General features: G+C 66.7%; 889 protein-coding genes, 4 tRNA genes, 1 other RNA gene, 10 pseudogenes and 2 riboswitches (2 of these 906 only partly in view). Of the genes and pseudogenes, 391 read left to right on the plus strand and 513 right to left on the minus strand.

All coding sequences use genetic code 11. From position 1 onward, the window contains the following. The 8 genes from BN2156_RS09410 to BN2156_RS09445 all read right to left on the minus strand — a co-directional run. Nucleotides 1–666 carry the 5' portion of a MinD/ParA family ATP-binding protein gene (locus BN2156_RS09410; RefSeq protein WP_090512728.1) on the minus strand. 576 nt of this gene lie to the left of the window's left edge, so 666 of the gene's 1,242 nt are visible here — the first part of the coding sequence; it begins with the start codon at nt 664–666; its stop codon lies off the left edge, out of view. Between the two features lie 198 nt (nt 667–864). Beyond that, a complete protein-coding gene (locus BN2156_RS09415) occupies nt 865–1,788 on the minus strand; it encodes an alpha/beta hydrolase (RefSeq protein WP_090512731.1) in 924 nt (307 codons plus the stop codon). 3 nt (nt 1,789–1,791) lie between these two features. Continuing rightward, nucleotides 1,792–3,324, minus strand: coding sequence for a flavin-containing monooxygenase (locus BN2156_RS09420; RefSeq protein ID WP_090512732.1), 1,533 nt, complete (start codon nt 3,322–3,324; stop codon nt 1,792–1,794). Further along, the gene (locus BN2156_RS09425) at nt 3,306–4,010 is read right to left on the minus strand and encodes an SDR family NAD(P)-dependent oxidoreductase (protein ID WP_235625254.1); all 705 of its coding nucleotides are present in this window, start codon (nt 4,008–4,010) and stop codon (nt 3,306–3,308) included. Before BN2156_RS09425 ends, BN2156_RS09420 begins: the two co-directional genes overlap by 19 nt. A 38-nt stretch (nt 4,011–4,048) precedes the next feature. Further along, complete coding sequence (locus BN2156_RS09430; RefSeq protein ID WP_090512734.1) at nt 4,049–4,834, minus strand: HpcH/HpaI aldolase family protein; 786 nt, start codon at nt 4,832–4,834, stop codon at nt 4,049–4,051. Continuing rightward, nucleotides 4,831–5,799, minus strand: coding sequence for a zinc-binding dehydrogenase (locus BN2156_RS09435; protein WP_090512736.1), 969 nt, complete (start codon nt 5,797–5,799; stop codon nt 4,831–4,833). The genes BN2156_RS09430 and BN2156_RS09435 overlap by 4 nt, the downstream gene beginning before the upstream one ends. 1 nt (nt 5,800) lies before the next feature. Then, nucleotides 5,801–6,976 carry a cytochrome P450 gene (locus BN2156_RS09440; RefSeq protein WP_162490842.1) on the minus strand — a complete coding sequence of 392 codons (1,176 nt, stop codon included), beginning with the start codon at nt 6,974–6,976 and terminating at the stop codon, nt 5,801–5,803. Nucleotides 6,977–7,037: 61 nt separating this feature from the next. Further along, nucleotides 7,038–7,742: an NIPSNAP family protein gene (locus BN2156_RS09445; RefSeq protein WP_090512742.1), complete on the minus strand. Its 705-nt coding sequence runs from the start codon at nt 7,740–7,742 to the stop codon at nt 7,038–7,040. Between the two features lie 75 nt (nt 7,743–7,817). On the opposite strand from BN2156_RS09445, the gene BN2156_RS09450 reads away from it, so the two are divergent. Both BN2156_RS09450 and BN2156_RS09455 read left to right on the plus strand, forming a co-directional pair. After that, nucleotides 7,818–8,678 (plus strand): SMP-30/gluconolactonase/LRE family protein, encoded by an 861-nt coding sequence (locus tag BN2156_RS09450; RefSeq protein WP_090512744.1) that lies wholly within the window; start codon nt 7,818–7,820, stop codon nt 8,676–8,678. Nucleotides 8,679–8,687: 9 nt separating this feature from the next. Beyond that, nucleotides 8,688–9,509, plus strand: coding sequence for a thioesterase family protein (locus BN2156_RS09455; RefSeq protein WP_090512746.1), 822 nt, complete (start codon nt 8,688–8,690; stop codon nt 9,507–9,509). A 47-nt stretch (nt 9,510–9,556) separates the two neighbouring features. Here BN2156_RS09455 and BN2156_RS31120 read toward each other — a convergent pair whose 3' ends face one another. After that, nucleotides 9,557–9,709: an alpha-hydroxy-acid oxidizing protein gene (locus BN2156_RS31120; RefSeq protein WP_235625255.1), complete on the minus strand. Its 153-nt coding sequence runs from the start codon at nt 9,707–9,709 to the stop codon at nt 9,557–9,559. Between the two features lie 29 nt (nt 9,710–9,738). Between BN2156_RS31120 and BN2156_RS31125 the strand changes: the two genes are divergently transcribed. Further along, on the plus strand, nt 9,739–9,882 hold the full coding sequence (locus BN2156_RS31125) for a cytochrome P450 (RefSeq protein ID WP_235625256.1): 144 nt from the start codon (nt 9,739–9,741) through the stop codon (nt 9,880–9,882). Nucleotides 9,883–9,885: 3 nt separating this feature from the next. On the opposite strand, the gene BN2156_RS09465 is transcribed toward BN2156_RS31125, so the two are convergent. Both BN2156_RS09465 and BN2156_RS09470 read right to left on the minus strand, forming a co-directional pair. Next, nucleotides 9,886–10,077: a ferredoxin gene (locus tag BN2156_RS09465; RefSeq protein WP_090512752.1), complete on the minus strand. Its 192-nt coding sequence runs from the start codon at nt 10,075–10,077 to the stop codon at nt 9,886–9,888. 11 nt (nt 10,078–10,088) lie between these two features. Continuing rightward, nucleotides 10,089–11,345: a cytochrome P450 gene (locus BN2156_RS09470; RefSeq protein ID WP_090512755.1), complete on the minus strand. Its 1,257-nt coding sequence runs from the start codon at nt 11,343–11,345 to the stop codon at nt 10,089–10,091. A gap of 88 nt (nt 11,346–11,433) precedes the next feature. On the opposite strand from BN2156_RS09470, the gene BN2156_RS09475 reads away from it, so the two are divergent. Together BN2156_RS09475 and BN2156_RS09480 are read left to right on the plus strand one after the other, a co-directional pair. Continuing rightward, nucleotides 11,434–11,970 (plus strand): TetR/AcrR family transcriptional regulator, encoded by a 537-nt coding sequence (locus BN2156_RS09475; RefSeq protein WP_090512758.1) that lies wholly within the window; start codon nt 11,434–11,436, stop codon nt 11,968–11,970. Nucleotides 11,971–12,006: 36 nt separating this feature from the next. Further along, nucleotides 12,007–14,220, plus strand: coding sequence for a glycoside hydrolase family 3 C-terminal domain-containing protein (locus BN2156_RS09480; RefSeq protein ID WP_235625257.1), 2,214 nt, complete (start codon nt 12,007–12,009; stop codon nt 14,218–14,220). Here BN2156_RS09480 and BN2156_RS09485 read toward each other — a convergent pair. Further along, nucleotides 14,201–15,388 (minus strand): CaiB/BaiF CoA transferase family protein, encoded by a 1,188-nt coding sequence (locus tag BN2156_RS09485; RefSeq protein WP_090512759.1) that lies wholly within the window; start codon nt 15,386–15,388, stop codon nt 14,201–14,203. The genes BN2156_RS09480 and BN2156_RS09485 overlap by 20 nt on opposite strands. A 56-nt stretch (nt 15,389–15,444) precedes the next feature. Here BN2156_RS09485 and BN2156_RS09490 point away from each other — a divergent pair, with 56 nt between their 5' ends. From BN2156_RS09490 to BN2156_RS09505, 4 genes are all read left to right on the plus strand, one after another. Beyond that, on the plus strand, nt 15,445–16,584 hold the full coding sequence (locus BN2156_RS09490; RefSeq protein WP_090512762.1) for a phosphotransferase: 1,140 nt from the start codon (nt 15,445–15,447) through the stop codon (nt 16,582–16,584). A 42-nt stretch (nt 16,585–16,626) separates the two neighbouring features. Next, the gene (locus BN2156_RS09495) at nt 16,627–17,184 is read left to right on the plus strand and encodes a TetR/AcrR family transcriptional regulator (protein WP_090515703.1); all 558 of its coding nucleotides are present in this window, start codon (nt 16,627–16,629) and stop codon (nt 17,182–17,184) included. Between the two features lie 136 nt (nt 17,185–17,320). After that, on the plus strand, nt 17,321–18,805 hold the full coding sequence (locus tag BN2156_RS09500) for an aldehyde dehydrogenase family protein (RefSeq protein ID WP_090512764.1): 1,485 nt from the start codon (nt 17,321–17,323) through the stop codon (nt 18,803–18,805). Next, nucleotides 18,802–19,209 (plus strand): nuclear transport factor 2 family protein, encoded by a 408-nt coding sequence (locus tag BN2156_RS09505; RefSeq protein WP_090512767.1) that lies wholly within the window; start codon nt 18,802–18,804, stop codon nt 19,207–19,209. Before BN2156_RS09500 ends, BN2156_RS09505 begins: the two co-directional genes overlap by 4 nt. 83 nt (nt 19,210–19,292) lie before the next feature. On the opposite strand, the gene rlmN is transcribed toward BN2156_RS09505, so the two are convergent. Both rlmN and BN2156_RS09515 read right to left on the minus strand, forming a co-directional pair. After that, a complete protein-coding gene (gene rlmN / locus BN2156_RS09510) occupies nt 19,293–20,384 on the minus strand; it encodes a dual-specificity RNA methyltransferase RlmN (RefSeq protein WP_090512771.1) in 1,092 nt (363 codons plus the stop codon). Between the two features lie 13 nt (nt 20,385–20,397). After that, nucleotides 20,398–21,249, minus strand: coding sequence for a LysR family transcriptional regulator (locus tag BN2156_RS09515; protein WP_090512773.1), 852 nt, complete (start codon nt 21,247–21,249; stop codon nt 20,398–20,400). A gap of 146 nt (nt 21,250–21,395) precedes the next feature. Between BN2156_RS09515 and BN2156_RS09520 the strand changes: the two genes are divergently transcribed. Beyond that, nucleotides 21,396–22,373 carry a DMT family transporter gene (locus BN2156_RS09520; protein ID WP_407661651.1) on the plus strand — a complete coding sequence of 326 codons (978 nt, stop codon included), beginning with the start codon at nt 21,396–21,398 and terminating at the stop codon, nt 22,371–22,373. Here BN2156_RS09520 and BN2156_RS09525 read toward each other — a convergent pair. The 4 genes from BN2156_RS09525 to BN2156_RS09540 form a co-directional block, all read right to left on the minus strand. After that, nucleotides 22,281–23,135, minus strand: a complete 855-nt coding sequence (locus tag BN2156_RS09525; protein ID WP_407661652.1) for a phosphatidate cytidylyltransferase — start codon at nt 23,133–23,135, stop codon at nt 22,281–22,283. The genes BN2156_RS09520 and BN2156_RS09525 overlap by 93 nt on opposite strands. A 23-nt stretch (nt 23,136–23,158) precedes the next feature. Further along, nucleotides 23,159–23,716 carry a ribosome recycling factor gene (gene frr, locus BN2156_RS09530; RefSeq protein ID WP_090512776.1) on the minus strand — a complete coding sequence of 186 codons (558 nt, stop codon included), beginning with the start codon at nt 23,714–23,716 and terminating at the stop codon, nt 23,159–23,161. A 15-nt stretch (nt 23,717–23,731) separates the two neighbouring features. After that, the gene (gene pyrH / locus BN2156_RS09535; protein ID WP_090512779.1) at nt 23,732–24,481 is read right to left on the minus strand and encodes a UMP kinase; all 750 of its coding nucleotides are present in this window, start codon (nt 24,479–24,481) and stop codon (nt 23,732–23,734) included. A 146-nt stretch (nt 24,482–24,627) separates the two neighbouring features. Then, nucleotides 24,628–25,320 carry a class I SAM-dependent methyltransferase gene (locus tag BN2156_RS09540; protein ID WP_090512781.1) on the minus strand — a complete coding sequence of 231 codons (693 nt, stop codon included), beginning with the start codon at nt 25,318–25,320 and terminating at the stop codon, nt 24,628–24,630. Nucleotides 25,321–25,365: 45 nt separating this feature from the next. Between BN2156_RS09540 and BN2156_RS09545 the strand changes: the two genes are divergently transcribed. Continuing rightward, the gene (locus BN2156_RS09545) at nt 25,366–25,797 is read left to right on the plus strand and encodes a MarR family winged helix-turn-helix transcriptional regulator (protein ID WP_090512784.1); all 432 of its coding nucleotides are present in this window, start codon (nt 25,366–25,368) and stop codon (nt 25,795–25,797) included. A 50-nt stretch (nt 25,798–25,847) separates the two neighbouring features. Beyond that, nucleotides 25,848–26,975, plus strand: coding sequence for a glycerate kinase (locus BN2156_RS09550; protein ID WP_090512786.1), 1,128 nt, complete (start codon nt 25,848–25,850; stop codon nt 26,973–26,975). On the opposite strand, the gene BN2156_RS09555 is transcribed toward BN2156_RS09550, so the two are convergent. From BN2156_RS09555 to rpsB, 12 genes are all read right to left on the minus strand, one after another. Continuing rightward, entirely contained in the window at nt 26,972–27,427 is a 456-nt protein-coding gene (locus tag BN2156_RS09555) for a DUF350 domain-containing protein (protein ID WP_090512789.1), read from the minus strand. The two genes, BN2156_RS09550 and BN2156_RS09555, sit on opposite strands and share 4 nt — an antisense overlap. A 16-nt stretch (nt 27,428–27,443) precedes the next feature. Then, nucleotides 27,444–28,607, minus strand: a complete 1,164-nt coding sequence (locus BN2156_RS09560) for a glutathionylspermidine synthase family protein (protein WP_090512792.1) — start codon at nt 28,605–28,607, stop codon at nt 27,444–27,446. Then, entirely contained in the window at nt 28,608–29,114 is a 507-nt protein-coding gene (locus tag BN2156_RS09565; RefSeq protein WP_090515708.1) for a hypothetical protein, read from the minus strand. It lies immediately after the preceding gene. 242 nt (nt 29,115–29,356) lie between these two features. After that, the gene (locus BN2156_RS09570; protein ID WP_090512794.1) at nt 29,357–31,333 is read right to left on the minus strand and encodes a primary-amine oxidase; all 1,977 of its coding nucleotides are present in this window, start codon (nt 31,331–31,333) and stop codon (nt 29,357–29,359) included. Then, a complete protein-coding gene (locus BN2156_RS09575; protein WP_407661653.1) occupies nt 31,330–32,892 on the minus strand; it encodes an APC family permease in 1,563 nt (520 codons plus the stop codon). Before BN2156_RS09575 ends, BN2156_RS09570 begins: the two co-directional genes overlap by 4 nt. Nucleotides 32,893–32,918: 26 nt before the next feature. Then, entirely contained in the window at nt 32,919–33,647 is a 729-nt protein-coding gene (locus tag BN2156_RS09580) for an ABC transporter ATP-binding protein (protein WP_090512797.1), read from the minus strand. A 7-nt stretch (nt 33,648–33,654) separates the two neighbouring features. Next, nucleotides 33,655–34,221 carry an FtsX-like permease family protein gene (locus BN2156_RS09585; RefSeq protein ID WP_090512800.1) on the minus strand — a complete coding sequence of 189 codons (567 nt, stop codon included), beginning with the start codon at nt 34,219–34,221 and terminating at the stop codon, nt 33,655–33,657. Further along, on the minus strand, nt 34,218–35,411 hold the full coding sequence (locus BN2156_RS09590; protein WP_090512802.1) for an ABC transporter permease: 1,194 nt from the start codon (nt 35,409–35,411) through the stop codon (nt 34,218–34,220). The genes BN2156_RS09585 and BN2156_RS09590 overlap by 4 nt, the downstream gene beginning before the upstream one ends. Before the next feature lie 145 nt (nt 35,412–35,556). Continuing rightward, nucleotides 35,557–37,041 carry an amidase gene (locus BN2156_RS09595; RefSeq protein ID WP_162490759.1) on the minus strand — a complete coding sequence of 495 codons (1,485 nt, stop codon included), beginning with the start codon at nt 37,039–37,041 and terminating at the stop codon, nt 35,557–35,559. A gap of 23 nt (nt 37,042–37,064) precedes the next feature. Next, nucleotides 37,065–37,919: an LLM class F420-dependent oxidoreductase gene (locus BN2156_RS09600; protein WP_090512807.1), complete on the minus strand. Its 855-nt coding sequence runs from the start codon at nt 37,917–37,919 to the stop codon at nt 37,065–37,067. A gap of 186 nt (nt 37,920–38,105) precedes the next feature. After that, nucleotides 38,106–38,933, minus strand: a complete 828-nt coding sequence (gene tsf, locus BN2156_RS09605; RefSeq protein ID WP_090512810.1) for a translation elongation factor Ts — start codon at nt 38,931–38,933, stop codon at nt 38,106–38,108. 18 nt (nt 38,934–38,951) lie between these two features. Beyond that, complete coding sequence (rpsB, locus tag BN2156_RS09610) at nt 38,952–39,782, minus strand: 30S ribosomal protein S2 (RefSeq protein WP_090512811.1); 831 nt, start codon at nt 39,780–39,782, stop codon at nt 38,952–38,954. 302 nt (nt 39,783–40,084) lie between these two features. On the opposite strand from rpsB, the gene BN2156_RS09615 reads away from it, so the two are divergent. Both BN2156_RS09615 and BN2156_RS09620 read left to right on the plus strand, forming a co-directional pair. Continuing rightward, entirely contained in the window at nt 40,085–40,582 is a 498-nt protein-coding gene (locus BN2156_RS09615; protein ID WP_210436593.1) for a M23 family metallopeptidase, read from the plus strand. 102 nt (nt 40,583–40,684) lie between these two features. After that, the gene (locus BN2156_RS09620; RefSeq protein ID WP_210436594.1) at nt 40,685–41,650 is read left to right on the plus strand and encodes a TIGR03621 family F420-dependent LLM class oxidoreductase; all 966 of its coding nucleotides are present in this window, start codon (nt 40,685–40,687) and stop codon (nt 41,648–41,650) included. Here BN2156_RS09620 and BN2156_RS09625 read toward each other — a convergent pair. From BN2156_RS09625 to BN2156_RS09685, 13 genes are all read right to left on the minus strand, one after another. Next, nucleotides 41,634–42,536, minus strand: coding sequence for an alpha/beta fold hydrolase (locus BN2156_RS09625; RefSeq protein ID WP_235625260.1), 903 nt, complete (start codon nt 42,534–42,536; stop codon nt 41,634–41,636). The genes BN2156_RS09620 and BN2156_RS09625 overlap by 17 nt on opposite strands. Nucleotides 42,537–42,546: 10 nt before the next feature. After that, nucleotides 42,547–43,443 (minus strand): tyrosine recombinase XerC, encoded by an 897-nt coding sequence (locus BN2156_RS09630; protein WP_090512819.1) that lies wholly within the window; start codon nt 43,441–43,443, stop codon nt 42,547–42,549. 68 nt (nt 43,444–43,511) lie between these two features. Continuing rightward, a complete protein-coding gene (locus BN2156_RS09635) occupies nt 43,512–45,434 on the minus strand; it encodes an acyl-CoA dehydrogenase family protein (protein WP_090512822.1) in 1,923 nt (640 codons plus the stop codon). Then, nucleotides 45,431–46,477 carry an oxygenase MpaB family protein gene (locus BN2156_RS09640; protein ID WP_090512825.1) on the minus strand — a complete coding sequence of 349 codons (1,047 nt, stop codon included), beginning with the start codon at nt 46,475–46,477 and terminating at the stop codon, nt 45,431–45,433. The genes BN2156_RS09635 and BN2156_RS09640 overlap by 4 nt, the downstream gene beginning before the upstream one ends. Nucleotides 46,478–46,499: 22 nt before the next feature. Next, nucleotides 46,500–47,123: a TetR/AcrR family transcriptional regulator gene (locus tag BN2156_RS09645; RefSeq protein WP_090512828.1), complete on the minus strand. Its 624-nt coding sequence runs from the start codon at nt 47,121–47,123 to the stop codon at nt 46,500–46,502. A gap of 121 nt (nt 47,124–47,244) precedes the next feature. Further along, on the minus strand, nt 47,245–48,405 hold the full coding sequence (locus BN2156_RS09650) for an alpha-hydroxy-acid oxidizing protein (RefSeq protein WP_090512830.1): 1,161 nt from the start codon (nt 48,403–48,405) through the stop codon (nt 47,245–47,247). A 48-nt stretch (nt 48,406–48,453) separates the two neighbouring features. Continuing rightward, nucleotides 48,454–49,320 (minus strand): siderophore-interacting protein, encoded by an 867-nt coding sequence (locus BN2156_RS09655; protein WP_090512833.1) that lies wholly within the window; start codon nt 49,318–49,320, stop codon nt 48,454–48,456. An 89-nt stretch (nt 49,321–49,409) separates the two neighbouring features. After that, a complete protein-coding gene (locus tag BN2156_RS09660) occupies nt 49,410–49,691 on the minus strand; it encodes an SH3-like domain-containing protein (RefSeq protein ID WP_220096220.1) in 282 nt (93 codons plus the stop codon). A 99-nt stretch (nt 49,692–49,790) separates the two neighbouring features. Next, nucleotides 49,791–50,501 carry a thiocyanate hydrolase subunit gamma gene (gene scnC, locus BN2156_RS09665; RefSeq protein WP_090512839.1) on the minus strand — a complete coding sequence of 237 codons (711 nt, stop codon included), beginning with the start codon at nt 50,499–50,501 and terminating at the stop codon, nt 49,791–49,793. A 39-nt stretch (nt 50,502–50,540) separates the two neighbouring features. After that, nucleotides 50,541–51,380: an SH3-like domain-containing protein gene (locus BN2156_RS09670; protein WP_090512842.1), complete on the minus strand. Its 840-nt coding sequence runs from the start codon at nt 51,378–51,380 to the stop codon at nt 50,541–50,543. 151 nt (nt 51,381–51,531) lie between these two features. Further along, nucleotides 51,532–52,674 carry a DNA-processing protein DprA gene (gene dprA / locus BN2156_RS09675; protein ID WP_090512844.1) on the minus strand — a complete coding sequence of 381 codons (1,143 nt, stop codon included), beginning with the start codon at nt 52,672–52,674 and terminating at the stop codon, nt 51,532–51,534. Further along, entirely contained in the window at nt 52,671–54,182 is a 1,512-nt protein-coding gene (locus tag BN2156_RS09680; protein WP_090512847.1) for a YifB family Mg chelatase-like AAA ATPase, read from the minus strand. The genes dprA and BN2156_RS09680 overlap by 4 nt, the downstream gene beginning before the upstream one ends. Nucleotide 54,183: 1 nt before the next feature. Further along, nucleotides 54,184–54,552 carry a YraN family protein gene (locus tag BN2156_RS09685; protein WP_162490760.1) on the minus strand — a complete coding sequence of 123 codons (369 nt, stop codon included), beginning with the start codon at nt 54,550–54,552 and terminating at the stop codon, nt 54,184–54,186. Nucleotides 54,553–54,715: 163 nt separating this feature from the next. Here BN2156_RS09685 and BN2156_RS09690 point away from each other — a divergent pair, with 163 nt between their 5' ends. From BN2156_RS09690 to BN2156_RS09705, 4 genes are all read left to right on the plus strand, one after another. Beyond that, nucleotides 54,716–55,732, plus strand: coding sequence for an iron ABC transporter substrate-binding protein (locus BN2156_RS09690; RefSeq protein WP_090512852.1), 1,017 nt, complete (start codon nt 54,716–54,718; stop codon nt 55,730–55,732). A 69-nt stretch (nt 55,733–55,801) separates the two neighbouring features. Next, the gene (locus BN2156_RS09695; protein ID WP_235625261.1) at nt 55,802–57,304 is read left to right on the plus strand and encodes an ABC transporter permease; all 1,503 of its coding nucleotides are present in this window, start codon (nt 55,802–55,804) and stop codon (nt 57,302–57,304) included. Further along, on the plus strand, nt 57,301–58,359 hold the full coding sequence (locus BN2156_RS09700; protein WP_090512857.1) for an ABC transporter ATP-binding protein: 1,059 nt from the start codon (nt 57,301–57,303) through the stop codon (nt 58,357–58,359). Before BN2156_RS09695 ends, BN2156_RS09700 begins: the two co-directional genes overlap by 4 nt. Further along, nucleotides 58,356–60,905: an AMP-binding protein gene (locus BN2156_RS09705; RefSeq protein WP_090512860.1), complete on the plus strand. Its 2,550-nt coding sequence runs from the start codon at nt 58,356–58,358 to the stop codon at nt 60,903–60,905. Before BN2156_RS09700 ends, BN2156_RS09705 begins: the two co-directional genes overlap by 4 nt. 118 nt (nt 60,906–61,023) lie before the next feature. Here BN2156_RS09705 and BN2156_RS09710 read toward each other — a convergent pair whose 3' ends face one another. Beyond that, nucleotides 61,024–61,491: a MarR family winged helix-turn-helix transcriptional regulator gene (locus BN2156_RS09710; protein WP_090512863.1), complete on the minus strand. Its 468-nt coding sequence runs from the start codon at nt 61,489–61,491 to the stop codon at nt 61,024–61,026. 145 nt (nt 61,492–61,636) lie between these two features. Between BN2156_RS09710 and BN2156_RS09715 the strand changes: the two genes are divergently transcribed. Genes BN2156_RS09715 through BN2156_RS09725 form a run of 3 tightly spaced genes read left to right on the plus strand, consistent with a single transcriptional unit; the run spans nt 61,637 to nt 65,320 of the window. Further along, nucleotides 61,637–62,767, plus strand: a complete 1,131-nt coding sequence (locus tag BN2156_RS09715; protein ID WP_090512867.1) for a spirocyclase AveC family protein — start codon at nt 61,637–61,639, stop codon at nt 62,765–62,767. A 50-nt stretch (nt 62,768–62,817) separates the two neighbouring features. Further along, entirely contained in the window at nt 62,818–64,461 is a 1,644-nt protein-coding gene (locus BN2156_RS09720) for a nitric oxide reductase activation protein NorD (protein WP_131725149.1), read from the plus strand. A 22-nt stretch (nt 64,462–64,483) separates the two neighbouring features. Further along, entirely contained in the window at nt 64,484–65,320 is an 837-nt protein-coding gene (locus tag BN2156_RS09725; protein WP_090515714.1) for a CbbQ/NirQ/NorQ/GpvN family protein, read from the plus strand. 6 nt (nt 65,321–65,326) lie between these two features. Here the strand turns inward: BN2156_RS09725 and BN2156_RS09730 are convergent, their stop codons facing one another. Further along, nucleotides 65,327–66,973: a GMC family oxidoreductase gene (locus tag BN2156_RS09730; protein WP_090512871.1), complete on the minus strand. Its 1,647-nt coding sequence runs from the start codon at nt 66,971–66,973 to the stop codon at nt 65,327–65,329. A gap of 88 nt (nt 66,974–67,061) precedes the next feature. Between BN2156_RS09730 and BN2156_RS09735 the strand changes: the two genes are divergently transcribed. Genes BN2156_RS09735 through BN2156_RS09765 form a run of 7 tightly spaced genes read left to right on the plus strand, consistent with a single transcriptional unit; the run spans nt 67,062 to nt 75,077 of the window. Further along, a complete protein-coding gene (locus BN2156_RS09735; RefSeq protein ID WP_090512874.1) occupies nt 67,062–68,279 on the plus strand; it encodes an MCE family protein in 1,218 nt (405 codons plus the stop codon). Continuing rightward, nucleotides 68,276–69,304, plus strand: coding sequence for an MCE family protein (locus BN2156_RS09740; RefSeq protein WP_090512876.1), 1,029 nt, complete (start codon nt 68,276–68,278; stop codon nt 69,302–69,304). The genes BN2156_RS09735 and BN2156_RS09740 overlap by 4 nt, the downstream gene beginning before the upstream one ends. Beyond that, on the plus strand, nt 69,304–70,386 hold the full coding sequence (locus BN2156_RS09745) for an MCE family protein (RefSeq protein WP_090515715.1): 1,083 nt from the start codon (nt 69,304–69,306) through the stop codon (nt 70,384–70,386). The genes BN2156_RS09740 and BN2156_RS09745 overlap by 1 nt, the downstream gene beginning before the upstream one ends. Next, a complete protein-coding gene (locus tag BN2156_RS09750; RefSeq protein WP_407661655.1) occupies nt 70,383–71,699 on the plus strand; it encodes an MCE family protein in 1,317 nt (438 codons plus the stop codon). Before BN2156_RS09745 ends, BN2156_RS09750 begins: the two co-directional genes overlap by 4 nt. After that, nucleotides 71,696–72,916: an MCE family protein gene (locus BN2156_RS09755; protein ID WP_090512881.1), complete on the plus strand. Its 1,221-nt coding sequence runs from the start codon at nt 71,696–71,698 to the stop codon at nt 72,914–72,916. The genes BN2156_RS09750 and BN2156_RS09755 overlap by 4 nt, the downstream gene beginning before the upstream one ends. Next, a complete protein-coding gene (locus BN2156_RS09760) occupies nt 72,916–74,538 on the plus strand; it encodes an MCE family protein (protein ID WP_090512884.1) in 1,623 nt (540 codons plus the stop codon). Before BN2156_RS09755 ends, BN2156_RS09760 begins: the two co-directional genes overlap by 1 nt. A gap of 41 nt (nt 74,539–74,579) precedes the next feature. Next, nucleotides 74,580–75,077 carry an Rv2253/PknI dimerization domain-containing protein gene (locus tag BN2156_RS09765; RefSeq protein ID WP_090512885.1) on the plus strand — a complete coding sequence of 166 codons (498 nt, stop codon included), beginning with the start codon at nt 74,580–74,582 and terminating at the stop codon, nt 75,075–75,077. Between the two features lie 75 nt (nt 75,078–75,152). Here the strand turns inward: BN2156_RS09765 and BN2156_RS09770 are convergent, their stop codons facing one another. The 6 genes from BN2156_RS09770 to BN2156_RS09795 form a co-directional block, all read right to left on the minus strand. Then, on the minus strand, nt 75,153–75,968 hold the full coding sequence (locus tag BN2156_RS09770) for an acyl-CoA thioesterase (RefSeq protein WP_090512887.1): 816 nt from the start codon (nt 75,966–75,968) through the stop codon (nt 75,153–75,155). Continuing rightward, on the minus strand, nt 75,965–77,194 hold the full coding sequence (locus BN2156_RS09775; protein WP_090512890.1) for a CoA transferase: 1,230 nt from the start codon (nt 77,192–77,194) through the stop codon (nt 75,965–75,967). The genes BN2156_RS09770 and BN2156_RS09775 overlap by 4 nt, the downstream gene beginning before the upstream one ends. A gap of 13 nt (nt 77,195–77,207) precedes the next feature. Further along, a complete protein-coding gene (locus BN2156_RS09780) occupies nt 77,208–79,364 on the minus strand; it encodes a dehydrogenase E1 component subunit alpha/beta (protein ID WP_090512892.1) in 2,157 nt (718 codons plus the stop codon). 1 nt (nt 79,365) lies between these two features. Next, nucleotides 79,366–80,139, minus strand: a complete 774-nt coding sequence (locus BN2156_RS09785) for an HAD-IIA family hydrolase (protein WP_090512894.1) — start codon at nt 80,137–80,139, stop codon at nt 79,366–79,368. A 142-nt stretch (nt 80,140–80,281) separates the two neighbouring features. After that, nucleotides 80,282–81,667: an aspartate aminotransferase family protein gene (locus BN2156_RS09790; RefSeq protein ID WP_090512896.1), complete on the minus strand. Its 1,386-nt coding sequence runs from the start codon at nt 81,665–81,667 to the stop codon at nt 80,282–80,284. A gap of 13 nt (nt 81,668–81,680) precedes the next feature. Then, entirely contained in the window at nt 81,681–83,174 is a 1,494-nt protein-coding gene (locus BN2156_RS09795; protein ID WP_090512898.1) for a CoA-acylating methylmalonate-semialdehyde dehydrogenase, read from the minus strand. Nucleotides 83,175–83,285: 111 nt separating this feature from the next. On the opposite strand from BN2156_RS09795, the gene BN2156_RS09800 reads away from it, so the two are divergent. Further along, nucleotides 83,286–84,890: a PucR family transcriptional regulator gene (locus tag BN2156_RS09800; RefSeq protein ID WP_090512900.1), complete on the plus strand. Its 1,605-nt coding sequence runs from the start codon at nt 83,286–83,288 to the stop codon at nt 84,888–84,890. Nucleotides 84,891–84,895: 5 nt separating this feature from the next. Here BN2156_RS09800 and BN2156_RS09805 read toward each other — a convergent pair whose 3' ends face one another. After that, on the minus strand, nt 84,896–86,308 hold the full coding sequence (locus tag BN2156_RS09805) for an acyl-CoA synthetase (RefSeq protein ID WP_090512902.1): 1,413 nt from the start codon (nt 86,306–86,308) through the stop codon (nt 84,896–84,898). 36 nt (nt 86,309–86,344) lie between these two features. Beyond that, nucleotides 86,345–87,700 carry an SLC13 family permease gene (locus tag BN2156_RS09810; protein WP_090512904.1) on the minus strand — a complete coding sequence of 452 codons (1,356 nt, stop codon included), beginning with the start codon at nt 87,698–87,700 and terminating at the stop codon, nt 86,345–86,347. 137 nt (nt 87,701–87,837) lie between these two features. Between BN2156_RS09810 and BN2156_RS09815 the strand changes: the two genes are divergently transcribed. The 4 genes from BN2156_RS09815 to BN2156_RS09830 are packed head-to-tail and all read left to right on the plus strand — an operon-like array spanning nt 87,838 to nt 91,202. After that, the gene (locus tag BN2156_RS09815) at nt 87,838–88,578 is read left to right on the plus strand and encodes an IclR family transcriptional regulator (RefSeq protein ID WP_090512906.1); all 741 of its coding nucleotides are present in this window, start codon (nt 87,838–87,840) and stop codon (nt 88,576–88,578) included. A 34-nt stretch (nt 88,579–88,612) separates the two neighbouring features. After that, entirely contained in the window at nt 88,613–88,999 is a 387-nt protein-coding gene (locus BN2156_RS09820; protein WP_090512908.1) for a DUF2237 family protein, read from the plus strand. Nucleotides 89,000–89,018: 19 nt separating this feature from the next. Beyond that, nucleotides 89,019–90,473: a protein adenylyltransferase SelO gene (locus BN2156_RS09825; protein WP_090512911.1), complete on the plus strand. Its 1,455-nt coding sequence runs from the start codon at nt 89,019–89,021 to the stop codon at nt 90,471–90,473. A gap of 24 nt (nt 90,474–90,497) precedes the next feature. Further along, on the plus strand, nt 90,498–91,202 hold the full coding sequence (locus tag BN2156_RS09830; protein WP_090512914.1) for a dienelactone hydrolase family protein: 705 nt from the start codon (nt 90,498–90,500) through the stop codon (nt 91,200–91,202). On the opposite strand, the gene BN2156_RS09835 is transcribed toward BN2156_RS09830, so the two are convergent. The 5 genes from BN2156_RS09835 to rplS all read right to left on the minus strand — a co-directional run bounded on the left by BN2156_RS09835 (nt 91,186) and on the right by rplS (nt 94,843). After that, a complete protein-coding gene (locus BN2156_RS09835; RefSeq protein ID WP_090515717.1) occupies nt 91,186–92,391 on the minus strand; it encodes an amidohydrolase in 1,206 nt (401 codons plus the stop codon). The genes BN2156_RS09830 and BN2156_RS09835 overlap by 17 nt on opposite strands. A gap of 72 nt (nt 92,392–92,463) precedes the next feature. Continuing rightward, nucleotides 92,464–92,769, minus strand: coding sequence for a DUF2469 domain-containing protein (locus BN2156_RS09840; RefSeq protein ID WP_003881082.1), 306 nt, complete (start codon nt 92,767–92,769; stop codon nt 92,464–92,466). Continuing rightward, nucleotides 92,766–93,551 carry a ribonuclease HII gene (locus tag BN2156_RS09845; protein WP_235625353.1) on the minus strand — a complete coding sequence of 262 codons (786 nt, stop codon included), beginning with the start codon at nt 93,549–93,551 and terminating at the stop codon, nt 92,766–92,768. Before BN2156_RS09845 ends, BN2156_RS09840 begins: the two co-directional genes overlap by 4 nt. 22 nt (nt 93,552–93,573) lie before the next feature. After that, the gene (gene lepB / locus BN2156_RS09850) at nt 93,574–94,434 is read right to left on the minus strand and encodes a signal peptidase I (protein ID WP_090512916.1); all 861 of its coding nucleotides are present in this window, start codon (nt 94,432–94,434) and stop codon (nt 93,574–93,576) included. 67 nt (nt 94,435–94,501) lie between these two features. Next, nucleotides 94,502–94,843 carry a 50S ribosomal protein L19 gene (rplS, locus tag BN2156_RS09855; RefSeq protein WP_029111328.1) on the minus strand — a complete coding sequence of 114 codons (342 nt, stop codon included), beginning with the start codon at nt 94,841–94,843 and terminating at the stop codon, nt 94,502–94,504. Nucleotides 94,844–95,166: 323 nt separating this feature from the next. On the opposite strand from rplS, the gene BN2156_RS09860 reads away from it, so the two are divergent. Then, a complete protein-coding gene (locus tag BN2156_RS09860) occupies nt 95,167–96,123 on the plus strand; it encodes a serine hydrolase (RefSeq protein ID WP_090512919.1) in 957 nt (318 codons plus the stop codon). Here the strand turns inward: BN2156_RS09860 and trmD are convergent. The 5 genes from trmD to BN2156_RS09885 form a co-directional block, all read right to left on the minus strand. Continuing rightward, complete coding sequence (trmD, locus tag BN2156_RS09865; protein WP_090512922.1) at nt 96,120–96,803, minus strand: tRNA (guanosine(37)-N1)-methyltransferase TrmD; 684 nt, start codon at nt 96,801–96,803, stop codon at nt 96,120–96,122. The two genes, BN2156_RS09860 and trmD, sit on opposite strands and share 4 nt — an antisense overlap. A gap of 11 nt (nt 96,804–96,814) precedes the next feature. Beyond that, a complete protein-coding gene (gene rimM, locus BN2156_RS09870) occupies nt 96,815–97,342 on the minus strand; it encodes a ribosome maturation factor RimM (RefSeq protein ID WP_090512925.1) in 528 nt (175 codons plus the stop codon). Nucleotides 97,343–97,352: 10 nt separating this feature from the next. Further along, the gene (locus BN2156_RS09875) at nt 97,353–97,595 is read right to left on the minus strand and encodes an RNA-binding protein (protein WP_003881089.1); all 243 of its coding nucleotides are present in this window, start codon (nt 97,593–97,595) and stop codon (nt 97,353–97,355) included. 8 nt (nt 97,596–97,603) lie between these two features. Next, the gene (rpsP, locus tag BN2156_RS09880; protein ID WP_090512927.1) at nt 97,604–98,080 is read right to left on the minus strand and encodes a 30S ribosomal protein S16; all 477 of its coding nucleotides are present in this window, start codon (nt 98,078–98,080) and stop codon (nt 97,604–97,606) included. A gap of 170 nt (nt 98,081–98,250) precedes the next feature. Next, nucleotides 98,251–98,670 carry a nuclear transport factor 2 family protein gene (locus tag BN2156_RS09885; protein WP_090512930.1) on the minus strand — a complete coding sequence of 140 codons (420 nt, stop codon included), beginning with the start codon at nt 98,668–98,670 and terminating at the stop codon, nt 98,251–98,253. A 32-nt stretch (nt 98,671–98,702) separates the two neighbouring features. On the opposite strand from BN2156_RS09885, the gene BN2156_RS09890 reads away from it, so the two are divergent. The 3 genes from BN2156_RS09890 to BN2156_RS09900 all read left to right on the plus strand — a co-directional run bounded on the left by BN2156_RS09890 (nt 98,703) and on the right by BN2156_RS09900 (nt 102,147). Beyond that, nucleotides 98,703–99,590, plus strand: a complete 888-nt coding sequence (locus BN2156_RS09890) for a D-alanyl-D-alanine carboxypeptidase family protein (protein WP_090512932.1) — start codon at nt 98,703–98,705, stop codon at nt 99,588–99,590. Nucleotides 99,591–99,669: 79 nt separating this feature from the next. Continuing rightward, nucleotides 99,670–100,497 (plus strand): D-alanyl-D-alanine carboxypeptidase, encoded by an 828-nt coding sequence (locus BN2156_RS09895; RefSeq protein ID WP_090512934.1) that lies wholly within the window; start codon nt 99,670–99,672, stop codon nt 100,495–100,497. Between the two features lie 90 nt (nt 100,498–100,587). Further along, nucleotides 100,588–102,147: a diflavin oxidoreductase gene (locus BN2156_RS09900; protein WP_090512937.1), complete on the plus strand. Its 1,560-nt coding sequence runs from the start codon at nt 100,588–100,590 to the stop codon at nt 102,145–102,147. A 66-nt stretch (nt 102,148–102,213) separates the two neighbouring features. On the opposite strand, the gene BN2156_RS09905 is transcribed toward BN2156_RS09900, so the two are convergent. The 6 genes from BN2156_RS09905 to ftsY all read right to left on the minus strand — a co-directional run bounded on the left by BN2156_RS09905 (nt 102,214) and on the right by ftsY (nt 110,703). Then, nucleotides 102,214–103,278 carry an amidohydrolase family protein gene (locus BN2156_RS09905; protein WP_090512940.1) on the minus strand — a complete coding sequence of 355 codons (1,065 nt, stop codon included), beginning with the start codon at nt 103,276–103,278 and terminating at the stop codon, nt 102,214–102,216. A 5-nt stretch (nt 103,279–103,283) separates the two neighbouring features. Further along, entirely contained in the window at nt 103,284–104,837 is a 1,554-nt protein-coding gene (gene ffh, locus BN2156_RS09910) for a signal recognition particle protein (protein ID WP_090512942.1), read from the minus strand. A 66-nt stretch (nt 104,838–104,903) separates the two neighbouring features. Beyond that, a complete protein-coding gene (locus tag BN2156_RS09915; protein ID WP_090512944.1) occupies nt 104,904–107,399 on the minus strand; it encodes a [protein-PII] uridylyltransferase in 2,496 nt (831 codons plus the stop codon). Nucleotides 107,400–107,480: 81 nt separating this feature from the next. After that, nucleotides 107,481–107,819 (minus strand): P-II family nitrogen regulator, encoded by a 339-nt coding sequence (locus BN2156_RS09920; RefSeq protein WP_003881099.1) that lies wholly within the window; start codon nt 107,817–107,819, stop codon nt 107,481–107,483. A gap of 6 nt (nt 107,820–107,825) precedes the next feature. Further along, nucleotides 107,826–109,130: an ammonium transporter gene (locus tag BN2156_RS09925; protein ID WP_162490846.1), complete on the minus strand. Its 1,305-nt coding sequence runs from the start codon at nt 109,128–109,130 to the stop codon at nt 107,826–107,828. Between the two features lie 226 nt (nt 109,131–109,356). Beyond that, nucleotides 109,357–110,703, minus strand: coding sequence for a signal recognition particle-docking protein FtsY (gene ftsY, locus BN2156_RS09930; RefSeq protein ID WP_162490762.1), 1,347 nt, complete (start codon nt 110,701–110,703; stop codon nt 109,357–109,359). 404 nt (nt 110,704–111,107) lie between these two features. Between ftsY and BN2156_RS09935 the strand changes: the two genes are divergently transcribed. Beyond that, a complete protein-coding gene (locus BN2156_RS09935; protein ID WP_159402830.1) occupies nt 111,108–112,604 on the plus strand; it encodes a PE-PPE domain-containing protein in 1,497 nt (498 codons plus the stop codon). Between the two features lie 17 nt (nt 112,605–112,621). Here the strand turns inward: BN2156_RS09935 and smc are convergent. From smc to BN2156_RS09950, 3 genes and pseudogenes are all read right to left on the minus strand, one after another. After that, nucleotides 112,622–116,192 (minus strand): annotated as a pseudogene (gene smc / locus BN2156_RS09940) (chromosome segregation protein SMC). Nucleotides 116,193–116,218: 26 nt separating this feature from the next. Continuing rightward, nucleotides 116,219–116,527 carry an acylphosphatase gene (locus BN2156_RS09945; protein WP_090512949.1) on the minus strand — a complete coding sequence of 103 codons (309 nt, stop codon included), beginning with the start codon at nt 116,525–116,527 and terminating at the stop codon, nt 116,219–116,221. After that, a complete protein-coding gene (locus BN2156_RS09950; RefSeq protein WP_065460671.1) occupies nt 116,524–116,931 on the minus strand; it encodes an OsmC family protein in 408 nt (135 codons plus the stop codon). Before BN2156_RS09950 ends, BN2156_RS09945 begins: the two co-directional genes overlap by 4 nt. 138 nt (nt 116,932–117,069) lie before the next feature. Between BN2156_RS09950 and BN2156_RS09955 the strand changes: the two genes are divergently transcribed. Beyond that, nucleotides 117,070–117,894, plus strand: a complete 825-nt coding sequence (locus BN2156_RS09955; RefSeq protein ID WP_090512951.1) for an Rv0361 family membrane protein — start codon at nt 117,070–117,072, stop codon at nt 117,892–117,894. A gap of 11 nt (nt 117,895–117,905) precedes the next feature. Here BN2156_RS09955 and mutM read toward each other — a convergent pair whose 3' ends face one another. The 11 genes from mutM to BN2156_RS10010 all read right to left on the minus strand — a co-directional run bounded on the left by mutM (nt 117,906) and on the right by BN2156_RS10010 (nt 128,820). Next, nucleotides 117,906–118,778 (minus strand): bifunctional DNA-formamidopyrimidine glycosylase/DNA-(apurinic or apyrimidinic site) lyase, encoded by an 873-nt coding sequence (mutM, locus tag BN2156_RS09960; RefSeq protein WP_090512954.1) that lies wholly within the window; start codon nt 118,776–118,778, stop codon nt 117,906–117,908. Between the two features lie 6 nt (nt 118,779–118,784). After that, nucleotides 118,785–119,477 (minus strand): ribonuclease III, encoded by a 693-nt coding sequence (gene rnc / locus BN2156_RS09965; protein ID WP_090512956.1) that lies wholly within the window; start codon nt 119,475–119,477, stop codon nt 118,785–118,787. Continuing rightward, nucleotides 119,474–120,091, minus strand: a complete 618-nt coding sequence (locus tag BN2156_RS09970) for a YceD family protein (RefSeq protein ID WP_090512959.1) — start codon at nt 120,089–120,091, stop codon at nt 119,474–119,476. Before BN2156_RS09970 ends, rnc begins: the two co-directional genes overlap by 4 nt. A gap of 65 nt (nt 120,092–120,156) precedes the next feature. Further along, complete coding sequence (sepIVA, locus tag BN2156_RS09975; RefSeq protein ID WP_090512961.1) at nt 120,157–120,894, minus strand: cell division protein SepIVA; 738 nt, start codon at nt 120,892–120,894, stop codon at nt 120,157–120,159. A 115-nt stretch (nt 120,895–121,009) separates the two neighbouring features. After that, entirely contained in the window at nt 121,010–121,576 is a 567-nt protein-coding gene (locus tag BN2156_RS09980) for a hemerythrin domain-containing protein (RefSeq protein WP_090512964.1), read from the minus strand. An 84-nt stretch (nt 121,577–121,660) separates the two neighbouring features. Beyond that, entirely contained in the window at nt 121,661–122,137 is a 477-nt protein-coding gene (coaD, locus tag BN2156_RS09985; protein WP_090512966.1) for a pantetheine-phosphate adenylyltransferase, read from the minus strand. Nucleotides 122,138–122,175: 38 nt separating this feature from the next. Beyond that, entirely contained in the window at nt 122,176–122,730 is a 555-nt protein-coding gene (gene rsmD, locus BN2156_RS09990; protein ID WP_162490847.1) for a 16S rRNA (guanine(966)-N(2))-methyltransferase RsmD, read from the minus strand. Next, nucleotides 122,727–126,146 (minus strand): pyruvate carboxylase, encoded by a 3,420-nt coding sequence (locus BN2156_RS09995; protein WP_090512971.1) that lies wholly within the window; start codon nt 126,144–126,146, stop codon nt 122,727–122,729. The genes rsmD and BN2156_RS09995 overlap by 4 nt, the downstream gene beginning before the upstream one ends. A gap of 34 nt (nt 126,147–126,180) precedes the next feature. Next, the gene (locus BN2156_RS10000) at nt 126,181–126,804 is read right to left on the minus strand and encodes a vitamin K epoxide reductase family protein (protein WP_090512973.1); all 624 of its coding nucleotides are present in this window, start codon (nt 126,802–126,804) and stop codon (nt 126,181–126,183) included. Nucleotides 126,805–126,870: 66 nt separating this feature from the next. Beyond that, on the minus strand, nt 126,871–127,656 hold the full coding sequence (locus BN2156_RS10005) for a DsbA family protein (RefSeq protein ID WP_090512975.1): 786 nt from the start codon (nt 127,654–127,656) through the stop codon (nt 126,871–126,873). 27 nt (nt 127,657–127,683) lie between these two features. Next, complete coding sequence (locus tag BN2156_RS10010; RefSeq protein WP_090512978.1) at nt 127,684–128,820, minus strand: alpha/beta hydrolase; 1,137 nt, start codon at nt 128,818–128,820, stop codon at nt 127,684–127,686. Between the two features lie 13 nt (nt 128,821–128,833). Here BN2156_RS10010 and BN2156_RS10015 point away from each other — a divergent pair, with 13 nt between their 5' ends. Continuing rightward, nucleotides 128,834–129,661: an aldo/keto reductase gene (locus tag BN2156_RS10015; RefSeq protein ID WP_090512979.1), complete on the plus strand. Its 828-nt coding sequence runs from the start codon at nt 128,834–128,836 to the stop codon at nt 129,659–129,661. A gap of 5 nt (nt 129,662–129,666) precedes the next feature. Further along, a complete protein-coding gene (locus BN2156_RS10020) occupies nt 129,667–130,509 on the plus strand; it encodes an aldo/keto reductase (RefSeq protein WP_090512983.1) in 843 nt (280 codons plus the stop codon). Nucleotides 130,510–130,530: 21 nt separating this feature from the next. Here the strand turns inward: BN2156_RS10020 and BN2156_RS10025 are convergent, their stop codons facing one another. From BN2156_RS10025 to BN2156_RS10040, 4 genes are all read right to left on the minus strand, one after another. After that, nucleotides 130,531–132,078 (minus strand): long-chain-fatty-acid--CoA ligase, encoded by a 1,548-nt coding sequence (locus tag BN2156_RS10025; RefSeq protein WP_090512985.1) that lies wholly within the window; start codon nt 132,076–132,078, stop codon nt 130,531–130,533. 80 nt (nt 132,079–132,158) lie between these two features. Continuing rightward, a complete protein-coding gene (locus BN2156_RS10030; protein ID WP_090512988.1) occupies nt 132,159–132,866 on the minus strand; it encodes an HNH endonuclease family protein in 708 nt (235 codons plus the stop codon). Then, complete coding sequence (gene recG, locus BN2156_RS10035; RefSeq protein ID WP_090512991.1) at nt 132,863–135,112, minus strand: ATP-dependent DNA helicase RecG; 2,250 nt, start codon at nt 135,110–135,112, stop codon at nt 132,863–132,865. Before recG ends, BN2156_RS10030 begins: the two co-directional genes overlap by 4 nt. Then, nucleotides 135,112–136,737: a fatty acid kinase ATP-binding subunit FakA gene (locus tag BN2156_RS10040; protein WP_090512994.1), complete on the minus strand. Its 1,626-nt coding sequence runs from the start codon at nt 136,735–136,737 to the stop codon at nt 135,112–135,114. Before BN2156_RS10040 ends, recG begins: the two co-directional genes overlap by 1 nt. A gap of 260 nt (nt 136,738–136,997) precedes the next feature. On the opposite strand from BN2156_RS10040, the gene rpmB reads away from it, so the two are divergent. After that, nucleotides 136,998–137,192: a 50S ribosomal protein L28 gene (gene rpmB, locus BN2156_RS10045; protein ID WP_003881125.1), complete on the plus strand. Its 195-nt coding sequence runs from the start codon at nt 136,998–137,000 to the stop codon at nt 137,190–137,192. Nucleotides 137,193–137,261: 69 nt separating this feature from the next. After that, nucleotides 137,262–137,600 (plus strand): hypothetical protein, encoded by a 339-nt coding sequence (locus tag BN2156_RS10050; RefSeq protein ID WP_131725151.1) that lies wholly within the window; start codon nt 137,262–137,264, stop codon nt 137,598–137,600. A gap of 5 nt (nt 137,601–137,605) precedes the next feature. Here the strand turns inward: BN2156_RS10050 and BN2156_RS10055 are convergent, their stop codons facing one another. Together BN2156_RS10055 and BN2156_RS10060 are read right to left on the minus strand one after the other, a co-directional pair. Further along, entirely contained in the window at nt 137,606–138,340 is a 735-nt protein-coding gene (locus tag BN2156_RS10055) for a uracil-DNA glycosylase (RefSeq protein ID WP_090513000.1), read from the minus strand. A 24-nt stretch (nt 138,341–138,364) separates the two neighbouring features. After that, complete coding sequence (locus BN2156_RS10060; protein WP_090513003.1) at nt 138,365–139,357, minus strand: thiamine-phosphate kinase; 993 nt, start codon at nt 139,355–139,357, stop codon at nt 138,365–138,367. 106 nt (nt 139,358–139,463) lie between these two features. Here BN2156_RS10060 and BN2156_RS10065 point away from each other — a divergent pair, with 106 nt between their 5' ends. Both BN2156_RS10065 and BN2156_RS10070 read left to right on the plus strand, forming a co-directional pair. Then, nucleotides 139,464–139,706, plus strand: a complete 243-nt coding sequence (locus BN2156_RS10065; protein WP_090513006.1) for an Lrp/AsnC family transcriptional regulator — start codon at nt 139,464–139,466, stop codon at nt 139,704–139,706. 10 nt (nt 139,707–139,716) lie between these two features. Further along, nucleotides 139,717–140,286, plus strand: a complete 570-nt coding sequence (locus tag BN2156_RS10070) for a DUF3515 domain-containing protein (protein ID WP_090513008.1) — start codon at nt 139,717–139,719, stop codon at nt 140,284–140,286. 20 nt (nt 140,287–140,306) lie between these two features. Here the strand turns inward: BN2156_RS10070 and BN2156_RS10075 are convergent, their stop codons facing one another. The 3 genes from BN2156_RS10075 to BN2156_RS10085 form a co-directional block, all read right to left on the minus strand. Continuing rightward, nucleotides 140,307–141,428 (minus strand): D-alanine--D-alanine ligase family protein, encoded by a 1,122-nt coding sequence (locus BN2156_RS10075; RefSeq protein ID WP_090513011.1) that lies wholly within the window; start codon nt 141,426–141,428, stop codon nt 140,307–140,309. 61 nt (nt 141,429–141,489) lie between these two features. After that, nucleotides 141,490–142,596, minus strand: a complete 1,107-nt coding sequence (locus BN2156_RS10080; protein ID WP_090513013.1) for a cystathionine gamma-lyase — start codon at nt 142,594–142,596, stop codon at nt 141,490–141,492. A gap of 29 nt (nt 142,597–142,625) precedes the next feature. After that, nucleotides 142,626–143,624 carry an NAD(P)H-dependent glycerol-3-phosphate dehydrogenase gene (locus tag BN2156_RS10085; RefSeq protein WP_162490763.1) on the minus strand — a complete coding sequence of 333 codons (999 nt, stop codon included), beginning with the start codon at nt 143,622–143,624 and terminating at the stop codon, nt 142,626–142,628. A 63-nt stretch (nt 143,625–143,687) separates the two neighbouring features. Between BN2156_RS10085 and cofC the strand changes: the two genes are divergently transcribed. From cofC to mutT1, 3 genes are read left to right on the plus strand one after another with little or no spacing between them, the layout of a single operon-like run. After that, the gene (gene cofC, locus BN2156_RS10090; RefSeq protein WP_090513019.1) at nt 143,688–144,356 is read left to right on the plus strand and encodes a 2-phospho-L-lactate guanylyltransferase; all 669 of its coding nucleotides are present in this window, start codon (nt 143,688–143,690) and stop codon (nt 144,354–144,356) included. A gap of 22 nt (nt 144,357–144,378) precedes the next feature. After that, nucleotides 144,379–146,586 carry an RNA degradosome polyphosphate kinase gene (locus tag BN2156_RS10095; protein ID WP_090513022.1) on the plus strand — a complete coding sequence of 736 codons (2,208 nt, stop codon included), beginning with the start codon at nt 144,379–144,381 and terminating at the stop codon, nt 146,584–146,586. 38 nt (nt 146,587–146,624) lie between these two features. Then, nucleotides 146,625–147,581, plus strand: coding sequence for an 8-oxo-(d)GTP phosphatase MutT1 (mutT1, locus tag BN2156_RS10100; RefSeq protein WP_090513024.1), 957 nt, complete (start codon nt 146,625–146,627; stop codon nt 147,579–147,581). Between the two features lie 62 nt (nt 147,582–147,643). On the opposite strand, the gene BN2156_RS10105 is transcribed toward mutT1, so the two are convergent. From BN2156_RS10105 to leuC, 3 genes are all read right to left on the minus strand, one after another. Next, the gene (locus tag BN2156_RS10105) at nt 147,644–148,291 is read right to left on the minus strand and encodes an HU family DNA-binding protein (protein WP_090513027.1); all 648 of its coding nucleotides are present in this window, start codon (nt 148,289–148,291) and stop codon (nt 147,644–147,646) included. A 215-nt stretch (nt 148,292–148,506) separates the two neighbouring features. Further along, a complete protein-coding gene (gene leuD / locus BN2156_RS10110; RefSeq protein WP_090513030.1) occupies nt 148,507–149,100 on the minus strand; it encodes a 3-isopropylmalate dehydratase small subunit in 594 nt (197 codons plus the stop codon). 23 nt (nt 149,101–149,123) lie between these two features. Continuing rightward, nucleotides 149,124–150,578, minus strand: a complete 1,455-nt coding sequence (gene leuC, locus BN2156_RS10115) for a 3-isopropylmalate dehydratase large subunit (RefSeq protein WP_090513033.1) — start codon at nt 150,576–150,578, stop codon at nt 149,124–149,126. A gap of 118 nt (nt 150,579–150,696) precedes the next feature. Between leuC and BN2156_RS10120 the strand changes: the two genes are divergently transcribed. Next, nucleotides 150,697–151,398, plus strand: a complete 702-nt coding sequence (locus tag BN2156_RS10120) for an IclR family transcriptional regulator (RefSeq protein ID WP_029111385.1) — start codon at nt 150,697–150,699, stop codon at nt 151,396–151,398. A gap of 194 nt (nt 151,399–151,592) precedes the next feature. On the opposite strand, the gene BN2156_RS10125 is transcribed toward BN2156_RS10120, so the two are convergent. The 5 genes from BN2156_RS10125 to BN2156_RS10145 all read right to left on the minus strand — a co-directional run bounded on the left by BN2156_RS10125 (nt 151,593) and on the right by BN2156_RS10145 (nt 155,423). Beyond that, nucleotides 151,593–151,665 (minus strand) — tRNA-Glu (locus tag BN2156_RS10125). 68 nt (nt 151,666–151,733) lie between these two features. Beyond that, a tRNA-Gln gene (locus tag BN2156_RS10130) sits at nt 151,734–151,808 on the minus strand. 143 nt (nt 151,809–151,951) lie between these two features. Next, complete coding sequence (gene gltX / locus BN2156_RS10135) at nt 151,952–153,412, minus strand: glutamate--tRNA ligase (RefSeq protein WP_090513035.1); 1,461 nt, start codon at nt 153,410–153,412, stop codon at nt 151,952–151,954. Beyond that, nucleotides 153,412–154,188 (minus strand): fumarylacetoacetate hydrolase family protein, encoded by a 777-nt coding sequence (locus BN2156_RS10140; protein WP_090513038.1) that lies wholly within the window; start codon nt 154,186–154,188, stop codon nt 153,412–153,414. The genes gltX and BN2156_RS10140 overlap by 1 nt, the downstream gene beginning before the upstream one ends. A gap of 59 nt (nt 154,189–154,247) precedes the next feature. Beyond that, nucleotides 154,248–155,423 carry an alpha/beta hydrolase family protein gene (locus BN2156_RS10145; protein WP_090515721.1) on the minus strand — a complete coding sequence of 392 codons (1,176 nt, stop codon included), beginning with the start codon at nt 155,421–155,423 and terminating at the stop codon, nt 154,248–154,250. A gap of 91 nt (nt 155,424–155,514) precedes the next feature. Between BN2156_RS10145 and BN2156_RS10150 the strand changes: the two genes are divergently transcribed. Further along, on the plus strand, nt 155,515–156,717 hold the full coding sequence (locus BN2156_RS10150; RefSeq protein WP_090513041.1) for an MFS transporter: 1,203 nt from the start codon (nt 155,515–155,517) through the stop codon (nt 156,715–156,717). A 4-nt stretch (nt 156,718–156,721) separates the two neighbouring features. On the opposite strand, the gene BN2156_RS10155 is transcribed toward BN2156_RS10150, so the two are convergent. From BN2156_RS10155 to BN2156_RS10175, 5 genes are all read right to left on the minus strand, one after another. Further along, nucleotides 156,722–157,327 carry a dihydrofolate reductase family protein gene (locus BN2156_RS10155; protein ID WP_090513043.1) on the minus strand — a complete coding sequence of 202 codons (606 nt, stop codon included), beginning with the start codon at nt 157,325–157,327 and terminating at the stop codon, nt 156,722–156,724. A gap of 141 nt (nt 157,328–157,468) precedes the next feature. Further along, nucleotides 157,469–158,278 (minus strand): BtpA/SgcQ family protein, encoded by an 810-nt coding sequence (locus BN2156_RS10160; RefSeq protein WP_090513046.1) that lies wholly within the window; start codon nt 158,276–158,278, stop codon nt 157,469–157,471. Between the two features lie 31 nt (nt 158,279–158,309). Further along, the gene (locus BN2156_RS10165) at nt 158,310–159,032 is read right to left on the minus strand and encodes a class II aldolase/adducin family protein (protein ID WP_090513048.1); all 723 of its coding nucleotides are present in this window, start codon (nt 159,030–159,032) and stop codon (nt 158,310–158,312) included. Next, nucleotides 159,029–160,510 (minus strand): FGGY-family carbohydrate kinase, encoded by a 1,482-nt coding sequence (locus tag BN2156_RS10170; RefSeq protein ID WP_090513051.1) that lies wholly within the window; start codon nt 160,508–160,510, stop codon nt 159,029–159,031. Before BN2156_RS10170 ends, BN2156_RS10165 begins: the two co-directional genes overlap by 4 nt. 86 nt (nt 160,511–160,596) lie before the next feature. Then, on the minus strand, nt 160,597–161,397 hold the full coding sequence (locus BN2156_RS10175; RefSeq protein ID WP_090513053.1) for an inositol monophosphatase family protein: 801 nt from the start codon (nt 161,395–161,397) through the stop codon (nt 160,597–160,599). A gap of 120 nt (nt 161,398–161,517) precedes the next feature. On the opposite strand from BN2156_RS10175, the gene BN2156_RS10180 reads away from it, so the two are divergent. From BN2156_RS10180 to BN2156_RS10215, 8 genes are all read left to right on the plus strand, one after another. Further along, entirely contained in the window at nt 161,518–162,288 is a 771-nt protein-coding gene (locus BN2156_RS10180) for a DeoR/GlpR family DNA-binding transcription regulator (protein ID WP_090513056.1), read from the plus strand. A gap of 41 nt (nt 162,289–162,329) precedes the next feature. Next, on the plus strand, nt 162,330–163,103 hold the full coding sequence (locus BN2156_RS10185) for an SDR family NAD(P)-dependent oxidoreductase (RefSeq protein ID WP_090513059.1): 774 nt from the start codon (nt 162,330–162,332) through the stop codon (nt 163,101–163,103). A 176-nt stretch (nt 163,104–163,279) separates the two neighbouring features. Further along, nucleotides 163,280–164,434 carry an ABC transporter substrate-binding protein gene (locus BN2156_RS10190; protein WP_308208231.1) on the plus strand — a complete coding sequence of 385 codons (1,155 nt, stop codon included), beginning with the start codon at nt 163,280–163,282 and terminating at the stop codon, nt 164,432–164,434. A gap of 61 nt (nt 164,435–164,495) precedes the next feature. Further along, complete coding sequence (locus BN2156_RS10195) at nt 164,496–165,344, plus strand: carbohydrate ABC transporter permease (RefSeq protein WP_162839214.1); 849 nt, start codon at nt 164,496–164,498, stop codon at nt 165,342–165,344. Next, nucleotides 165,341–166,162 carry a carbohydrate ABC transporter permease gene (locus BN2156_RS10200; RefSeq protein WP_090513066.1) on the plus strand — a complete coding sequence of 274 codons (822 nt, stop codon included), beginning with the start codon at nt 165,341–165,343 and terminating at the stop codon, nt 166,160–166,162. The genes BN2156_RS10195 and BN2156_RS10200 overlap by 4 nt, the downstream gene beginning before the upstream one ends. Nucleotides 166,163–166,187: 25 nt before the next feature. Further along, entirely contained in the window at nt 166,188–167,240 is a 1,053-nt protein-coding gene (locus tag BN2156_RS10205; protein ID WP_090513069.1) for an ABC transporter ATP-binding protein, read from the plus strand. A 1-nt stretch (nt 167,241) separates the two neighbouring features. Next, nucleotides 167,242–168,180, plus strand: a complete 939-nt coding sequence (locus tag BN2156_RS10210) for a sugar phosphate isomerase/epimerase family protein (protein ID WP_090513071.1) — start codon at nt 167,242–167,244, stop codon at nt 168,178–168,180. Between the two features lie 11 nt (nt 168,181–168,191). After that, nucleotides 168,192–168,956, plus strand: a complete 765-nt coding sequence (locus BN2156_RS10215) for an SDR family NAD(P)-dependent oxidoreductase (RefSeq protein ID WP_090513074.1) — start codon at nt 168,192–168,194, stop codon at nt 168,954–168,956. Nucleotides 168,957–169,046: 90 nt separating this feature from the next. Here BN2156_RS10215 and BN2156_RS10220 read toward each other — a convergent pair whose 3' ends face one another. Both BN2156_RS10220 and serA read right to left on the minus strand, forming a co-directional pair. Further along, complete coding sequence (locus BN2156_RS10220; RefSeq protein WP_090513076.1) at nt 169,047–170,057, minus strand: 3-isopropylmalate dehydrogenase; 1,011 nt, start codon at nt 170,055–170,057, stop codon at nt 169,047–169,049. Beyond that, nucleotides 170,054–171,640 (minus strand): phosphoglycerate dehydrogenase, encoded by a 1,587-nt coding sequence (serA, locus tag BN2156_RS10225; RefSeq protein ID WP_090513079.1) that lies wholly within the window; start codon nt 171,638–171,640, stop codon nt 170,054–170,056. Before serA ends, BN2156_RS10220 begins: the two co-directional genes overlap by 4 nt. 60 nt (nt 171,641–171,700) lie before the next feature. Here serA and BN2156_RS10230 point away from each other — a divergent pair, with 60 nt between their 5' ends. The 4 genes from BN2156_RS10230 (at nt 171,701) to BN2156_RS10245 (ending at nt 174,662) form a co-directional block, all read left to right on the plus strand. Beyond that, a complete protein-coding gene (locus BN2156_RS10230) occupies nt 171,701–173,131 on the plus strand; it encodes a phytoene desaturase family protein (protein ID WP_090515723.1) in 1,431 nt (476 codons plus the stop codon). Next, nucleotides 173,128–173,739 (plus strand): NAD(P)H:quinone oxidoreductase, encoded by a 612-nt coding sequence (gene wrbA / locus BN2156_RS10235; RefSeq protein WP_090513082.1) that lies wholly within the window; start codon nt 173,128–173,130, stop codon nt 173,737–173,739. The genes BN2156_RS10230 and wrbA overlap by 4 nt, the downstream gene beginning before the upstream one ends. Before the next feature lie 190 nt (nt 173,740–173,929). Beyond that, entirely contained in the window at nt 173,930–174,265 is a 336-nt protein-coding gene (locus BN2156_RS30680; protein WP_159402831.1) for a hypothetical protein, read from the plus strand. A 112-nt stretch (nt 174,266–174,377) separates the two neighbouring features. Next, nucleotides 174,378–174,662, plus strand: coding sequence for a hypothetical protein (locus BN2156_RS10245; protein WP_235625262.1), 285 nt, complete (start codon nt 174,378–174,380; stop codon nt 174,660–174,662). A 72-nt stretch (nt 174,663–174,734) separates the two neighbouring features. On the opposite strand, the gene ilvC is transcribed toward BN2156_RS10245, so the two are convergent. From ilvC to BN2156_RS10260, 3 genes are read right to left on the minus strand one after another with little or no spacing between them, the layout of a single operon-like run. Further along, nucleotides 174,735–175,748 carry a ketol-acid reductoisomerase gene (ilvC, locus tag BN2156_RS10250; RefSeq protein ID WP_036439400.1) on the minus strand — a complete coding sequence of 338 codons (1,014 nt, stop codon included), beginning with the start codon at nt 175,746–175,748 and terminating at the stop codon, nt 174,735–174,737. Nucleotides 175,749–175,803: 55 nt separating this feature from the next. Further along, on the minus strand, nt 175,804–176,316 hold the full coding sequence (gene ilvN / locus BN2156_RS10255) for an acetolactate synthase small subunit (RefSeq protein ID WP_090513090.1): 513 nt from the start codon (nt 176,314–176,316) through the stop codon (nt 175,804–175,806). Nucleotides 176,317–176,347: 31 nt separating this feature from the next. Then, entirely contained in the window at nt 176,348–178,210 is a 1,863-nt protein-coding gene (locus BN2156_RS10260) for an acetolactate synthase large subunit (protein ID WP_090515725.1), read from the minus strand. Between the two features lie 370 nt (nt 178,211–178,580). Here BN2156_RS10260 and BN2156_RS10265 point away from each other — a divergent pair, with 370 nt between their 5' ends. Continuing rightward, nucleotides 178,581–178,922 carry a PH domain-containing protein gene (locus BN2156_RS10265; RefSeq protein ID WP_090513094.1) on the plus strand — a complete coding sequence of 114 codons (342 nt, stop codon included), beginning with the start codon at nt 178,581–178,583 and terminating at the stop codon, nt 178,920–178,922. A gap of 4 nt (nt 178,923–178,926) precedes the next feature. Here the strand turns inward: BN2156_RS10265 and BN2156_RS10270 are convergent, their stop codons facing one another. After that, complete coding sequence (locus BN2156_RS10270; RefSeq protein WP_090513096.1) at nt 178,927–179,769, minus strand: DoxX family protein; 843 nt, start codon at nt 179,767–179,769, stop codon at nt 178,927–178,929. Between the two features lie 136 nt (nt 179,770–179,905). Here BN2156_RS10270 and BN2156_RS10275 point away from each other — a divergent pair, with 136 nt between their 5' ends. Then, nucleotides 179,906–181,027, plus strand: a complete 1,122-nt coding sequence (locus BN2156_RS10275) for a PQQ-dependent sugar dehydrogenase (protein WP_210436596.1) — start codon at nt 179,906–179,908, stop codon at nt 181,025–181,027. A 101-nt stretch (nt 181,028–181,128) separates the two neighbouring features. Beyond that, complete coding sequence (locus BN2156_RS10280) at nt 181,129–181,788, plus strand: TetR/AcrR family transcriptional regulator (RefSeq protein ID WP_162490767.1); 660 nt, start codon at nt 181,129–181,131, stop codon at nt 181,786–181,788. Between the two features lie 22 nt (nt 181,789–181,810). On the opposite strand, the gene gatB is transcribed toward BN2156_RS10280, so the two are convergent. Beyond that, the gene (gene gatB / locus BN2156_RS10285; protein WP_090513101.1) at nt 181,811–183,322 is read right to left on the minus strand and encodes an Asp-tRNA(Asn)/Glu-tRNA(Gln) amidotransferase subunit GatB; all 1,512 of its coding nucleotides are present in this window, start codon (nt 183,320–183,322) and stop codon (nt 181,811–181,813) included. A 26-nt stretch (nt 183,323–183,348) separates the two neighbouring features. After that, nucleotides 183,349–183,822: a MarR family winged helix-turn-helix transcriptional regulator gene (locus BN2156_RS10290; protein ID WP_235625263.1), complete on the minus strand. Its 474-nt coding sequence runs from the start codon at nt 183,820–183,822 to the stop codon at nt 183,349–183,351. A 74-nt stretch (nt 183,823–183,896) separates the two neighbouring features. Between BN2156_RS10290 and BN2156_RS10295 the strand changes: the two genes are divergently transcribed. Next, a complete protein-coding gene (locus BN2156_RS10295; RefSeq protein WP_090513105.1) occupies nt 183,897–184,589 on the plus strand; it encodes an NAD(P)-dependent oxidoreductase in 693 nt (230 codons plus the stop codon). A 13-nt stretch (nt 184,590–184,602) separates the two neighbouring features. Here BN2156_RS10295 and BN2156_RS10300 read toward each other — a convergent pair whose 3' ends face one another. From BN2156_RS10300 to gatC, 3 genes are read right to left on the minus strand one after another with little or no spacing between them, the layout of a single operon-like run. Next, complete coding sequence (locus BN2156_RS10300) at nt 184,603–185,634, minus strand: ATP-dependent 6-phosphofructokinase (protein WP_066895886.1); 1,032 nt, start codon at nt 185,632–185,634, stop codon at nt 184,603–184,605. Nucleotides 185,635–185,687: 53 nt separating this feature from the next. After that, complete coding sequence (gene gatA, locus BN2156_RS10305) at nt 185,688–187,169, minus strand: Asp-tRNA(Asn)/Glu-tRNA(Gln) amidotransferase subunit GatA (RefSeq protein ID WP_090515729.1); 1,482 nt, start codon at nt 187,167–187,169, stop codon at nt 185,688–185,690. Nucleotides 187,170–187,174: 5 nt separating this feature from the next. Further along, on the minus strand, nt 187,175–187,474 hold the full coding sequence (gene gatC, locus BN2156_RS10310) for an Asp-tRNA(Asn)/Glu-tRNA(Gln) amidotransferase subunit GatC (protein WP_090513107.1): 300 nt from the start codon (nt 187,472–187,474) through the stop codon (nt 187,175–187,177). Between the two features lie 94 nt (nt 187,475–187,568). Here gatC and BN2156_RS10315 point away from each other — a divergent pair, with 94 nt between their 5' ends. Further along, the gene (locus tag BN2156_RS10315) at nt 187,569–188,237 is read left to right on the plus strand and encodes an ACT domain-containing protein (protein WP_210436640.1); all 669 of its coding nucleotides are present in this window, start codon (nt 187,569–187,571) and stop codon (nt 188,235–188,237) included. A gap of 7 nt (nt 188,238–188,244) precedes the next feature. On the opposite strand, the gene ligA is transcribed toward BN2156_RS10315, so the two are convergent. Continuing rightward, nucleotides 188,245–190,320 carry an NAD-dependent DNA ligase LigA gene (gene ligA, locus BN2156_RS10320; protein ID WP_162490768.1) on the minus strand — a complete coding sequence of 692 codons (2,076 nt, stop codon included), beginning with the start codon at nt 190,318–190,320 and terminating at the stop codon, nt 188,245–188,247. Between the two features lie 84 nt (nt 190,321–190,404). On the opposite strand from ligA, the gene BN2156_RS10325 reads away from it, so the two are divergent. The 3 genes from BN2156_RS10325 to BN2156_RS10335 all read left to right on the plus strand — a co-directional run bounded on the left by BN2156_RS10325 (nt 190,405) and on the right by BN2156_RS10335 (nt 193,911). Then, the gene (locus BN2156_RS10325; RefSeq protein WP_090515734.1) at nt 190,405–190,806 is read left to right on the plus strand and encodes an MmcQ/YjbR family DNA-binding protein; all 402 of its coding nucleotides are present in this window, start codon (nt 190,405–190,407) and stop codon (nt 190,804–190,806) included. Between the two features lie 12 nt (nt 190,807–190,818). After that, nucleotides 190,819–192,393: a 4-coumarate--CoA ligase family protein gene (locus BN2156_RS10330; protein ID WP_090513112.1), complete on the plus strand. Its 1,575-nt coding sequence runs from the start codon at nt 190,819–190,821 to the stop codon at nt 192,391–192,393. Between the two features lie 66 nt (nt 192,394–192,459). Further along, nucleotides 192,460–193,911 (plus strand): amidase, encoded by a 1,452-nt coding sequence (locus BN2156_RS10335; protein ID WP_090513114.1) that lies wholly within the window; start codon nt 192,460–192,462, stop codon nt 193,909–193,911. 28 nt (nt 193,912–193,939) lie between these two features. On the opposite strand, the gene BN2156_RS10340 is transcribed toward BN2156_RS10335, so the two are convergent. The 12 genes and pseudogenes from BN2156_RS10340 to BN2156_RS10395 all read right to left on the minus strand — a co-directional run bounded on the left by BN2156_RS10340 (nt 193,940) and on the right by BN2156_RS10395 (nt 203,776). Next, nucleotides 193,940–194,263, minus strand: coding sequence for an ArsR/SmtB family transcription factor (locus BN2156_RS10340; protein WP_090513116.1), 324 nt, complete (start codon nt 194,261–194,263; stop codon nt 193,940–193,942). Next, on the minus strand, nt 194,260–194,754 hold the full coding sequence (locus BN2156_RS10345) for an SRPBCC family protein (RefSeq protein ID WP_090513133.1): 495 nt from the start codon (nt 194,752–194,754) through the stop codon (nt 194,260–194,262). Before BN2156_RS10345 ends, BN2156_RS10340 begins: the two co-directional genes overlap by 4 nt. 69 nt (nt 194,755–194,823) lie before the next feature. Beyond that, nucleotides 194,824–195,834, minus strand: a complete 1,011-nt coding sequence (locus BN2156_RS10350) for a uroporphyrinogen decarboxylase/cobalamine-independent methonine synthase family protein (protein WP_090513135.1) — start codon at nt 195,832–195,834, stop codon at nt 194,824–194,826. Then, nucleotides 195,831–196,901, minus strand: coding sequence for a tRNA 2-thiouridine(34) synthase MnmA (gene mnmA, locus BN2156_RS10355; RefSeq protein ID WP_090513138.1), 1,071 nt, complete (start codon nt 196,899–196,901; stop codon nt 195,831–195,833). Before mnmA ends, BN2156_RS10350 begins: the two co-directional genes overlap by 4 nt. Next, complete coding sequence (locus BN2156_RS10360) at nt 196,898–198,124, minus strand: cysteine desulfurase family protein (RefSeq protein WP_162490769.1); 1,227 nt, start codon at nt 198,122–198,124, stop codon at nt 196,898–196,900. The genes mnmA and BN2156_RS10360 overlap by 4 nt, the downstream gene beginning before the upstream one ends. Nucleotides 198,125–198,171: 47 nt before the next feature. Further along, nucleotides 198,172–199,014 carry a lysophospholipid acyltransferase family protein gene (locus tag BN2156_RS10365; protein ID WP_090513140.1) on the minus strand — a complete coding sequence of 281 codons (843 nt, stop codon included), beginning with the start codon at nt 199,012–199,014 and terminating at the stop codon, nt 198,172–198,174. Next, nucleotides 199,011–199,859 (minus strand): GNAT family N-acetyltransferase, encoded by an 849-nt coding sequence (locus tag BN2156_RS10370; protein WP_090513157.1) that lies wholly within the window; start codon nt 199,857–199,859, stop codon nt 199,011–199,013. Before BN2156_RS10370 ends, BN2156_RS10365 begins: the two co-directional genes overlap by 4 nt. Before the next feature lie 87 nt (nt 199,860–199,946). Next, nucleotides 199,947–200,604 (minus strand): annotated as a pseudogene (locus BN2156_RS31515) (nitroreductase). Further along, nucleotides 200,604–201,014 (minus strand): cupin domain-containing protein, encoded by a 411-nt coding sequence (locus tag BN2156_RS10380; RefSeq protein ID WP_090513158.1) that lies wholly within the window; start codon nt 201,012–201,014, stop codon nt 200,604–200,606. The pseudogene BN2156_RS31515 and the gene BN2156_RS10380 overlap by 1 nt, the downstream one beginning before the upstream one ends. A 1-nt stretch (nt 201,015) precedes the next feature. Further along, nucleotides 201,016–201,759, minus strand: a complete 744-nt coding sequence (locus BN2156_RS10385) for an SDR family oxidoreductase (protein ID WP_090513161.1) — start codon at nt 201,757–201,759, stop codon at nt 201,016–201,018. A 235-nt stretch (nt 201,760–201,994) separates the two neighbouring features. Further along, complete coding sequence (locus BN2156_RS10390) at nt 201,995–202,951, minus strand: electron transfer flavoprotein subunit alpha/FixB family protein (RefSeq protein ID WP_090513163.1); 957 nt, start codon at nt 202,949–202,951, stop codon at nt 201,995–201,997. Nucleotides 202,952–202,984: 33 nt separating this feature from the next. After that, a complete protein-coding gene (locus BN2156_RS10395) occupies nt 202,985–203,776 on the minus strand; it encodes an electron transfer flavoprotein subunit beta/FixA family protein (RefSeq protein ID WP_090513165.1) in 792 nt (263 codons plus the stop codon). A 229-nt stretch (nt 203,777–204,005) separates the two neighbouring features. Here BN2156_RS10395 and BN2156_RS10400 point away from each other — a divergent pair, with 229 nt between their 5' ends. From BN2156_RS10400 to BN2156_RS10425, 6 genes are all read left to right on the plus strand, one after another. After that, nucleotides 204,006–204,779 carry a class I SAM-dependent methyltransferase gene (locus BN2156_RS10400; protein WP_090513167.1) on the plus strand — a complete coding sequence of 258 codons (774 nt, stop codon included), beginning with the start codon at nt 204,006–204,008 and terminating at the stop codon, nt 204,777–204,779. Nucleotides 204,780–204,850: 71 nt separating this feature from the next. Beyond that, the gene (locus BN2156_RS10405) at nt 204,851–206,362 is read left to right on the plus strand and encodes a 1,4-alpha-glucan branching protein domain-containing protein (RefSeq protein WP_090515738.1); all 1,512 of its coding nucleotides are present in this window, start codon (nt 204,851–204,853) and stop codon (nt 206,360–206,362) included. Nucleotides 206,363–206,453: 91 nt separating this feature from the next. Further along, nucleotides 206,454–207,695 carry a glycosyltransferase family 4 protein gene (locus tag BN2156_RS10410; protein WP_090513170.1) on the plus strand — a complete coding sequence of 414 codons (1,242 nt, stop codon included), beginning with the start codon at nt 206,454–206,456 and terminating at the stop codon, nt 207,693–207,695. A gap of 40 nt (nt 207,696–207,735) precedes the next feature. Further along, nucleotides 207,736–209,136: an MFS transporter gene (locus tag BN2156_RS10415; protein WP_090513172.1), complete on the plus strand. Its 1,401-nt coding sequence runs from the start codon at nt 207,736–207,738 to the stop codon at nt 209,134–209,136. Next, the gene (locus BN2156_RS10420) at nt 209,129–209,887 is read left to right on the plus strand and encodes an ArsR/SmtB family transcription factor (protein WP_090513175.1); all 759 of its coding nucleotides are present in this window, start codon (nt 209,129–209,131) and stop codon (nt 209,885–209,887) included. Before BN2156_RS10415 ends, BN2156_RS10420 begins: the two co-directional genes overlap by 8 nt. 63 nt (nt 209,888–209,950) lie before the next feature. Beyond that, nucleotides 209,951–210,550, plus strand: coding sequence for a hypothetical protein (locus BN2156_RS10425; RefSeq protein WP_407661661.1), 600 nt, complete (start codon nt 209,951–209,953; stop codon nt 210,548–210,550). Between the two features lie 9 nt (nt 210,551–210,559). On the opposite strand, the gene BN2156_RS10430 is transcribed toward BN2156_RS10425, so the two are convergent. Next, complete coding sequence (locus BN2156_RS10430) at nt 210,560–211,303, minus strand: acyltransferase (RefSeq protein ID WP_090513177.1); 744 nt, start codon at nt 211,301–211,303, stop codon at nt 210,560–210,562. A 166-nt stretch (nt 211,304–211,469) separates the two neighbouring features. Between BN2156_RS10430 and BN2156_RS10435 the strand changes: the two genes are divergently transcribed. Then, nucleotides 211,470–212,753 carry a BamB-related PQQ repeat family beta-propellar protein gene (locus BN2156_RS10435; RefSeq protein ID WP_090513180.1) on the plus strand — a complete coding sequence of 428 codons (1,284 nt, stop codon included), beginning with the start codon at nt 211,470–211,472 and terminating at the stop codon, nt 212,751–212,753. A gap of 8 nt (nt 212,754–212,761) precedes the next feature. Here the strand turns inward: BN2156_RS10435 and BN2156_RS10440 are convergent, their stop codons facing one another. The 7 genes from BN2156_RS10440 to yczE all read right to left on the minus strand — a co-directional run bounded on the left by BN2156_RS10440 (nt 212,762) and on the right by yczE (nt 218,766). Beyond that, complete coding sequence (locus BN2156_RS10440) at nt 212,762–213,451, minus strand: esterase (protein ID WP_090513182.1); 690 nt, start codon at nt 213,449–213,451, stop codon at nt 212,762–212,764. 74 nt (nt 213,452–213,525) lie between these two features. Then, nucleotides 213,526–214,740, minus strand: a complete 1,215-nt coding sequence (locus tag BN2156_RS10445) for a THUMP-like domain-containing protein (protein ID WP_407661723.1) — start codon at nt 214,738–214,740, stop codon at nt 213,526–213,528. Beyond that, entirely contained in the window at nt 214,698–215,654 is a 957-nt protein-coding gene (locus tag BN2156_RS10450) for a class I SAM-dependent methyltransferase (protein ID WP_090515742.1), read from the minus strand. Before BN2156_RS10450 ends, BN2156_RS10445 begins: the two co-directional genes overlap by 43 nt. A 91-nt stretch (nt 215,655–215,745) precedes the next feature. Beyond that, on the minus strand, nt 215,746–216,417 hold the full coding sequence (locus BN2156_RS10455) for an enoyl-CoA hydratase (protein ID WP_090513184.1): 672 nt from the start codon (nt 216,415–216,417) through the stop codon (nt 215,746–215,748). Then, nucleotides 216,414–217,253 carry an NUDIX hydrolase gene (locus BN2156_RS10460; RefSeq protein WP_090513185.1) on the minus strand — a complete coding sequence of 280 codons (840 nt, stop codon included), beginning with the start codon at nt 217,251–217,253 and terminating at the stop codon, nt 216,414–216,416. Before BN2156_RS10460 ends, BN2156_RS10455 begins: the two co-directional genes overlap by 4 nt. Beyond that, the gene (locus tag BN2156_RS10465; protein ID WP_210436597.1) at nt 217,250–218,119 is read right to left on the minus strand and encodes an ABC transporter ATP-binding protein; all 870 of its coding nucleotides are present in this window, start codon (nt 218,117–218,119) and stop codon (nt 217,250–217,252) included. Before BN2156_RS10465 ends, BN2156_RS10460 begins: the two co-directional genes overlap by 4 nt. Then, nucleotides 218,050–218,766, minus strand: coding sequence for a membrane protein YczE (yczE, locus tag BN2156_RS10470; protein WP_090513188.1), 717 nt, complete (start codon nt 218,764–218,766; stop codon nt 218,050–218,052). Before yczE ends, BN2156_RS10465 begins: the two co-directional genes overlap by 70 nt. 210 nt (nt 218,767–218,976) lie before the next feature. On the opposite strand from yczE, the gene yczR reads away from it, so the two are divergent. After that, a complete protein-coding gene (gene yczR / locus BN2156_RS10480) occupies nt 218,977–220,416 on the plus strand; it encodes a MocR-like transcription factor YczR (RefSeq protein WP_090513193.1) in 1,440 nt (479 codons plus the stop codon). Between the two features lie 9 nt (nt 220,417–220,425). Here yczR and BN2156_RS10485 read toward each other — a convergent pair whose 3' ends face one another. From BN2156_RS10485 to ctaD, 3 genes are read right to left on the minus strand one after another with little or no spacing between them, the layout of a single operon-like run. After that, nucleotides 220,426–220,734: a hypothetical protein gene (locus tag BN2156_RS10485; RefSeq protein ID WP_090513196.1), complete on the minus strand. Its 309-nt coding sequence runs from the start codon at nt 220,732–220,734 to the stop codon at nt 220,426–220,428. A gap of 47 nt (nt 220,735–220,781) precedes the next feature. Then, complete coding sequence (gene serB, locus BN2156_RS10490) at nt 220,782–222,026, minus strand: phosphoserine phosphatase SerB (RefSeq protein WP_090515748.1); 1,245 nt, start codon at nt 222,024–222,026, stop codon at nt 220,782–220,784. A 42-nt stretch (nt 222,027–222,068) separates the two neighbouring features. Further along, entirely contained in the window at nt 222,069–223,796 is a 1,728-nt protein-coding gene (gene ctaD, locus BN2156_RS10495) for an aa3-type cytochrome oxidase subunit I (RefSeq protein ID WP_090515750.1), read from the minus strand. A 176-nt stretch (nt 223,797–223,972) separates the two neighbouring features. On the opposite strand from ctaD, the gene BN2156_RS10500 reads away from it, so the two are divergent. After that, nucleotides 223,973–225,055 carry an iron-siderophore ABC transporter substrate-binding protein gene (locus BN2156_RS10500; protein WP_090513199.1) on the plus strand — a complete coding sequence of 361 codons (1,083 nt, stop codon included), beginning with the start codon at nt 223,973–223,975 and terminating at the stop codon, nt 225,053–225,055. On the opposite strand, the gene BN2156_RS10505 is transcribed toward BN2156_RS10500, so the two are convergent. From BN2156_RS10505 to BN2156_RS10540, 8 genes are read right to left on the minus strand one after another with little or no spacing between them, the layout of a single operon-like run. Continuing rightward, entirely contained in the window at nt 225,048–226,109 is a 1,062-nt protein-coding gene (locus tag BN2156_RS10505) for an isopenicillin N synthase family dioxygenase (RefSeq protein ID WP_235625264.1), read from the minus strand. The genes BN2156_RS10500 and BN2156_RS10505 overlap by 8 nt on opposite strands. Then, a complete protein-coding gene (locus BN2156_RS10510) occupies nt 226,106–226,645 on the minus strand; it encodes a hypothetical protein (RefSeq protein ID WP_090513200.1) in 540 nt (179 codons plus the stop codon). Before BN2156_RS10510 ends, BN2156_RS10505 begins: the two co-directional genes overlap by 4 nt. Beyond that, entirely contained in the window at nt 226,636–227,493 is an 858-nt protein-coding gene (locus BN2156_RS10515) for an N-acyl homoserine lactonase family protein (protein ID WP_090513203.1), read from the minus strand. The genes BN2156_RS10510 and BN2156_RS10515 overlap by 10 nt, the downstream gene beginning before the upstream one ends. Further along, nucleotides 227,493–229,073: an ABC transporter substrate-binding protein gene (locus tag BN2156_RS10520; protein WP_090513205.1), complete on the minus strand. Its 1,581-nt coding sequence runs from the start codon at nt 229,071–229,073 to the stop codon at nt 227,493–227,495. Before BN2156_RS10520 ends, BN2156_RS10515 begins: the two co-directional genes overlap by 1 nt. Beyond that, nucleotides 229,070–229,705, minus strand: coding sequence for a cysteine hydrolase family protein (locus BN2156_RS10525; protein WP_090513208.1), 636 nt, complete (start codon nt 229,703–229,705; stop codon nt 229,070–229,072). Before BN2156_RS10525 ends, BN2156_RS10520 begins: the two co-directional genes overlap by 4 nt. Next, on the minus strand, nt 229,706–230,710 hold the full coding sequence (locus tag BN2156_RS10530; protein WP_090513210.1) for an ABC transporter permease: 1,005 nt from the start codon (nt 230,708–230,710) through the stop codon (nt 229,706–229,708). A 15-nt stretch (nt 230,711–230,725) separates the two neighbouring features. Continuing rightward, nucleotides 230,726–231,592, minus strand: coding sequence for an ABC transporter permease (locus BN2156_RS10535; RefSeq protein ID WP_210436598.1), 867 nt, complete (start codon nt 231,590–231,592; stop codon nt 230,726–230,728). After that, nucleotides 231,592–233,640 carry a dipeptide ABC transporter ATP-binding protein gene (locus tag BN2156_RS10540; RefSeq protein ID WP_235625265.1) on the minus strand — a complete coding sequence of 683 codons (2,049 nt, stop codon included), beginning with the start codon at nt 233,638–233,640 and terminating at the stop codon, nt 231,592–231,594. The genes BN2156_RS10535 and BN2156_RS10540 overlap by 1 nt, the downstream gene beginning before the upstream one ends. 223 nt (nt 233,641–233,863) lie before the next feature. Between BN2156_RS10540 and BN2156_RS10545 the strand changes: the two genes are divergently transcribed. The 3 genes from BN2156_RS10545 to BN2156_RS10555 all read left to right on the plus strand — a co-directional run bounded on the left by BN2156_RS10545 (nt 233,864) and on the right by BN2156_RS10555 (nt 236,035). Beyond that, entirely contained in the window at nt 233,864–234,541 is a 678-nt protein-coding gene (locus BN2156_RS10545; RefSeq protein WP_090513213.1) for a TetR/AcrR family transcriptional regulator, read from the plus strand. Nucleotides 234,542–234,551: 10 nt separating this feature from the next. Then, a complete protein-coding gene (locus BN2156_RS10550; protein WP_090513214.1) occupies nt 234,552–234,827 on the plus strand; it encodes a YciI family protein in 276 nt (91 codons plus the stop codon). A gap of 155 nt (nt 234,828–234,982) precedes the next feature. Then, complete coding sequence (locus BN2156_RS10555) at nt 234,983–236,035, plus strand: NAD(P)-dependent alcohol dehydrogenase (protein ID WP_090513217.1); 1,053 nt, start codon at nt 234,983–234,985, stop codon at nt 236,033–236,035. Here the strand turns inward: BN2156_RS10555 and BN2156_RS10560 are convergent, their stop codons facing one another. Next, complete coding sequence (locus BN2156_RS10560; RefSeq protein ID WP_090513219.1) at nt 236,036–236,392, minus strand: DUF3349 domain-containing protein; 357 nt, start codon at nt 236,390–236,392, stop codon at nt 236,036–236,038. 144 nt (nt 236,393–236,536) lie between these two features. Between BN2156_RS10560 and BN2156_RS10565 the strand changes: the two genes are divergently transcribed. Next, nucleotides 236,537–237,988 (plus strand): LLM class flavin-dependent oxidoreductase, encoded by a 1,452-nt coding sequence (locus BN2156_RS10565; RefSeq protein WP_090515758.1) that lies wholly within the window; start codon nt 236,537–236,539, stop codon nt 237,986–237,988. 1 nt (nt 237,989) lies between these two features. On the opposite strand, the gene BN2156_RS10570 is transcribed toward BN2156_RS10565, so the two are convergent. After that, nucleotides 237,990–239,366, minus strand: a complete 1,377-nt coding sequence (locus BN2156_RS10570; RefSeq protein WP_090513222.1) for an alpha/beta hydrolase — start codon at nt 239,364–239,366, stop codon at nt 237,990–237,992. Nucleotides 239,367–239,490: 124 nt separating this feature from the next. Here BN2156_RS10570 and BN2156_RS10575 point away from each other — a divergent pair, with 124 nt between their 5' ends. After that, nucleotides 239,491–240,027 carry a hypothetical protein gene (locus BN2156_RS10575; protein ID WP_235625266.1) on the plus strand — a complete coding sequence of 179 codons (537 nt, stop codon included), beginning with the start codon at nt 239,491–239,493 and terminating at the stop codon, nt 240,025–240,027. Here BN2156_RS10575 and nrdF read toward each other — a convergent pair whose 3' ends face one another. The 3 genes from nrdF to BN2156_RS10590 all read right to left on the minus strand — a co-directional run bounded on the left by nrdF (nt 240,028) and on the right by BN2156_RS10590 (nt 243,428). Beyond that, the gene (nrdF, locus tag BN2156_RS10580) at nt 240,028–240,990 is read right to left on the minus strand and encodes a class 1b ribonucleoside-diphosphate reductase subunit beta (protein ID WP_066902874.1); all 963 of its coding nucleotides are present in this window, start codon (nt 240,988–240,990) and stop codon (nt 240,028–240,030) included. Nucleotides 240,991–241,065: 75 nt separating this feature from the next. Next, nucleotides 241,066–242,607: a flavin-containing monooxygenase gene (locus BN2156_RS10585; RefSeq protein ID WP_090513224.1), complete on the minus strand. Its 1,542-nt coding sequence runs from the start codon at nt 242,605–242,607 to the stop codon at nt 241,066–241,068. Nucleotides 242,608–242,687: 80 nt separating this feature from the next. Further along, nucleotides 242,688–243,428, minus strand: coding sequence for a TetR/AcrR family transcriptional regulator (locus BN2156_RS10590; RefSeq protein ID WP_090513227.1), 741 nt, complete (start codon nt 243,426–243,428; stop codon nt 242,688–242,690). 151 nt (nt 243,429–243,579) lie between these two features. On the opposite strand from BN2156_RS10590, the gene BN2156_RS10595 reads away from it, so the two are divergent. Beyond that, a complete protein-coding gene (locus BN2156_RS10595; RefSeq protein ID WP_090513228.1) occupies nt 243,580–244,758 on the plus strand; it encodes an NAD(P)/FAD-dependent oxidoreductase in 1,179 nt (392 codons plus the stop codon). Between the two features lie 85 nt (nt 244,759–244,843). Here the strand turns inward: BN2156_RS10595 and BN2156_RS10600 are convergent, their stop codons facing one another. After that, nucleotides 244,844–245,680, minus strand: a complete 837-nt coding sequence (locus tag BN2156_RS10600; RefSeq protein ID WP_090513229.1) for a GNAT family N-acetyltransferase — start codon at nt 245,678–245,680, stop codon at nt 244,844–244,846. Between the two features lie 172 nt (nt 245,681–245,852). Here BN2156_RS10600 and BN2156_RS10605 point away from each other — a divergent pair, with 172 nt between their 5' ends. Then, a complete protein-coding gene (locus tag BN2156_RS10605; protein WP_131725152.1) occupies nt 245,853–246,350 on the plus strand; it encodes a hypothetical protein in 498 nt (165 codons plus the stop codon). 3 nt (nt 246,351–246,353) lie between these two features. Here BN2156_RS10605 and BN2156_RS10610 read toward each other — a convergent pair whose 3' ends face one another. Together BN2156_RS10610 and BN2156_RS10615 are read right to left on the minus strand one after the other, a co-directional pair. After that, nucleotides 246,354–246,707 carry a cupin domain-containing protein gene (locus BN2156_RS10610; protein WP_090513233.1) on the minus strand — a complete coding sequence of 118 codons (354 nt, stop codon included), beginning with the start codon at nt 246,705–246,707 and terminating at the stop codon, nt 246,354–246,356. A 50-nt stretch (nt 246,708–246,757) separates the two neighbouring features. Beyond that, nucleotides 246,758–247,471, minus strand: coding sequence for a LysR family transcriptional regulator substrate-binding protein (locus BN2156_RS10615; RefSeq protein ID WP_090513236.1), 714 nt, complete (start codon nt 247,469–247,471; stop codon nt 246,758–246,760). A gap of 28 nt (nt 247,472–247,499) precedes the next feature. On the opposite strand from BN2156_RS10615, the gene BN2156_RS10620 reads away from it, so the two are divergent. Next, nucleotides 247,500–247,886: a DUF5997 family protein gene (locus BN2156_RS10620; protein WP_090513238.1), complete on the plus strand. Its 387-nt coding sequence runs from the start codon at nt 247,500–247,502 to the stop codon at nt 247,884–247,886. Nucleotides 247,887–247,918: 32 nt separating this feature from the next. On the opposite strand, the gene BN2156_RS10625 is transcribed toward BN2156_RS10620, so the two are convergent. Then, nucleotides 247,919–248,575, minus strand: a complete 657-nt coding sequence (locus tag BN2156_RS10625; RefSeq protein WP_090513241.1) for a hypothetical protein — start codon at nt 248,573–248,575, stop codon at nt 247,919–247,921. A 186-nt stretch (nt 248,576–248,761) separates the two neighbouring features. Between BN2156_RS10625 and BN2156_RS10630 the strand changes: the two genes are divergently transcribed. Beyond that, entirely contained in the window at nt 248,762–249,496 is a 735-nt protein-coding gene (locus BN2156_RS10630; protein WP_131725153.1) for a DUF6882 domain-containing protein, read from the plus strand. 32 nt (nt 249,497–249,528) lie between these two features. Here BN2156_RS10630 and BN2156_RS10635 read toward each other — a convergent pair whose 3' ends face one another. After that, the gene (locus BN2156_RS10635) at nt 249,529–250,095 is read right to left on the minus strand and encodes a metallophosphoesterase family protein (protein ID WP_090513246.1); all 567 of its coding nucleotides are present in this window, start codon (nt 250,093–250,095) and stop codon (nt 249,529–249,531) included. A gap of 52 nt (nt 250,096–250,147) precedes the next feature. Beyond that, nucleotides 250,148–250,312: a hypothetical protein gene (locus BN2156_RS30875; RefSeq protein WP_162839215.1), complete on the minus strand. Its 165-nt coding sequence runs from the start codon at nt 250,310–250,312 to the stop codon at nt 250,148–250,150. Nucleotides 250,313–250,491: 179 nt separating this feature from the next. Here BN2156_RS30875 and BN2156_RS10640 point away from each other — a divergent pair, with 179 nt between their 5' ends. Further along, nucleotides 250,492–251,325: a MerR family transcriptional regulator gene (locus BN2156_RS10640; RefSeq protein ID WP_090513247.1), complete on the plus strand. Its 834-nt coding sequence runs from the start codon at nt 250,492–250,494 to the stop codon at nt 251,323–251,325. Between the two features lie 75 nt (nt 251,326–251,400). On the opposite strand, the gene nrdE is transcribed toward BN2156_RS10640, so the two are convergent. The 4 genes from nrdE to BN2156_RS10660 form a co-directional block, all read right to left on the minus strand. Continuing rightward, entirely contained in the window at nt 251,401–253,569 is a 2,169-nt protein-coding gene (gene nrdE, locus BN2156_RS10645) for a class 1b ribonucleoside-diphosphate reductase subunit alpha (RefSeq protein WP_083209154.1), read from the minus strand. Continuing rightward, nucleotides 253,536–253,988 (minus strand): class Ib ribonucleoside-diphosphate reductase assembly flavoprotein NrdI, encoded by a 453-nt coding sequence (gene nrdI, locus BN2156_RS10650; protein ID WP_090513250.1) that lies wholly within the window; start codon nt 253,986–253,988, stop codon nt 253,536–253,538. The genes nrdE and nrdI overlap by 34 nt, the downstream gene beginning before the upstream one ends. A 36-nt stretch (nt 253,989–254,024) precedes the next feature. Continuing rightward, nucleotides 254,025–254,264, minus strand: coding sequence for a redoxin NrdH (locus BN2156_RS10655; RefSeq protein ID WP_090513252.1), 240 nt, complete (start codon nt 254,262–254,264; stop codon nt 254,025–254,027). A 501-nt stretch (nt 254,265–254,765) separates the two neighbouring features. After that, nucleotides 254,766–255,308 (minus strand): NAD(P)H-dependent oxidoreductase, encoded by a 543-nt coding sequence (locus tag BN2156_RS10660; RefSeq protein ID WP_090513255.1) that lies wholly within the window; start codon nt 255,306–255,308, stop codon nt 254,766–254,768. A 90-nt stretch (nt 255,309–255,398) separates the two neighbouring features. Between BN2156_RS10660 and BN2156_RS10665 the strand changes: the two genes are divergently transcribed. From BN2156_RS10665 to BN2156_RS10675, 3 genes are read left to right on the plus strand one after another with little or no spacing between them, the layout of a single operon-like run. After that, on the plus strand, nt 255,399–256,004 hold the full coding sequence (locus BN2156_RS10665) for a TetR/AcrR family transcriptional regulator (protein WP_235625267.1): 606 nt from the start codon (nt 255,399–255,401) through the stop codon (nt 256,002–256,004). Nucleotides 256,005–256,010: 6 nt separating this feature from the next. Next, the gene (locus BN2156_RS10670; protein ID WP_090513260.1) at nt 256,011–257,075 is read left to right on the plus strand and encodes a DNA polymerase IV; all 1,065 of its coding nucleotides are present in this window, start codon (nt 256,011–256,013) and stop codon (nt 257,073–257,075) included. A 10-nt stretch (nt 257,076–257,085) separates the two neighbouring features. Then, nucleotides 257,086–258,258 (plus strand): AAA family ATPase, encoded by a 1,173-nt coding sequence (locus BN2156_RS10675; RefSeq protein WP_090513262.1) that lies wholly within the window; start codon nt 257,086–257,088, stop codon nt 258,256–258,258. On the opposite strand, the gene BN2156_RS10680 is transcribed toward BN2156_RS10675, so the two are convergent. Together BN2156_RS10680 and BN2156_RS10685 are read right to left on the minus strand one after the other, a co-directional pair. Then, on the minus strand, nt 258,255–259,136 hold the full coding sequence (locus BN2156_RS10680; protein WP_090513265.1) for an SDR family oxidoreductase: 882 nt from the start codon (nt 259,134–259,136) through the stop codon (nt 258,255–258,257). The genes BN2156_RS10675 and BN2156_RS10680 overlap by 4 nt on opposite strands. Before the next feature lie 22 nt (nt 259,137–259,158). After that, on the minus strand, nt 259,159–259,812 hold the full coding sequence (locus tag BN2156_RS10685; protein ID WP_090513268.1) for a TetR/AcrR family transcriptional regulator: 654 nt from the start codon (nt 259,810–259,812) through the stop codon (nt 259,159–259,161). A 128-nt stretch (nt 259,813–259,940) separates the two neighbouring features. Here BN2156_RS10685 and BN2156_RS10690 point away from each other — a divergent pair, with 128 nt between their 5' ends. The 3 genes from BN2156_RS10690 to BN2156_RS10700 all read left to right on the plus strand — a co-directional run bounded on the left by BN2156_RS10690 (nt 259,941) and on the right by BN2156_RS10700 (nt 262,757). Beyond that, entirely contained in the window at nt 259,941–261,422 is a 1,482-nt protein-coding gene (locus BN2156_RS10690) for a cytochrome P450 (protein ID WP_090513270.1), read from the plus strand. 92 nt (nt 261,423–261,514) lie between these two features. Then, nucleotides 261,515–261,994, plus strand: coding sequence for a MarR family winged helix-turn-helix transcriptional regulator (locus BN2156_RS10695; RefSeq protein ID WP_090513273.1), 480 nt, complete (start codon nt 261,515–261,517; stop codon nt 261,992–261,994). Between the two features lie 97 nt (nt 261,995–262,091). Beyond that, a complete protein-coding gene (locus BN2156_RS10700) occupies nt 262,092–262,757 on the plus strand; it encodes a nitroreductase (RefSeq protein ID WP_162490850.1) in 666 nt (221 codons plus the stop codon). Between the two features lie 4 nt (nt 262,758–262,761). On the opposite strand, the gene BN2156_RS10705 is transcribed toward BN2156_RS10700, so the two are convergent. Beyond that, nucleotides 262,762–263,244 carry a 2-isopropylmalate synthase gene (locus BN2156_RS10705; protein WP_090513278.1) on the minus strand — a complete coding sequence of 161 codons (483 nt, stop codon included), beginning with the start codon at nt 263,242–263,244 and terminating at the stop codon, nt 262,762–262,764. 189 nt (nt 263,245–263,433) lie between these two features. On the opposite strand from BN2156_RS10705, the gene BN2156_RS10710 reads away from it, so the two are divergent. Next, entirely contained in the window at nt 263,434–264,195 is a 762-nt protein-coding gene (locus BN2156_RS10710) for a sulfite exporter TauE/SafE family protein (protein WP_090513281.1), read from the plus strand. A gap of 14 nt (nt 264,196–264,209) precedes the next feature. Here BN2156_RS10710 and BN2156_RS10715 read toward each other — a convergent pair whose 3' ends face one another. Together BN2156_RS10715 and BN2156_RS10720 are read right to left on the minus strand one after the other, a co-directional pair. Next, on the minus strand, nt 264,210–265,274 hold the full coding sequence (locus BN2156_RS10715) for a phosphotransferase family protein (protein ID WP_090513283.1): 1,065 nt from the start codon (nt 265,272–265,274) through the stop codon (nt 264,210–264,212). A 29-nt stretch (nt 265,275–265,303) separates the two neighbouring features. Further along, a complete protein-coding gene (locus BN2156_RS10720) occupies nt 265,304–266,119 on the minus strand; it encodes a class I SAM-dependent methyltransferase (RefSeq protein ID WP_090513286.1) in 816 nt (271 codons plus the stop codon). Nucleotides 266,120–266,282: 163 nt separating this feature from the next. Here BN2156_RS10720 and BN2156_RS10725 point away from each other — a divergent pair, with 163 nt between their 5' ends. Continuing rightward, nucleotides 266,283–266,957, plus strand: a complete 675-nt coding sequence (locus tag BN2156_RS10725; RefSeq protein WP_090513288.1) for a winged helix-turn-helix transcriptional regulator — start codon at nt 266,283–266,285, stop codon at nt 266,955–266,957. A gap of 2 nt (nt 266,958–266,959) precedes the next feature. On the opposite strand, the gene poxB is transcribed toward BN2156_RS10725, so the two are convergent. Together poxB and BN2156_RS10735 are read right to left on the minus strand one after the other, a co-directional pair. After that, complete coding sequence (gene poxB, locus BN2156_RS10730; RefSeq protein WP_090513291.1) at nt 266,960–268,696, minus strand: ubiquinone-dependent pyruvate dehydrogenase; 1,737 nt, start codon at nt 268,694–268,696, stop codon at nt 266,960–266,962. Between the two features lie 71 nt (nt 268,697–268,767). Continuing rightward, a complete protein-coding gene (locus tag BN2156_RS10735) occupies nt 268,768–269,535 on the minus strand; it encodes an SDR family NAD(P)-dependent oxidoreductase (protein ID WP_090513293.1) in 768 nt (255 codons plus the stop codon). Nucleotides 269,536–269,756: 221 nt separating this feature from the next. Here BN2156_RS10735 and BN2156_RS10740 point away from each other — a divergent pair, with 221 nt between their 5' ends. The 6 genes from BN2156_RS10740 (at nt 269,757) to BN2156_RS10765 (ending at nt 276,556) form a co-directional block, all read left to right on the plus strand. Further along, nucleotides 269,757–270,137 carry a GatB/YqeY domain-containing protein gene (locus BN2156_RS10740; protein WP_090513296.1) on the plus strand — a complete coding sequence of 127 codons (381 nt, stop codon included), beginning with the start codon at nt 269,757–269,759 and terminating at the stop codon, nt 270,135–270,137. Between the two features lie 21 nt (nt 270,138–270,158). Beyond that, nucleotides 270,159–271,682 carry an ATP-dependent DNA ligase gene (locus BN2156_RS10745; protein WP_162490772.1) on the plus strand — a complete coding sequence of 508 codons (1,524 nt, stop codon included), beginning with the start codon at nt 270,159–270,161 and terminating at the stop codon, nt 271,680–271,682. A gap of 183 nt (nt 271,683–271,865) precedes the next feature. Then, entirely contained in the window at nt 271,866–274,172 is a 2,307-nt protein-coding gene (locus BN2156_RS10750) for a carbon starvation CstA family protein (RefSeq protein ID WP_090515764.1), read from the plus strand. Beyond that, on the plus strand, nt 274,172–274,309 hold the full coding sequence (locus BN2156_RS10755) for a CstA-like transporter-associated (seleno)protein (RefSeq protein ID WP_235625268.1): 138 nt from the start codon (nt 274,172–274,174) through the stop codon (nt 274,307–274,309). Before BN2156_RS10750 ends, BN2156_RS10755 begins: the two co-directional genes overlap by 1 nt. A 39-nt stretch (nt 274,310–274,348) precedes the next feature. Next, a complete protein-coding gene (locus BN2156_RS10760) occupies nt 274,349–275,233 on the plus strand; it encodes an SDR family oxidoreductase (protein WP_090513300.1) in 885 nt (294 codons plus the stop codon). Between the two features lie 36 nt (nt 275,234–275,269). Next, nucleotides 275,270–276,556, plus strand: a complete 1,287-nt coding sequence (locus tag BN2156_RS10765; RefSeq protein WP_090513302.1) for an amidohydrolase family protein — start codon at nt 275,270–275,272, stop codon at nt 276,554–276,556. A 73-nt stretch (nt 276,557–276,629) separates the two neighbouring features. Here the strand turns inward: BN2156_RS10765 and BN2156_RS10770 are convergent, their stop codons facing one another. Further along, on the minus strand, nt 276,630–277,865 hold the full coding sequence (locus tag BN2156_RS10770) for a cytochrome P450 (RefSeq protein ID WP_090513306.1): 1,236 nt from the start codon (nt 277,863–277,865) through the stop codon (nt 276,630–276,632). Beyond that, a complete protein-coding gene (locus tag BN2156_RS10775; protein WP_090513309.1) occupies nt 277,862–278,917 on the minus strand; it encodes an LLM class F420-dependent oxidoreductase in 1,056 nt (351 codons plus the stop codon). The genes BN2156_RS10770 and BN2156_RS10775 overlap by 4 nt, the downstream gene beginning before the upstream one ends. A 140-nt stretch (nt 278,918–279,057) precedes the next feature. Here BN2156_RS10775 and BN2156_RS10780 point away from each other — a divergent pair, with 140 nt between their 5' ends. After that, nucleotides 279,058–280,554 carry an acyl-CoA carboxylase subunit beta gene (locus BN2156_RS10780; protein WP_090513311.1) on the plus strand — a complete coding sequence of 499 codons (1,497 nt, stop codon included), beginning with the start codon at nt 279,058–279,060 and terminating at the stop codon, nt 280,552–280,554. Between the two features lie 94 nt (nt 280,555–280,648). On the opposite strand, the gene rox is transcribed toward BN2156_RS10780, so the two are convergent. The 4 genes from rox to BN2156_RS10800 form a co-directional block, all read right to left on the minus strand. After that, a complete protein-coding gene (gene rox, locus BN2156_RS10785) occupies nt 280,649–282,076 on the minus strand; it encodes a rifampin monooxygenase (RefSeq protein WP_090513313.1) in 1,428 nt (475 codons plus the stop codon). A gap of 126 nt (nt 282,077–282,202) precedes the next feature. After that, nucleotides 282,203–283,264: a TIGR03857 family LLM class F420-dependent oxidoreductase gene (locus BN2156_RS10790; protein WP_090513316.1), complete on the minus strand. Its 1,062-nt coding sequence runs from the start codon at nt 283,262–283,264 to the stop codon at nt 282,203–282,205. Next, a complete protein-coding gene (locus tag BN2156_RS10795; protein WP_235625269.1) occupies nt 283,261–283,638 on the minus strand; it encodes a nuclear transport factor 2 family protein in 378 nt (125 codons plus the stop codon). The genes BN2156_RS10790 and BN2156_RS10795 overlap by 4 nt, the downstream gene beginning before the upstream one ends. Continuing rightward, a complete protein-coding gene (locus BN2156_RS10800; RefSeq protein ID WP_235625270.1) occupies nt 283,635–284,726 on the minus strand; it encodes a phosphotransferase in 1,092 nt (363 codons plus the stop codon). The genes BN2156_RS10795 and BN2156_RS10800 overlap by 4 nt, the downstream gene beginning before the upstream one ends. Nucleotides 284,727–284,790: 64 nt before the next feature. On the opposite strand from BN2156_RS10800, the gene BN2156_RS10805 reads away from it, so the two are divergent. Then, a complete protein-coding gene (locus tag BN2156_RS10805; RefSeq protein ID WP_090513321.1) occupies nt 284,791–285,402 on the plus strand; it encodes a TetR/AcrR family transcriptional regulator in 612 nt (203 codons plus the stop codon). Here the strand turns inward: BN2156_RS10805 and BN2156_RS10810 are convergent. From BN2156_RS10810 to BN2156_RS10820, 3 genes are read right to left on the minus strand one after another with little or no spacing between them, the layout of a single operon-like run. Continuing rightward, on the minus strand, nt 285,385–286,512 hold the full coding sequence (locus BN2156_RS10810) for an alpha/beta hydrolase (RefSeq protein WP_407661664.1): 1,128 nt from the start codon (nt 286,510–286,512) through the stop codon (nt 285,385–285,387). The two genes, BN2156_RS10805 and BN2156_RS10810, sit on opposite strands and share 18 nt — an antisense overlap. Continuing rightward, entirely contained in the window at nt 286,466–288,082 is a 1,617-nt protein-coding gene (locus tag BN2156_RS10815; RefSeq protein ID WP_090513326.1) for a flavin-containing monooxygenase, read from the minus strand. The genes BN2156_RS10810 and BN2156_RS10815 overlap by 47 nt, the downstream gene beginning before the upstream one ends. Then, the gene (locus tag BN2156_RS10820; protein WP_090513327.1) at nt 288,079–289,098 is read right to left on the minus strand and encodes an NAD-dependent epimerase/dehydratase family protein; all 1,020 of its coding nucleotides are present in this window, start codon (nt 289,096–289,098) and stop codon (nt 288,079–288,081) included. The genes BN2156_RS10815 and BN2156_RS10820 overlap by 4 nt, the downstream gene beginning before the upstream one ends. A gap of 89 nt (nt 289,099–289,187) precedes the next feature. Here BN2156_RS10820 and BN2156_RS10825 point away from each other — a divergent pair, with 89 nt between their 5' ends. Then, nucleotides 289,188–290,129 (plus strand): TIGR03619 family F420-dependent LLM class oxidoreductase, encoded by a 942-nt coding sequence (locus BN2156_RS10825; RefSeq protein ID WP_090513329.1) that lies wholly within the window; start codon nt 289,188–289,190, stop codon nt 290,127–290,129. Nucleotides 290,130–290,189: 60 nt separating this feature from the next. On the opposite strand, the gene BN2156_RS10830 is transcribed toward BN2156_RS10825, so the two are convergent. Then, on the minus strand, nt 290,190–290,624 hold the full coding sequence (locus tag BN2156_RS10830) for a nuclear transport factor 2 family protein (protein WP_090515768.1): 435 nt from the start codon (nt 290,622–290,624) through the stop codon (nt 290,190–290,192). A 73-nt stretch (nt 290,625–290,697) separates the two neighbouring features. Beyond that, complete coding sequence (locus BN2156_RS10835; RefSeq protein ID WP_090513332.1) at nt 290,698–291,261, minus strand: nuclear transport factor 2 family protein; 564 nt, start codon at nt 291,259–291,261, stop codon at nt 290,698–290,700. 140 nt (nt 291,262–291,401) lie between these two features. Here BN2156_RS10835 and BN2156_RS10840 point away from each other — a divergent pair, with 140 nt between their 5' ends. Beyond that, nucleotides 291,402–292,040: a TetR/AcrR family transcriptional regulator gene (locus tag BN2156_RS10840; RefSeq protein ID WP_090513334.1), complete on the plus strand. Its 639-nt coding sequence runs from the start codon at nt 291,402–291,404 to the stop codon at nt 292,038–292,040. Here BN2156_RS10840 and BN2156_RS10845 read toward each other — a convergent pair. The 7 genes from BN2156_RS10845 to BN2156_RS10875 form a co-directional block, all read right to left on the minus strand. Further along, nucleotides 292,037–293,215 (minus strand): acyl-CoA dehydrogenase family protein, encoded by a 1,179-nt coding sequence (locus BN2156_RS10845; RefSeq protein ID WP_090513337.1) that lies wholly within the window; start codon nt 293,213–293,215, stop codon nt 292,037–292,039. The genes BN2156_RS10840 and BN2156_RS10845 overlap by 4 nt on opposite strands. A gap of 15 nt (nt 293,216–293,230) precedes the next feature. After that, entirely contained in the window at nt 293,231–294,607 is a 1,377-nt protein-coding gene (locus tag BN2156_RS10850; protein ID WP_090513339.1) for an LLM class flavin-dependent oxidoreductase, read from the minus strand. Next, a complete protein-coding gene (locus tag BN2156_RS10855; protein ID WP_090513342.1) occupies nt 294,592–295,560 on the minus strand; it encodes a TIGR03564 family F420-dependent LLM class oxidoreductase in 969 nt (322 codons plus the stop codon). Before BN2156_RS10855 ends, BN2156_RS10850 begins: the two co-directional genes overlap by 16 nt. A gap of 10 nt (nt 295,561–295,570) precedes the next feature. Beyond that, entirely contained in the window at nt 295,571–296,455 is an 885-nt protein-coding gene (locus tag BN2156_RS10860; RefSeq protein ID WP_090513344.1) for an SDR family NAD(P)-dependent oxidoreductase, read from the minus strand. Continuing rightward, complete coding sequence (locus BN2156_RS10865; RefSeq protein ID WP_235625271.1) at nt 296,455–297,831, minus strand: cytochrome P450; 1,377 nt, start codon at nt 297,829–297,831, stop codon at nt 296,455–296,457. Before BN2156_RS10865 ends, BN2156_RS10860 begins: the two co-directional genes overlap by 1 nt. Before the next feature lies 1 nt (nt 297,832). Beyond that, nucleotides 297,833–298,075 carry a ferredoxin gene (locus tag BN2156_RS10870; protein WP_090515770.1) on the minus strand — a complete coding sequence of 81 codons (243 nt, stop codon included), beginning with the start codon at nt 298,073–298,075 and terminating at the stop codon, nt 297,833–297,835. A gap of 61 nt (nt 298,076–298,136) precedes the next feature. Beyond that, entirely contained in the window at nt 298,137–298,928 is a 792-nt protein-coding gene (locus BN2156_RS10875) for an SDR family NAD(P)-dependent oxidoreductase (protein WP_235625272.1), read from the minus strand. 177 nt (nt 298,929–299,105) lie between these two features. Between BN2156_RS10875 and BN2156_RS10880 the strand changes: the two genes are divergently transcribed. Both BN2156_RS10880 and BN2156_RS10885 read left to right on the plus strand, forming a co-directional pair. Further along, nucleotides 299,106–300,293, plus strand: a complete 1,188-nt coding sequence (locus tag BN2156_RS10880; RefSeq protein WP_090515774.1) for a cytochrome P450 — start codon at nt 299,106–299,108, stop codon at nt 300,291–300,293. 1 nt (nt 300,294) lies between these two features. Further along, the gene (locus tag BN2156_RS10885) at nt 300,295–301,116 is read left to right on the plus strand and encodes a mycofactocin-coupled SDR family oxidoreductase (protein ID WP_090513350.1); all 822 of its coding nucleotides are present in this window, start codon (nt 300,295–300,297) and stop codon (nt 301,114–301,116) included. A gap of 65 nt (nt 301,117–301,181) precedes the next feature. Here BN2156_RS10885 and BN2156_RS10890 read toward each other — a convergent pair whose 3' ends face one another. The 4 genes from BN2156_RS10890 to BN2156_RS10905 form a co-directional block, all read right to left on the minus strand. Beyond that, a complete protein-coding gene (locus tag BN2156_RS10890) occupies nt 301,182–301,952 on the minus strand; it encodes an SDR family NAD(P)-dependent oxidoreductase (RefSeq protein WP_090513352.1) in 771 nt (256 codons plus the stop codon). A gap of 110 nt (nt 301,953–302,062) precedes the next feature. After that, nucleotides 302,063–302,512: a hypothetical protein gene (locus BN2156_RS10895; RefSeq protein WP_131725154.1), complete on the minus strand. Its 450-nt coding sequence runs from the start codon at nt 302,510–302,512 to the stop codon at nt 302,063–302,065. Between the two features lie 189 nt (nt 302,513–302,701). After that, nucleotides 302,702–304,303, minus strand: coding sequence for a GMC family oxidoreductase (locus BN2156_RS10900; protein ID WP_090513357.1), 1,602 nt, complete (start codon nt 304,301–304,303; stop codon nt 302,702–302,704). A gap of 81 nt (nt 304,304–304,384) precedes the next feature. Continuing rightward, nucleotides 304,385–304,993, minus strand: a complete 609-nt coding sequence (locus BN2156_RS10905) for a carboxymuconolactone decarboxylase family protein (RefSeq protein ID WP_131725155.1) — start codon at nt 304,991–304,993, stop codon at nt 304,385–304,387. Between the two features lie 44 nt (nt 304,994–305,037). Between BN2156_RS10905 and BN2156_RS10910 the strand changes: the two genes are divergently transcribed. From BN2156_RS10910 to BN2156_RS10925, 4 genes are all read left to right on the plus strand, one after another. Further along, entirely contained in the window at nt 305,038–305,850 is an 813-nt protein-coding gene (locus BN2156_RS10910; RefSeq protein WP_090513362.1) for an SDR family NAD(P)-dependent oxidoreductase, read from the plus strand. A gap of 131 nt (nt 305,851–305,981) precedes the next feature. Further along, nucleotides 305,982–306,995 (plus strand): Rieske 2Fe-2S domain-containing protein, encoded by a 1,014-nt coding sequence (locus tag BN2156_RS10915; protein WP_090513365.1) that lies wholly within the window; start codon nt 305,982–305,984, stop codon nt 306,993–306,995. Further along, entirely contained in the window at nt 306,992–307,624 is a 633-nt protein-coding gene (locus BN2156_RS10920) for a cysteine hydrolase family protein (RefSeq protein ID WP_090513368.1), read from the plus strand. Before BN2156_RS10915 ends, BN2156_RS10920 begins: the two co-directional genes overlap by 4 nt. Nucleotides 307,625–307,633: 9 nt before the next feature. Next, on the plus strand, nt 307,634–309,289 hold the full coding sequence (locus tag BN2156_RS10925) for a medium-chain acyl-CoA ligase Mig (protein ID WP_090513370.1): 1,656 nt from the start codon (nt 307,634–307,636) through the stop codon (nt 309,287–309,289). Here BN2156_RS10925 and BN2156_RS10930 read toward each other — a convergent pair. Next, entirely contained in the window at nt 309,273–310,760 is a 1,488-nt protein-coding gene (locus tag BN2156_RS10930; RefSeq protein WP_090513373.1) for an aldehyde dehydrogenase family protein, read from the minus strand. The genes BN2156_RS10925 and BN2156_RS10930 overlap by 17 nt on opposite strands. A gap of 160 nt (nt 310,761–310,920) precedes the next feature. On the opposite strand from BN2156_RS10930, the gene BN2156_RS10935 reads away from it, so the two are divergent. The 3 genes from BN2156_RS10935 (at nt 310,921) to BN2156_RS10945 (ending at nt 313,738) form a co-directional block, all read left to right on the plus strand. Further along, nucleotides 310,921–311,706: an SDR family oxidoreductase gene (locus BN2156_RS10935; RefSeq protein ID WP_090513375.1), complete on the plus strand. Its 786-nt coding sequence runs from the start codon at nt 310,921–310,923 to the stop codon at nt 311,704–311,706. 90 nt (nt 311,707–311,796) lie between these two features. Next, nucleotides 311,797–313,029 carry a cytochrome P450 gene (locus BN2156_RS10940; RefSeq protein ID WP_407661666.1) on the plus strand — a complete coding sequence of 411 codons (1,233 nt, stop codon included), beginning with the start codon at nt 311,797–311,799 and terminating at the stop codon, nt 313,027–313,029. Between the two features lie 10 nt (nt 313,030–313,039). Beyond that, a complete protein-coding gene (locus tag BN2156_RS10945; RefSeq protein WP_090513380.1) occupies nt 313,040–313,738 on the plus strand; it encodes a TetR/AcrR family transcriptional regulator in 699 nt (232 codons plus the stop codon). Between the two features lie 25 nt (nt 313,739–313,763). On the opposite strand, the gene BN2156_RS10950 is transcribed toward BN2156_RS10945, so the two are convergent. After that, nucleotides 313,764–315,299 (minus strand): aldehyde dehydrogenase family protein, encoded by a 1,536-nt coding sequence (locus tag BN2156_RS10950; protein ID WP_090513383.1) that lies wholly within the window; start codon nt 315,297–315,299, stop codon nt 313,764–313,766. Nucleotides 315,300–315,330: 31 nt separating this feature from the next. Then, nucleotides 315,331–317,451: a molybdopterin-containing oxidoreductase family protein gene (locus BN2156_RS10955; RefSeq protein WP_407661724.1), complete on the minus strand. Its 2,121-nt coding sequence runs from the start codon at nt 317,449–317,451 to the stop codon at nt 315,331–315,333. 130 nt (nt 317,452–317,581) lie between these two features. Here BN2156_RS10955 and BN2156_RS10960 point away from each other — a divergent pair, with 130 nt between their 5' ends. From BN2156_RS10960 to BN2156_RS10970, 3 genes are all read left to right on the plus strand, one after another. Beyond that, nucleotides 317,582–318,019, plus strand: coding sequence for a Zn-ribbon domain-containing OB-fold protein (locus BN2156_RS10960; protein ID WP_090513388.1), 438 nt, complete (start codon nt 317,582–317,584; stop codon nt 318,017–318,019). 12 nt (nt 318,020–318,031) lie between these two features. Continuing rightward, complete coding sequence (locus tag BN2156_RS10965; RefSeq protein WP_090513390.1) at nt 318,032–319,180, plus strand: thiolase family protein; 1,149 nt, start codon at nt 318,032–318,034, stop codon at nt 319,178–319,180. Nucleotides 319,181–319,270: 90 nt separating this feature from the next. Next, nucleotides 319,271–320,515, plus strand: coding sequence for an amidohydrolase family protein (locus BN2156_RS10970; protein ID WP_090513393.1), 1,245 nt, complete (start codon nt 319,271–319,273; stop codon nt 320,513–320,515). Here BN2156_RS10970 and BN2156_RS10975 read toward each other — a convergent pair. Further along, a complete protein-coding gene (locus BN2156_RS10975; RefSeq protein ID WP_090515776.1) occupies nt 320,512–321,111 on the minus strand; it encodes a TetR/AcrR family transcriptional regulator in 600 nt (199 codons plus the stop codon). The two genes, BN2156_RS10970 and BN2156_RS10975, sit on opposite strands and share 4 nt — an antisense overlap. 102 nt (nt 321,112–321,213) lie before the next feature. Here BN2156_RS10975 and BN2156_RS10980 point away from each other — a divergent pair, with 102 nt between their 5' ends. Further along, complete coding sequence (locus BN2156_RS10980; protein ID WP_090513395.1) at nt 321,214–323,514, plus strand: MMPL family transporter; 2,301 nt, start codon at nt 321,214–321,216, stop codon at nt 323,512–323,514. Between the two features lie 98 nt (nt 323,515–323,612). Here BN2156_RS10980 and BN2156_RS10985 read toward each other — a convergent pair whose 3' ends face one another. The 9 genes from BN2156_RS10985 to BN2156_RS11025 form a co-directional block, all read right to left on the minus strand. After that, a complete protein-coding gene (locus tag BN2156_RS10985; protein WP_090513398.1) occupies nt 323,613–324,791 on the minus strand; it encodes an acyl-CoA dehydrogenase family protein in 1,179 nt (392 codons plus the stop codon). 2 nt (nt 324,792–324,793) lie between these two features. After that, entirely contained in the window at nt 324,794–325,837 is a 1,044-nt protein-coding gene (locus tag BN2156_RS10990; RefSeq protein ID WP_090513400.1) for an acyl-CoA dehydrogenase family protein, read from the minus strand. Nucleotides 325,838–325,840: 3 nt separating this feature from the next. Continuing rightward, nucleotides 325,841–326,677 carry an amidohydrolase family protein gene (locus BN2156_RS10995; protein ID WP_090513402.1) on the minus strand — a complete coding sequence of 279 codons (837 nt, stop codon included), beginning with the start codon at nt 326,675–326,677 and terminating at the stop codon, nt 325,841–325,843. Beyond that, nucleotides 326,674–328,290, minus strand: coding sequence for an acyl-CoA synthetase (locus BN2156_RS11000; protein ID WP_090513404.1), 1,617 nt, complete (start codon nt 328,288–328,290; stop codon nt 326,674–326,676). Before BN2156_RS11000 ends, BN2156_RS10995 begins: the two co-directional genes overlap by 4 nt. An 8-nt stretch (nt 328,291–328,298) precedes the next feature. Beyond that, nucleotides 328,299–329,546 (minus strand): amidohydrolase family protein, encoded by a 1,248-nt coding sequence (locus BN2156_RS11005; protein ID WP_090513407.1) that lies wholly within the window; start codon nt 329,544–329,546, stop codon nt 328,299–328,301. Nucleotides 329,547–329,550: 4 nt separating this feature from the next. Then, complete coding sequence (locus BN2156_RS11010) at nt 329,551–330,372, minus strand: enoyl-CoA hydratase (protein ID WP_090513411.1); 822 nt, start codon at nt 330,370–330,372, stop codon at nt 329,551–329,553. Between the two features lie 112 nt (nt 330,373–330,484). After that, nucleotides 330,485–331,492: a dihydrodipicolinate synthase family protein gene (locus BN2156_RS11015; protein WP_090513414.1), complete on the minus strand. Its 1,008-nt coding sequence runs from the start codon at nt 331,490–331,492 to the stop codon at nt 330,485–330,487. An 8-nt stretch (nt 331,493–331,500) separates the two neighbouring features. Then, a complete protein-coding gene (locus BN2156_RS11020) occupies nt 331,501–332,295 on the minus strand; it encodes an SDR family NAD(P)-dependent oxidoreductase (protein ID WP_090513416.1) in 795 nt (264 codons plus the stop codon). A gap of 7 nt (nt 332,296–332,302) precedes the next feature. Then, nucleotides 332,303–333,064: a crotonase/enoyl-CoA hydratase family protein gene (locus BN2156_RS11025; protein ID WP_036439630.1), complete on the minus strand. Its 762-nt coding sequence runs from the start codon at nt 333,062–333,064 to the stop codon at nt 332,303–332,305. 263 nt (nt 333,065–333,327) lie between these two features. On the opposite strand from BN2156_RS11025, the gene BN2156_RS11035 reads away from it, so the two are divergent. After that, the gene (locus tag BN2156_RS11035) at nt 333,328–334,092 is read left to right on the plus strand and encodes a TetR/AcrR family transcriptional regulator (RefSeq protein ID WP_162839216.1); all 765 of its coding nucleotides are present in this window, start codon (nt 333,328–333,330) and stop codon (nt 334,090–334,092) included. Nucleotides 334,093–334,155: 63 nt separating this feature from the next. Here the strand turns inward: BN2156_RS11035 and BN2156_RS11040 are convergent, their stop codons facing one another. From BN2156_RS11040 to BN2156_RS11050, 3 genes are read right to left on the minus strand one after another with little or no spacing between them, the layout of a single operon-like run. Then, nucleotides 334,156–335,337, minus strand: coding sequence for a thiolase family protein (locus BN2156_RS11040; RefSeq protein WP_090513427.1), 1,182 nt, complete (start codon nt 335,335–335,337; stop codon nt 334,156–334,158). 52 nt (nt 335,338–335,389) lie between these two features. After that, a complete protein-coding gene (locus tag BN2156_RS11045; protein ID WP_162490773.1) occupies nt 335,390–336,271 on the minus strand; it encodes an enoyl-CoA hydratase/isomerase family protein in 882 nt (293 codons plus the stop codon). Beyond that, nucleotides 336,261–337,034, minus strand: a complete 774-nt coding sequence (locus BN2156_RS11050; RefSeq protein WP_090513429.1) for a FadR/GntR family transcriptional regulator — start codon at nt 337,032–337,034, stop codon at nt 336,261–336,263. Before BN2156_RS11050 ends, BN2156_RS11045 begins: the two co-directional genes overlap by 11 nt. A 90-nt stretch (nt 337,035–337,124) precedes the next feature. On the opposite strand from BN2156_RS11050, the gene BN2156_RS11055 reads away from it, so the two are divergent. Genes BN2156_RS11055 through BN2156_RS11090 form a run of 8 tightly spaced genes read left to right on the plus strand, consistent with a single transcriptional unit; the run spans nt 337,125 to nt 345,103 of the window. Continuing rightward, a complete protein-coding gene (locus BN2156_RS11055) occupies nt 337,125–337,919 on the plus strand; it encodes an enoyl-CoA hydratase/isomerase family protein (protein WP_162490774.1) in 795 nt (264 codons plus the stop codon). Between the two features lie 13 nt (nt 337,920–337,932). Further along, on the plus strand, nt 337,933–338,748 hold the full coding sequence (locus BN2156_RS11060) for an enoyl-CoA hydratase/isomerase family protein (RefSeq protein ID WP_162490775.1): 816 nt from the start codon (nt 337,933–337,935) through the stop codon (nt 338,746–338,748). A 2-nt stretch (nt 338,749–338,750) separates the two neighbouring features. Then, complete coding sequence (locus tag BN2156_RS11065; RefSeq protein WP_210436600.1) at nt 338,751–339,524, plus strand: enoyl-CoA hydratase/isomerase family protein; 774 nt, start codon at nt 338,751–338,753, stop codon at nt 339,522–339,524. Continuing rightward, nucleotides 339,524–340,972 (plus strand): class I adenylate-forming enzyme family protein, encoded by a 1,449-nt coding sequence (locus tag BN2156_RS11070; protein WP_090513434.1) that lies wholly within the window; start codon nt 339,524–339,526, stop codon nt 340,970–340,972. Before BN2156_RS11065 ends, BN2156_RS11070 begins: the two co-directional genes overlap by 1 nt. Beyond that, nucleotides 340,965–342,401: a class I adenylate-forming enzyme family protein gene (locus tag BN2156_RS11075; protein WP_090513437.1), complete on the plus strand. Its 1,437-nt coding sequence runs from the start codon at nt 340,965–340,967 to the stop codon at nt 342,399–342,401. The genes BN2156_RS11070 and BN2156_RS11075 overlap by 8 nt, the downstream gene beginning before the upstream one ends. Then, nucleotides 342,394–343,884 (plus strand): class I adenylate-forming enzyme family protein, encoded by a 1,491-nt coding sequence (locus BN2156_RS11080; protein ID WP_090513438.1) that lies wholly within the window; start codon nt 342,394–342,396, stop codon nt 343,882–343,884. The genes BN2156_RS11075 and BN2156_RS11080 overlap by 8 nt, the downstream gene beginning before the upstream one ends. Continuing rightward, nucleotides 343,881–344,279, plus strand: a complete 399-nt coding sequence (locus tag BN2156_RS11085) for a PaaI family thioesterase (RefSeq protein WP_235625273.1) — start codon at nt 343,881–343,883, stop codon at nt 344,277–344,279. Before BN2156_RS11080 ends, BN2156_RS11085 begins: the two co-directional genes overlap by 4 nt. Further along, nucleotides 344,276–345,103, plus strand: coding sequence for a TIGR03619 family F420-dependent LLM class oxidoreductase (locus BN2156_RS11090; protein WP_090513444.1), 828 nt, complete (start codon nt 344,276–344,278; stop codon nt 345,101–345,103). The genes BN2156_RS11085 and BN2156_RS11090 overlap by 4 nt, the downstream gene beginning before the upstream one ends. Before the next feature lie 18 nt (nt 345,104–345,121). On the opposite strand, the gene BN2156_RS11095 is transcribed toward BN2156_RS11090, so the two are convergent. From BN2156_RS11095 to fabG, 5 genes are read right to left on the minus strand one after another with little or no spacing between them, the layout of a single operon-like run. After that, nucleotides 345,122–346,309: a CaiB/BaiF CoA transferase family protein gene (locus BN2156_RS11095; protein WP_090515782.1), complete on the minus strand. Its 1,188-nt coding sequence runs from the start codon at nt 346,307–346,309 to the stop codon at nt 345,122–345,124. A 30-nt stretch (nt 346,310–346,339) separates the two neighbouring features. Then, a complete protein-coding gene (locus BN2156_RS11100; RefSeq protein ID WP_090513447.1) occupies nt 346,340–347,008 on the minus strand; it encodes a GntR family transcriptional regulator in 669 nt (222 codons plus the stop codon). 3 nt (nt 347,009–347,011) lie between these two features. Next, the gene (locus tag BN2156_RS11105) at nt 347,012–348,205 is read right to left on the minus strand and encodes an acyl-CoA dehydrogenase family protein (RefSeq protein ID WP_090513450.1); all 1,194 of its coding nucleotides are present in this window, start codon (nt 348,203–348,205) and stop codon (nt 347,012–347,014) included. Further along, nucleotides 348,202–349,422 (minus strand): acetyl-CoA C-acetyltransferase, encoded by a 1,221-nt coding sequence (locus BN2156_RS11110; protein WP_090513454.1) that lies wholly within the window; start codon nt 349,420–349,422, stop codon nt 348,202–348,204. Before BN2156_RS11110 ends, BN2156_RS11105 begins: the two co-directional genes overlap by 4 nt. Next, nucleotides 349,419–350,207 (minus strand): 3-oxoacyl-ACP reductase FabG, encoded by a 789-nt coding sequence (gene fabG, locus BN2156_RS11115; protein ID WP_162490776.1) that lies wholly within the window; start codon nt 350,205–350,207, stop codon nt 349,419–349,421. The genes BN2156_RS11110 and fabG overlap by 4 nt, the downstream gene beginning before the upstream one ends. A gap of 52 nt (nt 350,208–350,259) precedes the next feature. Here fabG and BN2156_RS11120 point away from each other — a divergent pair, with 52 nt between their 5' ends. The 3 genes from BN2156_RS11120 to BN2156_RS11130 are packed head-to-tail and all read left to right on the plus strand — an operon-like array spanning nt 350,260 to nt 353,799. Continuing rightward, nucleotides 350,260–351,453, plus strand: a complete 1,194-nt coding sequence (locus BN2156_RS11120; protein WP_090513457.1) for an acyl-CoA dehydrogenase family protein — start codon at nt 350,260–350,262, stop codon at nt 351,451–351,453. 26 nt (nt 351,454–351,479) lie between these two features. Next, entirely contained in the window at nt 351,480–352,301 is an 822-nt protein-coding gene (locus BN2156_RS11125) for a mycofactocin-coupled SDR family oxidoreductase (protein WP_090513460.1), read from the plus strand. 7 nt (nt 352,302–352,308) lie between these two features. Then, the gene (locus BN2156_RS11130) at nt 352,309–353,799 is read left to right on the plus strand and encodes a class I adenylate-forming enzyme family protein (RefSeq protein ID WP_090513463.1); all 1,491 of its coding nucleotides are present in this window, start codon (nt 352,309–352,311) and stop codon (nt 353,797–353,799) included. 70 nt (nt 353,800–353,869) lie between these two features. Here BN2156_RS11130 and BN2156_RS11135 read toward each other — a convergent pair whose 3' ends face one another. The 4 genes from BN2156_RS11135 to purU all read right to left on the minus strand — a co-directional run bounded on the left by BN2156_RS11135 (nt 353,870) and on the right by purU (nt 357,615). Then, nucleotides 353,870–354,769 (minus strand): alpha/beta hydrolase, encoded by a 900-nt coding sequence (locus tag BN2156_RS11135; RefSeq protein WP_090513466.1) that lies wholly within the window; start codon nt 354,767–354,769, stop codon nt 353,870–353,872. Next, complete coding sequence (locus tag BN2156_RS11140; protein WP_407661725.1) at nt 354,766–356,052, minus strand: flavin-containing monooxygenase; 1,287 nt, start codon at nt 356,050–356,052, stop codon at nt 354,766–354,768. The genes BN2156_RS11135 and BN2156_RS11140 overlap by 4 nt, the downstream gene beginning before the upstream one ends. A 197-nt stretch (nt 356,053–356,249) precedes the next feature. Next, entirely contained in the window at nt 356,250–356,702 is a 453-nt protein-coding gene (locus tag BN2156_RS11145) for a MaoC family dehydratase (RefSeq protein ID WP_090513469.1), read from the minus strand. A 22-nt stretch (nt 356,703–356,724) separates the two neighbouring features. After that, nucleotides 356,725–357,615, minus strand: coding sequence for a formyltetrahydrofolate deformylase (gene purU / locus BN2156_RS11150; RefSeq protein ID WP_162490851.1), 891 nt, complete (start codon nt 357,613–357,615; stop codon nt 356,725–356,727). A gap of 457 nt (nt 357,616–358,072) precedes the next feature. Here purU and BN2156_RS11155 point away from each other — a divergent pair, with 457 nt between their 5' ends. The 3 genes from BN2156_RS11155 (at nt 358,073) to BN2156_RS11165 (ending at nt 362,867) form a co-directional block, all read left to right on the plus strand. After that, nucleotides 358,073–358,822: a hypothetical protein gene (locus BN2156_RS11155; protein WP_090513472.1), complete on the plus strand. Its 750-nt coding sequence runs from the start codon at nt 358,073–358,075 to the stop codon at nt 358,820–358,822. Continuing rightward, nucleotides 358,819–360,987 (plus strand): Rv1355c family protein, encoded by a 2,169-nt coding sequence (locus BN2156_RS11160; protein ID WP_090513476.1) that lies wholly within the window; start codon nt 358,819–358,821, stop codon nt 360,985–360,987. Before BN2156_RS11155 ends, BN2156_RS11160 begins: the two co-directional genes overlap by 4 nt. Nucleotides 360,988–361,067: 80 nt before the next feature. After that, complete coding sequence (locus BN2156_RS11165; protein ID WP_276021481.1) at nt 361,068–362,867, plus strand: putative bifunctional diguanylate cyclase/phosphodiesterase; 1,800 nt, start codon at nt 361,068–361,070, stop codon at nt 362,865–362,867. Here BN2156_RS11165 and BN2156_RS11170 read toward each other — a convergent pair. Then, nucleotides 362,847–363,725, minus strand: a complete 879-nt coding sequence (locus tag BN2156_RS11170) for an FAD-binding protein (RefSeq protein WP_090513481.1) — start codon at nt 363,723–363,725, stop codon at nt 362,847–362,849. The two genes, BN2156_RS11165 and BN2156_RS11170, sit on opposite strands and share 21 nt — an antisense overlap. A 370-nt stretch (nt 363,726–364,095) precedes the next feature. On the opposite strand from BN2156_RS11170, the gene BN2156_RS11175 reads away from it, so the two are divergent. Together BN2156_RS11175 and BN2156_RS11180 are read left to right on the plus strand one after the other, a co-directional pair. Beyond that, entirely contained in the window at nt 364,096–364,797 is a 702-nt protein-coding gene (locus tag BN2156_RS11175) for a TetR family transcriptional regulator (RefSeq protein ID WP_090513484.1), read from the plus strand. A gap of 9 nt (nt 364,798–364,806) precedes the next feature. Next, nucleotides 364,807–365,460: a ScbR family autoregulator-binding transcription factor gene (locus tag BN2156_RS11180; RefSeq protein ID WP_090513487.1), complete on the plus strand. Its 654-nt coding sequence runs from the start codon at nt 364,807–364,809 to the stop codon at nt 365,458–365,460. 3 nt (nt 365,461–365,463) lie between these two features. Here BN2156_RS11180 and BN2156_RS11185 read toward each other — a convergent pair whose 3' ends face one another. Beyond that, complete coding sequence (locus BN2156_RS11185; RefSeq protein WP_210436643.1) at nt 365,464–365,826, minus strand: PAS domain S-box protein; 363 nt, start codon at nt 365,824–365,826, stop codon at nt 365,464–365,466. Between the two features lie 199 nt (nt 365,827–366,025). Here BN2156_RS11185 and BN2156_RS11190 point away from each other — a divergent pair, with 199 nt between their 5' ends. Both BN2156_RS11190 and BN2156_RS11195 read left to right on the plus strand, forming a co-directional pair. Further along, nucleotides 366,026–367,258 (plus strand): acyl-CoA dehydrogenase family protein, encoded by a 1,233-nt coding sequence (locus BN2156_RS11190; protein ID WP_090513493.1) that lies wholly within the window; start codon nt 366,026–366,028, stop codon nt 367,256–367,258. Continuing rightward, the gene (locus BN2156_RS11195) at nt 367,259–368,401 is read left to right on the plus strand and encodes an acyl-CoA dehydrogenase family protein (protein WP_090513495.1); all 1,143 of its coding nucleotides are present in this window, start codon (nt 367,259–367,261) and stop codon (nt 368,399–368,401) included. A gap of 100 nt (nt 368,402–368,501) precedes the next feature. On the opposite strand, the gene BN2156_RS11200 is transcribed toward BN2156_RS11195, so the two are convergent. The 4 genes from BN2156_RS11200 to BN2156_RS11215 are packed head-to-tail and all read right to left on the minus strand — an operon-like array spanning nt 368,502 to nt 373,004. After that, a complete protein-coding gene (locus BN2156_RS11200) occupies nt 368,502–369,533 on the minus strand; it encodes an amidohydrolase family protein (RefSeq protein WP_090515789.1) in 1,032 nt (343 codons plus the stop codon). 12 nt (nt 369,534–369,545) lie between these two features. Further along, nucleotides 369,546–370,547 (minus strand): VOC family protein, encoded by a 1,002-nt coding sequence (locus BN2156_RS11205; protein WP_090513498.1) that lies wholly within the window; start codon nt 370,545–370,547, stop codon nt 369,546–369,548. Continuing rightward, nucleotides 370,540–371,415: an alpha/beta fold hydrolase gene (locus tag BN2156_RS11210; RefSeq protein WP_090513501.1), complete on the minus strand. Its 876-nt coding sequence runs from the start codon at nt 371,413–371,415 to the stop codon at nt 370,540–370,542. The genes BN2156_RS11205 and BN2156_RS11210 overlap by 8 nt, the downstream gene beginning before the upstream one ends. Next, a complete protein-coding gene (locus BN2156_RS11215; RefSeq protein WP_210436601.1) occupies nt 371,412–373,004 on the minus strand; it encodes a bifunctional 3-(3-hydroxy-phenyl)propionate/3-hydroxycinnamic acid hydroxylase in 1,593 nt (530 codons plus the stop codon). The genes BN2156_RS11210 and BN2156_RS11215 overlap by 4 nt, the downstream gene beginning before the upstream one ends. A 79-nt stretch (nt 373,005–373,083) precedes the next feature. Between BN2156_RS11215 and BN2156_RS11220 the strand changes: the two genes are divergently transcribed. The 4 genes from BN2156_RS11220 to BN2156_RS11235 are packed head-to-tail and all read left to right on the plus strand — an operon-like array spanning nt 373,084 to nt 376,602. Continuing rightward, the gene (locus BN2156_RS11220) at nt 373,084–373,719 is read left to right on the plus strand and encodes a TetR/AcrR family transcriptional regulator (RefSeq protein WP_090513507.1); all 636 of its coding nucleotides are present in this window, start codon (nt 373,084–373,086) and stop codon (nt 373,717–373,719) included. Then, complete coding sequence (locus tag BN2156_RS11225; RefSeq protein WP_090513510.1) at nt 373,716–374,657, plus strand: acetaldehyde dehydrogenase (acetylating); 942 nt, start codon at nt 373,716–373,718, stop codon at nt 374,655–374,657. Before BN2156_RS11220 ends, BN2156_RS11225 begins: the two co-directional genes overlap by 4 nt. Next, nucleotides 374,654–375,661 carry a 4-hydroxy-2-oxovalerate aldolase gene (gene dmpG / locus BN2156_RS11230; RefSeq protein WP_090513512.1) on the plus strand — a complete coding sequence of 336 codons (1,008 nt, stop codon included), beginning with the start codon at nt 374,654–374,656 and terminating at the stop codon, nt 375,659–375,661. Before BN2156_RS11225 ends, dmpG (BN2156_RS11230) begins: the two co-directional genes overlap by 4 nt. A 41-nt stretch (nt 375,662–375,702) precedes the next feature. After that, complete coding sequence (locus tag BN2156_RS11235; RefSeq protein ID WP_090513515.1) at nt 375,703–376,602, plus strand: DMT family transporter; 900 nt, start codon at nt 375,703–375,705, stop codon at nt 376,600–376,602. On the opposite strand, the gene BN2156_RS11240 is transcribed toward BN2156_RS11235, so the two are convergent. Then, nucleotides 376,580–378,166, minus strand: coding sequence for an FAD-dependent oxidoreductase (locus tag BN2156_RS11240; protein WP_090513517.1), 1,587 nt, complete (start codon nt 378,164–378,166; stop codon nt 376,580–376,582). The two genes, BN2156_RS11235 and BN2156_RS11240, sit on opposite strands and share 23 nt — an antisense overlap. 182 nt (nt 378,167–378,348) lie before the next feature. On the opposite strand from BN2156_RS11240, the gene BN2156_RS11245 reads away from it, so the two are divergent. Beyond that, nucleotides 378,349–378,927, plus strand: a complete 579-nt coding sequence (locus BN2156_RS11245; protein ID WP_235625275.1) for a TetR family transcriptional regulator — start codon at nt 378,349–378,351, stop codon at nt 378,925–378,927. A gap of 9 nt (nt 378,928–378,936) precedes the next feature. On the opposite strand, the gene atzF is transcribed toward BN2156_RS11245, so the two are convergent. The 5 genes from atzF to BN2156_RS11270 are packed head-to-tail and all read right to left on the minus strand — an operon-like array spanning nt 378,937 to nt 385,574. After that, nucleotides 378,937–380,598, minus strand: a complete 1,662-nt coding sequence (gene atzF / locus BN2156_RS11250; RefSeq protein ID WP_090513520.1) for an allophanate hydrolase — start codon at nt 380,596–380,598, stop codon at nt 378,937–378,939. Continuing rightward, nucleotides 380,595–382,589 (minus strand): 5-oxoprolinase/urea amidolyase family protein, encoded by a 1,995-nt coding sequence (locus BN2156_RS11255; protein WP_090513523.1) that lies wholly within the window; start codon nt 382,587–382,589, stop codon nt 380,595–380,597. Before BN2156_RS11255 ends, atzF begins: the two co-directional genes overlap by 4 nt. Continuing rightward, nucleotides 382,586–383,206, minus strand: coding sequence for an urea amidolyase associated protein UAAP2 (locus tag BN2156_RS11260; protein ID WP_090513525.1), 621 nt, complete (start codon nt 383,204–383,206; stop codon nt 382,586–382,588). The genes BN2156_RS11255 and BN2156_RS11260 overlap by 4 nt, the downstream gene beginning before the upstream one ends. After that, nucleotides 383,203–384,030, minus strand: a complete 828-nt coding sequence (locus BN2156_RS11265) for an urea amidolyase associated protein UAAP1 (protein WP_090513528.1) — start codon at nt 384,028–384,030, stop codon at nt 383,203–383,205. The genes BN2156_RS11260 and BN2156_RS11265 overlap by 4 nt, the downstream gene beginning before the upstream one ends. A gap of 2 nt (nt 384,031–384,032) precedes the next feature. After that, entirely contained in the window at nt 384,033–385,574 is a 1,542-nt protein-coding gene (locus tag BN2156_RS11270; RefSeq protein WP_090513530.1) for an amino acid permease, read from the minus strand. A 172-nt stretch (nt 385,575–385,746) separates the two neighbouring features. Here BN2156_RS11270 and BN2156_RS11275 point away from each other — a divergent pair, with 172 nt between their 5' ends. Together BN2156_RS11275 and BN2156_RS11280 are read left to right on the plus strand one after the other, a co-directional pair. Then, nucleotides 385,747–386,763, plus strand: coding sequence for a putative nucleotidyltransferase substrate binding domain-containing protein (locus BN2156_RS11275; RefSeq protein ID WP_090513531.1), 1,017 nt, complete (start codon nt 385,747–385,749; stop codon nt 386,761–386,763). Further along, on the plus strand, nt 386,757–387,566 hold the full coding sequence (locus BN2156_RS11280; protein ID WP_090513534.1) for a Fic/DOC family protein: 810 nt from the start codon (nt 386,757–386,759) through the stop codon (nt 387,564–387,566). Before BN2156_RS11275 ends, BN2156_RS11280 begins: the two co-directional genes overlap by 7 nt. A 5-nt stretch (nt 387,567–387,571) precedes the next feature. Here BN2156_RS11280 and BN2156_RS11285 read toward each other — a convergent pair whose 3' ends face one another. After that, on the minus strand, nt 387,572–388,171 hold the full coding sequence (locus BN2156_RS11285) for a TetR/AcrR family transcriptional regulator (RefSeq protein WP_090513536.1): 600 nt from the start codon (nt 388,169–388,171) through the stop codon (nt 387,572–387,574). Between the two features lie 89 nt (nt 388,172–388,260). Between BN2156_RS11285 and BN2156_RS11290 the strand changes: the two genes are divergently transcribed. The 3 genes from BN2156_RS11290 (at nt 388,261) to BN2156_RS11300 (ending at nt 391,487) form a co-directional block, all read left to right on the plus strand. Continuing rightward, a complete protein-coding gene (locus BN2156_RS11290) occupies nt 388,261–388,782 on the plus strand; it encodes a methyltransferase family protein (RefSeq protein ID WP_090513539.1) in 522 nt (173 codons plus the stop codon). A 146-nt stretch (nt 388,783–388,928) separates the two neighbouring features. After that, nucleotides 388,929–390,089 (plus strand): LLM class flavin-dependent oxidoreductase, encoded by a 1,161-nt coding sequence (locus BN2156_RS11295; RefSeq protein WP_090513541.1) that lies wholly within the window; start codon nt 388,929–388,931, stop codon nt 390,087–390,089. A 15-nt stretch (nt 390,090–390,104) separates the two neighbouring features. After that, nucleotides 390,105–391,487, plus strand: coding sequence for an NtaA/DmoA family FMN-dependent monooxygenase (locus BN2156_RS11300; protein WP_090513544.1), 1,383 nt, complete (start codon nt 390,105–390,107; stop codon nt 391,485–391,487). 3 nt (nt 391,488–391,490) lie between these two features. Here the strand turns inward: BN2156_RS11300 and BN2156_RS11305 are convergent, their stop codons facing one another. Then, nucleotides 391,491–391,781 (minus strand): hypothetical protein, encoded by a 291-nt coding sequence (locus BN2156_RS11305; RefSeq protein ID WP_090513547.1) that lies wholly within the window; start codon nt 391,779–391,781, stop codon nt 391,491–391,493. 57 nt (nt 391,782–391,838) lie between these two features. Here BN2156_RS11305 and BN2156_RS11310 point away from each other — a divergent pair, with 57 nt between their 5' ends. Next, nucleotides 391,839–393,119, plus strand: coding sequence for an HNH endonuclease signature motif containing protein (locus tag BN2156_RS11310; protein WP_090513550.1), 1,281 nt, complete (start codon nt 391,839–391,841; stop codon nt 393,117–393,119). Nucleotides 393,120–393,137: 18 nt separating this feature from the next. Here BN2156_RS11310 and BN2156_RS11315 read toward each other — a convergent pair whose 3' ends face one another. Then, nucleotides 393,138–393,830, minus strand: a complete 693-nt coding sequence (locus BN2156_RS11315; RefSeq protein ID WP_090513553.1) for a potassium channel family protein — start codon at nt 393,828–393,830, stop codon at nt 393,138–393,140. Nucleotides 393,831–393,909: 79 nt separating this feature from the next. Here BN2156_RS11315 and BN2156_RS11320 point away from each other — a divergent pair, with 79 nt between their 5' ends. From BN2156_RS11320 to BN2156_RS11330, 3 genes are all read left to right on the plus strand, one after another. Then, a complete protein-coding gene (locus tag BN2156_RS11320) occupies nt 393,910–395,406 on the plus strand; it encodes a potassium/proton antiporter (RefSeq protein WP_090513559.1) in 1,497 nt (498 codons plus the stop codon). 91 nt (nt 395,407–395,497) lie between these two features. Further along, a complete protein-coding gene (locus BN2156_RS11325; RefSeq protein ID WP_090513562.1) occupies nt 395,498–396,190 on the plus strand; it encodes an HAD family hydrolase in 693 nt (230 codons plus the stop codon). 103 nt (nt 396,191–396,293) lie between these two features. Further along, the gene (locus BN2156_RS11330) at nt 396,294–396,692 is read left to right on the plus strand and encodes a DUF6319 family protein (protein ID WP_407661667.1); all 399 of its coding nucleotides are present in this window, start codon (nt 396,294–396,296) and stop codon (nt 396,690–396,692) included. Nucleotides 396,693–396,723: 31 nt separating this feature from the next. On the opposite strand, the gene BN2156_RS11335 is transcribed toward BN2156_RS11330, so the two are convergent. The 5 genes from BN2156_RS11335 to BN2156_RS11350 all read right to left on the minus strand — a co-directional run bounded on the left by BN2156_RS11335 (nt 396,724) and on the right by BN2156_RS11350 (nt 399,994). Then, nucleotides 396,724–397,062, minus strand: coding sequence for a DUF732 domain-containing protein (locus tag BN2156_RS11335; RefSeq protein WP_131725156.1), 339 nt, complete (start codon nt 397,060–397,062; stop codon nt 396,724–396,726). Between the two features lie 219 nt (nt 397,063–397,281). After that, complete coding sequence (locus BN2156_RS11340; RefSeq protein ID WP_090513567.1) at nt 397,282–397,539, minus strand: DUF3297 family protein; 258 nt, start codon at nt 397,537–397,539, stop codon at nt 397,282–397,284. A gap of 673 nt (nt 397,540–398,212) precedes the next feature. Beyond that, nucleotides 398,213–398,788: a hypothetical protein gene (locus BN2156_RS31130; RefSeq protein ID WP_235625276.1), complete on the minus strand. Its 576-nt coding sequence runs from the start codon at nt 398,786–398,788 to the stop codon at nt 398,213–398,215. Nucleotides 398,789–398,974: 186 nt separating this feature from the next. Continuing rightward, nucleotides 398,975–399,298: a hypothetical protein gene (locus BN2156_RS31135; protein ID WP_235625277.1), complete on the minus strand. Its 324-nt coding sequence runs from the start codon at nt 399,296–399,298 to the stop codon at nt 398,975–398,977. A 69-nt stretch (nt 399,299–399,367) separates the two neighbouring features. Next, nucleotides 399,368–399,994, minus strand: a complete 627-nt coding sequence (locus BN2156_RS11350) for an MspA family porin (protein WP_235625355.1) — start codon at nt 399,992–399,994, stop codon at nt 399,368–399,370. 1,231 nt (nt 399,995–401,225) lie between these two features. On the opposite strand from BN2156_RS11350, the gene BN2156_RS11355 reads away from it, so the two are divergent. Further along, nucleotides 401,226–402,041 (plus strand): hypothetical protein, encoded by an 816-nt coding sequence (locus BN2156_RS11355; protein WP_090513572.1) that lies wholly within the window; start codon nt 401,226–401,228, stop codon nt 402,039–402,041. Between the two features lie 224 nt (nt 402,042–402,265). Beyond that, entirely contained in the window at nt 402,266–402,832 is a 567-nt protein-coding gene (locus BN2156_RS31140) for an LppU/SCO3897 family protein (RefSeq protein ID WP_235625278.1), read from the plus strand. 552 nt (nt 402,833–403,384) lie between these two features. Here BN2156_RS31140 and BN2156_RS11365 read toward each other — a convergent pair. The 3 genes from BN2156_RS11365 to pgm form a co-directional block, all read right to left on the minus strand. Next, nucleotides 403,385–403,460 (minus strand) — tRNA-Ala (locus tag BN2156_RS11365). Between the two features lie 55 nt (nt 403,461–403,515). Continuing rightward, complete coding sequence (locus BN2156_RS11370) at nt 403,516–404,775, minus strand: MFS transporter (protein ID WP_090513576.1); 1,260 nt, start codon at nt 404,773–404,775, stop codon at nt 403,516–403,518. Further along, a complete protein-coding gene (pgm, locus tag BN2156_RS11375; RefSeq protein ID WP_090513579.1) occupies nt 404,772–406,406 on the minus strand; it encodes a phosphoglucomutase (alpha-D-glucose-1,6-bisphosphate-dependent) in 1,635 nt (544 codons plus the stop codon). Before pgm ends, BN2156_RS11370 begins: the two co-directional genes overlap by 4 nt. A 71-nt stretch (nt 406,407–406,477) precedes the next feature. Between pgm and crcB (BN2156_RS11380) the strand changes: the two genes are divergently transcribed. The 6 genes from crcB (BN2156_RS11380) to mbtN are packed head-to-tail and all read left to right on the plus strand — an operon-like array spanning nt 406,478 to nt 411,378. After that, nucleotides 406,478–406,876: a fluoride efflux transporter CrcB gene (gene crcB / locus BN2156_RS11380; protein ID WP_090513581.1), complete on the plus strand. Its 399-nt coding sequence runs from the start codon at nt 406,478–406,480 to the stop codon at nt 406,874–406,876. Further along, on the plus strand, nt 406,873–407,238 hold the full coding sequence (gene crcB / locus BN2156_RS11385; protein WP_090513583.1) for a fluoride efflux transporter CrcB: 366 nt from the start codon (nt 406,873–406,875) through the stop codon (nt 407,236–407,238). The genes crcB (BN2156_RS11380) and crcB (BN2156_RS11385) overlap by 4 nt, the downstream gene beginning before the upstream one ends. Then, nucleotides 407,235–408,305 (plus strand): putative PII-like signaling protein, encoded by a 1,071-nt coding sequence (locus BN2156_RS11390; protein ID WP_090513585.1) that lies wholly within the window; start codon nt 407,235–407,237, stop codon nt 408,303–408,305. Before crcB (BN2156_RS11385) ends, BN2156_RS11390 begins: the two co-directional genes overlap by 4 nt. 60 nt (nt 408,306–408,365) lie before the next feature. Then, the gene (locus BN2156_RS11395) at nt 408,366–408,635 is read left to right on the plus strand and encodes a mycobactin biosynthesis acyl carrier protein MbtL (RefSeq protein ID WP_019348478.1); all 270 of its coding nucleotides are present in this window, start codon (nt 408,366–408,368) and stop codon (nt 408,633–408,635) included. A gap of 5 nt (nt 408,636–408,640) precedes the next feature. Further along, on the plus strand, nt 408,641–410,206 hold the full coding sequence (mbtM, locus tag BN2156_RS11400) for a long-chain-fatty acid--ACP ligase MbtM (RefSeq protein WP_235625356.1): 1,566 nt from the start codon (nt 408,641–408,643) through the stop codon (nt 410,204–410,206). Next, nucleotides 410,203–411,378, plus strand: coding sequence for a mycobactin biosynthesis acyl-ACP dehydrogenase MbtN (mbtN, locus tag BN2156_RS11405; RefSeq protein WP_090513590.1), 1,176 nt, complete (start codon nt 410,203–410,205; stop codon nt 411,376–411,378). The genes mbtM and mbtN overlap by 4 nt, the downstream gene beginning before the upstream one ends. A 13-nt stretch (nt 411,379–411,391) precedes the next feature. Here the strand turns inward: mbtN and BN2156_RS11410 are convergent, their stop codons facing one another. Then, a complete protein-coding gene (locus BN2156_RS11410) occupies nt 411,392–412,042 on the minus strand; it encodes a GNAT family N-acetyltransferase (protein ID WP_090513593.1) in 651 nt (216 codons plus the stop codon). A 63-nt stretch (nt 412,043–412,105) separates the two neighbouring features. Beyond that, entirely contained in the window at nt 412,106–412,465 is a 360-nt protein-coding gene (locus tag BN2156_RS11415; protein ID WP_090513596.1) for a DUF488 domain-containing protein, read from the minus strand. 20 nt (nt 412,466–412,485) lie between these two features. Between BN2156_RS11415 and BN2156_RS30545 the strand changes: the two genes are divergently transcribed. Beyond that, on the plus strand, nt 412,486–412,695 hold the full coding sequence (locus tag BN2156_RS30545) for a hypothetical protein (RefSeq protein ID WP_131725157.1): 210 nt from the start codon (nt 412,486–412,488) through the stop codon (nt 412,693–412,695). Here BN2156_RS30545 and BN2156_RS11425 read toward each other — a convergent pair. From BN2156_RS11425 to BN2156_RS11440, 4 genes and pseudogenes are all read right to left on the minus strand, one after another. Further along, nucleotides 412,696–415,304, minus strand: a pseudogene (locus tag BN2156_RS11425) (LuxR C-terminal-related transcriptional regulator). A 142-nt stretch (nt 415,305–415,446) separates the two neighbouring features. After that, nucleotides 415,447–416,592, minus strand: coding sequence for an N-acetylglucosamine-6-phosphate deacetylase (gene nagA, locus BN2156_RS11430; protein ID WP_090513601.1), 1,146 nt, complete (start codon nt 416,590–416,592; stop codon nt 415,447–415,449). Next, complete coding sequence (gene nagB, locus BN2156_RS11435; RefSeq protein ID WP_090513603.1) at nt 416,593–417,378, minus strand: glucosamine-6-phosphate deaminase; 786 nt, start codon at nt 417,376–417,378, stop codon at nt 416,593–416,595. After that, entirely contained in the window at nt 417,379–417,849 is a 471-nt protein-coding gene (locus BN2156_RS11440) for a PTS sugar transporter subunit IIA (protein ID WP_090513604.1), read from the minus strand. It abuts the gene before it with no gap. A 148-nt stretch (nt 417,850–417,997) separates the two neighbouring features. On the opposite strand from BN2156_RS11440, the gene BN2156_RS11445 reads away from it, so the two are divergent. After that, nucleotides 417,998–419,575: a PTS transporter subunit EIIC gene (locus BN2156_RS11445; protein ID WP_090513607.1), complete on the plus strand. Its 1,578-nt coding sequence runs from the start codon at nt 417,998–418,000 to the stop codon at nt 419,573–419,575. Between the two features lie 4 nt (nt 419,576–419,579). On the opposite strand, the gene BN2156_RS11450 is transcribed toward BN2156_RS11445, so the two are convergent. From BN2156_RS11450 to BN2156_RS11475, 6 genes are all read right to left on the minus strand, one after another. Next, entirely contained in the window at nt 419,580–420,011 is a 432-nt protein-coding gene (locus BN2156_RS11450; RefSeq protein ID WP_090513609.1) for a hypothetical protein, read from the minus strand. Beyond that, nucleotides 420,008–420,661, minus strand: coding sequence for a hypothetical protein (locus BN2156_RS11455; protein WP_235625279.1), 654 nt, complete (start codon nt 420,659–420,661; stop codon nt 420,008–420,010). The genes BN2156_RS11450 and BN2156_RS11455 overlap by 4 nt, the downstream gene beginning before the upstream one ends. 73 nt (nt 420,662–420,734) lie before the next feature. Further along, a complete protein-coding gene (locus BN2156_RS11460) occupies nt 420,735–421,292 on the minus strand; it encodes a chorismate mutase (RefSeq protein ID WP_090513612.1) in 558 nt (185 codons plus the stop codon). Continuing rightward, on the minus strand, nt 421,292–422,293 hold the full coding sequence (locus BN2156_RS11465) for an LmeA family phospholipid-binding protein (RefSeq protein WP_162490777.1): 1,002 nt from the start codon (nt 422,291–422,293) through the stop codon (nt 421,292–421,294). Before BN2156_RS11465 ends, BN2156_RS11460 begins: the two co-directional genes overlap by 1 nt. A gap of 62 nt (nt 422,294–422,355) precedes the next feature. After that, nucleotides 422,356–423,522 carry a DUF7802 domain-containing protein gene (locus BN2156_RS11470; protein ID WP_090513618.1) on the minus strand — a complete coding sequence of 389 codons (1,167 nt, stop codon included), beginning with the start codon at nt 423,520–423,522 and terminating at the stop codon, nt 422,356–422,358. Continuing rightward, nucleotides 423,515–424,465 (minus strand): metal-dependent hydrolase, encoded by a 951-nt coding sequence (locus BN2156_RS11475; protein WP_090513621.1) that lies wholly within the window; start codon nt 424,463–424,465, stop codon nt 423,515–423,517. Before BN2156_RS11475 ends, BN2156_RS11470 begins: the two co-directional genes overlap by 8 nt. Nucleotides 424,466–424,596: 131 nt before the next feature. Here BN2156_RS11475 and BN2156_RS11480 point away from each other — a divergent pair, with 131 nt between their 5' ends. Continuing rightward, nucleotides 424,597–425,208, plus strand: coding sequence for a TetR/AcrR family transcriptional regulator (locus BN2156_RS11480; protein ID WP_090513624.1), 612 nt, complete (start codon nt 424,597–424,599; stop codon nt 425,206–425,208). On the opposite strand, the gene BN2156_RS11485 is transcribed toward BN2156_RS11480, so the two are convergent. Both BN2156_RS11485 and BN2156_RS11490 read right to left on the minus strand, forming a co-directional pair. Further along, the gene (locus BN2156_RS11485; RefSeq protein WP_090513626.1) at nt 425,159–426,172 is read right to left on the minus strand and encodes an alpha/beta fold hydrolase; all 1,014 of its coding nucleotides are present in this window, start codon (nt 426,170–426,172) and stop codon (nt 425,159–425,161) included. The two genes, BN2156_RS11480 and BN2156_RS11485, sit on opposite strands and share 50 nt — an antisense overlap. Nucleotides 426,173–426,190: 18 nt before the next feature. Beyond that, nucleotides 426,191–427,951, minus strand: a complete 1,761-nt coding sequence (locus BN2156_RS11490; RefSeq protein WP_090513629.1) for an N-acyl-D-amino-acid deacylase family protein — start codon at nt 427,949–427,951, stop codon at nt 426,191–426,193. Nucleotides 427,952–428,053: 102 nt separating this feature from the next. On the opposite strand from BN2156_RS11490, the gene BN2156_RS11495 reads away from it, so the two are divergent. Together BN2156_RS11495 and BN2156_RS11500 are read left to right on the plus strand one after the other, a co-directional pair. Then, on the plus strand, nt 428,054–429,391 hold the full coding sequence (locus BN2156_RS11495; RefSeq protein WP_090513632.1) for an aromatic ring-hydroxylating oxygenase subunit alpha: 1,338 nt from the start codon (nt 428,054–428,056) through the stop codon (nt 429,389–429,391). Beyond that, nucleotides 429,388–430,050 carry a TetR/AcrR family transcriptional regulator gene (locus BN2156_RS11500; RefSeq protein WP_090513635.1) on the plus strand — a complete coding sequence of 221 codons (663 nt, stop codon included), beginning with the start codon at nt 429,388–429,390 and terminating at the stop codon, nt 430,048–430,050. The genes BN2156_RS11495 and BN2156_RS11500 overlap by 4 nt, the downstream gene beginning before the upstream one ends. Here the strand turns inward: BN2156_RS11500 and BN2156_RS11505 are convergent. The 4 genes from BN2156_RS11505 to BN2156_RS11520 form a co-directional block, all read right to left on the minus strand. After that, the gene (locus BN2156_RS11505) at nt 430,022–431,431 is read right to left on the minus strand and encodes a glycoside hydrolase family 183 protein (RefSeq protein WP_090513638.1); all 1,410 of its coding nucleotides are present in this window, start codon (nt 431,429–431,431) and stop codon (nt 430,022–430,024) included. The genes BN2156_RS11500 and BN2156_RS11505 overlap by 29 nt on opposite strands. Before the next feature lie 551 nt (nt 431,432–431,982). Continuing rightward, complete coding sequence (locus BN2156_RS11510) at nt 431,983–434,844, minus strand: MMPL/RND family transporter (protein WP_090513641.1); 2,862 nt, start codon at nt 434,842–434,844, stop codon at nt 431,983–431,985. A gap of 182 nt (nt 434,845–435,026) precedes the next feature. Continuing rightward, the gene (locus tag BN2156_RS11515; protein ID WP_090515796.1) at nt 435,027–435,749 is read right to left on the minus strand and encodes a YwaF family protein; all 723 of its coding nucleotides are present in this window, start codon (nt 435,747–435,749) and stop codon (nt 435,027–435,029) included. A 129-nt stretch (nt 435,750–435,878) separates the two neighbouring features. Beyond that, nucleotides 435,879–436,838: a cutinase family protein gene (locus BN2156_RS11520; protein ID WP_090513644.1), complete on the minus strand. Its 960-nt coding sequence runs from the start codon at nt 436,836–436,838 to the stop codon at nt 435,879–435,881. Nucleotides 436,839–437,033: 195 nt separating this feature from the next. Here BN2156_RS11520 and BN2156_RS11525 point away from each other — a divergent pair, with 195 nt between their 5' ends. Then, nucleotides 437,034–437,381, plus strand: a complete 348-nt coding sequence (locus BN2156_RS11525) for a hypothetical protein (protein ID WP_131725158.1) — start codon at nt 437,034–437,036, stop codon at nt 437,379–437,381. 51 nt (nt 437,382–437,432) lie between these two features. Here BN2156_RS11525 and ssrA read toward each other — a convergent pair. The 7 genes from ssrA to prfB form a co-directional block, all read right to left on the minus strand. Continuing rightward, nucleotides 437,433–437,801: a transfer-messenger RNA gene (gene ssrA, locus BN2156_RS11530) on the minus strand. A gap of 180 nt (nt 437,802–437,981) precedes the next feature. Continuing rightward, nucleotides 437,982–438,473 carry an SsrA-binding protein SmpB gene (gene smpB / locus BN2156_RS11535; protein ID WP_036439802.1) on the minus strand — a complete coding sequence of 164 codons (492 nt, stop codon included), beginning with the start codon at nt 438,471–438,473 and terminating at the stop codon, nt 437,982–437,984. A 10-nt stretch (nt 438,474–438,483) separates the two neighbouring features. Then, entirely contained in the window at nt 438,484–439,380 is an 897-nt protein-coding gene (gene ftsX / locus BN2156_RS11540; protein WP_090513650.1) for a permease-like cell division protein FtsX, read from the minus strand. Continuing rightward, nucleotides 439,381–440,070: a cell division ATP-binding protein FtsE gene (ftsE, locus tag BN2156_RS11545; protein WP_003881403.1), complete on the minus strand. Its 690-nt coding sequence runs from the start codon at nt 440,068–440,070 to the stop codon at nt 439,381–439,383. 45 nt (nt 440,071–440,115) lie between these two features. Next, on the minus strand, nt 440,116–440,640 hold the full coding sequence (locus tag BN2156_RS30685; protein WP_090513652.1) for an Rv3103c family proline-rich protein: 525 nt from the start codon (nt 440,638–440,640) through the stop codon (nt 440,116–440,118). Next, the gene (locus BN2156_RS11555) at nt 440,637–441,626 is read right to left on the minus strand and encodes a mechanosensitive ion channel family protein (RefSeq protein ID WP_090513655.1); all 990 of its coding nucleotides are present in this window, start codon (nt 441,624–441,626) and stop codon (nt 440,637–440,639) included. Before BN2156_RS11555 ends, BN2156_RS30685 begins: the two co-directional genes overlap by 4 nt. Continuing rightward, a complete protein-coding gene (prfB, locus tag BN2156_RS11560) occupies nt 441,613–442,722 on the minus strand; it encodes a peptide chain release factor 2 (protein WP_090513657.1) in 1,110 nt (369 codons plus the stop codon). The genes BN2156_RS11555 and prfB overlap by 14 nt, the downstream gene beginning before the upstream one ends. A gap of 150 nt (nt 442,723–442,872) precedes the next feature. Between prfB and BN2156_RS11565 the strand changes: the two genes are divergently transcribed. Further along, nucleotides 442,873–444,243 (plus strand): FAD-dependent oxidoreductase, encoded by a 1,371-nt coding sequence (locus BN2156_RS11565; protein WP_090513659.1) that lies wholly within the window; start codon nt 442,873–442,875, stop codon nt 444,241–444,243. On the opposite strand, the gene BN2156_RS11570 is transcribed toward BN2156_RS11565, so the two are convergent. Next, nucleotides 444,244–444,576: a hypothetical protein gene (locus tag BN2156_RS11570; RefSeq protein ID WP_090515798.1), complete on the minus strand. Its 333-nt coding sequence runs from the start codon at nt 444,574–444,576 to the stop codon at nt 444,244–444,246. Between the two features lie 23 nt (nt 444,577–444,599). On the opposite strand from BN2156_RS11570, the gene hisN reads away from it, so the two are divergent. Then, nucleotides 444,600–445,382: a histidinol-phosphatase gene (gene hisN / locus BN2156_RS11575; RefSeq protein ID WP_090513661.1), complete on the plus strand. Its 783-nt coding sequence runs from the start codon at nt 444,600–444,602 to the stop codon at nt 445,380–445,382. A 2-nt stretch (nt 445,383–445,384) separates the two neighbouring features. Here hisN and BN2156_RS11580 read toward each other — a convergent pair whose 3' ends face one another. After that, on the minus strand, nt 445,385–446,302 hold the full coding sequence (locus BN2156_RS11580; RefSeq protein ID WP_090513664.1) for an NADP-dependent oxidoreductase: 918 nt from the start codon (nt 446,300–446,302) through the stop codon (nt 445,385–445,387). 126 nt (nt 446,303–446,428) lie between these two features. Between BN2156_RS11580 and BN2156_RS11585 the strand changes: the two genes are divergently transcribed. From BN2156_RS11585 to BN2156_RS11600, 4 genes are all read left to right on the plus strand, one after another. Further along, nucleotides 446,429–446,878 carry a winged helix-turn-helix transcriptional regulator gene (locus tag BN2156_RS11585; protein ID WP_090513666.1) on the plus strand — a complete coding sequence of 150 codons (450 nt, stop codon included), beginning with the start codon at nt 446,429–446,431 and terminating at the stop codon, nt 446,876–446,878. A 94-nt stretch (nt 446,879–446,972) separates the two neighbouring features. Continuing rightward, nucleotides 446,973–448,370, plus strand: a complete 1,398-nt coding sequence (locus BN2156_RS11590) for an acyl-CoA dehydrogenase family protein (RefSeq protein WP_162490778.1) — start codon at nt 446,973–446,975, stop codon at nt 448,368–448,370. Between the two features lie 27 nt (nt 448,371–448,397). After that, entirely contained in the window at nt 448,398–449,618 is a 1,221-nt protein-coding gene (locus tag BN2156_RS11595) for an acyl-CoA dehydrogenase family protein (RefSeq protein WP_090513670.1), read from the plus strand. An 84-nt stretch (nt 449,619–449,702) separates the two neighbouring features. Continuing rightward, nucleotides 449,703–450,701: an oxidoreductase gene (locus BN2156_RS11600; RefSeq protein WP_090513674.1), complete on the plus strand. Its 999-nt coding sequence runs from the start codon at nt 449,703–449,705 to the stop codon at nt 450,699–450,701. 82 nt (nt 450,702–450,783) lie between these two features. Here BN2156_RS11600 and BN2156_RS11605 read toward each other — a convergent pair whose 3' ends face one another. After that, nucleotides 450,784–451,761: an esterase family protein gene (locus BN2156_RS11605; protein ID WP_090513677.1), complete on the minus strand. Its 978-nt coding sequence runs from the start codon at nt 451,759–451,761 to the stop codon at nt 450,784–450,786. 463 nt (nt 451,762–452,224) lie between these two features. On the opposite strand from BN2156_RS11605, the gene BN2156_RS11610 reads away from it, so the two are divergent. Beyond that, the gene (locus BN2156_RS11610; RefSeq protein ID WP_090513680.1) at nt 452,225–453,391 is read left to right on the plus strand and encodes an acyl-CoA dehydrogenase family protein; all 1,167 of its coding nucleotides are present in this window, start codon (nt 452,225–452,227) and stop codon (nt 453,389–453,391) included. 13 nt (nt 453,392–453,404) lie between these two features. Further along, complete coding sequence (locus BN2156_RS11615) at nt 453,405–454,022, plus strand: NAD(P)H-dependent oxidoreductase (protein WP_090513683.1); 618 nt, start codon at nt 453,405–453,407, stop codon at nt 454,020–454,022. Here the strand turns inward: BN2156_RS11615 and BN2156_RS11620 are convergent. Beyond that, entirely contained in the window at nt 454,013–454,570 is a 558-nt protein-coding gene (locus tag BN2156_RS11620; protein WP_090513685.1) for a type 1 glutamine amidotransferase domain-containing protein, read from the minus strand. The genes BN2156_RS11615 and BN2156_RS11620 overlap by 10 nt on opposite strands. Nucleotides 454,571–454,744: 174 nt before the next feature. On the opposite strand from BN2156_RS11620, the gene BN2156_RS11625 reads away from it, so the two are divergent. From BN2156_RS11625 to BN2156_RS11660, 8 genes are all read left to right on the plus strand, one after another. Next, a complete protein-coding gene (locus tag BN2156_RS11625) occupies nt 454,745–455,848 on the plus strand; it encodes a homogentisate 1,2-dioxygenase (RefSeq protein ID WP_090513688.1) in 1,104 nt (367 codons plus the stop codon). 66 nt (nt 455,849–455,914) lie between these two features. Continuing rightward, nucleotides 455,915–457,105 carry an alpha/beta hydrolase family protein gene (locus BN2156_RS11630; protein WP_090513690.1) on the plus strand — a complete coding sequence of 397 codons (1,191 nt, stop codon included), beginning with the start codon at nt 455,915–455,917 and terminating at the stop codon, nt 457,103–457,105. Next, nucleotides 457,102–458,304, plus strand: a complete 1,203-nt coding sequence (locus BN2156_RS11635) for a CaiB/BaiF CoA transferase family protein (RefSeq protein ID WP_090513693.1) — start codon at nt 457,102–457,104, stop codon at nt 458,302–458,304. Before BN2156_RS11630 ends, BN2156_RS11635 begins: the two co-directional genes overlap by 4 nt. 1 nt (nt 458,305) lies before the next feature. Next, a complete protein-coding gene (locus BN2156_RS11640; protein ID WP_090513696.1) occupies nt 458,306–459,208 on the plus strand; it encodes a hydroxymethylglutaryl-CoA lyase in 903 nt (300 codons plus the stop codon). A 7-nt stretch (nt 459,209–459,215) separates the two neighbouring features. Next, the gene (locus BN2156_RS11645; protein WP_090513699.1) at nt 459,216–459,827 is read left to right on the plus strand and encodes a TetR/AcrR family transcriptional regulator; all 612 of its coding nucleotides are present in this window, start codon (nt 459,216–459,218) and stop codon (nt 459,825–459,827) included. Nucleotides 459,828–459,860: 33 nt separating this feature from the next. Further along, nucleotides 459,861–461,105, plus strand: coding sequence for an acyl-CoA dehydrogenase family protein (locus BN2156_RS11650; RefSeq protein ID WP_090513702.1), 1,245 nt, complete (start codon nt 459,861–459,863; stop codon nt 461,103–461,105). After that, nucleotides 461,102–462,082 (plus strand): phosphotransferase family protein, encoded by a 981-nt coding sequence (locus tag BN2156_RS11655; protein WP_090513705.1) that lies wholly within the window; start codon nt 461,102–461,104, stop codon nt 462,080–462,082. The genes BN2156_RS11650 and BN2156_RS11655 overlap by 4 nt, the downstream gene beginning before the upstream one ends. Continuing rightward, the gene (locus tag BN2156_RS11660) at nt 462,076–462,420 is read left to right on the plus strand and encodes a DUF6285 domain-containing protein (RefSeq protein ID WP_276021121.1); all 345 of its coding nucleotides are present in this window, start codon (nt 462,076–462,078) and stop codon (nt 462,418–462,420) included. Before BN2156_RS11655 ends, BN2156_RS11660 begins: the two co-directional genes overlap by 7 nt. Before the next feature lie 5 nt (nt 462,421–462,425). Here the strand turns inward: BN2156_RS11660 and BN2156_RS11665 are convergent, their stop codons facing one another. Continuing rightward, a complete protein-coding gene (locus BN2156_RS11665; RefSeq protein WP_090513708.1) occupies nt 462,426–463,061 on the minus strand; it encodes a class I SAM-dependent methyltransferase in 636 nt (211 codons plus the stop codon). 59 nt (nt 463,062–463,120) lie between these two features. On the opposite strand from BN2156_RS11665, the gene BN2156_RS11670 reads away from it, so the two are divergent. From BN2156_RS11670 to BN2156_RS11760, 19 genes are all read left to right on the plus strand, one after another. After that, nucleotides 463,121–463,510, plus strand: a complete 390-nt coding sequence (locus tag BN2156_RS11670; protein WP_162490779.1) for a nuclear transport factor 2 family protein — start codon at nt 463,121–463,123, stop codon at nt 463,508–463,510. Between the two features lie 21 nt (nt 463,511–463,531). Continuing rightward, complete coding sequence (locus BN2156_RS11675) at nt 463,532–464,047, plus strand: YceI family protein (RefSeq protein WP_090513712.1); 516 nt, start codon at nt 463,532–463,534, stop codon at nt 464,045–464,047. A gap of 64 nt (nt 464,048–464,111) precedes the next feature. Further along, nucleotides 464,112–464,510, plus strand: coding sequence for an Rv3143 family two-component system response regulator (locus tag BN2156_RS11680; RefSeq protein ID WP_090515802.1), 399 nt, complete (start codon nt 464,112–464,114; stop codon nt 464,508–464,510). A 173-nt stretch (nt 464,511–464,683) separates the two neighbouring features. Then, nucleotides 464,684–465,052: an NADH-quinone oxidoreductase subunit A gene (locus BN2156_RS11685; protein WP_090513715.1), complete on the plus strand. Its 369-nt coding sequence runs from the start codon at nt 464,684–464,686 to the stop codon at nt 465,050–465,052. Beyond that, on the plus strand, nt 465,043–465,597 hold the full coding sequence (locus tag BN2156_RS11690; RefSeq protein ID WP_029106617.1) for a NuoB/complex I 20 kDa subunit family protein: 555 nt from the start codon (nt 465,043–465,045) through the stop codon (nt 465,595–465,597). The genes BN2156_RS11685 and BN2156_RS11690 overlap by 10 nt, the downstream gene beginning before the upstream one ends. Then, on the plus strand, nt 465,594–466,277 hold the full coding sequence (locus BN2156_RS11695) for an NADH-quinone oxidoreductase subunit C (RefSeq protein ID WP_090513718.1): 684 nt from the start codon (nt 465,594–465,596) through the stop codon (nt 466,275–466,277). The genes BN2156_RS11690 and BN2156_RS11695 overlap by 4 nt, the downstream gene beginning before the upstream one ends. After that, a complete protein-coding gene (nuoD, locus tag BN2156_RS11700) occupies nt 466,277–467,581 on the plus strand; it encodes an NADH dehydrogenase (quinone) subunit D (protein WP_090513721.1) in 1,305 nt (434 codons plus the stop codon). The genes BN2156_RS11695 and nuoD overlap by 1 nt, the downstream gene beginning before the upstream one ends. A 28-nt stretch (nt 467,582–467,609) precedes the next feature. Further along, a complete protein-coding gene (gene nuoE, locus BN2156_RS11705) occupies nt 467,610–468,338 on the plus strand; it encodes an NADH-quinone oxidoreductase subunit NuoE (protein ID WP_090513724.1) in 729 nt (242 codons plus the stop codon). Beyond that, the gene (gene nuoF, locus BN2156_RS11710; RefSeq protein ID WP_090513727.1) at nt 468,335–469,651 is read left to right on the plus strand and encodes an NADH-quinone oxidoreductase subunit NuoF; all 1,317 of its coding nucleotides are present in this window, start codon (nt 468,335–468,337) and stop codon (nt 469,649–469,651) included. Before nuoE ends, nuoF begins: the two co-directional genes overlap by 4 nt. Before the next feature lie 38 nt (nt 469,652–469,689). Next, nucleotides 469,690–472,077 carry an NADH-quinone oxidoreductase subunit G gene (locus BN2156_RS11715; protein ID WP_090513730.1) on the plus strand — a complete coding sequence of 796 codons (2,388 nt, stop codon included), beginning with the start codon at nt 469,690–469,692 and terminating at the stop codon, nt 472,075–472,077. Next, complete coding sequence (gene nuoH / locus BN2156_RS11720; protein ID WP_090513733.1) at nt 472,074–473,297, plus strand: NADH-quinone oxidoreductase subunit NuoH; 1,224 nt, start codon at nt 472,074–472,076, stop codon at nt 473,295–473,297. Before BN2156_RS11715 ends, nuoH begins: the two co-directional genes overlap by 4 nt. Beyond that, the gene (gene nuoI, locus BN2156_RS11725) at nt 473,290–473,823 is read left to right on the plus strand and encodes an NADH-quinone oxidoreductase subunit NuoI (protein ID WP_090513736.1); all 534 of its coding nucleotides are present in this window, start codon (nt 473,290–473,292) and stop codon (nt 473,821–473,823) included. The genes nuoH and nuoI overlap by 8 nt, the downstream gene beginning before the upstream one ends. A gap of 11 nt (nt 473,824–473,834) precedes the next feature. Next, nucleotides 473,835–474,581 carry an NADH-quinone oxidoreductase subunit J gene (locus BN2156_RS11730; protein WP_210436644.1) on the plus strand — a complete coding sequence of 249 codons (747 nt, stop codon included), beginning with the start codon at nt 473,835–473,837 and terminating at the stop codon, nt 474,579–474,581. A gap of 4 nt (nt 474,582–474,585) precedes the next feature. Continuing rightward, nucleotides 474,586–474,885 (plus strand): NADH-quinone oxidoreductase subunit NuoK, encoded by a 300-nt coding sequence (nuoK, locus tag BN2156_RS11735; RefSeq protein ID WP_003881446.1) that lies wholly within the window; start codon nt 474,586–474,588, stop codon nt 474,883–474,885. A 7-nt stretch (nt 474,886–474,892) separates the two neighbouring features. After that, a complete protein-coding gene (nuoL, locus tag BN2156_RS11740; RefSeq protein WP_090513742.1) occupies nt 474,893–476,773 on the plus strand; it encodes an NADH-quinone oxidoreductase subunit L in 1,881 nt (626 codons plus the stop codon). Beyond that, on the plus strand, nt 476,767–478,362 hold the full coding sequence (locus tag BN2156_RS11745) for an NADH-quinone oxidoreductase subunit M (RefSeq protein ID WP_090513745.1): 1,596 nt from the start codon (nt 476,767–476,769) through the stop codon (nt 478,360–478,362). The genes nuoL and BN2156_RS11745 overlap by 7 nt, the downstream gene beginning before the upstream one ends. Nucleotides 478,363–478,364: 2 nt before the next feature. Then, the gene (nuoN, locus tag BN2156_RS11750; RefSeq protein WP_090513748.1) at nt 478,365–479,930 is read left to right on the plus strand and encodes an NADH-quinone oxidoreductase subunit NuoN; all 1,566 of its coding nucleotides are present in this window, start codon (nt 478,365–478,367) and stop codon (nt 479,928–479,930) included. A 57-nt stretch (nt 479,931–479,987) separates the two neighbouring features. Then, nucleotides 479,988–480,764 (plus strand): enoyl-CoA hydratase, encoded by a 777-nt coding sequence (locus tag BN2156_RS11755; RefSeq protein ID WP_090513752.1) that lies wholly within the window; start codon nt 479,988–479,990, stop codon nt 480,762–480,764. Nucleotides 480,765–480,846: 82 nt separating this feature from the next. Beyond that, entirely contained in the window at nt 480,847–481,233 is a 387-nt protein-coding gene (locus BN2156_RS11760) for a type 2 periplasmic-binding domain-containing protein (protein ID WP_131725159.1), read from the plus strand. Here the strand turns inward: BN2156_RS11760 and BN2156_RS11765 are convergent. The 6 genes from BN2156_RS11765 to BN2156_RS11790 form a co-directional block, all read right to left on the minus strand. Beyond that, nucleotides 481,230–482,273 carry a zinc-dependent alcohol dehydrogenase family protein gene (locus tag BN2156_RS11765; protein ID WP_090513758.1) on the minus strand — a complete coding sequence of 348 codons (1,044 nt, stop codon included), beginning with the start codon at nt 482,271–482,273 and terminating at the stop codon, nt 481,230–481,232. The genes BN2156_RS11760 and BN2156_RS11765 overlap by 4 nt on opposite strands. 30 nt (nt 482,274–482,303) lie before the next feature. Further along, complete coding sequence (locus BN2156_RS11770; protein ID WP_090513760.1) at nt 482,304–482,978, minus strand: PIG-L deacetylase family protein; 675 nt, start codon at nt 482,976–482,978, stop codon at nt 482,304–482,306. 2 nt (nt 482,979–482,980) lie between these two features. Continuing rightward, nucleotides 482,981–483,379 carry an SgcJ/EcaC family oxidoreductase gene (locus BN2156_RS11775; RefSeq protein WP_090513763.1) on the minus strand — a complete coding sequence of 133 codons (399 nt, stop codon included), beginning with the start codon at nt 483,377–483,379 and terminating at the stop codon, nt 482,981–482,983. Nucleotides 483,380–483,412: 33 nt separating this feature from the next. Then, complete coding sequence (locus BN2156_RS11780; RefSeq protein WP_090513766.1) at nt 483,413–484,777, minus strand: LLM class flavin-dependent oxidoreductase; 1,365 nt, start codon at nt 484,775–484,777, stop codon at nt 483,413–483,415. Continuing rightward, nucleotides 484,774–486,084 carry an MFS transporter gene (locus tag BN2156_RS11785; RefSeq protein ID WP_090513769.1) on the minus strand — a complete coding sequence of 437 codons (1,311 nt, stop codon included), beginning with the start codon at nt 486,082–486,084 and terminating at the stop codon, nt 484,774–484,776. The genes BN2156_RS11780 and BN2156_RS11785 overlap by 4 nt, the downstream gene beginning before the upstream one ends. Before the next feature lie 73 nt (nt 486,085–486,157). Then, nucleotides 486,158–486,766 carry a TetR/AcrR family transcriptional regulator gene (locus BN2156_RS11790; protein ID WP_090513772.1) on the minus strand — a complete coding sequence of 203 codons (609 nt, stop codon included), beginning with the start codon at nt 486,764–486,766 and terminating at the stop codon, nt 486,158–486,160. A 45-nt stretch (nt 486,767–486,811) separates the two neighbouring features. On the opposite strand from BN2156_RS11790, the gene BN2156_RS11795 reads away from it, so the two are divergent. Both BN2156_RS11795 and BN2156_RS11800 read left to right on the plus strand, forming a co-directional pair. After that, complete coding sequence (locus tag BN2156_RS11795) at nt 486,812–487,957, plus strand: phosphotransferase family protein (RefSeq protein WP_090513776.1); 1,146 nt, start codon at nt 486,812–486,814, stop codon at nt 487,955–487,957. Continuing rightward, entirely contained in the window at nt 487,958–489,097 is a 1,140-nt protein-coding gene (locus BN2156_RS11800) for an Rv3169 family protein (protein ID WP_090513778.1), read from the plus strand. It begins immediately after the preceding gene. A 21-nt stretch (nt 489,098–489,118) separates the two neighbouring features. On the opposite strand, the gene BN2156_RS11805 is transcribed toward BN2156_RS11800, so the two are convergent. Beyond that, the gene (locus BN2156_RS11805) at nt 489,119–489,484 is read right to left on the minus strand and encodes a DUF4345 domain-containing protein (RefSeq protein WP_090513780.1); all 366 of its coding nucleotides are present in this window, start codon (nt 489,482–489,484) and stop codon (nt 489,119–489,121) included. A 30-nt stretch (nt 489,485–489,514) separates the two neighbouring features. Between BN2156_RS11805 and BN2156_RS11810 the strand changes: the two genes are divergently transcribed. Beyond that, entirely contained in the window at nt 489,515–490,270 is a 756-nt protein-coding gene (locus BN2156_RS11810; protein WP_090513783.1) for an AraC family transcriptional regulator, read from the plus strand. A 101-nt stretch (nt 490,271–490,371) separates the two neighbouring features. On the opposite strand, the gene BN2156_RS11815 is transcribed toward BN2156_RS11810, so the two are convergent. After that, nucleotides 490,372–491,868 carry a flavin-containing monooxygenase gene (locus BN2156_RS11815; protein WP_090513786.1) on the minus strand — a complete coding sequence of 499 codons (1,497 nt, stop codon included), beginning with the start codon at nt 491,866–491,868 and terminating at the stop codon, nt 490,372–490,374. A 41-nt stretch (nt 491,869–491,909) separates the two neighbouring features. Further along, entirely contained in the window at nt 491,910–492,881 is a 972-nt protein-coding gene (locus BN2156_RS11820; RefSeq protein WP_162490853.1) for a TIGR03617 family F420-dependent LLM class oxidoreductase, read from the minus strand. A 27-nt stretch (nt 492,882–492,908) separates the two neighbouring features. On the opposite strand from BN2156_RS11820, the gene BN2156_RS11825 reads away from it, so the two are divergent. Further along, complete coding sequence (locus tag BN2156_RS11825; protein WP_090513789.1) at nt 492,909–494,261, plus strand: flavin monoamine oxidase family protein; 1,353 nt, start codon at nt 492,909–492,911, stop codon at nt 494,259–494,261. A gap of 4 nt (nt 494,262–494,265) precedes the next feature. Here BN2156_RS11825 and BN2156_RS11830 read toward each other — a convergent pair whose 3' ends face one another. Both BN2156_RS11830 and BN2156_RS11835 read right to left on the minus strand, forming a co-directional pair. Beyond that, the gene (locus BN2156_RS11830; protein ID WP_090513792.1) at nt 494,266–495,192 is read right to left on the minus strand and encodes an alpha/beta fold hydrolase; all 927 of its coding nucleotides are present in this window, start codon (nt 495,190–495,192) and stop codon (nt 494,266–494,268) included. Between the two features lie 45 nt (nt 495,193–495,237). Continuing rightward, complete coding sequence (locus BN2156_RS11835; protein ID WP_090513795.1) at nt 495,238–496,332, minus strand: NAD(P)-dependent alcohol dehydrogenase; 1,095 nt, start codon at nt 496,330–496,332, stop codon at nt 495,238–495,240. Between the two features lie 69 nt (nt 496,333–496,401). Between BN2156_RS11835 and BN2156_RS11840 the strand changes: the two genes are divergently transcribed. Beyond that, a complete protein-coding gene (locus BN2156_RS11840) occupies nt 496,402–497,382 on the plus strand; it encodes an NADPH:quinone oxidoreductase family protein (RefSeq protein ID WP_090513797.1) in 981 nt (326 codons plus the stop codon). 37 nt (nt 497,383–497,419) lie between these two features. Then, on the plus strand, nt 497,420–497,842 hold the full coding sequence (locus BN2156_RS11845) for a nitroreductase family deazaflavin-dependent oxidoreductase (protein ID WP_090513800.1): 423 nt from the start codon (nt 497,420–497,422) through the stop codon (nt 497,840–497,842). 3 nt (nt 497,843–497,845) lie between these two features. Here the strand turns inward: BN2156_RS11845 and BN2156_RS11850 are convergent, their stop codons facing one another. Next, entirely contained in the window at nt 497,846–499,909 is a 2,064-nt protein-coding gene (locus BN2156_RS11850) for an acyltransferase family protein (protein WP_090513802.1), read from the minus strand. Nucleotides 499,910–500,074: 165 nt separating this feature from the next. Continuing rightward, nucleotides 500,075–501,568 (minus strand): PucR family transcriptional regulator, encoded by a 1,494-nt coding sequence (locus BN2156_RS11855; protein WP_090513804.1) that lies wholly within the window; start codon nt 501,566–501,568, stop codon nt 500,075–500,077. A 236-nt stretch (nt 501,569–501,804) separates the two neighbouring features. Here BN2156_RS11855 and BN2156_RS30880 point away from each other — a divergent pair, with 236 nt between their 5' ends. After that, on the plus strand, nt 501,805–501,954 hold the full coding sequence (locus tag BN2156_RS30880; protein WP_090513807.1) for a hypothetical protein: 150 nt from the start codon (nt 501,805–501,807) through the stop codon (nt 501,952–501,954). A 70-nt stretch (nt 501,955–502,024) separates the two neighbouring features. Here the strand turns inward: BN2156_RS30880 and BN2156_RS11865 are convergent, their stop codons facing one another. Continuing rightward, on the minus strand, nt 502,025–502,771 hold the full coding sequence (locus tag BN2156_RS11865; RefSeq protein ID WP_090513810.1) for an SDR family oxidoreductase: 747 nt from the start codon (nt 502,769–502,771) through the stop codon (nt 502,025–502,027). A 113-nt stretch (nt 502,772–502,884) separates the two neighbouring features. Beyond that, nucleotides 502,885–504,330: a DHA2 family efflux MFS transporter permease subunit gene (locus tag BN2156_RS11870; RefSeq protein WP_090513813.1), complete on the minus strand. Its 1,446-nt coding sequence runs from the start codon at nt 504,328–504,330 to the stop codon at nt 502,885–502,887. A gap of 176 nt (nt 504,331–504,506) precedes the next feature. Here BN2156_RS11870 and BN2156_RS11875 point away from each other — a divergent pair, with 176 nt between their 5' ends. From BN2156_RS11875 to BN2156_RS11890, 4 genes are all read left to right on the plus strand, one after another. Continuing rightward, nucleotides 504,507–505,556: a class I SAM-dependent methyltransferase gene (locus tag BN2156_RS11875; protein ID WP_159402832.1), complete on the plus strand. Its 1,050-nt coding sequence runs from the start codon at nt 504,507–504,509 to the stop codon at nt 505,554–505,556. A gap of 217 nt (nt 505,557–505,773) precedes the next feature. After that, on the plus strand, nt 505,774–506,388 hold the full coding sequence (locus tag BN2156_RS11880) for an RsiV family protein (RefSeq protein WP_090513819.1): 615 nt from the start codon (nt 505,774–505,776) through the stop codon (nt 506,386–506,388). Nucleotides 506,389–507,519: 1,131 nt separating this feature from the next. Further along, entirely contained in the window at nt 507,520–507,768 is a 249-nt protein-coding gene (locus BN2156_RS30695; RefSeq protein ID WP_159402834.1) for a hypothetical protein, read from the plus strand. Between the two features lie 294 nt (nt 507,769–508,062). Next, nucleotides 508,063–509,340, plus strand: coding sequence for an IS256 family transposase (locus BN2156_RS11890; protein ID WP_090515806.1), 1,278 nt, complete (start codon nt 508,063–508,065; stop codon nt 509,338–509,340). Nucleotides 509,341–509,387: 47 nt separating this feature from the next. On the opposite strand, the gene BN2156_RS30550 is transcribed toward BN2156_RS11890, so the two are convergent. Then, nucleotides 509,388–510,290 (minus strand): hypothetical protein, encoded by a 903-nt coding sequence (locus tag BN2156_RS30550; RefSeq protein ID WP_131725160.1) that lies wholly within the window; start codon nt 510,288–510,290, stop codon nt 509,388–509,390. A gap of 24 nt (nt 510,291–510,314) precedes the next feature. Next, entirely contained in the window at nt 510,315–512,318 is a 2,004-nt protein-coding gene (locus tag BN2156_RS11900; protein WP_131725161.1) for a TPR repeat domain-containing protein, read from the minus strand. Nucleotides 512,319–512,422: 104 nt separating this feature from the next. Here BN2156_RS11900 and BN2156_RS30555 point away from each other — a divergent pair, with 104 nt between their 5' ends. Together BN2156_RS30555 and BN2156_RS11910 are read left to right on the plus strand one after the other, a co-directional pair. Beyond that, a complete protein-coding gene (locus BN2156_RS30555; RefSeq protein WP_131725162.1) occupies nt 512,423–512,617 on the plus strand; it encodes a hypothetical protein in 195 nt (64 codons plus the stop codon). Nucleotides 512,618–513,087: 470 nt separating this feature from the next. Then, the gene (locus BN2156_RS11910; protein WP_162839217.1) at nt 513,088–513,645 is read left to right on the plus strand and encodes a hypothetical protein; all 558 of its coding nucleotides are present in this window, start codon (nt 513,088–513,090) and stop codon (nt 513,643–513,645) included. Between the two features lie 127 nt (nt 513,646–513,772). Here the strand turns inward: BN2156_RS11910 and BN2156_RS11915 are convergent, their stop codons facing one another. Then, nucleotides 513,773–514,366, minus strand: coding sequence for a hypothetical protein (locus BN2156_RS11915; protein ID WP_090513830.1), 594 nt, complete (start codon nt 514,364–514,366; stop codon nt 513,773–513,775). A 194-nt stretch (nt 514,367–514,560) separates the two neighbouring features. On the opposite strand from BN2156_RS11915, the pseudogene BN2156_RS31520 reads away from it, so the two are divergent. After that, a pseudogene (locus BN2156_RS31520) lies at nt 514,561–514,848 on the plus strand (zinc ribbon domain-containing protein); the annotation flags it as partial. Nucleotides 514,849–515,007: 159 nt separating this feature from the next. On the opposite strand, the gene BN2156_RS31360 reads toward BN2156_RS31520, so the two are convergent. The 5 genes from BN2156_RS31360 to BN2156_RS11940 all read right to left on the minus strand — a co-directional run bounded on the left by BN2156_RS31360 (nt 515,008) and on the right by BN2156_RS11940 (nt 521,247). Continuing rightward, complete coding sequence (locus BN2156_RS31360) at nt 515,008–515,136, minus strand: hypothetical protein (protein ID WP_264035438.1); 129 nt, start codon at nt 515,134–515,136, stop codon at nt 515,008–515,010. Between the two features lie 301 nt (nt 515,137–515,437). After that, a tRNA-Met gene (locus BN2156_RS11925) sits at nt 515,438–515,514 on the minus strand. Between the two features lie 91 nt (nt 515,515–515,605). Further along, a complete protein-coding gene (locus tag BN2156_RS11930; RefSeq protein ID WP_090513833.1) occupies nt 515,606–516,994 on the minus strand; it encodes an FAD-binding oxidoreductase in 1,389 nt (462 codons plus the stop codon). Nucleotides 516,995–517,152: 158 nt separating this feature from the next. After that, entirely contained in the window at nt 517,153–520,122 is a 2,970-nt protein-coding gene (locus tag BN2156_RS11935) for a UPF0182 family protein (protein ID WP_090513835.1), read from the minus strand. Between the two features lie 96 nt (nt 520,123–520,218). Next, complete coding sequence (locus BN2156_RS11940) at nt 520,219–521,247, minus strand: YlbL family protein (RefSeq protein ID WP_162490780.1); 1,029 nt, start codon at nt 521,245–521,247, stop codon at nt 520,219–520,221. 91 nt (nt 521,248–521,338) lie between these two features. Between BN2156_RS11940 and BN2156_RS11945 the strand changes: the two genes are divergently transcribed. The 3 genes from BN2156_RS11945 (at nt 521,339) to BN2156_RS11955 (ending at nt 525,033) form a co-directional block, all read left to right on the plus strand. Then, nucleotides 521,339–522,745, plus strand: coding sequence for a zinc-dependent metalloprotease (locus BN2156_RS11945; RefSeq protein ID WP_090513840.1), 1,407 nt, complete (start codon nt 521,339–521,341; stop codon nt 522,743–522,745). Between the two features lie 62 nt (nt 522,746–522,807). Further along, nucleotides 522,808–523,656, plus strand: a complete 849-nt coding sequence (locus BN2156_RS11950; RefSeq protein ID WP_090513843.1) for a bacteriocin biosynthesis cyclodehydratase domain-containing protein — start codon at nt 522,808–522,810, stop codon at nt 523,654–523,656. 42 nt (nt 523,657–523,698) lie between these two features. Further along, nucleotides 523,699–525,033 carry a macrolide-binding ATPase MABP-1 gene (locus BN2156_RS11955; protein WP_162490781.1) on the plus strand — a complete coding sequence of 445 codons (1,335 nt, stop codon included), beginning with the start codon at nt 523,699–523,701 and terminating at the stop codon, nt 525,031–525,033. Nucleotides 525,034–525,112: 79 nt separating this feature from the next. Here the strand turns inward: BN2156_RS11955 and BN2156_RS11960 are convergent, their stop codons facing one another. The 3 genes from BN2156_RS11960 to BN2156_RS11970 all read right to left on the minus strand — a co-directional run bounded on the left by BN2156_RS11960 (nt 525,113) and on the right by BN2156_RS11970 (nt 528,816). Beyond that, nucleotides 525,113–525,412, minus strand: coding sequence for a WhiB family transcriptional regulator (locus BN2156_RS11960; protein ID WP_090513846.1), 300 nt, complete (start codon nt 525,410–525,412; stop codon nt 525,113–525,115). A 491-nt stretch (nt 525,413–525,903) separates the two neighbouring features. Continuing rightward, entirely contained in the window at nt 525,904–528,027 is a 2,124-nt protein-coding gene (locus tag BN2156_RS11965) for an ATP-dependent DNA helicase UvrD2 (protein WP_162490782.1), read from the minus strand. 45 nt (nt 528,028–528,072) lie between these two features. Further along, the gene (locus BN2156_RS11970; protein ID WP_090513852.1) at nt 528,073–528,816 is read right to left on the minus strand and encodes an SDR family oxidoreductase; all 744 of its coding nucleotides are present in this window, start codon (nt 528,814–528,816) and stop codon (nt 528,073–528,075) included. A gap of 72 nt (nt 528,817–528,888) precedes the next feature. Here BN2156_RS11970 and BN2156_RS11975 point away from each other — a divergent pair, with 72 nt between their 5' ends. Continuing rightward, complete coding sequence (locus BN2156_RS11975) at nt 528,889–529,365, plus strand: RrF2 family transcriptional regulator (protein WP_090513855.1); 477 nt, start codon at nt 528,889–528,891, stop codon at nt 529,363–529,365. Here BN2156_RS11975 and BN2156_RS11980 read toward each other — a convergent pair. Both BN2156_RS11980 and BN2156_RS11985 read right to left on the minus strand, forming a co-directional pair. Beyond that, the gene (locus tag BN2156_RS11980) at nt 529,360–530,238 is read right to left on the minus strand and encodes a dihydrodipicolinate synthase family protein (RefSeq protein WP_090513857.1); all 879 of its coding nucleotides are present in this window, start codon (nt 530,236–530,238) and stop codon (nt 529,360–529,362) included. The two genes, BN2156_RS11975 and BN2156_RS11980, sit on opposite strands and share 6 nt — an antisense overlap. Before the next feature lie 43 nt (nt 530,239–530,281). Next, nucleotides 530,282–531,067 carry an aldolase gene (locus BN2156_RS11985; protein ID WP_090513860.1) on the minus strand — a complete coding sequence of 262 codons (786 nt, stop codon included), beginning with the start codon at nt 531,065–531,067 and terminating at the stop codon, nt 530,282–530,284. Between the two features lie 186 nt (nt 531,068–531,253). Between BN2156_RS11985 and BN2156_RS11990 the strand changes: the two genes are divergently transcribed. Further along, nucleotides 531,254–531,553: a hypothetical protein gene (locus tag BN2156_RS11990; protein WP_090513863.1), complete on the plus strand. Its 300-nt coding sequence runs from the start codon at nt 531,254–531,256 to the stop codon at nt 531,551–531,553. 7 nt (nt 531,554–531,560) lie between these two features. Here BN2156_RS11990 and BN2156_RS11995 read toward each other — a convergent pair whose 3' ends face one another. The 3 genes from BN2156_RS11995 to BN2156_RS12005 all read right to left on the minus strand — a co-directional run bounded on the left by BN2156_RS11995 (nt 531,561) and on the right by BN2156_RS12005 (nt 534,412). Further along, complete coding sequence (locus BN2156_RS11995) at nt 531,561–532,088, minus strand: helix-turn-helix domain-containing protein (protein WP_090513866.1); 528 nt, start codon at nt 532,086–532,088, stop codon at nt 531,561–531,563. A 101-nt stretch (nt 532,089–532,189) separates the two neighbouring features. Further along, nucleotides 532,190–533,206, minus strand: coding sequence for an acyl-CoA dehydrogenase family protein (locus BN2156_RS12000; protein WP_090513868.1), 1,017 nt, complete (start codon nt 533,204–533,206; stop codon nt 532,190–532,192). 63 nt (nt 533,207–533,269) lie between these two features. After that, nucleotides 533,270–534,412, minus strand: a complete 1,143-nt coding sequence (locus tag BN2156_RS12005) for an acyl-CoA dehydrogenase family protein (protein ID WP_090513871.1) — start codon at nt 534,410–534,412, stop codon at nt 533,270–533,272. A gap of 94 nt (nt 534,413–534,506) precedes the next feature. On the opposite strand from BN2156_RS12005, the gene mrx1 reads away from it, so the two are divergent. Further along, nucleotides 534,507–534,752, plus strand: a complete 246-nt coding sequence (gene mrx1, locus BN2156_RS12010) for a mycoredoxin Mrx1 (protein WP_090513874.1) — start codon at nt 534,507–534,509, stop codon at nt 534,750–534,752. 3 nt (nt 534,753–534,755) lie between these two features. Here mrx1 and nudC read toward each other — a convergent pair whose 3' ends face one another. Both nudC and BN2156_RS12020 read right to left on the minus strand, forming a co-directional pair. Beyond that, the gene (gene nudC / locus BN2156_RS12015; RefSeq protein WP_090513877.1) at nt 534,756–535,703 is read right to left on the minus strand and encodes an NAD(+) diphosphatase; all 948 of its coding nucleotides are present in this window, start codon (nt 535,701–535,703) and stop codon (nt 534,756–534,758) included. Then, nucleotides 535,700–536,794, minus strand: coding sequence for a potassium channel family protein (locus BN2156_RS12020; protein ID WP_090513880.1), 1,095 nt, complete (start codon nt 536,792–536,794; stop codon nt 535,700–535,702). Before BN2156_RS12020 ends, nudC begins: the two co-directional genes overlap by 4 nt. Before the next feature lie 75 nt (nt 536,795–536,869). Here BN2156_RS12020 and BN2156_RS12025 point away from each other — a divergent pair, with 75 nt between their 5' ends. Together BN2156_RS12025 and BN2156_RS12030 are read left to right on the plus strand one after the other, a co-directional pair. Beyond that, nucleotides 536,870–537,259 carry a DoxX family protein gene (locus BN2156_RS12025; protein ID WP_090513883.1) on the plus strand — a complete coding sequence of 130 codons (390 nt, stop codon included), beginning with the start codon at nt 536,870–536,872 and terminating at the stop codon, nt 537,257–537,259. Nucleotides 537,260–537,406: 147 nt separating this feature from the next. After that, entirely contained in the window at nt 537,407–538,120 is a 714-nt protein-coding gene (locus tag BN2156_RS12030; RefSeq protein ID WP_090513885.1) for a VIT1/CCC1 transporter family protein, read from the plus strand. A 13-nt stretch (nt 538,121–538,133) separates the two neighbouring features. Here BN2156_RS12030 and BN2156_RS12035 read toward each other — a convergent pair whose 3' ends face one another. Then, a complete protein-coding gene (locus BN2156_RS12035; protein ID WP_090515814.1) occupies nt 538,134–541,424 on the minus strand; it encodes an ATP-dependent helicase in 3,291 nt (1,096 codons plus the stop codon). A 14-nt stretch (nt 541,425–541,438) separates the two neighbouring features. Next, on the minus strand, nt 541,439–544,582 hold the full coding sequence (locus tag BN2156_RS12040; RefSeq protein WP_090513887.1) for an ATP-dependent helicase: 3,144 nt from the start codon (nt 544,580–544,582) through the stop codon (nt 541,439–541,441). A gap of 112 nt (nt 544,583–544,694) precedes the next feature. Here BN2156_RS12040 and BN2156_RS12045 point away from each other — a divergent pair, with 112 nt between their 5' ends. Further along, nucleotides 544,695–545,468, plus strand: a complete 774-nt coding sequence (locus BN2156_RS12045) for an alpha/beta fold hydrolase (protein ID WP_090513890.1) — start codon at nt 544,695–544,697, stop codon at nt 545,466–545,468. A gap of 1 nt (nt 545,469) precedes the next feature. Next, complete coding sequence (locus BN2156_RS12050; RefSeq protein ID WP_090513893.1) at nt 545,470–545,766, plus strand: MGMT family protein; 297 nt, start codon at nt 545,470–545,472, stop codon at nt 545,764–545,766. 15 nt (nt 545,767–545,781) lie between these two features. Here the strand turns inward: BN2156_RS12050 and BN2156_RS12055 are convergent, their stop codons facing one another. The 3 genes from BN2156_RS12055 to BN2156_RS12065 all read right to left on the minus strand — a co-directional run bounded on the left by BN2156_RS12055 (nt 545,782) and on the right by BN2156_RS12065 (nt 549,073). Beyond that, entirely contained in the window at nt 545,782–546,636 is an 855-nt protein-coding gene (locus tag BN2156_RS12055) for a TIGR02569 family protein (protein WP_090513896.1), read from the minus strand. Nucleotides 546,637–546,672: 36 nt separating this feature from the next. Continuing rightward, on the minus strand, nt 546,673–547,851 hold the full coding sequence (gene moeZ, locus BN2156_RS12060; RefSeq protein WP_090515816.1) for an adenylyltransferase/sulfurtransferase MoeZ: 1,179 nt from the start codon (nt 547,849–547,851) through the stop codon (nt 546,673–546,675). Between the two features lie 184 nt (nt 547,852–548,035). After that, complete coding sequence (locus BN2156_RS12065) at nt 548,036–549,073, minus strand: DUF3152 domain-containing protein (RefSeq protein ID WP_090513899.1); 1,038 nt, start codon at nt 549,071–549,073, stop codon at nt 548,036–548,038. 200 nt (nt 549,074–549,273) lie between these two features. On the opposite strand from BN2156_RS12065, the gene BN2156_RS12070 reads away from it, so the two are divergent. Further along, nucleotides 549,274–549,930: an HTH-type transcriptional activator FasR gene (locus BN2156_RS12070; protein ID WP_036440029.1), complete on the plus strand. Its 657-nt coding sequence runs from the start codon at nt 549,274–549,276 to the stop codon at nt 549,928–549,930. A 3-nt stretch (nt 549,931–549,933) separates the two neighbouring features. Here the strand turns inward: BN2156_RS12070 and BN2156_RS12075 are convergent, their stop codons facing one another. Then, a complete protein-coding gene (locus BN2156_RS12075) occupies nt 549,934–550,173 on the minus strand; it encodes a DUF3107 domain-containing protein (protein ID WP_044516780.1) in 240 nt (79 codons plus the stop codon). A gap of 230 nt (nt 550,174–550,403) precedes the next feature. On the opposite strand from BN2156_RS12075, the gene BN2156_RS30405 reads away from it, so the two are divergent. Then, a complete protein-coding gene (locus BN2156_RS30405) occupies nt 550,404–551,192 on the plus strand; it encodes an MmpS family transport accessory protein (RefSeq protein ID WP_110811024.1) in 789 nt (262 codons plus the stop codon). 52 nt (nt 551,193–551,244) lie between these two features. Here BN2156_RS30405 and BN2156_RS12090 read toward each other — a convergent pair whose 3' ends face one another. Continuing rightward, complete coding sequence (locus BN2156_RS12090) at nt 551,245–551,943, minus strand: ferritin-like fold-containing protein (protein WP_090513904.1); 699 nt, start codon at nt 551,941–551,943, stop codon at nt 551,245–551,247. Between the two features lie 294 nt (nt 551,944–552,237). Here BN2156_RS12090 and BN2156_RS12095 point away from each other — a divergent pair, with 294 nt between their 5' ends. Continuing rightward, nucleotides 552,238–553,737 (plus strand): DEAD/DEAH box helicase, encoded by a 1,500-nt coding sequence (locus tag BN2156_RS12095; RefSeq protein ID WP_090513907.1) that lies wholly within the window; start codon nt 552,238–552,240, stop codon nt 553,735–553,737. 31 nt (nt 553,738–553,768) lie between these two features. Then, nucleotides 553,769–555,007, plus strand: coding sequence for an Rv3212 family protein (locus BN2156_RS12100; RefSeq protein WP_090513909.1), 1,239 nt, complete (start codon nt 553,769–553,771; stop codon nt 555,005–555,007). 7 nt (nt 555,008–555,014) lie between these two features. On the opposite strand, the gene BN2156_RS12105 is transcribed toward BN2156_RS12100, so the two are convergent. After that, nucleotides 555,015–556,091 (minus strand): MerR family transcriptional regulator, encoded by a 1,077-nt coding sequence (locus BN2156_RS12105; RefSeq protein ID WP_159402835.1) that lies wholly within the window; start codon nt 556,089–556,091, stop codon nt 555,015–555,017. Between the two features lie 58 nt (nt 556,092–556,149). Continuing rightward, nucleotides 556,150–556,977, minus strand: coding sequence for a ParA family protein (locus BN2156_RS12110; RefSeq protein WP_162490783.1), 828 nt, complete (start codon nt 556,975–556,977; stop codon nt 556,150–556,152). Nucleotides 556,978–557,005: 28 nt separating this feature from the next. Here BN2156_RS12110 and BN2156_RS12115 point away from each other — a divergent pair, with 28 nt between their 5' ends. The 3 genes from BN2156_RS12115 to BN2156_RS12125 are packed head-to-tail and all read left to right on the plus strand — an operon-like array spanning nt 557,006 to nt 559,187. After that, nucleotides 557,006–557,617, plus strand: a complete 612-nt coding sequence (locus BN2156_RS12115; protein ID WP_090513918.1) for an acid phosphatase — start codon at nt 557,006–557,008, stop codon at nt 557,615–557,617. A 50-nt stretch (nt 557,618–557,667) separates the two neighbouring features. After that, nucleotides 557,668–558,699: an isochorismate synthase gene (locus BN2156_RS12120; RefSeq protein ID WP_090515818.1), complete on the plus strand. Its 1,032-nt coding sequence runs from the start codon at nt 557,668–557,670 to the stop codon at nt 558,697–558,699. Continuing rightward, nucleotides 558,696–559,187, plus strand: a complete 492-nt coding sequence (locus tag BN2156_RS12125) for a GNAT family N-acetyltransferase (protein WP_090513921.1) — start codon at nt 558,696–558,698, stop codon at nt 559,185–559,187. The genes BN2156_RS12120 and BN2156_RS12125 overlap by 4 nt, the downstream gene beginning before the upstream one ends. Here the strand turns inward: BN2156_RS12125 and BN2156_RS12130 are convergent. Further along, complete coding sequence (locus tag BN2156_RS12130) at nt 559,184–559,561, minus strand: hypothetical protein (RefSeq protein WP_090513924.1); 378 nt, start codon at nt 559,559–559,561, stop codon at nt 559,184–559,186. The genes BN2156_RS12125 and BN2156_RS12130 overlap by 4 nt on opposite strands. Further along, a complete protein-coding gene (gene aroQ, locus BN2156_RS12135; RefSeq protein ID WP_264035443.1) occupies nt 559,558–560,010 on the minus strand; it encodes a type II 3-dehydroquinate dehydratase in 453 nt (150 codons plus the stop codon). The genes BN2156_RS12130 and aroQ overlap by 4 nt, the downstream gene beginning before the upstream one ends. 131 nt (nt 560,011–560,141) lie before the next feature. On the opposite strand from aroQ, the gene BN2156_RS12140 reads away from it, so the two are divergent. From BN2156_RS12140 to whiB1, 3 genes are all read left to right on the plus strand, one after another. Beyond that, nucleotides 560,142–560,531 (plus strand): YchJ family protein, encoded by a 390-nt coding sequence (locus BN2156_RS12140; RefSeq protein ID WP_090513927.1) that lies wholly within the window; start codon nt 560,142–560,144, stop codon nt 560,529–560,531. Nucleotides 560,532–560,566: 35 nt separating this feature from the next. After that, entirely contained in the window at nt 560,567–561,529 is a 963-nt protein-coding gene (locus tag BN2156_RS12145) for a diacylglycerol/lipid kinase family protein (protein ID WP_090513930.1), read from the plus strand. A gap of 258 nt (nt 561,530–561,787) precedes the next feature. Next, nucleotides 561,788–562,042: a transcriptional regulator WhiB1 gene (whiB1, locus tag BN2156_RS12150; protein WP_036440068.1), complete on the plus strand. Its 255-nt coding sequence runs from the start codon at nt 561,788–561,790 to the stop codon at nt 562,040–562,042. 186 nt (nt 562,043–562,228) lie between these two features. Here the strand turns inward: whiB1 and BN2156_RS12155 are convergent, their stop codons facing one another. Further along, on the minus strand, nt 562,229–563,728 hold the full coding sequence (locus tag BN2156_RS12155) for a two-component system sensor histidine kinase PdtaS (protein ID WP_090513933.1): 1,500 nt from the start codon (nt 563,726–563,728) through the stop codon (nt 562,229–562,231). A gap of 15 nt (nt 563,729–563,743) precedes the next feature. Further along, nucleotides 563,744–563,962 (minus strand): biotin/lipoyl-binding carrier protein, encoded by a 219-nt coding sequence (locus BN2156_RS12160; protein WP_090515823.1) that lies wholly within the window; start codon nt 563,960–563,962, stop codon nt 563,744–563,746. A gap of 136 nt (nt 563,963–564,098) precedes the next feature. On the opposite strand from BN2156_RS12160, the gene BN2156_RS31525 reads away from it, so the two are divergent. Then, nucleotides 564,099–564,191, plus strand: coding sequence for a 50S ribosomal protein bL37 (locus BN2156_RS31525; protein ID WP_003882799.1), 93 nt, complete (start codon nt 564,099–564,101; stop codon nt 564,189–564,191). 82 nt (nt 564,192–564,273) lie between these two features. Here BN2156_RS31525 and rsrA read toward each other — a convergent pair whose 3' ends face one another. After that, on the minus strand, nt 564,274–564,579 hold the full coding sequence (gene rsrA, locus BN2156_RS12170; protein ID WP_090513936.1) for a mycothiol system anti-sigma-R factor: 306 nt from the start codon (nt 564,577–564,579) through the stop codon (nt 564,274–564,276). Further along, the gene (locus tag BN2156_RS12175; RefSeq protein ID WP_066903440.1) at nt 564,576–565,223 is read right to left on the minus strand and encodes a sigma-70 family RNA polymerase sigma factor; all 648 of its coding nucleotides are present in this window, start codon (nt 565,221–565,223) and stop codon (nt 564,576–564,578) included. Before BN2156_RS12175 ends, rsrA begins: the two co-directional genes overlap by 4 nt. A 204-nt stretch (nt 565,224–565,427) precedes the next feature. Here BN2156_RS12175 and ybaK point away from each other — a divergent pair, with 204 nt between their 5' ends. From ybaK to BN2156_RS12205, 6 genes are all read left to right on the plus strand, one after another. Further along, nucleotides 565,428–565,913: a Cys-tRNA(Pro) deacylase gene (gene ybaK, locus BN2156_RS12180; RefSeq protein WP_090515825.1), complete on the plus strand. Its 486-nt coding sequence runs from the start codon at nt 565,428–565,430 to the stop codon at nt 565,911–565,913. 114 nt (nt 565,914–566,027) lie between these two features. Next, nucleotides 566,028–567,143, plus strand: a complete 1,116-nt coding sequence (locus BN2156_RS12185) for an acyl-CoA dehydrogenase family protein (RefSeq protein ID WP_090513942.1) — start codon at nt 566,028–566,030, stop codon at nt 567,141–567,143. Between the two features lie 2 nt (nt 567,144–567,145). After that, nucleotides 567,146–568,342, plus strand: a complete 1,197-nt coding sequence (locus BN2156_RS12190; RefSeq protein ID WP_090513945.1) for an acyl-CoA dehydrogenase family protein — start codon at nt 567,146–567,148, stop codon at nt 568,340–568,342. 5 nt (nt 568,343–568,347) lie between these two features. After that, nucleotides 568,348–570,768, plus strand: a complete 2,421-nt coding sequence (locus tag BN2156_RS12195; RefSeq protein ID WP_090513948.1) for a CaiB/BaiF CoA-transferase family protein — start codon at nt 568,348–568,350, stop codon at nt 570,766–570,768. 70 nt (nt 570,769–570,838) lie between these two features. After that, nucleotides 570,839–571,759, plus strand: coding sequence for a LysR family transcriptional regulator (locus BN2156_RS12200; RefSeq protein ID WP_090513951.1), 921 nt, complete (start codon nt 570,839–570,841; stop codon nt 571,757–571,759). Between the two features lie 19 nt (nt 571,760–571,778). Then, nucleotides 571,779–572,324, plus strand: a complete 546-nt coding sequence (locus tag BN2156_RS12205; RefSeq protein ID WP_407661726.1) for a M15 family metallopeptidase — start codon at nt 571,779–571,781, stop codon at nt 572,322–572,324. Nucleotide 572,325: 1 nt separating this feature from the next. On the opposite strand, the gene mymT is transcribed toward BN2156_RS12205, so the two are convergent. Continuing rightward, on the minus strand, nt 572,326–572,475 hold the full coding sequence (gene mymT, locus BN2156_RS31145) for a copper-binding metallothionein MymT (RefSeq protein WP_090515829.1): 150 nt from the start codon (nt 572,473–572,475) through the stop codon (nt 572,326–572,328). A gap of 104 nt (nt 572,476–572,579) precedes the next feature. Here mymT and BN2156_RS12215 point away from each other — a divergent pair, with 104 nt between their 5' ends. From BN2156_RS12215 to ampC, 3 genes are all read left to right on the plus strand, one after another. Further along, nucleotides 572,580–573,428 (plus strand): SDR family oxidoreductase, encoded by an 849-nt coding sequence (locus BN2156_RS12215; RefSeq protein WP_090513954.1) that lies wholly within the window; start codon nt 572,580–572,582, stop codon nt 573,426–573,428. Nucleotides 573,429–573,547: 119 nt separating this feature from the next. After that, nucleotides 573,548–574,336: a class I SAM-dependent methyltransferase gene (locus BN2156_RS12220; RefSeq protein ID WP_090513957.1), complete on the plus strand. Its 789-nt coding sequence runs from the start codon at nt 573,548–573,550 to the stop codon at nt 574,334–574,336. Between the two features lie 3 nt (nt 574,337–574,339). After that, nucleotides 574,340–575,512, plus strand: coding sequence for a class C beta-lactamase (gene ampC / locus BN2156_RS12225; RefSeq protein ID WP_090513960.1), 1,173 nt, complete (start codon nt 574,340–574,342; stop codon nt 575,510–575,512). Here ampC and BN2156_RS12230 read toward each other — a convergent pair. From BN2156_RS12230 to BN2156_RS12240, 3 genes are read right to left on the minus strand one after another with little or no spacing between them, the layout of a single operon-like run. Then, nucleotides 575,509–576,360 carry an enoyl-CoA hydratase/isomerase family protein gene (locus BN2156_RS12230; protein WP_090513963.1) on the minus strand — a complete coding sequence of 284 codons (852 nt, stop codon included), beginning with the start codon at nt 576,358–576,360 and terminating at the stop codon, nt 575,509–575,511. The genes ampC and BN2156_RS12230 overlap by 4 nt on opposite strands. Before the next feature lie 41 nt (nt 576,361–576,401). Next, nucleotides 576,402–577,907, minus strand: a complete 1,506-nt coding sequence (locus BN2156_RS12235; RefSeq protein WP_162490784.1) for a DUF7782 domain-containing protein — start codon at nt 577,905–577,907, stop codon at nt 576,402–576,404. After that, a complete protein-coding gene (locus BN2156_RS12240; RefSeq protein ID WP_210436602.1) occupies nt 577,904–578,692 on the minus strand; it encodes an SOS response-associated peptidase in 789 nt (262 codons plus the stop codon). The genes BN2156_RS12235 and BN2156_RS12240 overlap by 4 nt, the downstream gene beginning before the upstream one ends. A gap of 66 nt (nt 578,693–578,758) precedes the next feature. Here BN2156_RS12240 and aroA point away from each other — a divergent pair, with 66 nt between their 5' ends. The 3 genes from aroA (at nt 578,759) to BN2156_RS12255 (ending at nt 581,924) form a co-directional block, all read left to right on the plus strand. Then, nucleotides 578,759–580,060: a 3-phosphoshikimate 1-carboxyvinyltransferase gene (gene aroA, locus BN2156_RS12245; RefSeq protein WP_162490856.1), complete on the plus strand. Its 1,302-nt coding sequence runs from the start codon at nt 578,759–578,761 to the stop codon at nt 580,058–580,060. Nucleotides 580,061–580,066: 6 nt separating this feature from the next. Then, nucleotides 580,067–581,047 (plus strand): ribosome small subunit-dependent GTPase A, encoded by a 981-nt coding sequence (gene rsgA / locus BN2156_RS12250; protein WP_090513972.1) that lies wholly within the window; start codon nt 580,067–580,069, stop codon nt 581,045–581,047. A gap of 70 nt (nt 581,048–581,117) precedes the next feature. Then, nucleotides 581,118–581,924 carry an SDR family oxidoreductase gene (locus BN2156_RS12255; RefSeq protein WP_090513975.1) on the plus strand — a complete coding sequence of 269 codons (807 nt, stop codon included), beginning with the start codon at nt 581,118–581,120 and terminating at the stop codon, nt 581,922–581,924. 12 nt (nt 581,925–581,936) lie between these two features. On the opposite strand, the gene BN2156_RS12260 is transcribed toward BN2156_RS12255, so the two are convergent. From BN2156_RS12260 to BN2156_RS12290, 7 genes are all read right to left on the minus strand, one after another. Further along, the gene (locus BN2156_RS12260; protein WP_276021546.1) at nt 581,937–582,350 is read right to left on the minus strand and encodes a hypothetical protein; all 414 of its coding nucleotides are present in this window, start codon (nt 582,348–582,350) and stop codon (nt 581,937–581,939) included. Between the two features lie 145 nt (nt 582,351–582,495). Beyond that, nucleotides 582,496–583,734, minus strand: coding sequence for a fatty acid desaturase family protein (locus BN2156_RS12265; protein WP_090513980.1), 1,239 nt, complete (start codon nt 583,732–583,734; stop codon nt 582,496–582,498). Nucleotides 583,735–583,802: 68 nt separating this feature from the next. Further along, nucleotides 583,803–584,939: a ferredoxin reductase gene (locus BN2156_RS12270; protein WP_090513983.1), complete on the minus strand. Its 1,137-nt coding sequence runs from the start codon at nt 584,937–584,939 to the stop codon at nt 583,803–583,805. 58 nt (nt 584,940–584,997) lie between these two features. Next, nucleotides 584,998–586,410 carry a metal-dependent hydrolase family protein gene (locus BN2156_RS12275; protein WP_090513986.1) on the minus strand — a complete coding sequence of 471 codons (1,413 nt, stop codon included), beginning with the start codon at nt 586,408–586,410 and terminating at the stop codon, nt 584,998–585,000. Between the two features lie 20 nt (nt 586,411–586,430). Next, nucleotides 586,431–586,946, minus strand: a complete 516-nt coding sequence (locus BN2156_RS12280; RefSeq protein ID WP_090513988.1) for a DUF6912 family protein — start codon at nt 586,944–586,946, stop codon at nt 586,431–586,433. A gap of 9 nt (nt 586,947–586,955) precedes the next feature. Next, nucleotides 586,956–588,734: a BCCT family transporter gene (locus tag BN2156_RS12285; protein WP_090513991.1), complete on the minus strand. Its 1,779-nt coding sequence runs from the start codon at nt 588,732–588,734 to the stop codon at nt 586,956–586,958. Nucleotides 588,735–588,806: 72 nt separating this feature from the next. Further along, a complete protein-coding gene (locus BN2156_RS12290; protein WP_090513994.1) occupies nt 588,807–590,216 on the minus strand; it encodes a WS/DGAT/MGAT family O-acyltransferase in 1,410 nt (469 codons plus the stop codon). 456 nt (nt 590,217–590,672) lie between these two features. Here BN2156_RS12290 and BN2156_RS12295 point away from each other — a divergent pair, with 456 nt between their 5' ends. Continuing rightward, on the plus strand, nt 590,673–591,155 hold the full coding sequence (locus BN2156_RS12295; protein WP_162839218.1) for an Rv3235 family protein: 483 nt from the start codon (nt 590,673–590,675) through the stop codon (nt 591,153–591,155). Here BN2156_RS12295 and secA read toward each other — a convergent pair. The 8 genes from secA to BN2156_RS12335 form a co-directional block, all read right to left on the minus strand. Next, on the minus strand, nt 591,152–593,965 hold the full coding sequence (gene secA / locus BN2156_RS12300; RefSeq protein WP_090513999.1) for a preprotein translocase subunit SecA: 2,814 nt from the start codon (nt 593,963–593,965) through the stop codon (nt 591,152–591,154). The genes BN2156_RS12295 and secA overlap by 4 nt on opposite strands. Before the next feature lie 172 nt (nt 593,966–594,137). Further along, complete coding sequence (gene hpf, locus BN2156_RS12305) at nt 594,138–594,821, minus strand: ribosome hibernation-promoting factor, HPF/YfiA family (RefSeq protein WP_090514002.1); 684 nt, start codon at nt 594,819–594,821, stop codon at nt 594,138–594,140. A gap of 296 nt (nt 594,822–595,117) precedes the next feature. Next, a complete protein-coding gene (locus BN2156_RS12310; protein ID WP_090515832.1) occupies nt 595,118–595,747 on the minus strand; it encodes a ComF family protein in 630 nt (209 codons plus the stop codon). Nucleotides 595,748–595,879: 132 nt separating this feature from the next. Continuing rightward, entirely contained in the window at nt 595,880–597,640 is a 1,761-nt protein-coding gene (gene lpqB / locus BN2156_RS12315) for an MtrAB system accessory lipoprotein LpqB (protein WP_090514005.1), read from the minus strand. Then, a complete protein-coding gene (gene mtrB / locus BN2156_RS12320) occupies nt 597,637–599,298 on the minus strand; it encodes an MtrAB system histidine kinase MtrB (protein ID WP_162490785.1) in 1,662 nt (553 codons plus the stop codon). The genes lpqB and mtrB overlap by 4 nt, the downstream gene beginning before the upstream one ends. After that, nucleotides 599,295–599,981 (minus strand): two-component system response regulator MtrA, encoded by a 687-nt coding sequence (gene mtrA / locus BN2156_RS12325; protein WP_019343547.1) that lies wholly within the window; start codon nt 599,979–599,981, stop codon nt 599,295–599,297. Before mtrA ends, mtrB begins: the two co-directional genes overlap by 4 nt. Before the next feature lie 52 nt (nt 599,982–600,033). After that, the gene (locus tag BN2156_RS12330) at nt 600,034–600,666 is read right to left on the minus strand and encodes a dTMP kinase (protein ID WP_090514007.1); all 633 of its coding nucleotides are present in this window, start codon (nt 600,664–600,666) and stop codon (nt 600,034–600,036) included. A gap of 37 nt (nt 600,667–600,703) precedes the next feature. Then, nucleotides 600,704–601,378 carry a phosphatidylglycerol lysyltransferase domain-containing protein gene (locus BN2156_RS12335; protein ID WP_131725163.1) on the minus strand — a complete coding sequence of 225 codons (675 nt, stop codon included), beginning with the start codon at nt 601,376–601,378 and terminating at the stop codon, nt 600,704–600,706. Between the two features lie 192 nt (nt 601,379–601,570). Here BN2156_RS12335 and BN2156_RS12340 point away from each other — a divergent pair, with 192 nt between their 5' ends. Beyond that, nucleotides 601,571–603,418, plus strand: a complete 1,848-nt coding sequence (locus tag BN2156_RS12340; protein ID WP_090514013.1) for a fatty acyl-AMP ligase — start codon at nt 601,571–601,573, stop codon at nt 603,416–603,418. A 507-nt stretch (nt 603,419–603,925) separates the two neighbouring features. After that, a complete protein-coding gene (gene gjpA / locus BN2156_RS12345; protein ID WP_090514016.1) occupies nt 603,926–605,692 on the plus strand; it encodes an outer membrane porin GjpA in 1,767 nt (588 codons plus the stop codon). Nucleotides 605,693–605,760: 68 nt separating this feature from the next. Here the strand turns inward: gjpA and BN2156_RS12350 are convergent, their stop codons facing one another. From BN2156_RS12350 to BN2156_RS12380, 7 genes are all read right to left on the minus strand, one after another. Then, a complete protein-coding gene (locus BN2156_RS12350; protein ID WP_456152353.1) occupies nt 605,761–607,008 on the minus strand; it encodes a lipase family protein in 1,248 nt (415 codons plus the stop codon). Between the two features lie 200 nt (nt 607,009–607,208). After that, nucleotides 607,209–608,669: an adenosylhomocysteinase gene (gene ahcY / locus BN2156_RS12355; RefSeq protein WP_090514021.1), complete on the minus strand. Its 1,461-nt coding sequence runs from the start codon at nt 608,667–608,669 to the stop codon at nt 607,209–607,211. A gap of 138 nt (nt 608,670–608,807) precedes the next feature. Next, the gene (alkX, locus tag BN2156_RS12360) at nt 608,808–609,431 is read right to left on the minus strand and encodes a TetR family transcriptional regulator AlkX (RefSeq protein ID WP_090514024.1); all 624 of its coding nucleotides are present in this window, start codon (nt 609,429–609,431) and stop codon (nt 608,808–608,810) included. A 53-nt stretch (nt 609,432–609,484) separates the two neighbouring features. After that, entirely contained in the window at nt 609,485–609,670 is a 186-nt protein-coding gene (locus tag BN2156_RS12365; protein ID WP_090514027.1) for a rubredoxin, read from the minus strand. Next, a complete protein-coding gene (locus BN2156_RS12370; RefSeq protein ID WP_090514030.1) occupies nt 609,667–609,840 on the minus strand; it encodes a rubredoxin in 174 nt (57 codons plus the stop codon). The genes BN2156_RS12365 and BN2156_RS12370 overlap by 4 nt, the downstream gene beginning before the upstream one ends. After that, entirely contained in the window at nt 609,837–611,003 is a 1,167-nt protein-coding gene (locus BN2156_RS12375) for an alkane 1-monooxygenase (RefSeq protein ID WP_276021563.1), read from the minus strand. The genes BN2156_RS12370 and BN2156_RS12375 overlap by 4 nt, the downstream gene beginning before the upstream one ends. A 249-nt stretch (nt 611,004–611,252) precedes the next feature. Next, nucleotides 611,253–612,722: an amino acid permease gene (locus tag BN2156_RS12380; RefSeq protein WP_090514035.1), complete on the minus strand. Its 1,470-nt coding sequence runs from the start codon at nt 612,720–612,722 to the stop codon at nt 611,253–611,255. A gap of 155 nt (nt 612,723–612,877) precedes the next feature. On the opposite strand from BN2156_RS12380, the gene BN2156_RS12385 reads away from it, so the two are divergent. Then, nucleotides 612,878–613,711 carry a class I SAM-dependent methyltransferase gene (locus tag BN2156_RS12385; protein ID WP_090514038.1) on the plus strand — a complete coding sequence of 278 codons (834 nt, stop codon included), beginning with the start codon at nt 612,878–612,880 and terminating at the stop codon, nt 613,709–613,711. Between the two features lie 60 nt (nt 613,712–613,771). Here the strand turns inward: BN2156_RS12385 and BN2156_RS12390 are convergent, their stop codons facing one another. Beyond that, complete coding sequence (locus BN2156_RS12390) at nt 613,772–615,079, minus strand: AurF N-oxygenase family protein (protein ID WP_090514041.1); 1,308 nt, start codon at nt 615,077–615,079, stop codon at nt 613,772–613,774. Nucleotides 615,080–615,385: 306 nt separating this feature from the next. Between BN2156_RS12390 and BN2156_RS12395 the strand changes: the two genes are divergently transcribed. Next, complete coding sequence (locus BN2156_RS12395; protein WP_090515836.1) at nt 615,386–616,774, plus strand: FAD-dependent oxidoreductase; 1,389 nt, start codon at nt 615,386–615,388, stop codon at nt 616,772–616,774. 8 nt (nt 616,775–616,782) lie between these two features. On the opposite strand, the gene manA is transcribed toward BN2156_RS12395, so the two are convergent. From manA to BN2156_RS12415, 4 genes are all read right to left on the minus strand, one after another. After that, entirely contained in the window at nt 616,783–618,009 is a 1,227-nt protein-coding gene (gene manA / locus BN2156_RS12400) for a mannose-6-phosphate isomerase, class I (RefSeq protein ID WP_090514043.1), read from the minus strand. 3 nt (nt 618,010–618,012) lie between these two features. After that, on the minus strand, nt 618,013–619,071 hold the full coding sequence (locus BN2156_RS12405) for a TobH protein (RefSeq protein WP_090514046.1): 1,059 nt from the start codon (nt 619,069–619,071) through the stop codon (nt 618,013–618,015). After that, nucleotides 619,068–620,456 carry a phosphomannomutase/phosphoglucomutase gene (locus tag BN2156_RS12410; protein WP_090514049.1) on the minus strand — a complete coding sequence of 463 codons (1,389 nt, stop codon included), beginning with the start codon at nt 620,454–620,456 and terminating at the stop codon, nt 619,068–619,070. The genes BN2156_RS12405 and BN2156_RS12410 overlap by 4 nt, the downstream gene beginning before the upstream one ends. 106 nt (nt 620,457–620,562) lie before the next feature. Next, entirely contained in the window at nt 620,563–620,982 is a 420-nt protein-coding gene (locus BN2156_RS12415; protein ID WP_090514052.1) for a DUF3499 domain-containing protein, read from the minus strand. 131 nt (nt 620,983–621,113) lie between these two features. Here BN2156_RS12415 and BN2156_RS12420 point away from each other — a divergent pair, with 131 nt between their 5' ends. Then, nucleotides 621,114–621,536: a metallopeptidase family protein gene (locus BN2156_RS12420; protein WP_090514055.1), complete on the plus strand. Its 423-nt coding sequence runs from the start codon at nt 621,114–621,116 to the stop codon at nt 621,534–621,536. Between the two features lie 46 nt (nt 621,537–621,582). On the opposite strand, the gene BN2156_RS12425 is transcribed toward BN2156_RS12420, so the two are convergent. Then, entirely contained in the window at nt 621,583–621,972 is a 390-nt protein-coding gene (locus tag BN2156_RS12425) for a WhiB family transcriptional regulator (RefSeq protein ID WP_090514058.1), read from the minus strand. Nucleotides 621,973–622,266: 294 nt separating this feature from the next. Between BN2156_RS12425 and cofD the strand changes: the two genes are divergently transcribed. Genes cofD through BN2156_RS31365 form a run of 4 tightly spaced genes read left to right on the plus strand, consistent with a single transcriptional unit; the run spans nt 622,267 to nt 625,288 of the window. Further along, nucleotides 622,267–623,250 (plus strand): 2-phospho-L-lactate transferase, encoded by a 984-nt coding sequence (gene cofD / locus BN2156_RS12430; RefSeq protein WP_090514062.1) that lies wholly within the window; start codon nt 622,267–622,269, stop codon nt 623,248–623,250. Then, on the plus strand, nt 623,247–624,602 hold the full coding sequence (locus tag BN2156_RS12435; protein WP_090514065.1) for a coenzyme F420-0:L-glutamate ligase: 1,356 nt from the start codon (nt 623,247–623,249) through the stop codon (nt 624,600–624,602). The genes cofD and BN2156_RS12435 overlap by 4 nt, the downstream gene beginning before the upstream one ends. Then, nucleotides 624,599–625,147 carry an NUDIX hydrolase gene (locus tag BN2156_RS12440; RefSeq protein WP_090514068.1) on the plus strand — a complete coding sequence of 183 codons (549 nt, stop codon included), beginning with the start codon at nt 624,599–624,601 and terminating at the stop codon, nt 625,145–625,147. The genes BN2156_RS12435 and BN2156_RS12440 overlap by 4 nt, the downstream gene beginning before the upstream one ends. A gap of 9 nt (nt 625,148–625,156) precedes the next feature. Further along, the gene (locus BN2156_RS31365; protein WP_264035448.1) at nt 625,157–625,288 is read left to right on the plus strand and encodes a hypothetical protein; all 132 of its coding nucleotides are present in this window, start codon (nt 625,157–625,159) and stop codon (nt 625,286–625,288) included. On the opposite strand, the gene BN2156_RS12445 is transcribed toward BN2156_RS31365, so the two are convergent. From BN2156_RS12445 to rfbD, 4 genes are all read right to left on the minus strand, one after another. Beyond that, on the minus strand, nt 625,285–625,632 hold the full coding sequence (locus BN2156_RS12445; RefSeq protein WP_090514071.1) for a DUF732 domain-containing protein: 348 nt from the start codon (nt 625,630–625,632) through the stop codon (nt 625,285–625,287). The two genes, BN2156_RS31365 and BN2156_RS12445, sit on opposite strands and share 4 nt — an antisense overlap. Nucleotides 625,633–625,723: 91 nt before the next feature. Beyond that, nucleotides 625,724–626,803, minus strand: a complete 1,080-nt coding sequence (gene manB, locus BN2156_RS12450) for a mannose-1-phosphate guanylyltransferase ManB (protein WP_090514073.1) — start codon at nt 626,801–626,803, stop codon at nt 625,724–625,726. Between the two features lies 1 nt (nt 626,804). After that, nucleotides 626,805–627,695, minus strand: a complete 891-nt coding sequence (locus tag BN2156_RS12455; protein WP_090514075.1) for a glycosyltransferase family 2 protein — start codon at nt 627,693–627,695, stop codon at nt 626,805–626,807. Then, on the minus strand, nt 627,692–628,576 hold the full coding sequence (gene rfbD, locus BN2156_RS12460; protein WP_090514078.1) for a dTDP-4-dehydrorhamnose reductase: 885 nt from the start codon (nt 628,574–628,576) through the stop codon (nt 627,692–627,694). Before rfbD ends, BN2156_RS12455 begins: the two co-directional genes overlap by 4 nt. Nucleotides 628,577–628,642: 66 nt before the next feature. On the opposite strand from rfbD, the gene BN2156_RS12465 reads away from it, so the two are divergent. After that, nucleotides 628,643–630,130 carry an LCP family protein gene (locus BN2156_RS12465; RefSeq protein ID WP_162490786.1) on the plus strand — a complete coding sequence of 496 codons (1,488 nt, stop codon included), beginning with the start codon at nt 628,643–628,645 and terminating at the stop codon, nt 630,128–630,130. 25 nt (nt 630,131–630,155) lie between these two features. Next, nucleotides 630,156–630,860: a TIGR03089 family protein gene (locus tag BN2156_RS12470; protein WP_090514081.1), complete on the plus strand. Its 705-nt coding sequence runs from the start codon at nt 630,156–630,158 to the stop codon at nt 630,858–630,860. 59 nt (nt 630,861–630,919) lie between these two features. Here the strand turns inward: BN2156_RS12470 and BN2156_RS12475 are convergent, their stop codons facing one another. Beyond that, nucleotides 630,920–632,089 (minus strand): acyl-CoA dehydrogenase, encoded by a 1,170-nt coding sequence (locus tag BN2156_RS12475; RefSeq protein WP_019346549.1) that lies wholly within the window; start codon nt 632,087–632,089, stop codon nt 630,920–630,922. 135 nt (nt 632,090–632,224) lie between these two features. On the opposite strand from BN2156_RS12475, the gene BN2156_RS12480 reads away from it, so the two are divergent. Beyond that, nucleotides 632,225–632,881 carry a TetR/AcrR family transcriptional regulator gene (locus BN2156_RS12480; RefSeq protein WP_090514082.1) on the plus strand — a complete coding sequence of 219 codons (657 nt, stop codon included), beginning with the start codon at nt 632,225–632,227 and terminating at the stop codon, nt 632,879–632,881. 1 nt (nt 632,882) lies between these two features. Here the strand turns inward: BN2156_RS12480 and purE are convergent, their stop codons facing one another. Both purE and BN2156_RS12490 read right to left on the minus strand, forming a co-directional pair. Continuing rightward, nucleotides 632,883–633,395: a 5-(carboxyamino)imidazole ribonucleotide mutase gene (gene purE, locus BN2156_RS12485; protein ID WP_210436603.1), complete on the minus strand. Its 513-nt coding sequence runs from the start codon at nt 633,393–633,395 to the stop codon at nt 632,883–632,885. Continuing rightward, nucleotides 633,382–634,656, minus strand: coding sequence for a 5-(carboxyamino)imidazole ribonucleotide synthase (locus BN2156_RS12490; RefSeq protein WP_407661675.1), 1,275 nt, complete (start codon nt 634,654–634,656; stop codon nt 633,382–633,384). Before BN2156_RS12490 ends, purE begins: the two co-directional genes overlap by 14 nt. 71 nt (nt 634,657–634,727) lie before the next feature. Between BN2156_RS12490 and BN2156_RS12495 the strand changes: the two genes are divergently transcribed. Continuing rightward, a complete protein-coding gene (locus tag BN2156_RS12495) occupies nt 634,728–635,387 on the plus strand; it encodes a GtrA family protein (RefSeq protein ID WP_090514085.1) in 660 nt (219 codons plus the stop codon). A gap of 30 nt (nt 635,388–635,417) precedes the next feature. Here BN2156_RS12495 and BN2156_RS12500 read toward each other — a convergent pair whose 3' ends face one another. From BN2156_RS12500 to BN2156_RS12540, 8 genes are all read right to left on the minus strand, one after another. After that, a complete protein-coding gene (locus BN2156_RS12500) occupies nt 635,418–635,591 on the minus strand; it encodes a CsbD family protein (protein WP_090514088.1) in 174 nt (57 codons plus the stop codon). Between the two features lie 82 nt (nt 635,592–635,673). Next, nucleotides 635,674–636,192, minus strand: coding sequence for a PH domain-containing protein (locus BN2156_RS12505; protein ID WP_090514091.1), 519 nt, complete (start codon nt 636,190–636,192; stop codon nt 635,674–635,676). Nucleotides 636,193–636,201: 9 nt separating this feature from the next. After that, a complete protein-coding gene (locus BN2156_RS12510; protein ID WP_090514093.1) occupies nt 636,202–637,011 on the minus strand; it encodes a biotin--[acetyl-CoA-carboxylase] ligase in 810 nt (269 codons plus the stop codon). Nucleotides 637,012–637,042: 31 nt separating this feature from the next. Continuing rightward, nucleotides 637,043–638,152, minus strand: a complete 1,110-nt coding sequence (locus BN2156_RS12515; protein ID WP_090514096.1) for a 3-ketosteroid-9-alpha-monooxygenase, oxygenase component — start codon at nt 638,150–638,152, stop codon at nt 637,043–637,045. Next, on the minus strand, nt 638,145–639,704 hold the full coding sequence (locus BN2156_RS12520; RefSeq protein ID WP_090514099.1) for an FAD-binding protein: 1,560 nt from the start codon (nt 639,702–639,704) through the stop codon (nt 638,145–638,147). The genes BN2156_RS12515 and BN2156_RS12520 overlap by 8 nt, the downstream gene beginning before the upstream one ends. Then, nucleotides 639,701–641,371 carry a steroid-22-oyl-CoA synthetase gene (locus tag BN2156_RS12525; RefSeq protein WP_090514102.1) on the minus strand — a complete coding sequence of 557 codons (1,671 nt, stop codon included), beginning with the start codon at nt 641,369–641,371 and terminating at the stop codon, nt 639,701–639,703. Before BN2156_RS12525 ends, BN2156_RS12520 begins: the two co-directional genes overlap by 4 nt. After that, entirely contained in the window at nt 641,364–641,927 is a 564-nt protein-coding gene (locus BN2156_RS12530) for a nuclear transport factor 2 family protein (protein ID WP_090514105.1), read from the minus strand. Before BN2156_RS12530 ends, BN2156_RS12525 begins: the two co-directional genes overlap by 8 nt. A gap of 365 nt (nt 641,928–642,292) precedes the next feature. After that, nucleotides 642,293–643,432 (minus strand): PucR family transcriptional regulator, encoded by a 1,140-nt coding sequence (locus tag BN2156_RS12540; protein WP_090514110.1) that lies wholly within the window; start codon nt 643,430–643,432, stop codon nt 642,293–642,295. 126 nt (nt 643,433–643,558) lie between these two features. Here BN2156_RS12540 and BN2156_RS12545 point away from each other — a divergent pair, with 126 nt between their 5' ends. Genes BN2156_RS12545 through BN2156_RS12555 form a run of 3 tightly spaced genes read left to right on the plus strand, consistent with a single transcriptional unit; the run spans nt 643,559 to nt 646,122 of the window. Then, nucleotides 643,559–645,187: an acyl-CoA carboxylase subunit beta gene (locus BN2156_RS12545; protein ID WP_090514113.1), complete on the plus strand. Its 1,629-nt coding sequence runs from the start codon at nt 643,559–643,561 to the stop codon at nt 645,185–645,187. Continuing rightward, nucleotides 645,184–645,483, plus strand: coding sequence for an acyl-CoA carboxylase subunit epsilon (locus BN2156_RS12550; protein WP_090514116.1), 300 nt, complete (start codon nt 645,184–645,186; stop codon nt 645,481–645,483). Before BN2156_RS12545 ends, BN2156_RS12550 begins: the two co-directional genes overlap by 4 nt. After that, complete coding sequence (locus tag BN2156_RS12555; RefSeq protein WP_090514118.1) at nt 645,484–646,122, plus strand: Maf family protein; 639 nt, start codon at nt 645,484–645,486, stop codon at nt 646,120–646,122. It begins immediately after the preceding gene. A 16-nt stretch (nt 646,123–646,138) separates the two neighbouring features. On the opposite strand, the gene BN2156_RS12560 is transcribed toward BN2156_RS12555, so the two are convergent. Then, entirely contained in the window at nt 646,139–646,945 is an 807-nt protein-coding gene (locus BN2156_RS12560) for a histidine phosphatase family protein (protein WP_090514121.1), read from the minus strand. Nucleotides 646,946–647,050: 105 nt separating this feature from the next. On the opposite strand from BN2156_RS12560, the gene BN2156_RS12565 reads away from it, so the two are divergent. Beyond that, nucleotides 647,051–647,278: a hypothetical protein gene (locus tag BN2156_RS12565; RefSeq protein WP_235625282.1), complete on the plus strand. Its 228-nt coding sequence runs from the start codon at nt 647,051–647,053 to the stop codon at nt 647,276–647,278. Between the two features lie 12 nt (nt 647,279–647,290). Here BN2156_RS12565 and BN2156_RS12570 read toward each other — a convergent pair whose 3' ends face one another. Then, nucleotides 647,291–648,031 (minus strand): DUF6199 family natural product biosynthesis protein, encoded by a 741-nt coding sequence (locus BN2156_RS12570; protein WP_090514124.1) that lies wholly within the window; start codon nt 648,029–648,031, stop codon nt 647,291–647,293. A 103-nt stretch (nt 648,032–648,134) separates the two neighbouring features. Here BN2156_RS12570 and BN2156_RS12575 point away from each other — a divergent pair, with 103 nt between their 5' ends. Next, nucleotides 648,135–649,022: a sulfurtransferase gene (locus BN2156_RS12575; RefSeq protein ID WP_090514127.1), complete on the plus strand. Its 888-nt coding sequence runs from the start codon at nt 648,135–648,137 to the stop codon at nt 649,020–649,022. Continuing rightward, nucleotides 649,019–649,435, plus strand: coding sequence for a SufE family protein (locus BN2156_RS12580; RefSeq protein WP_162490788.1), 417 nt, complete (start codon nt 649,019–649,021; stop codon nt 649,433–649,435). The genes BN2156_RS12575 and BN2156_RS12580 overlap by 4 nt, the downstream gene beginning before the upstream one ends. 10 nt (nt 649,436–649,445) lie before the next feature. On the opposite strand, the gene BN2156_RS12585 is transcribed toward BN2156_RS12580, so the two are convergent. Further along, nucleotides 649,446–650,174: a DUF6199 family natural product biosynthesis protein gene (locus BN2156_RS12585; RefSeq protein WP_090514130.1), complete on the minus strand. Its 729-nt coding sequence runs from the start codon at nt 650,172–650,174 to the stop codon at nt 649,446–649,448. A gap of 201 nt (nt 650,175–650,375) precedes the next feature. On the opposite strand from BN2156_RS12585, the gene BN2156_RS12590 reads away from it, so the two are divergent. The 4 genes from BN2156_RS12590 (at nt 650,376) to BN2156_RS12605 (ending at nt 654,451) form a co-directional block, all read left to right on the plus strand. Further along, entirely contained in the window at nt 650,376–652,175 is a 1,800-nt protein-coding gene (locus BN2156_RS12590; RefSeq protein WP_090514133.1) for an acetyl-CoA carboxylase biotin carboxylase subunit, read from the plus strand. A gap of 93 nt (nt 652,176–652,268) precedes the next feature. Next, the gene (locus tag BN2156_RS12595; protein WP_064849307.1) at nt 652,269–652,601 is read left to right on the plus strand and encodes a hypothetical protein; all 333 of its coding nucleotides are present in this window, start codon (nt 652,269–652,271) and stop codon (nt 652,599–652,601) included. After that, on the plus strand, nt 652,598–653,593 hold the full coding sequence (locus BN2156_RS12600; RefSeq protein WP_090514136.1) for a malate dehydrogenase: 996 nt from the start codon (nt 652,598–652,600) through the stop codon (nt 653,591–653,593). Before BN2156_RS12595 ends, BN2156_RS12600 begins: the two co-directional genes overlap by 4 nt. Nucleotides 653,594–653,701: 108 nt before the next feature. Then, the gene (locus tag BN2156_RS12605; RefSeq protein ID WP_090514139.1) at nt 653,702–654,451 is read left to right on the plus strand and encodes an SDR family oxidoreductase; all 750 of its coding nucleotides are present in this window, start codon (nt 653,702–653,704) and stop codon (nt 654,449–654,451) included. Nucleotides 654,452–654,459: 8 nt separating this feature from the next. Here the strand turns inward: BN2156_RS12605 and BN2156_RS12610 are convergent, their stop codons facing one another. Beyond that, entirely contained in the window at nt 654,460–655,005 is a 546-nt protein-coding gene (locus BN2156_RS12610) for a nucleotidyltransferase family protein (RefSeq protein ID WP_090514142.1), read from the minus strand. A gap of 196 nt (nt 655,006–655,201) precedes the next feature. Here BN2156_RS12610 and BN2156_RS12615 point away from each other — a divergent pair, with 196 nt between their 5' ends. Continuing rightward, nucleotides 655,202–655,624, plus strand: coding sequence for an STAS domain-containing protein (locus BN2156_RS12615; RefSeq protein WP_090515846.1), 423 nt, complete (start codon nt 655,202–655,204; stop codon nt 655,622–655,624). On the opposite strand, the gene BN2156_RS12620 is transcribed toward BN2156_RS12615, so the two are convergent. Both BN2156_RS12620 and BN2156_RS12625 read right to left on the minus strand, forming a co-directional pair. After that, a complete protein-coding gene (locus tag BN2156_RS12620) occupies nt 655,595–656,317 on the minus strand; it encodes an RNA polymerase sigma factor SigF (protein WP_235625359.1) in 723 nt (240 codons plus the stop codon). The genes BN2156_RS12615 and BN2156_RS12620 overlap by 30 nt on opposite strands. A gap of 26 nt (nt 656,318–656,343) precedes the next feature. Next, nucleotides 656,344–656,778, minus strand: coding sequence for an ATP-binding protein (locus BN2156_RS12625; RefSeq protein WP_090514147.1), 435 nt, complete (start codon nt 656,776–656,778; stop codon nt 656,344–656,346). 208 nt (nt 656,779–656,986) lie between these two features. On the opposite strand from BN2156_RS12625, the gene BN2156_RS12630 reads away from it, so the two are divergent. Further along, nucleotides 656,987–657,532: a DUF6328 family protein gene (locus BN2156_RS12630; protein ID WP_090514150.1), complete on the plus strand. Its 546-nt coding sequence runs from the start codon at nt 656,987–656,989 to the stop codon at nt 657,530–657,532. Here BN2156_RS12630 and BN2156_RS12635 read toward each other — a convergent pair. Next, on the minus strand, nt 657,500–658,486 hold the full coding sequence (locus tag BN2156_RS12635; protein WP_162490789.1) for an LLM class F420-dependent oxidoreductase: 987 nt from the start codon (nt 658,484–658,486) through the stop codon (nt 657,500–657,502). The genes BN2156_RS12630 and BN2156_RS12635 overlap by 33 nt on opposite strands. A 50-nt stretch (nt 658,487–658,536) precedes the next feature. Here BN2156_RS12635 and BN2156_RS12640 point away from each other — a divergent pair, with 50 nt between their 5' ends. Beyond that, nucleotides 658,537–658,881 carry a hypothetical protein gene (locus tag BN2156_RS12640; RefSeq protein WP_090514153.1) on the plus strand — a complete coding sequence of 115 codons (345 nt, stop codon included), beginning with the start codon at nt 658,537–658,539 and terminating at the stop codon, nt 658,879–658,881. Nucleotides 658,882–658,944: 63 nt separating this feature from the next. Here BN2156_RS12640 and usfY (BN2156_RS12645) read toward each other — a convergent pair whose 3' ends face one another. The 6 genes from usfY (BN2156_RS12645) to BN2156_RS12670 all read right to left on the minus strand — a co-directional run bounded on the left by usfY (BN2156_RS12645) (nt 658,945) and on the right by BN2156_RS12670 (nt 662,868). Further along, nucleotides 658,945–659,253, minus strand: coding sequence for a protein UsfY (gene usfY, locus BN2156_RS12645; protein ID WP_090514155.1), 309 nt, complete (start codon nt 659,251–659,253; stop codon nt 658,945–658,947). Between the two features lie 200 nt (nt 659,254–659,453). After that, nucleotides 659,454–659,711 (minus strand): DUF7218 family protein, encoded by a 258-nt coding sequence (locus BN2156_RS12650; RefSeq protein WP_090514157.1) that lies wholly within the window; start codon nt 659,709–659,711, stop codon nt 659,454–659,456. Between the two features lie 37 nt (nt 659,712–659,748). After that, complete coding sequence (locus BN2156_RS30885; RefSeq protein WP_090514160.1) at nt 659,749–659,904, minus strand: DUF6131 family protein; 156 nt, start codon at nt 659,902–659,904, stop codon at nt 659,749–659,751. A 7-nt stretch (nt 659,905–659,911) separates the two neighbouring features. Further along, complete coding sequence (locus tag BN2156_RS12660) at nt 659,912–660,145, minus strand: hypothetical protein (protein WP_090514163.1); 234 nt, start codon at nt 660,143–660,145, stop codon at nt 659,912–659,914. Nucleotides 660,146–660,175: 30 nt separating this feature from the next. Then, nucleotides 660,176–661,492: an MFS transporter gene (locus tag BN2156_RS12665; RefSeq protein ID WP_090514167.1), complete on the minus strand. Its 1,317-nt coding sequence runs from the start codon at nt 661,490–661,492 to the stop codon at nt 660,176–660,178. Beyond that, nucleotides 661,489–662,868, minus strand: a complete 1,380-nt coding sequence (locus BN2156_RS12670) for an MBL fold metallo-hydrolase (protein ID WP_090514170.1) — start codon at nt 662,866–662,868, stop codon at nt 661,489–661,491. Before BN2156_RS12670 ends, BN2156_RS12665 begins: the two co-directional genes overlap by 4 nt. A gap of 83 nt (nt 662,869–662,951) precedes the next feature. Between BN2156_RS12670 and BN2156_RS12675 the strand changes: the two genes are divergently transcribed. The 5 genes from BN2156_RS12675 to BN2156_RS12695 all read left to right on the plus strand — a co-directional run bounded on the left by BN2156_RS12675 (nt 662,952) and on the right by BN2156_RS12695 (nt 665,840). Further along, nucleotides 662,952–663,641 (plus strand): ArsR/SmtB family transcription factor, encoded by a 690-nt coding sequence (locus tag BN2156_RS12675; RefSeq protein ID WP_090514173.1) that lies wholly within the window; start codon nt 662,952–662,954, stop codon nt 663,639–663,641. Between the two features lie 44 nt (nt 663,642–663,685). Next, nucleotides 663,686–664,006: an ArsR/SmtB family transcription factor gene (locus tag BN2156_RS12680; RefSeq protein ID WP_090514176.1), complete on the plus strand. Its 321-nt coding sequence runs from the start codon at nt 663,686–663,688 to the stop codon at nt 664,004–664,006. Further along, a complete protein-coding gene (locus BN2156_RS12685; RefSeq protein ID WP_090514179.1) occupies nt 664,003–664,485 on the plus strand; it encodes an SRPBCC family protein in 483 nt (160 codons plus the stop codon). The genes BN2156_RS12680 and BN2156_RS12685 overlap by 4 nt, the downstream gene beginning before the upstream one ends. After that, the gene (locus BN2156_RS12690) at nt 664,482–665,117 is read left to right on the plus strand and encodes a maleylpyruvate isomerase family mycothiol-dependent enzyme (RefSeq protein WP_090514182.1); all 636 of its coding nucleotides are present in this window, start codon (nt 664,482–664,484) and stop codon (nt 665,115–665,117) included. Before BN2156_RS12685 ends, BN2156_RS12690 begins: the two co-directional genes overlap by 4 nt. Before the next feature lie 300 nt (nt 665,118–665,417). Further along, a complete protein-coding gene (locus BN2156_RS12695) occupies nt 665,418–665,840 on the plus strand; it encodes an STAS domain-containing protein (RefSeq protein ID WP_090514185.1) in 423 nt (140 codons plus the stop codon). Here BN2156_RS12695 and BN2156_RS12700 read toward each other — a convergent pair. Then, a complete protein-coding gene (locus tag BN2156_RS12700; RefSeq protein WP_090514188.1) occupies nt 665,837–666,244 on the minus strand; it encodes an ATP-binding protein in 408 nt (135 codons plus the stop codon). The genes BN2156_RS12695 and BN2156_RS12700 overlap by 4 nt on opposite strands. Nucleotides 666,245–666,392: 148 nt before the next feature. Between BN2156_RS12700 and BN2156_RS12705 the strand changes: the two genes are divergently transcribed. Then, on the plus strand, nt 666,393–667,412 hold the full coding sequence (locus BN2156_RS12705; RefSeq protein ID WP_090514191.1) for a DNA topoisomerase IB: 1,020 nt from the start codon (nt 666,393–666,395) through the stop codon (nt 667,410–667,412). Further along, entirely contained in the window at nt 667,409–667,795 is a 387-nt protein-coding gene (locus BN2156_RS12710; protein ID WP_090514194.1) for a low affinity iron permease family protein, read from the plus strand. The genes BN2156_RS12705 and BN2156_RS12710 overlap by 4 nt, the downstream gene beginning before the upstream one ends. Nucleotides 667,796–667,804: 9 nt before the next feature. On the opposite strand, the gene BN2156_RS12715 is transcribed toward BN2156_RS12710, so the two are convergent. The 9 genes and pseudogenes from BN2156_RS12715 to BN2156_RS12755 form a co-directional block, all read right to left on the minus strand. Continuing rightward, the gene (locus BN2156_RS12715; protein ID WP_210436604.1) at nt 667,805–669,097 is read right to left on the minus strand and encodes a UDP-glucose dehydrogenase family protein; all 1,293 of its coding nucleotides are present in this window, start codon (nt 669,095–669,097) and stop codon (nt 667,805–667,807) included. Then, nucleotides 669,094–670,029, minus strand: a complete 936-nt coding sequence (locus BN2156_RS30995) for a glycosyltransferase family 9 protein (RefSeq protein WP_210436647.1) — start codon at nt 670,027–670,029, stop codon at nt 669,094–669,096. The genes BN2156_RS12715 and BN2156_RS30995 overlap by 4 nt, the downstream gene beginning before the upstream one ends. After that, a complete protein-coding gene (locus tag BN2156_RS12725) occupies nt 670,029–670,715 on the minus strand; it encodes an SDR family oxidoreductase (RefSeq protein ID WP_210436605.1) in 687 nt (228 codons plus the stop codon). Before BN2156_RS12725 ends, BN2156_RS30995 begins: the two co-directional genes overlap by 1 nt. A 15-nt stretch (nt 670,716–670,730) precedes the next feature. Next, nucleotides 670,731–672,089, minus strand: a complete 1,359-nt coding sequence (locus BN2156_RS12730) for a PfkB family carbohydrate kinase (RefSeq protein ID WP_090514202.1) — start codon at nt 672,087–672,089, stop codon at nt 670,731–670,733. After that, entirely contained in the window at nt 672,082–672,687 is a 606-nt protein-coding gene (locus BN2156_RS12735) for a D-sedoheptulose-7-phosphate isomerase (RefSeq protein ID WP_407661677.1), read from the minus strand. Before BN2156_RS12735 ends, BN2156_RS12730 begins: the two co-directional genes overlap by 8 nt. 99 nt (nt 672,688–672,786) lie before the next feature. Then, the gene (locus tag BN2156_RS12740; RefSeq protein ID WP_308208235.1) at nt 672,787–673,707 is read right to left on the minus strand and encodes a glycosyltransferase family 9 protein; all 921 of its coding nucleotides are present in this window, start codon (nt 673,705–673,707) and stop codon (nt 672,787–672,789) included. A 10-nt stretch (nt 673,708–673,717) separates the two neighbouring features. Further along, the gene (locus tag BN2156_RS12745; protein WP_090514204.1) at nt 673,718–675,193 is read right to left on the minus strand and encodes an HAD-IIIA family hydrolase; all 1,476 of its coding nucleotides are present in this window, start codon (nt 675,191–675,193) and stop codon (nt 673,718–673,720) included. Then, nucleotides 675,190–676,806: a carbamoyltransferase family protein gene (locus tag BN2156_RS12750; RefSeq protein WP_090514207.1), complete on the minus strand. Its 1,617-nt coding sequence runs from the start codon at nt 676,804–676,806 to the stop codon at nt 675,190–675,192. The genes BN2156_RS12745 and BN2156_RS12750 overlap by 4 nt, the downstream gene beginning before the upstream one ends. Before the next feature lie 10 nt (nt 676,807–676,816). Beyond that, nucleotides 676,817–677,761, minus strand: a pseudogene (locus BN2156_RS12755) (NAD-dependent epimerase/dehydratase family protein). 40 nt (nt 677,762–677,801) lie between these two features. Between BN2156_RS12755 and BN2156_RS12760 the strand changes: the two are divergent. Beyond that, a complete protein-coding gene (locus BN2156_RS12760; protein ID WP_090514210.1) occupies nt 677,802–678,725 on the plus strand; it encodes a glycosyltransferase family 2 protein in 924 nt (307 codons plus the stop codon). 5 nt (nt 678,726–678,730) lie between these two features. Here BN2156_RS12760 and BN2156_RS12765 read toward each other — a convergent pair whose 3' ends face one another. Then, nucleotides 678,731–679,954: a glycosyltransferase gene (locus BN2156_RS12765; RefSeq protein ID WP_090514213.1), complete on the minus strand. Its 1,224-nt coding sequence runs from the start codon at nt 679,952–679,954 to the stop codon at nt 678,731–678,733. A 19-nt stretch (nt 679,955–679,973) separates the two neighbouring features. Further along, a complete protein-coding gene (locus BN2156_RS12770) occupies nt 679,974–680,945 on the minus strand; it encodes a glycosyltransferase (RefSeq protein WP_090514216.1) in 972 nt (323 codons plus the stop codon). Between the two features lie 78 nt (nt 680,946–681,023). Between BN2156_RS12770 and BN2156_RS12775 the strand changes: the two genes are divergently transcribed. The 8 genes from BN2156_RS12775 (at nt 681,024) to BN2156_RS12810 (ending at nt 686,348) form a co-directional block, all read left to right on the plus strand. Further along, the gene (locus BN2156_RS12775; protein ID WP_162490790.1) at nt 681,024–681,239 is read left to right on the plus strand and encodes a hypothetical protein; all 216 of its coding nucleotides are present in this window, start codon (nt 681,024–681,026) and stop codon (nt 681,237–681,239) included. A gap of 10 nt (nt 681,240–681,249) precedes the next feature. Then, nucleotides 681,250–682,098 (plus strand): SDR family oxidoreductase, encoded by an 849-nt coding sequence (locus BN2156_RS12780; protein WP_090514221.1) that lies wholly within the window; start codon nt 681,250–681,252, stop codon nt 682,096–682,098. Beyond that, a complete protein-coding gene (locus BN2156_RS12785; protein WP_235625284.1) occupies nt 682,095–682,583 on the plus strand; it encodes a hypothetical protein in 489 nt (162 codons plus the stop codon). The genes BN2156_RS12780 and BN2156_RS12785 overlap by 4 nt, the downstream gene beginning before the upstream one ends. Further along, nucleotides 682,583–683,812: an Nramp family divalent metal transporter gene (locus tag BN2156_RS12790; protein WP_090514223.1), complete on the plus strand. Its 1,230-nt coding sequence runs from the start codon at nt 682,583–682,585 to the stop codon at nt 683,810–683,812. The genes BN2156_RS12785 and BN2156_RS12790 overlap by 1 nt, the downstream gene beginning before the upstream one ends. Next, on the plus strand, nt 683,809–684,174 hold the full coding sequence (locus tag BN2156_RS12795) for a hypothetical protein (RefSeq protein ID WP_090514225.1): 366 nt from the start codon (nt 683,809–683,811) through the stop codon (nt 684,172–684,174). Before BN2156_RS12790 ends, BN2156_RS12795 begins: the two co-directional genes overlap by 4 nt. After that, nucleotides 684,161–684,508, plus strand: a complete 348-nt coding sequence (locus BN2156_RS12800; RefSeq protein WP_090514228.1) for a hypothetical protein — start codon at nt 684,161–684,163, stop codon at nt 684,506–684,508. The genes BN2156_RS12795 and BN2156_RS12800 overlap by 14 nt, the downstream gene beginning before the upstream one ends. 322 nt (nt 684,509–684,830) lie before the next feature. Next, complete coding sequence (locus BN2156_RS12805) at nt 684,831–685,256, plus strand: DUF4383 domain-containing protein (RefSeq protein WP_090514231.1); 426 nt, start codon at nt 684,831–684,833, stop codon at nt 685,254–685,256. Nucleotides 685,257–685,328: 72 nt separating this feature from the next. Further along, nucleotides 685,329–686,348 (plus strand): iron-containing redox enzyme family protein, encoded by a 1,020-nt coding sequence (locus tag BN2156_RS12810; RefSeq protein ID WP_090514234.1) that lies wholly within the window; start codon nt 685,329–685,331, stop codon nt 686,346–686,348. On the opposite strand, the gene BN2156_RS12815 is transcribed toward BN2156_RS12810, so the two are convergent. Beyond that, nucleotides 686,328–686,531, minus strand: coding sequence for a CDGSH iron-sulfur domain-containing protein (locus BN2156_RS12815; protein ID WP_090514237.1), 204 nt, complete (start codon nt 686,529–686,531; stop codon nt 686,328–686,330). The genes BN2156_RS12810 and BN2156_RS12815 overlap by 21 nt on opposite strands. Continuing rightward, nucleotides 686,528–687,205, minus strand: a complete 678-nt coding sequence (locus BN2156_RS12820) for a HemK2/MTQ2 family protein methyltransferase (RefSeq protein WP_090514239.1) — start codon at nt 687,203–687,205, stop codon at nt 686,528–686,530. Before BN2156_RS12820 ends, BN2156_RS12815 begins: the two co-directional genes overlap by 4 nt. A gap of 178 nt (nt 687,206–687,383) precedes the next feature. Between BN2156_RS12820 and mbp1 the strand changes: the two genes are divergently transcribed. After that, nucleotides 687,384–687,626, plus strand: coding sequence for a microaggregate-binding protein 1 (mbp1, locus tag BN2156_RS12825; protein WP_019347546.1), 243 nt, complete (start codon nt 687,384–687,386; stop codon nt 687,624–687,626). Between the two features lie 61 nt (nt 687,627–687,687). Here mbp1 and usfY (BN2156_RS12830) read toward each other — a convergent pair whose 3' ends face one another. From usfY (BN2156_RS12830) to BN2156_RS12845, 4 genes are read right to left on the minus strand one after another with little or no spacing between them, the layout of a single operon-like run. Continuing rightward, nucleotides 687,688–687,996, minus strand: coding sequence for a protein UsfY (usfY, locus tag BN2156_RS12830; protein ID WP_090514241.1), 309 nt, complete (start codon nt 687,994–687,996; stop codon nt 687,688–687,690). A 26-nt stretch (nt 687,997–688,022) separates the two neighbouring features. Next, nucleotides 688,023–688,640, minus strand: coding sequence for a flavodoxin family protein (locus BN2156_RS12835; protein WP_090514243.1), 618 nt, complete (start codon nt 688,638–688,640; stop codon nt 688,023–688,025). Nucleotides 688,641–688,652: 12 nt separating this feature from the next. Next, on the minus strand, nt 688,653–688,895 hold the full coding sequence (locus tag BN2156_RS31155; protein WP_090514245.1) for a metallothionein: 243 nt from the start codon (nt 688,893–688,895) through the stop codon (nt 688,653–688,655). A gap of 58 nt (nt 688,896–688,953) precedes the next feature. Next, a complete protein-coding gene (locus BN2156_RS12845) occupies nt 688,954–689,640 on the minus strand; it encodes a PAS and ANTAR domain-containing protein (protein WP_090514248.1) in 687 nt (228 codons plus the stop codon). Between the two features lie 71 nt (nt 689,641–689,711). Between BN2156_RS12845 and BN2156_RS12850 the strand changes: the two genes are divergently transcribed. Continuing rightward, nucleotides 689,712–690,299, plus strand: coding sequence for a restriction endonuclease (locus BN2156_RS12850; protein ID WP_162839219.1), 588 nt, complete (start codon nt 689,712–689,714; stop codon nt 690,297–690,299). Here BN2156_RS12850 and lat read toward each other — a convergent pair. Both lat and BN2156_RS12860 read right to left on the minus strand, forming a co-directional pair. Beyond that, on the minus strand, nt 690,296–691,639 hold the full coding sequence (gene lat / locus BN2156_RS12855) for an L-lysine 6-transaminase (protein WP_090514251.1): 1,344 nt from the start codon (nt 691,637–691,639) through the stop codon (nt 690,296–690,298). The two genes, BN2156_RS12850 and lat, sit on opposite strands and share 4 nt — an antisense overlap. A 52-nt stretch (nt 691,640–691,691) precedes the next feature. Then, complete coding sequence (locus BN2156_RS12860; RefSeq protein ID WP_090515858.1) at nt 691,692–692,156, minus strand: Lrp/AsnC family transcriptional regulator; 465 nt, start codon at nt 692,154–692,156, stop codon at nt 691,692–691,694. 45 nt (nt 692,157–692,201) lie between these two features. On the opposite strand from BN2156_RS12860, the gene amaB reads away from it, so the two are divergent. Beyond that, on the plus strand, nt 692,202–693,752 hold the full coding sequence (gene amaB, locus BN2156_RS12865) for an L-piperidine-6-carboxylate dehydrogenase (RefSeq protein WP_090514254.1): 1,551 nt from the start codon (nt 692,202–692,204) through the stop codon (nt 693,750–693,752). Nucleotides 693,753–693,756: 4 nt separating this feature from the next. On the opposite strand, the gene BN2156_RS12870 is transcribed toward amaB, so the two are convergent. The 10 genes from BN2156_RS12870 to BN2156_RS12915 are packed head-to-tail and all read right to left on the minus strand — an operon-like array spanning nt 693,757 to nt 702,879. Further along, on the minus strand, nt 693,757–694,998 hold the full coding sequence (locus BN2156_RS12870) for an amidohydrolase family protein (RefSeq protein ID WP_090514257.1): 1,242 nt from the start codon (nt 694,996–694,998) through the stop codon (nt 693,757–693,759). A 7-nt stretch (nt 694,999–695,005) separates the two neighbouring features. After that, a complete protein-coding gene (locus BN2156_RS12875) occupies nt 695,006–696,067 on the minus strand; it encodes an acetamidase/formamidase family protein (RefSeq protein ID WP_090514260.1) in 1,062 nt (353 codons plus the stop codon). Beyond that, a complete protein-coding gene (locus tag BN2156_RS12880) occupies nt 696,067–696,468 on the minus strand; it encodes an allophanate hydrolase-related protein (protein ID WP_090514262.1) in 402 nt (133 codons plus the stop codon). Before BN2156_RS12880 ends, BN2156_RS12875 begins: the two co-directional genes overlap by 1 nt. Before the next feature lie 21 nt (nt 696,469–696,489). After that, the gene (locus BN2156_RS12885; RefSeq protein WP_090514265.1) at nt 696,490–697,155 is read right to left on the minus strand and encodes a GntR family transcriptional regulator; all 666 of its coding nucleotides are present in this window, start codon (nt 697,153–697,155) and stop codon (nt 696,490–696,492) included. Continuing rightward, complete coding sequence (locus BN2156_RS12890; RefSeq protein ID WP_090514267.1) at nt 697,152–698,027, minus strand: hypothetical protein; 876 nt, start codon at nt 698,025–698,027, stop codon at nt 697,152–697,154. The genes BN2156_RS12885 and BN2156_RS12890 overlap by 4 nt, the downstream gene beginning before the upstream one ends. Beyond that, a complete protein-coding gene (gene allB / locus BN2156_RS12895) occupies nt 698,024–699,388 on the minus strand; it encodes an allantoinase AllB (protein WP_090515860.1) in 1,365 nt (454 codons plus the stop codon). The genes BN2156_RS12890 and allB overlap by 4 nt, the downstream gene beginning before the upstream one ends. Before the next feature lie 43 nt (nt 699,389–699,431). Beyond that, entirely contained in the window at nt 699,432–700,484 is a 1,053-nt protein-coding gene (locus BN2156_RS12900) for an ABC transporter substrate-binding protein (RefSeq protein WP_090514270.1), read from the minus strand. A gap of 33 nt (nt 700,485–700,517) precedes the next feature. Next, entirely contained in the window at nt 700,518–701,318 is an 801-nt protein-coding gene (locus BN2156_RS12905; RefSeq protein ID WP_090514273.1) for an ABC transporter permease, read from the minus strand. Beyond that, nucleotides 701,315–702,073 carry an ABC transporter permease gene (locus BN2156_RS12910; protein WP_090514276.1) on the minus strand — a complete coding sequence of 253 codons (759 nt, stop codon included), beginning with the start codon at nt 702,071–702,073 and terminating at the stop codon, nt 701,315–701,317. The genes BN2156_RS12905 and BN2156_RS12910 overlap by 4 nt, the downstream gene beginning before the upstream one ends. Further along, nucleotides 702,070–702,879, minus strand: coding sequence for an ABC transporter ATP-binding protein (locus BN2156_RS12915; RefSeq protein WP_090514279.1), 810 nt, complete (start codon nt 702,877–702,879; stop codon nt 702,070–702,072). The genes BN2156_RS12910 and BN2156_RS12915 overlap by 4 nt, the downstream gene beginning before the upstream one ends. Before the next feature lie 173 nt (nt 702,880–703,052). On the opposite strand from BN2156_RS12915, the gene BN2156_RS12920 reads away from it, so the two are divergent. Then, nucleotides 703,053–703,856 (plus strand): SDR family oxidoreductase, encoded by an 804-nt coding sequence (locus tag BN2156_RS12920; protein WP_090514282.1) that lies wholly within the window; start codon nt 703,053–703,055, stop codon nt 703,854–703,856. Here the strand turns inward: BN2156_RS12920 and BN2156_RS12925 are convergent. Next, nucleotides 703,836–705,287: a lipase maturation factor family protein gene (locus BN2156_RS12925; protein ID WP_090514285.1), complete on the minus strand. Its 1,452-nt coding sequence runs from the start codon at nt 705,285–705,287 to the stop codon at nt 703,836–703,838. The two genes, BN2156_RS12920 and BN2156_RS12925, sit on opposite strands and share 21 nt — an antisense overlap. 80 nt (nt 705,288–705,367) lie before the next feature. Continuing rightward, complete coding sequence (locus BN2156_RS12930) at nt 705,368–706,762, minus strand: cytochrome P450 (RefSeq protein ID WP_090514288.1); 1,395 nt, start codon at nt 706,760–706,762, stop codon at nt 705,368–705,370. Between the two features lie 96 nt (nt 706,763–706,858). Between BN2156_RS12930 and BN2156_RS12935 the strand changes: the two genes are divergently transcribed. From BN2156_RS12935 to nei2, 3 genes are read left to right on the plus strand one after another with little or no spacing between them, the layout of a single operon-like run. Further along, on the plus strand, nt 706,859–707,512 hold the full coding sequence (locus BN2156_RS12935) for a TetR/AcrR family transcriptional regulator (protein ID WP_090514291.1): 654 nt from the start codon (nt 706,859–706,861) through the stop codon (nt 707,510–707,512). Between the two features lie 36 nt (nt 707,513–707,548). Next, a complete protein-coding gene (locus BN2156_RS12940) occupies nt 707,549–712,066 on the plus strand; it encodes an ATP-dependent helicase (protein WP_090514294.1) in 4,518 nt (1,505 codons plus the stop codon). A gap of 12 nt (nt 712,067–712,078) precedes the next feature. Further along, the gene (gene nei2, locus BN2156_RS12945; RefSeq protein WP_090514297.1) at nt 712,079–712,831 is read left to right on the plus strand and encodes an endonuclease VIII Nei2; all 753 of its coding nucleotides are present in this window, start codon (nt 712,079–712,081) and stop codon (nt 712,829–712,831) included. Between the two features lie 17 nt (nt 712,832–712,848). Here nei2 and BN2156_RS12950 read toward each other — a convergent pair whose 3' ends face one another. Beyond that, nucleotides 712,849–713,688, minus strand: a complete 840-nt coding sequence (locus BN2156_RS12950; RefSeq protein WP_090514300.1) for an SDR family NAD(P)-dependent oxidoreductase — start codon at nt 713,686–713,688, stop codon at nt 712,849–712,851. Between the two features lie 366 nt (nt 713,689–714,054). Between BN2156_RS12950 and BN2156_RS12955 the strand changes: the two genes are divergently transcribed. After that, entirely contained in the window at nt 714,055–714,570 is a 516-nt protein-coding gene (locus BN2156_RS12955) for a GNAT family N-acetyltransferase (RefSeq protein ID WP_090514303.1), read from the plus strand. Here the strand turns inward: BN2156_RS12955 and BN2156_RS12960 are convergent. Both BN2156_RS12960 and BN2156_RS12965 read right to left on the minus strand, forming a co-directional pair. Then, nucleotides 714,560–715,696: a fatty acid desaturase family protein gene (locus BN2156_RS12960; protein WP_090514306.1), complete on the minus strand. Its 1,137-nt coding sequence runs from the start codon at nt 715,694–715,696 to the stop codon at nt 714,560–714,562. The genes BN2156_RS12955 and BN2156_RS12960 overlap by 11 nt on opposite strands. Nucleotides 715,697–715,723: 27 nt before the next feature. Then, nucleotides 715,724–716,803 carry a ferredoxin reductase gene (locus BN2156_RS12965; protein ID WP_090514309.1) on the minus strand — a complete coding sequence of 360 codons (1,080 nt, stop codon included), beginning with the start codon at nt 716,801–716,803 and terminating at the stop codon, nt 715,724–715,726. A gap of 71 nt (nt 716,804–716,874) precedes the next feature. On the opposite strand from BN2156_RS12965, the gene BN2156_RS12970 reads away from it, so the two are divergent. Beyond that, nucleotides 716,875–717,567: a TetR family transcriptional regulator gene (locus BN2156_RS12970; RefSeq protein ID WP_090514312.1), complete on the plus strand. Its 693-nt coding sequence runs from the start codon at nt 716,875–716,877 to the stop codon at nt 717,565–717,567. A gap of 9 nt (nt 717,568–717,576) precedes the next feature. Further along, nucleotides 717,577–718,371 (plus strand): enoyl-CoA hydratase/isomerase family protein, encoded by a 795-nt coding sequence (locus BN2156_RS12975; protein ID WP_090514315.1) that lies wholly within the window; start codon nt 717,577–717,579, stop codon nt 718,369–718,371. 466 nt (nt 718,372–718,837) lie between these two features. On the opposite strand, the gene BN2156_RS12985 is transcribed toward BN2156_RS12975, so the two are convergent. Genes BN2156_RS12985 through BN2156_RS13000 form a run of 4 tightly spaced genes read right to left on the minus strand, consistent with a single transcriptional unit; the run spans nt 718,838 to nt 723,713 of the window. Then, nucleotides 718,838–719,608: an SDR family NAD(P)-dependent oxidoreductase gene (locus tag BN2156_RS12985; protein ID WP_090514321.1), complete on the minus strand. Its 771-nt coding sequence runs from the start codon at nt 719,606–719,608 to the stop codon at nt 718,838–718,840. Between the two features lie 40 nt (nt 719,609–719,648). Further along, the gene (locus BN2156_RS12990) at nt 719,649–720,503 is read right to left on the minus strand and encodes a pseudouridine synthase (protein ID WP_162490791.1); all 855 of its coding nucleotides are present in this window, start codon (nt 720,501–720,503) and stop codon (nt 719,649–719,651) included. A 7-nt stretch (nt 720,504–720,510) separates the two neighbouring features. Further along, the gene (locus BN2156_RS12995; protein ID WP_090514329.1) at nt 720,511–722,256 is read right to left on the minus strand and encodes a glycerol-3-phosphate dehydrogenase/oxidase; all 1,746 of its coding nucleotides are present in this window, start codon (nt 722,254–722,256) and stop codon (nt 720,511–720,513) included. 41 nt (nt 722,257–722,297) lie between these two features. Then, nucleotides 722,298–723,713 carry an NAD(P)H-quinone dehydrogenase gene (locus tag BN2156_RS13000; protein ID WP_090514331.1) on the minus strand — a complete coding sequence of 472 codons (1,416 nt, stop codon included), beginning with the start codon at nt 723,711–723,713 and terminating at the stop codon, nt 722,298–722,300. A gap of 41 nt (nt 723,714–723,754) precedes the next feature. Between BN2156_RS13000 and BN2156_RS13005 the strand changes: the two genes are divergently transcribed. Further along, nucleotides 723,755–724,222 carry a gamma-glutamylcyclotransferase family protein gene (locus tag BN2156_RS13005; protein ID WP_090514334.1) on the plus strand — a complete coding sequence of 156 codons (468 nt, stop codon included), beginning with the start codon at nt 723,755–723,757 and terminating at the stop codon, nt 724,220–724,222. 73 nt (nt 724,223–724,295) lie between these two features. Here BN2156_RS13005 and BN2156_RS13010 read toward each other — a convergent pair whose 3' ends face one another. The 4 genes from BN2156_RS13010 to BN2156_RS13025 form a co-directional block, all read right to left on the minus strand. After that, complete coding sequence (locus BN2156_RS13010) at nt 724,296–725,183, minus strand: type IV toxin-antitoxin system AbiEi family antitoxin (protein ID WP_090514337.1); 888 nt, start codon at nt 725,181–725,183, stop codon at nt 724,296–724,298. A gap of 167 nt (nt 725,184–725,350) precedes the next feature. Beyond that, entirely contained in the window at nt 725,351–726,286 is a 936-nt protein-coding gene (locus tag BN2156_RS13015) for a hypothetical protein (RefSeq protein WP_131725164.1), read from the minus strand. 99 nt (nt 726,287–726,385) lie between these two features. Beyond that, nucleotides 726,386–727,552 carry a M20 family metallopeptidase gene (locus tag BN2156_RS13020; protein WP_090514343.1) on the minus strand — a complete coding sequence of 389 codons (1,167 nt, stop codon included), beginning with the start codon at nt 727,550–727,552 and terminating at the stop codon, nt 726,386–726,388. Beyond that, complete coding sequence (locus BN2156_RS13025; RefSeq protein WP_090514345.1) at nt 727,549–728,733, minus strand: M20 family metallopeptidase; 1,185 nt, start codon at nt 728,731–728,733, stop codon at nt 727,549–727,551. Before BN2156_RS13025 ends, BN2156_RS13020 begins: the two co-directional genes overlap by 4 nt. A 47-nt stretch (nt 728,734–728,780) precedes the next feature. Here BN2156_RS13025 and BN2156_RS13030 point away from each other — a divergent pair. After that, nucleotides 728,781–729,562, plus strand: a pseudogene (locus BN2156_RS13030) (purine-nucleoside phosphorylase). On the opposite strand, the gene BN2156_RS13035 reads toward BN2156_RS13030, so the two are convergent. Continuing rightward, nucleotides 729,559–730,104 (minus strand): TetR/AcrR family transcriptional regulator, encoded by a 546-nt coding sequence (locus tag BN2156_RS13035; protein ID WP_090514347.1) that lies wholly within the window; start codon nt 730,102–730,104, stop codon nt 729,559–729,561. The pseudogene BN2156_RS13030 and the gene BN2156_RS13035 overlap by 4 nt on opposite strands. A gap of 100 nt (nt 730,105–730,204) precedes the next feature. Here BN2156_RS13035 and BN2156_RS13040 point away from each other — a divergent pair, with 100 nt between their 5' ends. Further along, complete coding sequence (locus BN2156_RS13040; protein ID WP_090514350.1) at nt 730,205–731,350, plus strand: FAD-dependent oxidoreductase; 1,146 nt, start codon at nt 730,205–730,207, stop codon at nt 731,348–731,350. Nucleotides 731,351–731,364: 14 nt separating this feature from the next. Beyond that, the gene (locus BN2156_RS13045) at nt 731,365–732,201 is read left to right on the plus strand and encodes a hypothetical protein (RefSeq protein WP_235625286.1); all 837 of its coding nucleotides are present in this window, start codon (nt 731,365–731,367) and stop codon (nt 732,199–732,201) included. On the opposite strand, the gene BN2156_RS13050 is transcribed toward BN2156_RS13045, so the two are convergent. After that, nucleotides 732,083–733,165 (minus strand): AbrB family protein, encoded by a 1,083-nt coding sequence (locus BN2156_RS13050; RefSeq protein WP_090514353.1) that lies wholly within the window; start codon nt 733,163–733,165, stop codon nt 732,083–732,085. The genes BN2156_RS13045 and BN2156_RS13050 overlap by 119 nt on opposite strands. Nucleotides 733,166–733,274: 109 nt before the next feature. Between BN2156_RS13050 and BN2156_RS13055 the strand changes: the two genes are divergently transcribed. Further along, entirely contained in the window at nt 733,275–733,721 is a 447-nt protein-coding gene (locus BN2156_RS13055; protein WP_162490792.1) for a MarR family winged helix-turn-helix transcriptional regulator, read from the plus strand. After that, on the plus strand, nt 733,718–735,334 hold the full coding sequence (locus BN2156_RS13060; RefSeq protein ID WP_090514359.1) for a phospho-sugar mutase: 1,617 nt from the start codon (nt 733,718–733,720) through the stop codon (nt 735,332–735,334). The genes BN2156_RS13055 and BN2156_RS13060 overlap by 4 nt, the downstream gene beginning before the upstream one ends. Before the next feature lie 4 nt (nt 735,335–735,338). Here BN2156_RS13060 and upp read toward each other — a convergent pair whose 3' ends face one another. Continuing rightward, a complete protein-coding gene (gene upp, locus BN2156_RS13065; protein ID WP_090514362.1) occupies nt 735,339–735,962 on the minus strand; it encodes a uracil phosphoribosyltransferase in 624 nt (207 codons plus the stop codon). A gap of 179 nt (nt 735,963–736,141) precedes the next feature. Between upp and BN2156_RS13070 the strand changes: the two genes are divergently transcribed. From BN2156_RS13070 to BN2156_RS13085, 4 genes are read left to right on the plus strand one after another with little or no spacing between them, the layout of a single operon-like run. Next, on the plus strand, nt 736,142–736,738 hold the full coding sequence (locus BN2156_RS13070) for a sigma-70 family RNA polymerase sigma factor (RefSeq protein ID WP_090514365.1): 597 nt from the start codon (nt 736,142–736,144) through the stop codon (nt 736,736–736,738). Between the two features lie 3 nt (nt 736,739–736,741). Beyond that, nucleotides 736,742–737,479: an SDR family NAD(P)-dependent oxidoreductase gene (locus tag BN2156_RS13075; protein ID WP_090514368.1), complete on the plus strand. Its 738-nt coding sequence runs from the start codon at nt 736,742–736,744 to the stop codon at nt 737,477–737,479. 46 nt (nt 737,480–737,525) lie between these two features. Beyond that, nucleotides 737,526–737,831, plus strand: coding sequence for a hypothetical protein (locus BN2156_RS13080; RefSeq protein ID WP_090514371.1), 306 nt, complete (start codon nt 737,526–737,528; stop codon nt 737,829–737,831). A 2-nt stretch (nt 737,832–737,833) separates the two neighbouring features. Further along, the gene (locus BN2156_RS13085) at nt 737,834–738,895 is read left to right on the plus strand and encodes a C40 family peptidase (RefSeq protein WP_090514374.1); all 1,062 of its coding nucleotides are present in this window, start codon (nt 737,834–737,836) and stop codon (nt 738,893–738,895) included. A 4-nt stretch (nt 738,896–738,899) separates the two neighbouring features. Here the strand turns inward: BN2156_RS13085 and BN2156_RS13090 are convergent, their stop codons facing one another. Beyond that, a complete protein-coding gene (locus BN2156_RS13090) occupies nt 738,900–742,097 on the minus strand; it encodes an AAA family ATPase (protein WP_235625288.1) in 3,198 nt (1,065 codons plus the stop codon). Nucleotides 742,098–742,223: 126 nt separating this feature from the next. Here BN2156_RS13090 and satS point away from each other — a divergent pair, with 126 nt between their 5' ends. Both satS and BN2156_RS13100 read left to right on the plus strand, forming a co-directional pair. Then, nucleotides 742,224–743,498, plus strand: coding sequence for a protein export chaperone SatS (gene satS / locus BN2156_RS13095; protein WP_090514381.1), 1,275 nt, complete (start codon nt 742,224–742,226; stop codon nt 743,496–743,498). A gap of 42 nt (nt 743,499–743,540) precedes the next feature. After that, the gene (locus BN2156_RS13100; RefSeq protein WP_090514384.1) at nt 743,541–744,350 is read left to right on the plus strand and encodes an alpha/beta fold hydrolase; all 810 of its coding nucleotides are present in this window, start codon (nt 743,541–743,543) and stop codon (nt 744,348–744,350) included. A gap of 14 nt (nt 744,351–744,364) precedes the next feature. On the opposite strand, the gene BN2156_RS13105 is transcribed toward BN2156_RS13100, so the two are convergent. The 6 genes from BN2156_RS13105 to BN2156_RS13130 all read right to left on the minus strand — a co-directional run bounded on the left by BN2156_RS13105 (nt 744,365) and on the right by BN2156_RS13130 (nt 750,015). Then, complete coding sequence (locus BN2156_RS13105) at nt 744,365–745,771, minus strand: DUF1254 domain-containing protein (RefSeq protein ID WP_090514386.1); 1,407 nt, start codon at nt 745,769–745,771, stop codon at nt 744,365–744,367. 76 nt (nt 745,772–745,847) lie between these two features. After that, nucleotides 745,848–746,120 carry a hypothetical protein gene (locus BN2156_RS13110; RefSeq protein ID WP_090514389.1) on the minus strand — a complete coding sequence of 91 codons (273 nt, stop codon included), beginning with the start codon at nt 746,118–746,120 and terminating at the stop codon, nt 745,848–745,850. A 126-nt stretch (nt 746,121–746,246) separates the two neighbouring features. Next, the gene (locus BN2156_RS13115; RefSeq protein ID WP_090514391.1) at nt 746,247–747,335 is read right to left on the minus strand and encodes an adenosine deaminase; all 1,089 of its coding nucleotides are present in this window, start codon (nt 747,333–747,335) and stop codon (nt 746,247–746,249) included. 37 nt (nt 747,336–747,372) lie between these two features. Next, the gene (locus BN2156_RS13120; RefSeq protein WP_090514394.1) at nt 747,373–748,203 is read right to left on the minus strand and encodes a dienelactone hydrolase family protein; all 831 of its coding nucleotides are present in this window, start codon (nt 748,201–748,203) and stop codon (nt 747,373–747,375) included. 71 nt (nt 748,204–748,274) lie between these two features. Then, nucleotides 748,275–749,567 carry a thymidine phosphorylase gene (locus tag BN2156_RS13125; protein WP_090514397.1) on the minus strand — a complete coding sequence of 431 codons (1,293 nt, stop codon included), beginning with the start codon at nt 749,565–749,567 and terminating at the stop codon, nt 748,275–748,277. A gap of 49 nt (nt 749,568–749,616) precedes the next feature. Beyond that, a complete protein-coding gene (locus BN2156_RS13130) occupies nt 749,617–750,015 on the minus strand; it encodes a cytidine deaminase (protein ID WP_162490793.1) in 399 nt (132 codons plus the stop codon). Between the two features lie 214 nt (nt 750,016–750,229). On the opposite strand from BN2156_RS13130, the gene sdhC reads away from it, so the two are divergent. From sdhC to BN2156_RS13160, 6 genes and pseudogenes are all read left to right on the plus strand, one after another. Beyond that, nucleotides 750,230–750,646, plus strand: coding sequence for a succinate dehydrogenase, cytochrome b556 subunit (gene sdhC / locus BN2156_RS13135; RefSeq protein WP_090515863.1), 417 nt, complete (start codon nt 750,230–750,232; stop codon nt 750,644–750,646). A 47-nt stretch (nt 750,647–750,693) separates the two neighbouring features. Continuing rightward, a complete protein-coding gene (locus BN2156_RS13140; protein WP_003882378.1) occupies nt 750,694–751,116 on the plus strand; it encodes a succinate dehydrogenase hydrophobic membrane anchor subunit in 423 nt (140 codons plus the stop codon). Between the two features lie 3 nt (nt 751,117–751,119). Beyond that, entirely contained in the window at nt 751,120–752,874 is a 1,755-nt protein-coding gene (gene sdhA / locus BN2156_RS13145; protein WP_019345705.1) for a succinate dehydrogenase flavoprotein subunit, read from the plus strand. After that, nucleotides 752,874–753,659, plus strand: coding sequence for a succinate dehydrogenase iron-sulfur subunit (locus tag BN2156_RS13150; RefSeq protein WP_090514400.1), 786 nt, complete (start codon nt 752,874–752,876; stop codon nt 753,657–753,659). The genes sdhA and BN2156_RS13150 overlap by 1 nt, the downstream gene beginning before the upstream one ends. A 117-nt stretch (nt 753,660–753,776) precedes the next feature. After that, nucleotides 753,777–754,391, plus strand: a pseudogene (locus BN2156_RS13155) (carboxymuconolactone decarboxylase family protein); the annotation flags it as partial. Nucleotides 754,392–754,468: 77 nt separating this feature from the next. Then, nucleotides 754,469–755,260, plus strand: coding sequence for a phosphatidylethanolamine N-methyltransferase family domain-containing protein (locus tag BN2156_RS13160; protein ID WP_090514405.1), 792 nt, complete (start codon nt 754,469–754,471; stop codon nt 755,258–755,260). 3 nt (nt 755,261–755,263) lie between these two features. On the opposite strand, the gene BN2156_RS13165 is transcribed toward BN2156_RS13160, so the two are convergent. The 11 genes from BN2156_RS13165 to BN2156_RS13215 form a co-directional block, all read right to left on the minus strand. Beyond that, on the minus strand, nt 755,264–755,758 hold the full coding sequence (locus BN2156_RS13165; RefSeq protein WP_090514407.1) for a PPOX class F420-dependent oxidoreductase: 495 nt from the start codon (nt 755,756–755,758) through the stop codon (nt 755,264–755,266). Continuing rightward, nucleotides 755,758–756,666: a sigma-70 family RNA polymerase sigma factor gene (locus tag BN2156_RS13170; RefSeq protein ID WP_090514408.1), complete on the minus strand. Its 909-nt coding sequence runs from the start codon at nt 756,664–756,666 to the stop codon at nt 755,758–755,760. The genes BN2156_RS13165 and BN2156_RS13170 overlap by 1 nt, the downstream gene beginning before the upstream one ends. Nucleotides 756,667–756,708: 42 nt before the next feature. Next, complete coding sequence (locus BN2156_RS13175; RefSeq protein WP_090515865.1) at nt 756,709–757,047, minus strand: cupin domain-containing protein; 339 nt, start codon at nt 757,045–757,047, stop codon at nt 756,709–756,711. A 15-nt stretch (nt 757,048–757,062) separates the two neighbouring features. Continuing rightward, on the minus strand, nt 757,063–758,481 hold the full coding sequence (locus tag BN2156_RS13180) for an NAD(P)/FAD-dependent oxidoreductase (protein WP_090514411.1): 1,419 nt from the start codon (nt 758,479–758,481) through the stop codon (nt 757,063–757,065). A 72-nt stretch (nt 758,482–758,553) separates the two neighbouring features. Then, complete coding sequence (locus BN2156_RS13185) at nt 758,554–759,642, minus strand: ABC transporter ATP-binding protein (protein WP_090514414.1); 1,089 nt, start codon at nt 759,640–759,642, stop codon at nt 758,554–758,556. Then, nucleotides 759,632–760,432 (minus strand): ABC transporter permease, encoded by an 801-nt coding sequence (locus tag BN2156_RS13190; protein WP_090514418.1) that lies wholly within the window; start codon nt 760,430–760,432, stop codon nt 759,632–759,634. Before BN2156_RS13190 ends, BN2156_RS13185 begins: the two co-directional genes overlap by 11 nt. Next, nucleotides 760,429–761,313, minus strand: coding sequence for an ABC transporter permease (locus tag BN2156_RS13195; RefSeq protein WP_090514420.1), 885 nt, complete (start codon nt 761,311–761,313; stop codon nt 760,429–760,431). Before BN2156_RS13195 ends, BN2156_RS13190 begins: the two co-directional genes overlap by 4 nt. A gap of 12 nt (nt 761,314–761,325) precedes the next feature. Further along, nucleotides 761,326–762,450 carry an ABC transporter substrate-binding protein gene (locus BN2156_RS13200; protein ID WP_090514423.1) on the minus strand — a complete coding sequence of 375 codons (1,125 nt, stop codon included), beginning with the start codon at nt 762,448–762,450 and terminating at the stop codon, nt 761,326–761,328. A 71-nt stretch (nt 762,451–762,521) separates the two neighbouring features. After that, the gene (locus BN2156_RS13205; RefSeq protein ID WP_090514426.1) at nt 762,522–763,109 is read right to left on the minus strand and encodes a type II toxin-antitoxin system RelB family anti-toxin; all 588 of its coding nucleotides are present in this window, start codon (nt 763,107–763,109) and stop codon (nt 762,522–762,524) included. Between the two features lie 245 nt (nt 763,110–763,354). Then, nucleotides 763,355–764,503: an FAD-dependent oxidoreductase gene (locus tag BN2156_RS13210; RefSeq protein ID WP_235625360.1), complete on the minus strand. Its 1,149-nt coding sequence runs from the start codon at nt 764,501–764,503 to the stop codon at nt 763,355–763,357. 31 nt (nt 764,504–764,534) lie between these two features. Continuing rightward, entirely contained in the window at nt 764,535–766,022 is a 1,488-nt protein-coding gene (locus tag BN2156_RS13215; protein ID WP_162490795.1) for a gamma-aminobutyraldehyde dehydrogenase, read from the minus strand. A gap of 123 nt (nt 766,023–766,145) precedes the next feature. On the opposite strand from BN2156_RS13215, the gene BN2156_RS13220 reads away from it, so the two are divergent. The 3 genes from BN2156_RS13220 (at nt 766,146) to BN2156_RS13230 (ending at nt 769,110) form a co-directional block, all read left to right on the plus strand. Further along, nucleotides 766,146–766,658 carry an Lrp/AsnC family transcriptional regulator gene (locus BN2156_RS13220; protein WP_036440614.1) on the plus strand — a complete coding sequence of 171 codons (513 nt, stop codon included), beginning with the start codon at nt 766,146–766,148 and terminating at the stop codon, nt 766,656–766,658. Next, the gene (locus tag BN2156_RS13225; protein ID WP_090514431.1) at nt 766,655–768,025 is read left to right on the plus strand and encodes an aspartate aminotransferase family protein; all 1,371 of its coding nucleotides are present in this window, start codon (nt 766,655–766,657) and stop codon (nt 768,023–768,025) included. The genes BN2156_RS13220 and BN2156_RS13225 overlap by 4 nt, the downstream gene beginning before the upstream one ends. An 86-nt stretch (nt 768,026–768,111) precedes the next feature. After that, nucleotides 768,112–769,110: an SMP-30/gluconolactonase/LRE family protein gene (locus tag BN2156_RS13230; protein ID WP_090514434.1), complete on the plus strand. Its 999-nt coding sequence runs from the start codon at nt 768,112–768,114 to the stop codon at nt 769,108–769,110. Here the strand turns inward: BN2156_RS13230 and BN2156_RS13235 are convergent. After that, nucleotides 769,107–769,622, minus strand: coding sequence for a MarR family winged helix-turn-helix transcriptional regulator (locus BN2156_RS13235; protein WP_090514437.1), 516 nt, complete (start codon nt 769,620–769,622; stop codon nt 769,107–769,109). The two genes, BN2156_RS13230 and BN2156_RS13235, sit on opposite strands and share 4 nt — an antisense overlap. 107 nt (nt 769,623–769,729) lie before the next feature. Here BN2156_RS13235 and BN2156_RS13240 point away from each other — a divergent pair, with 107 nt between their 5' ends. The 7 genes and pseudogenes from BN2156_RS13240 to BN2156_RS31370 all read left to right on the plus strand — a co-directional run. Beyond that, a complete protein-coding gene (locus tag BN2156_RS13240) occupies nt 769,730–770,677 on the plus strand; it encodes an AraC family transcriptional regulator (protein ID WP_090514440.1) in 948 nt (315 codons plus the stop codon). 391 nt (nt 770,678–771,068) lie between these two features. Continuing rightward, nucleotides 771,069–772,298 (plus strand): D-alanyl-D-alanine carboxypeptidase family protein, encoded by a 1,230-nt coding sequence (locus BN2156_RS13245; protein WP_090514444.1) that lies wholly within the window; start codon nt 771,069–771,071, stop codon nt 772,296–772,298. A gap of 135 nt (nt 772,299–772,433) precedes the next feature. Beyond that, nucleotides 772,434–773,126, plus strand: a complete 693-nt coding sequence (locus tag BN2156_RS13250; protein WP_090514447.1) for a ferric reductase-like transmembrane domain-containing protein — start codon at nt 772,434–772,436, stop codon at nt 773,124–773,126. A 45-nt stretch (nt 773,127–773,171) separates the two neighbouring features. Beyond that, nucleotides 773,172–773,801, plus strand: a complete 630-nt coding sequence (locus tag BN2156_RS13255) for a TetR/AcrR family transcriptional regulator (RefSeq protein ID WP_090514450.1) — start codon at nt 773,172–773,174, stop codon at nt 773,799–773,801. Continuing rightward, nucleotides 773,798–775,069 carry a glycosyltransferase gene (locus tag BN2156_RS13260; RefSeq protein ID WP_090514453.1) on the plus strand — a complete coding sequence of 424 codons (1,272 nt, stop codon included), beginning with the start codon at nt 773,798–773,800 and terminating at the stop codon, nt 775,067–775,069. The genes BN2156_RS13255 and BN2156_RS13260 overlap by 4 nt, the downstream gene beginning before the upstream one ends. Then, a complete protein-coding gene (locus BN2156_RS13265) occupies nt 775,059–775,307 on the plus strand; it encodes a F0F1 ATP synthase subunit C (RefSeq protein ID WP_039378287.1) in 249 nt (82 codons plus the stop codon). Before BN2156_RS13260 ends, BN2156_RS13265 begins: the two co-directional genes overlap by 11 nt. Next, nucleotides 775,308–775,466: pseudogene (locus BN2156_RS31370) on the plus strand (glycosyltransferase); the annotation flags it as partial. Nucleotides 775,467–776,303: 837 nt separating this feature from the next. Here the strand turns inward: BN2156_RS31370 and BN2156_RS13275 are convergent. After that, a pseudogene (locus tag BN2156_RS13275) lies at nt 776,304–776,810 on the minus strand (nitronate monooxygenase); the annotation flags it as partial. Nucleotides 776,811–776,841: 31 nt separating this feature from the next. Continuing rightward, a riboswitch (guanidine-III (ykkC-III) riboswitch) is annotated at nt 776,842–776,906 on the plus strand. 12 nt (nt 776,907–776,918) lie between these two features. Here BN2156_RS13275 and BN2156_RS13280 point away from each other — a divergent pair. Further along, nucleotides 776,919–777,236, plus strand: a complete 318-nt coding sequence (locus BN2156_RS13280; protein WP_090514456.1) for a DMT family transporter — start codon at nt 776,919–776,921, stop codon at nt 777,234–777,236. 220 nt (nt 777,237–777,456) lie between these two features. Here the strand turns inward: BN2156_RS13280 and yhjD are convergent, their stop codons facing one another. From yhjD to BN2156_RS13295, 3 genes are read right to left on the minus strand one after another with little or no spacing between them, the layout of a single operon-like run. Further along, on the minus strand, nt 777,457–778,473 hold the full coding sequence (gene yhjD, locus BN2156_RS13285) for an inner membrane protein YhjD (RefSeq protein WP_090514459.1): 1,017 nt from the start codon (nt 778,471–778,473) through the stop codon (nt 777,457–777,459). Between the two features lie 21 nt (nt 778,474–778,494). Then, nucleotides 778,495–779,511, minus strand: a complete 1,017-nt coding sequence (trpS, locus tag BN2156_RS13290; protein ID WP_090514461.1) for a tryptophan--tRNA ligase — start codon at nt 779,509–779,511, stop codon at nt 778,495–778,497. Between the two features lie 24 nt (nt 779,512–779,535). Continuing rightward, nucleotides 779,536–779,958, minus strand: a complete 423-nt coding sequence (locus tag BN2156_RS13295) for a MarR family winged helix-turn-helix transcriptional regulator (RefSeq protein ID WP_090514465.1) — start codon at nt 779,956–779,958, stop codon at nt 779,536–779,538. Nucleotides 779,959–780,009: 51 nt separating this feature from the next. On the opposite strand from BN2156_RS13295, the gene BN2156_RS13300 reads away from it, so the two are divergent. Then, entirely contained in the window at nt 780,010–780,627 is a 618-nt protein-coding gene (locus BN2156_RS13300) for a TIGR03086 family metal-binding protein (RefSeq protein WP_090514468.1), read from the plus strand. On the opposite strand, the gene BN2156_RS13305 is transcribed toward BN2156_RS13300, so the two are convergent. Beyond that, entirely contained in the window at nt 780,618–781,409 is a 792-nt protein-coding gene (locus BN2156_RS13305) for an exodeoxyribonuclease III (protein WP_090515868.1), read from the minus strand. The two genes, BN2156_RS13300 and BN2156_RS13305, sit on opposite strands and share 10 nt — an antisense overlap. An 88-nt stretch (nt 781,410–781,497) precedes the next feature. On the opposite strand from BN2156_RS13305, the gene BN2156_RS13310 reads away from it, so the two are divergent. After that, a complete protein-coding gene (locus BN2156_RS13310) occupies nt 781,498–782,325 on the plus strand; it encodes an epoxide hydrolase EphH (RefSeq protein WP_090514471.1) in 828 nt (275 codons plus the stop codon). A gap of 166 nt (nt 782,326–782,491) precedes the next feature. Then, entirely contained in the window at nt 782,492–783,628 is a 1,137-nt protein-coding gene (locus tag BN2156_RS13315) for a hypothetical protein (protein WP_090514474.1), read from the plus strand. A gap of 60 nt (nt 783,629–783,688) precedes the next feature. Here BN2156_RS13315 and BN2156_RS13320 read toward each other — a convergent pair whose 3' ends face one another. Continuing rightward, nucleotides 783,689–785,929 (minus strand): NADP-dependent isocitrate dehydrogenase, encoded by a 2,241-nt coding sequence (locus BN2156_RS13320; protein WP_090514477.1) that lies wholly within the window; start codon nt 785,927–785,929, stop codon nt 783,689–783,691. 277 nt (nt 785,930–786,206) lie between these two features. Continuing rightward, nucleotides 786,207–786,326: riboswitch (SAM riboswitch) on the plus strand. 171 nt (nt 786,327–786,497) lie between these two features. Here BN2156_RS13320 and BN2156_RS13325 point away from each other — a divergent pair. From BN2156_RS13325 to BN2156_RS13335, 3 genes are read left to right on the plus strand one after another with little or no spacing between them, the layout of a single operon-like run. After that, nucleotides 786,498–787,829 (plus strand): bifunctional o-acetylhomoserine/o-acetylserine sulfhydrylase, encoded by a 1,332-nt coding sequence (locus BN2156_RS13325; RefSeq protein WP_090514480.1) that lies wholly within the window; start codon nt 786,498–786,500, stop codon nt 787,827–787,829. A gap of 18 nt (nt 787,830–787,847) precedes the next feature. Beyond that, entirely contained in the window at nt 787,848–788,978 is a 1,131-nt protein-coding gene (gene metX, locus BN2156_RS13330) for a homoserine O-acetyltransferase MetX (protein WP_090514483.1), read from the plus strand. Next, complete coding sequence (locus BN2156_RS13335) at nt 788,975–789,703, plus strand: class I SAM-dependent methyltransferase (RefSeq protein WP_090514486.1); 729 nt, start codon at nt 788,975–788,977, stop codon at nt 789,701–789,703. Before metX ends, BN2156_RS13335 begins: the two co-directional genes overlap by 4 nt. Here the strand turns inward: BN2156_RS13335 and BN2156_RS13340 are convergent. After that, nucleotides 789,700–790,200: a winged helix-turn-helix transcriptional regulator gene (locus BN2156_RS13340; RefSeq protein WP_090515870.1), complete on the minus strand. Its 501-nt coding sequence runs from the start codon at nt 790,198–790,200 to the stop codon at nt 789,700–789,702. The genes BN2156_RS13335 and BN2156_RS13340 overlap by 4 nt on opposite strands. An 80-nt stretch (nt 790,201–790,280) precedes the next feature. Between BN2156_RS13340 and BN2156_RS13345 the strand changes: the two genes are divergently transcribed. Further along, nucleotides 790,281–790,700: a nuclear transport factor 2 family protein gene (locus BN2156_RS13345; RefSeq protein WP_090514489.1), complete on the plus strand. Its 420-nt coding sequence runs from the start codon at nt 790,281–790,283 to the stop codon at nt 790,698–790,700. On the opposite strand, the gene BN2156_RS13350 is transcribed toward BN2156_RS13345, so the two are convergent. Together BN2156_RS13350 and BN2156_RS13355 are read right to left on the minus strand one after the other, a co-directional pair. Continuing rightward, nucleotides 790,690–792,222 (minus strand): FAD-dependent monooxygenase, encoded by a 1,533-nt coding sequence (locus tag BN2156_RS13350; RefSeq protein ID WP_090514492.1) that lies wholly within the window; start codon nt 792,220–792,222, stop codon nt 790,690–790,692. The two genes, BN2156_RS13345 and BN2156_RS13350, sit on opposite strands and share 11 nt — an antisense overlap. Continuing rightward, entirely contained in the window at nt 792,219–792,842 is a 624-nt protein-coding gene (locus BN2156_RS13355) for a TetR/AcrR family transcriptional regulator (RefSeq protein WP_090514495.1), read from the minus strand. The genes BN2156_RS13350 and BN2156_RS13355 overlap by 4 nt, the downstream gene beginning before the upstream one ends. A 222-nt stretch (nt 792,843–793,064) precedes the next feature. Here BN2156_RS13355 and erm point away from each other — a divergent pair, with 222 nt between their 5' ends. Continuing rightward, nucleotides 793,065–793,805, plus strand: a complete 741-nt coding sequence (gene erm, locus BN2156_RS13360; protein ID WP_090514498.1) for a 23S ribosomal RNA methyltransferase Erm — start codon at nt 793,065–793,067, stop codon at nt 793,803–793,805. Here the strand turns inward: erm and BN2156_RS13365 are convergent. Together BN2156_RS13365 and BN2156_RS13370 are read right to left on the minus strand one after the other, a co-directional pair. Further along, nucleotides 793,802–794,095 (minus strand): DUF3017 domain-containing protein, encoded by a 294-nt coding sequence (locus BN2156_RS13365; RefSeq protein WP_070187350.1) that lies wholly within the window; start codon nt 794,093–794,095, stop codon nt 793,802–793,804. The two genes, erm and BN2156_RS13365, sit on opposite strands and share 4 nt — an antisense overlap. Next, a complete protein-coding gene (locus BN2156_RS13370) occupies nt 794,092–794,943 on the minus strand; it encodes a bifunctional methylenetetrahydrofolate dehydrogenase/methenyltetrahydrofolate cyclohydrolase (RefSeq protein WP_090515872.1) in 852 nt (283 codons plus the stop codon). Before BN2156_RS13370 ends, BN2156_RS13365 begins: the two co-directional genes overlap by 4 nt. A gap of 38 nt (nt 794,944–794,981) precedes the next feature. On the opposite strand from BN2156_RS13370, the gene BN2156_RS13375 reads away from it, so the two are divergent. Together BN2156_RS13375 and BN2156_RS13380 are read left to right on the plus strand one after the other, a co-directional pair. Then, nucleotides 794,982–796,214, plus strand: coding sequence for an NADH:flavin oxidoreductase (locus tag BN2156_RS13375; RefSeq protein WP_090514500.1), 1,233 nt, complete (start codon nt 794,982–794,984; stop codon nt 796,212–796,214). A gap of 7 nt (nt 796,215–796,221) precedes the next feature. Beyond that, nucleotides 796,222–797,133 carry a diphosphate--fructose-6-phosphate 1-phosphotransferase gene (locus BN2156_RS13380; protein WP_090514504.1) on the plus strand — a complete coding sequence of 304 codons (912 nt, stop codon included), beginning with the start codon at nt 796,222–796,224 and terminating at the stop codon, nt 797,131–797,133. A gap of 50 nt (nt 797,134–797,183) precedes the next feature. On the opposite strand, the gene BN2156_RS13385 is transcribed toward BN2156_RS13380, so the two are convergent. After that, a complete protein-coding gene (locus BN2156_RS13385) occupies nt 797,184–798,953 on the minus strand; it encodes a PQQ-binding-like beta-propeller repeat protein (RefSeq protein ID WP_090515873.1) in 1,770 nt (589 codons plus the stop codon). Nucleotides 798,954–799,029: 76 nt separating this feature from the next. Here BN2156_RS13385 and BN2156_RS13390 point away from each other — a divergent pair, with 76 nt between their 5' ends. After that, on the plus strand, nt 799,030–801,702 hold the full coding sequence (locus BN2156_RS13390; RefSeq protein ID WP_162490796.1) for an FHA domain-containing protein: 2,673 nt from the start codon (nt 799,030–799,032) through the stop codon (nt 801,700–801,702). Between the two features lie 81 nt (nt 801,703–801,783). Here BN2156_RS13390 and BN2156_RS13395 read toward each other — a convergent pair whose 3' ends face one another. Genes BN2156_RS13395 through BN2156_RS13415 form a run of 5 tightly spaced genes read right to left on the minus strand, consistent with a single transcriptional unit; the run spans nt 801,784 to nt 806,721 of the window. Then, nucleotides 801,784–802,347, minus strand: a complete 564-nt coding sequence (locus tag BN2156_RS13395; RefSeq protein ID WP_090514510.1) for a pentapeptide repeat-containing protein — start codon at nt 802,345–802,347, stop codon at nt 801,784–801,786. 3 nt (nt 802,348–802,350) lie between these two features. Continuing rightward, entirely contained in the window at nt 802,351–802,962 is a 612-nt protein-coding gene (locus BN2156_RS13400; protein WP_036440681.1) for a GTP-binding protein, read from the minus strand. After that, nucleotides 802,943–803,308, minus strand: a complete 366-nt coding sequence (locus BN2156_RS13405; protein ID WP_090515875.1) for a DUF742 domain-containing protein — start codon at nt 803,306–803,308, stop codon at nt 802,943–802,945. Before BN2156_RS13405 ends, BN2156_RS13400 begins: the two co-directional genes overlap by 20 nt. Nucleotides 803,309–803,344: 36 nt before the next feature. Then, nucleotides 803,345–803,752, minus strand: coding sequence for a roadblock/LC7 domain-containing protein (locus BN2156_RS13410; RefSeq protein WP_019346515.1), 408 nt, complete (start codon nt 803,750–803,752; stop codon nt 803,345–803,347). Continuing rightward, entirely contained in the window at nt 803,749–806,721 is a 2,973-nt protein-coding gene (locus BN2156_RS13415; RefSeq protein ID WP_090514513.1) for a HAMP domain-containing sensor histidine kinase, read from the minus strand. The genes BN2156_RS13410 and BN2156_RS13415 overlap by 4 nt, the downstream gene beginning before the upstream one ends. A 331-nt stretch (nt 806,722–807,052) precedes the next feature. Here BN2156_RS13415 and BN2156_RS13420 point away from each other — a divergent pair, with 331 nt between their 5' ends. Continuing rightward, nucleotides 807,053–807,517 (plus strand): tRNA (cytidine(34)-2'-O)-methyltransferase, encoded by a 465-nt coding sequence (locus BN2156_RS13420; protein WP_090514515.1) that lies wholly within the window; start codon nt 807,053–807,055, stop codon nt 807,515–807,517. A gap of 102 nt (nt 807,518–807,619) precedes the next feature. Here BN2156_RS13420 and BN2156_RS13425 read toward each other — a convergent pair whose 3' ends face one another. Then, the gene (locus BN2156_RS13425; protein WP_090514517.1) at nt 807,620–808,273 is read right to left on the minus strand and encodes a nitroreductase family protein; all 654 of its coding nucleotides are present in this window, start codon (nt 808,271–808,273) and stop codon (nt 807,620–807,622) included. Between the two features lie 149 nt (nt 808,274–808,422). Then, the gene (locus BN2156_RS13430) at nt 808,423–808,995 is read right to left on the minus strand and encodes a forkhead-associated protein (RefSeq protein ID WP_090514520.1); all 573 of its coding nucleotides are present in this window, start codon (nt 808,993–808,995) and stop codon (nt 808,423–808,425) included. 319 nt (nt 808,996–809,314) lie between these two features. On the opposite strand from BN2156_RS13430, the gene BN2156_RS13435 reads away from it, so the two are divergent. Then, the gene (locus BN2156_RS13435) at nt 809,315–810,226 is read left to right on the plus strand and encodes a hypothetical protein (protein WP_090514523.1); all 912 of its coding nucleotides are present in this window, start codon (nt 809,315–809,317) and stop codon (nt 810,224–810,226) included. Here BN2156_RS13435 and BN2156_RS13440 read toward each other — a convergent pair. Then, nucleotides 810,208–811,155: a LysR family transcriptional regulator gene (locus tag BN2156_RS13440; protein WP_090514528.1), complete on the minus strand. Its 948-nt coding sequence runs from the start codon at nt 811,153–811,155 to the stop codon at nt 810,208–810,210. The genes BN2156_RS13435 and BN2156_RS13440 overlap by 19 nt on opposite strands. 119 nt (nt 811,156–811,274) lie before the next feature. Here BN2156_RS13440 and BN2156_RS13445 point away from each other — a divergent pair, with 119 nt between their 5' ends. From BN2156_RS13445 to BN2156_RS13455, 3 genes are all read left to right on the plus strand, one after another. Further along, complete coding sequence (locus BN2156_RS13445; protein ID WP_066903863.1) at nt 811,275–811,763, plus strand: allene oxide cyclase barrel-like domain-containing protein; 489 nt, start codon at nt 811,275–811,277, stop codon at nt 811,761–811,763. Beyond that, nucleotides 811,760–813,169, plus strand: coding sequence for an FAD-binding oxidoreductase (locus BN2156_RS13450; protein ID WP_090514531.1), 1,410 nt, complete (start codon nt 811,760–811,762; stop codon nt 813,167–813,169). The genes BN2156_RS13445 and BN2156_RS13450 overlap by 4 nt, the downstream gene beginning before the upstream one ends. 143 nt (nt 813,170–813,312) lie before the next feature. Continuing rightward, nucleotides 813,313–814,770: an amidase gene (locus tag BN2156_RS13455; protein ID WP_090514534.1), complete on the plus strand. Its 1,458-nt coding sequence runs from the start codon at nt 813,313–813,315 to the stop codon at nt 814,768–814,770. A gap of 57 nt (nt 814,771–814,827) precedes the next feature. Here BN2156_RS13455 and BN2156_RS13460 read toward each other — a convergent pair whose 3' ends face one another. The 16 genes from BN2156_RS13460 to BN2156_RS13535 form a co-directional block, all read right to left on the minus strand. Continuing rightward, entirely contained in the window at nt 814,828–815,619 is a 792-nt protein-coding gene (locus tag BN2156_RS13460) for a 2-keto-4-pentenoate hydratase (protein ID WP_090514537.1), read from the minus strand. Beyond that, nucleotides 815,616–816,644 (minus strand): 4-hydroxy-2-oxovalerate aldolase, encoded by a 1,029-nt coding sequence (gene dmpG / locus BN2156_RS13465; RefSeq protein ID WP_090514540.1) that lies wholly within the window; start codon nt 816,642–816,644, stop codon nt 815,616–815,618. Before dmpG (BN2156_RS13465) ends, BN2156_RS13460 begins: the two co-directional genes overlap by 4 nt. Beyond that, nucleotides 816,641–817,549: an acetaldehyde dehydrogenase (acetylating) gene (locus BN2156_RS13470; RefSeq protein WP_054601595.1), complete on the minus strand. Its 909-nt coding sequence runs from the start codon at nt 817,547–817,549 to the stop codon at nt 816,641–816,643. The genes dmpG (BN2156_RS13465) and BN2156_RS13470 overlap by 4 nt, the downstream gene beginning before the upstream one ends. Beyond that, a complete protein-coding gene (locus tag BN2156_RS13475; RefSeq protein ID WP_090514543.1) occupies nt 817,546–818,346 on the minus strand; it encodes a 2-keto-4-pentenoate hydratase in 801 nt (266 codons plus the stop codon). The genes BN2156_RS13470 and BN2156_RS13475 overlap by 4 nt, the downstream gene beginning before the upstream one ends. Before the next feature lie 32 nt (nt 818,347–818,378). Further along, nucleotides 818,379–819,653, minus strand: coding sequence for a lipase family protein (locus tag BN2156_RS13480; RefSeq protein WP_090514546.1), 1,275 nt, complete (start codon nt 819,651–819,653; stop codon nt 818,379–818,381). Nucleotides 819,654–819,842: 189 nt separating this feature from the next. Beyond that, nucleotides 819,843–820,442: an NADPH-dependent FMN reductase gene (locus BN2156_RS13485; RefSeq protein WP_003882306.1), complete on the minus strand. Its 600-nt coding sequence runs from the start codon at nt 820,440–820,442 to the stop codon at nt 819,843–819,845. 8 nt (nt 820,443–820,450) lie between these two features. Next, nucleotides 820,451–821,341 carry a VOC family protein gene (locus BN2156_RS13490; protein ID WP_054601592.1) on the minus strand — a complete coding sequence of 297 codons (891 nt, stop codon included), beginning with the start codon at nt 821,339–821,341 and terminating at the stop codon, nt 820,451–820,453. Nucleotides 821,342–821,373: 32 nt separating this feature from the next. Beyond that, nucleotides 821,374–822,546, minus strand: a complete 1,173-nt coding sequence (locus BN2156_RS13495) for an acyl-CoA dehydrogenase family protein (RefSeq protein WP_090514549.1) — start codon at nt 822,544–822,546, stop codon at nt 821,374–821,376. 24 nt (nt 822,547–822,570) lie between these two features. Further along, on the minus strand, nt 822,571–823,137 hold the full coding sequence (locus BN2156_RS13500) for an aromatic-ring-hydroxylating dioxygenase subunit beta (RefSeq protein ID WP_090514552.1): 567 nt from the start codon (nt 823,135–823,137) through the stop codon (nt 822,571–822,573). Then, nucleotides 823,134–824,459, minus strand: coding sequence for an aromatic ring-hydroxylating oxygenase subunit alpha (locus BN2156_RS13505; protein ID WP_090514555.1), 1,326 nt, complete (start codon nt 824,457–824,459; stop codon nt 823,134–823,136). Before BN2156_RS13505 ends, BN2156_RS13500 begins: the two co-directional genes overlap by 4 nt. Nucleotides 824,460–824,550: 91 nt before the next feature. Continuing rightward, entirely contained in the window at nt 824,551–824,883 is a 333-nt protein-coding gene (locus BN2156_RS13510; RefSeq protein ID WP_090514558.1) for a non-heme iron oxygenase ferredoxin subunit, read from the minus strand. 14 nt (nt 824,884–824,897) lie between these two features. After that, a complete protein-coding gene (locus BN2156_RS13515) occupies nt 824,898–826,139 on the minus strand; it encodes an NAD(P)/FAD-dependent oxidoreductase (RefSeq protein ID WP_090514561.1) in 1,242 nt (413 codons plus the stop codon). Nucleotides 826,140–826,175: 36 nt separating this feature from the next. After that, nucleotides 826,176–827,042: a VOC family protein gene (locus BN2156_RS13520; protein WP_090514563.1), complete on the minus strand. Its 867-nt coding sequence runs from the start codon at nt 827,040–827,042 to the stop codon at nt 826,176–826,178. A gap of 120 nt (nt 827,043–827,162) precedes the next feature. Next, complete coding sequence (locus BN2156_RS13525) at nt 827,163–828,020, minus strand: alpha/beta fold hydrolase (protein ID WP_235625290.1); 858 nt, start codon at nt 828,018–828,020, stop codon at nt 827,163–827,165. After that, on the minus strand, nt 828,017–828,664 hold the full coding sequence (locus tag BN2156_RS13530; RefSeq protein ID WP_090515877.1) for a pyroglutamyl-peptidase I: 648 nt from the start codon (nt 828,662–828,664) through the stop codon (nt 828,017–828,019). The genes BN2156_RS13525 and BN2156_RS13530 overlap by 4 nt, the downstream gene beginning before the upstream one ends. Continuing rightward, nucleotides 828,661–829,422: an alpha/beta fold hydrolase gene (locus BN2156_RS13535; RefSeq protein WP_090515879.1), complete on the minus strand. Its 762-nt coding sequence runs from the start codon at nt 829,420–829,422 to the stop codon at nt 828,661–828,663. Before BN2156_RS13535 ends, BN2156_RS13530 begins: the two co-directional genes overlap by 4 nt. A gap of 201 nt (nt 829,423–829,623) precedes the next feature. Here BN2156_RS13535 and BN2156_RS13540 point away from each other — a divergent pair, with 201 nt between their 5' ends. The 5 genes from BN2156_RS13540 to BN2156_RS13560 all read left to right on the plus strand — a co-directional run bounded on the left by BN2156_RS13540 (nt 829,624) and on the right by BN2156_RS13560 (nt 834,233). Then, a complete protein-coding gene (locus BN2156_RS13540; protein WP_235625292.1) occupies nt 829,624–830,397 on the plus strand; it encodes a 2-keto-4-pentenoate hydratase in 774 nt (257 codons plus the stop codon). Nucleotides 830,398–830,584: 187 nt separating this feature from the next. Further along, a complete protein-coding gene (locus BN2156_RS13545; protein ID WP_234790079.1) occupies nt 830,585–831,439 on the plus strand; it encodes an IclR family transcriptional regulator in 855 nt (284 codons plus the stop codon). Between the two features lie 82 nt (nt 831,440–831,521). Continuing rightward, entirely contained in the window at nt 831,522–832,214 is a 693-nt protein-coding gene (locus BN2156_RS13550; protein WP_090514568.1) for a DUF2848 family protein, read from the plus strand. 52 nt (nt 832,215–832,266) lie between these two features. Further along, entirely contained in the window at nt 832,267–833,430 is a 1,164-nt protein-coding gene (locus BN2156_RS13555) for an oxidoreductase (protein ID WP_090514571.1), read from the plus strand. Then, nucleotides 833,427–834,233, plus strand: coding sequence for a carbon-nitrogen hydrolase family protein (locus tag BN2156_RS13560; RefSeq protein WP_090514574.1), 807 nt, complete (start codon nt 833,427–833,429; stop codon nt 834,231–834,233). The genes BN2156_RS13555 and BN2156_RS13560 overlap by 4 nt, the downstream gene beginning before the upstream one ends. Before the next feature lie 3 nt (nt 834,234–834,236). Here BN2156_RS13560 and BN2156_RS13565 read toward each other — a convergent pair whose 3' ends face one another. Continuing rightward, the gene (locus BN2156_RS13565) at nt 834,237–836,552 is read right to left on the minus strand and encodes an ATP-binding protein (protein ID WP_090514577.1); all 2,316 of its coding nucleotides are present in this window, start codon (nt 836,550–836,552) and stop codon (nt 834,237–834,239) included. 360 nt (nt 836,553–836,912) lie between these two features. Here BN2156_RS13565 and BN2156_RS13570 point away from each other — a divergent pair, with 360 nt between their 5' ends. The 6 genes from BN2156_RS13570 to BN2156_RS13595 all read left to right on the plus strand — a co-directional run bounded on the left by BN2156_RS13570 (nt 836,913) and on the right by BN2156_RS13595 (nt 841,344). Further along, nucleotides 836,913–838,175, plus strand: a complete 1,263-nt coding sequence (locus BN2156_RS13570; RefSeq protein ID WP_235625293.1) for a Rieske 2Fe-2S domain-containing protein — start codon at nt 836,913–836,915, stop codon at nt 838,173–838,175. After that, nucleotides 838,172–838,696: an aromatic-ring-hydroxylating dioxygenase subunit beta gene (locus tag BN2156_RS13575; RefSeq protein ID WP_090514582.1), complete on the plus strand. Its 525-nt coding sequence runs from the start codon at nt 838,172–838,174 to the stop codon at nt 838,694–838,696. Before BN2156_RS13570 ends, BN2156_RS13575 begins: the two co-directional genes overlap by 4 nt. Before the next feature lie 2 nt (nt 838,697–838,698). Then, nucleotides 838,699–838,950, plus strand: coding sequence for a dihydrodiol dehydrogenase (locus tag BN2156_RS13580; protein WP_066903896.1), 252 nt, complete (start codon nt 838,699–838,701; stop codon nt 838,948–838,950). Next, entirely contained in the window at nt 838,947–839,762 is an 816-nt protein-coding gene (gene hcaB / locus BN2156_RS13585) for a 3-(cis-5,6-dihydroxycyclohexa-1,3-dien-1-yl)propanoate dehydrogenase (protein WP_090514585.1), read from the plus strand. The genes BN2156_RS13580 and hcaB overlap by 4 nt, the downstream gene beginning before the upstream one ends. Before the next feature lie 215 nt (nt 839,763–839,977). Continuing rightward, nucleotides 839,978–840,427: a nuclear transport factor 2 family protein gene (locus BN2156_RS13590; RefSeq protein WP_235625294.1), complete on the plus strand. Its 450-nt coding sequence runs from the start codon at nt 839,978–839,980 to the stop codon at nt 840,425–840,427. A gap of 11 nt (nt 840,428–840,438) precedes the next feature. Then, nucleotides 840,439–841,344 (plus strand): LysR family transcriptional regulator, encoded by a 906-nt coding sequence (locus BN2156_RS13595; protein ID WP_066903961.1) that lies wholly within the window; start codon nt 840,439–840,441, stop codon nt 841,342–841,344. Here BN2156_RS13595 and BN2156_RS13600 read toward each other — a convergent pair. From BN2156_RS13600 to BN2156_RS13610, 3 genes are read right to left on the minus strand one after another with little or no spacing between them, the layout of a single operon-like run. Then, nucleotides 841,337–841,960 carry a non-oxidative hydroxyarylic acid decarboxylases subunit B gene (locus tag BN2156_RS13600; RefSeq protein ID WP_081277822.1) on the minus strand — a complete coding sequence of 208 codons (624 nt, stop codon included), beginning with the start codon at nt 841,958–841,960 and terminating at the stop codon, nt 841,337–841,339. The two genes, BN2156_RS13595 and BN2156_RS13600, sit on opposite strands and share 8 nt — an antisense overlap. Continuing rightward, nucleotides 841,960–842,424: a hypothetical protein gene (locus BN2156_RS13605; RefSeq protein WP_090514587.1), complete on the minus strand. Its 465-nt coding sequence runs from the start codon at nt 842,422–842,424 to the stop codon at nt 841,960–841,962. The genes BN2156_RS13600 and BN2156_RS13605 overlap by 1 nt, the downstream gene beginning before the upstream one ends. Before the next feature lie 25 nt (nt 842,425–842,449). Continuing rightward, entirely contained in the window at nt 842,450–843,871 is a 1,422-nt protein-coding gene (locus BN2156_RS13610) for a UbiD family decarboxylase (RefSeq protein WP_090515883.1), read from the minus strand. A 285-nt stretch (nt 843,872–844,156) separates the two neighbouring features. Here BN2156_RS13610 and BN2156_RS13615 point away from each other — a divergent pair, with 285 nt between their 5' ends. Beyond that, nucleotides 844,157–845,632, plus strand: a complete 1,476-nt coding sequence (locus BN2156_RS13615; protein WP_066903902.1) for a 4-hydroxyphenylacetate 3-hydroxylase family protein — start codon at nt 844,157–844,159, stop codon at nt 845,630–845,632. A 5-nt stretch (nt 845,633–845,637) separates the two neighbouring features. On the opposite strand, the gene BN2156_RS13620 is transcribed toward BN2156_RS13615, so the two are convergent. Beyond that, entirely contained in the window at nt 845,638–846,222 is a 585-nt protein-coding gene (locus tag BN2156_RS13620; RefSeq protein ID WP_090514590.1) for a TetR/AcrR family transcriptional regulator, read from the minus strand. Nucleotides 846,223–846,314: 92 nt separating this feature from the next. On the opposite strand from BN2156_RS13620, the gene BN2156_RS13625 reads away from it, so the two are divergent. Genes BN2156_RS13625 through BN2156_RS13635 form a run of 3 tightly spaced genes read left to right on the plus strand, consistent with a single transcriptional unit; the run spans nt 846,315 to nt 849,629 of the window. Beyond that, entirely contained in the window at nt 846,315–847,649 is a 1,335-nt protein-coding gene (locus tag BN2156_RS13625) for a carboxylesterase family protein (RefSeq protein ID WP_090514591.1), read from the plus strand. A gap of 27 nt (nt 847,650–847,676) precedes the next feature. Continuing rightward, nucleotides 847,677–848,810 carry an FAD-dependent oxidoreductase gene (locus BN2156_RS13630; RefSeq protein ID WP_090514594.1) on the plus strand — a complete coding sequence of 378 codons (1,134 nt, stop codon included), beginning with the start codon at nt 847,677–847,679 and terminating at the stop codon, nt 848,808–848,810. A gap of 15 nt (nt 848,811–848,825) precedes the next feature. Continuing rightward, nucleotides 848,826–849,629, plus strand: coding sequence for an alpha/beta hydrolase (locus tag BN2156_RS13635; protein WP_162490797.1), 804 nt, complete (start codon nt 848,826–848,828; stop codon nt 849,627–849,629). Nucleotides 849,630–849,708: 79 nt separating this feature from the next. Here BN2156_RS13635 and BN2156_RS13640 read toward each other — a convergent pair whose 3' ends face one another. The 3 genes from BN2156_RS13640 to BN2156_RS13650 all read right to left on the minus strand — a co-directional run bounded on the left by BN2156_RS13640 (nt 849,709) and on the right by BN2156_RS13650 (nt 854,222). Next, nucleotides 849,709–850,413 carry a FadR/GntR family transcriptional regulator gene (locus tag BN2156_RS13640; RefSeq protein WP_235625296.1) on the minus strand — a complete coding sequence of 235 codons (705 nt, stop codon included), beginning with the start codon at nt 850,411–850,413 and terminating at the stop codon, nt 849,709–849,711. Nucleotides 850,414–850,455: 42 nt separating this feature from the next. Continuing rightward, nucleotides 850,456–850,710 carry a hypothetical protein gene (locus BN2156_RS13645; RefSeq protein WP_308208236.1) on the minus strand — a complete coding sequence of 85 codons (255 nt, stop codon included), beginning with the start codon at nt 850,708–850,710 and terminating at the stop codon, nt 850,456–850,458. A 227-nt stretch (nt 850,711–850,937) separates the two neighbouring features. Continuing rightward, nucleotides 850,938–854,222: an error-prone DNA polymerase gene (locus BN2156_RS13650; protein WP_090514600.1), complete on the minus strand. Its 3,285-nt coding sequence runs from the start codon at nt 854,220–854,222 to the stop codon at nt 850,938–850,940. A 144-nt stretch (nt 854,223–854,366) separates the two neighbouring features. Between BN2156_RS13650 and BN2156_RS13655 the strand changes: the two genes are divergently transcribed. Then, entirely contained in the window at nt 854,367–855,371 is a 1,005-nt protein-coding gene (locus BN2156_RS13655) for a hypothetical protein (RefSeq protein ID WP_235625297.1), read from the plus strand. 87 nt (nt 855,372–855,458) lie between these two features. Here the strand turns inward: BN2156_RS13655 and BN2156_RS13660 are convergent, their stop codons facing one another. From BN2156_RS13660 to BN2156_RS13670, 3 genes are all read right to left on the minus strand, one after another. Continuing rightward, complete coding sequence (locus BN2156_RS13660) at nt 855,459–857,015, minus strand: APC family permease (RefSeq protein ID WP_090514603.1); 1,557 nt, start codon at nt 857,013–857,015, stop codon at nt 855,459–855,461. Beyond that, nucleotides 857,012–857,914, minus strand: coding sequence for a universal stress protein (locus tag BN2156_RS13665; RefSeq protein ID WP_090514605.1), 903 nt, complete (start codon nt 857,912–857,914; stop codon nt 857,012–857,014). Before BN2156_RS13665 ends, BN2156_RS13660 begins: the two co-directional genes overlap by 4 nt. A gap of 106 nt (nt 857,915–858,020) precedes the next feature. Then, nucleotides 858,021–858,890: a MaoC family dehydratase gene (locus BN2156_RS13670; protein WP_090514608.1), complete on the minus strand. Its 870-nt coding sequence runs from the start codon at nt 858,888–858,890 to the stop codon at nt 858,021–858,023. Nucleotides 858,891–858,959: 69 nt separating this feature from the next. Between BN2156_RS13670 and BN2156_RS13675 the strand changes: the two are divergent. Beyond that, nucleotides 858,960–860,956: pseudogene (locus BN2156_RS13675) on the plus strand (SDR family oxidoreductase). Here the strand turns inward: BN2156_RS13675 and BN2156_RS13680 are convergent. Next, entirely contained in the window at nt 860,916–861,575 is a 660-nt protein-coding gene (locus tag BN2156_RS13680; protein ID WP_090514610.1) for a TetR/AcrR family transcriptional regulator, read from the minus strand. The pseudogene BN2156_RS13675 and the gene BN2156_RS13680 overlap by 41 nt on opposite strands. A 52-nt stretch (nt 861,576–861,627) precedes the next feature. Between BN2156_RS13680 and BN2156_RS13685 the strand changes: the two genes are divergently transcribed. From BN2156_RS13685 to BN2156_RS13695, 3 genes are read left to right on the plus strand one after another with little or no spacing between them, the layout of a single operon-like run. Next, nucleotides 861,628–862,365, plus strand: a complete 738-nt coding sequence (locus BN2156_RS13685) for a 3-oxoacyl-ACP reductase family protein (protein ID WP_090514613.1) — start codon at nt 861,628–861,630, stop codon at nt 862,363–862,365. Nucleotides 862,366–862,381: 16 nt separating this feature from the next. Continuing rightward, nucleotides 862,382–862,699: a DMT family transporter gene (locus BN2156_RS13690; protein ID WP_090514616.1), complete on the plus strand. Its 318-nt coding sequence runs from the start codon at nt 862,382–862,384 to the stop codon at nt 862,697–862,699. 35 nt (nt 862,700–862,734) lie between these two features. Then, the gene (locus tag BN2156_RS13695; protein ID WP_090515890.1) at nt 862,735–863,766 is read left to right on the plus strand and encodes a nucleoside hydrolase; all 1,032 of its coding nucleotides are present in this window, start codon (nt 862,735–862,737) and stop codon (nt 863,764–863,766) included. A gap of 18 nt (nt 863,767–863,784) precedes the next feature. On the opposite strand, the gene BN2156_RS13700 is transcribed toward BN2156_RS13695, so the two are convergent. Together BN2156_RS13700 and BN2156_RS13705 are read right to left on the minus strand one after the other, a co-directional pair. Beyond that, on the minus strand, nt 863,785–865,338 hold the full coding sequence (locus BN2156_RS13700; RefSeq protein WP_210436649.1) for a DNA polymerase Y family protein: 1,554 nt from the start codon (nt 865,336–865,338) through the stop codon (nt 863,785–863,787). A gap of 39 nt (nt 865,339–865,377) precedes the next feature. After that, complete coding sequence (locus BN2156_RS13705) at nt 865,378–866,085, minus strand: DnaE2-dependent mutagenesis accessory factor ImuA' (RefSeq protein WP_090514622.1); 708 nt, start codon at nt 866,083–866,085, stop codon at nt 865,378–865,380. Between the two features lie 293 nt (nt 866,086–866,378). Here BN2156_RS13705 and BN2156_RS13710 point away from each other — a divergent pair, with 293 nt between their 5' ends. The 11 genes from BN2156_RS13710 to BN2156_RS13760 all read left to right on the plus strand — a co-directional run bounded on the left by BN2156_RS13710 (nt 866,379) and on the right by BN2156_RS13760 (nt 877,824). Beyond that, a complete protein-coding gene (locus BN2156_RS13710; RefSeq protein ID WP_090515892.1) occupies nt 866,379–866,660 on the plus strand; it encodes a hypothetical protein in 282 nt (93 codons plus the stop codon). 40 nt (nt 866,661–866,700) lie between these two features. Beyond that, nucleotides 866,701–868,323, plus strand: coding sequence for a S53 family peptidase (locus tag BN2156_RS13715; protein WP_407661727.1), 1,623 nt, complete (start codon nt 866,701–866,703; stop codon nt 868,321–868,323). Continuing rightward, the gene (locus BN2156_RS13720; RefSeq protein ID WP_090514629.1) at nt 868,320–869,528 is read left to right on the plus strand and encodes a zinc ribbon domain-containing protein; all 1,209 of its coding nucleotides are present in this window, start codon (nt 868,320–868,322) and stop codon (nt 869,526–869,528) included. The genes BN2156_RS13715 and BN2156_RS13720 overlap by 4 nt, the downstream gene beginning before the upstream one ends. Next, nucleotides 869,525–870,244 (plus strand): hypothetical protein, encoded by a 720-nt coding sequence (locus tag BN2156_RS13725; RefSeq protein WP_090514632.1) that lies wholly within the window; start codon nt 869,525–869,527, stop codon nt 870,242–870,244. The genes BN2156_RS13720 and BN2156_RS13725 overlap by 4 nt, the downstream gene beginning before the upstream one ends. A 144-nt stretch (nt 870,245–870,388) precedes the next feature. Beyond that, on the plus strand, nt 870,389–870,682 hold the full coding sequence (locus tag BN2156_RS13730; RefSeq protein ID WP_162490798.1) for a hypothetical protein: 294 nt from the start codon (nt 870,389–870,391) through the stop codon (nt 870,680–870,682). 42 nt (nt 870,683–870,724) lie between these two features. Beyond that, nucleotides 870,725–872,533, plus strand: a complete 1,809-nt coding sequence (locus BN2156_RS13735; RefSeq protein WP_162839220.1) for a zinc ribbon domain-containing protein — start codon at nt 870,725–870,727, stop codon at nt 872,531–872,533. A 103-nt stretch (nt 872,534–872,636) separates the two neighbouring features. Continuing rightward, nucleotides 872,637–873,620 carry an alpha/beta hydrolase gene (locus BN2156_RS13740; RefSeq protein WP_090515896.1) on the plus strand — a complete coding sequence of 328 codons (984 nt, stop codon included), beginning with the start codon at nt 872,637–872,639 and terminating at the stop codon, nt 873,618–873,620. After that, nucleotides 873,617–874,495 carry an SDR family NAD(P)-dependent oxidoreductase gene (locus BN2156_RS13745; RefSeq protein WP_090514638.1) on the plus strand — a complete coding sequence of 293 codons (879 nt, stop codon included), beginning with the start codon at nt 873,617–873,619 and terminating at the stop codon, nt 874,493–874,495. The genes BN2156_RS13740 and BN2156_RS13745 overlap by 4 nt, the downstream gene beginning before the upstream one ends. A 2-nt stretch (nt 874,496–874,497) precedes the next feature. Continuing rightward, entirely contained in the window at nt 874,498–875,418 is a 921-nt protein-coding gene (locus BN2156_RS13750) for a reductase (protein ID WP_090514640.1), read from the plus strand. Nucleotide 875,419: 1 nt separating this feature from the next. Further along, nucleotides 875,420–876,907 carry a flavin-containing monooxygenase gene (locus BN2156_RS13755; RefSeq protein WP_090514643.1) on the plus strand — a complete coding sequence of 496 codons (1,488 nt, stop codon included), beginning with the start codon at nt 875,420–875,422 and terminating at the stop codon, nt 876,905–876,907. Next, the gene (locus BN2156_RS13760) at nt 876,907–877,824 is read left to right on the plus strand and encodes a MerR family transcriptional regulator (RefSeq protein ID WP_090514646.1); all 918 of its coding nucleotides are present in this window, start codon (nt 876,907–876,909) and stop codon (nt 877,822–877,824) included. The genes BN2156_RS13755 and BN2156_RS13760 overlap by 1 nt, the downstream gene beginning before the upstream one ends. Before the next feature lie 3 nt (nt 877,825–877,827). On the opposite strand, the gene guaA is transcribed toward BN2156_RS13760, so the two are convergent. After that, complete coding sequence (gene guaA, locus BN2156_RS13765) at nt 877,828–879,381, minus strand: glutamine-hydrolyzing GMP synthase (RefSeq protein ID WP_090514649.1); 1,554 nt, start codon at nt 879,379–879,381, stop codon at nt 877,828–877,830. Between the two features lie 156 nt (nt 879,382–879,537). Beyond that, nucleotides 879,538–880,185 (minus strand): TetR/AcrR family transcriptional regulator, encoded by a 648-nt coding sequence (locus BN2156_RS13770; RefSeq protein WP_090514652.1) that lies wholly within the window; start codon nt 880,183–880,185, stop codon nt 879,538–879,540. Nucleotides 880,186–880,376: 191 nt separating this feature from the next. Here BN2156_RS13770 and BN2156_RS13775 point away from each other — a divergent pair, with 191 nt between their 5' ends. The 3 genes from BN2156_RS13775 (at nt 880,377) to BN2156_RS13785 (ending at nt 885,056) form a co-directional block, all read left to right on the plus strand. Next, entirely contained in the window at nt 880,377–881,111 is a 735-nt protein-coding gene (locus BN2156_RS13775) for a beta-phosphoglucomutase family hydrolase (protein ID WP_090514655.1), read from the plus strand. Between the two features lie 7 nt (nt 881,112–881,118). Next, nucleotides 881,119–883,485 (plus strand): glycoside hydrolase family 65 protein, encoded by a 2,367-nt coding sequence (locus tag BN2156_RS13780; RefSeq protein WP_090515897.1) that lies wholly within the window; start codon nt 881,119–881,121, stop codon nt 883,483–883,485. A 116-nt stretch (nt 883,486–883,601) separates the two neighbouring features. Next, nucleotides 883,602–885,056 (plus strand): catalase, encoded by a 1,455-nt coding sequence (locus BN2156_RS13785; protein WP_090514658.1) that lies wholly within the window; start codon nt 883,602–883,604, stop codon nt 885,054–885,056. On the opposite strand, the gene BN2156_RS13790 is transcribed toward BN2156_RS13785, so the two are convergent. Further along, entirely contained in the window at nt 885,057–885,641 is a 585-nt protein-coding gene (locus tag BN2156_RS13790; RefSeq protein ID WP_090514661.1) for a TetR/AcrR family transcriptional regulator, read from the minus strand. 74 nt (nt 885,642–885,715) lie between these two features. On the opposite strand from BN2156_RS13790, the gene BN2156_RS13795 reads away from it, so the two are divergent. Beyond that, nucleotides 885,716–886,615 carry a TauD/TfdA dioxygenase family protein gene (locus BN2156_RS13795; RefSeq protein WP_090514664.1) on the plus strand — a complete coding sequence of 300 codons (900 nt, stop codon included), beginning with the start codon at nt 885,716–885,718 and terminating at the stop codon, nt 886,613–886,615. A 1-nt stretch (nt 886,616) separates the two neighbouring features. Here the strand turns inward: BN2156_RS13795 and BN2156_RS13800 are convergent, their stop codons facing one another. Continuing rightward, complete coding sequence (locus BN2156_RS13800; RefSeq protein WP_264035497.1) at nt 886,617–888,545, minus strand: YhgE/Pip domain-containing protein; 1,929 nt, start codon at nt 888,543–888,545, stop codon at nt 886,617–886,619. A 65-nt stretch (nt 888,546–888,610) separates the two neighbouring features. Further along, nucleotides 888,611–889,318, minus strand: coding sequence for a P-loop NTPase family protein (locus BN2156_RS13805; protein ID WP_162490799.1), 708 nt, complete (start codon nt 889,316–889,318; stop codon nt 888,611–888,613). Nucleotides 889,319–889,364: 46 nt separating this feature from the next. Between BN2156_RS13805 and BN2156_RS13810 the strand changes: the two genes are divergently transcribed. Then, nucleotides 889,365–889,988, plus strand: a complete 624-nt coding sequence (locus BN2156_RS13810; RefSeq protein WP_090515899.1) for a TetR/AcrR family transcriptional regulator — start codon at nt 889,365–889,367, stop codon at nt 889,986–889,988. Nucleotides 889,989–889,994: 6 nt separating this feature from the next. On the opposite strand, the gene phoU is transcribed toward BN2156_RS13810, so the two are convergent. Further along, a complete protein-coding gene (gene phoU, locus BN2156_RS13815; protein WP_090514672.1) occupies nt 889,995–890,654 on the minus strand; it encodes a phosphate signaling complex protein PhoU in 660 nt (219 codons plus the stop codon). A 68-nt stretch (nt 890,655–890,722) separates the two neighbouring features. Continuing rightward, nucleotides 890,723–892,459 carry a GMC family oxidoreductase gene (locus BN2156_RS13820; RefSeq protein WP_090514675.1) on the minus strand — a complete coding sequence of 579 codons (1,737 nt, stop codon included), beginning with the start codon at nt 892,457–892,459 and terminating at the stop codon, nt 890,723–890,725. A gap of 234 nt (nt 892,460–892,693) precedes the next feature. On the opposite strand from BN2156_RS13820, the gene BN2156_RS13825 reads away from it, so the two are divergent. Continuing rightward, nucleotides 892,694–893,581 carry a type IV toxin-antitoxin system AbiEi family antitoxin gene (locus BN2156_RS13825; protein WP_090515901.1) on the plus strand — a complete coding sequence of 296 codons (888 nt, stop codon included), beginning with the start codon at nt 892,694–892,696 and terminating at the stop codon, nt 893,579–893,581. A 70-nt stretch (nt 893,582–893,651) separates the two neighbouring features. Here BN2156_RS13825 and BN2156_RS13830 read toward each other — a convergent pair whose 3' ends face one another. Both BN2156_RS13830 and guaB read right to left on the minus strand, forming a co-directional pair. Further along, on the minus strand, nt 893,652–894,788 hold the full coding sequence (locus tag BN2156_RS13830; RefSeq protein ID WP_090514678.1) for a GuaB3 family IMP dehydrogenase-related protein: 1,137 nt from the start codon (nt 894,786–894,788) through the stop codon (nt 893,652–893,654). A gap of 29 nt (nt 894,789–894,817) precedes the next feature. Then, on the minus strand, nt 894,818–896,359 hold the full coding sequence (gene guaB, locus BN2156_RS13835; protein WP_090514681.1) for an IMP dehydrogenase: 1,542 nt from the start codon (nt 896,357–896,359) through the stop codon (nt 894,818–894,820). A gap of 159 nt (nt 896,360–896,518) precedes the next feature. Here guaB and BN2156_RS13840 point away from each other — a divergent pair, with 159 nt between their 5' ends. Then, nucleotides 896,519–896,923, plus strand: a complete 405-nt coding sequence (locus BN2156_RS13840) for a DUF5319 domain-containing protein (protein ID WP_003882245.1) — start codon at nt 896,519–896,521, stop codon at nt 896,921–896,923. On the opposite strand, the gene BN2156_RS13845 is transcribed toward BN2156_RS13840, so the two are convergent. The 3 genes from BN2156_RS13845 to BN2156_RS13855 all read right to left on the minus strand — a co-directional run bounded on the left by BN2156_RS13845 (nt 896,914) and on the right by BN2156_RS13855 (nt 899,423). Continuing rightward, nucleotides 896,914–898,086 (minus strand): anti-sigma-D factor RsdA, encoded by a 1,173-nt coding sequence (locus BN2156_RS13845; RefSeq protein WP_090515902.1) that lies wholly within the window; start codon nt 898,084–898,086, stop codon nt 896,914–896,916. The two genes, BN2156_RS13840 and BN2156_RS13845, sit on opposite strands and share 10 nt — an antisense overlap. Next, nucleotides 898,079–898,657 carry a sigma-70 family RNA polymerase sigma factor gene (locus tag BN2156_RS13850; protein ID WP_036440777.1) on the minus strand — a complete coding sequence of 193 codons (579 nt, stop codon included), beginning with the start codon at nt 898,655–898,657 and terminating at the stop codon, nt 898,079–898,081. The genes BN2156_RS13845 and BN2156_RS13850 overlap by 8 nt, the downstream gene beginning before the upstream one ends. Nucleotides 898,658–898,757: 100 nt before the next feature. After that, nucleotides 898,758–899,423: a hypothetical protein gene (locus BN2156_RS13855; protein ID WP_235625298.1), complete on the minus strand. Its 666-nt coding sequence runs from the start codon at nt 899,421–899,423 to the stop codon at nt 898,758–898,760. Nucleotides 899,424–899,865: 442 nt separating this feature from the next. Between BN2156_RS13855 and BN2156_RS13860 the strand changes: the two genes are divergently transcribed. Continuing rightward, nucleotides 899,866–900,156 (plus strand): WhiB family transcriptional regulator, encoded by a 291-nt coding sequence (locus tag BN2156_RS13860; protein WP_029107049.1) that lies wholly within the window; start codon nt 899,866–899,868, stop codon nt 900,154–900,156. A gap of 91 nt (nt 900,157–900,247) precedes the next feature. On the opposite strand, the gene BN2156_RS13865 is transcribed toward BN2156_RS13860, so the two are convergent. Both BN2156_RS13865 and BN2156_RS13870 read right to left on the minus strand, forming a co-directional pair. Then, nucleotides 900,248–900,610 carry a DoxX family protein gene (locus BN2156_RS13865; RefSeq protein WP_090514683.1) on the minus strand — a complete coding sequence of 121 codons (363 nt, stop codon included), beginning with the start codon at nt 900,608–900,610 and terminating at the stop codon, nt 900,248–900,250. 135 nt (nt 900,611–900,745) lie between these two features. Further along, entirely contained in the window at nt 900,746–903,157 is a 2,412-nt protein-coding gene (locus tag BN2156_RS13870; RefSeq protein WP_235625299.1) for a cadherin-like domain-containing protein, read from the minus strand. On the opposite strand from BN2156_RS13870, the gene BN2156_RS31070 reads away from it, so the two are divergent. From BN2156_RS31070 to BN2156_RS13885, 3 genes are all read left to right on the plus strand, one after another. Continuing rightward, nucleotides 903,147–903,425, plus strand: coding sequence for a hypothetical protein (locus BN2156_RS31070; RefSeq protein ID WP_220096217.1), 279 nt, complete (start codon nt 903,147–903,149; stop codon nt 903,423–903,425). The genes BN2156_RS13870 and BN2156_RS31070 overlap by 11 nt on opposite strands. An 824-nt stretch (nt 903,426–904,249) precedes the next feature. Next, nucleotides 904,250–904,696 (plus strand): OsmC family protein, encoded by a 447-nt coding sequence (locus BN2156_RS13880; RefSeq protein ID WP_090514688.1) that lies wholly within the window; start codon nt 904,250–904,252, stop codon nt 904,694–904,696. A 52-nt stretch (nt 904,697–904,748) separates the two neighbouring features. Then, entirely contained in the window at nt 904,749–905,156 is a 408-nt protein-coding gene (locus BN2156_RS13885; RefSeq protein ID WP_090514691.1) for a nitroreductase family deazaflavin-dependent oxidoreductase, read from the plus strand. On the opposite strand, the gene BN2156_RS13890 is transcribed toward BN2156_RS13885, so the two are convergent. From BN2156_RS13890 to BN2156_RS13905, 4 genes are all read right to left on the minus strand, one after another. Beyond that, nucleotides 905,125–905,928, minus strand: a complete 804-nt coding sequence (locus BN2156_RS13890) for an enoyl-CoA hydratase (RefSeq protein WP_090514694.1) — start codon at nt 905,926–905,928, stop codon at nt 905,125–905,127. The two genes, BN2156_RS13885 and BN2156_RS13890, sit on opposite strands and share 32 nt — an antisense overlap. Continuing rightward, a complete protein-coding gene (locus BN2156_RS13895) occupies nt 905,925–906,959 on the minus strand; it encodes a zinc-dependent alcohol dehydrogenase family protein (RefSeq protein ID WP_090515905.1) in 1,035 nt (344 codons plus the stop codon). Before BN2156_RS13895 ends, BN2156_RS13890 begins: the two co-directional genes overlap by 4 nt. Nucleotides 906,960–907,059: 100 nt before the next feature. Then, nucleotides 907,060–907,647 (minus strand): HD domain-containing protein, encoded by a 588-nt coding sequence (locus BN2156_RS13900; protein ID WP_090514696.1) that lies wholly within the window; start codon nt 907,645–907,647, stop codon nt 907,060–907,062. Nucleotides 907,648–907,657: 10 nt separating this feature from the next. After that, nucleotides 907,658–909,121 (minus strand): FAD-dependent oxidoreductase, encoded by a 1,464-nt coding sequence (locus tag BN2156_RS13905; RefSeq protein WP_090514700.1) that lies wholly within the window; start codon nt 909,119–909,121, stop codon nt 907,658–907,660. 156 nt (nt 909,122–909,277) lie between these two features. Between BN2156_RS13905 and BN2156_RS13910 the strand changes: the two genes are divergently transcribed. Then, complete coding sequence (locus BN2156_RS13910) at nt 909,278–909,943, plus strand: DUF6891 domain-containing protein (RefSeq protein ID WP_235625300.1); 666 nt, start codon at nt 909,278–909,280, stop codon at nt 909,941–909,943. 75 nt (nt 909,944–910,018) lie between these two features. Further along, nucleotides 910,019–910,564, plus strand: a complete 546-nt coding sequence (locus BN2156_RS13915) for a hypothetical protein (RefSeq protein ID WP_235625301.1) — start codon at nt 910,019–910,021, stop codon at nt 910,562–910,564. Here BN2156_RS13915 and BN2156_RS13920 read toward each other — a convergent pair. Together BN2156_RS13920 and groL are read right to left on the minus strand one after the other, a co-directional pair. Then, a complete protein-coding gene (locus BN2156_RS13920) occupies nt 910,527–911,006 on the minus strand; it encodes an SRPBCC family protein (RefSeq protein ID WP_090514706.1) in 480 nt (159 codons plus the stop codon). The two genes, BN2156_RS13915 and BN2156_RS13920, sit on opposite strands and share 38 nt — an antisense overlap. 127 nt (nt 911,007–911,133) lie before the next feature. Further along, on the minus strand, nt 911,134–912,412 hold the 3' portion of the coding sequence (groL, locus tag BN2156_RS13925) for a chaperonin GroEL (RefSeq protein ID WP_090514708.1). It continues 341 nt past the right edge of the window; only the last 1,279 of its 1,620 coding nucleotides appear in the window; the start codon falls outside the window, past its right edge; the stop codon is at nt 911,134–911,136.

Genomic DNA, 912,412 nt, shown 5'->3' on the forward strand with positions numbered 1-912,412 from the left:
CAGATCACTCACGGTGGCCCCAGACTGGCGCCCCACCCGATCGGCCAGGTTGCCGCCGGCCGGGTCGGCGTCGACGGCGAGGATCCGGTCGCCGCGCACCGCGCTCAGCACCGACCCGAGTGCGACGGTGACGACGGTCTTGCCCACACCGCCCTTCAGGCCGAAGACACCGATCTGGTGGGATTCGCGGGCCGTGCGACGCACCCTGGCGTACAGGTCCAGTTCGTAGAGTTCGTCGCGGGACAGACCGAGGTTGATGCGGGTGGTGGCGTAGACCGCCCGCCGCCAGCCGCGACGTGGCTGCATCTTGACCGAGGAGCGCACGCCGACGCGGGACAAATTGTCGATGGCGCGCGCCTCGCCCGGTCCGGGCGCGGGGATCGGCTCTTCCAGGATCCAGCTGCCGGCCGACGACGACCCGCTGATCGGGCGGCCGGAAACGATCGGGGGAAGCTTCGTGGTGATCTCCGCTTCGCGCGGAGCGGCGAAATTAGAGGTCAGCACGACCGGTGGCGCCGACACCCGGGCGTCGCCGTGCCGGGACCGCCCGTTCGGCAACGCCGCGACCGGGCCGCCCAGCAGCGCGTCCAGCCCGCCGTACGCCAGCGGGTCCTTGGCGTGTCTGGCGTCTCCGGAGTACATAAGCCGGTCGTCATCGGCCGACATATTTACCTCTCAATCGCCTACTCGCTCCCGGCGCATCCAGGGTGACCGTCGGATGTACCGTCGCACCGCCGAGGCCATCGTCGCACCGGCCGCGTCGATTGTCCGCGCGAGTTTCACTTGCAAACAGACCTGCATTATTGCCCACAACGTCGATCACAACCACCGCCGAGGACCGGCCGAGGGGTCCCAGCTACCAGCTCAGCCGTACAGCGCGCGCCGCAACGCCGCGCCCTGCAGGGCGAAAAGCTGTTGGCTGACCTCCCACTCCGGAAGCAGCGAATCGAAGCCGTGACAGGTCCCGGGAAACAGATGGAGTTCGGTGGCAACGCCCTCGGCCAGCAGCCGGCGCGCATAGTCCAGTGCCTCGTCGCGCAGCGGATCAAGCTCTGAACAGGTGATCAGCGCCGGTGCCACACCGGTCAGCGCGGACGCGCGGGCGGGAACGGCCGCCTCCGGCACCTCGCGGCCGCCCGCATAGTGCCGCCACATCGCGACGGTCGCCGGACCGTCGAAGCCCGGGGTTTCGGCGAACTCCTCCTTGGACCGGGTCGGCCGGTCGTCGAGCACCGGCTGATGCAGGGCCTGGAACACGACCGGTGGCGCGGACCCGGCTGCGGCGTGCTGCGCCAGCAGCGCGGCCAACGCACCGCCGGCACTGCTGCCGGCCACCGCGATACGCCCCGCATCGATGTCGAGCTCACCGGCCAGCGTGGCCGCCCAATTGAGCACCACCATCGCGTCGTCGAAGGCGGCCGGATAGGGATATTCGGGCGCCAGCCGGTAGTCCATCGCGATGACCGTGCACCGGGCGCGGCGGGCCAGCTCCACACACTGGATCTGGTCGGTGTCGAGATTGCCTAGGACGAGGGCACCCGAATGGCAGTACACCACCGCAGGTGACGGTGACGGTCCACCACGGTAGATACGCACCGGGATGGTGCGCCGCCCCAGCGCAACGCGGGCCCCGATGATCTCCACGCCGGGGGTGTCCAGGACCTGCGCAGCCTCACGCCGACGCTGATCCAGCGAGGTACGCACCACGCCCAGCTGCTCGGTGGACAGGTCGGTGCGGGCCTCGGCAAACCCCAGTAACGCGGGGTCGAGGCGCTCCAGCCAGGCCATGGCTCAGCCGTCCGTCCGATCGGCGGCCGCGGTGACCTTGGCCGGGTAGTTGGTGGGCGGTTGGAAAGTGTAGTCGGCGGCCCGGAACCGGCGGGTCATCGACCAGAATGCGCGGGCACTGCGCGGCCACTGGGTGACCACCCGGCCGCTGGGGGCCCGGAAATAGCTGCTGCACCGCGTCAGCCACACCGTGCCCTGCATCCACCGGTCGATGTCGGCCAGGAACGCGGCCATGGCATCGGGACGCACCGCCACATATGACTTACGTTTGCGCCGAAGGTGTTTCAGGGCCCGGACCACATAGCGGGCCTGCGCCTCCAGGATGAAGATGACGCTGTTGGAGCCGACGTTGGTGTTCGGGCCGTAGAGCATGAAGAAATTCGGGAAGCCCGGCACCGTCATGCCCAGGTAGGCGAACGCCCCGTCGCTCCAGGTGTCGTGCAGCGAGGCCCCGCCTTCGCCGGTGACCTCGATCTGTCCCAGGTAGTCGGCGGCGGCGTAGCCGGTGGCGCACACCACCACATCGACGTCGAGTTCCCGACCGTCCTCGGTGACCAGCGACCGGGCCCGCAGCGCCCGGGCCGGACTGGACACCACCTCGACGTTGGGCCGGGTCAGCGTGACGATGAAATCCGGCGAGAACACCAGCCGCTTGCAACCCAGCGGATGGTCCGGGGTCAGCCGGGCCCGCAGTTCCTCGTCGGCCACGGTCGATTCGAGGAGGTTGAGCGCGGCCGCCTTGAACTCCTGGGTCTTGTCGCTGCCGTTCTCGATGACGGCGATGTTGGACTCGCTGCGCAACCAGAGCCGGGTCCGGTAGATCTTCTTGGCGAACGGCACGTGGGCGAACAGCCAGCGTTCCCGCTCGGTGTAGGGCCGGTCGGGTTTCGGCAGCACCCAGGTCGCCGAGCGCTGCACCGAGTACACCTTCTCGGCGACCTTGGCCAACTCCGGAACCACCTGGGAGGCAGTCGATCCGGTACCGAGCACGGCCACCCGGGCCCCCTCGAGAGGGACGCCGTGATCCCACTCGGCAGTGTGCATGAGGGTACCGGTGAACGGTTCTTCGACCACCAGATCCGGCCGCAGGGGCTGGGTGAACAGGCCGATCGCCGAGACCACGATGTCGAAGCGGTGCTGTTCACCGGATGCCGTGGTCAGTACCCAGCCGGCAGACTCGGCATCCCAGCGCGCCGCCGTGATCTCGGTGTTCAGCCGCAGGTGCGGCCCCAGCCGGTAGCGCTGTGCGCACCGCTCGAAGTACTCCAGGATCTCCGGCTGCCCCGCCCACAGCCGGCTCCAGCCGGCGTTGAGGTCGAACGAGTAGGAGTACAGGTGTGACTTCACGTCGCAGGCCAGGCCCGGGTAGGTGTTGATCCGCCACGTACCCCCGACCCCGTCCTCGCGGTCGAAGATGGTGAAATCGCCGAAACCCGCCTTCTTCAGGAAGATTCCGAGTGCCAGCCCGCCCGGGCCGGCACCGATGATTCCCACAGTGGGTGAGCTGGACATCCTCGCTATCCGATCTGCAGACATTGGCCGCCGTCGATGACGAGCTCCGCGCCGGTGATGAACCCCGCCTTGTCCGACAACAGGAACGCCACGGCGTCGGCCATCTCGCTCGGCTTGCCCAACCGCCCCAACGTGGCCCGCTCCGCCAGCCGGGCCTGGGTGGACGCGTCGAGCATCGGCGTCTCGACAGGTCCGGGAAAGATCGCGTTGACCCGGATCCCGTCACGCCCCAGCTCGGCGGCGGCCACCTGGGTGAGCCCGCGCAGTGCCCACTTCGACGAACCGTAGGCGGCGTGGTGCGGGAACGGTCGGACCGCGCCGGTGCTGCAGGTGTTCACCACCGCGGCGTTGTCCGCCCGCCGAAGCGGCTCGAGCGCTGCCTGTAGTCCCAGGAAGGGCCCCAGGCAGTTCACTCGCCACAAGCCCTCGAAACCGCTCGGAGTCTCCTCGGCAATGGAGGCACTGTGCAGCACACCGGCGTTGTTCACCAGTGCGTTGAGACCGCCAAACCGGGCCACCGTGGCTGCTACCGCGGCCTGCCAGTGCTCTGACGATGTCACGTCCAGTTCGACCGCCAAGACGTTGGCGCCGAACTCGGTTGTCGTGGGGGTGAGTTCGTCGATCAGGTGATCCCCGGCGGTGACCCGGTAGCCGTCGGCCACCAGCTGGCGCACGATCGCGGCGCCTTGGCCGCGCGCGGCGCCGGTCACGAGTGCGACCCGGCCGTTGCCCGGTAATGCCCCTGCGTTCAGTTGTAGCCTCCTCGTTCGATGCCGGTCACGGCCTGTCCAGTCGCCTCGTTGAGATGCTCGGTGGCACCGCGGCGCAGCGCTTGAGATTCCGAGGCCAGGGTGATCATCTGGAATCCCATGTCCGCCACAGCTTTTCCTAGCTTGCCTGCCCCGGCATGGATTCCGGCGACCAGCCCCGCCGCGTGCGCCACGGTCTGGATCCTGACCATCGCCGCACGCACCTCGGGGTGTGTCCAGGCGTCGGAGAGTCGATATCCCATGGAGATCGCCAGATCCGCCGGGCCGACATAGATTCCGGCGAGGCCGGGCACTGCGCAGATCTGCTCGGCTGCCGCCAGGCCGCGGGCCGTCTCGATCATGGCAAACACGCTCACCCTGGCTTCCAACTCGGCAGTGTCGTGTCCCAGGCCGGCCCGCAACGGCCCGAAGCTGCGCACCCCGGCCGGGGCGTACCGGGTGGCCGCAATGGCCGCGGCGGCCTGCTCGGCGGACTCCACCATGGCGATGATCACCGCGTCCGCGCCCGCGTCGAGCACGCGACCGATCGGTGCGGGGTCGGCCGAGGGCAACCGCACCGCAGTGGCGATCGGCACATGCTCGAGGCGACGCAGCAGCAGGGCCACGTCGGCATCGTCGAGATAACCGTGCTGCACGTCGAATCCGACGTAGTGATAGCCCGCCGCCGCGAACTCCTCGGGGCCGAGGATGGTCGGCCCGACCACCCAGCCGCCCCATACCTGGGAGTTTGTCGCCAACACGTCTTGGAGTCGACTGGGGCTCATCGGGTGATCGCAATCTTGACGCGCTCGGGCACCGGCCGGCAGGCGAGTTCGAACGCCGCCTGCACATCGTCCGAGCCGAACGTGTGGGTGACGTAGTTGGGCAGCAGGTCGGGATGCTGGCGGGCGAACTCGTCGGCCCGGCGCAGCACCCGTTGACGGTCCAGTGTGACACCGGATTTCAGGGTGAGGTTGTTCCGCAGCATGGTGCGCATGCTGATCGGATAGCTGTCGTCGTCGGGCACACCGAAATAGAACACCGTGCCGCCCAACGCGGCGGCTTCCAGTGCGTGGTTGAGGGTGGCGACCTGATGACCGACAGCTTCGATGACGACGTCGGGCCTGCCCGTCGACGCCAGATGCCTGACCCACCGGTCACTGGTGGCGCGGACCGCGTCGTCCACCCCGAAGCGGGCACTCACCGACGAGCGGTCCACCGGATCTACCCCGGTGACCCGTGCCGCCCCCAAAGCCTTTGCCACATAGGAGAACAGCAGCCCGATAGAGCCCTGTCCGATGACCGCGACGTGGCGGCCATCCAGGTCGGGTAGCTGCTCGACCGCATACAGGACGCACGCCAGTGGCTGCAGGCCGACGGCCAGTTCAGGGGCCAGGCCCTTCTCGTAGGACAGCAACCCGGATCCGTCGGCGATCACGCGGCCCATCAGACCGTCGAAACCCGACGCCCAACCGACCACGCGCTCCCCCGACCGGTGGTCCGGATGGCGGCTCGCCAGCACCTCGCCCACGATCTCGTGGATCGGGAAGCCGTTCATCTCCGCCGCGCAGCATCCGGTGTCCCCCGGCAGCTTGCCCTGGGTGCCGCGGAATCCGGGCAGGTCACTGCCGCAGATCCCAGCGGCCAGGAAGTCGAGCAGCACCTGACCCTCGGTCAGCGACTCCGGTGAGGGCTCTGAAACGTCTTGCCGCTCAAATGTGTACGGAGCGACGAGCCGATATGACCACACGTCACACCTCCACCGGGATGTTGTTCCAGCCCCACTGGAAACTCGACGGCGGCCGGGACGCCGCGCCCTCGTCGATGTGGTATTCGGGCACGCGTTTGAGGAATTCCTGGATCATGATGGTGATCTCCAACCGAGCCACGTGCACCCCGAGGCAGAAGTGCTGTCCATGCCCGAACGACAACAGTCGTTCGATGCGCCGGTCCCACACGAAGTCATCCGGGTTCTCGTACTCCCGTTCGTCGCGGGCTGCCGAGGCCAACAGGGTGATGACGCGTTGGCCGGGATTGATGGTGGTGCCGTGAACGGTATAGGGCCTGCGCACCGTTCGGGCGAACCACTGCGCAGGCGCACTGTGCCGGATGATCTCCTCACGGGCGACGGGCACGTTGCCCTCGAGATCGGAACGCACTGTGGTCAATTGGTCAGGATGCCGGAGCAACTGCCACAGGCCGGTCGCGGTGATCTTCGGGACGGTTTCGGTGCCGCCGATGAACACACCGAGCATCTGCACGGCGGCTTCCATGTCCCCGAAGGCCGTACCGTCGGGTAGCCGGAAATCGATCAGCGCGTCGGCGATCGGCACGCTGCCGTCGTGACCTTCCGCGCGCCGGCGTTCGATGATCGGGGTGAGGTAGGACAGATAGCCGGGACGCGCGTTGCCGACCTCGACGCCCTGCCCGGGTTGCGCGAGGCTGCCGGCGTTGACCGTGGCCAGCACTTCGGGTGCGAGATCGACCGGTAACCCGACGAATTCGCACACCATTGCGGCGGCGACGATGCCACCGTAATCCTGGGTCAGGTCGAAGGTGCCGCGGGGCAGCAACTCGTCGAGACGCTCGTTGGCCAGTGTTCGTATCCTGTCGGCCAGCTTGGCCGCCGATCGCGGACGGAACTGCGCCGACGTGCACCGCCGGACGTTCTCGTAGAGCGGTGAATCGAAGTTGGCGTGGAAGGGCATGGGGTGCAGTGGCGGCTCCGGCACCGGGCCGTCGTTGCGGTGCGCCAGCACGTTGGCAGCAGGCAGGGTGCCCTCGGAGGCGACGAAGGTTCCGTCGTTGACTCCGAGCATGTCCCAGATGTCGCTGAACCGGGACAGCGCATAGGTATCCCATTTGTCGATGTAGTACACCGGGAACTCGTCGCGCAGGATCCGGTAGTAGGGCAGCGGGTTGGCCATCACATCGGGATCGAACGGATCGTAGGTGAAATCCTGCAGCACAGGTTGATTCACGGCAGACCTACTTGAGCGGTGACGGTGGCAGGGCCGAAAGGATGGAATCCTCCCAGCCGTCGCGAAGCGCGGGGGCCACGCTCATCCAGGTGACGATCTCGGCCGGCGGGTTGCCCTTCCACGACGGGTAGTGGTTCTCGAAACAGTCCCAGTCGTCGTCGAGCGCCCAGTAGTGGATCACCTCGTTGAACCGGAACGTGGTGATGAACGAGCCCAGCCAGCGCTTGCCGGTGCTCTCCGACCACGGCACATACAGCCGCTCCAGTTCCCGGATGTAGTCGTCCTGGCGGCCGGGTTTGGTCTGCATGATCTCCTGGATCACCAGGCCCGCACCGAAGTTCGCCTCCCGCAGCTGGGCAAGCGTCCTGTTGTACTTGCCGGCGTACATGATTCGGCCCTCGCCGCGGGCCCCTAGCTCGGACAGGTATGCCGCCCACTGCAGTGCGGGCTTCTCATGGCTGCCGCCGGCGGCCTGTGCCCTGCCGATCCGGGCGTAGTCGGCGAAGGCGTCGATCTCCCAGATGATCGTCACCTGGGGCCAGTGCCCGTTGTAGGGCGTGGTCTCCCAGATCGCGAACAGCCGGGCGCCGAGGTCCTCCATCATGGGCTGGTAGACCTCGCCGAAGGTTTCCACAAATTGGTCGGTCCGTCCCGACCCCAGGTCGATGGTCTCGTGCAGATAGAGCAGCGTGTGGCCGTAGAACTTCTTCATCAAGAGGCTCCGATAGTTGACAGTGGCACCATGGGAGCGTGACACTTATGGCGTGTTTTGTAAAGGTACGGGGACATGACGGCGGGAACCGAACAAACCGGCACAACTGAACTGGCGCATGGTTTCTGTTTCGGCGAGGGGCCGCGCTGGTTCGAAGGACTCCTGTGGTTTTCCGACATGCTGGGCGAGGCCGTCCACACGGTCACGTTGTCAGGGTCGATGACCACCCTGCCCGTACCCGGGCATTCGCCGTCCGGCCTGGGTTTTCGGCCCGACGGCACCCTGTTGATCGTGTCCACCCAGCGTCGTCAGGTGCTGCGCTACGACGGCGACACCGTCGAGCTGCTCGCCGATCTCAGCGACCTGGTCCCGGCGCCGCTCGGTGACATGGTGGTCGACGAACATGGTCGGGCCTATGTCGGATCCCAGGCCCGTACCGACGGGGTGATCGTGCGCATCGACCCCGATGACGCGGTGACCGTCGTCGCCGACCGCCTCGACTTCCCCAACGGCATGGTGATCACCCCGGACGGCACCACCCTGATCGTCGCGGAGTCCACCGCACGGCGGCTCAGCGCCTTCACCATCGGTGACGACGGCGGTCTGACCGATCGGCGGGTGTTCGCCGAAAGCCTCGACGGGCCGCCTGACGGTCTGGCGATCGACGTCGACGGCGGAGTGTGGGCGGCATTGACGCTGGCGCATGCGTTCCAGCGCGTCGCGCCCGACGGCTCCGTGGTCACCGACCGCATCGACACCGACGGTCGCACCGCCATCGCGTGCGCGCTGGGCGGTGCCGAGGGGCGCACCCTGTTCATGGTCACCACGACCGACGCCTATCCAGAAAGGCTCGTCGGCACCAAACTGTCGCGGGTCGACGCACTGATGGTCGAAACGCCCGCACCGGGCGATCACGACACCCACCATCACCACTGAACGGTAGATATGTCCGACTCCTACTACGAGCTGATCGACGAGAACGACCCGATCGGCGAGAAATTCGCTGCCACCGACATGGCCCGCGGCACCTGGTCGGCCGACATCCAGCACGGCGCTCCGGTGTCGGCGTTGCTGGTGCGGGCCCTCGAACGCTGCGACCACCGTGCCGACACCCGGCTGAGCCGCGTGGCCATCGACCTGATGGGCGGGGTGCCGTCCGAGGGTGACCTGTGGGTGCGCGCGCGACTGGAACGGCCCGGCAAGCAGATCGAACTGGTCAGCGCCGAGATGCTGGCGCCCGGGCCCGACGGTGCGCCCCGGGCGGTGGCGCGCGCCGGCGGATGGCGGATGTTGCAGCTGGACACCACCGCGCTCACCCACACGGGCGTCGAGCCGCTGCCGCCGCTGGAGCGGGCCCGCAGCCGCGACATGGCCAAGAACTGGGAGACCAACTACGTGCACAGCGTGGATTGGCGCTGGCTGACCGTGCCGCAGGCGCCCGGCCCGGGTGAATCCTGGCTCAAGCCGACGGTAGACCTTGTCAAAGGCGAACCGATGACGCCACTGCAGCGCTTGTTCGCGGTGGCCGATGACGCCAACGGCATCGGCTCCAAGATCGACATCCGGAAGTGGACGTTCCTCAACACCGATCTGGTGGTGCACATCCACCGCGTGCCCGACGGGGAGTGGATCGGCATCCGCGCCGACACCAACTACGGACCCGACGGCATCGGTGCCACAGTAGGCACGTTGTTCGATCAGGCCGGCGCGGTGGGCGCGATCCAGCAGTCGGTGCTGGTGCGCCCTCGCCCGCCCAAGCGTTCTTAGCGCGGGCAGTCCTCCGCAAGCGGGCGGGGCCCCAGCGAAAGTACCTGTCAATAGCCCTTTTCGGGTACCTGAGTGTCTGCTCGCCGGAGAACTGAGGGGTTCAGGTCGACCACGCTCGCCACACCCATCAGCGTCAGCGTCGAGCGGATCTCGGCGGCGAGGCTGTCGAGGACCGCACCCACCCCGGCCCCTCCGGCCACGGCCAGCCCACCTGCACAGCTGCCTCGGCATGAACCTGGCCCGGCTGGAGGCACAGATCTTTGTCGAGGAGCTGATCGATACCGTCGGCGACTGGCAACTGGCCGGGCCCCTGAACTACGGCACCAATTACCCGGTGCGCGGCCCGGTCCGGGTACTGGTGGCGGCCGCCTGAGGTTCAGCCCTGCATCCGTAAGGCACCGGCCGGACACTGGGTCACGGCCTGTTGCAACCGTTCCCGGTCGTTGTCCGGGTGATCGTCACCGAGGATGTGCACCATGCCCTTGTCGGAAACCTCGAACACGTCCTCGGCGATCGATTCGCAGATACCGTGCCCGGTGCACTTTGCCAGATCGACTTCGACGCGCATCGCGGCCTGACCTAGGCGATGTGCGCGGGCACGCGCTTGATGCCATGCACGAAGCTGCTGTACAGCAGTTCGGGCTCGCCGAATTCGACGGTGTGCAACCGAGTCAGCAACTCGCGGAACAGGTGTCGCAACTCGGTCTTGGCCAGCTGGTTACCCAGGCAGAAGTGCGGACCGCCGCCACCGAACCCGACTTGCGGGTTGGGTGAACGGCTCAGATCGAACCGTTGCGGGTCGGCGAACACCGATTCGTCCCGGTTACCCGAGCAGTAGAACAGGCCCACCTTGTCGCCCGCCCGGATCTGCTGACCGGCCAGTTCGACGTCTTCGGTGGCGTGCCGGGCGAACTGGATCACCGGGGTCGCCCATCGAACGAATTCCTCGGTGGCAAGGCCGATCCGGCTGTCGAAATCCTCCAGCAGCCAGTCTTTTTGGTCCGGGTTGGCGGCCAGGGCCATCATCGCGTGGGTGGTGGTCTGCTTGGTGGTGTCGTTGCCCGCCGAGGCGAGCAGGATCAGGAACGCCCCGATCTCCTCGTCGGTCAGTCGGTGCCCGTCGACCTCGGCGTTGACGATGCTGGTCATCAGATCGTCACCGGGATTGGCGCGCCGGAACTTGGCCAGCTCCACTCCGGTGTTCGAGATGAGCATGATCTCGTTGATGGTGGCCATGGCGCGTTCTTCGAGCGACGAGTACTCGTCATCGCTCATGCTGAACAGCTTCTCAGCAGCCTTGGCCAGCGCCGGCTGATCTGCGGTGGGTACTCCGAGCATGTCGGAGATGGTGCGCATCGGCAGTTGCGCCGAGCACGCCTCGACGAAGTCGACTTCCCCGGCACCGATCAGGTCGTCGACGATGGCGACGGCGTTGCGGTGAATCTGCTCTTCGATCTTGCGCACGTTGCGCGGGGTGAATGCCGAGCTGATCAGGCGACGGTAGGTGGTGTGCTCGGGCGGGTCCATCATCAGAAAGAAGGTGGCGAATTTCTGCACGTCGGCTGGCATCGGATCCAGCGCCACGCCCTGGGTCGAGGTGAACAACTCCGGATGCTGGCTGACGAACTGGATGTCGGCCCGGCGGGTCACCGCCCAGAAGCCGGGCTCTTCGACGTCGAACAGCGTCGACAGCGGCTGGTGCCAGCTCAGGCCCGCGCCGGCGCGCAGCTGGGCGAACGTTTCGTCACGTTCGGCGAAGGGCCGGCTCCAGAAGTCGTGCGACGTGATGTCGAATGGGCTGTATTCGCGTGCCTGCGGTGAGCTGGCAACTGTCACGGGGATTCCCTCCTGAACGGGCGTCCGACGACGGTGTCGCGCCACGAATTAGCGTGACAGTTGAGCGATAGTTTGTAAAGCTGTGGGCATGGCGGAGAACTCGTCCATCGATGACGACGGCAGCACCCGCGGGCGAATCCTGGCCGCCACCGCCGAGGTCCTGGGGGCCAACGGCATGACCAAGCTCAGCCTGTCCGAGGTCGCCTTGCAGGCCGGAGTGTCCCGGCCCACGCTCTATCGCTGGTTCGCCTCCAAACAGGAGCTTTTGGACGCATTCGTGGTGTGGGAGCGCAAGTACTACGAGCAGGCAGTGGCCCAGGCGTCGGCCGATCTGCCCGACAATGAACACCTCGACGCCGCACTGCGCACCGTCGTCGAATATCAGCAGTCCTACCCGGGCCTGCGGATGGTCGACATCGAACCCGAACACGTCATCAAGCGCCTCACCCAGGTAATCCCGCTGATGCGCGAACGCCTGCAGCGCCTGACCACCGGGCCGGACGCCGACATCGCGGCGGCCACAGCGGTGCGGGTGGCGGTCTGCCACTACCTGGTACGCAGTGACGACGCCGACGACTTCCTCGCCCAGCTCCGCCACGCCGCCGGGGTGAAGCACCCGCAGTGACCAGGGATTTACCCGTCCGACGCTACCCTGGGCTCGGTGACCGACTCTGCTGATCCCATCGCCGGGCTCGACCTGACCGAACAGGCTGCGTTGGGCAGCGGTGCCAGTTTCTGGACCACCAAGGCGATCGGCCCGGTGCCGGCGCTGATGTTGACCGACGGACCGCACGGCGTGCGCAGGCAATCCGGCAGCGCCACAGATCATCTGGGCATCTCGGGCAGCGAACCGGCGACCTGCTTTCCGCCGGCGGTCGGGCTCAGCCAGACCTGGGATCCCGATCTGGTGGAGCGCATCGGTCGGGCCCTGGGCGACGAGAGCCGCGCCCTGGGCGTACACGTCCTGCTCGGTCCGGGCGTCAACATCAAGCGCGACCCGCGGTGTGGGCGCAACTTCGAGTATTTCTCGGAGGATCCGCTGCTCTCGGGAACGCTGGGCGCCGCGTGGGTTCGTGGGGTGCAGAGCCGCGGTGTGGGTGCGTCGCTCAAACATTTCGCGGCCAACAACGCCGAGCACGACCGGATGCGCGCCAGCTCCGACGTCGATGACCGCACGTTGCGGGAGATCTATCTGCGCACATTCGAAATCGTGGTGCGCCAGGCGCGGCCCTGGACCGTGATGTGTTCGTACAACCGGATCAACGGGGTGTACGCGTCCGAGAATGCCTGGTTGCTGACGACGGTGCTCCGCGACGAGTGGGGTTTCGACGGCCTGGTGGTCAGCGACTGGGGTGCGGTGGCAGACCGGGTGACCGCCGTGGCCGCGGGCTTGGACCTGGAGATGCCGACGACCGGGGGCCTCTCCAATGCCGAGGTGGTAAGCGCGGTGCGGGCCGGGTCCCTGGGCGCCGATGTCGTCGCCCGCGCGGCGGGCCGGGTGGCCCGCCTGGCCGACAAAGTCACCGAAATGACCTGCACGGCAACAGTATTTGATGTCGATGCGCACCACGAGCTGGCGCGGGAAGCGGCGCAGCGCGCCATCGTGCTGGTGCAGAACGACGGCGATCTGCTGCCGCTGGCGCCGGCCCCACTGGCGGTCATCGGCGGGGTCGCCCAAGAGCCGAGATACCAGGGCGGTGGCAGTTCCCATGTGAACCCTACCCGCCTCGACGTTCCGCTGGAGGAGATCCGCAGGCTCGCAGGCGATCACCCCGTGACCTATTGCCCGGGCACCGACATCGCCGCCGCCGTCGGCGCCGCTGAATCCGCCGACGCCGCAGTCGTGTTCCTCGGCCTCACCGCCGAAGAAGAGTCCGAGGGCTACGACCGCGGGCACATCGATCTTCCCGCCGACCAGCTCGAGCTACTCCGCGCCGTGGTGCAGGCCCAGCCCCGCACCGTGGCCGTGCTGTCCCATGGCGGCGTGGTGCGCCTCGACGCGGTCGCCGATGCGGCCCCGGCCGTCGTGGACGGCGCCCTGCTCGGGCAAGCCGGGGGCGGCGCACTGGCCGATGTGCTGTTCGGCGTCGTGAACCCGTCGGGTCGGCTGGCCGAGACGGTGCCGTTGCGGCTGCAGGATTCCCCCGCCTATCTCAACTTTCCGTCCGAGTCCGGCCATACCGTTTACGGCGAGCGGATTTTCGTCGGCTATCGCTGGTATGACGCCCGGGACATCCCGGTGGCGTTCCCGTTCGGCCACGGGCTGTCCTACACCCGGTTCGACTACTCCGGCCTTGAGGTCGACCCCACCGAGGAGGGGCTGTCGGTGCGGCTCACGGTGGCCAACACCGGGACCCGGCCGGGTCGTGAGGTGGTGCAGGTATACGCCGGGCTACCCGGTTCCGCGGTCGCCAGGCCTGTCCGATGGCTGGCCGGTTTCGCCACGGTGACCGTCGATCCCGGTGAGCAGCGCACCATCGAGATCCCGGTCAGCCGAACCGATCTCGCGTTCTGGAGTACCGATGCCGGCCGCTGGGTCCTCGAGACCGGCCGGTATTCGGTGTCGGTCGGAGCGTCGAGCCGCGATCTGCGCGTGACGGCGACGGTAGCGGTGGCCGGCGATGAGCCGAGGAGCCCATTCACCCGGGATTCCACGCTGGGCGAACTCCTGGCCGACCCGGTGGCCGCGAAGACGATTCTGGCGGTGCTGGACAGCGCATCGCCTTTCGGCGCAGCCGATTCCGCACTCGGCAGCAATCTACTGCGGATGCTGGAGTCCGTGCCGATCGGGCGGATGGCCGCATTCTCGGCAGGCCAGGTGACCCGCGAGCAACTCGATGAACTGCTCGCGGGCATCAACGCTCAGCGATCCTGATCCCCCGCAACTCCGCCAGGATCTCGTCGGTGTGCGCCCCGAGCGCAGGGGCGACCATGCGCGGTTTCCATGGGGTGGCCGAGAAATCGGCCGGACTGGCCACCATCGGTACCGTCGACATCCCATCGGGAACTTCGACGATGCCACCTGCGGCATGGAACTGCTCATCGGCGATGACATCGTCCAAACTGTTGATCGGCGACCAGAAGAAGTCGGGTTCGCCGTCGAACAGCGCAGCCCAGTGATCCATCGGATGGGCCGCGAAGATGGCGTCCAGGTCGCTGATCAGCTCGCGGGCGTTGGCGTATCGGTCCCGCGCGGTGACGAAACGCGGTTCAGTCAGCCAGTTTTCGCGGTCCACCACCCGGCACAGCGCGGGCCAGTGCCGGTCCCCTTGCAGCCCGACGATCCAGAACCGTTGCCCGTCACCGGCGGTGTAGTTGTTCATGCACGGGTTGGCCATCGCCTCACGCCGGCCGATCGCGATCTGCTCACCGCTCATCAGCAACGTGTTGAGATCGAAGCTGATCGTGTAGGCGCCCTGGCGGTAGAGCGAGGTGGTCACCAACTGTCCTTTCCCCGTACGATTTCTGGCCAGGAGCGCGGCACACACCGCGGCCGCCAGCGTCATCCCCGCGGAGTGGTCCCCCATCCCGCCGCGCTGGAAGGGTGGGGTGTCCCCGGGCCGAGTGAGCAGATCGGCCAGGCCGGCACGCGCCCAGAATGCGGCGACGTCGTAGGCCGCGCGGTCCGCCTCGGGTCCGGTGAGTCCGTATCCGGTGATCAACCCGTACACCAGCCGCGGATTGCGTGCCGCGACGGCGTCGAAGTCCAACTCCAGCCGGCGCAACGCGGCTGGACGCACGTTGGTCAGGAAAACGTCTGCGCTGGAGAGTAATTCGCTCGCGCTGCCGCGCCCCTCTGGGGTGCCCAGATCGAGCACGATGCTGCGTTTGGACCGGTTGTCCATCTCGAAGGGCGGATTGGCCGCCACGCCCAGGTCCGGATCCAGTCCGAGCATCCGTCCGAACGTTCTCGCCGGGTCGCCCGACGGCGGCTCGATCTTGATGACGTCGGCGCCCCAGTCGGCCAAAAGCGCCCCGGCCGCCGGTGCGGCAACCCAGACACCCAACTCGATGACCCGAAACCCCTCCAACGGACCCGCCACCGCCGCCCCTTTCTGAATGCACTTTACAACCTGGCATAAATTTGTAAACTTGCCGAATGCTCACACCGGCGCGCCGCATCGTCCCTGTCGCCGGTCTCGCCGCCCACATCGGCCACGGGGTGCAACGTATCGCAACCGACGCGGCGATCGGGCGCATGCGCGCAATGCCCCGCCGGATCGCCGATCTCGATGCGGTCTACCTGTCCAGACTGACCGGTCGCACGGTCGAGTCGGTGTCGGTCATCGGCGGCGATGCCGGCACATCGTCACGCGCCAGGCTGGCACTGACCGGCGCCGGGCTGCCCGAATCGGTCTTCGTCAAGATGCCCGCCGAGACCGCGGCCACCCGGATGATGGGTGAGCTGGGCCGGCTGGGACACACCGAGGTTCGCTTCTACCAACAGCTGGCCGAGCGCCTGTCCGGCATTCCGCGGGCCTACGGCGCCGCCTTCGACGCCCTCACCGGCCGGTACGTGCTCATGCTGGAAGACCTCGCATCGAGCCCCTGCGAGTTCCCCGACACCCTGCACCCGCTGGACAAGGACCGCGCCGCCATGACGGTTCGACTGCTGGCCCGGGTACACGCGGCGTTCTGGGGCCGGCTGCCGGCGCGCAGCGGCAGCGGGCCGCTGGGCTGGCTGTACTCGGCGTCGGGCGACCACACCTCGCTGATGACCGGCTCACTGCTCAAGCTGTCGACCAAACGCCTGGCCGAGACCACCGACATCCCGGTGGCCGAAGGCCGGTTCATCGACGAGAACTACCGGGCGGCGGCCCAACTGCTGGACCGCCCGCCGCACACCGTGATGCACGGTGACGCACATCCGGGCAACCTGTTCTTCCGCAACGGCGAGGCCGGCCTGCTCGACTGGCAGGCCGTTCGGCGCGGCCATCCCGGCCGCGAACTGGCGTACACGCTGGTCACCTGCATGACCACGGCCGACCGGCAGGCAGCCGAACGCGACCTGCTCGACGAGTACCGACACGCGCTGGCCGCGGCGGGCGGCCCGTCCCTCGATCACGACGAGCTGTGGGAGCGATATCGCCTCGGCGCGATCTACGCGTACGCCGCACCGGTCATCACCGCCGGCCTCGGCGGAATGCAGGACGAAGGCATCGCCGCCGAAGGCGCCAGGCGGGGTGTGGCAGCCTTGGCGGACCTGGAGACTGTGGCAATACTCAAGAAGTTGCTGTGATGGTCCTACCATTTGGTGAACCACATCAACCGAGGCCTGGACGTGAATGAACCTGTAGCCGCACAGCGGGACGCATCAGCAGAAGACACCTCGACGCGCCACCGGATCCTGGTCGCGACGGCCGAGGTGCTGGCCCGAAGTGGCCAGACCAAGCTGAGCCTGTCCGAGGTGGCCCTGCAAGCCGGCGTCTCGCGACCCACGCTCTACCGCTGGTTCGCTGACAAGCAGGAGCTTCTCGACGCGTTCGGTACGTATGAACGCGAGATGTTCGACCACGGCATCAGCCGCGCCACCGTCGGCCTGCGCGGCACCGAGAAGCTCGACGCCGCACTGCGTTTCATCGTGCAGTACCAGCAGTCGTATTCCGGCGTCCGGCTGGTCGACATCGAGCCCGAAGTCGTGATCGCACAACTGGCCAACGTGATCCCGCTGATGCGCGCCCGGCTGCTCAAACTGCTGTCCGGCGCCAACGCCCCGGTCAAGGCCGCCACTGCGATCCGGGTCGCGGTATCTCACTACATCGTGCGAAGCGACGACGGCGATCAGTTCCTGGCGCAACTACGCCACGCCGTCGGTATCAAGCAGCCCGACGCGAGCTGATCCACCTCTGCACTAACCCCTGCCGCACCTCCGCTCTGCCGCCCCGCGAGTCTCTACGATCGCAGAGACTTGTCGATCGGTCAATCCTTTTTCCAAAGGGGTGACACGACACGCAATTTTTGTAAAGCTGTCTCCCATGACTCAGGTGCAGAGCGACACGGGCGTGCTCGCCGGTGACGAGCGGATGCTCATCGACGGCGAGCTCCAATACACCGGCAGTGGTGCGAAATTCGACGTCATCCATCCCGCCACCGAGCAGGTGGCCGGCCAGGCGACCGACGGCACGGTGGCCGACATCGAGCGCGCCGTGGGCGCCGCGCGCCGCGCTTTCGACGAGACGGACTGGAGCCGCGACGTCGACTTCCGATACCACTGCCTGATGCAGCTGCACGACGCGCTGGAGGCCGAGAAGGAGCGGTTGCGCCGGGTGCTGGTCACCGAGGTCGGCTGTCCGGTCACGGTCACGGGCTCGCAGATCGAGGACCCGATCGGCGAGGTCAAGCACTGGGCCGAGCACGGCAAGAACTTCGAGTACGTCGTCGACAACGGCGTGCACCAAACACAGCTGGGTCCGGCGCGCCGCAAGATCGCCTACGAACCGGTCGGTGTGGTCGGCGCAATCACCCCGTGGAACGTCCCGTTCTACCTGAACATCGCCGAGACGGTGCCGGCGTTGATGGCAGGCAACACCGTGGTGCTCAAGCCCGCGCAGCTCACGCCGTGGTCGGGCACCGAGCTGGGCCGCATCGTCGCCGAGCACACCGACATCCCGGCCGGCGTGTTCAACGTCGTCGTGGCAGGCGCCAACGAGGTCGGTGCCGCGCTGTCGGCCGACCCGCGGGTCGACATGATCACCTTCACCGGTTCGACGGCCACCGGCCGCGCCATCCTGGCCGCCGGTGCCTCAACGGTCAAGAAGACGATGCTCGAGCTGGGCGGCAAGTCCGCCCACATCGTGCTCGACGATGCCGATTTCAACTCGGCACTGCCGATCGCGGCGATGATGGCCTGCGTCATGAGCGGACAGTCGTGCATCCTGCCCAGCCGAATCCTGCTCCCCCGCAGCCGATATGACGAGGGCATCGCGCTTCTCAAGGGCGCGATGGAGAATTTCCCGGTCGGGGACCCGTGGACGCCGGGCATCATGCAGGGCCCGCAGATCAGCGCCACGCAACGCGAGAAAGTGCTCGGCCTGATCAAATCCGGAATCGATTCCGGGGCCCGGTTGGTCACCGGGGGCGGCGTTCCGGAGAACCTGCCCACCGGCTACTACACTCAGCCCACCCTGCTTGCCGACGTCGACCCCGATTCACAGGTCGCGCAAGAGGAGATCTTCGGCCCCGTTCTGACGGTCACGCCCTACGACTCCGACGACGAGGCGGTGGCGATCGCCAACAACTCCATTTACGGCCTGTCCGGGGAGGTTTCGTCCGGTGACGTGGACCGGGCCTTCGCCATCGCGCGACGCATCCGGACCGGCAACGTCACGATCAACAGCCGCAGCCACTTCGGTATCAACAGCCCGTTCGGCGGCTCCAAGCAGAGCGGCCTGGGCCGGCGCAACGGCGAGGAAGGCTTCAAGGAGTACTTCGAGTCCAAGACCATCGGCATGCCCGAGTGAGAGACCATGCCGACATCTCAGCCCTGCTGTACCGGTACGCCCGGGCTGTCGACTCCAAGGACTGGGAGCTGTACCGGTCGGTGTTCACCGAGGATGCCCACATCGACTATTCGTCGGCGGGCGCCGTGGTGGGCGGCCGCGAGGAAGTGGCCGACTGGTTCGCCGCCAACTTCGGGGTGATTCCGTGGACCATGCACTACATCACCAACATCGAGATCCTGGACAGCGATGGGGACAGCGCGACCGTGCGGGCGATGTTCTACAACCCCATGCAGCTACCTGGAATGGCCGAGATGAGCGCATGCGGCGGGTACTACCACCACGAACTGGTGCGCACGCCCGACGGCTGGCGCAGTCGCAGCCTGCGCGAGGAGAATCTCTGGTTCACCAACCCGCCGGGTTAGCCCTGACGACCCACGTTGACATTGAATCTGCGCAGACGTCTACTCGACCTTTTGCACCCTCAGTTCAAAGTCAACGCCGCAACTCAGCCCTCGGCGGCCAACTGTCCACAGGCCGCGGCGATCTCACGCCCTCGGGTATCGCGCACGGTGCACGAGACGCCCTTGGCCTGGACGCGTTTGACGAACTCGCGCTCGACCGGTTTGGGACTTGCGTCCCATTTACTGCCCGGAGTCGGGTTGAGCGGGATCAGGTTGACGTGCACCAGCTGCCCCAGTTTGGCGTGCAGCTTCTTACCGAGAAGGTCTGCACGCCAGGGCTGATCGTTGATGTCGCGGATGAGCGCGTACTCGATGGACACCCGCCGGCCGGTGACATCGGCGTAGTACCGCGCGGCGTCGAGCACCTCGTCGACCCTCCACCGGTTGTTCACCGGCACCAGGGTGTCTCGTAGTTCGTCGTCGGGGGTGTGCAGGGACACCGCCAGGGTGACGCCGAGGCGTTCGTCGGCGAGTTTCCGGATGGCCGGGGCCAGACCGACCGTCGACACCGTCACCGACCGCGCACTGATCCCGAAACCGTTCGGCGGCGGCGCGATGATGCGCTTGACAGCCGCCAGAACCCGGTTGTAGTTGGCCAGCGGCTCGCCCATGCCCATGAAGACGATGTTGGACAGCCGTCCGTCGTGTTCGGACCGCATGGCCGACGACGCCGCCCGGACCTGTTCGAGGATCTCGGCCGTGGACAGGTTGCGCATCAGGCCGCCCTGGCCGGTCGCGCAGAACGGGCAGGCCATGCCGCAGCCGGCCTGCGAGGAGATGCACACCGTGTTGCGCTGCGGGTAGCGCATCAGCACGGACTCGAATGTCGTGCCGTCACCGGCACGCCACAGCGTCTTGCGGGTCTCCCCCGCATCGCACTGAATCTGCTTCACCGGATCGATCAGCGTCGGGAAAAGCGCCTCGGCCACCTGGTCGCGCACGGCCGCGGGCAGATCCGTCATCTGCGTGGGATCGGCGATCAGCCTGCCGTAGTACTGGTTGGCCAGCTGTTTGGCCCGAAATTTCGGCAGACCCAGCTCGGCGACGGCAGCAGAACGGCCGTCCTCGTCGAGGTCGGCAAGGTGACGCGGCGGCATACCGCGTCGTGGGGCTTCGAAGACCAGTTCCTGCTTCATGTCTTTTCCAGTATCAGGCTTGTTCGGCGAGAACGTCGTGAACAGTGCGCTCGACGGTGTCCAGGACGTCGGTGTCCACCCCGGCCCGGCCGCGCACGAACACCGACGCGCGGCTGGCCGGGGGCAGCCCCTCGGCCAGACACAACCCGTCGGGCAGGCGGCCGATCATCGGCAGCAGTGCCACGCCCAAGCCGGAACGCACCGCTGCGAACAGGCCGGACAGGTTCGCCGATTCGGCGGCGATGCGGTAGTCGGTCCCGCACCGGTCGAGCGTGGCGAATGTGGGTTCACGCAACGTGCACGGTTCGGAGAACATCACGACCGGCAACGGCTCATTCGGCTGAGTAGCGAAGTTACGGCCCGAAACCCACTTCAGCGCGAGCGTTCCGGAGGCGTGAGCGGGATCCATTCCGGAGCCATCGAGCATCACGGCAAGGTCGACAAGACCGTGTTCGATGGCGTCGGCGAGTGTCACGTTGCGGTCGAGACGAAACCGCAGCCGCCAGTTGGGCAACCGCTCACCGAGTGCCGCAGTGAGCGCGGGCAGCATGACGTCGGCACCGTGTTCGGTGGCGCCGATCAACAGCACCTGCTCCTCGGCCGCACCGAGATCGATCAACGCCGCGTCGTGCGCGGCGAGGATGCCCCGCGCATGACCGAGGACGCGATGCCCCAGCTCGGTGAAGGCGACACCGCGACCGGAGCGTTCGACGACGGGACCGCCGACGACCGCTTCGATGCGCCGCATGTGCTGACTGACGGCGGACTGAGTCATGTGCAACACGGCGGCAGCGCGGTGAAACCCGCCACAGTCCGCCACCGCAACCAGGCTGCGCAGCGGTGCGATGTCCAGCACCTGCCCCATGCGCTCAACGTACTCCGATCAGTGCTTACGATCAAAAGCCAGGCATTTCCCACCATTCACCGAGTTATTCCGACTAATTGATTAGCATCAGCGATCGATTGTGATTGCCGATAATCGTTGGACCGCGCGCACGGGGCTCGCTCACGATGGGGGTCATGCCGCCCAATCCGATGCCGATGCGCACGGCGACGACCGTGACGTTCTTCTACGCCCTGGGTTATCCGATCGGGAACCTGGCTGTACACGCCTTGTCGCCGATGGCGGTGTTGGTGGTTCGTTTCGGGCTGGCGGGCCTGGTCCTCGGCACCTGGGCCGGGGTGGCCCGGGTCGGCTTTCCCACGGGCCGCAAGCTGTTTCACGTCGCGGTGGCGGGCCTGCTCATGCAGGCCGTGCAGTTCTGCGCGCTCTACATCGCGATTCAGCATGGAGCTCCGGCAGTGCTGTGTGCGGTTGTCATCGCGATGAATCCGGTTGCGACTGCACTGCTGTCAGCGATGTTCTTGCGTGACCGGTTGACGCCGCGCCGCGTGGTCGCCCTGGTGCTCGGCGTCGCCGCCGTGTTGGCGGCATGCGCAACGCGCCTGGTCGCCTCGGGTGGGATCGACCCTGCGGTCGGGCTCCTGTTGGTCGCGTTGCTCGGCCTGGCGGCCGGCGGGGTTTATCAGCAGCGGTTCTGCTCTGATGTCGACTTCCGGGCTTCGACGTCGGTGCAGAACGCCGTCGCGTTCATACCCGCGTTGGCACTGGCGCTGAGCACACCGCTCGAGGTCCATGACGCGACGAAGGCGGCGCTGGCGGTGGCGGGCGTGGTGTTGCTCAACGCCATCCTCGGGGTGTCGCTCTATGTGCGGGCCATCAATCTGCATGGCGCCTCCGCGGTGGCGATGCTGTTCTGCGTGATCCCGGCTGTCGCGGGAGTCCTGTCCTGGTTGATGCTCGGCGAGCGGGTGAACGTCGGTATCGCCGCCGGACTGGTTCTCGGTGCGCTCGCGTGCTGGCTGAACGCATCAGGCACGCGCAGCGAGCACGGCCTACGCCAGCAGCGTCAGCACGATCCAGCCGACGACGGCGGACGGGAGCATCGCGTCGATCCGGTCCATGATGCCGCCGTGGCCGGGCAGTAGCGTGCCCATGTCCTTGATCCCGAGGTCACGCTTGATCTGCGATTCGACCAGGTCGCCCAGCACGCCGGTGATGACCAGCAGCAGCCCCAGCGGCACACCCACCCAGGCGGGTTTGTCCAGGAGAAACGCCACCGACACAACGGCGGCGGCGATCCCGAACAGCAGCGAGCCGCCGAGCCCCTCCCAGGACTTCTTGGGGCTGATCGCCGGCGCCAGCAGGTGCTTGCCGAACAGGACGCCCGCGACATAACCGCCGATGTCGGCGAAAACGACGGTCACGATGATGGTGAAGACCCGGGCGCCGCCGTGGTCGGCGAAGATGAGCAACGCGGTGAAGGCCGCGAACAACGGCACCCACGTGGCGAGCAGGATCGTGGCGGCGATATCGCGTAGATAGTTGACCGGTTGCTGGTCCAGGCCCTGTCCGACCAGACGCCACACCATGCAGACGACGATCGTCCCGCCGTAGGCGCCCAGCAGACCCACGGCTCCGTACGGCCAGGTCAGCCAGATCATCGCCTGACCACCGAGCAGCAGCGGGATGACCGGCAATGCGTACCCGTGTTCGCGCAGCCGCCGGATCACCTCGTGGGTGGCGATGGCGATGGCCACCGCGAGCAACGGAAGCCACCACATCGGCGCGAACAGGAGGGTCCCGATCGCCATGGCGCCGAGGATGACGCCGACGGCGATGGCGGCCGGGAGGTTACGGCCGGCCCGGGACTGTTTTTTCTGCGGTTCTCCGACCGGTGCGTTTGTCACGAAAGGTATTTGCTGATCGGCCACTAGACCTCCAGCAGTTCGCCTTCCTTGTGCTTGACCAGGTCATCGATCTGGCTGGTGTAGGTGTGGGTCGACTTGTCGAGGTCCTTCTCGGCCCGGCCGACCTCGTCCTCGCCGGCTTCGCCGTCCTTCTTGATGCGGCTGAGCTCTTCCATCGCCTTGCGGCGGATGTTGCGGATCGACACCTTGGCGTCCTCGCCCTTGGACTTGGCCTGCTTGACCAGGTCGCGGCGACGCTCCTCGGTGAGCTGCGGGATTGCGATCCGGATGATGCTGCCGTCGTTGGTCGGGTTGACCCCGAGGTCGGAGTTGCGGATCGAGTCCTCGATCGCCTTGAGCTGCGAGGCCTCGTACGGCTTGATGACGACCATGCGCGCCTCGGGGACGTTGATGCTCGCCAACTGCGTGATCGGCGTCATCGCCCCGTAGTAGTCGATGTTGATACGGGAGAACATGCCCGGGTTGGCCCGGCCGGTCCGAATGGTGGCCAGGTCGTCACGGGCCACACTTACGGCCTTTTCCATCTTCTCTTCAGCGTCGAAGAGAGTTTCGTCGATCACGTCGGCTTCTCCCGTTTAGGTGGTGACCAGTGTTCCGATCTTCTCACCCGCCACCGCGCGGGCGATATTGCCTTCGGTGAGCAGGTTGAACACCAGCATCGGCATCCGGTTGTCCATACACAAACTGAAGGCGGTGGCATCGGCGACCCGTAGGCCGCGATCGATGACCTCGCGATGGCTGACCTCGGTGAGCAGCTCGGCGTTCGGATCCTCGCGCGGGTCGGCGGTGTAGACGCCGTCGACGGCCTTGGCCATCAGCACCACATCGGCCCCGATTTCGAGAGCCCGCTGCGCAGCGGTCGTGTCGGTGGAGAAGTACGGAAGTCCCATGCCGGCACCGAAGATGACGACGCGGCCCTTTTCCAGGTGCCGCACGGCCCGCAGCGGGATGTAGGGCTCGGCGACCTGCCCCATGGTGATGGCGGTCTGCACGCGGGTGTCGATGCCCTCTTTCTGCAGGAAGTCCTGCAGCGCAAGGCTGTTCATCACGGTTCCCAGCATGCCCATGTAATCGCTGCGCGTGCGTTCCATGCCGCGCTGCTGCAGTTGGGCGCCGCGGAAGAAGTTGCCACCGCCGATGACGACCGCGACCTGGACGCCGCTGCGCACCACCGCGGCGATCTGGCGGGCTACCTGATGGACGACGTCGGGGTCGAGGCCGACCTGGCCGCCGCCGAACATCTCTCCGCCAAGCTTGAGCAGAACCCTCGTATAGAAGGGACGAATGGGTGCTGCGCCCTCGCCGGCGACATTCGGATCCGCCATCGGTCTCCTCGGCACTCCTCGCATGTAGAGAGCCACCCGGGTTACCCCTGGACGGCCTCTCTATCCTGCCCTATGGCGGGCAGCACACCTAGTTCGGGGAGCCTTGGCGGGCGGAGTGTCGCCGGCGGGCGCAGGTCAACCGGCGACTACCCCAGGTGGGCCTGAAGCAACCAGGCGCCGATCGACTTGCGGTCGTTGCCCTCGTCACGGATGTCGGCTCCGGCGAAATCGGCAAAGTTGGCGAATTCCGCTGGTACGTGGGCGTGGATGCGAGCCGGCCGGACGTCGTCGATCACCCAGTACTTGCCGACGACCTCACGCAGTTCGTCCTCGGTGACCGGGTTGGCGGGGCCGGTGTCGCCCATCGTCCCCTTGTCGAACACCAGGACGAAGTAGGAGGCGCCGGGCGCGGCGGCCCGCACGATCGACTGCTGGTAGCCCTCACGCAGTTCCACCGGCATGGAGTGGAACAGCGTGCTGTCGACGATGGTCCCGAAGCGGCCGTCGTAGCCGGTGAACGCGCTGATGTCGGCGACCTCGAAGGTCGCGTTGGTCAGCCCGCGCTTGGCGGCCTCGGCCCGGGCCAACTCGATGGCGGTGGCCGACTGGTCGAGTCCGACCGTGGTGAATCCGCGCTCGGCGAGGTCCAGCGCCGTGGCCGCCTCGCCGCAGCCGGCGTCGAGCACGTCGCCATGGAACTTGCCCTCGGCGATCAGTGCCGCGATCTCGGGCTGCGGTTCGCCGATGCTCCACGGCGGGCGCACCCCGGCGAACTCGGGAGCCTCACCGCGGTAAGCCGATTCGAACATTGCATCTGACATTTCGCTTGGAGTGGTCATACGTCCGGTATATCAACCTGGTTGATATGTGTCAATATGCTTGATATGAACTCCGATATGGGCGGCGTCCTGGAGGAACAGCCACTCGGATACCTGATGTATCGCGTGGTCGCGGTGCTGCAACCCAAGGTCGCCGCGCAGCTGCAACCCCTCGGACTCAAACTCCCCGAGTTCGTCTGCCTGCGAGTGCTGTCGATGGCCCCCGGTCAGTCCAACGCCGAACTCGCGCGGCATACCAACGTCTCACCGCAGGCCATGAACAACGTGCTGCGCGGACTTCAGGACCGCGGCGCGGTGCGCAGACCCGCCACCGTCGACTCGGGCCGCGCATTGCCGGCCGAACTGACCGCCGAGGGCGCCGAATTGCTCAAACGCGCCGAAGCGGCGGTGCTGGCCGCCGAGGACGACGTGCTCGACTCCCTCGACCCCGAGCAGCGCCGCGAACTCAAGCGGCTGTTGGCACATGCCGTGACATGAGCGCGCTCTGCCGCGCCGACCGGCCCCGCAGTCGGTAATGTCCCGGCAGGATGAAGATCGTTCTGGCCCCGGATTCCTTCAAGGAGTCGATGACCGCGTCGCAAGCGGTGGCGGCGATGCGCGAAGGCGTCCGGTCGGTGCTCCCCGACGCCGAATGCGTCGGGGTGCCCATGGCCGACGGCGGTGAGGGCACCGTCGACGCCGTGGTCGACGCGCTCGGCGGCGAGCGTGTCACAGTCGAGGTGAGCGATCCACTGGGCCGCCCCGCACGCGCCACCTACGGCTACGTCGCTGCCCGCCGCCTGGCCGTGATCGAGATGGCCAGCGCCTCCGGCCTGGAGCTGGTGGCGCCCGCGGACCGGGACATCCTGCGCGCCGGCACATTCGGAGTCGGACAGCTCATCATCTCGGCGCTGGATCACGGCGCAACCGAATTGCTGATCGGGATCGGCGGTTCGGCGACCAACGACGGGGGGGCCGGCATGCTCACCGCACTCGGAGTGTCCTTCACCGACACCGACGGTGCGGCACTGCCGCCCGGCGGCGCGGCGCTGGCCCGGCTCCAGCACATCGACATCTCGGGGCTGGATCCCCGACTGGCCGGCGTGACCGTCCGGATCGCATCCGACGTCACCGCTCCCCTGCTCGGAACAGGCGGCGCCAGTGCGGTTTTCGGCCCGCAGAAGGGGGCCACACCCGACGATGTCGACGTTCTCGAGACCGCGCTGGCCCGGCTCGTCGCGGTGACTCGCACCGCGCTCGGGCACGCCCGGCCCGAGCAGCCGGGGGCCGGTGCCGCCGGCGGTCTGGGCTTCGGACTGATGGAATTCCTTGCCGCCGAATGCGATCCGGGTGTCGAACTGATCGCCCAGACCGTGGGTTTGGAACGAGCGCTGGCCGGAGCGGACTGGGTGTTCACCGGCGAGGGCAGCGTCGACGCCCAGACCATGCTGGGAAAGACACCGTTCGGTGTCGCCCGGCTGGCCGCCCGCACCGGTGCCCGGGTGGTGATCTTCGCCGGCCGCGTCGCCCCCGACGCCGACGTCCTGCTGGCCAACGGTGTCGAGAAACTGGTGGCCATCACCGCGCCGGGCACTCCGCTGGATCAGGCGTTGCGCGACGGCCCGGCCGCGTTGACCCGCGCGGCCGCCGCGGTGTGCCGCACGTTGGAACGTTAGAGGATCGCAGCCGCCACGATCAGCCCGAAAGCCAGGTAAGAGGCAGTCACCACCAGAACCTGTGGCGTGAACCGCTCGGAGGCCAGCACCATGCCGATGTCGATGCCCTTGATCGCGCCGATCAGCCGGACCGAGAACGCCTGGGCCGCAATACCCAAGAGACCGAACACCAGCGTCATGACGAGACCCTGGATGAGGTCGCCCGACGAAGAGTAGATGGCGAGCACGATGATGAATGCCATCGACAGCACGCCGGAGGCCGCTACCGCGGCCGCATTGGGTCGGCCGGCTCGCACCAAGGTCCGCAATGGACCGGGTGTGGTCCAGTCGATCACGTAGAAACCCAGGACCATCAGTGCCACACCGACAATCGTGTACAACACGATCGCCGAGACGCCGTGGCCCAGAACCGACCAGTAATCGGAGTCGAGCGCAACCAGGGTGGTTGTCATAGGTATTCCTTCCGGGTCACAGCGGGATACGGTGTGGCACAAAGGCAGCGCCGTTGTCGGTGACGAGACCGGAGGTCTCGCGGATCCCGAGCCCGGCGGACTCGTCGCCGACGATCCAGGCGCCCAACGCGGGCCGCATGTCGTCGAATTGCGGTAGCGGATCGAGCAACTGGTAGACGTAGCCCTCTTCGCCGTACACGCCGCCGGTCTCGGTCTCGAACCCCGCACCCACGATCGTGATGTTGGCGCCCTCACGTCCCAATTTGGGTTTGCGCACGTAGTCGGTCAGCTCGTGCGGGTCATCGACATAGGCGGGCAACAGGTTCGGATGCCCGGGGTACATCTCCCACAGCACCGCCAGGATCGCCTTGTTGCTCAGCAGCGTCTTCCACAGCGGTTCGACCCACATGGTGGCCGGCATCTGTTCGACGGCCCGGCGACCGAAATCGTCATCGAGCATCCACTCCCACGGGTAGAGCTTGAAGATCGACGACATCGGGGCTTCCTCGAGGTCGACGAACCGGTCGAGGTCGGTGTCGAACCCGATGTCCTCGATCGCCAGGCCCACCGTCCGCAGACCGGCCTCGGCCGCACACTCCTGCAGATAGGCCACGGTCACGTGGTCCTCACCACTGAGCTCGGCCCCCGACCAGGTGAAGTAGGTCTCCGCCCCAGGGAGGCGGTCGCGGATCTCAGCCCAGCGGGCAACCAGCTTCTCGTGCAACGAGTTCCACTGATCGTCGGCCGGGTAGACGTCGGTCTTCCAGTGCCACTGCAGGATCGCCGCTTCCAGCAGGGTGGTCGGGGTGTCCGCGTTGTACTCCAGCAGCACCGGCGGCCGGCGGCCGTCGTAGCGCAGGTCGAAGCGGCCGTACAGGTGCGGATCACTGCGCCGCCAGGACTTCTCGATATGCTCCCAGCTCCATTCGGGAAGCCCGAAGTCGCGGTAGCGCCCGGTCAGCACGACATGCTCGACGGCCTCCAGGCACATCGAGTGCAGCACCTCCACGGAGGCCTCGATCGAGAGCACCTCGTCCATGTCGAAGACGTAGTGCACCGATTCGTCCCAGTACGGGCGATCGGCGCCGGTGGCGTCCCGCGCCGGAGTTCCGAAACACATCCCCTGGTCAGCGACGATCTGTTCCCAGCCGGCTCGCGGGGAACTGCGTTGACGGCGCATTCAGCTGCCCGAGCTTCCGCCGTAGCTGGACGACGAACCGAATCCGCCACGGGAGATCGACGTGCCCGACTTGGTCTTGGCCGTGGTGCCCTTGGGTTGTTCGATGGTCCCGCCCCGGGCAATGGTGCCCACCCCGCCGTTGTTGCCGCCGTAGTAGTACCGGTACGGCGAGCCGAGGTAGATGAAGGTGCCCCCGGAGCTGCTGTGCCCGCTGGAGCAATACGAATCGGGCACCACCTCGTTGGTGCCCTCCTTGACGCACGACGCCGCGATCTCCTCTTTGTGCAGCAGGTGGTAGCCGAGCGCGATCACCCCGACGACACCGACCACTGCCACCGAGCCCATCAGGATCTTGCCGTTCCTGGCGGACCGCTCACGGGCCTTCTGCTCCTGCAGCGCGGCGAACTGCGCGGCGGCCTCACGTGCCTTCTGGGCCTTGTCCCGCTGGCGCGCCTCGGCCACGGTCGGCGGCCGCGGCGTAGCCGTAGCCGGATCCTGCCAACGTATCGAGCCGGTCTGCGGATTCGGCCGGTCCTCCTCGCTCGGCTGGAAACCGTCACCTGGTTGGTCTCCCAGACCCATGCACATCCCCCCGTTTCGGCGGTACCCGCCGGCCATCATAAGAGGAGGGCGCAATCGCCGCGCCGCCTACTCGTGAGAACGAGCATAAGGCCCCGTTGCTGCACGAGCAGACACTTATGTACCCGAAAACGCCGGGATCGGGACCCGCGTGCGGTGCCCGTGCCGTGTCAGTGGTGGTGGCACGCCGCCGGCGGTGAGGGCGGAACATCGAGTGCCGGGTTGCCGTCGAAGAATCCCAGCGGTTTGAGCTTGAAGCCGGTGTAGTGGCACGGCATCACCGGCCAGTCCTCCGGGCAGACCACATGGTGGGCACCCACCGTGTACCAGAGCACGACGTCGGTGTCCGTCAGCGGAGCATCGTCGGCGACGTACTGCGGTAGCCCCTGTGGCTCGGCACACTGATACATGTAATCCCCCGCGGCGAAGAGCTCCCTGGGGTGGTAGCGGGTCACCCAGAGGTTGTGCTGGACGAACCGGGCCCGGTCGTAGATCACCGAGCCCTCCTGCACCATCACCGGGACGATGTCCTTGGGCATCAGCTTGTAGCCGACCGGCACGCCGAACTCGTTGAGCTTGGACGGATTGACCACCTTCCAGTAGCGACCGGTCGAGTACTCCCAGTCCCGGGCACCTTCGGACTCCGAGGCCACCAGCGTGTCCCGCGTTATCCAGGCATTGCGGTGCGGGTTCAACTCCGGATTCGGCTCGGGGATCGAATCCACCTCGTACACGCTGTTTCCCGGACCGTCGATGCTCATATCCATGCGAAAGTTGAAGAAGTGCTGATGGTTGGGACCGTACATGCCGGGTGCCACCATCTTGCCCCAGCGCGGGGTCTCGCCGTCGGGAACCGCACCGGTGGTCAGCACCCCGGTCAGCTTGACCTCCATCTCGATGGAGGCATCGTTGTAGAAGTACCAGAAGAAGCCGTACTCGTAATTGCCGACAGTGCAGATCATCGAGATCACCAGCCGCCGGGACCGCCGCACCTCGACCTCCCCGGTGCGGAAATCGGTGTGCTTCCACGAGATGCCGTAGTCCTCCTCGTGCATGCAGATGGCGTTGGGAATGGTGACGGCATTGCCGCTGGAGTCGTTGACCGTGCCGTCGAAGTAGAAGATCTCACCGAGGCAGTCACAGCCCAGGGTCAACGGATTGGCCGAGAAGCCCATTCCGACCTCGCCCATGTCGAAGACATTCTTGTTCCAGTGCGTCGGCGACGAATCACCGTATGGCACCACCATTTCCGACAGCGCAGCGCGATACATGATGGGCCGGACCTCGCCACGGTCGGTGTAGGTCACCTCATGAAGCACCAGACCCTCGCGCGGGTTGAACCCGACTCGCAATGACCATTTCTGCCAAGTGACGTTCCAGCCGTCGACGGTGAAGCTGGCCCCGTGCGGTTGGCTGATGTCGATCGGCTTGACGTCGTCGCGAAACTGAGTGAACGCGGGCCGGTTGTCGGGCGTGAACATGAATTGCCCGGAGTAGTTGCCGCTCTTGGACGGTAGCGGGACCGCCCCGTGGTCCTCGATGTCGAGGATTTCCATGTTGTCGAGGTCGAACGTCACGATCAGGCCTTCGACGGGCCGCGCGTAGCCGTTCTCCGACGGTGCAGCACGCAGGAAGGTCAGCGGCCGGCAGATCAGCGGCGAGTTCTCGTAGTGGTCCTGCGCGCCGTAGTAGCCGGCCGGCCATGGGTCGATCATCGCCAGGCTGAAGTCGGTGACACCCCGTTTGCGCATGGCCTCCTGCCATCGCGGGTCCTCCCGCACCTTCTCCTCCACCCCCGTCATGTGTTCGACGAGATAGGACGGGAACCGGCCGGGAATCGGGTTCCACGAGTCGATCACCCTCGCGTCGAGGTCGACGACAGCCTCGTAGATCAGCTTGGCGGCACCGTCGTACATCGTCACGAACGCCTGACGCGCCACGTCGGCCTCCCCCGAGAACGACAGCGCGGCAGTCTTAGCCGGCTCGGCCAGCTGGATCATCACGAACTTCAATGTCGGTGTGGCGTAGTTCGATTCGGTGATGACGGCTGCGGCCGCCTCGATCTCGGCACCGGTCAGCGGATCCAGTGGATAACGGCCTGCGGCATCGGTGGACTCGGTCGGCACCAGGGTGCTGTCCATGGTCATCGGGGAAGATCCTCCTTGGTTGCGGTCGAGTCGTCGGCGGTGAGGTCGAACACGGCGAGATGGGCCAGGGCGTCCTCCTGCGACACCTTGTGCGCCGAGCGGCGGCCGAAGATGTAGACCACCAGCCCGAGGGCGAACATGCCGACGCTGATGCTGCCGACCCACTTCATCCACTCGGCATCCCCGACCCCGGCACTGGTCAGCCATGATTTCGCGAACGAGTAGTAGACCCCGCCGATGGTGCCGAGGGTGCCGACGATCACGGTGATCCAGACGCCGACCATGCCGCCAGGGATGCGCCAGAACTTCTCGTTCGCATAGCGATCCGCGTACTTCTTGCGGGCGATGACGACCGGAATGAGGAAGAAGAAGCCAGAAAGCAGCCACACGGTCGACAGGCCACCCTGGAGGAAGATCGTCGTGTTGACCAGGCTGCTCTGCGAATACAGGCCGACGATGAGCAGCGACGAGATGACGCCCTGGATCAGGATGGCGGACACCGGGTTACGGGTGCGCGGGTTGAGATGGGTGAAGATGCGCGGCAGGTGCCGCTCCAGCCCGGAGACGAAGATCAACCGCGAGTAGGCCACCTGATACGTCATCAACGCGACGACGATGACCAAGGCGAGTACGACCGCGCAGATCTCCATCAGCCCGGGGAATCCCGCGACGTCGAGCATCCCGATGACACCTGTCACGGCGTCGATCTCGGCGGTGGGCAACGCCATCATCGTGCCCAGCGTCGTCATCAGGTAGATGGCGACCAGCGCCGTCGAACCCCACAGGATCATCCGCGGGCCGCTCTTACGCACCGACAGGAACTCCGCACCCATGTTGTACGGCGTCTCTACACCGAGCAGGTAGAGCAGCACGGTGCCGTAGAGGAAGCCCGATACCGCGAAGTTGGGAATCGTCGCCTCGGACCAGCTGAACGGCGTCGCCGAACCGTTCTTCACCGCGAAGAGCACTCCCGAGATGAAGATCGTCAGCGCGAGGATGCCGAAGACCACGAAGACGACGTTCATGATCCGTTGGTTGGCGGCCAGCTTCGCCAAAGCCAGGCCGACAACCGTCCACAGGATCACCAGCTGCAGGATGACGCTCGTCATCACGCCGAGCTCGGTGTGGAAGGCCAACAACAGGAAGGACAGCACCACCGCGGGCGATGACGCGGCATTGAGGATCACCGGCACCCACGACAGGTAGCCGCCGACGAAGCCCCAGGTCTCCCCCATCGTCCGGGTGGCCCAGATGTAGACACCGCCCTGGCCGGGCCACAGGTTGCCCAGTTCCACCACGGCCATGCCTGCGGGGACCAGGAAGGTGAGGATGCCAAGCACCCACATGGGGATGGCGGTCCATCCCCCTGTCGCCATCACCGAGGAACCGGTGATCCAGCAGATGATGAAGACATAGGCCGCGGTCAGGCCGAAGGTGCTCATCACCTTCGGCAGGATCTGTTCGGGGACCAGTTCGGTCGTCATCAGCTTGTCACGCTCTGACGGCGCCGCGGCCTCGGTCGGATTGCTCCTCGCGTGCGCGGCCAGTTCTTGTGTCATTTGAGTCGTCTCCCAATACCGTTGATTCAGCTGACGATTTGTCCGTCTCGCATCCGGACAACACGGCTCGCTTCATCGGCCACCGTGGGATCGTGGGTGCTTGCGACGACCGTGACGCCCAATGTCGAGCACAGGTCACGCAGCAGGCGCACCACCGTCTCCCCCGTGCGGTGGTCGAGGTTGGCCGTCGGTTCATCGGCCAGCACCAGGGTCGGGCTGCTGATCAGCGACCGGGCGATCGCGGTGCGCTGCTGTTCACCACCCGACATCTTGGTGGGTTGGTGGTGCACCCGGTGCCCGAGGCCCACCAGCTCTAGCAGTTCGGTTGCGCGCTTGCGCAACGACTTCCGGTCGTACGGCTCGAACATCAGCGGCAGCTCGACGTTCTCGACTGCGGAAAGGAACGGGATCAGGTTGTAGCTCTGGAAGATGAAGCCGATGGTGTCGTGCCGCAGCGCGGCGAACTGGCTCTCCGTCAATTGTGCGGTGTCCTGTCCGCCGATCGTGACGGTGCCCTTGGTCGGACGGTCCAGCCCGCCGATGATGTTGAGCAGAGTGGACTTTCCGCTGCCACTCGGCCCCATCAGACAGACGAACTCCCCCGGCATCACCTGGAGTTCGGCGGCGACGAGGGCCTTGACCACCTCGTCGCCGAGCTTGTGCAGTTTCCATACATTGCTGATCTCGATGACGGGCTTCTTGACCGGGTCGGCGTCTTTTAGTGCGGCAGCGGCGGTGTCGTGAAGTGCGGTCATGTTCGGCTCAGCCTCCCGAGGTCAGGGATCGAATGGGTGGACGTGATGCGGCGTTGAAAGTGGGCACGAAACTCGTTGCGACCGCGGCAGCGACGCTGACCCCGACGGCGATCGCCGCGCCGACTGCCAGCCCCGAGTAGGACACCCCAGTGGGCGCCAGGCCCACCAGCGCGACCACGATGCCGGTGACACCTGCGCAGGCCGCACCAAGCAGTGAGCCCAGGACAGCGGCCACCACCGGTTCGACGAGGAGAGCGGCGATCACGGGCGCGCGGGGTATGCCGTTGGCTCCGAGCACGCCGAGTTCACGGGTACGGTGCGCCACCGTTCGGGTGGTGGCCACCGCGACCTCGACCACCCCGACGAGCAGTACGGTGACCGCGATCAGGATCACCGCCCGGTTGATCTCCTCGGCATGCCCCAGTGCCGCCGACTGTGCGCGGATCCCCGACGACATGCCGAACACCAGCACCACCAGGAAGGCTCCGGTGGCAGTAGTCACCACGGGCAGCACCATCTCGCGGATCCGCCGCCGGGCAGACAGCCAGCCGTAGGCCAGGCCCTTGCTGTTCACCTTGCCCCCAGGAGATCGACCGGACGTTGCTGCAGGAGCCGGTGCACGGGCACCAGGGCGCCGACGATGGCCATCGCGGGCAGGAAAGCAGCCACCATTCCGGCCGCCTGGGCCCATGCCGTCAGTGTGGAGATCTCCGGAATCACCAGTGCCACAGCGATTCCTGCTCCGACCACACCCACCACGTAGGCCGTTACGAAGACGATCCCCGACTCGACCAGGAAGAAGTACAGCACCTCGTCGGCCAGGCCGATACTGCTCATGATCCCGAATTCACGCTTGCGTTCGGCCACTGCGGCCAGGAAGGACGACACGGCGATGACGAAGCCCAGAGCCAGTCCGATGGTGGAGATCAGGCCCAGAGTCGAGCCGGTGACCTGCCCCGAGAACAGCGCCGAGAACTTTTGTTCGAAGCTCAGCGGACCCGATCCGCCGACCGTGTCGTAGATCAGGCCGTGCCCGTCCGGTTCCGGCCGCACCGACGGATCTGGGGTGGACGGCAACCCGACGGTGGTACCGAAGGTTTCGGCCAGGTCGCGGCGATGTTCGTCGCCAGGCGGGGCGTCGATCGTCCACCATCCGTTGGCACCCGCCAGCAACCGTGCCAGTGCCGGAGCCACTGCCATCGACTCTCCCGGACCGGAGACCTGCACAACGAGAGGAAGATCGCCGACATCGATCACGTCGCCGGCTGCGACGCCCAGGCGATCGGCTAATCTTGATCCCAAAACTGCTTGGCCCGAGGCGATTTCGTCGCTCCCACGCAACGACACCCGGGTACCGTTGACGACCGCCACCCCCGAGATGGTCAACCTGCCCTGCCAGCCCGCAGGGAGGTCGAATGCCGGCGGCGGCCCATCGGCAACCAAGGCGCGGGCCTCGTTGTCATAGTGCACTCCGGCGGCCGGCACCACCCACAACTGGGCATCACCCAGTACATCGACGACCGAATCGGCCCCGGTGATCGCAAAACTCGCCGAGATGGTGCGCACCACGGTGACGCAGGCGATGGCCAGCGCGATCCCGAGCACCGACAACACAAACCGCTCGGGCCGGCGACGAATGTTGGCCAGTGCGAAGCGAATCAGGCAGCCGAACGTGCCCCCGGTCCGCAAGGCAGTAGTCGCGATCTCCGGCGATCGACGGGCTGTGGATGCTTGAGACGACGGTATCGAAGCTACGGTCTCCACAGTGGGGAATGCTGCGAGCCGCGTGTTTCACCCGAAGTAGATCGGGGTGTCGCGCGAGTTAACACCCGCTGGTTGGCGTTACGTCATGATGTCGCCGACACAACGGATTTCGTCGTCCTCCCGGGCCGAAGAGTTCAAAAACTGCTTATTTCACCGCTTTTCGCGCGCGTTTGCGTGGGGCGGCAGGTGCCGGATCCTGAATACGCGCCCACGGCCTGGCCTCCTCGAGCTCGTAGGCCAGTTCCAGCAGCAGGGCTTCGCGGCCGCGGGTCGCCGACAGCATCATTCCCACCGGGAGACCGGCATCCGTGTGGGCCAGCGGCAGCGAGATCGCCGGATCCCCGGTGGCGTTCTGCAGCGGGGTGAAGGCGACCCAGTCCAGCAGCCGGTCGATGATCTGCTCATAGTCCGCGGTCGGGTCCAGGTGCCCGATCTGCACGGTGGGCTCGGCCAGGGTCGGCATGAGCACCGCGTCGTAGCTGTTGGAGAGCCGTTCGGTGATGCGCCGCGACCGGGCCAGCCGGGTGATCGCCGTGGGGACCCGATGCAGATTGCGCGAGGCGTGCCGTTCCAGTCCCAACGTGAGATTGTCCAGCTTGTCCCGATCGAACGTCGGACCGAACGACCGCTTCCCCCCGCGCACCAACGCATACGCCAGAAACGCCCAGTAGAGCAGGAAATCGTCCTTGAAGCGGGCCGGGACCGGGTTGCCGATCACGGTGATCTGATGGCCGAGTTCCTCCAGCAGCGCGGCGGTCTTGTGAGTCAGCTCGGTCATCTCCGGACCGGCGTCGTGCACCACGGACTGCGTGCACACCGCGATGCGCAGGCGCTGCTTGCCCGGGCGGCTGACGTCGCCGATGGGCGGCAGCTTGGGGTTGCGGTAGACCTTCTCCATCTCGCGGTAGAGCGCGGCGGTGTCACGCACCGACCGGGTGAGCACCCCGTCGGACACGATTCGCAGCGGCATCATCCTCAGATCCTTGTCCTGCGGCAGCCGTCCCCGGGTGGGCTTGAGCCCGACCAGTCCGTTACACGCCGCGGGAATGCGGATCGATCCGCCACCGTCGTTGGCATGCGCGATGGGCACCGCGCCCGACGCGACGAAGGCGGCCGAGCCCGACGACGAGGCGCCGGCTGTGTACAGCGGGTTCCACGGATTGCGTACCGGGCCCAGCCGGGGGTGCTCGCACGACGCGCTGAAGCCGAATTCCGAAAGCCGTGTCTTGCCCAGGGGCACCAGCCCGGTGGCCAGGTAGGCGCGGGCGAAGTCCCCGTTGGCCGTTTCGGGCCGGGGTTCCCATGCGTCGGTACCGCTCATCGTGGGCATGCCCGCGACGGCGGAGTTGTCCTTGACGAAGGTCGGGACGCCGTCGAAATACCCGCCGAAGGCGCTGGGTGCGGCGCCGCGGGCATGGGCGCGGTCGAACGCCTCGAATGCCAGCCCGTTGAGGGTGGGATTGACCGCCTCTACCCGCGCGACGGCAGCCTCGATCAGGTCAGCGGCGGATACCCGGCCGGCTCGCAGTTCCTCGACCAGGCCGACTGCGTCGTGCTCGCCGAGCGCATCGTCGCCGAAGGCACTCACACGGGTCGGGGCTTTTCGCGCTCCGCGCTGACCGCTAGTCACGCCCCGACGCTAGCAAGCCGCCCTTACTGCGTCCGAGCCACGCTCTGCAACGCGGCCAGATGCTCGTCGACGGTGCGCAGTCCGGCTCCCATGGTGTTCACCGTGACATGCGTCGCCCCGGCCTTGGCCCAGGCAGCGATATCGGCGGCAGCCTGGTCCGGGTCCCCGGCCCAGCCCACGCGGCCCTCCATCCCGATGGTGGCCGGATCGCGTCCGGCGGAGACGGCGGCACGCTCAACCCGGGCCCGGGCGTCGTCGAGCTCCACGCCGGGACCGACCATCGGGAACCAGCCGTCACCCAGCCGACCGGCGCGCTCCAGCGCCCGTGCCGACGCCGCTCCGAACCACACCGGGATCGGGCGCTGCACCGGCAGCGGGGCGAGGCCGGCACCGGTGACCTGGTGATAGCGCCCCTCAAAGGTGACCGACGATTCGGTCCACAGCCGGCGCATCAGCTCGACCTGTTCCTCGGACCGCTTGCCGCGGTTTCCGAAGTCCTCCCCGAGTGCCTCGTACTCGACGGCGTTCCAGCCCAGTCCGACACCCAGGCGCAGCCGTCCGCCGGTGAGCAGATCGACCTCGGCGGCCTGTTTGGCCACCAGCACGGCTTGGCGCTGCGGCAGGATGATCACCCCGGTCACCAGCTCCAGCGAGGTGACGGCGGCCAGGTAACCGAACATCACCATGGGCTCGTGGAATGTGGTGTACAGGTCGTAGGGCCCCGCCCAGTCCCGGTGGACTGCCGGGTCGGCGCCGACGACGTGGTCGTAGGCCAGGATGTGGGTGAACCCCAACTCTTCGACGCGCTGGCCGTAGGCGCGCACGGCTCCCGGATCGCCGCCGAGTTCCGTCTGCGGAAAAACCACACCTACGCGCATGTCACCTCCAACACCATTCGTACCTGCCACACTCCCACATCGGCAAACCCCCCCGCCCCGCCGTGGGCAACTACCAGGCACCGACCATGTCACGAATGAACAAAACCCCGCGCTTTCCGGGATCGCCGGAATGAGCGCGGGGTTTTGCGGCGGGCGGGCGGGGGGCCGCCCGAGTCCTCTGGAGGGTTAGGCCTGGCCGACCTCGAACCGCACGAAGCGGGTCACGGTGACACCGGCCTCGTCCAGCAGTGCCTTCACGGTCTTCTTGTTGTCGGACACCGACGGCTGGTCCAGCAGCACGACGTCCTTGTAGTAGCCCGTGACGCGACCTTCGACGATCTTGGGCAGCGCCTGCTCGGGCTTGCCCTCTTCCTTCGCGGTCTCCTCGGCGATACGCCGCTCGTTGGCGACGATGTCCTCAGGCACGTCCTCACGGGTGAGGTAGCGGGCCTTGAGCGCGGCGATCTGCAGTGCGACCGCGTGCGCGGCCTCCTTGCCCTTCTCCGCGTCGCCGGCCTGGTACTCGACCAGCACACCGACGGCCGGCGGCAGGTCCGCGGCACGCTTGTGCAGGTAGGTCTCGACCGTGCCGTCGAAGTAGGCGGCCCGACGCAGCTCGAGCTTCTCGCCGATCTTGGCGCTCAGGTCCGCGATGGCCTGCTCGACCGTGGTGTCGCCGACCTTGGCGGCCTTGAGGGCATCCACGTCGTCGGCCTTGGCGGCGGCAGCCGCCGCGACGACCTGATCGGCCAGCTCCTGGAATTCGGCGTTCTTGGCGACGAAGTCGGTCTCGGAGTTCAGCTCGATCAGCGCGCCGTCCTTGGCCGCGACCAGACCCTCGGCGGTGGCGCGCTCAGCGCGCTTGCCGACGTCCTTGGCGCCCTTGATACGGAGCAGCTCGACAGCCTTGTCGAAGTCGCCGCCGGCCTCGACCAGAGCGTTCTTCGAGTCGAGCATGCCGGCGCCAGTCAGCTCCCGCAGTCGCTTGACGTCGGCAGCGGTGTAGTTAGCCATATAAGACTTCTCCTGGAATTACGAAGCGTCAGTGGATGTTTCGGGTGCAGCAGCGGCTTCGCCCTCGGCGGCACCGGCGGTCGCACCGGCCAGCAGCTCCTGCTCCCACTCGGCGAGCGGCTCAGCGCCCTCGGTGTCCTGCTTCTCACCGGCACCCTGGCCGGCGCGGGCCTGCAGGCCCTCGGCCACCGCGGAGGCGACGACCTTGGTCAGCAGGGCGGCCGAACGGATCGCGTCGTCGTTGCCCGGGATCGGGTAGTTGACCTGATCGGGATCGCAGTTGGTGTCCAGGATGGCGATGACCGGGATACCCAGCTTGATGGCCTCGTTGACCGCCAGGTGCTCCTTGTTGGTGTCGACGACCCAGATGGCCGAGGGCACCTTCTGCATGTCCCGGATACCACCGAGGCTGCGCTCAAGCTTGTTCTTCTCACGCGTGAGCATGAGGATTTCCTTCTTGGTGCGACCCTCGAAGCCACCGGTCTGCTCCATGGCCTCAAGCTCCTTGAGGCGCTGCAGGCGCTTGTGCACGGTGGAGAAGTTGGTGAGCATGCCGCCCAGCCAGCGCTGGTTCACGTAGGGCATGCCGACGCGGGTGGCCTCTTCGGCGATGGACTCCTGCGCCTGCTTCTTGGTGCCGACGAACAGGATGGTGCCGCCGTGGGCAACCGTCTCCTTGACGAACTCGTAGGCCTTGTCGATGTAGGTCAGCGTCTGCTGCAGATCGATGATGTAGATGCCATTGCGGTCGGTGAAGATGAACCGCTTCATCTTGGGGTTCCAGCGCCGGGTCTGATGCCCGAAGTGGGCGCCGCTGTCCAGCAGCTGCTTCATGGTTACAACAGCCATGAGTAGATGGTTCCTTTGTATGTCGGTTGTCGCCCGGCGTCGGGTGATGCCAGGCCCTGGTGCCTACTGGTTGCCGAACCCGATCTGGGAAATCCCAGGTCAGGACCGTCGGCATCCGAGTACGACCCCGTTGAGGCAGTCGAATGCGCAGACACGCGAAGTCAGCCCGCTAGCGAGCTGCGGGTAGAAGTTTACACGCTGCTGGGAGGTGCTTTTACCACGCGGCGAAGCCGGGCGCATTCATCCACAGCCCCGGATTCGGGGGCTTCCGAGCCGGCCCTGGCCTGCAGTGAACTGAAGTGGTGAGGTTTGCCGCGGCGATCCTGCTGCTCGCGGTGGCGTGGACATGGCCTGCGGCGGCCCACGCCGAGGGTTCGCGGCTGCAGTGGCCGGTGTCCCCACGACCGGGGGTGACCAGGGGTTTCGATGCCCCCTCCCCCAATTGGAATCGCGGCCACCGGGGTGTCGACCTGGCGGCCGCGCCCGATCAACCCGTCTATGCCGCGGGCGCGGGCACCGTGGTGTTCGCCGGCGTGCTGGCCGGACGTCCGGTGGTCTCGCTGGCCCACCCCGGTGGTCTGCGGACCAGCTACGAGCCGGTGCAGGCCGCGGTCCGGCCCGGTCAGACGGTGCGTGCGGGGCAGCTGCTGGGCAGTCTGCTGGCCGGTCACCCCGGCTGTCCCTCGGCGGCCTGCCTGCACTGGGGCGCGATGTGGGGCGCGGCCGCAAACGCCGACTACGTCAACCCGCTCGGGCTGCTCGCCGAGACCCCGATCCGGCTCAAGCCGCTGAGTGGCTAACCCCTGCACCGCGAGCGTGCGTGTCTGCTGCCCGCCACGCCGCCGCACATCAGCAGTCTGCGCACCCTCGTACCGCACTCAGCGCGGCCTACTGTCGGGACCATGACCATTGCGTCACAATCCCATCGCGCCCGGCCCATGCGGTTCGGGCTGCACACCGCACTGCCGCGCGGCACGGACTTCGCCGAATTCACAATCACGGTCGAGGAATCCGGATTCGACGTACTGACCACTCCCGATCACCTGATGGCCTCCCTGTCGCCGTTCGCCGCCGCGGCAACGGCCTGCGCGGTGACCAGCCGACTGCGCACCGGCACCCTGGTGCTCAACAACGATCTTCGTCACCCGGTCGACGTCGCGCGCGAAGCGGCGACGACGGCGGCACTGTCGGGCGGGCGGTTCGAGCTGGGCCTGGGCGCGGGCCACATGAAATCCGAGTACGACGCCACCGGGCTGAAATTCGACCCCGGTGCCACGCGGGTGGACCGTCTGATCGAGTCCGTCCAGGTGATCCGCCCACTGCTCGCCGGCGAGCCGGTCGACGTCGACGGAGCCCACTACTGTGTGCGCGCCGCCGCGGGCGAGCTGGTTGCCGCGCCTGGTATCGCCGTTCCACTGCTCATCGGAGGCAACGGCACCCGGGTCCTGCAATTGGCCGGCCGGGCCGCCGATATCGCCGGGCTGGCCGGGTTCAGCCACAACCATGACGCCACCGAGGTACGGCTGACCCATTTCGGTTCCGACGGGCTGCAGGACCGGATCGGTGTGGTGCGCGACGCGGCCGGTGAGCGTTTCGAGGACATCGAACTGAACGCCCTCATCCAGTTCGTCGTGCACACCGAGAATCGGGCGGCGGCCGCCGCCGAACTCGCCGGGGCGCTGAAGGCGGACGCAGAACTGTTGCTGGAGTCCCCGTTCGTGCTGCTGGGCACCTACGAACAAATGGCGGAAGCATTGATTGACCGTCAGAACCGATTTGGCGTCAGCTATTGGACGGTGTTCGACGAATGGCCCGGCCGCGAATCAGCGCTGCCGCATCTGGCCGAGGTGCTCAAGCTGTTGCGCTGATGCCTCGCAGGAATCCGATGATCGCATCGAGCACGACGTCCGGCTGGTCACGCTGAACCCAATGCCCGGCGCGGTCAACGATTTTCAGGTGACCGTTCGGGATCAGCGCGGCAGCGGCGCGGGCCCGAGCGACGGGGACGCCGGGGTCGCGGTCACCGTGGATGACGAGAGTAGGGCACCTCAGCTCGACCAGCCGCGGCGTGTAGTCGGTGCGCAGCCGGTTCCACCCGACCTGATCGTGTTGCCATTGATCGAACGCGCCGAATCCGTCGGGTTGTGCTGCCGCAGTCATGATCTCGTCCATCAACGCGTCCTTCAGCTGCCGCGGATCCCTGATCAGCGCATGCATGCTGCGGGTCATCGCGGCCCGGTTGCCGCCCGCCCAACGGGTCACCGCACCGAGCAGACCCGTACGCAACGCCGCCCAGGTGACCAACTGCCGGACGCCCGACAGCGGTCCGTCCGACAGCCGGGGCATGATGCCGTAGCTGCCCAGCAGCATGGCGCCCATCACCCGCGCCGGGCGGTCCAGCAGGTGGCCGATGGTCATGCCGCCGCCGAGCGACAACCCGCCGATCGCATAGCGGTCCAACTCCATGCCGTCGACGAACTCCCCGACGTAGGCGACCAGCCGCTCCTGGGTGACCGGCTGCCGCGCCGGCGGGCTCTGCCCGTAACCGGGATGGTCCGGGGCGATGACGCGATAACCCGCTTCGGCCAGTCGGGGGCCGATGCCACCCCACGACAACGACGCGTTGTCGACGCCGCCGCCGTGCAGCAACACGACCGTGGCTGCCGACCGCCCGGGAGCCCAGGTGAGATAGGACACCGGCCCTGACGGCAACTCGACGGTTCTTCGGGTCTGCTCGACGATCGGATGGGGCACTGTTCCCTCTTCAGGCCCGGGGGTGGGCTTGGTCGTGCACCGCACGCAGGCGTTCGACGGTGACATGGGTGTAGAGCTGCGTGGTGGCCAAGGAGGTGTGACCCAGCAGCTCTTGCACGATGCGCAGGTCGGCACCGCCTTCGAGCAAGTGGGTGGCCGCGCTGTGCCGCAGTCCGTGCGGGCCGATGTCGGGTGCACCGTCGACCGCAGAGACCGTCTGATGCACCACCGTGCGGGCCTGACGCGGATCGAGCCGCTTGCCGCGGGCCCCGAGCAACAGCGCGGGGCCCGAGTCGGCAGTCGCCAGGGCGGGGCGGCCCTCGGCGAGCCAGGCCCTCAACGCGACGTGTGCGGGTTCTCCGAACGGGACCGTGCGCTGCTTGTTGCCCTTACCCAGCACCTGCAGGACCCGGCGCGAGGTGTCGATGTCATCAATGTCCAGCCCGCACAACTCGCTGACGCGGATACCCGTGGCATACAACATCTCCACGATCAGGCGGTCCCGCAGCGCCAGTGGATCGCCTTCGCGTGCAGCGGAATTGAGCGCCTCCATGGCGTCGATGGCCTGATCACGACGCAGCACCGCGGGCAGGGTGCGGTGGGCCTTGGGCACCTGCAACCGAGCGGCGGAATCCTCCGGCAGCAATCCCCGCCGGCTCGCCCAGGTGCAGAAGGTCTTGACCGTCGAGGTACGCCGCGCCAGCGTGGTCCGCGCTGCTCCGGCCGCGGCCTGCGTGGCCAGCCAGGACCGCAGCCTCGGCAGGGTCACGGTGTCCAGACCACCGCCGGTGAAGTCGAACAACGCGGCCAGGTCACCCCGGTACGCCCGTCGGGTGTGCTCCGACCTGCCGCACTGCAGCGCCAGGTATTCGTCGAACTCGGCGAGTACATCCTGGACTGTGGGCACGATGCCACCGTGGCAGAAGTGAGCCCGGCCCGCACCCGACGCGCCGGGCCGCTACCGTCGCGTGACCATCACGGGTTCATCTCGTAGCGGCCGGACAGTCCGCGCACAGCTGCGACCACACGACCGCGGCGCGCGGGGTCGGCCACGGGCTGCTTGACGATGTCGAGAGCGCGCTGCTGTTGCACCGCGGTGGCGTCCGGATGGCAATGCAGTTTGGTCGCGTGCGTGGACATGTCGGTGACGAGCACCTCGAAGAGCTGATCGATCAGATCGGAGTCGATCGCCTCGATCTCCGCCTGCTCCAGGATCAGCTGGGCGTACGGGATCAGGGTGAACATCTCACCGATCGCGAACAGGAAGTCGACGTTGCGTTGTTGATCCGCGGTGGGCGTCGCGACCGCGAGCAGGGTCTGCACTGCCCGGGCCTGGTCGAGGAAGACCGCGACATTCGGCGTCGAGGAGAATCGGCGCAGCACCGACTGCCAGTCCCCGAACCTGATCTTCGCCAGCCCACTGCTCGGCCCTTGACGGAACAAGAAGTCATCGTTGGTCGCATCTCTGCGCGTCGGAATCTGCGGCACCTCGGCCAGCAGCGATTTCAGCTGTGGAATACGTTGTGCCACAGGAGAACCTGCGATGACACCACCGGCCGCCCGCAGACCACCGGCGATCACACCGAGCAGGGGGCCCGGCGCCCGCCCGACCGGCAGCACGTTCAGCGCGGCCAGCGCTGCGTCGGACGCGCCGAACATGTAGTTCTGCATGAACTTCAGCGACAGCGCCATGTTGACGTGCACCGTGCCCTCCAGCCGCGGCAAGCCGGTGAGCCCCAGCAGCGCCATGGTGAAGTACATGTCGGATTCGAACGCCCGAGCCGCGATGGTGTCGGCGAGCAACGTCACGATCTTCTCGCCCTCGCGGGTGACGTTCATCTTCTCGATCGCGTTGAACAACAGGTAGCGCCGGTCGTCCGGGCTTGCGCTGCGCATGTAGTCGACGGCCCGCTCGCTGTAGAGCTTCATCCCGATCAAGCGGGCGTAGCCGTCGGCGAGCATGCGGCGGATCTGCGGGAACTCGGTGACCCGCTGGCCGAACAGCACGCGGTTCTCCGCGTGGGTGACGGCCTCGTACATGGCATGCTCACAGGCCCCGATCGCCCCGAATCCGAGGTTGAACTTGCCGATGTTGACGGTGTTGATCGCGGCGTTGAAGGCGGCCTTTCCCTCGTGGAGGATTTCGTCGGCGTTTACCGGATAGTCCTCCAGGTCGAACGCCGCGACGTACATCTGGCCGTCGACGACGTTCTTGCGCAGGTGATAGTTCGAATGCCGGCTGTCGGCGGCGAAGAACAGGTATCCCTCGAAGTCCTGTGCGGGACGTCGGCGGTCGAGATCTGAACTGTCGATGATGGGTTTGTCAGAGCGACGGCCGAACACCGAGACCATGCCGGCCAGGTTGCCGTTGCCGATGTAGTACTTGCCGCCGGTCGCGGTGTAGGAGCCGTCGGCGCCAGGCGTCAGCACCATGTCGGTCGAATAGACGTCGGCTCCGTGTGCCTGCTCCGACAGTCCGAAGGCGAAGATCTCCCCCGAATCCAGCAGGGCGGCAGCCTTTTTACGTGCCACCGTGTTCTCCGACTGCCATATGGGCCCGAGACCGAGAATCGTGACCTGCCAGACGTACCAGTACTGCATGCCGTAGAACCCGAGGATCTGGCTGTACATGGCGTTGCGTGCGGTGTCCCAGCGCTTGTCCGGATCGCCGCCGGCCTCCGACTCCGGGGTGAGGAACGTCGCGAAGATGCCTTCCCGCTTGACCAGATCGAGAAAGTCGCTGTACCAGACCCGATCCCGGTCCTGCTGCTTGAGCCACCGCTTACCGTGCGACTCGAAGAAGTCGATGGTGGCCCGGAAGATCTCCCGGGTTCGGGTATCGAACTGGTCGAAGTCGGTCCGATTCGGGTCGAACAGGACATCGGATCGTGCGGTCACGCCAAACTCCCCAAATAGGTTTGAGATTCGATGAGGCCCTCGTCACTCGGCAGTTGTCCCTGCCCGAACACCCGCTCGTACTGGCGCGCCCGCAACTCCTTGTGCGCTTCGGCGGGTTTGACGTAGCCGTAGCGCCTGCGGCCTTCTTCAGGGCTGAGCACTTCGTCCGAGCGCGGCGGAATACCCATGATGTAGGGCCCTGCGATCGGAACCACCGACGGCGCAATGATCTTGGCCACCAACAGCTTCAGCCGCGGCACCCGGTTGACCACGCCGAAGCCGAGCCTGAGCACCGGCCGCACGGCCAAGTCCACCACTCGTGGCTGGTCGAATCCACTGAGCCGACGCATCCACCGCGGCATCGTCGCGATGGTTCCCGCGCGCAGGAACCAGTTGAGAATCTCCACGGCCGGCCTCGCGATACGCGGCGCGGGCGGCAGCACCACCTTGGCGTTGAGCAGGTGGTCCATCATCGCGCGGGCCGCCTCGCTGACGGCGAGATGCGGCCGCATCTGCTCGAAGTACTCGTTGATGCCGTCACGGGTCCGCGGGACGTCGGCCGGATCGCAGGTTTGGAACTCGGCGGCACGGGCACAGTCGTGCCAGTAGCGGCTCTCCTCCTCTGCGGTCAACTTCCCGCCGCCGTACAGTTCGTAGGCCTTGAGCACCGAGTGCCAACCGGTGAGCAGGATCCAGAGCTGCGACCGGGGATCGTTGGCGTCGTACCTGTTGCCGCTCAGCGGTTCGGTGCCAATGGCTTTCGAGTGGACTTTCACCAGCACATCGGCGGTCTTGAGCACCGATTCGGTGTCGGCGAAAGCGACCATCGCGAAGTAACGCACGGTCCGGTCGTAACGGGTGCGAGGCCGGTCGTAGTTGGCGCCGGTGGTGTCGACCGCGGCGATCAGGGCCGGGTCGAGTTCCTCGACCACCACGGCGCGCTGCAGCCCGATGATCGGTGTGGTCGCGTGACCCCAGACCTTCCAGGTCACCGAGTCCGGCCCGAAGAACCCGTAGTCAGCCATCGGCTGGAGATCAGACATGTGACAACTCCTCTGTTCTGGATCAGGCGGCGCGAAACGCCCGGTAGGTGGCCGATCCGATGAATTCACCCAATGTGGTTGGGGTCCAGTCTTTTCCGTCGTCATGCAACAAGGTCCGCACCGCGCCTTCACAGATGGAAACGAACTGCTCGACCAGCACCGGCAGCTTCTTGTCGGCATCGGTGGTGCCCCACCGTTCCAAAGTGGGTGCCAGCCGTCGGGAGACCTTGCCGATCATCAGCGCGCGGCCGTTTCGGAAGTGTTTGGCCACGGCCGGGTCCGGGTCGGCGCTCATTACCAGCCGCCAGGAATCGGGCCGGCCGGCGACTGTCTCAAGCAACGCCTGGAAACCCTCGATGAAGACGGCCTCGTCGGCATCCGCGCGGCCGTAGGGCAGCGCGTCGATCGCCCCCTGGACCAGCAGCGTCAACTCCCGCTCAAGCAAGGCCCTCAGCAATTCCACCCGGTCGGGAAAGCACGAGTACACCACCGGCCGGGTGACCTTGAGTCGCTGCGCCACCGCGCCGATCGTGACCGCCGCGACCCCGTCGGTCACGGCAATCGCCAGGGCCGCATCGAGCACCTGGGGGCGCCGCCGCTCGGGCCCCAGGTGGGCGGCCCTCCCGCGGGCGGTTTCTACACTCATGAAGGAAAATGCTACACCGATGAATAATCACACGCCAGAGGCGTTCACCTGGGATTTTGCGTTTCTTTGTCACGCTGGAGTGGCTGCCATCTCCCAGCGCCACTCCAGCGTGACGAGACGGTCAGTCGACCCGGTGCAGTGCCTCAGGCGTGAGATCGGCCAGTGTCGGATACCCGTCGACTCCCATGATCAGATCGGTCTCGGCGAGCAGCGACCGCAGCACATGCACGATTCCGTCGGCCCCACCCAGCGCCAGCCCGTAGGCATACGGCCGGCCGACGCCGACCGCGGTGGCCCCCAGCGCCAGCGCCTTGACGATGTCGGCGCCGTTGCGGATCCCAGAGTCGAACAACACGGGCAGCCCGTCGGCGGCCTCCACCACACCGGGCAGGCAGTCGATCGCGGGCAGGCCGCCGTTGGCTTGGCGCCCACCATGATTGGAGCAGTAGATGCCATCGACGCCACCGTCCTTGGCCCGGCGGACGTCATCGGGGTGGCAGATCCCCTTGAGGATCAGCGGCAGCTTGGTCAGTGACCGCAGCCACGGTAGGTCGTCCCAGGTGAGCGGATTGCCGAACAGGCTGACCCAGCGCAGAACGGTGGCCTGCGGGTTCTCCTCGGGCGGCTGTTGCAGGCCGGCCCGGAACACCGGGTCGCTGGTGTAGTTGGCCAGGCACTTGCCGCGCAGCTGCGGGAAGTTCGAGGTGGCCAGATCCCGGGGACGCCAGCCCGGCACCCAGGTGTCGAGCGTGACGACGATGCCCTTGAACCCGGCCTTCTCGGCGCGTTGCACCAGGCTGGCCGCCAGATCCCGGTCGGTCGGTGTGTACAGCTGGAAAAAACCTGGGGTGTCACCGAATTCGGCGGCGACGTCTTCCAGCGGGTCCTCGGTCAGGGTGGACAGCACCATCGGCACCCCGGTACGCGCGGCGGCGCGGGCACCGGCCAGATCTCCGTGACCGTCCTGCCCGCAGATGCCGAGCACCCCGATCGGCGCCATGAACAACGGCGACGGCAGCTTGAGCCCGAACAGGTCGACGGAGAGGTCTCGGTCCCGGTGGGCGTTGAACATGCGCGGCATCAGACCCCATCGGTCGAATGCGGTGCGGTTGACCTGCTGGGTGCGTTCGTCGCCGGCTCCTCCGGCCACATAGGACCAGATCGAGGCCGGCATGGCGGCTTGGGCTTTGGCCTCCAGTCCCGCGTAGTCCATCGGCATGGTCGGCAGCACGCCGGACAGCCCCTGCAGGTAGATCTCGAGTTGGTAATCGCCGTATGCCATGACGGCTACCTTGCCATCCCGGAGCCGTCCGGGACCTCGCACCCGGTCTCAGCCGGCGGTGTCGGCCTCGGCTTTTGCCAACTCGGCCTTCCATTGCCGGAAAGTCTCCTCGGTACGCCCGCGACGCCAGTACCCCGAGATTGAGGCGGCCCATTTCGCGGCGACGCCGCGTTCCTTACGGATGTAGGGACGCAGGTTGTGCATGACGGCCTGCGCCTCACCGTGGATGAACACCTGCACCTGACCCGGCAGCCAGGTAGCGTCCTTCACGGCGGCGATCAACGGCGCGTTGTCTCCGGAATGGTCGTCACCAACCAGGTCGGCGCGGCCACCCCGGTGGATCCAGTTGACCTCGACGCCGGCGGGGGCGGTGAGTTGGACTTCGTCATGCGAGTCGGCCACCTCGATGAAAACTTTGCCGATCGCGTCGGCGGGCAAGGCCTCCAGGGCGGCACCGATGGCCGGCAGCGCCGATTCGTCACCGGCCAGCAGGTGCCAGTCGGCGGCCGGGTCGGGGTTGTAGGCACCACTGGGCCCCATCAGGTAGGCAGGTTGGCCCGGTACCGCCGACGCGGCCCAGGGTGCGGCCACACCCTGCTCACCGTGCACGACGAAGTCGATGGTGATCTCGCCACGCTCCGTGTCGAACTTGCGCACCGTGTAAGTACGCACAGTCGGTCGTTGTTCGGCGGGCAACTCCTGAAAGCTGTCCAGTGTCAAGGGTTTCGGGAGCGCCGACACATCCACATTCGCCGGAACGACGACGAGTTTGACATAGGCATCGCTGAAGTCGTTGGGCGAGAACGTGTCGAAGCCCGTGCCCTCGCCCGATCCGCCCAGCACCAACCGGACGATGTGGTCGGTCAACTGCTCGCGATGCACCACCTGAAAGGTGTGCACGGGTCGTCCTGCCATGGTGCGCCTCCAAGATCATCTGCCGCTCGTTTGTTAGCCGACCTCATCGACTATACGGAGACCACCGGCCGGCCTGGGTGCTACGTGAATCAGGCTTCGAGCCTCCTTCGCACCGCAGCCAGCCGCTCCTGCAGCTCGGTTTCGGTGATCACGCCCCGAGCCACCAGCGAATGCGCGAGGGCGACGAGCTGGTTCTCGGGATACGGCAGGTCGGCATATACGGTGGCCGACAGTTGGTCTTCCTCGTCGCGTCGTTGTTTGAAGTCGGGAACCCCGGTGCCGCAGGCAGCGCGGTCGAGCGCGTCACAGAAACCGTCGAGGCTGGTCTTCCACGGCGGGACCAGGTTTTCGACGCCGTACTTGGCCGCCATCAGCGGCCAGACCTGATTGCGTTCCACGATCCGGGCGAGTGTCGGGATCGGGTCATCCCCGAGTGGCGTCGGATCATGCGATGCGTTCACCGGTCCCCCTTATTCGCCGGCGGGGTGCGTCGCGGGCCGGGTGTCGGTGATGACGTTGGTGGTCACCCCGGCCCTGGGCAGTGCGACGCCGATGAGGCAGTCGCGGGTGATGATCTCGGTCAGCTGATCCTCGGTCCAGCCGTCGGTGCCCTCGGGACGCATCGGCATCACCATGAACCGATGCTTCTGGTTCGAATCCTGGACGCGCACGTCGACGGTGTCGGGCAGATACAGCCCGAATTCGGCGAGCACCTGCCGGGGCCAACGCACCAGCCGGCGCCGGTAGTTCGGGGTCCGGTACCACTCGGGCGAGTTGCCGAGAATCGGGCGTGGGTAACACGAGCAGAGCGCGCAGACGATCACATGGTGCACGGTCGGGGTGTCTTCGAGAATCTGAAATGCGGTGAAGTCGCTGGGGGTGCCGAATCCGGTGGGCTCCAGCCAGTCGACGCCGACCTCCTTGCTGGCCGTCATCGGCTCCGCGGCGGCCAGCTGTTTGAAGTCGGGGTCCAGCCAGGCCCGGGCGACCAGCCGGGCGGCGGGGGTCGGACCGATCTGCTCGGCGAACTCGGTGAAGAGTCGATGCTCCTCGGCGGTGAAAATCCCTTTCTCGATACACAGTTCGCGTAGGGCGATCTCCAGTACCTCGAAGTCGGTGATCTCGTCGACCATCGGTTTGACGGTGCGCTCGTGATCGTGATCATGGTCGTGCTCTGCCATGGTGCGCCCTTCGTCTCAGAGCCTGATAGGCGGTAGAGGTCAGCCGGCTGCCTGCAGCCAGTGCTCGGGAATCTCGGTTCTCAACGTGTCGGTGGCCGTTCCGGTGTAGCCGTCCCACAACTGCGCCATGGTGAAGCTGACGACGTAGAACCATTCGGGTGTGGCATCGGTCCGGTCCCAGGTCTCGTCCTCTGCTGCCGGGCTTTCGTATGCCACCGCGGCGATCTCACCGCGCGCACCGCGGACGTATTCGGGGGTGCGGGTGTAGAACAGCACCGGCAGCTCACGCACCAGCACCGAATCCCCCACCTTGAACTTCGGCTCCCCGGCCCGGCCGGCATACACCTGTGGGTCGCCTTTGCCCTTGGCGTGCACGATGTGGCTGTTGCGCTTGACGTCCGAACCGTCGCCTTGGCACTTCGGCCTGGCCTCAAGGCGCTTACCGGCCAGTCCGCCGGCGTAGCGCTCCTGAACTTCGGCCATCCGTTCGGACAGTTCGGTCAAGCCGATGTGATGCTTCTCCACGAGGACCCGCGCGACCGACAGGAGCCACCGGCCGTAGTACGGGAAGCCCAGATAGACCGCGCGCCCGACGTCGACGTTACCCATCCGGCGCCGTTCCTCCGACAGCCAAATACCCCGCCAGGCAAGGACTTCGCAGATGACATACGTCATGTGCTCCCAGTACTCATAGTCCTTGTTCTCGTACTTCATCGGGGCGTCCGGCTCCCCGCCGACATCGTGCACCGGTTTCATGTAGGCGGTGAAGCGGTCATGGTCGAGCAGGTCCGGCGTCGGCGCGTCGGGCAGTTCCGTATATGCCGACTTGAGGCGAGCGACCAATGCCAACTGGGCGGCGCGGTCAGCGGCTGTGCTCATGTCGAACCCTCCCCCTACCCCGACGCACCGCCGTTACGGTGCGACAGCGCGCCTGGGTCGTGAGCTCACTCGATGGAGGCAAATTAACACCGGGTCGGCACGCCCGGCAGCAGATCGGCGCCAATCCCGCCGACCTTGACGCCGGGGACATTTATGCGGACCGGGCCCGGCGCCGGCGCACGATGCGCCAGCATCCGTCGACGCTCTCCACCAGTCCGGCGAGTTCCAGCATCGTCAGCGGCCCCAGGACCTGATGCGGCGGCAGCGCAGCGAGCATCGAGATCTCGTCCACGGTGTGGGCACCGCGCGCGGGCAACGCGTCGTACACCTGTTTCTCGGCCGGCGCGAGCTCGTCGAGCAGCGCAGTCGGATGAGGCTGCTCGGGCGCCAGTTCACCTATCTGGCCGACGAGTTCGACGACCTGCTCGGCCCGGCCGACCAGATGCGCGCCGTTCTGAAGGAGTGCGTGACAGCCGGCCGAGGCCGCCGAGGTCACCGGACCCGGCACCGCGCACACCGAGCGCCCCATCGCCTTGGCCCATGACGCGGTGCTGGCCGCCCCGCTGCGCAACCCGGCCTCCACCACCACCGTTGCCCCGGAGAGGGCGGCCACCAACCGGTTACGGGTGAGGAAACGTAGCCGGCCCGGCGGCGTTCCCGGCGGGTACTCGCTGACCAGCACGCAGTCCTGGCGAATCCGGTGGAACAGAGTGCTGTGACCCGCGGGGTACGGATTGTCGATGCCGCCGGCCACGATCGCGACCGTCACGCCCTCGCATGCCAGCGCGGCGCGATGCGCCGCCCCGTCGATACCGTAGGCACCGCCGGAAACCACCGCCACCTCGCGTTCGACCAATCCGGCGGCCAGTTCGGCAGCCACGTGCTCGCCGTAGGCAGTGGCCGCACGGGTGCCCACGATCGCCGCGGCACGGTCGGTCGCTTCGTCAAGGCGTACGGGCCCGGCGGCCCACAACACCAGCGGAGGATGACCATTCGGGCGGTTGAGTTCCTTGTCGCCGCGCAGCGCCCGAAATCGCAGCAGCGGCCATTCCTCGTCATCGGGGGTGATCAGCCGCCCGCCCATCCTGTCCAGGACATCCAGGTCATCTGCCGCACAATCGAATTCCCGACGCGCCTCGACCCGGACCAGCAACTCGTCCTCGACCTGACCGGCCTTGACCCGTCCGGCCGCCTCGACCGGACCCACCTGCGTGACCAACGCGGTCAACTGCGGGCACGGCGGCTCGGCCACCCGCGACAGATACGCCCAGGCCCGGCGCAACTCGTCAGTCATGGCATATCCCCGGCCTGCCGGAAGCTCAACGCCGCGGCGACGTCCTCTTGGGCGGGCATGGTCCGCCCGGCCAGATCAGCCAAAGTCCAGGCGACCTTCAAACACCGGTCGGCACCGCGCATGCTGATCACCCCACGGTCGAGCACGGATCGCAACGGCTCCATCGCTGCTTTCGGCAGCCGGAATTCACGCCGCAGCAGCGGGCCGCTGACCTCGGCGTTGGTCCCGATCCCATACGGTTTCCACCGTTCCCGGGCGGCGAGGCGCGCGGCGGCGACGCGCTCACGCACCACAGCGCTGGACTCGCCCGACTGCGGCATGAACGCCCCCGCGGTGACCGGGTAGAGCTCTACCCGCAGGTCGACGCGGTCCACCAGTGGCCCCGACAGCTTGCTGCGATACCGCAGTTTGGCTTGGGCCGAACACACGCAGTCGGCCGAATTGGGCGGTGCGCACGGGCACGGGTTGGCCGCCAGCACAAGTTGGAAACGGGCCGGGTAGGTCGCCACCCCGTCACGGCGCGCCAACCGAATCTCACCGTCCTCCAGAGGAGTTCGCAACGCTTCCAGGGCACTTGAGCCCAACTCGGCGAACTCGTCGAGAAACAGCACGCCGCGGTGGGCTCGGCTTACCGCTCCCGGCCGGGCGAATCCGCTGCCGCCGCCGACCAGGGCCGCAACGCTGGAGGTGTGGTGCGGTGCCACGAACGGCGGCCGGGTGATCAGCGGTGTGGCCCCCGCCAACAACCCCGCCACGGAATGAACGGCCGTCACCTCAAGCGACTCGACGGGTGACAGCGGCGGCAACAGCCCGGGAAGCCGTTGCGCCAACATGGTTTTCCCGATCCCGGGCGGACCGGTGAGCATCAGGTGATGGGCACCGGCCGCCGCCACCTCGACGGCGTAGCGTGCCTTGGCCTGCCCGACCACGTCGGCGAGGTCCGCGATCGGCTCCGGTGCGCAGCCCGGCGCCGCGACCCTGGCCTGCAGGATTCCCTTTCCGTCGAGCCAGGCCTGTAGCTGCCGAAGCGTCCGTACCCCGCACACCTCGATACCGTCGACCAGGCTGGCCTCGGCCAAATTGTCTTCGGGTACCACCACCCTGGGCCAGCCCTCCTGCTTGGCGGCCAGGACCGCAGGCAGCACACCGTGGACCGGACGGACGCGGCCGTCGAGCGCAAGTTCGCCGAGCAGCACCGACTTCTCCAGCCGCGCCCAGGCCGTCTTGGTGTGCGCCGAGAGCACGGCAGCTGCCAAGGCCAAGTCGTAGACCGAACCGACCTTGCGCAAGGTGGCCGGTGACAACGCCAATGTCAGGCGCGACATCGGCCACGTGTTGCCGCAGTTGGTGATCGCGGCCCGCACCCGGTCCCGAGACTCCTGCAACGCGGTGTCGGGCAGCCCCACCAAGTTCACGCTGGGCAGCCCCGAGGTGATGTCCGCCTCGATCTCCACGATCACGCCGTCGATCCCACGCACGGCAACCGAATAGGCTCTGCCCAAACCCATTTCAACCCACCCCCTTGAGATGTGCCAGCTCCGGTTCGCGGCGACGTCCGATGCGCACCCCGATCACGTCGATGCGCAGCGCGGCGTACCGGGCCTCCTGCTCGGCCAGCCACAGCGCCGCCAGCCGACGGATGCGGCGCACCTTCTGGACCGTGACCGCTTCGGCGAGCCCACCGAAACCGTCCCCGGTGCGGGTCTTCACCTCGACGAACACCACTGTGTTCGTGGCGACCTCCTCGGCGATCACATCCAGTTCGCCGTAACGACAGCGCCAGTTGCGCGTCAGCATGTGCAATCCCTGGGCCGCCAGATGCTCGACGGCCAGCTGTTCACCCAGTGCGCCGATCTCGGCCCGTGTCAGAGAACTCATGTCCACACCGTGCGGACACGGTCCGACAGCCTCGGCTCCGTCAGGCTCGGTTATCCCCAGCGTCGCTTTCATCCACAGGCAGTGGATCGTTGCAGCTCTCTCGGCGAGCCCACCCCGGTAGTGTTCTTAGGTGATGCTCAGCTAACGCCGAAAGGGTCACTCGATGCGCACACGTTGGAGCCGCCGGGTTGCTGTAGTTCTGTCTGCCGTCGCTGTCGCGACCGGCATGGTCGCCTGCTCCGGTTCGGAGTCTGACGAGCTGCTGATCTACAACGCCCAGCACGAGTCGCTCACCAAGGAGTGGATCGACGCGTTCACCAAGGAGACCGGCATCAAGGTCACCTACCGGCAGGGCGGTGACACCGAGCTGGGCAATCAGCTGGTGGCCGAGGGCGCCGCCTCCCCGGCCGACGTGTTCCTCACCGAGAACTCCCCGGCGATGGCGGCAGTCGAGCGCGCCGGACTGTTCGCCGACGTCCAACAGCAGACCCTCGATCAGGTCCCGGCCCAGTTCCGGCCGTCATCGGGCAAGTGGACCGGCGTGGCGGCACGCTCGACGGTATTCGTCTACAACAAGGCCAAGTTGCCCGCCGAGCAGCTGCCCCGCTCGATCATGGATCTCCAGCAGCCGCAATGGAAGGGGCGTTGGGGTGCCCCGCCGGCCAAGGCGGATTTCCAGGCGATCGTGGCGGCCATGCTGGAGCTGACCGGTGAGCAGGCCACCGCCCAGTGGCTGGCCGGTTTGAAGGCCAATGCCGTTGTGCTCCAAGACAACATCGCCACTTTGCGCGCCGTCAACGACGGCCAGGTGGACGGTGGAATCATCTACCACTACTACTGGTTCCGCGATCAGTCCAAGACCAAGGAGATCAGCGGCAACACCGCCTTGCATTACTTCAAGAACGAAGATCCCGGCGCGTTCGTCAGCATTTCCGGCGGCGGCGTCCTGAAATCGAGCAAGAAGCAGGACCAGGCCCAGCAGTTCGTCCGGTTCATCACCGGTAAGGCCGGCCAGGAGGTGCTGCAGAAAGGCACGTCGTTCGAATACCCGGTCGCCAGCGGCATCGCCGCCAACCCGGCCCTGCCGCCGTTGGACACGCTACAGGCGCCCGCGGTCAACCCCTCCAATCTCGATGCCGCCAAGGTCACCGATCTGATGACGAAAGCCGGCTTGCTGTAATTGATCGCCACAGAAGCACCGTCGGCTCAGCCGGTCACGCAGCGCTCCGCAGGCGCCAGACCGGGGCCGGTGCTGAGCACGGCCGTGGTGCTGCTCCTGGCCGCCACTTTCATCCCGCTGGCCTACGTCGGCTGGTCGGTGATCACCACCGGTCCGGCCCGGGTGCTCGAGCTCGTGGTGCGGCCCCGTGTCGGAGAGCTGCTGCTCAACACCGTGGGCCTGGTGGTGGTCACGGTGCCGGTGTGCGTGATGCTCGGAGTCGGTGCGGCCTGGCTGGTTGAGCGCACCGATCTGCCGGGCCGCACATGGTGGCGACCGGTGTTCGTCGCACCGCTGGCCGTGCCCGCGTTCGTCAACAGCTACGCCTGGGTCAGTGTCGTGCCCTCGTTGCACGGGATGTCGGCAGGGGTGCTGATCGCGACGCTGTCCTACTTCCCGTTCGTCTACGTGCCCGCCGCGGCGACGCTGCGCCGGATCGATCCGGCACTGGAGGAATCTGCGCGTGCGCTGGGTTCCGGATCCGCCGGGGTGTTCTTTCGGGTGGTGCTGCCGCAGCTGCGTCTGGCGATCCTGGGCGGCGCCCTGCTGATCGGGGTCCACCTGCTGGCCGAGTACGGCGCGTTCGCGATGATCCGCTTCTCGACCTTCACCACCGCGATCTTCGAACAGTTCCAAGCCACGTTCGACGGTGCCGCCGGCGCGACGCTGGCCGCGGTACTCGTGTTGCTGTGCCTGCTGTTGCTGGTCACCGAGGCCGCGGCCCGCGGCAATGCCCGGTTTGCCCGGGTGGGTGCCGGCGCGCAACGCTCCGCCGCGCCGATGCGGTTGGGGCGCGGCAGGTTACCGGCCACCGCTGGGCTGCTGAGTCTGGCCGTGTTGGCATTGGGGGTACCGCTGTGGACGCTGACGCGGTGGCTCTGGATCGGCGGCACGCAGGTGTGGGAGCCGACGCAGATGGGCACGGCACTGGCCCAGACCGCCGCCCTGGCCGCCGTGGCCGCCGTCCTGACCACCGTGCTGGCCTTCCCGTTCGCCTGGGTCGCCGTCCGCTACAGCGGTCTGCTGGCCCGCTCGATCGAGGGCGCCAACTTCATCACGAGCTCGATGCCCGGCATCGTCACCGCTCTGGCCCTGGTCACGGTTGTGATCCACTACGCGCCACCGCTCTACCAGTCCGCGGCACTGGTGATTTGTGCCTATGTACTGCTGTTCCTGCCGCGGGCTCTGGTCAGCCTGCGCTCGGGCCTGGCACAGGTGCCGCCGTCGGTGGAAGAGGCCTCGCGCTCACTGGGCGCCTCACCCACGCGGACGTTCGTGCGTGTCACCCTGCGGTTGACCGCTCCGGCCGCGGCCGCCGGTGCTTCACTGGTATTCGTAGCCGTGGCAACGGAATTGACCGCGACGCTGTTGCTGGCACCAACCGGCACTCGAACGCTGGCCATGCGGTTCTGGTCGCTGTCCAGCGAACTGGATTACGCGGCAGCGGCACCCTACGCGCTGATGCTGATCGCCATGTCCGTACCCGTGACCCTGATGCTGTTGCGCCAGTCGACGAAGGTGGCTGCCCTGTGACCGACGATGTCCTGCAGGTACGTGGACTTCGCAAGGCCTTCAACGGCGCTGCGGTGCTCGACGGCATCGACCTGTCCCTGACGCCGGGCACCATCACCGCGGTGGTCGGGTCTTCCGGCTGCGGCAAGACCACACTGCTGCGGGTCATCGCCGGCTTCGAATCCCCCGACGCCGGCACCGTGACCATCGGCGGACGTGAGATGGCCGGTCCCACAAACACTGTCGCCCCGCATCGTCGCGATATCGGTTACGTGGCGCAGGACGGTGCGCTGTTCCCGCACCTGACGGTGGCCCAAAACGTCGCCTACGGTTTGCCTGAGCGCGGGGCCGCCGCACGAGCCCGGGTCGGCGAACTCCTGGACACCGTGTCCCTGGATTCCTCGTTCGCCGATCGCCGGCCGCACCAGCTCTCCGGCGGTCAGCAGCAGCGGGTGGCACTGGCCCGGGCGCTGGCCCGGCGGCCGGTGGTGATGTTGCTCGACGAGCCGTTCAGCGCCCTGGACACCGGTCTGCGCGCCGCCACCCGCAAGTCGGTGGCCCAGGCGCTGTCCGATACCGGGGTGACCACACTGATCGTGACGCACGACCAGGAGGAGGCACTGTCGATCTCCGATCAGGTCGCGGTGATGCGCGAAGGTCGGTTCACCCAGGTAGGAACGCCCGAGCACGTGTACCGCCAACCCGCCGACCGGTTCACCGCCGAGTTCCTCGGGGATTGCATCACGGTGGCAGGCACCGTCACCTCGGGGTGGGCCCTGTGCGCACTGGGCCGGATACCGGTGCAGGCCGGCGCCCCCGACGGGCCCTGCACGCTGGTGCTGAGGCCCGAACAGCTTGTCGCCACGGCGATCTCGGACTGCGCGGGCGATGTCGACGCGGCCGCCCCCGTGGGGACCGTGGTCGCCACCGAGTTCCTCGGACACGATGTGCTGCTCACCATCGAGCCGCCCGCTGCCGGTGAGCCCATCGTCGTGCGGCAGCACAGCCTGAATCCGCCCGCCCGCGACACCAAGGTCCGGATCGACGTGCGGGGCACGGGGACGGCATTGCCGTGAACCGCGTCGTCGAGGAGTTACTGGCCCACGGCGACCGGATCGCGGTGGTGACCGAAGCCCAACAGGTCAGCTACGCGGCCCTCGCCGATCTCGTGTCGCAGGCCGCAGCGGCGCTGGGGCCGGAACGCCGGCTCGTGCTTCTCAAGGCACGCAACGACCTTGACACCCTGGTGCACTATCTGGGCGCGCTCGCCGGTGGGCACGTAAGCCTGCCGTTACCCGCGCGCGGTGATCACCGCACGATCCTGCAGACGTACCGCCCCGATACCGTGATCGACGCCGAGGGCATCCACCATCGAAACACCCACAGCACCCACCGCCTGCACGACGACCTCGCACTCCTGATGTCGACCTCGGGCAGCACCGGGTCACCGAAGTTGGTCCGCCTCTCCCACACCAACCTGGCCAGCAACGCCGCCGCCATCGCCGAATATCTCGATATCGGTGAAACCGACCGGGCTGCAACCACTTTGCCGATCTCCTACTGCTACGGGCTTTCGGTGGTCAACAGCCACCTGCTGCGCGGTGCGGGCCTGATCCTCACGGATCGCTCGGTGGTGGAAGACGAGTTCTGGGACCTGTTCACCCGGCACCGGGCCACCACCTTCGCCGGGGTGCCCCACACGTTCGACCTGCTGGACCACATCGGCTTCGACACCCTGCACCTGCCCCACCTGCGCTACATCACCCAGGCGGGTGGGCGGATGGCGCCCGATCAGGTGCGCCGCTTCGCCGCACTGGGGCAACGCCGTGGCTGGCAGCTGTTCGTGATGTACGGGGCCACCGAAGCCACCGCCAGAATGGCCTATCTGCCACCGGAATTGGCCCTGGCACATCCCGAAGCCATCGGACATCCGATCCCAGGCGGCAGCCTGTCCATCCGCTCTGGTGACGGCTGGGCCGACGGCACGGGTGAACTGGTCTACCGCGGCGCCAATGTGATGCTGGGATATGCGCAGCGGCCGGCGGATCTGGCCCTCGGGGCCACGATCGAGGAACTGCGCACCGGCGACATCGCACGACGCACGCCCGAAGGCCTGTACGAGATCATCGGCCGCAGCGGACGATTCGTGAAGCTGTTCGGACTGCGCATCGACCTGGACCGGGTGCAACGCGGCCTTGCCGAACGCGGAGTGACGGCGCTGTGCACGGACGATGGCGACGCTCTCGCCGTCGCCGCCGTGGACACGGGTAAGGCGAGCACCGACGAGGTTCGGCAGTTGACCGCCGCCCTGGCCGACATTCCGGCCGGGTCGGTGCGCGCCACGGTGGTTCCGGAATTGCCCAGGCTGATCTCTGGCAAACCCGACTACGCAGCGGTACGCACGCTCGCCGCCGAACCACCGGCCACCGATGTCGCGGATCTGAAGGCCTTGTTCGCCGAGGTGCTGCATATACCGGTCCAATGCATCGACCCCGACGACAGCTTCATCGACCTGGGTGGAAATTCGCTGTCATACGTGGCGATGTCGGTTCGGCTGGAACGCGCGCTGGGACAGCTGCCGAAAGATTGGCACCGGATGGCGCTGCGCGATCTGGAGCGTAGCTGTGCGGCCCGGCCGAGCCGCTGGGCAACCGTGGAAACCAGCGTCGCGCTGCGCGCCGCGGCCATCGTGCTCATCGTCGGCTCGCACGCCGAACTGTTCGCGCTGTGGGGTGGCGCGCACATCCTGCTCGGGGTGGCCGGTTACAACTTCGGCCGGTTCTGCCTGACACCGGTACCGCGGTCGACCCGGTTACGGCACCTGCGCAACACGATCGCCTGGATCGCGGCGCCTGCCATCGTCTGGGTGGCCGTCGCACTGGTCCTCACCGACGACTATCACGCGTCGAATCTTCTACTGGCCAACAAATTTCTCGGGCCGCCCGACAGCATGACCGCCGGGCGGCTGTGGTTCGTCGAGGTGCTGGTCTGGATCCTGGTGGCGCTGACCGCGGTGTGCGCATTGCCGGGCGCCGACCGATTGGAGCGCCGGCGCCCATTCGGTTTCGCCGCGGTGTTCCTGGCCCTGGGGCTGGTGTTGCGTTATGACCTACCGGGTTTCGGCCTGGGCCGGGAGGCCTGGTTCACGGTGCTGGCGTTCTGGTTCTTCGCGGCCGGATGGGCGGCGGCCAAGGCAACGACCACATGGCAGCGGGTACTCGTCACGGTGGTGCTGGCGGTCGGCGTGCACGGCTACTTCGCCAACAGCGGTCGGGAAACGCTGGTGCTGGCAGGGTTCGCGCTGTTGATCTGGTTGCCCTCGGTGCGCTGTCCGGCCGGGGTGGCGATCGGGTGCGGGGTACTCGCCGAGGCCTCACTCTTCATCTACCTCACGCATTACCAGGTCTATCCGCTGTTCGGTGACCACCGAGTGCTCGGTGTGCTGGCCGCACTGCTCGTCGGAATCGTGCTCACCTATGTGGTCGACGTGGTCCGAAAGCGACTGGCAGGCACGAACGCCACGGCGCTGCGCGGCCGGCATATGGCCCGCTACGCTGCGCGTGCGCTATCCCTGAGCGACACTCCTCGGTCTCAGAGTGGGCAATCAGGCATTACGCCTTGATGGCGCTGTACCGCGGCGATCGTCGACATCACCGAGACGCCGTAGCAGATGTCCGAACTCGCGCGCTCTGGGTAGGCACGAATTCTGGGGCAGCCCATCCAGGTCAACGGTGCGGGCTTTACCGCAGCGGGTTGGGAACTGGAGACTGCGGCACGCCGCTCAGCTTGCGAAGAGTGGCGATGCAGTCATGAAGCTCTTCGAGGGCGACACCGGCCACCTTCGCGCGGAAGAACTCATGCAGGCGGCGCAATGACTCCTGCTGCACGTCCGCGCCGCGCGGCGTCACCTCGATTCGGGTGACTCGCCGGTCGGTTTTCGACGGTGTCCGGCGCAGCAGCCCCGCGGTGATGAGCTTGTCGATGTCTGAGGTGATCGTGCTGGGCAAAACATTGAGGTATTCGTGCAGCAAACCGGGGCGGTCGAGCCCGGCATGGACCAGGAACACGATGCCCAAGCCGCGTTCAGAGATGGCGTACTCGTGAGCCACGGGGATGGTGAGTGCTGAAAGCATGCGTTGAACGTCCATGACGGCGCCGAGGAAGTCGACGATGTCGGCATCGTCAGCAGCGCCAATGGTGTCGGTCACGCTGCCATACGATACCCGCCCGCCCCCCACCAGAGCCTCGCGTCAAAATAGTTCATAATCTGAACAATGTGCGCTATCGTCCTCCACTGAGGCGAGATTCGTCTCACGCGTCAACAACGGTCGCGGTGAAACAGCACGGAGTGTCATGGAGCCACCGATTCGTGTCGATAAACCCACGGGCGCCGACGACGGCACGCGCCCGTCCGTGAAGGCGCGTTGGAAGGGCTGGATCGGCTGGACCGTCGCCGTCGCGCTGGCGATCGTCGTTCTGGCAAGTGCGGAGAAACACGGCCCGGTATCACCGGAGAACGCGAATCCAGATGGGTTAGGTAAGCCACCGCCGGTGGAACCGCTGTTGTACCCCTTTGATTGGGTGTTCTGGGGACAGATATTGGGCGCGCTTCTCGCCGTCGGCATCCTCATCGCATCGGTGGTGGCTTGGCGACGTCAGCCCGGTCATCCGGTCGTACTCATGGTCATCGCCACCAGCACCCTGTTGTGGTGGGACCCGATCAACAACTGGGCCATCGGGTTGGTCTACAACCCGAAGATGTGGCACTTTCCCCGAGATTGGCCGTGGTTCAACATCTCTCCGATCATCGAACCGCTGACGTCCTTCATCTACTCGCCCTACGTGCTGCTCCCCTACTTCCTGGCCATGCCGATCCTGCGCGCCCTTCAGCGCCGCAGCGACCCGAAGGGCTTCGTATGGCGTCACCCGCTGGTCTCGATCGCCGTGCTGACGTTCCTCATCGGCGTCGTCTGGGATGCCGCCCAAGAGATCTTGCTGACGCGGGCTCAGTTCCTGACCTATACCCATGTCATCGAATTCGGCTCGATCGATGTGGGCAAGTACAGTCAGTTTCCGCTGTTGATGGCCAGCGTGCTCATTACGATCATCATGATCCCGGCATCGGTGCTGCTCTATCGCGACGACACCGGAAAGACTCAGGCGGACAAGATCGCTCAGCGACTGCACCTGCACCGCCGCCACCCCAAACTCGCCACGTTCCTGGTGATGACACTCGTCCTCAATGTCGCGATGATCAGTTTCAGTTCGACCTTCTGGCTCGTGCGCGCGACGGGCGCCGCGTCTACTGTGGCCTGCCCGTGGCCATACCCACAAGCCAAGACCTGGGATCCGCGCGGTTACTACGAAGCCCAGGGTGCCCCGGGACCGTTCACCGCCGGTGAGGCGAGCACCTGGCAGATCGGTCAGCCCGACGGCAGGCCAACCGACATCACAGTGGAGTCCGACCGCTGCAATTCCCAGTGACCTCGGCTGGGGTCGGGCCAGAGAACGACCGCGCACCTCACCTGTACGGCATGCTCGCGTCTGCCGTCGCCGGCCGCCGCATCGAAGTGGTCGCCGGCAGACCCGATGAGCCCGCCTGGTCCGATGGTCACACGATCGTCGTTGATCCTACGCAAGATAAGCAACGCGCCATCGAAGCGGTGGTGGTCCACGCCGCACTGATCGGCGCCGGCAGCCTGGCGGGCGAAGTCCTGCGGCCGCTGGTGTGGCGCAGCAGATTACGCCGTCGCTTCCTGTGCATCGAGGGTCCACGCGCGGTCGCCGGACTGCGGGGTCTATTGCCGCGGTCGCTGACCTACATGATCTGTGACGACGCTGCGGCGCTCAGCGACTCACCGGCCAGTTCTCTGGCGCTGGCCCGAACCCGTGCGGCCATACCAGAGTTCGGACTCTATCTGGGGACACTGCGGCCACGAGAGATACTGTCGGCACGGCGCAGAGATTCGGTGGGCGCGGTGGGGCCCAACGCGTCCCTCGGTGACAGCAGCGATGTTGAGCGGTCCGCGACCGATGACAGGCCGACACAGCCTGTACCGCAGGCCCGGATGCCCGACGACTCCTCCTTGTTCGCGGCCGGGAACGGCTCCACATTGATTGGGCGCCTCCTGAGGGCAATGATGCGCGGCGCAGGTCTTACCGACGAGGACGGGCCGATCGGCGGTGATTGCAGACCAAGTGCGAGCGTGGTGGGCCGCACCGGCTCAACCCTGTCCATGGCAGGGCCAGTCGCGGACGAACCTGGTATTTCCCATCCGGACAAACTGTTTCGATATCCCGAGTGGGATTCGAGGATCGAGAGCTACCGACCCAACTGGTGCACAGTGCGGGTCATCGAACCCGACAATCACGCTGGCTGTTCGGTGACCGCAGCCGAGCTGGGTCTGCGACGGCCGCTGTCTCGCCTGGGAACTGGAGCCGAGATCGGCCACCGGCAGCCCTACGGAGACGACATCGACATCGATGCCGCCATCGAAAATCAGATCGGCGTACTCGCCGCACGCGACCCCGACGAGTCGTTCTACCTCGCGACTATTCGTAACCGGCGGGACCTGGCGGCGCTGATTCTGCTTGACGTCTCCGGGTCCACCGCCGAGCCCGGCATGGGGCGGGTTGCCGTTCACGATCACCAACGGGCAACCGTGGCCGCGCTGGCCACGACCATGCATCGACTCGGCGACCGAGTCGCGGTGTATGCCTTCTCCTCGCACGGTCGCCACAACGTCCGGTTGACCGCGTTGAAGACTTTTGCCGAACACAGCGAGCAGCCGCTGCTCAACCGTCTGGACCGCGTGCAGCCATCGGGATATTCGCGACTGGGCGCGGCAATCCGGCACGGCGCCAACATCATCGAGCAAGGCGGTCACACCTCCCGGCGCCTGCTGGTGGTGGTCTCGGACGGGCTTGCGTTCGACCACGGATACGACCTCGATCACGGTGCCCGAGACGTTCGGCGAGCCCTCGCCGAAGCACGTGGTCGCGGTACCGGATGTCTGTGCCTGACTGTCGGCGCCACTGGTTCCGGCGAGGATCTTCGACATGTCTTCGGCACTGCCGCGCACGCCGCGGTTCCCCTGCCCGACCAGCTCGCATCGGTCATTGTCCGCCTGACTCGAACGGCGTTGCGCACCGCCGATGTCCGACGCAGACCCCGCTAATCACGAGAGGATCAGCATCCCGATGCCCACACCCGTCGATGTGGCGACACCCGCTCCTACCCCGCCGACGCAGCGGCCCTTCTACCACGCCGTCGGCAATGAAGAGCGGGTGTTCACCGCGGCGTTCCGACAACAACTTCCGGTGTTGCTCAAGGGACCGACAGGATGCGGAAAGACACGATTCGTCGAGGCGATGGCCCACGACATGGGGCGGCCGCTCATCACCGTCTCATGCCACGACGACCTGACCACCGCCGACCTCGTTGGACGATTCCTGCTGCGCGGCGGGCAAACCGAATGGGTCGATGGGCCACTGACGCGCGCGGTACGCACCGGCGCGATCTGCTACCTCGACGAGGTGGTCGAGGCTCGCCAGGACACCACTGTCGTGCTTCACCCCCTCGCCGATCACCGGCGAACACTCCCCATCGAACGCCTCGGTGAAACCGTCACTGCCGCACCGCAATTCTGCCTTGTCGTCTCCTACAACCCTGGCTATCAAAGTGTTCTCAATGACCTGAAGGATTCCACGCGGCAGCGCATGGTCGCGATCGAATTCGGCTATCCGGAGCCAGACGTGGAGATCGCCATCGTGCAACGCGAAAGCGGCGCCGACGCCCACACCGCACAAGACTTGGTCCGCCTTGCGCAGGCCATTCGGCGTCTTGACACGGCGGGGCTGCGGGAGGTGGCCTCGACCCGGGTCCTGGTTGCCGCCGCCCGCCTCACCGAGGCCGGTCTGCCGCTGCGCGAGGCCGCCGAGGCCGCCATCATCGCCCCACTGACCGATGACCAGGCTGTCGGCGCGAGCCTTCGGCAGCTGCTCGATGTCTACCTGGCAGACCCGCCGCACAACTGACGGGTATCAGCCGGCGAGGATCAGTTCGGCGGCGTGCTCGCCGATCATCATCGACGCGGCATTCGTATTGCCCCCAACGATGCTCGGCATGACCGAGGCGTCGGCCACCCGGAGCCCCTCCACGCCCCTCACCCGCAGCGAGGGATCGACCACCGCCCGGTCATCAGTTCCCATCCGGCATGTCCCGACAGGGTGATAGACGCCAGATGCGTTGCGCCGTACGAAGTCCACCAGGCCGGCGGCCTTCACATCGGACCCCGGCAGCACCTCACGACCTACCTCACGCGAGAACGCCGGATGTGTCAGTGTTTCGCGCACCAACTCCATGCCGGCCACCAGGGTCGCCAGATCTCGAGGTTCGGCCAGATAGTTGGGGTCGATCAGTGGCGCGGCAAAGGGATCAGTCGAGGCCAAGCGCAGGGTCCCGCGGCTCTCGGGATAGATCATCGTCGGCAGCAGCGTCAATGACAGCGCCGAATCCACCGGCAGGTGCAGGCCCGGCTGATCCTGATTCTCCGGATAGCCCATCGGAAGGATGAACATCTGCAAGTCCGGAACGTCGCTGCCGCGGCGCGTTCCGCTGTCAACGAACGCGACCGCCTCGAACAGCGTGTGCGCCAGATACGTCGATCTCGGACGCGCGTATTCCCGCGCAGCGACGGTCGCGAAACTCAGTGGAGAAGCGCTGCGCCCACCGTGGGCCTGGTAGGACAGCGGCACGAACAAGTGGTCGTGCAGATTGTCACCCACCGGCACGTCCGCGACCACCGTGATCCCATGCTCACGCAGGTGCGCTGCATGGCCGACGCCGGAGAGCATCAGAAGTCGCGGCGAACCGAGCGACCCGGCGCTGACGATCACCTCGCGATTCGCGCGGGCAACGCCGATCGGTGCCCGCTTGCGACCGGCAGCCAACTCCACACCCGTGGCGCGGCCGTTGTGTACCAGCACCCGGGTCGCGGTCACGCCGGTGAGCACGCGCAGATTGGTTGGCGCATCCCACAAATACCCGCGATCGGTCCCCACTCTGCGGCCGGCGCAGGCACTCTGCTGTATCGGCGCCACCCCGGCCTGCCGCGCACCGTTGTAGTCGTCATTCATCTCAACTCCGGCGGTCGCCGCCAGCGCGGCCATGTAGCTTTCGGTGACGCCGGCCAGACCCGTGGCCCGCTCCACGGCAATGGGTCCGTGTCCGCCGCGCAGCTCGCTGGGGCCGTCCTCGAAACTCTCCAGGCGGCGGAAGGATGGCAGCACGTCGGAGAACGCCCAGCCCTTGGCTCCATCGGCAGCCCAATCGTCGTAGTTCTGTCGATGTCCGCGCACGAATGCCATTCCGTTGATCACGCTTCCGCCACCGAGTACCCGCCCATGCGACTGGGGAAGCTTGCGGCCGTTCATATGTCGCTGCGGGACGCTGTAAGCAGGCCAGGTGACCAGCCGCTGCAGCGGGGTGACCGCGTGGATTGCTCCACACATGCCGGGAACCGTTACCAGCGGGCCACGTCGCCGGCGGCCCGACTCGATCAGGGTGACTGTCGCACCGGTGTCGGCCAGTCGCCGGGCCACAATCGCCCCTGCGCTACCCGATCCCACAACCACGTAGTCCGCCGGCTCCGGCCCGGCAGAATCTCCGGCCACCCGTGCTCGTTTCATCCAAGGCCTCCGTTGACACTAGATTCATTTCAGATTCTGAAATATTATCGGCATCACTGTAGCCCGCTCGACGCGAGGGAGGTAGTGGGTGGGGCAACCACGAAGGTCCGGTGATCGACGGCGCCGACCGCAATACCCGCGAGTCCTTGCCGGTCTGATCACCATCACGGCGCTCGCCGGAGTCGTCGTGCTGGCTGTCAGCCTGTTTCGCGGCGACTTCAGTCAGGGACTGCCGGTGACAGTGCTCTCCGAGCGTGCCGGATTGGTCCTCAACACCGATGCCAAGGTGAAACTGCACGGAGTTCAGATCGGCCGGGTCACCGCCATCACCGCCCGACCCGGCGGTGATGCCGCCATTCAGCTTGCCCTCGACGAATCCCAGATCCCTCTCGTGCCGGCCAACGTGCTCGTCGAGATCGCCTCGCCCACCGCGTTCGGCGCCAAGTCAGTCGAACTCATCGTCCCCGAACACCCTGTATCGCAGCGGATCTCAGCCGGACAAATCATCGAAGCACGCCATGTGATGGTGGAGATCAACACCCTCTTTGAGCAACTCACCACATTGCTCGACCACGTCGCACCCGACAAACTCAACGAAACGCTCTCGGCATTGGGATCGGCGCTGGGTGGGCGAGGACACCAAATCGGGCAGACAATCGACGATTTCGATGCGTTCCTGGCCGCCACCGAACCGGCCCTTCCGGCCTTGAGCCGCGAGTTGTCGGTTGCGCCCTCCGTCTTCAACGCCTACGCCGACGCGGCACCAGACCTGGTCACCACCGTCGACAATGTCACCCGCATCAGCCAGTCCATCATCGATGCGCAGGACCATCTCGACGCATTTCTGCTCAGCACCATCGGGTTGGCCCACAGCGGCACCCCGATACTGAGCGAGAACGGCCGGCCGTTGGCCGACGCGCTACACCTGTTGGCTCCCACCACCGATCTGACCAACGAGTACAACGCCGCGCTGCACTGTCAGCTGACGGCAATGGCATACATATCCAAGTGGGAGCCGCTGCGGATCCCCGCTGCCGAGGTGATCGCCGGCCTCACCGCAGGGCAGGAACGCTATCGCTATCCCGGCGATCTACCGAAAGTCGCGGCGAAAGGCGGGCCGCACTGCGAGGACCTGCCGGTGCCGTTCCTCGGCCGGCCCCGCTGGGTGGTCGCCGACACCGGCGCCAACCCCTGGAAGTACGGAAACCAAAACATCCTGCTCAACACCGACGGGCTCAAACAATGGCTTTTCGGCCCGATCGACGGCCCACCGCGCAACACCGCCCAGATCGGACAACCCGGATGACACGGCGCACCACGACAACCGTCATCAAATTCGGCACCTTCGCCGTCGTCATGACAGTGCTGACCGCCATGCTCTTCGTCATTTTCGGCGAGTACCAACCCGGTTCCAAGACTGCGTATTCGGCGATCTTCAGGGATGTCTCCAGCCTGCGCGAAGGCGACTCGGTGCGCATGGCCGGCATCCGGATCGGAACTGTCGAAAACGTCTCGCTCCGTGCGGACACCACCGTCGAAGTGCACTTCGACGCCGATCGAGCCGTCGTTCTCACCCCCGGTACGCGAGCGGTGGTGCGCTATCTCAACCTCGTCGGCGACCGGTACCTCGAACTGATCGACAGTCCCGGGCCCAACGGCACGCTGGCCGCCGGGGCACAGATCCCCCTCGAGCGCACCGCCGGAGCACTCGATCTCGACCTGCTGCTCGGCGGTCTGAAGCCCGTCATCCAGGGCCTCAAGCCCGACGACATCAATGCGCTGACCTCGTCATTGATCGCAATCTTCCAGGACCAAGGCACCACCTTGGATTCACTCATGTCCAAGACCACGTCGTTCACCAACACCTTGGCCGACAACAGCGCCACCGTGCAGTCGGTCATCGACAACCTGAAATCCACCCTGCAAACGCTGTCAAAGGACAGCGATCAATTCTCCGGAGTGATCGACCGCCTGCAACGACTGGCCGACGGTTTGTCGACAGACCGCGATCCGATCGGCGCAGCCATCGAGTCGCTCAACAACGGCACGGCCTCCATGGCCGAGCTTCTGACCCAGGCGCGGCCGCCCCTGTCCGGCACTGTCGACGAACTCAACCGCCTGGCACCGCTACTCGACCAGGACAAGGACCGGTTGGAAACCGGTTTGCGCATGGCCCCCGAGAACTACAACAAGCTCATCCGCACCGGCGCCTACGGAAGCTTCGTCAACTACTACCTGTGCGGCATCGCAGTCCGCGTATCCGATCTTCAAGGCCGGACCGCCGAATTCCCCTGGTTCAAACAAGAAACCGGAAGATGCGGGGAGCCGTGATGCTGAAATATCGTGGCGCACACCTCATCCGATCCGGCTTCATCGGACTGGTCCTGGTGACACTGATCATCGCGGTCGGACTGCAACCCGAACGCTTGCTGTCGCTGGCATCTCAAATCACCTATCGGGCTTTGTTCACAGAAGCCGGGGGGCTCACCGACGGCAACAAGGTCAAGCTGTCGGGCGTAGACGTCGGGACCGTCACCGACGTGTCCTTGCAGGGCCTGCAGCCCCTGATCACCTTCAAGGTCGACGCCACGGTACGGCTGGCGTCGGACACCTCGGCACACATCCGCACCGGCAGCCTCCTGGGCGAGCGGATGCTGGTGCTGGAGTCCGTGGGCAACGGAACCCTGCGCCCGTTCGACGTGATCCCGCAGACCCGCACATCTTCGCCGTACTCACTAACCGACGCTGTCGGCGACCTGACGCGCAACACCGCAGCAACCGATACCACGACGCTGAACCAGGCGCTGCAAACCCTGGCAACCACCATCGACCAGGTCGCGCCCCAGCTCGGCCCCACCTTCGACGGGCTCACCCGACTGTCAAGATCACTCAACACCCGCAACCACACGCTGCAACAGCTACTCTCCTCGACCTCGGAAATCACCGGCATTCTGGCCGACCGCAGCCAGCAACTCAACGCCCTGATCCTCAACGCCAACGACCTCGTCGATGTCCTCGTGCAGCGGCGGCAAGCGATCATCGAGCTACTCGCCAACAGCTCCGCAGTGGCCGAACAACTTTCGGGACTCATTCACGACAACCAGCAGGAGCTCGCGCCCACCCTCGACAAACTCAACGCTGTCACCGCGATGCTGGAACGCAGCCGCGACAACATCGCCAAGATGCTGCCCTCGCTGGCGAAATTCCAGATCACCCTTGGTGAAACCGTGGCCAATGGCTTCTACTACAACGCCTACGTCCCCGACCTCATCCCCGGCAATCTCCTACAACCGTTCCTCGACTACGCGTTCGGGTTCCGGCGTCCAGGCAACACCGGACGCCCTTCCGACAACGCGGCACCACGCGCCGAGTTCCCCATACCCCGCAACGGTATTCCGGAGGCACCCCGATGATGACAACCGCCCGGATCCGATGGACTGCGGCCGTGATGCTGGTCGCCCTGATCGCCGCCGCCTCGACATGGCTCGCCCGCGTGACCCTATTCGCGCCGAAAACCATCACCGCGCACTTCACACACGCCAGCGCGATCTATCCCGGGGATCAGGTCCGAGTGTCAGGAGTGGCAGTCGGCACCATCGACGCCATCGACCCCCATGGGACCCAGTCCACAGTGACCATGCGCATCGACCGCCAGGTGCCTGTCCCCAGCAACGCCAATGCCGTCATCGTCGCACCAAACCTCGTCGCCGCCCGCTACATTCAGCTCGTCCCCCCAAGCACACCCAGTACCACCGTCATCGACGACGGCGCACTGATCCCGATCGACCGCACCGCGGTCCCCGTCGACTGGGACGAAGTCAAACAACAACTCATGCGCCTGGCCACCGACCTGGGCCCACACAACGGTGTGTCGACCACCTCAGCCGCCCGGTTCGTCGACAGCGCCGCCAACGCCATGAAGGGCAACGGCGACAAACTACGCCGAACACTGGCCGAACTGTCCGGCGTCGGCCGCATCCTTGCCGACGGCAGCGGGAACATCGCCGATATCCTCGAAAACCTCCAAGTGTTTGTCAGCGCCCTCAAGGACAGCAACGTACAAATCGTCCAATTCCAGGACCGGTTCGCCACGCTGACCAGCACTTTGGACAACAGCCGATCAGAACTGGACGCGGCGCTGACCAATCTGTCGACGGTCGTCGGTGAAGTTCAGAACTTCATCTCCGGCACCCGCGACAAGGCCAGCGAACAGCTACAGCGGCTGACCAACGTCACGCAGACCCTCGTCGATCACCGCAAGGACCTCGAACAGGTTCTCCACGTCGCACCCCACGCCCTGGCCAATACCGTCAACATGTTCGACCCCCAATTGGGCTCTGGGACCGGCGCATTCGTCCTGACCAACTTCTCCAGCCCGGTCCAGTTCATCTGTTCCTCAATCCGGGCCATCGCCAACGTGACGGCGTCCGAAACAGGCAAGCTGTGCGCGCAGTACCTCGCGCCGGCACTCAACGCTGCGAACTTCAACATGCTGCCGTTCCCCATCAACCCGTTCCTGGCGAAATCCCCACCGCCGGAGGACTTGATCTATACCGAACCCGGCTTGATGCCCGGAGGCGCAGGGCCCAGCCCCGGCCCGCCCGAAACACCGCCCGCCGTTTCGGCCTACGGCCCCGCGCCCGCCAATCCCCTCGGACTGCCCGACATGCTGCTGCCGGCCGAGCCGGCGCCGGCCCAACCGAAACCAGGGACACCACAGCCATGATCAACGCTTCAACGCTGCGTCGGATGGTGAGCGCCGGGTGTTGCCTATTGCTGACCTCGACGGCCGGATGCGCCTTCCACGGCATCAACTCCCTTCCCCTTCCCGGCGCCGTCGGACGGGGTCCGGACGCGCGGATATACCACGTCGAGATCGCCAATGTCGGTACGCTCGAAGCGAACTCACCGGTGATGATCAGCGACGTCGTTGTCGGCAGCATCGCCTCGATGCAAGTCAAGAACGGCCATGCCGACGTGGAGGTCTCGATTCGGCCCGACGTACCGGTACCGGCCAATGCCGTCACCACCATCGGCCAAACCAGCCTGCTCGGCTCCAGCCACCTCACCCTCGATCCACCCGTCGACCAAGCCCCGACCGGGCGATTGCCGGCCGGCTCGACACTGACGCTGAACCAATCGTCGACCTACCCAACCACCGAACAGACTCTCGCCGCGGTGTCAGCGCTGGTCAACTCCGGCGGCCTCGGCCAAATCGGCGACATCATCCACAACATGAATACCGCGCTGTCGGGCCACGAACCACAGCTGCGCGACCTGCTCGGACGGTTGGACCGGCTGGTCGGCACCTTCGACGCCCAACGCAGCGACATGGTCGAAGCAATGCGCGCAGTGGACCGCCTCACCGGCACATTCGGTGCACAGAAGGACGTGCTGACCCGCGCGCTTCACACGATGCCCGGCGCACTGGACGTACTCGTCAAGCAGCAACCGACCTTCACCTCGGCATTACACGAACTCGGCGTTTTCGCCGAAACCGCAACACAAGTGGTCGATGAAACCCAGGCAGACCTGGTCATCAACCTCCGCAACCTCCAACCCACGATCTGCAGCCTGGCCAACGTCGGACCCGATCTGGACCGAGGGCTGGCGTTCCTGTCCAGCTACCCACTGACCCAGGACTTCATCGACCGCGCGGTACGGGGCGATTACATCAACCTGTTCGCCACCATCGACCTGACCGTCAACCGGCTCAAGAGCGGGATGTTCCTCGGAACCCGTTGGGGGCAGGAAGGATTGACCCTGGTCCCCGCCCCCGGGGATCCCGGCTACGACGCCTACTACAGCAACAACCCCCTGGCAGCCGGCATAGCCCCACCGATGACGCCCAACCCCACCGGCCTGCCCGAAGGTGCCGGGCCGCCCCCACCCCGCATCCCCGGCACACCGCCGCCCACCAACGGAGCCATCGGAGGCTGCTGATGCTGACACGCTTCATCCGCACCCAGCTGGTCATCTTCACCGTGGCGTCAATGATCGGTATCGCAGCAATGGCTTTCTCCTACATACAAGTGCCCACGCTGCTCGGAATCGGACGGATCACCGTCACCTTGAATCTGCCCGGCGCCGGCGGCCTGTACCGCTTCGGCAACGTCACCTACCGCGGCAGCCAGGTCGGCAAGGTGACCGCCATCGAGCCCACCGCACAAGGAGCCAAAGCAACACTCTCGCTGCAGAGCTCACCGAAGATTCCGGCCGACCTGCAAGCACAGGTTCGCAGCGTCTCGGCGATCGGTGAACAGTACGTGGAACTACGCCCACGCACCGACGCCGCGCCCTACCTGCACGACGGCTCGGTGATATCTGCCCACGACACCACCATCCCCCAACAGGTCGGCCCGATGCTCGATCAGCTCAGCGCCCTGCTCGCCAGCGTCCCCAAAGACTCACTGTCCCAGCTTCTCAACGAAACCTCCCAGGGCCTCGGCGACGCCGGCTATGACCTCGGCTCACTCCTCGACTCGTCCGCACACGTCGCCGGCGAGCTCACCCCGACCGCAGAACGGACCCGCCGACTCGTCGAAGACAGTGAGCCGCTGCTCGATTCACAAGCCCAGACGTCGGAGGCGATCCGGGTCTGGGCTCGCAGCCTGGCTGGTGTCACCACGCAACTGACCACCAACGATCCGGAGATTCGCGGACTGCTGCAACGTGGTCCCGGAGCCTTTCAGGAAGCGACCCGCCTCCTCGAACAAGTCAAACCCACCCTTCCGATACTGCTGGCCAACCTCACCTCGATCGGACAGGTCGGCGTCACCTACCACCCCGCACTCGAGCAGATCCTCGTGCTGCTGCCACCACTGACCTCCATGTTCATCGGCGCCGGACCGAACAACAACTACGTCGGCAAAGGCCTTGGCGATTTCCGGCTCACCGTGGCAGACCCGTCGCCGTGCACCGTCGGATATCTGCCGCCCAACCAGTGGCGCGCACCCGACGACACCAGCCCCGCCGAGACCCCCGACGGGCTGTACTGCAAACTGCCCCAGGACGCACCCATCGCTGTACGGGGTGCCCGCAATTACCCCTGCATGGGACACCCCGGAAAACGTGCACCGACAGTCGAAGAATGCGACAGCGACAGACCCTTCGAGCCGCTCGCCCAACGCCAGCATGCGCTCGGCCCCCACCCCTTCGATCCCAACCTGATCAGCCAAGGCATCCCGCCCGATTGGCGAGTCGGACAGAACGATCACATCTACGGCCCGCCCGAAGGCACACCTGCCGCACCCGGTCAACAACCGCCCGGCGTTTCACTTCCGGCGCCGCCAGACGCGCCACCAACGAGTGCCCCTGCACCATCGGTATCCGAAGAACCTCCGCCGGTGCAACCGAGCGTCCCACCGGATGCTCCCGCCGCGCAGCCCCAAGCATCGGGGCCGCTGCAGCCGTACGGTTTCGGTGCCGACCAGCCCGTGACGATCGCCCGCTATGACCCCGGCACTGGAAAATACCTGGCTCCCAACGGGCAGGTCTACGAACAACGCACCCTCTCCACCGACGGCCAGACGCAGACATGGAAGCAACTCATCATGCCCGGATGACCCCTGACCCCCGCCACTCAACGGAGCTGAAGGAGATCGCCATGTTTGTGAGCCGCGTCGCCGCGTCACTGACCATCCTGACCGCAGCAGCGACCCTGAGCATCGCTACAGCCGCTGTGGCCCAAGCCCTTTCATGCGACCGGCCGATCAACGGGACGTTCACCGCAACCTCGGACGGGCAGTGGGCCAAGACCCGCGAAGTGTTTCACGACGAAGCGACCGTCGTCACCACCTGGACCGTCAGCTCCACGTGCGACGACGTCATGCACTGCGCCGGCAACATCCACAGTCAGCAAGGCTGGAACAGCGATCTGCGCTGCCAATCCGGTCACTGGTACACCACGCATCGCATCCAGGATTGGCAACCCTGCCCCGACGGCAGCACCACGCCCGGGGACCAGTCGTTCCGCTTCTGGCGAGTCTCCGACAACCCCGAAACCTTCGAAGGCTACGACCGCACCATCGGCCCCAGCGGCGGATGCGGCGTCAACCTTTGGCTCACCGTCGAAATGCCACTCACCATCACCAAGACCGGCTGACCGAACGTCCCCCCGCAGCGAGCGCCGGCACCGGGAACACACACCATCCAAGCTGTGGGCGGTCTTCACTCAGTGTCAGCGAGTTTCGTGGTCCGAAACCCGCTCGGCGACCAGCCCCTCCTGCACCAACGTCGCCGCAACCGCACCGTCGGCGCGCAGCAAGCTTGACGTGATCAGGCCACGGCCCCGCGCGGCGGCCGGCGAGCGCGATTCCAGCAGGTTCCATTCGCCGGCCCGCACCGGGCGGTGAAACCAGATCGACGAATCGGTCGTGCCACTGCGGTGACTGCGCGACCGCATGCTGTAGCCGTGCACGGCCAAGGCCGGATCGATCCCGTACAGGTCGGTGATGTACACCGCGATCAGCATGTGCACCAACGGATCCTCGGGCAGGTCGGTGGTGACCCGCCACCACATCCGTCGCACGAACTCTTCGCCCTCTCCGGCATCGTCGATGCGGATGTCGAACTCATCGAGCGGCAGGGATGGCGCCGGCCCGGGCGGCCCGGTGCACGGCAGCACCTCGGGATCGTGCGGCATCGCACTCAACCCGTGTTCGGGCCCGGCCAGTGCGGTCGCGAACGACACCGTGGCCGTGGTCAGCATGCGGCCATGCTCATACGATTCGACGCGCCGGGCCGACGCCGTACGCCCGTCGTACACCCGGGAGACGCGGTGCTCGACTGCTTCCCCGGCGTCCCCGCCGCGCAGAAACTGCAGGTGCATGTTGGTCGGTGTCCGGTCATAACCGACCGTCCGGCATGCGGCCGCCAGGCTCTGTGCGGCCAGCAGGCCGCCGTAGGCCCGCTTGCCCTCCGGACCGCTGGCCCGTCCGGTGAACACCTCACCGTCGGCGGCACGTAGATCCAAGAGCTTCAGCAGGGTACTCACCGCTCGTCGGTACCCGTTGCGACGGTGCCGGATTCGGTCAAGGCGTCGATCTCCTCGGTGCCGAGGCCGAGATGTTCGGCCAGCACGGCGGTGGTGTCGTCACCGAGCGCTGGCGCGGGGACCGCCGGCGGATACATGCCGCCGATCGATACCGGCAGCCCCGGTGCCAGGTAGGTACCGATACGGGGTTGCTCCAGCGGAGTGAACAGCGGGTTGGCGACCACCCGGTCGTTGACGGCTACCTCGGCGAAGCTGCGGTACCGCTCCCAGAGCACCGAGGTGCCCGACAGCGCGGCACTGATCTCATCGGCGGTGTGCTCGCTGAACCACAGGGTGAACAGCCCGGTCAAAGCGTCGCGGTGGGTGTAGCGCTGGCCTTCGTCGGTGAAGTCGGCACCGAACGCCTCGGCAAGGGCGGCAACGGCTTTGGTGGTCCCGGTGACCTCGGTGAGGTCACGGAAGTGCCGGCCGGTAAGCGCCACGAGCATGAAGCCGACGCCGTCGCTGCTGGTGAAGTTCTGCCCGTAGGTCCCGTAGAGCGTGTTGCCGAGACGCTCACGGCCGGTGCCGTTGATCATCACCTCGGTCAGGAACCCGAGATTGCCCGCGGTGGCCAGCGCGACGTTCTCCAACGGGATACTGATCCGTGCCCCCTCACCGGTCGAATCACGTTCACGCAGCGCGGCACTCACCGCCAGCGCCACGTACAGTCCGCAGCTGACATCCCAGGCCGGCAGCACATGATTGACCGGGGTGGCCAACTGTGCGGGCCCGGTGACCATGGGGAAACCCAGACCGGCGTTGACCGTGTAATCCACCCCGGTGCCGCCGTCGGCCCGGCCCGACACCTCGACGTGGATCAGGTCAGGCCGCAGGGCGGACAGCACATCGTAGGAATGCCATTGCCGCCCCGCCACGTTCGTGATGAGCACACCGGCCTCGGCGATCAGCCGTTGCACCAGCTGCTGCCCCTCGGGTGAGCGCATGTCAGCAGCCAGCGATCGCTTGCCCTTGTTCAGCCCGGCCCAGTAGATGCTCTCGCCACCGTCGGTGAGCGGCCAGCGGTGGTAGTCGGCAGCGCCCCCGATGGGGTCCACCCGCACCACCTCGGCCCCCAGCTGGGCCAGGGTCATGCCCGCCAGCGGCACAGCGACAAAGCTGGAGATCTCGATGACGCGCACCCCGGCCAGCGGACGGGTCGGATCCGGCGTTACAGATTCAGCCATGCCAGTCAAGCTATCAAGCCCGTTCGCCGACCAGTTTCACCGCGGCGGCCTCGATGGTGTCCTCGGACAACAGCACCTCCCGTGCGGCGTCGCCCAGCGGGATGAAACTGTCGGCGCTCGACACCCGCTGCACCCGGCCCGAGTAGCCGTGATCGTCGAGTTCGGCCAGCACACCTTCCCCGACTCCCCCGGTGCGGCGGGTCTCGTCGACGATGAGCACCCGGCCGGTCGCCTCCGCCTCGCGCAGCATGTCCTCGACCGGCAGCGGCGACAGCCAGCGCAGGTCGACCACCCGGGCGGCGATCCCGGCCCGCTCCAACCGGCGGGCCACCCGCAGGCTCATCCACAAACCGTTGCCGAACGTCAGGATGGTCAGGTCCGCGCCGTCGCCATGGGTGCGGGCCGCGCCGATGCGCACGGGTTGGGACGGATAGGCCGCCAGCCACTGCTGATCGCCATCGGTATAGAGGTCCTTGGTGTGGTACAGGGCGATCGGTTCGAGGTAAACACACACCGCGCCAGCGGTTTTCGTGGCAGCTACACAGGTGTGCAGCATGGCCGCGGCGTCATCGGGCCGGGCCGGACAGGCGATCACCACCCCGGGGATGTCGCGGATCGCGGCGATCGAGTCGTCGTTGTGAAAGTGACCGCCGAACCCCTTCTGATAGCCGAGGCCGGCGATCCGCACCACCATCGGATTGCGGTACTGGCGGTTGGAGAAGAACTGCAGAGTGGCCCCCTCGCCGCGGATCTGGTCGGCGGCGTTGTGCAGATAGGCCAAATACTGGATCTCCGGGATCGGCAGCAGACCCGATACGCCCGCTCCCAGCGCCAGGCCCAGGATGGTCTGTTCGTCGAGCAGGGTGTCGAACACGCGCGCAGGCCCGGCAGCAGCCTGCAGGCCGCGGGTCACGCCGTAGACGCCGCCCTTGCGGGCGATGTCCTCGCCGAACACGATCGCCTCCGGATGCGCCTGCAGCACCTCCTGCAGCGCCCGGTTGATGGCCAGCGCCAAGGTCAGCGGCGGACCACCTGGTTCAGCCGGGGCGACAGACACCGCCCTGGCGTCGTCGAGCGTTTCGCGCAGCGGTCGCATCACCGCCGTCGTGCTGTCCAACTGCGGACAACCGCTGACCGCGCGGGCCAGCTCCATCACCTCAGCCCGTTTGTCCTCGTACCGTTGTACGACCTGCGCGGGGGTCAAGATGCCATGGGCGACAAGTGTTCTCGCGGTGTTGAGCACGGGATCGCGCTCATAGTCGGAGAGGATCTCGGCGGGCCGCCGGTAGGACTGCTCGTAGTCGGTGCCGGCATGCCCCATCAGTCGCACCGTCCTCAGGTGCAGGAACGCCGGTTTGCGTTCGTGGCGCACCCAATCGGCGGCGGCGCGTGCGGACTCAAGCGCGTCGACGAGGTCGCAGCCGTCGGCCGCGACGTACCTCAGCCCTGCGCGGTCCCCGTAGGCACGGGCGATCCAGCCGCGCGGCGTCGGTGTGCTGATCCCGATGCCATTGTCCTCGCACACGAACAGCAGGGGCATCGGCAGGCCTTGGTAGGCGGCGTGCAGGGCCGCGTTGACGGCGCCGGCGGTCGTCGAGTGGTTGGCCGAGGCGTCACCGAAGCTGCACACCGTGACCGCGTCGTCGGGCCATGGGCAGACCACGCCCAGCTTGCGGGTCCGGGCGATCGAGAATGCGACCCCGACCGCCCGGGGCAGATGCGAGGCGATGGTGGAGGTTTGCGGGATGATGTTCAGGTCATGACGGCCGAAGACCTTGTGCCGCCCACCCGAGATCGGCTCGGCGGTGGCCGCCACCAGCCCGAGCAGCACGTCGCGCAGCGGATCCGAGCCGTCGACCTGCGCGGCGCGGGCCAGGTAGAAGCCGCCTGACCGGTAGTGCAGCAGCGCCGGATCGGTGGGCCGCAGTGCGGCGGCGACGGCCGCATTGCCCTCGTGCCCCGACGATCCGATGGTGTAGAAACCCTTGCCCTGCGAACGCAGCCGGCGCGCGGCCAGGTCCAGATGCCTGCTGCCGAGCTGAGCATCGAAGAGCGCCAGCGGGTTTGGCACGTTGAGCGTGGGCGCTTCCCCCCGCCCGGGTGCGGTCAGCGCCGCTACCGTCGCGGTGAAGTACTCATCGATGGGCTCAATCCCCGAAACAACGGCCATCTCAGATCAATTCGATGGCTTCGGCGATCGAGGGCAGCACCCGGCTGGGCCGGAATGGATAACGTTCGATGTCGGAGACCGACGTCGACCCGGTCAGCACCAGAATTGTCTCCAACCCGGCCTCGATCCCGGCCACCACATCGGTGTCCATCCGGTCCCCGACCATCACGGTGCTCTCCGAGTGCGCCTCGATCCGGTTGAGCGCGCTGCGGAACATCATCGGATTGGGCTTGCCGACGAAATAGGGGTCGCGGCCGGTGGCCTTGGTGATCATCGCGGCCACCGATCCGGTCGCGGGCAACGGCCCCTCCGCCGACGGGCCGGTGACGTCGGGGTTGGTGGCGATGAACCGGGCACCGCCGAGGATCAGCCGGACGGCCTTGGTGATCGCCTCGAACGAATACGTGCGGGTCTCCCCCAGCACCACGTAGTCCGGCGCGATGTCGGTCAGGGTGTAGCCGGCCTCGTGCAGTGCGGTGGTCAGCCCGGCCTCACCGATCACATACGCCGAGCCCCCCGGCTGCTGATCGGACAGGAACGCCGCCGTGGCCAGGGCCGAGGTCCAGATCGATGCCTCGGGGATGAGCAATCCCGATCGCGCCAGCCGGGCGGCCAGATCGCGCGGCGTGAAGATCGAGTTGTTGGTCAGCACCAGGAACGGCCGTTCCTTGTCGGCCAGGGTCTGCAGGAATTCGGCGGCACCCGGGAGCGCATGTTCCTCGCGCACCAGGACGCCGTCCATGTCGGTTAGCCAGCACTGGGCAGGTGGACGCACGGGTCAAGTCTGCCAAGTTGCGCCGCGGATCTGGGGCCAACCGGGTGATAGCGGTGTAAACGCACACCGAGACCGCACTCAGGGACAGATTTTTCGCGATTCTTGTCCCTGAGCGCAGTCTCGGTGAAGAGCGGGCGCTAGATCAGTTGGCGTGCTGATCGGCGACGTCGAGCGCGGAGTCCAGGATCGCCAGACCCTCGCGCGCCTCCTCCTCGGTGACGTTGCACGGCGGCACCACGTGGATGCGGTTGAAGTTGGCGAACGGCAGCAGTCCGTTGGCCTTGCAGGCACCGACGACGGCGTTCATCGCCGGGCTGGAGCCACCGTAGGGCGCCAACGGCTCCCGGGTCTGCTGGTCGGCGACCAGTTCGACGGCCCAGAACACGCCGGCACCGCGGACCTCGCCGACGCTGCGGTGCTTGGCGGCCAACTCGGCCAGTCCGGGACCGATGACCTCGGCGCCGATCTTGGCCGCGTTCTCCACCATGCCCTCTTCTGCCATCGCGTTGATGGTCGCCACGGCGGCCGCGGTGGCCAGCGGGTGCCCGGAGTAGGTCAGCCCACCCGGGTAGGGCCGGTGCGCGAACGTCTCGTAGATGGCCGGGCTGATCGCCACACCACCGAGCGGCACGTATCCGGAGTTCACGCCCTTGGCGAAGGTGAGCAGATCGGGCACCACGTCGAAGTGATCGATGGAGAACCACCTTCCGCTGCGCCCGAATCCGGCCATCACCTCGTCGGCGATGAACACGATGCCGTAGCGGTCGCAGATCTCCCGCACCCCGGCCATGTATCCGGGCGGGGGCACCATGATGCCCGCGGTGCCCGGAATCGACTCCAGGATGATCGCGGCGATGGTGGTCGGGCCCTCCATCTGGATCAGCTTGTCGAGGTAGGCCAGCGCGCGCTGGGATTCCTGTTCTTCGGTCTCGGCGTAGAACGACGAGCGATACAGAAACGGTCCATTGAAGTGCACGATGCCTGCGTTGCCGCGGTCGTTGGGCCAGCGCCGCGGGTCACCGGTCAGGTTGATCGCGGTGTCGGTGCCACCGTGGTAGGCGCGGTAGCGCGACAGCACCTTGTAGCGGCCGGTGTGCAGGCGGGCCATGCGCACCGCGTGCTCGACCGCGTCGGCACCACCGTTGGTGAAGAACACCTTGTTCAGGTCACCGGGGGTGCGCTCGGCGATCAGCCGGGCCGCTTCAGAGCGGGCCGCATTGGCGTACTGCGGAGCGACCGTGCACAGCTTGGCGGCCTGCTCGGCAATGGCGGCAACAACTTTCGGGTGCTGATGACCGATGTTGGTGTTGACCAGCTGGCAGGAGAAGTCCAGCAGGCGGTTGCCGTCGCCGTCCCACACATACGAACCCTGCGCGGCAGTGATCGTCATCGGGGAGATCTCCTCCTGGGCGGACCAGGAGTGGAACACGTGCGCGCGGTCGAGTTCATAGGCCCGCGCGGCCTCGGCCTTTGCCGCCTCGACGGTCAGCCCGTTGGGCAGCACGGAGGACTCTTGGGTCACAGTCATGAGTGGAATTCTCTCACTTGTTCTCGGGGAAGCCGAGGTTGATGCCGCCGTGGCTGGGGTCCAGCCAGCGGGTGGTGATGGCCTTGGTGCGGGTGAAGAAGTGCACGCCCTCGGCGCCGTGGGCGTGGCTGTCGCCGAACAGCGACGCCTTCCAGCCGCCAAAGCTGTAGTAGGACATGGGAACCGGGATCGGCACGTTGATGCCGACCATGCCGACCTCGACCTCGTTCTGGAACCGTCGCGCGGCGCCGCCGTCGTTGGTGAAGATCGCCGTGCCGTTGCCGTACGGGTTGTTGTTGATCAGCGCAAGAGCTTCGTCGTAGGTCTCGACGCGCAGCACCGAAAGCACGGGGCCGAAGATCTCGTCGGTGTAGACACTCATCTGGGGAGTGACGTTGTCGAGCAAGGTCGGACCCAGCCAGAAGCCGTCGGCCCCGCCGTTGGCGATGACGGTGCGACCGTCGAGCACGACCTTGGCACCGTCGGCCTCACCGGCATCGATGTAGGAGGCCACCTTGTCACGGTGCACCTTGGTCACCAGCGGCCCCATGTCCGAATCCTTGGTTCCGTCACCGGTTTTGATTGTGGCGGCGCGCTCGGCGATCTTGGCCACCAGATCATCGGCGATGGGGCCGACCGCGACGGCGGCCGAGATGGCCATGCAGCGCTCACCGGCGGAACCGAAGCCGGCGTTGACCATGGCGTCGGCGGCCAGGTCCAGGTCGGCGTCGGGCAGGATCACCGCGTGGTTCTTGGCACCGCCGAGCGCCTGCACCCGCTTGCCCGAAGCGGTGGCGGTGGCGTAGACGTACTGGGCGATCGGGGTGGAGCCGACGAACGAGATCGCCTTGATCTTGGGGTTGGTCAGCAGCTCGTCGACCGCGGTCTTGTCACCCTGCAGCACGTTGAACACGCCTTCGGGCAGACCGGCCTCGGCCCACAGCCGGGCCATCCACAGCGAGGCACTCGGATCCTTCTCCGACGGCTTGAGCACCACGGTGTTGCCCGCGGCGATGGCGATCGGGAAGAACCACATCGGCACCATCGCCGGGAAGTTGAACGGCGAGATGATGCCGACCGGGCCAAGCGGCTGCAGCACGGAGTGCACATCCACACTGGTCGAGGCATTCTCGGTAAACCCGCCCTTGAGCAGACTCGGGATGCCACAAGCGAATTCGACGACCTCAAGGCCACGGCTGACCTCGCCGAGCGCGTCGGAGAGCACCTTGCCGTGCTCGGCGGTGATGAGCGCGGCCAGCTCATCCTTGCGGGCATTGAGCAGCTCTCTGAACGCGAAGAGCACCGAGGTGCGCTTGGCCAGCGACGTGTCGCGCCAGGCCGGGAAGGCGGCCACGGCGGCATCGATCACCGCGCGCGCGTCATCCACGCTGGCCAGGGCGACCTCACCGGTGACCGCGCCCGTGGCCGGATTGGTTACCGGGGCGGTGGCGGTCGAAGTGCCGGCAAAGATCTTGCCGTCGCGCCAGTGCTGGATGACATCGCTCATGAATCCGAACCTTCCTGTGGCTTGGGGTACGGCATTAACTTTGAGCCACGGCCGATCCTGTTCCGGCCAGCATCCTGTAAGTCTCGTTGACTCGTTCTTTACACTTTGTAAATGATCCCGACCGTGCGCGACATCATCGCGCTCCCGGTGGTGCGGGCCGGTGAGCCCGAGGTACTCAGTGCCCAACAACTCGACCGCCCGGTGCGCTGGGTCCACGTCAGCGACATGCCCGACCTCGCCGGCCTGCTGCAGGGCGGCGAGCTGGTGCTCACCACCGGCGCCGCACTGCGTGACGCACCCCGCGACTACCTGCGGCGGATGCAGCGCGCCGGCGTCGTCGGCGTGGTGGTCGAACTGGGCACCCGCATCGAATCACTACCCGACAGCGTCGGCCAGATGGCCCAAACCCTCGGCCTGGCGCTGGTGGTCCTGCATCGGGAGACCAAGTTCGTCGAGGTCACCGAGGCGGTGCACCGGCTCATCGTCGCAGACCAGTACGAGGAGCTCGAGTTCGCCCACCGGACACACAAGACGTTCACCGAGTTGAGCATGAAACGCCCGACGATGGCCGACATCGTGCGCGCGGCCGCCGAGATGATCGACGAATCGGTGGTACTCGAAGACTTGTCGCACCAGGTGCTGGCGATCTCACCCCGCAACGAGGCGGCCACCACCGTGCTCGCCGACTGGCAACGCCGGTCCCGGGCGCTGACCGAGCCGTGGGCCACGACCGCTGTCGGCCCGCGCGCCGAGGAGTGGGGCCGGCTGATCGTGCCGCGCGCCCCGGCCGCACCGGTGAAAACCACGATGGTCCTGGAACGCGCCGCACAGGCGCTGGCCCTGCACCGGATGGCCGAACGCGGCCGCTCCGGTCTCGAACATCAGGCCCAGAGCGGGCTGATCGACGACGTCCTGGGCGGACGGATCGCCGACGACCGTGAGGCAGACGCCCGGGCCCTGGCCCTGGGTCTGCGACCCGGCGGCCCCTACCTGCCGACCACAGTCCGAGTGGGTGCGCCACTGGACCGGCTCGACCCGGTCGGTACCCAACGCCGCAACATCCGCATCCTCGATGCGGTGGCCCACAGCGTGAAAGCCCAAGGGCACAGCGCGATCTGCTCGATCCGGCGGGACGGCGAGGTGGGCCTGGTGCTGGCGCTGAACCCACGGCGCGGATCCAGCGCCGAAGCCACGCTGAGCCGGCTGGCCGAGGGCTGGCGCGAGGCCATCTCCCGCGGCGGAGACTCCGACAAGGTCGTCATCGCGGTCGGCGGCGGCGCAGGCGCATTCGCCGACGCCGTCCACGGCCTGCGCGAGGCCGCCCATGTCGCCGAGGTCGCGGCGTCGATGCCGGATCTGACCCGTCCATTCGTGCGGGCCTCCGACGTGCGGCTGCGCGGGCTGATCACACTGCTGCTCGACGATCCTCGGGTCCAGATGTTCGCCGAGACCGAACTCAAGACGCTGCTGATCCACGATGCCGATCAGGGCAGCGACGACGTGGAAGTGCTGCGGGGTTACCTGGAACTGGCAGGCAACAAGTCGGCGCTGGCAAAACGCCTGCACATGAGCCGCCCGGCGCTCTACAGCCGGCTCGCCTCGATCGAACGCCGGCTCGGCGTCAACCTCGACGACGGTGAATCGATGACCTCACTGCACGTGGCACTGCTCATCCTCGATGCGCAACGCAGTGCCCGCCCGCAATCGACAGACTGATCTGTTCAATCGGTGAGAAGTTTCTTCTGCACCTTGCCCATCGCGTTTCTCGGCAGCTCGCCGACGAAGACCACTTCGCGCGGCCGCTTGTGCTGCGACAGTGTCTGGGCCACGAACTCGATGAGCCCCTCGGCGAGCTGTGGCCGATTCCCGTCATCGGTCACGACGTATGCCACAACCCGCTGCCCCAAGTCGGCATCCGTGCGGCCGACAACGGCTGCCTCGCGCACCGAGGGGTGAGCGAGCAACGCGGTTTCGACCTCCCCCGCGCCGATTCGATATCCGCCCGACTTGATCAGATCCACTGACTCCCGCCCGACGATTCGGTGAAATCCGTCCGTGTCACGAGTGGCGACATCGCCGGTCATGAACCAGCCGTCGTCGGTCCATGCGTCCACGGTGGCCTGGGGTCGATTGAGGTAGCCATCGAACAGCATGGGGCCGCGCACCTGGAGCCGTCCGATGCTGTTGCCGTCGTCGGGAACTACATGGCCGTCGTCGGCGCACAGCCGGGTATCGACGCCGAGAACGGGTTGGCCGACCGAGCCGGGTCGGCGTTCACCGTCGGCCCGGGTGGACAACGTGATCATCGTTTCGCTCATGCCGTACCGCTCGATCGGTGTGCAACCGGTGAGCTCGGCGATGCGGTGGAAGACCGGCGTGACCAACGGCGCGCTGCCCGATACCAGCAGCCGGGCGCCCCGCAACGCCCGTGCCGATGGTTCGTCGGCTGCGATGCGCGACCACACCGTGGGCACGCCGAAGTACATCGTGCCGGCCGTGGCGGCATAGCGCTCCGGTCGCGGCTTGACGGTATGGACCACCCGGGAGCCGATGCGCAGCGAAGCGAGCACGCCGAGCATCAGCCCGTGCAGGTGGAACAACGGGAGACCGTGCACCACGGTGTCGTCGCGCGTCCATTGCCAGGCGTCGGCCACGGCGTCGATACCGGCCGCCAGCGCCCGGTGGCTGAGATTGACGCCTTTGGGAGCACCCGTGGTCCCCGACGTGTACAGAATCATCGCGACTGCTTCGGGTGACGGCGCGTCGGGCAATTCGCCACGTCCGCGCCCCCGCACCGTTGCCGGTACCGCGGGGAGTTGTGAGTCCCGATGCGGCGGTCCCGCCCAACTCGTGACGCGGGCATCGGTGAGCATGTGCCGCAGCTCTGCAGAGCCCGAGTCGGGGGGAATCGGCACCACAGGGACGCCCGCCAGCAGGCAGCCGACCACGGCGACAACCGTCTCCAGCGTCGGTTGGGCGCACACCGCAACCGGTCCCCCGTCAGGCAAGTTGCCGGCAAGCGCACAGGCAGCCTCGAACAGCTGCGCTCGCGACACGCTGCGCGCACCCACCGAGATTGCGGCGGTGGCGTCGACCGAGTCGCTCGCGGCAGGGTCCAGTGACGTCAAAAGCATGGGCGGACAAGTCCTTTCGTTGCTGGTAGCGGCCACTCAGAACACCATGCCCGGAAGGACAAGGGCCCCGACGAGCAGAACCGGGCCGATCACGACCATCGACAGCCCCCACCGCATCAGCAACCTGGTCATGCGGGGCCGCTGCGCTTCGTCGACGGTGGTCGCCACCAGCGTCGCCCCCACGGTGGAGAACGGTGATACGTCGACGATGGACGCGCACACGCCGAGCGCGCACATCAGTGCCCAACCGGGAATGCCTCCGGCCGCGACCAGGGGCAGTGCGAGCGGAACCAGCGCCGCCAGCATTCCGGTGGTCGAGGCGAACGCCGAGACGAGCCCTGCCACAAGGCATATGAAAAGCGCAGCCAGCAGCGGAACGCCGATATGGCCGGCAAATTCACCGAGCAGGTCGACCGAGCCCAGTTTGTCGAGCACACCGGCGAACGTGATGATGCCGCCCACCAGCAGGACTGTCGACCAGTCGATCCGCGGAATTGCCTTGTTACCCGATCGTGGATCCACGAGGGTGAGCACAGCGCCGAGCGCGAACGCCAACACACCGATGTCGGGATCCATGCCCGCCAGCGACAGCCCAATGACCGCTCCGATCAGGCCGAGCATGGCAGCCAAGGTGGCAATCTGGTTGGGCGTGAAGGAGTTTCGTTCGGTTCCCGGAGGCAGGTCGAAGCTCGACGCCCCGCCACGAGGCGCACTCCGTGCGCTGCCGCCGCCGACGGTGACCAGCCGGTCTTCGGCCGCCAGCGCCATCGCCGGCTCGATCACCGCGGCGCGGTGCAGCAGTTTCAACCCTCCGAACAGCACGTAGGCCACCGCCAGCAGAATCAGGTTGACCGCCAGGGCCACGATGCACAAGACGAACGGATTGAGATCGATGCCGGCCTGATGCGCGGTGCCGTAGGTGACGATGCCGAACAGACTGGTGGGCGCGAATGCCCCAGCGCTCAGGCCGGTGCCGATCGACAATGCCATCAGCATCGGATCGATCGCGCGCTTGTCCGCCACCATCATTCCGATCGGCGCCATCACCAACCCGCCCAGCGGGGAGCCCATCGCCGAGATCGCCGCGGTCAGCGAGAAGAACACCAGGGGCAACAGCACCGTCCGATGCCCGACCTTGACCAAGGTGACCTCGATGATGCGGTCGATGGTGCCGTTGGCGTGGGCGATCCCGAAGAAGTAGGTCACGCCGACCAGCAACACCAGAATGTCGATCGGAAAGCCGTCGATGATGTCGTCGATCGACATCTCCGCCAGACCTAGCCCCACTCCGGCCGCCGCGGCGAACATCAACACGCCCAGGTGGGCATTGCGCCATGCCGAAACCGCGAAGACACCGACGAAAACCGCCAGCGCCAGCAGCTGAATTGTCATTCCATCGCCTTTCGAAACGTTGGACCCGCTTCCCCAACTGGTCCACTGTGTGGCACAGTGGTCTACTGTATGAACCGGTGCGGGTAAGCTAGCTCACATCTGCACCGCGGGTCAATGTGGATCGCAGAGGAGGGCGCATGTCGACGAACAGCGTGGTGTCCGCGTTTCAGGTATTGGAGGCGGTCGCAAAGCTGCAACCGGTGGGCCTGTCCGAGCTCACGCGCGCGGTCGGCCTCCCCAAGAGCACAGTGCAGCGGTGTTTGCTCACGCTGCACGAGATCGGCTGGCTGCGACCCACTTCCGCGCAGCCGACGCGATGGAACCTGACCTACCGCGCATTCTCTGTCGGCAGCCGGGCCGGCGACCATCAGCCGATGCGCGAAACCGCGCTGCCGTTTCTGAACGAGTTGCAGCTCAACACCACCGAGACCATCCACCTTGCCGCGCCAGACGGACCGGAACTGGTACTCATCGAACGCCTGGACACCGCCCACCCCCTGCGCGCCTTCATGCCATTGGGGTCACGGATTCCTTTGCACGCGTCGGCAACCGGAATCGCTTTTCTCGCCGCCAGCACCGACGAATATGTCGCGCAATATCTTTCGCAGCACCTCGCACCGCAAACCGACCACACCATCACCGATCCGGACCGGTTGAGCGAAGCGATCGAGTTGGTTCGGACCCGTGGGTACTCGGTCAACGAGCAGGGCCTGAACTCCGGCATCACCGCACTCGGCGCCAGTATCGTCAATGCCCAACGCGAACCCATCGGATCGGTGTCGATATCGGGACCGAGCAGCAGGATTACCGCCGACAAGTTCGCTAGGTTCGGGACTGCGGTGCGCGAGACCGCAGAACGAATCTCGGCGGCACTGTGAACTCGCGCAGAACTGGCGGAGAGGCGATACCGACATGGCAGATCGCAATGTGCTGGGCGGCCCGCTCGAGGAGTGCGGCACCGACCCGCTCACCGGGTTCTACCGCGACGGGTGCTGCTCGACCGGCGACGCCGACGCGGGCCGGCACACCATCTGCGCTGTCGTGACCACCGAGTTCCTCGAACATCAGCGGTCCATCGGCAACGACCTGTCCACACCGGCACCGCAGTACCGGTTTCCCGGCCTGACGCCGGGCGACCGCTGGTGCGTCACCGCGGCCAACTGGCTGCGCGCGCACAACGACGGCAGGGCGGCCCCGGTGGTGCTGGCCGCCACTCACGAACGCACCCTCGACCTGGTGCCCCTCGACGTCCTCGAGCAGTACGCCGTCGATGTTCCGGACGACCTGGGCAGCCTCTGAGGGTCCGTAGGCTCGGGACGTGAGCGTCGCATCGGATCCGACCGTCATCCTGGACAACCGCTTCGCCCGCGCCCTGCCCGAGATGGCGGTCGCGTGGCAGGCCGAGCCGGCCCCGGCCCCGCGGTTGCTCGTGCTCAACGAGCCGCTGGCCGCCGAGCTCGGCCTCGATATGTCATGGCTTCGCACACCCGACGGGCTCGGCCTGCTGGTCGGCACGGCGGTCCCCGATGGAGCCACGCCCGTCGCGCAGGCCTACGCCGGCCATCAGTTCGGCGGGTACGTCCCGCTCCTGGGCGACGGTCGCGCGCTGCTGCTCGGCGAGTTCGTCGACCCCGGTGACCGTCTCCGCGACCTGCATCTCAAAGGATCGGGACGGACCCCGTTCGCCCGGGGCGGCGACGGCCTGGCCGTCGTCGGGCCCATGCTGCGCGAGTACATCGTCAGCGAGGCGATGTACGCCATGGGCATCCCCACCACCCGAGCGCTTGGCGTGGTGGCCACCGGACGCGAGGTACGGCGCGAGACGATGCTGCCAGGGGCGGTGCTGGCCAGGATCGCCGCCAGCCACCTTCGAGTCGGCAGTTTCCAGTACGCCGCCGCACGCGCCCAGGCCGACGGAGACACGGGGCTGCTGCGCCGGCTGGCCGACCACGCCATCGCCCGCCACCACCCCGACGCGGCCGGCGCGGCCAACCCGTACCTGGCGCTGTACGAGGCGGTCATCTCGGCGCAGGCCGCGCTGCTGGCACAGTGGATGCTGGTCGGGTTCGTGCACGGTGTGATGAACACCGACAACATGACGATCTCTGGCGAGACCATCGACTACGGGCCGTGCGCATTCATGGAAACCTTCGATCCCGCAACGGTATTCAGCTCGATCGACCATGGCGGTCGCTATGCCTACGGCAACCAGCCGACTGTCGCCGGATGGAACCTCGCCCGGTTCGCCGAGGCCCTGCTCCCCCTGCTCCACGACGACGGTGAGCGGGCCGTCGAGCTCGCCACCGCAGCGCTGCACGGCTTCGGGCCGCAGTTCACCGGCGTGTGGTCGGCAGGGATGCGCGCCAAGCTCGGACTGTCCGCCGACATCGACGACGACACCGCCCGCACTCTCACCGATGACCTGCTTGTGCTGCTGCAGCAGAACCGGACTGATTACACGTCCTTCTTCCGTGACCTCAGCCGCGCCGCGCGTGGACAGACAACGATCGCCGGCGGATTCGGCGACTGGCTGGCGCGGTGGCATGCCCTAGAACCCGACGCCGACGCGATGGACCGGGTGAACCCCGTCTACATCCCGCGCAACCACCTGGTCGAGGAAGCGTTGACCGCCGCCACCGAGGATGACCTGGAACCCGTCCAACACCTCATGGACGCCCTGACCTCGCCCTATGACGAGCGGCCCGGCCTCGAACGGTATGCGGCACCAGCGCCGGCCGACTTCGGGACCTACCGCACGTTCTGCGGAACCTGACGACCTCCCGCTACTCTCGGTGAGGTGACGACGATCACCGTGGACACCCCGGCCGGTCCGATCGACGCCCTGCTCAACGCCCCCGGTGGCGAAGGGCCCTGGCCCGGGGTGGTGATCATCCACGACGCGATCGGCTACGGGCCCGACAACGAGGCGATCTCGGAACGGGTCGCGGCCGCCGGCTATATCGCCCTCACTCCCAACCTCTACTCCCGCGGCGGCCGGGCCCGATGCATCACCCGGGTGTTCCGCGAGCTGCTGACCCAACGCGGCCGCGCGCTCGACGACATCCTGGCCGCCCGCGACCACCTGCGTGCGCACCCGCAATGCACCGGCACTGTCGGCATCGCGGGGTTCTGCATGGGCGGTCAGTTCGCGCTGATCATGGGCCCCAAGGGATTTGGCGCCTCAGCACCGTTCTACGGCACGCCGCTGCCGAAGCGGCTCGACCAGACATTGGACGCGTCATGCCCGGTGGTGGCCAGCTTCGGCCGCCGGGATCCGATGGGCATCGGCGCCGCGGGCCGGTTGCAGCGGGTGGTGGACGACAAGAACATCCCCGCCGACATCAAGGTCTACCCCGAAGCCGGGCACAGCTTCGCCAATCAACTGCCAGGGCAGGCGTTTCTGCGAATCGCCGGCTTCGGATACAACGAGGCCGCCACTGCCGACGCCTGGTCGCGGGTGTTCGCGTTCTTCGGCGAGCACCTGGTCACTGAAGCCAACTGAGCCCGGCCACCACCAGCGCTTCGGTACCGGTGTCCAACGTCGGCTGGAGCACCGGGGCGAATCGCGGTGAATGGTTCACCGGAATGTCGGCGCCCACGCGGTCGGCGGCCACGGCGGCCTCGAAGGTCTGCTCGTCGATGCCGCCGAAGCCCCAATAGGTGTAGGGCGCTTTCAGGGCAGCCGGAATGTCACCGAAGTCCTCACTGGCCGCCCCGGCCGGCATGGTCTGCGCCCGGTCGCCGAAGTACTCGCTGAACGCGGCCTCGACACGAGCCGTCACCGCAGCGTCGTTGACGGTCAGCGGAAAGTTGGCGTACAACTCGAATTCCGGCTCGCGCGGTGAGTCGGACGCCTGGCACTCGCCGATGACCACCCGCCGGATCGCGGCGAGCACCGCGGTGCGCACCGATTCGTCGAACGTGCGCAGGTTGAGTTCGAGCACCGCGTGGTCACCGATGACGTTGCTCTTGGTCCCCGACTGGATGCTGCCGACCGTCAGGACGACCGTCTGGCTCGGATCGACCTCGCGCGACACGATCGTCTGCAAGCGGATGACGATCATCGACGCCAGCACCACCGGATCCACCGTGGCCTGCGGCATCGAACCGTGCCCGCCGCGACCGTAGACGGTGATCTTCATGCTGTCGGCCGCCGACAACACCGGACCGCTGCGGGTACGCAATTGCCCGGCCGGCGCCGGAAAAACGTGCTGGGCCATCGCCACATCGATCGGGCCGACGAGATCGGCCAGCCCGTCCTCGACCATCCCGCGGGCACCATTGCCCACCTCTTCGGCGGGCTGGAAGACCGCGATCACGGTGCCACGCCAGTGATCCGTTGCCCGGGCGAACAATTCGGCCGCACCCAGCAGACACGTCACGTGAGTGTCGTGACCACAGGCATGCATCACGCCGGCCTCGCTACTCGCATACGGCAGATCGGTTGCCTCGGTCACCGGAAGCGCATCCATGTCCGCGCGCAACAGCACCCGGGGGCCGTCGCCGTTACGCAGTACACCGACCACGCCGGTGCCCCCGACACCTTCATGGACGGTCAGGCCGGATTCCCGCAGGCGGGCGGCCACCAAGCCGGCCGTGCGGTGTTCCTGATGCGAGAGTTCGGGATGCTGATGCAGGTCCCGGTAGAGCGGCTCCTGCCATGCGCGCACCTCGGGCAGGTGCGCCAGCACGGCCTCGGCGCGGCGGCGAACATCGTCGGGCCCGGTACTGACAGTCGCCGTCACGTCGCCCCCTGTCCGCCGTTACTCCGGCAACCGCAGCTCGGGCTTCTCGACCTCTTCGATGTTCACGTCCTTGAACGTGATGACCCGCACCTGTTTGACGAACCTGGCCGGGCGGTACATGTCCCACACCCAGGCATCGGCGAGCCGCAGTTCGAAGTAGACCTCGCCCTCGGAGTTACGCGGAATCAGCTCCACGCTGTTGGCGAGATAGAACCGGCGCTCGGTCTCCACGACGTAGCTGAACTGCCCGACGATGTCCTTGTATTCGCGGTACAGCGAGAGCTCCATCTCGGTTTCATACTTCTCGAGATCCTCGGCGCTCATCTGCTCGGCTGTCCTTCTGGTTGTGCTGATGCCCTGTCGACCATCTTTGCGTACGTCGTTTCAGGATGCCGCATCGGTGCCACATCGCGTCGGACGTCTGCCATCTCTGCGGCCCGCCGCACCCCGGTTGTCTCTGCGGCCCGCCGCACGTTCACATACGAGTGGCGGTGCTCCACACACGGACCCAACTCGGTCAACGCCGCGGAGTGTGCGGGGGTGCTGTATCCCTTGTGCTCGGCGAACCCGTAGCCGGGATGGTGCTGTTCCATCTCGACCATCAGCCGGTCCCGGCTGACCTTGGCCAGCACACTGGCCGCGGCGATGCAGGCCGCTGCGGCATCTCCCCCGATGACCGGTAGGGACGGCACCGCCAGGCCCGGCACCCGGAAGCCGTCCGACAGCACATAGCCCGGCCGCAACGACAACCCCGCCACCGCACGCCGCATGCCTTCGATATTGGCCACGTGCACGCCGAGCCGGTCGACCTCATCGGAGGGGATGAACACCACGTGATAAGCCAGCGCATAGCGGCGGATCAGGGGAAACAGCCGCTCACGCTCGCGCTCGCCGAGCTTCTTGGAATCGTCGAGGGAGGCCAGGCTGTCCATCCGGTTCGGCCCCAGCACACAGGCCGCCACCACCAGCGGACCCGCGCAGGCCCCGCGACCCACCTCGTCCACCCCGGCAACCGGGCCCAGACCGTTGCGGTAGAGCGCGGATTCCAGGGTGCGCAGACCCGATGACCTCCGGATCACCGTTCGCGGCGGCCACGACGTCTTCACCACTGGAGGCACAGGGCAGCTCCTAGGAGTCGGTCTGCGGGTTCACGCCATTGATACCGCCCCAGCGGGACGGTGGCCAGGCGATGAACCGTGCCTTTCCGATTACATTCTCCACCGGAACGGTGCCGGCCATCGGATCGCCGGTGCACTGCAGACCTTCCCGTGCGTCGGCCGGCAGATTGCTGCAATGCACACGCGAATCGGCCGAGTGCGTGCGGTTGTCACCCATCACCCACAGCCGGTCCGGCGGGACGGTGACTGGCCCGAACTCAGGCCCCAGGCACGGATAGATGCCCGGGTCGGCCATCATGGTGGCCGGATCCAGATACGGCTCGTTCAGCGGCTTGCCGTCGACCGTCAGGCCGGTGTCGGCACGGCACTGCACGGTCTGGCCGCCCACCGCGATCACCCGTTTGACCAGGTCGTTCTCGTCCGGCGGGACGAACCCCACGAACGAGAGGGCGTTCTGCACCCAGCGGATGGCGGTGTTGTCCGAACGGATCGACTTGTACCCGATGTTCCACGACGGCGGGCCCTTGAAGACCACCACGTCGCCGGGCTCCGGCTGGGAGAACCGGTAGGTGACCTTGTCGACCATGATCCGATCACCCACGCAGCCGGCGCAGCCGTGCAGCGTGGGCTCCATGGATTCCGACGGAATCAGATAGGGGCGTGCGATGAACGTGAGGGTCACGTAGTAGAGCACCAGGGCGATGGACGCCAGAATGGCGATCTCACGGGCCGTGGAGTGTTTGCGCTTGGGCGACTCGTCCGGCGCTTGGCCGGTGGCCGACTCCGCCGAAGCTGAAGCGGAATCAGGATTTGAGTCGGATTCGAGGCTGCCCTCCGAGCGCGCGTCGGCAGATTCGGTGGGTCCGGTCACAGGCACCACAGTAGCGAGCGAGGTGACCGGTCCCGCGACGAGAGCTTCGTCAGGCGGAGCAGCGCGCTCAGCGCTTTTCCTTGATCTTCGCCTTCTTGCCGCGCAGTTCGCGCAGGTAGTAGAGCTTGGCGCGACGCACGTCACCGCGGGTCACGACATCGAGGTGATCGATGTTGGGCGAATGCACCGGGAAGGTCCGCTCGACGCCGACGCCGTAGCTCTCCTTCCGCACGGTGAAGGTCTCGCGGATGCCGCCGCCCTGACGACGGATCACGACACCCTTGAAGACCTGGATGCGCTCCTTCGAGCCCTCGATCACCTTCACGTGCACGTTGACGGTGTCGCCGGGGCTGAAGGTCGGGATGTCGTCGCGCAGCGACGCCTGATCGACGAAGTCCAGCGTGTTCATCGGTGACACTTCCTTGTTGTTCGCGGCTCCGGACGGGCGCGACATGGCGCCCAGCCGAAGCTATTTTCGGGTGTATCGGGGTGTATCTCGCACCGGAAGGCGGACAAGCCGGCCCAGTCGTGCGCAGACAACTGCTCAATTGTGCCAGATGGGTCCCCATACCGTGAAATCCGGCGAGTCTGCGCACCCATCTGCAACGACTCCGGCAGCATACTTCGAGCACAACTAAGCACGCGCTCCCCAAGGCAAACAGTTAGGCTTCACCCACCGATGTGCCGGTCCTGCAGAGCCCATCGGATTTTATGGACGGTTCAAGGAGGACCATGCGACGGCGGCCGTCGAAGCTGACGATGGCGAGCGCGGCCAGCATGACAGCAGTGGTCGCGATGGCCGTCATCACCGTCGGCTGCGAAGCCCGGGTCTATGGCACTCCCCCGGTCGCCCCCGACGCACCTCAGCTGACCGTCGTCGTCCCCCAGGGCAGCATGGCTCCGCTGCCCGAGGCATCTCCCGGTGAACCCGCAGCCAGCTTCACCGGCCTCGAAGGCCGCGCCCAGCAGGCCACCGAGGACGCCGCCGATGCCGGCGCCGAGATCACCGTGCTGGTCCTCGACCGCAACACCGGGCAGCTGGTGTCCAACGGAAACGGGACCACCATCGCCATCGCATCGGTGGTCAAGTTGTTCATCGCCGACGATCTGCTCCTGCAGGAAGCCAAGAAGCAGACGGTCCTCAGCCCCGAGGACCGCAAGAACCTCGACGTGATGCTGCGGTCCTCGGACGACAGTGCCGCCGAGGTCTTCTGGAACCGCAGCGGTGGCAGCGCCATCGTCAACCGGGTGGCTGCCCGCTACGGCCTGGGCTCGACCCGGCCGCCGAACGACGGTAGGTGGTGGAACACCATCAGCACCGCCGCCGACCTGGTGCGCTACTACGACATGTTGATGAACGGCAGCGGCGGTCTCCCCGCCGAACAGGCCAACGTCATCCTGTCCAACCTCGCCCAGTCCACCCCGAATGCCATCGACGGCACCCAGCCGGGCGGCATCTACCCCCAGCGGTTCGGCATCCCCGAGGGCCTCTATTCAGAACCGGTCGCGGTCAAGCAGGGTTGGATGTGCTGCATCGGCTCGGATTGGATGCACCTGTCGACCGGCGTGATCGGCCCCGACCGTCGCTTCATCATGGTGATCGGCTCACTGCAGCCCACCAACGCCGCCACCGCGCGCGACACCATCACCGACGCCGTCAAGACGATGTTCCCCGGCGGTCGGATCTAGGATTCGTCGAGCAGGTCCGGTCGGCGCTCACGGGTGCGTTGCAGCGATTGCTCATGGCGCCACGCCGCGACCTTGGCGTGATCCCCCGACAGCAGCACATCGGGCACTTCGAGCCCACGCCAGCTCTGCGGACGGGTGTAGCTCGGCCCCTCGAGCAGGCCGTCGGAATGCGAATCCTGTTGATGCGATGCGGGATTGCCCAGGACCTCGGGCATCAACCGGACCACCGCCTCGATCATGACCAGGGCCGCCGACTCACCGCCGTTGAGGACGTAATCGCCGATGGAAACCTCTTCGACCCGCATCCGGCGAGCCGCGTCGTCGGCCACCCGCTGATCGATCCCCTCATACCGCCCGCAGGCGAACACCAGATGAGACTCGGCACTCCAGCGCTCGGCCACCGCTTGGGTGAACGGCCGTCCGGCAGGGGTCGGCACCACCAGAAGTGTTTCCTCGGAACAGATCTCATCGAGCGCCTCACCCCACACCGGCGCTTTCATGACCATCCCCGGGCCCCCGCCGTACGGTGAATCATCCACCGAACGGTGCACATCGTGGGTCCAGTTCCGCAGATCATGCACGGAAACGGAGAGGATTCCGGCCTCGATCGCCTTGCCCGGCAACGACTGCCGGATCGGATCGAGGTAGGCCGGGAAGATCGTGATGACGTCAATGCGCACTGCGTCGCCCGTCAGACCTGGTCCAGGTTCAGCAGACCGTCCGGAGGATCGATGACGACGGTTCCGGTGTCCCGGGACACCGAGGTGACGATGGCGCTGACGAACGGGATCAGCACTTCGCGGCTGTCCGCGTCGGCTTTGACCGACAGCAGTTCACCGGCTGCGGTGTGCAGAACCTCGCGGACCACGCCCACCGCGGTGCCGTCGACCGTGACGACCCGAAGACCTTCGAGTTCGTGGTCGTAGAACTCGTCGGGATCATCGATCGCGGGCAGATCGGCGGTGTCGACGATGAACACCGTGCCACGCAGCTCATCGGCGGCGTTGCGGTCCGTGACGCCGGCCAGGCGAATCAGCAGCCGACCGGCATGATCACGGACGGACTCGACCGAGAAAGTGCGCTCGGCACCCCCCTTGGCGCGGCCCCGAAGGGCCACGCCGGGGGTGAACCGGGCGGCGGGGTCGTCGGTACGGACCTCGACGACAACCTCACCGGAAATGCCGTGAGCTTTGACAACCCGCCCGACAACCAGGTCCATGGATCCGACGCTACTGGTCGGTGTCCACCACGTCGACGCGGATACCGCGCCCACCGATGCCCGCGACCAGGGTCCGCAGCGCGGTGGCCGTGCGGCCGCCGCGGCCGATGACCTTGCCCAGGTCATCGGGGTGCACGTGCACCTCGACGGTCCGCCCACGGCGGCTGGTGACCATGTCGACGCGTACGTCGTCGGGATTGTCCACGATGCCGCGGACCAGGTGCTCGACGGCGTCGACCACGACAGAACTCACTGCGCTGCTCAGCTCTCGCTTGCGGCGTCGTCGGCAGCGGCCTCGGCCGCCGGCGCCTCAGCCTCGGTGCCGGCCTCGGCAGCCTCGTCCTTCTTCGGAGCCTTCTTCTTCTTGGGCGTGACGGCCGCGGCACCGGTGCCGCTCTCGGCCTCGGCCAGCGCGGCGTTGAACAGCTCCAGCTTGGACGGCTTGGGCTCCTTGACCTTCAGCGTGCCCTCGGCGCCCGGCAGGCCCTTGAACTTCTGCCAGTCACCGGTGATCTTCAGCAGGGCCAGCACCGGCTCGGTGGGCTGGGCGCCAACACCCAGCCAGTACTGCGCGCGCTCCGAATCGATCTCGATCAGGCTCGGCTCTTCCTTGGGGTGGTAGCGGCCGATGACCTCGATGGCGCGGCCTTCGCGGCGGGTCCGCGCGTCGGCGACAGCGATGCGGTACTGGGGGTTGCGGATCTTGCCAAGCCGGGTGAGCTTGATCTTGACAGCCATGGTTAAGCACTTCTCCTTGAGTGTCACGCTGCAATTCGGCGATGCGGGCGGAATTGCCCGATCCGGTTTTGCCTTACGTGTGTGACCGCCGCGCAGCGCATTGAACGAGTCGCACGGCAGACAGCCGACAATTGTGCCAGAGCAGGCAGTACCGGCCAAAATCGCGAGAGTCAGACGACCTTGTCGAAGCACTTGGTCTCGACGCGGCGGCTCATCCGCCACCCGTCGTCGGTGCGGACGAACTCGTCCTCGTACCAGAGCCCGCAGAACAGCACCTGCTGCTCCAGCCCGGGCAGCACCATCGGGTTGAAGCAGATGGTGCGGGAGGATGCTCTGTCCCCCTCGATCCGGACGTCGAAATTGCCGAGCATGTGGGCGTAGGCCGGGAAGTTCGGCAGCACTTCGGCCAGCCAGGCCTTGACCTCCGGGTACTGGCCGTCGATGCCGCCCATTGCCCGGTAGTCGATGTAGGCATCGGGCGTGAACACCGCGTCGAGGTCGTCGAACAATCGACGATCGATCGCAGTGGAGTAGTCGATCAACAACTGCTGGATCTCCAGACGGTCCGAAATCTCGGCCAGGCTCAACATGTCTCGATTCAACACGATTAGGCTGGCGCGCCATGGGGAGGTTCGTCAGCTTCGCGGTGGTGGTGATGGCCACACTGATCCCGCTCTCGACTCTGACCGGCGCCACGCCCGCGCGAGCGGATATCGAGGTGCAGCAGGTGGGCGCGGCCCCGATCCCCGACGGTCCCGCGCAGGGCTGGGTGGTCGCCGACCTCGACACCGGTCAGGTGCTGGCCGCCCGCAACGAGAACACCCGCTACGCGCCGGCGAGCACCATCAAGACCCTGCTGGCCCAGGTGGTGCTCGACGAGGTGCCGCTGGACTCCACCATCGTGGCCGAGGAAGCCGACACCCGGGTCGAGTGCAACTGCGCCGGTGTCGCTCCCGGCCAGACCTATACGGCGCGCCAACTGCTGGAGGCGGCACTGCTGGCGTCGGGCAACGATGCCGCCAACACCCTGGCCCGCATGCTCGGTGGCCCGGGGGCCGCCGTCGCCAAGATGAACGCCAAGGCCGCAGCGCTCGGCGCGCACAACACCAATGTCGCGACACCGTCGGGACTCGACGGGCCGGGTATGCCGTTCTGGTCGACACCTCACGACCTGGCGACGATCTTCCGCGGCGCGATGACCAATCCGGTGTTCGCACAGATCACCGCGATGCCCTCGACGACCTTCCCCAGCAAGACCGGCGATCGGGTCCTGGTCAACCAGGACGAGCTGTTGCATCGCTACCCCGGTGCCATCGGCGGCAAGACCGGCTTCACCGACATCGCCCGCAAGACGTTCGTCGGGGCCGCACAACGGGACGGCCGCCGGTTGGTGGTCACCATGATGTACGGGCTGATCAAGGAAGGTGGGCCGACCTACTGGGACCAGGCGGCCACCCTGTTGGACTGGGGTTTCGCCCAGGACCGTTCGGCCAGCATCGGCTCGCTCTGAATCCTGCGGTGAGGTCCGATATCTGAAGGAAACCTGACCGTGCGCGCAGCGAGTCCAAAGCTGGGTAGCGTCGTCGGGCGTGCGAAGACTGTTCGTGACGCTCGCGCTCGGCCTCGGCACGGTGATGGCAGCCGCGGCCCTCGGGGCTCCACCGGTCGCCGCAGCGCCAGGGGTGCAGCCGGCAGGCGCCCAGATTCCCGACGGTCCCGCCAAGGCCTGGCTGGTCGCCGACATGGACACCGGCCAGGTGATCGCCGCCAAGGATGCCAACGGCTCCTACGCCCCGGCCAGCACCATCAAGCCGCTGTTGGCGATGGTCGTGCTGGACCACCTTCGGCCCGACAACTTCGCCCGGGCCAACCAGTCCCACACCAAGGTCGAATGCTCGTGCGTCGGCCTCACCCCCGGACAGCCGTACACCACCCGGCAACTGCTCGAAGCGCTGCTGATGGTGTCCGGCAACGATGCGGCGAACATGCTCGCCGACATGCTCGGAGGCCAGCCCGCCACCGTGGCGGCGATGACCCGCAAGGCGGCCAGCGTCGGCGCGCGCAACACCCGCGCCTCGTCGCCTTCGGGTCTCGACGGCCCCGGCTGGGAAACCGTCACCACACCGCACGACCTCGCGGTGATCCTGCGAGCGGCGCTGAAGTATCCGCTGATCGCCCAGATCATGCGCCAACCCTCGGCACAGTTCCCGGGCAAGACGCTGACCAACCAGAACGAACTTCTCCAGCGCTATCCCGGTGACATCGCCGGCAAGACCGGATACACCGATCTGGCCCGAAAGACGTATGTGGGTGCCGCCCAACGCGGTAACCGGCGCCTGGTCGTCGTCCAGATGTACGGGACCGGTGACCTCTACGGTCAGGCGATCGAACTGTTCGACTACGGTTTCTCACACTGACCGTCGGCTTCGGACGGTAAAAGGTAAAGCCCCACCGGGACTCACAAGAAACTAAGGTAACCCTAAATTCGCGTGGCTCGCCCGCGCGCGATGAGGGGAGCCGATGTGTCCGACCGTGAGTTCTCGTTGGTGGTCGCCTATGGAACCGACATGGGCAACGCCGAAGACGCCGCCATGTCGTTCGCCGAAGCCGCCACCGCTGCCGGGATTCCCGCCGAGGCCGTGGAGCTCAACCAGGTCGAACTCGACCACCTCAGCACCACAACGCATTTCATCGTGGTCACGTCCACCTTCGGCGACGGCGAGTTTCCCGACACCGCCACGTTGTTCTGGGAGGCCATCAGCGCCTCGACCGAGCGGCTCGAGCACATGAGCTTCGCGGTGCTCGCGCTCGGCGACACCTCTTACGAATTGTTCTGCAACGCAGGAAAACTCCTCGATGCTCGCCTCGAAGAGCTCGGCGCGACCCGCCTGGCCGACCGAGTCGACGTCGACGGGTACTACGAAGAACCGGCCGCCGCCTGGACCACCGATCTCGTCAAGCAACTCACCGCCGCTCAGGCCGGTCCCGCCGCGCCGCCCGTCGCCGTCGCCGACAATCCCGAGCCCACACCCCGAAGCCAGGAACGCAACCGCACCTTCACGACGCCGCTGAAGGTCAATCGACTGCTCACCTCGACGGAATCCGACAAGGAGGTCCGTCACTACGAGCTCGACCTCACCGGTTCCGGGATCGCGTATCAGGCCGGAGATTCACTCGCCGTCCACCCGGCCAACGATCCCGACCTGGTCGCGGCGATCCTGGCCGAACTCAAGGTCGGGCCCGAGTATCGCGTGGCCGACGCGGACGAGACGCTGGGCGTCTTGCTCACCGAGCAGCTCGAGATCCGCACCCCGTCGCGCGCACTGCAGGAGCTGGCAGGCACCGCCGCCTATGGCGAGGATGTCCTCGACCTCATCCGGCGCGCCGACCTCACGGTCGACGAGGTCATCGACACGTTGCGCCCGTTGCAGTTTCGCGACTACTCGATCGCTTCGAGCCCCCTGGTGCACCCCGATCGCGTGCACCTGACCGTGGCCACCGTGCGCTACCCCGCCGGCGACCGACAGCACGGTGGCGTGGCCTCGACCTATCTGGCCGAGCGCACCCAGTCGGTCCGGATCCACTTGCGGCCCAACCATCATTTCCGGCTGCCGGCCGGCGATGTGCCGATCATCATGATCGGACCGGGCACCGGTATCGCGCCGTTCCGGGCGTTCCTGCAGGAGCGGCAGGCCGCCGCCGCATCAGGACGGTCCTGGTTGTTCTTCGGGGACCGGCGACGGACCACCGACTTCCTCTACGGCGAGGAGCTCACGGGATTCGTCGAGTCCGGCACATTGACCCGGCTCGACCTGGCGTTCTCCCGCGACCAGGATGCGAAAGTGTATGTCCAGCAACGTATGCGGGAGCACGCTGCCGAGTTGTTCGCGTGGCTACAGGACGGCGCATACCTCTATGTCTGCGGTGACGCCGACCGGATGGCCAAGGACGTCGACGCCGCACTGCACGAGATCGTCGCCGAGAGCGGCGGTATGGACGCCGAGGCCGCACACGCCTACGTCAACGACCTGATCAAGACCCACCGCTACCTGCGCGACGTCTACTAGACGAGCGACTTGTGCACCTGCGGTGACGGTGGGCGTTACGGCAGGTGCACGAATCACAGGTCAGAGTCAGAAGGCGCGGCCGCGCAGGATCACCAGATCCGGCCGGCTGACCCCGCCGTGACGCGGATCGTCGGTGTAGCAGACCAGGTCCGCGGACGCCCCGTGCTCGAGCGCGGGCCGCCCCAACCACGCCCGAGCATCCCAGCTGGCCGCCCCCAATGCGGCCGTGGGACTCATCCCGATCCCTTTGAGCGCCTCGATCTCATCGGCGATGCGGCCGTGTGCGATCATCCCGCCGGCATCGGTGCCCGCGAAAATCGGCACCCCCGCCTCGTAGGCTGCGCCCACCCGGCTACGGCACGACCCGTAGAGGTCGCGCATGTGCTTGGCATACACGGGGTATTTAGCTGCCGCATCGGCGATGCCGGGGAAATTGTCGATGTTGATCAGCGTGGGCACCAACGCCGTGCCGTGCTCCAGCATCAGATCGACGATGTCGTCGGTGATTCCGGTGCCGTGCTCGATGCAGTCGATACCGGCGTTGATCAGACCGGGCAGGGCGTCCTCGCCGAACACGTGCGCGGTGACCCGCGCCCCCTCGGCGTGGGCGGCGTCGACGGCGGACTTGAGGATCTCGTCGGACCACAACGGTGCCAGGTCCCCGACACCACGGTCGATCCAGTCGCCGACCAGCTTCACCCAGCCGTCGCCCCAGCGAGCCTGCTCGGCCACCGCGGCGGGCAGCTGCGACTCGTCCTCGATGTCGATCGGCAGCCCCGGCGAATAACGCTTGGGGCGGGCCAGATGCCGGCCGGCCCGGATGATGCGCGGTAGGTCCTCGCGATCGTCGAAACCGCGGGTGTCCACCGGCGACCCGGCGTCCCGCAGCAGCAGCGCGCCGGCATCCCGTTCGGTTTCGGCCTGGGTCACCGCCTCGTCGAGGTCGACGGCACCGCCGGGGCCCAGGCCCACGTGGCAGTGCGCGTCGACCAGGCCCGGAATGATCCAGCCGCCGTCGAAGACGGTGTCGGCGTTCGCCATCGGTTCCGCGCTCAGCACGCCCCGGTCGATCCACCATTCGACAGGCTCGCCGTCAGGCAGACCGCGTCCCCGGACGTGGAGCGCGCTCACCGAATCTACTTCTGGCCCGGGAACTTCAGCTTCGACAGGTCGAAATCGGCCAGACCGGGCGGTAATTCGTCCAGGCCCTTGGGCATGTTGGACAGATCCGGGAACCCGGCCGGCATACCGGCTCCGAACGGGTTCTTCGGCGGGGTCGGACCCCGGCCCTTCTTCTTGCCGGCCTGCTTGTTCTTGCCCTTGGCCGCCTTGCGCGGGGAATTCTTGCGCCCGAACGGCATGCCCATCTGACCGGCCATCGACGACATCATCTTGCGGGCGTCGAAGAACCGGTCCACGAGCTGGTTGACCTCGGAAACCTCGACACCGGAGCCATTGGCGATACGCAGCCGGCGCGAGGCATTGATGATCTTGGGATCGGCCCGCTCGGCCGGTGTCATGCCACGGATGATGGCCTGCACCCGGTCCAGCTGCTTGTCGTCGACGGCGGCCAGCGCGTCCTTCATCTGGCCGGCCCCGGGCAGCATGCCCAGCAGGTTGCCGATCGGGCCCATCTTGCGGATCGCCAGCATCTGCTCGAGGAAGTCTTCCAGCGTCAGCTCGCCGGAGCCGATCTTGGCGGCGGCCTCCTCGGCCTTCTGCTGGTCGAAGACCTGCTCGGCCTGCTCGATGAGGGTGAGCACATCGCCCATCCCCAGGATGCGGCTGGCCATGCGGTCGGGGTGGAAGACATCGAAGTCTTCGAGCTTCTCCCCCGCGGAAGCGAACAGGATCGGCACGCCGGTGATCTCGCGGACCGACAGTGCGGCACCACCGCGGGCGTCGCCGTCGAGCTTGGTCAGCACGACGCCGGTGAAGCCGACGCCCTCACGGAACGCCTCGGCGGTGGCGACGGCGTCCTGACCGATCATCGCGTCGAGGACGAAGAGGGTCTCGTCGGGCTTCACGGCGTCGCGGATGGCCGCGGCCTGCCCCATCAGCTCCTCGTCGATGCCCAGGCGGCCGGCGGTGTCGACGATGACCACGTCGAAGTGCTTGGCCCGGGCCTCGGCCATACCGGCAGTCGCAACCGCGACCGGATCACCGTGGCCACCGATCTCCAGGCCGTCGGGTGAGGTACCCGGGTGCGGGGCGAAGGAAGCCACACCGGCGCGCTCTGCGACGATCTGCAGCTGGTTGACGGCACCGGGCCGCTGCAGGTCACAGGCCACCAGCAACGGGGTATGCCCCAGTCCCTTGAGCCATTTCGCCAGCTTGCCCGCCAGCGTCGTCTTACCGGCACCCTGCAGACCGGCCAGCATGATGACCGTCGGCGGGTTCTTGGCGAACGCCAGCTGACGGGTCTCGCCGCCGAGGATGCCGATCAGCTCCTCATTGACGATCTTGACCACCTGCTGCGCGGGGTTCAGCGCGGCCGAGACCTCGGCGCCCTTGGCGCGATCCTTGATGCGCGAGACGAAGGCACGCACCACGGGCAGCGAGACGTCGGCCTCCAACAAGGCCAACCGGATCTCGCGCGCCGTGGCGTCGATATCGGCGTCGGTCAACCGCCCCTTGCCGCGTAGGCCCTGCAGGGCGCCGGTCAACCGGTCAGACAGGCTCTCAAACACGTGGTAAGCCTAGCGGCCGGGCCCGAGTGCGGTGGTGAGCCCACCGGCCGGGGCCCCGCTCGGAGGTCAGCTCGCGTGCTCAGCCGGTTTCGTCGGCTTGGCCGGCGGTGCGGGCAGGATCTTGAGCATGTCGCGCTCCAACTCCGCGCGTATCGCGGCCCGGCCGGCCTCGTCGGCGGCCAGTGCCGGTGCGGTGATGCAGAAGACATCCACCACCGATGAGCCCAGCGTGGTCACCTTGGCCCAGGCGACGTCCACCCCGTCCCGCTCGAACACCGCGGTCAACCGGGCCAACAGGCCGGCCCGGTCGATTGTGCGGATCTGGACGATCAGGTCCCCGGGCGCCGCCCCGGCCGACCACAGGATGCGCGGCGGGGCCGGCACGTGGTTGGCCGGCACCGACGCCAGGATCTCACCGGCGCGGGTCGTGGGCTGCAGGGCCGCCTCCTGGTCGCGCCGTTCCAACGCACCGATCACGTCCAGTTCGCCGTCGAGCGCCAGGATGAACTGCTGACGCAGCAGCTCGGCGGCCGGTGGTGCACCGAAATGCGGCGACACCACGAAGGTGTTGATCGCCGATCCCTCGTGACTGTTGACCGATGCCGAGTGGACCCGCAGCGAGTTCAGCGCCAGCACCCCGGCCGCCTTCGACAGCAGGCCGCGCCGGTCGGCGGCGATCATCGTCACGTTGTAGATGTGCGGGCCGTCGCCCTCGGTGAGCTCGACATGGACGCCGGCCTCGGCGGCCAGCGCCACGAACCGCGGCTCGATGGGATCGGGCTGCGGCAGCGGTTCACCGGCCATCACCAGCCGGCATCGCCGGACCAGGTCACCGATCAGCGACGCCTTCCAGTCCCCCCACACGCCCGGCCCGGTGGCCAGCGAATCAGCCTCGGCCAGCACGTGCAGCAGTTCCAGCAGCACCATGTCGCCGCCCAGCGCATCGGCCACAGCGTCAATGGTCTTGGGGTCCTGCAGATCTCGCCGCGTCGCGGTGTCCGGCAGCAGTAGGTGGTACCGCACGATCTTCGACAGCACCTCGATATCCGACGGCCACAGGCCCAGCCGGGTGCCGATCTGTGTGGCCAGTTCGGCACCGATCACACTGTGGTCGCCGCCGCGGCCCTTGCCGATGTCGTGGCACAGTGCGCCCAGCAGCAACAGGTCCGGACGTGATACCCGGGTCGTGAAAGCCCCTGCCCGCGAGACGGTTTCGACGAGATGGCGATCAACGGTCCAGGTGTGCACGACGTCGCGCGGGGGCAGGTCTCGCACTGCGCCCCACTCCGGGAACAGCCGTCCCCACAGGCCGGTACGGTCCAGGGCCTCGATGGTGGCGACCGCCGCGGGGCCGGACGCGAGCAGTACCAGCAGATCCTTGAGCGCCTGACGCGGCCAGGGCGTCCGCAGTTCCGGTGCGGTTTCGGCCAATCGGCTCAGCGTGGACACCGCCATCGGCAGCCCGGTACTGGCCGAGGCGGCCGCGACCCGCAGGATCAGGCCCGGATCACGTTCCGGCCGGGCGTCGCGGGCCAGGATCACCTCTCCGGCGTACTCGATCACCCCTTCGTCGAGCGGGCGGCGCACGGGCCGGCGCAGGGCGGCGAAGCCACGCCGCGGCAGGGCGTTGGCGGCGGTGCGGATCCCCGAGTCGACGTAGTAGCTCACGGTGCGCGCGGCATCGGAGAGGGTGCGGGCCAGATCGAATCGGTCGCCGATCCGCAGCGCCGCGCCGATCTCGTCGGCATGCTGAGCCAGCAACAGTTCCCGGCCCCGACCGGAGACCCGGTGCAGCTCGGTACGTACGTTCAGCAGGGCCAGGTGGGCATCGCCGAGGGTTCCGGTCGGCGAGGCCAGCGCCCGGCTGGGATAGACGTCGGCCAGCTGCGCTATGGCGAGCGCATTGAGCAGCTGGACATCTCGCAGACCGCCACGGCCCGACTTCAGGTCCGGCTCGGCGCGGTGCGCGATCTGGCCGCTGCGCTCCCACCGCGCCTGCGCATGCTCGACGAGTTCGTCGAATCGCGAGGCGATTCCGATCCGCCACTGCCGGCGCCCGCCACCGACCAGAAGCGCCGACAGTTCTGAGTCACCGGCGATGTGGCGGGCGTCGAGCATCGCCAGGCCCACTGCGATGTCTTCACCGGCCACCTTGAGCGCCTCGGGCACGGTGCGCACACTGTGATCGATACGAATGTTGGCGTCCCACAAGGGGTACCAGAGCTTCTCAGCCACCTCGGAGACGAGTTCGACCGGCATGTTGTCATGCAGCAACGTCAGATCGAGGTCGGAATACGGCAACATCTCGCCGCGGCCAAGGCCGCCGGTGGCCACGATCGAGAACCCACTGGTGGCGGTGATGCCGATCTCGGCAGCCTTTGTGGCGAGCCAGAATTCGTGCAGATCCAGCAACGCTTCCCGCAGAGCGGTCGCGTCCAGTTGGCGCGATCCGCCGGAGAGCAACTGCTGGGTGGCCGCGGCCAGATCGTTGGCGGGCCGTGACGGCGCCGCCGGAGCCTCCTGAGAGGAAGCTCCGGCGGTGTCTTGGTTGTTCTCTGTCATTTCGACTCCTCCCCGGCCGATCACCGGGTAGTGCTCACGCGATTGCTGGCCGGGGAGAAGACGTCTCGATGGACGCTCCGACTACAGCGCGTCAGCTCCCCGCTCACCGGTACGCACCCGAACCACGGTGTCGACCGGGCTGACCCAGACCTTCCCGTCGCCGATCTTGCCGGTACGTGCGGCCTGCACGATGACATCCACGACCTTGTCGACCGCGGAATCGTCGACGACGACCTCCACCCGGACCTTCGGCACGAAATCGACCGAGTACTCAGCACCGCGGTAGACCTCGGTATGCCCCTTCTGCCGGCCGTAACCCTGGACCTCGCTGACCGTCATTCCGAGAATGCCGGTTTGCTCCAGACCTGTCTTGACGTCTTCCAGCGTGAACGGCTTGACGATCGCAGTGATCAGCTTCATGTTTCCTTATTCCTCCCCGCCGTGACGACCAAGAACAGAACCGGTTCCGACAGCGACGAAGTCGTAGGCACTCTCGGCGTGCTCGGCCTCATCGATACCGGATGCTTCCTCTTCTTTGTCCAGGCGCAGGCCCACGGTGTATTTGACAATCAACGCCAAGATAGCGGTACCCACCGCCGAATAGAGCAGAACAGCACCGGCCCCGACGGCCTGTCGCCACAGCTGGTCGAACCCGCCACCGTAGAACAGACCGGCAACCGCGGCAGGCGCTTCCTTGGTGGCCACCAGGCCGACCAGCAACGTGCCGACGATGCCGCCGACCAGGTGGACACCGACGACGTCGAGCGAATCATCGAATCCGAACTTGAACTTCAGGCCCACCGCCAGCGCGCACAGCACGCCTGCGACAGCACCGATCACGAGCGCACCGACGACGTTCACCGACGAGCAGGACGGCGTGATCGCCACCAATCCGGCAACGATGCCCGACGCCGCGCCCAGGGATGTGGCGTGGCCGTCGCGGAGGCGCTCGGTGAGGAGCCAGGCCAGCATCGCGGTCGCCGTCGCCACGGTGGTGGTGACGAAGGTCGTACCGGCAATTCCGTTGGCCGATACCGCAGAACCGGCGTTGAAGCCGTACCAGCCGAACCACAGCAGGCCGGCGCCCAGCATCACGAACGGGAGGTTGTGCGGGCGCATGGGCGTGCCGGGCCATCCGAGCCGCTTGCCGAGGATGATGGCCAGCACCAGGCCCGCGGTTCCGGCGTTGATGTGCACCGCGGTGCCACCGGCGAAGTCAATTGCCTTGAGCTGGTTTGCGATCCATCCCCCGTGGTGAATCACGGTCTCACCGTCGGAGCCCTTGACGTCGAAGTCGAATACCCAGTGCGCAACCGGGAAGTAGACAAAGGTCGCCCACAGCCCGACGAACAGCAACCAGCCGCCGAACTTGATGCGGTCGGCGACAGCACCGGAGATCAGCGCCACCGTGATGATCGCGAACATCAGCTGGAAACCCACGAACACGGTGGCCGGGATCGTCCCCGCCAGCGCGATGGGCGCATCGGCCGAACCGTTCGCCCCGATCAGGCCCTTGAGACCGAAGAACTGGGCCGGGTTGCCGATCACTCCGGCGGTGTTGTCACCGAACGCGACCGAGTAGCCGTACAGCGCCCACAGCACCGTCACGACACCCATGGCGCTGACGCTCATCATGATCATGTTGAGCACGCCCTTGGCACGAACCATGCCGCCGTAGAAGAAGGCCAGACCCGGCGTCATCAACAGCACAAGTGCGGCGCTGGCCAGCATCCATGCTGTGTCACCGGTGTCCGGCGCACCCAATATCGGGAATTGCTCCACTCGCAGTTTCCTCCTTCACCACGCCACGGCCGCAAGGATTTACGACCATTGACCTGGTCCAGAACAATGCTGAGTGGATGTTTCAGCCACGGCGCCGTTGCGTTTCGCTCGTGTGAACGGATAGGCAGGCTGCGTTTCGCCGGTGTTACACCGCGCTTTTCCCTGGGTTTTCTGGTCAGCCCAGCAGGGCGTCGACGAATGCCGCCGGCTCGAACGGCGCGAGATCGTCGGGGCCTTCGCCGAGCCCGACGAGCTTCACCGGGACACCAAGCTCCTGCTGCACCCGGAACACGATTCCGCCCTTGGCGGTGCCGTCGAGCTTGGTCAGCACCACCCCGGTGATATCGACGACCTCGGCGAACACCTTGGCCTGCGGCAGGCTGTTCTGCCCGATCGTGGCGTCGAGCACGAGCAGCACCTCGTCGACCGCCGCACGCTTCTCCACCACCCGCTTGACCTTGCCGAGTTCGTCCATCAGACCGGTCTTGGTGTGCAGGCGGCCCGCGGTGTCGATCACAACCACATCGGCCCCGGCCTTGACGCCCTCGTCGACGGCGTCGAACGCCACCGACGCGGGGTCGGCGCCTTCTGCCCCGCGCACCACCTCTGCACCGACACGCGCGGCCCAGGTCTGCAGCTGGTCGGCGGCCGCAGCACGAAACGTGTCGGCCGCGCCGAGCACGACGCGGCGGCCATCGGCCACCAACACGCGTGCCAGCTTGCCGACCGTGGTGGTCTTGCCGGTGCCGTTCACGCCGACCACGAGCAACACCGACGGCTTGTCAGCATGCGGCAGTGCCTTGATCGAACGGTCCAGCTCGGGACGCAGCTCCGACATCAGCACCTCACGCAGCACCGCCCGCGCATCGGCTTCACTGCGCACGTTCTTGCTGGCCATCCGCTCACGCAAGGCTCCGACGACCGATTCGGTGACCACCGGACCGAGGTCGGCGATCAGCAGGGTGTCCTCGACGGCCTCCCATGAGTCCTCGTCGAGATCGCCTCCGCCGAGCAGCCCGAGCATGCTGCGACCCAACGCGTTCTGAGACTTGGCGAGGCGGCCGCGCAGCCGGTCCATCCGCCCTTCGGCGGGTGCGATGTCCTCGACGGCGGCGGCGACGGCGTCGGGCGCCTCCTCCGGTTCGACGACCGCTTCCGGCTCGACCGGTTCGGCAGGTTTCTCCGGCGCGACCGGCGCCACCGGTTCGACGGGTGGTTCTGGCAGCTGGACGTCGGAGATGGTGCGTTTTGGTGCGTCCCGCGGAATGGTCGCGTCATCGCCGACCGCCGGCAATCCACTGGTGTCGATGCGCTCGACCGTCGGGGTGCCCGACTGGCTGAACGTGATGCCGGAGGAAGCCGTATAGCCGCCGGAGCGGTCGATCGGTTTCGTGGCGTCGCGTTCGGACAGGCTGATCCGCCGCCGCCGGTAGCGCACCAATCCCACCGTGATCGCGACGACAACGAGCACGGCGACGACCGCGATAGCGATCCACAGACCCAACAACGCACCTTCTGTCACGCCGCCATTGTCTCAGGGCGGCCACCCGGGACAGACCGGCCCCGTTTCGCGCCCCGTCCCACTTGACCATCGAGGCGGTCGACTCCAGCCGGAACATCGGCGTACCAGATTGCTCAAAATCGCGGTACATACACGTACCAAAGCGGTATCTTCTACGCACTGCCCAAGCGTTCCGGCATGTCCAGCGCGAGCCGTAGATTTCATCTACGGCTTAACTGCATTGTTCGGCCATTCGACGTAAAACTGATATCTACCTCGATAAATCAATTTCTTAACGATATTTTTTCAATTCGCTGACAACCGACTTTGGAGTGGTCCACGATCCCCAATGGGTCGGGAAAGGCTTCAGCGTGGTCGGCATGTGGTCCTTCCCTTGGGATTTCTTTGCGAAAGGGAGGACAAAGATGCACATACGCGTGCTTCGGGGGCTGGCGCTGACGCTGGTCGCCCTGGTGGGCACCGTCGGACTCGCCGTGGTGACGAGCATGACGACGTTGGTTCAACTGGCAGCAACCACCGCTCTCATCATGGGCGGCACCGGGATGAAAGCACTGGGAGACCCACACCAGTGGGGAGCGGGAACCTACGTGGAGCAGGTGAACAACACCTACCTGTCCGGCTGGCACCTCGATGAGGACGACCTGCGATGGGTGTCCACGCCGGAGCAATTCTGGCCCGCGACCAGTCTGACCGACATCACCTTCGACACCTCGGTCGCCCGTGGCCTCCTGAGCCTGAACAACGCCGTATTGAGCACATCCGGAGAGAAGGTCGTCGTCGGCTACTCGCAGAGCGCCAACATCGCCACCCGGGAGAAGCGCAATCTGGCCGACCTCCGCGCACAGGGCGCCACCGTCCCGTCCGCCGATGAGTTGTCATTCGTACTCGTCGCCAACCCAAACCGCCCCAACGGCGGCATCCTGGCCCGGTTCGAAGGCCTCTACATCCCTATCCTCGGGATCAGCTTCGACGGCGCCACACCGGACGACGAATACCGGACCATCGACGTGGCCCGCGAGTACGACCTGATCGCCGACTTCCCGAAATATCCGCTCAACCTGCTGGCCGACCTCAACGCCCTGCTCGGCTACTTCTATCTCCATCCGAACTACGGGTCATCGGTGATCGACCTCGACGATCCAAGCACCTACCAGTCCTACACATCCGGCAACACCACCTACTATCTGGTCTACACCGAGCACCTTCCCCTCCTACAACCGTTGCGCGACATGGGAATTCCGGAGCCACTGCTCGACCTCGCCGAACCGACGCTGCGGGTTCTCATCGACCTCGCTTATGACCGCACACCGGAGAACATGGGAGTTCCGACCCGTGCCGGGCTGTTTCCCCACATCGACCTCGACAAACTGGCGTCGGATCTGAGGGCCGCGGCCCAGGAGGGGGTGCGCGACGCGCTCGCGCACCTGGGCATCAAGTCCGGCGACTCCGACACGACCGAAACCCTTTCCATCTCAACGAATTCCGCGCCGGAAAAGCCTGTACTCAGCACCTCGGCGCCGGACAGAACCATGCCGGAGCCGACCCGTCCGGATCTCAGTGGCGCTCAGCCCGCAGCCGAGGCCGGCACCGTCACCCCTGACACCGACACCCCCGAGCCCGAGAGCGACGCCACGAAGCCGACACCGACGCAGCAGCCGATATCGAAGTCCGAGCGGGTCCGACAACTACGGCAGGCGATCATGCCCAAGAAACCATCCGACGCCGTGGCCGTCGCAACGGCAGACCCGTCACAAGATGGTGCGCGTGCGCCCCGCGTGGTCCGTCATCCTGCCGAACCCGGTTCCAACCAGCTGAAATCTGGCAGCAAGCGAACGAAAACGAATGCCGCACAAGAAAACCGGCGTCCCCATCACCGTTCCGGAGACTCCGACGCGGCATAGGCGCGTATCCGCCCGAGTCAGCCCGAGCTGGCCGCGAGCTCCTGTCCGCGCATCCGCTGCGAGATCACCGTGGTGATGCCGTCGCCACGCATGGTCACGCCGTACAGCGCGTCGGCGACCTCCATGGTGGGCTTCTGGTGGGTGATCACGATCAGCTGCGACTTTTCCCGCAGCTGCTCGAACAGGCTGATCAACCGGCGCAGATTCACGTCGTCCAGCGCGGCCTCGACCTCGTCCATCACGTAGAACGGGGACGGGCGGGCCCGGAAGATCGCCACCAGCATGGCCACCGCGGTCAGTGACTTCTCGCCGCCGGACAGCAGCGACAGGCGCTTGATCTTCTTGCCCGGAGGCCTGGCCTCGACCTCGATGCCGGTGGTCAGCATGTCGGCTGGATTGGTCAGCAACAGCCGGCCCTCGCCGCCGGGGAACAGCGTGGAGAACACCTGCTCGAATTCGCGCTCCACGTCGACATAAGCCTCGGTGAACACCTGCAGGATCCGGGTGTCCACGTCGGCGATGACATCCAACAGATCGGTGCGCGCGGCCTTGACGTCCTCAAGCTGCGTGGACAGGAAGTTGTAACGCTCCTCCAGCGCCGCAAACTCTTCCAGGGCAAGCGGATTGACCCGGCCCAGCTCGGAGAGTTCACGTTCTGCCTTCTTGGCCCGACGCTCCTGGGTCGCCCGGTCGAACGGCATCGGCGCGGGCGCGGTGACCTGCTCTCCGCGTTCGCGCGCCTGCTCGTACTCGGCCATCTCCAGCTCACTGGGCGGCAGCGCGACCTGCGGGCCGTATTCGGCGATCAGGTCCGCCGCGGGCATCCCGAACTGCTCCAGCACCTGGGCCTCGAGCTGTTCGATACGAAGTGCCGCTTGCGCTTTGGCCATCTCATCGCGGTGCAGCGAGTCGGTCAGCGCGGTGATCCTCGCGTTCAGTTCGGTCACCGTCTCGCGCACCTGCGACAGAGCCGTGCCTCGCAACTGACGCTCGGTGGCCAGCTCGTCACGCATCCGCGACGCCACCGACACCACGGCGCTCAAACGCTGGGCCACAATGCGTCCGGACTCCGACACCGCGGCCGCCACCCGCGCAGCGTGCCCGTTGCGCGCGCACCCGAGCCTCGCGCTCGGCCGCAGCGGCCCGTCGCAGTGAATCAGCGCGCCCGCGAACTGCATTGGCCCGTTCCTCGGCCGTTCGTACCGACAGTCGTGCCTCCACCTCGACCGAACGCGCTGCCTCGGCGGCGGCCATCGAGGCCTGCCGGTCCACGGGCTCGGCCTCGAACATCGGCAACTGCTCGGCGTTGTGCAGCCGTGATTCGAGTTCGGTGAGTTCCTCCACCGTCTTGGTGCGCCCGGCTTCGAGTTCGTCGCGTTGGCGGATCAGCCGCTGGTACTCGTCATCGGCACCGCGGGCGTCCTGCCCCAGGCGACCGAGTTGCTCGTAGATGGCAGAGATCGCCGCGTCGGATTCGTTGAGCGCGGCCATCGCCTCTTCGGCCGACTCCTGCCGGGCCGCTTGCTCGGCCAACGCACCGGACAATGCCGCCGCCAGCTCACCGGTCTGCCGCTCGGCGACCTCCAGTTCGTTGCGGGCCTTGTCGATCTCCGCACTGATCTCGAGGGTGGAGGGTTTGCGGTCGGAACCACCGCTGATCCAACCGGCACCGACCAGGTCACCGTCAGCGGTCACCGCGCGCAGGTCCGGCCGCGTCGATACCAGCTGCACCCCGGCTGCCAGATCGGTCACCACGGCCACTCCGGCGAGCATCGCGGTGATCGCCGGACGCAACCGGTCCGGAACGCTGACCACGTCGTTGGCCCAGATGGCCCCGCCGGGGAGCACTCCTGACGGGGACGAGCCGTTGCCCTTCCAGTCCCCCAGCAGCAGAGCCGCCCGGCCACCGTCGGATTCCTTGAGTGCGGCGACAGCGGCCGCTGCCACACCGAAATCCTCGGCGGCCAACGCGTCGGCGGCCGCACCCAGAACGGTGGCCACCGCTACCTCATGGCCCGGTTGAACCTTCAGGTACTCGCCGATGCTGCCGAAAAGACCTGCGCCACTGTGGTTCTTCTGCAGCCAAGCGGCACCGTCGCGCCGGTCCAGGCTGACCGAGAGCGCCTCGATGCGGGCGCGCAGTGAGGCGACCTGCCGTTCGGCGGCACGTTCGGCGGCCTGCAGCTCGGCTACCCGTTCATCGGCGAGTCGCAGCGCCGCCACCGAGCGGTCGTGCTGCTCATCCAGGCCCACTTCCCCGGCGTCGAGCTCGCCCACACGGTTCTGCACGGTCTCGAATTCAGCTTTCGCCTGTTGGGCTTTGGCGGCGGCTTCCTCGATGCTGACCGACAGGCGCATGACCCCCTCGTCGATCGACTCGACCCGGGTGCGCATCGTGTCGACCTGACCGGCCAGCCGGGCCAGCCCTTCCCGCCGGTCAGCCTCGGCCCGTGCCGCGGCCAGATGCGCCCGCTCGGCCTCGGCGGCGGTCTGTTCACGTTCGGCCAGCTCGGCGCGGGCGGTCTCCAAGACGATGCGTGACTCTTCGAGCTCACCCAGTAGCTCCATCTCCAGCTCGGCCACCTCGTCGGCCTCGGCTTCCAGCGCTTCGGGGTCCTGCCCGGTGGACACCTCGGCCTCGGCCTCGAAAAACTGGGCCCGGTCGGTCGCGATACGCACGGTGGCACTCACCCGTTCGGCCAGCGCCGAGGCCCGGAACCAGGTCTGCTGGGCCGCTTCGGCGCGGCGGGTCAGTTCCGCGACGGCGGCCTCGTGGGCCTGCAGCTCGACGGTCGAGGCTTCCAGCCGGACGGTCGCCTCGTCATGCTCGCGGCGCAGCGTGGTCTCGGCCTGGTTGGTGTTGTGGAATTCGACCTGGCGTCTCACCAGGTCGTCGGCGGCCAGCCGCAGGCGGGCGTCGCGCAGGTCTGCCTGGATGGTGGCCGCGCGCCGGGCCATCTCGGCTTGACGGCCCAGCGGCTTGAGCTGACGGCGCAGTTCGGTGGTCAAGTCGGTGAGACGGGCCAGGTTCGCCGCCATCGACTCGAGCTTGCGGACCGCTTTTTCCTTGCGCTTGCGGTGCTTGAGAACGCCGGCGGCCTCCTCGATGAACGCGCGGCGATCCTCGGGACGCGACTCCAGGATCTCGGCGAGCTTGCCCTGGCCGACGATGACATGCATCTCGCGGCCGATGCCGGAGTCGCTGAGCAGTTCCTGGACATCCATCAGCCGGCAGCTGCTGCCGTTGATCTCGTATTCGCCTGCGCCGTCGCGAAATACGCGGCGGGTGATCGACACCTCAGAGTATTCGATCGGCAACGCGTTGTCGGAGTTGTCGATGGTGAGCGTCACCTCGGCGCGGCCCAGCGGCGCCCGCGACGACGTGCCGGCGAAGATGACGTCTTCCATCTTGCCGCCGCGCAGCGTCTTGGCGCCCTGCTCGCCCATCACCCAGGTCAGGGCGTCCACCACGTTGGACTTGCCCGATCCGTTGGGGCCGACGACGCAGGTGATGCCGGGTTCGAAACGCAGAGTCGTCGGCGAAGCGAAGGACTTGAAGCCCTTCAGCGTCAGACTCTTGAGGTGCACGGCGATTTACCCTACCGCCGACTCGGCTACCGTTCGATGAACCCCGCCATCGGGGCGTCGGCATCCGTCCAATCTGCGACGACGTTGTCCACCGACCCCGGGGTCCGACCGCTCTGCAGCAGCTCAAGCAATCGCTGACATTTCTCCCGCGGCCCCTGGGCGACGACGTGCACCCGGCCGTCGGGCCGATTGGAGGCAAACCCGGTCAGACCGAGTTCCAGCGCACGCGACCGGGTCCACCACCGGAACCCCACGCCCTGCACGTGACCGTGCACCCAGGCGCTCAGGCGCACCTCGGAGCCGGCCCCGGCGGCGGGGAGGTCCGGACCGGTCATCGAGTGGCGACCTCGAACTTCACCTCGGTGCCGGATTTGAGGGTGCGGCCGACAGTGCAGACCTGGTCGATGGCGCGCTCGACCACGGTCAACAGCCTGGCGACCTCGGATTCAGAGAGGCCGGACACGTCGATTTCGAGTTTCTCCTCCAGCAGCGGGTAGCGCTCCTGCTCGCGGTCCGCGGGTCCGGACACCCGGATCGTCGCCGGGTAGTCGTCACCCAGACGCCGGCGCAGCGGCTGATCACTGGACATACCGCTACACGCGGCCAGCGCGATCTTCATCAGTTCCCCCGGGGTGAACACGCCCTCGACGTCCTCACTGCCAACGAGTACCTCGGCACCGCGTGAACTGCGCCCGACATAGCGGCGCACGCCGGTGCGGTCAACCCAAAGTTCGGTCATGCGGTATTTCTACACGTCGCGACACCCGGATATTCCAGCGGTGATGGCTGCGGACACACCTGGGTACCTCAGCCTCGCCCCGGCGGTGAACCCGGTAGCGACGATAGACTCGGCAGACCGACTTCGCCGAGGAGCACCGTGACCTATCCGCCGAGCAATCCGCCCACCCCGCCTTCGGGTTCTCCCGGGCCGTGGCAGCAGCCATACCAGCAAGGCGGGCCGCAGGGATATCCGAACACGTCCGGTAACCCTGAGCAGCCCTATGGCTCGCCCTACGGAGCACCTCAGCAGCCGCAACAGCCTCAGCAGCCGTACGGGTCGCCGTATGGAGCGCCATACGGCGCACCCCAGCAGCCCCAGGATCCGTACGGCACTCAGTACGGAGGCCCCCAGCAGCCATATGGAGCTCCCTACGGCGCGCAGGGACCGTACGGGGCCCAGCAGCCGTACGGCGCGCCGCAACAGCCCTACGGCTACCCCACCCCCAAGCCACCCAGCGGCGGCAACGGCAAATTGTTCGCCATCATCGGGGCCGTGGTGGCCGTACTGGTGCTGATCGGCGGCATCGCCTTCTTCGCGTTGAGCGGCGATTCGGATTCGAACAAGGGCCGCACGAGCGCGGGCTCGTCGCAGTCCGCCGGCGAGAGCGATGCCGAGCAGGAGGTCCGGGACTTCCTCGATGAGGTGATGGCGAGCAGCAGCGACCTCAGCGAAGCGCTGCCGTATTTCTGCCAGGCGGATCAGGACCTGTTCGAAAAGATCGGCGGGATCGATGCGATCGACATCCCGAAGACCACCGACTCCAGCGGCTCCGCGGAGATCACCAAGATCACCGTGGACGGCAACAAGGCCGTCGTCGACATCTCCAGCAGCGCGGGCCCGGGCAAGTTGTACCTGCGCAAGGAAAGCGGATCGTGGACGATCTGCATGTCCGACATGCCCGGTATGCCCAGCATGCCGTGATCATGACCGGGTCAGCCCCGGGGACGGGGCTGACATTTCGGGCAATAGAACGATGACCGGTTCATGAACTTGTCGCGGCGCATCACCGCGCCGCACCGCCGGCACGGTTCCCCTTCCCGGCCGTAGGCGTCCAAAGACCGTTCGAAGTAACCGGATTCGCCATTGACGTTCACATACAGCGAATCGAATGACGTCCCGCCCTGGCTCAGCGCATCGGTCATCACCTCGGCGGCGGCGTCGAGCACCTCGGCCAGCCGGCGGCGGGGCAGCGACGCGGCCGTTCTGGCGCCGTTGATCTTGGTCCGCCACAACGCCTCGTCGGCGTAGATGTTGCCGATGCCCGACACCACGGTCTGGTCCAGTAGCTGGCGTTTGATCTCAGAGTGCTTGCGCCGCAGCACCGTGACCACGTGGTCGCGATCGAACAGTGGGTCCAGCGGGTCGCGGGCGACGTGGGCCACCGGTTGCGGGACGGCGGTGCCGTCCACCGTCACGAGCTCGGCCAGCTGCCAACCTCCGAACGTCCGTTGGTCGACGAAACTCAGCGCCGTGCCGTCATCGAGCACCGCGGCGATCCGCAGATGCCGGTCGTCGCGGATCGGACCCAGAAGCATCTGGCCGCTCATCCCCAGATGCACCACCAACGCCTCGGTCTCGTCCGCGCCGCCGTCTTGACCGTGCGCCAGCGTCAACCAGAGGTACTTGCCGCGACGGCCGGTTCCGGTGATGCGGGCATCCAGGAGCCGGGCGGTCAGATCGCCGGGGCCGGCCTCGTGACGGCGTACGGCGCGCGGATGATGCACCCGCACGGCCGAAATCGATTTACCCGCAACGTGTTCGTGCAAGCCGCGGCGGACTACCTCTACCTCGGGCAGTTCGGGCATCGGTGCTCACGCATTGTCGAGTGCGGTCCAGGCCGCGGCCGCCGCCTTGAGCTCGGCCTCTTTCTTGTTGCGCCCCACGCCCTTGCCGTATTCGACATCGGCCACCACCACGATGGCCGAGAATTCCTTGTCGTGATCGGGCCCGGTGGAGGTCACCACGTAGCTGGGGGCACCCAGCCCGCGGGAGGCGGTCAGCTCCTGCAAGCTGCTCTTCCAGTCCAGGCCGGCACCCAACGTCGGTGCGGTATCGAGCAACTCACCGAAGAGCCGCAGGATCACCTCACGTGAAGTGATCAGGCCGTGCTGTAGATAGATTGCGCCGAGCAGGGATTCGACGCCGTCGGCGAGAATGCTGGACTTGTCGGCACCGCCGGAGTTCTCCTCCCCTTTGCCCAGCAGCAGGTGGCTACCGAGGCCGCCGTCGGTGAGCCCACGGCCCACATCGGCCAGCGCCTGGGTATTGACGATGCTGGCCCGAAGCTTGGCCAGATCCCCCTCCGAGCGTTCGGGATGACGGTGGTAGAGCTCCTCGGTGATCGTCAACCCCAGGACCGCGTCCCCGAGAAACTCCAACCGCTCGTTGGTGGGTACGCCACCGTTCTCATAGGAGTAGCTGCGATGTGTCAGCGCGATGGTGAGCAGTTCGGCGGGAAGCTCGACGCCGAGCGCCGCCAGCAGCGCCTCGTGCGAATCGGTCACTCGTCGCCCCTGGGGCGCTCGCCGTCGGGCAGCATGGCAGACAGCTTGGCCCAGCGTGGATCGATCTTGTCGTGGTGGTGCCCAGGTTCCGCGGTGGCCAGCGCAACTCCGCAATCGGGGCACAGGCCCGGGCAGTCCGGACGGCACAGCGGAGAGAACGGCAACGCCAACCCGACCGCATCGATGATCGGCTGTTCCAGGTCGACCGTGTCGGCCTGGCCGGACGCGCCCACCCGACCCATCTCGTCGGCCTCGGTGGTCTCGTCGGTGGTGCTGTCCGGGTAGGCATACAGCTCGGTGATGTCGATCTCCACATCGCCGGTGATCGCGGTCAGGCAGCGCGCGCATTCACCGGCCGTGGGGGCCGACACGGTCCCGGTGACCAGCACGCCCTCCGACACCGACTGCAGCTGAAGGTCGAGGTCGAGCGGTGCGCCCTTCTCGATCGCGACCAGCTCCGCTCCGATCCGAACCGGACTGGGCACGGTCTCCTGATAGGACAGGAACGACCCCGGCCGTCGACCCAGCCGGGAGACATCGATCACCAGCGGCGACCGGGAATTACTACGCCTCTCAGGCCCTTCCCGCCCAGCCGAACTCGCATGCGTCGCCATGCATCGATCCTACGGCGGCGCCGGATCACACCACGACAGAGTGCGGCCGATGCCACGCACGGTCGTCAGCGGGTGGCGTAGTCGTGCGTGCCTGCGGTCGTACGCAGCTGGTGGCGTCCACGGCCGACGGAGCGCAGGGTGCCGTTGAGGAAGTCCTCGAACTCAGCCAGTTTGCTGTCGACGTAGATGTCGCATTCACCGCGCAACCGGTCGGCTTCGGCGTGCGCCGCGTCGACGAGCCGCGTGGCCTCGGCGGTCGCCGTCGAGACGATCTCGGTCTGCGACACCAGGCGTTGCTGCTCCTTGATGCCCTCTTGGACGGCCTTCTCGTACTGCAGGTTGCCGTTCTCGATCAGGCGATCGGCTTCGGCCTTGGCCCGGCCGGTGCTCGCGTCGTACTCGCGCTTGGCCGATGCCGCCAGCCGCGCAGCCTCCTCGCGCGCCTCCCCGACCATGCGCTCGCTGTGCTGACGGGCCTCGGCGACCATCCGGTCCGCCTGCGCCTTCGCGTCGGCGAGCAGTCGATCGGCCTCACTCCTGGCGTGGTTGAGCATGCCGTCGGCATCGGCGTTGGACTTCGACATCACCGACTCGCAGTGCTCCTTGGCTTCGCGCAGCAGCGAATCACGCGCGTCGAGGACATCCTGCGCATCGTCGAGCTCGCCGGGGATCGCGTCCTTGATGTCATCGATCAGTTCGAGCACATCACCGCGCGGCACCACGCAACCTGCCGTCATCGGCACACCACGTGCTTCTTCGACGATCGCGCCGAGCTCGTCGAGCGCTTCAAAAACTCGGTACACGGCAAAACCCTCCAGGTCGTCGTTGTTAGTGACTAGTGTGCCTGGTGTTACGCCTGTGACTTGGGAGCACAATCGGTGTGTCGCCCCGGCCATCGTCACCGTGGTCGCGGCAAAGTCACCGCATCGCCGCAGCGATCAGGTCGCGCGCGCGGTCGAGCATCGATGCGAACGGCCCGACGGCGAAATTGAGCCCGGCCGACTCCACCCCGGGGTGCGGCCGGGTGGGTGCGATCGCCTCGGCCGCCTGCACGGCCTTGACCATCCGCTCGAGCTCGTCGGCGTCGAGCTTGCGGTGCAGCTTGTCGAATTCCTCGTGCTCCTCGTGTTCGGCGTGGTCGATCACCGCCTCGCGAAACTTCGTCAGCTCGGTGAGGAAGGCGTCCGAGTCGACGTCCATGTCCTCCAATTTGGACAGTTGGACCTTGGCCGCATGTTCCTCGTGCAGGCGCGCGTCGACGATCTCGTCGCCGTCGGTCACCTCGCGGCGCACGCGTGGATGCACCACCATTTCCTCGGCGGTCTCGTGCACCGCCAGCAATTGCCGCAATTCGACGAAGGCTTTTTCGCGGGCTTCCGCGGTGGAGGCGGAGAACACCTCCTCGAACAAGTCCTTGATCAGGTTGTGCTGATCTTTGAGGAACTTCACGACATCGTCGGTGGATTGAACGAATGTTTTGGTCACGGCGGAACCTCCGCGTATCGGGTTGTCGAGTCACGGCGCGTGGGCTGAGCGCCGTTTCAACCAGATACCCGCCGGCGGGGCGGGCTAACCGCCGAGCTTGCCCTGCAGCCTGCGGTTCACCGGCTCCGGCAGCAGCGCCGAGACGTCACCGCCCAGGGACGCGACCTCTTTGGCCAACGACGACGACACGAACGAATACTTCGGCGTGGTGGCCACGAAGAAGGTGTCGACGCCGGCCACGTGCTTGTTCATCTGCGCCATCTGCAGCTCGTACTCGAAGTCGGTGCCGGTGCGCAGGCCCTTGACGATCGCGGTCAGCCCGCGGTCCTTGACGAAGTCGACCACCAGGCCCTGACCGGACTCGACCCGCAGATTCGGCAGGTGCGTGGTCGACTCGACGATCATCGCGATCCGCTCGTCGAGGTCGAACATCCCCTTCTTGTTGGGATTGACCAGAACCGCCACCACGACCTCGTCGAACTGCGCTGCCGCACGCTCGAAAATGTCGACATGGCCAAGGGTCACCGGGTCGAAGGAGCCGGGGCATACCGCGCCACTCATGGGTGACGACGCTACAGGCCGCCGCGCCGACGGATCCGCTAGCCCACTTCGGCGAGTTCCACGCGGGTATCGCCGTAACGCCGGCTGCTGAGCTCCTCCCAGCCTTCCGGCCAGCTCACCGGACCGCTCGACGCACGCCGTTCCACCAGGACGACGCTGCCGGCGGTCACCCACCCCGCGCCGGCAAGCACCGTGAGCATCCGGTCGACCGCGGCATCGTCGAGGTCATACGGCGGATCCGCGAACACCAGATCCACCGGCCGCGTGGTGCCGCCGGCCAGCACCGTGTCGACGCTGCCACGGCGCACCGTGGCGGCCCGGACACCGAGGGAGGCGATGTTCTCGGCGATCACGGCGGCCGCACGCGCATCGGACTCGACAAAGGTCGCCGAGACCGCGCCACGCGAAAGCGCTTCCAGGCCAAGCGCTCCCGAACCTGCATACAGATCGAGCACAGACAGCCCGGCAAAGTCCAGCCGCGCCGTCAACGCGTTGAACACTGCCTCCCTGACCCGATCGGAGGTGGGCCGGGTTCCACTGCGGGGCACCGCGATCCGGCGGCCACCGAGCGCGCCGGCGATGATCCGGGTCAGATTGATTCCCCGGTCGCTTCGCTCCTGCCCGCCGAACCGACCACCACGAGGAGATCACCACCCTCGACCTGCGCGGTGGCGGCCACCGCGACGCGTTGCACGGTGCCGGCCTTGGGGGCGGTGATGGCGGCTTCCATCTTCATCGCCTCGATGGTGGCGATGGTCGCGCCGGCTTCGACGGTATCCCCGGCGGCGACACCGACGGTGACCACACCGGCGAACGGGGCCGCGACATGATCGGGGTTGTTGCGGTCGGCCTTCTCGGCGGCGGGAACCTCGCTGGCGATGCTGCGGTCACGCACCGTGATCGGACGCAGCTGCCCGTTGAGAATGCACATCACCGTGCGCATCCCGCGCTCGTCGGCGTCGGAGATCGCCTCCAGGCCGATCAGCAGCTGCACGCCGCGCTCGAGCTCGACGCGGTGCTCCTCGCCGTAACGCAGCCCGTAGAAGAACTGGTTGGCGCTGAGGCTGGACGTGTCGCCGTAGGTTTCGCGGTGCGCCTCGAACTCCTTGGTCGGCCCCGGGAACAGCAACCGGTTCAGCGTGGCCTGCCGCTTGGGTCCCGGCGCGGCCAGCAACGCCTCGTCCTCAGCCGAGAGTTCCTGGATCGGCTTGGCCGGTCCTCTGCCCTCAAGTGCCTTGGTGCGCAACGGCTCCGGCCAACCACCCGGCGGGTCACCGAGCTCGCCGCGCAGGAACCCGATCACGCTGTCGGGAATGTCGTATTTGGCGGGATCCGCCGCGAACTCCTGCGCACTGACCCCGGCCCCCACCAACGCCAACGCCAGGTCCCCCACCACCTTGCTCGACGGGGTCACCTTCACCAACCGGCCCAGCACCCGATCGGCGGCGGCATAGGCGGTCTCGATCTCCTCGAACCGATCCCCCAACCCCAGCGCGATCGCCTGCTGGCGCAGATTGCTCAGCTGCCCGCCAGGGATCTCGTGGGTGTAGACCCGTCCCGTCGGCGCCGGCAACCCCGACTCGAAGGGGGCATAGACCTTGCGCAGCGCCTCCCAGTAGGGCTCGAGATCGCAGACAGCGCTCAGCGACAGACCGGTGTCGTACTCGGTGTGGGCGGCCGCGGCCACGATCGAAGACAACGCCGGCTGGCTGGTGGTGCCGGCCAACGGCGCCGCGGCACCATCGACCGCGCTCGCGCCAGCCTGCCAGGCCGCCAGATATGTCGCCAACTGCCCACCCGGGGTGTCATGGGTGTGCACATGCACCGGCAGATCGAAACGCGAGCGCAAAGCCGAGACCAGCGTGTGCGCCGAGGCCGGGCGCAACAGACCGGCCATGTCCTTGATCGCCAGCACGTGAGCGCCGGCGTCGACGATCTGCTCGGCCAGCTTCAGGTAGTAATCCAGCGTGTACAGGTTCTCGCCCGGGTCAGACAGATCCCCGGTGTAGGACATCGCCACTTCGGCGATCGCCGTGCCGGTCTGACGCACCGCATCGATCGCCGGACGCATCGACTCGACGTTGTTGAGCGCATCGAAGATGCGGAAGATGTCGATACCGGTGCGGGTGGCCTCATCGACGAACGCCGACGTCACCAGTTCCGGATACGGGGTGTATCCCACGGTGTTTCGGCCCCGCAGCAGCATCTGCAGACAGATGTTGGGCACCGCCTCACGCAGGGCGGCCAGCCGCTCCCACGGATCTTCCTTCAAGAACCGAAGCGCCACATCGTAAGTCGCCCCGCCCCAACATTCGATGGACAGCAACTGCGGCATCGTCCGCGCCACATACGGCGCCACTTTGAGCAGCCCGGTCGAGCGCAACCGGGTGGCCAGCAACGACTGATGGGCATCGCGGAACGTCGTATCGGTGACCCCGAGCGCCGAGCTGTCACGCATCCAACGCGCGAATCCTTCCGGACCCAACTCGAGCAGACGCTGCTTGGAACCCGACGGCGGCACCGACGACAGATCCAGCGCCGGCAGTTTGTCTTGCGGATACACCGCCGACGGACGCTCGCCGTTCGGCTTGTTCACCGTGACATCGGCCAGGTAGTTCAAGATCTTGGTGCCGCGGTCGGCCGGAGTGTGCGCGGTCAGAAGCTGCGGACGGTCGTCGATGAACGAGGTGTTGACCCGACCGGCCCGGAAGTCGGGATCCTCGATCACCGCTTGCAGGAACGGGATGTTCGTCGACACACCGCGGATGCGGAACTCTGCCAGCGCCCGGCGCGCCCGCGCCACCGCCGTGGAGAAATCCCGTCCACGACAGGTCAGCTTGACCAGCATCGAGTCGAAATGCGCCAGCACCTCGGCCCCGACATTGGTGCCGCCGTCCAGGCGGACACCCGCACCCCCGGGCGACCGGTAGGCGGTGATCCGGCCGGTGTCCGGACGGAATCCGTTGGCCGGATCCTCGGTGGTGATCCGGCACTGCATCGCCGCCCCGCGAATGACCAGCGAGTCCTGACTCAGACCCAGATCGGCCAGCGTCTCCCCGGCCGCGATGCGCAGCTGCGAACCGACCAGGTCCACATCGGTGATCTCCTCGGTCACCGTGTGCTCCACCTGAATTCGTGGATTGCACTCGATGAACACGTGATGCCCACGCTCGTCGAGCAGGAACTCGATGGTGCCCGCACAGCTGTAGCCGATCTGGCGGGCCAGCGCCACTGCATCCGCGCAGATCCGCTCGCGCAACCCAGGTTCCAGGTTCGGCGCCGGCGCCAGCTCGATCACCTTCTGATGGCGCCGCTGCACGCTGCAATCCCGCTCGAACAGGTGCATCACGTTGCCCTGCGTATCGGCGAGGATCTGCACCTCGATGTGGCGCGGGTTGATGACGGCCTGTTCCAGGTACACCGCCGGGTCGCCGAACGCAGACTCCGCCTCACGCGAAGCCGCCTCCACCGCCTCGGCCAGTGCCTCGGGATCGGTCACCCGGCGCATACCGCGCCCACCGCCACCGGACACGGCCTTGACGAACAACGGGAACTCCATATCCCGTGCCGCAGCAACCAATTCATCCACCGACGACGACGGCGCAGAGGACGCCAGCACCGGCAGGCCCGCTGCCCGCGCCGCGTCGATCGCCCGCGACTTGTTACCGGTCAACTCCAGAACCTGCGCCGAGGGGCCCACGAAGGTGATCCCCGCCTCCGCACACGCCGAAGCCAATTCCGGATTCTCCGACAAGAACCCGTAACCCGGGTACACCGCATCCGCACCCGAATGCTTGGCGACCCTGATGATCTCCTCAACAGACAGGTACGCCCGAACCGGATGACCGACCTCACCGATCTGATACGACTCGTCAGCCTTCAACCGATGCAACGAATTGCGATCCTCATACGGATACACCGCCACCGTCGCGATGCCCATCTCATAAGCAGCACGAAACGCACGGATCGCGATCTCGCCACGATTGGCGACTAACAGCTTGGAAATCACGGGTAGACCTAACCGACAAGTTATTTCGGAAGTGTTACAGCAGCGTTGACCAGTATTCCCAGAAACGCACCAAGATCAACAGCAAAAGTGAGGTGAACCAGAGCGCCACCAGCGACCACCGCCACTGGTAGACCGCCCGGGCGACCGCGTTGGTGTGCAGCGGTCGAAGCGCGATGGAACTCGTGACAACCAACAGCGGGATGGTCACCGCCCACACCACCATGCAGTACGGGCACAGGGCGCCGATCCGATACAGGCTTTGGAAGATCAGCCAGTGCACCATGACGGCACCCAGCAAGGTCCCGGTCGCGAGGCCGGCCCAGTACCAGCGGGGCATGCGCACACCGGCGACAGCCAGAACGCCGGTGACCACGGTGACCGTGAAGGCGATGATCCCGAGCAGCGAATTGGGGAATCCGAAGACCGATGCCTGCGGGGTGGTCATCACCGAACCGCAGGAGATCACCGGGTTGATGCTGCAGGTCGGCACGTACGACGGGTCGATCAGCAGCTCGATCTTCTCGACCGTCAGTGCCAGAGCCGCCGCCAGCCCGAGGACGCCGGCGATGAGCACCCAGACGGCGCTGGCCTTGCTGACGGCTACCCCTGGGGACTCATCGGTCCCCAGTTCCTCGAGCTCGGCGGCGGTGTCGCTCATGGGTTGGCCGGCGCCGGAGCGGCAGGTGCGGCCGGGGCCGCGGGAGCTGCGGGTGCAGGCGCTGCCTCAGCCGCCGGGGCTTCTTCGACGAGGGGCAGGCGCGGCGGGGCCGGGGGCCGGACCCTTCAGGGCCGGCAGGTCGCCGACGATCTCTTTAACCTTCGCGATCAGCGCGTCAGGAGTCGTCGGGTTGTATTCCTCGCCGTTGAACTTCACGGTCGGGGTGGAGTTGATCCCGGTGGCCGCGGCCATCCCCTGCACCATCTCCACGTAGCGGCCGTTGGTGATGCAGTCGGGCACGTCACCGGCGGCACCGGCCTGGCGCGCGAGTTCGATGATCCGGGCGTTGTCCGGATAGACGCCGCTACCCTCCTCCGGCTGGATTCCGGGGGTGTACAGCGCCGAGTGGAACCGGCGGAACGCGTCGACGGACTCGTCGGCGACGCAGTACGCGGCGCCACCGGCCCGCGACGAGTAGCCGTTGCCGATCTTGTCCAGAATTCCCACCATGTGGTAGTCGACGGCGATGGCGCCGGCGTCGATCAGCTTGTTGATGGTCGGGCCGAACTGCTGTTCCAGATGACCGCACGCGGGGCACAGGAAATCCTCGTAGAGGCTCAGTGTCACCTTGGGCTCAGAGGTGCCCTCTTTGGTGATCACGCTGGGCGCGGCCACGTGTACGGCCCTGGCCTCCCCGGACGCGGGGCGCTTGTGGCCGGTCGTCACGATGTAGAGCACCAGACCGACGGCGAACAGCACCACCACGGCTGTCAGCCCGATCTGAACCCACAGGTTGCGCTTGCGGTCAGCCGCCTTGAGGTCGTACTTCGCGGTCTTCTTCGGTTTGGCCACGTCGACAAGCGTACCGGCGTCGACAGGTCAACTTTCGGCGTGGCTGAGATGTGCGCGCAGCGCAGAGATCATCGCGCTCGTCGCGGTGGCGCTACCGCCTCCCAGCGGGAAGAAGTTGGCGAACGCGTGGATCAGCGATCGTTCCTCGCGGAGGTCCACCACCACCCCGGCGTCCTGCATCGCCTTGGCGTATCTGTTGCCCTCGTCTCGCAGCGGGTCGAACCCGCCGGTGACCACCAGGGCCGGCGGTAGGCCGGACAGATCCTCGTTCAGCAGCGGCGAGATCACCGGATCCTCGGCGGTCACCTCGGCACCGTCGAGGTAGTGGGCGCCGAACCAGTCCATGTCACGTTTCTCCAGGAAAAAGCCGTCGGCGAACAGCGTCTTGGATCGCGTCTCACTCGACCAGTCGGTGACCGGATAGAGTAACAACTGCAGCGCAGGCAGTGGCAACTCAGAGTCGCGCGCCTGCTGGGCCACCACCGCGGCCAGGTTGCCGCCGGCGCTGTCTCCCCCGACCACGATCCGGGTGGCGCCCAGGCCGGCCGCGTGATCGAGCGCCCATCGGTACGCGGCATAGGCGTCGTCGACGGCGGCGGGCGCCTTGTGTTCGGGCGCGAGCCGGTAGTCGACGGAGATCACCTGAATGCCGCCGTCCCGGCAGATCATCCGGCACAGGCCGTCATGGGTGTCGAGGCCACCGAGCACGAAGCCGCCGCCGTGGAAGTACAGCAACAGCGCCGAGATCGCCGGGGATCCCGTGCCGTCGGGAACGTACCGTCGCGCCGGGATGGGCCCGGCCGGTCCGGGAATCGAAATCTCTGTCACGTCCGCGTCGATCCGGACCTTCATCATCGCTGCGGTGGCCTGCAGCGCGGCCCGTGAGACCGCGACACCGGACTCCGGGCTGTGATCGGCGACCAGGCCCCCGACCCCGGCTGCATGTTCGGCCGCGAGGGTGAATTGCAGCGTGGTGTCCAGGGTGTTGCCGTCGATCTTCACCGAACGCCCGGCCAGCAGCAGGCGCTTGACCGGATCGGGGATCCGCGGGATCGCGGACAGGGTGAGCTTGGTGGCCCGCTCCAGGACGGCCTGTTTGACCGTGTCCCGCCGGGAGCCGTCAGGTCCGCCTCGAGCCGCTCCGCCTGGCAGACTTTCAGTCATGGCTGCTCCCTCTGTGAGTCCTCGTGTCACGCTCAACGACGGTAATTCGATACCGCAAGTCGGGTTGGGAGTTTGGCAGACCCCTGCCGAGGAGACCGAGCGGGCGGTGACCGCGGCACTGCAGGCCGGCTACCGGCACATCGACACCGCCGCCGCGTACCGCAACGAGCCCGAGACCGGCCGCGGCCTGGTCAACTCCGGGATCCCCCGCGAAGACGTGTTCCTGGTGACCAAGCTGTGGAACAGCGACCAGGGGTATGACGCGACGCTGGCCGCGTTCGACGCCAGCGTCGGGCGGCTCGGTGTCGACTACCTCGACCTCTATCTCATCCACTGGCCGGTGCCGGCCAACAATGCCTACGTCGACACGTTCAGGGCCTTCGCCCATCTGCACGATCAGGGCCGGGTGCGGTCCATCGGCGTGAGCAACTTCGCACCCGAGCATCTCGACGTTCTCATCGACTCCACCGGCATCGTGCCCGCGGTCAACCAGATCGAACTGCATCCCCTGCTGCCGCAACACGAGCTTCGTGAGGTGCACGCCCGATTGGGTATCGCCACCGAGGCCTGGAGCCCGCTGGGACAAGGGTCGCTGCTCGCCGATCCGGTGATCGCCGGCATTGCCGAAAGGCACGGTAAAACGCCCGCACAGGTACTGATTAGGTGGCATATACATCTGGGTAATATCGTCATCCCCAAATCGGTGAACCCCGAGCGGATTGTCAGTAATTTCGACGTGTTCGATTTCGACCTGGACGAAGCGGACATGGCGGCCATCGCCTCGTTGGAGACGGACACCCGCCTGGGACCCGATCCGCGAACCTTCAACTTCACAGGCTAGGTGACATGACCTCCTCGGACGGGAATGCGATTCCCACCGTCACACTCAACGACGACCGTACGATGCCCGTCGTCGGATTCGGCGTCGGTGGCCTCTCGGATTCCGAGGCAGAGCGCGTGGTGTCGGCGGCCCTGGAGGCCGGCCACCGGTTGATCGACACGGCCGCCGCCTACGGCAACGAGGCGGGCGTCGGCCGCGCCATCGCGGCATCGGGCATTCCGCGTGAGCAGATCTCGGTGACCACCAAACTGGCTGTCACCGACCACGGTTTCCAGTCGTCGCAGAACGCCGGACGGGCCAGCCTGGAGCGGCTCGGCCTGGACTATGTGGACCTGTACCTGATCCATTGGCCCGGCACCGACACCGGCAAGTATGTCGACAGCTGGGGCGGACTGATGGCGCTCAAGCAGGAAGGGCTGGCGCGCTCCACCGGTGTGTCCAACTTCAGCCCGGACAACCTCTCGACGATCGTCGAACTGACCTTCACGACGCCTGCGGTCAACCAGATCGAGCTGCATCCGTTGCTCAACCAGAGCGCCTGGCGCGCAGCCAATGCCAGGTACAACGTCGCAACCGAGGCCTACAGCCCGCTGGGTGTCGGCAATCTGCTCGACAACCCGGCCGTCACGGCCATCGCCGAGGCACACGGCCGCACCCCGGCGCAGGTGTTGATCCGCTGGAGCATCCAGCTGGGCAACATCGTGATCTCCCGGTCGACCAACCCGGAGCGGATCGCGTCCAACCTGGAAGTGTTCGGCTTCGAGCTGACCGATGAGCAGATGGACAGCCTGAACGACCTCGACGACGGCACCCGGTTCCGGCCGGACCCGGCAAACTTCGCCGGGTAGTAACGCCACGAGCCGGCCTACTCAGCGGGTCGGGCTTGTCCAGAACGGTTCCCGCAGTTCGCGCTTCAGTATCTTGCCGGGGCCGGATTGCGGGAGCGGTGTGTCGCGGAACTCGACCGAACGCGGACACTTGTAGCCGGCGATCCGCCCGCCGCAGTGCTCGATGACCGCCTCGGCAGTGAGCCCGGCCCCTGGACGCGGTACCACGACGGCATGCACAGTCTCGCCCCACCGCGGGTCGGGAATTCCGATCACCGCGACTTCGGCAACGCCCGGCATCAACGAGATCGCGTTCTCGACCTCGGCCGAGTACACGTTCTCGCCACCGGAAATGATCATGTCCTTGAGCCGGTCGACGATGAAGAGGAATCCCTCGTCGTCCAGATAGCCGGCATCGCCGGTGTAGAACCAACCAGCTTCTAGCACCGCCGCGGTTTGTTCGGGCATGTTCCAGTAGCCCAGCATGATCATCGGCCCCCGCACCGCGACTTCACCGATTACCAGGCGAGGCAATATCTTTCGCTCCTCGTCGACGATCTTCAACTCCGTCGTGAGTTGCGCCTGCCCACACGACTTGAGGCGACCGGCATACGGCCCATCGAGGGTGGCGTAACGCGGCGGTAGCAGGGTGACTCCCGGCGAAGCCTCGGTCATGCCATAGGCGTGGATGAAGCTGCAGTTCGGGAAAGACTCGAGTGCCTTGCGTAGCAGCCCTTCCGGCATCGGCGACGCGCCGTAGGTGATGTAGTCGAGCCTCGACAGATCGACGTCACCCACCGCCGGGTTGTTGACCAGCATGTTGATCATGGTGGGTACCAGCGCGGCGTGCGTGACCCGTTCGCTTTCCATGGTTCGCAGGCATTCGGTGGCATCGAAGCGCGGCACGAACACGTGACGGCCCCCGCAGACGGTGACACCGAAGGTCGCACCACCGTCGGCGAGATGGAACATCGGGCCGGAATGGATGTAGGTCATGTCCTGGTCGTAGTACATCCCGGCGATGACGTTCATCGCGTTCCACACCAGGTTGTTGTGGCTGAGCATCACTCCCTTGGACTTTCCGGTGGTACCGCCGGTGTAGAAGATGCCGGCAAGGGTGTCACCACCGGCACCTGCGTCCGCGAGAGCGGGTCCCGCCGCCAGCTCCTCGTAGTGCCGCACACCCGCGGGCGCCGCGTCGTCATCGAGGTAGAACGTCGTCTCAAGCGTCGGTGTCTGCCCGGCCAAATCCGCGGCATGCGCCTGCATCGCGCCGTCCGCGAACAGCACGCGGACCCCCGAATCTTCGAGGATGTACCGGATCTCCGGCGTTGCGAGCCGGGTGTTCACCGGCACCATGACGGCGCCCAGCCATGGGATGGCGTACAGAAGCTCGAAATAGCGATCGCTGTTGAGTGCCAGGATCGCGACACGGTCGCCGGGCCGGACACCAATTTCCTTGAGACCACCGGCAATCCGCGCGACGCGGTCCGCGGTCTCCGACCAGATGCGCCGCCGCTGCCCGAACACCGTGGATTCTTCCCGCGGCCGGATCTGCGCCGCGCGCCGTAACCCCTGCGTCAGATACATCGCACACCTCTATGCCTCCCCAGAGGCTAACCGGTCAGCGCAGGCGTCGGTACGTTTTGGTCACGCCCTGGCGAATCAGCTCAGCCGGTCGGACAACTGCCCGCGGCCTCGCGCAGGACCCCGGCCGACGCCGCGTCCACCGGCAGCGCGTAGCCGCGCAACACCTCGACGAACTGCACCGCGTACTGGCACCAGAACGACCGGTTGGGCGGCATCCAGTGGGCGGGCTCCTGATCGCCCTTGTCCTGGTTGGGCTTACCGGCGACCGCCAGCAGATTGGCCGGGTCGTTGGCGAACCGCAACCGCAGATCGTCGGGCCAGTCCCGCGCCCCCAGGTCCCAGGCCAACGCCAGCGGCACGATGTGGTCGATCTGCACCGAGGCACCGGTCTGGTTGCCGCGGACGAACGACACCAGCACATTCGTATACGGATCGTGCAGCGTTCCGGTCGCCACGGCGGCCGGACACCGCTTGATCGCGACGAACGTCTTGTCGACGAGGTCACGGTTGAGGATGTCGTTGCGGGTGTCGCAGCCGTTGTGGCCACCGGGCGCGCTGTTGTCGTCGTCCCAGGATTCACCGAACGCCGCGCGGCGATAGTCGTTGCCGCGCACCCGCACCGGAATCTGCGGCACTCCGGCCAACAGGTCGACACCGGCGGCGACGGTGGGCGGTTGCGCCTGCGCGGCGAACCGCACGCCGTCCTGCGTCGAGGTGCTCACCTGGACGGCGACCACCACCGCGAGTGCGACGACCGCGGCCAACCACCACAGCCGGCGACGGGTCATGCCTTGTCCAGGTACTCGACGCGGTCGGTGTTCACGAATTGCGCTGCCAGGAGGTCCATCCCGGGATCATGCGGGTTGTGCGCGTACCGCTGCTCGCAGAACGCCCGGGCCTCCTGGATCACCTCGAGATGATCATGCAGGGACAAAAAGCGCAGGTTGATGGTGCGCCCGGACTGGTTGAGGCCCAGCACATCCCCCTCACGACGCTCGTCGAGATCGAGATCGGCCAGGGCGAAGCCGTCCAGCGTCCCGGCGACGGCGGTGATCCGCTCACCGGCCTTGGAGGTTTCGGGGAGCCGGGTGGCCAGCAGGCACAGGCTGGGATGCTGCCCGCGACCGATCCGGCCCCGCAGCTGATGCAGCTGACTGATGCCGAACCGGTCGGCGTCCATCACCACCATCATGGTCGCGTTGGGCACGTCGACACCGACCTCGATGACGGTGGTGCACACCAGCACATCGATCTCGCCCGCCCGGAACGCGCCCATCACCGCGTCCTTCTCGTCGCCCGAGAGCCGGCCGTGCATCAGCCCTAGCCGCAACCCGGACAGTGGGCCCGCACTCAACCGGTCGAACAGGTCGACCACCGTGATCGGCGGCGGGCCGCCGCGGCCGTCGTCCTTGCCGTTGGGCTTGTCGGACTCGTCGATACGTGAGGCGACCACGTAGGCCTGCCGCCCGGCGCCCACCTCCTCGCGGATCCGGGCCCAGGCCCGGTCCAGCCAGGCCGGCTTCTGCGAGACGAAAATGGTGTTGGTGGTGATGGGCTGGCGGCCACGCGGAAGCTCACGCAGCGTCGAGGTCTCCAGATCCCCGTACACCGTGAGCGCGACGGTGCGCGGGATCGGCGTGGCCGTCATCACCAGTAGATGCGGCGTCAGCCCGTCACGGGCCTTGGCGCGCAACGCATCCCGCTGCTCGACCCCGAACCGGTGCTGTTCGTCGACGACCACCATGCCCAGGTTGTGGAACTCCACCGCGTCCTGCAGCAGCGCATGCGTGCCGACCACGATGCCGGCCTGCCCGGACGCCACCTGATCACGCACGGCCCGCTTCTGTGGTGCCGTCATCGACCCGGTGAGCAGCGCGACACCGGTTGCCGTCTCGGTGCCGCCGAGTTGACCCGCCATCGCCAGCGGCCCCAGCACGTCCCGGATCGAGCGCGCATGTTGGGCCGCAAGCACTTCGGTGGGGGCCAACAGGGCACACTGATAACCCGCATCGACCATCTGCAACATCGCCAGCACCGACACGATGGTCTTGCCCGAGCCCACCTCGCCCTGCAACATCCGGTTCATCGGCCGCGTCGAAGCCAACTCACCCGAGATCACTTCCAGCACTTCGGATTGCCCCGCGGTCAGCTCGAACGGCATCCGACCGCGCATCGCCGCGGCCAGCCGGTCGTCGACAGGCGGTGCGGCAGGACCTGACTCGCTCAGTTCGCTGTAACGCCGGCCCACCAGCCCCCACTGCAGCCCGATGGCCTCATCGAAAGTCAGCCGTTCACGCGCCAGCTCACGCTGGGTCGAGTTCTCGGCCAGGTGGATGGCGCGCAGCGCCTCATCCTCGGATACCAGGTTGTGTTGGCGGACAAAGTCTTCCGGGAGGGGGTCGGGAATCGGGTCGAGCATGTCGAGGGTCTGGCGCACGCAGGCGTAGATGTCCCAGCTCTGCACCTTGGCCGACGCCGGGTAGATCGGGAAGAAGTCCCGCTCGAACTCGGCCAGCATGTCCTCGCCGCTGGCTCCCGACGCCGACGCGATGGTGGTCATCGACTTGGTACCGATCTGCTTACCGGGCGGCGGATTGAGCACCAGAAACGCCGGGTGGTTCAGCTGAAGGGTGTTGCGGAAGTACTTGACCTCGCCGGAGAGCATCAGGCGGGTGCCCGTCTCCACCTTGTCCACCATCCAGCCGGCGTTGAAGAACGTGGCCGTCACCGCGGGCCGGTGCTCCCCCAGGGTCACCCGCAGATACTTGGCCCTCCGGGTACCCCCGGATTTGGTCCGCACGCTCGACTTCATCTCACCGACGTCGGCTTTGGTCACCACGTCGATGAAGGTGACGTGTTCGCCCTCTTCCAGATCGAGAGCCTCCCCCTCACCACGGACCGTCATGCCGTCGCTGTACTTGCGCGGGTAGTGCCGCAGCAGGTCGTTGACCGTGCGAAGGCCGAAGTTCGCGTTCAGCTTGTCCGCGTTCTTCTTCCCGATCACGAATTCGAGCCGGTCGCCGAGGCTGACCATCACTCCACCCCGATCAACAGGGCGTCACCGCGGTGGCCGGTGTGATACGTCACCAGTTCGGCGCCGAGGTGCTCGCGGTGCACGTGAGCCTGCAACGCCTCACCCACAGCGGCATCCACGCCGTCGCCGGTCAGCACGGTGATCAGCTCCCCGCCTGCCACCATCAGCAGATCGATCAACCCCGCCCCGGCCGCGGTGAGGTCGGGCCCGACGATCAGCACCTCGTCGCCGGCGATGCCCAGCCCGTCACCCGGCTTGCAGGCACCGGCCCATGTCAACGCGTCTTCGGTGGCGATCCGCACCGTGCCGTGGCGAGCGCCCGCGGCCGCGGCCGCCATGGTGTACCCGTCATCGACGGCCTGCCTGCCCTCGTCGTGCACGGCCAGCGCCGCCAGCCCCTGCACCATCGAACCGGCCGGCACCGGGACCACGTCGATACCCCAGCCGATCGCCGCCGTGCAGCCGGCCACCAGCTCCTCGGCGGCGACATAACCATTGGGCAGCACCATGACCTGGGCAGCGCCCACGTCGACCAGGGCACGCAACAACTGCTGCGCGCTGATCGGCTGCCCCTCCTCGGGCCGCAACACGTGCGCGCCCTCGCCGGCGAACAGCTCGACGGCACCGTCGCCGTCGACCACCGCCAGCACCGCCCGCTCTCGGGCCCAGCCTCCGGCCGACCTGACACCCGGGGCGCCGGTGAGCGCGGTGATCTGGATGCGGGTCAGCGACCCCACGGCGAGCCCGGCCTCGACCGCGGCCCCCGCGTCGTCGACATGGACGTGGACCGAATACTGGTCACTGCCCGAGGCAGCGATCGCCACCGACTCGCCCATCTGCTCGAGCGCGGCCCGCAAGCCGTCGACCGCGGGCGCGCCACAGCCGCTCAGCAGGTACATCACCTCGAACTGTGGCGGCGCCTCCGTGGCCACCAGCGCCGCAGCCGCCACGGCTGGGGCGTAGACCGGCCGGCGCGGTGCCTGCCCGGCCAGGGTCGCCGTCATCGCGTCGAGCAGCACCAGCAGGCCACGACCGCCGGAATCGACCACGCCGGCCTTGGCCAGCACGTCGAGCTGCTCCGGCGTTCGATCCAGGGCCGCCGAAGCGGCGTCGCCGGCGGCAGCGGCGGCCTCAGCGACATCACCGCCCGCGGCCGCACAGCGTTCGGCGGCCTCGGCGGCGGCCTGCAGGACCGACACGATCGTGCCGGGCACCGGCTCACCCATCGAGGTGACAGCCAGGGCGGCGGCATGGCGCAGCGCCACGCCGAACAGGACGCCGTCCACGGCGGACAGGTCGCCGTCGCGTTGGGCCGCTGCGGCGGTGATGACCTCGGCCAGGCCGAGCAGGATCTGCGACAGGATCACCCCGGAGTTGCCTCGCGCTCCCTGCAAGGCACCGGCCGCCAGGGCGCTGGCCACCGCCGGGATGTCGCCGCCGACCGGTTCGGCGTCGACGTGCGCCCACGCCGAACGCATCGTGAACAGCATGTTTGTCCCGGTATCGGCATCGGCCACCGGGAACACGTTGAGCCGGTTGATCTCGTCGGTATGGGTGATCAGGTCATCGACGGCAGCGTGGGCCCAAGCCCGCAAAGCGGGGGCATCCAGCCGCCGAGCCGACATCGGACCTCCCAATCCCCATCAGATCCCACAGAAATCCGCGGCCATCCCCCGCGGTCACCACCGTGGGCGCCAGCCTATCGACTGGCGGCGACAATCTTGATCAGAGCACCGCCGGCTGTGCACAACCTGGGACGTGTTCACGGGCCGTTTTGGCGATCCTCTGGCCTCCCGGTATTCTGATCAGGTTGTCGGGCTGAGCCCCGCCGTTTGCGGCGAGCGGGCCCAGACCCCCCAAGGACTGATTTCGAGGAGTTGTTGATATGGCTGCCGTGTGCGATATCTGCGGAAAGGCCCCGGGCTTCGGCAAGTCGGTGTCGCACTCGCATCGGCGGACCAGCCGGCGCTGGGATCCGAACATCCAGTCGGTGCGTGCCGTGGCGCGCCCGGGTGGCAACAAGCAGCGCGTGAACGCCTGCACCTCCTGCATCAAGGCCGGCAAGGTCTCGCGCGGCTGACGTCGCGCGCCTGATCGGTGCGCGACGGTCCTGTTTACCTGAGGGTATGGCGGGGTATCTCCTGCCGTCATGACCCCATGTCGTGCATCACATAAACCGCTCTACGCGTTTGCTGCCGCACTCGCGGTCGGCTCGATGCTGACCGCGTGTGGTGGCGACACTTCCGATAGCGATACCACCACCTCGGAGACGCCGACGACGACCGAGGCTCCGGTGACATCGGAAGGTCCGGCGACCGAAACCGAGACCACCGTCATCGAAACCCCGGTATCGCCTGCACCTACCTCGCCCGCCGAGATGCCCACGTCGCCGACCGATGGCGACGGTGACGTGACGATCGAGATTCCGTCACCGGGAATCCCGGCACCGCCTGCGATCCCGCAGCCGCCGGCCGTCCCGATGCCGTGAGCGCCTCACGGCAGCCGCCAGTCGATCGGCTCAGCACCCTTCTGCTGCAACAGTTCATTGGCCCGGCTGAACGGGCGTGAACCGAAGAATCCCCTCGACGCCGACAACGGCGACGGATGCGGCGATTCGATCGTGGCGCAGTCCCCCTCGGCCAGAAGCGGTTTGAGCGTCGACGCGTCACGCCCCCACAGCACCGCCACCATGGGCTGCTCGCGGGCCACCAGGGCCCGGATCGCGCATTCCGTCACCGCCTCCCAGCCCTTGCCGCGGTGCGAGGCCGGAGTGCCCGGCGACACCGTGAGCACCCTGTTGAGCAGCATCACGCCCTGCTGGGCCCACGGGGTCAGATCGCCGTTGGCCGGCTGCGGGTAGCCCAGATCCGCGGTGTACTCGGTGAAGATGTTCGACAGACTGCGCGGCAGCGGACGCACGTCGGCGCCCACCGAGAAACTGAGGCCCACAGCGTGCCCCGGCGTCGGATACGGGTCCTGACCGACGATCAACACGCGCACCCGATCGAACGGGAACGTGAAGGCGCGCAGCACATTCTGACCGGCAGGCAGATAGCGCCTGCCGGCGTTGAGTTCATCGCGCAGGAACTGCCCCATCTGCGCGACGTGCGCGCCCACCGGCTCAAGCGCGCGGGCCCAGCCGTCCTCGACAAGTTCGTTCAGGGGACGCGCACCCGTCTCGCTCCTCGCGTCCGCCCCTACCGTCTCGCTCCTCGCGTCCGCAGTCACGGAAAGCCAACTTAGCGTGACCACTCAGTCGAACGACTGCCATCCCGCGTTTCCACCCCACGCGCCGCCGTCCACAACCACCTTCGCCGGTCCGTCGAGCACCCGCCCGATGGCCCGCCAGCCGGGCGGGAGCGCACCGGGGAAGGTCGCGGCCAGCGCGTGGTCCTCACCACCGCCCAGCACCCATTCCCACGGATCGGCGCCCACGGCCGCGGCGGCCTCGGCGACCGCCCTCCGGTCGTCGTCGAGCAGGCTGGTGTCCACGTCGATACCTACCCCGGAGGCCGTCGCGATGTGGCCCAGATCGGCGAGCAGACCGTCGGAGACATCCGTCATCGCCCTCGCCCCGGCGTCGGATGCCCGAACGCCCTGACCGTAGGGCGGCTGCGGGGTGAAGTGCCGCTGCCGCAGTTCGGAGAACCCGGCCTGCCCTTCTATGCCGAGGTGCAGGAGCGCGAAACCGGCGGCCGAGCGGCCGAGGTCGCCCGCCACCGCCACGGTGTCGCCGGGTCGGGCGCCGCTGCGGCGCACCGGTTCCCGCCCACCGAGGTCACCTAGCGCGGTGACCGAGATCACCCACACCGGGGCGCGAACCAGGTCTCCGCCGGCGATGCTGGCGTCCAGCCGGCCCGCCTCGTCCCACAATCCGTCCGACACTGCCGTCGCCGCGGCGACCGACGTGTCCGACGGGGCTCCGAACGCCACCACGAAGGCGGTGGCCCGTGCCCCCATCGCTTCGATGTCGGCGGCATTCTGGGCGATGGCCTTGCGGCCGATGTCGTGCGGCGTCGACCAGTCCAGCCGGAAATGGCGGTCCTGCACGAGCATGTCGGTGGACACCACGGTGAAGCCGTCGGTCGCCGTCACCACCGCCGCATCGTCACCGGGGCCCAGCGTTACCGCATCGGCTTGTGTACGCCCGGCCACCAGCCGGTCGATGACGACGAATTCCCCCGCCCGGGCCAAGGTGTCGTCGTTGTCGTCACCGGGATCGGTGCCCGGGATCTCGCCGGTCATGTGGCCTCCTGCCGGTCGGCTGCCGTGTCCTGAACCCGAACCCGACCTGCGGTACGTTTGGTGCCTGCGGCCAGCAGTTTATGCACAGAGATGGAGGAGACAGCCGGTGGTGGAGGCTTACGTGCTGATCCAGACCGAGGTGGGCCGCGCCGAGGTCGTCGCCAAACAACTCGCCGCCCTTCCCGGCGTGGTGTCCGCCGAATACGTGACGGGGCCCTACGACGTGGTCCTGCGCATCGCTGCCGACACCCTGGCGGCGCTGCAGTCCGATGTGGTGCCCGCCGTACAGCAGGTGCCCGGAATCACCCGGACCTTGACCTGCCCGATCGCCAACGCCGGCCAGCCATAGAGTTGGTGGTGTGACCGACTCCCCCGCCGTTGACGGACCACCCCGCGCCCTGCTGATCGCGGCGGTCGTCGTCGCGATCTCGGCGTTGATCACCGTCCTCGGCATCGCGGCGTCACGACAGCAGTCCCCCGAACAACAGCCCGTCGCCATCCCGGCGATACCCGCGCCGCAGGCCGACAGCCAGCAGTGCCGCGACCTGCTCAATGCGCTGCCCCAGCAGCTCGGTGATTTCCGGCGCGCCCCGACCGTCGATCCGACGCCGCCGGGCACCGCGGCCTGGCGCGCCGAGCCGAACACCGAGCCGGTCGTTCTGCGCTGCGGGCTGGAACGCCCCACCGATTTCGTCGTGGGCACGCCGCTGCAGGTGGTCGACGAGATCCAGTGGTTCCGGGTGGGAGAAGCCGGCCCGGCGAACCAGACCGACGACCAGGGCCGCAGCACCTGGTACGCGGTCGATCGGGCGGTATATGTCGCGTTGACCCTGCCGGCCGGCTCGGGGCCGACACCCATTCAGCAGATCTCCGGTCAGATCGCCCGGACGATGCCCGCCCAGGAACCGGCACCTGCCCCGGCGCGCTGACGCGTGATCCCTCGCGTGGTTCAGCGCAGGCCGGTGCCGCGCGCCAGCGCGGTCTCGACCATCGCGGTCAGCAACGTCGGGTAGTCCACACCGCTGGCCGCCCACATCCGCGGGAACATCGAGATGGTGGTGAACCCAGGCATGGTGTTGATCTCGTTGATCACCGGTCCGTCGTCGGTGAGGAAGAAGTCGACGCGGGCCAGCCCCTGGCAGTCGATCGCGGTGAAGGCACGCACGGCCAGCCGGCGAACCTCCTCGGAGATGTCGTCGTCGACCTTGGCGGGTACATCCAACTCGGCGGCGTCGACAAGGTATTTGGTGGCGAAGTCGTAGAACCCGTCCTCGCGCCCGCGCACACCGGCCACCCGGATCTCGCCCACCGTGCTGGCTTCGATCCTGCCGTCGGGGAACTCCAGCACACCGCATTCCAGTTCGCGGCCCGGTACCGCGGCCTCGACGATGACCTTCGGGTCGTGGCGGCGCGCGAGTTCGATCGCCGCGGGCAGTTCATCCCACGCCGCGACCCGGCTGACCCCGATCGAGGAGCCGCCCCGGGCGGGCTTGACGAACACCGGCAGGCCCAGCCGCTCGCGATGCTCGAAGTCCAGCGTGGCGTCGTTGGCGCGCAGCACCACGAAGTCGCCGATCGGCAGGCCCTCGGCGACGAGCAGCTTCTTGGTGAACTCCTTGTCCATCCCGGCGGCGCTGGACAGCACACCGGAGCCCACATAAGGAATCCCGGCCAGCTCCAGCAGGCCCTGGATGGTGCCGTCCTCGCCGTACGGGCCGTGCAGCACGGGGAACACCACGTCGACGGCGGCCAGCAGCTCACCGGGGCCGTTGCTCAGCGCCAGCAGCTGACCGCTGCGGTTGGGCGCCGCAGGCAACGCCAGTTCGGTACCGGATGTCTCGGTGACCTCGGGCAGCTGACCATCGGTGATCGCGAGGGTCTCGGGACGTCCGTCGGTCAGCATCCACGAGCCGTCGGGGGTGATCCCGACGGCGACCACCTCGAACCTCTCGGGGTCGAGGTTGCGCAGGATGCTGCCTGCCGATACGCAGGAGATCGCGTGCTCCGAGCTACGTCCGCCGTAGACGACGGCGACGCGGGTCCGGGATGCGCTCTGATTGCGGGCGGTCACAACCTAGAGAGGCTACCGTCCCGGTCAGCCCCTGCACTTCGGCACACCCTGACCTGGCCTTTCAGCCGTCAAGCGCCTGTTCGAAGTCGGCGATCAGGTCTTCGGTGTCCTCGATCCCGGCCGAGATGCGGGCGAATCCGGCAGGTACGGGATCACCCCAGCGGGCCCTGCGGTCGACCGAGGTGTGAATCCCACCGAAGCTGGTCGAGGCGATGAGCAGCGCGCTGCGCTCCACCAGGGCATGGACGGCGTCGGCGTCGGCCAGCTCGATCGACACCAGCCCGCCGTACCGCTTCATCTGGGTGGCCGCCAGCTCGTGCGCCGGATCCTCGGGCAACCCGGGATAGCGCACCGATTGCACCGCCGGATGGCTGCGCAGCATCACCGCCAGGGCCGCGGCATTCTGGCACTGCCGTTCGAAGCGCAGCCCGGCGCTACCCAGGCTGCGCAACACGAGCCAGGCCTCGAACGCGCCCAGGACCGGTCCGGCCAGTAGCCGGTCGGATTCCACCGCGGCCATCAGCTCGGGCTGGCTGCCCGCGACGTAACCGGCCACCAGATCGCTGTGCCCCGACAGGGATTTGGTGGCGCTGGCCACCACGAGGTCGGCGCCGAGCGAAAGCGGCTGCTGCCCCAGCGGTGTGGCGGTGGTGTTGTCGACGACAAGGGTGGCGCCGTGACCGCGGCAGGTCATCGCCAGCCGGTGCAGATCGACGACGTCCAGGCCGGGGTTGGCCGGGGTCTCGGCGAGCACCACATCGGCACGAGCGGCGGCCTCACAGATGTCGGCCACATTCGCCTCGATCACTGTGATCCCTTGCGGTGCAAGATATTCGGCGGCATACCTGCGCACCTGGTAGTAACCGTCGGCCGGGACCACCAGCGTGGTTCCCGGTTTGGTGAGCACCCTCAGGGTCGAGGTGATGGCGGCCATGCCGGACCCGAACGTGAGAGCGGCGGCCGCCCCTTCCAGTTCGGCGAGCGCCGATTCCAGTTGTCGCCATGACGGATTGGAGCTGCGTCCGTAGCTGTCCAGCGGCTCGGCCTCGTCGGGCGAAAGATGGAATGTCGACGCCGGTACCGGCATCGGCGCCACCGGCTGCCCGGGAATCGATTCCAGACCAACAGCTTTGACGCTCCGGGTGGAATCCCCGTACCTGCCGTCCATAGCTGTGCATCCTCCTCGCCCGGGCGCCCTCACTCCGGTTTGGTGCTGCGACCCAATAGTCCTGCGACTGCCTCGTGAACCGACAATCCCTTGTGACACACCCGATAAACGGCGTCGGTCAGCGGCATCTCGACGCCGTAACTGGACGCCAGCGCCAGCACCGATTCACACGAGGCCACTCCCTCTGCCACGTGGCCACCGCCAGCGATCATGGCCGACTCCATGGTGCCGCCCTTGCCGAGCCGCTGGCCGAACGTGCGATTACGGGAATGCCCCGAGGTGCACGTGGCGACGAGGTCACCGACACCGGCCAGCCCGGCCAGCGTGGCGGGGGTGGCCCCCAAGGCGATGCCCAGCCGCATCACCTCGGCCAGCCCGCGAGTGATGATGGCGGCAACGGTGTTCTCCCCCAGCCCCACTCCCACCGCCATGCCACAGGCCAGCGCGATGACGTTCTTGCAGGCCCCGCCGACTTCGGCGCCGACCACGTCGGCGTTGGTGTAGGGCCGGAAGTATCCGGTGGCCAGCGCGCGCTGGAGCGCGACCGCACGACCGGAGTCGCTGCACGCCACGACGGTGGCCGCGGGTTGTTCTTCGGCGATCTCGCTGGCCAGGTTCGGCCCGGTCACCACGGCGACCCGGGACGGATCGGCGCCGGTCACCTGGACGATGACCTGGCTCATCCGCATGAGCGAGCCGAGCTCGATTCCCTTGGCCAGGCTCACCAGGGTCGCGTCGTCACCGATCAGGTGCTTCCAGCCTTCGAGGTTGGCCCGCAGCTGCTGCGCCGGAACCCCGAGCAACACCGTGCAGGCCCCGCTCAGCGCCTCGGCCGGATCGGCAGTGGCCCGGATCGTCGAGGGCAGGACGACGTCGCCGAGGTAACGACTGTTGCGATGTTCGGTGTTGATCTCGTCGGCGACCTCGGGGCGCCGGGCCCACATCGTCACCGGATTTCCCGCGTCCGCCAGCACCTTGGCCAGCGCCGTCCCCCACGCACCGGCACCCATCACCGCAGCCTCTACCACCCGTTCACCCTATCCCGGCGGCTGCGCCACTCGCCGCCTCAGCCGGGCTGGCAGGATGAACCTATGAGCGGCTCCCGAAGCGACAACGCCGCAGCAGCAACGCAGGCCGCTGACGTCACCCTCGTGATCGCGGTCAAGCGGCTGTCGGCCGCCAAAACCCGGCTGGCGCCCATCTTCTCCGCGGCCACCCGCGAGGCGGTGGTGCTGGCCATGCTCGTCGACACCATCACCGCCGCGTCCTCCATCGCCCCGGTGACCGTCGTCACCCCGGACGAGACCGCGGCGGAAGCCGCCCGGCAGCTCGGTGCCGGGGTGCTGATGGATCCGACACCGGCCGGACATCGTGACCCACTCAACAACGCGATCACCGCGGCCGAAGCCGAACTGCGCTCCGCGGCACCGAATATCGTTGTCCTCCAAGGTGACCTGCCTGCGTTGCAGCCGCAGGAGCTGGCCGAGGCCCTGACCATGGCGCGTAGCTACCAGCGCAGCTTCGTAGGAGACCGGCACGGCACGGGCACCTCGGCGCTGTTCGCGTTCGGCACTTCGCTGGCTCCGCACTTCGGGTCCGATTCAGCTGCGCGCCATCGACACTCCGGCGCGATCGAACTCACCGGGGCGTGGCCCGGTCTGCGCTGCGACATCGACACACCCGACGATCTCCAGGCGGCGCGACGGCTCGGCGTCGGTTCGGCCACCGCACGCACGCTCGGCAGGCATGCCAGTAAGTAGCCGCGAACCCGCGCGATAGGGAATGATCGGACACATGAGCGAAGCCACCGAAGCCGAGCCACGGACCCGGTCGGACAACTCCCAACGGGACACCACCTCAACCGCATCGGGGCAGTCCATCGAGTCGGCGACACCTGAGGCGCCGCCGGCGGCCACCTCACCGGCAGTGGACAACGCGCTGCCCGAGGATCGCTACCTCAACCGCGAACTGAGCTGGCTGGACTTCAACGCCCGGGTCCTGGCCCTGGCCGCCGACACATCGCTGCCGTTGCTCGAGCGGGCGAAGTTCCTGGCGATCTTCGCGTCCAACCTCGACGAGTTCTACATGGTCCGGGTGGCCGGGCTCAAACGCCGCGACGAGATGGGGCTGTCGGTGCGCTCGGCCGACGGTCTGTCCCCGCGCGAACAGCTGCGCCGTATCAACGAACGCACCCAGCAGATCGCCAACCGGCACGCCAACGTGTTCCTCAACTCGGTCCGCCCGGCGCTGGCCGAAGAGGGCATCCTCATCGTCAACTGGGCCCAGCTCGACGAGGCCGAACGCGCAAAGCTGTCCACCTACTTCCACGAGCAGGTGTTCCCGGTCCTCACCCCGCTCGCAGTCGACCCGGCCCACCCGTTCCCCTTCGTGAGCGGGCTGAGTCTGAACCTGGCGATCACCGTCAAGCATCCCGAGGACGGCGGACAACACTTCGCCAGGATCAAGGTGCCCGACAACGTCGGCCGTTTCGTGGAACTCAGCGCCCCCGCCGACGGATCGACGGCGGTGCGGTTCCTGCCGATGGAGGAACTCATCGCGGCGTTCCTGCCCGTGTTGTTCCCCGGCCTGGAGATCGTGGAGCACCACGCATTCCGGATCACCCGCAACGCCGACTTCGAGGTCGAAGAGGACCGCGATGAGGATCTGCTGCAGGCGCTCGAGCGCGAACTGGCGCGCCGGCGGTTCGGCTCGCCGGTGCGGTTGGAAGTGTCCGATGACATGACCGAGAGCATGCTCGAACTCCTGTTGCGGGAGCTGGACGTCGCCCCCGGCGATGTCATCGAGGTGCCGGGGCTGCTGGATCTGTCGGCACTGTGGCAGATCTATGACGTGGACCGGCCCGCACTCAAGGACCGGCCGTTCGTGCCCGCCACCCCACCGGCTTTCGGCGAACGCGAGACACCCAAGAGCATTTTCTCGACGCTGCGCGACGGCGACGTGCTGGTGCACCACCCATACGACTCGTTCTCCACGACCGTGCAGCGCTTCATCGAACAGGCCGCCGCCGATCCCAACGTGCTGGCGATCAAGCAGACGCTGTACCGCACCTCGGGCGACTCCCCCATCGTCAACGCGCTGATCGACGCGGCCGAGGCCGGCAAGCAGGTGGTCGCACTCGTCGAGATCAAGGCGCGCTTCGACGAACAGGCCAACATCAAGTGGGCCAGAGCCCTTGAGCAGGCCGGGGTGCACGTGGTCTACGGGCTGATCGGCCTGAAGACGCACTGCAAGACCTGCCTTGTGGTGCGTCGCGAGGGGTCGACGATCCGCCGGTACTGCCACATCGGCACCGGCAACTACAACCCTAAAACCGCTCGGCTGTATGAAGACGTGGGGTTGCTCACCGCTGACCCCGACATCGGCGCCGACCTCACCGATCTGTTCAATTCGCTGACCGGGTATTCGCGCAAGGACTCCTACCGCAATCTGCTGGTGGCTCCGCGCGGTGTGCGCAAGGGCATCATCGAGCGCATCGACCGGGAGATCGCCGCACAGCGTGAGGGCGCCACGACCGGAATCCGGCTCAAGGCCAACGCCCTGGTCGACGAGCAGGTGATCGACGCGCTGTACCGGGCGTCGCAGGCCGGCATCCCCGTCGACATCGTGGTGCGCGGCATCTGCGCGCTACGGCCCGGTGTGCCCGGGTACTCCGACAACATCAGGGTGCGTTCGATCCTCGGGCGTTTCCTTGAGCACTCGCGGATTATTCATTTCCGCGCCATCAACGAGTTCTGGATCGGCAGTGCCGACATGATGCATCGTAATCTCGACCGCCGTGTCGAAGTGATGGCTCAGGTCAAGGATCCGAGGCTGACCGCGCAACTCAACGAGGTGTTCGAGTCCGCGATGGATCCGGCCACCCGGTGCTGGGAACTGCGACACGATGGTCACTGGACGGCGCTGCCCCAGGAGGGACAGACAGTCCGCGACCACCAGGTGTCGCTGATGGAACGTCACCGACACCCCTGATCCCCGCCGGGCCCCGGGCTGGTAGCCCAGACCGGTGAATGACTGCAGGAGTTGACGTGTCCAACGACAGCGCGACAGCGGCCAAGCCGGGCACCAAGGTAGTGCCCGCGGCGGGCGCCGTGTTGTGGCGTGGCGGCGAGGACGCCTCCGGCGTAGCCGTCACCGAGGTGGCCGTCATCCACCGTCCGCGATATGACGATTGGAGCCTGCCCAAGGGCAAGGTGGACCTCGGGGAAACCGATCCGGTGGCCGCGGTACGCGAGGTTCATGAGGAGACGGGCTACACCGCGCAACTCGGGCGCCGGCTCGGCTCGATCTCGTATGACATACCCCAGGGAACCAAACGGGTCTGGTACTGGGCTGCCCGCGCGACTGGAGGTGACTTCACCCCCAACGATGAGGTGGACAAGCTCATCTGGCTTCCGGTGGATTCGGCGATGGATCAGCTGGTCTACCCCCATGATCGAAAAGTGTTGCGCCGCTTTGCAAAACAGCCGCCAGATACCAAGACGGTGCTCATCGTCCGGCACGGTACGGCCGGGCGGCGATCCCGTTTCAAGGGCGATGACCGCAAGCGTCCGCTCGACAAGAAGGGCCGGGCGCAGGCCGAGGCCCTGGTCGCCCAACTACTGGCATTCGGTGCCACAACGCTTTACGCGGCCGATCGGCTGCGCTGCCATCAGACCCTTGAGCCCCTGGCTCAGGAGCTCGGGGTGGAAATCCACAATGAGCCGGCACTGACGGAAGAGGCGTACAACTCCGACCACAAGGCCGGCCGCAGCCGGGTGCTCGATCTCGCGGTCCGGGCGGGGACGCCGGTGATCTGCACCCAGGGCAAGGTGATTCCCGATCTCATCTCGTGGTGGTGTTCGCGCTCCGGGGTGCGCCCGCAGACCACCGGAAATCGCAAAGGCAGCACGTGGGTGCTGTCGATGGCCGACGACCACCTGATAGCTGCCGACCACCTCGGCAGTCCCCTGCCCGCCGGCGGTTAGACCAACACGAGGAAAGGCACGTCGTGAGCTGACCTATGGCTCACGACGTGCCTTTACCGTAATTACTTGCGGCCCTTCTTGGCCGGTGCCTTCTTGGCGGCGGCCTTCTTGGCGGGTGCCTTGGTCGCGGCCTTCTTGGCGGGTGCCTTGGTCGCGGCCTTCTTGGCGGGTGCCTTGGTCGCGGCCTTCTTGGCGGGTGCCTTGGTCGCGGCCTTCTTGGCAGGAGCCTTGGTCGCGGCCTTCTTGGCAGGAGCCTTGGTCGCGGCCTTCTTGGCAGGAGCCTTGGTCGCGGCCTTCTTGGCGGCCGGGGCCTTCTTGGCAGCCACCTTCTTGGCCGGCGCCTTCTTGGCGACGGTCTTCTTGGCAGCGGCGCGCTTGGCCGGGCCTGCGGTCACGCCACGCTTGACGGCCGGACCGTCAGACGGGAGACGCTGCGCCCCAGAAACAACCGCCTTGAACTGTGCGCCCGGACGGAAAGCCGGCACCGAGGTGGGCTTGACCTTCACCGTCTCGCCGGTGCGCGGGTTACGCGCCACACGGGCAGCGCGGCGGCGCTGCTCGAAGACACCGAAGCCGGTGATTGTGACGCTGTCGCCCTTGTGCACCGCACGGACGATGGTGTCGACAACGTTCTCCACCGCGGCGGTAGCCTGCCGACGATCGGTGCCCAGTTTGGTTGTGAGTACGTCGATGAGCTCCGCTTTGTTCATCCAAAACCTCCGAAACCAGTGGTCCTCCTTGGACCGACTAGAGGACACGGTAAACCCTGTGACCACTGATTTCCAAGAGCCACGCGCAATTTCAGGCGTAGCTAGCGAACAATCCGGCAATCCGCTTGCCCCACTTGGACTCCGCCCGGCCGGGTCCAGAACCGGTTTGGCAGGCGGCGAATTCGGGCGCCGAAGCGCCCGTGAGAGGCCTCCGATCAGGCCGGCAGAGTGCGCGGCTTCCAGGTCGGCCGGCGCTTCTCGTAATCCTCGATTGAGGAGAGTTTCCGCAGCGTAAGGCCTATATCGTCGAGTCCCTCGAGCAGCCGCCAGGCCGTGTAGTCGTCAATTCTGAACGGCACCACAACCGTTCCGGCGACGATATTTCGATCTTGAAGATTCACAGTGATTTCCAGCCCAGGATTCTGCTCGATGAGCTTCCATAAGAGCTCGACATCGTCTTGGGCGACTTCGGCCGCCAATAGCCCGGCCTTGCCGGCGTTGCCGCGGAAAATGTCGGCGAAACGGGACGAGATAACCACCCGGAAGCCATAGTCCATGAGCGCCCAGACGGCGTGTTCGCGTGAAGATCCGGTGCCGAAATCGGGCCCGGCGACCAACACGGAGCCTTTGTCGAATGGCGGGAGATTCAGAATGAACGACGGATCAGAGCGCCAGGCGGCGAACAATCCGTCCTCGAAACCCGTTCGGGTTACCCGCTTCAAATAGACCGCGGGGATGATCTGGTCGGTGTCGACATTGGACCGCCGCAGGGGGACGCCGATGCCGGTGTGGGTGCTGAAAGCCTCCATCACGCTTCTCCTTTTCGGTTTGCTTAGCGGGCCGCGACGGGCAGATCGGCGGGGGACGCCAGTTTTCCGCGCACGGCGGTGGCTGCCGCGACGGCCGGCGAGACCAGGTGGGTGCGGCCTCCCTTGCCCTGTCGGCCTTCGAAATTCCGGTTGGACGTCGAGGCGCAGCGCTGTCCCGGGGACAGCTGATCGGGGTTCATTCCCAGACACATCGAGCAGCCGGCCTGCCGCCATTCGGCGCCCGCGGCGGTGAATATCCGGTCGAGACCTTCCGATTCGGCCTGCGCCCGGACCCGCATCGAGCCGGGCACGACCAGCATCCGCACCCCGTCGGCGACCTTGCGATCGCGCAGCACGTCGGCGACGACCCGCAGGTCTTCGATCCGGCCGTTGGTGCAGGATCCGACGAACACGGTGTCCACGGCGATGTCACGCATGGCCATCCCGGGGCGAAGATCCATGTAGGCCAAAGCCTTCTCCGCCGCCTGCCGGTCTGCGTCGTCGCCCATCAACTCCGGATCTGGGACCGCCGCGGACAGCGGGACGCCCTGACCCGGGTTGGTGCCCCACGTCACGAACGGACTCAATGTTGCCGCATCCAGGTAGACCTCGGTGTCGAATTCGGCGCCCTCGTCAGTACGCAACTGGCTCCACGCGGCAACAGCGGCGTCCCAGTCGGCACCCTCGGGAGCGTGCGGGCGGCCCTTGAGGAATTCGAAGGTGGTCTCGTCGGGCGCGACCATGCCGGCCCGCGCTCCGGCCTCGATGCTCATGTTGCAGATCGTCATCCGGCCCTCCATGGACAGCGCCTCGATGGCACTGCCCCGGTATTCGATGACGTGCCCCTGGCCGCCGCCGGTACCGATCTTGGCAATGACGGCCAGGATGATGTCCTTGGCGCTCACACCGGCGGGCAGGACGCCGTCGACGTTGACCGCCATGGTCTTGAACGGCTTGAGCGGCAGTGTCTGCGTGGCCATCACGTGTTCGACCTCGGAGGTGCCGATACCCATGGCGATGGCGCCGAACGCACCGTGGGTCGAAGTGTGGCTGTCCCCACACACGACCGTCATACCCGGCTGAGTCAGTCCGAGCTGCGGTCCGATGATGTGCACGATGCCCTGTTCGGCATCACCCATCGGGTGCAGCCGGATGCCGAATTCCTCACAGTTGCGCCGCAACGTCTCGACCTGAGTGCGCGAAACCGGGTCCGCGATCGGCTTGTCGATGTCGACCGTGGGCACGTTGTGGTCCTCGGTGGCGATCGTCAGGTCGGGCCGTCGCACGGGCCGGCCCGCCAGTCGCAGACCGTCGAACGCCTGCGGGCTGGTGACCTCGTGCACGAGATGCAGGTCGATGTAGATCAGGTCGGGCTCTCTGGCCGCGCCCTCTCCCTCACCGCGCGCCACGACGTGGTCGTCCCAAACCTTTTCGGCCAGGGTGCGCGGCTTCACGGATGTCTGTGTCGATTGGTCCATCGCTACTTCTCGATTCGATTAACGGCAATGCTGGGCTGCATCAAGGGTCCGCCAGGGCTGGGAGTTACTGTCGTCATCTTATCTGTCATCTCACAATGCGAGACGTTAGTATCTCTCTGTGAGAAATGATAGCGGCATCGGCGTCCTCGACAAAGCTGTGGGTGTGCTGCACACCGTGGCCGAGTCACCTTGCGGGCTGGCCGAACTCTGCGAGCGGACCGGGCTGCCCCGGGCCACCGCCCACCGGCTGGCCGCCGGGCTCGAAACGCACCGGCTGCTGGCCCGCGACGGCGACGGCCGCTGGCGCCTGGGCCCGGCATTGACCGAATTGGCCTCCCACGTCAACGATCCGCTCCTGGCGGCCGGGGCCGCGGTGCTGCCCCGTCTGCGCGAGATCACCGGCGAGAGCGTGCAGCTGTACCGCCGTGAGGGCCAATCACGGGTCTGCGTGGTGGCCCTGGAGCCGCCGGCCGGGCTGCGCGACACCGTGCCGGTCGGCACCCACCTCCCGATGACCGCCGGATCGGGAGCCAAAGTGCTACTGGCCTATGCCGACCCGGCCACCCAGCAGGCCGTGCTGCCGGCCGCCAAGTTCACCGACCGCACCCTGGCCGAGGTCCGCAAGCGCGGCTGGGCGCAGAGCGCCGCCGAGCGTGAGCCGGGCGTGGCCAGTGTCTCGGCACCGGTGCGCGACGGCCGCGGCGCGGTGATCGCCGCGGTGTCGGTGTCCGGCCCCATCGATCGCATGGGTCGGCGGCCAGGCGCTCGCTGGGCCGCCGATCTACTTGCCGCCGCCGACGCGCTCACCCGTCGACTGTGAGGCGAATCTCAGTAGCCCGCGCCACCAAATCTCACCGAGCGTCACGCCAGGGTGACCTTCGACACCCAGAGCCACTCTGGCGTGACAAAGCCGACGGGAAGAGCGCAAGACGGGAGAGCGACGCAAACCGGGCGGACGAATCCCACACAACGCAAAAGCGCCCAGTTCGTGAGAACTGGGCGCTTTTACTTCTGTACCCCCGATGGGATTCGAACCCACGCTACCGCCGTGAGAGGGCGGCGTCCTAGGCCGCTAGACGACGGGGGCTAGAACTTCCGGATGGTCAGCATAGCTCAGGCGGTCGTACTCACCTAATCCGGCTGATCCGCTCCGGATGGCTGGGGTACCAGGACTCGAACCTAGAATGGCTGAACCAGAATCAGCTGTGTTGCCAATTACACCATACCCCATTAATTGCCCATCACCGCAGGTCACGGGCAATTTTCGATCCGATCGGCTCGGCGGGGGCTTCCCCGCTTCGCTTTCCGGGCCGACGAGCAGACTACCAAAGATTTTGAGTGCTCTTTACCAAGCCCCCGTCACGCCCGGGCGTTCACAGGGCGGCCCGGGCGGCCCGCAGTCGCGACAGGCTGCGGTCGGCCCCCAGTAGTTCCATCGACTCGAACAGCGGCGGACTGATCGTCGCGCCGGTGACCGCGACCCGGATCGGCCCGAACGCCTTACGGGGCTTGAGCTCAAGGCCGTCCAGAAGCGCCTCTTTGAGCGCCGCTTCGAGGTTGGCGGTGTTCCACTCCCCGACGCCCTCCAAGGCGCTCAGCGCGGCGTCCAGGACCGGTGCGGCCTCCTCGCGCAGCTCCTTGGCAGCGGCCTTCTCGTCGATCTCGTAGGAGCCGTCGTCGAAGAACTTCAGCAGCCCCCACGCATCGCCGAGCACGACGATGCGGGTCTGGATCAGCGCGGCGGCTTCGGCGAATGCGGCGTCGTCCAAACCGGTGTCGTGGCCGTGGGCATCGAGATAGGTCCGCAGCCGGGCGGTGAAATCCTCCGGCGTCAACTGCCGGATGTGCTCGGCGTTGATCGCGTCGGCCTTCTTCTGGTCGAACCGCGCCGGGTTGGAGTTGACGTCGGCCACGTCGAATGCCGCGACCATCTCGTCGAGGCTGAACACATCGTGATCGTCGGCGATGCCCCAGCCCAGCAGCGCCAGGTAGTTCAGCAGACCTTCCGGCAGGAAGCCACGATCGCGGTGCAGGAACAGATTCGACTGCGGATCACGCTTGGACAGCTTCTTGTTGCCCTCACCGAGAACGCTTGGAAGGTGCGCGAATTCGGGCACCCGCTCGGCCACGCCGATGCGCATCAGTGCCCGGTACAAAGCGATCTGCCGCGGTGTCGAGGGCATGATGTCCTCGCCCCGCAGCACGTGGGTGATCTTCATCATCGCGTCGTCGACGGGGTTGACCAAGGTGTACAACGGATCACCGTTGGCACGCGTGATCGCGAAATCGGGCACCGAGCCCGCCGGGAAGCTCACCGGACCGCGCACCAGGTCGGTCCAGCCGAGGTCTTCGTCGGGCATACGCAAGCGCAGCACGGGCTTACGCCCCTCGGCCGCGAAAGCCGCGCGCTGCTCATCGGTGAGCGTGCGATCGAAATTGTCGTATCCCAGCTTGGGGTTCCGGCCTGCTGCGTGGTGGCGTGCCTCGACCTCTTCTGGCGTCGAATATGCCTCGTACACCTCGCCGGCCTCGAGCAGGCGGGCGATCACGTCCCGGTAGATCTCGCTGCGCTGCGACTGCCGGTACGGCTCGTAGGGACCGCCGACCTCGGGGCCCTCGTCCCAGTCCAGCCCCAACCACCGCAGGGCGTCGAGAATCGCGGCGTAGCTCTCGTCGCTGTCACGCGCGGCGTCGGTGTCCTCGATCCGGAAGACGAAAGTTCCGCCCGTGTGCCGGGCATACGCCCAGTTGAACAGCGCAGTGCGCACCAGCCCGACGTGCGGCGTGCCGGTCGGCGACGGACAGAACCGCACCCTGACATTTGAACTCGTCATTACTTTCCTTTACGCACAACGGGATTGGTAAGGGTGCCGATGCCCTCGACGGTGACGCTGACGGTGTCCCCGTCTTCGATGGGTCCGACACCCTCGGGTGTTCCGGTGAGGATCAGGTCTCCGGGCAGCAGCGTCATCACCGCCGAGACCCACTCGACGATCGCGCCGATGTCATGGATCATCAACGAGGTCCGGCTGCGCTGACGCAACTCTCCGTTCACCTCGGTGCGGATCTCCAGGTCCGAGGGGTCGAGATCGTTGACGATCCACGGGCCCACCGGGCAGAAGGTGTCATGGCCCTTCGCCCGCATCCACTGGCCGTCCTTGGCCTGCTGGTCGCGCGCCGAGACGTCGTTGGCGATGGTGTAACCCAGGATGTTCTCGGCAGCGCGGGCGGCCGGCACGTCCTTACAGGGCCGCCCGATGACGATCGCCAGCTCGCCCTCGTGGTGAACCGGATGGGCGTCGGCCGGCAGCTGGATCGGGACGTTGGGCCCGATGATCGCGGTGTTGGGCTTGAGGAAGATCACCGGATCCTCGGGGGCCACCCCACCCATCTCCTCGGCGTGGGCGGCGTAGTTCTTGCCCATGCAGATCACCTTGCTGGCCAGGATCGGTGCCAGCAGCCGGACATCGGCCAGCGGCCAGCTCCGTCCGGTGAAGTTGGGATTGCCGAACGGATGCTCGGCGATCTCTTTGCAGACGGCATCGGCACCGTCGCCTTCGACACTGACGAAAGCGACGCCGTCGGGACTGGCGATTCGACCTAAGCGCATTTTGACCAGGGTAGTGCGCAGCGTCTGACGACCAGCGCCGACGCCTCTTGTCGGTTCCCTCAGTCGCCTTCGAACACCGCGGCCAGGAACGGCGTGGAGTCCGGGATGGAGGCCAGCACCGTGCCCGAGTGATCCTCGTCGGGATAGATCTTGAGCGTGACGTCCTGGCCGTTGGCCCGTAGCTGATCGCCCAGTTGCTGCGACATGCTCGGCGGGACATCCCGGTCCAGCAGACCGACGCCCAGGAAGATGGGCCGGTCGTAGCCACTGGTCGGCGTGCCCAGATATGCGTCCAGAGCGTCAGCTGCGCCGGGCAGGGTGGCCAGGGGCGCGCGGAAGAACCCGGTCGGCGTCATGCCCGTGAGCGCCTCGTCGAGTTGTGGCTTGCACAGTGTCTCCGCTTTGTTGACGGCATCCAGCCCAGCCGGGGTCAGCACGCTGTCGATGTTCAGATCGGGCCGAGCCTCGCGCACTCCGGCCAGGATGTAGCCGGTGTAGCTGTTGGCCGCCGGCCCGAGGTTCGGCGGCAGCGCCATGTCGGGGCCGGATTGTTTGACGATGCTCTCGACATTGAAGGGTGTCCCGGTGGCCACCACCCCGCGGTAGTCCAGGCCGGTCCCCCGGCTGAATTCAGTGGCCCAACGTGCACTGTTGACCGCGGCCCCGCCGCCCTGCGACTGCCCCACCAGGGCCCATTTCGGTGACAAGGGCAGGTCCATGTGGTGCATCGCGATCACCGAGTCGACCACGCTGTGGGCGGTGGCCACGCTGTTGAGATAGCTCATCAGGCCGGGGGTACCCAGCCCGGCGTAGTCGGAGCCGACGACGGCGTAACCCTGGTCGAGCCAGTGCGTCAGGTATTCGCTATCCCGTGCGCTGCGCGGCTGCGCCGACGGTGCGCAGTCGTCACCGAGCCCGACCGTGCCGTGCGCCCACGCGATCGTCGGCCAGCCGCCCTCGGGCACCTCACCGTGCGGGATGAACACCGCCGCGGTACTCAGCGCCGGCGAATCATGTTGATCAACAGTCGAATACAGGATGCGGTAGGAACTCGCCGCGCCCGGCACCGTCAGTGCCCGATCCAGCGGAACCGCCTCGATCAGGGTGCCGGCCGCGGGAATCGGCGCGTCGTAAAGACGGGCGTCCAGGCCCGACCAGTTCGGCGCGGCGGCCGCCGCGGGCGGTGCTGTCACGAGTCCGCACGTCAGCAGAACGGTTGCCGTCAACCACCTCAACTTCACCGCCACAGCCTAGGGGAGCCGAACTGCGTCTCATATACTGGAATCACAGTTCAATATATTGGGACATCCGTGAAACGATGCACCCATGCCCGTTTCGTCCATCAGCACGTTTCGCCGTTGGTCGATGTTGGCGATCGCACTGACTGCGACCACATGCGCCAACGTGTTCATCAACGGCGCGGCATTCCTCATCCCCACCCTGCACGCCGAGCGGGGCCTGGATCTGGCCAAGGCCGGCCTGCTGTCGTCGATGCCGAGCTTCGGACTTGTGCTCACCCTGATCGCGTGGGGCTACATCGTCGATCGGGTCGGCGAACGGATCGTGCTCACGGTGGGCTCGGCGCTGACCGCCGCGGCGGCGTTCGCGGCGGCCGCCGCGGATTCCCTGGTGGCGGTCGGAATCTTCCTGCTGCTGGGCGGAATGGCCGCAGCCAGCAGCAATTCGGCAAGTGGGCGGGTCGTGGTCGGTTGGTTCCCACCCGAACAGCGCGGCCTGGCGATGGGAATCCGGCAGACCGCAACACCTTTGGGTGTCGGTTTGGGCGCGTTGGTGATTCCGCGTCTCGCCGAGACTCACGGCACCGCGACAGCGCTACTGTTCCCGGCGGTGGTGTGTGTGCTGTCGGCGGTGATCTGCGCTGTGGGAGTGCTGGATCCGCCGCGGCCGCCCCGCCATGAGGCGCCGGCCGAACACCTGGCCAACCCCTACCGCGGCTCGAACGTGTTGTGGCGCATCCACGCGGTGTCGGTACTGCTGGTCGTCCCCCAGGGTCTGGTCTGGACGTTCACCCTGGTGTGGCTGATGAGTGACCGGGGCTGGTCGGCGGCATCGGCCGGGACGCTGGTGACCATCGCTCAATTGCTGGGCGCGGCAGGCCGGATCGCCGCGGGCCGGTGGTCCGATGTCCTCGGAGAACGGCTGCGCCCCATCCGGACCATCGCGCTGGCGGCAGCGGCGACGATGGGGCTGCTGGCGCTCACCGATTGGCTGGGCTCACCGCTCAGCGTTGCGCTGATCGTGATCGCCTCGGTGATCACGGTGTCCGACAACGGCTTGGCGTTCACCGCGATCGCCGAGATCGCCGGCCCGTTCTGGAGCGGGCGCGCCCTGGGCATGCAGAACACCAGCCAGCATCTGGCAACTGCCAGCTCGGCACCGCTGTTCGGCGCGCTGATCGGGGTGGCGGGCTACCCGGCGGCCTTCGCGGTGTGCGCCCTGTTGCCGTTGCTGGCGGTGCCACTGGTTCCCCAGGATGCGCGCGTGTGCGAAGAGCATCAGGACACGTGAGCGCTCACGCGCTCATGTCCCCTGTTCCAGGCACACCGTCGGCGAGCCCGTACCGCAGGAACACGATGCCGTTCGGGCTGGCCACCGGCGGTTGCAGCAGTGTCACATTGGTGGGCACCGAGCCCCCGTCGAACACCTTCTTCCCCGCTCCCAGCATGATCGGGTGCACCCACAGATCCAGACGGTCGAAGAGCTTCTCGCGCAGCAGCGTCTGAACCAGGTTCAGGCTTCCGACGACCTTCACATGCTCGTGCCTGTCCCGGATCTCGCGCACCGCGGCGCCCAGATCCGGGCCGACCTGTGTAGAACCGGCCCATGACAGATCAGGCGTGCCGCGGGAGGCGACGTATTTCGGGATGCCGTTGAACAGCGTGCCGAATTCGTCCGTCTGGTGCGGCCAGTAGGCGGCGAAGATGTCGTACGTGCGGCGTCCGAGCAGCAGCGCGTCGGTGCCCTCGTAGGCAGACCCGACCTGCGCGCCGGAAACCTCGTCGATCAGCGGCGCCTGCCAGCCGCCGAACGAAAAGCCCTCGGGGTCCTCGTCCGGGCCGCCGGGCGCCTGCGCGACGAGGTCCAGGGTGGCGAACAGTTCGATGGCGATGACGCCCATGGCGCTACTCCCTGCTGAGTTGATGGTCTCGGTAGAGAGATAGACCCGCGAGCCTCGACAAAGTCATCGGCTCGATCGACCGGAGCCGGCACCGCCCTGGCCGTGAACGGCTCACCCCGGGCGGTGCCGAATGTCGGGCGATCAGCTCTGACGGAAGTTCTTCACCACCGCCATCAGCTTCTCGACCCGCTCACTGTCGGCGCGGTTCTCGAACACCCCGTCCTTCTTGAATGCGGTGCCGACCACGGCCCCGTCGGCGATGCTCAGCTGCGCCTCGGCGGTCTCCACGCGCATTCCGGTGTTGACAAACACCGGGACATCGCCGGCATTGTTCTTGACGGTGGACAGAGCAGACGTGTCGGTGGGCGCACCGGCGGTCAGCCCCGAGACGACCAGGGCGTCGGGCTTGGCGTTGAACACCGTGGAACGGGTGATGTCAGCGAGATCCCGGTCACCGAGATATGCCGTCGCCTCGGGGACCACGTTGAACAACAGACGGACATTGTCCGCATGGACGCGCCGCCGGTGCCGCGCCGCCTGACCGACGTTGGTGTTCCACAACCCGAAATCGCTGCCGTAGGCGCCGGTGAAGATCTCCCGCACGAACTTCGCGCCGGTCGCGGCAGCGAGGTCGATCGATGCCACCCCGTCCCACAGCACGTTGACGCCGAACGGCACTCGGACTTCGTCGAGGAGCTCGCCGATGACGCGGGCCATCGCGGTCGCGGTGATCGGCTCGGTCTTGGTCAGATACGGCAGGCTGAACTCGTTGGAGAACATCACCGCGTCAACGCCTCCGGACTGAAGTGCATCGAGGTCGCGCCGTGCGTTGTCGACCACCGCACGCATACCGGCCGCCGTGTCAAAGGACGGATCGCCCGGCAGGGCATCGAGGTGCAGCATGGCGATCACCGGTTTCTGCACACCAAAGACGTCGTCAAGCCATTGCATGTATATCTATCTCCTCTTGTTCTCTTGTCCCTCAGGCCAAGCGCTGAATCGTGACTGTCTGGGTGTCGAGGTGGACGCGTCCCTCCTCGATGTCGCGGGCAAGGTCGTGGTCGAAAATGTGGTACAGGGTGAGCTGTTCGGGAGTCGTCCCGAGTGACGCCACCTTCATGGCCTGGCGCGCGGCTTTCTCGATGACCGTCGCCGTGAACATCGCATCAGCCAGATCGGGCCCCAGGGCCACCGCACCGTGTCGGGCCATCAGGGCCGCCTTGCTGCCGCCGGCCAATACCTCGACCATGTTGTCGCCCAGTTCTTTCGATGCGACGACGCCGAATTTTCCACATCGGATCGGACCGAATCCGGCACGGGTGTACGAGTCGATGGTGGCGGTGGGAATATCTCGCTCCGCGGCCGCGAAAACCTGCGAATCCTCGGCATGGGTGTGCACGATGGCGTTGGCATCAGGCCGGGCCGCATAGATCGCGAGATGCATCGGCAGTTCCACCGTCGGGTCGGTGAGGGACTCCGGCAGGGTGTTGCCATCGGGGTCGACGACTGCGACATCTTCCGGGCGGACGTCTTTCCAGCTCCGGATCGGCAGCCGATCCGATGGCGCCGGCAGCGCGTAGATGACGTCGTTTTCCCGGTCGAACACGGTGATGTCACCCGAATCCAGACCTGTGGTGAGGCCGAGATCGACCATTCGCCAACCGCCGTCGGCCACCGCCACCTTGTAGTCGTGCCGGATCTTCATCGCGACCTCCGGGTCAACCCGTGCGAAATGGGCACCAGCGCATCGCCGGCCTGCCGCCACAGCTGATATGCCTCTTCATAGATCGCCGACCGCTCACGGTCGGGCACCACCGGCGCATCGAACTGCAGGAATCGCTCGGCATCGTCGAGGCCGAGCACACCGGCGCCCACACCCGCCAGGATGGCGGCGCCCAGCGAGGCTCCGGGATGGTCACGCACCGGCGCCAACTCGGTGCCGAGCACATCTGCGTGGATCTGCTTCCACAGGGTGGACTTGCTGCCACCGTTCGTCACCCTGGCCCGCGACAGCGTGATTCCGGCCGATCGCATGACTTCGGCGTTGTGCCGGAACCCGAAGGCGATCGCCTCGAGCACCGAGCGATACATGTCCGCCCCGGTGTGGGCCAGCTCGAGGCCGATGAACGCGCCGCGCAACTGCGGATCGTGGATCGGCGACTTCTCACCGAGGAAGTAGGGCAGGCACAACACCGCGGCGGGTCGGCGCCCGGCGGCCTCGGCGTCCAGATCGGTCAACGGCGTTCCGCCGATGAGGGTCTGGAACCACCGGATGAGACTGCCGCTGGTGGCCATACAGCCGTTGGGCAGCCAGGTTCCCTGCCGGGGATGCGCATCGAGGTACAGGCGCGCGTCGACGATGGGATCGGCACAGGCAGTGAGAATGTCGCCGGCACCGCCCAACTTGATCAACCAGTCACCGGCGGTGTCGACGCCGGCCGCGTAGGCCGACAACACATGGTCGGCGCCGCCCACCACCAACGCGACATCAGCCGGCAGACCGGTGGTTTCGGCCATCGATGCACTGATCGTGCCGATCCGGGTGCCGGGCCGGTACACCTCGCACAGCGACGAGGAAGACAGGTCGACGGCCTCGAGCGCCGGCTCGAAGTGTTTTCCGTCGAGGGTGTAGAGACCGGACTCCAGTGCCCAGTTCTGCTCGACGTGTGGCGGCGCCCCCAACGCGATCAACACATAGTCGTATGACCCGACCAGATAGCGCGTGGCCGACCAGCATTCGGGCTCGTTGCGCTGCAACCATCGCACCGTCGGCGCCACGGACTGCTGGGTCAGCGCGGATCCGGTGCGGGACAACATGTCCGCGCCGTCGATCACCGCCGACAGCTCGTCGATCTCCCGGGTTGCCCTGGCATCGTTCTGCAGGATGGGCCGGCGCACCGGCTTGAGGTCGGCGTCGAGGCAGATCACGGCGGGAACCATGCCGGTCGCCGAGACCGCAGCCACCATCGCCGGGTCGATCTCCGATTCGGCAAGAACCTGCCGAATTCCCTCTACCGCGTTGGTAACCCAAGCCGAGGCGTCCGCCTCGGCATATGCCGGCCCGTCCGAGAAGATCGGCGAGCTCAACGTCGCCTGCGCCACGATCCCGGCAGTTTCGTGCAGCAGAACAGTTTTGGTTCCGGTGGTGCCGATATCGACGCCGATCAGATAGGTGCCCCGCAAAGAACTGTCTCCTGTCCAGAGTTCCCGATGCCAGCGCAACGTGTCGCTGACACTAGCCGACAGTGTGAAGAACTATCAACCTTCTGTTAACAATTCACGTCATTCGCGTTCGGAGCGGTGACCCGAAGCTCGTCGGCCGGCGACGCCGGTCGCCGCACCCTCAACCCGGCCTCCTCGGCCACCAGCGCCGCAGCCGCCCAGTCGTACTCGCCGAGATGGCTCTCGACATAGCCGTCCAGCGCGCCTTCGGCAACGGCACAGATCGCAAGCGCGGCCGATCCGAGGGCCCGGGCGTCGGTGTATCCGGCCATCATCTCGGCGGTCAAGCCACATTGCGCCTGCCGGACCTCGGCCGAGTAGGCATAGCCCATCCCGAGCAGGCGCGCGGCACCGTCGACCCCGGCGGCCGGCCCGGTCAACCGGTACACGCCCGCGCCGTCGGCCAGCCACGCCCCGCCACCCCGGTACGCGTAGTAGGTCTTGCCGAGCACCGGCGCGTCGACCGCACCCGCGAGCCACTGTCCGGTGCGGATACAGACCGCACCCACCGACGTGGCGTAATACGGGATCCCCCTGGTGAAGTTCGTCGTGCCGTCCAGCGGATCGATGGACCACCGGACACGCGCTCCGTCCGGAGCCGTACCCGGCAGTTCCTCGCCCGTGACGTGGTCGTTCGGCCTGCGATTGCCCAAGACGGCACGCACCGCGCGCTCGGCGGCGACATCCACGTCGGTGACGAGATCGCCCCGCTCACCCTTGACCGTCACGCTGGCGCTCCCCCGCGGGCGTGAACGCAGAACCGCCGCGCCCGCGCGCGCCGCCTCCAGGGCCACGTCAGCGAGTTCTGCGGGTTGCTCAGCCGCGCTGCCGTACTGCTCAGAATCCATTTCTGTTACCTCTTCCCATCTCACACCCGGCTATGTTAAACATTAACGACATTCGTCCTTGAGTTGAAACATCACAGTGAAAACTGTCAACTATTCACACATTGTCACAGGGGGTTGCCGATGTCAGTCGAAGAGCGAAGAGCCCTGATCGAAGAGCGGCTGCGGACTGACGGCGAAGTGGACTTCGCCTCGTTGGCCGAGATGTTCGAGGTCTCGGAGATGACGATTCGGCGCGACATCGATGTTCTCGAAGCCCAAGGTGCGGTTCGCCGGGTGCGCGGCGGTGCGATTGCCTACTCGCACAAGTCCGAGGAGCCCGCATTCGGGACCCGCGTGGAGTCGGCCACCGCCGAGAAGGCGCATATCGCAGCCGCCGCCGTCGAGTTGCTGGAACCACACGAGACCGTCATCATCGACAGCGGCAGCACCGCACTGGCCGTGGCGCACCAGATCCGTGGCCGCGGACTCGGTTTGACCGTGATCACGCCGAGCGTGCTTGCCGCACTCGAACTCGTCGACGAACCCAACACCACCGTCTTCCTCACCGGCGGCCGAATGAGACCGGGCGAGCTCAGCCTCATCGGTTCCGACGCCCAGGCGACCTACCGGCGCTACAACTGCGACACCTATGTCATGGGTGTAGCCGGTGTCGATGCCAAGCGCGGACTCACCGATTACCACAGCGAGGAAAGCGACGTTAAACGTGCGGCCATGGAGTCCGCCGACCGCGTCATCCTCGCTGTCGACTCCAGCAAGCTCGGACGCGTACAGCTGGTCAATATCGCGCCACTGAGCGCGGTGAACACGATCGTGACGGACGGTCCGCACGACGGCCCGGTACTGGAGGCCGCCCGACAGCAAGGCATCGACGTGCGTGTCGCGCACGAGTGACCTCGTCGGCCCCATCGATCACAGTGAGAGAAGGAAGAGCATTGGCGAAGACAGTCGTAGTGACGGGCGCGGGATCCGGCATCGGTAAGGCCATGGTGACCGAATTGGCGCGCCGGGGGTGGCAGGTCGTCGTGACCGACGTCGACGAGCAGGCGGCCAAAGCCTGTGCCGAACAACTCGATACCGCGGCCGGCCAGCACCACGAACACCTGCAGCTCGACGTGACCGACCCGGCCGGTGCGGCCAGGGTGGCCGATGACGTCGCCGACCGCCTCGGGCTGGACGCCTGGGTGAGCAACGCCGGCATCTCGTTCATGGAGCGCTTCCTGGACATGCCGCTGGACCGGGTCGAGAAGACCTTCGACATCAACCTCAAGGGCGTGTTCATCTGTGGTCAGGCCGCAGCCCGGGCAATGGTCCGCACCAAGAGCAAGGGCACCATCGTCAACACCGCCTCGATGGGTGGCAAGCAGGGCCGGGTTCCGTTCCTCAGTGACTACATCGCATCCAAATTCGGCGTCATCGGACTGACCCAGTCGATGGCCTATGAGCTGGCCGAGCACGGCATCACCGTCAACAGCATCTGCCCCGGGTATGTCGCCACGCCGATGCAGGAACGCGAACTCGAGTGGGAGGCCTCGTTGCGGGGCACGACCGCCGAAGCGGTGAAACAGATGTGGATCGATGACACCCCGCTCGGACGTGTCGAGCAGCCCGAGGACATCGCCAAGGCGCTGACCTTCCTGCTTTCCGAGGACGCCCGGTTCATCACCGGCGAGGCACTTGCCGTCAACGGCGGCGCCTTCATGGATTGATCACCCACCGAATCAACAGGATTGGAAGGGATATGGCAGGAACAAGAAAGTGGTTGTCCTCCGTCGCCGCGCTGTTAGGGGCGACCACATTGGCGCTCGCGGGCTGTTCGAGTTCCGGCCCGGCAAGCGAAAGCGGAAGCGGCGCAGGTGACATTCCCGCTGACCATGCCGGCACCGTGAAGATCCTCATGGAGGACGAACACGACACCGAAGCGGTCGAATCGCTGCTCGACGGCTTCAAGACGGCGTATCCGAACATCAACGTCGAAATCGAGAAGCTTGCCTACGACTCGATGCGCGACAAGCTGGTGGCGTCGTTCCAAGCTCCGCAGGGCACGTACGACCTGATCATGATCGACAACCCGTGGACCGACGACTTCGTCAACGCCGGATTCCTGGCGCCACTGGACAGCCGGATCGAGACGGCCGGCAAGCTCGACTACGCCGACTTCTACCCGTCTCTGCGCGGGGTCAACGAGATCGACGGATCCACCTACGGCATCCCGATGTACAACTACGCGCAGGGCTACATCTACCGCGACGACCTGCTGCAGCAGGCCGGCCTGTCAGTGCCGACCAACCTCGACGAGCTGGTGACGACCGTCAACAAGCTGACGACACCGCAACACGCCGGCATCGCTCATAGCCCGCAGCGCGGCTACAAGATCCTGGAGGAATGGTCGAGCTGGTATGCCGCGGCCGGTGGGTCGATGTTCGACAAGGACGGCAATCCGACGATCGACACCCCGGAAGCCCACAAGGCGCTTCAGGTCTACATCGACACCTTGAAGTCGGCCTCTCCGCCCAACAGCGTCAACTGGGCACAGGACGAGACCATCCGGTCGTTGTCCTCCGGCGGATCGGCGTCCATCGTCGGATACAACTGGCTGACGTCGAGCCTCAACTCGCCCGAATCCGGTGAGCTGGCCGGCAAGTTCAAGCTGGCACCGATGCCGGGCGGCCGTGGCGCATTGGGCGTCTGGTCCTGGGCTATCCCGGCCAACTCCAAGGACTCCGACTCCGCCTGGGCGTTCATCTCCTGGATCACCGACAAGGACACCGACAAGCAGCGAGTGATGCACGGCGGTGCGCCCACCCGGATCTCGACGGTCGCAGACCCAGAGGTCCGCAAGTCGGGCAACGGTGAAAGCTACTTCGCCGCGGTGGACGAAATTCTCAAGAACACCGTCCCGTTCGCGCAGGGGCCCAACGCCGAACAGATGGTGCAGGAGGTCGGCACCCAGCTCAACGAAGCGGTGATCGGCGCCAAGTCCATCGATCAGGCACTGACCGACGCGCAGGCCGCGGCCAACCAGATCACGGGACGCTGACCCGGTTTCCGCGGAGCGCTCCCCCTCCAGCGCTCCGCGGAAACCGCCGAGAGAGAGCACAATGAGAAGGTTTCGCTACGGCATGATGGCGCCGTTCGCAACGGTATTCGCCGTTGCCATCGGTTTCCCGTTGGTGTACGCCGTGTATCTGAGCTTTGTCGACAAGAAGCTGACCTCGCAGCGACCGGCGCAATTCGTCGGAATCGACAACTACACCAAGGCTTTTCAGGGAAAATTCATCGGCTCGCTGGGCGTGACGGCGACCTATGTGGTGATCGCGGTTGTTGCCGAACTGGTGCTCGCACTGCTCATCGCACTGGCGCTGCAGCGGCAGCGCTGGATGAAAGACCTGACCCGCTCGGTCCTGCTGATCCCGATGTTCATCACCCCGATCGCCGTCGCACTGGTATTCCGGTTCCTGCTCAACAGCCAACTCGGCGTGATACCCAGCGCATTGCACAAGGTCGGTATCGACCACGATTTCTTCGGCTCCGGCTCGGCGCTGTTCACGCTCATCGCCATCGATGTGTGGCAATGGACCCCGTTTCTGGTGCTGCTGTTGGTGGCCGGTCTGGAGTCGATGCCCAAGCAACCGCTCGAAGCCGCCAAGGTCGACGGGGCCAGCGGTCTGTACACCCTGTTCCGGGTCACCTTGCCGTTGCTGTCACCGGTGCTGACCGTCGCGGTCATGCTGCGTGCGCTCGATGCGCTGAAAGTATTCGAATACGTCTATGCCACCACGCGAGGCGGCCCCGGCACCGAAACGGAGACCATCCAGTACCTGATGTACCAGACCGGGATTCAGTTCTTCCGGCTCGGCGAGGCGAGCGCCATGGCATGCCTCGTGCTGGCGTTCGTGCTGGCTGTCATCGTCGTCGTCTACCGCCGAATGGAGAAGTCCGCAGCATGAGTGACTTTCGGCGCAAGTCCTTCGGCGCGCTGCGCATCGGGTTCCTCCTCGCCGGCGTCGCCATCGTCGTCCTGCCGTTGGCGTGGATCGCGCTCGCCAGCTTCAAGACGCCGGGACAACTCAACGATCCGTGGCTCATCGCGTTCACACCGTCGATGGACAACTGGAATCAGGTGCTCGACAGCACGATCGTCAGCGCCGTCATCCGGAGTGCCATCGTCGCGTTCGTGACGGTGGGTGTCAGCATCACGGTGGGCAGCATGGCCGCCTACTCCATCAGCCGCTACAAGACCGGTGGTTCGGCAACGAGATTCGGCATGCTCGCCGCGCAGGTACTACCGCCGGCGGTCCTGGTGTTCCCCTTCCTCACCGCCGGGTACGCGATGAATCTCAGCGGAACGCTGATCCCGGTCATCTTCGCCCACATCAGTTTCGTGCTGCCGTTCGTCACCTGGTTCCTGATCGGGCTGTGGGAAGCGGTTCCCCGGTCCCTGGAGGAGCAGGCCCTCGTCGACGGACTCACCCGGTTCGCCGCCTTCCGCAAGGTGATGATTCCCCAGGTCTATCCGGGCATCGGCGCCTCCGCGATCTTCGGCTTCATCCTGTCCTGGAATGACATGTTCTACGGGCTCATCCTGGCTCCGAACAACAACCAGCTGCTGCCGGTGGCCATCTCGTCGTTCAATACGTTCCGCGGCGTCGACCTCGGCTCGATGAGCGCCGCCATCATCATCTCGATCGTTCCGGTCATCATCGCGGCATTCTTCGTGCAGCGACGCCTGATCCAAGGCATGGGCGGCGGAGCCGTCAAGTTCTAGCCGCTTCGGCAATTTTGGAGATCACATGGCAACAATCACCTTCCGCGATGTGTGCAAGGACTACGGTCACCTGCGCATCGTCGACAACCTCAACCTCGACCTGCCCGACGGTTCGATGACCGTCCTGGTGGGTCCGTCAGGGTGTGGGAAGTCGACGTCCCTGCGCATGCTGGCCGGACTGGAACCGATCAGTTCCGGCGACATCTTCATCGGCGAGCGCAATGTCACCCACGTCGACACCAGAGACCGCGACATCGCGATGGTGTTCCAGAACTACGCGCTCTACCCACATCTGAATGTGCTGGGCAACATCGCCTTCCCGTTGCGCGCCAAGAAGGTCAAGAAGGCCGAGGCTCACCGACGCGCCCGCGAGGTTGCCGAGTCGATCGGACTCGGCAGCCTGCTCGATCGGCGGCCCAAGGACCTCAGCGGTGGTCAGCAGCAGCGGGTCGCGATCGCCCGCGCCATCGTCCGGGAGCCGTCGGTGTTCTTGTTCGACGAACCGTTGAGCAATCTCGACGCCAAACTGCGGGTGGAAACCCGCACCGAGCTATTGCACATCCAGCGTCGGCTGGGTATCACCTCGTTCTACGTCACGCATGACCAGGAAGAGGCGATGACGCTGTCGGATCGTATGGTCGTGATGAGGGAAGGCAGCGTGGCGCAGGCCGGCACCCCCCTGGAGGTGTATTCGAAGCCGGCGGACACCTTTGTCGCCGCTTTCGTCGGGTCTCCGAAGATGAACTTGATCCCCGGATCCAACGAAACCGGTGGATTCCGAACCGAATCCGGTCTGCACCTTGACCTGACCGCCCCGAGCAGCGGTCCCGTGGTACTCGGCGTGCGGCCGGACGACCTGCTGCTCACCCCTGCAGCGGAAGCCACCGCCACCGTGACTCTGGTTGAACTGCTTGGACCGCGTGCCATCGTCACCGTCGCGACCGGCGATGTAGAGCTGACGGCGGTGGCCGAGGTCTCACGCCTCAGCGGTGTCACCCCCGGTGCTGCCGTCAGCTTGCAAGTGCGGCCCGACAGCGCACACTACTTCGATCATTCGACCGGAAAGCGAATCAACTGAGATGGCAACCACATCCAGCGACGGACCCAACTTGATACTGGGAATCAACACCTGTTTCGCGGTCAAGCGGTGGCCGCAACCCGAGGCGTGGGCCCGCATCGTCACCGAGGAACTGGGGCTCGACACCGTCCAGCTCAGCTTGGACCTGGTGCCGTTCGGCCTGAACAGGGACGCGATCCGGCGCTACGCCGAACGGGTCCGCACCGCGGCCGACGATTTCGGTATCAGCATCCACAGTGTGTTCACCGGCCTGGCCGCCTACTCCTCCCCCCTGCTGCTCTCCGAGGACCCGTTCGACCGGGCCGCGGCGTTCGAGTGGTATCAGGAGATGATCGCCTTCACCGCGGCGGTCGGGGCGACCGGACTCGGCGGGCACATCGGTGCGTTGTCGGTATCGGCGGCTGCCGACCCCACCTTGTCGAAGACCCTCATCGCCACCGAACTGGACCAGATGCGACGGCTCGCCGAGACCGCCGCCGACGCCGGCCTCGACCACATGCAGTTCGAAAACCTGGCTGTCACAAGGGAGTACGGACACAGCATCGACGAGGCCCACGCCTTGGAGACCGAACTTGCCGGTACCGCGGTGCCGTGGCGGCTATGCCTGGATCTGGGTCACCCGTCATCGCTGACACCCGGGACGCCCAGCGCCGACCCGCTGAGCTGGTTGACCGAGCAGTGGATCAACACCCCGGTAGTTCAGCTTCAGCAGTCTCCCGTCGGTGCGGATCATCACGGCCCCTTCACCGCGGCGGCCAATGCCTCCGGCACCGTCGACCGCGATGCGGTGCTGGGACGGTTGGCCGGCTGGACGGGTGATGTCCATCTGTTCTTCGAGATCATCCATTCGAACGAGTACCCCGACGGCACGGTCCTGGACGAGTTGCGCGAAAGCGTGCAGTTCTGGCGTGCCCGCCTCGACCGCCTGACCACCGTCTGAACGGAGCTCACATGGAAACGGGCCTGCGCGACTCAGTAGCCTTCGTCACCGGGGGCGGCACGGGGATCGGACGGTCTACGGCGCTGGCGCTGGCTGCCGAAGGAGCGGCCGTCGCCGTCGCCGATATCCACATCGAATCCGCCCGGGCCACCGCGGCGGAACTCATCGTGCAGGGCGCCGAAGCCATTGCCGTACAGGCAGATGTGAGCGACGAGGAGTCGGTGGCCGAGGCAGTGGCCACCACCGTCCACGAACTCGGCAGCCTCGACTCATTGGTGTTGTGCGCCGGTATCTCCGGGCTGTACGGCCGATCGATCGACGAGATCAGCACCGGCGAGTGGGACCGCATGTTCGACATCAACGTGAAAGGCCAGTGGCTGCCGGTCAAACATGCACTCCCGTTCCTGCGCCTCAGTTCCACGGCCTCGGTCACGATCGTCGCCTCCGATTCCGCGCTTGTCGCCTCACCGCTGCACGTGCCGTACTGCGCGTCCAAGGGCGCGCTGATCATGATGGTCAATGCCATGGCTGTCGATCTGCGGGCCGACGGCATCCGGGTGAATTGCGTGTGCCCGAGCGTGGTGAACACCCGAATGCCCAAGAACGACGTCGGTTTGTCCGACGACGCCGATCTCGGCGACAGTTACCCGATCCACGAGCCCGAGGACATCGCCCGTTACCTGACGTTCCTCGCCTCGCCTGCCGCGGCCACCATCAGCGGACACGCTCTCGTCGCCGATTTCGGATTCGTCGGACAGTCCTCGTTCCCGATGTGACGCACGAGCTGTCATCGACTCTGCGATGAGAGCGGAGAAGTGCGAGAGACCAACGCCCTCACCGCAGAGTCGACCTCAAAAGCCAACGTCTTACAGCAGCGACAGGATCCGCTCGCCGACCTCGCTGGTCGAGAGGTTCGCGTCCCCGCGGGTGGCCAGGTGCTCGGAGACCGCCTTGTCGACACGCGCGGCGGCGTCGGTCTCACCGATGTGGGCGAGCAGCAGCGCCACGCTCATCACGGCGGCGGTCGGATCGGCGATCCCCTGCCCCGCGATGTCGGGTGCGCTGCCGTGCACCGGCTCGAACATCGACGGATTGGTCCGTGTCGCATCGATATTGCCGCTCGCGGCCAGCCCGATGCCACCGCACACCGCCGCCGACAGGTCGGTGATGATGTCGCCGAACAGGTTGTCGGTGACGATCACGTCGAACCGGCCCGGATCGGTGACCATGTGGATGGTCGCCGCGTCGATGTGCTGGTAAGCCACCTCGACCTCGGGATATTCGTTACCGACCTCGGCCACCACACGGGCCCACAGACTGCCGGCGAAGGTCAGCACATTGGTCTTGTGCACCAGGGTCAGGTGCTTGCGCCGCGATTGTGCGCGGGCGAAGGCGTCCCGCACCACGCGCTCGACGCCGAACGCGGTGTTGACGCTGACCTCGGTGGCCACCTCGTGCGGCGTGCCGACGCGCAGTGCGCCGCCGTTGCCGGTGTAGGGGCCCTCGGTGCCTTCACGCACCACGACGAAGTCGATCTCCGACACGCCTGAAAGTGGGCTGCTGACACCGGGATACAACCGGCCGGGCCTCAGGTTGACGTGGTGATCGAGCGCGAACCGCAGCTTGAGCAGCAGGCCGCGCTCCAGGACACCGCTGGGCACCGACGGATCACCGATGGCGCCGAGCAGGATCGCGTCGTAGCCGCGCAGTTCCTCGATCGTCTCGGAGGTGAGCAGTTCCCCGGTCGCGTGGTAGCGCCGCGCTCCCAGGTCGTACTCGGTCCGGTCCACGCCGGGCAGCACCGCATCCAGCACCTTGAGCGCCTCGGCGATGACCTCCGGACCGATGCCGTCACCGGCGATTACAGCGAGTTTCATGACAGGTCGACCACTTCCAGCGTCGTCGCGTCAACCGCCGCGGCCAGCGCGGAACGCACATCCTCGGGCACATCGGTATCCAGACGCAGCATCACGATGGCGCTGTCGCCGTCGACATCCTGGCTCAGCTGTGCGGCCAGGATGTTGACGTTGGCCCCGCCGAGCAGGGTGCCGATCTTGCCGAGCGCGCCCGGCTGATCGTTGTAGTGGACGATGAGGTTGTAGCCCTCGGCCCGCAGATCGAAGTTGCGCCCGTTGATCTGGACGATCTTCTCGACCAGCTGCGGCCCGGACAGGGTGCCCGCGACATTCAGCGTGCTGCCGTCGGCGTGCACGACGCGAACATCCACCACGCTGCGGTGGTTCGGGCTCTCGGTAGCGGTGCTGATCTCGGCGGCCACGCCACGGTCGGCTGCCAGTGTCGGGGCGTTGACGAACGTCACCTGCTCGTCGACCACCGCGGAGAACAGCCCCCGCAGCGCCGACAGCTTCAGGATCTCAACGTCTTCGCTGGCCAGCTCGCCACGCGCCTGCACCGACAGCGACACCGGAGCCGCATCGGACAGGGCACCGGCCAGCAGACCGAGCTTGCGCACCAGGTCCAGCCAGGGCGCAACCTCTTCGCCGACGGCCCCGCCGCCGACGTTGACGGCGTCCGGCACGAATTCGCCGGCCAGCGCCAGCTTCACGCTGGCGGCCACATCGGTACCGGCGCGGTCCTGCGCCTCGGCGGTCGAGGCACCCAGGTGCGGGGTCACGACGACCTGGGGCAGCTCGAACAGCGGGCTGTCGGTGCACGGTTCGGTCGAGAAGACGTCCAGACCTGCGGCACGCACATGGCCGCTGGTGATGGCGTCGGCCAGGGCCTGCTCGTCGATCAGCCCGCCGCGGGCGGCGTTGACGATGATGACGCCCGGCTTGGTCTTGGCCAGGTTCTCCTTGCCGAGCAGACCGGCGGTTTCCTTGGTCTTGGGCAGGTGCACCGAGATGAAGTCGGCGCGGCCGAGCAGCTCGTCCAGCGGCAGCAATTCGATACCGAGCTGGGCTGCGCGGGCCTGCGAGACGTAGGGGTCGTACGCCACGATGTGCGCGCCGAAGGCGGCCAGTCGCTGGGCGACCAGCTGTCCGATGCGGCCCAGGCCGACGACACCGACGGTCTTGTCGAAGATCTCGACGCCCGAGAACGACGACCGCTTCCAGGTGTGATCGCGCAGCGTCGCATCGGCGGCGGGGATCTGCCGGGCGGTGGCCAGCAGGAGAGCCAGGGCGTGCTCGGCGGCGCTGTGGATGTTGGAGGTCGGCGCATTGACCACGAGCACCCCGCGGGCGGTGGCGGCATCGACGTCGACGTTGTCCAGGCCGACGCCCGCGCGCGCGACGATCTTGAGTTTGGGGGCCGCGGCGATGACCTCGGCGTCCACCGTGGTGGCGGAACGGACGAGAAGCGCGTCGGCTTCGGGCACGGCGGCGAGCAGCTTCTCGCGGTCCGGACCGTCGACCCACCTGACCTCTACCTGGTCACCGAGGGCGGCGACGGTCGATTCCGCGAGCTTGTCGGCAATCAAAACAACGGGAAGACTCACGCGGACAGCCTAGTGTGTGGCTCCTACCACAGCCGAACCGCGTGCGGTGTACTGATGGGCGTGGACGTCACAATCGTCGGCAGTGGGCCCAACGGCCTGTCCGCCGCGGTCATCTGCGCAAGGGCTGGACTGTCGGTACGCGTCATCGAAGCACAGCCCACACCGGGCGGCGGCGCGCGCACCCTGCCCGACCCGGAGTTTCCCGGCGTCAGCCACGACATCTGTTCGGCGGTACACCCGCTGGCGCTGGCCTCGCCGTTCTTCGCCGCCTACGACCTGCCGGCCCGCGGCGTGCAGCTGGCCGTCCCCGAGATCTCCTATGCCAGCCCGCTGATCGACCGTCCCGCCGCCGTCGGCTACCGCGACATCGAGCGCACCTGCGCCGAGCTGGATTCGGGAGATTCCTGGCGACGGCTGCTCGGCCCGTTGGCCGCCGATTGCGATGGCGTGGTGGGCCTCATCCTCGGTGACAAACGGTCGATACCCCCATCGCTGGGCGCGGCGGTACGGGTCGCGCCTCGGCTCCTGGCCCAGGGCACTCCGTTGTGGCGCTCCCTGGCCGGCGAGGACGCCCGTGCGTTGTTCAGTGGCGTTGCCGCACACACGATTTCAACGATGCCGTCGCTGGTTTCAGGAGGCGCGGGGTTGATGCTGGCGACGCTGGGGCATGCCGTGGGGTGGCCGATCCCGATCGGTGGATCCCAGGCGATCCCCGACGCGCTGCTCGCCGATCTCAACGCCCACGGCGGCGAACTGGTCCTCGGGCACGAAGTCACCGAACCACCGTCGGGCGTGGTGATCTATGACACCGCGCCGACTGCCCTCCTTTCGATCTACGGCAAGGCCCTGCCACCTCGTTACGCCCGGGCGTTGAGCCGCTACGCCTACGGGCCGGGCGTCGCGAAGGTCGACTTCGTGCTGAGCGGCGAGATCGGCTGGCGTGACCCGCGCCTGAGCCAGGCGCCGACACTGCACCTGGGCGGCAGCCGGGCGCAGATGGCATTGGCCGAGTCCGAGATCGCCGCGGGACGCCACGCCGAGTGGCCCATGGTGCTGGCCGCGCTCCCCCATATCGCGGACCCATCGCGCGTCGATGACGCCGGCCGGCGCCCGTTGTGGACCTATGTCCACGTCCCCAACAACTCGACGCTGGACCTCGCCGACACCGTGACCGGGATCTTCGAACGGTTCGCCCCGGGCTTTCGCGATCTGGTGGTCGCGGTGCGCAGCGTGCCGGCGTCCCGGATGGACGAACACAACGCGAACCTCGTCGGCGGCGACATCGGCGTCGGGGGCAACAACATGACCAGCGCGCTGCTGGGACCCACGCCGCGGTTCGACCCGTGGACCACACCGATTCCCAAGGCATATCTGTGCTCGTCGGCCACGCCACCGGGCGGCGGAGTGCACGGAATGGCCGGGTTCTACGCCGCGCGCACGGTTCTGAAACGCGAGTTCGGCATCAGGGGCCTGCCTAAGCTGGCGCCATGACGAACTCTGCCCCCAAGGTCGCCGTCATCTACTACTCGGCGACCGGCCACGGCACCCACATGGCCCAGCGCGTCACCGCCGCCGCGGAGTCCGCGGGTGCCGAGGTGCGGTTGCGCCCGGTTACCGAGACGCGCGATCCGGAGTCGTTCGCGGGCAATCCGGCTTGGACCGCGAATTACGAAGCCACCAAAGATCTTCCGACGGCCACCGGTGACGACATTGTGTGGGCCGATGCGGTGATCTTCGGCTCCCCCACTCGATTCGGTTCCGTCGCATCGCAATTGCGTGGATTCCTGGATTCGCTCGGCGGCCTGTGGTCGCAGGGCAAGCTCGCCGACAAGGTCTACGCCGGGTTCACCTCGACCAACACCGCGCACGGTGGGCAGGAGACGACACTGCTGACGCTCTACGTCACGCTGATGCACTGGGGCGGGATCATCGTGCCGCCGGGCTACACCGAACCGCTCAAGTTCACCGACGGCAATCCGTACGGCGCGAGCCTGCTGGCCAACCACGACAACATCAGCGCATTCGACGACACCACCTACGACGCGCTGGATCATCTGGCCCGCCGGGTCGTCAGTGTGGCCGCACGGCTGGGTTCGTAGCCGTCGGCGTAACAGCCCGGTTCGCGTCACGCGGCCCGGATCCACGGCCTGCGCTCTGCCGTCGTCTTCGCGAACGACGGCGATGGCCAGTGTGACGTACATCACGTAAAATCGGGACTCAAGCGCTCGTGTGCGCGTTGGGCAGGCCGGACAACGGCGCACAGGGGCCACGATCAGGGGACCGGCGATGATGAAACAGCAGACAGCGGGACTGAAGTTCGTGTTCGGCACAGCCGCCGCAGCAGCTTCGCTCGCGTTCGCAGCGCTACTCGGCCCGGCGGGCAGTGCCCTCGCGGCTCCCGGCGACCCCGGCGGCGGAGGCTACGTGAACGACAACGCGGGTGGCGGGTACGCGACCGGTGAGGCCGGCGGCGGGTATGCGACCGGCGAGGCCGGCGGCGGATACGCGCGCGGTGAGGCCGGCGGCGGGTACGCCACCGGCGATGCCGGCGGCGCCTGGTTCAGGGAAGCGTGTGAGGCTGCCGCGGAAGCCGGCGACCCGGCACCCATCGGCTGCGCCAGCTGACCACCTGCCGAATTTGGTGCGATGAGGGCCGCGCTGCCGCCCTTAAATTTGACGCGTGAACTTCGGGGGCGTCGCGCGTTTGGTGGGTTGTGTGCCGCACACGGATCCGGTCATGAAGATCATGGCCGTTGGCGACATGGAGCTCTATCACGTGAGCCCGCCGCTGCACGGCTATAACGTCGTCGCCGCCGCGCAGACCATCTGGGCCATGCGGGCCCAATGCATCTACCCGGACGGCCGGATCGAGCCGGCCGAGCCCGACGACCCGGTGTCCACCGAGCTGTACGGGGTGGTCGGGGAAGGCTTGCAGATCGACGGCACCGAGAAGCTTCCCGGCAGCGCCGACGGCAGGAACGTGTCCCGGACGCTGGCCGCGATCGGCTACAGAATCATCTAGAAACGCCGAAAGGCCAGTTATCGCACGCGGTTTCGTAGCTTGCGTGCAATAACTGGCCAGTCAGTTGAGAAATCAGGCCGTTTCGGTGATCGGCCGGTCGACCCAGCTCATCAGGTCGCGCAGCTTCTTGCCGGTGACCTCGATCGGGTGCTCGGCGTTGGCCTTGCGCAGCGCCTCGAGCTCCTTGTTGCCACCCTCGACGTTGGCGACCAGGCGCTTGACGAAGGTGCCGTCCTGGATGTCGGTCAGGATGTCCTTCATGCGCTTCTTGGTGTCGGCGTCGATGACCCGCGGGCCCGACAGGTAGCCGCCGAACTCCGCGGTGTCGCTCACCGAGTAGTTCATGCGGGCGATGCCGCCCTCGTACATCAGGTCGACGATGAGCTTGAGCTCGTGCAGCACCTCGAAGTAGGCCATCTCCGGGGCGTAGCCCGCCTCGACCATGACTTCGAAGCCGGCCTTGACCAGCTCCTCGGTACCACCGCAGAGCACGGCCTGCTCACCGAACAGGTCGGTCTCGGTCTCTTCCTTGAAGGTGGTCTTGATGACGCCGGCGCGGGCACCACCGATAGCGGCGGCATACGACAGCGCCAGGGCCTGGCCCTCACCCTTGGGGTCCTGGTCGACGGCGATCAGGCAGGGCACGCCCTTGCCGTCGACGAACTGGCGACGCACCAGGTGGCCGGGGCCCTTGGGGGCGACCATGCCGACGGTGACGTTGGCCGGCGCCTTGATCAGGCCGAAGTGGATGTTGAGACCGTGGCCGAAGAACAGCGCGTTGCCGTCTTCGAGGTTGGGCTCGATGTCGTTCTTGAAGATCTCGGCCTGCGCGGTGTCGGGCGCGAGCACCATGATCACGTCGGCCCACTTGGCCACCTCGGCCGGGGTGTCGACCTCCAGGCCCTGCTCCTCGACCTTGACGCGGGACTTCGAGCCCTCTTTCAGGCCGACCTTGACCTGCACACCCGAATCGCGCAGCGACAGCGAATGCGCGTGCCCCTGGCTGCCGTAGCCGATGACGGCGACCTTGCGACCCTGGATGATCGACAGGTCCGCGTCGGCGTCGTAAAACATCTCAACTGCCATGCGAAATTTTCCTTCTCTTTCTAGCTCTACAGCCGACTAACGCTACTTGACGTGCTTACTTCACTGCGCTGATACCACGGGGACCGCGCGAGACCGACACCATGCCGGACTGCGCGATCTCGCGGATACCGTAGGGCTCCAGGACCCGCAGCAGGGCCTCAAGCTTCTCCGCCGTACCGGTCGCCTCGACCGTCAGTGACTCGGTCGAAACGTCAACGACCTTGGCGCGGAACAGGTTCACCGCTTCGATGACCTGACCGCGGTTGGACGCGTCGGCGCGCACCTTGATCAGGGCGAGCTCGCGGGAGACGGAGTTGTCGTCCTCCTGCTCCACGATCTTGATCACGTTGACCAGCTTGTTGAGCTGCTTGGTGATCTGCTCCAGCGGCGATTCCTCGACGCTGACCACGATCGTCATCCGCGACAGGTGCTTCTGCTCGGTGGCGCCCACGGCCAGGGACTGGATGTTGTAGCCACGACGGGAGAACAGCGTGGCCACCCGGGCGAGCACACCGGGCTTGTCCTCGACCAGCACCGAAAGGGTGTGGGTGGGGGTGGAGTTGCTCATCAGTGCTCTCTCTTCTTCGCGCAAGCGCTCATCAGGCGTGCCCCTCTGCGTCGTTCTCGTCGAACAGCGGCCGGATGTCGCGGGCCGCCATGATCTCGTCGTTGCTGGTACCGGCGGCCACCATCGGCCACACCTGCGCGTCGGCACCGACGATGAAGTCGATCACGACCGGGCGGTCGTTGATGGCCCGGGCCTGGTTGATGACGTCCTCGACGTCCTCGGCCCGCTCGCACCGCAGTCCGACGCAACCCAGCGCCTCGGCCAGCTTGACGAAGTCCGGGATCCGGCGAGAGTGCGTGGCCAGATCGGTCTGGCTGTAGCGCTGGTCATAGAACAGCGTCTGCCACTGCCGCACCATGCCCAGGTTGCCGTTGTTGATCAACGCCACCTTGATCGGCGCGCCCTCGATGGCGCACGTGGCCAGCTCCTGGTTGGTCATCTGGAAGCAGCCGTCACCGTCGATGGCCCACACCTCGGCCTCGGGCCGGGCGAACTTGGCCCCCATGGCCGCCGGGACGGCGAAGCCCATGGTGCCCAGGCCGCCAGAGTTCAGCCACGTCTTGGGGTTCTCGTACTTGACGAACTGCGCGGCCCACATCTGATGCTGGCCGACGCCGGCGACATAGACCGCTTCGGGTCCGGCGATCTGACCGAGCTTCTCGATGACGTACTCGGGGCTCAGGCTGCCGTCGCTCTGCGGGCCGTAGCTCAGCGGGTAGGTCGACTTCAGGCCGGACAGGTACTCCCACCAGCCGTCCAGTTTCAGTGCGGCGCTGGTCGTTCCGTCGCGGCGCAGCACCTCGATCAGGTCGGTGATGACGGCCTTCACGTCGCCCACGATCGGCACGTCGGCGTGCCGGTTCTTGCCGATCTCGGCCGGGTCGATGTCGGCGTGGATCACCTTCGCCTCAGGGGCGAACGAGGACAGCTGGCCGGTGACCCGGTCGTCGAACCGGGTGCCCAAGGCGATCAGCAGGTCGCTCTTCTGCAGGCCGCCCACTGCGGCCACGGTGCCGTGCATACCGGGCATTCCCAGGTGCTGCGGGTGGCTGTCCGGGAACGCACCACGGGCCATCAGCGTGGTGACCACGGGGATGCCGGTCAGCTCGGCCAGCTCGAGCAGTTCGGCACTGGCCTCGCCACGGATGACACCACCGCCGACGTAGAGCACCGGCTTGCGGGCAGCGGCGATCAGCTTGGCCGCCTCGCGCACCTGACGGCTGTGCGGCTTGGTGTTCGGTTTGTACCCGGGCAGGTCCATCTGCGGCGGCCAGGAGAAGGTGCACTGCCCCTGCAGGATGTCCTTGGGAACGTCGACGAGCACCGCGCCCGGGCGTCCGGAGCTGGCGATGTGGAAGGCCTCGGCCATCACCTGGGCGATGTCGTCACCGTTGCGCACCAGGAAGTTGTGCTTGGTGATCGGCATGGTCATGCCGGTGATATCGGCTTCCTGGAAGGCGTCGGTGCCGATCAGGCTGCGGCCCACCTGCCCGGTGATGGCCACCACGGGGATGGAGTCCATCTGGGCGTCGGCCAGCGGGGTGATCAGGTTGGTTGCGCCGGGTCCCGAGGTGGCCATCATCACGCCGACCTTGCCGGTGGCATGGGCATAGCCGCTGGCCGCGTGGCCGGCGCCCTGCTCGTGGCGAACCAGCACGTGGCGCAGCTTCTGCGAGTCGAACAGCGGGTCGTAGACCGGCAGCACGGCGCCACCGGGGATCCCGAAGACCACGTCGACGCCGAGCTCTTCCAGCGACCGGACGACCGCCTGGGCCCCGGTGAGCTGCACCGGGGCAACCCGGTTGGGCTGTCCCGAATCTGATTTCGTCTTGGCTGCGCCGTTGGCAGGCGCGGCTCCTGACCGGGCCGGCGGTCGCGTTGTCGGTGCGCTCACGATGTCCTCTTCACGGTCTGCTTCACATTCCTGTTCAGGAAACTTCAATTTTTCAATGATTCCGGCGCGCTTGTTGGGCAAATAAAAAACCCCCGTCAGCCGGTAGCTGTACGAGGGTGGCGCGTCGATGCGGTTGGCTATGCCCGGCAGAGGGCCAGCGCGGCATCAACGCGCCAACCAATTACTACGAGCAATCCGGGGGTCTGCATAGCACCCGACGGTAGCTGCCGTACAGGTTAAAGGTCAAATTGGTTCAGCTCCCGGCCCGGCAACGGGTGATGGCCGGACCGGACTGCCCATCGGGTGGTGCAAGGATGAACCTGTGAGCGCACGATCGGCAACCGCCCCTGTCGTCATCCGGATATCGCCCATGGCGCATCTGGCAGTCGGCTTTCTGACGCTCGGCCTGCTGACCCTGGTGCTGAGCAATCCCGCCTGGTTCTCGGTGCTGCTGGTCATTCCGATTGCACTGTCGGTGGCCATCATTCGGTACCGCACCATTGCCGACGCGGACACCGTCACCGCGCGGTCGCTGACGCGCAGCCGCACGGTGTCGTGGGGCGATATCAAGGGGCTGCGGTTCGACCGGGCGTCCTGGGCCATCGCCGAGGTGAACGACGGCACCGACCTGCGTCTGCCGGCCGTGACGTTCTCGACACTGCCGCTGCTCACCGAGGTGAGCGGTGGGCGGGTGCCCAATCCGTACGCCTGAGGCGTCAGCCGAGCGGGTTGCCGCCGTTGAGGAAAACCCAGATGGCGATGCCGCCGGCGATGCCCAGCAGTAGCGCCACGAAAGATCCGACAAAGGGCCTGCGGGCCCAGCCACGCCCGGCGTCGAATCCGTAGCGCCCGGGGCCGGTCAGGATGACGGCGGCCGCGGCCACGACGACGATCATCCGGTATTCGGTGCCGTCGGTGATGACTTCGGAGAGCCGGGCCTGCTCATGGGCGGCCATCGCGGTGGCGAGCACCCCGTTGATCAGGTAGGCCAGTGCGCCGGCCGCGGCGATGGGCGTGAACAGGCCCAGAACCAGCAGCACACCGGCTGCGATCTGGCCGCCGGTGGCCGCGTAGGTCAGGATGTCGGCGTTCTTGAACCCCATCTCATCCAGTGACGCGTTGAATCCGTCCAGCCCGGGGCCGCCCCACCAGCCGAATGCCTTCTGCAGGCCGTGGATGATCATCAGCCCGCCGAGCGCCACGCGCAGGATCAGCAGACCCAGGTCCTGGGTGCCCCGCCGGCCGGCGGCCCGGATGCGGTCGTCGACGAACTCATCGCGCTCGATCTCGGCCGGCTCCGCCGAGAAGGGTCCCATCGGGGCGGGCCCGCCCGCTTGCACGTACGGCAGTGGTTCAGGATCGGAGACCATGCTGAATGCCGATTGATCACCCGATTTGGAGTCGTACCGCGGGATCGCGGTGGTTTCGAAGTCGCCGCCGTACGTCGCTGACGGCAGGTCGTCTTCCGGGTCGACCAGGCTGGCTCCGGCCGGCCTGGCGGAATCGTCCGAGTAACCCGGTCGTTGCCAGGCTTGTGGGTCCTGCGAGTGACTGGTCACAGCTGCCAGGGTAAGTGCAAGTCCGGTTCGATTCGGGTATTTACCCCGGCGCTTCTGCCTGGTATCGGCCTGCTATGGACACCGCTCACGGTCCCGACGTGGCGCGCACTGCCGAGGCATCCGTAATCTGGCGGGCATGAAATCGCGCCGGCGGATGACGGGGGTGGCCGCCGTTCTGTGTGCCGCGATGCTGGTCGGTTCGGGCTGCGCCCGATTCGACGCGGCCCAGTCCGAGCCTTTCACCACCGAACCGAAGATGGAGCCGGGGCCGACCACGACGCCGCCGCCTCCGCCACCGCTGCCGGCCAAGCCATTCCCCAAGGAATGCAAGGCGACGGGTGTGATGCAGGGCTGCCTGGACAGCACCAGCGGTCTGGTGATGCTTCCCGACAGCCAGTCCGCCCTGGTCGCCGAACGGCTCACCGGCGCGGTCAAGCAGGTGTCGGTGAAGGCCGAGCCCAAGGTCAAGGTCACCATCCCGGTCGATCCGTCCGGTGACGGCGGCCTGATGGACATCGTGTTGTCCCCGACCTACGGCCAGGACCGGTTGATGTACGCCTACGTCAGTACGCCGACCGACAACCGGGTGATCCGCATCGCCGACGGCGACGTCCCGAAACCGATCCTCACCGGGATCCCGAAGGGAGCCACCGGCAATGCCGGGTCGCTGACCTTCACCAGTAAGACCACTCTGCTGGTGCAGACCGGCGATGCGGGCGATCCGGCACTGGCCGCAGATCCCGCGTCGTTGGCCGGCAAGGTGCTGCGCATCGAACAGCCCACCACGGTCAATCAGGCCCCGATCACCACCGCGCTCAGCGGCCTGGGCGCCGCGGGGGCCATGTGCGTCGATTCGTCGGACGGCTCGCTCTACATCACCGACCGCACTCCGAGTGCCGATCGGCTGCAGCGGATCACCAAGGATTCCAAGGTGTCCACGGTGTGGACGTGGCCGGACCGGCCGGGTGTCGCCGGATGCGCCGCGCTGGAGGGCACGGTGTTGGTCAATCTGGTCAACACCAAGAAGACCGTCGCGGTGCGACTGGCTCCCGACACCGGCGCGGTCACCGGTGACCCGGAGGTGGTCCGGGAGAACGTGCGTGGTCATGCGTGGGCGTTGCAGCTCTCCCCCGACGGCAACGTCTGGGGCGCGACGGTGAATCGAACCACCGGTGATGCCGAGATCTTCGACGACGTCGTCTTCCCGCTCTTCCCGCAGGGCGGCGGCTTCCCGCGCAGCAACGCCGACAACACCTGACGCACAAGGCTTTTCGACATAACCCTAACCTCGATGCACGGCCGAAACGGGCCGCGCCGACAGGTCGGCATGAATGCAACGCGCATAATGTGCCCTTAGAAATGGTTCGTCTATCACGTACCATTAGCCGGGTGCCTGACCGCCAGCGCCGCAGATATGCACCGCGGCTACCGCGTGAGGAACGGCGCGAGCAACTACTGGACGCGGCGATGACCGTGCTCCACGACTGCCCCTTGCACGAACTCAGGATGGAAGCGGTCGCCGAAGCCGGCGGTGTCGGCAAACCGGTCCTCTATACCGCATTCCGGACGCGTACCGAACTCGTGAACGCCTTGCTCATCCGGGAGCATCAGCACGGGCTGGCTCAGGTGTTGACCGCGCTGCCCAAGAATCTTTCGGGGGCCGGACCGACGGACGCGTACACCGCGACCGTGACGGGTTTCCTGCGCTGCGTGCTGGAGAACCCGACCCGCTGGCGGCTGATCCTCACGGTTCCCGACAGCGCTCCGCGGGATTACCGCGCTGCCGTCCGCAACGCGCGGAATCAGATCCTCTCGCAGGTGGAACAGATGGCGAAAGCCGGCATCGCGGTGGACCCCCGGCTGTCCGCACTCGACCCGGAGCTGCTCGGCCACACCTTGCTGTCATTCGCCGAGATGCTCGGCCGGTTGGCCGTCCACGACCCCGACACCTACCCGCGCGAACGGCTCGAGCAATACGCCGCCGCGGCGATGACGATGTTCGCCCGGCCGCTGAGCTGAGCTGAGCTGACGGGCGGGCGGTTTACCCGCTCTGGCCGCAGGCGGCCAGTACCAACTCGCGAACCCTGGCCGCGTCGGCCGAGCCCTTGGTGGCCTTCATCACCGCACCGACGATCGCGCCGGCGGCCTGGATCTTGCCGCCGCGGATCTTCTCCACGACGTCGGGCTGAGCCTCGAGCGCTTTATCAATGGCAGCCTGGATCACCGAGTCGTCGCGCACCAGTGCCAGCCCGCGGTCGGTCATCACCTGCTCGGGTTCGCCCTCGCCGGCCAGCACTCCCTCGATCACCTGGCGGGCCAGCTTGTTGGACAACTTGCCCTCGTCGACGAGTTTGACCACGGCGGCCACCTGGGCCGGGGTGATCGGCAGTGCCTCGAGCTCGATTTCGGATTCGTTGGCCTTCTGCACCAGGAAGTTGCCCCACCAGGCGCGGGCGGCCTCACTGGAGGCGCCGTGGGAGACGGTGGCTGCCACCAACTCGACCGCACCGGCGTTGACCAGGTCGCGCATCACCTCGTCGGAGATGCCCCACTCCTCCTGAATCCGCTTGCGCGCCAACCACGGCAGTTCCGGAATGGTCTGGCGCAGCCGGTCGATCAGCTCGGCGCTGGGAGCGATCGGCTCGAGGTCGGGCTCGGGAAAGTAGCGGTAATCCTGCGCGGTTTCCTTGCTGCGCCCCGGTGAGGTGTACCCGTCCTCGTGGAAGTGCCGGGTCTCCTGGGTGACGGTGCCACCGGCGTTGAGAACTGCCGCCTGCCGGCGCATCTCGTACCGGACGGCAACTTCGACGCTCTTGAGTGAGTTCACGTTCTTGGTCTCGGTGCGGGTGCCGAACTCGGCGGCCCCCACCGGCTTGAGGGACAGGTTCGAGTCACATCGCATCGATCCCTGGTCCATCCGCACATCCGACACACCCAAGCCGCGCAGCAGATCTCGCAGTGCCGTGACATAGGCCCGGGCGATCTCCGGTGCCCGCGCCCCGGTTCCCTCGATGGGCCGGGTGACGATCTCGATCAGCGGTACGCCGGCCCGGTTGAAGTCGGCCAACGAGGTCGTCGCGCCCGCGATGCGACCGGTATCGCTGCCCAGGTGGGTCAGCTTGCCGGTGTCCTCCTCCATGTGCGCACGCTCGATCTCGACGCGGAAGGTGGTGCCGTCATCGAGCGGCACGTCGAGGTAGCCGTCGATCGCGATCGGCTCGTCGTATTGCGAGATCTGGTAGTTCTTCGGCTGGTCGGGGTAGAAGTAGTTCTTCCGGGCGAACCGGCCCCACGGCGCGATGTCGCAGTTGAGCGCGAGGCCGATGCGGATCGCCGCCTCGACGGCCGCCTCGTTGAGCACCGGCAGCGAACCGGGCAGGCCCAGGCAGACCGGGCAGACCAGTGTGTTGGGCTCAGCGCCGAAGCGGTTGGCGCAGCCGCAGAACATCTTGGTGGCCGTGGACAGCTCGACGTGCACCTCCATGCCCATCACGGGCTCGTAGGCGGCGATGACGTCGTCGTAGTCGACGAGTTCGGCGGTAGCGACAGACATGGTGTCGATCCTAGTTGGGCGGTGATTCAGCCAAGTCCGGGGTGGACGCCGGGGATCAGGCCCGCCGCGGCCGACAGGCGCCGCAGCGTCTGTCGAAGCGCCTCACGTTCCTCGTCGGACAGTGAGGCGGTCAGTTCGTCCTCGAGCGTCCGTCCCGTGGAGTCGAGGCCGGGCAGCAGTTCGCGCGCCCGGTCGGTCAGCGACACGGCGAAGGCCCGCCGGTCCCCGGGGTGTGACCGGCGTTCGACGAGACCTTCGGCTTCGAGCGTGTCGATCAGCGTGACCATGACGTTGCGGTGCAGGCCCAGGCGCTCACACAACTCGCGCTGCGACTGCCCGTCGGCCGCGGCCAGCGCCAGCAGGACCGCGGTGGCCCGAGGGTGCAGACCCAGTGGCTGCAGCCGGGCCTTGAAGCTCTCGGCGACGTGTGCGCCGAGCTGCGACAACAGGAACGGGATGCGCTGGTCGAGCGCGGATACGCCGATCGGTTCCTCAGCCACGCCTCGGACACTAGCACTGTCGATGATTGTCATCTAATGTGATTGTCATATTTAGTGACTATTTGGGAGGCCAGATGCGCATCACAATCTTCGGAGCCAACGGCGCGACCGGACGCCTGCTGACCCGCCGGGCGCTCGACACCGGTCACACCGTCGTGGCAGTCACCCGCCACCCCGAAAAGTTTCCGATCGCCGACCCCGCACTCACCGTCGCCGGAGCCGACGTGCGCGACGCGGAGGCGGTGACCGCCGCCGTCGACGGTGCCGACGCGGTGCTGTCCACCCTGGGCGTCACGTTCACGATGGAACCCGTCGACACCTATTCGGTCGGCGTGGGAAACATCGTGGCCGCGATGCGCTCGACCGGAGTTGACCGGCTGGCCGTCGTGAGCTCCACCGCGATCGCCGACTACCCCGGGCGCACCGATACGCCGATCGCACTGCGCGTGGTCCAGCCCGTGATCAGCCGCATCTTCGGCAAGACCCTTTACGCCGACATGCGCCGGATGGAGGACATCGTGACCGGCAGCGGGCTGAACTGGACCATCGTGCGGCCGTCGGGCCTGTTCGACCTGCCCGAGGTCACCGACTACATCGCCGGCCGACGCGACCCGGTGGGTGCGTTCACCTCGCGCACCGATCTCGCCGACTACCTGCTGAAGTTGGGCGGATCACCTGAAACCGGTGCGACCGTGACGATTTCGACCACGGTGAACACCCCGTCCATGTGGCAGCTGCTGCGCCGCGAAGCCCTCAAAAGCGCCTGACGTTCCGGCGCGCTCAGCCGAAGAACTCGGCGGCGTCGTCGTAGCGGGACTGCGGTACCAGTTTCAGGTGGCGGGTCGCATCGGCCAGCGACACCCGGCCGATGTCCTGCCCCTGCAACGAAACCATCATCCCGAACTCACCGGCATGCGCGGCGTCAGCGGCATTCACGCCGAACCGGGTGGCCAGCACCCGGTCGTACGCCGTCGGGGTACCGCCGCGCTGGACATGCCCCAGCACGGTGACGCGGACATCCTTCTTGATCCGCTTCTCCACCTCGAGCGCCAATTGCTGTGCCACACCGGTGAATTTCTCGTGGCCGAACTCGTCCATACCGCCCTGGCGCAGCTGCATGGTGCCCTCGGCCGGCTTGGCTCCCTCGGCCACCACGCAGATGAAGTGCGACGAGCCGTGCTGGAAGCGCTTCTTGACCAACCGGCACACTTCTTCGACGTCGAAGGGCTGTTCGGGGATCAGGGTCATATGGGCACCCGAGGCCAGCCCGGCGTTCAGCGCGATCCAGCCGGCATGCCGGCCCATCACCTCGACCAGCATCACGCGCTGGTGTGATTCGGCGGTGCTGTGCAGCCGGTCGATCGCCTCGGTCGCCACCTGCAGGGCCGTGTCGTGACCGAAAGTCACGTCGGTGCAGTCGATGTCGTTGTCGATGGTCTTGGGCACCCCGACCACCGGGACGTTCTCCTCGGACAACCAGTGCGCGGCGGTCAAGGTGCCCTCACCACCGATGGGGATCAACACATCGATCCCGTTGTCTTCGAGCGTCTGCTTGATCTGCTCCAGGCCCGCCCGCAGCTTGTCCGGGTTGACCCGCGCGGTGCCCAGCATGGTGCCGCCCTTGGCCAGCAACCGATCGTTGCGATCGTCATTGGCCAGTTGGATCCGCCGGTCCTCCAACAAACCTCGCCAGCCGTCGAGGAATCCGACCACCGATGAGCCGTAGCGCTGGTCGCAGGTACGCACCACCGCCCGGATCACCGCGTTCAGGCCAGGACAGTCACCACCGCCGGTGAGAACTCCGATGCGCATGAGCACCATCTTGCCCCGCCCGACACAACCGTGCCGGGCATAAGGGCATGCCGCTACAACGCGCTGGGCAGCGGGCCGCGGGCCGCCTCATAGGCCGCGCCGACGCGGTACAGCCGGTCGTCGGCCAGCGCCGGGGCCATGATCTGCAGACCCACGGGCAGGCCGTCATCGGGCGAGAGCCCCGACGGCACCGACATACCGCAGTGCCCGGCCAGGTTCAGCGGCAGCGTGCAGAGATCGAACAGGTACATGGCCAGCGGATCGTCGACCTTCTCCCCTAGGCCGAAGGCCGTGGTAGGAGTAGTCGGCGTCACGAGAACGTCCACGCTCTGGTAGGCCTGCTCCAGGTCACGGGCGATCAGCGTCCGCACCTTCTGAGCCTGGTTGTAGTAGGCGTCGTAGTAGCCCGCCGACAACGCGTAGGTGCCGATCATGATCCGGCGCTTGACCTCCGGGCCGAATCCAGCGGCCCGGGTCAGCGCCATGACCTCTTCGGCGCTGTGGGTGCCGTCGTCGCCGACGCGCAGCCCGAACCGCATCGCGTCGAAGCGGGCCAGGTTGCTCGACACCTCCGAGGGCAGGATCAGGTAGTAAGCATCCATCGCATGGTCGAAGTGCGGGCAGTCGACCTCGCTGACCTCAGCGCCGAGCGCGGTCAGCTGGGCCACGGCGGCGTTGAACGACTCCAGCACGCCGGGCTGGTAGCCCTCGCCGCGCAGTTGCTTGACGACGCCGACCCGCACGCCCTTGAGATCGCCCGCCGCACCGGCCCGGGCGGCACCGACCACATCGGGCACCGGGGCGTCGACGGAGGTGGAATCGCGCGGATCGTGACCGGCGATCACCTGGTGCAGCAGTGCGGTGTCGAGCACCGTGCGGGCACACGGGCCTCCCTGATCGAGCGAGGACGCACAGGCGATCAGGCCGTAGCGCGAGACGGTGCCGTACGTCGGTTTGACGCCGACGGTCGCGGTGAGCGCGGCCGGCTGACGGATCGAGCCACCGGTGTCGGTGCCGATGGCCAACGGGGCCTGATAGGCGGCCAGCGCCGCGGCGCTGCCGCCGCCCGAGCCGCCGGGCACCCGCTCGGTGTTCCACGGGTTACGGGTCGGGCCGTAGGCCGAATTCTCGGTCGACGATCCCATGGCGAATTCGTCCATGTTCGTCTTGCCGAGGATCGGGATACCGGCGGCGCGCAGCTTGGCGGTGACCGTCGCGTCATACGGCGCACGCCAGCCCTCAAGGATTTTGGACCCGGCGGTGGTCGGCATGTCGGTGGCGGTGAAGACGTCCTTGAGCGCCAGCGGCACACCGGCCAGCGGCGAGGGCAGCGTCTCACCGGCGGCCACTGCGGCGTCGATCCGGCCTGCCTCGGCCAGCGCGGACTCCGCCGCCACGTGCAGGAAGGCGTTGAAGCGTTCGTCGGTGTCGGCGATCTGGTCCAGGTGGGCCTGGGTCACCTCGGTCGAGGAGACCTCCTTGGCCGCGATCTGGGCACCCAGGGTCGCCGCATCGCGACGGATCAGCTCACTCATGCTCGTCATTCACCCTCTCCGAGAATCCGCGGCACGGCGAAGCGCCCGTCTTCGGCACGCGGCGCGGCGGCCAGCGCTTCGTCCTGCGTCAGGCACGGCATGACAACGTCAGGCCGGCTGACGTTGACGTCCTTGAGCGGGTTGTCCGTCGCTTCCACACCGGTGACGTCGACGGACTGGATCTGGCTGACGTGGCCGAGGATGGCATCCAGCTGGCCGGCGTAACTGTCCAGTTCGTCATCGGTCAGCGCCAGACGCGCCAGACGCGCCAGATGGGCAACCTCGTCTCGGGAGATCTTCGACACGACAAAGCAGCCTAGTCAAGCCACCAAATCGGCCTCTCGTCGGCAGTGCACCCGACGATGCACCGGCATGCCCCACTCCGCCCGCTGTGCAAAGGTGATGCGCGTGCCTTCGTATCTGCTGCGGGTCCAGCTAGAGGACCGACCAGGCAGCCTCGGCTCCCTCGCCGTGGCGCTCGGCTCGGTCGGCGCCGACATCCTGTCGCTCGACGTTGTCGAGCGCGGAACCGGCTACGCGATCGACGATCTGGTCGTCGACCTGCCGCAGGGCTCCATGCCCGACACCTTGATCACCGCCGCCGAAAACCTCTCCGGCGTCTATGTCGACAGCATCCGCCCGCACACCGGGCTGCTCGAGGCGCACCGTGAACTCGAACTGATCGACCATGTCTCCGCCGCGCATTCCCGCGCCGATCGGCTCCGGGTGCTCGCCGAAGAGGCGCCCCGCGTTCTGCGCGTCAGTTGGTGCGTCGTGGTCCGCTCGACCGCCACCGGTGTGGAACGCATCGCGGCGAGTCACGGGGCGCCCGAGACCCAGGCCCAGTCCGCACCGTGGCTGCCGTTGCCCCATGCCGCCGCCCTCGACGGCACCGAGGACTGGGTGCCGCAGCTGTGGCGCGACATGGACACCACCCTGGCCGCCGCCCCCTTGGGTGACCACGACACCGCGGTCGTGCTGGGCCGCCCCGGCGGCCCGGGCTTCCGCCCATCGGAGGTGGCCCGGTTGGGTTATCTGGCCGGAATCGTCGCCACCATCCTGCGCTGAGCTCCGGCTAGCTCTCGGCCGCCGCCGGCGGGCCTTCGGCGAGCAAGGCCCGGAAACCGTCCTCATCGAGGATCGGGACGCCGAGCTCCACGGCCTTGTCGTACTTGGATCCGGGGGCCTCCCCGGCCACCACGTAAGCGGTCTTCTTGGAGACCGAGCTGGCCGCTTTGCCGCCGCGATTGATGATGGCTTCCTTGGCCTGGTCACGGGAGAATCCGGGCAGCGACCCGGTCACCACGATCGACAGACCTTCCAGCGTGCGCTCGATGCTGGCGTCGCGCTCGTCGGCCATCCTGACCCCGGCCGCACGCCACTTGTCGACGATCGCGCGGTGCCAGTCCACGGTGAACCAGTCGATGACCGCGGCCGCAATGGTCGGACCCACCCCTTCCACCGCGGCGAGCTGTTCCTCACTGGCCGCGACGATGGCGTCCAGGCTGGCGAACTCGGTGGCCAGCGCCCGCGCCGCGGTCGGGCCCACATGGCGGATCGACAGGGCCACGAGCACCCGCCACAGCGGCTGGGCCTTGGCCTTGTCCAGATTGGCCAGCAGCCGCTTGCCGTTGGCGGACAGCTCGCCGGCCTTGGTGGTGAACAGGTCGGTGCGCAGCAACTGGTCGGCGGTCAAGGTGAACAGATCGCCCTCGTCGGTGATCACCCCCGCCTGCAGCAGCGCGGTGGCCGCCTCGTAGCCGAGCCCCTCGATGTCGAACGCGCCACGGCCGGCGACGTGAAACACCCTCTCCCGCAACTGCGCCGGGCAACTGCGGGTGTTCGGGCAGCGGATGTCGGCGTCGCCCTCCTTGGCCGGGGCCAGCACGGTGCCGCATTCGGGGCAGTTGGTGGGCATGACGAACGGACGCTCGGACCCGTCGCGCAGGTCGACCACCGGACCGAGCACCTCGGGGATGACGTCGCCGGCTTTGCGGATCACGACGGTGTCCCCGATCAACACGCCCTTGCGCTGAACTTCGGTCGCGTTGTGCAGCGTGGCCAGGCCGACGGTCGAACCGGCCACCTTGACCGGCTCCATGTAGGCGAACGGGGTGACCCGACCGGTTCGCCCCACGCTCACCCGGATGTCGAGCAGCTTCGTGGTGGCCTCTTCCGGCGGGTACTTGTAGGCCACGGCCCAGCGCGGTGCGCGCGAGGTCGAGCCGAGCCGGCGCTGCAGCGAGACCTCGTCGACCTTGACCACCAGACCGTCGATCTCGTGGTCGACGTCATGGCGGTGTTCACCCCAGTAGGCGATCCGCTCGGCGACCGCGGCGACACCGGAGACCTTGGCGGTGTGTTCGGACACCGGCAAGCCCCACTGGCCCAGCGCCCGGTAGGCGTCATGCAACGACGCCGGGCTGAAGCCTTCGGCGTGGCCCAGCCCGTGACAGATCATCCGGAGTTTGCGCCGGGCGGTGACCGCCGGGTTCTTCTGCCGCAGCGAGCCCGCCGCACTGTTGCGAGGGTTGGCGAAGGGCGGCTTACCCTCGGCGACCAACCCGGCGTTGAGCTCCTCGAAGTCGGCCACCCGGAAGAACACCTCGCCGCGGACCTCCAGCACGTCGGGCACCGGAAACTCGTCGGAGGCGGTCAACTGCTCGGGGATGTCGGAGATGGTGCGGGCGTTGAGCGTCACGTCTTCACCGCTGCGCCCGTCACCGCGGGTGGCGGCCCGTACCAGCCGGCCGTTGCGGTAGACGAGGGCCAGTGCGACGCCGTCGATCTTGAGCTCGCACAGGAAGTGCGCGGCATCGCCGGTCTCCCCACTGATCCGGGCTGCCCAGGCCGAGAGCTCGTCGGAATCGAACACGTTGTCCAGGGACAACATCCGTTCCAGATGCTCGGCCGGGGCGAACTCGGTGGCGAATCCGGCACCGCCGACGAGTTGTGTCGGGGAATCGGGGGTCCGCAGCTCGGGGTGTTCCTCCTCGAGCGCCTGCAGCTCCCGCAGCAGCTTGTCGAACTCCGCGTCGGAGATGATCGGCGCGTCTTTGACGTAGTACCGGAACTGATGCCCCCGCACTTCTTCTGCGAGTTCCTGCCAACGTCGTCGCAGGTCAGCGTCTCCAGCGTCGTTCGAGGTCACCACCGCAGGCTAGTCGAACCGACCGACAGACCGATCAGCCGCTGTGCCCGCAGGCGGGACCGGGCGTCCCACTAATCTATGGGCATGCCGCACCCGATCATGTTCAGCGACGACGATCTGGGCCTGGCCGAGCTCCGCGACATTGCTCTTGGATTTCCCGAGGCATTCGAGAAGATCTCGTGGGGCCGGCCGGTGTTCTGTGCGCCGAAGATGTTCGCGATGTACGGCGGCAACGTCAAACCCGAGACCCGCGGCGAGATGGTGCCGTATCCGCATTCGCTGCTGATCAAGGTGGACGACAGCGACCGCCGGGCACTCGAACAGGACAGCCGTTTCTTCTTCCCGGCCTACATGGGCCCCTTCGGGTGGCTCGGCCTGGATTTCACTGCGGCGAAGGTGGATTGGGTCGAGGTCCGCGAACTCGTCGACGCCTCGTTCCGCCTGGTCGCCTCGCGCCGGCTCATCAAACAACTCGACGAGAACTGAACGGAAGCAGCCATGAGTTTCGCCAGCCCATTCCCCGATGTCGACCTGCCGACCGTCAGCGTCTACGACTATCTGTTCGCCGACATGCCGGCCGCCGATGCCGCCCGGATCGCCATGGTCGATGCCAAGTCCGGTACCGAGACCACCTACGGCGAGCTGGTGAGCCGGATCGACGCGTTCGCCGGCGGGCTCGCGGCCCGCGGGATCGGTGTCGGCGACGTGGTGGCACTGCTGTCGCCCAACAGTTCGGATTTCGCGATCGCGTTCCACGGAATTCTGCGCGCGGGCGCGACCGCCACCACCGTCAACGCGTTGTTCACCGCGCGTGACATCGCCAAGCAGCTCAAGGATTCGAAGGCCCGACTGCTCGTCACGGTGAACGCCCTGCTGCCCCAGGCCGCTGAAGGCGCCTCCGCCGCGGGCCTGGACCCCGGCCAGGTCGTGGTACTCGACGGCGACGGTCTGGGCGCGCAGGGCCCGGCTCCCGAGGTGAGTTTCGATCCGGCCACTCACTTGGCCGCGCTCCCCTACAGCTCGGGCACGACGGCCAACCCCAAGGGCGTCATGCTGACCCACGCCAACCTGACGGCCAACGTCGCGCAGATCCGCCCGCTGCAGGGCATGACGTCCGATGACCGGCTGCTGGCCGTGCTGCCGTTTTTCCACATCTACGGAATGACGGTGCTGCTCAACGCCGCCCTGCACGCCCGCGCGCAGCTGGTGATCATGCCGTCGTTCGATCTCACCGAGTTCCTCGACAACATCGCGACCCGCCGGTGCACCTTCGTCTACATCGCCCCGCCGGTGGCCGTCGCCCTGGCCAAGCACCCGATGGTCGACTCGTATGACCTGTCCTCGCTGCGCGCCGTGCTGTCCGGTGCGGCATCGCTGGATGCCGACCTCGGTCGCGCCGTGGCAGAACGGTTGAACTGCACGGTGTCCCAGGGTTACGGCATGAGCGAGCTGAGCCCGGTCAGCCACATCACCCCGCACGACGGCGGGCTGGCATCGGTCGGCACGGTCGCGCCGCTGGACTCGTGCGGCTGGACCGTCCCCAACGGCGTGAGCAAGCTGGTCGACCCCGAGACCGGGAATGAAATCGAGATCCCGGCAGAGGGTTTGAGCGAAACCGGTGAGCTGTGGTTCAAGGGCCCCAACGTGATGGCCGGCTATCTGGGCAATGCGGCGGCCACCCGGGAGACCATCGACGCCGACGGGTTCCTGCACACCGGAGATCTGGCCCAGGTCGATTCCAACGGCTGCGTCTACGTGGTGGACCGGCTGAAGGAACTCATCAAATACAAGGGCTACCAGGTGCCCCCGGCCGAGCTGGAGGCCGTGCTGCTGGGGCATCCCGGTATCGCTGACGCGGCCGTGATCGGGGTGCAGGACAAGGAATCCGGCGAGGAGGTGCCGAAAGCCTTTGTGGTCAAACAGCCTTCGACGGAGTTGACCGCCGAGGAAGTGATGGCGTTCGTGGCCGGCCTGGTGGCGCCCTACAAGAAGGTGCGCCAAGTGCAGTTCATCGAGGCAATCCCCAAGTCATCGGCCGGCAAGATCCTGCGCCGGGAGTTGCGCGGCAGCTAGTCGTTGCCAGTTGTTGCGATAAGCAGGATTTTATGGCCCAGGTGAAGGGTCGTTAGCGTCGGCTTCATGGATTGGAGTCGTCGGTCGGCCGGCGAGTTGGCAGTCGCATTGCGCGCTCGTGAGGTGTCCTCGGCGGAGCTGACCGAGGCGGCAATCGCTGGTATCGAGCGGGACGACCGGGCGATCAACGCTGTCTGTGTGCCCGACTTCGACCGTGCGCGGGAGGCTGCGCGGCGGGCCGACCACGCGCTGGCCCGGGGCGAGGACCGGCCGCTGCTGGGTATTCCGGTGACGGTCAAGGAGTCCTACAACATGGCAGGGCTGCCCACGACCTGGGGCATGCCGCACTACCGGGATTTCGTGCCGGCCGAGGACGCGGTGCAGGTGTCGCGGCTCAAGTCTGCCGGTGCGGTGGTGCTCGGCAAGACCAACGTCCCACTGGGGCTGCAAGATGTGCAGACTTTCAACGATATCCATGGCACCACCAGCAATCCGTGGGATCGCGGTCGTACGTCGGGCGGATCATCGGGTGGGTCGGCGGCCGCCCTGGCGTGCGGGTTCGGTGCGTTGTCGGTCGGCTCCGACCTCGCCGGTTCGCTGCGCACCCCCGCGCATTTCTGTGGCGTCTACGCCCACAAACCCACCGTTGGGCTGGCCGCGATGCGCGGTATGGCCCCGCCTCCGGGGCCGGCCCTGCCGATCGACTCCGACCTCGCTGTCGTCGGTCCGATGGCGCGCACCGCCCGCGACCTCACTGTCCTGCTCGATGTGATGGCCGGCCCGGATCCGCTGACTGTCGGCGTGGCACACAAAGTGACGCTGCCACCCCCACGCCGAGAGCGTCTCGGCGACTTCCGGATCTTGGTCGTCGAGGAGCATCCGGACATTGCGACCGGAATCGCGGTTCGCGCCGCGGTGAATCGGGTGGCCGACGCCCTGATCTCCAACGGTGCCCGCGTCCAGAGGCACAGTCCGCTGCTGCCCGATCTGGCCGAGGCCGCGTCGCTGTACACGCAGCTGCTGTTTTCTGGTTCCACCGCACGCTTTCCGATCGATTCGTACGAGCAGCTACGTGACCGCGCCGCCGGACTGAGTGCCGACGATCAGAGCCTGGAGGCGGCGCGGCTGCGCGGGATGGTGCTGAGCCACCGCGACTGGATCGAGTTGACCCGGCGTCGCGAGCTGCACCGCCACGGCTGGCGACAGCTCTTCGGCGAATTCGATGCCGTCGTCTGTCCCATCACGCCGACTCCCGCGTTCCCACACGACCACCATCCGGATCTGCTGAAACGCCGGCTCGACATCGACGGCGTCGAGTACCCATATTTCGACCAGCTCGTCTGGGCCGGTCTGGCCACGATGCCAGGCCTGCCCGCCACCGCCATACCAGCGGGTCGGTCCCGAGAGGGACTGCCGGTGGGAGTGCAGCTCATCGGTCCGATGTTCGAGGACCGCACCCCGCTACGGCTGGCCGAGCTGCTCGAACATCAGATCGGCGGGGTTTTCGCACCCGAGTAGCAGCAACAGTCTTCTCCCCCAACCGCTTTCAGTCCTCGACGTAGGCCCGCAGGCGGTCGAGCGCCTTGTCCCAGCGGTGCGACAGTGCCGTCAGGTAGTCGCTGGCCTGCACCAGTGGTTCGGGATGAATCCGCCAGATACGCTCGCGACCCTTGCGATCACTGGTCACCAGGCCCACCGCCTCCAGCAGCAGGAGGTGCTTGGTCGCGGCCTGCCGGGTGACCGGAATGACCTGTGTCAGTTGCACTGTCGAACAGGGGCCACCCTCACAGAGCCGGGTCACGATGCGCAATCGGTTGGGATCGCCGAGCGCGTCGAAGAGTGGCGCACGTTCGGCGACGGCGGCTGTCATACCGACTCGCCGAGCGCGAGGTACTTGCGCACCATCTCGGCCTGGTGGGCCCACCCCTGGCTGTTGGCCTCGAACGCCGAGCGCCGTCGCGCGGCGGGAACCGCGTCGAACCCCGATTCGACGATGCGCAGCAGGACCCCGCCATCGGCCTCGGCGAGGGTGAACTCGACGAGGGTGGTGGGCGCCGCCGGCTCGCGGGAGCCGGGTTCCACGGCGTAGGGATGCCAGCGGAAGGCCAGCCGATGCGGCGGCTCGACCGCCACGATGTGCCAGGCGTCGGCCTCACCGGCGTAGGGCTCCTGCATGGCGGCGACGTCGTCGTCGACCTCGGTGGGCGTCATCACCCCGTTGACCGATTCCCCGGCGATGAAGGGCCCGTCGAAGCGGACCCCGAACCATCGGCCGAATTCCTCGGAGTTGCTGATGGCCCGCCACACCCGGTCCAGCGGCGCCTTGAGCAGGACTTCCTTCTCGATCCGATCAGTACTCATACGCAACCTTTCAGTTGCCCTTCAGCGTAGAACGATGCGCGGTCAAGCGCAACCTTTTAGTTGCCTTTGTTAGATGGCGTCCGGATCTTCGGCGAATGCGTCGGCGGCCTTCTGCGTGAGTTCCACCGCGGTGCGCGCCCATTGCGACGTGGCCCCGGCCAGCCCGCAGGCCGGCGTGATCCCGATGCGGTCGCGCAGCACCGCCCGGGCGAAGCCGAGGCGGTCGGTGAGTGCCACCGCGGCCTTGGCGACCTCCTCGACCGAGGGTCTCCCCTCGGGCGCAGTCGCAGGCACCACGCCGAGCAGCACCGTTCGTCCCGAGTCGACGAACTCCCCGACACCGTCCAGATCCGCGGGCGACAGGGTCGAGACGTCGACCGATATCGCCTGAACAGCGCTGCGCAACAACGCCTTCCACGGCAGCTCCGGGGCACAGCTGTGCAGTGCGACATCAGAGCCGGCCGCCACCACGCACGCGTCGAGCAGGTTCATCGCCAACGCCTCGTCCACCGGATGCACCGGGGTGAAACTCGTGACCCCGGAGAGCCGGCCCGCCAGCGCGGCCGGCAGCGACGGCTCGTCGAGCTGGACCACCACCGGAGTCTCCAACCGCCGGGCCACCTCGGCTCGGTGGATCGCCAACCCTTCGGCAAGTGAGGCCGAAAGATCGCGCAGCGCACCGTGATCGGTGATGGCCCGATGTCCGTTGGGCAACTCCAGCTGTGCGGCCAGGGTGATCGGTCCGGGCGCCTGCACCTTGACCGCACGCCCACTACCCCGTAGCCCGGCCCGCTCCCAGGCTTCTTCCAGCGCGTCGATGTCCTCGCCGAGCAGGCTGACCGCCCGCCGCAGGGCAGCGCTGCGGCCACCGGCGATGCGGTACCCGCGCGGCACGGTGTCGACGCCGATGTCGACCAGCAGGGCCCCGGCCCGTCCGATCAGATCGGCACCGATCCCCCGCGCGGGCAGCTCGACGAGGTGCGACAGGGTGTGCAGTTCACCTACGACAACCTCGGCCGCGGCCCGCGGCTGTGTGCCGGGCCATGATCCGATACCGGTCGCCGCTGCGAAAACGGTCACGCGCGTGCGATGGTCGCGCTGGCGATGACCTCGTCACCGTCGGCGTCGGGCCGGTACAGAACCATCGTCTGGCCGGGCGCCACCCCGCGCAGCGGCCCCCGCAGAGAGACCTCCAGCCTGCCCTCGCGCAGCTCGGCCACCGCGTCGGTGATCCCGCCGTGCGCGCGCACCTGGACCTGGCATTCCACCGGGCCCTGCAGCGCCGCCCCGCCGGTGAACACCGGCTTGTTACCGGTCAGCTCCCAGATCTCGAGATCTTCGACCGGACCGACCCGGACGGTGCCCGTCTCGGCGTCGATCCCGGTGACATAGCGGGGACGACCGTCGGCACCCGGTCCCGCGATACCCAGACCCTTGCGCTGTCCGATGGTGAAGCCATGCACGCCTTCGTGTTCGGCGAGCACCGTGCCTTCGTTGTCGATCACCGAGCCGCGCCGCACCCCGATGCGGGCGCCCAGGAAGGCCTGGGTGTCCCCGGAGGGGATGAAGCAGATGTCGTGGCTGTCCGGCTTTTTCGCGACAGCCAGGCGACGCTCGGCGGCCTCGGCCCGGATCTGCGACTTGGGAGTGTCACCGATCGGGAAGATCGCGTGAGCCAGCTGCTCGGCAGTCAGCACACCCAGCACGTAGGACTGGTCCTTGTCGGCATCGACCGCGCGGCGCAGCCGGCCGTCGGCCAGCCGGGCGTAATGACCGGTGGCGACCGCATCGAATCCGAGCGCCAGCGCGCGTGCCGCCAGAGCAGAGAACTTGATCCGCTCGTTACACCGCACACAGGGATTCGGGGTCTCGCCGCGGGCGTACGACTCGACGAAGTCGTCGATCACGTCGTCCTTGAACCGGTCAGCGAAATCCCATACGTAGAACGGGATGTCGAGGATGTCGGCCACTCGGCGGGCATCGCCGGCATCCTCCTTCGAGCAGCAGCCCCGGGAGCCGGTGCGCAACGTCCCCGGCGCCGACGACAGCGCCATGTGCACACCGACCACGTCATGGCCGGCATCGACCATCCGTGCGGCGGCCACCGAGGAATCCACACCGCCGCTCATCGCGACCAGCACCCTCATGAGAACGTCCTCCCCGCGCTGGCCAGCGCCGCCTGCCGGGCCCGCTCGACGGCCGCAGGCAGCACCTCCAACACCGCGTCGATGTCAGCGTCGGTGCTGGTGTGCCCCAACGAGAATCGCAGCGACCCCCGCGCAGTGGCCGGGTCGGCACCCATGGCGATCAGGACGTGCGACGGCTGCGCCACGCCGGCGGTGCAGGCCGAGCCGGTGGAGCACTCCACGCCCTTGGCGTCGAGCAGCATCAGAAGCGAGTCACCTTCACAACCGCGGAAGGTGAAGTGGGTGTTGGCGGGAAGCCGGCCGGCTCCCCGCGGACCGTTGAGGTACGTGTCCTCGATCGTCGACAGCACCCCGTCGATCAACCGGTCCCGCAGCGCCTGCATCCGGGCGGCATGCTCGGCGAGCCCACCGATGGCCACCTCCGCGGCCGCGGCCATCGCCACGGTGCCGGCCACATCGGGCGTCCCGGAACGGACATCGCGCTCCTGCCCGCCGCCGTGCAGCAGCGGCACACAGGCGGTGTCACGCCGCAGCACCAACGCGCCGACGCCCATCGGGCCGCCGAACTTGTGCGCGGCGATGCTCATCGCCGCCAGCCCGGTCTCGGCGAAATCGACGGGGATCTGGCCGACGGCCTGGATGGCGTCGCTGTGCATCGGGACCTCGAACTCGGCCGCGATCGCAGCCAGTTCGGCGATCGCCATGATGGTGCCGACCTCGTTGTTGGCCCACATGATGCTGACCAGTGCCACGTCTGCGGGTCCGTCGCCGGCCTCCAGTGCCGCGCGCAGCGACTCGGGGGCGACGACCCCCTCGGCGTCCACCGGCAGCCAGGTCACCTCGGCGCCCTCATGGTCGACCAGCCACTGCACGGCATCCAGAACCGCGTGGTGCTCGACGGCGGTGGTGATGATGCGGCGCCGCGTCGGCTCGGCATCGCGGCGGGCCCAGTAGATGCCCTTGACGGCGAGGTTGTCGCTCTCGGTGCCCCCGGCGGTGAAGATCACCTCCGAGGGACGGCAGCCCAGCAGGTGGGCCAGCGTCTCGCGGGCCTCTTCCATCCGCCGACGCGCCGTCCGGCCGGAACCATGCAGCGACGACGCATTGCCGACGGTGGCCAGCGCAGCGGTCATCGCCTCGATGGCAGCGGCGTGCATCGGGGTGGTGGCGGCGTGATCGAGATAGACCGGCCCGCCTGAGGAGGAGGTCAGGATGGAGGCCATAACCCTCCTAGGATAGCCGCTGGCAGGCGGCCCTCCCTCCGGCCGCCTCAGGCCGCCAGGACGTGCGCGGGAGCGCCGGGGAGCTCCTGGTGGCCCCGCACCACCGCCTCGCAGCGCCCGGCCAGTGCCCGGCGGTCGTCTCCGGGCAGCTGCAGCGACCCGACATGCACGTGGCACACGGTGCGACGTGCGGTGATGACGCGCCGCACCGACCGCAGCAGGGTGTCCTCTCCCACGAAGGCCGGAATCGTCGACGGCCGGCCGTCGCGGTGGCGGTAGACCAGCCGCAGCGGCTGTACCGGCCGGGCCGCGTCGATCGCGGCCTGGAACATCGCGGGCCGGAAGGGTCCGTAGGCCAGTCCGCACCAGGTGGTGCCCTCCGGAAACGCCACCACCGTGTGCCCGGCACGCAGCCGCTCGGCCACGGTGTGCACCACCGCGGGCAGCCGGCGCAAGCTGCCCCGGTCGATCGGGATGACCTTCATCACTCGGGCCAGTCGGCCCAACGCGGGCCATTCCACCAGATCGGCACGGGCCACGAACGAGCCCGGCAGCACCGCACCGATGGTGAAGATGTCGAGCCACGACACGTGCCCACTGACCACGAGCACGCCCTGCAGGTTTCGAATGGGCCCGCCCGACAATGTCACTCGCACGCCGAAGCAGCGCAGCATCAACCGGCAGTAGAACCGCTGCACGTGCGAGCGGCCCGGCATCGGCACCGCCAGCAGCACCGCGCAGGGGAACAGGACGACGGCCATGACAACCCGGATGCTGGTGCGGATCCAGACCACGAGGCGGCGACCGGCGTCGGCGCCGCCGGCATATACGCAGCTGCCATCGCACGATGCCTTGGGCAGCCAGGAATGTTCACACGGGGCTGTGGTCATGATGCGCCCCCGGCCGTCCCGTCGGCCATGTCGGCTGCTGCCGATACCGAGCGCAGACGCTTCAGGTAGCGGACGTCGGCACGGCGCTTGTCCAGCAGCGCCGGGAAATCCCCCACCCCGAAGTCGGGGTCGTGGGCCGGCTCTCCGCACACCTGTGCGCCCAGGCGCAGATAACCGCGCATCAGCGGCGGCACCGTGGTGCGCGACGGTGGGTCGATGTCGTCGAGCCCTTTGCCGGCCAGGACCACCGGCCGGTACGGGTACACCGTGTGCTCGGCGGGTGCGGCGTGGCGACGCCGTACGAAGTCCCGGACGCCGCGGATCTGGGTGCCGGGCGGACCGTCGGCGTTGCCGGCGACCGGCACCGAGACGCAGCCCGTCACGTAGTCGTAGCCGGAGCGGTCGAGGTAGGCCAGGATCCCCGCCCACATGAGCAGGACGACGGCGCCGTTGCGGTGATCGGCCCGCACCACCGCACGCCCCATCTCGACCAGGGACGGCCGCAGCGCGTCGAGACCGCGTACGTCGAACTCGGTGGCGGTGTAGAGCCCGCCCGCGGCGATGGCGCCCGGCGGGGGCAGCATCCGGTAGCAGCCCACCAGCTCACCGGTGCGGTCCTCGCGCACCAGCAGGTGGTCGCAATGCTGGTCGAACCGGTCGGCGTCTCGCCCGTCGGTGGCCGCGGTGAGCGCGAATCCGGGTTCGGAGGTGAACACGTCATGACGAAGCCGCTGGGCGGCTTCGATGAGCTCGGGATCGGCGGACAACAACAGGGTGTAGCGGGGCGCATCGGGCGCCGCGCTGTCGGCGTGATCAGCGGCGATGAGTACAGATGCAGTGCTCATAACCAGCACGGTCGCCCAGTCGGGTCTCCATACGGCATCGCCCGTGTGACATGTCTGTGAGCGCCAGGTGACTTTTTGGGCGGCGCCCTAGGCGTCGAGAAACACCACGTTCTCACCGATCGGATTGCGCGGTGTATCCAGGTTGTTGGCGGGGAACTCGGGGTCGGCGTAGCCGATCGACACCCCGCTCAGGATCGTCAGATCGTCAGGGATGCCGAGTTGTTCACGCAGCACATCGGGATAGAACGAGATCGACACCTGCACGCAACTGCCGAGACCCCGTTCGTTCAACGCGAGCAGCAGGGTCTGCAGGAACATGCCGACCCCCATCGCATCGACATTCGTGAAATCTCGATGCATGCAGACCACTCCGGCCACGGAAGGCACAGGAGAACGGCGTGCGCTTCTGGGCCGCCCAGCGCCCCTGGGCGTCATCGCGGGCGATTCCCATCGCCCCGTAGACCAGGGCACCGCTCTCCCTGCGAAGGTGGGCGAACCGCGGCGGCAGGCCCGCCGAACCTATCGCCGGAGGTGCCGCCTCGACCGCGGCGAGCAGCGCGTCCACCAGTCGGACGCGCCGCTCACCGGTGGCGAAGAAGACGTGCCAGGGCTGCGTGTTGGAGTTCGACGGCGCCCGCACTGCCAGCGCGAGCGCCTCGTCCAGAAGCTCCCGCGGAACATGCTTGTCCGGCAAGAACATCCGCGACGACCGACGCGACCGGACCACGTCGGAGAACTCGGCCATCAGCGCACTCGCCGGTCCTTGCGGGCTTCGAGTTCCTCGTCCTCGACGATGACGAGCATCGGCTGACCGGGCACGCACAACATGTTGACGAGAAACTTCAGCGGAACGTCGTCGCGATTGTTGGCATCCGAGTAGTGGATGACGTCGCCGCCGGGTTCCCAGAAGGCCTCCCCCGCCTTGACCACCCGCGGCGGCTCACCCTCCAGCTCGAACAGCATCTCGCCCTCGAGCACGTAGCCGAAGGCAGGTCCGGCGGGATGGCGGTGTGGCGGCGCCCCGGGTGATCCGGCGGGCCACTCGATGATCGTCGTCATCACCTCGGCGTTCGGCGGGATGAACGGCGGTGTCACGCTGGCGATCACGGTCATCGCGTCGTGGAGGGCTTTTTCCTGCTCCGCTGTGACCGGCATGTCAGTGCGCCCCGGCCCATGCGGCCCAACGGGTTTCACCCAGAATCCCGTCGTCACCGGTGACCAAGCTGTCGTCGTCTACGGCGGTGCCGAAGTACGTCGCCTGCGGATCGACCACGACGGGCTTGTCGTCGCCCTGCGCGGCCAGTACCGCGCGCGCCATGTCGGCGAACGAGATCTTGTCGGGCCCACCGATGTTGACGATCCCGTCGAGTGGAGCGCCCTGCGCCACCTTGGCCACCTCATCGGCGACGTCGTCGACGGAGATCAGCTGGATCCGCGCATCGGGAACCCGCACCTCGTCGCCCACCACGAGCGACCCGGTGATGGCTTCGGCGAACTCCTGGAACTGTGTGGCCCGCACGATCGAGTACGGCAGTCCGGATTCGGTGATGTTGTTCTCCTGGGCCACCTTGGCCCGCATGTAGCCGCTGTCGGGCAGGCCGTCGGTCCCCACGATCGACAGCGCGACGTAGTGTCCGACACCGGTCTCCTTCGCCGCGGCCACCAGATTGCGCGAGGACGCGGTGAAGAAGTCCATCACCGGGCCGTCGTCGAACGAAGGCGAGTTGACCACGTCGACGAGTGCGTCGGCGCCGCTGAGCGCCTCCACCAGACCCTCACCGGTGAGGACGTTGGCACCCGATGACAGGGAGGCGGCCACCACGTCGTGGCCGGCCTCGGTGAGCAACCGCACCACCCGCGAGCCGATCTGGCCGCTGGCCCCTATGACTGTGATTTTCATCGTGCGAATCCCTTCTCTGGCGTGCTGACAGGACCAACACTGGCACCGCGGGCCGAGATTCAAACCCTGGAAAATCCGTAGTCGGCACGCCAAAGTGACTCTCGGGCTCGCGCTTGACTCCAGCGTGACACCCGGCGCGCGGTGTGTGCGCGATTCGCGCCAGACCGCCCCCACACAGCACAGAACCCCGGGCACCACAGGGTGCACCGGGGTTCTGCGTTGACGCGTTGGGGATCTATCCCTTGCGGGCCTTGACCGCCTCGGTCAGCTGCGGGCTGACCTTGAACAGGTCACCGACGATGCCGAGGTCGGCGATCTCGAAGATCGGCGCTTCCTCGTCCTTGTTCACCGCGATGATCGTCTTGGAGGTCTGCATGCCGGCACGGTGCTGGATCGCGCCGGAGATGCCCAGGGCGATGTACAGCTGCGGCGACACCGTCTTGCCGGTCTGGCCGACCTGGAACTGGCCCGGGTAGTAACCCGAGTCGACCGCGGCGCGGGAGGCGCCGACGGCGCCGCCCAGCGAGTCGGCCAGCTCTTCGACGACCGAGAAGCTCTCGGCGCTGCCGACGCCACGGCCACCGGCGACCACGACGCTGGCCTCGGTGAGCTCGGGGCGGTCACCGGCAACGGCGGGCTCGCGCTTGGTGATCTTGGTCGCGTTCTCGGCCTGGGCCGGGACCTCGACGTTGACGACCTCGCCGGCACCGTCGGCCGGGGCGGCCTCGATCGAGCCCGGACGCACGGTGATGACCGGGGTGTCGCTGGTGACCTGGGCCTCGACGGTGAAGGCGCCACCGAAGATGCTGTGGACACCCACCGCACCCTCCTTGACGTCGACCACGTCGACCAGCAGACCCGAGCCGATGCGCGCGGCCAGGCGAGCGGCGATTTCCTTGCCGTCAGCGGTGGCGGCGAGGATCACGCCGGCGGGGGCGGCCGACTCGGCCAGCCCGGCCAGCACGTCGACGACGGGGGTGACCAGGTAGTTCTCCGCGTCGTCGGACTCGGCGACGTAGATCTTGGCCGCACCGGCGGCCTTCAGGCCGTCGACCAGCGGGGCCGCGGTGCCCGGCTTGCCCACCACGACAGCGGCAGGCTCACCCAGCACGCGGGCGGCGGTGATGAGCTCGGCGCTGACCTTCTTCAATGCGCCTTCGGAGTGCTCAACGAGCACAAGTACTTCAGCCATGAGTTCTCGTTATGTCTTTCGGAAGTGGGTGGGCTAGATGAGCTTTTGCGCGACCAGGTACTCGGCGATCTTCGTGCCGCCGTCACCTTCGTCGGTCACCTTCTCACCGGCGGTCTTCGGCGGCTTCGGGGTCGAAGACAGCACCTTGGAACCGGCATTGGCAACGCCGACCTCATCGGCTTCCACGCCGATCTCGGCGAGGGTGAGCACGGTGACTTCCTTCTTCTTGGCGGCCATGATGCCCTTGAAGGAGGGGAAGCGGGGCTCGTTGATCTTCTCGTTGACGCTGACCACGGCCGGCAGCGAGGCCTCGAGGCTGAAAACGCCCTCGTCGGTCTCACGCTCAGCGGTGACCTTGCCGCCCTCGACGCTCAGCTTGCGCACGTGGGTGAGCTGCGGCAGGCCCAGGTACTCGGCGATCACGGCCGGGACCGCGCCGCCGACACCGTCGGTGGCCTCGTTGCCGGCGATGACCAGCTCGGTGCCCTCGATGGTGCCCAGCGCGCGGGCCAGCGCCCAGCCCGTCTGGATCACGTCGGAGCCGTGCAGGCCGTCGTCCTTGAGGTGCACAGCCTTGTCGGCACCCATGGACAGCGCCTTGCGGATCGCCTCGGTGGCGCGCTCCGGACCGGCGGTCAGCACGGTGACAGTGCTGTCGCCGCCCTCACGCTCCTTGATCAACAGCGCCTCTTCCACGGCGCGCTCGTTGATCTCGTCGAGCACGGCGTCGGCAGCCTCGCGGTCGAGGGTGAAATCGCCGTCGGACAGCTTGCGCTCCGACCAAGTGTCTGGGACCTGTTTGATCAGGACCACGATGTTCGTCATGACTCTGGTTCGTCCTCCTCGATGAGACCGGTGGCCCGGGCTCATATCACGTTCTAGGCAACTAGCATCATGTTACCGGTCGGTAACTTTTGATGGTTCGCAGGAACACCATAGCTGGTCGGAGTTTGTATTCCGGCCTCCCCTACCACACCCCTGAGGTATCCGAACCGTAGGTTGAATCGCCACCGACCCCTTCAACCTGGGTAAGGCTGGGTTAGCCTGCCTTCCAATGAGCGCATTCGTTGGCGACCCGGATCACGCCCTACCCCTGACCGGCGAGCGGACCATCCCCGGCCTGGCGGAGGAGAACTACTGGTTTCGCCGGCATGAGGTGGTGTATCAGCGGCTGGCCGGCCGGTGCGTCGATCGCGAGGTCCTGGAGGCCGGCTGCGGTGAGGGCTACGGTGCCGACCTGATCGCCGACGTGGCGCGCCGAGTCGTCGCGCTGGACTACGACGAGGCCACGGTGGCCCACGTGCGGGCCCGCTACCCCAGGGTGCAGATCCAGCACGGAAACCTCGCCGAGCTGCCGCTGGCCGACCAGTCGGTCGACGTCGTGGTGAACTTCCAGGTCATCGAACACCTGTGGGATCAAGGCCAATTCGTCTCCGAGTGCTTCCGGGTGCTGCGGCCCGGCGGCGTGTTCCTGGTCTCCACCCCCAACCGGATCACCTTCTCCCCCGGTCGGGACACCCCGCTCAACCCGTTCCACACCCGTGAACTCAATGCCGCGGAGCTGACCGAACTGCTGCACGACGCCGGATTCAACGTCGAGTCGATGCTCGGCGTCTTCCACGGCGCCGGGCTGGCGAAACTGGACGCCCGGCACGGCGGCTCGATCATCGAGGCGCAGGTGCAGCGCGCCGTGGCCGACGCACCGTGGCCCGAGGAACTGCTCGCAGACGTGGCGGCGGTGAGCATCGACGACTTCGACCTGACCTCCGCCGACGAGCGCAACATCGACGACAGCCTCGATCTGGTGGCGATCGCGGTGCGGCCGTGACGCATTCCACTCGGGAGGCCGACCCCGACCCGGTACCTCGGCGCCATGTCGCCGGCAATCCGGCTCCGGGTTTGTTCACGCTCGTCCTGCATACCCATCTGCCCTGGCTGGCTCATCACGGCCGCTGGCCGGTCGGCGAGGAGTGGCTCTACCAGTCCTGGGCGGCGGCGTACCTGCCGTTGATGCGGGTATTGCGCGGGCTGGCCGCCGAGGACCGCAGCCATCTGATCACCCTCGGCATGACGCCGGTGGTCACCGCACAGCTCGATGACCCCTACTGCCTGACGGGCATGCATCACTGGCTGGCCAACTGGCAGCTGCGCGCCCAGGAGGCCACCACATTGCGCGAGCCGGAAGGCTTGCGGCAGTTCGGCATTCGTGAGTACGCCGAGGCGGGCGCGGCCATCGAGGAATTCACCACCCATTGGCGGCACGGCGCCAGCGGGCTGCTGCGCCAGCTGATCGACGCCGAGACCATCGAGCTGCTCGGCGGCCCGCTGTCACACCCGTTCCAGCCGCTGCTCAACCCGCGGCTGCGCGAGTTCGCGCTGCGCGAAGGCCTGGCTGACGCCCAGCAGCGGTTCGCTCAAACCCCGGTCGGCATCTGGGCACCCGAATGCGCGTACGCGCCCGGCATGGAGACCGGATATGCCGCCGCCGGTGTCGGGCACTTCATGGTCGACGGACCGTCGCTGCACGGTGACACCGCGCTCGGCCGGCCGGTCGGCGAGACCGACGTGGTGGCTTTCGGGCGCGACCTGCAGGTCAGCTACCGGGTGTGGTCGCCGAAGTCCGGCTACCCCGGCCACGCCTCCTACCGGGATTTCCACACCTACGACCACACCACCGGCCTCAAGCCGTCCCGGGTCACCGGTCGCAACGTCCCGTCCGAGGAGAAGGCACCCTACGACCCGCAGCGCGCCGACCGCGCGATCGACGAGCATGTCGCCGACTTCGTCGAGGTGGTGCGCCGCCGGCTGATCAGCGAGAGCGAGCGGATCGGCCGTCCGGCACACGTGGTGGCCGCATTCGACACCGAGCTGTTCGGGCACTGGTGGTACGAGGGGCCGGAGTGGCTGGGCCGGGTGCTGCGGGCCCTGCCCGCGGCCGGTGTGCGGGTGGGCACCCTCGCCGATGCCAAGGCCGGCGGATTCATCGGTTCTCCGGTCGAATTGCCGCCCAGCTCATGGGGTTCGGGCAAGAACTGGCAGGTCTGGAACGGCGAGAAGGTGGCCGATCTGGTGCAGCTCAACAGCGAGGTGGTCGACGGCGCGCTGAGCACCGTGGACAAGGCGCTCACCCAGCATGCCGCGGTCGGCGCACCGACCGCCCGTGACCGGGTGGCCGATCAGATCCTGCGAGAGACACTGTTGACCGTGTCCAGCGACTGGCCGTTCATGGTGAGCAAGGATTCGGCCGCCGACTATGCGCGCTACCGGGCCCATCTGCACGCCCACGCCACGCGCGAGATCTCCGACGCGCTGGCCTCGGGCCGTCGCGACCATGCCGAGCGGCTCGCCGACGGCTGGAACAAGGCCGACGGACTGTTCGGCGCCCTCGACGCCCGGCGTCTGCCAAAATGACCCCCAGCGCGAGCGTGCGCGTCTGCCGCCCGACACGCCGCCGATCCACAGCATTGTCCGCACAGTCGCACCGGCATGAAGGCACGCAGTCATGAAGATCCTGATGGTGTCATGGGAGTACCCGCCCGTCGTCGTCGGCGGTCTGGGCCGGCACGTGCACCACCTGGCCACCGCGCTGGCCGAAGCGGGCCACGAGATCGTGGTGCTCAGCCGCAGGCCCACCGACACCGATCCGAGCACCCACCCGTCGACCGACGAGGTCAGCGAGGGCGTGCGGGTGGTGGCCGCCGCGCAGGATCCACACGAGTTCGTGTTCGGCACCGACATGATGGCCTGGACGCTGGCCATGGGTCATGCCATGGTGCGCACCGGCCTTGCCGTCAAAGACAATTCGGGTGACCGCTGGGTCCCCGACCTGGTTCACGCCCACGACTGGCTGGTGGCCCACCCGGCCATCGCGCTGGCCGAATACTTCGATGTACCACTGGTTTCCACCATCCATGCCACCGAGGCGGGCCGGCATTCCGGATGGGTTTCCGGCTCGATCAGCCGGCAGGTGCATGCCGTGGAATCCTGGCTGGTGCGCGAATCCGATTCGCTCATCACGTGTTCGGCCTCGATGAGCGACGAGATCACCCAGCTGTTCGGACCGGAACTGTCCGAGATCAGGGTGATCCGCAACGGCATCGACGCCGACCTCTGGCCGTTCGCGCCGCGACGCCCGCGCCAGGGCCCACCCGAGTTGCTCTACCTCGGTCGCCTGGAGTACGAGAAGGGCGTGCACGACGCGATCGCGGCCCTGCCCCGTATCCGGCGAGCGCACCCCGGCACCACGCTGACCATCGCCGGTGACGGCACCCAGCAGCAGTGGCTCGTCGAGCAGGCTCGCAAGCACAAGGTGCTCAAGGCAACCCGGTTCGTCGGGCGGCTCGGTCACGAGGAGCTGCTGCAGGCCCTGCAGTCCGCCGACGCGGCGGTGCTGCCCAGCCATTACGAGCCGTTCGGCATCGTGGCGCTGGAGGCCGCGGCCACCGGAACGCCGCTGGTGACCTCGAACGTGGGCGGCCTTGGTGAAGCCGTGATCGATGGCCAGACCGGAATGTCCTTCGCGCCAAGGGATGTGGCGGGGCTGGCGGCGGCGGTACGCGCCGTGCTCGACGATCCCGAGGCCGCGCAGCGCCGGGCGATCGCCGCCCGCGAGCGGCTCAGCGCCGACTTCGACTGGCACACTGTGGCCGCCGAGACCAGTCAGGTCTATCTGGCTGCCAAACGGGCCGAGCGGGAACCGCATCCCCGCCGCCCGATCGTCGAGCACGCACTGCCCGACCGCTGATTCGACCGGCGTCGAATCAATCCGCACTTAGCGTGCGGGTATGGCTCCACAACGATCCCCCGTCGTCACGCTGATCGCCGCTTATCTCGGGCTGTTCATCGGCCTGGTCGACGCGAACGCCGTCAACCTGGCGCTCCCGGCGATCGGCGCCGACCTGGGCGGCGGGGTGACCGGTGCGCAGTGGACCATCGACGCCTACAACGTCACGTTCGCGGCGTTCCTGCTCACCGCGGGATCGTTGGGTGACCGGTTCAGCCGGCGCCGCATGCTGCGGATCGGCCTGGCCATCTTCGTCGCGGCCTCGATCGCCTGCGCGCTGAGCCCGTCGTTGACGTTGTTACTGGTGGCCCGGGCGGTCCAGGGGCTCGGCGCGGCGATGATGCTGCCGCAGGGCCTGGCCATCGCCGCAGCGGTCTATCCGGATCCGCGCGGGCGGGCCCGGGCCACTGCGGCGTGGGCGATGGCCGCGGCGAGCAGCACCGCGCTGGGACCCCTGCTGGGCGGCGTCCTGGCCGACACCAGCGGCTGGCGTTGGATCTTCTGGGTCAACGTGCCGATCGGCCTGCTCGCGCTGGTCATGAGCGTCTCGTACCTGCCCGATTCGCGCGATCCGCACGCCGCACGCCTCGACCTGGGCGGTCAGTGCCTGGCCGTCCTGGCCCTGGGCACCACGACACTGCTGCTGGTCGAGGGGCACGACTGGCATTGGCAGCAGACGGTGGCAATCGGCGCGACGGCCCTGGCCGCGTGCGCCGCATTCCTGGCTGCCCAGCGCCGCAGCCCGCATCCGATGCTGCCGCTGGACGTGTTCGGCAGCCGCCACCTGATCGGCGCCCTGCTGGCCACATTCGCGATGACGTTCGGCATCTACGGCCTGCTTCTGGTGAACAGCTTTGCCTTTCAACAGCTCCGGGGCGCCGGCGCACTGGCCACAGCCGTGTGGTTCCTGCCGATGGCGGTCGTCTACCTGCTGCTGATCCCGGTCGCCAATCGGCTGGCCCGCCGGACCGGGCCACGCCCGCCGATGGCCGCCGGCCTGACCCTGATGGCGGCGGGATCTCTGCTCTACGCCACAGCCGGACCATTGGGCGCCATCGGGTGGCTGGAGTTGTCCTTGGTGCTCGCGGGGGCGGGGCTGGCCCTCAACACCGGCCCGGCGGTGACGCTGGCGATGGCCGCGATCCCGCTGGGGCGGACGGGCCTGGCCGCGGGCGTGGTGAATCTGGCGAGGCTGCTGGGTATCACTGTCGGGGTCGCGGTGTTGGGTAGTGCCATGACGGTCGTGGGCGGTGCGGCAGGGGTACGGACCGCACTGCTGGTTGGTGCCGGATGTCAGTTGTTCGGCGCGGTACTGGCGCTACGGCTGACCCGACGCACCCGGACGCCCGCTGCGGCAGCCCAAGCTGACCGGACCCTCAGGAAGGAGTCATGCCATGCGTGAAGCCCGGGAACTGGCTGGGGCAACCGAGTTGGACATCTCCGCGGTGGCCGCGCTGCTGGCCGATCCGGCCCGCTGCAAGGTGCTGCTGGCGCTCGACGACGGCCGCGCCCTGCCGGCCAGTGTGCTGGCCGATGAGGCAGGCGTGAGCCGCCCTACGGCCAGCAGTCATCTCGCCAAGCTGACGGAGGCCGGTCTGCTCACGGTCCGCACGCAGGGCCGTCACCGCTACTACCGGCTGGCCGGGCCGGAGGTCGGTGCGCTCATCGAGCAACTCGGTCGGCTGGCGCCGGCCCGGCCCGTCACCTCCTTGCGGGAGGGCACCCGCGCGGCGCGGCTGCGCTCGGCCCGGACCTGTTATGACCACATCGCCGGCCGGCTCGGTGTGCAGCTCATGGGCAGCCTGCTCGATCGCGGCGTACTCACCGGCGGCGACGGGTGGTTTCACCCCGGCGGCACCGACCGGCTGAGCAGCCCTGGCCACGATGTGCCCTATCAGCTCACCGCGGACGGTCAGCGCCTGCTGCGTCAGATGGGTATCGAATTACCCACCGGCCCAAGGCCTCTGGTCCGCTACTGTGTCGACTGGACCGAGCAGCGCCACCATGTCGCCGGCGGATTGGGCCGGGCGATTCTCGACCACTTCCTGGCCGCGGAATGGCTGCGCCGTACCCCGCGTCACCGTGCCCTCACCGTCACCAGTTCGGGGCGGGCCGCCCTCAACGATCGATTCGGCATCGACTGGACCGGTTGACGCGCGCGTTCGAGAATCGCCGATCCGGGCCCGCTGGCGATGGCCGCCAAGCACAATCGAGGCGTGACCCGGACCTGGAGACTCGGTATACGTACGGCCTGCACCGCATTCGCCGGCGCAACGCTCGCACTCGGCCTGGCCGCCCCGGCAACCGCCGAACCAGCGCCCACGTTGCCCGCGTTCGTGCCCCACCCGTCGGACTGGACGCCGAACTACACAGTGTTCCCCTACAACCTGTGGCAGGTCCGCGTCACCCCCGAGCAGATCGACGCGCAACGCGAGTCCTGCCAGTGGTTCAACGCGCAGTACGGCACGTTGATGGGTCAGATCGTGGGCTTCCAGCGTTTCCTGGGCGAGCAGCACGACTATTGGACCGCGCCCGGTGTGCAGGCCGCCGGCGATGCCGTGAAAGCCAACGTCGATCAGTCCGCGGCGTTCCTGGATCCCCGCGCCCACATCTTGTACATCACCAATTACCCGGACCAGAGCCAGTATTCACCGCTGTACAACGGCGACTCGATCTATCACCTGTGGTACCAGTTCACCCAGATCAGCGACAAGATCGCCAAGCAGCAGCCGGCCGGCGTCATCAACGCCAACATCGCCACCGCCAATGTCTACGGGAACACGATCCGCGACTCCGGGGTGTGCGACAGGGCTTGAACGGTCCGCTCAGTTGCTGTTGGCAGCCTTCTTGCGCTCTATGTCGGCCAGTGCCGCAGCAAGTTCGGCGCGCTCGGCGGCCGACGTCTCCCAGTCCAGCTTGCGGTTCTTGACCACCTTGGCCGGCGCCCCGACGGCGATCGAGTAATCGGGGATCTCACCCTTGACCACGGCATGGGCACCCAGCACGCAGCCGCGGCCGATCGAGGTGTTGCGCAGGATGGTGACCTTGGCGGCGATCCAGGTGTCCGGGCCGATCCGCACCGGGCCCTTGATGATGCCCTGGTCCTTGATGGGCATGTCGATGTTGTCCATCTTGTGGTCGAAGTCGCAGACGTAGCACCAGTCCGCCATCAGCGCGGAGTCGCCGAGCTCGATGTCCAGGTAGGTGTTGATCACGTTGTCGCGGCCAAGCACCACCTTGTCCCCGATGCGCAGCGAGCCCTCGTGGCAGCGGATGGTGTTCTTGTCGCCGATGTGCACCCAGCGGCCGATCTCCATCTGCGCCAGCTCAGGGGTGCACTGGATTTCCACACCCTTGCCGAGGAACACCATGCCGCGGGTGATGATGTGCGGGTTGGCCAGCTTGAACTTCAGCAGCCGCCAGTACCGCACCAGGTACCACGGCGTGTAGGCCTTGTTGTCGAGCACCCATTTCAGCGACGCCTTCGTCAGGAAGTCGGCCTGGCGCGGGTCACGCAGCCGGGAGCCACGCCAGCGCTTGTGAATCGGGGCGCCCCACATCGTCGTCATGGCCGGACAGCCTACGCGAGGACGTCAGACGGGCATCCGGGTCGCTCCGCTCCTGTACTGCCGCACGCGTCCCGGGTCACTGCGCTCCGGGCCTCCGGACAGAACGGTTACCCTCACGTGGGTCACAAATACGAGCGCCCCGCGTGTTCGGCGACGAAAGGACATCGTGTTCCGGCGATACCTTGCACTGGCGGTCGCGGTGCTGTTCACAGGCCTGCTCGCCGGTTGCGAGAACACCGATTCGTGGGTGGACGCACATGCCGCGCAAGGCTGGTCGGCGCAGTACGGAGACGCCGCCAACAGCAGCTACACCCGATCCCCTGGTCCCGAGGCGCTGCGCCTCGAGTGGAGCCGTTCGGTCAAGGGTGAGGTGGGCGCCCAGGTGGCCCTGAGCGCGAACAATCGCCTGGCGGTCAACGCGCAGACCGCCGGGGGTTGCTCGTTGATGGTGTGGGAGGCCGACAACAACGCCCGTCAGCGCTGGTGCACCCGATTGGTCCTGGGCGGTGGCTGGTCCAGTCCCCTGTTCGACGGGTTCGACAACGTCTACGTCGGACAGCCCGGAACCATCCTGTCCTTCCCCCCGACGCAGTGGATCCGCTGGCGCCAGCCGGTGATCGGCATGCCGACCACACCCAGGCTTCTCGATGACGGCCAACTACTGGTGGTGACCCATCTGGGTCAGGTGCTGGTGTTCGACGGGCACCGGGGCACTGTGGTGGGAACACCGCTGGATCTGGTCTCCGGCGTGGACCCGACCGATTCCCAGCGGGGTCTGGGCGATTGCCAGCCGGCCCGGTCGCGGTGCCCGGTGGCGGCGGCGCCCGCTTTCTCTCATGAGGCCGGTCGCGTGGTGCTCAGCGTGTGGCAGCCCGGGGCCGAGGCGCCGGTGCTGGTCGGCTTGCGTTACCACCGTGGCGAGAAGACGTTGTTGACGCAGGAGTGGACCAGCACCGCCGTCGGGCGCGGGCCGCTGGGCAGCCCGGTGCTGTCCGCCGACGGTTCGACGGTGTACGTCAACGGCCGTGACCAGAAACTGTGGGCGCTCAACTCCGCCGACGGCACGCCGAAATGGTCGGTGCCACTGAACTATCTGGCCCAGACGCCACCATCGGTGTCACCGGACGGCCTGATCGTGGCCGGCGGCGGCCCCGAGGCCAAACTGACCGCGGTGCGCGATGCCGGGGACCATGGCGAGGTGGCCTGGACCCGTGACGATGTCGTCCCGTTGACCACGTCGAGCCGGGCGGGCGGGGTCGGTTACACCGTTGCCCGCGAAGGTGGGCACGGTCAGACCCTGTTGGTGTTCGACACCGCCGATGGACACACGCTCAACGCATATCCCGTGCCGGAGGCCACCGGCTGGCCCGTCGGGGTGTCGATCGGGCACGATCACCGGATCGTCACCGCGACAAGCGACGGCCAGGTGTACGGCTTCGCCCCGGCCTGATCGCGAGGTCAGGCCAGCAGTGCCGCCACGGCGGACCGCGGCACGCTGGCCTGGCTGGCCCCGGCGGCCTCGGGCAGCAACTCGCCCTGCCCGAAGAAGAAGATGACCGAGTCGTCGGTGATCGCGAAGTTCTGGTAGTGCACGGGGTCCAGGCCGACGGTCGGAGGGATGGCCTGTTCCACACCGGACTGCTTCTGCAGTTCACGCTGAACGATCGGGAAGATCACGTCCAACGGTCTGGAGCCCGGCTTGAAAAGGGTGTCGAAGGTGATCGGCGCCCGGGTGGCCACGTTGTAGTTGAACGTCTTGTACCAGGTCTGGGGGTGGGCGCCACCGACGTTCTGATACACCTCGAACACCAGGCTCTGGGTGTGCGCCGGCGTCCCGGAACTGTAGGCGGTGCCCTTGGCGTCGAGGACGTACGGCTGATCGCGTGAACCGGGCATGTCCGAGACGTTGACGAATCCGTCGCGGGTCTGGGTCAGGTAGGCCGCGACGGCCGGTTGATCGGGGTAGCCGACCGGGAACGTGTAATCCAGCGTGTAGGTGGCGTTGGCTGTGTGCACCTGACAGATCTGGTCGCCGTCGACGGTGCCGCCGAGGTCGGCGCAGGCCGACTGCGCAGCTGCCACGGGCATGCCGAGCCAGCCGAGCAGCGCACCGGCTGCCAGCAGCGCTGTCACAGGGGGAATTCGCATCGTCAGTCGTCCTCGCAGGCGATCAACTCACACCGGTGGATGCACCGGCGTGTTTCGTTCAGGGTACGTTGCCGCTATCGCGACGGGCGACAAATGAATGCCGTCGCCCGGGCGGCCGCCCCGGAACCGAGCCGCGTGATCACCACCGACAGGTGTTCGGTGCCGCGCAGCCGCATCCGGGACCGCAGCGCATCGGGATCCACGTCCAGACCCCGAACCAGGATCTCCAGGGCGCCCACGGATCGGGCTGCCAGCGCCGCGCGCAGTCGCCGCTCCTGGAAATGCAGCTGTTCGAGGACCTCGAATCCGCGCACCCCGACGGGCAACTCGTCGCCGGACAGGTAGGCGATGTCGGGGTCGAGCTGCCACAGCCCGTGCCGCGCCGCATAGTGGCGCACCAGGCCGGCACGCACCACCGCACCGTCAGGGTCCACGATCCAGCGCCCGGCCGGCGCGACAGGGCAGTCGTCGGGTTCGGCGTCGCTGATCTCTTCCCCGGTCTCGAGCAGGCTGGCGCGCCGATGCACGCCGTGTTGGCTCAGACCCGGTGACCACAGGCAGGCTTCGCGTACGCTGCCGCCGACCGAGGTCACCTCGATCTCCCCGGCGAACCCCATCTTGGCGAGTTCGTCGAAATCGATTCCCGGGGCGCACTTCACCACGAGGTCGCGGTCACGGTAGACGTCCAGGACCGCGTCGAGCGCCGGGGTGTACGCGCGCGGGTCGAAGCGGCGCCGTCCGCCGGACCGGCGGGCGGGGTCGATGATCACCACCGTGTCGCGAGTGACGGGCGCCAGCGCGTCGGCCCGGCAGAGGTCGACGCCTTCGGCGTTGTGCGCGGCCATCGCCAAACGCACCGGATCGAGATCGCTTCCGAGCAGCTGCGTTGCGCAATCACGCAGTGCCACAAGCTCACCGCCGATCGAGCAGGTGGCGTCGTGCACGCGGGCACCGGCCAGCCGGCGGGCCCGGTGGGCAGCCACGGGTGCGGCCGTGGCCTGTTGCAGCGCCTCGTCGGTGAACAGCCACCGCCCCGGGTCGTCGAATTTGGCCGCGGCCCGGCGCCTGAGCTGTACGGTCTCCACCAGAATTCCGGCGCGGTCACCGAATTGTGTTCGGACGGCAGCGATGTCACTGACCAGACCGGCTCCGGTGAGGCGGCGCTCGGCCACCTCACCCAGGGCCTGCTCCCCCGCCTCCGACCGCAGATAAGCGACGTGTGAGAGGTCGAACGCTACTCCACCGCTCAGGAGGGCTTGACCCCCGTGACCATCACGTTGTAGAACCAGCCCTTGGGCACCACGCGGCGCCACACGTTGGAGTCGACCCAGCTCAGCGTGGTCCAGCTGCTGAAGGCGAACTTGGCCCAGCCCCAGCCCAGCCGCCCGGGCGGGACGGCGGCCTCGAAGGTGCGCACCGGCCAGCCGAGCATCGCGGCGGTGAATTCCTCACTGGCCGTGCGCACTTCGACCGCACCGGCGTTGGAGGCCATCCGCTCCAGATCGGCCGGGTCGAAGGTGTGCAGGTCGACGACGGCTTCCAGCGCCGCGGCGCGGGAAGACTCGTCGAGTTCGGCCTGGGGCCGACGCCAGCCGCTCAGCCAGGGCAGCTTGGTCAGGTTGGTGGTGGCGTGCCAGGTCAGGGTGGACAGCTCACGGGCGTACTTGTTGCCGACCGTGGTGGGTTCGCCGGCGAATACGAAACGGCCGCCGGGCTTGAGCACGCGGACCACCTCGCGCAGCGAGAGTTCGACGTCGGGGATGTGGTGCAGCACGGCGTGCCCTACCACCAGGTCGAAGGTGTTGTCCTCGTACGGGATGCCCTCGGCGTCGGCGACCCGTCCGTCGATGTCCAGGCCGAGTGACTGACCGTTGCGGGTGGCCACCTTCACCATGCCCGGCGACAGGTCGGTCACCGAACCGCGGCGCGCGACACCGGACTGGATCAGGTTGAGGAGGAAGAAGCCGGTGCCGCAGCCCAGCTCGAGGGCGCGGTCGTAGGGCAGCTCACGCTGCTCGGACTCCGGGACGATCCCGTCGAACCGGCCACGGGCGTAGTCGATACAGCGCTGGTCGTAGGAGATCGACCACTTCTCGTCGTAGGTCTCGGCTTCCCAGTCGTGGTAGAGCACCTGCGCGAGCTTGCTGTCGTGCATCGCGGCCTCGACCTGTTCGGCCGTGGCGTGCGGGTTAGGAGTCGGCATGCCAGCTACATCGACCGCCGCGTCAACGTCGGCGCCGGAATCCTTGATGTCAGTCATGAAGGGCAGCCTAACGGCCCGGGTGGGGTGGATGTCAGGGCCGGTCCGTCACTCCGTCGACGGCGGCTTTCGCTGCGGCCAGTACGTCCACCGGATGATCGACGAATCGCCGTGCCCAGGCCAGTGCCTCGTCGTACACGTGGTCGGGTGCCACCATCTGGTCGATCAGGCCGAGTGCGAGCGCCTCCTCGGCGCCGACGAACCGGCCGCTGTACACCAGTTCCTTGGCCTTGCTGGCCCCGATGACCTCGGCCAGCTGCGCGCCGCCACCGGCTCGCGGTGCCAGCCCGGCCAGGATCTCGGTGGCCCCGAACTTGACGTTGTCGCCGCTGACCCGCCAATCGGCGGCCATCGCCAGGGTCAGCCCGCTGCCCAGGGCATACCCGGTGATCGCGGCCACCGTGGGCTTGGGGATGGCGGCCACTGCGTCGATGCACTGGCGCAATGCCGTGTCGGCGGCGGCGGCCTCTGCCGCGTTCAACGTGCGCAGTTCGGGGACGTCGTCGCCGGCGCAGAAGATCTCGTGTCCGCCGAACAGGATCACCACCGAAATGTCGGTGCGCTCGCCCAGCTCATGGGCGGCCGCGACGATCTCGCGGTACATCTGCCGGGTCAGGGCGTTGGTCGGCGGCCGTGACAGCATCAGGGTGCCGACGCCGTCCTGCTCCGGTGCGGCCCCGGTGATCGCGCGGACGAACTCGCTCATTGAGCGGCTTCCGCTGCCTCCGGGCCGCGGCCCAGAGGTGCCCGTTGGTTCCTCGCCGCGTTGTACCGGCCGCTGTCGAAGAATTCGATCTGCCAGCTTCCCTCGCCGAGGGACAGGTTGGGCTCGGTGGCGACGATCTTGCGTTCGGTCGCCAGGACGTCGGACACCGATCGGCCGTTGAGGGAGTTCAGCTGGGTCCAGGTCGGCGGCAACAAGAACGACTCGCCCTGCTCGAAGGCATCGAGACCGGCCTGCGGGGTGCTCCAGAACGCCTGGTCGGTTTCGGTGTTCTCACCGTCGGCCCGTTGCCCCTCTGGCAGTGCACCGACGAAGAAGAAGGTGTCGTAGCGGCGGGTGCGTTCCTCTTTGGGCGTGATCCAGTTGTCCCATGGGCGCAGCAGGTCGGCCCGCAGCACGAGTTTCTCGTGGCGCAGGAAGTCGGCGAAGGACAGCGTGTGGTTGGCCAGGGCGGCACGCGCCTCGCCGTAGACCGATGCGTCGCTGACGATCCCATCTGGGTCGTTGGCCGGGCCGGCGAACAACACCCCGGACTCCTCGAAGGTTTCGCGGGCCGCGGCGCACACGAGCGCCTCGGCCAGCCCGGTGTCCACGCCGAGACGCTGAGCCCACCAGTCCGGTTCGGGACCGAACCAGGCGATGTCGGCGTTGCGGTCGCGGTCGTCGACGCCACCGCCGGGGAACACCATCACCCCGGCCACGAAATCCATCGCCGCATGCCGGCGCATCATGAACACCTTGATGCCGGACGGTGTGTCCCGCACCAGCATCACCGTCGCCGCCGGGCGCGGCACCAGTGGGTCCGTCGTAGCGCTCATTCTCGCCTCCTGTGAGCCGCACGGCTCCTGGTCCGCCGGGCGAAGTAACGCCCGTCGATCACGTCCAGCGCGATCGACTGACCGAACGCCTTGGACAGGTTCTCAGCAGTCAACACCTCGGTCAGCAGACCCGAGGCAACCGCCTTGCCCTCCGACAGGATCAGCGCGTGGCTGAATCCGACCGGAATCTCCTCGACATGATGGGTGACCAGCACCATGGCCGGCGCATCGGGGTCGGCCGCCAGATCGGTCAACCGCGCCACCAGCTCCTCGCGCCCGCCCAGGTCCAGTCCCGCCGCGGGCTCGTCGAGCAGCAGCAGTTCGGGATCGGTCATCAGCGACCGGGCGATCAGGACGCGCTTGCGTTCACCTTCGGACAGGGTTCCGTAGGTCCGCTCGGCGAGGTGTTCGGCACCGACGCTCTCCAGCATGTCGACGGCCTGGACGTAGTCGACGTCCTCGTAGTCCTCGCGCCAGCGACCCAGCACGGCGTAGCCGGCCGACACCACCAGATCGCGTACCACTTCGCTGTCGGGGATCCGCTGCGACAGTGCCGAGCTGCTGAGTCCGACCCGGGCCCGCAGCTCGGACATGTCGGTGCGGCCGAGCCGTTCGCCGAGCACATAGGCGGTACCCGACGAGGGATGTTCGGTGGCGGCGGCGATCCGCAGCAGCGAGGTCTTGCCTGCGCCGTTCGGGCCGATCACCACCCAGCGCTCATCAAGTTCCACGGTCCAGGTGATGGGACCGACCAGGGTGTTGCCGCCTCGGCGCAGGCTCACCCTGGCGAAGTCGATCAACAGGTCGGGGTCGGTTCCGTCTCCGTCATCGTTGATTGTCGAGTCGGTGCGTTCCCCTGCGGCCACTCGCTCATCGTAGTGACCGGATCCTGATCCGCTCGGGCACGCCCGCCGCTGAAATCGTGGAACAACAACGAGCGCGGGGTGAGCCGCAGGAACAGCTGCACGAGCGGGCCGATTCCGAAGGCATAGACCACGGTGCCGACGCCGACGGTGCCACCCAGCAGCCAGCCCACAGCCAGCACGGTCGCCTCGATCGCGGTGCGCACCAACCGCACTGACAATCCGGTGCGGGCCACCAATCCGGTCATCAGGCCGTCACGGGGCCCGGGGCCCAGGCCGGCACCGATATAGAGCACGGTGCTGATCGCGTTGAGCACTACGCCGCCGAGCAGCATCGCGATGCTCGCCGGCAGCGCCGACGGCGCGGGCAGCACGGCCAGCGTCGCGTCCACCGTCACGGCGAGGACGATGACGTTGAGGATGGTCCCGATTCCGGGACGGTTGCGCAGCGGGATCCAGGCCAGCAGGACCACGACGCCGACGACGGCCGAGGCCATGCCCAGACTCAGCGGGGTGTGCCGGGTCAGACCCTGGTGAAAGACGTCCCACGGGTCGAGCCCCAGCCCGGCGCGGACCATCATCGCCATGGATACGCCGTAGCCGCACAGGCCGATCAGGAGCAGCGCGCCGCGAGTGAACGCCGTCCTCATGCGTGATCGGGGAATCGGGCGCGGATCGCGTCGAGCTCGCTCTGCACGCGGCGGGCGTCCACATCGCACGCACCGCCGGGCAGGTTGGCGGGGTCATGCAGACGGCGGAGACTCTCCGCCAGTCGAGAAATCCAGTTCCGAGGCATGCGTCCATATTCGTGGCGATGTGGCTTGCTGCTCAATAGCCAGTTAGCGCATACTGGCCTTATTATGTCGACAGATATGGCCGCCCGAGCTCTTGATGTGGACCTTTTGGCCCGCGAACTTGGCAACTGGCGTACCTCCAGTCAAAGTGGCCCCGCCTATCTGGGCCTGGCCGACGCCATCCGGTTGCTCATCGTGGACGGCCGGGTGCCGGTCGGATCGCGCCTGCCCAGCGAACGGGCGCTGGCCGAATCGCTGCGGGTGTCCCGCACCACCGTCACCGCGGCGTTCTCCCAGCTGCGCGACGACGGTTATCTGCATGCCCGCCGCGGCGCCCGCAGCACCACGGCGCTTCCCGCGGCCACTCACATCGAGCCGGAGGCCACCACCCCGACGGTCAGCCTGGCTGCTGCGGCCCTGTCCGCACCCGGTACCGCCGTGCTGGAGGCGTTCGCCGACGCCGGCCGCGACATCGCGCCGTACCTGCGCGAGCCCGGGCACGAGTTGATGGGCGTCGGCCCGTTGCGCGCCGCCATCGCCGAAAGGTACTGCGCCCGTGGGTTGCCCACCGACCCCAGCCAGATCATGGTGACCAGCGGCGCCCAGCATGCCATCGGTCTGATCCTGGCCAGCCACACCCAGCCCGGTGATCGGGTGCTCGTCGAGCAACCCACGTATCACGGTGCGCTCTCGGCGATCTCGACGGCCGGGGCACGGGCGGTCCCGGTCGCCCTGACCGACGACGGCTGGGAGCTCGACGCGGTGCACGCCGCCGTGCGGCAGCTGGCCCCCAGCCTGGCCTACCTGGTTCCCGACAGCCACAACCCCACGGGGTTCACCATGTCCCCCGCGGAGCGAAAGCGGTTGGGGCAGATCATTTCCGACACGCGGACCCGGACCATCGTCGACGAGTCGATCGCGGACATGTGGATCGATGAGGCTCCTCCGGAGCCGCTGGCCGCCTCGGTGGCCCGCGACGATCTGGTGCTCACCATCGGCTCGATGTCCAAGTCGTTCTGGGGTGGCCTGCGGGTCGGCTGGATTCGCGCCGAACGCGGCACCCTGGCCACCATCGCGGCGATCCGGCCGTCGGTGGATCTGGGCACCCCGATCCTCGAACAGCTCGCCGCGGCACGGTTGCTGGGGATGCGCGCGGAGGTCCTGCCCGAGCGACGCGAGATCATCCGCGTGCGTAGGGAGTTCCTGGTGGCGCTGCTGGCCCGCGAACTTCCGGATTGGCAGCCCGGGCACGGCCGCGGCGGGATGTCGTTGTGGGTGAGGCTGCCCGCGCCGATGAGCACGGCGTTGTCCGCGGCCGCGATGCGGCTCGGTCTGGATGTGCCTGCTGGCCCGCGGTTCGGCGTGGACGGCACGCTCGAGCGCTTCATCCGGCTGCCCTATGCGCTGCCCGAACCCGAACTCGAAGAGGCGGTGCACCTACTGGCACGGGCCTGGCACAGCATCACCGGCACGCTCAGTGCGCAGCCGCAGACGCTGGTGGTCTAGCCGAAAGTTCTACGGCTGCTGCGCCATTGCGTAGCAGGTGCTGTAATGCTCGATGGTGCACGGAATCCCGTTCACCGTCGGCAGCTGTCCCGGCTGGTTGGTGATGTTGGTTCCCCCGGCGCTGGGCGCCATCACCGGCGGTGCCACTGCACCCATCCCACCGCCGGACGAACCGGCCACGCACACACCCTCGAACTTGGTCTGCACCGTTCCCGAGGGGCATCGCTTGGCCTCGGCCGGGGCGGCGACCGCGAGCTGCCCCAGAACTGCCGCAACGGCGAACGCGCCAACCACGACCGTGTGTTTCAGGTTCGCCATGCCCCCACCCTACTTCAGGACCGGTGCGGTATTCACCCGGAGCGCCGTCAGTCCTCGGGGATCTCGACGCGCCGCAGCACACCGTCCTGGGCGTCGGCGGCCTCGATCTCACCGCGGGTGACGCCGAGGATGAACAGCACGGTGTCCAGGTAGGGATGGCTCAGCGATGCATCCGCCACCTCGCGCAACGCGGGTTTGGCGTTGAACGCGACACCGAGACCGGCGGCCGCCAGCATGTCGATGTCGTTGGCACCATCGCCGACGGCCACTGTCTGTTCCATGGGCACACCGACCTGCTGGGCGAAGTCGCGCAACGCCTTGGCTTTTCCGGGCCGGTCGATGACCTGGCCGATGACCCGCCCGGTCAGCTTGCCGTCGACGACCTCCAGCTCGTTGGCGGCCACGTAGTCCAGCATCAGTTCGTGTGCCAGCGGCTCGATGACCTGGCGGAACCCGCCTGACACCACGCCGCAGTGGAAGCCGAGCCGCCGCAGGGTCCGGATGGTGGTCCGGGCGCCTGGGGTCAGTTCGACATGTTCGGCGACATCGTCGAGCACCGAGGCGGGCAGTCCGGCCAGCGTCGCCACCCGGCGGTGCAGAGATTCGGCGAAATCCAGTTCGCCGCGCATCGCGGCCTCAGTGACCGCCGCGACCTGGGCTTCCATCCCGGCCCGGGCGGCCAGCATCTCGATGACCTCGCCCTGGATCAAGGTGGAGTCGACGTCGAAGACGATAAGCCGCTTGGCCCGCCTGGCCAGGCTGTAGTCCTCCAGCGCGATGTCGACGCCTTCGTCGACCGCGACCTGGGCCAACGCCGTCTGCAGTTGGCTGTACGCGGCACCCGCCGGCACCGATACGCGGAGTTCCAGTCCCGTCACCGGGTAGTCCGAAACCCCACGGATCGTGTCGATGTTGACGCCCAGACCCGCGACCGCGCGGGCCACCACGCTGAACGACTCGGCAGTGATCGGCCGGCCCAGCACCACGATGGTGTGGGTCGACGGCTCACGCATGACGGGCATGTCATCGCTGCGCTCGATCGTGACGTCGAGGCCCAGCCGGTTGATCGCCGTCTCGACATCGGTGCGCAGCGCGTCGCCGTCGACCGTCTCGACCGGTGCCGCGACCAGCACACCCAAGGTGAGCCGGCCGCGGACCACGACCTGTTCGACGTTGCGTAGGTCCACCTGATGGCGGGCGAGCACCTCGAACAGCGCCGATGTGACACCGGGCTGATCGACTCCGGTGACGGTGATCAGTACCGACGAGCGCTCTCGCGGAGCACCGGTCATCGGAACATCCTCGACGTGCTCACCCCCGGATGCTGCCACCCGTCAGCTGGAACGGTCCGCAGGCTCGAGCTCTGGGTGATGTGCGCGGCCCACGTGGGCTTCGGCGCGCATCCGCTCGACCATGTGCGGGTAGTGCAGCTCGAACGCCGGGCGCTCCGAACGGATCCGGGGCAGCTCGGTGAAGTTGTGCCGCGGCGGCGGGCAGGAGGTCGCCCACTCCAGCGAGTTGCCGTAACCCCAGGGGTCGTCGACCATCACCGGCTCGCCGTAGCGCCAGCTCTTGAACACGTTCCACACGAACGGCAGCGTCGAGATGCCCAGGATGAAGGCACCGATCGTGGAGATCACGTTGAGCGTGGTGAAGCCGTCGGTAGGCAGGTAGTCGGCGTAGCGGCGCGGCATGCCCTCGTCACCGACCCAGTGCTGCACCAGGAACGTGGTGTGGAAGCCGATGAAGGTCAGCCAGAAGTGCAGCTTGCCCAGGCGCTCGTCGAGCAGACGTCCGGTCATCTTCGGGAACCAGAAGTAGATGCCCGCGTAGGTGGCGAACACGATGGTGCCGAAGAGCACGTAGTGGAAGTGCGCGATGACGAAGTAGCTGTCGGTGACGTGGAAGTCGATCGGCGGGCTGGCCAGCAGCACGCCGGACAGGCCACCCAGCAGGAAGGTGATCAGGAAGCCGACCGAGAACAGCATCGGCGTCTCGAAGGTCAGCTGCCCCTTCCACATCGTTCCGATCCAGTTGAAGAACTTGATGCCGGTCGGGACGGCGATCAGGAACGTCATGAAGGAGAAGAACGGCAGCAGGACCGCGCCGGTGGCGTACATGTGGTGCGCCCACACCGCGACCGACAGGGCCGCGATGCTGATGGTGGCGTAGATCAGCGTTGTGTAACCGAAGATCGGCTTGCGGCTGAACACCGGGAAGATCTCGGACACGATGCCGAAGAACGGCAGCGCGATGATGTACACCTCGGGGTGGCCGAAGAACCAGAACAGGTGCTGCCACAACAGGACACCGCCGTTGGCGGGGTCGTAGATGTGGGCGCCCAGGTGGCGGTCGGCGGCCAGGCCGAACAGCGCGGCGGTCAGGATCGGGAAGGCGATCAGCACCAGGATCGAGGTCACCAGGATGTTCCAGGTGAACACCGGCATCCGGAACATCGTCATACCCGGGGCACGCATGCAGACCACGGTGGTGACCATGTTGACGCCACCGAGAATGGTGCCCAGACCACCGACGGCCAGACCCAGGATCCACAGGTCACCGCCGGCACCCGGCGAGTGGATCGCGTCGGTCAGCGGCGAGTAGGCCGTCCAACCGAAGTCCGCGGCACCACCCGGGGTGATGAAGCCGCCCAGGGCGATCAGCGCACCGAACAGGAACAGCCAGAACGACAGGGCGTTCAGCCGCGGGAACGCCACGTCGGGCGCGCCGATCTGCAGCGGGAGCACCAGGTTGGCGAACCCGAACACGATCGGGGTGGCATAGAACAGCAGCATCACCGTGCCGTGCATGGTGAACAGCTGGTTGAACTGCTCATTGCTCAGGAACTGCAACCCGGGCATCGCCAACTCGGTACGCATGAACAGCGCCATCAGACCGCCGATGAAGAAGAAGGCGAAGCAGACGACGCAGTACATGATGCCGATCAACTTGTGATCGGTCGTGGTGATGAGCTTGTAGATCAGGTTGCCCTTGGGGCCCATCCGTTCCGGAAAAGGACGACGTGCCTCGAGTTCTCCGATTGGGGGCGCTTCGGCTACCAAGAGATCCTCCAAAGATTCGTCGGGAAATCCCGCTTATCGAACTGAATCCTAACGCTCCCGGCGGCCTCTGCGTCCGTGGGTCCTACAAACTGTCGTACTGCGTGGCGGTTCAGCGTCGATTCCGTCGGCGGCGAGGGCCTGACCAGCGGTAAGAGCGTGAATGTTACGGTCGCCCGGTGCTGACCAACCGACCCCGCGCCGCAGTCGCGGTGATCGCCGCGGCCGCAGCCCTCGCCAGTGGGTGCGGCTCTGCCGAGCAGACGCAGCAGGCGCAGACGTCGATGACCACCAGCGTCACCAAGATCGCCGACGCGGGGGTGCTGGGTAATCAGCGCCGCCCCGACGAATCGTGTGCGGCCGAGCCGGCCGCAGCCGACCAGTCGGCACGCGAGGTCCGCAATGCTCGCGGAGACGGAGCAGACGGCTCGGATATTCCGGAGTCCACCGAGGTGCGCGGCGACCCGCAGCGCATCGTCGCACTGTCCGGAGACCAGCTCGATGCGTTGTGTGCGCTGGGCCTGCAGTCCCGCATCGTCGCGGCCGCAGTTCCCGACGGCTCGTCCGGGCAACCCTCTTATCTGGGTGCCGTCGTGCACGGGGTCGCCCCGGCCGGTCCGCGAACCGCACCGGACCTCGACGCCGTCAAGGCGGCCAACCCGGAGCTGATCCTGGGATCGGTGAGCCTTACCCCCGCATCGTTCGGCGCGTTGTCGGCGATCGCCCCGACCGTGTTCACCGGGGCGCCCGGGTCCGCCTGGCGCGACACCCTGCGCACGGTGGGTGCGGCGACCGGCCGCGCGGACGCGGCGGCCGATCTGATCGCGAAGTTCGACGACGCCGCCCGTGAGACCGGTGCGAAGAACGACGCCCCGCACTTTCAGGCCTCGGTGGTGCAGCTGACCGAGAACAGTGTCCGGGTCTACGGCGCCAACACCTTCTCCGGCAGCGTGCTGGCCACGGTGGGGTTGGATCGTCCCGCCGCACAACGTTTTACCGATAAGCCCTACGAGGAGCTCGGCACCACCGACGCTGATTACCGCATCGCGGACGCGGACATCGTCTACGTCTCGTTCGCCTCCGCGGCCGCGAAGGACAACGCACCCGAGATCCTGCAGAGCACGGCCTGGCGGGACTTGTCGGCGGCCAAGGACAACCGGGTGTTCGTGGTGAACAACGAGGTCTGGCAGACCGGCCAGAACATCGTGGCCGCCCGCGGCATCCTCGATGACCTGCGTTGGGTGAACGCCCCGATCAACTGATCCCGTCGACTCCGCGCCCGGCCTGCCGGCCGAATTGGCCGGTGGCCAGCGACCCGTCGGGCAGGACCAGCTCGCCGGCCTGCATGCGGCGGCGCAGATAGGTGAAGGTCTGGGCGGTCTGGGCGAACAGGTGCTCGCCTGCGCGCAGCGCCGGACGCCGGGGTCCGTCGGCGGTGACGAACCGGGGCAGCGGTTTCACCTCGGTGTGATAGTCGACGTTGAAGAACAGCGGGAATGAGTAGCGCTCCCGGGCTACCCGGCGCACCCGGTGACTGGTCGCCACGAATGTCCCGTTGGTCCACAGTTCCAGCAGATCCCCGATGTTGACGACGAATGTGCCGTCCACCGGGGGCACGTCGATCCACTCACCGGCGCCGTTGAGCACCTCCAGGCCGGGTGCGGTGGGCTTGAGCAGGGTGAAGCACTCGTAGTCGGTGTGCGCGCCGATGCCCTGGCTGTCCTGCGCGCCGGCGTCGTACGGGTAGTGCATCAACCGCAGTTGACTGGGCGTCTTGGTGGCGTGCCGGGAGAACACGTCGGGGTCCTCCCCCAGTGCCACCGCGAACGCCCACAACAATTGCTTGCCCACGTCGAGTACGGCCCGGTAGTAGGAGGTCACCGCTTCGGCGAAGCCGGGGAGGTCGGGCCAGGTGTTGGGTCCGAGCATCGGGTTGCCCGCCAAGTGGTCGGGGTCGTCGGCGGGCAGGTCCAGTGCGGTGTCGAACGCTTCCTTCAGGTCGGGCGGGTTGTCGGATTCGAGGCCCTCCTCCCCCACCGGGACGTAACCCCGGTGGCACCGCGACAACCCGATGTAGCTGCGCATCTTCTCTTCCAGCGGCAGTGCGAAGAATTCTTTTGTCGCGGTGAGCATCTGTTCGAACAACGACTCGTCGATACCTGACCCGCTGATATAGAAGAAGCCGACTTCCCTTGCTGCGCTGCCGATCTCGGCCGCAACCCGTTCCCGCTCGGCACGCAGTTCCGAACGTAGCCCGCTGATGTCGATGACCGGCACGGAGTCGAACGCCGCCAACGCTGATGCACTGCCACTCACAGATCCACTGTCCCTTCACTTCGTTCCACGACCCAGCGGACGCCGTTGGCCCGGATCTGCTCACCTTCCAGATCGATTGCGAGCGAGGTCCATTGCGGGCCGCCCACGGTGTCGATCACCACCTCGTCGCCGTCCAGCCAGCCGAAGTCCGGGCCCACCCGCACCAGAACGGCCCGGCTGCCGTCCGTTGCCCGCAGGAAGAGCCCGCCGTGCGGCACCGTCGGTCCGGGATCACGCAACCAGTGTTCGACGTAGTCCTCGTGCACTCCGGTTTCGATCAGCGTTTCTCCGTCCCAACGCATCTCGCCCTCGTCGGGAGTGGGACCCGACGGCTCGAGTTCGATGTCGCGTCGCCAGGAGAAGACGGTGCCGCGCTGGATCAGCTCACCGCCGAAGCCGCGGGAGTCGACGTAGGCGCTCCCGGCCTGCAACCACGTGACGCCGGCCTCGGTGTCGCACGATCCGTCGGCCTCGATCAGCAGGGTGCGCCGCCACAGTCCGGCGCAGTCGGAGGCCATCACCGCCTTCACGGACATTCCTGTTGCAGCCCGTGCTGGACGGGCCCGAAGCGCTCGTGGAAGTGGTGCGTGAGGCCGGGCCATACCTCCGGATCATGGCCGGGGATCAACTGATATCCCTTGTCGCGCGCCAGCTTCTTGAGCCTGCGGATCGGTTCGACGGTGTCTTCGGGCTCGACGTCGATGAAGCCGCCAATCGGGAGTTCCTGCTCGATGTTCTCCGTCAGGTCCGCGGCATCGAACGCGAACACGAACCCGCCACCGCCGACGGACTCGTCGAGTTCCACGGCGAAGCTCTGGTGCCCGGGCGTATGTCCGTACGTGGGGATCGCGGTGATGCCGGGCGCGATGGTGGCCTCACCGTCAGCCAGCCGCCAGTCGATGTTCGGATCGTCGAAGTCGACCCGGACGATCGCGTTGCGTTCCGGCTCAGGGTGATTCGACAGCCCGTAGTCGAGCTCGCGGCGCTGGGCGTGCACCGGCACCTTGCCGGCGAACAACTTGAGTCCACCGGCATGGTCGTGGTGCAGGTGACTCACCGCGACGGTGTGGATGTCGTCGAAGTCGACGCCCACCTCGGCGAGCCGCTGCTCGATCGGCTCGCCGGGCCCCGGCAGCACCGGCCGGTACTCCACCGTCGGGAAGAACCGGCGATACAGCGCGGGGTCACGCACCAGTGCGGTGTTGAACCCGGTATCGAGCAGAACCCACCCCCCGTCGGTCTGAAGCAGCACTCCGGGCACGGGTTCGCGCATGCGCTCGGTGGCTGGCGCGCCATGGACCGAAACCGATTTCGGCAGTTCCTCCCAGCCCAGGGTGAGCAGGATGATGTGGCGGACTCCGCTCTTGCGGACCAGGGTCGCCATCAGCCCACCGACAGTGCGGCGAGCCGCAGCGAGTTGGGGTTGGTCACCACGTGGGCCTGTTCGACGCCCTTGAGCCAGGGCTGGGCCACCATGAAGTCGTTGACGTCGGCGATGTTCAGCCAGCAGCCGGTCTTCACCGCTTCCAGCCCGGCCCGCGAGAACACCGCGGACTCACCGGTGGGCAGGCCACTCGCCAGCGCGTCGGTGACCGGTTGTGCCGAACAGCCCAGGTAGTTCAGGCCGCCGTCCGGATCCCACGAAATGTGGCCCCAGGTGTACGGCGACGGGGCGTCGGGCCAGGCCAGTGCAGTGAAGATCTCCGGAGCCGACTGACCGTCAGAACCGACCCAGCCGTAGATCTCGGATGTCGGGTAGGCCTGCACCTTGGCCGTCAATCCCGCCGCGGCGAGCTGCGTCTGGAGCAGATTGCTGACCAGTTGGTTGTCGGGATTGCTCGAGTCATAACCGATCGTGATCGCCTTCTGGTCCGCGGGTAGTCCCGCGGCTATGCCGGTCAGCGCGGACGGATCATGGGCCACAGCCTGATTGGCAAAGTCGGAGGCCATCATGTTGGGCGGATAGATCTGCCGTGCCACATCGCCGCGCCCGAAATACGTCTGCTTGACGAGCTCATCGACGTTGATCGCCTGCAGCACCGCGGTGCGGTTCTTGGCGTCGGTCATCATGCCCTTGTGCGGGTTCACGTACAGGTAGTTGGACATCATGGTCGGCAGCGAGTAATTGGCGAATGCCTGGTTGTCCAGGTAGGACTGGACCGCGGACGAGGGCAGGTCATGCAGGATCGCGGCGAGCTGCCCGTTGTTGAACTGGAGCTGCTGTGCCGAGACATCGGTGATCACCGGCATCTCGATCTTCTCGAAGTACGGCTTGGTTCCCCAGTACTCCGGGAACGCCGCCATCGCATACCGGGATCCGACTTCGGCCGCGGTAAGCGTGTACGGCCCGGTCCCGAGGTCGTGATTCGTCAGATAGCTCTGCGCGTGGTCGGAGCCCGCGTTCTGTTGCAGGCCTTGAGGGCTCATCATCCTGGGTCCGTACGCGCAGGCGAGGTAGTCGAGGAAGGCTGCGTTCGGTGCCTTCAGCGTGATGGTGACGTCGTAATCACCCCGCGGGGTAACCGATTCCACATCCTTGACCATGTAGGCCGGGCCCTGGTTGACGGCGAGCCTGCGATCGAAAGACGCCTTGACGGCCTCCGCGGTGAACGGGGTGCCGTCGTGAAACTTGACGCCTTCGCGCAGCTTGAAGTCGAACACCTTGTTGTCGGGCGACGCTTTCCACTCGGTGGCCAAAAGCGGTTCCAGTTCGGGCTTGTCGGTGCCCGCCTTGTACTGCAGCAACCCCTCATACGTGTTGGTGGTCAGCAACAGCCCTTGGCCGGCGTAGTAGATGTCGGGGTCTGGCGGCTGACCTGGGTCCTGGAGGAAGGACAGGTGAAGCACCTTGTCGGTCGGCGCCGGACTGGGCGCTGCACTTCCCGAATCCGAACCGCCGCAGGCGGTCAGTGCCAATGCGGCCGTCGCGCTCACGGCAGCCATGGTCTTCCATCGCTTGATCATCGGGCGGCTCCTTCGAGGACGGGTCGGGAGGTGGCGAGTTCTGAGAAGGCGGCGAGGATCTCGTCGGAGGTTCGCAGTGCGCCGGTCTGCAGGTACTCCATGGCGTCCAGCGCGGCGTCATGGCGGTACTGCGACGACCCGCCCACGCAGTCGGTGACGACGCGGACATAGAAGTCACGCTGGTGGGCGTCGGCGAAGGTGTAGTGCACGCACACATCGGTGAGTCCGCCGATCAGGATGAGCGTCGAGGCCTTGAGACCGGACAGCACGATCTCGAAATCCGTTCCGATGAAACCGGAGTAGCGTCGCTTCACGATGTGGAACTCGTCCGGCAGTGGCCGCAACGTGGGTTCCAGGTCGGTGCCCGGCTGACCCTCGACACAGTGGACGCCCTCGGTGCCGTCGAGCTCGCGGCCGAAGTCGATTCCGCTGGGCCGATGGACCTCCTGGAAGAACACCACCGGGATTCCCGCCGCGCGGGCGGCGGCGAGCAGCTTTTCGGCGACCGCGACGCGCTCGGCATGACCGGGCATCACCGGAATCCCGGCGTCCTGGGCCGACATTCCCCCGCCCTCCTGGATGTCGACCACGACAAGAACTGGATTACCCACGATGAGTGGCTGTTTGGGCACCTAACCTCCTATAACTGCGATACGGGGATCGGCCGCCGCCTGGAGTAGGTCCACGGCGGTGTTGATGACTACGTAGAGCGCCCCGAGCATCAAGGTGACGCCCGCGATGGCTGGGAAGTCGGCGACGGGGATGCTCTGCGCGATGTACTGGCCGATGCCTGGCCAGCCGAAGACCTGCTCGACGACGAGTACTCCCGAGAACATCAGGCCCACTTGCAGTCCGGTCATCGACAGTGCCGACCCGACGGAGTTGCGCAACACGTGGCGGGTCATGATCTGCCCTTCCGACAGTCCCTTTGCCCGGGCCGTGCGCGCGTAATCGCTGTCGATGTCGGTCATCAGGCTGCTGCGCAACACCCGGCCGATGGCCACGGCGGGCCCGATGGCGATGACGAGGGCCGGCAACATCAGGTGGTGCACGGCGTCGGCCACCACGTCGAGCCGGCCGTGCAGGAGTCCGTCGACGGTGAGCAGACCGGTCGGCCCGGTGGGTAGGTTCGTCACGGCGATGCGCCCGTTGGCTGGAACCCATCCGAGGTTCTGGTAGAACACGATCAGCCCGAGGATGCCGAGCAGGAACATGGGTGCCGCGGCGCCGGTGAACAACACCGTCCGAAGCACCTGGGCGCCAGGCCATTTCAAGGTGGTGCTGAATGCCAGCAGGGCCGCGAGCACCAGCGCGATGGCGATGCCGAAGATCGCGAGTTCCAATGTGGCCGGCAGGAAGCTGCCGAGGTCGGACAACACCGCATGGCGGGTCCGGTATGAGGTCCCCAGATCACCGGTCACCGCATTGGTCAGGTAGTGCCAGAACTGCACGAGCACCGGCTGGTTCAAACCGAGTTCTTCGCGCCTGTCGGCGACGGCCTGCGCCGAGGCTTGCGCACCGAGCTGGGCCTTCACCGGATCCAGCGGCGAGACGTGCTGCAGGACGAACATCACTCCGGTCAGGGCGACCAGGATCGCCACCATCGCGCCCAGCCGGGAAGCCACGAAAGTCTTCACTCAGGTTCTCCTCACTCACCGGCTCTTCATCAGGTTGCGCAGGCAGTCCCCGGCGATGTTTCCGACGAGGGCCAGCACCAGCACACCGAGACCGGGCATCACCGGAATCCACCACTGCTGCAGGAAATAACTCAGGTTGCGGGCCGAGTCGGCACCCAGTTCCGGCGCCGGCGCCGCCTGCCCCAGCCCGAGGAACGACAGCGCGGCCACGGTGAGGATGAGGGCACCCAGATCGAGGCTGGCAGCGACCAGGGCGTTGGGTACCGCGCCGGGCAGTAGGTGCCGGGTTGCCAGCCGGAATCGGCTCGCCCCGGCCAGTTTCGCGGCCTCGACGTGTGGGCGGGCCGCCAGGCGCGCAATCTCTCCGCGTACCAGCCTGGCGTAGAACGGCCACCAGACGATCGACACCGCGATCAGGGTGTGGACGAAGCCGGGGCCGAGTGCGGCTACAACCGCGATCGCGAGCACGGGAGCGGGCAGTGACAGGAACGCGTCGGTGATGCGCATCAACAGCGAGTCGATCCATCCCCCGGAAGCCCCGGCGATCAAGCCGACCAGTCCGCCGATCGCCAGACCGGCAGCGACCACCACCAGCGCGGCGAACCAGCTGGAACGGGCGCCGTAGAGGACTCGGGACAGGATGTCGCGGCCGACGGAGTCTGTGCCGAGCAGGAATCCGTTCTTGCCCGGTGCTTGCAGCGGCATCCCCACCGGAGTCAGCGGATCGTGCGGGGCGATCCACGGCACCGCGATGACGAGCAGGGTAAGCAGGACCAGCGTCGAGAATCCGGCCCAGTTGAGGACAGTGGACCGCGGCGGGGACCATGACAGCCTGCGGGTGCCGCCGCGGGCCGGCGTGGGAAATGCAATCGCTATCGCCATCAGACCGCCCGCCTTTCGATACACGCCACTTGGTGCGTATTTCCCGGTGTGCCTTCCAACCGGACGTCGAGTTCGCTGCCGCCACACGCCGGGACCGATATCGGACATCGAGGGTGGAATGCGCACCCATCCGGCGGCGACAGCGGGCTGGCGGGCTCGCCGGGCAGCACCCGTGATTCACGTCCGAGGTCGGGGATCGCGTCGACCAGCGCCTGGGTGTACGGATGGGCCGGGTCGCCGATCACCCGGTCGGCGGGCCCGATCTCGACGATGCGGCCCAGGTACATCACGGCGATCCGGTCGGCCACCACTCGGGCAACCGACAGATCGTGGGTCACGAAAATGACGGACATGTCGAGGCTGCGGCGCAGATCCCCGATCAGATTGAGCACCGAGGCGGCCAGCGACACGTCGAGCGCGCTCGTCGGCTCGTCACATAGCAGCACCGAGGGTGGCACGACAGTGGCGCGGGCCAGCGAAACCCGTTGGCGCTGACCGCCGGACAGCTCCCCTGATCGCGCCTTGGCCACCTCGGACGGCAGTCCGACACGTTCGAGGACCTCATTCACCGTGGCGCGGCGCTGAGCCGAGGACATCTTGGTGCCGCGCAGCCGTTCGGCGATGAGCTCGCCGACCGACAACCAGGGGGTCAGCGAGGCGCCCGCGTCCTGGAAGACCATCTGCGGGCGTCGGCCGCCGGCCACCTGCGCAGATCCGGAGGTCGGGCTTTCCAGCCCGGCGATGATCCGCAACAGTGTCGACTTGCCCGAGCCGCTCTCCCCGACGAGCGCCACGGATTCGCCCTGGCCTACTCGCATGGTGACGCCGCGCAACGCGTGCAGTTTGCCGTGATTGCCTGCCGACCGGTCCAGCCAACGGCGCGATACCGCGAACGTCTTGCTGATATTCGCCAGCGCCACTGCCGGTGGCTGTTCCACGTCGTGCTCTTTGGCCGGGAACAATTCCCCCGCACCGGCTGTCGCGGTGGCCGACGTGGCCGCGATGTCGGACATCGGCCGCAGGCAGGCGCTGACCCGTTGCGGTGCAACGTCGATGGGATCCGGCAGTGATACCGAACAGTCCGCGGTGGCCATTGCGCACCGCGGCTCGAATGCACAGCCGGGCAACGGCGACGCTGGGCTGGGCACTGCTCCGGGCAGTGCCGCGAGCCTCCGGTCACGTGGGGTGTCGAGGGTGAGCCTGCTACCGAGCAGCCCACCCGTATACGGGTGCGCGGGTTTGGCCAGCACCTGGGCAGCGGGCCCGATCTCGGCGATACGCCCCGCGTAGAGCACCGCGATGCGGTCCGAGATCTGTGCGGCAACACCGAGGTCGTGGGTGATCAGTACGATGCTGCAACCGATCTCGTCCCGAAGCCGCTGCAACAGCCGCAACACCTGGGCTTGGACGGTGACATCGAGTGCGGTGGTCGGTTCGTCGGCGATGACGAGTTCGGGGTCCCCTGCGACCGCCATCGCAATCATCACGCGCTGACGCAACCCGCCGGAGAGTTGGTGCGGGTAGGCCCGCATCCGTCGCTTGGGTTCCGGAATGCCGACCGCCGTGAGCAGACGCAGCGCCTCCTGCTCGCTGCCGGCCGCCTCGGCCACCTGCTTGCCGATGCGCATCGTCGGGTTGAGCGAGGTCATCGGGTCCTGGAACACCGCACCCAGATCGAGTCGGCGCACTTTGCGCTGCGCCTTGTCGCCGCCGTTGACCATGTCGGAGTTCGCCACTCGGACCGACCCACCGACCGTGGCGCTCTTGGGCAACAGTCCGAGCATCGTGAACCCCAGAACGCTTTTCCCGGAACCGGATTCACCGACCAGTCCGACGATCTCGCCCGGGGCGATGGTGAGTGAGACCCCGCGCAGCGCGTAGACGTTACGTCCGTTTCGGCGAAAGGTGACGCGCAGGTCGTCCACGGCGGCCACCGGTGGCGGCGGCGAGAGTGCAACTGCGCCAGCGTATATCGCCGAGTCGTCCGCCGCGGAATCGTGTGCGCCGAGGTCCGCGGGGAGGGTGACGTCGATCATGGCCTCAGCCATCGTGGGCCTCCCAGAAGCGATTTGACGAATCCGCGTCACCACCTTGTGCCGCAGCCTGTCGAGCGACAGTTTTCACCGGCGGCCGCGTCATCGGGTGTCACAGGCGTTAATGAGGCGTAAAGGAATTGACGGGTCCGGTAACCGTCACGTGTCACGCGTTTCTATCGAGTGACCGATACCCCGTGCGCTGGCCCTTCGCCATTCGAGGGCCAACCATGGCTGTATGGCGGGACGACCACGCGTGCACGCCCAGCGCCGGCAGGGGGAAACAGCTCGTGACGAGATCCTTGACGCCGCAGGGGAATTGTTCACTACCACCGGATACTCGGGAACGTCGACGCGGGCGATCGCCGATGCCGTCGGCGTCCGCCAGGCATCCCTGTACCACTACTTCAAAACCAAGGACGACATCCTGTGCGCGCTGCTCGAGCAGACGGTCGCGCCCACGCTCGAGTTCATTCCGAGCCTGCTCGGCACCGAACCGGCGTTGACCGCCGATGAACATCTGCATGCTTTGGCCGCGTTCGACGGTGCCCAGCTGATGTCCGGCCGGTGGAACCTCGGCGCGCTGTATCTGCTGCCCGAGTTGCGTGAAGCCAAGCTCGAACCGTTCTGGTCAGACCGCGAGCGGCTGCGATTGCACTACCTGTCATTGAGCCGCGCGCTGAGCCGACGGACCGGGGTACACCAAGCGGCGGCCGACCTTCCGTTCCGGCTCGTCGAATCGTTGGTCAACGTGTGGTCGATGCCGGCCGGACCGGAACGTTCAGAGATGCCGTTTCATGTGGCGGACGCGTGTATGCGCGTTCTGGGCCTCCCCGACGAGACTGCCGCGGCCCTGCGGGAGCGCAGCCACCAGGTGATCGACAGACACAACAGGAGCCGCGCAGGCGACCCGTAGTCTGCATGGCATGTTCCACGTCCTCACCACGACATATCTGCAGCCCCTCGACGTCGTCGACCAGACCCGCCCCGCCCACATCGCGTGGCTCGAAGACGAGGTGGCCGCGGGCCGCATCGTGCTGGCCGGACGTCTGGAGTCGGCGACCGGCGCGGTGCTCGTCACCGGGGACCTCACCGAAGAAGAGGTCGAGGATCTCATCGCTCGCGATCCCTATACCTTGGCCAACCTGGTCCGATGCGAGCGCACGTCCTTCAACGGGGCGTTCCGCGCGCCCGGTTTGTGACGCACCCGACATTTGCCCGGGAGATATGTCACACCTGGCTGCGGGATTACTGGCGCAGCCCGCGTCGTTGCACCGCCAGGACTGCCTCTCAGGCAGTAGTCAGTTAACCGGACTAATCTTTCCGGGGTACGCAAAGACGAGCAAAGAGGGCTTTGATGAGCACTGTTTATGCCTATGCCGCCAACTCGGCGACCGAGCCGCTGGCCAAGACCACCATCACCCGGCGTGAGGTGGGGCCGCATGACGTGGCCTTCGACATCCATTTCGCCGGCATCTGCCACTCGGACATCCACACCGTCAAGGGCGAGTGGGGCACCCCCAACTACCCCGTCGTGGCCGGTCACGAGATCGCCGGCATCGTCACCGAGGTGGGCTCGGAGGTCACCAAGTACAAGGTGGGCGACCACGTCGGTGTCGGTTGTTTCATCGATTCGTGTCGTGAATGCGACAACTGCAAGGCCGGTCTGCAGCAGTACTGCACCGGCGATTACGGCATGCACGGCACCTACAACTCCACCGAACGCGACGGCTCCCCCACCTACGGCGGCTACAGCGGGGCCATCGTCGTCGACGAGAACTACGTCCTGCGCATCCCCGACAGCATCCCCCTGGACGCGGCCGCTCCCCTGCTGTGCGCCGGCATCACACTGTTTTCTCCGCTGCGCCACTGGAACGCCGGGCCGGACAAGAAGGTCGCCGTCATCGGGCTCGGCGGCCTCGGTCACATGGGTGTCAAGCTCGCGCACGCGATGGGCGCACACGTCACCGTGCTCTCGCAGTCGCTGAAGAAGATGGAAGACGGCCTGCGCCTGGGCGCCGACGAGTACTACGCGACCAGCGACCCGGACACCTTCCGCAAGCTGCGGGGCAAGTTCGACCTGATTCTCAACACCGTGTCGGCCAACCTCGATCTGGGCGCGTACCTGGGTCTGCTGGCCGTCGACGGCACCCTGGTGGAGCTGGGCATGCCCGAGCATGCGATGGAGGTGCCGCCGTTCCCGCTGGCGGGCATGCGCCGCAGCCTGTCCGGTTCGATGATCGGTGGAATCCCGGAGACCCAGGAGATGCTCGACTTCTGCGCCGAGCACAACGTGACCCCGGAGATCGAGGTCATCCAGCCCGACTACATCAACGAGGCCTACGAGCGCGTGCTGGCCAGCGACGTGCGGTATCGCTTCGTGATCGACACCGCCTCGCTGCGCGGCTAGCTAGTCGGGATCAGAGGTTTCGCCGGGGCCGGCGTCGGATACCAGGTCGACGCCGGCCAACGGCCAACCCGCGGCGGCAAGTTTGGCCGCCACCCGCGCGATGTTCTCCGGACCGGCGTCGTGGTCGGTGACATCGGCGATGAATTCCGCGATGTCGTCGCGGTCGATCGGATCATCGATGTCGGCCGGTGCTGAGGCTTCGGCGATATTGCGCACCACCTCCGCCACCTGCTCCTCGGTGAGCGGCGTGGCCCGGAGCAGCGCGAGCAGCGGAACGCGATCGGTGCCCGGGACCCCTTCCGGGTAGCCGGCACGCAGCCAGTTCAGGACCGAGATCAGCAGCGACTTTGTTGACACCCGGCTAAGTTTCGCGGCTGCCCGGCAAACCCACCACTGGACGCGCCGACAGTTGCGTGGCCATTCATTCGTAGTTCACCGCCAAAACAATCCCGCTGAGCACAACCGGTGACCACCTGGCGGTTCCCCGGCATTCTCGGCGCAGTGACCCGCGTGATCCGTTTCAACGCCTTTGACATGAACTGCGTCGCCCATCAATCGCCTGGCTTGTGGCGCCATCCCGAAGATCAGTCTTGGCGCTACAAGGACATCACCTACTGGACCGAACTGGCGAAGTTGTTGGAACGCGGGCGTTTTGACGGCCTGTTCATCGCCGACGTGCTGGGCACCTACGACGTGTACGGGGCCAGTGACGAGGCGGCGATCCGCCAGGCCGCGCAGATCCCGGTCGGTGACCCGATGCTGCTGGTGTCGGCGATGGCATTGGTCACCGAGAACCTCGGCTTCGGGATCACCACCGGTACCGGATTCGAGCATCCGTATCCGTTCGCCCGGCGCATGTCGACGCTGGACCATCTGACCAACGGCCGGGTCGGCTGGAACGTCGTCACCGGCTATCTGCCTGCGGCGGCACGCAATATGGGCCAGACCGACCAGCCGGCGCACGACGCACGCTATGACCATGCCGACGAGTACCTGGAGGTGCTCTACAAGTTGTGGGAGGGCTCCTGGGAGGACGACGCGGTGGTGCGCGACGCCGAACGCGGGGTCTTCACCGATCCGGCCAAGGTGCACCACATCGGTCATTCCGGCAACCATTTCAGCGTCCCCGGGGTGCACCTGGCCGAACCGTCGCTGCAGCGCACACCGGTCATCTACCAGGCCGGTTCCTCACCGCGCGGGGTTCGCTTCGCCGCCGAGAATGCCGAGGCGATCTTCACCGCCGCTCCCACCAAAGCCCTTCTGCGCGAGACGGTTTCCACGATCCGCGCGGAGCTGGAGTTGGCCGGCCGGGATCCGTACTCGGCCAAGATCTTCAACCTCACCACGATCATCACCGGTGAGACCGACGAGGATGCCCACGCCAGACACGCCGAGTACCTGGCCTACGGCGACCCCGAGGGCGCGCTGGTGTTCATGTCCGGCTGGATGGGTGTCGACCTCGCCCGCTACGGGCTCGACGAGCCGATCGGTAACGTCGATTCCAACGCAATCCTGTCCGCGGTCAAGGCCTTTCAGTCCGCCTCCGACAAGGGCGGTGAGTGGAACGTCCGCGATATCGCCGAGTGGGGCGAGATCGGCGGCATGGGACCGCGCATCGTCGGATCCGGTGTGCACGTCGCCGACACCCTGCAGGAGTGGGTCGAGGAGACCGACGTCGACGGTTTCAACCTGGCCTACGCCATCACGCCCGGGTCCTTCGAGGAGTTCATCGAGCACGTCGTTCCGGTGCTCACCGAGCGCGGCGCCTACCAGTCGGCGTACGCACCCGGCAGCCTGCGCAACAAGCTGCTGGGTCACGGCGATCGCCTGGCCGACGAGCATCGCGGGGCCAGCTACCGTGTGGGCGGGTCGAATTCGACCATCATCGAGCGTCCGTCGACGCTGCCCTCCTCGTCGGCGTCGACGGCCGCTCAGCCCGCGCGGGGCCGCTGACTCAGCGCGGTGCGGCCTGGACGTTCGTAGGTTGTGGCCCCAGTGTCGACGCCGGCAGTTGGGTCTCTTCCACGCCCGGGGTGTTCAGCTGACCGGCCAGCCACGGCAGTGCGGCGCCAAAAGCGTTGGCGGCGAACGCCCAGTCGTGGCGGCCAGGAGCGGTCTGCACCGAGCAGGTGATGTTGTCGGCGCGGGCCGCAGTGCACAAAGTGCTCGCGGCGACGTCCTGGGCCTCTGGATTCGCGGTGGCATCGCGCGTGGTGCCCTGCTGCGAGATCGGGACCTCGAACCACGCGGTGACGTCTGAGTACGGGCCGTGGCGCCGCATGACGGTGACCGGATCGTAGGCCGCCCAGGCGTCGGCGTCCCCGCCGAAGAGCCGGTTGATCGTCTGGGACTTGTCCCCGGTGTTCGGGCGCAGGTCCCCCGCGATGTCGACGAATGACCGGAACAGGTCCGGGTGCATCAGGGTCAGGTCCACCGCGCAGGTGCCGCCCATCGACCAGCCCGCAATCCCCCATCCGTCGTGGTCGGGTCGCACCCCGAAGTTCGAGATCAGGTATGGAACAACGTCTTTGGTCAGGTGGTCGGCGGCGTTACCCCGGACGCCGTTGACGCACTCGGTGTCGTTGGTGAACGAGCCGGTGGCGTCGACGAATACGAACACCGGCGCATTGCCACCATGCGCGGCGGCGAAGCCGTCGATGATGCCGAGCACGTTGCCCGCGCGCAGCCAGTCGGCCGGCGTATTCAACTGGGAGCCGATCATCATCACCGCCGGAAGTCGCGGCGGCGGACTGTCGGCGAACCAAGCCGGTGGCAGGTAGACGAGCTCACCGCGGTGCGCGAAACCTGACGCAGCCGAATCGATGGTCACCGGGACCAACACCCCGTGCGTCGGCGTGACGTGGGCCAGCTGCATCTTGGTCACCGTCAGGCGGTCCGTCTGCCCGGGCAGTGGACTCGAGGTGAGCTGGTTCCATAGCGCGTGCACGGTCGGGCAGTACCCGACCCAGATATTCAGCGTCAGCGCACAGGCCAGCCCACACGCAGCGATCGCCGCCACCGATGCGGTGCGCCGCCACCAGCGGGCACTCACCCAACCCAGCAGACCGACACCGACGGCCAGCACGGTCAACGCGATCCAGATCCACAACTGCGGTGGCCCGGCGTTACCGGCCACCCCGATCGAGTCGATGTACCAATAGGTCACACCCGCGAGCAGGACAGCCGCGGTCGCCAGCGCCGGCAAAATCCGGCGCCGCCACCGTGGCGAACGCCAACCCACCGCGGCTCCCAGCAGCAGTGCCGCGATCGTCTGCACGACGAATGGGAACCAGCCGTGGATCAGCGAGATCTGCGCGATGAGCTGGTGCATCAGCTCATTTCATATCAACGTCAACTGTCAACTCCCTGGTGGGACGCTGAGTGAGAGACCGGGAGCCGGCGGTGTCTTGGCCAGTAGTTCAGCGTGCCGGGAGGTCACCTCTTAAGGTGGCGTGATGCGTATGAGGATTCTGGTGGCTCTGATGGCCGCGGCGGTCAGCGTCGGCGGCCCGGGTGTGGCCGCAGCGGACCCACCGCCGCCTCCGCCCCCGCCGCCACTCAATCTCAACGCGCTCACCCCGGTGAAGCCGTCGGACTTCGCAATGCAGAATGGCGAGTACTACGCATTTGCGGTGCCGGGCGATATCGCATGCGCCATCAGCCGCGGGTCGGGCAATTACGGTTGCAGCGGCCCGCTGCCCGCAGCACCAGACGGGGCCAACGCCGTCACGGGCGGACAGCAGGGGTTGCCCACGTTCCTCAGCGACAACCGGCCGCTGTTCGTGTTCGACAAGCTGCCGAACCGGCTGCCGCCCGGGACCCGCATCAGCTTCCGCAATGTGACGTGCGGAACCGACGGCACGGTGACGATGTGCAACAACGCGTTTGACGGGGCGGGGTTCGTTCTCAGCCCGGGCGGCAGCCACGTCCTCGATGTGAACAACCCACTGCTGCTCAACACCGGCGAGGGCCGCAACCCGTACGCCAACTAGTTAGAAGTCCCAGTCCTCGTCTTCGGTGACGACGGCCTTGCCGATCACATACGACGAACCCGAACCCGAGAAGAAGTCGTGGTTCTCGTCGGCGTTCGGCGAGAGCGCCGACAGGATCGCCGGGTTCACGTCGGTCTCGTCCTTGGGGAACAGCGCCTCGTAGCCGAGGTTCATCAGCGCCTTGTTGGCGTTGTAGCGCAGGAACTTCTTGACGTCCTCGGTCAGCCCGACCTCGTCGTAGAGATCCTGGGTGTACTCGACCTCGTTGTCGTACAGCTCGAAGAGCAACTCGTAGGTGTAATCCTTGAGCTCCTGGCGCTTTTCCTCATCGACCAGGGCCAGCCCGCGCTGGTACTTGTAGCCGATGTAGTAGCCGTGTACGGCCTCGTCGCGGATGATCAGCCGGATCATGTCGGCGGTGTTGGTCAGCTTGGCCCGGCTGCTCCAGTACATCGGCAGGTAGAAGCCCGAGTAGAACAGGAAGCTCTCCAGCAGCGTGGAGGCCACCTTGCGCTTGAGCGGCTCGTCGCCTTTGTAGTACTGCATGACGATCTCGGCCTTGCGCTGCAGGTTCGGGTTCTCCTCCGACCAGCGGAACGCGTCGTCGATCTCCGCGGTGGAGCACAGCGTCGAGAAGATGTTGGAGTAGCTGCGGGCGTGCACCGACTCCATGAAGGCGATGTTGGTGTAGACGGCTTCCTCGTGCGGGGTGAGCGCATCGGGGATCAGGCTCACCGCACCGACGGTGCCCTGGATGGTGTCCAGCAGCGTCAGGCCGGTGAACACCCGCATGGTGAGCTGCTTCTCGTGCGCGGTCAACGTGCCCCACGACGGGATGTCGTTGGACACCGGCACCTTCTCCGGCAACCAGAAATTGCCGGTGAGCCGATCCCAGACCTCGGCGTCCTTCTCATCCTGGAGGCGGTTCCAGTTGATCGCTGACACGCGGTCGATCAGCTTCATGCCTTCGCTCACCGGAACCCCATTTCACCAGGTCGTTGTGTTTGCCGGACAGTACCCACGACACTACCCCTGGGGTTAGTTACCCGCGGGGACCGCAACACCTTGTGTTTTCGTGTCGCTCGCCTCATGGATGAAATCGAACTCCTCCGGGTCGAGCTTGCGCGTTGCCATCCAGTACTGCCAGGTCATGCCGCTCCACAGCGTCCGGTTCACGCCCGTGGCGTCCATGTACCAGCTCCGGCAACCTCCGGTGTTGAACACCGTGCGCTCGAGATCGTGCTGCAACTCGCTGTTGAACTCCGCCTGCGCGCGGGGGCTGGGCGACAGGGCCTGAGCGCCGGCCTTGTCGACGGCGGCGATGGCCTGACCCACGTAGCGGATCTGCTGCTCGATCATGAACACCACCGAGTTGTGCCCCAGCGCCGTGTTGGGGCCCAGCAGGAAGAACAGGTTGGGCATCCCCGCGACCGCGATGCCGCGGTGGGCGGACATACCCTCACGGTTCCAGCGATCCACCAGGTCCTCACCGCCTGCGCCCTTGATGTCGACGTAGGTGTAGGAGTCGGTGACGTGGAAGCCGGTGGCGAACACCACGACATCGACCGGATGCTCGACGCCATCGGCGGTGACGATGCCGGTGGGGGTCATGCGGGCAATGGACTCGGTGATCACCTGGGTCTTCGGGTTGGCGATCCCGCGGTAGTAGGTGTCGGAGTTGAGGATTCGCTTGCAGCCGGCGCGGTAGCGCGGGGTGAGTTTGCGGCGCAGCTCGGGGTCTTTGATGCTGCGGTTGATGTTGTAGCGCCCCATCGCCTCGCCGATCTTGAGCAGCCACGGCTGCTGAGTCATGGCGAAGCCGACGCCTTCGTGGATCCAGTAGATGGCGGCACGCATCGCCGCGCGGGTGCCGGGAACGTAGCTGAACATGCGCCGGATCCATTGCGGGAACTTGTTGTTCACCCGCGGCATGACCCACGGCGGGGTGCGCTGGTAGAGGTGGAGCTCGGCGACGTCCTTGACGATCTCGGGCACGATCTGGATGGCGCTGGCACCGGTTCCGATCACCGCGACGCGCTTGCCGGTGATGTCGACGCTGTGATCCCATTGCGCGGAATGGAAAGCGGCACCGGTGAATTCGTCACGCCCCTCGATGTCGGGGATCTGCGGGATGTGCAGGCCCCCGGCACCCGAGACCAGGAACTGGGCGATGAACTCCTGGCCGGTGTCACTGAACACGTGCCAGCGCAGCTCCTGGTCGTCCCAGTGCGCGCGGTCCACGTGGGTGTTGAAGCGGGTATTGCGGCGCAACCCGTACTTGGAGGCCACGCCCAGCAGGTAGTCCTGGATCTCGGGCTGGAACGACCACATGTGGCTCCAGTCCGCCTTCGGCTCGAAGGAGAACGAGTACATGTGCGACGGGATGTCGCAGGCGCACCCCGGGTAGGTGTTGTCGCGCCAGGTGCCGCCGAACTCGTCGGCCTTCTCCAGGATGAGGAAATCGACGCCGCGGCGTTGCAACTCGATCGCCATCCCCATCCCCGAGAACCCGCTACCGATGATCAAGGCGCGAGTCTGGATTGGTTGCTGACCCTGCGGCGAGGGTTGGGCAGCCGTCATAGCTCAGGTCCCTTTCTGGGAACGGCGGTACCGGATACTTCCCAGTCTCCGGACCTGGGACCCTACTGTCAACGAGTTGGTCAGCTGGCGTGCTGGCGGCGCTGGACACCCTCGTGCAGCGGCAGGTCCGGGTCGATCCAGATGCCGAGCAGTTCACAGGTGCCGTTGATGGATCCGACCATGATGGTGGTCAGGTGGTTGACGAACTCCGCGGCCGGCATCCGGCGCGGGCTGTCCTCGTCGGTACCCAGCCACCAGTCGGTGGCCGACGCGCAAGCCCCGAACGTGGCGAATGCCGCCAATTCGATCGCGGCCCCGTCGAGCTCCATCTCGCGAAGCTCGTTGGAGAACATGTCGGCCATCGCCAGGGTGATGCCGCGGCCCTCGTTGAGTGCCCGCATGGTCGATTCACTCTGTTCGGCGAACCGGCCCTGGATCAGGAACCGCAACACGTTGGGGTGCTCGTCGACCAGCAGCACGTACTGCTCAACGCTGCGCCGGATGACTTCCCGAGCCGGGTCGGCGCCGAGGTTGATCGCCGGGAAGATCGCCGACCACAACATGTCTCGTAGGCGCTCGCCGATGGCCTGGAACAGGTCGGACTTGTCGGCGAAGTGACGGTAGATCTTCGGCTTGGCGGTACCGGCCTCTTCGGCGATCTCCCGAAGGCTGACCTCAGGCCCGAGCCGGTCGATCGCCCGGAACGATGCGTCGACGATTTCCGAACGCACCTTCTTACGGTGCTCACGCCAGCGCTCGCTACGGGCGTCTACCTTGACACCCGAGCCATCGCTGGAATGTGATCTCGACGTTCGCCGCACGCGATCACTGTACCCGCCCTGATGGTGCTGACCTGCCCAGACCGCCTCACAACACGCGGTTTTGCCGTTTGACCCGGGCGTTCGCCCGTCAAGCCGCCGAAAGCTTGCTTGGGTACTATCGCAGCCACAGTCAACCAATGAGACGAGGCTCATGACGCAGCGATACGACCTGGTCATAGCAGGTGGCGGCCCTTCGGGCTCGGCCGCGGCGTGGCAGGCCGCCCAGACCGGCGCCAAGGTGTTGGTCCTGGACAAGGCGGAGTTCCCCCGCGACAAGCCATGTGGTGACGGGCTGACCGCCCGCGCGGTGAGCTACCTGCAGAAGATGGGCTTGGCCGACGAAGTGGCCAAGTTCCACCGGATCAACAAGGTGATCGTGTACAGCCCCAGCGAGTGGGAGCTGTCTTTCCCGCGTCGTCCCGGGATGCCCGACCACGGCCACACCGTGAGTCGTACCGAGCTGGACACGCTGCTGCTCAAACATGCTGAGTCCGCCGGCGCCGAGGTGCGCCAGGGCGCCGAGGTCGCCGGGCCTGAGTTCGACGCCAATGGCCGCGTGGTCGGGGTGGTGCTCAAGAGCGGTGAGAAGGTGTTCGGCGACGCCGTCATCGCCGCCGACGGGGCCTACTCGCCCATCAAGCGCGCGCTGAAGATCGACTCCGAGTACAACGGCTACTCGGCCATCGCGATCCGATCCGAGATGCACGCCAACCGGCCTGACAGCGATTCCTTCGAGATCTACCTCAAGCTGCTGTTCCAGGGCGATCAGCTGCCCGGCTACGGCTGGATCTTCCCGATGGGTGGCGGCCGGTTCAACATCGGCTTGGGCTACGTCAACAGCTACAAGAACTGGCAGTCCATCAATGCCACGCAGTTCCTCGGCGACTTCCTGCGGACCCTCCCGCGCGAATGGGAGCTGCCGCCGATCGAGGAGCTGAAGAAGAACAAGAGCGTACGGGCCTGGCGATTGCCGATGGGCTTCACGGCCTGGCCGCCATGGCGTCCAGGCGTGCTGTTCGTCGGTGACTCGCTGGGTGCGGGTAAGCCGGTCTCTGGTGCGGGCATCTCGAAGGCGCTCGAATCCGGTTTGACCGCAGGCGAATGCGCCATCGCCGCGCTCACCAACGGCGGGCCCGACGACTTCACCAACTACGAGCAGCGGATGCAGGCGACGTGGGGCCGCGAGTACCGCCGCGGCCGCTTCTTCCACAAGCTTGCCGGCATCCCCGGCGTCGCGGGTGCGGGCTTGAAGGCACTGGACAACCACACGTTCCGTGACATGTTGCTCAAGTCTCTGTACAAGAAGGCGCAGAGTCCGCAGCACACGTAGTCATCGAAGCCCCAGATGTGAAGCCTCTGCGATGTTTTCGCAGAGGCTTCACATTTTCCGGGGGGTTTGGGATCGTCCGGCGACCTCAGGGTTGGGCCAACGTGTACCGCACGTCGTCGGCGATGGCCTCGAAACCGATACGCCGGTACACCCGGTTGGACACCGGATTGGCGGTATCGGCGAACAACACCACCTCGCTCGCGCCCTCGTCGCGCGCGAATCGCGCGGCGGCGGCGGTGACCGCGGCCGCATATCCGCGGCCGCGGCGCCCAGGCGGGGTATAGACCGGGCCGATCCGAGAGACGCCAACGACCGCGGCGCGCACCCGCGCCATGCTGGCCGGTTCGCCGTCAATCGTCCACAGCACGATGTGGTCACCGGAGTCGACGATCGAGGTGAGCATTGCCCGACTCGCGTCGACGTTCGATGGCTCGCCGAACGCTTCGATGAAGAACTCGTTCAGCCATCGCACGACGGTCTCCACATCCCCGGTTCCGGCAAGTCGCCATTCACCGGCGACATCGTAGGGGCCGGTCAGGCGCCCCAGCCGGTAGAGCACGTCGCGTGATGACTCACTCGCCTGCACACCGGTGACCGCGCGCCATGCCTGCATGAAAGCCGTTGCCGTCGCCGGTGTTCCGCGCACCCCCGACAGGCCCGCCGGGAATGCGGCAATGGCCTCGGCCGCCGCCATTGCTGTCCTGGGCGGCAGGCCATTCACCAACAGCACCGAGTCGCGAGTCTGCACCGCCGCGCCCTCGACACCCTTTCCATTGCCGACCGACAACAGGATTCGCTCGGCGGGCCAGGGCGTCGTGTGCACCGTAGTCAGTTCCAAGGTGAACAGCACTGGATCCAGGCGGTACACGGACCGCACAGCGGGTTCGAAGTCGACCAGCGACTGATGCAGGTGGGCCTCCATGCGTCAAGCGTGGAGGCTCATCGCGACGGTTGCCACCGATTTTTGTCGCCGCACGTTTACCCGAACTCACCGACGCATCAGCTAGCGTAACGCTGTGCATTTGCCAGGTCGGTACAGCGGAGCTGTGGCGGTCCTCGCGGCACTCGTGGGAAGCACCGCTTGTTCGCACGTCGTGACGGGGCAGCCGGTCGCCGGCGTCCACGAAGCACCGGCGGACACGGCGACGTGGCGTGATCACGTCCTGCCCTCGGACTGCCTGCTCAGCGGTCAGCAGATGTCAGCCCTTGCCGGCGTCGCCATCGACAACGGTCTGGATACCAACATCAAGCACTCCGACGGCACCGTCGGGCATAGCTGCAATTACTACGCCACCGCAGGAGGCGTTCTGTCGTTCACCGCGACGATCAAGGTCCAGTCACCCTCCACCGGAGTCATCACCGAGGAACTGCTCGCGGATATCGGCCAGCCAGGAGCCACGGAGGTTCCGGGCGTCGGCCGACGCATGCTCATCGAACCGCTCACGCGCCCAGGCGCTTTCCCAGCAATGCGGGTAGCCACCGACAAATACCTGACGAATGTGGTGTTGGTGATCGGCAACATCCCGGGGCCGCCCGACGTGTCGGCGTGGAAGAAGGCTGCGGCCGAAATTCTCAAGGCACTGCCCGCCTGATTCTCAGCCTTCTGGATAGAACAGGAACAGCACGCACCCCTGAGCGGATTGCGGTACGTGCCACGACCCGGCCGGGGCGTGCAGGAATGTGCCCGCGGCATAGTCGTTGACTCCGTCGTTGAAGACACCGGAGACCACGTACACCTCTTCGGGACCTGGGTCGTGTAGGTCCTCGCCGCGCCAGACCGCACCCGGCGCGATGGTTGTGACCGCCGCCTTGGCTCCGTTGGCACCCTTCCAGAGCGGCTGGACGGTGATTCCGGGAAACACTTCGATCGGTTCGACGTCCGCCGTCGACTTCCACACGTATCCAGGTGCATTGGGACCGAAGGACGCGACATCGCCGTTGGTTGTCATATCTGCACGAACCGTGCGGGCCGACTCGCAATTCCCGGCACGTCGGTGCGTCAGCGCCGACCGCGCTTGGCCGGTCCGGGCTTGCGCGCGACCTTGCCCGCGGCTGCGCGGGCAGCCTGCTTGGCGAGGGTCTTCTCTCGTGCGGTGCGTTTCGGTGCCGGCTCGGCCTGCCCCCGCGACGACGTGGATTTGCGGCCACGCACGATCCCGATGAATTCCTCGACCAGTTCCGACTGCGGTCCTTGCGGGAACGCCAGCACCACAGGGCAGGTGGGTGCGTCGGTGATCGGGCGGTAAGTGAGGTCCTTGCGGTGGTACAGCCGGGCCAGCGACTGCGGAACGACGAGAGTGCCCATCCCGGCGGCGACGAGTTCTATTGCGTCCTGGGTGGTCTCGGGCCGGTGATCGACCGGGGCGCCAGGAGCGTCTGCCCAGACGACGACGTTGTCGAGTGGGATCAGCGTCGGCTCGCCGACCAGGTCGGCGGAAGTGATCTCGTCGATGGCGCTGAAAAGGTGATCGGTCGGCACCACCGCCACCGTGGTCTCCTCGTAGAGGGGGATGACGGCCAGCCCGGACGTGTCGGTCGGCGGCCGCAGCAATGCAACGTCGACACTGCCGTCCCGCACCGCGTCGGCCGCATCGGCGGCGCCCACGGCGTGCAACCGCAGCGGCACACCCGGGTGGCGCTGCGCCCAGATCCGCGCCCACTTCGCCGGCGTCCCACCGGGGACGTACCCGAGGGTGAGGGACTGCGGCGTCATCGCCTCAGGTTACCGATACGCTGACTCCATGAGCAGGCCGAACGCGCAGTCCATGAAACCCGCCACGGCGGCGAAGAAGCTGGACGTGTATTTGCCGGCGACGCCTGCGGAGTTCCAGGAGAATGCGATCACCCGCGCTGAGCTCGCCGCCCTGCAGGAGGACCCGCCGCAGTGGCTCAAGGACCTCCGCAAGAACGGGCCACACCCGAAGAACCTCGTGGCAGCCAAGCTGGGCATCTCGATCGCCGGCCTCGCGCGCGGTGGTGTGGGGGACGCACTCACCACAGAGCAGATCGACCGGCTGCTCGAGGAGAAGCCGGAGTGGCTGATCGCAGAGCGGGAGAGCTACCAGAACGTGCTGGCCGAGCAGCGGCGACTTAAGGCGCTGCGTGCGGAGCAGGGTCGCGAAAGCTGATCCGGAATGCCCGCAGTACCGGCCTGCGCGGTCTAGGTGAAGTCCATCGGCTCCCACTGCAGCATTGATTCCCAGTCGGCGCTCTCAGTGGCCCACCCCCACAGAACCTTTTGGGCCAGTTGGCGATCCGGCGTGACCGCCTGATAGTGACGGTCCGGACCACCGCGCCGATACTCGACCTCAACCTGTTCATCCAGTGGAAATTTCGACTGGATGTAGCACTGGTCGGCGCGCTCGATGATCACCCACGGATATTCAGGGTGGGGATGATCGAAGAGATCACTCAGCAGAGCGGGGCTGAGGTAAGGCACGTCCCATCCGTCGCCCAATGTCACGGTGAGTCCCTGGATATGGCCGCGCGGATCGTACAGCCGATCGCGCTGCGGATCGTAGAGTCCCAAACCGTGGTCGCGGGCCAGCTCTAACATCGCGGCACGGTTCTCGGGTATCGAACCGATCCATGTCGGCACCACCGCACCCCGCGCATCCCCGTCGATCGGCGCGACGCTGAGGAACCCTGACTCCTCATCGTTCTCATAGCCGTACTTCTGATGCAGTTCGTCCATGAATCGCTGCACGTTGCCGGGCACTGGGCCTTCCGGTTGTTCACACATCGCGTTGTGTAGTGCCAACGCTTGTTCGTGAGTGCCGATCAGTTCGGGGATCAGCACCGTGAAGTCGTAGCTCACGTTCTGGGGCTCCTCTGTTCGTCGGCGGACCGTTTCCCGGCACGCAGCTACCCGTTCGTGAGGCCATCGTATTTCGACTGCGGATCGGGTCGAACCACCAAAAAAATCAAGAACGGCAACGGGCCGGTGCGAGAGCGAGTGCCGCACTGATCCGGAACGGCCGGGGTGCACCGCTACTGTCTGGATGTGGCCATCGCATTCGAGGACTTGCGGGTATTGCACGACAGTGGGGCGCTGTATGCAGCCTTGAGTCAGCTCCTTCTTCAGGAGGGAGTGGAGGAACGGCTGGGCGGCGAGTTCGACTACGCGGCGGACTTGGCCGAGGATTCCTTTGTCTTCACTGGCCACGAATCTGGGCAGACACTGGCCACCACGGTCGAGTTGATGGCCAGCGTCGCGCCCGGTCCGCAGTCGATCCTCTGGGGTCGTGCGCTGCCGTCCGGCGGTCGCGCAGGCGCACAGATGATTCTGGAGCGCGGCCGTGCTGACGGTCTGCCCAGCCTCCTGAACGACGAGGTGCCCTTCCCTGTCGGCGACGACCCCGATACCGCGGCGGAGTACGCGGCGCTCGAAATCGGTGCGGTAGTGGCGGCGGTGACCGGCGGCGGCATCACCTACGTTGTGTCCGTTGGCGGCGGTTCCCTGGCCGTGCTCCTACTCGGCGACCTCGAGTTCGCCCGGCCTCGGATCGACCACCGGTTCCCGGCGAGGGTGCCGATGGCATTGGGGGCCGGCACGATCGAGGATCACCGATCCGCCATGCATGGTCTGGCAGTGATGTCAGGCTGGGCCGTCGACTGGACCGATGATTGGACCCGCGCGGAACTCACCGACCCCGTGACCGGCAACTCTGCGACCGCAGAATTCGACGAGTACGCCCGACTCACCGGCTTGCGGCAACGGATTACGTCCACGGAGTAGGTCCGCTTTGTATGCCCTGCGCCCGCTCGATCTCAACGGTGCATCTCCGCGGTGATGTCCTCGGCCGACGCCGGCCGCAGATCCCACGCTTCAAGCGACACGCAGATCGACCGCTTCCCTGACCGTCGCTCATCCGAGTGTGTGTGTCCGTGGATCAACCACATCCCGAGATTCGGCAACTGGTACTGATCGAAGTTCTTGCGCGACAACCTGTCCGGGACGTCGGCGTATGGGAAGTGGCTGAGCATCGCGCCCTCACCGCCGACCTTCGTCCGCGCCACCTGCTGAACGCTGGCGAACACGGCGGTGTAGTCGGCGAAGCGCTTCTGCGCGCTCCGGTACATCGGATGCACAGGATCGTGATTGCCGGTCACCAGGTGCATCGGCACCCTTAGCTTGCTCAGCTGCGCCAGAGCCGATTCCATGGAGGCCACGCCACCGGCACAGATGTCGCCGAGCACCCACAACGTGTCATGGTTCGGGTCGAGCTCGTAGAGCGGCGCCATCACCACCGCGTCATGAGCTGCCACGGTCTCGAACCCGCGCAAGCCGGCCAGCTTCGGGTGCGCGAGGTGCAGGTCGGCGGTGAAGAAGTCCACGCGCGGACGGTAGCGGGCAAGCCCGACACCGGGCGAGCGAGTTTCGTGTCCCCTAGCGGTCGAACATGTCGCTGACGCGATCGAAGAAGCGATCGATGCGCTGCTCCAGTCGAGTGCCCCTCCCCCACTTGTCCCACGCGTAGATGAGGCCGAATATGACAGCGACGATCCCGAGGACCAGAGCGGTGACGAGGATGGCCTCAACGATGGTCGACATCGGAATATGATCTCTCGTTTCCGTGTCGGTCCCGCAATGTCCTCGCGGATTGTTGTCAACCGCATCCTGTTTCACATCCGACGAGCCACCGTGACGTCGGCGGGACGGCCATGTTCAGGAATGTGCGCACCAATCGCGGGCTTGACTCTCACACCATGTGAGAGGGCACAGTCGTAGCCGTGACCGACACCCCGTCCTTGATGTCGATCGGCAGGTTCTCCTCGCTGAGCCGTATCTCCGTTCGCATGCTGCGCCACTACGACGCCCACGCTGTCCTGGTGCCCGCGCGGGTGGACGCGATCAGCGGCTACCGCCGGTACGCCGCGGCGCAGCTGGCCGACGCAGCCACCATCCGGCGGCTCCGCGACATCGGGTTCGGCGTGTCCGCCATCGGAGCCCTGCTCGCCATCCGCGGCACCGCGGCGTTCGACGCAGCCCTCGCGGCCCAGCGCATCGAACTGGTCGCGGCGGCCGAGGAGGCGAACGCGCGGCTCCGGCTCATCGACCACCTACTTTCCGAGAAGGAGCTCACCATGACCGACACCGTCACTGAAGAAGCGATCCCAGCGCAGACCATCGTCTATCTGCGCGACACTGTTCCGGACTACGCCGCCGAGGGGCAGCTGTGGGAACGGTTCATGCCGGCCCTGCAGCAGCAGGGCATCACCCCGGGCACGTTCGGCGGATGCATCGAACACGACGACGAGTTCCGCGAATCCGATGTCGACGAATCGGTGTTCTTCGAGGTTCCCGCCGGCACCACGGCCCGGGATCCGCTGAGCGTGCTCGTCGTCCCCGCTCGACGGGCCGTGGTGGCCAGCGTCACCGGGCCGTACGCCGAGGCGATCTCGCGGGCGCACGAGCTCATCAGTGCCTACATGACCGAACACGGGTTGAACCTGACGCGCACCGCCCACGACATCACGACGCACCACTACAACGTGTACATCGACGACCCGAGCGAGGTACCCGAGGACCGGCTGCGGACCAAGGTCTACGTGCCGGTGAAGTAGGGCACTCGACACCACTGCGGCTATAGAAGCAGGCCAGGGGAGATTCCCCTGGCCTGCGACCTGTCTAGAAGTGCGTCACAGCATGCAGCTGACGCAACCCTCCACCTCAGTGCCTTCCAAAGCCATCTGGCGAAGCCGGATGTAGTACAGCGTCTTGATTCCCTTGCGCCAGGCGTAGATCTGCGCCTTGTTGACGTCGCGCGTGTTGGCGGTGTCCTTGAAGAACAAGGTCAGGCTCAGACCCTGATCCACGTGCTGCGTGGCCGCGGCGTAGGTGTCGATGATCTTCTCGTACCCGATCTCGTACGCGTCCTGGTAGTACTCCAGGTTGTCGTTGGTCAGATACGGCGCCGGGTAGTAAACCCGGCCGATCTTGCCTTCCTTGCGGATCTCGATCTTGCTCGCCACCGGGTGGATCGAGGACGTCGAGTGGTTGATGTAGGAGATCGACCCGGTCGGCGGGACGGCCTGCAGGTTCTGGTTGTAGATGCCGTGCTTCTGCACCGACTCCTTCAACTGCTTCCAGTCGTCCTGCGTCGGGATGTGGATCTCGGCGTCGGCGAAGATCTGCCGAACCTTGTCAGTGGCCGGCTCCCACACCTGCTCGGTGTACTTGTCGAAGAACTCTCCCGAGGCGTACTTCGAGTCCTCGAACCCGCCGAAGCTCGTACCACGTTCGATCGCAATGAGATTCGATGCCCGCAGGGCGTGGAACAGCACGGTGTAGAAGTAGATGTTGGTGAAGTCGATGCCTTCTTCGGAGCCGTAGTGGATCCGTTCGCGGGCCAGATATCCGTGCAGGTTCATCTGGCCCAGGCCGATCGCGTGCGAGCTGTTGTTGCCCTGCTCGATCGACGGCACGGACCAGATGTGCGTCTGATCGCTCACCGCGGTCAGTGCCCGGATGGCCACCTCGATGGACTGTGCGAAGTCCGGTGAGTCCATCGTCTTGGCGATGTTCATCGACCCCAGGTTGCACGAGATGTCCTTGCCCACCTTGGAATAGGACAGGTCATCGTTGAACTCCGAGGCGGTGGAGACCTGCAGGATCTCCGAGCACAGATTGGAGTGGGTGATCTTGCCGGCGATCGGGTTGGCCCGGTTCACCGTGTCCTCGTACATGATGTACGGGTAGCCCGACTCGAACTGCAGCTCGGCCAGCGTCTGGAAGAACTCACGGGCCTTGATCTTGGTCTTGCGGATCCGGCCGTCGTTGACCATCTCGTGGTACTTCTCGGTCACCGAGATGTCGGCGAACGGAACGCCATAGACCTTCTCCACGTCGTACGGCGAGAACAGGTACATGTCCTCGTTCTTCTTCGCCAGTTCGAAGGTGATGTCCGGGATCACCACGCCCAACGAGAGCGTCTTGATCCGGATCTTCTCGTCGGCATTCTCGCGCTTGGTATCGAGGAACCGGTAGATATCGGGGTGGTGCGCGTGCAGGTACACCGCACCGGCACCCTGGCGCGCACCGAGCTGGTTGGCGTAGGAGAACGAGTCCTCCAACAGCTTCATGATCGGGATGACGCCCGAGCTCTGGTTCTCGATGTTCTTGATCGGGGCACCGTGCTCACGAATGTTGGTCAGCAGCAAGGCAACTCCGCCGCCGCGCTTGGACAGCTGCAGGGCCGAGTTGATGGAGCGCCCGATGGACTCCATGTTGTCCTCGATACGCAGCAGGAAGCAGGACACCGGCTCACCGCGCTGCTTCTTGCCCGAGTTGAGGAACGTCGGGGTGGCCGGCTGGAACCGGCCGTCGATGATCTCGTCGACCAGCTTCTCGGCCAGCACGGTGTCACCGGCGGCCAGGGTCAGCGCCACCATCACGACCCGATCCTCGAAGCGCTCGAGGTAACGCTTCCCGTCGAAGGTCTTGAGCGTGTACGAGGTGTAGTACTTGAACGCGCCCAGGAACGTCGGGAACCGGAACTTCTTGGCGTAGGCCCGATCCAGCAGGCTCTTGACGAAGTTACGGCTGTACTGATCGAGCACCTCGCGCTCGTAGTACTCCTTCTCGATCAGGTAATCGAGCTTCTCGTCCTGACTGTGGAAGAACACCGTGTTCTGGTTGACGTGCTGCAGGAAGTACTCCCGCGCGGCCCGCACATCCTTGTCGAACTGAATCTTGCCGTCGGCGTCGTACAGATTCAGCATCGCGTTGAGCGCGTGGTAATCCGTCTCGCCGGGCAGCGCGTGCGCGCCGGTGGTTACAGGCTCTGCAGCTGTGACGGTTGGTGGCACGTCTGATCCTTCCAAAAGTCTTTCAAACCCTCGCGGACGGCGTCGACATCGTCCGGGGTACCCATCAGTTCGAAGCGGTACAGGTACGGCACACCGCATTTGCGCGAAACGACATCGCCTGCGTAGGCGAACTCCGCACCGAAGTTGTTGTTGCCCGCGGCGATGACGCCGCGGATCAACGACCGATTGTGCTCATTGTTCAGAAACGCGATGACCTGCTTGGGCACATAGCCACCGTTGTTGATGTCGGGGGTGGCACGACCGCCGCCGTAGGTGGGAAGGACCAGAACATAAGGCTCGTTCACCTCGATGCGGCCGTGCAGCGGGATCCGGGTGACTCGGTCTTCGGGCCACTGCAGCTTCTGGACGAAGCGGTGGGTGTTCTCCGAGACGCTGGAGAAGTAGACGAGATGGCTCATCGTGTTCTCCGTCCTCCCCCGTAGTGATGCCTTCCGTTACGCGCTGGCCGCGACCGTGCTGAGTGTCTTGATCCGATCCGGCCGGAAGCCCGACCAGTGCTCGTTGCCGGCGACGACGACCGGGGCCTGCAGGTAACCGAGCGCCATGACGTAGTCACGGGCCTCGCTGTCGAGGGTGATGTCGACCTTCTCGAACTCGATGCCCTGCTTTTCCAACGCCTTGTAGGTGGCGTTGCACTGCACGCATGCGGGCTTGGTGTACACGGTGACGGTCATCTTCGGTACGGCTCCTCTTGCGGAAAGTGAACAAACTAGACAGGTGACTGGCAACTGATCGGGTCTTACGTTTCGCTTAAGTTCAGCGACCTTCGGGCCGCCAAAATTCCTGCCGGTCGAAGCCGCTCTCCGGCTGGTCCTGAAACCGACTCAGCCGGATTCGCTGCGCTCCGGCCGGCTCCCGAACTGTGGTGGCCTGTCGGTCTCACAGACACTACACCTAGTGGCCGACAGTTCGAAGCCATACAACATGTTCTGAATAACATTTCTGAAATTCCCTGGTCGTAAGCTTGCCAGCAACCACGTTCACGGCGTGTCGCCCTCGACTTGACAGACCGTGTCGCGCCGCACCATCAGATGTAGCACCAGGCACCGACAAGTCCGGGCGCCGCAAAGCGCAAGACCCCCAATAGCAAAGCCGCCGGCCGGGTCGTACGACCCAACCGGCGGCAGGAATTTTGCCGGAAAGCTTCCCGGACGGCAAAACGCGTAGGTGGGCTCTCAGCCGACCTCGACTGTGAGCTTGCCCACAATGTCACGCAGCGCCTCGGCCACCTCAGCGTTCTCCCGCGGATGCTTGTCGTCGAGCGTCTTGGACGGCACCGAGAGCTTGAGATCCTCGACCACGCGCGGCCCGGCGATGCCGAAGGACTTACGCGTCTCGTCGTGCGCCCAGCCCCCGCCGTACTGCCCCAGCGCGGCACCGACCACCGCCAGCGGCTTGTCCTTGAGCGCGCCGTTGCCCCACGGCCGCGACAGCCAGTCGATCGCGTTCTTCAATACGCCCGGGATGCTGCCGTTGTATTCGGGGGTGACGACGAGCGCCGCGTCAGCCTCGGCGGCCGCCGCCCGCAGCGCGACCACGGGCTCGGCTACGTCGTCCCCGTCGATGTCCTCGTTATAGAAGGGCAACTCCCCCAGCCGATCGAAGATCCGCAGTTCCACCCCGTCGGGCGCCTGCTCTACCGCCAGCTCGGCGAGCTGGCGATTGATCGACGCCGCACGCAGGCTTCCGATCAACACCAGCACCTTGATATCGGCCATGCTCTCTACTCCTTAGTTCGGCTCGTCCGATCTTCGCAACGATCAACCGGACTGTGGTCCGATTAATTCCGGCTGAGTTAAAGTGCAGTTGTGGCAGCCTCCGACCGCCCGACCCGGCTCATGGGTATCGATCAGGTGCCACAGGAACGCGGCGATGCCGCCCGGAACCGCGCCCTGATCCTCGCCGCCGCGCGCCGGCTGATCGCCGAACGCGGCCCCGACGCGGTCAGCACCGACGATATCGCGGTTGCGGCCGGCGTCGGGAAGGGAACGCTGTTCCGAAGATTCGGCAGCCGGGCCGGCCTGATGATGGTCCTTCTCGACGAGGACGAGACCGCCCAACAGGACGCCTTCATGTTCGGCCCGCCCCCGCTGGGCCCCGGCGCACCTCCGTTGGAACGCCTGCTGGCCTACGGCGCGGAGCGTCTTCGGTTTGTGCACTGCCATCAGGCACTGCTGTCCGATGCCATCCGCGAACCCGGGCTGCGCTACTCCGGCCCGTTCACGCTGCACCGCACCCACGTCCGGATGCTCCTGGAAACCGCGGGCACCACCGGCGATCTCGACGCGCAGGCCGATGCCCTGGTCGCCCTGCTGGACCCGGACTACATCGCGCACCAGCTCGCCGCCGGCCGCAGCCTCGATGCACTGGCCGCGGCATGGCAGGACACCGCCCGCAAGTTGTGCGGCCACTAGGTAGCCATGACCACCTGGGTGCTGCATGTCGACCTGGACCAGTTCCTGGCCTCGGTGGAGCTGCGCCGCCACCCGGAACTGGAGGGGCTGCCCGTCATCGTCGGCGGCAGTGGTGACCCCACCGAACCGCGCAAGGTGGTCACCTGTGCGTCGTATCAGGCGCGCGAGTTCGGTGTGCACGCCGGCATGCCGCTGCGCACCGCGGCACGCAAATGCCCCGATGCCACCTTCCTGCCGTCGGACCCGCAGGCCTACGACGCGGCGTCCGAACAGGTGATGGGCCTGCTGCGCGATCTCGGCCACCCGTTGGAGGTATGGGGTTGGGACGAGGCCTATCTGGGCGCGGAGGTGAACGATCCGGTCGAGCTGGCCGAGCGCATCCGCACCGTGATCGCCGCAGAAACCGGACTGTCCTGCTCAGTGGGCATCAGTGACAACAAGCAGCGCGCCAAAGTCGCGACCGGGCTGGCCAAACCGGCCGGTGTCTACCTGCTCACCGAAGCGAACTGGATGTCGGTGATGGGTGATCGTCCTCCCGATGCGTTGTGGGGAGTTGGGCCCAAGACCACCAAAAAGCTTGCCACGCTGGGCATCACCACGGTCGCCGATCTGGCCGCCACCGACGCCACGGTGCTCACCTCGGCCTTCGGTCCGAGCACCGGGCTGTGGATCCTGTTGCTGGCCAAGGGCGGCGGCGATACCGAGGTCAGCTCCGAACCCTGGGTTCCACGCTCACGCAGTCACGTCATCACGTTCGCCACCGACCTCACCGAGCGCGGTGAGATGGACGACGCGATCCGTGAGCTGACCCGGCGCACTCTCGACGAGGTGGTCGAGCAAGGACGCATCGTCACCCGGGTAGCGGTCACGGTCCGCACCTCGACGTTCTACACCCGCACCAAGATCCGCAAGCTGGACGTGCCGAGCACCGACACCGACGTCATCACCGAGACCGCACTGGCGGTGTTCGATCAGTTCGACCTGGACCGGCCGATCCGCCTGCTGGGTGTTCGGCTCGAACTGTCCATGGACGAGCTTCACAGCACCCCGGTTGTCGGGACCGACCAATAACCTCGACCCCATGTTGCAGACCATCGCGATCCGCGGCTACCGCTCGTTACGTGAGGTGATCCTGCCGCTGGCCGAACTCACGGTGGTCACCGGCGCCAACGGCACCGGCAAGTCGTCGATCTACCGCGCGCTGCGGCTGCTGGCCGACTGCGGACGAGGCCAGGTGATCGGGTCACTGGCCCGCGAGGGTGGCCTGCAGTCGGTGCTGTGGGCCGGACCCGAGCAGCCGAACGAACAGACCCAGGGCACCGTCCGGACCCGCCCGGTATCTCTCGAATTGGGCTTCGCCGCAGACGATTTCGGGTACCTGGTGGATCTCGGTCTGCCGCAGATGGCCGGCACCGGTCCGACGGCGTTCGCACAGGATCCCGAGATCAAACGTGAGGTGGTGTTCGCCGGGCCGGTGCTGCGCCCGGCCTCGACCCTGGTGAGCCGCACCCGCGATTACGCCGAGGTCGCCGCGCAATCCGGCCGGGGTTTCGATGAGCTGACCCGGTCCTTGCCCAGCTATCGCAGCGTGCTGGCCGAATACGCGCACCCGCATGCACTTCCGGAGCTCTCGGCGGTGTCCGACCGGTTGCGCGATTGGCGGTTCTACGACGGCTTCCGGGTCGACGCCGGCGCCCCGGCCCGCCAACCGCATGTCGGGACCCGCACCCCGGTGCTCTCCGACGACGGCGCCGATCTGGCCGCGGCAGTGCAGACGATCATCGAGGCCGGCTTCGACGATCTCGCCCGCGCGGTGGCCGAGGCGTTTGACGGCGCCACGATCGCGGTTGCCGTCAACGACGGGCTGTTCGACCTGCAATTACGCCAGCGTGGCATGCTGCGCCCGCTGCGGGCGGCCGAATTGTCCGACGGCACATTGCGTTTCCTGTTGTGGGCCACGGCGCTGGCCAGCCCGCGGCCGCCGTCGCTGATGGTGCTCAACGAGCCGGAGACCTCGTTGCACCCCGATCTGGTCCGGCCGCTGGCGTCGCTCATCAAAGCCGCGACGAAACAGTCCCAGGTGGTGGTGGTGACACACTCGCACGCCCTGCTGGACTTCCTGGACACCGCACCGGCGGCCGACGAGGAGCGGGGCGCCGCGATCGAGGTCGAGCTCTACAAAGAGTTGGGAGAAACGAAGGTCACCGGCTTCGGCATGCTCAACACGCCGTCCTGGCATTGGGGAAAGCGCTAGCGCTGCGCGGCTTTCGGTCGCAGTGCCCGGCTGAACAGCACGTTGACCTGGCGCATCGCCACACTGTAGGGCCACCACGCCACGCGCTTGAACGCGTACAGGGCACGGATGTCCGACGAGGTGTAGATCAGGAAGCGGTTGCGCGCCATCCCGGCCAGGATCTTGGCGGCGGCCTTCTCCGGTGAGATGGCGTGGCCGGCGAAGCGGTCCACCCACTTCTGCACGTTCGGATCTTCCCGGTCCACCCCGGCGATCTGAACGGTCTGCACCAGACCGGTTTTCACCGCACCGGGCACGACGACCGAGACCCCGATGCGGTGCCGGGCCAGGTCGAAACGCAGCACTTCGCTCAGCCCGCGCAACCCGTACTTGCTGGCGCTGTAGGCACTGTGCCAGGGCAATGCGACGATGCCGGCGGCCGAGGAGACGTTCACCAGATGGCCACCGCGACGCGCCTGCACCATCGGCGGCAGGAACGTCTCGATCACGTGGATCGGGCCCATCAGGTTGACGTCGATCATCGAGCGCCAGTGCTGATGGGTGAGTTGGTCGACGGTTCCCCATGCCGACACCCCGGCGATGTTCATCACCACGTCCATGGCCGCATGCGCCGCATGGATGTCGGCGCCGAAGGCCGCCACCTGGTCGTAGTCGGAGATGTCCAGGGCCCGATGAGCGGGCACCTGGGCGCCCAGCGCCCTCGCGTCGGCAACGGTCTGGGCCAGCCCCACTTCGTCGCGGTCGGTCAGATAGAGCTCAGCGCCGCGAGCCGCCAGGGCCAGCGCGGTGGCTCGGCCGATTCCGCTCGCGGCACCGGTGATCAAACACTTTTTTCCCTGAAAGTCCGACCGACCGTTACCCGCGGTATCACTCCCCATAGCGGTGACCTTACCTGTGGCGCTAGCCCTCTTGGCCACCCCACAGTGCGTTGAGCCACAGTCGCTCGACCACGTCGAGCGCACGTGCCGGGTCGGTGCCACGCCCAACGAAGGCCGAGTCGTGAGACAGCGTCATCGCGGTGGTCGCCACCAGGGTGCGTACCAGCGCGGGGAGGTCGTCGGAGATCGGGCGGGCACCCGAGTCCTGTTCGACGAGGCCGACGATCTGGCCGATCACCGCGTCCTCGTAGTCGTTCATCAGTTCGCGGATCTGGGCGTCGGTGTTCTGCGCGACGGTGCAGGCCGACATGATCGGGTCGTTGGTGGCGAAAACGGTGGCTGCGCTGCCGACCATCCGCTTGGCGAAGGCGGCCGGGGTTTCACCTGCATCCCGGGGCGCGTAGTTGTGCGTCAACGCGGCGAGTTCTTCCATCGCGTCGGACACGATCACCGCCAGCACGGCGTACTTCGAATCGAAGTAGAAGTAGAAGCCCGACCGGGCCACTCCGGCGCGTTCGCTGATGGTGCTCACCGACAAATCGGCGAACGAGTGCTCCTCGAGCAGGTCCCGCACGGCCGCCACGATGGCCTCGCGTTGCCGGTCGCCCCGGCTGCGACGGGCCTGCGGACGCCCGGTGGAGCCGTCGCTGCTCCCCGGTATCGATTCGGCGGTCATGGCATTAGACCTTTGCACCCGCGACGCGCCAGTTCAAAACTTGACATGCGTCAAGTCTGACAGTCAGGATGGCCACAAGTGGTGACATCGACCACACTTCGTCAGGCTTTTATGGTCAGGAGCGGCCCATGGCAACCATCAGCACCCCGCATTACCTGCTCGATCAGGCAAAGCGCCGGTTCACCCCGACGCCGAACACGCTGCCGGGCATGGGGACGCTGGAGAAGCGTCTCAAGGCCAAGCAGTGGGACCAGTTCACGTTCGCCGAGCCGCCGGCCGGCAGCGGGCTCAAGCCGATCAGCGGCGACTCCGGTTTGCCGATCATCGGCCACATGATCGAGATCTTCCGCGGCGGTCCGGACTTCATCCTCGAGCTCTACCGCAAGCACGGCCCGATCTACTACGCCCAGTCCCCCGCGCTGTCGTCGGTGATGGCCCTGGGCCCCGACGCCACCCAGGCCGTCTTCTCCAACCGCAACAAGGACTTCTCGCAGCGCGCCTGGGATCCGGTGATCGGCCCGTTCTTCGAGGGTGGCCTGATGCTGCTCGATTTCGACGAGCACATGTTCCATCGCCGGATCATGCAGGAGGCGTTCACCCGCACCAGGCTGACCGGTTACATCTCGCACATCGATTCGGTGGCCTCGAGCGTGCTGGCCAATGACTGGGTGGCCAACGACCCGCGTTTTCTCCTTCACCCGGCGATGAAGGAGCTCACGCTCGACATCGCTTCGGAGGTGTTCATGGGCGTACCGGCCGGCACCGACCGCGCGCTGGTGACCACGGTCAACAACGCATTCACCACCACCACCCGGGCCGGCAACGCGATCGTGCGGACCCCGGTGCCGCCGCTGAAGTGGTGGCGTGGCATCCAGGCGCGCAAGACCCTGGAGGAATACTTCGCCAGCCGCATCGGCGAGAAGCGCCGGTCGGAGAGCACCGACATGTTCAGCGTGCTCTGTCACACCGCCGATGAGGACGGGCAGTCCTTCACCGACGACCAGATCATCAGCCACATGATCTTCTTGATGATGGCCGCCCACGACACGTCGACGTCCACCATGACGACGATGTGCTACCACCTGGCGGCCAATCCGGAGTGGCAGGAGCGCCTGCGCGACGACTCCGCACGCATCGGCGACGGCCCGCTGGACTTCGAGTCTCTGGACAAGTTGGAAACCTACGACCTGGTGATCAACGAGTCACTGCGGATGATGACGCCGCTGCCGTTCAACTTCCGCCAGGCGGTGCGCGACACCGACCTGCTGGGCTACTTCATCCCGGCCGGTACGAGCGTGGTGACCTGGCCGTCGATCAACCACCGGTTGCCGGAATTGTGGACCGACCCGGAGAAGTTCGACCCGGAGCGATTCGCCGAGCCGCGCAGCGAGCACAAGAAGCACCGCTACGCGTTCGCCCCGTTCGGCGGCGGCGCGCACAAGTGCATCGGCATGGTGTTCGGCCAGCTGGAGATCAAGACCGTGATGCACCGGCTGCTGCGCCGCTACAAGCTGGAACTCGCCAGCCCGAATTACAAGCCGAGCTACGACTACGGCGGCATGCCGGTGCCGATCGACGGTATGCCGATCGTGCTGCGCCCGCTGCACTGAGGCAGCCGACCGCATGGCCGGTTATCGCACAGTGGAGCGAATCACCGTGCGATAACCGGCCATTGGGCGTCTTGGGCGTCTAACGTCGCGACATGACCGCCGACGCTTCCAAGGAGGCATCCCCGACTCGGGCCACCGACCGCCCCGGCGATACCTCGCCGTTCGCTCTCGGGCTACTGCTGCGGCGCGCCCACTGGCATGCGGCGGCGGTGATGTCGGAGGCACTGCAACCTCTCGGCATCGAGATGCGCCATTTCGCGGTGCTGCTGGAGCTGGTCAACCGCGGCCCGACCGAACAACGCGTTCTCGTGGAGGCCACCGGCTCCGACAAGTCCGCGATCATGCGCGTCATCGACGACCTGGAAAACAAGGGCCTGGCGGTGCGTAAACCGGTTCCGGGTGACCGTCGGGTGCGTGCGGTCGAGATCACCCGCAAGGGCCTCGAACTTTTCGATGCGGCACACGTGGCCGCGGAGCCGCTGGCCGAGCAACTGGTGTCCACGTTGCGGCCTGGCGAGGTCGAACAGTTGAAGCGGCTTCTCATCCGGTTCAGTCCCCAGCCGGAGTCGTAGCAGGCACGTGTGCCCCCTGAGGGAATATTCTCGACCTTTATCGTCTTGAATAAGATAGTCGCAAACGCGACAAACTTGCTCCGGGAGGCACCCGATGATGGACGTCTATGACGCGGTCACCAGCCGAAGGGCGGTGCGCGGATTCACTGATCAGCCAGTACCGGCAGCGGTGCTGCACCGCGTGCTGACGGCCGCCACCTGGTCGCCGTCCGGCTCGAACATCCAGCCGTGGACCATCTACGTGGTCACCGGCGCGCCGTTGGCCGGGCTCAAGAAGCGGGCCACCGAACGTGTCGCCACCGGCGTCGCGTGGGACGAGCGCGAATACGACATGTACCCCGACGACATGAAGGCGTTGTACCGCGACCGTCGCGCCGCCTTCGGCAAGGAGCGCTACAGCGCCCTCGGCGTCGCCCGAGATGACTGGGAAGCCCGTCAACGCGCCGCGATCGCCAACTGGGACTGTTTCGGTGCGCCCGCGGCGCTGTTCTGCTACATCGACCGCGATCTGGGTCCGGCCCAGTGGGCCGATGCCGGGATGTACCTGCAGACCGTGATGCTGCTGCTGCGCGCCGAAGGTCTGCACAGCTGTCCGCAGATGGCGTGGTCCCAGGTTCACCGCACTGTCGCCGACATCCTCTCGCCCCCGCCCGAACTCACCTTGTTCTGCGGGATGTCGATCGGCTACGAGGACCCCGCGGTCAGCTACATCCGCACCGGCCGCGCGCCGTTGAGCGATACCGTCACCTTCGTCGACGGCTGACGGCTCAGGCTGCTGTCATCAGCCGGTTGGCGCAGGCGATCACCGCGGACAGCGCCGATTGCACCGGGTCGGCGGACAACCCCATCGCCCACTGGCGGTGCAGGCCGTCGCACCCTTCGATGAAGGTGGCGGTCTGCCCGCCCGTCGGCAGCTGGTGAAACGACGTGGTCTCGACGCTCACACCGCACGCGTGCAGCATCGCGGTCAGCGCCGCCACCGGTCCGCTGGCCGCCGTGGTCGAGGTGGCGACGATGTCGCCGATGGCCAGCGTGGCCCGGTAATGGCGGGCTTGCGGCCCCAGGCCCCGGGAGGCACCGTCGTCGGCGCAGCAGAAGTCCCCGAGCCGCAGCGGTCCCGCGGAAGGCGCGTACTGGCCGAGGAACTGATCCCAGGATGCTGTCTCGCCGGCTTCACGCAGCGCGCGTGGCAGGGGGTTGGTGAAATGGGCGGCGAATGTCGATTGCGGTGCCGATGTGCTGAGTTGCATGTGCCGGTCTTCTCTGGTTAGAGGAAGTGACCGACGAAGTAGCGAACGACCCACAGCGAGGGGTCGGTCTGGTCAGACCCCGCTGCGGGTTGCTACTACGAGTCGCCTTGGCACGTTGGCGATGCTAGACGCAGCCCGCCCGGTCGCGCAAACACTTTGACTCCGTAGTCTCGGCGGGGTGGGAACCGCATGAGTGTCGGCGAGGTGGTTCTGCTTGTCCTCGCCGGTATCGGCGGCGGACTCACCGGCAGTATCGCCGGCCTGGCCTCTGTGGCCACCTATCCCGCGCTGCTGCTCATCGGCTTGCCACCGGTCACCGCGAACGTGACCAACACCGTGGCACTGGTGTTCAACGGCATCGGATCGGTGTGGGGTTCGCGGCCCGAGCTCGCCGGGCAGCGAGCCTGGATCAAACGGATCATCCCGGTCGCGATAGCCGGCGGCGCCGTCGGCGCGGCCCTGCTGCTGTGCACACCGGCCGAGGGCTTCGAGAAGCTCGTGCCGCTGTTGCTGGCCTTCGCGTCGGCGGCGATCCTGCTGCCGCGTGGCCGCCGGCTGCAGACGCGGGTGGCCGATCATCGGGAACATCGGCTCAAGGTGTTGATGGAGGCCGGGGCGATCTTCCTGATCACCATCTACGGCGGCTATTTCGGGGCCGCCGCCGGCGTGCTGCTGCTGGCCCTGCTGTTGCGGACCGGCGGCGCGACGCTGGCGCATGCCAACGCCGCCAAGAACGTGATCCTCGGTGTCGCCAATTCGGTTGCCGCAGTGGCCTTCATCGTGGTGGCGCCGGTGTACTGGCCGGCCGTCATCCCGCTGGGCGCCGGGTGTCTGATCGGCTCGCGGCTGGGCCCGGTGATCGTGCGCCACGCACCGGCCGCCCCGCTGCGGTTCCTGATCGGCGCGGCGGGGGTGGCACTCGCCGTCAAGCTCGCCCTCGACACGTACTGATCCTTGCGGCGCGCCTATTCGAACGGGTTGTCCCCCTTGGCTACCCGGGTGCCCAACGCGAGAAGGTTCTCCGCCGAGGCGTGCAGTTGTTCGCCGGCGTCGCGGCTGGCCCGGCCGGCCAGGTACCGCGACCAGGTGCCCTCGATGACGATGCCAAGCTTGAAGCAGGCCAGTGCCACATACCAGTCCAGCCGGTCGGTCTGCCGTCCTCCGGCGCCGCGGTAGGCCTCGATGAGTTCACTGCGGTGGGCCAGCCCGCCGAGTGCGGCCAGGGCCGATCCCGCGTTGATCGGGTTGGGATCGTCGGGCCAACACACCAGCATCCACCCGAGATCGAGCAGCGGATCGCCGATCGTGCACATCTCCCAATCGATGAACGCGGCCAGTTCGGGGGTGTTTCGGCGCAGCAGGACATTGTTGAGGTGTGCGTCGCCGTGCATGATGCCCGGTTCGGAATCGGGCGGGCGGTTGTCCTCCAGCCATTGCGCCAGCTCCCCCACACCCGCCAGCGACTCGGGCGAGTACTGCTCGTGGCGATAGCTGTCAAGCAGTCCGAGAAACTGCGGAACCTGTCGGGCCAGAAAGGATCCCGGCCGGCGGATGGCGGCCAGTTCACTGTTCTCCCAGGCGACGTTGCCGAGTTCGGCGAGGCTCCCGGCGTACGACAGGCCGACGCGGTAGCGCAGGTCGACGTCGGCTTCATACGCCGGGCTCACGTCGGTACCGGGGTTGAACCCGTCGACCTCCTCCATCAAATAGAACACCACGCCGGTCACCTCGAGGTCGGTGCACGCGGCGATGAACCCCGGATGCGGCACGGCCGAGCCGGCCAGCGTCCGCAGCACCGCGATCTCGCGGAGCATGGTCTTGTCGCTGGTCGGCCGCGGGTGTAAGGGCGGTCGCCGCAACACCATTCGGCGTCCGTCGACGCACATTCCCACCACGATGTTCTGGGTCCCGCCGGTCAGCGGCGCCACGTCGGTGATGGTCGTTCCGATCCGCTGGTCCCGCAGCCAACGCTGGATCGCGTCCTGATCGGCGGCACTGAGCGTGGGCAATTGCGCTACGTCGTCGGGCATGCAGCCATGGTGCCAGCTGTCCTTGCCGCTCAGTGCATGTTCGCCACCGTCAGCAGGTATTCCCATTGCATCGTGGACCCGGTGAGGAACCGGTCTCCGAGCGCGGCGATCTCCGCATCCAGCGCTGCGGTCTTCTCGGCGTCGGCGGCGATGGCCCGGTATGCCGAGATCGTCGGGCCATAGTTGGCCTTGAAGTAGTCCCGGAACGCGGCGCCGTCGGCAAACACGTGGACGTCCAGTTGCCGACGCTCACAGGTCAACTCGTCAACCCGCTCCCCCAACAGGGTCCGCACATGTTCTTCGTCGCCCCACCGCGGTGGCGGGGACACTCCCGGTGGCGGCGCGGGCACGTACGGCTTCATGGTGGCGAACAGCTGCCCGATGAACCCTTCTGGGGTCCAGGCGATCAGGCCGATCCGGCCGCCGGGGCGGGTCACCCGCACGAGCTCGTCGGCCGCCTGTTGGTGATGCGGGGCGAACATGACGCCGATACAGGACAGCACGGTGTCGAAGGAATCGTCGTCATAAGGCAATGCCTCGGCGTTGGCCTCGTCCCAGTCGATCGTCGCTCCGGCTTCCGCGCCGAGTCGTCGTCCCTCTTCGACCAGTTCCGGACACAGGTCGCTGGCGGTCACCTGCGCACCCGTCGCGGCGGCGGGGATGGCGGCGTTGCCAGTTCCGGCCGCCACGTCGAGCACGCGGTCTCCGGGTCCGATGCCGCTGGCCTCGACCAGCACGGGGCCCAGCGGGCGCACGATGTTCGCGGCGATCACCGCGTAGTCGCCCAGCGCCCACAGCGCCCGGTGTTTGGCCTCCAGCTCACGGTCGGTCGTGGGCAGGTTCATGGCGGGACTCCTTTTCGCAGGTTGGGTTCATCGTCGTCGCGCGTGGGCGCCAGTTCCAGTACCAGATCTGTAGCGCCGGTGGTTCAAGATCTGTACTGGCTTCCGGACCTCGACAGCGGTGTACTTAGAGAGCCGCGCACGCTCCCGGGGAGGAAGACCGCCGATGTCGACGTATGGCCAGTTCTGTCCCGTGGCCAAAGCCATGGAACTGCTCGACGAACGCTGGACCTTGCTGGTGGTCCGGGAACTGTTGCGGGGCAGCGCCCACTTCAACGATCTGCGCCGCGGGGTTCCGAAGATGTCACCGGCACTGTTGTCCAAGCGGCTGAAGTCGCTGACTCGGGCCGGGGTGATCGAGCGCTCCGAGATCGATGGCCGGACAAGCTATTCCCTCACCCCGTGTGGTCGGGAACTCGCCGATGTGGTCGATGCGCTCGGGTCGTGGGGGGTGCGGTGGATCGGTGAACTCGGCGAGCAGGATCTCGACCCGCATCTGCTGATGTGGGACATGCGCCGCACCGTTCCGATCGGGGAATGGCCGCGCTCGCGCACCACGGTCGCGTTCGTTCTCGACGGTGCGGCGCCGAAGGCGTCGAGGTGGTGGCTGACGGTCAGCGACGGGCAGGCCGATGTCTGCGATTTCGATCCTGGCCACGAGGTGGCGGGGACGGTGCAGACCGAGCTGCGTACGTTGATCGAGATCTGGCGTGGCGATGTCGGGTGGTCACGGGCGGTGCTCGACGGCAGTGTCGCGCTGTCGGGCCCCGCCGAAGTGCGCCGGGCCATCCCGAAGTGGCTGGGTCAGAGCACGTCGGCCGCGATTCCGCGGCCGGCCTGAGGTCAGTCCAGGATGCGCCGGGCGACGTTGGTGGTGACCAGGTCCAGGAGTTCGTCTGCGCGTCCGGCCAGGATGGTGCGGATCGCGTAGAGCGAGAAGCCCTTGGCCTGCTCGACGGTGATGGCCGGTGGTATCGACAGTTCCTGGCGTGCGGTGAGTACGTCGATGACCGCGGGGCCGTCGTGTGCGAAGGCGTCGGCGATGGCGCGTTCGAGGTCGGCCGGTTCGGTGACCCGCCTGCCGAACACGCCCATCGACTGGGCCACCGCGGCGAAGTCGGGATTCACCAGGTCGGTGCCGAACGTGACGATGCCCGCGGCCTTCATCTCGAGTTCGACGAAGTTCAGTGAGGAGTTGTTGAACACGATGAGCTTGACCGGCAACCGGTTCTGGATCAGCGTCACCAGCTCACCGAACAGCATTGTGAGCCCGCCGTCACCGGCCAGCGCGACGACCTGGCGGTCGGGGAACGCGGTCTGCGCGCCGATCGCATGCGGCAGCGCGTTGGCCATGGTGCCGTGGTTGAACGATCCGATCAGTCTGCGCCTGCCGTTCATGGTCAGATAGCGGGCGGCCCACACCACCGGAGAGCCCACGTCGCAGGTGAACACCGCATTGTCGGTCGCGAGCCGGTTGGCAACTGCGGCAACGTATTCGGGCCGGATCGGGGTCTTGTCGCGATCGTTGACGGCCAGCGAATCGAGGGTGGAACGGGTCTTGCGGTAGTGCCGTAACGACCGGTCGAGATGATCGCGGTTGCTCTTGGGCCGCAGTAGCGGCTGCAGTGCGGCCACGGTATCGGCGACGCTGCCGCGCAGGCCGAGGTCGATCGGGGTGCGGCGGCCCAGATTACGGCCGCGGATATCGACCTGGATGACGGTGGCGCCCTCGGGATAGAACTGCTGATAAGGGAAGTCGGTGCCCAGCATCAGCAGGGTGTCGGCTTCTTTGATGGCCTTGTAGCCCGAGGCGAAGCCGAGCAGTCCGGTCATGCCGACGTCGAACGGGTTGTCGTACTCGATGAATTCCTTGCCCCGCAAGGCATGGACGACGGGCGCCTGCAGGGTCGATGCCAGTTCGATCAGCGCATCGTGGGAACCGGCCACGCCCGCGCCACCGAGGATGGTGACGCGCTCGGCGCTGTTGAGGATGTCGGCGGCACGGCGCACCGACTCGTCGTCGGGTCGCACGATCGATCGGGTGGGCCGCACCGGGCGTGAGGTCCACCCGGTGTCGCCGGCGCGCTGCAGGAAGATCTCGCCGGGGATCACGACGACGGCGACGCCGTTTTCCTCCACGGCCGTCCGCATCGCCATCTCCAGGATGCGGGGCGCCATCTCGGGGGTGCTGACCAGTTCGCAGTACACGCTGCATTCGCGGAACAGGTCCTGCGGGTGGGTTTCCTGGAAGTACTCCGACCCGATCTCGGTGCGGGGAATGTGCGCGGCGATGGCGAGCACCGGGACGCGGCTGCGGTGGGCGTCGAACAGCCCGTTGATCAGGTGCAGGTTGCCCGGGCCACAGCTGCCGGCGCACACCGCGAGCTGGTTTGTCAGCGCGGCGTCGGCGGCCGCCGCGAACGCGGCGGTCTCCTCATGACGGACGTGCTGCCAGGTGAGCTGGCCGCTGCGGCGGATGGCGTCGGTGAATCCGTTGAGGCTGTCGCCGGGAAGGCCGTAGACCCGCCGTACCCCACTCAGTGTCAGTGTGGAGATGACCTGGTCCGCGATGGTCGCCATTACGCCTCCCCGGTATGCGATTCCGGCGTGATCGGTGACGCTGGGCGTCCTCGATCACGCCGGAATTCACTCTACTTGGGGGCGAAGCGCTGCCCGGCGTCCAAACGCAGGCACTGGCCGTTGAGCATGGCGTTCTCGGCGATCGCCACGGCGAGCTTGGCGTACTCCTCGGGCTTGCCCAGACGCTTGGGGAACGCGGCGTCCTTGGTGAGCACCGCGGCGAACTCGTCGGGGATGCCCTCGGTCAGGCCGGTGGCGAACAGGCTCGGGGCGATGGCGAGCACGCGGATGCCCAGGCTGCCCAGGTCGCGCGCCATGGTCAGGCACATCCCGGCGATGGCGGCCTTGGACGCGGTGTAGGCGACCTGGCCGATCTGGCCCTCGAACGCGGCGATCGAGGCGGTGTTGATGATGACGCCGCGCTCCTCGGCCTCGGCGTCGACGGGCTCGTTCTTGCTCATGTGCCAGGCCGCCAGCCGGCTGATGTTGAACGTGCCGATCAGGTTGAGGTCGATGGTGGAGCGGAACGAATCCAGGCTGTGCGGGCCGTCTTTCTTCACGGTGCGCTCGCCGATGCCGCCACCTGCGGTGGTGACGATGATGTGCAGGCCGCCCAGGGCCGCGACGGCTTCTTCCAGGACCTTTTCGGTGCCGTCGAAGTCGGTGACGTCGACGGCGAAGAACGAGCCGCCGATCGCGTCGGCCACTTCCTGGCCCTTGGACTGCGGCCGGTCCAGCACGGCCACGCTGGCGCCGCGCTTGGCCAATGCCTCGGCAGTCGCCCGGCCGAAGCCCGACGCGCCGCCGACGACGATAGCCTTCTTGCCTTCGATCTCCATCTAGCTTCCTTTCCAAAAATGACCGAAATCGTAAAGCAACCTATCCCATGGAGCCTTCCCGTAAGCCTTTCGGGTTCGCCCTTCCGCTCCCCTTGCACCGCGACCGTGCGTGTTTGTCCCCCGACACGCCGCATATCGCCAGCATTCGGCGCACCCTCGCCGCTGCTGAGCGTGCGTAAATCCCTCGACGCCGTCACCGAGACCGAATAAGTTCGCCTGCCATGACACCCGCAGAGCTGTGGCGCGAGAACCTGCGCCGGTCCCTGCTGTCGGCGCGCAAGGCCCGTGACACCACCAGCATCACCGCCATCCGATCGGCACTGAGCGCCATCGACAACGCCGAGACCCCGCTGCCCGACCAGACCGACACCCGCACCGGCGGGCCGATCGCCGGTGCGGTGTCCGGGTTGGGCTCGACCGAGGTGGCCCGGCGGGTGCTCAGCGATCGCGAGATCCGGGGTCTCATCCAGGCCGAGGCCGACGAACGGCTGGCCGCACCAGCCGAATACATCGCGAACGGGCACGACTCCCGGGCATCGGATCTGCAATCGCAGGCCGCCGTCCTGACCCGGCTGCTCGGCCAAACACCGGAGGGTGTCTGACTCCCGTGGCACGCTGAGAATGTGTTGCTCGCCGACGTAGCCGCCGCATCCGCCGATATCGCGGCGGCCTCGGCGCGGCTGGCCAAGGTCGACCGCATCGCGACCCTGCTGGCCCTGACCGCCGCCGAGGGGGACGCCCGCTCGGTGGCGGTCACGGTGGCCTGGCTGTCCGGGGAGCTCCCCCAACGCCAGATCGGTGTCGGCTGGGCAGCGTTGCGTTCACTGCCGGTGCCGGCGGAGACGCCGGAGCTGACGGTTGACGGGGTGGACGAACGGTTCACCCGGATCGGTGCCGTCTCCGGGAAGGGCTCTCAAGCGCTGCGTGCCGAGCTGGTGCACGAGCTGTTCCACGCGGCGACCGAGCACGAGCAGACCTTCCTGCGGCGCCTGCTCGGCGGCGAGCTGCGCCAGGGCGCCCTGGCCGGGGTGATGGCCGACGCCGTCGCCCGCGCTTCCGGCATTCCTGGGCCTGAGGTACGGCGCGCCGCGATGCTCGCCGGTGATCTGCCGGCCGTGGCCGCTGCGGCGCTGACCGGCGGCCGGCCCGCGCTGGCCGAGTTCGCCTTGCAGGTGGGTCGCCCGGTCGGGCCGATGCTCGCGCAGACCGCGACCGGCGTGGCCGATGCGCTCGAACGACTCGGGGGCACAGCCATTTTGGAAGCCAAGCTCGACGGTGCCCGCGTACAGATCCACCGTAAGGGAGCCGAGGTGTCGGTCTTCACCCGCAGCCTCGACGACGTCACCCACCGTCTGCCCGAGGTGGTGGAGGCGACGCTGGCGCTGACGGCTACCGACCTGATCGCCGATGCCGAGGCCATCGCTCTGCGCCCTGACAACCGCCCGCATCCCTTTCAGATCACCGCGGCCCGGTTCGGCCGCAAGACGCCGAACGGTCTGCAACCGTTGTCGGTTTTCTTCTTCGACCTGCTGCACGTCGACGGCCGGGATCTGCTCGACCTACCTACCGAGCAACGCCTGGCGGCGCTGGATGCACTCGTGCCGCGGGACCAGCGCGTCGATCGCGTCGTCACCACCGACGCCACGGTCGCGCAGCAATTCCTGGACCGCACCTTGGCGGCCGGCCATGAGGGTGTGATGGCGAAATCGCCGACGGCACCGTACGAAGCAGGCCGCCGCGGTGCCGGCTGGCTCAAGGTGAAGCCTGTCCACACCCTCGACCTTGTGGTGCTGGCGGTTGAGCGGGGCTCCGGGCGGCGGACCGGCAAGCTGTCCAACATCCACCTCGGCGCCCGTGATCCCGATACCGGCGGATTCGTGATGCTGGGCAAGACGTTCAAAGGGATGACCGACGCGATGCTGGCGTGGCAGACCGAACGCTTCCGCGAGCTGCAGATCGGCGATGACGGCTGGGTGGTCACGGTCCGGCCGGAACAGGTCGTCGAGATCGCTTTCGACGGGGTCCAGCGGTCCAGCCGCTATCCGGGCGGTGTCGCGCTGCGTTTCGCCCGGGTGCTGCGCTACCGCGACGACAAGTCCCCGTCCGAGGCCGACACGATCGATACCGTGCGGACATATCTGGCCTGATTGCCGCAGCCCTGGGAGGCTGCACGGGAGCACGCCCTGGCGCGCGTGGTCGGGCTGCCGCGACTGCTCGAGGACACCGCCCGGCCCTGACGCGGTCGCGATTTCCTGGTTAGGGTTCGGAAACGTTTGGCTCGATGAAAAGATCGAACGACGCGTATCACCATGGGCAAGCGAGGAGAGACCGTGGCAACACCGGATGCCCCACCAGCGGACCGCATCGAGGAGCATGACGGCGACGTCACCTATATCCGCACCGACAAAGACCTTCCGCCGGTGGCGATCATCGACCGCTCGCCGATCGGCGCCAAGCACAAGGCGATCTTCGGGATCGTCGCGGTGCTGGGCGCCATCGCGTGGGCGGTGATCGCCTTCTTCCGTGGGGAGACCGTCAACGCGGTCTGGTTCGTGATCGCGGCGATCTGCACGTACGTGATCGGCTTCCGCTTCTACGCCCGGCTGATCGAGATGAAGATCGTCCGGCCTCGTGACGACAATGCCACTCCGGCAGAGCTTTTCGAAAACGGCACGGACTACATGCCGACCGACCGGCGGGTGCTGTTCGGTCATCACTTCGCCGCGATCGCCGGCGCGGGCCCGCTGGTCGGTCCGGTCCTGGCCATGCAGATGGGCTATCTGCCCGGCACGATCTGGATCATCATCGGCGCGGTGGTGGCCGGCTGCGTCCAGGACTACCTGGTGTTGTCCATCTCGGTGCGCCGTCGCGGCCGCTCGCTGGGCCAGATGGCCCGCGACGAGCTCGGTGTGGTCGGCGGTATCGCCGCCATCGTCGGCGTGCTGGTCATCATGGTGATCCTGCTGGCAGTGCTGGCGCTGGTGGTGGTCAACGCCCTGGCCGAAAGCCCCTGGGGCGTCTTCTCGATCGCGATGACGATCCCGATCGCGATCTTCATGGGCCTTTACCTGCGCTTCTTGCGGCCCGGCCGGGTGTCCGAGGTCTCCCTGATCGGGGTCGCCCTGCTGCTGCTCGCGGTGGTCGCCGGTGGCTGGGTGGCCGAAACGTCCTGGGGCGCGGACTGGTTCACGCTCTCGAAGGTCACGCTGTCGTGGTGCATCATCATCTACGGCTTGGCCGCCTCGGTGCTGCCGGTGTGGTTCCTACTGGCCCCACGCGACTACCTGTCGACGTTCATGAAGGTCGGCACCATCGCACTGCTGGCCATCGGCATCCTGATCGCCCGGCCGGTGATGCAGGCGCCGGCGATCTCGCAGTTCGCCACCAGCGGTACCGGTCCGGTGTTCGCCGGCTCACTGTTCCCGTTCCTGTTCATCACCATCGCCTGCGGTGCGCTGTCGGGCTTCCATGCGCTGATCTCTTCGGGCACCACGCCCAAGCTGCTGGAGAAGGAAAGCCAGATGCGGCTGATCGGCTACGGCGGCATGCTCACCGAGTCGTTCGTGGCGATCATGGCGCTGATCACCGCCGCGATCCTCAACCAGCACCTGTACTTCGCGATCAACGCGCCCACGGCCGCCACCGGCACCACCGCGCAAACCGCTGCCGAATATGTGAACGGCCTGGGCCTGTCCGGTCAGCCGATCACGGCGCAGGAGATCAGTGCGGCCGCCGAGGGCGTCGGCGAACAATCGATCGTGTCGCGCACCGGCGGTGCACCCACGCTGGCCTTCGGTATGTCCGAGGTGCTGCACCAGGTGTTCGGCGGGGAGAGCCTCAAAGCGTTCTGGTATCACTTCGCGATCATGTTCGAGGCGCTGTTCATCCTCACCACCGTCGACGCCGGTACCCGCGTGGCCCGCTTCATGCTCTCCGATGGTCTGGGCAACTTCGGTGGGCCGCTGAAGAAGCTGCGCGATCCCAGCTGGCGGGTGGGCGCCTGGGCCTGCTCGATCATCGTGGTCGCCGCGTGGGGCTCAATCCTGCTGATGGGTGTCACGGATCCGCTGGGCGGCATCAACACCTTGTTCCCGTTGTTCGGCATCGCAAATCAGCTGCTGGCCGCGATCGCGCTGACAGTGGTGACCGTGGTGGTGATCAAGCGGGGCTTGGTGAAGTGGGCCTGGATTCCCGGTGCCCCGTTGCTGTGGGATCTGACGGTGACGATGACGGCGTCGTGGCAGAAGATCTTCTCCGCCGACCCGAAAGTCGGTTACTGGAAGCAGCATTCGCAGTACGTCGCCGCCCAGGAGGCCGGCAAGTCGTCGTTCGGCGCCGCCAAGAATCCTGATCAGATCGACGCCGTCATCCGCAACACCTTCATCCAAGGCACCTTGTCGGTGGTGTTCGCGGTGCTGGTGCTGATCGTGTTCATCGCGGGCGTGGTGATGGCGCTGCAAGCGCTGCGCGGCACCGGCCGGCCGCTGGCTGTGGACGAAGAGGTGCCCTCGCGCATCTTTGCCCCCTCCGGCCTGATCGCCACACCGGCAGAGAAGGAGGTGCAGAAGCAGTGGGACGCCTTGCCCGGAGCACACGCCAGGCCGCACGCCACATCGGGTGGTACTGGTCAACATTGATGGGCGACAACCACTATCGCCGCTATGTGACGCACCGCGAGCGCACGCACCCTGGCGAGCCGGTGTTGTCGGAGCGGGATTACTGGAAGATGCGGCACCGCAACACGGAGGCCAATCCCGGGGCGCGGTGCTGCTGACCCCAAGTCCTTGAATGCGCATACTGTAACCTATTCAGTATGTCGCTTTCCGGGAAGACGCTGTTCATCTCCGGCGCCAGCCGCGGCGTCGGTTTGGCGATCGCCAAGCGTGCCGCCGCCGATGGCGCCAACGTCGCGCTGATCGCGAAAACCGCGGAACCGCACCCCAAACTTCCCGGCACCGTGTACACCGCCGCCAAGGAAATCGAGGACGCCGGCGGGCACGCACTCCCGATCGTTGGCGATATCCGCGACGGGGACGCCGTGGCCGGGGCCGTGGCCACGGCGGTCGCCCAGTTCGGCGGCATCGATGTCTGCGTCAACAATGCATCGGCGATCAACACGGGCGCTGTCGAAGATGTGCCGCTCAAACGCTTCGACCTGATGAACGGCATTCAGGTCCGCGGCACCTACGCGGTGTCGCAGGCCTGCATCCCCCACATGAAAGGTCGCGAGAATCCGCACATCCTGACTCTCTCACCGCCGATCCGGCTCGAGCCGAAGTGGCTGACACCGACGGCCTACATGATGGCGAAGTTCGGGATGTCCTTGTGCGCATTGGCACTTGCCGAGGAGCTCCGACCGTACGGGATCGCGTCGAACACGTTGTGGCCGCGCACTTCTGTGGCCACCGCGGCGATCCTCAACCTGCGTGGCGGCGAGGAGTCGATGAAGCGCTCCCGACGCCCTGAGGTGTACTCCGATGCCGCCTACGCGGTACTCAACCGGCCATCACGCGACTACACCGGTCGCAGCCTGTTGTGTGAGGACGTGCTGCTCGAGTCGGGCGTCACCGACCTCTCGGTCTATGACTGCGTACCTGGCGCCGATCTCCGGATCGATCTGTGGGTCGATGCGGCCGATCCGCCGGGATACGTGGGTCCAACTCCGGACCGAAGAACCACCACCGAAGCTAAACTGTGAGCCATACCGTAAGGCAGTCGTGAATGGAGCGCGTTCGTGAATAAAGACGACATGATCCTGATCAGCGTGGACGATCACATCGTCGAGCCACCTGACATGTTCAAGAACCACCTTCCGAAGAAGTACGCCGATGAGGCACCGCGCCTGGTGCACAACCCCGACGGCAGCGACACCTGGCAGTTCCGCGACATCGTCATCCCCAATGTCGCGCTCAACGCGGTCGCCGGCCGCCCCAAGGAGGAATACGGCCTGGAACCTCAGGGCCTCGATGAGATCCGCAAGGGCTGCTACAACGTCGACGAGCGGGTCAAGGACATGAACGCCGGCGGCATCCTGGGCTCGATCTGCTTCCCGTCCTTCCCCGGCTTCGCCGGGCGCCTGTTCGCCACCGAGGATCCGGAGTTCTCCCTGGCGCTGGTGCAGGCCTACAACGACTGGCACATCGACGAATGGTGTGGCGCCTACCCGGCCCGGTTCATCCCGATGGCGCTGCCGGTGATCTGGGATGCCGAGGCGTGCGCGGCCGAGGTCCGCCGGGTCTCGAAGAAGGGTGTGCATGCCCTGACATTCACCGAGAACCCGGCCGCCATGGGTTACCCCAGCTTCCACGACGATTACTGGACTCCGTTGTGGAAGGCATTGTGCGACACCAACACCGTGCTCAATGTGCACATCGGGTCGTCAGGCAAGCTGGCCATCACCGCACCCGATGCTCCGCTGGACGTGATGATCACGCTGCAGCCGATGAACATCGTGCAGGCCGCCGCGGATCTGTTGTGGTCCAAGCCCGTCAAGGATTATCCGGATCTGAAGATCGGCCTGTCCGAGGGCGGCACGGGCTGGATTCCGTATTTCCTGGAGCGCGTGGACCGCACGTACGAGATGCATTCGACCTGGACGCACCAGAACTTCGGCGGCAAGTTGCCCAGCGAGGTCTTCCGCGAGCACTTTCTGACCTGCTTCATCTCCGACCCGGTCGGCGTGGCGCTGCGCGACAAGATCGGCATCGACAACATCAGCTGGGAAGCCGACTATCCGCACAGCGACTCGATGTGGCCGGGTGCCCCCGAGGAGTTGTGGGATGTGCTGACCGAGAACAACGTGCCCGACGACGAGATCAACAAGATGACACACGAGAACGCCATGCGCTGGTACTCGTTCGACCCGTTCACCCATATCTCGCGTGAACAGGCCACCGTCGGCGCACTGCGTAAAGCCGCTGAGGGTCACGATGTTTCGATCCGGGCGCTGAGCCACCACGAGCAGGGCACCCGAGGCGACGCATTGCATGCCGCCGCTCGGGGCAACTCGGGTTCCAGTTAGTCCTTCATCGCCCAGATCAACGAAATGGCTGTTATCCGACCGGGATAACAGCCATTTCGTTGTTTTCGCGTGTCTAGCGCAGCGAGTAGCGCACCGGCAGGTGCTTGAGACCGCCGACGAACGTGGTGGCCATGTGTTGCGGTTCGCCGGCAAGCTCTGCGGAGCGCAGCCTCGGCAATAGCTCGGAGAAGAAGCTGTTGATCTCCAGCCGAGCCAGTGCGGCACCGAGGCAGAAATGCACACCGTAGCCGAACGCGATGTGTTTGTTGGGATTTCGCCCGACGTCGAAGCGGAACGGATCTACGAAGACGTCCTCGTCGCGGTTGCCCGAGACATAGGACAGCAAAACCGACTCGCCCTTCGCAATGCGTACACCGCGAATCTCGTAGTCCTGTTGCGCGGTACGCATGAACTCCTTGACCGGTGTCGTCCACCGGACCATCTCCTCGACCGCCAGCGGCATCAGACTCATGTCGTTCTGCAGCCGGGCCAGCTGGTCGGGGTTCCGCAGCAGCGCATGCATACCGCCGGAAATGCTGGCACTGCTGGTGTCGTGGCCGGCAGCGGCGATGATCGCGTAATAGGAAACCGTGTCGATATCGGACAGTGGCTCCCCGTCCAGCGTGGCGTTGGCGATCGTCGAAGCCAAGTCGTCGGTGGGATTCGCCCGACGCGAGGCGGTCAGTTCGGTGAAGTACTGGAACATCTCGAGCAGCGCCATGCCCTGCTCTTCCATGCTGGTGCCGCGCTTGAACTCGTCGTCGTCACTGCCGAACAGCTCCTGGGTGAGCTTGAGCATGAACGCAAAATCGGATTCCGGCACGCCGAGCAGCGTCATGATCATGTACAGCGGATAGTTCACGGCGACCTGCTGCACGAAATCGCATTCCGGCCCTTCGTCGACCATCCGGTCGACGAACTGCTTGGCCAGTTCGTCGGCTCGATCCTTCAACGCGCGCATAGCCTTTGGCCGAAACCAGTTGGCTCCGATGGCCCGTAGGTCGCGGTGCAATGGGTCGTCAGTGTGGATCAACGTCCGGATGCCGATCGCGGCCTGCTGCTCGTCGCCCTCGCGGGTGACCAGCACCGGCCGGGGCGAGTTGGTGAAGATGTCGTTGGCACGCTCGATCTCCATGATGTCCGCGTGCTTGGTGATCGCCCAAAACGGGGCGTACTCTGGCACCTCGACCCAGGACACCGGGGCGTTGGCCCGCAGGTGGGCCAGGTCCGCGTGCAATGTCGCCTCGTCGGCATACGCCGACGGGTTGGCGAACATCTTGGCGGTGTCGTCGACGGTGCGGACTGTCATACGTTGCTCCTCACTGGCGGGCATTCACGGAACTCCTGAAGCACCGCGTTCACGGTTTCGGGGGACAGCGCGGCGGGAAAGCCGGGCAGCACGCGGTCGATGACGCCGTCGCAGCGCCGCCACAGGGCCGCGGCGAGTTCGGGGACCGGGGCGACGACGGCGAACGTGCCGAGCACTTCGTCGTCGATCAGCTCCCCCATCGCGTCCCACTGGCCGGCCAGCGACAGCCGGTGCAGTTCGGTGTGCAGATCGCCCCAGCCGTGCAACTCCAGGACTTTGCGGTAGGCCGGTGTCGATCCGTAGAACGCGAGTTGTTTGCGGGTGGCGACCGACGCCGCGGCCATCTCCTGTTCGTCGGCTCCGGTGACCAGGAAGACCGGGCAGGACACCTCGAAGTCGGTGCGGTCACGACCGCTGCGGTCCATGCCGCGCCGCAACGCCACGGTGGTCACCTCGTCCAGATAGCGCCGGGTGGTGAATGCGTGTGCCAGCAGACCGTCGGCCGTCTCGCCGCACACTTCGGTCATCAGTTCGCCGACCGCGGCCAGGAACACCTTGGGCAACGACAGCTCCGACGGTTCCGGGGTGAACATCGGCGTCATGATCTTGTGGGTGTAGAACTCCCCCTCGAACCGCAGCTTGGTGCCGTCACGCCAGCAGCCCCAAATCGCGTGCAGCGCTTCGATGTACTCACGCATACGGCGGGCGGGATGGCTCCAGGGCATGCTGAAGCGCTTTTCGATGTGCGGCTGGATCTGGGTGCCCAGCCCTAGGATGAAACGGCCTCCCGAGTAGGTCTGCAGATCCCAGCCGAGCTGGGCCATCGTCATCGGATTGCGCGCGAAGGCCACCGCGATGCTGGTGCCGATCTGGATCCGCTCGGTGTGTTCGGCCGCGATCGTCAACGGCAGGAACGGGTCGTGGTTGATCTCGCCGGTCCAGCACCCGTCGTAACCGTCCGCTTCGAGGTCGCGGGCCACGTCCGGGACCTCCGCGAGCCGGCTGGGAATACCGCGGTCGACTTTGACGGCGCGCGGAACGGGGTCACTCATCGGCGACACATTCCTTTGCCGGCGTGATTCACCATGCGCAAAACAAGCACCCGATCGACGCTACAGTAAGCAATTCAGTATGGTCAACGGCGGTAGGCTTGTGCACCCAAGCGCAAACGCAAGACAAGAAGGACGGCGGCATGACGAACGACCCGGAGTGGAAGGAAACACTCGAGGACCTCGCCCGCCGACGTGAACATGCGTACGGCATGGGCGGAGCTGAACGGCTGGCCAAGCACCACGGCAAGGGCAAACTCGACGCCCGCGCCCGGATCGCACGCCTCCTCGACCCCGGCACGTTCCAGGAGTTCGGCACCCTTGTCGGCGGTGACATCGCCGCCGACGGGCTCGTCGCGGGTTCGGGCCGCGTCGACGGAACACCGGTGATGGTGGGAGCCGAGGACTTCACGACGCTGGCCGGCAGCATCGGGCCCGGCGGCAACGCCAAGCGGTACCGGCTCGCCGAATTGGCGCTGCGCAACAAGATTCCGCTGGTAATGCTGTTGGAGGGCGCGGGTTTTCGCCCCAGCGGGGAGCATTACGGACGAACGCCGACTGATCTGATCGCCCAGGCGAAGTGCTCCGGAAAGGTGCCGACCGTGTCGGCGATCCTCGGCCCGTCCGCCGGCCACGGCGCCCTGGTGGCCCCGGTCTGCGACTTCACGATCATGAGCCGGCAGGGAGCCATCTTCACCGCTGGGCCGCCGGTGGTGAAAGAGTCGACCGGAGAGGACATCTCAAAAGAGGACCTCGGCGGGCCCAATGTCGCGCTGGCAAGTGGCGTGATCCACAACTACGGCGAAGACGACGAGTCCGTCATCGACGACATCCGGCGCTATCTGTCCTACTTCCCGTCCAGCGCATGGTCCTATCCCCCGACGCGCCTTGCCGATGACACCGCCGACCCGCGGCTCACACCCGAGATCCTCGATATCATCTCGCGCGATAATCGGCAGATCTACGACATGCGCGCCGTGCTCGACGAGATCTTCGACCGCCCCGACTGGTTCGAGGTGCAGCCGAAGTTCGGCCGCGCCATCATCTGCGCGCTGGCCCACCTCGGCGGCTATCCGGTTGCGGTGGTCGCCAATCAACCGCAGGTGATGGCCGGTTCGATCGACGCCGATGCCGCCGACAAGGCCGCACATTTCATCTCGGTGGCGGACTCGTTTCACCTGCCGATCGTGTTTCTCGCCGACAACCCGGGCATGCTGCCGGGCAGCCGGTCCGAGGGCAGCGGCGTATTGCGCAGCGGCGCACGCATGTTCGCCGCCCAGACCGCCGCGACAACGCTCAAGTTGCACGTCACGCTGCGCAAGGCATTCGGCTTCGGTTCGATGGTGATGTCGCTGTTGGGATTCGACGATCAGGTCGCCACTTTCGCCTATCCCGGCGCCACGATGGGCGCGATGGGCGCGGCCGCGCTCAGCGCCGCCACCCATGCCGGCGAGGACTACGCCGAAGTGCTCAAGCGGATGGAACTGGAGGCGTCCTTCCGGTCGGCAGGTCACCTCGGGTTCGACGAGCTCATCTCCCCCGAGGAGACCCGCAACGCGCTACTGGTCACCTTGCAGCACGGCATCTTCAGCCGCCAGGAGGTGGCCGAGCCGGTCTCCCGCACGTTGATCATGCCGTAGCCCCTTCACCGCGAGCGTGCGTGTCTGCCGGTCGAAACGCCGTATTTAATAGCATTCTGCGCACACTCGCGCCCGGCCGGCCGAGGCCAAACCGTCAGCACGCCTCAACTCCGAACCACGTCGGCAGGTGCTCCGTCAGGTCTGCCTGATCGTCCCCCACCCACGCCACGTGGCCATCCGGCCGTAGCAGTACCGCGGGCACATCCAACTCGTCGCTGGTGTCGACGACATGGTCGACGCGGTCGCCCCAACCGCCCACCGAGAGTCGACCGGTTTGGTCGAGCAGCAGTCCACGGCCGGCGTGCATCAATCCGTAGAGGCGACCACGTGTGAGCTCGATGTCCCGCAACCGTCTGCCGACCAGGTCATGCGCGCCGCCGAAGTCGTAACGGATCGCGATAGCGATGATCTTCTCGGTCAGATGCCGGCTCACCCCCGGGAAGTCCATAAGCTCGGCAACCAGCCGCCGCACCGCCTGAGCGCCAGGTTCCAGCGACATCAGTTCCATCTGTGCCCGGGTGCTGTCCAGCACGTCGGCGGCCACCGGACGGCGTTCGTCTCCGTAGCTGTCCAGCAGATCCGTCGGAGCCCAGCCGTTCACCGAAGCCGCCAGTTTCCAGCCGAGGTTGAAGGCGTCCTGGACACCGAGATTGAGTCCCTGCCCGCCGGCCGGCGGATGAACATGCGCGGCGTCACCTGCCAGCAGCGCCCGCCCGCTTCGGTACCGCTCGGCCAGCCGGGTACCGTCCCCGAATCGAGACAGCCAGCGCGGGGAATGCACGCCGAAGTCGGTGCCGGCGGTGATCAACAACTGACGCTTGAACTCCTCCAGTGTCGGTGGCCTGACCCGGTCTTCGGCCACCGCATCGGCCGGCACGATGACGCGGTACACGCCGTCGCCCAACGGCATGGCCCCGAACCGCAGTTGGGTCTTGCGGACCTCGGCCATCACGGCGTCGAGTGTTTCCCGATCCACGTCAAGCTCAACCTCGCCCAACAGCGTCTCAAGCCTCGCCGGTTCCCCGGGAAAATCGATACCAAGCAGCTTGCGGACCGTGCTGCGGCCACCGTCGCAGCCGACGAGGTAGCGCGATCTCAACCACGACCCATCAGCCAGTTCGACGGTGACGCCGTCGTCGTTCTGGCTCACTCCGGTCACCTCACATCCGCGGCGGATCTCGGCGCCGAGGTTCTCAGCGTGCTCGGTCAGCAGACGTTCGGTGATCGTCTGCGGGATCCCGAGGACGTAGGCGTGCGCGGTGTCGAGTCCTTCGGGCTGCGGTTTGGCGATGCCGGCGAAGAACCCTCCGATCGGGTGCCGCTGCCCGTGCTCGAGGAACCGCGACAGTAGACCGCGCTGGTCCATGATCTCGATACTGCGTGCGTGCAGCCCCAGCCCACGGACCACCGTGGACGGCTCTGGCTCCTTCTCCAGCACGACGACGTTCACACCGTGCAGACGTAGTTCGGCGGCGAGCATCGATCCGGTCGGTCCCGCGCCGGCAATGATCACGTCAAACATGAATCCCCTGTCTCCGCTGCTCAGCGCTGCGGGAGGAGATTGTGCACCACCTCCGGGGTCTTGCCGCAAGACCCCGGGTGCGCTATATGTTGAAAGTGGCAGGGAGCGGACGACGCCCCTGCTGTTCTATTTTCCGGTGGCTGACGCCTGGGTTGCCCGGTATTCGGTGACGATCGGCTCGAGCTCGTCGGGGGTGGCCCCGTGCATGATCACCGCGTCGGCACCGTAGTCGAATTCCTTGCGGATGCGGGCGACGCATTGGCGTGCCGATCCGGTGGCCGAGGGTTCCAGCCATTCGTCAGGGATGAGTGTGGCGATGTGCTCGATCTGCTCGGCGCTGGCCTTGTGATCGATGCCGCCCGGGATCGAGGTGACGACGGAATCTTCCCGGAACCGTTGCAGCACAGCAGGATCCCAGTTGTTCGTGCTCACCAGTAGGTCGCCGTAGCCCTGCAGGTAGGTGGCCAGCCGGGCCACGGTCTTCTTGAGTCGTAGTTCCTCGGGCAGGTGATCGCCGACGGTGGCAAAGCAGGACCACACCCGCACGCTGTCGGGGTCACGGCCGGCCTGCTCGGCGGCATCCTTGACCGTCTTGACCGCGCGTTGCAGCGTCTCCGGGGTGAAATAGGTGTGCAGGATGACGTCGTCGAACTCCCGCCCGCCCAGCGCCAGTGTCTGCGGCCCGAAGGCGACGATCGCCAGCCGAATATCCTCTTTGAAGTCGGGATCCAGGAACAGGACCTGATATTTCCCGATCGGTCCGTCGTGGTTGAAGATCACCTCGCCGTGCCAGAGCTTGCGCATGACCTGGGCGAAATCCTCCATCTGCGCGGTCGTCACGGCCGGGACGCCGAAGGCGTTGTACATGGCGGCGACCCCGCGGCCGATGCCCAACGTGAATCGGCCCCTCGACAGCCGGTGCATCGTGGTGGCCCACGACCCGGTGATCAGCAGGTGGCGAGTGTTGTGATTGGTTGCCGCCGTGGCGATCTGCATCCGGTCGGTCACCGCACACGCGGCGCCGACGAGCGAGGACGCCTCCTTGACGTTCCACCGTTCGGAGATGAACGCGGTGCCGAAACCGAGTTCCTCGCCGCGGCGCGCCTCGTCCATCAGCGTGGCCGGGCCTTCACCGCCCGCCCCGGCCAGCAGGTAGTAGCCAAGCTCGTCGAGTACAGGTTCACTCATGCCCAAACTCCTTGTTTGTAACCGCAATTCCAGACTTCGGTGATCCGGCCGTCGACGACGCGGAAGATCTCCATGCTGCTGATCGTGATGGCGCTTCCGTCGGGGAACGACATCGGTGATTCGTAGACGATGGTGACGTGCTCCCCGTCGTCGCCGGCGATCACCAGATTGAGATCGAAACGGACGGTCTCGAACATCGCCCAGTGGTCGATGATCCGCTGCACCGCCTGTCGATGGGTCAGATTCTGCGCCTCCCCCACGTCGTGACGAATCACGTTGTCGCCCATCAGTTCTTCTGCCAGGGCGAAGTCCCGCTCGTTCCACACCACCAGGTTGTAGAGCTCGACGACTTCGCGGGCGGTACGCACACTCACGCGAACACCTCCAAAGCGTCGATCTCGTCGATGCAGGCGACGGCCCGGTCGACGAGGGTCAGACACAGTTGTCGCGAACGCTCCGGCATCGCATCCCATCCCACCAGCGTGATGACGGGAAGCACCATCAGATAAGCGACCGCGAACCGGTAGTGCCGCCAGGCTTCGTCGAAGCCATAGTCGGTCAATCCGTGGCTGCCCAGTCGGTCCAGGTATTCGCGTACCAGGATCTGATCCTGACCGCGCCGGGTGTCGGTGGGCAACCCCTGGCTCACCAGGTAGCCGATATCGGCCACACCCGCTCCGTGACTGGCGAATTGGAAGTCCACCACCTTCAGTCGATCGCCGTCGAAGAACATGTTGTCGGCCCGGATGTCACCGTGCAGGAGCATCGTCCGCTCGGTGAGCGCGGCCAGGGCCTGCGGGGCCAGCTCCACGAAGCGCTCGGCGAACTCGGCCACCTCGGGTGGGACAGCCATCGACGAATGCTCTCGGTAGGCTTGCCATCCCAGTCCGAAGACCGGCAGGAACAGGTCGCGGGCCATGGGCGTGTCCAAGCTCGGGAACTCATCGACCAGTGCTGGGTCGGCCGTGGTGACCGACCACGCATGCAGGGCGGCGAGCTCATCGATGGCGATCCGGGCCCGGTCCAGCGGCAGGCCGGCCAGGTGGTCGGCATTCACCCAGTGCTGCAGGTCTTCCATCACCAGGACGAAGTCCACCGTGCCCTTCACCATGCGCGCGGTGTGCACGTGCGGCGTGGACATCGGCGCGTGTCCGGCCACCCGCTGGTAGAAGGCGAGTTCACGACGATAGCCACCGAGCATGTCCATGGCGCCGCGCGCTTCCGACTGGGCCGGTAGTTTCACGATCACCGAGGGCGGAACATCCTGACCACTCAGATGCAGTCGGTACAGCAGCGAGGAGAAACCGCTGTCCATCGCGATCTGCTCGGCACGGATCTCGCTCACGGTAGCGGTGTCGGGTGCAGCGGGATCCGCACGCAACACCTCGGTCAGCCAGGCGACGGTCACGGCATCGATTTGGGCCGGCACGCTCACGGCGTCCTGGGCGTGAGCGTTCGTCACCATCGACTCCCCGAAATTATTTGACACTGAACAAGCAACATAATTGTCGGGCGTCTAATATGCAATGGTGCCTTCACCCGAACGCGGGTTGACCCAGCCGCAACGTGTCGAGATCTCCGGTCAGCGGCTGCTGCACGCTGCCGCCGAACTGATCGTCGAAAAAGGTTGGGAGGCAACGACCGCCGCTGAGATCGGTCGCCGCGCCGGCTACAGCCGAGCCATGGTCCATGCCCGTTACGGCAGCAAGGACGCCATCCTGGAGGCCTTCCAGCAGGCCTACGTCGTGCGACTGAACCCTGACCCTGAACCTGGCACCACCGGCCTGCAGCAGGTGCTGGCTCACTTCGACCGCATAGCGGAGATCCATGCCGAGGATCCGGAGCTGATGCGGGCCATGTTCGTCTCGGCGTTCGAAGCGGTCAAGACCACATCGCCGTTGCGCGACGCCCTCCGTGCGCAGTTGTCCGGGGCCGCAGTCAAAGTCGAAGCGGGCTTGCGCTCCGGCATTCGCGACGGGTCGATCCGGCCCGACGTCGATCTGGAGGCGGCCAAGCAGGACATCACCGGATCGGTGTTCGGCATCGCCTACCACTGGGTGGTGCTGTCCGAGAGTGTGGATCTCGACCGGCAGCTGGATTGCGTTCGGAGCCGGATCATTTCACAGTACGGCGCGTAACGGCTCGAGAAAGCGGCTGGTTGCGTCCTGAACCGCACCGGAGAACAGGTGCCCGACGTGACTGCCGTCGTGCCAATGCAGTTCGCCGCCCCACCGCTCGTGCAGGGCAAGTGCCGAATCCCGCATTGCCATCCGGTCATGCCAGGCCCCGACGATCAGTCGGCGATCGCCCCGGGGCACAGTGGCCAACGGGTCCACCACCGAGGTCAACGCCGTCACGACATCCGACTGCAACTGCACCCCCGCCGCGCGCCCGGCCGAACCCCACCGCCCGAGGTGCAAACCGATCATGGTGTTGAGCCCGAGAATGGGCGTGTAGACCGCCACTGCGCCGACCCGGGCGTCGAGATGCGAAACCAGCGCCGCCACAGCACTACCCAGCGACAACCCGGCCACCGTGATCGACGACGCCTGCGGCTGCAGCCAGCCGATCAACGCTCGCACCTCCGACACCGCGCGCATCGTGCCGGCCACATTGGCCAGGGGATCGCGGGCGGGGTACTCGGGCCAGGAACTGCGCCGCGGCCCGTGCCCGGGTTGCACCGGCAGTGCCACGTTGAATCCGAGTTGCTGCAACTGCCGCACCCGGGCCACCAGTAGATCCATCGGATCCCCTTGACCGGCCCCGTGTACCCAGATGAGCCACGGCCGGACCTCGTCGTTGCGGCGGTACAGCCGCACTCTGGCCGTGGCCGGACCGCCGTGGCCGTCGGCCAGCACCGAGTCCGGCAGTACGGGCTCATGATCGAAGACGAGCTCCTCGAAGGTCAGTGCGCCGAATCGACGGGCCCGGATGTGCTTGACCTGCAGCGCATCCGGGGACGCATGTGCGCCGTCGATTCCGAGTGCGGCCAGTTCGGAGGCGGCCTCTTCATAGTCACGCAGTGCCCGCGGTATCTGGGGTGGTGCACCGGTCAAAGTCATCCCGGTGACCACCAACTCGTCGAGCGTGACCTCACCGAGCTGGCGCAGACCGGTCACCGACAGCGGGTTCCACTGGCCGGCGAGTGCGCCGACGGAGCGCGGCACCACGCCGCCGAGCCCCCACGCGATGCGTGCAGCCCTAAGCAATGGTGAATCCGGTGTAGCCGTCCGCGGCGATCTCGTCACAGCGACGACGGTACTCGGGGATGCCGGCGGTGTATCCCAGGTACATCCGCTTCTTGCCGGGCACGTTGCCGCCGTTGTACCAGGAGTTGCAGCTCGGGTGCACCAGCACGGTCGGCGCGACGAGGGCCGTGGTGTGCTCGACCCATTCGGTCTGCGCCTGCGGCGTAGCCTCGATGCTGCGGTGTCCACCGGCCCTCAGGTAGACGATGCAGTCTGCGATCCAGTCCACGTGCTGCTCCAGTGCGGCCACGAAATTGGTTGCTGCCGAGGGGCTTCCCGGTCCCTGAATCGTGAACAGGTTCGGGAACCCGGCGACGGCCAATCCCAGGTAGGACAGCGCGCCCTCCTTGGACCAGTACTCCCCCAACACCAGCCCGTCACGGCCACGCACGTCGATCCGGCTCAACGCGCCGGTCATGGCATCGAACCCGGTGGCGTATACGATCACGTCGAGGTCGAAATCGCCCTGCTCGGTGGAAATCCCGGTCTCCGTCACCTCACGGATCGCGCCCTTGCGCAGATCGACAAGGGTTACGTTGTCGCGGTTGTAGGTCTCGTAGTAGCCCTGGTCGATGATGGGGCGTTTGCAGGCGAACGGGTGGCTCGGGGTCAACGATGCCGCCGTCTGCGGATCCCGGACGATCCGCGCCACGGCCTGCCCGTACAGCTCGGTGGCCATCCGGTTGGCGTCGATGTCGAAGAAGACGTCGCCCCAATTGAGCGCACCCATCACGCCGTGTTCCTCGACGGCGCGCTGCTTCTCCTCGGGTGTAGCCGATTTCACCGGCGGCCGCACCAGCATGTCCAGCAGCACCGAGAACGCGCTCAGCCGTGCGGCACCGACCGGGTGCTCCCGTTGTGCGGCGCGTATCTGCGGGTAGTCGGCCTTCAGGTCGTCGAGTTCACCCGGCTCGAACGGGCGCACCTGCCACGGCAGCGTGAATGCCGGTGAGCGCTGAAAAACCGTCAGCTGCGCCGCCTGCGCGGCAACCACCGGGATCAGCTGCACACCCGTGGAGCCGGTGCCGATCACCCCGACCCGCTTGCCCGCAAGGTCCACGCCCTGATGCGGCCAGCGGCTGGTGAACACAGACGTACCGGCGAACCGGCCCATCCCGGGAATGTCGGGTTCGAGAGGGACAGAGAGGATTCCGGTGGCGGCCACCACGAACGGCGTGTGCAGTATCTGACCGTCGGAGGTGGTGACGGCCCATTGTGACGTGCTCTCGTCGAACACCATCGTCACGACCTCGGCACCGAATGTGATGTCCCGGCGTAGGTCTAGCCGGTCGGCGACGAAGTTCAGGTATGCCTCGATCTCCGGCTGAGCCGGCATCGTCTCGGTCCAGATCCATTCCTGCTGAATCTCGTCGCTGAAGCTGTAGGAGTACTCGATGCTCTCGATATCGCAGCGAGCACCCGGGTACCGGTTCACCAGCCAGGTCCCGCCGACGCCGTCGGCCTTTTCCAGGACTCGCACCCGCAGCCCTGCTTCGCGGAGTCGGTGCAGTGCATACAGGCCGGAGAATCCGGCGCCGACGACTACAGCATCAAAGGCTTCGCTGCTCACAAATCTATGACCTTCTCGTTGCGGTTCTTGCGGTCCACGTAGAACTGCGCGGCGCGGCCGATCGATTCGGCGGTCGGCGCCGGTTTCCAGCCGAGGTCACGGGTGGCCTTGCTGTGATCGGCCGGCGAGGTCAGCCACATCAGCCGCGCGGCGGTCAGATTCATGGGAAAGTCAGTGCCGAACAACCGATTCGAGATGCCGGCCAGCCAGCCGAAGACATACAGGGGCGCCATCGGTATGCCGAATCGGGGCGGCCGGGCACCTACTGCCTCGGCTGCCACGGTGAACATCTCCCGCTGGGACATATAGCGCTCGGACACGATGTAGCGTTCTCCGATCCGCCCGTGCTCGGCGGCCAGGACGAGAGCCTGTGCCGCGTCGTCGATCCCGACCACCTCCGAGCCGACACCGCGCACGTATACGGGCAGCTTGCCGAACGCGGCCATCGCGACGAGCGCCCCCTGCCTCGGCTGCCAGTCGGGTGGGCCGTACGGGTTGGATACACACATCGCCACCGCTGGAAGGCCACGCTCCCGGGCATAGGACAGGACGAGGTCCTCGGCCTGACGCCGGGATTCGATGTACGGGCCGCCTTTGCCGGCCCAGTTGAACGGGGTGTCTTCGTCGACGGTGGTGCCGGCGTCACCGACGGCGATCGTTCCGATGGTGCTGAGGAACACGAACCGCTGCAGGTCGGCGTTCACCGCGACGTCGAGGACGTTGCGCAGACCCTCGACGTTGGTTGAGAACAGGGGCGTCGGGTCGGCCAGGTGAGCCCGGGTGTCGACGACGCAGTAGAACACCACGTTTCGGTCCGCCATCGCAGCCGTCACCGCGGCCGTGTCGAAGATGTCGCCGTAACAGCGCTCGACGTCGACATCGTCGATGCCCTTGGTCGAACTGCTGCGTCGGAGTAGCACCCGCACGTCGTCACCACGCTCGACGAGTTGCCGGGTGACACATGCCCCGACGTTTCCGCTCGCGCCCATGACGAGCACTTTTCGCCGGCGATCCATCGCTACTCCATCCCAGTCGGTTACCAGTGTTGGATGATACGGTAATGCTTTCAGTAGTGCCCCGAAACGGGTCAGAAACGGGGAAATAGATGAAGTACACCCTCGAATATCCGAGCGAGCTGCCCACCGCACCTGACGACTTCCTGCATCCCGAGGTCATCCACGCGGTCGCCACCCAGGCCGAAGCGTCGGGCTTTTCGGCCGTCGCCCTGAGCGAGCATCCGGCCCCGTCGGTCAAGTGGCGGAACAACGGCGGGCACAACACGCTGGACCCGATCGCCGCTCTGAGCTTCATGGCGGCTGCCACCACGCGTATCCGGTTGATGACCAATCTGTACGTGCTGGCCTTCCGCAACCCGTACCTGTCCGCCAAAGCACTGGGCAGCCTCGACCTGGTCTCCGGGGGCCGGCTCATCGCGGGCGTCGGGGCCGGCTACCTGGGTTCGGAGTTCGCGGCGGTGGGCGTCAGCCTTCACCGTCGCGCCGAGTTGCTCGATGAGGCGCTGGCGTCGTTACGGGCCATCTGGACCGACCCCGAAACACCGGTTACCGGCGCCGATTTCGCGGCGGTGGGACCGGTCTGGCTGCAACGGCCCGTCCAGCGGCCACATCCGCCGATCTGGATCGGCGGAAATGGCGCCGCCGCCATTCGACGCGTTGTCGAGCACGGCGACGGCTGGATGCCGATCATCGCCGCGTCAGGCATGGCCTCTGCCATGCGCACCGCGGCCATCGAGAACACCGAGCAATTCGGCGCGGCCGCGCAGCGCCTGCGCAACCGGCTCACCGAGGCCGGCCGTGACCTGTCAGCCGTCGATATTCAGGTTGTGTGCCCGCCCGTCGACCTGGACGACGCTGCCTCGTTGCGTGGTGCACGTCAGGTGCTGGCGGAGCTCACGGGACACGGTGCGACGTGGGCGGTCGTGCATGTCGACGGCAGCAGCCCGCAAGCCGCGCTCGACTACATCAAAGCCTTCGGCGAGGCAATGGATCTCGTCGCAGACCAGGGTGTCTCGGCTTCGCGTCTGTAACGCAGTGGCCGTGATTCGGGCGGCTTATCGCCGCTGCGTTACACACGAACAGGCGCCGGGTTAGGCGGATTTGAACTTCAACAGCGTTCGGGTCAGGTGCAGGCTGGTGATCTGCCATGTGCCGTCACGCTTTTCATAGGTCTCGTGGTAGTGGCCCGCCCCGTGCAGCTCGTTGCCGTCGGCGAAGAACAGCATGTCCTCCATGGCCCAGATGCCGGTTGCGGTGGTGTCAGAGGTCATCGTGATCTCGGGGGTATGGCAGTGGTGCACAGTCGCCGCATGCTCCACCCCTCCCCACACCACGGGTAAGAATTCCTCGAAGCCGTTCAACGGTGGAGCGGTCTGCGGGTCGGCACCGCCGGTCGACACCGCCATGTCGAGCTTCACCACGACGTCTTCGGCGAACAGACCCCGCCAAGAGTCGATGTCCTTGGTGTCCAGGTATCGGCAGTATCGGGCCTTGAGCTGCTTGATCGCCTCGATGTCGTCGGACATGCGCGCCTCCTCGGTATCCACCGAGATGTATACCGTAAGACGTTCCGCACCGGAACGGTGGACCCCGAGCCGATTACCAGCGCGCCGGCGCCGGGGTGTCCAGCGACAGCGGGCGGTCGTAGGACAGATCGGCACGGTCGCGGGTGCCCACGAGATAACCCTGCTCGGCGAAGAAGGGCGACTGCAGCACCCTGGCGTCGGCGAGGAACATACCTTCCACGGTCGACCGACGAACGGCGATGCGCCACTGACCATCTCGGCGTTCCATCCGATCGAGGTAGCGTCCGGTGATGAATTGGGCACTCTTGCCGTCGATTCCGATCAGCACGACGATCACGTAGCTCTCGGCATGTGCGGTGTCACCGTCGACCTCGCAGGTGTGTGTGGTGATGTTGTGGGTGTGGACGCGAGACGTCTCAGCGTGAGTCTTGTTCGCCCACTCACCGTAATCAGGGCCCGTATTGACTGCTCGTCCGTGTTCATCGAGGCCGTCAGGGTGGTACGCCGAGGCGATCAGGTCGATGTCGTGGCGGTCGCAGCCGCGGGCGTGCCGGGCGATGCAGTCCAAGATCGCGGTTCGGTCCAGCAGATACCGAACGTCTCGCTGCAATACGTCCAGTGCGGGATCGACTGTCATCGGAGCTCCTGCTCGTCGAGTGGAAGAAATCCGTGTCGCGGGCACACGTTCAGATGCGTGGGCGACTACGAAATGACACTATACGACCGTACAGCAGGAATCGAGTGCCAAAATGCTTGTATCGACCGAGCGAGGAGACCATGGCAGCAACGTCGCGACGGGTGGGCGCCGAAACGTCCAAGACGAGGGACACGCTCCTGGACTGTGTCGAGCAGATGATGCTCAGCGAGGGCTATGCGAGCGTCACCTACCGGGCGCTGGCCGCCAAAGCCGAGGTGACTCCCAGTCTGGTCCAGTACTACTTCCCCACCCTCGATGACATCTTCGTCGCCGCGATACGGCGGTATTCCGAGCGCGGGATCAACCACCTCTCCGAGCTACTCACATCACGCGCGGAAGACCCTTTGCGAGCCGTTTGGGAGTACAGCTGGGATGAGGCCACCGGTGCTCTGATAACCGAGTTCATGGCGCTGGGCAACCATCGCAAATCGATCCGGACCGAGATCGCCAAGGTGACCGAGAATGTGCGCAAGATGCAACTCGATGCGCTGATAGCCAAGTTCGGTGAAGACGCTCGGCCAATCGGGGACCTCTCGCTGCCCGCGCTGCAGGTTTTGATGTCCGGACTGCCGAAGTTCCTCAATCTCGAGAAAGGCATCGGTGTCAGAACCGCACATGCCGAGGTTACTGAGGCATTCGAACGCTACTTGGACCTCGTAGAGCCGCCGGTGTCACCGAAGAAGAAGGCTGCGCCACGCCGGCGCAAGGCACAAACCTAACCGCGCGGGAGCCCGAGCGCCCGTTGCGCGATGATGTTGCGCTGTATTTCTGAGGTTCCGCCTGCGATGGTGGCACCGAAACTACGCAAGTAGCGAGTGAACCAACTACTGGTGTAGCTCTCGAGGTGGTACGGCGAGAAGGAACCTGTCTGGGCGGGATCGATGAGTCCAGCTGAACCCGACCCGTTGAACGCCGCGTCGGCTGCTGCCTGTATCGCCTCGGAACCCATCAGTTTCAGTACCGACATCCTTGACGGGTCATCCGCTCCCCTTGCGGCTCTGGTGAGTTCGGCCGATCCCATCAGGCGTAGCGCCCAGTCGTCCATGACCAACGTCGCATAGGCGTCGCGGTCGACGTCCGACGCGGGCCGCCAGTCCTCGATGAACTCCTGCAGCCGGTCGGCATAGCTCAGCCACAGCAAGGTCCGCTCGTGGCCGAGTGAACCGTTGGCTACCTGCCATCCCCCGTTGAGTTCACCGACGAGATTGCCGACGGGCACGCGGACGTCGGAGAAGAACACCTCGTTGAAGTCGATGTCATCTTGGCCGCACGCCGATGCGAAGGGCCGGCGCGTGACACCCGCCAGATCGGTGGGTATGAGCAGGACGCTGATGCCTTGGTGCTTCGGTGCGTTCTGGTCGGTGCGCACCAGCGTGAACAGCACGTCGGCGTCGTGTGCACCGGAGGTCCACACCTTCTGACCGTTGACGACGAAGTGGTCGTTGTCGAGCACGGCCCGGGTTCGCAAAGACGCCAGATCGGATCCAGCCCCGGGTTCGCTCATTCCCAGCGCCGCGGTCCTCTCCGCACGCAGGATCGGAATGGCCCACCGCTCTTGCTGTTCCGTCGTTCCGAAGTGGATGAGCGAAGCGGCGATGATACCCACCCCTTGCGGGTTGAAAGTCTGATACACCCGCCGCCGGGACAGTTCTTCGAAGTACACGTACTGCTCGACCACAGTTGCGTTTCGGCCGCCGAATTCGGGCGGGTATCCGGGATGCAGCCAACCGTTGTCGAACATCAGACGCTGCCACTGACGTGCCCATTCGGGAACATGGGCGCTCGACGACGATCGCTCCGCCGAGGCCACCGCGGCATCGGGTAGGTGCGTATCCAAGAACTCGATGAACTCGGCTCGGAATGCCTCCACCGCCGGGTCGAACGTGAGCTGCACTACGACTCCTGCCGCTCATCCATTGCTGAACATGCCCCGATAGCCATAGGCGGGGTGCCGGTCGCTGATGTCCGCGGTCGGAGAACCGAACAGTTTCTCTCGAAGCGTTCCGGGCCGATATTCCTTCTGCATCAGCCCATTCGATTGGAGAACCGGCACCAGATGGGTGAAGAAGTCGTCGTAGCTCTCCGGCATGAGCGCGTTCATCACCTGAACACCGTCTACTCCGGCTCGCTGATACTCCTCGAGGCGCTTGGCGATCGTCTCGGGTGACCCGACGACCATCTGGGGCAGTGACAGCGACGTGAGGAAATCCTTGACGGTGGGCTTGGTGCCTTCCGGCCAGGCATTGATGACGGAGAGAAATGCCCCACGGATACCCGGGATCTCGTCCACGATGTCCTCCAGTGGCGTGGCAGGGTCGTAGCGGCCCAGGTCGAGCCCGCTCAGGCTGGAGAAGTAGGCGGTTTGCGCCTCTTGGCTGCGGAACTCCTCCAGTTCACCCCACTTGCGGTAGGCCTCTTCGTCAGTCGATCCGATCACGAACATCATGCCCTGAAGGAACAGGATGTCACCGTCGCGTCGGCCGCGCTCGCGTGCCAGGCCACGCACAGTATTGACTTGCTGTGCAATGGTTTCCAGCGTCATGGCCGAAAGGAACATGAGTTCGGCGTGGCTGCTGGCGAAGTCCAGGCCCGCGGGCGAGCCGCCGGCCTGGGCCAAGACGGGCGTGCGCTGAGGCGACGGCTCCATCAGGTTGAAACCCTCGATGCTGTAACGCTTACCCTCGTGGTTGATGTCGTGGACTTTCGTCGGGTCCGCATATATCCCGGAGTCCGGGTTGTTGACGACCGCATCGACGTCCCAGGACCCCTCCCACAGCTTGTAGGTGACGTCGACATACTCGGCAGCCCATGCGTAACGCTCCTCATGTGAGGGGCTGGTCGGCAACCCGAGATTGCGGAAGGCCTTCTCGTTCGCCGACGTGACGATATTCCAGCCGATCCTGCCGTTTGTGAGGTTGTCCAGGGTGGAGACGGCACGGGCGAAGACGAACGGGTGATGCTGGATGACCGAACTGGTGTACATAAAGCCCAGATCCTTGGTCTGATGCGCCATTGCCGGGATCACCATGGTGCAGTCCCCGATCGGCACGTTCATCGCCATCTCGAAGATCACGTCGCGAGAACCGTTGTACTCCCCCTGAACACCGATCACGTCGGTGAAGAAGAAGGCATCGACCTTCGCCTTCTCGGCTTTCTTGGCCAGATCCACCCACAGGTCGAAGCCCTTGAAGTCTCGGTTGCGAGCTCGTGGATGCCGCCAACTGCCGTGGAAGTTATGGCCGATCGAGTCCATGAGCAGCAACGTGAAGATCATCCGTTTTGACATATCCGTCCTCGATTCGAAGTTCTTCGGCTACGCGCAAGTTCGATGAGCAGGTCCCGCGTCCGGGCCAACGACGACCGCCGTGCGTCACGGTCAGGGCCAACCGCAACAGGTTGGGCCCAGATGTCCGTTGCACCGGAATCCAGCAGCCGTTGCAACCCGGCCTCCACAGCGGCCTCATCTCCTACGATCGCCAGATCAGCCGCCGACGCGGCACCACCTGCTTCGATGATGCGCCGGTAATTGGCCATACCGGCATATCCGCGGGATGTCTCGGCCACAGCACGTCGCGCTTCGTCGACGTCGCTGTGCACTGCGACGGGCAACCCCGCCACGATTCGGGGCAGCTGCCGCCCCGCGGCGGCCGCTGCCGCGGAAAGTGCTGGTGCGATGTAATTTTCGATCGCCTCGGCGGAGGCCATCCACAGCACCACACCATCGGCATATCTACCGGCGATACGTACCATGCGCGGCCCGAGGGCCGCGAGCAGGACCGGGATCCGGTGGTCTACGGCAACCATTCGGCCCTGACTGCCGTGCAGCGACCAGTGCGAGCCCGCAGAATCGACAGTCTCGCCCCGCATCAAAGCGGTGAGGATCGCCAAGTACTCCTCGGTGTTCTGCGCGGGCTGCGCGTACGAGAGGCCGAGGACGTCGCGGACGACAGGTTCATGGGAGGGGCCGATGCCCAGCACCAGCCCGGACCGCCCCATCGCGTTGGCCGCTGCGGCCACCCGGTTGGCTTGCAACAGCGGATGACACGGATAGGTCTGCAGCACCGCCGTGCCCAGTTCGATGGACGTCGTCGCCCGCCCGGCGAGGGCCATTGCCACCAACGGATCCCCCGCCACCCCGCTGGCATACCACAGCGCGCTGAATCCGTCCGATTCTGCTTGTGCGGCTTGGTCCACGATCTTGTCCACCGTGGACCCACCACCCGTCAACCCGATGCGCACGCGGTTCCCCTCAACGCATCGTGTGCGCGTACTGCGTGTGCGGGTGCACACCGAACATGTCGCGGTAGGACGGCGGTTGGCGTCCCTCCTCATCGCGAATGCCGTACTTGACTGCCAGTTCAGCCCCGATAAGTGTCTCGCCGCTCATCTCCATCAGGTCCGGATCGTTGTACAGCGCCCAGATGACGTGTCCGGTCAGTTCGGGTGTTTCGGCGGAATCCAAGATATGTCCGAACTTTTCGGGCTTGGCGGCGATGATTGCCCGGACCCGGTCGGTCAGAAGGGAACCCATCCAGATCGAGATCGCGGCGATGTCGAACTCACGCAGGTCGAAGGCCATGTCCGCGGCCATTTTGTCGGTACCTGCCTTCGGTACCCCGTAGGCCGGGCCGAACGCATAGTGGGCCGCCCCCGAGGACGACGAAAAGGCCACGAGCCCTTTCCGTTGCGGGAGCATGAGCGGGGCGGCGTAGACAGTCGCGACGTAGCTGCTACGCAGGCCGACGTCCAGCGTGTCAATGACGTTCAGCGGCTCTTCCCAGAATTTCGTGCGGCCCATCATCTCGTCGCGGATGATCGCAGCGTTGTTCACCAGGATATCGACCCGGCCGTGGTCACGGTCGATCTGCTCGAACAGTGCCTTCACCTGGTCGTCATCACCATGATCAACCTGCACGGCAATCCCGCACCCACCAACGGCACTGACCTGGGCCGCAGTCTGGTCAATGGTGCCGGCCCGAGGTGCAGCAGATCCGTCACGGCTCCGGCCGGTGACATACACCGTGCATCCGTGACTACCCAGCGCATGTGCGATCCCGGCACCGGCGCCGCGGCTGGCGCCGGTGACCACGGCAACGGGCGCACTTGAGGTCGCCTCGTCCGTTTCAGGAGCCATCAGTCGGTGATCTTCGCTGCTTGCTTGGATTCGGTGATCGGGCGCGCCAATCCCTGCTCATCGCAGACTATTTGCAGTTTCTGTACAGTCTCGTCGACACCGGGGCCCAAGCGTGGGCCGGCAGTGAATGTCGCCGGCAAGTGCCGCATGCCCTGGATTACACCGATGGTGTCGTAGTGCACGGTGCCCTCGGCCACGCACTGGTAATCCGGCATCCGGTCCAGAACTGCGGTCAGCATCGACTTGAACACCGTGCGTGCCACGTTGGAGCCTATGCAGCGGTGCACACCGAGCCCGAAGCTGAAGTGTCGGTTGCCTTTTCGATCCAGTACCAATTCGTCCGGGTCGGTGAACACAGCCGGGTCACGGTTGGCCATTGCCCAGGACAGCCATAATCGATCCCCCTCCTTGAGTACAGCACCACTGACATTCATGTCTTCGGCCACCGTCCGCGCGTCGCCTGGCGCGGGCGTGAAGTAGCGGAGGAATTCTTCGGTGGCCAGGTTGAGCAAGTCGACTCGATTGTCGCTGAGCCGGGTTCGTTGTTCGGGGTGCTCTGCCAGCCACTCCAGTGCGTGGGCGGTCAGAGCCGTAGTGGTGTCGAATCCTCCACCGATGAGCAGATTGAGCATGCCGATCAGTTCGATATCCGGAGGCGCCTCACCGTCGATTCGGAGCTTTGCCAACGCGTCGATGATGCCCGGGCGGGGTTCTTCGCGGATCTCGACGAGGTTGGTGAACAGGTCCACACCCATCGCCATGTACAACTCGCGCACGCGGGCCGAGTCAGGCGAATCGGGCGGCGTGTACACAGAGGCGTGCGCTGGTTCGTTGTAAAGCGTCCACTTTTCCAGCCGGACCCCCAGCATGGCCAATGTGAGCACGGCGGGCACCACGTTGGCCAGGTGGTCGACGAAGTCGATGTGTCCGCTTTCGATATGGTCATCGATGCAGGCCCGGACGATCTCATCGACGAAGGGTTCCCAGCGTCGCACCGCGGCCGGCGACAAGTAGGGATTCAGCGCCGTGCGATAAAAGCGGTGCTCCGGGTCGTCCATCTCCAGCATGCCGCCCCGGAAGCCCTCTCCTTCCACCATCAGCGGAATGGAGATTCCCTTGTAGCCTCGGCGCTCGTTGCGCACATCGTGGTCGTTGGAGACGTGTGGGCAGCGTGCGAGCTCAAACACCTGTTGGCTGCCCGCCGCAACCCAGTGCCCGTCGTAGGTGTCGGTCCAGGCAATCGGGCACCGCTGATGCATTTCGTGCGTGATGTCGAGGAAATGTTCGCGGTAGCCCGATGTGTGGCGATCGAAGTGATACCGCGCCGGCCCCACCGCATCCGCGGAATCCGTCGACCGGTCAGAGAGTGTGCTCACGTCATATCTCCATTCGTCGGCCATGTGCGGCGCGGGCCGAAATCACTCGCTCGACCAGAACTTCGATGGCTTGCTCTGGACACGAATGCACGGCTTCCAGCACCTGCTCGCGGTCCTCTGCCGCAACGTCTTCCGTGACCACGCGCGCGTGGCCGTCCACATCGTCGAGTTCGAAGGACTGCGGCGCGATCATGGCGCACAGGGTGTGTCCCTGACACCGCGCGGAATCTACTCTGACGCGCACAATTACCTCCCCCATCGATTGCTGAGCAACGAGACTTCCTGCGGCAGTATGCCTGGACTCATCACACGACGGCCCCACCGTTGACGCCGATCACTTGCCCGTTCACATAACCCGCGGCTTCCGAACACAAGAACGAACACACCGCGGCCACGTCAGCCCCGGCGCCGAGGCGGCCCGCCGGGATGGCCATGGTGAGATGCTCGGTCGGTGGCAGTTTGCCTTCCTGCTGTTGGTGACGCAGCATCGGCGAGTCGATGACGAACGGCGGAACAGTGTTGGCTGTGATGCCCTTGCGCGCGTAGTCCAGTGCGATAGTTTTGGTCATGGCGATCACACCGCCCTTGGTCGCCGAATAGTGCCCCTGACGGGGAGCGCCCTGCTGGCCGGCCGCCGAGGAAATCGTCACGATCCGACCCCAGCCGGCGGCGACCATATCGGACAGCCCGGCGCGGGCACACAAAAACGTCCCGGTGAGGTTGACCGCGAGGTAGCGGTTCCATTCCTCCAGCGTGATCTTGTCGAACCGGGTGAATCCGGCGATCGCGGCGCTCGTCACCAGGATTTCAACCGGGCCGAAAACGTCACGGACAACGTTGAATCCGTCGATCACCGCCGACTCATCCGATACATCCACCGCCACCGCCACCGCTGTACCGCCGGCCGACTGAATCTCAGCGACCGCTTTTTCTGCGGCTTCGGCGTTGACGTCCATCACCGCCACCCTGTGGCCGTCAGCGGCCAGTTGCACGCTGATCGCTTGACCCAAACCGGATCCGCCTCCGGTTACCACTGCTGTTCGGCTCAACTCGCACCATTCCTCGACTGTGGACACCATCTCTGGTGCTGTACGCATGTATAGCACCAGAGGTGGTGCCGCACAAGCACGTCGCAGCAGTCCGTTCAGTACACCGAGTCGCCGGTTGCCGATTTCCGGCAGGCTCAACCGTTGCCTGCCGGTCGAGCTTTCCTATACAGTCGTACAGCAGATGCGTTGTGCACGCATAGAATGTCCGCTGCCGAGGAGCCGATGTTGACCGATTTGTACTACGACCCATGGGATTTCGACATCGACCTGGATCCCTACCCCACGTATCGCCGGCTGCGCGACGAACGCCCGGTGTACTACAACGAACGCCACGACTTCTGGGGTATCAGCCGGTACGCCGATGTCGACGCCGCGCTCAAGGACACCACCCGCCTCAGCTCGGCCAAGGGCGACATCCTCGAAGTGGTGATGACAGATCCGGTGATGCCACCGGGCATCTTCATCAACGAGGATCCGCCACTGCACACGATCCACCGCGCCATCGTGTCGCGGGCCTTCACGCCCAAGAAGATGCGTGCGGTGGAGGAGAAGATCCGCGCATTCTGCGTCGCCTGCCTCGACCCGCTCGTCGGTGGCGACCGGTTCGACTTCGTGGGGGACCTCGGCGCAGAGCTTCCGATGCGCACCATCGGGATGCTCGCCGGTATTCCCGACGCCGAGCAACCAGCCGTGCGCGAGCACGCCAATAACGTGCTGCGCAACGAGCCGGGCAAACCCATGGAGATCAAGAAGGATCGTTACTTCACCGGCGAGATGTTCGGCGAGTACGTCGAATGGCGAGAGAAGAACCCGTCCGATGACCTGATCACCGAACTGCTCAATGTGGAATTCGAAGATGAGAACGGCACCACACGAAAGCTGACCAAACAGGAGCTCATCGTGTTTCTCGCCGTCGTCGCCGGCGCCGGCGTGGAGACCACTGGACGCCTGTTCGGCTGGATGGGCAAGGTGCTCGCCGAACATCCCGAGCAGCGCAAGGAACTGGCCGAAGACCATGGGCTCATCCCCACAGCCATTGAGGAGTTACTTCGGTACGAACCCCCCGGCCCCCACGTCGCCCGGTACATCGCCACCGATGACGTGAGCTTCCAGGGCCACGTGGTCCCGGCCGGCAAGCCGCTGCTGCTGATGCTCGCCTCGGCCAACCGCGACGAACGCCACTTCGACGATCCTGACAGGTTCGACATCCATCGCAAGCCCGGCGGCCATCTGACGTTCGGTCGTGGTCCGCATTTCTGCGTCGGTTCCCCGCTGGCCCGGTTGGAGGGCAGGGTGGCGCTGGAGGAGGTGCTGAAACGCTGGCCCGAGTGGGAGATCGACATGTCGGGTGCACGGCGGTCACGCACCTCCACGGTGCGGGGCTGGGACAGCATGCCCGCGGTCGTGAGCTGACGTGAGCACCAACACGAGCCGCGTCGCGGTGATCACCGGCGCCGCCCGCGGTCAGGGACGCAGCCACGCAGTGGCCCTGGCGGCCGCAGGTTTCGACATCATCGGCATCGATCTGTGCGGCGACATCGAGTCAATTCCTTACCCACTGGCCAGCACGGTCGACTTCGACGAGACCGCCCGGCTGGTCAGCGAAGCCGGCGGGCGCATCAAGACAGTGGTCGCCGACGTTCGCGACCTGGACGCACTCCAAGCCGGGATCGACACCGGCATAGACGAATTCGGTGATGTCGATGTTGTGGTGGCCAACGCCGGCGTTGTCGGCATGGGATTGACCGACCCGTTGGACGCCAAGGTGTACCGCGATATCGTCGATACCAATCTCAACGGCGTCTGGCACACCATCGCGGCTACCGCGCCCTCCATGATCCGTAAGCAGACCGGCGGGTCGATCATCCTGATCAGCTCGATGCAGGGACTCGTCGGGCGCGGCGGCGACGGCAGCGCCGCTACCTTTGCCTACGCGGCGTCCAAACACGGAGTTGTCGGGCTGATGCGCTCGGCGGCGTACGCCTACGCACCGCACCACATCCGGGTGAACTCGATCCACCCGACCGGGGTGGCCACGCCGATGATCTTCAACGAGCACATGGCGAGCGTCTTCGCTGCCAACCCTGAATCCAGCGCCATGTCAGGCAACCTGCTTCCCGTCCCGTTCGTGGAGCCCATCGACGTGAGCCATGCAGTGCTGTTCCTCATCAGTGACGCCGCGCGCTACATCACTGGCATGACCCTGCCGGTCGACGCGGGATTCGCGGTCAAGTAGCTCCACACTAAGCGTAGGAACAAAGTGGGCCCCGACAGTCTGCTGCGGGGCCCACTTTTGTGTGTTCACACTCCCGCGGGGCCTGGGGCGCCGTGCATGTACAGAGTCTGGCCTGAGCAGAAGCTGGACGCATCGGACGCGAAGAACAGAGCACCGTAACCGATTTCATCGGGCTCTCCGAGCCGGCCCAGCCCGTTGGTCATGGCGATCGCCTCCGGATCGAGACCGTACCGCGCCGCATCGTCGGTCAGCGTGGCCGCGCGCACTGCCCCCACGGCAATCGCGTTGACCCGCAAGCCCTTCTTGGCCCAGGCAGCTGCCATTGAACCGGTCAGGTTGTTCACAGCAGCTTTTGCCGCGCCATATGGTGCGGCCTGAGGCATCGCCAGCAAGCTCGCGCCGGAGGAGATGTTGACGATCGATCCTTTACCTTGGGCGATCATGGGGCGTGCAGCAGCCTTCGACAGGTGCCACACCGCCTTGAAATTGAGTGCGAGTACCTTCTCGAACTCGTCTTCCTCGAACTTCATGATCGACTTTGTCTCTGCACCGCCGGCACAGTTGATCAGGATGTCAACTCGACCGAACTCATCGATCGTCTTGTCGATCAACGCGTTACAAGCATCCGCAGTGGTGACGTCGGTCGATACGGGGAGAGCCCGTCGCCCAAGATCGACAATCTCCTTCGCCGTGATTTCCAGTGGGTCGGGACGACGCCCCGCCAGCACCACGTCAGCACCGTGTTCTGCGAGCACCAGTGCCGTTCCCCGGCCGATCCCCGTGCCGCCACCGGTGATGACGGCCACACGGCCTTCTAGTGAGAATCGGCTTGTCATGAAACTCCTTGGAGATTAAGGCGATGGCCGTTCCGACGGTGCGGGACACCGACCACATGGGCTATACGATCGTATAGCATCCACGCCGTGCGCGTATAGCTGGTCGGGCTTCATGCCTTGTGAATGACGAACAGGGTTCCGGGCTGCATCAGGAAGTCTGTTCCGTTCGCGCAGATGACAGCCGTGACGGGAGATCCGCCGTACTGCCCACCGGCCTCGATACTGCCGGACACGTTCGCCTTCACCGGGTGGTCGGCGGGGCAATCCGCAGAGGGGCCGACTACGGTGTTGGCGATGTTCACCAATTGAAAGCTCTTTCCGCTTTCGAATGGCGCGGACCACCGAATCGTCTCGGTCCCCGGTGCCGTACGCACCGTCTGGCCCGCCCCGTTTTCCCCACTTCTGGAATCGCATCCCGAGAGCACGTGCGGCCACTGCGTATTGGACCCCGAGAACGCAGCGCATTGAATCCACACGTCGTTGGGAACCTTCGGATCAGCCAGAGCCGGGCCTGCGGTTGCCACCATCGACGCCATCATCACCGCCGACGCGGCCGTCACCATCCGACCGCACAACGCCACCCCTTGCATGACAACCCCTTTCCCTTGTTGTGCGTGTGGCCGTCCTGCGTTCCACACGGCAACCCGCCGTCAACGACAAGTCGCTATACGACTGTATAGCACTGGTAGGTCGCCTCGCGGTGAAAGTGTTGTGATCGAGTTCTTTTCCCAGCAGAGGGCAGGGGCCAATCAAACGTTCTGGCGGATCAGATCGGCCGCGCGCCACGCCACGGCCATGATCGGACCGTTGAGGTTGCCGGCAACCATGGTGGGCAGCACCGAGCAGTCCACCACCCGTAGACCTTCGACGCCGCGCACCTTCAGCTGGTCATCGACGACGTCGTCGCCGTCAGGCCCCATCGCGCAGCTACCGGCCGCGTGATATCCACAGTATCCACCGGTGAGCACAGAGGCCACCAGCGCTTCGTCAGAATCCACATCTGGCCCGGGGTAAGTTTCGTGGCTGATGCGCTCGGCGATCGGCGACTGCTCGAACAGTGTGCGCATCCGCCGGACCAAGTCGGCCGTGGTGCGTCGATCCTGCTCGGTTCCAAGGTAGTTCGGGTCAATTCGCGCTGCTGCACAGGGGTCGGATCCGGTGATCTCGATCGAACCCTCCGAGGTCGGGCGCAACATCATGCCCAGGCAGGAGACACCGGCCTGGCGTTCGATGGCCACTGGTTCGCCGAGGTTGTAGGGAGGAATGGTCCACGGGCCCAGCATCAATTGCCCATCTGGCCGGTCGACATCGGGACGGGATTTGGCGAAGCCCACGATGTCGAACGACGGTGCCGCCAGAGGACCCTTCCTGGTGGCCAGGTACTTCGCGCCGGTGACCGCCTGCCCCAATGCGCTCGAGAGCAGGCGGTTGTATCCGAGATCGTCTTTCAGCTGCAAACGCATGGTGGCACATCGATGTTCACGCAATCCGCGGCCGACCTTTGAGCGATCCAGGTACACCCTCACTCCGGCCGCGAGCAGAACTTCCCGCGGGCCGATGCCCGAGCGCTGCAGCAGCAGCGGGGTATTGAGACTGCCCAGTGCGACGATCACTTCCCGGGTCGCACGTATCGTCGCGGTCGCACCTCGGCGTGCGACGTGCACGCCGACAGCGCGACCATGCTCGAAGACCAGGCCGTGTACCACCGTGTTGGTCTGCACGGTCAGGTTGGGCCTGCGTAATGCGGGCTTGAGGAAAGCCTTCGCCGCACTGACCCGTCGACCATTCCTGATGGTTGAGGTGGCGTATCCGATGCGTTCTCCGTCGGATTCATTGATGTCTTGGACCCTGGTCAGCCCAAGGCCGGCTCCGGCGTAGATCATCTCCTCACACAGCGGATCGGGATCTCGCGGCACCGAGATGTGCAGTGGCCCACCTACGCCTCGGGTGGGCGATGGGCCGAACTGGTTGTCCTCGAATCCGGTGAAGATCGGCAGCATCTGGTCCCAACCCCAGCCCTTGTTACCCAGCTGTTCGATTGCGTCCCAGTCGGCGCGCTGCCCGCGGTTGTAGATCATGCCGTTGATCGAGCTTGATCCACCGATCACCTTGCCCCGCATCCACTGCTCAGAATGACCGTCGGGACCGAAAGGCACAGTCTGGTAATGCCACATGTGCTTCGGACTCTCGAACAGCTTGCCGGATCCCTTGGGGACGACCAACAGTGGATTGCTGTCGCCACCGCCTGCCTCCAGCAACAAGACCTGCACGCCGGGGTCTTCGGTGAGGCGATTGGCCAGCACGCAACCGGCAGATCCGGCTCCGGCGATGATGTAGTCATAACTGGTCATCTCGTGTCCCTTCCCGCCCGCGTTCCGCAGTCGCGCTGTACGACCGTACAATATGTGACGGTCGACACGCCACCGAAGAGATCACCCCGGCAGACGTGGAACTCCACTGGCATCCAGACCGTCCTCCAATTGGAGATTCCAGCTGTTGAAAGCCATTGCGAGGCAGGCATACGCCCCGACGATGAACGGAAGCTCGACCAGCTGGCGGTCATCGAGATGAACCGCCAGGCGCTGCCAAGTGGTGTCATCGATGCGGTAGTGGTCGAGAAGTTGGTCCGCCGCGGCCACCAGATCGCCCTCGAGCGCCGACCACTTCTCGCAAGCCCCGTCGATGACCCCTTGAACGTCGGTCGCGTCCAGCCCATAGCACTCCGCTTGCCGCACGTGGTGCGCCCACTCGTATTTGGCTCGCGTGCGCCAGGCAACGCGCAGCAGCATGAGCTCGCGTCCCCGATGCCCGATCGCAGGCCTGGTCAACAGCTCGTTGCCGAGCCGGTTGAACGCCGCGGCCAAGCCCGGATGGTGCACCATCGTGGCCAGCACATTTGGGGCCGCACCGGCGCGTTGAAATGCCTTCACACCGCCGGCTCCAAATGCGGAAGCGACGGCGGCAATCGCCTCCTCACCCCATTCGCCGATGGGCAACGGGGCGATCCTCGGGGCGGACTCAAGCTCATGCTGCGACGTCATGAGCACACTGTACAGTCGTACAGCGCCGGTGCTACGTTCGATACATGACGCTCACCCCGGAATCAGCAGGCACCGCACCCGGCCGCGGTCGACTCAAAGATCGGCGCGTCGTCGTCGTCGGCGCAGGGTCACGACCGTCGACCGATCCTGAGGTCACCGTCGGCAATGGCCGTGCCATCGCGATGTTGTCGGCCAGGGAAGGCGCGCAGGTGGTTTGCGTCGACATTGACGAGGCTGCCGCCAAGACGACGGCCGATCTGTGCGCGCAGGAGGGCAGCCAGAGCATCGCGGTGGTTGCCGACGTGCGTGATGCGGCCGCATGCGAGCGCCTGGTCCACGAGGCACACGAGAAGTTGGGCGGACTTGACGGCGTGGTCGCCAACGTCGGATTCGGCTCAGGGCAAGGACTTGCCGGCACCTCACCCGAGTTGTGGGACGACCTTTTCGCGCTGAACATCCGATCCCATTTCCTTGTCGCCCGCGCTGCCATGCCACTGCTGACCGACGGCAGCGCCCTCGTGTTCATCGGTTCGGTCGCCGGAGTGAGAGGCGGCACCCGACTGCCGGCCTACGACGCATCCAAGGCCGGGTTGTTCGGGCTCTGCAGGCACGTCGCCCTCGAAGGGGCACCCCGCAGCATCCGTGCCAACCACGTGATTCCAGGCCCCGTCGACACTCCCCTGGGGCGCATCGGGGACGCCACCGTGGAGCGCCGAGCCAAGATCCGGTGGCCGTTGGGGCGCCAGGCCACGGCATGGGACATCGCCTACGCGACCGTTTTCATGCTCAGCGGCGAGTCCGCATACATCACAGGTCAGTCCCTGGCCGTCGACGGCGGCATCACCCAGTTCGGGTAGCACGCCGGCGCCGGCCCGCGTCGCCATGGAGAGCCACGACGGTCAGTTCAGCACGCACTTTCTATCCAGTAATCGCTACTGTAATGTCTTCCGTACCTATCGCGAGAGCAGGAAAACGGGAGGCAGCGAGCATGAAAGTGCCGTTCACCTGGAAGGTCACCGGCTGGTTCATGATCGGCTGGTCAGCCGAGTATGAGATCGGGGACGTCAAGGCACTGAAGTACTTCGGCGAGGACCTCGCGGCCTACCGCGACGAGTCCGGCGAGCTGCATGTGCTGGAAGCTCATTGCAAGCATCTGGGCGCGCATATCGGTCACGGCGGCAAGGTCGTCGGCGACTGCGTCGAGTGCCCGTTCCACGGCTGGCGCTGGGGCCCGGAAGGCAACAACACCTATATCCCCTACCAGCCGGACAAGCCCAACCGCGGTCTACGGCTGCGTTCCTACCCGGTCAAGGAGCAGTACGGCTGCATCTTCATGTGGTACCAGCCCGCCGGTTTGGAACCGCAGTGGGAACTGCCCGACATCTTCCACAAGTTCCCGCAGTTCGAAACCGATCCGAATGCGTACTACCGGCCCTATCCGGAGTTCTCCAGCCGGGCCGACGCGATTCCGGTGCACCCGCAGATCGTGGCCGAAAATGGTCCGGACAGTTCACATTTCCGCTATGTCCACGGCGCGACCGTGACGCCGGTGTGCCTGCACTGGGAACATGTAGACGAGGAATGGCGGTTCCTCACGGGTTGGCCCGATGCCCGCAGCGATGATCCGAACAAGATGGCGCTGCGTATCCACAGCCACTTCTCCGGGCTCGGGTTCGCCATGAGCGCCTTCGAGGGCTCGTCGAATCATCGGTTGATCTTCGCCTGCACACCGGTCGACGACGAGGTGTCGGACATGTTCTATTCGATCTGGTGGCCCAAGGTTGCGGGTGAGACGTCGGATATCCCGCCCGAGCAGGTGCGCAGACAGGTCGAGAAGCAGTTCCTCAAGACGGTGTGGGAGGACTGCGACATCTGGCGCTACCAGAAGTACGTCGAGCATCCACCACTGGCCAAGATCGACGCGAAGCCCTATATGGCGATGCGCAAGTGGGCCACCCAGTTCTACGAGGTGCCCGCCGACGACAGCGTCGCACACGCATGAAGATCGACCTGCCGAACCTGGTCGCGCCTGAGCACACGGCAATCGTCACGCAGGAATGTCAGGGCGCGGTGGTCGGTCCCGATGCCGGGCTGGCCGCCCTGGCCGACGAGGCCCGCCGGCAGGCATTGCCCAATATCTCCCGGCTGTTGCCGGCGGCGCGGGCCGCCTCGGCCCGGGTGGTGCACTGCCTGGTGCAGCGACGCCCGGATGGGTTGGGCTCCAACCACAATGCCAAGATCTTCGCCATCGGGCGCAGCGACGTCGGCATCCAGCCCGGTAGCCCCGGCGCCACGCTGCTGCCCGAATTCGGCCCCGAGCCGGACGATCTCGTGCTGTCCCGCTGGCATGGCCTGGGACCGATGGGCGGCACGGACCTGGATGCGATCCTGCGCAACCTCGGGGTGCGCACCATCGTCGCGGTGGGCGTCTCGGTGAACATCGCGATCACCAACCTGGTGATGGATGCGGTCAACGCCGGATACCGCGTGGTGCTGCCCCGGGACGCCGTTGCCGGCATCCCGACCGCCTACGCCGATGCGGTCATCGACAACACGCTGTCCCTGCTCGCCACGGTCACCACCACCGATCACCTGCTGCAGGCCTGGCAGCAGCTCCGACCCGCCCACTAGGAGAATCCCGTGCAGTTCACCGTTCCGGCTGTCGCCGAAGCCGTCGCCGCCGCCATTCCGGACCGACCGCTGATCATCCAGGGCGACCGGCGCTACACCTATCGACAAATCGTGGACCGCTCGAATCGGCTGGCGGCATACCTGCATTCACGCGGGCTGGGCACACAGACCGAACGCGGTGAGCTCGCCGGCCACGAAGTGGGCCAGGACCTGCTCGGCATCTACGCCTACAACGGGCCGGAGTTCGTCGAATCGCTACTCGGCTCCTTTCGGGCCCGGGTCGCCCCATTCAACGTCAACTACCGCTACGTCAAGAACGAATTGCAGTACCTGCTGGCGGATTCCGGCGCGTCTGCGTTGGTGTACCACGCATCCTTCGCGCCGCGGGTGGCCGAGATCCTGCCCGATCTGCCGGAGCTGCGGGTACTGATCCAGATCGCCGACGACTCCGGCAATGAACTGTTGGAGGGCGCGGTGGATTACGAGTCGATCGCCAATTCCTCAACGCCGGCCCCGCCGCCGGTCGACCCCAGCCCCGACGATCTCTACGTGCTCTACACCGGCGGCACGACCGGCATGCCCAAGGGCGTGTTGTGGCGCCAGCATGACATCTTCATGACCGCGTTCGGCGGACGCAACATGGTCACCGGTGAGAAATCACAGTCGGTCGAGGAAATCGCCGGGCGCGCGGTCGACAATCCGGGCACCAAGCTGCTCATCCTGCCACCGCTGATTCACGGCGCGGCCCAATGGGGTGCGATGACGGCCGTGACCACGGGACAGACCGTCGTATTCCCCAGTGTCGTGGATCGTTTCGATGCCGACGACGTGGTACGCACCATCGAACGCGAACAGGTGTTGGTGGCGACGGTGGTGGGCGACGCGATGGCGCGTCCGCTGCTGGATGCGATCAAGACAGGCGCTGCGGACGTATCCTCACTGTCCGTCGTGGCCAACGGCGGAGCGCAACTGACGCCCTACGTCAAACAACAACTCATCGACGCCAAGGCCAACCTCATCGTGATCGACGGGGTGGGATCCTCCGAGACCGGTGCCCAGATGAGCCACATGTCTGCTCCGGGTGCGGTGTCCACGGGAACGTTCAACGCCGGGCCCGATACCTGCGTGGTGACAGAGGATTTCACCGCTGTCCTCCCCGCGGGTCACGAGGGGTTGGGCTGGCTGGCACAGCGCGGATTCGTGCCTCTGGGTTATAAGGGTGATGCCGCCAAGACCGCGGCAACGTTCCCGGTGATCGACGGCGTGCGCTATGCGACACCCGGCGATCGCGCCCGCCATCTGAACAGCGGCGCGATCGAGCTGCTCGGCCGTGACTCGGTGACCATCAATTCCGGTGGGGAGAAGATCTTCGCCGAGGAGGTCGAAGCCGCCATCGCCTCACATCCCGCGGTGCGGGACGTGGTGGTCACCGGCCGACCGAGTGAACGTTGGGGCCAGGAGGTGGTGGCTGTCGTAGCATTGAGCCAGGATGCGCTCGCCGACAACGGTGTTACCGCCGATGAGCTCATCCGGCACGCCGAATCCTCCATTGCCCGCTACAAGTTGCCGAAGGCCGTGGTGTTCCGCCGCGTCATCGAGCGCAGCCCCGCCGGCAAGGCCGATTACCGCTGGGCCCGCGAGCAGGCGGTCAGCGAAACTTCTTGATCCGGGCAGCGGTCCGGCTCCGGGCCCGCCGCACCGCGAGGTTGGTGCTGACCCGCAGCGACGCGGTGAACGGGCGGGCAGCCTGGCCGGTGACGCTGAACGGCAGGTCGGTGCCCACCACCGTGCGGTAGTGGCTGAACGTATCAAAGCCGGCCTTGCCGTGGTAGGCGCCGGTACCGCTCCGCCCCACGCCGCCGAAGGGAGCGTCCGACGGGATCATGTGCGCGGCAAAATCATTGCGGGCCACGCCGCCACTGCGGGTGTGACTGACGAAATGCCGGAAGTCGTCGTCGTCCGGCCCGAACCAGTAGGCCACCAACGGTGACGGGTTGGCATTGATGTGGTCGACGGCTTCGGTGAGCGCGGAGTAGCCGCGGACCGCCAGCACCGGCCCGAACACCTCTTCGCTCGCGATGCGCATGCGGTCGTCGACGTCGCGCACGATGGTAGGCGGGATCTTGCGCGAGCCTGGATCGGGCAGCACCTCCCCCGCCGGCACCACGGAATCGATCCGGGCCCCGTGCGCGCGGGCGTCGGCGATCAGTCCCACCACCCGGTCGAAGTTGGCCTCGTTCACCGAGGAGCAGTAGTCGGGATTGCCGACGATGGTGGGAAACAGGTTGCCCAGTGTCTTGCGGGCCACCGCGACGAATCGGTCCACCTGGCCATCAGGCACGAAGACATAGTCCGGGCACACGCACACCTGCCCACCATTGACCATGCGCGCCTGGGCGATCCGGCTCGCTGCGCGTTCGATATCAGCCCTCGGGGAGATCACCACCGGGTTCTTGCCGCCCAGCTCCAGCGTCACCGGCACCAGGTTTTCCGACGCCGCCCGGGACACGAGTGCCCCGATCGAGGGCGAGCCCGTGAAGAACAGGTGGTCGAACGGCAGCCCGGCGAACTCGGCAGCCACGTCCGGCCCGCCAGTCACGACCTGGAGTTCGGTGGCGTCGAAGTACTTCGGCGCGGTCGCCGCCATCAGCTCGGCGGTGCGCGGGGTGACCTCGGACATCTTGATCATCACCCGGTTGCCCGCGGCGAACGCGGCTGCCGCCGGCAGCACCGTCAACTGGACGGGGAAGTTCCACGGGCCGATCACGCCGACCACCCCGAGGGGACTCGGCAGCACCTCGGCGCGCAATCCGGCGAAACGGGCGGCACGCATCAGCTTTGTGGCGCGCATCCAGTGCGGGATATGCGCCCGGGTGTGCTCGATGACCGACAACATGCCCATGATCTCGGAGAGGAACGCCGCTGAGCGCGAACGCGATCCGTAGTCGGCCGCGGTGGCTGCGACGAAGTCCTCCGAATTGTCCAGGACCATCGCGAGCAGCCGGTCGATGCGGTTGCGGCGCAGCGCGACGCCGGGCGGACCGTCGGCGATGAACGACCGGCGCTGAGCGGCCAGCAGCTCATCCAGACCCCCGCGCTGCGGCTGCACCGCCGCGCGTTCCTCGACCGTGCTCATCGAATCCGTCTCCTCGCCACGCCAACGCCAGCTCCGCTCCGGAAATCCCTCCGGGAAGCCTAACGGTAGCACTGGACAAGCAGGCGGAAGGCAATTGTCCCGCCCGGCCGAATTGTTTACAGTCATGCTTACTGTCGTTCATTCAGTGAGAGGTTGGCGCATGTCGGAGACCGCACGCAGAATCGTCGTCGTCGGAGCCGGATCCGGGATCGGCGCAGCCACGGCGGCGCATTTCTTCGAGCGGGGTGACCACGTGCTCGCCGTGGACGTACGCGCAGGCGAAACGCCGGCGACGGAGCACGCCATCTGCGACCTACGGGACGCCGCCGATATCGCGAGGCTGTTGCGCGAGATCGGTGACGGCTGGGACATGCTCGCGCACGTTGCCGGCGTCCCGGGTACCGCACCGGCTGCCGACGTACTCAAGGTCAACTACCTGGGCATGCGACTGATGACCGAGGGCATGCTACCGCTGCTGCGTCAGGGCGGCTCGATCGTGACAGTGGCGTCGACCGCGGCACTGGGCTGGCAGCAACGCGTCGACATCCTGGATGGCCTTCTTGCGCTCACCGATGGAGATGCGGTGGCGCAGTGGCAGACCGGACAGGATCCGGACTTCCCGGTGTACACCACGTCCAAGCAGGCGGCGATCCTGTTCGTCAAACGCGTAGCGGGGCCGGCATGGGCCAAGTACGGGGTGCGGGTGAACACCGTCAGCCCGGGTCCGGTCGAGACGCCGATCCTGACCGATTTCGAGCAGACCATGGGCAAGGACGTGCTCGACCTGGTGCGCGCCACCGTGGGCCGGCACGCGACCGTCGACGACGTGGTTCCGCTGATCGCCTTCCTGGCCTCTCCCGAGGCGCGCTGGATCAACGGTCAGGACATCCAGGTCGACGCGGGCTTCATCGCGGCGATGAGCAACGGCGCCCCGATCGAGCTCTGACAAGGCGCGATCCCGCGCGGATTTCATTACTGTAAGATTTACAGTAATATGCTTCAGCGTATGGGTCCGTCGCGGGTGATGGGGTGAGCTGTGGGTAGTCAAGTGCGGGATGCCGCTTCCGACGAGACGGTCGACGGGTCCGTCGGCGACACAGCCGCCCTGCTGCGTGACCCGTATCCGATCTTCGCGCGGCACCGCGCTGCACACGGGGTGTTCCGCGGCTCGGTGATGGACTGGTCCAAGACGCCCGAATCCCTACTGCCCGAACATCAATTCGCGGCCGTGTCCTTCGATGCGGTCAACACCGTGTTCCGGGACGGCAAGTCGTTCAACTCGAAGATCTATGACCACACCATCGGGCTGTTCATCGGCCCCACCATCCTGGCGATGGAGGGCAAGACCCACCGCGATCACCGCAACCTGGTGTCGGCCGCGTTCAAGTCACGCTCCCTGCAGCGCTGGGAACCCGAGATCGTCCGGCCGATCTGTGAAGCACTCGTCGACGAGTTCATCGAGGCCGGCCGTGCTGATCTGGTGCGCGATTTCACTTTCGAGTTCCCCACCCGGGTGATCTCCAGGCTGCTGGGACTTCCCGAAGAAGACCTGCCCTGGTTTCGGCAGCGCGCCGTCGAATTGATCAGCTACACGGTGAAGTACAAGCGCGCGTTCGAAGCATCGACGGCCTTGAAGGATTACTTCCTGAATCAGATCGAATTGCGGCGCTCCAAGCCCACCGACGACATCATCGGAGACCTCGTCACCGCCGAGATCGACGGCGAGAAGCTGACCGACGAGGCCATCTACTCGTTTCTACGGTTGCTGCTGCCGGCCGGGCTGGAGACCACCTACCGGTCCTCGGGCAACCTGATCTACCTGCTGCTCACCCACCCCGACCAGTTCGCCGCGGTCCAGGCCGACCACGAACTCATCGGCCAGGCCATCGAAGAGGGCCTGCGCTACGAAACCCCACTCACCACGGTGCAACGCTCGACCACCCAGGACACCGAACTCGACGGCGTGGCACTGCCCGCCGGTGCGGTGATCGACGTGTGCATGGGATCGGCCAATCGCGACGAGAACCGATGGGAACGGCCGGAGGAGTTCGACATATTCCGGAAACGCGTTCCGCACATCACCTTTGCCGCCGGCGAGCACACCTGCATGGGGCTGCACCTCGCCCGGATGGAAACCCGGGTGGCCATGGAGAGCCTGCTGTCCCGGGTGCGCAACCTAGAGCTGGTCACCGACGACGATCCGCACATCTTCGGTCAGCCGTTCCGCTCCCCGACCGCCATCCCCGTCACGTTCGACCCGGTCGGCTAGCAGGGCTGTAATGGTCAGGCCCGCCAGTACCAACGGTCGCCGACGCCGCGAACGCGGCTCGATCAGCGTCGACGAAATCCTCAGCGGAGCATTCGAAATCGCCGAAGAGGTGTCGATCGACAACCTCAGCATGCCGCAACTGGCACGGCATCTCGACGTCGGCGTGACGAGCATCTACTGGTACTTCCGGCGCAAGGACGAACTGCTCGATGCGATGACCGAACGGGTGCTGCTCGACTATGACATGAGTGTGCTGTCCATGGAGGCCGGCACCTGGCGAGAATCCCTGCGCGCGCACGCCCACCGCATGCGCGCGATGTTCGCGAACAATCCGATCATGTGCGACCTCATCCTGATCCGAGGCACCCGTGGGCTACCGGCGGCTCGCAGCGCCCTGGAGAAGATCGAGCAGCCGGTGGCCGTGCTGGTGGCCGCCGGGATGACCGCCAAGCAGGCTTTCGACACCTACACGGCCATCTCTGTGCTCGTACGCAGTTCCGCTGTGCTGCAGCGTTTGCAGAGCCGCACCGCCGAAGTGCAGTTTCCCCGCGAGTACTGGGAGCAGGTCATCGATGCCGAGGCGATGCCGCTGATCGCCTCGATTCCGGGACGCGGCTACCGCATCGGCATGGCCGACGACGGGAACTTCGACCACATTCTCGACAGCATTCTCGACCGCGCAGCCTCATTCACCACCGCGCAGGGGTGACTTTCCTCCGCCCGAGCAGAGCAACCTACTGCCGGGGCAGGCGCCATCCGATGGTCTTGGTCTCGGTGTACTGCGCGAAACCCTCGATTCCGCACTGCCTTCCGACGCCACTGTTCTTGTATCCACCGAACGGGGCGTCGGCGCCGTAGTACATGCCGCCATTAACACCAATTGCGCCGGTCCTTATCCGCCGGGCGATCCCCATCGCCCGCTCGGATGACGCCGACATCACCGCACCCGCCAAGCCGAACGCGCTGTCGTTGGCGATCCGCACCGCCTCCTCGTCATCGTCGAACGGCAGCATCACCAGCACCGGTCCGAACACTTCGTCCTGCGCGATCGCCGAGCGCGGGTCGGCCCCGACGATGACCGTGGGGGCGACGAAGTGCCCGTCGCGCAGATGGTCGGCCAGCCCTGGAACCTCACCGCCGCCCACCACGATGTCGGCGCCGTCGCGCCGGGCACCGTCGATGGCGTCGAGCACCCGCTGCTTCTGCGCCGCACTGATCAGTGGGCCGACGAGGGTGGTAGGCAACGCCGGGTCGCCCACCGGGACCGCACCGAATGCCATCGTCACGTTGGCGACGGCCTCGTCGAACAGACTGCGGTGCACCAGCATCCGGGTATTGGCCGCACAAGCCTGGCCGGCGTGCACGCAGGCACCGATGGCGCCGGGGATGATGTGGCCGGGCTTGGCGTCGTCGAGCACGATCATCGCCGACTTGCCGCCGAGTTCGAGGAAGGTCCGCTTCATCGTGTCGGCGCCCACCCGCATCAAATGCCGGCCGACCGCCGTCGACCCGGTGAACGACACCATGTCGACACGCGGATCGGTGCCCAACTGCCCGGCCACCTCGTTGGACGGGGTGGGCACCACGTTGACCACGCCGGGCGGCATATCGGTGCGCTCGGCGATCAACCGACCCAGCCGGGTGGCATTCCACGGCGTGTTCGGGTCGGGTTTGAGCACTACGGTGTTGCCGGCGGCCAGCGCCGGTCCGAGCTTGTTGAGGATCACCTCGATCGGGAAGTTCGACGGCGTGATCGCGGCGACCACGCCGACCGCCTCTTTGACCACTGTGCGGGCGTTGCGCTCACCGAACAGGCCGCCGCCGTCGAGGGTGCGTTCCCATTCGAACTCGTCGATCAGCCGGGCTGGGTATCGCAACGCGTCGGCCAGCGGCCAGTCCAGCTGGGCATTCTCCGTCGTCATCGCCGGACAACCCACCTCGGCGATCAGTTCTTCACGCAGGTCGTCTTTTTCGGACTCGATGGCGTCCTGCAACTGGGAAAGAACGCGCTGCCGCAAGGTGCGGTTGGCGCTCCAGTCGGATTCGTCGAACGCACGCCGGGCCGCACCGATCGCGGCATCCATGTCCTCGGCACCGGCCGCAGCCGTCGTCCCCAACAGCAGGCCGGTGGCGGGACTGACGTTGTCGAATTCGGCACCCGAGGCCGCGGCCACCAACGCGCCGCCGATCAACAGGCGTTTCTCGGCCTTCTGCGCTGCGCGCTTGCCGATTTCCACACTGCTGACCGCCTGGTCCACAACTTCACTCACGCGGTCAACTGTAACACTTACAGTATATAAATCAGCCAGCCTCGACCTGCACCGGGACGCCCGTCAACCAGGACATGCCGGCCAGTGCCTCGACATCGGACGGATCGCTCGACATCAGCTGATTGACGTTGGCACCACCCGCCTGGTTGGCGATCCGCCAACCGCCACTCCCTTTGTGGCCCCAGCCGTGAGGTATCGCGACCGTGCCGCGGACGATGTCGTCGGTGAGTGACACCGCGATATCGATCTGGCCGTACGGCGACCGTACGCGCACCGCGTCACCGTCGGACAGCTGCCGCGCCGCCGCATCTTCGCTGTGCATCAGGGCACGGTGAATCCTCGTGCCGCGCATCAGCAACGGTGAGTTGTGCAGCCAGGAATTCTCGGAGCGAGCTTCCCGCATACCGATCATGCGCAGCGGATAGTCGTCGGGTCTGGCACGGCGTGACAGCGCGGCGATCTCAGAGGAGATGTCTTCGTGCGCCAGCCGAATCCGCCCCTTCGGATACACCACGACCTCACCGAGCACGCCGGTACGGATGTTCGGCGCCACCACCACACCGTGCGGATGGTGTTCGGCCAGCCGACGGAAAGTCAGTCCGCCACGGCGCAATCCGAAGCGGTCACCGCCATCGGCCATCCGGATCATCATGTCGATCATCGGTCGCGGGCTGAGCCTCTGACCGCGTCGCGCGGCCCGCTTGGCCGCCAGCCGCAACGCACCGAAAACGGGTGTCCGCACTGTCATCCGGGCGACCAGGTCGACGACGATGTCCCATTCGGTGCGGGCCTGACCGCGCGGGGCCACCACCGCGTCGGTGGCCTGCCGGAACGGCGTGGCCTGGAACATCTGGAACGTGACGGCGAAGTCGTCGCGCTCGTACATCGTCGTCACCGGCAGCACGTAGTCGCAGTGCGCGGTGGTCTCGTTGACGTAGAGGTCCAGTCCCACCGACAGGTCCAAGGATTCGAGTGCTTGTTCCATTTCCAAGCCGTTGGGCACCGACAGCACCGGATTGCCGGCGCCGATGAACATCGCCTTGACCTGCCGCCGACCGGACGTCGTGATCTCCTTGGCCATGAACGCCGCGGGCTCGGCCCCGATCACGGCGCGGAATCCGCCGACCCGCGTCCGTTTGTTCCGGTAGCTACGGCGCAGCGCGGCGCCCATCGCCATCGATCCCCACTTCTGGCCGGGGATGCCCAACGTGCTGAACACACTGCCACCCGGGGTGTCCAGATTGCCCGCGACGAGGTTGACGGCGTCGAGCAGGTAGTTGGTCAGTGTGCCGTTGCGGCCGACGCAGGTGCCCAACCGGCCGTACACGGCGGCCCGTTCGGTGCCGGCGAGATCTCGGGCCAACGCACGCACCGTCCCTGGGTCGATGCCGGTGTGTTGGTGCGTCAACTCCGGGGTGAACGGCGCGCACTGCTCCTGCAGCCAGTCCAGGCCCTTTGCCTGCGTTCGGGACCGCACGCTGACGAGCCCCTCGGCGAACAGCACCTGCAGGATCGACAACAGCAGGTACGCATCAGAATCCGGGGTGATACCCAGCCACTCGAACTGGGCCGCGGTCTCGCTGCGCCGCGGGTCGACCACCACGACCCGTCCACCGCGCTTGACGATGTCATGCATGCGGTCTTTGATCCGCGGCGCGGTCAGGAAACTGCCATGGGAAACCACCGGATTCGCGCCGAGCATGACCAGCAGATCGGTACGAATCAGATCCGGGATGGGCACGGGGAACGGTGCCCCATAGAGGAACTGGTTGGCCAGCAGCCGGCTGCTGGTGTCCTGGGTCGACGAGCTGAAGAAATGACTGTCCCCGCCGATCCCCTTGGCGAATGCCATCGCGGCGAACAGGTGCGAGTAGCTGAAGGCCGCGGGGTTGCCCATGTACCAGGCCACGGCGCCCGAACCATGATGCCGGTGTATGGCGTCGAGCCGGGCGGCGATGTCGTCCAGGGCCTCGTCCCAGCTCACTGGTTCGAAGCCGTCCGGTGTGCGCTTGAGCGGCATGGTGACCCGATCGGGGTCGTTGACCACCTCGGTGAAGGCGATGCCCTTCTGGCAGGCGAACCCCGCCGACAGCGGGTGGTCCTTGTCCGGGCGTAGCGAGGTCAGACGGCCGTCTTCTACCGTCGCGATCATGCCGCACAGCGGCTCGCAGATCCGGCAGAAGGTCGCCCTCGACTCAGCCTTGCTCTCGATCACCGGTACTAGGTTACTGTAAGAGTTACAGTTGCTATACCCTTTTGGTTGAACACGGAGGATCGCACGTATGCAGAAGGCCCTTGCGCCGGAGATCTCGACCTGGCCCGATGCCGACCCGCAACTGATCGGCACCCGCTGCGGCGACTGCTCAGCCACCACTTTCCCGGTCCAGGCCCGCTGCCCGCGGTGCAGCGGAGCCAACACGGCCGAGACGCTGCTCCCCCGCCGCGGCACCCTGATCGCCTGGACCACCCAGGGCTTCCCGCCCGGCGCCCCATACCAGGGCCCGACCGGGAAGGCCTTCGTGCCCTTCGGTGTCGGACTGGTCGAACTCGCCGACGACACCGGCCCGGTGATCCGCGTCGAGGGCCGGCTCACCGAAAACGACCCCGCCAAACTGCAATTCGGCATGGACGTCGAACTCGCCATGATCCCGTTCACCACCGACGAAGACGATCCCGACAACCCGGTCGAAGTCGTCACCTTCGCCTTCCAGCCGGTGTAGAGAGGCAGAAACATGACCAACGACGTAGCCATCATCGGCGTCGGCATCCACCCGTTCGGCCGCTTCGAAGGCAAATCCGCGATGCAGATGGGTGTCGACGCGATCTTCGCCGCCGTCGCCGACGCCGGCGTCGAGTGGAAGGACATCGGCGCTGCCACCGGCGGCAGTTGGACGGTGGCCAACCCGGACGCCATCGTCGGGATGGTGGGGTTGACCGGTATCCCGTTCACCAACGTGTTCAACGCCTGCGCCACCGCCGCCAGCGCCACCAAGGCCTGCGCCGACGGAATCCGGCTCGGGGACTACGACATCGGCATCGCCGTCGGCCTGGACAAGCATCCCCGTGGTGCGTTCACCGAGGATCCCGCCCTGGTCGGTATGCCCAGCTGGTACGCCGAGAACGGCCAGTACCTCACCACCCAATTCTTCGGCATGAAGGCCAACCGTTACCTGCACGAGCACAACATCTCTCAGCGCACCCTGGCAAAAGTCGCCAACAAGAATTTCCGCAACGGTGCGCTGAACCCGAATGCCTTCCGGCGCAAGCCCATCAGCGAGGACGACATCCTCAACTCGACGATGTTGAACTACCCGCTCACCCAGTACATGTTCTGCGCCCCCGACGAGGGTGCGGCCGCGGTCGTGATGTGTCGTGCCGACATCGCACACCGCTACACCGACAAGCCCGTGTACCTCAAGGCCGTAGAAGTGCGGACCCGCCGCTACGGCGCGTATGAAGTGAACACCACCTGCGCACCGGTGGAAGAGGACGTGGCACCGACCGTGTACGCCGCGCGCGCCGCGTTCGAAAAGGCCGGAGTGGCACCGGAAGACGTCGATGTAGTGCAGCTACAGGACACCGACGCCGGCGCCGAGATCATCCACATGGCCGAATGCGGCTTCTGCGCCGACGGCGACCAGGAGAAACTGCTGGCCGACGGCGCCACCGAGATCGGCGGATCCCTGCCGATCAACACCGACGGCGGCCTGATCGCCAATGGCGAGCCCATCGGCGCATCCGGATTGCGTCAGATCCACGAGTTGGTGCGCCAACTACGTGGGCAGGCCGGCGATCGGCAGGTGCCCGGCAACCCTCGCGTCGGCTTCGCCCAGCTCTACGGCGCCCCCGGCACCGCCGGCGCCACCGTGTTGACCCTCTGACTTTCATGGCCGAGCGGACGCACATGTACCCGACACGCCGAACGTTCGGGGACATTTGCGTCTGCCCGCGCGAGAAAAGGACCCACTGACATGACTGAGCAACCCACCGAACAGTTCAGGGACGCACCGATTTTCGATGCCGACCAGCACATGTATGAAACCGGCGATGCGCTGACGAAGTTCCTGCCCGAAAAGTACTCACGTGCGGTGCAGTACGCGCAGATCGGGCGACAGACCCGGGTGGTGATCAACAACCGGGTCACCGACTTCATCCCCAACCCGACCTTCGAGCGCGTCGCCGCACCGGGGGCGCACGAGAAGTTCTTCGCCGGGGAGAACGCCGAGGGCCTGACGCTTCGCGAGATGCAAGGCAAGGCCATCGATGCGCCCGCGGCCACCCGCAACCCGGAAGACCGCATCGCCGAACTGGATCGTCAGGGTGTCGTCGAGGCACTGAACTACCCCACGCTGGGCAGCCTGGTCGAGCACTCCAGCGCCGACGACCCGCAGCTGACGCTGGCGATCGTTCACGCGCTCAACGAGTGGATCCTGGAGCACTGGAGCTTCAATCACGCCGACCGCGTGTTCTCCACACCGATCATCAACCTCTCGGAAGTCAATGCGGCGCAACGCGAACTGGAGTGGATTCTCGATCACGGCGGCAAGGTCGCGTTGATCAAACCGGGCCCGGTCAACGGCCTGCACGGCTGGCGCTCCCCCGCGCTGCCCGAGTTCGACCCGTTCTGGCGTGACGTCGAGGCCGCCGGCCTGCCGATCGTATTGCACGCCAGCTACCCGCCGCTCGATGAGTACGTCAACAAGTGGGAACCGCCGTACACCCAGAACTTCATGGCGCAGAGCGCGTTCCGCTGGATGGTACTGGGCCACCGCGAGATCGCCGACATGCTGACCGCCCTGATCTGCCACGGCACGCTGACCCGGTTCCCGAAGCTGCGTATTGCCAGCGTCGAGAACGGCAGCAGCTGGATCTTCCCGCTGTTCCATGATTTCGCCGACCTGTACAAGAAGATGCCGCAGAACTTCCCCGAGCATCCGCACGACGTGTTTCGCCGCAACATCTGGGTCAGCCCGTTCTGGGAGGGGTGCGTCTCCGACGTGGTGGAGACGGTCGGCTGGGACAAGGTGCTGTTCGGCTCGGACTATCCGCATCCCGAAGGGTTGTCCGAACCGAAGGGCTTCTGGAAGTACGCCGAGGGCATGGACATCCGGCGCACCTATGACTTCATGGGTGACAACGCCCGACGGTTCATGGGGCTGCCCATCGCCAACCCCGACCCCGCGGCCGTCAAACCGCCGGCGCTGACCAGCGCCTAGCCGGAGGGGTCCGGCAGCGGCGGAAGTGGCTGGGCGTCGGCGGGATTGAGGGCGTCCAGCATCAAGCTCAGATACCGGCGGCGCAGTTCCGAGGGTTGATCGAGCGCGACGGACGCTGCCGTCACCATCGCGACGAACGTCGGCACGTCATCCACGGTGAGATCGGCGCGCAGGTCCCCGGCAGCCTGGCCCTGCGTCACCAGCGTCTCGAGCAGTTCGCGCTTGCGATTGAACAGCCTGGACGTCAGCTCCGTGAGGTGATCCAGTGACGGCAGCAGCGGCCGCTGCAGGTACATGAGTTCGGCCAGCCGCTCGATCACGTCGATGAATGCCTCACGGGGGGCATCGCTGTCGATCAACGCCAGGATCACCGGTTCGACCTCGGTGGCGAACGCGTCCTCGTACACCGCGGCCGCCAGCGCCTGCCGGTTCGGGAAGTGACGGTACAGCGTCGCGTTGCCGACGCCCGCGTGCGCGGCGATCTGAGTCAATGTCGCAGCGGCGCCGTGAGCTGCGAAGACCTGTCGGGCAGCCGCGACGATGCGGCTTTCATTGGCATAGGCGTCGGTGCGACGGCGGGTGGTACGAGCAGGCATTTCCGATCCGGGGGACGTGGCGCAGGTCATGTCCGTGCACCGAGGATGGGCTTGGCAACAAACGATAGCTTACTCCCATATTGAGAGCCTACTCTCACTTATATGTCCACCTATCTGTACCGACTGGGGCGCTTTGCGTTCAGTCGCCCATGGCTGGTGATCAGCGGCTGGCTCGCGCTGATCGCAGTTGTGGCTGGGCTGCTCGTGGCAAACCCACCCAAGATCTCCAACGAGATGCGCATCGACGGCACGCCGGCACAAGAGGTCATCGATGACCTCGCGCAGCGCATGCCGGAGTCGTCGGGCGGGCAAGGGATGATCGCCTTTGCCGCCCCCGACGGCCGGCGCATCGATGACGCCGACAACCGCGCGGCACTGCTACGTGCCGTCGATTCGGTCTCGCATTCCGAGCACGTACTGGACCCGGGTGCCCTCGCCCAGGCCGAGATGGCCAAGGGACCGGCCAGCCCGACGCTGACCGTGTCGGCTGCCATCGCCCGGGCCCAGGTGCCCGCGCCGGCTACCCCGGATGCGCCGCAGCCGTTGACGGTCAACGGCCAGCCCGTGCCCGGTGTGCTGATCTCCGGCGACGGCGCGGCTGCGCTGTACCAGTTCCAGTTCGACAAGCAGACCGCCGAACTGCCCTCGGGCACCGTCGAAGCCGCGGTGAAGGCCGCCCGCGACGCGGTCGCCGCCACCGGGATCGACGTTCTGCCGTCGGCGAGCATGGTCGAGATGCCCGAGATCGTCGGCGTCGGTGAGGTCGTCGGCCTCGCCGTTGCCGCCCTGGTTCTGGTCGTCACACTCGGATCACTGGTGGCCGCCGGCCTGCCGTTGGCCACCGCACTGAGCTCCGTCGCGGTGGGTGTCGGCGGAACCTTCCTGTTCTCCCACCTGGTGAACATGCAGTCGATGACCGCCGTGCTGGCGTTGATGCTGGGCCTTGCGGTCGGAATCGACTACGCGATGTTCATCGTCAACCGTCAACGCCGGCTGATCATCGATCAGGGCCTCAGTGCCGCCGAGGCTGCCGGCCGGGCACTCGGAACAGCCGGTAGCGCAGTGATTTTCGCCGGGACTACCGTGGTGATCGCGCTCGTCGCGCTGACCGTGGTCGGCATCTCGCTGCTGACGCCGATGGCACTGGCTGCCGCCGCCACAGTCGTCGTTGCGGTGATCGCCGCTCTCACCCTGCTGCCGGCGCTGCTGGGGTTGGTCGGCGAGCGCATCTGCTCCGAGAAGACCCGGCGCACGCAATCCGCCGACAACGGGACGAATCACCGGTTCGCCACGGCGTGGGTCGGTGCGGTGTTGCGCCACCGCGTCCCGGTGGCCATCGGCGGCGTGGTGATCGCCGCACTGTTGGCGCTGCCGGCACTGAACATGTCGATGGGTCTGCCCGCGGGCGCCAGCTACAACCAGGGCACCCCGCAGCGCGAAAGCTACGACCTGGTGGCCACCCATTACGGCGAGGGCTACAACGGACCGCTCGTCGTGGTCGCGGAACCGGCGGCGGGCAACGGCAAGCTCACCACGGCCGATCTGGTCGACACCAACAACGATCTGCGCCGCATGGCCGGCGTCGAATCGGTGAACCTGCAAAAGGTCAGTGACGACGAGGAATTCGCGCTGTTCTCGGTCGTTCCCGGCACCGGGCCCACCGATGACGCGACCGCACAGCTGGTTCGCGGCATCCGGGCACATGCCGGACCGCTCGCCGAGCTGCACCACGTCGACCTCGGAGTCACCGGTATCACCGCGATGGGCGTCGACACCACCGATCGCCTTGCCGAGGCGGTGCCCCTCTACATCGGGGTTGTCGTGGGCCTGTCACTGCTGGTGCTTCTCGTCGTGTTCCGGTCGATCGCGGTGCCGATCAAGGCCACGGCCGGATTCCTGCTCAGCGTGCTGGCCACCTTCGGTGCCACCACGGCGCTGTTCCAATGGGGTTGGTTCCAGCAGTTGTTCGGCTTGACCGCGACCGGCCCGATCCTGAGCCTGCTGCCGATCATCGTGATCGGCGTGCTGTACGGGCTTGCCATGGATTACCAGGTGTTCCTGGTGTCGTCGATGAAGGAGGCCCACGTGCACGGGCACCGTGGCGACGATGCGGTCAAGCACGGCTTCACCCAGGCCAGCCGAGTCGTGGTGGCCGCCGCGGTGATCATGATGTCGGTGTTCGCCGGGTTCGTCTTCAACGGCGATCCGATGATCAAACAGATCGGTTTCGCCCTGGCGTTCGGTGTGCTGATCGACGCCTTCGTGGTGCGGATGGCGATCGTGCCGGCCGTGATGTCGATGCTCGGCGAGAAGGCCTGGTGGCTGCCCAAGCGGCTGGAACGTGTCCTGCCCAACCTCGACATCGAGGGCGACCAGCTCAACAAGCAGCTGGCCGAGGTCTGAGCACCCATTTCGCCGAAACGGCATTCCAGCAGGGAAACCTCGAGTGAGGTCCTGCTGGAATGCCGTTTCGGCGGTGGGTAACGGGAGGTCTGCTCGCGCTAGGAAGCCTTACGGGGCGCGGAGTAGTTCGGCTTGCCCAGGCCCAGCACGTGCTGGGCGATCATGTTGCGGAACACCTCGAGCGTCCCGCCGTAGATGCCGACCAGCGGCGCGAACCGGTAGACGTACTCACTGCGGTCATCGGCTCCCCCGTCGGCCCCGATCGGCAGTGCCGCAACTGATCCGGCGATATCCATCAGATCCGGCGCGATGTCGCGCATGGTCTGCGCCAGCGCGACCCGGCCGAAGATGCTCGGTGAGGACAGCGAGGCCTCCAGTCGAGCCACACTGCGCCCCAAGCGATATGCAACCGATCCATCCTCGACGGCGCCGGACCGGCCCACCAACGCGGCGACGTTGTCGGCCGCCTCGGCCATGAATCCGGCCTGGTGCATCATGATCGCGACATCGGCCAGGCCGTCGTCGGCGGCCGCGACCGCCCCGTGCTCGGCGTCGAGCGGCTCACGGACCACGGTCCAGCCGCCGTTGACGTCACCGAGCCGGTACTTGTCGTCGACCCGCACGTCGGAGTAGTACACGATGTTGGTGCGGTCCCCGTCGACGGTGCGGATGCCCTGGATCTCGATGCCTTCGGAATCCAGAGGCACCAGAAACATGGTGAGGCTCTTGTGTTTCGGCGCGTCCGGATCCGTATTGGTGATCAGGAAGACGTACTGGCAGTTGTGCGCGCCGGTGGTGAACATCTTCGACCCATTGATGATCCAGCTCGCCCCATCCGCCTCCCGCACGGCGCGCGTCTTGCACGTCGCGACATCGGACCCACCTTCGGGTTCGGTGTAGCCCAGGCACAACCGCACGGTGCCGTCGAACACTCCCCGCAGCACATCATCGCGGATCTCCGGTGCGGCGAACTTCGCCACCGAGCGGGCCACCATCGCGGTGGTCCCCCACGTCACCCACGGCACTTCGGCCCGGCGCTTCTCCAGCTCCCAGATTCGCCGGCGCACCCGGGAGAAACCGCCGTCGGCCTCGGTCTTCCATTCCTTCTCCAGGTAACCGGCCGCCCCCAGGGCCAGGTGCACACCCTCGTCGAAGTTGTCGCCGGTCTCACGATCGCGCCGGATGACCTCCTCGGTCACGACGCTCGACAGGAACTCGCGTACTTCGGCGCGGAACGCCTCGTCCTCGGCGGACAGTTCAACTGTTGAGAAATCCATATCTAAACCTTGCTTTCGCGAGCCGCGACGATCTGAGCAATGTGAACGGCGGTGGCGCCCGGGTCACCACCGGCGAGCGCCCACCCGCGCGCCCGCACCAGATATGCGGTGGCCGCGGCCTCCGCGGATACCCCGAGCCCGCCCTGGACGTGTACCGCCATGGTCGCGGCCTTGGCGGCTTCCTCCGCCATGAAGACGAACGCAGACGGCGCGAGTTCCGGTCGCTCGTCGGGCTCGTTGTCGAGGAACCAAGCCGCCCGACGGACCAGGCCGCGCCCGCTCTGCACGGTGATCGCGATATTGGCCAGCGGATGCGAGATGCCCTGCAGCGTTCCGATCGGTACACCGAGCGTGTACCGGGACTTGGCGAACTCGGCGGCAATCGTCATGGTCTCCTCGACCAGACCGACCAGCGCCGCGGCGGTCAGCACCCGCCATTCATCCAGCGCCCGTTGATATTCCGCCAACGCCCCGGCACCGCTGGCCAGCACCACGCGGGTATCGGCGGCGGCCGGATCCACCCAGGCCATCGGCAGTTTGCCGATGTTGTCGACCCGGGCCGGGCGCGTGGAGAACTCCAGCTTCACCACATCCTGTCCGTCGCGGACCACGAGATGATCAGCGATCGACCCGATCGGGATCAGCCGGGTGCCGGTCGGTGCCACCTGCTGCGGATCGAGTCCGACGATCTGGGTGCCGTTGACAATGTCCTCCGGCTCCAGCGCACCGAGACGTGCGAGCAGCCGCGCCGCCACCACGTGGTCGATCCACGGCACCGGCGCCAGGGAGCGCCCCAGTTCCTCGGCCACCAGCGTCAGGTCGACCAGTGTCGCCCCGTCACCGCCGACGTCTTCGGGCAGGGCCATGGTGGTGGCGCCCATGGCACACAGCCGTTCCCACAGGCTCTTGTCGAAACCTGAGGGTTCGGCCGCACGCACGGTCTCGATGTCCGAATGCGTCTTGAAGAACTGCCGGTACGCGGTCTGCAGGTCGATGTGGTCCTCGGTGAGGCTGTAGTCCAGCCTGCGCAGTTCGTAGCGGTCCATCCCTCAGTTCTCCTTCTCTTCGCCGAAGAAGAACTCCGCGGCATTGTTGTAGAGGTAGTTGTCGAGCACGTCTGCCGGCAGATCCAATGCCAGCGCCTCGGGCACGACGCGCTGCATGCGCAGCACCGGGAAATCCGAGGCGAAGATGACCTTGTTCTTGCCGCGGGTGCGTATGAAGTGCAGCAGCGAATCGGGTAACCGCTTCGGCGACCAGGCCGAGGTCATCAACCGCAGGTTCTGGTATTTGATCAGCATCCGGATCGCGATGTCCCACCACGGATCCGCGCCGTGGATCATGCACAGCTTCAGCTCCGGGAACCGCACGCACACGCGGTCGAGGTGTATGGGGTTCTGCACCTCACCCGGAATCGGCGGACCCGGGATGCCGGTGTTCACACACAGCGGCAGTTCCATCTCGGCGCACTTGGTGTAGAGCGGGTAGTAGACCGCGTCGCTCGGCGGGTACTGCCCGTCTCCCCAGAAGCTGGGTCCGACAACGGTATAGGCGACCGGCAGGTCCGCCACGACGGCCGCGAGTTCACGCAACGACGGCATGGGCCGCAACAGGTTGACCCCGCCCATCGCCAGTGCGAAGCGATCGGGATGCGCCTCGACGAACTTCCGGGCGGTCACCGACGGCTTGGCCAGCGAATCCATCAGGATGGCCTTCTGCACGCCGTGGGTGTCCATCTCGTCGAGCATCTCGGCCAGATCGATGGGGTCATACATCGACGTCGGGCCCTTGAAGTAGTCGTCGCGCACCTTCTTCATGAAGGTGGGCTGGTTCTCGGTCTCGCCGAAGTGCACGTTGGCCAGACAGTCAATCACCTTCTGCGTCATGCCCTCGCCTCTGCTTGCTCCGAAGCCAGACCCTTGGCCCAGCGGTAGTCGGCCTTGCCGTTGCCGAGTCTGCGGATCTCCTCGACGAACAGCACGTCCTTGGGAAGTTTGAAGCGGGCCAACCGGGTCGCGCAGTGCTCCCGGAGCGCGGCCGCGTCGACCGCGTCGCGCACGGCCACCAGCGCCACCAGCTCCTCACCCCACCGCTCGCTGGGCCGCCCGACTGCCAGCGCATCCACGACTTGCGGATGTGCTCGCAGGGCTTCCTCGATCTCCTCGACGAACACCTTCTCGCCACCGGTGTTGACCACCAACGAGTCCCGCCCGAACAGGCGCAGGGTGCCGTCGGCATCGAGCGAGGCACGGTCACCCGAGACCACCACGCGTTGACCGGCCACCTCGGGGAAGGTCCTCGCCGTCGCCGCCTCGTCGTTGAAGTAGCCGAGCGGGATGCGACCGTTGCGCGCCACCCAGCCCACCTCGGTGTCGCCGGGATCCAGGAAACGGGAGTAGTCGTCGGCGAGTACCAGCCCGCCGGCCCGCAACTGGAAGGTTTCGGCGGTCGGGGTCTCGCGCTGGGTGTGGCCGAATCCCATGTTGCCGGTCTCCGAGGAGCCGAACCCGTTGATGATGGTGATCTGCGGAATGTGTTCCAGCAGTGCGCGTTGATGTTTCGGATTGGTGGCGGCCCCGCCGGTACCGATGGCGAACATCGACGAGAGGTCATAACTCCGCCGGCCGAGCTCCTCGACGATCGGTGCGGCGTATGCGTCGCCGACCATCGTCATCAGCCCGATCTTCTCCCGCTGCGCGGTTTCGAGCACCGAACGCGGGTCGAAGCGTGGCTTGGTGTCGTGCAGCACGACGGTCTGGCCGGACAGCAGGCCGGAGAACGCTGTCCACATCCCGGCGGCGTGCATCAGCGGCGACACCGCGAACCAGGGCGGCCCGGCATGGGCCACCTTGTGGTGGATCTCGCTGACCTGCTCGTGATCGGCGCCGTTCATCGACGACACGTAGATGTCGCCTTGACGCCACATCACGCCCTTGGGACGGCCGGTCGTGCCGCCGGTGCAGACCATCAGCAGGTCATCAGGCGACGGGGTGATGTCCCGATCGGTATCCCCTTGTGCCATAGCGTCTTCCAGAGTCACCGAACCCGGCAGCTCGTCACCGTCCCCGTCATCGACGGAGATCAACAGCTCGGCAACACCGTCACCGAGCACGTCGGCGAACTTTGCCCCCAACGAACGGTGGTAGATCACCGCCCGCGGATTGAGGTACGCCAGCAGGTCAGCCACCTCGCCCGGCGAGTAGTAATAGTTGACGTTGACCGGGACCGTGCGCGCCTTGAGGCAGCCGATCACCATCTCGGGGTACAGGTCGTTGTGCATGACGAGCGCGACGACGTCCTGACCGCACTCCCAACGGTTCAGGTCCGGGCGCTCCCGGTACGCCCCCAAGCCGTATGAGGCCAGGAAGTTCGCGAGCCGCCGGGTCAGCTCAGCGCCCTGCGCGAAAGTGGTGCGACGGGTGCCGCACACCGTCATCTCCCGGTCGGGTACCGCCTCGGCGATCGCATCGACGACGGCGCCGATCGTCCATTCAGCCATCGCGGTGGCTACGCCGGCACCAGATGCGATACACCGGGCGCGGTCCGAGTGACGTCGCCGAGCAGTTCGAGCGCGTTGTCGCGCATGACCTTTCGGGTGTCCTCCAGGCTGAACTCGGGGAACTGCGGGATGTCCGCGGTGAAGGTGGTCGGATCGGCCAGTCCCTCACCGTGCGGCCAGTCGGAGCCGAACAGGATCTTGTCGACGCCGATGGTGTCGGCGAGCAGCTTGACATCGTCCTCGTAGTAGGGCGCGATCCATACGTTGTTGCGCAGCTGCTCGACCGGATCCTCCTTGAAGTGATACGGCGCATTGTTGGCCGCCTTCTTCAGCCGTTTGATCAGCCGGTAGACGAAGTAGGAGCCGTTCTCGATGCTGCACACCTTGAGCTTGGGATGCCGGGTGAACACCTGGTGCACGATCATCGAGGCCATGGTGTCGTGGATCGCACGGTCGTCCATGATCACCATGTCGAGCGGATCACGCTTGCCGAACCCTTTGAACACCCCGCTGCCGCCCCACAGGGCCGGCACGGCCATGTACCCGGAGTCCGACAGATGGAAGACCACGGCCACGCCGGCCTCGGCCAGCCGGGCCCACACCGGATCATGGAGCGGGTCGCCGAGGGACCGCGGCCTGACCGCGCCGGGTACCGGGGCCGGGCGCACACACACCAGCTTGGCGCCGCGGCCGATCACGAAATCGACTTCCTCGACCGCCTTCTCGGGATCGGCGAGCGAGATGATCGGTGCCGACACGAAGCGGCCGTCAGGTCGGTCGAATCCCCAGTCCTCGTCCAGCCACAGGTTGAAGGCGTGCACCGAGGCCATGGTGGCCTCGATGTCGTGCTTGAGTCCCTCCTCCACGCCGCAGGCGAACGTCGGCAACATGAACACGGTTTCGAGGCGCTGGCGGTCGAGCACCTCCAGTCGGGCATCGCGATTCTGATACTCGGGGTGGTCTGAGAGCCGGTCCACCTTCATCAGGGAGGCGGGATCGACGCCCTCGGGGATCTCGCCACGGAACAGCAGATCCAGGCAGCCCGGTTCGATGATCGGGTCGAAGGTCGGGTTGGGGATGAAGTGGTTGACCGTTCCGCCCATCACGGCCAGGGTTCGTTTGCCGTCCTGCACCATCTGCACGCCGCGGCTGCGGAACTCCTTGGGCAGGTGCCGGGTGAACGCATCGATCGGCTCGTAGTAGTGGTTGTCGACGTCGACGGCCAGGTACGGAAGCCGTTCGGGAGCTTCGGTCATGTCATCAACCTTCTTTCAGGGGCGGGAAATTCGGGGGCCGTTTCTCGAAGAACGCGGTGATGCCCTCGAGCAGGTCGGGGCGCACCATGGATTCGTGCATCAGCGTTTCGGCGCGCGCACTGACCTGCCGCACGTCATCGTGGGCATTGCCGTACAGCTGGCGCTTGATCACGGCCATCGAGGCGGGCGAGCAGTTGCGGGCCAGATCCTCGGCATACGCCAGGGCTCGGGGCAGCAGATCTTCAGGCGCCACAACCTCTTTCACCAAGCCGAGCTGCAACGCCTCCTCCGCGAAGAAGGTCCGCCCGCTCAGCAGCAGATCCGCCGAGGCGCCCCAGCCGGCCAGCCTCGGCAGGATCCAGGTGATACCGTACTCGCCGATCAGTCCCCGGCGCGGGAACGCGGTGGCGAATTTCGCTCCGGCAGCGGCGAACCGGACGTCGCACATCAATGCGTGGGTGAGACCGATGCCGACACATGCGCCGTTGATGGCCGCGATGACGGGCTTGCGCAGTTCGGTGAGGAAATACGGGTGGCGCTCGCCGACGATCTTGCTGACATCGGTGTCTTCATTGATGCTGGCGCCGAGGTCCTGCATCGCGCCCATGTACGCACCGGCGCAGAAGCCCCGGCCGGTACCGGTCAGCACCACGGCACGGACCGCCGGATCCGCCTCGGCACGGTCGAATGCGGCGTACACGCCGGCCGAGATGTCCGCACCCCAGGAGTTCAGCCTGTCGGGGCGGTTCAACGTGATGACCGTGACGCCGGCGTCGGTTGTTTCGTAGAGCACCGCCTCGGTTCCCACCTCGTCGGCGAGCGTCATGCGCCGACCACCTCCCGCTGCCGCACCAGCCGTTCAGACATACATACTGTATACCTATCGGTAGTGCATTCCGCAAGCCCCGCATCGAAGCCGCGACCTGCGCAAAGACGGCTCAATCGTCGATCAAACCGAGCTTCCGATAAGCGGTTTCGATCTGAGTCTTCGCGACCTCGGGAAGCACGACCTGGGGCGGACGGGAATGCGGATAGGCCCCGACCGGCATTCCCAGCACCGAGGCCGCGTATTTGAAGGCGCCGGCCCAGTGGGTGAAATAGTCGGCGCGGCCCGGATAACACGTGAACCAGGACCCCAGGTCCAGGCTGAACTGGTCCAGACCGGAGTCCCGGGCGAAGTCCATCGCCTCGATGAGCCGGTCGGCGTACACCAGGTCCCAGTATTCGGTGAAGATGCGGCGTTGTGGAGTTTCGTACAGGTACCCGGCGGTGCCCAACTGGGCGGGACAGACGATGCCGTCGCGTAGCCAACCGGCCCGGTACACCATCGTGTCGCACTCCCAAACCGCGAGATACGGCGCCAGTTCGTGCAGCCGTCGGCTCGCCGCGGGCCGGAACGCGCCCTCCTTGGTGGCACACACCGCAGGGATCGCCTCGGCAATCCGCGCGCTTTCGTCGGGCGTCAGCACATAGCCCGAGGATGGTGAGTTGAACATCCCCAGCGCGATGTCGGTGCGCTCGGCGATGTAGGAGAAGAAGCGCAGGACGCCTTCTCCTCCGTGCGTTTCCATCATCGGGGTTTGGATGTAGACGATGTCGGCGCCCGCGTGCTGGGCGTGCAAGGTGAGCTCCAGACAGTCCTTGGCCGATGTCGTCGCGGTGCAGGCCTGGATCACGACATCCGGGTTGGCCCGGCGCCCCTCCTCGATCGCCACCTCGAGCAGTCGCTTGCGCTCAGCGAGGGTCAGCGCCCAGAATTCGGCCAAACCGCTGGTACACCAAAGCATCTGGTGACCGAGGTCGCCGACGCAGTAGCGCACCAGGTACCGGTAGGCGTCCCAGTCGATGTCGTCACCGTCGGTGCCGCAGAACGGGGTATAGAGCGAATCACCGATTCCGCGTAGCGCACCGCGGGCCCAGTCCCTCGCCTCGGCTGCTGTTGCCATGCGACCCCCTAGATGAAGTCCGATCCACCATCCACGTTGACGTTCGCACCCGTCATGTACGAATTGCGCTTGGAGGCGAGAAATGCTGCGACGGGACCGATTTCGCTGGGAAGTCCGGCGCGGGGCAGGTGGGCAGGATGCCCGAAATGCTCGTCGATGGCCGCCATCAACGCATACGGATCGTTGCCGTCGACACCCACCGTGGCGGCCCAGCCCCGCAGCGCCTCCGACGAGATGCTGCCCGGTGAGACCACATTGACCATGATCTCGTCCTTGGCCAACAACAGCGAAAGGTTCTTGGACACACTGTTGAGGGCTGCTTTGGCCGCTGTGTAGGCCGGTAGCCGCGTGCTCTGCCGCTGGGTGGAGTGGGCCGAGAAGTTGACGACGCGTGCCCACTCGGCCTTGCGTAGCAACGGCAATGCCGCGCGCACGCAGCGCACCATGCCCATCAGACCGGCGTCGAACGCCTCTTGCCACTGGTCGTCGGTCAACTCCTCGAAGTTGCCCGCGGCGCCGGGGCCGACCGTGTTGATCAAGGCATTGATCACACCCCACCGCTGACCCAACTGGGCGAAGGCCTGGTCGACCTGGCCGCCGTCGGAGGTGTCCGCGACGATCGGCACCGCCTCGGGCGATCCGAGGCGGGTCAGCTCCGTCGCGGCGGCGTCGAGTACGTCACGGGACCGCCCGACGATCGCGATCCGAGCTCCGTCCTCGGCCAGGCACTGCGCGGTCGCGAAACCCATCCCACGGCCACCGCCCACGACGACGGTGGCCGCACCGGCGAATCCGAGATCCATGGAATCGTCAGGAACCGGTCCAATTGGGGGCGCGCTTCTCGGCGAAGGCGATCGCCCCCTCCTTGGCGTCGTTGGAGGAGAACACCGGTGCGAGCAGTTCGCCCTGCTTCTTCCACATCTCGTCGGCCGACCACTCCGAGGACGAGGCGATGATCTCCTTGGTCACGGCCACGGCCAGCGGGCCGTTGGCGGTGATCCGATCGGCGAGTTCGAGCGCACCGTCGAGCGCTTCTCCGGGCTCGGTGAGCTTGTTGACGAAACCCCACGCGGCGGCTTCCTCGGCGGTGAAGCTGTCGCCGGTGAGCGCGAGTTCCATCGCCTTCTGGTACGGGATGCGCTGGTGCAGTCGCAGCAGGCCGCCACCGCCGGCCACCAGACCGCGCTTGACCTCGGGGATACCGAACTTCGCGACCTTGGAGGCCACAACCAGGTCAGTGGCCAGCACCAACTCGGTACCACCGGCGAGCGCGAACCCTTCGACCGCGGCGATCAACGGCTTGCGCGGCGGGCGCTCGGTGAAACCCGCACCGCGACCGGGAACGTAGGGCAGCTCCCCCGAAGCGAACGCCTTCAGGTCCATGCCGGCGCAGAAGTTTCCGCCCGCACCGGTGAGGACCGCCACCGACAGCTCGGGGGTGTCGTCGAGCTCGTCCATCGCATCGGCGAGCCCCTGAACCACCGCAAGGTTGAACGCGTTGCGCGCTTCCGGACGATTGATCGTGATGACGAGCGTCCGACCACGACGCTCCCGCAGAACTACTTCCGACACCAAATGCCCCTTCGCTCGCGAAGCCCGATAACCCGGAAAAGCCTACTATAGGGATTACAGTACAAACGCGGCACCCCGCCCGCAGCGGCCGAGCGACGTCCCGATGCGAACGGTGGAAGGTATCCACGGAAGGGCTACCGGTAAGGTTGACAGCGACAAGACCCCGCGACACGCGCGCATAGGCGCAGTTCAGGTGGCAGCCGGCGGTAAATTCACTGCGATTGAGCCGCGGCACAGGGACGACTTGAGCAGATTCGATTTCGATGGAGGTGCCCGCAGTGGCAAAGCAACCGACCGCTGAGAAGCGTCAACGGCGCGAACGTGGATCCATCAATCCCGACGACATCATCAACGGCGCATTCGAACTCGCCGAGCAGGTGTCGATCGACAACCTCAGCATGCCGCTGCTGGGCAAACATCTCGGCGTCGGTGTCACGAGCATCTACTGGTACTTCCGCAAGAAGGACGATCTGCTCAACGCGATGACCGACCGCGCCCTGCGCGAGTTCGTCGTCGCCACCCCGTACGTGGAGGCCAAGGACTGGCGCGAGTCACTGGCCAATCACGCCCGCACCATGCGAAAAGCCTTCATGGCCAATCCGATCCTGTGTGATCTCATTCTCATTCGGTCCGCACTGAGCCCGCGCGCCGCACGCCTCGGCGTGCAGGAGATGGAGACCGCCATCTCCGGTCTGGTCGAAGCCGGGCTGTCGGTCGAGGACGCCTTCGACACCTATTCCGCCGTGTCCGTCCACGTCCGCGGGTCGGTGGTGCTGCATCGCCTCTACGAGAAGAACCGGGCCAACGACAACGCGCCCGGCGATTACGAAGAGACCATGGTCATCGATCCCGAGACCACCCCGCTGCTGGCACAGGTCACCAGCGAGGGGCACCGCATCGGCGCGGCCGACGAGAAGAACTTCGAGTACGGCCTGGAGTGCATCCTCGACCATGCCGCGCAGCGGATCGAGGCGAATGCCGGCAAGGCCAAGAAGGCGCCCGCCCGCCGGAAGGCCGCGGCCAGCTGACTCTGCGCCCGCGGCGCGTCCTGCTCGGACTTTCGCGCCGGGGACGCAGAGTCAAACCACGTTCTAGACCTCGATGACCAGCCCGCCGCCCTGGCCGCCGCCGGCGCACATCGCTGCCACACCGATACCGCCACCCTGACGCTGCAGTTCGTAGATCAGCGTGGTGACCATGCGGGCACCCGAGGCCGAGATCGGATGGCCCAGGCTGCAGCCGCTGCCGGAGAAGTTCACCAGCTCCTCGTCGATGCCGTACTTGCGGACCGCGGCGATCGGTACCGAGGCGAAGGCCTCGTTGATCTCCCACAGCGCCACATCCGAGGGCTTGAGCCCGGCCCGGTCGAGCACCTTGCCGATCACCTCGACGCCACCGAGGCCGGTGTCGCGAGCGGCAACGCCGACCGCGCCCCAGGCCCTGACCTTGGCCATCACGTTGAGGTTCTCCGCGGCCGCATAGTCGTCGCCGACCAGCGCGACAGCAGCGGCAGCGTCGTTGGTGCCGCTGCTGTTGCCCGCAGTGATGGAGAATCCTTCGATCTCCGGGTGCAGGACCTTGAGCTCGGCGAGCTTCTCGGCGGTGGTGCCACGGCGCGGGTGCTCGTCGACGCTGAACTCGATGACCGAGCCGTCGGGCTGGTTCACCTTGAGCGGCACGATCTCGTCGAGGAACTTGCCCGCGTCAATGGCGGCGATCGCCCGCTGATGCGAGCGCGCGGCCCAGGCGTCCATGTCCTCACGGGTGATCCCGGCGGCCTGCGCGGTGTTCCAGCCGACCGTGATCGACATGTCGCGCATCGGCGCATCGGGCGTCTCGACGTGCGTCGGGGTCATCCACGGCTCGATGAACTCGATCTCGGGACCGAATCCCGGAACGCGCCATTTCATCAGCGGCGACGAGGACAGCGACTGCACGCCGCCGGCGACCAGGACCCGCTCCATGCCGGAGCCGATCTGGGCAGCCGCATTGCCGATCGCGGTGAGCGATCCGGCGCAGTGCCGGTTGACGGCCTGGCCGGGCACCGACTGCCAGCCCAGCGCGTCGGCCGCGTAGCGGGCGATATCGCCGCCGCCATAGTTGGATTCGGCGAAGATCAGGTCGTCGATGGCTTCCGGGTTGATACCGGCGCGACGCACGACCTCGGGCAGGACCGTGGTGATCAAGGTTTCCGGCGGGGTGTTGACCAGCGTTCCCTTGAAGGAGCGGCCGATCGCTGTGCGGGCAGCGCCCACGATGACGGGTGTTGGCATGGTTTCACCTTTACGCTATATCGTGTTTCTGTAACGGTATCAGGACGGGATGCTACTGCGGTTCCGGGACGTGAAAATGTTCGTCACGCAGTCGGAACGCTTCCTTCGTGCCGTGCTGCGCGCGGGTCTTGACGAAGTTGAACTCGCCTGGCGCGAACTGCAAGTTGGTGCCGTAGGCATGGAAGATGTAGCTGGCCACCTCCTCGCCCTGGTAGGCCTGACTCTGTTCGACGAGCCGGAACGCCTCCTTGGCGATCACCACCCCGTCGGCCGGCATCTTGGCCGCCTTCGCCGCCCAGTACTGCGCCCGGGCGGTCACCTGGTCGGCATCACAGGTGTCGGTGAAGACGCCGAGGTGCTCGACGGAACCGGCCTCGACGATGTCGCCGGTGAGCAGCATCCGTCGGGCCAGCACCGGGCCGAGCCGGTGGAAGAACATGTGCAGGCTGCCCAGCGCCGGGCCGAGGAACCGGGTGGCCGGCATCCCGATCTTGGTGTCGCGTGCGATCACCGAGATGTCGGTCATCAACGCCATCTCGAACCCGCCGCCCAGCGCGTAGCCGCTGATCTCGCCCACGGTGACCTTCGGGAAGCCCATGAAATTGTGATAGAAGCCAAAGGACTTGCGGTCCACCGTGAGTCGGCGCCGCTGGCTGGGGCGTGACTTCTTCGGCGCCTCAGCAGGGGCGTCCGTCCGCTCGCCGCCATACCAGCCGTAGGCGTTGTTCATGTCGGCGCCGGTGCTGAACACCCCCTCGGCACCACGCAGCAGCACGACGGTCAGATCGTCGTCGTCGGCCACGATGTCGAGACAGCGGGCGATCTCGTCGCGCATCGCCGCATCGTAGGAGTTGCGCTGCTTGGGATTGTTCAGCGTGATGGTGGCGATGCGGTGATCCGCATCGACCTCGAACAGCACCCGGTCATCTGTCATGCGAAATCAACCTCGCTTCAATGGTTTTGTCGTTACCGGCGGCCAGTGTCGTGCGCCGCGCGGCGGTGAGATGGTCGGCGGCGAGCTTGGTAGCGCGGGCCGAGTTGCCCTCGGCAATCGCGTCCAGTAGCCGCTGATGATCGCGCAGTGCCGCCCGCATGGTCGGAGCCGACATGCCCGCCTCCCCCTCCCCGGTCCACACCCCTGACTCGTGGGTGGACCAGATCAATTCCAGGGAACCGATCAGCAGGATCATCGGCTCGTTGCCACATCGGGATACCAAGGCCTCGTGGAATCTCCGGGCGTTCGGCACGTACTGCGAGAGGTCGTCGAACTGCGCTGCCTGAAGGTCGATCTCGGCCTGCAGATATGGCACCACCTCGGTCGCGCGATCTTCCCGGGCGGCGCACATTCCCGCGCAGATCGGTTCCAGGCGTAACAGCGCCTCGCTCACGTCGGCCGGCGTGGCGGCCCGCGTCTGCAGCACCATGCCGATCATGTGGGCGGTGCGCTCAGCCGAGGGCATCTGCACCACCGCACCGCCGACATTGCCGCGGCGCACCGAGATCAACCCGTCGGTCTCCAGCAGGTGAATGGCCTCGCGCAGCGCGGGCGGACTGACGCCGAACTCCTGGAACAGGCTTTCCTGGGTGGGTAACACGTCGCCCTCGCGCAGGCGGCCGGACAGGATGTCGTCGCGCAGTTTGGACGCGACGATCTCGGCAACCCGGGGCTGCCGGATGCGCCGCACGCGTCCTTCCATCGACGCCCTTTCCTTGCTAACTTGTACAGAATAGTAACCGCATCGCCTACTGTATGGGCAACTGTATGGATTGGAAAGGCTGGTCTCCAGGTGAGTGACGGTTCGGTGACCACGTCCCGCGCGGACTCCACCCTGCGCATCACCCTGCACCGCCCGGCGCGGCGAAATTCGTTGAGCCATCAGATGATCGACGATCTGGTGAACATCCTGACCGCGGCCGCCTACGACGATTCCCTGCGCGCCGTCGCCATCACCGGGGCCGGTGACGACTTCTGCACCGGAGCCGACTGGGTGGCCACCAACGAAGCTGGCCGGCGACCCCGTACCGGCGACCTGGTCCGGCGGATCCCACACACCGCCCACCGCGCCATCGAACTCGTCGCCACGATCCAACTGCCGGTGGTGTGTGCGATCCGGGGCTGGGCTGTCGGTCTGGGCTGCAACCTGGCGCTGGCCGCCGATTTCACGATCGCCGACAGCGGGGCGACGTTCTGGGAGCCGTTCATCGACCGGGGGTTCACCCCCGACTCCGGCGCGACCTGGCTGTTGCCCCGACTGGCCGGGGTGGCGCGGGCCAAGCGCATGCTGCTGCTCGGCGAGAAGGTCAGCGGGTCCCAGGCCGCCGACTGGGGGTTGATCCACAGCGCGGTTCCCGCCGACGAGCTGGACACCGCAGTCGACTCATTGCTCGCACGTCTGGCAGCCGGACCGACCGTCGCGATCGGGCTGGCCAAGCAGGCAATCGCCTACGGCCAGCACGCAACCCTGTCGCAAGCACTCAATCAGGAGCTGTCCAACCTGGAACTCTCCTGCCGCACCACCGATTTCAAAGAAGGGCTGGCCGCGTTCCGGGAACGGCGCGACCCGGACTTCCAGGGCCGTTGAACTAAGGAAACCGATGACTGCAATCGCCACGTACGACACCATCAAATACGAGGTGGACGGGCACAAAGCCACCATCACCTTGAATCGGCCCGACGCGCTCAATGCACTGTCGCCCCACATGATCACCGAGTTGCGGGCTGCCTACGCCGAAGCCGAGAACGACGACAACGTCTGGCTCATGATTGTCACCGCCACCGGCCGCGCGTTCTGCACGGGTGCCGATGTCAAGGAGATCCCCGGCGACGGAAAGGTCCTCAACGAGCGGCCGTATCTGTCCACCTACGAACAGTGGGAAGCACCGCAGGAGGGCACGCCGCCCTTTCGGAGCATGGCCAAGCCCGTCGTGGTGGCGATCAACGGGATCTGCTGCGGTGCCGGCCTGGACTGGGTGACCACCGGTGACATCGTCATCGCCTCGGACCAGGCGACATTCTTCGACCCTCATGTGAGTATCGGCCTGGTGGCCGCGCGCGAGATGGTGCGCCTGGCCAAGGCTCTGCCGCGTTCGGTGGCGCTGCGAATGGCGTTGATGGGTAAGCACGAACGGATGACCGTCGAGCGCGCCTACGAGCTCGGGCTGATCACCGAGATCGTCGAACACTCTCGGCTGTTGGAACGTGCGCATGAGATCGCCGACACGGTGTGCCTCAATGCCCCGCTGGCGGTCCGCGGGACCCGGCTGGCCATTCACAAGACGCTGGATCTGCCGTTGCACGAGGGTGAGATCCTGGCCGAGACGTTCCGTGAGCGCGTGGTGCGCACCGAGGATGCGCTCGAAGGACCGCGGGCGTTCGTGGAGAAGCGCAAGCCCAACTGGCAGGCGCGGTAGTCGTGGAAACGATCCTCCTCGAGTTCGACCATGAATCACGGGTCGCCACCGTCACGCTCAACCGGCCCGAAGCGTTGAACTCGTTCAACCGCGCCATGTGCAACGAGATGCGCGACGCCTGGCACGCCATCAAAGACGACGAAGGCATCAACGCCGTGGTGTTGCGGGCGGCGGGCGACCGGGCGTTCAGTGCCGGGCTGGATGTGAAGTCCAGCTATGGTCAGCCCGAGATCGTCTGGAACCACGAGGATCCCGGCGAACTGCTGAGCCCGAAGTGGCAGAAGATGTGGAAGCCGGTGGTGTGCGCGGTACAGGGTATGTGCACGGCCGGTGCGCTGTACTTCGTCAACGAAGCCGATGTGGTGATCTGTTCGCAGGAAGCCACATTCTTCGATTCCCACGTCAGCGCCGGTCTGGTGTCGGCGCTGGAGCCCATCGGACTGATGCGCCGGGTCGGACTCGGTGACACCTTGCGGATGGCGTTGATGGGCAACGACGAACGCGTCAGCGCCGACACTGCCCTGCGCATCGGACTCGTGACCGAAGTGGTGGCCAGGGACCAATTGTGGGACCGCGCAAACGAGATCGCCACCACCATTGCGGCGAAACCGCCGACCGCCACGCAAGGCACCGTGAAAGCCATCTGGGAGTCCCTCGACAAGCCCTACCGTGCCGCCATGGATCAGGGCCTCATCTACACCCGGCTGGGCAACCCGATCGCCAAAGCCGAGCTGGCTGACCGTCCTCTTCCCAAGACCGCGCCCAGGATCCGCTGATGACCCACCCTCTTTCGCGGCGCATCGACGACATCTTCGATCTGGACCCGGCGGCCAACGCCATCCAGTACGACGGCCAGTGGCACACCTGGGGACAGGTCGCGACGGTGGCACGGCACGTCGGCGCGGTGTCCGGCGGCACCCGGGTCGGCATCATGCTGCGCAATCAGCCCGCCCACGTCGCGGCGCTGCTCGGAGTGCTGGCCGCCGGGGGCACCGTCGTGGTGATCAATCCGTCCCGCGGTGACGACCGCACGCGCGCCGACATAGAAGCTCTCGGGCTGCCGGTACTCGTCGGCACGGCCGAGGACATCAGCGCCCTCGCCGCGCCCTCCCCCGCCACGATGACCGTGACGATCCGCGACCTCGACACCCCGCCCGAGATCCGTCGCGCCCAGAGCCCGACGCAGGATGCCGGACGGCCGGGTGTGGCGGTGTGGATGCTCACCAGCGGCACCACCGGGCCACCCAAGCGCGTGGACCTGACCTACGACATGCTGGCCCGCAGCGTGATCGGCGGCGATCCCGAAAACGCACCGGCACCAACCGAACTGCGCCGAGGCGTAGCGATCGTCAACTCCCCGTTGGTGCACGTCGGCGGGGTGTTCCGGGTCCTGCTGTGCATCGCCGAGGCACGGCCTTTCGTACTGCTGCCCAAGTTCGACCTGACGCGCTGGGCCGACGCCGTCCGGGAACACCAACCACGGGCGGTATCACTGGTGCCGGCCGCCCTGCGCATGGTGCTGCACTCCGATCTCACCCGTGACGACCTGGCCGGTATCCGCGCCGTCACCTCCGGCACGGCGCCGCTTTCGGCCGACGATGCCGACGCGTTCACCGAGAAGTTCGGCATCCCGGTGTTGACCTCGTACGCCGCCACCGAGTTCGGCGGCGGGGTGGCGAGCTGGACACTGGCCGACCACCAGAAGTACTGGAAAGCCAAGCGGGGCAGCGTCGGCAGGGCCAACCCTGGAGCCCAGCTGAGGGTGGTCGACGAGAACGGCAATCCGCTGCAGCCCGACGAGCAGGGCTTGCTGGAGGTCAAGCCGGCACAGTTCGACAACGACGCCGACTGGCTGCGCACCACCGACCTCGCCCGGATCGACGCAGACGGATTCGTCTGGATCCTCGGCCGCGCCGACCAGGCCATCATCCGCGGCGGATTCAAGGTGATGCCCGACGATGTCCGCACCGCCCTGGAAAGCCACCCGGCGGTGCGCGGGGCGGCCGTGATCGGCATACCCGACGACCGTCTGGGTGAGACACCCGCGGCGATGGTGGAGCTTCACGGCACCACCACCGTCGACGCACTGCTGGACTACCTGAGTGGCCGCCTGGCCCGCTACGAGATCCCGACCGAGATCGCCATAGTCGAGACGATTCCCCGAACACCCTCGGGGAAAGCCGATCTCGGTGCCGTACGGGACCATTTCTCTTCGCGTGTCTGACACCGTCGCGGGGCTGCTGCGCGGGTGCGCCGATCGCCCGCTGCTGATCTGCGACGACGAGCGGATCACCTACGTCGAGGCGCAACGCCGCTCCTCCGAGGTGGCCGGCGGTCTGATCACGCTCGGCGCCGGCAAGGGCACGCATGTCGGGCTGCTCTATCCGAACGGAGTGGACTTCGTGGTCGGGATGCTCGCTGCGGCCCGGATCGGTGCGGTGGTGGTGCCGCATTCCACCTTCCTCACCGGGACTGAACTGGCTACCCAGCTTCGCGACAGCGATACCGCCATCTTGCTGTCGTCACGCAGCTTTCGCAATCACGACTACGTGCAACGCCTCTCGGGCATCGACGCACCGTGTCTGCGGCACGTGTTGTTCGAGATGCCACGCTCCCAGGCGCCTACGCTGCGCGGTTTCGAAGACGATGTCGACGGCTGCGATCCACTGGCGATCATCTACACCTCAGGATCCACCGGCTCACCCAAAGGTGTGGTGCACACCCACTCCTCGCTGATCGGACATCAACGCAATCTCAACGAGATTCGCGGGCTCACCGCGACCGACCGGCTGTTCTGCAACTCACCGTTCTTCTGGATCGGCGGGTTCGCGTTCGGGCTACTGGCCACGATGACCGCCGGGGCGACCCTGATCTGTTCGAACTCGACCGACGCCGGCGTCACGCTCGACCTGCTCGAAGCCGAGAAACCCACCGTCACGAACGGTTTCGTTGCCGGTATCGCCCACCTGACCCGGCATCCCAGCTATCCGTCCCGCCGCTTCTGGGCGACGAGAGGCAATCTGTATCCGGTCATGGCTCCCGAGGCCCGCCCGGCCGACCCGGAACTGCGGCACAACATGCTCGGGATGACCGAGACCGGCAGCGTGGTGTTGCTCGACAGGCACGAGGATGAGCAACCCGAGCACCGCCGTGGCAGCTATGGCCGGCCCGCACCGGGTTTCGAGGCCAAGGTGCTGCCCTCGGGCGAATTATGCGTGCGCGGACCGTACCTCATGCAGGGTTATTACGGCCGCAACCGCGAGGACTGCTTCGACGCCGACGGCTGGTTTCACACCGGTGACCTGGTACGCACCGATGAGGACGGATACTTCTACTTTCTGGGCCGGGCCGGCGCGATGATCAAGACCGCCGGCGCCAACGTCACTCCGGGCGAGGTAGAGACTGCGCTGTCAGAACTGGGTTTCACCGCGCATGTCCTGGGACTGCCCGACGACGAGCGCGGACAGATCGTCGCGGCCGTCGTCGTCACCGACGGTCCCGTCGACGTCGAGGCGGTTCGGACCGAACTGCGCGGCACACTCTCGGCGTACAAGGTCCCTCGGGTGTTCGCGGTATGCCGCCCCGCCGATGTGCCGACACTGTCCAGTGGCAAGCTCGATATCGCCGGTCTACGTGGGCTGTTCGATGCCTGACACCATCGACGCACTGGTGCGCGCTCGTTCATCGTCCGCGAAGCCCGCCGTGGTCGATCCGATGTCGCGGCTTTCCTATACCGAACTGGACACCGGCACTGCAGAATTGGCTGCTGGGCTCATCGCCGCGGGCGTCGCCAAAGGATCCCGCGTCGGCCTCGTCATGCCCAACGGCGTCGACTGGGTGCGGATCGCCGTCGCGTTGATGCGCATCGGCGCCGTCCTGGTACCGATGAGCACCCTGCTGCGGCCGGAAGAACTGACGGTCCAATTGCGGATGGCCTCGGTGCAGTTCCTCATTGCCGTCGAGGAGTTCCGGGGCCATCGGTACCCGGTGGACCGGAGCCGGCTGCCCGCGCTGCGCGCCGTGTGGAGCAGTGCGGAGACGCTCGCGTTCACCGGGTCCCGCGGTGAGGCCGACGCCCTGGCGGCCCGGGTACGCGAGAGCGACCCGATGGTGATCATGTTCACCTCGGGCAGCAGCGGGCCGCCGAAGGGAACCATCCATTCTCACCGAAATGCCCTGGGCGCCGTACGGTCGGGGCTCCACGCGCGATGTATCACCGCAGATACCCGGCTGTACCTGCCCATGCCGTTCTTCTGGGTGGGTGGATTCGGTGCAGGCATCCTCTCGGCTCTGCTGTCGGGGGCCACGCTGGTGACCGAGCCGATACCCGGCACCGAGTCCACCCTCCAACTGCTGCAGCGGGAACGGGTCACGCTGTTCCGCGGCTGGCCCGAGCAGGCCGAGGTCCTGGCCCGCCACACCGGCAATGCCGACTTGAGCTCACTGCAGCCCGGAAGCCTGGAAGCGCTGTTGCCGGACAGCATGCGGTCACGGCCCGGGGCACGGGCGTCGTTGTTCGGGATGACCGAATCGTTCGGCCCGTACTGCGGATTCCGCGCCGACACCGACATGCCCGAATCGGCATGGGGCAGCTGTGGCCGGCCGTTCGACGGAATGGACGTGCGCATCGTCGACACAGACACCGGGGTACCACTGCCTGACGGCGACACCGGGGAGATCCAGATCCGCGGCCCGCATGTGATGCGGGGCATCTGCCGGCGCAGCCGCGAGCAGGTGTTCACCGCCGACGGCTACTACCCGACCGGGGATCTCGGCTACCTCGATGACGACGGATTCCTGTTCTACCGAGGCAGATCCGACGACATGTTCAAGGTCCGGGGTGCCACGGTGTATCCGAGTGAAGTACAGCGGGCGCTGCGGTCCATCCCCGGCGTACGCGCCGCACACGTGGTGAACGTGCCTGACGGACAGGCCAATCGGGTCGGCGCGGTCGTAGTCGGTGACGCGCTCTCGTTGGAGTCGGTGCACACGGCCACCCGGGCCGCCATCAGCTCGTTCAAAGTGCCCACGCTGTGGCTGATCCTCGACGACGAGGACACCGTCCCGCGCGGCGCTACCGGAAAAATCGACAACGCCGCGCTACGGGCCATGTTGAGGGAAGGTGAATCCCAGTGACGACCAGCATCTTCGAGCTGTTCGAGCTCATCGGCTATCGGGACGCCCCGGGAGCTGATGATGAAGCCGTCGTCGAACTTCCCGTCGCCCCGCATGTGGTCAACACCAACGGCGGGCTGCAAGGCGGGCTGCTGGCCACCCTGGTCGACACGGCGGCAGGCAAGCTCGCCATGCGCCAGTTGCCGCCCGGGCGCAGCGTGGTGACCTCTGATCTCAACCTGCGCTACCTGCGGCCGGTGACCGAGGGCGCTGCCCGGGCCGTGGCCCGCGTCGTGCATGCCGGCAAGCGATCCATGGTGATCCAGGTCGACATCTTCACGGTCCCCGACAATGACCTGGCCGTCGTCGCCACCGTCAGCTTTGCGAAGATCCACGCCAAGGAGGCAACGACGTGAAGCTCGGACTATCCACACCCATCGTCATGCAACACCCCGGTGAGTTCTCGCCGTGGGAGGCCGACGCCGGTCCCGACGAGCTGGCCCTGATCGCCGAGGCCGCAGACAGATTGGGGTTTCACCACCTCACCTGTGCCGAGCACACCGGGATACCCGCCTCGGCCGCCACGGTGCGAGGGACGGTGTATTGGGATCCGCTGGCCACCCTGTCGTTCCTGGCGGCGCGGACCAGGCGCATCCGGCTGACCACGGCCGTGGTGGTCCTGCCTTACCACCATCCGGTGGCGCTGGCCAAGAGCTACGGGACCCTCGACCGGCTCAGCGATGGCCGGGTGATCCTCGGCGTCGGCGTCGGATCGCTGACCGAGGAATTCGAACTGCTCGGCGCCCAGTTCCAGGGCCGCGGCGCCGCGGCCGACCACGACATCGCCAGGCTTCGGGCCGCGTGGGGACAGCCCGTGGTCGATGGCTTCGCCATCGAACCGCACGCCACCAGTACCGATATCCCGATCTGGGTCGGTGGGCGCACCAGGCGCTCGTTACGTCGCGCCGTCGAATTGGGCAATGGCTGGATGCCTTTCGGTCTGTCAGCTGACACGATCGCTGAGTTTCTCGCGCCGTATCAACTGCCCGCGGGTTTCGAGGTCATCCTGTCCCCTGGTGTGGCGCTGGACCCGTTGGGCGATCCGGACGTCGCACGCGGGCGCCTGAATCGGCTACGCGACGTCGGTGCCACCATCGCCAACTGCACGGTGCAGGCGCGCAGTGCCGAACACTTCTGCGAGCAGCTCGCCCAGCTTCACGCGATCGGCGACTCGTTATAGGTCGGGCGACACTGTGATTCACACGATGGCGTTCGTCCGCAGTTCGGCGATCTGCGTCGCGTCGTAACCGAGCTCGGCCAGCACCTCGTCGGTGTGCTCGCCCAGCAGCGGCGCCCGGTGCCGGATGGTGCCCGGCGTCGCCGACATCCGAAACGGGGTTTCGATGATCGGCACGTCGCGTGAGGCTCCGGGGAACGGAACCCGCTGCAGGTAGCCCATGGCCTGCACATGCGGGTCGTCGAGGACGTCCTGCGTGGAATTCAGCGGGGCCGCAGGCATTTTCGCCTTCTCCAAGAGCTCCATCACCTCGGCCTTGGACTTGTCGGCACACCAGCGGGCCATGATGTCATTGAGGATGTCACCGTTGGCCCAACGGATGTCGTCGTTGGCGAAACGCGGATCGTCGAACAGCTCTTCGCGCCCCACCAGCCGGCACCAGCGCTTGAACATCGGCTGCCCGGCGACCTGCAGCAAGACCCACTGGTCGTCGGCGGTGCGATAGAGATCGCACGGCGCGACCGACGCGCCTTTGTTGCCCATCCGGGGCTTGTCGACCTGCAGCAGTTCACGCTCGATGAGGAAGGCGTTCGACAGCATCAGCGCGGTGGGCAGCAGCGCGCCCTCGACATGCTGGCCCTGCCCGGTCTTGTCGCGGTGATACAAGGCCATCATGACGCCGATCGCCAAGGTGAGCGCGGTGCCGAAATCCGCGTAGGGCACCACTGTTCGGATCGGTTGATCCGGCAAGCCCTGCCGGTAGACCGCCCCGGACATCACCTGCCCGGCGCCGTCGAAACCGATCTTGTCGCTGTACGGTCCGCCCTCGCCGTAGGCGGTGGCGCTGGCCAGGATGATGTCGGGCTTGACCGCCTTGAGTGTCTCGTAATCCAGTCCGCTGGCCCGCATTCCGGCCGCGGGCATGTTGGCGATCACGATATCGGCCTGCGCCACCAGGCGGCGGGTGATCTCCGCGCCCTCAGTGGTGGTGGAGTCCAGCGTCAGCGAGCGCTTGTTGCGGTTGCACTGCAGGAAGGTGCCGCCCTCACCGCCCTCGGTGACGGCCTGCACCCAACGGTCCTCGCCGCCTTCGCGTTTCTCCACGCGCAGCACGTCGGCACCCATGTCGGCCAGGATCGCGCTGCACCAGGGTGCTGCGATGAACCGGCCATAGTCGAGCACCCGAATCCCGTCGAGAACACCTACCATGCCTGCCACCTTCATTCGCGGGTCAAATTGCTACTCCAGCACGCCCAGCCGGTCGAGGTGATCGGTCAGCGGCTTCGATGCGGCACACAGGTGCTCGGCCATGGCGTCGCGCGCGCCGTCCCCGTCGCGGGCCTTGAGCGCCGCCAGGATCCGGCGGTGGTCGTGGGTCGACTGTTCGGGCCAGCCCTCTACCGTCGGATACACCGATTCCAGTGCATACCGGGTGATCTGGGACATCAGCTGAGCCAGTTTCGGCGACTCGGCCGCCCGGTTGACACCCCGGTGGAATGCGTGGTTGAGCCGGACCGCGGCGTCATGATCGTCGCGGGCATAGGCGTCTTCCAGCTCACGCTGGATCCGGTCCAGTTCGTCGAGCTGAGCGTCGCTGATCTGGTCGGCGGCCCGTAGCGCCAACTGGCCGCCGATGTGGGCCTGCACGCCGGCCACGTCGTCGATATCGCGCCGGGTGACCGGAAGCACCAGAAATCCGCGCCGGGGCTGCTGCGTCAGCAGCCCCTCGGCGCGCAGGCCGAACAACGCCTCCCGCACCGGCGTCACGCTGATTCCCAGTTCGGCCGCCAGCTGCTCGAGCCGGATGTAGTTGCCCGCCGGGTAGGTGCCGTCGAAGATCCGTCTGCGGATCAACCGTGCCACGTCCTCGGCCATCTGTGGCCGGGCCGAGAAATCGGGGATGGACACGGCTCAGACCCGGTAGTCGGACAGCAGTCGCTTGCTGATGATGTTCTTCTGGATCTCGCTGGTGCCCTCACCGATCAGCAGGAACGGTGCATCGCGCATCAGCCGCTCGATCTCGTACTCCTTGGAGTAGCCGTAGCCGCCGTGGATCCGGAAGCTCTGCTGGGTGACCTCCGAGCAGAACTCGCTGGCCAGGTACTTGGCCATACCGGCGGCCACGTCGTTGCGTTCACCGGAGTCCTTGAGCCGGGCGGCGTTGACCATCATCAAATGGGCTGCCTCGACTTTCGTTGCCATCTCGGCCAATTGGAACGCCACCGCCTGGTGCTCGGCGATCGGCTTGCCGAAGGTTTCTCGCTGTTGGGCGTAGCGCACGGCCAGCTCGAAGGCACGGATCCCCACCCCACAGGCGCGCGCGGACACATTCACGCGACCGACCTCGACCCCGTCCATCATCTGGAAGAACCCCTGCCCGGGAAGGCCGCCGAGCACGTCGTCAGCACCGGCACGGTAGCCGTCGAAGATCAGCTCGGTGGTGTCGATGCCCTTGTAGCCGAGCTTGTCCAGCTTGCCCGGAATGGTCAGCCCGGGAACGACTTCACCAAAACCGGTGGGCTTTTCGACCAGGAACGCGGTCAGGTTGCGGTGCGGCTTGTCGGCACCCTCATCGGTGCGCACCAGCGCGGCCACCAAGGTGGAACTGCCGCCGTTGGTCAGCCACATCTTCTGGCCGTCGATGGTGTATGTACCGTCGTCGTTCTTCTTGGCCCGGGTCCGAATGGCCGCGACATCCGAACCGAGTTCGGGCTCGGACATCGAGAACGCCCCGCGCGTCTCGCCAGTGGCCATGCGCGGCAAGAATTTTTGCTTCTGGGCATCGGTTCCGTGCTGCCGGATCATGTACGCGACGATGAAGTGGGTATTGATCACCCCGGACACGCTCATCCAGCCGCGGGCCAGCTCCTCGACGCACAGCGCGTACGTCAGCAGCGACTCGCCGAGGCCGCCGTACTCCTCGGGGATCATCAATCCGAACAGGCCCATGTTCTTCATCTGGTCGACGATGGCCTGTGGGTAGGTGTCGGAGTGCTCGAGCTCCTGGGCGGTCGGGATGACCTCTTTGTCGACGAATTGCCTGACCGTGGAGACGATCTCGGTCTGGAACTCGGTGAGCCCCAGCGTCTGCGCAAGTCTGGTCACGATGCCACCCTCTCGAATACGGCGGCCAGCCCCTGGCCGCCGCCGATGCACATGGTCTCCAGCCCGTAGCGGGCCTGACGCCGATCCAGTTCCCGGGCCAGCGTGGCGAGCATCCGTCCGCCGGTCGCGCCCACCGGATGCCCCAGCGAGATGCCGGATCCTCGCACGTTGGTGCGTTCGAAGTCGGCCTCGCCGAACTTCCACTCCTTCATCACGGCCAGCGCCTGCGCGGCGAACGCCTCGTTGAGCTCGATCAGATCGATGTCGCTCAGCTGCAGGTCGGCCTTGGCCAGGGCCACCTCGGTAGCCGGAACCGGACCGATGCCCATGATGTTGGGAGCGACGCCGGCCGAACCCCACGACACCATCCGCACCAGCGGCCGCAGGCCGAGCTCGGCAGCCTTCTGCGGGGTGGTGACGATGCACATCGACGCGGCATCGTTCTGGCCGCTGGAATTGCCCGCGGTCACGGTGGCCTCCGGATCCTGCTTGAGCAGAACGGGTTTGAGCTTGGAGAGGGCCTCGACGGTGGTGTCTGCGCGCGGGTGCTCGTCGGTGTCGATGACGGCCTCTTCTTTGCGAGTGCGGACGGTGACGGGAATGATCTCCTCGGCCAGCACCCCGGACTGCTGAGCAGCCACGGCGCTGCGATGCGAGCGCACCGCGAGCTCGTCTTGTTCGGCGCGAGTGACGCCGTACTCACGGCGGAGGTTCTCAGCGGTCTCCAGCATTCCGCCCGGCACCGGATAGAACTGCCCACCGGCCGTGGTGCGGCCGCGCGCGAGCCCGTCGTGAATCTGCACACCGCCACGGGCTCCACCCCACCGCATATCGGTCGAGTAGAACGCGACGTTGCTCATGCTCTCGGCACCGCCGGCCACCACCAGATCGTTGTCGCCACTGCGCACCTGCAGGCAGGCCTGGATCACGGCCTGCAGTCCGGAACCACACCGCCGGTCGACCTGCATGCCGGGAACCGTCACCGGTAGGCCGGCGTCGAGCGCCACCACGCGGCCGACAGCCGGGGCCTCGCTGTTGGGATAGCAGTGCCCCAGAATCACGTCCTGCACCTGTTCCGGCGCTACACCGGTGCGCTCCAGCAGGCCCTTGAGCGCGGCGACGCCGAGGTCGACGGCGGTGAGCGACGCGAACATGCCGCCATAGCGGCCGATCGGGGTGCGGACCGGTTCGCAGATGACCGCCTCGCGCGTGCTCATACGTGCCGACCGCCGGTCACCTCGAGCACAGTGCCCGTCATGTACGACGACAGGTCGCTGGCCAAGAACAGGGCGACCTTGGCCACCTCGTCGGGTTCACCGGCTCGGGCCATCGGGATCTCGGCAAGCTTCTGATCCCAAATCCGTTGCGGCATGGCCTCGGTCATCGCCGAGCGGATGAGCCCAGGCTGGATCGCGTTGACCCGAACCCCGAGGTGTGCGAGTTCCTTGGCCGACGCCTTTGTCATGCCGACGATTCCGGCCTTGGCCGCCGAATAGTTGGTCTGCCCGACCAGGCCGACCTTGCCCGAGATCGAGGACATGTTCACGATTGCGCCGCGCTTGTTCTCCCGCATGATCGCCGCGGCCGATTTGGTGCCGTTCCAGGTGCCCTTGAGATGCACGGCGATCACCTGGTCGAACTGCTCCTCGGTCATCTTTCGCAGCGTTGCATCGCGGGTGATGCCGGCGTTGTTGACCATGATGTCCAGTCCGCCGAAGCGCTCGACGGCGGCCTGCACCAGGGCCTCGACCTCACTCGACGAGGTGACATCGCAACGGACGGCGGTCGCCACCTCGGGCCCGCCGAGTTCCTGGGCGGCCGCCTCGGTGGCCTCCAGGTTGACATCGCCGAGCACGACACGGGCGCCCTCGCCGATGAAGCGCTTTGCGATAGCCAGGCCCAGACCCTGGGCACCGCCTGTCACCACTGCAGTCTGACCGCTCAGCAACGACACCTGATCACCTAACTTTCGACCGTGGGGGCTCTGTCTGGCGCAGATCATATTTCATATACGATATTGGAGATTCATCACCCCGCCGATCCCGCGCGACGAAATGGAGCTCCCTGTGACCACCACCGCGGCCACTGCCGAAGTCAGCGACGAGGACTTCAGTGAGATCCTGGCGCAGACCCGCAGCTTCATCCGCTCCGCCGTGGTGCCGCGCGAGAACGAGATCCTGGCGACCGACAAGGTGCCCGACGATCTGCGCGAGCAGGCAAAGAACATGGGGTTGTTCGGCTACGCGATCCCGCAGCAGTGGGGCGGCCTCGGCCTGAATCTCGCCCAAGATGTCGAGCTGGCAATGGAATTCGGCTACACGTCGCTGGCGTTGCGGTCGATGTTCGGCACCAACAACGGCATCGCCGGGCAGGTACTCGTGGGGTTCGGAACCGATGAGCAGAAAGCCCGGTGGCTGGAGGGCATCGCCTCCGGTGCGGTCGTCGCCTCCTTCGCACTCACCGAGCCGGGCGCCGGTTCGAACCCGGCGGGCCTGCGCACCAAGGCGGTACGCGACGGGAGCGACTGGGTGATCAGCGGCCAGAAGCGGTTCATCACCAACGCGCCCACCGCGAACCTGTTCGTCGTGTTCGCCCGCACCCGTCCCGCCGATGCCGACGGCCCCGGCATCGCCGTGTTTCTCGTGCCTGCCGACGCCGCCGGTGTCGAAGTGGGCGCCAAGGACGCCAAGATGGGTCAGGAGGGCGCCTGGACCGCCGACGTCAATTTCACCGACGTGCGGGTGACGAACAGTGCGCTCGTGGGCGGCAGTGAGGACGTCGGCTACCGCGCCGCGATGACCTCACTGGCGCGCGGCCGGGTCCATATCGCGGCACTCGCGGTGGGATCCGCCCAACGCGCGCTCGACGAATCAGTCGCCTACGCCGCCGCGGCGACCCAGGGCGGCCAACCGATCGGCAGCTTCCAGTTGGTGCAGGCGATGCTCGCCGACCAACAGACCGGGGTGATGGCCGGCCGGGCTCTGGTCCGGGACGCCGCGGCCAAGTGGGTGTCCGGCGAGGACCGCCGCATCGCCCCCTCGGCAGCCAAGCTGTTCTGCACCGAAATGGCAGGCAACGTGGCCGATCTCGCGGTGCAGATCCACGGCGGTACCGGCTACATGCGCGAGGTCCCGGTCGAACGCATCTACCGCGAGGTCCGGCTGCTGCGCCTCTACGAGGGGACCAGCGAGATCCAGCGACTCATCATCGGCGGCGGGCTGGTCAAGGCCGCCCAGCGCCAGCACTGAATTCCCCCAACACTCAAGGAGATTCCATGTCCGAGCGGCTCGCCGGAAAGGTCGCCTTCATCACCGGAGCTGCCCGTGGGCAGGGCCGCGCGCACGCGGTTCGGATGGCCAAAGAGGGCGCCGACATCATCGCCGTCGACATCGCCGGTCCGCTGCCCCCGAGCGTGCCCTACGACTCGGCGACCCCGGAGGATCTGACCGAAACCGTGCGTCTCGTCGAGGCCACCGGCAAGCGCATCATCGCCACCGCTGCCGACACCCGCGACCACGACGCGCTGCGGGAGATCGTCGGCAAGGGTGTCGCCGAGTTCGGCAGGCTCGACGTCATCGTGGCCAATGCGGGCATCACGGTTCCCGAACCCTGGAACGAGACCACTCCCGAGTCGTTCCGCGACGTCATGGACATCAATGTCACCGGCACCTGGAACACCGTGATGGCCGGCGCCCAGCACATCATCGACGGTGGGCGCGGCGGATCGATCATCCTGATCAGCTCGGCAGCCGGGATCAAGATGCAGCCGTTCATGGTGCACTACACGGCCAGCAAGCACGCCGTGGCCGGGATGGCTCGGGCATTCGCGGCCGAATTGGGCAAGCACAAGATCCGGGTCAACAGCCTGCATCCGGGCGCGGTCAACACCCCGATGGGCACCGGAGACATGCTGGCCGCGCTCAATCGCGCCAACGACACCAATCCCGGCCTGATGCAGATGGTCACCCCGTTCCTGCCGGATTACATCGCCGAACCCGAGGACATCGCCGACGCGGCGATCTGGCTGGCGAGCGACGAGTCACGGTATGTCACGGCCAGTCGGGTCGCCGTCGATCTGGGCTCCACCCAGTTCTAGGGGCGGCATGCCCGGCCCAGTATCCACCGACTTCGCCGCCGGCCTTGCCGCCGGGCTGCAGGCCTACGGCGATCGGCCGTTCATCGAGTTCGCCCGAAAGTGGTATTCGGGCAACGACATCACGCGGTTCATCGAGCAGATCTCTACCGCGCTGCAGCAGGCAGGCGTGCAGCCTGATGAACCCGTCGGCATCGTCGTCCGCAACCGCGTCGCCCATGCCGCGACGATCCTCGGCTTCATCGCGGCGCGCCGCCCGGTGGTGATGATCTACTCATATCAATCGGCCACCGCGATCGCCCGCGACGTCGAAAGCCTGGCCCTGCCGGCGGTGGTCGCCGACCTCGACGACTGGACACCCGAACTGCGCGGCGCGGTAGCGTCGTCCGGCTCGGCCGGTCTCGTACTGTCCGGGGATCCGCTCCGGGTCGGCGTTACCACCGCGCGGCAACCCGGCAGCAGGCACGACGCGAACCTGGAACAGTCGGGCCTGCACATCCTGACCAGCGGCACCACCGGACCGCCCAAGCGAATCCCGGTCGGCACCAACGTGCTTGCCCACACCGTGCTGAGCATGACCATCGGCTCAGGCAATGAGGCGGTGGGTCCCGACACACCGCCCGCGCTGGTGTACTGGCCATTCGGCAGCATCGGCGTCTGTCAGCTGCTGGCCGCACCGTGCTCGGGCAAGCGCATGGTGCTGCTGGAGAAGTTCAGTGTCGGCGAGTGGGTCCAGGCGATCAAGACCTACCAGATCACCCGGGCGGGCGTGCAGCCCGCCATCCTCCGGATGCTGCTGCAGGCTGACGTCCCTGCCGAGGATCTGGCATCCCTGGAAGGTCTGTCCGGCGGCTCCGGCCCGCTGGAGCCCGAACTGCGGGCCGAGTTCGAGGGCCGCTACGGGATACCGCTGCTGTGGGCCTACGGGGCAACCGAATTCGCGGGGTCGGTGTGCAGTTGGACACCTGAGCTGTACCGCCGCTATGGCGCGGACAAACCCGACAGCGTCGGCCGGCCGCTGCCCGGCGTGCGGGTCCGCATCGTCGCCCCCGACACCGGCGCCGAGGTCCCCGCCGGGGGCATCGGCCTGCTCGAGGCCGCCGTCGAGATCATCGGACCGGATTGGGTGCGCACCACCGACCTGGCCTCCATCGACGAGGACGGGTTCGTCACCCTGCACGGGCGCGGCGACGGCGCGATCAACCGCGGCGGCTTCAAGATCCTCCCGGAAACGGTTCGGCGGGTTCTGATCTCACATCCCAGCGTGCTCGATGCCTGCGTCGTCGGGGTTCCGGATGCGCGCCTCGGCGCGGTGCCGTTCGCCGCGGTCGAGCTTCGGCGGGACGCGGTCCCACCCACCGAAGCCGAATTGAAAGATCTGGTGCGCGAGGCGTTACCGAGCCATCACGTCCCGGTGGCCGTGACCGTCGTCGACGCGCTCCCCCGCAATGCCGCCCTCAAGGTGCGACCGGGAGATGTCGCTGCGCTGTACCGCCCGTAATTTCTCCGACGAGCAGACACAGAATCGCACTATTTCGCCCACGTATGTGCGATTCTGCGTCTGCTCGCGGTCAAAGGTGAGCGGTCAGGAACTTCACCTGATCATCGGCAGCGGTGTCGAACCAGTCATGGCCAGGCCACACGTCGAAGTGATCGCACGGGTAGTGATGGACCTGAGCCCTGGCTTGCACGGCCGTCTTCATCACCGAGTTGGCCGGCACGAACCGGTCGAAGTCGGCGATCTGAATCAGCACAGGACATTTCAGTGATTTGGCCGCGGCACCGGTGCGGATCTGCACCAGTTCCATGCCGATGGCCGAATCGACTTCGTTGCGCCAGGTGGGTCCGGCTATGGCTCGGTAACTCTCGTACGCCCCGTCGAGGGCCAGTGCGCCGGCCTCCCCCGGTTCGGCCGCCAACGGCATCAGCGTGGGTGCCCGGCCCGCCGCCACGGCTACGCGGCTCTTCACTCCCGCCAGTGTCCAGCGCAGTGCCGATGCGACATCGCGGTGCGCCACGGCCGCGCGACTGGCGGCCAGACCACTGGTCAGCGGGGTCATTCCGATCACGGCCGCCACATCTGCACACTGAGCGGCCACCCTCAGGACGTGACTCCCGGAGAACGACGACCCCCACAACACCACCCGGCTGCGATCCACACCCGGCAGTCGTTGGGCCGCCGCGATGGCCGCACCGTAGTCGGCCATCTGACGCTCGACCGAAACGCTCTGCCGCGGTTGGCCGTCAGAGGCTCCGAAGCCACGGTAATCGAACGCCAGCACGTCCAGACCGGCCGCGCTGAACCGCTCCGCGAACGGCTGCAGACCTGAATCCTTGGTACCGCCGAAGCCGTGGGCCATCACCACCACCGCACGGCCGGCCGGTCCGGTCAACCCGTCGCCGGCGGCAGCGAAATGCCATGCGCTGCATCGCTCACCGGCCGAATAGAACGTGAGCTCGGTGTAGGTCATGCGATCACCCCGGCGTTCGCGCCGACGCGGTCAGCCGCCCGTTTGGCCCCCGCGGGCAACTCGCGGGTACGGATGTCGTGTTCGTAGTAGAAGTAGTCCACCTGTTGGGTGTGCCGGGGCCGGTCGGTGCAATGCCCACCGTGCAGCTGCTGATCGGCATCGATCACACGCTCCATCTCTGCCGCCGGAGGCAGGGCGTACCGTCCGACCGCATAGGCCGCCAACAACCGTGACTGGCATTCCACGAACGGGAACAGCGTCGGAATCGCCTGTGCGAAGCCCATGAACACCAGGTCGTCCATCCCGGGCCGGAACATCCGTTTGTAGAGCCGGATGTGGTTGCCGGGTGCGCTGATGAAGTCGCGGTCGAAGAACGGGAAGGTGATGTTGTAGCCCGTCGCATAGACGATCACGTCGAAGACGTCACTGGTCCCGTCCTCGAAGTGCACGGTGTCTCCGTCCAGGCGGGACACATTGGGCTTCGGGACGACGTCCCCGGATCCGAGCCGCAACGGCAACTCGACCGACTGCGTCGGATGTGCCTCGAAAAGCTTGTGATTGGGGGCGGGCAGCCCGTACATCGTCGGATCGGTGCCGAGCACGGGCCCGATCAGCTGCACCAGCTTGCGCTGCCACGACAACGGCAGGTAGGGACTGGTGCGGAAGTACTTGTCACCGGGTTGTCCCGCAATGTATTTCGGCACGATCCAGGCGCTCGAGCGGGTGGACAGCGTGACCTTGTTCTGCAGCGACTTCGATGACAACTCCACGGTGATGTCGGCGGCGCTGTTGCCGATGCCCACCACCAGAATCCGCTTACCCGTCAGCTCGAGCGGTTCCTTCGGATCGATGTAGTGGTGCGAATGGATCGCCTCACCGGTGAACGTCCCGGGGAAATCGGGCAGTCGCGGGTCCCAGTGATGACCGTTGGCCACGACGAGCAGGTCGAACTCGCGACGGGCTCCGGCCTGATCCTCGATCTCCCAACCACCCCCGTCGACCCGGGCCGCACGCACCACGCCGTTGTTGAACTCGATGTTCTCCAGCAACCCGAACGCATTCGCGTAGGCGTCCAGATAGGCCTTGATGTCGGAGTGGTGCGGGAACGACGGGAAGTGCTCCGGGATCGGAAAGTCCTTGAACGACAACCGATGCTTGCTGGTGTCGATGTGCAACGACCGGTGCGCGCTGCTGTGCCCGTTCGGATTGCCGAAGGCCCAGTTGCCGCCGATGCGGTCCGACGTCTCGAACGTCGTGTACGGCACCCGGTAGTCCTTGAGCATCTTGCCGGCGGTGAGCCCGCTGATACCCGCGCCGATGATCGCTGTCCGAGGCAGTGAACCCTGCAACACAGTGCTCCTTCACGTTGTGATGCAGCACACTAACAGCGGGCTTTGACGGCCGTCAATGAATTCTGACAAGTGTCAGAAACGCCGCGAGCAGTCCCCCGCTTGCGGGAGACTGCTCGGGGGCAGATAGATCAGGCGATGAAGCGAATGATCGACTCGGCCACCGCGGCGGGCTTGTCGGAACCCTCGATCTCGACGGTCACCGTCATGGTCGCCTGCACCGCACCGTCGAGCTGAGCGACGTCGGCAATGGCCGCACTTGCCCGCACCTTGGATCCGACCCGTACCGGCGTGATGAACCGAACCTTGTTGTAGCCGTAGTTGATCGCCATCGCGATGTTGTCGACGCGATACAGCTGATGGGTGAAGTGCGGCAGCAGCGACAGGGTCAGCAGGCCGTGCGCGATGGTCCCGCCGAAGGGGCCTCCGGCCGCCTTCTCGGGGTCGACATGAATCCACTGATGGTCATCGGTGGCGTCGGCGAACAGGTTCACCCGGTCCTGGGTGATCTCCATCCACTCGGTCGGGCCCAGCTCGCTGCCCTTTGCCGCGACGAACTCGTCGAGACCGTTGAAGACTTTCACGCTCACTCCTCTCGAACCGTGGTCAGAAGACTACGGTCTGATTCCCGAACCGGATTACGCGGTCCTCACAGTGCCACAGCACCGCGCGCGACAACACCAGCCGCTCCACGTCCGCACCCAGGCGTGCCAGATCGCCGACCGAGTGACGGTGGTCCACCCGGACCACGTCCTGCTCGATGATCGGCCCCTCATCCAGATCGCCGGTCACGTAATGCGCTGTCGCGCCGACCAACTTGACCCCACGCTCCTTGGCCCTGCGGTACGGCGCCGCACCGATGAACGCGGGCAGGAACGAATGGTGGATGTTGATCAGCGGGCAGCCCACGGCATCGAGGAACTCCGGAGTCAGGATCTGCATGTACCGGGCCAGCACCACCAGATCGACGTTGCCGCGCAACAACTCCAAGATCCGTTGCTCGGCCTCGGCCCGATTCTCCCGGGTGGCCGGAACATAGAGGAACGGCACCCCGAACGCACGCACCTGATCGGCCAGGTCGGGATGGTTCGAGATGACCATGACCACGGACATGTCGAGTTCACCGCGCCGGTTGCGCCACAAGAGATCCAGCAGGCAGTGATCCTCCCGGGAGGCCATCAGCGCCACCCGCTTGGGTTTCGAAGCCTCGGTGAGGCGAAAGTCCATCTCGAACGGCTCGGCCACCTTTTGCCTGAAGTCGCGCTCAAGGCCGTCACGGACCGCGGCCAACCCGGGCAGGTGGAAGATCGTGCGCTGCATGAAGGTGCCGCCGGACTGCTCGGTGGAGTGCTGATCCAGCGACACGATGTTGGCGCCGGCCCCGGTGAGGAAGCCGCTGATGGCGGCGACGAGACCGGGCCGGTCTGCGCAACGCAGCAGCAGCCTGCCGACATCCTGGGCCGGCAGGGCGGTTGCTTTCGGATACTCCTGTGTCATCACCACCAGAATCTCATCCGGGCCGTCCGGCCGAGACGCAACCCGCCAACGCATCACCGATCCGAAAGGGCCGGGCCGATGCGTTGTCGCTCGCCATTCACCGTGACGTGCTATCACTATGGACTGGCTGGGGGCCGTCACAGCAAAAGCTCGCCTCACGTCCCGGGCACGGCCCATTCGACTACGACGTCAATTCAAGATTTTTGCGATATTGGGACCGAACTCGCATATTCAGCACCAATAGCCGTTGCAGAATTTGCCAAAATTGCATGTACCCGTGAGTTAATCGGTGATGTCGGTGTCGAATTCACGACGCGACTGGACAAGATTTCTCGGCTCGCTGGAATTCCACTACAAGGCGGCGCAATACTCATCTCACGTATTCGCACAACCGTGCTACACACCAAATCAGCCGTCCTAGTCGGAAGGCACGGCTGACCGACGAAATGGATTCCAGATGACCGCTCCCCAACTCGATGCCGTCGCCCCCCGCAGCGTGACATTGGACGAAAGCCCAAGCTGGTGGGACCCCGACAGCGAGTGCACGATCGTCGTGGCCCGACCGGCCGCCGAGCGTGAGCTGTGGAACGAATACGTCCGCGGCGCCCATTCCAACTACCGCAAACACGGGGTGGAACGAGCTCTGGATTCCAAAACGTTACGGACAGGCGAGGATACGGCGCTGTTCTGCGTCGGGATCAACAGCACCGGCCAAGTCGTCGGCGGCTTGCGGGCCAAGGGCCCCCATCAGAGCGTCGAGGACAGTCACGCGATCGTCGAATGGAGCGGACAACCCGCACTCGACGCCGTGCGCAAGATGATCGCCGACCGTCTACCGTTCGGAGTGGTCGAGATGAAAACCGCTTGGGTATGCGATGACCCGGAACAGAGTCGCGCACTCACCGATACGCTCGCGCGTATGCCGCTACACGCGATGACACTGTTGGACATTCAGTTTGCCATGGCCACGGCGGCCGCCTATGTGCTCAAACGCTGGTTGTCGTCGGGCGGGGTGCTGGCGGCGAAAATCCCGGCGACGCCCTATCCGGACGAGCGATACCAGACGAAGATGATGTGGTGGGATAGCAGAACATTCGCCAACCACGCCGATGCCGGACAGCTGTCGCGATACTTCGCCGAGGCTCAGCGCATCGGCCCGCGCCCGGGCACCACGGACGCCCAAGCCTGGAACGCGGCGGGACGATGACCGACAAAACCACCCACGCAGGCATCGCGAATACCGAATTGAGCGAACTCAACGATCCCGATCAGCATCGGGCGATCTTCATCGACGATGAATTCACCCTCGACCAGTTGCACGGGGACCCGCGGGTCAATGTCATCGATGAAAGTCGTCAGCAGCAGGCCGCGCTGCGAACACTCGTTCCGGCGGTGGACCAGGAAATGCTCGACGAGCCGACCAGATGGGCTTACTACCCGTGGCGCCGGTGCCTGGTTCATGTTCTCGGGCCGTCTGCGTTCAACCGGTTACGCCTGGATCGCAACCGCAACCTCATCACCGCCGACGAACAACGACGACTGTCGCAACTGAGGATCGGTGTCATCGGCCTCAGCGTCGGTCATGCGATCGCCCACAACCTCGCCACCGAGGGACTGTGCGGCGAGATCCGCCTCACCGACTTCGATGAACTCGAGCTGGCCAACCTCAATCGGGTCCCCGGCACCGTGTTCGACCTCGGGTTGAACAAAGCGGTCGTGGCCGCACGCAGGATCGCCGAGATCGACCCGTACATCAAGGTCCGTATCGACCGGAACGGTGCGGTGACCGAGTCCATCGACCACTTCCTCGGCGACCTCGACATCGTCGTCGAGGAGTGCGACTCACTGGACGCCAAAGTCCTTGTCCGGGAGGCGGCCCGAGCCCGGCGGCTGCCGGTGTTGATGACGACCGGGGACCGCGGGCTGCTCGATGTCGAGCGGTTCGACCTGGAACCCGCGCGGCCGATCCTGCACGGTCTGCTCGGCGACATCGCGGCCCGCGACCTGGCCGGGCTCAGCAGCAAGGACAAGGTGCCGCACGTGCTGCGCATTCTGGACGCGCCGCAGCTCTCCCCGCGGATGGCGGCCTCGCTGGTCGAGGTCGGGAAGTCGCTGAGCACCTGGCCCCAACTCGCTGCCGAGGTGGTGCTCGGGGCCACGGTGGTCGCCAATGCCGTCCGGCGCATCGGCCTGGGTGAGTCGATGCCGTCGGGGCGTGTTCGGGTCGATGTCGCCGACGCACTCGACCGCATCGCCGATCCGCTGGCCACCGCATCCGCGCCCCCACCCGTGCCGGTTCCCGCGGACATGCGACCCGAACCGGCCGGAATCGCTGACATCCTCGTCGAAGCAGCGACGCGAGCGCCCTCGGGCGGCAATGTCCAACCGTGGCATATCGAGGCCAGTGACGATCGGATCAACCTCCGGTTGGCGACGAAGTGCACCACGACCATGGACATCGGATATCGCGGCAGTGCGGTGGCGCTGGGGGCGGCGGCGTTCAATGCGCGGGTGGCCGCGGCCGCACACGGCTTGACCGGGCACGTGCAGTGGTCGCGCGGCGACGAGGGCACGCCCCTGTACGGGATCGCCGAATTCTCCCCCGGCAGCGCACCCGAGCTGGCTGCGCTCTACGCGCCCATGCTGGCCCGGGAGACCAATCGCCTCCGGGGCACGGCGGCACCGATCCCCGCTGAAGTGTTCGACGAACTGACGGCCGCCGCCCGCGATGAGGGCGCCGACCTGACGATCCTGCACGACCGAGCCCAGATCGAAACGGCCGCAGGGATACTCGCCGAGGCGGACCGCATCCGGTATCTGACCCCGACGCTGCATCGGGAGATGATGTCCGAACTGCGCTGGCCCGGCGATCAGGACCCCGACACCGGCATCGACGTGACGACGTTGGGGTTGGACCCGGCCGACATGGTGGTGCTCGACATCCTGCGCCGGCCCGAGGTGATGGCGAAGCTGGCGGACTGGGACGCCGGTGCCGCCCTCGGCGACGACACCTATGAGCGGGTCACTTCCAGCTCGGCGCTGGCGGTCGTCTCGATCCGGGGCCGCCGGCTCACCGATTACGCCATGGCCGGGTCGGCTGTCGAGGCTGTCTGGGTCGGCGCCCAGCGCCGCGGGCTGGCGGTACAACCCGTGTCGCCGGCGTTCCTCTACGCCCACGATGACCGGGACCGCGATGCACTATCGCCTGGTCACGCCCGTGCCCTGCGTGACCTGCAGTACGCTTTTCGCAGGTTGACCACCACCGAGCGCGATGAATCACAGGCGTTGGTGCTCAGGTTGTCCTACGCGCCGAGTCCGACCGTACGCAGCCGGCGCCGAGCCCGAACGGGCTCGACACCGCAGTACGGCTGAGTCACGTGCAGAGGTATAGGCGGAGGTATCTGGTGCCAGGCAGCCTCGAACTGCTCGTCACATCGGTCGCCACTCAACTGATGGCGGTCGATGCTGCCACCTCGGTCACGGTGAGCCAGCAGGTGCTCGCCGAGCTGGTGTCGTTTTTCGACGTGGACGTGAGCTTCCTGCGCCATAACGATCACGCGGCGCACGCGACCCGGCTGGTCGCCGAGTGGCCCCCGCGCCCACCCGACGCCCAGACCGACCCGATCGCGGTCATCCACTTCGCCGATGCCGATCCGGTGTTCGCGATGGCCGAGCACCTCAAGGAACCCGCGGTGTTCCGACCCGAGCCGGCCACCGACGACTACCAGCGCACGATCGAGGCCGGCCGGCACATCCCGAGCACCTCGATGGCCTGTGTGCCGTTGCTGTCAGGAGACGTCACCACCGGCGTACTGGGGTTCGTCAAGTTCGGCGACCGCGAGTGGCTCCCCGCCGAGCTCAATGCACTCAAGGCGATCGCCTCGTTGTTCGCACAGGTACAGGCCCGCATCGAAGCCGAGGACCGGTTGCGCTACCTCGCCGATCACGACCATCTCACCGGGCTGCACAACCGCCGGGCACTGATGGCCCACCTGCAGGCCCGGCTGGCCCCGGGTCAGCCCGGCCCGGTCGTGGTGATGTTCTTCGACCTCGACCGGCTCAAGGCGATCAACGATTATCTGGGCCACACCGCCGGTGATGCCTTCATCAGCATCCTGGCCGAGCGATTGCAGCGCGGCGACGACTCGCCCAAGCTCATCGCGCGGCTCGGCGGCGACGAGTTCGTGGTGGTCCCCGCGGCGTCGATGACCGCCGAGGCGGCCACCGCACTGGCCTACCGCCTCCAGTCGGTGCTGCGCGAACGGGTGACCATCGACGGTGAGATGCTCACCCGTACCGTCAGCATCGGTCTGGCCCAAGGCATTCCGGGCCGGGACTCCACCTCCGACCTGCTCAACCGGGCCGACCACGCGGTGCTGACCGCAAAGAACTCCGGGGGCAACCGGGTCGCGGTGTTCTCCGATGAGATGGCGATGGAGATCGACTTCCGTAACGACATCGAACTGCACCTGCAGAGCGTCATCGAGAGCGGCGCACTGGTGCTGCATTACCTGCCCGAGATCGACATGCGGACCGGTGAGGTGCTGGCCGCCGAGGCCCTGGTCCGCTGGCAGCACCCGACCCGCGGCCTGCTGTCCCCCGACTCGTTCATCGGCGTGGCCGAATCCATCAATCTGGCAGGCGAACTGGGCCGCTGGGTGCTGAGGACCGCGTGCGCCGAGTTCGCCCGGTGGCGGTCCAACGGCGTCGGTCGCAACATCGTGCTGCGGATCAACGTGTCGCCGGTGCAGTTGGTGACCGACGGATTCGTCGCGTCGGTGGCCGGCATCATGAAGGAATTCCGCCTCCCCCGCGGATCGGTGTGCCTGGAGATCACCGAGAGCATTGTCGTGCAGGACATCGAAACCACCCGGTCGACGCTGACCGGACTGCACAAAGTAGGGGTGCAGGTCGCCATCGACGACTTCGGCACCGGGTACAGCGCGCTGTCGCTGTTGAAATCGCTGCCGGTGGACACCCTCAAGATCGACCGCAGCTTCGTCGCCGGACTCGGATCGGACCCGGGCGACCTGCCGATCGTCCGTGCGGTGATCGCCCTGGCGGGTGCCTTCGGGCTGCAGCTGGTGGCTGAAGGTGTCGAGACCGAACGGGCGGCGCTGACGCTCTTGCGCCACGGCTGCTATCGAGCACAGGGATTTTTGCTGTCCAAGCCGATCCTCGGCCAGGAGATGGCGGCGCTACTGGCCAAAGGGCGCGTGCCGGTGCACTTCTCAGCCGCGCCGCGCACGTGATCGATACGACTCGCGCGGCGAGTCGTGCACTCCGCCGGAGCGGCAGTAGGACGATCGCGCGGCATCCGGATCGTGGACGAGCAACTCCACCCGACCGAATCGGCTGGCGCTGTAGCCGACCAGACCCACCTGCACGGGCGTGCCGGGCTCGATGAGCTGACCGGCCGGCGAAGCTGAACCGGCGTCACGGGGTTCCGTGGACAGGGCCACGCCGTGCCGCGCACGCAGGCCCAGCGGACCGTCGGGGGTGTCGAGCACGACCCCGAGGACCTCGCCCTCCTCGAAAACGATGCGCTGCAGGGTGCCGTTGTCCAGGGTGTGGATCTGCCGGTCCTGCACTTGGGCCGACAGCCAGTCACCGAGCACCGGCACGGTGCCGGCAGCGCCGTCAGCTTCCAGCGTCCCGAGCACCTTGACCTGGATCTCCTCGCCGGTGCGGGTCTTCATCGAGGTCGTCCCCCGGTCTGCCAGCCGGGTGTAGAGCACGCCGTAGGGCGACGTCAGGCATTGCTGCGCCCATTCCTGCAGCCGGGCCCCGTAGAACGGCGCGATGCGACCGCGTCCGGAAACCGGGGTCCAGGCACTGACCGGCCGGACCGTCAGATCAGAGTGGTATTCGGCAGCACCGACCGGTTCGAGGTCGGCCGACAACGCGTCGAAGTAGTCGCGGGTCTCGGGATCCTCGATGCCGGTGCCCAGCCGCGGTGTCTGGAGATCGGAGGCTACCGCTTGGGGGTCGTTCGCGATGCCTGGGCGAACGATGTGTACGTCAAGCCCGGCGTCAGCCGCCGCGACGGCCGCTGCCAATGCCCCCGGGCCCGAGCCACAGCAAACGACGTCGACTTCGTCATCCCACATCGGCTAGCGACGCTCCGGAGTGACCGGCAGATCCACCAGCAAACTCGAATTGCTTTGGGAGAGTTTCGAAACTGGGGTCGCCATGGCCCGCACCGGGATTCGAGGGGGATTGCCGGTGCAGGCCATGACAACGCTTCCAGGATAGCCCTTGGCTACCGCCAACCGACAAATGGTGGCGCTCGACACAGCGCCCGCGGCCGTGGCGCGTGCCACCGCCGGGCGGGCAGCCCGCGACGAACCAAGAGTTATCACGCTAAGCACGATACATACCTTTAGAATGTTATGCACGTACGGTGAAGACTGTGAGTCTGCTGGCGGTGGCGATGCAATCACACGGCCGCCGGCGGATCAGAGTCAGGAAGGCCCCGCGGTGACTGAGCAGCTCGACCGGCGAGCAGAGCTGACCCGCCTCCAGATCCTGCAGGCGGCGGCGAGACAGTTCGCCCACACGCCCTACAGCCTGGTCAGCCTCGACGACATCCTGGCCGATGCCACCGTCACCAAGGGTGCGCTCTACTTCCACTTCCGGTCCAAGCACGCGCTCGCGGTCTCGATCGTCGAGCACCGGACCGCGCGGGCCACCAAGGCGGTCGAGGATGTCCTGGCCCGCAACCTGTCCGGCGCCGAGACGTTGATCGATCTGTCGTGTCTGGTCGCCGCCGAAGACATCGGCGATCCGATGGCCCGGGCCTGCCTGAATCTGGTGGAATCCATCGGCCGCACAGACGGCCTGGGACCGCGGGTACTCGGCGAATGGGTGCAGGGCTTCGCGGGTATCGCCAAACGCGCTATCGGGGAGGGTGATTTCACCGCCGACAGCGACCCCGAAGCGATCGCCCGGCTGCTGGTGTCGATCTACCTCGGTGTGCGCCAGACGAGTGATCTCGACAACCCACCGCAATTCCTCACCGCCCTCGAGCACAGCTGGCGCCTGGCGCTGCCCGGATTCGCCGAACCGGAGCGGCTCGGGTACCTCACGCAGTTCATCCGGCGTCGCACCGCGGTGGGCGTCAAGAAGGTGGTGCCGCTGCACCCCCACGCCGGGGGCCCGACCGAGCGAGAAGGAGGTTAGAACGCCACCATGGCACGCCAGGCCCGGTCCGAGCTGACCCGCCACAAGATCATCACCGCCGCGGTAGACCTGTTCAGCGAGCACGGCTATCCGGCCACCGGGCTCGGCGACATCATCGCGCGGGCCCAGATGACCAAGGGGGCGCTGTACTACCACTTCGACTCGAAGGAATCCCTGGCCGAGGCGATCATCGGCGACGGCGGCACCGCGATGCTGGCCACATTCCGCACCATCACGGAATCCTCTTCGCCGGCTTTGGAAAACACCATTCATGGATTGTTCGTGGTGGCCGACTTCACCCGCTCGGACAAGGTCGCACAGATCGGCATGCAACTGCTGCGGACGTTCAGCGGCATCAATGCCGCCGCCACCCGGGTCTACGCGAGCTGGCTCGACGAACTCACCAAGCAGTTGATCCAGGCCGCCGAGGAAGGCGACCTCCGCGAAGACCTTGACGTCGCGGGTGCGGCCGAGGTGATCCTGGGATCGATGCTCGGCGTGGAGGCTCTGTCACGCGCCAGCGCGACGGGCACCGACCTACGCGAACGGGTGGCCCGGACTTGGGATCTGCTGCTCCCCGCGATCGTCAGCAAGGATTCGCTGGAGTACTTCCGTGAGTTCCTGGCCCGCGAGTCGCTGCGCCGGGCGCAAGCCGCCGGCTAAGCCCTACAGCTCTTCGGCCCACAACCGCTCGGTGAGGTCCTGGAACGTCGCCAACGCCACCGGATCGTCGCCGCGCAGCAGCGCCGACTTGCTCATCCGCGCCCGCACGATCGAACCGTCGTGATGGACGAGGTCGACCAGCAGTCCGGCGTGGGCCCGCATCACCGACACCGCCGACTCGTCGGCCGGCAGCGAGTGGAACACCTCAGCAAACTGCATGCTCTTGACCGCTTCGGTGTCGCGGCCCACCATCTCGCCGAACGCGGTGTTGGCGAAGAGGATCGTCCCGTCTTCGGAGATCGCCAACACCGGCACCGGGAACCGCTCCAGCACCACCAGCGCTGGAAGGTTCTGCAGCAGGGCCATCGGAGATTGGGGGTCCTGACCGCTCTGGCGACGCTCCACGAGTCGATTATCGCCTGCGACCAGGGCCGGTGCCACCACCGCCCAGCAACGGGCGGCGGGCACAGATCCGTTCCTGGCCGACGCACCGAATCCGGGGTGGCGTACGCCACTTGACTAACTAGGTTTACTCTGTGAGCGACACCAGCAGACAGGGGCAGGCATGGACCTGAAGTGGTCGACGAGCGACCAGGAATTCCGCGAAGAGGTTCGCGACTTTCTCGCCAAGAATCTGACTCCCGAACTCCGGCAGGCCGGCCGGCTGATGACCAGCGTGTATGCCGATCACGAGGCCAGCATGGCGTGGCAGAAGATCCTGCACGAGCGCGGCTGGGCCGCCCCGGCCTGGCCGGTGGAACACGGCGGGTGCGACTGGAGCCTCACCCAGCACTACATCTTCAGCCGCGAATCGACGTTGGCCGGCGCCCCGTCGCTGTCCCCCATGGGCATCCGCATGGTGGCGCACGCGATCATCAAGTTCGGCACGCAGGCCCAGAAGGACTACTTCCTGCCCGGAATCCTGACCGGCGAGGTGTTCTTCTGCCAGGGCTACTCCGAGCCCGAGGCAGGCTCGGACCTGGCCGCGTTGTCGATGGCGGCCGTCTCAGACGGAAACGACCTGGTGTGCACCGGCAGCAAGATCTGGACCACCCACGCCCAGGAAGCCAACTGGATGTTCGCGCTGGTGCGCACCACCCGCGGCGCCAAGAAGCAGCAGGGCATCACGTTCGTGTTGATCGACATGACCTCCCCCGGCATCGAAATCCGCCCGCTGGTGATGACCTCCGGCGAAGAGGTCCAGAATCAGGTCTTCTTCGACGAGGTCCGGGTACCGAAGTCCAATGTGATCGGCACCATCGACGACGGCTGGACCGTGGCCAAGTATCTGCTGGAATTCGAACGCGGCGGCGGCGCCAACGCCCCGGCCCTGCAGGTGCTGGGTGACGAAATCGCAACGGTCGCCACCGATATGCCCGGCCCCAACGGTGGCCGGCTGATCGATGACCCGGCCTTCAGCCGCAGGCTCGCCGATGCTCGCATCCGCACCGACGTGCTGGAAATCCTGGAGTACCAGGTACTGGCCGCGGTGGCCGAGGGCGGCCATCCGGGAACGGCGTCGTCGATGCTCAAGATCCTGAGCACCGAGCTGAGCCAGACGCTGACCGAGCTGTCCATGGAGGCCGCGGGTCCGCTCGCCCGCGCCTACCAGCCGCACGCCACGTTCCCGGGCGGCCCGGTGGCCGAATACGAACCGCCCGCCGACGGCTATCACAGCGGCGAGCCGTGGCAGGCCGTCGCCCCGCTGCGCTACTTCAACGACCGGGCCGGCTCGATCTATGCCGGCAGCAACGAAATTCAGCGAAACATCCTCGCCAAGGCAGAACTGGGGCTCTAGATGGACTTCAACCTGACCAACGAACAGGAACTGCTGCGCGACGGGCTGACCAAGTTCCTGGCCAGCCGCTATGACCTGGCATCAAGCCGCGCCGCGGCCAAGACCGGTCCCGGCTGGCAACCCGAGATCTGGCGCGGCTTCGCCGACGAACTCGGCATCCTCGGCGCCACCCTGCCCGAGGAGGCCGGTGGCATCGGCGGCGGACCGGTCGAAACCATGGTCATCGCCGAGGCATTGGGCCACGCCCTGGTGATCGAGCCGTTCGTCGACACCGTGGTGGTTGCCGGTGGTCTGTTGCACCGGTCGGGCGACGCGGATGCTGCTGCGCTGCTTGAGCAGATCGTCGCCGGTTCAGCCGTTGTCGCATTGGCGGCCACCGAGCCGACCTCCGGGGACAACTGGCGCGACGTGTCCACTACGGCGCGACGCGAGGGCGACGAGTGGATCCTCAACGGCTCCAAGGTGATGGCCGTCAGCGCACCGCTGGCCGGCCACCTGCTGGTGACCGCGCGTACCTCGGGGGAACGCGCCGACGCCGACGGAATCTCTCTGTTTCTCGTCGACATCGCGTCGTTGTCACAGGGATTCACCGCGCACACCTACCGCACGGTGGACGACCGCAGGGCATCGGACCTCATGTTCACCGATGTGCGGCTGCCGGCCGGCGCGTTGTTGGGCGCCGAGGGCCAGGCGTGGCCCTCACTGGAGTCGGCTCGTGACGAGGGGGCGGCGGCGGTATGCGCCGAAGCCGTGGGCGGTATGCGCAAGGTGCTGGCCGACACGGTCGAGTACTGCAAACAACGCCAGCAGTTCGGCCTGCCCATCGGCAGCTTCCAGGCCTTGCAGCACCGGATGGTCGACATGCACATGGAGGTCGAACAGGCCTCGGCGGCGGTCTATCTCGCCGTGCTGAACCTCGACGCCGAACCCGCACAGCGCGCCAAGGCGGTATCGGCGGCCAAGGCCACGATCGGCCGCGCGGCGCGGTTCGTCGGGCAGAACGCGGTGCAGCTGCACGGCGGTATGGGCATGACGGAAGAACTGGCGATCGGTCACTACTTCAAGCGGCTCACCGCGGTCCAGTACGAGTTCGGCTCAACCGATTACCACGTCAGCCGGTACGCGGAGCTGACCCGGGCCTGAGAGCTGCACCGCTACTTCACCGAGACTGAAGCCAGGGACAAACTGATCGCTGATCCTGTCCCTGGCTTCAGTTTCGCTGTTCTTCGGTGCTGCAGACGCACTACTTGGTGCTGATGAGGCGGGCCACGCCCCGCATCACCGCCCGGGTGGCCTGATGCCGCACCTGATCCAACGGTGACGGGGCTGGTGGCGCCGGTGCAGTACCCAGCCGCGGGAACAGCGCCAGCGCATTGTTGCGATTGATCGCCTGGCGCGCACCGGCATCGAGGCCGTCGTAGGTGTCCAAGCCCGCCGCGAACAGCTGACTGGCCGCCAGCGGAGCGAACGGCCAATCGGAACCGAAGGTGATGTGACCGGGCTGGGCGAACGCCAGCAGGGTGGGCAGTGCCGCGGCGCTCGACGACAACGCGGTGTCGAAGTAGAAGCTCGCAAAGTCGTCGAGGATGTCAGCCGGGCTGCGTCCGGTGTCCCCCATGATGGCCACCGCCATGCGGTGCGAGGCATACGGAACAAATCCGCCGGCATGACTCAGGATGAACTTGATGTTCGGGTAGTTGTGCCGTATCCCGTTGCGCACCAACAAGTATGCCGCCCGAGTGGTGTCGAGCAGGAAGTCGGTGGCGAACGGCACCACGCCGGGCACCGTGGGCCCGGGCAGTTCGGCCGGATGGATGAACACCACGGCCGAGCGCGCATCCAGCGCGGCCCACAGCTCGTCCTGGCCATCCTGTCCCAGGTAGGTCCCGGCGTGGTTGGCCAGAAGGACGACGCCGTCGGCGTTCAGTTCGTCGAGGGCGCGCACCGACTCGCCGACCGCGGCATCCACGTGGGGCATCGGCACGGTGGCGAAGAACCCGAACCGGTCCGGCTGAGATGCCACCAGATCGGCGCTGAAGTCGTTGACGTCGGCGGCCAGTGCGACGGCATCGGCCGGGTTCGGCAGGAATGTGGTGCCCGGCGCCGAGACCGACAGCACCGCGGTGGCGATGCCGAGTTCGGCCATGGTCTGCAACGAGCCCTCCGGGCTCCATTCCGGTAGTGCCCGCCCACCGGCATCCCCGATCCCCGCCTTCTGCAACGCCTCTCGATAGCCTGGCGGAAGCATGTGGTGGTGGGTATCGATTCGGTTCATGGTCATCCTTCCTCAGCTGTCGGCAATGCCGGCTCCTGACAGCGCTGCGACGCTGTCCTCGCGCCTCAGCACCGAGCGAACACCGGCCTTGAACTGGGCGAGCTTGTCGATCACCGTCTGCCCTTCCGGCGTGTGGCCCCAAATGCTGATGCCCTGGTGGGTGCTGGGCTCCCAGGTCGTCTCGTCGACGACCAGCGGGTTCCACCCCACCTCCCATTCAAACCCCGATGGGGTCATCGCGTAATACGACAATTCGCGGTCGTTGGTATGTTGCCCTACCCCCAACGCCATGCCGAACCCGAGCTGCTTGATGCGTTGGTATGACGCCGTCATGTCATCGAGATCGTTCACCTGAATGTTGAGGTGCTGGATTCGGGTGCGGATCGGGTTGACGGGCAGGCGGTTCACCGAGGCGATGGCCACCGAGTGGTGCCGCTGGTTGACCCGAAGGAACCGGATCTTGACCTTGACGCCGCTGATCGTCTCGTCGATGAAATCGGATAGCCGTGCGTCGAACACGGTGTTGTAGTAACCCCGCATCTGCTGCGGCTTCTTCGTGGTGATCGCGACGTGCCCGATGCCGAAGTCACCCGTCACAAACCCGCCACGCACGGTCAGCTGCAGCGGCGCGACGGCGGGCTCGGCACGCACGAAGATCTCCTGCGCCAACCCATTCGGCCCCGGGAACCGCACCAGCCGCTCGACCCCGCGCAGCGCGGCTTCCTCCTCGCTTCCCTCGGCGACCGGTACACCGTGCCTCACCACGCGGCCGACGATGTCGTCGAACGTGGCGTGGTCGTCGAGCTGCCAGCCGAGTGCCGTGACATCCTCGGCCGGTCCGCGTTGCAGCAAGAAGCGGCATTCGTGGTCGTCGAGCCGGAACCGAAGGACATCGGGCAGCGCCTCGTCAACGTGCATGCCTACGCCATCGCGGCCGAACCGACGCCAGTCACCGAACTTTTCGGTTTCGATGACGACATAGCCCAAGTGGACATTGCCGAACACGCTAGACATGAGCGAGCTTCGAGTTCTGCCCGAGGAACTCGGACACGATTTGATTGAACAGATCGGAGCGTTCCCACTGCATCCAGTGGCCGGTGTGCGAGGTCATCACCAGTTCGGCATTGGGCATGGCGTTGAGCAGCATCGGGCCACCGGCCGGCCGGTTCACCTTGTCGTCGCGGCCCCACAGGATCAAGGTGGGCGTCTGCAGGTTCTTGAGTCGGCTGTCGCGGGTAAGGTCCATGCGCCACAGCGTGCGCAACGCTTTCGGTCCCGACGGCCGGGTCAACGGTGGATCGGCCACCACCTCCGGATCGATGGACGCCTGGTATCGCAGGTCGATCAGATCCTCTGGCACCGAATTACCGTCGTATACCAGGTAATTGCGAATGAAGGCGGTCAGCTTCTCGCGACTGGGCCCGTCGCCGGTGTAGTAGGACAGCAGGTTGTTCAGACCCGCGGTCGGCAGACCCCTGGTGGTCCCGATCCCGCCCGGCCCCATCAGCACAAGCTTGTCCACCCGCTGGGGAGTGTCCAGCGCAAGCCGTAAGGCCGCGGCGCCACCGTACGAGTTACCGATCAGATGCGCGGTCTCCACACCCAACTCATCGAGCAGCCCGCGGAGCATGTCAGCCAGGAATCCGAAGGGATCGTCCTTGTCAACTCCCTTCGTCGAGCGGCCGTAGCCGGGCATATCCGGCACGATGACCCGGAAATGTGCGGCGAGCGCGTCGATGTTGCGTCCGTAGTTGGACACTCCGGAGGCTCCCGGCCCGCCGCCGTGGAGCATCACCACGACAGGCCCGACACCCGCTTCGGCGTAGAAGATCGAGCGGCCCGCGACGGTGACGGTGTGTTCGGCAAGTTCGGTGGTGGTCATGCGTGGGCTCCAGTTCTGGTCGGTGCCAGCTCGTAGCCGGCCGGGGGTGCGGGCAACCGCTGACCGGATTCGGCTGCGGCGTAGATAAATCCGTCGGGGCGCAGCACGACCGCGGCAGCCTTCTTTCGTTGCAGCCAGGCGATGAGGGTGCCGTCGATGTCGCGCACCGCAGCGGGCCTCGCCACGTCCCGGGCACCACAGAGTGCGATCACGGGCGCTCCCAGATCCGCCCAGGCCGGTACGCCGTCCGGTATCGGTCCGATGTGGAGCAACGCCCATCGTCCGGCCACGACGTCATCGAGGCGACGCGTCGCGTCCGTGTCGTCGGTGACCCACGGCTGTGGGATCTGCCAGCCGACCGCGCGATTCCCGTTCCGGGTAAACAGCCCTGCGCCGTATCGGGCGTCCGGGATCCAGTAGAGCTTCTGCCCGCCGCGCAGCACGCCGGGAAGCTTGGTCAAGGCCCGTAGGGTGTGGTTGCGAACCGCGGCGGTCATCCGATTGCGCTCGGTGATCACCCGGCCGACGATGCAGGCACGGCGCGTTACTTCGACGACGTGCGGTTTGCGTTCGGCCTGATAGGAATCCAGGAGCGCGTCTGGCGCTCGGCCGGCCAGTACCGCGGCAATCTTCCAGCACAAATTGGCCGCATCGCGCACGCCGGCCGACATGCCCTGACCGATCCATGGCGGCATCGCGTGCGCGGCGTCGCCGGCCAGGAAGATGCGGCCCACGCGCCAGCGGTCGGCGACCCGGACATGGTGGCTGTAGACCACGGCCCGGAGGATCTCGACGTCGTCGGGTGTGATGCCCTGATCCTCCAGCACCTTCCAGATCTCGGGCTCAGTGACCAGTTTCTGTTCATCCTCGCCGGCACGGGCCGGATACTCCCAGCGGTGATGCCCCAGCGGTGTCGGGCAATCGACGGTAGGCCGATCCGGGTTGCAGTGGAACCTGAGCCGGTCGTGGGCGTCCCATTCCCGAAGCACCCTGGTGTCGATGACGATCCACCGTTCCGAGTAGGTGTTACCGGCGTACCCGATGCCCAACTGTCCACGCGTCGGGGAAGATCCGCCGTCGGCGGCGATGACATAGGCGGCCCGCACCCTCTTGAACGTGTCCGTGTGGAGGTCGGCCAGCATCAACTCGACATGGTCAGGTTTGGCGAGCACACGTAGACATTCGTGCTCGAGTAGTACCTCGACGGTGTCGAAGCGCTCCACACCCTCGCGCAGGACATGGTCAACCGCGGGCTGGTAGAGGAACTGCTGGGGCGGGTGGCCCGAACCTCTTGCGGCGATCGTTGTTTCGATGAAGGGCACTCCGGCGGCGTCGACGAATGCCACGGGGCGGTCGGGCAGCATGTCCTGTTGCAGTCGGTCGGCCAGGCCGACCGACTGCCAGATGCGCATGACCTCCTCGTCGGTGCTGATAGCCCGGGCCCTGGCGTACACATCTGGATCGCGCTCTATGACAAGCACTTTCAGGCCGAGCTGGCCGAGCAGATTGGCGGCGGTGGCACCCGTGGGCCCGTAGCCGATCACCGCCACGTCGTAGAAGTCTGCGGTCACGGTGGCCTCTCTCGTCATCGAGGGTTGTCCTGTAGTGATCGCTACGGTAATGTAGTGATCACTACAGAGTCAAGACCGAACCGGACGGGAGTCCCAGATGCCCGCTGATGAGCAGCCCAAGCCGCGCCGTCGCCGCCTCGACGGTGAGCAGTCGCGGGAACGGATCCTCGACGCCGCCACCGAGATCGCCGCCGAGCGCGGTTACGAAGGCACCAGCATCGCGCTGGTGAGCAAGAAGTGCGGGTTGCCGGCCAGCTCGATCTACTGGCACTTCACCGACAAGGACGACCTGATCGCGGCGGTGATCGAGCGCAGCTTCGGAACCTGGCTGGCGGCCTGGCAGGTGCCGACCGAAGGGTCCACCGACGATCGTGCGGTGAGCGTGGGGACGCAGGTGGCCAAGGCGTTGCTGGACTCCCCCGACTTCATCCGATTGGGTCTGATGCTGGCCCTTGAGCGACGTCCGGTCGAACCCCGCGCCAGGGCGATGTTCCTCCAAGCGCGCGCCGAGGCGTTCCGCCAGTTGTCCGACACGATTCGGGACTGGACACCCGAACTCAGCGACGCCGACGTCCACCACCTGGCGACCTATGCGATCGCCGGCGCCGACGGCCTGTTCATCGCCAGGGAGATCGGTGGCGACTCGGTGGATCTGATCGCGCTCTTCGAGCTGCACGCTCAAAATCTCATCGAGGCGGCTCGTCGCCTGGTCAACAACCAGGACCGGCGATGAGCCGCTATCCAGTTGCCATCATCGGCTCGGGCAACATCGGCACGGATCTGATGATCAAGATCCTGCGCAGCGACGGGCCACTGGCTGTGGCCGCTGTGGCCGGCATCGACGCGCAGTCCGACGGTCTGGCGCGCGCCGCCCGCCTCGGGGTTTCGACCACGGCCGACGGTATCGATGGACTGATCGCGATGCCCGAATTCAGCGACGTCAAACTGGTTTTCGACGCCACCTCAGCCGGAGCGCACCGCGTGAACTGGGCCAGGCTGGCTGAACACGGGGTTCGGATGATCGATCTCACGCCGGCCGCCCTCGGCCCGTACTGCGTGCCGGTCGTGAATCTCGAAGACCATCTCGAGGCTCCCAACCTCAACATGGTGACCTGTGGCGGTCAGGCCACCGTGCCGATCGTCGCGGCCGTCGCGCAATCGGGCATGGTGTCGTATGCCGAGATCATCTCGTCCATCTCGTCGCGGTCAGCAGGCCCCGGCACCCGTGCCAATATCGATGAGTTCATCGAAACCACTTCCGCCGCGCTGCAAATCGTCGGTGGCGCGCAGCGAAGCAAGGCGGTGATGGTTCTCAACCCGGCGGACCCGCCGATCCTGATGCGCAACACCGTCTACTGCCTCGTCGACGGCGGCGCCGATCGGCACACGATCGAGACGGACATCGCGGCGGTGGCCGAGCGGGTCGGCAGCTATGTGCCGGGATACCGGCTCAAGCAGCGGGTGCAGTTCGAGACGTTCAGTGCGGCACGGCCTCTCCATATCCCGGAGACCGGTGAGTTCACCGGTACGCGGGTGACCGTGATGCTCGAAGTCACCGGCGCCGCGCATTACCTGCCCGCCTATGCAGGCAACCTCGACATCATGACCTCGGCCGCAAAAACAACGGCCGAGCACATCGCCGCCTCCGAAAGCGCCATCACGCAATCATGATTCACGACTTGTACGTCAGCGACGTCACGCTGCGTGACGGCATGCACGCGGTACTCCACCAGTACAGCCTCGACCAGGTGACCACCATCGCCGCTGCGCTCGACACCGCCGGGGTGGAATCGATCGAGGTCGCCCATGGCGATGGCCTCGGTGGATCGAGCTGTATCTACGGCTTCGGGGCGCACACCGACCTGGAGTGGATCGAAGCTGTCGCCGGGACCGTCCGCAACGCCCAGGTTGCGACGCTGCTGTTGCCTGGCATCGGCAGCGTGCACAACCTCAAGGACGCGCACCGCGCCGGCGCCACAGTCGTGCGCGTCGCCACCCATTGCACCGAAGCCGACATCTCGGCCCAGCACATCGCTGCCGCCCGGGATCTCGGCATGGACACAGTCGGCTTCCTGATGATGAGCCACATGGCCACTCCAGCGGAGCTGGCAGGGCAGGCCCAACTGATGGAGAGTTACGGAGCCACATGTGTTTACGTCGTCGACTCCGGTGGCGCCATGACCATGCGGGATGTCGCCGACCGAGTCGGCGCGCTCCGTGAAGTCCTGTCCCCCACCACCGAAATCGGCATTCACGCCCATCACAATCTGTCTCTGGGCGTGGCCAATTCGATCGTTGCCGTCGAGCACGGTGCCAGTCGGGTCGACGCGTCCCTGACCGGCATGGGCGCCGGCGCCGGCAACGCCCCGCTTGAGGTGTTCATCGCGGCTTCCGACAAACTGGGCTGGCGCCACAGCTGCGACCTGCATGCCCTCCAAGACGCTGCCGACGACATCGTGCGCCCCATGCAGGACCGGCCGGTCCGGGTGGACCGCGAAACTCTCACTCTCGGATACGCGGGGGTGTACTCGAGCTTCCTGCGCCACGCGGAAGCCGCGGCGGAGCGCTACGGCGTCGATGCACGCTCGCTGCTCGAGGAGGCCGGCCGCCGCGGCATGGTCGGCGGCCAGGAGGACATGCTCGTCGACATCGCGCTGGATCTGATCGCGCCCTGACACTGCCACGCCGACGTCCTGCAATCCGTAGTCTGGACCGGGTGAGTGTGCGGGGCTGGTTGCTGCTGGGCGCCATGAGCATCATCTGGGGCATCCCGTACCTGCTGATCAAGATCGCGGTCGAAGGCGTCTCGGTACCCGTGCTGGTCCTGGCCCGCACGGCCGTGGGTGCCGCTGTGCTCCTCCCACTGGTGATGTCGCGCGCCGCCTGGGCGCCGGTGCTGCGGCACTGGCGGCCCGTACTGGCCTTCGCATTCTTCGAGATCATCGCGGCGTGGTTCCTGCTCACGGACGCCGAACGCCACCTGAGCAGTTCCTTGACGGGCCTGCTGATCGCGACCGCACCGATCATCGCCGCGGTGCTCGACCGGCTCACCGGTGGAGAACGGTTGAGCGCCAAGCGGGTCACCGGACTCGGCATCGGTCTGGCCGGCGTGGCGGTGCTGGCCGGACCCGGGCTCGCCGGTGGGCACGGCTGGCCGATTGCCGAAGTGCTCTTGGTGGCAACGTGTTACGCGATCGCTCCGCTGATCGCAGCACGTTATCTGGGTGAGGTGCCGACGCTTCCGCTGACCGCGGCGTGTCTGACGGTCGCGGCGCTCATCTACGCCACTCCCGCCGCGCTGACCTGGCCCGACCACATGCCGTCGCGGCGCGTGCTGATCGCCCTGGCCGCGCTCGCCGTGATCTGCACGGCGCTGGCCTTCGTGGTGTTCTTCGCGCTCATCCGCGAAGTCGGGGGCGCGCGGGCGCTGGTCTTCACCTACGTCAACCCCGCCATTGCCCTGGCCGCCGGCGTCATCGTGCTCGGTGAACCGCTGACCGTCTACAACGTCGCCGGACTGGCACTGATCCTGCTCGGATCGATCCTGGCGACCCGCACCCCCCGCGATCCCGATCCGCAGAGCGAAGCCGAACTCAGCCGCGCAGGCCCGCGCTGAGCATCTCCTCGATCGACACGAACTTCACCCGCGGCCGGGCGGCCTGCACACCACGGTCCCGTTCGGCGGCATCGATCGCGCGCCACCCCGGCCAGCCGACGGGCTCGGCTCCCCTACTGGCCAACAACGCATCGAGCGACTCCCGGCCCTCGACGTCACGGTTCAGCAGGCCGGCGTCGAAATCCGCCCACAACTGCGCCACGGTCTGCTCGGCGCACAGGCGGTTGGTACCGATCACCCCGCGGGGCCCGCGTTTGATCCACCCGGTCACATAGGTACCGGGGACGACGCGACCAGACTCGTTGGGGACGGTGCCCGAGTCCTCGTCGTAGGGCAGCCCGGCGACCGGTAGGCCGCGGTATCCGATCGATCGCAGGATCAACGGCGTCTCGATCACCTCGGTGCCATGCGAATCACTGCGGACCGCCAGCCCTTCGGCGCGGTCGGTGCCCAGGATCGCGACCGGCGTGGTGCCGAAGCGGAACACCACCCGCTTGTTCCCGAGCGTCGGTGTGCGCTGGGCATACTCGCGGGCGATGGCGAGCTTGAACGAGGTCTCGATGTCATCGTGCTCGTCATCGGGAGGAAGATCCGCGGGGTCGACGATGACGTCGACACCGTCGAGATGACCAAGGGCCAGGAACTCCCCCGCCGAGAACGCCGCGTGGCCGATATCGCGCCGAGCCAGGATCACCACTTCCCGGATTGCGCTGCCGGCCAACGCATCAAGCGTGTGCTGGGCGATATCGGTGGCGGCCAGCGCCGCCCGGTCCATCAACAGCACCCGGGCGACATCAAGGGCCACGTTGCCGTTGCCGACGATGACCGCCCGCTCACCGGTCAGGTCGAACCGGTGGCCGGCGTGGTCAGGGTGACCGTTGTACCAACCGACGAACTCTGCCGCGGCGTGGTGACCCATCAGATCCTCGCCGTCGACTCCGAGTCGTCGGCTGGTGGCCGCCCCCACCGCATAGATGACCGCATGGTGATGGGCCAGCAGCTCATCGTGATTGACGGTGCGCCCGACCTCGACGTTGAAATGGCTGGCGAACCGCGGGTTGGTGAACGCCCGCTCGAAGATGTCGACCACCGACTTGGTGTGTTGGTGATCGGGTGCCACGCCCGCCCGGATCAGCCCGAACGGCGTAGGCAGCCGCTCGAACAAGTTGATCTCCACTCCGTCGACATCGATCAGCTCGGCGGCGGCGTAGCAGGCGGCCGGCCCCGATCCGACGATCGCAACCCGAAGCGATCCGGCGTCGACCCGCGACCGGGAGGCCGGCGCGGATGCGGTCACCGGCTCAAGTGGATGGCGCTCGAAGTAGGCGGCGTTGAGGTCCTTGAACCGCTGCAGTTCGCCCGGCAGATCCTCTTCGTAGTGGATTGCGCCGACCGGGCACTCCTCGAAGCACGCCCCACAGTCGATGCACGATTCCGGGTCGATGTAGAGCATCTCGGCCGAGGCCGAATCCAGCCCGCCCTCCGCCGGACGGATGCAGTCCACCGGACACACCGGAACGCAGCTGGCGTCCTTGCAGCAGTTCTGCGTGATCACGTAAGCCATCGAACTTCCCTTTCAGATCTGGGCAGATCCTACTGGACACCTGTCCGATTTAGCGAGCCGGAAATCTCGTACACGCCCTCGTCGAGGGTCGAACTGCACGAACATCCGTGCTGAAAATGTGTTGATACATGGTATTTCAGTTGGTGATTGCCAATCCGCGCTCGGGTCTATATCTTGGACACATGTCCAGGCCAGCGGTGGCTACGGTCACCCGCCTCCATGACGCACAGGGTCAGCGCATCCGCACACAGCGCCGTGTCTTCGGCGCGGCGACGCAACTTCTCGATGCGCACAGCGACGTCTCGGTACCGGCATTGGCGGCGCGCGCGAAGATGGCGCCCGCAGCGCTCTACGCACATTTCCCATCGATCGAGGTGGTGTTCGCCGAGCTGTACCTGGACCGGGTGATTCAGCTGCCGCTGGACATCGACCCCGCTGCCAGCACCACCAGCCGGGTCACCGAGCAGCTCACCGCGCTGACGCTGTTGATGGCCGATGAGCCCCGGCTGGCCCGCGCCTGCACCCATGCGCTGGTGAGCACCGACGACGAGATGGTCGAAGATGTCCGGTCACGGATCGCCGCCGAGGTCAACCGCCGGATCTCGACGGCTTTGGGTGGCGGAGCCTGGCCGGAGGTACTCGCCACCTTGGAATCGGTGTTCTGGGGCGCCCTCCTGCAGGCTCAAACGGGCGCGATGAGCTACCGGCAGATGGCCCGCCAGCTCGAGACCATGGTCTCGCTGATCGTCCCCGGTGGGTGAATCAGGCGCTCACGCCATCGCAGCCAACCAGCCCCGGTACCCGGTGATGTCACGGCCTTGCGTGGGAGCGATGTGGTCACAACCGAAACCGGTGATCCAGCGGCCGTCGTCGAGTTCCACCTTCCCGAGCAGCATCGGCGCCGGCAACTCAGCGAGGAACTCTCCGAGCGCGCCCGGCGACAACAGCCACCGCTCACCCACGATCGGCGCCCCGCCCTCGTCGACGCGGGTCAGGCCCGGCTTGGGCGGAACCGTGTCGAGAGCGTAGAGGCGGTAGTGCGGGGCCGTGGTGATCGGGCCGGCCCAACGGGCACCCCGACCGGTGAGCTGATGCTCCAACGGCTGGCCACGCAGATGCGCTCCGAACACCGCGAGTTCGGTCAGCGGCGCACCGCCGGATTCAGGCCAGGTCTCGGCCGACGGAACATCCAAGAATCGCGCCGCCAGTTCCGCGATGACGCCGTCGTGAAATGCCGTTGCGAGCAGGGTGATTCCGAACTGCGCACCGTCAGAAGTCATTCCCGCGGGAACCGCGATGGCGCACATGTCGAAGAGGTTGCAGAAGTTGGTGTAGCGGCCCATCCGCGAGTTCACCGCGACAGGGTCGGCCGCGACCTCGTCCATGCGCGGATGCTCGGGGGCGGTCGGGACCATGAGCGCGTGACAGCCCTCGAGCTGCGTCAGCGCTGCGCGCCGTAACTCCTCGACCCGCCTGCGATCACGCAGCAGATCGGCCGCCGAGTAGGTCCCGGCAGCGGTGACGATCGCGGCCACGGTCGGGTCCAGCTTCGCATCAGGGCCGGCGGTGCTGATGAACTCCCCTACCGCATCCCACCTTTCGGCCACGAGTGCGCCGTTGTAGAGCAGGCCGGCCGCCGCGAAGAAGTCGTCCATCGGGATCGGCACCGTATCGAATCCGGCATCGTTGGCCTGGCGCACGGCGGCCTCGAAGGCTGTCCGCCAGGCGTCGTCGAGACCCGCCAACGAATCCGGGATTCCGATTCTGGGAGTCACCGGTGCGGCGAAGCGAACATCGGCCGGCCACTGGCGTTGCGGCGCAGCGGCACTCATCACGGCCATCGCAGACTCCGCGGTGACCAGATCCGCGGCAAAAATCGTCACACAGTCATAACTGGCACAGGCCGGAACCACACCCTCGGTGGAGACCAGGCCAATGGTGGGCTTGATCCCGACGATTCCCTGCAGCCCGGCCGGCACACGACCCGACCCGGCGGTGTCGGTGCCGATCGCGATGTCGGCGAATCCGAGTGCCACGGCAACCGCCGATCCGGAACTCGACCCGCCGGAAATGTAGTCGGGCCGGCGGGAATCCCGCACGGCGCCATAGGGACTGCGGGTGCCGACCAAGCCGGTGGCGAACTGGTCGAGATTGGTCTTCCCGATGACGACAACACCGGCGGCCTTGAGAGCGGCGACCGCCGGTGCGTCGGCATCGGGAATATAACTGAAATCTGGGCATGCCGCAGTGGTCGGCACTCCTGCGACATCGACGTTGTCCTTGACCGCCAGCACCAATCCGGCCAACGGCCCGTCACCCGCCAGCGCCGCACGGTGATCGGCTTCGACCTCCGCCTGCGGACGAAGGTGGATGAATACCTCGTCGCGTCCGGCTTCGGCGATCTTGCGGTAGATCTCGGCAATGCGAGTCACGCGGACTCCTTTCGTGCGAATTCTCCTGCCGCCGCCCAACGCTCGCGTTCCTCGGCCCGTGCCGCCTCCATCGCCGTGCGGGTCGCGGCGATGTCATCGGCGTTGGCGGCCAGGAACTGCTCGTGCTCGGCCAGCGAGAAGGTACCGTCGGCGATCTCGACGACGCCGCGTCCGGCGGCCATATCGGCGCGCAGGTCCAGCAGCTCGTCAGCGGATACCGGGTACCACTGGATGCGATCGAAAAACCGTAACAGCCATGGGTGTTCGGGATCGAAGCCTTGCGCGACCAGGGGGTGACGGTGGTTCCAGATCTGTGTGGTCCGGCCGACGAACTGGTAGCCGCCCGGCCCCTCCATCCCGTAGACGCACAGGTATGCCCCACCGATTCCGACGGCGTTCTCCGGCGTCCAGGTCCGCGCCGGGTTGTACTTGGTGGTGACCAGACGATGACGTGGGTCCAGCGGTGTCGCGACCGGAGCCCCCAGATACACATCGCCGAGGCCCAGCACCAGATACTCGGCGTCATAGACGATTCGGTGCACATCATCGACCGAGGCCAGGCCGTTCATCCGCCGGATGAACTCGATGTTCCACGGGCACCAGGGTGCGTCGGCGCGCACGCCGTGCATGTAGCGTTCGATCGCCTCCCGGGTCGAGGGGTCATCCCAGCTCAGCGGCAACCGCACGGTGCGACTGGGCACCACGAGGTCCTGCGCGGCGGGCAACGAGGCTTCGAGTTCGGCCAGCAGCGGCACCAACCTCGACTGCGGGAGCCGGGCCGGGTCGACCTTGACCTGTAGCGAACGGATGCCGGGAGTGAGATCGATCAGTCCGTCCGGCCGATGCTGTTCCAGCGCGTGGTGCAGTGCGTGCGCACGCGCCCGCAGCGCCAGGTCCAGCCGCATCTCACCGTACTCGACCAGGACGTTGTCATCCCCGATCCGCCGATAAGTGACGGCCGTGCTGCCGTCCGATGAGGTTGTGCCGCCGATGATTCCGTAGTCCTCATCGCCGCCGGCGGAGAACACCGCAGAGATCGAGGCGCGCCGGGCCGGTCCGACGGTCGCGGGCGGGGGTGCCGCCGAGGCCTTGACCGGGACGAACCGGATGGTGGCGCCGGGGGCGAGTTGTCCGAGTTTCCAGCGGTCGGCCGCGGTGACGGTGACCGGGCAGACGAAGCCGCCGAGGCTGGGGCCGTCCGGACCCAGCAGGATCGGGGTGTCCCCGGTGAAGTCGAGCGAACCCACCGAATAGGCGTTGTCGTGAATGTTCGACGGGTGCAGTCCGGCTTCCCCGCCGTCGGGGCGGGCCCATTCGGGCTTCGGCCCGATCAACCGGACACCTGTGCGGTCGGAGTTGAAGTGCACCTCGTAATCGTGGTTGAGCAGTGTGTCTATGTCGTTGCGCGTGAAGAACTCCGGCGCCGAGTGCGGGCCGACGGTGACTGCGATGTGCCAGTGGCTGCCGATGGCCGGCTGCTCTTCGAACAGGATGCGCCGACGGACACCGCGCACGGCATCGCTGGTTTCCAGCTTGTCCCCCACCGTCAGCGCGCGGCCCTCGTGGCCGCCGAACCGGCCGAGGGTGAATGTCGATGCGCTACCCAGGTATTCGTCGGCTTGCAGCCCGCCCTCGATTGCGATGTAGATCCGCAGGCCCGGGCCGTCGACCAACCCCACGTCGAGGACCTGACCGGCCTCGACACGAACCGGTACCCACTGCGCCACGCGTGTTCCGTCGACGCTCACCGGGGCGGGCGCGCCGGTGACACATACCCAGGTGTCAGTGTCAAACCGCAAAGCCGGTCCGCCCATTGTGGCCTCCAGCGCGGGCGCGCCCTCCGGGTTGCCCACCGCGACGTTGGCCAACCGGAAAGACACGTCGTCCATCGGCCCCGAGGGCGGCACCCCGATCTGCCAGTACCCGGTCCGCCCAGGCCAATCCTGGACGGTGGTGGCCATACCCGGTCGGATCACCTCCATGGTGCTCATGGGCGCGTCACGACCATTCGCACCGCGGTCGGATCAAACCCGTTGCACGGGTTGTTGATCTGCGGGCAGTTCGACACCAGCACCAGGGTGTCGATCTCGGCACGCAGCGACACGGTCTTGCCCGGGGCGGACAAGCCGTCGACGATCCCCAGCGCACCGTCCGGATCCACCGGCACGTTCATGAAGAAGTTGATGTTGCTGACGATGTCGGCCTTGGTCAGCCCCCACCGGGCACCCTCGCCGATGAAGTTCTCGACGCATGCGTGCTGATGCTTGGTGTGGTGCCCGTAGCGCAGCGTGTTGGATTCCTGTGAGCAGGCGCCGCCGAGCGTGTCGTGATTGCCGACCTCGTCGTCGACGATGGTGAGCATCGGCTCACCGTCACTGTCGCGCAGCACCGTTCCGGTGGTCAGGAAGATGTTTCCCTGCGCCGCTATGGTGGCCGGGGCGCTGTAACGCACGCCGTGATCGGATGCCCCGTAGAACAGAGTGTCCACGGCCTGATTCCCGTGCAGGTCCACGATGGTGAGCACGTCACCGGCTCGCACGACCTTCGACCACGGGGCGCGGGGTGCGACGATTTCGTCGACGATGGTGTGGGCGGCGGTGATGGTCATCGGGCACTCCAGACGTCTTCGGAATTCAGGTAGGCACGTTGGTATTCGGGGTCACGGTCACCGATCGTCCTACCGATCTCGGCCAGGTCACCGGGTGCCGACCAGGCCAGCACTTCGAGCGAGCCGACGGTGAACCGGGTAGCCGGGTCCAGCGGGTGTGCGGTGTTGGCGACGGCCACGATCAGCGGCAGGTGGGTGATCAGTTCGACGGTCGTGCCGGCACCGGCAGACCCGGTCGACACCAGCGCGCCGTCGGCGTCCACGCGCACTCCGTGGAAGAACGACAGGCTGGGTGCCACATCGCGCCGGGTCAGGCCGTTCTTGAGGGCGGCCAGGGCGAGCAGCTCGCGCCCGGCGGGACTGGGTGACTCCACGTCGCCCGCACCGTATTTGGCCGTGTTACCGGACCGCGTGGTGGTGCCGCACAGGGCGTCGTGGTGGCCGGAGGTGTCCGACACCAGGGTGGCCAGCACCCGGCCCTGGTCACTCAGCAGCGGGTGGCCCGCCGAAAGATAGGCCTGCCAGGGCACTTTCACGGTGTCGGCGACGTTGAGCCGCTCCCAGGGCGCGTCCGCCCGCCACAACAGCAGATGTGCGCACGCGGTGCCGTCCAGATCGCGCAGCCGCAACCGGGTGCCGCGCGCCAGCACCTTGTTGGTGTAGCGGCCACCGGGAACCGTTTCGGCCCAGGTCAACTGCTCGGGAGCCACGCCCTGCGGCGGGGTCGGCCAGCGAGAGGCCGGCACGACGGGCATCGAGTCGGTGATGGCGCCGGCCTGGGCGCGGGCATGGTCGCGAGCGCCGGCGGTCGTCGCAGTGGTCATTCTCAAGCTCCGATCGTGACGGGGTTCGGGTGGGTCTTTCCGCGGGGGAAGCACAGGGCGCCAAGGACCACCGCGGCGGCGATGCTCAAGGGTCCGGCCCACTGCAGGATCGGCAGTTCCCCGGTGGGGTTGAAGATCTCGGCCCGCGGCCAGCCCAGATTGACGATCATCACGGCGCCGTAGAGCACCGCCAGGACGTTCACCGCGATGCCGAACTTGCCGAGTGAGAACAGCGGCAGGCCTTCGGCGTCGACCTGGTTACGCTGGGCGGGCCAGCCTTTGAGCCGTCGATACAGCAGCGGTGCGGTGACCAACAGATAAGCCAGGTAGATAAGGATGATGCAGACGCTGGCCAGGGTGGCGAAGATGGCCGAGTTGCCGACATTGACCAGAAGCACCCCGATACACAGCAGGCCGATGAGCACCGACGGCCAGATCGGTGTGCCGGTGTGGCTGTTGACCCGGGACAGGATCGAGGAGGCCGGCAGGCGCCCGTCGCGGGCCATCGAGAACATCAACCGTGAGGCCGCGGTCTGAATTGCCAAGGTGCAGATCGTGATCGCGATGGAGACATCGATCAGTAGCACTGTGCCCCACGGTGAGGACAACACGGTGTCGAGAACATAGGGCAGACCCTCGGTGGCCAGGCGTCCGTCGGTCAGGCTCGGTGCCGCCATCAGGGCCCCCAGAATCATCAGCCCACCGCCGAGCGCTGAAACCGAAAGGGCCAACCGGATGGTGCGGGGCGCGACGCGACGCGGGTTGCGGGTCTCCTCGGCGAGTTCGCCGGCCGAGCCGAAACCGACCATGACGTAGGCGGCCATCAGGCCCGACATGATCCAGGCCCAGATGTAGCCGGGCTGGCCGCCGGCGTGGCCGGTGTCGAACACAACCTGCGGTCCGCGCTGGGCATGGGTGAAGAACACGCCGATGACAGCGATGACGCCGACGATCTCACAGATCACCCCGGCACTGTTGACGCGTGACATCCATTTGACACCAAGGCAATTGATCGTGGTGGTGAGCACCAGCAATACCGTGCCGAGCAGCACGGCGTTGGCGGCGCCACTCGGTGAGGTCAGAGCCGGGTCCTCCCCGATCACCTGGAATCCGGACCAGATCGACGGCAGCACCACCTGCAACGCGATCGCCGCGGCCGAGGCGGTGACGATCTGCGCCAGGATCATGAACCAGCCGCCGAACCAGCCGACCACCTCGCCGCCCATCCGCCGGGACCACTGATAGATGGCCCCTGAGATCGGATAGCGCGCCGCCAGCTCCGCGAAACACAGAGCGACGAGGAACTGGCCGAGGAACACCGCAGGCCAGGTCCAGAAGAAGGCGGGACCGCCGAAGCCGAACCCGAGGCCGAACAACTGGAAGATCGTGGTCAGAATGGACACGAACGAAAAGCCCGCGGCGAACGACTCGAACTTGCCGAGCCGACGGTGCAACTGCTGGTCATAACCAAACTCGGCCAGGTCGTCATGGTCGCCGAAACGGCCGGCCACATCTCGCGGGCTCTCGGTCGCGCTGCTGGTCATAGGCGTTTTCTCTCAGGTTCGGGGGCGGTGCCGCCGGCTCCTTAACTGTCACTTGATAGATAAGCGTGCCGGCGTGTCCGAGCTGTCACCCGCGTGTTTCGTTCATGTAGCCAGCGGTAAGCATTGCGTTGCCGAAACCTCACCGGACCCTTTGCCTGTCACAATCGCCGACATGGTTGTGGCTCCGTTGGACGATGCCCACCGGCGCCTGGCGTCGGCGGCCGGCGAGAGCGAGCTGGTGACGGCCGCTGCCGCAGCCCACGATGCGGTGAAGACGGTGATCGACACCCGCGTCGGGGCCGCCTCGGTTGCGGAGGCATGGTCGGCAGTGGCCCGCGCCGCGCTGTCGACCGCGGCACGGCTGGTGTCCCCCGGCATCGCCTGGTACGCCTCGGGCAGCGTCGGCCGCGGTGACGCACTCCCCGGATCGGACCTGGAAACGCTGGTGGTCCGCGGCACCGACGTCACCGCGGAGTCTGCCCTGGCCCAGGCTGCGCACGTCCATGACCTGTTGGCGTGTTGCGGGTTCCGCGCCGACGACAACGGCGCGGTCGCCTCGCGGATCCGGTTCAACCGCACCGCCCAGGACTGGGCGGTCGGCATCGGACGCTGGGCCGCCGACCCAGCCGCTGATCGGGGGGTGGTGATGATCGGCCTGCTGGCCGACGCCGTTGCTCTCGGCGACGGACCCGACCTGCGCGACCAGGCCGGTATCGCCGCGAGAGCGCAACCGCCCGCGCTCGCCGCGATGCTGCAGGACGCCACCTTCGCTCGCGCCTACGTCCCGTCCCGGCTGCGCGCGCTGGCCGGCGGTGACAGCGGTGTCGACATCAAACACGCCGCCGTCGACCCGGTGGTCCGGATCGCACGCTGGGCCGCACTCAGTTGCGGCTCAGACGCGCTGCCCACCGCCGAAAGGATCGCCGCGGCGGCCGGCACCCGCTACCTCGATGCCGACGACGCCCGGGTGCTGGCGAAATGCCACGCGATCGGGTCCAGCATCCGGTGGCGGGTGCGGGGTGCGCACTGGAATTCCGCCGTTGACGTCGACGGCTTCGACGAGCGTGTCGAACTGTCGGAACTCTCACCGCAGGACCGCGCCGCCCTGCGCAGCATCGGCCGCGAACTGACCGGGGTACGACGCAAACTCGACTACCTGGCGTCGACCTCGACGTTCTCCACGTGGTAGCCGAGCCCGACGAGGTCGCGCGTCACGCCCTCGCCCAGACCATCGCCGCCGAACGCCTGGAAGGCTGGAAGCCCACCCAGGAGCAGGTCGACGCCCTGACCGCGTTGCTCACCGGCACCGAGAGCTTCGGGGAGTACCTCGGACGGCACCTCCCCGCCCCCGCCCCACCACCGCGTCGGCGCGTGTTCGCCCGGCGCCGGCCGTACTTCATTCCAGGAACGTCGGTGTTGCGCAACAACTTCGGCGTGCAGGATGCCACAGTGCTCGCGCAATTGGAATTCGTGGCGACCGCCGGCCGAATCTTGCAGGTACACCTGCGCACCCGGGACGCGGATCTGAACATTCGATCCCTGCATCAGCACGTGTTCGGCGACGTGTACGCGTGGGCAGGCGAGCCACGGATCGTCGAACTCCGCAAGGGTGACAGCGCTTTCGGTCCATGTGCACGCATTCCGCACGCCCTGGAGGGACTGCATGCCGAGATCGGCAGGCTCGCCGAGGAAGGTGCCGACATCGATGACGGCACGCTGTCCTATCGACTGGCCCGGATCTATGCCGACTACAACCAGATCCATCCGTTCCGCGAAGGAAATGGACGCACCGGCACCCTGCTGCTGCATCTGCTCGCCCGCCGGGCCGCACGCCGGCTACACCTCGATGACATGTCCCGTTCGGAGTGGATCAGTGCGTCTCAGGACTCGATGCCCTTCCGACGCGACGGCCGCGCCGATCCACGGCCGTTCGTAGCCGTGCTACGGGGACGATTGCGGCCCGAGCCCTCTGTACAGCCCGAGAGCGCCTGAGCCGCCTACGGATTCGGATCCGTCAGATACCGCTGCACCGTGGGCCCCATCCAGGCGACCAGGTCATCGATACCGGCCGAGGCCAGCGGTTCGATCTTGAGCTGGTAGCGGGCGAAGGCCAGGCCGACCAGGTGCACAGTCACCAACTCCACGCGCAGCTCAGCGTTGTCGACAGAGAACTCCGCCGACACCCGCTGGGCCACCGGCCCGGCCAGCGAGTCGTGTAAGAGCTTGCGCGCCAACGGCTGAATTCCCGCCGACCGGAACACCGTCAGCAACGGGTCGAAGGACCCGCCCTCGTCCCACCGCTGAACGAAATCGCGGACCAGGCGCGCGCCGATGTCGTCGACCCCCTCGTCGAGCAGATTCGCCAACTGATGCAGGGGGTGCTGAGGTGTGTCGAGCACCGACGCGTTGAACAGCCCCTCTTTGTTGCCGAAGAAGTAGTAGACCATCGCGACGTCTACGCCGGCATCGGCGGCAATCCCACGCACTGTCGCGCGTTCATAACCGTGAAGTGTGAAGTGTTCACGCGCCGCATCGATGATGCGCTGCTTGTTCTGTTGGCCCGTGCGCCACCGGCCACTGCGCCCGGACTCTGACATGCGTCGAAGTTTAGTTCAACAACTGTTGACCTATGCGGAAGTCGCAGCGTAGCGTTTTCTTCAACATGAGTTGAAGAAAGGAGTTCGACATGACGAAACGGCGACTCTGGTGGCGGCACACGATCTCGGTGCTGATCGCCCCGGCCACCATGACGGTCTTCATCCCGGGCCTGATCATCTGGCTGACCGGAGTGAAAGCCCCGGACCTCAGCGCCCTGTCCGGACTGCTCCTCGCTGTCACGGGAGCGCTTCTGATCGCGCTCGGCCTGTGGTTTCTGATCTGGACCGTGGTGCTGTTCGACCGCGTCGGCGAAGGCACATTGGCCATCGGCTCTCCGGTCAACCTCGTGCTGCGCGGGCCGTATCGCCACGTCCGGAATCCGATGATGACCGCGGTGTTCTGCATTCAGCTCGGTACCGCCGTCGCCACGGCCTCACCCTGGTTGTTCGCTTGGTTCGCGCTGTTCTGCACGATCGTCGCGATTGCGATCCCGGCTGTGGAGGAGCCGCACCTGACGAGGCGGTTCGGCGCGCAGTACGAGGACTACCGCCGACATGTGCCGCGCTGGATTCCTCGGATGAGGCCGTGGGTTCCGAGCCACGCCAACTGACCCGGCGGGCACTTTCGCATCACCCTGCGTCGATCTCTTCAGGCAGGTCAGACTGGGTTGGACACTCGCAGCGGCTCACACCCGGGATTACCCGGGTGTGAGCTCGCGTTGTCGCCAGAGACCGCGACCGAAAGTGAGAACCGTCGATGGGTACCCCACTGCACCTCGCCGTCGCACTCGATGGCACCGGCTGGCACCCGGCCTCCTGGCGTGAGCCGCTGGCCCGCCCCGCCGAAACACTCACCCCGCGGTATTGGACCGATCTGGTCAGCCAGGCCGAACGCGGCCTGCTGGATTTCGTCACGATCGAAGACGGACTCACCCTGCAGTCCGATCACCCGTTCCGGCCCGATGACCGCGCCGATCAGGTCCGCGGCCGCCTCGACGCCGTGCTCATCGCGTCCCGCGTCGCACCCCGTACCCGTCACATCGGCCTGGTGCCGACCGTCGTCACCACCCACACCGAGCCGTTCCACGCGTCCAAGGCCATCGCCACCCTCGACTACGTGAGCAGCGGGCGGGTCGGGGTACGGGTCCAGGTGTCTTCCCGCCGGGACGCCGCGGCCCACTTCGGCCGGCGCGAACTCCCCGAGGAACGCGCCGCGCTCACCACCGAATTGTTCGCCGAGGCCACGGATTACGTGGAAGTGCTGCGCCGGTTGTGGGACAGCTGGGAGGACGATGCCGAGATTCGCGATGTGGCCACCGGACGGTTCATCGATCGAAACAAACTGCACTACATCGATTTCGAGGGCGCGACGTTCTCTGTGAAAGGACCGTCGATCACCCCGCGGCCACCGCAGGGGCAACCCCTCGTCGCCGCGCTCGGCCACGTCGACCCTGCCTACCAACTGATCGCCGGCAGCACCGACGTCGGCTTCGTCACCCCGCACACCGCCGACGAGGTCACCGCCCTGGTCGACACCATCGCCGCGCTGCGCCCCACCAACGTCCCGCCAGTACGCGTGTTCGCCGACCTGGTGGTGTTCCTCGAAGACACGCCCGACGCGGCACGCGCACGGCGCGAGCGCCTCGATGATCTCGCGGGAACCGAATACCTTAGTGACGCCGAGATTTTCGCCGGAACCCCAGCGCAACTGGCCGATCTGCTCCAGGCCTGGCACAGCGCCGGTGCCGCTGGTTTCCGGCTGCGCCCGGCGTCCCTGCCGCACGACCTACAGCAGATCACCGACGTACTGGTGCCCGACCTGCAACGCCGCGGCCTGTTTCGCGAGACCTACGAAGCATCCACCCTGCGCGGACTGCTCGGCCTCACACGCCCCGCCAACCGCTACTCGACCGTCTGACATCGAGGAAACGTCATGAGCAAGCCCGTCAAGCAGATTCATCTGGCCGCACACTTCCCCGGGGTCAACAACACCACGGTGTGGAGCGATCCCGAGTCCGGCAGCCACATCGAGTTCGATTCGTTCGTCCACTTCGCCCAGACCGCCGAGCGCGGCAAGTTCGACTTCCTGTTCCTGGCCGAAGGGCTGCGGCTACGCGAACAAGGCGGCCAGATCTACGACCTCGACGTGGTGGGACGCCCGGACACTTTCACGGTGCTGGCCGCACTCGCCGCGGTGACCGACCGGCTCGGACTGACCGGCACCATCAACTCCACGTTCAACGAACCCTACGAGGTGGCACGGCAATTCGCCTCGCTGGACCACCTCTCCGAAGGCCGGGCCGCCTGGAACGTCGTCACCTCGTGGGATGCCTTCACCGGCGAGAACTTCCGGCGCGGCGGCTTCCTGCCGGAGAACCAGCGCTATGAGCGGGCCGAGAGCTTCCTGGCTGCCGCCCACACGCTGTTCGACTCCTGGCGCGGTGACGAGATCGTCGCAGACAAGGACCGCGGCGTGTTCCTGTCCGATCCAGCTGCCGGTGAATTCACCTACCGCAACGATCATTTCGATATCAGCGGCCGGTTCAACGTGCCCCGCAGCCCACAGGGACGCCCGGTGATCTTCCAGGCCGGGGATTCCGATCGCGGCCGCGAATTCGCCGCGGCAGGCGCCGATGCCATCTTCTCCCGATACGGGACGCTGGAAGACGGTCAGAAGTTCTATGCCGACGTCAAGGGCCGCCTGGCCAAATACGGCCGCCGCCATGACCAGTTGCTGATCCTGCCCGCAGCCACCTTCGTCCTCGGGGACACCGACGACGAAGCCGCCGAGCTGGCTCACGAGGTGCGACTGGCCCAAGTCTCCCCCGCCACCGCGATCAAATTCCTCGAACAGCTGTGGAACCGCGACCTTTCCGATCACGATCCGGACGGACCGCTGCCCGCCGTCGACCCCGTGGTGGGTGAGAACACCATCGCCAAGGGACGGGCCAGCGTGCGCATCCACCGCGACCCGGTCGCCGTCGCCAACGAATGGCGCGCCAAGGCCGAGGCGGAAAACCTGACCACCCGCGAGCTCATCATCGAGGTCACCGGGCGGCAGAACTTCGTCGGCTCGGCGGCCACGATCGCCGAATCCATCAACCATCTCGTGCAATCGGATGCCAGCGACGGATTCATCCTGGTTCCCCACGTCACGCCGGGCGGGCTGGACCCCTTCGTCGACCGCGTCGTCCCGCTGCTGCAGGAACGCGGTGTGTTCCGCACCGACTACGAAGGCACGACGCTGCGCGACCATCTGGGCCTGGCTCTGCCCGAACTCCCGGAGCACGGGCAACGCGCGGCGGCAACGGGATAGCGGCTACTCGTCCGCCTCGGCGGGGTCGGCGCGGTCCTTGTACTCCCAGTTCGCCCCCGCGGTCAGCGTGCCGGGTTCCAGTTCGGTGCGCCCGGCGTCGCGCACGTGCACCGTCTGCGCCAGGATCTCGTCGGGCTTACCGCCGATCACGATCACCGGGTGGTGGTACTCGATGCCGTAGAGCTTGAGCGCGGCATGTACGGCGTGCGCCGCGGCCTTGCCGCGTGACATCTTGGCGTTCGAGTTGACCCTGATGACCAGCCGGCGTTCCGGTTCGGCGTCTTCGGCGTCCATGGCATCACACTAAAGCTTGACCCAGAACTTGTCGTACCCCTCTGCCATGATGTGGTTATGTCCTCGGCCGCAGCCACTTTCGATGTTGCGGAAAGCCCGGCGCAGCGTACTGAGGTGTTGTTCGCCGAGTTGTCGGAGCTGACCGGTCAGCGCAACGCGATTGATGGCCGCATCGTCGAGATCGTCGCTGAACTGGATCATGACGAGTTGTGCGGTGCCACCGGTGCCCGTTCGATGAAGGCACTGGTGGCTTGGAAGACCGGCGTGACACCGCGCAACGCCGAGGTTGTGGTGGCGATCGCGCGGCGGCTCGAGGAGTTCCCCCGCTGCGCCGAAGGCATGCGGGAGGGCCGGCTGTCGCTGGATCAGGTCGGGGTGATCGCCGAGAAAGCCGCCGAAGGATCCGATGAGCACTATGCCGAGCTGGCGGCGGTGGCCACCGTTGATCAGTTGCGTACCGCGGTCAAACTCGAACCACGCCCCGCGCCAGACCACGAGCCTGTGCCAGGTCCCGATCCTGGACGTGCGATCACCAAGACTGATGAAGGCGAGTACACCACCTACCGGATCCGGTTGACCCGGTTGGAGGCAGCCAAGTTCGACGCGGCCCGCCAAGCCCATCACGAGGGGTTGGTCGCCGACTGGAAACACGATCACGACACCGAGTCCGATGGTGGCGACGCAGAGCAGGCACCACCGTTTCCGAACGGTGTGGATGCCTTCATGAGCGTCGTCAAGGCCGGCTGGGATGCTGAGGCGGCGCGTCGTCCGCACGGGCAGCACACCACGGTGGTCGTGCATGTCGACCTCGACACCGACGGTGACAAGCCGGTCGCCGCACTGCATCTGGGTCCGCTGCTTACCGACGACGAACGACGCGAGCTGCTGTGCGACGCCACGTACGAAGCCTGGTTCGAACGGCACGGGCAGGTGATCGGCGCCGGACGCACCACTCGACAGATCAGCCGCCGGCTGCGCCGGGCCCTGGAGCATCGCGACCGCTGCTGTGCCGTGCCCGGTTGCGGGGCCACCCGAGGTCTGCACGCCCACCACATCGTGCATTGGGAAGATGGCGGGCCCACCGAGCTGGACAACCTGGTGCTCGTCTGCCCATATCACCATCGCCTGCACCACCGGCGCCTCATCACGATCGTCGGGCCCGCTGATCAGCTGGTCGTTACCGACAGCGCCGGCAGACCATTGCACGGTGGGTCGTTGGCCCGCCCTCCGACCTCAACCCCACCTGATGTCACACCGTGCCCCGGACCGACCGGAGAACGCGCTCACTGGTGGTGGTACCAACCCTTCCAACCCCAACCCCCGCCGGCAGTCAATTAGCCGCGCGAGCACCACGCGTCACGGCTCGTCGGACACCACTTCCCTGAGGAATTCCCCGCCATGGATGGCGGCCAGCAGTGAATTCTCCGAGGTGCGATTGGCGGTGAACAGCAGCTCGTCCCCCGCTTCGAGCACATCGTCGGGCTTGGGCAACCTGACCTTGTTGCCGCGAACGACGGTGACCAGCGCGGTGTCGAGCGGCAGATCCAGCCGGTCCACCCGCTGACCCACCACCGGATTGTCTTCCGGCAGCGTGAGTTTGGTCAGCTCCACCCGGCCCCCGCGCAGCGACATCAACCGCACCAGGTGCCCGACGTCGATCGCACCCTCGATGCCGGCGACCAGGGATCCGGGCGTCGACACCGCGACATCGATGCCCCAGTCCTGGCCGAACAACCACTGATTGCGGATGTCATTGATGCGGGCAACCACCCGCGGCACGCCGAACTCCGACTTGGCCAACAAGCCGACCACAAGATTGGACTTGTCGTCACCGGTGGCCGCGATGAGCACGTCAGCGGTTTCGATGCCGGCCTCCTCCATTGCGGAGAGTTCGCACGCGTCGGCCAGCAACCAATCAGCGCCGGGCACGGTGTGCGGCTCGTAGCGGCGTTGCAGCTGCTCGATCAGCAAGACCTTGTGGCCGTTCTCGAGCAACTCGCGCGCAACGGACCGGCCCACATTGCCCGCTCCGGCAACCACTACCCGCATGTTCCGCTCCGCCACTCAGCCATTTTCGCCTATTCGCACAGCACACTCACGGCCCTTCGTCCTGATTAACTGATTCTCGATGAGCCTGAACCAGCTGTATTTGACCTTGCTGACCGGCGGCATCGTGCTGCTGGCGAGCATCATCGGCACGCGCGTGGCCACCCGGATCGGGTTCCCCAGCCTGCTGTTCTTCCTGCTGGTCGGCATGGTGCTCGGCGTCGACGGGATCGGCCTGGACTTCAACAACGTCGAGCTGGCCCGCAACGTGTGCACCACGGCGCTGGCGATCGTGCTCGTCGAAGGCGGTTTGACCACACGCTTCTCCGATATCCGTGGCGTACTGGCGCCTGCCTCGGTGCTGGCCACTGTCGGTGTGTTGATCAGCACCGCCATCACCGCCGTCGGTGCTCACCTGCTGCTGGGTATGGACTGGCAACTCGCGCTGTTGCTGGGCGCGATCGTTTCCTCCACCGACGCTGCGGCGGTGTTCTCGGTGCTGCGGATCCTGCCCTTGCCCCGCCGGCTGGCCGGGCTGCTGGAAGCAGAGTCCGGTTTCAACGATGCGCCCGCGGTCATCCTGGTTCTGACGTTCAGCGTGGTGCCGTTCGTTTTCCACCCCGAAGGGGCGATCACCGATCTGCTCTACGAACTGATCCTCGGTGCCATGCTTGGCCTGGCGGTCGGATTCGCCGGAGCATTTGCCCTGCGCCGTATCGCGCTGCCTGCCTCGGGTCTCTACCCGATCGCCACCTTCGGGCTGGGTTTCATCGCGTTCGCCGCCGCGGGCAGTGCCCACGCGAGCGGTTTCATCGCCGCCTACCTGTCGGCAGTAGTCCTCGCCAACTCCGGACTGCCGCACAGGTCGGCCACCCGGTCGTTCGCCGAGGGGGTGGGCTGGCTGGCCCAGATCGGGTTGTTCGTACTCCTCGGATTACTGGTGAACCCGCACGATCTGGGCGGTGACATCATCCCCGCGATCGTCATCGGGCTGGTGCTGCTGCTGATCGCCCGCCCGGTGTCGGTGGTGCTGTCGCTGGCCGGATTCCGGATCTCGTTGCGCGAACAACTCTTTCTGTCGTGGGCGGGACTCCGCGGAGCGGTGCCGATCGTGCTGGCGACATTCCCGATCGTGGCCGGCGTGCCCGACAGCTATCGGCTGCTCAACATCGTGTTCGTCCTCGTGGTGATCTTCACCCTGGTCCAGGCCCCCAGTATCCGTTTCGTGGCCAACGCGCTGGGGCTGATCACCCGCGACATCACCCGCGAGATCCAGGTCGAGGCCGCGCCGCTGGACGTACTCGACGCCGAACTGCTGACCATGACGGTGCAGCCCCACTCCCGGCTGCACAACGTGACGATCCTCGAACTACGGCTACCCGACCCGGCCGTCATCACCCTGATCATCCGCAACGGCCGCACCTTCGTCCCGCTACCGGACACCCGCATCGCCGTCGGCGACGAACTGCTCATCGTCACCACCAGCAAGACCCGCCACGCGGCCGAGGCCCGGATGCGCGCGGTGAGCCGGCGCGGCAAACTGGCCTACTGGTTCGACGAATACGGTCTCGAGGACTGAACGCCCGGCCGATCATTCGTTTCGTCCTCGGACAGGCGGGTATACCGCGCGGTGGTGCACGGCACGGTGTCCACCCGACCCTGGAGCAGAGATGTCGAGGCCTTTCGCGGTCCTGTTCGATGTCGACGGCACGCTCGTCGATTCCAACTACCTTCATGTGCACGCCTGGGCGCGTGCGTTCCGCGAGGAGGACATCGACGTGGAGTCCTGGCGGATACATCGCAGTATCGGCATGGATGGCAGCACCCTGGTGGCCAACCTGTCCGGGGACGCGAGTGATGCTGTGCAGCAACGGCTCAAGGATCGGCACAGCAACCTGTACAAGGACAGCGCCGACCTGATCGTGCGCCTCCCGCGCGCCCGTGAACTACTACACCATCTCGCCGAGAACGAGGTGCGGGTGGTGCTCGCCAGTTCCGCTCCGGACGACGAACTCGCCATCACCCGAACGGTTCTCGACAGCGACGACGCCATCGCGGCAGCGACGTCGTCGAAAGACGTCGACACCGCCAAGCCCGACCCGGACATCGTCGAGGTGGCCCTCGAACGCGCCGGGGTGCCCGCCGACCGGGCCGTCTTCGTCGGCGACGCGGTATGGGACGGTGAAGCGGCTACTCGCATCGGCGTGCCCTTCATCGGGGTACGCTGCGGCGGCGTCGCTGACAGCGAACTCGAAAAAGCCGGCGCACAAGCCGTTTTCGACGATCCGCGTGACCTCCTCGAGCATCTGGACACCACTGTCATCGGAGCGCGAATCCACGAGGCCGCCGACTCGACGAAGTGAGCACGGCTGGCGCGTCGACTTGACCACTGGCATCGAACGTGTGTTCTAATACCTGCGACCGCAAGCCCGCCCAGCGCAAGCGATGTTCGACAAGGAGTTCGCCGTGACGATGACTGTAGACGCCCAGGCCCCAGACGACTTGGCCGCCTCACCCGAGAGCGCCGCACCCGCCGCCGAAGCCCTTGTCGACGAGACGCCGAGGAAGGCACCGGCCAAAAAGGCGCCGGCCAAGAAAGCCAAGACCATCGAGCTGACCCTCACCGTAACCGGCACCGCCGACGGCGAATGGCGTGCCGAGCTCAAGCAGGGCACCACCTACCTGGCTCGTGACCTCGCCGTCGCGGCCGCCGCTGTCTCCCGGGCCGCCAAAGAACTGCATGATGACCTGGCCACCCCGATCGACAAGGTGATCGAGGAGGCACGCGCCCAGCAGGCCGCGAAGGTCGCCGCGTTGGAAGCCGAGCTCGAAGCTGCACGAAAGGTCTTGTCCGGCTTGGAGTGAGGCGTCTCTGCCAGTCAGCCGCGCCTTTTCGTTATGGTGCAGGTGCAGGTGCAGGTGCAGGTGCAGGTGCGAGCGTGTCGGGACACAGCTCACGCTGGGCGGCATCCACCATTTGAGGGTTTCCCCAACCGATCAACTCAAATGACATCAGGACATTTTCTGGCGTCGAACCGCCGTAGCGAAGCTTGTCGCAGATGGTGCGTCCGAGGGCCAGCAACGATGCCGTGGGCAAGAGTTGGGGCCCCAGCGCCGCTAGGTAACTCCCCTCATCGGCGTGAGCGCTTCCTGGTGCCACCATCGCGACGGACGCGAAACTTACTGCGATGGCGATCGATAGCTTGATGCGGCGGCTGACCGCTTGGCTTTTCACGAGCGGAACGGTACCGGTCACATCTGGGTTATCTGGGGCTTTTGGAGACCCGATTTAACTAAATCGTCAATTTCTTCGCGGATCGACCGCGCCAGAACCGCGGGCAAGGCGTGAGGCTCGGACCGTTGCGTCGGCGCGTACTTGTCCCATGCAATACCAGCAGGCGCGTCAGCGTGTTCGGCTATTCAAACGACGGCCGCAGTAACCCACGGGCGTTCGCTATTTCGCCTGGCGGAAATAAGGTTCGACCGCGCCGCGGAGCTTGACGACCATCGGATTTCCGCGGCGATCCTTTGCGGTAGGGACTTCAACACGCACCCAACCCTCGGCCACGTCGTATTCGTGAACATTGGATTTCTCGACTCCGTTGAAGCGAATACCCACGTCGCGGAGGAGCACCGCCTCGTCATAGAAGGGGCTGCGGGGATCGACGGAGAGGTGATTCGGTGGAACGTCTGTGTTCTGATCCTCGGACATGATGGCTTTCGTTGAATGCTGCGTAGGCTGGATTTGATTCTCTAAGAACCTACGCGACCTGTAGTGGCGGGTTGCGGGTAGGTAGGTCCTGGCGGGCCGCCCTCAGTGGAGATTACGAAACGCAGGCATGGCGCCCCCCGATTGAATTCGGCGACAACAACCCGCACACAGCAAAGAACCCGAAGCCCATGCCTGCAGCCGGCGAGATTCTGGAGCGCCGAACTCAAATCTCAGCCCTTCCCACCTGGCGTCTGGGCCCAGCGACGATGACTGAGCGTGACGCGGTCGTCATCGATCGTTGGCGGCCCTGCTTGCCGCGATGGCGGTGGCGATGACCGCAGCCAGGACCACGACCAGTGCGCTGATGCCGATCAGAAGGACACCGAATGTCCAGCCTTGTAGGAATGCCCAGACTGTCAGCGCGCATATGCCGAGCGCGAGGCTAATGTAGGCCGGTGCGCTCCGCGCTGCCGCACGGTGTCCTGTTACCCAGGCTGCATCGCGCGCATGGTCGTCGGCGTTCGTATGCCAGTCCACTGGTTTCGGTTCAGCTTGCCTCGGGCCGCAGTCCACGTCACGCAGATCGTCAGGATGCAGACCGCCACCGCAGCGGCGGCCATGATCAAGCCCACAACCAACGATGGCAGACGGTCAGTACCCATTTCATCCCCCGCTATTCCGCGGGTCCGGCCATAGTGGTTTTGGCGGTGGCGACGACATTTTCGGCAGCCCGTGTGCAGGCGTCGTAGTCGGGTCCGGCCTGGCCGAACGTGGTAGTGCAGGCCACCGACAGGTGCGCCAGCAGCGTGTTGTGGCAGGCGGTCATCGAGGTGTGAGTCGGCGTGGTGGCCAGGCATTGTTGGTGGGTGACACACCCAGCGGTGAATTCAGCGCTGCGCCCGTCAGGGCTGCGGTAGTCGTTGACCCCGCCCGGACATTGCGCTGAACCATCGGTCGCGGCCGCGATGGTGGGTGCGCCCTCAGGTAGGCCGGTCCAGTTCGGCGTGGGTGCCCCGGTGGTGGGGATATCGGAGGCCCGGTAGGCCAGGGTGATGGTGACCGGAAACGCGAAGATGTCGGCTGGTCCGAGGTCGACGGTCAGATTCGACTGGCCAGGCGGAAACCCGGGTCCCAACGCAGGGGCCACCGTCAGCGGTTTCTGGTTGGTGTCGTGGGCGGCCGGGATGCTGAACGTGCCGATCACCGCAGCGGGTCGTCCTGGCGCAGCGTCGGTTTCGACGAGCACCACGTTGTCACCTCGGCGTAGATGCGTGCCGCCCGGGAGTTTGATCCCGAACGGGATCGTTGAGGCGGAGAACACTGTTTTGCGGGTGATCGTGACATCTATACCGCCACCGGTCAGCGGCCTCACTGCGTAGTCGACATCCGCGCTGGCATACACACCGCCCCCGCCAGGTGTCCAGGCCGCTGGCTGCTACGTCAACTCATCGGGCAAGTGGATACGGATCTGACGGTTGGGATGTGCGGTTGGTGCGAAGATGCCATCTTTGGCCCACATCGGTACCGTGGCCTCGCCGCGTTCGGCCGGTGCTGCGAGCGGTTGTTCCAGGCCTGCGGTTTCCCCCTGTGGCGTGGTGGAGGAGATCCGCGCTCCGCCAATCGGATTGACCCGGGGCGGGTCGGCGGGCATGGGCCGCGGAATTGGTACCGGCACTGGGGGCGGGACTGCGGGGTCGGCAGCGGCCACCGCCAACGACCCAGGCGCTGCTGCGCCCGAGTGGTCAAGCGCAGGTGCCATCAGGGCCAGAATGGGCACAACCGATACGATTGCCAGGTGCAGGAATGAGTTGTTGACACGCGTCACGTTCTAGAGGTCTTTCGGTTCGCCGTAGAGGGTTTGGGTGTCGTTGCCGTTGTCGGTGCGCAGCCGAATCGTGGTGTAGGACTGGATTTTCACTTGTCCCCCGCATCCGTCGGCGACGATGTTCTGCTCCCGCAGGTTCGACACCGCGTGCATATTGCGCAGGCTGATCCGGTCCATCGCCACCTGAGCGTGCCCGCCCGGTTTCAGCAGTACCCGGATGTAGCCGCCGATGTGCTCGGTGGCGCCAACTGAGACGTTGCCTTGGGCGCCGGCGAAACCGCCACCACCACCGCCACCACCGCCGGCGCCACCTTGGCCTTGGCCGTAACCGCCGCCGTAGACACCGGCGCCTGCCTGCTGGTTGAGGTCGAGCCCGAGATCCCCACCGACTTCGACACCGGCCGAGGAATCGGTGCGGCACCCGACGAAATAACCGGATTCCAGCTGGGCGTCCTGGATGACCGAGGAGCCCTGCCCGCCGATACGGGCCTCTGAACGCAACGTGACTCGGGCTTGCCACGAATTCGAAGCGCCCGCAAGGTTGTCGATGTGATCGATCACCTCGTTGGTGGTGTTCACATCGACCACCCACCCGTCATCGGTGACGAACTGTGTCCACCGATCCGGCATCACCTGCGGCGCAGCGCCCGCCAAGGGTAGTGACACGAGACCTGTGCCACCCACTGCGAGCGCTGCGGCCAGCGCCGCCGCGCGGCCTGCTGCGCGATGTCCTCGACCGTGTGACAAACCCACACCCCCCCGAACGAGATTCAGCGATGCCTTCGAGCATTTGCTGAGTGACGATGAAGGAACCATACGATAACGATCGATGTCAAGATCAGATTATTTGCCTCTACGTGGCGCATCCCACAAGTAGGCCGGATCTTCCATCCGGCCGCAGGCATCAAACAGCGTTGTAAATAGGGACATTTGGCGCCTCATGTGGATACTCCAGTTCACCGACTGGGCCGTCACGAAGAGTAGCTGCACTGGATGCCAACGTGAGTCGGCGTGCACCCCTGCCGCAGGGTATCCATGTTTCCTGCGACATCGGATGGGGCAGAGCCTTCACCTGCAGAGCGGACACGTTCACCGAGATCACGCGATCAATGGCCGAGCGATCAACATGGGCCGGGACTGGCAACTTTGGTTGCACGAGCCGAGCCGCGCGGGTCGTGTCGGGCAGTCGATTCGCACGCAACCAGCCACCGCCGAGGTGGCCCGATCGATGCCGGCCCCGAATCTCCCTGCGGCGCGACCACGGCAAACTTGAAAGCGAGCCGTCAGATCGGCCAGCAAATGGCATAGTCGCGCAGTATCACGCCTTACGTATGCCTGCTCTTCATGCGCAAAAATTAGCTGTCCGCTTGGCGTTCCGGCGCGGTGGTTTCGCACATCTCGCCTCGGCGATGCGCGCTTTAGCCCTCTTGACAAGGTGATTTCGGATATTTATGTTGCAGCGACAAGGGGGCGGCACCCTCGTATGATCTTGATTTGCAGATTGCCGACAACGAGGGGGGTCATGGCTGATCGTGGCGACGCCAGTCCGGCGTCAGACAACCGATATCGAGGATGCAAGCAAACTAATCTGCGGCATCGTCAACGGAGCGCTCACCGCGACCGCGGGGATAGCTCCCAGCCTCAGGCGAGAGCCCGAACACGACTTGCGACGGGCGCGGTACTCGGTGCCGTGATCTTGGCTGCCAGCCTGCTCAGCCCTCAACCCGCGCACCGCAACGCCGCCCCGCCGTGGTTCGTTGGGCTACCCACGGCGGCGGCCCAGTGTCCGCCGGACTGCGGCGGGAACGGCGGTGGCGACTACGGACCGCCAGGCGGTGGGCAGCAGTTCCAACCACCATCGATGGGCGGACAGCAACCAGGCTATTCCGGCGGGATCAACTCCGGCTACCCCGGACTCGACCCGAGCAACGGGATCTCGATCAACAACCCCGCAGCACAAGCCCCCACCGGCCAACAAGGCGGCAATGCCCAGTACCCACAGCAGGCCCAGCCCCGCACCCCTGCGCACGGCCAAATGCCACCCAACTACGACGCACCGCCCCAACAACCGGCGCAACCACCAAGCCAGCAACCGGCTCAACAGCAGCCTGCCCAGCAGCAACCGCAGCAACCGGCTCACCAGCAAGAACCTCAGCAGCAGGCCGACAACAATCAGGAGACCCAGAAGGTCAATCAACGCCAGCAGCAATGCCAAGACGCCGCCGCCATGCTGGGCAACACCCTCCTCGGCATCAGCGGTGGCGGCGGCCGAGGCCCGATCTGGATCGAACCCGGCCTCGACCCCGCACCAACGCCCACACCACCGTGTCCACAATGCGAACCGACCACGGCGCAGAAGCCGTCGGTTCAGGATCAGATCGATAATCTTCAGAAGCAAATCGATGAGGGCAAGCAACAACATGTCCAGGACCAACAGAAGATTGCCGAGCTAGAAAAGAAACAAGCCGAGAAAGATCTGTGCACTGTCGGGGAAAAGATGAACATCGGAATGGCAATCGGAGGCGGGCTACTGGTTATCGGCGGCGGACTACTATCACTGACCGGAATCGGCGCCACAGGCGGCGTGCCAGCGATCGCGGCAGGACTAGGAATCCTCGGCGGCGGCGTTGCCACCACCGGTGGAGTAGTGGCAGCGATAGATTGCGGCACCCGTTGATGGCAACTTCAAATCGAAAGACTGGCAACAAATGACACGAGCACGACGCACGCTTCCAGTTGTCCTGACCGCCATGGGATCAATCCTGTTAATAATCGCATCAGTGGTCGGCGCAGTTTCGAATACTGCCCTCGTATTTGTCCTCTTGCAGGGGATCGTTGGCGCATACGGGCTGGGCTTCGCAATATATCTCTATCGAAAAGTGCGCAGATCGGGTGATAGTGATGCTTAAGTTCGGTGCCGTGTTAACCGCAGTCGCATTAGTCACCGCAGCATGCAACGGCACTCAGGGAGAAGAAGACCACGCTTCTGCACCACCCACGGCGCCAGCGCCTGCGGATTTCAGTCGTATCCCCGGACAGTTCCCCTCACAGCCCCCCAACGTCCCCGGCGAATCGATAGCACCAGTTGGGGCGTGCGTCAGCTTTGAAGGACCGAGCAACAACGCCACACTCATGGTCGTTGACTGCGGATCGCCGAACAACGGCTATACAGTGATCCAGCGGGTATCCACGCCTGACCAGTGCCCGGCAGATGTGGCTCAAAAGTTCTACATGAACCCCGACGAGGGGCAATTCACCGCCTGTCTGGACTATGCCTGGAGCAGCACCGACTGCCTGAGCATCGGGAAGGTGACCGCTGTCCGCGCCAAATGCGACGACACCACCAAACCGAATCGCGAAAAGCCTCTCAATGTCATCCTGAACACCACCACCAACAACGACTGCCCCACTGGCGGATTCCCGCACGCGGTGCGAAAGTTCACGATCTGCACCGAAACACAAGACTGACCACGCCATCGGCAGTCGAAGGTCGGAAGTCTGCACTGACCGTCGGGGTGGTTACCCCGTACTTGCGGACGATCGATCGATTGATCTCGTACAGGAGCTCGATATCGTCGAGTCATGACAAGCGATCCGACTTGCGCCGTTGCCATTGCCGTCAACACGAATCAGAAGAATTCGATTGATTCGTACGTGCACTGCGAGGGGATTCCTGCTGTCAACGACGGACGAAGAGTGAGCCAGCCTCTGTTGAGGGGCAGGCTCACTCGTGTCGCTCGGTCGCGTGCTGGTCGCCCTGCTTAACGCCCTCGATCTGATGTCTGACCCCGAGAAGCCTTATACCGACGGCAACGATGCCATACGTCGCAACATGATTTCCGAGCTGCGCTCCACCTCGCGGACAAGACCAAAGTGGGTGCACTGACAGCATCAACCACCACAACGAAACAAGGCCCCCTGCGGGAGCCTTGGATCGAGCACAACCTTGTCGTTCTAACTCTGGATTAGCTCTTTCCCTTGCCGACATCCTTTCGGGCGTCGGTTCGAGTAAGAACTCTTTGGTGGAGCTAAGGGGATTCGAACCCCTGACCCCCACACTGCCAGTGTGGTGCGCTACCAACTGCGCCATAGCCCCGTTTGTCGTGCCCCACGAAGTTACACCACGGCTACCCCAGGTTCAAAATCGCTGGTCAGGGAACCTCGCCGCCGGCCTCAGGACCCAGTGCGCGGGCCGGAGTGTGCTCGGCGGAGGGCCGTCCGCGGGTCTCCGGAGCGAAGACCCAGCCCACGGCCGCGACCAGGAGGATCACCCCACTGATCACGAAGGACCAGGAGAACGACAGGTACTGCGCGATCAACCCGACCAGCAGCGAGCCGCCGACCGAACCGACGTCGGCCATCATCTGGAAGGTCGCCACCGCGGTACCGCCACGCGCCTTGTTGCCGATGATGTCGGCCACCGCGGCCTGCTGGGGTGCGGTGAAGATGCCGGTCGAGAAGCCCGCGACGTAGGCGCTCACCAGAAACAGCGTCAGTCCGTCGGTGAAGCCCACCATCACCGTCGAGATCCCGGCCGCGGTGAGTCCGACGATCAGTAGCACGCGCCGGCCCGCCCGGTCGGACAGGTAGCCGCTGGGAATCACGGCGGACACGTTGCCGACGGCGAAGGTGGCCAGCGCCAGCCCCGCCATCCCCGGACTGTGATGCAGTACGTCGACGATGAACAACGGCACCAAGGCAATTCGGAGCCCGAAGGCCGACCATCCGGTGGCGAAGTTCGACAGCAGCGCCGCCCGGTAGGCACGGTTGCGCAGTGCGGTACGCACCGTCACCTTGGCTCCTTCGTCGGGCGCGGGCGCGGCCAGCGACGAATGCCGCAGGCTGACGAACACCACGGCAGCCGCCACCAACAGGGCGGCGCCGTAGATGAGGAACGGGGCGCTCAGCCCCAGGCCCGCGGTCATGCTGCCGAGCACCGGCCCGCCGACCGAGCCCACCAGGAATGCCGAGGAGAACATGCCGGCCACGCGACCGCGGGCGTCCTCCGGGCTGATCCGGATCATCAGGCCCAGCGCCGACACGAAGAACATCGTCGAGCCGACGCCACCCAGTGAGCGGAACAGCAACAACTGCCAGTACGTCTGCGCGAACGCACAGGCCCCGGTGGTGACGGCGACGATCAGCAGACCCCACACGTAGATCCGGCGCTCCCCCAGGCGCTGGATCAGCACCCCGGTCGCCGGCGCGAAACACAGCCTCATCAGCGCAAACGCGGTGATGACGAACGTCGCGGCGCTGATGCTGACGCCGAAGTGACGGGCATAGGCGGGCAGCACCGGCGCGACCACGCCGTACCCGAGCGCGATGACGGCGTTGGCGACGATCAGGACCCAGACTTCACCGGGCAGCTTCGCCTTGGTCTGACAGTCACCCTCCGCGACAGAACTCACCCAATGACTGTATTAACCACGTCCTTGGCGGCCTCCTGCACCTCCGCCAGGTGATCGGCACCGAGGAAGGACTCCGCGTAGATCTTGTAGACGTCCTCGGTGCCCGACGGCCGTGCGGCGAACCAGGCGTTCTCCGTCGTGACCTTCAGGCCGCCCAGCGCCGCGCCGTTGCCCGGTGCGGCGGTCAGCTTCGCGGTAATCGGCTCACCGGCCAGTTCGGTGGCGGTGACCTGCTCGGGTGACAGTTTGGCCAGCCGTGCCTTCTGTTCGCGGTCGGCCGGGGCGTCGATGCGCGCATACGTCGGTGATCCGTAGCGCTCGGATAGTTCGGCATAGCGCTGTGACGGCGTCGACCCGGTGATCGCCAAAATCTCCGAGGCCAGCAGCGCCAGGATGATGCCGTCCTTGTCGGTTGTCCAGGTCGTCCCGTCGGTGCGCAGGAACGAGGCCCCCGCGCTCTCCTCGCCGCCGAAACCGATGCCGCCGCCGATCAGCCCGTCGACGAACCACTTGAAGCCCACCGGCACCTCGACCAGCTTGCGATCCAGCCCGGCCACCACCCGGTCGATGATCGAACTGCTGACCGCGGTCTTGCCCACCGCGGTGGCCACCGGCCAGTTGGGCCGGTGGGTGTAGAGGTAGTCGATGGCCACCGCCAGATAGTGGTTCGGGTTCATCAGCCCACCGTCGGGTGTGACGATGCCGTGCCGGTCGGAGTCGGCGTCGTTGCCGGTGGCGATCTGATACGAATCCCGGTTGGCGATGAGTGACGCCATGGCATTCGGTGAGCTGCAGTCCATACGGATCTTGCCGTCGGTGTCCAGGGTCATGAACCGCCAGGTCGCGTCCACCAGCGGATTCACCACGGTCAGGTCCAGGTTGTACCGCTCGGCGATCGCGCCCCAGTAATCCACGCTGGCCCCGCCGAGCGGGTCGGCACCGATGCGGATGCCCTCGGCCCGGATGGCATGCAGGTCCACCACATTGGGCAGATCGGCGACGTAGGCGTCCAGATAGTCGTGGCGCTGGGCCATCTGCAACGCCCGCGACAGGGGCATGCGTTTAACGTCCTTGAACCCGTTACGCAGGATCTCGTTGGCGCGCTGGGCAATCCACCCGGTGGCGTCGGTGTCGGCGGGTCCGCCGTTGGGTGGGTTGTACTTGAAACCGCCGTCACGCGGCGGGTTGTGCGACGGGGTGACGACGATGCCGTCGGCCAGGTCGGCGTCACGGCCTGTGTTGAAGGTCAGGATGGCGTGGCTGACCGCGGGCGTCGGGGTGTAGCGGTCGGCCGAATCGATCATTGCCACAACGTCGTTGGCAGCCAGCACCTCCAGCGCCGAAGCCCAGGCTGGTTCGGACAGGGCGTGGGTGTCGCGGCCGAGGAACAACGGACCCGTGGTGCCCTGCGCGGCCCGGTACTCGACGATCGCCTGGGTGGTGGCCAGGATATGACCCTCGTTGAACGCGTTGTCCAGACTGGACCCGCGGTGCCCGGACGTGCCGAACACCACCTGCTGCGCAATGTCATCGGGGTCGGGCCGTCGGGTGTAATACGCGGTCACCACCGCGGCGACGTCGATCAGATCCTCGGGTCGAGCCGGTTGCCCGGCACGGGGATTGGCAGCCATGGTTCCCGATTCTGCTCCCGAACGGATGTCGGTGCCTGCTAGTCGCGCACCAGACGCCATACTTTTGGCTTATGTTCGGCCACGACCCCCGAGAATTGGCCGCGGTGTTCGTCGGCGGCGCCCTGGGCACGCTGGCACGCGCCGGCCTGGCGGTGCTCGCGGCCCACGATCCCCATCAATGGCCCTGGCCGACGTTCATCGTGAACATCGTCGGCGCGTTTCTGCTGGGGTACTTCACCACGCGACTGCTGGAAAGGCTGCCGGTATCGAGCTACCGCCGCCCTCTCCTGGGCACCGGGTTGTGCGGCGGGCTCACCACGTTCTCCACGATGCAGGTCGAGACGATCACGATGCTCGAGCACGGTCACTGGGCGTTGGCCGCGGGCTACACCGTGGCCAGCATCGCGGCAGGCCTGCTCGCGGTGGCGGTGGCGACCGCGTTGGTCCGGCGGGCCGCGGTGGGTCGATGACTACCCTGTTGTGGACCGGGGTGATGCTGCTGGGCGGCGTCGGGGCGGTCTGCCGATTCCTTCTCGACCGCGCGGTTTCCGCACGGCACTCGCGGGGGTTTCCGTTCGGCACCCTCGCGGTGAACCTGAGCGGCGCCTTCCTGCTCGGCTTTCTGGGCGGCCTGGCCCTGGACCGGCACACCGCGCTGCTGGCGGGTACCGCATTCGTCGGCTCCTATACGACGTTTTCCACCTGGATGCTGGAAACCCAGCGCCTGGGCGAAGAACGCCGGATCTGGCCGGCAGTGGGCAATATCGTCGTCAGCGTCGCGCTCGGATTGGCCGCCGCGTGGCTGGGGATGACGCTGGGAGCCCGGTTGTGAGCTCCGCCGATTACCTCAAGCTGACGGCCTACTTCGGTGAGCGCCTGCGCCACGAGCACCGCTTCGTCGCCGATGCGCTGCTGGACCTGTACGGGGGCAATGACGTCGCGATCAGTGTGATGCTGCGCGGGATCGCCAGCTTCGGCCCACATCACCACCTGCGCACCGACGAGACGTTGACCGGCTCCGAGGATCCCCCGATCGCCATCGCCGCCGTCGACGCCGCAGGCAAGATCGCGGCACTGGCCGAGCAGACTGTGACCGCCATCCCCCGCGGCCTGGTCACCCTGGAACGCGCTCAGCTGGTTCGTCGGGAGTCACCGGCTCCGACGGTCACCGATGCCTGCAAGCTGACGGTGTATGTCGGCCGCCATCACCGGATTGACGGGATTCCCGCGTACCGCGCGGTGTGCGACCGGCTGCACCGGCACGGGTTCGCCGCGGCCACGGTGTTTCTGGGGGTGGACGGGACCGCACACGGTCAGCGTCGACGCGCCGCATTCTTCAGCCGCAACACCGAGGTACCGCTCATGATCGTCGGGCTGGGAACCGGGGTGCAGGTGAATGCCGTATTGGGCGAGCTGACCGAACTGCTCCAGAACCCACTGCTGACCGTCGAGCGGGCACAGCTGTGCAAGCAGGGCGGGCGTCTTCTGACCCGGCCGGCCGAGCTGCCGAGCACCGACGCCCAGGGGCGTCCGCTGTGGCAGAAACTGATGGTGCACACGTCCGAGACCGCACAGCACGACGGGGTGCCGATCCACCGGGCCATCGTCCGCAGGCTGCTGCAGTCGCGCTCATCCGGCGGCGCCACCGTGCTGCGCGCGGTCTGGGGCTATTGCGACGACGGGAAGCCCCACGGAGACAAGCTGTTCCAGCTGGGCCGCCACGTCCCGGTGACGACCATCGTGGTGGACTCGCCGGAACGGATCTCCGCATCCTTCGAGATCGTCGATGGGATCACCCGCGAGCATGGCGTGGTCAGCGCCGAGATGGTGCCCTCGGCAACCGTTGTCGACGCCGGCCACCGGCTCGGCGGGACCGATCTGGCGTCCTTCAGTTACTGACCTCACAGCCAGCCTGGTAAGGCTAGCCTATCTTTCCTCGGCCGTGTACCGTGCCACCCCATGCAGTCGACAACACCCGAAGCGGTCAGCGCCGCCCTCACCGAGATCCTTCGCGACGACATGAACGTCGATGTCCGCCGGGTGACCAGGGAATCCCGACTCATCGACGACGTCGGCCTGGACTCGGTGGCCTTCGCCGTCGGCATGGTCGCGATCGAGGACAAGCTCGGGGTCGCCCTGTCCGAGGAAGACCTGCTCAGCTGCGACACCGTCGGCGACCTCGAGGCGGCCATCCTGGCGAAAGTGCCTGCCGCGCAGAGCAGCCAGTGAGCGTGCTGGCCACGGCGCTCGCCGCGTCGCTGACCGCCACCGACGCTGACCTCGTGGTGTACGACCATGAGACGCACGCCTGGACGCGTCATTCCTGGGGCGAGGTGTACGCCCGCGCCGAGAACGTCGCCGAGCAGATCGGTCAGGACGGTTCGACGGCGGTCGGTGTGGTCGGCGAGCCCACCGTGGAAGGAATCGCATCGGTTCTCGGTGCCCTGCTGGCCGGCGCGGCGCTGTCCGTACTGCCGGGCCCGATCCGGGGTGCCGACGCGGATACCTGGGCCCAGTCCACCGTGAACCGCTTGGCAGGCATCGGCGTGGGCACGGTGTTCAGCCACGGCGGTTACCTGGACCTGCTGCGGACCGTCGAGACCCCGCTGACGCTCCACGACGACGCCGTCGTCGCCCACGCTCAGCGGTCCACCACGCTGCCGCTGGGAACCGGCCCGTTCGCGGTCCTGCAGGGCACCGCCGGATCGACCGGCACGCCCCGCACCGCCCAGCTGACCCCGTCGGCGGTGCTGGCCAACCTGCGTGGGCTCAGCGATCGGATCAGCTTGTCGCGCAGCGATATCGGCTGCTCCTGGCTGCCGCTGTACCACGACATGGGGCTGACCTTCCTGCTGGCCGGAGCGCTCGGGGGCATCGAGGTGTGGCAGGCCCCGACGATGGCCTTCGCGGCCTCACCGTTCAGCTGGGTGCGCTGGCTCACCGAGAGCCGCGCAACCTTGACCGCGGCCCCGAACATGGCCTACGGCCTGATCGGTAAGTACTCCAAGCGCCTCACCGATCTGGACCTGTCCGCCCTGCGGTTCGCGCTCAACGGCGGCGAGCCGGTCGATTGCGAGGCCACGATCCGATTCGGCACCGAACTGTCCCGCTTCGGCTTTGATCCCGGAGCGCTCTCACCGTCGTACGGCATGGCTGAATCATCCTGCGCGGTCACAGTTCCCGTTCCCGGACTCGGTGTGGTACTCGACGAGATCACCGTCGCCACCGATGCCGGGAGCAACCGGCAGCAGCTGGCGGTGCTCGGTGACGCCATCGCCGGCATGGAAGTGCGTCTGCGGCCCAGTGAAGACAACGCGGGCATCGTCGGCCGCGAGGTGGGCGAGGTCGAGATCCGCGGCACCTCGATGATGACGGGCTACCTGGGCCAGACACCACTGGATCCCGACGACTGGTTCGCCACCGGGGATCTGGGCTACTTCGTCGGCGGTGGACTCGTGGTCTGCGGCCGCACCAAGGAACTGATCACCGTGGCCGGGCGCAACATCTTCCCCACCGAGATCGAGCGGGTTGCCGCTCAGGTCAAGGGAGTTCGCGAAGGCGCGGTCGTGGCCGTGGGCGCCGGCGAGAAGTCGGTCCGCTCCGGCCTGGTGATCGCAGCCGAGTTCCGTGGCGCCGACGAGGCCGGCGCTCGTAGCCAGGTGATCCAGCAGGTCGCATCCGAGTGCGGCATCGTGCCCGCCGACGTGGTGTTCCTGACCCCCGGATCACTCCCCCGCACCTCCTCGGGCAAGCTGCGCCGCCTGGAGGTCAAACGACAATTGGAGACAGCGAAGCCATGACCGCGACTGTGCCCACGCCGGCGCCGGCCACCACCACCCTCGACGAATACCGTGATCTGCTGGAGCGCGCGTTCGACGACCAGGTCAAGGCATGGACCGCCGAAGCCGAAGAGACCGAGAGCTTTCCGCGCCAGCTCATCGAACATCTCGGCCGCAGCGGGGTGTTCAGCGAGAAGTGGGGTGACGGCCAGCAACCCGACGTGGCCAAGCTGGTCGAACTGGCCTTCGCCCTGGGGCGGACCGGCTCGTCTGGTATCGGCGTCGGGGTCAGCCTGCACGATTCGGCAATCGCCCTGCTGCGCCGCTTCGGCAAATCCGACCACCTGCGCACCATCTGCGAACAGGCCATCCACGGCGAGGCTGTGCTGTGCATCGCCGCCTCCGAGGAATCCGGAGGTTCGGACCTGCAGATCGTTGAGACCGAAGTACGCACGGTCGACGGCGGTTTCGCGATCAAGGGCATCAAGAAGTTCGTCTCTCTGTCGACGATCGCCGATCACATCATGGTGGTGGCCCGCAACGTCGATCACGACCCGACCAGCAGGCACGGCAACGTCGTCGTCGTCGCCGTGCCAACCACGCAGGTCGAGATCCAGACGCCCTACCGCAAGGTGGGCAACGGACCCCTGGCCACCGCGGCGGTGCACATCGACACGTGGGTGCCGGCCGACCATCTGGTGGCCCGCGCCGGCACCGGGCTGGCGGCGATCTCCTGGGGATTGGCCCACGAGCGCCTCTCGATTTCGGGACAGGTCGCGTCGGGATCACAACGGATCCTCGGAATCACGTTGGCGCGCATGATGAAACGCCGGCAGTTCGGCCACACCCTCTACGAGCATCAGGCGCTGCGGATGCGGATCGCCGATCTGCAGGCCCGCGTCGATCTGCTGCGTTACGCCCTGGCCGGGGTGGCCGCGCAGGGCAAGCTCGATCTCCGGGCCGCCGCGGCCTTCAAGGTGACCGCCGCGCGGCTGGGCGAGGAGGTCGCATCCGAGTGCATGCACATCTTCGGCGGCTCCGGCTATCTGGTCGACGAGACACCGCTGGGCAAGTGGTGGCGCGACATGAAGCTGGCCCGTGTCGGTGGCGGCACCGATGAGGTGCTGTGGGAGCTGGTGGCCGCGGCCATGAAGCCCGATTACGACGGCTACGCCGAATTCGCCGGAGCCTGAACCGGTTCGCCAGTTACCCGGCGACGCCGATGGCGTCGTCGGGTGTACGCGGCAGCGCGTAGAGGGCCATGCGCCGGTTCGACATCTGGTGCTCGCCCAGGAATTCGCATCCCGCCCATTCGCACACCCGCCGGGCGCCGGCGTTGCGGTGGTCCGGATCGAACATGACCCGACGGCAGTTCGGTTCGAGTTCGAACACGTTGGCTACGATGCGCGGCAACAGGATCGGGCCGATGCCACGGTTGACGAATCTCAGATCGGCGATCGCGGCATGCATACCGATGTCATGTGGATCGGCGGCGTACCGGGGTGCGATCGAATCCTTGGCCGCCCGGTACAGCTCGACGTACCCGACCGGCTTGCCGCGGAAGCTCGCGATGAACGGCCGTGAGTATTCGCCGTCGAGCTGAGCCTGCAGGTACCGCCGCCAGCGCTCCGGCTCCCAGTCGTACTCCCAGGCCTCCACCAGGTGCGGACGGTTCATCCACTCCGACACCAGCTCGGCGTCGGCATCGGCGTCAGCCACCCGGATGTCGTACGGCTCAGCCAGGACCGGGGTGGGAGGGGCGTCGACCGCGCGCACCGCGTCGGCGATGTCGGTCAGCTCGCGTTTGAGGACGGGGGCGCCGGGCAAGTCGGTCACGTCGGTATCGATATCGCTCATTTGAGCGCCGAGCCTACCGTAGCGAGTGAGGGTAGGTTTACCTTCCTACCCTGCAGCCCGAGGTCAGCCGAGCAGCTCGGCGAGAACGGTCAGATGGCTCAGTTCAAGTTCGCGGGTCGCCGTCACCAACGTGACCGGACCGTCGCCGACCAACGCCCGCAGCTCCTCGAGGGCCGCGGCCTCGTCGCCGGACTGCAGTTCCTGCGTGTAACGCGCAGCGAATTCGTCATAGCGCTCGGGTTTGTGGTCGTACCAGTGCCGCAACTCCGTGGACGGAGCCACCGCGGGCAACCAGCGCCCCACCCGCGGATCTGTCTTCTTCAATCCCCTGGGCCACAGCCGGTCAGCCAGGACCCGCCGGCCCTCATCGGGTTCGGGCTCGGTGTACACACGGGCCAGCCGCACTCGGTTTTTCTCGGCCATGACATGCCATGGTAGGAGGCATGAGCCTGGACCGGATCGCAGATCTGCAGCGTTGGCAGGATTCCGGCGCGCACTGGCGCGTCCTCACCCGAACCTCGAACAGCCTCACGATCGCGCTGCTGCGGTGCGACGGCGGCGAGGAGGTCGACCGCTTCACCTCCAGCGATCCACGACTGGTCGAATTCGTCGGCGCCCGCATGTCCAGCGAGGACCCGGATCAACCGGGCTGATCACCTCACCGGACCGAAGCGTGCCAACCGGGCCAGATGATCACGGTCCTCCACTCCGAGCTTGGCGAACATGCGGTATAGATGCCCGTCGACGGTGCGCACCGACAGACACAGCTTGCCGGCGATCTGCCGGTTGCTCAGCCCGACACCGACCAGGTTGGCGATCTCCCACTCACGCCCGGTCAACGGCAGCGGATCTCCGGCGCAGCCAAGGGCCGGGGTCAGCGCACCGCTCTGGCGAGACAGCCACAGCGCCCGGGCGGCCGATTCCAGTTCCCCGCCGCGGCCGCGTACTCCTGGGCCGCGTGGGCGGCAGCATCGGCGGCCAGGGCCAGCGCACCGATCGCCTCGAACCGGTCGGTGGCGGTGACGAGTTGATCGGGATCATGCTGGGCCAGCCCCAAACCGTGCGCGGTGATCGCCTCGGCCATCCGGCCACCGTGGGCGCGCGCCAGGTGCCGGACTCTGCGGTGCCCTGACGTGTTCCCGAACCTCAGTGCAGTGTGCAGCGCCGCGAGTTCGACCGTCACCATTCCGCCCGCCTTGGCGCACTGGGCCGCCCGCAGGGCGTGCTCCACAGCCGATTCGGGGTCACCGTTGGCGGCCGCTGCCCAGGCCCTGGCCAACTCCAACTCGGGCCGGAACACATCGAGCGGCCCGACCCCGGCAGCTTCGGCCCGCAGCAGCGCAGCGCCCGCCGCGGGACCGTTGCCGCGCATCCCCTCGGCCTGGGCCAGCCAGGCGGCAACCACCATCAACCACCCGGGCGGAAGCCCCTGCGGTGTGGCCCACACCGCAGCCTGCAGGGCTTCGCAGGCCGAGGCCAGGTGTCCGCGAGCCAGCGCGACCCGGCCCGACAGCGCGGTGACGATGGCCTCGGCCTGCGGGGAACCGGCTGCCGGTACGGTGTAGCGGTCACAGACCCGCTGCGCCCGCCCCAGGTCCCCCTCGGCCACGCCCGCCGACACCTGCGCGAAAGCCAGCCAATAGCGCTGTGGCCCGGACCCGCAATCCTCGGCGGCCAATTCACCCGCCTGCGCCACGGCGACGACCTCATCAGTCCGGCCCGACAAGGCCAGCGCGCTCGAAGTAGCCAGGGCCGCCCACACATTCGCCGTCGACGACACCTCGGTGCCGAGAGTTTCGGTACCCGACGCGATCGCACCGGCCAGATCGCCGGCGAAGAACGCGAACACCGCCTCCATCGCCACCACCAGATGCAACGTCTGCGAGCGGTGGACGCGCCCCCGCACCGTCGCGAGAACGGAATGCGCCGCGTCGGGGCGGGCACACCCGAAGAACAGGTTCGACGCCCGCAGACAACCCCAACGCGCCAGCGCCGGTTCGTCGCCGGCCGGCGGTACCGAGCGAGCCAGCAGTTCCTCGGCCTGCTCACCGCGCCCCTGCCAGCTCATCGCATCGGCCAGCACGATCGCCGCGGGCAGCCCGGCACCGTGGTCGAGCGCGTATCGCGCAAGTTCTTCGCCCAGTGCCAGATTGGACATGGTCACGGCATTGGCCGCGGCATCGGTGATGACGTCCGGATCGGCCGGGCCGTTGCCTCCGGCCATGAATCGAGCCAGCTGAATGCGTCCCCGTACGTCGGGGATCGTACCGTTGTTCGGCGACTCCAGGTGCGCCCCGAGCAGCGATGCCAGCAGCGTGTTGATCTGCCGGGAACGGGTTTTCGAGCATCGGCCGCGGGCGACTTCCCCGATGATGGGATGGCCGGGCTGCACCAGGGTGCAGGCAGCGTCGTTGAGCACCTGGATCGCTCCCCGGCGCTCGAGCCGCGCAATCGCGTCGGTGTCGCAGGCCGCCACCAGCACATCCCAGTCGAGCACCTCGGCGGTGGAGACCACCTCCACCACATCGCGTTCAGCCGGTGTCAGCGTGTCGAATCGCGACTCGATCAGCGCGTGCAGATCGGCACTTGCCCGCAACTGCCCGCGCAACCGCCAGCGTCCCTGATCGCAGACGAACACCGAATCTCCCAGGGCCGCGTTGAGCGCGCCGCGAAGGTAGAGCGGACTTCCCGAGGAGAACCGGTGCAGTTCACCGACCGCACGCTCGTCGACATCACCGCCCAACACCGCCCTGGCCAACTCACCGGTCTGCTCCCGGGTGAAGGGTTCGAGGTCCAACCGCAGCAGCAGCTGTTCCTTCCACAGCGCTGTCACCGCATCGGAAGCGGGTGCCCCGTTGCCGATGGTGACGATCAGGCGCGGCGAGCCGTGCACCGCCAGTTGCTGTACCAGCAGCGCCGACAACGGATCCAGGTGCTGCGCGTCGTCGACGACGATGACCAGGTCGGGGTCGGAGGCCAACCGTTCGTGTGCCGCGGCGAGCATGACCGTCGGGTCATGCGCGTCGGTGAGGGTGAGCGCGTGACGAAATGCCCCGAGCGGCACCGCCTGACCGGTTTCGGTGCCCAGCACGAACCGGACCGGGCAACCTTCGGCCTCCAGGCCTTCGGCCAGTACCCGGGCCAACGCCGACTTGCCGACTCCGGCCTTTCCCGCCAAGACCACCCCGCGGGCGCCGCCTCTCAGCGCCTGCGCGGCCTCGCGCAACTCGACATCCCGTGCGACAAACGGCCAGTCCGACAAATACCACCCCCAGAAGCCTCGCGCCGTACTCGGGTGACGGTACGCCGGTACAAGAATCTGTAACGACAATTCACCACCGGCGCAACCCGAATCTTTGCCTCAGAAAGCACTTCTCGGGATTGCAGCATACGTGGCGCGCGCTCTACGCCACCGGCTCCATTTCCCACACACCTCGACGCAGCACCCCGGCAACCGTCAGATCCGGACCTAGTGCCACCAGATCGGCTGCGGCGCCGGGCGTCAGGCCGGCGCCGGGCAGACCCAGTGCCCGTGCCGGGTTGATCGAGGCCTGACGAACCACAACCATGAGGGCCTCGTCGCGGGGCAAACCGCAATGGGCGACCGCGAATCGGACCACCAGGTCCATGGTCGCCGTGCTCCCGGCGATGGTGTCGGTGCCTCCGACGAACGCCACCCCGTCCACCACATCGACCTGCACGGGGCCCAGGTGATAGCGGCCGTCGGCCATGCCGGTGGCCGCCATCGAGTCGGTGATCAGCGAAACGCGATCCGGTCCGGCGGCGTGCGTGACGTGCCGGTAGATGGCCGGATCGAGATGGACCCCGTCAGCGATGAGTTCGACGGTGACGGCGGGATCTTCGAGCAATGCGATCACCGGGCCCGGCTCACGTCGGTCGATCGGGCGCATGGCGTTGAACAGGTGCGTGCCCACCGTGGCACCGGCGGAAATCGCCGCGCGGGTCTGCTCGTAGGTCGCCTCGGTATGACCGACGGCCACCACCACCCCCGCCTCGACCAGCTGCCGGATCGCGGCCGGCGCGCCCGGACGTTCCGGTGCGATCGTCACCATCCGCAGTGTGCCCGCGGCGGCGGCCAGTAACCGGTCGATCTCGGCCGGGTCAGGGTCACGCATGAGATCGGGTTGATGAGCACCGCACCGCACGGTCGACAGCCACGGGCCCTCGAGATGGATGCCGTCGATCCGCCCGGCACGCGCGTCCTCGGCCCGCGCCCGGACTTGGCGCAGCAGGTCATCGGGGCTCGCGGTGACAAGCGAGGCGATCAGGGTGGTGGTGCCGTGCTTACGGTGCAGCGCCACGGCGGCCGAGGCGTCGTCCTCCGACACGACCGAGAAGCTGCCTCCGCCACCGCCGTGGTTATGGGTGTCGACGAACCCCGGAGCCAACGTCACCGAACCCAGATCACGATCCGGAGGGCGGGGCGGTGCACCCGCGCCGGTCGCGGTCACCCGGCCGTCCGTCACGTCAATCCACCCTGGCCGCAACAGTTCTGCGCCGGTGATCAGGGTTTCGGCGGTCAGCAGCACTCAGATGCCCTGCCAATCCGGCTTCGAGCGGTAGGTCTCCCGGTAGTAGTCGATGAGCTGAAGCCGCTGCGCCGCAGCATCATCGAGCAGCACGCTGACATGCGGGTGGTGCTGCAGGATGGTTGCCGGCCACATGGCGCTCACGGCGCCTTCGACGAGATGGTGCACGGCTTCGGCCTTGCTGCGACCGACGGCCACCAGGATCACGTGCCGGGCCGCCATGATGGTGGCCAGCCCCTGTGTCAGGCAGTGCGTCGGCACCGCATCCAGGTCGTTTCCGAAGAACCGGGCGTTGTCGAGGCGGGTCTGCCGCGTCAACGTCTTGATCCGGGTACGGGACGCCAGTGAGGACCCCGGTTCGTTGAACGCGATGTGTCCGTCGGTGCCGATACCGACGATCTGCAGATCGACACCACCGGCGTCGCGAATCGCCTGCTCGTATGCCGCGCACGCGGCCGGGATGTCGGCCGCCAGTCCGTCGGGACCGGCGACGGCGCCCGGCGCGAAGTCCACGCGTGAGACGAACACCGTGTCGATTACGTTGCGGTAGCGCTCGGGATGGTCAGCGGGCAGGCCGACGTACTCGTCGAGGGTGAACCCCCGGGCCTGCCGGAATGACATCTGCCCGGCGGCATAGCGCGCGGCGAGTTCGTCGTAGATCGCCAGCGGCGACGAACCGGTGGCCAGGCCCAGTACCGCGTCCGGCTTGCGACCGAGCAGCGCGCCGACCGCGTCGGCAGCCACGCCGCCGATCGTGGCAGCATCGGCCAGGATGATGACTTCCATCTACTTGCTCGCCGTGAAAAGTTCTGCGCCCGAGCCGATGTCGGCCCCAGCCGTCACCGGCGCGGCCACCGTCACGTTGCCGGGCTCCCGCTCGTCCATGACCACTACGGGAACTACCGGATTGAGGCCCTTCGCCTCGATGGCGGGCACGTCGTAGGTGATCATCACCTGGCCGGCGGTGACGTCGTCGCCCTGGTTCACATGCGTGGTGAAGCCTTCTCCGTTGAGTGCCACCGTATCGAGCCCGAGGTGGACCAGGACGCCGACGTTGTCGGTCGTCATGATGACGTAGGCGTGCGGCATCAGTTTCAACAACTTGCCGCTGACCGGGGCAATCGCGTCGATCACGCCACGCGGCGGATCCACCGCGGCACCGTAACCCACCATGCCCGCCGAGAACACGGGGTCCGGAACATCCTGGAGTGCCACTGCACGCCCCGGAACCGGGGCGAGTACTCGCGTCGTGCTCACTGTGCGGCTCCTTTTGCGGCCCGGGCTGCTCGTGCCACAAACAATACGAGCGCGGCCGAAAGACGACCTCAAGTTTACGGGTTCTCGTCTAAGCTTCCGCTCAGCCTCGCGGCGGATCGCGCCGGGCGGCCAGGAGGGCGACAGTGCGATGAGCGGTACAACGAAACCTGAAGGTACACAGGCGAAGTCCGGCCTGCGTATACCCGCTTTCGCCCAACTGCAACGACTCGGCAAGAGCCTGATGTTGCCGATCGCCGTGTTGCCCGCCGCGGGCATCCTGCTGCGCCTGGGCCAGCCCGACCTGCTCGGCCGGATCGACTCACCCGTCATCGGCCCGTTCTTCAAGGCGATGAGCGCCGCCGGCGACGCCCTGTTCACCAATCTGCCCCTGCTCTTCGCGGTCGGTGTCGCGATCGGCTTCGCCCGCAAAGCCGACGGCTCGACCGCCCTGGCCGCGGTGGTCGGTTACCTGGTGATGGCCGCGGTCTTCAAGACCATGTCCCCCATCGTGCTGGCCGGCGAGGTGGACAAGGCCGGCGATCAAGCGCAGATCAACTACAGCGTGTTCGCCGGAATCGTGGTGGGTCTGGTGACGGCATGGTTGTTCGACCGCTACCACACCATCCAATTGCCCTCTTATCTCGGTTTTTTCGGCGGACGACGATTTGTCCCGATCGTGGTGTCGCTGGCGAGCTTGTTCATCGCCTTCCTGATGAGCTACTTCTATCCGATCTTCGACGCGGGGTTGACGGCGCTAGGCCGGTTCATCGGCGGCAGCGGCGCATTGGGCGCCTTTGTGTACGGGTTCGCCAACCGCATGCTGATTCCCGTGGGCCTGCACCACATCCCGAACTCATACGTGTGGTTCATCTACGGCGACTATCAGACCCCGGACGGCAACGTGGTGACCGGCGAGCTCACCCGGTTCGCGGCAGGAGACCCGACCGCGGGCATCCTCACCTCCGGGTTCTACCCGGTCCTGATGTTCGGTCTGCCCGCTGCGGCGCTGGCGATGATCTTGGCCGCCAACAAGAAGCAACGCAAAGTCGCGGTCGGCATCCTCTCAGCGGCCGCCCTGACCGCATTCCTGACCGGCGTGACCGAACCACTGGAGTTCGCGTTCATGTTCGTGGCGTTCCCGCTCTACGTGATTCATGCGGTCCTGACCGGGCTGTCGCTGGCGATCGCCTACCTGCTCGACATCCACCTGGGCTTCTCGTTCTCAGCCGGGCTCATCGACCTGCTGCTCTACGGCGGTGCTCCCGCGGCGAACAACATCTGGCTGCTCATCGCGATGGGCGCGGTGTTCGCGGTGGTCTACTTCGTGCTGTTCTATGTCGCGATCACGAAGTGGAACATGCGCACCCCTGGCCGTGAACCGGAAACCGATTTCGAGGCCGAGGAACAGGCGAACCTCGGTGAGGGCGCCGACTCCACGACTGCCGTTGCCGCAGGCGGCGTGGCCACCGAAACGCTCACCGCCCCCGCCCGAGCCGACACTCAGGCCGAACAGATCATCGCGGCCTTCGGCGGCCGGGAGAACCTCGTGAACGTCGACGCCTGCATCACCCGGCTCCGCATGGAGGTCGCCGACAAGAGCAAGGTCGACCAGGACCGACTGAAGGCGCTGGGCGCCGCAGGCGTCATCGAGGTCGGCAACAGCGTTCAAGCGGTCTTCGGCACCAGTTCCGAGGCGATCAAGAACGCGATCGTCGACACCTTGTAGACCCTCACACCGACAGTAGCCGGTGGAAGAAGTCGCGATAGCGCTGCAGTGCCAGCCGGAGGTCCTCGGTCGAGGCCTCCTCGCCGCGGCCCCATTGCGCCTCAAGGCGAGAACGCGTATCGGCGAAGCTCGCGGTGAGCTCATCGACAACTTCCGAGACGAGGTTGTCGGCTTCCTGGACGCAGCCCTTCGGATCGTCGACGAACGCGGCCTGAACCTCGTCCCACCGCGAATTCAATCTGGTCCGGTGTTCATCGGCGAACAACAACGCGTTGTCGTCGGATGGCGGCTCGGGCTCCACGGTCTGCTCGGTCTCTGCGCGCTGAGGTGGTTCGACCTCTTCGTGGGCCGGCCCTGCCGCACCCGTATCGCGGCCTTCCGCTACATCAGTCGGCTCCGCTCGAACTGCTGACGTCTGCTCGTCGTGGGTGGTCATGCTCGCGCCTCCTTCGGCGAATCTGTACCGGCCTCCGGCTCGGTATTTGTGTGGCGCTGGCGCTCATGCTCGGCGCGGGGCTCACGCTCATGCTCGGTGGGCGTCTCCGGCTCCATTCCGAGCAATCGTTCGAAGAGCGCGCGATAGTGCACGATCGCCTCGCGTTGCGCCTCGGTGCCGATCTCCCCCTTCTCCTGGGCGAGGTGAAGGATGTGCGCCGCCCGGTAGTGCTCGACCACCTTGGGGTGATCGACCGAGATGTCGGCCGCACGTTGCTCGAAATCGTCTACCGGATAACCCCGTTCACGCATCACCTCGGTCACCAGGCGGTCGGCATCACCGACCGATTTCGCCGGATTGTCGACGAATCCGGTCTGCGTCACGCCCCACGCCTCGACATATCGAGCCCGGGACTCCGGCGTCAACTCCTTGATGTCCAGCTTGTTGTGCTTGCGTTCGCGCGCAAGTAGTTCCCGCTCCGCGGCGCGCTGATCACCGGCCGTCTCGACCGCGTGCTCATATTCCGGCCCGAACTGATCCTTGAGCCGTTCGCTGCGCTTGTGACGCATCATCGATGCGGCCACGACCACCGCGAGCAGCACGAGCGCCACGACAACTACAGCGATGACGATCCAACTCCATGTAGGCATTTCCTGACCTCCTGCGGCCAGGAGTACCCGCCCCCTGTCTACAGAAACGTCAATTCCGGAATGTGCCCCGCAGTCAGCGGCAATAGGACCGGGTGGCGAAGTCGAGCGCCCGCCGGTACAGCGGATCCAGATTCCGTGCCACGGCTACGGCATCGACGGCGCTCGCCAGGTCAGCCGGGCACGACGGTGAGTGCAGGGTCGGCCACTGATCGGCGATCTCGTCGACCATCGTGTGGTTCAGCGCGTCGATCGCGCTCCGCGACGCCGAAAGGTCGGGGGCGCTCACCGGAGCGGTGTCCGGATCCAGTTTCCACTGCGCGAACAGGCTGTGCTCCACGGCGACGGTGGCGTCGATCTGGTCCCGGAACACGTCGCCCACGTAGGCCGGGACGATGTGCCGGCTGTCGGCCTCGGCCGTCGTTGCGTCGATGACCTGCTGTTCGCGGCGCGGATCCTCGATCGGCCCACCGGTGCGGAACTTGTTGGCGGCCACCGGGTCCGCGGTCTGTAGCCGCTGCGCCGCCGCGTCGACCAACGGCAGCAGCGGGTTGGGGTCCTGCGCACTGGCGATCGGCGCGAGGGGCAGCACCGCGAGCGTGAGCGCGCCGGCGGCCGCGATTCGGGTCAGCATCAGAGCTTGGCGAAGCAGGCGTCGTCGGATTCGTCGTTGGGGATGGATGCGTTCTGGCTGGAGAACTTGCCCACCACGCCGGTGTCGGTCACCGCGACACTGTCGGCGTGGATGCCCAGTGGGTAGGCGTCGTTCAGCTGGGTCGTGAGGCCGTTGAGGGCCGCCTGCACGGTGTCCTTCTCGAATGGACCGCTGACATCGGTGACCTCCAGCTTGAGGTCACCGTTGTCGACGACCGGCTTGGCCGTCACCTTGGTGTCCCCGACGGCCTCCATGGTGATGGTGCCCGCCGCCGGATCGGTGGTGACATCGGAGACCAGTGCGCCGACACCGGGGAGGTTCTCGGCGACCGTGTCCTTGATCCCGGCCGATGTCCAGCTCAGGGTGGCGCTCAACGATCCGATGGTGCCCTTGGAGTCGTCGGTGCCCTGCAACCGGATGTCGGACAGCGCCACATCCGCCGTCATCCCCTTCGCGGCCTGCACCTGCTTGCCCCCGGTCTCCACCGAGATGTTGGTGTAGTGCCCGTTGATGTGCTGCCACAGGAACGGCGGGTTCACCCCGAACGAAACCGAGGCGTTGTCCTGGACCACGCACTCGGCGACCGCGACCAGTACCGAGCCGGCCTTGTGCCGGGCGTACAGTTCGGCACCGGTCAGGCCGATGACGACGAGCGCGACGACGATGACGGCGCCGAGGATGATCGCCTGGGGACTGCGCCATCGTGAGGACGGCTTCGCCGGTTCGGGCCGTGCATCCCCGGGGCCGGGGGAGGGCCGTTGCGGCGGTGGCGGACCGGCCGGGCGCGGGGCAACCGGTGGCCGGTTCCGCATGATCTTCTCGGTCGCGGCCTCGGGCGGCTGAGGGCGGGCCCGAATCTGTTCGGTCGGCGCCTCGGAACGTCCGGGGCGAGGCAGCCGCCGGGTGGCCGGGTCAGGCGGGGGCACCGGGCCCCGGCCTCGCCGGCCGGGGTCGCCGGGATGTTGCGGCGGTGTCGGCACCTCCGCAATTCTGCCGCATCGCGCGTGCCGTCAGAGGTGTGGCGCGCCTGTGGGTTCGCTCCTCATTCCTGGTTGCCTGCCGCCCCTGAGGGCACCGCATCGGGTTCTTTCTGCAGGCCATCGGGATTTGCGGTGGCCGCCGCAGCGATCGACAGGCCCGCGATCAGCAGGCAGATCACGGTATAGGCGAGGCTGCCGATGGGATCGCCGTCGGCGGTGACTCCGTCGACCGCGCCGAAATACGCCGGCAGCGCCGCCAGCCACAGCACGGTCATCACCGCCAGGTACACCGCGGCATAGCGCAGGATGAGCGGGTTCGCGTAGCGCACCGCCGCCGGATCGCCGCCCTTGCGCAGGCTCGACCATTGAGTGAACAGGACCGGGATCGCCACGAGGGTGAGCACGACGAGTTCGGCGGCGTACACGATGCCCCCGACGGTGGTGCTGCCCGAGATCGACGCGGCGAGCGTGGCAGGCAGCGGCAGCACCGCGGTGCCGATCGAAGCCAGAACACCGACGACGATGGTGCGGCCGAGGATTTGCAGGCCGGTGAACGTCTTGCCGTCCTGGACGTGGCGGCCGACGAACAGCTGCACACAGAAGGCCAGCGACATCGGCCACAGCGCGGCGAACACCACCACGCTGGGCAGCGGCACCGAATCGAAGAACGGCTGGTTCATCGGATGGTCCAGGGTCCACTCCCACCACCGCAGCTGCGGCCCGAGGTGGTCGAAGATCTCGTAGAACGCGTGATGGACGAAGCCGACACAGACCGCGCCGACCAGGACCCCGCGCCGGCGGAACACCCCGAGGATGCGGACGATCTCGTACGCCACCGTCGCCATCATCGGGTAGATCGCCACGATGTAGAGCGGCAGCCGTCCCCACAGGAAGTCGACGGTGAACACGTTGTGCGCGAACATCGTGTCGACGTGCTCGGCAATCCCGAATGCCCCGGGGAAGTACAGCGGCGGTTCGATGATCAGCAGATAGGCGATGGCGCCGAACCACAGCACCAGGTTGGTCGGGTCGTTGTGACGGCGCAGCCGCACGATGGCGTACACCAGAGCCAGTACCGCGCCGACGATGACGGTGATCTCCAGCACCGGCAGCGTCCAGTTCTCCAGGCCGAACGGGTTACGGAACTCGACCGGCCCGCCGGCGGTGTCACACGAAAAGCCCAGGCGTCCAGCCAAATCCGAGAACGTCGGCGTGCACAGATCAGACATCGGCGGTGTCCACCTTCTTGCTCGGGGCCTTGTCGGCGGTGTACCACTGGGTGACCTCGTAGCCGTCCTCGTACCGCTGGAACCACTCGTCGGCCAATGCCGGCAGTTTCTCGTGGGCCGGATCGTGGCCCGGGACCTGGCTGCGCACCACGCCGGTGAGGGCGGTCAGCATCTCGCGCACCGGCAGATGCGCGAACGCGTTCTCCACCGGCCCGTCGTAGGCGGTCTTGGTGAACGGAAGCTTCTGCAGCAGAGCCTTTTTCCGCGCCTGCATGCCGAACATCGACATCGCGTCGATCTTGCGCTCCTCCAGTGGCACGTGCTTGTTGAAGCCGTCGCAGGCCACCTTGAGCACCGCCCACACGTGTTTGAAGATCGACGGCGCCACCCGCATGCGGTACCACGGATCGTCGGCCACCGCGTCATAGATGATCAGCGCCGAGCTGCGGTGCTCGACCTCTTCGACGAAGTGCCACAGGAACAGTGACGCCACCCGGTCGTCCCCCGGAGCGAACAGCGTGTCGTCATGGTCGAGCATCAGTTTGAACACCGGGGTGAACGTCGCCTCCAGATCGGCGGTGTAGGCCAGCCGGTACTTCAGCGGTGTCTCGGCGGTCAGGTCGTCGAACGCCTTGACCACCTCGTCGAGGGTCTCCTTGAGACCCGGGTAGGTCTTGATCAGCCCCTTGGCGTGCTGACGGTGGGCCATCGCATGCTGGCCTTCCTGCCGCACGAAGGCCTGAGCCTCCTCGGCCACCGCCGGGTCGGTGATGAACGGCATGGCCTCGGTGATCATGTGCCCGATCATCTTCTCGAATGCGATGGCCAGGAATGACACCGCGTTGGCCATCGACGAGAACGCCGGATTGGACTCATTCCACAGAAATGGGACGCGGTGATCCGCGAACGCGAACCTCATCTTCCGCACGATCAGATCCGTCATCGGTGCCACCTCGCTTGTCCGAGTAATCATACAAAGAACGCCTTAGTTGTATGATTACTACACGCGGATGCGGCGCGTCAACGATGGGTGGCGATATCCTGCAGAGATGTTGCTGGCCAGGAATCCGGACCGTGGCGCGTAGGCGCGGGTGGGACGGGCAACCGCCCGGCAGCGACGAGGAAGCCTCCGAACGCATCGTGGCCACCGCGGTGCGGTTGATCGCCGAGACCGGCACCGGCATCAGCATCGCCGACGTCGCCGCATCGCTCGGCGTCATTCGTCAGACTGTGTACCGCTACTTCCCCACGGCCGAATCCCTGATGCACGCGGCCGCCATCGCCACGGTCGACGGATTCCTCGACCGGCTCGCCGAAAGCGTGCGCGGCATCACCGACCCGGCCGAGGCGATGACCGAGGGCGTCATGTTCACCTTGGAGGAGGTCGCCCGCGTCCCGCATCTGCGCATCATGCTGTCCGGGCCACAGGCGGCGGCCAGTTCGGTCAATGTCGCTTCCGACGAAGGTCAGGCCTTCGGCATGCGGATGATCACCCGCTTCGACGTGGACTGGGAGAAGTACGGATACGACGAGGCCGCGCTGCGCGAGCTCGTGGAATTCACGCTGCGCACCATGCTGTCGTTCTTCGTCGCACCCAACGAACCGGCCCGCAGCCGCGAGGAGTTACGGCGCTTTGTCAGACGCTGGTTGGGCGGGGCGATTCTGGCGCAACCAACCGGCGGGTAGCCAGAACGTCGCCGAACACCGCCGGGATCAACCGGTTGAAGATGTCGGCCCGCTCCCACTGCAGGAAGTGACCGGCGCCCGGAACGACCAGCGGCCCAATGCGGTTGAGGAACGCCCGTTCGCAACGGGGCACGAAGTCCTCTCCGACCACATGATCGTCGGGACCGTACAGCACCAGCGTGGGTATCTCGACCGCAGCCATCAGCGGGATCTCGGACATGGCACGTCCGTAGGCGAGCTGGTAGGACGCCCAGCCGGCCCGCAGCCGTGCCTCGTCGGCGAACGGCTCACTCATGAAATCCACGTCGGCTTGGCTGAACGCGTAGGCCGATCCCCACAGCCGATTCGTGTACATCGCCGCGACCCACTGCCTGCGCGCCTGCGGCGTGGGCAGCATCGCGGCGAGCTCATCGGGAAAGGCGCCTTGCATCCAGCGGTAGTCGGCGGTCGGGTCGGCGGCGCCACCGACCGATGCCGGATGTTGTGTGCCGATTCCCGAGTAGTCGACGGCCATGGGCGGCACCGTGTTGAAAACACAGAAACCCGTGACGAATCCGGGAAACCGGTGGATCAGGTCGGTACTCACCACCGCCCCGACGTCGCTCGCGGCGATCAGGCAGGACTCATGCCCGAGCTGGTCATGGACCAGGGCATAGAGATCCCGGGAGTACGTGACGATGTCGTGCTGATCGTCGGGAGGGATCGAGCTGTCCCCCATACCGCGCAGGTCCGGGACGATGACCTCGAAACCGGCCGCGGCCAGGGCCTCGATGTTGCGCCACCAGATCCGCTTGGTCTCGGGATATCCGTGTACCAGCAGCAGGGGCACACCGCCGACACCCTCGCGGACGAACGCCAGCGAAACCCCCTCAGCGACAGGGGCAGTGTGGATGGTGAAAGCGTCAGCGGCCGGCGCCGGAGGTTGCACCGGGCGCTGACGCGGATCGTAACGGAAATCCGCCATGACGAAAGACCCTACATATCAACGGGTCCCGCGGACCAGCCGACCCGGACGGGCTCCGGTGTCGGCGCCGTGCCGGCGGGTGACCACGCCGCTGACGACAGTGGCGTCGTAACCACTTGCACCCTGCACCAACCGCTTTCCGCCGGCAGGCAGGTCGTACGCCATCCTCGGCGCATGCAGGGTCAGGGCGTCCAGATCGATGACGTTGACGTCGGCCTTCTTCCCCACGCTGACCACGCCGCGGTCAGACATCCCGTAGAGCTGTGCGGTGTCGTGCGACTGCTTACGGATCACGTACTCCAGCGGCAGCTTCTCGCCGCGATGGCGATCGCGCGCCCAGTGCGTCAACAGGAAGGTCGGGTACGAGGCGTCGCAGATCATGCTGCAGTGCGCACCACCGTCGGACAGGCCCAGCACGCCGGCCGGATGGGTGAGCATCTCGCGGATCGCGTCGTGGTTGCCGTCGGAGTAGTTGAACATCGGATACATCAGCATCGCGCCGGCGTTGGCCTCAAGCATCAGGTCGTACATCGCGGCCAGCGGATCCACACCTCGTTGCTTGGCGATGGCTGCGACGGTGCGCTCCTCGGTCGGTTCGTAATCCGGCGGTTCCCCGATGTGGTACAGCCGGTTCGCCGCATTCTGCGCGAGCATGAACATGCCGTCGAACAGCTTGCCCGGGTCTATCGGCAGGTCTTCCTCGGCCAGGATCGCCGCACGCACCTTCGGGTCGGCCAGCCGCTCGGCGAGCTCCTCGCGGGTGCATTCGGCCTGCAGACGCCGGTAGGTGGGCCGGTGGGTGAAGGCGTGGTGGCCGGGGAAGCCCAGCAGCATGCCGAACGGGCGCGCCGCCACCTGCGGGAACAGCCGGCTGCCGGCCTGGTGCGCCGCGGCCGACAGGTCGAGCTGCTCGCGCCACAGATTGGGATCCGCGTCGACCTGGATCAGGGCGAAGCTCAGGGCGCAGTCGACCTCCTCGCCGAGACGGCGCATCCAGTCGAGTTCCTTCTTGGGTGCGACGATGTCCTCGCCGGCGGCCCCCTGCGGCGCCAGCTCGAACACCGCGGCACCGGCGGCCGCGGTGGCCCGGCCCAGGGCGAACAGCTCGTCCTCGGCGGCGAAAGTGCCAGGCACCGGCTCGCCGTCCATGGCCCGGTGCGCGAGCGTACGTGACGACGAAAAACCAAGCGCCCCAGCCTCGATCGCGCCCTGCACCAGCTCGGCCATGGCCTTGATGTCCTCAGGTGTGGCGGGTTCGTTTCGGGCGCCGCGCTCCCCCATCGCATAGGCCCGGACCGCGCCGTGGGCAATCTGGGTGCCCATGTCGACGGCGAGTTCACGCTTGCCGATCACGTCCAGGTATTCGCCGAAGGTCTCCCAGCCCCAGGTGATGCCCTCGGTCAAGGCCGTACCGGGGATGTCCTCGACCCCCTCCATCAGTTTGATCAGCCATTCCTCCTGGCCCGGACGAACGGGCGCGAAGCCGACGCCGCAGTTGCCGGCCACCACGGTGGTGACGCCGTGGTTGCTGGACGGTTCGAGCACGGCGTCCCAGCTGACCTGGCCGTCGTAGTGGGTGTGGATGTCGACGAAGCCGGGGGCGACGATTTTGCCGGTGGCATCGATGGTTTCGGCTGCGTCACCGGGCAGGGCCGGGTCGTCGGCACCGCGGCGATGCACCTCGACGATCTTTCCGTCCTTGATCGCGACGTCGGCGGTGAACCGGTCGGCGCCGGTCCCGTCGACCACGGTGCCGCCGGTGATTTTGAGATCGAACACGTTTCTGCTCCCTTGAGGCGTTCAGGCCGCTACGGTGGCAATGTAACACCGTTACAGAACTGCCGTGCCGAGTTTTCGATCTTCGCAGCGGGAGGCATTTTCATGGCGCTGAGTTCCACGCACACCGACAACCCGCGACGGGTCGACGCGATCGGCGAGCCGCCGGCGCGCCCCACCCTGGTGCCGGCCGACCGCTACATCTCGCCGGCGTTCGCCCGACTCGAGGCGGAACGCATGTGGCCGCGGGTGTGGCAGGCCGCATGCACGGTGGATCATGTGGCCGAGGCCGGCGACTACTTCGAATATCGTTGCGGCCCTTATTCGGTGCTGATCGTCCGCGGGGACGACGGTGAGTTGCGTGCCTTCCAGAATGCCTGTCGCCATCGCGGCAACGCCCTGTGCACCGGCGCGGGCTCCGCGCTGCGGGAGCTGAAATGCGGCTATCACGGCTGGACCTGGGATCTGGCCGGAGCGCTCAAACGGATTCCGAACCGCAAGGGCTTCGGGGCTGTGCGCATGTCCGAATTCCCGCTGGCACCGGTACAGGTCGACACCTGGGAACGCTTGGTCTTCGTGAACCTCGACCCCGACGCCATGCCCCTGGCCGACTATCTTGAGGCGGTCCCGGGCGACATCGCCTGGTGCGGTCTGGGCGACTTCCGTTGCTACGCCACGATGACCATCGACGTCGAGGCCAACTGGAAGACCATCGCCGACGGCTACAGCGAGACCTACCACGTACAGACGCTGCACCCAGAACTGCACCGGTGCATGGACGACGTGTACGCACCCCAGCAGATCTGGGGCCACACGGGCAAATCGGAATCCCTGTACGGAGTTCCGAGCCCACGCCTGGCCGGGGCGCTGAGCGACGAAGAGGTGTGGGACGCCTACGTGTACACCCAGGGCGCCCTGATGGGCGTGGCCGAAGGAACCCCGTTCCCTCGTGACCGGCAGGCCCCCGGCCAGACGGTGGCCGACGTGATCGCCGCGCAGATCAAGGAGTTCGCGGCCGGCCGGGGAGTCGACATCGGCTGGGCAAGTACCGATCAGGTGATGTGCCTGCACCAGTACAACGTCTTCCCCAACCTCACCCTGCTGGCCAGCGCCGACCATCTGACGGTGATGACGTCGTTGCCCGGGTCCGATCCCGACCGGGGCCAGCTCGTGATGACCCTGATGACCCGCATGCCGGCGCAGGCGCCGCGGATCAGACCGACGGATGTCAACATGGGCGCCGACGAAGCCCACCCCGGTGTGGTGATGAGCCAGGACATCGCCGTGCTCACCGGTCTACAGCGCGGTTTGCACCAACCGGGGTTCACCCACCTGGTGCTGTCCGCCGAGGAGCGCAGAATCATCAACATGCACCACAACCTTGAGCGCTACCTCGACCTGCCGGAGCCCGAGCGCATCCGCGAGGCGGAAGCCGGCGGATGAGTCCGAAGGCAAAACCGATCGACGCCGATGTCATCCTCGACGCGGCGGCGGCTCTCATCGAATCCGATGGGGTGGAAGCATTCTCGATGCGAGCGCTCGCCGAACGCATCGGCGTCGCCGTCACCTCGATCTACTGGCACGTCGGCGGCCGGGATGCACTCTTCGACAGCCTGGTCGACCGCCTCGTCGCCGAGATGGCCGCATTGCCCATGGAGGGCGACACTCCGGTGAACCGGATTGCCGCGCTCGCCCGCAACCAGCGCCGCCTGCTGATCCGCCGCCAGCACCTGTTGGCGATCGCCCACGAGCGGGATCGCACACCGACGTTGTTCCTGCCGGTCCAGCAGAAACTCGCCGCGGAACTGGCCGAGGCGGGCGTCACCGGCACCCAGGCCGCCCTGGTGTTGCGGGCAGTGCAGGTACACGTGACCGCCTCGGCGGTGATGCTGTTCTCAGCTGTGCGCGGCCCCCGGCACCAGGAGGAGGATCCGTCGCTGTGGACCGCCGACTGGCCCGATCAGGCCCTCGTCGCCGCGCTGCAGTCCCCCACCGACTACGACGCGGTGTTCGAATACGGCCTGTCGGCGATGCTGGCTCCGCTGGCGTCGCCGCCGCGGACCAACGGCCGGGTCAGGGCAGCACGGTCTTCATCAGCATGACGTTGTAGGCCGACCACAGCGAAAGGTTGTAGTACAGCTCCTTACCCGTCGACCACGGGTGTAGGTACGGCGCGTAGATGCCGCCCGGGATCTGGGACGACGGCGCGATCAACTGCTCCGGGCCCCACGGACCCTGGGGGGCCGGCGCAGTCCGCATCACCACATCGTTGGCCCCGTTGCCGTACAGCACCAGGTACTGCTTGAGATACGTGTTGTACTGGGCCGACATTTCGCTCACCGGACCCGGGATCACCGGAGTCGCGGCCGCCGGATTGCCCGGTACCCACGCGTTGTTGTCGGCGTTGAAGTACTCGTACTTGGTGAGGTCCGGGATGAAGGCCGGGGACACCCGTGAGATGTACGCCGACCCGCCGCGCCCGTTCGGGGTGCCGAACGAGTAGACGTAGGGATCGCCCGGGCCCGGCTTGAGGAATGCGCCCATCTGGAAGTTCTCGTTGCCTCCACCGGGGGTGCGGATGGTTCCCGGGTAGACGCCCCAGTTCTCACCGTTGTCCGGAGACATCGCGATCGCCGAGAAATTGGTGGACCAGGCTCCCGGGCTGTCCCAGTTCCGGATCGACATGAAGTTCAGATACTGGTTGCGCCCGACCGAGATTCCCGCGGTGGGAATGATGCCGGTCTCCTCCGGTGCCCGGCCGATGCTGTTGATGATCTGCTTCGAAATGCCTTGGCGCCACACCGGAGAACCCGAGTATTTGTTGGCGACCACACCGTCGGGCACGGCGACGGTCCGCGACAGCGAGCCGTCCTGGCTGCGGAACAACGCGTTGTACCGCCACTGCTTGCCGGGGATGCCGCAATATCCGTTGGTGTCGCCGAAGGCCATCAACACCTGGCGGTTCACCGGATCCCCGTTGTCCCACATGATTCCAAGGTCGGTGCCGGTGATGGCGAACCGCTTGATGGTCTGGTTGGGGCTGTCGGGACCGGTCACCCAGCCGACGATGGAGGTACCGGGAGGTGCCCCTGGCGCCGGCGCGGCAGCGGGAGCCGGGGCTGGCTGAGACGCCGCCGGGACCGGAGCCGGCTGCGCCGCGTTCGGCACAGGTTGGGCACCGCCGGGATTGGGCGCCGGGACCACCGCCGCTCGCTGCCTGACCTGCCCGGTGTTCGGCATGAGCGCCTTGAGGAGGGCCAGCGGCAACTGGCCGAGCTTGGGGAGCGGGGCCCGGTCGTTGGCTCCGACCGGCATGTGACCGATCGGGCGGTTGAGCGGGGCGAGCCGAGAGGGCTTGGGGATCTGGAAGGCCTGGTTCGGAAGGGGTTGTGCGGCCGCCGCAGCACCTTCGCAGGGTTCAGCCGATGCCGATGGCGCCACGCCGACGGCGACGACAAGTCCGATCGCGGCCGCCGCTGCCATCGCGGAAGCACCTCGAGCACGTCGCGACATGTCACACCTTCCCAATGCAGGGACGTCGGCATGACGTCACAGTTGGCTGATGTGACGTTAGTGATCAATGTTGCCGATGTGACCGGTGATGCACTGATAGGTATCGTCCCGTGACCGTGTCGCAACCCTGCGCGGCGTGTTGCGTTTCCACTGCAGCCGGCGGCCCGTGAGTCGCCGGGCACTTTCTGCTCGCCCTGATTCCTGCCGGCAACAGGCCGTGCGCAGGTCTCTTTCAGCTGCTCATCGCCGTTCGCCACCCCTGGCCTTGCCATCGTGGTTACGGTGGGAAGTGGTGGAACTATCGAACCGAACGAGAGGGATCACCATGGCCGGAACATTCGATCCGAAAAAGGGCGGCAAATTCGAGCCGACCACCAAGGCCAAGCCGCCGCCACCTCCGCGGCCCGGGGGCAACAAGAAGTAATCAGGCGAAACTGCCCACGTGCGAGCGCATCTGCGCTCGCACGTGGGCAGTTTCGTATCGTGGCCGGCTACAGGCCTGGACGAGGCTGCTTCTCGAGTCAGGGCTGTGCGGAAGCTGTGTTTGTCTGCTGATGCAGCGCGGCCAGCCGCCGCTTGGACGCCGCCGACTGGATGACCTGCGGCCACCAGAACCACCGGCCCAGCATTGCCGCGATCGCCGGGGTCATGAAAGACCGCACGATGAGTGTGTCGAACAGCAGGCCGAGCGCGATGGTGGTGCCCACCTGTGCCATGACCTTCAGATCGCTGAACGCGAACGACGCCATGGTGAAGGCGAACACCAGCCCGGCCGAGGTCACCACAGAACCGGTACCCGCCATCGCCCGGATGATGCCGGTCTTCAGGCCACCGGGCAGTTCTTCCTTGAAGCGGGACACCAGCAGCAGGTTGTAGTCGGAGCCGACCGCCAGCAGCAGGATGACCGACATCGCCAGCACCATCCAATGCAGTTCCAGCCCGAGGAGATGCTGCCAGACGAGCACGGACAACCCGAACGACGCACCGAGGGACAGCAGCACCGTACCGACGATCACCGCTGCCGCCACCACACTGCGCGTGATCAGCAACATGATGATGAAAATCAATGACACCGCGGCGATTCCGGCGATCAGCAGGTCGTAGAACGATCCGTCCTTCATGTCCTTGTAGGTGGCCGCGGTGCCGGCCAGGTAGATCTTCGAGCCTTCCAGCGGCGTGCCCTTGAGCGCTTCCTTGGCTGCCAGCTTGATCGGGTCGACATGGTTGACGCCTTCGGGCGTCGCGGGATCACCCTCGTGACTGATGATGAACCGCACCGACTTTCCGTCGGGCGAGATGAAGTTCTTCATGCCACGCTTGAAGTCCTTGTTGTCGAAGGCTTCCGGCGGAAGGTAGAACGTGTCGTCGTTGCGGGCCTCATCGAAGGCCTTGCCCATGGCCGTCGAATTCTCCTGCATGGCGGCCATCTGATCCTGCTGACCGGCCTGCGTGGACCGCTGCGTCAGCATCATCGTCTTCATGGTCTTCATGGATTCGATCTGCTGGGGCATCAGCGCGACCAGCTGCGGCATCAGCGTATCCAGCCGCTCCAGCTCGGGTACCAATTGTTGAACGTCATCGGTGAGGGCGTCGATGCCGTCCAGGGTGTCGAAGATCGACCGGAGCGACTGGCACACCGGGATATCGAAACAGTGCGGCTCCCAGTAGAAGTAGTTGCGCAGCGGGCGCAGCCAATCGTCGAAATCGCCGATGTTGTCCCGCAATTCGGCGATGTCAAGGGTCATCACCTTGGTCTTGGCCACCATCGAATGCGTGATGTCGGCCATCTGCTGGGTCAGCCGCGACATCTGCTCCATCGTGTCGATGCTCTTCTGCATCTCGTCGGCCTGCACCAGCATGTCGGCCATGCGGTCCTGCTGGTACTTCCGGTTCATCGTGTTGGTCGTGCCCTGCCGGCTGAGCAGGAACGGGATACTCGTGTGCTCGATAGGCCGGCCGTTGGGCCTGGTGATCGCCTGCACCCGGGAGATGCCGGGCACCCGGACGATGCCCTTGGCGATCTTGTCGATGACCAGGAAGTCTGCCGGATTTCGCAAATCGTGGTCGGCCTCGACCATCAGCAGTTCAGGGTTCATCCGGGCGGCGCTGAAATGCCTTTCAGCAGCGGCATATCCGACATTGGCCGGCAGATCCGACGGCAGGTACTTGCGGGCGTCATAGTTGGTCTTGTACCCCGGCAGCGTGAGCAGACCGATGAGTGCCAGCCCCAAGGTCGCGGCCAGGATCGGGCCGGGCCAGCGCACCACCGCGATACCGACGCGGCGCCAGCCCCTCGACCGGATACTGCGCTTGGGTTCGAAACGTCCGAACCGGCTGCCGATCACGATGACCGCCGGGCCCATCGTCAACGCGGCGACGACCGCGACGAACGTACCCACGGCGCACGGCACACCCATGGTCTGGAAGTAAGGCAGGCGGGTGAAGCTCAGACACAGCATCGCGCCGGCGATCGTCATTCCCGACCCGAGGACCACGTGCGAGGTGCCGCTGAACATCGTGTAGTACGCGGTTTCTCGGTCTTCGCCCGCGCCGCGTGCTTCTTGATAGCGACCGATCGCGAAGATCGCATAGTCGGTTCCGGCGGCGATCACCATCAACGTCAGCAGGTTGACAGCGAAGGTCGAGAGCCCGATCACCCCGGTGTGGGCCAGGAACGCGACGATGCCGCGGGCGGCGCCGAGTTCCATGAACACCATGAGCAGAACCAGGATCATGGTGGCGATCGAGCGGTAGACGATCAGCAGCATCACCGCGATCACCACCAGCGTGATGGCGGTGACCCGGGCGACGCTCTTGTCGCCCGCGTGGTGCTGATCGGACACCAACGGCGCCCCGCCCGTCACGTACACCTTGATTCCCGGCGGCGGCGAGGACTCGTTGACGATTTCGCGCACCGCGGCCACCGAATCGTTGGCCAGCGTCTCGCCCTGGTTGCCGCGCAGGTAAACCTGGACGTAGGCCGACTTACCGTCGTTGCTCTGGGCACCTGACGCCGTCAGCGGATCACCCCAGAAGTCCGCCACGTGCTGTACGTGGGCGGTGTCGGCCTCGAGCTTGTCGACGATCCCGTCGTAGTAGTGGTGCGCGGCATCGCCCAAGGGCTGCTCGCCCTCCAGCACCACCATCGCGTTGCTGTCGGAATCGAACTCCTGGAAGTCGCTGCCGATCTTGCGCATGGCGATCATCGCCGGCGCGTCCTTGGCACTCAGCCCGACGGTGTTCTCCTCGCCGACCTTCTCCAGCGGCGGAACGAAGACGTTGGTCAGGACGTTCAGCGCCACCCAGATGAGCACGATCGGCACCGCCAGCGTGCGGATGACCCGCGCGATGCCCGACCGGTTCTGCGTGCCGTGGTTGCTCATCGCTCGCCCGCGCGTGTCGGTGATGCCTTGGTCTGCACAACCCGCCCCTTCGATCAGGCCACTGTCGCCCGGTGGGACAGGTCGCAAGCGATACACATTCGCAAACGCGCGTAATATACCTAGCCTGTCAAAGTGTCGGTGTCAACAATCACTTTGCACGTCAACTGACAGCAATTTCACAGTTAGGGTGCCGCGGCCCTCGCAGGTTGCCGCGCGCGCTCCCACGGCCAGGTCATCAGCGCCCACACCACGAGCACGATCGCGACCTCGGCGAGCAGATACACCGGCCACGGGCCCAACACATCCAGCAGCGACGCGGTGGGAGGCTTGCGGTTGAGGTAGCCGTAGTTGGTTCCGGTGACGACGTTGAACGTGAAGGTGACCGCCGCCCAGACGAGGGTGGCCACGACGGCGAAGCGGTAGTCCCGCCACCCGGGTCGCATCCCTCTCCCCCACGTCAGGTAGATGGCCGCCAACACGACGAGCACGTGCAGCGTGAAGAACGTGACGAACAGATGGTGTGGAAAATCCGGGGCGCCCTCTTTCGGCGTACCGATATCCGGCGTGATCAACGCTTGTGAACTCAGCACGAGGCCCCAGTAATAAGTCAGGACGAAGGCCCAATGCCGTTGGGACCACAAGGCATACGCCGCCGCCAGCTCCGCGAGGTCGCACAACTGCAGTGGGACCGAGGTGTCGATGGAGGGGTCGGCCAGTTTGTAGGCCAGCGCCACGAGAAATGCGGCAATGAGCAGAACTGCCAGACCACGGCTCAGGATGCGGGCCTGCGCCTGGGTCTGGCGACGGCCGATCATGACCAGAAGCACGGCGCCCGTTACGAAAACCGCCAGCACCGCCAGGTGCGACGGGCCGTATGCCGAAAACTCGCGCTGCGCAGAGAACATCTTGATCAACTCCCCGTTTCGTCGCAGGGAACGATTCCCAATGATCGCAGGTCGCATTCGATCTCCGCGCCGGAAAATGCCGAAGGGCCGCGTCTCCGCGGCCCATGGGCATGTTCGTCAGAGGATCGCTCAGACCAATCCGACTGCGGTCGACGGCGACGAAGACCCGGGAGTCGGCGGGTCGGACCCGGGTGGCTGCACGCCGTACCCGGGCGAGACCGGCGCGTACCCCGGCGAGGGTCCGTACCCCGGTTGCGGTCCGTGCAGCGACGTATTCGGGTCGGATCCGGGCCCATAGCCGGGCAGTGACGTGTCCGGGCCGTAACTCGGCCCGTATCCGTAATCCGGCAGCGCCGGGCCGTACCCGGGCAGCGACTGGCCGAAGCCGGCCAGCAGCTTCGAGGCGGCGAATGCCGCCGCCTGGGTCGTGTACACGGGGACGTAGCCCTCGGTGTGTCCGCTCCACTCGTTGCCCTGACCCTCGTGACAGATCGGGTCGCTGGGGTTGCACAGGTCGATCGCCTTGGAACCGAACAGTGCGCTCTGCGTGGATATCGATTGCTTGGTGCGGGTGCCCACGTCGCCGAAGGTGGTGATCGCCGCGACGTTGTCCGCGTACTCGGGCGGCAGCGAATCGCCCCACTTGATGCCACCCAGCGGGTTGCCGGCCACGATGTTGATCACGCTCGCACCCTGCGAGTAGCCGCCCAGCACGATCTGGGTGTCGGGACACGAGGACAGCGTGGACTTGATGTGGGAGATCGCGTCTTTGGCGCCGTCACCACCGTGCAGCTGCAGCTTGCTGGCCTTGTAGTCGACCGCGTAGGTGGTGATGTTCATGCCGACGGCCTGCTTGCGTAGGGAGTCGACGAAGGCGTCACCGACACGGCCCATGCCCGGCGGCTCATCGGTGCCACGCGCGAAGACAACCTCGGCGTCGGCACAGTCGGCGGCATAGGCCACCGGCGGTGCGGTCAGGGCCACGAGCGGGACGCCCGCGGTGATGAGAGCAGCAGCGCCAAGCCCGACCCAGCGACCACCTGGCCGCGCACTGCCCGTCAAAGGGCTGAGTATGCGGCGAGAGAACATGCCTAAATCTAACCCGCATCCAGGACGGATGCGGCATTTGCCCTGGATGGACTGCCCGGCGCTGACGGTGTGGCCGCAGCTGTCACCTGCGAGCACGAACCCGAACTTGGGGTAGTCCGCTACTCCAGACACGCGTGATCTCGCGACCGAAGATGTCGTTACCGGGAACGCTCACGCGCGGACGAAGGAGCCACCATGGACTGCACTGGCACACCGAAACGAAGAATCGTCGGGTTGTCGACGGCGGTGGTGATGTCTGGTTTGAGCCTGGCCGGTTTGGCACTCGCGGGTAATGCGCAGGCCCGGCCCACCTGGTGCCCCGGGGATCCCCGGCCGGCCGCAGCGCCGTGGCCCGACTTCGACTGGTCTTCGTGTTACGAGTACAGCGGACAAAACGGACAGTACGGCTGGATCGACTTGGGCACCGGGATCTTTCACCCCATGCCGCTGGACATTCCGGCTACCCCACCGCCACCGAATCCGCCGGAGTGCATCGGCTTCTTTCCACTGCCCGGAGTCGACCCGTCGCACTGCGTGATCTAGCGGGCAACGATGAAGGCCCAGGTCTGAGATTTACTCTGACCTGGGCCTTCGTCGTGGAGCTGCCGGGAATTGAACCCGGGTCCTACGGCATGTCCTCGAGGCTTCTCCGTGCGCAGTTCGCTGTGTCTCTACTCGGATCTCTCAGTCACGCGAACAAGCCGAGATGACGATCCCAGTCGCTGTTTGATGTCCCCACGGGTCCCGCGACCGAACCCGTAGGTGGGTCCCTCTAGCTGATGCCAGGGTCCGGGCCGAGGGCGCTCCCGGTCTGACAGACACGCAGTCGCTTAGGCAGCGAGTGCGTAGTCGCGCTGATTGGAATCGGCGCTTAATTGGTTGCAACGACGCTTACGGTGGTCTCTTGCCTGCACCGGCACGCTTCCCTTGATTCGATGCGCGAAGTCGAAACCGATCAGCCCCTCGCATCCCTGCCGACTTTCGGCAGGACAATCAATGGTACGCGAACACCAACGGCGAACGCCAAGCGATTATTTCGCGGCATTTCCGTGTCGCTCGCGGGCGCCGAAGGTGCCCAGAATGCCCACGAAACCCGGCGTGTCGGCAGCAGACGCGCACGCTCGCGGTGCAAAGGGGGGACGGCTAGGACATGCCCTTGGCGCGGCGGCCCAACTCGCGGGTGATCTCCCGGTCGGCGTCACGCTTGGCCAGGTCCTGGCGCTTGTCGTGGGCCTGCTTGCCTCGGGCCAGCGCCAGTTCGACCTTGACCTTGCCGTCGGAGAAGTACATCGACAGCGGCACCAGGGTCAGGTTGCCGTCGCGGATCTTGCCGATCAGGTTGTCGATCTCCCTGCGGTGCAACAGCAGCTTGCGGTTGCGCCGCGGCGCGTGGTTGGTCCACGTGCCGTGGTGATACTCCGCGATGTGCACGTTGCGCAGCCAGATCTCACCGTCGTCGACGGTGGCGAACGCGTCGGCCAAGGAGGCCTGGCCTTCGCGCAGGCTCTTGACCTCGGTGCCCATCAGCGCGATACCCGCCTCATAGGTATCGAGGATCATGTAGTTGTGCCGCGCCTTGCGATTGCTGGCCACAATCTGCTTGTTGCCGGCGGGGCTGGACTTCTTGGTCGCCACTAGTTCACGACTACCTTCGTATGTAGAGCCGCAGCGTCACATACGCGGTTATGCCGGACATCGCCAGGCCGAGGAACAGCATCCACGGTGCGCTGAAGTAGAGCACGTCAGCGTAGTCCACCCGGGCGATGAGATTCGACTGATAAAACTGGTCGAGCGCCTTCTCCAGGAACACCGCTCTGACCACGATCAGCCCGACGATCGCGATCACCACACCGATCAGGGCCGCGATCATCGCCTCGACCAGGAACGGCAACTGGGTGTACCAGCGGGTCGCACCGACCAGGCGCATGATGCCGATCTCGGTGCGCCGCGTGTACGCGGCCACCTGGACCATGTTGGCGATCAGCAGCACCGCGCCGATCGCCTGCACCAGCGCCACGGCGAACGCGACACTACTGAGACCGTCGAGGACGGCGAACAACCGGTCGATCAGGTCCTTCTGGTTGAGGACGTTGAGCACACCGGGCTGGCCCTGCATCGCCTTGTCGAACGCCTCGTGCTGCTCGGGATCGTTGAGCTTGACGATGAACGACGCCGGGAACGCATCCTTGCCCGCGACGTCCTTGTACTGCGGGAACTTCTTGATCGCGTCGTCGTAGGCCTGCTCGCGGTTGAGGAAGCTCAGCGAGCGCACGTCGTCGCGGTCGTCGATCATGCGGTACAGCGCCTTGCACGCGTCGGCGTCGCAGTTGGGGTCGTTGGCCGAGATGTCATCGGTCAGGAACACCTGGCTCTCGACCCGGTCCAGGTAGATGTCACGGGACTGATCGGCCAGCCGCACCACCAACAGGCCGCCACCGAACAGGCCGATAGAGATGGCGGTGGTCAGGATCATCGCCACCGTCATCGTGACGTTGCGACGAAGCCCGGTCAGAACTTCATTGACGAGAAAGCCGAAGCGCACTTAGCGATCCATTCCGTAGACGCCGCGCTGCTCATCACGGATCAGCCGGCCGAGTTCGAGTTCGACGACCCGCTGACGCATGGAGTCGACGATGTGATGGTCGTGGGTGGCCATCAGCACCGTGGTGCCGGTGCGGTTGATCCGCTCCAGCAGATCCATGATGTCCTTGCTGGTCTCAGGATCCAAGTTGCCGGTGGGCTCGTCGGCGATCAGGACCAGCGGGCGGTTGACGAAGGCGCGGGCGATGGCCACGCGCTGCTGCTCGCCACCGGACAGCTCGCTCGGCAACCGGTTGGCCTTACCGGACAGGCCGACCATCTCGAGCACGTCCGGGACGACGCGGTTGATCACCTCGCCGCGCTTGCCGATCACCTCAAGGGCGAACGCCACGTTCTCGAACACCGTCTTCTGCTGGAGCAGCCGGAAGTCCTGGAACACGCAGCCGATCACCTGACGCAGGTTCGGGACATGCCGGCCGGCCAGCTTGTTGACGTGGAACTTGGACACTCGGATGTCACCCGAGGTGGGCGTCTCGGCCGCCAGCAGCAGCCGCATGAACGTCGACTTGCCCGAACCCGACGGGCCGATCAGGAAGACGAACTCACCCTTGTCGATTTTCAACGAGACGTCGTCGAGCGCTGGGCGCGCCGAAGACTTGTAGTGCTTCGTCACGTGGTCGAGGGTGATCATCACGGCACGCCAGTGTAGCGGGGCGAAATCATCCGGCAGGTCAGGCTATCGCGGCAATGTCGGGGCCACCGACTCCTGGCCCGGTTGCTGCTGATCGATCGCCGGACTCGGGGCCGGGCCGGGGAGCACCGGCAACGTGATGGGCGGGATCAGTCCCGGGCCGTCCGGATCGATGACCGTCGTCCGCGGAGCGCCCGGCGGGGTTGTGGTGCTCGGACTCGTCGACGGACCGGGCACCGGCTCGGTCGTCTCCGAGGGCTCGGTCGGCGTCGTCGTCGGAGTCGTGGTCTCGGTGGTCGGCTCCGCCGTCTCGGTCGGGGTCGTCGTGCGAGGAGGCTGCACCTTGGTGCGCGGAACCCACGTGTAGTCCGGATCCGGCACGAACCCGGGCGGGACCACCTGCGTCCCGGGCGCGGGCTGTGCGGGCTGCGCCGGCCGGTATTCCTGTTGCAGCCACGACAGCGCGATGAACGCCACGATCAGGACCACTGTCGAGGTGCGGAGCCGGCCCAGCCGGCTGCGCCAGAGCTTGGTGGCGGCATCGGTCACCTTGGAGAAGTCGAGCTTCACTTCTTCTGCTCCTGCGCCGAGGACGCCGGTGCCGTGGTGGCCTGCGTTTCCGCGACAGCCGCCGGATGCACCACATCGCCTGCCGCGGCGATCGACGCATCAGACGAGGTCACCACGCCGGCACGGCGCAGCGCGCGCACCACCCGTACCCGCAACCGCCGGCCCACATCGAACTGCTTGCCCGGCAGAGTGCGCGCGACCATCCGCAGGTTCACGGTGTCCAGGCCGATGCTCTCCACACCCATCAGCTGCGGCTTGTCGAGCAGCAGCTTGGACAGCTCGCCATCCTCGGCCGCCTTCTCGGCGACATCGTTGAGCACGTCGTTGACCACGTTCAGGTCGGCGCTGACCGAGACCGGGATGTCGACCACCGCACGCGCCCAGTCCTTGGACAGGTTGAGCGCCTTGACGATCTGCCCGTTGGGCACGGTGTACATCTCCCCCTCGGAGGACCGCAGCTTGGTGACCCGCAATGTGACGTCCTCGACAGTGCCCTCGGCCTCATTGGCGGCGGCGATCGTCAGCCGGACCAGGTCACCGAACCCGTACTGCTTCTCGGTGATGATGAAGAAGCCGGCAAGCAGGTCCTGCACGATGCGTTGCGCACCGAAACCGAGAGCGGCACCGAGCACCGCGGCCGGGGCGACCAGAGAGGCGATCGGCACCGCGAGCGCATCGGTGACCTCGACGAGCACGATGATGAACAGCACCGCCACCGAGACCCAGGAGATCACCGAGGCGACGGCCTGCCGGTGCTTGGCGCTCTCCGAGCGCACCAGCTGATCGCTTTCCTGATATTCGGCGTCGATCCGGCGCACCACCCGTTGCGCGGCCCAGTTGATGAAGCGCGCGGCCAGCAGGCCGCCGATCAGCAACAGGGCGATGTGCAGCCCGGTGGTCAGGATCCAGACGCCGATCTCGCCATGCCAGAAACCGTGCCAGCGGTCGGCGAGGGAAAAGGCCAGCACCGTATTAGTCGTCGTCATCTTTTCTGTTGCGCCATCTGATCCCTGCTTCCAGGAATCCGTCGATGTCTCCATCCAGCACCGTGGCCGGGTTCCCGACCTCGTACTCGGTGCGAAGATCTTTCACCATCTGATAGGGGTGCAGAACATAGGACCGCATCTGGTTACCCCAGGAGCTGCCGCCGTCACCCTTGAGCGCATCCATCTCGGCGCGCTCCTCCAGACGCTTGCGTTCGAGCAGCCGGGCCTGCAGCACCCGCATCGCGGCGACCTTGTTCTGCAGCTGTGACTTCTCGTTCTGACAGGTCACCACGATCCCGGTCGGGATGTGGGTGAGGCGGACGGCCGAGTCGGTGGTGTTCACCGACTGCCCGCCGGGACCGCTGGAGCGGTACACGTCGACGCGCAGGTCGCCTTCGGGGATCTCGATGTGGTCGGTGGTTTCGACGACCGGGAGCACCTCGACGTCGGCGAACGACGTCTGGCGCCGGCTCTGGTTGTCGAACGGGCTGATGCGCACCAGCCGGTGGGTGCCCTGTTCGACCGACAGGGTGCCGTAGGCGAACGGGGCGTGCACCGCGAAGGTCGCGCTCTTGATCCCGGCCTCTTCGGCGTAGGAGGTGTCGAACACCTCGACCGGATAGTCGTGCTTCTCGGCCCAGCGGATGTACATCCGCATCAGCATCTCGGCCCAGTCCGCGGCGTCGACGCCGCCGGCGCCCGAACGGATCGTGACGACAGCTTCGCGCTCGTCGTACTCGCCCGAGAGCAGGGTGCGAACCTCAAGGGTCTCGATGTCCTCACGGAGCTTGGCGAGTTCGGCGTCGGCCTCGGCGAGCTCGTCGGCACCACCCTCTTCGGCCGCGAGTTCGAACAACACCGGCAGGTCGTCGACACGCTGACGCAACTCCTGCACCCGGCGCAGTTCGTTCTGCGCGTGCGAGAGCTCACTGGTGACTTTCTGCGCCCGCGACTGGTCATCCCAGAGGTTCGGATCGGAGGCCTGCTGCTCGAGCATGTCGATCCGCTGGCGCAGGCCATCGATGTCGAGCACCCGCTCCACGGTCGTCAGGGTGGTGTCGAGTGCGGCTACGGCGGCTTGGCGGTCTGGATCCACGAATGTTCAGGGTACCCGGCGGCATTTCGGCGGCAGTTCTCTCCGACTCGCGGCAGCACAGGCGATCTGTGTTTAGCATCGGGTGGTACCCGTCACAGCACGCCAAGGTTCGGGTTGTGACGGCTTTTCCGGCTCGTAAGAAGGCAGGGTATGCGCCCATATCACGTAGCGATCGTCGGCTCCGGCCCCTCAGGTTTCTTTGCTGCCGCATCGCTGCTGAAGTTCGCCGATTCGCCCGACTCCGATCGCGACGTTCGGGTCGACATGCTCGAGATGCTGCCGACCCCGTGGGGGTTGGTGCGTTCGGGAGTGGCGCCCGACCATCCGAAGATCAAGTCCATCAGCGCGCAGTTCGACAAGACCGCAGCCGATCCGCGGTTCCGGTTCTTCGGCAACATCAAGGTCGGCGAGCATGTCACGCCGGCCGAACTGGCGCAGCGCTATGACTCGGTGATCTATGCCGTCGGGGCGCAGTCCGACCGGGCGTTGCACATCCCCGGGGAAGAGTTGCCCGGCAGCGTTGCCGCAGTGGATTTCGTCGGCTGGTACAACGCCCATCCCCATTTCGATGACATGGCACCCAATCTGGCGGGAGGACGGGCGGTGGTGGTCGGCAACGGCAACGTCGCCCTGGACGTGGCCCGCATCCTGGTCAGCGACCCCGAGGCCCTGGCCAACACCGACATCGCCAACCACGCGCTGGCCTCACTGGACACCCGCGGGGTGGAAGAGGTGGTCGTGATCGGACGTCGCGGACCGCTGCAGGCGACGTTCACCACCCTGGAACTGCGCGAACTCGGCGACCTCGAGGCGTTGGGTGATGTCGACGTCGTCCTCGATCCGGCCGATTTCGACGGCATCACCGACGATGACCTGGAAGCTGCGGGCAAGACCGTCAAGCAGAACATCAAGGTGCTGCGCAAGTACATCGACCAGCAGCCGCGAGAAGCCAAGCGGCGCATCATCTTCCGCTTCTGCACCTCCCCCGTCGAACTGCGCGGCGAGGATCGGGTCGAGTCGATTGTGCTGGGCCGCAACGAACTTGTCCGTGACGCCGACGGACGCATGGTGGCCAAAGACACCGGCGAACGCGAGGAGCTGCCGGCCCAGCTGGTGGTGCGGGCGGTCGGTTATCGCGGCGTGCCCACGCCCGGACTGCCGTTCGACGAACGCTCCGGCACGATTCCGCACACCGACGGACGTATCGAGGGCAGCCGCAACGAATACGTGGTGGGCTGGATCAAACGCGGGCCGTCCGGCGTGATCGGCAGCAACAAAAAGGACTCACAGGACACCGTCGACACCCTGCTGGACGACCTTCGGGCCGGCGGCGTCGACGAGCGAGGCGCCGAGTACGACATCGAACTCGCCGAATGGCTGCTGGAACACCAGCCCAAGCTCGTCACCGGCGAGCACTGGCAGCTGATCGACGCGCACGAGCGCGCCGCCGGAGAGCCGCTGGGCCGTCCACGCGTGAAGCTGGCGAGTGTGGCCGAGCTGCTCCGGATCGCGCACGCCTGATCAGGCCGGCGGCGGCTCCGCAGGCGCGAAAGCCCACTTGTCCGGATTGCTCGGCGAGTAGACGACGGGGAACAGCGCCCCCATGGCCGGCCACTCGTTCACGTCGACAGCCATGCGCTGATACACGACGTGCTCGCTGAGGGTCGGACCGGTGATGACGCCGGTGATGGTGACGTACTGCTCCCCCGTCGCATCCGGCCGGGGGCTCACCCCGGTCACCAGCAACGTGCCGTGCGCCAGTTCACCCCGAATTCCCCGGCGCCGCATGATCCATGGCGCCAGCAGCAGCACGAGGGCCCCGACCAGCAGGAGGAGTATTCCGAATTCCCACACGAGGCCATGGTAGGACTGCACGCATGAGTTCCGTTGCAGATGACTTGACGTTGGCCCTCGAACTGGCCGACCAGGCCGACTCCTTGACCATGGACCGCTTCGGCGCGCTGGATCTGCACATCGAGACCAAACCGGACCTGACTCCCGTCACCGACGCCGACCGCGGAGCCGAGGAGGAGTTACGCGCCTCGCTGGCCGCGGCCCGCCCCGGCGACTCGGTGTTCGGCGAAGAATTCGGTGGCACAACGACATTGACCGGCCGTCAGTGGGTGATCGATCCGATCGACGGAACCAAGAACTTCGTCCGGGGCGTGCCGGTGTGGTGCACGTTGATCGCGTTGCTCGAAGACGGTGTGCCGACCGTCGGCGTGGTGAGCGCGCCGGCGCTCGCGCGGCGTTGGTGGGCGGGGCTGGGCCAGGGTGCGTTCGGCTCCTTCGCCGGGGCTACTCGCAAACTGTCGGTGTCGGGTGTCAGCGATCTGGCGTCGGCCAGCCTGTCGTACTCGGACCTGACCACCGGGTGGGAAGACCGTCGCGACCGTTTCGTCGAGCTCACCGACGCGGTCTGGCGCGTCCGCGCCTACGGCGACTTCTGGTCGTACTGCATGGTCGCTGAAGGCGCGGTCGACATCGCCTGCGAGCCCGAGGTGAAGCTGTGGGACATCGCCCCGCTGGACATTCTCATCCGCGAGGCCGGTGGCACCTTCAGCAGCATCGACGGCAGCACCGGACCCCACGGCGGTAGCGCGCTGGCCACCAATGGACTGCTGCACAGGCAGGTGCTCGACCGGCTCGCCGGAAACTGAGCTCAGGGCCGGATGACAAACCGACCGCGCACCCCGCCCTTGGCGAGCGCCCGGTGGGCATCGGCCACCTGATCCAGCGGCAGCACGGCATGCACCCGCGCCTGCAACTGCCCGGAGGCCATGCGGGCCAGGAGGTCGGCGAGCCGAGAGCCGTCGGGATGGGCCACCACCGCTGACACGGTGATGCCGCGTTCGGCCGGCAGCTCCGAACTCGGCTGCACCCCGACGAACCGCCCGCCGTCGCGTACGAGCGCGAGAGCCGCCTCCTGCATCGCGCCGGCGTCGGCGACCGCGTCCCATCCCGGCTCCGCCGTGGCGGTGAAGGCAGCTCCGAGGCCGCGGACGAACTCCTCATCGTGCTCGCGGGCCAGGCCGGTGACGTTCCAACCGCGCTCGGCGGCGAGCGCGCTGAGGTAAGCGCCGACCGCACCCGCAGCTCCGGTGACCAGGAGGCGGCGACCGTCGGCGGGTGCGTCACCGAGCAGATCGAGGATCTGCGCGGCGGCCAAACCGTTGAGCGGCACCGTCGACGCGTCGATCAAACTCAGCCCGTCGGGCACGACAGCAACGTCGGCCGCCGACACCACCAGTTGCTCGGCGTAGGTGCCGTAGTCCCGGTCGAATCCAGCCACGACACCGGCGACCCGCGTACCCACAGCCAGATCCACACCCGGCCCGACAGCCTCGACGATGCCCGCGAAATCCCAGCCGAGCCCGGTCCAGTTCGGTTGGTCGACCAGGCCGAGATCGTGGAACACACCGGCGGCCACGCCGACGTCGACCGGGTTGACCGTCGCCGCGGCGACCTTCACCCGGACCTGACCGGGGCCAGGCGCGACCAGCGGAACTTCGATGATCTCGATGGAGTCCGGCCCGCCCGGAGTACGTACAACCGCGGCGTGAAAAGTAGAGACGGACATGAAAATTCACTCCTTCTTGAACTCTTGCGTGGAACTGCTCTCCCACTCCACGATGGAGTGGTAACTCTCCGATGGGAAGTAGGCACTTCGAAGTGCGTAACCCACCCCGGAGCGAAAGGAGCGGACGTGCCGACGACAACCGCCGCCCAGAAACGGGCACGAGCAAAGCTCGAATACGACGCCTTCCTGGCGAATTGCCCTAGCCGCCAACTACTCGACCGCATCAGTGACAAATGGGTAGCCCTCATCTTGGCGGCGCTCGGTGGCGACGGCCCGCGACCCGGGTCCGCGAGCGCCGGCGAACCGCGGCCGATGCGTTATTCCGAGCTTTCTCGGCGCCTGGCCGGCGTCAGCCAGAAGATGCTCACCCAGACACTGCGATCCCTGGAGCGCGACGGGTTGCTCATCCGGACCGTGACGCCGAGCGTGCCGGTCACGGTCACCTACGAGCTAACTGACCTGGGGTTTTCCCTGCACCAGCTCATGGTCGGGATCAAGTCATGGGCCGAGGCCCACATGGACGAGGTGCGCGCGAACCGCGAACGCCACGACCGGCTCTCGGCGGCCGAACCCTGATCTCAGGCGATGTGAAGTTGGTAACAGATGCCATACCTTACTCCGGAGTAAGATACGGTCAGATGCGTCGCCACGACCAGTAGAGGCAGCAGACATGACCAACACCCTGCCGTCCAAGAACGGCACCCAATCCCGTCCCTCCAACCCCAGCCAGCAAAGCGCGGTGGGACTGCACAAGCACAAGCGGACAGCGACCGACATCGGGTTGGCGCTGATCACGCCCATCGTCGGCCAGGAATTCCTGGACCGTTACGGCCTGCGCGATCCGCTCAACCGCGGCCTGAAATACGGTGTGAAGCAGGTGTTTTCGACCGCGGGCGCGGCCACCCGCCAATTCCAGCGGATCCAGGGGCTCGGCAAGGCGCCCACCCGGCTGAAGGCCAGCGGGGCCGACTACTTCGACCTGACCCCCGACGAAGACCAGCAGATGATCGTCGAGACGGTCCGGGAGTTCGCCGAGGAGATCCTGCGGCCCGCCGCGCACGACGCCGACGAGGCCGCGGCCTACCCCGCGGATCTCATCGCAAAGGCCGCTGAGCTGGGCATCACCGCCGTCAACGTGCCCGAGGACTTCGACGGCATCGCCGAGCACCGCAGCACCGTCACCAACGCGCTCGTCGCCGAGGCCCTGGCCTACGGCGACATGGGCCTCGCGCTGCCGATCCTGGCGCCCGGCGGCGTCGCCTCGGCCCTGACCCACTGGGGTAGCGCCGACCAGCAGGCCACCTACCTCAAGGAATTCGCGGGCGAGAACGTGCCCCAGGCGTGTGTGGCGATCGCCGAACCGCACGCCCTGTTCGATCCGACCGCGCTCAGGACCAGCGCCGTGCGCACCCCCAGCGGCTACCGCCTGTCCGGCGTCAAGTCACTGGTTCCGGCTGCCGCCGACGCCGAATTGTTCATCGTGGCAGCACAACTCGACGGCAAGCCGGCGCTGTTCATCGTCGAGGCATCGTCAGCGGGCCTGACCGTCAAGGCCGATCCCAGCATGGGCATCCGTGCCGCCGCGCTCGGTCAGGTCGAGCTCGACAACGTGGCGGTGCCGCTCGCCAACCGTCTCGGTGAGGACGGCGCCACCGATCAGGACTACTCCGAGGCGATCGCGCTGTCCCGGCTGGGCTGGGCCGCGTTGGCCGTCGGCACCTCGCACGCGGTGCTCGACTACGTCATCCCCTACATCAAGGAGCGCCAGGCGTTCGGCGAGCCGATCGCCCACCGCCAGTCGGTGGCGTTCATGACCGCCAACATCGCCATCGAGCTCGACGGCCTGCGGCTGATCACCTGGCGCGGTGCCGCCCGCGCCGAGCAGGGCCTGCCGTTCGCCCGCGAGGCCGCACTGGCCCGCAAGCTCGGCACCGACAAGGGCATGCAGATCGGCCTCGACGGCGTGCAGCTGCTCGGCGGTCACGGTTACACCAAGGAACACCCGGTCGAGCGCTGGTACCGCGATCTGCGGGCCATCGGCGTCGCCGAGGGTGTCGTGGTTATCTAGGTCCTCGATCGAACTGAAAGACTAATCATGGCAATCAATCTGGAAATGCCCCGCAAGCTCCAGGCGGTCATCGAGAAGGGCCACCAGGGCGCCGCCGAGATGCTTCGCCCGATCTCGCGCAAGTACGACCTCGCCGAGCACGCCTACCCGGTCGAGCTGGACACGTTGGCCACGCTGTTCGAAGGCATCTCGGAAGCCAAGACGATCTCGTTCGCCGGCGCCGAGGCGTTCCGCGACGACGCCAACACCAAGGGCGAGAAGGTCACCGTCAACGGCGCCAACATGTCGGCGCTGCTCAACGCGCTCGAGATCAGCTGGGGTGATGTCGCCCTGCTGTTGTCGGTGCCGCGTCAGGGCCTCGGGAACGCCGCCATCTCCTCGGTGGCCACGCCCGAGCAGCTCGAACGCCTCGGCAAGGACGTGTGGGCCGCGATGGCCATCACCGAGCCCGGCTTCGGCTCCGACTCGGCGGCCGTCACCACCACCGCGGTGCTCGACGGCGACGAGTACGTGATCAACGGCGAGAAGATCTTCGTCACCGCCGGTTCGCGGGCCACCCACATCGTGGTGTGGGCAACCCTCGACAAGTCGCTGGGCCGTGCGGCCATCAAGTCGTTCATCGTGCCGCGCGAGCATCCCGGCGTCACCGTCGAGCGTCTCGAGCACAAGCTCGGCATCAAGGCGTCCGACACCGCGGTGATCCGGTTCGAGAATGCCCGCATCCCCAAGGACAACCTGCTGGGTGACCCGGAAATCCACGTGGAGAAGGGTTTTGCCGGGGTCATGGAGACCTTCGACAACACCCGCCCCATCGTGGCGGCCATGGCCGTCGGCATCGCCCGCGCCGCGCTGGAGGATCTGCGTGCGATCCTCACCGACGCCGGCGTAGAGATCTCCTACGACAAGCCCGCGCATGCTCAGAGCGCCGCGGCAGCGGAGTTCCTGCGGATGGAGGCCGACTGGGAGGCCGGTTACCTGTTGACCGTGCGCTCGGCATGGCAGGCCGACAACAGCATCCCCAACTCCAAGGAAGCCTCGATGGGTAAGGCGAAGGCCGCCCGGGTGGCCAGCGACATCACCCTCAAGGCCGTCGAAATGGCCGGTACCACCGGCTATTCCGAGCAGACGCTGCTGGAGAAGTGGGCTCGCGACTCGAAGATCCTCGATATCTTCGAAGGTACTCAGCAGATCCAGCAGCTGGTGGTCGCCCGCCGCCTGCTGGGCCTGTCCTCGGCCGAGCTCAAGTAGGTCTTTCGGCGAACAGACGTAAAGCTGCCCAGAACCGCCTGGTTTTGGGCAGTTTTGCGTCTGCTCGGACAATAGGGTGAGGCCATGGACACGTTTCAGGCACTGGTCGCACGGCAGGACGGCGACCGCATCGACGCCGCGGTCGAGACGTTGCAGGCTTCCGAACTACCTGCGGGTGACGTCACCATCCGGGTGTTGTACAGCAGCGTCAACTTCAAGGACGCCCTGGCGCTGACCCCCAAAGGCGGTGTGGTGCGCGACTATCCGATCGTCCCGGGCATCGACCTGACCGGCGAGGTGGTCAGCTCCGAGTCCGCTGAGTTCGCGCCCGGTGACCTCGTGCTGGCCCACGGCTATCAGATCGGCACCGGTCATCACGGCGGCTACGCCGAATACGCCCGACTGCCCGCCGATCAGGTGGTCGCACTGGGCTCGCTGAGCCCGCGCGAGGGTGCGGCGATCGGCACCGCCGGATTCACCGCGGCGATGAGTGTGCAGGCCCTGACCCGCCACGGCATCACCCCGCAGGACGGCCCGATCGTGGTCACCGGAGCGACCGGCGGTGTGGGGTCGGTCAGCGTCGACCTACTGGCCGCCGCCGGCTACCAGGTGGTGGCATCGACCGGAAAGGCCGACCAGGCCGATCACCTTCGCGCTCTGGGCGCCTCGGAGGTGATCGGCCGGCTCCCCGCCGAACCCGACGCCAAGCCCCGCCCGCTGGGCAAGACACGGTGGGCGGCGGCGGTGGACTGCGTCGGCGGCGCCACGCTCGCCGATGTGCTGAGCACCCTGAAATACGGCGGTGCGGTGGCGGCCAGCGGACTGACCGGCGGAGCGGCCCTGAACACCACGGTGATGCCGTTCATCTTGCGCGGTGTCTCTCTGCTGGGCATCGATTCGGTGCTGCTACGGATTGAGCCGCGGCGGGAGCTGTGGGCACAGCTGGGTGGGCCGCTGAAACCGCGCCACCTCGACGACGTCACCCACGAGATCGACGTCAAGGATGTCGTCGGCGTCCTCGACGAGGTCCGTGCCGGACGGTACTCCGGGCGCGCGGTGGTAAAGGTGGCCGGCGGCTTCTAACCCGGCAGCTACGCCCGCCCATAACGAAATCGCCCAGAACACAAGGTGTTCTGGGCGATTTCGTTATCGCGTGTTGTTCGGCTTAGCCGAGCACCCGCTGCAGGTCCGGAACCATGGCCTGCAGCTCCCGGGCCCAGTAGGCCCAGTTGTGCGTGCCGTTGTTCGGGAAGTTGAACACACCGTTGGTGCCACCTGCGGCGATGTAGTTGTCCTGGAAGGTGCGGTTGGTCTTGATGGTCAGGCCTTCGAGGAAGGTGGCAGGCAGATCGCCGCCGCCGAGCTCGTTGGGCTGGCCGTTACCGCAGTAGATCCAGATGCGGGTGTTGTTGGCGACCAGGGTCGGGATCTGCAACATCGGGTCGTTGCGCTTCCAGGCGCTGTTCGGATCCTCCGTCGGACCCCACATGTCGTTGGCCTTGAAGCCACCGGCATCGCCCATGGAGATGTTGATCAGGAACGGCCACCAGCCCTCGGAGGGGTTGAGGAAGCCCGACATCGAGCCGGCGTAGATGAAGCGGTCCGGGTGGTAGGTCGCCAGGATCAGCGAGGCGGAGCCGGCCATCGACAGACCGATCGCGGCGTTGCCCGTGGGCGCGACGTCGCGGTTGGCGGCCAGCCATGCCGGCAGCTCGTTGGTCAGGAAGGTCTCCCACTTGTAGGTGACGCAGCCGGCCTTGCCGCATGCCGGCGAGTACCAGTCGGTGTAGAAGCTGGACTGGCCACCGACGGGCATGACCACTGACAGGCCGCTGTCCAGGAACATCTCGAACGCGTTGGTGTTGATGTCCCAACCGTTGAAGTCGTCCTGGGCGCGCAGGCCGTCGAGCAGGTACACCGCGTGGGAACCGGGGCCACCGCTCTGGAACTGAATCTTGATGTCGCGGCCCATCGACGGCGACGGGACCATCAGGTATTCGACCGGCAGGCCTGGCCGGGAGAATGCCCCCGCGGTCGCCGATCCGCCGGTAACGCCGATCAAGCCAGGCAGCATCAGCGCTGCCACAGCCGCCACCGTCATGCGGCGTGCCCAATGGCCACGAATCTTGTCAATGAAGGTCATACTGCGAATCCATCCGTCTTCCGGTCAATTACGCCTAGTGCGCGATCAGCGATCAGCATCGCCAAGCGACACCACAGCGACGGAGTCACTGCACTGTCGCGCCCGCTCGCCCGAGCCGGTGCCTCTGAAGAGCGGACCGAAGAATTCAGTTGTTGCGCCATGAGTAAATCACGCGCCCACGACGAGGGAAAACCCGCCGCGCGCCGCCGAACTGCATATCTGCGGATTCAAAAAAGTGAATTCGGCTTTATCTATTGTCGACCTGCAGGCGATCTACCTGGGAAAACGGTCCTACCCCCTCGACTGCCCCGCCGACACTCGATGGACACCGATGCCTATCTGTTCACAACTGGTGTCCGGAGGGTTATCCGATCGTCGCCAACCGGTTTTCGAAATGCCTGGCCGGCCCCCTCGGAGCGACCCGAAACTCGACCATACTAAAAAGTATGGTAGCTTTCGGGCCATGACCTCGCCCCCCGCCACGGACTGCGTCATCACCCCCGAATTCGTCGCGCTACTGGCCGAACGTGCCGCCGAAGCCGAGCAGTTGCGCCGGCTTCCCGATGCGACGGTCACCGACCTCGTCGACTCCGGTTTCACCGAACTCCTCGTGCCCGCCCGCTACGGCGGTCGGCAGGCAGATTTCCCGCAGATCCTGGACCCCGTGCGCCGGATGGCTCACGGCTGCACGTCGAGCGCCTGGACCATCGGCTTCTTGGCCCTGCACAACTGGATGCTGTCGCTGTTCGGCGAGCAGGCCCAGGAGGAGGCCTTCGCAAGCCGGCCGTTTCTCGCCCCGGCCCCGCTCGCGCCGACCGGGCGCGGGGTGCCGGCCGACGGTGGCATCCGCCTGACCGGCCGGTGGTCCTGGGCCACCGGCGTCATGCACGGGAACTGGATCATCGTCGCGGCCCTGTGCGGCCCCGACGACGGGCTGTATCCGGCCCTGGCACTGCTACCGATCAGCGACGTGACCGTGGCCGACGTGTGGCACACCGATGGCATGCGGGCCACCGGCTCCAACGACGCCATCGCCACCGATGTCTTTGTGCCGGAGCACCGACTGGTGAAAGTGCTCGACATCTATTCCGGTACCGCTCCGGGCGCGGGGTTGCACGACAGCGCCACCTACCGCTGGCCCATGGTGCCCGCCCTGGCCCTGCTGGCGGCGATGCCCGCCCTGGGCAGTGCCGAACGGGTCACCGAGATCTACGCACAGCGGTTGGGCGAACGCGTACTGCCGTACGAAGGCGTCGTACAGAAGGACAAGCCCATCGCCCAGGCCCATCTGGCCGGAGCCCAGGTCCGCGTACGCGCCCTGCGCGCGTTGCTGGCCGACACCGTCGGCGAGATCGAGGCCATCGTGGCCTCGGGTGATGCAGTGGACAAGCCGGTGCGCGCGCAGGCCCGGCTGTCGGCCGCCCACATCGTCAGCGAGTCCAAGGCGGTGATCGCCGACCTGTTGGGTGCGGGTGGTGCCAGCATCCATTTCCTGTCCAGCCCGTTGCAGCGGTTCAAGCGCGACGTCGACGTTCTGTCCGGACATGTGGTGTTCGACTACGACACCAGTCGCGAGCTGGCGGGCGCGCTGGCGCTGGGGATGCGAATCCCCCGTACGTCCATGGTCTGAGGGAGCTGATCTGATGCGGACCCTGTGGATCGAGGCCAGCCCCAAAGGGGACGACGCATTGTCCTCACAATTGGCGCAGGCCTTTCTCGATGCCGGCGACGGCGTCGGCGAAGTGGAACGGTTCTCGGTCTGGGACGAGGACGTGCTGCGGTTCGGCCGGGACGCGGCGGTCGCGAAGTTCGCCCAGTTGTTCGGGGAGCCGATCACCGAGGACCAGCACGCGGTGTGGCAGCAAGTGCTCGCCGAGATCGAGCGAGTACGAGGGTTCGACCGGCTGGTGCTGTCCTCCCCGATGTGGAACTGGCATGTGCCGCATGCCCTCAAGGCGTGGATCGACATCATCGTGCAGCCGATCGCCAGCTTCACCCTCAATGAGCGCGGCGAACATGTGGGTACCCTCGGCGATGGAAAACCGTTGCAACTCATCCTGACCCGTAGCAGCGCCTACGACGGCCGTCACGCCGAACTGCAGGATTTCCAGAAGCCGTATCTCGAGTACGTGTTCGGGATGCTGGGCTATCGCGTGGACACCCTGGTGGTGGAACCCACCACCAGGTGGACACCGGCCGAGCGGGAACAGATGCGCGCCGAGGCCGTCGACCGAGCGCGTGCGGCCGGTACTCAGGTTTGAGCGGGGCTGCTCGCCAACACCTCGGTGATGGCCTCACAGAACGCCGGCAGATCGTCCGGCGCGCGGCTGGTGATCAGGTTGCCGTCGACGCACACCTGCCGATCCACCACGGTCGCACCGGCGTTTCCGAGATCCGTGCGGATGCTGGGATAGCTGGTCAGTGTGCGTCCGCGCACCACGTCCGCCTCCACGAGGGTCCACGGGCCGTGACAGATGGCCGCGACGGGCTTGCCCGATTGGACGAAATCGCGAACGAACGCGACCGCGGTCTTGTCGAGCCTCAACTTGTCGGGGTTCACGGTCCCCCCGGGCAGGATCAGCGCGTCGAACTGGTCGACTTTGGCCTCGGCGACCGTGCGGTCCACCGGGAAGGTGCCCGCGGGCTCGAGGTCGTGGTCGCGGGCCTGGATTTCACCGGCCTTGAGCGACAGGAGCTCGACGTGACCGCCTTCGTTCTCGACAGCCGCGCGCGGTTGTTCGAGTTCGATGCGCTCCACACCGTCGGCGGCAAGGATCCCGACCCTGCGGCCTTCCAATTCCTTTCTCATGCGAGTCCTTTCGTTGACGCCGACCGGCAGGCGCCCGGCTGGGCACCCGCCTGAGGGCTACCCAGCGACGCCGGCACCGAAACGGTGAGATCCGTCCGCCGAACCCCTTGTCAGGGGCTGTAACAAAAAGTAAAGTCACTTTCAGTTTTCGACCGCACCTTTCAGGAGTCGAGCATGGAATCCTTCGTTCACCTGCGCAAAGGCAAGACCCCGAAACGGGTGCATGCCGACCTAGACGGGCTCAAGGACGACGAACTTGGTCGCGGGGGGTTCGTCGGTCGCACCGCGAACATGTACCGGCGTAACGACCCCACCGCCTACCGCACGGTCGGCCCCCTGCGCCCCACCGACGTGTTGTCCAGTGAGCTCAAGCCCAGCGACGCGACCGACGCCCATGGCGGACCGCTGTTGATGTTCTCCAACGCCGACTGCCAGGTGCTGCTGAGCCGGCGCACCGAGGAGATGCCGTTCTACGTCCGCTACGTCGACGGCGATCTGCTGCTGTTCGTGCACAAGGGGTCGGGCCTGCTGGAGACCGAGTTCGGTCCCATGCGCTACCGCGAGGGCGACTGGGTCTACATCCCGAAGGCCTGCACGTTCCGCCAGCTACCCGACAGCGAGAGCACGTGGCTGATGATCCAGGCCACCGACGATTTCCGGGTCCCGCCGGCCGGCACCCTGGGTCGGCACTTCCCCTTCGACCCCGCACAGGTGACCATTCCCGAACCGGAACCCATCGACGACGACGGCCGGGACGAGTACGAGGTCCGGCTGATCCACTCAGAAATCCAGGGGGTGGGCTCTACATCTTTGTTCTACCAACACAATCCCCTCGACGTGGAAGGCTGGCGGGGCGACAACTTCCCGTTCACCTTCAACATCGAGGACTACACCGTCATCACGTCCGAGAGTGTGCACCTGCCACCGACCGTGCACCTCTTCATGCAGGCCACCGGGGTGTACGTGATGAACTTCCTGCCCAAGCCGGCCGAGAGCGTGCCGGGCACCGAGCGCACCCCCTGGTATCACCGCAACGTCGACTACGACGAGATCGCGTTCTTCCACGACGGATCGCTCTACGGCATCCCGATGCCAGCCGGCCTGGTTTCCCATGCCCCGCAGGGTGTTCACCACGGGGCACCGGAGAAGGCGCGGGAACGCGCCCGCCGCAAGTTCGACGATTACGACCGGGTCGACTGGTCGGTGATCGCCATCGACACCCGCCGTCGGCTCGTCCCGTCCGCCGAAATCCTCGCCAACGACCTGGGGCAGCACTAGTGATGAGCGCTTGCGCGAAGCACGAAGGACAGTGATGAGCGCTTGCGCGAAGAACAAAGGACACCGATGACAACGATCGATTCACCTGTGAAGCACGCGTACGACCGCATTCCGTATCTGGTTGCCTACCAGAACAACTCGGCGGTACGCGACGTCTACGGTGGCGTCGCCGAACTGGTGGTGCTGGAGAGCTATCTGCTCAAGCCGAAGGAGAAGTCGTCCGACACGGTGCTGGTGTTCATGCACCCGATCGGCGGCGGCGCCTACCTGCCGATGATCAATGCACTGGCCCGCGCCGGACACCACGTCATCTACTGCAACAGCCGGTTCCGAGGCACCGACTCGGCCCTACTCATGGAGAAGGTGGTCGAAGACCTCGGTGAGTGCATCAAGGACGCCAAGAACCGGCTCGGCTACGACAAGGTGGTGCTGGCCGGGTGGAGCGGCGGCGGCTCACTGTCGGTGTTCTACCAACAGCAGGCACAACACCCGACGGTGACGGCCAGCCCGTCCGGAGACGGCCCCGACCTGACCCAGCTGGGGTTGATCCCGGCCGACGGAATCATGTTGCTGGCCGCGCATATCAGCCGGCACGGCACCATGACCGAATGGATGGACGCATCCATCCTCGACGAGAACGATCCGTCCAAGCGGGACCCGGAACTCGACCTCTACAACCCGGACAACCCCAACCAGCCGCCGTACACGCCGGAGTTCCTGGAGCGCTACCACCAGGCGCAGATCGCCCGGAACCGGCGAATCACCAAGTGGGTCAAAGAAAAATTAGCGGAGCTCTCCGAACAGGGGCGGCCCGATGACGAGTTCGCGTTCGTCGTGCACGGCACGATGGCCGACCCGCGCTGGCTGGACCCGACGGTCGATCCCAACGAGCGCACGCCCGGCACGTGCTATCTGGGCGATCCCCAGGTGGTCAACATGAGTCCGGTGGGCCTGGCGAGATTCTGCACATTACGCAGCTGGCTGTCGCAGTGGAGCTACGACGACGCCAACGGTGACGCGGTCAAGGCTGGGCCGGATATCGCGGTGCCCGCACTGGTGATCGGAAACCTCGCCGACGACGCGTGCACGCCCAGTCACACCCGGCGGTTGTTTGAGGCCATCGGTCACTCCGACAAGGAGATGCACGAGATCCCCGGTGCCAACCACTACTACTCGGGTCCGGATCAGCGCGAAACGCTGCGCCAAGCCGTCGGCATCTGTACGGATTGGCTGCATCGCCACGGGTTTTCAGCATGACGACCGGGGCGCTGGACGGGATCCGGGTCATCGAGCTCGGCACCTTGATCTCGGGGCCGTTCGCCGGCCGGCTGCTAGGCGACATGGGCGCCGAGGTCATCAAGATCGAGCTACCGGCCACTCCCGATCCGTTGCGCACCTGGGGTCAGGCCGAACTCGACGGACACCACTTCTTCTGGACCGTGCATGCCCGCAACAAGAAGGCCGTCACCCTCGACCTTCGCAAGGAAGCCGGCCGGGAGCTGTTTCTCGAGCTGGTCGAGCAATCCGACATCATCGTCGAGAACTTCCGGCCCGGCACCCTGGAGAAGTGGAACCTGGGCTACGACGTTCTGCGCGAACGTAACAAGGGCATCATCCTGGTGCGGGTGTCGGGCTACGGGCAGACCGGACCGGACGCCGGCAAGGCCGGGTACGCCTCGGTCGCCGAGGCCTCCAGCGGGCTGCGCCACATGAACGGCTTCCCCGGTGGCCCCCCGCCACGGTTGGCCCTGTCCCTGGGCGACAGCCTGGCCGGCATGTTCGCCGCCCAGGGCGCCCTGGCCGCCCTGTACCGGCGAACCGTCACCGGCGAAGGTCAGATCGTGGACACCGCACTGACCGAAAGTTGCCTGGCGATACAGGAATCCACCATTCCCGACTATGACGTGTGTGGTGTGGTGCGCGGTCCGTCGGGCACCCGACTGGAGGGCATCGCGCCGTCGAACATCTACCAGAGCGCGAACGGCAGCTGGGTGGTGATCGCGGCCAACCAGGACACCGTGTTCCGCCGGTTGTGCACGGCCATGGGTAACCCGGAGCTGGCGACCGACGATCGATTCGTCAACCACGTTGCCCGCGGCCGCAATCAGGATGAGCTCGACAAGATCATCGGTGACTGGGCCGCGACGCGCCAGCCCGCCGAGATCATCGAGACCCTGTCGCAGGCCGGCGTGATCAGCGGGCCGATCAACACCGTGGCCGAGGTCGTAGAGGATCCGCAACTGCGGTACCGCGGCATGATCGCCGATCACTTCGATGAACGGATCGAGCGGACCGTGAAAGGACCCGGCGTGGTCCCGGTGCTCTCCGAGTCCCCCGGCAGCATCCGCAACGCCGGGTCGGCGCGGCCGGGCCAGCACAACGACGAGGTGTACGGCGATCTACTCGGCCGCAGTACACAGGAACTGGAAGCCCTGCGTTCACAGGGGGTGCTGTGAGATGAACCTGCCAACCAAGGTCGATATCCGCGAGGTGTGCCTGCGCGACGGCCTGCAGATCGAGACGCCGATCCCCTTGTCCGCCAAGGTCGCGATCCTCGAGGCGATCGTGGCGACCGGGGTGCGTGAGGTGGAGGCGACGGCGTTTGTCTCACCATCGAAAGTACCGGCACTGGCCGATGCGGCCGAACTCGCCGAGGAACTGCAGCGGTTTCCCGATGTGGAGTTCTCCGCACTCGTGGCCAGCCCCAACGGCGCCAAACGCGCCATCGCCGCCGGCCTGCGCTCGATCGAATACGTGGTGTCCGCCTCGGATGCCCACTCCCACGCCAACGTCGGCCGCACGTCGGCCGAGGCCACCGCGCAGATCGCCGACATCGTGGCCATCGCCGGCGACAGCGGCACCTCGGTGGAGGTGATCGTCGCCACCGCGTGGGACTGCCCGTTCGACGGGCCGACCGACCCACAGCGGGTGCTCGACATCACCTCGGCTGCCGTCGGTTTCGGGGTGAACCGGTTGGCGATCGCGGACACCATCGGCACCACCACCCCGCGGCGAGTGAGTTCCTTGATCGAGAAGGTCCGGCCGCTGATCGGGGACCTGCCGCTGGGCGCGCACTTCCACAACACCCGCGGCGCTGGCCTTGCCAGCGCATACGCGGCCGTGCAGGCCGGAGTGACTCGGCTGGACGCGTCGGTCGGCGGATTGGGCGGCTGCCCGTTCGCCCCGGGCGCCAGCGGCAACATCGCCACCGAAGATCTTGTCTACATGTTGCGCGACAGCGACATCGCCGTCGATGTGGATCTGCCCGCCGCCATCGATGCCGCCCGTGTCGCGCAGGAGGCCGTGGGCCACGAACTTCCCAGCGCGCTGCTGCGGGCCGGCGACCGGATCCTGGGCTGAGGCGTCGATGACCGCCGCCGAGCTGGGCACCAAGGGCCGCCAGACCCGGTCGGCCCTCGAGCTGGCCGCGCGGAAACTATTCGCCGAGCGTGGCTTTCACGGCACCACCCTGGCCGACATCACCTCGGCCGCGGGCAAGAGCCCGGCGGTGTTCTATCGGTACTTCACCGACAAGGAGGATCTGCTGGCAGCGCTGGCCGAATCGTTTTTGCACGATGTCGTCGAACCCTCCGGGCTCAATCTGCATCTACCGGACTCCCCCGACGACACCGAGTTCTTCACCACGGTGGTGACCGGTTACTGGAACATCTTCAAACAGAACATCGGCATCATGATCGCGGTCGCCCAGTTGGCTGCCACCCAGCAGAGATTCGCCGACGTGCAGAACAAGTTCCGCCGGTTCGGCATAGACATCGTCATCGCGTCGGTCCACCACGCTCAGGGCCAGGGGTACGCGCAGGGGCTGGAGCCGGAGCACGTCGGTGCGGCCATCGCGCTGTTGTTCGAGAACTTCACCACCGTCTTCGTCGGCCAATCCGGGCTCGGCATCGAGATCGGCGATGCGGACGCCATCGCCACGCTGTCCACAATCTGGAAGAGAACCCTGTACGGCTTCTGACCCGGGCTTTCGACCCGAGAAAGAGAGATCATCGTGGATTTCGCTTTACCCGACCATCTTTCAACTGTCCTTGCCGAGATGGACGAGTTCATCGAGACCGAGATCAAGCCGCTTGAGCGCGAGCACATGCAGTACTTCGACCAGCGCCGTGAGTATGCCCGCACCGACTGGGACAACGGCGGGATACCCAACCGGGCCTGGGAAGATCTGCTCGACGAGATGCGGCGCCGCGCGGATGCCGCGGGGTGGCTGCGGTACGGGCTGCCCGCCCGGTTCGGCGGGCGCGACGGCAGCAACCTCGACATGGCCGTGATCCGGGAGCACTTGGCGCACAAAGGCCTCGGGCTGCACAACGACCTGCAGGACGAGTCCTCGATCGTCGGCAACTTCCCGCAGGTGATCATGATGGACCGGTTCGGCACCGAGGCGCAGAAGTCCGAATGGGTCGAGGCCATGCTCACCGGCAAGCGGTCGATGGCGTTCGGATTGACCGAGCCCGACCACGGTTCAGATGCCACCTGGCTGGAGACGACAGCGGTTTCGGATGGGAACGGCTGGATCATCAACGGACGCAAACGGTGGAACACCGGGGTACACCGCGCCACCCACGATCTGATCTTCGCCCGGACGTCAGGTGATCCGGGGCAGGCGCGTGGGATCACTGCCTTCCTGGTCCCCACCGATGCCCCGGGATTCACGGTCCCGTTCTACTGGTGGACGTTCAACATGCCCACAGATCACGGCGAAGTCGAACTGAACGACGTGCGGGTCCCGGCCGATGCGGTGCTCGGTGAGATCGACCGCGGTCTGGAGGTCGGGCAGACGTTCCTGCACGAGAACCGGATTCGTCAGGCCGCCAGCAGTCTGGGCGCCGCCCAGTTCTGTATCGACCGCGCCGTGGACTACGCCAACCGGCGCAAGGTGTTCGGCAAGCCACTGGCGGTGAATCAGGCCGTGCAGTGGCCGTTGGTGGAACTGCAGACCGAGGCGCAGATGGTCCGGTTGCTTGTCCGGTATGCCGCAACGCAGTTGGACCAGAACCACCATATGGAGGTGTCAGACAAGGTTTCGATGGCCAACTACCGCGCCAACCGTCTGGTGTGCGAGGCCGCCGATCGGGCCATGCAGGTGCACGGCGGCATCGGCTACAGCCGTCACGAACCGTTCGAGCACATCTACCGCCACCACCGACGCTACCGCATCACCGAAGGTGCCGAGGAGATCCAGATGCGACGAGTGGCGCAGCGGCTCTTCGGTTTCGGCAAGGCAAAGCAGTGACGGAGGCCGGCCTGCTCACCTCCGGGCTGGTCGATGTGCTCACCCCGGTACTGGGCGACGGGGTGGCCGTGCAGAACCTGCGCGAGCTGACTGGCGGGGCCAGCCGCACCACCTGGTCGTTCGACGCCGTCACGGACGCGACCCGGCGCCCGTTGATCCTGCGCACCGGCGCGCCAGACGAGGTACATGCCGGGATGGAGCTGGAGGCCGCCGCCCAGCGGGCTGCGGCGCTGGCCGGGGCGCCGGTACCCCACGTGCTGGTCGCCGACAATTCCGTTGCCGCGCTGGGTGATCCCTTCCTCATCTGTGACTTCATCGGTGGCGAGACCATCGTGCGGCGGATCCAGCGCACGCTTGACGACAGCGGCCGGGCCCGGCTGCTCACTCAGTGCGCGCAGGCTCTGGCCGCCATCCACCGCGCCGAACCGCCCGAACTGCCCGGCCTCGTCGAGCAGGACCAGATGTCCCAGTGGCGCGCCCAACTCGACGAGATGGGCGATACCACCGCCACTTTCGAGTGGGTGTTCCGCTGGCTGGCCGCCAACCGCCCGCCGCCGTCGCCGACCCGGTTGGTCCACGGCGACTTCCGGATGGGCAATGTCATCGTCGACGAGTCGGGCCTGGCGGCGGTATTGGATTGGGAGTTGGTACACCTCGGCGAGGTGTACGAGGACCTGGCCTGGTTCTGCATCCGGGCCTGGCGGTTCGGGGCGCCGGCCGGGCTCGGTGCGGGCGGTCTGGGCAGCATCGAGAGCTTCCTGACCGCCTACGAGGACGCCGGCGGCGCCACCCTCGACCGGTCGGCGATCCGCTGGTGGCTGGTGCTCGCCACCCTGCGTTGGGGAGTCATCTGCCGCTATCAAGCAGAGCGCCACCTGAGCGGGCAGACCAGGTCGGTCGAGCTGGCAACGATCGGGCGCCGCGTCTGCGAAACCGAGTGGGACTTGTTGTGTCTGCTGGACGGGAGCGGATGGTGAGCAACCTGTACGGGCGGCCGAGCGCGGCCGAACTCGTGGCCGCGGTCGCCGAATTTCTCGACACCGAGGTGCGCGAACAATGCGGCGGCGCCCTGAACTTCCACGCCCGCGTGGCCGCCAACGCGCTGCGGATGGTGGAACGCGAGCTGCTGACCGAGGATGCGGTCCCGGCTGCCGAGGCAGCCCTGGCCGGCGTCGGGTTCGCCGACGAGGACGAGCTGGCAGCGGCGATCCGGGCCGGCGACCTCGATGACCGAGCCGACGACGTCACCGCCTGCCTGCGCGTCCTGGTACGTCAGCGGCTTTCCGCCGCGCATCCGGGCTACGACGAGCCGTGAGCCCGTCAGAGCCTGCGGATCCGGGCCAGCCACGCCGGCTCGTCGACCCGGGCTCCGACCGGTTCACCGATCGCCTCGGCGTGAGCCGCTCCGACCACACCGCGGTATGTCGTGGTGTCCAGCGCTTCCAGCTCCCAGCCTTCAGAGAAGGCCTGTCGGATGACGTCCTCGCTGACCTGGGGCCCGAAACCGCGGCCCGCATCCGACAGTGCCAGTACGTGCACCCTCGCGCCGGGACTGCACGCCCGGTGCAGGCTGGCGACATAGCGCGGCCGGTCGGCATCGCCGAAGATGTGGAACAGGGCGCTGTCGACGATGGTGTCGTACCGCGGCCCGTCGGACTCGCCGAGACGGGTCGCGTCGGCGACGGCGAACTGCGCATCGATGCCCCGTTGGGCGGCATTCTCCCGGGCCTGGGCGACGGCTTGTTCGGAGAAGTCGATGCCGAGCACGTCGTACCCGAGCCGGGTCAGCAGCATGGTGTGTTCACCGGCGCCGCAGCCGACATCGAGCACCTTGCCGCCCAGGCGGCCGGTGCGTTCCAGCTCGACGATGGCCGGCTGGGGCTCGCCGATGACCCACGGTGCGGTGCGGGACTCGTAGGCTTCGTCGAACAACGAATGTGCGGGCGTGGAGTTCATGATTCGAGTCTGAAACCTGAATGGCTATTGAGGTCAAGCACCAACCGAGGAGGCCGATGATGTCCGCTGCCGAAGCCGCGATCGTCGACGACGTCGCGCACCGCCTGTTCGACGCGATCGAGCGTGGCGACACCGCCGGCGTGGCTCAGCTGTGGGCCGATGACGTCGCGGTATGGCACGCCGGTCACACCAGGGACAACGACCGGACCCGCGCGCTGAAGGTCATCGCCTGGTTCGTCGACGCCACCCGCGAGCGCCGCTACGAGGTGCTGGACCGGCAGTTCTTCGACGGCGGGTTCGTCCAGCAACACGTCCTGCATGCCGGGGCGCGCGACGGCACGTTGATCGCGCTGCGCGTGTGCATCGTGATCAAGGTGGGTACCGACGGACTGATTCACCGAATCGACGAGTACTTCGATCCGAGGGACATCGCTCCCCTGTTGACCTGACCCGAGGAAGATGGAGGTCTCATGCCTACGACCAGCGACATCCTGACCGAAAGCGCCGGAAACTGGGCGCTGGTACCGGACCGGTCCAGGGTGCGGTTCCGGAACAAGACGCTGTGGGGCCTGGCGACCGTCTCCGGTGAGTTCACCGATTTCAACGGCGAAGGCTCGGCCGGCGCGGGGGTGACGGGCCAGGTGGTGATCAAAGCGGCATCGGTGCGCACCGGCATCGGTAAACGGGACAACCATCTGCGGTCCGCCGATTTCTTCGACGTCGAGGCACATCCGGACATCATCGTGCAGGTGACGGGTTTGGAGCCCTCCGACGACCGGGTGCGCTTGACGGCGGTTCTGACCGTCCGCGGCGTGTCGAGGCCCGTCGAATTACCGGTCGACGTGCAGGCACTCGACGATGGCGCGGTGCGGGTGTCCGGCCAGTGCGAGGTCCAACGAGACGACTTCGGCGTGTCGGGTGACCTGCTCGGGATGGTCGGACCGACGACGGTCCTGTCCGGTGAACTTGTGTTCACCCGGGACTGATGCGCCACAACAGAATTCGTTGAGTTGTCCGGCCGGCGGCGCCGTGCGCAGTAGCATCGGCAGCATGGCCGGCCCCGCGCCGCTGCACATCATGGTGTACAGCGACAATCCGCGCACCCGCGAACAGGTACGTCTCGCACTGGGCAAACGCGTGCACCCGGAACTGCCCGAGCTGGAATACGTCGAGATCGCCACCGCGCCGATGGTGATTTCTCGGATGGACGCCGGGGGCATCGACCTGGCCATCCTCGACGGGGAAGCGACACCCGCCGGGGGCATGGGAGTGGCCAAACAACTCAAGGACGAGATCGCGGAATGCCCGCCGGTCCTGGTGCTCACCGGGCGGCCCGACGATGCCTGGCTGGCTAGCTGGTCGCAGGCCGAGGCGGCCGTGCCACACCCGATCGATCCGATCCGGTTGGGCGATGCGGTGGTGTCGCTGCTGCGCACCCCGGTCCAGTGATGTTTCTTCGAATTGCCCTGTAGCCGTTGATTGTTGACGGCACGGCTGTGGCCGCAGCGACACGCTGCCCCGATATGAAACGATACTAACCAAAATGTGTGGCGCAGGCCGCAAACCTCGCTAGGCTGTGGGTTAGCTCACATCGACAGGCAGGCGAGGGAGCGGTCAGTGGCATGAATTTATATACGCCAATCCTGGTTCTCGGAGCGATCGCGGCCGCGTTCGCCGTGGTTTCCGTGGGGATCGCGCTCGTCATCGGCCCGCGCCGCTACAACCAGTCCAAACTCGAGGCCTACGAATGCGGTATCGAGCCGATACAGCCCGGGGCCGCCGGCGTGACCGGGCAGCGCATGCCGATCCGGTACTACCTGACGGCGATGTTGTTCATCGTGTTCGACATCGAGATCGTCTTTCTCTACCCGTGGGCCGTGGCGTTCGACAGCCTCGGGTTGTTCGCGCTGGTCGAGATGTTGCTGTTCATGCTCACGGTGTTCGTGGCGTACGCCTATGTCTGGCGGCGAGGGGGCCTGAATTGGGATTAGAGGAGCGTCTGCCCGGCGGGATCCTGCTGTCGACGGTCGAGGCCGTCGCAGGATACGTGCGTAAGGGGTCGTTGTGGCCGGCCACATTCGGCCTGGCCTGCTGCGCAATCGAGATGATGTCGACCGCCGGACCGCGTTTCGACATCGCCCGGTTCGGGATGGAACGATTCTCGGCGACACCGCGACAGGCCGATCTGATGATCGTGGCGGGCCGGGTCAGCCAGAAGATGGCGCCGGTGCTGCGACAGATCTACGACCAGATGGCCGAGCCGAAATGGGTGCTCGCCATGGGGGTTTGCGCCTCCTCCGGCGGGATGTTCAACAACTACGCGGTGGTCCAAGGCGTCGATCATGTGGTGCCCGTCGACATCTACCTGCCCGGATGCCCACCCCGACCGGAGATGCTGCTGCACGCAATCCTGAAGCTGCACGACAAGATTCAGCAGATGCCACTCGGGGTGAACCGCGAGGAGGCCATCCGGGAGGCCGAAAAGGCGGCACTGGCCGTCACCCCCACCATCGAGCTCAAGGGGCTGTTGCGGTGAGCACCGCCAACGGAAACAGCGAGGGTGCCGAGGTGATCGGTACGCGCCGCGGCATGTTCGGCGCCTCGGGCACGGGCGACACCTCGGGGTACGGCCGGCTGGTGCGCTCGGTGGCATTGCCCGGCAGCTCCCCTCGGCCCTACGGCGGGTACTTCGACGAGGTGGTCGACCGGCTCGCCGAGATCCTCGGCGAGGAACGGTATGCGGTGTCGATCGAGCGCGTGGTCGTTCATCGAGACGAGCTGACACTGGAGATCAGCCGGGTCCAGCTGCCGGCCGTGGCCAGCGTGCTGCGCGACGATCCGCAGCTGCGGTTCGAGCTGTGCCTGGGGGTGAGCGGGGTGCACTACCCCGACGACACCGACCGCGAGCTTCATGCCGTCTACCCGCTGATGTCGATCACCCACAACCGCCGGATCCGGCTGGAAGTCGCGGCGCCCGACGCGGATCCGCACATTCCGTCGCTGTATGCGGTCTATCCGACCACCGACTGGCACGAACGGGAGACCTACGACTTCTTCGGCATCGTGTTCGACGGGCATCCCGCCCTGACCCGGATCGAGATGCCCGACGACTGGGTCGGCCATCCCCAGCGCAAGGACTATCCGCTGGGCGGTGTTCCGGTCGAGTACCACGGCGCGCAGATCCCGCCGCCCGATCAGCGGAGGTCCTACAACTGATGAGTACCGAATCCCCGGTCGTTGTGGTCGGCGGGCAGGACTGGGACGACGTGGTGTCCGCGGCCCGCGAGCACGCCGGCGAACGCATCGTGGTCAACATGGGCCCACAGCACCCGTCCACGCACGGCGTGCTGCGACTGATCCTGGAGATCGAGGGCGAGATCATCACCGAAGCCCGTTGCGGCATCGGCTATCTGCACACCGGTATCGAGAAGAACCTGGAATACCGCAACTGGACACAGGGCGTCACGTTCGTCACCCGGATGGACTATCTCTCGCCGTTCTTCAACGAGACGGCGTACTGCCTGGGCGTGGAGAAACTGCTCGGCATCACCGATGATGTTCCCCAGCGCGCCAGCGTGATCCGCGTGATGCTCATGGAGCTCAACCGGATCACGTCGCATCTGGTGGCGCTGGCCACCGGCGGTATGGAACTCGGCGCGATGAGCGCGATGTTCTACGGATTTCGGGAGCGCGAGGAAATCCTGCGGGTGTTCGAGTCGATCACCGGCCTGCGGATGAACCATGCCTACATCCGGCCGGGCGGCCTGGCCGCCGACCTGCCCGACGGTGCACTGGCCCAGGTGCGGGCGCTGCTCGACCTGTTGCCGAACCGCTTGGGCGACTTGGAGGATCTGCTCAACGAGAACTACATCTGGAAGGCGCGCACCGTCGGTGTCGGGTATCTCGACCTGACCGGGTGTATGGCATTGGGAATCACCGGCCCGGTGTTGCGGTCCACCGGGCTGCCCCACGATCTGCGCCGCGCACAACCGTACTGCGGTTACGAGAACTACGAATTCGACGTGATCACCGATGATCGCTGCGACTCCTACGGTCGGTACATCATCCGGGTCAAGGAGATGCGGGAGTCGCTCAAGATCGTCGAGCAGTGTGTCGATCGCCTCGAGAAGATGGGCGATGGTCCGGTGATGATCAGCGACAAGAAGCTGGCCTGGCCGGCCGATCTCAAGGTCGGGCCGGACGGGCTCGGCAACTCCCCCGAGCACATCGCCAAGATCATGGGCCACTCCATGGAGGGCCTGATCCACCACTTCAAGCTCGTCACCGAGGGCATCCGGGTGCCGGCCGGACAGGTTTACGTCGCGGTCGAGTCCCCGCGCGGGGAGCTCGGGGTGCACATGGTCTCCGACGGCGGCACCCGGCCCTACCGGGTGCACTACCGCGACCCCTCGTTCACGAATCTGCAAGCGGTGGCGGCGATGTGCGAGGGCGGCATGGTGGCCGATGCGATAGCCGCGGTGGCGTCGATCGATCCGGTCATGGGAGGGGTTGATCGATGAGCGCTTGCGCGAAGAGGAGACAGCACGGATGACTGACGTATTCATTCAACTGGGGCAACGCCCCGATGAAGCGGGCCCGCCGATCAACGGGCCCGCGGCGTATCCGGAGGAGGTGACAGCCCGGCTCACCGCCGACGCCGAGCAGATCACCGCACGCTATCCCGATGCCCGCTCCGCGCTGCTGCCGCTGCTGCATCTGGTGCAGGCAGAGGACGCGTGCCTCACCCCCGCCGGAATCAATTTCTGCGCAACGCTGTTGGGCCTGTCCGATGCCGAGGTCACTGCGGTGGCGACGTTCTACTCGATGTACCGGCGCACCCCCACCGGCGACTATCTCGTCGGTGTCTGCACCAACACGTTGTGCGCGATCATGGGCGGCGACGCGATCCTGGATGCGCTGCAAGAGCATCTGGACATCCACGCCGGGGAAACGACTGCCGACGGCCGGGTCACCCTCGAACACATCGAGTGCAATGCGGCGTGCGACTACGCCCCGGTGGTGATGGTCAACTGGGAGTTCTACGACAACCAGACCCCGTCGTCGGCACGGGATCTGGTGGACGGACTACGCGGCGGCACGCCACCGGCGCCGACCCGCGGTGCACCGCTGTGCACCTTCCGCGAAACTGCCCGCACGTTGGCTGGGCTGGCCGATCCGCACGTACCCGGTGGTGTCCCCGGGGCGGCCACCCTGGCCGGCCTGCGCGAAGCCCGCAAACGCGGATGGTCTGATCCCGAGGCAGGACCGATCGCATGACCGCTCTGACCCCGGTACTGAGCCGATTCTGGGACGAACCCGAACCGTGGACGTTGGACACCTACCGCCGCCACGATGGCTACCGCGGGCTGCAGCAGGCCCTGGCGAAGGCGCCGGACGATGTGATCGCGCTGATCAAGGATTCCGGGCTGCGCGGCCGCGGCGGCGCCGGGTTCCCGACCGGGACCAAATGGTCGTTCATCCCGCAGGGCGAAGAGGGGGCCGGGGCCAAGCCGCATTACCTGGTGGTCAACGCCGACGAGTCGGAACCCGGCACCTGCAAAGACATTCCGCTCCTGCTGACCACTCCGCACTTTCTGGTCGAGGGAGTGATCATCGCGGCATACGCGATCCGGGCCCGCCACGCATTCATCTATGTCCGGGGTGAGGTGGTGCCGGTGCTGCGGCGGCTGCAGGCCGCGGTCGCCGAAGCCTATGCGGCCGGCTATCTGGGCGCCGACATCCTCGGCTCCGGCTTCGATCTGGAGCTGACCGTACACGCCGGTGCGGGCGCCTACATCTGCGGCGAGGAGACCGCCCTGCTGGATTCCCTGGAGGGCCGGCGCGGTCAACCACGGTTGCGCCCACCGTTTCCCGCCGTCGCGGGGCTGTACGCCTGTCCCACCGTGGTCAACAACGTCGAGTCCATCGCCAGTGTGCCGCCGATCATGGTCAACGGGGTGGACTGGTTCCGGTCGATGGGATCGGAGAAATCCCCTGGCTTCACGCTCTACTCGCTGTCGGGCCACGTCAACCGGCCCGGTCAGTACGAGGCACCGCTCGGCATCACCCTGCGCGAACTGCTCGACTATGCCGGCGGTGTGCGCGACGGCCACACGCTGAAGTTCTGGACCCCGGGCGGCTCGTCGACACCCCTGCTGACCACCGAACACATCGACGTGCCACTGGATTACGAGGGTATGGCCTCGGTCGGGTCGATGCTGGGCACGAAGGCGCTGCAGATCTTCGACGAGACCACCTGTGTGGTGCGGGCCGTGCGGCGCTGGACACAGTTCTACGCCCATGAGTCCTGCGGCAAGTGCACCCCGTGCCGGGAGGGCACCTACTGGCTGGCCCAGATCTATGCCCGGCTGGAAACCGGTGCCGGCACCCAGGCCGACATCGACAAGCTGCTCGACATCGCCGACGGCATCTTCGGGAAGTCGTTCTGCGCGTTGGGCGACGGCGCGGCCAGCCCGATCATGTCCTCGATCAAATATTTCCGTGACGAGTACGTAGCGCACCTGGACGGGGGTTGCCCGTTCGACCCGCACGCCTCGACGCTGATGGCGACCGAAAGTGCGGGTGCCTGAATGTTTCGCACCACTCGCGCAAGGAAAGGGGGACGTGCATGACGCTGGCCGAGCCGACCAAGGACACCCCGCCGGTGGAGATGGTGTCGCTCACCATCGACGGCCACGAGATCAGTGTCCCCAAGGGCACGTTGGTGATCCGTGCCGCCGAGCTGATGGGTGTCCAGATCCCCCGGTTCTGCGACCACCCGCTGCTCGATCCGGTCGGGGCCTGCCGGCAGTGCCTGGTCGAGGTCGAAGGCCAGCGCAAACCGATGGCCTCGTGCACCACCACGGTCATGCCGGACATGGTGGTGCACACGCAGTTCAGCTCCGAGGCGGCCGACAAGGCCCAGCGCGGGGTGATGGAACTGCTGCTGATCAACCATCCCCTGGACTGCCCGATCTGCGACAAGGGCGGCGAATGCCCGCTGCAGAACCAGGCCATGTCCAACGGGCGGCCCGAGACCCGGTTCGAGGATGTCAAGCGGACCTACCCGAAGCCAATCAGCATCTCCTCGCAGGTGCTGCTGGACCGGGAACGCTGCGTCCTGTGCGCACGTTGCACCCGGTTCTCCGCACAGATCGCCGGCGATCCGTTCATCGAGCTGCTGGAACGCGGTGCGCTGCAACAGGTCGGCATCGCCCCTGGCGAACCGTTCCAGTCGTACTTCTCCGGCAACACCGTGCAGATCTGCCCGGTCGGGGCGCTGACCGGGACGGCCTACCGATTCCGGGCCCGGCCTTTCGATCTCGTCTCCAGCCCCAGCGTCTGTGAGCACTGCGCTTCGGGCTGTGCCCAGCGCACCGATCATCGGCGCGGCAAGGTGATGCGCCGCTTGGCCGGCGACGATCCCGAGGTCAACGAGGAGTGGAACTGCGACAAGGGCCGGTGGGCATTCACCTACGCGACCACCGGTGACCGGATCACCACACCGTTGATCCGTGAAGACGGCGTACTGCGGCCGGCTTCGTGGTCGGAGGCGTTGACGGTCGCGAGTTCGGGCCTGCTGGCCGCGGGTGCGAACACCGGTGTGCTGGTCGGTGGACGCTGCACCGTGCAGGATGCCTACGCGTACTCGAAGTTCGCCCGAATGGTGCTGGGCACCAACGACATCGACTTCCGCGCCCGGCCGCACTCCGCCGAGGAAGCCGCATTCTTGGCGGCCCGCATCGCGGGGCAGCCCATGACCTTGCGCTACGCCGATCTGGAGAAGGCGCCGACGGTGCTGCTCATCGGACTCGAACCCGAAGAGGAGTCGCCGATCGTCTTCCTGCGGCTGCGCAAGGCGGCCCACAAGAACGGTCTGCAGGTAATCGCGGTGGCCCCGTTCGCCAGTCGCGGGTTGACCAAGACGGCAGGCGCGCTCATCCCGACGGTGCCGGGAGGCGAAGCGGCCGCACTGGAAGCGCTGGAAGCCGATGAGCGGCTGCGACGCCCCGGCGCGGTGATCCTGGTCGGTGAACGCCTGGCCAACTCACCGGGTGCGCTGTCGGCGACACTGCGGCTGGCCTCGGCCACCGGGGCCCGGCTGGCCTGGATTCCACGCCGGGCCGGTGAGCGCGGCGCCCTGGAAGCAGGCGCCTTGCCGAACCTGCTTCCCGGCGGACGTCCGGTCGACGACGCCGACGCTCGCGCCCAGACCGCCGCGGTGTGGAATACCGCGGATCTGCCCGGCAGCGCGGGCCGCGACACCGCGGGCATCCTGGCCGCGGCGGCCGAGGGAGCGCTGTCGGCGCTCATCGTCGGCGGCGTCGAGATCACCGACCTGCCCGACCCGGCCGCAGCAGTGGCCGCGCTGCGGGCCACCCCCCTGGTGGTGAGCCTCGAGCTACGCGAGAGCGAGGTCACCGAGCTGGCGGACGTGGTCTTCCCCGTGGCGCCGGTCGTGGAGAAGGGCGGTGCGTACCTGAACTGGGAAGGCCGGATCCGCCCGTTCAAGCCGGCGCTGCAGACCAACGCCATCCCCGACCTGCGGGTCCTGCACTATCTGGCCGATGAGATCGGCATCGACCTCGGCATGACCGGGCCCGAAGCCGCCGACCGCGAGCTGTCCCGGCTCGGCACATGGGCCGGAGCCCGGGCCCCAGAACCGTCGGCAGCACCCGGACCTGTCCCGGCCCCGGGCCCCGGGCAAGCCGTGCTGGCCAGCTGGCGTCTGCTGCTGGACGCCGGACGCCTTCAGGACGGTGAGCCCTTCCTGGCTGGCACTGCGGTCAGCCCCGTGGTACGGCTGTCCCCGGCCACCGCCGCCGAACTCGATGTGGCGCCTGGAGATTCCGTGACCGTGAGCACCGATCGCGGCACCGTCACGTTGCCGCTGGAGATGGCCGAGATGCCCGACCGGGTGGTGTGGTTGCCCACCAATTCGCCGGGATCGGCGATTCATCGCCAACTCGGGGTGACCGCCGGTGCGCTCGTCTCGATCGGGCGGGCCGACTCATGACACACCCCGACCCCACTCTGTTCGGTCACGACCCGTGGTGGCTGATACTGGCCAAGGCGCTCGGGGTGTTCGTCTTCCTGCTGCTCACGGTGCTCGCGGCGATCCTGATCGAACGTAAAGTGCTGGGCCGCATGCAGATGCGTCCAGGGCCCAACCGAGTCGGGCCCTGGGGACTGCTGCAGTCGTTGGCCGACGGTGTGAAGCTGGCCCTCAAGGAGGGTCTGACCCCCGCAGGCATCGACAGACCCATCTACCTTCTGGCACCGATCATCTCGGTGATCCCGGCGTTCATGGCCTTCGCGGTGATCCCGATGGGTGGCGAGGTATCGGTCTTCGGGCACCGCACCGCACTGCAGCTGACCGATCTGCCGGTGGCGGTGCTCTACATCCTGGCCGTCACGTCGATCGGGGTGTACGGCATCGTGTTGGCCGGCTGGGCATCCGGATCCACGTACCCGCTGCTCGGCGGCCTGCGGTCCAGCGCCCAGGTGATCTCCTACGAGATCGCGATGGCCCTGTCGTTCGCCGCGGTGTTCCTCTATGCGGGGACGATGTCCACCTCGGGCATCGTCGCGGCGCAGGACCGCACCTGGTACGTGTTCCTGCTGCTGCCCTCGTTCGTGGTGTACGTGACCTCGATGGTGGGCGAAACCAACCGGGCACCCTTCGATCTGCCCGAGGCCGAGGGCGAACTCGTCGGCGGATTCCACACCGAGTACTCGTCATTGAAGTTCGCCATGTTCATGCTTGCCGAGTACGTCAACATGACCACTGTGTCGGCGCTGGCCACCACCATGTTCCTCGGCGGCTGGCACGCGCCGTTCCCGTTCAACCTGATCGACGGTGCCAACAGCGGGTGGTGGCCGTTGTTGTGGTTCACCGCCAAGGTGTGGACGTTCATGTTCCTGTACTTCTGGCTTCGGGCCACCCTGCCCCGGCTGCGCTACGACCAGTTCATGGCGCTGGGCTGGAAGGTGCTCATCCCGGTGTCGTTGGTCTGGATCATGGTCGTCGCCGTCACCCACAGCTTGCGCGAGCACGGCTACCACAACTGGGCCACCGGTCTGGTGACCACCGCAGTCGTCATAGTGGCGGTCCTGGCCGTCGCGCTGTGGAAGGCGCTGCGGGCCAGGACCGTTCAGCCCGTACCACAACAGAGCTCCGGCGCCTATCCGGTGCCGCCGCTGCCGAACGCGGGAAAGGAGACCGTCGATGTTTAGGAAGCCGAAGTTCCTCGACGCGCTGGCCGGATTCGCGGTCACCTTCGGTTCGATGTTCAAAAAGCCGCTCACCGAAGAGTATCCGGAGAAACCGGGGCCGGTGGCGCCGCGCTATCACGGCCGGCATCAACTCAACCGCTACCCCGACGGCCTGGAGAAGTGCATCGGCTGCGAGTTGTGCGCCTGGGCCTGCCCGGCCGACGCCATCTTCGTCGAGGGCGCCGACAACACAGACGCAGAACGCTTCTCGCCGGGAGAGCGGTACGGCCGGGTGTACCAGATCAACTATCTGCGTTGCATCGGATGCGGCTTGTGCATCGAGGCGTGCCCGACGCGTGCGCTGACCATGACCAACCAGTATGAGATGGCCGACGACAACCGGGCCGACCTGATCTGGGGCAAGGACAAACTCCTGGCCCCGCTGCAGCCTGGCATGCAGGCGCCCCCTCATGACATGGCCCCGGGCAGCACCGACGACGACTATTACCTCGGCCGGATCAACCCGCTCACCCAGGACGTCCAGTGAGCGCTGACATCATGCTGCTCGCCGCGGAGAACGCGGCGCGCACCTCGACGTCGGAAGCGGTCCTGTTCTGGGTCCTCGGGGCGGTCGCAGTGCTCGGTGCCATCGGAGTGGTCGCCGCCCCCAAAGCGGTGTACTCGGCGGTGTTCCTGGCCTGCACCATGATCGCGCTGGCCGTGCTCTACATCGCCCAGGACGCACTGTTCCTCGGCGTGGTGCAGGTGGTGGTCTACACCGGTGCGGTGATGATGCTGTTCCTGTTCGTACTGATGCTCATCGGTGTCGACCTGTCCGAATCGTTCACCGAAACGCTACGTGGACAACGCCTTGCGGCCTTGGCCGCCGGCACCGGATTCGGCATTCTGTTGATCGCGGGGATCGGCAACGTTTCGGCCGTCGGCTTCACCGGGTTGGCGCAGGCCAACAGCGGCGGCAACGTCGAGGGGCTGGCAGCGCTGATCTTCACCCGCTACCTGTGGGCGTTCGAGTTGACCAGCACACTGCTGATCACCGCGGCCTTGGGCGCGATGGTGCTCGCCCACCGGGAACGCTTCGAGCGCCGCAAGACCCAACGGGAGCTGGCTGTCGAACGTTTCCAGGCCGGGGGCCACCCGACGCCGCTGCCCAATCCCGGTGTCTATGCGCGGCACAACGCCGTCGACGTCCCTGCTCGGCTGCCCGATGGCTCCGATGCGGCGTTGTCGGTAAGCGCCATCCTGCCGCAGCGCTCAGTCAGTGGCTCGTCGAACGGGGAGGGGTGATGCGGTGAATCCCGACAACTATCTGTACCTGTCGGCACTCTTGTTCACCATCGGGGCGTCCGGAGTGCTGTTGCGGCGCAACGCCATCGTGATGTTCATGTGCGTCGAGCTCATGCTCAATGCCGCCAACCTGGCATTCGTGGCGTTCTCCCGCATGCACGGTCATCTCGACGGTCAGGTGGTGGCGTTCTTCACCATGGTGGTCGCTGCCTGCGAGGTGGTGGTCGGGCTGGCGATCATCATGACCATCTTCCGTACCCGCCGTTCGGCCTCGGTCGACGACGCCAGTCTGCTGAAGCACTAAGGGCACCATGACGATTCCGATATGGCTGGTGATCGCCCTCCCCGCCGCTGGAGCCGCCGTGCTGTTGCTGGGCGGTCGGCGCACCGACCGGTGGGGACATCTGCTCGGCTGCGCGACCGCGCTGGGCGCCTTCGTCCTGGGAACCGTGCTGTTCACTCAGATGCTGGGCCGCCACGGCGAGCACCGCGTGGTCACCGAATCCCTGTTCTCCTGGGTCCCCGTCGCCGGACTGCAGGTGGATTTCGGGCTGCAGCTGGACCAGTTGTCGGTGTGTTTCGTCTTGTTGATCACCGGCGTGGGCTCGCTGATCCACATCTATTCGATCGGCTACATGGCTGAAGATCCGGATCGCAGAAGGTTCTTCGCGTATCTCAACCTGTTCCTGGCGGCCATGCTGCTGCTTGTCCTCGCCGACAACTACCTCGGCCTGTACGCCGGGTGGGAAGGCGTGGGCCTGGCCTCGTATCTGCTGATCGGATTCTGGTCCCACAAGCCCTCGGCCGCCGCCGCGGCCAAGAAGGCATTCGTGGTCAACCGGGTCGGTGACATGGGCTTGGCCATTGCGTTGATGATCATGTTCGCCACCATCGGGTCCATCTCGTTCGCCGGAGTCTTCAGCGCCGCACCGGCATTGAGCGAGGCTACGCTCACCGCGATCGGTCTTCTCCTGCTGTTGGGCGCGTGCGGCAAATCGGCCCAGGTGCCGTTGCAGTCGTGGCTCGGAGATGCGATGGAGGGCCCGACGCCGGTGTCGGCGCTGATCCACGCTGCCACCATGGTCACCGCCGGCGTCTATCTGATCGTGCGCTCGGGGCCGATCTTCGATCTCGCGCCGGGCGCCCAGACCGGCGTGGTCATCGTCGGGGCCGTCACGCTGCTGTTCGGCGCGATCATCGGCTGCGCCAAGGACGACATCAAGAAAGCCCTTGCCGCATCGACCATGAGCCAGATCGGCTACATGGTGCTGGCCGCCGGGCTCGGACCCGCGGGGTACGCGTTCGCGATCATGCACCTGCTCACCCACGGCTTCTTCAAGGCAGGCCTGTTCCTCGGCGCCGGGTCGGTGATGCACGCGATGAACGACGAGGTCAACATGCGCCGCTACGGCGGGCTCCGCAAGGTCTTGCCCGTCACCTTCGCCACCTTCGGGCTCGGCTACCTGGCCATCATCGGAGTGCCGCCACTGGCCGGCTTCTTCTCGAAGGACAGCATCATCGAAGCGGCACTGGGTGCCGGAGGCATCCGCGGCGTGATCCTCGGTGGCGCGGCCATTCTCGGCGCCGGGATCACCGCGTTCTACATGACCCGGGTCATGTTGATGACGTTCTTCGGCGAAAAGCGCTGGGACGACGGGGTTCACCCGCACGAGGCCCCGGCCGTGATGACCTGGCCGATGATCCTGCTCGCGGTCGGGTCGGTGGTTTCCGGCGGTGCGCTGGCCATCGGCGGCACGCTGTCGCACTGGCTCGAGCCGGTGGTGGGTGCGCACGAGGCGCACCACGCGGTCCCGGCGTGGGTGGTCACCGTGATCGTGCTCACGGTCGTCGCGGTGGGGATCGCGGTGGCCTATCGGATGTACGCGCAGCGGCCGGTGCCTGCCGAGGTGCCCGACGGCTCGGCACTGACGTTGGCCGCCCGCCGCGACCTGTACGGCGACGCATTCAACGAGGCGGTGTTCATGCGCGGAGGCCAGACCCTGACCGCGGCCCTGGTGACCGTCGACGACAAGGTGGTCGACGGCACTGCCGGTGGGCTGGCCGCGCTCGTGAGCCGGACATCGGATGGGTTGCGCCAGTTGCAGACCGGCTTCGCCCGGTCCTATGCGCTCTCCATGCTCGGTGGGGCGGCCCTGGTGGTGGCGACGATCCTGGCGGTGCAACTGTGGTGAGCACATTCCCGTGGTTGACGGCGCTGTGGGCGATCCCGACGGTGGGCGCGGCCATCGTGATGCTGCTGCCGGCCGCGCACCGGACCCTCGCGAAGTGGCTGGCACTGGCTATCTCGCTGGCGGCGCTGGGACTCGTCGGAGTGATTGCCGTCGGTTTCGACCCCGCCGGCGAGCAGTATCAGTTCGTCGAATCACACCGATGGATCCCGTCATTCGGAACCGGGTACATCCTCGGAGTCGACGGCATCGCCTTGGCCCTGGTGGTTCTCACGGCCGTGCTGCTACCGCTGCTGATCGTCGCGGGCTGGAACGATGCCACCCACCAGACCGGGCTCGGCGGCCGGGGTGTGCAGGCGTACCTGGCGTTGACGCTGGCTGTCGAAGGCATGGTGTTCATGTCCCTGGTGGCACTGGACATCCTGCTGTTCTACGTCTTCTTCGAAGCCATGTTGATCCCGATGTACTTCCTGATCGGCGGATTCGGAGGACACCGGGCCAAAGCTTCCAAGGCCGCGGTGAAGTTCCTGCTGTACAACCTGTTCGGCGGCCTGGTGATGCTGGCCGCGGTGATCGGCCTCTACGTGGTCACCGCAGGCAGCGATGCGTTCGACTCGGGCACCTTTGACTTCCGCGCGATCGTCACCGCGGTCTCCTCCGGCGAATTCGTGATCAACCCGGCGGTCGCGAACCTGCTGTTCCTGGGGTTCATGTTCGCGTTCGCGGTCAAGGCGCCGCTTTGGCCGTTCCACCGCTGGCTGCCCGATGCCGCGGTTCAGGCCACCCCGGCCAGCGCGGTGCTGATGATGGCGATCATGGACAAGGTCGGCACCTTCGGCATGCTGCGCTACTGCCTGCCGCTGTTTCCCGATGCGTCAACGTATTTCCGTCCGCTGGTCATCACCCTGGCCGTGATCGGCATCATCTACGGCGCCGTCCTGGCGATCGGTCAGACCGATGTGATGCGCCTGATCGCCTACACCTCGATATCGCACTTCGGTTTCATCATCCTCGGCATCTTCGTGATGACCAGCCAGGGCCAGGCTGGTTCGACGCTGTACATGATCAATCACGGGATCTCCACGGCCGCGCTGTTCCTGATCGCCGGTTTCCTGGTGTCGCGGCGCGGTTCCCGCTTGATCGATGCCTACGGCGGTGTGCAGAAGGTGGCCCCGGTGCTCGCCGGAACATTCCTGGTGGCCGGCCTCGCTACGTTGTCCCTGCCAGGCCTGGCGCCGTTCATCAGCGAATTCCTGGTCCTGATCGGCACATTCACGCGCTACCCGGTCGTCGCCGTCTTCGCCGCCACCGCGCTGGTGTTGTCCGCGGTGTACATCCTGTGGATGTATCAGCGGATGATGACTGGCCCGATCCGCGATGGGCTGCTCGACGGTGAGAACAAGGTGCGCGATCTGGTGCCACGCGAGCTGGTTGTGGTGGCGCCGTTGATCGCGCTGCTACTGGTGCTGGGCATCTATCCCAAACCCGCTCTGGACGTGATCAATCCGGCCGTGCAGCACACCTTGACCACCATCGGGCAGACCGACCCGATACCGAGCGCACCACCGACCGTCGCCGAGGGGGGCCGCTGATCATGGTGACGCCGAGCATCGAGTACGCCCTGCTCTCCCCCATGCTGATCGTGTTCGGAGTGGGCGTTGCCGGTGTGCTGGTCGAGGCCTTCCTGCCCCGGCCGGCCCGCTACGGGGTGCAGGTCGCCCTCGCATTGGGTGGGCTGGTGGCCGCCATCGTCGCGGTCGTGCTGCTGTCCCGGGACCTGCACGGTACCCCCGGCAAGCCCGCGGTGCTGGGCTCCGTCGTGCTCGATGCCCCGGCGCTGTTTCTGCAGGGCACCATCGCCCTGGTAGGCATTCTGGGTGTCCTGCTGATCGCCGAACGCCAGTCCGCCGCTGAAACTTCCGGCGGCGCCCGAGGCCTGGACGGCTTCACTCCGCAGGCGTCGGCGGTACCTGGAAGTGTGGCCGAGCAGCTGGCCACCAAGACCGGCGTGATGCAGACAGAGGTCTTTCCGCTGACGATGTTCGCCATCGGCGGCATGCTGTTGTTCCCGGCAGCCGACGATCTGCTGACCATGTTCATCGCGCTGGAAGTGCTGTCACTGCCGCTGTACCTGCTGTGCGGGCTGGCCCGCCGGCGGCGGCTGCTGTCGCAGGAGGCGTCGCTGAAATACTTTCTGCTGGGCGCCTTCTCGTCAGCGTTCTTCCTGTACGGCGCGGCCATGCTGTACGGCTACGCGGGCACCCTGGACCTGAACGGGATCGCCAACGCGGTGATCACGAAGGAACCCAACACTCCGCTGGCACTGATCGGAATCGGGTTACTGCTGGTCGGACTGTTGTTCAAAGTCGGTGCTGTTCCGTTCCATTCGTGGATCCCCGACGTGTACCAAGGTGCCCCCACGGCGATCACCGCGTTCATGGCCGCGGCCACCAAGATCGCCGCATTCGGCGCCACGCTGCGCATCTTCTACGTCGCACTGCCGCAGCTACGCGATGACTGGCGGCCGGTCCTGTGGGCGATCGCGATCCTGACCATGGTCATCGGCACCATCACCGCCGTCACCCAGACCGATGTCAAACGAATGCTGGCCTACTCCGCGGTGGCCCATTCGGGTTTCATCCTCACCGGTGTGATCGCCGCCAACCCGGCCGGGGTGTCCTCGACGCTGTTCTATCTGTTCGCCTACGGTTTCAGCACGCTGGGCGCATTCGCGGTCGTCGGTCTGGTACGCAACTCCTCGGGCGAGGAGGCCACCGCGATGGCCCAGTGGGCGGGCCTGGGCCGGCGGTATCCGATTGTCGGCGTGGTGTTCTCGCTGTTTCTTCTGGCGTTCGCCGGGATCCCGCTGACCAGCGGCTTCGTCAGCAAGTTCGCGGTGTTCAAGGCGGCAGGTGAAGGCGGGGCGATTCCGCTGGTCATCGTCGGCGTCGTCGCCAGCGCCGTCGCGGCGTACTTCTACGTGCGGGTCATCGTGCTGATGTTCTTCACCGATCCGCCCGAGGACGCACCCGCGGTCGTGGTCCCCAGTGGCCTGACCACCGCCGTCATCACCGTCACCGCGGCTGTCACGTTCGCGCTCGGCGCGTTGCCTCAGCCGCTGCTGGATCTGGCCAACAATGCCGAGACCTTCCTGCGGTGATCTCTCACCGCGAGCAGACACAAACTCGCGTAAATGTGCGGCGTAGCATGCGATTTTATGTCTGCTCGCAAAGTTGTGCTGACCACCGATCATGGCGCGGTACGAGTGCTGACGCTGAATCGTCCGCAGTCCCGGAATGCCCTGGGCCGTGAGCTGATCGAGGAACTGTACGGCGCCCTGGTCGCCGCCGACGCCGACGATGCCGTGCGGACGATCGTGCTCACCGGGACCGACCCGGCGTTCTGCGCCGGCGTCGACCTCAAAGAGGCGCAGACCCTCGGCATGGAGTATTTCGAGAGGTTCCGGTCGCACAACTGCATCACCAAGACTGGAGAACTGCGCACCCCGATCCTTGGGGCGATCAACGGCGCCACCTTCACCGGCGGGCTGGAGATGGCTCTGGGCTGCGATTTCCTGATCGCGTCGGACCGGGCCGTGTTCGCCGACACCCATGCCCGGGTCGGCATCCTGCCCGGTGGCGGGATGACGGCCCGGCTCCCCCATGTGGTCGGCGCCGCCATGGCGCGACGGCTGTCGATGACCGGAGAAGTCATCGACGCCGCCCGCGCCGAACGACTCGGTCTGGTCACCGAAGTGGTGCCGCACGAGCGCCTGCTGGACCGCGCGTTGGAGCTCGCCCGACAGATCGCCGAGGTGCCTGGCCCGGTCATGGCCGGTCTCAAGGAGATCTATGACCGCGGCACCGAGCCCCTGATCGGTCCGGCCCTGGCCGCCGAGCAGGCCATCGCCGGCGCGCAGACGCGGGATTTCGACGGCCTGGGCGACCGTTATCGCGCTGTCGCTCAACGGAATCGCGGTCAACTCGACGGTTAGCCGTGGGTGGCGGCGCATCATCGACCGGGTCAGCCGATTGTCTTGATCACCCTTGCCGGTACGCCGGCCACCAATGCCGGGCATGCGCGCGGACACCGAATGGGGTGCGTACTACGACGATTTCAGCCGGACGTTCGGAATCCGGATCGACACGATCGGCCCTGGCTTCGGTGTCGACGTGCTCCTCGACGAGCTCGCCGCATCCACCGAACTGTCCACCCTCGTCGGCGAGGGCTCTCGATACCTCTGGCCCGAGTCGTACGACCTGCGGCGGATCCCTATCGTGGATCCGACCCCGGTCTACCCGCACTCGATCATCTGGCGCGACGACAACCCACAACCTGCACTCGGCGCATTCCTGGAGCATCTGCGCAGCATGCGAATCAACAGTCCCGGTGTCGAAACATGGGCGCCCTCCTGGGCGTACCAAACGGACGGGACTTCGAGCCGGAGTGCGGGCAACAGCTAGTCGGCCCGCCCAGGCTCGACGATCGTCATCCCGACGGCCGGATCGTCCATGGCCGCGAGCGCCGCTCCGGCGTCGTCCAGACCCACCCGCCGGGTCACCAGCAACTCCGGCTGCAATGCGCCCGACGCCACAAGGTCGAGCATCGCCGGATAGTCGACGGCGGGCATGCCGTGCGACCCGAGGATCGAAAGTTCCTGGGCGATCACCTGATCCATCGGTAACGCGGTCTGCGCCGCGTCGCCCAACAGCAACCCGACCTGGATATGCCGTCCACGACGGCGCAGCGAGGACACCGAAGCTGCTGCCACCGCGGGATGTCCGATGGCGTCGACCCCGAGGTGTGCGCCACCTCCGGTCCGGTGCACGACTTCGGCTGCCACATCGGAGATCTCGGTACCGTCGATCATTTCGTCGGCCCCGATCCGGCCGGCGCCGGCCAGCGCGGCGGCGCTGCGGTCGATGGCAACAACCCTGGCGCCGAACGCCTTCGCGATCATCACCGCCGACAGGCCCACCCCTCCGCATCCGTGCACCGCCACCCACTGGCCGGGCTGAACTCCGCCGTGGGTGACCACGGCCCGGAACGACGTCGCGAACCGGCACCCGAGCGACGCCGCCGCGACGAACGAGACGCTGTCGGGTAGCCGCACAAGATTGGCCTGAGCCCGCGGCACCGCCAGCCGCTGCGCGAATGAGCCCGGCAGGGTGAAGCCCGGCTGCAGCTGGGCCGGGCACACCTGAGCGTCTCCGGCCACACAGAACTCGCAGTGTCCGCAACCCAGCACGAAGGGTGCGGTCACCCGGTCGCCCACCTGCCAGCCCGCCACTCCGGCGCCGACCGCCGCGATCGTTCCGGCGAATTCGTGCCCAGGGATGATCGGCAGGGCCACCGGATCGTGCCCCCGCCAGGCGTGCCAGTCAGACCGGCACACCCCGGTGGCCGCGACCTCGACGATCACGCCGTCGTCGGGACATTCGGGGTCGGCCACCTCGACCACCGCGGGCAGCACGCCTACCTCGGAATACACCACAGCACGCACAGCTGCGATCGTAGGCCGACGCCGGCGGGGTCAGCGATGCCGCTTGAGGATGAAACCGACGGTTCGCTCGCCGAAGCCTGGCAACGCCGGTGTGGACATCTCCACCTGCGCCCGGGCCTGTTCGACCACGGGGGTTTCCGGGTCGAGCACCGACAGGTAAACCTCGTGAGCGGCAAGGGCATCCACCGCTGCATCGGTGTAGCCGTCGACCACCTCGCAATGCGTGGGATCCGGTCCGTTCTCGAACAGCCACCCCGGCGGGTCGGCGAGACTGTCATATGCCGCCGCGACCGCATGGGCGAACTCGATGTGATCACGCTGGTTCGGGGCGCCGGGCGCCCAGGCCGGACCGCTGTAAGTGGTGACGACGACATCGGGACGCAGCGACACGATGGTCTCGGCGATCTTCGCCTGCAACTCGGGGGTGTCGTGGATGTTGCTGTCCGGAAAGTCCCAGAATGTCACGTCGTCCACTCCCACAATGGCAGCCGATCGGCGCTGCTCCCCTTCCCGTAAGGGTCCGGCCTCCTCCGGGGGCATTCCGGCGATCCCGACCTCACCCCGGCAGGCCAGCGCGTAATGCACGGCCTTGCCCTCGGCGGTCCACTTCGCGACGGCCGCACCGACCCCGTACTCGGGATCATCCGGGTGTGCGACCAGCACGAGCGCTGTCTGCCAGTCGGTGGGAAACGGTTGTACCGGCATGGCTAGCTCACCCGGGTGTTGTGGGCGGAGCGAATCAACCAGCGCCCGTCGCGTTCCACGACGACGTAGCTGATGATTCCGCTGCGGTTCTCCGGGCGCGCTCCCGGCTGTGCATGGTCGGGCCAGTCCCAGCGCGTGTGCACCAGCGCCACACCGGGCGCGATCTCGGCGATGGCCTCGACCCGCTGGGTGTAATTATGCTTCTGCCGCACAACGGATTCCGGCACATCCCGGTGCCCATCGACATTGTCACCGCGGGACGTCCACCACAGCCCACTGTGTGCGACGAAGTCGGCGTCCTCGGTGAAGTACCGCCCCCAGCCGTCCATATCGTGCGCCACCCACAGGTCGGTCGCGGCGTCCATGACGGCCCTGATGTCCTGCTGGTCTCGTGTGTCCACCAGACCAGTGTCCGACCTCAACAATGGTTCATGTCAACCCCAGCCCGGCGGTCGGTAAGTCGCGCCGGGATGCTCGGCCGCCAGCAGCGGCCCCGCACCGCCGAGCCGCTCGCGCAGGGTGGCACGCTCGTGGTGACCGGGTATCCGGCCGCGGCGGCGCAACTCGGGCACGACATGGCGGGCGAAGTCGACAAAGGTGCCTGGAGTGGTGACATAGGCGAGGTTGAAACCGTCGACCCCGGCCTCGTCGACCCAACGTTCGAGTTCGTCGGCAACCTCGGTCGGTGAACCCACCACCACCGGGCCACGGCCACCGAGGCCGACCTCGTGGGCCAGCTCTGCCGCCGTCCAGTTGCGGTCAGACGTGGTGAACGATGCCAGCGCCGAACGATTGGCCTCGGTCTGCACGTATCTCAGCGGTTCGTCGGGCCCGAGCTCGGCCAGATCCACCCCGGTCCAGCCGCCGAACAGCGCCAGCGCCCCATCCGGGCTGACATACTGCCGGTAGTCGTGCAGCTTCGCGACGGCCAGTTCACGAGTCTCGGCGACGATCGGCGTCAGCATCGTGAAAACCTTGACGGACTTGGGATCTCGCCCGAGTTCGGCGGCAGCGGCACGCAGTGCCTTGACCGGCTTGGCCACGATTTCAGGCGTCGGACCGGACACGAACACCGCCTCGGCGTGGGCCGCGGCGAACCGGACTCCGCGCGGTGAGGCACCCGCCTGGAACAGCACGGGGGTGCGCTGCGGGGACGGTTCGCACAGGAACGGCCCGGGAACGCTGAAGTAACGCCCCTTGTGTTCGATGTCGTGCACTTTCGCCGGGTCGGTGAACACGCCACGCTCACGGTCCCGGATGACGGCGGACGGCTCCCACGATGCCTCCCACAGCTTGTAGCAGACCTCGAGATACTCCTCGGCGATCTCGTAGCGTTCGTCGTGCGGGATCTGGGCATCCAGACCGAGATTGCGGGCGGCACTGTCGAGATAGGACGTGACGATGTTCCAGGCCACCCGTCCGCCGGTCAGATGATCCAGCGTCGAGAACCGCCGAGCCAAGGCATACGGCTGCTCGTAGGTCAGCGATACCGTGACACCGAACCCGAGCGTCTCGGTGACCGCGGCCATGGCTGAGACAGCGAGCGTCGGATCATTGACCGGTACCTGTGCCGCGTCGGCCACGGCCGCATCCCGCGAACCGCCGTACACGTCGTAGACCCCGAGGACGTCGGCGAGGAACAACGCGTCAAAGCCGCCGGCCTCCAGCGTGCGGGCCAGATCCGTCCAGTAGCCGAGTTCGCGGTATCGGTAGCCCTGATCCTCGGGGTGGCGCCACAATCCCGCCGACTGGTGTCCGACACAGGCCATGTCGAAGGCATTGAGGTAGATCCTGGTCACCGGGCATCTCCGATCTCGTCCAGATGCGTTTCGCGCGCGACGTACGCGGCCGCGAAGGTGATCGCCGCCAGCACCGCGAAATACCCGACGATGAGCCAGGGACTGCCGCCACCGGCGACCAGCAGCGCCGCCGCGATCAACGGGGCGAAACCTCCCGAGAGCACCGCGCCGATCTGATAGCCCAACGAAGCACCGCTGTAGCGCACCCGGGTGTCGAACAGCTCACCGAACCACGCGGCCTGTGGCCCGTACATGGCGTCGTGAGCGATGTTGACGCCGAACACGATCGCCAGCACGATCGCGACGTGGGATCCGGTGCCCGCGGCGACGAAGAACAGGATGAGCGCCACCACACCGGCGACCGCACCGAACAGATACGGTGGTCGTCGACCGATGCGGTCCGACAGCCATGCCCACGCCGGGGTACTGATCAGACCGATGGCCGACGAGATGAGGACGGCGGTCAGACCGACCTGACTGCCGGCCTCCGACGAATCCTGCAGGTAAGTCAGCGAATACGTGGTCAGCAGGACGAACAGAGCGATCTGCGAGAACCGCAATGCGGTGGTGATCACGACATTGCGTGGTTGTGTCCGCAGCACCTCCAACACCGGCAGGCGCGCCACCTCACCGCGATCCCGGACCTGCGTGAACACCTCGGCGTCGCTGAGCCTGAGCCGGATCACCAGGCCGACGACGATCAGAACCGCACTGAGCAGAAAGGGAATTCGCCAACCGTAGGCGAGGAAAGCCTCGGGCCCGGTGATCGTTCGCGTCAGGTAGAAGACCGCCGTCGACAGCAACATTCCCGCCGGAGAGCCCAATTGAGTGAAGCTGCCGAACAAACCACGACGCCCCACCGGCGCGTGCTCCACCGACAGCAATGCCGCACCTCCCCATTCGGCTCCTACCGCGAGACCTTGCAGCAATCGCAGCGTCGCCAGCAGAGCCGGCGCGATGAGCCCGGCCTGCGCATAGGTCGGCAAGAGACCGATCGCAAACGTGCTCAATCCCATTCCCACGAGCGCGATCACCAGAACCGTCTTGCGTCCCAAGCGATCTCCGTAGTGACCGGCTATCAGCGCCCCCAACGGCCGGGCACCGAATCCGGCGGCATAGGTCGCGAACGAGGCCAACGTGCCTGCCGTCGACGAGATGTTCGGGAAGAACAGAGGTTTGAAGACCAGAGCGGCGGCGGTGGCATAGAGATAGAAGTCGTACCACTCGATCGTGGTACCGACCGCGCTGCCGAGTGCGACGGTGCGCGCTGTCGGTTTGGCCGCTGAACGTGGGGCGGTAAGAGTCACGTCAGCGCAGGCTATGCGGCGCCGGGACCACTCGGAAGGATTGTCCTCAGCGTGATGCGAACAGCGTGGGACGTTACTTGCTGACGGTGGCGCCGTGCACCAGGATCGCCGCTGTCTGCGCCACCCATTCGTCGTCGAGTTCACGTTCGGGCCACAACAGCATCCGCAGCATGGTCGACCCGCCGATCAGTTCCACCAGACGGTCCGGGTCCACATCGGCCTGGACCTCGCCGCGCACGATGCCGTCGACGATGCGGGCACGCACGGTGACGAAGGTCCCGGCGAACCGCTGCATCACCCGTGAATTGAGGTCGGTGTCGGCGACGACATCGGCCACAAGGCCGGGCAGCGCCGCACGCATCACCGGACTGGTGAACACGTCACGGGCCGCAGCGACCATCGCCCGGATATCCGCGGCGATGTCGCCCGCGGGTGCGGTCAACGCGGTCGCGGCAGCGGGGAACACGGCCTCGTGCACCAACTCCGCCTTGCTCGACCACCGGCGGTACAGCGCGGTTTTCGTGGTCTCCGCCCGCTCGGCAACCGCCGCCATCGTCAGGTTCGCGTAACCGATTTCGACAAGCAGGTCCACGGTCGCCTGCAATATGGCAGCGTCAATGCGCGGGTCACGGGGACGTCCTGCTCCGGCGGTCTTGCCAACCGGTGATGGCTCTGCTTTCATAACGCTACTAACAGTATCGTAATTGTGCCGGTAAGGAACAGTTGAATGGCAAACGAGGCCGTGGACGCTCCTGTGGAGAACGTCGAACACCTGCAACGCTCCAGCCGTGACGTCACCACCCTCCCATCGGTGCTGTCGAAATGGCTGTCCACCGTGATGCCCGGCGGCGTCACACCCGAGATCACCGTGGAGAGCGGAGTCGACTCCAACGGCATGTCCTCGGAGACGATCATGCTGACCGGGCACTGGGAAGAGGACGGCGAGCCGCGAGAGCAGCAATGGGTGGCCCGCGTGGCCCCCACCGCCGACGACGTCCCGGTGTTCTCGTCCTACCGGCTGGACCACCAGTTCGAGGTGATGCGTCAGGTCGGCGAACTCACCGATGTGCCGGTCCCCAACGTGCGCTGGATGGACACCACCGGCGAGGTGCTCGGCACCCCGTTCTTCCTGATGGACCGCGTCGACGGTCAGGTGCCGCCGGACGTCATGCCTTACACCTTCGGCGGCAACTGGTTCGCCGATGCCCCCCTCGAACGTCAGCGCGAGCTGCAGGACAGCACCGTCGAGGTACTGGCGAAACTCCACGCGATCCCCGACGCCGCCGAGCGGTTCGGCTTCCTGTCCGAGATCGACCCACCCGGCGACACCCCACTGCGCCGGCACTTCGGCTGGCTCAAGGATTGGTACGAGTACGCGGTACCCGACATCGGCCGGTCACCGCTGGTCGAGCGCGCACTGGCCTGGCTGGAGGAGAACTTCCCCGAGGATGTCGCGGCGTCGGACTCCGTCCTGATCTGGGGTGACTCACGCATCGGCAACGTGCTCTACGACAACTTCCGGCCGACGGCGGTTCTCGACTGGGAGATGGCCACCATCGGCCCTCGCGAGCTCGACGTTTCGTGGATCATCTTCGCGCACATGGTTTTCCAGGAGCTGGCCGGCTTGGCCGGACTCCCGGGCCTGCCCGACGTCATGCGGGAGGAGGATGTCCGCGCCACCTACCGCGAGCTGACCGGGGCCGAACTCGGTGACCTGCGCTGGTTCTACATCTACTCCGGCGTCATCTGGTGTTGCGTGTTCATGCGCACCGGTGCCCGGCGGGTGCACTTCGGCGAGACCGAGAAACCCGAGGATGTCGAATCGATGTTCTACCACGCGCCGTTGCTGCGGCGCCTGATCGAGGAGTCGTAAATGCTCGGCCCGATGGACGAATTCCCGGTACACCAAGTCTCCCAGCCGATCGCCTGGCCAGGGTCGTCGGACCGGAACTTCTACGACCGTTCGTATTTCAACGCCCACGACCGCACCGGTGACATCTTCGTCATCACCGGTCTCGGCTATTACCCCAACCTCGGGGTGAAGGACGCGTACTTCCTGGTGTCCCGCCGCGACAGCGGCAAGTTCGGCGGTAGTGGGGACACGCAGACGGCCGTGCACCTGTCCGACGCGATCGACCAGGACCGGCTCAACCAGCACGTCGGCGCCTACCGGGTCGAGGTCCCCGAGCCGCTCAAGAAGGTTCGCATCGTGCTCGAGGAGACCGAGGGCATTTCCGCGGATCTCACCTGGAACGGGCTGTTCGACGTCGTCCAGGAACAGCCCCACCTGATGCGCCAGGGCAACCGGGTCACCCTCGACGCCCAGCGGTTTGCCCAATTGGGTTCCTGGAGTGGCCATCTGGAGATCGACGGCCAGCGCATCGACGTCGACCCGGAAACCTGGATCGGCTCGCGCGACCGGTCCTGGGGCATCCGGCCGATCGGTGAGGCCGAGCCTGCCGGGCGCCCGGCCGACCCGCCTTTCGAGGGCATGTGGTGGCTGTACGTACCGATGGCCTTCGACGACTTCGCGATCGTGCTCATCATCCAGGAGGAGCCCAACGGGTTCCGTTCGCTCAACGACTGCACGCGGATCTGGAAGGACGGCCGCGTCGAGCAGCTCGGCTGGCCGCGCATCAAGATCCACTACCGCTCCGGCACCCGTGTGCCGACCGGGGCCACCATCGAGGCCACCGCGCTCGACGGCACCCCCGTCCGGTTCGACGTGGAATCCAAACTGCCCGTGCCGATTCACGTCGGCGGCGGCTACGGCGGCGACGTCGACTGGATCCACGGCGTGTGGAAGGGCGAGAAGTTCACCGAGCGCCGCACCTACGACATGACCGACCCGGCAGTCGTCGGGCGCACCGCCTTCGGCGTGATCGACCACGTCGGCCGCGCCGTCTGCACCGAGGGCGGGACGACGTCCGAGGGCTGGGGACTGTTCGAGCACGGTGCACTCGGCCGGCACGACCCATCGGGCTTCGCCGACTGGCTCACCGTCGCCCCGTAATCACTTCCTCGCGCGAGGAAATCAGGCGGCCCAGAAGAGCGCGGCCGCACCGATCGCCTCGACCAGGCAGTAGAACCAGTTGGGGTAGAAGGCAGTCCGTTCATCCAACACCGCCGAGACGGCGCGGCCGAGGGCCATGCCGGCCAGCGCGGCGCCGACGGTGATCACCACCCCGGTGCGCACCTGCCCCGGCGTCACCGCCGCGTACGCCAGCACCGCGGCCATGGCGAGGCCGAAACCGCCGTACACGCCACGGACTTCCGCGCGGGCCGCGGCGGTTCTGAGGTCATAGTCGAACGGGCGCAGAATCGCCGCGGGAGCCGCCAGCGCGTAGATACCCATACCGGCGAAGAACACGCCGACGACGGCGATGACAGCAACAGCCACGGTAGCCTCCTGGTCAGGTTGTCCTTCAGCATGCAGACTGAACCCGTGCCGGCGCTTCCACAAACCTGCTGCCCGACGGTGTGGCTGTGGCCCGGCCAAGCCCTCTACGCCGGGCCCGGGCTGGGTCTGGAACCGCACTCCGGCTCGGTGTGGTGCCTGGCTGTCGGTGTCGACGGGCCGCTGACCGTGACGGTGTCCGGCCAGGCGATCGTGGCCCACAGTGTGTTGATCCCCCCGCGGCTCACCCATCACCTGGCGATGCCGGGCGCGATGGTGTCGTGCTATCTCGATCCCAGTGCGCAGCGCAGCGCGTCGTGCCGAGGCCAGTTCACCGAATTCCGGGGCAGCATCGGCGTCGGCCACGCTGCCGAGTCCGCGCTGACGGCGATGCCTGATGACGACGCGGCCGCCCGGCGCTGGCTGGATGTGGCCGCACCGGAGGTGCCGCACCGGATCGATCCCCGGATCGAGCTGGTGGCCAAGCAGATTCGCCAGGACCCGGCGGCGGCGGTGCCGGCGCGCGAGCTCGCCGCCGCTGCGGGGTTGTCCGAATCCCGGTTCCTGCATCTGTTCCGCCGCGAGGCCGGAACCAGCCTGCGCCGCTACCGGATGTGGAGCAGGCTCGTGCTGGCGGGTACCGCCGTGGCGACCGGTGAGAATCTGACCACCGCGGCCGCTGATTCCGGTTTCGCCAGCCCGTCACACCTGGCGGACACCTTCAAGACCACGTTCGGGCTGTCGGCCACCCAGCTGCTGACGACGGGCTTGCGTATCCGCACACCATGACGAGCGTGCACAGAATGTCGGCAAAATGCGGCGTTTCGGGCAGCAGACACGCACGCTCGCGGTGCTGAGGACGGTGCTCAGGACGGTCCTCAGGACGGTGCTCAGGAAGCGGCCTCGGACGTGACGGCAGGGGCGCGGCCGAACACCATTGACTCTTCGATGCGGTCGAAGCGGTGGTCGATGGCGTCCAGCACATAGTTGTGCCGCACATGCCACGGCCGCTTGGTGCCCGACCGCGGCAGCGCATGCTCGGACCGCTGGATGTAGCCGGCCTCCAGGTCCCACGTCCGCTTCTCCGGCATCGGCGCGGCACCCTTGTGCGGATAGGCGTGGGTGTAGCCGTGAGCACCCATGTAGGCCAACAGGTTTGCGAATGCCCGTGCGGTCATGTCGGCCCGCAGCGTCCACGACGCGTTGGTGTACCCGATGCACCAGGCCAGATTCGGGACGTCCTCCAGCAGGAACTCCTTGTAGACGAACCGCTCGGTCGGCTTGACCTCGTGACCGTCGACCGCCAGCCGGATCCCGCCGAGCGCCTGCAATTGCAGACCGGTCGCGGTGACGATCACATCGGCGTCCACCCGCGCACCGGATTTCAGCACGATGCCGGTGGCGTCGATGTGGTCGATGTGATCGGTGACGACGTCGACCCGGCCGTCGCTGATATGCCCGAACAGGTCTCCGTCGAGCACCAGACACAACCGCTGGTCCCACGGGTTGTACCGGGGCTTGAAATGCACGTCGACGGGATACCCCTCGGGCAACGCTGCGACGATCCGCCTGCGCAGATAACTGCGACCGAGATCGGGGGCCTTGCGGAAGAAGAAATAACTCAGCACATGGATCATCGCGTTGCGGAACCGCACGATCTGATGAGACAGCTTGCGTGGCAGAACCTTACGGATGGTCTGCACCGTCGGAACGATGCGGTCCGCCGACACCATGTAGGTGGGTGAGCGCTGCAGCATCGTCACGTGCGAGGCCCGCTGCGCCAGTGCGGGCACCAGGCTGACCGCCGTCGCGCCGCTGCCGATCACCACGACGCGCTTACCCGAGTAGTCCAGCGACTCGGGCCAGAACTGCGGGTGTACCACCTCGCCGCCGAAGCTCTCGATGCCGGGGAATTCCGGAGTGTAGGGCTCGTCGTAGTTGTAATAGCCGGTGCCGCAGAACAGATACCGGCACCGGTAGGTCCTGGACTGGCCGTCCTGCTCGGTCTGCACGGTCCAGGTGTCGGTGTTCGAGTCCCAATCCGCCGACAACACACGGGTGTTGAACCGGATGTGGCGGTCGATGCCGTGCTCCCGGGCGGTCTCGGTGAGATAGTCGCGGATGTCGTCACCGTCGGCCACGTTCTCCGGCCTGGTCCACGGCTGGTACGGGAAGCTCAGCGTGAAGATGTCACTGTCGGAACGGATCCCCGGATAGCGGAACAGGTCCCACGTGCCACCGATCCGCTCCCGGCGTTCGAGCACGGTGTAGGTCAGTCCGGGGCTCTTCTCATGGACGCGATAGGCCGCACCCAACCCCGAGATCCCGGCCCCGATGATGAGCACATCCGAATAGTCCGGATCCGCAGCCCGACGAGCGTCGTCCATGGCGAACCTCCTTTGGTCCCGCTCGGTACCACCCTATGTGCTCAGTCGCGCAGCGCGTCAACGATCCGGGCAAGCACATCCACGTCGATCGGACCCGGTTGGTACAGGCAGATCCGGTCGGACACCCCGCCCACCCGATCCCGGATGTGGGCGGCGATGTCGGCGGGGCTGCCGCAAGCCGCGATGGTGTGCAACACCTCGTCGTCGATCAGCGAACCCATCTCCTGCCAGCGGCCCTGTTTGGACAGCGCGTTGAGCTCAGGCTGCAAATCTCCCCAACCGTGCACCTCAAGCACCGGCCGGTACGCGGGCGTGGAGCCGTAGAACGCGAGCAGGCGCCGCGCCGCGTCATGGTCGTCCCCGGCCGACACGATGATCTCCGGGACGATGGCCAGTGCCGCCTCGTCCCGCCCGGCGGCGGCCAGCCCGTCGCGCACCGCGGGCAGCGTGGCCTCGTGCAGGAACCGCTTCGAGCCGAACGGCATGACCAGCAGGCCGTCGGCGAACTGCGCGGTGGCGCGGGTGAGCCGCGGGCCCAGCGCGCCGACATAGATCGGTGGCGGGCCGTACGGATTGTCCCGCGGCGTGAACGTCGGCGTCATCAGCGTGTGCCGGTAATACTCGCCGCGAAAATCCAGCCGCTCGCCGGTGTCCCAGGCGGCGAAGATCGCGCGCAACGCCGCGACGAACTCGGACATCCGGGCCACCGGGCGGTCGAACTCCGCACCGAACCGCTTCTCGATCTGGGTGCGGATCTGGGTGCCGAGCCCCAGGGTGAACCGCCCGCCGGAGAGGATCTGGTGGTCGATAGCCTGGTGCGCCAAGTGAATCGGGTTGCGGGGAAACGCAATTGCCACATTGGTCATCAGATCCAGATCCCCGACGGTGCTGGCCAGCGTCAAGGGGGTGAACACATCGTGCGGCCCCTCGAAGGTGAACACCCCACTGGCACCGGCCTCGCGCAGGGCCGCAGACCTCTCGATCGCGTCGCGCGGCCCGAACAACGCTGTCATGACCTTCACGCGTGAGAGCCTAGACAGGTGAGCATCCCAACCAGCACCGACGTCGTCGTGGTGGGCGCCGGATTCGCCGGCCTGTCCGCCGCCCGGGCCCTCGCCCGGCTCGGACACCAGGTGGTGGTGCTGGAGGGTCGCGATCGGGTCGGCGGACGTTCCTCGACCACGACGATCGCCGGAGTACCGGTCGACCTGGGCGGCACGTTCGTCGGTCCCACCCAGGACGCGGTGCTGGCGCTGGCCGCCGAGCTCGGGTGCCGCACGGTGCCCACCTACGACCGCGGCAAGAACCTGATCCGCTGGCACGGGCGGGTGCGCTCCTACCGCAGCACCATTCCGCGGCTGTCGATGATGGAACTCTTCGACGTCTCCCGCATCCAGTGGCGCTTCGAACGGCTCAGCCGGCAGATCCGGGTCAACGAGCCGTGGACGAGCGCGAACGCCCAGAAACTCGACGAGCTCACCCTGGAGCAGTGGCTGCGCTCGGCGGGCGCCAACGCCTCGACCCGCAACCTGATGGCGATCATGTCCCGCGTCACCTGGGGTGCCGAGCCCGACGAGGTGTCGATGCTGCACGCCGCCCGCTACGTGAAAGCCGCCGGCGGACTGGACCGCATGCTCGACGTTCGCGACGGCGCCCAGCAGGACCGGTTTCCCGGCGGTACCCAGCAGATCGCGGGCAAGATGGCCGACGAACTGGGCGACCGCGTCGTGCTCGACGCCCCGGTCAGCCGCATCGAGCGCCACCCCGACGGCACGGTGGCGGTGAGTTTCCCGGCCGGCGAGATCCGCGCACGCGCGGTGATCGTGGCGATTCCACCCCAGCACCGGACCGGTATCGAATTCAGCCCTCCACTGCCCCAGGCCTACACCGAGCTGTCCGCGCACTGGCCCCAGGGCAACCTCAGCAAGGCCTACGCTGCCTATGAACGGCCCTTCTGGCGCGCCAACGGCTGCTCGGGCGAGGCCTTGTCCGACGAGGGGCCGGTGTTCATCACCTTCGATGTCAGCCCGGACGACGCAGGACCCGGCATCCTGCTCGGATTCACCGACGCCCGCACGTTCGACCGGCTGACGCCGGACCAACGACGCGAGCAGGCCCTGTCCGGGTTCGCCACCCTGTTCGGCAAGACGGCGCTGGAACCGATCGATTACATCGACCACCGTTGGAGCACAGAACAATTCGCGCCCGGAGGACCGACGGCGGCGGTGCCGCCGGGGTCGTGGACACAGTACGGCCGGTGGCTGCGCGAACCCGTCGACGCCATTCACTGGGCCGGCACCGAAACCGCCGACGAGTGGACCGGATTCCTCGACGGGGCGGTCCGCTCCGGTCAGCGGGCAGCCGCCGAAGTCGCCGGCCGCCTTACCGACTGACGAGCTACTGACCGACCGCCCGGGGCGGGGACACCGATTCGGCCAAGGCCCGCAACTGGGCATTCACCTGTGACGGGCATTCCAGGATGGCGCAGTGACCGCCGGGCATCTCGACGAAGGCGCTGAGATTCGGCGCGTCGGCGGCTATGCGGCGGGCGGCGTTGATGGGCAGCAGACGGTCCTTGACGCTGCCGATCACCAACGTGGGCACCGACAGATTCTGCAGCGAGATATGTTGCGGTCCAAGACTGTTTACCAGCGCCCTGGCCCAGCCACCGCGGCCCGCCGGCGGGGTGTCGGCGAACAGCCGATAGACGTACTCGGCAACCCACGGCTCGGCGTCGTGGCCCACCGCCAGGTGCGCGACGAATCGTTTGTTGGGGCGTTCGGTGATCCGGGGCATCGAGGCGCCGCCGAACGTCCTGATCGCGGTACCGGCTGCCCGGATTCGCGTCGCCGCCAGCGGTGCCGGGACCCTGAGCAGTTCCACGTCCCGCACCAGGTCGCCGGTGGTGGTGTTGATCAGGGCGACCGCGTCAGCGCGGGCGGCCACCCGACCCGGATAGCGCTGCGACCACGAGGTGATCGCGATACCGCCCATCGAATGCCCGGCGAGGATGGCATGTTCGCCCGGCTTCAGCGTGGTGTCGAGCACCGCGTCCAGGTCCGCGGCGAGATGGTTGAGGCTGTAGCGGCGCCGCCCGTGCGGAGTCTCGCTGCGGCCGTGCCCACGATGGTCGTAGGCGATGACGCGGTAGTCGCCGGCCAGATCGGCGATCTGGTGGGCCCACACTCCGATGGCACAGGTGATGCCGTGGGCCAGCACGATCGGATAGCCGTCCTCCGGCCCGAACACCTCGGCATGCAACCGCACGCCGTCGACGGCGCGAACCTCGACAGGGCGTCCCGGTGGTAGCTGGGGAAGGGTCATGATGCTCCGATCATTGGCGCCGTTGCCGGTGAAAGGTGGGGTTTGTCAGCTTACCGCGCCGGTGATCAGCACGGGTTTGACGACGTCAGCGGCCTTGGCGGCGGCCCAGGCCCGGCCGAAGTCGTCGAATGGGTAGCGGCTCACGAATGTGTCGAGCGGAAGTTCGCCACGGCGGTGCAGATCGACCAGGCGCGGAATGAACGCCTGCGGGTCGCTGTCACCTTCCACCACCCCCCGAACGGTCAGGCCCCGACCCATGATGGCCGCGACGGGCAGCTCGGCGGTCAATGCGCCCAGGCCCAGCAGAACCAGGGTGCCGCGCTCACGCAGCACCCCGACCGCCGCGGCGAGGACGTCCGGCCGCGCGGTGGTGTCGACCGCGGCGGCCACTCCCCCGGTCAGCTCGAGCACCGCGGCAGCGGCGTCGGATGCGGTCGGGTCGATCGTCGCGGTGGCACCCAGTTCGGTTGCCAGCATGCGCCGCTGTGCGATCGGGTCCACGGCGATGATGGTGCGGCACCGTGCGATGCGGGCGCCCATGACCGCCGAGAGCCCGACGGCGCCTGCGCCGAACACCACGAGCGCGTCCTCGGGTTGCGGCGCAACCACATTGAGGACAGCACCGACACCGGTCTGCACGCTGCAGCCCAGCGGAGCGGCCAGCGCCGGGTCGATCGGCTCGGGCAGCACCACAGCGTTTCGGCTTCCGGCGATCGCGTAGGTACAGAAGCTGGACTGCCCGAAGAACCCGCCGCCGATGGGGACGCCGTCGCGGTGCAGGGCCGCCGACTCGTCCCGCCGGCTGCCGCGCATGTTCAGGTCGGTGGAGCGCTCGCAGTACGCCGGGGCGTCGGACCGGCAGTTGGGGCACTCGCCGCAGCTGGCGAAGGTGAGAACCACCTGGTCGCCGACTCGGGGCGTCGCGTCCGGTCCGGCCTGGACGATGGTGCCCGCACCCTCGTGACCGAACACCATGGGCAGCTTGCGAAACCGCCCGGCCACGCTGACATCGGTGTGGCAGATACCCACCGCGTCGATTCGGACCAGCACCTCGTCGCCGACGGGTTCCCGGATCTGGACCTCGGTGAGCTGTGGATCGGCTCCGGCGTCGAGCACCACCGCGGCGCGGGCGTTGAGCATCCGGTGATGCTAACCACCGACTTGACACCTGTCACAATTGGCTGGCGACCCCACCAGAAGGAGACACCGATGCGTGCAGCACAGATCACCGCCCTCGACGGTCCCGACGCGGTACGGGTGGCCGACGTGGAGGAACCGAGCGGCGGCGCCGCCGACAACCCCGTGGTGATCGACGTCCATGCCGCCGGGGTCGCCTTCCCGGACGCCCTGCTGACCCGCGGGCTCTATCAGTACAAGCCGGATCTGCCGTTCACCCCGGGCGCGGAGGTCGCCGGCGTGGTGCGCAGCGCCCCGGCCGGCGCCCATGTGTCCGCCGGTGACCGCGTGCTGGGCCTGACCATGTTGTCCGGCGGCATGGCCGAAGTCGTGGCGCTGCCGGCCGAGCGGGTATTCGCGCTACCGGACTCGGTGTCCTTCGAGGCCGGCGCCGGCATCCTGTTCAACGACCTGACGGTGCAGTTCTCCCTGCGCACCCGCGGTCGGCTCGCCGAGGGCGAGACCGTGCTGGTGCACGGCGCGGCGGGCGGCATCGGCACCTCGGCGCTGCGGCTGGCCCCAGCGCTGGGCGCCTCGCGCACCATCGCCGTGGTGTCCACCGAGGAGAAGGGCGAGATCGCCAGGGCCGCAGGCGCATCGGATGTGGTGCTGGCCGATGGATTCCGTGACGCCGTGAAGGAACTCACCGACGGCCGGGGGGTGGACATCGTCCTCGACCCGGTCGGCGGTGACCGCTTCACCGACTCGCTGCGATCGCTGGCCGTGGGCGGGCGGTTGTTGGTGGTCGGGTTCACCGGCGGGGAGATCCCCACCGTCAAGGTCAACCGCCTGCTGCTCAACAACGTCGACGTGATCGGCGCAGGCTGGGGCGCGTGGACGTTCTCCCACCCGGGCTACCTGCAAGAGCAGTGGGCCGAACTGCAGCCGCTGCTGGCCTCTGGCGCAGTGCCGGCCCCCCAGCCTGAGGTGTACCCGCTGGAGCAGGCCGCGCTGGCCATCGCGTCACTGGAGAACCGCAGCGCGAAGGGCAAAGTGGTCCTCAAACTGCGCTGACCGGAATAGCAGCGACGTCGCCGGTGTTGCGGGGTGCGTGACTGAACATGCCGAATTGAGCCCGACCGACTGGGTACGCGATCAGACCCAACGCATCCTGGAACAAGGCACCACCGACGGCGTCGAGGTACTCGACCGCCCGATCGTGCTGTTCACGACGACCGGCGCCAAGTCCGGCAAGAAGCGGTACGTACCGCTGATGCGCGTGGAAGAGGACGGCCGCTACGCGATGGTGGCATCCAAGGGCGGCGACCCGGCGCACCCGTCCTGGTACTTCAACGTCAAGGCCAACCCCGCCGTGACGGTGCAGGACGGCGACAAGATCGCGTCGCTGACCGCGCGCGAACTGTCCGGTGACGAGCGCGAGCATTGGTGGAAGCTGGCGGTCGAGGCCTACCCGCCGTACGCCGAGTACCAGACCAAGACCACGCGACAGATCCCGGTCTTCATCGTCGAATGATCGCTACCACCAGCCGAGGGCGACGGACATCTGCCGTGCCAACTCGGTGGTGAGCGTGCGCACGTAGGCCGCCGACAGGTGGTGGGCATCGTGGTAGACCAGCACGTTGCCCTCCACAGCGCGACAGATCGTCGGCCGGCACACCGCGTCGCTGAGGTCCAGGGCCTTCATCAACGGATAGTCGGCCAGGTAGTCCAGTGTGGGGTTGCGCTCGGCCAGGGCTTCGTCCCGCGGCAGCCCACAGGCATCGGCATCACCGCCCTTGGACAGGCAGTCGACCGGTGAGAAGAACCAGCCGTCCCGGATCATCCACGGCGTGTCACGGATACCGAGCATCGGAATGCCATTGGCGGACAGCTCATCCCAGATCCCCAGGTAGTAGTCGGGCACGTAATCGCCCGGGCTGTTGAGGATCGGGCGCGTCGAGGTGAAGAACACGTAGTCGGGCCGGTCGGCGATGATCTTGGCCAGCGCGTTGTCGGACCAGGTCCGGCATGACGGGTAGGTGTCGAAGGATCCCGCGATGATCGGCACAGCCTTGGTGGTCAGTGGACAACCGAACTTCAGGTACGTGGTCACCTTGACGCCGTGCTGGCGTCCGATCTGGTGCAGCGCGGTCAGCCAGTGCTCCGAATGCGAGCCTCCGGCCAGTGCAATCGTGCGGGCGCCCTTCGGGTCTCCGTACACGCAGCTGACGACCTCGTCACCGGTGAAGCCCGTGACGCAATGGTCAACCGACGACGGCGGGATGTCGTCATCGGCTTCCAACACACTCGGGCGCATCGGCAGCTTGGCGACCCGCTGATTGTCGATGAGCGCCTGCGCGCCCGGGTAATCGCGAATCGAGAGCATGCCGAGCTCCGCGCCGCTGGCCCGAGCTCGTGCGACGTGTCCCTGCCACATCAGCGATGTCGCGACCAGCGTCACCGCCACCAAGAGGACGACCGCACTCGACGCCATCCACGCGCCGATCCCGCGACGCCACGGCCGCTGGGTCCACCGCGCGGTGAACGCCGCCAGCAGCACAACGACCAGCAGGATCACGATGCCGTCGGCCAGCCCGACGGCATCGTCGTTGATGGTGGCCAACCAGAAGATCAGCAGGGGCCAGTGCCACAGATAGAGCGGATAAGCCATGGCTCCGATCGCGACCAGCGGGGCGCTGGGCAGAAATTGGTTCGTTCTCATCGACGTTCCCTGGGCCGCGCTGACGATCACCAGCACCGTCGCCGCCGCCGGGATCAAGGTCCAGGCGCCCGGGGACTGCACGGTCCGGTCCGTGAGCGCACCGCACACCCCGATTGCCACCACCCCGGCCGCAGCCACCCCGGCCCGTATCGGGCTCGGCCACCGGACCCGCCCCACCGGCCCGGTCACGAGAGCGGCGGCCAGCACCCCGGCCAACAGCTCCCAGGCTCGGGCGCCGGTGCTGTAGTAGGCCAGCATCGGGTTGTCCGGCTGCGTCGTGACCGCGCAGTACAGCGATGCCACCGCGGCGACACCGGACGCGGCAACCAGGATTGTGCGTCGCGCAGCGCGACCCCGACGCGTCGTCGCCGCGAGAACCGCACCGGCGAGCAGGAAGAACGCGAGCGCGAACTGGCCCAGCACGGAGATCGCCCACAGGTGGTGGAGCGGGGTCACCGCCTCACCGGCCTGCACATAGTCGTCCGCCGAGCCCAGCAGCTGCCAATTCTGATAGAAGCCCAGGCCGGCCAGGGTCTGGTCGGCGAATGCCTCCCAGCGGGTCTGCGGCTGTACCAGCACCGTCAGCACCGCACTCACCACGACCATGAGAACCAACGGCGGGATCAACCAGCGTGCCGCCCGGCCCGCCTCGACGGCCAGGGCCGTCGGGCTCGCGGTCCCGATACTGCGCAGCACCCGGCTGCCGATGAAGAAGCCGGACAGGATCAGCAGGACATCCACTCCACCCGACGCCCGGCCGAACCAGAAGTGGCAGATCACCACCATCACGATGGCCACACCGCTCAACCCGATCAGGTCATCGCGGACCTGCCGCCGCACGGCAGGAACGCGAACCGGATCGCCAACAATCGCCTGCACGCTGAACTTCCCCTGGGATGTATCCGCCGGTCACTGACGACGGCAACACCCAGGGGCCACGCCATTCGTCGCACCGAGCATAGGCCCACCGAGTCGGCGGGCCAGGTCGGGTGACGAACACCAAACGCACCCTTTTGGGACAGCCCGGCAGCGGTGAGGCCGATCTCAGCCCGGCCGGCGAGACTCCAACAGCTGCCACGCCTTGAGCGCCAGCCACAGCTGTGCCCGGGTATCGGCAGATTCCAGGTCGTCGCCCAACAGCTGACAGATCCGCCGCATCCGGTTGCGCATGGTGTGACGATGCACCGTGAGCTCGGCGGCCGCGGCCTCCATCTGGCCGTTGCGCCCGAGGAATGCCGCCAGGGTGGGAATCAGCTCGTCCCCACCGGCCAGCGAATCCAATGGTGCGGCCAGTACCCGCAGTTCGGCCACGCTGCGGCCGTCGAGCAGAACACCCATCGGGCCGAGTTCACCGAAGTCGCTGAACCGCCCGGCGCCGGCATGCGCGGCGATGCGGGCCTGTTCCAGCGCCGTGTGCAGATCCGCCAACCGGACCGGCCGGCTCATCCCGCCCCGGACCGGTACGCCCGTCTGCTGTTCGAGTTCCTGCACGACGGTGCGGATCCGGCGCCGGCTGCCGCCGGCCGGCACCACGAGCACAATCTCGTCGCCCGTCGGGGCCATCAGAAACGACGTCAGCACCCGGCCCAGCACGTGTTCGGCCGCCAACAACGGCCCCGCCCCGGTGAACGACGCTACGACGACGTCACCGTCGGGCTCGAAACCGAAGTAGCGCAGCACCGCGCTGTCGACCGACCCTGCGCCGGTGAGCATCTCGCGGGTCACCGCGATCCGCAACAGTTGCTCGGCGTCGACCACCCGGGCCGGCTTCTCGATCGCGATCGAGATGAGCGACACCGCATGCGCGATCAGCAGCCGGTCTGCGTTGGACATCGGGCCGGACGTCCGTACCGCAAGCCGACCGCGAACCGGTTGAGCGGCGCGCAGATTCTGGATCGTCACATACGCGTCCCCGTCGGCGGTGACGTAAGCGCCGTGCCGACGGGTCGAGGCGGCCTGCTCGCCCAGTACGGCGATGAGCCGCTCCTGCGCGCTGCCCGCGGCGGCCAGCACGGTGCCGTCGGGGTCGACCACCACGACCGTGGCGGACAGACGCTCGGCCAGTGCGCCGACCACCCCGGGGATACCGCCGCGCAACGTTGCCCGGGCCAGCACCTCCTGAGCGTCGACGACCCGCTGGACCGAGCGCAGTTCCTCGGCCTTGAGCGCGTCGATCACCACCCGCGCGATCGCGATGAACGGCGTCGACTCGGGCACCTCGAACACCGGGAGCCCGAACTCGTCGCCGGCGGCACGCACGGCGGGCGGCACATCGGCGATCGTGGTGCCGGTGTCGACGGCCAGGGCCACCGTGCCGGCCGCGGCCAGGCGGGCAACGTAAGCGTGCTGCGCGGCGGCATCGGCACCGATGTTGATGCCCGTCGTCATCACCAACTCACCACCGGCCAGGTACGGGGTCGGATCGGTCAGCTCGATCGCATGCGCCCACGAGATCTCACGGTCAGCGCCTTGTGCCCCGGCCACCACGACAAGGCCGAGGCTGTCGACCTCGGCCAAGTCCCGCACGGTGAGCGCCACAGAAGCAGTCTTACTCCTTTTCGGCGGTCACCGCCGTCACCTCGGCTCGTGACTGTGACGGCGAGCACTCATCCACGATGAAAACAGTTGAGCTGTAGCCAAACTCACACTCTAAGAATTGGTTTTAATCACTGCCGGGCGGGACCATGGAGGTGTCCTTTTCTTCGGGCGATCCCCGATGTGGATGTCAGAAAACGAGTACCCGTGATCCGGGGCACTTTTGAGGAGTGAGAAGTATGTCGTTCGCACAATTCCGTGCAAACCAGAAGCGCGCCAACATGCGGCGCCGCCTCTACGCGCGGATCAACGAACTGCCCAACTCATCGGTCCGCGAAGAGCTGATCGCAGTGGTCCAGCGGCACGAGCTTCAGGATGCACAGCACTGAAACATCGATTCCGCTTACAGAGCCGGTGGCCCTAAGGCCCCGGCTCTGTCGCCTTTTCGGGCCGGAATCGTCAGCCGCGGCCGAAGTAGGGCATCGCCCGCGCCATCACGGTCAGTGACGGGACCGACACCTCCAGCGGCAGATCGACCAGGTGCTCGATGGCGCGGGCCACGTGCTCGACGTCGAAAGTCGGCTCCGCCGCGAGACTTCCGTCGGCCTGCAGGGTCTGATGGCTGAAACCGGCGGTCATATCCGTGGCGGCATTGCCGATGTCGATCTGGGTGACGCAGATGTCGATATCGCGCAAATCCAACAACATTGACGCGGTCAGCCCGCTCATCGCGTGTTTGGTGACGGTGTAGGCCAGGCTGTTCGGGCGGGGGCGGTGCGCGGAGATCGATCCGTTATTGATGATCCGACCGCCCCTGGGCAACTGGGCAGCCATGACACGTGCGGCTTCTCTGGCGCAGAACACCGCGCCGTCCACATTGGTGCGCCATGTCGAGTGCCACTGTTCATCGTCGATATCGGCGATCGACGCCGACGGACCGAACACGCCGGCGTTGTTGAACAGCACGTCGACCCGTCCGAAGGTGGACACCGTATCGGCGAACAACGCCCGCACCGAGGCGGAATCCGTGACGTCGGCCGGGAAGACGCGGGCGTTCGGGTGACCGTCGGCGACAGCCACCAGAGGTTCATTGCGGCGACCCGACAGCACCACCCGATGACCGGCGTCCAACAGGACCCGGGCCGTGGCGCGGCCGATGCCGCTGCCCGCGCCGGTGACGATCACGACTTTCTGCACGGGTTCGATTGTGCCCGAGCTCAGTGGGGTTGAACTCGTGTGTCGAGTGCACTTTCACCATCGGCCGCGGTGCCGGCGCCACGCACGCGTAGTGCCCTACCCGACTGCACTGGCGCCACGGGCTAATGCGTCGGCGTACCGCCGGCGGGAGTCGGGCGCGGCGCGGTGAAGAACGCCATGACCACGGCGATCACGCTGATCACCGCGGCCGCCGTGAACGCCGCATGCACCCCGGGCAGATCCGGGGCCCCACCCGATTGCGACGCCTTCGTCATCACCGTCACGAACAATGCGGTCCCCGCGGCACCGCCGACCTGTTGCAGCGTGGTCAAGATGGCGCTGCCATGTGAGTAGAGCCGGTCGGGCAGGACCCCGAGCGCGTCGGTCATCAACGGGGTGAACATCATCGACAAACCCACCATCATGATCGTCTGCAGCACAACGAGTTCCCAGACCGGCGAGGCCGCCGACAGCAGCGTGAATCCCCACAGCGATACGCACAGCAGCACCGACCCGGGCACGACGAGGACCCGGGCGCCGTGCCGGTCGTAGGCCCGCCCGACGAGCGGCCCGGCCACACCCATCAGCAGACCGCCCGGCAGTGTGGCCAGGCCGGCGACCAACGCGCTCTGCTTCAGCACGTCCTGGACATACAGCGGCACCATGATGATCGCGCCGAACAGTCCCATGAAACCGAGGACCACCAGGCCCAGCGACACCGAGAACCGCCGGTAGGCGAACGGCCGCAGGTCGAGGAACGCGCGGTTGCGTCGTTGCAGCTGTATCTGCCGTGCGCCGAAGATCACCATCGCCACCGCACCGACCGTCATCGGCAGCCACGCCGGCATCGACTGCTGCCCATGTGCGGACTCCCCCATCAGCGACAGGCCGAACACCAAGCCCGCGAACGCCACCGCCGACAGCGGTACCGAGACGGGATCGATCGGCGTCGGTTCCTCCCGCTCATCGTCGACCCGCAGCCAGGCCAGACCGGCGCTGAGCGCCACCAGCGCGATGGGCAGCACGATCCAGAACATCCAGCGCCAGTCGAGTGAACCCAGAATGAAGCCCGACAAGGTCGGGCCGATCGCCGGTGCGACGGCTATGACGATCGAGATGGTCCCCATCATCTGCCCGCGCCGATCGGCCGGGATCAACATCATGACCGTCGTCATCAGCAGCGGCATCATCACGGCGGTGCCGCACGCCTGCACAATGCGCCCGACCAGCAGCACGGTGAATCCCGGTGCCAGCGCGGCGATCAAGGTGCCGGCGCAGAAAAACGTCATCGACGCCAGGAAGATGCCGCGCACCGGGAAGCGCTGTAGCAGCGAACCGGACATCGGGATGACGACCGCCATCGTCAACAGGAAGCCACTGGTCAGCCATTGCGCCGTGCTGGCGGAGATGTCCAGGTCGACGATCAGGGCCGGTAGCGCAACGCTCATGATCGTCTCGTTGAGGATCATCACGAACGCCGAGGCAACCAGCAACGCGATGATGACGTTGGCACTCGACTGGGCACGCGGTCGCGTCGCGATCTCCCCCGTGCTCGGGCCCGTTGTCATTACCACTCCCCTGTCTCCCCCGAGACGTCGTTTACGCAGCCACCCAGGGTAGGTGGGATACCCGACGCGAGGGAAACCGGTTTTTGCCACGACGACGGCACCAAAAATTGACGCAGGAAGAAATTGAGTAGTGCACTACTGCATACGTCGCGATGGCGGTGCGAAACGATCAGGCAATGACGATCATCGACGCGGCACCACACCTCGGCAGTGCGATCCCCTCATTCCCCATGTCCGCCAACGGAATGCCACATCCGCTTGCCCTGACCACAGCGAACTTCAAGGCTGCGATGTCAACCGCCGACCGACTGATCATCGACGGTAGTGCCACGAATGACGAGGTGCGGGACCGAGTTATCGCCGCCTGCGATGCCCTTTCCGACCAGATCCGCATCCACTTGCGGGAAGGCACTCCCGACGCCGACGAGTTGGGCGCCTTTGTGCACCGGGAGACGTACCCGTACCTGGGGTTGAGCACTCTGGTCGATCGCTCCTACACCAAGCCACGGGGCTACGCCGGTGACTATCTGACGTTGCAGATGGTGTACGACGACCAACCGGACGGGGTACGCCGACTCGGTCCCTTTATCGACCGGTGGTTTCTCGGAATACCCGCCTCTCGCGCGGTCAAGAACCGCCGGCAGCTCTTGCGCAGCATCATCATCGACGCCGCACGGGCCTGTGACGGAAGGCCGGCTGCCATCACGAGTCTGGCTTGCGGGCCGGCCCGCGAGATCTTCGACGTCTTCGCCGAGCCCGACCATCCGGACATCGTTGCCACCGGCCTGGACATCGACGACCAGGCGCTGGCCTATGCCGAAGGCATCGCGGACAGCGCCGGTGCGACCGAACGAGTTACGTTCGTACAAGCCAACGTCGTCAAACTGGCCCTCGGCCGTCAAACACTCGAATTGAGCGATCAGGATCTGGTGTATTCGATCGGCCTCATCGACTACCTGGCCGATCATCTCGTGGTGAAGCTCCTCGACTGGGTCTATCATCGCCTCCGCCCCGGTGGCCGAGCGATCGTCGGAAACTTCGACATCGGCAATCCCGACCGGGCGTTCATGGACCACCTGCTGGACTGGAAACTCATCCACCGGTCACCGCAAGACCTGGTCGGTCTGTTCGCACAGTCGGAGTTCGGGGATGCGCCGGTGCAAGTGCGGCGCGAAGCCACCGGAATCAACTTGTTCGCCTCGGCCCACCGGCCGGGCGGCGATTGAGATACCCAATCGTGGTTCGCAGGCTCAGACGCAGGATTAAGGTCGAAAAATGACTGGGTCAACCGTGATTCGTCGCCTGACATCAGCGGTGGTAGTCGTGTCGATGATCGGATTTGGGACAGCATGTAATTCGCGCGATTCGGGCAGCGGGACCCGTCCGGAATCGACCACGACGGCCGGCGCCGTAACAACAAGCTCAGCAGCGCCTGCCCAGGCCGTGCCGTTCACAGGGTTCGTCGAAACCCTCGACGGCACAAAAGGAATCGTCACCTACAAGGTGGAGCTTCCGCAGCTCAAGGGCGGAACCGCCGCAGTCCGCGACAAGTTCAACGCTTCGGTGCGCGCTGCCCTCGACGACCATCTAGAGCCCACCGAGGATGGCCTTCCGGTCACCGTCGCGTCGGGGGCACTGCCCGAGGACGAGCGCAGCAGGGTGTCCCACATCGGCAGCGGTGTGGTGGCCGGCGTGCTGCTGCTCAACATCTACGTCGAGCATGCGGCGCATCCGTTCAACACGGTCTCCACGACGGTGATCGACACTCACACCGCGGCGCCGATCATGATCACCGATCTGTTCAACGACCAGAACGCCGGCCTGAACACCATGGTCGAGGCCATCAGGGCCGAGATGGCCGACGAGGACAAGCTGGCCAACCAGCCCCCACCGGAACCGGTCGCCGATCAGCTCGCCAACTGGTTGCCCGACGACGACGGCCTGGTGTTCTACGTACCGGTCGCCCACGTGCTCGGCGACTACTACCCCGTGGCCGTGGGCTGGGACGCCATAGCCGGCGTGCTCGCGCCAGGGATGCAGGACAAGCTGACGACGTAGGTGTACACGCCAGCCGGTCGCCGATCTCCAGGCCGGCAAGCGGCGAGGTGCCGTCGAAGATGACTTTGCCCCACTCGCGCACAGTGCAATGCAGCGTGCCCGCCAGGAACTCATGGTCGGTGTCGATGTTGCGGCGCTGCGCCGGAAGCGGTACGGGCAGCACGTGCGGTGAGCCTGCCGCGCCGCGCCCGTCCAGTTCCACCAGGAACTGTGGTGTGCGAGCGCTGATTCGCCAATGCCAGGTATCCCGGTCGAAGTGATGGTCCACCAGCGCCGGAGGGGTGAGGCGCAGCACGCGCGAGCCGAGCCGGACCACCACACCACCACCCGGCCCGACGCCGCGTCGGTCAGCCGCCAGAACCAGCCCTCCATCTCGGTGCCATGGGAGGGCAGCGGATCACCGAACGGCACGCCGGCACCCGTGCGGCGATACAGCGCGACGAGTTCTCGGCCAGGCCAGGTGAGGGCTTCCACGGCATCCATGCCGCCCTGATACCCAGTTCGGGGGACGGGGATGCACTCCCGAACGCAGGTTTGGAACATGCGCCACCCGGGGTACGAGCAGGCAGCGCGGCGCCACAGCGGCGCCCCAGACCGAGAGAGGCCGGTGCGGTGATTCCTTTTATCTGCCCAAGCTGCGGCAAGCTCGACATCGACTCCCCCGACTGCTCGTCCTGTGCGCGCAGCGACCACGAGATACATGACGCCGCCTGAGGGGTGAGCGCACCGAGGATCACGGCATGAAAATGGCCCCCGGAGATAATCTCCGAGGGCCATTTCCTCTTGGTAGCCCTGGGACGGTTCAGTCCGAACACATTGTTTGACAGTCGTGCAACATGAGGTTCCTGGGACTCGCCAGTCGTCTCGGTTCGTCTCCCCGTCTCCGAAGCGACGGCGGATCACCGCCCAGCTGCGAACGGCTGTCGTGGAGGCATACGAGTCCGGTTGCACGAGTCGGGAAGTCGCGGAAGAGCTCAATATTGGCCGTAGCACGGTCCTGAAGATCTTGAAGCAGGCGGGCGCAACCGTTCGCCCGCAGGGCCAGAAGTACTGACTCCAGCCACTCCCGTGCTCTCGCAAGAACCGTTCGCCACGCAGGAGACAACATGGACACGCCGCATAGCCGTTGTCATGGCGAGCGGCCCAAAACCAGCAGAGGAGCCGGCCCTGCTGGCAACAGTTCAAGCGGGTTGCTACTTCCGCTTGCTCTTGGCCTGGGCCAGTGCACTGGCTGCGACCGACTTCGTCTTCGCAGACGACTTCGGATTGCTCAAGAGTGCCGAAGCCTTCTTTGCAACTTTCGCGCTCGTAACCCTGGTGCTGCTCGATTTAGCCATAGTCTTTTCCTCCTTTCCTTGCCACTGCATGGCCTTAGCTTGAGCACATCGTCGGGCTTCCCCTCCATACAATGCGCGAGCCCCGCAGGCATCGACCGGCTCACGAAGCCTGTAGCGCCATACCGACAGGGTTGTTGCAGAGGCTCCAACAACCCCAACCCTGAGTGCACCCAGAGCATTTCAGTATGGGGCCTCCGGTTACTGACGTTACGGACGCTATCAACGACACGCCGCCCTTTCGCTACACAAGTTCGCTGATCTGTCTGGCAGGGACTGTGGATTTAACGGTGTTTCTGGCCTGACACGCTGAGCGATGCTCGGCGGGGAAGGTGCCGTGATGACGACACTGGATGATGTGGCGAAGAAGAAGGCCGATGCGTCGGCTGAAGCACAAGCCGCTGCGGAGTTGGTGCGGCTGGCCCAGGAACAGGGCATGTCTCTGACCGGCCCTGGTGGGCTACTCAAACACCTCACCAAGGCGGTGCTCGAGACCGCCCTCAACGAGGAGATGACCGAGCACCTCGGCTATGAGAAGCACGACCCGGCAGGTGCCGGGACGGGCAATATCCGCAATGGCACCCGCACCAAGACGGTGTTGACCGATACCACCGGCGCCGTGGATCTGGACGTGCCGCGCGACCGCGAGTCGACGTTCGAGCCGCAGATCGTCAAGAAGCGTCAACGCCGACTGACCGGCGTTGATGAGGTGGTGCTGTCGCTGTATGCCAAAGGCCTGACTACCGGGGAGATTTCGGCGCACTTCGCCGAAATCTACGGGGCTTCGGTGTCCAAGGAGGCGATCAGCCGGATCACCGACAAGGTGATCGAAGAGATGAACGACTGGGCTGTCCGTCCGTTGGACGAAACCTACGCGGCGATCTTCATCGATGCCATCGTGGTGAAGGTCCGCGACGGCCAGGTCGCTAACCGGCCGTTCTACGCCGCGATCGGGGTCACGCTGGCCGGCGAGCGTGACGTCCTCGGGCTCTGGGCCGGCACCGGTGGTGAGGGGGCAAAGTTCTGGATGAGCGTGCTGACCGATCTGCGCAACCGCGGCATCAAGGACGCATTCTTCGTGGTCTGCGACGGGCTCAAGGGCCTGCCCGAAGTGGTCAGCAACGTATGGCCGCAGGCGATCGTGCAGACGTGCATTATTCATTTGATCCGCAACACTTTTCGGCTCACCTCCCGCAAGTACTGGGATGAGATCAAGCGGGACGTCAAACCGATCTACACCGCGGTCAACGCCGCCGCCGCCCGGGCCGCGTTCGACGATCTGACCGAGAAATGGGGCCAGCGGTATCCGGCGGTGATCCGGTTGTGGGACAACGCCTGGACGGAGTTCATTCCGTTCCTGGACTACGACGTGGAGATCCGCCGAGTCATCTGTTCGACGAACGCCATCGAATCGCTCAATGCCCGCTACCGTCGAGCGATCAAAGCCCGCGGACATTTCCCCTCCGAGCAGGCCGCGCTCAAGTGTCTGTACTTGGTGACGCGTTCCCTGGACCCCACCGGGGTCGGCAGAGCACGATGGGTGATGCGGTGGAAGCCGGCGCTCAACGCGTTTGCGATCACGTTCGGCGACCGATTCCCGGCAGCCGAAACCTACTGATGGAAACCGCCGGAAACACCGTTAACGAGATAGCCCCCACTCCGCGACTAGGTTGGGTTATCGGGCCATCCGGGTACCGCTGGGTCTGCTTGGGGTGGGGTGTCGAGCACACTCATGAGGATTTGCGCTCGCTCATCGACGTTATGGGGCATCGTGTCGCGGCACTGCTGTCGTCGCTGGACATAGTCTGGATCGCGCGGCGTGTGGGTAGTGTTTTTGAGGCTGCCCCAGTAGTTGCCTTGTGAGGCGCCGGTGATCTTCCAGTTGCCGAACACATCACCGATCGGTGCGGGACTCTTGCCCTCTTGGAGTTGCGTAGTTTTATCCCCGGCGTCGCCGTTCTTGAACTCGATCCGCCAGAGGGTTACCGCGGCCTCTTCGCGCTTCTGCACATCATTTTTTCCACCCGGATAGTCCAGCACTGACGCGTACTTTCCAGAATGTCCAATGGCCGGATGAAATATGTTGTACTTACCGTCGCATACGTAGGCGAGATAGCCGTCTGCGAGTGGGGAGAGTTCCAGAACATGGAAGTACTCGTTGCCGAAGAAAGGTCCGTCGCCGAAATTGATGTCTTTGTCGATCGCGGGCATGAGCCATTTCAACTCAAAGGGCAATTCGCCCCATTGCACATGCTCGTCATAGCCGGCCCGCGGGTCGGGGAGGTCCGGGATAGCCCGCTGAAACCCCGGGTAGGTATTGGCTGATGACTTAGTCATAAATGCAGTCCGAAAAGACTCAAGGTAAGCGCGCACCGGAATCGCGGGGCCGGTAAGCAGATCGATACCGGGTTGTGCTGTCCACTGGAATCGGAAGCCGTTCAAGTCGTTCGGCCAGTTCGGGTACATGGTTTTTACGGCCGGGGCGGCAGAAGGTGATTCTTTGTGGTCGGAACATCCCGCGAGTACGCAAACCGCGGCGGCGGTGACGGCAAGTGTTTTCCTGACCATTCGTATCATCATGCGTGTGCTCAACTACTGACCAGCCTTGGGAGGATCATGCGGAAGGGTCCCCTGGTAGGCAACTTCCGCTTTGGTGAGGTCTCCCGTAACCCTATCGCCAAGGTATTGCTCGACCTTGTTTCGCACATCACCCTCCATATCGGCTTCGTATGCCTCGTAGGTTGGGAAGCCGTTCGGAAAGATGCCCTTGTCACCGTAGTCGCTTTTGTACAACTGTTCGGCGATTTGGTAGAGATTCGGTCCTGACTGTTGTAGCGGAATATGTGGAGCGTCGGGGGCTTTCGGCGCGTCACCGCCTCCGAACATGTCTTGTAAGATGCCGTCCGCTCCGGGCACTTTACCGACGGCGTCGAGCGCATCGCTGACGTGGGGGACGGAGCCGCCGATTGTGGTGATGGCCTCCCATCGTGCTTCCTTCTGCTCATGCTCCAGTTGGGCTTGGGCGTATTCGTTGGCAGCTTGTTGTACGTTGCTTTCGCTCACTGCCACATCGTTTAGCCCTTGAAGCCGACCGTCCGCCCTGAGAGCATCGACATCAGGGGTGTCGTGATTGGCCAGTGAGTTGACATAGTCCTGCTGGAGCCCGAAATGATGCCCTTCTACCGCGCCTTTGAGCGTCGAAGCGGCGACGGGATCGGAATTGAGGGTACTCAGCAGGTCACGCGTCTTAGGCATGTTTGCATCACCCCTGTCAACCAGGTTGCCGTTCTCGTCCGTCGTAGTTTCCAAATTGCCGAATCCGTGGGTGTTGTCCCAATCATGTTTCATCATGTCATCCAGGAACGGCGCATTCGCCTCGGCAAGCGCCTGTACGAGTTCTGGATGAGCATTTCCGAATGTTTGGTTGCCTTGCACGTCTGGTGTCCCAACCTCCCCCGGGGCCATGGGTACCCGGTCCAACATATTGGTGAATTCTGTGGGGTGGTCGACGATGTATTTGTCGAAGGCGAACACGGTTTCTCCGGCCCTGGTGGCGGCATCGAGTTGCGTTTGATCCAGCGCGACCGGCGCCAATCCTTGAACCAAGGTGGCGGCTGCCGCTCCACCGTCGTCCCATTGGTGCCGAAGTGCGTTGCTGATGAACTCATTGTTGGGTGACTTGCCGTCGGCCCCGGCAACCAGGTCGTGCACGGCCCACTTATCCCGCCCGGCCGCAGCCAACATGTCCTTGAGCGCAAGATCTGCCGAATGCTCCCACCCTTGCTTGAACGTCCCGGCCGGTGCGCCCTTGAGCAGCTCTTCGGTTTGCTTCAACACCGAGCGGTCCAGATCGGTGCCGTGCATGAATTCCGGGCTGCCCTTCATCATGATCGCGGCGAGGTCTTGACGGTCGCCAACGTGAATGTTGCCCCGATCCGCGGGAAGCCCCGCCGCAACATCTTTGATGCCGGTCGGCAGCCGGTCCAGTCCGCCCTTCCAGTCTGCGCCAGCGGCCTTGATCTTCGGGTCGGACAGCATCTGGAGACCGTTCATCAGATCCCGGCTCGCGCCCGGATTGGTCTTGTCCAGGTTGTCCATCATGGCGCGGGTCTGCTGAATATTCATGCCGTCCATCGAGCGGGCCAGCGAATGTAGATACTCCAGCTGACTGGCCGGCAGCACCAGGTCACCGCGTGCCAGCGCGTGCAACTGCTCGGGCGTCAGTGCCGTGTTTTCCTTCAACCGCGCCAACTCTTCGGGCGTCAGCTGGCCGTCGCGCACGGATTGCCCGTCTCCGGAGCCCTGTTCGGCCGGGGTTTGTGGATCGCCACCGGCCGCAGCGGCCATTACCCGCCCCAGATCGCCGTCGGCTTCGGTCGCCGCCGCCAGCATCGCCACGATACGGTCCTCTAGCTCGGCGAGCTTGTTGTTCAGATTCTGGATATCGTCGTCGTCCCACCCGGTGGTGTCGGGCTTGGTCACGGTGTTGGTCTCTAAGTTGATCGGGACGGCCGGCTGCTGTGCGGCATAGTCGACGATGGCTTTGAGGTCGTTCTTGACGGTGCGCACATCCTGGGCGGATTTCTTGGTCGCCAATGATGTCAGGAAGTCATTCTGCGCTGAGGTCTCCAGCGTGGCGGCCGACTTCTCGATGGCGTGTTTGGCGGCGTCGCCCGCGTCGCCCTCCCACTCGCCATATCGTGCAGACCACGCAAGTCCTGGGCGGTCTGCCCGCCAGTGCGTGCGCGTTCGGCGAGGGCGTTGCCAACCTCATCGATCTGGTCAGGCTGCCACTGATCAATATCAGCCATCGACAGGGTCATGACTATTACAGCTTCATGGCCGCAGCGGCGGCTTGGACATCAGAAGCCTCGTTGTTGTCGGTGGCGCCGTAGCTGGCAACGGCCGACCGATAACCTTCGGCGTGCCCGATCAGCTCGGTGTAGCGCGCGGCCGATTCGTCTTCCCACTTACCGGTCGCCGTTGTCAGTGCAGTTCCGCTGGTCCCGATCCACCCCGTTTTAGCAGCGGTGATGCGGTCATGAACCGCGCCATGGGCGGCCCGCAGCCCCCTCGGCCGCGGCCTCAATCTTCTCAGCGGCCGCCTGTACAGACGGCAAATCAACCTTCAGCTCGTTCGACATCGCCAATCCCCCAAACCCACAAGCTCGATACGCGCCAGTTTGCTGACAAAATCTACCATTGCCGCACCCACGCCGACGGCGGCAAATTCTGCCGCATGCAAGGGACTTTCAGGGAGGAAAGCTGGATCCGGATTGCACCGGGGAGTTGCCAGTCGGAGTGTCTGGCCGTTGGAGGTGATCTTGTACCCGCGTAGCTCTAATGGCCGTGGCAGCATGATCGCGTGAAAAGTCCCCATGCGGTGCTGCGGCTGCTCCACGCGATGCGGGACCGTGAAGCGGTCAATCTGGCCAGGACCGGGGAGTTCGGGGTCGCGGTAGGCGAGGTGTGCGAGGAACTCATCCGCCGCACACAGGTGATCGCCGACCAGTACCCCAACGACGAAGCCATGACCTTGCGGCTCATCAATGAGATGCCCGCCGTCGCCGATGCACTCGCAGCGCTCGTGAACACCGCGCATGCCCTGAGCGAGGCGAGAAGGGAAGGCGCCGATGCCGTTCACGCCCGGCGCGAGCCGCTGCTGAAATTCGTTCAACGCGTGGAATCGGAGGGCTTCGAAGTCGCCAACGACTGGACTCTTACCGACACCCGCGCCTGGCTACCGCCCGATGCCGCCGAACCCGACCTTCTTGTGCAGCGCGAGGCCGAGACAATCGCCCGCGCCGAACGCGCAACGGCATACCACGAGCGCCTCACGCGCATGGCCGCCGCGTTCGGCCACACTCACGACGAGTACACCCAACGGGTCCGCAACCTCATCAGCACCGTCCTTGACGGATAGACAACACACATCGAGACCCGGCTTACCGCACGGCACAACGCGCTTCGCGTGGAGCTCTCTTCGGCACCATGCGATTTGAACCGCTGCTGGCCAAGCCCGGCAGCCATTCGCACTGCTGCGAGCGGGCTCACCGTGCATTGTTGACGACATCGCGAGACGCATATCGCTGCCGCGGCTCTAGCAGTTCGACGTCTCCCACGAACTTCGCCACCAGCGTGTCGTAGCCGGCGCGAACGTCGAGCATGCTGTCGCCCTCGACCGGTTGATCCTCCCCCAGGGTGAACATTGACTCCCACTCAGGGCGCCAGGCTTCACCGGCGGCCTGGCGCCGCCGTATGCACCCGCTCTGGATCCGGGCGTCCCTGCCCCAGCCACCATGGGTCGCGAAGCACAACTGCATGAACCTGTTGTAAGCCGTTTCCGTGTCCGTGCTGAACAACGGCGCGACAGGGTAGAACAGGCGGTCGAGATTCCGTTTGAGCGCTATCACCTCTGGAGGCGTCAGTTCCTTCCACCGCCCTACGAATGTCAGGTAACACATCAGGTCGTTCAGCATCGGCGCGATCTGACCGAAGTACTGCAGCCTTGCCTTGATGAGTTCCTGATTCCGCCATTGGCTGGCGTCGTACTCTTTGAGGCGCTTGTTCAGCTTGTATCCGATCGCCGCCACCACAATTGGCACCGACACCGCCGAGACTGCCTGGATGAGTTGTACGACCACATCTCCTCCTCGGAACACCGACGAACAACCATCGATCTTGCCGCTGAACTGAACCGGCTGACACGCGTATCCGACTACCTGAATCGCGAGGACAGGGCCTATGCCGATTGCCTGGCTGCACACCCTCGTGGACGGCGCATTCGGCAACCTCAGTCCCCTGCTTGGAAGCTTCGCTGCTGCCGGGCAGAACATTGGTGCGACCACCTGGAGCTTGCCGTTGCCTGGCCACCCGCGCAGTCCATCGCAAAAAACGAAAGGCACGTACTGAGCGCACAAGACAGGCAGGGCACTACCAGTCGGCCGACCCCCACTACCTGAAAGGCAGCCTGTATTGCGGACATTGCGGTGACATGCTCGGCGTCGAGATCGTGAGAAACGGCAAGGGAACCCTCAATCCGTACTTCTACTGCCTCGGCAGGAAAACACGCAGGACACCGTGCCACTTCAGAGCACTGTCTATTTCTGCCGTCGAGAGGCTAGTCGAAGACCACTGGGCGACTCGCGAGCTTCCAGATTCACTCCGGGCAGCCATTCGCAAGGATGTCATCGAATACTTGGATGTGCTGCTTCCGATGCGAGACAAACGCGTGCGCGCGGCAGAACGTCAGGTCAAACGGCTCACCAACGAACGCGATGCAGTTCTACGCGCCCACTACGCCGGAGCAGTACCGCTCGACCAGCTTCGTGCCGAACAGGACCGAATCAGTACCGAGCTTGCCAATGCACAACGCGAACTCAATCAACACCAGCTCACACGCAATCAGCTCCACGAGTCCCTCGATAGCGCTCTGAGCTTGCTAACTGCCTCTCACAGCCTCTACACGAAGGGGCGAGCCCCAGAGCGCCGATGGATGAACCAAGCACTGTTTCAACGGCTGTACATTCACGACGACACGATCGACGCGCAGTTGACCGATCTATTCGAACGCCTACTTGCGCCGGAGCTCAAGGAACTGCTGGATGAAGAACTCACCAGCGCAAAGGCACGACCAAGTGCGCTAACCCCCATAACGTCGAAAAGTTCGAACTTGCGCCCCCATTATCAGGACACAAGTTCGAACTTTCGAACTTTGGTAGCGGGGACAGGATTCGAACCTGCGACCTCTGGGTTATGAGCCCAGCGAGCTACCGAGCTGCTCCACCCCGCGTTGCGAATACAAGGTTACCGGGGCCTTACGTAGAGCTCCAAATCGGGTGCTCAGAGGCGTTTCTGGCCCGAAAACGACCGGCAGATCGAGCTCAGGAACGCACCACCTGCCCGCACCGGAACACCCCGGCCGGGTCGTGCCGCTCCCCCAGCGCGGACAGCCAGTGCCGGGTCTCGTCGTCGTAGACCCGCACGGCCCGCCCAGCGTCCTCCGACGGGGCGAAATTGGCGATCTGGCCCCCGCTGGACCACTGCGACAGCGCCACGATGAGCGCGCCGGCCTGCGGCACCACCAGATCGGCGACGGGAGGCGCCAGGACCCCGATCACGGCCACTGCGAAAGCGGCGTCGCGATGGCAGAACGCGCTGCGGTGTTGCCCCTCACGCGCCAAAGCACCACCGAGCATGCGGACCTCTACGATCGTCTGCACCGAACCGGAGTCCGGCCCGGCCGCGCCCAGCAGCACCTCGACGGTCTCGGCGGTCAATTCCCGTAGCAGCGTGTGGTGTTCGTAGATGGGCATCGGATCGACCGGATCGGCATGCACCGCACCGATGGCGGCATACGGCATCACCGCGACGGTGTCGAGGACCGGCACGGCAACCGCACGCATCGGTACCAGCCGGCGTTCAGCCTCGGCGAAGTCTCCAACGGCCACGTAGCGCACCGCGACCGTGAACCGGCCGGCCAGTGGTTCGGGAACCCCGGGCAGTGGTGGAAGCTGTTGCAGCGCGATCGAAGTCGAGATGGACTCAGGCAGATCGGCGCACCAACGAGCCCACTCACGGAGCACCACGGCGGCATCCGCGCCGTCGAAATACAGCGCGCCACCATAGAACTCGGCGATCGGCAACAGATCGATCTCGACCGTCGTGACAATGCCCAGCGTCGACTTGCCACCGCGCAGTCCCCAGAACAGTTCCGCGTTCTCCTCCGGCGTCGCGCGCAGCAGCTCCCCTGCGCCGGTGACCAATTCGAAGGACCGCACATGGTCCGACGACAACCCGACGGTGCGCACCAGCGGTCCGATTCCTCCGCCAGTGAGGTATCCCACGACACCGACTGACGGTGAGGATCCACACAATCCGGCCAGGCCGTGCGGAGCCGCGGCGTCGAGCACGTGCTGCCACGTCGCCCCGGCCGCCACCCTTGCGGTGCGGGCCACCGGGTCGACGGTGACGTTCGTCATGCCGGAAGTCACCACCAGGATGGTGTCGGAGGCGACCGACAGCGCGCCGTGGCCGGTGGCTTGGACACTCACGCGGTAGCCACGAGCCGCGGCGTAGCCGACCGTGTTGGCGATGTCGTAGGCCGTCGTCGCCAACACGACCGCGGCAGGCTCCACGGTGGCCGCCACGTTCCACGGGGCGGCCCGCTCGTAGCCGGCCTCCCCCGGCAGTGCGACAGGGGCGGCGACGTGGGCACGTAGCCCCTCCAGCGCGTCGTCCAGGCCCTCGTGCGCAAGGTCGGTCAGGGTCATCGGGGTCCTCTCGGGAAAGTTCGTGCAATTACTCGGCACACAGCATCCGCGGGACCACTTGGCGTCGACTTGGCGGCCTGCTCAGACCGGTCGAACAGACCAGAAAGTGCCCACCCTCCAAGGAGAGTGGGCACTTTCTGTCAGTTCACACCGATGCGCTACTTGGACGAGTTGAACTTGTTCATCGCATCGTTCAACTGCTGCAACGCCTGCCCGTACTTGCCGAAGTCACCGCTGCGCTGCGCATCCTGCGCCGCCGACAGGGCCGACTCGACCTCCTTGAGCGCGGCAGCCTTGGCCGGCGACAACTGCACCGGCTGACCCGGCGGGATCGCCGCCGCCGGGGGTGCGACGACCTGCGGTGCCTGCCCATCCTCCGGAGCGGCCTGCGGCTTGCCGTCAGTGGGGGCCACGTTGGTGGCGGTGGCCCCTGCGCCCGGGCCGAACAGCTCGGTCAGCGCGTCGCTCACGGTCGGGCCGTAGCCGACCTTGTCGCCGTAGAGCATGGCCACGCGGATCAGTCGCGGATAGGACGAAGCCGCATCGCTGGTACCCGGCGAGGCGTAAACCGGTGCCACATAGAGCAATCCGCCGTCGGCCACCGGCAGGGTCAACAGGTTGCCCCACCGGATCCGGTTCAGGTTGTCGCGGCCGATCACACCGAGGTCCTGCGTCACCGCGGTGTCGGTACTGATCGCGTTGAACGCCTGCTTGGGACCCTTGACCTCACCCGGAATGGTCAGCACGGTGATCTTGCCGTAGCTCGACGGATCCGAGCTGGCGCTGACATAGGCGGCCAGGAACTCGCGCTGCAGCCAGTTCAGTGCGCTGGTCAACTGGAACGACGACGAGTTGTCGTTGTTGGCCAGATCCCGGGCCACGATGTAGTACGGCGGCTGATAGCTGCTCGCGTTCGGGTTGGGATCCAGCGGCACGTTCCAGAAGTCGGCGTTGGTGAAGAACTTCACCGGATCGTCGACGTGGTACTTGGTCAGCAGGGACCGCTGCACCTTGAACAGGTCCTCGGGGTACCGCAGGTGCGCCTGCAACTCCGGGGAAATGTCGGCCTTCGGTTTGACGGTGCCCGGGAAGACGCTCATCCAGGCCTTGAGCACCGGATCCTGTTCGTCCTGGGCGTAGAGCGTCACCGTGCCGTCGTAGGCATCGACGGTGGCCTTGACCGAGTTGCGGATGTAGGACACCTGCTTGTCGGGAGCCAACCGGTTGACCGCCACCTCGTTGGAGTCGGCAGTGGCACTCGACAGCGTGGTGAGCTCCGAGTACGGGTAGTTGTCCAGCGTCGTGTAGCCGTCGACGATCCACACCATGCGCTTGTTGACGATCGCCGGGTACACGCTGGTGTCGGTGGTCAGCCACGGCGCCACCGCCTCGACCCGCTCGGCTGGATCCCGGTTGAACAGGATCTTGCTGTTCTCTCCGATCACGTTGGACAGCAGGAAGTTCCGCTCGGCGAACTTGGCCGCGAACACCGACCGGGCCAGCCAGTTGCCGATCGGCACGCCGCCGGTGCCGGTGTAGGTGTAGTTCTTGGTGTCGGTGTTGGTCTCGTAGTCGTACTCGCGGTCGACATCACCGTTCTTGCCGACGATCGCGTAGTCGGCAGAGGTGTCGGCGATCACCGGCCCGAAGTACACGCGGGGCTGATCCAGCGGCGCCGGTCCAGGTGAGATCACCTTGCCGTTGGCGCCGACGACGCTGGCGAGGAACTCGGGATAACCGCCGTTCTGGTTGGGGTCGTTGGCGATACCGCGCACAGTGTTGGCCGGAGAGGCGATGAAGCCGTTGCCATGGGTGTAGACAGTGTGCCGGTTGATCCAGTCACGCTGGTTCTCGATCAACCGGTCCGGGTTGAGTTCGCGTGCGGCGACGACGAAGTCGCGCAGATTGCCGTCAGGGCCGGCATAGCGGTCGATGGCCAGCTGATCCGGGAAGAAGTAGAAGTTCTTGCCCTGCTGGAACTGGGTGAAGGCGGGGCTGACGATCGTCGGATCGAGCAGGCGGATGTTCGACGTGGTCGCCCGGTCCGCAGCGACCTGCGCGGCGGTGGTCTGACCGTTGCTCTCGTAATTGCGGTAGGTCACCGTCTCGTCGGTCAGCCCGTAGGCCTGCCTGGTCGCGGTGATACTGCGGCTGATGTACTCGCTTTCCTTCTGCGCGGCGTTCGGCTTGACGCTGAACTGCTCGACGATCAGCGGCCAGCCCGCGCCCACCACCAGCGAGCTCAGCAGCAACAACACCACACCGATGGCCGGAATTCGCAAGTCGCGCAGGACGATCGCCGAGAACACCGCCACCGCGCAGATCAGCGCGATCGCCAGCAGGATCAGCTTGGCCGGCAGCACGGCGTTGATGTCGGTGTAGCCGGCACCGGTGAACGGCTTGGCGGCGCGGGTGTTGCTGAGCAACTCGTAGCGATCCAGCCAGTACGCGAATGCCTTCAGCAGGATGAGGAAGCCGACCAGGCTGATCAGCTGGATGCGTGCGGCGCGGCTCAGCGCCCCGCTACGCCCGGTCAGCCGGATCCCGCCGAACACGTAGTGCCCCAGCAGGTTCGCGACGAACGCCAGGAACGTCGCGACGAACAGGTATGTCAACACCAGCCGGTAGAACGGCAGGTCGAACGCGTAGAAGCCGAGGTCGCGGCCGAACTGCGGATCGGTTATCCCGAAATCACTGCCGTGCAGGAACAACTGCACCCGCACCCAATAGCTCTGCGCGATCACACCGGCCAGCAGGCCGATGAAGACGGGCACCCCGATCCCGAACAGCCGCAGCCGGGCCAGCACGGTGGTGCGGTAACGCGCCACCGGATCATTGGGGCCGGCGGCCGGGACGAACACCGGACGGCTGCGGTAGGCCAACGCCAGCCCGGCGAACACCACCGCGCCGATGAGCAACCCCACCACGAGGAACACGATCAGGCGGGTCGCCAGCACGGTGGTGAACACCGACCGGTACCCCAACTCGCCGAACCACAACCAGTCGACGTAACCGTCGACCACCCGGGGTCCGATCAACAACGCCAGCACCGCCACCAGTGCCAGGCCGATCAGCACCCGGCTACGTCGCGTCAGCTTCGGCATCCTCGCCGCGGGCCGCATCCCCACTCGTGAACTCCCGTTTCAGCCTCGGTGGACTCGTGACATGCCCGATGGGGCCGCCCGATTTTCTACAACTCTAGTCATCCACCGGCCGGGTGCGGTTCAGCAGCGAGGAGGTTCGCCACCGGCAGAAATCGTGTGCAGCGCATCGACCGCCTGGGTCAGCGTCTCCACCCGCACCAGGTCCATGCCGTCCTGGAGCGCCGACCGGGCCTCGGTGCAGTTGTCGGCGGGCACCAGGAAGACCGTGGCCCCCGCCTCCTTGGCGGCCAGCATCTTGTGGGTGATGCCGCCGATCGACCCGACCTTGCCCTCGCCGGTGATGGTTCCGGTGCCGGCGATGAACTTTCCGTCGTTGAGATCGCCGGTGGTCAGCTTGTCGACGACGGCCAGGCTGAACATGAGCCCGGCCGACGGGCCGCCGATGTTGGCCAGGTTGAAGTCGATGTCGAAGGGCGCCCACGGCGCATCGAGCACCCCGACCCCCAGGAATCCGTACTCCCGGTCGGGGTTGTCGCCGAGCGTGATGGTCGCGACCCCGGGCGGCGCGTTCTTACGACGGAAGTCGATGACCAGCTGCTCGCCCGGCTTGGTCTTCTTCAAAATGGCCTGGAACTCGTCGAGGTTGGCCACCGGCGTGCCGTTCACACCGTCGATCGCGTCGCCGTCGTGCAGCTTCCCGGCCGAAGGACCGGGGTCGGTGACGCTCTGCACCGTCACTGCCATCGGGTACTTGAGGTACGACAACGCCGCATACTCGGCGCTGTCCTCGGACTTCTTGAAATCGGAGTTGTTGGCCTCGTCGATCTCGTTCTTGGACTTGTCCGGCGGGTACACCAGGTCGCGCGGCACCAGCTGCTCACGGCCCGACATCCACAACGCCATCGCCTGGCCCAGGGTCAGGCCGTCGCGCTGGGACACCGTGGTCATGTTCAGATGACCCGATGTGGGGTGCACGTGGGCGTCGGGACCCTCGATGTCGACGACCTGCTTGCCCTCGACCTCGCCGAGCGTGTTGAACGTCGGACCGGGCCCCAACGAGACGAAGGGCACCGTCACCACCGACAGCAGCACGCCGAACGCCACGATCGGCACCAGCGCAACCAGCAGCGTCAAAATCCGCCTGTTCACGCCGCCCACAGTAAAGCCTGCGCGAACGTGTTCACCCACAGCGTGACCCACAGCCGCACCCCGGCACCCGGTGATGAGTACCGTTGTGGGTATGGCTGACCTGCCCTTCGGCTTCTCCGCCGGGAATGACCCCGACCGAGACAAAGACAAGAAGGACCCCGATTCGGGGTCCGGCTCCGGCAACTCCGGACCAGGTCCGGGATCGGATCCGTTCGGTTTCGGCATGGGCGGAGCCAACTTCGACATGGGCGACCTCGGGCAGATCTTCACCAAGCTCGGCGAGATGTTCAGCGGCGCAGGCAGCGCGATGGCCGGCGGCAAACAGTCCGGTCCGGTGAACTACGACCTGGCCCGCCAGCTGGCGTCGAACTCGATCGGCTTCGTCGCACCCGTACCGGAGAAGACGACCGGCGCGGTCGTCGACGCGGTGCGGCTGGCCGAGACGTGGCTCGACGGGGTCACCCCGCTGCCCGCGGGCACCACCCGATCAGTCGCGTGGACGCCCAGCGACTGGCTGGACAACACCCTCGACACCTGGAAACGCCTCTGCGACCCGGTGGCCGAGCAGATCTCGTCGGTGTGGGCCTCGGCACTGCCCGAAGAGGCCAAGAGCATGGCCGGCCCGCTGCTGGCGATGATGTCGCAGATGGGCGGCATGGCGTTCGGCTCACAGCTGGGCCAGGCACTGGGCAAGCTGTCCCGCGAGGTCCTGACCTCCACCGATATCGGCCTGCCGCTGGGCCCCAAGGGTGTCGCGGCGCTCATGCCCGAAGCCATCGAAACGCTGGCCGAAGGGCTGGAACGTCCGCGCAGCGAGATCCTGACCTTCCTGGCCGCCCGCGAGGCCGCCCACCACCGGCTGTTCAGCCACGTGCCGTGGCTGTCCAGCCAGCTGCTCGGCACGGTCGAGGCCTTCGCCAAGGGCATGAAGGTCGACATGACGGGCATCGAGGACTTCGCGCGTGGCTTCAACCCCGCCTCCCTCGGTGATCCGTCGGAGATGGAACAGCTGCTCAACCAGGGCATCTTCGAGCCCAAGGCCACCCCCGAGCAGGAAGCCGCCCTCGAGCGGCTGGAAACCCTGCTCGCGCTCATCGAGGGCTGGGTGCAGACCGTCGTGACCGCGGCGCTGGGCGATCGCATCCCCGGCACCTCGGCACTGGCCGAGACGCTGCGCCGGCGTCGCGCCACCGGCGGGCCGGCCGAACAGACCTTCGCCACGCTCGTGGGCCTGGAACTGCGCCCCCGCAAGATGCGCGAGGCCGCGGTGCTGTGGGAACGGCTGACCGAAGCGGTCGGCACCGACGCCCGCGACAGCGTGTGGCAGCACCCCGACCTTCTGCCCAGCGCGGCCGATCTCGACGAGCCCGCCGGGTTCATCGACCGGATGATCGGCGGCGACACCAGCGGCCTCGACAGCGCCTTCGAGCAGGCCATCGCCGACCTGGAGAAGGAACAGGGCGAGGGCCGCGACAAGGGCGACGACAGCGGCAACTGACCCTGCGCACGGCCTGTGGATAACTGAAACGGCCGTCCCCGCTGCCGTGGCAAAGTCATCGCATGACGCGCTACGTGCTGGCCCCGGGCAGACCGATCCTGCTGCGTCCCGACGAGGCGGTTCAGCTGGGCTGGGATCCGCGGCGCGCCGTGCTGGTCCGTCCCCCGGCCGGCATGACGCAGGCACAACTGGCCGAGCTGCTGCGCGCCCTGCAAACCGGCGCCACCCGCGACGAATTGGTCACGGCCACAGAAGCATTCGATGATGGCGGGGCCATCGATGAGCTGATCGACGCGCTGACCGAGACCGGAATGCTCACCTCGATGGCCACCAGGCCGTCACGACGCGCCCGCGCGGCCTCCATCCGCGTCCACGGCCGCGGACCCCTGTCAGAACTGCTGGCCAACGGCCTGCGGTGCTCGGGCGCGAAAGTCAGGCACAGCGCCAACCCGCACACCAGGAACGTGGCGGCCTCCACCGACCTGGTGGTGCTGGCCGACGATCAGGTCACCGACCCACAGCTACTGCAGGACCTGCACCAAAGCGGCATCGCCCACCTGCCGGTGCGGGTTCGCGACGGCGCCGGGCTGGTGGGGCCGCTCGTGATCCCGGGGGTGACCAGCTGCCTGCACTGCGCCGACCTGCACCGCACCGATCGCGACGCGGCATGGCCGGCCGTGGCCACGCAGCTGCGCGGCGCGGTCGGCAGCGCCAGCCGCGCGACCATCCTGGCCACCGCGGCGTTGGCGATGCACCAGGTGGACCTGGTGATCCGGGCGGTCGGGCACGCCGGTGGTGACCAGCCGGCGCCCGAGGTCCCGCCGACGCTGAACACCACCCTCGAACTCGACGCCACTGGGTACTCGATCGTCGCGCGACGCTGGACGCGCCACCCCGACTGTCCGTGTTGAAAACGTTTGTTGCCAGTTGGATGCGGCCCATTCAGGCGAGTCGTGGATGATGGTCTGGTGTCTGACATCAAACGTGGAAGCGTGGCACGGAATGCGAAGCTCGCCGGCCTGGCCGGCGGCATGGCGGGTCGGGCCGCACTGGGCTTCGGCAAGCGTCTGACCGGCAAGTCCAAGGACGAAGTCACTGCCGAATTGATGGACAAAGCCGCGCAACAACTCTTCACCGTCCTCGGTGAACTCAAGGGCGGCGCGATGAAGGTGGGCCAGGCCCTGTCGGTGATGGAGGCAGCCATCCCCGAGCAGTACGGCAAGCCGTACCGCGAGGCCCTCACCAAACTGCAGCGCGAGGCCCCGCCGCTGCCGGCCGCCAAGGTGCACCGGGTGCTCGACGCCCAGCTCGGCACCAAGTGGCGCGACCGGTTCACCTCGTTCGACGACACCCCGGTCGCCTCGGCCAGCATCGGCCAGGTACACAAGGCGGTGTGGTCCGACGGCCGCGAGGTGGCCGTCAAGATTCAGTACCCCGGGGCTGACGAAGCCCTGCGGGCCGACCTCAAGTCCATCCAGCGACTGGTGGGCGTGTTCAAGCAGCTGGCCCCGGGTGCAGACATCCAGGGTGTGGTCGACGAGCTGATCGAACGCACCGAGATGGAGCTCGACTACCGGCTGGAGGCGGACAACCAGCGGGCCTTCGCCAAGGCCTACGCGAACGACCCGCATTTCGCCATTCCCCACATCGTGGCCAGCGCCCCCAAGGTGGTGATCGCCGAATGGATGGAAGGCATCCCGATGTCGGAGATCATCCGCGACGGGACGCCTGAACAGCGCGACCTGATGGGCACCCGGCTGACCGAGCTGACATTCGGCTCACCCGAACGGCTGGAGATGATGCACGGGGACGCGCACCCCGGAAACTTCATGCTGCTGCCCGACGGCCGAATGGGCGTCATCGACTTCGGCGCGGTGGCACCGCTGCCCGGCGGGCTGCCCTACGCGCTGGGCGAGATGATCCGGCTGGCCCGCGACAAGAACTATGACGAGTTGCTTCCGGTCATGGAGGCCGCGGGATTCATCCAGAAGGGTGAACAGGTCTCGATCGAGGAAGTCAACGACATGCTGCGCCAGTACGTCGAACCCATCGAGGTCGACGTCTTCCATTACACCCGACGGTGGTTGCAGCGCATGGCCGCCGGGCAGATGGACAACTCGGTCGCGCAGATCAAGATGGCCCGCCAACTCGACCTCCCGGCGAACCTGGCGATCCCGGCGCGCGTCATCGCGTCCATCACGGCGATCTGCTGTCAGCTCGATGCCCATGTGCCGGTGAAAGCGATTGCCACACAATTCGTTCCGGGCTTCGTCGAAGAAGCCGCCTAGAAGCGACGAATCTGCGCTCAGGGTGCGTTCTTCTCGAACTTTCGCACCCTGAGCGCAGTATCGACGTCGGCGCCCGATGTCAGGCCGCGGCAACGCTCTTCCGCGGACGCCCACGCGGCCGCTTGCGGGCCACGATGGTTCCGCGGTCGAGAATCTCGCCGCCCCAAACACCCCATGGCTCTTGCCGTTCCAGTGCGGCGGCCAGGCACTCGTTGCGGATCGGGCAATCCGCGCACAGCGCCTTGGCCTGCTCCAGATCGACTGGGCTCTCGGCGAACCACAGATCGGGATTCCCGATGTGGCACGGCACCGCCGGCAGCCGCTCTTCGCATGTCGACGGCGCGACGCTCACCTCCGGAGCGGTCATCGCAATGGACATGTGCTTATCCCCCTGCTTCCTGGTCGTAGTTTGTCGGCGATCTGTCTCTTCGAGGGATCTGCGACCAGGTTTCTTGGGGTGGAGAACAACTCCCAAAAAAATTGGCCACGGATCCCGTTGACTGCGGTCCGTGGCCATTTGGCTGGTGATGGGAGCTCTACCTAGTAGGGGCTCCGATCCACGGACGCGCCAGTCGCGGCGGCGGGGCGGCGCTTGTGCTGCGGTGCAATAGCAGCAGCGGCGGCGGCCGGCCATCCAGCGGCGGCGGGGGCAGCGGGTGCGGCGTACCGATGCGCTGCCGGGGAAACCACGGCAGCGGAGACGGCGAGCACGGACAACGGCATGCCTGCAACCGCTACACCGCTGAATTCGATGTTGATATCCATTGCGGGCACCCTCCTTCCGTCTCGTCACCAGAGCTGTGTTACGAGGCTAAAGCCTAACAGCCGAATCGCACAACCTATTTTCTACCTGCGGTTTTGGCGCAATCTTTACGAATTTTGGCGGCCCTTGACCAACTCGAGAACATCCGGGCCGTACTGCTCGAGCTTGCGTGCACCGATTCCGGGGAGAGCCACCAGCGCAGCCTCGTCGGCCGGCATCGACTCGGCGATGGCGATCAGGGTGTTGTCGGTGAACACCACATACGCCGGGACTTTCATCTCCTTTGAGACACGCAGCCGCCACTCCTTGAGTTCGGAGAGCAGCTCCTCGTCCAGGTCCGACGGGCAGGTTTCGCAGCGGCGCAACATAATCGCCGGCGGCGTCGTCAGGGCGGCATTGCATACCCGGCAGCGCGGCGCCGGACCACGCTGACGACGTGCCCGATCCGGACCGGAGCCGGCCGAATTCTGCAGTTGCGGCGCAATGCCGTTGAGGAATCGCGACGGCCGCCGGCCCTGACGCCCGCCCGGAGTGCGGGCCAGCGCCCAGCTCAGCCCGAGGTGCACCCGAGCGCGAGTGACCCCTACATAGAGCAGGCGGCGTTCCTCCTCCACCGGCTCGCTGTCGGGACCGTGCGCGAGCGCGTGCGAGATCGGCAGTGTGTTGTCGGCCAGGCCGACCAGGAACACCGCATCCCACTCCAGACCCTTGGCCGCGTGCAGCGACGCCAACGTCACACCCTGCACCACCGGTGGATGCCGGGCATCGGCCCGCTGGCGCAACTCGGCGACCAGCGCCCGCAGATCCAGTTCCGGACGCACCGCGACCTCTTCGTCGACCAACTCGGCCAACGCCGTCAGCGCCTCCCAGCGTTCGCGGGCCTTCGTACCGGCCGGTGGCTCGGCGGTCAGGCCGAGCGGCTCGAGCAGCTCACGCACGAGGGCGGGCAGGTTGTCCTCGGGGATGTCACGCTCGGCGAAGCGCTGCATGGCCACCAGCGCCTGACGGATCTCCTGGCGGCTGAAGAAGCCCTCGCCACCGCGCACCTGGAAGGCGATCCCGGCCTCGGTGAGCGCCTCCTCATAAACCTCGGACTGCGCGTTGATCCGGTAGAGCACCGCGATCTCGGCCGGCTCCGTTCCGTTTTCGATCAGCTTCTTGATGGAGCGGGCGACGGCGTTGGCCTCGGCGACCTCGTCGGGATATTCGGAGAACGTCGGCTCGGGGCCAGGATCGCGCTGCCCGACCAGGTGCAGCTTGCTGCCGGCCATCCGGCCGCGCGCCGCCGCGATGACCCGGTTGGCCAACGACACCACCTGCGGCGTGGAGCGATAGTCACGCTCGAGGCGCACCACCGCGGCGTCGGGGAAGCGCCGCGAGAAGTCCAGCAGGAAACGCGGGGTGGCCCCGGTGAACGAGTAGATCGTCTGGTTGGCGTCACCGACCACGGTGAGGTCGTCGCGCTCCCCCAGCCAGGCGTCGAGCACCCGCTGCTGCAGGGGGGTGACGTCCTGGTACTCGTCGACGACGAAGCAGCGGTAGCGATCGCGGAATTCCTGGGCGACCGCGGCGTCGTTCTCGATCGCCGCGGCGGTGTGCAGCAGCAGATCGTCGAAATCCAACAACGCCGAGCCGTCCCGTCGAGCTTTGAGCGCCTCGTACCCCGAATAGACCGCCGCGACTTTAGACGCGTCGAACGGGATGTCGCGCCCGGTCTTGGCCACCGCGGTGCTGTAGCCCTCGGGGGTGATCAAAGATGCCTTGGCCCACTCGATTTCACCGGCCAGGTCACGGACGTCGTCGGTGCTGGTCTGCATGCCGGCCCGGTTGGCGGCCTGCGCGACCACGGCGAACTTGCTGTCGAGCAACTCCCAGCCGGTATCCCCGACCAGGCGCGGCCAGAAATACTGCAGCTGCCGGCGCGCCGCGGCGTGAAACGTCACCGCCTGCACCGCAGCGGTGTTCACCCCCGACTCCTGGCCGAGCACCCGCAACCGGCCCCGCATCTCACCGGCGGCCCGCGCGGTGAACGTCACCGCGAGCACTTGGCTGGGGGCGACGTGACCTCCGGCCACCAGGTGCGCGATCCGGCGGGTGATGGTGCGGGTTTTGCCGGTACCCGCACCGGCCAGCACGCACACCGGGCCGCGGGCGGCCAGCACGGCCTCCCGCTGCTCATCGTCCAGATCGCCCAGCGCGGGCGAGGCAGCCTCCAACGGCATGCGCTCCATGATGTCAGGGACCGGTGACAATCCCCGGCCCGGCGTGGCCCGCGTCTACTGCTGCCGGCTCAGCCACTGCTCGAAGGTGGTGGGCGCGATACGTGCCCCCTGGCCCGGCAGCAACGCATTGCCGGCCATCTGCACACCGAACACCGAGGACCACGTCGGCACCAGCGTCACCTCCCGACCGCGCACCGCCAGGGTGCGCCGGGCCATGTCCACCAGGTCCTGGGTCTGCGGGCCGGCCACATCGGTGTAGCGGCCCTGCGGGGCACCCACGACGACCTCGGCGAGCACGGCGGCCACATCGTCGGGATCGATGGGCTGCACCAGCAGCGGCGCGATCGCGGCGCTACCGTCCTGTTCGGTCCAGCCCACCACCATTTCGGCGAAATCGTGGAACTGGGTGGCCGGCACGATCGTCCACGGCACCGGCCCGGCCTCGATCAGCCTCTCCTGCTCACGTTTTCCGGCGTAGTGCGGATTGCCCTCGATGTCGTGGATCCCCACGATCGACAGCAGCACGTGATGCGCCACGCCGGCCCGCTCCTCGGCCGCGAGCAGATTGCGGGTGGCGGCGCCAAGGTAGTGCACCGTGCTGTCCCGATCGGTGGGCGGGGCGCTGATCGCGTCGACCACCGCCTGCACCCCGGTCAAAGCCGCGTCGAGGCCCTCACCGGTGGAGAGGTCCACCCCGTTCGAGCGGCTGATGGCCACCACGTCATGGCCTGCTCCCTGCAGGGCGGCGACCACACGCGCCCCGATGTTTCCCGTAGCTCCGGCAACTGCGATTCGCATGGCTTCTCCGATCCTCGCCGACAGATATCTCGGACTATATAGGTCCGTAATATCTGTAATAAACTACGGGCTGTGAAACTTCCCGTGGCCACCGAGTGGGCGCTGCACTGCGCGACGTCGCTGGCGCAGCTCGAGCCCGGGGCCACCGCATCGGCGGCCGATCTGGCGGAGTACTTCGACCTGCCCGCGGCCTATCTGGCCAAACAGCTGCAAGCGCTGACCCGCGCGGGCGTGCTGGCCGCGACGACCGGCCCGCGCGGCGGCTTCCGGCTCGGGCGGGCACCCACAGACGTCACACTGCTTCAGATCGTCGAGGCCGTCGACGGCGCATCACCGCCGTACGAATGCCGCGAGATCCGGCAGCAGGGCCGCGGCGCCCTACCCGCCGGCTGGTGCCGCCACGAGTGCATCCTGGCGGTGAAGATGGCCGAGGCTCACCAGGCCTGGCGGTCCAGCCTCGACGGCGTCACGCTCGCCGACATCCTCGCCGACATACCCGCCGCGGCGCCGGCCCGCACCCGAAAGTTGTTGGGCCGAAAGGGCTCATAGCAGGAGCTGGCGCAACTCCTCACGACCGCCGGCGTCGAGCGGAAGCAGCGGCGGGCGCGGGGCTCCCACCCCCCGCCCCCGCAGCCCGAGTCCACCCTTGACCGTGGTGGGCAGACCGCCGGCCACGATGAACTCCAGGAAGGGCTTGAGTTCGGTGTATATGGCCTCGGCCTTCGCCCAGTCTCCAGCCTGTGCCGCCGCGTAGAGATCGAGGCACGGCTGCGGCAGCAGGTTCGGCGCCGCGGTACACCAGCCCTTGGCTCCGACCTTGAAGGCCTTGAGAATCATGGGATTACTGCCGTTGTAGAACGGCAACTGGCCGCCGGTGAGCTCGGCCAGGCGCTCCATGCGGGTGATGTCCCCGGTGGATTCCTTGACCATGGTGACGTTGTCGATGTCGGTGAACATCTGGACCAGCAGTTCCGGCCGCATGTCGATGCCGCTGGTGGCTGGGTTGTTGTACACCATGATCGGAATGCCTATCGCGGCACCGATCGCCGCGTAGTGCTGGGCGATTTCCCGTTCGGACAGTTTCCAGTAGGAGATGGGCAGCACCATGACCGCGTCGGCACCGGCCCGCTCGGCATACCGCGCACGACGAATAGTGTTGGCAGTGGTCAGATCTGACGCACCGATGATGACCGGCACCCGACGGTCGACCACCCCGATCGTGGTGTCGATGACGGTATCGAACTCGGCCTCGGTGAGATACGCCGATTCACCGGTGCTGCCGAGCGGGACGATTCCGTGCGCTCCCCCGGTGACCAACCGGTCGACGAGGGCGGCCAGCTTGCCCGTGTCGATCTGGTGATCCTCGGTGAAAGGAGTCACCGGATAGGCGAGAATTCCGTGGATCTCAGTGCTGGAGGGCATGTTTGTGTCCTTCTTTCGTACGGATGAGGGCTGGGACTCGGGATCAACTGGTCAACGCGTCGGGATGATTGCGGAGCGCGCGGCGGGCGTAGTAGGCAAAGTTCGCCTGGCTGCGCTTGGGCCGCAGCGTCCAGTCGTGGGCCTCGCGGGCAAGGCGCGGAGGCAGCTCGGCGATCGTTCCCGCTGCCATGGCGGCCAATTGCAGTTTGGCGCCACGCTCGATCAACATCGCCAGCGAGCACGACTCCTCGATGCTGGCCCCGGCGATTACGTGCCCGTGGTGGGCCAGCAGGATGGCTTTCTTGTCACCCAGTGCGGCACTGATGATCTCGCCTTCTTCGTTGCCGACCGGAACGCCGGGCCAGTCGGCCAGGAAGGCGCAATCGTCATACAGCGGCGCGATGTCCATCTGGGACACCTGCAACGGAACTTCGAGCATCGAAAGCGCGGCGACGTGGAACGGGTGGGTGTGGACGATGCACTGCACATCGGGCCGAGCGCGGTAGATCCAGCTGTGAAATCGGTTGGCGGGATTTGCCATTCCGCCGCCTTCGAGAACGTTCAGATCTTCGTCCACGAGCAGCAGATTGTCCTCGGTGATCTCGTCGAACCCCAAACCCAGGCGCTGTGTGTAGTAGGTGCCCGACTTCTCGGCCCGCGCGGTGATCTGGCCCGCCAGACCTGAGTCGTGGCCGGCATCGAACAAAGCCCGACAGGTAAGGGCGAGCTTCTGTCGCGTCGTCAGCGTTGATTCTTCGATGTGGGCCGACAAGCCATCGAGTGCGCGCTGCATCAGAACTTGTTTCGAATCACCAAGCGTGGTGGTCATCTCGGGATTCCTTTCCGCTTCGGGTTACCGGGGACACAACTCGAACTGTAGGACACATAGTGTCCTGACGTCAACAGTATGGACTCCGCTACGTGCAATCGCGGGTCAATCACGTTTCCTTTATGACACATTGTGTCCTATGATTGGAGGCGTATCGCTCAGACCATCAAGAAGGAGTGGAAAGCCATGAAGAACATCGCAACCTGCACGGCGTTATCTATCGGCGCGGTCGCGAGCTGGCTCACCGCCGGAGCCGCCGTTGCCGCCGCGGCCCCCACCGGCCCGTCGGCAGCCGAAACCATCGCGCGCCTACAGGCCGACGGCAAGCGGGTGATCATCAACAAGGTCGGCAGCGGCCCACTCAGTCAGTGCACCGTGACCGATGTCCGCGCCGTCGTCGTACGCCCGCAAGCCAAGACGGTCACCATTCACGGACTGCCGGATTTCGAACCGATCCCCACCGTGCACGTCAACCTCAAATGCTGAGAGGCCTTCAGCGATTGCGGCTGTACTCGGTGTGCGTGATCACCAGAACCTCGCTCGGCGTGGTTCCCCGCTGCCGCAGTTGGTGCGGCAAGGAGGCATCGAAGTACGCGCAATCGCCGGGTTCCAGGGTGACCAACTCATCCTGGTAGCGCAGCTCCACGACGCCGGCATGGACGAACACCAGCTCCTGCCCGGCGTGTTCCGGATGCGGGTGCTCGGCGAACTTGAGTGTCGGTCGCACGATGAACGGCGACATCGACTTCCCGAGCATCCCGGCGGCCACGGCCTGATACCGGTTGTCACTGCGGTCGCCGGCGCGGTCGACCGACAACGTCGTGACCGCCGGATCCTCGGAGAACAACTGTGCGACATCGACATCGAGCGCACGGGCAACTTTCATCGCAACCGCGATCGACGGGGTGGAGCGCTGCCGTTCGACCTTGGACAGGTAACTCTTGGTCAATCCCGTCGCTTCGGCCAGCTCCTCAAGGGTCATACCCCGCTGTTGGCGCACAGCACGCAGCAGAGCGCTCATGACACCTCCCGCCCACCTCCGACGACGCCCGTTCTACCTATGGTCGCATAGGACAGCGGGTGTCATATCGTCGACATTCCGATTTGTCGGCGGTGAACCGATCACGTGCCGGTGGCGGTGACCAACGCCCACAAGCCGTCGGCTCCGGCGGTAGTGGCGTAGCCCGTCAGGGTCTCGTCCCAGTGCGCCACCGAGCCGTACTCCGACCGCCAGGACAGCGCGGGCATGGTGAACTCATGCAAACGGTGCTCGCGCGTGGTGCCGATCGCACCGTGCACCTGATGAGCGTTGCGCACCACCACCGAGGTCGCATGCCCGACGCACGAACGTGCGACGGCGACAAGGAAATCCAGGTGCGGAGACGACCAGTCCGACCGCAGCGCCTCGGCCAGGGCGCCGTCGGTGGCGGCCCGGGCCAGCGCCGACTCGGCCGCGATGTCGGCCACCAGATGCTGCACGGCCTGGAACTTGGCCAGCGGCCGGCCGAACTGGGTGCGCTCGCCGGCGTGCGCCACCGACAGCGCCAGGATCCGGTCCAGCGCCGCGCACACTTGTACCGCGCGCACCAGCGCGGCCCGGCGGGTGAACTGTGCCACCACGTCATCGGTCACGGGGGTGCCCGACAACGAGGCGAGATCCGCGCTGACCGCGTCGCGGGGTTCCCCCGCGTTGTTGAGGCTCGCGGTGACGGCCAGTGACGCGGTCTCCACATCGGCCACGCGATGGCCCGGGCCGTCGCGCCAGAGCAGCACCACCCGCTGTGCCTCGGCCGCCCAGGGTACGGCCCGCGCGACACCCTGGTCGTCGAGCAGACAGGCGGTACGCCGGGCCTCGTCGACCGCCAGCCCCGCCGTCTCCAACAGCCAACAGGCCAGCAGATCGTGTTCGGCCAGCGGGATTTTCACGCCGTGCCAGGCGGCCGCACGCAATAGTTCGACGGCCTCGGCCCAGCCCGCACCACTGCCACCGGATTCCTCGGATCCGGTGAGCCGGACCAGGCCGAGCTCGTCCAGCCGGCCCCACAATTCAACGATGCCCTCACCGGGCGGGTACTTTTCACGGTGCGCGGCGAACACCGCCGACATCATCTCGATCAGTTCGGCGTCAACAGCGCTCATCAGTCCCGTCTCCTCTTCGCGCAAGCGCTCATCAGTGCCGTCTCCTCTTCGCGCAAGCGCTCATCAGCGCAACCCCAGCCCCCGCGCAATGACCCCACGCAACACCTCGTTGGTCCCGCCACGCAGGGTGAACCCCGGACGTTGCACCACGGCATCGGCCAGCATGGCGCGGTACCCGTCGTCATCGGGCTCACCGAGCACGTCGGCGAAATCGGCGATGTCACCTTCGGTGGAGGTGCCCAGCACCTTCACCACGGCCGCCGCCGTATCGGCCGGTTCATGACGCTCCAACGCGCCGGCGACCGCCATCGACATCTGGTGCAGGCCGGTGAGCCGGGCCAGATAGCGCCCCAGATCGGTGTGGCGGGGCAGGGAGCCGTCACCCATGTGGCTGGCCATGTCGGCCAGCAGCGGGAACGTCGACAGGAACCGCTCGGGCCCGCTGCGTTCGAAGCTCAGCTCCGAGGTCACCTGCTGCCAGCCGTTGCCGATGGTGCCGAACACCATGGCGTCGGGCACGAACACCTCATCGAGGATCACCTCGTTGAAGTGATGCTTGCCGTTCATCGAGATGATGGGCCGGATATCGACGCCGGGAGCGTGCAGATCGACGATGAACTGGCTCAGGCCGTCGTGGCGGTGGGCGGGATCCAACGGCGCGCTACGGGCCAGGCAGATGAACGCATGCGCCAGATGCGCCCCTGAGGTCCACACCTTGGCACCGGTGATCGCCCAACCGCCGTCAACCTGAACGGCCTTGGTGCGCACACTGGCCAGATCCGACCCGGAGTCCGGCTCGGACATGCCGATACCGAAGTAACACTCACCTTTGGCTATGGCGGGCAAGAACTTTCGCCGCTGCTCCTCGGTGCCGTACTTGAGCAACGAGGGAACGATCTGGCGGTCGGCGATCCAGTGTGCCCCCACCGGTGCCCCGGCGGCCAGCAGTTCCTCGGTGACCACGAACCGCTCCTGATGGCTGCGCCCGTGACCGCCGTATTCGACGGGCACCGTCATGCCCAGCCAACCGCGGGCGGCCAGCGCCCGGCTGAAGTCCTCGTCCCATCCGGTCAGCCAGCTGTCGGCGTACCGGCCGACCTTGCCGGCCCGCTGCTGCTCGGCGACGAACTCGCGCACCTGCAATCGCAACTCGTCGAGCTCATGCGGGTCGCCGGCCACCGGGGGCACCAATCGGGTCATGTTCAGCTCCGTCCCATGCGGATTAGCAACTTACCGCTGCGCGTCGGAGACCTGCGTCACCGCGGGCATGAGACGGCGCCTGGGCTACGTTAGATGCACTATGACTGCGACACCGACTGTGACCATGTACACCACGACCTGGTGCGGCTACTGCAGGCGGCTCAAGACCGCGCTGAAGGCGGAGGGCATCGCGTGGACTGAGGTCGACATCGAACAGGACCCCGCGGCGGCCGAGTTCGTCGGTTCGGTCAACGGCGGTAACCACGTGGTCCCGACGCTGAAGTTCGCCGACGGGTCGACACTGACCAATCCGACGATCAAGCAGGTCAAGACCAAGCTCGGCTGAGCGTCAGTCCAGGGCAGCCCAGGATTCGATGATCTCGCGCGCGATCGAGATCGATCCGGGCAGCAGCAGCCTGGACCGGGAATCGCCGTCGGCGGCGCTCCAGTCACCCTGGTCGAGCGCTTCACGGATCTCGGCCCGGGTGAACCAGTCGGCCTCGGCGATCTCACCGTCGTTGAACGAGAACGGCTGCTCGGGATCGCCGATGGCGTGGAATCCGACCATCAGCGACCGCGGGAACGGCCACGGCTGACTACCGAGGTACTGCACGTCGGTGACGGTGAGGCCGACCTCTTCGGCGATCTCACGCACCACGCAGGTCTCGAAGGATTCACCGGCCTCGACGAACCCGGCGAGGATCGAGAACAACCGCTCGGGCCACGCCGTCTGCCGGGCCAGTACCGCGCGGTCATGGCCGTCATGCACCAGGCAGATCACCGCGGGGTCGATGCGCGGGAACTCCTCGTGGCCGCTGACCGGGTCGACCCGCGACCAGCCGCCCTTCGCCGACCGTGTCACCGCGCCGTCCACCGCACTGAATCGGGCCCGGTCATGCCAGTTCAGCAACGCGGTGGCGGTCGCCACCAGCTGAGCACTGACGTCGTCGAACACTTCCCCGGCCCGGCGCAGGTCGAGCACCTCGGCCGGCGCATCGGGATCCTCGGGCCCCTCCAGCGCGCTGCGGACACCCCAGACGTGACGCCCGTCGCCCAGCCGGCCGAGGAACACCGCATGCTCCGGCGGCTTGTCGGTGCCGAGGCTCGACGCCTTGCCGAGCACCACCTGGCCGCCCGAGATCAGCACCTGGTTGCGCCGGTCGACCCGCAGCAGCAGCGCGTCCTGCCAGCCCTCGGTCGCCGCGTCGATATCGGTGCGCAGCGCATCGGCGCGATCGGCCCCGACCCGTGAGAGCAGGGGGACGTTGCGCAGCCCGAAGCTGAGGTGTTGGCTCATCGCTCGGCGTCCGCGCTGCGGATGTAGAGCAGCCGGTCACCGGCCTCCAGCGCGTCGACCTCCGGCGCGTCGACCCGGACCAACCGGCCCTCACGCACCACGCCCAGCACGATGTCGTGCAGGTGCCGGGGTGAGCCGCCCTCCTCCTTCGGGGTCACCTCGCGTTCGGCGATGGCGAAGCCCGCATCGGGGGTCAGCAGGTCCTCCATCATCTCCACCACGCTGGGCGTCTGCGTCGCAATACCGAGCAACCGGCCGGCGGTCTCCGACGACACTACGGTGGAGTCGGCACCGGACTGCTTGAGCAGATGCAGGTTGTCCGATTCCCGCACCGCCGCGATGATCTTGGCCTTCGGCGCCAATTCACGGGCCGTCAACGTGACCAACACAGCGCTGGCATCGTTGTCGGCCGCCACGATGATCGACTTGGCGTGCTGGGCCCCGGCCAGTCGCAGGACACCGGAATTGGTGGCATCTCCGTGCACGGTCACCAGCCCGGCGCCCTTGGCGCGTTCCAGTGCGGCAGCGTCCTCGTCGACGACGACGATGTCGGCCGGGGAGACCTCATCGCCCACCATCGCGGCGACCGCCGTCCGGCCCTTGGTGCCGTATCCGACGACGACGGTGTGGTTACGCACTTTGTTCCTCCATCGCTGGATCTTCAGCGCCTGCCGGGATTGGGTGGTCAGGGTTTCCACGGTGGTACCGATGAGAACGATCAGGAACGCCACTCGCAGCGGGGTGATGACCAGAACGTTGACCAGGCGTGCCGAATCCGTATACGGCGTGATGTCGCCGTAACCGGTCGTCGACAGCGACACCGTCGCGTAGTAAAGACAATCCAGGAAAGACAGCGGATTGTTCGCATCCGGCAGGCTGTCGACGTCTCGATAGCCGTACCTGTCGGCGTAGACGATGAGCACCGCGGCGAACAGCGCCGTCAGCGCGTACAGCACCCGCATGAAGATCTTGCGGGCCGGGCTGACGAACGGCTCGGGGATGCGCAACACATCGACGAGCGCGGCGTCCGGGCGCGAAGTCAGGTTCGAGTCGATCGCGGCGAGGCGGCGCCGCAGCCTGCCTTTAGCCACGCGACCCCATCATCGAGCAAAGTGCCCCGGGACGCGCCGGGATCAATCTGATCAGACGCACGCCACAATGTAACCATGACCGCACCCGAGCCTCAGCGGATCTCCGCCGCACCCGCCGCCCAACGTATGGCGGCCCTGCTCCTGGGCATGGGCACGCTGCACTTCGTCGCGCCCAAACCCTTCGACTCGATCATCCCGGCCGAGCTGCCGGGCACTGCCCGCTTCTACACCTATGCCTCCGGGGTCGGTGAGCTGGCCACCGGCGCCCTGCTGGCCGTGCCCCGCACTCGGCGGCTCGGCGCGCTGGCCGCCGTGGCATTGTTCCTCGCGGTGTTCCCCGGCAACGTGAACATGGTCCGGCTGTGGTGGGACAAGCCTTGGCCGATGCGGATCGTCGCCATCGCCCGGCTGCCGCTGCAGATCCCGATGATCACCGCGGCGCTGCGCGTGTATCGCAACTCCTAGTCCCGCACACGGGTTCTCCCCGACCGCCCAGAACTCTTGGGCGGCAGCATTTTCGGTACCGGGCCGTTGACTTGGCGCCGTGCGGCGCCAAGTTTGGCAAGGCTATCGTTGCTGGTGGCGTGCGGTTTTCACCGATATCGTCGGACCGTGACGAATCCCAGCCATCCGGCCGAACCGCACGTGGGCTCCCTGTCATCGAGGCTGAACTGGCTTCGCGCCGGGGTTTTGGGTGCCAATGACGGAATCGTTTCCACGGCAGGCATCGTGGTCGGCGTCGCGGCCGCCACGGTGGAGCATGCGCCGATCCTGACTGCCGGCATCGCCGGCCTGGCCGCCGGAGCAGTCTCGATGGCACTGGGCGAATACGTCTCGGTGAGCACCCAGCGCGACACCGAACGCGCCCTGCTGCGCAAGGAACGCCGCGAGTTACGCGACGACCCGACCGCCGAACTGAACGAGTTGAGCGCCCTCTACGAGGCGAAGGGCCTGACGACGGCGACGGCACGTACCGTGGCCGAAGAACTCACCGACCACGACGCCTTCGCCGCGCACGCCGAAGTCGAATTGGGTATCGATCCCAAGGATCTGACGAATCCGTGGCAGGCCGCGGCGTCCTCGGCACTGTCGTTCACCATCGGCGCCTTGTTGCCGTTGGTCGCGATCCTGATCCCGCCGACGACGTGGCGGATCCCCGTGACCGTGGTGGCCGTGCTGCTGGCGCTCATGCTCACCGGGGCGGTGTCGGCCGGGTTGGGCGGGGCCCCGAAGGGACGCGCGGTGCTGCGCAATGTGATCGGTGGCGGCCTGGCCCTGCTGATCACGTATGTGATCGGCCTTGCGGTGGGCACGACCATCGCCTGATCTCGGCAGGCGGCTAGGACTCCTGCGCCGGCTCACGTGGCGCGGTGGCCGGGCCGGTGAGCAAGGCGACGAGTTCGTCCTGCCCGGGCAGCGTCTCGGGGCTGACGGTCTGCCCCGAGCGCACGTAATGGAACGCGGCCCGCACCGATTCCGGCGGGCAGCCCCGCAGCGACGCCCAGGCCAGGCGGTACACCGCGAGCTGCACCGCGGCCTGCGCCATGGCTTCCGGTGTGGCCGGCGGCTCGCCGGTCTTCCAGTCCACCACGGTCGTGGTGCCGTCCTCGTGCGCGAACACCGCGTCGATGCGGCCCCGCACAACGATGGTCCGGGCCTGCCCGATCGCCATGTCGAACGGCACTTCCACCTCGATCGGGGTGCGGGCGGCCCACGGCGACATGACGAATGCATCCTGCAACTCCGACAGTTCGGCTGCGCCGGCACGCCCGCTGTCACTGTCCACCGCGCCTGGCAGATCATCGAGGTCGAACAACCGCTCCGAGTGGAAGAACCGCTGCACCCATTCGTGGAATGCGGTGCCCAACAGGGCATGCGGATCCGGGCGTTGCGGCAATCTCCGCTGCAGGCGCTGTAGTGCGGCCTGCCGATCGCGGCTGAGCTCCACCAGAGTGCTGACCGACACCTGCCCCGGCAGTTCCCGCGGAGCGGCCCGCGGTGCGCGATCCCGTTCGGCCAGCAGAGCATCGACGTCGGCGGCCCAGCCCTCTCCGTCGGCGGCCTCGTCCCGCGCGGCGCCTTCCGGGTCACCGTCGCCGGCCAGCGCCTGCGCCACCAGCGCCGCACCGCGGTCGACATCGGCCGCCCTGGCCGGAGCCGCCGGCCAGACGGCCTCGACCGCCTTGTCCCGCAGCGGGTTCACCTCACCGGCCGGCGGCTCCGGAGCCCACTGCTCGATCTCGCCGCACGGCCGGCCCTGCGCGGCAGCATCCTCCACGATGGCCTTGATCTCACACAGGAATTCCGACGGTCCGCGCGGCTTGCTCTCGGTGGCGCCCCAGTGATGCCCGGAGATCAGCAGGGTGTCCTCGGACCGGGTGATCGCAACGTAGAGCAATCGGCGTTCCTCGTCGACGCGGCGCTGCTCCAGGCTACGTTTGTGGTCGGAGATCTTGTCCGACAAGATCTTCCGGTCATTGATGTCCGAGATGTCCAGCACCGGCACGCCGAGCTCTGATTCGGTCGCGCGATCGCCCCGCAGCAGCGGAGGCAGGTCCGACGGATCGGTGAGCCACGTGCGGGCCGAGGCCGTCGACGGGAACACCCTGGTGCTCAGATGCGGAACCGCCACCACCTGCCATTCCAGTCCCTTGGCGGCGTGCACGGTGAGGATCTGCACGCGGTCGTGCGACACCGTCAGTTCGGCAGGGGCCAAACCGTTCTCGACGTCGGTCGCCACGTCCAGGTAGGACAGCAGGGCGAGCACCGACGCCCCTGGCCGGGAGGCGAAATCGGCCACCAGATCGCAGAACGTGTCGAGATTCTCGGTCCCCGTCCAGCCCGCAGCCACCGGCCGGGCCGCTCGGGCCTCGGCGTCCAGGCCGGCCACCCGCCGCACCTCCGCCACCAACTCTGGCAGCGGATGGCTCAGATGCGCACGCAGCATGGTCAGCTCGCGCCCGAGCGCCTCGATCCGCTCATAGCCGGCCGGCGAATAGTGCTCGGCGGCACCGGGATCGCAGATCGCGTCGGCCAGGCAGGCCGAATCCGCATCCGGGGCGGCCTGCGCCACGATCTCGGCGGCGGTCGGCTCCCCCACCGACCGGTCGTCGAGTTCTCTGGCCCGGCGCCACAGCGCGGCGATGTCCCGGGCGCCGAAGCGCCATCGCGGCCCGGTCAGCACCCGCATCACCGCCGAACCCGCGGCGGGATCGGCGACCAGCCGCAGCATCGCGACCAGATCGGCCACCTCGGGCACCGCCAGCAACCCGGCCACCCCCACCACCTCGACCGGTACCCCGCGGACGCTGAGCGCCTCGGCCATCGGCGCGGCATCGGCGTTACGTCGCACCAGCACCGCGGCGGTCGGTGTGGCGGTGCCCTGCGCCACCGCGCCGTGGTAGGCGCGGGCCAGATGGTCTGCCACCCAATCGCGTTCGGTCTCGACATCGCAGAGCAGTGCGCACCGGATGGTGCCCGGCTCGGCGTCAGGCCGGGGCCGCAGTTCGTGCACCGTCACCGAGCGGCGACGCGCCTCGGCCGAGACCGCGTTGGCCAGGTGCAGGGCGCTCGGCGGGTTGCGCCAGCTGGTACGCAGCTCCAGCGTCGGGGCCGGCGTGCCGTCGGCCAGCGGAAAGTCTGTGGTGAACCGGGGCAGGTTCGTCGCCGACGCGCCGCGCCAGCCGTAGATCGACTGGATCGGATCCCCCACCGCCGTCAATGCCAGTCCGTCATCGACGCCGCCACCGAACAACGACGACAACGCCACCCGCTGGGCATGCCCGGTGTCCTGGTACTCGTCGAGCAGCACCACCCGGAACCGTTGCCGCAGTTGCTCTCCGACCTGGGGGAAGTTCGCGGCGAGCCGCGCCGCCGCGGACATCTGCATGCCGAAGTCCATCACCTTGTCGGCGCGCATCCGCTGGTGCAGCGCATCGATCAACGGCACCAGTTCGGTGCGTTCGGTCTGGGTGGACAGCATTTTCAGCAGCCACTGGCTGGGTCCACGGTCGCGCTGGTACGGACCGGCCGGCAGGGTGTGTACCAGCCGCTCCAATTCCACATGGGTGTCGCGCAGCTGGTCGGTGTCGACCAGATGCTCGGCGAGCGCCCCGGCCAGACGCAGCACCATGTCGGTGACGGCGGCCGGTGTCTTCTCGATGGCCAGCTCCCCCGGATGGGCGCAGACCACCTCAAAAGCCAACTGCCACAGCTCCGTCTCGCTGAGCAGCCGGGTATCCGGCTCCACCGGCAGCAGCAGGCCGTGCTCGCGGAGCAGCGTGCCGGCGAAGGCGTGGTAGGTGCTGACGGTCGGGATCTCGTCGCCTCCGCCGGAACCCGGTGCCAGGCCGGCCCCGGCCAGGCGGGCCAGCCGGGTCCGTACCCGGCGTAGCAGCTGGCCCGCCGCCTTGCGAGTGAACGTCAGGCCCAGCACCTGCGATGGCGTGGCGTACCCGTTGGCCACCAGCCAGACCACCCGGGCCGCCATGGTCTCGGTCTTGCCGGCGCCCGCTCCGGCGATCACCACCACGGGGCCCGGAGGCGCGGCGATCACCGCGGCCTGTTCCTCGGTCGGCGGGAACAGGCCCAGCGCGGAGGATAACTCGGCCGGGCTGTACCGCACGCCCACCGGTGCGGTGCCCGTCATGACCGGTCCCCCAACGCCTGGGCCGGGCACGACGAACGCACCGGGCAGTTCGCGCACCCGTCGTTGACCCGGGCGGTGAACTGCGGCCCGGCCGTGGCGGCCGCCGCGTCGGCGACCGTGCCGAGCCAGGCGGCACGGGTCTCTGGTGTCATCGGATCCTGTTCGCGTTCGGTGGCGCCGGCCGCCCCCGCCTTGCCCAGGTATACCAACCGGCCACCACCCGGCTGGTCCCCGTGCGGCAACAATCCCGCGGCCACCGCGAGCTGATAGGTGGCCAACTGCGCGTGCTTCTGCGCATCGTCCTTGGTGACCGGGCTCTTGCCGGTCTTGAGGTCCACCACGACGAGCCGGTCCGCCTGGTCACGCTCCAGACGGTCCAGCCGGCCCCGCACCCGAACGCCGGGGCCGTCCGCACCCGGGTCGACGATCACGCCCTCGACGTCGATCTCGGTGGCGACCTCGATCAGCTGTCCCCGGGAGTCCGCACGCCACCGGGTGAAGGTCTCCAGCATGCCCCGGTGCCGCGACAACTCATTGTCCGAATACCATCTGGCCTCGAAAGGCAGGTCCTCCCAGACCTTTTCCAGATCGTTGACGAGCTGGCTCTCGGTCTTGCCGGAGTCCGAAACCAGCGCATGCAGCAACGATCCGACCGTGGAACGCACATCGCGTCCGTCGCTGCCACCGTGCCGCTCCAGCAGCCACCGCAGCGGGCAGTCGGTGAGCATCTGCAACGTCGACGGCGAGAGGGTGACGACCTGCTCGGGATCCGACCACAACGGCTCCTCGGTGGACAACGTGGTCCTGGTGTGCCACTGCGAGGGGTCGGCCCCAGGCACACCCGCGGCGGCCAGCCGGGCCAACTGCGTTGCCGCACAAGCCCGGGCCTCGTCATCCACGGCACCCTCCGGCGCGCACACGACCGCCCGCAACCGACCGACCATCGCCGACGGCAGCAGCACCCGCGGCGCCGCCAATGGCGGCAGCGGTACGGATTCGGTTGCCCACTCGGCCAGTTCGGCGCAGAACGGCGAGGGCAGCAGCGATTCATCGCCACCGTCGCTGTCGACAGCGGTCACCAGGAGCCGGGTCCGGGCCCGGCCCATGGCCGCCATCAACAACCGCCGCTCCTCGGCCAGCAGCGGCGCCCGGGTCGACACCCCACGGTCGTCCGGAGCGGCCACCCCGTCGAGCACGTCCACCAGATTCTGCGTACCCAGGATGCCGCCACGCGGAACGGTGTTGGGCCACAACCCTTCCTGCACGCCGGCGATCACCACGAAATCCCATTCCCGGCCGAGCGCGGCGTGGGCGCTGAGCACCGCCACCGCGTCGCTCTGCGGGCTGGTATCCGATGCCGACATCGACGTTCCCAGCGTCGCCACATGGTCGATGAGGCCGCGCAGCGACGCCCCCGCCGTACGGCTCACATACTGGTCGGCCACATCGAACAGTGCCGTCACCGCGTCCAGATCCCGGTCGGCCTGCGCTCCGATGGTGCCGCCCCGCTCGCTGGCGGCCAGCCAGCGCGGCTGCAACCGGCAGGCGTTCCAGGCCTGCCACAGGGTGTAGCGCGGATCGGCGCCGTCACGCTCGCTGCGGCGGGCGGCGGCCAGGACCGACCGCAGGCGACGCAGCGGTTTGGCATGTTCGGCCGACAAACCGGCCGGCTCTGAGCCGATCGCGGCGGCCAACAGCTCGGTGAATTCCCTTGGCGGCGTGGAACCGTCGATGCGGCGCAACGCCCGGCGCAACTGCCGCAGCGTCACCGGGTCGACGCGCCCGATCGGGCCGGTGAGCAGGCTGATCGCACTGTCGCCGTCGAGGTGTCCGGACGCGGTCACCTCCAAGACCGTGAGCAGCGCCGCGACCGCGGGCTGTTGCGCGAGCCCCAGGTCGGGACCCGTGGCCTGCACCGGAACACCGGCCCCGCTCAGTGCCCGCGCCAGGGCCGCCCCCACCCGCGGAATCGAGCGCACGACGACAGCCATCTCTGACCACGGCACGCCGTCCACCAGATGAGCGCGGCGCAGGGCGTCGGCGATGAAGGCGTTCTCGGCGTGCGGTGTGGCCGCCAACCGCATGGTCACCTCACCCTGCCCGCGCTGCGGATTGCCCTCCAGCATGCGGCCGGACCCGACGCCGGGCAGTCGGCGCCCGATCCCCGAGATCGCCGTGGCGACGGCGGGGGCACAGCGGTATGACTGGGTGAGAGTGATCGCCGGGGTGTCGTCGCCTTGCTCGCGCAACAACACCGGATCGGCGCCACGGTATCCGAACACCGCCTGATCGGGATCGCCGGCGACGACGGTCAGCCCCGCCCGGGCGGCCAGTACCCGCACCAGCAGGGCGGCCTGCGGGTCGAGGTGCTGCGCGTCGTCGACCAGCAGCAGGCTGATCCGCGCGCGCTCGGCGGCCAGCAGGTCGGCATCGGTCCCGAGCGCCTCCAGCGCCGCACCGACGAGTTCGGCCGCCCCCAAGGCAGGCACCGTGGCCTGCGGCGCGGCCATCCCGACCGCCGACCGCAACAACATGATCTGCTCATACGCCTGCGCAAAACGTCCCGCCGCCAACCATTCCGGGCGCCCCGCCGAGCGGCCGAGCCGTTGCAGGGCCCGCGGATCCACCCCACGCTCGGTGCAGCGGGCCAGCAGATCTCGCAGCTCGGTGGCGAAACCCGCGGTGCTCAGCGCCGGCCACAGCTGCTCGGGCCAGCCCACGGGTGAATCAGCGCCGTCCTCCAGGTCACCGGCCAGCAGCTCACGGATGATGCCGTCCTGTTCGGCAGTGGTGATCAGCCGCGGCGGCGGATCACCGTTGCGCTGGGCGGCCAGCCGCAGCAGCGCGAAGGCATAGGAGTGCACGGTGCGCACCAGCGGTTCCCGCACCACACCGTGGGTGCCCGCGCCGAGCAGCCGCGCGGTGATGGCAGCCCGGGCCTCTGAACGCAACCGGGCCGAACCGGTCAACAACAACACCGATTCCGGATCGGTGCCCGCCGCGATGTGATCGACCGCGGTGCCGATCAGCAATGAGCTCTTCCCCGTGCCCGGGCCACCCAGCACCCGCACCACACCACTGTGGCCCGGCGCCAGCAGATCGGTGCCGGTCAGCGCGGGTTGGATGTGTTGTGCGGTCATGGAGGGAATGACACCAGAGGGGACCGACAAGTAGCGGAGCGGATTGGAGCGACAGACCCGACAAGCAGATCCCGGCAAGCAGCGTCCAACGGTCCCTGGCAGCATCTATGAAATGTCAGCCGAGAAGTTGCACGTCCACCGCTACGGCCCCGACCACCCGCCCCGGGTGTTGCTCGTCCACGGACTGACCGGGCACGGTCAACGTTGGAAGACATTGGCCGAGCAGCATCTGCCCGACGTGGCGCTGCTCGCCCCGGATCTGCTCGGGCACGGCCGCTCGTCGTGGGCCGCCCCGTGGACGCTCGATGCCAACGTCGAGGCGCTGGCGTCACTGCTGGAGGGTCCGACGCTGGTGGCCGGGCACTCCTTCGGTGGCGCGGTGGCGCTCAATCTCGCTGCCGCATATCCGGATCTGGTCAGTGGGCTGGTGTTGTTGGACCCGGCGGTGGAGCTCGACGGCGAATGGATGCGCGAGATCGCCGATGCCATGTTGGCCTCGCCCGACTATCCCGACCGTGCCGAGGCCCGTGCGGAGAAGGCCAACGGTTCGTGGGGCGAGGTGACTGCGGAGGAGTTGGACCGTGACCTCGACGAGCACCTCGTCGAGCTGCCGGGCGGCCGGTTCGGATGGCGGATCAGCATCCCGGCGATGATGTCGTACTGGAGTGAGCTGGCCCGTCCGGTTGCCCTGCCGCGCAAGGGCACTCCCACGGTCCTGGTCCGCGCCACCCGCACCAGCCCGCCGTATGCCCGTGACGGCCTCATCAGCGCGCTCAGCGGGCACCTCGGCCCGGATTTCACCCTGCTGGATTGGGATTGCGACCACATGGTGGCCCAGGCAAACCCCGCCGAGACCGCGAAACTGCTCCTCGAACAGCTGGGCTGAGATGCCCGCCGTCACCGAGGAGCAGGTGGAAGCCGTGCGGGCGCTGGTCGCCGCGATCCCGCCGGGACGCGTCTGCACGTACGGCGACATCGCCGATGCCGCAGACCTTTCCAGCCCGCGGATCGTCGGCTGGATCATGCGGACCGATTCCTCGGACCTGCCCTGGCATCGGGTGATCACCGCATCGGGACGGCCGGCCCCGCACCTGGCCACCCGGCAGCTGGAACGGCTGCGCGCCGAAGGGGTGCTGGCCGTCGACGGCCGGGTCCGCCTGGCCGAGTACCGGCACCGGTTCTGATCGCGAGCAGACGAGTCAGAGAATCAAGCGGACCAGCGAGGCAGTGCGCGCCAGGCCCGGGAACGCCGCCGCGGTGGACCGCGGGTGCAGTGCATGCACCGCCAACCGGAACATCAACGCGCGCAACAACATCTGCGGCCATTCCGGCAGCGACTGCCACCGTTCGATCAATCCGTCGTCGGCGTCGCCCCACGACAGCGCGTCGACCACCACCACCCCCGCGGCCCACGGTGCCGGGCGCCAGTACGGGGTGATGTCGGTGATCCCCGGCGCGGCCGTCCCGGCGAAAAGCACTGTGCCGTAGAGGTCGCCGTGTACCAGTTGACTCGCGCTGCGGGTCGGCCTGCGCAAGCCGGCCAACTGATTGATCAGCTCCACCGAGCGCTGTCCGTCCGACGATCCGGGCGAGACCCTGGCGCCGGGCGGCAGGGAGTGCAGCGGCCGGTCCTCCCAGGCCGCCCGGTCGGCGGCGATGAACACGTCGACATCGGCCCAGGGCGCGACGGGCGGTTGGGTCAGGAAGCGAGGCCGCTCCAACTTCGCGGTGGCCTCGTGCAATCGCACTGCCGCCGACACCACCTCGTCGTGCCGGGGCTCGGGCGTGCCGGCGACATAGGTGTCGGCCCGCCATCCGGCGACCACGTAACGGCCGTCCGTCGAGCGCACCGGGCGGGCGAGCCGCACCCCGTCGATGAACAGTGATTCCCGAACCTTGGCCGACCACGCCGCACGGGCGTGCTCGGGCACCATCGACATCACCACTTCGCCGCAGCGCCAGCCACCCTCCCAGCTCGAGCCGAGCGGTACCGGGCGCACCCCGGACAGGCCGAACGCCGCCAGCACATGTTCCGGCGGCCGTTCCACACTCACAACCTCAGCCTAAGGCGTTAACCGGCAAACCAGCCGTCAGTACATCACCATGTCGGGCTCGAGTTGCTTGGCCCAGGCCACAATTCCGCCCTGCAAATGCATCGCATCGGAGAAACCGGCCTTCTTGACGATCGCGAGCACCTCGGCCGAACGAATGCCGGTCTTGCAGTACAGGACCGGTGTCCGGTCGACCGGGAGCTTGGCCAGGGCGTCACCTGACTCGAACGACGGCTTGGGAATGAGCTCGGCGCCCTCGATGTGATTGATATCCCACTCGACCGGTTCGCGGACGTCGATCAGCGCCAACGGTTTCCCGGAGTCGATCAGCTCCTTGAGTTCCCGCGGGGTGATCGTGGAATCGGCCGCGGCGGCGGCCGCTTCGTCCGATACGACGCCACAGAACGCCTCGTAGTCGATCAGCTCGGTGATCTTCGGCGTGGCCGGGTCCTTGCGGATCCGGATGGTCCGGTACGACATCTCCAGGGCGTCGTACACCATGAGCCGGCCCAGCAGCGGTTCGCCGATGCCGGTGATGAGCTTGATGGCCTCGGTACCCATCACCGATGCGATCGAGGCGCACAGGATGCCCAGCACCCCACCCTCGGCGCACGACGGCACCATGCCCGGTGGCGGCGGCTCCGGGTATAGGTCGCGGTAATTGAGGCCCAGCCCGTCGGGGGCGTCCTCCCAGAACACCGACACCTGGCCCTCGAACCGGTAGATCGAGCCCCACACGTAGGGCTTGCCTGCCAGCACCGCAGCATCGTTGACCAGGTAGCGGGTGGCGAAGTTGTCGGTGCCGTCCAGGATCAGGTCGTACTGGCTGAACAGCTCCACTGCGTTGTCGGGTTCCAACCGGAACTCATGCAGGTTGACCGTCACCAGCGGGTTGATCTCCAGCACCGATTCCTTGGCGCTCTGCGCCTTGGACCGGCCGATGTCGGACTGTCCGTGGATGATCTGCCGTTGCAGGTTGGACTCGTCGACGACGTCGAACTCGACGATGCCGATGGTGCCCACCCCGGCCGCGGCCAGGTACAGCAAGGTCGGCGAGCCGAGGCCGCCGGCCCCGATCACCAGCACCTTGGCGTTCTTCAGCCGTTTCTGCCCGATCACACCGACGTCCGGAATGATCAGGTGCCGGCTGTAGCGCGTCACCTCTTCACGCGTCAGCTCTGCGGCCGGCTCAACCAACGGCGGTAACGACACGTCCAAATTCGCGGACACCGTATGTCTCCTCAGTTTTTGGGTCGGTTCATCGTCCCAGCTCCTCGTACCCACAACGGTAATCCGGTGCTCATGCTTCCCGCCGCCGGGCCACCGCGACCGCGCACACGACGCACCCGGGACCAGTCCAGACGTCGGCGCGACGTCACGAAGCGCGCCAGTCCCGGAAAGGTCAGGCGATCGGGTACGGCCAGGGGTTGAACTTGCAGGTCAGTCCGTCGGCCTTGACCGTTTCTGGGTCGAACTTGGCCGCGTCGTCGTTCGAGGTGGAGAACGTCTGCTGCATCATGATCGGCGCCAGCTGCCCGTTGGCCTCACACGCCTCGTGCCGCTGATACCCGATGGCGTGACCAACCTCATGGTTGATCAGGTACTGGCGGTAGGAGCCGATGTCCCCCTGGAAGGGCACCGCACCGCGAACCCAGCGGGCCTCGTTGACGAACACCCGGGGCTGATGCCCGTCGAACGACGGGTTGTAGCAGGACGCCTCGAGTTGGATGTCGTAGCCGCAGCCGTCACGCACCGTCATCGGGGATGTCAGCGACACCCGGAAATCGGGTTCGACGCCACTGGTCTCATCCACGCGGGTGAAGGCGAACAGGCCGTTGTGCGTCCAGCTCTTGGGATTGGCCAGAGTCTCGCTGACCATCCGGGCGAAACCGTCGTCGCCGCCGAAGGCCGTGGTGTCCACCCCGTCCTCGACCTCGACGGTGTAGGTGAAGGATTTCGTGGTGCCCTCACCGATCTTGGGCGTGGTGCCCGGCACGATCCGCCAGGTCCGCGCTCCGGCCTCGGTGAACTGTCCGCCTGCGGGCAGGATCCCGGTCGGCAGGTTCGCGTCGAACTGGGTCAGGCCCTTGGGCGGTGCGCCGATGATCGAGGTGCTGGCCACGTCGATCGTGGGCGGACCCTGCACCGGCCCCTCGTCTTCCTGAGCGGAGTGCGGCGCGCTGGTGCCGGTGATGGTCTGGTAGATCACCACCACGGTCAGCACGATGAGTACCGGCAGCGCGTACGCGCGCCAGCCGTACGTGGATACGAAGCGGCCGATCCACGTCTGCTTTCGCCACTGCTGGTGGTCGTCCCGATTGGATCTGGCTCGTCCTGAATCAGCGGCAATCGGATCTCGCTGAGCGCGTAGCGGCTCCCGCCACTCGTTGCGCAGCGCCGGGACACGGCCACCCCCGCGACGTCCCGGGTCGTAGGTCACCGGACCAGAATGGCACAGACTCCTGTGGATCGGTCCTGAGCGCAGCTATGCCGTGATCTCGCCGGTGTCATTTCGAAACCGATGCCCGTTTCGCGACGACCGCACGACGGAAGTGGCGCGCCACGGTAGTAGTGTCGGTGCGATCAGCGGCTCGGATGAACTTGTCCAAGTGCGCCAGAGCAATACAGATTGAGGACCTGATGAGCGATCTCGCCAACACCGCCGAGAGGAGAGGTGACAAGCCGGCGACCGCTGGTCGACGCGGCAATCGCCTGCCTCGTGATGAGCGGCGCGGACAGCTGTTGGCGGCCGCCAGTGAGGTGTTCGTCGAACGCGGTTACCACGCGGCGGGAATGGACGAGATCGCCGAGCGAGCAGGTGTCAGCAAGCCTGTTCTGTACCAACACTTTTCGTCGAAGCTCGAGCTGTATCTGGCGGTGCTGCAGCGGCACGTCGACAATCTGGTCTCGGGTGTGCGCCAAGCCCTGCGCACCACGACCGACAACCGGCAGCGGTTGCGCGCCGCCGTCGAGGCGTTCTTCGATTTCATCGAGCACGACAGCCAGGGCTACCGGCTGATCTTCGAGAATGACTATGTCAGCGAGCCGCAGGTGGCCGCCCAGGTGAAAGTCGCCACCGAAGCGTGCACCGACGCCGTGTTCGATCTGATCAGCCGCGATTCCGGGCTGGAGGCGCACCGCGCCAGGATGATCGCGGTCGGACTGGTGGCCATCAGCGTCGACTCGGCGCGGTACTGGCTGACCAATGACCGGCCGATCGACCGGAATACGGCCGTGGACGGCACGGTGCAGTTCGCCTGGGGCGGACTGTCACACGTGCCACTCACCCGGTCGTAGATCTCAGGCGGATTCCGCTCCCACTCCGAAACCGACCCGGCGCACATCGGCTGCGCCGATCTCGACGTAGGCAATCCGGCTGTTCTGCACCAGGAATCGCCGTCCCTTCTCATCGGTCAACGCCAGCACTCCCGAATCCTTGGCGAGTGCTTCGGTGACCTGCTGCTCCACCTCGGTGGGTGTCTGCGCGCTGTTGAAGGTCAGCTCGCGCGGGCTGTCCGTGACACCGATTTTGACCTCCACGCTGGACCCTTCTTTCTTTCTCACGTCGTTTGTCGACTTCCCTGAGCAGGCTAGTGGACAGCCGGGGGCGGACGCCGCCAGCGGGTGCGGACATGGGTACGCCGTGCGCGAAACACAGATATCGAACCGAGTCCGGACCGTGACCGACACACCCCGAACTCAACCTCATCTGTCACTTCCGCCTCGATAGCATCAGGGCCGATATTGGACGAGACGACTGGGGCAGCCGCATGACCAGGCACTATTCGCCGTACGACACCACCCCGACCGAGCGCTTCGGGGAGCGCCCGTATGAGCCGAGCGAGTACTCCGGCTATAGCCCCGACTACAAGACCGACTTCTCGACGGGACACGGCACCGGCTACCACACCGACGCCGAGACGGACTACGACGCCGACTACGACGACGAGGTCGTGTTCTACGAGGACCCGATCGACCGGCGCTGGATCTGGGTGGCCGCCGTGGCCGGCGCGATCCTGCTGGTCGCGGTGATCTGCACGGTGGTGATCCTGGGCGGCGGGGACAGCGGTTCGGTGTCGGCCACCCTGACCTCGCCCTCGGCACAGCCGACACAGACCACCCAGCCGGCACAGGACGCCAGCACGAAACCTGTTCCGCCGCGCGCGGCGCCGACCGCGCCGCTGTCACCCGAGACCGTCACCACTGTGACGCCGGCACCCAGCGCCACCGCGGCCCCGGCGCCGGCCGCACCACCGGCGGAGGCGGCCCCTCCCGCGGGCATCGCGACCCCGAACGCCGTCACCTACCGGGTGACCGGCAACCGGCAGCTCATCGACCTGGTGACGATCGTCTACACCGACGCACAGGGCGCGCTGCAGACCGACATCAACGTGGCGCTGCCGTGGGCCAAGACAGTTGTGCTCAACCCGGGCGTGACGCTCAAATCCGTGACCGCGACCAGCGTCGCCGGGCAGCTCAACTGCTCGATCACCGATGCGTCGGGCAACGTGCTCGTCGCACAGGCCAACAACACGATGATCGCCACCTGCACGCAGTAGCGACCGCACCGAGCAGTGACGACTGGGTCTGGCGGGGCCACCCGCCTCGGAGTCAGGCCAGGCCCAGTTCCTGCATCCGGGACTGGTGGGTGTTCTGCAGCCGGCCGAAGAACTCGGCCAGCTGGGTCAGGCCCTCACCGCTGGACATCACCAGGTCGACGAGTTCGTCATGATCGGCCAGCACGAACTGGGCCTGGGTGACGGCCTCGCCGAGGAGGCGACGCGCCCACAGCGCCAGCCGGTGCCGCTGGCGGTCACTGGCCGTCACCGCCGCCCGCACCTCGGCGACCACGAACTGTGAATGCCCGGTCTCGGACAGCACCGCACGCACCACCGTGGCCACCGCCTCGGGCAGGGCGTCGGCGATCTCCAGGTAGAAGTCAGCGGCGAGCGCATCGCCGATGTAGGTCTTGACCAACGCCTCCAGCCAGGTGCTCGGAGTGGTCATCCGGTGATAGTTCTCCAGCGCCGAGGCGTACTTCGTCATCGCCGGAACAACGTCAACTCCCCTGTGCTCCAATGCATCCCGCAACAGCTCGTAGTGGCCCATCTCGGCGGCGGCCATACTCGCCATGTTGATCCGGCCGCGCAGGTTCGGCGCCATGCGCGCCTCTTCGGTCAGCCGGTAGAAGGCGGCGACCTCGCCATAGGCCAGGACCGCGAACAATTCGTTGACCCCCGGATGATCCGCAGTCACGCCCGACTCGACCGGTTCGGAGATCTGTTCCGCGGCAGGCTGAGGCGAATTCATGAGGCCAACTCTAGACGCCGCCGGGGCACCATGATCGTCTGGCAAATCGGCCCAGATCGCGCGACCAGCTACAATGGCAGGTGGTAACGGCTTCGAGCCGACTGTTTCAGCGCCCGAACCGCTACCAGGAAATGTGCGTGCACGCAGTTGGCCCGCCCTGTGAGCTGGGCCCAACGGATCGGCAGCGCCGACGGATATGAACCTTGTCCGGGCGAACCCGACCGTTTCACCGTCGAACTCCGTGTGCGCTGGATGCCCGTGAGGTTTGACAGTGAAAGGCCACCTCCACTCACCATGACGCATGTAAATAAAACGTTTGCCGAACTCGGTGTCCGCGACGAAATCGTCCGCGCATTGAAGGAAACCGGCATTGAGCACCCGTTTGCCATCCAAGAACTGACCCTTCCGCTGGCCCTGGCCGGCGATGACCTGATCGGTCAGGCCCGTACCGGCATGGGCAAGACCTACGCCTTCGGTATCCCGCTGCTGCACCGCATCTCCAGCGACGAGACCCGTCCGCTCAACGGCACTCCTCGCGCCCTGATCGTGGTGCCCACCCGCGAGCTCTGCATTCAGGTCTATGGCGACCTCGCCGGAGCGTCCAAGTACCTGACCACCGGCGACCGGAAATTCTCTGTCACCTCGATCTACGGCGGACGTCCCTACGAGCCCCAGATCGAGGCGCTGCGCAAGGGCGTCGACGTCGTCGTCGGCACTCCGGGCCGTCTGCTCGACCTGGCCCAGCAGGGACACCTGCAGCTGGGGGGCCTGTCCGTGCTGGTGCTCGACGAAGCCGACGAGATGCTGGACCTGGGCTTCCTGCCCGATATCGAGCGCATCCTGCGGCTGACCCCCGACGACCGGCAGTCGATGCTGTTCTCGGCCACCATGCCGGACCCGATCATCACGCTGGCCCGCACCTTCATGAACCAGCCGACCCACATCCGGGCCGAGGCCCCGCACTCGGCGGCCACCCACGACACCACCGAACAGTTCGCCTACCGGGCCCACGCCCTGGACAAGTCGGAGCTGGTGAGCCGGATCCTGCAGGCCGAGGGCCGGGGCGCCACGATGATCTTCACCCGCACCAAGCGCACCGCACAGAAGGTGTCCGACGAACTCGCCGAGCGCGGGTTCAAGGTCGACGCCGTGCACGGCGACCTGGGTCAGGGCGCCCGCGAGAAGGCCCTCAAGTCGTTCCGCACCGGAGCCGTCGACGTGCTGGTCGCCACCGACGTGGCGGCGCGCGGCATCGACATCGACGACGTCACGCACGTCATCAACTACCAGTGCCCCGAGGATGAGCAGGCCTACGTGCACCGCATCGGGCGCACCGGCCGCGCCGGCAAGACCGGCGTCGCGATCACCCTCGTCGACTGGGATGAACTGCCCCGCTGGGAGGCGATCGACAAGGCGCTCAACCTGGGTTGCCCCGAGCCCGCCGAAACCTATTCGAGCTCGCCGCACATCTACGAAGAGCTGGGCATCCCGAGCGATGCCACCGGCCGGATCGGTGAACCGCGCAAGCCCGCGGCCAAGCGCAGTCCCGACGAGAAGCGCATCTCCTCGGCAGACGGCGATCGCCCGGCCAAGGCCAAGACGCGCACCCGTCGGCGTACCCGCGGCGGCCAGTCGGCCACCGGACACCCCGAGGGCACCGCGGCCCCGGCACAGGACAGCGCCGACGCCGCACCGGTCACCGAGGCTGAGGACACCGCAGGCGAGGCATCGACCGCCGGACGTCGACGCCGCCGGCGCCGCCCCCGGAAGACCGAGACCGCAACGGCCGGCTGACGCCGGAAGAAAGACCTGACGGCACCAGTCCATGGTCAAACCCGAACGCCGCACCCGCGGCGACATGGCCGCCGCGGCGGCCATCGTCGCGATCGTCGCGCTGGCGGCCGGCCTGATCTGGTGGACCAGTGATGCACGGGCCACCATCAGCCGGCCTGCCGCATCCCCGGTTCCGTACCTGACCCCGGCTCGCGAGGTCCCGGCCGGCCTGCAACAACTGTGGGTCGCCAACAGCCCGAGAACCACCGAACCCGTGCTGGCAGGCGGCTCCGTGGTGACCGCCGACGGTTCCACCGTCGAAGGCCGTGACCCGGCCACCGGCGCGGTGCTGTGGAGCTATGCCCGCGACCTCGAACTGTGCGGTGTGACGTCGGTGTACCAGTACGCGGTCGCGGTCTACCCGGATGCCCGCGGCTGCGGACAGGTCAGCACCGTCGACGGCAAGACCGGCAGGCGTGGCCCGGCCCGCACCGCCTACGCCGACCCCGAGGTCCGGCTGACCTCCGACGGCTCCACGGTGCTCTCGGCCGGGGACAGTCGCCTCGAACTGTGGCGCTCGGACATGGTCCGGATGCTGTCCTACGGCGCGCTGGACGCGCGCATCAAGCCCGACGTGCCGGCTTCCCCGGTATGCCGGCAGCTGTCCGCGGCGGCGAGCTCCTCGGCGGTGTCGGTGCTGGAATCCTGCCCGAAGAGCAAGTTCATCCGGCTGACCCTGCTGCGCCCGGCCGACGAAGAGGACACCCCCGAGGTGCGCTATGTCGAGCTGCAGGACGTCACCGACGAGGCCGGGGCCCGGGTGGTCGCGGTGTCGGGCACCACGACCGCGGTGTATCTGCCCACCCCGAGACCGATGGTGAACGTCATCGACGAAACCGGGAAGACTCTGGCCAGCCTGCCGCTGGCCAAGCCGGCCGCACCGCAGTCGACCACCTCCCGCGCCGGGGACGTGATCAGCTGGTGGACCGGTGACACGTTGCTGGTGTTCAGCACCACCGGAACCGCCGGCCTTCAGTACAAGTTCACCGTGACGCCGAATACGGACGAGTCCGGACCGCATCTGCCGGTCGGGCCCGCCACGGTGATGGCCGGACAACTCCTGGTTCCGGTCAACGACGGTTACGACGTCTTCGATCAGCAGTCCGGAACCGGGCAGCGCCACATCGCGCTGCCCCGCACGCCCAGCGTGTCACCTGTTGTTCCGGCCGTGGCCGGCGACATCCTGCTCGAGCAGCGCGGCACACAACTGGTGGCCCTCGGGGCGGCGTGACCCCGGCTCAGCCGATGTCGATCACAATCACGGTGGTGTTGTCGCTGCCGCCGGCATCGTTGGCGACCTGAACCAGTCGCCTGGCCGCGACCTCGGGCTCGTCACCCGTGGCGGCGACCGCGATGTCGGCCTCGTCGGCCCCGGCGAACAATCCGTCACTGCTGATCAACAGCCGGTCCCCGGGACGGCAGTCGAGATCGAACAAGTCGGGCCGGATGAACGGCCCGATGCCCAACGCCCGGGTCAGCAGATGCCGGTGCGGGTGGAAGCGGGCCTCCTCCCGGGTGATCTCACCGGCCCGCACCAGCTCCCCCGAGACACTGTGATCGTCGGTGAGCTGGCACATGACGCCATCGCGAATCCGGTTCAGCGGCGAATCGCCGATGTTGACGGCCATGGGGCCGCCCTGCTCGTCGCCGAACATCGCCACCAAGGTCAGCGTGGCGCCCGAACTGGTGCCCGATGCGCTGACGTGCGCGAAGACCTGCTCGTTGGCCTCCTGCACGGCGCCGATCAAGCCGTCGCGGTCAGGTGCGGCGGCGAATCCGGCGGCCAGCGCCTCCAGAGCGATCCGGCTGGCGTGCTCACCGCCCGGCCCGAAACCGTCGGCCACCGCGTACAGAATGCCGTCGGCGAGCAGCGAATCCTGGTTGCTCTCCCGCACCGGCCCCTGATCAGTGGCCGTCGCGGACCGTAACACCGAAGCCATCCAGATCGTCCTCTCGTCACTCCGGCGACCCCCTGCCACCGGAGAAGATTGCGCGAGCAGCGCCCCGCCGGCCATCACGAGGGCCTCACGGCGGTGCGCGTATTCATCATCGAGCGCGATCCGCCAGGCAGCCAGTTGCTGCTCAGTCGGGTCCCGCAGGAATTCGGCGATCTGGGCGACCGGTATCCGGGCTTCGCGGAGCAACCCGACCGTACGGGCCTGAGCAATCTGGCCCCGCGAGTAGTACCGGTACCCGGTGAGCTCATCGACAGCGGCCGGCACCAATGCCCCCGACGTCGCATACGAGCGCAACATCTTCGCCGACAACCCGGTCTGGGCCGCGAACTCCCCGATGCTCAGCAGGTCTTGGTTCATATCGTCAGCATCGGGTCTGCCCATGGGACAAGGTCAAGGCCGAGGCGTCAGGCCCCGCCTACACCACCTCGGGTGCGAAGGTCGGCAGCTTCTTCCCCGACTTCCAGTGTTTGAGCAGTGCCTGGGCCAGCTCGCGGTAAGCCAGACCACCCTTGCTCTTGCGGCCGGCCAGCACCGAGGATCCCGAGGCGCTGGCCTCGGCGAACCGGACGGTGCGCGGAATCGGCGGGGCCAGCACCGGCAGCTCGTATCGATCGGCGACATCCAGCAGCACGTCACGGCTGTGGGTGGTGCGCGAATCGTAGAGCGTGGGCAGCGCGCCCAGCAGCGCCAGCTCGGGATTGGTGATCTGCTGCACGTCGGAGATCGTGCGCAGGAACTGGCCCACGCCGCGGTGTGCCAGGGTTTCGCACTGCAACGGCACGATCACCTCGTTCGCAGCGGTCAGCCCGTTGAGCGTCAGCACCCCCAGCGATGGCGGACAGTCGATGATCACCACGTCGAAATCGGATTCGACCTTCGCCAGGGCCCGCTTGAGCGCGTACTCCCGGCCGGCCCGCATCAACAGCATGGCCTCCGAACCCGCCAGATCGATGTTGGCCGGCAGCAGCGTCATCCCCTCGGCCGTCTCGACCAGGGCCGCCCCCGGCTCGACGTCGCCGAGCAACACCTCGTGCACCGACACCGGCAGCTTGTCCGGGTCATGGCCCAATGAAAACGTCAGACAGCCTTGCGGATCCAGATCGACCAGCAGTACGCGCCGCCCCTGCTCGGCCATCGCCGCGCCCAGCGACGCCACCGTCGTCGTCTTGGCTACCCCACCCTTTTGATTGGCGACCGCTAATACTCGCGTCACACCTTCATCCAAGCACGCTCTCGGCGGCATTGCCGGAACGTGCGGCAGAATCGCCGGTGTGAGCGACCGCCTGCACCGCCTGATCCTGCTCCGCCACGGCGAGACCGAGTGGTCGGCGACCGGCAGGCATACCGGCCGCACCGAACTGGAACTCACCGATACCGGACGCGAACAGGCCGAACTGGCCCGCCCCGCGCTGGCCGAACTGCAGCTGAGCGACCCGCTGGTGATCAGCAGCCCGCGGCGCCGCGCCCTGGTCACCGCCGAACTGGCCGGCCTGCACGTCGACGAGGTCAACCCGCTGCTGTCCGAGTGGGATTACGGCGACTACGAGGGACTGACCACCCCGCAGATCCGCCAGAGTGTGCCCGATTGGTTGGTGTGGACGCACGGCTGCCCCGGAGGCGAGACCGTGGCGCAGGTCAGTGCGCGCGCCGATCAGGCCGTTGCGTTGGCCCTCGAGCACGTGCCCACCCGTGATGTGGTGTTCGTCGGGCACGGGCATTTCTCCCGCGCGATGCTGACCCGGTGGGTGGAACTGCCGGTGGCCGAAGGAATCCGGGTGTCGATGGTGGCTGCGTCGCTCGCAGTCTGCGGCTTCGAGCACGGCGTGCGCCAGATCACCGCGCTCGGTCTGACCGGTCACCCCAACCCGTGCCTGTCGCAGTGAATCCCTCGTTCGTGCTGGCCGGCCCGACCGGCGCCGTCCTGGCCGAGGGCATGCGGGCCGGATTCGCCGACATCGCCCACGCCCAGGAAGCCTTGCGCTCCGGAACACCAATCGTGTTGGGCGCATTGCCATTCGACCTCACCACACCAGCCGCCCTGTATGAGCCCGAGACGGTTCGGGTCACCGAGGCACTACCGGACTGGCAAGTGAGCCCGCCGCCGGCGGTGGTGGGCCGGGAAACCCTGCCGCCGGGACCGGTCCACCGTGCGCGGGTCGCCGAGGCCATCCGGCGACTGCGGGATCCGCAGATCCCGATCGACAAGGTGGTGCTGGCGCGTGCGCTGCGGCTGACCGCGGACTCCCCCTGGGACGTGCGCAGCGTGTTGCGCAGACTCGCCGACGCCGACCCGGCCGCCACCGTCTACCTGGCGGATCTGTCCCCGGCCGGCGGGGCCCACGCCGGCACCGTGCTGGTGGGGGCCAGCCCCGAGTTGCTGGTGGCGCGCGAGGGCGAGCTGGTGATCTGCCAGCCGTTCGCCGGATCGGCACCCCGATCCGCCGATCCGCAGGTCGATGCGGCCAACGCCGCCGCCCTGGCCGCATCGACGAAGAACCGCCATGAGCACCAGCTCGTGGTCGACGTCATGCGCCAGGCGCTGGATCCGCTGTGCGTGGATCTGCAGATCGCCGAGGAACCCCAGTTGCACGGCACCGATGCGCTGTGGCACCTGAGCACCCCTGTCGTGGGACGGCTCCGCGAAAAGACCACCACGGCAATCGATCTGGCGCTGGCACTGCACCCCACCCCGGCGGTCGGCGGCGTCCCGGCCGACCGCGCCGCGGCGCTGATCGGCGAACTGGAGGGCGACCGCGGGTTCTACGCGGGTGCCGTCGGCTGGTGCGACAGTCACGGCGACGGACGCTGGGTGGTCTCGATCCGCTGCGCGGCGTTGTCCGCGGACCGGTACACGGCACTGGCCAATGCCGGCGGCGGTATTGTCGCCGAATCCGATCCAGATGACGAAGTCGACGAGACCACCACGAAATTCAGGACCATCCTGACGGGACTAGGGGCGACATGAGCGAGTTGATCCGCCGGGCACGGCCGGGTGACGAGGTCGAGATCACCGCGATGATTCGCGAGCTGGCCGAGTTCGAACGGGCCTCGGACGAATGCAGCGTGACCGAAACGCAGATGCACACAGCGCTTTTCGGCGACCGACCGGTGGCGTATGCGCACATGGTGGAGATCGACGGACAGATCGCCGCGACCGCGGTGTGGTTCCTGAACTTCTCCACCTGGGACGGCGTGGCCGGACTCTACCTGGAGGACCTCTATGTCCGCCCTGCCTTCCGGCGCCGCGGGCTGGCCCGGAAGCTGTTGTCCACGTTGGCAGGCGAATGCGTCGAGCACGGCTACACCCGGATGACCTGGGCGGTGCTGAACTGGAACGTCAACGCCATCGCGCTGTATGACGCCGTCGGCGGCAAGCCCCAGACCGAGTGGACCACCTACCGGGTGTCCGGCCCCGAGCTTTCGGCGCTCGCCGACGAGAGCCGAAACAGCTAGCCGCGCTTGGTGATCCAGTCGACCGACGATGGACTGAACAGCAGACCCAGCGTCACCAGCGCCAGCAGTCCGACCAGCGCCCCATACACGACGTGGTGCGACGTGATCACGTACCACGCGATGGGCAGCAGCAGGAGATTGGTCAGCACCGCGATCCCCCGGCCCCAGCGCCGCGCGGTGATCAGGGCCCAGCCGCCGGCGAGTACCCCGCCACCGATCAGCACGAACCAGATCGCGGTGCCGTAGCCGCTGACGATGTGCTGGTCGGCACCGGCCACCGCCCGCACCAGCAGGACGACCGCCATGACGAGCGCGGCGATTCCTTCGGCGGCGGTGATGAATCCCGCGTATCGGATGGAGGGAGGCTGGATCACGGCCGGCGCTCCGCGAGGTAGCGCACCGCGTACTCGTATCCCGCCGGGCCCGCCCCGGCGATCACGACCTCGGCGACGGCAGACACATACGAGTGGTGCCGGAACGTTTCCCGCGTGTGGATGTTGCTGAGGTGCACCTCGACCACCGGCAGATCCGCGGCACTGAGCGCATCACGGATGGCCACTGAAGTGTGGCTGTAGGCCGCGGGATTGATGATGATGCCCGTGCAGTCCTGGCGGGCCGCCTGGATGGCATCGACCAGCACGCCCTCGTGGTTGCTCTGCACCGGGCGGACCTCGAAGCCGAACCCGGCCGCCACCTCGGCCACCCGCTGCTCGATCTGAGCCAGCGTGGTGGACCCGTAGATCTCGGGCTGTCGGGTACCGAGCATGTTCAGATTCGGTCCGTTGACGAGCAGTAAACAGGGCTTGCCCGGGCGTGCGGTCACCTCTAGTACGGTACCGGCTGGTCCACCACGTCGAGATCGACGCCAGGGTCGCGATTCGGCAAAATTCACAGCCCTCACGTCGATCTCGGCGTCCGGCCCGGCGTACAGAACGGGTCGGGATACTTGAGCACGTGTCGAGCGTCAAACTCTGCCCGTGCGGTACCGGCCGGGCCTACCCCGAGTGCTGCGGGCCGCTGCATGCCGGTGCACACCCGGCTACCACCGCCGTGGCACTGATGCGGTCGCGGTTCAGCGCCTTCGCGGTGGGCGACGTCCGCTATCTGCTGACCTCCTGGCATCCCGACACCCGCCCCGCCGACCTGGAGCTGGACGAGACGGTCACCTGGCGCCGGTTGCAGATCGTGGACACCGAGGCAGGCGGCGCGGACGACAACACCGGCGTGGTCGAATTCCGCGCCCAGTACGTGCACGGTCGCGGCCGGCACATTCTTCATGAACGCAGCCGTTTCGAGCGGGTGAAGGGCGAGTGGCGATACCTCGACGGGGAGCTCTACGAATAACGGCCGGACACCTTGCCCGGTTAGGCTCATGCCCCGTGCGTGCCGTGCTGATCGTCAACCCGAACGCCACCTCGACCACCCCGGCGGGTCGTGACCTGCTCGCCCATGCGCTCGAGAGCCGGGTGACGCTGACCGTCGAACACACCAACCACCGTGGTCACGCCATCGAGATCGCTCGCGAAGCCGCCCGCGACGGGGTGGACGTGCTGATCGTGCACGGTGGCGACGGCACGGTCAACGAGGTGGTCAACGGCGTGCTCGGGGACTGCGGAACCCGCCCAGACGCCGCACTGGCCCCCGCCGTCGCCGTCGTTCCCGGAGGTTCGGCCAACGTCTTCGCCCGCGCTCTGGGCATCAGCCCCGATCCCATCGAGGCCACCAATCAGCTCGTCGACCTGCTGGGCGGGTATCGAATGGGCCGACCGTGGCGCCGGATCGGCCTGATGGACTGCGGCGAGCGCTGGGGCGTGTTCACCGCGGGGATGGGTGTGGACGGCGATGTGGTGGCGGCCGTGGAGGCCCAGCGGGCCAAGGGCCGCAAGGTCACCGCATCGCGCTATATCCGGGTGGCCGTGCGCGAGATGCTGGCCAGTGCGCGCAAGGAGCCGACGCTGACGCTGAAGCTGCCAGGCGCCGAACCGGTCGACGGGGTGCACTTCGCGTTCGTGTCGAACTCCAGCCCGTGGACGTATGCGAACAGCCGGCCGGTGTGGACGAACCCGGACACCACCTTCGACACCGGTCTGGGTGTGTTCGCCATCACGAGCATGAACGTCTGGTCGAACCTGCGGCTGGTCCGCCAGATGGTGGCCCGTAAACCACGCCTTGCCGCCAAGCATCTGATCCGTGACGACAACGTTCGATCGGTCACCGTGACGAGTGACACGCCTGTCGCCTGCCAGATCGACGGAGATTACATCGGCGCGCGCGAAACCATGACGTTCACGTCGGTTCCTGAGGCGCTGTGCGTCGTCGCACCGACGAATAAAAGGGATTGACCTGCGCAAACACAGCACTTAGGCTGGAATTAGGGCGCAGCTAGGTTCAGAGTGTAGTACACAGGAGTGAGCGGTCACGTCACCGCCCCACCCAGTGACATTGCCCACGTGTTAACTCAATGCTATTGACATCTGTTCAGCCTGTGAAAGCATCAATGCAACAGTGCAGAAACATTCGTGTGCACGCGTTAACAGCCGAAGAAAATCTAGTGCGCTTCGCCGCGCACGCATGACATGTCTAACGAGGAGTTTGATCTTATGGATTGGCGCCACAAGGCCGTCTGTCGCGACGAAGATCCGGAGCTGTTCTTCCCCGTGGGAAACAGTGGCCCGGCGCTTGCTCAGATCGCCGACGCGAAGCTGGTGTGCAACCGTTGCCCCGTGACCACTGAGTGCCTCACCTGGGCCTTGGACTCCGGCCAGGACGCCGGCGTGTGGGGCGGGATGAGCGAGGATGAGCGTCGTGCGCTCAAGCGTCGCAACGCCCGCACCAAGGCCCGCACCGTCGTCTGATCTCAACTCAGACCTCGACGCAAGCTATGGCCCCGACGAATGTCGGGGCCATAGCTTATTTTTGCGGCAATTATCGACAGCAAATTGGGTAATTGTCGTCACATTTCGTTTTTGACGCCGCTGGGTAATTGCTTCAGTGGTACTGGCGTACCACTGTGAACCTGCTGCCAGCCCCTCCGGCAGTGCTCACTGGATCCCGCGACTGCGCCGGCCGATCGGCACGCGCAGCACCACGTCGGTACCCCCCGATGCGACGTCGTGCATGCCCAAGGACCCGTCCAGTTCCGCGGTCACGAGCGTCCGGACGATCTGCAGACCCAACCGGTCGGACTTCTCCAGGCTGAATCCGTCGGGCAGCCCACGTCCGTCGTCGTGCACCACGACATCGAGCCAGCGGGCCGACCGCTCCGACCGGATCGTCACGCAGCCTTGGGACGTATTCGTATCGAAGGCATGCTCGATGGCGTTCTGCACCAATTCGGTGATCACCATGATCAGGGCTGTCGCGCGATCGGCGTCGAGCACGCCCAGGGCACCGTCGCGGTTGATCCGGATCGGGGTGTCCACCGAAGCGACGTCGTTCATGATCGGCAGGATGCGGTCGATCACCTCGTCGAGGTTGACCTCCTCGTCGACCGACATCGACAACGCGTCGTGCACCAGAGCGATCGAGGACACCCGCCGCACCGATTCGATCAGCGCCTCGCGGGCTTCCAGATTGTTGGTCCGGCGCGCCTGCAGCCGCAACAGGGCCGCGACCGTCTGCAGATTGTTCTTCACCCGATGATGGATCTCGCGGATGGTGGCGTCCTTGCTCAGCAGCGCGCGGTCACGTCGTTTGACCTCGGTGACGTCGCGGATCAGGACGGCCGCACCGACCGCGGCGCCGTGTACGACCAGCGGCAGCGTCCGCAACAGCACGGCGGCGCCGCCCGCGTCGACCTCCATGCGCATGCTGGAGCCACCGGCCAGCGAGTCACGGACGTGGTTGGCCAGTTCCTGGGCCTCGAACGGGTCGGAGATCAACGGCCGGGTGATGGTCACCAGATTGTGCCCGTCGAGTTCGGAGGCCAGGCCCATGCGGTGATAGGCCGAGATGGCGTTGGGGCTGGCGAACACCACATCGCCGACCTCGTCGAGGCGGATGAAGCCGTCGCCCACCCGCGGGCTGGAACGCGACATGGCCAGATCACCGACGTTGGGGAACGTGCCCTCGGACAGCATGTGCAGCAGGTCGCTCGCACAGTCCAGGTAGGCGCCTTCCAGCGGGCTGGCCATCCGACGGGTGGCCAGCGCGGTCTGGTGGGTGAGCACCGCGACCACGTGATCGCGGTGCCGCACCGGCACCGCTTCTACATTGAGGCCGGGCAGGTCTGGCGAATGTCGTTGTGTACCACCGCTTCCCCGCCCGATCGCGCCGGACTCGAAAGCTGTGGTGACCACGGGAAGGTCCGCCGCTGCGGCCAGCGTGCCCACCGAGTCGGCGAGCAACACGGTGGGGGCGGTGTTGGGGCGCACCTGCGCCACGCACACCAGCACCCCGTCGTCGCGGCGCACCCACATCAGGTAGTCGGCGAACGACAGGTCGGCCAACAGCTGCCACTCCCCGACCACCGCATGCAGGTGGTCCACCGCGCTGCCGGGCAGGACGGTGTGCTCGGCGAGCAGGTCACCGAGGGTGGACATCAGCCAACTCCAGTGTCAGTCGTCGATCACCGCGATGAGATCGCCGGCCTGGATCACGTCGCCCTCGGCGACATTGACCTTGGTCACAGTGCCCGCGACCTCGGCGAGGACCGGGATCTCCATCTTCATCGACTCGAGCAGCACCAGGGTGTCCCCCGCACCGATCTGATCGCCCTCGTGAACCACGACCTCCAGCACACTGGCCACGATTTCGGCGCGAACGTCCTCGGCCATCTTCACCCCACTTCACTACGGCTGCTAACCCGACTACTTCTGCGGCCTATATCGAACCACAACACCGGGTGGTCAGCGCCGCCCCCGGGTCATGAGACACTAGGGAGCAAGTTCTTACACCATCTGGAGGATCATCATGGCCAAGCGTGGCCGCAAGAAGCGGGACCGCAAGCACTCGAAGGCGAACCACGGCAAGCGCCCCAACGCCGGTTCGAAGTCAGTGCGCTAAGCCACTTCGGCTGACTGTGACCGCCCGACTCCTCTCGGAGATCGGGCGGTTTGTCGTCGGCTGACCTGGGGCTTTCGCCCCGTCAGCCCTGGATGATCGTGGTCTGGCTGATCTGGATGCGCAGCCGCTCCCGCAGGCCCTCCGGGGCCTTCTCGCCGCTGCACTTGGCCGCGATGAGCCGCTTGACCCGCTCCTCGACCCCGTAGTGGCGGAGGCAGGCCGGGCATTCTTCGAGGTGGTGCTTGAGCTTGTCGCGGCTTTCCGGCGTGCATTCACCGTCGAGCAGCGTCCATACCTCAGCGATCACCGCGGCGCAGTCAGGATGCTCGGGATCGACGGGACCGATCGGCGGGGTCCAGCGCTCGTCCTCATCGTGCTTCTCGCTCATGACGAGACCTCCTCCGGCTCACCAAGCTGCTGACCTCGGATGAAGCCGCGGTCCCTGGCCACATCCGCCAGCAGATCGCGCAGCTGCTTGCGGCCGCGGTGCAGTCGGGACATCACCGTCCCGATGGGAGTATCCATGATTTCGGCGATCTCCTTGTAGGGGAAACCCTCGACGTCGGCGTAATACACCGCCATCCGGAATTCCTCGGGCAACGCCTGCAGCGCGGCTTTGATCTCGGTGTCGGGCAGCGCTTCGAGAGCCTCGACCTCGGCCGACCGCAGACCGGTCGAGGAGTGCTCGGCGTTGGATGCCAGCTGCCAGTCGGTGATCTCGTCGGTCGGGTATTCGGCGGGTTGGCGCTGCTTCTTGCGATAGCTGTTGATGTAGGTGTTGGTCAGGATGCGGTACAGCCACGCCTTGAGGTTGGTGCCCTCGCGGAAGGACCGGAAGCCGGCGTAGGCCTTGACCATGGTTTCCTGCAGCAGGTCCTCGGCATCGGCGGGGTTGCGGGTCATCCGCAGCGCGCCGCCGTAGAGCTGGTCCAGCAGCGGGATGGCATCACGTTCGAACCGGGCGGTCAGCTCGGCATCGGTCTCGGCAGTCGGCTGCGGCGTGTCAGGCTCAGCCTGCTCGACGTCAGTCATCGTGGGAAACACCTTCCCTTCTGTCGCGGCGCCACCAAGAGGTACGGAATACCACTGGGTATCCGCTGGCCGTTCCAGGCATACGGTTGGCACCAGAATCCTCCTTCAGATCCTAGAGCGTGCTACCGACAGGTAGCGCTGAGCAGGTGTCGAGAGCAATAACGGCATGCGGGGGCCATGATGTTCCCGACTACGCTGAGCGCCGTGGCACGTGCAGCAACACCCGCGATCGCGGCTCTGGTGGCCGCGGGTATCGACCACGAAGTGGTGGCCTACCAGCACGACCCGCGCAACGAGTCGTTCGGCGACGAGGCGGTCGCCCAACTGGCGGCCGACGGCATCGTCGCAGAGCAGGTGTTCAAGACGCTCGTGATCGCGCTGCCCAAAGGGCTGGCGGTAGCGGTTGTGCCCGTGCCGCAGAAGCTGTCCCTCAAGGCGGCGGCGGCCGCCCTGGGCGTTCCCAAGGCGGAGATGGCCGACCCGGCGGCCGCTTCGCGGTCCACCGGGTACGTCGTGGGCGGGATCTCCCCGCTGGGCCAGCGCAAGCGCCTGCCGACCGTCGTGGACACCTCGGCACTGGCTTTCGACAAGGTCCTGTGCAGCGCGGGCAAGCGCGGCCTGGACATCGCACTGTCGCCCGAGGACCTGATCCGGGCGACCGGCGCGGTCACCGCCGACATCACCGCCTGATCACCGCAGGTCTCGGCGGCATGTCGCAATCGGAAACCTGTCGGTGTGCGAATCCGTGATTTACACCACGGCTCGCGCCGGATTCCATGGACCCGACGACGAAAGCGGGTGCCCATGACGATCAGCGTGGCCGAGCGGGCGGAACTGGCCGCCGCGGTCTCACAGTTACTGCACGACGAATGCACCGAACAGGACGTGCGCCGGGTGATGGGCAGCGACGACCGGTTCGACCGCGAGTTGTGGCGCAAGCTCGCCGCTCAGGGAGTGACCGGCCTGCTGGTGGACGGTGCGTACGGCGGCGTCGGCCTGGGCGCCCTGGAGCTCGAAGCCGTCGCCGAACAGACCGGGGCCGCACTGTTGCCTGCGCCGTTCTTGTCCAGCGCGGTGTTGGCGTCGGCGCTGATCGGCGCGGCCGGGACCGAGGACGACAAGCGACGACTGCTGCCGGGCCTGGTCGACGGGTCCGCGGTGGGGACCGTCGCGGTGACCGGTTCCCGCGGCACCTGGGCGCAGGAGGGCGTCGCGGTACGGGCCACATCCGATCAGGGCTCAGCGGGCACCGACTACACGCTGACCGGCCATGCGCACTACGTCATCCACGGTCAGGTTGCCGACGTGATCCTGGTGGTGGCCCGCGTCGACGGAGACTTCGGGATCTTCCAGATCGCTCCCGACGCCGTGGGTTTCGAGCGCGCGGCCACAACGGTTTTCGACCCGACCGTGCCCTTGTCCACCTACACGTTCGACGCCACCCCGGCCCGCAGTCTCGGCAGCGCCGGATGGGACGCGGTGCAGCACGCCCTCGACCTCGGGGTGATCGCGCTGGCCGGCGAACAGGTCGGCGGCACCCGGCGCATCTTCGACATCACCGTGGACTACCTCAAGACCCGCATCCAGTTCGGCCGCCCGATCGGCAGCTTCCAGGCCCTCAAGCACATGGCCGCCGACCTGCTGGTGCAGGTCGAATCGGCCACCTCGGCCGCCCAGCACGCCGCCGCCGAATACGCATCAGGCAGCGAGAAAGCCCCTGGCGCAATCGCTCTGGCCGGATTCGCCTGCGCCGAGGCCTACCACACGACCGCCATGTCGGCGATCCAGATGCACGGCGGCATCGCGTTCACCTGGGAGCACCCGGCCCACCTGTTCCTGCGCCGGGCCCGCACCGGCCTGCAACTGCTCGGCGGCTCCGGCCTGCACCGCGAGCGCTACCTCTCGTCGAAAGGCGCCTGAAGATGACCGCCAACGACCTGCCCAGCGCCGACGAACTGCGCACCGAGGTGCGCGACTGGCTGGCCCAGAACTGGTCCGGGCTCACGAAATCCACGAATCCGTGGGTCAGCTCCCCCGATCGGGTGGCCTGGCTGGAGAAGGTGCTCGACGCGGGCTATGCCGTGCCGACATTTCCCACCGAATGGTTCGGGCGGGAGTACCCGAATGCCCTGGCCGCGGTGATCGAACAGGAATTTCGCGCGGTCAAGGCTCCCGGTGCGCGCCAGGACAAATACAGCATCCCGGCCAACACCGCGCTCACGTTCGGCACCGAGCAACTCAAGAACGATCTGGTGCGTGACTTCCTGACCGAACGGGCCCGCACCTGCCTGCTCTACAGCGAGCCCGGGGCCGGATCCGATCTGGCCGCGGTGCGCACCACCGCGGTCCGTGACGGTGACGAGTGGGTGGTCAACGGCCAGAAGGTGTGGACATCGGGTGCCACCACCTCCGAATACGCACTGCTGATCGCCCGCACCGACTGGGACGTGCCCAAGCACAAAGGCTTGAGCTTCTTCATGATTCCGATGCGCCAGCCCGGCATCGATGTCCGCCCACTGGTACAGATCACCGGCGAATCGCATTTCAACGAGGTGTTCATCACCGACGCGCGGGTGTCCGACGCCTACCTGCTGGGCGGCGAGGGCAATGGCTGGCGAGTACTGCAGACCGCACTGGCCTATGAGCGGTCGATCATGGGCGACGGCGGGCGCGGCTCACGCAACCGCAGCCGCGCCGACGACCTCATCGGCCTGGCCCGCGACCACGGCCGCCTGGACGACGCGGCGGTACGCCGCCGGCTGGCCGATGTGCTGGCCTTGAGGGAACTCAACTCGCTCAACAACGCCCGCGCCAAAGCCGCTGCGGCACAGGGCACCTCCAGCTCGATCATGTCCCTCGGCAAACTGGCGATGTCGAACATCCTGCACGCCGAGGCCAGCCTCAAGACCGAGATCATCGGTGCCGAAGCACTTTTGGCCGGCCCCGAGAACCCCGAGGCCGATGACATCAACTTCCTGACCCTCAACGCGTTCTTCACCTCGATCGGCGGCGGCACCGACCAGATCCAGCGCAACATCATCGGCGAGCGCGTCCTCGGCCTGGCCAAGGAACCCGAGGTGGACCGGGACATCCCGTTCCGCCAGGCCCGCCGGAGCTGACGTCGATGGCCAACCCGGACGACTACGACCCGCCGCTGGCCGGGGTCGGCATCCTCGACCTGTCGCGCGGGCCGATGACGGCGGTGAGCCGCCTGCTGGCCGACCTCGGCGCCGCGGTGACGCAGGTACATCTGCACGGCGTCACCGCCGAACCGGCGGAGCGCCTCGGCCGGGGTGCCGGGGTCGACCCCGACTCGGTGAGCGTCGCCATCAACCGGCACGGCATGGGCAACGTCGTCATCGATCCCTCGAACCCCGACGACCAGCGTCGCTGGATTCACCTGCTGGCCGGGGCCGACATCCTGATCGAGGACACCCGCCCCGGTTCGGATGCCGAGAAAGCCTTGGCGGCGCGCAATATTCACGCCGAAAACCCGGGCCTGGTGATCCTGTCGCTCAGCGATTTCGGCCGTGACACCACCTTTCGCGGCTGGCACGCCACCACCCCGGTGCTGCACGCGCTGACCAGCGAGCTGTCCCGCTCGGGCATCCCGGGTCGCGAGCCCCTGGTACCACCCGCGGCACAGCTCCCCTATCACGTGGCGGCCGCGCAGGCCGCCGTGATGACCGTCAGCGTCTACCTGGACCGATTGCGCACCGGCGACGGCGATCTCATCGACTTCTCGATCCTCGACGGCGCCATGCAGACGCTCGATCCCCCGTACGGGACGGCAGGTACGGCCTCGGCCGGGGTGGCATTGAGCGCGCAGCAACGCGACTGGAACGCCGAACGGCTGCGGTACCCGATCATCGCCTGCCGGGACGGTCATGTGCGGATCTGCCTGCTGGCAAAACGCCAGTGGCACGGCATGTTCGAGTGGATGGGCCGGCCCGCACAGTTCGCCGATCCCTCGTTCGACCGGCTGCGGGTGCGGTTCGGCTCGCCCGAGTTGATGGCCGCGATCGGACGATTCTGCGCCGGGCAGACCCGGGCCGAGCTGGAGGTCGCCGGCCAGCGCCACGGGGTGCCCACGGCGGCGGTGCTGACCCTGGCCGAAACGCTGGGCACCGAACAGGTCAAGAGCCGCAGGTACTTCCACGAGGCCGAACTGGCCCCCGGAATGTCGGCCCCGGTGCCGGCAGGTGTGGTCGAGATCGACGGGCACCGCGCCCACCCGCGGCCCCGGTCCGCCTCCACGGCAGTCGAGAACCCCCGGCGGCTTGACGTCGCGCCGGTCCTGGCCGGCCGACCACGCCGTAACGAGGGCCTGCCACTGGAGGGCGTGCGCGTACTGGATCTCGGTGTGATCGTCGTCGGTTCCGACACCGGGCGGCTGTTCGGCGACCTCGGCGCCGACGTCATCAAGATCGAGAACTCGGCGTTCCCGGACGGTCTGCGCGGCAACCTGACCTCGATGTCACAGACCTACGGCGCCGGGCACCGCAACAAGCGCTCGATCGGCATCGACCTGCGGACACCGCAGGGCCGGGCGTTGGCGCACAAGCTGGTCGAGCAGTCCGACGTCGTGCTCACCAATTTCAAGCCGGGCGTGGCCGAGACACTGGGAATGGATTACCAGAGCCTGCGGGAGCTGAACCCCGGCATCGTGGTGGTGGACAGCTCGGCGTTCGGGCCCACCGGGCCGTGGGCGCAGCGGATGGGCTACGGGCCGCTGGTGCGTGCGGCGGCCGGGTTCACCGACCTGTGGGTGTACCCCGACGAGCCGGAGTCGTTCTGCGACACGGTCACCGTCTACCCCGACCACGTGGCCGCCCGCATCGGCGCGTTGGGCGCGCTGGCGGTGTTGCTGCGCCGGGAACGCACGGGCGCCGGCGGGTCGGTGAGCGTCGCGCAATCGGAGGTGATGCTCAGTCACCTGGCCAGCGAGATCGCCGCCGAGGTGCTGGTTCGGCGCGGACACGAGCCCGCAGGCCAACCGGTCCACGACGCTCCGTGGGGACTGTTCCCGGCCGCCGGCGAAGACAGCTGGCTCGCGGTCACCGTGCGCGACGACGCCGACTGGCACGCACTGTGCGGGGTGATCGAGCGCGCGGACCTGGGTGCCGACCCGCAACTGGGGACCCGCGGCGGACGGGACGCGAACCGCGGTCGCATCGACGAGGCGGTGCGGGCCTGGACGTCGCAACGCCCGGCGATCGAGGCGATGAATGTGCTGCAGGCCGCCGGGGTGCCTGCCGGCGCCGCACTGCGGGCCGCCGAGGTGGCCGAATGGGACTACTACGTCCAGCGCCGCGCCTTCCGCGAGGAGCTGCATCCGTACGCCGACGAGCCGTTCACGATGGAGAACGTGCAGATCCATTCCGACCGCATCGCCGATCCGCCGCTGCGGCAGGCGCCCCTGCTGGGTGAACAGACCCGTGAGATCGCTGCCGAACTGCTGGGCCTCGGCGACGCCGAGATCGACGAACTGATTGCCGCCGGGGTGCTCGAAGTCCCGCAGAGCGCGCAGCCGGCGGGACGCTGATCACGCGTCTCGTACGATTCGGGGATCACGCACCTTTGCACGCCGCCCTCGAATCGCCGGAAATGACCACATGGACTTCACCAGACTGAGGTACTTCGTGGCGGTTGCCGAGGAGCTGCACTTCAAGCGGGCCGCCGACCGGCTGATGATCACGCCGCCCCCGTTGAGCAAGCAGATCAAGTTGCTGGAGTCAGAACTCGGCGGGCCGCTGTTCGAACGCAACTACCACGAGGTCCGCCTGACCGCATTGGGCGCCAAGCTGCTCGGCCCCGCCCGCGAGATCCTGCGCCAGGTCGACGAGTTGAAGGCCACCGCGGTCCGGCTCACCGAGGGAGCCGCGACGGTGCGGGTGGGCGCGACCGCTTATGCGCCATCGGATTTCGTGGCACAGGTGGAGGCCGCGGTGGCCAACCTGGCCGTGCCGACGGAATTCAGCGTTCCCGGATCGGCGGCCGAGGTGACGGCCAAGCTGGTGTCCGGCCACCTCGATCTCGGGCTGATCCACCTTCCGACCTCCGACAAACGTCTGCAGTACCGGGTGGTGGCCACCTTCCAAGGTGCGGTGGCGGTACGCCACGACGATCCGCTGGCAGCCAAGGACCTGGTGTCGATCGAGGAACTGCGCGACCGCGACGTCGTCATCGACTTCGCCCGGCCCAATCCCGTCATGCTGGCCGGCCTGACCCGCGCACTCAACGCACGTGGCGTGACCCGCATCGTGCGCACCACCAACCAGTTCGGCGGCGAACTGGAGATGGCAGCGCAGGTGTTCAACCGCCACCTCGTCGCGGTGGTGCCCTACGCGCCCGAATCACTGATCGGCAAGATCTTCTCTCCGCCGGAGTTCACGCTCGTGCCCATCGACGAGAGCACCTGGGCGCCGGCCCGGATCGCGTTGGCCTGGGTGCCCGATCGCCTGAAGAACCCGGCCGAGATCGAGGCGCTGGTGGCTGAGCTGGCGCCGGCGCTGGCCCGCGGGCGTGCGCAGTAGTGTGGTCACGGTGATGCCGATGATGGTGGGCGCAGCTGTGGCCTCGAGCGTCGCCGCGGTGGCGGCTCTGCTCGGCACGTCCGCGCCCGCACCGGAGATCCGGCTGGTCGACGACACCGTCCCGATGACCCAAGGTGACGGCTCCCTGTCCGACGGACAGGTGCTGACCCCGTTCGACGTGCAGAACCCGGCGATCGGCCGACTCGATCCGCGGCTGTTGGCCGCCATCCAGAACGCCGCCAACGCGGCGGCCGCCGACGGCGTCACCATGACGATCAACTCGGGGTGGCGGTCCGCCGAGTTCCAGCAGTCACTGCTCGATCAGGCGGTGCAGACATACGGCAGCCTCGCGGCCGCGCGCCAGTACGTGCAGACGCCGACCGCGTCCCGGCATGTGACCGGTGAGGCGGTCGATGTCGGCGGTCCACAGGCCGATCAGTGGCTGATCGCCAACGGGGCGCGCTTCGGGCTGTGCCAGATCTACGCCAACGAGCTGTGGCACTTCGAGCTCGTCGCCGACCCGGCGGGCACCTGTCCCCCGCTGCAGCCCGACGCGGCGGGCTGACCTATTCGGTGACCGGCACCATGTCAGCGCCGCACGTGCACTTGTAGCTACTTTCGGGGCCTTCGCAATGGCATTCGTTCTCGACGCGGATCCGGCACCCACAGCCCTCGTGAGCACAGGTCAGCACCGTCCCGGTTGGGACAACGCTCATGGCACTCCTCCATTCGTTGTGGCCGATGATCCGGTCCCATCGTCCCTCTCCCATGGCGCTGAACCGGCGGAATCAATACAAATGGGTCGGCCTATCGTGTCCCTATGACTCTGTCCGGGAAGACCATGTTCATCTCCGGCGCCAGCCGCGGCATCGGCCTGGCGATCGCCAAGAAGGCCGCCGCCGACGGCGCCAATATCGCGCTGGTGGCCAAGACCGCCGAACCGCATCCCAAGCTCGAGGGCACCGTCTACACGGCCGCCAAGGAAATCGAGGAGGCCGGCGGGCAGGCCCTGCCCATCGTCGGTGATGTCCGCGACGGCGACTCCGTGGCGGCCGCCGTGGCCAAGGCGGTCGAGCAGTTCGGCGGGATCGATCTGTGCGTCAACAACGCCTCGGCCATCAACCTCGGCTCGATCGAGGAAGTCCCGCTCAAGCGCTTCGACCTGATGAACGGGATCCAGATCCGTGGCACCTACGCGGTGTCGCAGGCCTGCATCCCGCACATGAAGGGCCGGGAGAACCCGCACATCCTCACCCTGTCCCCGCCGATCCGGCTGGAGTCCGAATGGCTCAAGCCGACTGCCTACATGATGGCGAAGTTCGGGATGACGTTGTGCGCGTTGGGTATCGCCGAAGAGATGCGCGACGCGGGCATCGCGTCGAACACGCTGTGGCCGCGCACCCTGGTGGCCACCGCGGCAGTGCAGAACCTGCTCGGCGGTGACGAGGCGATGGGCCGGGCCCGCAAGCCCGACGTCTATGCAGATGCGGCCTACGCGATCTTCAACAAGCCGGCGCGGGAATACACCGGGCAGAGCCTGCTGTGTGAGGACGTGCTGCTGGCCGACGGCGTCACCGATCTGTCCGTGTACGACTGCGTGCCCGGCTCGGACCTCGGCGTCGACCTGTGGGTGGACACCCCCAACCCGCCGGGATACACCCAGCCGTAGTAACCCGGCACCGCGAGCGTGCGGGTCTGCTGCCGACACGCCGCCAAAACACCAACACGTAGCGCGCGCTCGCCAATCGCGAGCGTGCGCTCGGTGTCTGCCCCTCTAGGCTCGTCTACATGCCTGATCCACAACCCACCAACTGGGCGGCCGGCCGCTACCAGGCCGTCGCCGAACGTATCGCCGTGATCGCCGGTGAAGTCGTCGCCGCCGCCGACCGGATACGGCCGGTGCGGGACACCGCGCTGGTCGACCTGGCGTGCGGCACCGGCAGCGCTGCGCTGGCCGCCGCGCAGGCCGGCGCCAAGGTCACCGGCGTGGATCTCACCGCCGAGCTGATCGCCATCGCCGCCGAGCGGCCCGGTGCGGACGCGGTGCAGTGGGTGGTGGCCGACGCCGCACACACCGGCCTGCCCGACGGGGAGTTCGGCACGGTGGTGTCGAATATGGGCATCATCTTTGTCGAACCGACCAGCCTGGTCGCCGAGATCACCCGGCTGCTCGGCCCCGGTGGAATTCTCGCGTTCTCCACCTGGGTCCGCGATGAGGCGGGCAGCCCGTTCTTCACCCCGATCGTCGAAACCCTCGGCCAACCGCCGGCCTCGGTGTACTCGCCCGATCAGTGGGGCGACTACGAGATCGTGCGGTCCCGGCTGTCCGCCGGGTTCGACGACGTGAAATTCGAAACCGGCTCGCACCCCTGGCAGTTCGACTCGGTCGAGTCCGCGGTGCGCTTCATCTCAGACGAGTCGCCGATGCATGTCGACCTGCTGGGCCGGCTCGACGAGGCAACGCGAGACCGTCTGCTGAAAGCGTTCACCGCCGCGCTGAGTGCGGCAACCGACGGCGAGGGCCGCGTCTCCTTCGACGCGCCCTATGCGGTGGTGACGGCCCACCGCAGGGCATGAAACATGCTGTGTGACATCAGGGACAGCACCAAAGCGGCCGCGCTGCTGATCGTCGCAGTCCTTCTCTGTGCGTCCACCGGCACGACCGCTTCCGCGAGTCCCGACACCCTCGCGGCCATTGTGGACCGTGCGTTTCGACCGCTCATGGCCCAGTACGACATACCGGGCATGGCCGTAGCGGTCACGGTCGACGGAGAACAGCGGTACTTCGATTTCGGTGTCGCGGACAAACAGAGCGGCACGCCGGTGACCCGGGACACGATCTTCGAGATCGGCTCGGTCAGTAAGACATTCACCGCCACCCTGGCGTCCTACGCGCACGCGCTCGGGCGGGTCTCGCTGGCTGATCACCCCAGCACCTACATGCCGGAGTTGGCCGGCAGTGCCATCGACAGGGCCGACCTGCTCAATCTGGGCACCTTCACCGCCGGTGGATTGCCCCTGCAGTTTCCGCCCGACATCACCGACGATGCCCAGATGCCCCCGTACTTTCAGCACTGGACACCCGATGCCCCACCCGGGCAACAGCGGCGATACTCCAACCCCAGCATCGGGTTGCTCGGCCACCTCACCGCCCTGGCGATGAACCGTGACTTCAGCGATCTGATCGAACAGCAGGTGTTCCCCAAGCTGCGACTACACCGAAGCTACATCCGAGTGCCGCAAACCGAGATGGACGGTTATGCGTGGGGCTACAACGCCGACAACGAGCCGGTCCGGGTGAACCCAGGCGTTTTCGATGCCGAAGCCTACGGCGTCAAGTCGTCTGCGGCCGACTTGCTCCGCTTCGTCGAGACCAACATCGCGCCCGACGATCTTGAGGCCCCGATGCGCGAGGCTGTCGAGGGCACACATATCGGATATTTCAAGGTGGGCGAGATGACCCAGGGGCTCGGCTGGGAACAGTATCCCTACCCGGTCACCCTCGAGCGACTGTTGGCCGGTAACTCCAGCACCATGGCCATGCAGCCCAACCCGGCGACGTCACTCACTCCTCGGCCCAACGGATCTCCGGCGTTGTTCAACAAGACCGGTTCTACCGATGGGTTCGGCGCCTATGCCGTCTTCGTCCCCGACAAGCGGATCGGTCTGGTGGTGCTCGCCAACAAGAACTATCCGATCGCTGCCCGGGTCACGGCGGCCCACGCTGTCATACAAGAGCTTTCGAACGCCTAGCGCGGACGCGTCCCACCGGACAGCATGGTCTGGACGCTTTCGGCGAATGCCGCGGTGGTGAAACAGGTTGGTTCGGCGAACTCTTCGAGCGTGAGCGCGTCGTTCCAACTGGCGTCGGCCGCGGCGCGCAACAGGGGTTTGGCCATCGCGACCGCGTGCGGCGGCAACGCAGCAACACGCGAGCACCACATGTCTGCCGTGGCGAGCAGCTTGTCGTGGGCGACAACCTCGTGCACCAGGCCCAGCCGCTGTGCGGTTTCGGCGTCGATGTGCTCGCCCTTCAGGTAATAGGCAAGCGCCCCCTGATAGCCGAGTCGGCGGGTCAGCGCCCAGCTGGTGCCGACTTCCGGGATCAATCCGAGCCGTGCGAAGGCCGGCACGATGACGGCCTTCTCACTGGCGATGGTCAGATCGCAGGTGAGTGCCCAGGCGAGCCCGACGCCGGCCGCGGGCCCGTTGAGGGCGGCCACAAAGATGGTGTCCGAGCCGGCGATGAGCCGGGCGATACCGCCGAATTCGCGCCGTATCCAGCGCCATACGTCCGCGGTACCCTCGCCCTCGTGCCGGCTCTCGACGGCCGCGCGCATCATGCGAAGGTCCCCGCCCGCGCTGAAGCCCGGGTCAGAGCCCGTCAGCACCACGGCCCGAATGTCGTTGTCGGCGGCCAGATCTTCCAAGGCCCGGCGCAACTGCCGGACCAGCGGCGCGGACAGGACGTTCAGCCGGTCGGGTTCATCAAGAGTGACAACCGCGCGATCACCGCTACGGTCGACGCGGACCCGCTGTGGAGCTCGCGGGTCGTCCCCGTCGGCCACCATGCTGCGATACAGCGGGATCTCGTCGGCCATGAGAAATACTCTACCAAAACCGAGGAATCCTCTAGAAGTTCTCACTCCGCCTGATAGAGGATCCCGCGACCGATCGCCTCCCGCACCTCCGGCAGTGCGGCCTGCGCCAGCGCGTCAGGGTCCACCCCGTGATGGGCGGCCAGCAGCTGGATCAGGGTGCCCAGAGGCACTTCGCCGCGGCAACCGGCCAGCAACGCCCGCAGCACCTCGTCGACCCCGACGACTGCGGCCGGCCCACCCGGGCGGCGCACCGCGGCGCCGATCTCCTGCCAGCCGTCGGGCCCGGGAAGTGACTGCGCCTCAAGGAAAACCGGGGCCGTGGAAAGCCGGGATGCCAGCAGCGCGTCGTCAGAGGTGTCCCGCAGGTACGCCCGCCGCGCGAAGAACGCGTCCACTTCCGAGCCGGTCAGCGCCTCGTCGGCACCGGTGATCTCCTCGAGAATCTGCTCGGGCGGTTCCCCGTCACGCGGGACCCGCAGCGAGATCATGCCCATGCCGATACCCGCGATGCCCTGCTCGGTGAACCAGTCGAGCCACTGCCCGCCGCGCTGCGCCTGCCGTTCGAGGTCCTCACCGGCGTCGGCCAGCCACAGCGACACATAGCTCACCGGATCGGCCAGTTCCCGCTGCACCACCCAGGCGTGCAGTCCGGTGCCGGCCAGCCAGCCGGAAACGCGGTCACGCCAGTCCTGCCCGTCGCACACGATCCAGTTGGCCATGATGTGTGCGGTACCGCCCGGCAACAGATGATCGCCTACCTGCTCGATCAGGTTCTGGCACAACGCATCTCCGGCCAGGCCCGAGTCCCGGTAGATGTAATCGCGGGCACCCGAGCCCACCACGAACGGCGGATTCGACACGATCAGGTCGAAACGTTCACCGGCCACCGGTTCGAACATGCTGCCCTGCCGGAGATCCCACGACATGCCGTTGAGCCGCGCAGTCACCCCCGCCAGCGTCAACGCCCGCTCATTGGTGTCGGTCGCGACGATCTCGTCGCAGTGCGCGTCCAGATGCAGGGCCTGGATACCGCATCCGGTACCGAGGTCGAGTGCGCGGCCGACGGGATTACGCGTGACGGCACGGGCCAGTGACACCGAGGCCCCGCCGATACCCAGCACATGATCGTGACGCAGCGGCCCACGGCGCACCGCGGCGTCCTGATCGGAGACCACGTAGAAATCCCGCGCCCCGTCGCTGTGCGGACGGATGTCCAGGGCCGCCCGCACCAGGTCACCGTTGAACTCGACGACGCCGTTGTCGGCCAACATCTGCAGGCCTACCGACGGGAACGCCGCCGAGACCGACGCGGGCGTTTCCTCGGTGCCGAGCAACAGCAGGCGCACCAGCACCGCGAGGCGCTGCCGGTCAGCCGGTGCGGCATGGGTCACCCGCAAGACCGGCCACCACACGCCGCGGCTGAGCGCGGCGTTGGCCTCGACACCCAGGAGTTCGGCCACCCCGTCGGTGGTGAACCCCGCCGAGCGCAGGTCGGCACCGATCGCGTCGACAACGCCGGCATCGATGACGGCGACGCCCCCGCTCAAAACAACCCCATCTCTTCGGGCTCGGCCGGCTCGATGAGCTCGGGGCCGTTGTTGCGGACGCTGTTGACCAATCGCGACACCTCCCGGACTGCGATCCGGTCCAGATCGCCGTGGCCGCGCAGCAGCCCCTCGTCGATCGGGGCGTCGGGATCCATCCAGCGGTCCCAGTCCGGCGCACTGATGGTCAGCGGCATCCGGTCGTGGATCTCGGCGAGCGGCCCGGCGGCGTCGGTGGTGATGATCGTGCAACTGAGCAGCGGCGGGGCGTCCTTGGGAGCGCCCTGGGGGCGCCAGGTGGTCCACAGCCCCGCCATGAACAGCAGCTCACCGTCGTCGGCGTACATGTAGAACGGCGTCTTCTTAGAAGATCCAGCCTTCTTTCCGTCACTCCCCGGGTTGGGCTTCCACTCGTACCAGCCGTCCATCGGGATCAGGCAGCGCTTGTTCTTGGCGGAGTTGCGGAACGCCGGTGAGCTGGTGACCTTGTCGGCGCGCGCGTTGATCAGCAACGGCCCCTTGGTGTCCGGGCCGCCGTCCTCGGCGGTTTTCACCCACGGCGGGATGAGACCCCAGCGCATCGACCGGACGCGGCGCGTCGACTCGTCCTCGGGTTCGGTGTGCCGTTTGACGACGCTGCTGATGGTTGTCGTGGGGGCGACGTTGTAATTGGCGCCCGCCACATCCTTGTCCCCGGAGCTCGACGAGCTCGCCGTGCTTTCATCGAGCGCCTGGATTTTCTGCGCCAACAGCGCCGGGTCGGTGGTCACCGCGAAACGTCCACACATAGTGCCCATGGTTGCAGAATCAGCGGACAAGGCAGGATATAGAGCGTGAGCGGACGTCAGGAGCAATTGGAACACTGGTCGGCTCCGTCGACGACGACCCCGGTCGACGCCACGGTGACGGTGCCCGGTTCGAAGTCCCTGACCAACCGCGCGCTCGTGCTGGCCGCGCTGGCCACGGCACAGGGCGCTTCGAAGGTCTATGGCGCGTTGCGGAGCCGCGACACCGATCTGATGATCGACGCCATCCGCACCCTGGGCGTGACGGTTCAACCAGCCGAAGACGACGACACCGAGCTGACGGTCAGCGGCGGCATCGCGCCGGCCGCCGATGCCCGGGTGGACTGCGGACTGGCCGGCACGGTGCTGCGGTTTGTGCCGCCGGTCGCAGCGCTCAGTAACACCGCGGTGACGTTCGACGGAGATGAGCAGGCCCGGTCCCGGCCCATTGCCCCGCTGCTCGACGCGCTGCGCGGCCTGGGCGTTGACGTCGACGGTGACGGCTTGCCGTTCGCGGTGCGCGGCCGCGGAGCCGTGGCCGGCGGAACGGTCGAGATCGACGCCTCGGGCTCCTCACAGTTCGTCTCCGGGCTGCTGCTGTCCGGCGCGACGTTCACCGACGGGCTGACCATCGTGCACACCGGCACCTCGGTGCCCTCGGCCCCGCATGTGGCGATGACGGTGGCGATGCTGCGCGACGCCGGCGTGCAGGTCGACGACTCCGTCCCCAACCGCTGGCGGGTGTCCCCCGGACCGGTGGCCGCACGCGAGTGGAGCATCGAGCCGGACCTGTCCAACTCCACGCCGTTCCTCGCCGCCGCGGTCGTCACCGGCGGCACGGTGCGGATCGCCGGCTGGCCGTCGGTGAGCATCCAACCTGCCGACACCATCCTGGACCTGCTGGCCAAGGTGAATGCCACGGTCCATCAACGTGATTCACACCTGGAAGTCAGCGGCGCCGAAGGCTACGACGGGTTTGACGCCGACCTGCACGACGTCGGCGAGTTGGCCCCCACCGTGGCCGCGCTCGCCGCGCTGGCCCGAGACGGCGCGACGTCGCGGCTGCGGGGCATCGCGCATCTGCGCGGGCACGAGACCGACCGGCTGGCCGCACTGACCACCGAGATCAAGGGCCTCGGCGGCGACTGCGCCGAAACCGAGGACGGCCTGCTCATCACCGCGCGGCCGCTGCACGGCGGCACCTGGCGCTCCTATGCCGACCATCGGATGGCCACGGCCGGCGCGATCATCGGCCTGCGGGTGCCTGGTGTGGAGGTGGAGAACATCGCGACCACGGCCAAGACCCTGCCCGACTTCCCGTTGATGTGGGTACAGATGCTGGCGGGCGACCCGCCTGCGAGGGGGAAGTAAGCCACCTTGGGAGTGCGGGATTACGACGAGTCCGATGTCCGGATCAGGCCGGGCCGCGGTACCCGTCCGCGCACCAAGATCCGGCCGGACCATGCCGATGCCCAGTCGGCCATGGTGGTGACCGTCGACCGCGGCCGCTGGGGCTGCGCCCTGGACCGCGACCCACACCACCGCGTCGTCGCGATGCGGGCCCGGGAACTGGGCCGCACCCCGATCGTCGTCGGCGACGACGTCGACATCGTGGGCGACCTGTCCGGACGGCCCGACACCCTGGCCCGCATCGTGCGCCGCGGTGAGCGGCGAACGGTGTTGCGCCGCACCGCCGATGACGACGATCCGACCGAACGCGTGGTGGTCGCCAACGCTGACCAGCTGTTGATCGTGGTGGCGCTGGCCGACCCGCCGCCACGCACCGGATTCGTCGAACGTACCTTGATCGCCGCCTATGCCGGTGGGCTCAAACCCATTCTGTGCCTGACGAAATCCGACCTGGCCCCGCCGGAACCCTTCGCCGCGCAGTTCGCCGATCTGGACCTCACCATCGTCACAGCCGGCCGCGAGGATCCGCTCGACGTGGTCGCGCCGATGCTGAACGATCAGGTCACCGTGTTCCTCGGGCATTCCGGGGTCGGTAAGTCGACCTTGGTGAATCGTCTTGTCCCGGAAGCGGACCGGGCGACGGGCGAGGTCTCCGGAGTGGGCAAGGGCAAGCACACCTCCACCCAGTCGGTGGCACTGCCGCTGGACGGGACGGGCTGGGTGATCGACACCCCGGGCATCCGCTCGTTCGGCCTGGCCCATATCCAACCCGACGACGTGATCCTGGCGTTCTCCGATCTGGCGGAGACGATCGACGAATGCCCGCGCGGCTGCGGTCACATGGGACCACCCGCCGATCCGGAGTGCGCACTGGACAATTTGTCGGGTCCGGCGGCCGGCCGGGTCGCGGCGGCCCGGCGCCTGTTGGCGGTACTGAAAGAGAGCTGACCGCCACGGGCGTACCGCTGGGCGGCACATCACCCCGATCGGCCCCGGCGCCGCACTATGGTCGCTGATTGTGGCTACTTATGTTCTCACCGGCAGCGCCTCGGGAATCGGCGCTGCGACCAAGAAACGACTGGAGTCGGACGGACATCGGGTGATCGGCGTCGACCTGCGCGACGCTGACGTGAATGTCGACCTGAGCACCCCGGACGGGCGCGCCGAGGCGATCGCGAAGGTCACCGAACTGGCCGACGGCGGGATCGACGGCTTCGTGCCGTTCGCGGGGCTGGCCGCCGCAACGGGCCGTCCGGCGCATCTGCTCATCGCCGTCAACTACTTCGGCGCGATCGAGCTGCTGGAGGGTCTGCGCCCGCTGCTGGCCGGCCGCGAGAACGCGTCGGTGGTGCTGATCAGTTCCAATTCGACCACCACTCAGCCCAATTGGCCGACCGAGCTGGCCGACGCCTGCCTGGCCGGCGACGAGGTGGGTGCCAACACCGTCGCCTCCACCTACGGCGATTTCGGGGCGCTGCAGGCCTATCCGGCGACCAAGGCGGCACTGGCCTACTACGCCCGCACCAAGTCCGCGGAGTACATCGCCGACGGCATCCGGCTCAACGCGATCGCACCGGGGCTGATCGACACCCCGATGACCCAGGAGGGCCGCAAGGACCCGCTGATCGGCGAGGGTATGGAGCAGTTCCTCAAGACCATCCCGGCCGGACGCGGCGGACGCCCCGAGGAGGTGGCCGCGCTGGTGGCGTTCCTGCTCGGGCCGGAGGCGAGCTACTTCGTCGGGTCGGTCATCTTCGTCGACGGCGGCACCGATGCGGCGTTCCGCGGCACGGACTGGCCGAAGGTGTGGGAGATCAACATGTGACGCACGCGGAGGTCAGTGCTTGGCCTTGGCCTGATCCGCCTCGGCCTGCTGCTGCTCTTCTTCGGCCTGCTGCTTGGCCGCCGCGATCGCGGCGCGACCCTCGGGGCTCGCGGCAGAATTGCCCGGCGCCTTGGCCGATGCCACGCCCGCACTGCAGTTGAGGTTGAGCAACACGGTGTCGGTGACCGGTGCGAAGTTGTCGCCCTTGAGCCAGGCCGCTTTCTCCGAGCTGGTCACCACACAGTCGTCGTCGGCCAGTGAATCGCCGGAACGGGTCGCGATGACCCCCTTCATACCGGCGTCGGCCAGCGCCGACTGTGCATCGGAGTACTTCTGCCCGGCGTAGTCGTCGGCCAGGGCGACACCGGTGGCCAACGCGCCCATCGGGACAGCCGAAGCGCCGAGCACCGCGGCGGCCACGAGCATCTTCTTCACGAGCAGAACGATAAGGGCGACGACTGCCAGGACCCTGGGAGTACGTCGGGCAAATGCTTGGAATCCGAAGCCCCGACGCGAAGAAGGTGTCGAGAATTCGAGCGAATTCTCGACACCTTCTTCACATTCGACAGGCTCAGCGTCGGCGCCAGCCCCGCACCGTCGCGATGGCCGTCTTCAGGCCACGACGGCGTCCGGTGTTCGGGTCGGTGACGCCGTACCCTTCGAGCTCGGTGAACATCCGCTCGCTGCGGGTTTCCGGGGCATTGTCGGCCGTGTCCTTCAGGAACCGGTCCGGCAGCGACAGCTTGGCGATGGTGCGCCAGGTCTTGCCGTACTGCACCAGGAACGGTCCCGTGGTGTAGGGCAGGTCGTACTTGTCGCACAGCGCCCGCACCCGGACCGCGATCTCGGCGTACCGATTGCTCGGCAGATCCGGGAACAGGTGGTGCTCGATCTGGTAGCTCAGGTTGCCGCTCATGAAGGCCAGCGCCGGACCCGAGTTGAAGTTGGCGCTGCCCAGCATCTGGCGCAGGTACCACTGACCGCGGCTCTCACCGACCATGTCGGTCTTGGTGAATTTCTCTGCGCCATCGGGGAAATGGCCGCAGAAGATGACCGCGTTCGCCCACACGTTGCGGATGACGTTGGCCACCGCGTTGGCCTTCAAGGTGGACTTGAAGGTCGCGCCGGGCGACAGCGACGTCAGTGCCGGCCACACCACGTAGTCCTTGGCCAGCTGATGGCCGGCCTTGACGCCGAACTCGCGAACGCGCACGAGCGTGGCGTTGCGATTGTCGCGGCCCTTGAAGATCTTGCCGAGCTCCAGGTGCTGCAGCCCCACGCCCCACTCGAAGCCGATCGCGAGAAGGGTGTTGAACAGCAGGTTGCCGTAGAGGTTGAACGGCTTCCACTTGGCATCCCGGGTGACGCGGATGACGCCGTAGCCCACGTCGTCGTCCATCCCGAGGATGTTCGTGTACTTGTGATGCATGAAGTTGTGGGTGAATCGCCAGTGCTTGGATGCCCCACTCATGTCCCACTCCCACGACGAGGAGTGAATCTCGGGATCGTTCATCCAGTCCCACTGGCCGTGCATGACGTTGTGGCCGATCTCCATGTTCTCGATGATCTTGGCCACGCCCAGGGTGATGGTGCCTGCCCACCACGCGGAACGCTTCGAGCTCGCCGCGAGCATGACACGGCCGGCGACGTCCAGGGCACGCTGCGCCGCGATGGTGCGGCGGATGTAGCGCGCGTCGCGCTCACCGCGGGAGTCTTCGATGTCTTGCCGGATCGCGTCGAGTTCGATGCCCAGGTTCTCGATGTCGGCGTCAGTGAGATGCGCGAATGCGGGAACGTCGGTTACTGCCATCGTCAGCCTCCTCTCAATTACCTACGGTAGCGTAACCTACGATGCCGTAGGTTACTAGCCAGTAAAGGCTAGACGTCCAGGACACAGTCGCCGGACGCGGCCGACACACACGTCTGGATCCGGCTGCCCGGATCGTGCTCGACACCGGTGCGCAGATCACGCACATGCCCGTCGACCAGGCCCACCACACACGACTGGCAGATCCCCATCCGGCAGCCGAACGGCATCCGGATCCCGGCCTGCTCCCCCGCGTCCATCAACGGCGTGGCGCCGTCGACAGTGACCTCCTTGCCGCTGCGCTCGAAAGTTACCGTGCCGCCGGCTCCGTGTGGGGCCGCCCGTGACACCGCGAACCGCTCCAGGTGCAGGTGCTCGGCGATGCCGGCGGACGCCCACACCCGTTCGGCGTCATTCAGCATGCCCTCCGGCCCGCATGCCCACGCCTGACGCTCCTGCCAGTCGGGAACAACGTCGCCGATATGTGCCAGATCCAGCCTGCCTTCGGTCCGGGTGCTGCGCAACAGCAGCCGGTAGCCGGGGTGCGCATCGTGCAGTGCCGCCAGCTCCGGGCCGAACATCACGTCGGATTCCGTTGGCGCGGAATGCACATGGACGATGTCGGTGATCTGGTCGCGGCGGACGAGGGTCCGCAGCATCGACATCACGGGGGTGATGCCCGAACCCGCCGTCACGAACAACACCGTCGCCGGCGCCGGATCGGGCATTACGAAGTTGCCCTGCGGCGCGGCCAACCGCACCACGGTCCCCGGCTGCAGCCCGTCGACCAGATGCGCCGACAAGAACCCCTCGGGCATCGCCTTCACCGTGATCGCGATGGTGCGTGCGGATTTCTCCGGCGCCGAGGTCAGCGAATACGACCGCCAGCGCCACCGGCCGTCGATCAGCACACCGATACCGACGTACTGGCCGGGCTCGTAGTCGAACGAGAATCCCCAGCCCGGTTTGATCACCAACGTCGCGGAATCGGACGTCTCCCGCCGCACCTCGACCACCCGGCCACGCAACTCGCGCGCCGACCACAACGGGTTGGCCAGCTTGAGGTAATCGTCAGGCAACAGCGGAGTGGTCACCTGACCGACGACGCGGCGAAGCGCGTTCCAGCCGGGACGCCGCGAGGCGCCGGCGATCGTGGGGCGGACCGTATCGGCCACATTGGCCGAGACCTTGATGGAGTTCTTGGCCATAAACCTACGGTACCGTAGGTTACTGCCTCGTAGCTAGTCGCACGACGGCTCCCGCAGGTCAGGACGCCAAGGTGTTCTTGAACGTTTTCCCGTCCTTCATGATGACTTTGAAATTGCGTTCCGGGTCGGCCACCAGGTCCAGGCGGGCCAACGGGTCGCCGTCGACCAGCAGCAGATCCGCCAGGGCACCCTCCTGCACCACGCCCAGCTTGCCGGCGTACGGACTGCGCTTGCCCGACATCGCCAGCAGTTCGGCGTTGGTCCCGGTGGCCATCGTCAACGTCTCGGCGGGTGAGAACCACTTGCCGAGCCCCGCCAGCAATGCCCCCTGCTTCGGCGCCAGCTGCGGCGAGAACAGGATGTCGGTGCCGAAGGCCGTCTTGAGCTTGTACTTGCGGGCCAGCCGGTAGACGTTGTCGACGCCGTCGACGATCTCCTTGGCCTTGGCGGCCTCGTCGGAGCCCGGCGGGAACGCGCCGATCATCTCGGCCGGGATGGGCTGCGTGCTCAGCCAGATGTTCTTGTCCGCCATCTCTTTTGCCGTCGCCTCATCCATCAGGTGCGCATGCTCGATACACGTGACGCCGGCGCGGATCGCCTGCTGGATGGTCTGCGGGGTGTAGGCGTGCACCGCCACGTAGGTGCCCCAGTTGCCTGCCGCTTCGGTGGCCGCCCGCAGTTCGGGCTCGGTGAAGGTGGTGACATCGAGCGGGCTGTGCGGCGAGGACACCCCGCCGCCGGCGGTCAGCTTGATCTGCGACGCCCCCTGGAACAACTGCTCGCGGGCGCGCATCCGCACCTCGTCGGGGCTGTCGGCGACCATGGCGGCACCGAGCTCCTCCTGGCGCGAATGCGGGTCACCCGGATTGCGCGGAAGGTCCGCGGACGTGCGGAAGTCGCCGTGGCCGCTGGTCACCGTGATGATCGCGCCGGACGGGAAGATGCGCGGTCCGGTGACGACGCCCTCGTCGATGGCCTGCTTGAGACCGAAGCTCGGACCGCCGAGATCGCGGACCGTGGTGAACCCACGCATCAAGGTGTCGTTGGCCTCGGCGCCGGCCAACAGGTTGAGGTACCCGGGATCCAGGGTCGTCAACTGGGTCACCGGCGGCCTCACGAGCATCGTGTGCCAATGGTTGTCGATCAGGCCCGGCATCAACGTCCGGCCGCCGCCGTCGATCACCGTGGCCCCCGGCTCTTCCGGCAGCGCCTCGGCGGAGATCCGCTCGATACGGTTGCCCTTCACCCGCACATTCGACGGCGCCGACAGCCGATCACTGTGGCCGTCAAAGATTTTGACGTTGCGGAAGTCCGTGACAGCCACGCCCGCACCAGGAGCTGCCGGAGGTCGCGCCGACTCGGTCGGGGCGACCGCCTCGGTCGATGCCGGGGGGCCGTCGCCCTCGCCGGCCGAACACGACACACTGGCCAGGACCACAGCCAACGACGCCAACAGCCCGAAAGCGCGCATGAAGATCCTTGTCTCGTCGGCTAGAGCAGTTCGAGCAGGAACGGCAACTCCTGCGGGGCGTACCACGCGAGGTCGTGATCCTGGGCGTCTCCCACCGTGAGTTCGGCGTCCTCGTCCCCCATGTCCGCCTCGTCGATGACCTCGACGGCGGCCAGCACCGCCGGCTCCGCGTCGGCGTTGTCTACATACACCGCGACGACGGCATCGATCGGCAGCGGCCCGGACAACCGCACCACGGCGTCGTCGAGATCGGGACGTACGGTCACCTCGACAGCGGTCCCGGTGTCGGCCACGACCACCGCACGGCGCGGCGGCAATCCCGAATCCGACGACGGATCCGCGCCGGCCAGCAGCCGCAGCGAGGCCAGTGCGGCCTCACGCAACGCCACCTCGGCGAGTTCGTCGTCGTCGCCCTCGGAGTAGGCCTCACGCAACGTCGGGGTGACCGCGAAGGCGGTCCCGTTCACGACGAGCAGGTGCCGGTCGGCGACAAGCTGCTGCAGGGCGACCAGAGTCGTCGGGATGTAGACGCGCACACCGCGACCCTAGCCGCCGTCGGCGTCTTTCCGATCGTCGGCTTGCGGGTCCTTCTCCACCGAAATCACGAAGTCGTCGCCGTGCTGGGTGACGCCGGCGACCACCGCATCGTTGACCGCCTCCAGCGCGTACTCGCGGCGCACCACCAGAGGGTCCCTTCGCAGGTCCCGGACCAGCGCCACCGCGAGCCCGATCATCACCAGCACGAAGGGCACCGCGACGATGATGGTGATCGACTGCAGGCCGTTGAGCGCATCGGCTCCGCCGACCAGCAGCATCACCGCGGCCACCGCGCCGGTGGCGACGCCCCAGAAGATCACCGTGGGCCGGGTCGGTTTGATGGTGCCGCGCTCGGACAGCGAACCCATCACGATCGACGCGGCATCGGCGCCGGACACGAAGAAGATGGCGACCAGCACCATCACGACCACGCTGGTCACCGTCGCGATCGGATACTCGCCGAGCAGGCTGAACAACTGCCGCTCCTGGCTGCCCATACCGGCCAGGTCCACACCGTTCTGCTGCTCGAAAATGGCCGCGCCGCCGAACACACAGAACCAGATCACCGAGACCACACTGGGCACCAGCAGCACGCCCGTCACGAATTGCCGGATGGTGCGGCCACGGGAGATCCGGGCGATGAACATCCCGACGAAGGGGGTCCACGAGATCCACCATGCCCAATAGAAGATGGTCCAGCTCTGCAACCAGGCACTGACCGCATCGCCTTCGGCGCCGGTCCGGGCGGCCATCTGCGCGAGATCTCCGACATAGCTGCCGATGGACGTCGGAATCATGTTCAGCATGAAGATGGTCGGGCCGACCAGGAAGATGAACAGTGCCATCGCGAGCGCCAGCACCATGTTGATGTTGGACAGCCACTGGATACCGCGCGCGACGCCCGACACCGCCGACAGCACGAATGCGACGGTCAGGATCGTGATGATGCCGATCAGGATGGCGTTGCCGGTCTCACCGATGCCCGCGACGATATGCAGGCCGCTGCGGATCTGCAGCGCGCCGAGGCCTAGCGAGGCCGCCGATCCGAACAGCGTGGCAAAGATCGCCAGCATGTCGATCACCTTGCCCCACGGCCCGTTGACCCGTTTGCCCAACAATGGCTCGAATGCCGCCGAGACGAGCTGCAGCCGGCCCTTCCGATACACGCCGTAGGCGATGGTCAGGCCAACCACGGCATAGATCGCCCACGGATGCAGTGTCCAGTGGAACATCGTGGTGGCCATCGCCGTCTCGGCTGCCCGGGGATTGCCCGGTCCGCCGGTTCCCGGCGGCGGCGAGGCGAAATGCGACAGCGGCTCGGACACCCCGAAGAACATCAGCCCGATACCCATCCCGGCGCTGAACATCATCGCCACCCAGGACACCGTGCGGAACTCGGGTTCGTCATCGTCGCGGCCCAGCGGGATATTGCCGTATCGGCTCATCGCCAGCCAGATCACGAACACCACGAAACCGGATGCGGTCAGGACGAACAGCCAACCGACATCGTCCATCACCCAGGCGAGGGCATTGGTCGAGGCGGTGGCGAGCGAATCGGTGCTGACGAAACCCCAGACCAGAAATGCGACGGCGATCGCGGCGGTGACCCCGAACACGACCCAGTCCACGCCGGCGCGCCGGGTGTACGCCTTCTGTTCGACCGGTACATCGAGCACAGGGTGATGCGGCACTACCTCGCCGGTCGGCGACTTCAGCGCCTTCTTTGTTGTTTCCTTGGCTTCTTGCGTGTGCTTGTCGGATCTACTTTTTCGTATCTCAGTGGCCATGGTGAATTCATCAGACCGCGAACCGCGCGCAAGGTCAAATACCTGGAGTATTTGCCAGAGCCTGCCCAGAACCTACTTAGCCGCGTCCAATAACTCTTCAAGGGATTCCCGCAACAGGGTCGGCAGGACATCGACATCGCTCATCGCGTCACGGTCGGCGTTGATCCCGAAATACAGCATGCCGTCGTACGAGGTGACGCCGATGGCCAGAACCTGATTCTGCAGCAGCGGCGGCACCGCATAGGTCTCCAGCAGCTTGGTGCCCGCGATGTACATCTGCTTCTGGGCCCCGGGGACGTTGGTGATCAGCAGGTTGAACAACCGGGCCGAGAAACCCGTCGCCACTCGAATGCCCATGGCGTGCAAGGTCGGCGGGGCAAACCCGGACAGGGTCACGATGGTGCGCGCGTCCACCAGGCTGGCCGCGGTCGGGTGCGATTCGGTGGCATGGGCGATCTGCGACAGCCGCACCACCGCGTTGCCCTCACCGACCGGCAGATCGACCAGGAACGGCGAGACCTCGCTGATGGCCTGCCCCGGCCCCGAGGAATCCAGTTCGGCGTCGGGATAGACCGACATCGGCGCCATCGCCCGCACGGTGGTGGTCGGGGTGACCGGCTCCCCGCGCGACAGCAGCCAGTTGCGCAGCGCGCCGGCCACCACGGCCAGTACGACGTCGTTGATGTCGCAGTTGTAGCGGGCCCGAACCAGCCGGTAGTCCTCCAACCGATGCTGGTCCACCGAGAACCGGCGGTTGCGCGAGACGGTCGTGTTCAGCGGGCTGCTGGGAGCGGTGCCACGGGCCACCGTGCGGGCCACATCGGCGACCCGCCGGCCCACCGCAGCCAGTTCGCTGGCGCTGGTGGCCACCTCGGTCACCGTGTCCCGCAGCGCCGCCAGCTGGCTGGTCGGCCGGGTGATCCACTCCCCGATCGCGCCGAGCACCAACTGACGGTCGCTGGGCTCGCGGGCCGGGATCCAGATGTCCTCGCCGAACTCCGGCGGCTTCTGGGCGCGATCGACGATCACGTGCCCGATCTCGAGCGCGGTCATGCCATTGACCAGCGCCTGGTGCGTCTTGGTGTAGATCGCGATGCGGTTCTTGGTCAGCCCCTCGACCAGGTACATCTCCCACAGCGGCCGGGTGCGGTCCAGAGGCCGGGAGCCCAGGCGAGCGATCAGGTCGTGCAGCTGTGCGTCGCTGCCAGGAGACGGCAGCGCCGAGCGCCGGATGTGGTAGGTGATGTCGAAATCCCGGTCATCCACCCACACCGGCCGGGCCAGGCCCAGCGTCACCTCACGCACCTTCTGCCGGTACCGCGGAATCTGCGGCAAACGGTGCTCGACGGTCTCCAGGAGGGTCTCGTAACTCAGGCCGGCACGCGGCTTGCGAAGGATCGACAAGGACCCGACGTACATCGGCGTAGCGGTGTTCTCCAAGTGGTAGAACGCTGCGTCGGACGCCGACAGTCTGCTCACCATGCGGCGCCAACCTCCCCAACTCGCTCCGCTTGAACCCCGTCACGTTAACTGGCCATTCGGCAACCGCGCATCACGGGTGGTGCCGTGCGTCAATTTCACACCGAAGCCACCGGTATTCATGCCCGATCACCGAGAACCGCCGTCGCCGTGAAGGTTCGGGCGGGACCGGTCCATGACGATCGGGTAGCCATTCCGGCCGCAACCCATGCGTGGCTTCGTCGAGGATGACCGCGCGCAACGTGTCGCGAATTCGCTGTCGCCGAACTCGGCCACCGATTGCGGGTGGTCTCGGCGCCCCGCCGCAACGGAGCCCACCGTTGCCACCGGATCGGTAGACACCAACGATCCCCGGCCGGATTTTCGGTGCTTGCGGCCCGCCGGACCCGTGCGACGATGGACAGGTCTGCACCTCTCCAGCAGATGTCGTCCCCTGATGCCGACCGCTGGAGGTTGCCTGTGCCCACCCCGAAACTCAGTCTGCCGCTGACCGCGCCCGTGATCGACTGTGAGCCGCCCGCACTGCCGCTGGGCCGTATTGCCCCTGGCGTGACGTGCCCGGCACCGACCGTGCTGCACGGCGGCAGCGCGCGCCGGATGCGCCTGATCCCCCCGGAACCGGAACCCCGATTGCAGCCCGGCGCGGCGCAGTTCGCCGACATGGCGCTGCGCCGGGTCCTTGAGGTCGTCGACCGGCGCAGGCCGCCGGCTCAGCTCAAAGCGCTGATGAGCCAACTGCTGATCGACGCCGTCGTCACCGCCGCCAAGTCACACCACCGGACCACAGCGAGCCTGCGCCGGGTCGGGCTGCGCCCGGCAGCCTCACCCGAGGCCGCCGAGCTGTTCGCCACCTACACCCGTGGGGTGCGGGTACGCGCCATCGCCGGCCGCATCGAATTGCGCAGTGGCCGTTGGAGACTCACTGCGCTGCAGCTGGGTTAGCCCTTGCGGTGGGACTTCGAGGGCCGGCCGGTCTTGGCCTGCTTGCGGGCCGCTTCGCGACGCTCACGCCGGGTACCGCCGGCCGGCGCGGAATGCCGTCCGCCACCACCGGAGCGCTGCACCTCCGCGCTACCGTCCTCGGCCGGTCCGGTGTAGGTCAGCGGCGGTGCATCGTTCTCGATGCCCTTGGCACGCAACGCCGGTGCCGGCCGCTCCTTCGTGGCCACCGCACCCGACTCCGCATCGGCCGCCGCGAACTCGGCCAGCCCGCTGGGCGCGGCCACCGGTGCCACGGTCGGCGCCGGCGCGGCCTCGACCTGAACGTTGAACAGGAATCCGACGGACTCCTCCTTGAGCGCGTCGAGCATGCCGACGAACATGTCGTAGCCCTCGCGCTGGTACTCGACCAGCGGGTCGCGCTGCGCCATCGCCCGCAGACCGATGCCCTCCTTGAGGTAGTCCATCTCGTAGAGGTGCTCACGCCACTTGCGGTCGATCACGTTGAGCAGGACGTTGCGCTCCAATTGACGCATGGCGCCCTCGCCGGCCAGTTCCTCGAGTTGCTTCTCGCGCTCGGCGTAGGCGCGGTCGGCGTCGGCGATCAGCGCCTCGAGCAGCTCGTCGCGGGTCAGCTCACCGGGCTCGCCCACCGCATCGGAATCGACCAGATCGTGGTGGTCGATCCCGACCGGGTAGAGCGTCTTGAGCGCGTCCCACAGCTTGGCCAGGTCCCAGTCCTCGGCGTAGCCCTCGGCGGTGGCACCGTCGACGTAGGCGGTGATCACGTCGACGAGCATGTCGTGGGCCTGCTCCTGGAGGTTCTCCCCCTCCAGCAGCATCCGCCGTTCCTTGTAGATGACCTTGCGCTGCTGGTTCATCACCTCGTCGTACTTGAGGACGTTCTTGCGGACCTCGAAGTTCTGCTGCTCGACCTGCGTCTGGGCACTCTTGATGGCCCGGGTCACCATCTTGGCCTCGATCGGCACATCGTCGGGCAGGTTCAGCCGGGTGAGCAGCGACTCCAGCGTCGCGCCGTTGAACCGTCGCATCAACTCGTCGCCCAGCGACAGGTAGAACCGGGACTCACCCGGGTCGCCCTGACGACCCGAGCGGCCGCGCAGCTGGTTGTCGATACGCCGCGACTCGTGGCGCTCGGTGCCCAGCACGTACAGCCCGCCGGCCTCGGTGACCTTCTCGGCCTCCTTGCTTGCCTCTTGCTTGATGGCCGTGAGGGTGTCTTCCCATGCGGCCTCGTACTCCTCCGGGGTCTCCACCGGGTCCAGGCCCTTTTCGCGCAGCCGCTTGTCGGCCAGGAAGTCGGCGTTGCCGCCGAGCACGATGTCCGTACCACGACCGGCCATGTTGGTGGCGACGGTGATGGCGCCGAGCCGGCCGGCCTCGGCGATGATGTTCGCCTCCTGCTCGTGGTACTTGGCGTTCAGCACGTTGTGCGGAATCTTGCGCTTGGTGAACTGACGCGACAGGTACTCGGAGCGCTCGACGCTGGTGGTACCGATCAGCACCGGCTGACCCTTTTCATAGCGCTCGGCCACGTCGTCGACGACGGCGATGTACTTGGCTTCTTCGGTCTTGTAGATCAGGTCGGACTGATCCTGACGGACCATCGGCCGGTTCGTCGGGATCGGCACCACACCGAGCTTGTAGATCTCGTGCAGCTCGGCGGCCTCGGTCTCGGCCGTACCGGTCATGCCCGAGAGTTTGTTGTAGAGGCGGAAGTAGTTCTGCAGCGTGATGGTGGCCAGAGTCTGGTTCTCGGCCTTGATCTCGACGTGTTCCTTGGCCTCGATGGCCTGGTGCATGCCCTCGTTGTAGCGGCGGCCCAGCAGCACACGGCCGGTGAACTCGTCGACGATGAGCACCTCGCCGTCGCGGACGATGTAGTCCTTGTCGCGCTGGAACAGCTCCTTGGCCTTGATGGCGTTGTTGAGGTAGCTGACCAGCGGCGAGTTGGCGGCCTCGTAGAGGTTCTCGATGCCCAGCTGGTCCTCGACGAACTCCACACCCAGCTCGTGCACACCGATGGTGCGCTTGCGGATGTCGACCTCGTAGTGGACGTCCTTCTCCATCAGCGGCGCGAGCCGGGCGAACTCGGAGTACCAGTTCGATGCGCCGTCGGCCGGGCCCGAGATGATCAGCGGGGTACGGGCCTCGTCGATCAGGATCGAGTCGACCTCATCCACGATCGCGAAGTTGTGGCCACGCTGCACCATGTCCTCGACCGAGTGCGCCATGTTGTCGCGCAGGTAGTCGAAGCCGAACTCGTTGTTGGTGCCGTAGGTGATGTCGGCGGCATACGCGGCCCGGCGCTCTTCGGGGGTGAGCCCGGACAGGATCACGCCCACGTCCAGCCCCAGGAACCGGTGCACGCGGCCCATCCACTCACTGTCGCGTTTGGCCAGGTAGTCGTTGACCGTGACGACGTGCACGCCCTTGCCGCTCAGCGCGTTGAGGTAGGCGGGCAGCACCGCGGTCAGGGTCTTGCCCTCACCGGTCTTCATCTCGGCGACGTTGCCGAAGTGCAGGGCCGCCCCGCCCATGATCTGGACCTCGAAGTGCTTCTGGGACAGCACGCGCCAGGCGGCTTCGCGAGCGACGGCGAACGCCTCGGGCAGCAGGTCGTCGAGGTCCTCCCCGTCGGCGATCCGCTTCTTGAACTCGTCGGTCTTGGCTCGCAGCTCAGCGTCCGAGAGCTTCTCCATGTCGTCGGACAAGGTGTCGACATAGTCGGCCACCTTCTTGAGGCGCTTGACCATGCGGCCTTCACCGAGACGGAGCAACTTCGACAGCACGCTATTTCCCCTGTGGGTTCGATGGATCCCGGTGGTGGGATCGTTCGGGCTTAGTTGGCCTCCATCGTAGGTGACCGGTCGAAGTCGCTGGTTCTGCTGGCGCGAAGACACAAAATCGCACCCCGGATTGCTCCGAGGTGCGATTTCGTTTCTCGTGGCAGCCGGCGGACGGCTACGCCAGGCGGATCAGCCCGTAGTCGTAGGCATGGCGGCGGTACACCACCGACGGCCGGTCGCTCTCCTTGTCGTGGAACAGGAAGAAATCGTGGCCGACCAGCTCCATCTCGTAGAGGGCGTCGTCGACGGTCATCGGCTTCGCCGGGTGTTCCTTGGTCCGCACGATCCGGCCCGGCTCATGGTCGTCGAGACCATCGTGGGCGGGAGCCGCATCGTCGGACACCGGCGCGGTGTCGAACAGAGTCTCGTGCGCGGTGGCTTCGGCCAGCGAGACGGGGGTCTTGTCGCCGTAGTGGATCTTGCGGCGGTCCTTGCTCTTGCGCAGCCTGCTCTCGAGTTTGCCTGCCGCTGATTCCAGGGCGGCGTAGAAGCTGTCGGCGCAGGCCTCGCCGCGCACCACCGGGCCGCGGCCGCGGGCCGTGATCTCGACGTGCTGGCAGTTCTTGCGTTGACGGCGGTTGCGTTCGTGGTCGAGCTCGACGTCGAACAGGTAGATGGTGCGGTCGAACCGCTCCAGGCGCGACAACTTCTCCGAGACGTAGATACGGAAATGGTCTGGAACTTCGACGTTTCGACCTTTGACCACAACCTCTGCGTTCGGCTCCGGGGTGGTGTCGCCGACTTTCTCGTCGGGGTCGACCACCATGGTGGCGCTTGTTTCCGGGGAATGGGTTGACATACTCGGCAACTCGTTTCTCTCAGTTGTCACACGCATCGCGCGTGCCCTACTTCTCAACGAATCGTGATGGTGCCGATGGGCCGGATAGTTTGCTCCACCCAGCGGCGAAAGGTGTCGGGTACTCACCTCCTACCGTTGGGCGGCGAAGTGGCGCTGCGTTACGGGAGCGCCGCCGTGAGTCATTCACGGGTGGTTGCTGCCGACGGTAGTCCGTGTTCACCCACTCGTGCCACCAATTTCAAATACGTGTTTTCACTTCTTCATGTGGGTTTGATCGCAGCGAAACGATCGGCCCGTCAGGCGTGCGAAATCGCCAGCACAGCGGACACCCGCGCCCCGGCGCGCGTGAGCATCCGCACCGATTCGGCCGCGGTCGCCCCGGTGGTGACGATGTCGTCGACCAACACCACTTCGCCGGTGACCGGCCTGATCAGACGGACCCGGCCGGCGATGTTGCGCTGCCGCGCCGCGGACGACAGGCCCACCGAATCACGCGCCCACGGCCGCAGCCGCAATGCCGGGACGACGCGTACTCCCGGCAGTCCGTCGGCGCCCGACACCGCGATCCGGTACACCGGATCGCCGCCGCGGCGCCGGGCCGCCGAGCGCCGGGTGGGCGCCGGCACGATTATCACCGGAGCCCCGACGATTCCCCAGGTCAGCAGGTGCTGCAGGCCCGCATTCAGGGCACCGGCCAGGGGGCCGATCAGGTCGCTGCGACTGTGCTCCTTGACCGCGACGATGGCGCGCCGGCGGACCCCGGCGTGGCGGCCCAGTGCGAACACCGGGACCCCCGGATCGGCTCGCGGTGTGAACAGGTGGGGCTCGTCGTCACCGACGCCGAGCGCTGCCGCGCACGACGCGCACCACCGTGTCGACGGGGCGCCGCAGCCGCCGCACTCCAGCGGCAGGACGAGGTCGAGCATGCGGGCAGTCTGCATGCCGGGGACGACATCTTCGGCGCGCTTGATCGCCGCTCTTCCGCAAATTTTCCACCCCAGGGTCGCGATGAGCGTCGCGGCGCAGCCCTCAGGTAGAAAGCTGCGCCGGCACCGGCGTCAGCCGGGTAGCACCGGCAGCGAGCCGGGCACCATCAGCGGCCGCACGTCGACCCACCCGGGGTTGTCCTCACTGACCGAGGCGGACAACTGCATGACACCCCGCTGATCGGCGACATACACCGTCGACGGGTTCGCTGCCACCGTGCCCACCGGGGCCACCAGGTTGCGGCTGGGCCCGTCCGAGTTCACCCCGTCGAGGTTGACGTACGACACGGGGTGCGCCGGATCGGTCCGGCTGACCACGATGTCATCTCCCGTGCGCCAGGACAGCGACACCACGGAGTTGCCGAGGCCGAAACCGAGGCGCCGCGGATAGGTCAGCAGGAACTGGCCCTCGGGTGTCCGCTCGATCCCGGCCAGGATCACCTGGCCACCGATCACCATCGCCGCGCGGGTGCCGTCGCGGGACAGCTGCAGTTCCGTGATCGGGCCCGGATAGCGGGTGGACACCGCGGCCGCATCGACCGGGATACGAGCCGGAACGCCGGACGCGTCACGGATGGCACGCACTACGTTGGCATCGTCGACCACCACCCACACGGCCTGGTCCAGCGACCAGCTGGGCCGGGTCAGGGTGCGCCCTTCGATGGCCATGGCGGTGGGTCCGCCGAGCGGCCCCATCCACAGCGAGGCGGCGGTGGCCTCCGGAGCGTCGGGCAGCACGACGACCGACGCCGCGTCCTGACCGTTGCGCGACACCGCGGCAGACTTCTGATTGGGTGCCGAGCCGAAGGCCCCCGGCACCCGGCTGGTGCTCTGCCCGTCCAGGGCCACCAGCGAGCCACCCACCAGCGCGTGCAGGCCTGCTGCGGCACCGGGCACCGCGCCGGGGTCGGTGGCCGCGACGTCGGAGGTCTCCCAGCCGTCGGCGAACCGGTCGTCCAATGGTGCACCGTCGGCGTTGATCACGTAGGGCCCGCTGATGCCGGCCCGCGACAGGGTCCAGATGATCTGTGCGGCAAGCAGCTGACGGCTGTGCGGATCGGTGGTCGACAGGTTTTCGAGGTCGATGCGGGCACCGCCGTAGCCTCGGCCCACTCCGGTCTTGCCGCCGTCGGCCCGGGTCACCGGACCGCGCAGTCTCAGGGGCGCGTCGAGCAGATTGCGCACCGACCTGGCCAACTCCGGACGCGGCCCGGCCACGAGCTTGGAGATCAGTTCGGTGGCCAACTGGTCGGGATCGGACACCGCGACGTAGCGCGGATCGGGCACCACCGTGGCGCCGGTCGGATCGACGAAGTAGAGGGTGTTGCGCTTGTACGTCGACTGGAACTGTTGCCAGTCAAGGAATACGCCGTTGGGCAGCCGGTCGATGCGCCAGCCACCCGGGGTCTGGACCAGTTCGATGGGGCCGGGGTCGGGCAGCGCCCCCTCCCCCGTCTCGAACACTCCCATGTCCGAAAGGGACCCCAGGATGTCGGCCCGCATGCTCACCGAAACCCGGTCCGAGCCACGGGTTTCGACGAACACCACCCGGTCGAGCAGCAGCGCGCTGCCGGCGTCGTCCCACCCGCTGGAGGCCGATTCGGTGAGGAACTGCCGGGCCGCCAGGTGCCGGTTCGCGGGATCGGCGGTGGCCTTGAGGAACTCGCGCAGCAGCACGTCCGGGTCCATCCCCGGCGCGGGTTTGGGCAGGTTGGGCGGTGCGGGCTTGTCGACCGTGCCGATCGCTTGCGGGGAGGACGAATTCGGGATTCCCGCGCACCCGGACACCAGAACGACCAGACCGACGACCACCACCGTCAGCAGGCGCTTCACACGTTCTCCTCCGCATGCTCCCGATCTCGGTTGGGACGCTGCCGCTGCTTCTGCTGCGGGGCAACGGGTTTGAGCGGCAACGGGCTCGTGGTCACCTTGTGGCCACGCACCAGCGGAAGGGTCAGGCGGAAACAGGCGCCCTTGCCGGGTTCGCCCCAGGCCTCCAACCGGCCCTGATGCAGGCGTGCGTCCTCGATGCTGATGGCCAGGCCCAGACCGGTGCCGCCGGAGCGGCGTACCCGCGACGGATCCGACCGCCAGAACCGGCTGAACACCAGCTTCTCCTCGCCGGGGCGCAGGCCGACGCCGTAGTCGCGGACGGTGACGGCCACGGTGTCCTCGTCGGCGGCCATCCGGATGCGCACCGGCTTGCGTTCGGCGTGGTCGATGGCGTTGGCGATGAGGTTGCGCAGGATCCGTTCCACCCGGCGGGGATCCACCTCGGCGATCACCTCGCCGTCGGGCATGTTGACGTCGAGTTCCACCTCGGCATCGGCAGCCAGGTGGCCGACGTTGTCCAGCGCGCTCTGCACCGTGGACCGCAGATCCACCGACTCCACCGACAGCTCGGCCACGCCGGCGTCGTGTCGGGAGATCTCCAGCAGATCGGCCAGCAGGGTCTCGAAGCGGTCCAGTTCGTTGACCATCAGCTCGGTGGACCGCCGCAATGCGGGGTCCAGATCCTCGCTGTGGTCGTGGATCAGGTCGGCGGCCATGCGCACCGTGGTCAGCGGGGTGCGCAACTCGTGGCTGACGTCAGAGGTGAAGCGGCGCTGCAGGTTTCCGAATTCCTCGAGTTGCTGGATCTGGCGTGACAGGCTCTCGGCCATATCGTTGAACGACACCGCCAGCCGGGCCATGTCGTCCTCGCCGCGTACCGGCATCCGCTCGGTGAGGTGTCCTTCGGCGAACCGCTCGGCGATCCTTGAGGCCGAACGCACCGGCTGCACGATCTGGCGGGCCACCACCAGAGCGATCGCGGCCAGCAGGCCCAACAGCACCACACCGCCGGTCGCCATGGTCCCGCGCACCAGCGAGATGGTGCTTTCCTCGTTGTTCAGCGGAAAGATCAGGTACAGCTCAAGATTGGGCACCGACGAGGACGCCGGGCTGCCGACGATCAGTGCCGGCCCGGAGAACCCATCGGTCTGCACGGTGGCGTACTGGTAGCTGACCTGCCCGGCTTTGACGAAGTCGCGCAACGCCTTCGGCACCTGCTGCACGGGCCCGGCCGCCGCGGCCTCGCGTGGACCGTCGCCGGGGACGATCAGCACCGCGTCGAACGCTCCGGCCACGTCGGCGCGCGCGTCGGCCTTGCGGTCGATCAGGGTGTTCCGCGCAAGCTGCAGGCTGCTGTCCAGCGAGCGACTCTCCTCACCGCCGACGATGCCGCCGACCGTGATGCGGGCACGCTCGACCTCCTCGGTGGCGGCCTTGACCTTGACCTCGAGGATCCGGTCGGTGATCTGGCTGGTCAGCACGAAGCCGAGCACCAGGATGACGGCGAGCGAGAGCCCCAGAGTCAGCGTGACCACTCGTAGTTGCAGCGAACGACGCCACACGAGACTCAGGGCCCTGCCGAGCGTCCCCAATCCGCGCAACAGTGGGCCGGAACCTCCCCAGCGCCCACGAATGCGCCGTCTGGAGCTGAAGATCACGGGGGTCCGGCCTTGTATCCCACTCCTCGAACGGTCAACACCACCTGCGGGTTCTCCGGGTCTTTCTCAACCTTGGCCCGCAACCGCTGGACATGCACGTTCACCAAACGGGTGTCAGCGGGGTGGCGATATCCCCACACCTGTTCGAGCAGCACATCACGAGTAAACACCTGGCGTGGTTTGCGTGCCAGCGCCACCAGCAGGTCGAACTCCAGCGGTGTCAGCGAAATCTGCTCACCCTGACGGGTCACCTTGTGGGCCGGCACATCGATCTCGACATCGTTGATCGACAGCAGCTCGGCCGGCTCGTCCTCGTTGCGACGCAGCCGGGCGCGCACCCGTGCCACCAGCTCCTTCGGCTTGAACGGCTTCATCACGTAGTCGTCGGCGCCGGATTCCAGGCCAAGCACCACGTCAACGGTGTCGGTCTTGGCGGTCAGCATGACGATCGGTACGCCGGAGTCGGCACGGAGCACCCGGCACACGTCGATCCCGTTCATGCCGGGCAGCATCAGGTCCAGCAGGACCAGATCGGGCCGCAGTTCGCGGACCGCGGTGAGCGCCTGGCTGCCATCGCCGATGACCGCGGTGTCGAATCCCTCGCCACGCAAGACGATGGTGAGCATCTCGGCCAGCGATGGGTCGTCATCGACGACAAGGATCCTTTGCCTCATGGTGTCCATGGTGTCACCAGATCGCGATAAAACCGGGGTACCACACGCGGGTTTCTCCGCTTTATCTGCTGCTTAGCCGCCCCGCCAGGACGACCGGGTCCACATCCGGGCCCGCCAGCGCCCATCGGCCGCACCAGTCGGCGGCCGCCAGCGCGGCATAGACCTCGCCGGTGCGCCGCTGCAACCCGCCGTCGCGTTCGTAGGCGTCCTTGGCCCGGTCGGCCTCGGTGTTGGCCCGGTGCTCGGCCCGGGCGGCGGCCAGCTCGGTCGGGACGTCGAGCAACACCTGCCAATCCGGCCTGGGCAGTTTCAGGCGGTCGAACTCCAGCTCACGCACCCAGGAGACCACTTCACCGTCGGCGCCCTGATGCAGCCGGGCGGCGCTGTAGGCGGCGTTGGAGGCGACGTAGCGGTCCAGGATGACGACGTCATAGGCGCCCTGCAGGTGCTCGATCTCCTCCCGCGCACCGGCCCGGTCCAGCGCGAACAACACCGCCATCGCGTGCACCGACCCGGCCAGATCCCCGTGGGCCCCGTGCAACGCCTCGGCGGCCAGATCGGCGGGAACCGAGTGGTGATAGCGCGGGAACGCCAGGCTTCCGACCGACTTACGATCGGCCTCGAACGCCGCACGTAGGCCGTTGGTCAACGTCCGCTTGCCTGCACCGTCGACACCCTCGATCGCAATGAGCACAGTGGCAGAGTAATTGGTGCGCCGCAGCGCACGAGCATCAAGCGGAATCGGCGATCACCCGGTGGGCGCTGAATCCGTTTCGCGGCAATTCTTGTGGCGGGATGACGTACGTGCCATCCCGTGCGATACGGAGAACCCTGGCCAGGTCCGCGGCGGTGAGACGGTCGACCGGCGTCGATTTCAGCGAATGCCAATCTCGGGGAAGGGTCGGCCCGTCGGCCGGAGCCGTCGTGAATTTCTCGAACATGCCCAGCACCAAAAGAATCGGAAATGCAGCGGTCGCGAATCCGGGAACAAGCACTTTCGCGACGACGGCGTAACCAGGGCCGAGGGTATCGGCTCCCGCTTTCGCAACAACCGCGGTCGCCAGCGCCAGAACCAGTACACACGCCACATACGCCGACCAAACCGATGTGGGCGAATGCCATTCCATCGCCAGAACCAGAACCACAGGGATCAGATGTGCGCAGTACGCCAAACACAGGGCGGCGACAAACATCACCAGCAGCAGATCCGGGCGTGGTGACAGCAGTATGTTCCTGATCCAATTCGGCACCGTAATGCCGACATCGGCCAGCAGGCCGAATGCCCAACTCACCGGTCCGTTTCGGGCGTTCTCGCCTCCCCCGCCGGCAACGAGTAGCCATATCCAGAGATATGACGAGAACACACCGATCGTGAATGACGAATCCGTTTTGACGAACTCGTACACGTCTTTTCCGGAAACCATGATCGAAACCTAGCGATCGGGTCCGACATATCCGTTCGGGCGTTGGTGGGGATTCCTCGATGGCCGGAGCTCGCTGGCCGACCTGGGCGCCCCTTCCACAAAGATAGCCATGCTTAGCATCTCCTTCGGGTACCGTCGCTCGGTGCCCGGGATCGCCGACGGATGAGACAGCGCATGAACCACGACACCGCCCTTGCCGCAACCACCTTGATGGACCTGCTGCGGCAGCGTGCCGAGACCTACCGCGACAAGGTGGCGTTCAGCTTCTCCTACGACGGCGACGACGTGAATCGCACCGAGCTCACCTACCGAGACCTGGACCATCGGGCCCGGGCGATCGCGTCCACCCTGAAACAACTGGGCGCCGCCGGTGAACGCGTCCTGGTGCTGTGCCGACCTGGCCTGGACTCGATCGCCGGTTTCTTCGGCTGCATCTACGCCGGCGCGGTGGCCGTGCCGGTACACGAGCGGCTGGCGCCCCGGCTGTCGTCGGTGGTGCCCGACGCAGACGCTCGTTTCGCCCTCGCCACCGCCGAGACCCAAGCGAAGATCAAAGCCGCGATCGACGAGCTCGGCGAGGGCCGTGACCTGCAATGGGTGCGCACCGACGACGAGCACGCAGGCGCAGGCCGGGCCGATCGCTGGGTACAACCCGATCTGGACCCGGACGCAATCGCCATGGTGCAGTACACATCTGGCTCCACCACCACACCGAAGGGCGTCGCCCTGAGCCACCGGAACCTTCTCCACAACATGGAGTCGGTCCGTCAGGTGTGGCACGGAGACGACACCGCAACCAGCGTGTTCTGGCTGCCGTCGCATCACGACATGGGGCTGATCGGCGCGATCCTGTCGATGCTCTACGTCGGGTGCACCACCCATCTCATGTCGCCATCGTCATTCGTCAAACGCCCGATGCGGTGGCTGGAAGCACTGTCGCGGCACCGCGCAACCTTCACCGCCGCACCGAATTTCGCCTACGAGCGGTGCGTCGAAGACAGCACCGAAGAGGAGCGCGCGGCGCTGGATCTGTCGAACCTGGCCACCGCCATGAACGGCGCCGAGCCGGTGCAGGCCGCAACATTGCATCAGTTCGCCGAGGCCTTCGCTCCGGCCGGTTTCCGGCCGGAGGCGTTCTGTCCGGTGTACGGCCTCGCGGAGGCCACCCTGCTGGTATCGGGCGGCTCGGACTCCGCGCTGCCGGTGGTTCGGCACATCGATCGCACCGGACTACAAGTCGACCGAGTCGTCGATGCCGCGCCGGGCGATCCGTCCGCCGTGGCCGTGGTGGGGTGCGGTCAGCCTCGAGGCGGACAACGAGTGGTCATCGTCGATCCGGTCACGCACCGGCCGTGCGAGGCCGACGAGGTCGGTGAGATCTGGATCGCGGGACCCAGTGTGGGCCAAGGATACTGGGCCCGACCCGAAGAGACCGAACAGACGTTCGCGGCAGTTCTTCCTGACGCTTCGGCCGGGCCGTTCTTGCGTACCGGCGACTTGGGCTTCCTCCGCTCGGGTGAGCTGTTCATCACCGGGCGCTGTAAGGACCTGGTCGTCATCCGCGGCGGCAACCACTACCCCAACGACATCGAACGCACGGTGCAGGGCTGCCATCCGGCGCTCGTGTCCGGACGCGGTGCGACCTTCGCGATCACGCCGGGTCTGGGTGCGGTCGAACAGTTGGTGGTCGTGCAGGAGGTGGATCAGCAGCGCGATCCGGCAGTCGACCTCGCCGGAATGGCCGCCGCGGTCCGGACCGCCGTGACCGAGCGCTACGGAATCGAGCCGAACTCCGTTCTGCTGGTGCGGCACCTGTCGATCCCGACCACCTCAAGCGGCAAGATCCAGCGGGGCCAATGCCGCCGGCAGTTCCTCGACGGCGAGATCACGCCCGTCGCGCACTGGAGCACACCCTCGGCACTCGACGACCTGGCCAAGGCCAGAGAGCTCGAGGCGGCGGTTCAGATCGCAGAGCTGATCAAGGCGGAGGCCGCCCGCCAACAGGCCGTCGGCAGTGCCTGAAGCCAGATAGCCTAGCTAATCGCTGTTTGCCGTTGTGGCCTTCGCCCCACCCGCCGCCGCATCGGATCCCCAGCCTCGGGTCAACCGGGCCCAATACGGCCCACCACCCTGAGGCCAACCGCGGCACCTGCCGGGCACTGTCGAGCGATGCCGAACCGACTGCAGTAATTCGTTGCGGCACAGCACATATGGCTGATCAAGAGAAATCAAGATCAGCCACCGGCCAGGCGCCGCCCGGCAGCTGCGACCCTACCCCGACGAGGTTCCGGACGCGCACCGGCCCAGGCCCGAGGCCCGGCGGCCATACCCAGCCAGAAGATTAGAAGAACTCTAAATATTTGCCACCGAGACCTGGTCAGGTCGCTATCGGCCACATCGCACCCGGCCCGGATTGCTGGGCGGGCAAATCCCTGGTCGTGACTACAAGTTTTGTCAAAAACTTGCGTTTTCAACTACTTCGCCAGCTATGGTCTGTCCCTGTTATTTACGGATTCGAAAGGAGATGCCGTGCATCTCGCTGCTCAGCCCCACACCGCCGTGGGTGCAAAGCAAGAAGTCGCCCGCCACTGGCTCACCGCCGCCGGCGTCGTTGTCGCCGCCGCCGGGATGATCGCCGCCGCGCCGGGGATCTCCCCCGTCCCGGCCAGTGTTCAGCAGGACATCCAGGCCGGTGCGGTCCGGCTCACCGCGGGTTGGGACCCCTTCGCGCAGTGGCAAGCGGCGTTGGACACCGCCACCGCCGGTGGCAAGGTCCTCGGTGACAACTTCCTGTTGGCGCCGGGCGTCGGCCTGCAGCAGGCGATCGCCAACCAGCTCGGCTACGCCAAGCAGCTGTTCGAAGATCCGTCGAGTTTCGAGGCCGTATCACAACAGTTCGCCGCGAACGTGATGAAGGTGGCGACGGGCCTCACCCTGATCGGTGCGGACGACGCGACCAAGGATGCGGTGCTCAAGCACACCCTTGGCGGCATGCATGGCATGGCGCTCGACCTGTTCCCGGGCTTCCTGGCCGAAGGCGTCGACGTCGACACCTTCTCGGCGGTGATGAGTGTCTTGGCCTCGCCGCTGAGCGGCGTCCTCATCGGATCCGTCGGCCCGGTGATCAGCCCGGCAGTGGCTCTGATCAACAGTGCCGTGGCGATCTCGAACGCCCTCCAGGCCGGTGATTCGACGACGGCACTCTCCAGCTTGCTGGGGGTCCCGGCCGGCATGGTCGACGCCTTCCTCAACGGTGCCAATCTGAATCTCGATGCGCTGGCACCGATGATCAACGACGCGGGCCTGATCAACGACAGCGTCACCATCGCCGGGCTCAACATCGCCTTCGGTGGTCTGCTCACCCCCGGCTCCACGGATCGGAGCACCTACGAGTACACCGACGAGGAGGGCAACAAGGTAACCATCCCCTCGGTCGGCGGCTCGATCTTCAACAGCATCGGCATGGACATCAAGCTCGGCGCCCTGCCCATCTCGGTCAAGGGCGAGGCGGTCGGTCCGATCGGCGCCTTGCAGGGCCTGTCGCAGACGGTCGGCGTGCTGCTGGGCAGCGGCTGGGATGACTGGGACGGCAAGGGAAATGCGCCCGCACCCAAGCCGCCGTTGTTCGGGCTGCAGCCGCTGGCGACGGGCGACATCTTCTCCGACATCGCCGAGGGCGCCGGTGTCACCAAGCTTCGCGACATGTTGAAAACCGCTGCCGTCAACGACATCGTCAAGAAATTGCAGGGCATCGACACCGCTACCGAGCCCGTCGCCGACGACGCGGCCGCCGCCACGACTGACGACATCACTGTGTCCGACAAGGGGGCCGCGGCCACCGAACTCACCCACACCACCGCGAACAAGCTGGTGGCGGTGACGCTGCCGAATGCGGACACGGCGACCGAGTCCGTATCCGAAAGCGCGGTCAAGGCACCGGCCGCCGATACCGAGGAAGCGTCGACGGCGGGTGCGGCCGAAAATGCCGGAACCACAACGCCACCGAAGCCCCAGGTGCTCCCGAAGCCGCCGACCAGCCGACCCGACACCTCGTTCGGCAAGAGCCAGCGCAAACTGGCCCAGGGCATCAGGGACGCAGTCAAGAACGCCCGCAGCGGATTCGGCGTCAGTGACCGCGTGACCGGCGAATCCAACTCCGGTTCAACCGATTCGAGCTCAGGCACCTCCAGCTCCGGCACCTCCAGCTCCGACAGCTCGGCCAAGCCGAAGACCAAGGCCAAGGTGAAGGCCAAGGCGACGAAGGACAAGACCACCAAGGACACCAACAAGGACTAACCGAGCCAGTGGCACGCCGGTGGGCCGCTCCGCGGAGGGGCCCACCGCGTTTCGGTTCTGCCGGTGCGCTAGAACTCGCCGCAGTTGGGCGTGGTCGGTAATCCGTTGAAGCGGTCGGCAATCCATTGCATGCCGCGCTCCCCGTCGACGAGCATCGGCAGTGCGTGGTTGATCACCAACTTGTTCAGGAACGGCGGCTCCTCGTTCGTCCAGAACTGGACATCGGCGCCCTTGTCACACCAGTCCCGGCCGAGCTGGTTGGCCGCCGTCCACGGCACCAGCGGGTCGTACCGGTTGCTGAGGACCAGCACCGGCGCGTTCGGTTTGTAGCGACCGATCTTCTGCATGTCGAACAGCGTGCTGAACGGCTCCTCATTCACCGCCTGATGGATGTCGACGGTGAAGTAGGGCTGCAGGTGGCGAAACATGAACTTGGTGATCGTCTCTGCGACGCACTGGTCTTGAACCTTCTGCAGCAGGTCCGCTCCGCGCGGCGTGAGCTTCGAGCGGATGACGTCCTCGAATTCCGGATATGTGGTGATCACGGAGTTCAACGCGTAACCCACCACCCCGACCAGTGCGCTGCCGTCGGCGTAGGGGAACAGTTCTTTGAGATCGGCCGGCGGCGCACCCGCGTACGTGCCCACCACGTGTAGGTCCGGTGCGTACGACGGGGCCAGCTCGGCAGCGGACGCCGCGGCGCCGCCGCCTTGCGAATAGCCCCAAAATGCCACCGGCCCTTGGGGATCCAGCGAGGTGCCGGGTAGTTTCATCGCCGCCCGGCCGGCGTCCAGCATGGCGTTACCCTCGGCGATCCGGTTCACATACGTGTGCAGACCGGGTGTACCGAGCCCCTGATAGTCGGTCATCACGATGGCGAATCCGCGGGCCACCATGGTCGCGACGAACAGCTCTTCGTAGTTGAACGCGACGTCCAGCCACGGCGACCAGTGGATGCCCTGATTGAACTGCCGGGACGGAGCGCACTGGTCCCCCTGGCCCTGGGTGCCCGGGCCGTAGACGATCAACGGTCGCGGGCCCTTGCCCGGCCAGGCATTGTGCGGCTCGAAGTACGTGCCGGTCACCGCCATCGGGTTGCCGCGAGCATCGGTGCTGCGGTACATGATTCGCGTTCCGTCCGCGACGATGGCGCCGAGCTCACCGGACGGTTCGAGCACGAGCCTTGAGGGCTCGGACTTGATCAGATCCCCCGGAGCCCCGGGCAGCAGGTCCGGCGGCGTGTAGAACTCGATGTACTCGTCTTCGTTGAAGATCGGGTCATGCCCGTCATTCGACGGATCGGCCTGTGCCGGCACCACGCCGACACTTCCGAGCAGCAACAAGACACACAGAACCCCCCAGACCCGACCCACGAGGCGGAACAATAACAGTCAGTGTCTGACAATTGTCGGATACCGACATGAGCACTTCGCTTAGTACTGCCGACCAGACACAAAATCCCCCAATTCCATAGGGAAAAGGGGGATTCTGCGACTGCTCGCGCAGAAGAGGAGACTCAGTAGCGGTAGTGCTCCGGCTTGTATGGACCCTCGACGTCGACGCCGATGTACTCAGCCTGCTCCTTGGTGAGCTTGGTCAGCGTGCCGCCGAGTGCCTCGACGTGGATGCGCGCCACCTTCTCATCGAGATGCTTGGCCAGGCGGTAGACCTCGTTGTCGTACTCGTCGTTCTTGGTCCACAGCTCGATTTGGGCGATCACCTGGTTCGAGAAGCTATTGCTCATCACGAATGACGGGTGGCCCGTGGCGTTTCCGAGGTTGAGCAGACGGCCCTCGCTCAGCACGATGATCGACTTGCCGGTGTCACCGAAGGTCCACTGGTCGACCTGCGGCTTGATGTTGAGCCGGGTGGCGCCCGAGCGCTCCAGGGCCGCCATGTCGATTTCGTTGTCGAAGTGGCCGATGTTGCCCAGGATCGCGTGGTCCTTCATCGCCTTCATGTGCTCGAGCAGGATGATGTCGAAGTTGCCGGTGGCGGTCACCACGATGTCGGCGTTGCCGATCGCCTCGTCGACGGTCACCACGTCGTAGCCATCCATCAGCGCCTGCAGGGCGTTGATCGGGTCGATCTCGGTGACCTGCACGCGCGCACCCTGACCGGCCAGCGACTCGGCGCAGCCCTTGCCCACGTCGCCGTAACCACAGATCAGCACCTTCTTGCCGCCGATCAGCGCGTCGGTGCCGCGGTTGATGCCGTCGACCAGCGAGTGTCGGGTGCCGTACTTGTTGTCGAACTTGCTCTTGGTGACCGAGTCGTTGACGTTGATGGCCGGGAACGCCAGCTCACCCGCGGCGGCGAACTGGTACAGCCGCAGCACGCCGGTGGTGGTCTCCTCGGTGACACCCTTGACCGACTCGGCGATCTTGGTCCACTTGTCCTTCTCCGACTCGAAGCGCGCACGCAGCACGCCGAGGAAGACCTTCCATTCGGCCGAGTCGTCTTCTTCGGCGGGCGGCACGACACCGGCCTTCTCGTACTCCGCGCCGCGCAGCACCATCATCGTGGCGTCGCCGCCGTCGTCGAGGATCATGTTCGCCGGCTCGCCCTCCCAGGTGAGCATCTGCTCGGCGGCCCACCAGTACTCCTCCAGCGTCTCGCCCTTCCACGCGAAGACCGGGGTGCCCTTGGGCTCTTCGGGGGTGCCGTTCGGGCCGACGACAATGGCCGCCGCGGCGTGATCCTGGGTGGAGAAGATGTTGCAGGAGGCCCAACGGACCTCGGCACCGAGAGCCACCAGCGTCTCGATCAGCACCGCGGTCTGCACGGTCATGTGCAGCGAGCCGGAGATACGTGCGCCCTTGAGCGGCTGTACGTCGTGGTACTCGCGACGCAACGCCATCAGGCCTGGCATCTCGTGCTCGGCCAGGCGGATCTCCTTGCGGCCGAACTCGGCCAGCGACAGGTCGGCCACCTTGAAGTCAATACCGTTGAGACTGTCCGCCTTCAACTCGGTCATGTAGAGCCCTCTTTCAGTCGTGATTGCTTGCCGTCGCACGGGTGCGCCGTACGGCGACGCCACATGCAGATACCTCTAGCCTGCGGGCTCGCGGGACAGGCGCTCATGCGTTTTGTGACAGCGGCGGCGCTCTGACAGCTAGGGGGTATCTATGACACCGTAGCGCTCGGCGAAGGGCGTCATGAGTCGGGCCAGGTCACCGGCCACATCATGGTCCGCTTCAGGTGGCATCGACACGTAGCTCATCGCCAGCCGCACGATCGCCCGGGCCAGCACCCCCGCATCCTCATCGCTGGCTTTCATCCAGCTGTTCTGGAAGGTTCCGGTGAGCCGGGCCGAACACCGAGTGATGATCGGCCCGCTACCGGTGGTGATGATCTGCAGCAGATCCGGCTTGGAGGCGCCGGTGAGCAATGAGATCACCAGCGGATCGGCGGCGGATTCGAGGAAGAACGCCCGGAAGCCTTCCAAGAACGCCGCGTGCACTTCGCCCACGTTGTTGTTGATGGCCTCGTCGACCGCGTCGACGAGGCGGTCCGCCAGGCGCATGGCGTATCCCTCGGCCAGGCCCTGGCGCGAACCGAACTCGTTGTAGATCGTCTGGCGGCTGATACCCGCGACCTGCGCCACGTGCGACAGCGTGATGGCGGACCAGTCGCGGGTGAGCAGCAGCTCGCGCATTCCGTCGAGAATCGAATCGCGCAGCAGCACTCGCGACGCCTCCGCATACGGGATGCGTTGCTTTTCTCGCGGCCGACTCACACGGGCGACAATATCGCTTTCCGGTCCGCTTTCGAGCGCGTCGCACGAAGCCGTCAAGGCCGCACGACCTCAACCATGTCGAAATCGGCCTTCGCCGCGCCGCAGTCCGGGCAGCTCCAGTCCTCGGGGATGTCGTCCCAGCGCGTGCCCGGGGCGATGCCGTCCTCGGGCCAGCCTTTGGCCTCGTCGTACTCAAAACCGCACTGCACGCAGACGAACAACTTGAACTCGTCGGTCATGTCGTTACTCCTATCGAATCGAAATCGACCTTCTCCCGCACCGCACAGTCGGGGCAGCACCAGTCGTCAGGTACGTCGTCCCAGCAGGTTCCGGCCGGAAACCCTTCGCGCGGAGCACCTTTGATCTCGTCGTAGATGTAGCCGCACCCGGGACACCGGTAGGCGCTCATGCCAAGCCCTCCGCCTGCTCCGAAGCCCCGTACCGGGCCAAGACCTTCGCCCGCAGCCGCGGCTGGATGTTGACCTTGGTGATGTCGCCGTCGTAGTGCTCCAGCACCCGGTGGTCCATCACCTTGCGCCACAACGGCGGCAGGTACGTGAGCCCGATCAGCGACGCATACCCGCTGGGCAGGTTGGGCGCACCGTCGATGCTGCGCAGCGTCTGATACCGGCGTGTCGGATTGGCGTGGTGATCGCTGTGACGCTGCAGGTGATAGAGGAACAGGTTGGTCACGATGTGGTCGGAGTTCCAGCTGTGCACCGGCGCGCAGCGCTCGTAGCGGCCGCTGGACATCTTCTGCCGGAGCAGACCGTAGTGCTCGAGGTAGTTCACCGACTCCAGGAGGCTGAACCCGTACACCGCCTGGATCAGCATGAACGGGATCACACCGGCGCCGAAGATCGCGATCAGTGCGCCCCAGAACACCACCGACATCGCCCACGCGTTGAGCACGTCGTTGGACCAGTGCCACGGCGAGCGGTCCTGCCGGCGCAACCGCTGGGCTTCCAACTCCCACGACGAGCGCAGGCTGCCGAACACGCTGCGCGGCAAGAACTCCCAGAAGGTTTCGCCGAAGCGGGCCGACGCGGGATCCTCGGGGGTGGCCACCCGCACGTGGTGCCCACGGTTGTGCTCGATATAGAAGTGGCCGTACCAGGTCTGAGCCAGCGTGATCTTGGACAGCCAGCGCTCCAGCGAGTCACGCTTGTGCCCCATCTCATGTGCGGTGTTAATGCCCACCCCTCCGAGCACACCCACCGACAGTGCGATGCCGATCTTCGCCGGCCAGCCCAACCCACCGTCGAACCCGAGCCAGCTCAGGTCCGATGCGGTGAACAGATATGCACCCATCACGACACTCGCGTACTGGAACGGAATGTAGAGGTAGGTGCAGTACCGGTAGTACTTGTCGTTCTCCAGCCGCTCCATCACCTCGTCGGGCGGATTCTGCCCGTCGGGGCCGAACCGCAGGTCCAGCAGTGGCAACAGAACATAGAGCAGGATCGGGCCGATCCACAGCGGCACCTGCGCCGCGACATGCCAGCCCGCCTGGTTCAGCGCCCACACCAGCGGCAGCATCGCGAAGATCGCCGTCGGGGCGATCAGCCCCATGAGCCACAGGTGCCGCTTCTTGTCCCGCCATTGCCCGACGTCTGCCACGTCCGGTCCGTTCGAGAGTTCCGCCACCACGATGTGCCTCCTTCTGTGAGTGCTGTCACTGCAATGACTTGACTATAGGCAGGCGCATGTCGCTTGTCTAGACACAGAGTGATGTTTTGTAAAGCACAACAGGTGTGCGGCGTCACAATGCGGACGGGCGAGGAAAAATTTGAGCCGAGATCGAGAGACGCCGAGGGCGCCTCAGACCGTGGCGACGTCTCGGTTGGCCAGGACCGAATGCCGACGGCCGTAGAGCATGTACACGACCACGCCGATCGCCATCCACATCAGGAACCGGATCCAGGTCAACCCGGTCAGGTTCAGCATCAACCACAGGCACGCCAGGATCGCGGCGATCGGCAACACCGGAACCCACGGCACGCGAAATCCGCGCGGCAGGTCGGGACGAGTCCGCCGCAGCGCGATGACGCCGGCCGAGACCAGCACGAAGGCGAACAGCGTGCCGATGTTGACCATCTCCTCGAGCCGGCCCATCGGAAACACCGAGGCGGCGATGGCCACCAGCACACCGACGATCACGGTGATGCGCACCGGCGTGCCGTGGCCTCCGGTGACGGCCAGCTGGCGCGGTAACAAACCATCGCGCGACATCGCGAACAGCACGCGGGTCTGCCCGAGCATCAGCACGATCACCACCGTGGTCAGGCCCGCGAGCGCCCCGATCGAGATGACCTTCGCTGCCCAGTGCACCCCGTTGGCCTCGAATGCCGTGGCCAGGTTGGCGTGACCGTCGGGCGCGTCCCGCAGCACGGTGTAGGACACCATGCCCGAGAGCACCACCGACACCGCGACATAGAGAACAGTGACGATGCCCAGGGAGGCCAGGATGCCGCGCGGCACATCGCGCTGCGGATCGCGGGTCTCCTCGGCGGTGGTCGCGACGACGTCGAACCCGATGAACGCGAAGAACACGATCGAGGCGCCGGCCAGCACGCCGTACCAGCCGTAGTGGCTGCCCGCGGCCCCGGTCAACAACGAGAACAACGACTGGTCGGCCCCGCTGGCGCCCTCACCGGCCTCGTTCGGCGGGATGAACGGGGTGTAGTTCGCCGCCTTGATGTAGAACGCGCCGACGATCACCACCAACAGCACGACCGACACCTTGATGATCGTGATCGCCAGGCTGAAGTGCGCCGAGAGCTTGGTTCCGATCACCAGCAGGACCGTCACCAGCGCGATGATCAGCAACGCACCCCAGTCGACGGCCAGACCGCCGACGTCCGCTATTCCACCGCCGAAGCCGAACACCGTCCCCAGGTAGCTCGACCATCCCTTGGCGACCACCGCGGACGCCACGGCGAACTCCAGGATCAGATCCCACCCGATGATCCACGCCGCGAATTCACCGAAGGTGGCATAGGAAAAGGTGTAAGCGCTACCGGCGACCGGCACGGTCGAGGCGAACTCGGCGTAGCACAGGGCGGCCAGACCACACGCCACGGCGGCGATCACGAAGGCGATCGAGATGGCAGGTCCGGTCAGGTTGCCGGCGGTGGAAGCGGTGATGGTGAAGATGCCCGCGCCGATCACGACCGACACCCCGAATACCGTCAGGTCCCACCACGTGAGGTCCTTGCGGAGCCGCGTGGACGGTTCATCGGTGTCGGCAATCGACTGCTCGACAGATTTGATTCGCCGAAGGGCAGACATATGTGGTGACGCCTCTCATCGGGGCCGGGGTCACGCCATGTTCCCACCACCGTGGCGGAGAGGCGGGTAGGACTCTCAAACTGCCGCTCAACCGTGCCATCCGGCGCGAGTGGGGCGTACGTCACACTTGGCTTTGATCGTGATACGGTTCGCGCGTGGCTGAGCTCCCCTACTTTGACCTGCTGATCGATGAACGGCAGGACGGTGGTGAAACCGGCCAGCTGTGGGAAAACCAGGTGCACTGGGGCTACTGGGAGGACCCCAAGACCGCCCAGGGCACCCGGGCCGATTACATCGCCGCGATGGAGCAGATGGACCATGTGCTTTTCGCGGCCGGACAGGTTGCCGACGGGCAGAAGGTGCTCGACGCCGGCTGCGGGTTCGGCGGAACCATCCAGCAGATCAACGCCACGTACTCGGACATGGACCTCACCGGTCTGAATATCGACCCACGCCAGCTCGCGGCCGCCGAGGCCCAGACCAAGCCGGTCAACGGCAACAAGATCGGCTGGATCGAGGCCGACGCGTGCCAGCTGCCGTTCGAGGACAACTCCTTCGACCGCGTGCTCGCCGTCGAGTGCATCTTCCACTTCCCCTCGCGCGAGAAGTTCCTGGCGGAAGCCGCCCGGGTGCTCAAGCCGGGCGGGTACCTGGCGGTGTCCGACTTCGTGCCGACCCTCATGTTCTTCGGCAAGACCCCGATCTGGATGGCGATCCGTCCCCGGATCGCGAAGTCCTACGGAACGCTGGGGAATGTGCCCCTGCGGGGCTACAAGTCCATGGGCAAGCGCGCGGGGCTTGAGCTCTCGGCAAAGCGCAACATCCGTAAGAACACGTTGCCGACGTACCCGTTCCTGCTCAAGTTCTTTCGCGAGCAGGGGTCGGCCGATGCCCAGAAGACGATGATCGTGGGCACCCGCTGGATGAAGTGGCTGTCCAAGCTCGGTCTGATTCAGTACCGGGTTTACACGTTCCACAAGCCCGCCTGACGGTCGGACCGCAAAGGCGACGACGGCGCGCCGGACCTGGTCGGGTTCAGCGGTTCCTGATCAGAGGGTGGGCATGAATTCGGCGAGCGCCAGGATCATGAACACCACCAGGGCGAGGCCGATCAGCCCACCTGCGGGAATCATGGCCACGCACACCACAACCCACACGAGAAGCCTCGGCCACTCGAACGGCTGGTTCCCCACCACACCGCCGCGGCGTTCCCGGAAGGTGTGATACGCGGCCCACACCCCCGCGCCCGCGGCCGCACACGCGATGATCCGCACTCCGTCCGGCGTCGCCAGCAGCGCGACGCCCGCCATGATCGCCACACCCATCAGGCGCGCCGTCAACGCCAGCGGCAGCTTGGCCACGCGTCCGATCGCCGGGCTCCGGTCAGGCTCACCGCGGTACCGCGGCAGCCGGCCTTCGATACCCAGCATTCGCCAGATCCACCGCGACCATGCCGTGCGCAGACCCAGATCCTCGGCCACTCTTCGGACATCGGCGGCCGATTCGGCCATCATCTGACGCGACCGGGCGCTTCTCCAGAACGCAGACTTGAAGACTCGCCGTGGCACCCCGAACTCGCGCGCGAAAGTGCGTGGCGGCCCGATCATCTCGCCGATCAACCACCGCAGGAAAAACGGGAAGAGAATTGCGTACCACGCTCGCTTACGCCGGCTGACGCTTTTCATCCGTTCGGCCAGAAGGTCGTCGGCAAACGAAATGTGGCGGGCCTCCTCCGCCAGATGGATATAGGTGATCTTGTTCAGCAGCGGCGGCACATGGGCCGCGCCGCGGTGCTGCAGGGTCTGCTGGAAGTGCAGCGGCTGTTCACCGCACAGCACTCCGATGAAGTGAATGATGTTGGCATAACCGCCGATAAAGCCCAGTATCGGCCCGATGAACCGGGAGCCTCGCCGCATTCCTGGCACATCCTCGCCGGTACGGTTGACGAACTCCTGGAACATCTGGATGTGATTGCACTCGTCGATCAGTTCGTGGAGCAGATACTGGAATACCGGCGAACCATTCGGCAATTTCCCGGCGTAATGCACCACTCCGCGAATCAGCATCATTTCGAATTGAAGCGTGACCTTGAGGGTGTTCGCGGTTATCCAGCGCCCCATGTCGATACGGCGCTGCAAAGGCTGTTGGGCATACCATTCCGTCGCCGCCAGCGGGGCGCTTTCGGGATCGAGCTGCCATCGCGGATCGTCGTCCGCCAACGCGTTTTCGGGTGCGTCCCAGTCGATGTCAACGTGGGGATCGAAGCGTCGACGGACCGTCGCACGAGAGAGGGCCTCCACCCTGTCGAAGTAGAGGTCCCCCGTTGCCGTGCCGTCCGCGTCGCTGACCGTTGTCATTGCCCCATCCGTTGACGTGTGAGTTTCCTTGCAGAGGGTATCAACCTGAGAGCTGTATCACGCCTCCAGCCACGGGATTGTGCCATGAGTTGTTGCAACTTCGTTAGGCAGGCCGTGTCGGGCAATGTCCCGCGTCGCCGCCTGGCCGGGATCACCGCGTCGCCACCCGGCACGAGCAAACGTCGAACGCCCGGTCACGCAGTAGCCCACGCACACCAATCGGGGCGGTGTCGCCTACCGTTACAATTGACGTTCCTTCTTATTCTGACCCGGTGCATGCTGCGTTCGCAGTACCGTGGCGGCCATATGCTCAGCACATCCACACGCCCCACCAACCATGCCGTCGTCGTCGGAGGGAGCATCGCCGGGCTATGCGCCGCGCGGGTGCTCGCCGATCATTTCGCCGACGTGACCCTCTACGAACGTGACGAGCTGCCCGATCAGCCGGTCAACCGCAGTGCGATCCCGCAGGGCCAGCATGTGCACCTCCTGATGGCTCGCGGGGCCGACGAGCTGGAGGCGCTTTTCCCGGGTTTGCTCGACGATATGGTGGCCGCGAACGTGCCGGTGGTGGAGAACCGACCTTCCTCCATCCACTTCGAGGCAGGCGGCCACCTGCTCGGTACCGGACAGACCCGCGAGTCCAACTTCACCGCCTACGTCCCCAGCCGCGGACAGCTCGAATGGCAGATTCGCCGGCGGGTGTCGGCCTTGCCCAACGTGCAGATCCTCCGACGAGGAGTGAGCGAACCGCAGTTCGATCCCGCGACCCAACGGGTCACCGGGCTCTTGCTCGACGACGGTGAAGAGATTGCGGCCGACATGGTGGTCGACGCCTCGGGACGCGGCAGTCGCTTACCGGTGTGGTTGGAACAGTGGGGCTACGAGCGACCGCCCGAGGAATCGATCAAAATCGGGGTCACCTACGCGTCACAGCGCGTCCATATCCCCGCAGAGCTCATCAGCGAGAAGATGGTCGTCGTCAGTGCGGCGCACGACAGCGGCCTCGGTATGGGCATGTTGTTCCACGAGGACGGTATCTGGACAGTAACCGCGTTCGGTGTCGCCAAGGCCGAGCCGCCCAGCGATTTCGCCGGCATCAAAGAACTGGGCGGCACCGCCCTGCCACCGCACCTTGCCGCCGCGCTGCGTGCCGGTGAAGCGGTGGGCGAGATGAACTTTCACCGCTACCCGGTCAGCAAGTGGCGGCGCTACGACAAGCTGGACCGGTTCCCGGACGGGATTTTCCCGTTCGGCGATGCGGTGGTGAGCCTGAATCCGACGTACGGACAGGGCGTGACCATGTCGACCGTCCAGGCGGCCAACCTGCGTCAGGTGCTCTCCGAAGGAACCCAGGACCTGATCCCCCGGCTGGCACGGCGAACCGCCAGAACCACCTACCCGGTGTGGACGATGAATTCGGTTGCCGATCAGGTGAAGCACGGGGCGGAGGGCGACAAAGCCTTCTGGTTCGGCCCGCTCTTCGGTCTCTTCGACCAATTCTTGGGGGCAGCCGAGACAGATCCCGTTCTGGCCGAGTGGTTTCTGCGGCGAACGAGCATGCTCGACAGCCTGTGGCTGACTCCACCGCCCCGGATCGTCGGACGAGCGATCCGCCACAACATCAAGGCTTGGCTGGCCGAACGCCGCCGGCGTCCCAACCGCTCCGAGGCGTCGGTCACCGCCCGAAGCTGATCAGCCGGTCAGATCCCGATGGTCACCCGGAACAGTTTCGTCGGCTCGGCGGCGGTCAGCCGGATCGGGCCGTCCGCGGCCGCCACCCACGCCGCCGCACCACGCTCCAAGGTCAGCTTGTCGTCGTCGGCATAGATCACCGCCGCACCTTCCGTGCACAGCAGCAGCTGCGGACCATCGTGATGGGAGTGCACGTCGATCTCGTCGCCGATGTGTTCACCGTCGACCGTCAGCACCGAAACGGCGAACTCCTGCGCCGGCGTCTGATAGATGGTTTCGGTTCCATCCGTGACGGTTTCCGGCCGCAGCCGATCCTCCGGGGTCGGGGTGAAGTCCAGCACGCGCAGAAGCTCGGGCACATCGACGTGCTTCGGGGTCAGCCCGCCGCGCAGCACGTTGTCGGAGTTGGCCATCACCTCGACACCGACACCGTGCAGATACGCGTGCAGGTTTCCGGCCGGAAGGTAGAGCCCTTCCCCCGCCTGCAGGCTGATGCGGTTGAGCAGCAAGGAGGCCAGCACACCGGCGTCACCGGGATAACGCTCGCCGAGCTCCAGCACGGTCTTGACCTCTGCGGCGAATTTCTTTGCCCCGGAACGGATGTAATGGACCGCGCCGTCGAGCACCGCCGGCACCAGCACGTCCAGGTCAGGCTGCGGCGCGGTGATCCAGGTGGTGAACAGGGCCCGCAATCCGTCGGCGTCGGACTGATCGGAGAGCAGGTTGATGAACGGGTCCAGGTCCGAGACGGCCAGCGCGCGCATCAACTCGACCGTGCGGTCGACCGGGCGGAATCCGGCCAGGGCATCGAATTGCCCTAGCGCAACCAATAATTCGGGTTTGTGGCTCCGGTCGCGGTAATTGCGGACGGGTGAGGACACCGGGATCTCGAGCCGGTCCTCGCGATCGAAACCCTCACGGGCCTGCGCGGCGCTCGGATGGGCCTGCAACGACAACGGTTCATCGGCGGCCAGCACCTTGACCAGGAACGGCAGTGCGTCGCCGAATCGGCCGATCGCCACGCTGCCCAGTTGCCCTTCGGGATCATCGTGGACCGCCTGCAGCAGCGACTCTTCGCCGTGCTCGGTCTGCAGCCACGCCGGATCGCCCGGATGCGCGCCGAGCCACAGTTCGGCCTCCGGATGGATTGTCGGACTGGGCCTTCCGGTGAAATCGGCGATTGCTGTGCGCGAACCCCAGGCATAGGTCCGCACCGCTCCCCGTAGCAGATGCACTTCTTATCCTCGAACCAGTTTCAAATATACGGCCGTCATCTCCATGCGGACAGCCAAAATCGCCAGTTGTTGTTCCGGGCGTCCCACCGGCAGGATTGCTCCGGCCGGCTCCGGCACGTCCTCGGCACCGATCACGGCGATGTCGTCGAATCCACTGACCCGGGCCCCCACCGCTTGTCGTTCGGTTTCGGCGATCAACACGAAGGTACGCATGCGCTGCGGCAGCGGTCCGTCGATCTCGTCGTCATGGAACAGCGATCGGGCCGCGGGCAACCCCACCGCCCCGCTGCCGATCGCCGCGAGTACGTCACCGAGTTCGGCTGCGGCCACCACCTCACCGGCCAGGCGCAACATCGCAGCCGCCCCGTGCCGGGCCAGAGCCAGGGTGGCCGGATTGTCGCCGGCCAGCACGACGGCGCTGTCCGACATCCGCGCGACCAGTGTCTTGGCGGGGTTGGTGAACAGTTCTCGTGCGGCGCTGTTGCGCAAGGCCTCGGCATCCAGTTCGTCTGCCAGGCCGGCCAGATCCACCCGCATACCCGGATCCACCACGTGCAGCGCGGCCAGACCAGCGGCCAGGAAGCGGGTCAACCCGAAGTCGTCGGGCACCCACAGCCGGACCGCGCGGCCGGCCGCGACGTCGCGCAACGGCCCCTCGTTGGGTGCCACGATCAGCACCCGCGCACCACGGCGCACACCGGTGGCTGCCGCGTTCACCAGTGCCGGGTCACCCGGGTCGTCACCGGCCACAATCATCACGTCCAGCGCGCCCAGCCACGGTGGGGCCTCGGCGGCCACCACGATCGGCGCCGAGATCGACGCGCTGAGCGCGGCGGCCAGCATGGCGCCCGCATTCTGGGCGGTGCCGCGGCCGGCAACCCAAATCACCGTGCGCGGTGGGTGATCCGCGCGCAGGGGGTCGAGCAGGCCCTCGGCCAACGCCGCAGCGGTGGCCCGAACCTGGGCACCCGCCATGGCCGCGGCCCGCAGCAGACCGTTGCGATCGGCGGCGAGAAGACCGTCACCGTCGTCCAGGTCGACCGTGGCGTCCACGGCGTTCACGGCACCGGCTCGCTCACCCCACGGATCTGCGCCGAAACTCTGTCGACGAGCGCGGCGACGTCCTCGGCGGTGCGCGCCTCGACGTTCAGCCGCAGCAGCGGTTCGGTGTTCGACGTGCGCAGGTTGAACCAACTGCCGTCGCCGAGATCGACCGTGACACCGTCGAGGTGATCGATGGACTGGATCGAGCTGCCAAAGGATTTGAGCACGGCCTCGACGCATGCCGGGGCATCGCTCACGGTGAAGTTGATCTCGCCGGATGCCTCGTACCGCTGATAGTCGGCCATGAACTCCGAGAGCGGGCGGTCCTGCTCCCCCAGTGCGGCGAGCACGTGCAGCGCCGCGAGCATGCCCGAGTCGGCACCCCAGAAGTCACGGAAGTAGTAGTGCGCCGAGTGTTCCCCGCCGAAGATCGCGCCGGTCTCGGCCATCAGGCCCTTGATGTAGGAGTGCCCGACCCGGGACCGCACGGGGGTGCCGCCACGTTCGATCACCAGCTCGGGAACGGCGCGCGAGGTGATCAGGTTGTGGATCACCGTGGCACCGATCTCGCGCTTGAGCTCGCGGGCGGCCACCAATGCGGTGACCGCGGAAGGTGACACCGGGCGTCCGAGTTCGTCGACGACGAAACAGCGGTCAGCGTCGCCGTCGAAGGCCAGGCCGATGTCGGCGCCGGTGGCCAGGACATGGGCCTGCAGGTCGACGAGGTTCGCCGGATTCAGCGGATTGGCCTCGTGATTGGGGAAGCTGCCGTCGAGTTCGAAGAACAGCGGGAGCACCGTGACACCGGGGATCGGTCCGAGCACCGCAGGCGTGGTGTGGCCGGCCATACCGTTGCCCGCATCGACCGCGATGCGCAGCGGCCGCAGCGTGCTGAGGTCGACCAGAGACCGGAGGAAGCTGCCGTAGTCGGCCAGCACATCGCGGTCGGACAGCGCACCGGCCGGGCCGTCGTAGGCCGGCACCCCGGCGATCACCTCGTCGGAGATGACCGACAGCCCGGTGTCCTTACCGACCGGCTTGGCCCCGGCGCGGCACAGTTTGATCCCGTTGTAGGCGGCGGGATTGTGGCTCGCGGTGAACATCGCCCCCGGGCAGTCCAACAGGCCCGAGGCGAAATACAGCTGATCGGTGGAGGCCAGTCCGATGCGGACCACGTCGAGGCCCTGGGCGGTGACACCATCGGCGAATGCGGACGCCAGCGTCGGCGAACTGGCACGCATGTCGTAGCCGATCACGACCTGTGCGGCACCCTCGCCGCGGACCAGTCGAGCGAAGGCACCGCCGACCTCGGCCACGAACGCCTCGTCGATCTGACTGCCGACCAGTCCCCGGACGTCATAGGCCTTGATGACATCGTGAACAGCCGCCGCTGGCCTAGACATATAGCTCCTTGTGAAACGGAATCGTTGGCGCCAGCCTAACCGTCGGGCGGCGTCGACACGTTCACTACTCTTGGGCCGGTCGTCGTCTGGCCGGGCCCAGTCCGTGCTAGTTGTCGGGGTCCGGCAACACCCGAAGGTGCCCGCGACGACGGCCGTTGGGCTCGGCCGGGCGCGCCGGCGGTGCCATCACCGCGCTGGTGCCCGCACCGGTCGAGGGATCGGAGAACCCGGCCACCACGCCGCCACGGGGAACCGCGCCGGGTTGGCCTTCGCGGACCGCATCGGCCAACGCCACCAGGTCGTCCTCATCGGGATGGGTGGGCAGCGGCCCGGCGTGGCGGACCAGCTCCCAGCCTCGCGGCGCCGTGATGCGGCCGGCATGGCCGACACACAAATCCCAGGAGTGGGGCTCAGACACCGTGGCCAGTGGTCCGACTACCGCCGTGGAGTCGGAGTAGACAAAAGTCAGCGTCGCCACGGCATAGTGCGGGCACCCGGGCCGGCAGCAGCGACGGGGAATATTCACGCTCCAGAGATTACTTTGGACGATCGCTGTGTGCCGCCGGACACGCGCAGCCGTCGGGCCCCCGATCCCGAACCGTTACGATCATCGCCGTGGCCCAGCGCAACCCATGGCGATCGCGTCGCGGCCGCGATATGCGCGGTCCGCTGCTTCCGCGTTCGGTTCCGGGCTGGCGCAGCCGCTCGGAACGGTTCGACATGGCGGTGCTGGAGGCTTACGAGCCGATCGAACGGCGGTGGGCGTCGCGGCTGCGTGAACTCGACGTCGCAGTCGATGAGATTCCGCGGATGTCCCCGAAAGATCCGGACAGTGTGCAATGGCCACCCGAGGTCATCGCCGATGGGCCGATCGCGTTGGCGCGGCTGATACCTGCTGGGGTCGACGTCCGAGGAAATGCGACCCGGGCTCGAATTGTCTTGTTCCGCAAGCCGATCGAGCGCCGGGTCAAAGGATCCGACGAGCTTGCGGACCTGCTGCATGAAATCCTGGTGGCCCAGGTGGCCACCTATCTGGGAGTTGAACCGTCAGTCATCGACCCGACAATCGACGACGACTGACGCCGAGTGCCACACCTTGCGATGAAGCGCTCTGCCGAACAGCGCGTCAGATGATGCCGCGCTTGAGCCGGCGACGCTCCCGTTCGGACAGCCCGCCCCAGATACCGAAGCGCTCATCGTGCGCGAGCGCGTATTCCAGGCAGGCGTCCTTCACCTCGCATCCTTGGCAGATGCGCTTGGCCTCGCGGGTAGACCCGCCCTTCTCCGGGAAGAACGCCTCCGGGTCGGTCTGTGCGCACAGCGCACGTTCCTGCCATTGGTCGTCTTCGGCTTCCGGATCAACATCAATGTGCTCGGGTACCAAACTCAGCTGAGGACGTCCGGCCGTCCCCATCGGTGTCTGCCCGGCGTCGATGTGCGGTGCGTTGTCTACCGAGCCGAGTAGCCGGCCGTCGAACCGGACCACACGATCGAAATCGCCGCTCTCATAAGACATTATCCCCCGCCTCCTCACTCGGTCTCGTAGATCCTAAGTGGAGCCCCACTATTGCGATGTGCGGTCACCCCATTCGAACATTTGATCGAATCTCGGTCCGCGACACCGGAATCGGTCACCAACCGGGAAATGACACATCTGTGATTACACACGTGTTAGCTGCCGGGGTCAAGCGCCAGGACGCGAATTCATACCATCTCGTAATGTCAAATCGGCGCGTCGCGACATCGGCGTGTCCTGGTCGTGACGACGTCGTTTCCATCCGCGCGCCCTCAACGCCTAGGGTCGGACGTTGTGAAGATCACCGTTCTGGTCGGCGGCGTCGGAGGCGCCCGGTTTTTGCTGGGGGTACAGCACCTGTTGGGCCTCGGCCAGTTCGCCGGGAGCGACAGCAAGCACGAACTCACAGCGATCGTGAACGTTGGCGACGATGCGTGGATGCACGGCGTCCGGATCTGCCCGGACCTCGACACCTGCATGTACACCCTGGGCGGCGGTATCGATCCCGAGCGCGGCTGGGGCCACCGGAACGAGACCTGGCACGCCAAGGAGGAGCTCGCCGCCTACGGCGTGCAACCGGACTGGTTCGGCCTGGGCGACCGGGACCTGGCCACCCACCTGGTGCGCACCCAGATGCTGCGGGCGGGCTACCCGCTGTCGCAGGTCACCGAGGCGCTGTGTAAACGCTGGTCACCGGGGGCGCGGCTGTTGCCGGTCACCGATGACCGCAGCGAGACCCACGTGGTGATCACCGACCCCGAGGATGGGGCACGGCGGGCGATCCACTTCCAGGAGTGGTGGGTGCGCTATCGCGCCCAGGTGCCCTCACACAGCTTTGCGTTCGTGGGTGCCGAGCAGGCAACTGCCGCACCCGGGGTCACCGAGGCCATCGCCGAAGCCGACGTGGTGTTGCTGGCACCGTCGAATCCCGTCGTGAGCATCGGGCCGATCCTGCAGATCCCCGGTATCCGGGGCGCGCTGCGTTCGACCAAGGCGCCGGTGGTCGGCTACTCTCCCATCATCGACGGAAAACCGTTGCGCGGCATGGCAGATGAGTGCCTGTCGATCATCGGTGTGGAATCCACCTCACAGGCCGTCGGTCAACACTTCGGAGCCCGGTCGGGCACCGGAATTCTGGACGGCTGGCTGGTGCACGAGGGCGATGACGCCGAGATCGAGGGCGTGCAGGTGCGTGCGGTGCCACTGTTGATGACGGATCCCGCGACCACCGCCGAGATGGTGCGGGCAGGTCTGGACCTGGCAGGCGTCGGGCTGTGACCGCCGCGGTGAACACCGAGCACGGGTCTGCCGATCGGATCGAGATCCTGCCCGTGCCAGGGCTTCCCGAGTTCCGGCCCGGCGATGATCTGGCCGCCGCCCTCGCCCAGGCGACACCGTGGCTGTGTGACGGGGATGTGCTGGTCATCACCAGTAAGATCGTGTCCAAGTGCGAAGGCCGCATCGTCACCGCCCCTTCCGATCCGGAGGAGCGGGATACCCTGCGGCGCAAGCTCATCGACAGCGAGGCCGTCCGCGTTCTGGCGCGCAAGGGCCGGACCCTGATCACCGAGAACGCCATCGGGCTGGTCCAGGCCGCCGCCGGCGTCGACGGCTCGAACGTCGACTCGAACGAATTGGCCCTGCTGCCCGTCGATCCCGACGGCAGCGCACAGGCGCTGCGCGCGGGCCTGCGTGAGCGGCTCGGCGTCACCGTCGCCGTCGTGATCACCGACACCATGGGCCGCGCCTGGCGCAACGGCCAAGCTGATTTCGCCATCGGCGCATCCGGGCTCACCGTGCTGCACGGTTACGCCGGCGCCCGCGACCGGCACGGTAACGAACTGCTCGTCACCGAGGTGGCCGTGGCCGACGAGATCGCCGCGGCAGCCGATCTGGTGAAGGGCAAGCTCACCGCAATCCCGGTCGCGGTGGTGCGGGGCCTGGATCTGGCCGACGACGGGTCGAACGCACGCACGCTGCTCCGGTCCGGTGAGGATGATCTGTTCTGGCTCGGCACGGCCGAGGCAATCCAATTGGGACGCAATCAAGCTCAGCTGCTGCGTCGCTCGGTGCGCGCATTCTCCGCTGAACCGGTCGATCACGCCCTCATCGAAGCCGCCGTCGGCGAGGCACTCACCGCGCCCGCCCCGCACCACACCCGCCCGGTGCGCTTCGTCTGGGTGCAGGACGCCGCTACCCGTACCCGCCTGCTCGACCGGATGAAGGACAAGTGGCGGGCTGATCTCACCTCCGACGGCCGTGACCCGGAATCCGTCGAGCGACGCCTCAGCCGCGGCCAGATTCTCTACGACGCACCAGAACTCGTGATTCCGTTCCTGGTCCCCGACGGTGCTCACAGCTATCCCGACGAAGCCCGGACCCAGGCCGAGCACACCATGTTCACCGTGGCGGTGGGCGCTGCGGTGCAGGCCCTGCTGGTGGCATTGGCGGTTCGCGAGGTGGGCAGCTGCTGGATCGGCTCGACGATCTTCGCCGGTGATCTGGTGCGCGCCGAGCTCGATCTCCCCGCGGACTGGGAACCTCTGGGCGCCATCGCAATCGGACACCCCGCAGAACCGCAGCCGCCACGCGACCCGGTCCCCACCGACGGCCTGCTGGTCGTGAAGTGAGCGCCGAGAGCCTGCACGCCTCGGCAGTCGAGGTACTGACGCATTGGCAGACACCCGATCCCGGCCAGGACACCTTGCGCCATGCAGTGCTGTCGTTTCTGGCCGCCCGTCCCGATGCCTGTCTGCGGGCGTGCGTGCCCGGCCACATCACCGCCTCGGCACTGGTTGTCGACCACACCGGAACTCAGACGTTGCTCACCCTGCATCCCCGCTTCGGCCGCTGGCTGCAGCTCGGCGGGCACTGTGAGGAAACGGATTCCGACATCCGGGCCGCCGCACTGCGCGAGGCCACCGAGGAGTCCGGCATCACCGGGCTGGCCGCCGACCCGCAACTGGCGGCGCTGCACGTGCATCCGGTGACCTGCTCGTTGGGCGTACCGACCCGCCACCTCGACATGCAGTTCGTGGTGCGGGCCCCGGCCGGCGCCGAGATTGCCTGTAGCGACGAATCTTTGGACCTGCGCTGGTGGCCGCTGGATGCGCTGCCCGAGGGCACCGACTTCGGCCTTCAACAACTCGCCGACTCGGCGGCGCGAACCGTCTAGTCTGGGCCGGTGAACCGCGGCGACAATATCGTGGTGGTGGGCCGGTCGCCCAGCAAGGCCGAGGCGGTGGACAGTGCCGCAGGAGATCCTGTTCTGGCACAACAACTCTGGGACCGCAGCCTGGAAATGGTCGGAGCCTAGCCCGGAGCCTGCGTGCAGTACGCGCGGCGGGCCGCCCGCAGTGCGACCGCGGACTGCTGCGGCGTGGCCGCGTACTGGCCGGCCATCTGATCGATCACCGCCTGCGCGGGTGTCCCGGTGTAGAGCAGCCGGCACATCTCGCGGCCCACCAGCAACAGCTGGTCGTCGTCACCGGGAAAGACCCCGCGCGTGGCTTTGAGATAGGCGGTGTCTTCCGCGGTCAGCGGTATCGGCCAGGCCGCCGCCTGCGGGGCAGTGGTCCCGAGAAGCGTCCCGAGCACCAGTGCCGCCGCGATCGGCGCCGCCGCACTGCGCCGCAATCCGTTGAACAGTCCGTCGAACATGACCCTCCCCTTCGCCGATAACGGCGTAAGGCGCAGTGGGGGCCGGCAAACACACTTCTTTCGACGCCGCTGCCGCGCTGGTGGCGCAACCTCAGACGTCGGTGGAGTACCGGATACCGCCGTCGGGGATGGCGACCCCGGGCCACACCCTGGCGCCGCGCAACAGTTCGCAGCGGGCACCGATGTCGGCCCCGTCGCCGATCACACCGTCGCGGATCAGCGCCCGCGGGCCGATGCGGGCTCCGAAGCCGATGATCGAACGTTCAATCACCGCACCGGCTTCCACGCGTACGCCGTCGAAGATCACCGCGCCGTCCAGGCGTGCGCCTGCGCCGATCTCGGCTCCGCGGCCCACCACGGTGCCGCCGATCAACAGGGCGCCCGGCGCCACCGCCGCACCCTCGTGAACCAGGGACTCACCGCGCTGGCCGTTGAGCGCCGGCGACGGTGCGATGCCACGGACCAGATCGGCCGATCCACGCACGAAATCGTCCGGTGTGCCCATGTCGCGCCAGTACGAGGCGTCGACGTACCCGCACATCTTCAGTCCACGGGAGAGCACCTCGGGGAAGATCTCGCGCTCTACGGACAGGGCGCGACCGCGCGGGATCTGGTCGATGACGTTGCGGTTGAACACATAACAGCCGGCGTTGATCTGGTCGGTCGGCGGATCCTGGGTCTTCTCCAGGAACGCGGTCACGAAGCCGTCGGCATCGGTTGGCACACAGCCGAACGCACGAGGATCACTGACGCGCACCAGGTGCAGCGTGACGTCTGCCTGGTGGGCGTCATGTGACTCCAGCACCGCGCCCAGGTCTGCCGCCGACAGCACGTCACCGTTGAACACCATGGCAGTGTCGTAGCGCAGCTTGTCCGCCACGTTGGCGATCGCGCCACCGGTGCCCAGTGCCTCGGTCTCGGTGACGTATTCGATCTCGAGCCCGAGGTCGGAGCCGTTACCGAACGCCTCCTCGAAAACCTCGGCCTTGTACGAGGTGCCCATCACCACGTGCTTGATACCGGCCACGGAGATGCGCGCCAGCAGGTGAGTGAGGAACGGGACGCCTGCCGTCGGCAGCATCGGCTTGGGTGCTGAGAGCGTCAACGGCCGGAGCCGGGTACCACGGCCGCCGACGAGTACGACAGCGTCCACTTCCGCGGGATTGATCACGTCAGCGCCCTTTCGCGTGCTTACGTCGAGAACTACCGACCACCAGGCCCGCTCGTGCCGCCAGCGCGCCCCGAATTGTCCACCGTAACGGCGCCTGCCAGGGCGCCGGGTATCGATCAGCCAGAAAAGTGTAGGTACTGCGGTGATGGGCGGCCAAGTTGCGCGCCGGATCGCGGCCGGTGGAGTGCCCCTTGTGGTGGAGCACCTCAGCCGACGGCACGTAGACGTTCTGCCACCCGGCCCGAGCGATGCGGTCACCGAGGTCGACGTCCTCCATATACATGAAGTAGCGCTCGTCAAACCCGCCGACGGCGTCGAAGGCCTCCCGGCGCATCAGCAAGCACGAGCCGGACAGCCAGCCGACCTCGCGCTCACTGGGTTCCTGACGGTCTTGGCGGTAGGCGGCCGTCCACGGATTGGATTTCCAGAACGGGCCGACGACGGCATGCATGCCGCCCCGCACCAGGCTGGGCTGATGGCGCGCCGACGGGTACACCGATCCGTCGGGATCGCGGACCAACGGCCCGAGTGCCCCGGCCCGGGGCCAGCGCTGGGCCGCTTCGAGCAACAGGTCGATCGACCCTGGCCCCCACTGCACGTCGGGGTTGGCGACGATGAAAAACTCCGAGCACTCCGCATCCGATATCTGCTCGGCTCCGCGGTTGACCGCGCTGCCGTAACCCAGATTGCTGCCGGTACGGAGGAGGTGCACGTTCGGGTAGCGCTTTTCGGCCTGCTCGGGTGCGCCGTCGGTGGAGCCGTTGTCGGCCATGACGACCGTCACCGGCCGGTCGGTGGCCAGGGCGAGCGAGGCCAGGAAACGGTCCAGGTGTGGGCCCGGCGAATACGTCACCGTCACCACGACGAGCGGGCGGGCCGCATCCTCAGTCACGGCGTAGAGGGTAGCGGGCCGGAGGGGTGCTCTTCTCCAACCGCTGCCACCAGCGCTTCCCGCCAATCTCGCAGCGGGGACAGGCCGGCCTCGGCGGACCGTAGCGCGGACAGGACGGTGTACGCCGGGCGGGGCGCGGGCCGCGGGTGGCGGTCGCTACCGACGGGGCGGACCCGCTCCGGATCGGCACCGACGGCCGCGAAGGTCTCCCGCGCCTGATCGAACCGGCTGGCCGACCCGGCGTTGGCGGCATGCAGCAGCCCGGGCCGCACGCCGCCGTCGGCGATCTGCAGTAGGGCGGCGACCAGGTCGCCGGTGTAGGTCGGCGATCCGATCTGATCGGCGACCACGTCGACCGGACCGTCCCCGGCCGCCAGCCTGCGCATGGTCGCCACGAAGTCGGTTCCGTCCCCGCCCCGGTACACCCAGGCGGTACGGACGACGTAGGCGTCGGGTTTGGCGGCCAGCACCGCCTGCTCCCCGGCCAGCTTGGTCTGGCCGTAGATGTTGACCGGCCCGGTCTCGTCGTCGACCTCGTACGGAGTGCTGCGCTGCGTGGCCGCGCCGAACACGTAGTCGGTGGAGATGTGCACCAGGTCGGCACCGACCCGTACGCACGCCTCGGCGAGGTTGCCAGGACCGACGGCGTTGACGGCGTAGGCCCTGTCCCGGTCGGTCTCGGCGGCATCCACCTGCGTGTATGCGGCACAGTTGATCACCACGTCGCCGGGCTCGACGAATTGCCGGACGGCCCCGGCGTTGGTGATATCACAATCCGCGGAGGTCAGGGCGAGCACGTCACGCCCCTCGCCACGTCCCTGATCAGCCAATACCCGGCCAACCATGCCGCCGGCTCCGGTGATCACAATCCGTTGCGCCATGCGCCGAGTCTGGCACGCCGGTCGGCGTTACCGGGCTCACGTCCTGGCCGCAAGTAGCCTGGGCAGGTGCCTATCCCCCTGCTTCGCTCCGTCGCCGTCGCCACGGCGTCGGCAGTGGTGCTCGGAACAGGGCTGGCCTGGTCCCAGATCCGCTCCTTCGAATCCGGCATCAACCACATCAGCTCCGCGGCGCTCGGCGGCGGCGGTGAGGACGGGGCCATCGACATCCTGCTGGTCGGTATGGACAGTCGTACCGACGCCCACGGCAACCCGTTGTCGGCGGAGGAGCTGGAGACCTTGCGGGCCGGCGACGACGTCTCGACCAATACCGACACCATCATCCTGGTGCGTATCCCCAACAACGGGAAGTCGGCCACCGCCATCTCCATCCCCCGCGATTCGTACGTCGAAGCGCCCGGCTGGGGAAAGATGAAGATCAACGGCGTGTTCGGCGACGTCAAGCTCGACCGGATGAAGCAGCTCGTCGAGGTCGAGGGTGAAGATCCCGCCGTCGCCGAGCCCAAGGCCACCGAGGCCGCCCGCGAGGAGCTGATCCAGACGGTTGCCGGGTTGACCGGCGTCACGGTCGATCATTACGCCGAGATCGGACTGCTGGGCTTCGCGTTGATCACCGATGCGCTCGGTGGCGTCAATGTCTGCCTCAAAGATGCTGTCTACGAACCGCTTTCGGGTGCCGATTTCCCGGCCGGCTGGCAGAAACTCAACGGCCCGCAAGCGCTGAGCTTCGTTCGGCAACGTCATGACCTGCCGCGCGGTGACCTCGACCGGGTGACCCGCCAGCAGTCCGTGATGGCCTCACTGGCCCATGAGGTGATCTCCAGCAAGACGCTGTCCAGCCCGGGAACACTGGGGCGGTTGCAGGATGCGGTGCAGCGTTCGGTGGTGATCTCCGACGGCTGGGACATCATGAACTTCGTCGAGCAGCTGCAGAAGCTGGCCGCCGGCAGCGTCGCGTTCGCCACCATCCCGATCCTGCGGGAGGACGGCTGGAGCGACGACGGGATGCAGAGCGTGGTCCGGGTGGATCCCGACGAGGTCCACCAATGGGTGTCGAGCCTGCTGCAGGACCAGGACGCGGGCAAGACCGAGCAGCTCAGCTATTCACCGGAGAACACCACCGTCGAGGTGGTCAACGGCACCGACATCAACGGCCTGGCCGCCGCGGTGTCACAGGTGTTGAGCAACAAGGGATTCTTGCCCGGGGCCACCGGCAACCACGAGGGTGCCCCGCCGGCGTCCAGCCAGGTGCTGGCAGCCAAGAGCGACGACCTCGGTGCCCAGGCCGTGTCGAAGGATCTCGGCGGATTGCCGGTGAACGAGGATTCGTCGCTGCCTCCGGGCGCGGTGCGGGTGGTGCTGGCCGCGGATTACACCGGGCCCGGCTCCGACGGCATGGATCCGACCGCGGGTGCGGGCATCGTGGATCCGGCGGCGGCAGGCGACACCTACAGCGATACCGGGGAACAGAGTCCGCCACCACCGCCGTCGCCGATCCTCAACGCGGGTTCCGACGATCCCAAGTGTGTGAACTGATCGTCCTCGAGTAAAACCAGAAGCTATGACCACAGTCAGCGCCGCGGTGCTGGATCCGTTGTTGGCAGCGGATCCGGCGGGGCCGCGGATCACCTATTACGACGACGCCACCGGTGAGCGGATCGAGCTTTCGACGGTGACCATGGCCAACTGGGCCGCCAAGACCGCCAACCTGTTGCGCGACGAGATGGGCGCCGGCCCGGGCACGAGGGTGGCGGTACTCCTGCCCGCGCATTGGCAGACCGCCGCGGTGCTGTTCGGGATCTGGTGGATCGGAAGTGAAGTCGTCCTCGACGGGGAGGCCGACGTGGCCCTGTGCACCCGGGACCGGCTGGACGAGGCCGACGACGCGGTCTCCGGCGGCGAGGTCGCGGTGCTGTCGCTCGACCCGTTCGGCAAGCCCGCCGCGGATCTGCCCATCGGGGTCACCGACTACGCCACCGCGGTGCGGGTGCACGGCGACCAGATCGTGCCCGAACGCGTTGCGGGTCCGGCGCTGGCCGGACGATCGGTCGCCGAGGTGCTGGAAGCCGCCCGGAATGCCGGGGCCGCAGCGGGTTTCACCGGTTCCGACCGGGTGCTCTCCACCGCGTCGTGGGGCACCCCGGAGGAGCTGATCGCGAATCTCGTCGCGGTGTTCGCCGCCGGGGCATCGCTCGTGCAGGTGGCCAATCCCGATCCCGGCGCCCAGGAACGGCGGCGCACGACCGAGAAGGTCACCCGCGGTTAGCTGCGGCAGACGAAAAGGCACCCCGGACGAAGCCGTCCGGGGTGCCTTTCGCGAAGTGATTACTTGAGCAGGGCGCGGCTCATCACCACGCGCTGAATCTGGTTGGTGCCCTCGTAGATCTGGGTGATCTTGGCATCGCGCATCATCCGCTCCACCGGGAAGTCCACGGTGTAGCCCGCGCCGCCGAACAGCTGCACGGCATCGGTGGTGACTTCCATGGCCACGTCGGAGGCGAAGCACTTCGATGCCGCCGAGATGAACCCGAGGTTGGTCTCGCCACGCTCGGCGCGCGCCGCAGCGTGGTAAACCATCAGCCGCGCGGCCTCCAGCTTCATCGCCATGTCGGCCAGCATGAATTGCACGGCCTGGAAATCGGCGATGGCGGTACCGAACTGCTTGCGGTCCTTGGTGTAGGCGATTGCCGCGTCGAGTGCACCCTGGGCGATACCCACGGCCTGTGCCCCGATCGTCGGGCGGGTGTGATCCAGGGTTGCCAGCGCGGTCTTGAAACCGGTGCCGGGCTCGCCGATGATCCGGTCGCCCGGAATGCGGCAGTTCTCGAAGTACAGCTCGGTGGTCGGGCTGCCCTTGATGCCGAGCTTGCGCTCCTTGGGGCCGACGCTGAAGCCTTCGTCGTCCTTGTGCACGACGAACGCCGAGATGCCGTTGGCGCCCTTGTCCGGGTCGGTCACCGCCATCACGGTGTACCAGGTCGACTTGCCGCCGTTGGTGATCCAGCACTTGGTGCCGTTGAGGATCCAGTCGTCGCCGTCGGCCTTGGCGCGGGTGCGCATGCCGGCGGCATCGCTGCCCGCCTCGCGCTCGCTCAACGCGTAGGAGGCCATCGCCTCACCGGAGGCCAGCGACGGCAGCACCTGCTTCTTGAGCTCATCGGAGCCGCGCAGGATCAGGCCCATGGTGCCCAGCTTGTTGACCGCCGGGATCAGCGAGGCCGAGCAGTCCACCCGGGCCACTTCCTCGATCACGATGCAGGCCGCGACCGAGTCCGCGCCCTGACCGCCGTACTCCTCCGGCACGTGAATCGCGTTGAAACCCGAGGCATTCAGGGCCTGCAGAGCTTCCTCCGGGAAGCGGGCATTCTCGTCGACGTCGGCGGCGTGCGGGGCGATCTCCTTTTCCGCCAGCGCCCGGATCGCCGCCCGGAGCTCCTGATGCTCCTCCGGCAGCTGAAACAGATCGAATGATGGGTTACCGCCCCAGCCGGCCATGATCTTCTCCTTACGCTTTTTAGCTCGTGGCTCTTGGATCCATCGTTGCGCGGACTGCACGTCGCGTGCATCGCCCTGCTACTTTTGGTACCCAGTACCATATCATCGGCACTCAGTACCACGAAAGGTGCACTCATGACCGCCCTGCCAAGTACCCGGGAGCGCCTGGTGAGCGCGGCATTCGAGCTGTTCGAGGAGCGTGGGTACGAGGCCACCAGCGTCGATGACATCGCGACACGAGCGGGGGTAGGACGCACCACCGCGTTTCGTCAGTTCCGATCGAAAGAGGCGTTGATCTTTCCCGATCACGAGACGCTGCTGCTCCGCGCCGACGAGAGGTTGTCAGCGGCGCCGGCCGAAATGCTCCCCGCCGAGGTCATCGCGGTGGCAACCACATCGGTATTCGAGAACTATCTCGCCGAAGGCGAGCGCGCCCGGACGCGGTACCGGCTCACCCGCTCGGTACCTGCCCTACGTGACTTCGAAACGGCCGTGGTGTCGCGGTATGTCCGGCTGTTCACCAAACACCTGCGGGCCGCACAGACCGAGGATTGGACAGCGGACCTGCGCGCCGAACTGTTCGCCAACGCCGTGGTGGCCGCACACAACCATGTGCTGCGCCGGTGGCTGCGCGGCGACTCGACCAACCCGCGGTCTGACCTGGCCGAGGCGCTGGCCGCGACCTGGCCGATCTACCGGGGCGGTGGCGGCCGCACCGCAGTGGTGGTGATGTCGACCGATGAACCGATCGAGTCCCTGACCCCGCGCATTCGCGAGCTGATCGGGGATTGAGTCAGCTGTCGCCCAGCAGGCGATCGCGCAGGGCGGCGTCCTTGGCCAGCACCATGGCTTCCAGGTCGGCCTGGAATTTCACCATTCGGGCCCTCAGCTCGGTGTCGGCGGAGCCCAGGATTCGCACGGCCAGCAAGCCCGCATTGCGTGCCCCGCCAATGGAAACCGTCGCCACCGGCACCCCGGCGGGCATCTGCACGATGGAAAGCAAGGAGTCCATTCCGTCGAGGCGGGCCAGCGGTACCGGGACCCCGATCACCGGAAGCGCTGTGGCAGACGCGACCATGCCGGGCAGGTGGGCGGCTCCGCCCGCCCCGGCGATGATCACCTCGACGCCCCGGTCCGCGGCGGTCTTGGCGTAGTCGAGCATGCGCTGCGGGGTGCGGTGCGCGGAGACGACACCGACCTCGAACGGCACCTCGAACTCCGCGAGCGCCTCGGCCGCGTCGGACATCACCGACCAGTCGCTGTCGCTGCCCATGATGAGCCCGACCCGTGCACTACTTCCCGGCATGTTCATCCCATCCGTCGGTCCACTCGCCGTGTGACAACCAGTGCGCTGCCCGTACCGCACGCTCGCGAAGTTCATCCATATCAGCGCCGATGATGTTGACGTGGCCGAGCTTGCGTCCCGGCCGTTCACCCTTGCCGTACAGGTGCACCTTCGCGTCGGGGATCCGCGCGAAGAGGTGGTGCAGCCGCTCGTCCATCGACATCGTCGGGGTCTGCGGCGCCCCGAGCACGTTGGCCATCACCGCGGCCGGCGCGATCGCCGAGGTGTCGCCCAGCGGATAGTCCAGGACCGCCCGCAGGTGCTGCTCGAACTGGCTGGTGACCGCGCCGTCCATGGTCCAGTGCCCGGAATTGTGTGGGCGCATTGCCAGCTCGTTGACCAGCAGCCTGCCGTCGACGGTCTCGAACAGCTCAACTGCCAACACCCCGACCACGCCCAGCTCGTTCGCCAGCCGCAGGCCGAGTTCCTGTGCGGCCGAACCCAACTCGTCGGACAGGCCGGGCGCCGGCGCGTACGCCTCGACGCAGATGCCGTCGCGCTGCACGGTTTCGACGACGGGCCAGGCCGCGCCCTGCCCGAACGGCGAGCGCGCCACCAGCGCCGCGAGTTCCCGGCGCATCGCGACGCGTTCCTCGGCAAGGACCGGTACCCCGTCGGCCAGGTAACCGGCCACAACCTCACGGGCGGCGGCCAGGTCGTCGGCCATCACCACGCCCTTGCCGTCATAGCCGCCGCGCACGGTCTTGATCACCACCGGACCGTCGATCTGCCGCACGAACTCCTCGACGTCGGCGACCGAGGTGACCTCGGCGAAACGCGGCACCGGGGCACCCAGGCCGTGCAACTTGCGGCGCATGAGGAGCTTGTCCTGGGCGTGTATCAGCGCCTGGGGAGGCGGGTTCACCGTGACCCCTTCGGCCACGAGCTTCTCCAGGTGCTCGGTCGGCACGTGCTCGTGGTCGAACGTCAACGCCGACGCCCCGGCCGCGGCCTGGCGCAGCGCGTCCAGGTCGGTGTGGGAGCCGATGACGACGTCGGGGGTGACCTGGGCGGCGGATTCGTCCGGCCCGGAGGCCAGCACCCGCAGGGTCTGCCCGAGCGCGATGGCTGCCTGGTGAGTCATCCTGGCGAGCTGGCCGCCGCCGATCATCGCCACCACAGGAGATGCACCGCTCGCGGGGGACGGCGGATTTTGGGGAGTTGTCGGCACGCACTCTATGGTGTCATGCGCGGATTGGTGTCCTCGCCATGACCGGCTCATTGACCTGCGGTTAAGGTCGGGCTTCACAGCGATTCGGCATCGAACGGCGCATTTCCGTACACTGCCTACCTGTGTCCTTCGCCGATGCGACAATCGCTCGATTGCCGCGATTCGTCCGTCCCTATGCCGAGCGGCATCACGAACTGATCAAGTTCGCGATCGTCGGCGCGACGACATTCGTCATTGATTCGGCGATCTTCTACACCCTCAAGCTCACGGTGCTGGAACCCAAACCGGTCACCGCGAAGATCATCGCAGGCATCGTCGCGGTGATCGCCTCCTACATTCTCAACCGGGAATGGAGCTTCCAGAACCGCGGCGGCCGCGAACGCCACCACGAGGCCCTGCTGTTCTTCGCGTTCAGCGGCGTGGGCGTGCTGCTGTCGATGCTGCCGCTGTATTTCTCCAGCTACGTGCTGGGCCTGCGGGTTCCCGAGGTGTCGCTGACGGTCGAGAACATCGCCGACTTCATCTCGGCCTACATCCTGGGCAACCTGCTGCAGATGGCGTTCCGGTTCTGGGCGTTCCGCCGCTGGGTGTTCCCCGACGAGTTCGTCGACAAGCCCGATCTGGCGCTGGAGTCAACCCTGACCGGCGGCGGGTTCATCGAAGCGTTCGAGGATCACGCCGAGCGCAAGTCCGCGACCGTCACGCCGTTGCGACGGCCCAGCCGACGCGCGAAAGCCCGTCAGCTGGGCGATGATTCGGACCCGGTGTCCAAGAGTTCCTGACACCGCACCAGTATCAGGATTGCGGCGGCACTACTTCTTGAAGGCGTCCTTCACCTTCTCGCCGGCCTGCTTCAGGTTGCCCTTGGCCTGATCTGTGTGTCCCTCGGCTTCGGTGTCGGTATCCCCGGTCGCCTGACCGACCTTCTCTTTGGCCTTGCCGGCCAACTCTTCGGCCTTGTTCTTCGCCTTGTCGACGCCGCTCATGTTCTCCTCCTTGGCAGTGCCATGCTGCGATCAAGGTGAGATTGCCCGGACGCGGTGCGCACCAAACCGGCAACAAGGCGCGTCAGCTCGGTGACTCTTCGGTGCCCAGCGTGTCGAAGACTTCGTGGTACAGCAGTGAGTGCACCTGTTCCACGCGCGGAATGTCGTGGAATTCCAGAGGATCCTGCGATGCCGATTCGATGATCAGGGTGCCGGTGCGCAGCAGCCGGTCGGTCAGCCCGTGACGGAACTCGACACTGTTGATCCGCGCCAGCGGGATGTCGATTCCTGAGCGGGTCAGCAGGCCGTGGCGGAACATCACCCGCCGGTCGGTGATGACGAAGTGCGTCGTCCACCAGTTCAGGAACGGCCAGACCGTCAGCCACCCGACCACGATCAGCCAGATCGCCCCGATCACGATGAACAGCACGTTCTTGGCGGTGGCCTGCCAGTCCATGGTGTTGACCACGGCGGCGACGAATGCCGCTGCCGCGGTGATCAGCAGCAGGACCAGGACCGCGCCAATCAGACGCTTCCAGTGCGGGTGCCGATGCAGCACCACCTGCTCGTCGTTGGCCAGCACATTCTCCGGGTAGCCCACGGCAGCACTCTACGACGCGTCGGGGCGTAGATGGGTGATGTCGCCCGCCGAGACGGTGACCCGTTCGGCGCCGGTGTCGATGATCAACCGTCCGAGCTCGTCGACGTCGACGGCCGTGCCCACCAACATGTTGTCCCCCGGCAGGATCGCGCGGACCCGGCTGCCGATGGTGACGCTGCGCTCGCGATAGTCGGCGGCCAGTTTCGGGTCGGCGTTACGCCAGTCGGTGAAACGGGCAGCCAGGTGCCGAAGCAGTGCCTGGGCGAGCGGGTTGCGGTCCACGGTGCCCGCACCGAGCTGGGTCAGCGACGTGGCCCGCGGGTCCGGGGCTTCCTCGGCGGTCATCGTGACGTTCAGGCCGAGCCCCACGACGACGACCGGAGTCGGCGACGCCACCTCGGCAAGGATGCCTGCCAGCTTTCCCCCGCCCGCGCCGACCAGTACGTCGTTGGGCCATTTCAAGCCGACGCGCACGCCGGTGACCTCCGCGACGGCGTCGACGACGGCGACGCCGGTGGCAAGCGGCAGCCATCCCCAGGCGTCCGTGAGCACCCCGGCCGCGTCGACCCCGACCGACAACGCCAACTGCGACCGCGGCGGCGCCGACCATTGCCGGCCATGCCGGCCACGTCCGGCGCTCTGGTACTCGGCCAGCAGGACCGCGCCCGCGATGTCGTCGCCGACGGCCGCCCGCGCAAGCAGGTCGGCGTTGGTGGATCCGGTTTCCTCGACGACGTCGAGCCGACGCCAGGGCGCGCTCAACGATTCCCGCAAGGTCGTGACATCGAGTGGTGGGCGGGTCAGCCGGCGATCATCCATGGGCCGTCAGCTTATTCGCCCCGGCGGTGGGCTACCGATTGGCCAGGTTGGCCGCGACCTCTTCATGCCAGAGTTCGTTGGCGTGCGTCGTGTCGACCTCTTGCTCGAACCGCGCCGTCATATCCGGGGCGACATCGGCGGCGTCGACGTAGAACTGCTCGTACCACCGGCGATGGTGGTAGACCGGGCCGTCCTCCTCGGTCAGCAAGGGGTTGTCGATGCGCGTCTTGTTCTTCCAGATCTCGACGTCCTCCATGAAGCCGTCGCCGAACGTCCGGCTCATCGTCGCCGCGAGCTTCTCGGCCTTGTCCGCGGGCAGTGCCGGGTTGCGCTGGACGGCGACTCCCCACTGCAGCACGAACGAGTTGTGCGTCACCGGGTAGTGGCAGTTGATCAGGGCGATCTCGACGGTGAAGTTCGGGGCCAGATCGTTGTGCAACCAGTTGATCATGTATGCCGGCCCGAAATACGTTGCCTCCGAACGCAGATAGGTGCCATCCCAGAGTTCTCGGGTGGCATAGTCCGGACGCGGCTTGGATTCCATGAACTGGCTCGCGGTGTGGCCTTCGATGACGTTCTTGAAGTACGTCGGATAGGCGTGGTGGATGTAGAAGAAGTGCGCCATGTCGACGTTGTTGTCGACGATCTCGCGGCAGTGCGACCCTTCGATCAGGATCGAATTCCATTGCCACGGTGACCAGATGCCGTCGTCGTAGCCTTCGATGGTGGGCGGGGTCAGCTCGGCCGGCGGGGTCGAGCCTTCCGGGTCGTGCCAGACCAGCAGCTGACCGTTGACCTCGGTGGTCTCCCATTTGCGGGTGCGCGCCAGCCGCGGGGTGCGCTTGGCGTACGGCACGAGCTTGCACTTTCCGTCGCCGCCCCAGCGCCAGTCGTGGAACGGGCAGGCGAGGTTGTCGTCCTTGACCGTGCCCATCGACAGGTCGCCGCCCATGTGCCGGCAATAGGAATCGAGCACGTGCAGGTCGCCCGCGGAGTCGGAATAGACGACGAGTTTGGTGCCGAAGGCTTCGATGCCGTGCGGCTGTCCGTCCCGGAACGTCTCGGCCAGCCCGAGACAGTGCCAGCCGCGCGCGAACCGCGTCATCGCCGCGCCGGCGTCGATTTCCCGGATATCACTCATGAGCGCCTCCCACTTCCCTGCCTAGCATGTCTTTGACCGCCAGGTGGCTGAACAGCATGCTGGTTCCGATCGGATTTCCGCCGCCCGGATATGCGGTGCCGCTCGGGGCGGCCATCGTGTTGCCCGCGGCGTACAGGCCGGCGATGACCCGACCGTCGGTGTCGAGTACCCGGGCCGCGGTGTCGGTACGCAGCCCGCCCTTGGTGCCGAGGTCGGAGATGCCGAATGCGGCTGCGTGGAAGGGGCCCTTCTCGATCGCGACGAGCGGGGACGCGCCGCCGGAGAAGGCCCGGTCGTACGCCTCGTCGCCGCGACCGAAATCCTCGTCCGATCCGGAGGCGACGAAGGTGTTGAACCGGGTGACGGTCGCGCTCAGGTTTTCGGCGGGGACACCGATCTTGGCGGCCAGCTCTTCCAGGGTGTCGGCGGTGTGCCACAGCCCGGCCTCGACGTAGCGCGCAGTGTCGACCATCGAGACGTTCGTGGCCTTGACGGGTGGCACCTCCCCTTCGCGGTCGTCGTAGATCATCCAGTACGGCAACGTCATCGAACCGTCGGCGAGCCGCGGCAGGATCGCGCGGCCGATGCGGTCGTAGGCGGCCGATTCGTTGACGAACCGCTGCCCGTTCTGGTCGACGAAGATGCCGCCGGTGAACCACAGCGCGAACGCCGAGCGTCCGTCGGGATGCGTCAGGCCGGGCGACCACCAGGCCTGGTCCATCAGGTCGACATCGGCACCGACGGCGATCGCGGCCTGATGCGCCTGGCCCAGGTTCGCCGGCGGTCCCATTGTGTCGCGGGCGAGGCCCGGCACGCCGTGCTCGCGGCGCAGCTCGTCGTTGCCTTCGAAGCCGCCCGCCGCGAGCAGCACGCCGCGGCGCGCACGGATGGCCCGTCGTTCACCGTCGGTTTCGACGATCGCGCCGGTCACCGTCCCGTCCTCGACGACCAAGTCCACCAACGGTGTATTGAGCCGCAGCGACGCATCCGGGTACTGCTCAATGGCTTTGAGGAACCGGGCGATCAAGGCTCGGCCGCCGATGAAGTAGTCATCGGGCTGCTCGGCCCCGAGCCGGTCGGCATCCAGCGGGCCGCGCACCAGCTCACGCAGATGCGGGGCCTTCTCCACCTTCAGCGGCCGGGCCGCGATGTGGCGCTGCCCGTCGGTCCTGGCCTTGGGCGCCTTGCCGAAGTAGTCGGGCCACGGCATCGGCGCGAACTTCAGATTGTCGTCGGCTTCGAGATACTCGATCAGGCCGGCGCCGCCGCGGACGTAGGTGTCCTGCAGTTCGCGCGGGGTCCGGTCACCGACGACGGCGTGGTAGTACTCCAGCGCGTCCTCGATGGTGTCGTCGGTGCCGGCCCGCTTGAGCACCGGGTTGCACGGGAACCACACCCCGCCCCCACCGGAATACGCTGTGGTGCCGCCGAATTTGTCGCTGGCCTCCACCAGGATCACCGAGAGACCCTCGCGGGCCGCGGTGTAGGCACCGGCCACTCCGCCACCGCCGGACCCGGCGACCAGGACGTCACATTCGTCGGCCCATTTCATAGATAACGCTGCCTCCCATACTGCGTGAACTCGGCGTCCAGCGACTGTTTGTCATCGTCGTTCATGGCCTGATACGCCGGCGCACCGCGTCCCGCCCACCGGTACACCACCTCGCCGGTGTGCCAGCGGTCCTGCTGCAGTTCACGTTTGAGCACCTTGTTGGATCCGGTGACCGGCAGGTTCTTCGATACCCGCAGGAACCGCGGAATCCCCTTGGTTCCCAGGTCGTCCTGCCCGGCCAGGTAAGCGATGAATTCCGCGGCGTCGAAGCCGTCGGGATCGGCTACCTCGATCGCGGCCATCACCTGGTCACCCGAACGCGGATCGGGAACCGCATACGCACCGGCGGCCACCACCTCGGGGTGACGGCGCAGGACCCGTTCGATGTTCAGCGCCGAGGTGTTCTCACCATCGACGCGGATCCAGTCACCGCGACGGCCGGCGAAGTAGATGAATCCCTGCTCGTCGAGATAGCCGAGATCACCCGTCCAGTACCAGCCGTTTCGGATGCGTTCGGCGTTGGCTTCGTCGTTCTTGTAGTAGCCCTCGAACGTGCGGGTGCCGAACTTGTCGACGATCTCCCCCACTGCTTCGTCGGGGTTGAGCACCCGGCCGTGTTCATCGAAAACCGCCGGCACACAGTCTTTCAGCGATTCGGGGTCGACGATCGCGACTCCCTGGTGCGCGGGGCGGCCCAGCGCGCCCGGTGGCATGTCGGGGGCCAGTGCCACTGCGCCGCCGCCCTCGCTGGAGCCGTAACCCTCGAACAGTTCGGCGTCGAAGCGGCGCCGGAACTCGTTCTGGTCATCGGGCGAGGCTTCCGTGCCGAAGCCGCGGACCAACGGGTTGTCGGCATCGCCGGGTTGTTCGGCGGTGGCCATCAGGTAGCCGAGCGCCTTGCCGACATAGGTGAAGAACGTCGCACCGAAATACCGGACGTCCGGCAGGAATCCGGACGCCGAGAATGTTCGCGTCAGGCACACGGTCGCACCGACCGACAGCGCCGGCGCCCACAGCGCCATGATGGCGTTGCCGTGGAACAGCGGCATGCAGCAATACTCCACGTCCTCGCGCACATGGCCGAACTTCTCCGCGGCCGCGTAGGCGATCCGGGCCAGCCGGCCCTGGCTGCAGATGACCGCCTTGGAGGCTCCCGTCGTACCCGAGGTGAACAACAGCAGCATCAAAGAGTCTTCGCCGACGCCTGGCGCGGCCTCGGGGACGACGCGGTGTGCGTCGAGTCGTGCCGGGTAGTCCGCCGCGTCGACGATCACGAACCGCTCGGGCCCGAGCCCGAGATCGAGGTCACGAAGACGCTGCGCGCCCGCGGTGTCGGTGACGATCAATTGACAATCGGCAAGCCGGATTTCGGCTGCCAGCTCGGCGGCGCCGCGGGTCGGGTTGATCCCCACGACGGTGGCCCCGACCAGGGCGGCACCGCCCAGCCAGAACAGGAAGTCCGGCACGTTGTCGAGCAGCACGCCGATGTGGAAGGGGCCTTCAATCGGGCACGAGCCGCGGAGCTCCGTTGCGTATGCCCCGCGCGCGGCGGATTCGGCGACCACCTCGTCCCAGGTCCAGTCCCGGTCGCGGGTGCGCAGGCCGAGGTGTTGGTCGCCGACCCGGTCGAGCAGCAGCGACGCGATGTCGGTCCGAGCGTCAGGCATTGGCCTGGGCGGCGGCGCGCTTCTGGTCGATGTAGGCCTGCGGCAGGTCATCCTGACTCAACTTGGTCACGCTGACCGGGCCGGTCTGGTAGGCGTCCTCACCGATGATCAGACCGTCAGCGTCGATCGGCCAGTTGATGAGCTGGCGGAACAGCAGCAGGTAGTCGCCGTCCGGATCGTCGACCTCGACGCCGATCGCCTGGGCGGCCGCACCCGGATAGATCATCTTCATCCAGCCTTCGGTCATCACCAGATCATCGTCGACGGCAAGCCGATCGATCTCGAAAACGAGGTGGTTGGCGCCGCTGGCGACGAATGCCTCGTAGTAGGCGCGCACACCCTCGGTGGTCTTGGGGCCCATATCGGCGTTGGCGTACCAGAAGTGGTAGTCGGGGTTCGGGGCCAGGGTGGCCATCAGGCGCTCCATGTCGGGCTCAGCCTCGGCCTTCATGTGCTCGAGAACGACGCCGAGTACCTGACGGTGCCGCTCGTTCGTGGTCGCGGCGAGACGCTCTTCCACGGGGACCCAGGTCTTGGTCGGGTCGATGATGGCCATACCGGCCTCCTTGTGTCGTGTTCTGGGCTGCACCGCAATCTTGGCCAAAAGGGTGACCGGCGTCACCCGACGCGCGTCGGTCGATCCCGGCAATCTCCCCGACAGTCGTCGCCCGCGCCGGTTCGGGCGCCGAAAGCAACACTGCGGCTGCTTTTCGCTGGCGCGCTCGACGTCCGCGTGCAGCGGGTTTTGCACCGACTGGGCTGGCACGTCATCCGCGTCATCAAAGAAGGCTCCGGCACTGAGATCGTCGCGCAGGCGCGCGCCGCGCTGCTGTCTCGGGGCTGGCGACCCGGTCGACGAAAGCGACGCAGTGGTTGCCCCTGCGCGCAGTGAGCGACCACAGCGTTGATCTCGCGAAAGCCCTACAACAAGTCGGCGTCGGCCAGCTCCGCCGACGACATGGCGATCCGCCGGACCATGAGGACCAATGTGCCCAGAAAGCGGTCCACCGGATCCTCGAAATCCCATCCCATCGCGGCCTGCACGCGCGCCAGCCGAGCCGCGACCGTGCTGTGGTGCACATGCAGTTCGGCCGCCGTGCGCCGCAGCGAGCCGTACACGAAGAACGCCTCGGTGGTCCGCACATCGAGGTCACCGGCCGCCGTTGACGCAATCTCGTTGATACGGGCCACATCTCGATTACGACGTACCCGGTCGATCGGCAGGTCGGCCAGCAGCTCCAGTGAGCTCAACCGCTCATAGGCCACCACGCGTCTGCCGAATCCGGTCGACGACGCGAAGCGCAGCGCGCGGACGGCTTCGTGCCATGAGGTCGAAGCGCTGAAGGCGTTGCCCACCGATCCGATTCCGATCCACGGTCCCGATGCGGTCCCGGTGTTGACCACGGCCGGAAACTCTTCGACGATGCGGCGTTCCAGACGATCCGAGAGCTCGCGCATGTCGAACGATCCCTGGCACACGATGGCGGTCGCGTTGCCGATCACCGCCGACCGCACCGTCGGCGCGGCCAGTTCCCCGGTGATGAGGCGCACCGTCTCCCGTGGCGAATGCCCCGATGCCGCCAGCACGCACGTTGGCCTGGTCTCGTCGAGGCCCAGCAGCCGGATGGCCCGGGCGCGGTCTTCCCGATGTTCCTTGGCCGACAGCACGACCTCGAGCAGTGCGGGGTCACCCAGGTGCGGAGTCCCGCTCACCCCGGTCCGCGCGGCCACCCGGCCGATCAGCCGTTGCAGCCGGTCGAGCAGGACATCGTCCAGCGGGTGCCCGGGTCCGTCGCGTTCCACCCAGACGACAATCTCGTGACCGGATGCCGGAGCGGCCCCTTCGTCGACCGGATCGAGGCGTCCCGACGCGTCGTAGCGGACGACGGTGCCTCCCGGCCAGCGGACACCCACCGGGCACCCGGCGGTCAGCGCGGCAAACCGTACGGCCGCGTCGGCATTGACCTCCTGCTCCTCCAAGGCGTCGAACTGGGCGACGAGCCGCAGCACCGATCCGGGGTCGGTGCCCAGTTCGGACAGCTGAAGCGGCCCGGTGGTCATGGTCGAGAGCGTAGGCCCAGGGCCGGTCGCACCGGCAGGCCACAGCACACAACGACCACCACAGTGACGCGCGCCACGTCCACCTCTCTTAGACCAGTCTTAGGGTTACCGATAACATCGTGACCCATGACGAGCGTTACCGAGCCGTCCGCCGAGCACCAGGTGGACATCCACACCACTGCAGGAAAGCTGGCTGACCTCAAGAGGCGGGCCGAGGAGACGCTGCATCCCGTCGGCGAAGCCGCCGTGGACAAGGTGCACGCCAAGGGCAAGTTGACCGCCCGCGAGCGCATCCTTGCCCTTCTCGACGAGGGATCGTTCGTCGAGCTCGACGCGCTGGCCAAGCACCGCAGCACCAACTTCGGCCTGGAGAACAACCGGCCGCTGGGCGACGGCGTGATCACCGGCTACGGCACCATCGACGGCCGCGACGTCTGCATCTTCAGCCAGGACGCCACCGTGTTCGGCGGCAGCCTCGGCGAGGTTTACGGCGAGAAGATCGTCAAGGTCCAGGAGCTGGCCATCAAGACCGGCCGCCCGCTGATCGGTATCAACGACGGTGCGGGCGCCCGCATCCAGGAGGGCGTGGTCTCCCTCGGCCTGTACAGCCGGATCTTCCACAACAACATCAAGGCCTCGGGTGTCATCCCGCAGATCTCGTTGATCATGGGCGCCGCGGCCGGTGGGCACGTCTACTCCCCCGCGCTGACCGACTTCATCGTCATGGTCGACCAGACCAGCCAGATGTTCATCACCGGCCCGGACGTCATCAAGACCGTCACCGGCGAGGACGTCACCATGGAGGAGCTGGGCGGTGCCCACACCCACATGGCCAAGTCCGGCACCGCGCACTACGTCGCCTCCGGTGAGCAGGACGCCTTCGAGTACGTCCGCGATCTGCTGAGCTACCTCCCCCCGAACAACTACGCCGAGCCGCCGCACTACCCGGTGGCACCGGCGGAGGGCTCGATCGAGGAGACCCTGACCGACGAGGACATCGAGCTCGACACGCTGATCCCGGACTCCCCGAATCAGCCGTACGACATGCACGAGGTCATCACCCGCATCCTCGACGACGACGAGTTCCTCGAGGTGCAGGCCGGTTACGCCGGCAACATCGTGGTCGGCTTCGGCCGGGTCGACGGCCGCCCGGTGGGCATCGTCGCCAACCAGCCCACCCAGTTCGCCGGCTGCCTCGACATCAACGCCTCGGAGAAGGCCGCCCGGTTCATCCGGACCTGCGACTGCTTCAACATCCCGATCGTCCTGCTGGTCGACGTCCCGGGCTTCCTGCCCGGCACCGACCAGGAGTACAACGGCATCATCCGCCGCGGCGCCAAGCTGCTCTACGCCTACGGTGAGGCCACGGTCGCCAAGGTCACCGTCATCACCCGCAAGTCCTACGGCGGCGCGTACTGCGTGATGGGCTCCAAGGACATGGGCGCCGACGTGGTGGTGGCCTGGCCGACTGCTCAGATCGCCGTGATGGGCGCCTCGGGTGCGGTGGGCTTCGTGTACCGCCAGCAGCTCAAGGACGCCGCCGCCAAGGGCGAGGACGTCGACGCGCTGCGTCTGGAACTGCAGCAGACCTACGAGGACACCCTGGTCAACCCGTACATCGCCGCCGAGCGTGGATACGTCGACGCGGTCATCCCGCCGTCGCACACCCGCGGCTACGTGGCCAACGCGCTGCGGCTGCTGGAGCGCAAGATCATCCAGATGCCGCCGAAGAAGCACGGGAACATCCCACTGTGAGCGGGGCGAACGATTCAGCGACTGTGAGCGCCGAGGTACAGGCCGACGTCACCACCGACGAGGCGCAGGCCGAGCAAAAGGCCGACCACGAGGCTCACATCAAGGTGCTGCGTGGTCAGCCCTCCGATGAGGAGATGGCTGCGCTGATGGCCGTGCTCGGCACCGCCGGTGGCGGCGACGCCGGCCCGGTGGTGCGCGACCGCAACCTGTGGGGCCATCCGGTGGACAAGCTGCGCTACTCGATCTACAGCTGGCAGCGGGTCACGCTGTTGGAGCGCACCCATATGCGCCGCTAGATGACCCGGGTCGTTCTGGGTTCGGCATCGACAGGCCGGCTTGGCGTTCTGCGCCAGGCCGGCCTCGATCCGTTGGTGGTGGTATCCGGTGTCGACGAGGACGCGGTGACGGCGTCGCTGGCCGGGGCGCCGCCCGAGCGGGTGGTGAGCGGACTGGCCGCGGCCAAGGCCGACGAGGTCCTCACCCACCTACCCGCGGCCATCGCCGCGGACTGTGTGGTGATCGGCTGCGACTCGATGCTGTTTCTCGACGGGCAACTGTGCGGCAAGCCCGGTGACGTCGATACGGCGCGGAAGCAGTGGCAGGCGATGTCGGGCCGGACCGCGCAGCTGTTTTCGGGCCATGCCGTCCTTGTTGTGCGTGACGGTGCCGTCACCCATCGCCTCGCCGATACCGGCGTCACCGCAGTGCATTTCGGCTCACCGACCGAAGGTGATCTCAACGCGTATCTCTACAGTGGTGAACCCCTCGGTGTCGCAGGCGGATTCACGCTCGACGGGCTGGGCGGCTGGTTCGTCGAGGGCATCGAGGGTGACCCGTCGAACGTGATCGGGCTGAGCCTGCCCTTGCTGCGCCGGATGCTCGCCGCGGCCGGGATTTCCGTTGCCGATCTGTGGGAATCTCGCCCGATCGGCTGACCACCCGCCGCGCCGGCTATCGCGGCGGGGCGATGATGTTTGGCGATTCGGTATGGATGCGGTCCACTGTCGTGGACAGCTTCATGCCGGGTGGGAAACCTGACTTGGCCGGGTAGATCGTCACCCGCCAGATGCTGTTCAGATCGTTCGCGGTGAAACAGGTCTTGTCCAGGCACGGCACGCATTGCTGGTTTGGACTGCACCCGTCGACAACGGGAATTCCCAACTTGTTGATGATCCGGTAGATGTTCTCGGTATTGCCGCCGACCAAGGCAGTGCTGCCGGCGGGGAGGTTCGTCACGGCTTGGACGATCGGCTCTGCCGCGGCTTCGGCCGGGGTGCTGGGATCGCCATTGGGCAGCTGCACCACAGGCAGCCCGAGAGGGGCTGCGGTGTAGGACACAGTCTGCTTCGAGCGCAGCGCGCTGGATGAGTAGACGTTCGTGAACTTCACGTCATGCAGTACGGCCGCCACTGCCTTCCCGTGGTGTATCCCGTTGGCGGACAAGGGCAGAGCCGGGTCACTGAATACGGGTTCGCCGTGCTCGACGATGTACACCACCGTGGGGCCTCGATCCGGTGCCGCGCGCCCGATACCGGCTCCGGCGGTCAAGGACAGAGCACATGCGAGCGTGGCCGCTGCCGCGAGCCAGGGGACAGCGGCGGGCATCGTTCGATTCGTCCGTCCGGCCATGAATGGGCCTCCCTTGTCATCGTTCTCACGAAATCCGGTCGCCGCCTTGCCTTTTGGCCCGGCCTCGAATGAGCAAGCTATCGACACGCCAGCCGTCGCCCGATACAAAATCCCGGTGATCGAGACCACGATTTGTGACCAGTGAGACTGCAGTGACCAAATTGCAACCTTTTGAGTGGCGGCGCGCCGGGCCGATGTCCCGAATAGTCTCAACCAGGGGTTGACACTGGGCCGATGCCGATCGAAGAAACAATGTGGGATGTTCGCGTGGCACGCGACTTCGAGACTTGCGACCTGGAGCGGCTGCGCGCCGCATTCGCCGACATCATCACCAAGCGGCTGTCGCCGGGCAAGCGACTGCTCCGGGTGGTGACGTGGTCTCAGAACGGCGGCTCACTGTTCCGGGCCAACAACGGCGTCCGACGCTACGCCGTGGCCTACGAGGTGGCGTTCACCGCGTAACCGCCGGCCAGCTCACCGCCGCGGCGCCCCGTCGAGCTTCGGAACCATGTTTCCGGGTTTGGCCGGCGCGAGAACCTTTCCGTGCGCGTCGACGATCGGCGAGTCGGTGACCAACTGCACCCCCGGATTCAGGAAATAGGGCTGTGACTTGATCTCGTTGGACTGCCCGATATCGCGAGTGGTGCACGCGTCGGAAGCGGCGTTGTCGACTTGCGGGACATCGGGTTCCCAGCTCAGATTGGCCGTTATCGGTGCCGGATTGACACCTGCGGGTGCGTATCGGCTGACATGAGTTACGCACTGGTAGCGGCCCTTTGGGTTGTGCATGAACTCTTTGAAGCCACTCTCGACCACGTTCGGCGGCTGCAGGTAATACACCTCAAGACTGACCCGTGGTGACGACCCTTGCGACTTCTCTACGTATCCGATGATCGGAAGCGCACCGCGGTCCTCGGGCTTCGGCGGCTGGTACGCCGCCACCGCCGCGTTCCAATCGTCTTTCTTCTTCTGCTCGGCTTCGGAAGCCTCCTTGTCGCGTTCCGTCGACCAGGCCAGCCAGGCCAAGATGAATGCGGCGACGATGACGAACAGGCCGCCGAGGGCCTGCATGCCGTAGGCGGCCTCACTCGGTTCGTTGGCTTCGGGGTTCTTGTACTTCCAGGACTCGGTGGCCCACCAGATCTTCCGGGGCCGCAGCAGCATGAACAGTCCGAGCGGTACGCCGATGACGATGCAGAGGATCGCAACTCCCACGAGAGCAGCCTAAGTCCGCCCTACGGGCCCAGAATGCACGAATATGTGCCGGTCGCGGACACTGCCACGCCGCGGATATCCGGACCGACGGTACGCTCTTGGTGTGCCGCTGCCTGCTGATCCCAGCCCCACTCTTGCCGAGTACGCCCATCCGGAGCGCCTGGTCACCGCCGACTGGCTGGCCAGCAATCTGGGCCGGCCCGGTTTGGCCATCGTCGAGTCCGACGAGGACGTCCTGCTCTACGACACCGGCCACATCCCCGGCGCGGTCAAAATCGACTGGCATCTGGACCTCAACGACCCCAATGTGCGGGACTACATCAATGGTGAGCAGTTCGCCGAGTTGATGGACCGCAAGGGCATCAGCCGCGACGACACCGTGGTGATCTACGGCGACAAGAGCAACTGGTGGGCGGCCTACGCGCTATGGGTGTTCACCCTGTTCGGTCACCCTGACGTGCGTCTGCTCGACGGCGGCCGCGACCTGTGGGTCTCCCACGGCCGCGACACCACCCTCGAGGTGCCCACCCGGCAGTCCAGCGGTTATCCGGTCGTGGAGCGCAACGACGCCCCGATCCGCGCCTACCGCGATGACGTGCTCGAGATCCTCGGCAAGCAGCCGTTGATCGACGTCCGCTCGCCCCAGGAGTACACCGGCGAGCGCACCCACATGCCGGACTACCCGGAGGAAGGCGCGCTGCGCGGCGGGCACATCCCCACCGCCAAGTCGATCCCGTGGGCCAAGGCGGCCCGCGACAGCGGTCAGTTCCGCAGCCGTGCCGAACTCGAGGAGCTCTATGGCTTCCTCAACGCCGATGACAAGACGGTGGTGTACTGCCGGATCGGTGAGCGTTCCAGCCACACCTGGTTCGTGCTGACCCACCTGCTCGGGTTGCCCGGTGTGCGCAATTACGACGGCTCGTGGACCGAATGGGGCAACGCGGTGCGTGTGCCTGTGGCCGTCGGCCCGGATCCGGGCGAAGCTCCGTGACATTGCCGGACGCCCTGGCCGAAGTCGTCTCCGACTTCCAGGAGGTGGCCGGCCAGGACAAGTTGCAGCTGCTCCTGGAGTTCGCCAACGAGTTGCCGCCGTTGCCGGCACACCTCGAAGAGGCGGCGATGGAGCCGGTTCCGGAGTGCCAGTCGCCGCTGTTTCTGGACGTCGACGCGTCCGACCGGGGCAAGGTCCGGCTGTACTTCAGCGCTCCCCCGGAGGCTCCGACGACGCGCGGCTTCGCCGCGATCCTGGCCACCGGCCTGGACGGCCAGTCCGCCGATGACATCTTGGCGGTGCCCGACGACTTCTACACCGCGCTGGGCCTGGCCGCGCTGATCAGCCCGCTGCGACTGCGCGGCATGTCGGCAATGCTGACCCGGATCAAGCGGCGGCTGCGCGCGGCCTGAGGCCGACCTGTTACGGGTCCGGGTACATCTTCTCGGGGAGTTTCGGGACGACGTTGCCCGAGGCCGCGGGCAGGATCTCGGCTCCGTACCGATCCACGATGGCCGAGTCGGTGGCGACCGGCGGTGGCACCGAGCCGTCGATGAACCGTGACGTTTCGTGAACCTTGCGGCCAACGCCCCGATGGCAGCGGTCAGACTTGGCCATGTCACCGAGTCCCTTGGGCGCCCAAAACAATTCCGGGTTCACGAGCAGTGAGGCGTCCTTGGCCCGGCCTTCCCCGGCGGAGGTGTAGCACGGGAAGTTCGACTTGTACGGCCGGTGGCTTGCCGAGTCGCGCACCGCCTCACGCACCGATTCACCAGGCGCCAGGTAGTACACGGTGACCTCGAGGCTTTTGGGAAACTTCTGGGTGAAGTAGCCGATCACCGGCAGCGGCCCGCGCTTCTCGGGCGGTGGAGCCACGAAGGCAGCCTCGGCGGCTTGACGCTGTTCCTGCGCTTCGCGGCGGCTCTTCCGCTGGAAGTCGCTGTGAATGATCGACGCGCCCACGAACAGCGCCAGCAGGATCACGAAAACCCCGCCCGCCCGGGTCATCCCGTAGGCCGCGTCGCTCGGCTCGTTGGCCTCCGGATCGCGGAACTTCCAGGACTGTGTCGCCCACCAGATGCGCCTCGGTGAAGCCACCAACACCGCGCCCACCAACACGCCCACGAGAATGACCAATATCGCCGCACCCACGGGCCAACAGTAATAGCGTAGGGTCCTCCGTCGTGACGGCAATTTCGCACGTCAACAGGACCGATGTGGCGATCGACGGATTTCGGCCAAAACCTACTCACCGGTAACCGATACCGGATTGGGAAGCCTCAAGGTGCGGCGCATAAACTGCCCGCGATAGATTCTTAAAGACGTTTCTTAGAGAACTGCCGAGGAGGCACCGTGGCCAACCACGCCAGCTCAAAGATCTCCAAGGTGCTGGTCGCCAATCGCGGGGAGATCGCGGTCCGGGTGATCCGCGCCGCCAAAGACGCTGGGCTTGCCAGCGTGGCCGTGTATGCCGAGCCGGACGCCGATGCACCGCACGTGCGGCTCGCCGATGAAGCCTTCGCCCTGGGGGGCCAGACCTCAGCCGAGTCCTACCTGGTCTTCGAGAAGCTCCTGGACGCCGCGGCGAAGTCCGGCGCCAACGCCATCCACCCGGGTTACGGCTTCCTGTCGGAGAATGCCGACTTCGCCCAGGCCGTGCTCGACGCCGGGCTGATCTGGATCGGGCCGAGCCCGCAGTCGATCCGCGATCTGGGTGACAAGGTCACCGCCCGCCACATCGCCGCACGCGCACAGGCGCCGCTGGTTCCGGGCACCCCGGACCCGGTGAAGGACGCCGACGAGGTCGTCGCGTTCGCCAAGGAGTTCGGCGTGCCGGTCGCGATCAAGGCCGCCTTCGGCGGTGGCGGTCGCGGCATGAAGGTGGCCCGCACCATCGAAGAGATTCCCGAGCTGTTCGAGTCGGCGACCCGTGAGGCCGTCGCCGCGTTCGGCCGTGGCGAGTGCTTCGTCGAGCGCTACCTGGACAAGCCGCGCCACGTCGAGGCTCAGGTGATCGCCGATACCCACGGAAACGTGGTCGTCGCCGGTACCCGCGACTGCTCGCTGCAGCGCCGCTTCCAGAAGCTGGTCGAGGAGGCCCCGGCGCCGTTCCTGACCGATGCGCAGCGCAAGGAGATCCACGAGTCCGCCAAGCGCATCTGCAAGGAGGCCGGCTACTACGGTGCCGGCACCGTCGAGTACCTGGTCGGCCAGGACGGCCTGATCTCCTTCCTCGAGGTCAACACCCGTCTGCAGGTGGAACACCCGGTCACCGAGGAGACCTCCGGCATCGACCTGGTGCTGCAGCAGTTCAAGATCGCCAACGGCGAAGCCCTGGACATCACCGAGGATCCGACCCCGCGCGGCCACTCGTTCGAGTTCCGCATCAACGGTGAGGATGCCGGTCGCGGCTTCCTGCCGGCGCCCGGCCCGGTCACCAAGTTCGAGGCCCCGACGGGCCCGGGCGTCCGGATGGACTCCGGCGTGGAGTCCGGCTCGGTCATCGGTGGCCAGTTCGATTCGATGCTGGCCAAGCTGATCGTCACTGGCGCCACCCGCGAAGAGGCGCTGGCCCGCTCGCGTCGCGCCCTGGCCGAGTTCAACGTCGAGGGTCTGGCCACGGTCATCCCGTTCCACCGCGCCGTGACCGCCGACCCGGCCTTCATCGGCGACGGCGAGAAGTTCGACGTGCACACCCGCTGGATCGAGACCGAGTGGGACAACACGGTCGAGCCGTTCACCGGTGGCGACCCGATCGAGGAAGAGGACACCGTTCCGCGCCAGACCGTGGTCGTCGAGGTCGGTGGACGTCGCCTCGAGGTGTCGCTGCCCGGAGACCTGGCGCTCGGCGGTGGCGGGGCAAGCGGTGGTGCGAGCGGTGTCCTTCGTAAGAAGCCCAAGGCCCGCAAGCGCGGTGGCGGCGGCGCCACGGCTGCCTCGGGTGACTCGGTGACCGCGCCGATGCAGGGCACCGTGGTCAAGGTTGCCGTCGAAGAGGGCCAGGAAGTAGCCGCAGGCGACCTGGTCGTGGTCCTGGAGGCCATGAAGATGGAGAACCCGGTGACGGCCCACAAGGACGGCGTCATCACCGGTCTGGCCGTCGAGGCCGGTGCCGCCATCACCCAGGGCACCGTGATCGCCGAGATCAAGTAACGCCCAGTCGTTTTCCGCGAGGCTGTAGTCACCGCAACCGGTGGCTGCAGCCTCGCGGTGTTTCCGGCGGGGAGCTGTGGAACGCTGGGTCCTGTGGAACCTGTGGAGATCAACAACGGCCAGTGGTATCTGCGCGGATTGCGTGCCGATGACCGCGTCGACGACCGGCCCGCGCTCACCGATCTGGGCGAGGACGACCTGGACTACGTTCACGACGCGGCGGACGGCTGGGCCGACGACACCCGTTACACCTGGGCGGTATGCGAACCGACCACCGGGGAGCTGCTCGCCGAGGTCATCCTCGATCCCGTCACCGGATTCCTGAGCAGTCGCGGCCGCCCCGGCTTCGAGGACGCCGCCGCCATATCGGAGGACACCGTCCGGCGATACGCGACGCAGGTGCTCGGGCTGGAGGTGCACACGTGAGCACGCCCGCGAACCCCAAGGTAGTCACGGTCACCGGCGCGGCCGGCCAGATCGGTTATGCCGCCCTGTTCCGCATCGGGGCCGGCGCCCTGCTGGGACGCGACGTACCCGTGAAGCTGCGCCTGCTGGAGCTGCCTTCGGCGATCCGCGCGGCCGAAGGCGTCGTCATGGAGCTCGTCGACAGTGCCTTCGATCTGCTGGTCGACATCGAGATCCACGACGACCCGGTGCGCGCGTTCGACGGCGTCGACGTCGCGCTGCTGGTCGGGGCCAGGCCCCGCAGTAAAGGCATGGAGCGTGCCGACCTGCTGGCGGCCAACGCCGCGATCTTCGCCGAGTCCGGCAAGGCCCTCAATTCCGGCGCGGCCAGGGATGTACGCGTCGTCGTGGTCGGCAACCCGGCGAACACCAACGCGCTGGTGGCCGCGGCCCATGCGCCCGACATCCCGGCTGAGCGATTCACCGCGCTGACCCGGCTCGACCACAACCGAGCCGTCGCGGCGCTGGCCACCCACGCCGGTGTGCACGTCACCGATGTGTCGCGGGTGACGGTCTGGGGCAACCACTCGCCGACCATGTACCCCGATATCTTCCACGCGGTCGTAGACGGGCGGCCGGGATCCGACTATGCGGCCGACACCAATTGGCTGACCGATGATTTCATTCCGACCGTGGCCACCCGCGGTACCGCGATCATCGAGGCCCGCGGCACCTCATCGGCGGCATCGGCCGCCAACGCCGCCATCGATCATGTCCGGGACTGGGTGGACGGCACCGACCCCGACGACTGGACCTCGGTGGCGCTGCCCTCCCCCGGTGTCTACGGAGTGCCCGAGGGTGTGGTGGCCTCGTTGCCGGTGCGGGCCATTGACGGTGCGTGGAAGATCGTGGAGGGGCTGGAGATCAACGAGTTCTCCCGGGCCCGTATCGATGCCTCGGTGGCCGAGCTGCTCGACGAGCGCCACGCGGTCGAACGGTTGGGCCTGCTGTAGTCCGTCGGCGGCTTTCACCCACCGTGAATCGTGCGGAATAGGCAGGCCGGCACCCCGGACTGTATGGTGTGGCGGCTCGGCCGCACTGTGATCTTCTAGCCTCTGCGCATGCCATCTCATCCTTCGGCACACCCGTTCGCAGGCCGGACCATCGTCCTCATCGGCGGTGGTTCAGGCATCGGTCTGGCTACCGCCCGCCTGGTCACTGCGGGGAAGGGCACGGTCGTGTTGGGTGGGCGCACGCCCGAACGACTGGCCGCCGCCGCGGCAACCCTCGGCCCGCAAGCCGGTTGGCATCAGGTCGATACCGCTGACCAGGATTCGATCGACGCGTTCTTCGATTTCGTCGGTACCAGATTCGGCTCCGTCCACGGCCTGTTCACCACCGCCGCCGACTACCTGACCGGTCCGATGGCCCGGCTCAGTGTGGACCAGGCCGCCACAGCGTTCGACTCCAAGTTCTGGGGGCAGTACCGCGTGGTCAAGTCGGCGATTCCGATGCTGAGCCCTGACGCCGCGATCGTGTTGATGTCGGGCGCCGCCAGTGCCCGCCCGGCCGCGGTCGCTCCTGCGTACAGCGCGGCGAACGCTGCGATCGAAGGCCTGGCCCGCGGTTTGGCTGTGGAATTGGCGCCGGTGACCGTCAACGCGATCGCCCCTGGCACGGTCGAGGGCAATCTGTGGAGCCAACGCGATCCCGCGATCCGGGAACAGGCGTTCGCCGCCTATCGCGACGCCTCCACCATCGGACGGTTGGCCGACGAGGATGAGATCGCGCAGTCGGTGGGCTACCTGCTGAGCAGCCGGATCACCACCGGTTCCACCCTTTTCCCAGACGGCGGTTACGCCTTCCGCTGATGGGCCCGTCAGCGTTCGTCGATGTCCAGGCCGGTGGCCAGGTCACCGCATTCCACGGCAACGACGTCGGCACGGCCGCGCAGGAACGCCCGGGCCCCCTGGTCGCCGCGCATCGCGGCGGACAACGCCGCCACGTGCCTGTGCGCCACGACGACGGGGTGACCGGGGCGGCCGTCGTAGGTGGCGCGGGCCAGGCCGGATTCGGCGCCGCGCGCCGCGCGCAGCACCCGGGTCACGACGCGGGCGCCGACATCCGGGGTGTCGACGGTGTGCAGGACGACCCATGCGGCCGGACCGGCGGCATGCAGCCCTTCGCGAACCGAAGCGCTCATGCCCTCGGCCCAGCGGGTGGCCACCACCGCGCGAGCCGGCGCGGGTACCTCGACCATCGCGGCACCCAGCACCACGATCACGTCGTCACAACCGCCCTCATCGAGCGCGCTCACCGCCCGCGCAAGCCAATCGCCTTCATCGGCAAGAACTTTCGGCATCCCGAAGCGGCTGCCGGCGCCGGCGGCCAGCACCACCCCGGCAACTGCGTCGGCGTTCGGCATGCGAACAGTCTGACCTCGGAGTCTAAGAATCCACTCAGACAAATTGTCCGGTGACCTTGATCGCGGTAGGGTCCGTTACAGGTTGAGTTCACAGCCGTAGCGAGCGTCATCGACATACGCGCGGAGAACTCGCATCTTGTCGACTGACGCCGCACCAACAGTACGAATACATGTATTACGACTGATGGAGCCGTCCATGACCGTCTTCTCGACGAACGCACTGATCGATCGGACCGACGAATCGCCTGCGACGTTTGCTACGTGCTGGCTGCCGCCGTCAACGGCGGTGATCAGCGCCCACGGCGAGATCGATGCCGTCAACGCTGCCGAATTCGCGGACTACGCGTTGCAGCACACCGGCAAGGCCAAGCAGGTCGCGGTCGACCTCACCGATATCGAGTTCTTCGGTACCGCAGGGTTTTCCGCCCTCAGAGCGATGGACACCCACTGCTCGACCACGTCGGTCGACTGGGTGTTGGTGCCCAGCAAGGCGGTGAGCCGGCTACTGCGTATCTGCGACCCGAATTCAGAGTTGCACACGTGCTACAGCGTGGCGGCGGCACTGTCCACGCTGAACGGCAAGACCCCGCTACTGCAGCTGGTCACGAAGTCGCGCTAGCGATTTCGCCAACAGCCGCGATACGTGCATCTGCGAGACACCGACACGCTCGGCGATCTGCGTCTGCGTCATGGATTCGAAGAACCGCAGCAACAGTACCGTTCGTTCCCGCTCGGGTAGCTGAGCGAGCAACGGCCGCAACGTTTCTCGATTGTCGATCTGATCCAGGCCGGTGTCCACGTCGCCGAGCGTGTCAACTATCGCCGGTGCGTCCTCGTCGCCCCCGCCGCCGCCGTCGATCGACAGGGTGTTGTACGAACTGCCCGCGACGAGCCCTTCGATCACCTCTTCGCGGTCCATGCCGAGCTCGTCGGCAAGCTCGGAGGCGGTCGGGGCGCGGCCCAGCCGCTGCGACAGCTCGGCAGTCGCCGCGCCGAGCCGCAGGTGCAGTTCCTTGAGCCGCCGCGGCACCTTCACCGACCAGCTGTTGTCCCGGAAGTGGCGCCGGACCTCCCCCATGATCGTCGGCACCGCGAACGAAACGAAGTCCGATCCGGCCTCCACGTCAAATCGGTTGACCGCGTTGACCAGGCCGACCCGCGCCACCTGGGTCAAGTCTTCCCGAGGCTCGCCTCGGCCGTCGAACCGCCGCGCGATGTGGTCGGCGAGCGGCAGGCACCGCTCGACGATCCGCTCACGTTGGCGTTCGTAGGCCGACGAGTCCTCGGACAGTTCGCTGAGTTCGCGAAACATGTCGCGAACGTCCGCATATTCCGACGTCACCTCAGCAGGCTCGCTCGTCTCGTCGTCAGGGTGATGCCGAATACCTGGCCGGCGTCGGGCCCGTCACCGTCGGTGAAGGTGGTGACGGCGTCGGTCAGCGAGCTCAACACATGCCAGCTGAAGCTGCCCGGTTCCACCACCGCGGCGCCCGTGCAGGTGGCGGAAGCGGTGATCACCACCGATTCGTCGCCCGGGTCAACGGTCAAATGCAGGCCCGAATCCGGGACGGCGGCCCGGATCAGAGCCGTGCAAGCCTCGTCCACGGCCAGCCGCAGATCAGCGACGACGTCGAAGTCAAGGTCTTCAAAGGCTGCCACCGCAGCTACAAGGGTGCGCACTACGGCCAGGTTCTCCAGCCTCGCAGCGACCCGAATCTCCACCGACCGCTCCGCGCGCTTCGGCGGCTTGGGTTGGCCCTGTTCGTCGGCCATCTCACCTCCCGGCATCTCGGACCGACAGTATCCCAGCTGGGATCCTTGCCTCACGGGACCGCCCTGCCCCGGCGACTCGATGTCGGTCTCGACTTCGACACTGCCGTTCCTTTCTGCGCCCTGATGCGGCCCCGCCTGGGACCTCCGGCCAGGGATGCCCATCGCGGCGCAACCCGAAACCTGTGACGAACGTGGGATTATCGACAGTATGGATCCGGACCGCCCCGAGCTGGATCAGCCCTGGGACCAGAGCGCCCGCCACGAAACGGAAGCCGAACGGCTGGACCGCAACTGGAGCAGCCTGCTGCAGGAACTGCGCGTCGTGCAGACCGGCGTTCAATTGCTCACCGGCCTGTTGTTGACTCTGCCGTTCCAGGAACGGTTCTCGATGCTCGACGAGCCCATGCGGATCCTCTATCTGGTGACGGTGGCGTGTTCGGCCGCGGCCACCGCGCTGCTGGTCGCCCCGGTCGGCATGCACCGCATCCTGTTCCGCAGGCACCGGTTGAACCTGCTGGTCTCCGCGGCGCACCGGTGCGCATTCTTCGGGCTGGTATTGCTGGGCCTGGCGATGGCCGGGGTGACGGAGTTGATCTTCGACACGGTGGCCGGGCGCGAGGCCGGGGTGATCGCCGGGGCCGTCGCGCTGCTGACGTTCGTCGGCATCTGGCTGGTGCTGCCGTTCGCGATGCGATTGGGTCATCCGATGTCGATCGGTTCCTCAGTCGAACTCGGCGCGCAGCGCAGCCAGTAGCGGTTTCGCCGCTTGGTCGAGAAAACGTTGTTGGCCCTCGTCACCGATCTGCACCAGGGCGACATCGGTGAATCCTGAATCGAGGTACGGCTTCACCGCCGCGACGATCGCATCCAGGTCGGGTCCACAGGGGATCGCTTCCGCCACGTCCTCTGGGCGCACAAACCGGGTTGCCGCGGCGAATCCGGCAGGCGTCGGCAGGTCTGCGTTGACGGCCCAACCACCCCCGAACCAGCGGAACTGGTCGTGCGCCCGCTCGACGGCGGCGTCACGGTCGGGATCCCAGCACACCGGCACCTGCCCGATGACCCGTCCCTCGGGGAGCACACCGGTGGCGTGCCTGCGCTCTTGCCAGCCCTCGACGATGTCCCGGTCGGGTGCGACGTTGATCAGATGATCGGCGGCCACGGCCAGCTTTTCGACGGATTTCTGGCCGGTCATCGAGACTGCGATCGTCACCGGGACTTCCGGTACATCCCAGATGCGCGCGGAGTCCGCCTCGTAGAACTCGCCCCTGAAATCGATCAGCTCCCCGCTGAGCAGTTCACGGATCAGCTTGATCGCCTCGGCGAGCATGTCGAGACGGCGTTCGACGGTGGGCCAGCCCTGTCCCACGACGTGTTCGTTGAGATTCTCACCGCTGCCGAGGCCGAGGGTGAACCGGCCGTCGGCCAGGATCTGCACGGTGGCCGCCTGCTGGGCGATGATCGCCGGGTGATACCTGATCGTCGGACAGGTCACGTACGAGTAGAGCTGCACGGTCTGGGTGGCGTGGGCTACCGCACCCAGCACTGGCCAGGCGTTGGGAGCGTGCCCCTGGCTGGCCAGCCACGGGCTGTAGTGGTCACTGCTCACTTCGAAGTCGAAACCCGCCTGCTCTGCTGCCACCGCGTAGTCAACGAGCTGTCGTGGGCCGCTCTGCTCGGTCATCAAGGTGTATCCGAATCTGGCCATGTCGCTGGAATACCCGTGCAGAACACCGCGAAACTGGGTATGCGGACGCCATGACCGAATCACAGACTCTGCAGACACAGCACAACGGCGAGCGGCGGATGCGGATCTCGATGACCTGGGTGCTGGTCGTGTTGACCGTCCCCGCGGCTATCGCGGTGTTTCTGTATGGCATGGGTGCGGTGATGAGCATGGCCGGATGCACCGGCGAGGTGTGCGCGGACGAAGGCCCGGGCGAATTCTGGTTCGGGATCCTGTTCTACGGCGCGCTCGTGGTACCGGTGGTCACGATCGCCGTGTCGATCTTCACCGCGCGGCTGCGGTATGGGGTACTGGTCCCGCTGATCGGATTGGCCCTGTTGGCAATCGATTTCGCGGTACTGGCACTGACCTTCTGAATCCGGGCCGCACAGCAGGACGACAGCCCGGCCGCTCGGCGGCCGGGTCGCCGGACGCGGGCCTCAGCTGCTCGGCCGTTGCCTCATCACGCCGGGATGGTCTGTGTACCAGCGATCTTCGATGCGTCGCACCCGCAGGTGCTCGATCGCCAACCACATCGATCCGACGATGAACCCGGCCGCGGACAACGTGCCTACGGTCAGACCGACGTCGGGATGCCCGGTGGCGAACGCCGCCAAGGTGCCGACGAACAACACCAATCCCACGAAGATCAGTATCAGCGCGGGCATGATGACGTTGTCCTTCATCGACTCGCCGGCATGTGGCCGGGTTGTCCGGGCGTGGTCAACTGGGTCTTTGGGACCGTGCATGGCTGCTCCTTCCCGCCACTTCTCGCCCCACCTGCCGTGCATGGGCTGTCTCCACGGTAGAACTCCTGGGCAGCTCTGGCGAGCAAAACGGCACGATCATCGCGACTGAGGGCAGATGCCCTGCTCAGGCCACAATCCCGACGCCACGGCCCCGCTACGGTGTTGCGGGGCCGTGGGTGGGCCTCCCCTGGGCCAGGCGGTCAATGGTTCCGGAGCATCCCGATCAGCTCGCGCTTGTTCTTGCCGGAATACCCTTTGAGTCCAAGTTTTTTCGCCCGGCCACGCAGATCATCGACCGTCCAGTCGTCGTAGGAACCCGACTTGCCGCCCGCGCGGCCGACGCTCGAACGACCCCTGGCGGCCGCGGCGTTGGAGATCCGGGCTGCTTTTTCCTTCGAGTTGCCCTCGTCGCGCAACTCCTCGTAGAGCTTTTCGTCCTTGATAGACGGATTCGGCATCAGACACCTCCTTGTCGTTGATGACGTCTTCGATGCGTCAGTACCAGCTGCGCCGTCCGGCGACCGGCCGCCCGATGGCTCCGAGCAGCCAGAACACCGCACCGATGACCAGCAGGATCACGCCGGCCACCCACAGCAGGTAGATGTCGAAGACCAGGCCGAGGATGAGCAGAATTGCACCGAGCAGAATCATGGCGACCTCAATTCACCGCTGCGATGGATGGCATCGCGCTGGGTTGTGGCAAACGACATTCGTCCACCTTCGGATTGACGCCCGCGTAGTTGAGCGGGCCGGCCAGGACCGTGAGCGCGATGGCGCCCGCGGTCGCGCAGTTCGTTGAGCCACCATGGAAATAGTCGCGCTGCCAGGCCGCCACCACACCGATGATCAACCAGATGAGCACGAGTGTTCCGAACAATCCACCAAGTCTCATGGCATGCGATGTACCCCGCTGACGCGCGGGTCAAACATGCAGGCAAACCGTGCGGCAAGCCCGGGTTTCATGCTTGCAAGACAGCCGCGCGCGGTGTATCGGCAGGTCGGTGATCCAGCGAGCGGCCAGCAGTCCGGAGCCGGCCGTGAGCACGGCTGCCGCCATGACGGTGGCGTTCAGATTGAGGGCATCGGCGAGCACACCCGCGACCAACGCCCCGATTGCGTAGCCGATGTCACGCCAGAACCTGTATGCACCCAGCGCGTTGGCGCGCCAGTTCGGGTGGGCGCGATCCGAGATCGACGCGATCAGCGCGGGATAGACCATCGCGGTGCCGATTCCGAGTGCGATAGCCGATGTGATGCCGGCCAGCAACGGCCAGTTCAGCAAAACGAGCGCGAGCACGAACCCGATGGATTGCGTGAGCATGCCCCAGACGATCAGTGGTTTGCGTCCGATGCGATCGGCGAAGTGGCCGGTCGGGATCTGCCCCAGCCCCCACAGCAGGGGGTACACGCCTTTGATGAGCCCGACCGCGGCCAGGCCGAGGCCGTGATCGATGAACAGCAACGGGAACACACCCCAGGTGAGGCCGTCGTTGAGGTTGTTGACCAACCCCGCCTGACTGACCCCGCGGAGCCGCCGATCAGTCCACGACGTCCTGGCGAAGGTTTCCCAGAAGCGTTGCGAATCAACATGTTCAGCGAGTGGGTGAGTAGCCAGCTCGACAGCGACATGGTCCGCTGTGTCGCGCACGATCAGCGACAATCCCAGCCCGGCGGCAACGAACACCACCCCGATCAGCTCGGGTGCCGGACGTAAGCCGTAGACCGTCGCCAGGTAACCGGTGAGTAGGGCGGTGGCACCCACCGCGGCGTAGCCGGCCGCCTCATTGAGACCGGTGGCCAGTCCACGTTGCCGCGGGCCGACCAGATCGATCTTCATGTTGACCGTCATCGACCAGGCCAGCCCCTGATTGAGCCCCAGAAGCACGTTTGCGCCGATGACCCACCACCACGACGAGCCCCAGGCGAGCATGAACGGCACCGGGACGCCCAACGCCCATCCGGCCAGCAACAGCTGCTTGCGGGTGAAGCGCGCCGTCAACGCTCCAGCAGCGAGGTTGGTCAACGCCTTGGTGATTCCGAACGCGATGATGAACGCGAAGACAGCGAGATCGTTGGTCAGGCCGAACACTTCAGTACCGATGACGGGCACCGTGGTCCGCTCCAGGCCCACCAGACCGCCCACGCAGGCGTTGACGATGACCAAAAAGGTGAATTGCAGCCAGTTTTCCCGCAGCCCGAGCCGTATCTGCCGACCATCGGAATGGATGCCGCCGGTCATCGGGCCGGGTGTTCCCTTCCACTGACCAACTCCCGGCCGTCGGCAGCGGAGTAGTCGCCGGGGCCACCGTTGAGGACGGCCAGATCGTCGCGGCCGTAGCGGCGCAGAAGACTCGCCGCCGTCATCGCGCGTTCACCGTGTCCGCAGGCGACGACGGCACCATCTGGAACGTCGGAAAAGCGGTGGCGCAACACCCCGAGTTCGATGTGCACGGCACCGCCCACATGGCCTGAGCGGAATTCGGCATCTTGGCGGACATCGAGGAAAGGCCGGTCTAGCAGCTTGTCGGCGGCGGCGAAAGTCAGTTCACGCTGCGGCCTGCCGTCTGCGCGCCAGGTGTCCATGCCACTCGCCAGGATGCCGGCGAGCCGTTCATACCCGATTTTGTAGGCCTGCCAACCGATTTCAGCCGGGTCTTGACCTGCCTCGGTGACGAACACGACGGGCTTGTCGTCGTCGACGAGCCAGCCCAGCCAGGTGGCGAACTGATCCCGCAGTGAGACCGACAGCGCCCCGGGAATATGTCCCGCGGCGAACGCGGCAGGCGAGCGGACATCGACGACAACGGCGCCGGCATCCAGGACCGCGTCGAATTGGTTGATTCCGAGGTTTTTGAGCGCGGGGGCGCCGGGCATGATCGACGGGCCACGACGGTTGTGCTCGGTCAATCGCCGAAAGTAGTCGGGGTAGCTACCCAAGCTGGTCAGCAGATCGGCGACAAAGCGGTCCTCGTCATTGGCAGTCAGCAGCGAGTTGCTGCGTTTCTGTTCACCGATGGTGCTGATGCGCTCAGCGCCGGGCGGGGCGGAGCAGAATGATCCGGCACCGTGGGTGGGCCACACGGCGACATCGTCGGACAGGGTGGCAAGCCGCTGCAGGGACCGGTACTGGGCGCGGGTCAATTCCTCGACACGATCAGGTCCGAGTAGGTCGGTCCGTGCCGCGGATCCCACGATCAACGATCCGCCGGTGAACATCCCCACCTCCCGATCGCCGTCGAGAAGCAGGAACGCCACGTGCTCGTCGGTGTGGCCGGGGGTAGCCCACGCCCGCAAACGCAATCCCCCCAAGTCGATTTCATCGCCGTCGCGCACTCCAATGTGATCGAAGCTGCGATGCCCGGCGGCCGACGCCACGATCTGCGCCCCGGTGTCGTGGTGCAGCTGCACCGCCCCGGACAGGAAGTCGGCATGGAGATGGGTGTCGGCGGCGAAGGCGATGGTGAGCCCCCGGCGCGTCGCCGCTTGCCGCAGGGCCCGCAGATCACGGCTGGCGTCGACCGCCAATGCCCGGCCGTCGCCGAGGTTGACGAGGTATGAGCTGTTTCCGAGTCCCCCGTCGACCAACGGGATCAGATGCTCGTCGCTGAAAGCCATGCCCGTTCTCCCGGCCCAGTGCCGCGCCACGAGATGGCGCAACCTTGACACACAGGCTACATTAATCCATGGAAAGGTGGAATATGCTGCTTGGAGAAAAGTCCCCAGCGAAGCTACGGCTCTACGAAGCGTTCGCCGTATCGGGGAAAGCCCTGTCGAACGCTTCGCGATTGGAGTTGCTCGACCTGCTGAGCCAAGGTGAGCGCACCGTCGATTCGCTAGCCAAGGCCGCCGGCCTGAACCTGACGACGGCATCAGCCCATCTGCAGACGCTCAAACAGGCCGGGTTCGTCGCCACCCAGCGCAGCGGCGTGAGGATCTACTACCGACTGGCCGGCGATGACGTGGCGCAGCTGTTCGCACTGTTGCGCAACGTCGCAGCGGCACATCAAGCCGAAGTACCCGCAGCCCGCGACAATTACCTGCTGTCCGGACAGTCGGATACCGCGGCAATCGGGACGATCGATCGAGAACAGCTTCCCGAGCGCGCCGCCGAGGGCGCAATGATTCTCGATGTCCGCCCGGCCGAGGAATACCGGGCCGGGCATATCCCCGGCGCCGTATCGATTCCGGTCGATGAACTCGAGGAACGGATCGGCGAGTTACCCACCGACGCCGACATCGTCGTGTATTGCCGCGGAGAATATTGCGCCTTCGCCTACGACGCGGTAAGGCTCCTCGCCCAGCATGGCCTCCGACCGGTCCGACTCAATGACGGCATGCTCGAGTGGCGCCTTGCGCAGCTGCCCGTGGCCGCAGCGCCCAGCCAATAGCAGCTTCTCGACGCCCAGTATCGGTAAGCGTAGACTAACCGTTCGTGGTGACTTACCCTTTGACCGATCCATGGGCCGCCCTGGCCGATCGCAGCCGGCGGGCCATCGTCAGGCGATTGGCAGCGGGACCGATGGCGGTGGGCGAGCTCGCCCGCGACCTACCGATCAGCCGGCCGGCGGTCTCACAGCATCTCAAGGTGCTGAAAAGCGCTGGGCTGGTATGTGATCGGGCCGTCGGGACACGTCGCGTCTACCACGTCGACCCCGACGGTGTCGCGGCGCTACGCGCCGAGTTGGACACCTTCTGGGGCCAGGCGCTGGACGCCTACAAGAACATCGTCGAGCAGGAGGAACAGCCGAAGTGACACACCCCGAACCCATCCGGAAGAGCGTTGTCGTCCATGCAGCGGTGGCCCGGGCGTTCACAGTGTTCATCGATCGGTTCGACACGATCAAACCGCGCGAACACAACCTGCTGCCGGTACCGATCGAGCGGACCGTCTTCGAGCCCTACGTCGGCGGCCACATCTACGACGTCGGGACCGACGGCAGCCGTTGCGCTTGGGCGCGGGTCCTGAACTACGAACCGCCCAACCGCGTCGTCTTCTCCTGGGACATCGGACCGACGTGGCAGATCGAATCCGATCCGAATCGCACCAGCGAGGTGGAAATCCGGTTCATCCCGGAAAGCGCCGATCGCACCCGGGTCGAGTTGGAGCATCGACACCTCGAGCGCCACGGTGAGGGCTGGCGGTCGGTGGCCGACGGGGTCGGCGGCGATGCCGGATGGCCGCTCTACCTTGACCGTTACGTCGAGGTGATCACCCAGGAAGCATCGCGATGAACGCCGAGCCGCCCCTGATGGATCTGGCCCGTGACGAGCGGGCCGACCTTGCCGAATTCCTGGCGACCTTGACCCCCGAGGAATGGCAGACAGAGTCGTTGTGCTCCGGTTGGACCGTGAAAGATGTTGTGGCGCACGTCATCAGCTACGAGGATCTCAATCTTGCGGGGTTGTTCAAGCGCTTCGCGAAGGGACTGGTGGTGCGAGCCAACGAAGTCGGCGTCGCCGAATACTCGACCATGTCGACCGATGAGCTGCTCGCGTTTCTCAACCAGCACTTACGGCCGCGCGGCCTGACCGCCGGATTCGGCGGCATGATCGGCCTGGTCGACGGAACCGTCCACCATCAGGACATCCGCCGCGCACTCGGGCGCCCCCGCGCGGTGCCCATGCAGCGACTGCAACGCATCCTGCCGCTGGTGCCCGGCAACCCGCGGCTCGGTGCGGGCCGGCGCATTCGCGGCCTGCATCTGCGGGCCACCGACATCGGCTGGGAGCACGGCACCGGGCCCGAGGTCACCGGCACCGGCGAGGCCCTGCTGCTTGCCATGACCGGTCGCCGACAAGCCGCCGCGGAACTGACCGGCCCGGGCGCAGCCACCCTCCTCGGCCGACTCGGATCAACGAAATAAACTGTGCCCCTAGCAGTTTGACACCGTGCGCGAGGTCTGTCCTCGGTCCCGCGTACTATGCACTTCAGAATCCGCTCGTCGCGATGTTGCGGGTGTGGCCGGTGGGGTGCACCAAGATCTCGGGACCCCATAATCGTTGTTCGAGCCCTTGATGGGGCGTAGAGTCCAAGACAGGTTGAGTTCACAGCCGCCCCGGAACGTCATCGGGTGCAGGGTTGTGATATCCCCTGTGTCCAGGGGTTTTGAGCCCACAGAGCCTAAAGAGTGACGTGACCACAGTAGTCCTACTGAGGAGTCACAATGTCCACCACAAACGTCGCGAAACAAACCGCGCCCCATGACCACGCGCGCGCGCAATTCTGCGCCCAGTGGCTCTCACCGGCCACCGCGGTCATCAGCGTCCATGGCGAGCTGGACGCATCCAATGCCGCTGAACTGACGGAATGCGGATTCCGGCACTGCAGGCCGAGCAGACAAATCGTCCTCGATCTGAGTGAGGTCGAGTTCTTCGGCGCCGGCTGCTTCGCCTGCCTACACACCCTCAACGTGCGGTGCGCCGGCGAGAACGTCGACTGGGTACTGATCCCGAGCGCCGCCGTCTCCCGGGTCCTGGGGATCTGCGATCCCGCCCGAGCTCTGCCGACTTCCACCGGACTGCCTGCCGCGCTGTCGATGCTGCGCGATCAGCCACGTCAGCTAGAGCTGGTGAACGTGCATCGTTAGGGGCCTGCCGCGGCCCATCGCCGCCGGATCGTCAGCGAAATGCCGAGTGCCGGACAGCTCGTGCCGTTGTGCTCGACGTCGGCGACGAAGGTTTCGACCTTCTCGGTCAACGCCTCCAGTACCCGACGGCTGAAACCGCTCAGGGCCGGTCGGTCGGGGTGGCTACGGGAACCGTCACAGGCCGTCGACACCCGAACGTTGAGTTCGCGTGCCCGAGGGTCTTCGACCAGCACCAGGGCGGCTCCGGCCGGGGCCATGTCGATCAGTGCGGTGCACGCTTCATCAACCGCCAACTCAAGGTTGGCTGCCGTATCGCCGTTCAGGTCTTCATAGTTGGCCAGGCACCGCGTCATGGCTCTGACCATGGCCAGTGCATCGGGCCGGGCCGGCACCCGGAGTTCCACAGCGCCCGCTCCGCGCGTGTAACCAGATCCCCAGTGGGGTATTCGCCGACCGTGCAGCACAGTAAGCGGAGGGCTCGATGCCCGGTCGGTTGACATGTCTGTCGCGTACCCACGGTTGCCCAGTAGTCAAACCAGGGGTTCGGACCTGATGAGGCTGCGTCGCAGTATCGTCGGCGGGCCGGGCTTGCGGCGCGTCCGCCGCGGCCGCGGGTTCCAGTACCGTGACGCCGATGGAGCCCCCGTCACCGATTCCGTGACGCTGCAACGGATCGACGAACTCGTCATCCCACCGGCATGGAAGAAGGTGTGGATCTGCCCGCACCCCAATGGGCACATCCAGGCCGTCGGTACCGATGTGGCCGGCCGACGCCAGTACATCTATCACTCCCAGTGGCAGGACGAGCGCGCTGAGGAGAAGTTCGACCGGGTACTCGAGTTGTCGACGACGCTGGTCGATTGGCGCGCTCACATCGCGAGCGATCTGCGACGGCGTGGGCTGGGCCGCGATCGGGTGCTGGCGCTCGGGCTACGACTGCTGGACCTCGGGTACTTCCGCGCCGGCGGGGACCAGTACGCCGAGGAGAACAACTCCTTCGGCATCGCCACCCTGCTGCGTGACCACATCACCATCCGCTCGGATGCGGTCGAATTCGACTATCCGGCCAAGAGCGGGGTACGGCGCACACTGCTGGTCGAGGATCCAGCGGTGGTGCGTGCCGTCCGATCGCTCCAACGGAGCCGGGGAAACGGCGATCGCCTGCTGGCTTATCACCACTCCTCGGAGTGGACAGAGGTCCACGCCCAGGATCTCAATCTGCGTTTCAAAGAGATGGTCGGTGCTGACTACACCGTGAAAGATCTCCGGACCTGGCATGGCACGGTGTTGGCGGCCGAGGCGTTCGTCGAGGCCGACCCTCCGGTAGACGACAAGGTGGTCAAACGCGTCGAATCCGCGGTGATGCGCGAAGTTGCCCATTCCCTGGGTAACACCCCCGCCGTCACCCGCAGCGCGTACGTCGATCCCCGCGTGGTCGATGCATATCGAGCCGGGGTGACGATCGCGGCCGGCGCGCGCCGCGCTGCCCGCGTCCGGAACAGCGACAAACGTCAGGCGATCCTGGAGGGCAGCACGGCCCGGCTGATCAGGAAGATGGGTAGGCGAACATGACCCGAGAACCGAACCAGGCCGGCAAGGCCGAAAGTGCGTCGCAAGCAGCGACCACTTTGCTGGATGTGTTGAGCCGGTGGGCCGGCGCGCGGTGGACGGCAATGGCGGTGACGGCCAGCATGATCGTCTACCTGATCATCGGGGCTGCTGTGGGGTTCGACCACTGGTGGCAGGTGTTCGTACACTCGGCAGCCGCCATGGTGACTGTGCCGATGTTGTTTGTCCTGCAGCACACCACAAATCGGGAAACCTCCGCGGTCCTCATCAAGCTCGACGAGCTGATTCAGGCGACCACCCACGCCAAGGAAGACTTCGTCGACCTCGAGGATCAAGAGGTCTCCGACCAGGAGCAACTACACGACGAGCTGCACCATCGGACCTGAACCGCCACATCAGAAACCGCCGGGGCGCCCGTTGCCCAGGTACCGCAACCCCGCTGCGGTTACGGCGATCGGGTCGAGAACGTTGCGGGTGTCGACCACCACCGCCGACGGCGCCTGCTCGGCCACCCGTGGCCAGTTCACGTCCCGGAACTCGGGCCATTCCGTGAACACCACGATCGCGTCGGCCCCCTTGGTGGCCAGGTACGGGTCATCGACCGCCGCGACACCGGAGCGGCGCAACACGCCGTGATCCATCATGCCCAATCTCGGGTCATACCCGGCGATCTGGGCCCCCGCTCCGCTGAGATCGCCGCACACCGCCAACGCCGGCGAATCCCGTACGTCACACGTTCCTGCTTTGAAGGTCAAGCCGAGTGCGGTGATCCGTGCATCGGAAAGCGGTACCGACATCGTCCGGTGCAGCGTGTCCACGATGCGACCGGTTTGCGCGGCATTGGTCTGACAGGCCGCCGACACCTCGGCCAGTTCGACCCCGTAGCCGTGGCCGGTGTGCAGCAGTGCGGCGGTGTCCTTGGGCAGACACGAGCCACCCCAGCCCGGGCCCGGCTGAAGAAAGTGACGTCCGATCCGAATGTCGGCGCCCATGCACCGCGTGACGTCGCCGATGTCCGCTCCGAGCCGCGCGCACAGTTGGGCCAGCGAGTTGGCGTAGGAAACCTTCACGGCCAGAAAGGCATTGCTGGCATATTTGGCCAACTCCGCGCTCTCGGGGCTCATGCGCAACGCCGCGCCTGCGCCGGCATCGTAGAGCTGCTCCACCGTGTCGGCCGCGGCCCCGTCGTCGGCCCCGATCAAGATCCGGTCCGGATTCCGGAAGTCGTAGACCGCATGGCTTTCCCGCAGGAACTCCGGGTTGGACACTGTCCGCACCTGCCGGCCGCACAGCCGCTCGGTCAACCGGCGCGTGGTGCCGACCGGAACGGTCGACTTCACCGCCAGAACCGCACCGGGTTCCAGTATTCCGGCAAGTTTCTCCACGGCCGCATCGACCGCACTCAGATCGGCCGAACCGTCGATCGCACTCGGTGTCGGCACACAGACGAACACGACGTCCCGGTCCGCCAGTGCGGTGTAGTCGCCGCTGAATCTCAACGTGCCGGAATTCAGTCCGGCCCTCAGCAGCTCCGCCAGGCCCGGTTCGTCGACAGGAGTGTCGCCCGTTGCCAGCCGCGCCACCCGGTCGCCATCGATATCCACGCACACGGTGTCGTTCCGTCGCTCGGCCAGACACACAGCTGTGGTCAGACCGACGTAACCCGCACCGACAACACCGACCTTCACCTTCGTTCCTCCAGCAACCCGTGCACCGCGTCGATCACACGACTGACTGTGAGCAACAGCAGGCCGCTGTCGGGCCGCTCGCCGTGCGGGTCGCCACAATCTCCGGCCCAGAGCGCCACGTGCGGCCCGGTTCCCGGCGGACCCCATCGGCTGGGCGGTGTGGGGCCGAACAGCAGTACCGACGGGGTGCCGGTGGCAGTTGCGACGTGGCCGACACCGGTGTCACCACAGATCAGCAGCCGACAGTCGTTGACCAGTGCGACCAGACCGAGTAGGTCGAGAGTGCCTGCCAAATTGGCCGATTCGGGCAGACCCGCCTGTTCGACGACCGAGCGGGCCAAGTCGAATTCACCGGCGTCGCCCGTCACCACGACGTCGTGCCCGGCCTCGCGCACCGCCGCCGCGACCGCGGCATAGCGCTCCGCGGGCCACCGGCGAGACGGAAACGCCGCGCCGGGGTGGATCACCACCACTCCGGATCGGTCCGGATAACCGGGCGGCCGCTCAATCGCCAGATCCTGCCGATCGCATTCGATGCCATGCCATTCCATGAGATGACACCAGCGATCGACCTCGTGCAGATCGGTACGCCAGGGCGGGCCGGCCAACTCCGGATATCGGGCGTGGCGGTGACTTACCATTGATTTCGGTTGCAGCGTAAGGAGATCGGCGATGCTCTCCGGCCCGCTGCCGTGGAGGTTGACGGCCACATCCGGCCCGCGTGACCGCGGCTGCAACCGGCCGAGCGCCGGTGTCGGGTCCACGTCGGTAACGGTGCCGGACAGCATCGCGAGCTCACGAAATCGCTCGGGCGCGGCCAGCACGATCCGGGCGCCCGGAAAGGCTCGCCGCAAGCCGCGCAGGGCGGGGATCCCCGTCATCAGGTCCCCCAGCCCCAGCGCCCGCAGCACAAGGATGTCGTGCGGGGCCATCACGGCCACGACGATTCCGTGGAAGAACACACCACCAGTTCCCGCACCTCACATCCGGGCGGCTGGGACAGGGCGAACACCACCGTCTCGGCGACGTGGGCGGGCTCGTTGAGCTTGGCTTCCGGCGGCGGCTTGTACTGCTCGTCCCGTCCGTCGAAGAACGGCGTGTACATGCCGCCGGGGATCAGGGTGGTCACCCCGACCTCACCGGCCAATTCGGCCGCCAGCGCCCGGCTGAATCCCACGACTGCGAACTTCGAGGCGCAGTATGCCGTTGCATCGCTGACCGCTTTGATCCCGAGGGTGGACGCACAGGTCACGATGCGTCCACCGCTGGACTTGAGGTACGGCAGCGCCGCGCGGATCACCGCGACGGTACCGAGCAGGTTGACGTGAACAACCCGTTCCCAGTCCTTGGCCGGCACGTCACCGAGCTTGCCGCAGGAGTCCACGCCGGCCGCGGTGAAAACGCCGTCGATGACGCCGCCGGCCTGGTCGGCCAACGCCTGCACCGCGGCGTCGACGGCCGCGGTGTCCGCCAGATCCGCACACTGGAAATCGACACCGCCGGCCGGGGTCTTACGGTCGATCACCAGGGGTCTGCCGCCATGGCGCACAACGGCTTCCACAGTCGCAGCGCCCAGACCCGAGGCCCCGCCGGTGATGATGATATTGCCGAGATTCACGAAACGCCCTCTCCGTCACGACCGCATCGCGGCGATCAACTTGGATGATGAGTAACCGGCTATCGTCGGCAGTAAAACCACGTCCCCGCCATGGCTGCGCACCACCGCCGCCTCGGGCAGATCGGCCCCGGTGTAGTCGCCGCCCTTGACCCACGCATCCGGCCGGAGCTGCTCCAACTGGTATTCGGGTGAGGTCTCGTCGAAGATCACCACCGCGTCGACGCAGGCCAGTGCGCACAGCACCCGCGCCCGATCGGCCTGCGACATCACCGGTCGGCTCGCGCCTTTCAGCGCCCGGACCGAGGTATCCGAATTGAGCAGCACCACCAGTGTGTCGCCCAACTGACGTGCGCGGTGCAGCAACCGGACGTGACCGGTGTGCAACAGATCGAAGCAACCACCCGTGGCGACAAGACGGCCGCCACGACGCCGCAATCGGTCACGCACCTCGGTGACCTCACCAAGGACTGCGGTGAACTCGGGCGACCCGCCGATGCTGCCGATCCGGCCAGGTGCGGAGACCCCCACCGCACCCCCGGCCGCGACGAATCGGCTTGCTGCACACACTGCCTCGGTGACCGCCTCGACCGTCGATTTGCCTTCGGCCAGAGACAGTGTCGCCGCTACCGCAAATCGGTCACCGGCCCCGCAGGTGTCCGATCTGGCCGAGGCAGCAGGTGTGAAGGGAACGGTGATGTCGGCGACACGGCCATCTTCGGTGGACACCGCCGCCCCGCGCTCACCAAGCGTGACGCTCACCGCCCGCGCCCGCCAGTGCCGGCGCAGAGTCTCTGCCGAGTTCTGCTGGGCTTCCACCTGATTCGGGGTGACGAGCCAGCATCCGGGCACGGGCTGTGCACCGCGCGGATGCGGGTCCCACACCAGCGGCACGCGATTTCCGTTGTGTTCCAGTAATCGCCGCAACCCGGGGTGCGCGCTGACGCCATGGCCGTAGTCCGCCACACAGATCGCACGGGCCCGGCCGAGTGCATCAGCCGCCTCGGCCGGCAGATCTTTCCCGGCGACGATCCCGTCCCCGCGGTCGAGACGCAGCATCGACTGTCCTGAGGCGCGAATCCTGGTCTTGCACACCGTGCTCCCAGCCATGGGCAGTGCGACCACGGTGACCCCGGACGCGGTGAGTAGTTCAGCGAGCCGCTGACCGTCGGTATCGTCGGCCACGGCGGTCACCAGCACGACCTCGGACTCCACGCGCGCGGCCAGGACCGCCGCCAGGCCGGCTCCGCCCGGCCGCTCCCACACCCGATCGGCGTCTACCACCGGCACCGGCGCTTCGGGGCTGAGCCTGGTGGCGCTGCCCTCGATGTCGACGTCGAGCATGCTGTCTCCGACGATCACCAATGGCTCAGTCATCCTGGCCTCCTTCGGCTCCCGGCATGCAGCCGCTCTGGCGCAGGGCGTCGTCGAGGGCGATGCACAGCGAATGCACGAGTAGGAGGTGGATCTCCTGCACGGTGGCGGTGGTCGGTGCCTCGACGCTCACCGCGTCATCGCACATGGCGGCCAGCGGATTGGGTGCCGGTCCGGTCATCGCCCACGCGGTGAGCCCGGCCTCGTGCGCGGCCTTGACGGCGGACAGCACGTTGGGACTGGTACCGCTCGTGGACAGTGCGATCAGCACGTCGCCACTGCGTCCATGGGCCCGCACACCGCGGGCGAACATCTCCTCGGCTCCGTAGTCGTTGGCCACCGCGGTGAGTGCGGACGTATCGGCGTGTAACGCGATGGCCGACAACGGCATCCGCTCATCTTTGAACCGTCCCACCAGCTCGGCGGTGAGGTGCTGAGCTTCTGCCGCGCTACCACCGTTCCCGCACGCCAGCAGCCGGCCGTCGGCGGTCAGCACCTCGGCCAGGTGACGACCCCAGCCGGTCAGCCTGGAAGTCTCGGCGCCGACCCGCTCCACCGCCTCGGCAAGGTCGGCAATATGTTGTCCCATCAGCGTTTTCATGGTTCTCCACCTTCGAGTCGTCGGACTGCGGCCAGTAATTCGGCGTCGGTGATCCCGTTCAGACACGGATGGCCGGGGACCGGGCACGTGCGAGCCCGGCTACCGCGGCACGGCGCCTCTTGATCTCCGAGCAGCGCCGATCGAGCCGTGTACGGACGCCAACTGAGCCGCCGGCACCACGGGGGCGAACAGCGAGACCACCGGTGCTCCCACGGCAGCGGCCAGGTGTGCCGGGCCGGTGTTCGGCGCGACCACCACGGCTGCCCGCGAAAAGACACCGGCCAACGTCGCCAGTGTCGTCCGGCCGCCGAGGTCCACCGCGACACCGTCGGCCACCCGCGCGGTCAGGCCGCGTTCGCCTTCCCCGCCGGTCACCACGACGCGATGGCCCGCGGCCGCCAGCGCACGCACCATGGCAGCGCTGCGGGTGGCGCTCGGCTGGCGGGCCGCTACGGCAGCCCCAGGATGAAACGCCACATACGGTGCCGGACCGATGGTTTCGTAGAGGCCACCAGGCAGCGGTGGTAGATCCCTGAGCCTGAGCGACCCGTCATCACCGTCCGGCAGGTCGAACCCAGCGGCTCGGACCAGTGACAGTGCGCGCTCAGGTTCCGGTATCCCGGACTCGACGTGATGCCGAAGATCGAGCAACGTGCCCGGATAGTCCTCACTGATCGCGCCGACCCAGCCGATTTGGGCCATCCGGCAGATGAGTGCCAAGGGCAGCGGCGACTGGTGATACGAGGTGAACACGAACACCCGGTCGGGAGCGACGTCGCGTAGTTGCTTGATCAGTGCTGCCACGTGGTCCGGGGTCAGTTCGGGTGAGTCGAAGTCCACCCACGGCGCCTGCCATTCGATGATGTCGTCCACGCCGGGCAGCAACTCGGCCGCGGCGCGCCCTTTCGGCCCGGCCAGGAACGTCACCGCATCATGGGCCGCGGCAACGGCGCGCACGGCAGGGCCGGTGATGAGCACGTCACCGGCGCTGTCGAGCCTGGCCACCACCGCCCGGGTCATGACTGCCTCCTCATCCGGCGTCCCGCAGTACCAGCGCCACCGCGGCCTGCAGTGTCGGCGCTACTCGGGCGCAGGCCCGGGCGTGCGAAATCTCGTGGTCCAGCGTTCTTTCGGTGGGCACGAGCACGGCGCCGGCGCCGGCTGCCAACGCCGCATTCACATCGCCACCGGTGTCTCCGATCAGTACGCACCGAGATGGATCGACCCCGAGTTCCTCGGCGGCCGCCCGCACCATGCCGGGTTCGGGTTTGCGGCAGGCACAGCCGGCGTCGGCGTCGTGCAGGCAGACCTGCCAGGAATCAAACGGTCCCAACAACGCATTGACCTTTGCGTTGACCGCGGCGAGTTCACTCGGGCTGATCAGTCCCTTGGCGACTCCGGACTGGTTCGACACCACCGCCAGTAACAACCCGCGATCACGCAACCGGTCGAGCGCCACAGCCGCACCGGTGACCGGGCGGACACCGGCGGGATCGTTGAGATACGGGACGTCCTCGATGATCGTGTCGTCTCGGTCCAGCAGGACGGCCAGGGGTGGATCACGATGTGCGGCACGGAACTTCCATTCGCCCGACAGCCGGTGGGCCACCGCCACCGGCGGGATGAGCACGCTGCTGATCAGCATCCGGCACGCTTCGGTGACGGTGCGCGGTCCGGCCAGGAAGCGCCGCAACGCGAACTCCGCGGTCAGCGCCAGCCAGGCGGCGCGCGCCAAGCGTGCTGCGGGGCCACGGAGCGTCAGTCCCGCCAGAGCGGCCACGCTGGTCAGCATGTGCGCGGGCATCCGGCCACGACCCTCACCGATCGCCGTGCGCCAGCCACGGCCGTACTTGCGTCGCAGCAGCGCATCGTCATGGTTTCCGATCTGTGCGCGCACACTGCTCGTCCACGTGGCCGGGGCGACCGGGTGCCGGGACCGCCGCGATCCCGACACGATGTCGTGGCCGGCCAGGGTGATCCGCAGCCCGAGATCCGAATCCTCCCGATAGGCACGGGGGAAGCGCTCGTCGAACCCTCCGACTTCTACCAGCGCCGAACGCCGGTAGGCCATGTCGGCGGTGATCCATTGCGCGTCGGCCAGGCGCTGGGTGCGACGCTCATCGTCGGTGCTGCGCCGGCCCGGACGCACAGGGACGTCGATCACCGCCTGGGAACCTGCCGCACCGCGTGCGTCGGCTTCGCACAGGTCGTGGGCAAGGGCGGTCAGCCAGCCGGGATGGGGCAGCACATCATCGTCGAGAAAGCAGATCCAGCGGGCCGTGGCGTGCCGCCAGCCGATGTTGCGCGCGGCCGCCGGTCCTCTTGCCCCGCTGTGCAACACGGTTACGGGCAGGCGGGTCATCAGCAGCAGGGGTGGATCGGGCCGCGGTCGGTCGTCGACGACGATCACCGCTTCCGGCGCTGGACCATCGGATCGTTCCAGTGCGGTCAGCAGCCGCTGCAACGAAGTCCGGCCGATCGTCGGCACCACGATCGCAAAACTCATCGCTGTCTCCGAACCACGTACGGGCCGATGGCCAGCATGTCGATCGGCGCAGACCCGAAGCACTCCAACGCATCTCGAGGACTGTCGACCATCGGCCGCCCGGCGGTGTTGAAGCTGGTGTTGACGATTACCGGGACTCCGGTGCGCTCGGCGAAGGATCCGATCGTGGCGTGCATGAGTTCATCGGCGCGATCGACGGTCTGGATACGCGCGGTTCCGTCTACGTGGGTGACCGCGGGAATCCGGGCTTGCCAATCAGGTGCGACATCGTGCACGAAGAGCATGTAAGGGCTGGGAATCGGCCCGCCGGAGAAGATCTCGGCGGCCCACTCGGCCAGAACCATCGGCGCCACCGGGCGGAACTCCTCGCGGCCCTTCACCGCGTTCAGCCGTTCAAGATTCTGCTTGTTGCGGGGATCGGCGAGCAGCGAACGTCGGCCCAGCGCACGGGGTCCGAACTCCGATCGTCCCTGGAACCAGCCCACCACCTGGTCCTGGGCCAGTGCCTCGCCGACCACCGCGGCCAGGTTGCGCGGACGCTCGTGGGGTACGGCAGCCTCCACCAGCACCGCTCCGATCTCATCGTCAGACCAACCGCGGCCCAGTGCTGCCGAAGCCATCGGGGTGATCGGCTCGCCGGCCTCGGCGGCCAGCGACAGCGCCGCGCCCAGTGCGGTCCCGGAGTCCCCGGCCGCCGGCTGAACCCAGATGTCCCGGAAGAGCCCGCTGCGGTGCAGTGCCGAGTTGGCCACGCAGTTGAGGGCCACTCCCCCGGCCAGACAAAGGTTCTCGTGATCGGTGCGAGCGCGTAGCCAGCGGACCAGGTCGAGCAGAACTTCCTCCAGCACCAGTTGCACACTGCATGCCAAATCCACCCGATGGTCCCAGTCGGAGCCGAACGCCGACCACGCCACGGGTTTTGTGCGAAAGCCGCCATCACCGGTGGCGTAGATCAGGTCGCGGAACTGGTCGGCGAACCGCGGAGTCCCGTAGGACGCCATGGCCATCACCTTGTATTCGTCGCTGGAACGTTTGAAACCCAGGTGCTGGGTGGGGTCCTCATACAGCAGACCCAGCGAATGCGGGAGCGACTGGGTGGCCAGCACGTCGAGCTTGCGGTCGGTGTACTCGCCGGCCAGCATCGACGTGCGTTCTCCGCGGCCGTCGACCACGAGCACCGCGCAGTCCGGATGCGGAGAGGCCAGGGCGCTCGACGCCGCGTGCGCCACATGGTGGCGGACGAATCGGAACGCCGACGGATCCAATCCGGGCAGGGCCGACTGCAGGAATCGCGGCGCCCGTTCGGCGTACAGGGTTCGCAGGTACTCCCAGTCCCGATCCAGGCCCGCGGTATCGGTGCTGTCGAGACCGTCCATCAGCCGGGGATCGTAGGAGTAACCGACCGCATCGATATCCGACGGCGCCAAACCCGCCTGCTGCAGGCACCATCGCGCCGACTGCACCGGCAGTTCCCAGGTGGAAAAGGCAACCGCCTCTTTTCCGTGCTTGCGCCGGGAGAACCGCTCCTCCTCGGCAGCTGCCACCACCTCCCCATCGACGACGAGCGCGGCAGCCGGGTCGTGGAAGACCGCATTGATTCCGAGTATCCGCACGTGATTTCTCCTAAAACCCTTGCTGGGCAAACCATTCGAGTGTGTCGGCGAGGCCCTGTCGGCAATCGACGGCCGGCTGCCAGCCGAGCTTCTGGTGTGCCTCCGTGATGTCGGGACAGCGTCGTTGCGGATCATCGGCGACCGCTGGAACGAACCGGATCGGCGAATCACTGTCGGCCAGATCCCGGATGGTTTCCGCGATCTCGAGCACCGACAGTTCGCGGGGGTTTCCGATGTTGATCGGACCGGCGCAGTCGGTACGGGCCAAGGCCAGCAAGGCCTCGACGGTGTCGTCGACGTAGCACAGCGACCGGGTTTGACGACCGGTTCCGTGTACGGTGATCGGTTCTCCGGCCAGCGCCTGGCGGCAGAACGTCGGCACGATGCGCCCGTCGTTCCCGCGCATGCGCGGGCCATAGGTATTGAACAACCGGGCGATGGCGGTGTCCGTCGAACGTTCACCGCGGTAGGCGGACGTCAGCGCCTCGGCGAACCGCTTGGACTCGTCGTACATGCTGCGCGGACCGACCGGATTGACGTTGCCCCAATAGGTCTCGCGCTGCGGATGCTCCAGGGGGTCTCCGTAGACCTCGCTGGTGGAAGCCAGGACGAACCGGGCACCGCACCGATCGGCTACATCCAGGGCATTGGCCGTCCCCATCGCGCCGGTGCGCAAGGTCTGCACCGGCATCCGCTGATAGTCCAGCGGGGAGGCCGGTGAGGCCAGATGGAACACGGTATCCACAGCCGGCATGTCCGGAAGCGGACAGGTGATGTCGTGGCGGATGAACTGATACCCGCGGTGGCCGGACAGCCATGCGTCCGCACTCGGCGCGCTGGTCGACAGGTCGTCGACGGCGATCACCTAGACATCGTCGGCGAGCAGTCGCCGGCACAGGTGGCTGCCGAGGAAGCCCCCGCCCCCGGTGACCACAACCCGCTTGAGTTCACGCATGCGCGTTTTCCCCACGCCGTAACGGGTAGTTGGCCGGGTTATGACCGAGCTGAACCGCGCCGACGTATCCGACAAGGTCTCGTTCGTGATCGCCAGCCGAAACCGGGCCGAAGAACTGGCCTCCGTCGTCACCCGGCTGCTCGACACCACCGACTGCCCGATCATCGTGGTGGACAACGGTTCCACGGACGGATCGGTAACCGCCATGCGGAACATCGCCGCCCAGTCGCCGGATCGGGTCACACTGCTCGAACTCGGTTCCAATCTGGGGGCCGTGGCCCGAAACATCGGTGTGGCGGCCTGCCGAACGCCGTACGTGGCGTTTTGCGACGACGATTCGTGGTGGGACCCGGACGCTCCGGCGCTCGGCGCACACATCTTCGACCGATACCCGCAGACCGCCGTGCTCGCGGCGCGGACCGAGGTCTGGCCGCAGCGCCAGGAAGATCCGCTGGTGCGGCGGCTGGCCGCCAGTCCGCTGGGGCATCGTGCGGACCTGCCCGGCCCGTCCATCCTGGGCTTTCTGGCCTGTTCGGCCATGGTCCGGAAGTCGGCGTTCCAAGCGGCGGGCGGATTCAGTCACATCCTGCACTTCCGGGGAGAGGAACAACTGCTCGCACTGGATCTGGCCGCCTCGGGCTGGGAGCTCTGCTACTGCCCGGAGCTGACCGCGGTCCACCAACCGTCGGTGAACCGCCCCACCAGCGCCGCCCAGGACGCCCGCAGTGTCCGCAACGACGTACTGACCACCTGGCTGCGCCGGCCGCTGCCGCACTGTGTGCGTGCCTCGATCCGCCTGCTGGGCGCGGCCACCCGCGACGTCGAACATGCCCGCGCAGCGACGGAAGCAGTCATACGGCTGCCTGACGTTCTGACCCATCGCCGGCGTCTGCCGTCCGCCGTGGAGCACGCTCTGACGGTGCTGGAGCGCGGCGGGCGACTCGACGAGAACAGTCATCACTGAATCCGTCATCCCGACGACACAGTCGTCGCCTGCGGCGGCAGGTACGCCGCGGGTTCCACCCGTTCGTAGACCCGCAGTGTGTCCGTCGCGATCCGGTCCCACGAATAGCGGGACCGGGCACGGTCACGTCCGGCGGCACCCAGGCTCTGCCGATGGAAGTCGTCGCGCAGGAGCTCATTGAGCGCATCGGCGAGGAGATCTGGCCGTTTCGGCGGCACCAGCCGCCCGGTGATGTCGTCCACCACGGTGTCCAACATCCCTCCGACGGCGGAGGCAACCACCGGCACGCCGCACGCCATCGCCTCCAGCGGAACGATGCCGAACGGTTCATACCACGGCGTGCACGCCACCACATCCGCCGATCGCAGGACCGCGGGCATGTCCGCGCGATCGACCGCGCCGCACAGCCGCACCCGGTCGGCGACTCCGAGTTCCTCGGCCAACCGGCGTAGCCGGCACGCCTCGGCGTCGCGCGCCAGCTCAGCTCGCGGTGGACCGCCCACGATGACCAATTCGGTGTTGGGCACGGTGGCCAGGGCCCTGATCGCGAGGTCGAAACCCTTGCGGGGCACAAACCTACCGACGCTGACGACGCGGTGCGGGGCCCGCCGCCGGTTGCGCGGACCGTCGGGCGTGAACAGGTCGATATCCACTCCGCAGGGCACCACCGATGTCCGCGTTCGCGACCGCCCGAGCCTCATCAGCTCGAACACCTCGTCGGTGCAGGTGGCCGCCACCCAGGTGGCGCCCCGGGCCACCATCGCCTCCAGCTTGAGCCGCTCGGCCGGGCTGGTGTCATCGGCACCCTGATGCCGGCGTTTGACCACACCCAGCGCATGAAAGGTCTGCACCGCAGGCAAATTGAGGTGCCGCGCAGCCAGTTGGCTGGCCACTCCCGACATCCAGAAGTGCGCATGCACCACATCGGGCCGGTCGTCGGCCCAGTCGGCGTCCAGGAACCTCGCAAACTCGCCCATGTACTGCAGCAGTTCGTCTTTGGGGATGCGTTCAGGCGGCCCGGCCGGTACGTGCACCACGGTGTACCCCTCGGGTGTCTTGACCTTGCGGGCCAGTCCGGGATCGTCTCGGCGGGTGTACACGTTGACCTGATGGCCACGTCGGGCCAGGGCCGCCGACAACGCCGCCACATGCACGTTCTGCCCGCCGGCATCAACACCTCCCAGCGCGGCCAGCGGGCTGGCATGTTCGGAAACCATTGCGATCTTCATTCACTGCTCCTCTGCCCGCTCACGCACACCAGTCCGCGATTGCCAGGTCCCAGTCGTGCTGGAACCGCTCCAGACCGAAATGCGCGAGCGCGTACTCGCGGGCGGCCTTACCTGCCATGGAGGCAGCCGCCGTATCGGTGACGAATCCCTGCAGCGCGTAGGCCAGCGTCTTGACGTCCGCACTCACGACGCCTGCGTCGGCGCGGACAACAAGGGGTGCCGCGGTCGACCCCACTGCGACGACCGGCATCCCCAGGAACATCGCCTCGATCAGCGACAGCCCCAGCGACGTCCACCGTGCGGTGTGCAGATACACCCGTCGACGGGCGATCTGGTGCATCAGCCGTGCGTGCCCCACGTCCCCCTTGCCGCGCACGGTGCCCAGGTGCTCATGCTCGTTGAGCTCCAGGGTGTCGATACCCCAGACGTCGATGGGTACCGACCGGCTCAATTCGGTGAGCAGGTCGGTGCCGACGGTTCGCCACCGCCGTAACGGTTCGTTGATCATCGTGGCTGCCGCAGCTACATCGCCGGTGTAGAGGTTGCCCGGATCGGCGATTCCATGCTGGATGACCCGAGTGGGCGCTGCCCCGCTGTCCCACATCAGCCGATTGAAGTCGGTGACATGTACCAACAGGATGTCTTTGCGGTCCGCGAGCGGATGCACACTGTCGGATGCGTGGGGCCGCGGTGCGTTGTGTTCCACGTAGATGGCGGGCACATCGATGCCGGGTATTCGTCCGAGCCACTCCTCGGTGAGGGCGATCTCCTCAGGCCGTTGGAGCACCACCAGGTCGACATCCTGATTCCGGAGTTCGCTGGACGGAATCTCCTGTGCCCCCGGCCAATTGCGTCCGCAAAGACCCCGTCCGTCGGCGTCTCCCGCCTCGTTGACGGGGATCAGGTAGCGATGCCGGCCGGCCACGAACGACTCCATCCAGGAGCCGTGCACGTGCCACGCGAGCACTGATCGCGGGGGGTCTTGGTTCATGGCGCGGAAGTACCCGGGCAATCGTCACTTAAACACGCGAAGAGTTTGATCGAGAACCCATCGGGCTACTCCGCCGGTATGACCCGCGAAGACGTACCCGACGATGTGCCCATCGTCGATGCGCTCGAACAGGACCGCGAGCCCAGCGAACCGGTTCCCGACGCCGAGGTGCCGGTGACAGACCGTGACGGCCCGCCCCTGGAGGCCGCCGATCCGGACTGGCAGGAACAGCGCGAGGCAGTCACCGACGATCTCGGACTCGACGAGTTCGACCGCGAATCGCGCGAAGACTGAGAGGTCACGCATGGAGCCTGGCAAGGACACGGTCATCAGCTATCCGGGCCACACCGCGGACATGCCGGGACAGCCGCGTGACGAAATGGCCGACTACGTCGGTCGCGGATTGCTCGACGGTAAACGCGCACTGATCACCGGGGGCGATTCGGGAATCGGCCGGGCGGTGGCGATCGCGTTTGCCAAGGAGGGCGCCGACGTCGCGATCGCCTATCTGGAGGAACACGACGACGCGATGCACACCGCGTCGCTGGTGGAGCAGGCAGGCCGGCGTTGCCTGCGCCTTCCGGGTGACCTGTCCCACCCCGAACAGTGCCGGGCCGCGGTCAGCCGCACTGCGGGTGCCCTCGGCGGACTCGACGTGCTGGTGAACAACGTCGCCTACCAATCGCCCACCGAGAGCTTCACCGACATCACCGATGAGCAGTGGCGGCACACCTTCGCGGTCAACATCGACAGCTTCTTCCACGTCACCAAGGCGGCCCTGGATCATCTGCCGGACGGCGGCGCCATCATCAACACCGCATCGATAAACGGGCTGCGCGGCAATAAGACCCTGATGGACTATTCGGCGACCAAAGGTGCCGTCATCGCCCTCACCTACTCGCTGGCACAGGCCCTGGCCGAGCGACGGATCCGCGTCAACTGCGTGGCGCCCGGGCCGGTGTGGACCCCGCTGATACCGGCCACCATGGATTCGGGGCGCGTCGAATCGTTCGGTGAGCACACACCTTTCAGCCGTGCGGCGCAACCCGATGAGATCGCCCCGTCGTACGTGTTCTTCGCCGCCAACCAGCTCTCGTCGTACTACAGCGGGGAGGTCCTGGCCCCGTTGGGCGGCGAGACCCTGCCCGGATGACGGAGATCGCCATGGCGGGCGAGGCGGACAAGGAAGAAAAAGCGCGGCGAATCCGGGCGGCGCTGATCGCCGCCCTGCTGGTCGCTGCCGTGGGCCTGCTGCTGACTCGCTGTCCGACCAATCGTGACGGCATGCCCGGGCAGCTGTCGCAGGCCATGGAAGAGACGGTGGCCGCGGCCCGCAGCGGCGCGTACGCGCTCGACCTTCGAGTACGTGACCGGTCCACGCCACAACTCGTCAGCGTCCAGATCACGGACGCGCGAGACGAGATGGTCAAGGCCTACAAGGGAATCGCCGACCTGAAAGCCGATGATCCGGTTGATCTGGATCGTCAGCGGTTGCTCACCCAAGCGATGACGACGATGATCGGCCAACTCAACGCCGCATCGGCACGGGTCCGCGAAATCGCAGCCGAACCCGAGTTGACGGCGCTGCGTGGCCAACTCCTGGCGTCGGCCGACGCACTGGAAACCGGGTACCGCTGATGAAGAAATTCTTCGCGGTGGCCCTGGGGATCCTGACTGCGATCGGCGGGTTCCTCGACATCGGAGACCTGGTGACCAATGCCGTGGTCGGTTCCCGGTTCGGCCTGGCGCTGGTCTGGGTGGTGGTGGCCGGCGTGGTAGGCATCTGCTTGTTCGCCGAGATGGCCGGCCGGGTGGCCGCGGTCAGCGGGCGTGCCACGTTCGAGATCATCCGGGAGCGGCTGGGTCCGCGCACTGCCGCAGCCAATCTGAGCGCCTCGTTCCTGATCAACCTGATGACGCTGACAGCTGAGATCGGCGGTGTGGCGCTGGCGCTGCAACTGGCCACCGATGTCGGACGCATGCTCTGGATCCCGGTGGCGGCCGTGGCGGTGTGGCTGGTGATCTGGCGGGTCAAATTCTCGGTCATGGAGAACACCGCCGGGCTGGCGGGTTTGTGTCTGATCGTATTCGCGGTCGCAGTGTTTGCCCTGCAACCGAATTGGGGCGATCTCGCCCATCAGGCGGCGCAGCCGGTGATTCCGGAGTCCGAGTCCTCGGCAACCTACTGGTACTACGCGATCGCACTGTTCGGCGCCGCGATGACCCCGTACGAGGTGTTCTTCTTCTCCTCCGGAGCAGTGGAAGAGCACTGGAAGACAAAGGATCTCGGGGTGTCACGCCTGAACGTCCTGGTCGGGTTCCCGCTCGGCGGCATCCTCTCGGTGGCCATCGCCGCCTGCGCAGCCCTGGTTCTACTACCCGGCCAGATCGAGGTGACATCGCTGTCACAGGTGGTGATGCCAGCGGTCGAGGCGGGCGGCAAACTGGCACTGGCCTTCGCCATCGTGGGCATCGTGGCCGCCACATTCGGTGCGGCCCTTGAGACGACGCTCTCCAGCGGCTACACGCTGGCGCAGTTCTTCGGATGGCCCTGGGGGAAGTTCCGCCGTCCCGCCGAGGCGTCCCGCTTCCACGTGGTGATGTTCGTGAGCATCGTCGTCGGGGCCGCCATCCTGTTCACCGGCGTCGACCCCATCATGGTCACCGAATACTCGGTGGTCTTTTCGGCGATCGCCCTGCCTCTGACCTACCTGCCCATTCTCATCGTTGCCAACGATCCGGAATACATGGGCGACAAGACGAACGGAAGGTTGCTGAACATGTTCGGCTCGGTATATCTGGTGATAATCGTGACCGCCTCGCTGGCCGCCATACCCCTGATGATCGTGACCGGAGCGGGCCAATGAGCACCATCGACGCGCGCCTGCACCTACTGGATCGGCAACTGCTCGACCACGACGGGGCTCCGGTTGGCATCGTGGACGACCTGGAACTCGATGGCGTCGAGGCCGACGTCGACATCAAACCGGGCAGTCCCCCGCCGCGCGTCACCGCCATACTCTCCGGGCAGGTGATGATGACCCGCATCCTCGGCGGCGCACCGCCCCGGAAGATGCTGCACGAGATTCCCTGGAAACAAGTCGCTTCGGTCGGAGTCACGGTGCAGCTGACAGATTCCGAGCTGCCGTCGGATGCGGACTGGGTTGAACGTTGGCTACGCGACCACATCGTTTCCCGAATCCCTGGAGGTCGACATGCAGCTGAGTAACCTCCTCGGACTACGGGTACTGGACGCCGGTCACCACCCGGTCGGCACCGTCATCGACGTGCGGCTTCGATTTGGCGGCGACGGCTCCGACCGCCCGAGCAGCCCCCAAGTTGCCGGCCTGATAATCAGCCCGCGCACCCGCTCGTCATATCTGGGTTACGAACGGACCGGGATCAAGGCCCCCGCCTTGATCGCTGTCATCGCCGGGTGGCGGCATCGGGGAACTTTCCTGGCGGACTGGGACGATGTGGCCAGGATCGCGTCAGATCACGTCACGCTGCGTGCCGGCTACAGCCGGCGCTCGCCGGAGCTGCGTGCCACACCACTTCGGTGACGGCGTACTCGGCGAGCGCTCGACGCTGCTGTGCCTCGATGGCGTCGGCGATCCGCTCGAACATGATCTCCAGTCCGCCCCCGAGAGGTACGGACAGTGCTGGCCCGGCCATTTTCCTCACCTCGACTCCAACAAACGGCTGAATACCCCCGCAGGTACCGCGACAAACCGGAGAAACGGTTGGAACGGGTGCCGGGGGGTACACCACCAGGACGTTGCGCACATGTGTGCGACTTTGTAGAGAAAGGGCTGTCCCGTGGGAACTCCGAATCCAAGAAGCCCCGGCCGCGTCACGAAGTGGACCCCGCTTCAGGCCGGCGCAATGATCGTCGGGGTCCTTTTCCTCATCGTCGGTGTGCTGGGGTTCATCCCGGGCATCACCACCGGCTACGACGACCTCACCTGGGCCGGTCACCATTCCGAGGCCATGCTGCTCGGGGTGTTCAACGTCTCGGTGCTGCACAACCTCGTGCACCTGGCATTCGGAGCGGTCGGTGTGATCATGGCCCGCCGAGTGACCACGGCGCGGGCCTATCTGATCGGCGGCGGCCTGATCTATGCCGTGCTGTGGCTCTACGGCCTGGTCATCGACATCGACAGTGCGGCCAACTTCATTCCGGTCAACACCGCTGACAACTGGCTGCACTTCGGCTTGGCACTCGTCATGATCGCGATGGGTCTGGTGTTAGGCCGGGTTGCGACGCCCACCAGCGGGTTCGGCACCGGGGCCCCCGGCACGGTCGAGTAGGTCCGAGAACACGTAATCACGCTGCGACAGAGGCGTTTACCGAACGCCTTTGACGGGCATTCCTGATCCGCGATGACGACGCTTCCAGCCCCTTCCCAGCCAGGTCTCCCATACGCCCATGGGCCGATCTCCCGTGCGGTGATCGAGCGTTTGGGCGAGCGTCCCCCGCACAACCATCTGGAACCGGTCTGGGTGCCGCTGCGCGACGCCGATCCGTTCGGGCTCGATCTGCAACTGGCCCTCTACGTCTGCTACGAACTCCACTACCAGGGTTTCGCCGGCATCGACCCCGCCTGGGAATGGAACGCGGGGCTACTCCATCTGCGCGCCCAACTGGAGCGGATCTTCCTGTCAGCGGTCCACCGCGAGGTCGGCGCCATCGCACCCGGGGATACCGCGGAGCAGGAAATGGCGCGACTGTCGGTTGAACCGGCCGATGGGTTCGGCCCGTCGTACCACCTGCGCGACAAGGGCACCTGGACCCAGATGCGCGAGTACTTCGTCCACCGGTCGCTGTATCACCTCAAGGAGGGCGATCCACACGCCTGGCTGATCCCGCGCCTGGGCGGCCAGGCGAAAGCATCGTTCGTGGCTGTCGAGTACGACGAGTACGGAGCGGGTTCGGGCGCCCGGGTTCACCAGCACCTGTTCGCCGATCTGATGAGAGAAGCCGACCTGGACGACCGCTACCTCGGCTACCTGAACACAGTCCCGGCCGAGAGCCTCGCACTGGTCAATCTGATGTCCCTGTTCGGCCTGCACCGGCGACTCCGGGGTGCCGCCGCGGGACATTTCGCGGCCACCGAGATCACCTCCTCACCCGGCTCGAAGCGCATGGTGGCGGCATTGGAGCGGCTGGGCGCTCCCGAGGCCTGTGTGCTGTTCTATCGCGAGCACGTCGAAGCCGACGCGGTGCACGAGCAGGTGGTGCGCCACGACGTGGTGGGCGATCTGGTCAGCCGCGAACCCGAGCTGGACACCGACGTGGTGTTCGGGATTCGGGCCTTCACGGCGATGGAGGACCGGTTGGCCGACCATCTGATGAAATGCTGGCTGGCCGAACGTAGTTCGCTATGCCGTCCGCTTGCCTGACCGCCTGACCTTGCGGTGGCTGGTGTCGCACAGCGGGTAGGTCTTGGACCGGCGGCACGTACAGATGGCCACCATGAACCGATCCGATTCCACGGTCGTCCCATCGGGTAGCTCGATGTGCACCGGCCCCTCGACAAGGATCGGTCCGCCTTCGACGATCCGCACGGCCCGCCGCTCGGTCATGATTTGTCCGCCCGGATGACCACCAGTTCCTCTTCCGCCCTGGCATGTGTCAACCGCCCGATCTGCCGGAGCCAACGAGCCTGCGAGTGCAGTACCGGGCCGAAGGGAATCCGTTGAGTGACATAGATGTCCGCACTGAGGCCGGTCTCACGAAGCAGCTGCACCGAGCGCCGGACATCGGCGAACTCGGACTGCACCAGGAACAGCGAGCCGCCCCGCGCCAGGAGGGCGCCCGCCGAGCGGCACAGCGGGTCGAGTACCAGCCTGCCGTCCGGGCCACCGTTCCAGGAGGCCATGGGGCCTGCGGCAGGGATCGACGCGGCGTCGACATCCGGCGCCACCGGCACGTAGGGCGGATTGCACACCACGACATCGAAGGGTTCGTGTTCCAGCGCCTGAGTCCATGAGCCCAGCCTGGCATCGACAGTCACCTGCGCAGCCAGTGAGTTGGCCTGCGTGCTACGAACCGCGCACGGTGAAATGTCCAGCGCCGTCACAGCACTCGCGCCCAGATCCGCGGCGGCGACGGCAACAACTCCGCTCCCGGCGCACAGGTCCACAACTCGGCGGCATGGGACCGTGTTGCTGCGCTCCAGCGCTTCGATCAGCAGCCATGAATCGTGCTGCGGCCGGTAAACATCCTCGGCGCCAACGGCAATGGTCTCGACGGCCATCTCGCTCCCTTCCGGAAAGTACCCCTAATCGGTACCCACCTGCGCGTTCGGCAAACCTCGCTCCCGTAGAACTCGATTCGTCACGTCACGTTTAGCGCCGCCGCGTCCGGGAAATCCATGGGGTGCGTGGAGAAGCCGCGTGGAACAACCAATCCACTCCAGTAGCGGAAAGGTAAGCATGACCGAGAAGAACTCAGGACCTGAAGAAGGCATCAAGGGCGTCGTCGAGGACGTCAAGGGCAAGGCGAAAGAAGCTGTCGGCACCGTGACCGGCCGCGAGGACCTCGTGCGCGAGGGCAAAGCCCAGCAGGACAAGGCCGACGCCCAGCAGGACGCGGCCAAGAAGGAGGCCGAAGCCGAATCGGCCCGGGCGGGAGCAAAGGCCGCCGAGCAACGTGAGCAGGCGAACCAGCGACCGTAGCCCGGTCCTGATAGAAGAGATGGCCCAGTCGACGTTGACTGGGCCATCTCGTTTGTCCGGGTCAGCTGTTGGGCGTTTGCCTGATCACATCGGGATGCTCTGCATACCAACGTTCTTCGATACGACGGACACGTAGGTGCGCGATCGCGAGCCACAGCCCACCACCGAGCAGGCCCACCGCGGCCAGGATCGCGAGCACTACGCCTACGCCGGTGTTGCCTGTGGCGAACCCGAACAGGCACGCGACGAACATCACCACACCCAGTCCGATGAGGACCAGTGCGGGCATGTTGCGATTGTCCTTCATCGACTCGCCGGCATGCGGCCTGGTTGTTCGTGTGTGGTCGACAGGATCGTCGGGACCCTTCATGATTTCTTCCCTCTCACTCGTAACGCTCACTCGTAACGCGGGTATTGGCCGACCTTGAGCAATCCGGCCAGATGTGCCGCGTTGCGGGCTGCCGCGGCGGTGGCCGCGGCAACGGGCTCGGGCACTTCGTCGAGATCGAGATAATCGGTGCCGTGCATGGCCTCGCCGTTCCAGTACGTACAGCCCTGAGCCGGAATGCTGTAGCCGATGTCGTTGAGCGCCTGAAAGACGTCGGCCACCGTCTTGTGGGCACCGTCCTCGTTTCCGACGACCGACACCAGCGCCACCTTGCCCGCCACCACTGGGCGACCGGCGTCGTCGGTGTTGGACAGTTCGGCGTCCAGCCGCTCCAGTACGCGCTGCGCGATGCTCGACGGATGACCGAGCCATACGGGAGTCGACAACAGCAGGATGTCGGCGTCGAGGATCTTCCGGCGGATCTCGGGCCATTGATCGTCGCCGCCCATGTCGGTTTCGACGCCCGGTTCGATGACGAAGTCGGCGCACCGTAGCGTCTCGGTACCGACCCCGAGCACGCGGAGGTTCTCACAGACCTGATCGGCGATCAACTCACTGCTGGACTCCGCGGGGCGGCGTTTGAGGCTGCACACCAAAGCCAGCGCGGACAGAGTGGGGGCCGTCATGGGCTACTCCCCTCAGCCGGCGCGCTGGCGGTCGACAAGCTCAGAATGTCCGGACTCTCGTGCGCAGTGAGCGCAGCAGTACATCGTTTGTGCCGCCTGCACCCCGTGTCCGAGGATCCGGCAGCCGCAGTGGGCGCACTCAGGGGCGACACGAACCGCCGCACACTCGATGCTGTCGAACGTCTCGGAGTGGCCTTCCCAGCTCACCGTGAACGCTTTGTCATAGTCGTTGCCACACGTGGCACATGTCGCCATTGCTCAACTCCCGATCACCTTGCGTCAGCGCCGGGAGATTTCCCTGGAGAGGGCTTGGCTAAACCTCCGGGCGGACCCGCAGGTGGGCGGTGAGCAGTAGCCGGTCCAAGATCGCGCGGCTCGGGAGCGTGTCGGTGTAGTCCAGATCCAGAAAGTCTTTGACCAGCTGCTCGGCCAACACGCGCAGCTTGATGTTGGTTTCCTGCGACCGCCACTTCAGCAGGTCGAAGGCCGCATCCGCACTGATCCGGTAGATCAGCATCAACATGCCCTTTGCCTGCTCGATGGCACCGCGGGCCTCCGCGATCTCGGCCACCACCTCGGTGACGGCCTGTTCCTGTGCCTGCGCGATCGATGGTGAGACGTCGACGTAGAAGCCGTGAGTTCCGACGATCGCGCCGTTGTCGTCGAAGAGCTGATCCCCGACCACGACGACGTGGTGGACGTCGCCGGCCACATCGATGATCCGGTGCCGGGTGCTGAACGCACCCGAGGTCCGCCGAATCTCGAGCAGGGTGGCAGCCACCTGCCCGTAATCCTCGGGGTGCTTGTGGGAGAGCACCAGCTCGGTCGTCGGGTGGACGGTGCCCGGTTCATACCCGTGCATCCGCTCCACCTGTGGCGACCACTCCCAGCGCTCGTCGGCGAAGTAGAACCGAAACCAGCCGACGCGCTGCGCCTCGCCACCGGCAAAGGCATGCTCGATCGGCGACTCGGCGTTCCCCGCAGCGGGATCACTCGTCACAGATTGAGCCTAACGCGCCGAGCTGGCTGCGACTCACCTGATTGTCACAGGTGGCGTCTACATTCGGCGCCGTGAGACGGCTTCGGATCAAGCTCTTCATCGCAGTGGGCGCGGCGGCGGGGTTGGCGAGTTACCTGGCCGGGGCCGATGCGGCATGGAGCCTGGCGGTCGGCATCCTGGTTCCGTTGGCGCTGGCGGCCACTCCGCGGTTCCTGGTCGGCGCGTTCCACGGGGCCAGTACGCCTGGCACCCGTGAGCAGGCGGCGACCGAGATGACCGGGCTGGAATTCGAGGACCACGTGGCCCGTGTCGCCCGGACCTGCGGGTTGCCGGTGATCATGACTCCCCTGACCGGGGACTGGGGGGTGGACCTGATCGTGGGGCACCGGCCCAACCGCATTGCCGTGCAATGCAAGCGACTGTCACGGCCGGTGGGCGCGGGAGCCGTGCAGGAGGTGGTGGCCGGCGCGCCGATGCAGGACTGCGCCAAGACCATGGTGGTCACCAACAACGAATTCACCCCCGCCGCTCGTAAACTCGCCGAACTTCACGGGTGCGAGCTGGTCGGCGGAGCAGAACTGCCCAGGCTCAAGTCGATCCTGCGCCGCGCCGCATCTACCGAACCGGTCTGCGATCCATCCGCCGACACCACGCCCTAGGCCAAGGGTGATCGCAACGCATCCCGCACGGCGATCAGGCACTCGTCGATCTCCTTGCGCGTCACACTCAGCGCAGGCCGGAACCGCACCGAGTCGGCACCGCTGGGCAGCATGATGACGTGGCGGTCCCACAACCGACGGACCAGTTCGTCGCGGGCGGCGGGCGTGGGCAGGCTGAACGCGCTCATCAGGCCACGGCCGCGCGGGTCGAGCACCACCTCGGGCAAATCCATTGCCAGTGCGCATAACTGACCGAGCAGGTAATCACCCGTCACCGCGGCGTTGTGGAAAAGATTCTCGGCCTCGACGACTTCGAGGATGCGCCGTGAGCGCACCATGTCCACCAGGTTTCCACCCCATGTGGAGTTGATCCGCGAACTCACGGTGAAGACGTTGTCAGCCACCTCGTCGACTCGCCGGCCCGCCATCACCCCGCACACCTGAGTCTTCTTCCCGAAGGCCACCACATCGGGGCGGACCCCCAATTGCTGGTAGGCCCAGGCGGTTCCAGTGATCCCGCACCCGGTCTGCACCTCGTCGAAGATCAACAGGGCGTCGAACTCGTCGCACAGCGCCCGCATCGCAGCGAAGAACTGGGGCCGGAAGTGCCGGTCACCGCCCTCACCCTGGATGGGTTCGGCGATGAAGCAGGCGATGTCGTGCGGATACTCCTCGAACGCAGTCCGGGCGGCCCGCAGCGAGTCGGCTTCCAGTGCAGCGATATCCGCACCGGGCCGCAGGTAGGGGGCGTCGATCCGCGGCCACTCGAACTTCGGGAAGCGCGCCACCTTGATCGGGTCGGTGTTGGTCAGCGACATCGTGTATCCACTGCGGCCGTGGAAGGCTCCGCGCAGGTGCAGCACCTTGGTTCCCAGCGCCGGGTCGATGCCACGGGCTTGGTTGTGCCGGCTCTTCCAGTCGAATGCCACCTTGAGCGCGTTCTCGACCGCCAGCGCGCCGCCGTCGACGAAGAACAGGTGCGGCAGGTCCGGGTCGCCCAGAACCCGACGGAAGGTTTCGACGAACCGGGCCAGCGGCACGCTGTAGACGTCGGAATTGCTCGGCTTGTTGACGGCGGCCTGAATGAGTTCGGACCGAAAGGCTTCAGCGCCGGGAAAATCACCGGCCAGCGCCGGGTGGTTCATCCCGAGCGCCGACGAGGCGAAGAACGTGAACATATCGAGGAACCGTTCACCGGTGCGGGCATCCACCAGATGGGAACCGCGGGAGCGGTCCAGGTCGAGGACGAAGTCGAAGCCGTCGGTCAGGATGCTGCGCGCCAGGACCGCGCGTACCTGGTCGGGCGTTACGTGCGGCGAGGCCGTCAGCACTGCGGTCATGGCAACATCCTAACGGAATATTTACGATGACTGCCTATCTTGACCGTAACTGTTACGGAATGAAGTCCCGCCCACTGTAAAATGTCTGCAAAATGATGGTGCTGCGCGTCCGGACGTTGGCGGCGGTCCTGATCCGCTGGAGCAGGTCCTCCAAGGCCCGGGCCGAGGCAACCCGGACCAGCAGGACGTAGCTCTCCTCCCCCGCCACCGAGTGGCACGATTCGATTTCGGGGATGTGCTGCAACCGAGCAGGTGCATCATCAGGTTGGGACGGATCGAGAGGAGTGATGGCGACGAACGCCGAGAGCATGTTGCCCAGCGCCTCGGGATTGAGCCGCGCCGCATACCCGGTCACCACACCCCGCGACTCCAAGCGGCGCACCCGCGCCTGCACCGCCGATACCGACAACCCGGCCGCCGATGCCAGGTGCGCCAGCGTGGCCCTGCCGTCAGCGGCGAGCGCTCGGACCAGGATCCGGTCGGTGTCGTCCAGCACGTATCCGTCGGCTTCACCCATGAACCGCACTTTATCCGGCACGGTAGCCAACCAGAAAGGCACACGATGACCACCACCGAACGGACCGATCTCCCTACCGCGGAGGAGCTTCGCCGGCGGGTCCGGCAGGCTCTGGAAGCCATTGGCGCGACAGCGGATCTCGGCGGGCCGACCGCTCCTGGCGCCGGCCTGCACGCGAGTACCCCGATCAGTGGCGATGTGTTGTTCACGCTGCCCGAAGACAACCTCGAACAGGTCGACGCCGCGATTGCCGATGCCGCACAAGCCTTCTCATCCTGGCGCACCACCCCGGCACCGGTGCGCGGGGCCTTGGTCGCGCGCCTCGGCGAGCTGCTTGTCGAACATAAGGCGGACCTGGCGACGCTGGTGACGGTGGAGGCCGGCAAGATCACCTCCGAGGCGCTGGGCGAAGTGCAGGAGATGATCGACATCTGCCAGTTCGCCGTCGGGCTCTCACGCCAGTTGTACGGCCGCACCATCGCTTCCGAGCGCCCGGGACACCGGCTGATGGAGACCTGGCACCCTCTGGGAGTCGTCGGCGTGATCACCGCGTTCAACTTCCCGGTCGCGGTGTGGGCATGGAACACCGCGGTCGCGCTGGTCTGTGGTGACACCGTGGTGTGGAAGCCATCGGAACTGACGCCTCTGACCGCCATCGCATGCCAGGCGCTGATCGAACGGGCCGCCACCGACGTCGGTGCGCCGGGATCAGTGGCCCGACTCATCCTGGGTGAGCGTGCGTTGGGTGAGCGACTGGTCGACGATCCACGAGTGGCGCTGGTCAGCGCGACCGGCTCGGTGCGGATGGGCCGGCAGGTCGGGCCTCGGGTGGCAGCACGGTTCGGCAAGGTGCTGCTCGAGCTCGGCGGCAACAACGCCGCGATCGTGACACCGTCGGCCGACCTTGACCTCGCAGTGCGTGCCATCGTGTTCTCCGCGGCGGGTACCGCCGGACAACGCTGCACCACGCTGCGCCGGTTGATCGTGCACTCCTCGATCGCCGACGAGCTGGTGTCCCGCATCGTCGCGGCGTATCGGAGCCTGCCCATCGGCGACCCGAGTGTGGACGGAACGCTGGTCGGCCCGCTGATTCACACCCGGGCGTATCGAGACATGGTCGGGGCGTTGGAGCAGGCCCAGGCCGATGGCGGCGAGGTCTTCGGCGGTGAGCGTCATGACCTCGGGGACGAGGGAGCGTTCTACGTCGCCCCCGCGGTGGTGCGCATGCCGGCGCAGACCGATGTCGTGCACACCGAGACCTTCGCCCCGATCCTCTATGTGCTCACCTATGACGACATCGATGACGCGATCGCCCTGAACAATGCTGTGCCGCAGGGCCTTTCGTCAGCGATCTTCACCACCGACGTGCGCGAAGCCGAGCGGTTCATGGCAGCCGACGGATCCGACTGCGGGATCGCCAATGTCAACATCGGGACCTCCGGCGCCGAGATCGGTGGCGCTTTCGGCGGCGAGAAGCACACCGGCGGAGGCCGCGAATCCGGATCGGACGCCTGGAAGGCATACATGCGTCGCGCGACCAACACGGTGAACTACTCGTCGGAGCTGCCATTGGCCCAGGGTGTGCATTTCGGGTAGTCGGTCAGCCACCTGCGACGCAGGACCGACTGGTGCTACTGATCGACACGAGCCTGCCCTGGCTCAGCACAATTCGATCCTGCGGGGCACTGGCCACCGCCTCCTCCAGGCTCGACGACCGGATAGCCAGCAGGTCCGCTGACAGCCCGGCAGCGACCCCGGCCACCGGCAGACCCATGATGTCGCGTGCACCCTCGCTGACGGCACGGTAGGCCGCGTCGACCGACAGATGCCCGGCCGTCACCAGCAGCATCGCGGTCTCCAGCGCGTCGCTACGGCCCAGCGGGTTGTAAGGGTCACGCACATTGTCGGCACCGCCGGCCACACGGACGCCGGCGTCCAACAGCGCCCGAACGGCAGTGAGCCCGCGCGGTGTGGCGACGGGATCGGCCCAGCCCTGCAGGTACAGATTGGTGATCGGGAGACTGACGATCCCCACATCGCTGTCCTTCACCGCGCGGATCACCCGATCGAGCACGTCGGTCTGCACCACCCCCAAGCTGACGCAGTGCCCGGCCGTCACCGGCATCGACTTCGGCCAGTCCCGCACCGAATGGGCGAGTTCTTCGAGCGTCAGCATCATCGGGTTGAGTTGTTCGTCGGTATGCATGTCGACCCCGACGCCGCGGGACCGCGCAATCGCCAATAGCCGCTGCAGGTTTCCGCTCGGATCAGGAGTCTGGTGCGGATGGCCGCCGACAAGATCGGCACCAAGGTCCAGGGCTGCGTGCACGGCCCCGTCCTCGGCGAAGTACGGAGCCATGGCGACGATCTGAATATCCATCACCGAGTCGAGTTCCTCTCGCACCTCGACCAGCGCGCGGATCCCGCGCAGCGGATCCTCTCCGCGCAACAGGTTGACGTGCGAGCGCACCGCGGTGGTTCCGTTGCCGAGCAACATCATCGCCGCCCTGCGGGCCCGTTCGGCGATACCCTCTACGGTCAGGGTCGGGGTGTGGTTTTCCCACGCGGCGATCGCCGCACCCAGATCTCCCATCGGGGGCCGGATCTCGTCGAAGGTAAGGGCTTTGTCCAGATGGGCGTGCGGCTCCGCAGGAGCAGTCAGCAGCAGGTGCCCGGTTAGATCGAGTTCATCTCCGACGGCCGACCTGCCCGCAGCGGGGACGATATCGCGCACCCTTCCCCGTTCGAGGTGTACGTCGACGACACTGCCGTTCGGCAACGTGGCATTGTGCAGTACCGGCACGGCTCGTCCGTGCGCGCTCACCGGGGAGTTCTCGGCCATCACACTCCTAGCAGAAATCGGATTTGCGAATCGCGCAGTGCACGCCCTTGACGATGTCCACCACCTGGGTAACCGAAAAGTCGCCGGCCGCACTGAGATAGAGATACGCCTCGCTGGGCGTCATCCCGGTGTGCGCCGACAGGAAGTCGACCGACAGCTGAGCGCACTGACGCATCGCCTCATCGAGACTTTCGTTCATGCCGAGGATGATCCAGTGATCATCGGTGTCGACGAACGGCATCGGCGCCCGGGCCGGTGTCAGTGTGGTGACAACGGTCAAGCGTGCCGTGACCCGTAACGATCCTTCCAACGCCGTCAGGGCGATCTCACCGTTGCCCTGCGCAAAGTGGGGATCGCCGAGATAGAACCCCGCGCCGGGCACCTGGATCGGTAGGTACAGAGAGCTGCCGACAACGATATCCCGCACATCCATGTTGCCCCCGAACGGACCCGGCGGGATGGTGCTACGCGCGTCGGGGCCCGCAGGAGTCACACCACATAACCCCATGAACGGCTGAAGACCGATTGTGGCTCGGCCACCGGCGAATTCGAACACGGCACGTTCTCCGGTTCCGTCGAGCCTGCAGAACTTGCTGAACACCGCCGGGATACTGCCGTCGGCTTCTCGCGGCAGCCGGTCCGGCAGCGCACCGCGCTGATGCCGGCTCGAGACGACCGCGTACGGGACCCGCGGTCGCAGATCGAGGAAGTCGACGCGCAGCCAGTCGCCCGGTTGTGCATCGTGAACGTGAACCGGCCCGAGCACGATGTGCGGCGCCTTCGGCGGTACCGGCTTGCGCAGGTCCGACGCCGCCAGGTCGATGGCGTCGGTGAGTACGCCATGGCGCGCGACGCCATGCCGGCCGAAGTAGGCGACCGGGTCGCGACCCTGGTCCTCCATCAGCCCTTCCTGCGACACCGTGTCGAACGTGACAGTGTGACCGCTGTCCACGACGAGTACCGGTGCCGTCGCAGGGGTGGGAAGCGTTCCCCAACTGATCGTTTCGCTGTTACACCACAGGTAGTGCTCGGCAGTTCCTGGGTCGATCCCGGCCTGCAGGATCCGCATCAACGCGATCCGGCAGGCTCGCCGAGATGCTGCCGCCAACCGCCGGGCGCGGTGATCTCATGCGCCTGCGTATCGCCGGTGGGCAAGGCTCGGCACACCATGCTCAGCGCGCCCCGACCGTCCTCCAGTTGGATCACCGACAACTCGAGCTCGGCAGGCTCGCGCGGCAACAGCTTCTCGCGCAGTTCGGTGTAGGACATCTCGTAGATCTCCCCCGGCACCGACCAGCCGCCGTCGCGCACCGGTGCGAGCCCGGGGAACACATCGCCAAAAGAGAAGAACCGGTAGGCCGGTGCGGTACGCACCGGGCCGACGAACCGGGCCGACGCCAGAGCGTCGTTGAGCGGCCCGCCGCTCATCGCCTGGCCATTGACGAACATCAAGACAGTGTCATGTGACATGAAAACTCCATCTGAAAAGGTTCAGCTCAACGTGGTGTTGCCATGGCCGCGCAGTGCGTGAACGCGCATGGCGGTGGCAGCCCGATCCAGGTCGCCGCTGGCAAGGTCGTCGAGCAGCGTGCGATGCTGCGAAATCGGCTCATGGCCCGACTGCTGGACATAGTCGTCGGTCGGATACAGGAATGCCTGACGCTCGAGAAACGACGAGGTGATCGGGCAGAAGGCGGCCCGGTTGATGGCCATGTGGAACTCCAGATGCGCCATCGCATACTGGGGACTGACAACGCCGTATTCGTGCAAGGCGGCCGCCATCGGGTCCAGCCCGGCGTACAGCGAATCCCAGTCCACTTCAGCGCATTTGGCGGTGATCAGCTTCGCGGCGACCTGATCGAAGGCAATCCGCAGTTCGTGCAGTTCGGCGCGGGCGGCAGCGTCGACCTCAACCACCACGAGTTGACCGCGCCTGACCCGCTCGACGAGGCCTTCGCTCCTCAAGCGCTGCAACGCCTCACGTACCGGTGTACGGCTGACCCCGAGATCGTCGGCGATCTCCTCCTCGGTCAGCCGGATCCCCCCGGCGTATTCACCGGTGGTGATCTGCTGCCGGAGATAGCGGTACACGCGTTCGCGCACACTCAGAGGCTCGCCCGTGGTGGAAACCGCGGTGGCACTGTCCAAGGGACTCATCTCATCCTCGCTTTCGACAGTGCGGCCCGGCAGGCGTTGGTCGCGCGCTGCATGAACGTTCCCGACATCACGTTCATACCCGCTTGCAGCGCCGATGTCTGCAACGCGCTCACCCGGTTGTTCAGGTCGAAGAACTGGTTGCCGGGCGAGATCAACCGACCGAAGTCGAAGGCAAACGGCGCGTCCTCCGAGGCATCGGTCTCTCCCCAGGTCGTGGTGTTGACGAGTAGCGAAGGCGGCTGGTCTTCCAGCAGTTCGGCGAGCACGGCCGGACTACAACCCTCGGCACCGAAACGCTGTGCCCATGTCGCCATCGCGTCCACGTTGCGTGCCGAACCGATCAGCCGGGCCCGTGGCCACGCCCGGCGGCAGGCCAGTGCCACCGAGTTCGACGAGCCGCCGGAGCCCAGCACCAGAACCGACTCCGGAGTCCTCCCGCCCATCAACGTCTCCATGGCCGCCTGGGAAGCCCAGCTGTTGGTGTTGACTCCGACCGCCCCCTCCGATCCGCGGACGATGGTGTCCACCACTCCCGTCTGAGCGGCCGATGGAGTCAAGGTCGGTATCGCAGGGGCGACCTCTTGCTTCCACGGGCTGAGCACCAGCGCCAGCGACCAGCGCGAATCACCCATCAGCTCAACAGGACTGTCGAAATGTACGGTGCCGGCCAGATCGACATTCTCGGCGAGCAGAGCATCGTGCAGCAGCCTGCCCTTCAGCGCATGCGCGGCGGTGGTGCCGATTCCCGCGATGACGGTGGGATCACAAGGTGCCGATCCGGATTCCACGGTTCGTACCTCGTCGATGCACTGTGAGACCGCAGCACGGATCGTCGCTGCGCCGTCGGCCTCCAGGAGGGTCAGCAACGTCATCGCCCGCCCTCCCGCACCGGCTTCACCTGCCGGCCGGCCGGCGTACCGACCACTTCGCCTTTCTCGTATACCAATTGGCCGCGCAGATAGGTGGCCACCACGCTGCCGGTCAGCTTCCACCCGTGATAGGGCGTGACATTGTGTTTGGAGTGCAGGCCGGCCTGGTCGAGCACCACCTCGGCATCGGGATCGACGAGCACGATGTCCGCGTCGAAACCCGGTGCGATCAAGCCCTTGTCGGCCATCGACCAGCGACGTGCGGGAGTGTACGAACACAACCGCACGATGTCCTCTACCGACAGTCTGCCCGCGGCAGCGGCGGTCAGCATCAGCGGGAGCATCGTCTCGACCCCGATGAAACCGCCATAGGCCTTCCACACGTCGGTCTCGGCCTGTTCGGTCGCGGTGTGCGGAGCGTGGTCGGTTGCGACTACGTCGACGTCACCCCGGTCGATGCCTGCCCACAGCGCGGCGACGTCGGCCGCCGGGCGGATCGGCGGATTGAGCTTGATCAGGTTTCCATAAGTGTCATAGGCACTTTCATCGAGGAACAGATGTGAGACCAGGGTTTCGATGCTGACCCGGTGCCCTTGAGCCCGCATGTCCATCACGCGTTGCAGTCCCACGGCGGTGGACAAGTGGTGAATATGCAGTTTGGTCTTGGCTTCGGTGGCCATGGTGATGATCCGGGTGATCGCCTCGACCTCCACGAACGCCGGTCGGCCCTCTAGATGGGCACGGGGATCCCGCCGTCCCTCGGCTTGTAGCCGGTCCCCGAACATCCGGAGCAGATGGTCGTTCTCGGCGTGGACACCGACGACCAGATCCACGTCGGCGGCTGCTTCCAGTCCACGGAATATCGCGGCGTCGTTGGGGCAGCGGTTGTCCCCGGTGGTCTGTCCCATGAAGAGTTTGAATCCCATCGCACCCAGATCGGCCATACCGGCGATCTCGTCCGCGTTGTCGTGATCCAGCATCCCGTACAGCCCGAAATCGACGTACGCCTTGCTCTTCACCAGATCGAGCTTCTGTTGATAGCGCTCCGCTGTGGCGACCGGGGGTTTGGTGTTGGGCATGTCGACGACGGTGGTCACCCCGCCGGCAGCCGCGGCGGACGTACCACTCGCGAAGTCTTCCTTCTCCGTCATGCCCGGTTCGCGAAGGTGAACGTGCACGTCGACGAGGCCGGGAAGCACCAGCAGCCCGGTCGCGTCAACTGTCGGAACCCCGTCCATTGCAAGGTCATCACCGACGGCGATGACGCGTCCGCCGGCGACGGCAATGTCCTGGCGGCGGCGGCCGTCGTGGGACACCACCGTTCCTCGGGTGACGACGAGGTCCGGTTTGAGTGGAGCGGTCATATCGCGACCTTTCTGTTCGTGGATCATCCGAAGGCAAACCGAGCTACGTCAGCGCCAGGTCCGGGTTCTCTTCGTAGACTTCGCGGATGGGCCCGAGCTCGAACAGCTCGTCGACGGACAGGTTCAACCCGCCCGCAGCGACGGCCTTGATGTTCGCGGCAGCGGTTTCGTCGGAGATCGCCAGGATCTGTTGCGCGGGTTTGTCATCGCGGATGAGTTCGTTGCCCGCCAGACAGCAGTCGTACGTGGCTGCGGGGTTCAGATGGAGGTCCTTGCCGTACTCGTTGACCGTCAGGTCCGTTGCCAACTTCGGGTTGTCGAGGACCTCGCGCCAGCCGCGAATCTCGGCGTGCAGGAACGCTTTGAGTTTGTCCCGGTTCTTGTCGATGTTCTCCTGCGTGGTGATGTAGGTCTGCCCCACCAGCGGGAATCCGACGTCGGCCAGGAGCATGGTGTTGATGTCGAAGCCCTTGTGCCGTAGGTCGACAACCTGGCTGTTGATGAAGCCAAGGTAGCCGTCGATCTCACCGGCAGTCATACCGATGGGATCGCCCTGAACGGGAACCGTATTGATCCGGGAGGAATCGAGTTTCAGCGCGGCCATGAAGTTACGCCACACCGGCTCGCTCGATGACGCACATCCGATCGTCCTGCCGTACAGATCTTCCGGCCTGTTTATCGGCTTGCCGGCCATCGACATGATGCAGCCGGCATACCGGCTGTAGACCGCACCGACGATCTTGAGCGGCGCACCCTTGGCGACGGCCGATCCGACGATCGGCACCTGCGAAACCCCCGCGAAGGTGCGCGACAGCACATCGGACTCGATGGGCGGCGCGGTCGGGCCGCCGGAAACCAGGTCGGCGCCGCTGAATCCGGCATCCCGGTAGTAACCTTTCTTGTCCGCGATGTAGCTTCCCGCGAACTGGGTGTTCTTGATCCAGGCAAGGCGTTGGGAGGCTATGCCGAACCCGTCGGCAGCTCCACTTGATTCGCCTGAGACACAGGCGGAGAGCGCGGCTGGTGCGGCCAGTGCGAGACCGCCCAGCGTCAGCCCCCTGGTGAGGAACTGGCGCCGACCGAGATGCTTGTTCATCTGTTACTTCCGTTCGGGTGAGTGGTGGCGTGCTCAGCGAGGAGCACTCATGCGGGCGGTGACAGCGGCCTCGATGACGCTGACGATCTGGTAGACGACGACGCAGGTGACCGTGAGTACGACGACCGAGGCCCACAGCCGGGCGAACTCGAATTCGTTGGCGTCGCGGAGCATCTGACCGCCCAGCCCCTCGCCGGTGGCCAACCATTCCGCGAGCAGGGCTCCGACGACAGAGGTGGTCACCGCGACGCGCGCGGCGGCGAACCACGTCGGAATGGCGTAGGGCAGGGCAACCTTCCGGAACGCCGACCAGGTCGAACCGCCGTAGGCCACGATCATCTCGACATCTGTACGCGGTGTGCTGCGCACGCCGTGCAGCATGGTGAGCAATGCGGGTACCACGACGATGGCGGCGCCGATCACGGCGGTTCCGAGCACTCCGCGGTCGAAGATCAGCACCAGGATCGGAGCGATCGTCACCATCGGGATCGCATGCAGCGCCGTGACCGCAGGCAGAAACATGCTCTCGACAGTCCTGGAGAAGTAGAAGAGCAGCGAAACACTTGCCGCCAGAACCAGTCCGAGGACGAATCCGTATGCGGCGTCGATAGCGGTCCTGACGAGATTCGCCGCGATACCTGCCCGGTGAGCCGCGGCGTCGCCGTCTGCGAACAGATAGTTCCAGACGTCGACCGGCGACTTGGCCACATATGAGCTCACATCGGCCAGAGCGATGAACAGCGTCCACACCGCGAGGATTGCGAGCACCGCGCCGCCCGACGTGAGCAGCGTACGTGCGGCGCTGCGGACGATCGGCGTTTGCAGAGTCGTCATGCTCTTCCTCCTGCCACCCCGGCAGCCCACGGCGTGGCGAGCTTCTCGACCGTGTTGACCAGGACGAAGGCGAGGCCCGCGATGAGGCTCGACACCAGCGTGATGCCCCACGTCCGGACGACATCGCTGGAGGATTGCGCGACCACGAGGGCAGCCCCGAGGCCGCGTTCCTGACCCATGAACTCACCGATGATCGCTCCCAGAATCGCTGCTGGGACAGCGACTTTCAGCGCAGTCAGGATACTGGGCAAGGCGGAAAGCAGTTCAACCTTGCGCAGTACCAGGTACTTACCGCCGCCGTACGCCCGCACCAGGTCCTTGCTGAGCGGATCCGCATGGCGCAGACCGTTGATCGTTCCCACGAGCGTGGTGAAGAACACTGAGACGGCCGCCATGATGGCCGAGGTGATCATGCCGTCGAAACAGGCGGCCAGGATGGGAGCGATCGCGATGAGAGGGATGCACGCCGAGGCGATCCCGGCCTGCAGCACCAGCTTCTCCAAGGCCGGCACGGTAGTCACGAGGGCAGCGCAGCCGATCGCGGCGAGGTTGCCCCAGAAGTACCCCACGGACGCGGACGCCAGCGTGACGGGTATGTGGATTCCGTAAAAGGCAGCGCCGTCGGACATCACCCCGGTCAGGATCTCTGTCGGCGCCGCGATGGCGGGACCGAGAATGCCGGTCATGCCGACGATCTGCCATGCGACCAGCACGATGAGCGAGCCGGCCAGGCCGGAATAGCGGTTGTGGTTCATCGGCCCACCGGCACTCGTACCTCGGTCTCGTCAGCACGCGAGCCGAACAGGATGGAAGACAGCAGGTCGACGTACTCGTGAAACGCGCTGGTGCGCATCATCTCCGGCAGCCGGGGCCTGGGCAGGTCGATCTGGACCGACTTGACCACCCGGCCGGGCCGGGAGCTCATGACCACGACGGTGTCGGACAGGAACACGGCCTCGGCGATACCGTGGGTGACCATCAGAGTTGTTGCCGGTCGTTCGGTCCAGATCCGGAGCAGCTCCACGTTGAGCGTCTGGCGGGTCATGTCGTCGAGTGCGCCGAACGGTTCGTCGAGCAGCAGTACCCGAGGCTTGACGACGAGAGCCCGCGCGATCGAGACCCGCTGACGCATGCCGCCCGACAGCTGGGCGGGCCGCGCGTCCTCGAAGCCGGTCAGCCCGACCAGATCGATGAGTTCCTGGACGAACTCGTCGGATACGGACTGTTTGGACACCTCGAGCGGCAGTCGGATGTTGGACCGGACGGACCGCCACGGCAGTAGGGCCGAATCCTGGAAGGCGATGCCCAGATGATGATGTCGCCGCATGTCCTGCGGGGTCTCGCCGTGGACCAGGGCAATGCCCGCGTTCTGCGCCTCAAGTCCCGCGAGGATCCGCAACACGGTGCTCTTTCCGCATCCAGAGGGTCCCAGGAGCGTCACGAACTCACCCGCCTCCGACTGGATGTCGACTCCGTCGAGTGCCGTGACGACGGATCGGCCCACCTTGAACTGCTTTGTCAGTCCACCTATGTGAATCCCGGGTGCCGTCGGCGCGATCATGTGTTCTCCTCTGGTGGGAAGCAGGTCACGTTCGGATCCAAGCTTGGATCCATAACTTAGGGACGTTTTGTTTCCTCGCGATGAACTCCGGACACGGGCGGGTTACGAAAGCGGCGGCCCACCTCCGCGCGTGTCCCCCGACACCCGCGGGTGGTTTTCGGTAGGCAAGGGCCATGGACATCGAACAGACGGTTGCGGTCATCACCGGCGCGGGATCAGGAATCGGCCGCGCACTGGCGGAAGCGTTCGCCGTGGCCGGCGCCCGGGTGGTGGCCGCCGACCTCGACGCGGAATCGGCCGAACAGACTGCCGCGCAGATCCGTTCGGGTGGCGGCCAGGCGCTCGCGGTCCGGGCAGACGCCGGTGTCACGGCTGACATCGAGGCGCTGACCACCACCGAGTTCGGTCCGGTCGACATCTATGTCGCCAATGCCGGCATCATCGGTGCGCCGGGCCTCGGCACCGACGAGGACTGGGATCACATCCTGGACGTCAATCTGCGCTCCCATGTCCGGGCGGCACAAGTAATTGTCCCGCAATGGTTGTCGCGCGGTGGCGGCTACTTCGTCTCGGTCGCGTCGGCGGCCGGTCTGCTGTCCCAGATCGGGGCAGCCGGATACGCCGTCACCAAACACGCCGCGGTCGGATTCGCCGAATGGCTGGCCATCACCTACGGCGACGACGGCGTCGGGGTCAGCTGCGTCTGCCCGTTGGGGGTTGACACCCCACTGCTCGACGCGGTGCGCGCCTCGGCGGATCCGGATTCAGCGGCCGGTGCGGCGTCCATCGTGCAGTCCGGCGACGTGATCAGTGCCGAGGATGTCGCGGCGGCCACGGTGGACGCCGTGCGGTCGGACCGGTTCCTCGTGCTACCACATGCGCAGGTGCTCGACATGTACCGCCACAAGGGCTCTGACTACGACCGGTGGATCGCGGGGATGCGCCGTTACCAACGGTCACTGCGCGCCGGCAGATGACCGCCCGGCCGCGGGCAGCGATTGCGGCGGGACGTAGACACCCAGTGAGATGCGGTGCCACCACACGTGGTCGTGGCGCAGCTCATCCCAGGTGCTGAACTCGTAACGGTACAGCCGGGCGCGCACGTACCGGGGCGGATCGTCGGGGAACGGGTTGCGCCGCAGCAGTTTCAACGTGGCGCGGTCGTTCTCCAGAAGCCGGGTCAGCAGCATGCGCAACCAACCGTGGGCATAGGCCGGCGAGATCGCCGCGAACCACATCAACCAGTCCAGCCGCAGGTGATACGGCGCGAACTGGCGCGGCCACCGATGCACATCGCCTGGCTTGCCTTTGAATTCGTATTCCTTCCACACGGTGTGATCGCTCAACTGCGGGTCCGAGGTACCCTCCAACACCACCTCGTCGCGGGTGCGGCCGACGGTGCCGAACGCGCCGTAGGAATTCACCAGGTGGTAGCTGTTGTAGGAGGCGTTCATCCGCTGCCGTTTGGAGAACAGGTTGCGTGCGGGCCAGTAGCTCATCGCGGCCACCGCCACCGCGAACCCGATCACCATGACGACGAACCATAGTGGCGGCTGGCCGAATTGGTGTTCGGCCACCGGGAACAGGACCGCTGCGGTGGAGTCCGACAGCGCACTGAACGCCAGCACGATGGTGATCCAGTTGAGCCAGGCGAAGTTGCCCGATGCCACCAGCCACAGCTGGGTGACGATCACGATCACCGCCGCCCAACTCGCCACCGGCTGCGGCGCGAAGAGGGCGAACGGCACGACGAGTTGGGCGAAGTGATTGCCGGCCACCTCGATTCGGTGCAACGGCTTGGGCAGGTGGTGGAAGAACCAGCTCAGCGGGCCGGGCATGGGTTGCGTCTCGTGGTGGTAGTACAGGCAAGTCAGGTTGCGCCAGCACGGGTCACCCCGCAGTTTGATCAGACCGGCACCGAACTCGACGCGGAACACCAGCCAGCGGGCCAGCCACAGCACCAGAAGCGGAGGCCCGACGTCGTCGTTGCCCAGGAACATCACCAGGAACCCGGCCTCCAGCAGCAGTGATTCCCACCCGAACGAGTACCACGTCTGGCCGACGTTGACGATCGACAGGTACAGCACCCACACCACCAGCCAGGTCAGCATGGCGGCCCACAACGGCACCAGATCCCCGAAGCCGACCACAAGGGCCGCGGACAGCACCGCGCCGGCGATGCAGACCGCGGCGAAGAAGCGGTCCGAGTAGTGGAAGTGGAACAGGCTCGGCGCGCGCCGGAATGAGTTGACGGCCAGGAATCGAGGTATCGGAAGCAGCCCCCGCTCGCCGAGGAGGCCGCGGAACTGCCGGGCCGCCACGATGAACGCGATCAGGTAGATCGCCGCGGTCCCCCGCTGCAATACCTGTCTGGCCAACCAATATTCGTCTGCGATGAACCATTCCATACGCGGACCTGCCGACGTTGCGGGTGTGTCCACGAGAACGGTACCCCGATTCGGGGCATTTCATACCTGGTACGGGAGCGCTAGCGTCGTCGCAGCGCCAACCGGAAACCGGACGGCATCATGGTAAGGCGCTCCTGCACCTGAAGCGTGTAGTCCGGGTCGGCGGTCAGGTCGTAGCGCCGGATCAGCACCGCCAGCATCAGCACCGCCTCGTGCAACGCGAACTGTCTTCCAATGCATGATCTTTCGCCGGTACCGAACGGCTTGTACAGGCCGCCCGGCCGGGCCCGCACCTGTTCGGGGGCGAAGCGGTCCGGGTCGAAGGCCTCCGGGTCGGGACCCCACCGCGGGTCACGATGCAGCGTCGAGGTGAGCGCCAGTGCCCAGTCTCCCTTGCGCATCGGGTGGATCCCGGCGAGCACGGTGTCCTCACGGGCGGCCCGGTAGTACGCCGGAACCGTTGGCTGCAGCCGCAGCGATTCGTCCAGAACACGGCGGACATAACGCAGTTTGGCGATCTTCTCGAACCCCGGCCGCGGTTCGTCCCCCCACACCTCGTCGATCTCGTCGCGGGCGCGGGCGAACACCTCGGGATGCTGCGACAGGAAGTACAGCGCGAATGAAAGTGCACCGGAGGTGGTTTCGTGCCCGGCGATCAGAAAGTTGATCAGCTGATAGCGGATGTTGGCGGCGTCGAGGTCGGACTCCAGCATGATTTGCAGGAGGTCGTCATGATCGCCTGACGGCTGCGTGCGCCGCGCGGCGACGATGTCGTCGGCCAGGTCGTGGAGGTACTTCGCGTCGCTGCGGACCCGGCGCTCGTAGCGCCGGTAGGTGAAAGCGGGCAGGAATGTTTCGCGGAGCACCCCGAGCCGGTCGGCGCCCAGCAGCGCGGACACCATGTGCGCGACGAACGGGTGCAGCACGTCGTCCTGGAAGCACCTGAACGAGTATCCGGCCGCGCACCGTCCGATGGTCTCCAACGTCACCCGCGTGGTGTCGGCCGAGACGTCGACGGTGTCTACGGCGTCGGCCTGTCGATCCCAGCGGTCGGTCAGCTCGTCGGCGACGTCGAACATCACCCCGTGATAGCGGCGCATCGCGGCCTGGCTGAATGCCGGCGTGAGCAGCTGATGGGCCTTGTGCCAGTTCGGTTCGTCGTTGTAGGCGGTGAACAGTCCGTCGCCCCCTACGATCCGCAATGCCTCGATGTCGGGGCCGACATGCTTGCAGAACCGGGTCTCGTCGTTGAGGTCGGTGACCGCGTCGGCACCGGCGGCGACCACATAGCGGGCGCCCAGGAACCGGAATTCGCAGATGGGCCCGAGTTCGGCCATGCCCATCGCGTTCTGCATCGAGGAGTCGGGTTGCAACGCGAGAACGTCCCCCAGCAGCGGCACTCGCCGCGGCGGGTGGGGCAGTTTCGGATACTTGGTGCCACCGTGGGGTGAGGTCCGTGCGGCCGCGACGGTCATGACTCCAGGATTCCGCCCTTGTTGTACATGTGTCAAGTAAGGATTCGCGCGCCACGCTTGGCCGAGCCTGAGCGGCGGTGAAGTTAAGCTGCAGGTGTGGGTGCCGAGTCGAGACGCCGGCTGTCCCCCGCCGACAGACGCAACGAGTTGCTGGCGCTGGGTGCCGAGGTATTTGGCCAGCGGCCGTACGACGAGGTCCGTATCGACGAGATCGCCGAACGCGCGGGAGTGTCGCGGGCCCTGATGTACCACTACTTCCCCGACAAGCGTGCCTTCTTCGCCGCGGTGGTGCAGGCCGAGGGCGAGCGCTTGTTCGAAGCCACCAGCACCCCGCCCGAGCCTGGTCAGAGCCTGTTCGGCCAGCTGCGCGCCGGCGTGATGGCCTACCTGCGCTACGACGAGGAACACCCACACGGCGCGTGGGCGGCGTACATGGGTCTGGGCCGCACCGATCCGGTGCTGCGCGGGGTCGACGACATCGACAACGACCGCCAGGCCGGCCGGATCATGGGGCGGATCGCCGAGGCGGTCTCCGAGCCACTCGACGCCAAGGTCGAACGCGACCTACGGGCCACCGTGTACGGCTGGCTGGCCCTGACCTTCGAGATGTGCCGGCAACGGCTCAAAGATCCGTCGATCGACGCCGGTTTCGTCGCCGACAGTTGCGCACACGCGCTGCTCGACGCCATCGGCCGGGTGCCTGGTCTGCCCACCGACCTGGTCTGCGCTGCGGCCCCGGAACACCGCTGAGGCCAGCTTGTCGGTGCTGCGCGGCAGTATGGCTAGATGACCACCACGCCGGCCGATCCGCTGGCCCGGTTCAGTGCACTGACCCGGGAGTGGTTCACGGCTGCCTTCCCTGCGCCGACGGCGGCCCAGGCGCAGGCCTGGTCCGCGATCGCCGAGGGGCACAACACCCTGGTGATCGCTCCCACCGGTTCGGGCAAGACCCTCGCCGCGTTCTTGTGGGCCATCGACGAACTGGCCCGATCCGATGCCGAGCAGAGGTCGGGCACCACGGTGCTCTACGTGTCACCGCTGAAGGCATTGGCCGTCGACGTCGAGCGCAACCTGCGCACCCCGTTGACCGGGATCACCCGGGTCGCCGAACGCCACGGGGTGGCTGCCCCGTCGATCAGCGTCGGGGTCCGGTCCGGGGACACCACGCCCAGCCAGCGCCGCGCGATGCTGAGCAAGCCGCCCGACATCCTGATCACCACCCCCGAGTCACTGTTCCTGATGCTGACCTCGGCAGCCCGCGAGACGCTGGCTTCGGTGCGGACCGTGATCGTCGACGAGGTCCATGCCGTCGCCGCCACGAAACGCGGGGCGCACCTGGCGCTCTCACTCGAGCGGCTCGATCAGCTCCTCGACAAGCCGGCCCAGCGCATCGGATTGTCCGCGACGGTCCGTCCACCCGAGGAGGTGGCCCGGTTCCTGTCCGGACAAGCCCCCACCACCATCGTGGCCCCGCCCGCCGCCAAGACCTTCGATCTGTCCGTCCAGGTTCCCGTTCCCGACATGGCCAACCTCGACAACAACAGCATCTGGCCCGACGTCGAGGAACGGATCGTCGACCTCATCGAGGCGCACCAGTCCTCGATCGTGTTCGCCAACTCCCGCCGGCTGGCCGAGCGGCTGACCTCGCGTATCAACGAGATTCATGCCGAACGGTCCGGCATCGAGTTGCCGTCCACGCACAATCCCCAGGTCGGCGGCGGCGCCCCGGCCCAGCTGATGGCCAGCGGGCAGGCCAACGGCGCGCCGACGCTGCTGGCCCGGGCCCACCACGGTTCGGTCAGCAAGGAGCAACGCGCCCAGGTCGAGGATGACCTCAAGAGCGGGCGGCTGCGTGCGGTGGTCGCCACATCCAGCCTGGAGCTGGGCATCGACATGGGTGCGGTCGATCTGGTGATCCAGGTCGAGTCTCCGCCGTCGGTGGCCAGTGGGCTGCAGCGCATCGGGCGCGCCGGCCACCAGGTCGGAGAGATATCGCAGGGCGTGCTGTTCCCCAAGCACCGCACGGACCTGATCGGCTGTGCGGTGACGGTGCAGCGCATGCGCTCCGGTGACATCGAAACCATGCACGTCCCGGCCAACCCGCTCGACGTGCTGGCCCAGCACACGGTGGCCGCGGCTGCCCTCGAGCCCGTGGATGCCGACGCCTGGTTCGACGCGGTACGGCGCAGCGCACCGTTCGCCACATTGCCGCGCAGCGCCTTCGAGGCCACCCTCGACCTGTTGTCCGGGAAGTATCCGTCCACCGAATTCGCCGAGTTGCGGCCGCGGCTTGTCTATGACCGCGACCATGGAACGCTGACGGGCCGCCCGGGCGCCCAGCGCCTGGCTGTCACGTCCGGCGGAGCCATCCCCGACCGCGGCCTGTTCACCGTCTACCTGGCCACCGATTCCGAAAAACCTTCCCGGGTCGGCGAACTCGACGAGGAGATGGTTTACGAGTCCCGCCCCGGCGATGTCATCTCGCTGGGCGCCACCAGTTGGCGGATCACCGAGATCACCCACGACCGGGTGCTGGTCATCCCGGCTCCGGGACAGCCCGCGCGGTTGCCGTTCTGGCGCGGTGACAGTGTGGGCCGACCCGCCGAGCTGGGCGCCGCGGTGGGAGCGTTCACGGGTGAACTCGCCACCCTCGGGCGCGCTGATTTCGACAAGCGTTGCCAGACAATGGGTTTCGCTGGTTTCGCCACCGACAATCTGTACCAGCTGTTGCACGATCAGCGGGAGTCCACCGGCGTGGTCCCCAGCGACAGCACCTTCGTGGTGGAACGCTTCCGTGACGAGCTGGGCGACTGGCGCGTCATCCTGCATTCCCCGTACGGGCTGCGGGTCCACGGGCCGCTGGCGCTGGCGGTGGGCAGGCGGTTGCGAGAGCGGTACGGCATCGACGAGAAGCCCACCGCCTCCGACGACGGCATCATCGTGCGGCTGCCCGACAGTGGCGAAAACCCGCCGGGGGCAGACTTGTTCGTGTTCGACGCCGACGAGGTCGAACCCATCGTCACCGCCGAAGTCGGCGGGTCGGCGTTGTTCGCGTCCCGGTTCCGTGAATGCGCCGCCCGTGCCCTGCTGCTGCCGCGCCGACACCCGGGCAAGCGTTCCCCGCTATGGCATCAACGGCAGCGCGCCGCGCAACTGCTCGACATCGCCCGCAAGTACCCGGACTTCCCGATCGTGCTGGAAACGGTGCGCGAATGCCTGCAGGACGTCTATGACGTCCCGGCCTTGACCGAGCTGATGCGCCGGGTGGCACAACGCCGGCTGCGGGTGGTCGAGGTGGAAACCGCCACGCCATCACCCTTCGCGGCCTCGCTGCTGTTCGGCTATGTCGGCGCGTTCATGTACGAGGGCGACAGCCCGCTGGCCGAGCGGCGGGCCGCGGCGCTGGCGCTGGACACCGTCCTGCTGTCCGAACTGCTGGGCCGGGTCGAGCTGCGCGAACTGCTGGATCCGGCAGTGGTCACCTCCACGTCGGCTCAGCTTCAGCACCTGACCGAGGACCGCGCTGCACGCGACGCCGAGGCGGTGGCCGACCTCCTGCGGATGCTGGGCCCGCTCACCGAGGCCGAGATCGCCGCGCGCGCCACCACCGAGACGATCGGCGGCTGGCTCGATGGGCTGCAGGCCGCCAAGCGCGCCCTGCCGGTGACGTATGCCGGGCGGACGTGGTGGGCGGCGGTGGAGGACATCGGCCTGCTGCGTGACGGGGTGGGCGCACCGGTCCCGGTCGGCGTGCCAGCGGCGTTCACCGAATCCGTCGACGATCCGCTCGGCGATCTGATCGGCCGCTATGCCCGCACCCACGGACCATTCACGACCACCGAGGTCGCCGCCCGCTTCGGGCTCGGCCTGCGGGTCACCGCAGATGTGCTGGGCCGCATGGCCGTCGATGGCCGGCTGGTGCGCGGCGAGTTCACCGACGATCTCGCCGGCGATCAATGGTGCGACGCCGAAGTCCTGCGCATCCTGCGCCGTCGTTCCCTGGCCGCGCTACGCGCTCAGGTCGAACCGGTCAGCACCGCGGCCTACGGTCGCTTCCTGCCGTCCTGGCAGCACGTCGGGTCCACCCACAGCTCGGGTATCGACGGGCTGGCCGCGGTGGTCGAGCAGTTGGCCGGTGTTCCGATTCCCGCGTCGGCGGTGGAGTCCCTCGTCTTCGGCCAACGGGTCCGGGATTACCAACCCGCCATGCTGGACGAGCTGCTGGCCTCCGGTGAGGTGATGTGGTCGGGCGCCGGCCAGATCGGTGGCAGTGACGGCTGGGTGGCATTCCATCTGGCGGACACCGCACCGCTGACGCTGCCCGTGCCCGCCGAGATCGAGTTCACCGATATCCACCGGGCCATCATGGAGACGCTGGGGCACGGCGGGGCGTACTTCTTCCGTCAACTCACCGACCAGGCTGCCGAATCGGAGCTGAAAACCGCTCTGTGGGAGCTGATCTGGGCCGGATGGGTCACCGGCGACACTTTCGCCCCCGTACGGGCACTGCTGTCAGGTCCGCGAAGGTCCGGGACACCGGCGCACCGGCAACGCCAGCGGCCGCCGCGGCTCAGCCGTTACAGCGTCGCGCGCCCCCACAGCCGCGCAGCCGATCCGATGGTGTCCGGCCGGTGGTCGTCATTGCCTGGCGCAGAGCCGGATTCGACGGTGCGGGCCCACTTCCAGGCAGAGTTGCTGCTCAACCGGCACGGGGTGCTGACAAAGGGAGCGGCGGCAGCCGAGGGGGTGCCCGGCGGGTTCGCCACCCTGTACAAGGTGCTGACCGCGTTCGAGGATGCCGGCCGTTGCCAGCGGGGCTATTTCGTCGAATCTCTGGGCGGCGCACAGTTCGCGTCCGCCTCGACGGTCGACCGGTTGCGTTCCTACCTCGACGGGGTCGACCCCCAGCGGCCCGAGTACCACGCAGTGGTTCTCGCCGCGACCGACCCGGCCAACCCGTACGGAGCGGCGCTGGCCTGGCCGGACCGCGGCGGCGATGACACCCACCGGCCCGGCCGCAAAGCCGGAGCCCTGGTCGCGCTGGTCGACGGGCAATTGGTGTGGTTCCTGGAGCGCGGCGGCCGGACCCTGCTCAGTTTCGCCTCCGATGCCGATACTCAGCGGGCCGCCGCAGCCGCCTTGGCCGAACTCGTGAGTTCGGGCCGCATGCCGTCACTACTGGTCGAGCGGATCAATGGGGTCGCGGTGCTCGATCCCGGCGTCGACGATGACCGTGCCGCGGTGCAGGAGGCGCTGACCGGGGCCGGGTTTTCCCGTACCCCGCGCGGCCTGCGGCTTCGGTAAGTTCGAGATGCCATGCCTGAAGGTGACACCGTCTTCCATACCGCCACGGCGCTGCGCGACGCGCTGGTGGGCAAGACGCTGACCCGCTGCGATATCAGGGTCCCCCGCTATGCCACGGTCGATCTGACCGGGCGAACGGTTGACGAGGTGCTCAGCCGCGGCAAGCACCTGTTCATCCGGGTGGGCCCGGCCAGTATCCACTCGCATCTCAAGATGGAGGGCAGTTGGCGCATCGGGTGGTCCAAAGTCGCTTTTCATCGCATCCGCGCCCTGCTGGAGACTCCGGACAGCCGAGCCACCGGGATCGACCTCGGCTTGTTGGAGGTACTGGACCGTGACACGGACATGGCGGCGGTCGAGCACCTCGGACCGGACCTGCTCGGCCCCGACTGGGAGCCCCGCACCGCCGCGGCCAATCTGACCACCGATCCGGATCGCCCGCTGGCGCCGGCCCTGCTCGATCAGCGAGTGATGGCCGGTGTCGGCAATGTCTACTGCAACGAACTCTGTTTCGTGTTCGGCCGACTGCCGACGTCACCCGTCAGCTCGCTGACCGACCCGCTACGCGTCGTGCAGCGCGCCCGCGACATGCTGTGGCTCAACCGGTCCCGGTGGAACCGCACCACCACCGGGGACACGCGGAATGGACGACAGCTGTGGGTGTACGGCCGCGCCGGTGAGCCCTGCCGCCGGTGCGGGACTCTGATCCAGACCGACGCCGGCGGTGACCGGGTGACGTACTGGTGCCCGGTATGCCAGACCTGACCCTCTAGCCCATCCCGCTACGGCTTTCGCGGTACGCCGGCAACCCGCGCGATTATGCGATCACGCACTGCTGCAGGGATATTTGTGATGACCGACGTCTGAATCCTGGTTCCGAGACCGACCACGTACCGAGCTCGAGGCCGGCGCGCGGTCAGCGCCTCCTCGACCACCGCGACCACGTTGGAAGTCGGCACCGCCATCTTCTTCGACAGCGGGATGAACTTCTTCATCCCGGCAATGTGCTTGTCGTACAGGGCGCGGTGCTCCGCCGACATCGAGGTTTCCACCTCCTCCACCATGTCGTCGGCGGTGCGCCACATGTCGGTGTCGGTTTGCGCCGGTTCCACCACAGCCACCCGCACGCCCCACGGTCGCACCTCCATCCTGAGCGCGTCGGCTGCCGCTTCCAAGGCAAATTTGGACGCCGCATAGGCCCCGAGTAGCGGCGACGACAGTTGCCCGTTCACGCTGGAGATGAAGATCGCACGACCCCGGGAGTCCCGCAATTTCGGCAGCACTGCCCGGGTCACCTCAAACTGGCCAATCACGTTGACATCCAATTGTTTACGCCAGTCCTCGGGGCTGAGCGTCTCGATCGGACCGGCCACCACGATGCCCGCGTTGTTCACCACCGCGTCGAGGCGCTGCGGGAGTGCAGCCGGCAATGCGGCGAGATGGTCCGCATCGGTGACGTCGAGAATCACCGTGGAGATGCGTTGCGGGTTGAGTTCCGTCACCGCGGCGCCGTCGGAGTGCGATCTGACTCCCGCGATGACGTCCCAACCGGTGGCGGCCAGGCGCTCGACTATGGCCTTGCCGATTCCGCGGGAGGCTCCGGTGACAAGAACTGAGGGCATGACGCGAGGGTACTTCCAGTTTCCAGTTGGCCTCCACCGACCGCTAGTTGCGGGCGCGAGTGGGCGGCAACGCCTGCTCGACCACCTGCGCCCCGCGGAAGCCGGATTCGATGGCGCCTTCGATGTAGCCCGGATGTCTCGACGGTCTCCTCCCACTACCGCCGGACCGATCTGCCCGATCAACGGTTCCAGCACAGCTCTCTGCCGGTCGGCACCGCTGAGGGCGTCGAGTTCGCGGGCCGCGGGTCCGCCGACGAGCACGCACAGAGGCCCTCGGCCGTCACGATCTGCTCATGACGCTCAGCCGCCTTGACGTAGGCCATCGGAACCCGTCCGCTCGACTGAGCGCCAGCTTAGGGTGACATCATGACCGACGTCGTCGTCCGCCCCACGTCACCGGACGACCTGGACGCGATCAGTGCCATCTACGCCCATCATGTCGAGACCGGGGTGGCCACCTTCGAGTTGATCCCGCCGCATCGCCAGGAGTGGGAGCGTCGGCTGGCGACGGCTCGGGAACGTGAATTACCGTTCCTCACCGCGGTACTCGATGGCGAGATCGTCGGCTACGCGTACTGCGCGCCATGGAAGTTACGGCCGGCCTACCGCCATACCGTGGAGAACTCCATCTACCTGACCCCGCAGTGCGCTGGCCGCGGCACCGGAACACTACTGCTGGAAGGACTTCTGGACGGCTGCGCTGCAGCAGGCATCCGTGAGGTCATCGCCGTGGTGGTCGACACCGACGAGGCGGCGGCATCCCTTGCCCTACATCGCAAGCACGGCTTCGCCGAGGCGGGCCGCCTGCGGGCGGTGGGCTACAAGCACGGACGATGGCTGGACACGGTGCTGCTGCAGTGCAGCCTGCCCGTCAGCAGTTGACGAGTTCCGGCTCGCAGATCGGCTGCGAGGCCGGTTCCGGCGCAGGCGCTTTGGCGGCAGGCCCGGGATCCTTGGGCTTGCTCCCCCACGGGAACGCGAGCCGCACGATCTTACGCACCACCGAGGCGAACTGCGTGTGGATCGGGCCGGTGTTGTACGGCAGGCCGTAGCGCTGGCAGATCTCCTTGACCTCACCGGAGATCTCGGCATAGCGGTGCGCCGGGATGTCCGGGAACAGGTGGTGTTCGATCTGGAACGACAGGTTGCCGCTGAAGATGTGGAACCACTTGCCGCCGGACAGGTTCGCCGAACCCAGCAGCTGGCGGTAGTACCACTGTCCGCGCGTCTCGTCCTGGGTTTCCTCGATGGTGAACTCGTGGGTGCCCTCGGGGAAATGCCCGCAGAAGATGATGGTGTAGGACCACACGTTGCGCATCAGATTGGCAGTCATGTTGCCCGCGAACACGAATGGCGCGAACGGTCCGGCCAGCAGCGGGAAGGCCACGTAGTCCTTGACGGTCTGCTTGCGCACCTTGGCCCACATCTCGCGCAGCATGTCCTTCTTGTCGCGCAGCTTGATCTCGCCGGTGCGGATGCGCTCGGTCTCGAGCTCGTGCAGCGCGACACCGTACTGGAAGAACACCATCAACAGGAATGCGTACAGCGGATTGCCCAGGTAGTACGGGCTCCACTTCTGGTCCTCGCTCATCCGCAGGATGCCGTAACCGATGTCGCGGTCCATGTCGACGATGTTGGTGTAGGTGTGGTGCATGTAGTTGTGCGAGTGCCGCCACTGATTGGACGGGCAGGCCGAATCCCATTCGAAGTTCTGGCCCCGCAACGCCGGATCGCCCATCCAGTCGTACTGGCCGTGCATGACGTTGTGACCGATCTCCATGTTGTCCAGGATCTTCGACAGTCCGAGCATCACGGTGCCGACGGGCCAGGCGGGCGGCAGGAACAGCAGTGCGCGGCCACCGATTTCGAGCTTGCGCTGCATCTTGATGATGTCGCGGATGTAGGTGGCGTCGCGTTCGCCGAGGTCGGCGATCGCCTTCTCACGGATGGCGTCGAGTTCGGCGCCGAAGGTTTCGAACTGCTCGGGGGTCAAGGTGTAGTGAGTCATGTCTGCGCCTTTCAGGGTCAACAGGTCTCAAAGGTCGATGACGACGTCGCCGACGGGTGCGGTGACGCAAATTTCGATGTCTTCGCAGTCGGCGGTGGAGATCGCGCCGGTGATCAGGTTGCGGACCGCGCCGCGGGTCTTGAAACGGGTGCAGGTGTGGCAGATGCCCATGCGGCAACCGCTCTCCGGGGTGAGGCCGGCAGCCTCGGCCTGCACCAACAGCGGTTGACCGTCGTCGGTCACCTCCACGTCGCTGTTGGCGAACCGGACGGTGCCCCCGGTCGATCCAGCCGGCACTGCGAACACCGGTGGAACGAAGCTCTCCGAATGCGCGTCGGGACAAACCTCACGCACCGCGTCGACCAACGCCGGCGGGCCACAGACGAACACCGCATCGGGCTCAGCGCCTCCGAACGCCTCCGCCAGGTGCGCGGGACCGAAGTACCCGGCCAGATCCCCGGCGGCCCCGCCGCGGGTGTACCCGTGCAGGACCCGCACCCCGGTCGAACGCATGGCCGCCAGCTCGGACCGGTAACACACCTCGTCAGCACCACGTGCGTAGTGGACGAACGCGATTTCCCCGGTGAACGCCTGTGCACGCAATGTGCGCAGCATGGACAGCACCGGGGTGATGCCGCTGCCGCCGGAGACGAACAGGATGCGCTGCGGCAGCGCCTCGGGCAGGACGAAGTCTCCGCCCACCGAGTCCAACCCCAGCACCATGCCCGGGTAGGCGTGGTCGCACAGGTAGTTCGAGACCAGCCCGCCGTCGTGGCGTCCGATGGTCAATTCGAGGTGGCGTGCGCCTTCAGCGCTGGCTGGCGAGTAGCACCGGGTACGGCGCCGGCCGTTGATCTCGACGGAGAGGTTGATGTGCTGCCCTGCCCGAAAACCGGCGAAAGCCGTGTTGGGTTCGAGGGTCAGCGTGACGCTGCGCGGCGTCTGCCGCCGCACTGCGATCACCTTGGCGCGGGCGTCGCCCAGCGTCCAGGTCGGCTCGACCAGCTCGGTGTAGCGATCAACTCCGTGCGGGCCGGTCAGCAGGTTTGCGAGCGCACTCACGCGCGGTGCAGCTAGCACCCGCTTTGCGATTGATTGAGTGAACATGTGTACACAGTGCGCGTGCACAGGCGACTCTGTCAACGATAAAAACCCAGCGAGTGGTAGGGTTCACATCAGTGAACAGACGTACGCCCAATTCACGAACATCCACGTCACGAACGCGTCGGCCAGATTCTGCGTCGCGGTCGCGAGAGACGCTGTCCAGGGAAGAACGCAAAGAGGCCACCCGGCGCGCGATCATCACCGCCGCGCTGACCCTGCTGGAAGACCGCAGCTTCAGTGCGTTGTCCCTGCGGGAGGTCACCCGGGAGGCAGGCATCGTGCCCGCCGCGTTCTACCGGCACTTCGACTCGATGGATGCGCTCGGTCTGGTACTCATCGATGAGTCGTTCCGCTCCCTGCGCGACATGCTGCGCGGCGCCCGCGCCGGCAAGCTCGACCCCCACCACGTCATCGAATCCTCGGCCGAGATCCTGATCGGTAGTGTCAACGACCGGCGCGAACACTGGCGGTTCATCGCCCGCGAACGCTCCAGCGGGGTATCGGTGCTGCGCTACGCGATCCGCACCGAGATCCGGCTGATCACCTCCGAACTCGCGATCGACCTGGCCCGCTTCCCCGCCCTCAAGGACTGGAGCAGCGAGGACCTCAACATCCTGGCCAACTTGTTCGTCAACGCGATGATCTCGATAGCCGAGAGTCTCGAAGACGCAGGGGATGCTCAATCCGTCGAGGCCATTCACCGCACCGCGGTCAAACAACTACGGATGATCGCCGTCGGCGTCAACGGGTGGCACAGCACCGGCTAGGGTCCGGACATGTCCCCTGCGCAGCCACTCGACCTTGCCTATCCGCGGCCCGAGATCGCCGTCATCACGCTCAATCGGCCCGACAAACTCAACGCGTTGTCCTACGAACTGGTCGAGGCCCTGCATGCCACCCTCGACGCGATCGCGGCGAACAACGAGTGCCGCGTCGTCGTGCTCACCGGCGCCGGACGCGGCTTCTGCTCGGGCCTGGACCTGAGCGATCCCAATCCGCCCGAGGCCGGCGGTGGCACCGAGTTTCCCCGTTCGGGCATGCGCTGGCAGGAACGCATCGCGAATCTGACGGTCAAACTGCACCGGTTGCGTCAGCCCGTCATCGCCGCGGTCAACGGCGCGGCCTACGGCGGCGGCTTCGCCCTGGCCGCGGCCAGCGACATCCGCATCGCCGGCCCGGCGGCGAAGTTCTGCACACAGTTCATCAAGCTCGGCATCGGCGGCTGCGACATCGGCGTCAGCTACACGCTGCCCAGGATCATCGGCGCCGGCCCGGCATTCGACCTGATCCTGACCGCGCGGGCGGTCGACGCGCCCGAGGCAATGCGGCTCGGCCTGGTCACCCGGGTCGTCGACGACACCGCGAAGCTGCTCGAGGCGGCCCTGGAGATTGCCGAAACCCTGTGTGGCTACGGCAAGTTCGGCCTCGAATCGACCAAGCAGGTGCTGTGGGCCAACCTCGACGCCGGTTGTCTGGAAACGGCTCTGCACGTGGAGAACCGCAGCCAGATCCTGTCCGTCGGCAGCGGCAGCCTCACCCGGGCCAGCGCGGCGTCCCGCCATCCTGCGTGAGCCACAGGAATCCGATCACGAGCAGCCAAGCCAGCATGACGGTGACGAAGACGCACCCTGCGATCCGAAGCCGCCGAGGCGACGTGAAAAGCAGCGTCACGTGGCATGCCGAACGGCAACATCGCTCCGTCGGCCGGCAGCACCAGATCGGGCCGATAGTGCGCCAGCCAGCGTCCGATCTGCCCGGTGGGCCACCGCTTCTCGAACTCATGGGGGTAGATCGGCTCCGCACCCGGCGCGCAGATCGCCCACGCGTTGAAGGTGATTCGGATCGACCCGCTCATGTTGCGCATGGTGATGCCGGTGATGTCCCGCCACCCGAACTGCACTGTCTTGCCGCGACGTTCGAACGTGATCCCGGCCGGCGACATCGTCAACGTCTGGCGTGCCCGACTGCGCCACACGCGGGTACTGTCCACACCCTGGAGCACGACCGGAACGGTGAAGTCGTCGTACACCGGAGCGGTCACCGAGGTGTTCCACCACCGTCGACGATGATCACCTGCCCGGTCATGTAGCTACCCGCGTCCGAGCACATCAGCAACGCTGCACCGACCATCTCGTCCGGGGTCGCCAACCGTTTCATCAAGGTGCCGCCCTTCATGAGATCGATGGCCTCCTGCGGGTTGTTGCGCATCATGTCGGTGTCGACGGGTCCCGGCGCCAGGGCGTTCACCCGGATGCCCAACGGGGCGAACTCGGCCGCCATGGAGCGGGTCACCGACATCAGCGCGGCCTTGCCCGAGGCATAGATCGACAGCGCCGGGGCGAAATTGAATGCCCCGACCGACACCATGTTCAAGACCGCCGCCTTCGCGCTGGCCTTCAGATGCGGCAGTGCGTGCTGCACCAGGAACACCGGCCCGCGCAGGTTCACCTCGTACGACTTCGCCCAGGCCTCCGGCGTCATCTGGCCCAGCGGCTGCGCCAACGCGTTGGCAGCGTTGTTGACCACCACGTCGATCCCGCCGAATTCGGCGACGGTGCGCTCCACCAACGCACCCAGGTCGTCGATGTTCCCGCTGTGTGTGGGAACCCCGATCGCTTGTCCGCCGAGCTCACGCAGGTGCGCGGCGGCCCGCTCGCAGGCGTCGGCCTTGCGACTGGCGACCACCACTCGCGCGCCGGCCAGGGTAAAGCCCTCGGCGAGAGCCAGTCCGATGCCACGGGTGCCGCCGGTGACGATCACCGTCCGGTCGGTCATGTCGAACAGCTGGTCAAAAGTCTCACGGTTCACCCCGTCAGTAGAACATCACCGCGATCCGGTCATGCAACGCTCACCCCAGTACGCGGGAACTGACGAATACCCGGTCCTCGCCGGTGATCGGGTCGGTGAACTCCAGGCGCTGGGCCAACAGTTGCAGCGGGTGACCGAAATCGTCGGGCGCAACCTCGATCACGTTGGGGTACAAGGAGTCCCCGATGATGGGCAATCCGATCGACGCCATGTGAACCCGCAACTGATGCGTCCGCCCGGTTCGGGGAGAGAGCCGGTAGAGCCCACTCCCCAGGTCCTCGACGAGGGTCTCGGTGTTCGGTTCGCCGGGCTCTTCGAAGGCCTGTAATTGCCCGCGGTGCTTGATGATCCGGCTGCGCAACGTAGTGGGCAACGCCACCGTGGCCGTGCCCTCGGCGCGCGCCAGATATGTCTTGCGCGTGCCACCCTCGGCGAAGAGCCGCTGATAGCGGCCACGGACCTCACGACGTGCGGTGAACAGCAGCACCCCGGCGGTCAGGCGGTCCAGCCGGTGCGCGGGGCTCAACTCCGGGAGATCCAGTTCACGGCGCAACCGCACCAGGGCGGTCTGCGCGACGTGGCCACCGCGGGGCATGGTGGCCAGGAAATGCGGCTTGTCGACCACGAGGATGTCGTCGTCGCGGTACAGCACCGGGATGTCGAACGGGACCTCGACCTCGTCGGCCAGGTCGCGGTAGAAGTACACGTGGGCCCCCGCCGGCAGCGTCGTCGTCGCATCCACCGTCGTACCGTCCGGCAGAACGACCTCTCCGGCAAGCACTTTCGCGCCGATACCGAACCGCTCCTGCAACTCGTCGTAGACGTTGCCGCCCAACAACCGCAGCCGCGCCGGGCCGAGACCGTCACGCACCGGAAGCGGCGGGCGCTTGCTCAATGCCGCGTCAATTCAGCGGCACGGGTTCGAGAATCTCGGCGCGGGCCTCGGGCGCGGCCTGACGCAGCGCGTCGGCCGACTCGTCGTCGGGCTGGGTCTGCGACAGCACCTCGGCCTCCACCCGGGCGATGTACGTGGCGACCTCGCGGTCGACATCCTCGGCGGTCCACCCCAGCACGGGCGCAACCACTTCGGCGACCTCGCGGGCACAATCCACACCACGGTGCGGATATTCGATCGCGATCCGCATTCGGCGGGCCAGGATGTCCTCGAGGTGCAGCGCACCTTCGGCGGCGGCGGCGTAGTAGGCCTCGACCTTGAGATACACCGGCGCATCGGTGATCGGGGCCAGCAGTTCGGGATCGCCCTCGGCCATCTTGAGGACCTCGCCGATCAGCGAGCCGTAGCGATCCAGCAGGTGGCGGACGCGGTACGGATGCAGCCCGTAGTGCTTGCCGACGAACTCGGTCTGGTTGATCAGGGCGAAGTACCCGTCGGCCCCCATCAGCGGGACCTTCTCGGTGATCGACGGCGCCACCCGCGCCGGGATGAACTCGGCCGCAGCGTCGATCGCGTCGGCCGCCATCACCCGGTAGGTGGTGTACTTCCCGCCCGCGATCGCCACGAGCCCCGGCGAGGGCACCGCGACGGCGTGCTCACGCGAGAGCTTGGAGGTCTCCTCACTCTCACCGGCCAGCAGCGGGCGCAACCCGGCGTACACACCGTCGATGTCGTCGTGGGTCAGCGGAGTGGCTAGCACTGTATTGACGTGGCCCAGGATGTAATCGATGTCGGCCTTGGTCGCGGCGGGATGCGCCAGGTCCAGATTCCAGTCCGTGTCGGTGGTGCCGATGATCCAGTGCGTGCCCCACGGGATCACGAACAGCACGGACTTCTCGGTACGCAGGATGATCGCCACCTCGCTGACGATCCGGTCCCGCGGCACCACGATGTGAACGCCCTTGGAGGCGCGCACCCGGAACCGGCCGCGCTCCTTGGACAATGCCTGGATCTCGTCGGTCCACACCCCGGTGGCGTTGACCACGACATGACCCCGCACTTCGGTGAGGGCGCCGTCCTCGGAATCGCGCAGCGTCACACCCACCACGCGGTCGCCTTCGCGCAACAACGCCACCACCTGGCTCGACGAGCGCACCACCGCGCCGTAGTGGGCCGCGGTGCGCGCCACGGTCATGGTGTGACGGGCGTCGTCGACGACGGTGTCGTAGTAACGGATCCCGCCGATCAGCGAGCTGCGCTTGAGCCCAGGAGCCAACCGCAACGCACCGGCCCTGGTCAGATGTTTTTGTGCGGGAACGGATTTCGCGCCACCGAGCTGGTCGTAAAGGAAGATGCCGGCCGCGATATAAGGCCGCTCCCACCAGCGGTTGGTCAGCGGGAACAGGAACGGCAGCGGTTTGACGAGATGCGGTGCCAGCGTGGTCAAGCTCAGCTCACGCTCGTACAGGGCCTCACGAACCAACCCGAACTCCAACTGCTCGAGGTAACGCAGGCCCCCGTGGAACATCTTGGAGCTACGACTCGACGTGCCTGACGCGAAGTCACGGGCCTCGACGAGCGCGACTTTCAATCCCCGGGTGGCCGCGTCCAACGCCGCGCCGGCGCCCACGACACCGCCGCCGATCACCACCACGTCGAATTGTTCGCTGCCGAGTCGTTGCCAGGCTTGCGCCCTTTGCTGCGGTCCGAGGAAGGTTTGCCCGTCGCCCGGTGCTGAGATCGGGTCAGTCACGATCCCAGGCTACGTGGACGACGTGGGATCTGCCGGATTCTCTAGTCCAGGTCGTCGTGTTTCATCAATTGCCGGGCCGCCTCGGTGATCGAACCGGACAGCGACGGGTACACCGAGAAGGTCTGGGCCAGCTCGTCCACCGGGATGCCGTTCTGCACGGCCAGGGCGATCGGCAGGATCAGCTCGGAGGCGATCGGCGCCACCACCACGCCGCCGATCACCACACCGGTGGCCGGACGGCAGAAGATCTTGACGAAGCCGCGGCGCAGGCTCGACATCTTGGCCCGGGCGTTGGTGTTCAGCGGGAGCGTCAGCGTCCGGGCCGGCACCGATCCGTCGTCGATCGCGGCCTGCGGAACGCCGACCGCGGCGATCTCGGGGCGGGTGAACACCGCGGCGGCGACGGTTCGCAGCCGAATCGGGGCCACCGCCTCGCCGAGAGCGTGATACATCGCGATGCGTCCCTGCATGGCCGCCACCGAGGCCAGGGGCAACAAACCGGTGCAGTCCCCCGCCGCGTAGATGCCCGGCACCGAGGTGCGCGACACCCGGTCGACTTTGAGGTAGTTGCCCTGCCCGAGTTCGATGCCGACGCGCTCCAGGCCGAGACCGCTCGTGTTGGGCACCGAGCCGACTGTCATCAGGGCATGGCTGCCGTCGACGGTGCGGCCGTCGGCCATGGTGACGCGGACCCCGGTATCGGTGCGGGTGACCGACTCGGCGCGGGCGTTCTTGATCAACGTCACACCGCGCTCGGAGAACACCTCCTCCAGCACCGCGGCGGCGTCGGAGTCCTCGTGCGGCAGGATCTGGTCGCGGCTGGCCACCACCGTCACCGTCACCCCGAGCTCGGTGTAGGCGTTGACGAACTCGGCGCCGGTGACACCCGAACCCACCACCACGAGGTGATCGGGCAGCGTGTCGAGGTCGTAGAGCTGGCGCCAGTTGAGGATGCGGTCCCCGTCGGGAGCCGCGTTCGGCAGCACCCGCGGGCTGGCACCGGTGGCGATCAGCACCACATCGGCGGTCAGCTGGCTGACCGCGCCGTCCGGGCCGGTGACCTTGACCCGGTGCTGGGCCATGCCCGGAACGTCGTCGATCAGTTCGCCACGGCCCGCGATCAACTCGATGCCCTCGCTGCGCAGGCGCTCGGCGATGTCGTCGGATTGCGCCGTGGCCAGGTTCTTCACCCGCTCGTTGATCTGCGGCAGCGAGATCTTGGACTGCTCGAAATCCAGCGAATAACCCAGGTTGGGAGCACGCCGCAGCTCGGTGCGCACACCCGTGGACGCGATGAACGTCTTGGACGGCACGCAATCCCACAACACACACGCACCGCCGATGCCGTCGCAGTCGACGACGGTGACGTGAGCGACCTCCGGGCCGCGGGCAGCGGCGACAAGTGCCGCCTCATAGCCGGCGGGTCCGCCGCCGATGATCACGATGCGGGTAGCCACGGGACCAACCTAACCAACTTCGCCGATTAAGCTGTCTTACCGTGCCGCTGTACGCCGCGTATGGATCGAATATGCACCCGGAGCAAATGCTCGAGCGGGCTCCGCACTCGCCGATGGCGGGTACCGGGTGGCTCCATGGGTGGCGACTGACGTTCGGCGGTGAGGACATCGGCTGGGAAGGCGCGCTGGCCACCGTCGTCGAGGACCCGCTGTCCAAGGTGTTCGTCGTGCTCTACGACATGACGCCGGCCGACGAACAGAGCCTGGACCACTGGGAAGGCTCCGAGCTCGGGTTCCACAAGAAGATCCGCTGCCGGGTAGACCGGCTGTCGTCGGACACCACCACCGACCCGGTGCTGGCGTGGCTGTATGTGGTCGACGCCTGGGAAGGCGGCCTGCCCTCGGCCCGCTACCTCGGGGTGATGGCCGACGCCGCGGAGATCGCCGGGGCGCCGGACGAGTACGTGCACGATCTGCGCACCCGCCCCGCCCGCAACATCGGGCCCTAACTGGTCCCCCTGCACCGCGAGCGTGCGTGTTTGCCGCCCAACACGCCGCATTTCGCCGGCATTTTGCGCACCCTCAGGCCGCGCGAGCGTGACTCAACTGCCGATTGATCCTCGCCACCATTTCCCCGTCGCGGTGCCGCACGTCGTCGAACACGATCGAGATGACGATCCACCCGACGTCCATCAACGCCGCGGTACGCCTGCGGTCGTCACGCAACGCGTCGGGATTGCCATGCCAGTCCAGGCTGTCGTACTCGACCGCCACTTTGTCCTGTGGCCAGGCGAAGTCGAGCCGCCTCACCTGGCCGTTGCCGTCGATGACCTCGTACTGCAATTCGGGCACCGGCAAGCCACCGTCGATCATGACCAGCCTCGCCTCACTTTCCATCGGCGACTCGGCGCGCCCATCGGCCAGGGCGATCAGGTTGCGGACAGCGACGATGCCTCGACGCCCGGCCTGTTCCAGGGCTGCGCGCCAGAGATCGGTACGAGTGCAGGTTGCACTTCGCAACGCGGCATCCAAGGTGGCCAGCGCCCGCGGGCGGCGCAGCGCGCGGGCCACCTCGATCGCGGTCCACGCCGGCGCGGTGACGTATCGACCGTCGACGGACGTCAGCGGCGCATCGTCCCTTCGATGCACTACCAACCCGTCAGCCGAGCGCAGTTGACAGCCCGGCGGATTCAAGATGTGCAGATCAGCCGAGCCTTCGGTGTCGAATCCGTGTACGGCCGCGGCGCTGGCCAGGCACAGCGGCACCTTTCGGCCACACGCGAGGTCCAACCCGTGCAACAGGAGGTGCTCCGTGGGCTCACCGCGGCAGTAGATGCCGTACCAGACCCTTTCCAGCGCACCACAATCCACTGCCGATTCGAATGCGTGGCGCGTCATGTGGGACAGGATCTGACCACTGGTGGCCACACCGTTCTGTTCCTCGAACAAGCGCACGAGTTGAGGCTCCATGCCGATGATCGTTATTGGTGCGCAACGGCTTCGGTAGGTGCAATGTGCGGATCTGTGGATGAATCGCGCGCTGTGCACAACCGATCGCGACGAGCGTGCGCGTAGCGCTGATGATGCGCGGCGTGGCGGGCGGCAAACACGCACGCTCGCGGTGCAAGTGCACGGGGTTACGCGAGGAGCTCAGCGCGTTCAGCCATGATGCGGCTCAACTCGATGGTGCGGTCCTTGGTGCGCTCGTCGAGGCTCCCGAGAATCCGTTTGACGCCCGTGATCGCCTGATCGACCTTCTCCTGCGCCTCGATGATGCGGTCGCGCACCGCGAAATCGGTGAAGAAATTGTCGAACCAGACATCGAAAACCCTTGTGAATGAGCTTAGTTCGACGAGCCGGACACCATCCATGTGGATATCGGCGAGCTCGGTGCTGAACCGCTTGAGATCGGTGTCGGCCGAGCGTAGCGAATCCGACACGCTGTCGAGCCGGTTCTCCTTGACGATGCTGGCGATCATGCCACCGTCAAACCACGTGTCGTAGGCCGACCAGGACCGGGCACTGTCGAGCTGGCCGGCGGCAGTTCGCAGCTCTTTCAACGCCCGTTGCCCGGCGGCGCTCGCCTCCTCGAGCTCATCGAGTTCGGCCGTCAATTGTCCACGCATGGCAGCGATATCGAGGAGCCGTGCTGCGCTTGAGCCACCGCTGTCCTGCAGCCGGCGTTCCTTGGCATCCAAGGCCCGCTCCAAGGCGAGCTCGACGTCACCGAGCGCCTCGAGCCTGTTGGTCAGATGTTCGACGTGACGCTGGTCGGCGTCGGCACGGGCCCGTTGCGTGAGGTAGTCGTACTCGGCGGACTGGCGCTCGGCGGCTTCGCGAACCATGTCGTCCTGATGGGAACCCGTGACGTGCGCCCAGATCTTGGTCAGCGAGAACGATTCCAGCTTGTGGACATCGAGAGCCTCCGATTCCAACCGACGCCCGGCGGCTTCGGCGCGGGCCGCCGACTCCTCGGCATACAGCTGCGCGGTCTTGAGCTGGCGTTTGAGTGATTCAGCCTCCCGCATTGCGGCAGTTGCCGAAGCCAGTTGGTCGTCAGGCGCAGCGGTCATGGCGACAGCCTATGGGCGCTCGCGGGCCACGAGTGACGCCAAAATGTCGGCGAACCGCGGCGTGTTGGGCAACAAACACGCACGCTCGCGGTGCAAAAGCTACGCGCACGCGGCGATGATGTTGACCATCGTGCGCACGCCGACGCCGAGTGCACGCTCGTCGATGTCGAACGTGGGTTGATGCAGATCGAGCTGTGGGCCCTGGCCGCTCCACACGCCGAGCCGGCCCATCGCGCCGGGCACCTCTTCGAGGTACCAGGAGAAGTCCTCGCCGCCGCCGGACTGATGGGTGTCGGCCAGCACGTCGGGGCCGATGGCCTCGATGGCGTGGGTCAGGATGCGGGTGGACACCTCTTCGTTGACCACCGGCGGCACGCCGCGCCGGTAGTTGAGGCTGTGGGAGATGTTGAGCGGCGCCAACAGCGCGGTAACCGTGTCTTCCACAATGGATTCCAGCGTCAGCCAGGTGTCGCGGCTGGCGGTGCGGATCGTCCCCGCCAGCGTGCCGATCTGTGGAATGGCGTTGGCGGCCACACCGGAATTGACCGCGCCCCACACCATGACGGTGTCGTGGCGTGGGTCGATGCGACGGGACAGGATGCCGGGCAACCCGGTGATCAGCGTGCCCAGCCCGTAGACCAGGTCACCGGTCAGGTGCGGCCGGGAGGTGTGCCCACCCGGTGAGTGCAGGGTGATCTCGATGGAATCGGCCGCCGAGGTGATCGGCCCGGGCTTGGTGGCCACCTGCCCCACAGCCAGACGGGGGTCGCAGTGCAGCGCGAAGATCCGGCTGACCCCGCTCAGGACGCCCGCGTTGATCGCGTCGATAGCGCCGCCCGGCATCAGTTCCTCGGCCGCCTGGAACAGCAACCGCACCCCGACCGGCAGTTCCGGCACCGACGACAAGGCCATCGCCGTGCCCAGCAGTATCGCGGTGTGCGCGTCGTGCCCGCAGGCATGCGCGACGTTGGGCACCGTCGAGGCATAGGGCGCGCCGGTGCGGTCGACCATCGGCAAGGCATCCATGTCGGCGCGCAGCGCGATCCGCGGGCCATCCTCCGGCCCGAAATCACACGTCAATCCGGTACCACCGGGCAGCACTTTGGGATTCAGCCCGGCGTCGGCCAGATGACGCGCGACGAATTCGGTGGTCGCGAACTCTTGGCGGCCCAGTTCGGGATGGGCGTGCAGGTGCCGACGCCACGACACCATCTCGTCGTAGTTGGCCGACAGCCAGCGCGCGGCGGCGTGCTGCAACACGCTCATGCGGCCGCCCTCCGCTGCAGCGCATCCAGCACCCGGTCGCGCTGAGCCGGGGTCTCGGCCAACCGAACGACGGTGCGGGCCAGCATGATTGCGCCCTCCACCACAGCCTTGTCGGCGCTCGGGTTCACCGCCGCGGCGGTGAACGCGGGCTGGTGGATCGCGGCTCCGCCCGAGTCGATACCGATCACTGGATGGATGCCGGGCATCACCTGGCTGATGTTGCCCATGTCGGTACTGCCCAGCGGCACACTTGCCTCCACGTTCTCCGGCAATGGGCTGCGGCCCAGCCGCAGCATCTCGGCCCGGATTGTCTCCGAAAGCCATGGGTCGGGCACCAGCTCTGCGTAGGCCGGGGCGATCTCGGTGACCCGATGCTCACAGCCCGTCGCGAGCGCCCCGGCCGAGAAACACCCCGCCATGCGGTCTTCCAGCTCACGCAGCGCGGACATGTCGGTGGCCCGCATGGTGTAGCGCATCTCGGCCCAGCCCGGGATGACGTTGGTGGCCTGCCCGCCGTGGGTGACGATGCCGTGCACCATCTGGCCCGGCATGAGCTGCTGACGCAACAGGCCGATGGCCACCTGCGCGACGGTGACGGCGTCGCCGGCGTTGACGCCCAGGTACGGCGCCACGGCGGCGTGCGACTCGCGGCCGGTGTAATTGACCGTCACCTCGGACAACGCCAGCGACCGGGCCGCGGCGATGTCCACCGGCCCAGGGTGCAACATGACCGTGGCGGCGATGTCGTCGAACACTCCGGCGTTGAGCAGCAACACTTTTCCGCCACCGAGCTCCTCGGCCGGGGTACCGACGAGCACCACGGTCAGGCCCAGGTCGTCGGCCACGTCGGCCAGCGCCAGCGCGGCACCGACCGCCGAGGCCGCGATGATGTTGTGCCCGCAGGCATGCCCGATCTCGGGCAGGGCGTCGTACTCGGCGCAGATCCCGATGGTGAGCGGGCCGCTGCCGTAACTGGCGCGGAAGGCGGTGTCCAGCCCGCCGGCTGCCTCGGTGATCTCGAATCCGTACTCGGCCACCAGTGCCTGGGTCTTGGCGCAGCTGCGGTGCTCGGCGAAGGCCAGCTCCGGCTCGGCGTGGACGGAATGCGAGAGCTCGATGAGGTCGCCACGACGCCGGTTGATGGCTTCCTCGACGCTCAGCGAGGCGGTGGCAGACGACATCCTCGCAGTATCTCACTGCGTGTTCACGGCCGTTAAGCTCGCCTATCGTGACCGATCCCCAGGCGTCCAGCCAGGCAGCCGCCGTCATCGCGGAACGGACCGGCGTCGACCGCCACGATGTCGCGGTGGTGCTCGGCTCGGGTTGGGCACCGGCGGCGGCGAGGCGGTCGCAGCCGTGCCGATGGCCGACGTCCCGGGCTTCACCCCGCCCAGCGCAGCCGGCCACGGCGGCCAGGTGCACTCTTTGCGCATCGGTGAGCACCGGGTTCTGGTTCTCGCCGGGCGTATCCATGCCTATGAGGGCCATGACCTGCAGCATGTGGTGCATCCGGTGCGCGCCGCGGCGGCAACGGGCGTGTCGACCGTGGTACTCACCAACGCCGCCGGCGGCCTGCGGGCCGAATACCAGGTGGGCCAGCCGGTGCTGATCAGTGATCACCTCAACCTCACCGCGCGATCCCCGCTGGCCGGGGCACAGTTCGTCGACCTGGTCGACGCCTACTCCCCGCGGCTGCGGGCACTGGCCCGCGAGATCGAGCCGACCCTGGCCGAGGGCGTCTACGCCGGGTTGCCCGGGCCGCACTACGAGACCCCGGCCGAGATCCGGATGCTGCGCACCCTGGGCGCCGACCTGGTCGGCATGTCGACGGTGCACGAGACGATCGCCGCCCGAGCGGCGGGCCTGCAGGTTCTGGGCATCTCGATGGTGACGAACCTGGCCGCGGGGATGACGGGCGAACCACTCAGCCACGCCGAGGTGCTTGAGGCCGGACGTCAATCCGCGACCCGGATGGGTGCGCTGCTGCGCTCGGTGATCGAGCGGGTCTAGCCGACCAGATACCGCTGCAGGGTGGGACCGATCCAGTCGACGACCTGCTGCCGGTCCATGTCGACCAGCGGGCCGAAGGCCAGCACGTAGCGACACAGCGCCATCCCGAGGACCTGGGAGGCGGCCAGGCTCGCCCGCGTGGGCGTGTCAGGGGCATGTCCGGTCAGTTTGGCGATCGCCGGGGCGAGCTGGGCGGCGAAGATGGCCCGCATCCGCTCGGCGACCGCCTCGTTGGTCACCCCCGCCCGCAACAGGATGAGTAGTGCCTCGTCCCGCTCCCAGCGTTCGAGGAAGTGCGCAGCCAGGGCGGCGCCCAGTTGGTCATGCGGCACCTGGGTGAGATCAGGCAGTTCCAGATCGAATTCGGCGGCCGCGGCGAACAAGCGCTCCTTGTTGCCGTAGTACCGCATCACCATCGACGGGTCGATCCCGGCATCTGCCGCGATGGCCCGGATGGTGGCCTTCTCGTACCCGTCGGCGGCGAAGCGCTCGCGGGCCGCGGCAAGGATCACGGACTTGGTCTCGGCTGCGGGTCGGCGCATGCCAACAATTGTAGGCCAACAACCGTTGACATCATTCCGGAACGGTCCTACATTGATGCCAACAAGCGTTGACCAACAGTTGTTGACAAAGGAGTCGAAGATGCCCGTGTTCACCACCGACGTCCTGATCGTCGGAGCCGGACCGGTCGGCCTGACGGCCGCGATCGTGTTGACCCAAGCAGGCCACGACGTGACCGTGGTGGACCGCCAGGCCGAGGGAACCAACACCTCGAGGGCCGCCGTCGTGCACCCCCACACCCTGGAATTGCTGGAGCCCTACGACGTGGTCGACGAGCTCGTCGCACGCGGTGTGCACACCCCGACCTTCGCCATCCGCGACCGCGACGACCTCCTGATCGCGGTCCCGTTCAGCGACCTGCCCACCCGCTACCCGTACACGCTGATGATCTCGCAGGCCGATACCGAGGCCTTCCTGCTCAACCGGCTGGAACAGTTGGGCGGCAAGGTTCTCCGACCGGCCACCGTCACCGAGATCCGGCAGACCGGCGACCATGCCACCGCCACCTTCGCTGACGGTCAGCAGATCCGGGCCCGGTATGTGATCGGCGCCGACGGCATGCACAGCACGGTCCGCGAGCACGCCGGGATCGCGTTCAGCGGTGGCACCTACGGCGAGGCGTTCACACTGGCCGATGTCCGCCTGTCCGGCGGTGTGCCGGCCGACGAGGTGATCCTCTACTTCTCCCCCGCCGGGCTGGTCGTTGTGGCCCCACTGCCCGACGGGATGTACCGGATCGTGGCGACGGTGGACGAAGCGCCGCAGCATCCCGACATCGCGTTCGTGCAGTCGCTGCTGGATGAACGCGGTCCGGCGGCGGAGCCCGCGGTGGTCGAAGAAGTGGTCTGGGGGTCCCGGTTCCGCGTGCATCACCGCGTCGCCGACGCGTTCCGCGACAACCGGATCCTGCTGGCGGGCGACGCCGCGCACGTGCACTCACCGGCCGGCGGGCAGGGCATGAACCTCGGGATCGAGGATGCCGTCTTGCTGGGCCAATGCCTGTCGGACGTGCTGCGCGGAGCCGACGACGGCCTGCTCGACGAGTACGCCGTCAATCGCCGCCGTACGGCACACGGCGTCGTCTCGATGACCAGCCGGCTCACCGAACTCGCCACCGCATCCGCCCGTCGCCGTCCCATCCGCAATCGGGTCATGCGTCTGGCGGGCAAGCTGCCCGCCGTCCGCCGCTCCTTGGCCTGGCGGCTGTCCGGCCTGAACCGACGCTGAGGAAGGACAAGACGATGAAGCTCGTCAACGATCACCTCGCGGTACCGGTCCGGCTCACCCACCGGAGCGCGAACGGATTTCTGATTCTGGCGGCCGAGGTCGGTCGCTGGTGTGGGCCATTCGCGCTGCCGTCGACCGCGCGTCGTCACCTGGCTGCCCGGCTCGCCCGTCTGGCGCAACAGCTGACAAGGCGAGACGACGTCGTGGAGGCCGTGGTGTTCCGTGGCGCGCTACGCCCACCTGGTGAGGGCGCCGCGTTGCTGGCGCGTGCGGGTGTCCGGCCCGCACGCCATGACGTGGTGGTGCTGATTCGCACCACCGATGCCGACGCGATCGACGCCGTACGGGCTGCCGACGACCACCGCTCGATGGTCAGCGCAATCCGCCAGAGCGCACGGCATTCCTACCAGGCGGCGGCCGACAATGCCGCCCGGATCGCCGACGTCGACCATAGCGCCCAACGTTGGTTCCTGTTCAACTACTTTCACTGCGATTCAGCGGAAACCGTCTATGCCACATGGGAATACACGGCCGGATGGTTTCAGCGCAACACCGCGCTGCCGGACTCGACGCTGCTGGCCCCGCGGGCGGGTGAATCGACCGATTACCGGGTGGTCAACCACGCCAGCTGGCCGACGCTACGGACATTCCTGCCCAGCCTGCTGTTCCGTCGCACGTTCCGGACGTTCGTGCTGGCCAACTTCAAGGCGAACGACGTCGCGGCTCAGCCCATCATCTACCGGCTGGCTGCAGCGACCGGCTGCGCCGCCTGCCCAGCCGGGCCATCGTCCGCGCCATCAGCGGCGCCACGAACAGCATCAGCAGGACCCGCAACACCTGGGCCGCGATGATGAAGGTGACGTTGGAACCGGTTTCCACCGCGGTCGCCAGCACCGCGTAGACCCCGCCCGGACTGGTCGCCAGGTAACCCTCGAGCTGCGTCCTGCCGGTGACGTCGGCCAGCACCACACCGAGCCCGGCCGTGGCCACGCCGAGCACCACGATGAGGGTCAGCGCGAGCGGCAGTATCCGGCCGATCGCACGCAACGAGTCGCGGGTGAAGGCGATGCCGGCCTGCCAGCCGATCACCATGTAGGCGGCCTGCACCAGCAGCGCCGGGACCGCCAGCCCGAAGGACAGGCCGGTGAGTTGCAGTGCCACCGTCAGGGCCAGCGGGCCGAGCAGCCCGGCGCCGGGAAGTCTGACCCACCGCCCGCCGACGGCCCCGACCGCGACGATGACGGCCAGCATCACCAGGCTCAGATACCAAGGTGCCGAGTCGGTTTCAGCCGGTGCCGACGCGGGATGCGACCGGTCGGCGCGAAAGACCAAGGTCACCACGAGTGGAATGGTCGCGGTGACAAGGGCCACCCGCAGATATTGGACGACGGAGACGACGCGATCATCGCCGCCGAGTTCGCGGGCGATGGCCACCAGGCCCGACGCACCCCCGGCCACCAGCGCCAGCGACCCGGTCAACGGGCTGACGTCGCGGTGCAGCCCGAGCAGCCCGCCGGCGACGATGCTCAACAGCAACGTGGCCACGGTGATCACCAGCACGATCACCCAATCCGACCCGAGCGCGCTGACGGCGTCGCGATGGACCATCGTGCCGATGTAGACGCCGAGCACGCCTTGGGCGATCACGCCGGCCGGGCGGGGCATCCGTTCCGGGGCCAACGAGGCGAGCGCCAGCGCGATGCCCACCGCCAGCCCGGCGAACAACGCGGCCGAGGGGACTCCGATGAGATCGAGCGGGACGGTGACGGCGGCCGTGGCGGCAACGAGAAGCAGCCACCGCAGTATCCGCGTCATCCCCGTCTCGCACCTCCTATCGAAATAGTAAGGCATCCCTTCGAAATATTCACGGCAGATACGGAGCCAAATGCTCATATCACCGCCAATGCCAAGGTATAACTTCTCTATGGCAGCGACATCGGCGACTGAACTACGTGAGTCGATGATGGCGGTGGCCCGCCAGATGCGGCGTCACCGACCAGATCACGGCCTGACCCTGAGCCAGTTGGAACTGCTGGGCGAGACCAGCCGCAGCGGAACCACCACCCCGGCCGAGATGGGCGCCCGGCTGCACGTCCGGGCGCAGTCACTGACCGACAGCATCAACGAACTCGTACGCCGTGGGCTGATCGTCCGCCGCCCCGACGACAACGACCGGCGCCGCCAGCTCATCGAGATCACCGCGGCGGGGACGGCGTTGCTGCAGGCCGACCGTGACGAGCGGGACGCCTGGCTGCACGCCACCATGCGGGAGAACCTGACCGATCTGGAGTTCGATCTGCTGATGCTGGTGGCACCGGTCCTGCGCAAGCTGGCGTACTCCGACGCCGCGGCGGGCACACTTGGGGCATGACCTCCATCGCGACCGCCGCCGCCGATTGGATCGCACATGACCCTGACCCGCAGACCGCGGCCGAATTGTCCGCCTGCAACCCGGATGAGCTCGACCGTCGATTCAGTCAGCCCTTGACCTTCGGCACCGCCGGGTTGCGTGGCCCGTTGCGGGGTGGGCCCGACGCCATGAACCTGGCCGTCGTCATGCGCACCACGTGGGCGCTGACCCAGGTCCTCAAGGACCATGGCCTGGGCGGGTCGCTCGTGGTGGTCGGCCGTGACGCCCGGCACCAGTCCGACGAATTCGCGCTGGCGGCGGCCGAAGTGCTTGCCGCCGAGGGGTTCAACATCCTGCTGATGATGGCCGCGGTCCCGACGCCGGTGGTCGCCTACAGCGTTCGTCATCTGCCTGCCGCGGCCGGCATCCAGATCACCGCGTCGCACAATCCCCCGACGGACAACGGCTACAAGGTGTTTCTCGACGGCGGCATGCAATTGATCTCCCCCGCCGACCGCGAGATCGAGAGCGCAATCGCCCGGGCCCCGCACGCAGACGAGATCCCCAGGGTCGCCGTGGAAACCGGCGGACTGAAGCAGATCCACGGCTACATCGAGCGGGCCGCCCGGGTGCGCCGCAGCACCGGCTCGGTGCGGATCGCACTGACGCCGCTGCATGGTGTCGGCGGCGAATACGCCCTTGATGCACTGGCGCTGGCGGGGTTCGACGATGTGCACGTGGTCGAGGACCAGTTCAATCCGGATCCGGACTTCCCCACCGTCAGCTACCCCAATCCCGAGGAACCCGGGGCGGTCGACGCGCTGCTGGCGCTGGCCGACGACGTCGACGCCGAGATCGCGATCGCACTCGATCCCGATGCCGACCGGTGCGCGGTCGGAGTTCCCGGCCCGGACGGATGGCGCATGCTCACCGGTGACGAAACCGGCTGGCTGCTGGGCGATTACATCCTGTCCCAGCTGGAGCCCGGCCCGGTCAGCGAAGCCGCGATGGTGGCCAGCACGGTGGTTTCTTCGAGGATGCTGGCGTCGATCGCGGCGGCCCACGGGGCCCAGCACGCCGAAACCCTCACCGGGTTCAAATGGTTGGCCCGCGCCGAGACACCGGGCACCACCCTGGTCTACGCATACGAAGAGGCGATCGGGCATTGCGTCGACCCGGCCTCGGTACGCGACAAGGACGGGATCAGCGCCGCGATACTGGCCGCCGACCTCGTGGCCGCGCTGCGCGATCAGGGTCGCACGATGCTCGACGCCCTCGATGATCTGGCGAAGGTGCACGGCGTGCACGTCACCGGTGCGGTCACGCGGCACGTCGATGACGCCGAGGCGGCCATGACGCGGTTGCGCTCGGGGCCACCGACCGAACTGGCCGGCATCGCCGTCACCGTCGAGGACCTGCAGGAGCGGCGCGGGCAACAGCGTACGGACGCCCTGGTCTTCACCGGCAGCGATGCCGGTACATCGGTGCGGGTGGTGGTGCGCCCGTCGGGAACCGAGCCGAAGCTCAAGTCCTACACCGAGGTCCGCTGCGCACCGACCGACGATCTGAACACCGCCCGGACGCACGCCCAGAAGCTCAGCCAGGACCTCGCCGACGCCGCGGCGCGCTGGTAGCGCCTCAGCGCGGGCCGAACTGCCGGTCCCCGGCGTCGCCGAGGCCCGGCACGATGTAGGCGATCTCGTTGAGCCCCTCGTCGATCGTGGCGGTGACCAGCCGCATATCTGGGGCAACCTTCTCGATCGCGGCGATGCCCTGCGGTGCACACACCACACACACCGCGGTGATGTCGACGGCGTTGCGTTCTTTGAGCAGGTCGATGGTGTAGGCCATCGAGCCGCCGGTCGCCAGCATCGGATCGAGGATGAACACCGACCGCGTGCTCAGGTCGTCGGGCAGCGAGGCCAGGTATGGCGTCGGCTGATGCGTCGTCTCGTCGCGCGCCATCCCGACGAAACCCACCTGCGCCTCGGGAATCAGTGCATGCGCCTGATCGACCATCCCCAGGCCGGCCCGTAACACCGGCACCAGCAGCGGCGGATTGGCCAGGCGTGAGCCGGTGGTGTCGGTCACCGGGGTGCGCACCGGGATCTGCTCACATGCCGCGTCACGGGTGGCCTCGTACACCAGCATCAGGGTCAGGTCGCGCAGCGCCGCACGGAACCCGGCGTTATCAGTCCGCTCGTCGCGCAGGGTGGTCAGCCGCGCGGCGGCCAGAGGGTGCTCGACGACGCGTACATCCATGCGCTGACCTTAACGGTCGATGCCGCTGGGATGCAGGTGGATCCGGTGCCGGCTCCACGGACCACGGACTACGGGTTTTCAAGGGTCTGCATCGGGGCTCACCGGACCAGTCTGAAGTGGCGTTCATTCTTGCCCCCCGACTCTGGAGATCCGCTCATGTCGAAAGTCGCAGCCGCCCGATGACCCTGAACATCGATGCCGGGGACATCCACGCCGAATCCGATGCAGAACTGGCGGCCCGGTTCGTCAACGAGGCCATGCCCTTCCACCCCGTCCTGCTGCGCACCGCACGCCGGCTGACGCACAGCCATGCCGACGCCGAGGACCTGGTGCAGGACACCCTGATGAACGCCTACACCGGTTTCCGGCGGTTCGAACCTGGCACGAACCTGCGGGCGTGGCTGTTCCGCATCCTGCACAACCGGTGGATCAGCACACACCGGATGAAGCAACGCCGTCCGGATACGTTCGCGGTGGCCGAGATCACCGACAGCGACATGTTCGGCAACGCACTCCATTCCGCAGCCGCCGAACGTTCCGCCGAGGACCGGGTGCTCGACCTGCTCTGCGACGACCGGACCCGTGATGCGTTGTTGGCGCTGCCCGAAGGTTTCCGAGCGGTGTTGTACTACGCCGGCATCAAAGGCTTCACCTACGCCGAAACCGCGGCGCTCATGGAAATCCCACTGGGAACGGTGATGTCGCGCATCGCGCGCAGCCGCGAACGTCTGCGCGCCGCCCTGACCGAAGACACCGACACCCTGCGAGTCGCCTGAACCATGGAATCCGGATCGACAGAACTCAAGGGATACCGCGCACTGGTCACCGGCGGCACCGCCGGCATCGGGCTGGCCTGTGCCGACCTGCTGGCCCGGGCCGGCGCAGCGGTGACCATCACCGGACGAGATGAACGGCGGGGCCGCGACGCCGCGGCCACGCTCGGCAATGAGGTCCGATTCGTCAGGGCCGACCTGGCTGACCTGGATTCGGTGCAATCCCTTGCCCGGCAATGTGATCAGCTGGACATCCTGGTCAACAACGCAGCCGCCTTCCCCGGTGCGCTCACGGTCGAACAAGATGTCGCCTCGTTCGAGCAGACCTTCGACACCAATGTGCGCGGCACCTATTTCCTGGTGGCCCAGCTGGTGGGCGGCATGCTCGACCGGGGCCGCGGCAGCATCGTCAACGTCACCTCGATGGTGGCGTCGAAAGGGGTGCCCGGCGCCTCTGCCTACAGCGCCTCCAAAGCCGCCGTCGAATCACTGACCCGCACCTGGGCCGCCGAATTCGGTGCCGGCGGAGTGCGGGTCAACAGTGTGGCGCCGGGGCCGACCCGCACCGAGGGCGTCGAGGCCCAATGGGGCGACACCAACGAGGAGCTCGGCCGCGCGCTCCCGTTGGGCCGCACCGCCACCCCTGAAGAGATCGCCCATGCCGTGCTGTTCCTGAGTTCACCGCGGGCGGCCTTCATCACGGGCTCGACCTTGCACGCCGACGGGGGCGGCACCGCGATCTGAAGACAGATCAGGGGAACCGATCGGGGTCGGCGGGCGTCCTAACCACATGCCCGCCGAAACCCTGCGCGCCGATACCGTCGCCATCCGCACCCTTGGCGATGCCCTCAACGCCCACTCCGCCGACCTCGGCGCCGTGGCCGCTGCCCTGCGATCGATACCGTCGGCGGCAGCCGGTCTCGGTCCGATCGGCGAACGGTTCGCGGCCGCTCTCGCCGATGCCGTCAGCGCACACAGCGACGCGGCCGCAGCGCTGGGTGTCCGCATCGAGACTGGCGCTGTCACCGCCGGCAACACCGCCGCCGGCTACGACACCGCAGGTCAGCGAGCCGCTCAGCTGTTGCCGCAGGTGTAGCCGTGCCCTCGTCCGCCCTCGCCCTGGCCGCGCCACTGTATGAGCTGCGGGATCTGGTGGGCAGCGGCTCGCCCGCGCACAACCCCACCGTGGCCGCACTGGATGGGGCACAGGCCACCCTGTCGGACATCGCGGCCGCGCTGGGGAAAACGTGGGAGCACGCCGCGCGCGATTGGTCGGGCACTTCAGCGACCGCGGCCGCCGGCTTCACCGCGGACACCGCGGCGCAGGTGGCAGGCCTGGCCGAATGGACGCAGGTCCTGAGTACCGCCGCCCAACACGCGGACTCGGCCGTGATCCGGGCGAAGTCCCGCCTACAAGCGATCATCGACCGCTTCGAGGAACGCGCCGCGGCGCTGGTCACTCACCTCGACGAGCCCGGCGTGGCAGAGGAGCTGCATGCCGAGGCGCAACGCGCTGTGTCCGAGGCCACTGCCGTCGTCGACGAATTACGTGCCGAACTGGACCTCCAGTCCGACGCGGTCACGGCCCCGGCAGGTTTCCCGGCCGGCTCCGGCCGCTTCATCCCGGCCTCGTCGGGGTTCTCCGGAGGCGCGCCGTCGCCCGCCCCGCTGAGCGGTTGGGGTGGTGCCACAGATCTCCCGACGGCTTCGGTGGGCGATCGCTCCGAGGCGCCGGTCGGGCTGCGCGACCCGGGGATGTTCGGCGACGGCGTAGCGGTGCGGTTACCCGACGGCAGCACGGCTGTGGCACCCAACGGCGTGGCAGCCAGCGCCGTGCGGCATGCGCTGACCCAGCTTGGTGTCCCCTACCGATGGGGTGGCACCACGCCCGGCGTCGGGCTGGACTGCAGCGGGCTGACGCAGTGGGCCTATCACGAAGCCGGACTGGACATTCCACGCCTGGCCCAGGAGCAGGACATCGGCAAGGCGGTGTCGGCGGGCACGTTGCGGCCGGGTGATCTGGCGGTTTGGGACGGACATGTGGCGATGATCGTCGGTGCGAACACGATGATCGAGGCCGGTGATCCGGTGAAACTGTCGGCCATCCGAACTACCAACGCGGGTCAGGGCTTTCAGGGGTTCTGGCGGCCGACGGCGTGAGTGATCACGGCATCGCGGCGGCGAGCGCGATATGGCCCTCGAAGTCCAGGTTCGCGGCCATCGCGCGATAGCGCTCGCGATGGCCGGCGTAGGTGGCCTCGTCGTTGTGTGCCCTGGCCAGTAGTGCACGCACCCGCAACAGCCAGATGTCGCGCACCACAAGTTCACCGGCTGCCGGCACAGCAGCCAACCTATCGATCACGGCTTCGGCTGTGGCGAGATCGCCGTCGGCCCCTCGATCGATCAGGGCCTCCGCGACAACGGCTGTCGTCGGCGTGCCCCACGCCAGCAGTTGCCCCTCGCGGGCCAACTGGTCGAGGGCAGCGCACATGGACGCTATCCCTTCGTCCCGATCGCCGCGTCGCACCCATTCCCGCGCGAGATATACGTTGGCGAGCGGACGGTCACCCAGGTTGTGTCGCTGGGTCCGGAGTACGTCAGAGACCTCGGCCAGGAGTTCCTGCCCGCGTTCGCGCGCGGCATCCGGTTCACGGTGCACCAGAGCCACACCCAAGGCGAACTGAGCGAAGACCACGGCCATGTCATTGCCAGCTCGTTCGGCCATCGCCAACGCATCCTCGATGTCACGCAAAGCCTGTTCATCGGGTGACAGAACACCATTCGCTATTCCCGGGAAGTATCTCCAGGCGGCAACCCCCGCATAGGTCAAGGGGTCCGCGTCGCGGGCCATGGCAAGTCCGCGACTCAGGTCATTCCGCCAGCCAGGGCGACCCAGGCAATAACGAGCCATCCCCCGCGACGTCAAGGCAAGCGCCAACGGAGATCCGAAGATGAAGTTGCCCTTGAACGGATCGCCGCCGGCCAGTTCCACCGCTTGCTCAGACCACCGCAGTACGTCGGAGTACTCGCCACTCTCCAACTTGGCGTACATCACCGGGAACGCCAGCCCCACCGTCAGGACGTCATCCGCGATGGACTCGATGTGCGATATGGCTTCCGACGCCAACTGCGATGCCAGCCGAATCTGGCCCTGATATGCGTGATCCATCACCAGCCCGGCCATGGCGATCGCCAGCGACCTTTTATCCCCGACGTCGTTGCACAGCTGGCGCAGTTCCTCGACGTGGGCACTGGCACCCTGAGCGCGCGCTCGATAGGCAGTGGCGCACAACATGGTGCGAGGGGCAATGCGCATGGCTGTGCGGTTGTGGTGCTCGACGGGCAGTGCGTCAGCAATCGCTCGCGCCCGACCCCAGTTCAGTCGCGCTGAGGCGAATTCGCGGCTGGTCGCCCACGCAGCGGCGCGCATCCACCATGTGTAGGCGGCGGGCAGATCACCTGCGGCCTCACGATGTTCGGCGATCAGTGCGGCGCTCTCATCGAGAGCGGACGGCTCCCCATTTTCGAGCGCGGACGCCACCCGCCGGTGCATCTCGCTGCGATCGGATCTCAGCTGGGACTCGTAGGCCACCGTGCGGATGAGCGGATGGTGGAATACGTACTCCGGTTGGCGGGTCGACATCACCGGATCGATGAGATGAGCCGCGACGAGCTCGGCGATTTCCGGTTCGCCTCCGAGCCCGACCAACAAATCGATACCGAACCGTGAGCCGATGACTGCTGCCGCCGCGAGTGTGCGTTTGGCGTTCGGGTTCAGCCGGTCGATGCGTGCACCGATGATCGCTTGCAGGGTCGCAGGAACCGTCACCTCCGCGACCGCAGCCGTCGACTGGTATGCGCCGATCTCACCGCGCAACGCTCCCTGCTCGGCCAGGTGCCGCACCATCTCCTCAGCGAAATATGGAGTGCCGGACGCTCTTTGGATGATCATCTGATTCAGAGCTGCCACTGAGGGATCCGAACCGAGCAACTGCGATACCAAGCTGGCGGTCTCGCCATCGCTCAACGGCTCCAACTCAAGTACGTGAGCTCCGGGAACGCGCGCAAGGCTTCCGTGGTACTCGGGACGGTGGGTGATGATCGCCAATGATGTTGTCTGCGCGATCACCGAGAGGAAGCCGGCCAACAGCGACTCGCTCGCTTCATCGATCCAATGGGTGTCCTCGACGATGTAGAGCGCAGGCCTCTCCCGAGTCGTCGAAGCGCTGTTCACCAGCGCGATCAATCGGCGCCGCCGAGCGTCGGAGTCGATCTTCGGCAAGGGTGTGTCACGATCCGCGATCCCGAGCAGGTCGGCAAGAAGGGCCAGGTCCTCCGAATCCGCACCAGAGAAAGTGCGCCGCAAGCTGTCGCGGGCGGTCTGCGGGTCGCGACCTTCCACGCCCGTAACCGCACGCAAGAATCGAGTGACGACATGAAACGGGATCTGGCTGGCATGGGACTCGCAGAAGGTAGTGAAAACGTCGACTCCACGCGATGGTGCCATGGCCGAAAGCTCGCGCACCAGACGGCTTTTCCCGATCCCCGGCGGCCCCACGACGCCGACCACCGCGCCATCGCCGCCGACGGCGCGGTCCAACAACGCCTCAACCGTGCGCATCTCCGACCGTCGTCCCACCAGAGCCGACTGAGCCCGTCTGATGATGCGATCCTGCCGCATACTGATCAGACGGCGAGCGGGCACCGGACTGTCGACACCTTTGATCCGTACTCTTTCGGGCTCACCGAGAATTGCATTGCCCTCGACCAGTTGCGCGGTGGACGAGCTGAGCATCACGCCACCCGGCGGCGCGACCGATTCCATCCGCTGAGCCATCCCGACCTGTTCCCCGATGGCGGTATAGCCGAGTGGACCCGAACGGACCTCGCCCGCGATCACCTCACCGGAGTTCAGGCCCACCCGAAGCAACAACTCCACGCCGTCGCGCCGGTGGATGTCGACCGCAAGACCCTTCGCCTCGTCCTGGATACCCAACGCCGCCAAACACGCGTGGACAGCGTGATGCTCCAACGCCAGCGGCGCGCCGAATACCGCCATGATTCCGTCGCCGGTGAAACTGCCGACGGTGCCGCCGTAGCGCCGCACAACCGCTGCCGACCGCACCACCAGCTCGGTCATGATCTCGCGGAGACGCTCGGGACCGACCGCGGCGGCGATGTCCATCGAGTGCACCACGTCGGCGAACAGAACCGTGACTTGCTTGTACTCAGCCGTCCGCGCGATGCGTGAGATCGGCGCACCGCACTGACTGCAAAACTTGGCGGTCGCGCCCACTGGAGCGCCGCACGCCCCGCAGGAGGGGTCAGCGGCTGCTGGTTCGCCGCTCACGGCCTCAGCCACGTCAATATTGTTTCACCGCAGGTCAGCCATGTCCCCGGAATCAAGGTCGACCCGGCACCCCCGAACCACACCCCGAACGGGAGACAACCTGACTGGCGTCCAGGGCATCCCATTAGGCTGTGCCGCATGGCTGCTGACATCGTGCCGGTCCGGCTCGGGCTGACCAAGGGCGACCTCTACACACTCTGGGCTCCGCGTTGGCGGGATGCCGGCGATGAGTGGGAGGCCTTCTTGGGCGAGGGCGACGCCCTCTACGCCTTCGAATCGGTCGCTGACCTGGCGGCATTCGTCCGCACCAACACCGACAACGATCTCGCCGACCACCCGGCCTGGACCAAGCTGACCGCGGCCAACGCGCACAAGCTGCAGCCGGCCGACGACCGCGAGTACGACATCGTCGGGGTGCCTGACCTGGTCGCCGACAAGCCCACCGAGGAGTCCGTCGCTTCCCTGCACCGCACGCTGGTGGTGGTGTCCTCGATCGGCTCGGTGTGTGAACTCGCAGCCATCAGCAAGTTCTTCAACGGCAATCCGGTGCTCGGCACGCTCGGCGGCGGCCTGGAAGGTTTCACCGGCCGCTCCGGCCGCAAGCGCTGGGCCGAGATCGAAGCCGTGATCGCCCGCGGCTGGGATGGCGTACTCGACTCCATCGACGAGATCGTCACGGTTCCCGAAGACATCGACGCGGTCGCGGTCAAGAAAGCCGAGGCCGAGCTCGAAGAGCCGGCGCCCGAAGAGGACGAGGACGACCTCGCTGTCGACACCGAAGACGACGACGCCGAGAGCGACGAGGACGACACCACAGCGGGCGAGTCCGTGCGCAGTGCTGCCGACACCGCGGTGCTGGGCGACGACGAGGACTTCTGGCAGAAGGTCGGTATCGACCCGGTCCGCATCATGACCGGCTCGGGCACCGTCTACACGCTGCGCTGCTACCTCGACGACGAGCCGGTGTTCTTGGGCCGCAACGGCCGCATCAGCGTGTTCCCGTCCGAGCGTGCCCTGGCCCGCTACCTGGCCGACGAACACGACCACGACCTGTCGGACCTGGCCACCTACGACGACATCCGGACCGCCGCCACCGACGGTTCGCTACGGGTCGACGTCGCTGAGGAGAACGTCTACGTGCTGTCCGGGATCTCCGACGACATCGCCGACGGACCTGACGCGGTCGACCATGACCAGCTGGAACTGGCCGTCGAACTACTGCGCGACGTCAGCGACTACTCCGAGGACAAGACCGTCGACGAGACGCTGGCCGGCACCGAGGCGCTCGGCAAGTTCGTCAACTACGTGCTCGGCGACGACAACGCCCGTAAGCCCGAGGCCCCCTACGCCGAGGCCGTCGAGCAGTGGGACGCCCTGGAGCGTTTCGTGGAGTCGCGCCTGCGGGCGGAGTAGCCGCCACGATGAGTTCTGGCCGCGCCGGCGGTCAGAACACTCATGACCGCATCGAGCAGCCTGTCCACTCACAGCGTCTCGGTCCCCGGTGCCCACCTGCACTACGAGGTGCGCGGCTCGGGTCCGCTGTTGCTGATCCTGGGCGCCCCGATGGCGTCCGCCGAATTCGTGCCCCTGGCGCACGCGCTGGCCGGCGACCACACCGTGGTGACCGCCGATCCGCGCGGCGTCGCACGCAGTGCCGTCGATGATCCGAACCAGGACTCGACGCCGGAGCTGCGCGCCGACGACGTCGCGGCGATCCTCGATGACCTGGGTGCCGCCTCGGCTGACGTCTTCGGCTCGTCCGGCGGTGCGGTGACCGGCCTGGCCCTGGTGGACCGGCACCCGGGCCGAGTGGGCACCCTCGTGGCGCACGAGCCGCCGCTGCTCGAGTTGTTGCCCGACGCCGCCGAGCAGCGCGCCGCCACCGAGGACATCATCGCGACGTTCTCCCGCGACGGGATGTTCGCGGCGTGGGGCAAGTTCATGGCCAATGCCGGCTTCGACGTACCGGCCGATGCGCCGCGGATGCCCGCACCCAGTGAGCAGGATCTGCGGGACGCAGCGCACTTCTTCGACCACGAACTGCGGGCCACCACCCGCTACCTGCCCGACATCGAGGCGCTCAAGAACGGGCGGGTGGTGCTGGGGCTCGGCGAGGCGTCGGGGCACTTGTTGACCCAGCGGACGACGATGGCGCTGGCCGATCTGCTGGGTGTGCGTCCGGTGATGTTCCCGGGAGACCACGGCGGATTCATGGGCGCTCCAGGGGCTTTCGCCGACGTGCTACGAGTCGTGCTGCGCAGCTGACGTGCCGGACTCGGTCAGTGCTTGATGACTTTCGGTGCCTGCCAGGTGCCGTTGAGCGCTTCCTCCTTGGGCCAGTACAACCGCAGGATCATCTGGTATGGACCATCCGGAGCCGGCAGCCAGTTCGCCTCCTTCTCCGGGCCGGGCGACTCGTTCTGAACATAGATCGTGACCCCACCGTCGGAGTCCTTGACCAAACTCGGCAACATCGGCGAATTGATCAGATAACGGTCGATCGGGTTCGCGACCAGCAAGCTCTGCGGCATCTTGTACATGGTCGTCGACCAGAACGAGTTGACCGGCGGCAAGTGGCCTGGCGCGAACCGGACGGTGTAGTTGTTGGCCCCCGTCAGCGGAGCTCCGGTCGAGTCCACGGCCAGTACCGGATAGATGGCCTCCGCGCTCGAGTTGCCGTAGATGCCGAGCACCGAGCCGGCCATCCGGTACAGATAGTTGTCCTTCAGCGCTTCTCGGGTGCCGAACAACTGGCCGGAGGTCACCTGCCCGGTGTCCATCTTGTCCTTCTTGAAGGTGTTGAGCTCGGTCCACGCATCAGCCATCCCGTCCTGCACGGCCTGCAGGGTTTCCTCGCTCATCGTGTCGGGGTTGAAGTCCGCGTCGGGGCCGATACCGATGGTGGCGAAGCGAGCCCGAAGCTCTTTCTCCGACGGCACTTCCGGCGCGTACTTCAGCAGGAAGTTGAGGATCTGGAAGAACTTCGGCGAGGTCTTCTGCTCATCGGGAGTCAGCGGCGCGATGAAATCCACCGCCGGGGCGGTCGCCGCGGGCTGCTTGCCGAAGGCCGAGAGCGGCTCGACCGTGTAACCGGCCTGGATCTTCTTGACGTTGTCGATGTCCTTGGGATCGAACAACTGCGTGCGGTAGATGACGAGCGCGAAATCGGTATCGGAGCGAATCACCTCGGTGATGCCGGCCGGCTTGTCACCCTTCCAACCCGGGCCGGCCAACAGGTACTTGCCGCCGCCGTTTCCGGTGGTGCGGCTGCCCACGTAAGCGAAGTTGTAGGTGTAGCTGTCGATGAACTGCAAGGAGTAGTACCGCCCCGCCTCGATGGGCGGCACCGTGAGCACCAACGGTTCGGCGCGGAGATCGGCACCCAGCATCGTGTACGGAGTATCGGAGTTGGGCGTCTGGATCGTGGTGTCCTCGGGAGTGAACACCCGCGCGATGCTGTGCGCCTGGTTCCAGTCGCCCTTGTACTGAGGGTTGTCCTTGTCCACGAAGTAAGCGTGCTGGATGCGGTACGAGTCGACCATCGGGAAGCCGTATACATAAGCCTCCTTGGCGATCTGGCGCACCGTCTCCGGTATCGGCGCCGCACCGGCCGACTCCTTGGCCCCACCACAGCCGACCACGGCCGCAAGCAGCAAGGCGGTCAGTCCGAACGACAAATACTTCATCCATCACTCCTGATCGAGTCGAAACTGGCACTGGCGCGGCAGATCTACCTGTCGCGCCAGTCGAAAATGTCTTGTCTCAGCAGGGGTCGCCCGGAGGGGTGAAGTAGGGCACGCCTTCGACGGTGTAGCAGGGCACTTCGCCCGGTACGTACGGCACATGGGCCGCCGCGATGGCGGCTCCGGTGGCAACGTCGTCGGCGACGTTGGTACACCCGCCGGCCGCGAAGTGGCGTCCGTCAGCACCGGCACACACGTCGGCACCGGCGGTGGGCACAGCGACCATCGGAAGGAACGCCGCCGCCGTAGCCAGTACGGCCCCGGACAACACGGTGGTAATGGGTCGGGCCATGAGTTCTCCTTGTTGATCCGGGCACGATCTTGTGTCGGCCTGCTGGATTGTCGCAGCCGCAAACGCCGCCGTTACAGCGTTTCGGGTGGAAATTTTCGGCGGGGAGAATTTGCCCGAGGCGACGGCTCAGCCGACCAGAACCGCGTACCGCGGTTTGATCACCTCGTCGATCAGCGCGAGCCGTTGATCGAACGGGATGAAGGCGGACTTCATCGCATTGATCGTGAACCGCTCCAGGTCGCTCCAGCCGTAGCCGAAAGCCTCGACCAGGCGCAGCATCTCCTGACTCATGTTGGTGTCGCTCATCAGCCGGTTGTCGGTGTTGACCGTCACGCGGAAGCGCAGCCGCGCCAGCCGGTCGAACGGGTGCTCGGCGATGCTGGGTGCCGCGCCGGTCTGCACGTTGCTGCTGGGACACATTTCCAGCGGAATTCGCTTGTCGCGCAGGATCGCTGCCAGCCGGCCCAGGTGCTGCGTCCCGTCGTCGAGTTCGGTGATGTCGTCGACGATGCGCACCCCGTGCCCGAGCCGGTCCGCCCCGCAGAATGCGATGGCCTCGTGGATCGATGGCAGGCCGAACGCCTCGCCGGCGTGAATCGTGAAGCGCGCGTTGTTGCCTCTCATGTACTCGAAGGCGTCGAGATGACGGGTGGGCGGATATCCGGCCTCGGCCCCTGCGATGTCGAATCCGACAACGCCCTTGTCCCGGAACCGGATTGCCAGCTCGGCGATCTCACGGGAGCGGGCAGCGTGGCGCATCGCGGTGACCAGGCAGCGCACGGTGATGGTGCGCCCCTCGGCCGAGGCCGCCTTCTCGCCGTCGGCGAACCCGGCCAGTACCGCGTCGACCACATCGTCCAGCGACAGCCCGCGATCGATGTGCAATTCCGGAGCGAACCGGACCTCGGCGTAGACGACGTTGTCCGCGGCCAGGTCCTCGACGCACTCGTACGCGACGCGGTGCAGCGCGTCGGGGGTTTGCATGACCCCGACCGTGTGGGCGAACGGCTCCAGATAACGCACCAGGGAGCCGCTGTGGGCGGCCGTCCGGAAGAACGTGGCCAGCTCGTCGACCTCGGTGGCGGGCAGGTCGTCGTAGCCCAGCTGACCGGCCAGGTCCAGCACGGTGGCCGGTCGCAGTCCGCCGTCCAGGTGGTCGTGCAGCAGGGCTTTGGGAGCGTGCTGGATCTTGTCCAGACTCAGCGGCGTACTCATGCCTCCATCATGCGCACAGCGGGCCCGTCAGCGGCGCTCATTCAGGCTGCGATCCGCTCAACAGTCGGTGACGAAACAGGTCGAGCACCTGGTCGAGTGCGGCTCGGGTGGGCTGGCCGGGCTGATCGATCAGGTGTTCGGTGAGCACCGAGTGCGGTGGCATCGTCGCGTCGGGGTTGGCGTCGGCATCGTCGAGTTCGACCGCGACGAATCCGTCACCGAGCTGGTCGCGCAAGAAGCCGAAGCGTTCGCGCGGCACCAATCGGTCCCCGGTGAACCGCAGCCCCAGAACCGTCAGTCCGCGGGCGCATCGTTGTTTGACGACGGCCAGGTCCTCCGCCGAGATGTCGATCGACCCGCGTTGACGGGCAGTCAGACCGAATGGCATAGACGGCTGGGACAGCACCGGGGCGAGCAACGCGTCTTCGGTCGCCATGGCCAGGGCATAGCCCCCGGTGAAGCACATGCCGACGGCGCCGACACCCCGCCCGCCGCACCGCTCGTGTTCGTGCCGGGCCAATGCGCGCAGCCAGTCGATCACCGGAGAGGTCCGGCCAGTCGCCAGCGTGACGAATTCCCGGCTGATACACGCCGGTACGAGGGAGCTGACGGCGTTGGCCACAAAGCCGACCCGACCACGTGCGTCGGGGTTCGGATCACGGCCCGGGACGCCGAACAGGTGCGGAAGGACTGCGGTGCAACCGATCCCACTGACCTGACGGGCGAAATCGAGGACTTTGGGGGTGATGCCGGGCATTTCGGCGATGATGATGACCGCCGGGCCGTCACCGCGCCGGAATACGACGCGGGTCTTGGATTCGTAGGTGAACTCTGATCGCTGGAAATCCGCGAGATCGTCGTCGGGCACCCATTCTGCTTAGCAGTTGGGCACCTGATTGGCCAGAGCGGCAATGGCATTGACGTCGCCGGTGCGGAGCCTCAGACGATCCGATCGACGATCAACGGCCGCTGCGTGGGCGCCGTGTCTCCGACAGTCCACGCACCGTCCAGCTCGGCCAGCGCCCCCGGCAGCCTCTCGGCGGTGTCGGTGTACAGCGTGAACAGCGCGTCGCCCGCGGCCACCGGCTCTCCCGGCCTGCGGTGGATCCGCACGCCCGCACCGAACTGCACCGGCTCACCCGGCTGGGCCCGGCCGGCACCCAACCGCCAGGCCGCCAGCGCCACCCCCATGGCGTCGAGGTCGCCCATGATGCCGCCGTGCGGGGCCGTCACGGTCTCGCTGGCCGCCCCGAGGGGCAGTGGGCAGCTCAGGTCCCCGCCCTGGGCCGCCACGAGCGCACGGAAGCAATCCATCGCGGTGCCGTCCCGCAGGGTGTCGGCGGGGTCGGTTCCGTCGATGCCTGCCGCGTCGAGCATGTCCGTCGCCAGCGCCAGCGTCAGGGCGACGACATCAGACGGCCCACCGCCGGCCAGCACCTCCAGCGACTCGGTGACCTCAACGGAATTGCCCACGGCCCGCCCCAGCGGGCAGTTCATGTCGGTGAGCAGGGCCCGGGTCGGTACCGCATTGGCATTGCCGAGGCCGACCATCGTGGCCGCCAGTTGGCGTGACTCGTCCTCGGTCTTGAGGAAGGCGCCGCGGCCCACCTTCACGTCGAGGACCAGTGACCGCGCCCCCTCGGCCAATTTCTTGCTCATCACCGAGCTCGCGATCAGCGGTAGCGATTCGGTGGTGGCGGTGACGTCACGCAGCGCGTAGATCTTGCGGTCGGCCGGCGCCAGCTCTCCCGCGGCGAAGACCGCCGCGCCGATATCCCGGAGTTGTTGCCGGATCTGGTTTTTCGACAGCTCCGCGGTGAATCCGGGGATCGACTCGAGTTTGTCGAGCGTCCCGCCGGTATGCCCGAGACCGCGCCCGGCCGCCTGCGGAACGCTTGCCCCGCATGCCATCACGACCGGCAGCAGCGGAATGGTGATCTTGTCCCCCACCCCACCGGTGGAGTGTTTGTCCACCAGGGCCAATGGCCGCCCGTCCCGGCGCAGGTCGGTGAAGTCGAACCGCTCCCCGGAGGCCACCATGGCCGCTGTCCACCGAGCCACCTCGGCCGGTGTCATGCCCTTGAGAAATATCGCCATCAGCAAGGCCGACATCTGCTCGTCGGCGACCCGTCCGTGGGTGTAGCCGTCGATCACCCAATCGATCGCGGCGTCGGGCAGCACACCGCCGTCACGTTTGGTCCGGATGACGGTCGGCGCGTCGAGATGCGGCATGGCGGTAAACCTACTCGCCAGTAACCCGGAGTTGTTGGACCACTTGGGCTTACCTGCGCTCCAGATCTTCCGGCCCGAAGGCGTCGGGCAGCAGCTGCCGGAGCGGCCGCGGCCCGCCAGGATGGGCGATCAACAGGTCGGGGCCGCCGTGTTCGAGCAACACCTGACGACACCGCCCGCACGGCATCAGCAGGCCTCCGTCAGGGCCCACACACGACAGTGCGACGAGCCGTCCGCCGCCCCCCGAATGCAGGGCACAGGCCACAGCGCACTCGGCACAGAGACCTAGGCCATATGAGACATTCTCCACATTGCATCCGGTCACGATCCGGCCGTCGTCGACGAGAGCCGCGGCACCCACCGAAAAGCCCGAATAGGGCGCGTAGGCGCGAAACGAAACTTCGATTGCCTTGCTGCGCAACAGATTCCAGTCGATGTCGATCGTCATGCGACAACCCCGGACATAGGTTCTGAATGCATTCCGAAACCCCAATTCCCGACCCGCACATTAAGATAGGTAAGCCTAACTTTTGCGTGTTTAGCGGGTCGAACTGCTCAACCGTAATTCGTTCGCCACTACAAATGGGTTTAGAGTCGCCCCGAGGTTTGGGGCTAATCAACAGGCAGTCCCAGACGTCCCACCGATGGCGTTGGAGGGCCCGATGAGTACTCAGACGGAGGTACCGGCTCCGCAACCCAGGAAAGCACGACGGCGCACCCTTTATCGCGGTGATCCGGGAATGTGGTCCTGGGTGCTGCACCGTATTACCGGTGCCACGATCTTCTTCTTCCTGTTCGTACACGTCCTTGATACCGCGCTGGTCCGGGTGAGCCCGCAGGCCTACAACGAGGTCATCGAGACGTACAAGACCCCCATCGTCGGATTGATGGAGATGGGCTTGGTCGCCGCAGTGCTCTTCCACGCACTGAACGGCATCCGCGTCATCCTCATCGACTTCTGGCAGCAGGGTCCCCGCTACCAGCGGCAAATGCTCGCGGTCGCCGTCGGCATCTTTGCCGTGGTCCTCATCGCAGCACTAGGAGTTCTCGGTATGCACATGACGGAGCGGTTCCTGTGAGCGCGCCAGGAGCGGGCGAGTCACGGTTGGGCCGTCCGGCACCGGTGATGGAACGTGAGCACGACCGGCCGGCCGCGCTGGACCACCCCCGCGCGCCCCGCCGCCCCCGCGGCATCCCGTACTTCGAGAAGTACGCCTGGCTGTTCATGCGGTTCTCCGGGCTGGCACTGGTGTTCCTGGCGCTCGGCCACCTGTTCATCATGCTGATGTGGCAGGACGGCGTGTACCGCATCGACTTCAACTACGTCGCACAACGCTGGGCCTCGCCGTTCTGGCAGATCTGGGACATGGCCCTGCTGTGGCTCGCGATGATCCACGGGGCCAACGGCCTGCGCACCATCATCGGCGACTACGCCCGTAAGAACGTCACGAAGTTCTACCTGAATTCGCTACTTCTGCTGGCGACAGGGTTCACGTTGGTTCTGGGCACCTACGTCCTGGTCACCTTCGACCCGAATATTGGGGGCTAACCAATGATTCAGGAACATCGCTACGACGTCGTCATCGTCGGCGCCGGCGGCGCCGGCATGCGCGCAGCCGTCGAGGCCGGACCCCGGGTCCGCACCGCCGTGCTGACCAAGCTGTACCCGACGCGTTCGCACACCGGCGCGGCCCAGGGCGGCATGTGCGCCGCGCTGGCCAACGTCGAAGAGGACAACTGGGAGTGGCACACCTTCGACACCGTCAAGGGTGGTGACTACCTCGCTGACCAGGACGCCGTCGAGATCATGGCCAAGGAGGCCATCGACGCGGTGCTGGACCTCGAGAAGATGGGCATGCCGTTCAACCGGACGCCCGAGGGCCGCATCGACCAGCGCCGATTCGGCGGACACACCCGCGACCACGGCAAGGCCCCGGTGCGCCGGGCCTGTTACGCCGCCGACCGCACCGGCCACATGATCCTGCAGACGCTGTACCAAAACTGCGTCAAGCACGACGTGGAGTTCTTCAACGAGTTCTACGCACTGGACATCGCGCTGACCGAGACCCCCGCCGGCCCGGTGGCCACCGGTGTCATCGCGTACGAGCTCGCAACTGGAGATATTCATATCTTCCACGCCAAGGCGATCGTCTTCGCCACCGGCGGTTCGGGCCGGATGTACAAGACCACCTCCAACGCCCACACCCTGACCGGTGACGGCCTGGGCATCATCTTCCGTAAGGGACTTCCCTTGGAAGACATGGAGTTCCACCAGTTCCACCCGACAGGCCTGGCCGGCCTGGGCATCCTGATCTCCGAAGCTGTGCGCGGCGAGGGCGGTCGTCTGCTCAACGGCGAGGGCGAGCGGTTCATGGAGCGCTACGCGCCGACGATCGTCGACCTCGCGCCGCGTGACATCGTCGCCCGCTCGATGGTGCTGGAGGTGCTAGAAGGCCGCGGCGCCGGGCCGAACAAGGACTACGTCTACATCGACGTGCGTCACCTCGGCGAGGACGTGCTGGAGGCCAAGCTTCCCGACATCACCGAGTTCGCCCGCACCTACCTGGGTGTGGACCCGGTCAAGGAACTGGTGCCGGTCTACCCGACCTGCCACTACGTCATGGGCGGCATCCCCACCACGGTCCACGGCCAGGTGCTGCGCGACAACACCAACGTCATCCCCGGCCTGTACGCCGCCGGTGAATGTGCGTGTGTGTCGGTGCACGGCGCCAACCGCCTGGGCACCAACTCGCTGCTGGACATCAACGTGTTCGGCCGTCGCGCCGGTATCGCCGCCGCCGAGTACGCCGCCAACCACAACCACGTCGACCTGCCGGAGAACCCGGCAGACATGGTGGTCGGCTGGGTCGGTGACATCCTGTCCGAGCACGGCAACGAGCGCGTCGCCGACATCCGCACTGCCCTGCAGCAGTCGATGGACAACAACGCCGCGGTGTTCCGCACCGAGGAGACGCTCAAGCAGGCGTTGACCGACATCCACGCGCTCAAGGAACGCTACGCGCGAATCACCGTGCACGACAAGGGCAAGCGCTACAACAGCGACCTGCTCGAGGCCATCGAGCTGGGCTTCCTGCTGGAGCTGGCCGAGGTGACCGTGGTCGGTGCGCTCAACCGCAAGGAGTCCCGAGGCGGGCACGCGCGTGAGGATTACCCCGACCGCGACGACACCAACTACATGCGCCACACCATGGCGTACAAGGAAGGCCCCGGGCTGCTGGCCGACATCCGGCTGGACTACAAGCCCGTGGTCCAGACCCGCTACGAGCCGATGGAGCGTAAGTACTGATGAGCGCACCTGTCATCGACAAGCCCGAAGCCGGCGACCCGGAGCTGCCCCCTGTCCCCGAGGGCGCGGTCATGGTCACCCTCAAGATCGCCCGGTTCAACCCGGAGAACCCCGATGCGGCGGGTTGGCAGAGCTTCCGAGTTCCCTGCCTGCCCTCGGACCGGCTGCTCAACCTGCTGCTCTACGTCAAGGGCTACCTGGACGGCACGCTGACCTTCCGGCGCTCCTGCGCCCACGGCGTGTGCGGCTCGGATGCCATGCGGATCAACGGTGTGAACCGGCTGGCGTGCAAGGTGCTCATGCGTGACCTGCTGCCGAAGAACCCCAAGAAGCAGCTCACCATCACCATCGAGCCGATCCGCGGCCTGCCCGTGGAGAAGGACCTCGTGGTGGACATGGAGCCCTTCTTCGACGCCTACCGCGCCGTGAAGCCGTACCTGATCACCAGCGGCAACCCGCCCACCAAGGAGCGCATCCAGAGCGCCACCGACCGGGCCCGCTACGACGACACCACCAAGTGCATCCTCTGTGCGTGCTGCACCACGAGCTGCCCGGTGTACTGGAGCGAGGGGTCGTACTTCGGCCCGGCCGCGATCGTCAACGCACACCGGTTCATCTTCGATTCGCGTGACGAGGCGGCCGCCGAGCGGCTGGACATCCTCAACGAGGTCGACGGTGTGTGGCGCTGCCGCACCACGTTCAACTGCACCGAGGCCTGCCCGCGTGGCATCCAGGTGACCCAGGCGATCCAGGAGGTCAAGCGCGCTCTGATGTTCGCGCGCTAGGTTTTATCGCCGACGCTGCTTACCGGGCGTCGATTCTGCGCTCAGATCGTGTTTTCGAGGGGAATCACGATCTGAGCGCAGAGTCGGCGCCCGTTTTGCATTCTCGCGCCCTGGCTGTCACATATTCCGCGGCTGCCTCGTCTAACGGGTATGACCGAGACCAAGACACGAATTCCCGCCGTAACTCCCAAGCAAGCCGGCCTGCTGACCCGCGCCATGTACTGGTACGCCAAGCGCCAGTTCGGTGAGGTGCCCGAGCCGTTCGCGGTGGCCGCACACCACCCTCGTCTGCTGGTGGCCAACGGTGTTCACGAGATGCTGTTGCAGGGTGGCTCCAAGAAGCTGCCCGCCACGGTCCGCGAGCTCGCGGTGTTCTGGACCGCCCGCACCGTCGGCTGTTCCTGGTGCGTGGACTTCGGCTCCATGCTCATGCGGCTGGAAAACCTGGACGTCGAACGGCTCAAGTCGATCGACGACTACGCCACCTCGCCGCTGTTCACCGATGACGAGCGTGCCGCGATCGCCTACGCCCACGCGATGACGACAGACCCGCACACCGTCACCGACGAGCAGGTGGCCGATCTGCGCCAGCGCTTCGGCGACGACGGCGTGATCGAGCTGACCTACCAGATCGGTGTGGAGAACCAGCGGTCCCGGATGTACGCGGCCCTGGGCATCACCGAGCAGGGCTTCAACTCCGGAGATGCCTGCCGCGTTCCGTGGGCTGAGTGATCTCGCGGCGCTGGCATCACGACGCGGCCGGGTGGTAGAACACGTTACAGAAACCGCCCGAACCCAAGGACAAATTCATGCATTGGTACACCGGCGACACGGTCTACGACACCGTGCTGACCGCAGCCTTCGCGTTCGCCGCATTCGTGATCGTCGGCGGTTTCTTCGCGCAGAGTTCCTACGGGCGCTTCTCGTCGACGAAGCTCGGCTTGAACCTCAACCCGAAGCTCGGCTGGTGGCTGATGGAGATCCCCGCGACCGTGGTGTTCTTGATCAGCTACCTGGCCGGGCCGAGTCGATTCGAGCCGACGTCCCTGGTGCTCGCCGGAATCTGGATGCTGCACTACGCCAACCGCGGTTGGTTCTTCCCGCTGGCGATCCGGCAGGTACCCGGCAAGCGCGGCACGTTCAACATCTCGGTGATCGTGATGGGCATGCTCGTCACCTCCATGCACGGGTACCTCAACGGAACCCTGTTCAGCCACGACTTCTTCGGGCAGTACGGCACCGCGTGGTTGACCGATCCGCGATTCCTGGTGGGGCTGGTGATCTACCTGTGCGGGTTCGCGCTGCTGGTCAATTCCGAATCGATCGTGCGCAACCTGCGGGACAAGAACAATCCCGGCGGGGACGAGTACCGCATCCCGTTCGGGGGCGGCTTCCGTTTCGTCACCAGCCCGGCCTACCTCGGTGAGATCATCGCCTGGTCCGGGTTCGCGCTGCTGACGTGGGCCCTGCCCGGCGTCGCGATCCTGCTGATCACCGCAGGCAACCTCATTCCCCGCGCGCTGGGAACCCACGGCTGGTACCACGACAAGTTCCCCGAGTACCCCACCGACCGCAAGGCACTGATCCCGTATGTGTTGTGACGGTCATGCCTCCGCAGGCGTGATCTCGATGAAAGCCATTGGCACGCCCATGGTCTGGCTGCCGTAGTCGAGGCCGCGCTCGAACAGCTTCATGGGTGCGCTCCAGTTGGCGGCGATCACCGCGTCGGCGTGTGCGTGTTCGGTCTCGGGCAGGATGCGCGCCACGCCGGCCACCACCGGTCCGCTGGGCTTGCCGCGCAGATTGCTCGCCACCACAAGGACATTCGGGTCGTTGCGGATTCGCTTGACCTTGCCGGTCGACGCGTCGGTGCGCACATAGAGCTTGCCGTCTGCCACCCCGTGGTTGATCGGGCTGGGCACCGCCTCGCCCGATTTCTTGAAGGTCACCAACACGATCTGGCGGTAGTTCTCGAACCCGGTGAAGTCCGAGCCGGTCGCCGGCCCGATGTCGAAGGCCTCACGGTGCCGCATCTTGTCCATGCCGCGGAACATCATTCGGCTGAACGTCTGGGCCAGGGTTCCGGGCTCGTTCGGCATCACTGGGCACCTCTCAGCGGAGATCCGGTGAACTTGTCGGGGTTGGCGATGTCCCAAACCGCACAGACCAACCCGTCGCGGACGGTGAAGATGGTGACCCGAGGCATCAGCTCGGGGTAACCGTCAGCGGCGGGCGCGCCTGTCGTGTAGACACCCAACTGGCCGTTGACGAGTGCAAACTGACTGCCTGCCAGCCAATTCGGGCCGTACTTCTTGGAGAGGCCGAGAATGAACCGGGCCACCTTGTCCGGTCCGTGGATGACGCGAGCGGCGGTCGGGGCGCGCCGGTTCGAATCGCCGGTGAACGTGACGTCGGGATGCAGCAACCGGACGACGGCGTCGAGCTCCCCCGAGGCCAGGGCGGCCATCAGCTCGCCCGCGACCTGGTTGTGCAAATCGTCGGGCGACGACGGCGGTGGGTTGTCGGCGACCGCGCGGCGGGCCCGCGAGGCCAGTTGACGGGCCGATGCGTCGCTGACCCCGAGCACATCGGCGATCTCGCCAAAGGGCAGGCCGAAACCGTCGTGCAACACGAAGGCCACTCGCTGGTCGGGGGTGAGCCGCTCCAGCACCACCATCGCGGCGAACCGGGCATCTTCCCCGGCCACCACCGCGTTGAGGGGGTCGTTCGTGTCGAACCCGGTCACGACGGGCTCGGGCAGCCATTCCCCGTAGTAGGCCTCGCGCCGATGTGCGGCAGAGCGCAGCCGGTCCAGACCCAACCGGCTCACCACGGTGGTCAGCCAGGCGCGCAGGTCAGCGATCTGGGTGCGGTTGGCATCCCATCGGATCCACGCCTCCTGGACGAGGTCCTCAGCGTCGGCGAAGGTCCCGGTGAGCCGGTAAGCCACGGCCAGCAGGTGTGGCCGTAGCTCCTCGAACTCGCCGACCCGAGCGCTCGCGGTCATGGGCCCAGTTTAGAGCGGCGCCACCGTCGCGCAGGAGCGCCCTCAGGCACCCACCATCACGTAGGTCTTGCGGATCGTCTCCGTGACGAACCACGTTCCCCGCCAGCCGCGGGGCAGCACCAGCAGCGTGCCGGGTCCGATGTCGGCGCTGACGCCGTCTTCGCCGACCACCCGTCCGGAGCCGGAGATGATGTGGCACACCTCCGTCGCGCCCGACCGGTCGGCGGTGAACTCTCCCGGATCGCATTCCCATACCCCGGTGTCGGTCACCGCATCGGCCCAAACCGAGATGGATGACTCCACCTGGCCGGTGACACTCGTCGGTTTCGGTTGCGGTTGCGGCATTTCGACCGTGGTCGCGTCAACCTGAAGCAGCTTCACACTCGTCTCCATCGGTCAGCGCCCCGTGATCTTGTTGGCCACCCGCGCCAGCCCGCTGGTGACGGCCAGGCCGCGGGTGGACTCCCGCCGGTCGGCGGTCCGGTAGAGCGCATACATCGCCTGTACCCCGAGCCACCGAAATGGCTCCGGCTCCCACTTGCGGACCCGGCGCCCCACCCACGGCAGCCGGGTGAGTGCGGTATCACGCCCGAGCACCAGATCAGCCAGGGTGTGCCCGGCCAGATTGGTGGTGGTCAGGCCGCTGCCGACATAACCGCCCGCAGTGCCCAGACCGCTGGCGCGGTTGAAGTCCACGGTCGCCGTCCAGTCGCGCGGTACCCCGAGCACGCCACACCAGGCGTGTTCGATCGGGACATCGCGGGTGGCCGGGAACATGTCTTGGACCAGCGCACCAAGGGCCTCGATCGTCCACTGCTGGGTGGCCCCGCGGTGATCGAGTGCCGAGCCGAAGCGATAGGGAATACCGCGGCCGCCCAGTGCGATTCGGTTGTCGGCGGTCCGCTGGGCGTACATGTAGCCATGCGCGTAGTCGCCGAGCAGTTCGGCACCCTTCCAGCCGACCTGCTCCAGCACCGAGTCGGGCAGCGGCTCGGTCACCACCATCGAGGAGTTCATCGGCAACCACGCCCGGCGCTGTCCCGGCATGGTCGCGGTGAAGCCCTCGAGGCAGCGCAGCACGACGGGTGCCCGCACGTCGCCGCGGGCGGTGATCGCCCGGCCCGGCTTGATGTCGGTCACCTCGGTCTGCTCGTAGATCGCCACGCCCATCCCCTCGACCACGCGGGCCAGGCCACCGACCAGTTTGGCCGGCTGCACGCGTGCGCAGTGCGGGGTGAACAGGGCCCCCATCGCGCCGTCGACCCGGATACGGGCGTTGGATTCGTCACCGGTGAGAACGACGAAGTCGTCTTCGGTGGCTCCCCAGCTTCGCTCGAATTCGAGGGATTCACGGAGCCGGCCCATCTGCGCCTGGTTACGCGCCACATGCAGCACGCCGTCCTTGACGATGTCGGCATCGATGCCTTCGGATTTCGCGATGCCGATGACCTCGTCGACGGCACCGCGCATGGCCCGCATGAGCTCGACGACGCCATTGTGGCCGTGTGTGGAGGCATAGGCGTCGCGGGACCCGGCAAGTTCGGCAGACAGCCATCCGCCGTTGCGTCCGGACGCTCCGAACCCGGCGAACTCCTTCTCCAACATTACGATTCGAAGATCCGGCTGTTCCCGCTTGAGGTAATACGCTGCCCACAAACCGGTCAGCCCGGCACCGACGATGCATACGTCGGCTTCGAGGGAGCCTGGCAGCGGCGGTCTCGATTCCGGGAAACCCGCCGCGCGATACCAGAACGACACGCTGCCGTTCACGAAGTCATTGGCGAGACCGCTGTTCGTGCGACCGTCGGGGGACATCTTGGTTCTCCTGTACTCGTGGCGTTTATCAGTGGGTTGTTGTCGACGTGCCGGTGTGCGCGGCGGCCGGTGTCAGGTGTCGGCGGGCAGAATGGTCGCGACGTCGGGATCGAAAGTCAGCCAAACCTGTTGTCCTGCATGAGCTGAGGTGATGTTGCCGGCGCTTTCCCGGACCAGCGCGATGGTGCCGTCGGGCAGGCTGACCTCGACCTTGCGTGAGTTGCCCAGGTAGATTTCTTGCACCACGGTGCCCGGAACCGCATTGACCGCATCGGGCTCGGCGTCACCGATGACGATGCGCAGGCGTTCCGGCCGGACGACCACGGCCACGGCGTCACCGCGTGCCGCATCACCCCGGCCTGCCTCGATACGCCGGCCATAGGCATTCACCGCGCGGCCATCCTCGAGCTTTCCGTACAACAGCGACGACTCACCGAGGAATCGGGCTACGAAGATGCTTTTCGGGTGCTCGTAGAGATCGGTCGGTGAGCCGATCTGTTCGATCCGCGCCTTGTTGAACACCGCGATGCGGTCGGAGAGCACCAGCGCTTCGTCCTGGTCGTGGGTGACGTAGACGAAGGTGGTGCCGAGTTCTCCGTGGATGCGCTTGATCTCCAGTTGCAGTGAGTCACGCAGCTTCTTGTCCAGTGCTCCCAGCGGCTCGTCCATGAGCAGCACCCGCGGCTCGTACACCATGGCACGGGCGAAGGCGACCCGCTGCTGCTGACCACCGGACAGTTCCTTGGGCATCCGCTTGCCGTAGCCGTCGAGCCCGACCGTGCGCAACGCGGCAGCCACCTTCTCGCGCCGTTGCGGCTTGGGCATCTTGCGCTGGCGCAGTGGGTATTCCACATTGTCGATCACCGTCATGTGCGGGAACAGCGCGTAGTGCTGGAACACCATGCCGATGTTGCGGCGGTACGGCGGCAGATCGGCAACCGGCCGGCCGTCGATCAGCAGCTCGCCCGAGGTGACATCGGCGAAGCCGGCGATCATGTTGAGCGTGGTCGTCTTGCCCGATCCGCTCGGCCCGAGCAGGGTGAGAAACTCACCCGGGCGGGCATCGAGGTCGATGGCGTCGACGGCCTTCTCCGAGCCGTAGGTTTTGGTCAAGCGCCGCAAGGTGATCGACGCACCGTGCGGAGTGTTGTCAGTGGACACGGTTCCTCCTGTGCGAGTAAATGCCCGCAACGATGGTCAGACATGTGGTGAGGACGAGGATGAGAGTGGCGGCCGCGGCGATCGTGGGATCGGTGTCACGCGTGACCGAGGCGTACATCTTGACCGGCAACGTCTGCAGGTACGGGTTCTGGATGAAAAGCGACAGGACGACCTCGTCGAAGCTCGTCGCGAACGCGAACAGGGCGCCCGACAGCACACCGGGGGCCACCAGCGGCAGGGTGACGGTACGGAACGTGGTCCAGCGTCCGGCCCCACAGATCGCGGCCGCATCCTCCAGTCGCCGGTCAAAACCCTGCAGGCTGGCCGTCACCGGGACGATGACGAACGGCAGCGCCAGCATGGTGTGCGCGACGACGAAACCGAACAAGGTGCCGAGCAGGTTCAACCTCAGGAACAACGCGTAGAGACCGACGGCCACCACGATCACCGGAACGACCATGGGAGCCAAGAGAAAAGCGCGTATCCCCTGCCGGCCGGCCAGTCCGGTGCGGCTGAGTGCCACGGCCGCCGCGGTGCCGAACACCGTGGCGAAGATCGCGACCAGAACACCGACCTCCAGGCTGGCCCGCAGGGCCGAGATCCAGGCCGGGTCCTGGAAGAACGCCTGGTACCACCGGGTCGACCAGCCGCTGGGCGGAAAGGCGAACGACGGCCGATCGGTGAAACTCAGCGGGATCACGATCAATGACGGTGCGACGAGCCACAATCCGACGCCGGCGCAGAACAGCCCGAGCAGGACGTTCCAACAGGTTCTTGCGTAGCGGGTCATGCCGCTCGCTCCTTCCGGTTTCGGCGCAGCAGATACATCAGGGCGGCGAGCACCGCAAACGTGACCAGAAGCAGCACCACACCCATGGCTCCTCCCCTGCCCCAGGCCAGCAGGCTCGTGACCTGCACGTAGATCTGTTGACTGATCAGGGCGTCGTCGGGGGCGCCGAGCAGGGCCGGGGTGACGTAGAAGCCGAGGCTGCTGATGAACACCATCAGGCACCCGGCCCCGACGCCGGGCAACGACAGCGGCGCCCAGATCCGCACAAACGAGATGACCGGGCGCGCACCGAGACTCGACGATGCGAGCACAAGCCTGCGGTCGATACCTGACATCACCGCATACAGCGGCAACACCATGAACGGCAACAGGATCTGGCTCATGCCGATGACCACGCCGAGGTTGGTACGAAGCAGCGGCACACTGCCGAGCCCGACGAACGACAGCAGCGTCTGGATCGGTCCACCGTCCTCCAGCAGGATCACCCAGGCGAAGGTGCGCACCATCAGGCTGGTCCAGAACGGCACCAACACGAGCAGGGTCAGCGCGATACGCACCGCCGGACCGAACGCGACCATGGCGTAGGCGTACGGGTAACCGAGGACCAGGCAGATCACCGTGACTTCGAGGCCGGTCGTGAACGTGCGCAACAACACGCTGCGCTGCACGGAATCACCCAGGTACCAGGCGAAGTTGCCGAAACCGAGTTCCGGATCGCTGAACGCCTGCCAGAACATGATGACCAGCGGTAGTCCGAAGACCCCGACCACGAGCAGGATCGACGGCAGTAGCAAGCCGATCCCGCTGAGCCTCCGACCGGTGGTCGCGGGCGCCGCTTCGGGCTTGGGCGGGGCGCCCGCGAGAACATCGACCATCGACATGCGATGAACCTCCTACCCGGCGAGCCAGGCCGTGTACTTGGACGCGATCTCTTCCTGGTGTTCGGCCCAGTACTGCAGATCCAGTGGGAACCGGTCCTTTTCGCGCTCCGGCGTGGTGGTCAGGTACGACCGGGCCAGATCGTCGAGTTGCGGCTTGGCCTCGACGTTGATCGGGCTGTAGGACGTCAGCTCGGCGAGCTTGGCCTGCTGCTGTGCGCCCAGGTAGAAGTTGATCATCGCCATGGACGCCTTGGGATTCCGGGCTCCGACGGGCACAGCGATCGTGTCGGCTTCGGGCATCCACTGGTTCCACATCGGAGCGAACGGAGCCCCGTTCTTGACGGCCGAGTACGCGCGGCCGCTCCACACCAGCGCCATGTCGACCTGGCCGGACTCGATGAGCTGTTGCGACTGGGCGCCGGTGGTCCAGAAGATGGTGTCGTTGCGGATGCTGTTCATCTTCGCCAGGGCTCGATCCATGTCGATCGGGTACATCGCGTCAGGCGCGACACCGTCGGCGAGCAACGCGCCCTCCAGCACGCCGGGGTCGAGTTCACCGGGCACGCCTTCGATGGCCCGCTTGCCGGGGAACTTTGCGGTGTCGTAGAAGTCAGCCCAGGTCTTCGGCGGGTTCGCCCCGTACTTCTTGGTGTTGTAGACCACGATCAGGCCGTAACCCATTGCGGGAACGGAGCAGTCGTCGGTTTTGGTACCCGGGGGCAGCTTGCTGATGTCGACGATACTGGTGTCCAGCGGCATGAACAGCGTGCCGCAGTTCTTGGCGGTGAACACGTTGGTGCTGTCGACCACGTCCCACGTCACGTTCTTGGAGTCGACCTGGGCCTTGATCTTCGAGTTCTCGGTAGGCCCGTCCTGCAACACCTTTGCGCCGGACTGCGCTGCGAAGGGTTCGATGGCCGCCTTCGTCTGCCCGTCCTGGAAGATGCCGCCGTAGGACACGAACGTCAGGGTCAGGCCCTTGAGTGCGCCTTCCTTCACGGTGCCGGCCTGCGGCGATCCGCTGCCGAGATCGACGTCAGCGGCTTGGCCAGGACCCGCCGGCGTACACGCGGTGGCCAGCAGGACGCCGGCGGTGATGATGGCGGGCACACTGCGGGTGACACGTGACTTCTTCATGGATCTCCTTTGGATCTGGGCGGAAAGGTGTTCGCGGAGGTGGGCACATCCGCAACGGGACGAGCGGCCCGTCAAGTCGGCCAGTCGGTCGGGGGGCTGACAATCCAGATGAGCTCGACCGGGGCGTCACTCAAGTTGTGGACGGTGTGCGGCATGGAGGTGCGGTACTCCGCACTGTCGCCCGGCTCGAGCACGTAACGCTCGCCGTCGAGCTCCAGAGTCGGAGTGCCGGCGATGACGATCAGGATCTCCTGCGCGTCGCCATGCACATAGGCCTCGCCCGCGCTCGACCCGGGTGACAGTTCACCCGCGTACACCTCGAGGTTGCGCAGGGGCTTTTGTGACAGAAGGTATTTCGAGCTGAGCTCGGACACCTCAATGGTCGGTCGAGCCGCCTTCCGCAGGATGCGGACGTCGGTGACCTCGTCGTCGGTGAACAGGTCGGGCAGGACGATGCCGAGCGCCTGCGCCAACCGGCGCAGGGTCCCGACACTCGCATTGACCTGCCCACGTTCGACCTGGCTGAGAAAGCCCGGGGAGATGCCGGCGCGATCGGCCAACTGGCGAAGCGACATCTTCCGGGCTGCCCGGAACTGGCGGATCCGGGCGCCCACCACGGTGTCCGCCGTCTCGGCGGGATCAGGCTCGGTCGCCGTCATGTCGAACTCATATCGAAAAGTCCGTTCGTCGCGTAAGAGCAAGAAAGTTGGTTTGAGCGAACACTTTGTTCGCTGATGCAGAACCCTATGTCTGCTCGACGGTCGCCGGCAAGGCGTGTGTCACATTTCCAACACTTTGTGGGATCAATCACACGGTGCTGATATCGGCGTCGCCGCGGGCCGAATGACAACGGTTCGCGTCGCCAAAAGCGCCACTCGCGAAGGATTTCGTGGCGGGAAAGGCCCTAGTGCCTGCCGAGCACGTTCGGTCCGGTACGCACCGGTAGGCCGTCGGCGAATCGTGCCAACGACCATGTCGCTACATCGGCGTCCGGCGTGCGCCCCTCGGCCAGATCGGCCAGCACTTCGCCCATCAATGCGGAGTATTTGAAGCCCTCACCCGAGTCACCGCACGCGATGACGATCCCGCCGTCGAGGCGATCGATGACGAAGCTGCCATCGGGAGAGTCGGTCCAACTACAGACCTGGGCGTTGAGCACGGACGGAACGATCGCCGGCAAATCGGTCCGCACCCGCTCGCGCAGCACGGCAGTACGCCGGTCATCGGGTGTCCGGTCGACATCGCCGGTCCGGTAGTCCCGCAGCGGGGCGTCCAACCCGATCTTGTACCCGGCCCCGGGTGAGGGCATCGCGTAGATGCCGGGGCGGTCGGTGGCCGGCCCGTCGAACAGACACGGGAAGCCGTCGGTGGCACCGGGATTGGCCGGATCGCCGAAGTACACCACCTGCTCAAGGTAAGGATGGAGCGGAAGGTCGATGCCCAGCGACGACAACAGCGGCCCCGCCCCGGGCCCGGCCGCCAGCACTACCGCGTCGGCATCGATCGTCTCATCGTCGGCAAGCACCACCCGGACGCCGTTGGCGGCTTGCTCGATGCGAGCCACCTCGCGTTCGAGAACTGTTGCACCGGGACAACTCTGGAAGATTCTCAGCTGAGCCTTCAGCGATTCCTCGGCAAGTACGACGCCCGCCGCGGGTTGCCAGAGGGCACCGCGCCCGTCGCCGCGCAGACCGGGAAAGAACCGGCCCACGTCCTCGGGAACCACGTTGGTGTATCCGACCCCGAGGCCGTCCAATGTCGAGGCCACAGCCGGCAGCGAGACGTCGTCACGCCACAGCAGACCTTGAGTGAGGAACACCGGCGTTCCCGCCCGCTCGGCGAGGCGGTGCATCGCATCGACCCCGCGTTGAGCCACCCGCACCCGCAGCGGATCGGGGTCGGCGAGTCGCCACAGTCGCGTCGTTCCCGCCGATGACGACAGACCATTGAGCGGCCCGTAGCGATCGACAAGCGTCACCCGGTGGCCGCGTCGGACGAGTTCTGCCGCGGTGGGCAGACCCCAGGCGCCCGCGCCGACCACCACGCACGTCATGGTCACGGCAGCATGCCTCCCGGCGAGAGTCTCAGCGCTTGGCGAAAATCGTCCGATGCCAGTCTTTTTCGGCAACGCCGGTGATGTCGCTCATCACGTGCTTGATGGTGAGGTACTCCTCGAACGAGTAATCGCTCATATCCTTGCCGAAGCCCGACGCACCGACGCCACCATGCGGCATCTCGCTGATGATCGGGATGTGGTCGTTGATCCACACGCAGCCGGCGTTGATCTCGCGCGACGCCCGCTGCGCGCGGTACACGTCACGGGTCCAGGCGGAGGCGGCCAGGCCGTAGTCGGTGTCATTGGCTTGGCGGATCGCGTCGTCGTCGTCGGTGAAGGCCCGCACCGTCAGCACCGGACCGAAGATCTCGTCGCGGTACACCTCGGAGGTCTCGGCGACGTCGGCGATCAGGGTGGGCCGGTAGAACGCTCCGGGAAGATCCGGGATCACGCCGCCGGTGACGACGCGACCGCCCTGTTCGGGCGCCCGGGCCACCATGCCCGCCACCTTGTCCCGATGCGCGAACGAGATGAGCGGGCCTAGGTCGGTGTCGGGGTCACGCGGGTCGCCGACGACCATCTTGCTCATCACCTCGGCGACACCGGCTACGAAGTCGTCGTACAGGTCGCGCGCCACGATCGCCCTGGTCGCAGCGGTACAGTCCTGCCCGGTGTTGATCAGGGCACCGGCCACCGCGCCCTGAATCGCGGCGTCGAGGTCGGCGTCGTCGAACACCACGAACGGAGCCTTGCCGCCCAGTTCAAGCTGGGTTCGGTGGCCGTGCACCGCGGCGGCGGCCATCACCTTGCGGCCGACCGGGGTGGAGCCGGTGAAGGTGACGACGTCGACGTCGCGGTGCCCGGCCAGAGCGGTCCCGACGTCGGCGCCACCGCCGGTGACGACGTTGAACACACCATCGGGCAGGCCGGCTTCGGTGGCCAGCCGGGCCAGGGTGAGGGTGGTCAGCGGGGTGATCTCGGCCGGCTTGATGACGACGGAACATCCGGCGGCCAACGCCGGGATGACCTTCCATACCGCCATCTGCAGCGGGTAGTTCCACGGCGTGATGGTGGCGACGACGCCGACGGCCTCCCGGCGGATGCTGGAGGTGTGGTCACCGGAGTACTCGGCGGTGGCCTTGCCCTCCAGGTGCCTGGCCGCGCCCGCGAAGAAGTCGATGTTGTCGATGCTGCCGGGGACGTCGAACTCGGTGGCCAGGCGTACCGGCTTGCCGGTCTGGCTGACCTCCTCGGCGATCAGCTGGTCAGAATGTTCGTCGGCGAGCTTGGCCAGTTTGGCCAGTACCGCCGACCGCTCCGCCGGTGTCGCCTTGGACCAGGCGGGGAACGCCTTGCGCGCGGCGTCGACGGCGTTGTCCACGTCGGCCGGAGTGGCCAGGGCATAGTCGGCGACCGCCTGGCCGGTGGCGGGATCGATGATCTGATGGGTGGCCCCGGTCGTCGCCACCGGTGCACCGTTTATCCAGCTGCTCGTCACATTCACTGCCACGCTCATGGGGCCCCACGCTAACCGATCCGGCAACCGATCTCTACGTAATCCCGCGCTGAGGCCGGGTTGAAACGAGGGATTTCATCGATTCGGTTGCCCTAAACGACGGATTCCGTGCACAATCGGTGCATGACCAACCCTGATGGTCCCGACCTTCAGGCCGTCCCGCTGCGTGTGAACAATTCTCGCACCGCCTTCCAGCTCGACGAACTGTCGAAGGCGATCATCGAGAAGCTGCAGGCCGACGGCCGCCGTTCGTATGCCGGAATCGGTAAGGCCGTGGGCCTGTCCGAGGCCGCGGTCCGCCAGCGCGTGCAGCGCATGGTCGATGCCGGCGTCATGCAGATCGTCGCGGTCACCGATCCGCTGCAGCTCGGGTTCGCCCGGCAGGCGATGATCGGCATCCGCTGCACCGGCGACACCCTCAAGTTGGCCGAGAAACTCTCCGCCATCGAGGCCGTGGACTATGTCGTGCTGACCGCCGGGTCCTTCGACGCCATCTGCGAAGTCGTCTGCGAGGACGACGACAGCCTGCTCGAACTTCTCAACACCCAGATCCGCTCATTGCCAGGAGTGATAACCACCGAAACCCTCGTCTATCTGAAACTCGTCAAACAGCAATACAATTGGGGAACTCGATGAGCGTCACCGAAAAATCCGATCTGGCAACAAAAGCCAACCGCCACCTGTGGGGGCACTTCGCCCGCCACGGCGAGGGCATCACACCTCCGATCATCACCCGCGGCGAAGGCGTCCGCATCTTCGACGACAAGGGCAAGAGCTACATCGACGGCCTTTCCGGCCTCTTCGTCGTCCAGGTCGGCCACGGCCGCAAGGAACTCGCCGAGGCCGCGGCCAAGCAGGCCGAGAAGCTGTCCTTCTTCCCGCTGTGGTCCTACGCAACGCCACCGGCCATCGAACTGGCCGAGCGCGTCGCCAATTACGCACCGGGCGATCTGAACCGGGTGTTCTTCACCACCGGTGGCGGCGAGGCCGTCGAGAGCGCATGGAAGCTGGCCAAGCAGTACTTCAAGCTGACCGGCAAACCCGGTAAGCACAAGGTGGTTTCGCGTGCCATCGCCTACCACGGCACCCCGCAGGGCGCGTTGGCGATCACCGGCATCCCGGCATTCAAGGCTCCGTTCGAGCCGCTGACCCCCGGCGGCTTCCGCGCACCGAACACCAACTTCTACCGCGCACCGGCCGAATACGCGCATGACGAAAAGGTTTTCGGCCGCTACTGCGCCGACCGCATCGCCGAGGCCATCGAATTCGAGGGTCCCGAGACCGTGGCCGCAGTGTTCCTCGAGCCCGTGCAGAACGCCGGCGGCTGCTTCCCGCCGCCGCCCGGCTACTTCGAACGGGTCCGTGAGATCTGCGACGAGTACGACGTGCTGCTGGTGTCCGACGAGGTGATCTGCGCCTACGGCCGCATCGGTTCGATGTTCGCCTGCAATGATTTCGGCTACGTACCGGACATCATCACCAGCGCCAAGGGTCTGACCTCGGGCTACTCACCGCTGGGCGCGATGGTGGCCAGCGACCGGCTGTTCGAGCCGTTCAACGACGGCAAGACCACCTTCGGCCACGGCTACACCTTTGGCGGACACCCGGTTTCGGCAGCGGTCGCCTTGGCCAACCTCGACATCTTCGAGCGCGAGGGCATCAACGACCACGTCAAGGACTCCGCTCCGGCGTTCCGGGCCACCCTGGAGAAGCTGTACGACCTGCCGATCGTCGGCGATGTGCGCGGTGAAGGCTTCTTCTACGGCATCGAACTGGTCAAGGACAAGGCCACCAAGGAGACGTTCAACGACGAAGAGTCCGAACGCCTACTGCGCGGGTTCCTGACGCCGGCGCTGTGGGAGGCCGGCTTGTACTGCCGCGCCGACGACCGCGGCGACCCAGTGATCCAGCTGGCCCCGCCGCTGATCAGCGGGCAGGCCGAGTTCGACGCGATCTACGAGATCCTGCACGGTGTGCTGACGGGGGCCGGAAAGCTGCTGTAGCTCGCCGCTGTTGCACGAAACGGCATTCCGGCAGGAAATGTTCGAGTAACTCCCTGCCGGAATGCCGTTTCGGCAAGACTGGCCGCATGTCACGCAAGCCACCCATCGATCCGGTCCGCTGGACGCCGCCACCCATCGACCCGTTGCCCGAGTTCGGGCCGGTTGAGCTGACCATGGTGCCGATGCCGGGCGACGGGCCGGAGGACGTCGTCACCGACGCCTCCGGACAGCTGTGGACCGGGCTGGTGGACGGACGGATCGTGCGCGTCTCTCCCGACGGCACCGCCGCCGTCGTCGCAGATACCGGCGGACGCCCACTCGGTATGCACGTCGCGCGCGACGGGCGGGTACTGATCTGCGACAGTCACCGCGGCCTGCTGGCGCTGGACCCGGCGACCGGCGCGCTGTCGACGCTCGTCGAATCGGTGCATGGCAGGCCGTTGAAGTTCTGCTCGAACGTCACCGAGACATCCGACGGCACAATCTATTTCACCGAGTCCACCAGCCAGTTCCATTTCGAGCATTTCGCCGGGGCAATCATGGAGGCCCGCGGTCGCGGCGGTCTGTTCCGGCTGGACACCGACGGGACGGTCAGCACGGTGCTGGACGGCCTCTACTTCGCCAACGGGGTCACCGTCACCACCGACGAATCGGCGTTGGTGTTCGCCGAGACCCAGGCGCGGCGGCTGTCGAAGTTTTGGCTGCAGGGGCCGCAAGCCGGCACCGTGACACCGCTGGCCGTCCACCTACCGGGATACCCGGACAACATCTCCACCGGCACCGACGGCCGGATCTGGGTGGCCATGGTGGCGCCGCCGAACGCGGCGGCGGAGTGGCTCGCGCCACGCGCACCGGTGATCCGAAAACTGCTGTGGCGGTTGCCCGATCGGCTCCAGCCACAGATTCGGCCGCAGGTATGGGTGCTGGCCTTCGACACCGATTCAGGCGATGCGGTCGCGGGCGTGCAGGCCACGCGGCCCGACTTCGGCACGGTCACCGGGGTCGTGGAATCGGCAGGCAAACTCTGGATGTCCACCATCGAGTTCCCCGCGTTGGCCTACGCCGACCTCGAAGCGTTGTCTTAGCTCTCCGACGGCTCCCATCGACAGTGGTTTCTCAGGCCGTCGCCGATACGTCGACCGTAGGCGCCCAACGCGGTCATCTGGTCGCGGCTCAGAGGCGCCAGATAATGCCGTCGCACCAACACGGCGTAGGTTCGCAGCACCGGCACCAGGCAGTCACGGCCCCGCCTGGTGATCCCGACGACAACGCCTCGCCCGTCTACGCGGCTCCGCGATCGGCAAACCAGACCGCGCTCCTCCAACCGGCGCACCTGCCACGTCAGGCGGCTGGGCGCCAGGACCAAAGCCTCTGCCAGCACACCCATCCGGATCCACCGAGGTGAGCCCGTGCTGAGCAGGTTCAACAGATGCACGTCGGGAACCGAGAGATCGTATTGAGCAGTCAACGCAGCGTTGATCTCCCGGTACAGCAGCTCGGCCGATTCCCCGAACCGCTTCCAACTCCGCCACTCGTCGTCGCTGAGATCCTGTGGTTCTTGTGGAAGAGGCTCCTCCTGAAGCCCGAATGCCAGCATTGGGTCGCGACCTCTCCTTCACCTGACGGTCTCGAGATCACAGCCCAGCCAACGAATGCGGTCTATGCAGATTGGGACAGGCCGGTTGCGCTTTACACTGCTGGTCCATGGACGTGCCGGTGGTCCGGAACCGGATCACGCAGCTGGAGCATCTGAGCGACGCGGTCGCCAATGCCGGTCTCAGCGCGTTCCAGATGTCGCGCGAGGCACCCAGCGGCAGCCTGGTCCATGCGTCCCACGACGGCGTCGCATTCAGTTCGGGACGTTTCGACAGCCGCGTGCAGATCCGCGGACCACTGTCCGAGAGCGCATTGTCGATTGCCGTCGGACTGCGGATCCCGCCACGCAACCGGCTCCTGCTGCGAGAAATCGACTCGGGCGTCGTGACGATCTTTCGTCCGGGTGACGAGCAAGAGGCATTTCACGACGTGAATTCCCTCTACGCCGTCGTCTCCCTCAGTGAGGAGACGTTGGAACGTGAAGCCGAGCGCTACGGAATGCGACTGTCAGCCAGTAGTTTTCGACGTACCGCCATCCATCCTCAGCTCATGGCGCGCGCCCATCTCGCTTCGATCTCCTCCTTCCTGACCCGCCTGCATCAGGACGGCAGCCAGACCCGGCTTCATTCCGGCGCATTCGCCGATATCGTCGCGGCGTTCGTCGGTCATTTCACGCAGGCACCGATGACGCTGCCGGTTCGTCAGCTCAGGCAGCGCCAGAGAATCGTCGAGCTGACCCGGACGCACATCGACCAGAACCTCGACCGCCGTCTGGACGTCGAAGGGCTCGCTCGGCTGGCCGGTGTGTCCCGGCGCACCCTTGCCCGCGCATTCGACGAAACGATCGGCGAGTCACCGCAGTCGTACATCGCGAGAATGCGGCTTCATCGCATCCGGTCCGATCTGCTGGCCGGCACCCATCCGCGGGCCACGATCGCAGACCTGTCCAACCGGTGGGGCATCAGTGAACTCGGCCGCATGTCTGCCCGGTATCGCGACCTGTTCGGTGAACTGCCATCGCAGACCCGGCGCCGGAGTGCATCGAACAACCGTTGAGTTACGCCATTCTCCGACGGCTCACGAATGGACGCCCTATGGTGTGAGACCTCTAGCCAAGACAACTCCGTCAGCAACGCCGGGGACTCGAACGGCGCAGCAGGCGCCGGCTGATCCTCCGCACCCCGTCCGTCCCCCTTTCCGCCAAGGGGGACGGCAGGTGTCCGCCCCCCACCGTTGACAACGGGTCTATCGTTTGTGCAGGGGGACGGCTCCTTCGGTGGTGTGATCTTGGACAATCGCGCTCAACGGCTTGGTTCCGTCCCCCGCCCCATGCCTGCATGAGAGTCACCGGACTTCCGGACCCAAGATCACATTTGTCACAGAAACCACATGAGTCACAGCGTGGCTCCGTGGAATCGCGTGATTGCTGCCCTAATCTGCGCAGACGATGGCTACCCAGCGAAGGCTCCCGACACGTGCGTTGACACGCGGGCTCTCGACACTCGCGGCCCTGGCGATGCTCGCCGGGCCGACCGTACTGTGCATGCCCGCGGCCGCCGCCGACCCGGCACCCGAATGCCCGTACAAGGTGACCACGCCCCCGGCAGTGGATGCCTCCGAAGTACCCAAGCCCGGCGAGACAGCGCCCGGACCGCTGCCGGTGCCCGCCAAGACGATTGGCGGCGAGGCGCTTTCAGGTTGCGGCGTGATCACCGCAGCGAACACGCCCCCGGTACCCAACGACGTCTCCGCAGAGGCCTGGCTGGTGGCCGATCTGGACAGCGGTGACGTCATCGCTGCCAAGGACCCACACGGACGGCACCGTCCGGCCAGCATCATCAAGGTGCTCGTGGCCACCGCCGCGCTCAACGAACTGAACCTCAACAAGTTGGTTGCCGGCACCCAGGACGATGCCAACTCCGAAGGCACCCGCGTCGGCGTCGGCCCCGGCGGTCGGTACACGATCAACGACCTGCTGCACGGCCTGCTGATGCACTCCGGGAACGACGCCGCACACGCGCTGGCCATGCAACTGGGCGGGATGGATCCGGCCCTGCAGAAGCTCAACATTCTGGCCGGCAAGCTAGGCGGCCGCGACACCCGTGCCGCCACCCCCTCGGGGCTCGACGGTCCGGGTATGAGCACCTCTGCCTACGACATCGGGCTGTTCTACCGCTATGCCTGGCAGAACCCGGCGTTCGCCGACATCGTGGCCACCCAGAGCTACGACTTCCCTGGCCGCGACGGCAATCCGTCGTATCCGGTGGAGAACGACAACAAACTGCTCTACAACTATCCCGGCGCGATGGGCGGCAAGACCGGATACACCGACGACGCCGGCCAGACCTTCGTCGGCGCCGCCAACCGCGACGGCCGGCGCCTCGTGGCGGTCCTGATGAAGGGCACCCGGGTGCCGATCGCACCGTGGGAGCAGGCGGCTCGCCTGCTGGACTACGGATTCGCCACTCCGCCGGGCACCAAGGTCGGAACTCTCGTCGACCCCGATCCGTCGTTGGTCACCCCTAAGGCCGATGAGCCGACCGAGGCTCAGGCGGCATCGATCCTGCCGCCGGCCGACGCGCTGCCGGTGCGGGTCGGCGTGGCAGTCGTCGGGGCGGTCATCGTTTTCATGCTCATGATGGGCGCGCGGTCACTGAATCGCCGCACCATTCGCTGAGCGTCGACTTCTCCGTCCGAAGCGGAATACCAAAGGCGCCAACCAGACGCCCGCAAAGTTTCATCTGTCATGTCGATGGCGATCATCGAAAACGTTCGTTGGACGCGATGACCCGCTCGTGTTCGACTAGATGGCATGAGCCGCATTACCACCTCGATCAGGTCATCCGACGCCGAAAATGACGCACCCGCGGGCCCTTCCCGGTTCAAGTCCGTGCTGTCAGGGTGGCCGTTGACATGGTTCCTCATCGTGGCGATCGCCGTCGGCTCAACCATCGCGGCATGGGCGGTGGGCGGTGTCAACGGAGCCAACCTCGGCATCCGCATCACCGCCCGGACATCGGCGATACTGTTCTTGCTTGCCTTCACCGCGTCGTCGCTCTACCAATTGTGGCCGAACGACACCACCAAGTGGATCCGCCGCAACCGCCGCTATCTCGGCGTCGGGTTTGCCGGTTCCCATTTCGTCCACGCCGGATTCATCGTCACAACAATCGTTCTGAACACGCAACGGTTCGAGACCCGCGTCGTCGATCCCACCCCGCACGGCGTGTTCGTCCTGGATTTCATCGCCTACGGATTCATCATCGCGATGACCATCACCTCGTTCGACCGCGTCTCCAAACGCATGCAGTACTCGACGTGGAAGCGCCTGCACCTCACCGGCAGTTACGTCATCTGGTTCACCTTCTTCATCGCCTACTGGCGCCGAGGCGTCACCTACACCGAGTTCTACGGACCGTTCCTGATGATCGTGGTGGCCGCGCTGATCATCCGGTTCATCGCCAAGGCGAGGCGTGGTGCGGCCAAAGCCGGCCACACCACGTAACCAGCACCCTTGCGGACTTCTGACCGATCGGTCTAATCTCAGACCATGCGGTCAGATCGGACGAAGACGTTTACCGAGCAGGCCCGCCGCCGGCAGATTGTCGAGGGCGCGCTGGAGGTGATCGCCGAACAGGGCTATCCGCAGGCTTCCCTGGCGCGCATCGCCGAACACATCGGTATCGCGAAAAGCGCTGTGCTGTACCACTTCACCAGCAAGTCCGAAGTGGTCGAGGCGGTCTTCACCGAGATCTTCGCCCGTGGCGCCGCGGTGATCGTGCCAGCGGTCAACGCCGAAACCTCCGCGGCGGCAAAGCTGTCCGCCTACATCCGGGCCAACGTCACGTTCGTCGCGGCCAACCGATCGGCGGCCGTGGCGATGCTCGAACTCATCTCGGGTTACCGCGACGCAGACGGATTGCGGGTCGACCAGTCCGCGGCCAAAGCCGTCCAGGAGCATCCCCCGACCGGGGACCTGGCCGCGCTCGACCCGCAGAGCATCTTCTCCGCTGGCGTGGGCAACGGTGAGTTCCGGGAGCTGTCACCGACGTTCATGAAGAACATCCTGCGTGGCGCGCTCGACAGCGCCGCGCAAGAATACGCACGCGACCCCGACTACGACGTCATCGGCCACGGCGAAGCGCTCATCGAGATCTTCGAGAAGGCCACCGCACCGTGACGACCATCGCCATCGCGGCGTTCGGCAGCCGGGGAGATGTCACCCCATACACGGGTCTGGCTCGGCGGCTGACCGATGTGGGCTATGACGTAATTATCGCGGCCCAGCAACCGTACCGGGAATTGATATCCGCCAATGGATTTGAGTTCCGATCATTACCCGGGGATACCGAACAAGCCACTAAGTCCTCATTGGCCGCACAGGCATTCGTCGACGGTGGCCGGATGCGGCCGTCTGGCCGATTGCTCGACCAGATGCGCTCCGATATGCGGGAGCTGGGCGCAGCTCTGGTCGAAGCGGCCGCAGATGCTGATCTGCTCCTGCTGCCGGCCGTCGCCGCCACAGTGGGCTACCACGTTGCGGAAGGACTCGGAATTCCCAGCGCAGGCGTGTTTCTACAGCCCACCGCGCCGACCGGCGATTTCCCGCCCTCGGTGCTCAGCGCAAAATCCTTCGGGCGCTGGGGCAACCGAGCCGTGGGCCGAATCGGGGCGATGGGTGAAAAGGCCTATCTGCCTGTGATCAACGAGCTTCGCACCAACCTCGGCCTGGCCACCACGTCTCGTACCGACTACCAACGCCGCCGCGCCGCCACCTGGCCCATCCTGCACGGCTTCAGCGAGCACGTCGTACCGCGCCCACAAGACTGGCCGGCGCATCTCCACGTCACCGGATATTGGTGGCCGTCGGAATTCGAGAACTGGTCTCCGCCACGTCAACTGGTGGACTTCCTGGACGCCGGTCCACCACCGGTCTACGTCGGCCTTGGTAGCACGGCAACGGCGCGGGGCCCTGAGCTGTCCGACACCATCAGCAAAGCGCTGCGCGCCAGTCGAACCCGGGCGGTGGTGCAGACGGGCTGGGCCGGGCTGCACTGCCCCGGCGACGACGTTCTGATGGTCGACGAACTTCCACACTCATGGCTGTTTCCTCGCATGGCGGCAGTGGTGCACCACGGCGGAGCGGGCACCACCGCGTCGACGCTGCGAGCCGGCGTTCCATCGGTGCCCGTCACCGGAATCATGGATCAACCTTTCTGGGCCAAGCGACTACAGCTTCTCGGTACCGCCCCCGTGGGGCTGCGACGGACCGCATTGACTGTCGACGCCTTGTCGGCCGCAATCACCACAGTGTGCGCCGATCCGGCCTATCGCACCCGGGCTCAGCAACTCTCGCACCTGCTGGCCCGAGAAGACGGAATGGACGTGGCGTCGCAGCGCATCACCGAAGTGCTCAATCGATCACAGGAGGTACACCATGGCAAGTGACGCTCTGATGGGTAACGCCCTGCTGGCCGGGGCCATCGTGCTGGCCGGTGGGGCGATCGGTGCCGGGATCGGCGACGGACTCGCCGGCTCGCAGTTCATCGCCGGTGTAGCGCGTCAGCCGGAAGCTCAAGCACGGCTTTACACACCGTTTTTCATCACCGTCAGCCTTGTCGAAGCGACGTTCTTCATCAACATCGCGTTCATGGCACTGTTCGTCTTCGCCACCCCGGGCGGCTAGGTGGCGACCATTGCGATCATCGCGATCGGCAGCCGTGGCGATGTAGCTCCGCTGACCGGGGTCGGTGTGCGGCTACAGCAAGCCGGGCACCGCGTGATCATGGTGGCGTATCAGGCTTTCGCCAACCTGGTAACCGGCTGTGGGCTGGAGTTTCGCGCACTGGATGACGGGCTCACCGACGCCTCAACCGGTCTTTCCGATCTGTCAGCACGCCAAGCCGCAAAAGCCATGGCGGCGTTCCTCTCTCCACACGGCATGCGGGCTTTGGGCGATCAAGTGTCGGCCGTTGTCCGTGACGAACCGGTAGACGCGCTGCTCCTCTCACCATTCGCGGAGCTGGCCGGCCATCCGCTGGCCGATGCACTCGCCGTACCCGCCATCAGCGTTCGGTTGCAGCCGTTCTCGGCTACCTCGCAATATCCGCCGGCGGTATTGGGCGCTTGGAGCGCCGGCCCGATCGGGAACCGGGCGGCAGCGCGGATCGGTGTGGCGGTGATCGACGGCGTATACGGCAGGACGGTCAATCACTTTCGCGCACAGCTCGATCTGCCCAAGGCCTCGGCACGATCGCTGAGACGGCGACGCACCGAAGCGCGCCTGCCGATCCTCTACGGCTACTCCCCCGCGGTGCTTCCCCGGCCGTCCGACTGGCGAGCCGGCGTCGAGGTCGTCGGCTACTGGTGGCCGGCGCAGCCGTCCGGCTGGCGACCGCCCGCCGAACTTGTGGAGTTCCTCGACGACGGTCCGCCACCGGTCGTGATCGGTTTCGGCAGCACCGTAACCAGCGATGCCGAAGCCCAACGACTGTCTGCGCTTGTGGCACAGGCTGTTCGGAGCGCCGGCGCCCGGGCGGTGGTGCAGACCGGCTGGGCGGGACTCGACGCGAGCGGGGACGACGTGATCGCGGTCGGCGACATACCCCACGACTGGCTCTTCGCGCGCGCGGCTGATCGCCTCGGCCAGCGCGGCTTGTGTCCGCACCGACGACCGGTCCAGGGCCAGCACCGGCACGTCGACAACGTCGAGCACCTCGGCCAGCAGCGGCAGAGTGCCGACGGTCGGCTCACCATGACCACCGCCCTCGGCCCCACGTGCCACCACCACGTCCACGCCCGCATCGACCGCGCGACGGGCCGCGTCAACCGTGGCCACCTGCGTCGTCACGGTCAGGCCGGCGTCGTGCGCCCGGCGCACCCAGGACCAGTCCTGCCCGAAACTCACACTCAACAGGGCGGGCTGGGCCGTCAGCGCGACGTCGAACAGATCCGGCCGGTCCTGAGCGACCCAGTGCACCAGGCCGATTCCGAATCTCTGCCCCTCGAGTCGCGCGAGCTCGGCGGACAGCTGCTCGGCCGTCGCCGAACTGCCCATGCCGACCATGCCCAGTCCTCCGGCAGCCGAGACCGCGGCAGCCAGCCGGCCGCCTGCCGCACCGCCCATGGGTGCGTTGACGATGGGGACATCGATGCCGGTGGCCTGTGACCACGTGGTTGCCAAGCTCACAGCCTGCAATGTTACGTCGTTGTTACAATGGGGATCGCCTGCACATGGCACCGGACGAGGCGCACCCGTACCCGGCCAGCGACAAGACGGGGTGTTTGGAGGTGTGCCATGGCATGGCTGATTCTCGTTATCTCCGGCGTCCTCGAAGCGGTCTGGGCGACCGCCCTGAGCAAGACCGAAGGTTTCACCCGGCTCTGGCCGTCGGTGATATTCGGTGTGGCGCTTATCTTGTCGATGATCGGGCTGGCCATGGCGATGCGCAGCCTGCCCCCTGGCACCAGCTACGCGATCTGGGTCGGCATCGGTGCGGTGCTGACCGTCGGTTTCGCGATGATAACCGGTGCCGAATCGGCTTCGGTGATCAAGGTGGTGCTGATGCTCGGCGTCGTCGGCTGCATCGTCGGCCTGAAGGCCGTCAGCCACTAGAAGTTTTCCCGCCCCGCTTTGTCACGCCAGCGTGGCTGTCGACCGCCGGCGCCACTCCAGCGTGACAAAGTGCGGCGAGTCCGCACGCTAGCGTGACGCTCGACCTCGGGCGCCACTCTGGCGTGACAGAGCGAGGGCGGTCAAGGCACGGCGTGGCAGAGCGCGGGCGGGGCAAGTGCGAGGGCGGGCGAGAGCGCGGGGCTCGCGACGAGCACAACCCCTACCGCCGCAGTAACCGCGAAAGCCCGAGGGCGCCAATGGCTCCCGCAGCAGCGGCGGCCAATGCACCGAACACCCCGATCCCCTCGCGGACCTGCACCCTGGTGACGATCTGCGCGGGGTCCGGTGGTGGCACCGGCGCCTCGGCCAGGCTCTCCTTGGATGTCGCTGCCCAGGCCGTCGCGAACAGAATGAGTCGCGCGGTGACATAGGCGAACACCATCAGACCCAGCACCGGTCCGAACGTCGCCCCGGCTGGGCCGTTGAGCACGGACTGCAGGTAGATCGACGCCACCTGTTTGAAGATCTCGAATCCGACAGCCGCCAGGAGGCCGCCGCGGATCGACCGGCGGAACGGCACCGGCTCGCGCGGCAATCGGGAGATGATCCAGGTGAACAACAACCACGAGATCGCGACCGATACGGCGATCGATACGAGGCGCAACCCGCTTCCGAGCAAGGCGCCGTCATGAAGGCCGATCCAGCGCAACACCCTTCGCATCAACGTCGGATCGCCGAGCACCGTGAGCCCGATGGTGATCACCATGGCCAGGAACGCCGACACCAGGGCGAGCAGGTCCGAGAGCTTGTTGCCGACGAAGCTGGACTCGGCGTGCTGCTCCCACATCTGGCTCAGCGCCTCGCGCAGGTTGGCCATCCAACCCAGGCCGGCCCACGCCGCGGTGGCCAAGCCGATCACGCCGACGGTGCCGCGCGACGCGATGGCCGAGTCCATCAGCGTCACAAGTTGCTGGCCGAGATCACCCGACACCGCCTGACGGATCCGCTGCTCGATTTCCTCGAGCAGGTCCGGACGCCGCGACAGCAGGAAACCGCCCGCCGCGAAGCCGACCATCAGCAACGGGAAGAGAGCGAAGATCGTGAAATAGGTGATGCCGGCGGCATAGAAGTTGCCGTTGCAGTCGTTGTAGCGCTCCTGCGCCCGCATCACATGGTCGAACCAGGGAAAGCGGGCGCGTAGCCGGTCCAGGAATCCCGGCTTCTCGGGCTCGTCCACCGCCAACCCCTCCCCTGGCGCTTATGGCGTTTGCTGGAGAAACCCTATCCTGTCGTAAACCCGAGCGAGAGTCTTCCCCGCGACCTCGCGGGCGTGTTCCGCCCCGGCAGCCAGAACCGACTGCAGTTCGGCCGGGTCGTCCAGCAGTTCGTCTACACGGGTCTTGATGGGCGTGACGAACTCCACCACCGCCTCAGCGGTCTCCTTCTTGAGATCGCCATAGCCGCGGCCGGCATAGCCTTCGACCAGCTTGTCGACCTCGGTGCCGGTCACCGCGGACTGGATGGTCAGCAGGTTCGAGATGCCCGGCTTGTTCTCCTGGTCGAACCGGATCTCGCGCTCGCTGTCGGTTACCGCCGAGCGGATCTTCTTGGCCGTGGCCTTCGGATCGTCGAGCAGGCTGATCAGCCCGGCATCGGTAGCGGCCGATTTGCTCATCTTCGCGGACGGATCCTGCAGGTCGTAGATCTTGGCGGTGGCCTTGGGGATCATCGCCTCGGGCACCACGAAGGTGTCCGGGAACCGGGCGTTGAATCGCTGCGCCAGGTCGCGGGCCAGCTCCAGGTGCTGACGCTGGTCCTCCCCGACCGGAACCAGGTCGGTGTCGTAGAGCAGCACGTCGGCTGCCATCAGCACCGGGTAGGTGAACAGACCCACGGTGGTCGCGTCGGCCCCCTGCTTCTGCGACTTGTCCTTGAACTGGGTCATCCGCGAAGCCTGACCGAAACCGGTGAAACACCCGAGCACCCACGCCAATTGGCTGTGCTCGGGGACATGGCTCTGGACGAACACGGTGCTGCGCGTCGGGTCGATGCCCAAAGCCAGGTACTGCGCAGCCGTCACCAGCGTGCGGCGGCGCAGCGTCTCGGGATCCTGCGGCACGGTGATGGCGTGCTGGTCGACGACGCAGAAGAACGCCTCGTAACCGTCCTGCAACTGCGCCCAGTGCGTGACGGCACCCAGCGCATTGCCGAGGTGCAGGGAGTCGGAGGTGGGCTGGGCGCCCGAGAATACGACCTGTTTGCTTCCGGTACTCATGATCTTCTGATTTTCGCACTGGCGTCATCGGGATTCTTCGCGGGTCAGCTGCTGTAGCACTCGCAGGAACACTTTCCGATCGTCGGCGGACAACTCGCCCAGCCAGCGCTCCTCCCCGCGCTGGATGTCCCGCTGGACCGCATCCTTGACCGCCCGGCCCGCTTCGGTGATGGCCAACAGCCGCACGCGGCGGTCGTCGGGATCGGCCTCGCGCTCGATCAAGCCCTGCTGTTGCAGGTCATCGAGGGTCCGAATGATGCGCGTCTTGTCGGCATTGATCGCCTCGGCCAGCGCGGCTTGTGTCCGCACCGACGACCGGTCCAGGGCCAGCAGGACGACATAGCCCCACATCGTCAGGCCGTGGGCATCGAGCACCGGCTGCTCGGCGTCGATCATCTCCCGCAGCAGCGGGGCGAGCATGGCCGCCAAGTCCGGGCGTCGAGACATCCGATCAGCGTAAGCGTTGCAATATTATGTGCTCATGCTTATCGTAAGCGCATGCATACTATTGAAGTAGACTTACGCCCCCTGCACCGCGTCGCCGTTCTGCGCTCCGTCGAAGCCGTCGATGCGGTCCGCTCATCCGACCTGGACCGCCCCACCCCGTGTGCGGAGTGGACGCTGGCCGATCTCCTGGCCCATATGACCGTGCAGCACCGCGGATTCGCCGCGGCCGCCCGCGGACGCGGCGCCGATGAATCGGTCTGGGATGTCGAGACCGTGGCCGACGCCGTGCGCGCCGACCCGGTCGGTATGTACGCCGATGCCGCACACGACGTGCTCGACGCCTTCGCGGCAGACGGAATCACCGAGGCCACGTTCGCCTTGCCCGAGTTCGGACCGAATGCGACGTTCCCGGGCGCCCTGGCGATCGGATTCCATCTCGTCGATTACGCCGTACACGGCTGGGATGTCGCAGCCAGCCTCGCTGCGTCCTACGAGCTGCCCGCCGACGTGGTCGCTGCCGTGCTGCCGCTGGTGCTCGCGATCCCCGACGGCGACTTCCGCGACACTCCCGCGTCACCGTTCGACCGGGCCGTCAACGCCTCGGCAGCAACGGATTTCGAGAGGGTCCTGCTACACCTCGGCCGCCGGCCGGGCTGGCGTCAGCCGTAGCAGACCGTCACCGGTGAGTGATCCGACCACCGCAGCGCGTACAGCTCGGCCCGGTCCACCCGGGCCGACGTGGCCTTGACCGCCAGCGTCGGGCTGGCCAGGTGATAGTCGATGCGCCAGCCGGCGTCGTTGTCGAAAGCCTTGCCGCGCCACGACCACCAGCTGTAGGGCCCGGCCACGTCGGGATGCAGCACCCGCACCACATCCACCCAGCCCGTACCCAGCAGCTCGGTCAGCCAAGCCCGTTCACTGGGCAGAAAGCCCGCCTTCTTGACGTTGCCCTTCCAGTTCTTGATGTCGTTCTCGGTGTGCGCGATGTTCCAATCCCCGCACAGCACCGCATCACGAGAGTGCAGCTCGGCCATCCGGGCCGCGACCGTGGCCATGAACCGTTCCTTTTCCAGCTGGCGGTCCGTCTCGGCCTCGCCGGTCGGCACGTAGATGCTGGCGACCGTGACGCCCGCGGTGTCCACCTCGAGGTAGCGCCCGTGGGTCTCGAACTCCTCGGAGACCAGCAGCCGCGCCGCCTCGATGGGATGCCGGGACAGCACGGCAACACCGTTGCGGCCCTTCACATGCGGAACCGCCGAGGCCAGATTCCAGCCATCGGCCAGAGCCGGCGCCAGAGCATCATTGAGTTGCTCGTCGTCAGCCCGTGTCTCCTGCAGGCACACCACGTCGGCCTCGGTCTCTTTGAGCCAGGGCAGCAGGCCGAGATTGTCGGTGGACCGCTGCTTGACCGCGGCGCGAATGCCGTTGACGTTGATGGTGCTGACGGTCAGAGGTGCCGGAGATGCCACGCCCAGACCCTACCGATCCACACCGACAGGCCCTTGCGGTACCGGCGGTATCGCCTTAATGTCTGGCGGCATGGCTGAACGCGCTCCCATCCACCTGGGCTCGGGCGAACCGATCCTGCTGCTGCACCCGTTCCTCCTGTCGCAGAGCGTGTGGAAGTACGTCGCACCGCAACTCGCCCAGACCGGCCGCTACGAGGTGTTCGCCCCCACCATGGCCGGCCACCACGGCGGCGCGCACGCGCCCGTTCTCCTCGACGTCGCGACGCTGGCCGACGACGTCGAACGCCGGCTCGACAAACTGGGCTGGTGCACGGCGCACATCGTCGGCAATTCCCTGGGCGGCTGGGTGGCCTTCGAGCTCGAACGACGCGGCCGGGCTCGCACGTTGACCGGCATCGCGCCCGCGGGCGGCTGGTCACGGTTCACGCCGGCGAAGTACGAGATCATCGCCAAGTTCATGGCCGCGCTGCCGGTGGTGCTGGCCACCACCGCACTTCGTCAGCAGGTCCTGAAATTGCCGCTGTCCGAGCAGATCTCATATCTGGCCGTGAGTGCGACGCCCGACGTGCTCAACGCAGGCGACCGGCAGGATCTGGTCGAGGATGTCGCACACTGCCCGGCCTACTTCAAGCTCATGGTCAAGGCGCTGACCACCGCAGGCCTGATGGAGATCAAGAATTCGCGAACCCCAACCCAGCTCGTGATCTGCGAGAAAGACCGGGTGCTGCCCGCACCGCGGTTCACCCGCCATTTCACCGCGAACCTGGCCCCCGACGCGGTGGTGAAGACGCTGAAGGGCGTCGGGCACGTGCCGATGTTCGAGGCACCCGACACCATTACACGGGTGATCACCGAATTCGTGGACCGGAACATCGACCAACCGCGCGCGACGGGCTGAACCCGTCGATTCGAAATTCACGCGACTAGTTGCGATCGCAATATTCCCGAAGTAAATTACCTGCGTAATTGACGTGACTTTAAAAATCCTCGTCCGCTAACGCGTTGCATAAGGCAAGCTCCGGAATGGCAGTTCACCAACCGCAATTCACTGGAGGGGGTTTGCAATGGATGTGCAGGAAAGGGATAAGGAAACCGTCGCGCCGAAGAATCCGACGAGTCCGGCGAGGAACCGCACGAACCGAACGACGCGAGCGACCATCATCGGCGGACTGGCAACCGGTTTGGCCACCCTGTCGATGAGCGCCATCGGATCCGCGAATGCATCATGCGTTTCGTTCAGCGGATTCGGCATCGGCGGCGGCTGCCAGAGTTCTTTCGGAAGTTTTGCCCTCGTCATCGGTAGTGGGCAGGCAACCGCCAATGGATTTCTCACGGCCGCGATATCGACGGGCAGTCAAACCACTTCGTCGACCGACGGCCTCCTGTCCCTCGCCTATGCGGGTGGCACGGGTTCCTCGGCCACCACCCTTGGCGCGCTGAATTTCGCGGCCGCCGGATTCGGCTTCGAAGGACCACTCGGCGTCGGCTCGAATATCAGCGCGGTAGCAGGCCTCAGCCCCTCCGATGTCCTCAATCTCGCATTCAACGTCGGGGCTGCGGAGGCGGGCACCACCAACGAGACCCGGGCGGGCAACGGCGCGTTCAATATCGCCGGGAACTTCCTCGGCACTTCCACGGTCAGCGGACCACAGCCGAACAAGAACATGCTGGTGCAGGCAACCGGTTTCGGCAATGCTGCGCTGACCGCGTTCGGCAACCGCAACCTGGTATCGGCAATGGGCACGCTCAACGCCGCGATCAACATGGGCAGCCCGGTCGGCTTCCCCAACGGCAGCGACAACCAGGTCAGTGCGGGCACCCCAGATCGCAATGCCCTGCTGAGTCTGGCGTTCAACGGAAGTGGCGCAGAGTCCGTCGTCCGCGCGGTCGGAGGCCCGTTCGCGGTCGCCGCGACGCTGTTCCGCCCCATTCATGCCGAGGCCATCCAGAACGGCCCTGGCATCACCATCCGGACACCGTCCAACCCGACGGGCGTGACCAGCACCCTGCACACCAAGACAACCCAAGAACGTCAGAATGCCCGCAACACAGTCACCGAGCGGATCACGAACTCGCTCAAGAAGACCCGCGACGCCGTTGGCAACGCCACACGGCGCCTCAACACCAAGGACTCGGAAGCGAACAGCACCGCCAGGAAGGCGAAAGCCGGCGCCACGAAGCCTGCGGACGACAAGGACTGACGGTAGGCAGCAGGCGGGGCGGCCCCGGATCCCATCCGGAAGCCGCCCCGCCTGTGCTGTCTAGGCCTTCTCGGAGGCCGCGAGCGCCTCGTTGAGCGTCTTGCTCGGACGCATCACCGCGGCGGTCTTCTCCGGGTCCGGGTAGTAGTAGCCGCCGATATCGGCCGGCTTACCCTGGGCCGCATTGAGTTCGGAGACGATGGCCTGCTCCTGCTCGCCGAGCGACTTGGCCAGCGGCGCGAAGTGCGCGGCCAGCTCCTTGTCCTCGGTCTGCTCGGCCAGCGCCTGCGCCCAGTACAGCGCGAGGTAGAACTGGCTGCCCCGGTTGTCCAGCTCACCGGTCTTGCGCGACGGAGACTTGTTTTCGTCCAACAACTTTCCGGTCGCGGTGTCGAGCGCGGTGGCCAGCACCTTGGCCTTGGCGTTGTCGGTCTTGTTGCCCAGATCCTCCAGGCTGGCGCCGAGCGCGAGGAACTCGCCGAGCGAATCCCAGCGCAGGTGGTTCTCCTCCACCAGCTGATGGACGTGCTTGGGGGCCGAACCACCGGCACCGGTCTCGTACAGGCCACCACCGGCCATCAGCGGCACGATCGAGAGCATCTTGGCACTGGTGCCCAGCTCCAGGATCGGGAACAGGTCAGTCAGGTAGTCACGCAGGATGTTGCCGGTCGCGGCGATGGTGTCCTGCCCGCGGATGACACGCTCCAGCGTGTACCGCATGGCCCACACCTGCGGCAGGATCGTGATGTCCAGGCCCTCGGTGTCCTCTTCCTTGAGGTACGCCTTGACCTTCTTGCGCAGCTCGTTCTCGTGCGGACGCTCGTCGTCGAGCCAGAACACACACGTCATGCCGGACAACCGGGCGCGGTTGACAGCCAGCTTGACCCAGTCCCGGATCGGCGCGTCCTTGACGATCGGCATCCGCCAGATGTCGCCCTCTTCGACTTCCTGACTCAGCAGCACCTCGCCGGAGTCGATGTCGACGATCTTGGCGACGCCGGCCTCGGGGATCTCGAAGGTCTTGTCGTGGCTGCCGTACTCCTCGGCCTTCTGCGCCATCAGACCGACGTTGGGCACCGTGCCCATCGTGGTCGGATCGAACTGGCCGTGGGTCTTACAGAAGTTGATCATCTCCTGGTACATCCGGGAGAACGTCGACTCGGGGTTGACGGCCTTCGTGTCCTTGGTACGGCCGTCGGCGCCGTACATCTTGCCGCCGAGGCGGATCATCGCCGGCATCGACGCGTCGACGATGACGTCTGAGGGTGAGTGGAAGTTCGAGATGCCCTTGGCCGAATCCACCATGGCCAGCTCGGGCCGGTGTTCGTGGCAGCGGTGCAGGTCCTCGATGATCTCCTCACGCTGCGAGGCGGGCAGCGCCTCGATCTTGCTGTAGAGATCCGACAGGCCGTTGTTGACGTTGACGCCGAGCTCGTCGAACAGCTTCTGATGCTTGGCGAAGGCGTCCTTGTAGAAGACCTTGACGGCATGGCCGAACACGATCGGATGGCTGACCTTCATCATGGTCGCCTTCACGTGCAGCGAGAACATGACACCGGTCTTGTAGGCGTCCTCGATCTGCTCCTCGTAGAACTCGATGAGCGCCTTCTTGCTCATGTACATGGAGTCGATGACATCGCCCTCATCAAGCTTGACCTCGGGCTTGAGCACGATCGTCTCGCCGCCGGCGGTCTCCAGCTCCATCCGGACGTTGCGCGCCTTGTCCAGCGTCATCGACTTCTCACCGTGGTAGAAGTCGCCGGTCTTCATGGTGGCCACGTGGGTCCGCGAGGCCTGCGACCACTCGCCCATGCTGTGCGGGTGTTTGCGCGCGTACTCCTTGACCGCCTTGGGGGCGCGGCGATCCGAGTTACCTTCGCGCAGAACGGGGTTCACCGCGCTGCCGAGGATCTTTGAATAGCGATCGCGGATCGCCTTCTCTTCGTCGGTCTTGGGATCGCCCGGGTAGTTGGGGACGGCGTAGCCCTTGTCCTGGAGTTCCTTGATGGCGGCCGCGAGCTGCGGGACCGAGGCGCTGATGTTGGGCAGCTTGATGATGTTGGTCTCGGGCAGCTGGGTGAGACGGCCGAGCTCACCGAGGTTGTCCGGGACCTTCTGGTCCTCGGTCAAGTAGTCACCGAATTCGGCCAGGATGCGGGCCGCAACCGAGATGTCACTGGTCTGAATATCGATACCGGCCGGCTCTGCAAAAGCGCGGATGATCGGCAAGAAGGAGTACGTCGCTAGCAGCGGCGCCTCGTCGGTCAGCGTGTAGATGATGGTCGGCTGCTGGGCAGTCATGGTTGCTCTCCCGGCGTCAGTCTGGGTTCGACGAGGATCACTCGTTGTTACCCGCGGTTATTCGCTGCTCTGTATCGCGGGCCAGACTACAAGGGCGCGGACCGCGGCGAAGGAGCAGCTTTCATTACTGACCAGTAACTTTGGGTTACGGCGAGCCGTCCAGCACCCCGGCGCGCCCATCGAACTGAACACGTTTCAGTCCTACCCGCGCAGATCCGGCAAACACTCCGCAGAACCGACTGGCACCGCGTCAGCGCGTTGCGATAAGCTGCAGGCCGGTCATGAGTGTCAGCATCAAGCCCCGGCTTGCTGGCCGGCAACCCTCCAACCGCGGTGGGGTGCCCCGGGTGATGACCAGGTTGAGCAGCTGTACGCAGCTGTAAGGCAAGCGCGGGTCCGAAGGTACGGGCCCCCAGACAGACAGGGAAACCTGATGGAGGCCAGCCATGTGTATGTGTCCGTGAACCCAAGGTGTCAGCCCATCGTCATCGATGGCATGCCCGACGCCCGGTAGCCGACCGCACTTCCCCTACCTTCCTCATCCCCTTCACGGAGGAGAAACCAAGCCATGACAAACCCCGAAGACGTCGCGAACTGGTCATTCGAGACCAAGCAGGTCCACGCCGGTCAGAGCCCCGACGCCGCCACCAAGGCACGGGCCCTGCCGATCTACCAGACCACCTCGTACACCTTCGACAGCACCGACCACGCCGCGGCACTGTTCGGGCTGGCGGAGCCGGGCAACATCTACACCCGTATCGGCAACCCCACCACTGACGTCGTCGAGCAGCGCATCGCCGCGCTCGAAGGCGGCGTGGCCGCACTGCTGCTGTCCTCGGGCCAGGCCGCCGAGACCTTCGCGATCCTCAACCTCGCCGGCGCCGGCGACCACATCGTGTCCAGTCCTCGCCTCTACGGCGGCACGTACAACCTGTTCCACTACACGCTGCCCAAGCTGGGCATCGAGGTCAGCTTCGTCGAAGATCCCGACAGCCTGGACAGCTGGCGCGCGGCCGTGCGGCCGAACACCAAGGCCTTCTTCGCCGAGACCATCTCCAACCCTCAAATAGATGTGCTCGACATTCCTGGTGTGTCCGCCGTGGCACACGAGAACGGTGTCCCGCTGATCGTCGACAACACGATCGCCACGCCGTACCTGATCCAGCCGATCGCGCTCGGCGCCGACATCGTGGTGCACTCGGCGACCAAGTACCTGGGCGGCCACGGCTCGGCGATCGCCGGTGTGATCGTCGACGGCGGCACCTTCGACTGGACCAACGGCAAGTTCCCCGGTTTCACCGAGCCGGACCCCAGCTACCACGGCGTGGTCTTCGCCGAGCTGGGTGCGCCGGCCTACGCGCTCAAGGCACGGGTGCAGCTGCTGCGCGACCTGGGCAGCGCCATCTCCCCGTTCAACGCCTTTTTGATCGCCCAGGGATTGGAAACGCTGTCCCTGCGTGTTGAACGCCATGTGGCCAACGCACAGAAGGTCGCCGAGTATCTCGCCGGACATTCCGACGTCACCTCGGTGAACTACGCCGGGCTCCCCACCTCGCCCTGGTACGAGCTGGGCCGGACGATCGCCCCGAAGGGCACCGGCGCCGTGCTGGCCTTCGAGCTGGCCGGTGGGGTGGAAGCAGGCAAGGCATTCGTCAACGCCCTGACGCTGCACAGCCACGTCGCCAACATCGGCGATGTGCGCTCACTCGTCATCCACCCGGCCTCGACAACTCACCAGCAGCTCTCCCCCGAGGAGCAGCTGTCCACCGGCGTCACGCCGGGTCTGGTGCGGTTGGCCGTCGGTATCGAGGGCATCGACGACATCCTGGCCGATCTGGAGCAGGGGTTCGCCGCTGCCCGTCCGTTCAGCGGCGTGCCGCAGACTGCGGCGACGGTGTAGGACGGCGAGAGAACCGGCATGACGATCACCGAAGAACCGCCCGTGTCCACCCTCCCGTTGCCCGCCGAAGGCGAGATCAGCGTGGTGCACATCGGTGCACTGACACTGGAGAACGGCACCGTCCTGCCGGATGTGTCGATCGCCGTGCAGCGGTGGGGCGAACTGTCACCCGCGCGCGACAACGTGGTGATGGTGTTGCACGCACTGACCGGTGACTCCCACGTCACGGGTCCGGCCGGCGACGGTCATCCGACCGCGGGCTGGTGGGACGGGGTGGCCGGGCCGGGCGCCCCGATCGACACCGACCAGTGGTGTGCGATTTCGACGAACGTGCTCGGCGGCTGCCGCGGGTCCACCGGCCCCGGCTCGCTCGCCCCCGACGGAAAGCCCTGGGGCTCAAGGTTTCCCCAAATCACGATCCGCGATCAGGTCGAGGCCGACCGGGCCGCGCTGGCAGCCTTCGGCATCACCGAGGTAGCGGCGGTGGTCGGCGGATCGATGGGTGGAGCACGCGCACTGGAATGGCTCGTCGGCCATCCCGACGAAGTCCGGGCCGGACTGGTCCTGGCCGTCGGAGCCCGCGCCACCGCCGATCAGATCGGCACCCAGAGCACCCAGGTCGCCGCCATCAAGGCCGATCCCGACTGGCAGGGCGGGGATTACTACGACACCGACCGGGCCCCGCTGGCCGGCATGGAGATCGCCCGGCGCTTCGCTCACCTGACCTATCGCGGCGAGGAAGAACTCGACGAGCGGTTCGGCAACGAGGCCCAGGGCGAGGAGGACCCGACCACCGGCGGGCGTTACGGGGTGCAGAGCTACCTGGAGTACCAAGGCGGCAAATTGGCGCGGCGGTTCGACCCAGGCACGTACGTGGCCCTCTCGGATGCCTTGTCCACCCACGATGTGGGCCGTGGCCGCGGCGGAGTCAACAGTGCGCTGCGCGGCTGTCCGGTACCTGTCATCGTCGGCGGGATCACCTCCGACCGGCTCTACCCGATCCGGCTGCAGGAAGAGCTGGCCGAGTTGCTCCCCGGCTGTAGCGGTCTGGACGTCGTCGATTCGGCATACGGCCACGACGGCTTCCTGGTCGAGACGGAAGTGGTGGGCAAGTTGATCCGCCGCACGCTGGAGCTGGCACAGCGGTGAGCTCACCCAAGGCGCGTTCCCTGTCCTTCGGCTCAGAAGCCGCAGCATACGAACGCGGCCGGCCGTCGTACCCGCCGGAGGCGATCGACTGGCTGCTGCCCGAGGGCGCCCACGATGTGCTGGACCTGGGCGCGGGCACCGGCAAGCTGACCACCCGCCTGGTCGAACGCGGGCTGGACGTGATCGCTGTCGACCCCATCCCGGAAATGCTTGAGCTGCTGTCGAACTCACTGCCGGACACCCCGGCATTGTTGGGCACGGCAGAGGAGATCCCGCTGGCCGACAACAGCGTCGACGCGGTGCTGGTGGCCCAGGCCTGGCACTGGTTCGACCCCGAGCGGGCTGTCAAGGAGGTCAGCCGGGTGTTGCGGCCCGGGGGCCGGTTGGGCCTGGTGTGGAACACCCGCGACGAACGGCTGGGCTGGGTCAAGGATCTGGGCCGCATCATCGGCCCCGAACACGACCCGTTCACCAACGAGGTGACGTTGGCCGAGCCCTTCGGCGAGATCGAACGGCACCAGGTGGAGTGGACGAGTTACCTGACGCCGCAGGCCCTCATCGACCTGGTGGCCTCACGGAGCTACTGCATCACCTCACCGGAAAAGGTCCGGACCCGGACGCTGGAGCAGGTGCGCGAACTGCTCGCCACGCACCCGGCGCTGGCCAACTCGTCCGGGCTGGCGCTGCCGTATGTCACGGTCGGTATCCGGGCCACGCTGACCTAGTCCGGTGCGGCGACGAATCCGCCGATGAGAGCAGTGCCGGGGCCCGGCCGGGCACCCGGGCCTGCCGTGGCTGTCGCCGTCGACGCGTCGAGGTCACCCCCGCACTGTGCGCACACGGTCTTTGCCGTGGTGGCGCAGCCACATTCGGTGTGGATGATCAAGGCCGGCGGCCCGTCCGCGTCGGCCAGCCACTTGTCCCCCCAGGCGACCAGGGTCGCGATCACCGGGTACAGATCACGCCCCTTGTCGGTGAGCACGTACTCGTAGCGCGGCGGCGCGCTCTGATACTGGCGGCGTTCCACCACCGCGTGACGTTCGAGCTCATCGAGACGTGCGGCCAGGATGTTCGACGCGATGCCGAGATCGCGCCGGATGTCCTCGAAGCGAGTCATTCCCGCGAACAGGTCGCGCAGAACAAGCGGTGTCCACCGCTGCCCCACCACTTCGACAGCCCGCGCGATCGAGCACGAGATGTCGCTGAAGGACTGTTTGGGCACCCCTCGACGGTAGTCCATTGCAATTCACAATGGACTGCGGTTGAGTGGGTTGCGAATCGCAACCTAGGTGAGGACAGGGCATGACAACGACTACCGACTCGGTCGCCGCGTTCTGCGAGGCCACCCGGACCAACGACCTCGACGCACTCATCGCGACCCTCGCGCCCGACGCCGAGCTGATCTCGCCGCTTTCCGGGCGGATGGTGTTCCGGGGCCACGACGACCTGCGCCGGCTACTCGGTGCCGTGTACGGCGGACTGCATGACCTGATCTGGCGGGAAGTGATCGGCGACGGCCCGACCCGAGTCGCGATCAGCGAGGGCCGCGTCGCGGGCGTGGCCATCACCGACGCGCTGGTTTTCGAACTCGATGGCAGCGGGCAGATCCGGCGCCTGCGCCCACACCTGCGGCCGTGGCTCGCGACCACCGTGTTCGCCATGCTGCTCGGACCGAAGATCGCCCGCCATCCCGGCGTCCTGCGCCGCGCCCTCAGGCACTGAGGGCGGCGTCCTCGGCCTCCGGCCCGAACCAGCGGTCCAGAGCCGCACGTAGACCTGTCCCGTCGAATTCGTCTGCCGCCCAGGCGACGTAGCCGTCGGGACGGATCAGCAGTGCCGCGGCAGGTCGGTCGGCGACGGTCGCCTCGACGACGTCGAGCCGGTCACGCCGGCCGTCGACGACATCTCGGTATCCGCCCGAAAGATCAAGCAGCAGCGGTCGGCCCGAGTGCAGCAGCTGGGCAATCCGGCGCCCGTCGTCAAGCACGAAATCCGGGACGAAGTATCCGGACAGCCTGTGCTCATCGCCGACGTCGTAGCGGACATCGGAACCGGACAGCACTCCGGCGATGTGCGCCGAACCGTCCGGTGTCGCCAACAGCTCGCCGAAAAGTGTCCGCAGTGCGGTCACCTCGGGCCCGGCGGCCATGAGCGCGGCCTGGGCCATGGAGTGCATCATCACCCGCTGGCCGGCCGGCCAGCGCTCGCCGTGATAGCTGTCCAACAGGCCCTCAGGCGCCCAACCCTGCACGGCGGCGGCCAGTTTCCAGCCCAGATTCATCGCGTCCTGCATGCCCAGGTTCAACCCCGGCCCGCCCATGGCCGAATGCACATGGGCCGCATCCCCCACCAGGAAGACATTGCCGGTGCGGTACTGCGCGGCCTGACGGGTGTTCTGGCCGTTGATCCGCCGCAACGCATGCGGCCCCGGCCAGTTCGGCGGTTCCAGCGGTAGGCCGGCACCGACGACCCGCTTCACACTCTCGCGCAGTTCATCGACGGTCAACTCGGGAGCGTCATCCGGGAGAATGGAGCCGTACTCGATGGTCCCCACCATCGACCGACCTGGCTGGAACTCGGCATAGATGAGCACCCCGCCGTCGAACCTATTGTGTCCAAATGGGATTCGACCGATCCCGGGCACGTTCAATCCTCCGTCACTGCTACGGAGTCGCTCGGGCAGGCTGACGTGGGCCACGCGGGCGACCACCTCGGTGGTCAGCCCGGGAAACTCGATGCCGGCCTTCTTCCGCACCGGAGAGCGGCCGCCGTCGGCGCCGACGAGATAGGTGGCCGGCAGCTGGTAGCCGCCCTCCGCCGAGGAGACAGTCAAGACGACGCCGTCGGGCACCTGCTCGAAATCGGTGAGTTCATGCCCCCACCGGATTTCGACCCCGAGGCCCTGCACCCAGTCCACCAGTTGGCGTACCACCTGGGGTTGTTGGATCAACATGCCGTACATCGGATTGTCCGCGACGTCCACGAACGGCACCTGCATGCCCGCGAAGATGTAGCCGGCCATCGGCTCCGGCGCCTGGTCGACCCCGCTGAGCGTCTGGTACAGGCCGCGCAGATCGAGCACTCGATTCGCCTGTCCGACAATGCCGTTGGCCTTGAGCTCAGCGCTGGGTCCGGGTAATTGCTCCAACACCACGGGTCGCACCCCGGCCAGGGCCAGCTCCCCGGCCACCAACAGGCCGTTGGGCCCGGCACCCGAGATGACGACATCGATCCGATCTGTCATTTGTTCCCTCCTGGTTCAGGCAGGCCGGCGGCCACCGCCGCGAACCCCTTACGAAGCAATTCGGCGAAAGCTACTGGCGGATCGGCATTTCCGTACTCGTCCATCGCCGCGTCGCCGACCGCGCGCACCACGGCAGCCACCAGCCGTGGATACATGTCGCGTTCCGGGTCGGTCCCGGTCCGCTCAGCGATCGCCGCTACCCACTCGTCGTTCAAGCCCCGGAAAGTGGCGTCGCGGATTTCCGGGATCATCAGCAGTTTGCGGACCTCGGCCAGCTGCCGGCGGGTCGGTATTGCGTTCTCTTCACCGTAGACGTCGGACATGTCGTCGCCCAACGGTTTAATCACCGATTCGGTGATGGCCGTCCACAGCGGTTCGTCGGCCGGGCGCGAACGCAGCAGGTCGATGCTGCGGCGCATACGTTCCTGTTGCCGATACCCCAGCGCGTCGTACTTGCCGGCGAAGTAGTTGGTGAACGTACGCAACGAGACACCGGCGAGGTTGGCGATGTCCTCACGGGTGACGTTCTCCAGTCCCCGCTCGAACGCCAAGCTCAGGGCGGCATCGCTCAGGGCCCTCCGCGTATCGAGCTTCTTGCGTTCTCGCAGTCCTGGCTCCATGCCCTCACGATAGACGCAATATTGCCTACTGGGCAATATTGCCTCCTGGGCAACTCCTGTGAGATCCGCGGCCCCCGAAATTGGGTTGAAGCTTTCGGAGAATTTCCCCTAGCGTGGCCTCCATGTCGGTGACCTACATCCGCTTGCGCATCAGGTAGCGGCGGCCTCCACCTCTCGGAATACCCGCCGCGGCAGCTTTGTCCCTGCGATGGCGGAGTATCCGTGTCTTCAACTCATCACGGCCGGCACGAGAACGGCCAGAATTTTCTGCGCGACCGCCGAGTGGTCGCCGATATCGTCAAAATCGTCGCGCGCACAACAGGTCCCATCATCGAGATCGGTGCCGGTGACGGCGCGCTCACCCTGCCGCTACAACGGCTGGACCGCCCGTTGACCGCCATCGAGATCGACCGACGAAGGGCCGGCCGGCTGGCGGCGCGCACCTCCGCCGAAGTGGTCGGCACGGACTTCCTGCGATACCGCCTGCCACCGACACCGCACGTGGTCGTGGGCAACCTGCCGTTTCACCTGACCACCGCGATCCTGCGGCGGCTGCTGCACGGCCCAGGGTGGACCGACGCCGTTCTGCTCATGCAATGGGAAGTCGCCCGGCGACGAGCCGCCGTCGGGGGCGCCACCATGATGACGGCCCAGTGGTGGCCGTGGTTCGAATTCAACTTGGTTCGAAAGGTTCCCGCCGATGCGTTCCGGCCACGGCCCGGTGTGGACGCCGGGCTGCTGACCATCGCACGCCGCGACGAGCCCCTGGTCGCCCGAGCCGACCGCCGGAGGTATCAGTCGCTGGCGCACGAGATGTTCACCGGACGGGGCCACGGTATCGCGCAGATTCTGCGCCATCACGTGGACCGGAGGTGGTTGCTGGCCAATGGAATTCACCCGTCGGCACTGCCACGTGACTTGACCGCGGCACAGTGGGCGGCACTGTTCGCCGCGGTCCGCTAGCTGGTGCCGAGCGGGTCGATGGTCCAGGCGATGTAGAGCACCGCGGCACTCACCGTCGCCGTGGTGGCGAAGTCGATGGTCCGTGAACGCACCACCAGGAGACCGGCCCGGTCATCGGTGAGCGCCAGCCGCAGTGCCGCCGCCGCACCCACCCCGATCCCGATGACCAGGGCGCCACGACGCCAGTAGCCCGCCACCACCAAGGCGAAGGCCGCGACAAAGATCAGCCCGACCACCAGGATCGGCCACTGCCCGGCGACCACCTTGCGGACGAACTCCTTTGCTGTCACGCCAGTTTCGACTCTTCGAGCTCGACGACATTGGTCAGCAGGAACGCGCGCGTCAGCGGACCCACCCCACCCGGGTTGGGTGACACGTGTCCGGCCACATCCCAGACGTCAGGAGCGACGTCACCGGTCAGCTTGCCGTCTACCCGGCTCACGCCGACGTCGACGACGGCCGCCCCCGGCTTGACCATGTCCGCGGTGACCATGTGTGGCACCCCGACCGCGGCGATGATGATGTCGGCCTGCCGCGTCAGTGCGGGCAGGTCACGGGTTCCCGTGTGACACAGCGTGACGGTGGCGTTCTCCGAACGCCGGGTGAGCAGCAGACCCATCGGCCGGCCGACGGTGACGCCACGACCGATCACCACGACGTGCGCGCCGGCGATCGGCACGTCGAACCGGCGCAGCAGATGCACGATCCCCCGGGGGGTGCACGGCAGTGGAGCTTCTTTGCCGAGCACCAGCCGGCCCAGGTTCGTCGGGTGCAGACCATCGGCGTCCTTGGCCGGGTCGATGCGCTCCAGCGCGGCGTTCTCGTCCAGATGCTTGGGCAGCGGCAGTTGCACGATGTAGCCCGTGCACTCCGGGTTGGCGTTGAGCTCGTCGATCGTCTCGTCGAGCTGGGCCTGGGTGATGTCAGCAGGCAGGTCGCGGCGGATCGAGTTGATCCCGACCTTCGCGCAGTCGGCGTGCTTGCCGCGCACATACGCCTGTGAGCCGGGGTCGTCCCCGACCAGCACGGTGCCGAGCCCGGGCGTCCGCCCCGCTTCGGCCAACTTTGCTACGCGCTGTTTGAGGTCGACGAAGATCTCGTCGCGCGTCGCCTTACCGTCCAACACAATCGCACCCACAGCTGCCATTGTGTCAGGCCGCGTGGCAAGCTCCATCTATGAACACTCAGCCCAATGTGTTCACTGATGTTTTCAGTGAGGCCAAGCTCGGCCCGGTGACGCTGCGCAACCGCATCATCAAGGCCGCCACCTTCGAAGCGTCCACGCCCAACGCGCTGGTCACCGACGATTTGATCAACTATCACCGGCTGCCCGCGGCCGGCGGGGTCGGCATGACCACCGTCGCCTACTGCGCGGTGTCCCCCGGCGGCCGCACCGACGGCTGGCAGATCTGGATGCGGCCCGAGGCGGTCCCCGGGCTGACCAAACTCACCGAGACCATCCACGCCGAGGGCGCGGCCATCAGTGCCCAGATCGGCCACGCCGGTCCGGTCGCCAACTCGCGGACCAACAAGGCCAAGGCTCTGGCCCCCGTGCGGTTCTTCAACCCGCTGTCGATGCGGTTCGCCAAGAAGGCCACGCTCGACGACATCCGCGATGTCACCGAGGCGCACGCCAACGCCGCCCGGCTGGCCATCGACTCCGGGTTCGACGCGGTCGAGGTTCACCTCGGCCACAACTACTTGGCCAGCTCGTTCCTGTCCCCGCTGATCAACCGTCGCACCGACGAGTTCGGCGGGTCGCTGGAGAATCGGGCGAAGGTGGCCCGCGGCGTCGTGCGCGCGGTTCGCGACGCGGTCGACAAACACGGCGACAGGAAGATCGCGGTCGTCGCCAAGCTCAACATGAGCGACGGCGTGCGCGGTGGCATCCCGATCGACGAGTCGCTGCAGACGGCGAAGTGGCTGGAGGAGGACGGCGGTCTGGACGCCATCGAGCTCACCGCGGGCAGCTCGCTGGTCAATCCGATGTACCTGTTCCGCGGCGGGGCTCCGGTCAAGGAGTTCGCGGCGAACTTCAAACCGCCGATCAGCTGGGGCATTCGGATGAGCGGCAACAAGTTCTTCCGCGAATACCCCTATCACGAGGCGTATCTGATGCGCGACGCCGAGAAGTTCCGCGCCGAGCTGACCATGCCGATCATCCTTCTCGGCGGTATCACCAACCGCGAGACCATGGACCGGGCGATGGCGGCAGGCTTCGACTTCGTCGCGATGGGCCGGGCGCTGCTCGCCGAGCCGGACCTGCTGAACCGGATCAAGGCCGAAAAAGACAACGACCCTCAAAACCGTGTGTTGTCCAAGTGCACGCACTGCAACAGCTGCATGCCGACGATCTACAGCCACACGCACTGCGTGGTGACGGGAGCCCCGGACTCGCTCGTGAGCTAATAGCCCCATGGTTGGTAACCACCCCAGCGACACCATGGTCACTTACCGCTACGTGCGGGTCGGCCTGGTCGCACTGGTGGTGTTCCTGTTGTCCTCGCTGGCGTTGACGTGGGCACACAGTTGCCCGCAGGGATCGATCAGCGCGTTCTTCTACACCCGCACCCACGCGGTGTTCCTGGCTTCCCTGTGCGCGATCGGCATCTGCCTCATCGCCTACAAGGGCAGCCGGATCGGCGAGGACGCGCTGCTGAACTACTCAGGGTTCATGGCCTTCATCGTGGCGCTGGTACCCACGGGCCCCGCCGACGACCTGTGCCGGCCTTGGCTTCCCACCGTGGCCGACCCGTTCGGCGGCGTCGCCAACAACGTCGCCGCATTGTTCGTGGCCGTCGCCGTCGGCACCGGGATGTACCTGGCACTGGGCCGCTGGCGGCGACCGCAAGAGCCACCCGTGGCGTCCGGACCGTCCTGCGCCGAGGCCGCCACCCTGTGGAAGTCCATCGCCACCGCGCTGCTGGGCGTCGAAAAATGGCTTCCGGCAGCCCTGTTGGTCATCTCCATCGCCGGCGCACCACTGATGCTGTGGGACTGGTTCGCCGAACACGCCCACGTGATCGCCGCGGTGGCGATGTTCCTGGCCATCACACTGGTGGCGGTCTACCACGCGTGCTATGCCAGGGCTGCCGTACGCCCACACCTCGCCCGGTTCTACGCGACCATCGCCGCACTGATGCTCACCACCATCGTGGCCGGCATAGTCCTGCTCATCCTGGGCTGGCACTTCGGCGTGATCACGGTCGAACTGATCCTCATCGTGCTGTTCGCCGTGTTCTGGGCCGTGCAGACCGCCGACGTCTGGGACGCCCAGGACCGCTACCCGCCGGAAGCCGTTCCCACGCTGGCCAACGCCGAGCCGTGAAACCCAACCCGGCAACGGAACCGACGTAATCAACGTCGCATCGACGACAGCTAGGCGGTGTACCCGTCGATCTGCAGCGTTTGCCCATCACGGCGCAACACCAGCACCGCACCTGGTACCGGCACCAATCCTTCGACCGATTCGGCGGGCACCGTGGCGGTCTGAGTGCAGGTCTTCGCGTCGAACGTGCGCAGCGATCCCTCGGCGCCCCGGGCGCCGCGGTCGGCAAGCAGCAGAGCGTCAGGGAACGCGACATACGCTGGTTGATCAACTCGTAGGCTCGGTACGTTCGACCGAGCCGGCTCGACACCGTCGGGAAGCTGGCACCGTTGATGCCCGTCGGGCCCGAACAAGGTCAGCCGGGTAGTCCGGTCAGTCAGATACCACACCACGAAATCATCGCTGGGACCGTATGATTCGGCTAATCGGCCGTCTGCCGGCAAGGCGGTGACAGTGCGGTTGACAAGGTCCACGTACATGGCGGCGTCGGGCGCGCCGGCCCCGACCATGGAAACGAAGACTCCGATACTGTTCGCCGGTCTGGCCCCGAGTTTGAGGTAGCGCTGCTCGAGCGGCACCGCCGGGTCGATCTTTCTTTCCGTCAGCACTGTGTCCCAGCCGATTTGGCCGGTCTCTGGATCGAGCACGCTCAACCAGACCTTGCCGTCCTCACATTGGACCGTGGACACCACACCCGAAGCCGTCACCAGCGGTTCGACAATCCCACAACCGGGATGGGGTGCGGGCTCACTCCACAACGCCCGGCCGGTCCGGCTGTCGTAGCGGGTCCACACCTGCTCGTCGTTCCAGCCAACCACCAAGGGTCCGGTGGAGCGTCCGAAGCGCCCACCCGCCGCTTCGAGCAGCTCCGGATCGGCACTGGTCCACAGCTGGTCGCCGGTGACGGCGTCAAGGCCGACCAGGCCGGCGTCGATGAACGCCAAAATCGTTGCGCCGCTGTCGACCACGCGCATGCCGTTGACGCTCACCTCCCCTGGCCCGGATCGCGAGTAATGCCAGCGCTCCTTGCCGTCTGTGCCATAAGCCGTGATGCGGCCCTTCTGGTAGACCGCGAAACCGACTCCGGCGGCAGCGATGTCATACGACGCGACGTTCGGATCTGTGAACGCGTCGGGCACCGACACGGTGAACGTGCGCTGCCCCAGTGCGGCCGGCGACGCCGGGACGTCGGTAGCCGCCGCCGTCGTCGCATCAACGAAGCGCCCGTCGTCACCGGCCCGCAGCGCACCCACGGTCACCACCGCGGCAACCACGACGGCGATCGCTGCACCGACCGCCAGCAACTTCACCGAGCCACGCTCCAGCCGCGGGAAGGCCCGCGCGGCCAGGAACGTCGCCGCCGCGCCGGCCAGACACAACCACCACGACGCCGCACCCAGCGGCAACGCCGCGGTGACCGCCGCGTTGTCCATCGCGGTCCGATAGAACGCCGGGATGCCCTGACTGACGTAGGCGATGACCAGCAGCGCCGCCACGCCCGCCGCGCCGGCCGGGGTGGCCGCGAGATCACGGCCGGTGCGTCCGCGCCACACGCTGTAGACCATCGCCGCGATCAGCACCACCACGATGACCACCACAACCAGTGCGATCCGGTTGGGCAGCGCCTCGCCCCAGCGGTGCTGGCCGACCACATACCAGGCGCTCTCACCTGCACTGCGGGGCGCCACCAGCCGCGCCCAGGCGCTCAACGCCGCAGCCCACACCAACCACACCACCGCCGCACCGGCCAGCACCGTGCCCACATGCCGCAGCGCGCCGAGCACCCGGCCTGCCGCCTTCTGCGCCCCTTCAGAACCCATGCGTGCCATCGTCACACGCCGCGACACCCCCGCAACGGCCCAGCCCCGGTGAAAACAACCGATAGAGTTGAGCGCGATGAGCCCTGCGCTGACCGTTCGTTACGACGGGTCGACCCGTACCTTTGCCCCGGGCAACGATGTCGTCATCGGCCGAGACCTCCGTGCCGACGTCCGCATCGCCCACCCGCTGATCTCGCGTGCCCACCTGGTGCTGCGCTTCGACCAAGGCCGATGGGTCGCGATCGACAACGGCAGCCTCAACGGCATGTACGCCAACGGCCGCCGGGTGCCCTCGGTCGACATCCACGACGGCCAGGTCGTCAACATCGGCAACCCGGACGGGCCCCAGGTGACCTTCGAGGTCGGCCGCCACCAGGGCTCCGTCGGCCGGACACCGACAGCGGCCGTGCCGATCGCGAACCGTCCCAGCGGTGCGTGGCCCACTCAGGCCGCGGCCCCCGGACGCCAGCAATACGGCCAGCCGCCCGCGGCCCAGCGACCCGGTTACTCGTCCGGCCCGCAGCCGCGCTACCCGACGACACCCACCGGATATCCGAGCGGCCCGCAGAGTGGCGGCTATCCGAGCGGACCACAAACCGGTTATCCCGGCGGCCCGCAGAGCGGCGGCTACCCGAGCGGACCGCAGGCGTATCAGTCCCAGCCGGTCCGCAGCGCACCCAACCCGGCCCAGGCTCCGACCACGATGCGGCCCGCGGCCACGCCTGACCGCGGCAGCAGCGAGGCCGGCGGCAACATCGCCACCAGCATGATGAAGATCCTGCGGCCGGGGCGCACCGCCGCGGCGCCGGCAGGTGCGGTGAAGATCGGCCGCAACACCGACAACGACATCGTGATCCCCGACGTGCTGGCCTCGCGGCATCACGCCACGCTGATCCCCCTGCCCGGTGGCACCGAGATCCGCGACGAGCGCAGCATCAACGGCACCTTCGTCAACGGCGCACGAGTGGACTCGGCGGTGCTGCACGACGGTGACGTGATCACCATCGGCAATGTCGACCTGGTGTTCACCGGCGGCACTTTGGTGCGCCGCAGCGAGACCGAGGCCGACACCCGCACCGGTGGCCTCGAGGTGCGCGGCCTGACGTGGACCATCGAGGGCAACAAGACACTCCTCGACAACATCTCCGTCGACGCCCGGCCCGGCACACTCACCGCGGTGATCGGCCCGTCCGGTGCCGGTAAGTCGACGTTCGCCAAACAGGTCGCCGGCTACACACATCCGACCAGCGGCACCATCACCTTCGAGGGCCACGACGTCCACGCCGAATACGCCTCGCTGCGCTCCCGGATCGGCATGGTTCCCCAGGACGACGTGGTGCACGGTCAGCTCACCGTCAGGCAGGCGCTGATGTATGCCGCCGAGCTGCGGCTGCCTCCGGACACCACCAAGGAAGACCGCGAACAGGTCGTCATGCAGGTGCTCGAGGAACTCGAGATGACCAAGCACCTTGACACCCGCGTCGACAAGCTGTCCGGCGGACAGCGCAAGCGCGCCTCGGTCGCCCTGGAGCTGCTGACCGGCCCGTCACTGCTGATCCTCGACGAGCCCACCTCCGGCCTGGACCCCGCCCTCGACCGCCAGGTGATGACGATGCTGCGCCAGTTGGCCGATGCCGGCCGCGTGGTGCTGGTGGTCACGCACTCACTGACCTACCTCGACGTGTGCGACCAGGTGCTGCTGCTCGCGCCTGGCGGCAAGACCGCCTTCTGCGGCCCGCCCGACCAGATCGGCCCGGAACTCGGCACCACCAACTGGGCCGACATCTTCAGCACCGTCGCCGGCGATCCGGCCGAGGCCAACCGCAAGTATCTGGCTCGCACCGGTCCGGCCCCGGCGGCCGCGGCGTCGTCGGCACAGCCCGGCGACCTCGGCGAGCCGGCCAAGACCAGCCTGTTCCGCCAGCTGTCCACGATCGCCCGCCGACAGGTCCGGCTGATCGTGTCCGACCGCGGCTACACCGCGTTCCTGCTCATGCTGCCGTTCATCATGGGCGTGCTGTCACTGTCGGTGCCCGGTGATGTCGGGTTCGGCCTGCCGGTGCCGGCCGTCCAAGGCGGCGAGGCGCCCAACGAACCGGGCCAGATTTTGGTGATGCTCAACGTCGGCGCGATCTTCATGGGCACCGCGCTGACCATCCGGGCGCTGATCGGCGAGCAGGCCATCTTCCGTCGCGAGCAGGCGGTCGGCCTGTCGACGACGGCCTATCTGCTCGCCAAGATCGCGGTGTTCGCCGTGTTCGCGGTGCTGCAATCCGCCATCGTCACGGTGATCACGATTCTCGGAAAGGGCTGGGGCCCGGGCTCTGTCGACAGCGGGGCCTTCATCGGCGGCCGCAACCTGGAGTTGTTCATCGACATCTCCATGACGTGTGTGGCCTCGGCGATGGTGGGCCTGGCGCTGTCGGCACTGGCCCGCTCGGCCGAACAGATCATGCCCCTGCTGGTGGTCACCGTGATGAGCCAGCTGGTGTTCTCCGGCGGCATGATCCCGGTGACCGACCGCGTGGTGCTCGATCAGTTGTCGTGGATCACCCCGGCTCGCTGGGGCTTCGCCGCGTCGGCATCGACCATCGATCTGACCCGCCTGGTGCCGCCGCCGCTGCTGCCCGCCGATTCACACTGGAAGCACACCCCGACCGTGTGGCTGATCAACATCGGCATCCTGCTGCTGCTCTGCATCGTCTACACCGGATTTGTTCGCTGGCGGATCCGGCTCAAGGCCGGCTGAGTCCTCCCTTTGTCACGCCAGAGTGTCGCTCGGGACCCGGCGTCACTCTGGCGTGACAAAGGTGCGTGACAGCAGTGACCGCTACCCGCCGTGGACATCGAGGCCGTGGGCGGCCGCGTAAGCCAGCGCCTGGGCGATGTCGATCTTGGCCCCGCGCAGCTTTGCGGTGGTCCAGAAGGTGGGGTCGACGCGGGCGCCCCGCAGATCGGCCTCGTCGAGCTTGGCGTCCTGAACCCGGGCGCCGGTCAGGTCGGCCTGGCGTAGCACCGCCTTGCGCAGGTCCACCCCGACCAGACTGGCCTCCCGTAGCCGGCAGTCCGAGAGGTCGACGCTGCGCAGATCGCAGCCGCCGAGCACGGCCAGGGTGAGATCCGACTCCACGATTTTGATCGGGCGCAACCGGCACTCGGTGAACACCGAACCCAGCAGGCTGCAGTTGGTGAACGCGCTGTGCCAGAGCGTGGCGCGACGGAACGTGCAGTTACGGAACGCCGAGCCGAAATGCTGCGACTCGGACATGTCCACACCGCTGAAATCACACTCGGTGAACACCACGCGCTCGGTGCGCAACCGGCTCAGGTCTTCGTCGCGGAAATCGTGGCCCGTGAATTCCCTGTCCGCCCAGGCGGTTTCGTCAGCTACCACGCCTCAGCCAGGCAACGCGGAAAGCGTGCTCAGCGAGTACTCGGTGACCGCGATCAGCGCGGCCTTGGCCGAGTTGCGGTCGCGGGCGTCCACCGCCACCACCGGGATGTGCTCCGGCAGTGCCAGGGCTTTGCGCACCGCCTGGGTGGGATGCTTTGGCGCGTCGTCGAACTCGTTCACCGCGACGATGAACGGCAACTTGCGGGCCTCGAAGAAGTCGACAGCGGCGAAGCTGTCCTGCAGCCGGCGCACGTCGACCAGGATGATGGCACCGATAGCGCCGCGCACCAGGTCGTCCCACATGAACCAGAAACGGCGCTGCCCGGGCGTGCCGAACAGGTACAGCACCAGATCCTCGTCCAGCGTGATCCGGCCGAAGTCCATCGCTACCGTGGTGGTGCGCTTGTCCGGGGTGCCGTCCAGGGCGTCGACGCCCTCAGACACGTTGGTGACCAACGCTTCTGTGCGCAGCGGCATGATCTCGGAGACCGCGCCGACGAATGTCGTCTTCCCTGCCCCGAACCCGCCAGAAATGACGATCTTCGTCGAGGCGGCCCCACGTCGGGGAGCGCCACCGGCGGAGGCCGAGCGGGGTTCAGAGTGCTCGTAGGCCACGCAGGGTCCTTCCAATCAATTCGCGGCGTTCGTCGAAGCTAGCCGAATCATCAAGGGTGGTTTCCACCCGGAGATAACCCTGCGTCACCAAGTCCCCGATCAGCACGCGCGCCACGCCGAGCGGGAGAGATAAATGTGCGGCAATCTCGGCAACCGAAGGACTGCCGGTGCACAACTCTACGATCTGTGCGCGCACATCGTGCCCTGTCCAACGCGGTTCGCGCGTCGTGTCGGTTTTTTGCACCGGCGCTTCCAGCGGAAGATGCACGCGCGAATCGGTGCGGCCGGCCGTCAGCGTGTACGGCCGCACCAAACTCGGTCGATCGGTGGGTTCTGGTTCGTCCACAGGCACCTCGCGAAGGGCAGGAAGGGGTCAGGGGACTCAGGACGGTTGCGGCGTACGACGCGACGACTGCACCACCGCGCCGACCCGCTCGACCAGGATGGCCATCTCGTAGCCGACCTGGCCGATGTCACACGACGGGGCGGTCAGGGTGGCCAGGTTGGAGCCGTCACCCACGCGCATCAGCAGCAGGTAACCGTTCTCCATCTCGACCACCGACTGCATCACGTGGCCGCCGTTGAACAACTGCGATGCCCCGGTGGCCAGGCTGGCCAATCCGGAAGAGACCGCGGCGAGCTGATCGGCCCGCTCGACCGGCATGTGTTCGCTGGCTGCCATGAGTAGTCCATCGGCCGAAACCAGCACCGCATGGGACACCCCGGAAACCTCGCGGGCGAACTTGGACACGAGCCAGTCCAGGGAGTCGCGCTGCGTCGGGCGGGTCATTCGTTATCGGTTCCTCTGGTCTCACGGGCATGCGATCGTCCGGCGTGCACGCCTCCGAAAAGGTTGCTGGTGCTCGTACGGACAGCCTCGGGGTCGCGCGGCTTGAAGGCCGCGAACATGCCGCTGTCAGGTTCGTCTGCCGATGCTACCGTCTCGAAGCCGTCGTCGTTACGGTGTACTCCACCGTTGCGGTGACGGCCGTTGGACTCAGGGGCGGTCGCCCCGACCGCAGCGGCCACACCGCCCGGCACCAGACGGGCGCCCGGCGTACGCATTGGCAGGCCTTCCTCGGTGTGCTGCTCGACGGGCGCATCCTGCGCCGCGGCGGCCACCGACCAGCCCTTCTCCCAGACCGTCTTCCAGTCCAGGTCGGCACTGCGTACGTGGGTCGTCGGATCGATCTCGAATTCCGAGACCATCGACTGATAGATGGAGTCGCCCTCGGGATCGGAGCTGTCAGCCTGGACCGCGGCGGCTTCGACCGAGTCATCGTCGGGTTGATGCGTCGCGCCGTTGAGATCCGCCGCGCCATTGAGGCCGCTGTGACCGTTGAGGTCACCAGCCCCGTTCAAGGCACTGTGACCGTTCAGGCCGTTGACGCCATTGATGCCGTTGGTGGCGGCCTGACCGCGCGATGCGAAGAACGACGAGGTGTTGGTGGGTGAACGGCCCGCCTCGACGTCGTCGACGTCCTCTTCATCGGCCGCCGCGTCCGCCGCGCCCTTGGCTTCGCCCTTGGCCAGCGCCGCGCTTTCTTCGGTATGCACCGGCCACTGCTGTGGCCACTCCCCAACCGGCTCGTCCGCGGGCTCCTCGACCGGCGCCTCGGCTTCCGGTTCCGGCTCGGGCGCGAGCGTGCCGGGCAGCTCCGAGATCCCGCTGGCACCGGGACTGCGCTGAGGCAGCAGGTCGAACGGCACCTCCGCGCCGTTGAGGTGCGGCTCGGCCGGGCCGGCCCCGAAACCCGACGCGTCGGCAGGATCGGCGTCCAGCGACAGCGCCGTCGAGATCCCGGCATGGGCGTCGACGGGCCTCCCGTACGGAAGCTCATCGACCTGGTCGCCACCGTCGCGGGCCAGAAGCGTGGCCGGGATGTACACGCCGGCCGTGGTGCCCGAGCTCGGTTCTTCGGCCACGGTGCTGCGCAGCCGCACCACCAGGCCGTGCTGGGTGGCCAGTCGCCCGACCACGAACAGACCCATGTGACGCGCCGTGTACGGGTTGACCTCACCGCCGGACTGCAGGCGGGTGTTGGCGACCCGCAGGTCAGCCTCGGTCATGCCCAGGCCGACGTCGCTCACCTCGATCACCAGCGCACCCTTGGCCGCATGCACGGCCGATACCCGCACCTGCGAGATCGGCGGCGAGTAACGCAACGCGTTGTCGAGCAGCTCGGCCAGCAGGTGGATCAGGTCGCCGGCTGCCGAACCCGTGATCTCGACATCGGCCACCGACGCGGTGACAACGCGGGTGTAGTCCTCCACTTCCGAGGCCGCGGCATTGATCACCGTCGCCAGCGGCACCGGACGGCTGTGCTCACGCGCCAGCTTGGAACCGGACAGCACCAGCAGGTTCGCGCCGTTCCGGCGCATGCGGGCGGCCAGGTGGTCGAGCCGGAACAGGCTCTCCAGGCGTTCCGGGTCGTCCTCGTTGCGCTCCAGCTGGTCGATGAGCGACAGCTGCTGGTCGACGAGCGATCGGCTGCGCCGCGACAACGTCTCGAACATGTCCGAAACCTGCAACTGCAGCTGTGCCTGTTCGCCGGCGAGGAACACCGCCTGCTCGTGCAACTCGTCGACGGCATGGGCCACCTGCCCGACCTCTTCGGTGGTCTGCACCGGAATCGGGGTCACCGGCACCAATTCGCCGCCGGCGCGGACCCGTTCGATCTCCTTGGCCAGGTCCTGGTGGGCCACCTTGAGCGCGCTGTCGCGCAGCGTCCGCAGCGGGCGCACCAGCGAGCGGGCCACCAACAACACGATGACCAGGGCGCTGATGATCGCGGTCGCCACGAGGATGGCGTCGCGGAACGCGTCGTTGCGGGCGTCATTGGCCTGGGCCTCCACCGCAGCCGGAATGGCTTTGGTGGTGCTGTCGATGATCTGGCCGGCAATGTTGTTCGTCGCGTCCAGCGAGGCCAGCATCTCCGGGTTACCGACCAGCGGGATGCCCGGGTTCGACATCATCGCCATGCGTTTGACCATCTCGGCGCGCAGTGTGGCCGCCTCCTCGGAGCCACCTCCGAGCACCTTCGTCAGCGCGGCCACCGTGGACGGCTCGGTACCGGCCATCGTGATCATCGAGGTGCGCAGCAGCGGCTCCGGCTGGTCCCCGCCCCGGTTGACGAGCATCCGCTGAATCGCCATCTGGCCACGGGCACCGATCGCGCGGGCCAGCGCCTCAACCTGAGCCTGGACCGACTGCTGGTTGCTGTGCACCGAGCCGGTGATCGCGGCTTCGCCGGTCAGCAGCAGCGGACCGTAATCGAGGATGCGCTGACGCAGGTCGATCGAATCGGTCATCACCGCATCGACCAGCTGCTGGCCCTTGCCGAGAAGACCGGCCACGGCCTGATCGACATCCTCGGGCAGATCGGTGGCCTCGACCCGTTGCTGCAAGTCGGCTTTGCGGTCCTCGAACGTCGACATCGCCGACTGCCCGTCGCCGCCTTCGGTCGCCGCGATCAGCACGCCTTCCATGGCGGCCATGTAGTCGTCGATATAGGGGATCATCTCGGCACGGTCGGCCGCCAACCGCAGATCGCCGGCGGCGCTGGCACTGGCATAGATGCGCAAGCCACCGAACGTCGCCGCCAGGATCAACGGCACGACGACGATCGCGAGGACTTTCCTGGTGACCGGCCAGTTGGCCGGGGACCAGCGCGAGGGGCGCTTGGCCGGAGCCGATGGTGCTGGGGAGAATTCGACGAGGGTGCCGTCAGCCTGTTTCAGCTGCGTAAAGGCAGTCATCGGCGCCCAACCGCACTACCGGCTGCGTGGCCGCAATTCACTCGTGGGGCGTGATTCATAAGACTTCCTGCTGTTTCCGCCCACGCGGGGGCGAGCGTCAAACGCCTTGGCAATTGCACGAGTATGACAGTCTCCCGCGAGCGTTTCCACAATTCTTACTGAACAGACAGAGTTCGTGACCGAGCTGTAGCGCAGTTGTGTGGTAGTCGAGCAAACAGCGCGGTACTTGCCGAATCCCGTGTCGATTTCCACTTCCTATTCCGGCGTCGATTCACACCCCCATTTGCCTCCCGATTAGCTCACGGTGCGGTGTTCGTACGATCATCGTCGGATGTTCCGGGTGTTGTTCTTTTCCCCCCGCATCGCACCCAACACCGGCAATGCGATCAGGATGGTGGCAGGCACCGGGTGCGAGCTGCACCTGGTCGAACCGTTGGGCTTCGATCTGTCCGAACCCAAGCTGCGCCGAGCCGGCCTGGACTACCACGACCTGGCATCGGTGACGGTGCACGCCGACCTGGCGGCTGCGTGGCGCGCGCTGATGCCGGCCCGGGTTTACGCATTCACAGCGCACGCGACGACCTCGTTCACCGACATCTCCTATCAGCCGGGAGATGTGCTGATGTTCGGCCCGGAACCCACCGGACTGGATGCCCAAACTCTGGCCGATCCCAATATCACCGCACAGGTACGTATTCCGATGCTCGAGGGCAGGCGGTCATTGAATCTGTCGAATGCCGCGGCCGTCGCCGCCTATGAGGCATGGCGCCAACACGGGTTCGCCGGCGGCGTCTAGTTACGCCACGGGCGTTGGCCGCCAAGCGACCCACGCCCGAATCTCACAGAGAGTTCATACACCGGCTTCACAAAAGCACCGGGGGCATCGCTTGCCCCGCGGTCACCAACTGTCCCAGTGCGAGAACTGCTCGGCCGGAAGTCGCTTGGCCTTCTTGAAGTCGGTGCCCAAGGTGTAGGCGATCGGGAACAGGCCCGCCTGCGAGTACCGGTCGAAGGGAATGCCCAGCAGTTCGGCGGCCTGCTTCTCGCCGTCACCGAGCAGATGCAGCGTCGTCCAGGCCGAGCCCAGGCCGCGCGACCGCAGCGCCAGCATGAAGCTCCACACCGCGGGCAGCAGGGATCCCCAGAAGGACGCACCGATACCGGCAGGCGCACCGTCGGGGCGGCCTTCGAGGCACGGGATCATCAGCACCGGCGCCTTCTCGAAGTTGTCCGTGAGGTACTTGGCGGAGCTCATCACGGCGTCCGCCTGCTGATCGCGGATGTCACCACGCTCGGGCTTGGGCAGATCCAGGTACGGGTAGGCGTTGGCCCGGTAGATGTCGGCCAAGGCCTTCTTCTTTGCCGGGTCCTCGACGAAAACCCATTGCCAGCCTTGCGCATTCGAGCCGGTCGGCGCCTGTAGTGCCAGGTCGAGACACTCCGTGATGACCTCGCGCGGCACCGGCTTTTCGAAGTCGAGGCGTTTGCGCACCGAGCGGGTGGTGGTGAGAAGCTCATCCACGGTCAGGTTCAGGGCTGGTTCGGCTGTCATGCCGCGAGACTACAACCGCTTCGCCCCAAATCAGAGAAGCTCCCCAGCAGTTTGCTGGGGAGCTTCCAATCATCGTGTGCCGCATTACAACTCAGCTAACCGATGAAGGTTGCGCACCGTCGCCGAATCGGCGACGGTGCACGGGTTTGTCAGCCGGCGTTCTCGGAGACCAGCACCGGCTCCCAGCCGTTGGCCTGCGGCTCGTCCGACGATCCGTAGTCGGCCGAGGACGGGACGGCGTGGATGCCGTGATCGTCGCCCGGCAACCCACCCAGCGCGGCGATGGTGTCGCGAATCTTCTGCGCCTCGGCGTCGGTCGGCGTTGCGCCCGCCTCGAGTTCATCGAGCAGACCGTCACGCAGGCCGGCGCCGTTGGCCACTTCCTGGGCAGAAAGCTTGGCGTGGACGCGGGTCACGTAGATCTGCTGTCCCAGAGAGGAACCCGGCGCCGAAGCGGCATGGGCCATCAGCGAGTCGTACCGCTGACGGACGCCGCTCAGCGCCACGATGACCGCCGGCGAAGGCCGGTTGCTGCTGGCCGCCTCGGTCAGCGAGGCACGCAGCTTGCGCAGGCCGGACAGGACGACGTCGGCGCGCTTGTGGAACTTCTTGTCCTCGGGGAAGGGCAGTGCATCGATCGCGGCGGAGTACATGTGCATCGCCGCTTCCGACAGACTGACGATGACCGCCGAATCACCTTCCAGCGTCGCGTTTTGTCCCATGGGCCCTCAATTCTCAAGCGAACAGATCAACAGAAAGTGAGCGGCCGGTCGCCGGACCCGTCGGGTCCGATCCACCGCCGCTCGCGGTGAGCTCGCCGATGACACTAGCGGTTTGTGAGCGGCACGTCATCGCTAGGGGCACTTGAAGAATGACGAAAAACAGGGTATGCGAGTGCGCGTGTCACCGGCCGGTAGCGCAGGCCGCCGAGGGTGGCCCTACTCTGAACGCCGGCACGGTGGCAGGCTTGGCCGACGGGAGGTCGACATGGCCGGACTAACTGAATCGACAAGGGTCGCTGAGTCTTCAGGAGGTGCCCCGTTGGATTACGGCCAAAATGGCGAGACGACACAGCCGATGCGCGTGGCTGCGGTGGATCGGGACCCGGCCCCCAAGGCGGCGCCGGCCGACACCAAAGCCAGCGTCGGGTGGCTGGCCTGCGGCGGTGTGGGTGCCCTGGCCATCGTCTGCTACCTGCTGTTCAGCCCGGGCCAGCTCGGAAGCAAGGCCGAGTGGTTCTTCGGTGCCGTCGTCTTCGTCGTCGTGATGGTGACGATGTGGCTGACCCTCACCATCCAGCGTCAGGCCAAGCACGACATCGCCCAGGCCGGCGACCGGCTGCGCCGTGAATTGGCAGCCGCTGACGAACGCTCGGCGCTGGAACTCGCCCTGACCCAGAAATGGCATCGGGCCCAGATGGAGTCTCAGGAGAAACTGCACCGCGCCGAACTGGTGGCCCAGCGGGAACTGGCCCGCATCGAGCGCAACAATCTGCTCGAACAACTGCAGAAGCAGGCGATGATCGAGGTGTCTCGTGCCGTCGGCACACACACCCGGATGCTCGCAACGCTGTGGACCGAAGGTGCGACGCAACTGCGCAACCCGGACCGCGACGAGCGGGAAATCGCGATGAACGCACTCTTCGAGCAGATGGGCCAGGTGGTGAACGATGTTTCGGTCGAGCTCGACAACGCTCACCTGCTCAGCCAGGACGACCGCCTGCAGGACGCGCTGAACCGGGTCAACGACGCGGTGCTGATGGCGATCCAGGTCGCCGAAGATCTGCACGCCGACGTGGTCGAGGGCCGCACCCCCGAAACCAATCCCATCCCGGCGGTCCAACGCCTGCTGCACGAGCGGGCCACCGCCGCGCGGCGCCTGGCCTGGTCGTTACTGCGGACCGGACTCGAGGACGGCACGGTGGGCGGCGACGATCACCGCGACGCCGGCTGATCGCCCGGCCGGCGGGCTTCGCCTGGGCCGGCCGAGCCGTGCTTCGTCTGCAGCGACCGCCTGGCGTGGTCGATCAATCGGGCGGCACTGGCGGTCGATTGTCTGGCGTTGTTCCACACCAACGCCAACGACCCGCGCAGGTTCAGGCCGGAGATCGGCATGACATGCAGCCGCGGGCCGCGGGCACGCGCGTACGGCTCGGGAACCAGCGCGACGCCAAGGCCGCCACTGGCCAGTTCGGCGAGAACATTCGGATCGCTGGCCTCGATACCGACCTGAGGTTCGAGCCCTACGGCGCTGAACGCCGCATCGATGGCGCTGCGCGTTCCGATCGTCGACGAAAACGTGATCAGCTGATACCCACCCAGATCCTCGAGCGTCAGGGCCGACCGCCCGGACAACGGATGGTCCGGACTCACCGCGGCGACGATCTGCTCGTCGGCGACCAGTTGCAGGCGAAGGTCGGCAGGAACCGTTGCGGGTGGCGAAATGATCGCCATGTCATGGCGCCCGTCGAGCAAACCGTTGACGAGATCGTCGGTGTTGGCCTCCAGCAAGGAGATCTCAACCATGGGGTGTTCGCGGTGAAACTCCGCCAGCATGTCGACCAGATCGAAGGCGAGCGACGACGATGCCGCCAGGCCGACGCTGACATGCCCGCGCAGTGCGGCGCTGTACTCATCGGCGACCTGCTTGGCATCGGTCACCGCGGCCAGCGCGGCACGCGCGTGGGTCAGCAAGGCGGTACCGACCTTGGTGAGCCGCACCGGAGAACGTGACCGGTCGAAGAGCCGCTGACCGAGTTCCCGCTCAAGCAACAGGATTTGAGCACTCACACCCGATTGCGCGATGTGCATGCGCGCGGCTGCCTTGGTGAAACTGCCCTCTTCCGCGACGGCCACGAAGTACTCCAGCTGCCGCAGCTCCATAACTAAAAATGATAACAGTCAGCATGTTTCGATGTTGGACGCCACCAAGCGCCCTGAAGCATTGTTAATCGAGTGCACGAGAGCACATCTGACAATTTCCTTTTTTCTGGGAGGCACATATGACGGGACGGACGAAAGCAACCATTATCGGAAGTGTCGCCGTCATAGGTGTAGCGGCGGCGGCCATCGGCACCTGGCTGGTCATCGACGCGCCCGACAGCCAGGCCAAACCAGAGCCGATCACCCTCACCCTTGAGGTGAAGAACGACCATGTGGCCAAGCACGACTTCGGTAAGCCCGGCATGGACGTCGGCGACATGGACATCTTTTCCGACATTCTCTCGGTGAACGGCAAGCAGGTCGGATACGACGGCGGCGCGTGCTTTTTCACCAATGTGACACCGGAAAAGCCGATGACCTATTGCGAACTGACCATTCAGCTCGATGAAGGTCAGATTTTCGCGCGCAGCCTGACCCCGCACACCCTTGCGCCGTTCACCATGGCGATTACCGGCGGAACCGGCGAGTACGCCGACGCGAGGGGCGAGCTGACCGTATCCGGTGTCGCGACCCCCGATGAAAAGTACGAATTGAAACTGACGAAATGACAACGGCGCGCGCGACGTTCGGTCGGCGGAACTTCTTGATCGGTGGCGGGCTGGCGATCGCCGCCGTGTCGGTGGGATGCTCCGGAAAACAGCCGGAGGGCCTGGACGGGCTCCGCTCGGCGGTGCGTGGCCGTGTCCTGTTGAGCGGCGACCCGGGCTTCGACGCCGCCCGGGCGCCGTGGAACCTGGCGGTCGACCAGTCGGTACGCGCCGTGGTGGACGTTGCCGACACCGACGACGCGGCGGCCCTGATCCGCTTCGCGCGCAATGCCGGTGTGCCGATTGCCGTGCAGCCCAACGGACACGGCGCCTCGAACGAGATGGATGGCACGATCCTGGTCCGGACCGCGGCGCTGAACGAGACCCGAGTTGACCCGTCGACCGGCACCGCGCGGGTCGGAGCAGGCGTCTCATGGGCTGACGTCCAGGCCCTCGCCAGCCCGGCGGGGCTGACCGGGGTCGCGGGCAGCGCGCCGATCGTGGGCGTCACCGGGTACCTTCTCGGCGGCGGCCTGAGCTGGTTCAGCCGCAAGTATGGCTGGGCAGCGGACAGCGTCACCGCATTCGAGGCCATCACCGCCGACGGCGACCGCGTGACCGCGACGGCCACCAGCGAGACCGACCTGTTCTGGGCCCTGCGCGGCGGTGGCGGTGACTACGCATTCGTCACCTCGGTCGAATTCGCCCTGAAACCGGCGCCGACCCTGTACGGCGGCACCATGACCTGGCCGGCCGACCGGGCAGCGGCCGTCATCTCCGCTTTCCGCGAGGTCACCGCGACAGCTCCCGAAGAACTGACCGCCTGGTGCAGTTTCACCCGGTTCCCCGGCGCGCCCGCACTGGTTCGCATCGACACCACCTACCTCGGAAAGGCCGAGGCGGCGACCGCTCTGCTGCAGCCGTTCGCCCGCATCGACGGGATGCTCTCCGACACGCGGCGGATATTGCCGGTTTCCGAACTCGGGAGAATCACCGACGAACCCACGAAACCCGCACCATCGCGCCAAGTAGCCACCCTCGTCAACGGCTTGACCGACCAGTTCATCGAGGCCCTGCTCACGCAGTCGATCGAACCGCTGATCACCGTCCAGATCCGCCACCTCGGCGGCGCGCTGCAACGTTCGTCGGGCATTCCCTCCGGGCCGGTCACCGCGCCCTACCTCGTAAGTTTCCTTGGCATGCAACCGGATCCGGGAAGCGAAGCGGCCTTGATGGCTCGCACCAATGCGTTCCTCGACACATTGGCAGCGGTGAACACCGCCAAAGTCCCGTTCAACTTCCTTGCCCCGCAACAGAATGTCGCCGACGTATTCGACGCAGGCACACTCGCGCGGCTGCGCGCGGTCAAACGCGACCGCGATCCCGATGGGGTGTTTCGGAGCAACCGCCCGATCGCCCAGGAGTGAAACAGCTTGTTTCTGAGCACTATCCGCTCGGCCGGACCGCCTGCCGGAACGCCGAGCTGGCGATCAGGATCGACTGCCGGAGATTCTGAACCGTTGTCCGGCCGGCGGTTCGACGCCGGCATCGAGGTTTCCGGGAGGTTCGCATGAATGATCTGGCATTCCGCTCAGCGGGTGAACTCGCGACTGCCATCGCGGCACAGGAGGTGTCGAGCGTCGAGCTTCTCGATTGCTACCTCACGCGCCTGGAGCAGTTCGATCCGCGGGTCAACGCGATCGTCGCGCGCGACGAGGAGAACGCGAGGGCAGCGGCGCGAGAGGCAGACCGCGCAGTCTCCCGTGGCGAAGCGCTCGGGCCGCTGCACGGCGTCCCCGTGACGATCAAGGACAGTCTCGAAGTCGCCGGCATGCGAACCACCGGTGGTTCGCACCGCTGGGGACATCACATTTCGACAACCGACGCCGAGGCCGTCACCAGGCTCAAGCAGGCCGGCGCGATCGTGTTCGGCAAGTCCAATCTGCCTGCGGACGCCCGGGACTGGCAGACCTACAACGAGGTATACGGGACGACGAACAACCCGTGGGACACAACTCGCGGTCCGGGTGGTTCATCGGGCGGTTCGGCGGCCGCGGTTGCCGCCGGCCTGACCGGGCTTGAACTCGGCGGCGACACAGCGGGCTCGATCCGGGTGCCCGCCCACTTCTGCGGGGTGTACGGACTGCGCCCGTCGTACGGGGTCGTCCCGCGGCACGGAAGCGTATCCGGCCACTCCCCTGGCTCGCTGGCGGAGTTCGACATGGCCGTGCTCGGTCCGCTGGGCAGGCACGCCGACGATCTGGACCTGGGCCTCGACGTCCTCGCCGGACCGGACCGTGACAACAGGGCGGCCTGGCGGCTGGACCTGCCGCCCTCGAGGGCACAACACCTCCGCGAGTTCCGTGTCGCGGCGTGGCTCGACGACTCCTTCTGTCCGGTCGACCGCGAGCTGGTCACCGCCATGGAGTCAGTGCTGACGGCGGTGCGGTCCGCGGGCACGGTGGTGGAGGAGCGCAAAGGGCCGGTCGGCCTTGAGGAAACGATGGCGCTCTACCGGCCACTGCTCATGGCCCAAAGCGGGTTGATCGAACCGGACGAGTCCTACGCAGCACTCGTCGAGCTCGCCACGGCAGAACGAGCAGACGGGGCGGAAACCGGATTCGCCTCGCAGATAACGGTTCGCTTCCGCGATTGGCATGGGCTCGACGAGCGTCGCCAGCAGTCACGCCGTCGCTGGGCCGAGTTCTTCGACGACTTCGACGTGCTGCTCTGCCCGGTGAGCCCGACCGCCGCCTTCCCGCACGATCAACGTCCGGATCCCGGGTGGTCGGTCCGGACCCTTCAGGTCGACGGTGAGCAACGACCGTACCGGGAGATGCTCACCTGGGTGGCGCCGGCGTCGCTCAACCATCTGCCGGCCGCGGTCGCTCCGATCGGCGCGACCCGCGATAATCTCCCGATCGGCATTCAGGTGATCGCCCCGTACCTGCACGACCGCACCGCCATCCGATTCGTCCGGTGTCTGTCCGAGGTGCTCGGTGGTTTTCGGCGCCCACCCGGATTCTGAAGCGCGACAAAGCCGGTCCTGAGCGGGTGCGGGCCCGCCCAGGACCGGCGCTCCGGACTACTCCGCGCCGAGCGTGACGGTGCCGAGGTGGGTGAACTCGGCGCTCACCTGTTGGCCGGGCCGGATGAACACCGCATCCGTCAGCCCACCGGTCAGCACCGTCCAGCCGGCCCGCAGCACGACGCCACGGCGGCCCAGCGCATTGGCGGCCAACGCGAGGGCTTCGGCCGGATGCCCCTCGACGGCTGCTCCGGTGGCGGTGTCCACCACCGCCCCGTCGACCTGCAGCACACACGCTTCCAGAGCCAGATCGAGCTCGGCCGGCCGTCGTTTGAGCCCACCGATGACGAACCGAGCCGATGACGCGTTGTCGGCGACGACATCGGGCAGGGTGAACTTGAAATCGGTGTACCTGCTGTCGATCACCTCAAGCCCCGCATACACCGCATCGACCGATTCCATCGCCTGGGCGGCGGTGATCCCCGGTCCGCTCAGCTCCCTGCCGAGGACGAAGACGATCTCGGGTTCGACCCGGGGGTGGATCAGCTCGGAGGTGTCCAGCGGCACTCCGATCGGCAGGCTCATCGCATCGGTCAACCAGGCGGTCAGCGGCGAATCCACCCCCATCCGTAGCTGTTTCGCCCGTGAGGTGAGACCCAGTTTCACCCCGACGATGTGTTGCCCGGCCGCCACCTTGCGGGCGATCAACTCGGCCTGCACGTCGTAGGCCGTGCTCAGGTCGAGACCCGGCCAGTCGGCGGTGATCGGGCCGCGGTCGGCCCGGCTGGTCTCCGCATCGAGCAACACGCTCGCGGCCGTCGAGACACTCCACTGCGTTGCGCTGGTCACGTCAGCACCTCCTCCGGACGAGCCGCGGCAAGCGACAACGCCACGTCGATGATCATGTCTTCCTGTCCTCCCACATAGCCGAGCTGGCCGACCCTGCTGAGAATCGCGTGGGCGGGAATGCCGTACTGTTCGGCCGCACGCTCAGCATGGAACAGAAACGAGTTGTACACGCCGTACCGGCCCTGGACGATCGAATTCCGGTCGCACACAGGCAGCCTCGGGATCATCGGTCGCGCGATCTCCTCCGCGACCGCGAGGATGGCGTCCGCGTCGACCCCGGTCGGCACGTTCATCCTCTCGAATGCGGTGACCAGAATCTCGATGGGCGCATTGCCTGCACCGGCACCGAGCGCACACAGCGCTCCGTCGATCTGCCGCGCTCCGGCACGGTATCCGGCGATCGAGTTGGCCACTCCCAGAGAAAGATTCTGGTGTGCGTGCACGCCCACCTGTGCGTCGGCGCCGAGTTCGGCGACCAACGCCGCGACCCGGTCCGCGAGTTCGTCGGGCATCAGGGCACCCGCGGAGTCCACGACGTACACACACTGGCACCCGGCATCTGCCATGATTCGCGCCTGTCGCGCGAGCTGTTCGGGCGACGCGCGGTGCGAGAGCATGAGGAAGCCGACTGTCTCCATGCCGAGTTCGCGCGCGGCGCCGAAGTGCTGAATGGACACATCCGCCTCGGTGCAGTGGGTGGCGATGCGGGCGATCGACGCGCCCGCGTCACACGCTGCGCGGAGATGACGCACCGTGCCCAGCCCCGGCAGTAGCAGCACCGCGATCCGGGCCCTGGTCACCGTCTCGGCGGCGGCACGGATCAACTCGAGCTCACCGGTGCCGCTGAAGCCGTAGTTGAACGACGAGCCGTCGAGCCCGTCTCCGTGGGTGACCTCGATGACCTCGACACCGGCAGCGTCCAGGCCTGCGGCCACCGCCCGGACCTGCGCCACCGAGAACTGATGCTTCACCGCATGACTGCCGTCACGAAGAGTGGTGTCGGTTAACCGAACCGGTGCGTTCATCGGGCTCCTACCTTCGAATCACCCTGACGGGCAGCGGAAATGAGTTCACCAACCCGCATGGCAGCTGCGGTCATGATGTCGAGATTGCCCGCCCATGGCGGCAGATAATCACCGTTGCCCCGGACTTCGAGGAAGATCGACACCCGCATGTTCTGGCGCCAGGCGTCCTGCGGATCCTCGAACTGAGGGTCGGCAACCAGCCGATAGCCGGGGACGTACCGCTGCACCGCTGCCACCATCTGGTGCACCGATTCGGTGATGGCGTCGCGATCCGAGTCCGGCGGTATCGCACAGAACACCGTGTCCCGCATGATCAACGGCGGCTCCACCGGGTTGAGGATGATGATCGCCTTGCCGCGGCGGGCGCCTCCGACGCTCTGCAGGGCACCCGCCGTGGTCTCGGTGAACTCGTCGATGTTGGCCCGGGTGCCCGGTCCGGCCGAGCGTGATGATATGGAGGCGACGATCTCCGCGTACGGGACGTCGACCACCCTGGAAACGGCGCGCACCATCGGAATGGTCGCCTGGCCCCCGCAGGTGATCATGTTGACGTTCTCGGCATCGAGGTTGAGGTCAAGGTTGACCACCGGGCACAGCAGCGGGCCCACCGCCGCCGGGGTCAGATCGATGGCCGTGATCCCGGCTTCCGCATATCGCGGCGCGTTGGCGATGTGCGCGGCCGCCGAGGTTGCCTCGAACACCAGATCGGGAAGTTCGTCCCGGCCGAGCAGCCAGTCGACTCCGCCGGCCGAGGCCTCGACCCCGAGCTCTCGCGCCAGCGCGAGCCCGTCGGACGCCGGGTCCACCCCCACCATGTACCGAACGTCGATGTTCTCGGCCCGCTGGAGTTTTAGCAGCAGGTCGGCGCCGATGTTTCCGGGGCCGACGATCGCGGCAGTGGTCATTGTCGTCCTTCTCCGTCAGCAGCGAAACATGCGGTTACCGAGCCGATTCCGCTGAACGAGGCGGTGACGGTCGATCCTCCGGCGACCGGCACCGCGGTGGTCAGCGAACCGGGCAGGATCACCGAACCCGCCGCCAGGGTCACGCCGAGTGGCCCCAGGGTGTTCGCCAGCCAGACGAGGGCGTTGATCGGGGAACCCAGCACCGCGGCGCCTGCTCCGGTGGTGACGGCCTGGCCGCCAGAGGACAGCACGCAGCCGGTCAGCCGGAGGTCGATGCCGCTCAGGGCAACCGGCCTCGATCCCAGTACCACACCGCCCGACGAGGCGTTGTCGGCAATGGTGTCCGGCAACGTGATTCGCCAGTCGCGGATCCGGGAATCGATGATCTCCAATGCGGGCAACAGGTACCCGACTGCGCGCAGCGCATCCACGACCGTGACGCCGGGGCCAGACAGATCCCGATCCAAGACGAACGCGATCTCCGGTTCGACTTTTGGGCTGATGAAGGCGGCGGTATCGATCGGCATCGACTCCAGATGAAACATGTCACCGAACAGGTGGCCGTAGTCCGGCTGATCGACGCCGAGTTGACGCTGCATCGCCGCCGACGTCAGGCCCACCTTGTGGCCTTTGATCACCCTGCCCTGGCTGACCCAGTGGTCGACCTGCTGCAGCTGCAGCTCATATGCCCGCGCGACGGTGAGTTCGGGCTCGCTCTCGCTCGGCGGATCGACCGGTATCCGGGTGTCGTAGGCGTCCAGTAACGCCCCTGCGATCGGTGAACTGTGTTCAGGCATCTGATGGGATATCTCCTTACTCGGCCGGCCTGTCACGCCGGGATCGCCATGCAGTTCGGCGTGGTCGGTAGGCCGTTGAATCGGTCTGCAAGCCACTGCATCCCCTGCTCTCCGTCGACGAAGTAGGGCAGCAGGTTGTTGATCGCCAGCTTGTTGAGGAACGGCGGCTGCTCGTTGGTCCAGAACTGGACGTCCGCGCCCTTCGCGCACCAGTCCAGCGCCAGCTGGCGTGCGCCGCCCCACGGTATGAACGGGTCGAACCGGTTCGAATCGATGAAGACCGGTGCCGTGGGTTTCAGGGTGCCGATCCGCTGCTCGTTCAGCACGGTTCGCAACGGCTCGGAGTTGATCAGCTCGGCGACGTCGGCGGTGAAATACTGCTGGTAGTGCCGGAATCCGAACCTCATCACGGTCTCGCCTACGCATTCGTTCTGGGTCCGGGACAGCAGGTTCACCCCCTTGTCCGTCAACACACCGGTCAGCCCGGGAACCAGCTCGGGGTACGCCGCCCCGACGCCGTTGAGCAGATAGCCCAGCCCGCCGGCGAAGATGCTGCCGTCGGCGAACGGTGGTACCAGGGCGAGGTCGGCGGCGGGGGCACCGGCCCAGGCTCCGACGACCTTGAGCTCGGGGGCATACCGTGGCGCCAGTTCCACCGCCGACGCCGATGCGGTCCCGCCTTGGCCGTATCCCCAGAACGCCACCGGGCCACCAGGTTCGAGTGAGGTGTCCGGCAGGGCGAACGCCGCCCGGGCCGCGTCGATGAGGGCGTGACCGGCATTGAGCCGCATGAACGACGGCGGGACGCCTGGTGTGCCGACCCCTTGATAGTCGGTGACCACGACGGCGAATCCCCGCGCGACCATCGTCGCGACGAACATCTCCTCGTACCCGAAGGTGAGGTCCAATCCCCCACCGTAGTGAATGCCCTGATTGAACAACCTCGACGGAGCGCACTGATCACCGATTCCATAGACGCCGGTGGCGAATGCGACCAGGGGGCGCGGGCCGCTGCCGGGCCACGGGTTGTCCGGTTCGAAGTAGGTACCGGTGACCGCGACCTGGCCGCTGCGATTGTCGGTGCTGCGGTACATGATCCGGGTTCCGGTCGCGACGTAGGCCCCGAGCTGTCCGGAGGGCTCCAGCACCAGGCGAGAAGGTTCGGAACGGATCAACTGCCCGGGCGCGCCGTCACCCAGCGGGTCCGGTGGGGTGTAGAACGCCTCGTACTGGCTTTCGTCGGCGTACGCGATCGGCAGGGCGGGGTTCGCGGACCACCCGAGGAGGCACAGCACCGCTGCCGCCATGACTTTCTTCGATGAAACTCTGGGACGGGCCGAACATGGCCGCACAGCACGATGACACAGCGCCATCGGGTCTCCTCTTCGTTGAGTGTCCTGCAGAGCGCCGGCCGGACGGCCACGCCTGAGTCAAGACAGCACCCGGTGGTGCTGACGCCGTGTCTGCCGCAACGATGGAACCGCCGAGTGCGAACCTCAGCCGGTGGTCGCGGCCAATCCGCTGGTGACCGAGGGCGCGGCGAGACTCCGCATACACACCTCACGACCGACGGTGCGCAACTGGAAACCCACCCGGTCCTCGGGCTCCTCCCCGTACGAGATACGGGTGGTGGCCGAGTTGATCGCCGCGCCAAGGGGAGTCGGCCAGCCGCGCAGGGCATGCACGATGCTGCGCAGTGTCTGCAGCGTGGTGACCGCCGCCTGCCAACCGTATGCGGTCGTGACGCAGCCGACCGACCGGCCGGACAGGTACGGGCTCGCGTCCTCGCGCAGGTCCTCGATGTAGTCGAGCGCGTTCTTGACCAGCCCCGAGACGGACCCGTGGTACCCGGGCGAGGCGATGATCACCCCGTCGGCACGCCGCAGGGATTCGACCAACCGCACCGCCTCGTCGACGTTCTCCGACTCCGGGTCGTACATCGGCAGCCGCGCGAGGTCGTCCCCGCCGAAGAGCTCGGTGCGCGCGCCGGCGGCCCTTGCCTCGTCCAGGGCGATCCGCAGTGCCGACTCCGTCGACGAGCCGCGCCGCAGTGTTCCGCCGAGCCCGACGATGTACGGTTGTGTCGCGGATTCCATCGTGGTACTCACACCATCCTCATCAATCCGTCATGGCCCCAGGCGAAACCTGGTTTGAGTGTGTAGTTCTCGGGTGTCCAGGTCTGCGGATCGACAGTCCGCGAACCCCAGCCGTATTCGAAATGCCAGCCGGACGGGTTACGGAAGTAGAACGAGAACACCCGGTCGTTGTGATGGCGGCCGGTCGACGTACTGGTGATCCCCCGATCCAGACACACGTCGTAGCTGTGACCGACATCGTCCATGGTGACCGTCTCGAACATCACGTGCTGAATGCGCCGCGGTGCCCCGGGAATGTTCATGAACGCCAGCGAGTGATGCCGGGAATTGCAGTGCAGGAACACGGCGAACGGATCGGAGTTGGGCAGGTGGGCGAAGTCGGTGACCCCGAACTCCAATACCCGGCAGTAGAACTCGGCGGCGCCGTAGAGGTCGGCGGTGTAGAGCACGACGTGGCCCATTCCCAGTTCGCCGGTGTTGAAGCCCGCGAGGTCCCTGGTCGGCCGGAACGGCGGCCGGAACACCCGCTCGTGCCCCAGCACGAGTTCCATCCTCACCTGTGAGTACGGACAGGTGAAGTGGACGAAGTCCATGACGCGCCGGTCGGCCGCCTCGTCGGGCTTGCCCGCCGTCACGGGTACGCCGGCCTCCTCCAGACGCGCGGCGGCCGATTCGAGCGCTTCCCTCGATGCCATGTCCCAGCCGATGTATGCGACATCCTCGTCGTGACCGGCTCGCACCCCGATCCGGTGATGGCGATCGTCGGCGCGCACGTACAGCAGCTTGTCGTCGCTGTCGCCGGACACCTCCATTCCCAGCACATCGGATGCGTACTTCTTCCACGCCGGGACGTCACTCGACGTCCCGACCACATAACTCAATTGGGTGACTACAGCCATGGATGATCCTTCGGGAGCGCTGTGGGCAAGACTCAGAAGACGGTTAGCTTGGGGTCGCGTTCCAGACCGAGCACCATGCGGCCGTAGTGCTGGTAGTTGGCCCGGGTGAACGACACGTGGCTCGCCATCATGTGGATGTCGCGCCACTTCTGCTGCATGGGACTGCTGTCCCGAAAGCCGGAGGTTCCGCTGAGTTTGAACAACCGATCGACCGCGTCGGTCAGCAGTTCGGCCACTCGGTCGTAGTCCCGCAGCGTGGCGGCCCGGTCCGCGAGTTCCATGCGCCCGGACACCCGCGCATCCGCGAGCACCCGCTCGACGGCCAGCTGAGCCAGCTCCAGGTCGGCCGCCGTGCGGGCGATGGCTTCCTGCACGACTTCGGATGCCGCGGTGGCGCTCCGACCGCGCGCCCACTCGACAAAGTGGTCGTAGGCATCGAGAGCGGTGCCCACCATCGGGCCCAGGAACGTCAACCCGGCGTGCAGCGCCAGGGGCTGCCGGTAGAGCGGGCCTCGGTTCACTTCACTGCCCGGACCGTCGCCGGCGACCAGAGAGGCTGCGGCAAGCGCGAATTCATCCGGAACGAACACATCGTCGATGACGATCGTCTTGCTCCCGGTCCCCCGCATGCCTGCCGCGTACCAGTCGTCGTCGATCGAATACTCACCCGGCCCGATCAGGAAGTGGTGATTCGCCGCGCGATCACTCTCCTTGATCAGCCCGCTGACGATCACCCACGAGGAATGGTCGACCCCGCTGGCGAAGCCATGCCTGCCGGTCAGCCGATAACCTCCGTCGACCTTGCGCACCGTGGCCGCGGGCGCCAGCGATGCCGCGATACAGGTGTCGGGACCGTCCGCCCACACCGCCTCCTGCGCGGCCTGCTGGAAGAACCCGACCATGTGTGCGTCATGCGGCAGCAACGCCGCACACCAGGCCGTGGACGCGCAGGCCCGGCCGAGCTCGACAGCGACCTCGTACATGGTGTCGAGCGTCAACTCGTCACCACCGAACCGTCGCGGCGCGAGCATGCGGCCGCCCAGCCCGGCGTCGATGATCTCGGTGATCGACTCGGACGGCACGCGCCGCAGATCCTCGGTGCGGGTGGACCGCTCGCGGATCGCCGGCGCCAGCGCCCGGGCACGCTCGACCAGAGCGGCGTGCAACTCGGCTTCCGAAGGTACTTGAAGTTCGGTGGCTACCATGGTTTTTCGTATCCTCTCAGCGGATCAGAACAGGACGCTCAGGTTCTTCGACTGCACGACGTTCTGATCGAGCAGAATGGTCCGGCGGGCGATCTTGAAGCCCGTGTCTGCCACCCGCAACACATCGCGACGCTCTCCTGCCCAGATATCGGTTTCGGATTCGAGCCGATTGCGGTGGACGAGGAAGTTGGACCAGACGTCGTACTCGACGGCATCACCGGAGACCTCGGACCGCGGCTGCACGATCACGTTCGTCACCAGATGCCGGCACCGGGACGGCGGGTCTTCTGCCCAGTGCGTGCCCGAGTGCATCTGGTTCACTCGCATCTGCAGTGACGAGTAGTCGTCGTAGAAGTGCGCCATCTCGATACCCTCGGGAACCTCGTCCTGCCCGCGTTGGCGGCGAAGCCGGTTCCGGCGCACCGGCATCCAGTAGAGGATGTCCTCATCGAACAACTCCAGCCAGCTGGCCCATTGCCAATGGTCGAGCAGCTGGGCCTCGCGGTAGAGGAACTGTTCGACGCGGTGTTGCAGCAGAACCTGCTCGAGCTCACCGACCTCGGTGGGTTGCACCATCTCTCCGACGCTCATCGGGCACCCGCCACATCGCTCATGGCGGCCGCGGGCACCGCGACACTGCGCTCCTCGGGCGGGATGACCGGCCAGGACTCGGTCGTCATGAACTCCAGCCAGCGTCGGTAGAAACCGCGTTGTCCGGCCTCGCCGAAGAACGAATCATGGTATTCACCGGGGAAGTCCGGGTTCTCCCGCTCGCTGCCCAGCCCCATCTCGTAGTTCCATGCCATTTTCCGGGCCTGGTAGCCCTGCTCGAGCACGCCGCCGATCATTCCCCAGTTCTCGCCGTCGTCGGTCTCGACGACACCGGCCGCACCCTCGGTGAACGATGCGGAAATCTGTTGGGCCCGACGGGCTTCCTGAGGGGCGTTTTTCTCGACGACGGTGAACGACCAGATCTCGAACTTCGTCGGCCCTTTCGGATGCCACACGCGGATGTTGGCCGAGCCGGGTAGGCCGGCGAAGTTCGGGAACGCGTTGAAGTTGGCCACCATGTCGGCGCGGTCGCCCACCCGCTCCCGCGCGATCCGCCGCTTGTTCTCGTTGTACTGCCCAAGCGGGTCGTCGGAGAACCGGGTGTGTCGCTCGAACAGGAAGCTCTCCCCGTGGCCTTCGCGCAGCGACACATGTGCGCCGTCCTTCGCGTCGAACCCGGGCCCGAAGGCCAGCAGCGAGGACAGGTGGCTGGTCGTCGCGTGGTAGGTGTCGCCGGCGAACTGCTCGGCGGCCAGTTTCCAGTTGGCGTTGATGGTCCACTTGATGGCGCCGGGCAGGATTTCGATCCCGCCCTCGGCATGGTCGACCCAGCCGTCGATGTAGAACTTCAGCGCGCCGAGGTACTCGTCGAGCGGTGGCGCCGTCGGGTCGAAGTTGCCGAAGATCAGTCCTTTGTAACTCGCGATCTGAGCGACCTGTACCAGGCCGTTGTCGCCGAGGGACAGCTTGTTGTCGTACGCGTCGTCGAGGTTCGGAACACCGACCAACTCGCCCGCACTGTCGTAGGTCCAACCGTGGTAGGTACACATGAACGACCGTGCATTTCCCTCTTCGGCCCGGCAGACCCGCATGCCCCGGTGCCGGCATACGTTCAGGAACGCCTTCACGCTGCCGTCGGGCTGCCGCGTCACGAGCACGGGATCTCCGCCCATGTAGGTGGCGAAGAAGTCGTGCGGCTTCGGGATCATGCTGTCGTGCGCGAGGAAGAGCCAGGATCGCCCGAAGATGCGCTCCTGCTCCAACCGGTAGATCTCGTCGCTGACGAAGATCTCCGGCCCGATCTTGCCTTCCTCCCAATTCACCAACGAGCGCAGATAGCCGGCATCAATAGCCACGATCATTTCCCTTCAGTTCACATTCGAGGACTGTTGTTGAGCTAATCAGCATGCGAAATGCCAGTCGATGCAACCGTTCTGGACGCCGGAACGTCACTCAGCCGGTTACGTCCACGTACACCACGTCATCGATCACCTGGACCGAATAGGTCGCGAGCGGTTGGACCGCAGGCGGCGCGGTGACAGCGCCGGTGCGCACACAGAACTTGGCGAAATGCCAGCCACATTCGACCTGGCCGTTCTCGATGAAGCCCTCGTCGGCCAGCGACGACCTGTCGTGTGTACACCAGTCGGCGGTCGCGTAGAACGAGCCGTCGATGTTGTACACCGCGATCGGTGGATCGACATCGACCCGTTTCACGTTGCCCGGCGCCAGGTCTCCGACCGGACACACCCGGAGCAGGTGTTCGGACTCTGCCATTGCCGTCATTGCCGATTCCTCCCTCACTGTTGCCCCGCGGGTGTCGCGACGTCGTCGATCGAGCGCAGATCGACGGCCGGGTCGGACAGCAAGGCCGGCTCCGGCCTGGCCCGCCGGTCGATCAGGCTCATCGCCATCCGGACCTCCCGCCGCTGGTTCACCCCGACGGCTCCGACCAACACACTGTCCCGCAGGTGAAATGCCGTGAATTGCATGGATTCCGGGCTGCCGCGCCATACGACGTGATCTTCCGGATGCAGCCGCCCGGCCACCTGGATGTTCGTCTGGCCCTGATCCGACCAGAACCACGGCAGGTCGCGGTAGGGTTCCCGCCGTCCCACCATCGAACGCGCGGCGGCGATGCCCTGATTCTGTGCGTTCTGCCAGTGTTCCAACCGGATTCGTCCGGAGTCGTAGTTGCATGGGGAGCTCGCCACGTCACCCGCGGCATACACACCGGGCACCGAGGTCTCACAGAACTCGTCGACCACGATGCCGTTGTCGACTTCGATACCGGAATTGACCGCCACATCGACCGCCGGCGCCACGCCGACCCCGACGACCACCAGGTCAGCCTCGATGTGCGTCCCGTTGTCCATCGTGACCCGCCGTACCCGATGGTCGCCTTCGACGGCGGTCACCTTGGCACCGGTCACCATGCGCACGCCCTGTTCGACGTGGAAACGCACCAGGCACTGGGCGATTCGCTCCGGCAGCACCCGGCCGAGCACCACATCGCTTCGTTCGAGCACGGTCACCTGGTTGCCGAGCTGCAGCGCCGATGCGGCCAGTTCGATGCCGATCAGCCCGCCCCCGAGGATCACCACGGCAGCACCGGCGCGCATCCGGTCACGGATCGCGATCGCGTCGTCGACCGTCCGCAGGAAGTGCACGCCGTCGAGGTCGAGTCCCGGGATCTCCGGACGACGCGGGGTCGTACCGGTACACAGCAACACCTTGTCGGCCTGGATCGACACTCCGTCGTGCAACTCGACCCGGCGGCCGTGCGTGTCGATCCGCCGCGCCCGCGCCCCGAGCAGGAGTTCGATGTCGTTGCGGGAATAGAAGTCCGACTTGTGGAGCAACGTATCGCCCGGGTCCTTCGAGCCAAGGATCACCTCTTTCGACAGCGGCGGCCGATCGTAGGGCAGGTGGTACTCGGCACCGACCAGGATGATGCGGCCATCGAATCCCTCGTTGCGCATTGCCTCTACCGCACGCGCCCCGGCCAGACTCGCGCCGACGACCACGTAGGTCTCCGTCATCGGGATGCTCCCGTCGGCGAAGACGGCTTCGGTGCGTCAGTCACGGTGATGCCCCCACAAACTGGTGGCGTCGTAGCTCGACACCCGCCACGTGGAGTCGTCGACCAACCGCCCGTCGTAGCCGTACTCGATCTCCGAGCCGGACGGATTCTTCATGAAGAACGAGATGGCCAGATCGTTGGTGTGCCGGCCCAGGGTTTCGGTGAGCTGAACCCCACCGGCGTGGACCGCGTCGAGCGTCCGCCCGACGTCATCGATGTCGGTGACCTCGAGCATGAAGTGCCCCAGGGCCGGCGCCAGGTTGTCGTTCTCGACGAACGCGAGGCTGTGATGACGGGGATTCACGTGCGCGAAATGGACTTTACGGCCGTGGAATTCGATGGTGTCACTGAGCCGGAAGCCAAGCACGTCCAGGTAGAACCGCTTCGCCGCGGCGAGGTCGGTGACGAAGAAGAACACGTGCCCCATCCCGAGGTCACCGGTCACGAACCGGATACCTCTCGACGAGACGAAGGGCCGCTTCGGCACCCGGGCACCGTAGAAGAACTCCAGCCGGTGACCATCGGGATCGGTACACCGGATGACGTCCTCCACATGACGTTCGGCGGCACAGTCCGGGTCGTGGTGTATCTCTACACCCGCGTCCTGCAGCCGCCGGGCCAACCGGTCCAGTGCCGCACCGTTCGGCACTTCCCATCCGACGTAGGCCGCTCCGCCGGTATCGGCCTGGTGAATCGCCAGACGCCAGCCGCGCTCGTCACCGCGCAGCAGGACCGTCTGGTCATCGCATTGCTCGTGCGCCGAGACGTCCTGCAGGCCCAGAATCTCGGTCCCGTATGTGCGCCAGGCATCCAGATCGGCGGCAGTTAGACCCAGATACCCCAGTGCGACAACTTCATTCATGAATTTACCTTCCCGGCCTGCCCGCGACAGTCGCGCGATGCGGCCTCGGATACGCAGCTTTCGTGAACGCACCGGCCACCGGCAACGGCACCGATCCGTCCACCGGAACACCCGAAACGTTCACGAGGAAAGGAATGCCGTCACGGCGCGGACGAAGTCATGCGGGCGTTCGTACGGTGGCCAATGCCCGCATTTGTTCAACACCACCAGATCCGCCGACGGCAGATGGCTCAGCAACTGCAGAGCCCCCTCCAGCGGCACCATCCGGTCATGTCGTCCATGGATCACCAGCGTGGGTGCCACCACCGCTGCCAGGGCGGCCAGGTTGCTGCGCGCCACGATGGTCGAGCGGGACCACGCTTCGGCGTGGTGCGGTTCATCGAGCCGCCACCGGTACATCTGTTCGACGATGTCGTCTCCGATCAACCCAGGATCGAAGACCAGGCTCCGGAGCAGCCTCGCAATACGCTCGCGGTCGGGTGGCAACGATTGGCATTCGTCGAACAGGCGTCCGACCTCGGTGGGTGCCGTCGCCAGCAGGTACGGATCACCGCCGGTCGAGGCGGTACACCCGCCGACGATCAACCGTTCCACGCGTCCCGGTGCGGCGAGCGCCAAACCGATCGCCACGGTCCCCCCGGTGGAGACGCCGAGAGCGGTGACCGTGTCCAGCCCGAGTCGGTCCAGAATCCCGAGAGTGTTTCGCACATAGAGGTCGTGCACCGGCTCGTGGAACTCTCGCGGTCCGCTGCGCCCGAAGTTCGGGTAGTCCACGAGGATGCACCGATGCCGCGCAGCCAGCTCAGCGAGCGTGCGATGGTAGGTCAGCCAGGCCGTCGTTCCGGGCAGCGGACCGAACGCCTGCGGCATCACCAGCGGCGGGCCGGCACCGATATCGTGATAGTGGACCGGATGTCCGTCGATCTCCACTGTGTGGCTACTGCTCTGCTCCGAGAACATCCGAGTGGTGGCCGTCAACTGATCGCCCCTCCGCCGATCCGCAGGTCGTCTCCCTGGTGCTCGGCCGAGACCGAAAGTGCCAGTCGTACCTGATGTTCGAGAACTTCGACCGGGACCGACGGCAGCGGTGGTGTACTCGCGGTCGACCGGGCAGGTGTCACGGGCAGGTGCACCATCCCGACCCGCGCGCCCGGGACGCGGCACAGGTGCCGGGCCAGGTAGAACACCTGGTTGCACAGATAGGTCCCGGCCGTGTTGGAGACGTAGCCGGCCAGCCCCGCACGCCGCCAACCGTCCACGATCGCCTTGACCGGCAGCGTGCTCAGATAGGCGGCCGGACCGCCATCGACCACCGGTTCGTCGATCGGAACCCGCTGCGCGGTATCGGGAATCGGAAAGTCCCGCACATTGACCGCGACGCGTTCCACCGCGGGTGCCGTGCGGCCGGGTGCGACGCCCGTCAGCACCACGACCGCAGGCTGGAGTGACTCGATGGCCTCGGCCAACACGTCGTGCACCAGTTCGGTGTCCACCGGCAGCACGCGGGCGGCCACGTCCAGGCCTGCGATCTGCTGTCCGTCCAACCGTTGCGCGATCAGACCGCTGGGATTGTCGGTCTCGGTTGCGTATGCGCCGAATCCGGTGACGAGCGCTCGGGTCATGCCGCGGATCCGAGCGCGCAACGCGCCTGGAATGCCTCGAATTCGGTGACGAAGTTCGCCGCGCGCTCCAACATGATCGATGACTGGGTCAGGCCCGGAGCGATGAACAACTGGGTGTCGGGCGCCTGCTTGTGCCAGATGAACGCGTCGTCCACCGGGTGGATCGCATCATCGAGGTCACCGCGGCAGATCAGGGTGGGGACGTCGATGTCCGCCAGATGCGGTCGCAGGGTGAAGTACTCCTGGAACTGTTCGGTGCTCCGGGTCTCGGCGTAGAACCGGACGGCATCGCGCCAGTCGGCGCCGTGCAGATCATTCCACTCGCGGGCCTGAGCACTCTCCGGGTCCACGGCCGTGAAAACCGAATTGAGCGAGGCGTTTCCGCTCTTGCTCAATCCGATGATCGGCGCGTCCACGGTCAGGGTCGTGACCCGTGCCCGGTTGTCGAGCACCATCCGCCCGGCGATCCGTGAGCCGAGCGACACACCGGCGAGATGGACGCGGTCCAGGCCGAGTGAGTCCAGCAGGCGCCAGAGATCGGCCACCCACACCTGCGGGCGTTCCAACGGCGCCACCCGCGCACTGCGTCCCAACCCGCGCAGGTCCGGCACGATCACCCGGTACTTGGCCGCGAGTTGGGGAATCAGATCGCCGAACCAGCGCCCCGACGCCGCGGCGCCGTGCACCAGTAGCAGTGGTTCTCCGCTCCCGTGATCCTCGTAGTAGAGATCAACGCCATCGACCGTCAACGTCGCCATGCACCGTTTCCCTTTCCGTGTTTCGAACAGGCATCGGCACAGCAGGTTTCCGCCTGGTTCGGGGATGGGCAACGGCACCGTTCCGCAGGGTGGCATGCCGCCCGCCGGCGTTCCACGGTTCAGACCGCGCACGTTCCCCTCGATCGCGACCACCCGTCACGGTGAACGCCCGGCACACCGACGATTCAGGAGCACACGCAGGTGAACATCGAACTGAGCACCACAATCCAGCCCACTGTCGACTCCATTGCCGGAAGGCTGCTGACCGCGCAGGCCAAGAAGCAACGGATGCCGTCACTTTCGGCGGAATGCCGCGATCTGAACTTCGATCTCGCCTATCGGATTCAGGACGAGGCCTTGAGCCAGCGGATCGAGCGCGGCGAGCACGTCGTCGGTATCAAGGTGCAGTCCCGATCCTCGGTGACACCGCTGACCGGGTGGCTGACCGATGCGATGGCACTGCGTACAAACGATCACCTGCCCACAGAGTTGCTCGTCGATCCCGGTGTCGAACCGGTGATCGCGTTCGTCACGGGGCGGCGGCTCTGCGGCCCCGGGGTCACCGCCGCGGCCGCGCTGGCGGCGGTCGATCTCGTGTTCGCCGGATTGGAAGTCACCGACAGCCGCTACTCCGACCGCCGATGCACTGCGCCTGACCTGGTCGCCGACAACCTGTCCTCGTCGTATTACCTCACCGGACCGGTCGGGTTCGCCCCCGCCGGCCTGGACCTGTCGCGGGAAGAGGCCGGCATCACCGTCGCCGCCGGGACGGCCACCGTGACTCGTTTCGATGCGGTGGCCAGAAGCCACCCGGCCGAGGCACTCGCGGCGGCGGCGAACTGTCTTGCCCGGCGCGGTCACGCGATCGAGGTGGGCTGGACGGTACTCGTCGGGACGGCACCGGTACCGCTGCCCGTCGGCTTCCCGGTCACCGCGCGGTTCTCGTCCCTCGGGTCCGTCACCCTGGCGTGCTGACCGCGCGGCAGCGGCCCAGCTCACGGTGGGTTCACCTGGCCGTAGCGAGCCGTTAGGTAGGTGTCTTTCGGTAATTCCCCGGATGTGACCCGCGCCACTGCTGCCATACCGTCGGGCCCCAGGCCGAATGCGCCGGTGCCGCACATCCGGGCCACTCACCGCCGAACTGAAGCCCCAGGAGGCAACGATGACAACGATCAGTCCGACCGTGGTATCCCCACCGACCCGCTCACTGCATCGGACACCCGCCGTGCAATTGGTAGCCGACCGTCCGCTGGATCCGGACTCATCGACCTCGGTTGCCAAGGCTCTCGCGCTGCTGAGTTGTTTCACGCCGAATCGCCCGGCCATGGGGGTCTCGGAGATCGCGCGTCAGGCACAGCTGCCCAAATCGACAGCGCACCGCCTGCTGGCCGTCCTCGTCGACTGGGACATGGTGACCAAACGCGGCACCGAATACTCCCCTGGACCACGGCTCAACGAGCTGGGCGCGCTCGGCAGCCAACCGGACAACCACGAATTGCGCCGCGTCGCACTGCCACATCTGCTCGACCTGTACGAGATCACCCATGAAACAGTGAATCTCGGCATCCTGACCGGCCAGGACGTCCTGTACATCGACAAGATCCACGGCCACAACGGGGTGAACTCACCTGCCTGCGTCGGGGGGCGGCTACGCGCCGCGAACACCGCGATCGGAAAGGCGCTGCTCGCATTCAGCGACCAGAAGGTCATCGCCCGCGTCTCGGCGAACCTTCGGCCCGCCACGTCGTTGAGTGTCTCCTCGGCCGCGCAACTCGATCGCGACCTGGCCGCCATCCGGCGTTGCGGCGTGGCGTACGACCGCCAGGAGAGCCAACCTGGCCTGACCTGTATCGCGGCTCCCATCCGGAGCTGGTCAGGCGCCATCGTCGCGGCGGTCTCGATCTCGGGTCCGGTACATCGATTCCGGCCCGCCGACGCGGCACCGGCCGTCCGGACGGCAGCCGCCGGCATCGCGCGACATGTCCAGGAAGCCGCCTGGCGTCGCGCCACGCGGTGACTTCCCCTCGAAAACCCTTGTGCTCCAACGCTCTGCCCACCCATCAGGTCTCGACCGAGGCCAGTCGACAGTCAGGACACCCATGCCACAACTCACCTTCACGCTGCGCGATGACGAGACCGTCACCGTCGACGTCGACACTCTGCTCAACGCCGGATACGCGGGTCGCAGCCAAGCCGACGTGACCGCCCACATCGACGAGCTCGCCGAGTTGGGTGTGCCCGCTCCCACCCGCATCCCGTGCATCTACCCCATCGCCTCCTACCTGGCGATGCAGACCGAAGAGATCGACGTCCAGCACGAGCTCACCTCGGGCGAGGCGGAATGGGCGCTGGTGGTGGCCGGCACCGGACCCGGCGATCTGCTGCTCACCGCTGCGTGTGACCACACCGACCGGCGTCTCGAACAACATGGGGTGGCCTGGAGCAAACAGGCCGCGCCCGATGTGCTGGCCCGCCGGGCCTGGCGTCTGGCCACCATCGCCGACCGGCTCGACGAGTTCACCCTGACCGGCACCGTCGAAACCGAGTCCGGCATCGAGGTCATCCAGCATGGCACCCTGACCGAGCTGCTGTCGCCACTGTTCTGGGTCGAGGAGCTGCGCTCGCGCGACCTGCTCAATCCGGGCACCGTGCTGATGTCCGGAACCATCCCGATGCGCCCCGACGTCAACCAGTTCAGTACCGGATGGGGTGTGGAACTGCGCGATCCCGTCGCAGACGAGGCGATCTCACTGTCCTACGCGGTGCGGCAGACGCCCCCGGCAGTCGATTGAGGAGACCGTGACTGTCCGACGCTTCCCAGCAGACGTGTCACAAGGAGCTGCCATGCGCACGATCACCGATCCCTGGTCACCACTACGCCTCACGTCCGGGGCAACCCTGCGAAACCGATTCATGCTCGCGCCGATGACCACCAACTCGTCGGACCCGCAGGGGTGCGTGACCGACGACGAGTTGCGGTACCTGGGTCGCCGCGGAGACACCGAGTTCGGCGCCGCCGTGACGTCGTGCGCATATGTCCACGAGGACGGCCGGTCCTGGGAGGGCATCGGGGCTTCGACCGATGATCACCTGGAAAGCCTGCGGGCCGTCGCGCAAGCGATCGGCCGCGGCGGTGCACTGACCCTGCTGCAGCTCTACGACGGCGGGCGCATCGCGTTGCCAGGCCTGGTCGGCCCCAGCGGGATCCGCGGGCCGTCGCCGATTCCGTCCGCGCGTCCCGATGCCCGCACTCCCCGCGAACTACACAGCGGCGAGATCGATGACCTCATAACGGCATTCGGGAGGGCCGCCGCGCTCGGTGTGCAGGCCGGGTTCGACGGCATCGAGATACACGGGGCCAACCACTATCTGATCCACCAGTTCTTCTCGCCGCGAGCCAATCGACGCGACGACGAGTGGGGCGGTGATGCGGCCCGACGGGCACGCTTCCCACTCGCGGTCGCCGAAGCGGTCCGGTCAGCGGTCGGCCCCGCTGTGACAGTCGGATTCCGGGTAACGCCGTTCGAGTCCGAGGCCGGCGGCTACACCCTCGATGACTCGGCGCTGCTCTGCGACCAGCTCGCCGAGACCGGGGTGGACTACGTCCATATCTCCATGGACGACTTCCGCAAGAACTCGCCACAACCAGAAGATCGTGACTGGACCAAGAGTCGCGAAGCCGTCGAATCCCGCAATCCGATCGCCGCGATCGCCGCCGCGGTCGCGGGCCGCAGTGCCGTCGTGGCCAGCGGTGGAATCCGAGGGCTCGACGACGCCGCCGAGGCGCTCGGCGCCGGTGCCGATCTCGTCGCGGTCGGCCGCGCCGCCCTGATCGACCCGGAATGGGTCGACAAGATGAAAGCTGGTCAACACCAGAGTGTCCGGACGCATCTACCGGCCGACAGCCATGACATCGAGACCGCGCTGACGATCCCAGGGCAGATGGTGAAGTACCTGTTGAGCCGACCGGGATGGATCCCGCGTATCGAAGGAGACGACCGAACATGACCGCCACTCCGCTTCGTATCGCGGCATGCCAGATCACCTCGCTGTCCGACCCCGCCGTCAACCTCGCCATCATGGAGTCTTGGGTGCGGCGCGCCGCCGATGGCGGTGCGCGGGTCGTGGTGTTTCCGGAGGCCACCATGGCGCAGTTCGGCACCCCACTCGCCGCGGTGGCCCAATCCATCGACGGTCCGTGGGCCACCGCTGTCGCCGAGCTCGCCGATGCGCACTCGGTCCTCATCGCGGCCGGCATGTTCACCCCCGACGGCAACCGCGTGCGAAACACCCTGCTGCTCAGCGGGCTCGGACACCACACCGGATACCACAAGATCCACCTGTACGACGCGTTCGGATACCGCGAATCGGATACGGTCGCGCCAGGAACCGAACCGGTGACCGTCACCGTCGACGACGTGGTGCTCGGTGTCGCCACGTGTTACGACGTCCGCTTTCCCGCACTCTTTCAGCAGCTGGCCATCGCAGGCGCCACGGCGATACTGCTGCCCGCGTCATGGGGGGCGGGCCCGGGCAAGGCCGAGCAGTGGGATGCACTGGTGCGCGCCCGCGCCCTCGATTCGGGATCGTGGATCGTCGGCTGCGATCAGGCCGACCCGAAAGCCTCAGACGTGCAGGTGGATTCGACAGCCCCGACCGGCGTCGGTTGCTCGTTGATCGCCGATCCACTGGGCCGAGTGACGGCCACCCTGGCCGCGGCGCCGGGGCTGATCTTCGCCGATGTCGATCCCGCGGCTGCGACACACGCCCGCGGTATCACCGGTGTGCTCACCAACCGAACGGAGTTCTGAGGCTCAGCGCGGCGGCTGACCGGCCGCGTAGAGCACCGCGACCTGCGTCCTGGACCGCACCCCGAGTTTGGCGAAGATGTGCTCGACATGACTCTCGACGGTGCGCAGCGACAACACGAGCGCCTGAGCGATCTGCTTGTTGGTCATGCCTTCGGCCACCATGCCCGCCACCTCGGCCTCCCGGCGGCTCAGACTCGCCAGAGGCCGGTCCGGCAGAGCAGGCGCGGCAGGTGCCGGCTCAGGATCGCCCATGGCCTCACCGATGGCCTTGTCGACGCTCAACGCGCGACCTTCGGTCAGCAGCAACTCGAACTCATTGTCGCCCAACGCGGCCCGCAACTCTGCTGAGATCTCGTCATTCCAGTTCGGCAGTTCGAACCCGCCGGGATAGTTGCCGATGGGTTCCCAGGCACGTTGCGCCGCGCCGAGCAACCGTGCCGCCCGTCGCGGTTGGTCTTGTCTGGCGGCCAGCCATGCGCTCAGTTCGATGACCACGGCGGTGCCCAGGGAGTCGTGGAAACGGGTCTTGCCGGCCAACGCCTCTCGCAGTTGCCGTTGCGCGAGATCCAACTCGCCCAACATCCAGTTCGCCAGGCCCAAGAACGTCAAAATCCATGACCGCAGCCAGCGTTCGTCCCGCAGATCGCATTCCGCCAAACATCGGCCGAGCACCTCCACCGCCTGTTGCGGGTCGCGGCGCCTGCAGTGCAGCCAGCCGACCTGCTCCTGAGCGAGCACGTGGTGCAGGCTCGGCCCCCCGGCTTCTTCCAGCACCGATCCTTCCCGGATCAGCTCGGTGCCCAGTGTGGTGTTGCCGAGATTGTGTTCGGCCACCCCCCTGAAATGCGTGGCGTGCGCCAGACTGACGGTGTCGCCGAGGGATTCGGCAAGCGACTGGCTCTCCCGCAGCATCTGCAGCGCAACCACGGTCTTGCCCTCCGCGATCGCGATATACCCGTTCGCCCACAGCGCGGCCGCTCGCTCGGAGCTCGGCGAGGCATCGGCTGCCAGCGCTCGGTCCAGCCAGTGCCTGCCTTCGCGAAGCTGGCCACAACCCAGCCAGTACCAGAACAGGTCTGCCGCCATCTGCAACGCGGCCCGTCCGCCATCCGGATCATCGAGCACCGCGCCGAGGACGGCGCGGACATTGACCTGTTCGTTTCTCATCCGCCCGACCAGGTCGAGCTGGTCGGGTCCGAACCAGTGGCTCTCGAATTCGTGTGCCAGCCGGCAGTAGTAGGCGCGGTACCTCCCGCGCACGGCCGCTTCTTCACCACGGCAGCGCAGTTGCTCCCTGCCGTACTCGGCGACGGTCTCCAGCAACCGGTAGCCTTGGTGCCCCTCGGCGACGTGGCGCGCCACGATCGACTTGTCGACCAGTGCGGACAAGTGCCCGGCGATATCCTCTCGCGGAAGCACGTCGTCACTACAGATGCACTCCGCGGCGCTCAGCATGATCCATCCAGAGAACACCGAAAGGTGTTCCCACAACCGCCGTTCCGGTTCGGAGCACAGCTCGTAGCTCCATTCCAGCGCGGCCCGCAACGAGTGGTGCCGTGGCGCGGCCGAGCGGTCGCCGACGTTGAGAAGATCGTGACGATGGTCGAGCCGGTCGAGCAACGCCGCCGGCGTGAGCGCGCGCATCCGAACCGCGGCCAGTTCGATCGCCAGCGGCAAGCCGTCCAGACGGGAACACAGTTCCACGATGTCCGAGGAGTTCTCGGCGGTGATCCGGAAGTCCGGGTCCACCGCGACCGCACGCTCGCCGAACAACTGGACCGCCTCGGTCGGAGCGGTGTCCCGATCGCCGTCGCTGCGGTGGACGGCGAGCGGCGGAACGAGGAAGACATGCTCCCCGCTGACCCGCAGCGCTTCGCGGCTGGTGACCAGGATGCGCAGCGTCGGGCAGGCCGACAGCAAATTTCGCGCGAGCACCGCGCACTGGTCGAGGAGGTGCTCGCAGTTATCGAGAATCAGCAGCAGATCGCGCGCCCGCAGATACTCGGTGAGCGCCCATACGACATCCTGGTGTCGCACCGCGAGCCCCAGAGACTCCGCGACCGCAAGCGGGACCAGCCCGGGATCGGTGACGCCGGCGAGCTCCGCCAAGGCCACCCCGTCGGCGAAGGCCCGTTGCGACTTGCGGGCCACCTGCGTGGCCAGACGGGTTTTTCCGACGCCACCGATACCGATCAACGTGACCAACCGCGAGGACCCCAGCAGCCGGCGCACCTCGGCCGCCTCGGCCCGGCGCCCGACGAGGCTCGTCAGGTCGGCGGGCAGCAGGTGGCGCGGCCCCGAAGGCGGCGTGTTGTCCATGGACTGACCTCGCGCATAGGTGGTGCATTCGGTTGAAAACCATAGCCAACAATGCGTACTTCGCGACGCGAATCGAAGCTGGCAAACGGAGATTCGGAAAATTCCGACGATGTTCCACGGTCCGGACCACGCCACTTGGGGCCGCCCCCGGTGCGCTCGTAGGTTACCCGGCATTCGTCGACAACCGTCCCCACTCAAGGAGAACCAACATTGATCGAGCAGTTACGCAATGGCGATTCGGCGGTTCGGCCCGCATCAATGGACCCGATATCGGAGTTTCTCCAAACCGCCGGATCCGACCTCGCCGGCGGCGTGATATCGCCACGCATCTTCAATGACCCTGAGCTCTACGAACGGGAAATGGCACGCATTTTCGCCCGCTGCTGGTGCTTCGTCGCGCACGAGTCGGAGATCCCCGAACCGGGCGACTATGTGCTCCGCTACATCGGGCAGGACCAATTCATCGTCGTCCGGGACGAAGACGGGTTGATCCACGTCCTGTTCAACAAGTGCACGCACCGCGGTAGCACGGTGTGCCGCGTCGAGAAGGGCAACAGCTCCCATTTCCGATGCCCTTATCACTCATGGGTTTTCAAGAATACGGGCGAATGGAGTGGGGCGCCCTACCGGAAGAAGGCATACAAGAAGCTCGATGCCGGCAGCTGGGGGCTCGCCGCGGCCCCGCACGTGGATTCGGTGCACGGTCTGGTGTTCGCCGCGCTCGATCCCGACGCTCCCACGCTCGACGAGTATCTCGGCGACATGCGTTGGTACCTCGACGTCCTGCTCGGCCTGAACGACTCGGGAATGACGACCATCGGCGAACCGCACCGCTGGCGGGTACCGGCCAACTGGAAGTCGGGCGCGGAGAATTTCATGGCCGACGCCTACCACGTGCCCTCACTACACCGCTCTGCCGAGGACGTCGGCATGTTCCCCCGGATCGAGACCGGAGGCGCCGGCCCGCAGGGCGTGTCCCGGCATGTGTACTTCGAACACGGCCACGGCATGATCGTCAACAACGGCTTCCTTCCCCCGCCGTGGCACACCTCCGGATACCCGCCGGAGGTCGCCGAGACCTTCCAGCTGGAGCGGTTGACGCCCTTGCAGCGCCAGTTCGTCGAAAGCCACTCGGCCACAACGTTTCTCATCTTCCCGAATTTCGGTCTGGTCCGCGTGCCCGCGGCACCGCATCCAGATGCGCCACCCATGGTGTTCACCCACCTACGCCAGTGGCAGCCGGTCGGGCCCGATGGCATCGTCAACTGGAACTGGACCCTCGGCTGGAAGTCCGCACCCGCCGGATTGAACGAGGAGGCCTACATCGCCGGCCTGAGCATGCACGGCCCGGCCGGCATCCTCGAGCAGGACGACACCGTGGTGTGGGGCGGCGCACCGCAAGCCGGCAAATCCGTGTTCGCCCGGAAGTGCGGCATGCGTTTCAATTTTCAGCTCGGTCTCGACGGCATGAGCGACTATGCCGAGGACACGGACTGGCAGTACCCCGGCATCGCCACGACCACCGCGCTCGGCGAGGCACCGCAGCGGGCCTTCTACCGCCGCTGGCTTCGCGAGATGACGCCTGCAGCAGAAGAACTGACCGAGAAGGGAGCGCGCTCATGAGCATCGATGCCCCAGTCGACCTGACCCGCGATGTCACCGCCGACTGTGCCCGGTTTCTGTACCTGGAGGCCGAGCGGCTGGACCACCACGAGTTCGACCTTTGGCTCACCGGCCTCGCCGACGATCTCGAGTACCTGATGCCCATCCGGGTGACCCGAGGGCCGGAGGCTCGCAACCTGGAGTTCTCCCCGACCGGATTCCACATGAAGGACACCCTCGCGTCGATGAAGATGCGGGTGGCGCGGCTGTACACCGAGCACGCGTACGCCGAGGACCCGCCGTCGCGTACTCAGCGTCTCATCACCAATGTGCGAGTCGACCCATTAGGTGACGACGAGTACAACGTGCGCAGCAACTTCCTCTGCTACCGGGCACAGGGCGATCTGGCGGATTACGACATCCTGGTCGGTGAGCGTTTCGATGTGCTGCGCGAAACCGCCGACGGATGGCGCCTGGCCCGGCGCACAGTTCAGCTGGCCCACACCACCTTGTTGACGGCGAACCTGGGGATCTTCTTGTGACAATGCGTCTCAGTAACGAATTCGCCGACGTCGTCCTTGAGGTCGTCAGCACCGGAAACGGAGAGCGCCTGCAGATCTCGTCACCCCGGCGCGGCACCACCATCCGGCTGGACCCGGTCGAGCTGGAGGCGCTGACCTGGCAGACCACCGATACCTTCACCCGGATGCTGGAGGGGTCGATCGGCCCGTGCCGGCCCGAGATCGGCGTCGAAGAGCCAGATTTCGTCACGTCAGACGATCGGGCATCGCTGTGACCGATGGCTGGCTGACGGGAAAGACAGTGGTGGTCACCGGCGGCGGCACCGGAATCGGCCGTGCGGTCGTCGACCGGTTCGTGGCCGAAGGCGCACGGGTTTCGGTGCTCGAGCGTGACGGCGATGCGGTCACCGAACTCCGTGCGCAACATAACGTGTGGGCCACCGAGGGTGATGTGCGACGGTACGGCGATCACCAGCGATGTGTCGCAGAGACGGTGCGCGAGTTCGGTGGCGTCGATGTGCTCGTCACGGTCGCGGGCATCTTCGACTACTTCGCATCGCTGGAAAGCCTCCAGGAGGACAGCCTCGATGCGGCGTTCAGCGAGATGTTCGACGTGAACGTCAAAGGGACGCTGCTGGCGGTGAAAGCCGCGTTGCCCGAACTCAGGAAGGCGCACGGCAATGTCGTCCTGACCATCTCCAACGCCGGTTATCTGCCGGGCGGCGGCGGCCCGCTCTACACCGGATCGAAGTTCGCCGTGCGTGGCCTGCTGGCGCAGCTGTCCTTCGAACTGGCGCCGGATATCCGGGTGAACGCCGTGGCACCGGGCGGTACCGTCACCGCGCTGCGCGGCCTGGAGGCGACAGCCACCGGAGAACAGCGTCTGACCGACATGCCGGACCTGCCGACGCTGATCCGCCGCACCAACCCACTGCAGGTCGCGTCCGAACCCGCCGACCACGCCTGGGCCTATGTGTACCTCGCCTGCAAGGAACGCACGAAGTCGGTCACCGGCTGCGTGATCAACTCCGACGGCGGCCTGCACAGCCGCGGCCTGGTTCCGCTTGGCGGGGAACTGATCTCCTGAATCGGCTCTCCCGGTGTGCGCCCGGAAACGCGCTCTGATAGAGTCGGGTTTCCGCGCGTACGCCGCGGCCTCGAGTCGGTGTCACCGACCGCTATCGCGCGAATCCCCCTCATTTATCTCGCCTTTCATACGTGGCCGGATGCTGTCATCCGTGCCCGGTGGCAGAGATGCGCTCAGCGCACACCAATTGCGGTACACCACAGGAGAATCAGAAGTTGGCTCACTATCTTGTCAATGACCCCGAAGCCGTTGCCGAGGTGCTCGCCCAGTACCCCAGGATGAAGGAGGCGATCGTCACCCGCGACCACGCGGCACTGGTGGATCTGCACGATGCCGAGTTTCTGGGCACCGAGCTTCCCGGGCACCTGATCACGGCCGAAGAGCACATCCAGACCACGATGAACTCACGCGACCTTGAGATGGAGTACTTCGATCTGCAGGTCAAGACATTCGGCGATATCGCACTCTGCTGGGGCAAACAATCGCTGAAGGGAACACTGGACGGGACCGACCCTGGCACCTCACCGGCCGTCGCCGACAAGGTCAGCGACGGCGTGTTCTGGTCGATGCTGGTTGTCTGGCGACGTACCAACGGCCGTTGGCGCCTGCTGTCCTATCAGGTGACGCCCTTGTCCGAGGTCCCGCCGGCATCGGGCCCGCGCTAGATTTGGCCGAGATGGACATTCACCAGTTGCAGTGCTTCGTCGCGGTGGCCGAGGAGGGCACCTTCACCGCGGCCGGATTGCGGCTGCATCTCGCGCAATCCGGGGTCAGCGCGCACATCAAGGCGCTCGAACGTGAGGTCGGGCAGCAACTGTTCGAGCGACATCCGCGCGCGGCCAAGCTGACCGCCGCCGGTGAGGCCCTCCTACCCCATGTGCGTGCGGCGATGGATGCGCTCGCGTCCGGACGCGCCGCGGTCGACGGCCTCACCGGTCTGTTGCACGGTCGGGTGGCCATCGGGACCATCACGTCGATCTCACCCCGTAGTGTCGACCTGCCACAGCTGTTGGCCTCATTTCATCGCAGGCACCCCGGTGTCGACCTGTCCCTGATCGAGGATGCCGCCTCCATGCTCACGCAGCGCATCACCGACGGACGGCTTGATGTGGCGTTCACGAGCCTCACCGATGCGACGACGCGTGGCATGCAGGTTCGTGAACTGCATCGGGAGGCGGTGATCGCCGTATTGCCGCCGTCGTCTGCGCTCGCCCGTCACGACGAGGTATCGCTCGGCGAGCTGGCCGAGCATCCGTTGATCGCGCTACCGGAGGGTTCGGGGTTGCGGTGGCAACTCGACCGGGCCCTCGAGCGCGCGGCAGTGCGGGCGCGGATAGCCTTCGAGGCCAGTGACCCCGATGTGCTGGTGGCCCTGGTCGAGCAGGGGCTCGGCGCCGGCTTGGTACCGGAATCGGCACTGGCACAAAGCGATCGCCTGGTCGGGGTACGGGTGTCCGATCTGCCGCCCGGCCGGCTCGGGATCATCTGGCGCGATCGTCCGACGGTGAACCCCGCCGCGCAGGCGTTCGTCGAACATGCGACGACCATGTCGGCTCGTACTCGGCGCCGACAGCCTAGGTGAGGTCGTAGTCGGCCCGGGCCGGCCGATCCCGCCGGGCCGCACCCAGTCCGCGCCACCTTTTCGCTTGCGGGGCGTCCAGCCCGAACTGATCGAGAATCCGCACCACGACATGATCGACGATGTCGGCGATCGATTGCGGATGGTTGTAGAAGGCCGGCATCGGCGGCACGATCCGCGCGCCCATCCTGCTCAACGCCAGCATGTTCTCCAGATGGATGGTGTTGAGCGGGGTTTCCCGCGGCACCAGCACCAGCTGCCGCCCTTCCTTGAGCACCACATCGGCGGCCCGGCAGATGAGATTGTCCGCCATCCCATAGCGGATGGCGGACAGCGTCCTCATGCTGCACGGCACGATGATCATCCCGGCGGTGCGGAACGAACCGGACGAGATCGCCGCACCCTGCTCACCGAGCTTGTACGTCACGTCGGCCAAGGCGACGACTTCGGACACCGTGCGGTCGGTCTCCACCTCGATGTTCGATTTACCCCAGGTGCTCATCACCAAATGGGTTTCCACATCCGGCATCTCGCGTAGCGTCTCCAGTAGGCGCACCGCGAACGGTGCGCCGCTGGCGCCGCTGATCGCAACGATGATGCGCATCGGCGATTCGGGCATCATGCCTGCTCGTATCCCGCACGGAGTCGCGCGAAGAGGTCGAGAGTCCTCGGCCAGTCCTCCCGTTCCGCCAGATCTGCTGACGTGTGGAAAGACATCGGCTGCAACGGTATTCCGAGGTCATCGCGCTTGTAGTCGACCACGGTGAAGATGCAACCGAGCAGCCCGCGGTCGGCCAGCGACCCGGTCATGCGCAGCTTCAGGTGATGACAGGTCGTGCCGTCGATCGCGATCAGGCCGGCGGTCCCCGTACGTCGAAGGTTGGCCCTGGTCCGCGGACTCGCCACCACTGCGAACAGCACCGCCTCGTCGGCGCTGGGTTCCAGCTCGGTGCGAGACAGCAGCGCGCTGTGCGGATAGCCGCCGGTGTCGACGGTCAGGAATGCGAACGCCTGCTCCTGCACATCCACAGCCGGGAAACCGCGTAGCAACTCGGAAACCTCACCGGGCACCTTCGGCATCATCGCTTTTCCACCTTTCTCGACCCCGTCAGAGCGGCAGTGTCGCCTTCCACCGATCGCGGATCTCGGCCCGGTACGGCTCGTCGAACCGGTTCGCCCGCGGGTAGGAGTCCTTCCACGCGAACGGCTTACACGCGTCGATCAGCACGATTCCCATCGACATGTCGCCGGCTTCCCGCTTGGCGGGCGACAATCGCGGGTCGATCGCGGTCGTGGGCGTCCGCAACACGTGGATCGATTCGGCCGGATCGACGCGGGTGAACAGCGCCCACAGCACGTGGTTGATGTCGGTGATGTCGATGTCCTCATCCACGACCACGAAATAGCGATCCACACCTCCGGTGCGCTTGCGGCCCGCCGCAGCGAGCAGCGCATGCATGGCATCGCCCGCGCCCGTCTGCTCGATCGAGATCACCATCATGAGCTGACGCGCGTAGGCCCAGACGCCCTTGATGTTCTGCACACCGGAGGCCTCCAGATGATCCCAGGTGACCGAGGCCGAGTACAGCGGCACCGCCTGATCGCCTGCGGGCACGGTAGGGATCATCGGCGGTGCGCCGAGGATGATCGGCGAATCCCGGTGCAGGATGCGCTGCACGCGCACGACGGTCTCGTCGCCGGCGTGGGTGAAGTAGCCGGTCCACTCCCCGAACGGACCCTCGTGCACCGACTCCTCTTCCACCGGCGGCATCTCGCCCTCGAAGACGATCTCGGCGTTGGCCGGAATCGGCAGGCCGGTGCCGGGCGCGGAGATGACCTCGACGCCGACGCCGCGTAGGCCACCCGCGACGTCGTACTCGCACACCCCCGATGGGGCGGCGATGGCGGCGGCGGTGGTCAGAATCGGATCGCAACCGACGACCACCGCGATCGGGCAGGCCGTGCCCCGATCCCAGTACTTCTTGGCGATCGCGAGCGCGTGCCGGTTCCCGAGCATCCACAGCGACAGCCGGTCCTTGCCCTGCACGCATCCCCGGTAGGTGCCGACGTTGACCCAACCGGTATCCGGATCACGCGTGATGACCATGCACGCGGTTCCGATGTAGCGGCCGCCGTCTCCGTCGTGCCACCGCGGCGTCGGGAACATCTCCAGGTCGACGTCATCGCCCTCGAGCACGTTCTCCAGGACCGCACCATCGGAAACCTCGACGGGCGGAATGGGTTCGATGCGCTTGCCGAGGTCCTTCCAAGCGCGGATGATGTCCATCGCCGGGGTATCGGCGGGCAGGCCCAGGGCGACCGCACAGCGCGACACAGTCCCCATGAAGTTGGTGAAAACGCGATATCCCGTCGGGTATCCGGGGATGTCGTCGAAAAGCAGTGCCGGGCCCTCTTTCTCGGCCGACAGCTCGGTGATGCAACCGATTTCGAGATCCCAGTTGGCACCCTTGATCGTCTGCACCTCATCGGCACCGAGCTTCTCGGTCAGCGTGTCGATGTAATGCCGCAGGTCGCGGAAAACCGCCATGTCTCAACCCCTTGCATCCGAATGTGTTTCGCGCATCGAGCCCGTCGGACGGCCCGGTACTTCCACCTTGCGACGACAACACCCATATGTCCAATAGATAGTTCGGATATCCAGCATCCGATCGACAGATGCCAGTCGTTCCGGCTGCCGGACCGGCGGCATTGCTGCAGCCCACCGGCAATTCATACGGTCATCACCGGAAAGCCGATGACCCGAAACCACAGCGGGCCACGACGAAGTCGCATCACCACCATTGGAGGACACGGAATGGCGGCACGAACCGGCAAGGAGTACATCTCGGGGTTGCGTGACGGACGCGAGGTATGGATCGGCGGTCAACGCGTCTCCGATGTAACGGAATTCGAACCGTTCGCGGGTGCGGTGCAGTCAGTGGCGGGCCTGTACGACCTGCAGCACGACCACGCCGATGACTGCCTGTTCACGCATCCGGAGACGGGCGAACCGACCAACATCAGCCATCTCATCCCCCGCTCACGGGAGGATATCGCGCGCCGTGGAACGGCTTTGGCACACGCGGCCCGGTATTCGGTCGGATTGCTCGGCCGGTCGCCCGACTACGTCAACGTCTCCCTTGCCGGCCATGCCGGGCGGTCCGACGTCTGGTCACGCAACGGAAACGAAGAGGGCGCGGCCAATCTCGTGCGATTCCAGGCCGATCTGGCCCGCGACGACCTGGCGCTGACCCACGCGATCATCCGGCCGACCGTCGACAAGGGCATCGGCGACCTCGCCGCCGCCGACGGCCAGATGGCGCTGCACAAGGTCGCTGACACCGCGGACGGCATCGTGGTACGCGGCGCGATGGTGCTCAGCACCCTCGCCCCGTTCTCGGACGAGGTCGCGGTCTACCCGGGCCAGCCGCTGCCCAAAGATGCCCACAAGTACGCGATCGCGTTCTCCGCACCCATCGCCTCCCCCGGGCTCAGGCTCCTGTGCCGTGATGCGTTCTCGACCGACATGGCCCATTTCGACGCACCCTTCTCGGGACGCTTCGACGAGCAGGATGCCTTCCTGATCTTCGATGATGTCGAAATCCCGCGCAGCCGGGTGTTCATCGACGGCAACACCGAGGTGTGGAACGCCGCCATGATGAACGGTTGGACCGCCAACATCATGCAGCAGACCACGATTCGCGCCGAGGCCAAGCTGCGCTTCGCCTACGAGCTGGTCAGCAGGTTCTGCAAGTCGATCAATGCGTCAGACCCGCGTACCAAGGAGTTGCTCGGCGAACTGTGGACGTACGCCGAGATGACCCGCGCGCTGCTGGTGGCCGCGGAGGCGGGCGCGCGAGAGTGGGGTAACGGCATCTGGTTCTGCGACGAGCGTCCGTTCCGAGCCTTGCGTCCGACGCTGCCACAGTGGTTCCCGAGGGTGAACGAGATCATCAAGCTGCTCGGCTCCCACAACCTGCTCGCCACCCCGTCCGAGGCCGCCTTCGACAATCCGGAACTACGCCCCCTGCTCGACAAGTATCTGCAGGGCGCGAACCGGTTCGACGCCAAGGAACGCGTCCGCCTGTTCCGGGCGGCCTGGGATTTCGCCGGAACCGCTCTGGGCGGGCGCAATGAACTGTACGAGCGGTTCTACCTCGGCTCGGCCGCCCGCTCCTATCAACTCGACCATGACGTCGCACAGTTCGAGATGTCGGAGTCACTGGTCGATCCCCTGCTGCGAATTGCCGAGGCCGCCGAAAAAGACGAACAGGCACCGGCTTTCATTTAGGACGACTATTTCGGCGCGATCCCGGGCAGGACCAGGCGCACCACCCGCTGGGGCAGGTCCGCCGGGATCGGGTCGCCGATATGGCTCACATACAGGTGAACCAGCCCGCCGAGCGTCAGCACCACCAGCTGTGCGTCGGTATCGGCGGCGACCTCGCCGCGGGTGATCCCGCGTTTGATGATCTCCTCGGCAGCCGATAAGCGCTGTAACCAGAATTCACGGCGGGCGGCCTCAACTTCGGGATCGGTGTCGGAGACCACGGTGCTGCGGATCATCGCCGTCCCCGCGCGGGTCTGGGCGAACCGGGCGAGATCGGCGGTGAAGGTCTCCAGATCAGATTCGACCGAGCCGGTGTCGGGTATCGGGATCTCCGCTGCGGTACGAGAGACCAACGCGTCGACCAGCAACCGCGACAGCGTCTTCCATCGCCGATACAGCGACGTCTCGTGAACCCCGGCCGCTTCGGCGATGTCGGCGATGCGGACGTTGTCGATCCCGACGGCCTCGATTCGGGCGATCGTGGCATCCAGGACCAGCGCCCGCAGCTTGGCGCCGCGCACCTGCCGGTCAGGATTCGGCCGATCAACCATGACCCCATTATCGCAGTCCAACTTGCGATACGCGAACCCGCCGCCTACTCTGGAAATATCGCAAGTCAACTTGCGATAGAAGGTGGGAAGGTATGCACGACGAGGTGCTGACCACGTCAGGCCAGTGGCGCGGCCGCCGGTCCGACGACGTCGCGGTCTTCCGCGGAATTCGCTACGCGCAGGCTGACAGGTTCGGGCCGCCCCGGCCGACCCCCTTGGCCGACAGCATGTTCGATGCCACTGACCGTGGCCCGTCCGCACCCCAACTGCCGTCGCGTCTGGAAGCGATCATGGGCGCACCGGCCCGGTACCGGCAGAGCCCGGATTGCTTGCGCGTCACGGTCACCGCGCCGGCCGGCGCCGAACCGGGCTCCCGGCCGGTCCTGGTCTGGCTGCACGGCGGGGCCTACCTGTCCGGCAGCGGCGAGTGGAATCTCTACGACGCCGACCACCTGGTACGGCAAACCGACATTGTGGTCGTCGCCGTCAGCTACCGCGTCGGCGCCTTCGGCTATCTGCGCGCCGCCGGCGTTTCGCCGGGCAACCTGGGGCTGCTCGATCAGATCACCGCACTGGAGTGGGTACGCGACCACATCACAGAGTTCGGCGGGGACCCGTCGCGGGTCACGGTCGCAGGCCAGTCCGCCGGCGCGCAATCCGTCGTCGCCATGCTCGGGATCGAGCGTACTCGAACACTTTTCGACCAGGTCATCATCCAGAGCGCGCCGCTGGGCATCGCATTCCACAGTCCGGATCAAGCGCAACGGGTGGCCGACGTCGTCCTCGGCGAACTCGGTACCGATCCCCGCGAGACGACCGACGCCGAGATTCTCGACGCGCAGGCCCGTGCCGCCCGTCGGCTGGCCGGGCGGCTCGGACTCAATTCGGCACCCCCGCTGCGACCGGTCAGCGGGATCACTCCCCTGCCCGACGAACCGGAATGGCGGCAGAAACTCATCGAGCGGGCCGCTGACCTACGGGTCCTGATCGGCACCACCGCCGACGAGATGGCGGCCTTCTACGGTCCGCACCCGTTCTTCTCGGCACTGCGCCGCGTTCCGGTGATCGGCAAACCCCTCGCCCTGATCGCGCAGAAAGCAGTACAGGCCAAGGCCTTCGACAAACCGACAGACCAACTCGCCGATCTGCTCGCCGATGCCGGTGCGGGCGTGTACCGGTACCGCGTCGGGTCACTGCATCCGGCGAACCCGCTCGGCGCCTGCCACTGCATCGAGCTCCCGCTGTTGTTCGGCGATGGTGAGACCTGGGAGCACGCGCCGATGGTGTCACCACTAACCGCCGACGAGATCACCGCGGTCGGCGTACGCACCCGCGAGCACTGGGGACAGTTCGTCCACACCGGCGAAATCTCCGGGGACTGGCGGATGCACCGGCCCGGGTCCCGGCGCCTGCATTCGCTGCCCTGACCACCCCATCGACACAGAGAGGCCACCATGAGCAAAGCCACCGTCATCGGCGGCGGCATCGGCGGATTGACCGCCGCCACCGCACTTGCCCGCCGCGGCTGGACCGTCCGGTTGCACGAGCGTCAACCCGAGATCCGCGCGGTAGGAGCCGGTATCTATGTGTGGGACAACGGCCTGCTCGCGCTCGAATCGATCGGAGCGTTCGACGAGGCCACCCACGGCGCGCACATCGGCCCGGCCGCCGAAGCGCGGTCACGTCGCGGAAAGACCTTGTACCGCATCGATATCAACGGCGACGGCCAAGCCCGGTGCTACACCCTGCTGCGGGAGGTACTGATCCGCGCGTTGGTCAACGCCGCGTGCGACGCGGGCGTCGAGCTCATCACCGACTCGGTGGCCACTGCGGTCCATGCCGACGGGACAGTCGATTTCGATGACGGGCACACCGAGGTCGCGGATCTGGTGGTCGCCGCCGACGGCGTGCACTCACGGCTACGCGACAGCCTCGACCTGGCCTATCGCCGGACCCGCATGACCCAGGGGGCGGCTCGGCTGATGATCCCGGCCTCGGCCGACTACCTGTCCGACGAGGACCGGGTGAAACACCTCGAGTACTTCCAGGGGCGACGCCGGCTGCTGTACACGCCGTGCACGCCGGAGTGGGTCTACCTGGCGTTGGTCTGCGACGCGGGCGATCCGGCGATCGACGGAGCACGCGTGAACGTGGCGCAATGGCAACGCAGCTTCCCGATGCTCTCGGCGCTGCTCGATGCCACTGCCGACGTACCGATCCGTTGGGACACCTTCGAGTTCGTTCGGTTGTCGACGTGGTCACGCGGCACGGTCGCTTTTCTCGGCGACGCCGCGCATGCCCAGCCGCCCTATCTGGGCCAGGGCGGCGGAACCGCCATGACCAACGCGATCGCACTGGCCGCGGCGGTGAGCCGCCCCGGCATCGGGGGTCCGGAGGCGCTCAGGGCCTGGGAACGGCACACGCGCCCGGAGATCGAACGAACGCAACGCACGTCCTACGGCATGCGGTTGCTCAACCACATCCCCGATGCCGTGCGGGTGCCGTTGCTGTCCACCGTCGGCCGCGTACCCGGGTTTTCCGATCTGCACCTGTCCACCGCCCGGCGGCAATCGGCCGCCACCGTCTAGATGGAGGAGAACAGCATGACCAACACGATGACCGTCAACGGAGTCCAGATCGCGTTCGTCGACGAGGGACTCGAGCCGGGTCCGGTGATCGTCCCACTCACCGGGTGGGCACACGACCACCGCGCCTTCGATCGGCTGGTCCCGCATCTCATTCCGAAACACCGTGTGGTCCGGGTGTGCTGGCGCGGCCACGGACCCGACCGCACCCCGGTTGGCGACTTCGGGGTGGCCGAGCAGGTCGCCGACACCATCGCGCTGCTGGACGCGTTGGAGATCGAGACGTTCGTGCCCGTCGCGCATGCGCACGGCGGCTGGGCCGCGCTGGACATCGCCGAGCAACTGGGTCCCGATCGGGTGCCGGCCGTGATGATCCTCGACCTGATCATGACGCCCGCACCGCCGGAGTTCGTCGCCGGCCTGCACGCGATCCAGCAGCGCGAGACGTGGTTGGCCGGCCGAGACGGCCTCGTGCAGTCCTGGCTGGACGGCAGCGACAACCCGGCGGTCCGCTACCACATGCAACACGAGGCCGGCGGATTCGGTTTCGACATGTGGTCACGCGCGTGCCGTGTCATCGAGAACGCGTACAACACCTGGGGTTCCCCGATGGGGCGGATGGAGAAGCTCACCCAGCCGCGGCCGATCCGGCATGTCTTCTCCCACCCGAAGTCACCCGACTACGACGCGCTGCACGACGAATTCTGCAGCCGTAACCCGTGGTTCAGCTACACCCGGCTGCCCGGTGAGACGCACTTCCCCGGAATCGAAATGCCCGAGCACGTCGCGGCCGAGCTGGCCGACCTGCTCCGTGAGTGTTGACCGGATTCGAGGGTGCCGGGCGCTACCGGGTCCGGGTGGGCGAGAGCGTCGCAGCTGCCGACCGACGGGTGATATTCGGCTAACCCGTTGGCGCACCGGGGACGCTACAGACCATGACGCGGCGGGCCACCAGAGCCGCAGCCCGTGGATCTCCCCGCTCGATCGCCGAGTAGAGATCGGCATGCGCCTTCTCATCGCGGCGGACAGTGGCCGCCGACCACTGGTCGTGACTCGAAAAGATCGCTTCGGAATTGGCCCGGAGCGTCCCTGCGAAGGATTCGTACAACGTCACGAGCACCGAGTTATGCGTTGCCGCAACGACGGCCGCGTGGAACCGGAGGTCGGCTTCGATGAGGTCGGCCGTGCTCGACGCCGACTGCCGCGCCGTCAGGGCGCGCTTGATCTGTTCAAGGTCCGCTTGAGTGCGACGATGCGCGGCCAGCCGGCCGGCCTCGACCTCCAACAGCAGCCGAACCTCGGCGACGTCGCCGATGTCGGACTGCTGGATTCGACGATCGAGTTCTGAAACCGGCGTTGCGGAGACCACGAAGGTGCCGGAGCCTTGTCTGGAACTCAGTTGACCGGAGGCGATCAGGGACCGGACGGCTTCCCTGCTGGTGGACCGGCCGACCCCGAGAAGCCTGGCCAGCTCCTGCTCATTCGGAATGCGGGCACCAACTGGCCACTCGCCCTGCTTGATCAGACGACTCAATTCGGCGCTGCACTGCACGACGAGCGAATCACGTTCGACCGTACGAACCGCCACCGCCAGCCTCCTCGTCATCAGAAAATCCTCTGATGATCTTAGGGGTCGTGGTCGAACTGCTCAGCACTTCACGTCGACATACACCGTCTTACCGGTGACCGTGGTGGAGAGGTCGCCGCCCGGAACGCCGTGGTCGGTGCGCGAATACGTCTGGCCGGGCCGAACCGCGGTGACCGAACAGTCATCGGTTCGTCCTGTGCCGAATCTGTTGACGACGACGGCATATCCCTGCGCCTTGAGCTTGCTGACGACCTGATCAACCGAAGACGGTCCGGAGGGCGCCGCACTGACCACTGCAGCCGGACCGAACAACACGCCGAGGAGCGCTGCTACCGCCCCCAGCGTCCGGCCCAGTGGCGTTGGACGAGAGCGTGGTTGAACACGTCCACACCATTTGCTGGTCATGCACTTCATTTGGATCCCCTTCCGCACTTCGGACCGATCCGACCTCCGGCGAACTCGAAAATTGCTCAGGTCCTCTGAGGACTTGAGGTTAACACGAGCCGCGTCCCAGTCATAAGGGTTACCTAACTCACAGTGGGTCAGCGGAAGTCTCGCGACCGCGAGCCGACCTTCAGCTCGACCGGGCCCATCCGGTCGGCGATCACGGTGACCGCCCCGCTGGCGTTCTGCACGATGCCGCGGACCACCAGCGCCGGTGCCGTCTGCGCCAGCTTGCGGTAGCGCGCCCACACCCCCGGCGCACACAGCACGTTGACCATCCCGGTCTCGTCTTCGAGGTTCATGAACGTCACGCCCTGCGCGGTCGCCGGACGCTGCCGGTGAGTCACCGCCCCGGCAACCAGGATCCGGGTTCCGTCGACGACATCCAGCAACTTGTCGGCGGGAATCACCCCCAGCGCGTCGAGGTCGGCGCGCAGGTACTGAGTGGGATAGCTGTCCGGCGAGACACCGGTGGCCCACACGTCGGCAGCCGACAGCTCCAGGGCGCTCATCCCCGGCAACGGCGGCACGTGCGACGACGAGCCCACCCCCGGCAGTCGGTCCGGCCGCTGAGTGGCCGCCGCACCCGCTGCCCACAGCGCCTCGCGCCGGCTGATCTTGAAGCAACCCAGCGCACCGGCGGTGGCCAGCGCCTCGGTCTGCGGTACCGACAGCTGCACCCGGTTGGTCAGGTCGATCAGGGTTTCGAACGGCCCGTTGGCATTTCGCTCGTCGACCAGGCGCTGGGCCAGCTCGTCGCCGATGTGGCGGACGCTGCCCAGCCCCAGCCGCACGTCCATGCCTGCGCTTTCCAGCGTGGCGTAGGCCAGGCTGGCGTTGACATCAGGGCCGTGTACCACTACCCCGTGCCGGCGCGCGTCGGCCACCAGCGACTGTGGCGAGTAGAACCCCATCGGCTGTGCCCGCAGCAGCGCCGCGCAGAACGCCGCCGGATGGTGGAGTTTGAACCACGACGAGTAGAACACCAATGACGCGAAACTCAGCGAATGACTCTCCGGGAAACCGAAATTGGCGAACGCCTCCAGTTTCTCGTAGATCCGCTCGGCCACGTCACCGGTGATGCCGTGAAGCTCGGCCATGCCGTCATAGAACCGGCTCCGCAGCCGGCGCATCTTCTCGGTGGAGCGTTTGGAACCCATCGCCCGGCGCAACTGGTCGGCCTCGGCCGGAGTGAAACCCGCACAGTCGACGGCCAATTGCATGAGCTGTTCCTGGAACAGTGGCACCCCCAGCGTTTTCTTCAGCGCCGGCTCCATCGAGGGATGGTCATAGGTGACCTTCTCCAGACCGTTGCGCCGCTTGATGTAAGGGTGCACCGAGCCGCCCTGGATCGGGCCGGGCCGGATCAGCGCAACCTCGACCACCAGGTCGTAGAACTCCCGCGGCTTGAGCCGGGGCAGGGTGGCCATCTGTGCGCGGGACTCCACCTGGAACACCCCGACCGAGTCGGCCTTCTGCAGCATCTCGTAGACCGCCGGTTCGGACAGATCCAGCTTGGCCAGGTCCACGGTGATGCCCTTGTGCTCGGCCAGTAGATCGATGGCGTAGTGCAGCGCCGAGAGCATGCCGAGGCCGAGCAGGTCGAACTTGACCAAACCGATTGCCGCACAGTCATCTTTGTCCCACTGCAGCACGCTGCGGTTGGCCATGCGGGCCCATTCCACCGGGCACACGTCGGCGATCGGGCGGTCACAGATCACCATGCCGCCGGAGTGGATGCCGAGGTGCCGCGGCAGGTTGGCGATCTGGGTGGCCAACTCGATCACCGGCTGCGGGATGTCCTCTGCCTCTGGCGAGTCCGGACGCCCATTCCACCGGCTGAGCTGCTTGCTCCAGGCGTCCTGCTGCCCCTGGGAGAAACCCAGCGCTCGGGCCATGTCGCGGACCGCACTGCGTCCGCGATAGGTGATGACGTTGGCGACCTGGGCGGCGTAATCACGGCCATAACGCTCGTAGACGTACTGAATGACGTTCTCGCGCAGGTCCGATTCGATGTCGATATCGATGTCGGGTGGACCGTCGCGGGCCGGGGACAGGAACCGTTCGAACAGCAGCTCGTTGGCGATCGGGTCGACGTTGGTGACCTTGAGCGCATAGCAGACCGCCGAATTGGCCGCCGATCCCCTGCCCTGGCACAGGATGTCGTTGTCGCGACAGAACCGGGTGATGTCATGCACCACAAGGAAATAGCCCGGGAACTTCAGTTGCTCGATGATGCGCAGCTCGTGTTCGATCTGTGCATAGGCCTTCTTGGCATGGTTGATCGGCCCGTACCGCTCAGCCGCCCCCGTCATGACCAGATGCCGCAGCCAGCTGTCCTCGGTATGTCCGGCTGGGACGTCGAACGGTGGCAGTTGCGGGGCGATGAGCGCCAGCGCGAAGGCACATTGATCACCGAGATCCGCTGCTGCCGTCACGATCTCGGTACCGAACCGCCGGGCCATCTCCTCCCCCGAGCGCAGATGCGACCCGCCCAGTGGGGCCAGCCACCCGGCCGCGGTATCCATCGAGTTGCGGGCCCGGATCGCGGCCATCGCCATGGCCAGCCGGCCCCGCTCGGGGGCGGCGAAGTGCGCACCGGTGGTGGCTACCACCGGTATGCCGAACCGTGGAGCCAGCCCGGCCAGAGCGGCGTTGCGCTCGTCGTCACACGGATGGCCGTGATGGGTGAGCTCGATGCTGACCCGGTCCGCCCCGAAGCGGTCCACCAGGTCGGCCAGTGCGGTGGCGGCGGCTTCCGGACCGCCTTCCGAGAGCGCCTGGCGGACATGACCTTTGCGACAGCCGGTGAGGATGTGCCAGTGCCCACCGGCGGCCTCGGTGAGCTCGTCGAAGTCGTAGCGGGGCTTACCCTTCTCACCGCCGGCCAGGTGCGCCTTGGCGATCTCGCGGGACAGCCGCCGGTATCCCTCCGGCCCACGGGCCAGCACCAGCAGGTGCGGGCCGGGCGGATCGGGGTCCTCGGTGCGGGGGACGTTTCCCAGCGACAGCTCGGCACCGAACACCGTGGCCACGTCAAGCTCCCTGGCCGCCTCGGCGAACCGCACCACGCCGTAGAGCCCGTCATGGTCGGTCAGCGCGATGGCCCGCAGGTTCAACCGGGCCGCCTCCTCGACCAACTCCTCCGGCGTACTCGCTCCATCGAGGAAGCTGTAGGCACTGTGCGTGTGCAGTTCGGCGTAACGCACCGAACCGCCGATGCGGGAGATGTCCGGCTGTTGATAGGCACCACGCTTGCGGGACCAGGCCGGGCTGTCCCCGCCGTCGCCGGCGGGCTCCAGCGGCAGCCCGGACCGGCGGGGCTTGCCGGGAAGCACCCGCTCCATCTCCGACCAGCTCGGCGGCCCGTTATGCCAACCCACCAGACCAGTGTATCGAACAATTGTTCGAACCAGGAGTGGCGTGGGTGCATGGCAGCACGTGGGTGTAGGTCACCTCGTGATGCCGATCACGCCGCGGCCCCCTACGATGCCTCTGGGCTGGGGATCGGGTCTGAAAGGCAGGCAATGGCCACAACGTCAGCGTCAACCAAGTACATCGGCTATCTCGGTGGTGTCGCGGTAGCGGCAGGAGTCGGAGCGGCGATCGCCGTGGCCGGCCAAGGCACCGCCCACGCGGATTCGGGTGACGGCGCGGCCAAGGAATCGACCAGCAGCACGTCGAGCGTCAACGCTGGGCCCAAGCGTGGTGAAACAAAGGCCGGCGACACCAAGCGCGCCAAGCCGCTGTCCAAGGTCAAGGACAGCGTCAAGGAAAGCATCGACAAGCAGGCCGACAAGATCGAGAAGGCGGCCGCGCACGTCACCAAGACCGTGCAGGCCGCCAAGCCCGCCAAGCCGGTGGCTGTCAAGCCCAAGCCGAAGCCGAGTGCCGAGGAGTTCGAGGCCGGCCAGGTCGCCAAGCTCAAGGACCTGTTCGCTCCCAAGCAGGCCGCGGCTCCCAAGCCGACGCCCGTGGTGGAGGAAAAGCCGGATACCGAGACAGTCGCGCAGCCGACGAGCAAGACCTCGGTCACCCCGAAGGTCGCCGCAGTCCAGGACCAGGCAGCTACGCCGTGGGACCCCAACCCCCTGCGCGACAATGATCCCGAGCCGAAGGACATTCCCCCCGAGATCCTGGATCTGCGGGATGCGTTGATGGGCGCCGCGCCGAACGAGCTCAAACCGCTTGTGCGCGAGGCGACCGAGCAGATCTACCGGGGCACCCAAATCGTGCCGTGGGTGAATGCGGTGATCCCGATCAGCAAGATTCTGCCCAGCCTGGCACCGGCGCTGGGTGACGATGACGCCGCGCGGGCTGCCCGGCAGACCATCATCAACGAGCTGATCAAGACCACGCCGCCGGGGTCGGCGGTGTACTACGGCTACGACATCATCGCCGACTTGATCAACCTGGAGGAGCCCGGCGCCGAACTCAAGGTCCAGGCCGTGACCACGGTGTGGGACCTGCTGGATCCGTTCGAGTTGGCGCACAACAAGGGCGAGTCCGGCATCGGCAACGCGGCCGGATAGCTCGGAGGCTTCGACCGCGAAATCAACGCTGTGGTCGTGAAGACCGTGCGGTGACGACCATTTCGTTGATTTCGCGGTGCTCGTGCGTCAGTCCACCAGCGACGGTGTGTCGTAGCGCAGTGTCTCGCCGCGGAAGAACGCCGGATTGACCGACCGCCAGATCAACATGAGCACGGCACCGAACAGCAGCACGCCGAAGCCGATGAAGAACACCAGGCCGATGCCGCCGATCGCCGCGCCGCTGGCGTTCTCCGGGTCCATGCTCTCGCCGATCGAGATCACGAACACCGCCGCGAGCACGATCCCGCCGAGCAGTGGGAACAGGAACTTGAACACCACGTTGTGGGCGCTGGTGAACAGCTCCCGGCGGAAGTACCACACGCACGCGAACGCGGTGATGCCGTAGTACCAGCAAATCATGATGCCAAGGGCGGCAATGGTATCCAGCAAGGCGCTCTCTGACAGCAGACTCACCACGGTGTAGAACACACCGGTGACGACGCCCGCGACGACGGTCGCGTAGGTGGGCACAAGGTAGCGCGGGCTGACCTCGGCGAAGCGCGGCGGGAAGGCCTTGTAGGCGCCCATCGCCAGCATCGCCCGCGCGGCGGGCAGGAACGTGGTCTGCAGGCTGGCCACCGACGAGGCCAGGATCGCCAGGAACAGCAGCGGGCCGGCCCAGGTGCCCAGCACGGGGTCCGCCAGTGCGGCGAACACGTTCTCGGCATTGTCCGGATTGCCCAGTCCGAGGTCGGATTCGCCGACGCCGGCGTACATCATGACCGCGACCGCGATCAGCAGGTACGTCGCGAGGATGGACAGCACGCAGAGCAATCCGGCCCGGCCCGGCACCTTCGTCGGATCCTTGGATTCCTCCCCCAGCGTCAGGCAGGTGTCCCAGCCCCAGAAGGCGAAGATCGATCCGGTCACGCCAACCACGAAGGCGCTCAACACCAGTCCGCTGAACGGGTTGAACCAGTCGAGGTCGAACGACAAGCCGGCCGGGGCGTCGCCGCGGCCCACATGGACGAACGCCAGCACCGCGAACGCCAGCAGCACCACCATCTGGAAACCCACCAGGACGTACTGCACCCGTTCACTCGTTGTGATGCCGCGACTGGCGATGGCAGTCGCGATCACCAGGAACACCAGCGTGGTAACGATATTGATGGCCTTGTTGTCGGCGAGCTCGGCGATCGGCGGGTGGTTGGTGACCCGGGCGATGAACAGGTAGAAGAACTCGACGGCGATAGCGGCGAGGTTGGACAGCACGATGATGGACGCGACCACCATGCCCCATCCGCACATCCAGCCGACATATGGCCCGAATGCCTTGGTGGACCACGTGAACGACGCACCGCAGTCAGGCGCACGCGAATTCAGCTCGCGGTAGGCGTACGCGGTCAGGAACATCGGGATGAAGCCGGCGATGAAGATCGCAGGCATCTTCAGCCCGACCGCGGCGACGATCAGGCCGATGCTCGCCGTCAGTGTGTATCCGGGTGCCACACATGAGATCCCGAGGATCGCACCCGAGAACGTACCGACCTTGCCCGCGGCAAGCCCCTTGGACACCAGCCCCGCCGGGTGTTCGGCCTCCTCGAGCTTCTGATGCGACTCGCGTTCCGATGCGGACTCGGTCATGAGTTGTCCTCGCCGTCTTTCAGTTCATCCCGGGGCACAACCACCATGGGTACGTCCAACACCCGTAACATCTTCGCCGCGGTGGAGCCGAGGAAGATCCGCCGTGGCGCGCTGAGCCGACTGGACCCGACCATGATGACGTCACCGTCATCCCAGCTCAACTGTTCGACGGCAGCCTCGACGCTTGGGCCGTTGACGATGGTGGAGGTCACCGGAAAATCAGCCGGCAGTTCGTTTCTGGCCGCATCGAGGGTGCGTTCGGCGTGGGCGAGCGCGTGCGACCGGACCGCCTCGGCGTCGCCGCGCAGCGAGCCGAAAGTCGGATCGAGTGCGACCAACGACACCAGCCGCAGCGGGACGTCCGCCACCCGGCTGGCCCGGACCGCGGTGGCGAGCAACAGATCCGAACCCTGACGCCGGCCGATGGCGCAGGTGATCTCGTGCACGCGCTGCACCCGGGAATCACGGGTTCCGCGCGGCGCCACCGCGACCGGCACCGGTGAGGAGTGCAGCAGTTCGTTGACCACCGACCCCAGCGAGAAGCTGCCGACCAGTCCGCCGCCGGCGCCACCGACCACGATGGCGGCCGCCTGCAGCCGCAGCGCTTCGCGGATCAGGCCGTCGGTGAACGACTCGTCGAAGCTCAGATGCGTGTGCGCCACAACGTCGTCGGGCACCGAGGCCAAGGCGTCGTCCAGCCAGCCCTGCGCCTGTTCGGCCACGACTTCCTCGTAGCCGCCACCTTTGGGTACGGTCCCCGGCGGCGCGGTGTCGGGCGGTAGCACGATGCAGATGTTGACCTCGGCGCCCAATGTCCGGGCGAACCGGACCGCCAAGGCCAGAGCATCGGCGCCACCGGGGGTGGCCAGATATCCAACGACCAGGTTTGCCTGCGTCATCCGCCACCACCCATCCCGCACCGCCCCGTGCGCGCCGTAGTGGTTCGATCCTGTCAACCCACCACGCGGCGTGCAGGGCTTCTACGAAATTGCCGGACCGGCCGGATCAGTCGGAATACTCAGCGGCGCCGTCCTCGAGCACGAGCCGGGCATCTGTCCCGTCGGGACCGCTGGCCTCGGTGCGGAACACCGCCCGGCCGGCTTCGGTACGCCAGATCGACGTCGTCAGCGTCTCTCCCGGGAACACCGGCGAACTGAACCGCGCCGCCACCGCATGGACCTTGGTGGCGTCGCCGCCGCCGAGCTCGGCCACCAGCGCCCGGCCGGCCACCCCGTAGGTGCACAGGCCGTGCAGGATCGGCTTCGGGAACCCGGCGAGATTCTTCGCGAACCACGGATCGCTGTGCAGGGGGTTGCGATCCCCGGAGAGCCGGTAGATCAGCGCCTGGTCCTCACGGGTGGGCAGCACCACCTGGGCGTCGGGTTCGCGGTCGGGAATCTGCGGTGCCTCCGGGCGCTGCCCCGGCTGCCCGCCGAATCCGCCTTCGCCCCGAATGACCACGGTGGTAAGGGTTTCCGCGACGACCTCGCCGCTGGCCGGATCGGTGCCGATGCCCTTGAGCATGACCACCGCGTTCTTGCCCTCACCCTTGTCCTGGATGTCGGCGACCTCGGAGACCACGGTCAGCTTTCCGGACGGGGGCAGCGGCCGGTGCAACCGGATCTCCTGGGACCCGTGCAGCAGCATGCTGAAGTTGAAGGTGCCGATCTTGAGCGCCGCCGGGAACGCCGAGCACGCGATCACCGCATAGGTCGGCAACACCTGCTGTTCGATCTCGTGGCTGTTCTCGGTGGTGAAGGCAAGGTCATCGGTGCCTGCGCCGACCCCGATGGCGTACAGCAGGGTGTCGCGGTCGGTCCAGTCGAACTGAATCGGATCGGTCGTCTCGCCAATGGCGTCCGGATTGAGGGGCATGCGTGCCGACGATAGTTGAGTCGACCGCCCTTGTTGACGTTTGCCCGATCTAGGGCCACGATGGCTCGCATGCGTTATGTCGTTACCGGCGGTACCGGGTTTATCGGCCGCCGAGTGATCACCCGGATTTTGTCCCGCGACCCCGGCGCCGAGGTGTGGGTGCTGGTGCGACGCGAGTCGCTGACCCGCTTCGAGCGGCTGGCCCAAGATTGGGATGAGCGAGTGAAACCGCTGGTCGGCGACCTGACTGCGGCTGATTTGGGATTGACCGAAACCGATATCGCCGAATTGGGCGACATCGCACACGTGGTGCACTGCGCGGCCATCTACGACATGACGGTCGGTGAGTCCGAGCAGCGGGCCGCCAATGTGGACGGCACCCGTGCGGTGATCGAACTCGCCCGGCGGCTGGACTCCACGTTGCATCACGTGTCCTCGATCGCGGTGGCCGGAAACCATCGCGGCGTGTTCACCGAGGACGATTTCGATGTCGCCCAGGATCTGCCCACGCCGTACCACCAGACCAAGTTCGAGGCCGAACTGCTGGTGCGCTCGACGCCGGGCCTGCGCTACCGGGTGTACCGGCCGGCCGTGGTGGTCGGCGATTCGCAGACCGGTGCGATGGACAAGATCGACGGCCCCTACTACTTCTTCGGCGTCCTGGCACGGCTAGCGGCGCTGCCCAGTTTCACACCGATGATGCTGCCCGACAGCGGCCGGACCAACGTCGTTCCGGTGGACTATGTGGTTGACGCGATGGTCGCGCTGATGCACGTCGAGGACAAGGACGGCGAGACGTTCCACCTCACCGCACCGAAGACCATCGGACTGCGCGAGATCTACCGCGGGGTGGCGGGCGAGGCCGGGTTGCCTCCGCTGCGCGGCTCACTGCCGCGGGCCACCGCGGCACCGGTGTTGCGGGCGCGGGGGCGGGTCAAGGCGGTGCGCAACATCGTCGCCACCCAGCTGGGTATCCCCGGTGACGTGCTCGACGTGGTCGAGTTGCGGCCGACCTTCACCGCGGACAACACCACGGCGGCGCTGCGCGGCACCGGAATCGCGGTGCCCGAATTCTCTTCGTACGCACCGAAATTGTGGCGGTACTGGGCCGAGCACCTCGACCCGGACCGCGCACGGCGCGACGATCCGGCCGGCCCCCTGGTCGGTAGGCACGTCATCATCACCGGCGCCTCCAGCGGCATCGGCCGGCGTGCGTCTTCGCCCTGGCGCGCAGCGGCGAGGCGCTCGACGATCTGGTCGCCGAGATCCGCTCGGCGGGCGGGCAGGCCTACGCATTCACTTGCGACGTCACCGATTCCGCGTCGGTCGAGCACACGGTCAAGGACATTCTCGGCCGGTTCGGCCACGTCGACTACCTGGTGAACAATGCCGGCCGGTCCATCCGCCGATCGGTGACGAACTCCACGGACCGCCTGCACGACTACGAGCGGGTGATGGCGGTCAACTATTTCGGTTCGGTCCGTATGGTGCTGGCGCTGTTGCCGCACTGGCGCGAACGCCGGTTCGGGCATGTGGTCAACGTGTCCAGCGCCGGTGTGCAGGCCAACACCCCGAAGTACAGTGCCTACCTACCGTCCAAGGCCGCACTGGATGCGTTCTCCGAGGTGGTCGGCACCGAAACCCTTTCGGATCACATCACCTTCACCAATATCCACATGCCCCTGGTGAAGACGCCGATGATCGCACCGTCGCGCAAGCTCAACCCGGTACCGCCGATCTCGGCCGAACACGCCGCAGCCATGGTGGTGCGTGGCCTGGTGGACAAGCCGGCCCGGATCGACACCCCGCTGGGCACTGTCGCCGATTTCGGCAACTACCTGACCCCGAAGCTGTCTCGCCGTGTGCTGCATCAGCTGTATCTGGGCTACCCGGACTCAGCGGCCGCACGTGGGCTGAATGGTGAATCCGCCGAAGGGGCATCGGGCGGGACGGCGCAACGCCGGCCGAAGCGCCCGGCCCGCAGCGCCCGCGGTCTGCGGGTCCCGCGGCGGGTGGCCCGCCCGGTCAAGCGCGCGGTGCGGCTGGTCCCCGGCGTGCACTGGTAGCCGCCCCAACAGCGTTGTCCCAGGCCACCATTGCCATATCCACCGCCGCATCCATATCGGCGCGGGAGACGCCGTCCCTGGCCTGGATGGACAGTCCGTACAGCACCGTGATCATGAACGAGGCCATCCGCTGCGCGTCGAGGTCCGCGGGCAACTCCCCGTCGGCCATGCCTCCGCGGATCCGGGCCAGTAGCCGTGCGCGGTCCTCGTCGCGGCAGTTCTTGAGCAGGTCGCGCATCACCTCGGTTTCGGTCGAGTAGGCGATGGCGGCGAGCACGATCAGACAACCCGGCGGAGTCGAGGGATCGGCGTAGTCGCGCACGTTGTCACGCAGCATGGCCTCGACCGCGTCCCGAACCGGCCCGGGACGCTGCAGCGCGATCGTGGTCGGCGAACGGTCGGGCGCGTTGTAGTACGCGACCGCTTCGCGGAACAGATCCTCCTTGGAGCCGAAGGTGGCGTACAGGCTCGGCGCATTGAGGCCCATCGCCGCAGTCAGGTCGCTGACCCGGGTGCCCTCGTAGCCCCGCTCCCAGAACACGTCCAGTGCTGCCTGCAGCGCGGTGTCCCGATCGAAGGCACGGGGTCGGCCGCGGCGGCCTGAGGGTTGACGGGGCATGGAATGAGTTTATATTTGTAGTATTCATTACAAAATTGATTGGAGCTCCGGCATGTCACTGACATCGAAAGTCGCGTTGGTCACCGGGGGCAGCCGCGGGATCGGCGCCGCGATCGCGCAACGCCTGGCCGCCGACGGCGCCGACGTCGCCATCACCTACAACTCTTCGCCGCAGCGGGCCGCCGCAGTCGTCGACGCGATTACCTTGTCGGGAGCGAAAGCCGTTGCGCTGCAGGTCGACAGTGCCGCACCCGATGCCGCGCGGCGCGCCGTGGACGCGGTGATCGCGACGTTCGGCCGCCTCGACATCCTGGTGAACAACGCCGGGGTCTTCCCCACCGGTCCGCTCGACCAAATCAGTGCCGACGACATCGATCAGGCCATCGACCTGCACGTCCGCGCGCCGTTGCTGTTCAGCCAGGCCGCCGCGGCCGTGATGGGCGAGGGTGGCCGCATCATCACCATCGGCAGCACCCTGGCCGACCGCACGCCGGCTCCGGGGATAACGCTGTACTCGGCGACCAAGGCCGCCGCGGCCGGGTTGACCCGTGGGCTGGCCCGGGATCTGGGGCCGCGCGGGATCACCGCCAACGTGGTGCACCCGGGTAACACCGACACCGAGATGAACCCCGCCGAAAGCCCCGATGCGGCCGCGGAGCTGCCCAACATCCCGCTGGGCCGCTACGGGCAGGCCAGCGAGATCGCCGCGGCGGTCGCCTATCTCGCCGGCCCGGATGCCACGTACGTCAACGGCACCACGTTGACCGTCGACGGCGGCATCAACGCCTGACGTCCCGGAGGCGACGATGTCGTGGATCCTGCTGATCTTCGCCGGACTGCTGGAGATCGTCTGGGCGCTGGCCATCAAACAGTCCGAGGGCTTCACCCGACTGTGGCCGAGCGTGTTGTGCGTGGTCGCCGCGGTGGCCAGCTTCGTGATCCTGGCCCTGGTGGTCAAACACCTGCCGGTCGGCACGGCGTACGCGGTGTGGGCCGGCATCGGGGCGGTCGGGGTCACCATTGCCGGCGTGGTGCTGTTCAGCGATGCGCTGACACCACTGCGGATGACGTTCATCGCTCTGATCGTGGTGGGCCTGGTCGGCCTGCGATTTGTTGAGCAGTGAGCCTGCCCGCCCTTAAGGTTGGCCAGGTGACATCCCTGCCAGTGTTCGCCGACGTGGATACCGGAGTCGACGACGCCATGGCACTGGCATATCTGCTGGCCAGTCCCGAAGCCGAGTTGGTCGGTATCGCCTCCACTGCGGGAAATGTTCCGGTGCAACAGGTTTGCGCGAACAACCTCGGACTGTTGGAACTGTGCGGGGTGACCGGCATCCCGGTGTCCAAGGGATCCGAGCAGCCGTTGAGCGCACCGCTGCGTACCGCCGAGGACACCCACGGACCACAGGGCCTGGGATACGCGCAATTGCCGGAGACCGACCGGCTGCTCACCGCGCATGACGCCGCCGAGGCCTGGGTGCGGGCCGCCCGCGCCCACCCGGGTGAGTTGATCGGACTGGCCGTCGGCCCGCTGACCAACCTGGCGCTGGCCATGCGCGCCGAGCCCACGCTGCCCAAGCTGCTGCGCCGCCTGGTGATCATGGGCGGGGCATTCGACTACCGCGGCAACACCACTCCGGTGTCGGAGTGGAACGTCAGCGTGGACCCCGAATCGGCCGCTGAGGTGTTCGGCGGCTGGAACGCTGCCTGGGGGCTCGACGACGCGACGCATGTGCCAATCGTGCTGGGCCTCAACCTCACCGAGAACGTCGCGTTGACACCGGCACTGCTGAACCGGCTGGCGACCGCGGCCGGTTCACCGTCGGCGCCGATGAGCGTCCTCGACGAGCGGGGTACCCGGTCGACGGCGGCCAACCCGTTGATCCGCGTGCTTGAGGACGCCATGCGGTTCTACTTTGAGTTTCACTTCGACACCGACGACGGGTATCTGGCCCACCTGCACGACCCCCTGGCCGCCGCGGTCGCGCTGGATCCGGGGTTGGTGAGCTACCGGGAAACCACTGTCGATGTGGAACTGAGCGGCACCCTGACCCGCGGTATGACGGTGGCCGACTGGCGCGGGCATTGGGGCCGCGCACCCAATGCGCTCATCGGCACGGAGGTCGACCCGGTGGTGTTCTTCGACCGGTTCATCAGCCGGGTCGGAGCTTTCGCGCAGCGCCTGGGCTGAGCCACCCGCGCCCGCGCCTCATTCATAGGCACCCTCCAGATACCACCGGCGCTGCCGGTAACACAGCAGCAGAGCCAGGTCGCCCCTGCCGTCTCGCTCGTCACTACCCAGCAGCACCTGGACCCGCGCGGTGCGTCCAGCCCCCCGATTCTCCGGATCCCACCACCGCTCGTCGACCGGCCACGGCCCCGCCCACCAGCGCAGCCTGCCGTCGCGGCGACCGGCGCCGGCCAGTTGCGCCGGATCGGCCGAGAACAGGCCGCGGCTGGTGACCCGGACCGGGTTTCCCTGTCCGTCAAGAAGTTCCACCGGATCATCGAGCAGTACAGTCGGCGAAGGTTCTGGCAGTTGACCGGGCCAGGGCTGCCGAGGGTCAGCGCGCGGTACCGGCTCATCTCCCAGCGGGGTGAAGGTGATGCGCTCGGCCGGCCCGCGGCCACCACTGAGCACCGGCACCTGCACCGCCTCCGGCCCGAGCAGACCCTGAACCCGCAGCAGCGCACGCCGGGCCCGCAGGCGGTCCTCCTCCCCTATCCCTCCCCACAGCGGCAACTGCAGCGCCGCCGCCGACACCACCTCCACCGGGCGCAGGCTCAGCACCGTGACCGGAGCGGTGGGCCGGTCGGAGGTGCGGCGGTTCAGCCAGCCGTCCAGCTGCCAACGCACCCGGTCGGCGGTGGCGTCCTCGGTCAGCGGTTCGGCACACCGCCAGACCCGTTCCAGCTCTTCACCATTGGCGGTGACGGCATGGATGGCCAACCGGGTACAGCCCACCCCGGCCGCCTCCAGATGGCGATGCAGGTCACTGGCCAGTGACCGGCCGGCGAAGGCCGCGGCATCCACCCGTTCGATCGGCGGGTCACAGTTCATCACCGCATCGAGTTCGGTGGCCGGATCCCGCCCAGAGGGGCCCCGGTCGGGCTCCCCACAGGCGAATCGGTGCGCCGTCACCGCATCGGCCCCGAACCGGGAGGCGACATCGGTGCGGGACAATTCGGCGAACTGCCCCAGGGTCCGGATGCCCATCCGCCACAACAGGTCTGCCAGGTCTTCGCGACCGGGGGCGGCCAGGGCCGGTTCGGTGGCCAACTGCCGGATCGACAACCCGGACAGGAACGACGCGTCGTTTCCGGGTTCGACGATGCAACCGGCCCGGGCGGCGAAGACCGCGGTGGAAAGTTGATCGGCGATACCGACCTGACATTCGGCCCCCGCCGCGGCGACGGCATCGATCAATCGTTCGGCCGCAACCGCTTCGGACCCGAAGTAGCGGGCCGCACCACGCACCGAGAGCACCAGCAGGCCCGGGCGCAGCACCTCGGCACGCGGCACCAGATCGTCGACGGCAAGCGTCACATTCTCGAAATGGCGCGCATCCCTGGCCGGGTCGGCGGTGACGACATGAAGTTGTGGGCACCGCGCCTGCGCCTCCCGGCGACGCAGCCGGCGCCGGACCCCGGCCGCACGCGCCGACGCCGAGCAGGCGATCACCCGGTTGGCCAGGGTGACCGCGACCGGCACCGTCGACGTCAAACCTGCCGCCGTCGCCGCGGCCACCGCCGGCCAGTCCATACACCAGAGGGCCAGCACCCTGGAATCCGCGGGCACGGCTTATCCGCCTGCCGCACATGCCGACCCGATGCCCCGCCCCCGAGCGCGCATGGTCAGCCGGATCCGGCTGATCCGGCCGTGCCCGGGTGTCGGGGCGTCTGGGCCGGAACCGGCCACTTCGTAGCCGCACACCCGGGCCTCCAGCCGGGCCGATGCGCCCTGCCAGTCACCATCGGTGACCAGCAGGGTGCAGCCCTTCTGCCGGGCCCGCGCCACCATCACCCGGGCCCGGCTCGGCGGTACCGAACGCCCGCCCAGCCCGAGCACCACCAGGTCCATCCCGTCCATCAGCACCGCGGCCACCTCGACCGGATCGGCGCCCGGATCGGGGATCACCGCGAGCCGGCTCAGATCGGCACCCATCTCCACCGCGGCCAGCAGGCCGACATCGGGTTGCCCGATGATTGCCGCATGCCCACCCGCCGCCGTCACCGCCGCCACCATCCCAAGCGACAGTGACCGGGCGCCGGAAGCCACCGCGACGGACCCGCGTGGCAGCATCGTCGGCAGGCCCTCGGGCAACGTCTCAACCAGCGCCTCAGCTGGCTCCAGCAAAGATTCCGGCGCCGGGACGACCGCCGGGGACCGGGGTACGCCGCGGTGCGCCTGGCCGACCCTCCCCGACACCGAGGCAATCTTGCGGCGGAGGTGTTCTACCTGTTCAGACCGGGTGAGCAGGTGCAAATCGCGCTCTGCCGCAAGAGTCACAACAACACCTCCAACACCATCTGTTTCACCCGATTTTCGAATATATGTTCGATGGCTCGAGTAAACACCCACCCCCCGACAGCGTCAAGCTGCCGGAGGCGGTCACCGGCCCCGGAGAGCAGGGCCGGACGGAATGGCTCTGCGACCGCGCGGACCTTAAGTTAGAGTTCCGTTCACCAGAACCCGCTTCGGGATGGGACTGGCCACGACTTGCGTTGCAAGTAGTGGGAATCCACTGCGATTCGCCGAAGGCCAAGTTCTGTAACAGCACGGGGGACAGTGAGGACAGCATCATGAAGTCTGGGCAGTTGACTCGTCGGCTCACCGTCATCGCGGGCGGTGCGGCAGTCATCGGGATGATCTCGTTCACCGCGGCGTGCGGTACCGAGGAGAAGGGTCCCGAGACCACCACCCCGACCACGACGACAACGACGACAACCACCTCGCCGGCCACCCCGGCACCGCCGCCATCGGTCGAGCCGACCGAGAAGTCGATCAACCCCACCGGCGGCAACCTGTTCACGCCCGAGGTGAAGGCACCGCCGGCACCGACCGCGGTCCCCGGCGACAACTAGACGCGGAGCGCAGAAAGTCGGTCGTTCGCCCATGGCCGGGATGAACATCGCCCCCGGGCGGGCGGTACTGGCGCTGATCCTGTTCAGCGCCCTGCTGGTTTCCGACCTGCGAACCACTCCCACCGCGGAAGATTGGGCGTACGGGCCCACCCATATCACGGGTCCGTACGCCCAATTACTTTCCGCCTCAACCGATCTCGGCCCCGCCGAGGACGGCTCGGCACAGCTCACCATGACGCTGCGCCACACCACCCGACCGGCCGCGCTGTTCGGGTGGGCCGAGGCGAATTCGCTGTCGATCCGGTGGCGCCCCGGTGACGCCTGGGCGATCGCCGAAGGCCGATCCCCGGCAATGGCATCCGCATTCGGGGTGGACATCCACGACTACCGGGGCAGGCGCGGTCAGGAGTTCTACGCCTCACCGCAGCAGCCGTCGATACCCGAACCGCTGGCCGGGGAGGTGGCCGAAGTCGGCCGCATCCTGGGCTACACGCCCTACCGAATGTCGCTTCCGGACCTTCGGAACCTGCCGACCGACGTACCGGACCAGGGCCTGACTCCCCAGGGTGTGCTCAACACCTACAACCTCACCGAGCTGGCGAAGCAGGGATTCACCGGCAAGGGCACCACCATCGTGTTCTTCGCATTCGACGGTTTCGATCAGACCGATCTGGACACCTTCGCCACCACCTTCGGCCTGCCCAGGTTCACCCCCACCGTGGTCGGCGGGCAGCCGAGCGCACCACGCGGTGAGACCACCATGGATCTGCAGGTGGCCCATGCCATCGCACCGGATGCGCAGAAGGTCGTCGTCAATGCCCGCCCGACGGTGCAGGGTGACGGCGCCTACGAGAAGATCGGGAAGATGCTGGAGTCCGCGGACCAGCAGTTCCCCGGCGCGGTGTGGAGCTTCTCCATCGGCTGGGGCTGCGACAAGCTGATCACCGCCGCCGACCTCGCCCCCGTCCGCTCCGCCTTGGCCACCGCACATACCCACGGCACCACCGCATTCAACGCCAGTGGCGACCTGGCCGGCCTGGAATGCAAAGGCGGACAGGACTGGTCGTCCGCACCGGGCAAGGACGACATCGGCCTGGACTCGGTGGCCTCCCTGCCGGAGATGACCGATGTCGGCGGCACGACGCTGTCTACCGACGCCGATGGCGGCTGGCTGGCCGAGCAGGCCTGGTTCGACGTCCCGCTGTCGCAGGGCACGGGTGGCGGAGTGTCATCCTTGTTCGACCGTCCGGACTGGCAGCAGGGGCTGACCGCACCGGGCAGCACCGAGGCCGGCGGTGACCAGAAGCGGCTGACTCCCGACATCTCCGCGGTCGCCGACCCGTTCACCGGCGTGAAAATCGTTCTGAACGGCCAGGTTCTGGTCGGCGGCGGCACCTCCCAGTCCGCGCCGCTGTGGGCCGCGATGGCCGCGGTGATGAATCAGTACCTGACCGCCCACGGCGGCCACGCCATCGGTGACTTCAATCCGCTGCTCTACCGCATCGCCAAAGGGGCACCGCTGCCGGCTTTCCGTGACGTCACCCTCGGCGGCAACGCGGTGGCCAGTGCCGCACCCGGCTACGACATGGTGACCGGGCTGGGCACACCCGATGTGGAGAACCTCGTCAAGAACCTCCTTGTCCTGCAGAAGGCGAACCGATGACCGACACGCCTGACGACACTGACGTGCCGACCACCGAATGCCGCGTCTGCAAGGTCGATGTGCCTGACGGCAAGTACTGCGGGCTGTGCGGGGTGCCGATCGACAAGGAGCCAGGAGACGGGCCGGAATGGTTGCGCCTCAGCGCGTCCTGTGTCGCCCCCGATGAGCACCTGCTGCGCCCGTCGATCGCCAGCTCGCTGTTCCCCCACCTGTCTCACCAATCCCGCACCCCGTTCCGCGTCGCGATGCTGGCCTTGGTGGCCGGGCTGGTGGCGTGTGCTCTGTTCCGGTTGCCCGCGGCCCTGATAGCGGTCGCCGCGCTCGGGCTTCCGCTGCTGTTTCTGATCTATCTCTATGAGTCCGACGCCTTCCGTGACCTTCACCGCGCCAACCTCGCCCTGACCATCGGGCTGGGAATCGCGCTGGGCGTCGGTTGGGTTCTTCTCACCGGCCACGTCATGGCCAAGTCCTACGGTGTACCACTGGGTTCCGGGGTGACCGGATTCCGGATCATGCGCAACGGCTTGGGGATTCCATTGGGCGGCGCGATTCTGATGCTGGTGCCCGCCGTCGTGGTCCGGTTGACACGGCCCGCGAGCCGGGAATCTCTGGACGGCTTCATGATCGGCGCGCTCGGCGCGACGGCCTTCACCGCGGCAGCCACCCTGACCCGACTGGCACCACAACTCACCACCGGCATGGTGGCGCGCAACCGCCCGATGTCCGGGCTGATCGTTGAAGCCGGAATCCGCGGTGTCGCCGTACCTTTGACCGCAGCAGCCATCGGCGGTCTGATCGGTGCGGCGTTGTGGTTCACCCGTCCGGCCACCAAAGTCGACAAGCACGTCGGATACGTCCGGCTGGTGATGTTCTCGTGCGCGTTCGCAGTGTTGATCGTCTACACGGCACTGGGGCTGGTCGATGTCGCCCGTGTCCCCCAGTGGATCCAGTTGACCGTGCACATCGGCGTCGCGGTGATGGCGATCCTGGCACTACGCGTCGGTCTGCATCTGGCGTTGCTGCACGAAGCGCAAGACGAGATCGCCTCTGACCAACCCATCTACTGCCCACGCTGCGGCCACATCGTGCCTGACATGTCGTTCTGCCCACACTGCGGTGCGGCCACCCACGCGTCCTCGCGTACGTCCAGAGAACAACGCCGCGAACACCGGCCGGTACGTGACGCAGGACCGGACGCCGGATGAGCACGTTCTTTCCCGGATACGCGGTGCCCGTCGCCACCGGAAGAACCCGGGCCGTCCGCGGAACGTCAGCACTGAAAGTGCTGGGCATCCTCGTTACCGGAATCGCCCTGGTGGCCGGCATCCTGGTCTGGATCTCACATACGACGAGCAGACCCCCGGCCCGCTATATGTGCCCGCCCGACTGCGGGCGTCCCCCGACCGGGGAGGCGGTCGCGATCAACCCGGTGTTCACCGCACCCGACGGCAGTTTCTCGGTCTCCTACCCGGTGGCCTCGTCGGCCTACAAGGTCACCACCAATCCGACGGGTGTCACCGCGGAATTCCAGGCCGGTGACGGCGGCATGCTGCAGCTGTTCAGCGAGCCCGCGGGTGGACGCAGCGCCGAGGACATCGCGAATTCCCTGGTCAAAAAGACATTTCCGGACACCAAGACCGCCTACAACATCCCCAACGCGATGGTCGGTTATCACCCGGGGTTCGGCCTGGTCGCCGACTGCTGGCCGCAGGGCGCCACGAGCAGCTACATGCGGATGCGCGTGCTGGTATTGGTCGCGGTGAAGGACGACCTCGCGCTCGTCGCCTCGGCTGTCGGACCGTACCGGGAATTCGGGCCCGGCTCAGGTGCCAGTAAACCCTCGGGCGCCAACCTGCAATTGGCCCTGGACATGGGCAAGTACGTCAACAGCTTCCGCTGGCGCGGAGATCCCAGCCGCTGAACCCGCCGGTTCGGTACCGACGTCGGCGCCGATTGAAAAGTCGCAATTGACGCCCATGCCGGACGGCGCGGGGTTAAAGTTTGCTAGCAATTCGATTCGGTTGCTGATTCTGCACCGCCCAGCGGGGGACAGTTAGGACTAATCATGAGGTCACGTCGATCGACTCGTCGCCTCGCAGCCACTGCGGCCGCCGCCGCGATCATCGGGATGATCGGGCTCAGCGCTTGCGGTACCGGCGAAAAAGCACCTGAGACCACCAGCCCCACCCCGACCACCACCACAACCACAACGGTGACGACTCCGCCGGCGCCGCCGCCCGCGGAGCCCACCGAGAAGCAGGTCTCCCCCGGTGGCAACAACAAGTTCACGCCCACCCACGTCGAACCTCCGGCCCCGCCCACCGGGCGGCACGGGATCGGCAGCCCCCACCGGCAGTAGCACCGGCACAGATCGGCCGCTGATCCTGCGGCCACGCACGCCATGACCGCCGGAACCGGCGACGACCCGGTACCCACCATGGAATGCCGGGTTTGCCGAACCGAGGTTGCGGCGGGCGCATTCTGCGGCCGGTGCGGCGCCTGCCGCCAGTCACGCCGCGATCGGCCGGAGTGGTTGCGAATCCGGGCGTACTGCGCCGGACGGAACGAACATCTGCTGCGGCCGTCGGTGGTCAGTTCGCTGTTCCCGGAGCTACCGCACGCTTCGCGCGCACCGTTCCGGGTGGCGGTAGGGGTGTTGGCGGTTGCGGTGGCCGCCTGCACGCTGCTGCGACTACCCGCGGCGATGAGCGCGCTCGCGGCGTTGGGATTGCCGCTGCTGTTCGTCGCGTATCTACGCAAATCCGCTGAGCTTCAACGCCTTCCGGTGCATACCCTGCTGCTGACCGGCGCCTTGGGTGCCGGACTGGGCGCCGCCTGGGCACTGACCACCGGGACCGCGGTGGCCCGGGAATACGACATGCCGATGGGCGCGGATGTCCCCCAGTTCCGGATCATCCGCGACGGCCTCGGCGTGCCGCTCGGCGCTTTGGTGCTGATGCTGATCCCGGTGGTGGTGATCCGACTGCTTCGGCCGTGTACACGAGAAGTATTGGACGGCTTCGCAATCGGCGCCCTCGGCGGCCTTGCGTTCACCGCGGCCGCCACGCTGAGCCGGTTCGCTCCCCAGTTCGACGACGGGTTGGTCGACCACGATCGCCCACTGATCGGGCTGTTGGTCCAAGCCGGCATCCAGGCGGTGGCGGTGCCGTTGACCGCTGCGGCCACCGGCGCTTTCGTCGGCATCGTCCTGTGGTTCACACCGGCGGTGGACCACCCGCGTCAGCACCCCGAGTACACGCGCACGGCCCTGGTGCTGACAGCCGCGGCCATTCCCGCCTGCTACGTGATCCTCGGCCTGATGGACCTGGCCCCGGTGTCACAGATGTGGGTACTGACAGTGCATCTGGCCGTGATGGCGGCGGCGATGCTGGCGGTGCGGGTCGGTCTGCAGCTCGCCCTGCTCTACGAGGCGCACACCCCCGTGAGCGCCGGCGAATCTCTGCTGTGTTCGCAATGCGGCCAATCCGTTCCCGACGCGCCGTTCTGCCGCAACTGCGGAGTGGCGATCCGGGCGTTGTCGCGATCGCCGTACGAAATCGGTGATCGCCGCGTGCTGGGCGCGTGGGGCGCCGGTGTCACGGTGCTGGCCGCCGCCCTCGTCGGGGTGTCGGCGGTTCTCAGCCCCCCGCCCGCACGTTACGTCTGCCCGCCGGACTGCGGCCGCCCGCCGACGACGGAGCCAGTGGCGACGAATCCCCGCTTCACCGCCCCGGACGGCGCGTTCTCGGTCGCGTATCCGGCCACCGGCGCGGCCTATACGGTCACTACCGCGGACGACGGAGTGACGGCGGATTTCGTCGCCGGGGACGGCGGCACCATGCAACTCCTCGGCAAACCCGCGGCCGGACGGACGCCGAAAGAGATCGCCACGGCCCTGGTCGAGGGCACGTATCCCGATACCGACATGGACTACGAGATCCCGAATGCCATGGTCGGTTATCAACCGGGATACGGAATGGTCCTCGACAGCTGGCCGCAGAACGCCACTGGCGATTACATGCGGATCCGGGTGGTCATTCTGGCCGCGGTCAAGAACGACCTAGCCCTGATCGCCGTCGCGACCGGTCCTTATCACGCCTACGGCCCCGATTTCGGCCCAGGCATCCCGTCCGGCGCCAACTTGGACCTTGCCCTGGATATGGGCAAGTACGTCAACAGTTTTCGTTGGCGCGGAGACCCAGCTCGGTGAATCCCCGCCGACCATGCAGAAACAAATCATCGCCAATTGGTGACATTGACAAATGTCATCAATTGCTGATGTACTCCTCGCACGCTTCAACGAGGAGGCCCTCATGCCCGGAACCAGCCCGGCAGTGCCCCGACATGGATCTCTGCGGTCCCGCAGCGCATCCAGAGTCAGCAGCCTTACCCTGCGGAATCTCAGTGCCGCCCTGCCCCCGGACACCAGCTGGGGGTTGTGGAGCTCACGCAGGCTGATCGCGCGGATCATGGCCACCTTCGGGCCGTCTGTTTCGGGCACTCGCGTCGAACGCGTCGACGTACGCATGGCCGACGGCAGACGCGTGGTGGGCGAATGGGTGCGCGGTCCGGGGGTGACCGAAGGTGAGCGTGCCATCTACTACCTGCACGGCAGCGGATTCGTACTGTGCTCGCCGCGGACACACCGGCGGCTCACTGCGTGGCTGTCGCGCCTGACCGGACTGCCCGTGTTCTGTGTCGACTACCGCCTGGCTCCCGAACACCGGTTCCCCGCCGCCGCCACCGACGTCCGTGCGGGCTGGGATTGGCTGTGCACCGAACGCGGGCTTCGTCCGGACCGCATCGTGATGGCGGGTGACTCCGCCGGCGGGCATCTCGCCGTAGATCTGCTACTGCAGCCCGACGTGGCCCACCCCGCCGGGCTCGTGCTGTTCTCCCCGCTGATCGACCTGACATTCACGACCGCCCGCGCCTGCGAGAGTCTGCGCCCCGACCCGGCGATCCGCGTGGCCGACGCGGCGCGACTGGTCGAGTTGTATTGCGGACGAGTAGATGTCAGCCATCCGCGATTGAAGCTGGATGTCGCGGGCGGACGGGCGCTGCCGCGAACCCTGATCCAAGCCGGAGGCGCCGAGATGCTTCTCGGCGACGCCCGCGTTCTCGATACCGACATCCGTGCCGCAGGCGGCGATGCCGAACTGCAGGTGTGGCCGGATCAGGTGCACGTGTTCCAGGCGCTACCCCGGCTCAGCCCGGAAGCCGTCCCGGCCATGCAACAGGCCGCAGGATTCATCTCGGAATCCCTGCGCCACAACACCATCGAGGTCGTCAGATGAACATCTTCGGCTCGGGCCGCAAACGCAGCCGGCACGCCGATGCCGTCGTCACGGGCGCGGGCAGCGGCATCGGCGCCGCTTTCGCCCGCGAGCTGGCCGCCCGCGGTGGCCGGGTGGTGTGCAGCGACATCGACGAGGCCTCCGCCCGCGCCACCGCCGAGGCCATCGTCACCGACGGCGGGCAGGCCACCGCGCTGCGCTGTGATGTCTCGCAGATCGAGGAAGTCGCCCACCTCGCCGATACCGCCCAAGCCTGGTTCGACGGACCGCCCTCCCTCGTCGTCAACAACGCCGGCGTCGGCGCGGGCGGACAACCCATCGGCGAGGTCAGCATCGACGACTGGAACTGGGTCCTCGGCATCAACCTGTGGGGCCCGATCCACGGATGCCACGTGTTCACCCCGATTCTGCGCGCCGCGGACACGGACCAGCCGCGCGGCATCATCAACGTCGCCTCGGCCGCCGCGTTCGGCGCGGCTCCGGGAATGGCCGCCTACAACGTGAGCAAGGCGGGAACCCTGTCGCTGTCAGAGACCCTGGCCGCCGAGTTGTCCGGTACCGGCATCAACGTGACGGTGTTGTGCCCGACATTCGTCAAGACCAACATCGTCGAAGCAGGCCGAATCACAGCACAATCCACGCAACTGGCCGACCGGCTCATGCGCTGGACCGGTTTCTCCCCCGAACGGGTCGCCCGGATGTGTCTGGATACCAACGACCGCGGCGGCCTGTACTGCATGCCGCAACCCGATGCCCGGATCGGTTGGGGCATCAAACGACTCACCCCGACCGTGTACACCCGCGCGGTAGGAATAGCGACGCGCATCGCAGACGATCATTCTGCTCCTCACGTCCGCACCCACCAGGAGGTTTAGCCATGGCCATGGATATGGAACGAATGCTGGCGAAGATCAAGGACCGTCAATGGGCCTTGGCCGACATCGACTGGGAGGCCCCGGGTGCGGAGACCATCACCGATGAGATGCGGCCCAAGCTCAAGGCCTTCATGGCCGATCTGTGCTGGATCGAGAACGTCGGTGCGCGTGGATTCGCCGCCCTGGCGAAGAAGGCACCGAACCCGACCATCGCCGAGATCTACCGCTACTTCCACGCCGAAGAGCAGCGGCACGCCAATGCCGAACTGGCGCTGATGAAGCGTTGGGGAATGCTCGAAGACGGCGAGATGCCCGAACCGAACGTCAACATCCGGTTGGCCATCGAGTGGCTGGACACCTTCTCCGACAACATGTCGCTGTCGGTGCTCGGAACCGTCATCCCCATGCTCGAAGTGGCACTCGACGGCGCGCTGCTGAAGTTCCTGCTCGAAGAGGTCGACGACCCGATCTGTCATCAAGTCTTCGAAAAGATCAACAACGACGAATCCCGGCACATCGCGGTCGATTTCGAGGTGCTCAACATGATCGGCAACTCCACCGTGCGGCGGCTGGCGGTCGAGTTCGTCGGGAACGTAGCGTCCCCGGGCGTGATCATCGGCACGTTGATGTACGTGCCCCTGCTCAACCGGATGCGCAACAACATCGTCGACATGGGCCTACAGCCGGAAAAACTGTACAAGGCGATGATGCGCTTCAAGGAGATCGGCAGCCGTGGTGAGTACACCTGGCGCGTCCCGACCTATCAGCTACTCAAGCTGCACGGCCGGATGGTCACCAACCCACGCCATCCTTACCACTGGATCGCGAACCCGATGGTGTGGGCATCCGACCGCTATCCCAAGACCCTGCTGCGGCCGATACCCAGCTGGTTCAAAGAGCTGACCCACGAGCCGGCGGCCTGACATGCGCACCTACGACACCCTGATCGTCGGCGCCGGATTCACCGGCATCGGCACCGCGATCAAACTCATCGAGGCCGGCGTCGACAACTTCGTGATCCTGGATCGCTCGGACCGCGTCGGCGGCACCTGGCGCGACAACACCTATCCCGGTGCGGCATGCGATATCCCGTCACTGCTGTACTCGTTCTCATTCGTCAAGAACCCGGACTGGTCACGGGCCTACTCCCCGGCCGACGAGATCCGCCAGCACATCGAGGACATGGTCGACACCTTCGACCTGCGCCGGCGTATCCAGTTCGGGATCGAGGTCAACGGCCTGTCGTTCGAGGAAGCCGAGGGCATCTGGACGGTGAAGACCACGGGCCGCAAGCGGTTTCACGCGCGCACGGTGGTACTGGCCTCCGGCCCGCTACCTGACCACAAGTGGCCCGACATCCGCGGGTTGGAGACTTACCGTGGCCACAAGATCCACAGTGCCAACTGGGATCACGACTACGACTTCACCGGCAAGCGCGTCGCCGTCATCGGCACCGGCGCCAGCGCCGTGCAGATCATCCCGGAGCTGGTCAAGACCGCGGGCTTCGTCAAGGTGTTCCAACGCACCCCGGGCTGGGTGATCCCGCGCCTGGACATCGCCACTCCCCCGGTCGCGCGCACCTTGTTCGCGAAAGTTCCTGCCGCACAACAGCTCGCCCGCCAGTTCCTGTTCTGGGGCCATGAAGCGAGTGCGACGGCGATGGTGTGGGACACCCCGCTGACCGGGCTGGTCGCCCGGCTCGGCAAGGCGCATCTGCGCCGCCAGGTTTCCGACCCGTGGCTGCGCAGGCAGCTGACCCCCGACTTCACGCCGGGGTGCAAACGCATGCTGGTCTCCAGCGACTACTACCCCGCGCTGCAGCGCGACAACTGCAAGCTGATCGACTGGCCCATCGCCACGATGAGCCCGGTGGGCATCCGCACCAGCGACGGCATCGAACACCACCTCGACGCGATCGTGTTCGCCACCGGCTTCGACGTGCACCTCACCGGACCGCCTTATCCGGTCACCGGGCTTGGTGGCCGGTCCCTGGCCGACGAATGGAAGGGCGGTGCCCAGGCGTACAAGAGCATCAACGTCCACGGGTACCCGAACTTGTTCCTGATGACCGGACCCAACTCCGGGCCGGGACACAACTCCCTGCTGGTCTACGTCGAGGGCCAGATCGACTACGCCGTGACCGGCATCCGCACGATCCTCCGCAAGAATCTGCGCTACCTCGACGTACGGTCCGACGTTCAGGACCGGCACAACACCCGGCTGCAGCAGCGGCTGACGAAGACGACCTGGATGTCGGGATGCACCAGCTGGTACCTGACCGCCGACGGATTCAACGCGTCGATGTATCCGGGCACCGCGACCCAGTATCTTCGACAGATGCGGGATTTCCGGCTCGGCGACTATGACGTAGCGGCGCGCGAGGCGCGTGTCGCGATCAGCTCCTCGGCCTGATGGCAGCCAAGCAGCCCCGGCAGCCGGCGGGCGCCATCTCGACGATCCTCACCGGTCTGCGCCGGGCCCCACGGCAGATCCGGCGCGGATCACGAGACGTCATCGAAACGGCGGTGTCACAACTCTTCGACGCCGCCGTACAGCCGCACGGCGCCGCGGCGTCCGGCGAATACCGGATCGACGAACTTGCGCGGCTGGCCGGCACCACCACCCGCAACATCAGGGTGTACCGCGACCGGGGACTGCTGCACCCGCCGCTGCGGGTCGGCCGCATCGCGTTGTTCAACGACACCCACCTGACCCGGTTGCGGCTGATCACCTCCATGCTGGACCGGGGCTACAACATCGCCCATGTCCACGAGATGCTGTCGGCCTGGGAGCAGGGCAAGGACATCGGCGACGTCCTCGGCCTGGAGGACGCCATCGCCGGGAACTGGGCGACCGAGAAGCCACAACGCATGCCGGTGGCCGAGGCCCGGCGTCTGGTCGATGACGAGGCCGGGTTCGACAGACTGGTCGGCAACGGCGTGATCAAGCTTGAAAAGTCCTCGGATGAGGCAATCATCGTGCGCCCCAAGCTAATCGAGGCGTTCAACGAGGTACGGCGGTACGGCGTGCCGATCGACACGCTGATCAACGTGCACGAGCAGGTGGTGCCGCTCCTGGATCAGATCAGTTCGATCCTGGTGCAGGCGGGCGTGGAGCAGGTGTCCGAGAAGATCAAGCCCGGCGAGTCCCTGCCCGCCGATACCGAAGTGGCCGAGCTGATCACGATGCTGATCCAGTTCCGCACGCAGGCGGTGTCCGCGGTCAGCGCGACGCTGGCCGCCTCGATCGAGTCGACCATCGAATCCGTGGTCAGTCAGATGCTGACCGAGTACGTCGAGAAGGCTGCCACCAACCCTGCCGACCAGTAGAGGTCACTCCCACTCGATGGTGCCCGGCGGCTTGCTGGTGACGTCCAGCACCACTCGGTTGACCTCGGGCACCTCATTGGTGATCCGGGTCGAAATCCGTTCCAGCACTTCGTAAGGAACCCGGGTCCAGTCGGCGGTCATGGCGTCCTCACTGGACACCGGGCGCAGCACGATCGGGTGACCATAGGTACGTCCGTCGCCCTGCACACCCACCGAACGCACGTCGGCCAGCAGCACCACCGGGCACTGCCAGATCTGCTGGTCCAGGCCGGCGGCGGTCAGCTCCTCGCGGGCGATCGCATCGGCGCGTCGCAGGGTGTCCAGCCGGTCAGCCGTCACCTCGCCGACGATGCGGATGCCCAGACCCGGACCCGGGAATGGTTGGCGGGCAACGATTTCCTCGGGCAGGCCCAGCTCACGGCCCACCGCGCGCACCTCGTCCTTGAACAGCAGGCGCAGCGGCTCGACGAGCTTGAACTTCAGGTCGTCGGGCAGACCGCCGACGTTGTGATGGCTCTTGATGTTGGCCGTGCCGGTACCGCCACCGGATTCCACGACATCGGGGTACAACGTGCCCTGCACCAGGAAGTCGATGTCCGCCTCGCTGAGGGTGTCGCGTACCGCACCCTCGAACGCACGGATGAACTCCCGGCCGATGATCTTGCGCTTGCCCTCGGGGTTGGTCACCCCGGACAGTGCCTCCAGGAAGCGGTCGGCGACATCGACGGTCACCAGCTTGGCACCCGTCGCGGCGACGAAATCGCGCTGCACCTGCGCCCGCTCTCCGGCCCGTAGCAGGCCGTGGTCGACGAACACACACGTGAGCCGGTCCCCGATGGCGCGTTGCACCAGCGCGGCAGCCACCGCGGAGTCGACGCCACCGGACAGCCCACAGATGGCCTGGCCGTCACCGATCTGCGCGCGGACCGCCTCGATCAGCTGTTCGGCGATGTTTGCCGGGGTCCAAGTCGCACCGATACCGGCGAATTCATGCAGGAAGCGGCTCAGCACCTGCTGGCCGTGCGGGGAATGCAGAACCTCTGGGTGGTACTGGACGCCGGCCAGGCGGCGGGCCCGGTTCTCGAAGCCGGCGACCGGGGCGCCGGCGCTGGAGGCGACGACCTCGAAGCCTTCCGGCGCGGCCGTGACCGCGTCGCCGTGGCTCATCCACACCGGCTGGCTGACGGGCAGCTCAGAATGCAGGTCACCGCCCGCCACGTTGAGCTCGGTGCGCCCATACTCGCTGGTCCCGGTGTGTTCGACGGTGCCGCCCAGCGCCTGGGCCATGGCCTGGAACCCGTAGCAGATGCCGAACACCGGAACGTCGAGATCGAACAACGCAGGGTCCAGGCGTGGAGCACCCTCGGCGTAGACACTGGCCGGGCCACCGGACAGCACGACGGCCTGCGGATCTTTGGCCTTGATCTCCTCGACCGTGGCGGTATGCGGGATGACCTCGGAAAAGACCCGGGCCTCACGGACCCGGCGCGCGATCAGCTGTGCGTACTGAGCGCCGAAGTCGACGACGAGGACGGGACGGGGAGATGCAGATGCCACCGCAACAGTCTAGTGGGCAGGTCAGAGCCTGCTCGATGCGCCAGTACAACAGGCGATCAACAGCTCCGAAGCGGCGCCTGAGCGTCGGCCCCAGATATGTGACCACACGCCAAAGCTGAATCTGGTTGGGACACTCCCAATCAGATCTGGTTCGTTTCAGCGGGAGGCTTGAGCGGCCTTGCCCCGGCCCCGCCCCTTGGGAGCGTCGGAGAGCCCGGCGGCGACGGCGTTGGCTGCGGCCCGCCCGGCTGTTAGCACAGGCACCGGCGAGCGCGTCGTGCGTGACAACAACACCGCCCCTTCGATGAGGCAGAAGACCTCAACCGCGACATCGCGGGCACGCTCGGCAGACATCCCGGCAGCCGTGAAACGCCGCTCGAGTACTTCCAGCCACGATTCGAATGCCTCAGCGGCCGAGGCCCGCATCAGTTCGTCATTGTTCGCCACTTCCAACGCGATTGTGGCGATCGGACAGGCGCAACCGTAGTCGGTGTCCTCAAGTAATTTCGCGGCTCGCACGAACGAGTCCGCGGTCGCCTCCACAACGTCCGAGTCGACCGGGTATACCGATTCGAGCAGTTCCCGGCAACGCTGGCCACCATAGGTGAGCGCGGCAGCGCCGAGTTCCTGCTTACCGCCCGGGAAGAAGTGGTACAGCGACCCGTAGGGCGCCACGGCCGCCGCCAGGACCGCTTTGATCCCGGTTGCCCCGAAGCCCTGCCGACTGAACAGATCCGTAGCGGACTCCAGCAGGCGAACTCGCGTTTCAACCGGCTTACCGGCGGTTGAGGAAGTGGGAGGCACAAGGACAGATTACCCCGCTAGATCAATCTGTTGCGACTCTATCGTCGGCCTCACCCCGCCGCGCCAGCCCATCGGCAGGGTGGTGGTTCTACATCTGCCCGGACTTCAAACACGCCGAAGCCGTGTTTGAACACACCGCTCGCCCGGCGACTACACATGATGGAGGGGACGTCGGCGAAAGTGAGGTGCCCATGCCGGGCCTGCCCGAGCAGATCACCGCCTGCCTGTTCGACCTCGATGGCGTGCTGACAGATACCGCCAGCGTGCACAAGAAGGCCTGGAAGACCATGTTCGACCAGTACCTCAAAGGCCGGGCCGAACGCACCGGTGAGACGTTCACCGCTTTCGACATCGACGCCGACTACCTGAACTACGTGGACGGCAAGCGCCGAGAGGACGGCGTCCGGTCATTCCTGGCGAGCCGCGGAATCCAACTGCCCGAGGGCGCACCCGATGATCCCGCCGACGCCGACACCATCGAGGGACTGGGCAACCGGAAGAACGCGATGTTCCACCACACGCTGCACAAAGGCGGGGTCGAGGTGTTCGAAGGATCGCGGCGCTATCTGCAGGCCGTGGCCGAGGCGGGCTTTCGCCGCGCCGTGGTGTCCTCCAGCGCGAACACCGAGGAGGTGCTCAGGATCACCGGTTTGGACAAATACATCGAACAACGGGTGGACGGAGTGACGATGCGCGACGAGAACATTCCGGGCAAGCCGGCGCCAGACAGCTTCCTGCGCGCCGCCGAACTCCTCGGCGTCTCCCCCGCGCACGCCGCCGTGTTCGAGGACGCGCTGGCCGGGGTCGCCGCCGGCCGGGCCGGAAAGTTCGGTTTCGTGGTCGGTGTGGACCGCGTGGGACAGGCCGAGCAACTGCGCCGCGACGGCGCCGACATCGTCGTCACCGACCTGGCGGAGTTGATGTAGCGCCATGATGATCACCCACGACGCATACCCGGTAGAACCATGGCAGGTGCGCGAAACCCGTTTGGACCTCAATCTGCTGGCTCAATCCGAGTCGCTGTTCGCGCTGTCCAACGGTCATATCGGCCTGCGCGGCAACCTCGACGAGGGCGAACCGTACGGCCTGCCCGGGACATACTTGGCCGGGTTCTTCGAGGTGCGCCCATTGCCCTATGCCGAAGCCGGATTCGGGTACCCCGAGGCCGGGCAGACCGTCGTCGACGTCACCAACGGCAAGCTGCTGCGCCTGCTGGTCGATGACGAGCCCTTCGACGTGCGCTACGGCGAGCTGATCGATCATGAGCGCACCCTGGACCTGCGCGCCGGAACTCTCACCCGCTACGCCCATTGGCGTTCCCCGGCGGGAAAACAGGTCAAGGTGATCTCCACCCGTTTGGTGTCGTTCGCGCATCGCGGCGTCGCCGCCATCGAGTACAGCGTCGAGGCGCTCGATGAATTCGTCCGGGTGACAGTGCAATCCGAGCTCGTCACCAACGAAGACCAACCAGAGACATCCGACGACCCGCGCGTCTCGGCGGTGCTCAAACACCCGCTGCACGCGGTGCACCACGAAAACACCGACAGCGGTGCACTTCTGGTGCACCGCACCATCGGCAGTGGGCTGATGATGGCAGCTGCGATGGACCATGACGTCGAGGTACCCGGCCGCGTGGAGGTGAGCACCGACGCCCGCGACGACCTGGCCCGGACCACGGTGATCTGCGGACTGCGGCCCGGCCAGAAGCTGCGCATCGTCAAATACCTGGGCTACGGGTGGTCCAGCCTGCGGTCCCGTCCCGCCCTGCGCGATCAGGCCGCCGCGGCGATCACCGGCGCCCGCTACAGCGGTTGGCAAGGTCTGCTGGATTCTCAGCGCGCGTATCTCGACGAGTTCTGGGACTGCGCCGACGTAGAGGTCGAGGGTGATCCGGACTGTCAGCAAGCGGTGCGATTCGGGTTGTTCCACGTGCTGCAGGCCAGTGCCCGTGCCGAACGCCGCGCCATCGCCGGTAAGGGACTGACCGGCACCGGCTATGATGGCCACGCCTTCTGGGACACAGAAGGTTTCGTGCTGCCGGTGCTTACCTATACCAAACCCCAGGCTGCCGCCGACGCGCTGCGGTGGCGGGCCTCGACGTTGGACATGGCCCGCGAGCGTGCGCAGCAGCTCGACCTGAAAGGTGCGAGCTTCCCGTGGCGCACCATCCGGGGCGAGGAGTGCTCGGCGTACTGGCCCGCCGGCACGGCCGCATGGCACATCAACGCTGACATCACCGCCGCCTTCGAGCGCTATCGCGTTGTCACCGGCGATGATTCGCTGGAGCAGGAATGCGGCCTGCAGGTCCTGGTCGAGACTGCCCGGCTGTGGATGTCGTTGGGACACCATGACCGCCATGGGATCTGGCACCTCGACGGCGTGACCGGCCCCGACGAGTACACCGCAGTAGTCCGCGACAACGTTTTCACCAATCTGATGGCCGCACACAATCTTCGGGTGGCAGCCGATGCGTGCACACGCCACCCCGACGCCTCCTACGCATTGGGTGTGACCACCGAGGAGACCGCGGCCTGGCGCGACGCCGCCGACGCCGCCCACATACCCTACGACGACGAGCTGGGCGTGCACCCGCAATGCCAAGGCTTCACGACTCTGGCGGAATGGAATTTCTCCGCCAACACCAGCTATCCGCTCTTGCTACACGAACCCTATGTCCGGCTGTATCCGGCCCAGGTGCTCAAGCAGGCGGATCTGGTGCTGGCCATGCAATGGCAGAGTCACGCGTTCACGCCGGAACAGAAGGCCCGCAACGTCGACTACTACGAGCGGCGCACCACGCGCGACTCGTCCCTGTCAGCCTGCACCCAGGCGGTGATGTGCGCCGAGGTCGGCCATCTCGAGCTGGCCCACGACTACGCCTACGAGGCCGCCCTGATCGATCTGCGTGATCTGCACCAGAACACCCGCGACGGGCTGCACATGGCTTCATTGGCCGGCGCATGGACGGCACTGGTGGCCGGCTTCGGCGGGCTGCGCGACGACGAGGGCTTCCTCTCACTCGACCCGCACCTGCCCGACGGTATCTCATGCCTACGGTTCCGCCTGCGATGGAAGGGATTCCGGATCACCGTGCAGGCCAACCACCGCGACGTCACCTACACCTTGCGCGACGGACCCGACGGGTCGCTGACCATCCGCCACGCCGGGGACGAAGTGCAACTGACCACCCGCGCGCCGACCATCGTGGGCGTAAAGCCCCGGCATCCGCTGCTGCCTCCCCCGCCCCAGCCGCGCGGCCGCGAGCCGGTACGGCGCCGCACCGGCCAACCCGGTCAGTGAGAATCGCCCGGGCAGGTTTGGCGTCAGAACGTCGTGGGGTACACGGCCCCTATTAGGTGACAGCGGGGGTATCGCCGCGCGCGAATCGTCCGCTGAACTGCGAAAGGAGCGACGGGGTGACCGGTACCCAGCCCAAGCCGACAACCACCGATGCCGGAATTCCGGTGTCCAGCGACGAACATTCGCTGACGATCGGCCCGGACGGACCGATCCTGCTGCAGGACAACTACCTGATCGAGCAGATGGCGATGTTCAATCGCGAACGCATCCCGGAGCGCCAGCCGCACGCCAAAGGCGGCGGGGCCTTCGGCCATTTCGAGGTGACCAATGACGTCAGCGCGTACACCAAGGCCGCGTTGTTCCAGCCGGGTGTCAAAACCGATACCCTGACCCGATTCTCGACGGTGGCCGGTGAGCGCGGCAGCCCAGACACCTGGCGCGATCCCCGAGGATTCGCGACCAAGTTCTATACCACCGAGGGCAACTTCGACATGGTCGGCAACAACACCCCGGTGTTCTTCATGCGCGATCCGTTGAAGTTTCAGCACTTCATCCGTTCCCAGAAGCGGCGTGCGGCCAACAACCTGCGCGATCACGATATGCAGTGGGATTTCTGGACGCTCTCGCCCGAATCCGCACATCAGGTGACCTGGCTGATGGGCGACCGTGGCATCCCCAAAGACTGGCGCCACATGAACGGCTATTCCAGTCACACGTACAGCTGGATCAATGCCGCCGGCGAGATCTTCTGGGTCAAATACCACTTCAAGACCGACCAGGGCGTCGAGTTCCTCACGCAAGCCGAAGGCGACGAGATGGCCGGCATCGACGGCGACGCTCACCAGCGCGACCTGTACGACGCGATCGAGCGCGGCGAGTTCCCCACCTGGTCACTGAAAGTGCAGATCATGCCGTTCGACGAGGCCAAGAACTATCGGTTCAACCCGTTCGACCTGACGAAGGTATGGCCGCACGGCGACTACCCCCTGATCGACGTGGGCACCCTGACGCTGGACCGCAACGTCACCGACTATCACACCGAGATCGAGCAGGCGGCCTTCGAGCCGAACAACCGGGTCCCCGGAACCGGGCTGAGCCCCGACAAGATGCTGCTGGCGCGCGACTTCTCCTACGCCGATGCGCACCGACACCGACTGGGAACCAACTACAAGCAGATTCCGGTCAACGCGCCGAAGGTCGAGGTGAACAGCTACTCGAAGGACGGCGCCATGCGGATCAAGAACGTGTCCGATCCGGTGTACGCGCCGAACTCATACGGCGGCCCGAAGGCCGACCCGGCCCGCGCCGGCGAATCGCTGTGGCGCGCCGACGGTGACATGGTCCGCGCCGCGTACACACTGCACGCCGAGGACGACGACTGGGGGCAGGCCGGGACGATGGTGCGCGACGTGCTCGATGACGCGGCGCGGGCCCGGTTGGTCTCGAACATCGCCGGCCACCTGTCGAAGGGCGTCTCCGAGCACGTCCTGGAACGCGCCTTCGAGTATTGGAAGAACGTCGACAAGCAACTCGGCGAGAAGGTCGAATCGGCGGTGCGCAACGGCGGCTGACTAGCCCGTAGTCGAGGTGCCGGGATCGAGGATCTGCGCGATCTCGGCGTTCACCGCGGCGCGAACCTCGTCGTCATTGATCGAATCGAGACCCGACGCTGCCTTGAGGAATGGTTCGAAGAATCGCCAACCCAATTGCAAGGCAACCGCATTGGCGACAGCGAATCGTCCCATGCGCTCGTCATCGAACCGGGGTAGCACCTCCCCGAGCAGCCTGGTGACACCTGGGAAACGTGTCTGCAGTCGGCCGATCGGGAAGCCGTCCAGCAGTGCCCTGGCCATCACCCGCATGTGCTGGTCCATGTTCCGCTCGATCTCGTCGGCCGGGCCGCCGTCGTCCAACAGTGTGGTGAGGCGCGCGCCCAGGTGGTCCAGGACCGCTCCGACCAACTGCTCCTTGGTGCCGAAGTGCCGGTAGATCAGCCCGTGGTTGACCTTGGACCTGGCGGCGATGTCCCGGATCGACGTGGCGGACACTCCCCGCTCGGCGAAGAGCTCCGCCGCCGCCGTCAACGCGGCGGCCACCACCTCGTCACGGCCTACGGGACTGGCCGCGCCCTTGGCCGGTGGCGTCGGTGTAGTCATCCGGTTACACTAGCCCACATGCAGGTGTAGTCACCTGACTACAGTTGTTCCCACCAGCGCAAAGGACGAATCAGATGACCGCTTCCTCCACCACCGCCATCACCGTCAAGAAGCTCGGCAGCCGCATCGGCGCTCGCATCGAGGGCGTGCAACTGGGGGGCGATCTCGACGCCAGTACTGTCGCCGAGATCCGGCGCGCGCTACTGGAACACAAAGTGATCTTCTTCGGCGGCCAGCACCACCTCACCGACGAAGAGCACCAGGCCTTCGCCCGACTCCTGGGCAAACCCATCGGCCACCATGCGCTCAAACATCTGGACGCCCCGATCATCACGCCGCTGGACTCGGAGTACGCCAAGGCCACGCGCTGGCACACCGACGTCACCTTCGTGCCGGACTACCCCGCCATCTCGATCCTGCGCGCGGTGAAGCTGCCCGAGTACGGCGGATCCACTCTGTGGGCCTCCACCGCCGCCGCCTATGACCAGCTGCCCGCACCGCTCAAAGCCCTCACCGAGAACCTGTGGGCGGTCCACAGCAACCGCTTCGACTACGCAGCAGCGCCGGTCGCCAATTTGACCGAGGAACAGCAACAGATGCGCGAGGCGTTCGAGAAGCCCGATTTCCGCACCGAGCACCCGGTGGTGCGGGTACATCCCGAGACCGGCGAGCGCACCTTGGTGGCCGGCGACTTCACCCGCGGCTTCTTGGGTCTGGACAGCCATGAATCGGCCGCCCTGCTCGAGTTGCTCCAGCGTCGAATCACGCTGCCGGAAAATACCATTCGCTGGAACTGGGCGCCGGGTGACGTCGCGATCTGGGACAACCGGGCCACGCAGCACCGCGCGGTGGACGACTACGACAACCAGCGCCGCGTGATGCACCGCGTGACGCTCGCCGGCGACGTGCCCGTCGACATCCACGGGCAGTCCAGCCGCCCACTCGCGGATGCCGCTCTGCTGCAGGCGGTCTGAGTCACATCTTGATCGCGGGCATCAACCTGGTCATATTCCACAGCCTGTTACGCCGGGCCGACAGCGACGAGACGGTCAGGGCGCCGACCCAGATCACCAGCAGTGTGATGATCGCCTGCCAGAGCCGGTGGTCGATCCCGCCGAGAATGAGCTGGCGTAATCCATTGACGCCGTATGTCATCGGGTCGTAGTTGTGGAACGCCTGGAACGGCCTTGAGGTGGTCTCCACCGGATACATGCCGCCGGCGCTCACCAACTGCAGCATGAGGAGCGCCATCAGCAGCACCCGGCCCACTGCGGGGCCGACCAAGGCGTTGATCGCCTGCGTCGCGGCGACGAAGGCGCAGGACACCAGCATCATGAAGCCCAGCATCGCGACCGGATGCGCCACCTGCATGCCGAGGGCGAACCGCACCACGCAATACAGGATGATCGACTGGAATATCCCGATCACCGCGGCGGGCACGTAGCTGGCGAGCACCACCCGGATCGCCAGCACCTCCGCGGCGATCGGACGGTTCTGCAACGGCCGCAACACCATCCACAGCACGAGCGCACCGAAGAACAGGGCGAGAGTGATGAAGAACGGCGCCATCCCGGTGCCGAAGTTCGGTGCGGCGTTCTCGGCCGAGTTTTGCAGGTGAACCGGCCCGCCGATGGTGTCGGCGATCGCTTCCTTCTGGGCGGGCGTCCAATCGGGCACCTGGCCGGCACCGTCGGCGAGTTTGGTGGCCAACTCGGCCGATCCGGAGCGCAGCTGCGCGGTCCCGGATTTCAGCTGCCCGGCACCGGTGTCGAGTTTGGCTATGCCACTGGCCAGTTCGGCGTTTCCGGCGGCCAGCTGCTGGGCTCCGCTGCGCAGCTGGGTCAGCTTGGCGTTGAGATCAGAGTTTTTGCTGCCCACCTGATCGAGCGCGGAGTTCAGCGGGCTGCCCGGATTGCGCAGGGAGGAGGTCATCGAAATCGCCGCGTTCTCCGCGTCGGTGAGCTGCTGGCGGATCTGCGGGGTGAACTGGTGGGCCCGAAGATCATCCTGAACACCCCGCAGAGTTCCGGCGGCGTTGTTGGCGATGGGATCCGGGCTGGCCGAGAGTTGATCGATCACCGAGGTCAGGGCTGTCGCGGCCGAATCCTGTGCGCCGGTGATGGCACCGATCTGGTCATTGGCCTGCCGTAGCGCGACGGTGCCGTCTTCGAGTTTCTGCGTGTCGCCGCCGACCTTCGACAGCGCCGAGGTCACCGCGACCAACGGATCGGTGGCCTTGGTGATTCCGTCGGAGAGCTGCTTGGCACCGGTGGCCAGCTGGGCCGAACCGGACCGCGCGGTGTGCAACCCGGTCGTCAACTGGCCGGCGCCGTCGTCGACTTTCCCTGCCCCGTCGGCGAGTTGGGCCGCACCGTCTGCGGCCTGCTTGATGCCTGCTCCGGAGCTGACCACAACCGAGAGCACCTGGTTGACCGCCTGGCCCGAGATCCGCGTCGACACCGCATTGAGCACCTGATCGATCGCGGTGCGACCGATGTTCGACGAGATGTAGTTGTTCGCGTCGTTGTAGACCGCGTTCAGGTTGGCCTGCTTGGGGTTGCCGGTCAGCGGTGAGGCGATCGCCTCACTGAAGTCGGGGGGAAGCTCAAGCATGAAGTAGTACTTGCCGTGCTCGACGCCCTCGCGCGCCTCGTCGTCGTCCACCACATGCCAGTTCAGGCTGGCATCGTCGGTCAAGCTCTTGGCAATCTCCGAGCCGACGTTGACCTGCTGACCCGAAACCACCGCCCCCCGATCGGAATTGACCAGAGCCACCGGCATCTTGTCGACCTGACCGAAGGGATCCCAATACGCCCAGAGGTACAGCGCGCCATACACCAACGGCAGCAGCATGAGCACCACGATCGCGGCCCGGGTCATGCGGCTGCGGCCGAAGCGTTTGATTTCCGAGCCGAAGGCGAGACCGGCAGCCGGGGAGCAGCCTTTTGCGCCAAGACTTTTCACCGTCTTCATTCCTTTCCGGTCAGGATGCGGTGGTCGTGCAGACCGTGGTCGGGGGCTTCGGCACCGAGCGGATTGGTCACGCCGACAATGACACTGCGCTGGGTGGCGATGGCGCCGAGTCGTTCGACGGCGATCGCGCGTCGTGAGTTGTCCCGCACCTGCTCGAGATCGCCGACCACCAGGATCGGGCGGTTCGAGAACAGCGCCAGGGTGACTTTCAGCAGGAACAGTTCGAGGTCGGACAGTTCACTGATGTAGGTGTCGCCGGCGGGCGGCTCCAGATTGCCGAACACCTCGCTCAGTGCGGATTCGCCGGCCCCGATCGGGACCCGGCGGTACCACGGGGCCAGCCACCGACGCTGCTCGGCGAGCACCGTCTGCACGGTGACCGAGTCCTCCAGCTCGTCGATATCGGCGAAGGCCGCGATCGCGCAGTGCCGCCGGATCGCTGGCGGTGCCGTTTCGCCGCGGACCGTGACGGTGCCGTGAGTGGGTTTCAGACGCCCGGCCAGTGTCAGCAGCAGGGCGGTCTGGCCCCAACCACCAGGCATCTGGATGGCATGGAATCCCGGGGTGAGTTCGAGGTCGATGTCGCAGAACAGGGGGCCGTGCTCGCCATCGACCCCCAGCCCGGACGCGACGATCTCCGGCGTGTCCTGCACGTCGTCCGTCTCAGACGCCTGGACCTGCTCGGCGTCGTCCCTGTCTTCCATCTCAGACCTTTCGATACTCACTGGTATCCATACGATACTAGCGAGTATTGTGTTGGTCATGTCGGCTGTCAAACCCGCACGCACCCGCCCCACCCGAGACGAGGTGCGCGACCGGATCCTGGATGCTGCGCTGAAGGTTTTCGCGGCCGAAGGGTTCGCCGGCGCCACCATCGACGCCATCGGCCACGCCGCGGGATTCACCAAGGGCGCGGTGTACTCCAATTTCGAATCCAAGGACGAGTTGTTCCTCGCGCTGCTGGACCGGCAGTTCGAGAGCCGCGGCGCGCTCATCGCGACCGCGCTCGACAGCGGACACGGCGACACCGCGGCGATCGCCTCGGCGTTGAGCCGGTCAACGCTGGATTCGATACACGACCAGACCGAGTACCAGATCGTGCTCATCGAGTACTGGCTGCGCGCGGTAAGGGATCCCCAGTTGCGCGAACGCCTGGTGGCGCGCCGCCGGGCGGCTGCCGATCAGGCCCTGCGGATCGTCGAACAAGCCGGCACCACGCTGCCCGGTCACCAGCTGTCCGCACTCGCCCAGCTGGTGGTCACCATCATCTCCGGCATCGCCACCGAGGAGGTGCTGCAACCGGGAACGGTCGATGTCGACACCCTCACCCGGCTGTTCACCGCGCTGCTCGAATCCTCCCCCGCCGCCCCGTAATGCGGCTCAGGCCAGCTTCTTGTGCAGGGGCCGGCCGCCGGTGGCCTCGAAGATGACCCGCTTGCCGATCTCCACGGCGTGGTCCGCATACCGCTCGTAGTAGCGGCCCAACAGGGCGACGTCGACGGCCGAGCACACTCCGTCCTCCCACTGACGGTCCAGCAGCAGAGTGAACAGGTGGCGATGCTCGGCGTCGACGGCGTCGTCCTCATCGCGCAGCCGGGCAGCGGCGTCTGGGTCGCGCGACACCAGCACCTCCTGCGCGGTCTGCGCCAACCGAACCGCCTGCGACCCCATGTCGGTGAAGCTCGCGCGCACCTCATCGGGCAGGGCGCACTCGGGATGGCGTAACCGCGAGATGTCGGCGACATGCACCGCGAGCGCGCCCATCCGGTCGAGATCGGCCGCGATGTGCATCGAACCCACCACCGTCCGCAGCTCACTGGCGACCGGCTGCTGCAATGCCAGCAGACGGAACGCCGCCTCCTCGATGCGGCGGTTGTACGCGACGATGTGTTCGTGATCGGCGATGACCTGCTCGGCCAGAGACAGGTCGGAGTCGAGCAGGGCCGCGTTGGCCCGCTCCATCGCACTCACCGCCAGTGCACACATCTCGGCGAGTTGAGTGCACAGTGCCGCCAACTCGTCGTGGAACGCCTTCCGCATCTGCCACACCCCTCCCGGCCGGACCTCGCCGTCCGGCAAGGGTTTACGTACCCGGAATGGGGCGAGGCCTAACCGCCCGAGGTGACCGGCTCGATCGGCAGGCGCCGAAGCCCGGCGGGCGCCTCGGTCGGGACCACGGGATGCTCGGGCGCGATCGGCGCCAGTTTCCGGTACGGCTCATTCTGCCCCGGACGCTGATCGTCCTGCCCTTTGTTCGGCCACAACGACGCCGCGCGTTCCGCCTGGGCCGTGATCGACAGCGACGGGTTCACACCGAGATTCGCCGAGATCGCGGCGCCGTCCATGACATAGAGCGTCGGGTAGTTGTAGACGCGGTGATACGGGTCGATGACGCCGTGCTCGGCACTGTCGCCGATGGCCGCCCCGCCGAGGAAGTGTGCGGTCAGCGGGATGTTGAACAGCTCGCCCCAGGTGCCGCCGGCGACGCCGTCGACCTTCTCCGCCATCCGCCTGGTGAACTCGTTGCCCACCGGGATCCACGTCGGATTCGGTTCGCCGTGGCCCTGTTTGGACGTCATCACCCGCCTGCCCCCGGGCCCACGCTTGGTGAAGGTGGTGATCGAGTTGTCCAGGTGCTGCATCACCAGCGCGATCACCGTGCGCTCGCTCCACCGCTGCGGGTTCAGCAGCCGGACCAGCTTGCCCGGATCCTCACGGGCCTGATCGAGGAACTGCCGCCAACGAGGAACGTCGGTACCCGCCGGCCCGGTGCCGTCGGTCATCAGCGTCTGCAGCAGGCCCATCGCGTTGGAGCCCTTGCCGTAGCGCACCGGTTCCACGTGGGTGTCGGAGGTGGGATGCACCGATGAGGTGATGGCCACGCCGTGCGTCAGATCCATGCCGGGCGTCACCGTGAGGGTCTGTGCGCCCACGATGGACTCGGAGTTGGTCCGGGTCAGCACGCCGAGACGAGAGGACAGCTTGGCAAGCCTTCCCGTATCGCGCATCTTGAACAGCAGCTTCTGGGTGTTGTACGTGCCCGCGGCGAGGATCAGGTGTGTAGCGGTGAAGGTCTTGCGGTGACGGCGCAGCTTGCTGCCGGTCCGTACGGTGGTGACCTCCCACAGCCCATCGGCGCGCAGCTCGAAGCTCGTCACCGTGGTCATCGGATGCACTTGCGCCCCAGCCGATTCGGCCAGCCCGAGGTAGTTCTTGACGAGCGTGTTCTTGGCGCCGTGCCGGCAGCCGGTCATGCATTCGCCGCACTCGATACATCCGGTGCGGGCCGGACCGACACCGCCGAAGAACGGGTCCGGCACAGTCTTGCCCGGCGTCATCTCGCCGTCGGGTCCGAAGAACACCCCGACCGGTGTGGCGACGAAGGTGTCCCCGCAACCCATATCGTCGGCCACCTCTTTGACGATGCGGTCCGCGTCGGTGAAGGTCGGGTTCTTCACCACGCCGAGCATGCGCTGTGCCTGGTCGTAGTGCGGCATGAGCTCGGCGCGCCAGTCGGTGATGTCCTTCCACTGCGGGTCGTTGAAGAACGGGTCCGGTGGCACGTACAGGGTGTTGGCGTAGTTCAGCGATCCACCGCCCACCCCCGCGCCGGCCAGGATCATCACGTTCCGCAGCAGGTGGATGCGCTGGATGCCGTACATGCCCAGCTGCGGTGCCCACAGGAACTTCCGCAGGTCCCACGAGGTCTTGGCGAAGTCCGCATCGGCGAACCGCTGGCCGGCTTCGAGTACACCGACCCGATAACCCTTCTCCGTCAGCCGTAGCGCACTCACGCTGCCGCCGAACCCAGAACCGATCACCAAGACGTCGTAGTCAGGCTTCATGTGATCAGTATGACGCTACCCGCAGGTAACTTCTAGACAGGAGGCCCTAACTTGTAAAGACGAGTTCTCGGCGAGCAGACACAGAATCGCATGATTTGCGCCTGTGCAGTGCGAGTCTCTGTCTGCTCGGCGGCGAGGGGTTATCCACAAGCCGAGGTCTATCCCCAAATGGCCGAAGTAGTGCGGCGCGCGACGAGCGCGGCGGCACAGGATTCGGTCATGACTGCATCGACCGTGACCGCCACGGCGCTGGCGCTGTTGGACGATCTCGGTGGATTCGCGACCACCCGCCAGTTGTTGACCGTGATGACGCGGCAGCAGCTGGACGTCCAGGTGCGCAGGGGTGCACTCACCCGAGTTTGGTACGGCATCTATGCCGCGGCCAAGCCAGATCTGAGGGGGCGCCTGGCCGCGCTGGACCTCTACATAGGCGGTGAAGCAGTCCTATGTATGGGAACTGCCGCCACGCTGTACGGCTTCGACTTCGAGAACACGACATCCATCCACATGCTCGATCCAGGTGTCCGCGTGCGACCGTGCGTCGGCCTGATGGTTCACCAACGGTCGGGCGCGCCTCTGCGGCGTATTTCCGGACGGCTGGCGACGGCCCCGGCCTGGACGGCAGTCGAGATCGCCCGGCAGCTACCTCGACCGCGAGCGCTCGCGGCATTGGACGGCGCGCTTCATTCGTTGCAGTGCACTGCCGCCGACCTGGACAAGACAGTGCGCGAGCAGCGCGGCCGGCGCGGCATCGTGGCGGTGCGAGACCTCCTCCAATATGCCGATGGCCGGGCCGAATCCGCGATGGAAAGCGAGGCCAGGCTGGTCATGATCGACTACGGGCTACCGCGCCCCGAACTTCAACATGAGATCCGCGGCCGGAACGGCGAGACGTGGCGAGTCGATTTCGCTTGGCCCGACGCGCGAGTAGCCGCGGAGTATGAGGGGCTGGACTGGCACAGCGGCCCAGTCAAGATGATCGACGACAAGAAGCGGTTCGCCGGCATCCAAGAGCAGGGGTGGACGGTCATTCCGATGGTGGCTGAAGATGTCCGTCGGTACCCCAGTCAGCTCGCCGAGCGGATCGACTATCACCTCTCGGCAGCGCCCCTCGCCGGTTAAGACCGCGAGCAGACACAGACTCGCACCAAACACACCCGGGTAATGCGATTCTCTGTCTGCTCGGCGGATATCAGGATCCGACGGTCAGGCCGACCTTCTGGAACTCCTTGAGGTCGCAGTACCCAGCCTTGGCCATCGACCGGCGCAGGCCACCGACCAGGTTCAGCGAGCCGAACGGATCGTCGGACGGGCCGTTGAGCACCTGCTCCAGGGCGGGCCGCTCCCCGACGGCCACCTGCAGCAGGGCGCCGCGCGGCAACGACGGGTGTGCCGCCGCCGACGGCCAGAACCAGCCGCCGCCCAGCGCCTCATCCGAGACCGCCAGCGGCGTGCCCAGCACGACGGCATCGGCACCGCAGGCGATCGCCTTGGCCAGGTCGCCGGACGTGTGGATGTCGCCGTCGGCCAGCACGTGCACGTAACGGCCGCCGGTCTCGTCGAGGTATTCGCGACGCGCGGCCGCCGCATCGGCGATCGCAGTCGCCATCGGCACGCTGATGCCGAGCACCTCGTCGCTGGTGGTGACCCCGGCCGTGGAGCCGTAGCCGACGATCACACCGGCCGCGCCCGTGCGCATCAGGTGCAGCGCGGTGCGGTGGTCGAGCACACCGCCGGCCACCACGGGCACGTCGAGTTCGGAGATGAACGTCTTGAGGTTCAGCGGTTCACCGTCGGACGCCACGCGCTCGGCGGAGACGATGGTGCCCTGGATGACGAGCAGGTCGATTCCGGCGGCCACCAGGGTCGGGGTCAGCGCCTGGGCGTTCTGCGGGCTGACCCGCACGGCCGTGGTCACACCGGCCTCGCGGATACGGGCCACCGCTGCGCCGAGCAGGTCGGGGTCCAGCGGTGCGGCATGCAACTGCTGCAGCAGCCGGATCGCGGCCGAGTCATCGTCGGCAGTCGCGGCGATGTCGAGGACCTGGGCGACCTTCTCCTCGACATCGGCGTGCCGACCGATCAGCCCTTCGCCGTTGAGCACCCCGAGCCCGCCGAGGCGGCCCATCTCGATCGCGAACTCCACCGACACCAGCGCATCGGTGGGATGCGCGACGACCGGAACCTCGAAGCGGTAGGCATCGAGCTGCCAGGCCGTCGAAACATCCTTGGACGACCGGGTGCGCCGCGAGGGCACGATCGTGATGTCGTCGAGTTCATAGGTGCGGCGGGCGGTTCTGCCCATGCCGATTTCAACCATGTCGCGCATGACTGCTCTTAGTCTCCTGCCCCACCGAGTCAGCGGGTGTAGTAGTTGGGGGCCTCGACAGTCATGGTGATGTCGTGCGGGTGGCTTTCCTTCAACCCGGCCGCCGTGATCTGGACGAACTGCGCCTGCTGCAGCTGCTCGATGGTCGCCGAGCCGGTGTAGCCCATGGCCGCGCGCAAACCGCCGGTCAACTGGTGGATCACCGTGCCCAGTGGACCGCGGAACGGCACCCGGCCTTCGATGCCCTCGGGCACGAGCTTGTCCTCGGACAGCACGTCGTCCTGGAAGTAGCGGTCCTTGGAGTAGGACTTGCCACCGCCGCGTCCCTGCATGGCGCCCAGCGAGCCCATGCCGCGGTAACTCTTGAACTGCTTGCCATTGACGAAGATCAGATCACCCGGCGATTCCGCAGTGCCGGCCAGCAGCGATCCGAGCATTGCCGTCGACGCGCCGGCGGCCAGCGCCTTGGCGATGTCACCGGAGTACTGCAGACCACCGTCGGCGATCACCGGCACGCCGTAGGGCTTGCAGGCGGCGACGGCTTCCAGGATGGCGGTGATCTGCGGGGCGCCGACGCCGGCGACCACGCGGGTGGTGCAGATCGAGCCGGGACCCACACCGACCTTGACCGCGTCGGCACCGGCCTGCACCAGAGCGGCGGCCGCGGCCCGGGTCGCGACGTTGCCGCCGACCACCTCGACGCGGTCGCCCACGGTCTTCTTCACGCGGGCCACCATGTCGAGCACCCCGCGGTTGTGGGCGTGGGCGGTGTCGACGATCAGCACGTCGACACCGGCATCGACCAGGGTCATGGCCCGGGCCCAGGCGTCATCGCCGACGCCGACCGCGGCGCCGACCAGCAGCCGGCCGTCGCTGTCCTTGGTGGCCAGCGGGAACTGTTCGGTCTTGACGAAGTCCTTGACCGTGATCAGGCCGGTCAGCTTGCCGTGTCCGTCGACGATCGGCAGCTTCTCGATCTTGTGCCGGCGCAGCAGCCCCAGGGCAGCCTCGGCCGAGACACCTTCCTGTGCGGTGATCAGCGGTGGCTTGGTCATCACCTCGGCGACGGGCTTGTTCTCGTCGACCTCGAAACGCATGTCGCGGTTGGTGATGATGCCCACGAGCTGCCCGTCGTTGTCGACGACCGGCAGACCGGAGATCCGGAACCGGGCGCACATCGCGTCGACCTCGGCCAGGGTGTTGGTCGGCGAGCAGGTGACCGGGTCGGTGACCATGCCGGCCTCCGACCGCTTGACCGTCTCGACCTGGGCGGCCTGTTCGGCGGCGGGAAGGTTGCGGTGCAGCACGCCCATGCCGCCGGCGCGGGCCATCGCGATGGCCATGCGTGATTCGGTGACGGTGTCCATCGCGGAGCTGACCAACGGCACGCGCAGCCGGATGTTGCGGGTCAGCTGGCTGGAAGTGTCAGCAGCGGCGGGGACCACATCGGAGGCCGCCGGAAGCAGCAGCACATCATCAAAGGTGAGACCGAGCATTGCGATCTTGGTCGGATCGTCGCCGCCGGTCGGCACCGGTACGGCGATGGGAACGCTGCTTTCAGCGATCGACATGGGTGGGGCCTCCAGTGGCAGGCGTGGGGCTTATAAACCCGATTCTATCGGCTCGGATATTTACGGTGATGTTGCCGCTCCTTGCACCTCAGGGCGCACATCAGCGTGCACATCGGGACGGCTGGCGCGATGGGAGTCCCGCTGCGTAGTGTGGGACTCGTGCGTGACCACCTCCCCCCTGGTTTGCCGCCCGATCCGTTTGCCGACGATCCCTGCGATCCGTCGGCTGCGCTGGACGCGATCGAGCCGGGCCAGCCTCTGGACCCCCAGGAACGGACTGCTGTCGAGGCTGATCTCGCGGACCTCGCGGTCTACGAAGCATTGTTGGCGCACAAGGGAATTCGTGGCCTCGTCGTGTGCTGCGACGAATGCCAGCAGGACCACTACCACGACTGGGACATGCTGCGGGCCAACCTGCTGCAACTGCTTGTCGACGGCACCGTGCGCCCGCACGAGCCGGCCTACGATCCCGAGCCCGATGCCTACGTGACGTGGGATTACTGCCGCGGTTATGCCGACGCGTCCCTCAACGAGGCCACCTCGGACACCGACGGCTACCGCTGAGAACCGCCTAGCCCCGGCAACAGGGGCAGTTCGGTCACCGGCAACGCCGGACCTTCACCACCACGCCCACCCGACGGGCTCTCGTGACCTGCGCCACTGCCAGTCTCGGCAGGGGCGGCCACCGTCGTGCGTACCGGCGGGGCCGACGGCACCGAGGTGGGCTCCACCGCAGGCGCGACTGTCGTGGTGACCGGCGGTGCCTCGACCGCCGGAGCGGCCGAAGTGGTGGCCGCGGAGGTGGTGTGGGTCGCCGATGCCGGCGGCGATGAGGTCGCGGCCGGTGCCGACACACTCGTCGTCGGCTCGGCACTGCTGGTCGGCGAGGGTGTCACCGACGACGAGGGCTGAGTGGTCGTCGGCTGAGATGTCTCCGACGGCGTGGACGTCGCGGACGGCCCGGGCGTCGTGGACGTCTCCGACCCGGGTGTGGTCTCCGTCGGGGACGTCGAGGGCGCTGTGGTCGGGGTGGACGTCGCGGTCCCGGGCGCCGGGCTCTCGGACGCGGGCGACGGCGTCGTCGTCACCGTCACTTCGGGCAACACCACCGGCGGCGCATCGGGCGGCACGGTCGCATCCGGGTCGCGGTTCTCCACCTTCACCGACAGCTGCTGCCACTGGTCGACGAGCTCCTGCTTGCGCTGCTCGTCACCGACGGTGGCGACCGTGGTGGTCAGGGTCTGCAGCTTCTGCTGCGCCTGTTCCCACTGCCCTTCGTCGATCAGCTGCTGCACCTGCTTGAGCTCGCTGGACGCCAGTTCGACGCCCACGTCGCGAGTCACCGGCGCCGACCCGAAGACCAGGCCGCGCACGCCGTACAGCGCGTCGCCCGGGCCCGAGCCGTACACGGCTGCACCGAACCCGCCGAGGCACAGCACCGCGGCCGCCATCGAGCCGACCAACGCCATCGGGAAGCGCACCCGCCCCTGCCCGGTGGCCTTGTTGAGCGCCGCCACGGCCTCGCGTGGCGTCGCGATGCCCGACATCGGGGTGCGGCGTGCGTCGTCGCGCCACCCGGCCAGCAGGACGGCCAGCTCGGCCTCTTCCCGGTCGGTCGCATAGACCTGGCGCTCCAGCGACAGCGCCTCGATGAATTTCTCGGACCGGTTGATCTCGTTGAGGGACGGATCACCACCGTTTGAGGTCCAGCGGCCGAAGTCAGGCATGATCACGCCCCGTCGCCATGATCTCGGTCTTCAGCCGGGCCAGCGCCCGGTGCTGAGCCACTCGCACCGCGCCGGCGGTGCTGCCGACGGCCTCGGCGGTCTCCTCGGCGCTCATGCCGACCACGACCCGCAGGATCAGGATCTCGCGCTGCTTTTCGGGCAGCACCGACAGCAGCCTGGCCATTCGTTCTGAGGACTCGGTGTCGAGCGCGGATTGCTCGGGCCCCGCGTCAAGGGAGAACCGCTCGGGCACCACGTCCGTGGGCTCGGCACGATTCCTGGCCGCCGCGCGATGCGCGTCAGCAACCTTGTGCGCAGCGATGCCATAGACAAAGGCCAGGAACGGGCGTCCCTGATCTTTGTAGCGCGGCAGCGCCGTAATGGCGGCCAAGCACACCTCCTGCGCAACGTCATCAGCTGAGAGACCACTGCGCTCGGTCGCCCCCACCCTCGCCCGCACATACCGAACGACGATCGGCCGAATGATCTCCAGCACTTCCGAGAGCGCGTTCCGATCACCTGCCACTGCCTCAGCAACGACAATGTCGAGACGGTCTCCCGAACTTGTCATCGTGGGCGATCTCTCCAGCGTTACGTTGCATCGACACTCGCGTCGATTGGCTCAGCTAAACAATAACGATCGATGAAGGCGGAACCATGCCGGTGCCGGTTCAGGCGCCGGCCCACACTCCACCTCTGCGACGCACTGTATCGGCGCTGAGGTCACGGATCTCGCTGATTTGTGCAGCGTCGTGCGTGGCGCTGCCGATGTCGGACAGCACGCAGGCCAAAGCCCAGCGCAGCGGGATCAGCCCGGATTTCTCGGTGGCCAGCAGGGCCGCGTCGGCGACCTCCCGCGCGGCGTCGATGTCGCCGGCACTGCACAGCGCCGCGGCCAGCACGACATCAGATTTGACCGCGTGACGCGTCGAGGGGTGTCCAGCTGCCGCGTCGACACCACGACGGGCGTGCTCGACGGCGGTGGCGCCGTGGCCCTGGACCATCGCCAGTTCGGCGCTCACCCACGACAGCCGGATGGCCTGACGTGAGCCCTCCGGGGTGGCGATGGCGCGCGCCCGCTCGAGCAGTCGGGCCGATACCCCGAACCGGCCCATGCCGAGGGCGTCGGCGGCCAAGCCGACGAGCGCGTCGGCAGCGGCCTCGTAAGCCCCGGGCAAGCCGGGAGGCGGGACCGGGGGCCCGCGGGGCGGCGCCGAACGGCAGGGGGAGAGCGGAGAGAACCGAGGACGGCAAGCGAAGCGGCTACTGCCGCCCTGGGGGTCGCCCCCGAAGGCGGCGTCCGCCAGGGCGGCAGTAGCCGCTGCGATTGCAGTCATCGGTTCGCGACGCTATCAACATGACGTTCGGCGCAGCACCGCGGGAACCAGGTACCGCATACCGGCGGAACCGGGTATTAAATATTGCGATATAAGCATCAGTTAACAATTGGTGGCTGGAATGTTAATGACATGTCAACTCGCTATCGGCCGCCTGGAATTGCAGATGACGCCCCTGCCAGCCCGAACAGGGAAAACCAGAGGTCTGTCGCCAGACCCTTAACACTGATGTCTCGGCCAAGGCGTCACAACGATGAACGTGATGTAAATTCTCGACCTGCAGTTATGCCCTTTAGCACACCGGCAGGCTATTGACTCGCTTTATTCAGTCCCCCTAGTTTGTGTGCACGAGCGGTCATCGGCGACATGAGCTCAGTTCGGTTCCACCGACTCAAACCCGCCCACTTTTGGCGAAATGGGCGAGCAGAGAGGGGTTTTCCATATGCCGCAGCCGCAGCAGCTTCCCGGACCCAATGCGGATATCTGGGATTGGCAAATGCAGGGACTTTGCCGTGGTGTCGATTCGTCGATGTTCTTCCACCCCGATGGCGAACGCGGACGGGCCCGGGCTCAGCGTGAGGTGCGCGCCAAGGAGATGTGCCGCAGCTGCCCGGTGATCACCCAGTGCCGTTCACACGCGCTGGCCGTCGGTGAGCCGTACGGCATCTGGGGCGGCCTGAGCGAGTCCGAGCGCGAGCTCTTGCTCAAGCGTGGCATCCGCCGCAGCGCCTGAGCCTCTACAGCAAACTTCACACGCCGATCTGCACAGGCTCCATCCTCCCCAGGGGTGGGGCCTTTGTAGTTGGCACCCTTTTGTCGTCGGGTCACCCCGCGAGAAACGCGCCCAGCGAGAGCACCGCGAGCACCAGGAAGGCGGCGGGAAAGGCGATGTTGTAGAACACCCCCGCACGGATGTGGGTGACGACGGCGCCGATGAAGAACGCGATGAGGCCGATCGCGGCGGCAACACCGAGCGGTGGGAACGCGACCAGGCCCACCAACAGCCCGACGGCACCCGCGCCTTTGAGTAGTCCGAGCGCCGGCACCCACGTCCGCGGGACGCCGACCTCCGCGGAGTTGGCCAGCACGAACCGAGCCCCGACGAGGTCCCCGAGGGCCATCGCCGCGTTGGCCACGATGGTGATCGTGACGAGCAGCGTCGCGACCATGCCGAGTTGCAGCGTCATGATTGTCGCCTCCGATGTTGAGCCGCCAAGTCGTTCACTGTGTTGACGAGACCCGACCGGGAAACGTGACAGGGCGAGCCGTCGCAAAAGTGCCCCATTCCGGGTGAAAAGGGGCACTTTTGCGTCTGGACGGGGTCAGGCGTTCTGCTGGGCCTCCTCTGCATCATCGGGATCCGGCAGGCTCTGCACATCGCCATCGAGATCAGAGGTGATGTAACCGGTCAACGACTGCTGGAACGCGTTCATCGTGGCGTCGGCCTTGAGCGAGCCGGTGTGCGTTCCGCTGACGGTGATGTCGGCCAGGTAGTGCACCTCGTTCTGGTTGGCCAGGTAATCGGCCAACTCATACCCGTTGAGGACCATGCCGTCCTTGTTGACGTAGTCGGTGTAGACCGCCTTGCGGGTCGTCCGGCCCGTCGCGTCGGTGGTCTCGGTGACCACTGCCGTGCCGCCGCCGGCCCCGGCATAGGTTCCGGTCGACGGCAGCGGCGTCGTGCCGGCCACGTAGCTGCCGAGTTCCGGCGCCCAGTCCGGGTTGGGAGTCGAGCGGTCGGCCGCCACCGGTCCGACGCTGGTCGTGTACTTCAGGTTGGCGATGACAAGGCGCGATTGCGTCGGATCATCGACGCTGGACTCCCAGAAGGTGACCGCGGTGCCGTCGGGATTCCAGCTGGGCATGCTGCGTGCGGCCCACCCGTCGCCGGTGTCGAACAAGGGGATCCCGTTCTCGCCCTCGAGCTCGTCTCCCACCTGAACCGCCCAGTTCTGGTTCGAGACGTTGATCGGCTGCGCATACATCCCGTACACGGGCGCGCCGACGTAGACCGGCAGGAAGTTCTGTCGCACGATCCTGGTCATCGGCGTCAGCGCATCGAGGCCGCGCGTGCTGCCGATCGCAATCCACTGCTGATTGGGCGAGAGGTCGGTGTCCTCGTCGTAGTCGAGGTTGGCCGTCAGCCGGGTCACCTCGCCGGTCTCCAGGTCGACCACGATGTCGTCGACGTTGCCGGCGTCGTACTGGCCGCCGAGGATGATGACGCCCTTGCCGTCGGGGGTCCACTGCTTACCCTCGCCGGTCGGGTAGACCACCCGCGCGTCGGTGACCTCGTACCCGTTCTCGGTGCGGGTCAGCGTTCCCACGACGGGCAGGGCCTGCAGGGCGCTGTTCTGCCCCACCACAATTCGGGTGTAGAGAACGTGCGTTCCGTCGGGCGATGGCCTCATCTCACGCTGACGGTCGATGATGTAGCCGCCGCCATCCGGCGTGGTGATCGGCACCAGTTCCCGGCCGTTCACTCCGGTTTCCAGGACGGAATAGCGGGGCGTCTCACCCTCGACGTTCACCAACACCATCACCCGTCCCGAACCGTCCGTGAAGGGAACGGGTTTCGCGAGGTTTCCGGTCTCGTCCGGGGACACCCCGCACGTGACGCATTCGACGTGTGACCCGTCGATGCTGATCTGGTAGATCTCGGTCCGGCCACCCGCGCTGGGCGTGCCCGAGAAGTAGATGGACTTGCCATCTTCCGAATAGCGCGGATTGACCGGATTCTTCACGCCGTCGGGCATCTCCAGGATGACCCGCTCGACTTCAGGACTCAGCACCGAGACAGAGATGTCCGACTGAGTGCTGTGCGGCTGGAAGAGGCTGAGCACGTTGATCTTTCCGTCGGCGACGGTAACCGTGAAGGTGTCGGTTTGGATCGAGTCGTAATCGATGTCATCGGGGGTGTAGGTGTACTCCCCCGTTTCCTGATCGATGGTGACCGTGCCGTGCTCGGGCTGCTGGGTGATGATGTAGGTGAGCTCATCGCCCTCGGCATCGACGGCGCCGATGTTGCCGGTGACGGTCTGCCCGGCCTGCACCGTGGTGGTCGGGTCCGAGGCGATGGTGGGCGCTTGGTTGAACGCGTTGCGACGCACCCAGGCCAGCACCGCCCACACCATCGGGGTCAGCGGCTCGGGCGAGTCCGGGGCCGGCGCCAGGAACGGGTTGAGTATCTCGGTGACGATGCCGTTCACGAATCCGAATACACCGGAACCGATTTCGGAAACGCCGGTGGTCGGATTGACCGGCGTGACCGCCGCGGCGGCCGTCGGTGTCCGCACGGCGGTACTGACGGTGCCGGCGTCGAGCGCCTGCGCGGTGGACGCGGCGATCGACTCGCTCACTGTGTCGGAGAACCGCTTCACGGCCGTGCGGACATCGTCGACGTCGAGGGAGGCGCTCACCTTCGAAGCCGCGCTGCTCAAGGCGGATGCTGCGCCACTCAGTGAGGTCTCCACGTCTTTGACCGACGGGAGCGGCGCCGAATTCGTTTCGTTCTTGGCCGGAACCGGTGCCGTGGGCACGATGTCGGGCAGCGAAATCGGCGGCACGGCGAGCTCGGCACCCACCTCGGCTATCGCGTCCGCCGCACTCGACGAGGCCGGCCCGAGCAACTCCGGCCGGGCCCCGGTCCCGGGGATCACTGCCGACGGGCGATGCGGCACCTTCACCGGCGGCCCGACCTTGATGTCGCGCGAACCGATCTTGATGCTGTGCACCCCACCGCTGCTGCTGATCGTCACGCCCGGCGCGACCTGGATGCTCGAAGACGTCTTTCCCGAATTCTTCGATCCCGGTGCGGCTTTCACATCCGTCGAGGCGGACCCAGCCGTCGACGTCGAGCTGCCACTCGTGCCACCGGACGTGGAAGCGCCTGCGGCCGTGGAGGTTCCGCTGGTCGACGCTGCACCGGCCGAGGTCGACGCCTCCGAACTCGTCGGCGAGTCTGCCGACGTGCCGTCGGTCTCGGCCGCAGATATCCCGTAGCCGGTCGCCACCGCGGCGACCAACCATGCCGCGACGGCCATGCCGCCGTATCCGCCGACCTTTGCGGCGGCCTGGGCCGCTCTTCGGGATGGCGCGCGGGTGGCCGGCGTGCTCGGCGCGAGTGCGGCGGTCACGTGGTGGACGGATTGACGGTCGCTGCTCATGCGCGGCTCCTACGACGTCTCGATAATTTGGTCGATCGATCAGGAACCGTGACACAGACCACAAAGCACTGTCAACGACAGATTTCGGTACACTGCTGCGCGCGGTCGCCGGAACGCGAAATCCGCAGCCTGTTCGACAACGAACCGGGCACTGTCCCGCACATCGACACATTCGCCTCGGCACGCCCTTTCCGGGAGGGCGACGCTGCCACCGATCACCGCATTCAGCTAATACTCATGGTGGGCGCCCATCGCCGTGGTGAACGGGATTCTTCGGACGCACACCAGGCCTGCAATGTTGTTTTATCGGTTAAGGAACGTCGAGATTCGGCCACATCGACAAGGTGCTTCCGCGAGCTTGGCAAACCATCAAACCGCTCCGATACGAAGGGCCGTCGACCTGGCCACAGCGCCGAAAAATAGGCAGGCCCGGCACCGCGGTCGCACTCCCGGTGCCGGCCACCGGCGGCACGCACACGCGCGGCTGCGCTTTGCGTGCCGCACCATCGTCGCCAATCGTCCGAGCAACAGCCGACATCTGATCGACTGATCAATTCTGAATCCGCACCACGCGCCGATCGACAACTGCCGGGATCAGCCGGATGAGTCGTGCGACGATCCCATCCGAAGCGATTCGGACAACCCAACGAGGAGGCTGGCATGACATCTGAGGAAGCCGAGCGCGACGGCGTGGTCACCGTCGCAGAAACCGGCGCCGGGACCTACACCCAGCAGATCACCGCCGGGCGTCACCAGCTCATCGCCGACGAACCCGCTCCGGTGGGCGACGATGCCGGCCCGAATCCCTATGACCTGGTATTGGCCGGCCTCGGTGCATGTACGTCGATGACGGTGCGCATGTACGCCAATCGCAAGGGATGGCCGCTTGATCAGGTACGAGTGATGTTGCGGCACTCACGTATTCATGCCAAAGACTGTGCCGACTGCGAGACCACCAAGGGCATGATCGACCATATCGATCGCGAGATCGAGTTGACCGGCGAGCTCGACGACAGCCAGCGGCAGCGTCTCATGGACATCGCCGAACGCTGCCCGGTGCATCAGACCCTGACCTCGTCGGTCCACATCACCACGTCCGAGGTGTGAGCGGATCCGGCGATCCGCCCATCGCCGCGATGCACAGGCGTAGGAAGGAATCATGACCGACAACTGGAATGACCAGATCATCGCCGAGTTCCGCGCCAACGGAGGCAAGGTCGGCGGACCGTTCGAGGGCGCGACGTTGCTTCTGCTGCACACCACCGGCGCCAAGAGTGGGAAAGAGCGCGTCAATCCGGTGATGGCGTTCGATCTCGACGGGAAGCTCGCCATCGTCGGGTCCTACGCGGGCGCCGACGTCGACCCGGCCTGGCTGCACAATCTGCGCGCGCACCCCGATGCGCACATCGAGATCGGCACCGACGCGTACGACGTGCACGCGCGGGAGATGCCGCGGGACGAGCGGAATGCCGCCTATCCGCGCATTGTCGAGAGGGCACCGGGATTCGGCGAGTACCAGACCAAGACCGACCGCGTCATCCCGGTGATCGAACTGCAGCGCCGCTGACGCCGGGCCAGACAGGCGGGCGTTTGTCGATGAACGCCTGGACACCCTCCAGAGCGCTCGGGTCCATCATGTTGCAGGCCATCGTCGCGCCCGCGTCGGCGTAGGCCGACTCGATGTCGACGTCAATCTGCCGGTAGAACAAGGCCTTTCCCATGGCGATCGCCACGCGGGGCTTCGCCACGATGCGCGCGATCACCGTCTCGACCTCGTCGTCCAGGGCGTCGGCCGGAACCACCCGGTTCACCAGCCCCAGCTCCCAGGCCTGTTCGGCCGAGACGAAATCGCCGGTCACGAGCATCTCGAACGCGGCCTTGCGTGGCACGTTGCGCGAGAGCGCCACTCCTGGCGTCGCACAGAACAGACCGACGTTGACACCGCTGACCGCGAAGCGCGCGTCCTCGCTCGCCACCGCCAGATCGCACATCGCGACGAGCTGGCAACCGGCTGCGGTCGCGAGCCCTTGAACCCGGGCGATCACCGGCACTGGCAGCCGCTGGATCGACAGCATCATCGCGGTGCATCGGGCGAACAACCGCTCGTAGTACTCCAACGACGGCTCGGCCCGCATCTCCTTGAGGTCATGCCCGGCGCAGAACGCCTTGCCGGTGGCCCCGAGCACCACGGCGCGCACGGTTTCGTCTTCGGCCAGCGCACCGAGGGCGTCACCGAGCGCTGTCAGCATTGCCTCGGACAAGGCGTTGAATGCCTCGGGGCGGTTCAGCGTGAGGGTGACGACACCGCGGTCGTCACGTTCGTGAAGCAGCAGCGTCATGGTTCGATCAACACCTTGAGAGCCTCGCGGTCGGCCATGGCGCGGTAACCGTCGGGCGTTTCGTCGAGACCGATGGTGCGGTCGAAGACCCGCCCGGGTTCGACGGTGCCGTCCAGGACGTCGGGCATGAGTTCCTCGATGTAGGCACGGGCGGGCGCGACACCGCCGGTCAGGGTGATATTGCGGAAGAAGGTGCCGAAACCCATTGGCACCTCGGTGTATTGAGATACCCCGAGCCGGCTGACGCGGCCGCCGGCGCGGACCGCGTCGAGGGCGGTGGCCAGCGACGGCTCGGTCCCGACGCATTCGATCACCGCGTGGGTGCCGTCGCCGCCGGTCAGTTCGCGGATCTTCTCGACGGCTTCGTCGCCGCGTTCGGCGACGACGTCGGTGGCGCCGAACTCGCGACCCAGATCTGTCCGGACGGTGTGGCGGCCGTTGAGGATAATCTGCTCGGCACCCAGCCGTTTGGCGGCCAGCACCGCGCACAAGCCCACCGCGCCGTCACCGATGACGGTCACCGTGGAACCCGGCCCGACGCCGGCGGTCACCACACCGTGGTGACCGGTGCAGAAGACGTCGGACAAGGTGAGCAGCGAGGGCATGAGCGCCGAATCCTCGGCCACCGGGAGTTTCACCAGCGTGCCCTGCGCCTGCGGAACGCGCACGGCTTCACCCTGCCCCGCATCGACGCCGGGCGCACCCCAGCCCCCGCCGTGCCGACATGACGTCTGCAGGCCTTCCTGGCAGAAGTCGCACGTGTTGTCCGCCCAGACGAACGGGGCCACCACCAGATCACCGCGCCCGAGTCCGGATACGTCGGTGCCGACATCCTCGACCACCCCGATGAACTCGTGGCCCATCCGCCGGCCGCCGTCCTTGTGCGGCATGGACTGGTACGGCCAGAGATCACTACCGCAGATGCAGGCACGGGTGACCCGCACGACGGCGTCGGTCGGTTCCTTCACGATCGGGTCGGGCACGTTCTCGACGCGCACGTCGCCGGCCCCATACATCACGGTTGCTCGCATGCTCGGTTCCTTCACTCGTTCAGCTGTCGGGTGAGACCCATCGCCTCGAGGCTAGGCCGGTGACGGTTGTCTGGCCGCGGATCGCAGCATTGACAATCGGTCACGCATCCAGCGGATTGGCCCTGATGCGCTCGGCACCGTGGTTGGCCACCGAAGCGGCAGCGGCACCATCCGGTTTGCGCCTCGCCTGGTCCTCGAAGCACGCGATGAATTCGCTGCCGAAACCTTGCCGGGGATAACGCGTCAGGATGTCGGTCCTCGTCTGATCGGGGAACTCCTCCGGCCGGCGTCCGACGACATCCCAGCCGGTGGCCACCTGCAAGAGGTGAGATTCGGGATCGGCAGTCGCCGAAACGTCGTCGCGCATGTGCAGCACGATGATCTCCGTCGCCCTGGCGCACCGGGTCGCAGGCCAACCGGCCGCCATCCCGAACACCCAGGCCAGATCCCCACCCGCCGCCTCGAACGACACCCGGTGACTGTCGAACGAATCGGTCAGTCCGATGTCGTGCAGCAGCGCCGAGACGTAGTACAGCTCGTCGTCGAAGGCGATGCCGTGCGCGGCTGCGTACGTTGCGCCCCACAGATATGAGCGGATGCAGTGATTGAGCAGTGCCGGCGAATAGAAGCGCGTTGCCACTGCCAGTGCCGCCACGGCCGCCGGAGTCTGCGGACCGGCCTCGTCCATCACGCCTCCATCAAAAGTTCAAGCCCGAGAACATGATCCGGGCCGGGTCATATTTCTGCCGAGTGGCGGCCAGCCGAGAGATGTTGGCACCGAAGTACCGCGAGGCAGGCTGGTTCGCCTCGAGATAGTTCACGTAGCCGCCTACCGAATACGGTGCCACAGCTCGGTGAGCGGTGTTGAGCCAGTTGGCCGCTGCCGCCGGCGAACCGGCGGTCTCCACATACCACTGCACCAACGCCGACTGCCGCCGCCATGGGAACGCGGAATCCCCTGGTCCCACGGTGGCGAGCGCGCCGTCGAGGGCATGCATGATCACCAACGGCCGACCGGCCCCAGCAGGAAATGCGTTGAACGCGGCGGCGATCCCCTGGGCGGCAGCCGGAGTGATCGACTGGAACACATCGGAACCACCGACATAGCCGAGCGGCGACGGATTGAGGTTGTTCACGGCCAGGTACTTCACCAGGTCCAAGTAGTTGAACGTCTGGTTTTCCACTCCCATCGGTTGCAGCCCTACCGCTTTGGACACGGCAGCCGCCACAGCATCACCGGAGCCGGCCGGACAGGTGGCCAGGATGCGACAGTGCGCACCGCCGCCCGGGTCGGTGACAGTGTCGGCCAGTGCCCAGCTGCTGCGGTCGGCAGTGCGCAACCAGTTCTGCCAGCCGAGGAGAACCTGGGCGAAAGACTGCAGCGGGAAATGAACGTTCACAGCGTCCACGTCGCTGGTGGGGAAGGTCGCGAAGGTCAGCGCGGTCGTCACCCCGAAGTTGCCACCGCCGCCACCGCGCAACGCCCAGAACAGATCTGGATTTTCGTTGGCCGACGCGGTGACCGCCCCGCCGCCCGGCAGCACCACCGTCGCCGACACCAACTGATCGCTCATCAGACCAGCATGCCGCGATTGGGCACCCAACCCGCCGCCCAGGGCATGTCCGGCCGCCCCGACCGTCGGGCAGGTTCCAGTCGGGATGCCGCGGCCGGCTCCGGCCAGAACCTGGTGGATCGCAAACAGACCGGTCGCCGGGGTGACGGTGACCTGCCCGGTGGCGGCGTCGTAGTTGATGTCGCCCGGCAGCTGCCGCAGGTCCAGGACCATCGTGCCGTTCGCGGTCGACGCGCCCACGTAGGAATGCCCACCGCCGCGGGGCGCCACCTTGAGGTTGTGGGCAGCAGCGAAGGCCATCGCCCGCTGCACGTCCACCGCCGAACTCGGGGTGACGACCGCCGCCGGCGCAAGACCGTTGAAGTTGGTGTTGAAAACCGCTTTGGCCGAGGCGAATTGCCCACCGCTGTCCGGCAGGATCACCTGGCCCTTGATGGCGGCGGCGAGATCGCCCCAGCCCGACGAGGCCCTGGGATCCGCACTCGCCCGGGTCGATCCGAATACCGCTCCGGCGGCCAACGCCCCGACGGCGCCCCGCAGGAACGTCTGACGCGAGACCCCGCGCGGCGACTCCCGCGGTTCCGTCATGTCCGCATTGTCAGCCACCTGGGATCAAAAACCGGCACGTAGCAGGGCGTGTCGCGCCGGCAGTCCGGCAACCGATGAGATCGTCACCGCCGGTGGCTACGATCGCCACCGCCGGGTGATCGCCCGGTAACGACAGCACACCTGGAGGCCAGCGCCGTGAGCGCACCGTCGAACCCGAACGCGATCCCCACCTACGCCACACTCCCAGACCTCCCGTTGGACGACGAGGACCGCGCCACCCTCACATCCGAGATCTGGGGCATGCTGGTCACCGGCAACGACGACGCCGAAGAGTTCCTCGAGATCTACGCCGAGGACTACGAGCTCACCGAAGACCAGCTCACGGCTGCCTTCACCGCCCTGCGTGAAGCCAGGCTGCGCCAGCAGGCCGAAATCGGTGATTACCGGTCGCGGACGCTGGCGGCATTCGACGAACTCAATGCCAACGGCGTGATCGCCCGCGCCGACTTCTCCTGCTGCGGAACCTGTGCCTCAGCCGAGATCGGCGATGAACGCGACGACAGCCGCCACTGGAGTGGCTTCGTCTACTTCCACAGCCAGGACACCGATCGTCTGGTCGAGGACGGCAGCACGTACATCGGTTATGGAGCGTTCGAGCCCGAGAACTTCGACGAGGACGCGTACAACCGGCTCAGCGATGAGGCGAAGGAGGACCTGTACTTTCGCGACGTGGCGCGGATGCTCGACGACGTCGTCTTCCCCGTCGTGCGACGCCACGGCATCGAGCCGGAGTGGAACCGCGACCTGGGAACGCGGGTGCTGCTGACCAACGCCGACTGGTACTCGCCGATCGAGAGCTGACGGCCTGTAACCCCGGCGGCGAGCAGACCGAAACACAGTTCAGTGGGCCGTCACGTCTGAAGGAGGGCTGCGCCGATGCCGAACAATTGCCGCGGCACGATATCCGGTATCGGTGCCGCCATGGCCGGGCTCGTCGTATCGGCCGCGCTGAACGTGGCCACGGCCCACGCGAGCCCGCTGCCCGGGTTCTGCGTGCCGCCCAACGTCGTCGATGAGGTCTGTACTGCGCGACTGACGTCGGTCACGGCTGATGCTGTCGACGGGACGATCACCGGGACACCGGTTGGTGGCACGGACCCGCTCACGCTGTCGGGGCCGCAAGACGCGTACCTGAAATCGACGGGGTTCGGAAACTCATCACCGGACCCGGTCCGGCAGTGGGACAACGAGATCGATCAGGTCGGCAACCTCGACACCTCGCCGGCCAACCCCAATTGGTACGGCAACGCCAAGGCCAGAGTGTTCCTCCCCAGGACCCTCAATGACCTGGCCACCAAGTTTCCGCCTGAGGTCCTCGTCGTCCGGTTCGTGTTCGACGACGCGCGGCCGGACACGTTCCGGCTGGTGTCGATTCAACCGTCGGCTACGTCCGCTCCTGGGCCAGCCCGGCCAGGTACTTGAGCGAGTTGTCCAGATGCTGCCGGTCGAACGGCGGGAACGCGATGTTGTCGCGGATCGCCTGCGGCACCGCCGACCAGTCATACGTCAGGGTGACGTTCGTCCGGTCGTCCTCCAGCGGCTCCAGGTCGTAGCGCCAGACCCAGCCGCCGAAGTCGAGATCGGCGTCGTCATCGCCCTGGCCCGGCAACCACGCGATCGCGCGAGGAGGCTCGAAGACCTCCACCCGGTTGGCCATCTCGTAGTGCATGCCGCCGTAGTTGTCGTGGTACATCGCCATCCGGAAGACCTGGCCGGCCGCGGTCAGCTGCTTGCCGTCGAGCGACTCCCGCACCCAGCCGGTGCCGTCGATTGCCTGATGGGTCCTCGGGTCGGCCAGCACCGCGAACACGGTTTCGGCCGGCGCGTTGACGGCGCACGTGGCGCTCATGGTTTCGTCAGTCATAGCCGTACCGACCGAGCATGGCTCAGAAACTCATCGAGGCTGCGCGTAGATCGTCATTTCGTCGGTGCGCCAACTCAGACGAAAACACCCCCGGCCCAAGAGGACCGGGGGTGTTCTACGGAACTACCTAGTGAGCGTGGCCGTGGTGGTGACCGGCGTGCTCATCTTCCTCGGCGGGCTTGTCCACGACGGCCGTCTCGGTCGTCAGGATCATGCGCGCCACGGATGCGGCGTTGAGCACCGCAGAGCGGGTCACCTTGGCCGGGTCCACGATGCCCTCGGCGACCAGGTCACCGTAGGACAGGGTGGCGGCGTTGAAGCCCTGGCCGTTGCCCTGCTCGCTGACCTTGTTCACCACGACCGAGCCGTCCAGGCCGGCGTTGGTGGCGATCCAGTACAGCGGGGCCGACAGTGCGGAGGCGAACACCTCGACACCGAGGGCCTCATCGCCCTTGACCTCACCGCGCAGCTTGTCCAGGGCCGAGCCGGCCTGCACGAGTGCGGCGCCACCACCGGTGACGATGCCCTCCTCGACGGCAGCCTTGGCCGCCGCGACGGCGTCCTCAACCGCTTCCTTGCGCTTCTTCAGGTCGGTCTCGGTGGCCGCGCCGACCTTGATAACCGCGACGCCGCCGGACAGCTTGGCCAGCCGCTCCTGCAGCTTCTCGCGATCCCAGTCGGAGTCGGTGGTCTCGATCTCGGCCTTGAGTTGCTTGACCCGGTCGGCGACCGCGTCCTTGGAGCCACCACCGTCGACGATCACAGTGCTGTCCTTGTTGACCACGATGCGACGGGCCGAGCCCAGCACGTCCAGGCCGGCCTCGCGCAGGACCAGGCCCACGTCGGGGTTGACGACCTGGCCGCCGGTGACGATGGCGAGATCGTCCAGGAACGCCTTGCGACGATCGCCGAAGAACGGCGCCTTGACGGCGACGGCCTTGAGCGTCTTGCGGATGGCGTTGACGACCAGCGTGGACAGGGCCTCGCCCTCGACGTCCTCGGCGATGATCAGCAGCGGCTTGCCGCTCTCGGCGACCTTCTCCAGCAGCGGCAGCAGGTCGGGCAGCGAGCTGATCTTGTCGCGGTGCAGCAGCACCACGGCATCCTCGAGCACCGCTTCCTGGGTGTCGAAGTCGTTGACGAAGTAGGCCGAGATGAAGCCCTTGTCGAAGCCGACGCCCTCGGTGACCTCGAGCTCGGTGTTGAGCGTCGAGGATTCCTCGATGGTGACCACACCGTCGTGACCGACCTTGGTCATGGCCTCGCCGACCAGCTCACCGATCTGCTCGTCGCGCGAGGAGACCGTGGCGACCTGGGCGATGGCGGTCTTGTCCGACACCGGGGTGGCGGCGGCCAGCAGGGCCTCGGACACCGCGTCGGCGGCCTTGCCGATACCCAGGCCCAGC

The sequence above is a fragment of the Mycolicibacterium neworleansense genome (assembly GCF_001245615.1).
In the GTDB taxonomy this organism is placed as follows: domain Bacteria; phylum Actinomycetota; class Actinomycetes; order Mycobacteriales; family Mycobacteriaceae; genus Mycobacterium; species Mycobacterium neworleansense.

Excerpts from the sequence above, each read along its gene's own strand:
- BN2156_RS09415 (WP_090512731.1), bottom strand. The coding sequence starts at position 1,788 with ATGGCCTGGCTGGAGCGCCTCGACCCCGCGTTACTGGGGTTTGCCGAG.
- BN2156_RS09420 (WP_090512732.1), bottom strand. The coding sequence starts at position 3,324 with ATGTCTGCAGATCGGATAGCGAGGATGTCCAGCTCACCCACTGTGGGA.
- BN2156_RS09430 (WP_090512734.1), bottom strand. The coding sequence starts at position 4,834 with ATGAGCCCCAGTCGACTCCAAGACGTGTTGGCGACAAACTCCCAGGTA.
- BN2156_RS09440 (WP_162490842.1), bottom strand. The coding sequence starts at position 6,976 with ATGGCCAACCCGCTGCCCTACTACCGGATCCTGCGCGACGAGTTCCCG.
- BN2156_RS09445 (WP_090512742.1), bottom strand. The coding sequence starts at position 7,742 with ATGAAGAAGTTCTACGGCCACACGCTGCTCTATCTGCACGAGACCATC.
- BN2156_RS09450 (WP_090512744.1), top strand. The coding sequence starts at position 7,818 with ATGACGGCGGGAACCGAACAAACCGGCACAACTGAACTGGCGCATGGT.
- BN2156_RS09455 (WP_090512746.1), top strand. The coding sequence starts at position 8,688 with ATGTCCGACTCCTACTACGAGCTGATCGACGAGAACGACCCGATCGGC.
- BN2156_RS31125 (WP_235625256.1), top strand. The coding sequence starts at position 9,739 with ATGAACCTGGCCCGGCTGGAGGCACAGATCTTTGTCGAGGAGCTGATC.
- BN2156_RS09465 (WP_090512752.1), bottom strand. The coding sequence starts at position 10,077 with ATGCGCGTCGAAGTCGATCTGGCAAAGTGCACCGGGCACGGTATCTGC.
- BN2156_RS09475 (WP_090512758.1), top strand. The coding sequence starts at position 11,434 with ATGGCGGAGAACTCGTCCATCGATGACGACGGCAGCACCCGCGGGCGA.
- BN2156_RS09490 (WP_090512762.1), top strand. The coding sequence starts at position 15,445 with ATGCTCACACCGGCGCGCCGCATCGTCCCTGTCGCCGGTCTCGCCGCC.
- BN2156_RS09500 (WP_090512764.1), top strand. The coding sequence starts at position 17,321 with ATGACTCAGGTGCAGAGCGACACGGGCGTGCTCGCCGGTGACGAGCGG.
- rlmN (WP_090512771.1), bottom strand. The coding sequence starts at position 20,384 with ATGAAGCAGGAACTGGTCTTCGAAGCCCCACGACGCGGTATGCCGCCG.
- BN2156_RS09515 (WP_090512773.1), bottom strand. The coding sequence starts at position 21,249 with ATGGGGCAGGTGCTGGACATCGCACCGCTGCGCAGCCTGGTTGCGGTG.
- BN2156_RS09520 (WP_407661651.1), top strand. The coding sequence starts at position 21,396 with ATGGGGGTCATGCCGCCCAATCCGATGCCGATGCGCACGGCGACGACC.
- pyrH (WP_090512779.1), bottom strand. The coding sequence starts at position 24,481 with ATGGCGGATCCGAATGTCGCCGGCGAGGGCGCAGCACCCATTCGTCCC.
- BN2156_RS09540 (WP_090512781.1), bottom strand. The coding sequence starts at position 25,320 with ATGACCACTCCAAGCGAAATGTCAGATGCAATGTTCGAATCGGCTTAC.
- BN2156_RS09545 (WP_090512784.1), top strand. The coding sequence starts at position 25,366 with ATGAACTCCGATATGGGCGGCGTCCTGGAGGAACAGCCACTCGGATAC.
- BN2156_RS09550 (WP_090512786.1), top strand. The coding sequence starts at position 25,848 with ATGAAGATCGTTCTGGCCCCGGATTCCTTCAAGGAGTCGATGACCGCG.
- BN2156_RS09555 (WP_090512789.1), bottom strand. The coding sequence starts at position 27,427 with ATGACAACCACCCTGGTTGCGCTCGACTCCGATTACTGGTCGGTTCTG.
- BN2156_RS09560 (WP_090512792.1), bottom strand. The coding sequence starts at position 28,607 with ATGCGCCGTCAACGCAGTTCCCCGCGAGCCGGCTGGGAACAGATCGTC.
- BN2156_RS09570 (WP_090512794.1), bottom strand. The coding sequence starts at position 31,333 with ATGACCATGGACAGCACCCTGGTGCCGACCGAGTCCACCGATGCCGCA.
- BN2156_RS09575 (WP_407661653.1), bottom strand. The coding sequence starts at position 32,892 with ATGACACAAGAACTGGCCGCGCACGCGAGGAGCAATCCGACCGAGGCC.
- BN2156_RS09580 (WP_090512797.1), bottom strand. The coding sequence starts at position 33,647 with ATGACCGCACTTCACGACACCGCCGCTGCCGCACTAAAAGACGCCGAC.
- BN2156_RS09600 (WP_090512807.1), bottom strand. The coding sequence starts at position 37,919 with ATGCGCGTAGGTGTGGTTTTTCCGCAGACGGAACTCGGCGGCGATCCG.
- tsf (WP_090512810.1), bottom strand. The coding sequence starts at position 38,933 with ATGGCTAACTACACCGCTGCCGACGTCAAGCGACTGCGGGAGCTGACT.
- rpsB (WP_090512811.1), bottom strand. The coding sequence starts at position 39,782 with ATGGCTGTTGTAACCATGAAGCAGCTGCTGGACAGCGGCGCCCACTTC.
- BN2156_RS09620 (WP_210436594.1), top strand. The coding sequence starts at position 40,685 with ATGACCATTGCGTCACAATCCCATCGCGCCCGGCCCATGCGGTTCGGG.
- BN2156_RS09640 (WP_090512825.1), bottom strand. The coding sequence starts at position 46,477 with ATGTCTGATCTCCAGCCGATGGCTGACTACGGGTTCTTCGGGCCGGAC.
- BN2156_RS09645 (WP_090512828.1), bottom strand. The coding sequence starts at position 47,123 with ATGAGTGTAGAAACCGCCCGCGGGAGGGCCGCCCACCTGGGGCCCGAG.
- BN2156_RS09650 (WP_090512830.1), bottom strand. The coding sequence starts at position 48,405 with ATGGCATACGGCGATTACCAACTCGAGATCTACCTGCAGGGGCTGTCC.
- BN2156_RS09655 (WP_090512833.1), bottom strand. The coding sequence starts at position 49,320 with ATGGCAGGACGACCCGTGCACACCTTTCAGGTGGTGCATCGCGAGCAG.
- BN2156_RS09660 (WP_220096220.1), bottom strand. The coding sequence starts at position 49,691 with ATGGCGGCCAAGTACGGCGTCGAAAACCTGGTCCCGCCGTGGAAGACC.
- scnC (WP_090512839.1), bottom strand. The coding sequence starts at position 50,501 with ATGGCAGAGCACGACCATGATCACGATCACGAGCGCACCGTCAAACCG.
- BN2156_RS09670 (WP_090512842.1), bottom strand. The coding sequence starts at position 51,380 with ATGAGCACAGCCGCTGACCGCGCCGCCCAGTTGGCATTGGTCGCTCGC.
- dprA (WP_090512844.1), bottom strand. The coding sequence starts at position 52,674 with ATGACTGACGAGTTGCGCCGGGCCTGGGCGTATCTGTCGCGGGTGGCC.
- BN2156_RS09680 (WP_090512847.1), bottom strand. The coding sequence starts at position 54,182 with ATGGGTTTGGGCAGAGCCTATTCGGTTGCCGTGCGTGGGATCGACGGC.
- BN2156_RS09685 (WP_162490760.1), bottom strand. The coding sequence starts at position 54,552 with ATGAGTTCTCTGACACGGGCCGAGATCGGCGCACTGGGTGAACAGCTG.
- BN2156_RS09690 (WP_090512852.1), top strand. The coding sequence starts at position 54,716 with ATGCGCACACGTTGGAGCCGCCGGGTTGCTGTAGTTCTGTCTGCCGTC.
- BN2156_RS09715 (WP_090512867.1), top strand. The coding sequence starts at position 61,637 with ATGGAGCCACCGATTCGTGTCGATAAACCCACGGGCGCCGACGACGGC.
- BN2156_RS09720 (WP_131725149.1), top strand. The coding sequence starts at position 62,818 with ATGCTCGCGTCTGCCGTCGCCGGCCGCCGCATCGAAGTGGTCGCCGGC.
- BN2156_RS09725 (WP_090515714.1), top strand. The coding sequence starts at position 64,484 with ATGCCCACACCCGTCGATGTGGCGACACCCGCTCCTACCCCGCCGACG.
- BN2156_RS09730 (WP_090512871.1), bottom strand. The coding sequence starts at position 66,973 with ATGAAACGAGCACGGGTGGCCGGAGATTCTGCCGGGCCGGAGCCGGCG.
- BN2156_RS09740 (WP_090512876.1), top strand. The coding sequence starts at position 68,276 with ATGACACGGCGCACCACGACAACCGTCATCAAATTCGGCACCTTCGCC.
- BN2156_RS09745 (WP_090515715.1), top strand. The coding sequence starts at position 69,304 with ATGCTGAAATATCGTGGCGCACACCTCATCCGATCCGGCTTCATCGGA.
- BN2156_RS09750 (WP_407661655.1), top strand. The coding sequence starts at position 70,383 with ATGATGACAACCGCCCGGATCCGATGGACTGCGGCCGTGATGCTGGTC.
- BN2156_RS09755 (WP_090512881.1), top strand. The coding sequence starts at position 71,696 with ATGATCAACGCTTCAACGCTGCGTCGGATGGTGAGCGCCGGGTGTTGC.
- BN2156_RS09760 (WP_090512884.1), top strand. The coding sequence starts at position 72,916 with ATGCTGACACGCTTCATCCGCACCCAGCTGGTCATCTTCACCGTGGCG.
- BN2156_RS09765 (WP_090512885.1), top strand. The coding sequence starts at position 74,580 with ATGTTTGTGAGCCGCGTCGCCGCGTCACTGACCATCCTGACCGCAGCA.
- BN2156_RS09775 (WP_090512890.1), bottom strand. The coding sequence starts at position 77,194 with ATGGCTGAATCTGTAACGCCGGATCCGACCCGTCCGCTGGCCGGGGTG.
- BN2156_RS09780 (WP_090512892.1), bottom strand. The coding sequence starts at position 79,364 with ATGGCCGTTGTTTCGGGGATTGAGCCCATCGATGAGTACTTCACCGCG.
- BN2156_RS09790 (WP_090512896.1), bottom strand. The coding sequence starts at position 81,667 with ATGACTGTGACCCAAGAGTCCTCCGTGCTGCCCAACGGGCTGACCGTC.
- BN2156_RS09795 (WP_090512898.1), bottom strand. The coding sequence starts at position 83,174 with ATGAGCGATGTCATCCAGCACTGGCGCGACGGCAAGATCTTTGCCGGC.
- BN2156_RS09800 (WP_090512900.1), top strand. The coding sequence starts at position 83,286 with ATGATCCCGACCGTGCGCGACATCATCGCGCTCCCGGTGGTGCGGGCC.
- BN2156_RS09805 (WP_090512902.1), bottom strand. The coding sequence starts at position 86,308 with ATGCTTTTGACGTCACTGGACCCTGCCGCGAGCGACTCGGTCGACGCC.
- BN2156_RS09810 (WP_090512904.1), bottom strand. The coding sequence starts at position 87,700 with ATGACAATTCAGCTGCTGGCGCTGGCGGTTTTCGTCGGTGTCTTCGCG.
- BN2156_RS09815 (WP_090512906.1), top strand. The coding sequence starts at position 87,838 with ATGTCGACGAACAGCGTGGTGTCCGCGTTTCAGGTATTGGAGGCGGTC.
- BN2156_RS09820 (WP_090512908.1), top strand. The coding sequence starts at position 88,613 with ATGGCAGATCGCAATGTGCTGGGCGGCCCGCTCGAGGAGTGCGGCACC.
- BN2156_RS09840 (WP_003881082.1), bottom strand. The coding sequence starts at position 92,769 with ATGAGCGCCGAGGATCTCGAGAAGTATGAAACCGAGATGGAGCTCTCG.
- rplS (WP_029111328.1), bottom strand. The coding sequence starts at position 94,843 with ATGAACACGCTGGACTTCGTCGATCAGGCGTCGCTGCGCGACGACATC.
- BN2156_RS09860 (WP_090512919.1), top strand. The coding sequence starts at position 95,167 with ATGCGACGGCGGCCGTCGAAGCTGACGATGGCGAGCGCGGCCAGCATG.
- rimM (WP_090512925.1), bottom strand. The coding sequence starts at position 97,342 with ATGGACCTGGTTGTCGGGCGGGTTGTCAAAGCTCACGGCATTTCCGGT.
- rpsP (WP_090512927.1), bottom strand. The coding sequence starts at position 98,080 with ATGGCTGTCAAGATCAAGCTCACCCGGCTTGGCAAGATCCGCAACCCC.
- BN2156_RS09885 (WP_090512930.1), bottom strand. The coding sequence starts at position 98,670 with ATGTTGAGCCTGGCCGAGATTTCGGACCGTCTGGAGATCCAGCAGTTG.
- BN2156_RS09890 (WP_090512932.1), top strand. The coding sequence starts at position 98,703 with ATGGGGAGGTTCGTCAGCTTCGCGGTGGTGGTGATGGCCACACTGATC.
- BN2156_RS09900 (WP_090512937.1), top strand. The coding sequence starts at position 100,588 with ATGAGGGGAGCCGATGTGTCCGACCGTGAGTTCTCGTTGGTGGTCGCC.
- BN2156_RS09915 (WP_090512944.1), bottom strand. The coding sequence starts at position 107,399 with ATGACAGAGAACAACCAAGACACCGCCGGAGCTTCCTCTCAGGAGGCT.
- BN2156_RS09920 (WP_003881099.1), bottom strand. The coding sequence starts at position 107,819 with ATGAAGCTGATCACTGCGATCGTCAAGCCGTTCACGCTGGAAGACGTC.
- BN2156_RS09925 (WP_162490846.1), bottom strand. The coding sequence starts at position 109,130 with ATGCTGGCCAGCGCCGCACTTGTGCTGTTGATGACGCCGGGTCTGGCC.
- BN2156_RS09935 (WP_159402830.1), top strand. The coding sequence starts at position 111,108 with ATGCACATACGCGTGCTTCGGGGGCTGGCGCTGACGCTGGTCGCCCTG.
- BN2156_RS09945 (WP_090512949.1), bottom strand. The coding sequence starts at position 116,527 with ATGACCGGTCCGGACCTCCCCGCCGCCGGGGCCGGCTCCGAGGTGCGC.
- BN2156_RS09950 (WP_065460671.1), bottom strand. The coding sequence starts at position 116,931 with ATGACCGAACTTTGGGTTGACCGCACCGGCGTGCGCCGCTATGTCGGG.
- mutM (WP_090512954.1), bottom strand. The coding sequence starts at position 118,778 with ATGCCCGAACTGCCCGAGGTAGAGGTAGTCCGCCGCGGCTTGCACGAA.
- BN2156_RS09970 (WP_090512959.1), bottom strand. The coding sequence starts at position 120,091 with ATGGCGACGCATGCGAGTTCGGCTGGGCGGGAAGGGCCTGAGAGGCGT.
- coaD (WP_090512966.1), bottom strand. The coding sequence starts at position 122,137 with ATGAGTGGCGCGGTATGCCCCGGCTCCTTCGACCCGGTGACCCTTGGC.
- BN2156_RS10000 (WP_090512973.1), bottom strand. The coding sequence starts at position 126,804 with ATGAGCGACACCGCCGCCGAGCTCGAGGAACTGGGGACCGATGAGTCC.
- BN2156_RS10010 (WP_090512978.1), bottom strand. The coding sequence starts at position 128,820 with ATGACTGAAAGTCTGCCAGGCGGAGCGGCTCGAGGCGGACCTGACGGC.
- BN2156_RS10020 (WP_090512983.1), top strand. The coding sequence starts at position 129,667 with ATGACCTCCTCGGACGGGAATGCGATTCCCACCGTCACACTCAACGAC.
- BN2156_RS10025 (WP_090512985.1), bottom strand. The coding sequence starts at position 132,078 with ATGTATCTGACGCAGGGGTTACGGCGCGCGGCGCAGATCCGGCCGCGG.
- BN2156_RS10030 (WP_090512988.1), bottom strand. The coding sequence starts at position 132,866 with ATGACCCGTCGCCGGCTGTGGTGGTTGGCCGCGGTCGTCGCACTCGCG.
- recG (WP_090512991.1), bottom strand. The coding sequence starts at position 135,112 with ATGGTCAGCCTCGGCGACCGGCTCGAATTCGTGATCGGGAAGAAGAAC.
- BN2156_RS10040 (WP_090512994.1), bottom strand. The coding sequence starts at position 136,737 with ATGTCGGCTCGGCGGCTGGATGCCCCCGCTTTGCGGGCTTGGGCCCAC.
- rpmB (WP_003881125.1), top strand. The coding sequence starts at position 136,998 with ATGGCTGCCGTGTGCGATATCTGCGGAAAGGCCCCGGGCTTCGGCAAG.
- BN2156_RS10050 (WP_131725151.1), top strand. The coding sequence starts at position 137,262 with ATGACCCCATGTCGTGCATCACATAAACCGCTCTACGCGTTTGCTGCC.
- BN2156_RS10060 (WP_090513003.1), bottom strand. The coding sequence starts at position 139,357 with ATGACCGGCGAGATCCCGGGCACCGATCCCGGTGACGACAACGACGAC.
- BN2156_RS10080 (WP_090513013.1), bottom strand. The coding sequence starts at position 142,596 with ATGGACGGCAGGTACGGGGATTCCACCCGGAGCGTCAAAGCTGTTGGT.
- cofC (WP_090513019.1), top strand. The coding sequence starts at position 143,688 with ATGAGCGGCTCCCGAAGCGACAACGCCGCAGCAGCAACGCAGGCCGCT.
- BN2156_RS10095 (WP_090513022.1), top strand. The coding sequence starts at position 144,379 with ATGATCGGACACATGAGCGAAGCCACCGAAGCCGAGCCACGGACCCGG.
- mutT1 (WP_090513024.1), top strand. The coding sequence starts at position 146,625 with ATGACTGCAGGAGTTGACGTGTCCAACGACAGCGCGACAGCGGCCAAG.
- BN2156_RS10105 (WP_090513027.1), bottom strand. The coding sequence starts at position 148,291 with ATGAACAAAGCGGAGCTCATCGACGTACTCACAACCAAACTGGGCACC.
- leuD (WP_090513030.1), bottom strand. The coding sequence starts at position 149,100 with ATGGAGGCTTTCAGCACCCACACCGGCATCGGCGTCCCCCTGCGGCGG.
- leuC (WP_090513033.1), bottom strand. The coding sequence starts at position 150,578 with ATGGACCAATCGACACAGACATCCGTGAAGCCGCGCACCCTGGCCGAA.
- gltX (WP_090513035.1), bottom strand. The coding sequence starts at position 153,412 with ATGACGAGTTCAAATGTCAGGGTGCGGTTCTGTCCGTCGCCGACCGGC.
- BN2156_RS10140 (WP_090513038.1), bottom strand. The coding sequence starts at position 154,188 with ATGCGCTTAGGTCGAATCGCCAGTCCCGACGGCGTCGCTTTCGTCAGT.
- BN2156_RS10150 (WP_090513041.1), top strand. The coding sequence starts at position 155,515 with ATGCCCGTTTCGTCCATCAGCACGTTTCGCCGTTGGTCGATGTTGGCG.
- BN2156_RS10155 (WP_090513043.1), bottom strand. The coding sequence starts at position 157,327 with ATGGGCGTCATCGCCATCGAACTGTTCGCCACCCTGGACCTCGTCGCG.
- BN2156_RS10160 (WP_090513046.1), bottom strand. The coding sequence starts at position 158,278 with ATGCAATGGCTTGACGACGTCTTTGGTGTGCAGAAACCGGTGATCGCC.
- BN2156_RS10165 (WP_090513048.1), bottom strand. The coding sequence starts at position 159,032 with ATGAAGATCCGGCACGACTACAAGGTGGCGGTGGCCGACGGCGGTTGG.
- BN2156_RS10175 (WP_090513053.1), bottom strand. The coding sequence starts at position 161,397 with ATGGATTCTGAGCAGTACGGCAGCGCGGCTGAGCAACCCGCAGAACTC.
- BN2156_RS10180 (WP_090513056.1), top strand. The coding sequence starts at position 161,518 with ATGTCAGTCGAAGAGCGAAGAGCCCTGATCGAAGAGCGGCTGCGGACT.
- BN2156_RS10195 (WP_162839214.1), top strand. The coding sequence starts at position 164,496 with ATGAGAAGGTTTCGCTACGGCATGATGGCGCCGTTCGCAACGGTATTC.
- BN2156_RS10200 (WP_090513066.1), top strand. The coding sequence starts at position 165,341 with ATGAGTGACTTTCGGCGCAAGTCCTTCGGCGCGCTGCGCATCGGGTTC.
- BN2156_RS10205 (WP_090513069.1), top strand. The coding sequence starts at position 166,188 with ATGGCAACAATCACCTTCCGCGATGTGTGCAAGGACTACGGTCACCTG.
- BN2156_RS10210 (WP_090513071.1), top strand. The coding sequence starts at position 167,242 with ATGGCAACCACATCCAGCGACGGACCCAACTTGATACTGGGAATCAAC.
- BN2156_RS10215 (WP_090513074.1), top strand. The coding sequence starts at position 168,192 with ATGGAAACGGGCCTGCGCGACTCAGTAGCCTTCGTCACCGGGGGCGGC.
- BN2156_RS10220 (WP_090513076.1), bottom strand. The coding sequence starts at position 170,057 with ATGAAACTCGCTGTAATCGCCGGTGACGGCATCGGTCCGGAGGTCATC.
- wrbA (WP_090513082.1), top strand. The coding sequence starts at position 173,128 with ATGACGAACTCTGCCCCCAAGGTCGCCGTCATCTACTACTCGGCGACC.
- BN2156_RS30680 (WP_159402831.1), top strand. The coding sequence starts at position 173,930 with ATGAAACAGCAGACAGCGGGACTGAAGTTCGTGTTCGGCACAGCCGCC.
- BN2156_RS10245 (WP_235625262.1), top strand. The coding sequence starts at position 174,378 with ATGAAGATCATGGCCGTTGGCGACATGGAGCTCTATCACGTGAGCCCG.
- ilvC (WP_036439400.1), bottom strand. The coding sequence starts at position 175,748 with ATGGCAGTTGAGATGTTTTACGACGCCGACGCGGACCTGTCGATCATC.
- ilvN (WP_090513090.1), bottom strand. The coding sequence starts at position 176,316 with ATGAGCAACTCCACCCCCACCCACACCCTTTCGGTGCTGGTCGAGGAC.
- BN2156_RS10265 (WP_090513094.1), top strand. The coding sequence starts at position 178,581 with ATGGCGCATCTGGCAGTCGGCTTTCTGACGCTCGGCCTGCTGACCCTG.
- BN2156_RS10275 (WP_210436596.1), top strand. The coding sequence starts at position 179,906 with ATGAAATCGCGCCGGCGGATGACGGGGGTGGCCGCCGTTCTGTGTGCC.
- BN2156_RS10280 (WP_162490767.1), top strand. The coding sequence starts at position 181,129 with ATGGTTCGTCTATCACGTACCATTAGCCGGGTGCCTGACCGCCAGCGC.
- gatB (WP_090513101.1), bottom strand. The coding sequence starts at position 183,322 with ATGTCTGTCGCTACCGCCGAACTCGTCGACTACGACGACGTCATCGCC.
- BN2156_RS10295 (WP_090513105.1), top strand. The coding sequence starts at position 183,897 with ATGCGCATCACAATCTTCGGAGCCAACGGCGCGACCGGACGCCTGCTG.
- BN2156_RS10300 (WP_066895886.1), bottom strand. The coding sequence starts at position 185,634 with ATGCGCATCGGAGTTCTCACCGGCGGTGGTGACTGTCCTGGCCTGAAC.
- gatA (WP_090515729.1), bottom strand. The coding sequence starts at position 187,169 with ATGAGTGAGCTGATCCGTCGCGATGCGGCGACCCTGGGTGCCCAGATC.
- BN2156_RS10325 (WP_090515734.1), top strand. The coding sequence starts at position 190,405 with ATGCCGCACCCGATCATGTTCAGCGACGACGATCTGGGCCTGGCCGAG.
- BN2156_RS10330 (WP_090513112.1), top strand. The coding sequence starts at position 190,819 with ATGAGTTTCGCCAGCCCATTCCCCGATGTCGACCTGCCGACCGTCAGC.
- BN2156_RS10335 (WP_090513114.1), top strand. The coding sequence starts at position 192,460 with ATGGATTGGAGTCGTCGGTCGGCCGGCGAGTTGGCAGTCGCATTGCGC.
- BN2156_RS10340 (WP_090513116.1), bottom strand. The coding sequence starts at position 194,263 with ATGACAGCCGCCGTCGCCGAACGTGCGCCACTCTTCGACGCGCTCGGC.
- BN2156_RS10345 (WP_090513133.1), bottom strand. The coding sequence starts at position 194,754 with ATGAGTACTGATCGGATCGAGAAGGAAGTCCTGCTCAAGGCGCCGCTG.
- mnmA (WP_090513138.1), bottom strand. The coding sequence starts at position 196,901 with ATGAGGGTGCTGGTCGCGATGAGCGGCGGTGTGGATTCCTCGGTGGCC.
- BN2156_RS10360 (WP_162490769.1), bottom strand. The coding sequence starts at position 198,124 with ATGGCCTCCATCCTGACCTCCTCCTCAGGCGGGCCGGTCTATCTCGAT.
- BN2156_RS10365 (WP_090513140.1), bottom strand. The coding sequence starts at position 199,014 with ATGACCACAGCCCCGTGTGAACATTCCTGGCTGCCCAAGGCATCGTGC.
- BN2156_RS10370 (WP_090513157.1), bottom strand. The coding sequence starts at position 199,859 with ATGAGCACTGCATCTGTACTCATCGCCGCTGATCACGCCGACAGCGCG.
- BN2156_RS10380 (WP_090513158.1), bottom strand. The coding sequence starts at position 201,014 with ATGCCGGTCACAGCGGAGCAGGAAAAAGCCCTCCACGACGCGATGACC.
- BN2156_RS10385 (WP_090513161.1), bottom strand. The coding sequence starts at position 201,759 with ATGAAAATCACAGTCATAGGGGCCAGCGGCCAGATCGGCTCGCGGGTG.
- BN2156_RS10390 (WP_090513163.1), bottom strand. The coding sequence starts at position 202,951 with ATGGCTGAAGTACTTGTGCTCGTTGAGCACTCCGAAGGCGCATTGAAG.
- BN2156_RS10395 (WP_090513165.1), bottom strand. The coding sequence starts at position 203,776 with ATGACGAACATCGTGGTCCTGATCAAACAGGTCCCAGACACTTGGTCG.
- BN2156_RS10400 (WP_090513167.1), top strand. The coding sequence starts at position 204,006 with ATGAGCGCATTCGTTGGCGACCCGGATCACGCCCTACCCCTGACCGGC.
- BN2156_RS10410 (WP_090513170.1), top strand. The coding sequence starts at position 206,454 with ATGAAGATCCTGATGGTGTCATGGGAGTACCCGCCCGTCGTCGTCGGC.
- BN2156_RS10415 (WP_090513172.1), top strand. The coding sequence starts at position 207,736 with ATGGCTCCACAACGATCCCCCGTCGTCACGCTGATCGCCGCTTATCTC.
- BN2156_RS10420 (WP_090513175.1), top strand. The coding sequence starts at position 209,129 with ATGCGTGAAGCCCGGGAACTGGCTGGGGCAACCGAGTTGGACATCTCC.
- BN2156_RS10430 (WP_090513177.1), bottom strand. The coding sequence starts at position 211,303 with ATGACGACGATGTGGGGCGCCCCGATTCACAAGCGCTGGCGTGGCTCC.
- BN2156_RS10440 (WP_090513182.1), bottom strand. The coding sequence starts at position 213,451 with ATGCGAATTCCCCCTGTGACAGCGCTGCTGGCAGCCGGTGCGCTGCTC.
- BN2156_RS10450 (WP_090515742.1), bottom strand. The coding sequence starts at position 215,654 with ATGCCGACTCCTAACCCGCACGCCACGGCCGAACAGGTCGAGGCCGCG.
- BN2156_RS10455 (WP_090513184.1), bottom strand. The coding sequence starts at position 216,417 with ATGAGCGAGTTCGTCCGCGCGATCACCGGGGCCGCACCGGAGCAGGAC.
- BN2156_RS10460 (WP_090513185.1), bottom strand. The coding sequence starts at position 217,253 with ATGAGCGCTACGACGGACCCACTGGTGCCGCGCCCGGCGGCGACGGTG.
- yczE (WP_090513188.1), bottom strand. The coding sequence starts at position 218,766 with ATGAGGACGGCGTTCACTCGCGGCGCGCTGCTCCTGATCGGCCTGTGC.
- yczR (WP_090513193.1), top strand. The coding sequence starts at position 218,977 with ATGTCGACAGATATGGCCGCCCGAGCTCTTGATGTGGACCTTTTGGCC.
- BN2156_RS10485 (WP_090513196.1), bottom strand. The coding sequence starts at position 220,734 with ATGGCGAACCTGAAACACACGGTCGTGGTTGGCGCGTTCGCCGTTGCG.
- serB (WP_090515748.1), bottom strand. The coding sequence starts at position 222,026 with ATGACCGGTGCTCCGCGAGAGCGCTCGTCGGTACTGATCACCGTCACC.
- BN2156_RS10510 (WP_090513200.1), bottom strand. The coding sequence starts at position 226,645 with ATGTCCGTGAAGGCGGTGATGGCCTCCGACTGCGCCGGACTGTGGCGG.
- BN2156_RS10515 (WP_090513203.1), bottom strand. The coding sequence starts at position 227,493 with ATGGCGACCCTGGTCCGCAAGAGCGGAGTCCGCCACATCATCCTGCTC.
- BN2156_RS10520 (WP_090513205.1), bottom strand. The coding sequence starts at position 229,073 with ATGATCAAGCGATGGAAGACCATGGCTGCCGTGAGCGCGACGGCCGCA.
- BN2156_RS10535 (WP_210436598.1), bottom strand. The coding sequence starts at position 231,592 with ATGGCGATAGCGATTGCATTTCCCACGCCGGCCCGCGGCGGCACCCGC.
- BN2156_RS10540 (WP_235625265.1), bottom strand. The coding sequence starts at position 233,640 with ATGGCTGAGGCCATGATCGACGTCACCCTCCCCGCGGACCTCGGCGCA.
- BN2156_RS10545 (WP_090513213.1), top strand. The coding sequence starts at position 233,864 with ATGGCGGGACGACCACGCGTGCACGCCCAGCGCCGGCAGGGGGAAACA.
- BN2156_RS10550 (WP_090513214.1), top strand. The coding sequence starts at position 234,552 with ATGTTCCACGTCCTCACCACGACATATCTGCAGCCCCTCGACGTCGTC.
- BN2156_RS10555 (WP_090513217.1), top strand. The coding sequence starts at position 234,983 with ATGAGCACTGTTTATGCCTATGCCGCCAACTCGGCGACCGAGCCGCTG.
- BN2156_RS10570 (WP_090513222.1), bottom strand. The coding sequence starts at position 239,366 with ATGCACCAGCTCATCGCGCAGATCTCGCTGATCCACGGCTGGTTCCCA.
- BN2156_RS10575 (WP_235625266.1), top strand. The coding sequence starts at position 239,491 with ATGCGTATGAGGATTCTGGTGGCTCTGATGGCCGCGGCGGTCAGCGTC.
- nrdF (WP_066902874.1), bottom strand. The coding sequence starts at position 240,990 with ATGAAGCTGATCGACCGCGTGTCAGCGATCAACTGGAACCGCCTCCAG.
- BN2156_RS10585 (WP_090513224.1), bottom strand. The coding sequence starts at position 242,607 with ATGACGGCTGCCCAACCCTCGCCGCAGGGTCAGCAACCAATCCAGACT.
- BN2156_RS10595 (WP_090513228.1), top strand. The coding sequence starts at position 243,580 with ATGACGCAGCGATACGACCTGGTCATAGCAGGTGGCGGCCCTTCGGGC.
- BN2156_RS10600 (WP_090513229.1), bottom strand. The coding sequence starts at position 245,680 with ATGGAGGCCCACCTGCATCAGTCGCTGGTCGACTTCGAACCCGCTGTG.
- BN2156_RS10610 (WP_090513233.1), bottom strand. The coding sequence starts at position 246,707 with ATGACAACCAACGGCGATGTCGCGTCCTTCGGTCCCAATGCACCTGGA.
- BN2156_RS10615 (WP_090513236.1), bottom strand. The coding sequence starts at position 247,471 with ATGACGCCGCAGTCCCTCACCCTCGGGTACGTCCCCGGTGGGACGCCG.
- BN2156_RS10620 (WP_090513238.1), top strand. The coding sequence starts at position 247,500 with ATGAGCAGGCCGAACGCGCAGTCCATGAAACCCGCCACGGCGGCGAAG.
- BN2156_RS30875 (WP_162839215.1), bottom strand. The coding sequence starts at position 250,312 with ATGTCGACCATCGTTGAGGCCATCCTCGTCACCGCTCTGGTCCTCGGG.
- nrdI (WP_090513250.1), bottom strand. The coding sequence starts at position 253,988 with ATGAGCCATCTCGTCTACTTCTCCAGCGTCTCGGAGAACACCCACCGC.
- BN2156_RS10655 (WP_090513252.1), bottom strand. The coding sequence starts at position 254,264 with ATGACCGTCACCGTGTACACCAAGCCCGCATGCGTGCAGTGCAACGCC.
- BN2156_RS10660 (WP_090513255.1), bottom strand. The coding sequence starts at position 255,308 with ATGGCCGATATCAAGGTGCTGGTGTTGATCGGAAGCCTGCGTGCGGCG.
- BN2156_RS10670 (WP_090513260.1), top strand. The coding sequence starts at position 256,011 with ATGACCACCTGGGTGCTGCATGTCGACCTGGACCAGTTCCTGGCCTCG.
- BN2156_RS10675 (WP_090513262.1), top strand. The coding sequence starts at position 257,086 with ATGTTGCAGACCATCGCGATCCGCGGCTACCGCTCGTTACGTGAGGTG.
- BN2156_RS10680 (WP_090513265.1), bottom strand. The coding sequence starts at position 259,136 with ATGGGGAGTGATACCGCGGGTAACGGTCGGTCGGACTTTCAGGGAAAA.
- BN2156_RS10685 (WP_090513268.1), bottom strand. The coding sequence starts at position 259,812 with ATGACCGCCGAATCGATACCGGGGAGCAGCGACGGCTCCACCGGGCGT.
- BN2156_RS10690 (WP_090513270.1), top strand. The coding sequence starts at position 259,941 with ATGGCAACCATCAGCACCCCGCATTACCTGCTCGATCAGGCAAAGCGC.
- BN2156_RS10695 (WP_090513273.1), top strand. The coding sequence starts at position 261,515 with ATGACCGCCGACGCTTCCAAGGAGGCATCCCCGACTCGGGCCACCGAC.
- BN2156_RS10700 (WP_162490850.1), top strand. The coding sequence starts at position 262,092 with ATGGACGTCTATGACGCGGTCACCAGCCGAAGGGCGGTGCGCGGATTC.
- BN2156_RS10705 (WP_090513278.1), bottom strand. The coding sequence starts at position 263,244 with ATGCAACTCAGCACATCGGCACCGCAATCGACATTCGCCGCCCATTTC.
- BN2156_RS10710 (WP_090513281.1), top strand. The coding sequence starts at position 263,434 with ATGAGTGTCGGCGAGGTGGTTCTGCTTGTCCTCGCCGGTATCGGCGGC.
- BN2156_RS10715 (WP_090513283.1), bottom strand. The coding sequence starts at position 265,274 with ATGCCCGACGACGTAGCGCAATTGCCCACGCTCAGTGCCGCCGATCAG.
- BN2156_RS10720 (WP_090513286.1), bottom strand. The coding sequence starts at position 266,119 with ATGAACCTGCCCACGACCGACCGTGAGCTGGAGGCCAAACACCGGGCG.
- BN2156_RS10725 (WP_090513288.1), top strand. The coding sequence starts at position 266,283 with ATGTCGACGTATGGCCAGTTCTGTCCCGTGGCCAAAGCCATGGAACTG.
- poxB (WP_090513291.1), bottom strand. The coding sequence starts at position 268,696 with ATGGCGACCATCGCGGACCAGGTCATCTCCACACTGACACTGAGTGGG.
- BN2156_RS10735 (WP_090513293.1), bottom strand. The coding sequence starts at position 269,535 with ATGGAGATCGAAGGCAAGAAGGCTATCGTCGTCGGCGGCGCGTCGGGC.
- BN2156_RS10740 (WP_090513296.1), top strand. The coding sequence starts at position 269,757 with ATGACACCCGCAGAGCTGTGGCGCGAGAACCTGCGCCGGTCCCTGCTG.
- BN2156_RS10755 (WP_235625268.1), top strand. The coding sequence starts at position 274,172 with ATGGGCGACAACCACTATCGCCGCTATGTGACGCACCGCGAGCGCACG.
- BN2156_RS10760 (WP_090513300.1), top strand. The coding sequence starts at position 274,349 with ATGTCGCTTTCCGGGAAGACGCTGTTCATCTCCGGCGCCAGCCGCGGC.
- BN2156_RS10770 (WP_090513306.1), bottom strand. The coding sequence starts at position 277,865 with ATGACAGTCCGCACCGTCGACGACACCGCCAAGATGTTCGCCAACCCG.
- BN2156_RS10775 (WP_090513309.1), bottom strand. The coding sequence starts at position 278,917 with ATGAGTGACCCCGTTCCGCGCGCCGTCAAAGTCGACCGCGGTATTCCC.
- BN2156_RS10780 (WP_090513311.1), top strand. The coding sequence starts at position 279,058 with ATGACGAACGACCCGGAGTGGAAGGAAACACTCGAGGACCTCGCCCGC.
- rox (WP_090513313.1), bottom strand. The coding sequence starts at position 282,076 with ATGTTTGACGTGATCATTGCCGGCGCGGGACCGACCGGATCGATGCTC.
- BN2156_RS10790 (WP_090513316.1), bottom strand. The coding sequence starts at position 283,264 with ATGAGTGAACCTGTACTCGACGAGCTTGGCTACTACCTGCTGGCCGGG.
- BN2156_RS10805 (WP_090513321.1), top strand. The coding sequence starts at position 284,791 with ATGGTGCCTTCACCCGAACGCGGGTTGACCCAGCCGCAACGTGTCGAG.
- BN2156_RS10820 (WP_090513327.1), bottom strand. The coding sequence starts at position 289,098 with ATGGATCGCCGGCGAAAAGTGCTCGTCATGGGCGCGAGCGGAAACGTC.
- BN2156_RS10825 (WP_090513329.1), top strand. The coding sequence starts at position 289,188 with ATGAAGTACACCCTCGAATATCCGAGCGAGCTGCCCACCGCACCTGAC.
- BN2156_RS10830 (WP_090515768.1), bottom strand. The coding sequence starts at position 290,624 with ATGTCCGACGACATCGAGGCGATCAAGCAGCTCAAGGCCCGATACTGC.
- BN2156_RS10835 (WP_090513332.1), bottom strand. The coding sequence starts at position 291,261 with ATGACAGTCGATCCCGCACTGGACGTATTGCAGCGAGACGTTCGGTAT.
- BN2156_RS10840 (WP_090513334.1), top strand. The coding sequence starts at position 291,402 with ATGGCAGCAACGTCGCGACGGGTGGGCGCCGAAACGTCCAAGACGAGG.
- BN2156_RS10850 (WP_090513339.1), bottom strand. The coding sequence starts at position 294,607 with ATGTCAAAACGGATGATCTTCACGTTGCTGCTCATGGACTCGATCGGC.
- BN2156_RS10860 (WP_090513344.1), bottom strand. The coding sequence starts at position 296,455 with ATGGCTCCTGAAACGGACGAGGCGACCTCAAGTGCGCCCGTTGCCGTG.
- BN2156_RS10875 (WP_235625272.1), bottom strand. The coding sequence starts at position 298,928 with ATGCGTACAGCACCAGAGATGGTGTCCACAGTCGAGGAATGGTGCGAG.
- BN2156_RS10890 (WP_090513352.1), bottom strand. The coding sequence starts at position 301,952 with ATGACAAGCCGATTCTCACTAGAAGGCCGTGTGGCCGTCATCACCGGT.
- BN2156_RS10900 (WP_090513357.1), bottom strand. The coding sequence starts at position 304,303 with ATGACCAGTTATGACTACATCATCGCCGGAGCCGGATCTGCCGGTTGC.
- BN2156_RS10905 (WP_131725155.1), bottom strand. The coding sequence starts at position 304,993 with ATGACGTCGCAGCATGAGCTTGAGTCCGCCCCGAGGATCGCCCCGTTG.
- BN2156_RS10910 (WP_090513362.1), top strand. The coding sequence starts at position 305,038 with ATGACGCTCACCCCGGAATCAGCAGGCACCGCACCCGGCCGCGGTCGA.
- BN2156_RS10915 (WP_090513365.1), top strand. The coding sequence starts at position 305,982 with ATGAAAGTGCCGTTCACCTGGAAGGTCACCGGCTGGTTCATGATCGGC.
- BN2156_RS10920 (WP_090513368.1), top strand. The coding sequence starts at position 306,992 with ATGAAGATCGACCTGCCGAACCTGGTCGCGCCTGAGCACACGGCAATC.
- BN2156_RS10930 (WP_090513373.1), bottom strand. The coding sequence starts at position 310,760 with ATGAGCACGGTCGAGGAACGCGCGGCGGTGCAGCCGCAGCGCGGGGGT.
- BN2156_RS10935 (WP_090513375.1), top strand. The coding sequence starts at position 310,921 with ATGTCGGAGACCGCACGCAGAATCGTCGTCGTCGGAGCCGGATCCGGG.
- BN2156_RS10945 (WP_090513380.1), top strand. The coding sequence starts at position 313,040 with ATGGTCAGGCCCGCCAGTACCAACGGTCGCCGACGCCGCGAACGCGGC.
- BN2156_RS10955 (WP_407661724.1), bottom strand. The coding sequence starts at position 317,451 with ATGATCGCGACGGTAGAAGACGGCCGTCTGACCTCGCTACGCCCGGAC.
- BN2156_RS10960 (WP_090513388.1), top strand. The coding sequence starts at position 317,582 with ATGCAGAAGGCCCTTGCGCCGGAGATCTCGACCTGGCCCGATGCCGAC.
- BN2156_RS10965 (WP_090513390.1), top strand. The coding sequence starts at position 318,032 with ATGACCAACGACGTAGCCATCATCGGCGTCGGCATCCACCCGTTCGGC.
- BN2156_RS10970 (WP_090513393.1), top strand. The coding sequence starts at position 319,271 with ATGACTGAGCAACCCACCGAACAGTTCAGGGACGCACCGATTTTCGAT.
- BN2156_RS10975 (WP_090515776.1), bottom strand. The coding sequence starts at position 321,111 with ATGCCTGCTCGTACCACCCGCCGTCGCACCGACGCCTATGCCAATGAA.
- BN2156_RS10980 (WP_090513395.1), top strand. The coding sequence starts at position 321,214 with ATGTCCACCTATCTGTACCGACTGGGGCGCTTTGCGTTCAGTCGCCCA.
- BN2156_RS10985 (WP_090513398.1), bottom strand. The coding sequence starts at position 324,791 with ATGGATTTCTCAACAGTTGAACTGTCCGCCGAGGACGAGGCGTTCCGC.
- BN2156_RS10990 (WP_090513400.1), bottom strand. The coding sequence starts at position 325,837 with ATGGACCGCTACGAACTGCGCAGGCTGGACTACAGCCTCACCGAGGAC.
- BN2156_RS10995 (WP_090513402.1), bottom strand. The coding sequence starts at position 326,677 with ATGACGCAGAAGGTGATTGACTGTCTGGCCAACGTGCACTTCGGCGAG.
- BN2156_RS11000 (WP_090513404.1), bottom strand. The coding sequence starts at position 328,290 with ATGGCTGAATGGACGATCGGCGCCGTCGTCGATGCGATCGCCGAGGCG.
- BN2156_RS11005 (WP_090513407.1), bottom strand. The coding sequence starts at position 329,546 with ATGACCGAAGCTCCCGAACGGCTTCCGTACCTGGCCGTCGACGTCGAC.
- BN2156_RS11010 (WP_090513411.1), bottom strand. The coding sequence starts at position 330,372 with ATGACGCTCGCCGACGAGGTGGGAACCGAGGCGGTGCTCTACGAAACA.
- BN2156_RS11015 (WP_090513414.1), bottom strand. The coding sequence starts at position 331,492 with ATGGCAACAGCAGCCGAGGCGAGGGACTGGGCCCGCGGTGCGCTACGC.
- BN2156_RS11020 (WP_090513416.1), bottom strand. The coding sequence starts at position 332,295 with ATGGATCTCGGATTCGCCGGTGCGGCCACCGTCGTCGTGGGCGGTGGC.
- BN2156_RS11035 (WP_162839216.1), top strand. The coding sequence starts at position 333,328 with ATGGAGGTGCCCGCAGTGGCAAAGCAACCGACCGCTGAGAAGCGTCAA.
- BN2156_RS11040 (WP_090513427.1), bottom strand. The coding sequence starts at position 335,337 with ATGCCAACACCCGTCATCGTGGGCGCTGCCCGCACAGCGATCGGCCGC.
- BN2156_RS11045 (WP_162490773.1), bottom strand. The coding sequence starts at position 336,271 with ATGACAGATGACCGGGTGCTGTTCGAGGTCGATGCGGATCACCGCATC.
- BN2156_RS11050 (WP_090513429.1), bottom strand. The coding sequence starts at position 337,034 with ATGGAAGGACGCGTGCGGCGCATCCGGCAGCCCCGGGTTGCCGAGATC.
- BN2156_RS11060 (WP_162490775.1), top strand. The coding sequence starts at position 337,933 with ATGACTGCAATCGCCACGTACGACACCATCAAATACGAGGTGGACGGG.
- BN2156_RS11070 (WP_090513434.1), top strand. The coding sequence starts at position 339,524 with ATGACCCACCCTCTTTCGCGGCGCATCGACGACATCTTCGATCTGGAC.
- BN2156_RS11080 (WP_090513438.1), top strand. The coding sequence starts at position 342,394 with ATGCCTGACACCATCGACGCACTGGTGCGCGCTCGTTCATCGTCCGCG.
- BN2156_RS11095 (WP_090515782.1), bottom strand. The coding sequence starts at position 346,309 with ATGGTAGGTGTTCTCGACGGGATTCGGGTGCTCGACTATGGCCGGTTC.
- BN2156_RS11110 (WP_090513454.1), bottom strand. The coding sequence starts at position 349,422 with ATGAGCACGCGCGAGGCGGTCATCTGCGAACCGGTCCGCACCCCGATC.
- fabG (WP_162490776.1), bottom strand. The coding sequence starts at position 350,207 with ATGATCTGCGCCAGACAGAGCCCCCACGGTCGAAAGTTAGGTGATCAG.
- BN2156_RS11120 (WP_090513457.1), top strand. The coding sequence starts at position 350,260 with ATGGAGCTCCCTGTGACCACCACCGCGGCCACTGCCGAAGTCAGCGAC.
- BN2156_RS11125 (WP_090513460.1), top strand. The coding sequence starts at position 351,480 with ATGTCCGAGCGGCTCGCCGGAAAGGTCGCCTTCATCACCGGAGCTGCC.
- BN2156_RS11130 (WP_090513463.1), top strand. The coding sequence starts at position 352,309 with ATGCCCGGCCCAGTATCCACCGACTTCGCCGCCGGCCTTGCCGCCGGG.
- BN2156_RS11135 (WP_090513466.1), bottom strand. The coding sequence starts at position 354,769 with ATGACCTACACCGAGCTCACGTTCTATTCGGCCGGTGAGCGATGCAGC.
- BN2156_RS11140 (WP_407661725.1), bottom strand. The coding sequence starts at position 356,052 with ATGCTCAAGGACTACCGGGTGCCGTACACGACGTTCGAGACGTCGGAC.
- purU (WP_162490851.1), bottom strand. The coding sequence starts at position 357,615 with ATGACACAGGAGTATCCGAAAGCAACCGCCCTGCCGGCCCAGGATGTC.
- BN2156_RS11155 (WP_090513472.1), top strand. The coding sequence starts at position 358,073 with ATGACCGCTCCCCAACTCGATGCCGTCGCCCCCCGCAGCGTGACATTG.
- BN2156_RS11160 (WP_090513476.1), top strand. The coding sequence starts at position 358,819 with ATGACCGACAAAACCACCCACGCAGGCATCGCGAATACCGAATTGAGC.
- BN2156_RS11165 (WP_276021481.1), top strand. The coding sequence starts at position 361,068 with ATGGCGGTCGATGCTGCCACCTCGGTCACGGTGAGCCAGCAGGTGCTC.
- BN2156_RS11170 (WP_090513481.1), bottom strand. The coding sequence starts at position 363,725 with ATGTGGGATGACGAAGTCGACGTCGTTTGCTGTGGCTCGGGCCCGGGG.
- BN2156_RS11180 (WP_090513487.1), top strand. The coding sequence starts at position 364,807 with ATGGCACGCCAGGCCCGGTCCGAGCTGACCCGCCACAAGATCATCACC.
- BN2156_RS11185 (WP_210436643.1), bottom strand. The coding sequence starts at position 365,826 with ATGGCCCTGCTGCAGAACCTTCCAGCGCTGGTGGTGCTGGAGCGGTTC.
- BN2156_RS11190 (WP_090513493.1), top strand. The coding sequence starts at position 366,026 with ATGGACCTGAAGTGGTCGACGAGCGACCAGGAATTCCGCGAAGAGGTT.
- BN2156_RS11195 (WP_090513495.1), top strand. The coding sequence starts at position 367,259 with ATGGACTTCAACCTGACCAACGAACAGGAACTGCTGCGCGACGGGCTG.
- BN2156_RS11200 (WP_090515789.1), bottom strand. The coding sequence starts at position 369,533 with ATGAACCGAATCGATACCCACCACCACATGCTTCCGCCAGGCTATCGA.
- BN2156_RS11205 (WP_090513498.1), bottom strand. The coding sequence starts at position 370,547 with ATGTCTAGCGTGTTCGGCAATGTCCACTTGGGCTATGTCGTCATCGAA.
- BN2156_RS11210 (WP_090513501.1), bottom strand. The coding sequence starts at position 371,415 with ATGACCACCACCGAACTTGCCGAACACACCGTCACCGTCGCGGGCCGC.
- BN2156_RS11215 (WP_210436601.1), bottom strand. The coding sequence starts at position 373,004 with ATGACGAGAGAGGCCACCGTGACCGCAGACTTCTACGACGTGGCGGTG.
- BN2156_RS11220 (WP_090513507.1), top strand. The coding sequence starts at position 373,084 with ATGCCCGCTGATGAGCAGCCCAAGCCGCGCCGTCGCCGCCTCGACGGT.
- BN2156_RS11225 (WP_090513510.1), top strand. The coding sequence starts at position 373,716 with ATGAGCCGCTATCCAGTTGCCATCATCGGCTCGGGCAACATCGGCACG.
- dmpG (WP_090513512.1), top strand. The coding sequence starts at position 374,654 with ATGATTCACGACTTGTACGTCAGCGACGTCACGCTGCGTGACGGCATG.
- BN2156_RS11240 (WP_090513517.1), bottom strand. The coding sequence starts at position 378,166 with ATGGCTTACGTGATCACGCAGAACTGCTGCAAGGACGCCAGCTGCGTT.
- BN2156_RS11245 (WP_235625275.1), top strand. The coding sequence starts at position 378,349 with ATGTCCAGGCCAGCGGTGGCTACGGTCACCCGCCTCCATGACGCACAG.
- BN2156_RS11255 (WP_090513523.1), bottom strand. The coding sequence starts at position 382,589 with ATGAGCACCATGGAGGTGATCCGACCGGGTATGGCCACCACCGTCCAG.
- BN2156_RS11260 (WP_090513525.1), bottom strand. The coding sequence starts at position 383,206 with ATGACCATCACCGCCGCCCACACCATCGTCGACGAAATCGTCGCACCC.
- BN2156_RS11265 (WP_090513528.1), bottom strand. The coding sequence starts at position 384,030 with ATGACCACTGCGACGACCGCCGGCGCTCGCGACCATGCCCGCGCCCAG.
- BN2156_RS11270 (WP_090513530.1), bottom strand. The coding sequence starts at position 385,574 with ATGACCAGCAGCGCGACCGAGAGCCCGCGAGATGTGGCCGGCCGTTTC.
- BN2156_RS11275 (WP_090513531.1), top strand. The coding sequence starts at position 385,747 with ATGGTTGTGGCTCCGTTGGACGATGCCCACCGGCGCCTGGCGTCGGCG.
- BN2156_RS11285 (WP_090513536.1), bottom strand. The coding sequence starts at position 388,171 with ATGTCAGAGTCCGGGCGCAGTGGCCGGTGGCGCACGGGCCAACAGAAC.
- BN2156_RS11290 (WP_090513539.1), top strand. The coding sequence starts at position 388,261 with ATGACGAAACGGCGACTCTGGTGGCGGCACACGATCTCGGTGCTGATC.
- BN2156_RS11295 (WP_090513541.1), top strand. The coding sequence starts at position 388,929 with ATGGGTACCCCACTGCACCTCGCCGTCGCACTCGATGGCACCGGCTGG.
- BN2156_RS11300 (WP_090513544.1), top strand. The coding sequence starts at position 390,105 with ATGAGCAAGCCCGTCAAGCAGATTCATCTGGCCGCACACTTCCCCGGG.
- BN2156_RS11305 (WP_090513547.1), bottom strand. The coding sequence starts at position 391,781 with ATGGACGCCGAAGACGCCGAACCGGAACGCCGGCTGGTCATCAGGGTC.
- BN2156_RS11310 (WP_090513550.1), top strand. The coding sequence starts at position 391,839 with ATGTCCTCGGCCGCAGCCACTTTCGATGTTGCGGAAAGCCCGGCGCAG.
- BN2156_RS11315 (WP_090513553.1), bottom strand. The coding sequence starts at position 393,830 with ATGCGGGTAGTGGTTGCCGGAGCGGGCAATGTGGGCCGGTCCGTTGCG.
- BN2156_RS11320 (WP_090513559.1), top strand. The coding sequence starts at position 393,910 with ATGAGCCTGAACCAGCTGTATTTGACCTTGCTGACCGGCGGCATCGTG.
- BN2156_RS11325 (WP_090513562.1), top strand. The coding sequence starts at position 395,498 with ATGTCGAGGCCTTTCGCGGTCCTGTTCGATGTCGACGGCACGCTCGTC.
- BN2156_RS11340 (WP_090513567.1), bottom strand. The coding sequence starts at position 397,539 with ATGTCCGAGGATCAGAACACAGACGTTCCACCGAATCACCTCTCCGTC.
- BN2156_RS31135 (WP_235625277.1), bottom strand. The coding sequence starts at position 399,298 with ATGGCACCTGCGCTTGACCACTCGGGCGCAGCAGCGCCTGGGTCGTTG.
- BN2156_RS11350 (WP_235625355.1), bottom strand. The coding sequence starts at position 399,994 with ATGCCGGATCGGTGGACACAGTTCGTCACCGATGACGGGTGGGTGGTC.
- BN2156_RS11355 (WP_090513572.1), top strand. The coding sequence starts at position 401,226 with ATGGGCGGACAGCAACCAGGCTATTCCGGCGGGATCAACTCCGGCTAC.
- BN2156_RS31140 (WP_235625278.1), top strand. The coding sequence starts at position 402,266 with ATGCTTAAGTTCGGTGCCGTGTTAACCGCAGTCGCATTAGTCACCGCA.
- pgm (WP_090513579.1), bottom strand. The coding sequence starts at position 406,406 with ATGGCTGCCAATCCCCGTGCCGGGCAACCGGCTCGACCCGAGGATCTG.
- crcB (WP_090513581.1), top strand. The coding sequence starts at position 406,478 with ATGTTCGGCCACGACCCCCGAGAATTGGCCGCGGTGTTCGTCGGCGGC.
- crcB (WP_090513583.1), top strand. The coding sequence starts at position 406,873 with ATGACTACCCTGTTGTGGACCGGGGTGATGCTGCTGGGCGGCGTCGGG.
- BN2156_RS11395 (WP_019348478.1), top strand. The coding sequence starts at position 408,366 with ATGCAGTCGACAACACCCGAAGCGGTCAGCGCCGCCCTCACCGAGATC.
- mbtN (WP_090513590.1), top strand. The coding sequence starts at position 410,203 with ATGACCGCGACTGTGCCCACGCCGGCGCCGGCCACCACCACCCTCGAC.
- BN2156_RS11410 (WP_090513593.1), bottom strand. The coding sequence starts at position 412,042 with ATGAGCGATATCGATACCGACGTGACCGACTTGCCCGGCGCCCCCGTC.
- BN2156_RS11415 (WP_090513596.1), bottom strand. The coding sequence starts at position 412,465 with ATGGCCGAGAAAAACCGAGTGCGGCTGGCCCGTGTGTACACCGAGCCC.
- BN2156_RS30545 (WP_131725157.1), top strand. The coding sequence starts at position 412,486 with ATGAGCCTGGACCGGATCGCAGATCTGCAGCGTTGGCAGGATTCCGGC.
- nagB (WP_090513603.1), bottom strand. The coding sequence starts at position 417,378 with ATGGAAGTCATCATCCTGGCCGATGCTGCCACGATCGGCGGCGTGGCT.
- BN2156_RS11445 (WP_090513607.1), top strand. The coding sequence starts at position 417,998 with ATGAGCGGTACAACGAAACCTGAAGGTACACAGGCGAAGTCCGGCCTG.
- BN2156_RS11450 (WP_090513609.1), bottom strand. The coding sequence starts at position 420,011 with ATGACCACCCACGACGAGCAGACGTCAGCAGTTCGAGCGGAGCCGACT.
- BN2156_RS11455 (WP_235625279.1), bottom strand. The coding sequence starts at position 420,661 with ATGCCTACATGGAGTTGGATCGTCATCGCTGTAGTTGTCGTGGCGCTC.
- BN2156_RS11460 (WP_090513612.1), bottom strand. The coding sequence starts at position 421,292 with ATGCTGACCCGAATCGCGGCCGCCGGCGCGCTCACGCTCGCGGTGCTG.
- BN2156_RS11470 (WP_090513618.1), bottom strand. The coding sequence starts at position 423,522 with ATGTCTGATCTGTGCACGCCGACGTTCTCGGATTTGGCTGGACGCCTG.
- BN2156_RS11475 (WP_090513621.1), bottom strand. The coding sequence starts at position 424,465 with ATGACGGATCTGATCGTGCGGAAGATGAGGTTCGCGTTCGCGGATCAC.
- BN2156_RS11485 (WP_090513626.1), bottom strand. The coding sequence starts at position 426,172 with ATGGCGGATTTCCGTTACGATCCGCGTCAGCGCCCGGTGCAACCTCCG.
- BN2156_RS11495 (WP_090513632.1), top strand. The coding sequence starts at position 428,054 with ATGGCGCTGAGTTCCACGCACACCGACAACCCGCGACGGGTCGACGCG.
- BN2156_RS11500 (WP_090513635.1), top strand. The coding sequence starts at position 429,388 with ATGAGTCCGAAGGCAAAACCGATCGACGCCGATGTCATCCTCGACGCG.
- BN2156_RS11505 (WP_090513638.1), bottom strand. The coding sequence starts at position 431,431 with ATGGCAGCGGCGGCCGCGATCGGACTTGTCGTCGCCGTCGGCGTGGCG.
- BN2156_RS11510 (WP_090513641.1), bottom strand. The coding sequence starts at position 434,844 with ATGAGCAACCACGGCACGCAGAACCGGTCGGGCATCGCGCGGGTCATC.
- BN2156_RS11515 (WP_090515796.1), bottom strand. The coding sequence starts at position 435,749 with ATGTTCTCTGCGCAGCGCGAGTTTTCGGCATACGGCCCGTCGCACCTG.
- BN2156_RS11520 (WP_090513644.1), bottom strand. The coding sequence starts at position 436,838 with ATGTTCTCTCGCCGCATACTCAGCCCTTTGACGGGCAGTGCGCGGCCA.
- BN2156_RS11525 (WP_131725158.1), top strand. The coding sequence starts at position 437,034 with ATGGACTGCACTGGCACACCGAAACGAAGAATCGTCGGGTTGTCGACG.
- ftsE (WP_003881403.1), bottom strand. The coding sequence starts at position 440,070 with ATGATCACCCTCGACCACGTGACGAAGCACTACAAGTCTTCGGCGCGC.
- BN2156_RS11555 (WP_090513655.1), bottom strand. The coding sequence starts at position 441,626 with ATGACGACGACTAATACGGTGCTGGCCTTTTCCCTCGCCGACCGCTGG.
- BN2156_RS11565 (WP_090513659.1), top strand. The coding sequence starts at position 442,873 with ATGCGCCCATATCACGTAGCGATCGTCGGCTCCGGCCCCTCAGGTTTC.
- hisN (WP_090513661.1), top strand. The coding sequence starts at position 444,600 with ATGAGTTCCGTTGCAGATGACTTGACGTTGGCCCTCGAACTGGCCGAC.
- BN2156_RS11580 (WP_090513664.1), bottom strand. The coding sequence starts at position 446,302 with ATGTCCGTCTCTACTTTTCACGCCGCGGTTGTACGTACTCCGGGCGGG.
- BN2156_RS11590 (WP_162490778.1), top strand. The coding sequence starts at position 446,973 with ATGACCAACACCCTGCCGTCCAAGAACGGCACCCAATCCCGTCCCTCC.
- BN2156_RS11595 (WP_090513670.1), top strand. The coding sequence starts at position 448,398 with ATGGCAATCAATCTGGAAATGCCCCGCAAGCTCCAGGCGGTCATCGAG.
- BN2156_RS11600 (WP_090513674.1), top strand. The coding sequence starts at position 449,703 with ATGGACACGTTTCAGGCACTGGTCGCACGGCAGGACGGCGACCGCATC.
- BN2156_RS11605 (WP_090513677.1), bottom strand. The coding sequence starts at position 451,761 with ATGACCTTCATTGACAAGATTCGTGGCCATTGGGCACGCCGCATGACG.
- BN2156_RS11610 (WP_090513680.1), top strand. The coding sequence starts at position 452,225 with ATGACCTCGCCCCCCGCCACGGACTGCGTCATCACCCCCGAATTCGTC.
- BN2156_RS11615 (WP_090513683.1), top strand. The coding sequence starts at position 453,405 with ATGCGGACCCTGTGGATCGAGGCCAGCCCCAAAGGGGACGACGCATTG.
- BN2156_RS11620 (WP_090513685.1), bottom strand. The coding sequence starts at position 454,570 with ATGAGAAAGGAATTGGAAGGCCGCAGGGTCGGGATCCTTGCCGCCGAC.
- BN2156_RS11625 (WP_090513688.1), top strand. The coding sequence starts at position 454,745 with ATGGAATCCTTCGTTCACCTGCGCAAAGGCAAGACCCCGAAACGGGTG.
- BN2156_RS11630 (WP_090513690.1), top strand. The coding sequence starts at position 455,915 with ATGACAACGATCGATTCACCTGTGAAGCACGCGTACGACCGCATTCCG.
- BN2156_RS11635 (WP_090513693.1), top strand. The coding sequence starts at position 457,102 with ATGACGACCGGGGCGCTGGACGGGATCCGGGTCATCGAGCTCGGCACC.
- BN2156_RS11640 (WP_090513696.1), top strand. The coding sequence starts at position 458,306 with ATGAACCTGCCAACCAAGGTCGATATCCGCGAGGTGTGCCTGCGCGAC.
- BN2156_RS11645 (WP_090513699.1), top strand. The coding sequence starts at position 459,216 with ATGACCGCCGCCGAGCTGGGCACCAAGGGCCGCCAGACCCGGTCGGCC.
- BN2156_RS11660 (WP_276021121.1), top strand. The coding sequence starts at position 462,076 with ATGGTGAGCAACCTGTACGGGCGGCCGAGCGCGGCCGAACTCGTGGCC.
- BN2156_RS11665 (WP_090513708.1), bottom strand. The coding sequence starts at position 463,061 with ATGAACTCCACGCCCGCACATTCGTTGTTCGACGAAGCCTACGAGTCC.
- BN2156_RS11670 (WP_162490779.1), top strand. The coding sequence starts at position 463,121 with ATGTCCGCTGCCGAAGCCGCGATCGTCGACGACGTCGCGCACCGCCTG.
- BN2156_RS11675 (WP_090513712.1), top strand. The coding sequence starts at position 463,532 with ATGCCTACGACCAGCGACATCCTGACCGAAAGCGCCGGAAACTGGGCG.
- BN2156_RS11680 (WP_090515802.1), top strand. The coding sequence starts at position 464,112 with ATGGCCGGCCCCGCGCCGCTGCACATCATGGTGTACAGCGACAATCCG.
- BN2156_RS11685 (WP_090513715.1), top strand. The coding sequence starts at position 464,684 with ATGAATTTATATACGCCAATCCTGGTTCTCGGAGCGATCGCGGCCGCG.
- nuoD (WP_090513721.1), top strand. The coding sequence starts at position 466,277 with ATGAGTACCGAATCCCCGGTCGTTGTGGTCGGCGGGCAGGACTGGGAC.
- nuoE (WP_090513724.1), top strand. The coding sequence starts at position 467,610 with ATGACTGACGTATTCATTCAACTGGGGCAACGCCCCGATGAAGCGGGC.
- nuoF (WP_090513727.1), top strand. The coding sequence starts at position 468,335 with ATGACCGCTCTGACCCCGGTACTGAGCCGATTCTGGGACGAACCCGAA.
- BN2156_RS11715 (WP_090513730.1), top strand. The coding sequence starts at position 469,690 with ATGACGCTGGCCGAGCCGACCAAGGACACCCCGCCGGTGGAGATGGTG.
- nuoH (WP_090513733.1), top strand. The coding sequence starts at position 472,074 with ATGACACACCCCGACCCCACTCTGTTCGGTCACGACCCGTGGTGGCTG.
- nuoI (WP_090513736.1), top strand. The coding sequence starts at position 473,290 with ATGTTTAGGAAGCCGAAGTTCCTCGACGCGCTGGCCGGATTCGCGGTC.
- BN2156_RS11730 (WP_210436644.1), top strand. The coding sequence starts at position 473,835 with ATGCTGCTCGCCGCGGAGAACGCGGCGCGCACCTCGACGTCGGAAGCG.
- nuoL (WP_090513742.1), top strand. The coding sequence starts at position 474,893 with ATGACGATTCCGATATGGCTGGTGATCGCCCTCCCCGCCGCTGGAGCC.
- nuoN (WP_090513748.1), top strand. The coding sequence starts at position 478,365 with ATGGTGACGCCGAGCATCGAGTACGCCCTGCTCTCCCCCATGCTGATC.
- BN2156_RS11755 (WP_090513752.1), top strand. The coding sequence starts at position 479,988 with ATGTCTGCTCGCAAAGTTGTGCTGACCACCGATCATGGCGCGGTACGA.
- BN2156_RS11760 (WP_131725159.1), top strand. The coding sequence starts at position 480,847 with ATGCGCGCGGACACCGAATGGGGTGCGTACTACGACGATTTCAGCCGG.
- BN2156_RS11770 (WP_090513760.1), bottom strand. The coding sequence starts at position 482,978 with ATGCCGGTACAACCGTTTCCCACCGACTGGCAGACAGCGCTCGTGCTG.
- BN2156_RS11790 (WP_090513772.1), bottom strand. The coding sequence starts at position 486,766 with ATGAAAGCAGAGCCATCACCGGTTGGCAAGACCGCCGGAGCAGGACGT.
- BN2156_RS11795 (WP_090513776.1), top strand. The coding sequence starts at position 486,812 with ATGGCAAACGAGGCCGTGGACGCTCCTGTGGAGAACGTCGAACACCTG.
- BN2156_RS11800 (WP_090513778.1), top strand. The coding sequence starts at position 487,958 with ATGCTCGGCCCGATGGACGAATTCCCGGTACACCAAGTCTCCCAGCCG.
- BN2156_RS11810 (WP_090513783.1), top strand. The coding sequence starts at position 489,515 with ATGCAGACTGAACCCGTGCCGGCGCTTCCACAAACCTGCTGCCCGACG.
- BN2156_RS11815 (WP_090513786.1), bottom strand. The coding sequence starts at position 491,868 with ATGGACGACGCTCGTCGGGCTGCGGATCCGGACTATTCGGATGTGCTC.
- BN2156_RS11820 (WP_162490853.1), bottom strand. The coding sequence starts at position 492,881 with ATGACAGCGTTGTTCGGGCCGCGCGACGCGATCGAGAGGTCTGCGGCC.
- BN2156_RS11830 (WP_090513792.1), bottom strand. The coding sequence starts at position 495,192 with ATGACCCTTCCCCAGCTACCACCGGGACGCCCTGTCGAGGTTCGCGCC.
- BN2156_RS11835 (WP_090513795.1), bottom strand. The coding sequence starts at position 496,332 with ATGCTCAACGCCCGCGCCGCGGTGGTGCTCGACGCCGGAGCCGATCCA.
- BN2156_RS11840 (WP_090513797.1), top strand. The coding sequence starts at position 496,402 with ATGCGTGCAGCACAGATCACCGCCCTCGACGGTCCCGACGCGGTACGG.
- BN2156_RS30880 (WP_090513807.1), top strand. The coding sequence starts at position 501,805 with ATGTCGTTCGCACAATTCCGTGCAAACCAGAAGCGCGCCAACATGCGG.
- BN2156_RS11870 (WP_090513813.1), bottom strand. The coding sequence starts at position 504,330 with ATGACAACGGGCCCGAGCACGGGGGAGATCGCGACGCGACCGCGTGCC.
- BN2156_RS11875 (WP_159402832.1), top strand. The coding sequence starts at position 504,507 with ATGACGATCATCGACGCGGCACCACACCTCGGCAGTGCGATCCCCTCA.
- BN2156_RS30695 (WP_159402834.1), top strand. The coding sequence starts at position 507,520 with ATGGCGAGCGGCCCAAAACCAGCAGAGGAGCCGGCCCTGCTGGCAACA.
- BN2156_RS11890 (WP_090515806.1), top strand. The coding sequence starts at position 508,063 with ATGACGACACTGGATGATGTGGCGAAGAAGAAGGCCGATGCGTCGGCT.
- BN2156_RS30550 (WP_131725160.1), bottom strand. The coding sequence starts at position 510,290 with ATGGTCAGGAAAACACTTGCCGTCACCGCCGCCGCGGTTTGCGTACTC.
- BN2156_RS11930 (WP_090513833.1), bottom strand. The coding sequence starts at position 516,994 with ATGACCCTGACCGACCTTGCGCACGAGGGCCTGGACGACGCGCTGGAG.
- BN2156_RS11945 (WP_090513840.1), top strand. The coding sequence starts at position 521,339 with ATGGCTGACCTGCCCTTCGGCTTCTCCGCCGGGAATGACCCCGACCGA.
- BN2156_RS11950 (WP_090513843.1), top strand. The coding sequence starts at position 522,808 with ATGACGCGCTACGTGCTGGCCCCGGGCAGACCGATCCTGCTGCGTCCC.
- BN2156_RS11960 (WP_090513846.1), bottom strand. The coding sequence starts at position 525,412 with ATGTCCATTGCGATGACCGCTCCGGAGGTGAGCGTCGCGCCGTCGACA.
- BN2156_RS11965 (WP_162490782.1), bottom strand. The coding sequence starts at position 528,027 with ATGGAGCGCATGCCGTTGGAGGCTGCCTCGCCCGCGCTGGGCGATCTG.
- BN2156_RS11970 (WP_090513852.1), bottom strand. The coding sequence starts at position 528,816 with ATGCGAATCGCAGTTGCCGGAGCTACGGGAAACATCGGGGCGCGTGTG.
- BN2156_RS11980 (WP_090513857.1), bottom strand. The coding sequence starts at position 530,238 with ATGCCCTCCAGCACTGAGATCCACGGAATTCTCGCCTATCCGGTGACT.
- BN2156_RS11985 (WP_090513860.1), bottom strand. The coding sequence starts at position 531,067 with ATGACCACCACGCTTGGTGATTCGAAACAAGTTCTGATGCAGCGCGCA.
- BN2156_RS11990 (WP_090513863.1), top strand. The coding sequence starts at position 531,254 with ATGAAGAACATCGCAACCTGCACGGCGTTATCTATCGGCGCGGTCGCG.
- BN2156_RS11995 (WP_090513866.1), bottom strand. The coding sequence starts at position 532,088 with ATGAGCGCTCTGCTGCGTGCTGTGCGCCAACAGCGGGGTATGACCCTT.
- BN2156_RS12000 (WP_090513868.1), bottom strand. The coding sequence starts at position 533,206 with ATGAGCGCTGTTGACGCCGAACTGATCGAGATGATGTCGGCGGTGTTC.
- mrx1 (WP_090513874.1), top strand. The coding sequence starts at position 534,507 with ATGACTGCGACACCGACTGTGACCATGTACACCACGACCTGGTGCGGC.
- nudC (WP_090513877.1), bottom strand. The coding sequence starts at position 535,703 with ATGAGCCAACACCTCAGCTTCGGGCTGCGCAACGTCCCCCTGCTCTCA.
- BN2156_RS12025 (WP_090513883.1), top strand. The coding sequence starts at position 536,870 with ATGACCGCACCCGAGCCTCAGCGGATCTCCGCCGCACCCGCCGCCCAA.
- BN2156_RS12040 (WP_090513887.1), bottom strand. The coding sequence starts at position 544,582 with ATGACCGCACAACACATCCAACCCGCGCTGACCGGCACCGATCTGCTG.
- BN2156_RS12045 (WP_090513890.1), top strand. The coding sequence starts at position 544,695 with ATGTCAGCCGAGAAGTTGCACGTCCACCGCTACGGCCCCGACCACCCG.
- BN2156_RS12050 (WP_090513893.1), top strand. The coding sequence starts at position 545,470 with ATGCCCGCCGTCACCGAGGAGCAGGTGGAAGCCGTGCGGGCGCTGGTC.
- BN2156_RS12070 (WP_036440029.1), top strand. The coding sequence starts at position 549,274 with ATGAGCGATCTCGCCAACACCGCCGAGAGGAGAGGTGACAAGCCGGCG.
- BN2156_RS30405 (WP_110811024.1), top strand. The coding sequence starts at position 550,404 with ATGACCAGGCACTATTCGCCGTACGACACCACCCCGACCGAGCGCTTC.
- BN2156_RS12090 (WP_090513904.1), bottom strand. The coding sequence starts at position 551,943 with ATGAATTCGCCTCAGCCTGCCGCGGAACAGATCTCCGAACCGGTCGAG.
- BN2156_RS12095 (WP_090513907.1), top strand. The coding sequence starts at position 552,238 with ATGACGCATGTAAATAAAACGTTTGCCGAACTCGGTGTCCGCGACGAA.
- BN2156_RS12100 (WP_090513909.1), top strand. The coding sequence starts at position 553,769 with ATGGTCAAACCCGAACGCCGCACCCGCGGCGACATGGCCGCCGCGGCG.
- BN2156_RS12105 (WP_159402835.1), bottom strand. The coding sequence starts at position 556,091 with ATGAACCAAGACCTGCTGAGCATCGGGGAGTTCGCGGCCCAGACCGGG.
- BN2156_RS12110 (WP_162490783.1), bottom strand. The coding sequence starts at position 556,977 with ATGCCGCCGAGAGCGTGCTTGGATGAAGGTGTGACGCGAGTATTAGCG.
- BN2156_RS12120 (WP_090515818.1), top strand. The coding sequence starts at position 557,668 with ATGCGGGCCGGATTCGCCGACATCGCCCACGCCCAGGAAGCCTTGCGC.
- BN2156_RS12125 (WP_090513921.1), top strand. The coding sequence starts at position 558,696 with ATGAGCGAGTTGATCCGCCGGGCACGGCCGGGTGACGAGGTCGAGATC.
- whiB1 (WP_036440068.1), top strand. The coding sequence starts at position 561,788 with ATGGATTGGCGCCACAAGGCCGTCTGTCGCGACGAAGATCCGGAGCTG.
- BN2156_RS12155 (WP_090513933.1), bottom strand. The coding sequence starts at position 563,728 with ATGTCCACCCTCGGTGACCTGCTCGCCGAGCACACCGTCCTGCCCGGC.
- BN2156_RS12160 (WP_090515823.1), bottom strand. The coding sequence starts at position 563,962 with ATGGCCGAGGACGTTCGCGCCGAAATCGTGGCCAGTGTGCTGGAGGTC.
- BN2156_RS31525 (WP_003882799.1), top strand. The coding sequence starts at position 564,099 with ATGGCCAAGCGTGGCCGCAAGAAGCGGGACCGCAAGCACTCGAAGGCG.
- rsrA (WP_090513936.1), bottom strand. The coding sequence starts at position 564,579 with ATGAGCGAGAAGCACGATGAGGACGAGCGCTGGACCCCGCCGATCGGT.
- BN2156_RS12175 (WP_066903440.1), bottom strand. The coding sequence starts at position 565,223 with ATGACTGACGTCGAGCAGGCTGAGCCTGACACGCCGCAGCCGACTGCC.
- BN2156_RS12185 (WP_090513942.1), top strand. The coding sequence starts at position 566,028 with ATGACGATCAGCGTGGCCGAGCGGGCGGAACTGGCCGCCGCGGTCTCA.
- BN2156_RS12190 (WP_090513945.1), top strand. The coding sequence starts at position 567,146 with ATGACCGCCAACGACCTGCCCAGCGCCGACGAACTGCGCACCGAGGTG.
- BN2156_RS12195 (WP_090513948.1), top strand. The coding sequence starts at position 568,348 with ATGGCCAACCCGGACGACTACGACCCGCCGCTGGCCGGGGTCGGCATC.
- BN2156_RS12200 (WP_090513951.1), top strand. The coding sequence starts at position 570,839 with ATGGACTTCACCAGACTGAGGTACTTCGTGGCGGTTGCCGAGGAGCTG.
- BN2156_RS12205 (WP_407661726.1), top strand. The coding sequence starts at position 571,779 with ATGATGGTGGGCGCAGCTGTGGCCTCGAGCGTCGCCGCGGTGGCGGCT.
- mymT (WP_090515829.1), bottom strand. The coding sequence starts at position 572,475 with ATGAGCGTTGTCCCAACCGGGACGGTGCTGACCTGTGCTCACGAGGGC.
- BN2156_RS12215 (WP_090513954.1), top strand. The coding sequence starts at position 572,580 with ATGACTCTGTCCGGGAAGACCATGTTCATCTCCGGCGCCAGCCGCGGC.
- BN2156_RS12220 (WP_090513957.1), top strand. The coding sequence starts at position 573,548 with ATGCCTGATCCACAACCCACCAACTGGGCGGCCGGCCGCTACCAGGCC.
- ampC (WP_090513960.1), top strand. The coding sequence starts at position 574,340 with ATGCTGTGTGACATCAGGGACAGCACCAAAGCGGCCGCGCTGCTGATC.
- BN2156_RS12230 (WP_090513963.1), bottom strand. The coding sequence starts at position 576,360 with ATGGCCGACGAGATCCCGCTGTATCGCAGCATGGTGGCCGACGGGGAC.
- BN2156_RS12240 (WP_210436602.1), bottom strand. The coding sequence starts at position 578,692 with ATGTGTGGACGTTTCGCGGTGACCACCGACCCGGCGCTGTTGGCGCAG.
- BN2156_RS12260 (WP_276021546.1), bottom strand. The coding sequence starts at position 582,350 with ATGCTCGTGGCCGCCGCGGTGCTCGGCGCTTCGGCTGTCCCGATGGGC.
- BN2156_RS12265 (WP_090513980.1), bottom strand. The coding sequence starts at position 583,734 with ATGGCAGTAACCGACGTTCCCGCATTCGCGCATCTCACTGACGCCGAC.
- BN2156_RS12270 (WP_090513983.1), bottom strand. The coding sequence starts at position 584,939 with ATGGCCAAGAACTCCATCAAGGTCTCGGCCAATGTGGCCGATACGGTC.
- BN2156_RS12275 (WP_090513986.1), bottom strand. The coding sequence starts at position 586,410 with ATGCGCGCTTTCGGGCTGTTGGCGTCGTTGGCTGTGGTCCTGGCCAGT.
- BN2156_RS12285 (WP_090513991.1), bottom strand. The coding sequence starts at position 588,734 with ATGGCCACTGAGATACGAAAAAGTAGATCCGACAAGCACACGCAAGAA.
- BN2156_RS12290 (WP_090513994.1), bottom strand. The coding sequence starts at position 590,216 with ATGGTGAGCAGACTGTCGGCGTCCGACGCAGCGTTCTACCACTTGGAG.
- hpf (WP_090514002.1), bottom strand. The coding sequence starts at position 594,821 with ATGTCAACCCATTCCCCGGAAACAAGCGCCACCATGGTGGTCGACCCC.
- BN2156_RS12310 (WP_090515832.1), bottom strand. The coding sequence starts at position 595,747 with ATGCTCGACCTCGTCCTGCCGCTGGAGTGCGGCGGCTGCGGCGCCCCG.
- mtrA (WP_019343547.1), bottom strand. The coding sequence starts at position 599,981 with ATGGACACCATGAGGCAAAGGATCCTTGTCGTCGATGACGACCCATCG.
- BN2156_RS12340 (WP_090514013.1), top strand. The coding sequence starts at position 601,571 with ATGAACCACGACACCGCCCTTGCCGCAACCACCTTGATGGACCTGCTG.
- ahcY (WP_090514021.1), bottom strand. The coding sequence starts at position 608,669 with ATGACCGAGTTGAAGGCGGACAGTCTCAACGGTATTGACTTCAAGGTG.
- BN2156_RS12365 (WP_090514027.1), bottom strand. The coding sequence starts at position 609,670 with ATGACCGACGAGTTCAAGTTGTTCGTCTGCGTGCAGTGCGGTTTTGAG.
- BN2156_RS12370 (WP_090514030.1), bottom strand. The coding sequence starts at position 609,840 with ATGAGCGCCTACCGGTGTCCCGGGTGCGGCTACATCTACGACGAGATC.
- BN2156_RS12375 (WP_276021563.1), bottom strand. The coding sequence starts at position 611,003 with ATGGGGCTGATCGCCCCGACGGCGATCTTCGCGATGCTGCCGCTGGTG.
- BN2156_RS12380 (WP_090514035.1), bottom strand. The coding sequence starts at position 612,722 with ATGTCTGCCCTTCGGCGAATCAAATCTGTCGAGCAGTCGATTGCCGAC.
- BN2156_RS12390 (WP_090514041.1), bottom strand. The coding sequence starts at position 615,079 with ATGACAACGGTCAGCGACGCGGACGGCACGGCAACGGGGGACCTCTAC.
- BN2156_RS12395 (WP_090515836.1), top strand. The coding sequence starts at position 615,386 with ATGCTCAGCACATCCACACGCCCCACCAACCATGCCGTCGTCGTCGGA.
- BN2156_RS12410 (WP_090514049.1), bottom strand. The coding sequence starts at position 620,456 with ATGTCTAGGCCAGCGGCGGCTGTTCACGATGTCATCAAGGCCTATGAC.
- BN2156_RS12420 (WP_090514055.1), top strand. The coding sequence starts at position 621,114 with ATGCGCGGTCCGCTGCTTCCGCGTTCGGTTCCGGGCTGGCGCAGCCGC.
- BN2156_RS12425 (WP_090514058.1), bottom strand. The coding sequence starts at position 621,972 with ATGTCTTATGAGAGCGGCGATTTCGATCGTGTGGTCCGGTTCGACGGC.
- BN2156_RS12445 (WP_090514071.1), bottom strand. The coding sequence starts at position 625,632 with ATGTTCGACGGACTGTTCAACGGATTGCGGCGCAGTGCGGCGGCGCCG.
- rfbD (WP_090514078.1), bottom strand. The coding sequence starts at position 628,576 with ATGGCGCAACGGATTGTGATCACCGGAGCCGGCGGCATGGTTGGCCGG.
- BN2156_RS12470 (WP_090514081.1), top strand. The coding sequence starts at position 630,156 with ATGACCACAGTCAGCGCCGCGGTGCTGGATCCGTTGTTGGCAGCGGAT.
- BN2156_RS12475 (WP_019346549.1), bottom strand. The coding sequence starts at position 632,089 with ATGGCCGGCTGGGGCGGTAACCCATCATTCGATCTGTTTCAGCTGCCG.
- BN2156_RS12480 (WP_090514082.1), top strand. The coding sequence starts at position 632,225 with ATGACCGCCCTGCCAAGTACCCGGGAGCGCCTGGTGAGCGCGGCATTC.
- purE (WP_210436603.1), bottom strand. The coding sequence starts at position 633,395 with ATGCCGGGAAGTAGTGCACGGGTCGGGCTCATCATGGGCAGCGACAGC.
- BN2156_RS12490 (WP_407661675.1), bottom strand. The coding sequence starts at position 634,656 with ATGAGCCGGTCATGGCGAGGACACCAATCCGCGCATGACACCATAGAG.
- BN2156_RS12500 (WP_090514088.1), bottom strand. The coding sequence starts at position 635,591 with ATGAGCGGCGTCGACAAGGCGAAGAACAAGGCCGAAGAGTTGGCCGGC.
- BN2156_RS12510 (WP_090514093.1), bottom strand. The coding sequence starts at position 637,011 with ATGGATGATCGCCGGCTGACCCGCCCACCACTCGATGTCACGACCTTG.
- BN2156_RS12515 (WP_090514096.1), bottom strand. The coding sequence starts at position 638,152 with ATGAGTGATATCCGGGAAATCGACGCCGGCGCGGCGATGACGCGGTTC.
- BN2156_RS12520 (WP_090514099.1), bottom strand. The coding sequence starts at position 639,704 with ATGAAATGGGCCGACGAATGTGACGTCCTGGTCGCCGGGTCCGGCGGT.
- BN2156_RS12525 (WP_090514102.1), bottom strand. The coding sequence starts at position 641,371 with ATGCCTGACGCTCGGACCGACATCGCGTCGCTGCTGCTCGACCGGGTC.
- BN2156_RS12530 (WP_090514105.1), bottom strand. The coding sequence starts at position 641,927 with ATGGCCATCATCGACCCGACCAAGACCTGGGTCCCCGTGGAAGAGCGT.
- BN2156_RS12540 (WP_090514110.1), bottom strand. The coding sequence starts at position 643,432 with ATGACCACCGGGCCGCTTCAGCTGTCCGAACTGGGCACCGACCCCGGA.
- BN2156_RS12545 (WP_090514113.1), top strand. The coding sequence starts at position 643,559 with ATGACGAGCGTTACCGAGCCGTCCGCCGAGCACCAGGTGGACATCCAC.
- BN2156_RS12555 (WP_090514118.1), top strand. The coding sequence starts at position 645,484 with ATGACCCGGGTCGTTCTGGGTTCGGCATCGACAGGCCGGCTTGGCGTT.
- BN2156_RS12565 (WP_235625282.1), top strand. The coding sequence starts at position 647,051 with ATGCCGATCGAAGAAACAATGTGGGATGTTCGCGTGGCACGCGACTTC.
- BN2156_RS12605 (WP_090514139.1), top strand. The coding sequence starts at position 653,702 with ATGCCATCTCATCCTTCGGCACACCCGTTCGCAGGCCGGACCATCGTC.
- BN2156_RS12610 (WP_090514142.1), bottom strand. The coding sequence starts at position 655,005 with ATGCCGAACGCCGACGCAGTTGCCGGGGTGGTGCTGGCCGCCGGCGCC.
- BN2156_RS12615 (WP_090515846.1), top strand. The coding sequence starts at position 655,202 with ATGACCGTCTTCTCGACGAACGCACTGATCGATCGGACCGACGAATCG.
- BN2156_RS12620 (WP_235625359.1), bottom strand. The coding sequence starts at position 656,317 with ATGTTTCGCGAACTCAGCGAACTGTCCGAGGACTCGTCGGCCTACGAA.
- BN2156_RS12625 (WP_090514147.1), bottom strand. The coding sequence starts at position 656,778 with ATGGCCGACGAACAGGGCCAACCCAAGCCGCCGAAGCGCGCGGAGCGG.
- BN2156_RS12630 (WP_090514150.1), top strand. The coding sequence starts at position 656,987 with ATGGATCCGGACCGCCCCGAGCTGGATCAGCCCTGGGACCAGAGCGCC.
- BN2156_RS12635 (WP_162490789.1), bottom strand. The coding sequence starts at position 658,486 with ATGGCCAGATTCGGATACACCTTGATGACCGAGCAGAGCGGCCCACGA.
- BN2156_RS12640 (WP_090514153.1), top strand. The coding sequence starts at position 658,537 with ATGACCGAATCACAGACTCTGCAGACACAGCACAACGGCGAGCGGCGG.
- usfY (WP_090514155.1), bottom strand. The coding sequence starts at position 659,253 with ATGCACGGTCCCAAAGACCCAGTTGACCACGCCCGGACAACCCGGCCA.
- BN2156_RS12650 (WP_090514157.1), bottom strand. The coding sequence starts at position 659,711 with ATGCCGAATCCGTCTATCAAGGACGAAAAGCTCTACGAGGAGTTGCGC.
- BN2156_RS30885 (WP_090514160.1), bottom strand. The coding sequence starts at position 659,904 with ATGATTCTGCTCGGTGCAATTCTGCTCATCCTCGGCCTGGTCTTCGAC.
- BN2156_RS12660 (WP_090514163.1), bottom strand. The coding sequence starts at position 660,145 with ATGAGACTTGGTGGATTGTTCGGAACACTCGTGCTCATCTGGTTGATC.
- BN2156_RS12665 (WP_090514167.1), bottom strand. The coding sequence starts at position 661,492 with ATGACCGGCGGCATCCATTCCGATGGTCGGCAGATACGGCTCGGGCTG.
- BN2156_RS12670 (WP_090514170.1), bottom strand. The coding sequence starts at position 662,868 with ATGGCTTTCAGCGACGAGCATCTGATCCCGTTGGTCGACGGGGGACTC.
- BN2156_RS12675 (WP_090514173.1), top strand. The coding sequence starts at position 662,952 with ATGCTGCTTGGAGAAAAGTCCCCAGCGAAGCTACGGCTCTACGAAGCG.
- BN2156_RS12690 (WP_090514182.1), top strand. The coding sequence starts at position 664,482 with ATGAACGCCGAGCCGCCCCTGATGGATCTGGCCCGTGACGAGCGGGCC.
- BN2156_RS12695 (WP_090514185.1), top strand. The coding sequence starts at position 665,418 with ATGTCCACCACAAACGTCGCGAAACAAACCGCGCCCCATGACCACGCG.
- BN2156_RS12705 (WP_090514191.1), top strand. The coding sequence starts at position 666,393 with ATGAGGCTGCGTCGCAGTATCGTCGGCGGGCCGGGCTTGCGGCGCGTC.
- BN2156_RS12710 (WP_090514194.1), top strand. The coding sequence starts at position 667,409 with ATGACCCGAGAACCGAACCAGGCCGGCAAGGCCGAAAGTGCGTCGCAA.
- BN2156_RS30995 (WP_210436647.1), bottom strand. The coding sequence starts at position 670,029 with ATGGCCCCGCACGACATCCTTGTGCTGCGGGCGCTGGGGCTGGGGGAC.
- BN2156_RS12730 (WP_090514202.1), bottom strand. The coding sequence starts at position 672,089 with ATGACTGAGCCATTGGTGATCGTCGGAGACAGCATGCTCGACGTCGAC.
- BN2156_RS12735 (WP_407661677.1), bottom strand. The coding sequence starts at position 672,687 with ATGAAAACGCTGATGGGACAACATATTGCCGACCTTGCCGAGGCGGTG.
- BN2156_RS12740 (WP_308208235.1), bottom strand. The coding sequence starts at position 673,707 with ATGACCCGGGCGGTGGTGGCCAGGCTCGACAGCGCCGGTGACGTGCTC.
- BN2156_RS12745 (WP_090514204.1), bottom strand. The coding sequence starts at position 675,193 with ATGAGTTTTGCGATCGTGGTGCCGACGATCGGCCGGACTTCGTTGCAG.
- BN2156_RS12760 (WP_090514210.1), top strand. The coding sequence starts at position 677,802 with ATGACCGAGCTGAACCGCGCCGACGTATCCGACAAGGTCTCGTTCGTG.
- BN2156_RS12765 (WP_090514213.1), bottom strand. The coding sequence starts at position 679,954 with ATGAAGATCGCAATGGTTTCCGAACATGCCAGCCCGCTGGCCGCGCTG.
- BN2156_RS12770 (WP_090514216.1), bottom strand. The coding sequence starts at position 680,945 with ATGAACCAAGACCCCCCGCGATCAGTGCTCGCGTGGCACGTGCACGGC.
- BN2156_RS12775 (WP_162490790.1), top strand. The coding sequence starts at position 681,024 with ATGACCCGCGAAGACGTACCCGACGATGTGCCCATCGTCGATGCGCTC.
- BN2156_RS12780 (WP_090514221.1), top strand. The coding sequence starts at position 681,250 with ATGGAGCCTGGCAAGGACACGGTCATCAGCTATCCGGGCCACACCGCG.
- BN2156_RS12785 (WP_235625284.1), top strand. The coding sequence starts at position 682,095 with ATGACGGAGATCGCCATGGCGGGCGAGGCGGACAAGGAAGAAAAAGCG.
- BN2156_RS12790 (WP_090514223.1), top strand. The coding sequence starts at position 682,583 with ATGAAGAAATTCTTCGCGGTGGCCCTGGGGATCCTGACTGCGATCGGC.
- BN2156_RS12795 (WP_090514225.1), top strand. The coding sequence starts at position 683,809 with ATGAGCACCATCGACGCGCGCCTGCACCTACTGGATCGGCAACTGCTC.
- BN2156_RS12800 (WP_090514228.1), top strand. The coding sequence starts at position 684,161 with ATGCAGCTGAGTAACCTCCTCGGACTACGGGTACTGGACGCCGGTCAC.
- BN2156_RS12805 (WP_090514231.1), top strand. The coding sequence starts at position 684,831 with ATGATCGTCGGGGTCCTTTTCCTCATCGTCGGTGTGCTGGGGTTCATC.
- BN2156_RS12810 (WP_090514234.1), top strand. The coding sequence starts at position 685,329 with ATGACGACGCTTCCAGCCCCTTCCCAGCCAGGTCTCCCATACGCCCAT.
- BN2156_RS12815 (WP_090514237.1), bottom strand. The coding sequence starts at position 686,531 with ATGACCGAGCGGCGGGCCGTGCGGATCGTCGAAGGCGGACCGATCCTT.
- BN2156_RS12820 (WP_090514239.1), bottom strand. The coding sequence starts at position 687,205 with ATGGCCGTCGAGACCATTGCCGTTGGCGCCGAGGATGTTTACCGGCCG.
- mbp1 (WP_019347546.1), top strand. The coding sequence starts at position 687,384 with ATGACCGAGAAGAACTCAGGACCTGAAGAAGGCATCAAGGGCGTCGTC.
- usfY (WP_090514241.1), bottom strand. The coding sequence starts at position 687,996 with ATGAAGGGTCCCGACGATCCTGTCGACCACACACGAACAACCAGGCCG.
- BN2156_RS12835 (WP_090514243.1), bottom strand. The coding sequence starts at position 688,640 with ATGACGGCCCCCACTCTGTCCGCGCTGGCTTTGGTGTGCAGCCTCAAA.
- BN2156_RS31155 (WP_090514245.1), bottom strand. The coding sequence starts at position 688,895 with ATGGCGACATGTGCCACGTGTGGCAACGACTATGACAAAGCGTTCACG.
- lat (WP_090514251.1), bottom strand. The coding sequence starts at position 691,639 with ATGACCGCAGTGCTGACGGCCTCGCCGCACGTAACGCCCGACCAGGTA.
- BN2156_RS12860 (WP_090515858.1), bottom strand. The coding sequence starts at position 692,156 with ATGGGTGAAGCCGACGGATACGTGCTGGACGACACCGACCGGATCCTG.
- amaB (WP_090514254.1), top strand. The coding sequence starts at position 692,202 with ATGACCACCACCGAACGGACCGATCTCCCTACCGCGGAGGAGCTTCGC.
- BN2156_RS12870 (WP_090514257.1), bottom strand. The coding sequence starts at position 694,998 with ATGGCCGAGAACTCCCCGGTGAGCGCGCACGGACGAGCCGTGCCGGTA.
- BN2156_RS12875 (WP_090514260.1), bottom strand. The coding sequence starts at position 696,067 with ATGCGGATCCTGCAGGCCGGGATCGACCCAGGAACTGCCGAGCACTAC.
- BN2156_RS12880 (WP_090514262.1), bottom strand. The coding sequence starts at position 696,468 with ATGTCACATGACACTGTCTTGATGTTCGTCAATGGCCAGGCGATGAGC.
- BN2156_RS12885 (WP_090514265.1), bottom strand. The coding sequence starts at position 697,155 with ATGAGTCCCTTGGACAGTGCCACCGCGGTTTCCACCACGGGCGAGCCT.
- BN2156_RS12890 (WP_090514267.1), bottom strand. The coding sequence starts at position 698,027 with ATGACGTTGCTGACCCTCCTGGAGGCCGACGGCGCAGCGACGATCCGT.
- allB (WP_090515860.1), bottom strand. The coding sequence starts at position 699,388 with ATGACCGCTCCACTCAAACCGGACCTCGTCGTCACCCGAGGAACGGTG.
- BN2156_RS12900 (WP_090514270.1), bottom strand. The coding sequence starts at position 700,484 with ATGAACAAGCATCTCGGTCGGCGCCAGTTCCTCACCAGGGGGCTGACG.
- BN2156_RS12905 (WP_090514273.1), bottom strand. The coding sequence starts at position 701,318 with ATGACGACTCTGCAAACGCCGATCGTCCGCAGCGCCGCACGTACGCTG.
- BN2156_RS12910 (WP_090514276.1), bottom strand. The coding sequence starts at position 702,073 with ATGAACCACAACCGCTATTCCGGCCTGGCCGGCTCGCTCATCGTGCTG.
- BN2156_RS12915 (WP_090514279.1), bottom strand. The coding sequence starts at position 702,879 with ATGATCGCGCCGACGGCACCCGGGATTCACATAGGTGGACTGACAAAG.
- BN2156_RS12920 (WP_090514282.1), top strand. The coding sequence starts at position 703,053 with ATGGACATCGAACAGACGGTTGCGGTCATCACCGGCGCGGGATCAGGA.
- BN2156_RS12925 (WP_090514285.1), bottom strand. The coding sequence starts at position 705,287 with ATGGAATGGTTCATCGCAGACGAATATTGGTTGGCCAGACAGGTATTG.
- BN2156_RS12930 (WP_090514288.1), bottom strand. The coding sequence starts at position 706,762 with ATGACCGTCGCGGCCGCACGGACCTCACCCCACGGTGGCACCAAGTAT.
- BN2156_RS12940 (WP_090514294.1), top strand. The coding sequence starts at position 707,549 with ATGACCACCACGCCGGCCGATCCGCTGGCCCGGTTCAGTGCACTGACC.
- nei2 (WP_090514297.1), top strand. The coding sequence starts at position 712,079 with ATGCCTGAAGGTGACACCGTCTTCCATACCGCCACGGCGCTGCGCGAC.
- BN2156_RS12950 (WP_090514300.1), bottom strand. The coding sequence starts at position 713,688 with ATGCCCTCAGTTCTTGTCACCGGAGCCTCCCGCGGAATCGGCAAGGCC.
- BN2156_RS12955 (WP_090514303.1), top strand. The coding sequence starts at position 714,055 with ATGACCGACGTCGTCGTCCGCCCCACGTCACCGGACGACCTGGACGCG.
- BN2156_RS12960 (WP_090514306.1), bottom strand. The coding sequence starts at position 715,696 with ATGACTCACTACACCTTGACCCCCGAGCAGTTCGAAACCTTCGGCGCC.
- BN2156_RS12965 (WP_090514309.1), bottom strand. The coding sequence starts at position 716,803 with ATGTTCACTCAATCAATCGCAAAGCGGGTGCTAGCTGCACCGCGCGTG.
- BN2156_RS12975 (WP_090514315.1), top strand. The coding sequence starts at position 717,577 with ATGTCCCCTGCGCAGCCACTCGACCTTGCCTATCCGCGGCCCGAGATC.
- BN2156_RS13010 (WP_090514337.1), bottom strand. The coding sequence starts at position 725,183 with ATGGAGCCTCAACTCGTGCGCTTGTTCGAGGAACAGAACGGTGTGGCC.
- BN2156_RS13015 (WP_131725164.1), bottom strand. The coding sequence starts at position 726,286 with ATGACCGCTGCGCCTGACGACCAACTGGCTTCGGCAACTGCCGCAATG.
- BN2156_RS13020 (WP_090514343.1), bottom strand. The coding sequence starts at position 727,552 with ATGAGCGTGTTGCAGCACGCCGCCGCGCGCTGGCTGTCGGCCAACTAC.
- BN2156_RS13025 (WP_090514345.1), bottom strand. The coding sequence starts at position 728,733 with ATGTCGTCTGCCACCGCCTCGCTGAGCGTCGAGGAAGCCATCAACCGG.
- BN2156_RS13035 (WP_090514347.1), bottom strand. The coding sequence starts at position 730,104 with ATGCGCCGACCCGCAGCCGAGACCAAGTCCGTGATCCTTGCCGCGGCC.
- BN2156_RS13040 (WP_090514350.1), top strand. The coding sequence starts at position 730,205 with ATGCCCGTGTTCACCACCGACGTCCTGATCGTCGGAGCCGGACCGGTC.
- BN2156_RS13045 (WP_235625286.1), top strand. The coding sequence starts at position 731,365 with ATGAAGCTCGTCAACGATCACCTCGCGGTACCGGTCCGGCTCACCCAC.
- BN2156_RS13050 (WP_090514353.1), bottom strand. The coding sequence starts at position 733,165 with ATGACGCGGATACTGCGGTGGCTGCTTCTCGTTGCCGCCACGGCCGCC.
- BN2156_RS13055 (WP_162490792.1), top strand. The coding sequence starts at position 733,275 with ATGGCAGCGACATCGGCGACTGAACTACGTGAGTCGATGATGGCGGTG.
- BN2156_RS13060 (WP_090514359.1), top strand. The coding sequence starts at position 733,718 with ATGACCTCCATCGCGACCGCCGCCGCCGATTGGATCGCACATGACCCT.
- upp (WP_090514362.1), bottom strand. The coding sequence starts at position 735,962 with ATGGATGTACGCGTCGTCGAGCACCCTCTGGCCGCCGCGCGGCTGACC.
- BN2156_RS13070 (WP_090514365.1), top strand. The coding sequence starts at position 736,142 with ATGACCCTGAACATCGATGCCGGGGACATCCACGCCGAATCCGATGCA.
- BN2156_RS13075 (WP_090514368.1), top strand. The coding sequence starts at position 736,742 with ATGGAATCCGGATCGACAGAACTCAAGGGATACCGCGCACTGGTCACC.
- BN2156_RS13080 (WP_090514371.1), top strand. The coding sequence starts at position 737,526 with ATGCCCGCCGAAACCCTGCGCGCCGATACCGTCGCCATCCGCACCCTT.
- satS (WP_090514381.1), top strand. The coding sequence starts at position 742,224 with ATGGCTGCTGACATCGTGCCGGTCCGGCTCGGGCTGACCAAGGGCGAC.
- BN2156_RS13100 (WP_090514384.1), top strand. The coding sequence starts at position 743,541 with ATGACCGCATCGAGCAGCCTGTCCACTCACAGCGTCTCGGTCCCCGGT.
- BN2156_RS13105 (WP_090514386.1), bottom strand. The coding sequence starts at position 745,771 with ATGAAGTATTTGTCGTTCGGACTGACCGCCTTGCTGCTTGCGGCCGTG.
- BN2156_RS13110 (WP_090514389.1), bottom strand. The coding sequence starts at position 746,120 with ATGGCCCGACCCATTACCACCGTGTTGTCCGGGGCCGTACTGGCTACG.
- BN2156_RS13115 (WP_090514391.1), bottom strand. The coding sequence starts at position 747,335 with ATGAGTACGCCGCTGAGTCTGGACAAGATCCAGCACGCTCCCAAAGCC.
- BN2156_RS13125 (WP_090514397.1), bottom strand. The coding sequence starts at position 749,567 with ATGCCGCATCTCGACGCGCCGACCGTCATCCGGACCAAACGTGACGGC.
- BN2156_RS13130 (WP_162490793.1), bottom strand. The coding sequence starts at position 750,015 with ATGACGATCGACATCGACTGGAATCTGTTGCGCAGCAAGGCAATCGAA.
- sdhC (WP_090515863.1), top strand. The coding sequence starts at position 750,230 with ATGAGTACTCAGACGGAGGTACCGGCTCCGCAACCCAGGAAAGCACGA.
- BN2156_RS13140 (WP_003882378.1), top strand. The coding sequence starts at position 750,694 with ATGGAACGTGAGCACGACCGGCCGGCCGCGCTGGACCACCCCCGCGCG.
- sdhA (WP_019345705.1), top strand. The coding sequence starts at position 751,120 with ATGATTCAGGAACATCGCTACGACGTCGTCATCGTCGGCGCCGGCGGC.
- BN2156_RS13150 (WP_090514400.1), top strand. The coding sequence starts at position 752,874 with ATGAGCGCACCTGTCATCGACAAGCCCGAAGCCGGCGACCCGGAGCTG.
- BN2156_RS13160 (WP_090514405.1), top strand. The coding sequence starts at position 754,469 with ATGCATTGGTACACCGGCGACACGGTCTACGACACCGTGCTGACCGCA.
- BN2156_RS13165 (WP_090514407.1), bottom strand. The coding sequence starts at position 755,758 with ATGCCGAACGAGCCCGGAACCCTGGCCCAGACGTTCAGCCGAATGATG.
- BN2156_RS13170 (WP_090514408.1), bottom strand. The coding sequence starts at position 756,666 with ATGACCGCGAGCGCTCGGGTCGGCGAGTTCGAGGAGCTACGGCCACAC.
- BN2156_RS13180 (WP_090514411.1), bottom strand. The coding sequence starts at position 758,481 with ATGTCCCCCGACGGTCGCACGAACAGCGGTCTCGCCAATGACTTCGTG.
- BN2156_RS13190 (WP_090514418.1), bottom strand. The coding sequence starts at position 760,432 with ATGACCCGCTACGCAAGAACCTGTTGGAACGTCCTGCTCGGGCTGTTC.
- BN2156_RS13195 (WP_090514420.1), bottom strand. The coding sequence starts at position 761,313 with ATGTCGATGGTCGATGTTCTCGCGGGCGCCCCGCCCAAGCCCGAAGCG.
- BN2156_RS13200 (WP_090514423.1), bottom strand. The coding sequence starts at position 762,450 with ATGAAGAAGTCACGTGTCACCCGCAGTGTGCCCGCCATCATCACCGCC.
- BN2156_RS13205 (WP_090514426.1), bottom strand. The coding sequence starts at position 763,109 with ATGACGGCGACCGAGCCTGATCCCGCCGAGACGGCGGACACCGTGGTG.
- BN2156_RS13210 (WP_235625360.1), bottom strand. The coding sequence starts at position 764,503 with ATGACGTGCGTGGTGGTCGGCGCGGGCGCCTGGGGTCTGCCCACCGCG.
- BN2156_RS13215 (WP_162490795.1), bottom strand. The coding sequence starts at position 766,022 with ATGAGCGTGGCAGTGAATGTGACGAGCAGCTGGATAAACGGTGCACCG.
- BN2156_RS13220 (WP_036440614.1), top strand. The coding sequence starts at position 766,146 with ATGACCAACCCTGATGGTCCCGACCTTCAGGCCGTCCCGCTGCGTGTG.
- BN2156_RS13225 (WP_090514431.1), top strand. The coding sequence starts at position 766,655 with ATGAGCGTCACCGAAAAATCCGATCTGGCAACAAAAGCCAACCGCCAC.
- BN2156_RS13230 (WP_090514434.1), top strand. The coding sequence starts at position 768,112 with ATGTCACGCAAGCCACCCATCGATCCGGTCCGCTGGACGCCGCCACCC.
- BN2156_RS13235 (WP_090514437.1), bottom strand. The coding sequence starts at position 769,622 with ATGCTGGCATTCGGGCTTCAGGAGGAGCCTCTTCCACAAGAACCACAG.
- BN2156_RS13240 (WP_090514440.1), top strand. The coding sequence starts at position 769,730 with ATGGACGTGCCGGTGGTCCGGAACCGGATCACGCAGCTGGAGCATCTG.
- BN2156_RS13245 (WP_090514444.1), top strand. The coding sequence starts at position 771,069 with ATGGCTACCCAGCGAAGGCTCCCGACACGTGCGTTGACACGCGGGCTC.
- BN2156_RS13250 (WP_090514447.1), top strand. The coding sequence starts at position 772,434 with ATGAGCCGCATTACCACCTCGATCAGGTCATCCGACGCCGAAAATGAC.
- BN2156_RS13255 (WP_090514450.1), top strand. The coding sequence starts at position 773,172 with ATGCGGTCAGATCGGACGAAGACGTTTACCGAGCAGGCCCGCCGCCGG.
- BN2156_RS13265 (WP_039378287.1), top strand. The coding sequence starts at position 775,059 with ATGGCAAGTGACGCTCTGATGGGTAACGCCCTGCTGGCCGGGGCCATC.
- BN2156_RS13280 (WP_090514456.1), top strand. The coding sequence starts at position 776,919 with ATGGCATGGCTGATTCTCGTTATCTCCGGCGTCCTCGAAGCGGTCTGG.
- trpS (WP_090514461.1), bottom strand. The coding sequence starts at position 779,511 with ATGAGTACCGGAAGCAAACAGGTCGTATTCTCGGGCGCCCAGCCCACC.
- BN2156_RS13295 (WP_090514465.1), bottom strand. The coding sequence starts at position 779,958 with ATGTCTCGACGCCCGGACTTGGCGGCCATGCTCGCCCCGCTGCTGCGG.
- BN2156_RS13300 (WP_090514468.1), top strand. The coding sequence starts at position 780,010 with ATGCATACTATTGAAGTAGACTTACGCCCCCTGCACCGCGTCGCCGTT.
- BN2156_RS13310 (WP_090514471.1), top strand. The coding sequence starts at position 781,498 with ATGGCTGAACGCGCTCCCATCCACCTGGGCTCGGGCGAACCGATCCTG.
- BN2156_RS13315 (WP_090514474.1), top strand. The coding sequence starts at position 782,492 with ATGGATGTGCAGGAAAGGGATAAGGAAACCGTCGCGCCGAAGAATCCG.
- BN2156_RS13320 (WP_090514477.1), bottom strand. The coding sequence starts at position 785,929 with ATGACTGCCCAGCAGCCGACCATCATCTACACGCTGACCGACGAGGCG.
- BN2156_RS13325 (WP_090514480.1), top strand. The coding sequence starts at position 786,498 with ATGACAAACCCCGAAGACGTCGCGAACTGGTCATTCGAGACCAAGCAG.
- metX (WP_090514483.1), top strand. The coding sequence starts at position 787,848 with ATGACGATCACCGAAGAACCGCCCGTGTCCACCCTCCCGTTGCCCGCC.
- BN2156_RS13345 (WP_090514489.1), top strand. The coding sequence starts at position 790,281 with ATGACAACGACTACCGACTCGGTCGCCGCGTTCTGCGAGGCCACCCGG.
- BN2156_RS13350 (WP_090514492.1), bottom strand. The coding sequence starts at position 792,222 with ATGACAGATCGGATCGATGTCGTCATCTCGGGTGCCGGGCCCAACGGC.
- BN2156_RS13355 (WP_090514495.1), bottom strand. The coding sequence starts at position 792,842 with ATGGAGCCAGGACTGCGAGAACGCAAGAAGCTCGATACGCGGAGGGCC.
- BN2156_RS13375 (WP_090514500.1), top strand. The coding sequence starts at position 794,982 with ATGAACACTCAGCCCAATGTGTTCACTGATGTTTTCAGTGAGGCCAAG.
- BN2156_RS13380 (WP_090514504.1), top strand. The coding sequence starts at position 796,222 with ATGGTTGGTAACCACCCCAGCGACACCATGGTCACTTACCGCTACGTG.
- BN2156_RS13385 (WP_090515873.1), bottom strand. The coding sequence starts at position 798,953 with ATGGGTTCTGAAGGGGCGCAGAAGGCGGCAGGCCGGGTGCTCGGCGCG.
- BN2156_RS13390 (WP_162490796.1), top strand. The coding sequence starts at position 799,030 with ATGAGCCCTGCGCTGACCGTTCGTTACGACGGGTCGACCCGTACCTTT.
- BN2156_RS13410 (WP_019346515.1), bottom strand. The coding sequence starts at position 803,752 with ATGACCCGCCCGACGCAGCGCGACTCCCTGGACTGGCTCGTGTCCAAG.
- BN2156_RS13415 (WP_090514513.1), bottom strand. The coding sequence starts at position 806,721 with ATGACTGCCTTTACGCAGCTGAAACAGGCTGACGGCACCCTCGTCGAA.
- BN2156_RS13420 (WP_090514515.1), top strand. The coding sequence starts at position 807,053 with ATGTTCCGGGTGTTGTTCTTTTCCCCCCGCATCGCACCCAACACCGGC.
- BN2156_RS13425 (WP_090514517.1), bottom strand. The coding sequence starts at position 808,273 with ATGACAGCCGAACCAGCCCTGAACCTGACCGTGGATGAGCTTCTCACC.
- BN2156_RS13430 (WP_090514520.1), bottom strand. The coding sequence starts at position 808,995 with ATGGGACAAAACGCGACGCTGGAAGGTGATTCGGCGGTCATCGTCAGT.
- BN2156_RS13440 (WP_090514528.1), bottom strand. The coding sequence starts at position 811,155 with ATGGAGCTGCGGCAGCTGGAGTACTTCGTGGCCGTCGCGGAAGAGGGC.
- BN2156_RS13445 (WP_066903863.1), top strand. The coding sequence starts at position 811,275 with ATGACGGGACGGACGAAAGCAACCATTATCGGAAGTGTCGCCGTCATA.
- BN2156_RS13450 (WP_090514531.1), top strand. The coding sequence starts at position 811,760 with ATGACAACGGCGCGCGCGACGTTCGGTCGGCGGAACTTCTTGATCGGT.
- BN2156_RS13455 (WP_090514534.1), top strand. The coding sequence starts at position 813,313 with ATGAATGATCTGGCATTCCGCTCAGCGGGTGAACTCGCGACTGCCATC.
- dmpG (WP_090514540.1), bottom strand. The coding sequence starts at position 816,644 with ATGAACGCACCGGTTCGGTTAACCGACACCACTCTTCGTGACGGCAGT.
- BN2156_RS13470 (WP_054601595.1), bottom strand. The coding sequence starts at position 817,549 with ATGACCACTGCCGCGATCGTCGGCCCCGGAAACATCGGCGCCGACCTG.
- BN2156_RS13475 (WP_090514543.1), bottom strand. The coding sequence starts at position 818,346 with ATGCCTGAACACAGTTCACCGATCGCAGGGGCGTTACTGGACGCCTAC.
- BN2156_RS13480 (WP_090514546.1), bottom strand. The coding sequence starts at position 819,653 with ATGGCGGCAGCGGTGCTGTGCCTCCTCGGGTGGTCCGCGAACCCCGCC.
- BN2156_RS13485 (WP_003882306.1), bottom strand. The coding sequence starts at position 820,442 with ATGGAATCCGCGACACAACCGTACATCGTCGGGCTCGGCGGAACACTG.
- BN2156_RS13490 (WP_054601592.1), bottom strand. The coding sequence starts at position 821,341 with ATGGCTGTAGTCACCCAATTGAGTTATGTGGTCGGGACGTCGAGTGAC.
- BN2156_RS13495 (WP_090514549.1), bottom strand. The coding sequence starts at position 822,546 with ATGGTAGCCACCGAACTTCAAGTACCTTCGGAAGCCGAGTTGCACGCC.
- BN2156_RS13500 (WP_090514552.1), bottom strand. The coding sequence starts at position 823,137 with ATGAGCGTCGGAGAGATGGTGCAACCCACCGAGGTCGGTGAGCTCGAG.
- BN2156_RS13505 (WP_090514555.1), bottom strand. The coding sequence starts at position 824,459 with ATGATCGTGGCTATTGATGCCGGCTATCTGCGCTCGTTGGTGAATTGG.
- BN2156_RS13510 (WP_090514558.1), bottom strand. The coding sequence starts at position 824,883 with ATGACGGCAATGGCAGAGTCCGAACACCTGCTCCGGGTGTGTCCGGTC.
- BN2156_RS13515 (WP_090514561.1), bottom strand. The coding sequence starts at position 826,139 with ATGACGGAGACCTACGTGGTCGTCGGCGCGAGTCTGGCCGGGGCGCGT.
- BN2156_RS13520 (WP_090514563.1), bottom strand. The coding sequence starts at position 827,042 with ATGAATGAAGTTGTCGCACTGGGGTATCTGGGTCTAACTGCCGCCGAT.
- BN2156_RS13530 (WP_090515877.1), bottom strand. The coding sequence starts at position 828,664 with ATGACCCGAGCGCTCGTCACCGGATTCGGCGCATACGCAACCGAGACC.
- BN2156_RS13535 (WP_090515879.1), bottom strand. The coding sequence starts at position 829,422 with ATGGCGACGTTGACGGTCGATGGCGTTGATCTCTACTACGAGGATCAC.
- BN2156_RS13545 (WP_234790079.1), top strand. The coding sequence starts at position 830,585 with ATGACAACGATCAGTCCGACCGTGGTATCCCCACCGACCCGCTCACTG.
- BN2156_RS13550 (WP_090514568.1), top strand. The coding sequence starts at position 831,522 with ATGCCACAACTCACCTTCACGCTGCGCGATGACGAGACCGTCACCGTC.
- BN2156_RS13555 (WP_090514571.1), top strand. The coding sequence starts at position 832,267 with ATGCGCACGATCACCGATCCCTGGTCACCACTACGCCTCACGTCCGGG.
- BN2156_RS13560 (WP_090514574.1), top strand. The coding sequence starts at position 833,427 with ATGACCGCCACTCCGCTTCGTATCGCGGCATGCCAGATCACCTCGCTG.
- BN2156_RS13565 (WP_090514577.1), bottom strand. The coding sequence starts at position 836,552 with ATGGACAACACGCCGCCTTCGGGGCCGCGCCACCTGCTGCCCGCCGAC.
- BN2156_RS13570 (WP_235625293.1), top strand. The coding sequence starts at position 836,913 with ATGGCACGCATTTTCGCCCGCTGCTGGTGCTTCGTCGCGCACGAGTCG.
- BN2156_RS13575 (WP_090514582.1), top strand. The coding sequence starts at position 838,172 with ATGAGCATCGATGCCCCAGTCGACCTGACCCGCGATGTCACCGCCGAC.
- BN2156_RS13580 (WP_066903896.1), top strand. The coding sequence starts at position 838,699 with ATGCGTCTCAGTAACGAATTCGCCGACGTCGTCCTTGAGGTCGTCAGC.
- BN2156_RS13595 (WP_066903961.1), top strand. The coding sequence starts at position 840,439 with ATGGACATTCACCAGTTGCAGTGCTTCGTCGCGGTGGCCGAGGAGGGC.
- BN2156_RS13600 (WP_081277822.1), bottom strand. The coding sequence starts at position 841,960 with ATGCCCGAATCGCCGATGCGCATCATCGTTGCGATCAGCGGCGCCAGC.
- BN2156_RS13605 (WP_090514587.1), bottom strand. The coding sequence starts at position 842,424 with ATGATGCCGAAGGTGCCCGGTGAGGTTTCCGAGTTGCTACGCGGTTTC.
- BN2156_RS13615 (WP_066903902.1), top strand. The coding sequence starts at position 844,157 with ATGGCGGCACGAACCGGCAAGGAGTACATCTCGGGGTTGCGTGACGGA.
- BN2156_RS13620 (WP_090514590.1), bottom strand. The coding sequence starts at position 846,222 with ATGGTTGATCGGCCGAATCCTGACCGGCAGGTGCGCGGCGCCAAGCTG.
- BN2156_RS13625 (WP_090514591.1), top strand. The coding sequence starts at position 846,315 with ATGCACGACGAGGTGCTGACCACGTCAGGCCAGTGGCGCGGCCGCCGG.
- BN2156_RS13630 (WP_090514594.1), top strand. The coding sequence starts at position 847,677 with ATGAGCAAAGCCACCGTCATCGGCGGCGGCATCGGCGGATTGACCGCC.
- BN2156_RS13635 (WP_162490797.1), top strand. The coding sequence starts at position 848,826 with ATGACCAACACGATGACCGTCAACGGAGTCCAGATCGCGTTCGTCGAC.
- BN2156_RS13640 (WP_235625296.1), bottom strand. The coding sequence starts at position 850,413 with ATGACGAGGAGGCTGGCGGTGGCGGTTCGTACGGTCGAACGTGATTCG.
- BN2156_RS13655 (WP_235625297.1), top strand. The coding sequence starts at position 854,367 with ATGGCCACAACGTCAGCGTCAACCAAGTACATCGGCTATCTCGGTGGT.
- BN2156_RS13660 (WP_090514603.1), bottom strand. The coding sequence starts at position 857,015 with ATGACCGAGTCCGCATCGGAACGCGAGTCGCATCAGAAGCTCGAGGAG.
- BN2156_RS13665 (WP_090514605.1), bottom strand. The coding sequence starts at position 857,914 with ATGACGCAGGCAAACCTGGTCGTTGGATATCTGGCCACCCCCGGTGGC.
- BN2156_RS13670 (WP_090514608.1), bottom strand. The coding sequence starts at position 858,890 with ATGCCCCTCAATCCGGACGCCATTGGCGAGACGACCGATCCGATTCAG.
- BN2156_RS13680 (WP_090514610.1), bottom strand. The coding sequence starts at position 861,575 with ATGCCCCGTCAACCCTCAGGCCGCCGCGGCCGACCCCGTGCCTTCGAT.
- BN2156_RS13685 (WP_090514613.1), top strand. The coding sequence starts at position 861,628 with ATGTCACTGACATCGAAAGTCGCGTTGGTCACCGGGGGCAGCCGCGGG.
- BN2156_RS13690 (WP_090514616.1), top strand. The coding sequence starts at position 862,382 with ATGTCGTGGATCCTGCTGATCTTCGCCGGACTGCTGGAGATCGTCTGG.
- BN2156_RS13700 (WP_210436649.1), bottom strand. The coding sequence starts at position 865,338 with ATGGACTGGCCGGCGGTGGCCGCGGCGACGGCGGCAGGTTTGACGTCG.
- BN2156_RS13710 (WP_090515892.1), top strand. The coding sequence starts at position 866,379 with ATGAAGTCTGGGCAGTTGACTCGTCGGCTCACCGTCATCGCGGGCGGT.
- BN2156_RS13715 (WP_407661727.1), top strand. The coding sequence starts at position 866,701 with ATGAACATCGCCCCCGGGCGGGCGGTACTGGCGCTGATCCTGTTCAGC.
- BN2156_RS13720 (WP_090514629.1), top strand. The coding sequence starts at position 868,320 with ATGACCGACACGCCTGACGACACTGACGTGCCGACCACCGAATGCCGC.
- BN2156_RS13725 (WP_090514632.1), top strand. The coding sequence starts at position 869,525 with ATGAGCACGTTCTTTCCCGGATACGCGGTGCCCGTCGCCACCGGAAGA.
- BN2156_RS13730 (WP_162490798.1), top strand. The coding sequence starts at position 870,389 with ATGAGGTCACGTCGATCGACTCGTCGCCTCGCAGCCACTGCGGCCGCC.
- BN2156_RS13735 (WP_162839220.1), top strand. The coding sequence starts at position 870,725 with ATGACCGCCGGAACCGGCGACGACCCGGTACCCACCATGGAATGCCGG.
- BN2156_RS13740 (WP_090515896.1), top strand. The coding sequence starts at position 872,637 with ATGCCCGGAACCAGCCCGGCAGTGCCCCGACATGGATCTCTGCGGTCC.
- BN2156_RS13745 (WP_090514638.1), top strand. The coding sequence starts at position 873,617 with ATGAACATCTTCGGCTCGGGCCGCAAACGCAGCCGGCACGCCGATGCC.
- BN2156_RS13750 (WP_090514640.1), top strand. The coding sequence starts at position 874,498 with ATGGCCATGGATATGGAACGAATGCTGGCGAAGATCAAGGACCGTCAA.
- BN2156_RS13755 (WP_090514643.1), top strand. The coding sequence starts at position 875,420 with ATGCGCACCTACGACACCCTGATCGTCGGCGCCGGATTCACCGGCATC.
- BN2156_RS13760 (WP_090514646.1), top strand. The coding sequence starts at position 876,907 with ATGGCAGCCAAGCAGCCCCGGCAGCCGGCGGGCGCCATCTCGACGATC.
- BN2156_RS13775 (WP_090514655.1), top strand. The coding sequence starts at position 880,377 with ATGCCGGGCCTGCCCGAGCAGATCACCGCCTGCCTGTTCGACCTCGAT.
- BN2156_RS13780 (WP_090515897.1), top strand. The coding sequence starts at position 881,119 with ATGATCACCCACGACGCATACCCGGTAGAACCATGGCAGGTGCGCGAA.
- BN2156_RS13790 (WP_090514661.1), bottom strand. The coding sequence starts at position 885,641 with ATGACTACACCGACGCCACCGGCCAAGGGCGCGGCCAGTCCCGTAGGC.
- BN2156_RS13795 (WP_090514664.1), top strand. The coding sequence starts at position 885,716 with ATGACCGCTTCCTCCACCACCGCCATCACCGTCAAGAAGCTCGGCAGC.
- BN2156_RS13805 (WP_162490799.1), bottom strand. The coding sequence starts at position 889,318 with ATGGAAGACAGGGACGACGCCGAGCAGGTCCAGGCGTCTGAGACGGAC.
- phoU (WP_090514672.1), bottom strand. The coding sequence starts at position 890,654 with ATGCGGAAGGCGTTCCACGACGAGTTGGCGGCACTGTGCACTCAACTC.
- BN2156_RS13820 (WP_090514675.1), bottom strand. The coding sequence starts at position 892,459 with ATGAAGCCTGACTACGACGTCTTGGTGATCGGTTCTGGGTTCGGCGGC.
- BN2156_RS13830 (WP_090514678.1), bottom strand. The coding sequence starts at position 894,788 with ATGCGCGACATGGTTGAAATCGGCATGGGCAGAACCGCCCGCCGCACC.
- guaB (WP_090514681.1), bottom strand. The coding sequence starts at position 896,359 with ATGTCGATCGCTGAAAGCAGCGTTCCCATCGCCGTACCGGTGCCGACC.
- BN2156_RS13845 (WP_090515902.1), bottom strand. The coding sequence starts at position 898,086 with ATGCCTGACTTCGGCCGCTGGACCTCAAACGGTGGTGATCCGTCCCTC.
- BN2156_RS13850 (WP_036440777.1), bottom strand. The coding sequence starts at position 898,657 with ATGACAAGTTCGGGAGACCGTCTCGACATTGTCGTTGCTGAGGCAGTG.
- BN2156_RS13855 (WP_235625298.1), bottom strand. The coding sequence starts at position 899,423 with ATGACTGCAATCGCAGCGGCTACTGCCGCCCTGGCGGACGCCGCCTTC.
- BN2156_RS13860 (WP_029107049.1), top strand. The coding sequence starts at position 899,866 with ATGCCGCAGCCGCAGCAGCTTCCCGGACCCAATGCGGATATCTGGGAT.
- BN2156_RS13865 (WP_090514683.1), bottom strand. The coding sequence starts at position 900,610 with ATGACGCTGCAACTCGGCATGGTCGCGACGCTGCTCGTCACGATCACC.
- BN2156_RS31070 (WP_220096217.1), top strand. The coding sequence starts at position 903,147 with ATGCTGTGCACCCCACCGCTGCTGCTGATCGTCACGCCCGGCGCGACC.
- BN2156_RS13880 (WP_090514688.1), top strand. The coding sequence starts at position 904,250 with ATGACATCTGAGGAAGCCGAGCGCGACGGCGTGGTCACCGTCGCAGAA.
- BN2156_RS13885 (WP_090514691.1), top strand. The coding sequence starts at position 904,749 with ATGACCGACAACTGGAATGACCAGATCATCGCCGAGTTCCGCGCCAAC.
- BN2156_RS13890 (WP_090514694.1), bottom strand. The coding sequence starts at position 905,928 with ATGACGCTGCTGCTTCACGAACGTGACGACCGCGGTGTCGTCACCCTC.
- BN2156_RS13895 (WP_090515905.1), bottom strand. The coding sequence starts at position 906,959 with ATGCGAGCAACCGTGATGTATGGGGCCGGCGACGTGCGCGTCGAGAAC.
- BN2156_RS13900 (WP_090514696.1), bottom strand. The coding sequence starts at position 907,647 with ATGGACGAGGCCGGTCCGCAGACTCCGGCGGCCGTGGCGGCACTGGCA.
- BN2156_RS13905 (WP_090514700.1), bottom strand. The coding sequence starts at position 909,121 with ATGACGGAACCGCGGGAGTCGCCGCGCGGGGTCTCGCGTCAGACGTTC.
- BN2156_RS13915 (WP_235625301.1), top strand. The coding sequence starts at position 910,019 with ATGCCGAACAATTGCCGCGGCACGATATCCGGTATCGGTGCCGCCATG.
- BN2156_RS13920 (WP_090514706.1), bottom strand. The coding sequence starts at position 911,006 with ATGACTGACGAAACCATGAGCGCCACGTGCGCCGTCAACGCGCCGGCC.